710 protein-coding genes, 4 tRNA genes, 26 pseudogenes and 2 riboswitches (2 of these 742 running past the window's edge) are annotated in these 922,746 nt (G+C 72.6%); of the genes and pseudogenes, 325 read left to right on the top strand and 415 right to left on the bottom strand.

What is annotated here, in order from left to right; translation table 11 throughout:
- Positions 1–21,430, bottom strand: partial view of a type I polyketide synthase gene (locus S1361_RS34405; RefSeq protein WP_243769404.1) — the 5' portion only. Its footprint begins 6,257 nt before the window's first position; only the first 21,430 of its 27,687 coding nucleotides appear in the window; its start codon is at positions 21,428–21,430; its stop codon lies off the left edge, out of view.
- A 184-nt stretch (positions 21,431–21,614) separates the two neighbouring features.
- On the opposite strand from S1361_RS34405, the gene S1361_RS34400 reads away from it, so the two are divergent.
- Together S1361_RS34400 and S1361_RS34395 are read left to right on the top strand one after the other, a co-directional pair.
- A complete protein-coding gene (locus tag S1361_RS34400) occupies positions 21,615–23,351 on the top strand; it encodes an ABC transporter ATP-binding protein (RefSeq protein ID WP_208035750.1) in 1,737 nt (578 codons plus the stop codon).
- On the top strand, positions 23,348–25,270 hold the full coding sequence (locus S1361_RS34395; RefSeq protein WP_243769403.1) for an ABC transporter ATP-binding protein: 1,923 nt from the start codon (positions 23,348–23,350) through the stop codon (positions 25,268–25,270). Before S1361_RS34400 ends, S1361_RS34395 begins: the two co-directional genes overlap by 4 nt.
- Here S1361_RS34395 and S1361_RS34390 read toward each other — a convergent pair.
- Positions 25,260–26,468, bottom strand: coding sequence for a cytochrome P450 (locus S1361_RS34390; RefSeq protein WP_208035749.1), 1,209 nt, complete (start codon positions 26,466–26,468; stop codon positions 25,260–25,262). The genes S1361_RS34395 and S1361_RS34390 overlap by 11 nt on opposite strands.
- Before the next feature lie 277 nt (positions 26,469–26,745).
- On the opposite strand from S1361_RS34390, the gene S1361_RS34385 reads away from it, so the two are divergent.
- Positions 26,746–27,450: a LuxR C-terminal-related transcriptional regulator gene (locus S1361_RS34385; RefSeq protein ID WP_341829357.1), complete on the top strand. Its 705-nt coding sequence runs from the start codon at positions 26,746–26,748 to the stop codon at positions 27,448–27,450.
- Between the two features lie 81 nt (positions 27,451–27,531).
- Here S1361_RS34385 and S1361_RS34380 read toward each other — a convergent pair whose 3' ends face one another.
- On the bottom strand, positions 27,532–28,224 hold the full coding sequence (locus S1361_RS34380) for a LuxR C-terminal-related transcriptional regulator (protein ID WP_208035747.1): 693 nt from the start codon (positions 28,222–28,224) through the stop codon (positions 27,532–27,534).
- Positions 28,217–29,869: a GMC oxidoreductase gene (locus tag S1361_RS34375; protein WP_208035746.1), complete on the bottom strand. Its 1,653-nt coding sequence runs from the start codon at positions 29,867–29,869 to the stop codon at positions 28,217–28,219. The genes S1361_RS34380 and S1361_RS34375 overlap by 8 nt, the downstream gene beginning before the upstream one ends.
- 1,206 nt (positions 29,870–31,075) lie before the next feature.
- On the opposite strand from S1361_RS34375, the gene S1361_RS34370 reads away from it, so the two are divergent.
- Positions 31,076–34,648: an ATP-binding protein gene (locus S1361_RS34370; protein WP_208035745.1), complete on the top strand. Its 3,573-nt coding sequence runs from the start codon at positions 31,076–31,078 to the stop codon at positions 34,646–34,648.
- Positions 34,649–35,214: 566 nt separating this feature from the next.
- On the opposite strand, the gene S1361_RS34365 is transcribed toward S1361_RS34370, so the two are convergent.
- The gene (locus S1361_RS34365) at positions 35,215–35,739 is read right to left on the bottom strand and encodes a peptidylprolyl isomerase (RefSeq protein ID WP_243769401.1); all 525 of its coding nucleotides are present in this window, start codon (positions 35,737–35,739) and stop codon (positions 35,215–35,217) included.
- Positions 35,740–36,167: 428 nt separating this feature from the next.
- Entirely contained in the window at positions 36,168–36,521 is a 354-nt protein-coding gene (locus tag S1361_RS34360) for a hypothetical protein (protein ID WP_208035743.1), read from the bottom strand.
- Positions 36,522–36,787: 266 nt separating this feature from the next.
- On the opposite strand from S1361_RS34360, the gene S1361_RS34355 reads away from it, so the two are divergent.
- Positions 36,788–38,473: a ribonuclease J gene (locus tag S1361_RS34355; RefSeq protein WP_208035742.1), complete on the top strand. Its 1,686-nt coding sequence runs from the start codon at positions 36,788–36,790 to the stop codon at positions 38,471–38,473.
- Positions 38,474–38,588: 115 nt separating this feature from the next.
- Here the strand turns inward: S1361_RS34355 and S1361_RS34350 are convergent, their stop codons facing one another.
- The 6 genes from S1361_RS34350 to S1361_RS34325 form a co-directional block, all read right to left on the bottom strand.
- Positions 38,589–38,933 (bottom strand): MerR family transcriptional regulator, encoded by a 345-nt coding sequence (locus S1361_RS34350; RefSeq protein WP_208035741.1) that lies wholly within the window; start codon positions 38,931–38,933, stop codon positions 38,589–38,591.
- A 955-nt stretch (positions 38,934–39,888) separates the two neighbouring features.
- The gene (locus tag S1361_RS34345) at positions 39,889–40,377 is read right to left on the bottom strand and encodes a GNAT family N-acetyltransferase (protein WP_208035740.1); all 489 of its coding nucleotides are present in this window, start codon (positions 40,375–40,377) and stop codon (positions 39,889–39,891) included.
- A gap of 315 nt (positions 40,378–40,692) precedes the next feature.
- Entirely contained in the window at positions 40,693–40,935 is a 243-nt protein-coding gene (locus S1361_RS34340; RefSeq protein ID WP_208035739.1) for a DUF5302 domain-containing protein, read from the bottom strand.
- Positions 40,936–41,088: 153 nt separating this feature from the next.
- Entirely contained in the window at positions 41,089–42,504 is a 1,416-nt protein-coding gene (locus S1361_RS34335; protein ID WP_208035738.1) for a DEAD/DEAH box helicase, read from the bottom strand.
- A 604-nt stretch (positions 42,505–43,108) separates the two neighbouring features.
- Positions 43,109–44,905 (bottom strand): acyl-CoA dehydrogenase, encoded by a 1,797-nt coding sequence (locus S1361_RS34330; RefSeq protein ID WP_208035737.1) that lies wholly within the window; start codon positions 44,903–44,905, stop codon positions 43,109–43,111.
- A gap of 60 nt (positions 44,906–44,965) precedes the next feature.
- Positions 44,966–45,697: an SDR family oxidoreductase gene (locus tag S1361_RS34325; protein WP_425087749.1), complete on the bottom strand. Its 732-nt coding sequence runs from the start codon at positions 45,695–45,697 to the stop codon at positions 44,966–44,968.
- Between the two features lie 333 nt (positions 45,698–46,030).
- Here S1361_RS34325 and S1361_RS34320 point away from each other — a divergent pair, with 333 nt between their 5' ends.
- Both S1361_RS34320 and S1361_RS34315 read left to right on the top strand, forming a co-directional pair.
- Positions 46,031–48,808 (top strand): SpoIIE family protein phosphatase/ATP-binding protein, encoded by a 2,778-nt coding sequence (locus S1361_RS34320; RefSeq protein WP_208036897.1) that lies wholly within the window; start codon positions 46,031–46,033, stop codon positions 48,806–48,808.
- Positions 48,809–49,099: 291 nt separating this feature from the next.
- Positions 49,100–50,239: an ABC transporter substrate-binding protein gene (locus S1361_RS34315; protein ID WP_425087747.1), complete on the top strand. Its 1,140-nt coding sequence runs from the start codon at positions 49,100–49,102 to the stop codon at positions 50,237–50,239.
- Between the two features lie 97 nt (positions 50,240–50,336).
- Here S1361_RS34315 and S1361_RS40445 read toward each other — a convergent pair.
- Positions 50,337–50,588 (bottom strand): annotated as a pseudogene (locus S1361_RS40445) (MFS transporter); the annotation flags it as partial.
- Positions 50,589–50,842: 254 nt separating this feature from the next.
- On the opposite strand from S1361_RS40445, the pseudogene S1361_RS34305 reads away from it, so the two are divergent.
- Positions 50,843–51,268 (top strand): annotated as a pseudogene (locus S1361_RS34305) (iron-containing alcohol dehydrogenase); the annotation flags it as partial.
- Between the two features lie 85 nt (positions 51,269–51,353).
- Here the strand turns inward: S1361_RS34305 and S1361_RS34300 are convergent.
- Positions 51,354–51,794: a pyridoxamine 5'-phosphate oxidase family protein gene (locus S1361_RS34300; RefSeq protein WP_208035735.1), complete on the bottom strand. Its 441-nt coding sequence runs from the start codon at positions 51,792–51,794 to the stop codon at positions 51,354–51,356.
- Positions 51,795–51,965: 171 nt separating this feature from the next.
- Between S1361_RS34300 and S1361_RS34295 the strand changes: the two genes are divergently transcribed.
- Positions 51,966–52,355 (top strand): STAS domain-containing protein, encoded by a 390-nt coding sequence (locus tag S1361_RS34295; protein WP_208035734.1) that lies wholly within the window; start codon positions 51,966–51,968, stop codon positions 52,353–52,355.
- A gap of 513 nt (positions 52,356–52,868) precedes the next feature.
- Positions 52,869–53,666: an SDR family oxidoreductase gene (locus tag S1361_RS34290; protein WP_208035733.1), complete on the top strand. Its 798-nt coding sequence runs from the start codon at positions 52,869–52,871 to the stop codon at positions 53,664–53,666.
- A 56-nt stretch (positions 53,667–53,722) separates the two neighbouring features.
- On the opposite strand, the gene S1361_RS34285 is transcribed toward S1361_RS34290, so the two are convergent.
- From S1361_RS34285 to S1361_RS34270, 4 genes are read right to left on the bottom strand one after another with little or no spacing between them, the layout of a single operon-like run.
- A complete protein-coding gene (locus S1361_RS34285) occupies positions 53,723–54,133 on the bottom strand; it encodes a hypothetical protein (RefSeq protein WP_208035732.1) in 411 nt (136 codons plus the stop codon).
- 46 nt (positions 54,134–54,179) lie between these two features.
- Positions 54,180–54,698: a protease inhibitor I42 family protein gene (locus tag S1361_RS39945; RefSeq protein WP_208035731.1), complete on the bottom strand. Its 519-nt coding sequence runs from the start codon at positions 54,696–54,698 to the stop codon at positions 54,180–54,182.
- Positions 54,670–56,253 carry a peptidoglycan-binding protein gene (locus S1361_RS34275; protein WP_208035730.1) on the bottom strand — a complete coding sequence of 528 codons (1,584 nt, stop codon included), beginning with the start codon at positions 56,251–56,253 and terminating at the stop codon, positions 54,670–54,672. The genes S1361_RS39945 and S1361_RS34275 overlap by 29 nt, the downstream gene beginning before the upstream one ends.
- An 11-nt stretch (positions 56,254–56,264) precedes the next feature.
- Positions 56,265–56,636 carry a hypothetical protein gene (locus S1361_RS34270; protein ID WP_208035729.1) on the bottom strand — a complete coding sequence of 124 codons (372 nt, stop codon included), beginning with the start codon at positions 56,634–56,636 and terminating at the stop codon, positions 56,265–56,267.
- Between the two features lie 346 nt (positions 56,637–56,982).
- Here S1361_RS34270 and katG point away from each other — a divergent pair, with 346 nt between their 5' ends.
- Positions 56,983–59,175, top strand: coding sequence for a catalase/peroxidase HPI (katG, locus tag S1361_RS34265; RefSeq protein ID WP_208035728.1), 2,193 nt, complete (start codon positions 56,983–56,985; stop codon positions 59,173–59,175).
- A gap of 76 nt (positions 59,176–59,251) precedes the next feature.
- On the opposite strand, the gene S1361_RS34260 is transcribed toward katG, so the two are convergent.
- The 3 genes from S1361_RS34260 to S1361_RS34250 all read right to left on the bottom strand — a co-directional run bounded on the left by S1361_RS34260 (position 59,252) and on the right by S1361_RS34250 (position 62,730).
- Positions 59,252–59,989, bottom strand: coding sequence for a flavodoxin family protein (locus S1361_RS34260; protein ID WP_208035727.1), 738 nt, complete (start codon positions 59,987–59,989; stop codon positions 59,252–59,254).
- Between the two features lie 127 nt (positions 59,990–60,116).
- Positions 60,117–62,237, bottom strand: a complete 2,121-nt coding sequence (locus S1361_RS34255) for a SpoIIE family protein phosphatase (RefSeq protein WP_208035726.1) — start codon at positions 62,235–62,237, stop codon at positions 60,117–60,119.
- A 73-nt stretch (positions 62,238–62,310) separates the two neighbouring features.
- A complete protein-coding gene (locus S1361_RS34250; RefSeq protein ID WP_208035725.1) occupies positions 62,311–62,730 on the bottom strand; it encodes a CBS domain-containing protein in 420 nt (139 codons plus the stop codon).
- A 287-nt stretch (positions 62,731–63,017) separates the two neighbouring features.
- On the opposite strand from S1361_RS34250, the gene S1361_RS34245 reads away from it, so the two are divergent.
- Complete coding sequence (locus S1361_RS34245; RefSeq protein WP_208035724.1) at positions 63,018–67,178, top strand: beta-galactosidase; 4,161 nt, start codon at positions 63,018–63,020, stop codon at positions 67,176–67,178.
- A gap of 102 nt (positions 67,179–67,280) precedes the next feature.
- On the opposite strand, the gene S1361_RS34240 is transcribed toward S1361_RS34245, so the two are convergent.
- Complete coding sequence (locus tag S1361_RS34240) at positions 67,281–67,673, bottom strand: nuclear transport factor 2 family protein (RefSeq protein WP_208035723.1); 393 nt, start codon at positions 67,671–67,673, stop codon at positions 67,281–67,283.
- 144 nt (positions 67,674–67,817) lie between these two features.
- On the opposite strand from S1361_RS34240, the gene S1361_RS34235 reads away from it, so the two are divergent.
- Positions 67,818–68,393 (top strand): PadR family transcriptional regulator, encoded by a 576-nt coding sequence (locus S1361_RS34235; protein WP_208035722.1) that lies wholly within the window; start codon positions 67,818–67,820, stop codon positions 68,391–68,393.
- A gap of 379 nt (positions 68,394–68,772) precedes the next feature.
- Here S1361_RS34235 and S1361_RS34230 read toward each other — a convergent pair whose 3' ends face one another.
- The 4 genes from S1361_RS34230 to S1361_RS34215 form a co-directional block, all read right to left on the bottom strand.
- Complete coding sequence (locus S1361_RS34230; RefSeq protein ID WP_208035721.1) at positions 68,773–69,261, bottom strand: DUF6083 domain-containing protein; 489 nt, start codon at positions 69,259–69,261, stop codon at positions 68,773–68,775.
- 282 nt (positions 69,262–69,543) lie between these two features.
- Positions 69,544–70,308 (bottom strand): GNAT family N-acetyltransferase, encoded by a 765-nt coding sequence (locus S1361_RS34225; protein ID WP_208035720.1) that lies wholly within the window; start codon positions 70,306–70,308, stop codon positions 69,544–69,546.
- A 349-nt stretch (positions 70,309–70,657) separates the two neighbouring features.
- Positions 70,658–71,158, bottom strand: coding sequence for a GNAT family N-acetyltransferase (locus S1361_RS34220; RefSeq protein ID WP_208035719.1), 501 nt, complete (start codon positions 71,156–71,158; stop codon positions 70,658–70,660).
- A gap of 9 nt (positions 71,159–71,167) precedes the next feature.
- Positions 71,168–72,400 (bottom strand): hypothetical protein, encoded by a 1,233-nt coding sequence (locus S1361_RS34215; protein ID WP_208035718.1) that lies wholly within the window; start codon positions 72,398–72,400, stop codon positions 71,168–71,170.
- 391 nt (positions 72,401–72,791) lie between these two features.
- Between S1361_RS34215 and S1361_RS34210 the strand changes: the two genes are divergently transcribed.
- A complete protein-coding gene (locus S1361_RS34210; protein WP_208035717.1) occupies positions 72,792–73,598 on the top strand; it encodes a hypothetical protein in 807 nt (268 codons plus the stop codon).
- A 142-nt stretch (positions 73,599–73,740) separates the two neighbouring features.
- On the opposite strand, the gene S1361_RS34205 is transcribed toward S1361_RS34210, so the two are convergent.
- The 6 genes from S1361_RS34205 to S1361_RS34180 all read right to left on the bottom strand — a co-directional run bounded on the left by S1361_RS34205 (position 73,741) and on the right by S1361_RS34180 (position 78,186).
- Positions 73,741–74,088 (bottom strand): DUF1330 domain-containing protein, encoded by a 348-nt coding sequence (locus tag S1361_RS34205; RefSeq protein WP_208035716.1) that lies wholly within the window; start codon positions 74,086–74,088, stop codon positions 73,741–73,743.
- Positions 74,089–74,199: 111 nt separating this feature from the next.
- Positions 74,200–74,778, bottom strand: a complete 579-nt coding sequence (locus tag S1361_RS34200; RefSeq protein ID WP_243769399.1) for an SRPBCC domain-containing protein — start codon at positions 74,776–74,778, stop codon at positions 74,200–74,202.
- Between the two features lie 52 nt (positions 74,779–74,830).
- Positions 74,831–75,523: an alpha/beta fold hydrolase gene (locus S1361_RS34195; protein ID WP_208035715.1), complete on the bottom strand. Its 693-nt coding sequence runs from the start codon at positions 75,521–75,523 to the stop codon at positions 74,831–74,833.
- 69 nt (positions 75,524–75,592) lie between these two features.
- A complete protein-coding gene (locus S1361_RS34190) occupies positions 75,593–76,036 on the bottom strand; it encodes a type II 3-dehydroquinate dehydratase (protein WP_208035714.1) in 444 nt (147 codons plus the stop codon).
- Entirely contained in the window at positions 76,033–77,379 is a 1,347-nt protein-coding gene (locus S1361_RS34185) for a cation:proton antiporter (protein WP_243769398.1), read from the bottom strand. Before S1361_RS34185 ends, S1361_RS34190 begins: the two co-directional genes overlap by 4 nt.
- Positions 77,380–77,412: 33 nt before the next feature.
- Positions 77,413–78,186, bottom strand: a complete 774-nt coding sequence (locus tag S1361_RS34180; protein ID WP_208035713.1) for a thioesterase II family protein — start codon at positions 78,184–78,186, stop codon at positions 77,413–77,415.
- Between the two features lie 207 nt (positions 78,187–78,393).
- Between S1361_RS34180 and mhpA (S1361_RS34175) the strand changes: the two genes are divergently transcribed.
- Complete coding sequence (gene mhpA / locus S1361_RS34175) at positions 78,394–80,061, top strand: bifunctional 3-(3-hydroxy-phenyl)propionate/3-hydroxycinnamic acid hydroxylase MhpA (RefSeq protein ID WP_243769397.1); 1,668 nt, start codon at positions 78,394–78,396, stop codon at positions 80,059–80,061.
- A 764-nt stretch (positions 80,062–80,825) separates the two neighbouring features.
- Here mhpA (S1361_RS34175) and S1361_RS34170 read toward each other — a convergent pair.
- The 5 genes from S1361_RS34170 to S1361_RS34150 all read right to left on the bottom strand — a co-directional run bounded on the left by S1361_RS34170 (position 80,826) and on the right by S1361_RS34150 (position 85,546).
- The gene (locus tag S1361_RS34170; RefSeq protein ID WP_243769396.1) at positions 80,826–81,746 is read right to left on the bottom strand and encodes an ROK family protein; all 921 of its coding nucleotides are present in this window, start codon (positions 81,744–81,746) and stop codon (positions 80,826–80,828) included.
- Positions 81,747–81,748: 2 nt separating this feature from the next.
- Positions 81,749–82,444, bottom strand: a complete 696-nt coding sequence (locus S1361_RS34165) for an HAD-IA family hydrolase (protein WP_208035712.1) — start codon at positions 82,442–82,444, stop codon at positions 81,749–81,751.
- Positions 82,445–82,451: 7 nt separating this feature from the next.
- The gene (locus tag S1361_RS34160; protein ID WP_208035711.1) at positions 82,452–83,546 is read right to left on the bottom strand and encodes a Gfo/Idh/MocA family protein; all 1,095 of its coding nucleotides are present in this window, start codon (positions 83,544–83,546) and stop codon (positions 82,452–82,454) included.
- Positions 83,543–84,703 carry a 3-amino-5-hydroxybenzoate synthase gene (rifK, locus tag S1361_RS34155; protein ID WP_208035710.1) on the bottom strand — a complete coding sequence of 387 codons (1,161 nt, stop codon included), beginning with the start codon at positions 84,701–84,703 and terminating at the stop codon, positions 83,543–83,545. The genes S1361_RS34160 and rifK overlap by 4 nt, the downstream gene beginning before the upstream one ends.
- Positions 84,704–85,105: 402 nt before the next feature.
- Positions 85,106–85,546: a MarR family winged helix-turn-helix transcriptional regulator gene (locus S1361_RS34150; RefSeq protein ID WP_208035709.1), complete on the bottom strand. Its 441-nt coding sequence runs from the start codon at positions 85,544–85,546 to the stop codon at positions 85,106–85,108.
- A 70-nt stretch (positions 85,547–85,616) separates the two neighbouring features.
- Here S1361_RS34150 and S1361_RS34145 point away from each other — a divergent pair, with 70 nt between their 5' ends.
- Positions 85,617–85,991 (top strand): cupin domain-containing protein, encoded by a 375-nt coding sequence (locus tag S1361_RS34145; RefSeq protein ID WP_208035708.1) that lies wholly within the window; start codon positions 85,617–85,619, stop codon positions 85,989–85,991.
- 33 nt (positions 85,992–86,024) lie between these two features.
- Here S1361_RS34145 and S1361_RS39560 read toward each other — a convergent pair.
- Both S1361_RS39560 and S1361_RS34140 read right to left on the bottom strand, forming a co-directional pair.
- Positions 86,025–86,141, bottom strand: a pseudogene (locus tag S1361_RS39560) (IS630 family transposase); the annotation flags it as partial.
- Positions 86,142–86,206: 65 nt separating this feature from the next.
- The gene (locus tag S1361_RS34140; RefSeq protein WP_208035707.1) at positions 86,207–86,845 is read right to left on the bottom strand and encodes an HAD family hydrolase; all 639 of its coding nucleotides are present in this window, start codon (positions 86,843–86,845) and stop codon (positions 86,207–86,209) included.
- A gap of 255 nt (positions 86,846–87,100) precedes the next feature.
- Between S1361_RS34140 and S1361_RS34135 the strand changes: the two genes are divergently transcribed.
- Positions 87,101–87,913, top strand: coding sequence for a class I SAM-dependent methyltransferase (locus S1361_RS34135; protein WP_208036891.1), 813 nt, complete (start codon positions 87,101–87,103; stop codon positions 87,911–87,913).
- A 195-nt stretch (positions 87,914–88,108) separates the two neighbouring features.
- Here S1361_RS34135 and S1361_RS34130 read toward each other — a convergent pair whose 3' ends face one another.
- The 21 genes and pseudogenes from S1361_RS34130 to S1361_RS33910 all read right to left on the bottom strand — a co-directional run bounded on the left by S1361_RS34130 (position 88,109) and on the right by S1361_RS33910 (position 178,979).
- Entirely contained in the window at positions 88,109–88,570 is a 462-nt protein-coding gene (locus S1361_RS34130; protein WP_208035706.1) for a GNAT family N-acetyltransferase, read from the bottom strand.
- 60 nt (positions 88,571–88,630) lie between these two features.
- Positions 88,631–89,473 carry a shikimate dehydrogenase family protein gene (locus S1361_RS34125; RefSeq protein WP_208035705.1) on the bottom strand — a complete coding sequence of 281 codons (843 nt, stop codon included), beginning with the start codon at positions 89,471–89,473 and terminating at the stop codon, positions 88,631–88,633.
- Positions 89,470–90,888, bottom strand: coding sequence for a 3-deoxy-7-phosphoheptulonate synthase (locus S1361_RS34120; RefSeq protein ID WP_208035704.1), 1,419 nt, complete (start codon positions 90,886–90,888; stop codon positions 89,470–89,472). The genes S1361_RS34125 and S1361_RS34120 overlap by 4 nt, the downstream gene beginning before the upstream one ends.
- A complete protein-coding gene (locus S1361_RS34115) occupies positions 90,885–91,949 on the bottom strand; it encodes a 3-dehydroquinate synthase family protein (protein ID WP_208035703.1) in 1,065 nt (354 codons plus the stop codon). The genes S1361_RS34120 and S1361_RS34115 overlap by 4 nt, the downstream gene beginning before the upstream one ends.
- A gap of 117 nt (positions 91,950–92,066) precedes the next feature.
- Positions 92,067–93,410, bottom strand: a complete 1,344-nt coding sequence (locus S1361_RS34110; RefSeq protein ID WP_208035702.1) for an NAD(P)/FAD-dependent oxidoreductase — start codon at positions 93,408–93,410, stop codon at positions 92,067–92,069.
- Between the two features lie 56 nt (positions 93,411–93,466).
- Positions 93,467–94,264, bottom strand: a complete 798-nt coding sequence (locus tag S1361_RS34105) for an arylamine N-acetyltransferase (RefSeq protein ID WP_208035701.1) — start codon at positions 94,262–94,264, stop codon at positions 93,467–93,469.
- 44 nt (positions 94,265–94,308) lie between these two features.
- A pseudogene (locus S1361_RS34100) lies at positions 94,309–104,757 on the bottom strand (type I polyketide synthase); the annotation flags it as partial.
- 51 nt (positions 104,758–104,808) lie between these two features.
- Complete coding sequence (locus S1361_RS34095; RefSeq protein ID WP_208035699.1) at positions 104,809–115,590, bottom strand: type I polyketide synthase; 10,782 nt, start codon at positions 115,588–115,590, stop codon at positions 104,809–104,811.
- A gap of 143 nt (positions 115,591–115,733) precedes the next feature.
- Positions 115,734–131,618, bottom strand: a complete 15,885-nt coding sequence (locus S1361_RS39555; protein WP_243769395.1) for a type I polyketide synthase — start codon at positions 131,616–131,618, stop codon at positions 115,734–115,736.
- A gap of 46 nt (positions 131,619–131,664) precedes the next feature.
- Positions 131,665–147,879 carry a type I polyketide synthase gene (locus S1361_RS34015; protein ID WP_208035698.1) on the bottom strand — a complete coding sequence of 5,405 codons (16,215 nt, stop codon included), beginning with the start codon at positions 147,877–147,879 and terminating at the stop codon, positions 131,665–131,667.
- Positions 147,880–147,913: 34 nt separating this feature from the next.
- Positions 147,914–164,725: a type I polyketide synthase gene (locus tag S1361_RS39545; protein WP_243769394.1), complete on the bottom strand. Its 16,812-nt coding sequence runs from the start codon at positions 164,723–164,725 to the stop codon at positions 147,914–147,916.
- A 384-nt stretch (positions 164,726–165,109) separates the two neighbouring features.
- On the bottom strand, positions 165,110–166,303 hold the full coding sequence (locus tag S1361_RS33955; RefSeq protein WP_208035697.1) for a cytochrome P450: 1,194 nt from the start codon (positions 166,301–166,303) through the stop codon (positions 165,110–165,112).
- A gap of 94 nt (positions 166,304–166,397) precedes the next feature.
- The gene (locus tag S1361_RS33950) at positions 166,398–167,033 is read right to left on the bottom strand and encodes an FMN-dependent NADH-azoreductase (RefSeq protein ID WP_208035696.1); all 636 of its coding nucleotides are present in this window, start codon (positions 167,031–167,033) and stop codon (positions 166,398–166,400) included.
- 225 nt (positions 167,034–167,258) lie between these two features.
- Positions 167,259–168,503: a helix-turn-helix transcriptional regulator gene (locus tag S1361_RS33945; RefSeq protein ID WP_208035695.1), complete on the bottom strand. Its 1,245-nt coding sequence runs from the start codon at positions 168,501–168,503 to the stop codon at positions 167,259–167,261.
- Positions 168,504–169,402: 899 nt separating this feature from the next.
- Entirely contained in the window at positions 169,403–170,248 is an 846-nt protein-coding gene (locus S1361_RS33940; protein ID WP_208035694.1) for a LytR/AlgR family response regulator transcription factor, read from the bottom strand.
- A 115-nt stretch (positions 170,249–170,363) separates the two neighbouring features.
- Entirely contained in the window at positions 170,364–172,736 is a 2,373-nt protein-coding gene (locus S1361_RS33935) for a glycoside hydrolase family 65 protein (RefSeq protein WP_208035693.1), read from the bottom strand.
- A complete protein-coding gene (locus S1361_RS33930; protein ID WP_208035692.1) occupies positions 172,736–174,850 on the bottom strand; it encodes a xanthine dehydrogenase family protein molybdopterin-binding subunit in 2,115 nt (704 codons plus the stop codon). The genes S1361_RS33935 and S1361_RS33930 overlap by 1 nt, the downstream gene beginning before the upstream one ends.
- Positions 174,851–174,880: 30 nt before the next feature.
- Positions 174,881–175,876 (bottom strand): FAD binding domain-containing protein, encoded by a 996-nt coding sequence (locus S1361_RS33925; RefSeq protein WP_208035691.1) that lies wholly within the window; start codon positions 175,874–175,876, stop codon positions 174,881–174,883.
- Positions 175,877–176,404, bottom strand: coding sequence for a 2Fe-2S iron-sulfur cluster-binding protein (locus tag S1361_RS33920; protein WP_208035690.1), 528 nt, complete (start codon positions 176,402–176,404; stop codon positions 175,877–175,879).
- A gap of 211 nt (positions 176,405–176,615) precedes the next feature.
- Positions 176,616–176,816: pseudogene (locus tag S1361_RS40440) on the bottom strand (RICIN domain-containing protein); the annotation flags it as partial.
- A gap of 273 nt (positions 176,817–177,089) precedes the next feature.
- A complete protein-coding gene (locus S1361_RS33910) occupies positions 177,090–178,979 on the bottom strand; it encodes an ABC transporter ATP-binding protein (protein ID WP_208036888.1) in 1,890 nt (629 codons plus the stop codon).
- 96 nt (positions 178,980–179,075) lie between these two features.
- Between S1361_RS33910 and S1361_RS33905 the strand changes: the two genes are divergently transcribed.
- Complete coding sequence (locus S1361_RS33905) at positions 179,076–180,041, top strand: lysylphosphatidylglycerol synthase transmembrane domain-containing protein (RefSeq protein WP_208035689.1); 966 nt, start codon at positions 179,076–179,078, stop codon at positions 180,039–180,041.
- Between the two features lie 421 nt (positions 180,042–180,462).
- Here the strand turns inward: S1361_RS33905 and S1361_RS33900 are convergent, their stop codons facing one another.
- Positions 180,463–181,407, bottom strand: a complete 945-nt coding sequence (locus tag S1361_RS33900) for a MerR family transcriptional regulator (protein WP_208036887.1) — start codon at positions 181,405–181,407, stop codon at positions 180,463–180,465.
- Between the two features lie 124 nt (positions 181,408–181,531).
- Here S1361_RS33900 and S1361_RS33895 point away from each other — a divergent pair, with 124 nt between their 5' ends.
- Both S1361_RS33895 and S1361_RS33890 read left to right on the top strand, forming a co-directional pair.
- Positions 181,532–183,052, top strand: a complete 1,521-nt coding sequence (locus tag S1361_RS33895) for an alpha/beta hydrolase (RefSeq protein ID WP_208035688.1) — start codon at positions 181,532–181,534, stop codon at positions 183,050–183,052.
- A gap of 163 nt (positions 183,053–183,215) precedes the next feature.
- The gene (locus tag S1361_RS33890; RefSeq protein ID WP_208035687.1) at positions 183,216–183,980 is read left to right on the top strand and encodes a crotonase/enoyl-CoA hydratase family protein; all 765 of its coding nucleotides are present in this window, start codon (positions 183,216–183,218) and stop codon (positions 183,978–183,980) included.
- Positions 183,981–184,084: 104 nt separating this feature from the next.
- Here the strand turns inward: S1361_RS33890 and S1361_RS33885 are convergent, their stop codons facing one another.
- The 3 genes from S1361_RS33885 to S1361_RS33875 all read right to left on the bottom strand — a co-directional run bounded on the left by S1361_RS33885 (position 184,085) and on the right by S1361_RS33875 (position 188,318).
- The gene (locus S1361_RS33885; protein ID WP_243769393.1) at positions 184,085–185,329 is read right to left on the bottom strand and encodes an NAD(P)/FAD-dependent oxidoreductase; all 1,245 of its coding nucleotides are present in this window, start codon (positions 185,327–185,329) and stop codon (positions 184,085–184,087) included.
- Positions 185,330–185,490: 161 nt separating this feature from the next.
- Positions 185,491–186,891: an FAD-dependent oxidoreductase gene (locus S1361_RS33880; protein ID WP_208035686.1), complete on the bottom strand. Its 1,401-nt coding sequence runs from the start codon at positions 186,889–186,891 to the stop codon at positions 185,491–185,493.
- A complete protein-coding gene (locus tag S1361_RS33875) occupies positions 186,888–188,318 on the bottom strand; it encodes an FGGY family carbohydrate kinase (RefSeq protein WP_208035685.1) in 1,431 nt (476 codons plus the stop codon). Before S1361_RS33875 ends, S1361_RS33880 begins: the two co-directional genes overlap by 4 nt.
- Before the next feature lie 248 nt (positions 188,319–188,566).
- Between S1361_RS33875 and S1361_RS33870 the strand changes: the two genes are divergently transcribed.
- The 7 genes from S1361_RS33870 (at position 188,567) to S1361_RS33840 (ending at position 197,107) form a co-directional block, all read left to right on the top strand.
- Positions 188,567–189,553: a hypothetical protein gene (locus S1361_RS33870; RefSeq protein WP_208035684.1), complete on the top strand. Its 987-nt coding sequence runs from the start codon at positions 188,567–188,569 to the stop codon at positions 189,551–189,553.
- 181 nt (positions 189,554–189,734) lie between these two features.
- On the top strand, positions 189,735–191,279 hold the full coding sequence (locus S1361_RS33865; RefSeq protein WP_208035683.1) for an amino acid permease: 1,545 nt from the start codon (positions 189,735–189,737) through the stop codon (positions 191,277–191,279).
- A 188-nt stretch (positions 191,280–191,467) separates the two neighbouring features.
- Positions 191,468–192,559, top strand: coding sequence for a mechanosensitive ion channel family protein (locus S1361_RS33860; RefSeq protein WP_208035682.1), 1,092 nt, complete (start codon positions 191,468–191,470; stop codon positions 192,557–192,559).
- Between the two features lie 90 nt (positions 192,560–192,649).
- A complete protein-coding gene (locus tag S1361_RS33855; RefSeq protein ID WP_208035681.1) occupies positions 192,650–193,387 on the top strand; it encodes a restriction endonuclease in 738 nt (245 codons plus the stop codon).
- A gap of 62 nt (positions 193,388–193,449) precedes the next feature.
- On the top strand, positions 193,450–193,878 hold the full coding sequence (locus S1361_RS33850; protein ID WP_208035680.1) for a DUF4186 domain-containing protein: 429 nt from the start codon (positions 193,450–193,452) through the stop codon (positions 193,876–193,878).
- 37 nt (positions 193,879–193,915) lie between these two features.
- The gene (locus tag S1361_RS33845) at positions 193,916–196,135 is read left to right on the top strand and encodes an NADP-dependent isocitrate dehydrogenase (RefSeq protein ID WP_208035679.1); all 2,220 of its coding nucleotides are present in this window, start codon (positions 193,916–193,918) and stop codon (positions 196,133–196,135) included.
- A gap of 168 nt (positions 196,136–196,303) precedes the next feature.
- The gene (locus S1361_RS33840) at positions 196,304–197,107 is read left to right on the top strand and encodes an N-formylglutamate amidohydrolase (protein WP_208035678.1); all 804 of its coding nucleotides are present in this window, start codon (positions 196,304–196,306) and stop codon (positions 197,105–197,107) included.
- A gap of 550 nt (positions 197,108–197,657) precedes the next feature.
- Here the strand turns inward: S1361_RS33840 and S1361_RS33835 are convergent.
- The 3 genes from S1361_RS33835 to S1361_RS33825 are packed head-to-tail and all read right to left on the bottom strand — an operon-like array spanning position 197,658 to position 200,187.
- Positions 197,658–198,131, bottom strand: coding sequence for a hypothetical protein (locus S1361_RS33835; RefSeq protein ID WP_208035677.1), 474 nt, complete (start codon positions 198,129–198,131; stop codon positions 197,658–197,660).
- A complete protein-coding gene (locus tag S1361_RS33830) occupies positions 198,128–198,766 on the bottom strand; it encodes an RNA polymerase sigma factor (protein WP_208035676.1) in 639 nt (212 codons plus the stop codon). Before S1361_RS33830 ends, S1361_RS33835 begins: the two co-directional genes overlap by 4 nt.
- Positions 198,763–200,187 (bottom strand): S8/S53 family peptidase, encoded by a 1,425-nt coding sequence (locus tag S1361_RS33825; RefSeq protein ID WP_208035675.1) that lies wholly within the window; start codon positions 200,185–200,187, stop codon positions 198,763–198,765. The genes S1361_RS33830 and S1361_RS33825 overlap by 4 nt, the downstream gene beginning before the upstream one ends.
- Positions 200,188–200,263: 76 nt before the next feature.
- Here S1361_RS33825 and S1361_RS33820 point away from each other — a divergent pair, with 76 nt between their 5' ends.
- On the top strand, positions 200,264–202,876 hold the full coding sequence (locus S1361_RS33820; RefSeq protein WP_243769392.1) for a CHAT domain-containing protein: 2,613 nt from the start codon (positions 200,264–200,266) through the stop codon (positions 202,874–202,876).
- Between the two features lie 128 nt (positions 202,877–203,004).
- Here the strand turns inward: S1361_RS33820 and S1361_RS33815 are convergent, their stop codons facing one another.
- On the bottom strand, positions 203,005–204,723 hold the full coding sequence (locus tag S1361_RS33815; protein WP_208035673.1) for a LuxR family transcriptional regulator AbsR2: 1,719 nt from the start codon (positions 204,721–204,723) through the stop codon (positions 203,005–203,007).
- Between the two features lie 94 nt (positions 204,724–204,817).
- Between S1361_RS33815 and absR1 the strand changes: the two genes are divergently transcribed.
- A complete protein-coding gene (gene absR1, locus S1361_RS33810; RefSeq protein WP_208035672.1) occupies positions 204,818–205,903 on the top strand; it encodes a beta-glucuronidase AbsR1 in 1,086 nt (361 codons plus the stop codon).
- 184 nt (positions 205,904–206,087) lie between these two features.
- Here absR1 and S1361_RS33805 read toward each other — a convergent pair whose 3' ends face one another.
- The 9 genes from S1361_RS33805 to S1361_RS39940 all read right to left on the bottom strand — a co-directional run bounded on the left by S1361_RS33805 (position 206,088) and on the right by S1361_RS39940 (position 213,691).
- The gene (locus S1361_RS33805; protein ID WP_208035671.1) at positions 206,088–207,464 is read right to left on the bottom strand and encodes an NtaA/DmoA family FMN-dependent monooxygenase; all 1,377 of its coding nucleotides are present in this window, start codon (positions 207,462–207,464) and stop codon (positions 206,088–206,090) included.
- A gap of 25 nt (positions 207,465–207,489) precedes the next feature.
- Positions 207,490–208,692, bottom strand: a complete 1,203-nt coding sequence (locus S1361_RS33800; protein WP_208035670.1) for an LLM class flavin-dependent oxidoreductase — start codon at positions 208,690–208,692, stop codon at positions 207,490–207,492.
- Positions 208,693–208,819: 127 nt separating this feature from the next.
- Positions 208,820–208,933: a putative leader peptide gene (locus tag S1361_RS40435; protein ID WP_425088106.1), complete on the bottom strand. Its 114-nt coding sequence runs from the start codon at positions 208,931–208,933 to the stop codon at positions 208,820–208,822.
- Positions 208,934–209,173: 240 nt separating this feature from the next.
- Entirely contained in the window at positions 209,174–210,193 is a 1,020-nt protein-coding gene (locus S1361_RS33795; protein ID WP_208035669.1) for an ABC transporter substrate-binding protein, read from the bottom strand.
- An 87-nt stretch (positions 210,194–210,280) separates the two neighbouring features.
- Positions 210,281–211,081: an amino acid ABC transporter ATP-binding protein gene (locus S1361_RS33790; RefSeq protein ID WP_208035668.1), complete on the bottom strand. Its 801-nt coding sequence runs from the start codon at positions 211,079–211,081 to the stop codon at positions 210,281–210,283.
- Positions 211,078–212,058, bottom strand: a complete 981-nt coding sequence (locus S1361_RS33785; RefSeq protein ID WP_208035667.1) for an amino acid ABC transporter permease — start codon at positions 212,056–212,058, stop codon at positions 211,078–211,080. The genes S1361_RS33790 and S1361_RS33785 overlap by 4 nt, the downstream gene beginning before the upstream one ends.
- Before the next feature lie 172 nt (positions 212,059–212,230).
- On the bottom strand, positions 212,231–212,380 hold the full coding sequence (locus S1361_RS33780) for a hypothetical protein (RefSeq protein ID WP_208035666.1): 150 nt from the start codon (positions 212,378–212,380) through the stop codon (positions 212,231–212,233).
- Between the two features lie 32 nt (positions 212,381–212,412).
- A riboswitch (SAM riboswitch) is annotated at positions 212,413–212,523 on the bottom strand.
- Positions 212,524–212,600: 77 nt separating this feature from the next.
- Positions 212,601–213,488: a glutathione S-transferase C-terminal domain-containing protein gene (locus tag S1361_RS33775; protein ID WP_208035665.1), complete on the bottom strand. Its 888-nt coding sequence runs from the start codon at positions 213,486–213,488 to the stop codon at positions 212,601–212,603.
- An 80-nt stretch (positions 213,489–213,568) separates the two neighbouring features.
- Positions 213,569–213,691: a putative leader peptide gene (locus S1361_RS39940; protein ID WP_279577637.1), complete on the bottom strand. Its 123-nt coding sequence runs from the start codon at positions 213,689–213,691 to the stop codon at positions 213,569–213,571.
- A gap of 140 nt (positions 213,692–213,831) precedes the next feature.
- On the opposite strand from S1361_RS39940, the gene S1361_RS33770 reads away from it, so the two are divergent.
- The 9 genes from S1361_RS33770 to S1361_RS40430 all read left to right on the top strand — a co-directional run bounded on the left by S1361_RS33770 (position 213,832) and on the right by S1361_RS40430 (position 221,743).
- Positions 213,832–214,992: an NAD(P)/FAD-dependent oxidoreductase gene (locus S1361_RS33770; protein ID WP_208035664.1), complete on the top strand. Its 1,161-nt coding sequence runs from the start codon at positions 213,832–213,834 to the stop codon at positions 214,990–214,992.
- Complete coding sequence (locus S1361_RS33765; RefSeq protein ID WP_208035663.1) at positions 214,989–215,291, top strand: (2Fe-2S)-binding protein; 303 nt, start codon at positions 214,989–214,991, stop codon at positions 215,289–215,291. Before S1361_RS33770 ends, S1361_RS33765 begins: the two co-directional genes overlap by 4 nt.
- Positions 215,284–216,678: an FAD-dependent oxidoreductase gene (locus S1361_RS33760; RefSeq protein ID WP_208035662.1), complete on the top strand. Its 1,395-nt coding sequence runs from the start codon at positions 215,284–215,286 to the stop codon at positions 216,676–216,678. The genes S1361_RS33765 and S1361_RS33760 overlap by 8 nt, the downstream gene beginning before the upstream one ends.
- A 75-nt stretch (positions 216,679–216,753) precedes the next feature.
- A complete protein-coding gene (locus S1361_RS33755; RefSeq protein ID WP_208035661.1) occupies positions 216,754–217,650 on the top strand; it encodes a dihydrodipicolinate synthase family protein in 897 nt (298 codons plus the stop codon).
- 12 nt (positions 217,651–217,662) lie between these two features.
- Entirely contained in the window at positions 217,663–218,664 is a 1,002-nt protein-coding gene (locus S1361_RS33750) for a proline racemase family protein (RefSeq protein ID WP_208035660.1), read from the top strand.
- 22 nt (positions 218,665–218,686) lie between these two features.
- Positions 218,687–219,382 carry a GntR family transcriptional regulator gene (locus S1361_RS33745; RefSeq protein WP_208035659.1) on the top strand — a complete coding sequence of 232 codons (696 nt, stop codon included), beginning with the start codon at positions 218,687–218,689 and terminating at the stop codon, positions 219,380–219,382.
- Between the two features lie 197 nt (positions 219,383–219,579).
- Positions 219,580–220,989 carry an amino acid permease gene (locus S1361_RS33740; RefSeq protein WP_208035658.1) on the top strand — a complete coding sequence of 470 codons (1,410 nt, stop codon included), beginning with the start codon at positions 219,580–219,582 and terminating at the stop codon, positions 220,987–220,989.
- 20 nt (positions 220,990–221,009) lie between these two features.
- Complete coding sequence (locus S1361_RS33735; protein ID WP_208036885.1) at positions 221,010–221,540, top strand: S8 family serine peptidase; 531 nt, start codon at positions 221,010–221,012, stop codon at positions 221,538–221,540.
- On the top strand, positions 221,459–221,743 hold the full coding sequence (locus S1361_RS40430; RefSeq protein WP_425087721.1) for a proprotein convertase P-domain-containing protein: 285 nt from the start codon (positions 221,459–221,461) through the stop codon (positions 221,741–221,743). The genes S1361_RS33735 and S1361_RS40430 overlap by 82 nt, the downstream gene beginning before the upstream one ends.
- Here S1361_RS40430 and S1361_RS33725 read toward each other — a convergent pair.
- Genes S1361_RS33725 through S1361_RS33715 form a run of 3 tightly spaced genes read right to left on the bottom strand, consistent with a single transcriptional unit; the run spans position 221,670 to position 225,094 of the window.
- Positions 221,670–222,887: a GAF domain-containing sensor histidine kinase gene (locus S1361_RS33725; protein WP_208035656.1), complete on the bottom strand. Its 1,218-nt coding sequence runs from the start codon at positions 222,885–222,887 to the stop codon at positions 221,670–221,672. The two genes, S1361_RS40430 and S1361_RS33725, sit on opposite strands and share 74 nt — an antisense overlap.
- A 31-nt stretch (positions 222,888–222,918) precedes the next feature.
- The gene (locus tag S1361_RS33720; RefSeq protein ID WP_208035655.1) at positions 222,919–224,673 is read right to left on the bottom strand and encodes a sodium/solute symporter; all 1,755 of its coding nucleotides are present in this window, start codon (positions 224,671–224,673) and stop codon (positions 222,919–222,921) included.
- Between the two features lie 52 nt (positions 224,674–224,725).
- Positions 224,726–225,094, bottom strand: coding sequence for a hypothetical protein (locus S1361_RS33715; protein WP_208035654.1), 369 nt, complete (start codon positions 225,092–225,094; stop codon positions 224,726–224,728).
- Positions 225,095–225,265: 171 nt separating this feature from the next.
- Between S1361_RS33715 and S1361_RS33710 the strand changes: the two genes are divergently transcribed.
- A complete protein-coding gene (locus tag S1361_RS33710; protein ID WP_208035653.1) occupies positions 225,266–225,850 on the top strand; it encodes a DUF488 domain-containing protein in 585 nt (194 codons plus the stop codon).
- A 154-nt stretch (positions 225,851–226,004) separates the two neighbouring features.
- On the top strand, positions 226,005–226,859 hold the full coding sequence (locus tag S1361_RS33705; protein ID WP_208035652.1) for a caspase family protein: 855 nt from the start codon (positions 226,005–226,007) through the stop codon (positions 226,857–226,859).
- Positions 226,860–227,019: 160 nt separating this feature from the next.
- Here S1361_RS33705 and S1361_RS33700 read toward each other — a convergent pair.
- Positions 227,020–227,093: transfer RNA gene (locus S1361_RS33700), tRNA-Pro, on the bottom strand.
- A 42-nt stretch (positions 227,094–227,135) separates the two neighbouring features.
- Positions 227,136–228,566 carry an MFS transporter gene (locus tag S1361_RS33695; protein ID WP_208035651.1) on the bottom strand — a complete coding sequence of 477 codons (1,431 nt, stop codon included), beginning with the start codon at positions 228,564–228,566 and terminating at the stop codon, positions 227,136–227,138.
- Positions 228,567–228,772: 206 nt separating this feature from the next.
- Between S1361_RS33695 and S1361_RS33690 the strand changes: the two genes are divergently transcribed.
- A complete protein-coding gene (locus tag S1361_RS33690; RefSeq protein WP_208035650.1) occupies positions 228,773–229,351 on the top strand; it encodes a TetR/AcrR family transcriptional regulator in 579 nt (192 codons plus the stop codon).
- Positions 229,352–229,443: 92 nt separating this feature from the next.
- Here the strand turns inward: S1361_RS33690 and S1361_RS33685 are convergent, their stop codons facing one another.
- On the bottom strand, positions 229,444–229,959 hold the full coding sequence (locus S1361_RS33685; RefSeq protein WP_208035649.1) for a hypothetical protein: 516 nt from the start codon (positions 229,957–229,959) through the stop codon (positions 229,444–229,446).
- 128 nt (positions 229,960–230,087) lie between these two features.
- On the opposite strand from S1361_RS33685, the gene S1361_RS33680 reads away from it, so the two are divergent.
- On the top strand, positions 230,088–230,432 hold the full coding sequence (locus S1361_RS33680) for a cupin domain-containing protein (protein ID WP_208035648.1): 345 nt from the start codon (positions 230,088–230,090) through the stop codon (positions 230,430–230,432).
- On the opposite strand, the gene S1361_RS33675 is transcribed toward S1361_RS33680, so the two are convergent.
- Positions 230,422–231,429, bottom strand: a complete 1,008-nt coding sequence (locus tag S1361_RS33675; protein WP_208035647.1) for a LacI family DNA-binding transcriptional regulator — start codon at positions 231,427–231,429, stop codon at positions 230,422–230,424. The genes S1361_RS33680 and S1361_RS33675 overlap by 11 nt on opposite strands.
- A 114-nt stretch (positions 231,430–231,543) precedes the next feature.
- Between S1361_RS33675 and S1361_RS33670 the strand changes: the two genes are divergently transcribed.
- Positions 231,544–232,695 (top strand): Gfo/Idh/MocA family protein, encoded by a 1,152-nt coding sequence (locus tag S1361_RS33670; protein ID WP_208035646.1) that lies wholly within the window; start codon positions 231,544–231,546, stop codon positions 232,693–232,695.
- On the opposite strand, the gene S1361_RS33665 is transcribed toward S1361_RS33670, so the two are convergent.
- Positions 232,685–233,707: a LacI family DNA-binding transcriptional regulator gene (locus S1361_RS33665; protein WP_208035645.1), complete on the bottom strand. Its 1,023-nt coding sequence runs from the start codon at positions 233,705–233,707 to the stop codon at positions 232,685–232,687. The two genes, S1361_RS33670 and S1361_RS33665, sit on opposite strands and share 11 nt — an antisense overlap.
- A 260-nt stretch (positions 233,708–233,967) precedes the next feature.
- Here S1361_RS33665 and S1361_RS33660 point away from each other — a divergent pair.
- Together S1361_RS33660 and S1361_RS33655 are read left to right on the top strand one after the other, a co-directional pair.
- Positions 233,968–234,378: pseudogene (locus tag S1361_RS33660) on the top strand (SDR family oxidoreductase); the annotation flags it as partial.
- 35 nt (positions 234,379–234,413) lie between these two features.
- Complete coding sequence (locus tag S1361_RS33655; RefSeq protein ID WP_208035644.1) at positions 234,414–235,418, top strand: Gfo/Idh/MocA family protein; 1,005 nt, start codon at positions 234,414–234,416, stop codon at positions 235,416–235,418.
- 52 nt (positions 235,419–235,470) lie between these two features.
- On the opposite strand, the gene S1361_RS33650 is transcribed toward S1361_RS33655, so the two are convergent.
- From S1361_RS33650 to S1361_RS33630, 5 genes are all read right to left on the bottom strand, one after another.
- Positions 235,471–235,665 carry a hypothetical protein gene (locus tag S1361_RS33650; protein ID WP_208035643.1) on the bottom strand — a complete coding sequence of 65 codons (195 nt, stop codon included), beginning with the start codon at positions 235,663–235,665 and terminating at the stop codon, positions 235,471–235,473.
- 168 nt (positions 235,666–235,833) lie between these two features.
- Positions 235,834–236,742, bottom strand: a complete 909-nt coding sequence (locus S1361_RS33645; protein ID WP_208035642.1) for a sugar phosphate isomerase/epimerase family protein — start codon at positions 236,740–236,742, stop codon at positions 235,834–235,836.
- A 2-nt stretch (positions 236,743–236,744) separates the two neighbouring features.
- Positions 236,745–237,650 (bottom strand): ATP-binding cassette domain-containing protein, encoded by a 906-nt coding sequence (locus tag S1361_RS33640; RefSeq protein WP_208035641.1) that lies wholly within the window; start codon positions 237,648–237,650, stop codon positions 236,745–236,747.
- Between the two features lie 4 nt (positions 237,651–237,654).
- Complete coding sequence (locus S1361_RS33635) at positions 237,655–238,731, bottom strand: ABC transporter permease (protein WP_208035640.1); 1,077 nt, start codon at positions 238,729–238,731, stop codon at positions 237,655–237,657.
- The gene (locus S1361_RS33630) at positions 238,731–239,750 is read right to left on the bottom strand and encodes a sugar ABC transporter substrate-binding protein (protein ID WP_208035639.1); all 1,020 of its coding nucleotides are present in this window, start codon (positions 239,748–239,750) and stop codon (positions 238,731–238,733) included. Before S1361_RS33630 ends, S1361_RS33635 begins: the two co-directional genes overlap by 1 nt.
- Positions 239,751–240,364: 614 nt before the next feature.
- Here S1361_RS33630 and S1361_RS33625 point away from each other — a divergent pair.
- The 6 genes from S1361_RS33625 to S1361_RS33600 all read left to right on the top strand — a co-directional run bounded on the left by S1361_RS33625 (position 240,365) and on the right by S1361_RS33600 (position 245,972).
- On the top strand, positions 240,365–241,678 hold the full coding sequence (locus S1361_RS33625; RefSeq protein WP_208035638.1) for an ABC transporter substrate-binding protein: 1,314 nt from the start codon (positions 240,365–240,367) through the stop codon (positions 241,676–241,678).
- Between the two features lie 8 nt (positions 241,679–241,686).
- Positions 241,687–242,667, top strand: coding sequence for a carbohydrate ABC transporter permease (locus tag S1361_RS33620; RefSeq protein ID WP_208035637.1), 981 nt, complete (start codon positions 241,687–241,689; stop codon positions 242,665–242,667).
- Positions 242,664–243,551 (top strand): carbohydrate ABC transporter permease, encoded by an 888-nt coding sequence (locus tag S1361_RS33615; RefSeq protein ID WP_208035636.1) that lies wholly within the window; start codon positions 242,664–242,666, stop codon positions 243,549–243,551. The genes S1361_RS33620 and S1361_RS33615 overlap by 4 nt, the downstream gene beginning before the upstream one ends.
- Before the next feature lie 121 nt (positions 243,552–243,672).
- A complete protein-coding gene (locus S1361_RS39540; RefSeq protein ID WP_425088104.1) occupies positions 243,673–244,029 on the top strand; it encodes a beta-galactosidase trimerization domain-containing protein in 357 nt (118 codons plus the stop codon).
- 132 nt (positions 244,030–244,161) lie between these two features.
- Positions 244,162–244,401, top strand: a complete 240-nt coding sequence (locus S1361_RS33605; protein WP_208035635.1) for a Beta-galactosidase C-terminal domain — start codon at positions 244,162–244,164, stop codon at positions 244,399–244,401.
- 203 nt (positions 244,402–244,604) lie between these two features.
- Positions 244,605–245,972 carry a cellulase family glycosylhydrolase gene (locus tag S1361_RS33600; protein ID WP_208035634.1) on the top strand — a complete coding sequence of 456 codons (1,368 nt, stop codon included), beginning with the start codon at positions 244,605–244,607 and terminating at the stop codon, positions 245,970–245,972.
- Positions 245,973–246,021: 49 nt separating this feature from the next.
- Here S1361_RS33600 and S1361_RS33595 read toward each other — a convergent pair whose 3' ends face one another.
- Together S1361_RS33595 and S1361_RS33590 are read right to left on the bottom strand one after the other, a co-directional pair.
- Positions 246,022–246,330 carry a hypothetical protein gene (locus S1361_RS33595; RefSeq protein ID WP_208035633.1) on the bottom strand — a complete coding sequence of 103 codons (309 nt, stop codon included), beginning with the start codon at positions 246,328–246,330 and terminating at the stop codon, positions 246,022–246,024.
- Complete coding sequence (locus S1361_RS33590) at positions 246,317–247,531, bottom strand: neprosin family prolyl endopeptidase (RefSeq protein ID WP_208035632.1); 1,215 nt, start codon at positions 247,529–247,531, stop codon at positions 246,317–246,319. The genes S1361_RS33595 and S1361_RS33590 overlap by 14 nt, the downstream gene beginning before the upstream one ends.
- 214 nt (positions 247,532–247,745) lie before the next feature.
- Between S1361_RS33590 and S1361_RS33585 the strand changes: the two genes are divergently transcribed.
- The 4 genes from S1361_RS33585 (at position 247,746) to S1361_RS33570 (ending at position 256,629) form a co-directional block, all read left to right on the top strand.
- On the top strand, positions 247,746–248,837 hold the full coding sequence (locus S1361_RS33585; protein ID WP_208035631.1) for a hypothetical protein: 1,092 nt from the start codon (positions 247,746–247,748) through the stop codon (positions 248,835–248,837).
- A 45-nt stretch (positions 248,838–248,882) separates the two neighbouring features.
- Positions 248,883–251,618, top strand: a complete 2,736-nt coding sequence (locus tag S1361_RS33580) for a hypothetical protein (protein WP_208035630.1) — start codon at positions 248,883–248,885, stop codon at positions 251,616–251,618.
- On the top strand, positions 251,615–255,139 hold the full coding sequence (locus S1361_RS33575) for a hypothetical protein (RefSeq protein ID WP_208035629.1): 3,525 nt from the start codon (positions 251,615–251,617) through the stop codon (positions 255,137–255,139). Before S1361_RS33580 ends, S1361_RS33575 begins: the two co-directional genes overlap by 4 nt.
- Before the next feature lie 206 nt (positions 255,140–255,345).
- A complete protein-coding gene (locus tag S1361_RS33570) occupies positions 255,346–256,629 on the top strand; it encodes a hypothetical protein (protein WP_243769391.1) in 1,284 nt (427 codons plus the stop codon).
- Here the strand turns inward: S1361_RS33570 and S1361_RS33565 are convergent.
- The 3 genes from S1361_RS33565 to S1361_RS33555 all read right to left on the bottom strand — a co-directional run bounded on the left by S1361_RS33565 (position 256,613) and on the right by S1361_RS33555 (position 259,550).
- Positions 256,613–258,412 (bottom strand): asparagine synthase-related protein, encoded by a 1,800-nt coding sequence (locus S1361_RS33565; protein ID WP_243769390.1) that lies wholly within the window; start codon positions 258,410–258,412, stop codon positions 256,613–256,615. The genes S1361_RS33570 and S1361_RS33565 overlap by 17 nt on opposite strands.
- 10 nt (positions 258,413–258,422) lie before the next feature.
- A complete protein-coding gene (locus tag S1361_RS33560) occupies positions 258,423–259,073 on the bottom strand; it encodes a lasso peptide biosynthesis B2 protein (RefSeq protein ID WP_208035628.1) in 651 nt (216 codons plus the stop codon).
- A 403-nt stretch (positions 259,074–259,476) separates the two neighbouring features.
- A tRNA-Pro gene (locus S1361_RS33555) sits at positions 259,477–259,550 on the bottom strand.
- A 105-nt stretch (positions 259,551–259,655) separates the two neighbouring features.
- Here S1361_RS33555 and S1361_RS33550 point away from each other — a divergent pair.
- From S1361_RS33550 to S1361_RS33540, 3 genes are all read left to right on the top strand, one after another.
- Positions 259,656–260,162, top strand: coding sequence for a DUF309 domain-containing protein (locus S1361_RS33550; RefSeq protein WP_208035627.1), 507 nt, complete (start codon positions 259,656–259,658; stop codon positions 260,160–260,162).
- A gap of 284 nt (positions 260,163–260,446) precedes the next feature.
- Entirely contained in the window at positions 260,447–261,235 is a 789-nt protein-coding gene (gene cobF, locus S1361_RS33545; protein ID WP_208035626.1) for a precorrin-6A synthase (deacetylating), read from the top strand.
- A 238-nt stretch (positions 261,236–261,473) separates the two neighbouring features.
- Positions 261,474–262,253 (top strand): HAD-IIA family hydrolase, encoded by a 780-nt coding sequence (locus S1361_RS33540; RefSeq protein WP_208036882.1) that lies wholly within the window; start codon positions 261,474–261,476, stop codon positions 262,251–262,253.
- Here S1361_RS33540 and S1361_RS33535 read toward each other — a convergent pair.
- From S1361_RS33535 to S1361_RS33525, 3 genes are all read right to left on the bottom strand, one after another.
- Positions 262,242–263,015, bottom strand: a complete 774-nt coding sequence (locus tag S1361_RS33535) for a sulfite exporter TauE/SafE family protein (RefSeq protein WP_208035625.1) — start codon at positions 263,013–263,015, stop codon at positions 262,242–262,244. The genes S1361_RS33540 and S1361_RS33535 overlap by 12 nt on opposite strands.
- A gap of 86 nt (positions 263,016–263,101) precedes the next feature.
- A complete protein-coding gene (locus S1361_RS33530) occupies positions 263,102–264,613 on the bottom strand; it encodes a long-chain-fatty-acid--CoA ligase (RefSeq protein ID WP_208035624.1) in 1,512 nt (503 codons plus the stop codon).
- 75 nt (positions 264,614–264,688) lie between these two features.
- The gene (locus tag S1361_RS33525; RefSeq protein ID WP_208035623.1) at positions 264,689–265,876 is read right to left on the bottom strand and encodes a thiolase family protein; all 1,188 of its coding nucleotides are present in this window, start codon (positions 265,874–265,876) and stop codon (positions 264,689–264,691) included.
- A 142-nt stretch (positions 265,877–266,018) separates the two neighbouring features.
- Between S1361_RS33525 and S1361_RS33520 the strand changes: the two genes are divergently transcribed.
- The 5 genes from S1361_RS33520 to S1361_RS33500 all read left to right on the top strand — a co-directional run bounded on the left by S1361_RS33520 (position 266,019) and on the right by S1361_RS33500 (position 269,310).
- Entirely contained in the window at positions 266,019–266,828 is an 810-nt protein-coding gene (locus S1361_RS33520) for an alpha/beta hydrolase (RefSeq protein ID WP_208035622.1), read from the top strand.
- A gap of 83 nt (positions 266,829–266,911) precedes the next feature.
- The gene (locus S1361_RS33515) at positions 266,912–267,388 is read left to right on the top strand and encodes a Dps family protein (RefSeq protein ID WP_208035621.1); all 477 of its coding nucleotides are present in this window, start codon (positions 266,912–266,914) and stop codon (positions 267,386–267,388) included.
- A gap of 49 nt (positions 267,389–267,437) precedes the next feature.
- A complete protein-coding gene (locus S1361_RS33510) occupies positions 267,438–267,782 on the top strand; it encodes a DUF3140 domain-containing protein (protein ID WP_208035620.1) in 345 nt (114 codons plus the stop codon).
- 13 nt (positions 267,783–267,795) lie between these two features.
- Positions 267,796–268,443 carry an HhH-GDP family DNA glycosylase gene (locus S1361_RS33505; RefSeq protein ID WP_208035619.1) on the top strand — a complete coding sequence of 216 codons (648 nt, stop codon included), beginning with the start codon at positions 267,796–267,798 and terminating at the stop codon, positions 268,441–268,443.
- A 69-nt stretch (positions 268,444–268,512) separates the two neighbouring features.
- Entirely contained in the window at positions 268,513–269,310 is a 798-nt protein-coding gene (locus S1361_RS33500; RefSeq protein WP_208035618.1) for an SAM-dependent methyltransferase, read from the top strand.
- A 6-nt stretch (positions 269,311–269,316) separates the two neighbouring features.
- Here the strand turns inward: S1361_RS33500 and S1361_RS33495 are convergent, their stop codons facing one another.
- Positions 269,317–270,171, bottom strand: coding sequence for a Cof-type HAD-IIB family hydrolase (locus S1361_RS33495; RefSeq protein ID WP_208035617.1), 855 nt, complete (start codon positions 270,169–270,171; stop codon positions 269,317–269,319).
- Positions 270,172–270,708: 537 nt separating this feature from the next.
- Between S1361_RS33495 and S1361_RS33490 the strand changes: the two genes are divergently transcribed.
- The 4 genes from S1361_RS33490 (at position 270,709) to S1361_RS33475 (ending at position 275,753) form a co-directional block, all read left to right on the top strand.
- Positions 270,709–272,112 (top strand): glutamine synthetase family protein, encoded by a 1,404-nt coding sequence (locus S1361_RS33490; RefSeq protein WP_208035616.1) that lies wholly within the window; start codon positions 270,709–270,711, stop codon positions 272,110–272,112.
- A 2-nt stretch (positions 272,113–272,114) separates the two neighbouring features.
- Entirely contained in the window at positions 272,115–273,290 is a 1,176-nt protein-coding gene (locus S1361_RS33485) for an amidohydrolase family protein (RefSeq protein ID WP_208035615.1), read from the top strand.
- Positions 273,291–273,306: 16 nt separating this feature from the next.
- The gene (locus tag S1361_RS33480) at positions 273,307–273,834 is read left to right on the top strand and encodes an NUDIX hydrolase family protein (RefSeq protein ID WP_208036881.1); all 528 of its coding nucleotides are present in this window, start codon (positions 273,307–273,309) and stop codon (positions 273,832–273,834) included.
- A gap of 284 nt (positions 273,835–274,118) precedes the next feature.
- A complete protein-coding gene (locus S1361_RS33475) occupies positions 274,119–275,753 on the top strand; it encodes a matrixin family metalloprotease (RefSeq protein WP_208035614.1) in 1,635 nt (544 codons plus the stop codon).
- Between the two features lie 90 nt (positions 275,754–275,843).
- Here S1361_RS33475 and S1361_RS33470 read toward each other — a convergent pair.
- Positions 275,844–275,917, bottom strand: a tRNA-Pro gene (locus S1361_RS33470).
- A 125-nt stretch (positions 275,918–276,042) separates the two neighbouring features.
- Between S1361_RS33470 and S1361_RS33465 the strand changes: the two genes are divergently transcribed.
- Together S1361_RS33465 and S1361_RS33460 are read left to right on the top strand one after the other, a co-directional pair.
- Positions 276,043–276,750, top strand: a complete 708-nt coding sequence (locus S1361_RS33465) for a thiamine pyrophosphate-dependent enzyme (protein WP_208035613.1) — start codon at positions 276,043–276,045, stop codon at positions 276,748–276,750.
- A 41-nt stretch (positions 276,751–276,791) separates the two neighbouring features.
- Entirely contained in the window at positions 276,792–277,715 is a 924-nt protein-coding gene (locus tag S1361_RS33460) for a transketolase family protein (RefSeq protein ID WP_208035612.1), read from the top strand.
- A gap of 213 nt (positions 277,716–277,928) precedes the next feature.
- Here S1361_RS33460 and S1361_RS33455 read toward each other — a convergent pair whose 3' ends face one another.
- The 16 genes from S1361_RS33455 to S1361_RS33380 all read right to left on the bottom strand — a co-directional run bounded on the left by S1361_RS33455 (position 277,929) and on the right by S1361_RS33380 (position 292,867).
- Complete coding sequence (locus S1361_RS33455) at positions 277,929–279,221, bottom strand: MFS transporter (RefSeq protein WP_208035611.1); 1,293 nt, start codon at positions 279,219–279,221, stop codon at positions 277,929–277,931.
- 83 nt (positions 279,222–279,304) lie between these two features.
- A complete protein-coding gene (locus S1361_RS33450) occupies positions 279,305–279,664 on the bottom strand; it encodes an MmcQ/YjbR family DNA-binding protein (protein WP_208035610.1) in 360 nt (119 codons plus the stop codon).
- Positions 279,665–279,694: 30 nt separating this feature from the next.
- Positions 279,695–280,210 carry a GNAT family N-acetyltransferase gene (locus S1361_RS33445; protein ID WP_208035609.1) on the bottom strand — a complete coding sequence of 172 codons (516 nt, stop codon included), beginning with the start codon at positions 280,208–280,210 and terminating at the stop codon, positions 279,695–279,697.
- 2 nt (positions 280,211–280,212) lie between these two features.
- Entirely contained in the window at positions 280,213–280,779 is a 567-nt protein-coding gene (locus S1361_RS33440; protein ID WP_208035608.1) for a helix-turn-helix domain-containing protein, read from the bottom strand.
- Positions 280,780–280,825: 46 nt separating this feature from the next.
- Positions 280,826–281,728, bottom strand: a complete 903-nt coding sequence (locus S1361_RS33435) for a LysR family transcriptional regulator (protein WP_208035607.1) — start codon at positions 281,726–281,728, stop codon at positions 280,826–280,828.
- 30 nt (positions 281,729–281,758) lie between these two features.
- The gene (locus tag S1361_RS33430) at positions 281,759–282,952 is read right to left on the bottom strand and encodes a glycine C-acetyltransferase (protein ID WP_208035606.1); all 1,194 of its coding nucleotides are present in this window, start codon (positions 282,950–282,952) and stop codon (positions 281,759–281,761) included.
- 36 nt (positions 282,953–282,988) lie between these two features.
- Entirely contained in the window at positions 282,989–284,017 is a 1,029-nt protein-coding gene (gene tdh / locus S1361_RS33425) for an L-threonine 3-dehydrogenase (protein ID WP_208035605.1), read from the bottom strand.
- A 164-nt stretch (positions 284,018–284,181) separates the two neighbouring features.
- Complete coding sequence (locus tag S1361_RS33420; protein ID WP_208035604.1) at positions 284,182–284,757, bottom strand: GAF domain-containing protein; 576 nt, start codon at positions 284,755–284,757, stop codon at positions 284,182–284,184.
- A 61-nt stretch (positions 284,758–284,818) separates the two neighbouring features.
- The gene (locus tag S1361_RS33415) at positions 284,819–285,418 is read right to left on the bottom strand and encodes a GTP-binding protein (protein WP_208035603.1); all 600 of its coding nucleotides are present in this window, start codon (positions 285,416–285,418) and stop codon (positions 284,819–284,821) included.
- Positions 285,396–285,767: a DUF742 domain-containing protein gene (locus S1361_RS33410; RefSeq protein WP_208035602.1), complete on the bottom strand. Its 372-nt coding sequence runs from the start codon at positions 285,765–285,767 to the stop codon at positions 285,396–285,398. Before S1361_RS33410 ends, S1361_RS33415 begins: the two co-directional genes overlap by 23 nt.
- 2 nt (positions 285,768–285,769) lie before the next feature.
- Entirely contained in the window at positions 285,770–286,204 is a 435-nt protein-coding gene (locus S1361_RS33405) for a roadblock/LC7 domain-containing protein (RefSeq protein WP_208035601.1), read from the bottom strand.
- A gap of 77 nt (positions 286,205–286,281) precedes the next feature.
- Entirely contained in the window at positions 286,282–288,858 is a 2,577-nt protein-coding gene (locus S1361_RS33400; protein ID WP_243769389.1) for a sensor histidine kinase, read from the bottom strand.
- A 522-nt stretch (positions 288,859–289,380) separates the two neighbouring features.
- Positions 289,381–290,454, bottom strand: a complete 1,074-nt coding sequence (locus S1361_RS33395) for a M14 family metallopeptidase (RefSeq protein ID WP_208035600.1) — start codon at positions 290,452–290,454, stop codon at positions 289,381–289,383.
- 18 nt (positions 290,455–290,472) lie between these two features.
- Positions 290,473–290,781, bottom strand: coding sequence for a hypothetical protein (locus S1361_RS33390; RefSeq protein ID WP_208035599.1), 309 nt, complete (start codon positions 290,779–290,781; stop codon positions 290,473–290,475).
- Positions 290,782–290,846: 65 nt separating this feature from the next.
- Positions 290,847–291,590, bottom strand: a complete 744-nt coding sequence (locus tag S1361_RS33385; RefSeq protein WP_208035598.1) for a TetR/AcrR family transcriptional regulator — start codon at positions 291,588–291,590, stop codon at positions 290,847–290,849.
- 92 nt (positions 291,591–291,682) lie between these two features.
- Positions 291,683–292,867 (bottom strand): MBL fold metallo-hydrolase, encoded by a 1,185-nt coding sequence (locus S1361_RS33380; protein ID WP_208035597.1) that lies wholly within the window; start codon positions 292,865–292,867, stop codon positions 291,683–291,685.
- A 263-nt stretch (positions 292,868–293,130) separates the two neighbouring features.
- Between S1361_RS33380 and S1361_RS33375 the strand changes: the two genes are divergently transcribed.
- Positions 293,131–293,751, top strand: a complete 621-nt coding sequence (locus tag S1361_RS33375; protein WP_208035596.1) for a TetR/AcrR family transcriptional regulator — start codon at positions 293,131–293,133, stop codon at positions 293,749–293,751.
- Positions 293,752–294,131: 380 nt separating this feature from the next.
- Here the strand turns inward: S1361_RS33375 and S1361_RS33370 are convergent, their stop codons facing one another.
- The 3 genes from S1361_RS33370 to S1361_RS33360 form a co-directional block, all read right to left on the bottom strand.
- Entirely contained in the window at positions 294,132–294,917 is a 786-nt protein-coding gene (locus S1361_RS33370) for an SGNH/GDSL hydrolase family protein (RefSeq protein WP_208036879.1), read from the bottom strand.
- 165 nt (positions 294,918–295,082) lie between these two features.
- On the bottom strand, positions 295,083–295,967 hold the full coding sequence (locus S1361_RS33365) for a M23 family metallopeptidase (protein WP_208035595.1): 885 nt from the start codon (positions 295,965–295,967) through the stop codon (positions 295,083–295,085).
- Positions 295,968–295,972: 5 nt separating this feature from the next.
- Positions 295,973–296,165, bottom strand: a riboswitch (cyclic di-AMP (ydaO/yuaA leader).
- A 269-nt stretch (positions 296,166–296,434) separates the two neighbouring features.
- On the bottom strand, positions 296,435–298,507 hold the full coding sequence (locus S1361_RS33360) for an alpha-galactosidase (RefSeq protein WP_208035594.1): 2,073 nt from the start codon (positions 298,505–298,507) through the stop codon (positions 296,435–296,437).
- Positions 298,508–298,678: 171 nt separating this feature from the next.
- On the opposite strand from S1361_RS33360, the gene S1361_RS33355 reads away from it, so the two are divergent.
- Positions 298,679–299,476 (top strand): tyrosine-protein phosphatase, encoded by a 798-nt coding sequence (locus S1361_RS33355; protein WP_208035593.1) that lies wholly within the window; start codon positions 298,679–298,681, stop codon positions 299,474–299,476.
- Between the two features lie 14 nt (positions 299,477–299,490).
- On the opposite strand, the gene S1361_RS33350 is transcribed toward S1361_RS33355, so the two are convergent.
- The 20 genes from S1361_RS33350 to S1361_RS33260 all read right to left on the bottom strand — a co-directional run bounded on the left by S1361_RS33350 (position 299,491) and on the right by S1361_RS33260 (position 320,668).
- Positions 299,491–299,613 carry a DUF6126 family protein gene (locus tag S1361_RS33350; protein ID WP_208035592.1) on the bottom strand — a complete coding sequence of 41 codons (123 nt, stop codon included), beginning with the start codon at positions 299,611–299,613 and terminating at the stop codon, positions 299,491–299,493.
- Positions 299,610–300,239 carry a helix-turn-helix domain-containing protein gene (locus S1361_RS33345; RefSeq protein WP_208035591.1) on the bottom strand — a complete coding sequence of 210 codons (630 nt, stop codon included), beginning with the start codon at positions 300,237–300,239 and terminating at the stop codon, positions 299,610–299,612. The genes S1361_RS33350 and S1361_RS33345 overlap by 4 nt, the downstream gene beginning before the upstream one ends.
- An 80-nt stretch (positions 300,240–300,319) precedes the next feature.
- On the bottom strand, positions 300,320–301,705 hold the full coding sequence (locus S1361_RS33340) for an aspartate aminotransferase family protein (protein WP_208035590.1): 1,386 nt from the start codon (positions 301,703–301,705) through the stop codon (positions 300,320–300,322).
- On the bottom strand, positions 301,702–303,600 hold the full coding sequence (dxs, locus tag S1361_RS33335; RefSeq protein ID WP_208035589.1) for a 1-deoxy-D-xylulose-5-phosphate synthase: 1,899 nt from the start codon (positions 303,598–303,600) through the stop codon (positions 301,702–301,704). The genes S1361_RS33340 and dxs overlap by 4 nt, the downstream gene beginning before the upstream one ends.
- A gap of 31 nt (positions 303,601–303,631) precedes the next feature.
- On the bottom strand, positions 303,632–304,765 hold the full coding sequence (gene ispG / locus S1361_RS33330; RefSeq protein WP_208035588.1) for a flavodoxin-dependent (E)-4-hydroxy-3-methylbut-2-enyl-diphosphate synthase: 1,134 nt from the start codon (positions 304,763–304,765) through the stop codon (positions 303,632–303,634).
- Positions 304,766–304,769: 4 nt separating this feature from the next.
- A complete protein-coding gene (hpnH, locus tag S1361_RS33325; RefSeq protein WP_208035587.1) occupies positions 304,770–305,792 on the bottom strand; it encodes an adenosyl-hopene transferase HpnH in 1,023 nt (340 codons plus the stop codon).
- A 5-nt stretch (positions 305,793–305,797) separates the two neighbouring features.
- Entirely contained in the window at positions 305,798–306,439 is a 642-nt protein-coding gene (locus S1361_RS33320) for a phosphorylase family protein (protein WP_208035586.1), read from the bottom strand.
- Position 306,440: 1 nt separating this feature from the next.
- Positions 306,441–308,465, bottom strand: coding sequence for a squalene--hopene cyclase (shc, locus tag S1361_RS33315; protein WP_208035585.1), 2,025 nt, complete (start codon positions 308,463–308,465; stop codon positions 306,441–306,443).
- Between the two features lie 117 nt (positions 308,466–308,582).
- A complete protein-coding gene (locus S1361_RS33310) occupies positions 308,583–309,716 on the bottom strand; it encodes a polyprenyl synthetase family protein (RefSeq protein WP_208035584.1) in 1,134 nt (377 codons plus the stop codon).
- On the bottom strand, positions 309,716–311,143 hold the full coding sequence (hpnE, locus tag S1361_RS33305) for a hydroxysqualene dehydroxylase HpnE (protein ID WP_208035583.1): 1,428 nt from the start codon (positions 311,141–311,143) through the stop codon (positions 309,716–309,718). Before hpnE ends, S1361_RS33310 begins: the two co-directional genes overlap by 1 nt.
- A complete protein-coding gene (locus S1361_RS40425; protein ID WP_425087700.1) occupies positions 311,140–311,370 on the bottom strand; it encodes a DUF6380 family protein in 231 nt (76 codons plus the stop codon). The genes hpnE and S1361_RS40425 overlap by 4 nt, the downstream gene beginning before the upstream one ends.
- A gap of 38 nt (positions 311,371–311,408) precedes the next feature.
- Positions 311,409–312,371: a presqualene diphosphate synthase HpnD gene (gene hpnD, locus S1361_RS33300; protein ID WP_208035582.1), complete on the bottom strand. Its 963-nt coding sequence runs from the start codon at positions 312,369–312,371 to the stop codon at positions 311,409–311,411.
- Positions 312,368–313,264 carry a squalene synthase HpnC gene (gene hpnC / locus S1361_RS33295; RefSeq protein ID WP_208035581.1) on the bottom strand — a complete coding sequence of 299 codons (897 nt, stop codon included), beginning with the start codon at positions 313,262–313,264 and terminating at the stop codon, positions 312,368–312,370. Before hpnC ends, hpnD begins: the two co-directional genes overlap by 4 nt.
- 360 nt (positions 313,265–313,624) lie before the next feature.
- Complete coding sequence (locus tag S1361_RS33290; protein WP_208035580.1) at positions 313,625–314,425, bottom strand: ABC transporter ATP-binding protein; 801 nt, start codon at positions 314,423–314,425, stop codon at positions 313,625–313,627.
- Positions 314,418–315,347, bottom strand: coding sequence for an ABC transporter permease (locus tag S1361_RS33285; protein WP_208035579.1), 930 nt, complete (start codon positions 315,345–315,347; stop codon positions 314,418–314,420). The genes S1361_RS33290 and S1361_RS33285 overlap by 8 nt, the downstream gene beginning before the upstream one ends.
- A gap of 79 nt (positions 315,348–315,426) precedes the next feature.
- The gene (locus tag S1361_RS33280) at positions 315,427–316,299 is read right to left on the bottom strand and encodes a glycosyltransferase family 2 protein (RefSeq protein WP_208036878.1); all 873 of its coding nucleotides are present in this window, start codon (positions 316,297–316,299) and stop codon (positions 315,427–315,429) included.
- Between the two features lie 8 nt (positions 316,300–316,307).
- Positions 316,308–317,087 (bottom strand): CDP-alcohol phosphatidyltransferase family protein, encoded by a 780-nt coding sequence (locus S1361_RS33275; protein WP_208035578.1) that lies wholly within the window; start codon positions 317,085–317,087, stop codon positions 316,308–316,310.
- Positions 317,065–318,126: an iron-containing alcohol dehydrogenase family protein gene (locus tag S1361_RS33270; RefSeq protein WP_208035577.1), complete on the bottom strand. Its 1,062-nt coding sequence runs from the start codon at positions 318,124–318,126 to the stop codon at positions 317,065–317,067. Before S1361_RS33270 ends, S1361_RS33275 begins: the two co-directional genes overlap by 23 nt.
- Positions 318,114–318,866: a phosphocholine cytidylyltransferase family protein gene (locus tag S1361_RS33265; RefSeq protein WP_208035576.1), complete on the bottom strand. Its 753-nt coding sequence runs from the start codon at positions 318,864–318,866 to the stop codon at positions 318,114–318,116. The genes S1361_RS33270 and S1361_RS33265 overlap by 13 nt, the downstream gene beginning before the upstream one ends.
- Complete coding sequence (locus S1361_RS33260) at positions 318,863–320,668, bottom strand: DUF5941 domain-containing protein (protein ID WP_208035575.1); 1,806 nt, start codon at positions 320,666–320,668, stop codon at positions 318,863–318,865. The genes S1361_RS33265 and S1361_RS33260 overlap by 4 nt, the downstream gene beginning before the upstream one ends.
- Positions 320,669–320,935: 267 nt before the next feature.
- Between S1361_RS33260 and galE the strand changes: the two genes are divergently transcribed.
- The 3 genes from galE (at position 320,936) to idi (ending at position 323,751) form a co-directional block, all read left to right on the top strand.
- Positions 320,936–321,907, top strand: a complete 972-nt coding sequence (gene galE / locus S1361_RS33255; protein ID WP_208035574.1) for a UDP-glucose 4-epimerase GalE — start codon at positions 320,936–320,938, stop codon at positions 321,905–321,907.
- 133 nt (positions 321,908–322,040) lie between these two features.
- Complete coding sequence (locus S1361_RS33250; protein WP_208035573.1) at positions 322,041–322,982, top strand: cation diffusion facilitator family transporter; 942 nt, start codon at positions 322,041–322,043, stop codon at positions 322,980–322,982.
- A gap of 175 nt (positions 322,983–323,157) precedes the next feature.
- Positions 323,158–323,751: an isopentenyl-diphosphate Delta-isomerase gene (idi, locus tag S1361_RS33245; RefSeq protein WP_208035572.1), complete on the top strand. Its 594-nt coding sequence runs from the start codon at positions 323,158–323,160 to the stop codon at positions 323,749–323,751.
- Positions 323,752–323,757: 6 nt separating this feature from the next.
- On the opposite strand, the gene S1361_RS33240 is transcribed toward idi, so the two are convergent.
- Positions 323,758–324,255 (bottom strand): ATP-binding protein, encoded by a 498-nt coding sequence (locus S1361_RS33240; RefSeq protein WP_208036877.1) that lies wholly within the window; start codon positions 324,253–324,255, stop codon positions 323,758–323,760.
- 212 nt (positions 324,256–324,467) lie between these two features.
- On the opposite strand from S1361_RS33240, the gene S1361_RS33235 reads away from it, so the two are divergent.
- From S1361_RS33235 to S1361_RS33225, 4 genes are all read left to right on the top strand, one after another.
- Complete coding sequence (locus S1361_RS33235; RefSeq protein ID WP_208035571.1) at positions 324,468–325,223, top strand: enoyl-CoA hydratase/isomerase family protein; 756 nt, start codon at positions 324,468–324,470, stop codon at positions 325,221–325,223.
- A gap of 141 nt (positions 325,224–325,364) precedes the next feature.
- Positions 325,365–325,496 carry an LPFR motif small protein gene (locus S1361_RS39935; protein WP_267881519.1) on the top strand — a complete coding sequence of 44 codons (132 nt, stop codon included), beginning with the start codon at positions 325,365–325,367 and terminating at the stop codon, positions 325,494–325,496.
- A gap of 103 nt (positions 325,497–325,599) precedes the next feature.
- On the top strand, positions 325,600–327,990 hold the full coding sequence (locus S1361_RS33230) for a Tex family protein (RefSeq protein WP_208035570.1): 2,391 nt from the start codon (positions 325,600–325,602) through the stop codon (positions 327,988–327,990).
- A 101-nt stretch (positions 327,991–328,091) separates the two neighbouring features.
- The gene (locus S1361_RS33225; RefSeq protein ID WP_208035569.1) at positions 328,092–328,667 is read left to right on the top strand and encodes a DinB family protein; all 576 of its coding nucleotides are present in this window, start codon (positions 328,092–328,094) and stop codon (positions 328,665–328,667) included.
- On the opposite strand, the gene S1361_RS33220 is transcribed toward S1361_RS33225, so the two are convergent.
- Positions 328,664–330,304, bottom strand: a complete 1,641-nt coding sequence (locus S1361_RS33220) for an ABC-F family ATP-binding cassette domain-containing protein (RefSeq protein WP_208035568.1) — start codon at positions 330,302–330,304, stop codon at positions 328,664–328,666. The two genes, S1361_RS33225 and S1361_RS33220, sit on opposite strands and share 4 nt — an antisense overlap.
- A gap of 136 nt (positions 330,305–330,440) precedes the next feature.
- Between S1361_RS33220 and S1361_RS33215 the strand changes: the two genes are divergently transcribed.
- A complete protein-coding gene (locus tag S1361_RS33215) occupies positions 330,441–331,355 on the top strand; it encodes an FAD-dependent oxidoreductase (RefSeq protein WP_208036876.1) in 915 nt (304 codons plus the stop codon).
- Positions 331,356–331,498: 143 nt separating this feature from the next.
- Here the strand turns inward: S1361_RS33215 and S1361_RS33210 are convergent, their stop codons facing one another.
- Entirely contained in the window at positions 331,499–333,445 is a 1,947-nt protein-coding gene (locus S1361_RS33210; RefSeq protein WP_208035567.1) for a Xaa-Pro dipeptidyl-peptidase, read from the bottom strand.
- Between the two features lie 178 nt (positions 333,446–333,623).
- On the opposite strand from S1361_RS33210, the gene S1361_RS33205 reads away from it, so the two are divergent.
- Positions 333,624–335,111, top strand: coding sequence for a M1 family metallopeptidase (locus tag S1361_RS33205; protein WP_208035566.1), 1,488 nt, complete (start codon positions 333,624–333,626; stop codon positions 335,109–335,111).
- Between the two features lie 4 nt (positions 335,112–335,115).
- On the opposite strand, the gene S1361_RS33200 is transcribed toward S1361_RS33205, so the two are convergent.
- Both S1361_RS33200 and S1361_RS33195 read right to left on the bottom strand, forming a co-directional pair.
- A complete protein-coding gene (locus S1361_RS33200) occupies positions 335,116–336,033 on the bottom strand; it encodes a PfkB family carbohydrate kinase (RefSeq protein ID WP_208035565.1) in 918 nt (305 codons plus the stop codon).
- Between the two features lie 117 nt (positions 336,034–336,150).
- Entirely contained in the window at positions 336,151–337,617 is a 1,467-nt protein-coding gene (locus S1361_RS33195) for an amino acid permease (RefSeq protein ID WP_208035564.1), read from the bottom strand.
- Positions 337,618–337,849: 232 nt separating this feature from the next.
- Between S1361_RS33195 and S1361_RS33190 the strand changes: the two genes are divergently transcribed.
- Entirely contained in the window at positions 337,850–338,614 is a 765-nt protein-coding gene (locus S1361_RS33190) for a MerR family transcriptional regulator (RefSeq protein ID WP_208035563.1), read from the top strand.
- 6 nt (positions 338,615–338,620) lie between these two features.
- On the opposite strand, the gene S1361_RS33185 is transcribed toward S1361_RS33190, so the two are convergent.
- From S1361_RS33185 to S1361_RS33175, 3 genes are read right to left on the bottom strand one after another with little or no spacing between them, the layout of a single operon-like run.
- Positions 338,621–340,798 carry a 3-hydroxyacyl-CoA dehydrogenase NAD-binding domain-containing protein gene (locus tag S1361_RS33185; protein WP_208035562.1) on the bottom strand — a complete coding sequence of 726 codons (2,178 nt, stop codon included), beginning with the start codon at positions 340,796–340,798 and terminating at the stop codon, positions 338,621–338,623.
- A 44-nt stretch (positions 340,799–340,842) separates the two neighbouring features.
- Positions 340,843–342,057, bottom strand: coding sequence for an acetyl-CoA C-acetyltransferase (locus S1361_RS33180; protein ID WP_208035561.1), 1,215 nt, complete (start codon positions 342,055–342,057; stop codon positions 340,843–340,845).
- A gap of 44 nt (positions 342,058–342,101) precedes the next feature.
- Positions 342,102–343,289, bottom strand: a complete 1,188-nt coding sequence (locus S1361_RS33175; protein WP_208035560.1) for a CaiB/BaiF CoA transferase family protein — start codon at positions 343,287–343,289, stop codon at positions 342,102–342,104.
- 302 nt (positions 343,290–343,591) lie between these two features.
- On the opposite strand from S1361_RS33175, the gene S1361_RS33170 reads away from it, so the two are divergent.
- Both S1361_RS33170 and S1361_RS33165 read left to right on the top strand, forming a co-directional pair.
- Positions 343,592–344,770, top strand: a complete 1,179-nt coding sequence (locus S1361_RS33170; RefSeq protein ID WP_208035559.1) for a saccharopine dehydrogenase family protein — start codon at positions 343,592–343,594, stop codon at positions 344,768–344,770.
- Positions 344,771–344,858: 88 nt separating this feature from the next.
- Positions 344,859–345,047: a hypothetical protein gene (locus S1361_RS33165; RefSeq protein WP_208035558.1), complete on the top strand. Its 189-nt coding sequence runs from the start codon at positions 344,859–344,861 to the stop codon at positions 345,045–345,047.
- Here S1361_RS33165 and S1361_RS33160 read toward each other — a convergent pair.
- Positions 345,011–345,754 (bottom strand): endonuclease V, encoded by a 744-nt coding sequence (locus S1361_RS33160; protein ID WP_208035557.1) that lies wholly within the window; start codon positions 345,752–345,754, stop codon positions 345,011–345,013. The two genes, S1361_RS33165 and S1361_RS33160, sit on opposite strands and share 37 nt — an antisense overlap.
- Before the next feature lie 59 nt (positions 345,755–345,813).
- Between S1361_RS33160 and S1361_RS33155 the strand changes: the two genes are divergently transcribed.
- Positions 345,814–346,110 (top strand): YciI family protein, encoded by a 297-nt coding sequence (locus tag S1361_RS33155; RefSeq protein WP_208035556.1) that lies wholly within the window; start codon positions 345,814–345,816, stop codon positions 346,108–346,110.
- Positions 346,111–346,153: 43 nt separating this feature from the next.
- Here the strand turns inward: S1361_RS33155 and S1361_RS33150 are convergent, their stop codons facing one another.
- The gene (locus tag S1361_RS33150; protein ID WP_208035555.1) at positions 346,154–346,492 is read right to left on the bottom strand and encodes a plasmid stabilization protein; all 339 of its coding nucleotides are present in this window, start codon (positions 346,490–346,492) and stop codon (positions 346,154–346,156) included.
- A 75-nt stretch (positions 346,493–346,567) separates the two neighbouring features.
- A complete protein-coding gene (locus tag S1361_RS33145) occupies positions 346,568–347,713 on the bottom strand; it encodes a WD40/YVTN/BNR-like repeat-containing protein (RefSeq protein WP_208035554.1) in 1,146 nt (381 codons plus the stop codon).
- 220 nt (positions 347,714–347,933) lie between these two features.
- Here S1361_RS33145 and ssgD point away from each other — a divergent pair, with 220 nt between their 5' ends.
- From ssgD to S1361_RS33125, 4 genes are all read left to right on the top strand, one after another.
- Positions 347,934–348,350: a spore wall synthesis regulator SsgD gene (gene ssgD, locus S1361_RS33140; protein WP_208035553.1), complete on the top strand. Its 417-nt coding sequence runs from the start codon at positions 347,934–347,936 to the stop codon at positions 348,348–348,350.
- A 306-nt stretch (positions 348,351–348,656) separates the two neighbouring features.
- Positions 348,657–350,282 (top strand): ABC-F family ATP-binding cassette domain-containing protein, encoded by a 1,626-nt coding sequence (locus tag S1361_RS33135; protein WP_208035552.1) that lies wholly within the window; start codon positions 348,657–348,659, stop codon positions 350,280–350,282.
- A 145-nt stretch (positions 350,283–350,427) separates the two neighbouring features.
- Positions 350,428–351,204, top strand: coding sequence for a dimethylargininase (ddaH, locus tag S1361_RS33130; protein WP_208035551.1), 777 nt, complete (start codon positions 350,428–350,430; stop codon positions 351,202–351,204).
- A gap of 226 nt (positions 351,205–351,430) precedes the next feature.
- Positions 351,431–352,405: an acyl-ACP desaturase gene (locus S1361_RS33125; RefSeq protein ID WP_208035550.1), complete on the top strand. Its 975-nt coding sequence runs from the start codon at positions 351,431–351,433 to the stop codon at positions 352,403–352,405.
- A gap of 266 nt (positions 352,406–352,671) precedes the next feature.
- Here the strand turns inward: S1361_RS33125 and S1361_RS33120 are convergent, their stop codons facing one another.
- Entirely contained in the window at positions 352,672–352,917 is a 246-nt protein-coding gene (locus tag S1361_RS33120) for a WhiB family transcriptional regulator (RefSeq protein WP_208035549.1), read from the bottom strand.
- 272 nt (positions 352,918–353,189) lie between these two features.
- On the opposite strand from S1361_RS33120, the gene S1361_RS33115 reads away from it, so the two are divergent.
- Positions 353,190–353,981 carry a VOC family protein gene (locus tag S1361_RS33115; RefSeq protein WP_208035548.1) on the top strand — a complete coding sequence of 264 codons (792 nt, stop codon included), beginning with the start codon at positions 353,190–353,192 and terminating at the stop codon, positions 353,979–353,981.
- Between the two features lie 26 nt (positions 353,982–354,007).
- Here S1361_RS33115 and S1361_RS33110 read toward each other — a convergent pair whose 3' ends face one another.
- The 3 genes from S1361_RS33110 to ligD (S1361_RS33100) form a co-directional block, all read right to left on the bottom strand.
- A complete protein-coding gene (locus S1361_RS33110; RefSeq protein WP_208035547.1) occupies positions 354,008–355,084 on the bottom strand; it encodes a LacI family DNA-binding transcriptional regulator in 1,077 nt (358 codons plus the stop codon).
- 87 nt (positions 355,085–355,171) lie between these two features.
- A complete protein-coding gene (locus S1361_RS33105; protein WP_208035546.1) occupies positions 355,172–356,110 on the bottom strand; it encodes an ornithine cyclodeaminase family protein in 939 nt (312 codons plus the stop codon).
- A 37-nt stretch (positions 356,111–356,147) separates the two neighbouring features.
- Positions 356,148–357,161 carry a non-homologous end-joining DNA ligase gene (ligD, locus tag S1361_RS33100; protein ID WP_208035545.1) on the bottom strand — a complete coding sequence of 338 codons (1,014 nt, stop codon included), beginning with the start codon at positions 357,159–357,161 and terminating at the stop codon, positions 356,148–356,150.
- A 74-nt stretch (positions 357,162–357,235) separates the two neighbouring features.
- Between ligD (S1361_RS33100) and S1361_RS33095 the strand changes: the two genes are divergently transcribed.
- Entirely contained in the window at positions 357,236–358,312 is a 1,077-nt protein-coding gene (locus tag S1361_RS33095) for an ATP-dependent DNA ligase (protein WP_208035544.1), read from the top strand.
- Positions 358,313–358,327: 15 nt separating this feature from the next.
- Here S1361_RS33095 and S1361_RS33090 read toward each other — a convergent pair whose 3' ends face one another.
- Positions 358,328–359,518: a zinc-dependent alcohol dehydrogenase gene (locus S1361_RS33090; protein ID WP_208035543.1), complete on the bottom strand. Its 1,191-nt coding sequence runs from the start codon at positions 359,516–359,518 to the stop codon at positions 358,328–358,330.
- 151 nt (positions 359,519–359,669) lie between these two features.
- On the opposite strand from S1361_RS33090, the gene S1361_RS33085 reads away from it, so the two are divergent.
- Positions 359,670–360,644, top strand: a complete 975-nt coding sequence (locus S1361_RS33085; protein WP_208036875.1) for a DUF3048 domain-containing protein — start codon at positions 359,670–359,672, stop codon at positions 360,642–360,644.
- Between the two features lie 577 nt (positions 360,645–361,221).
- Here S1361_RS33085 and S1361_RS33080 read toward each other — a convergent pair.
- Entirely contained in the window at positions 361,222–363,906 is a 2,685-nt protein-coding gene (locus tag S1361_RS33080) for an ATP-binding protein (protein ID WP_208035542.1), read from the bottom strand.
- Positions 363,907–364,191: 285 nt separating this feature from the next.
- Between S1361_RS33080 and S1361_RS33075 the strand changes: the two genes are divergently transcribed.
- Positions 364,192–365,202 carry a DUF2510 domain-containing protein gene (locus S1361_RS33075; protein WP_208035541.1) on the top strand — a complete coding sequence of 337 codons (1,011 nt, stop codon included), beginning with the start codon at positions 364,192–364,194 and terminating at the stop codon, positions 365,200–365,202.
- Between the two features lie 150 nt (positions 365,203–365,352).
- On the opposite strand, the gene S1361_RS33070 is transcribed toward S1361_RS33075, so the two are convergent.
- Positions 365,353–365,967 (bottom strand): TetR/AcrR family transcriptional regulator, encoded by a 615-nt coding sequence (locus S1361_RS33070; protein ID WP_208035540.1) that lies wholly within the window; start codon positions 365,965–365,967, stop codon positions 365,353–365,355.
- Between the two features lie 173 nt (positions 365,968–366,140).
- On the opposite strand from S1361_RS33070, the gene S1361_RS33065 reads away from it, so the two are divergent.
- Complete coding sequence (locus tag S1361_RS33065) at positions 366,141–366,941, top strand: phosphatase PAP2 family protein (RefSeq protein WP_208035539.1); 801 nt, start codon at positions 366,141–366,143, stop codon at positions 366,939–366,941.
- A complete protein-coding gene (locus tag S1361_RS33060) occupies positions 366,938–367,921 on the top strand; it encodes a DMT family protein (protein WP_208035538.1) in 984 nt (327 codons plus the stop codon). Before S1361_RS33065 ends, S1361_RS33060 begins: the two co-directional genes overlap by 4 nt.
- A 164-nt stretch (positions 367,922–368,085) precedes the next feature.
- On the opposite strand, the gene S1361_RS33055 is transcribed toward S1361_RS33060, so the two are convergent.
- The 9 genes from S1361_RS33055 to S1361_RS33015 form a co-directional block, all read right to left on the bottom strand.
- Entirely contained in the window at positions 368,086–368,919 is an 834-nt protein-coding gene (locus tag S1361_RS33055; protein WP_208035537.1) for an LURP-one-related family protein, read from the bottom strand.
- Positions 368,920–368,985: 66 nt separating this feature from the next.
- A complete protein-coding gene (locus tag S1361_RS33050) occupies positions 368,986–371,034 on the bottom strand; it encodes a phosphocholine-specific phospholipase C (RefSeq protein WP_208035536.1) in 2,049 nt (682 codons plus the stop codon).
- A 224-nt stretch (positions 371,035–371,258) separates the two neighbouring features.
- A complete protein-coding gene (locus S1361_RS33045; RefSeq protein WP_208035535.1) occupies positions 371,259–373,436 on the bottom strand; it encodes a galactose-binding domain-containing protein in 2,178 nt (725 codons plus the stop codon).
- A 131-nt stretch (positions 373,437–373,567) separates the two neighbouring features.
- Complete coding sequence (locus S1361_RS33040; protein ID WP_208035534.1) at positions 373,568–375,175, bottom strand: glycoside hydrolase family 13 protein; 1,608 nt, start codon at positions 375,173–375,175, stop codon at positions 373,568–373,570.
- Positions 375,176–375,206: 31 nt separating this feature from the next.
- A complete protein-coding gene (locus tag S1361_RS33035) occupies positions 375,207–376,085 on the bottom strand; it encodes a carbohydrate ABC transporter permease (protein ID WP_208035533.1) in 879 nt (292 codons plus the stop codon).
- On the bottom strand, positions 376,082–377,044 hold the full coding sequence (locus S1361_RS33030) for a carbohydrate ABC transporter permease (protein WP_208035532.1): 963 nt from the start codon (positions 377,042–377,044) through the stop codon (positions 376,082–376,084). Before S1361_RS33030 ends, S1361_RS33035 begins: the two co-directional genes overlap by 4 nt.
- Positions 377,045–377,049: 5 nt before the next feature.
- Positions 377,050–378,402, bottom strand: coding sequence for an ABC transporter substrate-binding protein (locus S1361_RS33025; protein ID WP_208035531.1), 1,353 nt, complete (start codon positions 378,400–378,402; stop codon positions 377,050–377,052).
- A 128-nt stretch (positions 378,403–378,530) separates the two neighbouring features.
- Positions 378,531–379,529, bottom strand: coding sequence for a LacI family DNA-binding transcriptional regulator (locus S1361_RS33020; RefSeq protein WP_208035530.1), 999 nt, complete (start codon positions 379,527–379,529; stop codon positions 378,531–378,533).
- A 105-nt stretch (positions 379,530–379,634) separates the two neighbouring features.
- Complete coding sequence (locus S1361_RS33015) at positions 379,635–380,306, bottom strand: MmyB family transcriptional regulator (RefSeq protein WP_208035529.1); 672 nt, start codon at positions 380,304–380,306, stop codon at positions 379,635–379,637.
- A 241-nt stretch (positions 380,307–380,547) separates the two neighbouring features.
- Between S1361_RS33015 and S1361_RS33010 the strand changes: the two genes are divergently transcribed.
- From S1361_RS33010 to S1361_RS33000, 3 genes are all read left to right on the top strand, one after another.
- Positions 380,548–381,204: a helix-turn-helix domain-containing protein gene (locus S1361_RS33010; RefSeq protein WP_208035528.1), complete on the top strand. Its 657-nt coding sequence runs from the start codon at positions 380,548–380,550 to the stop codon at positions 381,202–381,204.
- Positions 381,205–381,218: 14 nt separating this feature from the next.
- Positions 381,219–381,776 carry a toxin-antitoxin system, toxin component gene (locus S1361_RS33005; protein WP_208035527.1) on the top strand — a complete coding sequence of 186 codons (558 nt, stop codon included), beginning with the start codon at positions 381,219–381,221 and terminating at the stop codon, positions 381,774–381,776.
- Between the two features lie 252 nt (positions 381,777–382,028).
- Positions 382,029–382,259, top strand: a complete 231-nt coding sequence (locus tag S1361_RS33000) for a hypothetical protein (protein ID WP_208035526.1) — start codon at positions 382,029–382,031, stop codon at positions 382,257–382,259.
- 683 nt (positions 382,260–382,942) lie between these two features.
- Here S1361_RS33000 and S1361_RS32995 read toward each other — a convergent pair.
- Positions 382,943–383,644 carry a 4'-phosphopantetheinyl transferase family protein gene (locus tag S1361_RS32995; RefSeq protein WP_208035525.1) on the bottom strand — a complete coding sequence of 234 codons (702 nt, stop codon included), beginning with the start codon at positions 383,642–383,644 and terminating at the stop codon, positions 382,943–382,945.
- The gene (locus S1361_RS32990) at positions 383,592–384,497 is read right to left on the bottom strand and encodes a metallophosphoesterase family protein (RefSeq protein WP_208035524.1); all 906 of its coding nucleotides are present in this window, start codon (positions 384,495–384,497) and stop codon (positions 383,592–383,594) included. Before S1361_RS32990 ends, S1361_RS32995 begins: the two co-directional genes overlap by 53 nt.
- Positions 384,498–384,799: 302 nt before the next feature.
- Between S1361_RS32990 and S1361_RS32985 the strand changes: the two genes are divergently transcribed.
- Together S1361_RS32985 and S1361_RS32980 are read left to right on the top strand one after the other, a co-directional pair.
- Positions 384,800–385,918 carry an ATP-grasp domain-containing protein gene (locus tag S1361_RS32985; protein ID WP_208035523.1) on the top strand — a complete coding sequence of 373 codons (1,119 nt, stop codon included), beginning with the start codon at positions 384,800–384,802 and terminating at the stop codon, positions 385,916–385,918.
- 187 nt (positions 385,919–386,105) lie between these two features.
- On the top strand, positions 386,106–387,788 hold the full coding sequence (locus S1361_RS32980; RefSeq protein WP_208035522.1) for a carbohydrate binding domain-containing protein: 1,683 nt from the start codon (positions 386,106–386,108) through the stop codon (positions 387,786–387,788).
- A gap of 51 nt (positions 387,789–387,839) precedes the next feature.
- Here S1361_RS32980 and S1361_RS32975 read toward each other — a convergent pair whose 3' ends face one another.
- Positions 387,840–389,177, bottom strand: coding sequence for a 6-phospho-beta-glucosidase (locus S1361_RS32975; protein WP_208035521.1), 1,338 nt, complete (start codon positions 389,175–389,177; stop codon positions 387,840–387,842).
- A 300-nt stretch (positions 389,178–389,477) separates the two neighbouring features.
- On the opposite strand from S1361_RS32975, the gene S1361_RS32970 reads away from it, so the two are divergent.
- The 3 genes from S1361_RS32970 to S1361_RS32960 all read left to right on the top strand — a co-directional run bounded on the left by S1361_RS32970 (position 389,478) and on the right by S1361_RS32960 (position 392,365).
- Positions 389,478–390,872, top strand: coding sequence for a glycoside hydrolase family 16 protein (locus tag S1361_RS32970; protein ID WP_208035520.1), 1,395 nt, complete (start codon positions 389,478–389,480; stop codon positions 390,870–390,872).
- A gap of 67 nt (positions 390,873–390,939) precedes the next feature.
- On the top strand, positions 390,940–391,986 hold the full coding sequence (locus S1361_RS32965) for an NADP-dependent oxidoreductase (RefSeq protein ID WP_208035519.1): 1,047 nt from the start codon (positions 390,940–390,942) through the stop codon (positions 391,984–391,986).
- Entirely contained in the window at positions 391,973–392,365 is a 393-nt protein-coding gene (locus tag S1361_RS32960) for a MerR family transcriptional regulator (RefSeq protein ID WP_208035518.1), read from the top strand. Before S1361_RS32965 ends, S1361_RS32960 begins: the two co-directional genes overlap by 14 nt.
- Here S1361_RS32960 and S1361_RS32955 read toward each other — a convergent pair.
- Positions 392,362–393,252: a helix-turn-helix domain-containing protein gene (locus S1361_RS32955; protein WP_208035517.1), complete on the bottom strand. Its 891-nt coding sequence runs from the start codon at positions 393,250–393,252 to the stop codon at positions 392,362–392,364. The two genes, S1361_RS32960 and S1361_RS32955, sit on opposite strands and share 4 nt — an antisense overlap.
- A gap of 146 nt (positions 393,253–393,398) precedes the next feature.
- On the opposite strand from S1361_RS32955, the gene tkt reads away from it, so the two are divergent.
- From tkt to S1361_RS32915, 8 genes are all read left to right on the top strand, one after another.
- A complete protein-coding gene (tkt, locus tag S1361_RS32950) occupies positions 393,399–395,474 on the top strand; it encodes a transketolase (protein ID WP_208035516.1) in 2,076 nt (691 codons plus the stop codon).
- Positions 395,475–395,504: 30 nt separating this feature from the next.
- Positions 395,505–396,674, top strand: a complete 1,170-nt coding sequence (gene tal, locus S1361_RS32945) for a transaldolase (protein ID WP_208035515.1) — start codon at positions 395,505–395,507, stop codon at positions 396,672–396,674.
- A complete protein-coding gene (zwf, locus tag S1361_RS32940; RefSeq protein ID WP_208035514.1) occupies positions 396,671–398,260 on the top strand; it encodes a glucose-6-phosphate dehydrogenase in 1,590 nt (529 codons plus the stop codon). The genes tal and zwf overlap by 4 nt, the downstream gene beginning before the upstream one ends.
- On the top strand, positions 398,257–399,183 hold the full coding sequence (gene opcA, locus S1361_RS32935) for a glucose-6-phosphate dehydrogenase assembly protein OpcA (RefSeq protein ID WP_208035513.1): 927 nt from the start codon (positions 398,257–398,259) through the stop codon (positions 399,181–399,183). The genes zwf and opcA overlap by 4 nt, the downstream gene beginning before the upstream one ends.
- A gap of 1 nt (position 399,184) precedes the next feature.
- The gene (gene pgi / locus S1361_RS32930) at positions 399,185–400,837 is read left to right on the top strand and encodes a glucose-6-phosphate isomerase (RefSeq protein WP_208035512.1); all 1,653 of its coding nucleotides are present in this window, start codon (positions 399,185–399,187) and stop codon (positions 400,835–400,837) included.
- 2 nt (positions 400,838–400,839) lie between these two features.
- The gene (gene gnd, locus S1361_RS32925; RefSeq protein ID WP_208035511.1) at positions 400,840–401,718 is read left to right on the top strand and encodes a phosphogluconate dehydrogenase (NAD(+)-dependent, decarboxylating); all 879 of its coding nucleotides are present in this window, start codon (positions 400,840–400,842) and stop codon (positions 401,716–401,718) included.
- Between the two features lie 6 nt (positions 401,719–401,724).
- Positions 401,725–402,312 (top strand): histidine phosphatase family protein, encoded by a 588-nt coding sequence (locus S1361_RS32920; protein ID WP_208035510.1) that lies wholly within the window; start codon positions 401,725–401,727, stop codon positions 402,310–402,312.
- A gap of 303 nt (positions 402,313–402,615) precedes the next feature.
- Positions 402,616–403,281 (top strand): TetR/AcrR family transcriptional regulator, encoded by a 666-nt coding sequence (locus S1361_RS32915; RefSeq protein ID WP_208035509.1) that lies wholly within the window; start codon positions 402,616–402,618, stop codon positions 403,279–403,281.
- Between the two features lie 61 nt (positions 403,282–403,342).
- Here the strand turns inward: S1361_RS32915 and S1361_RS32910 are convergent, their stop codons facing one another.
- Positions 403,343–403,933, bottom strand: a complete 591-nt coding sequence (locus tag S1361_RS32910) for a TetR/AcrR family transcriptional regulator (RefSeq protein WP_208035508.1) — start codon at positions 403,931–403,933, stop codon at positions 403,343–403,345.
- A 100-nt stretch (positions 403,934–404,033) separates the two neighbouring features.
- Here S1361_RS32910 and S1361_RS32905 point away from each other — a divergent pair, with 100 nt between their 5' ends.
- The gene (locus S1361_RS32905) at positions 404,034–404,912 is read left to right on the top strand and encodes an NAD(P)-dependent oxidoreductase (protein ID WP_208035507.1); all 879 of its coding nucleotides are present in this window, start codon (positions 404,034–404,036) and stop codon (positions 404,910–404,912) included.
- Positions 404,913–404,931: 19 nt separating this feature from the next.
- Here S1361_RS32905 and S1361_RS32900 read toward each other — a convergent pair whose 3' ends face one another.
- The gene (locus tag S1361_RS32900) at positions 404,932–405,369 is read right to left on the bottom strand and encodes a PPOX class F420-dependent oxidoreductase (protein WP_208035506.1); all 438 of its coding nucleotides are present in this window, start codon (positions 405,367–405,369) and stop codon (positions 404,932–404,934) included.
- Between the two features lie 90 nt (positions 405,370–405,459).
- Between S1361_RS32900 and S1361_RS32895 the strand changes: the two genes are divergently transcribed.
- The 3 genes from S1361_RS32895 to S1361_RS32885 are packed head-to-tail and all read left to right on the top strand — an operon-like array spanning position 405,460 to position 408,670.
- Positions 405,460–406,041, top strand: a complete 582-nt coding sequence (locus tag S1361_RS32895) for a TetR/AcrR family transcriptional regulator (RefSeq protein ID WP_208035505.1) — start codon at positions 405,460–405,462, stop codon at positions 406,039–406,041.
- The gene (locus S1361_RS32890; protein ID WP_208035504.1) at positions 406,038–407,387 is read left to right on the top strand and encodes an MFS transporter; all 1,350 of its coding nucleotides are present in this window, start codon (positions 406,038–406,040) and stop codon (positions 407,385–407,387) included. Before S1361_RS32895 ends, S1361_RS32890 begins: the two co-directional genes overlap by 4 nt.
- 59 nt (positions 407,388–407,446) lie before the next feature.
- Positions 407,447–408,670 (top strand): serine hydrolase domain-containing protein, encoded by a 1,224-nt coding sequence (locus S1361_RS32885; RefSeq protein WP_208035503.1) that lies wholly within the window; start codon positions 407,447–407,449, stop codon positions 408,668–408,670.
- Positions 408,671–408,682: 12 nt separating this feature from the next.
- Here the strand turns inward: S1361_RS32885 and S1361_RS32880 are convergent, their stop codons facing one another.
- The 4 genes from S1361_RS32880 to ribA all read right to left on the bottom strand — a co-directional run bounded on the left by S1361_RS32880 (position 408,683) and on the right by ribA (position 412,785).
- Positions 408,683–409,837 (bottom strand): saccharopine dehydrogenase family protein, encoded by a 1,155-nt coding sequence (locus S1361_RS32880; RefSeq protein WP_208035502.1) that lies wholly within the window; start codon positions 409,835–409,837, stop codon positions 408,683–408,685.
- A complete protein-coding gene (locus S1361_RS32875; RefSeq protein WP_208035501.1) occupies positions 409,834–410,892 on the bottom strand; it encodes a saccharopine dehydrogenase in 1,059 nt (352 codons plus the stop codon). Before S1361_RS32875 ends, S1361_RS32880 begins: the two co-directional genes overlap by 4 nt.
- A complete protein-coding gene (locus tag S1361_RS32870; protein ID WP_208035500.1) occupies positions 410,889–412,034 on the bottom strand; it encodes an NAD(P)/FAD-dependent oxidoreductase in 1,146 nt (381 codons plus the stop codon). The genes S1361_RS32875 and S1361_RS32870 overlap by 4 nt, the downstream gene beginning before the upstream one ends.
- A gap of 79 nt (positions 412,035–412,113) precedes the next feature.
- Positions 412,114–412,785 carry a GTP cyclohydrolase II gene (ribA, locus tag S1361_RS32865; protein ID WP_208035499.1) on the bottom strand — a complete coding sequence of 224 codons (672 nt, stop codon included), beginning with the start codon at positions 412,783–412,785 and terminating at the stop codon, positions 412,114–412,116.
- Between the two features lie 39 nt (positions 412,786–412,824).
- Between ribA and S1361_RS32860 the strand changes: the two are divergent.
- Positions 412,825–413,580, top strand: a pseudogene (locus tag S1361_RS32860) (creatininase family protein); the annotation flags it as partial.
- Here the strand turns inward: S1361_RS32860 and S1361_RS39535 are convergent.
- The 5 genes from S1361_RS39535 to S1361_RS32840 all read right to left on the bottom strand — a co-directional run bounded on the left by S1361_RS39535 (position 413,466) and on the right by S1361_RS32840 (position 418,788).
- Positions 413,466–414,746: a lysylphosphatidylglycerol synthase transmembrane domain-containing protein gene (locus S1361_RS39535; protein ID WP_425087675.1), complete on the bottom strand. Its 1,281-nt coding sequence runs from the start codon at positions 414,744–414,746 to the stop codon at positions 413,466–413,468. The pseudogene S1361_RS32860 and the gene S1361_RS39535 overlap by 115 nt on opposite strands.
- Positions 414,747–415,000: 254 nt before the next feature.
- Positions 415,001–415,906: a class I SAM-dependent methyltransferase gene (locus S1361_RS32855; protein ID WP_425088100.1), complete on the bottom strand. Its 906-nt coding sequence runs from the start codon at positions 415,904–415,906 to the stop codon at positions 415,001–415,003.
- A 185-nt stretch (positions 415,907–416,091) separates the two neighbouring features.
- Entirely contained in the window at positions 416,092–417,270 is a 1,179-nt protein-coding gene (locus S1361_RS32850) for a glycosyltransferase family 4 protein (protein WP_208035497.1), read from the bottom strand.
- On the bottom strand, positions 417,267–417,665 hold the full coding sequence (locus S1361_RS32845; RefSeq protein ID WP_208035496.1) for a 6-pyruvoyl trahydropterin synthase family protein: 399 nt from the start codon (positions 417,663–417,665) through the stop codon (positions 417,267–417,269). The genes S1361_RS32850 and S1361_RS32845 overlap by 4 nt, the downstream gene beginning before the upstream one ends.
- Positions 417,666–417,798: 133 nt before the next feature.
- Positions 417,799–418,788, bottom strand: coding sequence for a zinc-dependent alcohol dehydrogenase (locus S1361_RS32840; protein ID WP_208035495.1), 990 nt, complete (start codon positions 418,786–418,788; stop codon positions 417,799–417,801).
- 107 nt (positions 418,789–418,895) lie between these two features.
- Between S1361_RS32840 and S1361_RS32835 the strand changes: the two genes are divergently transcribed.
- A complete protein-coding gene (locus tag S1361_RS32835; RefSeq protein WP_208035494.1) occupies positions 418,896–419,660 on the top strand; it encodes a CDP-alcohol phosphatidyltransferase family protein in 765 nt (254 codons plus the stop codon).
- A 573-nt stretch (positions 419,661–420,233) separates the two neighbouring features.
- On the top strand, positions 420,234–423,785 hold the full coding sequence (locus tag S1361_RS32830; protein ID WP_208035493.1) for an Eco57I restriction-modification methylase domain-containing protein: 3,552 nt from the start codon (positions 420,234–420,236) through the stop codon (positions 423,783–423,785).
- Positions 423,786–423,823: 38 nt separating this feature from the next.
- On the opposite strand, the gene S1361_RS32825 is transcribed toward S1361_RS32830, so the two are convergent.
- From S1361_RS32825 to S1361_RS32735, 20 genes are all read right to left on the bottom strand, one after another.
- Positions 423,824–424,948 (bottom strand): ADP-ribosylglycohydrolase family protein, encoded by a 1,125-nt coding sequence (locus tag S1361_RS32825; RefSeq protein ID WP_243769388.1) that lies wholly within the window; start codon positions 424,946–424,948, stop codon positions 423,824–423,826.
- 176 nt (positions 424,949–425,124) lie between these two features.
- On the bottom strand, positions 425,125–426,489 hold the full coding sequence (locus S1361_RS32820) for a GH1 family beta-glucosidase (protein ID WP_208035492.1): 1,365 nt from the start codon (positions 426,487–426,489) through the stop codon (positions 425,125–425,127).
- Positions 426,490–426,518: 29 nt separating this feature from the next.
- Complete coding sequence (locus tag S1361_RS32815; RefSeq protein ID WP_208036871.1) at positions 426,519–427,358, bottom strand: carbohydrate ABC transporter permease; 840 nt, start codon at positions 427,356–427,358, stop codon at positions 426,519–426,521.
- Positions 427,359–427,365: 7 nt separating this feature from the next.
- Positions 427,366–428,352, bottom strand: coding sequence for a carbohydrate ABC transporter permease (locus S1361_RS32810; protein ID WP_208036872.1), 987 nt, complete (start codon positions 428,350–428,352; stop codon positions 427,366–427,368).
- 5 nt (positions 428,353–428,357) lie between these two features.
- Positions 428,358–429,674, bottom strand: coding sequence for an ABC transporter substrate-binding protein (locus tag S1361_RS32805; protein ID WP_208035491.1), 1,317 nt, complete (start codon positions 429,672–429,674; stop codon positions 428,358–428,360).
- A 150-nt stretch (positions 429,675–429,824) separates the two neighbouring features.
- Positions 429,825–430,055, bottom strand: a complete 231-nt coding sequence (locus S1361_RS32800) for a hypothetical protein (protein WP_208035490.1) — start codon at positions 430,053–430,055, stop codon at positions 429,825–429,827.
- Positions 430,056–430,255: 200 nt separating this feature from the next.
- The gene (gene fusA / locus S1361_RS32795) at positions 430,256–432,307 is read right to left on the bottom strand and encodes an elongation factor G (protein ID WP_208035489.1); all 2,052 of its coding nucleotides are present in this window, start codon (positions 432,305–432,307) and stop codon (positions 430,256–430,258) included.
- A 901-nt stretch (positions 432,308–433,208) separates the two neighbouring features.
- A complete protein-coding gene (locus S1361_RS32790; protein ID WP_208035488.1) occupies positions 433,209–434,459 on the bottom strand; it encodes an erythromycin esterase family protein in 1,251 nt (416 codons plus the stop codon).
- A gap of 45 nt (positions 434,460–434,504) precedes the next feature.
- Positions 434,505–435,455: an LLM class flavin-dependent oxidoreductase gene (locus S1361_RS32785; RefSeq protein WP_243769387.1), complete on the bottom strand. Its 951-nt coding sequence runs from the start codon at positions 435,453–435,455 to the stop codon at positions 434,505–434,507.
- Positions 435,456–435,492: 37 nt separating this feature from the next.
- Positions 435,493–437,277, bottom strand: coding sequence for an ABC transporter ATP-binding protein (locus S1361_RS32780; protein ID WP_208035486.1), 1,785 nt, complete (start codon positions 437,275–437,277; stop codon positions 435,493–435,495).
- Positions 437,274–440,333, bottom strand: coding sequence for a lantibiotic dehydratase (locus S1361_RS32775; RefSeq protein WP_208035485.1), 3,060 nt, complete (start codon positions 440,331–440,333; stop codon positions 437,274–437,276). The genes S1361_RS32780 and S1361_RS32775 overlap by 4 nt, the downstream gene beginning before the upstream one ends.
- Before the next feature lie 5 nt (positions 440,334–440,338).
- Entirely contained in the window at positions 440,339–441,676 is a 1,338-nt protein-coding gene (locus tag S1361_RS32770) for a lanthionine synthetase C family protein (protein WP_208035484.1), read from the bottom strand.
- A gap of 117 nt (positions 441,677–441,793) precedes the next feature.
- Complete coding sequence (locus S1361_RS32765; protein ID WP_069777648.1) at positions 441,794–441,988, bottom strand: FDLD family class I lanthipeptide; 195 nt, start codon at positions 441,986–441,988, stop codon at positions 441,794–441,796.
- 68 nt (positions 441,989–442,056) lie between these two features.
- Positions 442,057–442,344, bottom strand: a complete 288-nt coding sequence (locus tag S1361_RS32760; RefSeq protein WP_279577636.1) for a response regulator transcription factor — start codon at positions 442,342–442,344, stop codon at positions 442,057–442,059.
- Positions 442,337–444,091, bottom strand: a complete 1,755-nt coding sequence (locus S1361_RS32755; RefSeq protein WP_243769386.1) for an ABC transporter ATP-binding protein — start codon at positions 444,089–444,091, stop codon at positions 442,337–442,339. The genes S1361_RS32760 and S1361_RS32755 overlap by 8 nt, the downstream gene beginning before the upstream one ends.
- On the bottom strand, positions 444,069–444,527 hold the full coding sequence (locus S1361_RS32750; RefSeq protein ID WP_208035482.1) for a lasso peptide biosynthesis B2 protein: 459 nt from the start codon (positions 444,525–444,527) through the stop codon (positions 444,069–444,071). The genes S1361_RS32755 and S1361_RS32750 overlap by 23 nt, the downstream gene beginning before the upstream one ends.
- A complete protein-coding gene (locus S1361_RS32745) occupies positions 444,524–444,775 on the bottom strand; it encodes a lasso peptide biosynthesis PqqD family chaperone (RefSeq protein WP_208035481.1) in 252 nt (83 codons plus the stop codon). Before S1361_RS32745 ends, S1361_RS32750 begins: the two co-directional genes overlap by 4 nt.
- A 22-nt stretch (positions 444,776–444,797) precedes the next feature.
- Positions 444,798–446,243 carry an asparagine synthase-related protein gene (locus S1361_RS32740; RefSeq protein WP_425088098.1) on the bottom strand — a complete coding sequence of 482 codons (1,446 nt, stop codon included), beginning with the start codon at positions 446,241–446,243 and terminating at the stop codon, positions 444,798–444,800.
- Between the two features lie 373 nt (positions 446,244–446,616).
- Positions 446,617–446,706, bottom strand: a complete 90-nt coding sequence (locus tag S1361_RS40420; RefSeq protein ID WP_425088096.1) for a keywimysin-related RiPP — start codon at positions 446,704–446,706, stop codon at positions 446,617–446,619.
- A 326-nt stretch (positions 446,707–447,032) separates the two neighbouring features.
- Complete coding sequence (locus S1361_RS32735; RefSeq protein ID WP_208035479.1) at positions 447,033–447,542, bottom strand: GntR family transcriptional regulator; 510 nt, start codon at positions 447,540–447,542, stop codon at positions 447,033–447,035.
- Positions 447,543–448,665: 1,123 nt separating this feature from the next.
- Here S1361_RS32735 and S1361_RS32725 point away from each other — a divergent pair.
- The 4 genes from S1361_RS32725 (at position 448,666) to S1361_RS32710 (ending at position 452,761) form a co-directional block, all read left to right on the top strand.
- Complete coding sequence (locus S1361_RS32725; protein WP_208035478.1) at positions 448,666–449,628, top strand: helix-turn-helix domain-containing protein; 963 nt, start codon at positions 448,666–448,668, stop codon at positions 449,626–449,628.
- A 172-nt stretch (positions 449,629–449,800) separates the two neighbouring features.
- Positions 449,801–450,334 (top strand): hypothetical protein, encoded by a 534-nt coding sequence (locus S1361_RS32720; RefSeq protein ID WP_208035477.1) that lies wholly within the window; start codon positions 449,801–449,803, stop codon positions 450,332–450,334.
- A gap of 4 nt (positions 450,335–450,338) precedes the next feature.
- Positions 450,339–451,562 carry an MAB_1171c family putative transporter gene (locus S1361_RS32715; RefSeq protein WP_208035476.1) on the top strand — a complete coding sequence of 408 codons (1,224 nt, stop codon included), beginning with the start codon at positions 450,339–450,341 and terminating at the stop codon, positions 451,560–451,562.
- Positions 451,559–452,761 carry a cytochrome P450 family protein gene (locus S1361_RS32710; RefSeq protein ID WP_208035475.1) on the top strand — a complete coding sequence of 401 codons (1,203 nt, stop codon included), beginning with the start codon at positions 451,559–451,561 and terminating at the stop codon, positions 452,759–452,761. Before S1361_RS32715 ends, S1361_RS32710 begins: the two co-directional genes overlap by 4 nt.
- Before the next feature lie 335 nt (positions 452,762–453,096).
- Here S1361_RS32710 and S1361_RS32705 read toward each other — a convergent pair.
- Positions 453,097–453,424, bottom strand: a pseudogene (locus tag S1361_RS32705) (mobilization protein); the annotation flags it as partial.
- A 112-nt stretch (positions 453,425–453,536) separates the two neighbouring features.
- On the opposite strand from S1361_RS32705, the pseudogene S1361_RS32700 reads away from it, so the two are divergent.
- Positions 453,537–453,938 (top strand): annotated as a pseudogene (locus S1361_RS32700) (transposase); the annotation flags it as partial.
- 253 nt (positions 453,939–454,191) lie between these two features.
- Here S1361_RS32700 and S1361_RS32695 read toward each other — a convergent pair.
- Positions 454,192–454,416: a hypothetical protein gene (locus tag S1361_RS32695; protein WP_208035474.1), complete on the bottom strand. Its 225-nt coding sequence runs from the start codon at positions 454,414–454,416 to the stop codon at positions 454,192–454,194.
- A gap of 124 nt (positions 454,417–454,540) precedes the next feature.
- Between S1361_RS32695 and S1361_RS32690 the strand changes: the two genes are divergently transcribed.
- Positions 454,541–455,350, top strand: coding sequence for a hypothetical protein (locus S1361_RS32690; protein WP_208035473.1), 810 nt, complete (start codon positions 454,541–454,543; stop codon positions 455,348–455,350).
- 246 nt (positions 455,351–455,596) lie between these two features.
- Here the strand turns inward: S1361_RS32690 and S1361_RS32685 are convergent.
- Positions 455,597–455,681 (bottom strand) — tRNA-Leu (locus S1361_RS32685).
- Between the two features lie 191 nt (positions 455,682–455,872).
- Complete coding sequence (locus S1361_RS32680; RefSeq protein WP_208035472.1) at positions 455,873–456,820, bottom strand: beta-ketoacyl-ACP synthase III; 948 nt, start codon at positions 456,818–456,820, stop codon at positions 455,873–455,875.
- Between the two features lie 294 nt (positions 456,821–457,114).
- Between S1361_RS32680 and fdhD the strand changes: the two genes are divergently transcribed.
- A complete protein-coding gene (gene fdhD / locus S1361_RS32675; RefSeq protein WP_208035471.1) occupies positions 457,115–457,963 on the top strand; it encodes a formate dehydrogenase accessory sulfurtransferase FdhD in 849 nt (282 codons plus the stop codon).
- A 473-nt stretch (positions 457,964–458,436) separates the two neighbouring features.
- Here fdhD and S1361_RS32670 read toward each other — a convergent pair whose 3' ends face one another.
- Positions 458,437–458,886, bottom strand: coding sequence for a MarR family winged helix-turn-helix transcriptional regulator (locus S1361_RS32670; protein WP_208035470.1), 450 nt, complete (start codon positions 458,884–458,886; stop codon positions 458,437–458,439).
- A 127-nt stretch (positions 458,887–459,013) separates the two neighbouring features.
- Here S1361_RS32670 and S1361_RS32665 point away from each other — a divergent pair, with 127 nt between their 5' ends.
- Both S1361_RS32665 and S1361_RS32660 read left to right on the top strand, forming a co-directional pair.
- Positions 459,014–459,955 carry a quinone oxidoreductase family protein gene (locus tag S1361_RS32665; RefSeq protein WP_208035469.1) on the top strand — a complete coding sequence of 314 codons (942 nt, stop codon included), beginning with the start codon at positions 459,014–459,016 and terminating at the stop codon, positions 459,953–459,955.
- Between the two features lie 135 nt (positions 459,956–460,090).
- Positions 460,091–461,968, top strand: a complete 1,878-nt coding sequence (locus S1361_RS32660) for an exo-alpha-sialidase (RefSeq protein WP_208035468.1) — start codon at positions 460,091–460,093, stop codon at positions 461,966–461,968.
- On the opposite strand, the gene S1361_RS32655 is transcribed toward S1361_RS32660, so the two are convergent.
- Positions 461,918–462,934 (bottom strand): bile acid:sodium symporter family protein, encoded by a 1,017-nt coding sequence (locus S1361_RS32655; RefSeq protein ID WP_208035467.1) that lies wholly within the window; start codon positions 462,932–462,934, stop codon positions 461,918–461,920. The genes S1361_RS32660 and S1361_RS32655 overlap by 51 nt on opposite strands.
- Positions 462,935–463,102: 168 nt before the next feature.
- Between S1361_RS32655 and S1361_RS32650 the strand changes: the two genes are divergently transcribed.
- The 6 genes from S1361_RS32650 (at position 463,103) to S1361_RS32625 (ending at position 472,383) form a co-directional block, all read left to right on the top strand.
- Entirely contained in the window at positions 463,103–463,975 is an 873-nt protein-coding gene (locus S1361_RS32650; protein ID WP_208035466.1) for a LysR substrate-binding domain-containing protein, read from the top strand.
- 410 nt (positions 463,976–464,385) lie between these two features.
- Positions 464,386–466,212, top strand: a complete 1,827-nt coding sequence (locus S1361_RS32645; protein ID WP_208035465.1) for an AMP-dependent synthetase/ligase — start codon at positions 464,386–464,388, stop codon at positions 466,210–466,212.
- 145 nt (positions 466,213–466,357) lie between these two features.
- Positions 466,358–466,675, top strand: a complete 318-nt coding sequence (locus S1361_RS32640; protein ID WP_208035464.1) for a CU044_2847 family protein — start codon at positions 466,358–466,360, stop codon at positions 466,673–466,675.
- The gene (locus tag S1361_RS32635; RefSeq protein ID WP_208035463.1) at positions 466,672–467,475 is read left to right on the top strand and encodes a trypsin-like serine protease; all 804 of its coding nucleotides are present in this window, start codon (positions 466,672–466,674) and stop codon (positions 467,473–467,475) included. The genes S1361_RS32640 and S1361_RS32635 overlap by 4 nt, the downstream gene beginning before the upstream one ends.
- A 992-nt stretch (positions 467,476–468,467) precedes the next feature.
- Positions 468,468–471,458, top strand: coding sequence for an AfsR/SARP family transcriptional regulator (gene afsR, locus S1361_RS32630; RefSeq protein WP_425088094.1), 2,991 nt, complete (start codon positions 468,468–468,470; stop codon positions 471,456–471,458).
- Positions 471,459–471,546: 88 nt separating this feature from the next.
- Positions 471,547–472,383, top strand: a complete 837-nt coding sequence (locus tag S1361_RS32625; RefSeq protein ID WP_279577635.1) for an aldo/keto reductase — start codon at positions 471,547–471,549, stop codon at positions 472,381–472,383.
- A gap of 111 nt (positions 472,384–472,494) precedes the next feature.
- Here S1361_RS32625 and S1361_RS32620 read toward each other — a convergent pair whose 3' ends face one another.
- Entirely contained in the window at positions 472,495–473,106 is a 612-nt protein-coding gene (locus tag S1361_RS32620; RefSeq protein WP_208035462.1) for a hypothetical protein, read from the bottom strand.
- 206 nt (positions 473,107–473,312) lie between these two features.
- Here S1361_RS32620 and S1361_RS32615 point away from each other — a divergent pair, with 206 nt between their 5' ends.
- Entirely contained in the window at positions 473,313–474,008 is a 696-nt protein-coding gene (locus S1361_RS32615; RefSeq protein ID WP_208035461.1) for a glycoside hydrolase family 75 protein, read from the top strand.
- Positions 474,009–474,021: 13 nt separating this feature from the next.
- Here the strand turns inward: S1361_RS32615 and S1361_RS32610 are convergent, their stop codons facing one another.
- From S1361_RS32610 to S1361_RS32595, 4 genes and pseudogenes are all read right to left on the bottom strand, one after another.
- Positions 474,022–474,729 carry an SDR family oxidoreductase gene (locus tag S1361_RS32610; protein WP_208035460.1) on the bottom strand — a complete coding sequence of 236 codons (708 nt, stop codon included), beginning with the start codon at positions 474,727–474,729 and terminating at the stop codon, positions 474,022–474,024.
- A 72-nt stretch (positions 474,730–474,801) separates the two neighbouring features.
- Positions 474,802–475,695 carry a class I SAM-dependent methyltransferase gene (locus S1361_RS32605; RefSeq protein ID WP_208035459.1) on the bottom strand — a complete coding sequence of 298 codons (894 nt, stop codon included), beginning with the start codon at positions 475,693–475,695 and terminating at the stop codon, positions 474,802–474,804.
- 191 nt (positions 475,696–475,886) lie between these two features.
- Positions 475,887–477,641 carry a glycoside hydrolase family 6 protein gene (locus S1361_RS32600; RefSeq protein WP_208035458.1) on the bottom strand — a complete coding sequence of 585 codons (1,755 nt, stop codon included), beginning with the start codon at positions 477,639–477,641 and terminating at the stop codon, positions 475,887–475,889.
- Between the two features lie 73 nt (positions 477,642–477,714).
- A pseudogene (locus S1361_RS32595) lies at positions 477,715–478,124 on the bottom strand (cellulase family glycosylhydrolase); the annotation flags it as partial.
- 316 nt (positions 478,125–478,440) lie between these two features.
- Here S1361_RS32595 and S1361_RS32590 point away from each other — a divergent pair.
- A complete protein-coding gene (locus S1361_RS32590) occupies positions 478,441–481,353 on the top strand; it encodes a glycoside hydrolase family 48 protein (protein WP_208035457.1) in 2,913 nt (970 codons plus the stop codon).
- 133 nt (positions 481,354–481,486) lie between these two features.
- Positions 481,487–481,740, top strand: a pseudogene (locus S1361_RS39530) (cellulose binding domain-containing protein); the annotation flags it as partial.
- Positions 481,741–482,196: 456 nt separating this feature from the next.
- On the opposite strand, the gene S1361_RS32580 reads toward S1361_RS39530, so the two are convergent.
- Entirely contained in the window at positions 482,197–482,973 is a 777-nt protein-coding gene (locus S1361_RS32580) for a class I SAM-dependent methyltransferase (protein ID WP_208035456.1), read from the bottom strand.
- A gap of 5 nt (positions 482,974–482,978) precedes the next feature.
- The gene (locus tag S1361_RS32575; RefSeq protein ID WP_208035455.1) at positions 482,979–483,284 is read right to left on the bottom strand and encodes a 4a-hydroxytetrahydrobiopterin dehydratase; all 306 of its coding nucleotides are present in this window, start codon (positions 483,282–483,284) and stop codon (positions 482,979–482,981) included.
- A gap of 157 nt (positions 483,285–483,441) precedes the next feature.
- Here S1361_RS32575 and S1361_RS32570 point away from each other — a divergent pair, with 157 nt between their 5' ends.
- The 3 genes from S1361_RS32570 to narJ all read left to right on the top strand — a co-directional run bounded on the left by S1361_RS32570 (position 483,442) and on the right by narJ (position 485,884).
- Complete coding sequence (locus S1361_RS32570) at positions 483,442–484,266, top strand: helix-turn-helix domain-containing protein (protein ID WP_208035454.1); 825 nt, start codon at positions 483,442–483,444, stop codon at positions 484,264–484,266.
- 102 nt (positions 484,267–484,368) lie between these two features.
- Entirely contained in the window at positions 484,369–485,232 is an 864-nt protein-coding gene (locus S1361_RS32565; protein WP_208035453.1) for a helix-turn-helix domain-containing protein, read from the top strand.
- 157 nt (positions 485,233–485,389) lie between these two features.
- Positions 485,390–485,884 (top strand): nitrate reductase molybdenum cofactor assembly chaperone, encoded by a 495-nt coding sequence (gene narJ / locus S1361_RS32560; RefSeq protein ID WP_208035452.1) that lies wholly within the window; start codon positions 485,390–485,392, stop codon positions 485,882–485,884.
- 147 nt (positions 485,885–486,031) lie between these two features.
- On the opposite strand, the gene S1361_RS32555 is transcribed toward narJ, so the two are convergent.
- The 5 genes from S1361_RS32555 to S1361_RS32535 form a co-directional block, all read right to left on the bottom strand.
- The gene (locus S1361_RS32555) at positions 486,032–486,457 is read right to left on the bottom strand and encodes an OsmC family protein (RefSeq protein WP_208035451.1); all 426 of its coding nucleotides are present in this window, start codon (positions 486,455–486,457) and stop codon (positions 486,032–486,034) included.
- A gap of 67 nt (positions 486,458–486,524) precedes the next feature.
- Positions 486,525–488,258 (bottom strand): vWA domain-containing protein, encoded by a 1,734-nt coding sequence (locus S1361_RS32550; RefSeq protein ID WP_208036867.1) that lies wholly within the window; start codon positions 488,256–488,258, stop codon positions 486,525–486,527.
- Positions 488,259–488,314: 56 nt separating this feature from the next.
- Positions 488,315–489,376, bottom strand: a complete 1,062-nt coding sequence (locus tag S1361_RS32545; protein ID WP_208035450.1) for an ATP-binding protein — start codon at positions 489,374–489,376, stop codon at positions 488,315–488,317.
- Between the two features lie 81 nt (positions 489,377–489,457).
- Positions 489,458–491,590: a phage holin family protein gene (locus tag S1361_RS32540; protein WP_243769384.1), complete on the bottom strand. Its 2,133-nt coding sequence runs from the start codon at positions 491,588–491,590 to the stop codon at positions 489,458–489,460.
- Between the two features lie 97 nt (positions 491,591–491,687).
- Entirely contained in the window at positions 491,688–492,119 is a 432-nt protein-coding gene (locus S1361_RS32535; RefSeq protein WP_208035449.1) for a hypothetical protein, read from the bottom strand.
- Between the two features lie 84 nt (positions 492,120–492,203).
- Here S1361_RS32535 and S1361_RS32530 point away from each other — a divergent pair, with 84 nt between their 5' ends.
- Both S1361_RS32530 and S1361_RS32525 read left to right on the top strand, forming a co-directional pair.
- Positions 492,204–492,977, top strand: a complete 774-nt coding sequence (locus S1361_RS32530) for an MBL fold metallo-hydrolase (RefSeq protein ID WP_208036865.1) — start codon at positions 492,204–492,206, stop codon at positions 492,975–492,977.
- Positions 492,974–493,594, top strand: coding sequence for a DedA family protein (locus S1361_RS32525; protein WP_208035448.1), 621 nt, complete (start codon positions 492,974–492,976; stop codon positions 493,592–493,594). Before S1361_RS32530 ends, S1361_RS32525 begins: the two co-directional genes overlap by 4 nt.
- 80 nt (positions 493,595–493,674) lie before the next feature.
- Here the strand turns inward: S1361_RS32525 and S1361_RS32520 are convergent, their stop codons facing one another.
- The 3 genes from S1361_RS32520 to S1361_RS32510 form a co-directional block, all read right to left on the bottom strand.
- Complete coding sequence (locus tag S1361_RS32520) at positions 493,675–494,874, bottom strand: MBL fold metallo-hydrolase (protein WP_208035447.1); 1,200 nt, start codon at positions 494,872–494,874, stop codon at positions 493,675–493,677.
- A complete protein-coding gene (locus S1361_RS32515; protein ID WP_208035446.1) occupies positions 494,871–496,130 on the bottom strand; it encodes an aminotransferase class I/II-fold pyridoxal phosphate-dependent enzyme in 1,260 nt (419 codons plus the stop codon). The genes S1361_RS32520 and S1361_RS32515 overlap by 4 nt, the downstream gene beginning before the upstream one ends.
- Positions 496,131–496,388: 258 nt before the next feature.
- Positions 496,389–497,435, bottom strand: a complete 1,047-nt coding sequence (locus tag S1361_RS32510) for a hypothetical protein (protein ID WP_208035445.1) — start codon at positions 497,433–497,435, stop codon at positions 496,389–496,391.
- 323 nt (positions 497,436–497,758) lie between these two features.
- On the opposite strand from S1361_RS32510, the gene S1361_RS32505 reads away from it, so the two are divergent.
- The 4 genes from S1361_RS32505 (at position 497,759) to S1361_RS32490 (ending at position 501,207) form a co-directional block, all read left to right on the top strand.
- A complete protein-coding gene (locus S1361_RS32505) occupies positions 497,759–499,555 on the top strand; it encodes a thiamine pyrophosphate-requiring protein (protein ID WP_208035444.1) in 1,797 nt (598 codons plus the stop codon).
- 76 nt (positions 499,556–499,631) lie between these two features.
- Entirely contained in the window at positions 499,632–500,009 is a 378-nt protein-coding gene (locus tag S1361_RS32500; protein WP_208035443.1) for a DUF2795 domain-containing protein, read from the top strand.
- Positions 500,006–500,659: a diguanylate cyclase gene (locus S1361_RS32495; protein ID WP_208035442.1), complete on the top strand. Its 654-nt coding sequence runs from the start codon at positions 500,006–500,008 to the stop codon at positions 500,657–500,659. The genes S1361_RS32500 and S1361_RS32495 overlap by 4 nt, the downstream gene beginning before the upstream one ends.
- A 5-nt stretch (positions 500,660–500,664) precedes the next feature.
- On the top strand, positions 500,665–501,207 hold the full coding sequence (locus S1361_RS32490) for a type 1 glutamine amidotransferase domain-containing protein (RefSeq protein ID WP_208035441.1): 543 nt from the start codon (positions 500,665–500,667) through the stop codon (positions 501,205–501,207).
- 67 nt (positions 501,208–501,274) lie between these two features.
- Here S1361_RS32490 and S1361_RS32485 read toward each other — a convergent pair whose 3' ends face one another.
- Positions 501,275–501,562: a DUF6158 family protein gene (locus S1361_RS32485; protein ID WP_208035440.1), complete on the bottom strand. Its 288-nt coding sequence runs from the start codon at positions 501,560–501,562 to the stop codon at positions 501,275–501,277.
- 58 nt (positions 501,563–501,620) lie between these two features.
- Between S1361_RS32485 and S1361_RS32480 the strand changes: the two genes are divergently transcribed.
- Positions 501,621–502,739, top strand: a complete 1,119-nt coding sequence (locus tag S1361_RS32480; protein WP_208035439.1) for a baeRF2 domain-containing protein — start codon at positions 501,621–501,623, stop codon at positions 502,737–502,739.
- A 28-nt stretch (positions 502,740–502,767) separates the two neighbouring features.
- Here the strand turns inward: S1361_RS32480 and S1361_RS32475 are convergent, their stop codons facing one another.
- On the bottom strand, positions 502,768–504,387 hold the full coding sequence (locus S1361_RS32475) for an ABC-F family ATP-binding cassette domain-containing protein (protein WP_208035438.1): 1,620 nt from the start codon (positions 504,385–504,387) through the stop codon (positions 502,768–502,770).
- A 189-nt stretch (positions 504,388–504,576) separates the two neighbouring features.
- On the opposite strand from S1361_RS32475, the gene S1361_RS32470 reads away from it, so the two are divergent.
- Together S1361_RS32470 and S1361_RS32465 are read left to right on the top strand one after the other, a co-directional pair.
- Positions 504,577–506,073: a bifunctional phosphatase PAP2/diacylglycerol kinase family protein gene (locus S1361_RS32470; RefSeq protein ID WP_208035437.1), complete on the top strand. Its 1,497-nt coding sequence runs from the start codon at positions 504,577–504,579 to the stop codon at positions 506,071–506,073.
- A gap of 144 nt (positions 506,074–506,217) precedes the next feature.
- Positions 506,218–507,039 carry a class I SAM-dependent methyltransferase gene (locus S1361_RS32465; protein WP_208035436.1) on the top strand — a complete coding sequence of 274 codons (822 nt, stop codon included), beginning with the start codon at positions 506,218–506,220 and terminating at the stop codon, positions 507,037–507,039.
- Between the two features lie 61 nt (positions 507,040–507,100).
- Here the strand turns inward: S1361_RS32465 and S1361_RS32460 are convergent, their stop codons facing one another.
- From S1361_RS32460 to S1361_RS32400, 13 genes are all read right to left on the bottom strand, one after another.
- Entirely contained in the window at positions 507,101–507,391 is a 291-nt protein-coding gene (locus S1361_RS32460) for a gas vesicle protein K (protein ID WP_208035435.1), read from the bottom strand.
- Complete coding sequence (locus S1361_RS32455) at positions 507,388–507,576, bottom strand: gas vesicle protein (RefSeq protein WP_208035434.1); 189 nt, start codon at positions 507,574–507,576, stop codon at positions 507,388–507,390. Before S1361_RS32455 ends, S1361_RS32460 begins: the two co-directional genes overlap by 4 nt.
- Positions 507,573–508,424, bottom strand: a complete 852-nt coding sequence (locus S1361_RS32450; protein WP_243769383.1) for a GvpL/GvpF family gas vesicle protein — start codon at positions 508,422–508,424, stop codon at positions 507,573–507,575. The genes S1361_RS32455 and S1361_RS32450 overlap by 4 nt, the downstream gene beginning before the upstream one ends.
- A complete protein-coding gene (locus S1361_RS32445) occupies positions 508,421–508,768 on the bottom strand; it encodes a gas vesicle protein (RefSeq protein ID WP_208035433.1) in 348 nt (115 codons plus the stop codon). The genes S1361_RS32450 and S1361_RS32445 overlap by 4 nt, the downstream gene beginning before the upstream one ends.
- Positions 508,765–509,934, bottom strand: coding sequence for an SRPBCC family protein (locus tag S1361_RS32440; RefSeq protein WP_208035432.1), 1,170 nt, complete (start codon positions 509,932–509,934; stop codon positions 508,765–508,767). Before S1361_RS32440 ends, S1361_RS32445 begins: the two co-directional genes overlap by 4 nt.
- Positions 509,931–510,584, bottom strand: coding sequence for a DNA primase (locus S1361_RS32435; protein WP_208035431.1), 654 nt, complete (start codon positions 510,582–510,584; stop codon positions 509,931–509,933). The genes S1361_RS32440 and S1361_RS32435 overlap by 4 nt, the downstream gene beginning before the upstream one ends.
- 1 nt (position 510,585) lies before the next feature.
- On the bottom strand, positions 510,586–510,843 hold the full coding sequence (locus tag S1361_RS32430; RefSeq protein WP_208035430.1) for a gas vesicle protein GvpG: 258 nt from the start codon (positions 510,841–510,843) through the stop codon (positions 510,586–510,588).
- 30 nt (positions 510,844–510,873) lie between these two features.
- A complete protein-coding gene (locus tag S1361_RS32425; protein WP_208035429.1) occupies positions 510,874–511,644 on the bottom strand; it encodes a GvpL/GvpF family gas vesicle protein in 771 nt (256 codons plus the stop codon).
- On the bottom strand, positions 511,641–512,063 hold the full coding sequence (locus S1361_RS32420; protein ID WP_208035428.1) for a gas vesicle structural protein GvpA: 423 nt from the start codon (positions 512,061–512,063) through the stop codon (positions 511,641–511,643). The genes S1361_RS32425 and S1361_RS32420 overlap by 4 nt, the downstream gene beginning before the upstream one ends.
- A 66-nt stretch (positions 512,064–512,129) precedes the next feature.
- Positions 512,130–512,522 carry a gas vesicle protein GvpO gene (locus S1361_RS32415; protein WP_208035427.1) on the bottom strand — a complete coding sequence of 131 codons (393 nt, stop codon included), beginning with the start codon at positions 512,520–512,522 and terminating at the stop codon, positions 512,130–512,132.
- 45 nt (positions 512,523–512,567) lie between these two features.
- Complete coding sequence (ligD, locus tag S1361_RS32410; protein WP_208035426.1) at positions 512,568–513,503, bottom strand: non-homologous end-joining DNA ligase; 936 nt, start codon at positions 513,501–513,503, stop codon at positions 512,568–512,570.
- A complete protein-coding gene (locus S1361_RS32405) occupies positions 513,500–515,347 on the bottom strand; it encodes a transketolase (protein ID WP_208035425.1) in 1,848 nt (615 codons plus the stop codon). Before S1361_RS32405 ends, ligD (S1361_RS32410) begins: the two co-directional genes overlap by 4 nt.
- A 65-nt stretch (positions 515,348–515,412) precedes the next feature.
- Positions 515,413–516,951, bottom strand: a complete 1,539-nt coding sequence (locus S1361_RS32400) for an NAD(P)/FAD-dependent oxidoreductase (RefSeq protein ID WP_243769382.1) — start codon at positions 516,949–516,951, stop codon at positions 515,413–515,415.
- Positions 516,952–517,155: 204 nt separating this feature from the next.
- On the opposite strand from S1361_RS32400, the gene S1361_RS32395 reads away from it, so the two are divergent.
- On the top strand, positions 517,156–518,112 hold the full coding sequence (locus S1361_RS32395) for an LLM class F420-dependent oxidoreductase (protein WP_208035424.1): 957 nt from the start codon (positions 517,156–517,158) through the stop codon (positions 518,110–518,112).
- A gap of 70 nt (positions 518,113–518,182) precedes the next feature.
- Here the strand turns inward: S1361_RS32395 and S1361_RS32390 are convergent, their stop codons facing one another.
- Positions 518,183–518,608 (bottom strand): phage holin family protein, encoded by a 426-nt coding sequence (locus S1361_RS32390; protein WP_208035423.1) that lies wholly within the window; start codon positions 518,606–518,608, stop codon positions 518,183–518,185.
- Between the two features lie 80 nt (positions 518,609–518,688).
- Between S1361_RS32390 and S1361_RS32385 the strand changes: the two genes are divergently transcribed.
- Complete coding sequence (locus S1361_RS32385) at positions 518,689–519,036, top strand: VOC family protein (protein ID WP_208035422.1); 348 nt, start codon at positions 518,689–518,691, stop codon at positions 519,034–519,036.
- On the opposite strand, the gene S1361_RS32380 is transcribed toward S1361_RS32385, so the two are convergent.
- The 9 genes from S1361_RS32380 to S1361_RS32340 form a co-directional block, all read right to left on the bottom strand.
- Positions 519,024–519,587, bottom strand: coding sequence for a GNAT family N-acetyltransferase (locus S1361_RS32380; RefSeq protein ID WP_208035421.1), 564 nt, complete (start codon positions 519,585–519,587; stop codon positions 519,024–519,026). The genes S1361_RS32385 and S1361_RS32380 overlap by 13 nt on opposite strands.
- 17 nt (positions 519,588–519,604) lie before the next feature.
- Positions 519,605–520,528, bottom strand: coding sequence for a S66 peptidase family protein (locus S1361_RS32375; protein ID WP_208035420.1), 924 nt, complete (start codon positions 520,526–520,528; stop codon positions 519,605–519,607).
- Positions 520,525–522,492 (bottom strand): LpqB family beta-propeller domain-containing protein, encoded by a 1,968-nt coding sequence (locus tag S1361_RS32370; protein WP_208035419.1) that lies wholly within the window; start codon positions 522,490–522,492, stop codon positions 520,525–520,527. Before S1361_RS32370 ends, S1361_RS32375 begins: the two co-directional genes overlap by 4 nt.
- Before the next feature lie 3 nt (positions 522,493–522,495).
- Complete coding sequence (locus tag S1361_RS32365; protein WP_208035418.1) at positions 522,496–523,812, bottom strand: M20/M25/M40 family metallo-hydrolase; 1,317 nt, start codon at positions 523,810–523,812, stop codon at positions 522,496–522,498.
- Entirely contained in the window at positions 523,805–524,638 is an 834-nt protein-coding gene (locus S1361_RS32360; RefSeq protein WP_208035417.1) for a M55 family metallopeptidase, read from the bottom strand. The genes S1361_RS32365 and S1361_RS32360 overlap by 8 nt, the downstream gene beginning before the upstream one ends.
- Before the next feature lie 69 nt (positions 524,639–524,707).
- Entirely contained in the window at positions 524,708–525,427 is a 720-nt protein-coding gene (locus tag S1361_RS32355) for a class I SAM-dependent methyltransferase (RefSeq protein ID WP_208035416.1), read from the bottom strand.
- Between the two features lie 79 nt (positions 525,428–525,506).
- Positions 525,507–527,957, bottom strand: coding sequence for a SpoIIE family protein phosphatase (locus S1361_RS32350; protein ID WP_208035415.1), 2,451 nt, complete (start codon positions 527,955–527,957; stop codon positions 525,507–525,509).
- Between the two features lie 142 nt (positions 527,958–528,099).
- Positions 528,100–530,499 carry an MFS transporter gene (locus S1361_RS32345; RefSeq protein WP_208035414.1) on the bottom strand — a complete coding sequence of 800 codons (2,400 nt, stop codon included), beginning with the start codon at positions 530,497–530,499 and terminating at the stop codon, positions 528,100–528,102.
- A 160-nt stretch (positions 530,500–530,659) separates the two neighbouring features.
- A complete protein-coding gene (locus tag S1361_RS32340; protein WP_208035413.1) occupies positions 530,660–531,103 on the bottom strand; it encodes an SRPBCC family protein in 444 nt (147 codons plus the stop codon).
- A 136-nt stretch (positions 531,104–531,239) separates the two neighbouring features.
- Between S1361_RS32340 and S1361_RS32335 the strand changes: the two genes are divergently transcribed.
- From S1361_RS32335 to S1361_RS32320, 4 genes and pseudogenes are all read left to right on the top strand, one after another.
- A complete protein-coding gene (locus S1361_RS32335) occupies positions 531,240–532,283 on the top strand; it encodes an Rv2578c family radical SAM protein (protein WP_208035412.1) in 1,044 nt (347 codons plus the stop codon).
- Between the two features lie 148 nt (positions 532,284–532,431).
- On the top strand, positions 532,432–533,991 hold the full coding sequence (locus tag S1361_RS32330; protein WP_208035411.1) for an alpha/beta hydrolase: 1,560 nt from the start codon (positions 532,432–532,434) through the stop codon (positions 533,989–533,991).
- Between the two features lie 93 nt (positions 533,992–534,084).
- Positions 534,085–534,318: pseudogene (locus tag S1361_RS32325) on the top strand (Rid family hydrolase); the annotation flags it as partial.
- A 38-nt stretch (positions 534,319–534,356) separates the two neighbouring features.
- Complete coding sequence (locus S1361_RS32320; RefSeq protein WP_208036863.1) at positions 534,357–534,851, top strand: GNAT family N-acetyltransferase; 495 nt, start codon at positions 534,357–534,359, stop codon at positions 534,849–534,851.
- Between the two features lie 7 nt (positions 534,852–534,858).
- On the opposite strand, the gene S1361_RS32315 is transcribed toward S1361_RS32320, so the two are convergent.
- Complete coding sequence (locus S1361_RS32315; RefSeq protein ID WP_208035409.1) at positions 534,859–535,440, bottom strand: adenylosuccinate lyase; 582 nt, start codon at positions 535,438–535,440, stop codon at positions 534,859–534,861.
- A 391-nt stretch (positions 535,441–535,831) separates the two neighbouring features.
- On the opposite strand from S1361_RS32315, the gene S1361_RS32310 reads away from it, so the two are divergent.
- The 9 genes from S1361_RS32310 (at position 535,832) to pssA (ending at position 546,791) form a co-directional block, all read left to right on the top strand.
- Positions 535,832–537,646, top strand: a complete 1,815-nt coding sequence (locus S1361_RS32310; protein ID WP_208035408.1) for a 3-hydroxyacyl-CoA dehydrogenase family protein — start codon at positions 535,832–535,834, stop codon at positions 537,644–537,646.
- 160 nt (positions 537,647–537,806) lie between these two features.
- Positions 537,807–538,619: a TetR family transcriptional regulator gene (locus S1361_RS32305; protein ID WP_208035407.1), complete on the top strand. Its 813-nt coding sequence runs from the start codon at positions 537,807–537,809 to the stop codon at positions 538,617–538,619.
- Between the two features lie 420 nt (positions 538,620–539,039).
- A complete protein-coding gene (ccrA, locus tag S1361_RS32300) occupies positions 539,040–540,377 on the top strand; it encodes a crotonyl-CoA carboxylase/reductase (RefSeq protein WP_208036862.1) in 1,338 nt (445 codons plus the stop codon).
- A gap of 17 nt (positions 540,378–540,394) precedes the next feature.
- Positions 540,395–542,422: a protein meaA gene (locus tag S1361_RS32295; RefSeq protein ID WP_208035406.1), complete on the top strand. Its 2,028-nt coding sequence runs from the start codon at positions 540,395–540,397 to the stop codon at positions 542,420–542,422.
- Positions 542,419–543,384, top strand: coding sequence for an HpcH/HpaI aldolase/citrate lyase family protein (locus tag S1361_RS32290; RefSeq protein ID WP_208035405.1), 966 nt, complete (start codon positions 542,419–542,421; stop codon positions 543,382–543,384). Before S1361_RS32295 ends, S1361_RS32290 begins: the two co-directional genes overlap by 4 nt.
- A gap of 5 nt (positions 543,385–543,389) precedes the next feature.
- Positions 543,390–543,914, top strand: a complete 525-nt coding sequence (locus S1361_RS32285) for a MaoC family dehydratase (protein WP_208035404.1) — start codon at positions 543,390–543,392, stop codon at positions 543,912–543,914.
- 3 nt (positions 543,915–543,917) lie between these two features.
- Positions 543,918–545,123 (top strand): acyl-CoA dehydrogenase family protein, encoded by a 1,206-nt coding sequence (locus S1361_RS32280; RefSeq protein WP_208035403.1) that lies wholly within the window; start codon positions 543,918–543,920, stop codon positions 545,121–545,123.
- A 170-nt stretch (positions 545,124–545,293) separates the two neighbouring features.
- Entirely contained in the window at positions 545,294–545,950 is a 657-nt protein-coding gene (locus S1361_RS32275) for a phosphatidylserine decarboxylase (protein WP_208035402.1), read from the top strand.
- A gap of 22 nt (positions 545,951–545,972) precedes the next feature.
- The gene (gene pssA, locus S1361_RS32270) at positions 545,973–546,791 is read left to right on the top strand and encodes a CDP-diacylglycerol--serine O-phosphatidyltransferase (protein WP_208036861.1); all 819 of its coding nucleotides are present in this window, start codon (positions 545,973–545,975) and stop codon (positions 546,789–546,791) included.
- Between the two features lie 167 nt (positions 546,792–546,958).
- Here pssA and S1361_RS32265 read toward each other — a convergent pair whose 3' ends face one another.
- Positions 546,959–548,095, bottom strand: a complete 1,137-nt coding sequence (locus tag S1361_RS32265; protein WP_208035401.1) for a glycerate kinase — start codon at positions 548,093–548,095, stop codon at positions 546,959–546,961.
- 164 nt (positions 548,096–548,259) lie between these two features.
- On the opposite strand from S1361_RS32265, the gene S1361_RS32260 reads away from it, so the two are divergent.
- Together S1361_RS32260 and S1361_RS32255 are read left to right on the top strand one after the other, a co-directional pair.
- Positions 548,260–549,333: an ADP-ribosylglycohydrolase family protein gene (locus S1361_RS32260; protein WP_208035400.1), complete on the top strand. Its 1,074-nt coding sequence runs from the start codon at positions 548,260–548,262 to the stop codon at positions 549,331–549,333.
- 28 nt (positions 549,334–549,361) lie between these two features.
- Complete coding sequence (locus S1361_RS32255; protein ID WP_208035399.1) at positions 549,362–549,856, top strand: NUDIX domain-containing protein; 495 nt, start codon at positions 549,362–549,364, stop codon at positions 549,854–549,856.
- A gap of 62 nt (positions 549,857–549,918) precedes the next feature.
- Here the strand turns inward: S1361_RS32255 and S1361_RS39525 are convergent.
- Positions 549,919–550,059: pseudogene (locus S1361_RS39525) on the bottom strand (type II toxin-antitoxin system VapB family antitoxin); the annotation flags it as partial.
- 106 nt (positions 550,060–550,165) lie between these two features.
- Between S1361_RS39525 and S1361_RS32250 the strand changes: the two are divergent.
- Entirely contained in the window at positions 550,166–550,903 is a 738-nt protein-coding gene (locus tag S1361_RS32250; RefSeq protein WP_208035398.1) for an SIR2 family NAD-dependent protein deacylase, read from the top strand.
- Positions 550,904–550,918: 15 nt separating this feature from the next.
- On the opposite strand, the gene S1361_RS32245 is transcribed toward S1361_RS32250, so the two are convergent.
- From S1361_RS32245 to S1361_RS32235, 3 genes are all read right to left on the bottom strand, one after another.
- Complete coding sequence (locus tag S1361_RS32245) at positions 550,919–551,401, bottom strand: methylated-DNA--[protein]-cysteine S-methyltransferase (RefSeq protein ID WP_208035397.1); 483 nt, start codon at positions 551,399–551,401, stop codon at positions 550,919–550,921.
- A 58-nt stretch (positions 551,402–551,459) separates the two neighbouring features.
- Positions 551,460–552,938, bottom strand: a complete 1,479-nt coding sequence (locus S1361_RS32240; protein WP_279577634.1) for an AlkA N-terminal domain-containing protein — start codon at positions 552,936–552,938, stop codon at positions 551,460–551,462.
- A gap of 71 nt (positions 552,939–553,009) precedes the next feature.
- Positions 553,010–553,852, bottom strand: coding sequence for a methylenetetrahydrofolate reductase (locus S1361_RS32235; protein WP_208035396.1), 843 nt, complete (start codon positions 553,850–553,852; stop codon positions 553,010–553,012).
- Between the two features lie 276 nt (positions 553,853–554,128).
- On the opposite strand from S1361_RS32235, the gene S1361_RS32230 reads away from it, so the two are divergent.
- Both S1361_RS32230 and S1361_RS39520 read left to right on the top strand, forming a co-directional pair.
- Complete coding sequence (locus S1361_RS32230; RefSeq protein WP_243769381.1) at positions 554,129–554,836, top strand: B3/B4 domain-containing protein; 708 nt, start codon at positions 554,129–554,131, stop codon at positions 554,834–554,836.
- A gap of 15 nt (positions 554,837–554,851) precedes the next feature.
- On the top strand, positions 554,852–556,894 hold the full coding sequence (locus S1361_RS39520; protein ID WP_243769380.1) for an aminotransferase-like domain-containing protein: 2,043 nt from the start codon (positions 554,852–554,854) through the stop codon (positions 556,892–556,894).
- Here S1361_RS39520 and S1361_RS32215 read toward each other — a convergent pair.
- From S1361_RS32215 to S1361_RS32170, 10 genes are all read right to left on the bottom strand, one after another.
- A complete protein-coding gene (locus S1361_RS32215; protein WP_208035394.1) occupies positions 556,830–557,282 on the bottom strand; it encodes a DUF7144 family membrane protein in 453 nt (150 codons plus the stop codon). The genes S1361_RS39520 and S1361_RS32215 overlap by 65 nt on opposite strands.
- A gap of 135 nt (positions 557,283–557,417) precedes the next feature.
- A complete protein-coding gene (locus S1361_RS32210; protein ID WP_208035393.1) occupies positions 557,418–557,927 on the bottom strand; it encodes an O-acetyl-ADP-ribose deacetylase in 510 nt (169 codons plus the stop codon).
- The gene (locus S1361_RS32205) at positions 557,924–559,345 is read right to left on the bottom strand and encodes a phytoene desaturase family protein (RefSeq protein ID WP_208035392.1); all 1,422 of its coding nucleotides are present in this window, start codon (positions 559,343–559,345) and stop codon (positions 557,924–557,926) included. The genes S1361_RS32210 and S1361_RS32205 overlap by 4 nt, the downstream gene beginning before the upstream one ends.
- Positions 559,346–559,431: 86 nt before the next feature.
- Positions 559,432–560,277 (bottom strand): inositol monophosphatase family protein, encoded by an 846-nt coding sequence (locus S1361_RS32200; protein ID WP_208035391.1) that lies wholly within the window; start codon positions 560,275–560,277, stop codon positions 559,432–559,434.
- A gap of 115 nt (positions 560,278–560,392) precedes the next feature.
- Positions 560,393–562,186 carry a gamma-glutamyltransferase family protein gene (locus tag S1361_RS32195; RefSeq protein ID WP_208035390.1) on the bottom strand — a complete coding sequence of 598 codons (1,794 nt, stop codon included), beginning with the start codon at positions 562,184–562,186 and terminating at the stop codon, positions 560,393–560,395.
- 205 nt (positions 562,187–562,391) lie between these two features.
- Positions 562,392–562,700, bottom strand: coding sequence for a hypothetical protein (locus S1361_RS32190; protein WP_208035389.1), 309 nt, complete (start codon positions 562,698–562,700; stop codon positions 562,392–562,394).
- A gap of 181 nt (positions 562,701–562,881) precedes the next feature.
- Entirely contained in the window at positions 562,882–564,588 is a 1,707-nt protein-coding gene (locus S1361_RS32185) for a RecQ family ATP-dependent DNA helicase (RefSeq protein WP_208035388.1), read from the bottom strand.
- Positions 564,589–564,675: 87 nt separating this feature from the next.
- A complete protein-coding gene (locus S1361_RS32180) occupies positions 564,676–566,925 on the bottom strand; it encodes a prolyl oligopeptidase family serine peptidase (protein ID WP_208035387.1) in 2,250 nt (749 codons plus the stop codon).
- On the bottom strand, positions 566,901–568,682 hold the full coding sequence (locus S1361_RS32175) for an N-acetylglutaminylglutamine amidotransferase (protein ID WP_208035386.1): 1,782 nt from the start codon (positions 568,680–568,682) through the stop codon (positions 566,901–566,903). The genes S1361_RS32180 and S1361_RS32175 overlap by 25 nt, the downstream gene beginning before the upstream one ends.
- 174 nt (positions 568,683–568,856) lie before the next feature.
- The gene (locus S1361_RS32170) at positions 568,857–570,047 is read right to left on the bottom strand and encodes a carboxylate-amine ligase (RefSeq protein WP_208035385.1); all 1,191 of its coding nucleotides are present in this window, start codon (positions 570,045–570,047) and stop codon (positions 568,857–568,859) included.
- Positions 570,048–570,370: 323 nt separating this feature from the next.
- Here S1361_RS32170 and S1361_RS32165 point away from each other — a divergent pair, with 323 nt between their 5' ends.
- The 9 genes from S1361_RS32165 (at position 570,371) to S1361_RS32130 (ending at position 577,783) form a co-directional block, all read left to right on the top strand.
- Positions 570,371–570,649, top strand: a complete 279-nt coding sequence (locus S1361_RS32165; RefSeq protein ID WP_208035384.1) for a GlsB/YeaQ/YmgE family stress response membrane protein — start codon at positions 570,371–570,373, stop codon at positions 570,647–570,649.
- Between the two features lie 288 nt (positions 570,650–570,937).
- Complete coding sequence (locus S1361_RS32160; protein ID WP_208035383.1) at positions 570,938–571,591, top strand: Crp/Fnr family transcriptional regulator; 654 nt, start codon at positions 570,938–570,940, stop codon at positions 571,589–571,591.
- 182 nt (positions 571,592–571,773) lie between these two features.
- On the top strand, positions 571,774–572,352 hold the full coding sequence (locus S1361_RS32155; protein WP_243769379.1) for a nucleotidyl cyclase domain-containing protein: 579 nt from the start codon (positions 571,774–571,776) through the stop codon (positions 572,350–572,352).
- A 9-nt stretch (positions 572,353–572,361) separates the two neighbouring features.
- The gene (locus S1361_RS39515) at positions 572,362–572,640 is read left to right on the top strand and encodes a hypothetical protein (protein ID WP_243769378.1); all 279 of its coding nucleotides are present in this window, start codon (positions 572,362–572,364) and stop codon (positions 572,638–572,640) included.
- Positions 572,630–574,729 carry a hypothetical protein gene (locus S1361_RS32150; protein ID WP_208035382.1) on the top strand — a complete coding sequence of 700 codons (2,100 nt, stop codon included), beginning with the start codon at positions 572,630–572,632 and terminating at the stop codon, positions 574,727–574,729. Before S1361_RS39515 ends, S1361_RS32150 begins: the two co-directional genes overlap by 11 nt.
- Positions 574,730–574,804: 75 nt before the next feature.
- Positions 574,805–575,524 carry a hypothetical protein gene (locus tag S1361_RS32145; RefSeq protein WP_208035381.1) on the top strand — a complete coding sequence of 240 codons (720 nt, stop codon included), beginning with the start codon at positions 574,805–574,807 and terminating at the stop codon, positions 575,522–575,524.
- Entirely contained in the window at positions 575,521–575,760 is a 240-nt protein-coding gene (locus tag S1361_RS32140) for a DNA-binding protein (protein ID WP_243769377.1), read from the top strand. Before S1361_RS32145 ends, S1361_RS32140 begins: the two co-directional genes overlap by 4 nt.
- 113 nt (positions 575,761–575,873) lie before the next feature.
- Entirely contained in the window at positions 575,874–576,881 is a 1,008-nt protein-coding gene (locus S1361_RS32135; RefSeq protein ID WP_208035380.1) for a hypothetical protein, read from the top strand.
- A gap of 230 nt (positions 576,882–577,111) precedes the next feature.
- The gene (locus S1361_RS32130) at positions 577,112–577,783 is read left to right on the top strand and encodes a hypothetical protein (RefSeq protein ID WP_208035379.1); all 672 of its coding nucleotides are present in this window, start codon (positions 577,112–577,114) and stop codon (positions 577,781–577,783) included.
- 46 nt (positions 577,784–577,829) lie between these two features.
- Here the strand turns inward: S1361_RS32130 and S1361_RS32125 are convergent, their stop codons facing one another.
- The 9 genes from S1361_RS32125 to S1361_RS32085 form a co-directional block, all read right to left on the bottom strand.
- Positions 577,830–579,356, bottom strand: a complete 1,527-nt coding sequence (locus S1361_RS32125; RefSeq protein WP_208035378.1) for an NCS1 family nucleobase:cation symporter-1 — start codon at positions 579,354–579,356, stop codon at positions 577,830–577,832.
- A 116-nt stretch (positions 579,357–579,472) separates the two neighbouring features.
- Positions 579,473–580,492: a TIGR03842 family LLM class F420-dependent oxidoreductase gene (locus S1361_RS32120; protein ID WP_208035377.1), complete on the bottom strand. Its 1,020-nt coding sequence runs from the start codon at positions 580,490–580,492 to the stop codon at positions 579,473–579,475.
- A gap of 11 nt (positions 580,493–580,503) precedes the next feature.
- Positions 580,504–581,907, bottom strand: coding sequence for a dihydropyrimidinase (hydA, locus tag S1361_RS32115; protein WP_208035376.1), 1,404 nt, complete (start codon positions 581,905–581,907; stop codon positions 580,504–580,506).
- Between the two features lie 91 nt (positions 581,908–581,998).
- On the bottom strand, positions 581,999–582,841 hold the full coding sequence (locus S1361_RS32110) for a nitrilase-related carbon-nitrogen hydrolase (protein WP_208035375.1): 843 nt from the start codon (positions 582,839–582,841) through the stop codon (positions 581,999–582,001).
- Positions 582,842–582,996: 155 nt separating this feature from the next.
- Positions 582,997–584,568, bottom strand: a complete 1,572-nt coding sequence (locus tag S1361_RS32105; protein WP_208035374.1) for a PucR family transcriptional regulator — start codon at positions 584,566–584,568, stop codon at positions 582,997–582,999.
- A 17-nt stretch (positions 584,569–584,585) separates the two neighbouring features.
- Positions 584,586–585,869, bottom strand: coding sequence for an aspartate aminotransferase family protein (locus S1361_RS32100; protein WP_208035373.1), 1,284 nt, complete (start codon positions 585,867–585,869; stop codon positions 584,586–584,588).
- Positions 585,866–586,708, bottom strand: coding sequence for a nitrilase-related carbon-nitrogen hydrolase (locus tag S1361_RS32095; RefSeq protein ID WP_208035372.1), 843 nt, complete (start codon positions 586,706–586,708; stop codon positions 585,866–585,868). Before S1361_RS32095 ends, S1361_RS32100 begins: the two co-directional genes overlap by 4 nt.
- 204 nt (positions 586,709–586,912) lie before the next feature.
- Entirely contained in the window at positions 586,913–588,457 is a 1,545-nt protein-coding gene (locus tag S1361_RS32090) for a hypothetical protein (RefSeq protein WP_208035371.1), read from the bottom strand.
- Between the two features lie 153 nt (positions 588,458–588,610).
- On the bottom strand, positions 588,611–588,862 hold the full coding sequence (locus S1361_RS32085; protein ID WP_208035370.1) for a helix-turn-helix domain-containing protein: 252 nt from the start codon (positions 588,860–588,862) through the stop codon (positions 588,611–588,613).
- A gap of 63 nt (positions 588,863–588,925) precedes the next feature.
- Between S1361_RS32085 and map the strand changes: the two genes are divergently transcribed.
- On the top strand, positions 588,926–589,702 hold the full coding sequence (gene map, locus S1361_RS32080) for a type I methionyl aminopeptidase (protein ID WP_208035369.1): 777 nt from the start codon (positions 588,926–588,928) through the stop codon (positions 589,700–589,702).
- Positions 589,703–590,623: 921 nt separating this feature from the next.
- Positions 590,624–593,167, top strand: a complete 2,544-nt coding sequence (locus S1361_RS32075; RefSeq protein WP_208036859.1) for an ATP-dependent Clp protease ATP-binding subunit — start codon at positions 590,624–590,626, stop codon at positions 593,165–593,167.
- A 3-nt stretch (positions 593,168–593,170) separates the two neighbouring features.
- On the opposite strand, the gene ggt is transcribed toward S1361_RS32075, so the two are convergent.
- Positions 593,171–594,973, bottom strand: coding sequence for a gamma-glutamyltransferase (gene ggt / locus S1361_RS32070; protein ID WP_208035368.1), 1,803 nt, complete (start codon positions 594,971–594,973; stop codon positions 593,171–593,173).
- 108 nt (positions 594,974–595,081) lie between these two features.
- On the opposite strand from ggt, the gene S1361_RS32065 reads away from it, so the two are divergent.
- Together S1361_RS32065 and S1361_RS32060 are read left to right on the top strand one after the other, a co-directional pair.
- On the top strand, positions 595,082–595,831 hold the full coding sequence (locus S1361_RS32065) for a hypothetical protein (protein WP_208035367.1): 750 nt from the start codon (positions 595,082–595,084) through the stop codon (positions 595,829–595,831).
- 117 nt (positions 595,832–595,948) lie between these two features.
- A complete protein-coding gene (locus tag S1361_RS32060) occupies positions 595,949–597,514 on the top strand; it encodes a CocE/NonD family hydrolase (RefSeq protein ID WP_208035366.1) in 1,566 nt (521 codons plus the stop codon).
- 71 nt (positions 597,515–597,585) lie between these two features.
- Here the strand turns inward: S1361_RS32060 and S1361_RS32055 are convergent.
- The 9 genes and pseudogenes from S1361_RS32055 to S1361_RS32015 form a co-directional block, all read right to left on the bottom strand.
- Positions 597,586–597,977 (bottom strand): annotated as a pseudogene (locus S1361_RS32055) (amino acid ABC transporter permease); the annotation flags it as partial.
- A gap of 40 nt (positions 597,978–598,017) precedes the next feature.
- On the bottom strand, positions 598,018–598,437 hold the full coding sequence (locus S1361_RS32050; RefSeq protein WP_208035365.1) for a DUF6278 family protein: 420 nt from the start codon (positions 598,435–598,437) through the stop codon (positions 598,018–598,020).
- Between the two features lie 15 nt (positions 598,438–598,452).
- Entirely contained in the window at positions 598,453–599,232 is a 780-nt protein-coding gene (locus S1361_RS32045; protein WP_208035364.1) for an exodeoxyribonuclease III, read from the bottom strand.
- Between the two features lie 36 nt (positions 599,233–599,268).
- Positions 599,269–599,904 (bottom strand): MBL fold metallo-hydrolase, encoded by a 636-nt coding sequence (locus S1361_RS32040; protein WP_208035363.1) that lies wholly within the window; start codon positions 599,902–599,904, stop codon positions 599,269–599,271.
- 38 nt (positions 599,905–599,942) lie between these two features.
- Positions 599,943–601,226: a bifunctional 3-oxoadipate enol-lactonase/4-carboxymuconolactone decarboxylase PcaDC gene (pcaDC, locus tag S1361_RS32035; protein ID WP_208035362.1), complete on the bottom strand. Its 1,284-nt coding sequence runs from the start codon at positions 601,224–601,226 to the stop codon at positions 599,943–599,945.
- Positions 601,227–601,716: 490 nt separating this feature from the next.
- Positions 601,717–602,007, bottom strand: a complete 291-nt coding sequence (locus tag S1361_RS32030) for a tyrosine-type recombinase/integrase (RefSeq protein ID WP_243769376.1) — start codon at positions 602,005–602,007, stop codon at positions 601,717–601,719.
- Positions 602,008–602,629: 622 nt separating this feature from the next.
- Positions 602,630–602,827, bottom strand: coding sequence for a hypothetical protein (locus S1361_RS32025; RefSeq protein WP_208035361.1), 198 nt, complete (start codon positions 602,825–602,827; stop codon positions 602,630–602,632).
- Between the two features lie 508 nt (positions 602,828–603,335).
- Positions 603,336–603,992, bottom strand: coding sequence for a restriction endonuclease (locus S1361_RS32020; protein ID WP_243769375.1), 657 nt, complete (start codon positions 603,990–603,992; stop codon positions 603,336–603,338).
- A 145-nt stretch (positions 603,993–604,137) separates the two neighbouring features.
- A complete protein-coding gene (locus S1361_RS32015) occupies positions 604,138–605,016 on the bottom strand; it encodes a potassium channel family protein (RefSeq protein WP_208035359.1) in 879 nt (292 codons plus the stop codon).
- 268 nt (positions 605,017–605,284) lie between these two features.
- Here S1361_RS32015 and S1361_RS32010 point away from each other — a divergent pair, with 268 nt between their 5' ends.
- The gene (locus S1361_RS32010) at positions 605,285–605,962 is read left to right on the top strand and encodes a CBS domain-containing protein (RefSeq protein WP_208035358.1); all 678 of its coding nucleotides are present in this window, start codon (positions 605,285–605,287) and stop codon (positions 605,960–605,962) included.
- An 88-nt stretch (positions 605,963–606,050) separates the two neighbouring features.
- Here the strand turns inward: S1361_RS32010 and S1361_RS32005 are convergent, their stop codons facing one another.
- The gene (locus S1361_RS32005; protein WP_425088090.1) at positions 606,051–606,902 is read right to left on the bottom strand and encodes a DUF1918 domain-containing protein; all 852 of its coding nucleotides are present in this window, start codon (positions 606,900–606,902) and stop codon (positions 606,051–606,053) included.
- A 172-nt stretch (positions 606,903–607,074) separates the two neighbouring features.
- The gene (locus S1361_RS32000; RefSeq protein ID WP_208035357.1) at positions 607,075–607,374 is read right to left on the bottom strand and encodes an SHOCT domain-containing protein; all 300 of its coding nucleotides are present in this window, start codon (positions 607,372–607,374) and stop codon (positions 607,075–607,077) included.
- A 513-nt stretch (positions 607,375–607,887) separates the two neighbouring features.
- Between S1361_RS32000 and S1361_RS40100 the strand changes: the two are divergent.
- A pseudogene (locus S1361_RS40100) lies at positions 607,888–608,091 on the top strand (GAF domain-containing protein); the annotation flags it as partial.
- 54 nt (positions 608,092–608,145) lie between these two features.
- Here S1361_RS40100 and S1361_RS31990 read toward each other — a convergent pair.
- Positions 608,146–609,321, bottom strand: a pseudogene (locus tag S1361_RS31990) (PEP/pyruvate-binding domain-containing protein); the annotation flags it as partial.
- A gap of 16 nt (positions 609,322–609,337) precedes the next feature.
- Positions 609,338–610,240, bottom strand: coding sequence for a universal stress protein (locus S1361_RS31985; protein WP_208035356.1), 903 nt, complete (start codon positions 610,238–610,240; stop codon positions 609,338–609,340).
- Between the two features lie 179 nt (positions 610,241–610,419).
- On the opposite strand from S1361_RS31985, the gene S1361_RS31980 reads away from it, so the two are divergent.
- Entirely contained in the window at positions 610,420–611,115 is a 696-nt protein-coding gene (locus tag S1361_RS31980) for a universal stress protein (RefSeq protein ID WP_243769374.1), read from the top strand.
- A gap of 30 nt (positions 611,116–611,145) precedes the next feature.
- Here the strand turns inward: S1361_RS31980 and S1361_RS31975 are convergent, their stop codons facing one another.
- Genes S1361_RS31975 through S1361_RS31965 form a run of 3 tightly spaced genes read right to left on the bottom strand, consistent with a single transcriptional unit; the run spans position 611,146 to position 615,096 of the window.
- Positions 611,146–611,643, bottom strand: coding sequence for a flavodoxin domain-containing protein (locus tag S1361_RS31975; RefSeq protein ID WP_208035355.1), 498 nt, complete (start codon positions 611,641–611,643; stop codon positions 611,146–611,148).
- A gap of 14 nt (positions 611,644–611,657) precedes the next feature.
- Positions 611,658–612,389 (bottom strand): CBS domain-containing protein, encoded by a 732-nt coding sequence (locus S1361_RS31970; protein WP_208035354.1) that lies wholly within the window; start codon positions 612,387–612,389, stop codon positions 611,658–611,660.
- 13 nt (positions 612,390–612,402) lie between these two features.
- Positions 612,403–615,096 carry a bifunctional acetate--CoA ligase family protein/GNAT family N-acetyltransferase gene (locus tag S1361_RS31965; protein WP_208035353.1) on the bottom strand — a complete coding sequence of 898 codons (2,694 nt, stop codon included), beginning with the start codon at positions 615,094–615,096 and terminating at the stop codon, positions 612,403–612,405.
- A 340-nt stretch (positions 615,097–615,436) separates the two neighbouring features.
- On the opposite strand from S1361_RS31965, the gene S1361_RS31960 reads away from it, so the two are divergent.
- Entirely contained in the window at positions 615,437–617,344 is a 1,908-nt protein-coding gene (locus tag S1361_RS31960; protein ID WP_425088088.1) for a PAS domain S-box protein, read from the top strand.
- Positions 617,345–617,386: 42 nt separating this feature from the next.
- On the opposite strand, the gene gap is transcribed toward S1361_RS31960, so the two are convergent.
- Positions 617,387–618,400 carry a type I glyceraldehyde-3-phosphate dehydrogenase gene (gap, locus tag S1361_RS31955; RefSeq protein ID WP_208035352.1) on the bottom strand — a complete coding sequence of 338 codons (1,014 nt, stop codon included), beginning with the start codon at positions 618,398–618,400 and terminating at the stop codon, positions 617,387–617,389.
- A gap of 77 nt (positions 618,401–618,477) precedes the next feature.
- Between gap and ppk2 the strand changes: the two genes are divergently transcribed.
- Complete coding sequence (gene ppk2 / locus S1361_RS31950) at positions 618,478–619,281, top strand: polyphosphate kinase 2 (protein WP_208035351.1); 804 nt, start codon at positions 618,478–618,480, stop codon at positions 619,279–619,281.
- A 14-nt stretch (positions 619,282–619,295) separates the two neighbouring features.
- On the opposite strand, the gene S1361_RS31945 is transcribed toward ppk2, so the two are convergent.
- The 4 genes from S1361_RS31945 to S1361_RS31930 all read right to left on the bottom strand — a co-directional run bounded on the left by S1361_RS31945 (position 619,296) and on the right by S1361_RS31930 (position 622,917).
- Positions 619,296–620,168: a universal stress protein gene (locus tag S1361_RS31945; protein WP_208035350.1), complete on the bottom strand. Its 873-nt coding sequence runs from the start codon at positions 620,166–620,168 to the stop codon at positions 619,296–619,298.
- 5 nt (positions 620,169–620,173) lie between these two features.
- Positions 620,174–621,196: a zinc-dependent alcohol dehydrogenase gene (locus S1361_RS31940; protein WP_208035349.1), complete on the bottom strand. Its 1,023-nt coding sequence runs from the start codon at positions 621,194–621,196 to the stop codon at positions 620,174–620,176.
- 28 nt (positions 621,197–621,224) lie between these two features.
- Positions 621,225–622,130, bottom strand: coding sequence for a universal stress protein (locus tag S1361_RS31935; protein WP_208035348.1), 906 nt, complete (start codon positions 622,128–622,130; stop codon positions 621,225–621,227).
- A gap of 160 nt (positions 622,131–622,290) precedes the next feature.
- On the bottom strand, positions 622,291–622,917 hold the full coding sequence (locus S1361_RS31930; protein ID WP_208035347.1) for a hypothetical protein: 627 nt from the start codon (positions 622,915–622,917) through the stop codon (positions 622,291–622,293).
- Between the two features lie 277 nt (positions 622,918–623,194).
- Here S1361_RS31930 and S1361_RS31925 point away from each other — a divergent pair.
- Positions 623,195–623,518 (top strand): annotated as a pseudogene (locus S1361_RS31925) (SulP family inorganic anion transporter); the annotation flags it as partial.
- A 137-nt stretch (positions 623,519–623,655) separates the two neighbouring features.
- Here S1361_RS31925 and S1361_RS31920 read toward each other — a convergent pair.
- From S1361_RS31920 to S1361_RS31905, 4 genes are read right to left on the bottom strand one after another with little or no spacing between them, the layout of a single operon-like run.
- Positions 623,656–624,579 carry a carbamate kinase gene (locus tag S1361_RS31920; RefSeq protein ID WP_208035346.1) on the bottom strand — a complete coding sequence of 308 codons (924 nt, stop codon included), beginning with the start codon at positions 624,577–624,579 and terminating at the stop codon, positions 623,656–623,658.
- 3 nt (positions 624,580–624,582) lie between these two features.
- Positions 624,583–625,584, bottom strand: a complete 1,002-nt coding sequence (gene argF / locus S1361_RS31915; protein ID WP_208035345.1) for an ornithine carbamoyltransferase — start codon at positions 625,582–625,584, stop codon at positions 624,583–624,585.
- Between the two features lie 19 nt (positions 625,585–625,603).
- On the bottom strand, positions 625,604–626,818 hold the full coding sequence (locus tag S1361_RS31910) for an arginine deiminase (RefSeq protein ID WP_208035344.1): 1,215 nt from the start codon (positions 626,816–626,818) through the stop codon (positions 625,604–625,606).
- Between the two features lie 28 nt (positions 626,819–626,846).
- On the bottom strand, positions 626,847–628,262 hold the full coding sequence (locus tag S1361_RS31905; protein WP_243769571.1) for an APC family permease: 1,416 nt from the start codon (positions 628,260–628,262) through the stop codon (positions 626,847–626,849).
- A gap of 628 nt (positions 628,263–628,890) precedes the next feature.
- On the opposite strand from S1361_RS31905, the gene S1361_RS31900 reads away from it, so the two are divergent.
- Both S1361_RS31900 and S1361_RS31895 read left to right on the top strand, forming a co-directional pair.
- Positions 628,891–629,346 (top strand): cyclic nucleotide-binding domain-containing protein, encoded by a 456-nt coding sequence (locus S1361_RS31900; protein WP_208035342.1) that lies wholly within the window; start codon positions 628,891–628,893, stop codon positions 629,344–629,346.
- Positions 629,347–629,373: 27 nt separating this feature from the next.
- A complete protein-coding gene (locus tag S1361_RS31895) occupies positions 629,374–630,078 on the top strand; it encodes a CBS domain-containing protein (protein WP_208035341.1) in 705 nt (234 codons plus the stop codon).
- Between the two features lie 77 nt (positions 630,079–630,155).
- Here the strand turns inward: S1361_RS31895 and S1361_RS31890 are convergent, their stop codons facing one another.
- A complete protein-coding gene (locus S1361_RS31890; protein ID WP_208035340.1) occupies positions 630,156–630,848 on the bottom strand; it encodes a response regulator in 693 nt (230 codons plus the stop codon).
- Positions 630,849–631,224: 376 nt separating this feature from the next.
- Between S1361_RS31890 and S1361_RS31885 the strand changes: the two genes are divergently transcribed.
- From S1361_RS31885 to S1361_RS31875, 3 genes are all read left to right on the top strand, one after another.
- On the top strand, positions 631,225–631,623 hold the full coding sequence (locus S1361_RS31885; RefSeq protein WP_208035339.1) for a hypothetical protein: 399 nt from the start codon (positions 631,225–631,227) through the stop codon (positions 631,621–631,623).
- A 268-nt stretch (positions 631,624–631,891) separates the two neighbouring features.
- Positions 631,892–634,579 (top strand): bifunctional acetaldehyde-CoA/alcohol dehydrogenase, encoded by a 2,688-nt coding sequence (adhE, locus tag S1361_RS31880; protein ID WP_208035338.1) that lies wholly within the window; start codon positions 631,892–631,894, stop codon positions 634,577–634,579.
- 209 nt (positions 634,580–634,788) lie between these two features.
- Complete coding sequence (locus S1361_RS31875; RefSeq protein WP_208036856.1) at positions 634,789–635,280, top strand: pyridoxamine 5'-phosphate oxidase family protein; 492 nt, start codon at positions 634,789–634,791, stop codon at positions 635,278–635,280.
- 94 nt (positions 635,281–635,374) lie between these two features.
- Here S1361_RS31875 and S1361_RS31870 read toward each other — a convergent pair whose 3' ends face one another.
- The 4 genes from S1361_RS31870 to S1361_RS31855 all read right to left on the bottom strand — a co-directional run bounded on the left by S1361_RS31870 (position 635,375) and on the right by S1361_RS31855 (position 640,038).
- Positions 635,375–636,286: a universal stress protein gene (locus S1361_RS31870; protein ID WP_208036855.1), complete on the bottom strand. Its 912-nt coding sequence runs from the start codon at positions 636,284–636,286 to the stop codon at positions 635,375–635,377.
- Between the two features lie 128 nt (positions 636,287–636,414).
- Positions 636,415–637,164, bottom strand: coding sequence for a pyruvate formate-lyase-activating protein (pflA, locus tag S1361_RS31865; protein WP_208035337.1), 750 nt, complete (start codon positions 637,162–637,164; stop codon positions 636,415–636,417).
- On the bottom strand, positions 637,161–639,422 hold the full coding sequence (gene pflB / locus S1361_RS31860) for a formate C-acetyltransferase (RefSeq protein ID WP_208035336.1): 2,262 nt from the start codon (positions 639,420–639,422) through the stop codon (positions 637,161–637,163). Before pflB ends, pflA begins: the two co-directional genes overlap by 4 nt.
- Positions 639,423–639,597: 175 nt before the next feature.
- Entirely contained in the window at positions 639,598–640,038 is a 441-nt protein-coding gene (locus S1361_RS31855) for a pyridoxamine 5'-phosphate oxidase family protein (protein ID WP_208035335.1), read from the bottom strand.
- Positions 640,039–640,213: 175 nt separating this feature from the next.
- Here S1361_RS31855 and S1361_RS31850 point away from each other — a divergent pair, with 175 nt between their 5' ends.
- Positions 640,214–640,555 (top strand): STAS domain-containing protein, encoded by a 342-nt coding sequence (locus S1361_RS31850; RefSeq protein WP_208035334.1) that lies wholly within the window; start codon positions 640,214–640,216, stop codon positions 640,553–640,555.
- A 160-nt stretch (positions 640,556–640,715) separates the two neighbouring features.
- Here the strand turns inward: S1361_RS31850 and S1361_RS31845 are convergent, their stop codons facing one another.
- Positions 640,716–641,696: an Acg family FMN-binding oxidoreductase gene (locus S1361_RS31845; RefSeq protein WP_208035333.1), complete on the bottom strand. Its 981-nt coding sequence runs from the start codon at positions 641,694–641,696 to the stop codon at positions 640,716–640,718.
- A gap of 298 nt (positions 641,697–641,994) precedes the next feature.
- On the opposite strand from S1361_RS31845, the gene S1361_RS31840 reads away from it, so the two are divergent.
- The 3 genes and pseudogenes from S1361_RS31840 to S1361_RS31830 form a co-directional block, all read left to right on the top strand.
- Complete coding sequence (locus S1361_RS31840; RefSeq protein WP_208035332.1) at positions 641,995–642,594, top strand: Rv1733c family protein; 600 nt, start codon at positions 641,995–641,997, stop codon at positions 642,592–642,594.
- 79 nt (positions 642,595–642,673) lie between these two features.
- Positions 642,674–643,530 (top strand): annotated as a pseudogene (locus tag S1361_RS31835) (DNA cytosine methyltransferase); the annotation flags it as partial.
- Positions 643,530–643,883: pseudogene (locus S1361_RS31830) on the top strand (DnaB-like helicase N-terminal domain-containing protein); the annotation flags it as partial. The pseudogenes S1361_RS31835 and S1361_RS31830, both read left to right, overlap by 1 nt.
- A 151-nt stretch (positions 643,884–644,034) precedes the next feature.
- On the opposite strand, the gene S1361_RS31825 reads toward S1361_RS31830, so the two are convergent.
- From S1361_RS31825 to S1361_RS39500, 4 genes are all read right to left on the bottom strand, one after another.
- A complete protein-coding gene (locus S1361_RS31825) occupies positions 644,035–644,523 on the bottom strand; it encodes a hypothetical protein (RefSeq protein ID WP_208035331.1) in 489 nt (162 codons plus the stop codon).
- A gap of 69 nt (positions 644,524–644,592) precedes the next feature.
- Positions 644,593–646,278 carry a CHAT domain-containing protein gene (locus tag S1361_RS31820; protein ID WP_208035330.1) on the bottom strand — a complete coding sequence of 562 codons (1,686 nt, stop codon included), beginning with the start codon at positions 646,276–646,278 and terminating at the stop codon, positions 644,593–644,595.
- A complete protein-coding gene (locus tag S1361_RS31815) occupies positions 646,275–647,684 on the bottom strand; it encodes a hypothetical protein (RefSeq protein ID WP_208035329.1) in 1,410 nt (469 codons plus the stop codon). Before S1361_RS31815 ends, S1361_RS31820 begins: the two co-directional genes overlap by 4 nt.
- 108 nt (positions 647,685–647,792) lie before the next feature.
- Entirely contained in the window at positions 647,793–648,257 is a 465-nt protein-coding gene (locus S1361_RS39500) for an IS110 family transposase (RefSeq protein ID WP_243769373.1), read from the bottom strand.
- 2,159 nt (positions 648,258–650,416) lie between these two features.
- Here S1361_RS39500 and S1361_RS31805 point away from each other — a divergent pair.
- The 4 genes from S1361_RS31805 to S1361_RS31790 all read left to right on the top strand — a co-directional run bounded on the left by S1361_RS31805 (position 650,417) and on the right by S1361_RS31790 (position 654,818).
- On the top strand, positions 650,417–651,091 hold the full coding sequence (locus S1361_RS31805) for a trimeric intracellular cation channel family protein (protein WP_208035328.1): 675 nt from the start codon (positions 650,417–650,419) through the stop codon (positions 651,089–651,091).
- A 48-nt stretch (positions 651,092–651,139) separates the two neighbouring features.
- Positions 651,140–652,420 (top strand): amidohydrolase, encoded by a 1,281-nt coding sequence (locus tag S1361_RS31800; RefSeq protein ID WP_208035327.1) that lies wholly within the window; start codon positions 651,140–651,142, stop codon positions 652,418–652,420.
- Between the two features lie 622 nt (positions 652,421–653,042).
- Positions 653,043–653,474 (top strand): hypothetical protein, encoded by a 432-nt coding sequence (locus tag S1361_RS31795; RefSeq protein WP_208035326.1) that lies wholly within the window; start codon positions 653,043–653,045, stop codon positions 653,472–653,474.
- 63 nt (positions 653,475–653,537) lie between these two features.
- On the top strand, positions 653,538–654,818 hold the full coding sequence (locus S1361_RS31790; RefSeq protein ID WP_208035325.1) for a threonine/serine exporter family protein: 1,281 nt from the start codon (positions 653,538–653,540) through the stop codon (positions 654,816–654,818).
- Positions 654,819–655,141: 323 nt separating this feature from the next.
- Here S1361_RS31790 and S1361_RS31785 read toward each other — a convergent pair whose 3' ends face one another.
- The 3 genes and pseudogenes from S1361_RS31785 to S1361_RS39495 form a co-directional block, all read right to left on the bottom strand.
- Positions 655,142–655,339, bottom strand: a complete 198-nt coding sequence (locus S1361_RS31785; protein ID WP_425087624.1) for a hypothetical protein — start codon at positions 655,337–655,339, stop codon at positions 655,142–655,144.
- Positions 655,340–655,426: 87 nt separating this feature from the next.
- On the bottom strand, positions 655,427–657,517 hold the full coding sequence (locus S1361_RS31780) for a SpoIIE family protein phosphatase (RefSeq protein ID WP_243769372.1): 2,091 nt from the start codon (positions 657,515–657,517) through the stop codon (positions 655,427–655,429).
- A 225-nt stretch (positions 657,518–657,742) separates the two neighbouring features.
- Positions 657,743–657,901: pseudogene (locus S1361_RS39495) on the bottom strand (TspO/MBR family protein); the annotation flags it as partial.
- Between the two features lie 409 nt (positions 657,902–658,310).
- On the opposite strand from S1361_RS39495, the pseudogene S1361_RS39490 reads away from it, so the two are divergent.
- Both S1361_RS39490 and S1361_RS31765 read left to right on the top strand, forming a co-directional pair.
- Positions 658,311–658,458, top strand: a pseudogene (locus tag S1361_RS39490) (cold-shock protein); the annotation flags it as partial.
- Positions 658,459–658,787: 329 nt separating this feature from the next.
- Complete coding sequence (locus S1361_RS31765; RefSeq protein WP_208035324.1) at positions 658,788–659,198, top strand: Rossmann-fold NAD(P)-binding domain-containing protein; 411 nt, start codon at positions 658,788–658,790, stop codon at positions 659,196–659,198.
- 548 nt (positions 659,199–659,746) lie between these two features.
- Here S1361_RS31765 and S1361_RS31760 read toward each other — a convergent pair.
- The 3 genes from S1361_RS31760 to S1361_RS31750 are packed head-to-tail and all read right to left on the bottom strand — an operon-like array spanning position 659,747 to position 662,516.
- Positions 659,747–660,931, bottom strand: coding sequence for a cytochrome P450 (locus tag S1361_RS31760; RefSeq protein WP_208035323.1), 1,185 nt, complete (start codon positions 660,929–660,931; stop codon positions 659,747–659,749).
- 30 nt (positions 660,932–660,961) lie between these two features.
- Entirely contained in the window at positions 660,962–662,317 is a 1,356-nt protein-coding gene (locus S1361_RS31755) for an NAD(P)/FAD-dependent oxidoreductase (protein ID WP_208035322.1), read from the bottom strand.
- The gene (locus S1361_RS31750; RefSeq protein ID WP_030176846.1) at positions 662,307–662,516 is read right to left on the bottom strand and encodes a ferredoxin; all 210 of its coding nucleotides are present in this window, start codon (positions 662,514–662,516) and stop codon (positions 662,307–662,309) included. Before S1361_RS31750 ends, S1361_RS31755 begins: the two co-directional genes overlap by 11 nt.
- Before the next feature lie 371 nt (positions 662,517–662,887).
- Here S1361_RS31750 and S1361_RS31745 point away from each other — a divergent pair, with 371 nt between their 5' ends.
- Positions 662,888–663,307 (top strand): hypothetical protein, encoded by a 420-nt coding sequence (locus S1361_RS31745; RefSeq protein WP_208035321.1) that lies wholly within the window; start codon positions 662,888–662,890, stop codon positions 663,305–663,307.
- A 123-nt stretch (positions 663,308–663,430) separates the two neighbouring features.
- On the opposite strand, the gene S1361_RS31740 is transcribed toward S1361_RS31745, so the two are convergent.
- Both S1361_RS31740 and S1361_RS31735 read right to left on the bottom strand, forming a co-directional pair.
- Positions 663,431–663,814, bottom strand: coding sequence for an MFS transporter (locus tag S1361_RS31740; RefSeq protein WP_208035320.1), 384 nt, complete (start codon positions 663,812–663,814; stop codon positions 663,431–663,433).
- Between the two features lie 291 nt (positions 663,815–664,105).
- Positions 664,106–664,759, bottom strand: a complete 654-nt coding sequence (locus tag S1361_RS31735) for a TetR/AcrR family transcriptional regulator (RefSeq protein WP_243769370.1) — start codon at positions 664,757–664,759, stop codon at positions 664,106–664,108.
- Between the two features lie 251 nt (positions 664,760–665,010).
- Between S1361_RS31735 and S1361_RS31730 the strand changes: the two genes are divergently transcribed.
- The 3 genes from S1361_RS31730 (at position 665,011) to S1361_RS31720 (ending at position 670,200) form a co-directional block, all read left to right on the top strand.
- Positions 665,011–668,232 (top strand): bifunctional cytochrome P450/NADPH--P450 reductase, encoded by a 3,222-nt coding sequence (locus S1361_RS31730; protein WP_208035318.1) that lies wholly within the window; start codon positions 665,011–665,013, stop codon positions 668,230–668,232.
- 160 nt (positions 668,233–668,392) lie between these two features.
- On the top strand, positions 668,393–669,439 hold the full coding sequence (locus tag S1361_RS31725) for a zinc-binding dehydrogenase (protein WP_208035317.1): 1,047 nt from the start codon (positions 668,393–668,395) through the stop codon (positions 669,437–669,439).
- A gap of 110 nt (positions 669,440–669,549) precedes the next feature.
- Positions 669,550–670,200, top strand: coding sequence for a TetR/AcrR family transcriptional regulator (locus S1361_RS31720; RefSeq protein ID WP_208035316.1), 651 nt, complete (start codon positions 669,550–669,552; stop codon positions 670,198–670,200).
- On the opposite strand, the gene S1361_RS31715 is transcribed toward S1361_RS31720, so the two are convergent.
- A complete protein-coding gene (locus S1361_RS31715) occupies positions 670,166–670,804 on the bottom strand; it encodes a TetR/AcrR family transcriptional regulator (protein ID WP_208035315.1) in 639 nt (212 codons plus the stop codon). The two genes, S1361_RS31720 and S1361_RS31715, sit on opposite strands and share 35 nt — an antisense overlap.
- Positions 670,805–670,942: 138 nt before the next feature.
- Here S1361_RS31715 and S1361_RS31710 point away from each other — a divergent pair, with 138 nt between their 5' ends.
- The 7 genes and pseudogenes from S1361_RS31710 to S1361_RS31680 form a co-directional block, all read left to right on the top strand.
- Positions 670,943–672,088 (top strand): VOC family protein, encoded by a 1,146-nt coding sequence (locus S1361_RS31710; protein ID WP_208035314.1) that lies wholly within the window; start codon positions 670,943–670,945, stop codon positions 672,086–672,088.
- Positions 672,085–673,023 carry a fumarylacetoacetate hydrolase family protein gene (locus tag S1361_RS31705; protein WP_208035313.1) on the top strand — a complete coding sequence of 313 codons (939 nt, stop codon included), beginning with the start codon at positions 672,085–672,087 and terminating at the stop codon, positions 673,021–673,023. The genes S1361_RS31710 and S1361_RS31705 overlap by 4 nt, the downstream gene beginning before the upstream one ends.
- Positions 673,020–674,627, top strand: coding sequence for a bifunctional 3-(3-hydroxy-phenyl)propionate/3-hydroxycinnamic acid hydroxylase MhpA (mhpA, locus tag S1361_RS31700; RefSeq protein ID WP_208035312.1), 1,608 nt, complete (start codon positions 673,020–673,022; stop codon positions 674,625–674,627). Before S1361_RS31705 ends, mhpA (S1361_RS31700) begins: the two co-directional genes overlap by 4 nt.
- Before the next feature lie 16 nt (positions 674,628–674,643).
- Positions 674,644–676,677, top strand: a complete 2,034-nt coding sequence (locus tag S1361_RS31695; protein WP_208035311.1) for an acetoacetate--CoA ligase — start codon at positions 674,644–674,646, stop codon at positions 676,675–676,677.
- Positions 676,674–677,021 (top strand): DoxX family protein, encoded by a 348-nt coding sequence (locus tag S1361_RS31690; protein WP_208035310.1) that lies wholly within the window; start codon positions 676,674–676,676, stop codon positions 677,019–677,021. The genes S1361_RS31695 and S1361_RS31690 overlap by 4 nt, the downstream gene beginning before the upstream one ends.
- 71 nt (positions 677,022–677,092) lie before the next feature.
- Positions 677,093–677,797, top strand: a complete 705-nt coding sequence (locus tag S1361_RS31685) for a hypothetical protein (RefSeq protein WP_208035309.1) — start codon at positions 677,093–677,095, stop codon at positions 677,795–677,797.
- Between the two features lie 90 nt (positions 677,798–677,887).
- Positions 677,888–678,317: pseudogene (locus S1361_RS31680) on the top strand (metal ABC transporter permease); the annotation flags it as partial.
- A 119-nt stretch (positions 678,318–678,436) separates the two neighbouring features.
- Here the strand turns inward: S1361_RS31680 and S1361_RS31675 are convergent.
- Positions 678,437–680,515: a SpoIIE family protein phosphatase gene (locus S1361_RS31675; protein ID WP_208035308.1), complete on the bottom strand. Its 2,079-nt coding sequence runs from the start codon at positions 680,513–680,515 to the stop codon at positions 678,437–678,439.
- 530 nt (positions 680,516–681,045) lie between these two features.
- Complete coding sequence (locus S1361_RS40415) at positions 681,046–681,237, bottom strand: hypothetical protein (protein WP_208035307.1); 192 nt, start codon at positions 681,235–681,237, stop codon at positions 681,046–681,048.
- Between the two features lie 478 nt (positions 681,238–681,715).
- On the opposite strand from S1361_RS40415, the gene S1361_RS31665 reads away from it, so the two are divergent.
- The gene (locus S1361_RS31665; RefSeq protein ID WP_208035306.1) at positions 681,716–682,558 is read left to right on the top strand and encodes an RNA polymerase sigma factor SigF; all 843 of its coding nucleotides are present in this window, start codon (positions 681,716–681,718) and stop codon (positions 682,556–682,558) included.
- 438 nt (positions 682,559–682,996) lie between these two features.
- Positions 682,997–683,449, top strand: a complete 453-nt coding sequence (locus tag S1361_RS31660; protein WP_208035305.1) for an ATP-binding protein — start codon at positions 682,997–682,999, stop codon at positions 683,447–683,449.
- A gap of 118 nt (positions 683,450–683,567) precedes the next feature.
- Here the strand turns inward: S1361_RS31660 and S1361_RS31655 are convergent, their stop codons facing one another.
- The gene (locus S1361_RS31655; protein ID WP_208035304.1) at positions 683,568–684,017 is read right to left on the bottom strand and encodes an ATP-binding protein; all 450 of its coding nucleotides are present in this window, start codon (positions 684,015–684,017) and stop codon (positions 683,568–683,570) included.
- 888 nt (positions 684,018–684,905) lie between these two features.
- Between S1361_RS31655 and S1361_RS31650 the strand changes: the two genes are divergently transcribed.
- Complete coding sequence (locus S1361_RS31650; RefSeq protein WP_208035303.1) at positions 684,906–686,390, top strand: PP2C family protein-serine/threonine phosphatase; 1,485 nt, start codon at positions 684,906–684,908, stop codon at positions 686,388–686,390.
- Entirely contained in the window at positions 686,390–686,848 is a 459-nt protein-coding gene (locus tag S1361_RS31645) for an STAS domain-containing protein (RefSeq protein WP_208035302.1), read from the top strand. Before S1361_RS31650 ends, S1361_RS31645 begins: the two co-directional genes overlap by 1 nt.
- Positions 686,849–686,973: 125 nt before the next feature.
- Here S1361_RS31645 and S1361_RS31640 read toward each other — a convergent pair whose 3' ends face one another.
- A complete protein-coding gene (locus tag S1361_RS31640) occupies positions 686,974–687,402 on the bottom strand; it encodes a contact-dependent growth inhibition system immunity protein (protein ID WP_208035301.1) in 429 nt (142 codons plus the stop codon).
- Between the two features lie 413 nt (positions 687,403–687,815).
- Here S1361_RS31640 and S1361_RS31635 point away from each other — a divergent pair, with 413 nt between their 5' ends.
- Positions 687,816–688,754: a right-handed parallel beta-helix repeat-containing protein gene (locus tag S1361_RS31635; RefSeq protein ID WP_208035300.1), complete on the top strand. Its 939-nt coding sequence runs from the start codon at positions 687,816–687,818 to the stop codon at positions 688,752–688,754.
- Positions 688,755–689,035: 281 nt separating this feature from the next.
- On the opposite strand, the gene S1361_RS31630 is transcribed toward S1361_RS31635, so the two are convergent.
- Positions 689,036–689,773 (bottom strand): VOC family protein, encoded by a 738-nt coding sequence (locus tag S1361_RS31630; protein WP_208035299.1) that lies wholly within the window; start codon positions 689,771–689,773, stop codon positions 689,036–689,038.
- 228 nt (positions 689,774–690,001) lie between these two features.
- Here S1361_RS31630 and S1361_RS31625 point away from each other — a divergent pair, with 228 nt between their 5' ends.
- Positions 690,002–690,883 carry an alkaline phosphatase family protein gene (locus S1361_RS31625; RefSeq protein ID WP_208035298.1) on the top strand — a complete coding sequence of 294 codons (882 nt, stop codon included), beginning with the start codon at positions 690,002–690,004 and terminating at the stop codon, positions 690,881–690,883.
- Between the two features lie 136 nt (positions 690,884–691,019).
- On the opposite strand, the gene S1361_RS40410 is transcribed toward S1361_RS31625, so the two are convergent.
- On the bottom strand, positions 691,020–691,193 hold the full coding sequence (locus S1361_RS40410) for a hypothetical protein (protein ID WP_208035297.1): 174 nt from the start codon (positions 691,191–691,193) through the stop codon (positions 691,020–691,022).
- Between the two features lie 5 nt (positions 691,194–691,198).
- Here S1361_RS40410 and S1361_RS40405 point away from each other — a divergent pair.
- Positions 691,199–691,417, top strand: a pseudogene (locus S1361_RS40405) (PP2C family protein-serine/threonine phosphatase); the annotation flags it as partial.
- Between the two features lie 61 nt (positions 691,418–691,478).
- Here S1361_RS40405 and S1361_RS39470 read toward each other — a convergent pair.
- The 6 genes from S1361_RS39470 to S1361_RS31590 all read right to left on the bottom strand — a co-directional run bounded on the left by S1361_RS39470 (position 691,479) and on the right by S1361_RS31590 (position 697,790).
- Positions 691,479–692,015, bottom strand: a complete 537-nt coding sequence (locus S1361_RS39470) for a hypothetical protein (protein ID WP_243769369.1) — start codon at positions 692,013–692,015, stop codon at positions 691,479–691,481.
- 295 nt (positions 692,016–692,310) lie between these two features.
- Positions 692,311–694,230: an ABC transporter ATP-binding protein gene (locus S1361_RS31610; protein WP_208035296.1), complete on the bottom strand. Its 1,920-nt coding sequence runs from the start codon at positions 694,228–694,230 to the stop codon at positions 692,311–692,313.
- A gap of 116 nt (positions 694,231–694,346) precedes the next feature.
- Positions 694,347–695,078, bottom strand: coding sequence for a GAF and ANTAR domain-containing protein (locus S1361_RS31605; RefSeq protein ID WP_341829355.1), 732 nt, complete (start codon positions 695,076–695,078; stop codon positions 694,347–694,349).
- 172 nt (positions 695,079–695,250) lie between these two features.
- The gene (locus tag S1361_RS31600) at positions 695,251–695,739 is read right to left on the bottom strand and encodes a pyridoxamine 5'-phosphate oxidase family protein (RefSeq protein WP_208035295.1); all 489 of its coding nucleotides are present in this window, start codon (positions 695,737–695,739) and stop codon (positions 695,251–695,253) included.
- Between the two features lie 25 nt (positions 695,740–695,764).
- Positions 695,765–696,109: a hypothetical protein gene (locus S1361_RS40400; RefSeq protein WP_208035294.1), complete on the bottom strand. Its 345-nt coding sequence runs from the start codon at positions 696,107–696,109 to the stop codon at positions 695,765–695,767.
- Positions 696,110–696,386: 277 nt separating this feature from the next.
- Positions 696,387–697,790, bottom strand: a complete 1,404-nt coding sequence (locus tag S1361_RS31590) for an MFS transporter (RefSeq protein ID WP_208035293.1) — start codon at positions 697,788–697,790, stop codon at positions 696,387–696,389.
- Between the two features lie 218 nt (positions 697,791–698,008).
- On the opposite strand from S1361_RS31590, the gene S1361_RS31585 reads away from it, so the two are divergent.
- Positions 698,009–698,443: a winged helix-turn-helix transcriptional regulator gene (locus S1361_RS31585; RefSeq protein ID WP_208035292.1), complete on the top strand. Its 435-nt coding sequence runs from the start codon at positions 698,009–698,011 to the stop codon at positions 698,441–698,443.
- 57 nt (positions 698,444–698,500) lie between these two features.
- Here S1361_RS31585 and S1361_RS31580 read toward each other — a convergent pair whose 3' ends face one another.
- From S1361_RS31580 to S1361_RS31570, 3 genes are all read right to left on the bottom strand, one after another.
- Positions 698,501–698,641, bottom strand: coding sequence for a hypothetical protein (locus S1361_RS31580; protein WP_208035291.1), 141 nt, complete (start codon positions 698,639–698,641; stop codon positions 698,501–698,503).
- A 132-nt stretch (positions 698,642–698,773) separates the two neighbouring features.
- The gene (locus S1361_RS31575; RefSeq protein ID WP_208035290.1) at positions 698,774–699,466 is read right to left on the bottom strand and encodes a transposase family protein; all 693 of its coding nucleotides are present in this window, start codon (positions 699,464–699,466) and stop codon (positions 698,774–698,776) included.
- 360 nt (positions 699,467–699,826) lie between these two features.
- Entirely contained in the window at positions 699,827–703,558 is a 3,732-nt protein-coding gene (locus tag S1361_RS31570; protein ID WP_341829373.1) for an NACHT and WD repeat domain-containing protein, read from the bottom strand.
- Between the two features lie 530 nt (positions 703,559–704,088).
- Here S1361_RS31570 and S1361_RS31565 point away from each other — a divergent pair.
- The gene (locus S1361_RS31565) at positions 704,089–704,517 is read left to right on the top strand and encodes a hypothetical protein (protein ID WP_208035288.1); all 429 of its coding nucleotides are present in this window, start codon (positions 704,089–704,091) and stop codon (positions 704,515–704,517) included.
- Between the two features lie 530 nt (positions 704,518–705,047).
- A complete protein-coding gene (locus tag S1361_RS31560) occupies positions 705,048–705,185 on the top strand; it encodes a hypothetical protein (RefSeq protein ID WP_208035287.1) in 138 nt (45 codons plus the stop codon).
- Between the two features lie 117 nt (positions 705,186–705,302).
- Here S1361_RS31560 and S1361_RS40395 read toward each other — a convergent pair.
- Positions 705,303–705,457 (bottom strand): annotated as a pseudogene (locus S1361_RS40395) (ISAzo13-like element transposase-related protein); the annotation flags it as partial.
- 10 nt (positions 705,458–705,467) lie between these two features.
- Here S1361_RS40395 and S1361_RS31555 point away from each other — a divergent pair.
- Together S1361_RS31555 and S1361_RS31550 are read left to right on the top strand one after the other, a co-directional pair.
- Positions 705,468–705,773, top strand: coding sequence for a transposase family protein (locus tag S1361_RS31555; RefSeq protein WP_425087610.1), 306 nt, complete (start codon positions 705,468–705,470; stop codon positions 705,771–705,773).
- A 292-nt stretch (positions 705,774–706,065) separates the two neighbouring features.
- Complete coding sequence (locus tag S1361_RS31550) at positions 706,066–706,380, top strand: hypothetical protein (RefSeq protein WP_208035286.1); 315 nt, start codon at positions 706,066–706,068, stop codon at positions 706,378–706,380.
- Between the two features lie 70 nt (positions 706,381–706,450).
- Here S1361_RS31550 and S1361_RS31545 read toward each other — a convergent pair whose 3' ends face one another.
- Together S1361_RS31545 and S1361_RS31540 are read right to left on the bottom strand one after the other, a co-directional pair.
- Complete coding sequence (locus tag S1361_RS31545) at positions 706,451–707,206, bottom strand: SDR family NAD(P)-dependent oxidoreductase (protein WP_208035285.1); 756 nt, start codon at positions 707,204–707,206, stop codon at positions 706,451–706,453.
- 57 nt (positions 707,207–707,263) lie between these two features.
- Positions 707,264–708,031 carry a maleate cis-trans isomerase family protein gene (locus tag S1361_RS31540; protein WP_208035284.1) on the bottom strand — a complete coding sequence of 256 codons (768 nt, stop codon included), beginning with the start codon at positions 708,029–708,031 and terminating at the stop codon, positions 707,264–707,266.
- 205 nt (positions 708,032–708,236) lie between these two features.
- Here S1361_RS31540 and S1361_RS31535 point away from each other — a divergent pair, with 205 nt between their 5' ends.
- The 5 genes from S1361_RS31535 (at position 708,237) to S1361_RS31515 (ending at position 713,102) form a co-directional block, all read left to right on the top strand.
- Entirely contained in the window at positions 708,237–708,422 is a 186-nt protein-coding gene (locus S1361_RS31535; protein WP_208035283.1) for a lysine biosynthesis protein LysW, read from the top strand.
- A 4-nt stretch (positions 708,423–708,426) separates the two neighbouring features.
- A complete protein-coding gene (locus tag S1361_RS31530) occupies positions 708,427–709,713 on the top strand; it encodes an aminotransferase class I/II-fold pyridoxal phosphate-dependent enzyme (RefSeq protein ID WP_243769368.1) in 1,287 nt (428 codons plus the stop codon).
- Between the two features lie 64 nt (positions 709,714–709,777).
- Positions 709,778–711,016, top strand: coding sequence for an MFS transporter (locus S1361_RS31525; RefSeq protein ID WP_208035282.1), 1,239 nt, complete (start codon positions 709,778–709,780; stop codon positions 711,014–711,016).
- 16 nt (positions 711,017–711,032) lie between these two features.
- Complete coding sequence (locus S1361_RS31520) at positions 711,033–711,926, top strand: fumarylacetoacetate (FAA) hydrolase (protein ID WP_208035281.1); 894 nt, start codon at positions 711,033–711,035, stop codon at positions 711,924–711,926.
- 132 nt (positions 711,927–712,058) lie between these two features.
- Positions 712,059–713,102 (top strand): LLM class flavin-dependent oxidoreductase, encoded by a 1,044-nt coding sequence (locus S1361_RS31515; RefSeq protein WP_208035280.1) that lies wholly within the window; start codon positions 712,059–712,061, stop codon positions 713,100–713,102.
- 73 nt (positions 713,103–713,175) lie between these two features.
- On the opposite strand, the gene S1361_RS31510 is transcribed toward S1361_RS31515, so the two are convergent.
- From S1361_RS31510 to S1361_RS31470, 9 genes are all read right to left on the bottom strand, one after another.
- Positions 713,176–714,843 (bottom strand): AMP-binding protein, encoded by a 1,668-nt coding sequence (locus S1361_RS31510; RefSeq protein ID WP_208035279.1) that lies wholly within the window; start codon positions 714,841–714,843, stop codon positions 713,176–713,178.
- Positions 714,840–715,961 (bottom strand): Glu/Leu/Phe/Val dehydrogenase, encoded by a 1,122-nt coding sequence (locus S1361_RS31505; protein ID WP_208035278.1) that lies wholly within the window; start codon positions 715,959–715,961, stop codon positions 714,840–714,842. Before S1361_RS31505 ends, S1361_RS31510 begins: the two co-directional genes overlap by 4 nt.
- 33 nt (positions 715,962–715,994) lie before the next feature.
- Positions 715,995–716,558 carry a type 1 glutamine amidotransferase gene (locus tag S1361_RS31500; protein ID WP_208035277.1) on the bottom strand — a complete coding sequence of 188 codons (564 nt, stop codon included), beginning with the start codon at positions 716,556–716,558 and terminating at the stop codon, positions 715,995–715,997.
- 11 nt (positions 716,559–716,569) lie between these two features.
- Positions 716,570–717,373, bottom strand: coding sequence for an amino acid kinase family protein (locus S1361_RS31495; RefSeq protein ID WP_208035276.1), 804 nt, complete (start codon positions 717,371–717,373; stop codon positions 716,570–716,572).
- Complete coding sequence (gene argC, locus S1361_RS31490; protein WP_208035275.1) at positions 717,370–718,428, bottom strand: N-acetyl-gamma-glutamyl-phosphate reductase; 1,059 nt, start codon at positions 718,426–718,428, stop codon at positions 717,370–717,372. Before argC ends, S1361_RS31495 begins: the two co-directional genes overlap by 4 nt.
- Positions 718,425–719,273 carry an ATP-grasp domain-containing protein gene (locus S1361_RS31485; protein WP_208035274.1) on the bottom strand — a complete coding sequence of 283 codons (849 nt, stop codon included), beginning with the start codon at positions 719,271–719,273 and terminating at the stop codon, positions 718,425–718,427. The genes argC and S1361_RS31485 overlap by 4 nt, the downstream gene beginning before the upstream one ends.
- A gap of 1 nt (position 719,274) precedes the next feature.
- On the bottom strand, positions 719,275–719,460 hold the full coding sequence (locus tag S1361_RS31480) for a lysine biosynthesis protein LysW (RefSeq protein WP_208035273.1): 186 nt from the start codon (positions 719,458–719,460) through the stop codon (positions 719,275–719,277).
- Between the two features lie 68 nt (positions 719,461–719,528).
- Positions 719,529–720,680, bottom strand: a complete 1,152-nt coding sequence (locus tag S1361_RS31475) for a LeuA family protein (protein WP_208035272.1) — start codon at positions 720,678–720,680, stop codon at positions 719,529–719,531.
- Between the two features lie 258 nt (positions 720,681–720,938).
- Positions 720,939–721,679: an SDR family NAD(P)-dependent oxidoreductase gene (locus S1361_RS31470; RefSeq protein ID WP_208035271.1), complete on the bottom strand. Its 741-nt coding sequence runs from the start codon at positions 721,677–721,679 to the stop codon at positions 720,939–720,941.
- A 102-nt stretch (positions 721,680–721,781) separates the two neighbouring features.
- Between S1361_RS31470 and S1361_RS31465 the strand changes: the two genes are divergently transcribed.
- Positions 721,782–722,168: a MerR family transcriptional regulator gene (locus S1361_RS31465; RefSeq protein ID WP_208035270.1), complete on the top strand. Its 387-nt coding sequence runs from the start codon at positions 721,782–721,784 to the stop codon at positions 722,166–722,168.
- A 17-nt stretch (positions 722,169–722,185) separates the two neighbouring features.
- On the opposite strand, the gene S1361_RS39460 is transcribed toward S1361_RS31465, so the two are convergent.
- Positions 722,186–726,199, bottom strand: a complete 4,014-nt coding sequence (locus tag S1361_RS39460) for an AfsR/SARP family transcriptional regulator (protein WP_243769367.1) — start codon at positions 726,197–726,199, stop codon at positions 722,186–722,188.
- A gap of 230 nt (positions 726,200–726,429) precedes the next feature.
- On the opposite strand from S1361_RS39460, the gene S1361_RS31450 reads away from it, so the two are divergent.
- From S1361_RS31450 to S1361_RS31430, 5 genes are all read left to right on the top strand, one after another.
- Entirely contained in the window at positions 726,430–727,665 is a 1,236-nt protein-coding gene (locus S1361_RS31450) for an MFS transporter (protein WP_208035269.1), read from the top strand.
- 397 nt (positions 727,666–728,062) lie between these two features.
- Positions 728,063–729,310, top strand: coding sequence for an IS701 family transposase (locus S1361_RS31445; protein WP_208035268.1), 1,248 nt, complete (start codon positions 728,063–728,065; stop codon positions 729,308–729,310).
- On the top strand, positions 729,307–729,996 hold the full coding sequence (locus tag S1361_RS31440; RefSeq protein WP_208035267.1) for a response regulator transcription factor: 690 nt from the start codon (positions 729,307–729,309) through the stop codon (positions 729,994–729,996). The genes S1361_RS31445 and S1361_RS31440 overlap by 4 nt, the downstream gene beginning before the upstream one ends.
- 161 nt (positions 729,997–730,157) lie before the next feature.
- Positions 730,158–731,522, top strand: coding sequence for an NtaA/DmoA family FMN-dependent monooxygenase (locus S1361_RS31435; protein ID WP_243769366.1), 1,365 nt, complete (start codon positions 730,158–730,160; stop codon positions 731,520–731,522).
- Complete coding sequence (locus S1361_RS31430; protein ID WP_208035266.1) at positions 731,519–732,730, top strand: LLM class flavin-dependent oxidoreductase; 1,212 nt, start codon at positions 731,519–731,521, stop codon at positions 732,728–732,730. Before S1361_RS31435 ends, S1361_RS31430 begins: the two co-directional genes overlap by 4 nt.
- A gap of 9 nt (positions 732,731–732,739) precedes the next feature.
- Here S1361_RS31430 and S1361_RS39455 read toward each other — a convergent pair whose 3' ends face one another.
- The 8 genes from S1361_RS39455 to S1361_RS31390 form a co-directional block, all read right to left on the bottom strand.
- On the bottom strand, positions 732,740–735,052 hold the full coding sequence (locus tag S1361_RS39455) for an SWIM zinc finger family protein (protein ID WP_243769365.1): 2,313 nt from the start codon (positions 735,050–735,052) through the stop codon (positions 732,740–732,742).
- Entirely contained in the window at positions 735,049–737,922 is a 2,874-nt protein-coding gene (locus S1361_RS31420; protein ID WP_208035264.1) for a DEAD/DEAH box helicase, read from the bottom strand. The genes S1361_RS39455 and S1361_RS31420 overlap by 4 nt, the downstream gene beginning before the upstream one ends.
- A 96-nt stretch (positions 737,923–738,018) precedes the next feature.
- Entirely contained in the window at positions 738,019–738,600 is a 582-nt protein-coding gene (locus S1361_RS31415) for a sugar kinase (RefSeq protein WP_208035263.1), read from the bottom strand.
- Positions 738,597–739,742, bottom strand: coding sequence for an ROK family glucokinase (locus S1361_RS31410; RefSeq protein ID WP_208035262.1), 1,146 nt, complete (start codon positions 739,740–739,742; stop codon positions 738,597–738,599). Before S1361_RS31410 ends, S1361_RS31415 begins: the two co-directional genes overlap by 4 nt.
- A 140-nt stretch (positions 739,743–739,882) precedes the next feature.
- Positions 739,883–740,653, bottom strand: coding sequence for an ATP-binding cassette domain-containing protein (locus S1361_RS31405; protein ID WP_208035261.1), 771 nt, complete (start codon positions 740,651–740,653; stop codon positions 739,883–739,885).
- Complete coding sequence (locus tag S1361_RS31400) at positions 740,650–741,693, bottom strand: ABC transporter permease (RefSeq protein ID WP_208035260.1); 1,044 nt, start codon at positions 741,691–741,693, stop codon at positions 740,650–740,652. The genes S1361_RS31405 and S1361_RS31400 overlap by 4 nt, the downstream gene beginning before the upstream one ends.
- Positions 741,690–742,694, bottom strand: coding sequence for a sugar ABC transporter substrate-binding protein (locus S1361_RS31395; RefSeq protein WP_208035259.1), 1,005 nt, complete (start codon positions 742,692–742,694; stop codon positions 741,690–741,692). Before S1361_RS31395 ends, S1361_RS31400 begins: the two co-directional genes overlap by 4 nt.
- 206 nt (positions 742,695–742,900) lie before the next feature.
- Complete coding sequence (locus S1361_RS31390) at positions 742,901–743,638, bottom strand: GntR family transcriptional regulator (protein ID WP_208036850.1); 738 nt, start codon at positions 743,636–743,638, stop codon at positions 742,901–742,903.
- Positions 743,639–743,768: 130 nt separating this feature from the next.
- Between S1361_RS31390 and S1361_RS31385 the strand changes: the two genes are divergently transcribed.
- Complete coding sequence (locus tag S1361_RS31385) at positions 743,769–744,791, top strand: Gfo/Idh/MocA family protein (RefSeq protein WP_208035258.1); 1,023 nt, start codon at positions 743,769–743,771, stop codon at positions 744,789–744,791.
- A 34-nt stretch (positions 744,792–744,825) separates the two neighbouring features.
- Here S1361_RS31385 and S1361_RS31380 read toward each other — a convergent pair whose 3' ends face one another.
- From S1361_RS31380 to S1361_RS31370, 3 genes are all read right to left on the bottom strand, one after another.
- Positions 744,826–746,010 carry a cytochrome P450 family protein gene (locus tag S1361_RS31380; RefSeq protein ID WP_208035257.1) on the bottom strand — a complete coding sequence of 395 codons (1,185 nt, stop codon included), beginning with the start codon at positions 746,008–746,010 and terminating at the stop codon, positions 744,826–744,828.
- A gap of 71 nt (positions 746,011–746,081) precedes the next feature.
- Complete coding sequence (locus S1361_RS31375) at positions 746,082–746,762, bottom strand: response regulator (RefSeq protein ID WP_208035256.1); 681 nt, start codon at positions 746,760–746,762, stop codon at positions 746,082–746,084.
- A 117-nt stretch (positions 746,763–746,879) separates the two neighbouring features.
- A complete protein-coding gene (locus S1361_RS31370; RefSeq protein ID WP_208035255.1) occupies positions 746,880–748,139 on the bottom strand; it encodes a sensor histidine kinase in 1,260 nt (419 codons plus the stop codon).
- Positions 748,140–748,339: 200 nt separating this feature from the next.
- Between S1361_RS31370 and S1361_RS31365 the strand changes: the two genes are divergently transcribed.
- Complete coding sequence (locus tag S1361_RS31365; RefSeq protein WP_208035254.1) at positions 748,340–748,543, top strand: hypothetical protein; 204 nt, start codon at positions 748,340–748,342, stop codon at positions 748,541–748,543.
- Positions 748,544–748,658: 115 nt separating this feature from the next.
- Here S1361_RS31365 and S1361_RS31360 read toward each other — a convergent pair whose 3' ends face one another.
- Positions 748,659–749,036, bottom strand: coding sequence for an ArsR/SmtB family transcription factor (locus S1361_RS31360; protein ID WP_208035253.1), 378 nt, complete (start codon positions 749,034–749,036; stop codon positions 748,659–748,661).
- 111 nt (positions 749,037–749,147) lie between these two features.
- Between S1361_RS31360 and S1361_RS31355 the strand changes: the two genes are divergently transcribed.
- Complete coding sequence (locus S1361_RS31355) at positions 749,148–750,410, top strand: MFS transporter (RefSeq protein WP_208035252.1); 1,263 nt, start codon at positions 749,148–749,150, stop codon at positions 750,408–750,410.
- Between the two features lie 431 nt (positions 750,411–750,841).
- On the opposite strand, the gene S1361_RS31350 is transcribed toward S1361_RS31355, so the two are convergent.
- Positions 750,842–751,489: a ScbR family autoregulator-binding transcription factor gene (locus tag S1361_RS31350; protein WP_208035251.1), complete on the bottom strand. Its 648-nt coding sequence runs from the start codon at positions 751,487–751,489 to the stop codon at positions 750,842–750,844.
- 187 nt (positions 751,490–751,676) lie between these two features.
- Here S1361_RS31350 and S1361_RS31345 point away from each other — a divergent pair, with 187 nt between their 5' ends.
- The 13 genes from S1361_RS31345 (at position 751,677) to S1361_RS31285 (ending at position 765,424) form a co-directional block, all read left to right on the top strand.
- Positions 751,677–752,666 (top strand): ScbA/BarX family gamma-butyrolactone biosynthesis protein, encoded by a 990-nt coding sequence (locus tag S1361_RS31345; RefSeq protein ID WP_243769570.1) that lies wholly within the window; start codon positions 751,677–751,679, stop codon positions 752,664–752,666.
- Positions 752,660–753,907: an acyl-CoA dehydrogenase family protein gene (locus S1361_RS31340; RefSeq protein ID WP_208035249.1), complete on the top strand. Its 1,248-nt coding sequence runs from the start codon at positions 752,660–752,662 to the stop codon at positions 753,905–753,907. Before S1361_RS31345 ends, S1361_RS31340 begins: the two co-directional genes overlap by 7 nt.
- Positions 753,904–754,605 (top strand): HAD family hydrolase, encoded by a 702-nt coding sequence (locus S1361_RS31335; protein ID WP_208035248.1) that lies wholly within the window; start codon positions 753,904–753,906, stop codon positions 754,603–754,605. The genes S1361_RS31340 and S1361_RS31335 overlap by 4 nt, the downstream gene beginning before the upstream one ends.
- Before the next feature lie 83 nt (positions 754,606–754,688).
- A complete protein-coding gene (locus tag S1361_RS31330) occupies positions 754,689–755,318 on the top strand; it encodes a TetR/AcrR family transcriptional regulator (protein WP_208035247.1) in 630 nt (209 codons plus the stop codon).
- A gap of 114 nt (positions 755,319–755,432) precedes the next feature.
- Positions 755,433–756,461 carry a LysR family transcriptional regulator gene (locus tag S1361_RS31325; RefSeq protein ID WP_208035246.1) on the top strand — a complete coding sequence of 343 codons (1,029 nt, stop codon included), beginning with the start codon at positions 755,433–755,435 and terminating at the stop codon, positions 756,459–756,461.
- 324 nt (positions 756,462–756,785) lie between these two features.
- The gene (locus S1361_RS31320) at positions 756,786–757,781 is read left to right on the top strand and encodes an NAD(P)H-dependent flavin oxidoreductase (RefSeq protein ID WP_208035245.1); all 996 of its coding nucleotides are present in this window, start codon (positions 756,786–756,788) and stop codon (positions 757,779–757,781) included.
- A 43-nt stretch (positions 757,782–757,824) separates the two neighbouring features.
- On the top strand, positions 757,825–758,415 hold the full coding sequence (locus S1361_RS31315; protein ID WP_208035244.1) for a YciI family protein: 591 nt from the start codon (positions 757,825–757,827) through the stop codon (positions 758,413–758,415).
- A gap of 47 nt (positions 758,416–758,462) precedes the next feature.
- Positions 758,463–759,896, top strand: a complete 1,434-nt coding sequence (locus tag S1361_RS31310; protein ID WP_208035243.1) for an FAD-binding protein — start codon at positions 758,463–758,465, stop codon at positions 759,894–759,896.
- 34 nt (positions 759,897–759,930) lie between these two features.
- Positions 759,931–760,866 carry a beta/alpha barrel domain-containing protein gene (locus S1361_RS31305; RefSeq protein ID WP_208035242.1) on the top strand — a complete coding sequence of 312 codons (936 nt, stop codon included), beginning with the start codon at positions 759,931–759,933 and terminating at the stop codon, positions 760,864–760,866.
- Positions 760,863–761,678, top strand: coding sequence for an alpha/beta fold hydrolase (locus tag S1361_RS31300; protein WP_208035241.1), 816 nt, complete (start codon positions 760,863–760,865; stop codon positions 761,676–761,678). The genes S1361_RS31305 and S1361_RS31300 overlap by 4 nt, the downstream gene beginning before the upstream one ends.
- Positions 761,675–763,489 carry an isocitrate/isopropylmalate family dehydrogenase gene (locus S1361_RS39450; protein ID WP_243769364.1) on the top strand — a complete coding sequence of 605 codons (1,815 nt, stop codon included), beginning with the start codon at positions 761,675–761,677 and terminating at the stop codon, positions 763,487–763,489. Before S1361_RS31300 ends, S1361_RS39450 begins: the two co-directional genes overlap by 4 nt.
- Positions 763,482–764,342 carry a DUF6282 family protein gene (locus S1361_RS31290; protein WP_208035240.1) on the top strand — a complete coding sequence of 287 codons (861 nt, stop codon included), beginning with the start codon at positions 763,482–763,484 and terminating at the stop codon, positions 764,340–764,342. The genes S1361_RS39450 and S1361_RS31290 overlap by 8 nt, the downstream gene beginning before the upstream one ends.
- A 47-nt stretch (positions 764,343–764,389) precedes the next feature.
- A complete protein-coding gene (locus S1361_RS31285) occupies positions 764,390–765,424 on the top strand; it encodes an MBL fold metallo-hydrolase (RefSeq protein ID WP_208035239.1) in 1,035 nt (344 codons plus the stop codon).
- A 97-nt stretch (positions 765,425–765,521) separates the two neighbouring features.
- Here S1361_RS31285 and S1361_RS31280 read toward each other — a convergent pair whose 3' ends face one another.
- From S1361_RS31280 to allB, 5 genes are all read right to left on the bottom strand, one after another.
- Positions 765,522–766,430 (bottom strand): DMT family transporter, encoded by a 909-nt coding sequence (locus S1361_RS31280; RefSeq protein ID WP_208035238.1) that lies wholly within the window; start codon positions 766,428–766,430, stop codon positions 765,522–765,524.
- Positions 766,431–766,664: 234 nt separating this feature from the next.
- Positions 766,665–767,288, bottom strand: coding sequence for a dihydrofolate reductase family protein (locus S1361_RS31275; RefSeq protein ID WP_208035237.1), 624 nt, complete (start codon positions 767,286–767,288; stop codon positions 766,665–766,667).
- A gap of 74 nt (positions 767,289–767,362) precedes the next feature.
- On the bottom strand, positions 767,363–768,175 hold the full coding sequence (locus S1361_RS31270) for an AIM24 family protein (protein WP_208035236.1): 813 nt from the start codon (positions 768,173–768,175) through the stop codon (positions 767,363–767,365).
- A 123-nt stretch (positions 768,176–768,298) separates the two neighbouring features.
- Positions 768,299–769,414 (bottom strand): allantoicase, encoded by a 1,116-nt coding sequence (gene alc / locus S1361_RS31265; protein WP_208035235.1) that lies wholly within the window; start codon positions 769,412–769,414, stop codon positions 768,299–768,301.
- A 50-nt stretch (positions 769,415–769,464) separates the two neighbouring features.
- A complete protein-coding gene (gene allB / locus S1361_RS31260) occupies positions 769,465–770,805 on the bottom strand; it encodes an allantoinase AllB (protein ID WP_208035234.1) in 1,341 nt (446 codons plus the stop codon).
- A 272-nt stretch (positions 770,806–771,077) separates the two neighbouring features.
- Between allB and S1361_RS31255 the strand changes: the two genes are divergently transcribed.
- Positions 771,078–771,875 carry an IclR family transcriptional regulator gene (locus tag S1361_RS31255; protein WP_208035233.1) on the top strand — a complete coding sequence of 266 codons (798 nt, stop codon included), beginning with the start codon at positions 771,078–771,080 and terminating at the stop codon, positions 771,873–771,875.
- 359 nt (positions 771,876–772,234) lie between these two features.
- Here the strand turns inward: S1361_RS31255 and S1361_RS31250 are convergent, their stop codons facing one another.
- On the bottom strand, positions 772,235–772,549 hold the full coding sequence (locus S1361_RS31250; protein WP_208035232.1) for a DUF5955 family protein: 315 nt from the start codon (positions 772,547–772,549) through the stop codon (positions 772,235–772,237).
- A gap of 144 nt (positions 772,550–772,693) precedes the next feature.
- On the opposite strand from S1361_RS31250, the gene S1361_RS31245 reads away from it, so the two are divergent.
- Both S1361_RS31245 and aceB read left to right on the top strand, forming a co-directional pair.
- Positions 772,694–773,302, top strand: coding sequence for a nucleotidyltransferase family protein (locus S1361_RS31245; protein WP_208035231.1), 609 nt, complete (start codon positions 772,694–772,696; stop codon positions 773,300–773,302).
- Positions 773,303–773,519: 217 nt separating this feature from the next.
- Positions 773,520–775,145, top strand: a complete 1,626-nt coding sequence (aceB, locus tag S1361_RS31240) for a malate synthase A (protein WP_208035230.1) — start codon at positions 773,520–773,522, stop codon at positions 775,143–775,145.
- Between the two features lie 51 nt (positions 775,146–775,196).
- Here the strand turns inward: aceB and S1361_RS31235 are convergent, their stop codons facing one another.
- From S1361_RS31235 to S1361_RS31220, 4 genes are all read right to left on the bottom strand, one after another.
- Positions 775,197–776,111 (bottom strand): HipA family kinase, encoded by a 915-nt coding sequence (locus S1361_RS31235; RefSeq protein ID WP_208036848.1) that lies wholly within the window; start codon positions 776,109–776,111, stop codon positions 775,197–775,199.
- Positions 776,112–776,362: 251 nt separating this feature from the next.
- Complete coding sequence (gene fxsT / locus S1361_RS31230; protein ID WP_208035229.1) at positions 776,363–780,208, bottom strand: FxSxx-COOH system tetratricopeptide repeat protein; 3,846 nt, start codon at positions 780,206–780,208, stop codon at positions 776,363–776,365.
- 83 nt (positions 780,209–780,291) lie between these two features.
- A complete protein-coding gene (locus S1361_RS31225; protein ID WP_208035228.1) occupies positions 780,292–780,771 on the bottom strand; it encodes a hypothetical protein in 480 nt (159 codons plus the stop codon).
- Positions 780,772–780,889: 118 nt separating this feature from the next.
- Positions 780,890–782,389 (bottom strand): IucA/IucC family protein, encoded by a 1,500-nt coding sequence (locus S1361_RS31220; RefSeq protein ID WP_208035227.1) that lies wholly within the window; start codon positions 782,387–782,389, stop codon positions 780,890–780,892.
- A 128-nt stretch (positions 782,390–782,517) separates the two neighbouring features.
- On the opposite strand from S1361_RS31220, the gene S1361_RS31215 reads away from it, so the two are divergent.
- Genes S1361_RS31215 through S1361_RS31205 form a run of 3 tightly spaced genes read left to right on the top strand, consistent with a single transcriptional unit; the run spans position 782,518 to position 786,131 of the window.
- Positions 782,518–784,059 carry an IucA/IucC family protein gene (locus S1361_RS31215; RefSeq protein WP_208036847.1) on the top strand — a complete coding sequence of 514 codons (1,542 nt, stop codon included), beginning with the start codon at positions 782,518–782,520 and terminating at the stop codon, positions 784,057–784,059.
- Positions 784,060–784,068: 9 nt separating this feature from the next.
- Positions 784,069–785,331 (top strand): VWA domain-containing protein, encoded by a 1,263-nt coding sequence (locus S1361_RS31210; RefSeq protein WP_208035226.1) that lies wholly within the window; start codon positions 784,069–784,071, stop codon positions 785,329–785,331.
- Entirely contained in the window at positions 785,331–786,131 is an 801-nt protein-coding gene (locus S1361_RS31205; RefSeq protein ID WP_208035225.1) for a hypothetical protein, read from the top strand. The genes S1361_RS31210 and S1361_RS31205 overlap by 1 nt, the downstream gene beginning before the upstream one ends.
- Positions 786,132–786,190: 59 nt before the next feature.
- Here the strand turns inward: S1361_RS31205 and S1361_RS31200 are convergent, their stop codons facing one another.
- Positions 786,191–786,817 carry a winged helix-turn-helix transcriptional regulator gene (locus tag S1361_RS31200; RefSeq protein WP_208035224.1) on the bottom strand — a complete coding sequence of 209 codons (627 nt, stop codon included), beginning with the start codon at positions 786,815–786,817 and terminating at the stop codon, positions 786,191–786,193.
- An 81-nt stretch (positions 786,818–786,898) separates the two neighbouring features.
- Here S1361_RS31200 and S1361_RS31195 point away from each other — a divergent pair, with 81 nt between their 5' ends.
- Complete coding sequence (locus S1361_RS31195) at positions 786,899–788,107, top strand: pyridoxal phosphate-dependent aminotransferase (protein WP_208035223.1); 1,209 nt, start codon at positions 786,899–786,901, stop codon at positions 788,105–788,107.
- A 15-nt stretch (positions 788,108–788,122) separates the two neighbouring features.
- On the opposite strand, the gene S1361_RS31190 is transcribed toward S1361_RS31195, so the two are convergent.
- The gene (locus S1361_RS31190; RefSeq protein ID WP_208035222.1) at positions 788,123–788,602 is read right to left on the bottom strand and encodes a 4'-phosphopantetheinyl transferase family protein; all 480 of its coding nucleotides are present in this window, start codon (positions 788,600–788,602) and stop codon (positions 788,123–788,125) included.
- A 142-nt stretch (positions 788,603–788,744) separates the two neighbouring features.
- Here S1361_RS31190 and S1361_RS31185 point away from each other — a divergent pair, with 142 nt between their 5' ends.
- The 4 genes from S1361_RS31185 (at position 788,745) to S1361_RS31170 (ending at position 792,816) form a co-directional block, all read left to right on the top strand.
- Entirely contained in the window at positions 788,745–790,550 is a 1,806-nt protein-coding gene (locus tag S1361_RS31185; protein WP_243769363.1) for a trypsin-like serine peptidase, read from the top strand.
- A 79-nt stretch (positions 790,551–790,629) separates the two neighbouring features.
- Positions 790,630–791,229, top strand: coding sequence for a histidine phosphatase family protein (locus S1361_RS31180; RefSeq protein WP_208035221.1), 600 nt, complete (start codon positions 790,630–790,632; stop codon positions 791,227–791,229).
- A gap of 491 nt (positions 791,230–791,720) precedes the next feature.
- Positions 791,721–792,341 (top strand): hypothetical protein, encoded by a 621-nt coding sequence (locus S1361_RS31175; RefSeq protein ID WP_208035220.1) that lies wholly within the window; start codon positions 791,721–791,723, stop codon positions 792,339–792,341.
- 52 nt (positions 792,342–792,393) lie between these two features.
- Positions 792,394–792,816, top strand: coding sequence for an acyl-CoA thioesterase (locus S1361_RS31170; protein ID WP_208035219.1), 423 nt, complete (start codon positions 792,394–792,396; stop codon positions 792,814–792,816).
- 13 nt (positions 792,817–792,829) lie between these two features.
- On the opposite strand, the gene S1361_RS31165 is transcribed toward S1361_RS31170, so the two are convergent.
- The gene (locus S1361_RS31165) at positions 792,830–793,231 is read right to left on the bottom strand and encodes a winged helix-turn-helix transcriptional regulator (RefSeq protein WP_208035218.1); all 402 of its coding nucleotides are present in this window, start codon (positions 793,229–793,231) and stop codon (positions 792,830–792,832) included.
- Positions 793,232–793,352: 121 nt separating this feature from the next.
- On the opposite strand from S1361_RS31165, the gene S1361_RS31160 reads away from it, so the two are divergent.
- A complete protein-coding gene (locus tag S1361_RS31160; protein WP_208035217.1) occupies positions 793,353–794,795 on the top strand; it encodes an MFS transporter in 1,443 nt (480 codons plus the stop codon).
- Between the two features lie 54 nt (positions 794,796–794,849).
- Positions 794,850–795,470, top strand: a complete 621-nt coding sequence (locus S1361_RS31155) for a 3'-5' exonuclease (RefSeq protein ID WP_208035216.1) — start codon at positions 794,850–794,852, stop codon at positions 795,468–795,470.
- Between the two features lie 16 nt (positions 795,471–795,486).
- Here the strand turns inward: S1361_RS31155 and S1361_RS31150 are convergent, their stop codons facing one another.
- From S1361_RS31150 to S1361_RS31120, 7 genes are all read right to left on the bottom strand, one after another.
- On the bottom strand, positions 795,487–796,854 hold the full coding sequence (locus S1361_RS31150; protein WP_208035215.1) for a nucleobase:cation symporter-2 family protein: 1,368 nt from the start codon (positions 796,852–796,854) through the stop codon (positions 795,487–795,489).
- A gap of 243 nt (positions 796,855–797,097) precedes the next feature.
- Positions 797,098–798,483 carry an 8-oxoguanine deaminase gene (locus tag S1361_RS31145; protein WP_208035214.1) on the bottom strand — a complete coding sequence of 462 codons (1,386 nt, stop codon included), beginning with the start codon at positions 798,481–798,483 and terminating at the stop codon, positions 797,098–797,100.
- Between the two features lie 352 nt (positions 798,484–798,835).
- Positions 798,836–799,759 (bottom strand): factor-independent urate hydroxylase, encoded by a 924-nt coding sequence (gene pucL, locus S1361_RS31140; protein WP_208035213.1) that lies wholly within the window; start codon positions 799,757–799,759, stop codon positions 798,836–798,838.
- Between the two features lie 3 nt (positions 799,760–799,762).
- Positions 799,763–800,167, bottom strand: coding sequence for a hydroxyisourate hydrolase (gene uraH / locus S1361_RS31135; protein WP_208035212.1), 405 nt, complete (start codon positions 800,165–800,167; stop codon positions 799,763–799,765).
- Between the two features lie 4 nt (positions 800,168–800,171).
- Complete coding sequence (uraD, locus tag S1361_RS31130) at positions 800,172–800,684, bottom strand: 2-oxo-4-hydroxy-4-carboxy-5-ureidoimidazoline decarboxylase (RefSeq protein ID WP_208035211.1); 513 nt, start codon at positions 800,682–800,684, stop codon at positions 800,172–800,174.
- Between the two features lie 127 nt (positions 800,685–800,811).
- Positions 800,812–801,180: a helix-turn-helix domain-containing protein gene (locus S1361_RS31125; protein WP_208035210.1), complete on the bottom strand. Its 369-nt coding sequence runs from the start codon at positions 801,178–801,180 to the stop codon at positions 800,812–800,814.
- Positions 801,177–801,425: a YkoF family thiamine-binding protein gene (locus S1361_RS31120; protein ID WP_208035209.1), complete on the bottom strand. Its 249-nt coding sequence runs from the start codon at positions 801,423–801,425 to the stop codon at positions 801,177–801,179. The genes S1361_RS31125 and S1361_RS31120 overlap by 4 nt, the downstream gene beginning before the upstream one ends.
- 235 nt (positions 801,426–801,660) lie before the next feature.
- Here S1361_RS31120 and S1361_RS31115 point away from each other — a divergent pair, with 235 nt between their 5' ends.
- From S1361_RS31115 to S1361_RS31030, 18 genes are all read left to right on the top strand, one after another.
- Positions 801,661–802,728 (top strand): lytic transglycosylase domain-containing protein, encoded by a 1,068-nt coding sequence (locus tag S1361_RS31115; protein ID WP_243769362.1) that lies wholly within the window; start codon positions 801,661–801,663, stop codon positions 802,726–802,728.
- A 60-nt stretch (positions 802,729–802,788) separates the two neighbouring features.
- A complete protein-coding gene (locus tag S1361_RS31110) occupies positions 802,789–803,811 on the top strand; it encodes an RNA polymerase sigma factor (RefSeq protein ID WP_208035208.1) in 1,023 nt (340 codons plus the stop codon).
- 108 nt (positions 803,812–803,919) lie between these two features.
- A complete protein-coding gene (locus S1361_RS31105; protein WP_208035207.1) occupies positions 803,920–804,849 on the top strand; it encodes an ABC transporter ATP-binding protein in 930 nt (309 codons plus the stop codon).
- Positions 804,846–805,616: an MlaE family ABC transporter permease gene (locus tag S1361_RS31100; protein ID WP_208035206.1), complete on the top strand. Its 771-nt coding sequence runs from the start codon at positions 804,846–804,848 to the stop codon at positions 805,614–805,616. The genes S1361_RS31105 and S1361_RS31100 overlap by 4 nt, the downstream gene beginning before the upstream one ends.
- Before the next feature lie 3 nt (positions 805,617–805,619).
- Positions 805,620–806,444 carry an MlaE family ABC transporter permease gene (locus S1361_RS31095; protein ID WP_208035205.1) on the top strand — a complete coding sequence of 275 codons (825 nt, stop codon included), beginning with the start codon at positions 805,620–805,622 and terminating at the stop codon, positions 806,442–806,444.
- Positions 806,445–806,455: 11 nt separating this feature from the next.
- Positions 806,456–807,703 (top strand): MCE family protein, encoded by a 1,248-nt coding sequence (locus S1361_RS31090; protein WP_208035204.1) that lies wholly within the window; start codon positions 806,456–806,458, stop codon positions 807,701–807,703.
- Positions 807,700–808,740, top strand: a complete 1,041-nt coding sequence (locus S1361_RS31085; RefSeq protein WP_208035203.1) for an MCE family protein — start codon at positions 807,700–807,702, stop codon at positions 808,738–808,740. The genes S1361_RS31090 and S1361_RS31085 overlap by 4 nt, the downstream gene beginning before the upstream one ends.
- A complete protein-coding gene (locus tag S1361_RS31080) occupies positions 808,737–809,927 on the top strand; it encodes an MCE family protein (RefSeq protein ID WP_243769361.1) in 1,191 nt (396 codons plus the stop codon). Before S1361_RS31085 ends, S1361_RS31080 begins: the two co-directional genes overlap by 4 nt.
- Entirely contained in the window at positions 809,924–811,033 is a 1,110-nt protein-coding gene (locus tag S1361_RS31075) for an MCE family protein (RefSeq protein WP_208035202.1), read from the top strand. The genes S1361_RS31080 and S1361_RS31075 overlap by 4 nt, the downstream gene beginning before the upstream one ends.
- A complete protein-coding gene (locus S1361_RS31070; RefSeq protein WP_208035201.1) occupies positions 811,030–812,322 on the top strand; it encodes an MCE family protein in 1,293 nt (430 codons plus the stop codon). The genes S1361_RS31075 and S1361_RS31070 overlap by 4 nt, the downstream gene beginning before the upstream one ends.
- Positions 812,319–813,593, top strand: a complete 1,275-nt coding sequence (locus S1361_RS31065; protein WP_208035200.1) for an MCE family protein — start codon at positions 812,319–812,321, stop codon at positions 813,591–813,593. Before S1361_RS31070 ends, S1361_RS31065 begins: the two co-directional genes overlap by 4 nt.
- Positions 813,590–814,078 carry a hypothetical protein gene (locus S1361_RS31060; RefSeq protein ID WP_208035199.1) on the top strand — a complete coding sequence of 163 codons (489 nt, stop codon included), beginning with the start codon at positions 813,590–813,592 and terminating at the stop codon, positions 814,076–814,078. Before S1361_RS31065 ends, S1361_RS31060 begins: the two co-directional genes overlap by 4 nt.
- A 34-nt stretch (positions 814,079–814,112) precedes the next feature.
- The gene (locus S1361_RS31055) at positions 814,113–814,862 is read left to right on the top strand and encodes a hypothetical protein (protein WP_208035198.1); all 750 of its coding nucleotides are present in this window, start codon (positions 814,113–814,115) and stop codon (positions 814,860–814,862) included.
- Positions 814,863–815,010: 148 nt separating this feature from the next.
- Positions 815,011–815,850: a TIM barrel protein gene (locus S1361_RS31050; RefSeq protein ID WP_208035197.1), complete on the top strand. Its 840-nt coding sequence runs from the start codon at positions 815,011–815,013 to the stop codon at positions 815,848–815,850.
- A 131-nt stretch (positions 815,851–815,981) separates the two neighbouring features.
- Complete coding sequence (locus tag S1361_RS31045) at positions 815,982–816,893, top strand: 2-hydroxy-3-oxopropionate reductase (RefSeq protein WP_208035196.1); 912 nt, start codon at positions 815,982–815,984, stop codon at positions 816,891–816,893.
- A gap of 173 nt (positions 816,894–817,066) precedes the next feature.
- The gene (locus S1361_RS31040) at positions 817,067–818,530 is read left to right on the top strand and encodes a catalase (RefSeq protein WP_208035195.1); all 1,464 of its coding nucleotides are present in this window, start codon (positions 817,067–817,069) and stop codon (positions 818,528–818,530) included.
- A 445-nt stretch (positions 818,531–818,975) separates the two neighbouring features.
- A complete protein-coding gene (locus S1361_RS31035) occupies positions 818,976–819,200 on the top strand; it encodes a hypothetical protein (RefSeq protein ID WP_208035194.1) in 225 nt (74 codons plus the stop codon).
- Positions 819,201–819,359: 159 nt separating this feature from the next.
- Positions 819,360–820,070 carry a TIGR04222 domain-containing membrane protein gene (locus tag S1361_RS31030; protein ID WP_208035193.1) on the top strand — a complete coding sequence of 237 codons (711 nt, stop codon included), beginning with the start codon at positions 819,360–819,362 and terminating at the stop codon, positions 820,068–820,070.
- A gap of 84 nt (positions 820,071–820,154) precedes the next feature.
- On the opposite strand, the gene gcl is transcribed toward S1361_RS31030, so the two are convergent.
- A complete protein-coding gene (gcl, locus tag S1361_RS31025; RefSeq protein WP_208036844.1) occupies positions 820,155–821,933 on the bottom strand; it encodes a glyoxylate carboligase in 1,779 nt (592 codons plus the stop codon).
- 252 nt (positions 821,934–822,185) lie between these two features.
- Here gcl and S1361_RS31020 point away from each other — a divergent pair, with 252 nt between their 5' ends.
- Complete coding sequence (locus tag S1361_RS31020) at positions 822,186–822,854, top strand: hypothetical protein (protein ID WP_208035192.1); 669 nt, start codon at positions 822,186–822,188, stop codon at positions 822,852–822,854.
- Positions 822,855–822,999: 145 nt separating this feature from the next.
- Here the strand turns inward: S1361_RS31020 and S1361_RS39445 are convergent, their stop codons facing one another.
- The 3 genes from S1361_RS39445 to S1361_RS30965 all read right to left on the bottom strand — a co-directional run bounded on the left by S1361_RS39445 (position 823,000) and on the right by S1361_RS30965 (position 832,904).
- Positions 823,000–829,221: an Ig-like domain-containing protein gene (locus S1361_RS39445; protein ID WP_243769360.1), complete on the bottom strand. Its 6,222-nt coding sequence runs from the start codon at positions 829,219–829,221 to the stop codon at positions 823,000–823,002.
- A 417-nt stretch (positions 829,222–829,638) separates the two neighbouring features.
- Positions 829,639–831,234 carry an AMP-binding protein gene (locus S1361_RS30970; protein ID WP_208035191.1) on the bottom strand — a complete coding sequence of 532 codons (1,596 nt, stop codon included), beginning with the start codon at positions 831,232–831,234 and terminating at the stop codon, positions 829,639–829,641.
- Positions 831,231–832,904: an AMP-binding protein gene (locus tag S1361_RS30965; protein ID WP_208035190.1), complete on the bottom strand. Its 1,674-nt coding sequence runs from the start codon at positions 832,902–832,904 to the stop codon at positions 831,231–831,233. Before S1361_RS30965 ends, S1361_RS30970 begins: the two co-directional genes overlap by 4 nt.
- A 156-nt stretch (positions 832,905–833,060) precedes the next feature.
- Here S1361_RS30965 and S1361_RS30960 point away from each other — a divergent pair, with 156 nt between their 5' ends.
- The 3 genes from S1361_RS30960 to S1361_RS30950 all read left to right on the top strand — a co-directional run bounded on the left by S1361_RS30960 (position 833,061) and on the right by S1361_RS30950 (position 837,872).
- Entirely contained in the window at positions 833,061–833,891 is an 831-nt protein-coding gene (locus S1361_RS30960) for a helix-turn-helix transcriptional regulator (RefSeq protein ID WP_208035189.1), read from the top strand.
- Positions 833,892–834,042: 151 nt separating this feature from the next.
- Positions 834,043–836,880, top strand: a complete 2,838-nt coding sequence (locus S1361_RS30955; protein ID WP_208035188.1) for an ATP-binding protein — start codon at positions 834,043–834,045, stop codon at positions 836,878–836,880.
- Positions 836,881–837,080: 200 nt separating this feature from the next.
- Entirely contained in the window at positions 837,081–837,872 is a 792-nt protein-coding gene (locus S1361_RS30950; protein WP_208035187.1) for a S1 family peptidase, read from the top strand.
- A gap of 95 nt (positions 837,873–837,967) precedes the next feature.
- Here the strand turns inward: S1361_RS30950 and S1361_RS30945 are convergent, their stop codons facing one another.
- Both S1361_RS30945 and S1361_RS30940 read right to left on the bottom strand, forming a co-directional pair.
- Positions 837,968–838,654 carry a DUF5701 family protein gene (locus tag S1361_RS30945; RefSeq protein ID WP_208035186.1) on the bottom strand — a complete coding sequence of 229 codons (687 nt, stop codon included), beginning with the start codon at positions 838,652–838,654 and terminating at the stop codon, positions 837,968–837,970.
- Positions 838,655–838,751: 97 nt separating this feature from the next.
- On the bottom strand, positions 838,752–839,879 hold the full coding sequence (locus S1361_RS30940) for a winged helix DNA-binding domain-containing protein (RefSeq protein ID WP_208035185.1): 1,128 nt from the start codon (positions 839,877–839,879) through the stop codon (positions 838,752–838,754).
- Positions 839,880–840,167: 288 nt separating this feature from the next.
- Between S1361_RS30940 and S1361_RS30935 the strand changes: the two genes are divergently transcribed.
- Positions 840,168–841,070 carry a patatin-like phospholipase family protein gene (locus S1361_RS30935; RefSeq protein WP_208035184.1) on the top strand — a complete coding sequence of 301 codons (903 nt, stop codon included), beginning with the start codon at positions 840,168–840,170 and terminating at the stop codon, positions 841,068–841,070.
- 226 nt (positions 841,071–841,296) lie between these two features.
- Here S1361_RS30935 and S1361_RS30930 read toward each other — a convergent pair whose 3' ends face one another.
- The 5 genes from S1361_RS30930 to S1361_RS30910 all read right to left on the bottom strand — a co-directional run bounded on the left by S1361_RS30930 (position 841,297) and on the right by S1361_RS30910 (position 849,413).
- Positions 841,297–842,613, bottom strand: coding sequence for an ABC transporter substrate-binding protein (locus S1361_RS30930; protein ID WP_208035183.1), 1,317 nt, complete (start codon positions 842,611–842,613; stop codon positions 841,297–841,299).
- Positions 842,610–843,644 (bottom strand): hypothetical protein, encoded by a 1,035-nt coding sequence (locus tag S1361_RS30925; RefSeq protein WP_243769359.1) that lies wholly within the window; start codon positions 843,642–843,644, stop codon positions 842,610–842,612. The genes S1361_RS30930 and S1361_RS30925 overlap by 4 nt, the downstream gene beginning before the upstream one ends.
- A gap of 119 nt (positions 843,645–843,763) precedes the next feature.
- Positions 843,764–845,392 (bottom strand): VWA domain-containing protein, encoded by a 1,629-nt coding sequence (locus S1361_RS30920; RefSeq protein WP_208035181.1) that lies wholly within the window; start codon positions 845,390–845,392, stop codon positions 843,764–843,766.
- Positions 845,393–845,463: 71 nt separating this feature from the next.
- The gene (locus S1361_RS30915; protein WP_208035180.1) at positions 845,464–847,725 is read right to left on the bottom strand and encodes a serine/threonine-protein kinase; all 2,262 of its coding nucleotides are present in this window, start codon (positions 847,723–847,725) and stop codon (positions 845,464–845,466) included.
- Entirely contained in the window at positions 847,722–849,413 is a 1,692-nt protein-coding gene (locus S1361_RS30910) for a S1 family peptidase (RefSeq protein WP_208035179.1), read from the bottom strand. Before S1361_RS30910 ends, S1361_RS30915 begins: the two co-directional genes overlap by 4 nt.
- Before the next feature lie 176 nt (positions 849,414–849,589).
- Here S1361_RS30910 and S1361_RS30905 point away from each other — a divergent pair, with 176 nt between their 5' ends.
- Positions 849,590–850,357, top strand: coding sequence for a polysaccharide deacetylase family protein (locus tag S1361_RS30905; RefSeq protein WP_208036842.1), 768 nt, complete (start codon positions 849,590–849,592; stop codon positions 850,355–850,357).
- A gap of 6 nt (positions 850,358–850,363) precedes the next feature.
- Here S1361_RS30905 and S1361_RS30900 read toward each other — a convergent pair whose 3' ends face one another.
- The gene (locus S1361_RS30900) at positions 850,364–851,377 is read right to left on the bottom strand and encodes a DUF2278 family protein (RefSeq protein ID WP_208035178.1); all 1,014 of its coding nucleotides are present in this window, start codon (positions 851,375–851,377) and stop codon (positions 850,364–850,366) included.
- Positions 851,378–851,589: 212 nt separating this feature from the next.
- Here S1361_RS30900 and S1361_RS30895 point away from each other — a divergent pair, with 212 nt between their 5' ends.
- Complete coding sequence (locus S1361_RS30895; protein ID WP_208035177.1) at positions 851,590–852,030, top strand: SRPBCC family protein; 441 nt, start codon at positions 851,590–851,592, stop codon at positions 852,028–852,030.
- Between the two features lie 15 nt (positions 852,031–852,045).
- Here S1361_RS30895 and S1361_RS30890 read toward each other — a convergent pair whose 3' ends face one another.
- From S1361_RS30890 to S1361_RS30865, 6 genes are all read right to left on the bottom strand, one after another.
- Complete coding sequence (locus S1361_RS30890) at positions 852,046–852,684, bottom strand: LysE family translocator (protein WP_208035176.1); 639 nt, start codon at positions 852,682–852,684, stop codon at positions 852,046–852,048.
- A gap of 43 nt (positions 852,685–852,727) precedes the next feature.
- The gene (locus S1361_RS30885; protein WP_208035175.1) at positions 852,728–853,879 is read right to left on the bottom strand and encodes an XdhC family protein; all 1,152 of its coding nucleotides are present in this window, start codon (positions 853,877–853,879) and stop codon (positions 852,728–852,730) included.
- Positions 853,880–853,923: 44 nt separating this feature from the next.
- Positions 853,924–855,378 carry an NCS2 family permease gene (locus S1361_RS30880; protein ID WP_208035174.1) on the bottom strand — a complete coding sequence of 485 codons (1,455 nt, stop codon included), beginning with the start codon at positions 855,376–855,378 and terminating at the stop codon, positions 853,924–853,926.
- Positions 855,379–855,589: 211 nt separating this feature from the next.
- Positions 855,590–857,974, bottom strand: coding sequence for a xanthine dehydrogenase family protein molybdopterin-binding subunit (locus S1361_RS30875; RefSeq protein WP_208035173.1), 2,385 nt, complete (start codon positions 857,972–857,974; stop codon positions 855,590–855,592).
- A gap of 2 nt (positions 857,975–857,976) precedes the next feature.
- Entirely contained in the window at positions 857,977–858,558 is a 582-nt protein-coding gene (locus S1361_RS30870) for a (2Fe-2S)-binding protein (RefSeq protein WP_208035172.1), read from the bottom strand.
- Positions 858,558–859,451 (bottom strand): FAD binding domain-containing protein, encoded by an 894-nt coding sequence (locus S1361_RS30865; protein ID WP_208035171.1) that lies wholly within the window; start codon positions 859,449–859,451, stop codon positions 858,558–858,560. The genes S1361_RS30870 and S1361_RS30865 overlap by 1 nt, the downstream gene beginning before the upstream one ends.
- A 351-nt stretch (positions 859,452–859,802) precedes the next feature.
- Here S1361_RS30865 and S1361_RS30860 point away from each other — a divergent pair, with 351 nt between their 5' ends.
- Together S1361_RS30860 and S1361_RS30855 are read left to right on the top strand one after the other, a co-directional pair.
- Positions 859,803–861,476: a PucR family transcriptional regulator gene (locus S1361_RS30860; RefSeq protein ID WP_208035170.1), complete on the top strand. Its 1,674-nt coding sequence runs from the start codon at positions 859,803–859,805 to the stop codon at positions 861,474–861,476.
- A 177-nt stretch (positions 861,477–861,653) separates the two neighbouring features.
- On the top strand, positions 861,654–862,418 hold the full coding sequence (locus tag S1361_RS30855; RefSeq protein WP_208035169.1) for a hypothetical protein: 765 nt from the start codon (positions 861,654–861,656) through the stop codon (positions 862,416–862,418).
- A gap of 174 nt (positions 862,419–862,592) precedes the next feature.
- On the opposite strand, the gene S1361_RS30850 is transcribed toward S1361_RS30855, so the two are convergent.
- Positions 862,593–863,375 carry a GntR family transcriptional regulator gene (locus S1361_RS30850; RefSeq protein ID WP_208035168.1) on the bottom strand — a complete coding sequence of 261 codons (783 nt, stop codon included), beginning with the start codon at positions 863,373–863,375 and terminating at the stop codon, positions 862,593–862,595.
- A 177-nt stretch (positions 863,376–863,552) separates the two neighbouring features.
- On the opposite strand from S1361_RS30850, the gene S1361_RS30845 reads away from it, so the two are divergent.
- Both S1361_RS30845 and S1361_RS30840 read left to right on the top strand, forming a co-directional pair.
- Positions 863,553–864,395: a (2Fe-2S)-binding protein gene (locus S1361_RS30845; protein ID WP_208035167.1), complete on the top strand. Its 843-nt coding sequence runs from the start codon at positions 863,553–863,555 to the stop codon at positions 864,393–864,395.
- A 324-nt stretch (positions 864,396–864,719) separates the two neighbouring features.
- The gene (locus S1361_RS30840) at positions 864,720–865,760 is read left to right on the top strand and encodes a DUF2637 domain-containing protein (RefSeq protein ID WP_208035166.1); all 1,041 of its coding nucleotides are present in this window, start codon (positions 864,720–864,722) and stop codon (positions 865,758–865,760) included.
- A 396-nt stretch (positions 865,761–866,156) separates the two neighbouring features.
- On the opposite strand, the gene S1361_RS30835 is transcribed toward S1361_RS30840, so the two are convergent.
- The 10 genes from S1361_RS30835 to S1361_RS30790 form a co-directional block, all read right to left on the bottom strand.
- Positions 866,157–866,600, bottom strand: coding sequence for an ATP-binding protein (locus S1361_RS30835; RefSeq protein ID WP_208035165.1), 444 nt, complete (start codon positions 866,598–866,600; stop codon positions 866,157–866,159).
- 520 nt (positions 866,601–867,120) lie between these two features.
- Positions 867,121–867,321: a hypothetical protein gene (locus tag S1361_RS30830; protein ID WP_208035164.1), complete on the bottom strand. Its 201-nt coding sequence runs from the start codon at positions 867,319–867,321 to the stop codon at positions 867,121–867,123.
- A 433-nt stretch (positions 867,322–867,754) separates the two neighbouring features.
- The gene (locus tag S1361_RS30825; protein WP_208035163.1) at positions 867,755–869,257 is read right to left on the bottom strand and encodes a protein phosphatase 2C domain-containing protein; all 1,503 of its coding nucleotides are present in this window, start codon (positions 869,255–869,257) and stop codon (positions 867,755–867,757) included.
- 216 nt (positions 869,258–869,473) lie between these two features.
- Entirely contained in the window at positions 869,474–870,736 is a 1,263-nt protein-coding gene (locus S1361_RS30820) for a GDSL-type esterase/lipase family protein (protein ID WP_208035162.1), read from the bottom strand.
- A 150-nt stretch (positions 870,737–870,886) separates the two neighbouring features.
- Positions 870,887–871,396 (bottom strand): methylated-DNA--[protein]-cysteine S-methyltransferase, encoded by a 510-nt coding sequence (locus S1361_RS30815; RefSeq protein ID WP_208036841.1) that lies wholly within the window; start codon positions 871,394–871,396, stop codon positions 870,887–870,889.
- Positions 871,397–871,533: 137 nt separating this feature from the next.
- The gene (locus tag S1361_RS30810) at positions 871,534–872,931 is read right to left on the bottom strand and encodes a DNA-3-methyladenine glycosylase 2 family protein (protein ID WP_208035161.1); all 1,398 of its coding nucleotides are present in this window, start codon (positions 872,929–872,931) and stop codon (positions 871,534–871,536) included.
- Positions 872,932–873,296: 365 nt separating this feature from the next.
- Positions 873,297–874,391 carry a ribosome small subunit-dependent GTPase A gene (gene rsgA, locus S1361_RS30805; protein ID WP_208035160.1) on the bottom strand — a complete coding sequence of 365 codons (1,095 nt, stop codon included), beginning with the start codon at positions 874,389–874,391 and terminating at the stop codon, positions 873,297–873,299.
- A 256-nt stretch (positions 874,392–874,647) separates the two neighbouring features.
- A complete protein-coding gene (locus tag S1361_RS30800; RefSeq protein ID WP_208035159.1) occupies positions 874,648–876,153 on the bottom strand; it encodes a cellulose-binding domain-containing protein in 1,506 nt (501 codons plus the stop codon).
- Between the two features lie 287 nt (positions 876,154–876,440).
- The gene (locus S1361_RS30795) at positions 876,441–877,790 is read right to left on the bottom strand and encodes a radical SAM protein (protein WP_208035158.1); all 1,350 of its coding nucleotides are present in this window, start codon (positions 877,788–877,790) and stop codon (positions 876,441–876,443) included.
- 58 nt (positions 877,791–877,848) lie between these two features.
- A complete protein-coding gene (locus tag S1361_RS30790) occupies positions 877,849–878,523 on the bottom strand; it encodes a pyridoxamine 5'-phosphate oxidase family protein (protein ID WP_208035157.1) in 675 nt (224 codons plus the stop codon).
- A gap of 156 nt (positions 878,524–878,679) precedes the next feature.
- On the opposite strand from S1361_RS30790, the gene S1361_RS30785 reads away from it, so the two are divergent.
- From S1361_RS30785 to S1361_RS30755, 7 genes and pseudogenes are all read left to right on the top strand, one after another.
- Entirely contained in the window at positions 878,680–879,942 is a 1,263-nt protein-coding gene (locus S1361_RS30785; RefSeq protein WP_208035156.1) for an FAD-binding protein, read from the top strand.
- A 142-nt stretch (positions 879,943–880,084) separates the two neighbouring features.
- Positions 880,085–881,329 (top strand): ROK family transcriptional regulator, encoded by a 1,245-nt coding sequence (locus tag S1361_RS30780; protein WP_208035155.1) that lies wholly within the window; start codon positions 880,085–880,087, stop codon positions 881,327–881,329.
- A gap of 411 nt (positions 881,330–881,740) precedes the next feature.
- Positions 881,741–881,911, top strand: a pseudogene (locus S1361_RS30775) (carbohydrate ABC transporter permease); the annotation flags it as partial.
- Positions 881,912–881,923: 12 nt separating this feature from the next.
- Positions 881,924–884,803 (top strand): glycoside hydrolase family 2 TIM barrel-domain containing protein, encoded by a 2,880-nt coding sequence (locus S1361_RS30770; protein WP_208035154.1) that lies wholly within the window; start codon positions 881,924–881,926, stop codon positions 884,801–884,803.
- Between the two features lie 167 nt (positions 884,804–884,970).
- Entirely contained in the window at positions 884,971–886,287 is a 1,317-nt protein-coding gene (locus S1361_RS30765) for a jacalin-like lectin (RefSeq protein ID WP_208035153.1), read from the top strand.
- 63 nt (positions 886,288–886,350) lie between these two features.
- Positions 886,351–886,935 carry a TetR-like C-terminal domain-containing protein gene (locus S1361_RS30760; RefSeq protein ID WP_208035152.1) on the top strand — a complete coding sequence of 195 codons (585 nt, stop codon included), beginning with the start codon at positions 886,351–886,353 and terminating at the stop codon, positions 886,933–886,935.
- A complete protein-coding gene (locus S1361_RS30755; RefSeq protein WP_208035151.1) occupies positions 886,928–887,644 on the top strand; it encodes an alpha/beta fold hydrolase in 717 nt (238 codons plus the stop codon). The genes S1361_RS30760 and S1361_RS30755 overlap by 8 nt, the downstream gene beginning before the upstream one ends.
- Here the strand turns inward: S1361_RS30755 and S1361_RS30750 are convergent.
- Complete coding sequence (locus S1361_RS30750; RefSeq protein WP_208035150.1) at positions 887,578–888,390, bottom strand: isocitrate lyase/PEP mutase family protein; 813 nt, start codon at positions 888,388–888,390, stop codon at positions 887,578–887,580. The two genes, S1361_RS30755 and S1361_RS30750, sit on opposite strands and share 67 nt — an antisense overlap.
- Before the next feature lie 54 nt (positions 888,391–888,444).
- Positions 888,445–890,175: a DUF2264 domain-containing protein gene (locus tag S1361_RS30745; protein ID WP_208036840.1), complete on the bottom strand. Its 1,731-nt coding sequence runs from the start codon at positions 890,173–890,175 to the stop codon at positions 888,445–888,447.
- Positions 890,176–890,370: 195 nt separating this feature from the next.
- On the opposite strand from S1361_RS30745, the gene mmuM reads away from it, so the two are divergent.
- Positions 890,371–891,294: a homocysteine S-methyltransferase gene (gene mmuM / locus S1361_RS30740; RefSeq protein ID WP_208035149.1), complete on the top strand. Its 924-nt coding sequence runs from the start codon at positions 890,371–890,373 to the stop codon at positions 891,292–891,294.
- Between the two features lie 320 nt (positions 891,295–891,614).
- Here the strand turns inward: mmuM and S1361_RS30735 are convergent, their stop codons facing one another.
- Positions 891,615–893,183, bottom strand: a complete 1,569-nt coding sequence (locus S1361_RS30735; protein WP_208035148.1) for a carboxylesterase/lipase family protein — start codon at positions 893,181–893,183, stop codon at positions 891,615–891,617.
- 957 nt (positions 893,184–894,140) lie between these two features.
- On the opposite strand from S1361_RS30735, the gene S1361_RS30730 reads away from it, so the two are divergent.
- Both S1361_RS30730 and S1361_RS30725 read left to right on the top strand, forming a co-directional pair.
- On the top strand, positions 894,141–895,154 hold the full coding sequence (locus tag S1361_RS30730) for a hydroxyacid dehydrogenase (RefSeq protein ID WP_208035147.1): 1,014 nt from the start codon (positions 894,141–894,143) through the stop codon (positions 895,152–895,154).
- 269 nt (positions 895,155–895,423) lie between these two features.
- Positions 895,424–895,796 (top strand): annotated as a pseudogene (locus S1361_RS30725) (substrate-binding domain-containing protein); the annotation flags it as partial.
- 97 nt (positions 895,797–895,893) lie between these two features.
- On the opposite strand, the gene S1361_RS30720 reads toward S1361_RS30725, so the two are convergent.
- The 4 genes from S1361_RS30720 to S1361_RS30705 form a co-directional block, all read right to left on the bottom strand.
- Positions 895,894–896,148 carry a hypothetical protein gene (locus S1361_RS30720; RefSeq protein WP_208035146.1) on the bottom strand — a complete coding sequence of 85 codons (255 nt, stop codon included), beginning with the start codon at positions 896,146–896,148 and terminating at the stop codon, positions 895,894–895,896.
- Positions 896,145–897,008, bottom strand: a complete 864-nt coding sequence (locus S1361_RS30715) for an isocitrate lyase/PEP mutase family protein (RefSeq protein WP_208035145.1) — start codon at positions 897,006–897,008, stop codon at positions 896,145–896,147. Before S1361_RS30715 ends, S1361_RS30720 begins: the two co-directional genes overlap by 4 nt.
- 164 nt (positions 897,009–897,172) lie before the next feature.
- Positions 897,173–897,829, bottom strand: a complete 657-nt coding sequence (locus S1361_RS30710) for a ThuA domain-containing protein (protein ID WP_208035144.1) — start codon at positions 897,827–897,829, stop codon at positions 897,173–897,175.
- A gap of 66 nt (positions 897,830–897,895) precedes the next feature.
- Positions 897,896–898,447 carry a membrane lipoprotein gene (locus tag S1361_RS30705; protein WP_208035143.1) on the bottom strand — a complete coding sequence of 184 codons (552 nt, stop codon included), beginning with the start codon at positions 898,445–898,447 and terminating at the stop codon, positions 897,896–897,898.
- Between the two features lie 61 nt (positions 898,448–898,508).
- Here S1361_RS30705 and S1361_RS30700 point away from each other — a divergent pair, with 61 nt between their 5' ends.
- From S1361_RS30700 to S1361_RS30685, 4 genes are all read left to right on the top strand, one after another.
- The gene (locus S1361_RS30700) at positions 898,509–899,141 is read left to right on the top strand and encodes a VOC family protein (protein ID WP_208035142.1); all 633 of its coding nucleotides are present in this window, start codon (positions 898,509–898,511) and stop codon (positions 899,139–899,141) included.
- A 149-nt stretch (positions 899,142–899,290) separates the two neighbouring features.
- Positions 899,291–900,100: a DUF817 domain-containing protein gene (locus S1361_RS30695; RefSeq protein WP_208035141.1), complete on the top strand. Its 810-nt coding sequence runs from the start codon at positions 899,291–899,293 to the stop codon at positions 900,098–900,100.
- 355 nt (positions 900,101–900,455) lie between these two features.
- On the top strand, positions 900,456–900,701 hold the full coding sequence (locus tag S1361_RS30690; RefSeq protein WP_208035140.1) for a hypothetical protein: 246 nt from the start codon (positions 900,456–900,458) through the stop codon (positions 900,699–900,701).
- Positions 900,694–901,770, top strand: a complete 1,077-nt coding sequence (locus S1361_RS30685) for a response regulator (RefSeq protein ID WP_208035139.1) — start codon at positions 900,694–900,696, stop codon at positions 901,768–901,770. Before S1361_RS30690 ends, S1361_RS30685 begins: the two co-directional genes overlap by 8 nt.
- A 641-nt stretch (positions 901,771–902,411) precedes the next feature.
- Here the strand turns inward: S1361_RS30685 and S1361_RS30680 are convergent.
- Entirely contained in the window at positions 902,412–903,665 is a 1,254-nt protein-coding gene (locus tag S1361_RS30680) for a YihY/virulence factor BrkB family protein (protein WP_243769358.1), read from the bottom strand.
- Positions 903,666–903,796: 131 nt separating this feature from the next.
- Between S1361_RS30680 and S1361_RS30675 the strand changes: the two genes are divergently transcribed.
- The 18 genes from S1361_RS30675 to S1361_RS30590 form a co-directional block, all read left to right on the top strand.
- The gene (locus S1361_RS30675; protein WP_208035138.1) at positions 903,797–905,434 is read left to right on the top strand and encodes an acyl-CoA dehydrogenase family protein; all 1,638 of its coding nucleotides are present in this window, start codon (positions 903,797–903,799) and stop codon (positions 905,432–905,434) included.
- A gap of 400 nt (positions 905,435–905,834) precedes the next feature.
- Entirely contained in the window at positions 905,835–907,130 is a 1,296-nt protein-coding gene (locus S1361_RS30670; RefSeq protein ID WP_208035137.1) for a helix-turn-helix domain-containing protein, read from the top strand.
- 169 nt (positions 907,131–907,299) lie between these two features.
- Positions 907,300–908,634: a hypothetical protein gene (locus S1361_RS30665; RefSeq protein ID WP_208035136.1), complete on the top strand. Its 1,335-nt coding sequence runs from the start codon at positions 907,300–907,302 to the stop codon at positions 908,632–908,634.
- 159 nt (positions 908,635–908,793) lie between these two features.
- Positions 908,794–909,366: a GNAT family N-acetyltransferase gene (locus S1361_RS30660; RefSeq protein ID WP_208035135.1), complete on the top strand. Its 573-nt coding sequence runs from the start codon at positions 908,794–908,796 to the stop codon at positions 909,364–909,366.
- Between the two features lie 127 nt (positions 909,367–909,493).
- Entirely contained in the window at positions 909,494–909,577 is an 84-nt protein-coding gene (locus tag S1361_RS40095) for a putative leader peptide (RefSeq protein WP_310739661.1), read from the top strand.
- A gap of 127 nt (positions 909,578–909,704) precedes the next feature.
- A complete protein-coding gene (locus S1361_RS30655) occupies positions 909,705–911,402 on the top strand; it encodes a nitrite/sulfite reductase (RefSeq protein WP_208035134.1) in 1,698 nt (565 codons plus the stop codon).
- A complete protein-coding gene (locus S1361_RS30650) occupies positions 911,399–911,581 on the top strand; it encodes a hypothetical protein (RefSeq protein ID WP_208035133.1) in 183 nt (60 codons plus the stop codon). Before S1361_RS30655 ends, S1361_RS30650 begins: the two co-directional genes overlap by 4 nt.
- Positions 911,578–912,288: a phosphoadenylyl-sulfate reductase gene (locus S1361_RS30645; protein WP_208035132.1), complete on the top strand. Its 711-nt coding sequence runs from the start codon at positions 911,578–911,580 to the stop codon at positions 912,286–912,288. Before S1361_RS30650 ends, S1361_RS30645 begins: the two co-directional genes overlap by 4 nt.
- Positions 912,285–912,911 (top strand): adenylyl-sulfate kinase, encoded by a 627-nt coding sequence (gene cysC / locus S1361_RS30640; RefSeq protein ID WP_425087563.1) that lies wholly within the window; start codon positions 912,285–912,287, stop codon positions 912,909–912,911. Before S1361_RS30645 ends, cysC begins: the two co-directional genes overlap by 4 nt.
- On the top strand, positions 912,908–913,843 hold the full coding sequence (gene cysD / locus S1361_RS30635; RefSeq protein WP_208035130.1) for a sulfate adenylyltransferase subunit CysD: 936 nt from the start codon (positions 912,908–912,910) through the stop codon (positions 913,841–913,843). Before cysC ends, cysD begins: the two co-directional genes overlap by 4 nt.
- A 2-nt stretch (positions 913,844–913,845) precedes the next feature.
- A complete protein-coding gene (locus S1361_RS30630; protein ID WP_208035129.1) occupies positions 913,846–915,180 on the top strand; it encodes a sulfate adenylyltransferase subunit 1 in 1,335 nt (444 codons plus the stop codon).
- Positions 915,181–915,415: 235 nt separating this feature from the next.
- A complete protein-coding gene (locus S1361_RS30620) occupies positions 915,416–916,528 on the top strand; it encodes an aliphatic sulfonate ABC transporter substrate-binding protein (protein ID WP_208035127.1) in 1,113 nt (370 codons plus the stop codon).
- 34 nt (positions 916,529–916,562) lie between these two features.
- Positions 916,563–917,342, top strand: a complete 780-nt coding sequence (locus S1361_RS30615) for an ABC transporter ATP-binding protein (RefSeq protein WP_208035126.1) — start codon at positions 916,563–916,565, stop codon at positions 917,340–917,342.
- A complete protein-coding gene (locus S1361_RS30610; protein WP_208035125.1) occupies positions 917,329–918,207 on the top strand; it encodes an ABC transporter permease in 879 nt (292 codons plus the stop codon). Before S1361_RS30615 ends, S1361_RS30610 begins: the two co-directional genes overlap by 14 nt.
- Before the next feature lie 5 nt (positions 918,208–918,212).
- The gene (locus S1361_RS30605; RefSeq protein WP_208035124.1) at positions 918,213–918,965 is read left to right on the top strand and encodes a sirohydrochlorin chelatase; all 753 of its coding nucleotides are present in this window, start codon (positions 918,213–918,215) and stop codon (positions 918,963–918,965) included.
- 304 nt (positions 918,966–919,269) lie between these two features.
- A complete protein-coding gene (locus S1361_RS30600) occupies positions 919,270–921,465 on the top strand; it encodes a thioesterase domain-containing protein (protein ID WP_208035123.1) in 2,196 nt (731 codons plus the stop codon).
- A gap of 3 nt (positions 921,466–921,468) precedes the next feature.
- Complete coding sequence (locus tag S1361_RS30595; RefSeq protein WP_208035122.1) at positions 921,469–922,734, top strand: TRAFAC clade GTPase domain-containing protein; 1,266 nt, start codon at positions 921,469–921,471, stop codon at positions 922,732–922,734.
- On the top strand, positions 922,731–922,746 hold the 5' portion of the coding sequence (locus S1361_RS30590) for a GTPase-associated protein 1-related protein (protein ID WP_208035121.1). The gene runs 2,606 nt beyond the window's last position; 16 of the gene's 2,622 nt are visible here — the first part of the coding sequence; it begins with the start codon at positions 922,731–922,733; the stop codon falls past the right edge of the window. Before S1361_RS30595 ends, S1361_RS30590 begins: the two co-directional genes overlap by 4 nt.

Raw genomic sequence — 922,746 nt, 5'->3', positions numbered from 1 at the left:
GCGACAGCGCCGGCACCACCGCGGAGAGCTCAGTGCCTTGGAGCTCCAGGGCCGATGCCAGGGTGTCGAGGTCGGCACGCTCGACCGCCGCCCAGAACTCCGCGTCCACGGGATCGGCCGCGGTGACAGGCGCCGCCGTCGGCCAGAACCGCTCGCGTTGGAACGCGTAGGTGGGCAGGTCGATGGTGCGTGCGCCGCTGTCGGCGAAGTACGCCGTCCAGTCGATGTCGACGCCCTGCGTGTACAGGCGCGCCAGCGCCGTGACGACAGCGCGTTCCTCGCCGCGGTCGCGACGCAGCGCCGCCACGAGGGTGGCCTCGGCGCCGCGCGCCAGCACGGTCTCGGCCGCCATCGCGGACAGCACGCCGTCCGGGCCGAGTTCGAGCAGGGTCGTCACGCCCGCGTCGAGCAGCGTCGCCACGCCGTCGCCGAACCGCACCGCCTCTCGGACGTGCCGGACCCAGTACTCCGGCGTGGCCAGCTCGTCGCCGGCGATACCGCCGGACACGTTGGACACCACCGGAATCTGCGCCGGCGCGAAGGACAAGCCTTCGACCACGGAGCGGAACTCGGCCAGCATCGGGTCCATGAGCGGTGAGTGGAACGCGTGCGACACCCGCAGTTCACGGGACCGCGTGAACCGCGCCGCCACCGTGGCGACCGCCTCGGTCTCACCGGCGACCACAACGGCCCGCGGGCCGTTGACGGCCGCGACCACCGCACCGTCGACGAGTTCGGCGCGGACCTCGTCCTCGCCGGCCTCGATCGCCGTCATACCACCGCCGGCCGGCAGCGCGGCCATCAGCCGTGCCCGTGCCGAGACCAGTGCCGCCGCGTCGGCCAGCGTCAGCACACCGGCCACATGCGCCGCCGTGATCTCACCGACGGAGTGACCGGCGACGAAGCCGGGCTCGACGCCCCACGACTCCATCAGGCGGTACAGCGCCACTTCCACCGCGAACAGCGCCGGCTGCGTCCACCCGGTGCCGTCCAGGGCGTCGGCGTCCGAGCCCCACATCACGGCACGGACATCGGCTTCCAGCTCCGTGACCACCGCGTCGAACGCCTCCTGGAACACCGGGAACCGTGCGTACAGCTCACGCCCCATGCCCAGCCGCTGCGAACCCTGACCGGAGAACACGACCGCCAGTGCGCCGTCCCCGCGTGCCGTGCCGGTGACCGTCTCCACGACACCGTCGGGTGTGGACAGCAGCACCGCGCGGTGGGCGAGCTGGGCGCGGGTGCTGACCAGTGACCACGCCACGTCGACCCGCTCGTGGTCGGTGACGAAGGCTTCCAGCCGCCCGCGCTGCGCGTCCAGCGCCTCGCGGGTGCGCGCCGACACCGGCCACGGCAGGATCTCCGGGCTGACGCAGCGGGCGGCCGACTCCGCCTCCGGGGCCTGCTCGACGACCACGTGCGCGTTGGTACCGGAGATGCCGAAGGCCGACACTCCCGCCCGGCGCGGACGGCCGGTCTCCGGCCACGCGATCGAGTCGGTGACCAGTTCGACCGCGCCGGCCGACCAGTCGACGTGTGAGGACGGCGTGTCCGCGTGCAGGGTCGGCGGCACGATGCCGTGCTGCATCGCCATGACCATCTTGATGACAGCGGCTGCACCCGCAGCGGCCTGGGTGTGACCGATGTTCGACTTCACGGAGCCGAGCAGCAGCGGCGTCTCGCGGTCCCGGCCGTAGGTGGCCAGCAGTGCGTGCGCCTCGATCGGGTCGCCGAGCGAGGTGCCGGTGCCGTGCGCCTCCACCACGTCCACGTCCCTCATGGACAGACCGGCGTCGGCGAGCGCGGCGCGGATGACCCGCTGTTGCGACGGGCCGCTGGGCGCGGTCAGACCGTTGGACGCGCCGTCCTGGTTGATGGCGGTGCCGCGCACCAGGCCCAGCACGTGGTGGCCGTTGGCCCGCGCGTCGGACAGCCGCTCCAGCACCAGGACGCCGACGCCCTCGGCCCAGGCGGTGCCGTCCGCGTCGTCGGCGAACGACCGGCACCGACCGGTCGGCGAGAGGCCGCCCTGTGTGGTGAACTCCATGATCGAGTCCGGTGTGGACATCACGGACACGCCACCCGCCAGCACGAGCGAGCATTCGCCGGAGCGCAGCGCGCGCGTGCCCCAGTGCATCGACACCAGCGACGAAGAGCACGCCGTGTCGACGGTCACGGCCGGGCCCTCCAGACCCAGCGTGTACGACAGCCGGCCGGACAGGATGCTCGCCGTGTTGCCGGTGGCGGCATGGCCGCGCACATCCTCGGTGGCGGTCCGCAGGACGGTCAGGTAGTCCTGCCCGTTGGTGCCGACGAACACCCCGGTCTGCGAGCCGCGTAGTGCGGTGGGATCGATGCCGGCGCGCTCCACCGCCTCCCACGCCGTCTCCAGCAGCAGCCGCTGCTGCGGGTCCATCGCCAGGGCTTCGCGCGGCGAGATGCCGAAGAACGCCGCGTCGAAGTCGGCGACGCCATCGAGGAAACCGCCCTCCATGGTGGCCGACGCACCCGCCGCGAGGGCGGCCAGGTCCCAGCCTCGGTCCGTGGGGAACGCCCCGATGCCGTCCTGTCCGCCGGCGACGAGCTCCCACAACTCCTCGGGCGAGTTGACGCCGCCCGGGAAGCGGCAGGCCATGCCGACGACGGCGATCGGTTCGTCGTCCACGGGGCGCGTCGCGGCCACGGCCGCCGGCACCTCCGCGTTCCCGAGGATCTCGCCGAGCAGGAAGTCCACCAGATCCGTCGGCGTCGGATGGTCATAGACGAGTGAGGCGGGCAGTGTGGTGCCGGTCGCCGCGGCCAGACCGTTGCGCAACTCCAGCGTCGTCACCGAGTCGAAGCCCAGGTCTCGGAACGCGCGGTCGTGCTCGATCCGGCCGGTGTCGGAGTGCCCGAGCACGGCGGCGATCTGCGCCCGCACCAGCTCCAGCAGCACCTTCTTGCGGTCGCTCTCCTTGCGGCCCGACAGGTCCGCGCGCAGGCCGGCCCCTGACGGCCGCTCGACGGCCGGGCCCGTGCGCAGCGCCCTGACCGCCGGCAGGTCCTCGACCAGCCGGGTGGGCCGCATCAGCGTGAACGCGGGCACGAACGTCGCCCAGTCGACATCGGCGACGACCACCGCCACGTCGTCCAGCTCGACGGCCCGGCGCAGCGCTGCGACACCCGTCCGCGAACGCAGCGGCTCGAACCCGCCGCGCCGTACCCGGGCGGCCAGCCCGCCGTCGGCGACCATGCCCGCGTCGGCCCACGGGCCCCACGCGATCGAGGTCGCGACCCGGCCCTGCGCCCGCCGCCACGCGGCGAAGGCGTCCAGCCAGGCGTTCGCGGCGGCGTAGTTCGCCTGTCCCGGCGCGCCGATCGTGCCGGCGGTGGACGAGAACAGCACGAACGCGTCGAGTTCCAGCCCCGCGGTGAGCTCGTCCAGGTTCCGGGCCGCCGTCGCCTTGGCGTGCAGCACGGTCGCGAACGACTCCTGCGTGAGCGTGTCCAGCACGCCGTCGGCCAACACCCCTGCGCTGTGGAAGACAGCCGTGGGCGTCACGTCGGCGAGCAGCGCGGCCAGCGCCTCGCGGTCACCGGCGTCGCACGCGGCGACGGTGACCCGCGCGCCGAGCGCCTCCAGCTCCGTGGCGAGCTCCACGGCGCCGGGTGCGTCCGGACCGCGTCGGCTCGTCAGCACGAGGTGCTCGGCTCCGGCCCCGGCCAGCCAGCGCGCCAGGTGCGCGGCGATGCCGCCGGTACCGCCCGTGATGAGCACGGTGCCCCGCGGGCGGTACGGCCGGCCGGTGCCGGAGGCGGCGTGGGCGAGCCTGCGGGCGAACGCGCCCGCCGCGCGCACGACGGCCTGGTCCTCGCCGGCCCCGGCGAGGACTCCGCCGAGCCTCTGTGCGGTGACAGCGTCCAGTCGTGCCGGCAGGTCGACGAGACCGCCCCAGGTCGCGGGCTGCTCCAGTGCCGCCACCCGGCCGAGCCCCCACACCGCGGCCTGGGCGGGGTCGGGACTCTCCGTGCTGTCGACGGCGACGGCGTGCCGCGTGACGCACCACAAGGGCGCGGTGATCCCGGCATCGCCGAGCGCCTGCACGGCGACGGTGGTCAGGGCCAGGCCCGCGGGCACCTCGCCGTCGCCGGACGCGGCAGCCGACAGCAGCGACACCACGCCCGCGAAACCGCCCCCGGCGGCCTGGTCGCGCAGCGCGTCGGCGAGCGCGGCCCGGTCGGGCTCCGTGACGTCGAGCCGGACGGTGTCCGCCCCGGCGGCGACGAGACCGCCGATGACCGCGGTAACCCACTCCGAGTCGCCGGGCGCGAGCACCAGCCAGGTGCCGCCGAGCGACGGGGAGCCGCTGGGCATCGGCGCCCACACGACGCGGTAGCGCAGGGAGTCCACGGCGGACTCCTCGTCGCGGCGGCGACGCCAGGTCGACAGCGCCGGCACCATCGCCGAGACCGTGTCGGCGGGCAGACCGAGGGCGGTGGTGAGGGAGTCGACGTCGGCCTCCTCCACGGCCGCCCAGAACGTGGCGTCGACGGTGTCGCCGGGCCGCGGCGCCGCGTTGACGTCCTGCTCCGGCCAGAAGCGCTCGTGCTGGAACGCGTAGGTCGGCAGGTCGGTCCGGCGGGCGCCGGTGTCCGCGAAGAACGCCGTCCAGTCGACGGGGACGCCGTGCACGTTGAGGGCCGCGACGGCCGTGGCGAGGGCGGAGGTCTCGGAGCGGTCGCGCCGCTGCGACGCGACGACCACCACGCCGTCGTCGGGCAGGCTCTCCTGCGCCATGCCGGTCAGCACCGCGTCCGGGCCGAGCTCCAGGAAGGCGTGCACGCCGTGCCCGGCCAGCCATGTGACGCCGTCGGCGAACCGCACCGCGGCGCGCACGTGCCGCACCCAGTACTCGGGATCGCAGACCTGCCCGGCGGTGACCGGCTCGCCGGTCACGTTGGACAGGACGGGGATGCGCGGCGGCTGGTACGTCAGAGTCGCCGCGACCCGGCGGAAGTCGTCGAGTACCGCGTCCATGCGCGGCGAGTGGAAGGCATGGCTCACCCGCAGCCGCCGCGTACGGTACCCGTCGGCCTCGAAGCCCTCGGCCAGCGCAAGCACCACGTCCTCGTCGCCGGCGATCACCACGGACTCCGGACCGTTGATCGCGGCGATGGACACGCGCCGCTCGTCGAGGCGCGGCGCGACGATCGCCTCGGACGCCCGGACGGAGACCATCGCACCGCCCTCGGGCAGCGCCTGCATCAGCCGGCCGCGCGCGGCGACGAGCTTGGTGGCGTCGGCCAGCGACAGCACTCCGGCGACGTGCGCGGCGGCGAGCTCGCCGACCGAGTGGCCGGCGACGTGGTCCGGCCGCACACCCCAGGACTCCACGAGCCGGTAGAGGGCCACCTCCACCGCGAAGAGCGCCGGCTGGGTGTAGCCGGTGCGGTCCAGCTCGGTGGCGTCGTCCGCCCACATGACATCCCGCAGTGGACGGTCCAGCTCGTTGTCGAGGTGGAGCAGCACCTCGTCGAGGGCGTCGGCGAACACCGGGAAGCGCTCGTACAGTTCGCGGCCCATGCCGCTGCGCTGCGCGCCCTGGCCCGTGAAAAGCACGGCCAGGCCGCCCCGCTCCACCGAGCCACGCAGCACACCCGCGCCCGGCGCTCCGTCCCGCACTGCCGTCAGGCCGCTGCCCAGCTCCGCCAGGTCCGCCGCGACGACGGCGGCGCGCCGTTCGAACGCCGCGCGGCCGGTCGCCAGCGAGTACGCGAGGTCGGCCGGGTGCGTGTCGGGCCGCGTGCGCAGGAGGTCGAGCAGACGCCCGGCCTGCGCCCGCAGCGCGGCGTCGGTCCGGCCGGACAGGACGAACGGCAGCACGCCGTCGACGCGGGGCGTGACGGACTCCTGCGCGACCGGCGCCTGTTCCAGGATCGCGTGCGCGTTCGTGCCGCTGAGCCCGAACGACGACACGGCGGCGCGGCGCGGCCGGCCCGTCTCGGGCCACGGCACCTGCTCGCTCAGCAGGCTGATGGCATCGCTGGACCAGTCGACGTGCGTGGACGGCGTCTCCGCGTGCAGGGTCCGCGGCAGTACGCCCCGCTGCATGGCCAGCACGAGCTTGATCACGCTGGCCACGCCGGAGGCCATCTGGGTGTGGCCGATGTTGGACTTCACGGAGCCGAGAAGCAGCGGCCGCTCCGGGTCCCGCTCGCGGCCGTAGGTCCCGAACAGTGCCTGCACCTCGATCGGGTCACCGAGCGCGGTGCCGGTGCCGTGACCCTCGATCGCGTCCACCTCGGACGCCGTCAGCCGGGCGTTGGCCAGCGCCGCGCGGATGACCCGCTGCTGCGCGGGTCCGTTCGGCGCGGTCAGGCCGTTGGACGCGCCGTCCTGGTTCACCGCCGAGCCCTTGAGCACGGCGAGCACCTGGTGCCCGTTGGCCAGCGCGTCGGACAGCTTCTCCAGCAGGACCACGCCGACGCCCTCGGCGAGGGTCATGCCGTCGGCGTCGTCGGAGTACGCCTTGCAGCGCCCGTCCACGGCGAGCGCCCGCTGCCGGGAGAACCCGATGAACGCGCCCGGATTGGACATGACGCTCACGCCGCCGGCCAGCGCCAGTGCGCTCTCCCCGGTGCGCAGCGATTGCGCGGCGAGGTGGATCGCCACCAGCGACGACGAGCAGGCGGTGTCCAGCGTGACCGCGGGACCCTCCAGGCCGAGCAGGTACGCCAGGCGGCCGGACAGGACGCTGCCCAGTGAGCCGGTGACCATGTGGCCCTCGGAGCTGTCCGCGGTGCGCGACACCGACGCCGTGTAGTCCTGGTAGCTGGCTCCGATGAACGTGCCGGTGAGGCTGCCGTGCAGACCGTGCGGGTCGAGACCGGCCCGTTCGAAGGCCTCCCACGCCGTCTCCAGCAGCAGCCGCTGCTGCGGGTCCATGGCCAGCGCCTCACGCGGTGAGATGCCGAAGAAGTCCGCGTCGAACTCCGCGGCGTCCCTCAGGAAGCCGCCCTGCACCGAGTAGGTCTTGCCGGCGCGGTCGGGGTCCGGGTCGTACAGCTCGTCCGCGGGCCAGCCGCGGTCCGCGGGGAAGCCGCTGATCGCGTCGACGCCCTCGGTGACCAGGCGCCACAGGTCTTCGGGCGAGTCGGCCCCGCCCGGGTAGCGGCAGCTCATGCCGATGATGGCGATGGGCTCGTCCGGCGCGGCCGCGGCGGCGGCGCTCGTGGCCGCGGGCGTGTCGCCGGCGATCTCCGCCAGCAGGAACTCGGTCAGCGCGACCGGGTTCGGGTAGTCGAAGACGATGGTGCTGGGCAGCGTGAGGCCGGTGGCGTCTGCGATCCGGGTCCGCAGGTCGATCGCGGTCACGGAGTCGAAGCCGGCGTCGCGGAACGCCCGCTGCTCGCCGAGCGCGTCGCCGGAGGTGTGGCCGAGCACGGTGGCGGCCTGGCCCCGCACCAGGTCCAGCAGCGTGCGCTCCCGCTCAGCGGCGGGCAGCGCCCGCAGCGTCGCGGCGAAACCGCCTCTGGCACCACCGGTCACGGTGTTCTGCTCCCGGACCTCGGTAAGTGCCTTGACCTCGGGGATCTCGTCGAACAGCGTCGTCGGCCGGGTCGAGGTGAACACCTCGTGGTAGCGGTCCCAGTCGATGTCGGCGATCGCGAGTGCGGTGTCGTCCCCCTCGAGGGCGTTGCGCAGGGCCGTCAGCGCGAGCGGCGGCTCCATGAACACGAGGCCGCTGCGCACGATCTGTTCCGGGTCGACCCGGCCGAGCTTCATGTCGTCCGCCCAGATGCCCCACGACAGGGCGATCGCAGGCAGCCCGCGGGCACGGCGGCGCGCGGCCAGCGCGTGCAGGTACGCGTTGCCCGCGACGTATGCGGCGTGCGCGCCGGAGGCCCACATGCCCGCGGTGGACGAGTAGAGCACGAAGTTGTCCAGCTCGTCCTCGGCGAGCAGCTCGTCCAGGATGCCGGCACCGGTCACCTTCGCGTCCAGCACCCGCTCGAACTCGTCGAGGGTGGTGTCGGCGATGGTGCACAGCTCGATCACGGCGGCCGTGTGCACCACGGTCCGCAGCGGCGGCCCGTCCGCACGCAGCCGGTCCAGCAGTGCGGCTACGGCGTCGCGGTCGGTGATGTCGCAGGCCACGACCTCGGCGGCGGCACCGCGCTCGGTCAGCTCCGCGACCAGCTCGGCCGCGCCCGGGGCGGCCGGGCCGCGGCGGCTGGTGAGCACGATCCGCTCCGCGCCCCGGCCGGCGAGCCAGCGGGCCAGATGCGGGGCCAGGGTGCCGGTACCGCCGGTGATCAGGACGGTGCCGCGGGCGGTCCAGTCCGAGCCGTCGGCGGTCTTCGGCGCACGTACGATCCGCCGCGCCAGTGTGCCGGCGGCACGCACAGCGAGCTGGTCCTCGCCCGGCGTGCCGGACAGCACGGCGGCGAGCCGGCCCGCCGCGCGCGTGTCCAGTTCGACCGGCAGGTCCACCGTGCCGCCGATCCGCCGCGGGTGCTCGAGCGCGGCGGTCCAGCCGACGCCGAGCACCTGTGCCTGACCGGGGTTGAGCAGCTCGTCGGCGCGGCCCGTCGACACGGCTGCACGGGTGAGGAACCACAGCGGGGCGTCGATTCCGGCGTCGCCGAGGGCCTGCACGACCGCCACGGTCAGCGCGAGACCCTCGTTCGTCGCGGAACGGCCCGCGAGCGGGCGCTCGGCACCCGCCACCAGCGACACCACACCCGTGACTGCGTCGATGCCGTCGAGGCGTGCGGCGAGCACGGCCCGGTCGGCACAGGCGGCGTCGAGGACCAGCCGCTCCGGCGTCGCACCGTGCGCGCTCAGCGCGGAGAGCACGTCCTCGTCGGCGACGCCGTCGGCGGTGACCACGAGCCAGCGTCCGGTCAACGCGGCGGTGCCCGTGCTGACCGGCGTCCACGCCACGCGGTAGCGCCAGGCGTCCACGAGGGTCTCGTCGCGGCGGCGGCCACGCCATGCCGACAGGCCGGGCAGCACGGCCGCGAGGGCCTCCTCGTCCACGGCGAGGTCGGTGGTGAGCGAGGCCAGGTCGCCGGTCTCGACGGCCCGCCAGAAGTCCGCCTCGACCGGGTCCGTACCGCCGGACACCACGGGGGACGGCACCGGGATCCACAGGTGTTCGTGCTGGAACGCGTAGGTGGGCAGGTCGGTCCGGCGACCGCCCTGGTACAGGGCGGCCCAGTCCACGTCGACGCCGCGGACGAACGCCTCGGCGAAGGACGTGAGGACGCGGTCCAGGCCGCCCCTTTCGCGGCGGAGTGTGCCGGTCACCACGGCTCGCACGCCGGCCGCGTCGACCGCCTCGGCGATGCCCATCCGCAGCACCGGGTGCGCGCTGCACTCGATGAACGCGCGGTGGCCCTCGCCGAGCAGGGTGGTGACGGCCGGACCGAAGTGCACGGTGCCGCGCAGGTTGCGGTACCAGTAGTCGGCGTCCATGACCGTGGTGTCGAGCCACTCGCTCGTCACGGTGGAGTAGAACGGGACCTCGGCGGTCCGCGGCATGATCGGGGCGAGGAGTTCGAGCAGCTCGTCCCGGATGTCCTCGACCTGGGCGGAGTGCGAGGCGTAGTCCACGGCGATCTTCCGCACCCGGACTCCGTCCGCGGCCAGGGCGTCGAACAGCGCGTCCAGCGCGGCGGGAGCGCCGGCCACGACCACGGAACCCGGCCCGTTGACGGCCGCGATCTGCACCGTACCGTCAGAAGGCAGCAGCGGCTCGACGCGGTCCGCGGGCAGCGGCACGGACATCATGCCGCCCCTGCCCGCCAGCCGCCGTGCGATGGCCTGACTGCGCAGGGCGACCACGCGGGCACCGTCCCCGAGGGACAGCGCACCAGCGACCACGGACGCGGCGATCTCGCCCTGGGAGTGTCCGACCACGGCGTCCGGGTGCACGCCCTGCGACCGCCACAGCGCCGCCAGCGCCACCATCACCGCGAACGACGCGGGCTGTACGACGTCGACGCGCTCCAGGCCCGGCGCACCCTCCACCTGGCGCAGCACGTCCAGCAGGGACCAGTCCGTGAACTCCGACAGCGCGGCGGCGCACGCGTGGATGTGCTCCGCGAACACGGGCGACTCGTCGAGCAGCCGCGCTCCCATGCCGGCCCACTGTGAGCCCTGGCCCGGGAACACGAACACGGTCCGGCCCTCGACGTCCGCCACGCCCTCGACCACCTCGGTCGTGGCCCCGCCGCGGGCGTAGCCGTCCAGGGCGGCGCGGTCGAGGACCACGGCCCGGTGCTCGAACAGCGACCGCGAGGTCACCAACGAGTAGCCGACATCGACCGGGTCCGCGTTCCAGCCGACCAGGCGGGCGGCCTGGTCACGCAGCGCGGGGGCGGACCGCGCCGACAGCACGAGCGGCAGCACCGCCGGAGCCGGCACGGGCGCACGCTCGTCCGGTGCCGGCACGGCCGGCGATTCCTCCAGCACGAGGTGGACGTTGGTGCCGCTGATGCCGAACGACGACACGGCGGCGCGGCGCACCCGCTCCCCCGGCTCCCACGGCCGGGCCTCGTGCAGCAGCTGCACGGTGCCCGCGCTCCAGTCGATGTGCGAGGACGGTGTCCCGGCGTGCAGCGTGGGCGGCAGCACGCGGTTTCGCAGGGCCAGCACCATCTTCATGACGCCGGCGACGCCCGCGGCGGACTGCGTGTGGCCGATGTTGGACTTCACGGAGCCGAGCAGCAGCGGCCACTGAGGGTCCCGGTCCACGCCGTAGGTGGCCTGCAGCGCCTGGGCCTCGATCGGGTCGCCCAGCGCGGTGCCGGTGCCGTGCGCCTCCACGGCGTCCACGTCGGACGGCGCCAGCCGAGCGTTGGCCAGGGCCTGCCTGATGACCCGCTGCTGCGCGGGCCCGTTCGGCGCGCTCAGACCGTTGGACGCACCGTCCTGGTTGACGGCGGAGCCGCGGATCACCGCGAGCACCGGGTGGCCGTTGGCCTGCGCGTCGGACAGCTTCTCCAGGAGCAGCATGCCGACGCCCTCGCCGAGCGCCATGCCGTCAGCGCCCTCCGCGAACGCCTTGGACCGGCCGTCGAGGGCGAGCGCCCGCTGCCGGCTGAACGCCGTGAACGGCCCGGGGTTCGGCATGACCGTCGCGCCGCCGGCGAGCGCCAGCGTGGTCTCGCCGTTGCGCAGCGACTGCGCGGCGAGGTGGATCGCCACCAGCGACGACGAGCAGGCGGTGTCCACCGTGACCGCCGGACCCTCCAGCCCGAACACGTAGGCGAGGCGGCCGGACAGCACGCTGGGGATGGTGCTGGTGACGACGTGCGCCTCGAGGTCCTCGACGTGCTGGGCGCCGTACTCCTGGAAGCTGGAGCCGACGAACGTGCCGGTCGTGGTGGAGCGCAGTGCTGCCGGGTCGATGCCGGCCCGCTCCAGTGCCTCCCACGAGGTTTCCAGCAGCAGGCGCTGCTGCGGGTCCATGGACAGGGCCTCGCGCGGCGAGATGCCGAAGAACGCCGGGTCGAAGTCGCCGGCGTCGTGCAGGAAGCCACCCCGCGTGGTGTAGGTGGTGTGCGGCTTGTCCGGGTCGGCGTCGTACAGCGCGGTCGCGTCCCAGCCGCGGTCCACGGGCCATTCACTGCTGGCGTCGACGCCGTCCTCGATGAGGGCCCAGAACTCCTCGGGCGTGGCGGCGCCGCCCGGGAACCGGCATGCCATGCCGACGATCGCGATGGGCTCGTCGGGGGCGCCGGCCGCGGCGGTCACCCGCGCGGCGGCGCTGTCGGCGTCGAGCAGTTCCCCGGCCAGGAAGCGCGCCAGCGCCGACGGCGTCGGATAGTCGAACACCATGGTGCTGGGCAGGGCACGTCCGGTGATACCGCTGAGGCGCTTGCGCAGTTCGACGGCGGTCAGCGAGTCGAACCCGCCGTCGCGGAAGGCCCGTTGCTCCGGCACGCCGTCCACGGAGCCGTGGCCGAGCACGCCGGCCGCCTCGGTGCGGATCAGGTCGACGAGCTGCCGTTCCCGCTCCTCGGCGGGTAATGCGGCCAGGCGGGTGGCGAACTCCGTGCGGCTGTTCGGTTCATCGGCCTGCGCCGCCGCCTCCGGCAGCGCCGCGAGCAGCGGGCTCGGACGGGAGGCGGTGAAGACCGGCGCGTAGCGCGTCCAGTCCACGTCGGCGACGGTGACGGTGGTGTCGCCGCGCACGACGGCGTCGCGGAGTTCGGCGATGCCGGCGGCCGGCGCGATGAACCGCAGGCCCTGCCGCAGCAGGCTCGCGGTCATGGCGTCGTCGGTCGCCATGCCGGTCTCGGCCCACGGTCCCCACGCCACGGACGTGGCGCTGAGGCCGCGTGCGGCACGCGTCTCGGCGATGGCGTCCAGGCAGGCGTTGGCAGCGCTGTAGGACGCCTGGCCGCCGCTGCCGATCGTGCCGGCGACGGAGCCGAACAGCACGAAGAAGTCCACGTCCCCGACCAGGGCGTCGAGGTTGACGGCGCCGGCCACCTTCGCGGACAGCACGGAGTCGAACTCGGCGAGGGTGGTGTCCGCGAGCGCCTTCATGTCGCTGACACCCGCCGTGTGCACCACACCGGTCACCGGGTGCTCGGCGAGCACCGCGGCCAGCGCGGCCCGGTCGGCCACGTCGCAGGCGGTGATCTCGACGCGCGCGCCCAGGTGCTCCAGTTCGGCGCGGAGCTCGGCGGCGCCGGGCGCGTCCGGGCCGCGTCTGCTGGTCAGCACCAGGTCGGCGGCACCGGAACGGGCGAGCCAGCGCGCGACCTCGCTGCCGAGGCCACCGGTGCCCCCGGTGACGAGCACGGTCCCGCGAGCGGTGAACTCGCCGGCGGGCGAGGGAGCGGTGTACCGCACGAGACGTCGGCCGCTGCGTCCGGCCGGCCGGACCGCGACCTGGTCCTCGCCGTCGGTCCCGGCCAGGGTGGCGGCGAGGTGGGAGGCGGCTCGGTCGTTCCACGCCGCGGGAAGATCGATCAGGCCGCCCCAGCGGTCGGGATGCTCCAGCGCGACGCTGCGGCCGAGACCCCACACCGCGGCCTGCGACGGGCGGGGTGCCGGGTCGCCGGGGGCCGCCGACACCGCTCCGCGCGTGAGAACCCACAGCGGAGCGGTGATGCCGGCGTCGCCGAGCGCCTGTGCGAGCGTGACGGTCAGGGCCAGTCCGAGCGGGAACACCGCCGGTTCCTCCCCGGACGGCGACACCCACACCACCCCCGTGTGATCGCCGGTCGCGGCGAGCCGAGCGGCGAGCGCGGCACGGTCGGGTTCGGTCACCACCAGGGTGCGGACCTCGGCGCCGTGCGCCCGCAGCGCCTCGGCGAGATCGGGATGCTCGGTCGTGCCGATGAGCAGCCAGGCACCCGACAGGGTCGCCGCGTGCTCCGCCAAGGCGGCCCATTCGACGCGGTAGCGCCACGTGTCGCGCAGGGCACGCTCGTGACGGTCCCGGTGCCACGACGACAGCGCGGGCAGCAACGCGTCCAGCGAGCTGCGCTGGTCCTCGCCGAGGCCGAGGAGTTCGGCGAGCCCGGCGGCGTCGCCCTCGTCGACGGCCGCCCACAGCCGGTCGCCCGCCGGGTCGCCGGGCGGCCGCGTGCGGGCCTCGGGCCAGTAGAACTCACGGCAGAACGCATAGGTCGGCAGGTCGACGCGGCGTGCGCCGGTGCCGGCGAAGAAGGCGGCCCAGTCGACGGGCACGCCCCATGTGTCGAGCCGCGCCAGGGCGGTGACGGCGGCGCGCTCCTCGTCCCGCTCGCCCCGCAGCGTGGCGACGGCGGCGACATCGGCGGCGTTGTCCCCGACCATCGCGGAGAGGGTGCCGTCCGGCCCCAGTTCGACGAACGCGCGCACCCCACGGTCCACGAGGGTCCGTACGCCGTCGGCGAACCGCACGGCCTCCCGGACGTGCCTGACCCAGTACTCCGGCGTGGCCAGCTCGTCACCGGCGACAACGCCGGTCACGGTGGACACCAGCGGGATCCGCGCCTCGCCGAAGGACAGGCCCTCGACCACGGACCGGAACGCGTCCAGCATCGGATCCATCAGCGGCGAGTGGAACGCGTGCGAGACCCGCAGCGCCTTCGTACGGCAGCCCCGCTCGCGGAACACCGTCTCGATCCGGGCGAGCGCGTCGGTCCCACCGGCCACGACAACGGACTGCGGACCGTTGACCGCTGCGATGGACACGCCCTCGACCAGCTCGGCGGCGACATCGTCAGCACCGGCCTCGATGGCCGTCATGCCGCCGCCGGCCGGCAGTGCCTGCATGAGCCGGCCGCGCGCCGAGACCAACGCCGCAGCGTCGCTCAACGACAGGACGCCGGCGACGTGCGCCGCCGCGATCTCACCGACCGAGTGCCCGGCCAGGAAGTCGGGTCGCACGCCCCACGACTCGACCAGCCGGTACAGCGCCACCTCCAGCGCGAACAACGCCGGCTGCGCCCAGCCCGTCTCGCTCAGCGCCTCCGCGTCCTCACCCCACATCACCTCGCGAACGCCCTCGCCGAGCTCCGCTGTCACCGCGTCGAACGCCTCGGCGAAGACCGGGAACCTGGCGTACAGCTCACGGCCCATGCCCAGCCGCTGGGCACCCTGACCCGCGAACACGAAGGCCGTACGGCCGTGGAGCGTCTCCCCCTCCGACAGGGCCGGGTCGGGCCGGCCGGCTGCCAGCGCGGAAAGGGCCCGACGCAGTGTCCCGGCGTCCGGTGCGATCACCGCCGCCCGCTGTTCGAACCGCGAACGGGTGGTCGCCAGCGAGTGGGCCAGGTCCAGCGGATCGGCCGAGTCGACGTACGCCAGCAGCCGCTCCGCCTGCGCCCTCAGCGCGTCCCGGGTGCGCCCCGACACCAGCACCGGTACGACACCGGCTGTGGTCAACGGCTCCGGGACGGACTCCGCCACCGCGGGCGGGGCTTCCAGGACCGTGTGCACATTGGTGCCGCTGAAGCCGAACGACGACACCGCCGCACGCCTCGGCCGGCCGGAGGCCGGCCACGGGGTCTGGTCGGTGACCAGCTTCACCGCGCCGGCTGCCCAGTCCACCTGCGTCGACGGCGCGTCCACGTGCAGGGTGCGGGGCACGACACCATGCCGCATCGCCAGTACCATCTTGATGATCCCGGCGACACCCGCCGCCGCCTGCGTGTGACCGATGTTGGACTTCACCGAGCCCAGCAGCAAGGGCGCTTCCCGGTCACGGCCGTACGTGGCCAGCAACGCCTGTGCCTCGATGGGATCGCCCAACGCCGTGCCGGTGCCGTGCCCCTCGACGACGTCCACGTCGGAGGCCGACAGCCCGGCGTTCGCCAGCGCGGCCCGGATCACCCGCTGCTGGGACGGACCGTTCGGCGCGGTCAGGCCGTTCGACGCGCCGTCCTGGTTCACCGCGGAACCGCGGACCACGGCAAGGATCTCGTGCCCGTTGCGGCGGGCGTCGGACATGCGTTCCAGCACGATGACGCCGACGCCCTCGGACCAGGCGACGCCGTCGGCGGCGTCCGAGAAGGCCTTGCACCGGCCGTCGGCGGCGAGGCCTCGCTGCCGGGAGAACTCGAGGAACGACGTCGGGGTCGACATGACCGTCACGCCGCCGGCGAGGGCGAGGGAGCATTCCCCCGCACGCAGCGACTGCGCGGCCAGGTGCAACGCCACCAACGAGGACGAGCAGGCCGTGTCGACACTGACCGCCGGGCCCTCCAGGCCGAGCGTGTACGACACACGGCCGGAGGCCACGCTCGGGGACGTGCCGGTGCCCTGGTGGCCCTCGAACTCGCCGCCGCCGAGCGCGTGGACGTAGTCGCTGTACATGACGCCGGTGAACACACCCGTGCGGCTGCCGCGCAGCGCGGCGGGAGGGATCCCGGCCCGCTCGACGGCCTCCCAGGACGCCTCGAGGAGCAGGCGCTGCTGGGCATCGGTGGCGAGCGCCTCACGGGGGCTCATGCCGAAGAAGGCCGGATCGAACTCGCCCGCGTCGTGCAGGAAGCCGCCGGAACGCGTGTACGACGTGCCGATGTGGTCGGGATCCGGATCGAACAAGGTGTCCAGGTCCCAGCCGCGATTGGTCGGGAAGCCCGATATCGCGTCGGCGCCCTCGCTGACCAGCCGCCAGAGGTCCTCCGGTGAGGAGACGCCTCCCGGGTAGCGGCAGGACATGCCGACGATGACGATCGGGTCGTCGGTGACGGCCGTCGACCCGGTGACCGACTCGGCCGGCTCCTCGGCGCCGAGCAGTTCGTCCAGCACGTACGCGGACAGCGCGCCGACGGTCGGGCGGTCGAAGACGAGTGTGGCCGGCAGCCGCAGGCCGGTGGCTGCCGCGAGCCGACCGCGCAGTTCGACCGCCGTCAGGGAGTCGAAGCCGAGGTCGCCAAAGGTCCGGTCGGGGTCGATGCGATCGGTGCCCGTGTGGCCGAGCACGGAGGTTGCCTGGGCCCGCACCAGCTCCAGCACGGTGTCGGCACGCTCGACGGCGCTCAGCCGCGCGAGCCGCTGCGCAAGGCCGCTCGCGGCGACGCTCTCCGCGGTGGCCCGGCGGGCCCGGGGCCGGACCAGGGCGCGCAGCACGGGCGGCACCTCGTCGCGGGCGCGCAGCGCGGGCAGGTCGAGCCGTACCGGGACCGCCACGGCGTCGGGACCGGCAACCGCCGCGTCGAACAGCGCGAGACCGTCCTCGACGGACAGCGGCAACGTGCCGGCACGGGCCAGACGGCGCATGCCGGACGCGCCGAGGGAGCTGGTCATGCCCGTCTCCTGCGTCCATGGCCCCCATGCCAGCGACACTCCCGGCAGGCCCTCGGAGCGTCGCTGGGTGACCAGTGCGTCGAGGAAGGCGTTGCCGGCCGCGTAAGCCGTCTGCGCCGCCGCGCCCACCACACCGGCGACCGAGGAGAACACCACGAACGCCGATACGTCCCCGGCCAGTTCGTGCAGGTTCCAGGCCGCGTCGGCCTTCGGCCGCAGCACGGCGTCGATGCGGTCGGCCGTCAGCGAGGGCAGGACGCCGTCGTCGAGGACGCCTGCAGCGTGCACGACGCCCGTGACAGGCCCCTCGGCGGCGAACACGGCGGCCAGCGCGTCCCGGTCGGCCGCGTCGACGGCGGCGAACGTCACCTGCGCGCCCAGCCCGGCGATCCCGGCCGCCACCTCCGCAGCGCCCTCGGCGGCAGCACCGCGGCGGCCGGCCAGGACCAGCCGCCGCACACCGTGGTGTTCGGCGAGGTGCCGTGCCACCAGGGCGCCGAGACCACTCGTACCACCGGTGACCAGGACGGCACCGTCGCCCCAGTCCGCGGCACCGTGGTCGGCGGACCGCACACGGGCGAGGCGGGCGGCGAGCACCTCGCCGTCCCGCACCGCCGTCTGCGGCTCGCCGGTACCGAGGGCCGGCACCGAGACGCCGTCGATCGCACCGAACCGTCCGGGATTCTCCGCCTCGGCCGCCCTCGCGAAACCCCACACGGCCGCCTGAGCCGGGTCGACCGTGTCCTCCGGCCGCACGGCCACGCCGTTGTGCGTGAGGAACAGCAGACGGGAGCCACCGCAGCGCTCGTCCGCGAGCCAGTCCTGTGCGATGCCCGTGGCCCAGACGGCGTTCGCGTGCGCATCGGCCACCGGGTCACCCGTGCCCGTCGGCACCGGTGCCAGCACCACCGGCGGCACCACGCCGGGCAGGTCGGCGACACCGGCGGCGACCAGCACCTCCACTCCGGGCAGCATGGGGGCGCTCGGCCCGAGGACCGCAACGGTCTCGGGCGCCGTTCCACCGGACACCGGCGCCCAGTCCAGCCGGAAGAGCGCGTCCCTGCCTGGCTCGGCGGCCAGGCGTTCGTCCCCGAGACGCCGCAGCGCCAGGGACGCCACCGACAGCAGCGGCGCGCCGGCGGCGTCCGTCACCTCGATCGACACCGCGGAATCGCCGACCGGCACGAGCAGCACGCGGGCCGCGGTCGCACCCGTGGCGTGCAGGCGCACGCCCTCCCATGAGAACGGCAGCATGGCGCCGCCGTCGCCGAGACCGGTGAGGGCGACCGCGTGCAGGGCGGCGTCCAGCAGCGCCGGGTGCATGCCGAAGGACGGCGCCTCGGCCGCGACGCTCTCGGGCAGCTCGACCTCGGCGGCGACCGTGCCGTCCGGGCCGGCCCGCCAGGCCGCGGCGAGGCCACGGAACGCCGGTCCGTACTCCAGCCCCGCCTCGGCCGCGCGCTCGTAGAAGCCGTCGAGGCCGACCGCCTCCGCCCCGGCCGGCGGCCACACAGCGGCATCGAAGGAACCGGCCTGCTCACCGGGGGCCAGGACGCCGTCGGCATGACGGGTCCAGGGGCGGTCCTCGCCCGAGTCGGTGGCGTCGCCCGCGTCGGACCGCGCGTACACCGTGAGGGTGCGGTGGCCATGGGCGTCCGGGCTGCCGATCCACAGCTGTACCTGTACGCCGCCCTGGTCGGGCAGCACCAGCGGCGCGGCGAGCGTCAGCTCCTCGATCCGGCCGCAGCCGACCTCGTCTCCGGCTCGCACCGCGAGTTCGAGCAGCGCGGTGCCGGGGAGCACGGCCGTGCCGCGGACGGCGTGGTCGGCGAGCCATGCGTGCGACGCCACGGAGAGCCGGCCTGTGAGCAGCACGCCGTCCGAGTCCGCCAGGGACGCGGCAGCGGCGAGGAGGGGGTGGTTCGCCGAGCCGAGTCCGGCGGCGCGCATGTCTCCCGGCGAGGCGTGAGCGTCACGCGGCCAGTAGCGGCGGCGCTGGAAGGCGTACGTCGGCAGATCGACGCGGCGGGCGCCGGTGCCTGCGAAGTAGTCGGCCCAGCGCAGCGGGACACCGAGCGTGTGCAGACCCGCAGCCGCGGCCGCGAGGGCGGCGTCCTCGGGCTGCGCCCCGCGCAGCGTCGCGACCACGCCGGCGTCCGGGAAGTCCTCCCGCACCATCGCGGTGAGCACCCCGTCCGGGCCCAGCTCCAGGAAGGCGCCGACTCCGTGCTCGCGCAGCCAGCCGACACTGTCGTGGAACCTGACCGGACGGCGCACGTGGTCGGTCCAGTAGTCCGCGCTGGTCAGCTGCTCGACAGTGGCCTGCTCACCGGTCACCGTCGACACGACCGGCAGTAACGGCTCGCGGAACGTCAGATCCTCGGCGACCGCGCGGAATTCGTCCAGCATCGGGTTCATCAGCGGCGAGTGGAACGCGTGCGACACCCGCAGCCGCTTCGGCCTGTGCCCCCGCTCGACCAGTGCCGCCTCGATCTCGGCGACCGCGTCGGCCTCGCCCGCGACCACCACCGACCGCACGCCGTTCACGGCCGCGATCGACACGGTGCCGGCATGCCCGGAGACCAGCGGCGCGACCTCGGACTCGGACGCCCGCACGGACGTCATCACGCCGCCGGCGGGCAGCGCCTGCATCAGTCGCCCGCGTGCCGTCACGAGAGCCGCCGCCGCGGTCAGGTCGAGGACACCGGCCACGTGCGCGGCGGCCAGCTCGCCGATGGAGTGGCCGGCGAGGTAGTCCGGCTTGATGCCCCACGACTCCACCAGCCGGTAGAGCGCGACTTCGACGGCGAACAGCGCCGGCTGGGCGTATTCCGTGCGATTGAGCGTACGTGCCGTCCTGGCCCACATGACCTCGCGCAGCGGGCGGTCGAGGTGGGCGTCCAGCGCCGCGCACGCCTCGTCCAGTGCCGCGGCGAACACCGGGAAGCGGTCGTACAGTCCGCGGCCCATGCCGGCGCGCTGCGCGCCCTGGCCGGTGAACACCACGGCCAGTTTGGGTTTGCCGCGCGTGACACCCGAGACGAGCCCGGCCGGCGTCCCGCCGGCCGCCAGCGCCGCCAGCGCGGCCCGGGCCTGCTCGTGATCGGTCGCCACGACGGCGGCGCGGTGCTCGAACGCGGCGCGAGTGGTCGCGAGCGAGAAGGCGGTGTCGGCCAGGGTGCCGGAGTCGACCGCGGACAGCAGGCGCTCCGCCTGTTGCCCGAGAGCCTCACGGGTACGCGCGGACACCAGCAGCGGCACCGCGCCGGCCACGACGTCACCGACGGACGGCTCGTCCTCGTCGGACGCCTGGTCCTCGTCGGCAGGTGCCTGCTCGATGATGGCGTGCGCGTTGGTGCCGCTCAGCCCGAACGAGGAGACGGCGGCACGGCGCGGACGGTCCGCCTCCGCGGGCCACGGCGTGTTCTCGGTCGCGAGCGCCAGCGACCCGCCGGACCAGTCCACATGGGATGTCGGTGCGTCGACGTGCAGCGTCTTCGGCAGCATTCCGTGGCGCATCGCCAGTACCAGCTTGATGACGCCTGCCACACCGGCGGCGGCCTGCGTGTGGCTGATGTTGGACTTCACCGAGCCGAGCAGCAGCGGACGGTCGGCGGGGCGGTTGCGGCCGTAGGTGGCGAGCAGCGCCTCAGCCTCGACCGGATCGCCCAGCGTCGTGCCGGTGCCATGCGCCTCCACCACGTCGACCTGGTCGGCGGAGAGCCGCGCGTTGAGCAGCGCCTGCTCGATGACGCGGATCTGCGAGGGCCCGTTGGGGGCGGTCAGGCCGTTGGACGCGCCGTCCTGGTTGACGGCCGAGCCGCGTACCACGGCGAGGATCGTGTGCCCGCGTCGGCGTGCCTCGGACAGCTTCTCCAGCACGAGCACGCCGACCCCCTCGGCCCAGCCGGTGCCGGACGCGGACTCGGCGAAGGAACGGCAGTGCCCGTCGGCGGCGAGACCGCCCTGCTTGGAGAACTCGACGAAGGTGAGCGGGCTCGACATGACGGTGACGCCGCCGGCCAGCGCGAGGTCGCACTCCCCCGCCCGGAGCGACTGGGCCGCCAAATGCAGCGCGACCAGCGAGGAGGAGCACGCGGTGTCCACGGTGACGGCCGGGCCGACCAGTCCGAAGGAGTACGACAGACGGCCCGAGATCACGCTGGACGTGTTACCGGTCAGCCGGTACCCGTCGATGTCGTCGGCCGGACCGACCCGGTACTCCTGGGGCATGGCGCCCACGAACACGCCGGTCTGAGTGCCTTTCAGGCCCGTAGGGTCGATGCCCGCGCGCTCCAGCGCGTCCCACGTCGTCTCCAGCAGCACCCGCTGCTGGGGGTCCATGGACAGCGCCTCACGCGGTGAGATGCCGAAGAAGTCGGCGTCGAACGTGGTGGCGTCGTGCAGGAATCCACCCGACAGCGTCGAGGACGTGCCCAGCGCCTCCGGGTCCCAGCCCCGGTCGGCCGGGAAGTCGGTCACGCCGTGGCCACCCTGCTCCAGCATCGCCCACAGATCCTCGGGGCCGCGCACGTCACCGGGGTAACGGCAGCCCATGCCGACGATGGCAATGGGCTCGGCCGCCGCCTCCTCCAGTTCCTGCACCTTCTGCCGGGTGCGCCGAAGGTCGACGGTGGCACGCTTCAGGTAGTCCCGAAGGCGCTGCTCGTTGCCCATCGCACGATCCATGTCGCTTCCATTCACTCGCGGACACCCTCGTGCAGTCTCGATCTCCGGGCAGCCGGAATTTCCTAGTGTCGGGAGCGAAAGATGTGTGGGGACACTAGGGAATCACCGACCCGGCCCGGGTGACGCTGCCCGCGCCGGACGCACGCGCCCGGCGGCCAACCGCCATCGACCTCCGGAGTACCGCGTGCCCCTGCGATTGCTCAGGACGTACCTACGCCCTTACCGAACCTGGGTCGCGCTGACCGTCACCCTCCAGATCGCGCAGACGCTGGCGCTCCTCATGCTCCCCACGCTGAGCGCACAGGTCATCGACCGGGGACTGCTGGTGGGGTCGCTGCCCGGGATCATCTGGCTGGGCACGGGGATGCTGCTCGTCGTCGTGGTCCAACTCGCCGCGCGGCTGGGAGCCGAGTACTTCGCCGCTCGTGCTGCCACCGCGGTCGGCCGCGATCTGAGGTCGGCGATGTTCCGCCACGTGCAGCGGTTCTCCGCACATGACGTGGGGCGCTTCGGCACGTCCTCCCTGGCCACCAGGACACTCAACGACGTGCAGCAGGTCCAGACCCTCGCGGCCGACGGGCTGAGCAGCATCATCACCGCGCCGATCATGTGTGTGGTGAGCGTGGTGCTCGCGCTGCGCCAGGACGTGCCGTTGGCGCTGGTCGTGATCGTGCTGATCCCGGTGACGACGGTCGTGGTGGCGGTGATCCTGACCCGGATGGGCCGGCTCTACGACCGCATCCAGGGCGGCATGGACACCATCGGCCGGCTGTTCCGTGAGCAGATCACCGGCGTGCGCGTGGTACGTGCCTTCGTCCGGGACACGCACGAGCAGGAGCGGTTCGGCACGGCGAACACCGAGATGTTCGTGCTGACCCGCAGGGTGCGTCGGCTCGCGGCCGGCATGTTCCCGCTGGTGTGGCTGCTGGGCAACGGGTTCACCGTGGTGGTGGCGTGGATCGGCGCTAAGCGGATCGCCTCGGGCGCACTGCAGGTCGGAGCGCTGAGCGCGTTCCTCGGCTACATCGTGCTGGTGCTGACCTCGATGGTCATCGCCATGTACGTCATGCTCACGGTTCCGAGGGCCGCCGCTGCCGCGCGGCGCATCCGTGAGGTACTCGACACCGACCCGGGGATGGCCACGTCCTGCCAGCCGGTCGTGTCCGGGCCGCGGCCGGGGCACCTGGAACTGCGCGGCGTCGGGTTCCGTTATCCCGGCGCGGAGGAGCCGTTCCTGCACGACATCGACCTGAGCGCCGGGCCCGGCCAGACCGTGGCGGTGATCGGCGGCACCGGGAGCGGCAAGACCACCCTGTTGAACCTGGTGGTGCGGCTGTTCGACGCCACGTCCGGATCGGTGCTGGTGGACGGGGTCGACGTGCGTGATCTGGACGCCGGCACCCGGAGTCGCACCGTGGGTATGGTCGCGCAGCAGCCTTACCTCTTCGCGGGAACAGTCGCGTCCAACCTGCGCTGGGGCAACGAGAACGCCACCGACGCGGATCTCTGGCACGCGCTCGAGACCGCCCAGGCCCGCGAGTTCGTGGCGGCGATGCCGGGTGGGCTGCAAGCGGAGATCACCCAGGGCGGCACGAACGTCTCGGGCGGCCAGCGGCAGCGGCTCGCCCTCGCGAGAACCCTGCTGCGACGGCCCGGGATCTACCTGTTCGACGACTGTTTCTCCGGCCTGGACGCCGCGACGGACCTGGCCGTGCGCAACGCGCTGGCCCCGGAACTCGCCGACGCGACGGTGGTGATCGTCGCGCAGCGGGTGGACGCCATCAAGAACGCCGACCTGGTCCTCGTGCTGGAGGACGGCCGCGTGGTGGGCCGGGGCTCTCACGAGCAGCTGCTGACGGAGAACGGGACGTACAGGGAGATCGTGCGGTCCCAGCTCGACAACGTGGAGGAAGCGGCGTGACCGAGAAGAAGCAGGCCGCCGACCCGGGGGGAACCCTGCGGGCGATCGCGCGGCTGATGCGCCCGCACCGGACGGTCCTCGCCGTCACCGTTCTGGTGAGCCTCGCCGGTGTCGTGGTGAACATCATCGCCCCGCTCCGCCTCGGGCACGCCACCAATCTCATCGTCGCCGGCGTGGCCGGTGAGGCACTGCCGGCCGGGCTCACGAAGGGGCAGGCACTGGCCCGGCTCCGCGCGGAGGGCCACGGCACCCTCGCATCCGTGTACGACACGGTCGACTTCACGCCCGGTCGCGGCATCGACTTCGCGGCGGTGGCGTCGGTGTTGTCGACGGCGCTGGCCCTGTACGCGGCCGGGTCGGCCGCCAACTTCGTGCAGGAGCGCATGGCGGCGAACGTCGTGCAGGCGATCGCCCGGGACGTCAGGACCCGGGCGGAGGCCAAACTGGCCCGGCTGCCCCTCGGCTACTTCGACGGGCAGCCGCGCGGCGAGCTGCTGAACCGCGTCACCAACGACGTCGACAATCTGCAACAGGTGCTCCAGCAGACGCTCAGCCAGCTGGGCACCGCCGTAATGTACGCGAGCGGCCTCACCGCGGTGATGTTCGTGATCTCGCCGCTGCTGGCAGCTCTGCTGCTGGCGAGCCTCCCGGTGTGCGCCGTGATCGCGGCGAAGCTGAGTGCCCGGGCACGGCCGCGGTTCGCCGAGCAGTGGGCCGCGACCGGCGCCCTGGCCACGCACGTCGAGGACATGTACACCGGACACGCGCTTGTACGGGTGTTCGGACGGCAGGCCCACAGCGAGGCGGAGTTCGACGAGCACAACGAGAAGGCGTACCGGGCGGGCTCGGCCGCGCAGTTCCTCGCGGCGACCGTCGAACCCGCGCTGGGGTTCGTGTCGAACCTGAACTACGTCGCCGTGTCCGTCATCGGTGTGCTGCGGGTCGCCTCGGGCGCACTGTCCCTCGGCGAGGTGCAGGCCTTCCTCCAGTACACCAACCAGTTCAGCAACCAGGCCGGCCAGATCGGCGCGGTGGTCGGCAAGCTCCAGTCCGGCCTGGCCTCTGCCGAACGCGTCTTCGCCTTCCTCGACGCCGACGAGCAATCGGCCGAACCCACCGAACCGGCCTCGCTCGCCACCGTGTCCGGTCATGTCGAGTTCCACGACGTCAGCTTCCGCTACAGACGGGACCGTCCGCTGATCGAGAACTTTTCCTTGTCGGTGCCGCCGGGGACCACGGTCGCGATCGTGGGACCGACCGGCGCGGGCAAGACGACACTCGGCAACCTGCTGATGCGCTTCTACGAACCCGATGCCGGGCGGATCCTGCTCGACGGCGTGGACATCGCGACGATGAGCCGCGAGGCTCTCCGCTCGCGCATGGGACTGGTGCTCCAGGACACCTGGCTGTTCGAGGGGACGGTGGCGGAGAACATCGCGTACGGGCGCCCGCGGGCGACGCGCGAGGAGATCGTCACGGCAGCCAGGGCCATGCGGGTGGACCACTTCTTGCGGACGCTTCCGAAGGGTTACGACACGGTGCTCGACGAGGCGGCGGGCATGAGCGCCGGCGAGAGACAGCTCATCACGGTGGCGCGGGCGTTCCTCTCCTCGCCGTCCGTGCTGATCCTCGACGAAGCGACCAGCTCGGTGGACACACGCAGCGAACTGCTGGTGCAGCAGGCCATGGCAGGGCTGCGCCGGGGCCGCACCAGTTTCGTGATCGCACACCGACTGTCCACCATCCGCGACGCGGACCTGATCCTCGTCATGGACCGGGGCCGGATCGTCGAGCAGGGCACGCACGACGAACTCCTCGCCGCCGACGGCGCCTACGCCCGCCTGTACACGGCGCAGTTCGAAGCGGTGTCGGGAGACACACAAGGGGGTGCCTCCCGACAGAGCGGTCTCACCAGGTGATGCTCAGCTCGGGCATGGTCGAGAACAGCCGGTCCGTCTCGCGGTTCAGCTCGTCGAGCGGCACCGCGAGACGGATGGAGGGCGCTCGCTCGAACAGGATCGTGTAGACGGTCCGCAGCTCCATCCGGGCCAGGGGCGCACCGAGACAGTGCCAGCTTCCGTGCGCGAACGCCAGGTGCTGGTTCGGGCTGCGCGTGAGGTCGACGACCTCCGGGTTCTCGAAGGCCCGTGCGTCGAAGTTGGCCAGCGCGAAGTCCGGCAGCACGAGGTCTCCGGCCCGGATGGTCACCCCTGCGATCTCGATGTCCGCGTTGGCGTAATGGGGTTGCGCCCCGCCCCCGTGACTCGCGGTGCGCAGCATCTCCTCGACCACCGGCTCGATCAGCGCGTGGTCATGGCTCAACGCCTCTCGCAGCGCGTCATCGGTGGCCAGGCGAGCCACGCCGAACCCGATGTGCGTGGCGACGCTCTCGCCGCCGGCGAACAGCAGCATCGCGACCAGCGTCGCCACCCGCTCGTCGGTCTGTCCCGCGGCGACCAGTCCGGAAATCATGTCCTCGCGCGGTTCGGCCCGCCTCTGCGCCGCGATCCCGGTCAGGTAGGCGCCGAGGGTGGCATCGCCGTCGCCCGCGCCGAGGCCGGCCATCCGGTGCAGAAGTCGGCCGACCAGTTCCTGGTCGGCCACGGGGATGCCGACGAGCTCGCACAGCACTCGCATGGCCAACGGCCGCGCCAGCATCTTCTGCAGTTCCGCCGGGGGGTCGCCGGCCAGCATCGTCTCGACCAGTTCCGCCACGGTCGCTTCGACCTTGGGCTGCATCGCCCGCATGGACGTGCGGGAGAAGTACGGCGTGAGCAACGCCCGGATCTCGGCATGACGTTCGAACTCGGCCATGATCTGCTCGAAGACCGGACTCGGCGCGTATTTCGGTGCGTTGGCCGGGTCGGGATGCGAGCGGCCCAGCCTCCTGTCGACAAGCAGCCGCTTGATCTCCGAAGCACCCATGACCAGCCAGGCCTCGTCACCGGTGTAGGTCCTGACCTTCCAGATGGGCCGTTCCTCCTGCATCGCCCGCAGTTCCTCGTTGATGCCGAGCAGTGGCGCAGTCAGGGACGCCATCGAGGGAATGTTGTTTTCGGCCATGGTCATGGCTCGCGTCCTCTCCGCATGAAGGCCGGTAGCACCGGACAGTCTCACGAGGCCGTCGGCAGGAAATCCCTAGACAGCCGACGGACACCCGACGCGATGACACCGGGCGGGAACCGTGACGCTAATCACGTCGAGTTGCGTCGTGGATAAACGTGCAACTAGCCTTCGATACAAGAAGTATCTGGGCTGGAACCGATTTTCCGACGACTTCCGTCCGACACTGACGCTTCGTCTGACACTTCGCGCATCGGGGCTCCGGGTGATGTTGACCAGCCCAGCAGAAGCCACTGGCGCAGTCGTCTGACACCTTCCGACGAGGAACTTCATGCCAGATGCATTAGATGGTCCGACGGAACACATTTGGGCTGACATCAATCACTCGGTGCAGCAACGCACACCGTCCCGGTCGGCGGCCATGTTCCGTTCACTTTTCGAGCGTTCCGGAGTCGGAATGGCGGCGCTGGACTCGCACAGCAGGATCCGGCGGGCCAACGATGCCATGCTCGCCCTGCTGGACCGCGACACCTCCGAGGTCCGTGACATCGCGTTCACCGACCTTCTCCACCCTGACAGCCGCTCCCGGCTACGGGTCGGTTTCGATCAGCTCCGCCTCGGCCGCACCGGCCGTCTCACCGAGTACGTCAAGGTACCGCGTCCGGAGAACGCGGTGGGGGGCAATCTCACGGCCTTGCGGATGCGGGCCGACGCCCGCGCCGACAGCCCGCTCCTCGTACTGGTCCAGCTCGACCCTCCGACCCCCGAATGCCCGCCGGGCGGTGCCCGGCCGACCCTGCTGGGCGAGATGGAGGCCAGAATCCTCGAGAAGGTCGCCGCCGGTGCCTCCACCGTGCAGTTGGCCGGTCAGCTGCACCTGAGCTGCAAAGGCATCGAGTACCACGTCAGCGCCATGTTGCGAAAGCTGGACGTGCCCAACCGGCCGGCGCTTGTCTCCCGCGCCTACACGCTGGGCATCCTGAGCAGCGGCAGTTGGCCACCCCGGGTGCAGCAGGAGTACGTCAAAAGCCCCTGACGAGTCCGGCTGAAACCCCGAACCGACAGGGAGCGGAGCCGCCCGGCAGGCCATCGGGCGGCTCCGCTCCCTGTCGTCCTCTCAGGCCTGTACGTAGGCCGACTGCACGGTGGGCGGCCAGCTGTCGGTGGTCAGCAGGCCCATGGAGTAGGCCTTCGAGGCCAGTTCGGTTCGGTTGACGGCCTTGAACCTGCGCAACAGAGCCGTGATCCGGTACTCCACCCCGCCCCGGCTCATGTGCAGAACGGTGGCCAGCTTGCCCGTGGACATCCCTGCCGCGACGCCTTCCAGGATCTTGGCATCCATCGGGACGAGCAGCATTCCACGCTGAACCATTGCCTGCGCCTCGCCGACCCGGGAAGTCCGTCCCACCAACACCAGAATGGAATCGACCTCACCGAGTGACCTGACCACCGATACGGCGATCAGTTCACCGAACAGCAGCGCACCGTCCTGCCTGACCGCGATGAACTTTCCCCCGACACGGTCACGCTCACCGGCGCTGAGCAGTTCCAGATCGCGGCCTATGGATCGTCGTACCGTCGGATGCAGGAACGCCGAGAACGGACGACCGTAACTGTCCTGGAGGTTGCGGCCGAACTGTGCGAGGAAGTCGATGTTGGCTTCACGCAGGCACAAGGAACGATCCAGCGTGGCCATGCACAGCCCTGACTGCTCGAACATCAACCGGAATATCTCACCGTACTCCGCTCTTTGTTTCGTCGCGGTGGACGAAACATGGGCCACCGCCGTGGCACGCGTTTCGTCAATCACGGTGTGAATCCTTGACGTCCTCCCGGATGATGCGCTCGACGTTCCGCTCCGCCAGCGCCGTGATGGTCACGAACGGGTTGACGCCGATGCTGCCGGGTATGAGCGAGCCGTCGGTCACATAGAGGTTCTTGTATCCGGTGACACGGCCGTAGTTGTCGGTGGCCCTGCCGAGGACGCAGCCGCCGAGCGGGTGGTAGCAGAAGTCGTCGGCGAAGGCCTTGAGCCGCTTGCCGAAGAGGTCGTACCGGTACATGGTGGTGTTGGCCTTGTTGATGCGGTCGAACAGCGACTTCGCGGCCGCGACCGCGGGCGCGTTCTGCTCCCTGGTCCAGCGCAGGTCCGCGCGATCCTTGGCGGCGTCGTAGACGAAGGTGCCGCGCTCCGGGTTCTTGGTGATGGCCAGGTACAGGCTGACCCAGGTCTCCAGGCCGGCAGGCATGGGGGCGATCTCGGCGAAGACAGGGTGGTCGGGGTTGTCCCAGTCGTCGATGCCGAGGGCGGGGATCGACGACTGCCTGGCGCCCGTCGGGTTCCACACGTGATTGGCCCGGGCGGTCATGACGTTGCCGTTGGGGCCCCAGCCGCCGCCGATCTCCGAGTTGAGGTTCGCGAGCGTGCCGGTCTCCCGGGCACGCAGCAGCAGTTCGGTCGAGCCGAGGCTACCTGCGCCGAGGAAGAGGTGGCGACAGGAGATCTCCTTGGTCGCGAGCAGCTTGCCGCCGTCGTCCTTCTGCTCGACAGTCAGCAGGTAGGTGCCGTCGCTGCGCTGCCGGATCGTCTTGACCTGGTGCAGGGTCTCGATGACGACGTTTCCGGTGCCGAGGGCAGCGGCCAGATAGCTCTTGTCGAGAGAGACCTTGCCGTGGTTGTTGCCGTAGATGACCTCGGCGGTCAGCGCGGACCTGGGCACCGTGCCGTCCGCCTCACGGCGCATGTAGTCCCAGTCGTACACGTTGGGCACGAAGGTGGTGCCGACGCCCGCCTTCGCAGCCTGCTCACGCCCGACACGCGCGTACGTGTACCACTCCGTCTGCTCGAACCAGCCCCTGTCGATGTTCTTCACGCGGAGGCCGGAGTTCGCGCGCGGGAAGTACGTGCTGTACATCTCGTCGGCGTCGACCTGGGGCAGCACCTCCTCGAAGTACGAGCGCCGGGGCGTGACCGCCATGCCACCGTTGACGAGCGAACCGCCGCCGACACCGCGTCCCACGTACACGGACATCTGGTCGAAGTTGACCCGGTCCAGTACACCGGCGTAGGGCTCGATGTCCCGGTTGGCGACGTCGAGCCACAGGAAGGAGCCGAGCGGAGCCTCGGTGCGGGTCTTGAACCAGCTGGAGCGCTTGTCGGGCTGGAGCATCCCGCAGAAGACGTCGCCGTCGGGACCCGGCTGGTTCCACAGCCGGCCCATCTCCAGCATCAGGGTGGATACTCCCGCCTCGCCGAGACGCAGGGCGGAGACGGCCGCGCCGTATCCGGTGCCGACCACGACAGCGGGGACGAACGTGCCGTCGGAGACACCGGCCGCGGGGGCGGCGGCGGCCCGGGGGGCCGCGGTGATCGTGCTCTGCCCTGCGAGTGCGGCGGCGCCCAAGGCCGCCAGACCGAGCATGCGGCGGCGCGACAGGGACTGGTGTGCGTTCATGTGCTGTGCTCCTGAGCGGTGAAGGCGGGGAAAGGGAAAAGGAGGAAGAAGAGGAACCCGCAGGCCGGCCGGGCCTGTGCGGCCTGGTGTGTGTCCGGTGAAGTGCGAAGGCGGTCGCCGACATCCGGATCGGGTTCGCGGACGGTGCGGAGGCCGGGCCATGGGCGGACGGCCACTCAACGTGCGGAAGAGGGCGTGAGGCACGGTTCGCTCACGGGCGGACCCACGCTCACACGTGCGTCCTCGGGCGTGCGCCGGGCCGAGCGGCAGCCGGTGGAACGCGGCCGGTCCGGGCCGTCCCGGACCAGGGACCGCGGGCGGGCACCGGTGAGACGCCTCACCACGGCGCGCGGACTCGCTCCAGCCGTCCTGCCCTGTCGCCGGCGGGTGACCGGCGACGCGCGCCCGCGCCCGTTCACCTCACGATGTATCGACGACCTCGGGCGGCCGAAGCAGCGGTTTTCCGCCAAAGGCACTGTGAAGGCAGCAATTCCGAGAACAGGTCCTCGGACGCGTCATCGAACCAGCCGGTGAACTGCCGGCAAATCCCGGTTCACCTGCTGGACGATCAGTGCGATATCGAGGCCTGCCACCCACAGGCCCGGAGCTGCACGTGCTGTACTCAGCAAGAAAAGGCCCCCTGTCCGAAATTGAGCACGAAACGGTCCGAAGGCCGGTGTGCGGTCGTCGGACCGTCCGCAGGGGCGTCATCGGCCCTGGACCAGCAGTGTCTCCGGACACCGGAATCGTGCGTCATCACCCTTGCAGGGTCCTGGTCGAGCCACTGACGGCCCCTTGCCGTCGGCCGCCGCCCTTCTTCCGCCCCCTGGACGGAATCCTTGCCCAAAGCCTGCCGATTTCTTGCCGATCGGAGCGAGGGCGGGGCCCGTGACTCGCCGAGTCGGCGCGTCCGCCAAACCTGGGACACCGTCTCGCGCGTCACTCCGACCGCGGCCTCCCGTGGCTCCGCCGCGGCCTGCGCGGTCGACGATCCCCCGGCGTACCTACCCAGCGGTATCGGCCATCAACGTGCATGCACGCGCAAAGGCCACCTGTCATGACCGCGGGTAACACCATTACGGTTTCTTCATGATCAGTTCTACCCAGTACCCACTCCTCCGCGATGCAGCCGAAATCGCCGACGGCACTTCACCGCTGTCGACCGTCGGCATCAACTCCGGCCGCGGCTGAACGATGGGGACCGTCATGCCCGTACCCCCGACCGCGAACGGGTCACCCACGAACACCAGCCAGGCCGAGCCCTTCCTGAGCGTTCTGGGACCCATGTCGGCGCACCTCGACGGACACGACATCCCGCTCGGCCCGCCGCGCCGACGGACGCTGTTGGCCCTGCTGCTCATCCGTCTCGGCCGCGTAGTGCCTACCGAACTGCTCGTGGAGGAACTGTGGAGCGACGGAGCGCCCCGGCACGCCGTCGCCACCCTGCAGAGCCATATCTCCCATCTGCGCCGATCACTGCACGCGGCGGCGGGAGCGGGTCGCCCCTCGGTGCTGCGTCACAGGACACCCGGCTACGTCCTCGACCTCGATCCCGAGCACGTCGATGCCTGCCGCTTCGAGCGTCTGGTCACCGACGGACGGCGGCTGCTCAGGCAGAGCGATCCGCGTACCGCGCAGGCCCGGCTCACCGAGGCCCTCCGGCTGTGGCGCGGTTCGCCGTACGCGGAGTTCGACAGCCATCCGCCGCTCAGCGACGAGTGTGCCCGACTCGAACAGATCCGGCTCACCGCCGTGGAGTCCCGCGCGGAGGCGCGGCTGGCTCTCGGCGCGGCCGAGGAGGTCGCCGCCGATCTGGACGGCGAAGCGCGGCGTCATCCCACACGCGAGCGACTGGTCGGCCACCTCATGACAGCACTGTCCCGACTCGGCCGACAGGCCGAGGCGCTGGAGGTGTACGAGCGGACGCGCAGCCTTCTGGCCGAGGAGTTCGGTGTCGACATCGCGGCCGAACTGCGCCAGGTCAGAGACCTGATAGTGCGCCAGGAGCCGGGAGCGAGCGCTTCTACCGAGAAGCTTCCTCCCCCACAGCTCGCGTCCACCGGCCCCTCTCCTGCGCCGCCGGTGAGGAACGAGACCGCAGTCGGCGCGCCACCGGGCTCGGCAAGCTCCGACGGCTCCGACGGCTCCGAGGAAGGCAGCACGGCCGTCACGGATCGCGGGCACGGCAGGGCCGTGGCGACCGACGACGCCCTCGCGGCAGCCGGCTCACCGTCGTCCGTCGGACGCGACGGGAACACGGGGACCGACGCGCGCCCGAAGGCGCGGGCCGTTCTGCCGCCCGGGGCACGGGCGGACGCCGACGGCGCGCAGGACGGGAGAGCACGGGGGCGAGGCTTACCCTGGCCGGCGTACGAGCCGGCAACTGCCCCGGGAGCCGACGCATCCCCGGAGCCCGCGTCGGGGCGGACGGCTGCCCCGTCACCGTTCACCGGCCGAGGCCAGGAACTCGACCGTCTGACGGCCGCTGCCGCGAGCGCCGCCGTGGGCCACGGCCACGCGGCCGGCGTCCTCGGCCCCCCGGGCGTCGGAAAGACCCGCCTGCTGCTCGAACTCGCCGCACGTCTGGAAAGCACGGAGGGGCAGCAGGAGAACACCGGGCTGGAGGTCGTCTGGAGCCACTGCTTCCCCGATGAGGGCGTCCCCGCCTACTGGCTGTGGACCCAGGTCCTGCGGCGGCTGTCCGCCACCCGGCCGGACGCCTTCCGTGAGGCGACACGACCGTACGACGCCCTGCTCGCCAGGCTCATGCCCGAACGGTCGGCGGCCCGGACCGCAGACCCCTGCGTGTCCGCCAACGGGCCCCAGGACCTCTTCCTCGCCCATGACGCCGTCTGCGAAGTGCTGCTCGACCTCGCCGGGCGACACCCGCTCGTGCTGCTCCTCGAAGATCTGCAATGGGCGGACACCGCCTCCCTCGACCTCCTCAGGCTGCTGCGCACCCGGGGCCAGGGCCATCCGCTCGGGATCGTGTTCACGGCCCGGGAGTACGAGGCCGAGTCGGACGGGACGCTGCGCCGGATCGTCTCCGACGTGTTACGCGGGCCCAGAACCGAGACGCTGCGGCTGGGCGGGCTCTCCCTGCACGGCATCGCCGACCTTGTCGAGGCACATGCGGGGTCCGGTGTGGACCCGAACGTCGTCGAGGTACTGCACCGGCGCAGCGAGGGCAACCCGTACTTCGTGATGCAGTTGCTCTCCCTCGTGGGCGACCCGCGCAGACTCCGTCGCCCGGACGCGGCCGACGCGCTCCTGGCGCACATTCCCACCGGCATTCGCGAAGTGCTGCACCAACGGTTCGCCGCACTGCCCGAGCCGGTGCTGCGGTTGCTCCGGCTGTGCGCCGTCATCGGCACCGAGGTGGACACCGACCTGCTGCACCGGACCGCCACGCCCGACGAACCGGTCGCCACCGGTCTCGAAGCTGCCCTGCGCGCCGGTCTGCTCGGGGAGGAGCCGCATGATCCGGGGCGACTGCACTTCGCTCACGCCCTGGTCCAGGAGACGCTCATCGACGAACTGCCCCGTGCGGACCGCCACCACCTGCACGCCAGGATCGCCGAGGCGCTGAGCGCACGCCGGAGCGGGCAGATGGGCGACGAGGAGCGGGTGGCGCATCACAGCTGGCACGCCAAGAGCGTGCTGCCCGCCGCCCAGGTGCTGCCCCGGCTGCTGCTCGCCGCGGAACACGCCGAGCTGTCCATGGCGTACGAGCAGGTGGAGATCTGGCTGCGCCGCGCACAGCACCTGATCGGGTTCCTGCCGCCGGACGATCCCGCCACTGTGCGGCTGGAGCAGAAACTGCACATCCAGCTCGGCCAGGTACTCGCCACCACGCGCGGCTACGGAGACCGCGAGGCCGAGACGGCCCTGACACACGGTCGCGCCCTGAACGCGGCTACGCAGGCTCCCGAGGATCCGTCGGTGCTCTGGGCGCTGTGCGCGGCGCACCTGGTCACCGGCCGCTACGACACCTCGCGGCAGCTGTCCGGCCTGCTGCGGGACATCTCGCGCCAGACCTGGGAGCCCGTGGCGGCGCTCGGCGCGGCCTACGGTGAAGGCATCGTGCTGCATGTGCGCGGAATGCTGCCGCAGGCGCTCGTCCAACTGGAGCACGCCGTCGACACGGCGGACCGTGTGGCCGACGAGGGCCATGTGCTGGCACGTACCTTCCAGCACGACCCGCGCGTCTCGTGCCGCTCCTACGACACCTTCACCCACTGGCTCCTCGGGAACCGGCAGACCGCCGATGCGCGCCGGCGGGAACTACTGAGCATCACCGAGTACGAGAGCAGGCCCTCCGACCGCTCCTTCGCACTGTACGTGGACGGGGTCGTGGCGGCCTGGGAGGGTGACGTCCACACCGCGCTCACCTCCAGCGACGAGGGGGTCCGGGTCGCGGGCGAGTACGGACTGCTCTACTGGAAGGCGATGCTGGGTGTCGTCAAGGGGTGGGGCCTGGCGCAGGCGGGAGACCACGACGAGGGCCTGACCCTCATGCACACCTCGCTGGCCGAACTGGGTCGGTCCGGGACGTACGTACGCTACCCCCTCCACCTGGGCCTGCTGGGGCAGGCGCAGGTGGACAGCGGGCGCGCCGAGGCGGCGAGGACCACCTTCCGCACGATGCTGGCCGCGGTCGGACAGCGCCGTGAGCGTGTGTACCTCCACCCCGCACTGCCCGCGACCCCGCTGCTGCACGAACTGCTGGGCCGGGGTGCCGACGAGTGGCTCGACCCGACCGGTTCCCTGTCCCCGTGAGGCACCACTGCGGGATCCCCGGCAAGCGGTGGCCCGGGCCGTCCGGCTCCCGGAGAGCCACCGCTCGCGCGGTCGCGGACGTCGCCGCACGGCGCTGCCACCGGCGCTTCGAGGCCGGAGACACCCACGGGAGAACAGTGCTCCCCATCGTGGAGCGCGGCGCCGTCCGCGTCACACCCGCCGCTGTCCCGCACGACTTCGCCGACCGGCGGAGCAGTGGGTGGTTGCGCTTGCCCCGGCCTCTCGCGATGCCCTTGGCCGTTGCGCCGGCAGGACGTGCCGGGCCGTTCCGGACGGCCGTCGAATGCGTCCGGCGTGGCATTCGTCTGAACGGCGGTGCGGTCCGTGGTGATCCAGTGCTGTGCGGACAGGGCGCAGGAGCGCTGCGCGTGCTGGTGGTCGGTGACGTGATGTGTCGCTGCCGCCAGCACGACAGGCTCCGCGGCGGCGTGCGGGGCGACGGTGTAGTAGCCGCCCGCCTGGTGATCAGACATCGGCAACGGCTACGTCACATCACCGTGAGACCAGGCACGTGGCCGGCCCCACGGTGACCGCACCGCAGTTCCTCAGGGCCGACAGGACGGCCGGACGCTGAGCAGCTCGGTCCGCAGGACGGGCGTGCCGTCCACAGGCGCCGGGTCCTGCGTAGTCGGCTCGATCCCGCCGGCAGCGATCTTGTCGAGCGTCTTCAGACCGGCGGTACCGACCGTGCCGAACACCGTGTAGTTCGGTCGCAGCGCGGAGTCGCCGTATACGACGAAGAACTGCGAACCGTTCGTGTTCGGCCCGGCGTTGGCCATCGCCAGCAGACCGCGCCCGTAAAGGCGACGGGCGCCGGTCGGATCGCTCGGTGCCGGCGGCAGGTCCACCGGCAGCTCGTCCTTGTACGCGTACCCCGGCCCACCCTCGCCGGTGCCGGTCGGGTCGCCACACTGCAGGACCTTCAGCGTCGGATACGCGGTCAGCCGATGGCACACCGTACGGTCGTAGAACCGGTGCCGCGCCAGGTGCACGAAGCTCTGGACCGTGCACGGCGCCTTCGCCCGGTCCAGACGCAGCGGGAGCGGGCCCTGGCTGGTCGGGACAGCCATGTCGACCGTGCCGTGACCGGGGGTGTGCCGCGGGTCGGGCGGCAGGTGAACCGGCCGCGCCGCCGGCTCGTTCGGTGTCTGGGTGTACTGACAGGGACCGTGCGTGGTGCGCGCCGGGGCATCGGAAGCGGAGGCGGTGGTGCTGCTCCCGCACACGGCCAACACTGCCGCCGCCCATGCGGTCATGAGAGCTCGGTTCATCCTGCGCACCCTCCAAAAGATCGTCAGATTTCGGAGCGGTCGCAGTCTAGAGCGCGGCCCGGCGGCCGAGTACCCGTCCGCAGGCCACGTTCCCTCCCCCAGCCTCGGGCCTGGCCGCAGGCCACCTCGTTCGGACCCGGCACAGGGTCGTCGGGCCGTTCAGGGCATCCACCCGGTGCACGACGGACGCTTCTGACGGCGAGGGCAGCCTTGAGCTGGTTGATCGACTATGTGTGGGCCCAGACCGCCATGTCCTTGGCGCGTTTGTACATCCGAGCGATCTGCACCGGTCCATCGACTGAGTTGGCCTGGGCACGCGCCCGCCCGCTCGGCACCGCCCGGGCCGCGTTCCGGGCGGTGCCGAGCGGGTCCGACTTGCCGCGCCGGCGACGGTCGGGCCTGTCGGGTCGGTTCACGTCGAACACTGCTACGTCCTGGGCCAGCGGGTAGCGGGACAGGGCCGTCGCGAGGGAGCCACTCCCCTCGGCTCCGGCCCGCCGCACCGTGCCCAGCCCCTTGGCCCACTCCAGGGATTCGCTGTATCCGGCCCCGATGTCCGGGAACACCTCGATGCTGATCACTTCCCCCACCAGAGAGAGCCCGGCAACCACAAGACGTCCCGGCACCTCTCCACTCCCAGGACCGCCACCCCCGTTGGTCGGCGTCCGCGGTTACGGGAGGCAGGGCACCCCGGTCACAGATCTTCCAGGGAGTTCCGGAGCCGGCATCCAGCATGTTCTGCTGGCCCGGGCCCGGGAGCCCTGACCTGGGGAAATCGGCAGGTGCTGTCCTGCGGCGCGGTCTGGCGATGGATCATCCTGTCCCGCTCTCCGGGTACCGTCAGGGTATGAGTCATCCACACCCCGAACTGAAAGCCGCCCCGCCCCTTCCCGAAGGAGGGCTGCGGGTCATCGCCCTGGGCGGCCTGGGTGAGATCGGCCGCAACATGACCGTCTTCGAGCACGCGGGCAAGCTGCTCATCGTCGACTGTGGCGTGCTGTTCCCCGAAGAGACGCAGCCCGGCGTGGACGTGATCCTGCCGGACTTCACCTCGATCCGGCACCGGCTGGACGACATCGTGGCCGTGGTACTCACCCACGGCCACGAGGACCACATCGGCGGCGTGCCGTACCTGCTGCGCGAGCGGTCCGACATTCCGGTCGTCGGCTCCAAGCTGACGCTGGCGTTCCTGGAGGCCAAGCTCAAGGAACACGGCATCCGCCCGCGCACGGTGCGGGTGCGGGAGGGCGACCGCCGTGGCTTCGGGCCCTTCGACTGCGAGTTCGTGGCGGTCAACCACTCCATCCCCGACAGCCTCGCGGTCGCGATCCGCACCCGGGCCGGGATGGTGCTGCACACCGGCGACTTCAAGATGGACCAGTTCCCTCTCGACGACCGCATCACCGATCTGCGCGCCTTCGCCCGCCTCGGCGAGGAGGGCGTGGACCTCTTCCTCACCGACTCCACCAACGCCGAAGTACCCGGCTTCACCACCTCCGAGCGAGAGCTGAACCCAGCGATCGAGCAGGTGATGCGCACCGCGCCGCGCCGGGTCATCGTCTCCAGCTTCGCCAGCCACGTGCACCGCATCCAGCAGGTCCTGGACGCCGCCCACCAGCACGGCCGCAAGGTCGCCTTCGTCGGCCGGTCGATGGTCCGCAACATGGGCATCGCCCGTGACCTGGGCTATCTGAAGGTCCCCTCCGGTCTGGTCGTGAGCACGAAGGAGCTGGAGAAGCTCCCGGATCACAAGATCGCTCTGGTGTGCACCGGCTCCCAGGGCGAACCGATGGCCGCGCTGTCACGGATGGCCAACCGCGACCACATGATCCGCATCGGCAAGGACGACACCGTCCTGCTCGCCAGCTCCCTCATCCCTGGCAACGAGAACGCCATCTACCGGGTGATCAACGGACTCACCCGGTGGGGCGCCCACGTGGTCCACAAGGGCAACGCCAAGGTGCACGTCTCCGGACACGCCAGCGCCGGCGAACTCGTGTACTGCTACAACATCGTCAAGCCCCGCAACGTCATGCCCGTGCACGGCGAATGGCGCCACCTGCGGGCCAACGCCGACCTCGCCATTCGTACCGGTGTCGACCCCGACCGGGTCGTCATCGCCGAGGACGGCGTCGTCGTCGACCTGGTCGACGGGCGCGCATCCATCACCGGCAAGGTCCCCGCCGGCAACGTCTACGTGGACGGCATGGAGGTCGGCGGCGCCACCGAAGCATCCCTCAAGGATCGCCTCACCCTCGCCGCCGAAGGCGTGGTCACGGTGGTGGCGATCGTCGACGCCGACACCGGCGCCCTCGCCGAGGCCCCCGACTTCCTGGCCCGGGGCTTCGTCCACGACGAAGCCACCTTCGAGCCGGTCATCCCCGTCATCGAGAAGACCCTGGCCACCGCAGCCGAGGAAGGCGTCGGGGACGCGCGGCAACTCGAACAGCTCCTCGCCCGCGCCGTGGCGAACTGGGCGTTCCGCACCCACCGCCGCAAGCCCCTCATCATCCCCGTCATCATCGACGCCTGAGCCCGGCCCGGCAGCCGGTCCCCGTTCCCGCCGCGGCACCGCCCGCGACGGCAAGGTCCCTCAGCGGCCTCGTCCGCCTGCCGTGCATCGGGTGCCTCGGGTTCGGGCGTTCTGATCAGGTCGATGTCTTCGGCTGAGGCTCGCGGCCCTCGGCGCGCAGTTGCTCGTTGATGCGCTGCGCCTCTTCGAGCTGGTCTTCGAGGATGACGATGCGGCAGGCGGCCTCTATGGCGGTGCCCTGGTCGACGAGTTCGCGGGCGCGGGCAGCGATGCGCAGCTGGTACCGGGAGTAGCGGCGATGGCCGCCGTCGGATCGCAACGGGGTGATCAGGCGGTGTTCCCCGAGGGCACGGAGGAAGGCAGGGGTGGTGCCGAGCATCTCGGCGGCGCGGCCCATGGTGTAGGCGGGGTAGTTGTCATCGTCGAGAGGGCCGACGGGACGGGAACCGGCAGGCGGCATAGACCTCTTCTTTCGGGGACGCGTCGGGGGGCCCGGGTGCCAGTACGGCACCCGGGCCCCGAGCTTTCAACACCATCTACCGGCGCACTGCGCCGACCTTCTTTTTCCGCAGGTGCCGCCTGGGAGGGCGGGGCTGCGGGGATCGCGGATGCGTGACCGGGGACCACCTTCCAATCCGGGGCCTTGCGGTACCCGGGCGGACTGCTTCCTCGCCCGGGCGATCCTGATGGCGTTCTGCTCCTTACCTTTCGATTACACGGATACCGCGGGTACTGCTCACAGCCCTGCTGGGGCCGTGTCCTTCTGGTCTGCCTGCACAGCAGTTCGTGCCTGCTGTGCTCACTTCGACTTCTGGTTACGAAGACAACGCTAACCCTGTGACAGCGGAATGTCTACTGTCGCCATGACAGTTTTTCTGCATGGTGTGTACGTCTGCTTCTACCGCAGACGCACCAGGAAGAGTGCCCGCTCGAATGGCGGCCCCCCCTTCCTGCACAGCAGTCCTCGGTGGGACCGGCCGAGGGCCCGGATCAGGACGGCTCTCCGACTGGAGAAACCTGCGAGACGTGGCGACCGCTTCCCGGCGGAGGCGCGGTGGCAGCATTCAGCGATGCCGGCTCGTCGATCACGCACGCCTGCTTCGAGGGCCTCGGTATGGCGAGGTCAGCGGCGAAACCGACCGGGACAGTGCCCCTCGCTTCTCGATGCCTCGGCGGCGTCACGATCATGGACTTCAGCGGCGTCAACACCCTCCACCCACCGAATCGCGCGAAGCGCCGGGGCCGACTACGACTGGCAGTGCCCGGTGCCTCCGTCGCACGCTCTTCCAGATCGCCGGCCTTCGGTGAGGGAGAGGCCGCCGGCCCAGGCGATCCCCTCGCCAGGGCAGGCCGACGGCGCAGACGGAGCGCGCCATGCAGGCGAAGCCGGTGCCCGGCGAACCGGGCACACCGCGTCACTCCGAAGGAATACGAAACTCGAATTCGGGACGGTCCCACAGGACGGCGGGCGGGTTCGCGAGGGCGGTCCCGGTCCGTATGGCACCGACGCGGTGGTAGAAGTCCTCGGCGGGACGATGCGACACGACCTTGACGCGATCGAGCCCGGCGGCACGGGCCTCGGATTGCATGTGCTCGACGAGCAGTCGTCCGATACCCCGTCCTTGCGCTTCGTCGGCGACGAACAGCAGGTCGAGCTCCGGTGGAGCGAGCACGAGCGAGTAGAACCCGAGGACCCGGCCTCCATGCTCGTCGGAGCCGACGGCGACGTAGGCGCGGTGGGCCTCGATGTAGTCAGGACCGACTCGGTAGCCCGCGACTGCGGCCGCGTACTTACCCTCGTAGGCGCCTGAGCCACGCACGAGCCGTGTGAGCCTTTTGGCATCCCGCGCGACGGCCCTCCGTATGGTGACCTGCTGACTGATCGGCGAGGTGCGTGAACTCATCGGGAGAGTATGTCGCACCGGGGGGTGCCTTCGTTCCGAGGGGTCGGCAGGCGTTCCTGCACCGCTCTCGTCCTCGCCCGGTTGCAAGCCCGGACACCGGCCCCTGGACGCTTCGCCGGACCAGCGCCGGAACCCACCTGGGGAAGAAGGTCCTTTGATCCCTGCCCTGGGGGCCCTGTCTCAGGCGGGACCGCCGGCTACACCTCGCCCGCAACGCGCACATGGACATGCGCACGTTGCGGGCCACGGCACCGAGCGCGCGAGTGGAAGCGCGCAGAGTGCCGGTCAGGCGGCCGGACTGCGGGACTGATCGGCTCAGCCGCCGCTCTTGCGCCTGAACGACCGCTGGCTCGCAGCCGGGCCGTGCGCTGCACGCACCTTGGAAGCATCCGGGTTGGCGGCAGCATCGGCCCCGTCCCCCTGCGCACCGCGCTTGCGCTCCAGGGCCTCACGGAACCTGCGCTTGAGGTCGTAGTTGCCGTCGCTGTCCGGCGACAGAGGGGACGTCTCGGGGGCAGCCGGTTCCGAACCTTCCGTGATGACGGGCTCTTCAGTCATGGTGACCTCCTGGGTTCGGGGGTGGGCCAGCACAGCTTGTCATGCCGGGCGAGACCCGGGACGCCGGCAACATCATCCTGCGCCGTTTCGGCCGGTTTTCCTCTCCAGCTCTCGATCCCGTGGCCACGAGAGTCGCTGACAGGGCAGCGGGTCTCAGCCGTTGCGACGTACGAGGGCGGCCTTGCGGGCCTCGGCGAGCTTGCGTGCCTCGCCGGCCTTGCGGGACTTGCCGCCGGCACCGCGGGACGGGTCCTTGCTGGTGCCGAGGCCGCGGAAGGGAGCGTTGCTGTTCTTGGGCCGGGGGACGGCGGGCCCGCCGTCGAGCGGGGTGCCGGAGGGAGCCTTGGCGCCGGTGATCCGGCTCAGCTCCGCCTCGCCCGAGCGCACCTTGGTGACGGTCGGCTCGATGCCGGCCCCGGCCATCATGCGGCTCGTCTCGCGGCGCTGGCCCGCCGGCACGAGCGTGACCACGCTGCCGGACTCACCGGCGCGGGCGGTGCGGCCGGCCCGGTGCACATAGTCCTTGGGGTCCGTGGGCGGGTCGACGTTGACCACGAGATCGAGGCCCTCGACGTGCAGGCCACGGGCCGCGACATTGGTCGCCACCAGAGCGGTGATCTCGCCGTTCTTGAACTGCGCCAGGGTCCGTGTGCGCTGCGGCTGGGACTTGCCGCTGTGCAGGGCCCCGGCGTGCACCCCGCTGGCCCGTAGATGGCGGGTGAGCTGGTCGACGGAGTGCTTGGTGTCGAGGAACAGCAGTACGCGGCCGTCGCGGGCGGCGATCTCCGTGATGACGGCGTAGCGGTCAGGGCCGTGGACGACCAGAACGTGGTGCTCCATCGTCGTGACCGTGCCCGCGGACGGGTCGACCGAGTGGACGACGGGGTCGTGCAGGTAGCGGCGGACCAGCTGATCGACCTCGCGATCCAGAGTGGCCGAGAACAGCATCCTCTGACCGTCGGGGTGTACCTGGTCGAGCACGTCGACGACCTGCGGCAGGAATCCCAAGTCGCACATCTGGTCGGCCTCGTCCATCACGGTGATCCTTACCCGTCCCAGGCGGCAGGCGTTGCGCTCGATCAGGTCGTGCAGGCGTCCGGGGGTGGCGACGACCACCTCGGCTCCCTGGCGCAGCGCGGCGACCTGCCGGCCGATCGACATGCCGCCGACGACCGTGGCCATCCGCAGCTGCAGGGCCTCGGCGTACGGCGCCAGGGCCTCGGTGACCTGTTGGGCCAGCTCCCGGGTGGGCACAAGGATCAGAGCGAAAGGCTGCTTCGGTTCGGCGCGCCGCCCGGCCGTACGCGTCAGCAGCGGCAGGCCGAAGGCGAGCGTCTTGCCCGATCCGGTGCGTCCACGTCCCAGGACGTCGCGCCCCTTCAGGGCATCGGGAAGTGTGGCAGCCTGGATCGGAAAAGGTTCACGCACCCCGAGTCGGCTCAGTGTCCGCAGCACCCCCGCCGGCAGTTCCAGACCGGCGAAGCAGACGGCTGGGGGCAGCGCCGGGATCGTGGCCTCAGGCCGGGCGGGACCGCCGTGAGCGATGCCGGAGTCATCGGGGTGCTTCATGAACAGCCTTCCGCAGAGGAACGAACCGAGGAAGGCCCGGCAGGTTGGTACAGCCCACGCACAAGCGGAACCGAACGGACAGAACGCCCACCGCGACGACCACGCAAACGCACGAGGATAACACGAGGCACACCATCGCCCGTGATACCGATCGCCCCTCGCGTGAACCGACGCAGCCCGGCAGCCCTTCCGGCATACCCCGGTCCGGTCCCCGGCACACCGAAATCCGCCGATCCCCGAGAAGGCAGGAGCGCCCGTTCAGTCGCGGGTGGCTCGTCGTCCTGCAGCGCAGGGTGCGGGGTCCCGTCCCACCCGGTTGGTATCGATCTTGGACTTGGGCTCACCCTGACCCGTTGCCATCACGTGCCCCTGCAGCCGTCGCGCCCCGGCCGGTACGACCCAGGTGTCGTTGACAGGACCAGCGAGGTGGGGCGTCACGTGCCGTGATGCCGGTGTGGTGCTGCTGCAAGGCCCCACAGCGCGTAGCCACCCCCGGCCCAGCCCGACTGCCGGAGAAGGCCACCTGGTACCTGGCCGTCAACCCGCCCGCCCTGACGCACCCCACGCCGCCACCAGCCCGCACCCGTGGGAAGGCAGGACAGGCTCAGAAGCAGTCCGCGGGCATGTCGAGGGTGGTGCGGTCGAGGCTTTCCAGCAGCGCGAACTGCGCCTCCGTGCGAGGCAGTTCGTAGCGGAAGAAGTACTGCCCCGCCCGGCGCTTGCCCTCGTAGAAGGCGCCGCTGCGTCCGGCGGCGGCCAGCATCTGCTCCAGCCACATCCAGGCAACCACGACGTGTCCCACGGCCTCCAGATAGACCGAGGCGTTGGCGAGGGCGGTCTCGGCGTCCCCGGACTCCCACAGGCGCTGCGTCACGGCGGCGACGCGGTCCACGGAGGCGTCCAACTGCCGTCCGAAGCCGGCGACCTCGTCGTCCCCGGCTGCCGCGCGGGCGGTCGTCATGGAGACGGTGTCGATGAGCAGGCGGAGCCCCGCGCCGCCGTCCATGACGACCTTCCGGCCCAGCAGGTCGAGGCCGTGGACGCCGTGTGTCCCCTCGTGGATGGGGTTGAGGCGGTTGTCCCGGTAGAACTGCTCGACGTTGTACTCGCGGGTGTAGCCGTAGCCGCCGTGGACCTGGATGGCGAGGTTGTTGGCCTCCAGGCACCACTGGGAAGGCCAGCTCTTGGCGATCGGGGTGAGCATGTCCAGCAGGAGACCGGCGCTGGCCCGCTCGTCGGCCGTCGGGGCGGTGCGCTCGTCGTCCAGCAGCCGCCCGCAGTACAGGATGAGAGCCAGCGCGCCTTCGACGTACGACTTCTGGGCGAGCAGCATCCGTCGGACGTCGGGATGCCCGACGATCGGGATCTGGGGGGTGGTGGCGTCCTTGGCCATGAGCGGGCGCCCCTGGGGCCGTGTGCGCGCGTAGTCCAGGGCGTGCAGGTAGCCGGTGTAACCGAGCGCTGTGGCACCGAGTCCCACACCGATGCGGGCCTCGTTCATCATGTGGAACATGTAGGACAGTCCGCGGTGGGGCTCCCCGACCAGGAAGCCGACGGCACCGGGGGCGCCGCCGGGCCGGAAGGCGCCCTCACCGAAGTTCAGCAGCGTGTTGGTCGTCCCTCGGTACCCCATCTTGTGGTTGAGGCCGGCCAGGGCGACGTCGTTGCGCTCGCCGAGCGTCCCGTCGGCCCCTACCAGGACCTTGGGGACGATGAAGAGCGAGAGCCCCTTCACCCCGGGCGGGCCACCGGGGATCCTGGCCAGGACCAGGTGGACGATGTTCTCCGTCAGTTCGTGGTCGCCACCCGAGATCCACATCTTGTTGCCGAACAGGCGGTAGGTGCCGTCGTCGGCCGGTTCCGCTCGGGTGCGCACATCAGCCAGCGAGGAGCCCGCCTGTGGCTCGGACAGGCACATGGTCCCGGAGAAGCGGCCCTCGACCATCGGACGGACATAGGTGTCGATCTGCCCGGGGGTGCCGTGGGCCAGCAGCAGGTTTGCGTTGCCGATGGTGAGGAACGAGTAGGCGGCCGTTCCCACGTTGGCTGCCTGGAACCAGGCGAAGCAGGCGTTGGCCACCACGCTGGGCAACTGCATGCCGCCCACCTCGTGGTCCATGCCTCCGCCGATCAGCCCCGCGTCGGCGAAGATCTTCAGGGCCTCTTCGACTTCGGGGATGATGTGCACGCGCTCGCCGTCGAAGCGCGGCTCCTGGGTGTCGTTCTTCTTGTTGTGCGGGGCGAAGTGCCGGGTGGCGATCGTCTCGCTGAGGTCCAGTACCGCGTCGAAGGTTTCGCGCGAGTGGTCGGCGAAGCGGGGGCGCGCGGTCATGGATTCGACGTCGAGCCACTCGTGGAGCAGGAAGTCGAGGTCTCGGCGGGAGAGCAGGAGGGAAGTCATGGTGCTCTTCTTCTCGGGTTCGGGTTGCCTGTGCGAGGGAGGGGAGTTGTCGACGGCCGGTCAGACCGTGGTGCCGAGGCCGCCGTCGACGGGGATGACGGCGCCGGTGACGTAGGCGCCCGCACGACTGGCCAGATAGACGGCGACGCCCGCCATGTCGTCCGGCCGCCCGATCCGGCGCAGCGGAGCCGCCTCGGCGATCTCCTCGCCCATGGCGTTCAGGGTCGCGGCCATCATCTTCGACTCGAAGGGGCCGGGGGCGATGGCGTTCACCGTGATGCCCTGTGGCCCGAGCTCCTTGGCCAGCACACGGGTCAGGTGGTGCAGACCGGCCTTGCTGGCCGCGTAGGAGTAGGCCGAGGTGGGGCTGACGTGCAGGCCGTCGATGGATCCTACGTTGATGATCCGCGCAGGGTCCTCCGTCGACCCGGCGGCGCGCAGTTTCGGCAGGAGGGCCTGGGTGAGCAGGAAGGGACTGCGCAGGTTGAGGTCCATCACCTTGTCCCAGCCGCTGACCGGGAACTCGTCCAGGGGCGCGCCCCAGGTGGCGCCGGCGTTGTTCACCAGGATGTCCAGCCGCTCCTCCCGCTCTCCGATGTCTGCGGCGAGTCGGTGGCACTCCTCCTCGCGCGACAGGTCTGCGGGCAGCGCGACCGCCTGGCCGGGACGGGAAAGCCCGCGCACGGCCTCCTCGCAGGCTTCCGCCTTGCGGGAGCTGATGTAGACCTTGGCACCCGCTTCGACCAGGCCCCGGGCGATCATCAGGCCGATGCCGCGGGAACCCCCGGTCACAAGGGCGGTTTTACCGGAGAGGGAGAACAGTGAGGTCACAGTGGACTCCTGAGGGGGAGGGGCGGCACGGGCAGGCTCTTCCCGCCAGGCAGATACTAAGCAGTCGCTTAGCTACTGGCCAAGCCCCCGCGCCCCCCGAATCCCGTCCACGCCTCCGCACCCAACGGCCGGCCGTCGGCGCTGGTGGCGGACGCCATCGACACCCGTCGCCGCCTCCGCGCGGACCGGTCCGCCGCAGTCGCTTCGTGTTCGGCCACCCAGAAACGATAAAAAGGGTGTATGAGCGATGCTTCGGGTCAATCCGGGCATGACGTGCCTGATGCATCCCTGCGGATGCATCGGCTCGGTCGGCCCCGGCAGAGGGGAGGGGCATGGCGGTCGGGCTCGCTGTTGAGCGTGCACAGCCTCGCCGGCCAGGTGTTCCTGTTCCAGCTGGTGGTCGTGATTCTGCTCGTCGCCGCCGCCCTGGTGGCGCTCGTGGTGCAGGCCCGACGCGATGTCATGACGGACGCGCGCAACCGGACGCTCACCGCTGCGCAGACCTTCGCGAACTCGCCGGGGATCGTTGCGGCACTGAACAGCGCGCACCCGAGCACGGTGCTGCAGCCGCACGCCGAGGCGGCCCGGAAGGCAACGGGCGTCGACGCCATCATCGTGTACGGGCTGAACGGAATCACCCTCGCCCACAGTGACCCGCACCAGATCGGGAAACGCGTCATCGGGCCTTATGCGGCGGCGGCGACCGGCAGGCCCTTCACCAGCACGTTCAAGGGCTCACTGGGGCTCTCCGTGGTCTCGGCGGTTCCCGTCAGGGGTCCCGACGGCTCGGTCGTCGCCATCGTCTCCGTGCCCGTCACGGTCGAGACGGTGCAGCACAGGGTGAACCGGCAACTGCCGGTCCTCTTCGGCGGCGCCGCCACAGCCCTTGTCGTCGCCGCAGGCGGATCCGGCATGGTGAGCCGACGATTGCGGCGGCAGACCCACGGCCTGGGTCCGACCGAGATGACCCGGATGTACGAGCACCACGACGCGGTGCTGCACGCAGTACGGGAAGGGGTGCTGATCGTCGGCGGTGACGGCCGGCTGCTGCTGGCCAACGACGAGGCACGACGGCTTCTGGGCCTGCCGGCGGACGCGGAGCGGCGACACATCACCGATCTGGGACTCGATGAGGACCTCGCCGGGCTACTGTCCTCCGACCGCCCCGCCACCGACGAGGTGTACCAGGCGGCCGATCGGCTGCTCGCGGTCAGCAAGCGGCTCACCGCGCCTCACGGGCCGGTCGGCAGCGTGGTGACCCTCCGGGACACCACCGAACTGCGGGTGCTCTCCGGCCGGGCGGAGGTGGCGCGCGAACGGTTGAAGCTGCTCTACGACGCCGGGCTGAGGATCGGCACCACGCTCGATGTGAAGCGCACAGCCGAGGAACTGGCCGAGGTTGTGGTGCCCCGGTTCGCCGACCTCGCCACCGTCGAACTGCTGGACCCGGTGCTGCGCGGCGAGGAGTCCTCCGGTGCAACCGCCGGGATCACCGAATTGCGCCGCACCGCCATCGCCGGTCTCGACGCAGACCTTCCCCTCCACCCCGTCCGCGAGCTGATCCGGTTCGTCCCGGCCCACCCCATCTCCACGGCGATGGCCGAGGGCCGACCGGTGCTGGTCAGGGAGCTGAGCGGCTCCGACGGCTGGCGGGCCCAGCAACCCGAACGTGCCCGGCGGATCCTCGATCACGGCATCCACTCGCTGCTCGTGGCTCCCTTGCGCGCCCGCGGCGTGGTGCTCGGAGTGGTGTGCTTCTGGCGCGCAAAGGGCTCCCCGTCGTTCGAGGGTGAGGACGTGTCCTTCGCCGAGGAGTTGGCCGCCCGGGCAGCGGTGGGCATCGACAACGCCCGCCGATACACCCGCGAACACGCCATGGCCGTCACCCTGCAGCACAGCCTGCTGCCACGCGCGCTGCCTGATCAGTTCGCCCTTGACGTGGCCTACCGCTACCTGCCCGCCCGGTCCGGGGTGGGCGGGGACTGGTTCGACGTCATCCCGTTGTCCGGTACCCGGGTGGCACTGGTCGTAGGCGACGTCGTGGGCCACGGTCTGCACGCCGCGGCGACCATGGGCCGGCTGCGCACCGCCGTGCACAACTTCGCCAGCCTGGACATGCCCGTGGAGGAGTTGCTGGGCCGGATGGATGAACTGGTGGCGCAGATCGACGCCGAGGAGGTCACCGCCGGGGAGGACGGGCAGGGGATGATCACCGGGGCCACCTGCCAGTACGCCGTCTACGACCCCACCTCCGGGCGGCTGGCTGTCGCCACCGCCGGCCATCCGGGACTGGCGGTGGTCCGGCCCGACGGGGCCGTCGACTTCCCCGTGCTGCCCATCTCCCCGCCACTGGGACTCGGAGCCGGCCTTCCTGTCGAGACCGCCGAGCTGACCGTGGCCGAGGGTTCCCGGCTGGTGCTCTACACCGACGGACTGATCGAGGACCGCACCCGAGACCTGGACGCCGGTCTGGAGGCCCTGCGCAATGCCCTGACAGGGCCGGGTCGCACGCCGGAGGCCACCTGCGCGGCGGTGATGGAGGCCATGTTGTCCGACCGGCCCGGGGACGACATCGCGCTGCTGGTGGCCCGCACCCGCCGGTTCGGACCGGAGCAGATCGCCGAGTGGAACGTGCCCCGTGACCCGGCAGCGGTGGCTCCGGTGCGCGCCGCCTGTACCCGTCGGCTGACGGAGTGGGGGCTGGAGCAGGTCGGCTTCACCGCCGAACTCATCCTCAGCGAGCTGATCACCAACGCCATCCGTTACGGCGCCGAGCCCATCGCCGTCCGGCTGCTCCGCACGGTGCCGACCAGCAGCCCCGCCGCGGGCGCACTGATCTTCGAGGTCTCCGACGGCAGCAGCACCTCGCCGCGGCTGCGCCGGGCGAAGGTCACCGACGAAGGCGGCCGCGGCCTCTTCCTGGTCGCCCGGTTCGCCGAACGCTGGGGAACCCGCTACACGTCCACCGGCAAGGTCATCTGGGCCGAACGGTCCCTGCACAACGGCGGCACGCCGGAAGCGGAGGGACTCGGCGAGACGCTGCTCGATCAATGGGACGATACGGCACTGTGAGGTGAGCGTGTACGTCCATCCCCTCTCCCCTCGCGCACGCCGCGTGCCGGCATGGGTGCGCCTGGGCTCAGGGTGCAGGGAAGACGCGTTCAGCCGGCGAAAGACGCTGACCGCAGGCTTCCGTGCGACATTCCGCCGTCGAGGCGGCCGTACTCTGGCCTCGACGACCACTTCGTCGGCGCTGTGCTTCCAGGCCGGGTGGCACAGCGAGAGGCCCGCCGATTCCGGACCCGTGGTGCTGCCGACAACCGGTCGAGGTGACCACCTCATCCCCCACGCCCGGGAGCAGTCGTGACTACACCGTGTGCCCGAGCCGCAGCGCTCTTCGGATGCTTCGCTCTCGTGGCACTGGGCCTGAGCGCTTGCGAGAACAAACCGACCGCCAGAGTCGTGAAGCCATCAGTGGCCACGTCCGCCGAGAACGTGGGCGGCATGCACGCACTGATCGCCGCGGCGAAAAAGGAGGGCACGCTCAGAGCGATCGCGCTGCCCCGTGACTGGGCCAACTACGGCGGCCTGATCGACGGCTTCGAGAAGCACTACGGGATCAAGGTCACGGTCGACGATCCGCGGGGCCACAGCCAGGACGAGATCGACACCGTGAGGAACAGAGGGAGCAGGCCCACAGCGCCCGACGTGATCGACGTGGGCGATACGTTTGCGCGGCAGGCGGCGGAACAGAACCTGCTCGCGCCGTACCGGGTCGCCGCGTACGACTCGATCCCCGTCAATCAGAAGGACGCGAGGGCCCGCTGGTACAACAACTACGGCGGCTACATCTCCATCGGCTGCGACGCCAACCGGGTCAAGCGCTGTCCGGAGACCTTCGCCGATCTTCTTGAACCCGATTACAAGGGTAAGGTCGCGCTCGTGGGCGATCCGACCCGCTCGGCCACCGCCTTCGACAGCGTCTACGCGGCCGCGCTGGCGAACAAGGGGTCGTTCGAGGACGTTCAGCCCGGCCTCGACTTCTTCGCCGAACTCAAGAGGATCGGCAATTTCAACCCCCTCAATTCCAACACGGCAACGGTCGAGGACGGCCGGACCCCCATCAGTATCAACTGGGACTACAACAACCTGCACTACGCCGACCGGCTCCGCCACAAGGGCGTGGACTGGCAGGTTGCGATCCCATTCGACGGCAGCTTCGCCCAGTATTTCGCGCTGGCGGTCAACAAGAACGCCCCGCACCCGGCGGCTGCCCGCCTCTGGGAGGAGTACCTGTTCAGCCCAGAGGGCCAGAACCTCCGCCTGCCCGCCTACGCCCGCCCGGTGCTCATGGACGCCATGAGGCAGGACGGCACCCTCGACAAGGCCGCCGCTGCACGGCTGCCGACGGTCGAGGGAACACCGCGGTTCCCGACGGACGCGCAACTGGAGAAGGCCAGGGAGACGGTCACCCAGGGCTGGTCGAAGGCCGTCGCCGGCTAGATGTCTCGACGGTGCCGGTTACCCGCAGGCGCGCGACGGCTGTCGTGGGCTGCGCCGCGCCGTCGTTCTGCTCAGCGGGCCCGCGCCGGGGCGCGCCGGTCAGCGCGTGGCGGACGCCGGTGCCGGTGAAGGCGAGGGCTGCGGCGGCCACCGCCGCCAGACCGACGGCGTACGAGTCGTAGGCGCCGTACAACGAGCCCATGACCAGGGGCGGAACGAAGCCGCCCAAGCCGCCGGTGACGCCGGTGACCGAGCCGACCTTGTTCGCCGGGGCGAGCAGCAGGGCGAACGCGGCACCGCTGCCCGCGCCGAGCGCGGCGCCCAGGGCGAGGAACGCGATCGCGCCCAGGCCGGGCCCCCGCAGCATCGTCGTCCGTCCCTTCGTGTTCGCAGGGGTGCGGCCCCGGGGTGCCGGGCCGGAACCGCGGCCTGCCAACCGCACACTGCGTGCCGATGCGGCACCTCTCGGCACGCCGGGCTCCTGGGTCGTGCGGAGTCGGCGCGGGCCTGAAGACGGTTGGGCGGACGGCCTGTCCGCCGGTTCAGGTGACCGGCCTCCTTCCGGCAGACGGGTGCGCCGAGCCGGCCTGGTTCGCCGGCCTCGTCGGCTTCGTCGACCGTGTCAGCCGCGTCCTGCAGCGCCGCGACGAGCCTGTGACGCTGCAGATCATCGACAACGTCCAGCCCGAGCCGAGCATCGACTCCGTCCAGCGGGGCGCCCGGCTCATGCGTGACTTCCGCCCCGACACGATCATCGCGCTCGGCGGCGGCTCGCCGATGGACGCGGCCAAGGTGATGTGGCTGCTGTACGAGCACCCGGACGTCGACTTCGCCGACATGCGGCAGAAGTTCTCCGACATCCGCAAGCGCGCCTTCCGTTTCCCGCCGCTCGGCGCCCGCGCACGCCTGGTGTGCATTCCCACCACCTCCGGCACCGGAGGCGAGGTCACCCCCTTCGCCGTCATCTCCGACCCGGCCACCGGCAAGAAGTACTCGCTCGCCGACTACGCGCTGACCCCCAGCGTGGCAGGGCCGGCGGGAGCCCCTCTCCCCGCCGTCCAGCCCCACGGATGCAGGGACGTTCGGTCCCGGCGGGGAGGGGCGTGCACGGGTGTCAGGCCGGCAGGGGCACGCCGTACAGGGTCCGGCCGCCCACGAGTTCACGCCCGGTGACCAGTTCGGCGGCGACACGGACGAAGGCCTCGTCGGGTGACGGCGCCCAGGATCCCGGGACCATCCGCTCGAGGCGTCCCCGTTCGGCCCGGTCGGTCACGATCTCCGCGTGGCCGGTGACGACGACACTCCAGCCGGCCTGCCTCGCCACGTCGATGGCGTCCGCCTCGAAGGCGACGACCGCACCGTCGACCGCGCGGGCCAGCTCGGACGCGGCCGACGTGCGCAGCAGCACCGCCCCGTCGGTGTCCAGACCGAAGGTGACGGGCACCACGGCGGGCAGGGCCTGCCGCGTGTGGACGACTCGGCCCACGGGCGCTGTCGCCAGGAGACGCAGGCACTCGTCGCGACCGAGTTCGCGGAAACCGTCGTTGGGGTACATGAGCCGGCCCTCCCTCGTGTGCTCGGGTCCTGTCCATGCTGGACCCGGCAGCCGCCACCGGTGAGTGCCGGCCGTCCCGTCCCTGCCGGAGAGTGGCCCACGGAAGCGAACCGTGCACTGGGGGCCGAACGGCCCTTCCGGACGGGCCCCGGGCCCGGGTTTGCTCTGATCATGGTCGAAACCCTCATCAGGCCCGGAGGCACCCACCGCGTACGCGCTGTCGGTGGCACGAGCGTCGTCGAGCTGTACGGCGAGATCGACATACTCACGGCACCGTCCGTGATGTCGTGCCTGGACGACCTGACGGCCTGTGCCCGCCCGGACCTCGTGGTGGACCTGCGCGCCGTGTCCTTCATCGACTGCGCCGGACTGGGGCTGCTGTGCCGTGCGCGGAGCCGGGTGCGGGAACGAGGCGGCCGGCTGCGCCTCGTGTCCGGCAGCTTGCGGCTTCTGCGCATCATGAACGCGGTGGGGCTCGGCGACGCCTTCGAGATCTGCGACCGACTGCCCGAAGCCGTTTCGGCGGCACCCGGGAAGGCGCTCTGCCCCGCGGGCGGCTGACCGGGGATGCCTAGCCAGGGGCCGGGTCCAACGGCCCACCGGGCAGGGGCCAGCAGGTCCGAAAGCCCCTCCCCGGCTGCCTGGTCGGCCCATGCCGCGGCCCGCTTCCGGCTGTCACATTCGTGGGCGATGCGACGAAGTGGAGAGGCAGGCTCATGAACGGGAACCGGTTGGCGAAGAAGCCGCTTTGGCGATGGCGGAACAACCCCCTGCGGCGGCACGGCGACGTCGTCGAGGCCTGGGTGGTCCTGGCCGTATGGGTGATAACCACAAGACGCCGTCAAGCGAGGAGTTTCCCGCCAATACTGTTGCATTCGAAGGGACTGTATGCCCTCTTCCGGATGTGCGGACTGCACAATTCTGTGCCCTCTGGCGGATTTGCGAGTCGAAGGATTTCATGGCTTCCGGAGGGTTGCGACTGAGCGGATTCCATGCCCTCCTCTCCATACTGCCGCGTGGTGGTCTCGGGAAAATCGGGTGCCGTGTGGAGGGCGGCCCGCCAGGATGAGGAGCATGGCTGGTGGGACGGGCGCGGGGAGTCGGCGGGACGTGGGAGAGGCCGAGCGCCCGCTTGCCTTGGTCACGGGGGCGGGACGCTCGGCGGGGATCGCGGCGTCCGTGGTGCTGGAGCTGGCCCGGACCGGCTGGGACGTGGCCTTCACGTACTGGACCCCTTATGACGCACGGATGCGGTGGGGCGTGGAGCCGGGTGCGCCCGAAGAGTTGCGGAGGAAGGTGGCCTCGCTTGGGGCGAGAACGCTTGCGGCCGAGGCGGATCTGAGCGATCCGGCTGTGCCGGCTCAGCTCTTCGACAGCGTCGAGCGTGCGCTGGGGAACGTCACCGCGCTGGTGCTCTGCCACTGCGAGTCGGTCGACTCCGGCTTGCTGGACACCACGGTGGAGAGCTTCGACCTGCACTTCGCGGTCAACGCGCGGGCAACCTGGCTGCTGATCCGGGAGTACGGACTGCGGTTCCGCGGGCAGCACGGCAGCGGGCGGATCGTCAGCCTGACCAGCGACCACACCGTCGGCAACCTGCCCTACGGAGCAAGCAAGGGGGCGATGGACCGGATCACGCTGGCTGCCGCCCGTGAGCTGGCCCACCGGGGAGTGACCTGCAACGCGGTCAATCCCGGACCGACCGACACCGGGTGGATGACCGAGGAACAGAAGGCGGACCTGATCCGCTCCACTCCCCTGGGCCGCCTCGGTGTGCCGCAGGACTGCGCGAACCTCGTCTCGTTTCTCTGCTCAGCAGAGGGCGGATGGATCAACGCCCAGCTTCTCCGGAGCAACGGCGGCCTTGAGTGACGAAGCGCCGTCCCGTGGCCCCGCCCCCGCCGCCGTACCCGGATCGGCTCCGCCGATCACGTACTCCGGCCCCGCCCCCGGGTCAGCTGCCTGAGTTCGATGATGGTCGCGACGGCGTGCAGCCAGGTGGCCGCGGCGTCGTCGGCGGCGATCCCGCCCGCGAGTTCGGTGCCGGCCCGCAGCCATTCCCGTACGAGGACGGCCGCCTCCCTGCGAGGCAGGGGCTCGGGCAGCTCCGCGGCGCGGGCGAGTCCGCCGGCGCGCACGGTGTCGGCGAGGAAGGCGACCGAGCGGGGCTCGGTGCCGAGGCGGTCGAGGATGACGGCCGCGGCCGCGGCGCCGTCACCGAACAGGGCGGTGCGCCGGGCGCCGGGCTCGGCGGTGAGGCCGTACCGCAGCAGGACGGTGATGTCGAGCCGCGCCAGCTCGTCGTCCGTGCGGTCCGGCGGGTGCGGGGCGTGGTTCATGGCGGGGCCTCGGATGTCTCGCCTCGTCCGACTGGTCCGTTGCGGCTCAGTCGACGGTGACGGTGTAGGTGATGCGCTCGGGGGCCTGGGCGGGGGCGGTCGCTCCCGTGGTGGGAGTGGCGGAGGGTCCGGTCGTCTCGGGGGGCCGGGTGGAGGTGTTGCCCTGGCAGGTGGTGAACGTGCAGTGCAGCAGCGTGAACCGGGTGGTCCCCTTGCCCTTCGCCTCGAAGGTGAAGGTGAGCCGGCCGCCGGCGCCGGGCACCGGCTCGTCGCCGGAGTCCGACGCGTACTCCTGGCCGCGGCTGACCAGCACCGAGCTGTCGGGCTTGGGGTCGACCAGGTACCAGTACTCGCGGGTGGAGACGTTCTGGTCGACGGTGAGCGTGAATCGCTCGCCCGGCCTGGAATCGATGCTCGTGTCCTTCACCGGGTGGCTCACGGTGCTCGGGGAGCCGCCGGCCGGTTCGTCGGTGCCCGAGCCGCAGCCCGTGGCGAGAGCGAGGAGCGCGACCGCCGCGACCGCGGCACCGCCCCTGCTACCGCGGAAGATAGACGCTGTACGCATTGGGGAGATCACTGGTGGAAGCCTTGCCCATGTGGCCGTTGATGAAGTCGTCCTCGCTGACCCAGGTGGTCGAGCCCCAGGGGTTGTAGACCTGAAGCATGTCACCCTCCTGGGCGATGATGGTCATGGCGTGGGCGCCCTCCTTGCCCGAGACGTCGACCGGCACCGGCCGCCCCTGCGCCACCGACTTCTCGACTTCGGTGAGGACCGCCCTGCGGTCGGCGGCGCTGTTCAGGTCCTGGCGCTCGTAGTCGGTGCCGGTGGCGCTGCCGACGAGGGTGTCGTTGATCCGTTCCTGGCCCTCGGGCCCCATGCCGCCCCAGTTCTTGCCGCCGTCGCCTTCGGTGTGCAGCCGGTGCTGTTCGGCCACCAGGCGCTGCTTGAAGGCCTCGGGGTCGTCCTGCTGCCCGTCGGGGCCGCCGGTGAGATCGAGCGCGTACACGGGGTCGACCATGGCGCGGGACGTGACGGTGGACGAGGCCACGCAGGTGCCCTCGGAGCCGTCGCCGCCCTGGATCCAGCGCTGGCCGTCGAACGTGACGTAGTCCTTGTTGTTGTTCGAGCCGTCCGGTGCCAGGCCCTCGTCCTTCATGCTGTCCGCGCCGGTGACCACCGGAGTGAGGTGCCGGCGCAGCCAGTCCGGGTCCTTGCCGTGGATCTTGTTCTGGAAGGTGCCGATCTCGGCGACGCTGTGGCCGGCGGCCAGGGCCTTCATCAGGTAGGCCCGCTCCTGCGGGCTGTCCGACGTGGCGAGCATCCGCTCCATGGCCATCTCGTCGTCGAGGCTCAGCAGGTCCATCCGTGCCGACGCGCGCGTCAGGTCGCCGGCCGTGAGGATCTCGTTCAGCTCGGTGTCGGCGCCGGCCACGCCGGTGTCGGCGAGCATCAGCTTGTCGACAGCGGTGAGTTCGCTGGTCTCCATCTTCCCGGCCCGGGCCTCGGCGGCCCACTTGTTCAGGTCCCGGGCCGCGACGCGGGTGGCCTCCTGCGCGTCGGAGACGGCGGCGTGCATCAGGCCGACCGCGTAGGAGCCGAAGTGGGCGGCGTTCTTGCGGTCCCACTCCTCCTCGTCGTTCTCGTGCAGGTCGTCGAAGAAACCGTCCTTGCCGCCGAGCGTCTTCTTCTGCTCCAGCAGCTGTCCGCGGCCCTGCTCGTCCTTGCGCTGCGCGGCGCCGATCGCGTCGGCCAGCGTCAGCAGCACCGACGCGCAGCCCTGGAACGCCTCGCTCATCTGCGTCACCGACCGCCCGGCGGCGTTCACCACGTCGGAGGCGAGGACGCTGGTGTCGCCGACCCACACCTCGGGAAGACCCTTGCGGCCCACCCGGTCGACCTGGTCGAAGACGCTGCCGACCTGGTCGACCTGGCTGCGGTACAGGCTCGCCAGGCCCTCCAGCACGGCCTGGTCACCGCCCGGTTCGGGCACCGAGAGGGCGTCGTCGATCAGGTCGAGGAGCTCGTTCTTGCTCCCGGCGGCGAGCATCTTCTCGGACAGCCCGGCGAGCCACGCGAGGCGGAAGGAAGGGGAGTCGAGGGGAGAGGAGAAGAAGGACACCGGCCCGTTCCTCAGTAACCCGACAGGGCCGAGGGGCGCCCGCCTCGCGTCGATGTGTCGGTGAGGCTGCTCGTGCCGCCGACGGGGACGCCGTCCACGTGCGTCTTCACCAGACCGTCGGTGCCGTGGTAGGTCTTCTTGGCCAACTGCACCTTGCCGCCGAGCTCGTGCAACGCCGACGCCAGTGTCTTGGCCTCCGCCTCCCAGGCCTTGACGAACGCGTTCAGCGCCGACGCGGCGTCCTCGCCGCCGACTTCGCCGTACGAGTAACTCGTGCGGGACCTGACGGCCGAGCTGACGGCGTCCATGTCCGTTCCGGCAGCGTCGAGTTGCCCGGCCTGGCCGGTCATACCCGCCCTGACCTGGTAGCCCTCCGAGCCCACCGTGCCTCCCCCGTACACATTCGATCGTGATCGCGGGCAGGCTAACACGCAGCGTGAACACGGAGGATCACACGCCATCGGCCCCACACACCTCCTCCACAGCACGCGCTCCACGGCACGTCCGGGCACTCGTCCGGGCCCCGGCGACCGGCCACCGCTCGTTGCCGGCCGGGGGGCTGTCCTATTCGATTCGGCCGGCGCCGGAAATCGGCCCGTGTGAAGAAAGGCCGCCCTTTTCCTTCACGTCTGTCATGCGGATTGCTCTGCGTGTTTCATAGAGGTGTGGCCTGCTGTGCGCGACCATACGGACGCGGCACAGATCACCGAGACAGGAAGAAGGACGGGCATGTCCGGCAGTGAAAGCGAGAATCCAGCAATCCCTTCACCGACGCCCACTCCCACTCGGCGGCCCAGGACGAACCGGGACTGGTGGCCGAATCAACTGGACCTCCAGGTTCTCCATCAGCACTCGCCCCGAGCCAACCCGATGGACGAGGACTTCGACTACGCGAAAGAGTTCGCCACCCTCGACGTCGACGCACTGAAGCATGACGTCTTCGAGGTGATGACGGCATCCCAGGACTGGTGGCCTGCCGACTACGGTCACTACGGTCCGCTCTTCATCCGGATGAGCTGGCATGCCGCGGGGACGTACCGCATCGCGGACGGCCGCGGCGGTGGCGGCAGCGGCGCACAGCGTTTCGCCCCCCTCAACAGCTGGCCGGACAACGCCAGCCTGGACAAGGCCCGCCGGCTGCTGTGGCCGGTCAAACAGAAGTACGGCCGGAAAATCTCCTGGGCCGATCTTCTGGTCTTCGCCGGAAACTGTGCCATGGAATCCATGGGGTTCAAGACGTTCGGATTCGGATTCGGGCGTGAGGACATCTGGGAACCCGAGGAGATCTTCTGGGGGCCTGAGGACACATGGCTCGGAGATGAGCGCTACAGCGGCGACAGGAACCTCGCCGGTCCTTTCGCCGCCGTGCAGATGGGACTGATCTACGTCAATCCGGAGGGGCCCAACGGAAACCCCGACCCGATGGCTGCCGCCCGGGACGTACGGGAGACGTTCGGGCGCATGGCGATGAACGACGAGGAGACGGTCGCACTCATCGTCGGCGGCCACACCTTCGGCAAGTGTCATGGCGCGGTCGATCCCAGTTACATCGGCCCGGAACCCGAGGCCGCCGCCATCGAGCAGCAGGGTCTCGGCTGGCGGAACACCTACGGCAGCGGCACGGGCCCCCACGCGCTCACCAGTGGTCTGGAGGGCGCGTGGACCACCGAGCCGACCAAGTGGGACAACGGGTACCTGGACAATCTCTACGGGTACGAGTGGGAGCTGACGAGCAGCCCCGCCGGCGCCCACCAGTGGACTCCCACGGATCCCGCGGCCCGGGACACCGTGCCCGACGCCCACGATCCGTCGAAGCGGCACGCCCCCATGATGCTGACGACGGACCTCGCGCTGAAGGTGGACCCGGTCTACGGCCCGATCACGAAGAGGTTCCACGAGAACCCCGACGAGCTGGCGCTGGCCTTCGCCAAGGCGTGGTACAAACTGCTGCACCGTGACATGGGGCCGCTCTCGCGTTACCTCGGCCCGTGGGTTCCCGAGCCGCAGCTGTGGCAGGACCCCGTTCCCGCGGTCGATCACGAACTGGTCGGGGACGAGGACATCGCCGCCCTCAAGAGCCGGATCCTCGCCTCCGGCCTCTCCCTCTCCCACCTGGTCACCACCGCGTGGGCGTCGGCGGCGAGCTTCCGGGGCACCGACAAGCGCGGCGGGGCGAACGGGGCACGGATCCGGCTCGCGCCGCAGAAGGACTGGGAGCTCAACGACGTCCCCGAGGTGACCGGGGTGCTGCGCACCCTTGAGCGGATCCAGAGGGACTTCAACGACTCCCAGGCCGGCGGCACGCGGGTCTCCCTCGCCGACCTGATCGTCCTCGGCGGGTGCGCGGCCGTCGAGCAGGCCGCGAGGAACGCGGGGTACGACGTCACGGTGCCGTTCGCACCGGGGCGTACGGACGCCTCGCAGGAGCAGACCGACGTGGCGTCGTTCGCCGTGCTGGAGCCCAAGGCGGACGCCTTCCGCAACCACCTTCCGGCGGGCGAGAAGCTGTCGCCGGAGACGCTCATGCTGGACCGCGCCAACCTGCTGACGCTGACCGCTCCGGAGATGACGGTGCTGATCGGCGGCATGCGGGCCCTGAACACCGGTTTCAAGGGGTCCGCCCACGGTGTCTTCACCCACCGGCCGGGCATGCTGACCAACGACTTCTTCCTCAACCTGCTCGACATGGGCACGGAGTGGAAGGCGTCGACCACGGACGAGAACGTGTTCGAAGGCCGGGACCGCGCCACCGGCGAGGTCAAGTGGACCGCCACCGCTGTCGACCTGATCTTCGGTGCGCACTCCCAGCTCCGAGCGGTGTCGGAGGTCTACGCGTCCCAGGACGCGGGAGAGAAGTTCGTACGTGACTTCGTGGCAGCGTGGAACAAGGTGATGAACCTCGACCGGTTCGACCTCGCCTGAGCCCGGCGTCCCGGTCGGCCCACCTCGGCCGGCCGGGACGTGGCGCAGTGCACCGGTCCCGGTACCGCTTGCGTCTCTATCGGTGTTCCGGGTTCTCGTAGTCGTGGCGGCAGCCCGCGTCCCAGGCCGTGCGCTGGTTCCCGTAGGCGGGGATGCCGCCCAGGTCCTTCAGCGCCCGCGCCAGATGCAGCAGGTTCCAGGTCATGAAGGTGGTGTTGCGGTTGGTGAAGTCGTTCTCCGGGCCGCCCGAGCCCGGGTCCAGATAGGAGGGGCCGGGGCCCGCCTCGCCGATCCAGCCGGCGTCCGCCTGGGGAGGGATCGTGTAGCCCAGGTGCTGCAGGCTGTAGAGGACGTTCATGGCGCAGTGCTTGACGCCGTCCTCGTTGCCGGTGATCAGGCAGCCGCCCACGCGGCCGTAATAGGCGTACTGTCCCGCTTCGTTGAGCAGGCTGGAGCAGGAGTAGAGACGCTCGATCACCTGCTTCATCACGGAGCTGTTGTCACCGAGCCAGATGGGTCCGGCCAGGACGAGGATGTCGGCCGCCAGGACCTGCCGGTACAGGTCCGGCCAGGCGTCCCTGTCCCAGCCGTGCTCCCGCATGTCGGGCCACACACCGGTGGCGATGTCGTGGTCCACCGCCCGTACGACGTCGGTCTGCACTCCCTGCGCGCCCAGGATGGCGGTGCTGCGGTCGATCAGCCCCTGGGTGTTGCTCGTCTCCGGCGAGCGCTTGAGCGTGCAGTTGATCACCAGGGCCCGCAGGTCGTCGTAACGGGCCGGCGGTGCGTCGGTGGCGGGCGACGAAGCGGTCACTCGTTCCTCCCAGAACCTTGCTTGCCGCGCAGGGCGCGGTGCGGACGTTCGCATCCCGATCCAGCGTGTGGGCGCGTCCTGGCGGGCGCCACCGCGATGCCTCCGGATGGCCCCGGCGAGGTCGGGCTCACCGTGCGCCGGCACGGTGCTGCAGCAGGAGGAGCGCGATGTCGTCCGCGCGCTGCCCGGTCGTGTCCGCTTCGCTGACGAGGTCGTCGATGAGCAGGTCCAGGTCCCGGTCGTCGGCGCGTGCGAGGTGCCGGGCGAGGGCGGTGATGGAGTCGTCCAGGTCGACTCCGGGCCGCTCGACCAGACCGTCGGTGTAGAAGGCGAGGATCATCCCCGGCACGAGCGCGATCTCGGTCACGGGGAACACGGCGTCGGGGAGGATCCCCAGGAGTGGTCCGGGTGGGACGACGACGGGCCGGGTGTCGCCGCCGGGGAGGCGCAGCAGGGGTGGCGGGTGGCCGGCGCTGGCCAGGGTGATGCTCCGGCGGGAGAAGTCGAGGCGGGCGTAGAGGCAGCTGGTGAACAGGTCGGGGCCGAAGTCGGCGAGGAGCCGGTTCGTTCCGGCGAGGACCTGGCCGGGGGGCGTGCCGAGTGCCGCGTGGGCGCGGACCGCGGTACGGACCTGGCCCATGAGAGCGGCGGCGGCCACGTTGTGGCCCTGTACGTCGCCGATGACGGCCGCGGCGGCGGTGTCGCCGAGGCGCACCAGGTCGTAGAAGTCTCCGCCGATCTCCATCCCGCGGGTGGCGGGCATGTAGCGGGCGGCGACCGTCAGGCCGCCGACCTCGGGCAGGGTGCGTGGGAGCAGCGCCGCCTGCAGGCCGCGGGCGATCTCGTGTTTGGTGTCGTACAGCCGGGCGCGGTCGAGGGCCTGGGCGATGAGCCCGGCGAGCGACGTCATGACGGCTCGTTCCTCGGCCGGGAACTCGTGGGGGTGGTCGTACGACAGGACGCAGCAGCCGACCGGCCGGCCGGAGATGACCAGCGGCAGGAAGGCCCAGGCGTGGGCGCTGCTGATCTGCAGCGCCTCCGGGTAGGTGCGCCGCATCTCCTCCCGGTCGGCGAAGAACGCCGGGATGCCGGTGCTCAGGGCGCGCCCCGCCGGGGTGAGGCGGGTGTCGAGGGGCAGGCCGTCGAGGCGCTCGATGGTCTCGCTGGAGTAGCCGCTGTGACCGGTGATCCGCAGCCGGCCGCCCTCGGCGGCCGACAGCACCAGTCCCTGGGCGCCGAACGCGGGCATGATCTGGTCGGCGACCAGGTCGATCACGTCCTGGACGCCCACGACCTCGGAGAGCGTGGCGGCCAGGTGGGTGAGCTGGTAGAGCCGGCCGGCGCGGGTGGGTGCGGCAGCGCCCGCGGACCGGTGGGCCGGTGCGGGCGGGGGCTCCTCGCTGGTGCTGACGATGCGGACGCTGATGCCGCTGTCGTCCGGGTACAGGTGGAATTCGAGCCACTGGTCCGGCGGGCGGCACGCGGTGAAGGCCACCGGCGCCCGGCTGATCACCGCGGCACGGTAGCGGTCCTCGTACGTGGGGTCGTCCAGCCAGCGCAGGGACTGCCACGGCAGGGTGCCGAGCAGTCGGCCGGCGTCGACGCCGAGCAGCTCGCAGGCGCCGGCACTCAGGAACGTGAAGCGCCCCTCCAGGTCCAGGGCGCAGCTGCCGCCGGGCAATCGCTCGACGAAGTCGGCGACGGCCGTTTCCGGGCTGGTGGACGGGCGGCCGGTTCCGGCGGGGACGACGCGGGCCCTGCCGCCGGCCCCGAGGGGAGGCCCGCGGTCGGCGGCCTCCTCCAGCGCCCGGGCCACCCGCCGGCAGCTGGACGCGATGTTGGCGCGTTCCCGCCCGGTCATGTACGGGGGGCGGGTGGCCGGCCACATCAGCAGCAGGCCGCCCCACCGCCTGAGGCCGGTCACGGGCGCGGCGACCAGCGCCAACGGGTAGGGAAGCACCATCGCGGTCCGCGGATACGACCGGGCCATCTCCTCCTGGCTGCCCACCCAGACCAGGCGGTCGTGCCGGACCGCGTCCGTCAGCGGGGCCGGCGCGGCCAGCGACACCGTCTCCCACGGAGCGGCCATCCCGGCCCCCACTCCGCACAGCGCCTCCAGCCGCAGCATCCGCTCGTCCGGTGCGAGCAGGTACAGGGCGCCGATGGTCGCGCCCGTCCGGCGCACCGTCTCCGCGAAGACGGCGTCCAGCTCCGCGGTGTCGGTGGCCGGATCGCCCGTACTGGTCACCAGGCACCTCCAGCATCGCCGGGGGGGACCCCAGGCTGGGGAAGACCTCGGGATCCGGCGCGCAGGTCTGGGCCTACGTGTTCGGCCTGGCCGCGCTGATGTCCCCCAGAGCCGTGTCCTCGCCGCGTTCGATCGCCATGTCGCCCAGGGAGACGATGCCCACGGGCCGGTCTCCCTCGACGACCGGGAGGCGCCGGACGGCGTGCTCGCGCATCAGGCCGAGGGCCCGGTCCAGACTGTCGTCCGGGCCGACGGTGACCAGGTCCTCGCTGCCCGCCTGGATCACGGTCGTCTGCTCCGGGTCCGCGCCCTCAGCGAAGACCCGCACCACCAGGTCCCGGTCGCTCACCAGGCACCGCAGGTGACCGTTCTCCGTCACCAGGACGGCGCCGACGTCCTCGTCACGCATCAGCCGGGCCGCGGCGGCCGCCGACGCCTGGGGCTCGACGGTCACGAGATCGCTGGTCATGATGTCGCGTACGTGCTGGGCCATGGCAGGGCTCCCTTCCCACGGTGCAACGGTTTCTGCCGGCACCCGGGTACCCCTCTGCGTCCGGGTCATCTACTCCCGCCGGGGTGGCGTCGTCCGCGAGCGGCCGCGGTCCGCCGGCCGCGGTCCGCATCACGGCGCTTCCAAGGGCGAGGAAGTCGTCGGTCCGGCCTTCCCTCCGTCAACCACCGTGTCCTACCGCCCCATTGTGTTGCTCCTTGCGCGGCTTTACTGTTCGGCTTTGCCTGAGTCTGTTTGATACTGATCGCTCAGGCGGTATGGAGGCCGCAGTGCGGAGTAATCGGATCGGTTCAGAAGCTGCGAGACCCGGTCGCCGTCGGTGGCGGAGTCCGGTCCTCGCGACGGCCGCGACCATCGCCCTGGCCGCGGGCATGACCGCACCCGCCGCGGCGCGGGACGCCGGCGCGCGGACCCTCGCCGCCGGTGCGGGGGCGCACACGGTGAGTCTCGACGGGTACTCGTTCCTCGTCGACGGCAAGCGCACCTACCTGTGGTCCGGCGAGTTCCACTACTTCCGGCTCCCGAGTCCGGACCTGTGGCGCGACATCTTCCAGAAGATGAAGGCCGCCGGGTTCAACAGCACCTCGCTGTACTTCGACTGGGGATACCACTCGCCCAAGCCGGGTGTGTACGACTTCAGCGGCGTGCGGGACGCCGACAAGGTGCTCGACATGGCCGAGCAGGCCGGGCTCTACGTGATCGCGCGCCCGGCGCCGTACATCAACGCGGAGGTCGACAGCGGCGGCCTGCCCGCCTGGATGACCACCAAGGCCGGGCGCAACCGCAGTGACGACCCGCGGTTCCTGGAGAACGCCGACGAGTGGCTGACCCGGATCGACCGGATCATCGCCCGCCACCAGCTGACCAACGGCACCGGTTCGGTCATCGCCTACCAGGTCGAGAACGAGTACTACAACGGCTCGGCCGCCGGCCACTCCTACATGAAGCACCTGGAGGACAAGGCCCGCGCCGACGGCATCACCGTACCGCTGACCGGAAACAACAACGGCACCTTCAACTCCGGTACGGGCGCCCTGGACGTCGACGGACCGGACTCCTACCCGCAGGGCTTCAACTGCTCGAACCCCGCGAAGTGGAACGGCGTACCCGACATCGGCTACGACCACCCGGCCGGCAAGCCGCTGTACTCGCCGGAGTTCCAGGGCGGCGCCTTCGACCCCTGGGGCGGGCCCGGCTACGACAAGTGCGCCCAGTTGATCAACGACCGGTTCGCCAACGTGTTCTACAAGCAGAACATAGCCGTGGGCGCCACCGCGCAGAGCTTCTACATGACCTACGGCGGCACCAACTGGGGCTGGCTGGGCATGCCGCAGAACTACACGTCGTACGACTACGGGGCCGCGATCCGCGAGAACCGGCAGCTCGATCCGAAGTACTACGAGGACAAGCTGATCGGGTACTTCACACAGTCGGTCGCCCCGCTGACCAAGACCGAGGCGATCAGGGCCACCCCGCCGGACGACCCGGCGGTCGTCGACACCGCCCGGATGAACCCCGACACCGGGACGCAGTTCCACGTGCTGCGGCACGGCAACTCCACGTCCACGGCGGTCGACAGGACCCACGTCTCGCTGGACTTCGCCGCCCGGCCGTCCGCGGACACCACGTACACCTGGGACGATCCCGACTCCGCGGTGCAGTACACCGGTTCGTGGTCGCACGTGGCCGACCAGAGCTACACCGACGGCGACTACAAGCACACCGAGTCGTTCTCCGACAAGGCCGGCGACTCGGTCACCGTCCCCTTCGACGGCACCGCCATCCGCTGGATCGGCTCCAGGACCGGCAACCACGGCTACGCCGACGTCTACCTCGACGGCACCAAGGAGGCGACGGTCGACGACTCCGGCGGCGAGAACCAGGCGGTGGTCTTCCAGAGGACCGGCCTGACGCCCGGGGCGCACACGCTGAGGATCGTCGTCAACGGCAACCACGCCTCCGGGTCCACGGACAACTACGTGTCCATCGACGCCATCGACGTGCCGGCGGCCGCCACCGCGACGCCGACCTACCCGGTGGTGCCGCAGCAGCCGGGTACCGCGATCACGCTCGACGGGCGTGACTCGCACGTGATCGTGGCGAACTACCGGCTCGGGGACTCGCAGTTGCAGTACTCGACGTCGGAGATCGCGACCCACGCGCACATCGGCGACCGGGACGTCGCCGTGCTCTACGGCAACCCCGGCAGCGACGGCGAGACCGTGCTGCGCTACTCCTCCCGGCCCACCGTGACCACCAGCGGCGGCACGGTCACGACCACCTGGGACGAGGCCACCGGTGACCTGCGCCTGAACTACACGCACAAGGGCCTGACCCGCATCGGCCTCAGCGGCGGCGGACAGCGCCCGCTGCTGCTGCTCGTCGGCGACAAGGCCACGGCGGAGACCTTCTGGCGTCAGGACACGGCGACCGGCCCGGTACTCGTGCGCGGCACCCACCTGCTGCGGTCGGCGACCGGTCTGGACGGCGGCCACACCGTGGCTCTGACCGGCGACAACGCCGACGACACGAACATCGAGGTGTTCACCTCCGCGGACCGCGTCACCTGGAACGGCAGGGCAGTGGACACCCGGGCCACCGGCACGGGCAGCCTCACCGGGGCGATCCCGGTGGCCGCCCCGGTCCAGCTGCCGGCGCTGACCGACTGGAAGCACGCCGAGGAGTCCCCCGAAGCGGCCCCCGGATTCGACGACTCCGGCTGGCAGGTGGCCGACCGGACGACCACCAACAGCGTCTCCGGCGTCAACGCGCCGCCGGTGCTCTACGCGGACGACTACGGCTTCCACACCGGCAACACGTGGTACCGCGGCCGCTTCCGCGCGAGCGGCAAGGAGACCGGCATCCACCTGGTCTCGGACTCCGGCGGAGACGCGCAGGCGTTCTCCGCCTGGCTCAACGGCACTTTTCTCGGCAGCTCCACCACAGGCAGTGCCGACTTCGCCTTCCCGGCCGGAGCGGTGAAGCCGAAGGGGGACAACGTCGTCTCCGTGCTCACCGTCAACATGGGGCACGAGGAGGACTACAACTCGACGAACGGGAACAAGGCCGCGCGCGGCCTGACCAGTGCCTCCCTTATCGGGGCCCCGCTGACCGCCGTCACCTGGCGGCTGCAGGGCGTACGGGGCGGCGAGGACCTGCAGGACCCGGTGCGCGGCCCGCTCTCCACGGGCGGCCTGTACGGCGAGCGGGCCGGCTGGTCCCTGCCGGGCTACCCGGACGGCGACTGGAAGAAGGTGTCCCTGCCGGCGAACGACACCCGGCCCGGGGTCTCCTGGTACCGCACCGACGTCACCCTGGACCTGCCGCACGGCCAGGACACCTCGCTCGGGCTGACGTTCACCGACGACCCGTCACGCAGGTACCGCGCCACGATCTTCGTGAACGGCTGGCAGGTCGGCAACTACGTCAACTACCTCGGCCCGCAGCACACCTTCCCGGTTCCCGACGGGATCCTCGACCCGAACGGCCGGAACAGCATCGCCGTCGCCGTGTGGAACCTGGACGGCAGCACCGGCGGGCTCGGCAAGGTCTCCCTCACCGACTACGGCAGCTACGCCTCGTCCCTGCGCGTCGCGCAGAACGACAGCCCGCGCTACGACCACCGGGAGTACGCGATGCCGAAGCGCCCGGGAGCGGATGTGACCCTGGACGTGCCGGACACCGCTCAGCCGGGACAGGCCTTCACGGCCGAGGCGACGGTGCGGGTGCCGAAGGACAGACCGTCCGCCTCGGACCTGACGGCCTCGCTCTCCGCGCCCGACGGCTGGCGCGCGACCGCCACGGGCTCCACGTCGGTCAAACGCCTGCGACCCGGCGGATCGGCCGCCTTCACCTGGAAGGTGCAGCCGCCGGCCGGGGAGCTGCCCTCCGCCTCGGCGCTCACCGCCACCGTGCGCTACCGGCAGAACGGACGGCATGCCTCCGGTGGTGACGAGCGCATCGTCGGCGGGATCCCGCCGGCTCCGCCGGCCGGGAAGAGCGCGGTGAGCGCCCTGCCGTTCCTGTCCTCCACCAACGGGTGGGGGCCGGTCGAGCGGGACACCAGCGTCGGCGAGCAGGCGGCCGGGGACGGGCGGCCGATCAGCATCGCCGGGGCCGGTCACGCCAAGGGGCTGGGCACCAACGCGGTCAGCGACGTCGAGATCTACGTCGCCGGAAAGTGCTCCCGGCTGACGGCGGACGTCGGTGTCGACGACGAGACACGCGGTGCGGGGTCGGTGACCTTCTCCGTGGTCGCCGACGGCAGGACCTTGGTGACCACACCGACGATCCGCGGCAAGCAGGCCGCGGTGCCGATCGACGTGGACGTCAGCGGTGCCCAGGTGATCGGCCTCAAGGTCGGCGACGCGGGCGACGGCAACGGCAACGACCACGGCGACTGGGCCGTGCCGACGCTGACGTGCGACTAGACGGGCGGCTGACGGACGCCTGCGACGGTGGGTCCTGGATCTCCTGCCGCAGGCGTCCTCAGCCCCCGCCCCGGATGACCCGGACGGCCGGCGGTCGTCGGGTCACTGCCCGGCGGCCTCCCGGGCGATCCGGTCGAACTGGGCGCCCATGGCCTCGGCCAGCGCCTGGGCGGCGGAGAGCGGGCGCACCATCACCGTGAACTCGTCGATCCTGCCGTTCTCGTCGAAGTGCAGGAAGTCGCAGCCCTGGAGCTTCTTGCCGGCGACGGTGGCGGTGAAGACGAACGCGTGGTCGCGGCCGTCGGGGTTGGCGATCTCGCGGACGTAGGTGAAGTCCTCGAAGACGCGGGACACGGCGCGCAGGATCGCCGCGGTGATCGCCTTGCCCGGGTACGGCTTGAAGGCGACCGGGCTGGTGAAGACGACGTCGTCGGCCAGCAGGGCGGCCACGGCGTCCATGTCACCGCTCTCGACGGCCTTGCGGAAGGGATGCATGCGCCCACCTCGCATAGTCAACAAATTGAGTATGTGGGGTGGAGACTAGAGGGCCGCCCTTGCCCTGTCCATGGGGCGACCTCAGGAGAAGGAGGGACTCACGGTCACTTCGTTGAGTAGTCGCAGTGCTGTTAGCGTGACGCCATGGCTTTGCGGAACGCGGTGATGGCCGCGCTGCTGGAGGGCGAGGCGTCCGGGTACGACCTCGCGAAGGCGTTCGACGCGACGGTCGCCAACTTCTGGATGTCGACACCCCAGCAGCTCTACCGGGAGCTGGAGCGCATGGAGGCCGAGGGACTGGTCGCCGCCCGCGTCGTGGAGCAGGAACGCCGCCCCAACAAACGGCTGTTCTCCCTGACGGACGCCGGCCGGGAGGCCGTACGCGCCTACACGGCCGAGCCTCCGGGCAGGCCCGCCGTGATCCGGGACGAACTGCTGGTCAAGGTGCAGTGCGCGGACGCCGGCGACATGGCGGCGGTGCGGGCGGCGGTCGCCGAGCGCATGGAATGGGCCACCGCCAAGCTGGCCCGTTACGAGCGGATCCGGCAGCGCCTGCTGGACGGGCGCTCGGAGGAGGCGTACTTCGCGGAGGCCGAGCGCATCGGCCCGTACCTCACCCTGCTGCGCGGCATGTCCTTCGAGCGGGAGAACCTCCACTGGGGGGACATGGCACTCCGCCGGCTGGACCAGCGGGGGGCGGTGCTGCGGGCCGAGGGCTAGGAGCCTTGGCGGCTGCGGGCGGGGGGCGACGCACGCCGGGCGCGGCCGGACGGATCGGCGGTCACCCGAGGAAATGTGGCGGACACGATGGGTGCACGCCTGTCGTTTCCCCAGGTCAGCGGATTCCGTTCCGTAGTCCGGCCCGGCCGGTATGACCTGGGCCACACTCGCGGCTCTTCCGTCGGGGGGTGTCGGGCGCGTAGGTTCCGGTTACCCCGCGAAGGCGCCTTCAGTGGCGCTGGTCCGCCACTCCCGGGGCGGCGGACCAGCGGGGGCCAAAGCTGCACAGCACTTCGTCGGCGGAGACGCCGTAGGTCAGGCGCCGTACGACCGCGGCGGCGCCCTTGACGCCGGCCCCGTGCGGGGCCGGTCGGCCGTGTCATCCGGCGTCCGGCAACGTCCCGGGCGAGTCGGCCCCGTCGGCCCTGTGCCGCGCCGCCAGCGCGTTGTACTCCCTGACCGCCGTCAGCCACCGCCACGGCTGGATCTCGTCCAGCGTGAGGCCCGGGCAGGCCAGTTGGTGCGGGATCCGGCACGTCGCCCCGGGCAGGGGTTCGTCCAGGCCGCCGTTCCAGGCGGTGCCATTGCCGTCGAGGTGCCAGCGGTGACCGCCGGGCACGAGGTGGGCGGGAACGGTGAGGCGGGGTTCGAGGAGGACGTGCTGTCCGGTGTACGTGGGGCGGCGGTCGCCGGTGAGGCCGCAGTGCGGGCAGACCGGCGGCCGGGGCGGCTCGGGGCCGGTGGCGCCGTCGAGGGCGGCCTGGGCGCGGTCGGCGGTCTCCCAGGGCGCGAGCGTGCCGGCGGGCGGCTGCCGGGAACCGTCCGGGCCGGGTCCGGGTAACGGGATGATGTGGTCGGTGTCCCCCATGCCGTCGAGCGTGCGGCCCGCCCCGGGACTGCGGGAAGGGCGCAATCCGGGCGCACCGGGAGCAGACGGGCGGGGCGCACCGACGCCGGTCCAGGGGGTGCGCATGCGGCGCGGGCCCGGCACGCCACCGAACCCCCACCGACGTTGCCGAGCAGCCGGGCCGCAAGGTCCGCAGCCGATCGCGGACCTTGCGGGCGGTGGTGGGGCGGGAGGCGATCAGGAGCGAGTCGTGCTCCGGCAGCGCCGCTCCGTGGTTTCCGTCCATGCCGGAGCCCGGTGTCGTCAGGGTTGCTGCGCCGGAGGCAGGGAGACGTAGAGGCGGGTGCCCTGCGGGCGGTAGCCGGTGCGCTCGTAGACACGGCGGGAGCCTTCGCCCGAGTACTCCAGCCAGACCGATCCGGCTCCCTGGGCGAACATCGCCTCGGTCAGGGCGGCGGTCACCGCGGCGGCGACGCCACGGCCGCGGTGGGCGGGGCGGGTGCCGACACCGGCCAGCTCTGCGGTGCCCTCGGCCGGCGGTGAGCAGGACGCCCCGCCGGCGATCCCGCCCTGTGGGGCACGGACGAAGCGCACCGCTCCGCCGTTCTCCTGGGTGCGGCGCAGTCGGGCCGCGCCCTCCGCGGAGGGGGCGAAGACGCCGCCGAACGCCTCGGCGAGCGCGGTGTCCAGCTCGGCGTAGTCCCGATCGGTGGCCGGGCTCTCCACGCGTGGGGAGCCGGCGGACCGGGGCACCAGCGTCCGGGGAGTGCAGACGAGGTATTCGTGCACCGCCTCGGTGGCGAAGCCCGCCGCCCGCAGTACCGGTGCCACGCCGGGCGCGGCCTGCGGGGCGAACTCCAGCCGGGGCAGCAGGCCGCGGTCACGGAAGACCCCGATCAGCTCCGCGACGTCGTGCTCGGTGGGCTCGGCGCCGGGCAGGGGGGTCGCGTAGTTGAGGTACGGGTTGTCGGTGCCGGGGGTGAGGCCCGCGACGAAGCCGCCGGTCTCGACGACCACGGGTCGGCGGCGGAGGTTGGCTACGGCAAAGCTCTGGACCTGGATGTCCATGGTGGGTGTCGACCTCACGAAGTCTCAGGGGAGCCCTCGGCGAACTCGGGGAGTCCGGGGCACGGGAGAGTGGCGGTGCGTCAGGCACCGTGTCGTGGGGCCGCCGTGGGAACGGCGTGGCAGGCCGAGGCTGCTTGCGGAGCAGGCGCTCAGTGCCGACGGCGGCCGCTGGGGGGCGCCGCAACCATGGGCTTCGTTCCTTACCGTGAGTGTTCTGCCGCGTCGCAGAACGCGGGACACTGTTCCACGACCGGCGCGAGCGGGCAAGCGGTTTTCTGCGGGTGGCCAGGGGCCGGCTCCGCGCACCGGCGGCGCGGGGCGCGGCACCCGAACGGCGGGCCCTCTTCTCTCAACCGGCGGTCGGCCGAGTGAGCCCGAGTCGCCAGTTGTTGGACCGGATGGGGTTCCCCGGCGGGTACTCGAACGCGCACTCCCCCACCAGCTCGAAGCCCGCCTTGCGGCACACCGCGTTCGACGCGTCGTGACGCACGGAGGGGAAGGCGTGCAGCCACCGGCGCGAGCCCTGCCGGGCGGCCTGTTCGGCGCACAGACGGAGTGCCGCGGCCGCGAAGCCCCGCCCTCGGTGCTCGGGCAGGATGCCGTAGCCCGTCTCGTAGACCCGCTCCCCCTCCCACTCCCGCGTCCAGTACCCGATCGAGCCGACGGCCTGTCCGTCCAGCAGGATCAGGAACATCCGGCCGTCGGCGACAGCGAGGTACCGCTCGTGACGGCGCCGGAGCTGTTCGGCGGTCTCCGGACCCCCGAGGTGTTCGGTCGACTCGGCGGTGTTCTGCCGGTGGAGGAGGTCGAGCCCTTGATCGGACCACGGTGCGAGGCTGAGGGACGTCATGTCACCAAGCTACTGGGCAGGTCTGACATCGGCTTCGAGGAAGGAGGCGTCCCGGAACGCTCTCAGGGCCTGCTTGCGGCTGACTCCCAGCCGGAGCAGGACGTCTTCCTTGGCCAGGCCCGTGCCCCGCAGCTCGGCACAGCGCCGTGCGAGGGCCAGCCGCTCCGGATGGTCCTCGGGTGCCTCGTGGAAGAGCCCGTCCTTGAGCAGTTCGTCGACGGTGTCGGCGGAGCGGCCCATGGCCCGCGCGATTCCGGCGCGCGTCATCCCGGACCTCTTGAGAGCGACCGCCTCGGCCGCTTGGCGGCGGCGCTCGTCCTGGAGGTCCTCCGCCCGCCGGGGGGTGACTCCCGCGGCTCCGCGCGCACGGGTCAGGGCGCTCTCGGCCTGCTTGTGGGTCAGCCCCAGCTCGGCGGCGATCTCCGCGACGCGCCGGCCCTCGCGCTGCAGCCGCAGTGCGCGTTCGTCCTGGTCCGCGCGCTGCACGAGCGACTGCTCGCGGTCCCGCTCCCGTCTCCTGCGGATCTCCGCCTTGAACGCGTGGAGCAGATCCGACCTGACGGACCGGGCGAACCACAGGCGCTCGCGCCGCTCCTCGTGCTCCTCCCGCATCTGCTCGCGGACGAAGTAGCCGTACCAGAACGGCATCCGTTCGGTCAGGTCCCCGTCCCTCTTCGCGCCCCAGTTGAACAGGGGGTGCGCGGAGCGCCTGTTCCACAGCGCCTTCACCGCGGACTCGTCCGGACTGTAACCCCGGTCCTCCTGCAGCCCCAGGCGCTGCTCCTCGGTGAGGCCGGCCATGGCGGCCGCCCAGCCGGTGCGCAGTCCCGCGGCCTCCGCCAGCTCCAGCAGACTGTCCCAGTCCCATTTCGGCAGGGTCAGACCGAAGCGGTCGCCGCCGCCCGACGTCCAGCGGTTCGTCTCGGCGCCGGTGTACACCGCGAAACCCGCGGCGTTCCACGCTCGTACGACGTCATGCCACATCTTGGCCGAGGCAGCGGGCAGGTAGGCGACGCGCTCGCCGTTCACGTCCAGGGCGACCGCACGCGCGTCCCACGGGTTGTGGGGCTCGGGCACCAGCTCGGCCTCGACCCGCTGTCCCGCGTGGAATCCGCTCAGCGACCGCTGGTGGTAGTACGCCCCCGACGCGTAGAACTCCCCGGACGGCTCGAAATGGTCGTCGAGCAGTATCCGCCCGGCGGGCCTGACGTACTCCTCAGGACGACGCGTGTGGATTCCCACCGCCCTGCCCCTCCCTCTGCCTCGATCACGCACTCCCCCAGCCGTCTCCCATCGGCTCCGGGGAAGTCCCCGCCGGCTTGGACGACGGCCGTCATAGGGCTCCGACCTGCAGGACTTCCGGCGATCATATGCGCATGAGGCAGCGGGGGCCGTGGCAGCGGCGGGCCGTCAGGGAGCCGTCGTCGGCCGTACCTCCCGTCGCGCCGAAGATGGCGACGTCATCCCGACCCGGCTCGCGGCACGGCAGTGTGCGCCCTGGGGCGGAAAACGCGCCCCGTCGTGCGCTCCTGACAATCGGTCGGCTGTCCGGTTAGCGTCGCCGGACAGGGGTGGGGCGCAGGGGCGGGGTGTCGTACCGGGGTGCGGGGCCCCTCCCGAGGGGGGAGGTCCGTTGAACCTGGAAGAGGTTCCGTACGAGCGTCGCAAGCTTCTGGCGGTCGACGCGGGCAGTTCGCTGAAGGACTTGACCGGGGCGGACTGGGCGGTTCTCGCCGTCTCGGCGGCGGTGCCGGTCGTCGGGTGGAGCATCGCCGGCTGGCAGTGGCACCGCCGACGATCGCTCGGTATCACCACCGTGACGGTGCAGGCGGCCCGGATCTTCACGTTCCCGGACGGCGGCCCGGTGAGCGGCACGGTCTACGCCGCCCATCCCCATCATCACGACAGCTACTACCCGCTGCCCGATGTGCACGGTTACCTGCTGCGCTCCCGCGTGGAGGAGCTGGGGGTCCTGCTGCGGTCGGCCGGGGCCGGATTCGTCGAGATCGAGGCCGCGGACACGGTCAGTGACCACGAGTTGCGGGTGGCCTTGGGGCTGCCCCTGGTGACGGAGTCAGGGGTGCCCGTCGGCCAGGCAGCAGCCGAGGGCGCCGTGTCCTGGCAGAGGGACGCCCGCGCCGTGTACCGCTGGCAGAGCCCCGGTCCGTTGCAGCGCGCCGAGGGGGCCGACCCGTTGGCGCATCCCCTGCTGGCCACCGAGCCGGTGCTGCACGACATGGTGAAAACGCTGGTGGACGGCACGCTGGCGCGGGCCTCGACGGTACTGGAGTCGAACAAGGACTTCGGATTCACACCGGAGTTGGCGGCCAGGGTGCAACGGCAGGGTTTCCACCTGGGTGGTGCCTTCCGCCGGCACACCTCCAGCCGACTGGTCGTCCGCGTCGCACGCGACCCCGACGGGTTCTCCGACGACCGATAGACCCCGGCCCCGGGCGGCGCGAGCCGGCCACGCCACCGGGCGGGGCCGCACGCGGCCGAACCCGTGGTGGTCCGCGGCCGACGCCCTGGTGGTCGCGACGCGCCTCGATCTCGTGACGTCCGCCGGGCGGACCGCCCCGGCGCTACTCGGCAGGCAGGCTCTCCCGCATCGCCTTCGCGGTTCCGGCGGGATCGTAGTCCTCGGGGACGCCCGGGACCAGGACGATGTCGCCGGCGATGTGCCGGGAGCGCAGTGGTGCGATCTCCTGGTACGCGGGTGAGTCCCACCAGGCCCGGGCCTCGGTGATACCGGGGAAGGAGATCACCACGACGTGCCCGGGCCAGCTGCCCTCCTTGACCTCGTGCTGTGCGGCGTGCACGAGGAAGCGGCCGCCGTACGGCTCGAAGGTGGCGGTGATGCGCTCGATGTACTCGGCGATCTCCGGGTGCGGGGCGGCCTCCTGCAGGTGCGCTATGGCGTAGGCGGGCATGATGTCCTTCCGGTCGGTCGGCCTCCGTACGCCAATGATCGTGGCATGCGGGCGCGCGAAGATCGATGACCTGACAGGTAATCGCCCCCGCTGCTCGGGCGGCGCCGCAGGTCAGCCGTGGCCCGCCGGTGTCCCGGTGTGGAACAGGCGGTGGTGGCGGTCCGGATTCACCACCGTGGAAAGGCCGTTGAGAAGGAGGCGGGTGCCGCCGCGCAGGTGGGCGGTGTCCTGGCTGCCGTCTCCGGTGGGCATGAGCCAGGTGTACTGCTCGGTCCAGGTCAGGCCCGAGCCGGCGGGCCGGTCGGCGAGTTCGACGGTGACGAGGGAGATCCAGCGGCGGCTGCCGTCGACCTCGGCCTCGTAGACGTGGACGATCCGGGTGTCGGGCACGATGTCCAGGAACCGGGAGCGGTAGGCGAGGTGCTCCTCGGTGTCGCCGGAGACGAAGACGTTGCCGGCGCTCTCTCCGCCGCCGACCCGGAAGTCCAGCTCGTGCCGGGCGGTGGCGGAACCGCCGGGCAGCCGGAACCAGCGGCGCCGCAGGGACGGGTCGGCGAAGCCGCGGAACACCTCGGCCCGCGGCACCGTGAAGTCCAGCTCGATCGCGAAGGAGCCGTGCAGCACGGGGGGCGTGGGGCCCGTGACCGGGGAACTGCCCGTGTCCACCCGCGTGAGGTGACCTGCGTCCATTGGATCAACGTAACACGGGGCGGGACGCCGGCCGGGCGCCCCGCCCGCGCGGTCAGAGCCAGCCGTCCAGCGACTTCAGGAAGCCGTCGAGATCGTCGCGGTGGATGCAGTGGCCGGTGTCCGGCACGTACACCACCTCGAAGCCTCGCCCGCGGAGCCGTTCGGCCAGCTCGTCCGGTACGAGGTGGTGGTCGCCGGCGCCCTGGACGAGCGAGGGCACCTCGGCGCGCGCGGGGATCAGGTCCCGGTCGCTCCGCAGCCACTCGATGGCCCGGACGTCCCAGCGGGCGTACCCGGCCAGCTCGGCCTCGATGTCCTCGGGCAGCCAGCGGGGGCACAGCTGCCGGATGCTGTCGGCGGTGGCGGACTTGGTGGCCTGCGCGAACTCCCTCACCTCGTCGACCGACTTGGCGCCGAGCTTCCACGCGGGGTCGCTGTAGACGACCCGGGCCGGGCGCAGGCCGGCCACCGCGAGGGCGAGCACGGGCGCGCCGAAGGAGTGGGCGAGGGCCAGGTCGACGCCTGCCGGGACGGTCTCCACGAGGTCGGCCGCGAGCAGTTCGGGCGTGTACTCGTCGGCGTGCGGGCTGTCCCCGTGGCCGCGCAGGTCGGGCATGAGCACGCGGTATCCGCGCTCGACGAGGGCCGGCGCCACCCGGCGCCAGGTGTCCGCGGACGACATCACGCCGTGGACGAGCAGTACCGTCCGGTCGCCGTCGCCGGCCTCGTGCAGGGCGAGCTTCATGAGCGGGGTGTCCTTTCGCGACACGGGTACGGTGAGGTGCGGGCGCGGCGCGGGCCGGCCCGCCGGTGGTCAGCGGTTCGCCCCGGCCAGTTCCAGCAGGGCCTGCGCGGCCAGCCGGTAGCCCAGGGAGCCGAGGCCCACGACGACGCCGGACGCCAGCGGGGCGATCACGGACTCGTGCCGGAACTGCTCCCGGGCCCACACGTTGCTCAGGTGCACCTCGATCCAGGGCTGCGGGTAGGCGGCGAGGGCGTCGCGCAGGCTCCAGCCGGCGATCATCAGCGCCCCGGGGTTGACGATGGCGCCGACGGTGCCGGAGTGGTGCCGGTTGATGTCGCGCACCAGGTCGCCCTCGGAGTCGTGCTGGAGGGAGAGCACCTCCCAGCTGGCGCCGCTCACTTCGGTGGCGACGGCCTTCTCGATGTCGGCGAGGGTGTCGGTGCCGTAGATCTCCGGCTCGCGGCGGCCGAGGATGCCGAGGTTGGGGCCGTTCAGCAGGAGCAGGGTGCTCATGGGATCACCTCATTGTCGGGTGCGCCGGTCCGTCCGGGGGCGCGCGGGGCCGCCTCCTCCAAGGTGAGCCCGGCGTCGGCGAGTTCCTCGGCGCGGGCCATCGCGAGCCGGAGGACGGGCGGCGTCATCAGCGAGGTCACGATGGCGACGAGGACGACGATGGTGTACGCGTCGGTGTCCAGGACGCCGAGGCGCAGGCCGGTCATCGCCACGACGACCTCGACCACGCCACGGCAGTTCATGCCGGCCCCGAGGGCGAGCGCCTCCCAGCGGTTGAGGCGGCTGAACCGGGCGCCGAGGAAGGCGCCGGAGAACTTGCCGAGGACAGCGACGGCGAGCACGGCGAGGGCGGCGGCGAGGACCTCCGGGTGGCGCAGCCCGGTGAGGTCCATCCGCAGCCCGGCGGTGGCGAAGAACAGCGGGGCGAGGAAGGCCAGTACGGTCGTCTTCAGCGGTTCGAGCTTCTCCCGGTCCAGGTCCTTGCTGGTGCCGACCAGCACGCCGCAGACGAAGGCACCGAAGATCGCTTCGAGTTTCATCGCCTGGGTGGCCGCGGCACCGAACAGGACGAGGACGACGACCGTCGTGATCGTGGGCGCGGAGCCCTCGGCACGGCCCGCCCGGCGCAGCGCGGCACCCACCAGCGGGCGGCCGGGGAACACGGCGAACAGCACGACACCGACCGGGCAGAGCACCGACGTCGCCATGACACCCGCGGTGAGTCCGGCGGTGGCCATCGCGGAGACCACGGAGAGCAGGAACCAGCCGACGACGTCGTCCACGACACCGGCGGACAGGATGAGCTGGCCGATGTCGCGGTGCAACAGCTTCATGTCGAGGAGCGTCTTGGCGATCACCGGGATCGCGGTGACGCACATCGCGACGCCGAGGAAGAACGCGAAGACGGTGGGGTCGACGCCGTCCGGCAGGAGGACGCCGCGCAGCGCGAAGCCGGTGGCGATGCCGAGGCCGAGCGGCAGCACCAGGCCGGCGATGCTGACCCGGGCGGCGGTGGCGCCGCGCTTGCGGACGAGACCGAAGTTCAGCTCGGCGCCGGTGACTCCGACGAGGAGCAGCACACCGAGCTGGCCGGTGGCGTCGAGCAGGTGCATCTGCTCCGGCTGCCGGGGCAGCAGCCACGCGGAGAAGCCGGGCAGCACGTGCTGGAGCACGGACGGGCCGAGCAGCAGGCCCGCGCACAGCTCGCCGACCACCGCCGGCATACGGAAGCGCTCGGCCAGCCGGCCCAGGACGAGGGCGAACAGCAGCAGGAAGGCGAGTTGGAGGAGGAAGACCAGAAGCGAGTGCGGGGCCATGGTGGGCACCGGGTTGGCGAGCGTCACGGGCTCTTCCCTCGTCGGGAACGGTCGGCGGGGTCAGCGGGTGGTGTCGGCGCCCTGGCTGATCAGGCTGCGGGACAGCAGCGCGATGACCTCGGCGCTGTGTTCGACGTGGAAGAAGTGACCGCCCGGGAAGACCTGTACGTCGGTCGGGCCGGTGGTGTGCTCCTCCCAGGCGTGTGCCTCGTCGAGCGTGGTCCGCGGGTCGGCGTCGCCGGTGAGCACGGTCACCGGGCAGTCGAGGAGCCGGCCGGGGTCGTGCCGGTAGCTCTCGATGGCGGTGTAGTCGCTGCGGATCGCCGGGAGGAACATCGCCAGCACCTCGGGGTCGGCCAGGGCCGCCTGGTTGGGGCCGCTCAGGGTGCGCAGTTCGGCCAGCACCTCCTCGTCGGTCGCGTCGTGCACGTGCTCGTCGCGGTACCGGGAGGGGGCACGCCGGCCGGAGGCGAACAGCCGTACCGGAGAGGGCAGTCCGGCCTCCTGCATGCGCAGGGCCACCTCGTAGGCGAGGACGGCGCCCATGCTGTGCCCGAACAGGGCGAGCGGCCGGTCGTCCAGGTGGCGCAGGGCCGCGAAGATCTGGTCGGCGTAGTCGGGGATGTTGTCGATGCCGGGTTCCTGACGGCGCGTCTGCCGGCCCGGGTACTGGACGGCCAGGACCTCCACCGTGGGCGCGAGGGCCGTGGCGACCGGGAAGAAGAAGCTCGCCGAGCCGCCGGCGTGCGGCAGGCAGACCAGCCGTACCGCGCTGTCCGGCGAGGGGCGGAAGACGCTGACCCACTTCTCGAACTGTGCCGTTGCTCCAGGCATGCCGAAGGGCTCGCTTTCACGTCGGGGACATCGGGGATCAGCGTCTGGTACGGGACTTCGGCAGAGTAGGCCGAGCCCGAGCGGGGCCGGTATCCCTCAACCTGATAGCCCGCGGGCGGATCACGGCCGCAGCCGGCCGCCGGGCCGTACGCTCACCGAAGTCACCCGAGCAGGGCCCGTGAGCCGGGCCGCACCGAGGGGGTTTCCATGTCCGTTGTACCCACCGACGACCCGATGACGTCCAGCAGTTCACCGCGGCCGGGGCCGGAGACGGATGTGCTCGTCGTCGGATACGGACCGGTCGGCTCGGTGCTGTCCGTGCTGCTGGCGCAGCGCGGCTGGCGGGTGACGGTGCTCGAACGCCGGCGGCGGCCGTACACGCTGCCCCGGGCGACGAGTTTCGACGGGGAGACCGCCCGGTTGCTGGCTGGTACGGGCATCGGCGGGGAGCTGGGCGGGATCACCGAGCCGGGCACCGGCTACCAGTGGCGTACGGCGGACGGCAGGACGCTGCTGGACATCGAGTTCACCACCGAGGGGCCGTACGGCTGGCCCGACGCCAACACCATGCACCAGCCCGCGCTGGAGGAGGTGCTCGCCGCCCGCGCCGCGCAGCTGCCGGGCATCACGGTGCTGCGGGACCGCCGGGTCGTGGACATCGCCGACGGGCCGGACGGGGTGACGGTGACCGCCGAGGACGACGAGGGGACGGCGCGGACGTTCACGGCGCGGTGGGTGGTCGGCTGCGACGGTGCCAACAGCTTCGTACGTGACCGGATGGGCGTGTCCGTCACCGACCTCGGGTTCTCCTACGAGTGGCTGCTGTGCGACGTGGAGCTGCGCGAGCCGCGCGTGTTCCTGCCGACCAACGTGCAGCTGTGCGACCCGGCGCGGCCCACCACGCTGGTCGGGAGCGGGCCGGGGCACCGGCGCTGGGAGTTCATGCGGCTGCCGGGCGAGCGGGCGGCCGACCTGAACCGGGAGGAGACCGCGTGGCGGCTGCTGGCGCCGTTCGACGTCACGCCGGACACCGCGCGGCTGCTGCGCAGCACCACGTACATCTTCCAGGCCCGGTGGGCCGACGAGTGGCGGGTGGGGCATGTGCTGCTGGCCGGTGACGCGGCCCATCTGATGCCGCCGTTCGCCGGGCAGGGCATGTGCTCGGGCATCCGGGACGTGGTCGGTCTGGCGTGGCGGCTGGACCTGGTGCTGCGGGGGTCCGCACCGGAGTCCCTGCTCGACAGCTACACCGAGGAGCGCAGGGCGCAGGTAAGGGAGTCGATCCTGGCGTCGGTGCAGCTGGGACGGCTGATCTGTGTGACGGACGCGGCGGCCGCGGCGGAGCGGGACGCGACGGTGCTGGCGAACCGGCGCGGGCGGGGGCCGGGCCGGCCGGATCCGGCGCGGCCGATCACCTGCGGCCTGCTGCACCGTCCGGAGGGCACCGGTGCGGACACCCGGGTACCGCCGACGGGCGAGGTGCTGCCGCACGGCCGGCTGCTCGGTCCGTCCGGCGCGCCGCTGGAGGACCCGGTGGGTCGCGGCTTCGTCCTGTTCACCAGCTCCGGGACGGAGCCGGCCCTCGGCCCGGACCGGCTGTCCTTCCTGCGGGGCGTGGGCGCGCAGGTGGTCCGCCTGCGGCCGGCGGACACGTCGTACGACGGTACGGGCGGCGCGGTGGACGCGGTCGACGCCGTCGACGCCGACGGCGTGCTGCACGGGTACCTCGACCGCTACGGCGCCACCGCCCTGCTGGTACGCCCGGACTACCACGTCTTCGGCACGGCGGCCGACCCGGCCGGGCTGAACGCCCTGGTGGACGACCTGCGCACCCAGGTGACCGCGGCGGCACCGGCCAACGCGGGGCGCGTCTGAGCCAGGCGGGACGTCGCGGGCCGAGCCGGGCGGGGCGCGTCTGAGCCAAGCCCGGTGCGTGAGCCGAGTAGGCGGGGCGGCGGCAGGCACAGGCGAGGTGAACGCCCTGGCGGACGACCTGCACACCCAGCTGACCGCGGCGACGCCGGCCAACCCGGGGCGCGTCTGAGCCAGGCGGGACGTCACGGGCCGAGCCGGGCGGGGCACGTCTGAGCCACGCCCGGTGCGTGAGCCGAGTAGGCGGGGCGGCGGCAGGCACAGGCGAGGTGACCGCCCTGGCGGACGACCTGCACACCCAGCTGACCGCGGCGACGCCGGCCAACCCGGGGCGCGTCTGAGCCAGGCGGGACGTCGCGGGCCGAGCCAGGCGGGGCGCCGGAGCTGCCGGGCGGCGGCAGGCGCCGGGGGGGACCCGGCAGACACTGATGGCGGACCCCTCAGACGTCGGTGGCAGACCCGGCAGGCGCGGGAGGCGCGTCCGGCAGACGCTAGCGGCGGACCCTGCAGGTGCGGGTGGCGGACCCGGCAGGCGTTGGTGGCGGACTCCGCAGACGCCGCGGCCGACCCGGCAGACGCCGACGGCGGACCCGGCAGGCGCGGGAGGCGGATCCGGCAGGCGTCGGTGGCGGACCCCGCAGACGCCGCGGCCGACCCGGCAGACGCCGACGGCGGACCCGGCAGGCGCGGGAGGCGGATCCGGCAGGCGTCGGTGGCGGATCCGGCAGGCGTCGGTGGCGGGCTCGGGGGCGGGTTTGCGCCCGGGGTCACAGTTGGCGGGCGAGCAGGACGGCGCCCCGTAGGGACGACAGGCCTCCCAGGCGGGCCGGGGTCAGGGTGGGCGTGGGGTGGCCGGGGCGGGACAGGGCGGCCAGGTGGGTGGTGAGGGTGCCCAGGAGGGCGGGGATTCCCTCGGCGAAGCCGCCGCCCAGTACGGCGCGTTCGGGGTGGAGGAGTTCCCCGACGCCTGCGATGGCCGTGGCGAGGGCACGGGCTGTGCGGTCCAGCGCGGCGACGGCCCAGGGGACGCGGTCGCGCAGCGCGGCGCGCAGTTCGTCGAAGGTGACCGGCCCGCCGCGCAGCGCGGTGGCGTGGGCCAGGGTGGCCGGGCCGGACGCGGTCGCCTGGAGGCAGCCGTGGCGGCCGCAGACGCATTCCGGGCCGTCCCGGTCGATGACGAGGTGGCCGATCTCGAAGGAGCCGCGGGCGGGGCCGGGGCAGAGGCTGCCGTTCAGGACGAGCCCGCCGCCGACTCCGGTGCCCACGCCGACGTAGAGGAGGTTCGGGCAGTCGGCCGCGTCCGCCTCGGCGAGGGCGCCGAGGTCGCCGTCGTCGGCCCAGGCGACCTTCGCCCCGGGGAACAGCGCGCGCAGGGCGGGCCCCAGGGCGAGCCCGGTCCACGCGGGGCGGCTGGGCCAGGCGGTGATGCGCTCGTCGGGGCCGACGGTGGCGGGCATGGCCACGCCGACGGCCCGTACGTCCGCCGCGCCGGGGAACTCCTTCAGGTGCGCGGCCAGGTCGGCCAGGTCGCGGTCGGCGTCCCGGTGCGGGCCCCAGGTGAAGGAGGACTCCTCGGTCCGGCCGTCGCCGCTCTCCGCGCGGAAGGCGACCTTGGTGCCGCCGACGTCGATGCCGAGACGGCCCGGCGCCGACGCGGCGCCGGGCCGCTGGTCCCGGAGAGCGGGCACGCTCAGTCGCCCGGTACGGCGGGGCACAGGGCGAGCAGGTCGCCGGGGCGGCGCAGGACCGCGTCGGGGCCGGCGGCGAGCAGTTCCTCCTCGTCGGGGCCGACCCACAGCGCGGCGGCCGAGGCGACGCCGGCGTCCCGGGCGCTGGCCAGGTCGGTGGGCGCGTCGCCGACCATGAGGGCCTGCTCGGGCGGCACGTCCAGCAGTTCCAGCGCGCGCCGCACGATGTCGGGCGCGGGCTTGGGCCGGGCCACCTCGTCGGAGCCGATGACGTGCGCGAAGAACGGCAGCAGACCGAGTCCGTCGAGCAGCGAGCGGGCGCGGTCGCCGGCCTTGCCGGTGGCCACGGCCAGCCTGAGGCCGCGTACCCGCAGGGTCAGCAGGAGTTCGAGGACGCCGTCGAAGACCTCCACGCGGTGGGCGAGCCGGTAGCTCTCGCGGACGAAGGGTTCCTCCATCTCCAGCGGCAGCCCCATGATCCGCATGATGTCGGGGAAGTAGCGGCCCTGGTGGCGCACGTACTCCTCGAACGGGGCCGGGCCGTCGCCGACGACCTCCGCGTAGGCGACCGCGAAGGCCTCCCGCATGACCGCGAAGCTGTCGACGATCACCCCGTCCAGGTCGAAGACGACGGCCCGCCGGGGTGTCGTCAGGAGGCCGGCCGGGGCGAGGGGCCGGTCGGTCGAGTGGACTGTCATGGGGTCCTCATCTGCTGGTGGTCTGCTGGTACACGGGCTCGCTCGGCCCGTCGCGGCCGGCCCGGGCGGAGGCGTAGAGGCGCTCCATGAGCCGTACGGTGGTCCGCGCCTCGGCGACGGCCCGGCCCCGGCCGGCGGGGTCGGCGAGGAGGGCCGGCACACCGTCCAGCTGGCGGCCGTACTCCGCGCCGACGGGCTCGGCGGGTACCGGCACCCCGTGGGTGGTGCCCTCGCGGGTGAGGGTCAGCACGGACTCGGGCTGCCGGTTGGGGCTGAAACCGAAGGTGCAGCGCAGTTCGGCGGTGCCGGTGCTGCCTTCGATCCGGATCAGGGACAGGTCCGTCGCCTCGTGCGAGGCCCAGCTGGCCCGCAGGGACACGGAGATGCCGTCCTCGCGGAGCAGGAACCCGCGGGCGGTGTCCTCGACGTCTCCGGTCAGGGCGGCGGCGGGCCGCTCGCGGCGCCAGGCCGCCGACCACGCACCGGCGTTGAGGAAGTCGTCCGAGGTGGCGCCGACGGCCTGGCGGACCGGGGACGGTCCGAGCAGCGCGGTCAGGGTGTCCAGGAGGTGCCAGCCGAGGTCGACCAGGGCGCCGCCGCCGGCCTCGCTGCGCCGGGTGAACCAGCCGCCCGCCCGGGGCACCCCGCGGGCCCGTACCCAGGCCAGGTCGACGTGCCGTACCCGCCCCAACTCCGGCAGGAGGGCGGCGAGTTCGCGGACGTCGGCGCGGTGCCGGGCGGCGCTGCCGGCCAGCAGCAGGCCGCCGTCGCGCTCCGCCGCGGCCAGGACGTCGGCCTCGGCGCTGGACAGGCACACCGGCTTCTCCAGGAAGACCGACACGCCCCGGCCGAGCAGGCCGGCGGCGACCGTGGTGTGCAGGTGGTTGGGTACGGCGACGACGGCGAGGTCCACGGACCGGGCGTCGAGTGCGTCCGGCCCGGCGTGGGCGGGGGCGCCCGTCACCGCGCCGACGGCCGCACGGGCGGCGGGGTCGGGGTCGACGACGGCGACCAGGTCGAAGTCCGGGTGGGACCGCAGCCGGGGCAGCCACAGCTCCCGCCCCGCCCAGCCGAGCCCCACCACGGCGGCCCGCACGCTCATACGGCGGCCACTGCGTCCGCGATGATCTCGGCCGTCAGCTCCAGGTCCCGCTCGGCGGCGAGGAGCACCCGGTGGTGCAGCCAGACGCAGTCGCTGCTGATGGCCTCGGTGTTCGGGCAGCGCTCGGCGACCTGCTCCAGGGTCTCGTCGGGCGCGCCGACCTCCCAGAAGGCGTCGGTGCGGTAGACGGCGCGGAACCCGGCGAAGGCGGGCAGCCCGGCGTCGACCAGCCGGTCGACGAGGGCGTTGCGGTCCTCCTCGGCGATGCCCGGGAGCCGGAACATCGCCATGTAGTGGGTGTTCTGGTCGGCGCGGACGTCGCCGCCCTGCGGTACGACGCCGTCGACGGCGCCGAGCAGCCGGGACAGCAGCGCCCACCGCTGGTCGCGCAGGGCGGTCTGGGCGGGCAGGCGGCGCAGCTGGGCGCGCAGCACGGCGGCGGAGAACTCGTTGAGCCGCATGTTGGTGCCGGAGACCTGGTGCAGGTAGTGCCGGTCGGTGCGCGGCCGGCCGCAGCTGTGCCGCAGGAACGCCGCCTCGAACAGGTCGCTGTCGGGGAACAGGACGGCGCCCCCCTCGCCGGCGGTCATCAGCTTGCCGTTCTGGAAGGAGAACGCGGCGACCGTGCCGAGTTCGCCGACCCGCTTGCCCTGCCAGCGGGCGCCCTGGGCGTGGGCCGCGTCCTGCAGGACCGGTACGCCGGTGTCGGCGGAGAGCTTGCCGAGGGCGTCCATGTCGGCCATCAGACCGGCCATGTGCACGGGCATGATCGCCCGGGTGCGCGGGGTGACGGCGGCGGCCGCCGCGGCGACGTCGATGTTGTAGGTGTCCGGGTCGACGTCGACGGGGACGGCGACCGCGCCGATGCGCTGGGCGGCCTGGGAGGAGGAGATGAAGGTGAAGGCCGGCACGATCACCTCGGTGCCCGGGCCGACCCCCATGACCTGGAGGGCGAGTTCGAGGGCGTGGGTGCCGTTGGTGACGGCGAGGGCGTGCGGGGCGCCGTGGAAGTCGGCGAACTCCCGCTCGAAGGAGTCGACTTCCTCCCCGCCCATGCGCCACCACTGGCCCTGTTCCAGGGCCCGGACCAGTCCGGTCCGCTCGTCGTCGTCGTACTGCGGCCACTTCGGGAATTCCGGTGCCGGTCGCGCGTTCATGGTTCTCCAAATCTCCGTGGGGAACGGGCTGGGCGGGAGTGAGCGGGCGAGGCGAAAAGGGGGGCGACAGAGCCGGTCCGGACGTTCGCGCAGTGCTGGCCGTTTTCAGACTAGGACGGGGTGTGCCGGGACTCCCATCCCTCGGTCTGGTAGTCGACCGGTGGCGGGGCTGCCAGGGCCTGTGGTGAAAGTGCCGTAGTCGACTCGTGGTCTTCCTCGGGTGACTGACAGGTCCGACGAATCACATCGGACGCCGGCGCGCGAGGCCGTGGAAGCCGGTGCTCAAGCGGTTCAGCTCTCGCACCGGCGCTTGAGGCGGTTGATCCCGCATTCGACCGCGTGGGGCTCGCGGTAGTCGGTCCGTACGACACGGGACCATTGCCCCGCCGGCGCCCCTGCTGTTCACCAGGCGGGGCGGATCGGTCCGGGCGGGGCGAGGAGTGCCAGGTCGGCGACGAGTTCGCTGAACCGCGCCTCGCCCAGTGTTTCTCGCCACGGTGCGACGGCAGCCCGGGCCGCCTGGTCGGCGGCGCGGGTGGCGGCCCAGCCGGTCTCGGTCAGTCCCAGGAGGCGGGCGCGGGCGTCGCGGGGGTGTGGGTGCCGCTCCACGTATCCCTTTCGGACCAGTTCATCGACCAGCTGGGCTGCGGCCTGTTTGGTCACTCCCAGGTGCTCGGCCAGGTCGGCCGTGGTGGCGCCGCCCATCGAGATGCGGGCGAAGGCGAAGCCGTGTGCAGGTCGCAGGTCCTCGAATCCCTGCTGGGACACGCCGGTGTGGATTTCCTGCACCAGCTGTCCGGAGAGTGCCAGCACGAGTGCGGAGAAGGCCAGGGCGTCGTCCATGGGCTTGACTATAACTCGTCAAGCAGCTTGTCTATATGGACAAGCAACTTGTCTAGATGGGGGTTGAAGCATGCCGTTCATCCGCAGTGACGAGGCCGTCGTGCACGAGATTCACGGTGGCCGTTTCGTTTCCTACGTCCGCCCGGACACCGGCGGCCGGGAGCTCGCCGCCTGGCGCGTCGAGCTCCCGGCCGCAATGGTGGGGCCGGCCCACACGATCAGCGAGGAGGAGGCCTTCTACGTCCTCTCCGGTCGCCTCCGGCTCACCATCGACGGTGAGAGCGCCGAACTCCGCGCAGGGGACGCGGCGGTGGCACCTGCGGGCTCCGAACTGGCGGTCGCCAACACCACCGACCAGCCCGCCCACATGTGGGTCACCACGCGTGTCGGACTCACCGCCGAACTGGCTGACGGCACCACCATCACACCGCCGTGGGCTCACTAGTGTGCTGGTGACCGCGTAGGTTCGCCGGATCGGTCAGGCGGCGGCATCGAGGGGGCATCCGCGCCAGCGGATGCCTTTCTCGCTTCGGGTGCGGGTCCGTTCCTTGGGTTCGGCGGCCATGATGTCGCGGTGACGGGCGTCGGCGTTGCGCGGTCCGGGCTGATCAACCGCTCCACCGCATGGTCGGCAACCGCTGAAGGCCGACCGGGCCGACGTCATCCGGGCGGATCAACCCCTGCAACCCGGGGGCCGGCGTCCAGGTGAGCTGCGATGCGCATCATCGTCCGGGCGTTGTCCTCGAACAGATGCGCCTGCATGCCCGCCGCCCGGGCAGCCTCGACATTTCCTGCGTAGTCGTCGATGAACAGACAGCTCTCCGGCCGCACCTCCAGGCCGGCGCATGCGGCCTCGAAGGCACGCGGGTCCGGCTTCTCGATGCCGATCTCGTGCGAGTACACGATCTGCTCGACCAGTTCGTCGAAGTGGTACAGCGCCGTCTCCCGCTCCCGGGCGCCGACGAAGCTGTTGCTCAGGATGCCCAGCCTGCAGCTTCCCCGCAGCCCTCGCACATAGGAGATGAGCTCCTCGTTGGGCGTTCCCAGGTACTCCGTCCAGAGGTCGGCCATGAAGGCTTCGACCTGGGGCGCCTCCAGCCTCAGGCGTGCTGCCACCTGCTGGTGCACCTCTCGTTCACCGATGCTCCCGACGCTCCCGGCTTGCCACACGTCGCGCATCCGCTCGTGCACAGTGCCGAGCGGCAACTCCAGCCGCTCTTCCCACCGTCGTACCCACCCGGTTTCCGGCGTGATCTCCAGCACTCCGCCGATATCGAGAATGACGCAGGTCGCCGCCACTCGAACTCCCCCTGTCCGCCCTGCCCGGTTGGCGAGGGCACACCTCTCGCTCGTGTGATCTACGGAGACACTGTCGCCCTTCGCTCTGGGGCAAGGACAAGCGATCCCGGCAGCTTGTGGCAGCCCTGTTGCGAGCGGGCGACACGACTCGGCTGCATCGGCAGGTCCCTTCAAAAGTCCACTCATCAGCCTCTTGGAATCGGTCGTTAGGCTTGCGCGGTGACTGATGAGCAGCAGCGGGTGCAGCCGTCGGGAGTGTGGGCCACGGCGGTGGGGGTGGCCAGGGTTCGGGCGCTGGAGACGGCGCGGGAGAACGCGCTGTTCCGCGACCCACTGGCGCAGGCCTTCGCCGCCGCCGGCGGCCTGTGGCCCTCCTCGCCGCCGCCCGATGACGAGGCCGCGCGACGCCGTCGGCTGGCCGTGTCGTTCTCGATCGTCATCAGGACGAAGTTCCTCGACGACCTGTTGCGGCAGGCCTCCGCGTCGGGGGTCCGGCAGGTCGTGCTGCTCGGCGCCGGCATGGACAGCCGGGCCTTCCGGATGGACTGGCCCGAGGGCACCCGGCTGTTCGAGGTCGACACAGCCGCGCCACTGGACTTCAAGGCTTCGGTGCTGCGCGAGGAGCGGGCCGTCGCGCGCTGCGAGCGGATCACCGTCGCGGTGGATCTGCGTGAGGACTGGCCAGGCGCGCTGGCCGCCGCAGGGCACGACCCGACCGTGCCGACCGTGTGGATCGCCGAAGGACTGCTGATCTATCTGCCCGAGGACGCGGTGGAGCTGCTGCTGGCCCGGATCAGCGCGCAGTCGGCGGCGGGCAGTTGGATGGGGCTGACGTTGGGCTCGCGCGGCGTGGTCGAGCGTTTCGGCGCGGACGCCGTGCCGGGGTCGGCCGCGTCCATGTGGGTCTCGGAGATGCCCGACGACCCGGTGGGCTGGCTGGCCGGGCACGGCTGGGAGGCCGACAGTCACACCCTGCGCGAGCGCGCTGCCGCCTACGGCCGCCCGATCAGCACCCCGCCGCAGCGCGAGGAGCGGCCCGGCGGACTGATCTCGGCGGTCCGCCGGTAGAGCGCCTCCCGGTTCCCTGGATGATCGCAAGTACCCGGTCCCACTGGCACGTTCGGACGACGGACCGAGCGGCTGCGGTCGACGCTGGTGTCGGTCGGTCTTGCGGTCGCGGGCCGGGCCGGCGTCCGGTTGCGGTTGCGGACCTGGTTGGCCTTGTCCGCGATGGTGCAAGCGATTGCCGGTGACGGCTGGTGGTCAGGGGCGCGAGACGTTGAGCGGCAGGTCTCGGTGGAAGACGGCCATGGCCCGGCCGGGGCCGTTGTAGTCGTCGACGATCTCCGTGTCGAAGCCGAGGCTGCGATGGAAGGCGATCGAGCCGGTGTTCTCGACCGACGTGATCGCCTTCAGCTTCCGTGCACCGTGACGTTCCGCTGCCTCAGCGAACGCCGTGTACAGACGACGCCCGAGACCGGTGCCACGGACATCGTCCCGCGTGGCGATCAGATGCACGTACCCGGTGCCGTCCGGGGTGACGAACCCGAAGACGTACCCGCGGATCCCGTCCTCGGCCCGGGCGACCAGGCAGGTGGAACCGAACTCCTGCACCAGGGCCAGAAGGTGCAGCGACCGAAGGTCGCGTTCGCCCCAGTAACGGGAGTGATCGGTCAGGACCTGGTGGAAATCGGCCACCGCGGCCGGTGCGATGTGTATCCCCATGAACGACGATCATGGCAGGCGTGTGCGGCCCGTTCCCACCCTGCTCTGTTTCGATGCGCCCTATGGCGTGCGCAGTCCGAAGAACGCGCGGTAGGAGTCGATCTGTCCGGTGAGCATGTGGCTTCCGTGGTGCACGCGGAGTCCGTGTGCGGTGGCCTCGCGCAGCAGCCGGGTGTCGCGGGGTTTCATGATGATGTCGGCGACGACCGCGCCCGGCGGCAGCGCGTGCGGGTCGAAGGGCAGCGGGTCGTCGGGACGCAGGCCGAGCGGGGTGGCGTTGACGGCGATGTCGCTGTCGGCGAGGGGTGGTTCGACGGCGGCGCGGACACGGCCGGGCCAGTGGGCGGCGAGCCGGCCGACGAGCGTGGTCAGCTTCGGGGTGTCGGGGTCGGTGATGGTCAGCCGGTCCACGCCGGCGCCGAGCAGGGCCGCCGCGATGGCGCTGCCGGCGCCGCCCGCGCCGGCCAGTGCCACACGGGCACCCTTCGGCTGGTGCCCGGCCCGGGCCAGACCGGACACGAAGCCGGAGCCGTCGAAGTTCTCGGCGAGCCAGGCGCCGTCGGGTTCGCGGCGCAGTGCGTTCGCGCTGCCGGTGATCTCGACGGTGCGGCTGCGCCGGTCGGCCAGCAGGGCGGCGGCCGTCTTGTGCGGGACGGTGACGAAGAGGCCGTCGAGGTTGCCGACGCGCTGCAGTCCCCGGACGACCGTCTCCAGGTCGGCGGGGCCGACGTGCACGGGGACGAGCACGGCGTCGATGCCGAGGCGGGCGAAGAGCGGGTTGAGCAGTCCGGGCGACTGGACCTGGGTGACCGGGTCGCCGAGGACGGCGTAGAGCCGGGTGGTTCCGCTGACCAGGGTCTGCTGCGGGGTGCCCGTGGGGGCCGGCCGGGTGGTGTCGGTCATCGTCGTGCCTCCGTGCTGCGCGCCGCCCCGGTCGCGAACAACTCCGAGACGGCGAAGGCGAGTTCCATGGACTGTTCGGCGTTGAGGCGGGGGTCGCAGGCGGTGCGGTAGCGGGCGGGCAGGTCCTCCTCGGCAAGGCCGCGGGCGCCGCCGGTGCACTCCGTGACGTCCTCGCCGGTCGCCTCCAGGTGCAGACCGCCGGGGTGGGTGCCGAGCGCCCGGTGCACCTCCAGGAAGCCGGTGATCTCGTCGAGGATGTCGTCGTAGTGCCGTGTCTTGTAACCGGCGGCGGTGGTGCGGGAGTTGCCGTGCATGGGGTCACACTGCCAGATCACCTGGCGGCCGGAGGCGGTGACCTTCTCCACGATCGGCGGGAGCACCTCGCGGACCCGGTCGTGGCCCATCCGGCTGACCAGGATGAGCCGGCCGGGCACGCCGTGCGGGTCGAGGCGGCGTACGTACTCGACGGCCTGTTCCGGGGTGGTGCCGGGACCGATCTTGATGCCGATGGGGTTGGCGAGCAGTTCGGCGAACGCGATGTGGGCGCCGTCGGGCCGCCGGGTGCGCTCCCCGATCCACAGGAAGTGGGCGAGGCCGCTGGACAGCCGGGGTTCGGGGCCTTCGGTGTCGACCCACAACTGGGTGCGTTCGTAGTCCAGCAGCAGGGCCTCGTGGCTGGTCCAGATCTCGCCGAGCCGGGGGGCGGGGGCGCCGATGCCGGTCATGAAGCGCAGCCCGCGGCCGATCTCCTCGGCCCGTGCCGTGTGCCGGCGGCCGCCGGGGGCGGTGCTGACGAAGCGACGGTTCTCCTCGTGCAGGGCGTGCGCGTCGGCGAGGTGGCCGCGGGAGAGCCGCCGCAGGGCGGTCATCGCCTCGCGGGCATGGGCGTGTGCCCGGGCCATGCGTTCGGGGTCGGGGGTGCGGGCGGCGGGGGTCGCCTCGGCGGAGTTGATGATGTCGCCCCGGTACACGGGCAGTCCGTCGGCGCCGACGGCCGCGGAGCGGGGCTTGGCGTACTGTCCGGCGGCGCGGGCCACCGTGACCACGGGCAGGCCGGCGCCGTGGGTGAGGACCAGCGCCATCCGCCTGAGCAGTCCCAGGTTGGCCCGCAGGTGGGGTTCGGTGGTCTCGGCGAAGGTCTCCGCGCAGTCGCCGGACTGGAGCAGCAGGGCCTCGCCGCGGGCGACGGCGCCGAGCCGGTCGAGCAGCCGCCGGGTCTCGGCGGGGGTGACGAGGGGTTCGCCGGCGGCGAGCCGGCGGACCACGGCCCGGGCCCGGTCCGGGTCCGGCCAGCCGGGTTGTTGTGCGGCGGGCCTGGCCAGGGCCGCTTCGAGCCGGTCGGCGAGGATGCGCTCGACCGCCCGCCGCCGGATCCGCCCCGGGGTGCCGGGCGGCCACCGTGGGGTGTGCGTCATGTCACCGCCGCCTCCGTTCCCGCGGCCCCGGTGACGAGCCGGTCCAGGGGTGCGCGCTCCATCCGGGCCAGGGCGTGGGCCACGGCCCGTTCGGGTACGTCGGCGACGAGTTCGGCGCCGGCCGGGCCGTCCAGGACGAAGGTGAGGCCGGAGCGGGCCTTCTTGTCCCGGCGCATCAGCGCGAGGAGCGTGCCGGGGTCGGCGTCGTCGGGCAGGGCGGTGGGCAGGCCGTACGAGGCGACCACCGCCCGGTGTTCGCTCACCCGCTCGGGCGGGATGCGGCCGAGGGTACCGGCGAGCAGGCCCGCGAAGACGGTGCCGATGGCGACGCCCTCGCCGTGCCGGAGGGCGAAGCCGGTGGCCGCCTCCAGGGCGTGGCCGAGGGTGTGGCCGTAGTTGAGCAGGTGCCGCAGTCCGGTGTCGCGTTCGTCGGCGGAGACGATGCCCGCCTTGAGCGTCACGCTGGCGGCGATCTGTTCGGAGAGGGGCAGTCCCTGCAGGCCGGGGGCGCCGATGAAGTGGCAGCGGGCGATCTCCCCGAGACCGTTGCGCAGTTCGCGCGGTGGCAGGGTGGTCAGGTAGTCGGTGTCGCACAGCACGGCGGCGGGCTGCCAGTAGGCGCCGACCAGGTTCTTGCCCTCGGGCAGGTTGACGGCGGTCTTGCCGCCGACGCTGGCGTCGACCTGGGCGAGCAGGGTGGTCGGCAGGTGTACGACGGGCACCCCGCGGTGGTAGAGCGCGGCGGCCAGGCCGACGACGTCGGTGGTGGTGCCGCCGCCGACGGAGACGACGGCGTCGGAGCGGGTCAGCCCGGACCGCACGAACGCGGCGCACAGGGCCTCCACCGTGGCGAGGTTCTTGTCCGGTTCGCCGTCCCGGGCGGGCAGCAGCAGCGTCTCCGCGCCGGTGTCGGGCACCCACTCGACGGGGCGGGCCGAGACGACGGCGACGCGCCGGGCGCCGATCGCGTCGATGATCCCGGGCAGGGCGGAGCGGACTCCGGGGCCGATGAGCACGTCGTAGGACCGGTCGCCGCAGCGCACCGGGACTTGTCTTGTCACTTCCGCTTCACCTTGTTCGGTAGCGCGCGGACTCGGTCGGTCGCCCGGAGCCCGGCCGGCGGCGGCACACCGCGGCCGGGCTCCGGGGCGGACGGGGCCCCGGAGGGCGCGGTGGGGCTACTGGCCGGCGGTCACCCGGCGGATGCGGGACTCGGCGCGCTCCTTGCGGTCCTGCTCGTCCAGGTGCGGGTAGGACGGGCAGCCGAAGACCCGCTGGAACGGCTCGAAGGTGTCCCACTCGGTGCGCCGGCGCATCTCCTGGGCGACCGCGTTGTGCTCGCTCCAGAAGTCGCCGCCGATCAGCCGGATCAGGTAGCGCTCCAGCGTGTCGCGGTCGGTGGTGCGGCCGGCGTCGGCGGCGACCGCGACCAGTTCACCGTCGTAGAAGGCGTGGATGAGCCGGATGTAGGTGTCGTAGCCGGTCTTGAAGAAGTTCTCGTACTCGTCGATGAGCCGGTCGGCTTCCTGCGGGTTCTTCAGGGCCCGGCTCAGGTTCTCGGCGGCGCGGACCGCGGTGGCCGAGGCGACGAGCACGCCGCCGGAGAACATGGGGTCGCCGAAGCAGCCGGCGTCGCCGACCATGACCCAGCCGGGGCCGGTGACGGTGTCGGCGTGGTAGCAGTAGTCGGTCTCGACCTTGAGGTCCATGATCGGGCGGGTGCCGGTCAGCCGGGAGGTGATCCGCGGCACCCGGGCGAGGTGCTCCTCGAAGACCTGCTCCGGGGTGGAGGCGCGGAAGACGTCGCGGGGCATGACGGTGCCGACGCTGATGACGTCCTTGGACAGCGGGATGGCCCAGACCCAGCCGTCGGCGTGCGCGCCGACCTGGATGTCGCCCTCGACGCCGAGGTTGTGCCGCTCGTCCAGGCCGTCGTAGTGCCGGAACACCGCGACCATGCGGAGCTTCTCCAGCGTCTTGCGCAGCCCGAACCTGTGGGCGATGCGCCCGGCGCGCCCGCTGGCGTCGACCACGTACTGCGAGCGGACCTCGTGCTCCTCGCCGTCCTTGGTGTAGCGGACGCCGACCATGCGGTCGCCCTCCATCAGCAGGTCGCCGACGGTGGCGCCGTAGTGCACCTCGGCGCCGGCCTTGCCGGCCTCCTCGACGAGCATGCGGTCGAACCTGGCCCGTTCGACCTGGAAGGCCCGGTCGTACCGGCCCTCGCCCTGCTTGGCGAAGTCGGCCCGGAAGACCCCGGAGAAGAACTTGGTCTCGGTCGGGTCGATGAACTCGCCGCCGAACTTCGGGACGTATCCCCCGGTCTCCACCGCGTCCCGGATGCCGATCCGGTCGAACAGGCCCATCATGTACGGCAGCAGGGACTCGCCGATGTGGAAGCGCGGGTTCTCCTCGCGCTCCAGGAGCACCACGGAGTGCCCTTCCCTGGCCAGCGTGTAGGCGCTCACCGCGCCGGAGGGTCCCCCACCGATGACGACGACGTCGGCCGAGTTGTTGCCCATGGAATGTCCTTCCGGTTGTGTGCTGGTGACGTTGGTTCGGTTGGTCTGCCGGCCGGTCACGCGAGGTCGGCGGAGTCGAGGTCGCCGGTGAGGATGGCGGCGACGAGCCTTCGGTGTTCGGCGTCGTCCACGACGGTGCGGACGCGTTCGCGGCCGTCGCGCACGACCAGGTACCGGCGGCCCTTGAGCACGGCCTGGCCGTTGTGGAACGTCCGGCCGCACAGGGTGCCCTGGGAGTCGTCCTCGGCGGCGGTGGCGTGGTGGGCTCGGGCCCGGTCCTCCAGTTCCTTCCAGTCGTGCCACTGGCGGGCCCGCAGCCGGAACGCGTAGACGGTGCCCCACCGGGTGACGCGGCCGCGGCGTTGCAGGGCGATGACACCGTCGTCGCCGTGGACGAGCCGGTACTGGCAGCCGTACTGGGTCTGCACCTCGTCGCCGACGCGCAGTGGTTCGAGGTACGACGGTCCGGGGTAGCCGACGTCGACGAGCCACTCCTCGCCGTCGAGGACGGCCCGGATGAACATGTGCTCGATCTCGGTGCCGAAGTTCTCCCGGCCCTCGGCGGTGCTCGCGGCCAGCAGGGAGACGTCGTAGCCCAGTTCGGACAGGAGGCGGAAGAAGAGCCGGTTGAGCTGGAAGCAGGTGCCGCCCAGGCCCTCCATGATCCCGGTGCGGAACACCTCGTCCTCGTCGATGTCCACGAGGTGGACGCCGTCGGCGAAGCCCTGCCCGGCGACGTTGTACGGCAGGGCCATCAGGTGCTGTTTGTGCAGCGTGCGCAGGGTGTCGAGGTCCGGCATCGGCACCCCTGCCGTCCAGCCGATGCGGCGGAGGTAGGCATCCACGTCGATCATGGGGTCAGCTGGTCCCTTCGGGGTCGGTGCGGTGGGTGGACGCCTCAGACGGACAGGGCCACGGGCCCGGTCGCGTCCTCGCCGTACAGGCGCTCGGTCAGATGGGCGACGATCAGCGCGGGCGTCGGATGGTCGAAGACGAGGCCCGCGCCGAGCTTGGTGCCGGTCAGCTCGCCCAGCCGGTTGCGCAGTTCCAGCGCGGTCAGCGAGTCGAAGCCGATCTCGAACAGGCCCTGGTCGGCGTCGACCTGGTGGTCCGCGGTGTAGCCGAGGACGACGGCGATCTGGGTGCGCACCAGTTCCAGCAGGGCCTCGGCCCGTTCTCCGGCCGGCAGCCCGGCCAGGCGTTCGGCGAGCCGGCGCCGCTCGTCCCCGGTGACGGCCGTCCGCGCCGACTGCCGGCCCGCGCGGACCAGTCCGCGCAGCAGCGGCGGCACGGTGGCCCCGGCACTGGCGTCGGAGCGCAGTCCGCGCAGGTCGAGCTTGGCCGGCACGAGCAGGGTCCGGTCGCTGCCCAGTGCCGCGTCGAAGAGTTGCATGCCCTCCTCGGGTGTGAGGGCGAGGACGCCGCCGCGGCGGCTGAGCCGGCCGCGGGTGAGTTCGTCGGTGCGGGCCGCCATGCCGGTGGTCTGCTCCCACAGTCCCCAGGCGAGGGACCGGGCCGGGAACCCGGCCGCCCGGCGGCGCGCCATCAGCCCGTCCATGCAGGCGTTCGCGGCGCCGTAACTCCCGGTGCCCGCACCGAGGAAGACACCCGAGACGGAGGAGTAGGCGAGGAACACGTCGAGATCGGGGGCGAGTTCACGGGTCAGCTCGTCCAGGTGCTCCACTGCGGTCACCTTCGGCGCGAACACCCGCTCCAGCCGCCCGGGTTCGATCTCGCCGACCACGCCCGCGTCGTACAGGCCGGCCGCGTGGACGACGGCGGTGAGGCGGGGGCCGTTCTCGGTCAGGCCGGTGAGCAGGGCCGCCACGGCGTCCCGGTCGGTCGTGTCGCAGGCGGGCACCGCGACCGACTCCGCGCCCAGCGCCTCCAGCTCCGCCACCAGCTCCGGCGCCCCGTCGGCCTGCAGACCGCTGCGGCTGACCAGGACCAGGTGCCGGATGCCGTGCCGGGTCACCAGGTGCCGGGCCAGCAGACCGGCCAGCGAACCGGTACCGCCGGTGATCAGGACCGCGCCGTCCGGGTCCAGGCCCGGCTCCCCCGAGCCGGCCGCACGGGCCAGGCGCGGCACGTACAACGCCGTGCCCCGCACCGCCAGCTGCGGTTCACCGGTGGCCAGGACCGCGCCGAGCAGCGCCCCCGGGTCCGCCGGTTCGCTGTCGGTGTCGACGAGGACGATCTGGTCCGGGTTCTCGGCCTGCGCGGCACGGACCAGCCCCCAGACGGCCGCGCCGCCCGGGTCGGTGACCGTACCGTCGCCGCCCGCGGGCACCGCGCCCCGGGTGAGCACGACCAGCCGGCTGTCCTCCAGGCCGCCCCCGGCGAGCCAGGTCTGGACGACCTCCAGGGTGCGGTCGGTCACGGCGAGCGGGGTGTCCTCCGGACCGCCGGTCACGGCCCCCAGTACGACGGCGCGGGGCAGTTCGGCGCCGTCCGGAGTGTCCTCGGCGAGGGTCGCCACCTCTTCCGCGGTGGACAGCCGCAGCCAGGACGGTGCCCCGGCGGCCGCCGGCCGGGGCAGCGGGACCCAGTCGACGCCGAAGAGCATCTCGGCACCGCCCGTGATGCGCAGTTGCTCCGGGGCGACCGGGCGGAAGACCAGCGAGTCCGCGCTCAGGACGGGGCTGCCGGTCTCGTCGGCGGCTTCCAGGGACAGCGCGTCCGGGGCGGGCCGGGCCACCCGGATCCGCAGGGACGCGGCTCCGGAGGCGTGCAGGGTGAGCCCGTTCCAGGCGAAGGGAAGCATCGTGCGGTGCTCGCCGTCGGCGAGGAACGCCTTGGTGTGCAGGGCGGCGTCGAGAAGGGCGGGGTGGAGTCCGAACTCCGTCGCGGCCGCGCGCTGTTGTCCGGGCAGGGCGATCTCGGCGAAGAGTTCCTCGCCGCGCCGCCACACCGCGCGCAGGCCGCGGAAGACGGGGCCGTAGCGGTAGTCGTGGTCGCGCAGTCCGGCGTAGAAGTCCTCCGGGGTCACCTCGACGCGTTCGGCGCCGGGCGGCGGCCAGGTGGTGAGGTCGGGGTGGGCGGCGGGGCGGGTGCGGGGGGCCGGGGTCAGGACGCCGGTGGCGTGCCGGGTCCAGCCGTCGGCGCCGGCCGCGCCGTCGCGCGCGGAGTGGATGGTGACGGTGCGGGCGCCCTGGTCGTCGGGGCCGCCGACGCCGACCTGGACGCGTACGCCGCCCTGCGCGGGCAGGATCAGCGGGGCTTCGATGACGAGTTCGTCCAGGGTGGCGCAACCGGCCTCGTCGCCCGCGCGGACGGCGAGTTCCACCAGGCCGGTGCCGGGCAGCAGGACGACGTCGCCGACGGCGTGGTCGGCGAGCCAGGGGTGGGTGCGCAGCGACAGCCGGGCGGTGCACAGTACGCCGCCGGTGTCGGGCACCTCGACCACCGCGCCGATGAGCGGGTGGTCGGCGCCGGCCAGTCCCAGCGAGGCGGCGTCGCCCGCGGCGGCGGGGGCGGGCAGCCAGTAGTGCTGGTGGTCGAAGGCGTAGGTGGGCAGGTCGACGGGGCGGGCGGCGGGCGGCAGGACGCCCGTCCAGTCCACGGGGACGCCCTTCACGAACAGTGCGGCCAGGGACGCCAGCAGCCGCCCGGGGCCGCCGTCGTCGCGGCGCAGCGTGCCGGTCACCAGCACGTCGGCGCCGTCGGCCGTCTCGCTGACCGCGGGGGCCAGCACCGGGTGGGCACCGACCTCCACGAACACGGTGTGCCCGGTCTCCAGCAGGCCGGCGACGACGGGGCCGAAACGCACCTGACGGCGCATGTTGGCGTACCAGTAGTCGGCGTCCAGGGCGCCGGCCTCGGTGACGCGCTCGCCGGTGACGGTGGAGTGGAAGGGGATGACCGGGGCCTGGCCGCGGACGTCGCCGAACGCCTTGGCGAGGGATTCGCGCACCGCGTCCACGTGCGGGGTGTGGGAGGCGAAGTCGGCCGCGATCCGCCGGGCCCGGACGCCCCGGGCCGCCAGCGTCTCGACGACCTCGTCCAGGACGCCTGCGTCCCCGGCCACCACGGCCGAGGAGGGGCCGTTGACTGCGGACACGTGCACCTGGCCCGCCCAGGGTTCGACGGCGGCGGCCGCCTCGCCCTCGGGCAGGGAAACGGCGATCATGCCGCCGTGCCCGGACAGCCGCTCGGCGATCACCTGGGACCGCAGCGCCACGAGCCGGGCCGCCTCGTCGAGCGGCAGCGCTCCTGCGACGCAGGCCGCGGCGATCTCGCCCTGGGAGTGGCCCACCACCGCGTCCGGTACGACCCCGGCCGCGGCCCACACGGCGGCGAGGGCGACCATCACGGCGAAGCCCGCCGGCTGGCCGACGTCGACGCGCCGCAGCAGGCCGTCCGGTGCCTCGCCGCGGAGCACGTCCTCCAGTTTCCAGTCCACCCAGGGTTCCAGGGCGCGGGCGCATTCGGCGATCCGTTCGGCGAACACCGGTGAGGCGTCGAGGAGTTCACGGCCCATGCCGGCCCACTGGTTGCCCTGGCCGGGGAAGACGAAGACGACCTTGCCGGCGCCGGCCGGGGCGGGGGTTCCGGTCACCACGGCGGGGCTGCTCTCGCCGCGGGCCAGCGCACCCAGTCCGGCCAGGGCCTGCGCACGGCTGCCGGCCACCACCACGGCGCGCTCCGGCAGGACGGCCCGCCGGGTCACCAGGGCCGCCGCGACGTCGGCGGGCGCGGCGTCGGCGGAGTCGAGGAACGCGGCGAGCCGGGCGGCCTGTCCGGCGAGCGCCGTGGTGCCGCGTGCCGACACCACGAGCGGTACGACAGCGGCCGTGTCCGCCGGCTCCGGCGCGGGCCGCGGCGCGGGCCCCTCGGCGGCCTCCTCTGCGGCCTCCTCAAGGATGACGTGCGCGTTGGTGCCGCTCAGCCCGAACGAGGACACCGCGGCCCGGCGCGGCCGTCCCGGGTCGGTCCACGGCCGGGCCTCGGTGAGCAGGCGCACCGCACCGGCCGACCAGTCGACCTGGGAGGAGGGCGCGTCGACGTGCAGGGTGGCGGGCATCTCGCGGTGCCGCAGCGCCTGTACGGCCTTGATCACGCCGGCGACCCCGGCGGCGGCCTGCGCGTGCCCGATGTTGGACTTCAGGGAGCCGAGCCACAGCGGCCGTTCCGGGTCCCGTTCCCGGCCGTAGGTCGCGAGCAGGGCCTGGGCCTCGATCGGGTCGCCGAGGACGGTGCCGGTGCCGTGGCCCTCCACCAGGTCCACGTCGGCCGGGGTCAGCCCGGCGTTCGCCAGCGCCTTGCGGATCACCCGCTGCTGCGAGGGTCCGTTGGGGGCGGTGAGCCCGTTGGAGGCGCCGTCCTGGTTGACGGCGCTGCCGCGGATCACGGCGAGCACCGGGTGCCCCTTGCGCCGCGCCTCCGAGAGCCGTTCCAGTACGACCACACCGGCGCCCTCGGCCCAGCCGGTGCCGTCGGCGGCGTCGGCGTAGGACTTGCACCGCCCGTCCGTGGCGAGCGCCCGCTGCCGGGAGAACTCCATGAACATCCCGGGCCCGGCCATCACCGTGGAGCCGCCGGCCAGGGCCAGGGAGCACTCGCCGCCTCGCAGGGCCTGCGCTGCCAGGTGCAGGGCGACCAGCGAGGAGGAGCAGGCGGTGTCCACGGTCACGGCCGGGCCCTCGAAGCCGAAGACGTACGACACCCGGCCGGAGGCCACGCTCGCCCCGGCGCCGGTCAGTGCGAAACCGCCGACCTCCTCCGGCACGTCACCGCCGGAGTAGTAGTCGACGCCCATGATGCCGCTGAACACACCGACGTCCGTGCCCTTCAGCGACAGCGGGTCGATACCGGCCCGCTCCAGCGCTTCCCAGGACGTCTCCAGCAGCAGCCGCTGCTGGGGGTCCATGGCCACCGCCTCGCGCGGGGAGATCCCGAAGAACAGCGGGTCGAACAGCGGTGCCTCGTGCAGGAACCCGCCCTGGCCGACGTAGGAGGTGCCGGCGTGTTCGGGGTCGGCGTCGAAGACCGTGTCGAGGTCCCAGCCGCGGTCGGTGGGGAACCCGGTGACGCCGTCGCGGCCCTCGCGGACCAGGCGCCACAGGTCCTCGGGGCCGGCGACCCCGCCGGGCAGCCGGCAGGCCATGCCGACCACGGCGACCGGCTCGTCCGGGTCGTGCACCACGGCCTGCGTCGCGGACGCGGCCGGGGACACGCCCTGGAACTCCTCGTGCAGGTGCCGGGCCAGGGCGAGCGGGGTCGGGTAGTCGAAGACGGCGGTGGCGGGCAGGTGGAGGCCGGTGGCCTCGCGCAGCCGGTTGCGCAGTTCGACGGAGGTGAGCGAGTCGAACCCGGCGTCCTTGAACACCGTCTCGGCCCTGACCCGCTCCGGCCCGGTGTGCCCGAGGACGCCTGCGACGTGGGTGCGGACCAGGTCGAGCAGCAGTGCCTCCCGCTCGGCGGGCGCCAGCCCGGCCAGCCGTCCGGCCAGTCCGTCCCGGCCCTCGCGTCCGGTGCCGCGCGCGGCACGCCGGCCCGCGCGGACCAGTCCGCGCAGCAGCGGCGGCACGGTGGCCCCGGCACTCGCGTCGGCCCGCAGCCCGCGCAGGTCCAGTTTCACCGGCACCAGCAGTGTCTGTCCGCTGCCCAGGGCCGCGTCGAACAGCTCCATGCCCTCCACGGGCCCGAGCGCCAGCACGCCGCCGCGGCGGCTCATGCGGCTGCGCGACAGATCGTCGAGGCCGGCGCCCATCCCGGTGGTCTGCTCCCACAGTCCCCAGGCGAGGGACCGGGCCGGGAACCCGGCCGCCCGGCGGCGCGCCATCAGCCCGTCCATGCAGGCGTTCGCGGCGCCGTAACTCCCGGTGCCCGCACCGAGGAAGACACCGGAGACTGAGGAGTAGGCGACAAACGCGTCCAGATCGGGCGCGAGTTCACGGGTCAGCTCGTCCAGGTGCTCCACGGCGGTCACCTTCGGCGCGAACACCCGCTCCAGCCGCCCGGGTTCGATCTCGCCGACCACACCGGCGTCGAAGACCCCGGCCGCGTGGACGACGGCGGTCAGCCGGGGCCCGCTCCCGGTCAGGCCGGTGAGCAGGGCCGCCACGGCGTCCCGGTCGGTCACGTCACAGGCGGGCACCGCGACCGACTCCGCGCCCAGCGCCTCCAGCTCCGCCACCAGCTCCGGCGCCCCGTCGGCCTGCAGACCGCTGCGGCTGACCAGGACCAGGTGCCGGATGCCGTGCCGGGTCACCAGGTGCCGGGCCAGCAGACCGGCCAGCGAACCGGTACCGCCGGTGATCAGGACCGCGCCGTCCGGGTCCAGGCCCGGCTCCCCCGAGCCGGCCGCACGGGCCAGGCGCGGCACGTACAACGCGGTACCCCGCACCGCCACCTGCGGCTCGCCGGCCGCGAGCGCGGGACCGAGGTCTGCCTCGTCGGTGTCGGGGTCGGTGTCGACGAGGGTGATCCGGCCGGGGTTCTCCGCCTGCGCGGCACGCACGAGACCCCACACGGCCGCGCCACCGGGGTCGGTGACCGCACGGTCGCCACCGGCCGGCACGGCACCCCGGGTGACCACGACCAGCCGCCCCTCCCCGGCGGCCTCGTCCGCCAGCCACGCCTGCACGGCCGCCAGCGCCCTCCCCGCCAACGCCACCGGCGTGTCACCGGCGCCGCTACGGGCCTCGACCACCGTGGCCTCCGGCACCTGGCCGGCGCCGGCCACGGACGGCAGCTCGCTCCACTCCACCTGGAACAGCGCGTCGGTGCCGGGCGCACCGGCCGCCGCTTCGAGCTGCTCGCCGGAGACGGCCCGCGAGACCAGCGAGTCCAGGGTCAGCACCAGGCCGCCGGTGTCGTCCACGGCCTCCAGCGACAGCGTGTCCGGGTCGGGCCGCAGCAGCCGTACCCGGATCGACGTGGCACCGGAGGCGTGCAGGGTGAGCCCGTTCCAGGCGAACGGCAGCCGTACGACCGCCTCCTCCTGCGCCACGGCACCGTCGGTCACCTCGGCGGCGGCGTCCAGGATGCTCGCGTGCAGCGCGGCGTCGAGCAGCGCCGGGTGGATACCGAACCCGGCGGCGTTCTCCCGCTGCTCCTGCGGTACGACGACCTCGGCGAACAGCTCGCCGTCGCGCCGCCACACCTTTTGCACGCACTGGAACGCCGGGCCGTACCCGTATCCCGCGCGCGTCAGCTTCTCGTAGCCGCCGGAGATGTCGACCTGCCGGGCGCCGGGCGGCGGCCAGGCGGTGAAGTCGAAGGTGCCGGCGGAGGTGACGCCGGTGCTCAGCGTCCCGCCCGCGTGCCGGGTCCAGGCCTCCGGGCCGCTCTCCGTGCCGACCTCGTGGCGCGTGGAGTACACCTCCACGCTGCGGGCCCCGGTCTCGTCCGGCCCGCCGACGGCCACCCGGACCCGTACGGCGCCCTGCTCCGGGACGACCAGGGGCGCCTCGACGACCAGCTCGTCCAGCACCCCGCAGCCGACCTCGTCACCGGCCCGCACGGCGAGTTCGACCAGCCCGGTGCCGGGCACCAGCACCACTCCCCCGATGGCGTGGTCCGCCAGCCAGGGATGCGTCCGCAGGGACAGCCGGGAGGTGAACACCAGCCCGTCGGACTGCGGCAACTGCACCACCGCGCCCAGCAACGGGTGATCCGCCGCGCCCTGACCCAGGGCCGTGGCGTCCAGAAGGGGGCGGGGGGCCGGGAGCCAGTAGTGCTGGTGGTCGAAGGCGTACGTCGGCAGGTCCACGTGGGCTTCGGTGGCGCCCTCGGGGAGAATCGCCGCCCAGTTCACCCTGGTGCCGTGCACGAAGAGGTGGGCCACGGCCGAGAGCAGGGTCTGGGCCTCGCCGCGGTCGTCGCGCAGGGCGGGCACGCTCACCGCGTCCTCGCCCGCCGATTCCGTGATCGCGCCGGTCAGCGCACCACCGGGACCGAGCTCCAGGAACACCGAGCCACCGGAGGCGGCGATGCCGTCGGCGAAGCGGACCGGGCGGCGGACGTGGTCGACCCAGTACGCCGGGTCCGTCAACTGGCCCGGCACCGCAAGCCTTCCGGTCACGTTCGATACGACGGGGATGACGGGCTCGTTCCACGCCAGCCCCTCCAAGGCTGCCGCGAAATCGGCCAGCATCGGCTCCATCAGGGCCGAGTGGAAGGCATGCGAGACGGTGAGCCGCTTGACCCGGCGGCCCTGCTCGCGCAGCTTCTCCGCCACCGCCACAACGGCCGTCTCATCGCCGGAGAGGACAACCGACCCGGGTGCGTTCACCGCCGCCAAGTCCACGCCGTCACCGAGGTGTTCGGCGACCTCGCCCTCACTCGCGGCCACCGCGACCATCGCACCACCCGTCGGCAGGGCCTGCATCAGCCGGCCGCGCGCGGCCACCAGCGCCGCCGCGTCCTCCAGCGACAGCACCCCCGCCACATGCGCCGCGACGACCTCACCGATCGAGTGCCCGGCCACCACGTCCGGCCGTACACCCCAGGACTCCACCAGCCGGAACAGCGCCGACTCCACCGCGAACAGACCGGCCTGCGTGAACACCGTCTGGTCCAGCAGGTCCGCGTGATCGAAGATCACATCCTTGAGGGGGAGTTCCGCACCGAGCTGTGCGTCCAAGGCCGCACACGCATCGTCCAGCGCCCGCGCGAACACCGGATACCGCTCACACAACTCACGGCCCATACCGACCCGTTGCGACCCCTGCCCCGGAAAGACGAACACCGTCTTCCCGTCGGTGTTCGAGCCCGTGACCACGGAGGGAGTCGTCTCCCCGGCGGCCAGTGCCCGCAGCCCGGAAACCACTCCCTCGCGGCTCTCGGCGAGGACCACGGCCCGTTCGGGAAGCACCGCCCGCCGGGACACCAGCGCCCCCGCGACGACCTCCGGCGGTGTACCGGTGTCGGTGAGGAAGTCCGCCAGTCGCCCCGCCTGTCCGGCGAGGGCAGTCTCGTTGCGTGCCGACACCACCACCGGTATCGGGCCCTGGGCAGGGGCCACCGGTGCGATGCCGGGCTCCTCCGGTGCCTGTTCGAGGATGACGTGGGCGTTGGTGCCGCTGACGCCGAAGCCGGAGACGCCGGCGCGGCGCGGCCGGTCCAGGCGCGGCCAGTCGCGGGGCTCGGTGAGCAGTCGTACCGCGCCCGTGTCCCAGTCGACGCGGGGGGAGGGCTCGTCGACGTGCAGGGTGGCCGGGAGGACGCCGTGCCGCATGGCCTGGATCATCTTGATGACACCGGCGACGCCCGCGGCGGCCTGGGTGTGCCCGATGTTGGACTTCAACGAGCCCAGCCACAGCGGCTGTTGCCGGTCCTGGCCGTAGGTGGCGAGCAGGGCCTGCGCCTCGATCGGGTCGCCGAGGACGGTGCCCGTGCCGTGGCCCTCCACCGCGTCCACGTCGGAGGGGGTCAGGCCGGCCGCGGCCAGGGCCTTGCGGATCACCCGCTGCTGCGAAGGACCGTTGGGCGCGGTCAGGCCGTTGGACGCGCCGTCCTGGTTGACCGCTGTGCCGCGCACGACGGCCAGCACCCGGTGGCCCTTGCGCCGCGCCTCCGACAGCCGCTCCAGGACGACGACTCCCGCGCCCTCGGCCCAGCCGGTGCCGTCGGCGGACGACGAGTAGGCCTTGCAGCGGCCGTCGGCGGCCAGGCCCCGCTGCCGCGAGAAGTCGATGAACAGGCCGGGTGTGGCCATGACGGTGGCGCCGCCGGCCAGGGCCATCGTGCACTCGCCGCGTCGCAGGGCCTGCACGGCGAGGTGGATGGCGACCAGGGAGGAGGAGCAGGCGGTGTCCAGGGTGACGGCGGGACCCTCGAAGCCGAAGACGTAGGAGATGCGGCCGGAGGCCACGCTGGACGCGGCGCCGGTGCCGGTGAAGCCCTCCAGTTCCGGCGGGACGCTGCCACCGGCGAAGTAGTCGACGCCCATGATGCCGTTGAAGACGCCGACGTCGGTGCCCTTCAGCGACAGCGGGTCGATGCCGGACCGCTCCAGCGCCTCCCAGGACGTCTCCAGCAGCAACCGTTGCTGCGGGTCCATCGCCAGCGCCTCACGCGGGGAGATGCCGAAGAACTCCGCGTCGAACCGACCGGCGCCGTGCAGGAACCCGCCCTGGTCGACGTAGGAGGTGCCGGTCTTCTCGGGGTCGGCGTCCAGCAGGGTGTCGAGGTCCCAGCCGCGGTCGTCCGGGAAGCCGGACACCCCGTCGCGGCCCTCGGCGACCAACTCCCACAGGTCCTCGGGCGTGTCGACACCGCCGGGCAGCCGGCAGGCCATGCCCACGATCGCGATCGGCTCGCGCGACGCGGCCAGCAGCTGCTGGTTCCGCTTCTTCAGCGTGCCGACCTCTTCCAGCGACTTGCGCAGCGCCTCGACAAGCTTCTCGTAGGAAGCACTCACTGTCCCTGCCCCAATCTGTCGTGTGCCGCGTCAGCCTTCGAGGGTTCCGCTGTCGCCCAGCGCGAGGTGTACGAGGTCGTCGACGTCCAGGCCGGCCAGTGCTCCGGGAGCGGTGTCCGGTTCGCCGGGCACGGGTGCGCCGGGTTCCAGGGCGGCCAGCTCCACCAGCGCGTCCAGCAGGCCGGCCTCCCGGAACCGCTCCAGCGGAAGGCTGATCAGCGCGTGGCGCAGCCGTTCCTCGTCCGCCTCCGCCGCCGGCCGCTGCCCTGTCGCGCCCTCCGGGACGAGTTCGCCGTGCAGGTGGCGGGCCAGGGCGAGCGGTGTGGGGTAGTCGAAGACCACGGTGGCGGAGAGGTTGACGCCGGTCGCGGCGCGCAGCCGGTTGCGCAGCTCCACGGAGGTGAGGGAGTCGAACCCGGCGTCCTTGAACGCCGTTTCCGCTCCGACGCCGTCCGCTCCCGTGTGACCGAGCACGCCGGCCACATGACCGCGGACGACGTCCAGCACCACGGCTTCCTGCCGGTCGCGGTCGAGGCCGGCCAGCCGGCGCAGCAGGCCGTCGCCGCCGTCGCCGGCGGCGGCCCGCGCCGACTGCCGCCCGGTGCGGACGAGTCGGCGGAGCAGCGGCGGCACTCCGGGTCCCGTGGCCGCCTCGGCGCGTACGGCCCGCAGGTCCAGCTTGACCGGGACGAGCAGCGTGTCGTCGCCGGTCAGGGCGGCGTCGAAGAGGGCCAGGCCCTCCTGCGGCGCGAGCGGCAGGATGCCACCACGCCGGTTGCCGCGGGTGCGGGCCGCCGCCTCCGCGCCGGTGGTCATCCCGGTGGTCTGCTCCCAGGGTCCCCAGGCCAGGGACAGCGCGGGCAGGCCCGCTGCCCTGCGCCGGGCCATCGTGGCGTCCAGCCAGGCGTTGGCGGCGGCGTAGTTGCCCTGACCGGCCGAGCCGAACAGCCCGGAGGCGGAGGAGAACACCGCGAACGTCGTCAGGTCCCGCGTGCGGGTCAGCTCGTCCAGGTGCTGTACGGCCGCCACCTTCGGCGCGAAGACGTGGGCCAGCCGCTCGCGGTGGAGGGTGCCGATCACACCGTCGTCCAGGACGCCCGCGGTGTGCAGGACGGCGGTCAGCGGGTGCTCGTCGGGTACGGAGTCCAGCAGGGCGGTGAGCGCCTCCCGGTCGGCGATGTCGCAGGCGGCCACCCGTACGGTCGTCGCGCCGAGCGCGGTCAGCTCGGCGACCAGTTCCCGCGCGCCTTCGGCGTCCGGGCCGCGCCGGCTCGCCAGGAGCAGATGCCGGACGCCGCGCCGCTCGACCAGGTGCCGGGCCAGCAGGGCGCCGAGCGAGCCGGTGCCGCCGGTGACGAGGACGGTGCCCTCCGGGTCCCAACCCGGGTCCCCGGGGGCGGCGGTGGCCCGTGCCAGGCGCGGGGCACGGACGGTCGTACCGTGCAGCGCGAGCTGCGGTTCCCCGGCCGCCGCCGCGGTGGTGAGGAGGGCGGTGAGGGAGTCGTCGTCCTCCCACGGCGCATCGGTGTCGATGAGCGTGATCCGGTCGGGGTTCTCCGCCTGGGCGGCCCGTACGAGCCCCCAGACGGCCGCCCCCGCCGGGTCGGTCACGGTGTCCTCGCCGGCGGCGGGCACCGCGCCCCGGGACAGGACCACGAGCCGGGACTCCGCGAGCCGCTCGTCGGCCAGCCAGGCCTGCAGGACGTCCAGGACCCGGGCGGTGCGCTCCAGGGCGTCGTCGGAGCCGTCCGCCGGTACGGCCAGCACCTCCGGCACGCCGTCACCGGCGACGTCGGCGGCGGTGGCGACCCGCGTCCAGGCCGGCGCCGGGGTGCCCGTGCGGACCGGCACGGTGAGGTCGGTCCACTCCACACGGAACAGCGCGTCCCCGCCGGGCGCGCCGGCCGCGGCCTCCAACTGCTCGGCGCTGACCGCGCGGAACACCAGCGACTCGGTCGTGAGCACCGGCGCACCGGTCTCGTCGGCGGCCTGCACCGCCACGGCGTCGGGCCCGGACGGCGCCACCCGCACCCGCAGCGCCGAGGCGCCGCCTGCGTGCAGCGCCAGCCGGTTCCACGCGAACGGCAGGACCGTGCGCGGCGCATCGCCGGGAGCGGCGTCGGCCGGGGTGACGAATCCGTTGGCGTGCAGGGCCGCGTCGAGCAGGGCCGGGTGGATACCGAACCCGGCCGCCTCCTCTCGCTGCCCGTCCGGCAGGGCGACCTCGGCGTACACCTCGTCGCCGCGCCGCCAGACCGCCCGCAGCCCCTGGAAGACCGGGCCGTAGGTGTACCCCTTCTCGATGAGACCGGAGTAGAAGGCGTCGACGTCGACCTCGGCCCGCTCGGCGCCGGGCGGCGGCCACGCGGTGAAGTCGAAGGTACCGCCGGTCGCGGGGACCGTGCCGGTCATGGTGCCCGTGGCGTGCCGGGTCCAGGCCGCGCTGCCGATCTCACCGGCCGCGTCCTCCCGGGCGGAGTACACCGCCACCGTCCGCAGCCCCTCGTCGTCCGCCCCGCCGACGGCGACCTGGACGCGTACGCCGCCCTGCTCGGGCACGACCAGCGGCGCCTCGATGACGAGTTCCTCCACGATCCCGCAGGCGACCTCGTCACCGGCGCGGACCGCCAGCTCGATGAGCCCGGTGCCGGGCAGAAGGACCACTCCCCCGACGGCATGGTCCGCCAGCCAGGGATGCGTCCGCAGGGACAGCCGGGACGTGCACAGCACACCGCCGGTCTCCGGCACCTCCACCACCGCACCCAGCAGTGGATGATCCGCCGTGCTCTGTCCGAGGGCTGCGGCGTCGGTGGCGGGGGCCATGTGCAGCCAGTAGTGGCGGTGGTCGAAGGCGTACGTGGGCAGGTCCACGTGGGCTTCCGTGGCGCCCTTCGGGAGGGCTGCCGCCCAGTTCACCGTCGTGCCGCGTACGAAGAGGTGGGCCACGGCCGAGAGCAGGGTCTGGGCCTCGCCGCGGTCGTCGCGCAGGGCCGCGACGCTCACCGCGTCCACCGATTCCGTGATCGCGCCGGTCAGCGCTCCGCCGGGACCGAGTTCGAGGAACACCGAGCCACCGGAGGCGGTGATGCCGTCGGCGAAGCGGACCGGGCGGCGGACGTGGTCGACCCAGTACGCCGGGTCCGTCAACTGGCCCGGCACCGCGAGCCTTCCGGTCACATTGGACACCACCGGGATGGACGGCTCGTTCCACGTCAGCCCCTCCAAGGCTGCCGCGAAGTCGGCCAGCATCGGCTCCATCAGGGCCGAGTGGAAGGCATGGGAGACGGTGAGCCGCTTCACGCGGCGGCCCTGCTCGCGCAGCTTCTCCGCCACCGCCACAACGGCCGTCTCATCGCCGGACAGCACGACCGATCCGGGTGCGTTCACCGCCGCCAAGTCCACGCCGTCACCGAGGTGTTCGGCGACCTCGCCCTCACTCGCGGCCACCGCGACCATCGCACCACCCGTCGGCAGGGCCTGCATCAGCCGGCCGCGCGCGGCCACCAGCGCCGCCGCGTCCTCCAGCGACAGCACCCCCGCCACATGCGCCGCGACGACCTCACCGATCGAGTGCCCGGCCACCACGTCCGGCCGTACACCCCAGGACTCCACCAGCCGGAACAGCGCCGACTCCACCGCGAACAGACCGGCCTGCGTGAACACGGTCTGGTCCAGCAGGTCCGCGTGATCGAAGATCACATCCTTGAGGGGGAGTTCCGCACCGAGCTGTGCGTCCAAGGCCGCACACGCATCGTCCAGCGCCCGCGCGAACACCGGATACCGCTCACACAACTCACGGCCCATACCGACCCGTTGCGACCCCTGCCCCGGGAACACGAACACCGTCTTGCCGTCGGCATCCGACCCGGTGACCACGAGCGGCGTCGTCTCCCCGTCGGCCAGTGCCCGCAGCCCGGCCACCGCCTCCTCACGCGACCCGGCGACGACCACGGCCCGCTCCGCGAGCACCGCCCGCCGGGACACCAGCGCCCCCGCCACGGCCGCCAGCGGCGCATCGGTCCCACCGACGAACGCGGCCAGTCGACCCGCCTGCCCGACCAGCGCACCAGCGCTCCGCGCCGACACGATCACGGGAAAGACGCCATCGGCCGGGACCACGGGCTCGGCAGTGGACTCCTCCGGCGCCTGCTCCAAAATGACGTGGGCGTTGGTGCCGCTGACGCCGAACCCGGAGACGCCCACGCGGCGCGGCCGGTTCACGTCCGGCCACTCCCGGGCCTCCGTCAGCAGTTCGACGGCGCCGTCCGACCAGTCGACCTGGGATGTCGGGGAGTCGACGTGCAGGGTGGCCGGGAGGACGCCGTGCCGCATGGCCTGAACCATCTTGATCACGCCGGCGACGCCCGCGGCCATCTGGGTGTGCCCGATGTTGGACTTCAACGATCCCAGCCACAGCGGGCGTTCGCGGTCCTGGCCGTAGGTGGCGAGCAGGGCCTGCGCCTCGATCGGGTCACCGAGGACGGTGCCCGTGCCGTGCCCCTCCACCGCGTCCACGTCCGCCGGAGTCAGCCCGGCGTTCGCCAGCGCCTTGCGGATCACCCGCTGCTGCGAAGGACCGTTGGGAGCGGTCAGGCCGTTGGACGCACCGTCCTGGTTCACCGCGCTGCCCCGCACCACCGCCAGCACCCGGTGCCCCTTGCGCCGCGCCTCCGACAGCAGCTCCAGCACGACCACACCCGCACCCTCGGCCCAGCCCGTGCCGTCGGCCGCATCCGCGTACGACTTGCAACGACCGTCCGAGGCCAGACCCCGCTGCCGGGAGAACTCGACGAAGGTGCCCGGCGTCGCCATGACGGTGGCTCCGCCGGCGAGGGCCATCGAGCACTCGCCGTTGCGCAGGGCCTGGGCGGCGAGGTGGATGGCGACCAGGGAGGACGAGCAGGCGGTGTCGACGGTCACCGCGGGGCCCTCGAAGCCGAACACGTAGGCGACGCGGCCGGAGGCGACGCTGCCCATGCCCCCGGTCCCGGTGAAACCCTCCAGCTCGGGCGGTACCGGGCCCGAGGTCCCGTAGCCCTGGCCCATCAGGCCGGAGAAGACGCCGACGTCCGAGCCCTTCAACGACAGCGGATCGATGCCCGCCCGCTCCAGCGCCTCCCAGGACGTCTCCAGCAGCAGCCGCTGCTGCGGGTCCATCGCCAGCGCCTCACGCGGCGAGATGCCGAAGAAACCGGCGTCGAACAGTGCGGCGTCGTAGAGAAAGCCGCCCTGGCTCACGTACGAGGTGCCGGTCCGGTCCGGGTCGTCGCTGAAGAAGCCGCTCAGGTCCCAGCCGCGGTCGTCGGGGAAGCCGGACATCGCGTCCCGGCCCTCGCACACCAACCGCCACAGCTCGTCCGGGCTGTCGACGCCACCGGGCAGGCGGCAGGCCATGCCGACGATAGCGATCGGTTCGTCCGGGTCGGCGGCCCTGACCGCCGTGACCGGCGCCGGGGTGGTCGCCGTCGTCTCGGCCAGCTCGCCGTGCAGGTGGCGGGCGAGGGACTGGGGGTTCGGGTGGTCGAAGACCACGGTGGAGGCCAGTTTGAGGCCGGTGGCCTCGCGGAGCCTGTTGCGCAGTTCGACCGAGGTGAGCGAGTCGAACCCGGAGTCACGGAAGGCGGTCTCGGGCTTGATGCCCTCGGGACCGGAGTGGCCGAGCACGGTCGCCGCGTGCGTCCGCACCAGGTCCAGCAGCAGTGCTTCCTGCTCGGCCGTGCCCAGCCCGGCCAGCCGGTCCGCCAGGCCGCCGCCGCTGTCGCCGGCCGCGGCCCGCACGGTCTGCCGGCCGGTGCGCACCAGGCCGCGCAGCAGGGTGGGGACGGCCCGGCCGGCGCCGGCGTCGGTGCGCAGCTGCCGCAGGTCCAGTTTGGCCGGGACGAGCAGGGCCTCACCGGTGCGCAGGGCCGCGTCGAAGAGGTCCATGCCCTCGTCGGGGGACATGGGCAGGACACCGCCGCGCCGGTTCATCCGGCTTCGGGTGAGGTCGTCCATGCCGGCCGCCATACCGCCGGTGGCCTGGTCCCACAGACCCCAGGCGAGCGAGGTGGCCGGCAGGCCCGCGGCCCGGCGCTGCTGGGCCACGGCGTCCAGGAAGGCGTTGGCCGCCGCGTAGCTGCCGGTGCCCGCGCCGAGGAAGACGGAGGAGACGGACGAGAAGACGACGAACGCGGCGAGTTCCGGGGCGAGTTCGCGGGTCAGTTCGTCCAGGTGCCGCACCGCTGTCACCTTCGGCGCGAACACCCGCGCCACCTGTTCGGGCTGGATGGTGCCGATCACTCCGGCGTCCGCGATGCCCGCCGTGTGCACGACCCCGGTCAGCGGACGGCCACCCCGGCGGGCCTCGGTCAGCAGCGCGGCGACCGCGTCGCGGTCGGTGACGTCGCAGGATGCCACCGTGACCTCGGTGGCGCCGAGTTCGGTGAGTTCGGCGACCAGTTCGGCGGCGCCATCGGCTGCTTGGCCGCGGCGGCTGGCCAGCAGGAGGTGGCGGATGCCGTGCCGGGTGACCAGGTGCCGGGCCAGCAGTCCGCCGAGCGAGCCGGTGCCGCCGGTGATGAGGACCGTGCCCTCCGGGTCCAGTGCCACCGGTGCCTTTGCTTCCGCTGCCGCTTGGTCGTGGCCCGCCGCGGTGGCACGGGCGAGCCGGGGGATGTACAAGGTCTGCCCGCGCAGGGCCAGTTCGGGCTCCGTGTCCACTGTCAGGCGGGTCAGGACGTCGGCGGAGTTCTCGAACAGGATGCCGGGGTCGAGCGCGGGGTCGAGGTCGAGGAGGACGAGGCGGTCCGGGTTCTCGGACTGCGCGGCACGGATCAGGCCCCACACCGCGCCACCCGCCGGATCGGTCACCGCGCCGTCGGCGCCGGCCGGTACCGCTCCCCGGGTGGCCACGACCAGCCGGGTCGGTTCCAGGGCGGGGGCGGCCAGCCAGGCCTGCACGGCCGCCAGCACCCGGTTCGTCAGGGCCAGCGCCGGGTCGTCCTCGCCCTGGTCGTGGGCCGCGACGGCCTCCAGTACGACGAGCGCGGGCAGGTCCGACGCCGTGGCCGAGCCCTCCGCCAGGGCGGTGACGTCGGCGGCGGAGCGCACCGCGGCCCAGGCCGGCGGCTCGTCCGCCGGCGCCTCGGCTCCGGGCAGCGCGGTCCACTCGACACGGAACAGCGAGTCGTCGCTCGCCGTACCCGCGGCGCTCTCCAACTGCTCCGCGGACAGCGGCCGCAGCTCCGCCGACTCCGCCCGCAGCACCAGCCCGCCGGCGGGGTCGGCCGCCTCCAGCGCGAGCGCGTCGCGGCCCTGCGGCGTGACCCGGACCCGCAGCGCCGTGGCGCCGACGGCGTGCAGCGCGAGTCCGTGCCAGATCGGGTACCACACCCGGGAGCCGCCGTCGGCCGCGGCGGCGTCCAGCAGCGCCAGGTGCAGGGCCGCGTCCAGCAGCGCGGGATGCAGCCCGAACCGCCCGGCCTCCTCTCGCTCGTCCTCCGGTACGGCGACCTCGGCGAGGATCTCGTCACCGAACCGCCAGAGCCCGCGGACGGCCCGGAAGAGGGGCCCGTGCTCGTAGCCGCGCCGGACCAGACCGTCGTACAGCGCCTCCACGTCGACGCGCCGGGCACCGGCCGGCGGCCAGGCTGCGAAGTCGGCCAGCGGGCTCTCGCCCGGCTTGGGCGTCGCCGTCAGCACACCGGTGGCGTGCCGCACCCAGGCCTCCGCGCCGCTCACCTCCGTGGCGTCCTCGCGCGTCGAGTACACGGTGACCGGACGGCAGCCGCTCTCGTCGACACCGCCGACCGCGACCTGGACGCGCACCCCGCCGTGCTCCGGCAGCACCAGCGGCACGCCGACCGTGAGTTCGTCCACGGTTCCGCACCCGACCTCGTCACCGGCCCGCACCGCCAGCTCGACCAGGGCCGCGGCGGGGACGAGGACCACTCCGCCGACCGTGTGATCGGCCAGCCAGGGGTGTGTGCGCAGGGACAGCCGGGAGGTGCACAACACCCCGCCCGTCTCGGGCACCTCGACGATCGCACCGATCAACGGGTGGTCCGTCGATGCCTGGCCGAGCGCGGTGGCGTCGCTCGCTCCGTTCAGCCGGAGCCAGTAGTGGCGGTGGTCGAAGGCGTACGTCGGCAGGTCCACCTGTACGGCATCAGCGCCGGCGGGCAGGACGCCGGTCCAGTCGACGGGGACGCCCTTGACGAAGACCTCCGCGATCGACGCCAACAGGCGCCGCAGGCCGCCTTCCTCGCGGCGCAGGGAACCGGTGACGACGGCCTCGGACCCCGTCTCGTCCACGATCTCGTTCACCGGCTGCACAAGGACCGGATGGGCGCTGGACTCGATGAACACCGAGTGCCCCTCGGCGAGGAGAGCGGCGATGGCAGGTCCGAAGCGGACCCGGCTGCGCAGGTTGCGATACCAGTAGCCGCCGTCCAGGACACCCGCCTCGCGCACCCACTCCCCGGTGACCGTGGAGAAGAAGGGCACCAGCGGTGCCTGGCTGCGGATGTCGGAGAAGGCTTCCGCCAAGGCCCCTTCGATGGCCTCGACATGGCGGGTGTGGGAGGCGTAATCCACCGCCACCCGGCGCACCCGTACACCGTCGGCTTCAAGAGCGGCGAGGGCTTCGTCCAACGCTTCCGCGTCTCCGGCGATCACCACGGAGGAAGGGCTGTTGACGGCGGCTATTTCAACCCGGCCGTCCCAGGCGGTGATCCGGGAGGCAGCCTCCGCCTCGGACAGCGCCACCGACGCCATACCACCCCGGCCCGCCAACCCACCCGCGATCACCTGACTGCGCACGGCCACGATCCGCGCCGCGTCCTCCAGCGACAACGCACCGGCCACACAGGCGGCGGCGATCTCGCCCTGCGAGTGACCGACCACCGCATCCGGTACGACACCCACGGACGCCCACACCGCGGCCAGGCCCACCATCACCGCGAAACTCGCCGGCTGCACCACATCCACCCGCGCCAGCAGATCAGCGTCCCCGCGCAGCACAGCCACCAAGTCCCAGTCCACCCACGGCTCCAGAGCCCGGACACACTCTTCGATCCTGGCGGCGAACACCGGCGAGGAATCCAGCAACTCCCGGCCCATCCCCAGCCACTGCGAACCCTGACCCGGGAACACCAACACCGTCCGCCCAGGCGCACCCACAGAACCGAACACCACCGCGGGACTGCTCTCCCCGTTCGCCAACGCGCCCAGCCCGGCCACCGCCTCCTCCCGGCTCCCGGCGACGACCACGGCACGTTCGTTCAGCAAGGCTCGCTGGGTGAGGAGGGCACTCGCGAGGTGGGCGAGTGGTGTGTCGGTGTCGCCGGTGAAGGCGGCCAGGCGACCGGCCTGGCCGGCCAGTGCTGCTTCGGTGGCCGCCGACACCACCAGCGGTACCACGCCGACGCCCGGGGGCACCGGCTCCGTGGCCGGTTCCTCCGGGGGTTCTTCCAGGATCAGGTGGGCGTTGGTACCGCTGACGCCGAAGGAGGAGACGCCGGCCCGGCGGGGGCGGCCGGTCCGGGGCCAGTCCTGTTCCTCGGTGAGCAGCTCGATCGCCCCGGCGGACCAGTCGACCTGGGAGGACGGGGTGTCGACGTGCAGGGTGGCGGGCAGGACGCCGTACCGCATCGCCTGGACCATCTTGATGACACCGGCGACCCCGGCGGCGGCCTGCGTGTGCCCGATGTTGGACTTCAACGACCCCAGCCACAGCGGGCGTTCGCGGTCCTGGCCGTAGGTCGCGAGGAGGGCCTGCGCCTCGATCGGGTCGCCGAGGACCGTGCCCGTGCCGTGGCCCTCGACCACGTCCACGTCCGCCGGGGTCAGGCCCGCCTCGGCCAACGCCTTGCGGATGACGCGCTGTTGGGACGGCCCGTTCGGGGCGGTGAGGCCGTTGGAGGCGCCGTCCTGGTTGACGGCGGACGCGCGGACGACGGCCAGCACCCGGTGTCCGTTGCGGCGGGCGTCGGACAGGCGCTCCAGTACGACGACACCGGCGCCCTCGGCCCAGCCGGTGCCGTCGGCCGCGTCGGCGTACGACTTGCAGCGGCCGTCGGCGGCCAGCGCCCGCTGCCGCGAGAACTGCATGAACATACCGGGTCCGGCCATGACGGTGGCACCGCCCGCCAGGGCCATCGAGCACTCCCCGCGGCGCAGCGCCTGGGCGGCCAGGTGCATGGCGACGAGGGAGGAGGAGCAGGCGGTGTCCACGGTCACCGCGGGGCCTTCGAGACCGAAGACGTAGGAGATGCGGCCCGAGGCGACGCTTCCGGTGGTACCGGTGCCGGTGAAGCCCTCCAGCTCGGGTGGGACGGGGCCGCCGGTCGCGTAGCCCTCGTTGATGACGCCCACGAAGACACCGACGTCCGAGCCCTTGAGCGTGAGCGCGTCGATGCCGGCCCGCTCCAGCGCCTCCCAGGACATTTCCAGCAGGAGCCGCTGCTGGGGGTCCATCGCCACGGCCTCGCGCGGGGAGATCCCGAACAGACCCGCGTCGAACAGGGCCGCCTCGTGCAGGAAGCCGCCCTGGTCGACGTAGGACTTGCCTGTCTTGTCGGGGTCGGCGTCGAACAGCGCCTCCAGGTCCCAGCCGCGGTCGGTCGGGAACTCCGAGACGCCGTCGCCGCGTTCGTGGACGAGTCGCCACAGGTCGTCGGGGCCGGTCACCCCGCCGGGCAGCCGGCACGCCATGCCCACGATCGCGATCGGCTCCGCCTTCTCGGCCTCAAGTTCACGGACGCGTTGCTGGGAGCGGCGCGCGTCGGCGAGAACGCGCTTGAGGTAGTCGCGAAGCTTGCTTTCATCCGCCATTGCGGGTCAGCTCCTAGTGGGGCTAAGGCGTCAGGTGGACTGCGGGGCGGGCGTGGACATGGCGTGGGGGTACTGCAGTGACCGGGCGCCGGGCCGCCCGGTCGGAGACCGATGACGGGAGGCCGGTGACCGGTCTCCGGTGGTTAGTGGCCGAATTCGGTGTCGATGAGTTCGAACAGGTCGTCGTCGGATGCGGAGGCGAAGTCCAGGTCCTCCTCGGTGTCCGGCTCGCCGACGTTCGCGGTGGACCAGGTGGTGAGCAGGCCCTGGAGCCGGGTGGCGACCTGGGCGCGGGTGGTGTCGTCGGGCGCGGTGCCGGCCAAGAGGGTCTCCAGCTTGCTGAGTTCGGCGAGCAGGGGGTGCGTGGTCGGAGCGGCCTGGTCGCCGGGGGCCAGCCGGTCGTGCAGGTAGCGGGCGAGGGCGAGGGGGGTCGGGTAGTCGAAGACGGCGGTGGCGGGCAGGCTGAGGCCGGTGGCCTCGCGGAGCCGGTTGCGCAGTTCGACCGAGGTGAGCGAGTCGAACCCGGCGTCCTTGAAGGCTGTTTCGGCCCTGATCTGGTCCGCCCCGGTGTGGCCGAGGACGGTCGCCACCCGGCCCTGCACCAGCTCCAGCAGCAGCGTCTCCCGCTCGGCCGGGGACAGCGCGGCCAGCTTGCGGGCGAGTCCGCCGGAGTCCCCGGCGCCGGTCCGGGCGGCCTTCCGGCCGGTCCGCACCAGGCCGCGGAGCAGGGGCGCGACACCGGCGCCGAGCGCGGCGTCGGCGCGCAGTGCCCGCAGGTCCAGTTTCACGGGCAGCACCAGCGCCTCGCCGGCCGGCAGGGCCGCGTCGAGCAGTTCCATCCCCTCCCCCGGCGTGAGCGGTACGACACCGCCGCGCCGGCCGGTCCGATGCGGTGCGGCCTCACCGGTGGCCGGATCCTGGCCGGTGGTCGGCTCCCACGGGCCCCAGGCCAGCGAGACGGCGGGCAGACCGGCCGCCCGGCGGCGGTGGGCCACCGCGTCGAGATAGGCGTTGGCCGCCGCGTAGCCGCCGGTGCCCGCGCCCAGGAAGACGGAGGAGGCGGAGGACAGCAGGATGAACGCGGCGAGTTGCGGGGCGAGTTCGCGGGTCAGCTCGTCCAGGTGCCGGACGGCCGTCACCTTGGGGGCGAAGACCCGGGCCAGCCGGTCCCGGTCCATCTCGCCGATCACCCCGGCGTCGAAGACGCGTGCCGCGTGCACGACGGCGGTCAGCGGGTGCGCCTGCGGTACGGCGGCGAGGAGCGCGGCGAGCGCGGCGCGGTCGGTGACATCGCACGCCACCACCGACACGTCGGCTCCCTGTTCCCCGAGTTCGGCGACGAGCCGGTCGGTGCCCTCGGCTGCCCTCCCGCGGCGGCCGGCCAGCACGAGATGGCGTACGCCGTGCCGCTCGACCAGGTGCCGGGCGACCTCGGCGCCGAGCGTCCCGGTGCCGCCGGTGACCAGGACCGTGCCCTCCGGGTCCAGCGCCGGTGTCCCGGAGCCGCCGGCCGGGGCCAGCCGCGCCAGCCGCGGCACGTACAGCGCCGTGCCCCGGACGGCCACCTGCGGCTCGCCGCTCGCCAGGACGGGACCTAGGTCGGTCTCGCCCGTCTCGGTGTCGACGAGGACGATCCGGTCGGGGTTCTCCGCCTGCGCGGCCCGCACCAGGCCCCAGACGGCCGCGCCGGCCGGGTCGGTGACCGCCGCATCGCCACCGGCGGGCACGGCACCCCGGGTAACCACGACCAGCCGGCTGTCCTCGGTGCCCTCCTCCGCCAGCCATGCCTGCACGGCCTCCAGTACCCGCCCCGCCAACGCCACGGGCGTGTCGTCGTCACCGGACCGCGCCTCGACCACCGTCGCCTCGGGCACCTCACCGGCGCCGGCCGCGGACGGCAGCTCGGTCCACTCCACCCGGTACAGCCCGTCGTCCGCGCCGGTACCGGCCGCCGTCGACAGCTGCTCGGCCGAGAGCGGCCGTAGCGTGACGGCCTCCGCCGTGACCACGGTGCCACCGGCCGCGTCGGCGGCCTCGACCGCCAGGGCGCCGGAGGCGGACCGCGCCAGACGCACGCGCAGCACGCCGGCGCCCTCCGCGTGCAGCGCCAGCCGGCTCCACTCCAGCGGCTGCCACAGCCGAGCGTCGTCGGCGGCCGAGGCATCGAGCAGCGCCGGGTGCAGGGCGGCTTCCAGCAGGGCGGGATGGATGCCGAACCGGGCCGCCGCGTCCCGCTGCCCGTCCGGCAGCGCGACCTCGGCGAACAGTTCCTCGCCGCGCCGCCACACCGCCCGCAGGCCCTGGAAGACCGGGCCGTACTCGTAGCCGTGCCGGAGCAGCCGCTCCTCGGCACCGGTCAGGTCCTCCGCCTGCGCGCCGGGCGGGGGCCAGGCGGCGAAGTCGAAGGCGCCGGCCGTCGCGGGAACCGCACCGGTGAGGCTTCCGGTGGCGTGCCGGGTCCACCCGTCGGCGCCCGTCTCACCTACGGCATCCTCCCGCGCGGAGTGAACGGTCACCGCACGACGGCCTTCCGCGTCCGGAGCCTCGACCGTGACCTGCATCCGCACACCGCCCTGCTCGGGCATCACCAGCGGCGTCTCGATCAGAAGCTCCTCCACGACCCCGCACCCGACCTCGTCACCGGCCCGTACGGCCAGCTCCACCAGCGCGGCGCCGGGCACGACGACCACTCCCCCGATCATGTGATCGGCCAGCCAGGAGTGCGTGCGCAGGGACAGCCGGGAGGTGAACACCAGCCCGTCCGACTGCGGCAACGGCACCACCGCACCCAGCAGCGGGTGGTTCGCCGTGCTCTGTCCGAGGGCGGCGGCGTCGGTGGCGGGGGCCATGTGCAGCCAGTAGTGGCGGTGGTCGAAGGCGTACGTGGGCAGGTCCACGTGCGCTTCGGTGGCGCCCTCCGGAAGGATCGCCGCCCAGTTCACCGTCGTGCCGCGTACGAAGAGGTGGGCCACGGCCGTGAGCAGGGTCTGGGCCTCGCCGCGGTCGTCGCGCAGGGCGGGCACGCTCACCGCGTCCTCGCCCGCCGATTCCGTGATCGCGCCGGTCAGCGCACCACCGGGGCCGAGCTCCAGGAACACCGAACCGCCGCAGGCGGTGATGCCGTCGGCGAAGCGGACCGGGCGGCGGACGTGGTCGACCCAGTACGCCGGGTCCGTCAACTGGCCCGGCACCGCGAGCCTTCCGGTCACATTGGACACCACCGGGATGGACGGCTCGTTCCACGCCAGCCCCTCCAAGGCTGCCGTGAAGTCGGCCAGCATCGGCTCCATCAGGGCCGAGTGGAAGGCATGCGAGACGGTGAGCCGCTTGACCCGGCGGCCCTGCTCACGCAGCTTCTCCGCCACCGCCACAACGGCCGTCTCATCGCCGGACAGCACGACCGATCCGGGTGCGTTCACCGCCGCCAAGTCCACGCCGTCACCGAGGTGTTCGGCGACCTCGCCCTCACTCGCGGCCACCGCGACCATCGCACCACCCGTCGGCAGGGCCTGCATCAGCCGGCCGCGCGCGGCCACCAGCGCCGCCGCGTCCTCCAGCGACAGCACCCCCGCCACATGCGCCGCGACGACCTCGCCGATCGAGTGCCCGGCCACCACGTCCGGCCGTACGCCCCAGGACTCCACCAGCCGGAACAGCGCCGACTCCACCGCGAACAGACCGGCCTGCGTGAACACGGTCTGGTCCAGCAGGTCCGCGTGATCGAAGATCGCGTCCTTGAGGGGGAGTTCCGCGTTGAGCTGTTCGTCCAAGGCCGCACACGCATCGTCCAGCGCCCGCGCGAACACCGGGTACCGCTCATACAACTCACGGCCCATACCGACTCGTTGCGAGCCTTGCCCCGGGAACACGAACACCGTCTTGCCGTCGGCATCCGACCCGGTGACCACGAGCGGCGTCGTCTCCCCGTCGGCCAGTGCCCGCAGCCCGGCCACCGTCTCCTCACGCGACCCGGCGACGACCACGGCCCGCTCCGAGAGCACCGCCCGCCGGGACGCCAGCGCCCCCGCCACGGCCGCCAGCGGCGCATCGGTCCCACCGACGAACGCGGCCAACCGCCCGGCCTGCCCCGCCAGCGCACCAGCGCTCCGCGCCGACACGACCACCGGCACCACACCGTCGACCGGAGCCGGCGGCTCGGCGGCGGGCTCCTCCGGCGCCTGCTCCAGGATCAGATGGGCGTTGGTACCGCTCAGCCCGAAGGAGGAGACACCGACCCGGCGGGGACGTCCGGTCTCGGGCCAGTCTCGGGCTTCGGTGAGCAGTTCGACCGCTCCGGACGTCCAGTCGACCTGGGACGACGGAGCGTCCACGTGCAGGGTGGGCGGCAGGACGCCGTGTTGCATGGCTTCCACCATCTTGATCACACCGGCCACGCCGGAGGCGGCCTGGGTGTGACCGATGTTGGACTTCAACGAGCCCAGCCACAGCGGGCGTTCGCGGTCCTGGCCGTAGGTGGCGAGCAGTGCCTGCGCCTCGATCGGGTCGCCGAGGACGGTGCCCGTGCCGTGCCCCTCCACCGCGTCCACGTCCGCCGGAGTCAGCCCGGCGTTCGCCAGCGCCTTGCGGATCACCCGCTGCTGCGAAGGACCGTTGGGAGCGGTCAGGCCGTTGGACGCACCGTCCTGGTTCACCGCACTGCCCCGCACCACCGCCAGCACCCGGTGACCCTTGCGCCGCGCCTCCGACAGCCGCTCCAGCACGACCACACCCGCACCCTCGGCCCAGCCCGTGCCGTCGGCCGCATCCGCGTACGACTTGCAACGTCCGTCCGAGGCCAGACCCCGCTGCCGGGAGAACTGGACGAAGGCGCCGGGGCTGGACATGACGGCCGCGCCGCTGGCCAGGGCGAGGGAGCACTCGCCGCCGCGCAGCGCCTGGGCCGCGAGGTGGATGGCGACCAGGGAGGACGAGCAGGCGGTGTCCACGGTCACGGCCGGGCCTTCGAAGCCGAACACGTACGACACCCGGCCCGAGGCCACGCTGCTGCCGGCGCCGGTGGTGACGAAGCCCTCCAGTTCGGCGGGAATGTCGCCGCCGGAGCCGTAGCCCTGGCCCATGAGGCCGGAGAAGACGCCGACGTCCGTGCCCTTCAACGACAGCGGATCGATGCCCGCCCGCTCCAGCGCCTCCCAGGACGTCTCCAGCAGCAGCCGCTGCTGCGGGTCCATCGCCAGCGCCTCACGCGGCGAGATCCCCCAGAAGCCCGCGTCGAACAGGCCCGCCTCGTGCAGGAAGCCGCCCTGGTCGACGTAGGAGGTGCCGGCCTTGTCGGGGTCGGAGTCGAACAGTCCCTCCAGGTCCCAGCCGCGGTCGTCGGGGAAGCCGGACATCGCGTCCCGGCCCTCGAACACCAACCGCCACAGCTCCTCGGGGCTGTTGACACCACCGGGCAGACGGCAGGCCATGCCGACGATCGCGATCGGCTCGTCCGGGTCGGCGAGTGTGACCGCCGGGGCCGGGGTGTCGGCGATCGCGGCCGTCGTCTCCCCCAGTTCGCCGTGCAGGTAGCGGGCCAGGGCGAGCGGGGTCGGGTGGTCGAAGACCACGGTGGCGGGCAGTTTGAGGCCGGTGGCCTCGCGGAGCCGGTTGCGCAGTTCGACCGAGGTGAGCGAGTCGAACCCGGAGTCACGGAACGCCGTGTCGTGCTTGATGCCCTCCGGACCGGAGTGGCCGAGCACGGTCGCCGCGTGCGTCCGCACCAGGTCCAACAGCAACGTCTCCTGCTCCGCCGTGTCCAACCCGGCGAGACGGCGAGCCAGTTCCCCGGTGCCGTCGTTGGCGGCTGCCGCCCGCGCGACCTGCCGGGCCACCTTGACCAGGCCGCGCAGCAGGGGCTGTACACCACGGCCGGCTGCGGCATCGGCACGCATGGACCGCAGGTCCAGCTTGATCGGGACGAGCAGGGGGTCGCCGGTGCGCAGGGCCGCGTCGAACAGCTCCAGGCCCTCGTCGGGGGCGATGGTCTGACTGCGGCTCCGACTCACCCGGGCCTGGTCGGCGGTGTCGAGGTGGGCGGTCATTCCGGTGGCCTGCTCCCACAGACCCCACGCCAACGACACACCCGGCAACCCGGCGGCCCGCCGACGCTGCACCACCGCGTCCAGATACGCGTTCGCCGCCGCATAGTTGCCCTGCCCCGCCGAACCGAACACCCCCGCAGCCGACGAGAACACCACGAACGCGCCGATGTCCGGGGCGAGTTCGCGCGTCAGCTCGTCCAAATGCGCAACCGCGTCGACCTTCGGCGCGAACACCCCGGCCAGCCGCTCCGGGGTCAACGCACCGAACACACCGTCGTCCAGCACACCCGCCGTGTGCACCACACCCGACAGCGGACGCTCCACCGACACCGAAGCCAGCAGCCCGGCCACGGCCTCCCGCTCCGACACGTCACACGCCACCACGGACACCGACTCGGCACCCAGCCCCGACAGCTCGGCCACCAACCCACCGACACCCCCGGCCGCCGAACCCCGCCGACTCGCCAGCACCAGATGCCGTACCCCATGCCGCACCACCAAGTGCCGAGCCACCAAAGCACCCAGCACGCCCGTACCGCCCGTAATCAGGACCGCCCCCGCCGGGTCGAAGCGCGGAGCCCCGGTGTCGTCCTGTGCCGCGGGCGCGGTCGCCCGGGCGAGCCTCGGCGCGAACAGGCGGGTGCCGCGGACGGCGATCTGGGGTTCGCCGGTGGCAAGGACGGCGGCGAGCAGCAACTCGACGTCGGTACCGGCGGGCGTGTCCGTGTCGAGCAGGACGATCCGGTCCGGGTTCTCCGCCTGGGCGACCCGGATCAGGCCCCAGACGGCCGCGGCGGCCGGGTCGGTCACGGCCTGCTCGCCGGCGGCGGGCACCGCACCCCGGGTGACGACGACCAGCTGGGCCGCGTCCAGACCCGGGCCGGCCAGCCACGCCTGGACGATCTCCAGCACGCGGCCCGTCAGGGCGAGCGCCGCCACTTCGTCCGGCGCCTCGGTGCGGCCGGCTTCCAGCACTACCACCGGGGGCACACCCGAGCCGTCCCGCAGCGCGGCCACGTGCGCGGGCTCGGTGATCGGCACCCAGGCGGGCGGCAGGTCCATGCCCGGCTCCGTGCTGCCGGGCAGTTCCGTCCACTCCACGCGGAACAGGGAGTGCCGGTTGTCGTCGGCCGTGGCGCCGAGCTGGTCGGCGGACACGGCCCGGGAGACCAGCGACCGCAGCGTGAGCACCGGCGCACCGGTCTCGTCCGCCGCCTCCAGGGACAGGGCGTCGGGTGCGGACCGGGTCAGGCGCACGCGCAGCGCGGAGGCGCCGGCCGCGTGCAGGTGCAGCCCGTTCCAGCCGAACGGGAGGTGGACGCCGTTGCCGTCGTCGGTGCGGTTCTCGCCCACGGGGTCGGCGAGCGCCACGTCCAGCATCGCGGGGTGCAGCGCGGCGTCGAGGAGGGCCGGGTGGATGCCGAACCGGGCGGCGCCGGCCCGCTGGTCCTCGGGCAGCGCGACCTCGGCGAAGAGGTCGTCGCCGCGCCGCCACAGGGCTCGTACGCCCTGGAAGACCGGCCCGTACCCGTAACCGGCCGCCGCCAGCAGCTCGTAGCCACCGGAGACGTCCACCTTCCGGGCACCGGTCGGCGGCCACACGGCGAGGTCGGCGACCGGCGGGGCCGGGTCGGCCGGCGCCGGCGCGGTCAGGGTGCCGGTGGCGTGCCGGGTCCAGGCGTCGCCACCGACGTCTCCGCCGGCGTCCTCGGGCGCCGAGTACACGGCGACCGTCCGGGAACCCGTCTCCACCGGGCCGCCGACGGCTACCTGGAGGCGTACCCCGCCGTGCTCCGGCAGCACCAGCGGTGCCTCGATGACCAGTTCGTCGAGGACTCCGCAGCCGACCTCGTCACCGGCCCGCACGGCCAGCTCCACCAGCCCGGTTCCCGGGACGAGCACTGCCCCGCCGACCGCGTGGTCCGCCAGCCAGGGATGCGTGCGCAGGGACAGCCGGGACGTGCACAACACACCGCCGGTCTCGGGCACTTCGACCACGGCACCGAGCAGGGGGTGGTCGGCGCCCGCCTGCCCGAGGGCGGCGGCGTCGGCCGCGGGGGCGGGCTTGAGCCAGTAGTGACGGTGGTCGAAGGCGTACGTCGGCAGGTCCACCTGCACGGCATCCGCACCGGCGGGCAGGACACCCGTCCAGTCCAGCTCCACGCCCTTGACGAACAGCTCGGCCATCGACGTCGACAGCCGTCGCACACCGCCCTCTTCACGGCGCAGGGAGCCGCTGACGACGGCCTCCGTCCCCGTCTCGTCCACGATCTCGTTCACCGGCTGCACAAGGACCGGATGGGCGCTGGACTCGATGAACACCGAGTGGCCCTCGGCGAGGAGAGCGGCGATGGCAGGTCCGAAGCGGACCTGGCTGCGCAGGTTCCGGTACCAGTAACCACCGTCCAGGACACCCGTCTCGCGCACCCACTCCCCGGTGACCGTGGAGAAGAAGGGCACCAGCGGTGCCTGGCTGCGGATGTCGGAGAAGGCTTCCGCCAAGGCCCCTTCGATGGCCTCGACATGGCGGGTGTGGGAGGCGTAATCCACCGCCACCCGGCGCACCCGTACACCGTCGGCTTCAAGAGCGGCGAGGGCTTCGTCCAACGCTTCCGCGTCTCCGGCGATCACCACGGAGGAAGGGCTGTTGACGGCGGCTATTTCAACCCGGCCGTTCCAGGCGGTGATCCGGGAGGCCGCCTCCGCCTCGGACAGCGCCACCGACGCCATACCGCCCCGGCCCGCCAACCCACCCGCGATCACCTGACTGCGCACGGCCACGATCCGCGCCGCGTCCTCCAGCGACAACGCACCAGCCACACACGCAGCCGCGATCTCGCCCTGCGAGTGCCCGACCACCGCGTCCGGTACGACCCCGACGGAGGCCCACACCGCCGCCAGACCCACCATCACCGCGAAACTCGCCGGCTGCACCACATCCACCCGCGCCAGCAGATCGACGTCACCGCGAAGGACAGCCGTCAGGTCCCAGTCCACCCAGGGCTCCAAAGCCCGGGCACACTCCCCGATCCGCTCCGCGAACACCGGCGAGGACTCCAGCAACTCCCGGCCCATCCCCAGCCACTGCGAACCCTGACCCGGGAACACCAACACCGTCCGCCCAGGCGCACCCGCGGACCCGAGCACCACGGCGGGGCTGTTCTCACCCTTGGCCAGCGCGCTCAGCCCGGCCACCGCCTCCTCCCGGGACCCGGCGACGACCACGGCCCGCTCCGACAGCACCGCCCGCCGGGCCGCCAGCGCCCCCGCGATCTCGGCCGGCAACGCGTCCGTGTCCCCGGCGAAGGCCGCCAGTCGCTCCGCCTGGGCCGACAGCGAGCCCGGCGACGCCGCCGACACCACCAGCGGCACCACACCGTCGTACGCCTCAGGTGCGGCGACCGGCTCCTCCGGTGCCTGCTCGAAGATGAGGTGGGCGTTGGTGCCGCTCAGGCCGAAGGAGGAGACGCCGACGCGACGCGGACGGCCGGTGTCCGGCCAGTCCCGGACCTCCGTGAGGAGTTCGACGGAGCCGGCCGACCAGTCGACCTGGGGGGTGGGTTCCGTCACGTGCAGGGTCGGGGGCAGGACACCGTGTCGTAGCGCCTCGACCATCTTGATCACGCCGGCGACGCCGGCGGCGGCCTGGGTGTGGCCGATGTTGGACTTCACCGAGCCGAGCCACAGGGGCTGTTCGCGGTCGCGGCCGTAGGTGGCCAGCAGGGCCTGGGCCTCGATGGGGTCGCCGAGGGCCGTGCCCGTGCCGTGTGCCTCCACCGCGTCGACGTCCGTCGTGGACAGTCCGGCCGCCGCCAGCGCCCGGCGGATCACCCGCTGCTGCGAGGGACCGTTGGGGGCGGTGAGCCCGTTGGAGGCGCCGTCCTGGTTGATCGCGCTGCCCCGCAGTACGGCGAGGACGCGATGGCCCTTGCGGCGTGCCTCCGAGAGGCGTTCCAGGACGACCACGCCGACGCCTTCGGCCCAGCCGGTGCCGTCGGCGGTGGAGGAGAAGGCCTTGCACCGGCCGTCGGGGGCGAGGGCCCGCTGCCGGGAGAACTCCACGAAGGTGCCGGGGGTCGCCATGATGGTCGCGCCGCCGGCCAGGGCGAGGGAGCACTCGCCGCCTCGCAGGGCCTGCGCGGCCAGGTGCATGGCGACCAGCGAGGAGGAGCAGGCGGTGTCCACGGTCACCGCGGGGCCCTCGAAGCCGAAGACGTACGACACCCGGCCCGAGGCCACGCTCACGGCGGACCCGGTGGCCGTGAAGCCGCCCAGCTCGGGCGGGATGTCGCCGCCGATGCCGTAGCCCTGGGTCATCACGCCGGAGAACACGCCGACGTCCGAGCCCTTCAGCGCGGACGGGTTCACGCCCGCCCGCTCCAGCGCCTCCCAGGACGTCTCCAGCAGCAGCCTCTGCTGCGGGTCCATGGCCAGCGCCTCACGCGGCGAGATGCCGAAGAAGCCCGCGTCGAACAGGCCCGCCTCGTGCAGGAAGCCGCCTTGGTCGACGTACGAGGTGCCGATGTTCTCGGGGTCGGTGTCGAAGAGGTCGTCCACGTCCCAGCCGCGGTCGGCGGGGAAGCCGGAGATCGCATCGCGGCCCTCGACCACCAACCGCCACAGTTTCTCGGGGCTGTCGACACCGCCGGGCAGCCGGCAGGCCATGCCGACGACGGCGATCGGCTCGTCCGGGTCGGCCACGACGACCGTGGGAGCCGCCGCGCCGAGGGCGTCCCCGCTCGGCCCCGCCAGTTCGTCGCGGAGGAAGCGGGCGAGGGCGAGCGGGGTCGGGTAGTCGTAGACGAGGGTGGCGGGGAGGCTGAGCCGGGTGGTGTCACGGAGCCGGTTGCGCAGTTGGACGGCGGTGAGCGAGTCGAAGCCGGCGTCCTTGAACGCCTTGTCGGCCTTGACCTTCTCGGGGCCGGTGTGACCGAGCACCGTCGCGACATGGGTGCGGACCAGGTCCAGGAGCAGGGTCTCCTGCTCGGCCGGGGTCAGGCCCGCCAGCCGGCCGGCCAGGCCGCTGCCGCGTCCGGCGGCGATGCGGGCGGCGGCACGGCGGCTGTGCGGTATCAGTGTGCGCAGCAGGGACGGTATGTCGCCGCCGGCTGCGGCCTCGGCGCGTACCGCCCGCAGGTCCAGCTTGATCGGGACGAGCAGGGGGTCGCCGGTGCGCAGGGCCGCGTCGAAGAGGTCCAGGCCCTCGTCGGCGGCGATCGCCTGGAATCCGCCGCGGTTCATGCGGGCCTGGTCGGCGTCGTTCAGGTGGGCGGTCATGCCGGTGGCCTGCTCCCACAGACCCCACGCCAACGACACACCCGGCAACCCGGCGGCCCGCCGACGCTGCACCACCGCGTCCAGATACGCGTTCGCCGCCGCATAGTTGCCCTGCCCCGCCGAACCGAACACCCCCGCAGCCGACGAGAACACCACGAACGCGCCGATATCCGGGGCGAGTTCGCGCGTCAGCTCGTCCAGATGCGCAACCGCGTCCACCTTCGGCGCGAACACCCCGGCCAGCCGCTCCGGGGTCAACGCGCCGATCACACCGTCGTCCAGCACACCCGCCGTGTGCACCACACCCGACAGCGGACGCTCCGCCGACGCCGAGGCCAGCAGCTCGGCCACGGCCTCCCGGTCCGACACGTCGCACGCCACCACCGACACCGACTCGGCACCCAGCCCCGACAGCTCGGCCACCAACTCCTCGGCACCCTCGACCGCCGGTCCCCGCCGGCTGGCCAGCACCAGATGCCGTACGCCATGGCGCTCCACCAGGTGCCGGGCCACCAGAGCGCCCAGGGAGCCGGTGCCGCCAGTGACCAGGACCGACCCGGCCGGGTCGAAGGCGACCGGCGTGTCCTCCTGCATGGGGCGGGCGAGCCTCGGCGCGAACCAGCGGTCGCCACGGAGGGCTGTTTGCGGTTCGCCGGTGGCAAGGACTGCGGCGAGCAGCGACTCGTCGTCGGTGCCGGGGGGCGTGTCCGTGTCGAGCAGGACGATCCGGTCCGGGTTCTCCGCCTGGGCGACCCGGATCAGGCCCCAGACGGCCGCGGCGGCCGGGTCGGTCACGGCCGCGTCCCCGCCCGCGGGCACCGCACCCCGGGTACGCACGACGAGGCGCGTGCCTTCGAGCCGGGGCTCTGCCAGCCAGGCCTGGACGAGGCCCAGTGTCCTGCTGGTCAGCGTCAGCGCGGCGGTACCGTCCGCGCCGTCCGCGACGCTGTCGAGCACGGCGGCGGCCGGCAGGTCGGCGCCGGCCGCCAGCGCCGTCACCTCGCTCGGCTCGGTCAGCGCGATCCAGTCCGGTACCGCCCGGGCCGGCCGGGGTGCGGGCAGCTCGGTCCACTCCACGCGGAACAGCGCGTCGGCCGCGTCCGGGGCGGGTCCCGCCGTGGTGAGGCGGTCCGCGGGAACGGGCCGCAGGGTCACGGCGTCCGCCGTCAGCACCGGGCCGCCGGTCTCGTCGGCGGCCTCCACCGACAGGACACCGGCGGTGGACCGTACGAGCCGGGCCCGCAGCACCGTGGCGCCCGTGGCGTGCAGGACGACCCTGTTCCACTCCAGCGGCTGCCACACCTGCGCGTCGTCGCCGGCGACGGCCTCCCGGACGGCGGGGTGCAGGACGGCGTCCAGCAGTGCCGGGTGAACGCCGTACCGGTCGGCCTCGGTGTGGTCGTCCTCCGTCAGCGCGGCCTCGGCGAACAGCTCGTCTCCCCGCCGCCACAGACCGCGCAGCCCCTGGAAGAGGGGGCCGTAGGCGTGGCCGTGGGCGATCAGCTCGGCGTAGAGGTCGTCCGGCTCGGCCCGCTGGGCGCCGGGCGGTGGCCAGGCGGTGAAGTCGAAGGCGCCGCCGGTCGCGGTCTCGCCGGTGGCCGGCGCGAGGATTCCGGTGGCGTGCCGGGTCCAGGTGACCTGCTCGCCCGCCCCGGTGGTGTCGTCGGGGGCCGCGTACACCTCCACGCTGCGGGCGCCGGTCTCGTCAGGCCCGCCGACGGTGATCTGCACCCGTACGGCACCCTGCTCGGGGACGACCAGGGGTGCCTCGACGACCAGCTCGTCCAGCACCCCGCAGCCGACCTCGTCACCGGCACGGACGGCCAGCTCCACCAGCCCGGCGGCGGGCACGACGACCACTCCGCCGACGGCGTGCTCGGCCAGCCAGGAGTGCGTGCGCAGGGACAGCCGGGAGGTGAACACCAGCCCGTCCGACTGCGGCAACGGCACCACCGCACCGAGCAGCGGGTGCCCGGCGCCGGCCAGCCCCAAGGCCGCCGCGTCGACCACCGACTCCGACATCCGAAGCCAGTAGTACTGGTGGTCGAAGGCGTACGTCGGCAGGTCCACGTGGGCTTCGGTGGCGCCCTCGGGGAGCACGGCCGCCCAGTCCACGTGCGCACCGTGCACGAACAGTTCCGCCACGGACAGCAGGAGCGTCCGCGTCTCACCGTGCTCGTCGCGCAGGGCGGGGACACTCACCGCGTCCTCGCCCGCCGATTCCGTGATCGCGCCGGTCAGCGCACCACCGGGACCGAGCTCCAGGAACACCGAGCCGTCGGAGGCGGCGATGCCGTCGGCGAAGCGGACCGGGCGGCGGACGTGGTCGACCCAGTACGCCGGGTCCGTCAACTGGCCCGGCACCGCGAGCCTTCCGGTCACGTTCGATACGACGGGGATGACGGGCTCGTTCCACGCCAGCCCCTCCAAGGCTGCCGTGAAGTCGGCCAGCATCGGTTCCATCAGGGCCGAGTGGAAGGCATGCGAGACGGTGAGCCGCTTCACGCGGCGGCCCTGCTCGCGCAGCTTCTCCGCCACCGCCACAACGGCCGTCTCATCGCCGGAGAGGACAACCGACCCGGGTGCGTTCACCGCCGCCAAGTCCACGCCGTCACCGAGGTGTTCGGCGACCTCGCCCTCACTCGCGGCCACCGCGACCATCGCACCGCCCGTCGGCAGGGCCTGCATCAGCCGGCCCCGCGCGGCCACCAGCGCCGCTGCGTCCTCCAGCGACAGCACCCCCGCCACATGCGCCGCGACGACCTCGCCGATCGAGTGCCCGGCCACCACGTCCGGCCGTACACCCCAGGACTCCACCAGCCGGAACAGCGCCGACTCCACCGCGAACAACCCGGCCTGCGTGAACACCGTCTGATCCAGCAGGTCCGCGTGATCGAAGATCACATCCTTGACCGACTGCTGCAGGCCGAGCTGCCCGTCCAACGCGGTGCACGCATCGTCCAGCGCCCGCGCGAACACCGGATACCGCTCATACAACTCACGGCCCATACCGACCCGTTGCGACCCCTGCCCCGGGAACACGAACACCGCCTTGCCGTCGGCATCCGACCCGGTGACCACGGAGGGAGCCGTCTCCCCGGCGGCCAGTGCCCGCAGCCCGTAAACCACTCCCTCGCGGCTCTCGGCGACGACCACAGCGCGTTCGGACAGCAGCGCCCGCTGCGAGACCAGCGCTCCCGCGACGGCCGCCGGCGGCGCATCGGTGTCGGCGACGAACTCCGCCAGTCGCCCGGCCTGCCCCGCCAGCGCACCGGTGCTCCGCGCCGACACGACCACCGGCACCACACCGTCGACCGGAGCCGGCAGCTCGGCGGCGGGCTCCTCCGGGGCCTGCTCCAGGATCAGATGGGCGTTGGTACCGCTGACGCCGAACCCGGAGACGCCCACGCGCCGTGGCCGGTCGGTCTCCGGCCAGGGGCTGGTGTGGTGGAGGAGCCGGACGGCGCCCGCGTCCCAGTCGACGCGGGTGCTGGGCTCTTCGGCGTGCAGGGTGGCGGGCAGGATGCCGTGGCGCAGGGCCTGGACCATCTTGATGACACCGGAGACGCCCGCGGCGGCCTGGGTGTGACCGACGTTGGACTTCAACGAGCCCAGCCACAGCGGGCGTTCGCGGTCCTGGCCGTAGGTGGCGAGCAGGGCCTGCGCCTCGATCGGGTCACCGAGGACGGTGCCCGTGCCGTGGCCTTCCACCGCGTCCACGTCGGAAGGGGTCAGGCCGGCCGCGGCCAGGGCCTTGCGGATCACCCGCTGCTGCGAAGGACCGTTGGGCGCGGTCAGGCCGTTGGACGCGCCGTCCTGGTTGACGGCACTGCCCCGGATGACCGCCAGCACCCGGTGGCCCTTGCGCTGCGCCTCCGACAGCCGCTCCAGCACGACCACACCCGCGCCCTCGGCCCAGCCCGTGCCGTCGGCCGTGTCGGCGTACGACTTGCAGCGGCCGTCGGCGGCGAGGCCGCGCTGGCGGGAGAAGTCCACGAAGGTGTGCGGGGTCGCCATGACGGTGGCGCCGCCGGCCAGGGCCATGGAGCACTCGCCACGCCGCAGGGCCTGGGCGGCGAGGTGGATGGCGACCAGGGAGGACGAGCAGGCCGTGTCCACGGTCACGGCCGGGCCCTCGAAGCCGAACACGTAGGAGATGCGGCCGGAGGCGACGCTCCCCGCGCCGCCGGTGCCGGCGTAGCCCTCCAGTTCCGGCGGGAGGCTGCCGCCGAAGAAGTAGTCGACGCCCATGATGCCGTTGAAGACGCCGACGTCCGCGCCCTTCAGGGACAGCGGGTCGATGCCGGCCTGTTCGAGGGCTTCCCACGAGGTTTCCAGCAGCAGGCGCTGCTGCGGGTCCATCGCCAGCGCCTCACGCGGGGAGATGCCGAAGAACTCCGCGTCGAACAGGCCGGCGTCGCGCAGGAATCCGCCCTGGCGGGCATAGGTGGTGCCGGTCGTGTCGGGGTCGTCGTCGAACAGTGCGTCCAGGTCCCAGCCGCGGTCGGCGGGGAAGTCGGACACGGCGTCCCGGCCCTCGGCGACCAGGCGCCACAGCTCCTCCGGCGTCGTCACGCCACCGGGCAGCCGGCAGGCCATGCCGACGATCGCGACCGGCTCGTCCGCGTTCCGCCGGACCTGCCGGCGCAGGTCGTGCAGTTCGGTCGTGACGCGCTTGAGGTACTTGAGGAGTTCCTGCTCTGTGGCCATCTTCCATTCCTCACCGAGGGTTTGACGGTCCGCGAAAGGGTGACGGTCAGACGATTCCGAGTTCGTCGTTGATGAAGTCGAGGACTTCATCGGCGGAGGCGGATTCCAGCTGCTCCGCGACCGCGGAACCCTCTGTCTCCTCGACCGCTCCGTTGCACTTCGCGACCAGGCCCTGGAGGCGAAGCACGATGTCGGCCTTCTTGGACTCGTCGGAAAGCAGTCCGGCGATCAGCGACTCGATGTCCTCGATCTTTTCGTGCACCAGTGACAGGGCGTCGTTGGTGGTGCCCAGTTCCGCGTGGAGATGGCGGGCCAGAGCGAGCGGGTTCGGGTAGTCGAACACGACGGTGGCGGCGAGTTTGAGTCCGGTGGTCTCGCGGAGCCGGTTGCGCAGTTCGACGGAGGTGAGCGAGTCGAACCCGGCGTCCTTGAACGCCGTCTCGGGGCCGACCTGCTCCGCCCCGGCGTGGCCGAGGACGGTCGCGACGTGGCCGCGGACGAGGTCCAGGAGCAGGTTCTCCTGTTCGGCCGGGGCGAGTCCGGCGAGCCGGCGGGTGAGTGCGCCGGTGCCGTCCCCGGCCGTGGCGCGGGCCTGCTGGCGGCCGGTGCGGACCAGGCCGCGCAGCAGGGGCTGCACGGTGCGGCCCGCCGTCGCGTCGGCGCGCAGGGCCCTCAGGTCGAGCTTGATGGGGACGAGGAGCGCCTCACCGGTGTCCAGGGCCGCGTCGAGGAGCCGCATGCCCTCGGCGGGGCCGATGGGCAGGACTCCGCCCCGGCTCATCCGGGCCTGGTCGGCGGTGCCCAGGTGGGCGGTCATGCCGCTGGTCTGCTCCCACAGTCCCCAGGCGAGGGAGGTGGCGGGCAGGCCGGCGGCCCGGCGCTGGTGGGCGACCGCGTCGAGGTAGGCGTTGGCGGCCGCGTAGTTGCCCTGGCCTGCCGAGCCGAACAGGCCGGACGCCGAGGAGAAGAGGGCGAACGCCGTCAGGTCCCGGGTGCGGGTCAGTTCGTCCAGGTGCCGTACGGCGCTCACCTTGGGTGCGAAGACCGTGGCGAGGCGTTCGGGTGTCAGCGCGCCGATCACGCCGTCGTCCAGGACGCCGGCCGTGTGGATCACGCCCGTGAGCGCCGGAAGGGAGTCCAGCAGCCGCGCCACCGCGGTGCGGTCGGACACGTCCACGGCCACGAGGTCCACCGACTCCGCACCCAGCTCGGCCAGTTCGGCCGCCAGCTCGGTGGCGCCCTCCGCCTCGGCACCGCGCCGGCCGGCCAGGACCAGGTGCCGCACGCCGTGCCGCTCGACCAGGTGCCGGGCCACCAGCGCGCCCAGCGAACCGGTGCCGCCGGTGACGAGCACCGTGCCCTCCGGACGGAACACCACCACCGGCTCGCTCTCGGGCGCCCGGACCAGCCGCGGCACCGACAGCAGCGGGCCGCGCACCGCCACCTGCGGCTCGCCGGAGGCGAGGACCGTGGCGAGGAGCGGTTCGACGGCGGGTGTGTCGGTGGCCGGGTCCAGGTCGAGCAGGACGAACCGGCCGGGGTTCTCCGCCTGGGCCGCGCGGACCAGACCCCACACGGCCGCGCCGGCCGCGTCGGTCAGTGCGGCGGTGCCGCCCGCGGGCACCGCGCCCCGGGTCACCACCACCAGCCGCGCGTCCTCGAACTCGGCGTCGGCGAGCCAGGCCTGCACGACCTCCAGCGCGGCGGCGGTCCGGGCGAGCGCCTCCTCGTCGCCGTCGCCGGAGCCCTGGAGCTGGAGGACTGCGGCGTCGGGCACCTCGCCCTTCAGCGCGGTGACCTCGGCGGCGCCGGTGACCCGCGTCCAGGTGGGCGCCGACGTCGTGGCGGGCGCGGGGAGTTCGGTCCAGGCGACGCCGAACAGGGCGTCGCGGCCCTGGTCCGCCGTCGCGGCGGCGTCGAGCTGGTCGACGTCCACCGGGCGGAAGGTGACCGAGTCGACGGTCAGGACGAGACCGCCGTTGTCGTCGGCCGCGACGAGGGAGAGCACGTCGGTTCCGCGCGGTGCGATCCGCACCCGCAGGGCGGCGGCGCCGGCGGCGTGCAGGGCCACGCCGTTCCAGGCGAACGGCAGGACGTTGTGTCCGTCGTCGGGCTGGGCGAAGGCGTCGGTGTGCAGGGCCGCGTCCAGCAGGGCGGGGTGCAGGCCGAACCGGGCCGCCTCGTCGCGCTGCTCGTCCGGCAGGGCCACCTCGGCGTAGATCTCCTCGCCGCGCCGCCACACCGCGCGTAGACCCTGGAAGGCGGGGCCGTAGGCGTAGCCGTGGCCGGCCAGGTCGGCGTAGAAGGCGGTGGTGTCGAGGTCGACGGGTTCGGCGCCGGCCGGCGGCCAGTCCGTGGTGTCGAAGGCGGGGGTGTCCGGCGTCGCCGCGGTCAGGGTGCCGGTGGCGTGGCGGGTCCAGGCGTCCGTGCCGATCTCGCCGGCGGTGTTCTCCCGGGCGGAGTAGACGGCCACGCTGCGCAGGCCCTCGGCGTCCGGTCCGCCGACGGCGACCTGGACCCGGACCCCGCCCTGCTCGGGCACCACCAGGGGTGCCTCGATGACGAGTTCGTCCAGCGCTCCGCAGCCGGCCTCGTCACCGGCGCGCACGGCGAGTTCCACCAGGCCGGTGCCGGGTACCAGGACGACTCCGCCGACGGCGTGGTCGGCGAGCCAGGGGTGGGTGCGCAGGGACAGCCGGGAGGTGCACAGGACCCCGCCGGTCTCGGGGACCTCCACGACCGCGCCGAGCAGCGGGTGGTCGGCCGTGCTCTGGCCGAGGGCGACCGCGTCGGTGGCGGGAGCCATGTGCAGCCAGTAGTGCTGGTGCTCGAAGGCGTACGTCGGCAGGTCCACGTGGGCCTCGGTGGCGCCCTCGGGCAGGGTGGCCGCCCAGTCGACCTTCGCGCCGCGGACGGACAGCTCGGCGACGGACAGCAGCAGGGTCCGGGCCTCGCCGCGGTCGTCGCGCAGCGCGGGAACGCTCACCGCGTCCTCGCCGGCCGACTCCGCGATGGCGCCGCTCAGCGCGCCGCCGGGGCCGAGTTCCAGGAACACCGAGCCGTCGGAGGCGGCGATGCCGTCGGCGAAGCGGACCGGGCGGCGGACGTGGTCGACCCAGTACGCCGGGTCCGTCAGCCGGCCCGGTTCGGCGAGCCGGCCGGTCACGTTGGACACCACCGGGATCGTCGGCTCGTTCCAGGTCAGCCCGGCCAGGGCCTGGGCGAAGCCGGCCAGCATCGGTTCCATCAGTGCCGAGTGGAAGGCGTGCGAGACGGTGAGCCGCTTGGTACGGCGGCCCTGCTCGCGCAGCTTCTCCGCCACGGCCACGACGGCTCCCTCGTCACCGGAGAGGACCACGGAGCCGGGGGCGTTCACCGCGGCGAGGTCGACGCCCGCGCCGAGGTACTCCTCGATCTCCGCCTCGGTGGCGGCGACCGCGATCATCGCGCCGCCCGGCGCCAGGGCCTGCATCAGCCGGCCGCGCGCCGCGACCAGCGCCGCCGCGTCCGCAAGCGACAGCACCCCGGCCACATGGGCCGCTACGACCTCGCCGATGGAGTGCCCGGCGACCACGTCCGGCCGTACGCCCCAGGACTCCACGAGCCGGAACAGGGCCGTCTCCACCGCGAAGAGACCGGCCTGGGTGAACACCGTCTGGTCGAGCAGGCCGCCGCCCGCGTTGCCGACCTCGCCGAAGACGACGTCCTTGACGGGGTGGTCCGCCCAGCCGGCGAGCTGCGCGTCCAGGGCGGCGCAGGCCTCGTCCAGGGCCCGGGCGAAGACCGGGTAGCGGTCGTACAACTCGCGTCCCATGCCGAGGCGTTGCGAGCCCTGGCCGGGGAAGACGAAGACCGTGCCGCCGGTGTTCTCCGAGCCGGTGACCACGATCGGCGAGGACTCGCCGGCGGCGAGCGCCGTCAGACCGGACACCGCCTCCTCGCGCGAGCCGGCGACGACTACGGCGCGTTCGGACAGCACCGCGCGCCGGGCGACGAGCGCTCCGGCGACGGCCGCCGGGGTAGCCCCGGTGTCCCGGACGAACCCGGCGAGCCGTGCGGCTTGTCCGGCGAGCGCGCCGGTGCTCCGCGCGGAGACCACCACCGGCAGCACGCCGTCGGCCGGCGCCACCGGTGCCGCGGCCGGCTCCTCGGGGGCCTGTTCCAGGATCACGTGGGCGTTGGTGCCGCTGACGCCGAAGGCGGAGACGCCGGCCCGGCGCGGGCGGCCGGTCTCGGGCCACTCGCGTGCCTCGGTGAGCACCTCGACCGCGCCCGCCGACCAGTCCACCTCGGTCGACGGCCGGTCGACGTGGAGGGTGGGAGGCAGGACCGCGTGCCGCAGCGCCTCGACGGTCTTGATGACCCCGGCGACACCGGCGGCGGCCTGGGCGTGGCCGATGTTGGACTTCACCGAGCCGATCCACAGCGGCTCTTCACGGTCCTGGCCGTAGGTGGCGAGCAGGGCCTGGGCCTCGATCGGGTCGCCGAGGACGGTGCCCGTGCCGTGCGCCTCCACCGCGTCCACCTCGGACGCCGACAGCCCGGCGCCGGCCAGGGCCTTGCGGATGACGCGCTGTTGCGAGGGCCCGTTCGGGGCGGTCAGGCCGTTGGACGCGCCGTCCTGGTTGACGGCGCTGCCGCGGAGCACCGCGAGGACCCGGTGGCCCTTGCGCCGTGCCTCGGAGAGGCGTTCCAGTACGACGACGCCCGCGCCCTCGGCCCAGCCGGTGCCGTCGGCGGACGAGGAGAAGGCCTTGCACCGGCCGTCGGGCGAGAGGGCCTGCTGGCGGGAGAACTCCACGAAGGTGTACGGGTTGGCGAGGACGGTGGCGCCGCCGGCCAGGGCCATCGAGCACTCGCCGCCTCGCAGGGCCTGGGCGGCGAGGTGGATGGCGACCAGGGAGGAGGAGCAGGCGGTGTCCACGGTCACCGCGGGGCCCTCCAGGCCGAAGACGTACGACACCCGGCCGGAGGCCACGCTGCCCGCGGAGCCGGTGGCGGTGAACCCGGCGAGTTCCGGCGGGAGTTCGCCGCCGAAGCCGTAGCCCTGGGTCATCACGCCGGAGAACACGCCGACGTCCGTGCCCTTCAGGGAGAGCGGGTCGATGCCGGCCCGCTCCAGCGCCTCCCAGGAGGTCTCCAGCAGCAGGCGCTGCTGCGGGTCCATCGCCAGCGCCTCGCGCGGGGAGATGCCGAAGAAGCCCGCGTCGAACAGGCCGGCGTCGTAGAGGAAGCCGCCCTGGTCGACGTACGACGTCCCGACGCGTCCGGGGTCGGAGTCGAACAGGCCCTCCAGGTCCCAGCCACGGTCGGACGGGAAGCCGGACATGGCGTCCCGGCCCTCGGCCACCAGCTGCCAGAGGTCCTCGGGGCTGTCGACGCCGCCGGGCAGCCGGCAGGCCATGCCGACGATGGCGATCGGCTCGCCGGGGTCGGCCGTGGCGGCGGCCGGTGCCGGGGCGGCCGGGGCGGTGGTGACATGCCCGAAGTGGCTGTGCAGGTGGCGGGCGAGGGCGAGCGGGGTCGGGTAGTCGAAGACGACGGTCGTGGGCAGGCTGAGGCCGGTGGCCTCCCGGATGCGGTTGCGCAGTTCGACGGAGGTGAGGGAGTCGAAGCCGGCGTCCTTGAACGCCTTCTCCGCCTTGATCTGGTCGGCCCCGGCGTGGCCGAGGACGGTGGCGACCTGGCCACGGACCACGTCCAGGAGCAGCGCCTCCTGCTCCTGCGGGGCGAGTCCGGCGAGCCGGTCGGCCAGGCCGCCGCCGCTGCGGTCCGCGGTGGCCGTCCGGGCGGCCTGCCGGGTGACCCGGATCAGGCCGCGCATCAGGGGCTGGACCGTGCCGCCGGAGGCCGCGTCGGCCCGGGCCGCCCGCAGGTCCAGCTTGATCGGGACGACGAGGGCCTGTTCGGCGCCGAGGGACGTGTCGAAGAGGGCCAGGCCTTCTTCGGGGGTGAGGGCGCGGACCCCGCCCCGGCCCATGCGGGCCTGGTCGGTGGCGCTCAGGTGGGCCGTGAGGCCGGTGCTCTGCTCCCACAGGCCCCAGGCCAGCGACACGGCCGGGAGTCCGGCGGCGCGGCGGCGGGCCATCAGGCCGTCGAGGTAGGCGTTGGCGGCGGCGTAGTTGCCCTGGCCGGCCGAGCCGAACAGGCCGGCACCGGAGGAGTACACGGCGAAGACGGCCAGGTCCCGGGTGCGGGTGAGTTCGTCCAGGTGGGCGGCTGCGTGCGCCTTCGGGCCGAAGACGGCCGCCATCCGTTCGGGGGTGAGAGCGCCGATCACGCCGTCGTCCAGGACGCCGGCCGTGTGGATCACGCCCGTGAGCGCCGGAAGGGAGTCCAGCAGCCGCGCCACCGCGGTGCGGTCGGACACGTCCACGGCCACGAGGTCCACCGACTCCGCACCCAGCTCGGCCAGTTCGGCCGCCAGCTCGGTGGCGCCCTCCGCCTCGGCACCGCGCCGGCCGGCCAGGACCAGGTGCCGCACGCCGTGCCGCTCGACCAGGTGCCGGGCCACCAGCGCGCCCAGCGAACCGGTGCCGCCGGTGACGAGCACCGTGCCCTCCGGACGGAACACCACCACCGGCTCGCTCTCGGGCGCCCGGACCAGCCGCGGCACCGACAGCAGCGGGCCGCGCACCGCCACCTGCGGCTCGCCGGAGGCGAGGACCGTGGCGAGGAGCGGTTCGACGGCGGTGCCGTAGGCGATGTCCGGGTCGGTGTCGGTGTCGATCAGGACGATCCGGCCGGGGTTCTCCGCCTGGGCCGCGCGGACCAGACCCCACACGGCCGCGCCGGCCGGGTCGGTCACCGCGCCGTCGCCGCCGGCGGGCACGGCGCCCCGGGTCAGGACCACCAGCCGGGACTCCTCCAGGCTGGGGGCGGCGAACCAGGCCTGGAGCATGGCCAGGATCCGGTTGGCCTGGGACAGGGCGTCGGCGGCGGTGGCGTCCGGGCCGCCGTCGGGGGTCACGGCCTCCACCACGGCGACCACGGGGCCGGTCGCCGTGCCGGCGAGGATCTCGACCTCGTCCGCGTGGAACAGCGGCACCCACTGCGGGGCCTGCCGCGCCTCTGCGGAGGGCGCGGGCAGTTCCGTCCACTCCACTCGGTACAGCGAGTGCCCGCTGTCACCGGAGACGGCCGTCAGCCGGTCGGCGGAGACCGGCAGGAATCCGAGGGCGTCCAGGGTCAGGACGAGCCCGCCGGCCTCGTCGGCGGCCTCCAGCGCGAGCCGGCCGGCGCCGGCCGGCGCTAGGTGCACGCGGAGCGTGGTCGCGCCGGTGGCGTGCAGGGTGAGCCCCTGCCACGCGGCGGGCTGCCACAGCCGCTGTCCGGTACCGTCCGGGTCGGCCGTGGCCGCGTGCCGCAGCCCCGACTGCACGGCGGCGTCGAGCAGCGCGGGATGGATGCCGAACCGCTCGGCGCCGGCCCGCTGTTCCTCGGGCAGCGCCACCTCGGCGAAGACCTCGTCACCGCGCCGCCACAGCGCCCGTACGCCCCGGAAGGCGGGGCCGAGCGGGTGGCCGAGGCGCAGCAGGTCGGCGTAGAGCTCGTCGGCGTCGGCCGGGCGGGCGCCGGTGGGCGGCCACAGGGTCAGGTCGGCGCTCGCCTCCGGCGGGGTGAGCGGGGCGGGCGACAGCCGTCCGGTGGCGTGCCGGGTCCATGCGGCGGGCTCGGGGTCCTCGCCGGCCGCGTAGATGTCGACGGTGCGGGCGCCGCTGTCGCCGGGGCCGCCGACGGCGACGTGCACGCGTATGCCGCCCTCCTCGGGCAGCACCAGCGGCGTCTCGACGGTCAGCTCGTCCAGGGTGGGGGTGCCGGCCTCCTCGCCTGCGCGCAGGGCGAGTTCGACCAGGCCGGTGGCGGGGACGACGATCGCGCCACCGGCGACGTGATCGGTCAGCCAGGGGTGGGTGCGCGGTGAGAGACGGGAGGTGAAGACCAGCCCGTCGGACTGGGGCAGCGGGACGACCGCGCCCAGCAGGGGGTGGTCGGCGGCGGACTGGCCGAGCGAGGCCGCGTCCGTCGCGGGAGCGGTCTTCAGCCAGTAGTGGCGGTGGTCGAAGGCGTACGTCGGCAGGTCCACGTGGATGTCGCCGGCGCCCTCGGGCAGCACACCGGTCCAGTCCACGGCGACGCCCTGGACGAACACCTCGGCCATCGACGTCAGCAGCCGCCGCAGCCCGCCCTCTTCGCGGCGCAGGGAGCCGGTGGCCACCACGTCCGCCCGCGTCCCGTCCGCGATCTCGCTGACCGGCTGGACGAGGACCGGGTGGGCGCTGGACTCGACGAACACCGTGTGGCCCTCGGCGAGGAGCGCCTCGACGGCCGGGCCGAAGCGGACCTGGCTGCGGAGGTTGCGGTACCAGTATCCGCCGTCGAGGACACCCGCCTCGCGCACCCACTCGCCGGTCACGGTGGAGTGGAACGGCACCAGCGGCGCCTGGCCGCGGATGTCGGCGAAGGCCTCGGCCAACGCGCCTTCGATCGCCTCGACGTGGCGGGTGTGGGAGGCGTAGTCCACCGCGACGCGGCGCACGCGTACGCCGTCGGCCTCCAGCGCGGCGAGCGCCTCGTCCAGCGCCTCGGCGTCACCGGCGATCACCACCGAGGAGGGGCTGTTGACGGCGGCGACCTCGACGCGGCCGTCCCATCGGGCGATGCGTTCGGCCGCCTCGGCCTCGGGGAGCGCCACGGAGGCCATGCCGCCCCGGCCCGCCAGCTCCCCGGCGATCACCTGACTGCGCACCGCGACGATCCGCGCCGCGTCCTCCAGCGACAGCGCACCGGCCACACACGCAGCCGCGATCTCACCTTGCGAGTGACCGACCACCGCGTCCGGCACGACACCCACGGACGCCCATACGGCGGCCAGGCCGACCATCACCGCGAAGCTCGCCGGCTGGACCACGTCGACGCGTGCGACGAGGTCGGGGTCCGCCTCGCCGCGGAGCACGGCCGTCAAGTCCCAGTCCGTCCACGGTTCCAGGGCCCGGGCGCACTCGGCGATCCGCTCGGCGAACACCGGGGAGGTCTCCAGCAGCTCCCGGCCCATGCCGGTCCACTGCGAGCCCTGCCCCGGGAAGACCAGGACCGTCCGCCCGGCCGCTCCCCCGGCAGCGGTCAGCAGTCCGGAGGCCGACTCACCGCGGGCCAGCGCGGCCAGCCCGGCCACCGCCTCCTCCCGGCTGCCGGCGACGACCACGGCCCGCTCGGACAGGACGGCCCGGCGTGTCACCAGGGCGGCCGCGACGTCCGCCAGGGACGCGTCCGTGTCGCCCGCGAACGCGGCCAGACGCTCCGCCTGCGCGGCCAGCGAGCGCTCGGAGGCCGCCGACACCACCAGCGGCACCACACCGTCGTGCGGCACCGGTGCGGCGGCCGGCTCTTGCGGTGCCTGTTCCAGGATGAGGTGGGCGTTGGTGCCGCTGATACCGAAGGAGGAGACGCCGGCCCGGCGCGGGCGGCCGGTCTCGGGCCACTCCCGTTCCTCGGTCAGCAGCTCGACGGAGCCCGCCGACCAGTCGACCTGCGGGGTCGGCTCGGTGACGTTCAGGGTGGGGGGCAGGACGCCGTGGCGCAGCGCCTGGACCATCTTGATCACACCGGCGACTCCGGCGGCGGCCTGCGTGTGGCCGATGTTGGACTTCAACGAGCCCAGCCACAGCGGCTGTCCACGGTCGCGGCCGTAGGTGGCCAGCAGGGCCTGGGCCTCGATGGGGTCGCCGAGCGCCGTGCCCGTGCCGTGTGCCTCGACCACGTCGACGTCCGTCGCGGACAGTCCGGCCGCCGCCAGCGCCCGGCGGATCACCCGCTGCTGCGAGGGACCGTTCGGGGCGGTGAGCCCGTTGGACGCGCCGTCCTGGTTGACCGCGCTGCCACGGACGACCGCCAGCACCTGGTGCCCGTTGCGGCGGGCCTCCGACAGGCGCTCCAGGACGACGATGCCGACGCCCTCGGAGAGGATCGTGCCGTCGGCGCCGGCGGAGAACGCCTTGACCCGGCCGTCGGCGGCGAGGCCGCGCTGCCGGGACATGCCGAGCACGCCGATGGGCGAGCCCATCACCGCGACACCGCCGGCCAGCGCCAGGGAGCACTCGCCCTGCCGCAGCGCCTGTGCGGCAAGGTGCATGGCGACCAGGGAGGAGGAGCAGGCGGTGTCCACGGTGACCGCGGGGCCCTCGAAGCCGAAGACGTACGACACCCGGCCCGAGGCCACGCTGCCGGCGGTCGCGGTGGTGACGTAGCCCTCCAGCTCGGGGGGCATGTTGCTGAGGGACTCCAGGTAGTCGTGGATGGAGACGCCGGAGAAGACGCCGATGTCGGCACCGCGGGTCGAGCCGGGGTCGATGCCGGCGTTCTCCAGGGCCTCCCAGGTCGCTTCCAGCAGCAGCCGCTGCTGCGGGTCCATGGCCAGCGCCTCGCGGGGGGCGATGCCGAAGAACTCGGCGTCGAACTGGGCCGCGCCGTGCAGGAATCCGCTCTTGTGGACGTAGGAGGTGCCGGCCTTGTCGGGGTCGGCGTCGAACAGCTCGTCCAGGTGCCAGCCGCGGTCGTCGGGGAACTCCGTGATGCCGTCCCGGCGTTCGGTGACGAGCCGCCACAGGCCGGCCGGGTCGGTGACGCCGCCGGGCAGCCGGCAGGCCATGCCGACGATGGCGATGGGCTCGTCCGGGTCGGTCGCGACCACGGTGGGCGCGGCGGCACCGGCCGCGCTCTCGCCGAGCTCCTCGCGCAGGTGACGGGCGAGCGCCACCGGGGTCGGGTAGTCGAAGACGAGCGTGGCGGGCAGCTTGACGCCGGTGGCGGCGGAGAGCCGGTTGCGCAGTTCGATCGCGGTGAGCGAGTCGAAGCCGATGTCGCCGAAGCCGCGGGTGCCCTGGGCGAGTTCGGGTCCGCTGAAGCCGAGGACGGCGGTGGCCTCGGCCTGGATGATGCCCAGCAGGACGGCTTCCTGCTCGTCCTCGGCGAGACCGGCGAGACGGCGCAGCAGGCCGCTGCCGTCGCCGGCCGCGGCCCGGGCCGAGCGCCGGCCGGCCCGGACCAGGCCGCGCAGCAGATGCGGCACGGCAGCGCCTCCGGCGGCGTCGGAGCGCAGGGCGCGCAGGTCCAGCTTGATCGGGACCAGCAGGGCGCGGTCGGCGCGCAGGCCGGTGTCGAGGAGGGCGAGGCCCTCCTCGGGGGTGAGGGCGAGGACGCCGCCGCGGCTCATGCGGGCCTGGTCGGTCTCGCTGAGGTGGGCGGTCAGACCCTCGCTCTGCTCCCACAGGCCCCAGGCGAGGGAGACGCCGGGCAGGCCGGCCGCGCGGCGGTGGGCCATCAGGGCGTCCAGGTAGGCGTTGGCGGCCGCGTAGTTGCCCTGTCCGGCGGAGCCGAGGAGGGCGGCGGCGGAGGAGAACACCACGAACGAGCGCAGTGCGGGGGCGAGTTCGCGGGTCAGCTCGTCCAGGTGTCGTACGGCGGTGGCCTTGGGGGCGAAGACCCCGGCGATCCGCTCCTCGGTGAGCGCGCTGATCACACCGTCGTCCAGGATGCCGGCGAGGTGCACCACGCCGGTCAGCGGGTGCTCGGCCGGTACGGCGCTCAGCAGCGCGGCGACCGCGTCCCGGTCGGAGACGTCGCAGGCGACGACGGAGACGGTGGCGCCGAGGCCGGTCAGCTCGGCGGTGAGTTCGGCGGCGCCGTCGGCGTCGGGGCCGCGCCGGCCGGCCAGCACCAGGTGCCGTACGCCGTGCCGGCCGACCAGATGCCGGGCGACCAGCCCGCCGAGCGAGCCGGTACCGCCGGTGACGAGGACGGTGCCGTCGGGGTCGAAGGCGGCGGCGGTGTCGTCGGCGGGCTCCCCCGTACCGGCCACGGCAGCCCGAGCGGCGTCGTCCGCGGGCGGCTCCGTGCCGGCCGCGGCAGCCCGAGCGGCGTCGTCCGCGGGCGGCTCCGTGCCGGCCGCGGCAGCCCGAGCGGTGCCGTCAGCAGGTTCCCCCGTACCGGCCCCAGCAGCCCGAGCGATGTCGTCCGCGGGCTCCCCCGTACCGGCCGCGGCAGCCCGAGCGGCGTCGTCCGCGGGCGGCTCCGTGCCGGTCGAAGCGCCCGTGTCCGGCGTCTCGGCGCGGACCAGGCGTGGCGCGGACAGGGCGGTGCCGCGCACGGCGAGCTGGGGTTCGGCGGCGGCGAGGAGCTGGGCGAGGACGGGGCCTGCGCCGGTGGCGGCGGCCGGGTCGAGGTCGACCAGGATCACCCGGTCGGGGTTCTCCGCCTGGGCGGCGCGGACCAGGCCCCAGACGGCGGCGCCGGCCGGGTCGGTGACCGCGCTGTCGCCGCCCGCGGCCACCGCGCCCCGGGTGGCCACCACCAGCCGGGCGGCCTCCAGTCCGGGCGTGGCCAGCCAGGCCTGGAGGACGCGCAGGACGCGGGTGGTGAGGGCCTGCGCGTCGGCCCCGTCGCTGTCGGCGTCGAGGATCACGGCGCCGGGGGCGCTGTCGCGGGCGGTGAGCGCGGTGACGTCGTCGGCGTCGGCGACGGTCACCCAGGCGGGCGCCGTGGTGACGCCTTCGGCGGCGGGCAGGTGCACCCAGTCGACGGCGAACAGGGCGTCGCGGTGGGTGCCGGCCGCGGCGCCGAGTTGCTCGGCGGAGACCGGCAGGGACACCAGGGAGTCCATGGTGAGGACGAGGGCGCCGGTCTCGTCGGCGGCCTGGAAGGACAGGGCGTCGGGCCCGGCGGGCGCGACCCGGACCCGCAGCGCGGTGGCGCCCTCGGCGTGCAGGACGAGCCCGTTCCAGGCGAACGGCAGCACGTTGCGGTCGTCGTCGGGGTTGGCGAAGGCGTTGGTGTGCAGGGCGGCGTCGAGCAGGGCCGGGTGGATGGCGAACTTGTCGGCGTTCTCCCGGTGGTCCTGCGGCAGGGCCGCCTCGGCGAAGAGTTCCGCGCCGCGCCGCCACACACCGCGCAGGCCCTGGAAGGCGGGGCCGTAGGCGTAGCCGCGGGCGACGAGGGCGGTGTAGAAGTCGTCGATGGGGACGGGTTCGGCGCCGGGCGGCGGCCAGGCGGCGTAGTCGACGGCGGGCGCGGTGAACTGCGCGGAGCTGCCGGACAGCAGGCCGGTGGCGTGCCGGGTCCACTCGCCGTGGCCCTCGCCGTCGGTGGCGTCCTCGCGCAGCGAGTACACGTCGACGGTGCGGGAGCCGTTCGGGGTGGCGCCGCCGACGGCGACCTGGACGCGGACGCCGCCCTGTTCGGGCAGGACCAGGGGTGCCTCGATGACGAGTTCTTCGAGGGTGCCGCAGCCGAACTCGTCGCCGGCGCGGACGGCGAGGTCGACGTAGACGGTGCCGGGCACGATGACCACGCCCTGCATGGCGTGGTCGGCGAGCCAGGGGTGGGTGCGCAGCGAGAGGCGGGAGGTGAAGACCAGCCCGTCGGTCTGGGGCAGCGGGACGACGGCGCCGAGCAGCGGGTGGTCGCTGCCGGTCACCCCCAGGGAGGCGGCGTCACCGCCGTTCGCGGTGAGCCGGATCCAGTAGTGGCGGCGGTCGAAGGCGTACGTCGGCAGGTCGGCGTGGGCGGTGCGGGCGGCCTCGGGCAGGACGCCGCTCCAGTCGACGGGGACGCCGGCCGTGAAGACCTCGGCCATGGAGGTGAGCAGGCGGCGCAGGCCGCCGTCGTCGCGGCGCAGGGAGCCGGTGACGACGGCGTCGGTGGCGTCGGCGGTGTCGGCGATCTCGGTGACGGGCTGGACGAGGACGGGGTGGGCGCTGGACTCGACGAACACCGTGTGACCCTCGGCGAGGAGCGTCTCGACGGCCGGGCCGAAGCGGACCTGGCGGCGCAGGTTGCGGTACCAGTAGCCGCCGTCGAGGACGCCGGCCTCACGGACCCACTCGCCGGTCACGGTGGACAGGAACGGGATCGCCGGCGCCTGGCCGCGGATGTCCGCGAAGGCCTCGGTCAGGGCCTCCTGCACGGCCTGGACGTGCCGGCTGTGCGAGGCGTAGTCCACGGCGATGCGGCGCACTCGCACGCCCTGGTCCTCGAAGGCGTCCAGGACCTCGTCGAGGGCCTCGGCGTCACCGGCGATCACGACGGAGGCGGGCCCGTTGACGGCGGCGACCTCGACGCGGTCGGCCCACCGCTCCAGCCGGGCGGTGACGTCCTCCTCGGTGAGCGCGACGGACGCCATGCCGCCGAGCCCGGCGAGCCGGCCGCGGATGACCTGGCTGCGCACGGCGACGATGCGGGCGGCGTCGTCCAGCGTGAGCGCGCCGGCCACGCAGGCGGCGGCGATCTCGCCCTGCGAGTGGCCGACCACCGCGTCCGGTACGACACCCACGGACGCCCATACGGCGGCCAGGCCGACCATCACCGCGAAACTCGCCGGCTGGACGACGTCCACGCGGGTCGAGAGGTCGGTGTCGGTCTCGCCGCGCAGCACGGCCTCCAGGTCCCAGTCGACCCAGCGGTCCAGGGCCCGGGCGCACTCCTCGATCCGGGCGGCGAACACCGGTGAGGAGTCGAGCAGTTCGCGGCCCATGCCGATCCACTGGGTGCCCTGGCCGGGGAAGACCAGGACGGTCTTGCCGGCGCCGGCCGCGGTGGCGGCGCCCCGGACGGTACCGGCTGCCTGCTCGTCGCGGGCGAGGGCGGTGAGGGCGGCCAGGGCCTCGTCGTGGGTCTCGGCGACCACGACCGCGCGTTCGCCGAGGACGGCCCGCCGGGTGGCGAGGGTGCCGGCGACGGCGGCGAGCGGGGTGCCGGGTTCGGCCTCCAGGAAGGCGGCGAGCCGGCCGGCCTGCCCGGTGAGGGAGGCGGCGGAGGCCGCGGACACGACCAGCGGTACGGCACCGCCGTCCGTCGCGGAGGGCGCCGGTGCCTCCTCGTCGGGCGCCTGTTCCAGGATCAGGTGGGCGTTGGTGCCGCTGGCGCCGAACGAGGACACGCCGGCCCGGCGCGGGCGGCCGGTGTCGGGCCACTCCTGGGCCTCGGTGAGCAGTTCCACGGCGCCGGAGGACCAGTCGACCTGCGGGGTGGGGGCGTCGATGTGCCGGGTGGCCGGCATCAGGCCGTGGCGCAGCGCCTGGACCATGTTGATGACGCCGGCGACACCGGAGGCGGCCTGGGTGTGGCCGATGACGGACTTGACGGAGCCCAGCCGCAGCGGCTGTCCGGCGGGGCGGTCCTGGCCGTAGGTGGCGAGGATGGCCTGGGCCTCGATGGGGTCGCCGAGGACGGTGCCGGTGCCGTGGCCCTCGACCATGTCGACGTCGGTGGTGGTCAGTCCGGCGCCGGCCAGCGCCTTGCGGATGACGCGCTGCTGGGAGGGGCCGTTGGGGGCGGTGAGGCCGTTGGAGGCGCCGTCCTGGTTGACGGCGGAGCCGCGGATGACGGCGAGTACGCGGTGGCCGCGTTCCCGGGCCTGGGAGAGCGTTTCGAGGAGGACGACACCGACGCCCTCGGCCCAGCTGGAGCCGTCGGCCGCGGCGGCGTAGGACTTGCAGCGGCCGTCGAAGGCGAGGCCGCGCTGGCGGGCGAAGCCGACGAAGCCGCCGGGGGTGGACATCACGGTGGAGCCGCCGGCGAGCGCCATGGAGCACTCGCCGCGGCGCAGCGCCTGCATGGCGAGGTGGATGGCGACCAGGGAGGAGGAGCACATGGTGTCGACGGTGACCGCGGGCCCCTCAAGGCCGAGGGTGTAGGCGACCCGGCCGGAGGCGACACCGCCCGCGGTGCCGAGGGCCCGCTCCAGGCTGAGGTAGCCCTCGTGGCCGCTCAGGTCGGGGGCGTAGTCCTGGTGGACGATGCCGGCGAAGACGCCGGTGTCGCTGCCGCGCACGGAGTGCGGGTCGATGCCGGCCCGTTCCAGGGTCTCCCAGGACACTTCGAGCAGCTGGCGCTGCTGGGGGTCCATGGCGAGGGCCTCACGGGGCGAGATGCCGAAGAACGCGGCGTCGAACTCGCCGGCGTCGTGCAGGAAGGCGCCCTCGCGGACGTACGTCGTTCCGGGGTTGTCCGGGTCGGGATGGTAGAGCCCCTCCAGGTCCCAGCCGCGGTCCTCCGGGAACGTCGTGTAGACGTCCGTGCCGTCGGTCACCACCCGCCACAGGTCCTCGGGGGTGCGGATGCCCCCCGCGTACCGGCAGGCCATGGAGACGATGGCGATGGGCTCGGCAGCGGCCGCCGCGAGTTTGCCGTTCTCCTGCTGCAGGCGCGCGTTCTCCTTGAGGGAGGCGCGCAGCGCGTTGACGATCTGGTCGTCCGGGCCCGACATATCCGTCCTCCGTGGTGCGTCCGCTGTCATGGGGTCAGCTCGTCCTGCCCAGAGCACGCTGCACGAGATCGGCAACGTCCATGGCGTCGATCAGGGTCTCGTCGTCCTCGGCCGGGGCCGCCGCTTCGGGCGCTCCGGACGCCGGGGCGTCCTCGGTGTCCACGAGGCCGAGCAGGGTGTCCAGGACGCCGGCGTCCCTGAACCGGGCGAGGGGGACGGTGGCGAGGGCTCGCCTGAGGTCGTCCTCCCGCCCGTCGAGCCCGTCGTCCGCGTCCCGCAGGAGCTCGGAGCGCAGGTAGCCGACGAGGGCGTCCGGCGTGGGGTAGTCGAAGATGAGGGTGGCGGGCAGCCGCAGGCCGGTCGCCACGTGCAGGCTGTTGCGCAGGTTGACGGCGGCGAGCGAGTCGAAGCCGACCTCCTGGAAGGCCTGGAGCGCCCCGATGCTCTCGGCGCCGCTGTGGCCGAGGACCGTGGCGGCGTGTCCGCACACCAGCCGGAGCAGGATGCGGTTCTGCTCGGCCTCGGGGACGTCGCGCAGGGAGTCCACGAGGCCGGCGGTGGTGTCGCCGTTCTCGGTGTCCGGCTGGGTGGCCCGCAGTGCGGCCTGCGCTTCGGGCAGGTCGGCGAAGAGCGGGCCGGGCCGCACCGAGGTGAACGCCGGGATGAAGGCGTCCCAGTCCATGTCGACCACCGTGACGGCCTTCTCCTGGGCCTGGACGGCCTGTTCGAAGGCGGTGACGGCGATGTGCGGGGCCATGGGCAGCACGCCGCGCCGACGCAGCTGGGTGAGGGTGTCCTCGTCCATGCCGACACCGATCTCGTCCAGGGCGCCCCAGGCGATCGCGGTGGCCGCATGGCCGTGGCCGCGGCGCCACTCCACGAGGGCGTCGAGGACGGCGTTGGCCGCGCCGGACGGGCCCTGCCCGCCACCGCCCCAGATGCCGGCGATGGAGGAGAACACCACGAAGGCGTCGAGGGGGGTGTCGGCGAACCGTTCGGCGAGCCGGCGGGCGGTGTCGACCTTGGCGGCGAACACCTCGGTGAGTTCGGGTACGCCGGTGTCGTCCACGGAGCTGGTCCGGGCGATGTCGGCGGTGTGCACGACGGCGGTCAGCGGCTGGTCGCCGGGGGGTGAGTCGAGGAGGCGTTCGAGTGCGGTCCGGTCGGTGTCGGCGCACGCCTCGACGGTGGTGCCGGTGCCGAGCGCGGCGATGTCCGCGGAGAGTGAGGCGAGGGCGCCCTCGGGTGCGCCGGCCGTGGTGGTGACGAGGAGCCGCCGGGCACCGGACCGGGCGAGCCACAGGGAGGCGTGCCGGCCGAGGCCCTCGGCGCCGCCGGTCACCAGGACCGTGCCGGTGGGCTGCCAGGAGGTGCCGGCGGCCGGGTCGGGGGCGGCCTTGCGCAGCAGCCTGCGGGTGTGCACACCGGACCGGCGCACGGCCAGCTGGTCGTCGTCGCCCGGGTGGTCGAGTGCGCCGAGCAGATGGCGTACGGCGCGGCTGTCGAGGGTGGCGGGCAGGTCGATCAGGCCGCCCCAGCGGTCGCCGCGTTCCAGTGCGGCGGCCCGGCCGAGGCCCCAGACGGCGGCCTGAGCCGGTGCGGTGACGGTGTCCTGGATGCCGGTGCTGACGGCGCCCCGGGTCAGGCACCACAACGGCTGTGCGGCCCCGGCGTCGCCCAGCGCCTGCACCAGTGCGAGGGTGGCCGCGGTGAGCGGGAGGGGGTCCTGCGGGCCGTCCTCGCCGCCCGGGTCGAGCGCGAGCAGCGACAGCACTCCGGTCACGTCGTGTTCGGCGAGGACGGCCGGCAGGCGCTCGCCGAGCCGGGCGCGGCCGGTGTCGGCCGCCGCGACCTCCAGCAGGATCAGGTCGAGTCCCTGTGCGGTGAGTTCCCGCAGCAGTGCGTCCGGCGGCGAGTCCGCCGGCCGCTCGGCCGGTACGACGGCCAGCCAGGTGCCGCCGGGAACACCGCTGCCCTCCTGGTCGAGGGGCCGCCAGGTGACGTGGTAGCGCAGCTTCTCGGCCGCCGACCGTTCGCGCCGCCGGCCGCGCCAGTCGGCCAGCACGGGGACGACCGTGCGCAGCGCCTCGCGCTGGTCGGCCGCGGCCAGGTCGAGCAGCCGGGCGAGGGAGTCGGCGTCGGTCTGTTCGACGGCGGTCCAGAAGTCGTTCTCTGCGCCCTCGGCGGCGGGTGCGGCGTCCGTGCCGGTCTCCGCCTCCCGCAGCCAGTAGTGCTGCCGGTCGAAGGCGTACGTCGGCAGGTCAACGGGGGCGTCGTGGGCCTCGGCGGGCAGCACGCCCGTCCAGTCGACGGCCACGCCCTTGACGAACAGCTCGGCCATCGACGCGAGCAGCCGCCGCGGTCCGCCCTCCTCGCGCCGCAGCGAACCGGCGGCGACGGCACGGAGCCGGACGTTGTCGTCCGCGGCCTGGTCGAAGATCTCGTTCACGGGCTGGACGAGGACGGGGTGGGCACTGGACTCGACGAACACCGTGTGACCCTCGGCGAGCAGGGCGGCGATCGCCGGGCCGAAGCGGACCCGGCTGCGCAGGTTGCGGTACCAGTAGTCGCCGTCGAGCACGCCTTCCTCGCGCACCCACGCTCCGGTGACCGTGGAGAGGAACGGCACCACGGGAGCCTCGCTGCGGATGTCGGCGAACGCCTTGCCCAAGGCCCCTTCGATCGCCTCGACATGGCGGGTGTGGGAGGCGTAGTCCACCGCGACGCGGCGCACGCGTACGCCGTCGGCCTCCAGCGCGGCGAGCGCCTCGTCCAGCGCCTCGGCGTCACCGGCGACCACGACGGAGGACGGCCCGTTGACGGCGGCCACCTCGACGCGGCCGTCCCATCGGGCGATGCGTTCGGCCGCCGCGGCCTCGGGGAGCGCCACGGAGGCCATGCCGCCCCGGCCCGCCAGCTCCCCGGCGATCACCTGACTGCGCACCGCGACGATCCGCGCCGCGTCCTGCAGCGACAGCGCACCGGCCACACACGCAGCCGCGATCTCGCCCTGCGAGTGACCGACCACCGCGTCCGGCACCACACCCACGGACGCCCATACGGCGGCCAGCGCGACGTTCACGGCGAAGCTCGCCGGCTGGACGACGTCCACCCGGTCCAGCAGGTCGACGTCACCGCGCAGCACGGCCTTCAGGTCCCAGTCCGTCCAGGGTTCCAGGGCGCGGGCGCACTCGGCGATCCGCTCGGCGAACACCGGTGAGGTGTCCAGCAGTTCGCGGCCCATGCCGGGCCACTGCGACCCCTGGCCGGGGAAGACGAGCACGGTCTTGCCGGGACCCCCGGAACCGGCGACGGTTCCGGTCACGAGCAGCGGGCTGCTCTCGCCCCGGGCCAGCGCGCCCAGCCCGGTCCGTGCCTCCTCGCGGGATCCGGCGACGACCACGGCCCGCTCGGACAGCAGCGCCCGCCGGGCGACGAGCGCGCCCGCGACCTCGGCGGGAGCGGCTTCCGCAGCGGCGGCGAAGGCGGCCAGGCGCCCGGCCTGCGCGGCGAGAGCGGCCGTGCTCCGGGCGGACACCACCAGCGGTACGACGCCGGCGGGACCCGTCGGCCGGGCCACCGCTCCGGTGTCGGGCGCCTCCTCCAGGATGACGTGCGCGTTGGTGCCGCTCGCGCCGAACGAGGAGACGGCGGCCCGGCGCGGCCGGCCGGCGCGGGGCCACTCCCGCGCCTCGGTGAGCAGTTCGACGGCGCCCGCGGACCAGTCGGCCTGCGGGGTGGGCTCGGCGACGTTCAGGGTGGGCGGCAGGACGCCGTGCCGCATCGCCTCCACCATCTTGATCACACCGGCGACCCCGGCGGCGGCCTGGGTGTGCCCGATGTTCGACTTCACCGAGCCCAGCCACAGCGGCTCCTCGCGGTCCTGGCCGTAGGTCGCCAGCAGCGCCTGAATCTCGATCGGGTCGCCGAGGACGGTGCCGGTACCGTGGCCCTCCACCACGTCCACGTCGACCGGTCGCAGTCCGGCGGAGGCCAGCGCGCTGCGGATCACCCGCTGCTGGGACGGGCCGTTGGGGGCGGTCAGGCCGTTGGAGGCGCCGTCCTGGTTGACCGCGCTGCCGCGCAGCACCGCCAGCACCCGGTGGCCGTTGCGCCGTGCCTCGGACAGCCGCTCCAGCAGGACGACGCCGACGCCCTCGGCCCAGCCGGTGCCGTCGGCGGTGGAGGAGTACGCCTTGCAGCGGCCGTCGGCGGACAGGCCGCGCTGCCGGGAGAACTCCAGGAAGGCGTCCGGGGTGGCCATGACGGTGGCGCCGCCGGCGAGCGCGAGGGAGCACTCGCCGCCGAGCAGCGCCTGGGCCGCGAGGTGCATGGCGACCAGGGAGGACGAGCAGGCGGTGTCCACGGTCACGGCGGGGCCCTCGAAGCCGAAGACGTACGACACCCGGCCCGAGGCCACGCTGGCGGCCGTACCGGTCATGGTGTAGCCCTGCACGTCCTCGGGGACCTGGCGCAGCCGGGTCACGTAGTCGTGGTGGACGATGCCGGTGAACACGCCGACGTCCTGGCCGCGGGTGGACAGCGGGTCGATGCCGGCCCGTTCCATGGCCTCCCAGGAGGTCTCCAGCAGCAGCCGCTGCTGCGGGTCCATGGCGAGGGCCTCGCGCGGCGAGATGCCGAACAGCTGGGCGTCGAACCGGGCGGCGTCGTGCAGGAAGCCGCCCGCCCGGGTGTAGCTGGTGCCGGGGTGGGCCGGGTCGGGGTGGTAGAGCCGGTCGAGGTCCCAGTCGCGGTCGGTGGGGAACCCGGAGATGGCGTCACGCCGGTCCATCACGAGCTGCCAGAGGTCCTCGGGGCTGTTGACGCCGCCGGGCAGCCTGCTGCTCATGGCGATGACGGCGATCGGCTCGTCGGGGTCCGCCGTGCCGCGCCGGACGGGTGCGGGCGTCCGACGGCGGGTGCCGAGGAGTTCGCCGCGCAGGTGGTCGGCGAGCAGCGCCGGGGTGGGATGGTCGAAGACCAGGCTGCTGGGCAGGCTGACGCCGGTGAAGTCGTGCAGCCGGTTGCGGAGTTTGACGGCGGTGAGCGAGTCGAAGCCGAGGTTCTTGAACGGCTGGGCCTCGTCGAAGCCGTCGGTGTCCCGGTGGCCGAGGACGACCGCGGCGCTCTCCCGGACCAGGTCCAGCAGGATCCGGCGCTGTTCGGCGTCGGCGAGGCCGGCCAGCCGGGCCGCCAGTTCGTTGCCGTCGGCGGCCGGTTCCCGGCGGATGACGCGGCGGGCGGGGGCGGAGCCGGGGGTGGTCGCGGTGGGAGCGCCTTCGGCGAGGGCATGCTCACCGGCGGCGAACGTCACCGGGCCGAGCAGGGCCACGGGCCGGCCGTCGGGGTCGGCCAGCTCCACCAGGTGCCGGCCGTCGGCGGCCGGGGTGACGCTCGCCCGCAGCTCGGTGGCGCCCACCGCGTACACGGCGAGGGTGGCGCACTCGGTCAGGGAGGCACCGTCCGAGGCCTCGGCCGCGATCCGCAGGGCGGTGTCGAGGAGCACCGGGTGGAGGGTGAACTCCCCCGCCTGGTCGGTCAGTTCGGCGGGCAGGGCGAGGTCGGCGAGGATCCGGCCGTCCTGCCGCCACAGGCCGCGCACCCCGTCCCGGGCACCGGTTTCCGCAGGCTGGTCCGGCCAGGTGCGCAGGTCGACGGCGTGCCGCGGGACGCCGGGCACCAGGGCGGCGCGGGCGTGCCGGAGCCACGGTTCCCCCTCCTGTCCGGCCGGCCGGCTGTGCACGGTGACGGCGCGTGTCCCGTCGGGGCCGGGCGCGTCCGCGAAGACGCGGAGCTGGAGGTCGCCGTGCGCGGGGGCGACGAGGGGCGCGTCGACGGTGATCCGCTCGACCGTCCCGCCGCCGGCCTCGTCACCGGCTCGGACCAGCAGTTCCAGCAGGACACCGGCCGGAAGGGCGCCCTCGGTGCCGGGGAGCAGGCCGGGGCCGCGCCCGGACAACCGGCCGGTGAGGACGACGCCGGTGCCGCCGTGCTCGCCGGGGACCTCCACGACGCCGCCCAGCAGCGGATGGCCGGCGGACCGGGCGCCGAGCGCCTCGGCGTCGGTGGCGGTGCCGCCGTCCACCCAGTACCGCTGGTGCTGGAAGGCGTAGGTGGGCAGTTCGGGGCCGACGGCCGGGCCGGGGCGGCCGAGGACGGCGGTCCAGTCGACCGGGACCCCGCGCACGTGCAGTTCGGCGAGCGCGGTGCGCACGGCGGTGTCCTCGGCGGTGTCGCGACGCAGGGTGGTGACACAGCCGCGGGTGTCCGGGCCGAGCGTGCCGAGGACCATGGCGCTCAGGACGCCGCCGGGGCCGAGTTCGAGGTGGGTGAGGGCGCCCTGCTCGCGCAGGGTGGTGACGGCGTCGGCGAACCGCACGGCGTGCCGGGCCTGGTCCACCCAGTACTCGGGGGTGGCGAGCAGCCCCTCGTCGGCGAGTTCCCCGGTGAGGGTGGAGACGACGGGTGTGGTGCCCGGCCGGTAGCGCAGCCGGCCGGCCACGGTACGCAGTTCGTCGAGCATCGGCTCCATCAGCGCGGAGTGGAAGGCGTGGCTGACGGACAGCCGGCGGGTCCGGTGGCCGTCCCGGGCGAGGCGCCCGGCGACGGCGACGACGGCGTCCTCGGCGCCGGACAGGACCAGGGCCCGCGGCCCGTTGACCGCCGCGATCCCGACGACCCCCGGAGTGCCGGCGAGCAGCGGCGCCACCTCGGCCTCGGCCGCCTCGACGGCGATCATCGCGCCGCCCTCGGGCAGGGCCTGCATCAACCGGCCCCGGGCGGCGACCAGTTCGCCGGCGTCCGCGAGGTCCAGGATGCCCGCGGCGTGCGCGGCGGCGATCTCGCCCACCGAGTGGCCGGCGAGCAGGCCGGGCCGTACGCCCCAGGAGGCGAACAGCCGGAACAGCGCGGTCTCCAGGGCGAACAGGGCGGCCTGGGTGTAGAGGGTCTGGTCGAGCAGAGCGGCCGGTGCGGTGCCGGGCTCGGCGAACACCACGTCCTTCAGGCGGTGTTCGAGGCCGTCCAGGTGCCGTTCCACGGCGGCGCAGGCGGCGTCGAACGCCTCGCGGAACACCGGGTGCGAGGCGGCGAGTTCGCGGCCCATGCCGGGCCACTGGCTGCCCTGCCCGGTGAACAGGAAGGCGAGTTTTCCGTCGGCCGGGCCGCCGGTGACGGTGTCCGCGCCGGCGGTGCCCACGGCGAGCGCGCGCAGGGCGTCGGTGAGCCGTTCCCGGTCGGCGGCCAGGACGACCGCGCGGTGGTCGAGGTGGGCGCGGGCGGTGCCGAGCGCGTACGCCGTGGCCCCGAGCGGAGTGCCGGTGCGGTCCGTCACCCAGTCCGCGAGCCGGGCGGCCTGTCCGCGCAGACCGGCGGCGGTCCGGGCGGAGAGGGGGAAGAGGAGGGGGGAGGTGCCGTCGTCGGCGGCCGGGCCGGCGCTGTCCGTCGCCACGGCCTCGGGGGCCTGTTCCAGGACGAGGTGGGCGTTGGTGCCGCCGATGCCGAAGGCGGAGACGCCGGCCCGGCGCGGGCGGCCGGTCCCGGGCCAGTCGCGTGCCTCGGTGAGCACCTCGACCGCGCCCGCCGACCAGTCGACGTGGGTGGAGGGCCGGTCGACGTGCAGGGTGCGGGGCAGCCGGCCGTGCCGCATCGCCATGACCATCTTGATGACGCCGGCCACGCCGGCCGCGGCCTGGGTGTGCCCGAGGTTGGACTTCACCGACCCGATCCACAGGGGCTGTTCGCGGTCCTGGCCGTAGGTGGCGAGCAGGGCCTGCGCCTCGATCGGGTCGCCGAGGACGGTGCCCGTACCGTGCGCCTCCACGGCGTCCACGTCCGTCGGTGCCAGCCCGGCGTTGGCGAGCGCCTTGCGGATGACGCGCTGCTGCGAGGGCCCGTTCGGGGCGGTCAGGCCGTTGGACGCGCCGTCCTGGTTGACCGCGCTGCCCCGGATCACGGCGAGCACCTGGTGCCCCTGCCGCTCGGCCTCCGAGAGCCGCTCGACCAGCAGCACGCCCACGCCCTCGGACCAGCCGGTGCCGTCCGCGCCGTCCGCGAACGCCTTGCAGCGGCCGTCGGGAGCCAGGCCGCGCTGCCGGGAGAACTCGACGAACGTCTCCACGTTGCCCATCACCATCACACCGCCGGCGAGCGCCATGGAGCACTCCCCGTTGCGCAGAGCCTGTGCTGCCAGGTGCAGGGCGACCAGGGAGGAGGAGCAGGCGGTGTCGATGGTGACGGCAGGGCCCTCGAAGCCGAAGTGGTAGGCGACGCGGCCCGACACGACGCTGCCGGAGCCGCCGGTGAGGCGGAATCCCTCGGCATCGCTCGCGTGGTGCATCCGTACCGTGTAGTCGTGGCTGTTGACGCCGACGAAGACGCCGATGTCCCGGCCACCCAGCCCGGTGGGGTCGATCGCGGCGCGTTCGAACGCCTCCCAGGACGTCTCCAGGAGCAGCCGCTGCTGCGGGTCCATGGCGAGGGCCTCGTTCGGGGAGATGCCGAAGAAGGCGGCGTCGAAGCCGGGCGCGTCGTCGAGGAACGCGCCGTGCCGCACGTAGGTCGTGCCGGCCTTGTCGGGATCGGCGTCGTAGAGCCGGTCGATGTCCCAGCCGCGGTCGTCGGGGAACTCGGTGACGGCGTCGACCCCGTCGGCCACGACCCGCCACAGGTCCTCGGGGCTGTGCACCCCGGCGGGGAAGCGGCAGGCCATCGCGACGATCGCGATCGGCTCGTCGGCCGAGGCGGGCCCCGGGGCGGGTGCGTGGGTGGTGGACGCGGTGGCGGTGTCGCCGACCAGCCGGGCCCTCAGATGCTCGGCGAGCGCGGTCGGCTTCGGGTAGTCGAAGACGACGGCCGAGGGCAGCGTGAGACCGGTGGCGGCCGCCAGGCGGTTGCGCAGTTCCACCGCGGTCAGCGAGTCGAACCCGGCGTCCTTGAAGGCCCGGTCGGCGCGGACGGCGTCGGCGGTGCCGTGCCCGAGCACGTCGGCGGCGTTGCGCCGGACCAGGTCCAGCAGCAGGGCCAACCGGGCCGACGGGTCCAGCGCGGTCACACGGTCGCGCAGGCTGCCCTGGTCCGCGGTGCCGGCGGCGCGGGCCACCGAGCGCGGCGCGGGCGCCAGGCCCCGCAGCAGCGGGGCCACGGGCGCGGTACGGGCCGCCGCGCGCAGCGCGGGCAGGTCCAGCTTGGCCGCCACCAGGGCGGCGGGCAGTGCGGTGCCGGGGCGCAGGGCGAGGTCCAGCAGCGCCATGCCCTCGGCCTCCGACAGCGCGGCCATGCCGAGCCGCCGGTTGCGGTGCAGGTCCGCGGCGCCCAGGTGCCGGGTCATCCCGCTGGCCCGCTCCCAGTAGCCCCAGGCCAGCGAGGTCCCGGGCAGCCCCTGTGCGCGGCGCTGCCGGGCGAGCGCGTCCAAGGCGGCGTTGGCGGCGGCGTAGTTGGCCTGGCCGGGGTTGCCGAAGACGTTCGCGGCCGAGGAGAACAGGACGAACGCGGCGAGGTCGCGGTCCCGGGTCAGCTCGTCCAGCAGCAGGGCCGCGTCCAGCTTGGGCCGCAGGACGGCGTCGACGCGGTCCGGGGTGAGCGCGGTGACCACGCCGTCGTCCAGGACACCGGCCGTGTGCAGGACGGCGGTCAGCGGGTGGTCGGCGGGTACGGCGTCCAGGACGGCCGTCAGCTGGTCGCGGTCGGCGGTGTCGCAGGCGACGACCGTGACGGTGGCGCCCAGCGTGGTCAGGTTTTCGGTCAGCGTGGCCGCGCCGTCCGCCGCGGGGCCCTGCCGGCTGAGCAGGAGCAGACGGCGGACACCGTGCTCGGTGACCAGGTGCCGGGCGGTGAGCGCACCGAGCGTGCCGGTGCCTCCGGTGATCAGCACGGTCCCGTCCGGATCGAGCAGCGGGCCCGGCCGCGCGGTACCGCTCTCCCCCGCCGGTGTCCCGGCCCGGACCAGCCGGGGCACCTCGGCGCCCGCGGCCCCGACGCGTACCACCGGTTCACCGCAGGCGAGCAGGCCGGGCAGCGCGGCCCGGACCACCGCTTCGGCATCCTGCCCCTCGCCCGGATCCGCGCACTCGACCAGCAGGATCCGGCCGGGGTGCTCGGACTGCGCGGACCGCGACAGCCCCCGTACGGCGGCCGTGGCGAGGTCCGTGTCGTCCGCGCCGGCCACGACGACCAGCCGGGTCCGCTCCAGGGCGGGTTCGGCCAGCCACGCCTGGAGGACGGCGAGCGCGGCGGCCAGCGCGGTGCGCGGCTCGGTCACCGCGGGGTCGAGGACGTACAGCAGCGCGTCGGCGTCCGCCGCACCGGCGGTGACGTCCTGCGCGGTCCGTACGGTGACGACGGACGGCGTACCGTCACCCGCCGGCAGCGGCAGTTCCGTCCAGTCGACCCGGAACAGCGCGTCGTGGGTGAGCGCCTCGGCGAGCCCGGCGCGCACCGGGTCGAACGGTGCGGACAGCACCGCGTCGACGGCGAGCACGGGCCGTCCGGCGGGGTCGGTCAGACGGAGCCGGGTTCCCTCTGCCTCTGCTCCCCCCGACCGCACGGTGACGGCACTCGCGCCGGACGCGTGCAGGCTGACCCCGCGCCAGGTGACCGCGAGGGTCCCGGAGGGCAGCGCCGTCCGCACGGCCGCGTCGAGGAGGGTGGGGTGTACGCCGTACCGGTCGGCGTCCCCGGCGGCCTCGCCGAGGGCCACCTCGACGCCGGGCCCGTCGGCCGGCCGGTCATCGGCGGACGACGGGGCGGGCGCGAGGGTGCCGTGGGCGTGCCGCGTCCAGGCGTCGTCCAGCGCGGAGTCGTCCGCGCGCGAGTACACCTCGACCGTCCGCCGCCCGGTGCCGTCGGCCTCGCCGACCACGGTCTGCACTCCCCGGCCGCCGCGCACCTGCAGCACCACCGGCCGGTCGACGACGAGTTCCTCCACGACCGGCGCGCCGGCCTCGTCACCGAGCCGGACCGCCAGCTCCACCAGGGCCGCGTTCGGCACCAGCACCGCGTCGTCCCCGACGAGGTGTTCGGCCAGCCACGGCTGCGACCGCAGGGACCACCGGGAGGTCGTCATGAACCCGCCGGAGTCGGGCCGCCCGACGACCGCACCGAGCAGGGGGTGGTCGGCGCCCGCCTGCCCGAGGGCGGCGGCGTCGGCCGCGGGGGCGGGCTTGAGCCAGTAGTGACGGTGGTCGAAGGCATACGTCGGCAGGTCCAGGTGAACATCGCCGGCACCCTCGGGCAGCACACCGGTCCAGTCGACGGGAACCCCCTTGACGAAGACGTCGGCCATCGACGTCAACAGCCGCCGCACACCGCCCTCTTCACGGCGCAGCGAGCCGCTGACGACGGCTTCCGACCCCGTCTCGTCCACGATCTCGTTCACCGGCTGCACAAGGACCGGATGGGCGCTGGACTCGATGAACACCGAGTGCCCCTCGGCGAGGAGTGCGGTGATCGCCGGGCCGAAGCGGACCCGGCTGCGCAGGTTGCGATACCAGTAGCCGCCGTCCAGGACACCCGCCTCGCGCACCCACCCACCGGTCACCGTCGAGAAGAACGGCACCACCGGCACCTGACTGCGGACATCGGCGAACGCCTCCGCCAGCGTCCCCTCGATCGCCTCGACGTGGCGAGTGTGGGAGGCGTAATCCACCGCCACCCGGCGCACCCGCACCCCGTCCGCCTCCAGCGCGGCCAGCGCCTCGTCCAACGCCTCCGCGTCACCGGCGATCACCACCGAGGAAGGGCTGTTGACGGCTGCGACCTCAACCCGGCCGTCCCAGGCGGTGATCCGGGAGGCAGCCTCCGCCTCGGACAGCGCCACCGACGCCATACCACCCCGGCCCGCCAACCCACCCGCGATCACCTGACTGCGCACCGCCACGACCCGCGCCGCGTCCTCCAGCGACAACGCACCGGCCACACAGGCGGCGGCGATCTCGCCCTGCGAGTGACCGACCACCGCATCCGGTACGACACCCACGGACGCCCACACCGCGGCCAGGCCCACCATCACCGCGAAACTCGCCGGCTGCACCACATCGACCCGCGCAAGCAGATCAGTGTCCCCGCGCAGCACAGCCACCAAGTCCCAGTCCACCCACGGCTCCAGAGCCCGGGCACACTCCCCGACCCGCTCCGCGAACACCGGCGAGGACTCCAGCAACTCCCGGCCCATCCCCAGCCACTGCGAACCCTGACCCGGGAACACCAACACCGTCCGCCCAGGCGCACCCGCAGAACCCGCCACCAGCCCGGCACCCGACTCACCCCGAGCCAACGCCCCGAGCCCCGCCACCGCCTCCTCCCGGGACCCCGCGACGACCACGGCACGCTCCGACAGCACCGCCCGCCGAGCCAACGCCCCCGCGATCCACGCCGGCGATGCGTCCGTGTCCCCGGCGAACACCGCCAGCCGCTCCGCCTGAGCGGACAACGAGCCCCGCGACGCCGCCGACACCACCAACGGCACCACACCGGCCCGCGGCTCCGGCGCGGCGACCGGCTCCATGGGTACCTGCTCCAGGATCACGTGGGCGTTGGTGCCGCTCACGCCGAACGAGGACACGCCGGCCCGGCGCGGTCGACCCGTCTCCGGCCACTGCCGGGACGCGGTGAGCAGTTCGACGGCACCGGCGGACCAGTCGACCTGGGAGGACGGGGTGTCGACGTGCAGGGTGGCGGGCAGGACGCCGTACCGCATCGCCTGGACCATCTTGATGACACCGGCGACACCGGCGGCGGCCTGCGTGTGCCCGATGTTGGACTTCAACGAGCCCAGCCACAGCGGGCGTTCGCGGTCCTGGCCGTAGGTCGCGAGCAGGGCCTGCGCCTCGATCGGGTCACCGAGGGTGGTTCCGGTGCCGTGGCCCTCCACCGCGTCGACGTCGGCCGGGACCAGTCCGGCGTCGGCCAGCGCCCTGCGGATGACGCGCTGCTGGGCGGGGCCGCTCGGGGCGGTCAGGCCGTTGGACGCGCCGTCCTGGTTGACCGCGCTGCCGCGGACCACCGCCAGCACCCGGTGACCCTTGCGCCGGGCCCCCGACAGCCGCTCCAGCACGAGCACGCCCGCGCCCTCGGCCCAGCCGGTGCCGTCGGCGGCGTCGGCGTACGACTTGCAGCGGCCGTCGGCGGCCAGCGCCCGCTGCCGGGAGAACTCCACGAAGGTGCCCGGGGTGGCCATCACGGTGGCGCCGCCGGCCAGGGCCATCGAGCACTCGCCGCGCCGCAGGGCCTGGGCGGCGAGGTGGATGGCGACCAGGGAGGAGGAGCAGGCGGTGTCCACGGTCACCGCGGGGCCTTCGAGGCCGAAGACGTAGGAGATGCGGCCGGAGGCCACGCTGGATGCGGTCCCGGTGGTGACGAAGCCTTCGAGTTCAGCCGGGAGTTGCCCCCCGGAGCCGTAGCCCTGGCCCATGACTCCGGCGAACACGCCGACGTCCGTGCCCTTCAGGGCGTGGGGGTCGATGCCCGCGCGTTCCAGGGCCTCCCAGGAGGTTTCGAGGAGCAGTCGCTGCTGCGGGTCCATGGCCAGCGCCTCGCGTGGCGCGATGCCGAAGAAGCCGGCGTCGAACCGGCCGGCGTCCGGGAGGAATCCGCCCTGGTCGACGTAGGAGGTGCCGGGCTTCTCCGGGTCGGGGTCGAACAGGCCGTCGAGGTCCCAGCCCCGGTCGGTCGGGAAGTCCGCAACGGCGTCCCGGCCCGCGGCCAGCAACTGCCAGAGTTCGTCCGGGGTGTTGACGCCGCCGGGGAGTCGGCAGGCCATGCCGACGATGGCGATGGGTTCCTGCGGGTCCGTGTCCGCGGCCGGGCGTTCGGGGCCGGCCGCGGGGTCGGCCAGGCCGAGGACGGCGGCGCGCAGGTGGGCGGCCAGCTCCCGCGGGGTCGGGTGGTCGAAGGTCACGGTGGTGGGCAGGCGCAGCCCGGTGTGCTCGGTCAGCCGGTCGCGCAGGGCGACGACGGCGACCGAGGTCAGGCCCAGGTCGCGGAAGGCGCGGTCGGCCGGGAGGGGAGCCGCGTCGGGGCCGTGCAGGACGGTGGCGGCCTGTGCGCCGACCAGTCGTTCGAGGAGGGCCAGTTGGGCTCGTTCGTCCAGGTCGGCGAGGCGTGCGCGCAGGGCGGCGGTGACGTTGGCGTCCGGGCGGGCCTGCGGGGCCGGCGGTTCGGCCAGGGCGCGCAGGAGCGCGGGGACCGGCCGGGACGGGTCGGGCGGGGCCGGGCGCGGGGCGAAGAGGGCCGGGGCCCGGCCGGCGAGGAGCACGTCGAACGCGGCGAGCAGGTCGGCGAGCCGGTCCGGGTCCCCGTGTGGTGCCCAGGCCAGGGTGGCGGCGGCCGGGCCCCGCTGCCGGCGGGCGTGCGTGACCGCCTCGGTGAGGGCGGCGCGCACCGCCCGGTCCGGGTCGCCGGGGGCGCCCAGGGTCGCGGAGCCGTCGGTGACGGTGATGAACTCGCCGGTGCTGTCGAGGAGTTCGTCCAGGGTGCGGGCCAGTGCCGGGTCGTCGGCTGTGTGCACCACGGCGCCGACCGGGTGGCCGTCCGTCAGGGCGGCGGGCAGGCCGGAGTCGGCGGCCACGCTGCGGGTGTCGGTGCCGGGGGGCCAGGCGTCCGGGTCGGTGCGGTCGGTCGTGCCGGGCGCGTGGACGAGGAGCAGGCGGGCGGCCCGGTGGACGTCGGCGAGGTGGTGGGCGAGCGCGGCGCCGGCGGGTGTGTCCGTGCCGGTGACGACGACGGTTCCGGTGCCGGCGAGGGCGGCGGCCGGGCGGGGCCTGCCGTCCACGGGGGTGCGCAGCAGCCGGGGGACGAGCAACTGGCCGCTTCGGAGCGCGAGTTGTGGTTCGCCAGAGGTGACGGCGGCGAGCAGGGTCCGCGGGTCCGGGGCGCCGGTGTCGAGGTCGACGACGGTCAGTTGCCGGTGTCCGTCCGCCTGGAGGGACCGTACGGCGGCCCACAGCGCGGCGCCGACGGGGTCGGGCGCGGTGTCACCGGCGGATGTGGCGCGCCGGGTGAGGACCACCAGCGGTCCGGGGTTGCCCTGGCCGGTCAGGTGCTCGGTGAGGAGGCGGGCCGGGGTGAGGGGGTCGGCGCAGGCGGGCGGCGGTGGCAGGACGGTGAGGCCGGGGGCCGTACCGGCCGCGGACGCCAGGTCGGGGTGGAGTTCTGCGGGGACCCCGGCGGCGCGCAGCGCGGCGACGATTCCGGCGGTGTCCTCGCCGGCGACGGCGCACACGGCCGGCCGGGTGGCGTCGGCGGTGCCGGCCGGTGCGGGGAGCCACGCGGGGGTCAGCAGGGCGTCGTGGTGGCCGTCGGCCGTGTGGCGCGGCCAGTACGGCTGGGCGGCGAGCAGCCTGCGGACGATCTTCCCGGAGGCGGTGCGCGGGACGGCGGTGACCTCGTGGATCCGCTCGGGGATCTTGTAGGCGGAGAGCCGGGCGCGGCAGTGGGCGAGGACGGCGGTGAGGTCGAGGCCGTCCGGTCCGGGAACCAGCCAGGCGACCGGCACCTCGCCCAGGGTGTCGTGGGCGGCCCCGGCCACACCGGCGTCGGCGACGCCGGGCGCGGTACGCAGGACCGCCTCGACCTCGTCGGGGTGGATGTTCTCGCCACCGCGGATGATCAGGTCCTTCAGCCGGCCGCAGACGGTGAAGTAGCCGGCCTCGTCCCGGCGGGCCAGGTCGCCGGTGCGGAACCAGCCGTCGCGCAGGGCGGCGCGGGTCGCCTCGGGACTGTTGTGGTAGCCCACCATGACGTTGGGGCCACTGACCCAGACCTCGCCCTCCTGTCCGGTGGGCACGTCGTGCCCGGTGTCGGGGTCGACGATGCGGACGTCGACGCCGGGCACGGGCAGTCCGCAGGAGCCCTCGACGCGGGCGCCGTCCGGCGGGTTCATGGTGATCGCGCCGCAGGTCTCGGTGGAGCCGTAGGCGTCGACCAGCGGGACACCGAAGGTCTCCTCGAAGGAGCGGCGCAGTTCGGAGCCGGTGACAGCGCCGCCGACGAGTCCGATGCGCAGGTGGGGCAGGGACAGGCCGGTGCGGCGGGCGGTGGCGACGAGGTGGTGGTAGGTGGTGGGGACGCCGGCGAGGAAGGTGGCCCGCTCGGTGCGCAGCAGGTCGAGGACGTCGTCGGCGGAACTGCCGTCCGTGAGGCGGGCGGTGGCGCCGACGGAGGTCACGGACAGCACGCAGGCGATGTGGGACAGGCTGTGGAAGAGCGGCAGCGGCCACAGCACCCGGTCGTCCCGGCGCAGGTCCGGGATCGGGACGTAGCTGGCGGCGACCGACCAGAGGCAGTTGCGCTGGGTGGACAGCACGCCCTTGGGGCGCCCGGTGGTGCCGGATGTGTAGAACATCCAGGCCACCTCGTCCAGGCCGAGGTCGTCGGGGGCGGGGGTGCCGGGGTCGGTGGCCGCGAGGTCGTCGTAGGCGTGGGCGCCCGGTGGCACGTCGGTGGTGCCGGCCACCACGACGGTGGTGTCCGGGGCGGTGTCCGACACCACCTGAAGAAACGTCACTGCACTACTCGCCTCGGCGAGCACGAACCGCGCCCCGCTGTCGGCGAGCAGATACTCCAGTTCGGCGGCCGCGGACCGCGGGTTGACCGGCACGCCGACCCCGCCGGCCCGCACGACCGCCAGGTACCCCTCCACCATCGCGACGGAGTTGCCGAGGCAGAGCGCCACCCGGTCGCCGCGACGCAGCCCGAGCCGGACGAGATGCCCGGCGAGCCGCCGCGTCCGCGCCTCCAGCCCGGCGTAGGTGACCGCGCGCCGGCCGTCGGCGAAGGCGACCTTCTCCGGGATGCGGAGAGCGTGCTCGTGCAGCGTGACCGCAAGCGGTGTGACCAGGTCGGAACGCACGCCTCGGACTCCTTCCACAGGGCGGCAGCGGGTACCGGGAGCAGCAGGTCGGGGGTGGTCTCCGGACGCTGCGCGGACGGCTGTACGACGCTGTACAGCCGGCCGTCGTCCGGAACGACGGAGGCAGACGTCCCTCCGCCGCGGCGGTGCGCGCGGCGGTCAGGCGCCCGGACAGGGCGGGAGCGGCCGGTCCCGCCGCCGGGGCGGGCGGAGGGGCCGTTCCCACCGCCACGGACGGCCGGGGGGCCGGTCCGGGGCGGGCCGGAGCAGGCGGTGGCGGCGGGCCCCGCGCAGGCTCGCGCGGAGGGCCGCCGTACCGCCCGTGGCCGGGAGGGGCGGACGTACGGTCAGAGCACCGGGGCGCTCACGAGCGGAGCCGAGGACTCACCAGGTGACCGGGAGGCTCTTCAGGCCGAAGACGGATCCGCGGGTGCGCAGCGGGACTTCTTCGGCCGGCGTGGCCGCCCGCAGGTCGGGGAAGGCCTGCAGCAAGGCGCGCAGGCCGGTGCGGAGTTCGAGGCGGGCCAGGTTCTGGCCGACGCACTGGTGGATGCCGTGGCCGAACGCCAGGTGTCCGGCGGTGTCCCGGTCCAGGTCGAGGTGGGCGGGGCAGCCGTACTTGGCCGGGTCGCGGTTGGCGGCCGGCAGGGACACCGTGACGGTCTCCCCCTTCTTCACCAGCCGGCCGTCCAGTTCGACGTCCTCCAGGGCGGTGCGGAAGATCTCGTACTGGTTGACGGTGACATAGCGGAGGATCTCCTCCACCGCCGCGTCCACGCGGGACAGGTCGGCGCGCAGGGCGGCGAGTTGCTCGGGGTGGTGCAGCAGCGCCATGACACCGACGCTGAGAGCGCTCTCGGTGGTCTCGTAGCCCGCGAACAGCAGCAGGGCCACGATGTTGCCGAGTTCCTCGTCGGTGAGTTCGCCGGCGGCCAGCAGCCGGCTGATGATGTCGTCGCCGGGCTGCTCGCGCTTGCGGGCGATGGTCTCCCCGATGAGCGCGCCGACCTGCTGGAAGACCGCCATCGACTCCTCGGCGTCACCGTCCGGGTCGTGGGTGAGGGCGGGCGCGTCGGCGTACCGCTCGCGCTCCTCGTACGGCAGGCCGACCAGGTCGGACAGGACCCGCAGCACGAGCGGCTTGGCGAAGGTGGTCAGCAGGTCGGCGGGTGCGCCCTGTTCGCGCATCTCCTCGATCTGCTCGGCGGCCACCGACTCGACCCGCGGGGCGAGTTCGGCGATGCGCCGCACGGTGAACTCCCGCGCCAGCATCCGGCGGAACCGGGTGTGGTCCGGCGGGTCCATGTGGATGAACATGCCGGGCATCGCCGGGAACTGCGGTACGGGGGCCCCGTACTTGGTGACGGGGAAGTGCCCGATCTCCAGGCTGTGGCTGAAACGGGGATCGCTCAGGACCTCCCGGACGATCCCGTGGCTGGTGGCGAACCAGCCGATGTGACCGTCCGGGTAGGCCATCCTCGCGAGCGGGCGTTCCTCCCGCAGCTTGTCGAAGATCGCGGGAGGGTCGAAGTGATGGGTGCGTGACCAGACGTCTTCGAAGGACAGCATCTCGCTCATGAAGCACCTTCCCCACAGTGTGTGCGCACGTATCCGTCCGCGGAAATCCGCACCCGCGCCCGGGTGCGCCCGCCCGCGATGGTGGTGCCGTAGGTCAGACGGCCAGCTTGCGCAGGGTCTCGCGGGCGTCGGCGAGGGACTTCTCGCCCAGCGGCTTCAGCTGGGCCATGGCGGGCACGATCGCCGCGAAGGTCAGCTCGGCGTGCACGAACTTCAGATGGTCGGCGAGGCCGATGGCGCTCAGCACGGCCCGCAGGTAGGGCTCCTGGTAGTCCCAGCCCTCGCGCGGGGTGCCGGGGGCGTAGGAACCGCCGCGGGCGGTGACGACGACGACGTTCTTACCGCTCAGCGCGCCGGACTCGGCACCCGGGGGCAGCATGTGCGCCGGGGTGACCAGCCGGTCGATCCAGGCCTTGATGGACGACGGGATCGTGTAGTTGTACATCGGGATGCCCAGCACGATCGTGGTCGCCTCGCGGACCTCGGCGTGCAGTGCCTCGGTGAGCGCCTGCTCCTCGGGGCTGACGCCGTGCAGGTCGCCGGTCGGGTCGAAGAGCCACTCCCGGACCTCGTGCGTGATGTGCGGAATCGGTTCGGCACCGAGGTCGCGGTAGGTGTAACCGGCGTCCGGGTGGTTCTGCCGCCACTGGGTGACGAACTCGGCGGTGAGCTGCCGCGTCACGGACTCGCCGGAGCGGATGCTCGCGTCGATGTGCAGAAGATGGGTCATGGCATGACTCCTGGCCAGTCGGTACGGCTGTTTCGGCAACCCGCCCGGTCCCACCCGGCCGGCGCTCGCCGGCGGGACGGCACGACACGGTGAGAAACGGTGCTTCCCTTGCTGGAGGCTACGTGGGGGGACCGCCGCGGCGGCATCCCTCAGGTTGGTAGGGCGGGGGTGGTAGGGGCGGCGCGGAGCCGTCACCTGCGCTGACGGTCCCGCGCCGGCCGGTGGCTACCCGGCCTGCCGGGCGGCCACGGCGGAGCGGACCAGGAAGTCGGGCCCGGACTCGCGGGGATGGTCGTCGCGTTCCTCCACCAGGATCCGGTTCCAGGAGCGGGCCAGTTCCACCCGGGAGGTCACGTCGAGCTTGCGGAAGATCTTCTTCAGGTGGAACGCCACCGTGTGCGGGGAGATGTAGAGCTGGCTGCCCACCCTGCCGTTGGTGAGCCCCTGGCTGACCAGTTCGGCCACGGCGAACTCGGTGTCGGTGAGCTGGCTGACCCTCGTCCGGCTGCGGGTGGGCCGGCCGCCGTGGTCGTCGAGTTCGCGCAGCCGGCTCTGCACCCGCGCCAGGTCCCGGGACGACCCGGCGCCCAGGTAGGCGCCTGCCGCGCGCCGGAGCAGGTCGACCGCCCGGTCGCGTTCCGCGACGCGGGCGGAACGCACCCGGCTCGCGTCCTCCAGGGCGGACGCGCGGGCCCAGGGGTCCAGGTGCCGTTCCGACGCGGCCTCCAGGGCGTCGGCGTCGCGGGCGTACAGCCCCGTGGCGTGCTCGGCGGCCGCCTGCACGCTGCGGAAGCTGCGGTTCATCACGGCGAGCCGGTTCATCGTGCGGACGGTGCGCTCGGCGAGGTCGGCGTCACCGAGGCGCTGGCCGGCCCGGACCAGCCAGGGCGCCGCCGCCGGCTGGGAGACCAGCAGGTCGCGGGTGAGCACCTCGTCGTGGACGATGCCCTTCAGCAGGTGCGCCACGCTCTCCATGCCGTCGCGCGCCTCCAGGGCCTGGGCGGCGGCCCAGACGCACTGTCCCGGCATGAGGTTCTCCTGCCCGAGCAACGCCGCGTCCCGCAGCCGGTTGGCGTAGAGAAGACCGGTCGTCAGGTCCAGGGAGCGGACGGAGCACACGGCCATGACCACGTGCCCCCGTGGGGGGAGTCCGCGGTTCCCGGCCTGGGCGGCCAGCCGGAGACCGGTCTCGGCCGCTGTCGCCGCCTCGGTCAGTCTGCCCCCGGCGAGATGGATCTCCGCCTCGCACAGCCGCAGCGCGGCCTGCGCCTCGGGGCGGTGCGGTCGGTCGGCGACGGGCTCCGCGCCGGGCTCCCCGCAGGGATCCTCGCCGGTGAGGAGGCGTTCGGCGGGCTGGAGACCGCGGACACGCGTCAGCAGCGTGGCGTACCAGATGCGCGCCTCCAGCCGCGCCTCACGGACGGGCTGGTCCGGCCCGGCCGGTTCCGACGCGGCGGCGGCTAACTCCATGCTTTTGCCGAGCCGTCCGTCGAGCCAGAAGAGTGCTGATTGTGCGACGGAACGGCCTGGCTCGGAAGACGATTCCAGAAGGGTTTGCTCAGTGATGACTGAATATCGCGGGGGCACTACAAACCTCTGACGTGTTATCGGGGTGGCGTTCTGAACTCGTGGGGTGTCGCTCTGACCCGTCGATCGTTTCTTCCGGAATCGTGCATGCGCTGCTCCCGTCATCCCCCGTCGCGCATGTGGTCCGGCCGCTGCCGAACGCCGGTGGTGATCTGCCCCCTGGCACGATTGCGCACCTCACCGCTTGTGCGTCAGCGCCCGGCCGGCCGCACTCCGGAAACGAACGATCTGCGGACCCCGCCTCGCCGAAGCCGCCGCTGCCTGTCACAGCCCGATGTGTCGAAGGACATCAACTAAACCCCCCTGGCCTGTGACCAGTTGTCCGTGTTGCCTACACGTGTGGTGAAACGCAGTCGCGCACGAACGTCACAAGGCTGGCGAGAAATTGCACTCCCGCCACCTACTCGTCGATCCCTTCGCACAACGATACGTATTCATTCGGTGAAGTACCACGAATCGCTGTGACGCTGCCGTTAACGCTCCTCGACGACTGGCTCGGAGCGCGCGCGGCCACGGCCCGCGTTCACCATTCCCCCACACAAGTCCCATCCCTGCCCGCGCGGCAAGGCGGCTCGCCGCCCCGCGCGTCCCGGGGACTAGCCCTGCCCCTTCGAGCGCTCTCCTGAACGTGACCAACACCACGGAGAACAAAGGCCGTTCACGCGGTGACGGCAGGTCGGAGTTCGGCCACCGTGGCCGAAGGGCGGCACCGGTTCGGTCGCCATAGCCGCCCCCGGCCGACGCGAGCCGTCGCGGGCCGTCGCGGGCCGTCGCGGGCCGGCTCAGCGCACCCGGCCCGCCGCGCGGCCCGCCAGCAGGTCCCGCAGTTCCCGGGCGTTGCGCCGGCTCACGGCGAGCACCCGGTCGCCGATCCGGACGGTCAGGTTGCCGCCCTCCACCCGGAGTTCCTCGATCCGGCCGAGGGCGACGAGCCGGCTGCGGTGGATCCGGACGAAGCCTCGCGAGCGCCACTGCTCCTCAAGGGTGGACAGCGGGATCCGCACCAGATGACTGCCCCGGCCGGTGTGCAGCCGCGCGTAGTCGCCCTGCGCCTCGACATACGTGATGTCGGCGAGGGGCACGAACCGGGTCACCCCGCCCAGCTCCACGGGCACCTGGTCACCGAGGGCGGGCGCCGCGGGCCCGGGCGCCACGGGGGCGGCGGGGCGGGGCCCCTGTCCGGCCCCGACCAGCTCGGCGACCCGCCGTACCGCCTCGGCGAAGCGTTCTTTGCGGAGGGGCTTGAGCAGGTAGTCCACGGCCTTGAGATCGAAGGCGCGCACGGCGAAGTCCTCGTAGGCGGTGACGAAGACGATCAGCGGCGGGGCGGGGAAGCCGCCCAGCAGCCGGGCCAGTTCCAGACCGCTCAGGCCGGGCATGTCGATGTCGAGGAAGACGACGTCGAAGCCCTCCGCACCCTCCTCGCCGTGCACGCCGACCGAGCCACCCGAGCGCTCGGAGCCGCCCGTCGTGGCTCCACCCAGCCGCCGCAGCGCCTCGCCGGCCGTGAGGGCGGGGACGACGGTGCCGACCCGGGGGTCCTCCCCCAGCAGGTACAGCAGTTCCGCGAGCGCGGGTTCCTCGTCGTCCACGGCCAAGACGCGCAAGGGCACGTCGGTCACCCTCATGTCCGGCAGCTCCCTCCGTCCTCGGCCGCTCCCCCATGGTGGTCCCGTCGGCCGGGCGGCGTCGAGATCACGGACGACGGTGTGTCCGTGCCGTGACCCGGGTTGGCCGGGGGCCTCAGTCGGGCAGCACCAGCCGGGCCGTCTCCCCCGGTCCGACGGGGATCACCCGGTCGTGCAGGCGGATGTCGATGGGCGACTGGTCGGACTCCGGTACGGCGATCTCCAGCAGGCCGCTGCGCAGCCGCAGCCGCACGCCCCAGTGGCCGTGGTAGCGGATGGCGAAGCCGTAGGAGGACAGTTCGGGCAGCGGGACCGGGTCCAGGCACAGGCCGCCGCCGCGGGTCTCCAGACCGGTCAGCCCGCGCTGCACGAGGTCGAGGGTGCCGGCCATCGCGCCGAGGTGGATGCCCTCCCCGGTGGTGCCCCCTTGCAGGTCGGCGATGTCGCCGCGCAGCGCCTCCTGCACGAAGGTCCAGGCGTCGGCGCGGCGGGCACGGGCCAGGATCCAGCCGTGCACCAGGCCGCTCAGGGTCGAGCCGTGGCTGGTGCGGTGCAGATAGTGGTCCACGGTGGCGAGCCAGCCGTGCTCGTCCAGGTGGTGGCCCAGCTGCTGGAAGAGCGACCGGAGTTCGGCGGGCGAGAAGAGGTAGCCGAGCATCAGGACGTCGGCCTGTTTGGACGCTTTGTAGCGGTTGACGGTGTCGCCCTCCGACTCCAGGATCCGGTCCAGGCGCCGGATGTCGTGGTACCGCTTGCGGTAGCCGTCCCAGTCCAGCTCGGCGAGGTCGCCGTAGCCGTCGAACTGGCTGATCACCCCGTCGTGGAAGGGAACGTGCAGGCCGCGGGAGACCTCGGTCCAGCGGGCGGGCTCGTCGGCGGCCAGCCCGATGTGCTCGCCGAGTTCACGGCGGCGCGGCTCGGGCAGGCCGTCCAGCAGTTCCAGGGCGCGGGTGAGCACCCAGGCGGCGGAGACGTTGGTGTACGCGTTGTCGTCCAGGCCGGGCCGGAGCGCACCGGGGTAGGCGTCGTGGTACTCGTCGGGGCCGACCACGCCCCGGATGCGGTACCGGCCGAGGTGGTCGTCCCACCTCGCCGACTCTCCCCAGAAGCGGGCGATCTGGAGGAAGATCTCGGCGCCCTCGCCGTGCCGGAACTCCGTGTCGCCGGTCGCCTCGCAGTACTGCCAGACGTTGTAGGCCACGGCCGAGCCGACGTGGTGCTGCAGCCGGGAGTGGTCCGGGAGCCAGCGGCCCGAGCGCGGGTTGAGGTGCACCTGCTGGGTCTCCTCGCGGCCGTCGCTGCCGCTCTGCCACGGGTACAGCGCGCCGCACCGGCCGAGGTCGCGGGCCGCTCGGCAGGCCGCGTCCAGGCGGCGGTGGCGGTAGTGGAGCAGGGCGCGGGAGACCTCGGGGAGGTGGAGGTTGAGGTAGGGCAGGACGAAGAGTTCGTCCCAGAAGACGTGCCCGCGGTAGGCCTCGCCGTGCAGTCCGCGGGCGGGCACGCCGACGTCCAGGTCCGCGGTGTGCGGGGAGAGGGTCTGCAGCAGGTGGAACAGGTGCAGGCGCAGGATGCTGCCGGCCTCGCCGGGCACGTCGAGCGCGGTGCGCCGCCACAGCTGCTCCCAGGCCGAGCGGTGGGTCTCGCGCAGCTCCTCGAAGCCGGGCGCGGTGCCGACCCGGTCCACGGCCGCGCGCAGCGGGTCGCTGATCGCCGGGTCGTGGGAGGTGTGCAGGGCGACGGTCTTGTCGACGGTGACGGTCCGGCCGGGCGGCAGCCGCAGCAGCAGCCGCTGCACCGCGCGGTGGGCCTCGTTGGCGTGGGTGACCGGCGCCCGGACCGTCAGCCGGGCGGCCAGTCCGAAGCCGATGTCGGAGGTGCGGGTACGGCAGCGCAGCCAGACCGTGCCGGGCACGGCGGTGCCGACGGTGACGTGGCTGAGGTGCCGGCCGTCCAGCTCCCGGTACCGGGCGACCCCGGCGTTGGTGACGCCCCCGTCCAGCGCGGCCTCGACGTCCAGTTCGACGGGACGGCCCTCGGCGGTGAACTCGGTGCGCAGCGCGGCGAGATGGGGGTCGGCCAGGTGGACGAGGCGCTCCTGCCGGACCAGGAGGCTCGCGTCGGTGCCGAGCGGGTAGCGGGTACGGCGTTCCAGCAGGCCGGGGTCGAGGACGAGCATCTGGTGGTGCTCGGCGACGGGGGTGGTGTCCGGGGTGAGCCACTCCCCGCCGGCCGGCCGGAACCGCAGCGGCAGCCAGTTGGGCAGGTTGACCATGTCCTCGTTCTCGACCCGGCGCCCGGCGATCTCGGAGGTGAGCCGGTTGTAGCAGCCGGCCGCGTAGGTGCCGGGGTAGTGGACGTCGTCCGCGGTGCACTCGGGCAGGGCCCCGCGCGTGGCGAAGTAGCCGTTTCCCAGGGTGCACAGCGACTCCCGCAGGCGTTCCTCCGCGGGCCGGTAGCCCTCGTACTCCCAGGTGGGCCCGTCCACCATCAGCCCTCGGACAGCAGGCCGGCGAGGATCCGGTCGGGGGTGAGGGGGAGTTCGCGGAAGCGGATGCCGGTGGCGTGGTGGACGGCGTTGCCGAGGGCGGCCGCGGTGCCGACGATGCCGATCTCGCCGATGCCCTTGCTGCCCATGGGGTTGAGGTGGGGGTCGTCCTCGTCGATCCAGTCGGCCTCGACGTCCGGGACGTCGGCGTGGACGGGGACGTGGTAGGAGGCGAGGTCGGCCTCGGTGAAGTCGCCGAACGCCGGGTCCAGGGTGCTGCCCTCGGTGAGGGCCATACCGAGACCCATGATCATGCCGCCGGTGAACTGGGAGCGCGCGGTACGGGCGTTGAGGATGCGCCCGGCGGCGTAGACGCCGAGCAGCCGGCGCACCCGGGTCTCGCCGGTGACGGTGTCGACGGCGACCTCGGCGAAGTGCGCGCCGAACGCGTGCCGCGCCCAGGGGCTGTCGGCGTCGGCCTTCCCGGAGGTGTCCGCGCGGGTCTCGATCCCCTCGGCGGGCAGCGGTCCGGTGTGCGCGGCCAGCCGGGACGCCAGGTCGGCGCAGGCCTCGTGGACGGCCCAGCCCCAGGATGCGGTGCCCATGGAGCCGCCCGCCAGCGGGGCCGGGGGCAGGTCGCTGTGGCCTACCTCGGCGCGCACCCGGTCCAGGGGCACGCCGAGGGCGTCGGCGGCCACCTGGGCGAGGACGGTACGGGCCCCGGTGCCGATGTCGGTGGCGTTGATGCGGACGAGGAAGGTGCCGTCGGGCAGGGCGCGGGCGGCGGCGGTGGACGGGGAGGCCTGGGCGGGGTAGGTCGCGGCGGCCACGCCGGTGCCGAGCAGGAAGGGGCCCTCGCGGCGGACGCCGGGGTGCGGGTCGCGGCCGGCCCAGCCGAAGCGGCGGGCGCCCTCGCGCAGGCACTCGACGAGGTGGCGGCTGCTGAACGGGTCGCCGCTGCCGGGTTCGCGGTCCGGTTCGTTGCGGACGCGCAGCTCCACCGGGTCCAGGCCGAGCACGTCGGCGAGTTCGTCCACGGCGGACTCCAGGGCGTACATGCCGGGCGCCTCGCCGGGTGCGCGCATCCAGGACGGGCTCGGCACGTCCAGCGGGACCACCCGGTGGGTGCTGAGCAGGGCCGGGGTGGCGTACATGACGCGGGACACCACCGCGGCCTGCTCCACGAACTCCCGTACCCGCGAGGTGTGGGTGGTGACCTCGTGCAGCAGGGCGGTGAGCCGGCCGTCCGGGCGCGCGCCGAGCCGCAGCCGCTGCACGGTGGGGGCGCGGTGGCCGACGACGGTGGGCAGCTGACGGCGGGGGTGGGCCACGGTGACGGGCCGGCCGGTGTGCCGGGCGGCCAGCGCGGCGAGGACGAGGTCGGGGCGCGGGGTCCCCTTGGACCCGAATCCGCCGCCGACGTGCTCGGCGACGACGGTGATCCGCTCCTCGGGCAGCCGGAACAGCTGCGCGAGCACCGACCGCACGGTCGTACCGCCCTGGCTGGAGGTGTACACGGTGAGCCGGTCCCCGTCCCAGTGGGCCGTGGTGGCGTGCGGCTCCATGGGGTGGTTGTGCAGGGGCGGCACCCGGTAGGTGACGTCGACGCGGATCTCGGAGGCGGCGTAGGCGGCCTCCGGGTCGCCGTGCTGGAGCCGGCCGGGCTGGTTGTAGACCTGCTCGGGCACGTAGGCGTCCGGGTGGTCCTCGGTGAGGGCGGTGTCGTGGGGCGCGGTGTCGTAGGTGATCCGGACGGCCCGGGCGGCGGCGCGGGCGGCCTCCGGGGTCTCGGCGACGGCCAGGGCCACGCACCAGCCGCGGTGCGGCACGTCCGGGCTCTGCAGCACGGCGAGGGTGTGGTCGTCGGGCTCGGCGAGCCGGGGTGCGTCGCCGGGGGTGAGGACGGCGAGGACACCCGGCAGGGCGAGGGCGGCCGAGGTGTCGACGGCGCGGACCCGGCCGCGGGCCACCGCGGCGGGCACCGGCCAGGCGTGGGCCCGGCCGGGCAGGGTGTACTCGGCGGCGTAGCGGGCGGCGCCGGTGACCTTCTGGCGTCCCTCGCGGCGCTCGGCGGGGGCGCCCAGGGCGGTGCCGGTCGTGCCGGTCGTGCCGGTCATGGGGGATCCTCCTGCTCCTGCGGTGACGGCTCAGGCCGGGGCGGGCGCCGGGGCGAGTCGGTTCAGGACGTCCAGGGCGAGGCTGCGGGCGAGGAACACCTTGTAGGCGTTGTCCCGCAGCGGCTCGGCGTGCGCGAGTTCGAGGGCCACGGCGCCCTCGAAGGCGGCGGGGGTGGCGTGGGCGCCCAGCAGGGCCAGCTCGCTGTGCCGGGCCCGCCAGGGCCGGTGGGCGAGACCGCCGAACGCGATGCCCACCTGGTCGACGACGCCGTCCCTGACCCGCAGCAGGACGGCCACGGAGGCGAGGGCGAAGGCGTACGACGCCCGGTCCCGGGCCTTGCGGTAGGCGGACGGGATGCCGGCGGTGGCGGCCGGGAGCACGATGCCGGTGATCAGTTCGCCGGGGCGGATCCAGCTGTCCCGCTCGGGATGCTCGCCGGGCAGCCGGTGGAAGTCGGCGGCCGGCAGGCGCCGGGGGCCATCGGTGCCGTACAGCTCGATCTGGGCGTCCAGGGCGGCGAGGGCGACGGCCATGTCGGACGGGTTCGTGGCGATGCACTGCGCGGAGTGGCCGAGGACGGCGTGGTCGCGGTGGACGCCGTCCCGGGCGCCGCAGCCGCTGCCCGGCTCCCGTTTGTTGCAGGGTTTGTCCAGGTCCTGGAAGTAGGGGCAGCGGGTGCGCTGGAGCAGGTTGCCGCCGGTGGTGGCGGCGTTGCGCAGCTGTGCGGAGGCACCCGCGAGGAGTGCCTGGGACAGCGCCGGCCAGCGTTCACGGACCCGCGGGTCGGCGGCCAGGTCGCTGTTGCGCACGGTGGCGCCCACCCGGAGGGAGCCGTCGGGCAGCTCCTCGATGCCGTCCAGCGGCAGCCGGCCGATGTCGATGAGGGCGGTGGGCCGTTCCACGCCGAGTTTCAGCAGGTCGACCAGGTTGGTGCCGCCGGCGAGGTAGCGGGCGCCGGGCTGGGCGGCGTACGCCTCGACCGCCTCCTGGACGCTGCCGGGCCGCACGTATCCGAACCCGTTCACTCAGATCACGTCCTCGATCGCCTCGACGATGCGCGGGTAGGCGCCGCAGCGGCACAGGTTGCCGCTCATCCGCTCGCGGATCTCGGTCCGGTCCAGCGCCACGGGCGGGCCGGCGGGGGTTTCCGGGCCGGTGACGTGGGAGGGGTGGCCGGCCGCGGCCTCGGCGAGCATGCCCACGGCGGAGCAGAGCTGGCCGGGGGTGCAGTAGCCGCACTGGAAGGCGTCGCGGTCCAGGAAGGCCCGCTGCAGCGGGTGCGGCTCCTCGCCGTCGCCGCCCAGGCCCTCGACGGTGGTGATCTCGCTGCCGTCGAGGGTCACGGCGAGCAGCAGACAGCTGTTGAGCCGGCGGCCGTCGACCAGCACGGTGCAGGCACCGCACTGGCCGTGGTCGCAGCCCTTCTTGGACCCGGTGAGGTCGAGGTCCTCACGCAGCAGGTCGAGCAGGACGCGCCGGTGGTCGACGCGCAGGGTGTGGGGTTTGCCGTTGACCCGGAGGGTGATCTCGGAGTGGTGGGAAGCACTGGTCATGGCGGGGATGACCTTCCGGACGGTCGGGGGAGCCGTGCAGACCGCGTATCCAGGTCACGCCGGGTCACACGTGCCGGAGGCCATCCCCTGGTCACGGGTAGCGGACGAGGTTCGCGACGTTGGTCGTCGCGTTGGAGGGTCCTCCGGTGTTGTTGACGACGTGACTGATGGTGCCGGTGCCGCCGAGGGAGACGGTGACGTTGCAGGCGTACTGCTGCACGACGGTGCCGTCGGCGGTGCCGGCCGCCCTGGCGTCCAGGCACCTGCCGCTCGCGGCGTTGACCACCGTGACGGATCCGGTGGGCAGGGCGGCGGTAGCGGCGGTGGCCGCCGGCACGGGTGCGGCCGTGAGCAGGGCGTCGGCGAGGGACAGTGCGGCGAGCGACCCGGCCGCGGGGAGGGGTCTGGCCATGTGCGCGGGCGGCCTTTCGGTGGGGGGAGGCCGCAGGCCCAACAGCGGGGGACAGTCTGCCGTTGGGGCCTGCGGGGCTTTGTTTAAGGCGTGAAGCTAAAGGTACGGACCAGGGACGTCAAGTGGAACGGTGAATCCGGAACAGCGGTGGCGAAAAAACGGCGCCCGGGGAAGCCACCGGCCGGCCGGGCCGTCCCGGGGGACCGGCCCGCCGTCTCGGTCGTCAGGCCGGCCCGGAACCAGGCCCTCTCGGTCGTCGGGCCGGCCCGGGAATCAGGCCGTCGGTGCCACCGCGTCCGGGGTCTCGTCCCGTCGGGCGAACTGGGTGCGGTACAGCTCGGCGTAGCGTCCGTCCGCCGCCAGGAGTTCCGCGTGCGTGCCGCGCTCCACGATGCGGCCGGACTCCACGACCAGGATCTGGTCGGCGGCCCGCACCGTGGACAGGCGGTGGGCGATGACCACGGCGGTGCGGCCCTCCAGGGCCTCGGTGAGCGCCTCCTGGACGGCCGCCTCGGAGGCGTTGTCCAGGTGCGCGGTGGCCTCGTCCAGGATGACCACGCGCTGGCGGGCCAGCAGCAGCCGGGCGATGGTCATGCGCTGGCGCTCGCCGCCGGAGAGCCGGTAACCGCGCTCGCCGACGACCGTGTCCAGACCGTCGGGCAGGGACCGTACGACGTCGGCGAGGCGGGCGCGGCCGAGGGCGTCCCACAGCTCCTCGTCCCCCGCGTCCGGGCGGGCCAGCAGCAGGTTGGCGCGGACGGTGTCGTGGAAGAGGTGGCCGTCCTGGGTGACCATGCCGAGCGTGGCCCGCAGGGACGCGGCGGTCAGCTCCCGTACGTCGACCCCGCCGATGCGGACGGCACCCGCGTCGACGTCGTACAGGCGCGGCAGAAGCTGCGCGATGGTCGACTTGCCGGCACCGGAGGAGCCGACCAGGGCGACGGTACGGCCGGGCTCGGCGCGGAAGGAGATGCCGTGCAGCACCTCCGAGCCGCCGCGGGTGTCGAGCGCGGCGACCTCCTCCAGGGAGGCGAGGGAGACCTGGTCGGCGGCCGGGTACGAGAAGCGGACGTTCTCGAACTCGACGGCGACCGGCCCCTCGGGCACCTCGCGGGCGTCCGGTTTCTCCGTGATGAGCGGCTCCAGGTCGAGCACCTCGAAGACCCGCTCGAAGCTGACGAGCGCGCTCATCACCTCGACCCGGGCCCCGGCGAGCGCGGTCAGCGGGGCGTACAGCCGGGTCAGCAGCAGGGCGAGGGAGACCACCGCGCCGGGCTCCAGGGTGCCGCGCAGCGCGAACCAGCCGCCGAGGCCGTAGACGAGGGCCAGGGCGAGGGCGGAGACCAGGGTGAGGGAGGTGATGAAGACCGACTGGGCCGTGGCCGTGCGCACGCCGATGTCCCGGACCCGGCGGGCGCGGGCCGCGAACTCCGCCGACTCCTCCTCCGGCCGCCCGAACAGCTTGACCAGCGTGGCGCCGGGCGCGGAGAACCGCTCGGTCATCCGGGTGCCCATGGCCGCGTTCAGCGCCGCCGCCTCCCGCTGCATACGGGCCATCCGGCGGCCCATGCGGCGGGCGGGCAGCACGAAGACCGGCAGCAGCACCAGTGCGAGCAGGGTGATCTGCCAGGACAGGGTGAGCATGACCGCGAGGGTGAGCAGCAGGGTGACCAGGTTGCTGACGACGCCGGAGAGGGTGTTGGCGAAGGCCCGCTGGGCGCCGATCACGTCGTTGTTGAGACGGCTGACCAGCGCGCCCGTACGCGTACGCGTGAAGAACGCGACAGGCATGCGCTGCACATGATCGAACACAGCCGTCCGGAGGTCGAGGATGAGTCCCTCCCCGAGCGTCGCCGACAGCCGGCGGCCGAGGATGCCGAGCCCCGCCTCCACGAGCGCCACCAGCGCGATGAGCAGGGCGAGCCCGACCACCGTGCCGGAGTCGTGCCCCGCCACGATCGCGTCGACGACGCGGCCGGCGAGCACGGGCGTCGCCACGGCGAGCAGGGCCGTCACCACCCCGAGCAGCACGAACCGGACGATGCCGGCACGGTGCGGGCGGGCGAAGGCGGCGATGCGGCGCAGCGTGGCGCGGGCGAACGGGCGACGCTCGGACTGCGCGTTCATCACGCTGTGCAGTTGCGTCCAGGCGGTGGTCTCCATGCTCATGGGAGAGAACGTAGAACCTCAAGCATCGTTGAGGTCAATGTCCCGGGGTTTTCACCCGCCGTTGGTGCGGCTCGGAAAGCCTGTGCGGATGTGACCACCGTCCCGCATCCCCGGGGGCGACTCCCCCGGCGCGTCCCCGTCCGCCAGGTGCTGTGCCTGGTGCCGCTCGTGCTCGTCGCCGTGGCCGCAGTCCGGCACCGCTCGGTGCTCGCGGAGGGCTTCGGGCACCTCAGGACCGCGTCCTGGCCGTGGCTGCTCGCGGCGGCCGCGGCCACCTGCCTGACCTGGGTGGCCGCCGCGCTCACCCGGCAGGGCGCGGTGCTGCAACCCCTGCCCAAGGGGCGGTTGCTGGCCACCCAGTTGGCGGCGGCCACGGCCAACCATCTGCTGCCGAGCGGGCTCGGCGCGGGTGCCGTGAACCTGCGCTTCATGACCGTGTGCGGGGTGCCGCCGGCCCGTTCCTCGGCGGCGCTCGTCCTGTACCTGCTGGCCGAGAGCGTGGGCCGGCTCGGCCTGTTGGCGGCGCTGCTGGTCGCGTTCCCGGACGCGCTGCGGCTCGGCACCCTGCTGCCGGACGGCTCGGCGCTCCCGCTGCTGCTGGGCGCCGTGGGCCTGCTGCTCGTCGCGGGGGCCGTGCCGGTGTTCGTACGGCCGCTGCGCACGCGCGTGTACGCGTTCGCGCGGGACGCCCTCGGCGAGGCGCGGTCGGTGCACACGCGGCCGGCCCGCGCGCTGGCGCTGTGGGGCGGCTCGCTGGCCTTCCCCGCGCTCCAGGCGGCCGGACTGGCCGCGGTCGGGCAGGCGCTACGGCTGCCGGTGCCGCCCGGGCACATGGTGCTGGCCTACCTGGCCGCGACGGTCGCGGTGGCCCTGGTGCCCACACCCGGCGGGGTCGGCTCGGTGGAGGCGGCGCTGATCGTCGCGCTGGTCGCGGTGGGCGGCCCGGCGGCGGTGGCCACGGCGGTGGTGCTGGCCTACCGGCTCATCACCGTGTGGCTGCCGCTGCTGCCGGGGGCGCTGACGCTCGGCGCCCTGGTGCGGCTGAAGGTCATCTGACCGCCGCGACCGCACCGCCGGGCGCCGCACGGAAGGGCACCCGCACGCCCACCCCGGCCGCAGGATCTTCGGCTCCTTCGCGCGCGTCACGCCGCCCCTGCGCTGTCCGGCTCACTGATGCGCGTACGGTCACCCAACCGGTCCCGGCGCCTCCGGCCGCCTCCCCGCGCGTCACACCGCCCCCCGTCCTCCCGCTCCCTTGATACGCGCGCGCTCACCCCCGGCTCCCGGCACCCCCGGCCGCCTCCCCTCACGCCGCCCCTGCGCTGTCCGGCTCGCTGATGCGCGTACGGTCACCCCAACCGGCTCCGCCGCCTCCGGATGCTCCCCCGCGCGTCACACCGCCCCCTGTCCTCCCGCTCCCCGAATACCCGCAGCCCACCCCACCGGCTCCCGGCACCCCCGGCCGCCTCCCCTCACGTCACGCCGCCCCTGCGTTGTCCCGCTCCAGTGCCGCGCGCAGCCAGTCGTCCGCGGTGCCCGGGGTCGGTTCCGGACGGCTGCCCGGCGGTGTGAGCACCGCGGCCGTCAGTTCCCAGTAGCGGTCCAGACGCGGCTCGGCCGCGAGCCGCGGGGCCAGCAGGCGGCGGAACTCCCGGGTGTCCCGGCTGCCGAAGGCGCTCGCGTACGCCGCCACGTAGGCGTCCAGCGCCTCACCCGGGTGCGGATCCCGTGCTCGGCGCAGCTGCGGGCCCGCCAGCTCGTAGGCCTCGGCGAGACCCTCGTACAGCACGGCCGCGCCGCGGGCCCCGGCCACCCGGTGCACCTCGGGCCGGGGCTGCGGGGTACCCGGGCAGGGAGCCGTCGTCATCGCGTGCAGGCGGGCGAAGGCCAGCACCTGCGCCGGGTCCGGCTCCTCGGGAGGCTGCGGAACGGCCACCTCCAGGAACGCCGCCGTCGCCCGGGCCGGCATCCGCGCCGGCAGCCAGGCACGCCAGAACCGGGCCAGCGGTGCCGTGCTCGGCGGCATGCTCACCGTGCCGATCAGCCGGAGCCGTTCGGCCCGCTCCGCGGGCGGGCACTCCCCGACCAGCCGCAGCGCCGCCTCCCGCCAGCGCAACGTCCTCAGCTCACTGCCCAGCTCGCGCAGGCGCCCCGCGACGACGCCCTCCAGCACACGGCCCGCCACGCCCTCGTCCTGGAGAACCCGGCGCACCTCGGGCAGCGGCAGGTCGAGGGCGCGCAGGGAGCGGATCAGCCGCAGTCGCTCCAGTGCCTCGGGGCCGTACCGGCGGTGCCCGCCGCCGCTGCGGGAGGCCTCGGGCAGCAGACCCCGGTCGGAATAGAAACGGACGGATTTCACGGTGGCACCCGCGCGCTCGGCGAGTTCACCGATGCTCCACAGGACCTCGTGCGACGTGGACAGTTGAACCTCCCTCCGGGGGAGTTCCTACGGTACCGGCGCGCGGGCCGGGCGAAGGCTCCCGGTTCCGCCGGCCACGGCGTACGCGACCGGCGTGACGTCATGCGACGGACCCGAGGAGAGGGCCATGACCGTGTTCATCATGGTGGGGGGCGTGTTCACCGGCGCCCAGGTGTGGCAGGAGACCGCCGCGCTGCTGACCGCGGCGGGCAGCGAGGTGCACCCGGTCCGGCTCACCGGAGTCGACGCGGGCCGTCCCGCCCCGCCGGCCGACGTGGATCTGGAGACGCACATCGCGGACGTGACCGCGGCGATCGACGCGGTGGACGCGGCGTCCGGCCGGGAGATCGTGCTCGTCGGCCACGACTACGGCATCCACCCGGTGCTCGGTGCCGTCGACCGGCGGGCACAGCGCGTCGCCCGGGTGGTGTACCTGGACGCCGGGATGCCGCGGAACGGCGTCCCGGCCCTGGCCGCCGTACCGGACCAGGCCCTGCGCGCGCGGCTGGCCGAACAGGCGCAACGCGGGGACGGCGAAGACGCGTTGGCGCCGCCGGCTCGTGACGAGTGGCAGCGCTGGGGCAGTACGGCCGGCCTCTCCGACGCGGCGCTGGACCGGCTCACCGCCCTCGCCGCGCCGCAGCCGCTGGGCACCCTGCTCCAGCCGCTGCGGCTGACCGGAGCGGTGGCCGCCGTGCCCGTCACCGGCATCCTGTGCACCCGTAACGGTGTCAGCGTCGACATGCTGCAACGGCTCGTCGACTTCGGCGACCCCGGGCTGGCGGCCCTGACCGGCCCCCAGGTCACCTTCTTCGAACTGCTCACCGGGCACTGGCCGATGCTGTCCTGTCCCGCCGAACTGGCGGACGTCCTGCGGCGCGCCGCGGCCGGCGGGGGACGCCGCCTGCGACCGGCCGGCGCCGACGAACCGCCCGCCCATCTGCGCCCGTTCCCGCTCGACGTGCCCGAGCCGCCCCGGGACCGCAAGGGACACGTCGACTTCCACGTCCCCGCCGCCGAAGGCCCGCGACCGGCCGTGGTCCTCGTGCACGGCGGCCCCGTCCCCGCCGGAGCCCGGCCGACACCGCGCGACTGGCCGACCCTGGTGGGGTACGCCCGCATGGCGGCGGCCGAGGGCATGGTCGGCGTGACCTTCGACCACCGGCTGCACGACGTCGCCGACTACGAGCGCGCCGCCGCGGACGTCACCGCCGCGGTGGAGCTGGTGCGGGCAGATCCCCGCGTGGACGCCGACCGGGTCGCCCTGTGGTTCTTCTCCGGCGGCGGCCTGCTCGCCGCGGACTGGCTGGAGAAGCCCCCGGTCTGGCTGCGCTGCCTGGCCGCCTCCTATCCGGTCCTGGCGCCGCTGCCCAACTGGGGGCTGACCGGCAGCCGGTTCCGTCCGGACCGGGCGGTCGCGCACGCGGGTGCCCTGCCCGTCGTCCTCCTCCGTGCGGGACGGGAGACACCCGAGGTGGCCGCCACCGTGGAGGCGTTCGTGAGCGCGGCGGAGGGCTGCGGGGCGCACCTGGAACTGGTCGACGTCCCGAACGGCCACCACGGCTTCGAGACCGTCGACGCGCCCGAGGAGACCGTCCCCGCCCTGCGCCGGGCCATGCGCTCGGTGGTGACCCACCTGACCGCCTGACGCCCGGGGAGCCGCGCGCCGGGCGTCCGGCCTCGGCGACGCCTCCGGGGCCGGCTCCACAGATCATGCCCACGGTCGTCCCCCGACCCGGGGCGCGACTGCCAGGCTACGGACGGATCACCGTCCCGCCCCGGACACCGGGGCCGATGAAGGAGGCTGCCGCATGCCGGTGCGGATCGAACGGCAGGAGCACGTCACCACGGTCGTCCTGTCCCGGCCGGAGGCCCGTAACGCGGTGGACGGTCCCACGGCCGCCGAACTCGCCGCCGCGTTCCGGGCGTTCGAGGCGGACGACACCGCCCGGGTGGCGGTGCTGTGGGGCGAGGGCGGCACCTTCTGCGCGGGCGCGGACCTGAAGGCGATCGGCACGGAGCGCGGCAACCGGGTGGCGGAGGACGGCGACGGGCCGATGGGTCCGACCCGGATGCGGCTGTCCAAGCCGGTGATCGCGGCGGTGTCCGGGCACGCGGTCGCGGGCGGCCTCGAACTCGCCCTGTGGTGCGATCTGCGGGTCGCGGAGGAGGACGCGGTGTTCGGGGTGTTCTGCCGTCGCTGGGGCGTGCCCCTGATCGACGGCGGCACGGTACGGCTGCCCCGGCTGATCGGCACCGGCCGGGCCCTGGACCTGATCCTCACCGGCCGCCCGGTCCCGGCCCGCGAGGCCTACGAGATGGGGCTCGCGAACCGCCTGGTCCCGGCCGGACGGGCGCGCGCCGAGGCCGAGGCCCTCGCGGCGGCCATCGCCCGCTTCCCGCAGGCCTGCCTGCGCAGCGATCGCGCCTCGGTCCTGGACCAGGAAGGCCTGGACGAGCCGACGGCGCTGCTCGGCGAACTCCGGCACGGCGCGGGTGTGCTGCCGGAGAGCGCGGAGGGCGCCGCCCGGTTCGCCTCGGGGGCCGGGCGGCACGGCTCGTTCGGCACGCCCTGATCCGCTGCCGCTCCGGCGGCCCGGCGCAGACCGGGAAGGCGGCCGGCGCGCAGTCGATGTCCGGCACCGGGCGCACCGTCGCACACGGCACTGACGACGCCCGCTCAGCCGGTGCTCACCCGCACCGGCCCGCCGTCGGGATCGACGCGGTCGTGCCAGCGGGCGGCGAGGGTCAGGGTGCGCTCGGGCAACGCGGTGCCGGCGGTGAGCCGTTGGCGGTGCAGGAGGCGCCCGTCCTGGTGGACGTACAGGACCGGGCGGGGCAGCGGGACGCCGGTGCGCAGGACGTGACGGGCGGGTACGGCGCCGGGGGTGACGCGGTTCGGGGCGATCCAGCGCAGCGGCGGCTCGACGACCACGGGCACGCCCGGTTCCGGCCAGGGCGTACCCGCCAGGAAGTCCAGGACGGCGCCGGCCGCGCGGGCGCCCTCGCGGACCGCGGTGCCGGCGGGCTCCACGGCGTGCAGCAGGTTGCCGGCGGCGAAGACACCGGGGCGCGAGGTGTGCGGGGTGGCGCCGACGGCGGGACCGCGGGTGCCCGGGTCCAGGGTGAGGCCGCCGCGCCGGGCCAGTTCGTGTTCGGGGACGAAGTCGCCGGTGAACACCACGGTGTCACAGGGCAGTACGGCCGTCCGGCCGTCCCGGTGGCGGACGCGGACGCCGGACAGCCGGCCGTGGCCGACGAGTTCGGTGATCGTGGTGTCGGTCAGCAGCGGGATGCCGTGGCCCAGCCGGGCCGCCCCGGCGCGGGCCCTGCCGGCCTGGGCGCGCGGGTGCTCCGTGACCAGGGCGACGACCTCGGCGCCGGCCGTGCGGACGGTGGCCGCCGCCGCGTAGGAGACGTCCGCCGCGCCGGCGACGACCGCGCGGGTGCCGATGTGCTGCCCGAACAGGTGGACCGCCTGCTGGAGTTCGCCGGTGGTGCAGACACCGGCGGGGCGGGTGCCGGGCACCAGCCGTGCGGCGCGCGGGCGTTCGCGGGCGCCGGTGGCGAGCACGACCGCCCGTGCCTCGACGGTCTCCGGGCCGCCGGGCCCGACGGTGGTGAGCACGGGACCCGTCGGCGCCCAGTCCAGCGCCGTCACGCCGGTGCGGAGCGTGGCGCCGGCCCGCTCGGCGGCCTCCGTGAGCAGGCGGGCGTAGCGGGGTCCGGTGAGCGGACGGGTCCAGGTGCCGAAGCCCCCGTGCGCGCAGTGCCGGGGCACCCCGCCGGGCTGCGCCTCCCGCTCCAGCACCTCCACGCGTCCGGCGCCGGCGGCGGCCAGCCGCGCGGCGGCGGCGAGCCCGGCGGGACCCGCACCGACGACGAGGACGTCGACCCGGCGCGGGACCACCGCTTGGCCCGTCACCTCCGGCCCCTCTGGAACAGGTCGCGGACCGCGACCCCGCGAGCTTCACCCGTCATGCCCGCCCTTTCTCGAACAGATCGCAGAGCGCGACCTCGCCGCTTCACCCGTCACGGCGGCCCCTCGCGAACAGGTCACGGACCGCGACCCCGCCCGCTTCACCGTCACGCCCGCCCCCTCTCGAACAGGTCGCGGACCACGGCCCCGCAGTAGAACCCCTGGCAGCGGCCGGCCCGGGCGCGGGTGCGGCGGCGGAGGCCGTCGAGGGTGCGGGGCGGGACCGTACTGGCGAGGGCGTCGCGGATCTCCCCGCGGGACACCCGCTCGCAGTGGCAGACGAGGGTGCCGTACTCGGGGTCGGCGGCGATGAGGTCGGCCCGCTGGTAGGGGCGCGGGGAGGCCTCGCCGAGGTTGGGCATGGTCAGCGGCTCCGGCTCCCGGACCGGGCCCGGGTCGAGGCCGTTCTCCGCCAGCAGACCAGTGACGTGGGCGGCGATGGCCAGGGACGCGGTCAGGCCGGTGGAGCGGATGCCGCCGACGGTGACGTACGCCTGCCCGGGGTGCGCGGTGATCCGGTAGTCCTCCTGCCCGGTGGCCGCGCGCAGCCCGGCGTAGACGGCGGTGACCTCCTCCTCCGGCAGGGCGGGCAGGATGCGCCGGCCCTGCTCCCGCAGCGCGGCCGTCCCGTCGGCGGTGGAGCCGGTGGCCCGCTTGTCGTGCAGGTCCTCGGCGGTGGGGCCGAGCAGGACGTTGCCGTAGACGGTGGGGGCGACCAGGACGCCCTTGCCGAGGGCGGTCGGCACGGGCAGCAGGATGTGCCGGACGAGCGGGCGGGCGAGCTTGTCGTAGACCAGGAGCTGGCCGCGCCGCGGGGTCACGGTGAAGTCCTCGTGGCCGAGGGCGCGGTCCAGGGTGTCGGCGTGCAGCCCGGCCGCGTTGACCAGGTGGCGGGCGCGCAGGGTGCCCCGGCTGGTGGTCAGCAGATGCCCGCCGGACCGGCGTGCCGCGCGCACGGCGGTGTTCAGGTGCAGGTCCACTCCGGCACGGACCGCCTGGGTGGCGTAGGCGAGGGTCGTCGTCCAGGGGCAGATGATGCTCTCGCCGGGGACGTGCAGCGCGCCGAGCGCGCCGGGGCCCAGGTGCGGCTCGCGGGCGTACAGCTCCTCGGGGCCCAGCAGGGCGGTGTCGGGGTACGCGTTGCGCTCGGCCTTCTCGGCCAGCCGGGGCAGCGCGGCGCGCTGCTCCTCGTCCCAGGCGACCAGCAGTGCGCCGACCCGTTCGACGGGGATGCCGGTGTCGTCCGCGTAGGCGCCGAGGCGCGCGTAGCCCTCGCGGACCAGCCGGGCCTCCAGGGTGCCGGGGGTGGCGTCGAAACCCGTGTGCAGGATCGCGGTGTTGGCCTTGGAGGTGCCCTGTCCGACGTCGTCCTGGGCGTCGAGCAGGGCGACGCGCAGGCGGGGGTGGCGGGCCAGTTCCCGGGCGACGGCGCAGCCGACGACACCGGCGCCGACGATCGCCACGTCGTACGGCGTCGGGGGCAGCGGACCGTCCGCGGTGACCGTCACGGGTCGAGGAGGGCCGCGACGGCGCCGCGGAACCCGGCGCGGCGTTCGGCGGCCTGGTCGGCGGTGATGCGGGGCTCGTACACGGCGGAGGGTCGCCAGTCGGGCAGCGCGTCCTCGACGCGCAGTCCGGGGTGCGCGCCGAGCCGGGCGAGGGTGGCGGCACCGAGCGCGGTCGCGTCGGGCAGCGCGGACACCTCCACGGGGCGTTGCAGCAGGTCGGCCTGGGTCTGCATGAGGAGCGCGGAGCGGGTGAGGCCGCCGTCGACACGGAGCGTGTCCAGCGGCGCGTCGAGGTCGCGGGCGGCGGCCTCGGCGAGTTCGGCGACCTGGGCGGCGATCCCTTCGCACAGGGCGCGCACCAGGTGCCCCGGCGTGGTGTCGAGGCCGAGGCCGGTGAGGGAGCCGCGCACGTCGCCGCGCCACCAGGGGGCGGCGAGTCCGGCGAGGGCGGGGACGAAGGTGACCCCGCCGCTGTCGGGCACGGTGCCGCCGACCGGATCGAGGTCGGCGGCACCGGAGATGACGCCGAGGCCGGTGAGCCAGCGGACGGCGGAGGCGGCCGTGTAGACCTGGCCGTCCAGGCAGTAGCCGGTGTGTCCGTCGAGTCGCCAGGCCACGCAGCTGACCAGGCCCGAGTCGCCGCGCCGGGGTCGGTCACCGGTGTGCGCGAGCAGGAACGCGCCGGTGCCGTAGGTGCACTTGGCGGCACCGGGGCCGGTGACGCGCTGGGCGAGCAGCGCGGCCTGCTGGTCGACGATCAGTCCGGTGAGCGGGATCTCGGGGCCGAACGCCCTGGTCGTGCCGATCGGTCGGGCGGCGTCGGTCACCTCGGGCAGGCGTTCACCGGCCAGGCCGTACAGGTCGAGGGCGCGCGGGGACCACTCGACGCGGTCCAGGTCGAGCAGCTGGGTGCGGCCGGCGGTGGCGGCGTCGGTGGCGAAGGCACCGGTGAGACGGTGGACCAGCCAGGCGTCGGAGGTGGTGACGACGCCGTCGCGGGTGAGGTGGCGGCGGATCCACGCCATCTTCGGCGCGGCGAAGTACGGATCGAGGGGCAGACCGGTCAGCCGACGCAACTCCTCGGCGTGCTCGGCGAGTTCGGCGCAGACGGTCTCGGCGCGCCGGTCCTGCCAGACCAGGGCGTCGGTCAGCGGGCGGCCGGTGGCCGGATCCCAGGCGAGGACGGTCTCGCCCTGGTTGGCGAGACCGAACGCGACGACGTCCTCGCCCGCCTCGGCGAGCGCGCGCCGGCCGGCGTCCACCACCGAGTCGTACAGCCGGGCCGGGTCCACCTCCACCAGGCCGCCGGGCAGATGGCGGGGGCGCACCTCGGCGAAGGCGGTGCCGATGACCCCGCGCTCGGGGCACACCACGAGCGCCTTGGTGCCGGACGTGCCCTGGTCGACGGCGAGCACCGGCCCGGTCATCGCGCGTCCTCCGCTCCAGCCGTGAAGATCACCGCGCCAGCCTGCCGCCGCCCCGGCCCCGGCGTCAAGGGCTGCCTTCCACGTCAACTCGCCTTACCGGGTAGTTGACTTGGCAACAATGGTACGGCGGAACGTGCGCCTCTATAGTGACCGCCGACCACACGAGTCACCACATCACCGCCCAGGGGAGGGCTGTTGCAACGTCACCCCGCCACCTCGCCCGTGCGCCAGTGGCCGGGGGCCCGCTGATGGCCAGAGACGGAGCCCGCCCCACCTACGACCCCGCCGGGCCCGACCACGCGCTGCGCGCCGCCCTGCAGGACCTGCGCACCGGCCGCTGGATGGCCATGCGCACCCTGCTCGCGGAGACCACCGAGTGGTGGCAGTGGACCCAGCGCACCCAGGTCCTGGCGGCGGCCGCGGCCGGCACCGACGTGGTGCGGGCCTGGCTCGCCGAGGAGCCGGACAGCACCCATGCGGTGGTGATGCACGCCCGGGTCGGCGTGGAGCGCGCCCTGCGGGCCCGGCGAGAACGGCACCGCCGTACCCACGAGTTGTGGATCGAGGCGTGGGACGCGGCGCAGTCGGCCACCCAGGCCGCCCCGCAGGACCCGGTGCCGTGGGTGTGTCTGCTGGCGCTGGCCCAGCTCGACCCGGAGCAGCGGTGGGAGGAGCACCGGGCCGCCGCGCCGGAGCCGATGCTGCCGCCCGGCCCCTGGGGGCTGCTGGCGGAGGCCGGCAGGCGTGACCCGTTCAACCGCGAGGCCCACCACCGGATGCTGCAGTTCCTCTACGTGCGCGGCGGTTCGGGCCGGCTCGCGGAGGCCTCCGGGTACGCGCAGTGGGTCGCCGGCCAGGCCCCGCCCGGTTCCGCGCTGCACCTGCTGCCGCTGTACGTCCGGGTCGAGCGCTACCGCCGGGACAGCGGGCACGACGCGGCGCTGGACCTGCACTGGGTGGTGGAGGAGGCAGCCCGTGAGGCGCGGCGCGCGCTGGACTCCTGGTTCGAGCGGACGCCCCCCGGCGAGCGCGCGCTGCCGGACCTCAACCACCTGGCGCACGCCCTGTGGGGCTCCCTCCAGTTCCCGGAGGCGGCCCGGGTGTTCGAGGCGATCGGCCCCTACTTCACGCCCCCGCCCTGGATGTACCGCACCGCGGACCGGGACCGGGCCGTGGAGGTCTTCGTACAGGCCCGGGACCGCTGTCGGGCCGCCGCGGACGGCTCCCGCCCCTGAACGCCCCTGAACGGCCCGCACGGCCCTGCGCTCCGGCCACGGAACGCACAGCCGGCCCCTCGGCTCCACCCCGCACCGCTCTCCGCTCCACCCCGGAGCACCCCGCACCGCCCTCCGCTCCACCCCCTGAACAGCCCGTCGCACGTGCCCGTTCGAAACCGTCGATCCCGGAGGTCCCCGCGTGTCCCCCACCCCCGAACCCTCGCCCGCCCCCGTGCCCGCCCCGGGTCTGCCGCAGCAGGACGAGGAGCAGCGGCTGCGCGAACTCGGCTACCGGCCGGTGCTGGCCCGCCGCATGGGCGGCTTCGGCAACTTCGCGATCAGCTTCTCGGTGATCTCGATCCTGTCCGGCTGTATGACCCTGTACGGCTTCGGCCTGAACACCGGCGGTCCCGCCGTGATGCTGTGGGGCTGGGCCGGCGTCGGTCTGTTCGTCCTGTGCGTCGGCCTCGCACTCGCCGAGGTCACCAGCGCCTACCCGACCTCCGGCGCCCTGTACTACATGGCCGACCGGCTCGGCGGCCGGCGCTGGGGCTGGTACACCGGCTGGCTGAACCTGCTCGGCCTGCTCGGCGCGATCGCCGGCATCGACTACGGCGCCGCCCTGTTCACCGGCGCGTTCGCCAGCATCCAGTGGGGCTTCGTGCCGACGCCCGGCAAGACCATGCTGATCTTCTGCGCCATCCTGCTGCTGCACGCGGTGCTGAACCTGTTCGGCGTCCGCCTGGTCAGCGTGCTCAACTCGGTCAGCGTGTGGTGGCACCTGGCGGGCGTCGCCCTGATCGTCGGCGCGCTGGCCATCGTCCCCGACCACCACCGGTCGCCGTCCTTCGTGTTCACGAAGTTCGTCAACGAGACCGGCTGGGACAACCCGCTGTACGTCGCCGCGATCGGCCTGCTCCTCGCGCAGTACACCTTCTCCGGCTACGACGCCTCCGCCCACCTGTCCGAGGAGACCTCGCACGCCTCGGTAGCCGCCTCCCGCGGCATCGTCCGCGCCATCTGGGCGTCCTGGCTGGCCGGTTTCGTGCTGCTGGCCGGTCTGACCTTCGCCATCCAGGACTACGACGCCACCCGCACCACCGGCACCGGCGTGCCGCCCGCCCAGATCCTGCTCGACGGCCTCGGCACCGACGGCGCGAGCGCCCTGCTGCTCGTCGTCATCGTCGCCCAGCTGTTCTGCGGGAACGCCGAGGTCGCCGCGGCCAGCCGGATGGTGTTCGCGTTCAGCCGGGACGGGGCGCTGCCCGGCTCGCACCTGTGGCGCAAGGTGAGCAGCCGCACCCAGACCCCGGTCGCCGCCGTCTGGCTGTCCGTCGTGGTGGCCTGTGTCCTGGCCCTGCCGTCGCTGTACTCGACGACGGCCTACAACGCGGTGACCGCCATCAACGTCATCGGCATCACCCCGGCCTACGCCATCCCCGTCTTCCTCCGGCTGCGTGCCGGCGACCGCTTCCGGCCGGGGCCGTGGCACCTGGGCCGCTGGAGCAGGCCGATCGGCTGGATCGCGGTCGTCTGGGTGGCGTGCGTGACGGTTCTGTTCTGCCTGCCCCAGGCGTCGCCGGTCACGGCCGACACGATGAACTACGCCGCCATCGCCCTCGCCGTGGTCCTGATCCTCGCCAGCGTCTGGTGGTACGTCGCCCGCCGGTCGTACGGCACGCCCACCACCGCCGCGTACGGCAGCGACCGTGACCAGGCGGATCTCGCCGAGGGCATCGTCTGAGCCGGCTGTCCGGAGAGCGCCGGTCCGGTACGAACCGGTGTACCGGATGCGGCAGGATGAACGATCGCGCCGGTCACCGGAGTTCCTTCGGCCGGCGCGATCGCACATCCCGGACATCGAGCAGGTGACAACGTGACGAGACTTCACAAGTGGTGCTCCGCAGCGGTTCCGCGCCCCGGAGGTGACCGGTGAACCGCACGCTGACCCTGGACGACCTCGTCCTCGCCGGCATCGCTCTGGGGGCGGGCCTGCTGCTCGCCTTCATGGCGCGCACCCTGCTGCGCTGGCTCGCCAAGCACGCCGAACGGACCCGCTGGAGCGGTGACGACGTCATCGTGGACGCGCTGCGCTCGGTCGTCCCCTGGGCGGCGATCGTGGGCGGCGCGGCGGCGGCCACGGCCGTGCTGCCGTGCACCAGGACCGTCCAGCACCACGTGTACCAGGTGCTCCAGGTCTGGCTGATCGTCGTCGTGACGTTCTCCGCGGCCCGGGTGATCGCCGGACTGGTCCGTACGGTCACCCAGTCCCGCTCGGGGGTCGCCGGTTCGGCGACCATCTTCGTGAACATCACCCGGGTCCTGGTCCTGGCCATCGGCTTCCTGGTGGTCCTGCAGACCCTCGGCATCTCCATAGCACCCCTGCTGACCGCCCTGGGCGTCGGCGGTCTGGCGGTCGCCCTGGCCCTCCAGGACACCCTCGCCAACCTCTTCGCGGGCGTCCACATCCTCGCCTCCAAGACCGTCCAGCCGGGCGACTACATCCGGCTGAGCAGCGGCGAGGAGGGCTACGTCGTCGACATCAACTGGCGCCAGACGACGGTCCGCCAGCTCTCCAACAACCTGGTGGTCATCCCCAACGGCCAGCTCGCCAAGGCGAACATGACCAACTACACCCGGCCCGAGCAGGAGCTGACCGTCCTGGTGCAGGTCGGGGTGGGCTACGACTCCGACCTGGAGCACGTGGAACGGGTCACCGCGGAGGTGGTCACGGAGGTCATGACGGACGTCACCGGCGCCGTCCCCGAGCACGAGCCCGCGATCCGCTTCCACACCTTCGGCGACTCCCGGATCGGCTTCACGGTCATCCTCGGCGTCGGCGAGTTCAGCGACCAGTACCGGATCAAGCACGAGTTCATCAAGCGCCTGCACCGCCGCTACCGCGAGGAGGGCATCCGCATCCCGGCGCCCACCCGCTCGGTCTCGCTCCAGCCGGGCCCGGCGGTGATCCCGCACCAGCGGACCGGGGAGGACGTCACCGGCGGGGCGACCGTGGCCGACTGAGCCGCACCGGCCGGGCCGTCCCTGGGAGCGGGCGGGGATCTTGGGCATCCGTAGCCAGGAGATCTTCGTCGCTGTCAGGAGGAAGCCGGCATGACCGTACCCGTGCGCCAGGTCGGAGGGGCGGAGCGCCGTCGGCGCTTCGATCTGCGCAGCACCGCGATGTTCTTCGTACTGCTCGCGATCGTCCTGTGCGTCCTCGCGTTCCTGGCGCGCACGGCGGCGGGCATGATCGAGCGCCGCCCGGTCTGGGCCGGTGTCCTCGCGGTGCTCGCCGCGGCCACCGCGTTCCAGCTCCGTTCCCGGCGGCGCCGCCTCTCCCCCGGCGGGTACGCGCGCCGGGCAGCCCGGGCGCTGGAGGAAGCCGCCGACGAGGCCTCCGTCACTCTCGCCGCCGCGCCGGTGGCCGAGCCCGCCGTCCGCCTCCCCGCTACCGACTTCGCCGCGCTCGACCCCGACGGTTTCGAGCAGGCGATAGCGGAGCTGTGCGTGCTCGGCGAGTGCCGCGAGGTGGAGGTGGTGGGCGGAGCCGGTGACCTCGGGGCCGACGTCGTCGCCCTCACCCCGGACGGGCGGCGCCTGGTCATCCAGTGCAAGCAGTACGGCGACGACAACAAGGTCGGCTCCCAGGACGTGCAGCGCTTCGGCGGCACCTGCTTCACCATCCACGAGGCCGATGTCGCCGCGGTGGTCACCACGAGCGACTTCACGGCACCCGCCCTGGAGTACGCGCTGCAGTGCGGGATCGTCTGCGTGAACGGCGACGACCTGGAGGCCTGGCGCCGGGGCACGGGCCCCAGCCCCTGGGAGCGGGCGGACGCCGGATCGTGAACGGCGAGCCGCCCGCTGCGGCCGGCGCACGCCGCCGGCGCGCGGACTACCCTCGAAGCAACATGACCTCGTCCCCCGCCCCCCGCTCGCTCGACCAGCTGCTGGACGCCCTCGCCCGGCAGCCGTTCCGGGCGCGGTTCCACCTGCGCGGGCGGGACCGGGCGACCGCCGGGCTCAAGGGCCCGGCGACGATCAGGTGGCACGCGTACGACCTGGTCGCCAAGCGGCTGGCGCCGGCCGAGCCGTACAAGGACGGCAAGCAGACGCCGTACCGGGGGCACCCGGTCTTCGTGGCCCAGCACGCGACCGCGACCTGCTGCCGGGGCTGCCTCCAGCGCTGGCACGGGATCCCGAAGGGGCGGACACTGACCCGGGACGAACACGTGTACGTGGTGGACGTGATCTGCCACTGGATCGCGCGCGAGATGGCGGGTGGCGCTTTTTCCGGCCAGGACCCCTGTCGAGCCGACCCCGGTCACGAGATATCTTGATGTCGAGCAATGTTGCAGACGTGGAGCGGAGCACCCGGTGACTGACTCGACCATCATCTACACCTACACAGACGAGGCCCCGGCCCTGGCGACGCATTCGTTCCTGCCGGTGATCCAGGCGTACGCCTCGCAGGCCGGTGTGCCCGTGGAGACGCGTGACATCTCGCTGGCCGGGCGCATCATCGCCGTCTTCCCGGAGTACCTGAACGAGGACCAGCGCATCCCCGACGCGCTGACCGAGCTGGGCGAGCTGGCCAAGACCCCCGCGGCCAACATCATCAAGCTGCCGAACATCTCGGCGTCCATCCCGCAGCTGAAGGCCGCCGTCGCCGAGCTGCAGGCCAAGGGCTACGCGCTGCCGGACTACCCGGACGACCCGAAGACCGACGAGGAGCGCGAGATCCGCGCCCGCTACGACAAGATCAAGGGCTCCGCCGTCAACCCGGTCCTGCGCGAGGGCAACTCCGACCGCCGTGCCCCGGCCTCGGTGAAGAACTACGCCAAGACCCACCCGCACCGCATGGGCGCCTGGACCGCCGAGTCCAAGACCAACGTGGCGACCATGGGCGAGAACGACTTCCGCTCCACCGAGAAGTCCGTCGTGATCTCCGAGGCCGGCACGCTCAGGATCGAGCTGGTCGGCGAGGACGGCACCACCACCGTCCTGAAGGAGTCCGTACCGGTCCGCGAGGGCGAGGTCGTCGACGCCTCCGTCATGCGCGTCGCCGAGCTGAACACGTTCCTCGCCGCGCAGGTCGCCCGCGCCAAGGAAGAGGGCGTCCTGTTCTCCGTGCACCTGAAGGCCACGATGATGAAGGTCTCCGACCCGATCATCTTCGGCCACGTGGTGCGCGCCTTCTTCCCGAAGACGTTCGCGAAGTACGGCGAGACCCTCAAGGCGGCCGGCCTCACCCCGAACGACGGCCTCGGCGGCATCCTGAAGGGCCTGGAGAACCTGCCCGAGGGCGCCGAGATCAAGGCCTCCTTCGACGCCGAGATCGCCGAGGGCCCCGCGCTGGCGATGGTCGACTCCGACAAGGGCATCACCAACCTGCACGTGCCGTCGGACGTCATCATCGACGCCTCGATGCCGGCCATGATCCGCACCTCGGGCCACATGTGGGGCGCGGACGGCCAGGAGCACGACGCCCTCGCCGTGATCCCGGACTCCTCCTACGCCGGTGTCTACCAGGCCGTCATCGACGACTGCCGCGCCAACGGCGCCTACGACCCGTCCACCATGGGCTCGGTCCCGAACGTCGGCCTGATGGCGCAGAAGGCCGAGGAGTACGGCTCGCACGACAAGACCTTCGAGATCCCGGCCGCCGGCACGGTCCGCCTGACCGACCAGGCCGGCAACGTCCTGATCGAGCAGCCGGTCGCGCAGGGCGACATCTTCCGCGCCTGCCAGACCAAGGACGACCCGATCCGCGACTGGGTCAAGCTGGCCGTCACCCGCGCCCGCGCCACCGGCGACCCGGCCGTGTTCTGGCTGGACGAGACGCGCGCCCACGACGCGCAGCTGATCGCCAAGGTCAAGCAGTACCTGCCCGAGCACGACACCGAGGGCCTGGACATCCGCATCCTGTCCCCGGTCGAGGCCACCAAGCTGTCGGTGGAGCGCATCCGCCGCGGCGAGAACACCATCTCGGTGACCGGCAACGTGCTGCGCGACTACCTGACCGACCTCTTCCCCATCCTGGAGCTGGGCACCAGCGCCAAGATGCTGTCGGTCGTCCCGCTGATGGCGGGCGGCGGTCTGTTCGAGACGGGCGCCGGCGGTTCCGCGCCGAAGCACGTCCAGCAGCTGGTCAAGGAGAACTACCTGCGCTGGGACTCGCTCGGTGAGTTCTTCGCCCTGGTTCCGTCCTTCGAGCAGTACGCGGCGGCCACCGGCAACACCCGCGCCAAGGTCCTCGCCGACACCCTGGACCGCGCCACGGCGACCTTCCTCAACGAGGACAAGTCCCCGACCCGGCGCGTCGGCGGCATCGACAACCGCGGCAGCCACTTCTACCTGTCCCTGTACTGGGCGCAGGAGCTGGCCCGGCAGACCGACGACGCCGACCTGGCCAAGGCCTTCGCGCCGCTCGCCGAGACCCTCGCCGCGAACGAGCAGAAGATCGTGGACGAGCTGATCGCCGTCCAGGGCTCCCCGGCCGACATCGGGGGCTACTACCAGGTCGACAAGGCCAAGGCGGACGCGGTCATGCGCCCGTCGGCCACCTGGAACGAGGCCCTGGCGTCCCTGAGCTAGTGCCCGCGGCGGCTCAGCCGGCGCCTGCGGCGCCCGAGCCGCCGAGGTGACGTGCCCTCCGCCCCGGCCGGGAGACCCCGGCCGGGGCGGAGGCGTGTGGGGCGGGAGCCGTTGTCAGTGCCGTGTGGCACCTTGATCGTGCACGCACCCACACCCCAGGAGCAGCCGGTGTCCGAGAGCACCCCCTCGTTCGACCTCCTTCCCGGCGCCGCCGAGTCGCCGGTGCTGCTGCACGTGCCGCACTCGGCACGGGCGATACCGCAGGACGTGCGCGCCGGGATCGTGCTGGACGACGCGGAGCTGGAGCGGGAGCTGGACCGGATCACGGACGCGCACACCGCCGAGATCGCCGAGCGGGCCGCCGCGCTCGCCGGGGTGCGGCCCTGGCGGTTCGTGAACCGGCTGTCGCGGCTGGTGGTGGACCCGGAGCGGTTCCCGGACGAGCGGGAGGAGATGGCGGCCGTCGGCATGGGCGCGGTGTACACGCGGACCACGCGCCGGGCTGTGCTGCGGCCCGCGGACACCGACCCGGAGCCGCTGCTCGCCCGCTATTTCCGCCCCTACGCCGCGGCCATGACGGAGGCGGTGGCCGGGCGGCTGGCCGCGACCGGGCGGGCCGTGATCATCGACGTGCACTCGTATCCGGCCGAACCGCTCCCCTACGAGCTGCACGGCACCGGGCCGCGCCCGCCGGTGTGCCTGGGCACGGACGCCTTCCACACCCCGCCGGAGCTGACGGAGGCCGCCCGCAAGGCGTTCGCCGGCTGCGGCGAGACGGGCCTGGACAGCCCGTTCGCCGGGACGTACGTGCCGCTGGACTTCTACGGCACGGACCCGCGCGTCGGCGCCCTGATGGTGGAGATCCGGCGGGACACCTACATGACGGAACCGGGCGGCCCGGCCGGCCCGGGCCTGAACCGCCTCGCCACGGCCCTGGCCACACTCGTCGACACCGCCCACCCCACCGCCTGAGCCACCCACCTCCACACCGACCCGCAGCACGAACCGGCCGACGCCCGCAGCACCCCCGGCGACCACCACCGCGCCGACCCGCAGCCGTCGGGCGAACCAGCCGGACACAGCTCACCCCCGCCCCGGAGACCACCTCCACACCGACCCGCAGCACGCAACCGGCCGACGCCCGCAGCACCCCCGGCGACCACCACCGCGCCGACCCGCAGCCGTCGGGCGAACCAGCCGGACACGGCTCACCCCCGCCCCGGAGACCACCTCCACACCGGCCCGCAGCACGCAACCGGCCGACGCCCGCAGCACCCCCGGCGACCACCACCGCGCCGACCCGCAGCCGTCGGGCGAACCAGCCGGACACGGCTCACCCCGCCCCGGAGACCACCTCCACACCGACCCGCAGCACGCAACCGGCCGACGCCCGCAGCACCCCCGGCGACCACCACCGCGCCGACCCGCAGCCGTCGGGCGAACCAGCCGGACACGGCTCACCCCCGCCCCGGAGACCACCTCCACGCGGCCGCACCGGGCACGGCTCCCCCGCGCCCGCGGCTCACGCCCGCAGCCACTCCGTGACGATCACCTCGGCGCCGGTCCGCAGCCGCAGGGCGAACGGGCCGGACGGTGGGGTGGTGCTGGTGAACCGGCCGAGGGGGTCCGCGGTGAGCGGGCCGCGGGTGCTCTGCGGGCCGCCGAGGACCTCGATCCGGGCCGGCTGCGGCGGCAGCACCTGACCGATCAGACCGTCCTCAGTGACCTCCACGTCGACCGTCAACTCGCCCGCGCGGAACGTCAGCATCCGCGGCGCGTCCGTGACGCCCCTGACCGGCAGCGCGTCCACGAGCGAGTCGAAGGTCAGCTCGGCGAGCCGCGCGTCCAGGTCATGCAGCGCGAACGCGTCCAGGGCCGCCTGCAGCAACTCGGCCGGAACCGGGTCCAGGACGGCGGCCGCCTGGCGCAGCTCCTCCTCCAGCAGCCCGTCCGCGAACTCCTCCGGCCCCTCGGGCCCGTCGCCGTCGCCGTTCACACCGCACCCCGTGCGTTCATCCGGGCCCGCAGCCGGCGCAGACAGCGCTGGCGCAGCGGGCCGATACTGCCGACCGCGATACCGAGCGCGGCCGAGATCTCCCCGTAGCTGGGCGGCGGCGAGGCCATCAGCACGCGCAGCAGCTGCCGGCAACGCTCGCCCAGTCCGTCCAGCTCCTGCCACAGCCAGCGGACCCGCTCGGCCCGGTCCGCCGCCTCCTCCGAGTCGATCAGCGTCTCCTCCGGCGTCCGCTCCTCGCTGGCCCGGTCCAGCACCCGCGGATCGTCGGTCAGGGTCAGCCGCGCCAGCCCCTTGAGCACCTTCAGGCACTCGTGCCGGGCCGTACTGGCCAGCCAGGCACCGGCCTTCTCGGGTTCCCGTATACGGCTCAGGTACTGGGCGAAGCGGAACCACGTGGTCTGGAAGACCTCGTGTCCGTCGGCGTCCGACAGCCGGTGTGCGCGCACCACCGACCACACCAGCGGACTCATCCCTTCCACCAGCGCCTTCCAGGCCGCGGCGTCCCCGTCGACGGCAGACTGGACCAACGCGCCGACCTCTGCTCGGTCCACGGCTCCACCCCTTGTGTACGGCCTGTCATCGTACGCCGCGGAGTGGAGGGTTCCGGACCTCATACGGGCAGGGCCGCTGCGGCGACCGGTACGGGGCGCCAGGTGGGCGGCCGGAGCGCCGGCACGTGCGCCCCGCGCACCTCGGCCCGCTCGGTGGTGGCCGCCAGCAGCCCGGCTCCGGCGGCCCGCGGGTCGCGCTCCCGGTACGCCGACATCCGGGCGGCGACGAGGCCCGCGGCCACCGGGGTGGCGAACGAGGTGCCGCTCCACTGCGCGAGACCGTCGAACATCACCTGGTCCGGCTTGCCACCGGTGCTCTCCCGGCCCTCGCTCAGCACACCGGTGTGACGCGGGTACCGGCAGGTGCACGGGTACGCGGCACCGAACCGGCAGGCGTCGTAGGTGGAGTGCTGGTAGACGTACGGCACGGGCGTGGTGAAGCCGGTGAGGGCGCTGGTGAGACGCTCGCCGGGGGCGTGGACGCGCACCCACGGGCCGTGGTTGGTGAAGCAGGCCCCGGACTCGCCGTCCGCGCGCAGGGCACCGACCGACAGCACGCAGTCGGCGTACTCGGGCAGGGCGGCGTAGGCGGCGGGCCAGAAGGGGGTGTCGCTGCCGTTGTTGCCGGCGGCGGCCACCAGCAGCGTGCGCTGGTCGCGCAGTTCCCGCATGAACCCGTCCAGACCGATCAGACCGTCGGTGTCGGCACTCGGGGTGCCCGCGGAGAGGCTGATGATGTCCGGCCAGCCGTCCCGGTCGACGGCCTCGAAGAGCAGCGCGCCGAACTCGGACTCCAGCACGGCGCCGGCGTCGTTGAGGGTGCCACGCACGGTGATGTCGGTGTTGGGCGCGACGGCCGCGAGGATCCCGGCGATGAACGTGCCGTGGCCGACGTACTGGCGGAGCACGCCGTCGCCGTCGGTCTCGGTGAGCTGGGCGTCGCCCGTGGTGTGGGCGAGCAGCGGGTAGGAGCGGTGGTCGTGCACCAGACCGGTGTCGACAACGAGCACGCCGACCGCGGTGGCCGGGTCGTAACTCCCCTCGGCGGCCGCCGAGTTGACGGACTCGGTGCGGGGGGCGGGCACCGGCTCGTCGCCGGGGCAGGCGTTGACCGCGATGTGCACCACGTGGTTGCGGCCGGCCAGCCGGCGGCCCTGGCGGTCCTCGGCCTCCCGCACCGCGCGCAGCGCGTGCGGCACGGTGTCCTCGCCCCCGGCCGGGTCGCCGACCCGGATCCGGGTGACACCGGTGCGGCCGGCCTGCGGCCCGACGCGGCGCACGTGGTCGGGGACCAGCCCCCGGGTCTCGGTGAAGTGGATGCGCACGGCGTCCTCGACGAACCCGGCCTCCTCGCCGTCGCGGACCAGCAGAACGCCCTTCTCGTAGAGGAACCCGGCCGAGTCGTCCGGTCCCATGGTCAGGGGTACGTCCGGCAGCGAGCGCTGGATGTGCTCGAACTGCTCGTGGAAGCGGTGTGGTGCCATGTGGTGTCCTCCCCCTCAAGACGGTGTCCGACAGTGAGAGTCGTGGGGTCACCGTCTGATACAGCAGGCCACTACCATGCGAGACGTGACAGCGGGAAGCGAGTCGGTTCTCGAACTGCTGCCCATGGTGTTCGCCGATCCGGGCGAGGCCCGGGCACGCGCCGAACACGTCCTGCGCGCCGCTCCGTCGCCGGTCCACGCCAGCGTCGCCCACCAGGTCCTCGGCATCTGGCAGCGGGACTTCGGCGACCTGCGGATTGCGCTGCGGCATCTGCGGCGGGCCCGGGACCTGGCGGCGCGCGCCGAGTCGGCCGACCGGGAGGCCGATGTGCTGGCCACGCTGGGGGTCGCACTGGTGCACGCGGGGCGCACGCGGCAGGGGCTCGCGTCCTTCGAGCGGGGGGTCGCCCGGGGCAGCGGTCACACCCGGGCCCGGGTGCTGTACCGGCGGGCCTACGTGTGGTGGGTGCTGGGGCGTCACCGGGAGGCCCTGGACGACGTACGGCGGGCCCTGCCCGTCCTGCGGCAGGCCGCCGACGACATCTGGACCGCGCGGGCGCTGACCCTGCGGGCCACCGTGCACCTGGCGCTGGGCGCGGTGGACCGGGCCGTCGCGGACTTCACGGCGGCGGAGCGGCTGTGGGACACCACCGGCCAGGAGCACGACAAGGCGGACGCGGTGGAGAGCCGGGGGCTGGCCGCGTTCCGGTCCGGGGACATCCCGGCGGCACTGCGGCTGCTGGACGAGGCCGAGGAGCGCTACGCCAAGCTGGGCACGCCCACCTACAACCTTTCGATCCGGCGCTGCGAGGTGCTGATGGCGGCGGGGCTGGCCCCGGAGGCGCTGGCCGAGGCGGACGCGGCGATCGCGCTGCTGGACCGGATGGGCGGTCAGTCCACCCGCAAGGCCGAGCTGCTGCTCGCCGCCTCGTGGGCCGCCCGGTCGGCGGGGGACGCGCACACCGCCATAGCCCGCGCCGCCGTCGCCGTACGGCTGTTCGCGGCGCAGCGCCGGAGCTGGTGGGAGACGCACGCCCGGCTGGTGCTGCTGGAGGCGCGGGTGGCGGCCGGGCGGCGGTCGGGGCGGATGGTCGCGGACGCGGCGGCGGTCGCCGAGAGGCTGGACTCCTTCGGTTCGCCCGCCGCGCCGGAGGCGTCGCTGCTGGCGGGCCGGATCGCGCTTGCGCTGGGCTGGACGGCGGACGCGGAGCGGCACCTGGCGGTGGCCGCGCGCAGCCGGCACGGCGGGCCGCCGACGGCCCGCATGACGGGCTGGGTGGCACAGGCGCTGCGGGCTCGGGCGGCCGGTTCCCGGCGCGGGGTGCTGGAGGCGTGCCGGCGCGGTCTGGACGTGCTGGACGACCACCGGATGACGCTGGGCGCCTCGGAGCTGCGCGCCCACGCGACCGCGCAGGGCGCCGAACTGGCCGCGCTGGCACAGGAGGTGAGCCTCGCGCAGGGCGGTCCGCGCCGGTTGCTGGGGTGGAGCGAGCGGTGGCGGGCGACCGTGCTCTCCGCGCCGCCGACCCGGCCGCCCGACGACCGGGCTCTGCTGAGCGGGCTGACCGCCTACCGGGAGATCGCGGCCCGCGCGGAGGCCGCCCGGATGCAGGGCCGCCCGGTGCCGGCGCTGGAGCGCGAACAGCGGCGCCTGGAACGGGAGATCCGCTCGCGCACCCGGCACATGGGCGGGGCCGCGGCCGACGCGGGCGACCGGCTCGACGTGGGCCGGCTGCTGGACCGGCTCGGCGACGGACGGCTGGTCGAACTGGCGGTGGTGGAAGGCCGGGTGCACGTCCTGCTGTGCGGGCAGGGCCGGGTACGGCGATTCACGGGTGGTTCGCTGGCGGAGGCGGTGGCCGAGGCCGAGCACGTGCAGGCGGGGCTACGGCGGCTCGCGCACCCCGGGGCCGAGGCCCGGCTGCCCCTCGTGGAGGCCGCCGGCCGGCGTCTGCAGGAACTCCTGCTGGCCGGGGCGGTGCCGCAGCTGGGCTCGGGCCCGGTGGTGATCGTGCCGCCGGGCGCACTGCACCGGGTGCCGTGGGCGCTGCTGCCCGCGCTGCGGGAGCGGGTGCTGAGCGTGTCGCCGTCGGCGGGCAGCTGGCTGCGCGCCCACGAGACCGCGCCGCCGCCGGACGGCCGGCCGGTGCTGGTGCGCGGCCCCGGCCTCGCGACGGGCGGCGCGGAGGTGCCCGAACTGGCGGACCGGTACGGCACGGCGACCGTCCTGGAGGGCGAGGCCGCTCAGGTGCCCCGGGTGCTGGCGGAACTCGACGGCGCGGGCCTCGCCCACCTCGCGGCGCACGGCACGTTCCGCGCCGACAGCCCGCTGTTCTCCGCCCTCCGGATGGCCGACGGCCCGCTGATCGTGCACGACTTCGAGCGCCTGGCCCGCAGTCCGTACCGGATCATCCTGTCCAGCTGTGACACCGCCCGTCTCGCCTCGGTCGGCGCCGACGAACTCCTCGGCCTGGTCACGGCGTTGCTGCCGCTGGGCACGGCGGGGGTGGTGGCGAGCAGCGCTCCGGTCAACGACGCGGCGGTGGTCCCGCTGATGCTGTCGCTGCACAAGGGCCTCGGCGCGGGTCTCTCGCTGGCCGAGGCCCTGCGCGACGCCCGCGCCGCCCTGCCCGGCGACGCGCTCCACCAGGCGACGGGCTGGGCGTTCGCGGCGTTCGGGGCCGCGTGAGGGAGTGACCTCCACGGCCCACGGCACCTGCCGAAGGGGCGCGGGGCAGTATTCGTACGCGGCTCGGCCGCGTGGGGCGGGCATCCGCAAAGCACCCGCGCCCGGCCACGACCCACCCCACGTCCTCCCTAAGCCGTCTCCGGCACCTCGACCAGCCAGGGCAACGCGTCCCGGTCCCCGGTGCCGAGTCGCGTGTACGCGCTGTACAGATGGTTCCCGACCGTCCGCACCGACAGCGTCAGCCGTTCGGCGATCTCCCGGTTGCTGAGCCCGGCCGCGGCCAGCGTGACGATCTGCCGCTGCCGTGCGGTGAGTTCGCCGAGCACCAGCCCGGCCAGCGCGGGCGTACCGGCCCCCTGACAGCGCCTGGCCAGGGCGACGGCCCGGGTACGGGACAGCCGCGCGGCCCGCGGATCCCGGTGCACCCGTACCGCCTGTGCGTACGCCTCGGCCGCGTACAGCAGGAACCCCCGCTCGGACAGCTCCTCCGCGGCCCCGTCCAGCGCGGCCCCGTCCGCGCGCGCGAGCGCGTCCGCGTGCCGGGCGAACACGCTCCCGGCCGGCAGCCGCCCGACCGCCCGCTCCGGCTCGCCGAGGCGCACGGCGCCGTAGAGCGCGTGGACGCCGTCCGGATCGGTCACCTCGCCCAACCGCCCCTCGGCCAACGCGAGTTCCGTCAGGCACCCGCTGTCCGACTCGGTCTCCCGCAGTCCCTCCCGGGCCCAGGCCGCCGCCTCCCGCAGCTCGCCCCGCAGGCGTGCGTACCGGGCGCGGACCGCGGCGTACCCGGCGGGCAGCACACCGCCCTCCGCCACCAGCCACTCCCCCACCGGCGTCGGCACCGGCCGGACGTCGAGCCGCTCCATCCGCCGGACCAGCGTGCGCTGTTCGGCGGTCAGTGCGGGGCCGTACGCGAAGGGGGCGCGGCCGAGCCGCCGGGCCCGCAGCCGGCCGGCCGTGGCGCGCAGCGCGGGGCCGTGCAGGGGGTGGGCGAGGGTGACGGCGCCCTGCTCGTCGACGTCGATCAGGCCGTCCGCCTCCAGGTGTTCCAGGGCGGTCAGGTCCAGCTCGTCCACCGGCAGGGGCACGGGTTCGGCGAACGCGAGGCGTTCCAGGACCTCGCGTTCGCCGGGCCCGGACCGCTCCAGGGCGGGCGCGAGCCGCTCGCGGACGGCCGGGGTGACCGGCAGCGCGCCCCGCCAGGCCCGCTCGCCGGTGCCCGGGACCGTCGTCAGCCGGCCGGACCCGGCGAGCGCGGTCACCAGGTCGCGCAGCAGCCGCAGGTCGCCCCGGCAGGCCCGGTGCAGCCGGCGCACGGTGAGCGGTTCCAGGCCGGCGCCGGCGAGCAGCTGGGCGGTGTCCTCGTGGGACAGCGGGTCGAGGGGCAGGCGGCGCAGCAGTTCACCGGTCCACAGCCGGGAGACCGCCGCGGGCGCCGGAGGGCCGTCCGCCGCGGCCACGACCAGGCGGGTGCGGCCCTGTACGGCCAGTTGGTGGACCAGGGCGGCGGAGGTCTCGTCCAGGAGCTGGGCGTCGTCCACGACGAGCAGCCGTACGCCGGACAGCGCGCGGACCGCGCAGTGCAGCGAGACGGTGTCGGGCAGCAGGTGCGCGAACGCGGCGAGGGGCAGGTCCCGGGCCTCGGGCGTGCCGGTCACCCGGGCGTGGTCCGTGCCCCGGACGGCCTCCGTGATCAGCCGGGTCTTGCCGTGGCCGGCCGGGCCGGTCACCACGATGCCGGGCCGGCCGGCGGTCAGCGCGCCGCGCACCAGCTCCAGTTCGTCCGCCCGGCCGGTGAACGGCCAGGGCAGCTCCAGGGTCTTGGCGTCCTGTTCGTAAGTCCTCACGTCATGCTGAGCGCGGGTACTCAGGTTTGATACAGGGCGACTTGAGTAGCCCCCGACTCAGGCGCCGGGGCCGGGCGGGCGGCACTCTGGCCGCATGACCCGACGTCTCTGCTCGCTTCCGCGGCAGCCGGCCCCGGCGTTCGCCCCGGGGCTGACGGCCGAGCGGCTGGGCGCGCTGCTCGCGGGGCGGCGGATGTGGGTCAACGGCACCGTGCTGCACTACTGCTTCCTGGACGCCCGCACCGACGCCTCGGTCATCCCGGTCCCCGGGACCGGGGAGCTGCGCCGGGTGCCGTGGGCGGGCGGCGAGGAGCAGCGGGACGTGGTCCGGGCGTGCTTCGGCGAGTGGCGGGATCTCGGCGTCGGCATCGGTTTCGCCGAGGTCGGGGACCGCTGCGAGGCGGAGCTGCGGATCGGGTTCCAGGCCGGTGCCGGGTCCTGGTCGGCGGTGGGCCGGGACGCCCTGTCGGTGGGCCGGGGCGAGCGCACCATGAACCTCGGCTGGGACGTGACCGCGCCCGGGGAGCGCGGGACGGTCCTGCACCAGATCGGGCACGCACTGGGCATGGTGCACGAGCACCAGAGTCCGTTCGCCGGGCTGCACTGGGACGACGAGGCCGTGTACGCCGAGCTGGCGGGCCCGCCGAACTTCTTCAGCCGGGAGACGACGTACCGGAACGTGCTGGGCCAGCTGGACGCCTGTGAGGCGGGCGGCTCGGTGTGGGACCCGCAGTCGGTGATGACGCTGCCGTTCGGGCCGGGGCTGGTGCTGGAGCCGGAGCAGTACCGCGGGGGGCTGCATCCGCCCGGCACGCCGTCCCCGGCGGACAAGGAGTTCGTGCTGCGCTGGTACCCGCCCACCGGTCCCACCGGGCCGGCCGCGCTGGTGCCGTTCCGGTCCGCGCCGCTCGGTCTCGGGCCGGGCGGGCAGGCCGACTTCACGGTCGAGCCGCCGGAGACCCGCGAGTACACCGTGGGCACTTTCGGCGACGCCGACACCGTACTGGTGGTCTTCGAGGAGCGCGACGGGGAGCCGCGCTTCCTCGCGGGCCACGACGACGGCGGCACACCGGAGAACGCCGCCGTCCGCGTCCGGCTCGTCAAGGGCCGCCGCTACGTCGTCCGGGTCCGCCTGTACTCCACGTGGGGGTCGGGGGAGACGGCGGTCATGTGCTGGTGACGGCACACGGACGACGGCCGGCCACGGACCGGCGCCGGGGGGAAGGGCGTGGACGTCACCCACGGGGGAGGTGACGTCCACGCCCACACCGGCGTCTCGGCTTCCCGGCGCCCGTGGCCCGGTCGTCCCGGAGTACGAGGCCGACGGGCCGTCGGCCGAAACGGCTCGTGCCGGGCGAGGAACGTCACGAAGCGGCACGCTCCGCCGCGCGGGCCTCGTCGGGGTGGGCGAGGCCGAGGTGGTCGCGCAGGGTGGTGCCCTCGTAGTCCGCGCGGAAGACGCCCTGTTCCTGCAGGAGCGGTACCACCTTGTCGGCGAACGGGTCGAGTCCGCCGGGGGTGATGTGCGGGACGAGGATGAAGCCGTCGGACGCGTCGGCCTGCACGAAGTCGTTGATGGTCCGCGCGACGGTGGCCGGGGAGCCGATGAACGTCTGCCGGTTGCCGGTGTGGATGACCAGGTCGCGGATGGACCACTTGTTGGCCTCGGCGAGCTGCCGCCACTCGCGGGCGATGGCGACCGGGTCCCGGTACATCCGCACCTGGGCGCGGCCCCGGGAGATGTGCTCCTCGGCGACCACCGGGTCGACGTCGGGCAGCGGGCCCTCCGGGTCGTACGCCGACAGGTCCCGGTTCCAGACGAACTCCAGGTGCTTGATGGCGGTGGCGCCGCTGACCTGCTGCCGGCGGACCTCCCGGGCCAGTTCCGCGGCCTCCTGGTCGGTGTCGCCGAGGACGAAGGTCGCGGCGGGCAGGATGAGCAGCTGGTCGGGGCGGCGGCCGTACGCGGCGAGACGGGACTTGACGTCCGTGTAGAAGGCCTGGCCCTCCTTCAGCGTGGAGTACCGGCTGAAGATCGCGTCGGCGCTGGAGGCGGCGAACTCGCGGCCCTGCTCCGAGTCACCGGCCTGGAAGACGACCGGCCGGCCCTGCGGGGAGCGCGGCACGTTGAACCGGCCGTGGATGTCGAAGTGCTGCCCCCGGTGCACGAAGGCGCCGGCCCTGGCGTCCCGGAGGAAGGTGCCGGTGGCCTGGTCGGCGAGGATCTCGTCGCCGTGCCAGGAGTCGAACAGCTCGTGGGCGGTGGCGAGGAACTCCTTGGCGCGGGAGTAGCGCTCCTCCTGCGGCAGGAAGCCGCCGCGCCGGAAGTTCTCGCCGGTGAAGGCGTCCCAGGAGGTGACCACGTTCCACGCGGACCGGCCGCCGGAGAGGTGGTCGAGGCTGGCGAACTGGCGGGCCACCTCGTACGGTTCGTTGAAGGTGGAGTTGATGGTGCCGGTCAGGCCGAGCCGGTCGGTGACGGCGGCCAGCGCGGCCAGCACGGTGAAGGTGTCGGGGCGGCCGACCACGTCGAGGTCGTAGATCTGCCCGCCCTGTTCGCGCAGCCGCAGTCCCTCGGCGAGGAACAGGAAGTCGAACTTGGCGCGTTCGGCGGTCCGCGCGAAGTGGGCGAAGGAGCTGAACTCTATGTGGCTGCCGGCGGCCGGGTCGCTCCACACGGTGGTGTTGTTGACCCCGGGGAAGTGGGCGGCCAGGTGGATCTGCTTCAGCGGCTTGCTCATGGCGTAGGGTCGTCCTCTCCGGGGTTCAGGCTGCCGCGTAGCGGTTGGCGGGGCGGGCGAGGCCGAGGAGGCCGCGCAGGGTGCCGGCCTCGTAGGCGTCCCGGAAGCGGCGGCGGCGCTGCAGCTCGGGCACCAGGTCCCGGGTGATCCGGGGCAGGTCGTGACCGGCGACCGCGGGCCGCAGCCGGAAGCCGGTCAGCCCGCCTTCCGCGAACTCCTCCAGCAGGTCCGCCAGTTCGGCGGCCGTGCCGGTGAAGATCCGGGCGTCGCTGGTGTAGGGCTCCCCGGCGAGCGTGTCGAGACGGTCGCGGCGGGCCTCCGCCTCGGCCCGGCTGTCGTCCAGGAGGACGACGAGGTCACCGAAGACGTGCAGGGTCTCGTCGGCGCGGCCCGCCGCCTCCTGCTCGGCGCGGATCTCGGCGACGACCGCGCGGGCCCCGTCCGCGTCCTGCGGGGTGACGTAGCCGACGTCGGCCCGGCGGGCCACCAGCCGGTACGGGACGGTCCGGTGGGCGAGCGCGGTGACCAGCGGCTGGCCCTGCGGCGGCCGGGGCGTGATGGAGGGGCCCTTGACGCTGAAGAAGCGGCCCTCGAAGTCGATGTAGTGCAGCTTGTCCCGGTCGATGAAGCGGCCGGTCGCCGCGTCCCGGATCTCGGCGTCGTCCTCCCAGCTGTCCCAGAGCCGGCGGACCACCTCCACGTAGTCGGCGGCCTCGTCGAACAGTTCGGTGATCAGCTCCTGGGCGCCGGGGCCGTCGAAGCCGTCGATTTGGGGGATGGTGCGGCGGCCGAAGTGCGCGGCCTCGTCCGGTCGGAAGGTGGTCCGCACGCGCACGCCCGCGCGTCCGCCGCTGACGTGGTCGAGGGTGGCGATCGCCTTGGAGATGTGGAACGGCTCGGTGTGCGTGGCCACCACGGTCGGGACCAGGCCTATGTGCCGGGTGAGCGGGGCGACGCGGGAGGCGATGAGAACCGCGTCGAGCCGGCCGCGGACCTGGTCGGTGCGCTCGTCGGGCGCGAGGAGCCGGGAGGACTGCGGGCCGAGGTCGTCCTCCAGGGTGACGAAGTCGAGCAGGCCGCGTTCGGCCTCGGTGATCAGGTCGGCCCAGTAGCCGGCGGTGAACAGGTCCCGGGGGCGGGCGACCGGCTCGCGCCAGGACGCGGGGTGCCAGCCGGTGCCGTCCAGGGCGACGGCGAGGTGCAGGGGGGCGGGGGAGGTCGAGGACACGTCGGTGCCTTCCTTGATGTCCGTACGAGAACACCGGCTCGCGGTCCCGGCGGCGGCCGGGGGGCGGCGGCCGCGGGCGAGCGCGGCGGGGGGAAGGACCCGGGCCGGGGAGCGGGCCGGGGAAGGGTCAGTGGCGACAGAGCGCGGCGGACACGCGCTGGAGGTCTATGTGCGGCCGGGAGTGCAGACGGACGGAGCGGTACGGGTGCGGGGCGTGCGGCGGGCGCGCCTGCGAGGGCACTCGGGTCACGGCCGTCACCTCCCTCCGTCGGCCGCGGCGGGCCGGATCGGCGTCCGCTCGGTGGATCTCGTCATGACGTCCAACGCCCGGCCGGCGCCGGTTGTTCCCGGGCCGCGCAGCTGCTCGATGCGGGCAGCGGCGGCGCAGGCTGAGCCCGGGGGCTCGTACCGACGCCGGTCGGGTGGGTCACGGGAGCGGAGTCCTCTCTAGGTGGCTGTCTCTGGGCGGGGTGACGGGTGGTCAGGAGTTGGTGAGCGGCAGTCCGGGCGGGTTGACCTCCGACTTCGCCACGGACTCGTCGGAGAGGTTGTAGGCGGCCAGCCACTTGGCGTACTGACCGTGCTCGATCAGGTAGTTGACGGCGTCCGCGAACGGCTTGGCGAGTCCGCTGTCCTTCTTCGTGGTCGCGGCGATCAGGCCCTGCAGCGTGGCGCCCGCGCCGGAGAAGGTGCCCGCGCTGCGGGTGGGGTTCGGTGACTTCGCGGTCTGCGTGATGTGGTACGCGACACCGGGGTTGGCGGCGAAGTAGGCGTCGATCCTGCCGCCGGTCAGCGCCAGGTAGGTGGCGTTCTTGCTCTGGTAGTGCTTGACGGTGAGGGTCTTGCCCTCCTTCTTCAGCTTCGTCTGCCACTCCAGGAGGATCTTCTCCTGGTTCGTGCCGTTGTCCACGGCGACGGTCCTGCCGGCGAGGTTCTCGTAGTTCCCGTCGAAGTTCCAGGTGCTCTTCTTCAGCACCTCGAAGCCGACGTTGTCCTTGCGGTAGGACGCGAAGTCGTACTTCTTCTTGCGTTCCTCGGTGTCGGTGATGTTGGCGAAGGCGGCGTCGTACTTGCCGCTGTCGATACCGACGAACATGTTCTCCCAGGTGGCGTTGGAGAACTGCGGCTTCAGTCCGAGGACCGCGGCGACCAGGCGGCCCAGGTCCGGCTCGGCACCGGTGAGGGTCTTCTGGTCGCCGCCGATGTAGGCCAGCGGCGGGAAGCCGTCGGGCAGGGCGCCGACACCGATCCTCAGGGTGCCGCTCTTGCGGATCGCGGCGGGCAGTTCGGCGTTGAGGGACTTCACCTCGGAGACCTTCAGCTCGGTCTGCTTGGCCGCGCCGTTGGACACCCGGCCCACGGTCACCGTGCCGGCGGCGTCGGTCGTGGTGGCGGCGTCGCTCTCACCACCGCAGGCGGCGAGCCCGGTGGCCAGGGTGGCGACCGTGGTCGCCGCGGTGATGCCGCGTATCAGGCTGCGTCGGGAGAAGTGGCTGCGCATGGCTGTCCTTGTCGTTCGGGACGGGTGATGAGGGTGGCGTGGGGGGAGGTCTGGGCGGGCCGGCCGGGTCACCGGAGTGGCTGAAGCTCAGAGCACCTTGCTGAGGAAGTCCCGGGTCCGCTCGTGCCGGGGCTTGTCCAGCACCTGGGAGGGCGGGCCCTGTTCGACGATCCTTCCGCCGTCGATGAAGACGACCCGGTCGGCGACCTCGCGGGCGAAGCCGATCTCGTGGGTGACGATGACGAGCGTGGTACCGCTGGTGGCCAGGTCCTTGATGACGGAGAGGACCTCGCCGACGAGTTCGGGGTCCAACGCCGAGGTCGGCTCGTCGAAGAGGATGATCCCGGGACGCAGCGCGAGGGCGCGGGCGATGGCGACGCGCTGCTGCTGGCCGCCGGACAACTGCCGCGGGTAGGCGCCGGTGCGGTCGCCGAGACCGACCCGGGTGAGCAGTTCGCGTGCCAGCTCCCGCGCCTCCGGCTTGTTCAGCCTGCCCGTGGCGACGGGGGCGGCGGCGACGTTGTCGAGGACGGTCAGGTGCGGGAAGAGGTTGAAGTTCTGGAAGACGAAGCCGATCCGGCTGCGCTGGGTGAGGATGGTGCGCTCGCTGAGTTCCTTGAGCCGGCCCCCGTTGCGCTTCACGCCGATCAGCTCGCCGCCGACGCTCACGTAGCCGATCTCGGGTTTCTCCAGGTGGTTGATGACCCGCAGGAGGGTGGACTTGCCGGAGCCGGAGGGCCCGAGGATCGCGGTGACCTCCCCGGGGCGCACGGTCAGGTCGATGCCGTCCAGGACGCGGTGGGTGCCGTACCACTTGTGGACGTCGTGCACCTCCAGGGCGGCCGGGGCCGTCTCCGGGGTGGCGGTGGCGGTGGCGGTGGCGGTCATACGGCGGCCTCCCTGCGCAGCCGGGCCCGGAAGTCGGCGAGGCCCGCCCGCGCCTTCTGCAGCGGGGTCGGCGGCAGGCTGCGGGTGGCACCGCGGGCGAAGTACCGCTCGACGTAGAACTGGACGACGGACACGACGCTGGTCAGGATCAGGTACCAGACGGTGGCGACGAGCAGCAGCGGCACGATGTCGCCGGGGTAGGTGCTGCCCATGGTCTGCACCGAGCCGAACAGGTCGAGCAGGGAGACGTAGAACACCAGGGACGTGCTCTTGACCAGGCCGATGAGCTGGTTGACGTAGTTCGGGGTGATGGACCTCAGGGCCTGCGGGAAGACGATCCGGGTGAACTGGTAGCCCCTGGGCAGACCGAGCGCGGCCGCCGCCTCGTGCTGGCCCTGGTCGACGGAGAGGATGCCGCCGCGCACGACCTCGGCCGCGTACGCGGCCTCGTTGAGGCCGAGACCGATGACGGCAACCGTCATGTCGGTGGCGAGCTTCGACTCGTCGAAGCTGACGAAGGCCGGTCCGAAGGGGATACCGAGGCTCAACGTCTTGTACAGGGCACTGAAGTTGTAGAGGAAGATCAGTACGACGATCAGCGGTACCGAGCGGAACAGCCAGGTGTAGGTCCAGCTCACCGCCCGCAGTACCGGGCTGCCGGAGAGCCGGCCGAGAGCCAGCAGGATGCCACCGAGCAGGCCCAGCACGGCGCTGAGCGCGGCGACTTCGAGGGTGACGACGAGCCCGTCGAGGATCGTGGGACGCAGGAACCAGTAGCGGAAGCGGGCCCACTGGTAGAACGGGTTCGTGGCCAGTCCGTGCAGGATCTGCGCGACCAGCACGAGAACGACGGCGGTGACGATCCACCGGCCGGGCCGGCGCAGCGGCTGAACGCGCTGGGCGGTCAGGGACTTCGGCGGGGATGCGGCGGGTGGTGCCTCGGCGAGGGACACGGCGGCGCCTGGGGGTTCACTCATGGCGGGCTCCGGCGGATTCGGACACCCCGGGTCCGCGGCAGGCCGGATGCGAACCACTACGGCACTGGGGCACGGGGCGGCACACGGGAGCGCGCGGAAGCCGGGGGCTGGGCGGACAACGGCACACCGGGCGGAGGGTGTGCGGCGGGAACGCGGGGGCTGGGAGGAGACGTCAGCCCTGACAGCGGGCGGAGCCCGGTGCGGTACACAGTGCGCTGTTCACGCGGAGCAGGTCGACGGCCCGGTCGGCGACGAGGAGACCGGCGTACGACGGTACGCAGCCCTGGGGGCGGCTCGTGGCCGTCCTGGGAGCTGCGTACATGGCGTCACCTGTCACTGTTCCGGCCCCGTGGGGCCTCGCGCTTACCGAAATCGCCGTCCGGTCCGGTCGTCACCTGGGGCACCCCACCGCGATGCGAGGGTTGCCGGTCAGCGAGCCAGGGCTTGGCGCTGACGCTCATGACCGTTCTGAGCCGTAAGTAAGGCAGTCGGCCGTTCGAATGTCAACGGCCGTCCGCCACATGGACATCGTTGAGTCGCTCTCACCTGCGAGAAGCGTCAGGAGTGTCCGCGGCATGGCCTGCCCAGTCCAGGATCTGGACAGCAGCTCCGGCTGCCTCCAGGCCCTGGCAGCGGCCGTGGTGGCGGCGGGCGATGCCGTCGAGGTCGAGGTGGCGGCCGAACGCGGGACGGGCGGCCAGGCGGCGGGCGTAGGCCCACAGGGCGCGGTGGTCGGCGATGCGGTGCACGGCGGAGGCGTCGAGGTGGCAGCGGTGGACGGTGTCGAGCTGCACCAGGGTCACCCACAGTTCGACGTCGGCGGCGGTGAGCCGGTCGTCGGCCAGGTACTCCTCTCCGCTCAGCCGCCGCTCCAGCCGGCCCAGGGTGTCGAGCAGCGTGTCGAGGGCGGCGGCCCGCTCGGCCGGGTCGGCCCCGGCCCGTCCTGCGCGCTGTGCGGCCTCCTCGATGCCCTCGGCGCACATCCGCTCGACGGCCTCGATCACGGACTCCAGTCCGGTGGGGTACAGGCGGGCCCGGTCGCCGGGGCCGAACCGGTCCAGGTCGCGCAGGATGTCGGGGGTGTGGGTGCTGACGATGCGTCCGGACCAGTCGTCGCTCAGCACGGGTGCGAGCGCCGGGCCGGTGTAGTGGTGGGCGCTGGCCTCGTAGAGGGGGCGCAGTGCCGAGTGGCCGCCGCCGGGACGGTCCGGGACGGGGGGCAGGAGGGTGACCGGACAGCTCGTGTCCAGGCCGAGCAGGCTGTGGCCGACGGCGAGGCGCAGCCCGTCGGGGCAGGCGGTGGACAGGTGGAGCCGGTAGCGGTGCGGCACGGCGTAGTGGCCGCTGCGGGGGTCCCGGCCGATCCGCCCGCGGAAGACGGGGGCGGCGCGGCGGGCGGACGGGACGGCTGCGAGCGGAGTGATGGACATGGGTCTCCCCGGGTGGTGGGCGTGCGGACGGGCGCGCCGGCGCGGGCGTGGCCGGTCGGTGGGGGCGGGTGGGGCCCGGCTCAGCGGTGGCGGCTGATCGCGCTGCAGACGCGCTGCAGGTCGATGTGACGGCGGGAGGTGAGCAGGGGAGCGCGCAACGGCGTCCGGCTCGTGGAGCCGGTGCCCGTCTGGAGGCGCGCCATGATTCCCTACCTGTTCACTAGGATTTCCTCCCTGGAGTGTCGATCCGGCTCCGTACGACGTCAAGGGGGCGTCCACGCCTGGGAATCGGGGGCGGCGCCGGGTACTCCCCACAGAGAGAAACATGTGACATAGTACTGATGTGACGAAGCGACTGACCTGCGATGTCGTGGTCGTCGGGGCCGGGATGGTGGGCGCGGCCTGCGCGCTGTACGCCGCGCGGGCCGGACTCGACGTCCGGCTGGTGGACCGGGGCCCGGTGTCCGGCGGCACCACCGGCGCCGGCGAGGGCAACCTGCTCGTCTCCGACAAGGAACCGGGCCCGGAACTGGAACTCGCCCTGCTCTCGGCACGGCTGTGGGCCGAGCTGGCCCACCAGCACGGCACCGCGTTCGAGTACGAGCCCAAGGGCGGCCTGGTGGTCGCCTCGGCACCCGAAGCCCTGGCCGCGCTGCGGGAGTTCGCGGCGGCCCAGCGCGGCGCCGGCGTCACCGCCGTACCGGTCGACGCCCGCCGACTGGCCGAACTGGAGCCGCACTTGGCCCCCGGCATGGCGGGCGGAGTGCACTACCCGCAGGACGCCCAGGTCATGCCCGCGCTGGCCGCCGCCCACCTGGTCCGCGCCTCCGGCGCCGCCCTGGACACCGGCCGGACCGTGACCGGGGTGCTGCGCACCGCGGACGGCGCGGTGTACGGCGTCCGCACCGACCGGGGCGAGATCCACGCCCCGGCGGTGGTGAACGCGGCCGGCACCTGGGGCGGCGAGGTCGCTGCGCTGGCCGGCGTCCGGCTGCCGGTGCTCCCCCGGCGCGGCTTCGTACTGGTCACCGAGCCGCTGCCGCGCATGGTCCGGCACAAGGTGTACGCCGCGGACTACGTGGCCGACGTGGCCAGCGACTCGGCCGCCCTGCGCAGTTCGCCGGTCGTGGAGGGCACGGCCGCCGGTCCGGTGCTGATCGGCGCCACCCGGGAACGAGTGGGTTTCGACCGCTCGCTGTCACTGCCCGCGGTACGGGCGCTGGCGGCCGGGGCGGTCGGGCTGTTCCCGTTCCTGGAGCGGGTCCGCGCCCTGCGGACGTACGCGGGCTTCCGGCCGTACCTGCCCGACCACCTGCCGGCGATCGGCGCGGACCCGCGGGCGCCCGGCCTGTTCCACGCCTGCGGGCACGAGGGCGCCGGCATCGGACTGGCCACCGGCACCGGGCAGTTGATCGCGCAGGCGCTCACCGGCAAGGCGCCGGAACTGGATCTCGCACCGTTCCGGCCGGAGCGGTTCGACACGGAGGGAGGCGACGTCCGGTGAATCCGCTGGAGTTGACCCGCGCCCGGCCGGGCGAGGCCTGCACCGTCACCTTCGACGGCCGGCCGCTGACGGCACTGCCTGGCCAGACGGTCGCGGCGGCCCTGTGGTCGGCGGGCGTGACGGCCTGGCGCAGCACCCGCGGCACCGGCCGGCCCCGCGGGGTGTTCTGCGGGATCGGGGTGTGCTTCGACTGCCTGGTCACCGTCAACGACCGCCCGAACCAGCGGGCCTGCCTGGTGCCGGTGCGCCCGGGAGACGTGATCCGCACGCAGGAGGGGACGGGCCGGGACGATGGCTGAACGACCGCGACTCGCCGTCGTCGGCGCGGGCCCGGCCGGCCTCGCCGGGGCGCTGGCGGCGGCCGCACGAGGCGTCGAGGTCGTCCTGGTCGACGCGGCCGAACAGGCCGGCGGCCAGTTCTACCGGCAGCCCGCCCGCGCACTCGGCGCCCGCCGGCCACAGGCCCTGCACCACCAGTGGCGCACCTGGGAACGACTGCGGGACGCGCTGGACCGGCACCGCGAGGCCGGCCGCATCACGCACCTGACGGATCATCACGTGTGGTGCGTGCGAAGGGGCTCCGCCTGCGACGAGGTCACCGTGCACGCCCTGCGCGGCCCCGCGCAGGAGGAGGGCGTCACCGTCCGCGCCGACGCCGTCCTGCTCGCCACCGGCGGGTACGAGCAGGTGCTGCCCTTCCCGGGCTGGACGCTGCCCGGAGTCGTCACGGCGGGCGGCGCACAGGCCATGCTCAAGGGCGGCCTGGTGCTGCCCGGCCGGACGGCCGTGGTCGCCGGGACCGGGCCGCTGCTGCTGCCGGTGGCCACCGGGCTCGCCGCGGCCGGTGCCCGGGTCGCCGCGCTGGTGGAGTCCGCCGCTCCCGCCGCGCTGCTGCGCCGAGCGCCCGCCCTGGCAGCGGAGCCCGGCAAACTCGCCGAGGGCGCCGGCTACGCGGCCCGGCTGCTGCGCCACGGGGTGCGCACCCTGGCCCGGCACACCGTCGTGGCGGCGCACGGCACCGACCGGCTGGAGGCGGTGACGGTGGCCGCGCTCGCCCCGGACGGACGGCTCCGCCCCGGCACCTACCGCCGCATCCCCTGCGACACCCTCGCCGTGGGCCACGGCATGCTGCCGCACACCGATCTCGCCGAGACCCTCGGCTGCACCCTGTCCGGCACCGCCGTACAGGTCGACGGCGAACAGCGCACCGACGTGCCCGGCGTCTGGGCCGCCGGGGAGGCCACCGGCGTCGGCGGCGCGGCGCTCGCGCTCGCCGAGGGCCACATCGCCGGACGCTCCGCCGCCGCCCGGCTGCACGGCACGGTGCCCGACCCACGCCGCTGGGGCGCCGCCGCCCGGGCCCGGACCCGGCTGCGGGAGTTCGCCACGGCCCTGGACGCGGTGTACGCCCCGCCGGCGGGCTGGGCGGACCGGGTCCCGGACGACACGGTGGTGTGCCGCTGCGAGGAGGTCACCGCCGGGCAGGTGCGGGCATCCGCCGACACGCTGGGCGCAGGCGACCTGCGCACGGTGAAGCTGCTCACCCGGGCCGGGATGGGCTGGTGCCAGGGCCGGATGTGCGCGCCCGCGGTGGCCGGCCTGACCGGATGCCCGCTCACCGCCGGGCGGCCGTTCGCCCGGCCGGTACCGCTCGGGGTCCTGGCCGCCCTGCCGGAGACGGACTGAGGCACCGCAAGCGGAACGCGGCCGCGTACCGCCACACCACAGTAAAATGTCACACCCTATTGATGGGGAGAGATCATGACCGACCCGCAGCACCGCCCCTGGCGCGGCATCCTCGTCGCCACCGCCGTCCCGCTCCGCGACGACCTCTCGGTCGACCACGACCGGTACGCCGAGCACTGCGCCTGGCTCGTCGCCAACGGCTGCGACGGCGTCGTACCGAACGGCTCGCTCGGTGAGTACCAGGTGCTCACCCCGGAGGAGCGGGCCCGGGTGGTGGAGACCGCCGTGGCCGCGATCGGCGGCGCGCGGGTGATGCCGGGCGTCTCCGCGTACGGCTCGGCCGAGGCCCGCCGCTGGGCCGAGCAGGCCGCCGAGGCCGGCTGCGCCTCGGTGATGCTGCTGCCGCCCAACGCCTACCGCGCCGACGAGCGGTCGGTGCTCGCCCACTACACGGAGGTCGCACGGGCGGGCCTGCCGGTGGTGGCGTACAACAACCCGATCGACACCAAGGTCGACCTGGTGCCCGAACTCCTCGCCCGGTTGCACGGCGAGGGGCTCGTGCACGCCGTCAAGGAGTTCTCCGGTGATGTTCGCCGCGCCTATCACATCGCCGAACTCGCGCCGGAACTGGACCTGTTGATCGGCGCCGACGACGTACTGCTGGAGCTGGCGGTGGCCGGCGCCAAGGGCTGGGTGGCCGGCTACCCCAACGCCCTGCCGCGCGCCTCCGCGGAGCTGTACCGCGCCGCGCTGGCCGGGGACCTCACCACCGCGCTCCCGCTGTACCGGCAGCTGCACCCGCTGCTGCGCTGGGACTCGCGGACGGAGTTCGTCCAGGCCATCAAGCTCTCCATGGACGTCGTCGGACGGTACGGTGGCCCGGTGCGCCCGCCGCGGGTCCCGCTGCCGCCCGAGCAGGAGGCCGCGGTCCGCGCGGCCACCGAGAAGGCCGTCGCCGCGGGCCTCGCGTAAGGAGCCTCCCCCATGCGCAGCAAGCTCGTCCTGCACGCCGTCGACTCGCACACCGAGGGGATGCCGACCCGGGTGATCACCGGCGGGATCGGCACCGTCCCGGGCGCGACCATGAACGAACGACGGCTGTGGTTCCGCGAACACCGCGACGGCGTCAAGCAGTTGCTGATGAACGAGCCGCGCGGCCACGCCGCGATGAGCGGCGCGATCCTGCAGCCGCCGACCCGCCCGGACTGCGACTGGGGCGTCCTCTACATCGAGGTCTCCGGTTACCTGCCGATGTGCGGGCACGGCACGATCGGGGTGGCGACCGTGCTGGTGGAGACCGGCATGGTGGAGGTCACGGAGCCGGTGACCACCATCCGGCTCGACACCCCGGCGGGGCTGGTCGTCGCCGAGGTCGCGGTGGAGAACGGCGCCGCCCGGAACGTGACGCTCAGGAACGTGCCGTCGTTCGCGGCCGGACTGGACCGCAAGATCGCGCTGCCGGACGGCCGTACGGTCACCTACGACCTGGCCTACGGCGGCAACTTCTACGCGATCCTGCCGCTGGACGCCTTCGGGCTGCCCTTCGACCGCGCCCGCAAGGACGACATCCTCGCGGCCGGACTGTCCCTGATGGCGGCGATCAACGCGGAGGCGGAGCCGGTGCACCCGGAGGACCCGTCGATCCGGGGCTGCCACCACGTCCACCTGTACGCACCCGGTGCCACGGCCCGGCACTCCCGGCACGCCATGGTCATCCATCCGGGCTGGTTCGACCGTTCCCCGTGCGGCACGGGCACCAGCGCGCGCATGGCGCAACTGCACGCGCGCGGTGAACTCCCGCTGCACACCGAGTTCGTGAACGAGTCCTTCATCGGGACCCGGCTCACCGGCCGGCTGCTGGGGACCACGGAGGTCGCCGGGGTGCCGGCCGTGCTGCCCAGCTTCACCGGCCGTGCGTGGATCACGGGCACCGCACAGTACCTGCTGGACCCGACCGACCCCTTCCCGGAGGGGTTCGTCCTCTAGCGTCCTCTAGACTCACCCGGTGATGCGTGACATGGCACAGAACACCCGTGACACCGAATTGCCCGCGCTCCCCCGGCTGGGCGGCCGGCGGAGCAGCTACCGCGAGCGGGTCGCGGACGCCCTGCGCGCCGCGCTGATCGCGGGCGAGCTGCGGCCCGGCGAGGTCTACTCGGCGCCCTCGCTGGCCGCCCGGTTCGGCGTCTCGGCGACACCGGTGCGGGAGGCCATGCTCGACCTGGTCAAGGAGGGGCTGGTCGACACCGTGCCCAACAAGGGCTTCCGGGTCACCGCCGTCTCCGACCGGCAGCTGGACGAGTACACGCACATCCGGGCGCTCATCGAGATCCCCACCGTGGTGGAGCTGGCCCGCACCGCCGACCGCGTCTCGCTGGAGGCGCTGCGTCCGGCGGCCCGGGAGATCGTGACCGCGGCGGTGGCGGGCGATCTGATCGCCTACGTCGAGGCCGACACCCGCTTCCACCTCGGTCTGCTCGCCCTGGCCGGCAACGCCCACCTGGTCGAGGTCGTGGCCGACCTGCGCAAACGCTCCCGTCTGTACGGGCTGACCGCGCTGGTGGAGGCGGGCCGGCTGCTCGCCTCCGCCGAGGAACACCTGGAGCTGCTGGACGCGCTGCTGGAGCGCGACGAGAAGGCCGTGCACGCGATCATGACCCGGCACCTCGGGCATGTGCGCAGCCTGTGGGCGGCGACGGACTGACCGCGCCCGCCCGGAGGAGCCGCACGGAAGGGACCGGACATCTCGCGGCGCCGGGGCCGCGCCACGACGTATTTTCCATGCCCAGGCGGCCCGCACGGGACAACAAACGGCGATTTTGCGCCAGAACGGCGCATCCCCGACCATGGCCCCGTCCCGGTGATCCCGGGAACGTCAGTTCCATGAGAGGCGCACCACCCATGCACAGCACCGGAACCGTCCCGGCTCCGGCTCCCGCGGAGATCCCCGCGGAGTCCCCCACGGTTCCCGCCGGGGATCCGCACGGCGACACCGGCAGGCACGCCCGCCGGTTCGGCCTGCCCGTCGCGACCGCGCTGGTCATGGGCAACATCATCGGCGGCGGCATCTTCCTGCTCCCCGCTTCCATCGCCCCGTACGGGACGGTCAGCCTGGTCGCCTTCGGAGTGCTGACCGTCGGCGCCATCGCGCTCGCCCTGGTCTTCGGCCGGCTCGCGGCACGCGACCCGCGCACCGGCGGCCCCTACGTCTACGCCAGGGAGGCGTTCGGCGACTTCGCGGGATTCCTCGCGGCCTGGTCGTACTGGATCACCACCTGGGTGTCGAACGCCGCGCTCGCCGTCGCCGCCGTCGGGTACCTCGACGTGCTGATCCCGGTCAACGGCCATCGCTGGACGGCCTGTCTGGCCGCGCTGACCCTGCAGTGGCTGCCCGCCCTCGCCAACTTCGCCGGCACCCGGTACGTCGGTGCCGTCCAGCTGGTGTCCACGGTGCTGAAGTTCGTGCCGCTGCTGCTCGTCGCCGTCGGCGGGCTGTTCTTCTTCGACCCCGACCGGCTCGGACCGTTCAACGCGAGCGGTCAGGGAGCGATCGGCGCGGTGTCCGCCTCCGCCGCGCTGCTGCTCTTCTCCTACCTCGGGGTGGAGTCCGCGGCCGTCAGTGCGGGCGAGGTCAGGAACGCCCGGCGCAACGTGGGGCGCGCGACGGTCATCGGCACCGCGGGCGCCGCGCTGGTCTACCTGCTGGGCACGCTGTCCGTGTTCGGCACGGTCGCGCACGACCGTCTGGTGACCTCCACCGCGCCGTTCTCGGACGCTGTGAACGCGATGTTCGGGGGCAGCTGGGGCGGCACGGCCGTGGCGCTCGCCGCCCTGGTGTCGATGACCGGCTGCCTCAACGGCTGGACCCTGCTGAGTGCCCAGACGCCGTACGCGGCGGCCCGCGACGGGCTGTTCCCGAGCGCCTTCACGCGCCGTCGGCGGGGCGTGCCCACGGTCGGGGTCGGCGTGACGGTCGTCCTCGCCTCGCTGCTCACCGTCTACAACTACTTCTCGGGCTCGGGCAAGGTCTTCGAGGTCCTGGTCCTGGTCACCACGTTCACCGCCACCGTGCCGTACCTGCTGGCCGCCGCCGCGCAGATCTTCCACCTGGTGACCGGCCGGCCGGAGACGGTCGACCGGGCCCGGCTGGTGCGGGACTCCGTGATCACCGCGGTGGCCGCGGTCTTCACCCTCTGGCTGATGGCGGGTGCCGGCTACGCGGCGGTCTACCAGGGCGCGCTGTTCCTGTTCGCCGGAGTCCTCGTCTACGCGGTGATGGCGGCCCGACGGCAGCGGAAGCAGGCACGGTAGCGGGCTGAGCGCATCCCGGCATCCGGCCACCGGCAAAGGTACGGCAGCTCAAGCAGGCCGGCACGCCGGTCGTCGCGGCCAGCATCAGCCTCGGCGGCGGCCGGACGCCACCGCCTGCGAGGACGACCCGCAAGCCGGCCATCGACAACGTGTCCAACGCCGGCGTCGCCACCGTGGTCGCGGCCGGGAACAACGGGTACGGCGACGTGGTGAGCGCCCCGGCCTGTGTCTCCTCCGTCATCGCGGTCGGCGCCACCACCGACGACGACCAGCTGTCCGCCTTCACCAACCGGGCCCCGGTGCCGGACGTGTTCGCACCCGGCACCGGCATCGTCTCCTCCGTTCCGGGCGGCGGCTACGCCTCCAGGAACGGCACCTCCATGGCCGCCCCGCACGTCAGCGGCGCCCTCGCCGTCCTCCGGCAGGCGTTCCAAGCGGTCGGCACCGCGCCACGGTCGAGGCGCCGATCATGGTGGCCGGTTTCTCCGGCAGCGCGCCGAAGGCCTTGCAGGTGGCGGTGGGTGTCACCCACGAGTGGCTGGGTGATGTGAAGATCGACCTGGTCTCCCCGGACGGCAGGACCTACGGCCTGCAGACGACCAGCGTCACGTTCTGCCCCCCAGGCCTGCGGCCCCCGGCAGCGCCTGCCGGGGGGCAGCGGGCCTGTCCGGCGCCGGCCCTCACACGTTCCCGGACGCGGTGCGCGGGGGCGCGCTGTGCACTCCTGGCCGGTACTTGGGGATCCGGATCGTGATCTTCATTCCGGCGCCGACGCCGGTCTCGATCACCAGCCCGTGGTCGTCGCCGTAGACCTGGCGCAGCCGCTCGTCCACATTGCGCAGCCCGATGCCCGCCGAGGGGCTGTCCTCGCCGCGCAGGATCCGGCGGAGCCGGTCCGGTTCCATGCCGACTCCGTTGTCCTCGATGACGATCCGGGCCGTCGCCCCCTCGTCCTGCGCGGTGATGCCGATACGGCTGCGCTCGACGCTCTCCTCCAGCCCGTGCCTGACCGCGTTCTCCACCAGGGGCTGGAGGCACAGGAAGGGCACCGCCACGGGCAGCACCTCGGGGGCGATCTGCAGGGTCACCTGAAGCCGCTGCCCGAACCGGGCGCGGACCAGCTCCAGGAACTGCTCGATGGAGCGCAACTCCTCGGCCAGGGTGGTGAACTCACCGTGCCGGCGGAACGAGTAGCGGGTGAAGTCGGCGAACTCCAGCAGCAGGTCACGGGCCCGCTCGGGGTCGGTCCGGACGAACGAGGCGATCGCGGCGAGGGAGTTGTAGACGAAGTGCGGGGAGATCTGCGCGCGCAGTGCCCGGATCTCCGCCTCGATCAGGCCCGTCCGGGTGCGGTCGAGTTCGGCGAGTTCCAGCTGGACGGAGACCCAGCGCGCCACCTCCTCGGTGGCCCGGGCCGCGGACGCCGACTCCCCGGCGCCCAGCACGACGAGGGCGCCGAGCACCCGTCCGTCGGCGGTGAGCGGCGCGGCGGCGCCCCGGCGCACGGGGCAGTCCGGGTCCGGGCAGCGGACGGGGAAGGTCTGGGTACGACCGCTCTGCAGGACGTGGCGGACCCGGTCCAGGGCGGTGTCCGCATGGTGCCGCCCCGGCCCGTCCCAGGCCAGCAGCCGGTCGTCGGCGGTCAGACCGAGCGCGGCCGTGCCGAACAGCGGCCGGAGCCGTCGTACCGCCTTGCGGGCCGCGTCCTCGGTGAGTCCGGCGCGCAGCGGGGGCGCGGCCGCGGACGCGGTGTGCAGGGTGTGGAAGGTGGCGCGTTCCACGGGGCCGCCGTGGTCCGTGCCGTCGCGGTCGACGCGGCGGACCAGGAGGTGTCCCGCGGTGAGACCGGCGGCGAACACCACGGGGGCCACGACGGCGAGGAGGGCGAGCGCGGTCATGCGCGGGCGCCTTCGGCGGGCCGGCGGATCGTCATGGGGTGGTCACTCCTCGGCGGGTGGCGGACGCGCCCTGGCCGGCCGGGCGTTCGGGCAGGTGGAGGCGGGCCATGGCGGCCTCGGTGCCGGCCGGGATCCGGTCCCGGGTCGCCAGCGAGACCAGGATCATGGTCAGGAAGCCGAGCGGTACGGACCACACGGCCGGCCAGGCGAGCAGGGTGTGCGCCCAGCCGTCGGTGAGGGGCCCGGCGATGGTCAGGGCGACCGCGGTGAGGGCGCTGCCGCCGCCGGTGAGCAGCCCCGCGATCGCGCCGGGCGCGGTGAGGCCGCGCCACCAGATGCCGAGAAGCAGCAGCGGGCAGAAGGAGGAGGCGGCCACCGCGAAGGCGAGTCCGACGGCGTTGGCGACGGGGAGTTTGCTGGCGGCCACGCTCACCGTCACGGGCACGGCGACCGCCAGGAGCGTCGCCAGCCGGAAGTGGCGTACGCCGAGCGAGGGCAGGACGTCCTGGCTGAGCACGCCCGCGACCGACAGGGTGAGCCCGGAGGCGGTGGACAGGAAGGCGGCACAGGCGCCGGCGGCGATCAGGGCGCCGAGCAGGTCGCCGCCCGGACCGCCGACGAGTCGTTCCGGCAGGACCAGGACGGCGGCGTCCGTGGTGCCGGTGAGCAGCAGGTCGGGGGCGTAGATCCGGCCGAGGAGGCCGTACAGCGGCGGCAGCAGGTAGAAGCCGCCGACCAGGGCGAGCACGATGACGGTGGTGCGCCGGGCGGCGCGGCCGTCGGGGTTGGTGTAGAAGCGGACGAGGACGTGGGGCAGCCCCATGGTGCCCAGGAAGGTGGCGAAGATCAGCCCGTAGGTGGTGTACAGCGGGTGGTCGTCCCGGCCGCCGGACAGCGGCGCCGCCCAGCTGGAGGCTCCGGCGCCCCGTCCGTCGTCCGGCTCCCGCCCGGGCACCGGGGTGTCCGGCGGGAACCGGAGCGTCGTACCGGCCCGGACCTCGTGCACGCCGGGGTCCAGCAGCAGCCGGTCGTGGTCGTGGCCCCGGCCGTCCACGACACCGGTCGCCACGGTCCGCAGCGGCGCCTCGATCCGGATGCGGACGGTGGTCTCGACGGTGACCTGGGTGTGCCGGCGGAAGGTGGGCGGCTCGTCCAGGGCACCGGCGGGGCGGGGGTCGCCGTGCCAGGCGAGGAGGAGGAACACCGCGGGTACGAGGAGCGCGGTCAGCTTCAGGCAGTACTGGAAGGCCTGCACGAAGGTGATGCTGCGCATGCCGCCGGCGGCCACGGCCAGGGTGACGACCACGGCGACGAGCACACCGCCGAGCCAGCGCGGCGCGCCGGTGACCAGGCCGAGGGTGAGGCCCGCACCCTGGAGCTGGGGCAGCAGGTAGAGCCAGCCGACGCCGACGACGAGCGCGCTGGCGACGCGCCGGGCGGCCCGGGACTCCAGCCGCGCGTCGGCGAAGTCGGGCAGCGTGTAGGCCCCGGAGCGGCGCAGCGGGGCGGCGACGAACACGAGCAGGACGAGGTAGCCGGCGGCGTAGCCGACGGGGAACCAGAGCATCTCCACGCCCTGGGCGGCGACGAGTCCGGCGATACCGAGGAACGAGGCCGCCGACAGGTACTCGCCGCTGATGGCCATGGCGTTGAGGTACGGCGGAACGGTACGGGAGGCGACGTAGAAGTCGGAGGTCGTGCGGGAGATGCGCAGTCCCGTCGAGCCGATCACCAGGGTCACGACGACGGCCGCCGACACGGCCACGATGCCGTACGTCTGGTTCACCCGGCGGCTCCGGGTGCCCGGCCGGACGGGTACGGCTGGACGTCGCTCACCGTCAGACCCCTTCGGCGCGGTCCGCGGTGTCCCGTTCGTTGCGCTCGGCGCGTACGACGTACCACCGGCCGATGACGACGAGCGCGGGATAGGCGGCGACCCCGAGGACGGCCCACACGACCAGGGCGCTGCCCGGCCTCACCGCCGGGTCCGGCAGGGCCGCGAAGACGAGGGGCAGCAGTCCGAGCAGGACGACGAGGGCCCCGAACGCCTGCAAGCCCAGCCGAAGTTGACGGCACATCAGGTCGCGCAGGGCGAGGGAGTCGACGGCGGGAGCGGGACGCGCGGGCCCGTGTCCCCCTCGAACCGCGCGGGCCGCACGCGGAACCCCCGTGACCACTTCCCGTCGAGGAGTCCCAGGTGCACTCATGCCGCGTCCTCCGACCGCGATGATCACACTTCGCAGTGGAGTGTACGCATCACGAAAGCAGAGCAACAGGTTCCGGCACAGGGAGGCACGGATGTCCGGCCGAGGGCCGCCGTGCCGGGCCCCGGCGCCGTCGTGCGTGCCGCGTCGGCGGATCGGTGGTGCACTCGGTGTATGGGCCACGTCCGGACCGACCCCCCGGACAGCACGTCCGGGGCGCGCCCGGAGCTGATCACGTTCGGTCACGGCACTGCCGATCGGACCGCTCTGGCAGGTCTTCTCCGCGGAGCCGGCGTCGCCGCCGTCGTGGACGTCAGGACCGCGCCCGGCAGTCGCCGGAACCCGGACGTGTCACGTCAGCGGCTGGCCCGGTGGATGCCCGAGGAGGAGATCGCCTACCGGTGGGAGCAGAGGCTGGGCGGGTGGCGCAAGCCGACGCCGGACTCGCCCGACACGGTCTGGCGCAACGAGTCCTTCCGCGGCTACGCCGGTCACACGCGCAGCCCCGAGTTCGTCACCGCGATGGACGTCCTGATGCGGCAGGCGGGTGAGGAGCGCACCGCGGTGATGTGCAGTGAGGCGGTGTGGTGGCGGTGCCACCGGCGGCTGATCGCCGACTTCGCCGTCCTGGCCCGTGGCGCGCACGTCCTGCACCTGATGCACGACGGACGCCTCACGGCGCACACCCCGACGCCCGGTGCACGCCTCCGCCGCGACGGTCTCGTCGTCTACGACGCCGGCCCCCGAACAGCACGGTGAGCGCCGCGACGCGGCAGGCCACAGTGGAGCCGTGGGGACTACCACGTCACCTGATCTTTTAAACCGATATCACCCGAATAGCCCAATCAATCTGCTATCCCCCGTTCGGGTGATTAGTCTCAAGATCAGAATCAGGCTCGCAGGGAGGACCCCCATGACTCGCGGCATCTCTCTTCACGTCGGGCTCAACGGCGTTGACCCCAGCAAGTACCACGGTTGGGACGGCAAACTCATCGCCTGCGAAAACGACGCCCGTGACATGGACCAGCTCGCCAAGGACGCTGGATTCCAGGACCGCACGACGTTGCTCACCGCCGACGCCACGGTCGGCAACGTCACCACGGAGCTTCGCAAGGCGGCGCAGGCCCTCACGGCCGGCGACGTGCTGTTCTTCACCTACTCCGGTCACGGTGGACAGATAGCGGACCTCAACGGCCCGGAGGACGAGCCGGATCGGCTCGACGAGACCATCTGTCTCTACGACCGGGAGTACATCGACGACGAGATCTACAAGGAGTTCGAAGGCTTCGCCGAGGGCGTTCGGATCCTGTGCCTGCTGGACAGCTGCCACAGCGGCAGCGGCGTCAAGGTCCGCGAGATCCTCACGCCGGAAGCCCTCGAAGAGCAGTTCCAGACGGACGACCCCAACAAGGTCGAGACGACGGCCAGGATCATGCCCCTGGACAAGCAGGCCGAGGTCTACGAGCGGGACAAGCAGCTCTACGACGAGATCCAGCGGAAGATCAACGCCAAGGACACCCGGGACCTCGGCGCGACGGTTCTGCTCATCTCGGCGTGCCAGGACAACCAGCTCTCGGCCGACGGCCTGGTGAACGGTCTGTTCACCGGGACCCTGCTCCAGGTGTGGAACGGCGGCAAGTTCGCCGGCGGCTACAAGGCGTTCCACCGCGAGATCCTCACGAAGATGCCGGCGACGCAGAGCCCGAACCTGTTCGTGACCGGCCGCACCAACACCCGGTTCATCCGGCAGCGGCCCTTCACCATCTGAGGGAAGCGTGCCGCCGAGGGGGCGTCCCACCGAGCGGGGCGCCCCCTTGGGGCGGCCAGCAGCGCCATGACGCCCGGGCGGACCGCCCGAAACGACCAAGGGCCCCGTCCCACCGAAGTGGAACAAGGCCCTGACCTCGGGAAAACCCCCAGGCACTCTGTCGGGACGACAGGATTTGAACCTGCGACCCCTTGACCCCCAGTCAAGTGCGCTACCAAGCTGCGCCACGTCCCGTTGCGGTCTCACGCGGGTTCCGCGTGATCACGCAGGTCAACCCTACCGTACGCGGGCGGGTGCCCGGGTCGGGGCCGGGGCGGGGCCGGTGAGGGCCGGGTGGGCGGGGCGGCGTACCGGGACGAGGAGGGCGGCGCCGGCCGCGGCCAGGCAGAGGAGGGCGAGCAGGGCCCAGCCGTGGGTGTAGCCGGAGGCGTAAGGCAGGCCCGAGGGCTGGAGCCGGCCGGTGACCAGGACGCTGGTGAGCGCGGCGCCGATCGAGCCGCCGATGGTGCGGATGTTGGCGTTCATGCCGGTCGCGGCACCGGTCTGCTCCGCCGGCACGCTGCCCACGATGAGGTTGGCCATGGAGGCGAAGGCGAGCCCGGTGCCGAGGCCGAACATGCCCGCGACGACGGCGATCTGCCACTGCGCGTCATGCCACAGGGTGAGGAAGCCGCAGGCGACCGCGCCGAGGGCGGCACCCGTGGTGAGCAACGCCTTCGCGCCGACGCGGGGTTCCAGGCGTCCCGACAGGACACCGGAGAGGAACATCGCGACCAGCATCGGCAGCATGAGCAGGCCGGAGGCGGTCACGCCGGCGCCGAAACCGTAACCGGCCGCGGACGGGGTCTGGACGAAGCCCGGCAGGAAGGACCAGATCGAGTACATGCCGGCGCCGAACAGCAGGGCGGCCGCGTTGGTCGTCCACACCGCGGGCTGTCGCAGCACCCGCAGGTCGATGAGCGGGTTGCGCGACCGGGCCTCGGCCGCCAGCCACACCGTGAACAGGACGACGGCGGCGGCGAACAGACCGAGCACCTTCACCGAGCCCCAGCCCCACCGCCCGGCCTGGCTCAGCGGCAGCAGCAGGGCGACCAGCCAGCCGGAGAGCAGGACGGCGCCGCCCCAACCGACCCTGCCCTCGGCCCTCTTGGGCGACTCGGGGACGTAGCGCGCGGCGATCAGGACCGTCGCGGCCACGACCGCGACCGGGATCCAGAACAGCCAGCGGTAGTCGAGCGCGGACACGATCGGCCCGGCGGCCACCATGCCGACCCCGCCACCGGCGGCGATCACGGCGGAGAGGCTGCTGATGCTGCCGCTGACCTCACCGGGGGCGAACTCGTCCCGGATGATGCCGAAGGAGAGCGGGAACAGGGCGCCGCCGACGCCCTGGACGACCCGGGCGGCGATCAGTACGCCGATGGTCGGCGCCAGCGCGGCGATGAGACAGCCCGCGAGGACGGTCACCAGGACGGCGACGAGGGTGCGTTTCTTGCCGACGAGGTCGCCGACCCGGCCGAGGATGGGGGTGAAGATGGAGGCGGACAGCAGGTAGGCCGTCATCACCCAGGTCGCGGTGGACTGCGAGGTGTGCAGGGCGTGCTGGACGGTCGGCAGGGCCGGCGCGATCAGCGATTGCAGCATGGAGAACACGCCGGCACCGGTCGCGAGGACCGTGAAGGTGAGGCGGGTGGACGCGCGGGGCATGGAGGAGCCTCTCCCGGATCAGGGACGCTGGAGATCGAGTACGTGGGGCACGGTCGTACGGGCCGTGCCGCGGGACGGCGGAGCCGGCCGGGCGGGCCGCGTCCGGCCACGGCGGAGCCGACCCCGCACTGTTAAAGTGGAGGTACCCCTCCACTGTAGCGGAGGTGACCCTCCGCTTCAATCGATGCCCTTCCCGGGAGGCAGCAGTGACGGCCACGCCGTTCCCCGTCAGCGAGATCGTGGCGGCCCGCCGGCCGCACCGTAAGGACGCCGCCCGCAACTACGACGCCCTGCTCACCGCGGCCCGCGAGGCCTTCGCCGAGCACGGGGCGGACGCCTCGCTGGAGGACATCGCCCGCCGCGCCGGGGTCGGCATCGGCACGCTGTACCGGAACTTCCCGACCCGCCGCGACCTGTTCGAGAGCGTCTACGCCGACGAGGTCAACGCCCTGTGCCGGGCGGCCGTCGAACTCGGCGACCGGGAGCCGTGGGAGGCGCTGACGGCATGGCTGGACCGGTTCGCCGGGTACATGGTCACCAAGCGCGCCGTCCGCGAGGCCCTCGACGGCGAGTCGGACATCTTCCAGTCCTGCCGCGACTCCATGTACGCGGCCGGCGGCCCGCTGCTGGAGCGGGCGCAGCAGGCCGGCGTCGCGCGCGCGGACATGGAGTTCGGCGATCTGGTGCGGATGGTCGCCGGGATCACGGCGACGGTCTTCGAGAACGACGCCCAGCGCGACCGGGTCCTGGCCATCGCCCTGGACGGCGTCCGCACCACCCGCTGACCCCTCCCGCCGGCAGACCCCACGAGCCCTCCCGGGGGTCGCGCCAGACCCGGCGGACCCGCCCGACGACTGCGCCGGCCCCCCCGAACCGGCTACTTGATGAGCGCGTTCGCCACCACCACGATCAGGCCCAGCAGCGCGTCCCCCAGCCCGACCAGGACGGCCATCGGCCAGGTGCGGGCCGTCCACCGGGCGGTGACGAGGCCGAGGACGAACAGGATCACGATGTTGAGGGCGAACGCGACGTACTCCACCCCTTTCGCGGGCCACCACCCCCAGCGCGCGCCCGCCAGCAGGAAGACCGTGGGCAGCACGGCCGTGACCAGCGGCCACTCGTTGCGCAGGGCGAGCACGATGTCCCAGCGGCGGCGCGGGACGCGCTCGGCGATGTAGTGGGCGTAGCCGTGGGCGAGGGCGGACGCGAACGCGGTCACCAGCACCCACGCGGCGTCGTAGCCGCGGACCTCGGCGGAGGTGTGCCCGTACTGGGTGAGCGCCGCCACCATCGAGCTGGCGAGGACCGCGCCGTACACCCCGCCGAAGAGGACGACCTCGCGCGTGCCCTGGTGCCGGGACGGTGCCGTGCCGACCGCCGTGGAGTCAGCCATGACCCCACGATCACGCACGCCGGGCGCCCCCGCCACCGCGGGACCCGACGAAGTGTCCTGCGACCAGGCCCGATGCCGCACACCCTGTCGACGGCGGCACCGCCCGCGCGCCGACTAGGGTCGGCCGCATGACGCCCAGTTTCGCGCTCCACATCCCCGACGCCGACCTCCGACCCGAGCCCCTGGACCCGGAGCAGATCGTCTCCGGGAACCCGGAGGTCACCGGGAAGGTGGTCTGGGAGTCGGCGGACGGCCGGCAGATCCGCGGGATCTGGCAGATCACCCCGGGCGTGGTCACCGACACGGAGGCGGACGAGCTGTTCGTGGTGATCAGCGGGTCGGCGACGATCGAGGTGGCGGACGGGCCGACGCTGACGGTGGGGCCCGGCGACATGGCGGTGCTCCGCGCGGGCGACCGTACGACCTGGACGGTGCACGAGACACTGCGCAAGGCGTACGCGATCAGCCTGTGAGGCCGGCCGCGGGCGGCCCCGTCGTACCCCGGACCTCCAGCGTCGGCACGGCCAGGTGCACCCGCCCCTCGCGCTCCGGCCGGGCGAAGCGGTCCAGCAGACAGCGGGCGGCGCGCCGGCCCACCTCGTGCGGGGAGGTGTCGACGGTGGTCAGCCACAGGTGCCGCAGCCGGGAGACGCTGGTGTTGTCGTACCCGGCCACCGACAGGTCGTGGGGCACCCGCAGGCCCAGTTCCCCGGCCGCCGACAGGGCGCCCACCGCGGCCATGTCGTTGACGGCGAACAGCGCCGAGGGCGGTTCGGGGCGGCTGAGCAGGCGTACGGTCCCCCGGTAGCCGCCCTCCTCGGTCAGGTCACCGGGTTCGACCAGCGGCTCGGCGCCGTGCGCCCGCATCGCCGCCTCGAAGCCCCGCCTGCGCAGCACGCCGACGGCGCCGTGGCCCGCGAGGTGCGCGATCCGGCGGTGGCCGAGTCCGAGCAGGTGCTCGGTGGCGAGCCGGGCGCCCTGCTCGTCGTCACCGGCGACGACGTCCACGCCTGGCGGCTGCGCCTCGCGCGCGCCCGCCACGACGACCGGCATCCGCCGCGCGAGCGCCCCGAGGCCGCCCGCGTCCGGGACCGTGCCGACCACCACCAGGCCGTCGGCGCCCAGGTCCAGAAAGGGTTCCGCCAGGTCGTGGCCGATGCGCCGGTTGAGGCGCGCGTCGGCGAGGAGCATGCGCAGGCCGGCCGCGTGCAGCGGGGGGTTGAGCCCGTCGAGCAGGTCCACGAACCAGGGGTTGCGCAGGTCGTCCAGGAGGACGCCGACGGTGCGGGTGCGCTGTTCGCTGAGGCTGCGGGCCGCCGCGTTCGGCCGGTAGCCCAGCTCGCGCACGGCCCGCAGGACCGCCTCCCGTTTCTCCGGGCGCACCGGGCCGGAGCCGCGCAGCACCAGCGAGACCAGGGACTTCGACACACCGGCCCGTTCGGCCACGTCACGGATCGTCGGCGGTCTCATGGGATGGACCGTTCCATGTGGCGTGCCGCGCTGTCAAAGGGTTGACACCCAGGGCATGTCAGAACAAAGGTGGCCTGGACCGAGGATGGACCGGTCCAAGAGAGAGGGGCTGTCATGGCGGACGCGCTCGGTGTCGCCGTCGTCGGGTTCGGCTGGATGGGCCGGGTGCACAGCCAGGCGTACGCCCGGCTCCCGCACCACTACCCCCGGCTGCCGCTGCGGCCCCGGCTCGTCACCGTCGCCGAGGAGGTGCCGGGGCGGGCCGAGGAGGCCGCCGAGCGGTTCGGGTTCGCCTCGGCGACCCGCGACTGGCGGGAGGTGGCGGCCGACCCGCGCGTGCAGGCGGTGAGCGTCACCGCGCCGAACTTCCTGCACCGGGAGATCGGCGTGGCGATGGCCGAGGCCGGCAAGCACCTGTGGATCGAGAAGCCGGTGGGCCTGACCGCCGAGGACGCCCGCGCGGTCGCCGACGCGGTCACCAGGTCCGGCGTGCAGGGCACGGTGGGCTTCAACTACCGCAACGCGCCCGCCGTGGAGGCCGCCCGCGAGCTGATCGTCAACGGCGAGCTCGGCACGGTCACGCATGTCCGCATCCGCCTCTTCAGCGACTACGCGGCCCACCCGGACGGCGCCCTGACCTGGCGTTACGAGCGCGAGCGCGGCGGCAGCGGGGTGCTCGGCGACCTAGCCTCGCACGGCGTCGACCTGGCCCGCTTCCTGCTCGGCGACATCGCCGCGCTCACCGCCGACACGGCGGTCTTCGTGCCGCAGCGGGCCCGTCCGAGCGGCGCGACGGCCGGCCACGCCCTGGCCGCCGGCGGCGAGCCGGGCCCGGTCGAGAACGAGGACTACGTCGGCTGCCTGCTGCGCTTCGCCTCCGGTGCGCGTGGGGTCCTGGAGGCCTGCCGGGTCTCGGTCGGCGAACAGAACGCCTACGGCTTCGAGGTGCACGGGACCCGTGGCGCGGTGTTCTGGGACTTCCGCCGGATGAACGAGCTGAAGGTGAGCCGCGGTACGACGTACCAGGACCAACCGGTGAGCACGGTGTACGTCGGCCCGGGCGCCGGCGAGTTCGCCGCCTTCCAGCCGGGCGCGGCCAACGCGATGGGCTACGACGACCTGAAGGTGATCGAGGCCTGCCGCTTCGTCCGCTCCATCGCCGAGGGCACGCCGTACGGCACCACCCTCGCGGACGCGGTGCACAGCGCGACCGTGCTGGACGCCATGGCGGAGTCGGCGCGGAGCGGCCGGTGGGTCAGCCCGTAGGCATGTTGTACGGGGTGACCACCTGGATCGCCGACGGCAGCACCGGCCCGGCGGGCGGCAGGGCCCCGTGGAAGCGCATCACCTCGTGGCAGGCCTCGCGCAGATCGTGCCGCAGGTCGTGGTGGAGCACGGCGGACAGGCGGTGCTCACGCAGCAGGCGGGTGTTGTCGTGGTCCAGGTCGTGGGCGACGAACACCGCGCAGTCGCGGCCGAGGTCGGCGAAGGCCCGCAGGGTGGCGTCGTTGCCGCCGCCGATGGAGTACACCGCCCGGATCTCCGGGTCGCGGTCCAGGGCGGCGCGGACCAGGTCGTACTGGGTGGCGTCCAGGCCCTGCCCCTCGGTGATCTCCACCAGCGCGCGCTGCGGCTGCCGGGCCCGCATCACGCTGCGGAACCCCATCTCGCGCTCCTCCTCGTTGCGGAAGAAGCCGCTGCTGAGGCTGGTGAGGACGTTGCCGGGCCGGTCGCCGAGCCACTGGCCCATCAGGTAGGCGGCGGTCGCGCCGGCCGCCCGGTTGTCGATGCCGACGTAGCCGACGCGGCCGCTCGTGGGCAGGTCGGTGACGAGGGTGACGACCGGGACGCCTGCGGCGGCGAGCCGGCCGACCGCCGCGGTGACCTCGGGGACGTCCGGGGCCTTGAGGATCACGCCCTGCGAGCCGCGCCGGGCGATCCGGTCCAGGGTGCCGACCAGTTCCCGGACCGGTCCGGTCTCGCGGAAGTGGAAGCGGGAGCGGACGACGGCCGGGTGCAGCGCGGGCAGTTCGGCCTCCAGGGCCGCGCGTACGGCGGTGGTGAAACGTTCGGGCGCCTGCGCCACGATGTCGACCATGAAGGTACGGCCGACCAGCCGGACCTGGGTGCGCTGCCGGTCGAGGTCGGCGATGGCCCGGTGCACCTCCCGCGCGGTGCTCTCCCGCACCCCTCCCCTGCCGTTCAGCACGCGGTCGACGGTGGCCTCGCTCAGACCGGCCTGACGTGCGATCTCCCGGATCGGGAACGGGTGGCCCATGAACCGGCTCCTTGAGGGGTTTTTGATGGCTCTGTGCTTGTTGTTCGAGGGGTTTGTACTGACAAGAATGACAGGGCCGCGCCGCCTCCGGGACCGGAAGCCCGTTCCCGTGAGCGGTGGCCGTTCCCGTGACCGAAAGAGGGACACCGATGTCCGTCGCCACCGTGCCAGGCCGCGCCTGGCTGACCGAGCAGGACTGCGACCTCGGCGCGTTCCGCGCCGTCGTCGAGCGGACCACGGATCCGGCCGGCTACCCGCACACGCCGGAGCTGTTCGCGGTCGACCTCAAGGGGCCGTTCTTCGCTATGGGCGGCGGTCGCTACGTCGCCGCCAAGGCGGCCCTGGTGGGCCTGACCCTCGCCCACGCTCGAACGGAACTCGCGCGGGGGGACCCCATCGCGGCGCACGCCCACCGCTGGGACCGCATCCGGATCAACGGCCTGGACATCGGCTGGACCGCGACGGAGGGCGAGGACGTCACCCAGCGCTCCTTCCACGGCGCCGGGCACGACTGGCGGGAGCAGGCCGCGGCCCGGCCGCCGATGGGCAGGCTCGGCCGACCGGACGAGATCGCCGACTTCGTGGTGTTCCTGCTGTCCGAGCGGTCCGGCGTGGTCACCGGGTCGGTGATCGACTGGGACCAGAACGTTCTGGAAGGCGGACTCGACTGACCTTCCTCGCAGCCCTTCCGCACTCTAGGAGCACCATGCGTATCGGAATCCTCGGCCTCGGCCGCATCGGCGCCTTCCACGCCGAGACCCTCTCCGGCCTCGACGCCGTCGAGTCGCTCGTCGTCACCGACCCGTTCGCGGACGCGGCCAAGGCCGCCGCCGAGCGGTTCGGTGCCGAGGTCGCGGACTCGCCCGAGGCCCTGCTGGCGGCCGGCGTGGACGGCCTCGTCGTCGCGGCGGCCACCGACGCCCACCCCGCCCTGATCCTGGCCGGTGTCGAGGCCGGTGTCCCGGTCTTCTGCGAGAAGCCCGTCGCCCGGACGATGAGCGAGGGCGTCGAGGTCCTCAAGGCGGTGCAGGGCAGCGACGTGCCGATCCAGATCGGCTACAACCGGCGCTTCGACGCGGGCTTCGTCGCCGCGCGGGCCGCCGTACAGGCCGGTGAGCTGGGCAAGCTGCACACCGTCCGGTCCACGACCCTGGACCCGGCGCCGCCCCCGGCCGCCTACGTCGCCGCGTCCGGCGGCATCTTCCGCGACTGTGCCGTGCACGACTTCGACATCATCCGCTGGGTGACGGGCCGTGAGGTCACGGAGGTGTACGCGGTGGGCGGCAACCGGGGCGCCGACTACATCAGGGCGGCGGGCGACGCCGACACCACCGGCGCGATCCTGACCCTGGACGACGGCACCATCGCGGTGGTGTCCAACTCCCGGCACAACAAGCGTGGTTACGACGTGCGCATGGAGCTCCACGGCTTCGCCGACTCCATCGCCGTCGGCTTGGACGACAAGCTGCCGCTGCGCTCGGTCGAGCCCGGCGTTGGCTTCCCGTCCGGCACCCCGCACGACTTCTTCATGGACCGCTTCACCGACGCCTACCGCGCCGAACTGACGGCGTTCACCGAGGTCGTGGCGGGCACCCGGCCCTCCCCGTGCACCGTCGAGGACGCCCTGGAGTCCGGCTGGATCGCCGAGGCCTGCACGCTGTCCCTGCACGAGCACCGGCCGGTGACGCCGGCCGAGGTGCGGCAGGGCTGAGCCCCAGGGGCGGCGCCGGGCATCCGCCGGGCGCCGCCTCGTCCGTTCCGCCTCAGCCGCAGTACCGGATCAGCCACTCGTCGGGGTTGTAGGCGTCCCGCGCCGGGTCCGGCACGGTCGCCGGCCTGGTCTCCACCGTGTCCTGCGGACGTATCCGCTCAGGCAGCGAGCCGAAGCGGTCGCGGCGCAGGGCCGCGGCCTCGGCCGGGTCCTGGGGCGTGGTGCGAGCTTCCGTACGGTGTGTCATCTCGTCCTCCCGTCCGCGCGGGCGTTCCCCGTTGTCAGTGGGACGACCGCGTGCACCCGTTGGTTCCCGGCCACCCGGGGACCGAATCCCTCGGGACAGCGCAGGAACCGGGCCGCGGTCATGAGCACCGCGGCCCGGTTCGGCAGGACGGCCCGGCCCGGCAGCCCCTCAGGCCCCGCAGGACCGCAGGAAGCGCCGGGTGCGTACGGCGATCGGCAGCGGCTTGTCCGGCTCGCACGGGTACATGTCCTGCTCGACGATCGCGAACAGCTCCACGCCCAGCCGCTGCGCCGCCTGCAGCACCGGCCCCAGCTCCGGGACCCCGGACGGCGGTTCGCACATCACCCCGCGCTGCACGGCCGGCCCGAACGGCACCCCGCCCGCGACGACCTCGGCGAGGATGTCCGGGTCGACCTGCTTGAGGTGCAGGTACCCGATGCGCTCGCCGTAGGTCTCGATCAGCTTGACGCTGTCCCCGCCGCAGTAGGCGTAGTGCCCGGTGTCCAGGCAGAGGTTGACCAGCTCGCCGTCGGTCGAGTCCAGGAAGCGCTCGACGTGTTCCTCGGTGTCGATGTGGGTGTCGGCGTGCGGGTGGACGACGATGTCGAGGCCGTAGGTCTCCTTGACCTCGTGGCCGAGCCGTTCCATGCCCTTCGCCAGGTGCGCCCACTGCTCGGCGGTCAGCTCGGGCGGCTCCAGGATCTCTGCGGTCTTGTCGTCCCGCCAGAAGGAGGGGATGACCACCAGGTGCCGGGCGCCCATCGCCTGGGTGAGCGCGGCGACCTGGCCGACGTGCGCCCAGGTCTCCTCCCAGACGGCGGGGCCGCGGTGCAGGCCGGTGAAGACCGTGCCCGCCGAGACCTTGAGGTTCCGCTTGGCCACCTCGTCGGTGAGCCGTGCCGGGTCGGTGGGCAGGTAGCCGTAGGGGCCCAGTTCGATCCAGTCGTAGCCGGCCTCGGCGACCTCGTCGAGGAACCGTTCCCAGGGCACCTGCTGCGGATCGTCGGGGAACCAGACGCCCCAGGAGTCCGGGGCCGAGCCGACCCGGATGCGGTCGAGCGGTGTGGGATGCGCCATGGTCAGGTGGTTCCTTCCGGGGAGGTGGCCACGGGTGCGCTGAGGTCGCCCTCCTCGGGCAGTTCCTCCACGTCGACGCCCCGCACCTGGGCCAGCTCGTGCTTGAGCGCGGCGAGTTCGGTGCCGCCGGCCATGTGGTTGGTCAGCTCTTCGAGGCCGACCTCGCTGCGGTCGGCGCTCAGTTCGAGGGTGCCGAGGCGCAGGACGCTGAAGTGGTCGCCGACCATGTAGGCGTGGTGGGGGTTGTGGGTGATGAAGATGACGCCGAGGCCGCGGTCACGGGCGGCGGCGATGTACTTCAGCACCACGCCGGACTGCTTGACGCCGAGGGCGGCCGTCGGCTCGTCCAGGATGAGGACGCGGGCGCCGAAGTAGACGGCGCGGGCGATGGCCACGCACTGGCGCTGGCCGCCGGAGAGGGTACCGATGGGCTGTTCCAGGTCGTCCAGGACGATGCCCATGTTGCGCAGTTCCCGGTCCGCGGTCTCCTTCATCCGGGGGATGTCCAGACGGCGCAGTGGCCAGGGGCCCTTGGTCATCTCGGAGCCGAGGAAGAAGTTCCGCCACACCGGCATCAGCGGGACGGTGGCCAGGTCCTGGTAGACGGTGGCGATGCCCCGGTCCAGGGCCTCGCGCGGGGTGGAGAAGCGCACCGGGGTGCCGTCCACGAGGAACTCGCCCTCGGTGTGCTGGTGCAGCCCCGAGATGATCTTGATCAGGGTGGACTTGCCGGCGCCGTTGTCGCCGAGCACGCAGGTGACCCGGCCGGCGTGGACCTTCAGGTCTACGCCGTGCAGGGCGCGGATGTTGCCGTAGGACTTGCCCGCGCCGCGCAGTTCGACGAGGAGGCCGTCGGCGGGGGGTGGCGTGTCCTGCAGAACGGTGCCGTGGGTCTTGTCGTCGGTCATCGCTTCACCTCCGGGTCGCCGTGCGCTGGACCCACAGATTGATCAGGACGGCGCCGAGCAGCATCACGCCGAGGAAGGCCTTGAACCAGTCGGGGTTCCAGCCGGCGTAGACGATGCCCTGCTGCACCATGCCGAACATGAACGCGCCGAAGACCGGACCGATCGCGGATCCGTAGCCGCCGGTGAGGAGACAGCCGCCGATGACGGCCGCGGCGATGTAGATCAGCTCCTGGCCGACGCCCTCGCCGGACTGCACGGTGTTGAACGAGAACAGGTTGTGCATGCCGACGAACCAGGCGCCGAAGCCGACCAGCATGAACAGGGTGATCTTGGTGAACGTCACCGGGACGCCGACCGCGCGGGCACTGTCCTTGTTGCCGCCCACGGCGAAGATCCAGTTGCCGTACCTGGTGCGCAGCAGCACCCAGGTGGCGAGGGCCGCGAAGACCAGCCACCAGATGACGGTGATCTTCACCTGGACCCCGGCCACGTCGAAGGTGGAGGCGAAGATCTTCTTGGCCTGGCCGAAGCCGTCCATGTCGCTGATGTCGTCGGTGGCGACGTTGCCGGTGACCATCTTGGTCACGGCGAGGTTGGCGCCCTGGAGGATCAGGAAGGTGCCGAGGGTGACCAGGAAGCTGGGCAGTCCGGTCCTCACCACCATCCAGCCGTTGAAGGCGCCGATCCCGAGGGACACGACCAGGGCGACGATGACGCCGGTCCACACGTTCACGGTCAGCTGGTAGCTGAGCATGCTCGCGGTGAGCGCCGAGGAGATGACGGCGACGCCGGAGGAGAGGTCGAACTCGCCGCCGATCATCAGCAGGGCCACCGGGAGGGCCATGATGCCGATGGTCGAGGACTGGTACAGGATGTTCGCCATCGAGCTGCCGTCGCGCACCGGCGGCGCCGTGATCAGGAAGAAGACCAGGACGGCCACGGCGCCGAGGAAGACGCCCACCTCGGGCCGGGCCAGCAGCCTGAGTGCCAGTGGGCGGCGGGCGGTGCGGCCGTCGGTCTGCTTCGGGCCGGACGCCGGCGGCCCGCCGACCGCCGGCTCAGCCTGCTGGGTCATGCTCATCACCGGGTGCCCTTCGCGGCGAACTCGGCGACCTTGTCGACGTTGGACTTGTCGACGAAGGCCGGTCCGGTGAGCACCGGCTGCTCACCGCCGCCGCTGTAGTTGCCGTTGTTCTTGTAGAGCCACAGCGAGTCGACCGCCAGGTAACCCTGGAGGTAGGGCTGCTGGTCGACGGCGAACTCGATGGTGCCGTTCTGCACCGCCTTGACCAGTTCCTTGTTGAGGTCGAACGTGGCCACCTTGGCCTTGCTGCCGGCGTCGCCCGCCGACTGCACCGCGGTCAGCGCGAAGGGGGCGCCGAGGGTGACGACGGTGTCGACGGACTTGTCCTGCTTCAGCTTGGCCGTGATGGTCGACTTCACGGACGGCATGTCGGTGCCGTTCACGTACAGGGTCTCAGTGGTGCCCTGGAACGTCTTCTTCACGCCGTCGCAGCGCTGGGTGAGGCCCACGTTGCCCTGTTCCTGGATCACGCAGACGATCTTCTTGGCGCCGGTGGTGTTCAGCTTCTTGCCGAACGCCTCGCCCGCCACGCTCTCGTCCTGGCCGAAGAACTCCAGCAGGCCGAGCTTCTTCCAGTCGCTCAGCCCCGAGTTGAGGCCGACCACCGGTATGCCGGCCTGCTGCGCCTTGCCGATCACACCCTTCATCGCGTCGGGCTTGGCCAGGGTGACCGCGATGCCGTCGACCTTCTGGTCGATCGCGTTCTGCACGTAGTTGGCCTGGTTGCCCGCGTTGGGGTCGGCGGAGTAGACGAGCTTGATGTTGTCCTTGGCCGCGGCTGCCTCGGCGCCCTTGCGGACGGTGTCCCAGAAGGTGTCGCCGGGCGCCTGGTGGGTGACCAGCGCGACGGTCATGCGGGGGGTGTCGGCCTTGCCCGCGGAGGCGTTCGCCGCTTCCTCCTCGGCCTTCTTGCCGCCGGAACTGCTGGAACAGCCGGCGAGGGTGAGGGCTGCCGCAGCGGCCATGGCCACGACGGGGGCCAGTCTGCGGGAGCGGGGGCGAGAAGAGCGGTCCATCTTTCCTGCACCTCACTGTGCGTGCGACGGGGCAAGGGACGCGGATGCGTTGGGACGGGATACAAGCCTCTGGCGAGCCCGCTGTCAATACTTTGTTAAGACATCATTTCACAAGCAGGTCCGAATGTAAGTACAAACAGCCCCACAGTGCGGCACCTCCCGGCGCGGGATGCACGCCCGGGAGGCACGAGCCCAGTACACCGCACCCCGCGGCGAACGGCACCGGGTGATCGCCCGCGGGCCGGCCGGCGGAGCACGGCAGCCATGCCCACCGGGCATCCCGGCACGCCTCCGACTTCCCGCCCCTGGTCAGAACCTGAAGCGGAACCACCCCTCCCGCCTGGGGCGGATTCACCTCTTTCCCACACCCCCTCCCGGCCGCCCCGGGACACGGGGGCCGCCCGGCCGTCCATCACCAACGGCGCAGGTGACGGTGACGATTACGTTTCGGGCAAGAGACCCCCCGTCGCGACCGGAGCTATTGACGCATGAGCGGACCTGGGACTGTTATTACGCCCACGATGTTCGGTCGAGTTGGTTTCTGAGCGGTTTCGAAGACCTTTCGGTGATCAACTCATCCCCTTGGCCGAACCCTGCATTCCTCAGGAGCCGCCATGCGCCTCTCCCCCTCCGGCCTGCCCCTCCCCGGTCCCAGCCGCCGTTCCCTGCTCCGCGGAGCGGGCGGTGCCGCCCTGGTCGCCGGAGCCGGCATACCCCTGCTGTCCGCCTGCGGAGGCAGTGCTTCCGGTTCGGACCCGAAGACCGTCACCGTCGGCTCCAACCAGTCCGACGCCGTGCCGAAGAAGGCCTACGGTGACATCTACACGGCCTTCACCAGGCGGTCCGGCATCAAGGTCGATGTGAACACCAAGGACCACAACACCTTCCAGGAGCAGATCAACTCCTATCTGCAGGGCACCCCGGACGACGTGTTCAACTGGTTCGCCGGCTACCGCATGCAGTTCTTCGCGGCCAAGGGCCTGGCCTCCCCGATCGACGACGTGTGGGAGAAGATCGGGGGCAACTTCCCCGAGGCGATGAAGAAGCTCAGCAAGGGCGCGGACGGCAAGTACTACTTCGTGCCGCTGACCACGTATCCCTGGGCGGTCTTCTACCGCAGGAGCGTCTTCCGGCAGCACGGCTACGAAGTCCCCACCACCTGGGACCAGCTGGTCGCCCTGTGCAAGCAGATGAAGAAGGACGGCCTGGTCCCGATCGCCTTCGGCGACAAGGACGCCTGGCCGGCGATGGGCACCTTCGACCAGATCAACTTCCGTCTCAACGGCTACGACTTCCACGTCCAGCTGATGGCCGGCAAGGCCTCCTGGACCGACGCGAAGGTCAAGGCCGTCTTCGACCACTGGGCCGAGCTGCTCCCCTACCACCAGGACGGCTTCATGGGCCGTACCTGGCAGGACGCCGCGCAGACGCTGGTGGCGAAGAAGGCCGGCATGTACCTCCTCGGGTCCTTCGTGGCCCAGCAGTTCACCGACAAGGCCGACCTGGACGACCTCGACTTCTTCCCCTTCCCGGAGATCAACCCCGCGTACGGCCAGGACACCGTCGAGGCGCCCACCGACGGCTTCATGGTCAGCAAGTCGCCGAAGAACCACGCCGGCGTGGTGAAGCTGCTCGAGTTCCTCGGCACCCCGCAGGCCGAGGAGGTCTACCTGAAGGGCGACCCGAGCGTGGTGGCCGCCTCCGACAAGGCTTCCACCTCCGCGTACTCGGCGCTGCAGAAGAAGGCCTTCGAGATGATCTCCGGCGCCAAGAGCCTCACCCAGTTCATGGACCGCGACTCCCGGCCCGACTTCACGTCCACGGTGATGCAGCCCGGCCTGCAGAAGTTCCTGCAGAACCCGAAGGGCGTGGACGGCCTGCTGTCGTCCGTCGAGCGCCAGAAGAAGACGATCTTCGCTTCCTCGTGAGCGGCCCGATGACCACCGACACGACGACGAAGACCCCGGAGCCGGCCGCGGTGCCGGCCCCGGGGCCCGCGCCCGAGAAGAAGCGGGTCGTGCGGGGCCACCGGCGCCTGCTGACCCGCCGTGACCGGTTCACGCTCGCCCTGATGGCGGGCGTGCCGACCGTCCTGCACGTGATCCTCGTCTGGGTCACCGCCCTCGCCTCGATCCTCCTCGCCTTCACCACCTGGGACGGCATCGGCTTCGACTCGATCAAGTGGGTCGGCCTGGACAACTTCACGCAGCTGTTCACCGACAACCCGCAGTTCTGGCCGGCCGTCCAGCACAACGTGGTCTGGTTCGTCGTACTGATCCTGATCCCGACGCCGTTCGGCCTGTTCCTGGCCGTGCAGCTGGACAAGAAGATCCGCTTCACCCGGGTCTACCAGACCGCGTTCTTCCTGCCGGTCGTCATCTCGATGGCCTGTATCGGCTTCGTCTGGCAGCTGGTCTACAACCCGGACACGGGCCTGATCAACAGCATCATCGGCGCCAACGAGCCCGGACACTACATCGACTGGATCGGCGACCCGCACCTCAACCTGTGGGCCGTCCTGATCGCCGCGTCCTGGCGGCACACCGGCTACATGATGATCCTGTACCTGGCCGGTCTGAAGAGCGTCGACCCGTCGCTCAGGGAGGCGTCCGCGCTGGACGGCGCGGGCGAGTGGCAGACGTTCAGGAACGTCATCTTCCCGACCCTGCGCCCGACCAACACGGTCGTCCTCGTCGTCACCATCATCGAGGCACTGCGCGCCTTCGACCTGGTCTTCGTCTTCAACAAGGGCGCCCAGGGCACCGAGTTGCTGTCGATCCTGGTCACCAACAACATCATCGGCGAGTCCAGCCGCATCGGTTACGGCTCCGCCATCGCCGTCGTCCTGCTGGTGATCTCCCTCGCCGTCATCATCCCCTATCTGATCGCCACCTTCCGGAAGGAGCGGCGCGCATGAGCGGCACCACTCTCCCGCTGAAGCGACGCGCCCCGGTCCGCCCCGCCCGCGTCCTGCTGCACGTCTTCCTCGCGGGCACCGCGCTGGCCTGGCTCGCCCCGCTGCTGTGGGCGGTCTTCTCGGCGCTGCGCCCCTACAGCGAGACCAGCGCCAAGGGCTATGTGTCCTGGCCCGACAAGCTGAGCCTGGACAACTTCACCAACGCGTTCGAACAGTCGGACATGATGCACTACTTCGGCAACACGCTGCTCATCGCGGTGCCGGCGGTGCTGCTGACGCTGTTCCTGTCCTCCTGCGTCGCGTTCTACGTCAGCCGGTTCGACTTCCGGGTCAACCTCGCGCTGCTGCTGGTGTTCACGGCCGGCAACCTGCTGCCGCAGCAGGTCATCATCACCCCGCTGTACCGGCTGTACCTGCTCACGGACCTGCCGGGCATCACCGCGAGCGGCAAGCTGTACGACTCCGCACTGGGCCTGGTCCTGATCCACGTGGCCTTCCAGTCCGGCTTCTGCGCCTTCGTGCTGAGCAACTACATGCGCTCGCTGCCGCACGAGCTGACCGAGGCCGCGCTGGTCGACGGCGCCTCGGTGTGGCGGCTGTACTGGCAGATCACGCTGCCGCTGTGCAAGCCGGCGATGGCCGCCCTGGCGACCCTGCTGTCCATCTGGATCTACAACGACTTCTTCTGGGCACTGGTGCTGATCTCCACCGGTGAGAACATGCCGATCACCTCGGCGCTGAACAACCTCTCCGGGCAGTACTTCACCGACCCCAACCTGGTCGCCGCCGGCTCCCTGCTGACCGCGATCCCCACCCTGGTCGTGTACTTCGTGCTCCAGCGCCAGTTCGTCAGCGGCCTGACCCTGGGCTCCAGCAAGGGCTGAGGCGCCCGCACCCGAAACAGAACCACGTGAAGCGCACCCTGTCCGTCCCCGGTATCGCGTACGGCGGCGACTACAACCCCGAGCAGTGGCCCGAGGGGTGCGGGCCGAGAACATGCGCCTGATGCGCGAGGCCGGGGTGCACGCCAGCGGTATCGCCGCCGGCCTGGTTCGGCGGGCGGTGCCGGAGGGCGCGACGGGCAGGCTGTGGTCGCAGCGGCTGCGGCTGGAGGGCGCCGAAGCGGTCGCCCGGTTCACCGACGGCCCTCCCCCGGCCTCCGGTCTCGCTGCGCTCGCGGGGCTCCCGGCGGTGACCCGGCACGGGTACGGCGCCGGTGCCGCCTGGTACCTGGCGACGCTGCCCGACCCGGACAGCTGGCCGCCCTGCTGGACCGCGTCCGCAGCGGGGCGGGGGGGGAGCCGGTGTCGCGCGGGACGTGCGCGAGGTGGTGGCACCCTTCGGCGGCGCAGGTGCGACTGACGGTCCCGGTCCCGGCTGTCCCCTCGGCCCCGTGGAAGACGTGACCCGGTGATCCGACCGCACCGGAGCCCGCCGCCCGGCTCACTGCGGCAGAGGGCGGACGCGCAGTGCGCGGCATGCCCGACCGGAGGTATGGGTGCCGTCGTCGGTCAGGTCGAAGGCCGAGTGCGCTCCGCGCCGCCCGGGGTGGAAGTGGTCCTCCGGCGCGGCCCGGAGGCGGACTACCTCTTCGTCATCGACCACACCGGCCAGGGGGCGTCCGTGCCGGTCGCCCAGGACGCCACGGAACTGCTCACCGGCACGGCCGCGCCCGGCTCGGTCACCGTGCTGCCGGGCGACGTGGCGGTGGTGCGGGAGCCGCGCGGTCGGTGACGGTGCCCTCGGCGACGAGGGCGGCGAAGTCCGCGACGGTCTCCGAGCGCGAGCACGCTCACCTCCCTGCGGGTGGCCGGATCCGTTCCGATGGTGCGGTACCTCATGCTGGTCCTCTGCTCGCTCGGCTGATAGCACGGGAGTGTTCAGCTTGAAGTGCACGCGAGGTCAAGGAACTCAGGCCGGATTCCCGGAGGTTTCCCGTGCTGCGAGCGATACTCACGGCGGGCGCGGTCCTCGCCGCCCTGCTGGCCCCCGCCACCGCCCACGCCGAGGAGACCGGGCAGGGCATCCCGCCGCTCACCGACCGGCAGGGGCGGGTGCTCACCCTGCACGGCTGGAACATCGAGGACAAGACGCACCGGGGCGAGGAGGCCCTGACCGCCGTCACCGAACGCCATCTGCGCGACATGCGGGCGCAGGGCTTCGACTTCGCCCGGCTGCTGGTCTTCTGGGACGACCTGGAGCCGAGCCCCGGGCAGTACAGCCGCGGTTACCTGCGGAAGATCGAGCGCATCCTGGACTGGGCCCGGCGCCATGACGTGAAGGTCGTCATCGACGCCCACCAGGACGTCTTCGGCCCCGCCTTCGGCCATCGCGGCATGCCCGAGTGGGCGACCCGGACCGACGGGCTGCCGTTCACCACGCACCCGGACGACTGGTTCGCCGAGTACTTCGAACCCGCCGTGCAGCGCGCCTTCACCCATCTCTACGAGGACGAGGACCTGCGGCGCGCCCAAGCCGCGATGTGGCGCACCCTCGCCGCCCGCTTCGCCCACCACCCGGCCGTGCTCGGCTACGACCTGGTCAACGAGCCGATGGGCGAGCAGCAACCGGGAGAGGATCTCGAGACGGCCGCGCGCCGCATCGAACGCGAGCAGCTGACGCCGATGTACAACCGCCTTGCCGACGCCGTCCGTTCGGCCGACGGGGACGCCTGGCTGTTCGTGGAACCGACCCCGATCGTGGGCGAGGGCGTGCCGACCGGCCTCGGCCGCGTGCACGATCCGCGGGTCGTGTACGCGCCGCACTTCTACAACGCGGCCATGGAGGCGGGCGCCGACTACGATCCCGGGGCCGGCTGGATGGAGGCGTACGAGCGGGCCGTCACCGCGTACCCGAGGCGGTACGGGGTCCCGGTGGTGGTCGGCGAGTGGGGTCCGCCGGACAGCTCCCTGCCGCACATGAACCGCTTCTACCGGGACGCGATGGCCTCCCTGGGCCGCTACAGCTCCGGCTGGGCGGGCTACGTGTGGTGCTACGGCGGCGGGTACTGCGCGGTGGACGGCACCGGTGCCTTCCGCGCCAACAAGGAGCTGACCGCCGAGCCGTACGCGGAGGCCGTGGCGGGCACGGTCCGCTCCGCCGGGTACGACCCGGGGGCGGGCGTCTACCGGCTGAGCTACCGTGCGGCCCCCCACGGCCCCCGGACGACCACCCTGTCCCTGCCGCCGGGCTCCTGGCGCATCACGGCCGCCGGCGACGCGCGCGTCCTGCGGGGTCCGGCGGGCCGGGCCCGGGTACTGGCCGCCCCCGGAGCAGAGGTGACCGTCACCGCGACCCGCGGCTGACCGGGCCGGCTCGGTGCGGCCCTGCTCCGGTCCGCCGCCGCGGGTCCGGCTACGGCACCGCGTCGTCCGGCGGCGTCCCGTGCGCGGGCGGTTCCCCGGGGTTGCGGGTCGGCGGGGTGTCGGTGACGACCCGTTTGCCGTTCAGCGTGTAGTCGCGGCGGCGGCGCCGGGGCACATAACCCTCGGGGCAGAGCCTTGTGCCCTCGGGCCTGGCGTCCGGCGTCTCCGGGGGCGGCGACGGCGGCGGTTCCGCCTGCCCGGCCGCCTTGTCGATCCGGACGCACTCGACGTCCGGATCGACCTCGGAGGGGATGACCTCCGCCCGGTCGTCCCCCGCCGGTACGTCACTCGACGCCACCCGGGCCTCCCCAGTACATGAACGACCCCCAGGTCGTCGTGCCGCTGAAGTCGGTGGTGATCTGGTAGGCGTTCGTGTTCGTCACGGACGGGTTCCCCCGGAAGCCGGCCATCGTCCCGGCGCTGTCGGACTGGTAGGCCAGGTTGTGCATGCTCGCCGCGCGGCTCCAGCCCTCGTTCGGGAAGTGGCCGCTGCCCATCCAGGTCGAGGTGGCTTCCGGGTGGTTGGTGACGTCGTCGACGATCTCACCACCCCAGTCCACGACCTGTGCCTGGTCGTGCAGCCCCGTGGAGTTGAACAGGGCGGCGGGGTAGTACCCCATCCACTCGTCGCCGACGCGGACCCACCAGTTGCCGTTGTAGAGGGTGACCTTCAGCGCGAGGTCGTACTGGACGCCGCCGTACGCGCTCTCCGCCAGCCGCGCGGTCGGGTAGACCCGCTGCGATGTCTGCTGCCAGCCGTTCACGTCGGTGTTGTAGCCGCCGAAGTTGTCGCCGCTGTGCGTGTAGTTGTTGGTCGTGTAGAAGATGAACAGGTGCGGATACCAGTCCCCGTACAGGTCGCGGTAGGTCTGCGCGCCCACTTCGACGGTCTGCAGGTCCGTCCCGCTTCCGCTGCCCCGCACCACCCAGAGCTGCCCCAGGGAGAACTCGTTCGACCACTGGACGTAGGGCCGCCAGGTGTTGATGAAGCCCTCGGTGCCGAAGTTCGCCACCCACTGGGCGGCGTGGGCGTACTTGTGGACCGCGGCGGCGGCGCGCGTTTCCGGACCGATGTCGTCGGGCGGGGTGAAGCGCTTCGCGCGTGTGCCCTTCGCGAGGTAGTCCTCCAGCGTGCCGGTCGCGGTGATGTCGTCCAGCGGTCTGCGCACCACCGGCACGGTGCCGGGAGGACCCGTCTCAGCCTGGTGTCCGGCCTGCTCGAAGGTCTGCGGCGACCGGGGACGACCGGGGTCCCCGGGCGGCTGCGGCCCCTCCAGGTCGGGGGGCTCCGCGTGGGAACCGGCCGGAACCCAGTCGAGTTCCTCACCGGTGGCCGTGGTGGTGCGGGCGACGACGTCGCGGCGCGCGTACCGGTCCTTGAAGTACTGCCGGATCTCGTCGAGCCGTTCGGCCGCCTCGCGTTCCAGCTCCTGGCCGGCTCGCGGCGCCGGCGCGGGTTCCGGTGCCAGGGGGTTGCGCTCGATCCTGCCCGATTCCATGGTCGTCTCCTCAGAGGCCGACGCCGGAGCCAACGTTGCATCCCCCCGCATCCATCCTGCTCCCGCGAACGGACTCGCGCAGCCCGGATCCTTCGGGGTGCAGCACGCCCTCGCGGTGACTAGCGTGTGAGTGAGCGAGTCCGCGGCGCGCATCCCTCTCGATTGAACACGTGACAACTAACGGGCAAGCATTCAATCGGAGATGACGAGGAACATGGCGCCTACATTCGACACCGAGATCGTGGACAAGACCGGCACCGCTGCCGGCCAGGTGTCCCTGGCGGTCGACGAGACGAACACACCCTGGATCGCGTACGCGACCACCGGCGGGAGCGTCGTCGTGGCCCACCGGGACGAGGACGGGTGGACCAGGACGGAACTGCCGGCGGGGCCGGCGGCCCGCGACATGTACCGCATCGGCCTCGCGATCGACTCCCACGAGAGGCCGCACGTCGCCTTCGCGAACGATGCCGACGACCACCTGATCTATGGCAGGTGCCCCGACCAGTGGACCTTCGAGGAGGTCCCCAGCAACGGGGGCGTCCTCACCGGCAGCGTGCGGTTCGTCTCGCTCCGGCTGCACCCCGGGGTGTTCAGTGATGCCGCGTACAAGGACACCCCCAACCTCGCTTACCAGTCCGGCCTCAACCTCTGGCACGCCACCAAGGCGCCTCCGAAGAACGCACCGGACGATCCTCCGCGCTGGAGGAAGAACGTGCACAAGGTCGACGGCGGGGACCTCGTGGAGAAGGGCTGGTTCCCGGTGCTGGACTTCGACGCCCAGGAGACGCTGCGCATCGCCTCCTTCGACGACCTGTCCGCCACCGGCCAGTCCGTCCGCAGGCTGCGCGTGGCGACCCGGGTGCCCGGAACCGACTTCCCGGGCCAGCCGGACAGCTGGCAGGTGGAGATGCTGAGCGACCCTCAGATCAGCGGCGAGTACCCCGCGATGGGGCACTCGATCACCGGCGAAAGCTTCGTCTCGTACTACGAACGGACCGGGCGCACGCTCACACTCTGCATCTTCGGCAACTTCCCGGAATCCCCGGCCACGGAAGCCGTCGACAAGCAGGTGGTCGGGGACGACGTGCTCTCCGCGTGCGGGGTGAACCACAATTCGCGGATCTGTGTGGTCTACGGCTCCGGAGGCCGGCTGAAGTTCGCGACGCGGACCGGCATCGCCACCTTCGACATCCAGGACGTCGAGGCCGGCGGAGCGTGGAGCGACCTCGTCTTCGACCGCGACGGCAGCGCGCACATCGCGCACATGAACGGCAGCGAGCTCCGGTACGGCCTGGCGCCATGAGGCGCATGAGGCGCGGGACCGCGGCGACGAAGCGGGTGGTGAGTGATGGCGGGGCCGACCTTTCTGATCGTACGCGGTGAGGACTTCGTCGTCCTGGCCGTCGAATGGGCCGGATGCGAGGTCCGTACGGACGCGCATGCCGCCGCGCCGAGGCTGGTGGCCACCGGTACCGACCCGACCGTGACGCTCACCTTCCCGCCGCAGGCGATCCTGGAGCAGGCCACACCGGCCGAGTTCCACACCACCGCCGCCGTGCACAGTCACTCGTGGCTGTCCGAACCCAGCCGGCTCGTCTTCCGGGTCGCGACGGGCACCGTGATCGAGCTGACCGCGCAGGGCATCCTCGACGCGCTCGCCCGCCCCGGGCAGGCGCACATCGACGGACAGGCCTCCGGGATCGAGCTGCCGTGGGGACTCACCGTCCTTCCCCTGGCCCGGACCACGGGCGCGCAGGTGCTGTCGGACCACCGGACGCGGCCGGTGCCGGTGGCGGGTTCGGGTGCGGTGGGCCTGTGGACCGCGCGGTTGCGGGCCGGCGACGCCGGCGCCACGGACGCCCTCCTGGCGATCCGCCCCACCTCCTTCCGGGACACCGACGCCCCGCCCTCGACCGACGGCCCGTTCCAGAAGCCGCCGCTGAGAGGCCAGCGGCAGGCCATCGTCACGTCGAGCGCCCAGGACGGGCCGCCCGACGCCACCCGGCTGGAGCTGACCGCGCTGGGCGGCACCCTGTCGGCCGGTGCGCAGTGGCCCTCGCTGACCTGGACCCACGAGGCGACGGTCGGCCGGGACCAGCGGGCCGACGTCACCGTGTCGGGGAAACTCTGGCCGTTCGGCTTCTCCTGCGTGTACCAGGACTTCACCCGGCGGGAGTTCCTCCCCCGGTACGACCCGGCCGCCGCCGGCTGTGTGGCGGCCCTGCGCAGGCAGCGCACCCTGGTGATCTCCCGGCCGCTCCTGACGGGCACCCGCGCCCCGACGTTCCCGTTCGACGAGGTGGAGCTGCTGGGCTGCGAGTTCTCCCTCACCGGCACCACGGAGCCGACGGACTTCCTGGAGTTCCTGCCGGGCGGCCCCTCCTCGCCCGTGCGTTTCCCGGTCCGCTGCCGCGCCGGCGGGACCACCGTGCAGTTCACCATTCCGCTGGTCTTCGTCTCCGACACACGGCCGGGCCCGTCGCAGGCGGTGGTGGACAGCTGGCGTCCGTTCGCCAAGGCACCGGTCCCCGGCGTCGCCCTCGACCTGGTGGGGGCGGGCGGCAGGCCGGGGGACGTCCAGGAGGTCCGGTCGCTGACGTTCACCGCCGCGGCGCACGGCACCGGGTACCGCCCGGACCTGGCCGGGTTCGACGTCGTCCTGTCCGCTCTGCGCACTTTGCTGCCCGGCTCGGGGCACGAGCAGCCGCAGCCCATGACCTACGCCGCCGCACTGCGCGGCCAACCCGCCGCCGCCGCGGTGTCCGTGCCCCGGGTCCCCCTGGTCTTCGCCGCGCCGGACGGTCTCCTGGTCGACTTCACCAGGAACGCCGACCGCTCCGGAGGGCTCGTGGCGCCCAGGTTCAAGGCCGACGGGATCTCCCGCGAGCTGGGCCCCGTCGTCACCGACACCCTCCCGGGCGGCACCGACCTGGCGGCGGCACTGGAGAGGGCCTTCAAGGGGGCGACGCTGTTCGGCTTCCCGCTGGCCGCTCTCATCGACACCTCGGGGAGCACCAAGCCCAACCCGCCGAAGATCGTGCAGCGGTGGACGGGGCTGGAGACCAGCACGGAGATGGAGTGGCAGGCACTCCCGCTCAAGGCGTACAACGCCTTCCAGCCGGCGACGGCCGCGCGACTGGACCTGTCCGTCGGCTCCCGCCCGCCGGCCCGGGCCCTGCCGGAGGCGGCCGCTCCGCCCGCGCAGACCTGTGTGCTGCGCAACGTCGCCCTCGCGCTGCCCCCGCCGCCCGCCGCACGGCTGCTGACGCTGTCCTTCGGCTCGGTGACGTTCGACCAGCGGCCGGGCCGCCCGACGCAGCTCGCCCTGGACGCGCCGAAGATAGCGTTCAGCGGTCCGCTGAAGCTGCTCCAGGAGCTGCAGCGCAAGCTGGAGGCGCTCCTCGGCGCAGGCCTCACCTGCCGGGTCTCCCCCACCGGGGTCACCGTCGGCTACGAGATCACGCTGCCGAAGACGGCGGCCGGCATGTTCGTCATGCAGAACGTGGCGGCGCGGCTGGCGGTGACCGTTCCGTACGCGGAGAAACCGGTGACCGTGACGCTCGGGTTCGCGAGCCGGGAACACCCCTTCGCCCTCTCCGTCACCGGGTTCAGCGGCGGCGGGTACGCCTCGGTGGAGATCGCCGGTGCGGGCGAGCCGACGGTGGAGATCTCGATGGAGTTCGGCGCGATGGTCGCCGTCGACTTCGTGGTCGCCAGGGCCGAGGTCCACGCGCTGGGCGGGGTGCGCTTCGTGCGCCGGGCCGACGGCGCGCTGGAGCTGGAGGCGTTCATCCGGATCGGCGGCAGCGTGCGGCTGCTCGGCCTGGTGACGGTCTCGGTCGAGCTGCGGGTCGCCCTGCTCTTCCACGACGACGGCCGGCCGAGCCTGGTGGGCCGGGCGACCCTCGTCATCGAGCTGGACCTGACGCTCTACTCGCAGTCGGTCACCGTCGACAGCGGGACCTTCGAACTCGTCGGCGGCATCGACCCCGGCCACACCGCCCTCGCCCCCGAAGCGGCCGAGGCGCGCTCCGCGGCGGCGTTCGAGGCCTGGGAGCAGTACCGGAAGGCGTTCGCGTCATGAGCGACATGCTGTGGATCTCCGTACCCGGCGGCTTCGTGCACGACCGCCCGCTGCTGCGGGTGCTCGTCGTGCCCCGGCTCGACGGCGGCACGCCGGCGCAGCACGGCATGGCGCAGTGGCCGCCGGCGGCCCTGACGTCGGGCCCGGTACGCATCGAGCTGTTCCCGCCGGGTGCGGGGCCGTCCGCCACCCCGTACGGCAGCCGGGACCTCGTTCCCGTCGTCCCGTTCCAGGCCGGCGTCTGGGAGCGGCTGGTCGCCGGGCTGCCGGTCGAGGACACCGTCGACGCGCGGCGGGCCGTGGACCCCGCCCGGCTGACCGTGCGGGCGACCTCGAAGGACGCGGAAGCGGTGGCCCAGGGGTTCCAGGACGTGGCGCGGGCCGAGGTGGACCCGGAACTGGGCCCGCGGTCACCGGACTTCACCCAGCGGGTGCAGCGGGTGCTGCGCAACGAGCACTGGCTGGGCCCCGAGGAACCGGCGCCCGCCCCCGTGGCCGTACCCGCCTCCCCGGGGCGGCCGGACTTCCACCGGACCCTGTCGCTGCTGCGGGAGCACCCGGCCGTCCTGCGAGCCCTGGGCCTGGTCTTCGAGCTGACGCTCGATCCGCACGACGTCACCGACCACGCCGGCGGGACCGTGCGCGTGGTGTGGCCCGCACGGCCCGCGTCGCTGCCCGTCGTCCTCTCGCCGCGCACCCTGTTCGGAGCGGGGTTCCGTCCCGGCTCGACGGCCCGGGTGAGCGACGGCATGGTCACCCTGGACCGGACCGACGACCACGGGGCGCCGCTGTGGCAGGTGGCGACCGTCGACGTGGACGTCGCCGCCCAGCGGCTGCGCGAAGCGGCCCGCGCCCACGACGCCGGCCCGGCCGCCGGCCCCCCGGTGCTCCCCGCCCTGCGCTCGGACGGCCTGCGGCTGGTGCTGCGCGGCCGCGGCCAGGAGATGAGCGCACGGCTGAGCAGAGCGGCCCGGGGGACGCTGCCGGACGTCCTCACGGCGGACGACCTGGTGCTCGGCTACCGCATCGACGTACGGCCCACCCTCGGCGGCGCCCACTGGTTCTCGCTGCACCGGCGCAACGCCACCTACCGGGCCCACCGGCGGCTGCCCGACGGCCGGCTGAGCGAGGACTTCCTCGTCGTCGGCGCGGCGGGCGCACCGGAGGAGGGCCACCTCAAGTCCAACGCCGCCATCAGCGACTGGACCGGGCTGCACGCGGACGAGACCGTGGCCGCCTGGCGGGGCTGGAGCCTGGCGGTGCCCCGGCCCCAGCTCGACGGGACACCGGCCGCGCAGCCGCCGGCCGCCCCGGGGCTCAGCCTCAGCATGGCCTTCGAGGTCGAGCCCGGCACCCTGCCCCCGCTGCGCTTCGGGCGCCACTACACGCTCCGGGCCCGCGTGGCCGACCTGGCGGGCGGCGGGCTCGGCCCCGGGGACGAGGCGGCCGAGCAGCACGGGACCCGGCCCGAGTTCTACGCCCGCCACGAGCCGCTGCCAGCACCGGTCGTCGGGTACCCCGCGGCCGTGGACCCCGCCCGGGTACCGCCGGGCGAGTCGGCCGAGCTGGTGGTGATCCGCAGCGACCCCATGGCGGACCTGGACGTCCAGGCGTACGCCGGACGCCACGGCTACGCGCTGAACGACCAGCGGCTGCTGCGGCCACCGGACGGCACACCGGCCCTCGCCGAACAGCACGGCATGCTCGATGTGCACGGCGATCCGGCCGTGGCGAACCGCGTGACCTGGGAATGGGTCAGGCGGGCGCTCCTGGCGGCGGATTCCGCGGCGACCGGGGGACCGGCCCTGCCGGATCCGGCCGCCGGCGGCATAGCCGTCCTGCGCACCGAGCCGCTCCCGCCCACCCTGCTGGCCCGGGCCTGGGAGGCCCCGGACGAGTGGCCCGGCCTGCCGCCCAGGACGCTGCAGCTGACCACCCCACAGCCCGGGCGGCCCGCCGTGGCGTGGGAGGGTGACCGGCTGGTCGTCCGTCTGGCGCCGGCGCAGCAGCTGACCCTGGAACTGTCGACGTTCCCCCGGGAGGGCATCACCGACCACTTCGCCCTGCACCTGGCCGACCCGCCGGAGAACGCGACCAAGGCGTTCGGGCAGGGCCGGCACCCGATGGTCACGCCGGCCCGGTCCCTCACGCTCGTCCACGCGGTGCAGCATCCGCTGCGGCGCCCCGACACCGTCCTGAAGGTGGACCGTGCCCAGAACGCCACCTTCGCCGCGTTGGTGCCGCAGTCCGACGTGTGGGATCCGAAGAGCACGGCGGAGGTGCACGTCACCGCCCGCTGGGAGGACCAGTGGGACACCCGGCGGCAGCAGGTGACCGATGTGCCCGTCGAGACGATCCCGGTCGACCCGTCCGGCCCGGCGCACCCGGACACCCTCTTCCGCCACGAGTTCGGCGACACCCGGCACCGCACCGTGACGTACACGCTCAAAGCGGTCGGCCGGTTCCGGGAGTACTTCCGCGATCCCCAGCGGGCCGACGAGTTCACCCTGACCAAGGAGCTGGCGCCGGTGAACGTGCCGAGTTCGGCGCGGCCGGCGCCCCCGGTGGTCCGGTCCGCCCGGCCGGCGTTCCGCTGGCAGCGGACCGGCGACCTCGCGGCGACGGGCCACACGCTCACCCGGGTGCGCTCGGCCGGCCGTATCCGGCTGGCCTTGCAACCGCCCTGGTACACCACCGGGACCGGCGAGCTGCTCGCGGTGGTGGTCCGCCCGGAGGACACCGGCCCGGGTGACCGGCTCTCCCCGTTCGTCTCCGTGGCCGGCGGCGACCCGGTCTACCCCACCAAGGGCCTGCCCCTCGGCGCGCCGTTCGCCGCCCACGTCTCCAGCGCCACGGGACCGGACCGGCGCCTGGGGCTGGAGGAGGCCCAGGCCGACGTCGTCCTCAAACCGCACCAGCCGGAGTACCAGGAGGACGAGGGCTGCTGGCTGTGCGACGTGGCGCTCGCGGGAACGGACGGTGCGTCCTTCCACCACTCGCTGGTGCAGCTCGCCGTCGCCCGCTACCAGCCCGACAGCCTGAACGGTCTCGGGCTGTCGCCGGTGGTCAGGACGGACACCGTGCCCCTGCTGCCCGACCGGACGCTCCAGGTGACGCGCCTCGCCGACCGGTACCAGGTGAAACTGACCGGAGTGATCTCGCCGGCCCCCGCGGTCGACCGGGTCGACATGGTCCTGGAACGCTGCCAGGCGCCGGCGGGCGTGCCGGCGGACCAGGTCGACCTCATCTCCTTCCCCACGAGCCCTCCCGGGGTTCCGGCATGGCAGCGTGAGTACGTGCTCAGCCCGGCCCCGAAGAAGGTGGGCCTGTCGCGGGTCAGGGAGTGGACGGGCGAGTTCCGGTTGCCCCCGGGCACCGGGCCCGTCCGGGTACGCGTCCGCGAGGTCGAGTTCATCCCCAACGACGAACCCCGCGAGGGCGCGTTCCTGCACACCTCCACACCGGACGAGATCAAGGAACGGACCGTGTTCACGGACACGGTCCAGCTGCCCGGTCTCTGACCGGCCCCTCCCCCGACGCGCGCACGTCCCCGTACTCCCGCATCCGGAGGCACGTGGATGGCGGGCGGGCCGATCACCACGGAGGATGAGTACGCATCCCCGGTGGCAGTCTCCTGGTCCGCCGCGGGTCTGCGGAGGAGGCACGCCGTGGAACACCTGGGCACGGGCCGGTCCGGACCGGTGCGACTCTTACCGGCGGTGGTCGCGTGAGGATCCACCGCCGCGCGTCCGCCAACTCTCGCCTGCGGGCCCAGCGGACGCTGGCGAGGACCAACAGGTCGAAGGTGTCCCTGGCGTCGATCACGCTGGTACTGTTCGCGTCGGCCGGGCTGTTGGGCTGGTTCGGCATCCAGGACTTCGTCGGGGCGCTGACCTTCGCCGGTCGCATCACCGGCGCCGTGCTCATCGCCGTGGCGTTCACGACGCTGCTGGGCGCCGTCGCGGTCGCGGACCACTGGCTGTGGCACAGCTTCCGCTACTCCGGTCTCGTGGCACTGATCGGCACGTTCGCGGCCCTGCTGACCGACTTCCTCGTCCTGGCCGAGATCCTGAAGGACGGCGATTCGGCCTTCTTCAAGACCCTGTTCGGTGTCCTCACGGCGGGCTCGGCATGGGCCGTCTTCTCGGTGTTCCGCACATCGGTCGACATCCCCGCTCCCAAGCGGGTGGCCGCGACACTGATCGTCACCACGGTCATCGCCGTGGCGAACTTCGGCTACCAGAGCCTCTATCTGCCGTCCCAGCGCGAGGTCCGGCCCGTCATCAAGCTGGCGGTGGGAAAGTCGATGACGAGTCCGGATGGCACGGCGTTCTCCGTCCCGGTGGACATCACGATCGAGAACCGGAGCGACTCGGCCTTCTACGTTCTGGGCAGTGAGGTCCACGCCATGGCGGAAAAGGTGCCGGTCACCATGGAGGACCAGCATGAGCAGTGGCGGGCCGATGCCGAGCAGTGGGCGAAGTTCGAGGAAGTCAATCCGCTCTCACGCTGGGAGAAACACGAGCCCGGCGAGTTGGTGTCGGCACAGCCGTGGGTGCCCTTCGGAGGATGGATCTACGCCAACGACACGTTCTCCGCCCGGGTTGTCGTGCAACTTCCCATGAACACCAACTACGACCAGCTCGCGTTCTATGCCAGCGCGCACCTGACACGCAAGGACCGCGCTCGTGTGGAGCGCCTCGGCCTCCCGTCGTACAGCTGGCGTGGCGCCCCGGTGCCCTCATGGGTGACGAAGCACAAGGAGGTCGACGCCCTCGTCTACAAGAGCCGGGTCCACGAGAACAACGCGATCGACGAGACGACGAGGGAGCCCCGCTACCTGACCGTCTACTGGCGGTTCGGCCCCCATGGCGCCGACTTGGTGGAAGCCATCAGCACGGAGGACGGGACGAACGAACCCCAGGAAGCGGTGGAGGGCCGGTACGGCGTCCGGCTGGTCGAGACGGGCCCGGTCGAACGGCCCCTCGCGGACATCAAGATGCGACGCTGACCGGGACGGCCGCGCCGGGTGCCGGGGCGCGTCCGTCCAGCAGTCCCTCCAGCCACACCACCAGGGCGAGCGAGCCGTTCATACGGTCCCAGGAGCGGGAGTCGCCCATGCCCAGCCGAGCCTCCCGCACCGCCTGGCAGAGCGTGTCGATGTCGAACATCTCCGCGGTGAGCGGATGCCGTGCGGAGCGGCAGAGGTCGATCAGTTCGTCGCCGTGCGACCGCAGACCACGGACGTACGGCTCGTTGAAGGGAATCTTCGCCGTTCGGTCCCGTATCCCGGGCGGCAGGAGGTCGGCCATGGCCTCGCGCAGCAGCGCCTTCGGCCGGCCCGGGCGGAACGTGGCTTCGGCGGGGGCGCGGCGCATCGTCGCGACGACCTCCGGGTCGAGGAAGGGATGCGAGAGGAAGAATCCGTTCTGTCGCGCGCAGCGCCAGGACAGCGGGTCGGGCGCGGCGAGGTAGTTGGCCGCGTCGTAGAGCGACTGTTCCGGCGTGCGTCCGAACACGAAGCGGCTCTCCGCGGCGCCGGCCGCGCGGTAGCCGTGCGCCCGCGCGAATCCGCGTCGCAGCCAGGGCGGTCGGGTGAAGGGGCCCAGGCCCCCGAGGACCGTTCCGCGGTGGACGAGCCTGGCGACCCGTTCGGCTGCCAGCGGCAGCGCCGGCTCCACGACGTGGGTGCGGACGACGTCACGCACTCCTTGTCCGCTCGCCGCTGCCCGGATCCGTGCCTGACGTGTCATCTCCCTCAGCTGTCCGGACCGGGCCAGCGCGTGCAGCTGGAACGGGTTGGCGTCCACGACCGGCTCGGCTCCGCATCCGGTCAGGAGGGTGTCGCAGCCCAGCTCCGCCGCCGCGGCGTGCAGCCGGCTCCAGAAGGGGGCGCGGAAGGCGTGGGCATGGGGCTCGTCGGCGTCTCCGGCGTGGTGCAGGAAATCGTCGAAGTCGGCCACGTCGTCGGCGTCGACGATCACCGGACGGGCGCCGGGTGCCTGCCGGCGGACCGCCGCCATCGCCTCGTCGAGGTACGGCCGCTCCCCGGCCAGCTCTCCCCGGTCGAAGCGCCCGCCGAGCAGCACCAGGTCTCCGGTGCCGCCTGGTTCCACGGCGAGCAGGCGGGCGGCGAGCAACGCGACGCTGGTGGAGTCGGTGCCACCGGAGACATGGCAGGCGACCGTCCTGCCGAGGCGGCGCCCGACGGCGTGCTCCAGTGCGCGGCGCAGCTCCCGCGCGGGAGCGCATCCGTCCGCCACCGGTGCCGGCGGGTCGTCGGCGCGCCGGGTGCGGCCGCGCATCCACCCGGTGGCCGAGAGCGCCACCACCTCGCCGCCCAGGACCCGGTGCACCCCCGCGAACGGGCTCAGCTCCGTGTGCGGTTGCGCCAGGTTGCCGGTCGAGTACCGGCAGAAGTAGCGGGGTTCCAGCTCGGCGGCGCTGCCCAGGCCGCGCGCCGACGTGCTCACCGCGCTCACCCGGCCACCGGACTCCCTGAAGAACAACGGGATGCGTGCCTGCCGGTCCCGCATCAGCAGGACGCGGTCCCGGTACACGAGGACGGCCGCGAAGTCTCCGGCGGGCAGCGGCGGTTCACAGCCCGGGCGGGCGAAGGCGTCGAGGAGGGCGCGCGCACCGGCCAGGCGGTCGCGGACCGGGCCGGCCCAGCCGACGACCGCAGCGGTGCCGGCCGGGGACGACACCGTCGTCACCAGGCCCCGCCGGACCATGTCCCCGGCCGTCCAGAGCCGGGGCGCGCCCGTGGCGAACTCGACTCGGAGCGCTTCCACGTCGACGCCCTCAACCACCGATCGAGAGAACCGGTGTGAAGGAGTGCCCTCGCGGATCGGCGTCCGGGATGCACAGGCCGGCCGAGGTCGTCCAGGCGTGCAGGGCGAACGGGTGCTCGCGCACACCGACATGCAGGACGGCCTTGAAACCGCGCCGCCGCAGCAGGATGAACGCCGTGACGGCCTGGGCCTTGCAGTCGTCGTTGACGAACCAGCTGCTGCGGCCGTGTGCCTGGACCACTCGCTTCAGCCGTGCCACGTCCGCAGGGGAAGGGAGGTCCGTCCGGGCGTAGTCGGGGGCGAGGAGGGGCAGGAGGCGCAGGACGCGCCCGAAACCCAGCGTCCGGATCAGCAGGTGCCCGCCGCGCAGCCAGAGTCCGACCTCGGCGTCCGTGCACGCCTTGCGGCGGGCCGTGGCGCAGCCGGCTCGGACGAGACCGGTGAGGAGTTCCGCGCGTTCCTCGGAGTCCTGGTCGGCGAACGTGCGGACGTCCGCCGCCGTCATGCCGAGAAACCGCGTCCGCCGCCAGTCGGCGATGAGCGCCCCGCCGGAGAGCCTGGTGACCCGGCAGTGCGGCGAGAGGATCCGCGTCAGGGCCGCCAGGGCGTCGGTCTCCTGTGTCGCGCCGGTGTGCTGCGTGGCGCCGGTGTCCTGTGTCACCGCACAACCTCCCCTGCGCCGGTGCACGGTGTCAGGACTGATATCCGTGACCGTCGTAGTCGCCGCCGCTGAAACCCCGGATCAGGCGGCCGCCGCCGAGAAGAACAAGCCCACGCGGCATACGAAGCCGCAGCAGTCGGATCAACATCGCCTACCTCCAGAAAAGAGTGGCGCCGATCAACTCCAGGCTACTCTGCCCCGAACACCTCGCAACCGTGGTCCTCAACCGCCGGAGCAGGCCCAAGTCCCGCGCGCGCAGGCACAACGGAGTCGACGAGCCGTCCGTCCGCTCGACGTGTGGCCCGAGGTATCGGGTGGCACAAGCCCCGGAACATGATCGAGGGCCCCACCCCGCTGTGCGGGGCAGAGCCCTTTGACCTGCGACTACGGAGCGTTGCTCCCGTCGGGACGACAGGATTTGAACCTGCGACCCCTTGACCCCCAGTCAAGTGCGCTACCAAGCTGCGCCACGTCCCGTTGCCCTCACCCGCGGTGCCCCGCGTGATGGTGCGGACAGCACTTTACCCCACGCCGGGGGGTGTGCCGAAGAAGGCCCGGCGGGGCGGGGGGACAATCGGCGGTATGACGAACACGGGCGCATCGGACGCCAGGGACCGGGACACGACCGGGCGGGCCCGGAACGCGCGGCCCCGGGACGGACTGGGGCGCCCGCTGCCGTACGGCGCCGAAGGGGTTCCGCGGCAGCCGGAGGGGGTCGTGCGGACGCCGGAGGAGACCGTTGCCGAGGCGCAGGCGCTGCTGGCCCAGGGGCGGCCGTTCCACGCGCACGAGGTGTTCGAGGACGCCTGGAAGTCGGGCCCCGAGGACGAGCGCCCGCTGTGGCGGGGGCTCGCCCAGCTGGCGGTGGGTCTCACCCACGCGGCCCGCGGGAACGCCGTCGGCGGGGCGCGGCTGCTGCGGCGGGGCGCCGGCGCGGTCGAGGCGTGGGAGACCGGGCAGGGCGAGGACCGGCCGTACGGGCTGGATCTGCCGGGGCTCACCCGCTGGGCGCGGGAACTGGCCGCCCGGGTGGAGCACGGCGCTCCCCCGGTGGACCCACGAGCCGAGGCACCCCGGCTGGGCCCCTGACCCGGGCCCGGACACACCACACGCCGAGGCCCCCGCCCCGCCCGAGAACCCGGACGCAGCCGCACCCAGGGGCGGGGGTGCCGCGGCCGGCCCCTCGTCGGCCCAGGGGCGGTCCCAGCACCGAGACGGCGGCCCCGCAAGCCGCGACCCCGCACCGCACCCCGAACCGGGACATGCCTCGGTATGCGCCGAGGCGCCCCCACCGCACCCCCCGCCCCGGCATCGGACGCAGCATGTGCCCAGGCGGTGGAGGGGGGCTCCGGGGCGTGCGGCAGACTCGGGTCGTGCGAAAGATTCATGTCATCGGTATCGGCGCGGGCGACCCCGACCAGCTGACCCTGCAGGCGGTCAAGGCGCTGCGGAGCACGGACGTGTTCTTCCTGCTCGACAAGGGCGAGGTGAAGAGCGATCTGACCCAGCTCCGCCGGGACATCCTGGACGCGCACCTGCCCGAGGGGTCGTACCGGGTGGTGGAGGCCCGGGACCCGGAGCGGGACCGGAAGGCGGGCGGGGCGGCCTATTCGCCGGCCGTCGGGGACTGGCGCAGCGCCCGCGCCGGGATCTACGAGCGCCTGATCGGCGAGGAGCTGGACGAGGACGGCACCGGCGCCTTCCTGGTGTGGGGTGATCCGGCGCTGTACGACAGCACGCTGGCCATCCTGGAGGAGGTGCGCGAGCGGGGCGCGGTGGAGTTCGTGTACGACGTGGTGCCCGGCATCAGCAGTGTCTCCGCGCTGGTCGCCCGGCATCGCACGGGGCTGAACCGGGTCGCCCGGCCGGTGCAGATCACCACCGGGCGACGGCTGGCCGAGGGCTTCCCGGAGGGGGTGGACGACGTGGTCGTGATGCTGGACGCGCACCAGGCCTTCCGGCGGTACGCCGACGAGGACATGGACATCTACTGGGGCGCCTACATCGGCACGCCGGACGAGATCCTCGTCTCCGGTCCGATCGCCGAGGCCGGTCCGCGCATCGAGCGGCTGCGGGCGGAGGCCCGGGAGCGCAAGGGCTGGATCATGGACACGTACCTGCTGCGCCGGCATTCCGCGCAGGACGGCCAGGCAGGGGGCTGACCGGCGCGGGACGGCCTCGGCGACCGCCGGGGCCAGGGTCCGGCAGGGCACGGGGACCACGGGACCCGCAGGGCACGGTGACCGCGAGACCCACACGGCAACCGCCACACCCACGGGGCGGCAGGGCGCGGCCGCCCCGACGGCCCGGGCGCTGTCGGCGCGCGGGCACAGGGGTGAGCGTGCGCGGTCGTACCCGTGCGGGCGCCGGTCGGGTCGCTACGGTCGGTCCATGGAATCCATGGCGTCCGTGCGTGCCGTCCTGATCGACATCGACGGGGTCCTCACCGTGTCCTGGAAGCCGCTGCCCGGCGCGGTGGCGGCGCTGCGCGCGCTCCGCGCGGCCGGGCTCGGCGTGGCCCTGGTGACCAACACGACCTCCCGGACCCGGGCGTCGATCGCCGAGACGCTGGCGGACGCCGGTTTCGCCGTGGACGCCGAGGACGTGCTGACCGCGCCGGCCGTCACCGCCGCCCATCTCGCCGAGCACTTCCCGGGCGCCCGCTGCGCGCTGCTGAACAGCGGGGACATCGCCGCGGACCTGGGGGACGTCACGCTCGTCGAGGAGGGTGCCGACGTGGTCGTGATCGGCGGCGCCGGGCCCGGGTTCGACTACGCGGCGCTGAACCGGGCGTTCGGCGAGCTGCAGCGGGGCGCGCGGCTGGTCGCCATGCACCGCAACCTGTACTGGCGGACCGACGCGGGGCTGCAGCTGGACTCGGGTGCCTTCCTGCTCGGTCTGGAGCAGGCGGCGCGCGTGACGGCGGAGGTCACGGGCAAGCCGTCCCGGGCGTTCTTCGAGGCGGCGCTGGCCCGGCTGGGGGTGGGCGCCGAGCAGGCGCTGATGGTCGGCGACGACATCGAGTCGGACGTGCTGGCGGCGCAGCGGGCCGGGCTGACGGGGGTGCTGGTGAAGACGGGCAAGTACCAGCCGGCAACGCACGAGCAGGCCGGCGGAACCCCGGACCACGTCCTGGACTCCTTCGCGGACGTTCCGGAGCTGCTGGGGCTACCGCAGTAGCAGTTGCAGGCCGCCTACGACCGTCGCCGCGATCACGAGTTGTTCGAAGAGTCGCTGGTTGATCCGGTTCACAGCCCACTTGCCGAACAACGCGCCGGGCACGACGAACACCACGAGCGCGGCGTCGAGGAGCAGCGAGCGCCCGTCGATCAGCCCCAGACCCGCGCTGAACGGCACCTTCGACACGTTCACGATGAGGAAGAAGAAGGCGGAGGTGCCAAGGAAGCCGAGCTTCCGGAAGCCGGCGGACAGCAGGTACATCGACATCACCGGTCCGCCCGCATTGGCGACCATCGTCGTGAACCCGCCGAGCACCCCGTACGCGCGCGCCTTCACCCGGCCCGCCCGGGTCGTCACCGCGTCCGGCTCCCGCGGGGCCTCCGCGGCCCGCCGGCGCCACACCGTCACCCCGGCCATCAGCAGCAGGATCGCGCCGATCGAGGTCCGTACGATCCCGTCGTCGGCCCACACCAGGAACAGCGTGCCGGCCACCACGCCCGCCGCGACGGCCGGGAACAGCCGCCACAGCGTGGGCCAGTGCGCGTGCCGCCGGTAGGTGAGCACGGCGAGCACGTCGCCGGCGATCAGCACGGGCAGCAGCACGCCCGTCGAGGCGCGGGCGGGCAGGACCGCGGCGAAGACCGCGAGGCTGACCGTGTTGGCCCCGCTGACCGCGGTCTTGGAGAAGCCGACGAGCAGGGCCGCGAAGGCGAGCGCCGCGAACCCCCAGCCGGACGTGTGCCAGAGCGTCATCGTGTTCATGGAGGAACCGATGCTATGCACATGCATGGGTGTGTCGTAAGGAGCGTCTCGCCGTTCGGTCCCGTGCGACGGCTAGGGCGTACCGCCTAACGGCTCGCGTACCGCGTCCGCAGCTCCCGCTTGAGCACCTTCATGCTCGGCCCGAGCGGCAGTCCGTCGGTGACCTCCACGCGCCGCGGGTACTTGTGCCGGCCGAGGTGCTCCTTGGACCACTCGGTGAGCGCGGCGGCGTCGGGGGCGCTGCCCGGCGCCGGGACGACGACGGCGCACACCTCCTCGCCGTGCAGGTCGTCGGGCAGGCCGATGACGGCGACCTGGGCGACCTCCGGGTGGCGCATCAGGACCTCCTCGACCTCCCTCGGGTAGACGTTGTAGCCGCCGCGGATGATGACGTCCTTCTTGCGGTCGACGATCCGCAGGAATCCCTCGTCGTCCTTGGTGCCGAGGTCGCCGGTGCGGAACCAGCCGTCCACCACGGCCTCGGCGGTGGCCTCGGGGCGGCCGAGGTAGCCGGAGAAGACGTTGTGGCCGCGGATGACGACCTCGCCCAGCTCGCCGGGCGGCAGCAGCTCGATCCGGTCCTCCAGCTCGGCGCGGGCGATCTCCACGTCGACGCCCCACAGCGGGTGGCCGATGGTGCCGGGCTTCGTGCCGAACACCGGCTGGTTGACGGTGGCGGTGGGCGAGGTCTCCGACAGCCCGTACCCCTCGTAGATCTCCGTCGCGAACGCGGCCTCGAACCGCTCCAGCACGGCGACCGGCAGCGAGGCCCCGCCGGAGATGCACACCCGCAGTGCGGGGAGCCGATCGGCGTTGGCGGCGGCCGCCGCGAGGGCGACGAACATGGTCGGCACGCCGTGGAAGGTGTTCACGCCCTCGCGCACCATCAGCTCGATGGCCCGGGCCGCGTCGAAGCGGGGCAGCAGCACGAGCGTGCAGCCGGCCCGCCAGGTGGAGTTGAGCGACACCGTCTGGCCGAAGGCGTGGAACAGCGGCAGCGCGCCGAGCGCGATGTCGTCGGCGCGGATGTCGTTGGCGTCGAAGGCGTTGACGGTCGCGTTCATCACCAGGTTGAAGTGGCTGAGGACGGCGCCCTTCGGGACACCGGTGGTGCCGCTGGTGTAGAAGACGACGGCGGGGTCGTCGGCGACCCGGGTGACGTACGAGCCGAGGGGCTCGGCGTCGGCCGCGAGCTTCTCGAACTCGCCGCCGAGGGTGACCACTCGGACGCCCGTGGCGCGTGCGGCGGCCGTGCCGGTCTCCGCCTGCGCCGGGTGCACCAGCAGCAGCGTGGCCCCGCTGTCCCGCAGGACGTGTTCGACCTCGCCGGCCGACAGCAGCAGGTGCACGGGCACGATGACACCGCCTGCCGCCGCGATCGCGTAGTAGGCCTGCGGGAACTCGGCGGTGTTGGGCGCCATGAGGGCGACCCGGTCGCCGGGCCGTACGCCGAGGCCGGTGAGCGCGCCGGCCTGTGCCAGCGCCCGCTGCCACACCTCGGCGAAGGTGAGCCGCAGGTCGCCTTCGACGAGGGCGGTCTTGCCGGGGCGGCGCCGGGCGTTCTCGGCGAGGATCGCGGCGACGGACAGGGTTGCCATGGAGTGGTGCTCCGTTTCCTTGCTGCGGCTCTTTGCAACGGATCCCCTTGCGGGGAGCCCCCCGTGGAGGGAGCGTCAGTGCCTCTCGACCAGCACCGCGCTGCCCTGCCCCACGCCCACGCACATGGTCGCGAGCCCGCGCTCCGCGCCCGTGCGCCGCATCCGGTGCAGCAGGGTGGTGAGGATGCGGGCGCCGGAGCAGCCCAGGGGGTGGCCGAGGGCGATGGCGCCTCCGGTGGGGTTGACCAGCTCCGGGTCGATGCCCAGCTGGTCGACGCAGGCGAGGGCCTGCGCGGCGAACGCCTCGTTGAACTCGGCCTCCTGGAGGTCGCCGGTCTCCCAGCCGGCCCGGGCCAGCACCTTGCGGGTGGCGGGGACCGGGCCGAGGCCCATCACGTCGGGGTGGACGCCGGCGGAGGCGCCCGCGACATAGCGGCCGAGGGACTCCAGGCCCAGTTCGTTCAGTGCCTCTTCGCTGACCAGCAGGAGGCCGGCCGCGCCGTCGTTCATCGGCGAGGCGTTCCCGGCCGTCACGGTGCCGTCCGCGCGGAAGACCGGCTTGAGGCGGGAGAGCTTCTCCAGGGAGGTGTCCTCGCGGACGCACTCGTCCTGCTCGACCACGATGCCGTCGGGGCGCTCGACGGGGAGCAGTTCGTCGTCGAAGTGGCCGTTCTTCCGTGCGGCCGCGGCGAGTTGGTGGCTGCGCAGGGCGAACTCGTCCTGCCGGGCACGGGAGACGCCGTACCGCTCGGCGACCTCCTCGGCGGTCTCGCCCATGGAGAGCAGGCCGTGCAGCTCCTTCATGGCGGGGTTGACCAGCCGCCAGCCGAGCCGGGTGTCGTGGGTCTCGATGCGCTGCGGCAGGGCCTCGTCGGGGCGGGGCAGGACGAACGGGGCGCGGCTCATCGACTCCGAGCCGCCGGCGATGACGATGTCGGCCTCGCCGGCGGCGATGGTGCGGGCGGCGGCGGTGACCGCCTCCAGTCCGGAGGCGCACAGCCGGTTGACGGTGGCGCCGGGCACGGAGTCGGGCAGTCCGGCGAGCAGGACGGCCATCCGGGCGACGTTGCGGTTGTCCTCGCCGGCCTGGTTGGCGGCACCCCAGTAGACGTCGTCGATGCGGGCCGGGTCGAGCGCGGGCACGTCCGCCACCAGGTGGCGGATCACCGTGGCGGCCAGATCGTCGGGGCGGACGGAGGAGAGTGCTCCGCGCAGCTTGCCGATGGGGGTGCGGCGGGCGGCCGCGAAGTGGACGGGACGCACGGCTGGGGCTCCTGCCTACGACACTGTGGACACGGACCTGCACAGCACCAGTTAATTAGCACTGCTAGTTTTCGACTATAGACCTCCGACCGCCCCGCTGGGAAGATCCCCCAGGACCTTCACCGAGGCACCTGGAGGAGAGATGCCCCACGTCCGCGAGCACACCCTCGACGGCACCCACGGCACCCTCGCCGTACACGAGTGGCCACACCCGGCCCCCCGCCGCCTGGCGCTCCTGGTGCACGGCTACGGCGAGCACGCCGGCCGGTACGCGGAGCTGGCGCGGGTGCTCACCGGGCACGGCACCGCGGTGTACGCACCCGACCACGCCGGCCACGGCCGTTCGGCCGGCGAGCGGGTCCTCGTCGAGGACTTCGAGGACGTGGTCACGGACGTGCACGCGGTGGCGGAACTGGCCCGCGCCGCCCACCCCGGCCTGCCGCTCGTCATGGTCGGCCACTCCATGGGCGGACTGATCGCGGCCCGCTACGCCCAGCGGTACGGCGACGAGCTGAGCGCGCTCGTCCTGTCCGGCCCGGTGATCGGCACCTGGGAGCTGCCCGGGCGGCTGCTGGCCCTCGACGAGATCCCGGACCTGCCGATCAGCCCGGCCGCGCTCTCCCGGGACCCCTCCGTGGGCGCCGCGTACGCCGCGGATCCGCTGGTCTGGCACGGGCCCATGAAGCGGCCGACGCTGGAGGCGTTCGCACGGACCCTGGAAACCATCGCCCGGGGCGGTGACGTCGGCCGGCTGCCGCTGCTGTGGCTGCACGGGGACGACGACCGGCTGGTGCCGCTGCCCGGCAGCCGGACCGGGGTCGAGCGACTGAGCGGCGGCCGGCCGACCGAGCGGATCTACCCGGGGGCGCGGCACGAGGTCTTCAACGAGACCTGCAAGGAGGACGTCTTCGCCGAGCTGCTGGGCTTCCTGGACCGGGTACTGCCCCGCTGATCAGCCGGTTTGCTCCCCCGTGCAGCGGGCACCCGCTCCCGCGGACATGACCGTGCACAGCTCACGAAAGGGGACGTGACCGCATGACCGTGGTCAGGAGCACGCTGCCCGAGGAGGCGCTCGGCGTCACCGGGACCGCCCTGCAGGAGACCCTGGTCGACCTGCTGGGCCTGTCGCTGATCGGCAAGCAGGCGCACTGGAACGTGGTCGGACCCCGGTTCCGGTCGATCCACCTCCAGCTGGACGAGGTGGTCGCCGCGGCCCGGGACCACTCGGACACCGTGGCGGAGCGGGCCGCCGCGCTGGGCGTGCCGCCGGACGGCCGGCCGGAGACCATCGCCGCGACCCTCGCGCTGCCCGGCGCCAAGGACGGCTGGCTGCGCGACACCGAGGCCGTCGAGCTGATGGTGTCGGCGCTGGAGACGGCCATCGGCCGGCTGCGCGAGCGGATCGAGGCGACCGAGAAGGCCGACCCGGTCACCCAGGACCTGCTGATCTCGGTCACGGCCGACCTGGAGAAGCAGCGCTGGATGTTCGAGGCCGAGAACCACCCGCGCTGACGACCACGCCGAGTAACAGGCACTACTCCCGCACGGAAGGGGGAGACCCATGGCCGACGCCCTGGAGATCGAGGCGCTGTGGGAGGACTTCCACCGCGTGGTGAACATGACCTCGGCGGAACTCGCGGCCTGGCTGAGGGTCCGGGACGCCGACGAGGACACCGAACCACTGCCGGAGGAGGCGGGCACGCCCACCGGGCAGCACGTCCTGGCCATCCTGCAGAAGCGCCGTACCGACCTCACCGACGACGACGTCCGGGTCATGCACAAGGTCGTCGACACGGTCGATGACCTGGTCGACATGGAGAACGAGCCCGAGCCGGAGAACACGCCGGAGGACACCCGGCGCAGGCACCGGCTGATGACGCTCGGCCACGACCCGCTCAAGCCCTGACCGGAGCCGGACCATGGACCGGGACGAACGGGTCGTGCGCGAGCTGGTGTCCGAGTACGGGCGGACGTACGCCGAGGAGGCCGGCATCCGCCTGAAGGACACCCCGCAGCCGCTGTACCGGCTGCTCGTGCTCTCCCTGCTGCTCAGCGCCCGGATCCGGGCCTCCGTCGCGGTGGCCGCCGCCCGGGCGCTGCACGAGGACCACCTGGACAGCCCCCGCCGGATGGCCGAGGCCGACTGGCAGCAGCGGGTGGACGCGCTCGGCCGGGGCGGCTACCGCCGGTACGACGAGCGCACCGCCACCCAGCTCGGCGACGGCGCCGAGCTGCTGGCCGAGCGCTGGGGCGGCGACCTGCGCCGGCTGCACCGGGAGGCGGACGGCGACACCGGCGAGTTGAAGCGGCTGCTCCAGCAGGAGCCGGGCATCGGGCCGGCCGGCGCCGACATCTTCCTGCGGGAGGCGCAGCGGGTGTGGCCGGACGTCGCGCCCTACCTGGACGGCAAGGCGCTGTCCGGGGCCGGGCGGCTCGGCCTGCCGAAGGACCCGGCGAAGCTGACCGAGCTGGCCGGGGACACCGAACCGGCCGTCCTGGCCGCCGCGTTGGTCCGGGCGGCCCTCGACAAGCAGGTGGCCGAAGACTGTCTGCGCCGCGCCGCATGATCGTGTCAGACTTCTCCCCGCACGTCCCGGACCGACCGCACCGGGACCGGACGGGTGGAGGAGCAGCGCGTGACGGGGACCGGCCCGCGGATCCAGGACATCATCGACACGACCCGGCCGCATCCGGCCCGGGTGTACGACTGGTTCCTCGGCGGCAAGGACAACTACCCGGTCGACGAGGAACTGGGCCGGCAGATCGCGGCGATCGACGCGGGCGCCCCGAAGGCCGCCCGCGCCAACCGGGCGTTCATGCACCGGACCACCCGGGCACTGGCCGCGGAGCAGGGCATCCGCCAGTTCCTGGACATCGGCACCGGCATACCGACCGAGCCGAACCTGCACCAGGTCGCCCAGTCGGTGGCCCCGGACGCCCGCGTGGTCTACGTCGACAACGACCCCATCGTGCTGGCCCACGCCGGCGCCCTGCTGCGCGGCACCCCCGAGGGCGTGACGGAGTACGTCCAGGCCGACGCCCGCGATCCGCGGAGCATCCTGGAACAGGCCGCCCGCGTCCTGGACCTCGACCGCCCGGTGGCCCTCTCCCTCATCGCCCTGCTGCACTTCGTCGCCGACGAGGACGGCGCCCACGACCTGGTGGACACCCTGGTCGGCGCGCTGGCACCGGGCAGCTGCCTGGTGCTGTCCATGATGACCGCCGACTTCGAACCCGAGAACGTCCGGAAGGGCATAGCGGCCTACGCGGCGGGCGGGGTCACCCTGGTCGCCCGCTCACACGCCGAAGTGGGCACCTTCTTCGAGGGACTTCGGCTGCTGGAGCCGGGGATCGTCTCCGTCGCCCAGTGGCGGTCCGAGGACACACCCGACATGCCGATCTCGCTGTACGGCGGGGTGGCGCTCAAGCCCTGATCCGGGCTACAGGCCGAGCACGCGGGCCACGGTCCGCAGCACGCCCTCGTCGTTGTTGGACGGGGCCAGGTGGCGGGCCCTGCGGATCACCTCGGGGTGGGCGCCCGCCATGGCGAAGGACCACTCGGCGGCGTCGAGCATCTCCAGGTCGTTCAGGTAGTCACCGAAGACCATGGTCTGTTCGGGGGTGACGCCGAGCGCCCGCTGGAGACCGCGCAGGGCGGTGCCCTTGTTGGCGGTGCGGTTCATCACGTCGACCCAGTGCTCGCCGGAGACCACGACCTGGTGGGTGCCGGCGAACTCCGCGAGGGCCGGGGCGGTGCTGTGCTCGGCGGAGCCGAAGTCGAACAGGGCGACCTTGATCACATCGTCGTCGACGGCGGTGACGTCCTCGACGATCCGGTGCTCGACGTAGTAGGTGCGCACCTCCGCGAGGAACGCCTCGTCGGTCCGCTCCACGTACGCGGCCCGCTTGCCGCAGACCACGGCGCCGACGTCCGCGCCGTCCGCGACCAGCCGCCGTACCGTCCGGACGATCCGGGCGGCCACCGACCGGTCGAGCGGGTCGGAACTGAGTTCCACGCCGTCGCGGACCACGTAGGTGCCGTTCTCCGCTATGAACACCATGCCCTCGGCGACCTGCGCGAACTGCCGGTGCAGGGTCGCGTACTGGCGGCCGCTCGCCGGGCTGAACAGCACCCCGCGGCGGCGCAGTTCGGCGAGCATCGGCCACAGGCCTTCGGGAATCCGCTTGGCGTCGTCGAGCAGCGTGCCGTCCATGTCGGTGACGATCAGCCTGATGTCGGCGGGACCGGCGGGCGGTCCGGAGGTGTCCAGGAGGGAGGCGGGCGTGGCGGGCATGTCCTGCTTCCGGTCGGGGGCGGGGATACCGGTCCAGTGTTCCTCATGCGCCCCGCGTGCCCGGAACCGCCCACGGTGCCCGGTTGCCGGGACAGCGCGATCGGCGGGCGGCACAATGACGGCGGACGACCGCACGCGAGAAGGGCGGATACGTGAGCGAGGGCCACTCCCCGGCGGCCGGTCCGGCACGGCCGGACACCGGCGTGGCGCACGAGGCACGGGACCGGACCCGTCACGTGCGCGGTGCCGGGCGGCAGTCGCGCCGTCCTCACCCGTCCGGGCCCCGCGACCCGCGGCCCGGAGGCGGGCGGCGGGGGCGACGTGGCCCCCACCGGGTCCGGGACGCCCAGGCGGCCCCGCCGGTCACCGCGGGCGGCCGCAGCGGGACCGCCAGGTTCCCGGCCGGGCCGGGCCTGGTGCCCTGCCCCCGGTGGCGCGCCGAGCCGGCGTCCGCCGCCCCGGTGCCGCGGTGCGACGCGCTCGCGGTGGCACCGTGACCCCGGGCGCGCGCGCCGGCGGGCCCGCCGAGGAGGACGTATGACGACTTTCGCCGACCCCGTACCCGGCGGCCGTCCCGGCGACCTGCGCCGGGTCGCCGCCCTCACCGCCGACCTGTCCGCGCGGGGCGTCCGCGGCATCGTGCTGGGCTACGTCGACACCGCGGGCATCGGCCGGGTCAAGACGATCCCCACCGCGCGGCTGGAGGCGGCCGTGTCCTCGGGGGTCGGCATGTCCCCGGTGTTCGACACCTTCCTCGCCCACGACTCGATCGTCACCACCGACGTGCTCGGCTCCCCCGACGGCGACCTCCGGCTCTACCCGGACCTCGACGAGCTGGTGGCGCTGGCCGGGCAGCCCGGGTGGGCCTGGGCGCCGGTGGACCGGATCACCCAGGAGGGCGCCCGGCACCCCGGCTGTTCCCGGACCTTTCTGCGCCGGATCGTCACCGACGCCGCCGAACGGCACGGCCTCGCCTTCAAGGCGGCGATCGAGATCGAGTGGTCCGTCGGACTCGGCTCGGCACCCGCCGGGGAGTTCGTACCGGCGGTCTCCGGGCCGGCGTACGGCGCGACCCGGCAGATCGAGCTGAGCGACTACACCGCCGATCTGCTGGCCGCGTGCGCCGCGCAGAACGTGGACGTCGACCAGCTGCACCCCGAGTACGCACCCGGGCAGTTCGAGATCTCCGTGGGCGCGCGGGACCCCGTGGCCGCGGCCGACCGCAGCGTGCTGGTCCGCCAGACGATCCGGGCGGTGGCGCAGCGGCACGGCCTGCGGGTGTCGTTCGCGCCCGCGGTGTCCGCCGAGGGCGTCGGCAACGGCGGCCACCTGCACCTGTCCTGCTGGCGCGACGGGGTGAACCTGCACGCGGGCGGCGAGGGCAGGTACGGCATGACGGCCGAGGCGGAGTCCTTCGCGGCCGGTGTCCTCGCCCGCCTGCCGGCGCTGACGGCGGTGACCGCCCCGAGCCCGGCCAGCTATCTGCGGCTGAAGCCCTCCCAGTGGGCCGGTGTCTTCACCGCCTGGGGCCGCGAGACCCGCGAGGCCGCACTGCGGATGATCACGGGCACGGCCGGCCGCCACGACCAGGACGCCAACATGGAGGTCAAACCCGTCGACCTGGCCGCCAACCCGTACCTCGCCCTCGGCTGTGTGATCGCGGCCGGACTCGACGGCGTCACGGCGGCCCGCACGCTGCCCGACGAGATCACCGGCGACCCGGCCCGCTACGGCCCCGACGAGGCGGCGGCCCTGGGCGTACGGCGGCTGCCGCAGTCGCTGTCCGAGGCCGTCGAGGAGTTCCGCGCGGACCCGGTGCTGCGGGCCGCGCTGGGCCCGGTCCTCGCCGACGCGGTGACCGCCGTACGGCTCGGCGAGGCGGCGGCCGTCGACGGGCTCGGCCCCGACCGGGTCGCGGCGGCCTACCGCTGGACGTACTGACCATGGCGGCCCCCGGACCGGTCCACGAGGCGCTCGCCGCGCTTCCCCTGGTGGACCACCACTGCCACGGCGCGGTCACGGCCGACCTGAGCGCCGCGGAGTTCGAGTCGCTGCTCACCGAGGGCGCGGCCTGGCCCGGCGTCTCCCCCTTCGACAGCCCCGCCGGCGTGGCCGTCCGCCGCCACTGCGCTCCCCTGCTGGACCTCCCCCGGCACGCGCCGCCCGCCGACTACGTGGCCCGGCGCGCGGAGCTGGGCTGGCAGGAGGTCAACCGCCGCTTCCTGACGGCGTCCGGCGCCGGGGTGTTCTGCGTGGACACCGGCTACGCCCCGCACCCGCTCACCTCCCCCGCGGAACTGGCCGCCGCGTCCGGCGCCGCCGCCTGCGAGGTCGTGCGGCTGGAGCGGGTCGCCGAGTCGGTGGCCGCGCGGGGAGTGGAGGCGGGCGGGTACGCGGCCGCGTTCCGGGCCGCCGCCGAGGAGGCCGTACGCCGGCCGGGCGTGGTGGCGGTGAAGTCGGTGGCGGCGTACCGGACGGGATTCGCACTGGACCCGGAGCGTCCGGCCGCGGCCGAGGTGGCACGGGCGGCCGGGCGCTGGCTGGCGCGCGGCGGGCGCCTCGACGATCCGGTCCTGGTACGGCACCTGCTGTGGACCGCCGTCGAACTGGGGCTGCCGCTGCAACTGCACACCGGCTTCGGCGACGCCGACGTACGGCTGCACCGTGCCGATCCCGCGCTGCTGACCGACTGGCTGCACCGGACCGCCGGCACGGTCCCGGTGCTGCTGCTGCACTGCTGGCCGTACCACCGTCAGGCCGCCTATCTCGCCGCGGTGTTCGAGCAGGTGTACCTGGACGTGGGTCTCGCCCTCCACCACACCGGCCCCGCCCGCTGCCGGGCGGTGCTGGAGGAGGCGCTGGAGATCACCCCGTTCCGCAAACTGCTGTACAGCTCCGACGCCTACGGTGTGGCCGAGTTCCACCACCTGGGTGCGCTGTGCTTCCGGCAGGGCCTCGCCGATCTGCTGCAGGAACGCGTGGACACCGACGAGTTGAGCCTCGCCGACGCCCTGCGGATCGCGGACTGGACGGGCCGCGACAACGCCCGCCGGCTGTACGGACCGCCCGTATCCGAACCGGCCCGCCCTTCCGGCGGGCGCCCCACCCGGAAAGTATGATCAAGCAATGTCTGACATGACCGAAACCACGCCCGGCTGGCTGACCACGGACGAGCTGGAAATGGCCAGGGCCCGGATGCCGATCCTGTACGTCGAGGCCGTGCCCGTGCGCGTGGACGACAGCGGTGAAGTCGTCAGCATCGGGCTGCTGCTGCGCATCGGCCCGGACGGCACCGTCAGCCGGACCCTGGTCTCCGGCCGCGTCCTGCACCACGAGCGGGTCCGCGACGCGCTGCTGCGCCACCTGGAGAAGGACCTCGGGCCGGTCGCCCTGCCCCGCGTCCCCGCCTCGCTCCAGCCGTTCACGGTCGCCGAGTACTTCCCGACCGCCGGCGTCACGCCGTACCACGACCCGCGCCAGCACGCGGTCTCCCTCGCCTACATCGTGCCGGTGACCGGGGACTGCCGGCCCCGCCAGGACGCACTGGACCTCGTCTGGTTCAGTCCCCAGGAAGCCGCCTCCCCGGCCGTGCAGAGCGAGATGCCGGGCGGCCACGGGGTGCTGCTGAAGCAGGCCCTGGCCCATGTGGGCCTGACGTTCTGACGGTCCTTCGGGGGGCGGCCGGCGCGGGGCGGGGGCGGGGGGGCCGGGCACGCGGCGCCCCACGGCGGTCGCCGGACGCCGTGTGCCCGGGCCCGCGCACACGGCACGGCCGCCACGCGCCTGCCGGAACTCGACGCGGCCACGGCGCCTTCCTCGCCGCTCCCCCGGTCCGGCCGTGCCGGCTCGCACCGGAGTGCGGGGGTCGTCGCCCTGCGGAAGAATGAACGCATACCCCGTTCCTGCAGGACTCGGTTCGATATCCGTCGACGCCGGAGGAGTCCGCCATGGGACAGCACACAACCGAGCCGAGACCGACGGTCGCCGGGGTGGCCGCCACCGGACCGGGCCGGAAGCAGGACGGTTTCGAGTACGTCCAGATGTTCCTGGAGCGGCACGGGTACCTCCCCGCACGCTCCTACGAACCGGGGCGCCTCGACCCCGTCACCTCGCTGGCGCTGGCCCGCTTCCAGGAGCACAGCGCCCTCACGCCGACCGGGGCGTTCGACACCCCGACCCGCGAGGAGATGCTGAAGCCCCGCTGCGGGATCGTGTTCGGCGACACCGCACGCGCTTCGGGCAGCCCCATCTTCGACCCGCTCGGCAGCCAGTGCTCCTGGGACAAGAACCACCTCACCTACGCGTTCGACGCGGGGACGGCACAGATCCCGGGTGACAACGAGTTCACCGCCGTACGGGCCGCGTTCGACACCTGGCAGGCACTCCTCCCCCTGACGTTCACCGAGGTGTCCTCCGGGGCGGACCCCGACATCCTGATCAGCTGGGTTCCCGCGCACGATCCCGACTATCCCGACATGGTGGGCAGCACGCACGCGCATTCCGGGCCGCCGCCGGGCTGTGCCAACCCCGCCGTCCTGCCCCGGCCGCTCCACTTCGACGACGAGGAGCACAAGTGGCGTATCGGGGCCGAGTTCGGCTGCCTCGACGTGCAGAGCGTCGCCCTGCACGAGGTCGGGCATCTCATCGGCCTGCGGCACGCGGCCGGTGTGGGCATGCAGCACGACGTCATGTGGCCCACGTTCGACACCAACATGCTCAGGCGGGTTCCGACGGCGAACGACAACAGCCGGGCCCGGAGCCTCTACTGGCAGCAGATCGACGGCAACCCGGCCACCGCTCAGCTCGCCGCCTCGGGAAACCGGCTCTACCAGCGGCACAACACGGGCGCGATCTTCGAGTACACCGGGACGCCCATGATCGGCTGGATGGTGCTGGACGCGAACCCCGCGACGATCCAGATCGTCGCCGACGGCGGCGAGCTGTACCAGCTGCACAGCACGGGCGCGATCTTCCGGTACACCGGCACGCCCCTGGTCGGCTGGGAGCAGCTGGACGCCAACACGGCCACGGTGCAGCTCACCGCGTCAGGAGGTCACCTCTACCAGCGGCACAGCTCCGGCGCCGTCTACCGGTACACCGGCACGCCCATGAGCGGGTGGGAGCTGCTGGACAGCAACCCCTTCGCGGCGCAGATCGTGGCCGACGGCGACCGGCTGTACCAGCGGCACAGCACGGGTGCGATCTTCCGGTTCACCGGAACGCCGCTGACCGGCTGGGAGCTCCTCGAGTTCGCGGGCAGCGGCGCCACGCGGATCGACGCCGCCGGCGGGGTCATGTACCAGTTCCGGCTGGCCGACGGACAGATCCGCCGGCACCTGGGAGGGGTCTCCTGGGAGACGGTCGACACCGACCTGCGGGCCCTGGAGATCAGCGTCTCCTCGGGGAACGTGTACCAGCTCCTAGACACGGGCGAGATCTTCCGCTACCCGCCGGGCGGCGGGGTGGAACAGATGGCCCACCGGCGCCTGCCGGGCCGCCCGGTTCCGGTCCTGATCGCGAGTTCCGGCACGCAGCTGTACCACGTGCGTGGCAACGGAGAGCTGATGCGGTATCACCGGTAGCACACGAACACGGGCTCGGACCCCCGGGAAACCAGTGAGAGGCTGTTCCGGATTCCTCCGAAACAGCCTCTGACCTGCTTGTTCAGCAAGTCGGGACGACAGGATTTGAACCTGCGACCCCTTGACCCCCAGTCAAGTGCGCTACCAAGCTGCGCCACGTCCCGATGCCGTTTGACCTGGGGTTTCCCCGGTCGCAACGTGCAGGGAAACAATACCGCACTCGGATCGGTGGTCGCGCGCCCCTTTCCGTGTTGACCTCGAGTTTGGTTGAGGTTGCACGATCATCGGCATGACGACCGCAGCGGAACAGAGCCGCACGTACGGCTACGACGACCTGCCCCGGCTGATGGGCATGATGACCGGCGACGAGAAGCACGGCCCGGCGGCCACCTCCACCCTCGACGTGCTGTGGGTGCTCTACGACCGGGTGCTCCGGGTCACTCCCGAGCGGCGGGAGGATCCGGACCGGGACCGGTTCCTGCTGAGCAAGGGGCACGGGCCCATGGCGTACTACGCGGTGCTCGCCGCGAAGGGGTTCGTGCCGGTGGACTGGCTGCCGGGGTTCGGGGCGTACGACTCCCCGCTCGGGCACCACCCGGACCGGGTGCTGGTGCCGGGGGCCGAGATCGGCAGCGGATCGCTCGGGCACGGGCTGCCGATCGCCGTGGGCACCGCGCTGGGCCTGCGGGCGCAGGGCCGGCGCGACCCGGCGGTGTGGGTGCTGATCGGGGACGCCGAGCTGGACGAGGGCAGCAACCACGAGGCGATCGCCTTCGCCGGACCGGCCGGACTGGAGCGGCTGCACACCGTCGTGATCGACAACTCCTCCGCGAGCCACGCGCTGCCCGGCGGGATCGCCGCCCGGTTCGAGGCGGCGGGCTGGTCCGCGGTGACCGTGGACGGACGCGACCACGAGGCGCTGTACGCCGCGTTCACCACGCCGCACCCGGGCCGGCCGCACGTGGTCGTGGCCCGTGTCGAACCGAAGAACGCCTGACCCCCTCCCCTCTGCGAAGCCTTCCGAAAGGGCACACCTCCATGGACACCATGCGTGACCGTCTGGCCCCCGTCGTCTCCCGGCTGCTGGACGAGGATCCGCGGGTCGCGGTCGTCCTCGCCGAGATCGGCCGGGACGGGTTCGGCGAGGCCGGGCGCCGGCACCCCGACCGGGTGATCAACGTCGGCATCCGCGAGCAGCTGCTGGTCGGCGCGGCGGCGGGGCTCGCGCTCACCGGGCTGCGGCCGGTCGTGCACACCTTCGCCAGCTTCCTCGTGGAGCGGCCGTTCGAACAGCTCAAGCTGGACCTGGGGCACCAGGACGCGGGCGCGGTGCTGGTCAGCGCCGCCGCCTCCTTCGACTGGCCGGCCGGCGGCTTCACGCACATGGCCCCGGGGGATGTGGCCCTCCTCGACACGCTGGACGGCTGGACCGTGCATGTGCCCGGGCATCCGGACGAGGCCGAGACGCTGCTGCGGCACGCGGTCGCCGCGGGGGACGACAAGGTGTACGTGCGCCTGTCCGTGCAGTCCAACCGGCAGGGCCGGGCGGTGGACGGGCAGCACTTCCGCCCCGTCCGCGAGGGCCGCTCCGGTGTGGTCGTCGCCGTCGGACCGGTGCTGGACGCGGTCCTCGCCGCCACGGAGGGCCTGGACGTGACCGTGCTGTACGCGACGACCGTACGGCCCTTCGACGCGGCCGGGCTGCGCCGGGCGACGCAGGCGGCGGGTACGGACGTCGTGCTGGTCGAGCCGTACCTGGCGGGGACGTCGACGGCCACGGTGAGCGAGGCGCTGGCCGATGTGCCGCACCGGGTGCTCGGCCTCGGCGTCGGCCGCCGCGAGCTGCGCCGCTACGGCACGATCGAGGAGCACGTGGCCGCACACGGGCTGGACGCGGCGAGCCTGCGGGAGCGGATCGGCCGGTTCGTGGACGCCGGGCGGCTGACGGCGGGGCGCGGGTGAGCCTGACGGCTCGATCGGCGGCGGGGCCGAGTGAGCCCGGCGGCTCGATGGGCGGGGGCGCGGGTGAGCCTGACGGCTCGACGCGCGGGGGCGCGGATGAGCCCGGCAGCTCCATGAGCGGCAGGGCGCGAGTGAGCCCGGCGGCTCGATGCACGGGGGCGCGAGTGAGCCCGCCGGCTCCATGGACGGCAGGGCGCGGGTGAGCCCGGTGGGTCAGTGGGCGGCGGGTGCGGTCGTGTCGGCCCGGACCAGGTCGCGTATCGGCGGGACGGCGAGCAGGATCGCCGCCACGAGCACGCTCACCGCGCCGGCGGCCAGCAGGACGTGGCCGGCGCCCAGCGCCCCGGCCGCAGGGCCCGCGAGGGCCTGGCCGACCGGCATCATGGCCAGGGAGCCGGCCACCTCGTAGGCGTGGATGCGGTTGAGGACGTCGGCCGGCACCTGGGTCTGTACGGTGGTCGCCCACATCACGCCCCAGAACGACATCCCGGCACCGGCGAGCACGGCACCGGCCGCCATGGCCGCCGGCCCGAGGCCCGCCCCGACGGCCGCCGGGAAGCCGAAGAAGGCGAAGAGGGCGACGGCGCCCGCCCGGAGCATGCGGCGCGGACGCAGCCGCAGGGCGAGCAGGCCGCCGATCACCGTACCCACGCCGAGGGCCGAGTTGACCAGGCCGTAGGCGCCCGGCCCGTGGTGCCGTACGACCTCGGTGGCCACCAGCGGGACGGTCGGGCCCCATACGGCGATCATGTAGAGGCACCACACGGCGATCACACCCCACAGCCAGCTGCGGGAGCGGAACTCCCGCCAGCCGTCGGCGAGATCGGCGCGGAAGGCGCGCAGGGCGGAGCCGGGGGCGGCGCGGGGCCCGGCGGGGAGCGGCGGCAGCCGGAGCAGCAGCAGGCACAGCGCGCTGAGCGCGTAGGTGGCGGCGTGCGCGGCGAAGACACCGCCGGGCGAGGCGAGGCCGACCAGGACACCGGCGACGGCCGGGCCGGCGAGCTGGGCGGCGGACTCGGCGACCCGGATCGCGCCGTTCGCGCCCTGGACGTCGGCGGCCAGACGGGGCACGGTGCCGGCCACGCCCGGCTGGAAGACCGCGCCGGCCACGCCGTTGACGAAGCCGACGGCGCAGATCTGCCACAGCACCACGTGCCCGGTGAGGAACAGGCCCGCGGCGAGGGACTGGGTGCCGAGCCGGACCAGGTCGGCGCCGATCATCAGCCTGCGGGTGCTGAACCGGTCGGCGATGACCCCGCCGAACACCACGAGCCCGGCGAACGCGGCCGCCGTGGAGGCCATGGCGAGGCCGACCGCCCCCGCGCCGTACCCGTGCTCCAGCAGGCCGGCCGCGAGGGCGACGGGCAGCATGGTGTCACCCAGGCGGGCGACGGCCCGGGCCGTGAAGAACAGCGCGAACTCCCGCGACCAGACCGCCGGGGCACCGGTCGCCGCGTTCCCGCCCCTCCGGGCGGCGCTGCCGCGCCGCGTGTCCGTTCCGGTCATCCCGAGTGCTCCCCCCGTGTGCCCAGCGCCGCCCGCCGACGCGCGGGATCATGCCACTGCCGGCCGCACGCCCACCGGGATTTTCAGGACGCGGGCGGGAGCCCCACCTCGGGGTGGGCCTCCAGGAGCCGGGGCGGGGCGGCCTGGCGCCAGGAGTCGGCGAGGATGTCCCGCAGCTCCGCCTCGTCCTCCAGGGCGGCGAGTCTCGCTCGCACCCAGGCGAACTGGGCCTCGTGGTCGGCGATCCAGAACTTCTCCGGTTCGGCCAGCACCAGTTCGTCGCGCTCGTCCTTGGGACAGCGCACGGCGATGGACGTCTCGTCCTCGGGCAGGGTCGCGAACATCTTCCCGGCGACCCGGAACGTGGGCATGCTCCAGGCGATCTTCTCCGTGGTGTCCGGCAGGGACAGGGCGATTCGGCGTACGTCTTCTGCATCCGGCATGCCACGCAAGGTAGCCCCTGCCACCGACAGTCACCCTCGGAGCTGCTTGAAGTACAGCGTCGTCGGCCGCAGCTCGCCCGCCGGGCTCGCCGCGTAGCCCGGGATGGTGCCGGCCACGGTCCAGCCGGCCGAGCGGTACAGGTGCTCGGCGGGACTGCCGGTCTCGGTGTCGAGGTGGAGCAGGGTGCGGCCGTCGGCAGCGGCGGCCCGCTCGGCGGTGGCCAGGAGCCGGCGGCCCAGGCCCCGTCCCCGTGCCGTGCGGTGCACCATCAGCTTGACCAGCTCGGCGCGGTGCCGGCTGTTCGGCTTGCCGGGGAAGGCCAGGCTGACGGTGCCCGTCACCCGGTCCGTGGGGTCCAGGGCCGCCCAGACGGCGAGCCGGCCCGCCGTCGCGGCCTCCGCCTGCTCCCGCCACCAGGCGGCCGCCTCCGCGTGGCCGAGCGGTGCGAGGAAGCCGACGGAGGCGCCCGAGGCCACGGTGTCGGCCAGCAGCGCCGCGAGGTCGCCGGCCCGGTCGCGCACCCGGTCGCCGGTCCAGCGCTCCACCCTCACGGCCGTACCACCGCCAGGACGTAGCGGGCCTCGCCGGAGCCGGTGCAGCGGAACCGGGTCGCGCCGGTCACCCGCATCCGCAGACAGTCCCCCGCGTCGAGCCGGTGGACCCGGTCCCCGACGGTCACCTCCAGGGCGCCCGCCAGCAGCCACAGGTGCTGCTCCAGGCCGGGCACGGGCGGGCGGTCGTAGGCGAGGTCCGCGCCCGGGGTGAGGCGGCCCTCGACCAGTTCGCCGCGCAGTCCGGTGTGCGGCGGCGACACCGACCGGCGCACGAAGCCGGAGGCGCGGTCCTGCCACACCTGTTGCTCGGCGGCCCGGACCAGCGGGGCCGGCGCCGCCTCGACCTCGCTCAGCAGCTGGGACATGGTGCGGCCGTAGACGTGGCAGAGCCGGTTCAGCAGGGCGGCGGTGGGGCTGGTCTCGGCGCGCTCCGCGCGCGAAAGGGTGGACCGGCTGACTCCGCTGCGCTCCGCCAACTCGTCCAGGGACCAGCCGTGCTGGGCGCGCAGTTCGGCCAGCCGAGTGCCGATGAGGAGATCGACGTGATCCTCGTTTCTCATATCCGGGACGCTATCCCGGATATGAGACAGCGCGGTTACGGGAACCTCACGCGTGCGCCGCCTCGCCGAGCGCCTCCAGCACCGGGCGGATCAGCGGGTGCCCCTCGGCACCCCGGCGGACGGCGGCGAACACCCGGCGGGTCGGGGCGACGCCGTCGACGGGCCGTACGACCACACCGGCGAGGTCCATGCCACGCAGCGCGGAACGCGGTACGAGCGCCACGCCGGCGTCGGCCGAGGCCAGGGCGACGACGGCGCGGAAGTCGTCGGAGGAGTGTTCGAGGCGGGGCTGGAAGCCGGCGCTCTCACAGGCGAGGACGACCACGTCGTGGCAAGGGTTGCCGGGGTACGGGCCGATCCACGGGTCCTTGGCCAGCTCGGCGAGGGGCACCTCGGGGGCGTCCGCCAGGCGGTGCCCCACCGGTACGACGGCGTCGAACGGCTCGGCGTAGAGCGGCACGTGGGTCAGGCGGGGGTCGTCGGCGGGCGGCGCGCCCCGGTACTCGACGGCGACCGCGACATCGACCTGCCGGTCCAGCACCATGGGCAGGCTGGCGTCGCCCTCCGCGTCCTGCACGCGGATCCTTATGCCGGGCGCGGAGTGGGCGAGGCGGGCCACCGCCGGGGCCACGACCTGGGCGATGCCGGTCGCGAAGGCCGCCACGGTGACCGTGCCCGCCTCGCCGGAGCCGTAGGCGGCCAGCTCGGCCTCGGCCCGCTCCAGCTGGGCGAGGACCGCGTTGGTGTGGCCGAGCAGGATCTCGCCGGCCGGGGTGAGCCGCACGCCCTTGGCGCCACGCTCGACCAGGCGGTGGCCGGTCTCCTGCTCCAGCGCCGTCAGCTGCTGGGAGACGGCGGAGGGGGTGAGGTAGAGCGCGGCGGCTGCCGCGGTGACCGTGCGGTGGTCGGCCACCGCACGGAGGATGTGGAGCCGCCGTGCTTCGATCATGACCTCAATTATCCCAGGTCATCGGTCCGGTCAGCCCGCCAGGGCGGCGCGCGCCGCGATGAACGCGTCGACCGCGCGGTTGACGTCGTCCGTGGAGTGCGCGGCGGACAGCTGGACGCGGATGCGGGCCTGGCCCTGCGGGACGACCGGGTAGGAGAAGCCGATCACGTAGACCCCGCGCTCCAGCAGCAGTTCGGCCATGCGGGCCGCCTCGGCCGCGTCGCCGATCATGACGGGGGCGATGGCGTGGTCGCCGGGGAGGACGTCGAAGCCCTCCTCGGTCATCCGGCGGCGGAAGAGGGCCGTGTTCTCGGCGAGGCGGACGCGCAGGTCGTCGGCCGACTCCAGCAGGTCGAGGACCTTGAGGGAGGCCGCGGCGATGACCGGGGCGAGCGTGTTGGAGAACAGGTACGGGCGGGAGCGCTGGCGCAGCAGGGCGACGATCTCGGCGCGCGCGGCGACGTAGCCGCCGGAGGCGCCGCCCAGGGCCTTGCCGAGGGTGCCGGTGATGATGTCGACCCGGTCCATGACGCCGTGCAGTTCGGGCGTGCCCCGGCCGGTGGGGCCGACGAAGCCGACGGCGTGCGAGTCGTCGACCATGACCATCGCGTCGTAGCGGTCGGCGAGGTCGCAGATCTCCGCGAGGGGCGCCACGTAGCCGTCCATGGAGAAGACGCCGTCGGTGACGATCAGGCGGCGCCGGGCGTCGGAGGCCTCCTTGAGCTTGGCCTCCAGGTCGGCCAGGTCGCGGTTGGCGTAGCGGAAGCGGCGGGCCTTGGACAGCCGGATGCCGTCGATGATGGAGGCGTGGTTGAGGGCGTCGGAGATCACCGCGTCCTCCTCGCCCAGCAGGGTCTCGAAGACACCGCCGTTGGCGTCGAAGCAGGAGGAGTACAGGATCGTGTCCTCCTGGCCGAGGAAGGCCGAGAGCCGTGCCTCCAGTTCCTTGTGCACCTCCTGGGTGCCGCAGATGAAGCGGACGGAGGCCATGCCGTAGCCCCAGCGGTCCAGCGCGGCGTGGGCGGCGGCGATCACCTCGGGGTGATCGGCGAGGCCCAGGTAGTTGTTGGCGCAGAAGTTGAGGACCTCGCCGGGGCGGCCGCCGGCCGAGACGTTGACGGTCGCGGACTGCGGGGTGTCGATGACCCGCTCGGGCTTGTGCAGGCCGGCGGCGCGGATCTCGTCGAGGGTGGCGCGCAGGTCCTCACGGACGGTGTCGAACATGGGGGCTCTCCTGAAGGTGCTTGCGGGTGAAGGGAGTCACGCGGTCCAGTCGAGGATGACCTTGCCGCCGGTGCCGCTCGCCGCGTCGGCGAAGGCCGCCTCGAAGTCGCGGTAGCCGTACCGGCCGGTGATCACCGGGGCGAGGTCCAGGCCGCCCTCCAGCAGCACCGACATCGCGTACCAGGTCTCGAACATCTCACGGCCGTAGATGCCCTTGATGGTGATCATCGACGTGACGATCCGGGCCCAGTCGACCGGGAACTCCTGGGCGGGCAGGCCGAGCATGGCGATCCGGCCGCCGTGCGTCATGTTGGCGATCATGTCCCGCATGGCCTCGGGGCGGCCGGACATCTCCAGACCGATGTCGAAGCCCTCGCGCAGCCCCAGCTCACGCTGCCCCTCGGCGATCGTCGTCTCGGCGACGTTCAGGGCGAGGCTGGCTCCTGTCTTGCGGGCCAGCTCCAGGCGCTCCTCGCTGACGTCGGTGATGACGACGTTGCGGGCGCCCGCGTGCCGGGCCACGGCGGCGGCCATCAGGCCGATCGGGCCGGCACCGGTGATCAGCACGTCCTCGCCGACCAGCGGGAAGGAGAGCGCGGTGTGCACGGCGTTGCCGAACGGGTCGAAGATCGCGGCGACGTCGAGATCGACGGGGACCCGGTGCACCCAGACGTTGGACGCGGGCAGGGCGACGTACTCGGCGAACGCGCCGTCGCGGCCGACGCCGAGGCCGACGGTGGCCCGGCACAGGTGGCGGCGGCCGGCCAGGCAGTTGCGGCACTTGCCGCACACCAGGTGGCCCTCGCCGCTGACCCGGTCGCCGATGCGGATGTCGGTCACGTCCCGGCCGGTCTCGACGACCTGCCCGACGAACTCGTGGCCGAGCACGAGGGGCGTGCGGATCGTCTGCCGGGCCCAGCCGTCCCAGGCCCGGATGTGCAGGTCCGTGCCGCAGATACCGGTCCGCATGACCTTGATCAGGACGTCACCGGGGCCGATGGCGGGCTCCGGGACGTCCGTCAGCCAGAGTCCCGGCTCCGCCTTCTCCTTGACGAGCGCCTTCAACGCTAGGGCTCCTGTGGGTGAGGCCCGGCCCACGGGCATGCCGAAGAAGCCCGCACCGGGTCAGAGGGGTGGAATCACCCTGCAATCTGCCGTATGCGCGGGCCATGGTCCATCGAGCTTTTCTTAACCGGCGCCTCAGCTTTCCTACACGCCCTCCCGGCGTGTCAGATCGGCAGACCGTCCTCCGCGCTGCGTTCCAGGCGTACGACGAGGTCGGCGGCGAGCGCTTTGATGGCTTCCAGCCCCGGCCTGCCCCAGGCGCGGGGCGCGGTGTCGGCGGCACACACGGTGCCGAGCGCCATGCCGGAGCTGTCGATGAGCGGGGCGCCGAGATAGGAGCGGATGCCGTACTCGTCGACGACCGGGTTGCCCGCGAACCGGGGATAGTCGCGGACGTCCTCCAGGACGAGTGCCTTGCGGCGGACGACCACATGGGGGCAGAAACCATGGTCCCGGGGCAGCACCCGGCCGATCGCGGCCCTGCTGCCGTCGTCCCGGACGACCGGTGCGGTGGCGGGGGCGCTCAGGCCCGCGAAGAACTGGTGGTCCTCGCCGATGAAGTTGACCATGGCGTAGAGCGCGCCGGTGAGCTGGGCGAGGTGGCCGGCGAAGGTGTCGAGCACGGGATCGGGCCGGTCCGCCAGGCCGAGTCGGCGCAGCCGGTGGACGCGGGCGGGGGCCTCCTTGTCCTCGGGGGTGAGCAGCAGGCCCCGGACCGGCCGGGGCGGCTCGTAGCTCATGGCCGGACTCCGTCGCGGTGGGCGTAACTCATATAGCGGCTCCGTGGGCGGTAGGGCGGGATCACATGTGGGCGCCGTGGCTGGGCGCGGTCGCCGGCGCGTGGGCGAGGAGGTGGCGTACGAGGACGAGCAGGGTCTGGACGCCGGAGCTGGAGATCCGGGCGTCACAGGGCACCACGGGGATCTCCGGATCGAGATCGATGGCGGCGCGTACCTCCTCGGGGTCGTAGCGGTGGGCGCCGTCGAACTCGTTGACCGCGACGATGAAGGCGAGCCCGCGCTCCTCGAAGAAGTCCACGGCGGCGAAGCAGTCCTGCAGGCGCCGGGTGTCGGCGAGGATCACCGCGCCGAGCGCGCCCTCGGACAGCTCGTCCCACATGAACCAGAACCGCTCCTGCCCGGGCGTGCCGAACAGGTACAGCACGTGTTCCGGGTCGAGGGTGATGCGGCCGAAGTCCATGGCGACCGTGGTCTCCATCTTGTTCTCGACGCCGTCGAGACTGTCCTTGCCGACACTGACCGTGGTGAGCAGCTCCTCCGTGCTGAGCGGCGCGATCTCGCTGACCGCACCGACGAAGGTGGTCTTGCCGACCCCGAACCCGCCCGCGACCAGGATCTTGAGCGCGGTCGGGAACGGGTCAGAGCTGTCGTCGTAGTCCATCGAGCACTGCCTCCAGCAGGGACCGGTCGGTGGGAGTGTGGTGGTACGCGGGCGGCTTGGTGGTCAGCGCACCGCAGTCGACCAGGTCCGACAGGAGCACCTTGGTGACCACGGCGGGCAGCTTCAGCTGGGCGGCGACCTCGGCGACGGAGACGGGCGCGCGGCACAGGTCGAGTGCCTGGGCGTGCTCGGGGCCGAGGTAGCCGAGCGGGGTGACGCCCGTGGCCATCACCTGCGACATCAGGTCGAGGGCGATGCTGGGCTTCGTGCGGCCGTTGCTGACCGTGAACGGCCGCACCAGCCGCCCGGCCGCGTCGTCCAGCCAGGGCCCCTCGCCGGCTGCGGCCACGCTCAAGGCCTCGTCGCCGGGGATTCGACGGCGTGCTGCCGGGGAGCGGTCACCAGGTACGGGCGGACGCTCTTGACCAGCATCGCCATCTCGTAGCCGAGCACCGCCGCGTCGGCCTCGCGGCCGGCCAGCACGGCGAGGCAGGTGCCGGAGCCGGCGGTGGTCACGAACAGCAGCGTCGAGTCGAGTTCGACGACGACCTGGCGGACCTCTCCGCCGTCGCCGAACCGCACGCCCGCGCTGCGGCCGAGGGAGTACAGGCCGGAGGCCAGGGCCGCCATGTGGTCGGCGCTGTCGGCGTCCAGGCCGTGCACGGACTTCACCAGCCCGTCGCAGGACAGGAGCACCGCGCTGGAGGTGTGCGGTACGCGCTGCACGAGGCCGCTCAGCAGCCAGTCGAGGTCGGATGCGGGGACGGTCGGCGCGTCGCTCGCCATGGTGGATCGACTCCTTGGGGTACGAAGATCTGCGGGAGCGCTGGGGGTGGGGGTACGGCGTGGAGGTGCGGGGGCGGTCATCCGGCCGGGGCGCTCCCCTCGGACCGGCCGGTGCCGCGGCCACCGTCGCCCGCGGGCGCGGGGGCGTGTGCTGGAGGTATGGGCGCCGGGGGCATGTCTTCTCGGGACATGGGGTCCGGGGCTGTGTGGTGCGCGGCCGTGTGGTGCAGGGCCATGTGCTCTGGAGCTGTGTGGTCCGGGGCCCGGTTGGGCCGGGACATGTGGTCTGGAGCCATGTGGTCCGGGGCCGTGTGGTGTGGGGCCATGAGAGGCCGGGCCGGTTGGTCCGGGGCTGCGGCGTCCGCGCGCGTGTAGTCCGGGCCCGTGTGGTCGGGGCCCGGCATGTAGTCCACGCCCGTGTGGCCGGAGCCCACGTGAGTGGCCCCCGTGTCGTCGGGTCCCATGTGGTCGGACCCCATGTGCCCCGATCCCCCGTGGTACGGGCCGCTGTGGGGGGCGCCGACGTGTTCCGGGCCGCTGGCGTGGTCGGGACGTACGCGGGCCGGCTGGGTGGAGTCGGGCGCGGCGGCCGGGAGGTGGGTGCCATCCATGTGGGCGGCGTCCATGTGGGACGAGCCCAGCTGCCCGTACTCCGGCTTCCCGTCCAGCCGCGGTGTCCCGTACTCCGGGGTCCGGTATTCGGACGACGCCCCGTACTCCGGCCGCGACTGTTCCGGCTCCAGGCTCTGCTGGGCCTCGGCGAGTCCGATCCCGCGCTGGAAGGCGGCCATCAGACCGGGGTCGTGGCCGGGGACGGCGTCGGAGTCCTGACGGGGTGCGGGGCCGCCGCGCAGCTGGGGCACGATGTGCTCCTGGGCGCGCCGACGGGGCAGCTGGGGCTTGTCCATGGTGCCGCGCACCGTGCCGACGCGCGGCGTGGGCAGCACGCCCGCGTGCGTCTCCACCACCGCCCGGTCCCCGGCGTTGACGCCCGGCACCGCCTCGGCGGGGGTGGGCCGCGTCTCCCGGGCGCCGCGCACGGGCAGCGGGGCAGGGGCGGCTCCGTGCCGCCCGTGCCCGTCGCCGTCGGCCCCGCGCCGCCCGGATCCGCGCTGGGCGTGCCGCCGCCGTCCGGAGCCCGCCGCGGCCTCGGCACCGTCCCCGGCCCCGGCGCCGCCACCGGCCGCGGACGCACTCCCGGCCCCGGACACGCCCGTTCCCCAGGACACGCTTCCCGCCCCGGACGCCCCCCCGTTCCCCGATGCCTGCGCGGACGCCGGCACGGCCGCTCCTGTCTGCGGCGACGTCCCGGTGTCCGCCGTGGGCCGGCCCTGGGACTGCGGCTGCGGCTGCGGCTGCGGCTGCGGCTGCGGCTGCGGCTGCGGCTGCGGCTGCGGCTGCGGCTGCGGCATGGCTGTCCCGGCGCCCGTGCCCGGCACGCCCGGCGGGTTGCCCAACAGCGTCTGCGGGACGACGAGAACGGCCTGCACACCGCCGTAGATGTTGGTCTGCAGCCGCACATGGATGTGGTGCCGGCGGGCGAGCTGGGAGACGACGTAGAGGCCGATGCGGCCGTCGGCCAGCAGGCTGGCGACGTTGACCTGGTCGGGGTCGGCGAGCAGGGCGTTCATCCGGCTCTGTTCGCCGACGGGCATCCCCAGCCCGCGGTCCTCGACCTCCACGGCGAGCCCGGAGGTGACGAGGTTGGCGCGCAGCAGTACCTGGGTGTGCGGGGCGGAGAAGACGGTGGCGTTCTCGATGAGTTCGGCGAGCAGGTGGATGACGTCGGCGACGGCGTGGCCGCGCAGTTCGCCGTCGATGGGGGGCACGAGCTTGACCCGGGAGTACTGCTCGACCTCGGCGATGGCGGAGCGCAGCACCTCGGTCATGCTGACCGGGTTGCTCCACTGCCGGCGGGAGACCGCGCCGCCGAGCACCGCGAGGTTCTCGGCGTGGCGCCGGATCCGGGTGGCCAGGTGGTCCACGTGGAAGAGGCCCTTGAGCAGGTCGGGGTCCTCGATCTCGTTCTCCAGGTCGTCGAGGATCGAGATCTCCCGGTGCACGAGCGACTGGAGCCGGCGCGCGAGGTTGACGAACACCTCCAGCTTCTGTTCGCTGCCGGCCCGGCTGGAGAGCTGGGCGGCCCGGACGACGGCGGTGACGGCGCCGTCGTACGCGCGGGCCAGGTCGGCGGCGAGCAGTTCGAAGTCGTCGGCGTCCGCGGGCGGCCGGCGGAGCGGGCCGCGCTGCGGCGGGGTCTCGCCCTGACGGAGCGCGTCGACCAGGGCGTGCAGGTCGGCCTCGCCGCGCGCGGCGGTGCGGCGCAGCGCGTCGACGCGGTCGCCGACCGAGCGGGTGGCGCGGTCGGCGGCCACGGCGGCGATGAGGATCGCGGCGACGGCCACGGTGACGGCCCCGGCCAGCACGGCCCACAGGACGGGGCCGGTGCGGGCGCCGGTGGAGCGGATGCTGAAGAGGACCGCGGCGGTGGCGCTGAGCGCGACCGCGAGGGGCGGCAGGACGGCGAGCCGCATGAGCTGGGGCCGTATGTGGGTTTCGGGCAGTGCGGGAGCGGGTCGGGCGACCGGCCGCCCGTGCCGGCCGCCGCCCTCGCGGCGGTCGGCGCGGTTGGCCGGTGCTCGGAGGTGAGACATCTGCGTCCTCGTACTGTCCGTCGGGCCTGTGTCCTCGTGCGGTGCGCCGCGGGCATGCGTCGATGCGGGCGTGCGTCATCACGGCGTCGGCCGGCGGCACCGGCGGATCCGGCCGCGTCGCCCGACGGACACTCACAGTAGTTGCCTGAGCATCACGCGTGGTGGTCAGTTGACAAAGTCCCCCGAGGAGGGTCCCGCTCTGGTATGAGGTGTCGTACGAAAGTCCGATGACCCGCGTGGAGCACGCGGTCGCATCCTCGACAGAAATGATCCGACCTGCTCATAAGCGGTCGCGTACGGAACAGGCATCGGATCCCCCGGGGCACCCCGAGCAATTCGTTCGGGCACCGTCACGCCCTCCCGGCTCCCCGCCGGGACACCCCCAGGGCCCGCTCCGACCACCCTGCCCGCAGAGCCGACTGTCACCCAACGTAGCTGCTTTGGCCTTGACCGGGGTGAGGAGCGGACTGCGGTTCGAGGCGCCCGCCGGAGCGGGCGCCTCGGACCTCCCATGCGACCCGGTCAGGTGAGTGCCGCGAGGCAGAACCGGACGAGTCCGGCGTCGACGTCCAGGATGATCCGCTTCATCTCGTCCCAGGGCGGGTGGAAGCCGCCGGACGCGTCGCCCCACTCGACGGTGAAGCCGAGGATCCTGCCCTTGTGCTCGTCGACGATGTGCCGCGAGTAGGCGTAGTCGTCGCTGGTGCCGCTGGTGGGATACAGCTGGTAGCCGGACATCGGACGGTAGGTACGGCCGCGTACGCCGTGCAGCGCCGCGCAGAACTGCTCGGCGAGCACCATGGAGTCGTCGGCGTCGGCCTTCGCGAGGTACTCCGCGTAGGAGTCCGTGCCACGGCCGCGCCGGTGGTCGTAGGCGGGGTTGAGGAAGTTCTGGGACGGGTCGTCGGACTGGCTCTCGTCGTCGCCCCAGACGGTCAGCATGTCCTCGGAGTAGCTGTGCACGTCGACGAACCAGCGGGTGCGCGGATATGTGTCGAAGAGCCATCGGACGTTGCGGGTCTCGGGTTCGGAGAAGGGCCGGGGCCCCTGGTACACGAGGTCGCCGGGGTCGGAGGAGACGCGCGGTGCCGCGGCGGGGTCGAAGGCGGTTGCGAAGTCGAACAGGAAGTCGTAGTTGCGGTTGATGTCGACGCCGATGCGGTCCGGATCGCCGCCGGACTGTGCCGGGTTGCGGTTCTTGCGCCACATCGGCTCGACGGTCTGGCTGTAGTGCCGGCCGTCGGGATTGACCAGCGGGAAGACCACGAGGTCCAGTTCGCGCAGGAGCTTGCGGACGTCGTCGGCGGTGAAGCGGGTCCCGCCGTAGACGAGTCCGGTGCCGGCGCCGTACGCCTCCAGCAGGTCTGCGGCGAGGCCCACCAGGATCTCGCAGCTGCCCCATTCCCGGGCGTGCACACCGCCGATCAGCACGGCGCAGTCGTTGCTCCCGCCCGGACCGGTTCCGATCCGCAGCGCGTGGCAGGCGCGTCCCTCGACCGAGGGCTCGGGCAGGTCGATCAGCTCGCACGTGCCCGGGAAGGCGGTGGCCAGGCTGGTCACGGCGGACTCGACCTCGGTGACGTTCAGGTACGTCATGGCGTTCCTCCCGGCGCCCTAGACCTTGTCGGCCGGCCCGTGAGGCACCGCGTCGGCGGGGGCGAAGCGGTCGCCGTGGCCGACCTCGGCCTGGCGGTCGCGTCCCGCGGCCGTCGCGTCCTCGACCAGGGTGACCGACACGCCTTCACGTTCGAGGACTTCGGCCTGTTCGGGGGATACGTAGGCCTCGATGGTGCAGCTGCCGTCGTCGGCGCGGCGGGCGAGCCCTCCGACGTCGGGACGGGTTTCGCGCAGGAGCGCGCGCAGGGTTTCGACGTCCCGGGCGGTGACACGCACGCGCAGGACGGTCCGTGGGGTGCTGGACATGACGGCTTCTTCCGTGCGGGAGACGCACGCTACGGCACTTTATGCCGGATATGTACGCTGTATCTTCAGGGTGCTCCGCGGCCGTAGAAGGCGTCAAGTGGGGCCTCGGGCAGGCCGCTCAGCAGGCTGTCCAGACCCTGCGTCAGCTCGCGTTCGTCGTCGTACTCGGCGAAGTGCGGGACGAGGGCGCGCAGCCGCGGGTGGTCCGCGGCGGACAGCCGGTGCAGCCCCAGGCGCAGCATCGGGTCCGGCTCCTCGGGGTTGTCCACGATCTGGCGCTTGTCCACGAGCAGACAGCCCAGGGTCCAGGCGACGAAGGTGCGGTGGATCGTGAGCGCGGTGGGGTCGTCGAATCCGGCGCGGGCGAGGACGGCGAACACGTGCTCGGTGAGCTGGAGCCAGGGCTCGGGCCGCCGGGCCACGGGGACGGCGAGCGGGCGGACGGCCACCACGGGCAGCACCTCGGGATGGGCGTGCACGGCACCGGCGAACGCCCGCGCGATGCGCCGCAGTTCGGCCCGCCAGGGCGGTTCGGCGGAGGCGGTGGCCGGGTCGGCGCCCACCTGTCCGGCCGAGGTCCGCAGCCGTTCGTTGACCTCGGCGAAGAAGGCCTCCACCAGGCCGTCGAGCAGTCCTTCCTTGCCGTCGGTGTACCGGTAGAGAGCCATCGGCTCCACTCCCAGGTCCGCCGCCAGGCGGCGCATGGTCAGGGCCGCCAGCCCCTCCCGGTCCACGAGGGCGACGGCCGCGGCGAGCACCACGGGACGGCTCAGGCGCCGCCGCCTCTCCGGTTTGCCGCGCTCCGCCATGGCCGCACTCCGCGCCCCACTCCGGGTACACCGTACATTTCATTCATAATCGTACGTTTTATCCGCGAAACGCGCGTGTTCCCGCGGCGGGGTCAGTCCGAGCGGTCGCCGGTGGCGCGGGCGGGCGGCTCCGCAACGAAGGCGCCGACCGAGCGCCAGGTGCGCCGGAGCTCCCCCGACACGCCCCGCCACCACGCCTCGGCGGGCAGCTTGCCGGCCGGTTCGAAGGGCTCGCCCGGCCGGGGCAGAGCCACCGCCTGGCCGGCCTCCTCGGCGGCCTCCTTCGTCCACTCCCCCGGCTCGGCCCAGGGGTGCGGGGCGAGGTTGAAGGTGCCCCAGTGGATCGGCAGCAGCACGCCGTGCGGCGCCCCGCCCTGCAGGTCGAGGTGGGCGCGCAGGCCCTCCTCGGGGGTCATGTGGATGTCGGGCCAGAACTCGCTGTACGCGCCGATCTGGATCATCGTGGCGTCGAACGGGCCGTGCGCGGCGCCGATGTCCTTGAAGCCCTCGAAGTAGCCGGTGTCACCGCTGTGGTAGATCCGGTGCTCGTCGCCGGCGACGGTCCAGGACGCCCAGAGCGTGTGCTGGGTGTTGCGCAGTCCGCGGCCGCAGAAGTGCCGGGCCGGGGTGGCGGTGAGGGTCAGACCGCCGACCTTCGTGGACTCGTGCCAGTCCAGCTCGCGCAGCCGGTCCGCCGGGACACCCCAGTGCTCCAGGTGGGCGCCGACGCCGAGCGGCACGGCGAACAGGGTGTCCGTGCCCGCCAGCGCCTTGATGCTGGGCAGGTCCAGGTGGTCGTAGTGGTCGTGGGAGATGACGACGACGTCGACCGGGCCGAGCGCGGCCAGCGGCAGCGGCACCGGGTGCAGCCGCTTGGGCCCGGCGAAGGGGAACGGGGAGCAGCGCTCGCCCCAGACGGGGTCGAACAGGACGCGGTGACCGTCGATTTCGGCGAGCACGCTGGAGTGACCCATCCAGGTCAGCCGCAGTCCCGTCGCGGGCGGTCCGGCCAGGTCGGCGAAGGTGGTGGGGTGCACCGGGACGGTGCCCTTGGGGGCGCGCAACGGCCGGGTGTCCTTGTCCAGGAAGACCTTCGCGAGGTCCACGGTGGAGCCGGACGGGCGGGTACGGGCGGGGCCGCCGGGGTTCTGGAAGACACCGTTCCTGAAGTGGGGCGAGCGGCGGATGCGTGCCAGGCGCTCACCGCCCGGGTCCGCGCCGAAGGCCGCGGGCCGCAGCGCGCGGAGCCCGGAGCTCGGAGAACGCAAACCGGTCACGGTACCTCCCGGTGGAGTGGGTGAGGCCCTCCATTATGGTCGGCTCATCCGGCGGTCCCGGTAGGCAGGGGTACGCCGGACCGATGCCGGGGGCCGGCTCCGCGCCCGTCGGGCCGTCGAGGCCCGGAGGTCGCCGTCAACTCCTGGGCGGACGGCCGGTGATGGGCGTCCCTGTTCCGTGACACCGGTACGGAGACCGGCGGAGCGGGATCGTTTGCGACCGGTAGCGCTCACTTGCGATCGACTACGACTAGGGTGAGCGCGTGGCAAGAGTGCGGTTGAGCGTGGCCGAGCGGCGGGAGGAGCTGCTGCGGGCGGCCATCGGGCAGATCGAGGCGCGGGGCGTGGCGGCGGTGCGGATCGCCGACGTGGCCGCGGCCCTCGGTGTGAGCAACGCGCTGGTGCTGTACCACTTCTCCACCAAGGAGAAGCTGGTCGCCGACGCGTTCGCGTACGCGGCCGAGGACGACCTCGCACACCTGCGCAAGGTGGTGGGCCGGCGGACCACCGCGCTGCGCCGGCTGCGGGCCGCGGTGCGCTGGTACGCGCCGACCGGGCAGGCCAAGGGCTGGCGGCTGTGGATCGAGGGCTGGGCCGTGGCCCTGCGCGAGCCCGCTCTGCGCGAGGTCACCCGGGAGCTGGACAAGCAGTGGAAGGCGGCGATCGCCGAGGTCATCGCCGAGGGCGTCGCCGCCGGTGAGTTCGCGTGCGCGGACCCGGCCGGCGCGGCACTGCGGCTGACCGCGCTGCTGGACGGCCTGGCGGTACAGCTGACGTCGTACCCGGGCGCGGTGGCGCGCTCCCGCGCACAGGAGTGGGTGGACGACGCCCTCGCCCGGGAACTGGGCCTGGACCGGAAGACGTTGACCGAACAGGCACGGTGACCGAGGGGCACGGTGACCAACGGGCGCGATGCGCACGGCGGGCACGGTGACCACGCAGGCACGATAGGCGCACGGGCACGGTGGAGCGCACGGGCACGGTGACCACGCAGGCACGATGCGCAGGGCGGGCACGGTGACCACGCAGGCACGATGGGCGCATGGGCACGGTGGAGCGCACGGGCACGGTGACCACGCAGGCACGATGCGCAGGGCGGGCACGGTGACCACGCAGGCACGATGGGCGCACGGGCACGGTGACCGAGCGGGCCGCACCCCGCACACCGCCCCGCATCCCACCGGCCGCGCATCCCACCCGCCCCGGACCACTGGCCCGGCCACGCCCCGCCGACCCCGGCAGGCGGCAGGGCGCGGTGTGCCGGTCAGGCCACCGAGGCGATGCGCATCTTGATGTCGTCCGGGGAGAGGGTGCCCTTGGCGGTGACATGGTCGCCGGAGGACTCGCCGCGCAGGCGGCGGCCGATCCAGGGGACGAGGTACTCGCGGGCCCAGTGGACGTCGTCGCGGCGGATGTCCAGCGTGCCCCGGGGCGGCAGCGGCGGCCACGGCTGCTCCGGGTCGGCCGGGACGTCCAGGCCGAGAGCCTGTCCGGCGCGCAGCGCCACGCGCGTGTGGCCCTCGGGCGACAGGTGCAGCCGGTCGTTGTCCCAGGCCCTGCGCTCCTGCACGGACTTCAGGGACCACAGGTCGAGGACGGGACAGCCGTACCGGTCGGCGATGGCCCGGACGTGCCCGTTGTAGGTGGCGATCTTGCCGCGCAGATGCTTCAGCACGGGCACGCCCCGGGTGTCGAAGCCGGTCGCCACCAGCACGGTTCCCGCGGCCTCGGTCAGCCGGGCCACGGCGCGTTCGAAGCGCTCGGCGACCTCGTCCGGGTCGGTGCCCGGGCGGATGATGTCGTTGCCGCCCGCGCAGAAGGAGACCAGGTCGGGGGCGAGTTCGACGGCCTTGGGAAGCTGGTCGGCCACGATCTGGTCCAGCAGCTTCCCGCGCACGGCGAGGTTGGTGTACTGGAAGTCCCCCTCGGGGCGCCGGTCGGCGAGCAGTACCGCGAACCGGTCGGCCCAGCCCACGAACGCCCCGTCGGGGCCGGGGTCGCCCACGCCCTCGGTGAAGCTGTCCCCCACCGCCACGTACGACCCGATCACTGATGCGTTGTCATTCTTCGAATCGTCTGCCACGTCGGACCATGATTCACCTTCCGATGTGACCTACGCGACCGTAGGCCGGGGTTGACGAACGGTGAGATGAGCCACTCTTAAATAATTTGCCAAGCCAGGAATAGGCGGTGCCGGACAGTCGGACGACGGGGGTCAGCCGACGGGGACGCCGTGCGCGCGAAGGTAGGCGACCGGGTCCACGTCCGATCCGTAGTCCGGCGTGGTGCGGATCTCGAAGTGCAGGTGCGGGCCGGTGACGTTGCCGGTGGCGCCGGACAGGCCGACCTGCCGGCCCGCGGTCACGGTCTGGCCGGCCGAGACGGAGAGCTGCGAGAGGTGGGCGTACTGGGCGTAGTGGCCGTCGTTGAGCTTGAGGACGACCTGGTTGCCGTACGCGCCGCCCCAGCCGGCGGAGACGACGGTGCCCGCGGCGACGGCCTTGAGGGGGGTGCCGGTCGGGACGACGAAGTCGACGCCGGTGTGGTAGCCGCTGGACCACATGCTGCCGGCGACGTGGTAGCCGGTGCCGATGGTGGCGCCGGCCACCGGCAGGGTGTAGCCGGCGGAGGCGGTCTGCGCGGTGCCGGACCCGGCCGGCTGGGCGGGCTTCGGGGCGGCCGGCCGGGCGGGCTTCGGGGTGGCGGACTCGGTGCGGGCCGGCGCGGCCTGCGTGCCGAGGCTGAGCTTCAGGCCCGGGTGAATGAGCGCCGGGTCGGCGCCGATGGCCTGCCGGTTGTCGTCGTAGAGCCGCTGCCAGCCGCCGCTGACGTGCTGCTCCTCGGCGATCCTGGCGAGGCAGTCGCCGCCGCGCACGGTGTAGGTGCGCACGCCCGCCTCCGGCTGGGCGGCGGTCTTGCCTGCCGTCTCCGGGAGGGACCGCACGGCCGCTTCGGACACGGACTGCGCGGGGGTCGCGGCGTGCGCCCCGGTGGCCCCGACGAGCGGGAGGGCGAGGGCGGCGCCACCGGTACCGGCGGCGGCGAGGGAGCGGGAAAAACGCGGGGTCTTGGGGCGTCGGTGCTTACCCTTGGCGGGCATGGCGCTGTTCCTCTCCGGCGCCTGCGAGGTCAGCTGTCGGGTTCGGGCTGGAGCTGCCCGGCCGTGCGCGCACGGCTGCACCCCTAGCCTGTCGCGGAGACCGGGACAGGCAGTCGTACCTGGTGGGTCCCCCGCTCCTGCCGTCACGGGTCATGAGTGGGGAGTCCGGACGGCGGCAGGATTCGGCGTTCCGTCCGGTTGGGTGGCGAACGTAAGCGAGTGGAACGCACGGAAACAAGCATCCGCCTTCGACCGTGGGGTGTTCGGGGTGATCGGATGCGGGAATGCGCGGTCACCCTCCGTGAATTCCCGCACCCTTCACTCTGTCAATTCCCTGCTCCCGCACCATCATTACGTGGACATGACCCGCGACGCTCGGTCACGGATATGACGCTCCTCACGCAGACGCCCCAGGCCCCCTTATTACATACCGACTTGGAATGAACGTATCGATTCGGACAGATAGCTCAGATGCGGCGCAGTCGGATGACCGTCGCGTCCAAGTCGCCCTTCAGTGCGGTGTGCAGCCCGTGGTGCAGCAGCACGGCACCTCGATGCACTTCGCCCGTTTCACGGCATTCGTACGAAGCTGTCGGGTCGAGCCCGCGCAGCCGCACCGCCGGGACCGGCTCGCCGTGGTGCTGCGCCTGGAGCCAGGCGAGGACGACGGTCTCCTCGCCCCGGAGGTACTGCACGGCACCCAGGCCGCCCGCCGGGGGACGCAGCCGGTACAGCTCGCCGTGCTGTACGACCGGGCGGATCTCCTTGTACAGCTCCGCCCACCGCCGGGCCTCGGCCAGCTCCTGCGCGCTCCACTCCGTCAGGTCTCCGCCCACCCCGAGCACGCCCGCCATGGCACTGACGAACCGGAACCGCAGTGAGCTGACCCGCCCGTTGAGCTGGGTGTTGGGGCTGTCGGTGACCCAGGCCGCCATCACGCGCGCGGGATGGATCTGGGTGAACCCGTGCTGGATGGCGAGCCGGTCCAGCGGGTCGGTGTTGTCGGAGGTCCACACCTGGTCGGTGCGGCCGAGCACGCCGAGGTCGATCCGGCCGCCGCCGCCCGAGCAGGATTCGAAGGCGACCCCCGGATGGGCCGCCCGCAGCCGGTCCAGCAGGGCGTACAGGGCGCGGACGTGGTCCACCCACAGGCGCTGCGGGTACGGCTCCCCGGGCCAGCCGGCGTCGGTGAAGCAGCGGTTGAAGTCCCACTTCACATAGTCGATCGGGGCGCTGGACAGCAGGGTGTGCAGCCGCTCCCACAGGTACTCCTGCACGTCCTCGCGTGCGAGGTTGAGAACGAGCTGGTTGCGCAGTTCCGTCCGCTTACGTCCCGGTTGGTACTGCACCCAGTCGGGGTGGGCGCGGTACAGGTCGCTGTCGGGGTTGACCATCTCGGGCTCGACCCAGATGCCGAACCGCATGCCCAGGCCGTGCACCTGGTCGGCGAGGGGCTTGAGGCCGTGCGGGAAGCGGTCGGGATTGGGCGTCCAGTCGCCGAGGCCCGCGCGGTCGCTGGTGCGGGCGCCGAACCAGCCGTCGTCGACGACGAACAGCTCGATGCCGATCTCGGCGGCCCGGCGGGCGAGCGCGAGCTGCTGCTCCTCGGAGATGTCGAAGAAGGTGGCCTCCCAGGAGTTGAACAGCACGGGCCGGTCCCGGTCGGCGTCCGGGATGACGTAGGCGCGCTGGTAGGCGTGCCAGGCGCGGCTCGCGCCGCCGAAGCCGCCGTCGCTCCACAGGCCCGCGAAGACCGGGCTGGTGTACGACTCCCCGGGCGCGAGGAGCAGCAGGCCCGAGTCGTCGTGGCCGGCACCGCCGGTGATCTGCACGCGCGCGTCAGGGAGTTGGGCGACCGCGATGCGCCAGGAGCCGGACCAGCCGAGCGCGCAGCCGTAGACCTCGCCGCGCTCCTCGGTGGCGTCGGTGTCGAGGGCGACCCAGGGCAGGTGCTGGTGGCCGGTGTGACCGCGGCGACTGCCGATGACCTTCTCGCCGTAGGTGAGGGGGGCGGCGGTGAGCCGGGACTCGGCGGCCCAGCGGCCGTGCAGCTGGGACAGCCGCCAGCCCTCGCGGTCGGGCAGCGTCCAGGTGGCCGCGTCGGCCCGCAGCAGCTCCACGCGCGTGTGGCCGCCGTTCACGACGGTCACCCAGCGCTCGACCACGTCGCCGCGCATCCGGTAGTGCAGCGTGATCCCCACGCCGTCGTCGTCGAAGCGCAGCCGCAGTTCGTCGCCCTCCGTGCCGTACGACACGAACCGCCACTCGGTGCCGCGCCGCTCCTCGGTCCGGACGGACAGGGCGGGGCGGACGAAGCGGGGTCCGCCCTCGACGGGGTATTCCTCGCGGCCGTCGAGCGGGGACTCGAAGGGCCAGTAGCCGGGCAGCGAGCGCACCGCGAGCGCCTCGGCGTCGACGAGCGCGATCCGCGGCCCCCAGTGGAGGTGCAGCAGCTCGTCCGCGTCGGTGAGATGCAGCGCATAACTGCTGTTGGGGCCCGACAGGAGCCAGGTACGACCGTTTTCGGCGATGTCCACCATCGAGACCTCACAAGTGCCAACAGATCCGCGCAAGTGCAAACATCATCAGGTGCGCGCACCCCACTGGCAATGCCTGTGGACAACTCATTGCCTGAGGAAATCGATGCCGTATGGTCGACTGAGCGCCCGCCGACGAGCCGCGACGGCGGCGACCGACCGGGAGGAGCCCCCGTGACGCAGCAGGTCCCGTCGACCGAGCCGGAGCTGGCCGGAGTGCGCAATTTCCGCGATGTGGGCGGGCTGCCGACCGTGGACGGACGGCGGGTGCGTCACGGGGTCCTCTTCCGCAGCGGCCATCTCGCGCACGCGACGCAGGAGGACGCGGCCTTCCTCGCCTCCCTGGGCCTGCACACGGTCTTCGACTTCCGCAACGCGGCCGACCAGAAGCTGGAGGGCCCCGACGTCGAGCTGCCCGGCGTGCGGTACGTGAACCTGCCGCTGAGCGACCCGGCGGACGGCGCCGCGTTCTGGAAGATGGTCCGCGAGGGCGACCTCGACCAGCTGCGCGCGATCCTGGACGACGGCAAGGGCGCGGCGCGGATGATCGCCTCCTACCGGAAGATCGTCACCGAGCGCACGGCCGAGCACTCCCGTGTGCTGCACGCGCTCGCCGACGACAGCGTGCCCGCGCTGATGCACTGTGCGGCCGGCAAGGACCGCGCGGGCATCTCCGTGGCGGTGACGCTGCTCGCCGTGGGGGTGGAGCGGGACGCGATCCTCGCCGACTACCTGGAGTCGGCCGCCGGGCACCGGCGCTACAAGGTCCGCCGCAGCGGCAGCGCCGACACCGCGTACACCCCGGAGGTGATGGAGCTGCTCGACCCGCTATTCGACGCCCGCGCCGAGTACCTGGAGGCGGCCTTCACGAGCATCGAGCAGACCTGGGGCGACGTGGACACGTACCTGGCGCGGGGCCTGGGCTTCTCGGCCGAGTCCCGCGACCGGCTGCGCGAGCGCCTGCTGCACTGACCCGGGTACCGGGATCAGCCCTTGCCGCCCACCGCGAACAGCAGGTAGAGGAAGGCGGCCAGGACGTGCCCGAGGGCGATGTAGATGATCAGCCGGATCCACAGGGAACGGGGGAACTTCTCCTCGAAGTCGCTCATGGCAGCTCTCCGGTCGGCGCGCCCAGACACAGCGTGGCCGTGGGGCTCTGCAGCAGGGTGTGGACGAACAGCAGCTCCACGCCGTCGTGGTCCTCGGCGGCGAGGCGGTGCGGGGTGAGCGAGTCGAAGTGCGCGCTGTCACCGGGTCCGAGCAGGTGCGCGGTGTCGCCGAGCCGCAGCCGCAGCCGCCCGGTGAGGACGTAGAGCCACTCCTCGCCGGGGTGGACGCGCACGATGTCGCCCTGCGAGCCGTACGGCACCCGCACCCGCAGGGCCTGCATGCCGCGGCCGGGCGCGCCGGCCTGGACGTACGTCCAGCCGCCCGCCCGGGTCGGCTCCATGTCGGCGGCCCGCACGATCGCGTCCCGGTCGGCGACCGTCTCGCCGAGCAGCTCGGAGACGGTCGTACCGTAGATACGGGCGAGCGCGAGGAGCATCGGCAGCGACGGCTGGCGGTGTCCGGTCTCCAGGCGGGACAGATGGGCCGGCGAGAGCCCGGCGGCGCGGGCCGCGGCCTCCAGTGTGAGACCGGCGCGCCGGCGCAGGGAGCGCAGCTGCGGCGCGACGGCGGACAGGCCGTCGTCCGGGGCTGGGCCCGGCGCCGGCGCGGCGTCTGAGGCGTTCATGTCTCCATTGAGCCGCAGCCTTGCCCGTGGGGCAATTTTCTTGCCTCACAGGCAAAGATTCCCCAGTCCCGCCGCCGCGGTCAGCGGTTGGCCACCGCCTGCTTGATCAGGGTCTTGCCGAAGTCCCACATCAGGCCGCCGCCGCTGTGCGCGTCGTCCATCACGGCGGTGAAGGCCTCCACGAAGCGCTCCACGTCCGTCTCGTCGACGACCAGCGGCGGGATGAGCTTGATCACCTCCAGGTGGTCGCCGGAGACCTGGGTGAGGATCCGGTGCTTCTGCAGCAGCGGTACGACGACCATCTGCGCGAACAGGCCCTTGCGGGCCGCCTGCAGCATGGTCCAGCGGCTGCGCAGCTTCAGCGAGGACGGCTTGCCGAACTCGATGCCGATCATCAGGCCCCGGCCGCGGACGTCGGCGAGCAGCTCGTACGTGTCGATCAGCGCGGTGAGCCGGGACTTCAGCAGCTCGCCCGTCCGGCGCACGCCGGCCACGATCTGCTCGTTCTCCATGACCGACAGCACGGCGAGCCCGCACGCCATCGCCTGGGCGTTGGAGCCGAAGCTCGCCGAGTGCACCAGCACCCGGTCCATGGACGAGTAGACCTTCTTGAAGATCCACTCTTTGCCCAGGGTGGCGCCGACGGGCACATAGCCGCCGGACAGGGCCTTGGCCACGCACACCAGGTCGGGTTCGACACCGTCCTCGTGCTGGTAGGCGTAGAAGTCGCCGGTGCGGCCGAGGCCGGTCTGCACCTCGTCGGCGATGAGCAGCGCCTTGTGCCGGTGCAGCAGCTCCTGCGCGGCCCGCAGATAGCCGGGCGGCGCCTCGTGCACGCCCTTGCCCTGGATCGGCTCCACGATCAGCGCGGCGACGTCGCCCTTCTTCAACTCCCGGGCCAGGGCGTCGAGATCGCCGAGCGGCACGGCGGTGTCGGGCAGCAGCGGGGCGAACCCGTCGCGGAAGCCGCGCTCGCCGTTGACCGACAGGGAGCCGGTGGTCAGACCGTGGAAGGCGTGGTCGCAGTAGAGGACGCGTGGCCTGCCGGTGGCGTACCGGGCGAACTTCAGGGCCGTCTCGACCGCCTCGGTGCCGCTGTTGCCGAAGAACACCCGGTCCAGGTGCGGGCTGTGGGTCAGCAGCCGCTCGGCGAGCAGGCCGGGCAGCGGCTGGCAGTCGAAGCGGGTGAGGTCGGCGAGGTCCAGGTCCAGGACGTCGTGCAGCGCCTTGCGGACGACCGGGTGGTGGCGGCCCAGGCCCATCACCCCGAACCCGGCGAGCATGTCCAGGTAGTCGTTGCCCTCCGCGTCGAAGAAGTGGGCGCCCTCGGCGCGCTCGTAGACCTTGTCGAAGCCGATGGTGTGCAGCATCCGCGGCAGCTGCGGGTTGAGGTGCTTCGCGTGCAGCTCGTAGCGTTCGGCTCCGCGCTCGGCGAGCAGGGCGCCGAGGTCGAACTCGCTGGTCATTCACTCTCCTTGACGGTGCCGCCCACGTCCCCGACGGCCAGACTGCCACTGATCCGCCCGGCGATCTCCACCGGCGTGAGGCCGATGTCGGCCAGCACCTCGCTGCGTTTGGCGTGCGCGAGGAACTGCTCCGGGATCCCGAACCGCCGTACCGGCACGTCCACGTCGGCGTCTCCCAGAGCCAGCGCCACCGCCGAACCGACGCCCGCGGACCGGCTGTTGTCCTCGACCACGGCCACCAGGCGGTGCTCGGCCGCGAGTCCCGGCAGCGCGGGGTCGACCGGCTTCACCCAGCGCGGGTCCACCACGGTGCAGCCGATGCCGCGGGCCTCAAGCAGCTCGGCGGCCTGGAGGCACACGGAGGCCATCACGCCGACCGCCACCAGCAGCACCTCGGGGCGGCCGGCGCGGTGCAGCACGTCCATGCCGCCGAGCCGGTCGAGAGCCGGGACGCTCGGGCCGACGGACTCCTTCGGGAAGCGCACCAGGGTGGGGGCGTCGTCCACGGCGACCGCCTCGCGCAGCTGGGCGCGCAGCTGGCCGGCGTCGCGCGGCGCGGCGATCCGCAGGCCCGGGACGACCTGGAGGACGGACATGTCCCACATGCCGTTGTGCGAGGGTCCGTCGGTGCCGGTCACGCCGGCCCGGTCCAGGACGAAGGTGACCCCGCAGCGGTGCAGGGCGACGTCCATGAGCAGCTGGTCGAAGGCCCGGTTGAGGAAGGTGGCGTAGACGGCGACGACCGGGTGCAGCCCGCCGGTGGCGAGACCGGCCGCGGAGACGGCCGCGTGCTGCTCGGCGATCCCGACGTCCCACACCCGGTCCGGGAAGCGTTCGGCGAATCCGGCGAGACCCACCGGATGCAGCATGGCCGCCGTGATCGCCACGACGTCCTCGCGCTCCTCCCCGATCCGTACCATCTCCTCGCCGAACACCGAGGTCCAGGAGGGTCCGTTGGACGGGGCGAGCGGCTCGCAGGTCAGCGGGTCCATCACGCCGACGGTGTGGAAGTGGTCCTCCTCGTGCGCGAGGGCGGGCTCGTAGCCGCGGCCCTTCTCGGTGAGGCAGTGCACCAGGACGGGGCCGTGGAAACGTTTCGCGCGGCGCAGCGCGGACTCGACGGCCTGGATGTCGTGGCCGTCGATCGGACCGAGGTACTTCAGGCCCAGGTCCTCGAACATGCCCTGCGGGGCGAAGGCGTCCTTGAAGCCCTTCTTCGCGCCGTGCAGGGACTCGTACAGGGTGGTGCCGACGACCGGGGTGCGCTGGAGCACCTCCTTGCCCCAGGCGAGGACCTTCTCGTAGCCGTCGGTGGTGCGCAGGGTCGCCAGGTGGTTGGCGAGTCCGCCGATGGTGGGGGCGTAGGAGCGTTCGTTGTCGTTGACGACGATGATCAGCGGCCGGTCCCTGGCCGCGGCGATGTTGTTGAGCGCCTCCCAGGCCATGCCGCCGGTCAGCGCGCCGTCGCCGATGACCGCGACCACGTGGCCCTTCTCCCCCAGCACCTGGTGGGCCTTGGCGAGGCCGTCGGCCCAGCCCAGCGCGGTGGAGGCGTGGCTGTTCTCGATGACGTCGTGCTCGGACTCCTCGCGCGAGGGGTAGCCGGACAGCCCGCCCTTGCCGCGCAGCTTCGAGAAGTCCTGACGTCCGGTCAGCAGCTTGTGGACATAGCTCTGGTGGCCGGTGTCCCACAGGATGCGGTCGACCGGTGACTCGAAGACCCGGTGGAGCGCGATGGACAGTTCCACCACGCCCAGGTTGGGCCCGAGGTGACCGCCGGTCCTCGACACCGCGTGCACCAGGAACTCACGTATCTCCTCGGACAGTTCACCGAGTTCCGCCTCGGACAGCGCCTTCAGGTCGCGTGGTCCCCGGATGTTCTCCAGAATGGTCACGCTCGGGCCCCCTCTCGGTCCGTGCCTTGCCTCAACTCACTTGGTCTGCGGGGCTCGTCCGCTCGGCGAGCTTCATGGCCTCCTCGATGAGGGTCTCCACGATCTTCGACTCGGGGACGGTCTTGACGACCTCGCCCTTGACGAAGATCTGCCCCTTGCCGTTGCCCGAGGCAACCCCGAGGTCGGCCTCCCGGGCCTCCCCCGGACCGTTGACCACGCACCCCATCACCGCGACCCTGAGCGGCACTTCCATGCCGTCCAGACCAGCGGTGACCTCCTCGGCGAGCTTGTACACGTCCACCTGGGCCCGGCCGCAGGACGGGCAGGAGACGATCTCCAGCCGCCGCTGCCTGAGCCCCAGCGCCTCCAGGATCTGGATGCCGACTTTGACCTCCTCGGCGGGCGGTGCGCTCAGGGAGACCCGGATGGTGTCCCCGATGCCGCGCGAGAGCAACGCCCCGAAGGCGACGGCCGACTTGATCGTGCCCTGGAACGCCGGGCCGGCCTCGGTGACCCCCAGGTGCAGGGGGTAGTCGCACTGCTCGGCGAGCTGGCGGTAGGCCTCGATCATGACGACGGGGTCGTTGTGCTTGACCGAGATCTTGATGTCGTGGAAGTCGTGCTCCTCGAAGAGGGACGCCTCCCAGAGGGCCGATTCGACGAGGGCCTCGGGGGTCGCCTTGCCGTACTTCTGGAGCAGGCGCCGGTCCAGGGAGCCGGCGTTGACGCCGATCCGGACCGGCGTGCCGTGGTCCCTGGCGGCCCGCGCGATCTCCTCCACCTGGTCGTCGAACTTCTTGATGTTGCCGGGGTTCACACGGACCGCGGCGCAGCCGGCCTCGATGGCCGCGAACACGTACTTGGGCTGGAAGTGGATGTCCGCGATCACCGGGATCTGCGACTTGCGGGCGATGGTCGCGAGGGCGTCCGCGTCGTCCTGCGTGGGGCAGGCGACGCGGACGATCTGGCAGCCGGACGCGGTGAGTTCCGCGATCTGCTGGAGGGTGGCGCCGATGTCGGACGTACGGGTCGTCGTCATCGACTGCACCGACACCGGGGCTCCGCCCCCGACCGCCACCGGCCCGACCTGGACCTGCCGCGACAGGCGCCGCGGCGCGACCGGACGGCCCGGTACCTCGGGAACGCCCAAGGGGACGGCGGTCATCGCCTCACTCCCGGTTTCCGGAGACGGTCTCGCGCATCGCCCGCAGCGACTCCTTCAGGGAGCCCATGGTGGCCAGGACGGCGGTGGGCTCGTAGCCGCAGTGCGCCATGCAGTTGGCGCAGCGCGGGTCCTTGCCGCGGCCGTACTTGTCCCAGTCGGTCTTCTCGATGAGTTCGCGGTACGTCGGCACGTACCCGTCGCTCATCAGGTAGCAGGGGCGCTGCCAGCCGAAGAGCGAGTAGTTCGGGATCGCCCACGCGGTGCACGGGAAGTCGACCTTGCCCTCCAGGAAGTCCAGGAAGAGCGGGGAGTGGTTGAGCCGCCACTTCCTGCGGTTGCCGCCCGCGAAGGCCTTCTTGAACAGTTCGCGGGTCTGCTCGACGCCGAGGAAGTGCTCCTGGTCGGGGGCCTTCTCGTAGGCGTAGGCGGGCGAGATCATCATCTCGTCGACCTTGAGGTCGTCGTTGAGGAAGTTGAGCACCTCGATGATGGTCTGCGGGGTGTCGGTGTTGAAGAAGGTGGAGTTGGTGGTCACCCGGAAGCCGCGCCGCTTGGCCTCCTTGATGGCCTCCACCGCCTCGTCGAACACGCCTTCCTTCGCAACGGACTCGTCGTGCCGTTCACGCAGGCCGTCGATGTGCACGGCGAAGGCGAAGTAGGGCGAGGGGGTGAACTGGTCCATCTTCTTGCGCAGCAGCATCGCGTTGGTGCACAGGAAGACGTACTTCCGCTTCGCCACCAACTGCCGCACGATCTCGTCGATCTGAGGGTGCATCAGCGGCTCGCCGCCGGCGATGGAGACCATCGGCGCACCGGACTCCAGCACCGCACCCACCGCCTGGGCGACCGGCATGCGCTGCTTGAGCACACCGGCCGGGTGCTGGATCTTGCCGCAGCCCTCGCACTTCAGATTGCAGGCGAACAGCGGTTCCAGCTCGACAATGAGCGGAAACTTGTCCCGCCTGCGGAGCTTCTGTTCAGCCAGGTACGTAGCGACCTTGATGGACTGACGCAACGGCATGGCCATCTGGCTCACCTCCGGGGGAGCAGCAAAGAACGGTGCCATTCGAAAAAAGCAGGAAGGATGGAACGAAGAACGCGGAAGGCGGATATTCCACCGCGTACCGTGCCGATCCGGACGAGTTCGTGTTCGGGAGCGTCCACGACCACCCGGACGGCCGCGACCGGGCGTTCGCCCGTGCGGACGGCGGCCAGCAGCGTGGCCGCCGACTCCATGTCGACCGCGATCGCGCCGGTGGCGAGCAGATCGGACCGCTCGGGTCCCCGGACGACGTGGTCGGAGCCGGTGAGCGGGCCGGTGTGGACCGTGCGTCCGGGCAGCAGGCGCACGAGTTCCTTGACCAGCAGTTCGGTGCCCACGCACGGGACGGTCCCGCGCGGGTCCCGGGTCTCCTCGGCGACGACCAGGTCGCCGGGGTGCATACCGGGGGCGAGTCCGGCACAGAAGCCGGTGGCCAGCACGGCCGTGTCGGCCGCCGCCTGGCCGGCCAGGTGCCGGGTGACGGAGCGTTCCGCCGCACGGGGGCCCATGCCCGTGCGGACGAAGGTCACCGGCCCGCCGGCACCGCTGTGGTCGCCGGTGCGCAGGGCGAGGTGCTCGATGCCGAGCGCGCAGGCGATCAGCAGCGGTGCCGGGGCGGGCTGGTTGTTCACCTCAGCTCACCTTGGCCCCGGACAGCGGCTTCCTGGTGAGCAGGTCGCGCTCGAAGGGATCGCCGTGCAGGTACCGGCCGAGCGCGGTGAGCGGGAACACCTGGCGGTACAGGTGGTAGTTGATGGAGAAGTCCCAGGGGAAGCCGGTGCCGGTGAAGTACGGCTCGTCCCAGGTGCCGTCCTCCCGCTGGGTCCCGGCCAGCCACTGGACGCCGCGCTCGACGGCCTTGGACTCCCTCTCCCCCGCCGCGAGCAGCGCCATCAGCGCCCACGCGGTCTGCGAGGCGGTGGAGGCGCCCCGGCCGCTCCACTCCTTGGCGTACTTGTAGGAGCGCAGGTCCTCGCCCCAGCCGCCGTCGTCGTTCTGGACGCTCTCCAGCCAGGCAACGGCCCGCCGGATCGCCGGATGCGTGCCGGGCAGACCGGCTGCCGTGAGGGCGGGCACCACGGACCCGGTGCCGTAGACGTAGTTGACGCCCCAGCGGCCGAACCACGAACCGTCGGGCTCCTGCTCGGCGAGCAGCCAGTCGATGCCACGCCGGGTGCGCGGGTCCTGGGCCAGGCCCTCGGCGGCGAGCATCTCCACGACGTGCGCGGTGACGTCGGCCGACGGCGGGTCGATGACCTCGCCGAAGTCGCAGAACGGCAGCCGGTTGGGGAACGGGCTGGTGTTGTCCACGTCGAAGGCGCCCCAGGCGCCGTTCTTCGACTGCATGCCGAGGTTCCAGCGCACCGCCCGCCCGATGGCCCTGTCCACGCGCTCCGGGTCGTGGTGCCGGACCCGGCGCAGCGCGAGGGCGACCTCGGCGGTGTCGTCGATGTCCGGGTAGTTGTCGTTGTGGAACTCGAACGCCCAGCCGCCCGGCGGGAGGTGCGGGCGGCGTACGGCCCAGTCACCGGGCCGGACGATCTCCTCGCCGAGCATCCAGTCGGCCGCCTTGACCAGTTGCGGATGGTCGACGGGAAGCCCGGCGTCGACGAGGGCGATGGTGGCCAGGCAGGTGTCCCAGACCGGGGACTGGCAGGCCTCGATCATCCGGGCGCCGTCCTCGCGCCAGACGGCGAAACGGTCGAGCGAGGCGAGGCCCTCGCGCAGCACCGGGTGCTCGAGGTCGTAGCCGAGCAGGTGCAGGGCGATGACCGAGTACACGGCCGGGGGCTGGATGCCGCCCCAGCAGCCGTCGTTCTCCTGCCGTTCGATGATCCAGCGGGCCGCCGAGTTCATCGCGGCCCTGCGGAGCCTGCGCACGGCGAACCTGCGGTAGCCGCGGACCACCTTGTCGAGCCGCTGGAAGAGGCCGTCCCAGCTGGCCACGGGGGCGAGCGGCTGCGGCGGGTTCGGGTTGGCCGGGTCGGTGTGCAGCTCGTCCAGGGCGAAGGGGGCCGGGCGCACCGGGCGCTTGGCGGAGACGATGGTGAGCGGGACGATGGTCTGCCGTGCCCAGCACCCGAAGTTGTAGATGTTCAGCGGGAACCAGGTGGGGAAGTAGATCAGCTCCGGGGGGAGTTCGGGCAGGTCCTCCCACTTCCACCAGCCGAACAGGGCGAGCCAGATCCGGGTGAAGACCCGGGCGGCCGCGATGCCCCCGCGCTCGCGGATCCAGGCGGAGGCCTTCGCCATGTGCGGGTCGTCGGGCGCGTCGCCGGCCAGGCGCAGGGCGACGTACGCCTCGACGGTGGTGGACAGTTCGCCGGGTCCGCCGTAGAAGGTGGCCCAGGTGCCGTCCTCGCGCTGCTCGCCGCGGATGAACTTCGCGGCGGCCTGCGCGGTGTCCTCCTCCAGGATGCCCAGGAACTGACGGAGCAGCAGGTCCTCGGCGTCCATGGTGACGTTGGTCTCCAGGTCGCCCTTCCACCAGCCCTGGGCGTCCTGCCTGGCGAGCAGGTAGTCGGTGGCGCGCCGGGCGGCGCGTGCGGCGGCTTCTTGTACCCCGGCCGTCTCGGGGGTGATGAGTGTGGTGTCGCTGGCCGCGGCAGCGCGGGACGGCAAGGTCGCCCCGGTGCTTCCGTCGGTCGTCGCTGTCATGGCTTCCCCTTCGTGCAGTCGTGCGAGTCGTGCTGCTGTGGGTCCGCCGTCGGCCGGTGTCCTGAACCCTTCGGGCACCGGCCGGCGACTACGCGAGGCTTATCAAGCCAATCGTGATCATCGCTTTCGTACGACGACGAAGTCGGCGAGCGCCGTGAAGGAGTCCCGCACCCGGTCGGGCATGTCGACGGCGTCGAGGGCTTCGATGGCGACGGTGTGCTGACGGCGCGCTTCCCCGGCCGTCCACTCGCGGCCGCCGGCCTCCTCGATGAGCGCGGCGCGGGCCGCGAACTCCTCCTCGGAGAAGTTCTGGAAGTCGCTGCTCTTGGCGTCGGCGGCGAGGATCTCGCCGAGCTGCTCGGAGGCGGGGCCGCCGGCCGCGAGCGCCGCCACCACCGGCAGGGACTTCTTGCGCTGGCGCAGGTCGCTCCAGGTCTGCTTGCCGGTGGCCTCCGGGTCGCCCCAGATGCCGAGCAGGTCGTCCACGGCCTGGAAGGCGAGGCCGAGGTGGTAGCCGTACCGTTCCAGCGCGTCGGCGGTGGCGTCGTCCGCGCCGCCGAGGACCGCGCCGATGGAGGAGGCGCAGGCGAGCAGGGCGCCGGTCTTGTTGCCCTCCATCTCCAGGCACTCCTCGACGCTGACCCGGTCGCGGTGCTCGTAGGAGATGTCCTGGGCCTGACCGTCGATCAGGGCGCGGGTGGCGGTGGTCAGGCGGCGGGTGGCGCGGCCGGCCTCGACGGTGCCGAGCTCCAGCAGGACCTCGCCCGCGAGGGCGAACAGGGCGTCGCCGACCAGGATGGCCTGGGCGGGGCCGTGCACCTTCCAGACGGTGTCGCGGTGCCGGCGCTGCTCGTCGCCGTCCATCAGGTCGTCGTGCAGCAGCGAGAAGTTGTGCACGAGTTCGACGGCGACCGCGCCGGGGACGCCCACCTCGGGTGCGGCGCCGGTGACCTCGGCGGAGAGCACGGCGAGCGCGGGGCGGACGGCCTTGCCGCCGTCGCCGTCGGCGGGGTTGCCGGCGGCGTCGATCCAGCCGAAGTGGTAGGCGGCGACGGTGTCCATGGGGGGCGCCAGGCGGTCGACGGCCGCGCGCAGCACCGGTGTGGCCAGGGTCCGGCCGCGCTCCAGCAGCGCGGTGACGTCCACCGCGGCCCGTGGAGCGGGCGTCGAGGCCGGGGGCACAGTGGGCACAGTCTCTCCTCTTGTTGCGGTGCCGGGGGTGCGGGGGCGTGCCGCCTGCTGATCGGACATCAGGCCGCCTCCTCGAACTCGAAGAGGTGACGGGGGCGGGGCCGGCCCAGGGCGCTGAGGGCGGCGTCGGCCGCGCTCACTCCGCTGCGGACCGCACTCTCCATGGTCGCGGGCCACCCGGTGGCGGTCCACGCTCCGGCCAGGTACAGGCCGGGGGCCTTGGTGCGGGCGCCGGGCCGCAGCCGCCCGACGCCGGGGGCGGGGGCGAACGTGGCCGTGCGCTCCCGGGTCACGAAGAAATCCAGTACGGCGGCAGCGCGCGTACCCGGGATGAGCCGTTCCAGCTCGGGCAGGTAGCGCTCGCGCAGCTCGGCGACCGGTGTGTCGATCTCGTCCTGCGCGGCCGACTGGGACAGCGCCAGGTACTGTCCCGAGCCGAGCCCGGAGGCGTCCGTGCGGTCGAAGACCCACTGGACGGGGGTGCCGAGGGCGGCGAAGAAGGGCCGTGCGAGCACCTTGCGGTCGTAGAGCACATGGATGTTCAGGATCGGCGCGGTGCCGATCTCCAGCAGCCGCTCGGGCGCGTCCAGGGCGCCGGGCGGCAGCAGGTCGTGGGCCTCGCGCTGGGGCACGGCGAGGACGACCGCGTCGGTGTCGAGGTTCTCGCCGGGAACCTGAACGCTCCACGTCCCGTTCTCGTTGAAGGAGACGGAGGTGACGCGTGTACGGACCTCGGTACGCACGCCCGCGGAGTCGAGCGCCTTGCGGGCCAGCCGGTCGTGCAGTTCGCCCAGCGGGACGCGGGCCCAGCCGATGTCGGCCGCTCCCGGGTCGGACAGCAGACCGGTCTTGAACACCATCGCGGCGAGCCCCAGCGAGGCGTCGCCCGCGACCGCGTTGAGGGTGGCGACGCCGACCAGGTCCCACAGGGCCTCGACGGCGCGTGCCGACTGGCCGTGCGCGGCCAGCCAGCTGCCGAAGTCCTGGGTGTCCAGGGCCGGATCGGCGAGGTCGAGCCCCTTCAGCGCGAGCGCGGCACGCCCGACGGCCGCGCGCTCGGCGAGCGAGAGGTGCGGATAGGCGGCCAGGCTGCGCCCCAGGTGGAGGGGCACGGGCAGCGGGTCGCGCCGCAGCCTGCCGAGCCGCCGCCCCTCGGGCTTGGCGACGTCGACGACGGGCACGTCCAGGTGGTCCTGCAGCGGTGCCAGCGCCGCACCCTCGATCCGGTCGAGGAACCAGCGGTATGCGGTGCAGCAGCGCAGGTACACGTGCTGGCCGTTGTCGACGGTCAGTTCGCCGCGCTGGAAGGAGAAGGCGAGGCCGCCCAGCCTGGGCCTGCCTTCGAGCAGGGTGACCCGGACGCCTGCGTCGGCGAGGGCGAGCGCCGCGGTGATCCCGGCGAGGCCGCCGCCGACCACGACCGCGCTGCGGCCTGCCGTGCGCGGGGTGCCGGCCCGCGCCGGTGCGGGGGATGACCCGTCGCTCATCGTGCGTCCTTCCGTGCGAGCGCTGCGCGGGCGGCACCGTGATGGGCCGTCGGTCGTCTGCCGGCCCGTCGTGGCTGGTCGTCCCCACGCGGCGGGAGCCGCATGCCGGATACCGCCCCGCGCCCCTTCGGGGCGCTCCGGACCTGCTCGGCGTAGAGAGTGAAGGGTGCACGCTCCGCCGTCGCAGTCAGGGACGCCACGCCGCAGGGGAGGGTTGCCTGTCGCATGCCGTCCGGTCCGGCCGGCTCTGGTGCGGTGCGCTGCATCAGGCGCGCCTCCGGACGGAACGCCGGGAGACGTGGCGGGTCACGTGCCGGGTGTCGAGCCCGGACAGGCCGCGCACGGCGACGTAGGCCTTCTCGTGGCCGGGCAGCGAGACCCGGCCGCGGAGCACGGCCTCGGGGTCGCGCTCGATGCGGTCCAGCAGCCGGCGGTAGATGCCGGCCATCGCGGCCACGCAGGCGCCGCTGCGCCGGTCGAGCATGGGCAGCAGCCGGTAGCCCTCGGCGAACAGGGCGCGGGCGCGGCGCACTTCGAAGTGGACGAGGCCGGCGAAGTCGGAGCCCTCCGGCGGGGTCGGCCCGTCGAACCCGGCCGAGCAGCCGAACTTGGCGAGGTCGTCGGCGGGCAGGTAGGTACGGCCGCCCGCCGCGTCCTCGCGGACGTCGCGCAGGATGTTGGTGAGCTGCAGGGCGAGGCCCAGGGTGTCGGCGTACTCGGCCGCGCGCTCGGCGCCGCGGGCGCCCGGTTCGGTGCCGAAGACGCCGAGCGAGAGGCGTCCGATGGCACCGGCGACACACCGGCAGTACACCTTCAGGTCGTCCCAGGTCTCGTAGGTCTCCCCGCGCACGTCCATCTGGACGCCGTCGATCAGCTCGTCGAGGCCGCCGAGCGGGATCGGGAAGGCGTCCGCGGCGTGGCTGAGGGCGACGGCCACCGGGTCGGTGTCGTCCTCCTCCACCTCGCCCTCGCGGATCCGGGCGAGCAGCGCCCGGGTGTCCTCCAGGCGCGCCAGCTTCACCTCGCCGGCCAGGTCGCCGTCGCCGATGTCGTCCACGCGCCGGGAGAACGCGTACAGCGCCGACATGGCGCGGCGCTTGGCCGTCGGCAGCAGCCGGATGCCGTACGCGAAGTTGCGGGCCTGCTGCCCGGTCACGGCCTCGCAGTAGCTGTAGGCGGCGAGTACCGGCGCGGACACGTGCGGCGGAGACTCCACGGTCCGGATCACCCCTCTCCTCGCAGGATCGCGCCCGCCTCGCGCAGCAACCGGACCTTGCCGGGTCTGGGCGGGCCGGGAAGTACGTCGTATTCGGCGGCGGCGATCGCCCGGATCGCCGCCCTTCCCCCCGCCACGAACCCCGCGAGCAGCAGCTTCAGCCTTCCGTGGACGCTACCCACCAGGGGGGCGCCTTCATCCAGCAGATCGCGGGCACGTTGCGCCTCGTATGCAACCAGGGCGCGCACCGATGCGCTCGCGGTTTTCGCGGCGAGGTCCGCTTCCTGGACGTGGAAGCGCTTCATGTCCTCGGCGGGGAGGTAGATCCGGTCGCGGCCGAGGTCCTCGGCGACGTCCTGGAGGTGCTCCACGATCTGCAGCGCCGTGCAGATCGCGTCGGACAGCCGGATCCGCTCGGGGGTCGAGGTGCCGGTGACGGCGAGGACGAGGCGGCCGACGGGGTTGGCGGACAGTTCGCAGTAGGCGAGGAGGTCGTCGTAGGTCTCGTAGCGGGTGACGAGCTGGTCCTGGCGGTTGGCGGCGACCAGCCCGAGGAACGGCTCGGGGGTGAGGGCGCGGCGGCGGACGGTGTGCTGCAGGCGGCGCAGCAGCGGGTGGCGCGGGGTGCCGCCGAAGACGCGGCGCAGGTCGGTCTCGAAGGCGTCGAGGAGGGCCGGCCGGTCCGCGGCAGCGGCGGGCGACAGGCCGAGCAGCCGGGCGTCGGCGCCGCCGGGGGCGAGGTCGCCGTCGCCGATGTCGTCCACGAGGCGGGCGAAGCCGTAGACGGCCATGAGGTCCTCGCGCCAGGCCCTGGGCAGGAAGAAGGGAGCCACGGGGAAGTTCTCGCCCGCGGCCTTGTCCAGAGTGGCGCGTTCCAGGTCTGGCGCCGTGCCGGTGGCCGTCATCGGGCGCTGCCCGGGGCTGGGACGGCACATGCTGCGCTGAGCAGGGGAGTTTCCGTAGCCATTGCCGTCACATCTCCCGTTCTACACTGCCGACCCAATACACACTATTTCGGACACGCCGCCCCGCACCGCGCGGGGTCGTCCCGCCGCAGGGTGTCGCGCATTATCGCCCCACTTGCCGGTTTCCGGCACCGGTACAGCTTACGTTGTACAACGCGGCACGGACCGTCGGGGTGTCCTGCACATCACAACAACACACCGATTGGCTCCAAGATTCCTTACGCCAGGCCGAGTTGACGCTTCCTTTGCAGACGCAGGGCCCCGCCGGAGAAGTCCCGGCGGGGCCCTGGCCGAAACGCGTCACTTGCCCGTGAACTTCTCGTACTCCTTCAGGACCTCGTCGGTGGGTCCGTCCATGCGCAGTTCACCGCGTTCCAGCCACAGCACGCGGTTGCAGGTGTCGCGGATGGACTTGTTGTTGTGGCTGACCAGGAAAACCGTTCCGGCCTCCTTGCGCAGTTCCCGGATGCGCTCCTCGGAGCGCTTCTGGAACTTGCGGTCGCCGGTGGCCAGCGCCTCGTCGATCATGAGGACGTCGTGGTCCTTGGCGGCGGCGATGGAGAAGCGCAGGCGCGCCGCCATGCCGGAGGAGTACGTGCGCATCGGCAGGGTGATGAAGTCGCCCTTCTCGTTGATCCCCGAGAAGTCGACGATGTCCTGGTAGCGCTCCTTGATCTGCTCGCGCGACATGCCCATGGCGAGACCGCCCAGGATGATGTTCCGCTCGCCCGTGAGGTCGTTCATCAGGGCCGCGTTGACACCCAGCAGGGAGGGCTGGCCGTCGGTGTAGACCTTGCCCTTCTCCGCGGGCAGCAGGCCGGCGATGGCGCGCAGCAGCGTGGACTTGCCGGAGCCGTTGGAGCCGATCAGACCGATGGCCTCGCCGCGGTAGGCGACGAAGGACACACCGCGCACGGCGTGCACCTTGCGCACCCCGCGCGCCGCGTCGTCCGAGCCCCGCCTGAGGATCCGGCTCAGGGCCGCCGTCGCGCTGCCCTTGCCGGTCTTGGCGCCGTTGACCCGGTAGACGATGTGCAGGTCGTCCGCGATGACGGTGGGGCGACGCTCCTGCGCGTCCTGCCCGGCGTTCTGCTCAGCCACGGCCGTACCTCTCCTCCGCCTTCCAGAAGTACACGAACCCGCCCACGGCGAAGAGCACGGCCCAGCCGCCGGCCGCGGCCCAGACGTGGGCGGGCAGGTTCTCGGCACCGTAGCCGTCGATCAGGGCGAAGCGCATCAGGTCCATGTAGATGGCCGCCGGGTTCCACTGCAGCACCGTCGCGATCCACTGCGGCTTGTCCTGCAGCATGACCGGGATGGAGAACATCACGCCGGACGCGTACATCCAGGTGCGCAGGACGAACGGCATCAGCTGCGCGAGGTCCGGCGTCTTGGCACCCATGCGGGCCACGATCAGCGCGAGGCCGGTGTTGAACAGGAACTGCAGCACCAGCACCGGCACGATCAGCAGCCAGGACGGGCTGGGGTAGCTGCCGAAGCCGATCGCCACGACGAACAGCACGATCATCGAGAACAGCAGCTGCTGGAGCTGCTGGAGCGAGAAGGAGACGGGCAGCGCGGCGCGCGGGAAGTGCAGGGCGCGCACCAGGCCGAGGTTGCCGGAGATCGCGCGGACGCCGGACATCACCGAGCTCTGGGTGAAGGTGAACACGAAGACGCCGGTCACCAGGAACGGGATGTACACGTCCCGGGACATGCCGCGGCTCGCGTGCAGGATCAGCCCGAAGATGAAGAAGTACACGGCCGCGTTCAGCAGCGGCGTGGCCACCTGCCAGAGCTGGCCGAGCTTGGCCTGGCTGTACTGCGCGGTCAGCTTCGCCTGGGAGAAGGCGAGGACGAAGTGGCGGCGGCCCCAGAGCTGACGGACGTACTCCACGAGCGAGGGCCGGGCGCCGCTCACGGAGAGCCCGTACTTTTCGGCGAGCTCGGCCGCCGTCAGTCCCTCGTCGGGCGACGGGGCCGCGGTCACCGTGACCGTGCCGTCGTGCGTGGTCTCACTCACAGGTGTGGAAACTTTCGTCTTCGGGTTCGCGTTCGTCCTGCCGTGCGCACGGGCGCGCCGGCGCACAGGGACGAGCTTGTCAGATGACCGGGGGACGGCCCAGTCGGGTGAGTCGCCACACCGTACGCCAGCGCATCGGGCGGCGCGGGCCGCAGGGCGTGGTCCAGCCTTCCCGGAAGCCGCCGAACCATGCCTTCAGGGCCGGCCCCGAGGGGCGGCGGAGCAGCGTGAGCAGCAGCCAGACCCCCAGGTAGACCGGGACCAGGAGGGCGGGCAGGTTGCGGCGGGCGAGCCAGACGCGGTTGCGGGCGACCATGCGGTGGTAGACCGCGTGCCGCGAGGGCGCGGTCGTCGGGTGGTACAGCACCATGTCGGACCGGTAGTCGATCATCCAGCCGGCGTCGAGGGCGCGCCAGGCCAGGTCGGTCTCCTCGTGCGCGTAGAAGAACTCGTCCGGGAGCCCGCCGACCTCGGCGAAGACGCGGGTGCGGACGGCGTTGGCGCCGCCGAGGAAGGTGGTGACCCGGGAGGAGCGCATCGGGTCGGAGGCGCGCAGCCTCGGTACGTGCCGGCGCTGCGTCTCGCCGGTGTCGGGGTCGGCGATGCGGAAGCTGATGATGCCGAGCTCCGGGTCGGCCGCGAAGGCCTCCCGGCACAGCTCGGCGGTGTCGTGCCGGGCGAGCAGGCCGTCGTCGTCGAGGAAGAGCAATATGTCGACGTTGCGGCCGCCGGGCCCGAAGGCCTCTATGCCGACGTTGCGGCCGCCGGGGATGCCGAGGTTCTCGGGCAGCTCCACCGTCCGTACGCCCTCGGGGACGTCCGGGACGGGCGAGCCGTTGCCGACGACGACCACCTCCACCGGGTCGCCGTCCTGCTTGGCGACGGAGTCCAGCAGGGCCCGCAGCTCCTCGGGCCGGTTTCCCATGGTGATGATGACGGCGCCGACCTTCATGGGCGCGCTCACTTCAGCCTGCTGGAGGCGAGGATGGACACCAGGTGCAGCAGGGTCTGCAGCATCGCGATGCCGGCGAGGACGGCCGTGCCGAGGCGGGTGAAGAACAGGTCGCCGCGGGCCTGGTCCACGATCGCGAGGACCAGGATGAGCAGCGAGGCCTCGATGCCGAGGATCAGCCGGTGGAACTTGAGCGCCGAGGCGGCCCGCCGGGCCAGCGCCATGCCGGAGGAACGCAGCTCGGAGGCGGCCTCCTGCACCGGCGGCCTGCCGGTCTGGTGGCGGGCGACGCCGACCAGGTCGGTCTCGGCCTTGATCAGGATGGCGCCGAGCGCGGCGAGGGTGCCCAGGAAGGCCCACAGCCAGTCGATACGGCCGGTGCCCCACAGGTCGGCGGCGCGCAGGCCGAGGCCGACGAGGACGGCCGCGTCGGTGAGGTAGGCGCCGACGCGGTCCAGGTAGACCCCGCCGAGCGAGTACTGCTTCTTCCAGCGGGCGATCTCGCCGTCGACGCAGTCCAGCAGCAGGTACAGCTGGGTGGCGACCACACCGAGCACGGCGCCCGCGATCCCCGGCACCAGCAGGGCCGGGGCCGCGAGCACCCCGCAGACGGTCATCAGGTACGTGAGCTGGTTGGGCGTGACCCTGGTGTTCACCAGGTAGCGGTCGACGCGCAGGGACACCTCGCGCATGTAGAGGCGTCCCGCCCAGTGCTCACCGCTGCGCCGGTCCTTCACCCCCGCGGGGTGGACGACCGGACGGAGTTCAGCTACCGATGGCCTTGACATAGTCGGCGTAGATGTCCTTGATCTGGTTCGTCTTGAGGTCGAGGTGTTCGATGATCGTGTAGCGGCCGGGCCGGGTCTCGGGGGCGAACTCCACCGCGCGGACGAACTCGTCCACCGTGAAGCCGATCTCCTCCGGCAGCACCGGAAGCCCGTGCCGGCGCAGCACCTCTGCCATGTACGCCGACTCCTCGTGGGCGCCGCGCAGGTACATCGCGAAGGCGGCACCGAGGCCGCACTGCTCGCCGTGGGCGGCGGCGCGCTTGGGGTAGAGCAGGTCGAAGGCGTGGTTGATCTCGTGGCAGGCGCCGGAGGACGGGCGGGAGTCGCCCGACACGGACATGGCGATGCCGGTGAGGACCAGCGCCTCGGCGAGCACCTGGAGGAAGCCGTCGTCGCCGACTCCGCCGGGGTGCCGGAGCACCGCCTCGCCGGCCTGGCGGGCCATGGCGGCGGCCAGACCGTCGATCTTCTCTCCGTTGACCCGGCTCGCCAGCTCCCAGTCCGCGACCGCGGAGATGTTGGAGATGGCGTCGCCGATGCCGGAGCGGACGAACCGGACGGGCGCCTCGCGGATCACGTCGAGGTCGATGATGACCGCGATCGGGTTGGGCACCCCGTACGAGCCGCGGCCCGCGTCGTTGTCCAGGGTCGCGACCGGGGAGCACAGGCCGTCGTGGGCGAGGTTGGTGGCGACCGCGACCAGCGGCAGGCCGACCCGGGCCGCCGCGAACTTGGCGCAGTCGATGATCTTCCCGCCGCCGAGGCCGACGACCGCGTCGTAGTGGCCGGCCTTTATGTCGCTCGCCAGCCGCACCGCGTCGTCGATGGTGCCGCCGCCGACCTCGTACCAGCTGGCGCCGGGCAGAGAGGGGGCGATCCGTTCGCGCAGCCGGGCACCGGAACCGCCGCTGACGGCGATGGCCAGCCGGCCCGACTGCGAGATGCGCTCGTCGGCGAGGACACTGCCGAGGTCGTCGAGGGCACCCGGGCGGATGTCCACCACGACCGGCGAGGGAATGAGCCGGGTCAGTACTGGCACGCGATCTCCCGTCCGCGGGCGAGATCGTCGTGGTTGTCGATCTCGACCCACTTGACGTCGCCGATCGGCGCCACGTCGATGCGGAAGCCCCGGTTGACGAGTTCCTGGTAGCCGTGCTCGTAGAACTGCTGCGGGTCGGTCTCCCAGACCGTCTTCAGCGCGTCGGCCAGCTCCGGCGCGGCGTCGCCCTCGATCAGGGTGACGCCGATGTACTCGCCGGTGGCCTCGGCCGGGTCCATCAGCTTGGTGATCCTCGTCATGCCCTTGTCGGGGTCGACGACGACCTTCATCTCCTCGTCGGCCAGGTTCTTCACCGTGTCCAGGGCGAGGATGATCTTCTTGCCCTCGCCGCGGGCCGCGAGCAGCGTCTTCTCGACGGAGACCGGGTGCACGGTGTCGCCGTTGGCGAGGATCACGCCGTCCTTGAGGGCGTCACGGCCGCACCACAGGGAGTAGGCGTTGTTCCACTCCTCGGCCTTGTCGTTGTCGATGAGGGTGAGCTTGAGGCCGTACTTGGCCTCCAGGGCCGCCTTGCGCTCGTAGACGGCCTCCTTGCGGTAGCCGACGATGATCGCGACCTCGGTCAGCCCGATCTCGGCGAAGTTGCCGAGCGTCAGGTCCAGCACCGTGATCGAGTCCTCTATGCCCGCGGGCCCCACCGGCACCAGCGCCTTCGGCAGGCTGTCGGTGTAGGGGCGCAGACGCCGTCCGGCGCCGGCCGCGAGCACGAGGCCGATCATGCGGTTTCTCCTTCGTCGTGTACGGCGGGCGCCCCAGCGGACACCCAGAAGCGGATGCTCTCGACGAGCACCACCAGGGCGACGGCCACGGCGAGGACCGTGAGCGCGGCCTTGAACTGCGCAGCGGTGAGCAATGCGGCCAGGGCGGTGACGAGCAGCGTCCGCCCCTCCTGACCCCCGATGGCGCGCACCAGCCAGGCCGGCGGCGCTCCGGCGTTGCCGCGGATGCGGTACACCGTGTCGTAGTGATGGTAGGCGACGGCCGCCACCAGGCCGAAAGCCGCAGGAAGGGCCCCGTTCACGTCCGCTTCGGCCGCCAGTACCAGGACGGTGCCGTATTCGGCGAACCGGAACAGCGGCGGGACGAGCCAGTCAAGGGCGCCCTTGAGGGGGCGGTACAGGGCCCGGCCGGCGGCGGTCGCGTACACCAGGGCACCGGCGACGGGTGCCCAGGTCACACCGGAGAAGAGGGACACCGCGAGGACGGCCGTGCCGGCCAGGGCCACCAGCAGCGGGGAACCGAGGCGGCCCCGGGTGGTCCGGGCCACGAACGAGGCGAGCGGGCCGTTGTCGGCGAGGTCCGCCAGTGCCCGCGCCGCCCGGTCCGTGCGCTGCGCCTTCCGCGTCACCGAGCGCAGCACCCGGCCCGCCGTGGTGTACGTCGCGGCGAAGGCGCAGCCGACGAGCAGGACGTAGAAGGTGATCCGCGGGGTGGTGGCCGCGGTGAGGACCGCGATCAGCGCCCAGCGCTCGCCGATCGGCAGCACGATCATGCGGCGCAGCCAGACCGTCCAGCCGACGCTGTCGAGCTTGTCGGAGAGTGCGGCGGTGGGGCTGGTGTTGGCGGTGGCGTCGTGGTTGGCCTCGTTGAAGGAGAAGTCCACCACGTGCCGGCAGGTCTGCAGGACCATCGCGCCGAGGGCGAGGGCCCACACGTCGTCGCCGCCGCGGGCCGCGCCGAGGGCGAGGCCGGCGTAGTAGGCGTACTCCTTGGCCCGGTCGAAGGTGGCGTCGAGCCAGGCGCCGAGGGTGGAGTACTTCAGCGCGTAGCGGGCCAGCTGGCCGTCGGTGCAGTCCAGGACGAAGGAGGCGATCAGCAGCACACCGGCCGCGACGAAACCGCCACGGGTGCCGGTCGCCGCACAGCCCGCGGCTATCAGCGCGGTGAGCAGCGAGGCCGTGGTGACCTGGTTCGGGGTCAGTCCGCGGCGGGCGCACCAGCGCGCGAGGTAGCGCGAGTACGGGCTGATGAAGAAAGTGGTGAAGAAGCCGTCGCGGGACTTCACGGCCGACTTCAGGCGTACCGCCTCGTCGTCGACGGCGGCCACGGCCTGCCGGGCCTCGTTGCGGGCCTGCGGGTCGGCCGGCACCGTGGCGACCAGGCTGCCCAGCTCGGGCCGGTGCACCGTGCCGCCGTCGGCGTCGAGCGCGGTGGCGACCCGGTCGGCGAGGCTGTCCACGGCGAGCGCCGGACCGCTGCCTGCCCCGGTGCCGCCGTCGGCGGAGGTCTCACGGGCCACGGCCCGGGTGAGCGCGGGCCGGGCGGCGGGCTGGGCCGTGACGGCGCCGGGCACGGCGGCGAGCGGGAAGCGCGGGTCGGTCAGGCCGAGGCGCAGCGCGTGCGGGTGGCCGACGAAGCGGGAGTCGACCAGGGCCACGCGCCGGTCGGCCGGCACGGCGGCGAGCAGGGACTCCGTCTCGGCGGCGTCGGCCGCCACCCGCACCTCGAAGCCGAGGGACCGCAGATCGTGCTCCAGTGACGATCCGGGGACCGGCTGACCGGTGACGATGGCGGTCGACAACCGAACTCACTCCCTGGGTGCCGGCGCTCGGGCGCCGGTGGTCTGCGTGGTGGGGCGCCCTTGCCTGCGGCACCCGGGCGGCATGTCGGCAGAGGCTATCGGATCGGCCGGAGGCCGCGTTCACCGGCCGTTCACGGCCCGGCCCACGGGGGGGCTGCCCCGGCCTTTGCCGCGATCATCATCGGGGATCGGGGGCCCGGCCCACAAACCGATGGGGCAGACCCGGGCAACCGGGACACCGGGCGGCTCGGCATAGGGTGGACGACCATGACGTGGCTGATCACCGGCGGAGCCGGATACATCGGGGCGCATGTGGCACGGGCCATGGCGGGCGCCGGGGAGAGCGTGGTGGCGCTGGACGACCTGTCGGCCGCCGTTCCCGCGCGGCTCCCGGCCGAGGTGCCGCTGGTCCAGGGCTCGACACTGGACGGGGCGCTGCTGAAGCGGGTCTTCGCGGAGTACGGCGTGACGGGCGTCGTCCATCTCGCGGCCCGCAAGCAGGTCGCGGAGTCGGTGGCGCAGCCCACCCGCTACTACCGGGAGAACGTGGGCGGCCTGGCCACCCTGCTGGACGCGATCGCCGAGGCGGGCGTCGGCCGGCTGCTGTTCTCCTCGTCGGCGGCCGTGTACGGCAACCCGGACGTGGACCTGATCACCGAGGACACCCCGTGCGCGCCGGTGAACCCGTACGGCGAGACCAAGCTGGCCGGCGAGTGGCTGGTCCGGGCGGCGGGCCGGGCGCACGGGATCTCCACGGTCTGCCTGCGTTATTTCAACGTGGCGGGCGCGGCGGCGCCGGAGCTCGCGGACACGGGCGTGTTCAACATCGTGCCGATGGTCTTCGACCGCCTCACCCGGGGCGAGGCCCCGCGCATCTTCGGTGACGACTACCCGACGCCGGACGGCACCTGTGTCCGGGACTACATCCACGTCGCCGACCTCGCGGACGCCCACCTCGCGGCGGCCCGGCGGCTGGCCGGCGGGGAGGCGACCGGCGATCTGACGCTGAACATCGGCCGGGGCGAGGGCGTCTCGGTGCGCGAGCTGATCTCGGTCGTCGGGGAGGTCACCGGGGACCGCCGGGAGCCCGTGGTGGAGGGCCGCCGTCCCGGCGACGCACCGCGTGCGGTGGCCTCGGCCGAACGGGCCGCCGAGGTGCTGGGCTGGCGGGCCCGGCGCGGGGTGCGGGAGATGGTCGAGTCGGCGTGGGCGGGCTGGCGTCTGCACCACGGCCGGTGAGCCCGGGCCGCGCTGACCTGCGGAACATTTCCGCAGGTCACGGCACATGACAACGGTGTTCAGTGCCGCGTTGCCCCATGGCCCGGCCCCGTAGTTCACTGGCCTCCGGGCAGGCACACGGAAGGCGGTAGTCATGGGGGCTGGGCACGACCACGGGCACGCGCACTCCCACGTGCCGGCCCCGGGCACGGCCACGGCCGCGTACCGGGGCCGGCTGCGGGTCGCGCTCGGCATCACCCTGACGGTCATGGTGGTCGAGATCGCCGGCGGCCTGATCGCGGACTCGCTCGCGCTGATCGCGGACGCGGCCCACATGGCGACCGACGCGGTGGGCCTCGGCATGGCGCTGGTCGCCGTGCACTTCGCGAACCGCCCGCCGAGCACCAACCGCACCTTCGGCTACGCCCGCGCGGAGATCCTCGCGGCCCTGGCCAACTGCCTGCTGCTGCTCGTGGTCGGCGGATACGTCCTGTACGAGGCGGTCCAGCGGTTCGTGGAGCCCGCGGCGACCCGGGGCGGCCTGATGGTCGTGTTCGGCCTCGTCGGCCTGGTCGCGAACTCCGTCTCGCTGGTCCTGCTGATGCGCGGCCAGAAGGAGAGCCTGAACGTGCGCGGCGCCTTCCTGGAGGTGGCCGCGGACGCGCTGGGCTCGGTGGCGGTGCTGATCTCGGCGGCCGTGATCCTGACCACCGGCTGGCAGCCGGCGGACCCGGTCGCCTCGCTGGTCATCGGGCTGATGATCGTGCCCCGGACGCTGAAGCTGCTGCGCGAGACGCTCGACGTACTGCTGGAGGCGGCCCCGAAGGGCGTCGACATGGCGGAGGTCCGTGCGCACATCCTGGCGCTGGACGGTGTGGAGGACGTCCACGACCTGCACGCCTGGACGATCACCTCGGGCATGCCGGTGCTGTCGGCGCACGTGGTGGTCGGCTCCGAGGCGCTGAACGCCATCGGGCACGAGAAGATGCTGCACGAGTTGCAGGGCTGCCTGGGCGACCACTTCGACGTGGAGCACTGCACCTTCCAGCTGGAGCCGGGCGGCCACGCGGAGCACGAAGCGCGGCTGTGCCACTGACCGTACGCACTCCCGTTCGGCGCACCCCAGGACGGTTCCCGGCGCCGGCCGCCGGGCACGATGATCCACCGGGTCCGACTCCCGGTGCCGCGCCGCGCGCGGACCCGTGGACGTGCCGGGAGTGCCGGATTCGTACGGCAGACTTGGGGTGCGAAGACCGAGGCGAAGGATGGGTATGCCGATCACACCTGCCACCGCGACGCACAGCTCGTCGAACGGCACCGCAGAGGCGATTTTGCTGGAACTGGTCGACGAGAAGGGCGTGACGATCGGTACGGCGGAGAAGCTCGCCGCCCATCAGCCGCCGGGGCAGCTGCACCGGGCGTTCTCGGTGTTCCTCTTCGACGAGCGGGGCCGGCTGCTGCTCCAGCAGCGGGCGCTCGGCAAGTACCACTCCCCCGGTGTGTGGTCCAACACCTGCTGCGGTCACCCCTACCCGGGCGAGGCGCCGTTCGCGGCGGCGGCCCGGCGCACGTACGAGGAGCTTGGCGTGTCGCCGTCGCTGCTCGCGGAGGCCGGCACGGTCCGGTACAACCACCCGGACCCCGCCTCGGGCCTGGTGGAGCAGGAGTTCAACCATCTGTTCGTCGGCCTGGTGCAGGCACCGCTCGGGCCGGACCCGGAGGAGGTCGCCCAGACCGCCTTCGTGACGGCGGCCGAGCTGGCCGAGCGGCATGCCAGGGACCCGTTCTCGGCCTGGTTCATGACCGTGCTGGACGCCGCCCGCCCGGCGGTCAGGGAACTGACCGGCCCCTCCGCCGGCTGGTAGGTCCCCTCAGGAGAGGGCCGCGGGTTTGAGCGGCAGGGCGGCCCAGATCACCTTGCCGCCGCTCGCGGTGTGCTCCACGTCGACCACCCCGCCCGCCTCCCGGGCCACCTCGCGCACCAGGAGCAGTCCCCGGCCGCCGGTCCGGCCGTGGTCGGCCTCCAGGGCGGTGGGGCGGTAGGGATGGTTGTCTTCCACGGACACCCGCACCCATTCGGCTCCGACGGCCACCTCCACGGCGAGCACCGGCGACAGCAGCGCCGCGTGCCGGACCGCGTTGGTGACCAGCTCGGAGACGATCAGCAGCAGGCCGTGCACCAGGTCGTCGGAGACCGGCACGCCCTGGCGCAGCAGCAGGTCCCGCACCGCGTGCCGGGCCTGCGGGACCGAGGCGTCCACCGCGGCCGCGGTGAACCGCCAGACACCTTCGTACGGCAGGGGATCCGGCAGCCGCTCCGCGCCGCCCCCCGCTGGGCGCGGGCCGTCCCCGCGCCCATGATCGTCCATCGTCCGGTCGCCACCCTCGCGCTCGATTGTCACCACACGTCGAGTGTTGGTAACGAGGCGCTCCGGCCCGGATACCTGAACACAAGTCGGCGGGTATCGAACGGTTTACGACCGACTCCGCATGACCTGGTCGTGGTCGGGACTGTTCCTGTTCCCCGGGCGCCGGTTCGCGAACTAGTCGGGTTGTACGAGGCCGACGATACGATCCCGGCATGGAGCCCCAGCTGTCCCACCAGGTCACCGACTCCGTCGCCACCGTGGTGATCCGCCATCCCGCCAAGCGCAACGCCATGACGACCGCGATGTGGCGGGCGCTGCCCCCGCTGCTGGACGCGCTGGCCCGGGACGGCGGCGTACGGGCGCTGGTGCTGACCGGCGAGGGCGGCACCTTCTGCGCGGGGGCCGACATCTCCAGCCTCCGGGGCTCGCCGGAGGAGGCGCCGGCCCTCGCGGTCGCGGCCGAGGAGGCCCTGGCCGCGTTCCCCAAGCCGACCCTCGCCGCGGTGCGCGGGCACTGCGTGGGCGGCGGGGCGCAGCTCGCGGCGGCCTGTGATCTGCGGCTGGCCGAGGAAGGGGCACTGTTCGGGGTGACACCGGCGAAGCTCGGCGTCGTCTATCCGGCCTCCTCGACCCGCCGGCTGGTGTCCCTGGTCGGCCCGGCCACGGCCAAGTACCTGCTGTTCACGGGCGAGTTGATCGACGCCGGGCGGGCGCTGCGCACCGGCCTGGTGGACGAGGTGCTGCCCGAGGGGGAGCTGGACAAGCGGATAGCGGACCTGACCCGGGTCCTGGTGTCCCGCTCGCAGCTCACCCAGGCCGCCGCCAAGGAGTTCGCCGACGGCCGCACCGACCGTGACGCCTACTGGACCGCGCAGGCACGCGGCAGCGGTGACGTCGCGGAGGGAGTCGCCGCGTTCCTGGAGCGCAGGCGGCCGCGCTTCACCTGGAGCGTGTCCGGGTCCGGGTGAAGCGGCCCGCGGCACGCCGCGTCCCGACCAGGTGTGCGGGCGCCTGCGCGGTTTCGCCGGCCGGAGCGAGGTACCCGGGGGTCGACAATTACCGACGATTACCGGCCATTCCCGGCGGTTCCCGACGAAAGGAGCCTTTCCGTGTTCCGTGCCATCGCAGACGTCCTGCGGCAGATCGGCGGCGCCGTCGCCACGGTGGTCACGCTGCCGTTCCGGGCACTCGCCCGGCTGTTCGGCGGAGCATCGTCCTCCGCGCGCGGGAGCCGGGCCTGACTTCCGGCCCGGCGCCCCGCCGCATGCGCCCTGATCCCCGGGATGTCGGTGTCACCTGCCACAATTGCCGCGCAACCTTGAGTGGAGAAGGCGGTACGGGATCGTGACGACACCCGGGTCCCTCGGAGCAGGGTCCATCGAAGGCAGGATCGCCGAGGAACTCGGCGTACGGGAGCGGCAGGTGAAGGCCGCGGTGGAACTGCTCGACGGCGGTTCGACCGTGCCCTTCATCGCTCGCTACCGCAAGGAAGCGACCGAGATGCTCGACGACGCGCAGCTGCGCACCATCGAGGAGCGGCTGCGCTATCTGCGGGAGCTGGAGGAGCGGCGCACCGCGATCCTGGATTCGGTGCGGGAGCAGGGCAAGCTCACCGAGGAGCTGGAGGCGCGGATCCGCGGCGCCGAGACCAAGGCGCGGCTGGAGGACATCTACCTCCCCTACAAGCCCAAGCGGCGTACCAAGGCGCAGATCGCGCGCGAGGCCGGTCTGGAGCCGCTCGCGGAGGGACTGCTGAGCGACCCGACGGTCGAACCGCTGGCGGCCGCCGCCGCGTTCGTCGACGCGGACAAGGGCGTCGCCGATCCGCAGGCCGCGCTGGACGGCGCCCGGGCGATCCTGACCGAGCGGTTCTCGGAGGACGCCGACCTGATCGGCGAACTGCGCGAGCGCATGTGGGTGCGCGGCCGGCTGGCCGCGAAGGTACGGGAGGGCAAGGAGGAGGCGGGCGCCAAGTTCGCCGACTACTTCGACTTCGCCGAGCCGTTCACCGAGTTGCCCTCGCACCGGATCCTGGCGATGCTGCGCGGCGAGAAGGAGGAGGTCCTGGACCTCGTCCTGGAGCCGGAGGAGGCCACGGAGGGCCCGTCCTCGTACGAGGGAATCATCGCGTCGAGGTTCGGGATCGCCGACCGGGGCCGTCCGGCCGACAAGTGGCTGACGGACACGGTCCGCTGGGCCTGGCGCACCCGCGTCCTGGTCCACCTCGGCATCGACCTGCGCCTGCGGCTGCGGACGGCCGCCGAGGACGAGGCGGTCAACGTGTTCGCGGCGAACCTGCGCGACCTGCTGCTGGCCGCCCCGGCCGGCACGCGCGCGACGCTGGGCCTGGACCCCGGTTTCCGTACGGGCGTCAAGGTCGCCGTGGTCGACGGCACCGGCAAGGTCGTCGCCACGGACGTGATCTACCCGCACGTCCCGGCCAACAAGTGGGACGAGGCCCTCGCCAAGCTGGCCCGGCTCGCGAAGGAGCACGCGGTCGAGCTGGTCGCGATCGGCAACGGCACGGCGTCCCGCGAGACCGACAAGCTCGCCGGCGAACTCATCGCCAGGCACCCGGAGCTGAAGCTCACCAAGGTCATGGTGTCCGAGGCGGGCGCTTCGGTGTACTCCGCGTCGCAGTACGCCTCGCAGGAGCTGCCGGACATGGACGTGTCGCTGCGCGGCGCCGTCTCCATCGCCCGGCGCCTCCAGGACCCGCTGGCCGAGCTGGTGAAGATCGACCCGAAGTCGATCGGCGTCGGCCAGTACCAGCACGACCTGTCCGAGGTGAAGCTGTCCCGCTCGCTGGACGCGGTCGTCGAGGACTGCGTGAACGGCGTCGGCGTGGACGTCAACACCGCGTCCGTGCCGCTGCTCGCACGGGTGTCGGGCATCTCGGCCGGGCTCGCCGAGAACATCGTCGCGCACCGGGACCAGAACGGGCCGTTCACGTCCCGCTCCGAGCTGAAGAAGGTGGCGCGGCTCGGCCCGAAGGCGTACGAGCAGTGCGCGGGCTTCCTGCGCATCCGCGGCGGCGACGACCCGCTGGACGCCTCCAGCGTGCACCCCGAGGCCTACCCGGTGGTCCGCCGCATGGTGAAGACCACGGGCCAGGAGGTGGCGTCCCTCGTCGGCAACACAAGCGTGCTGCGCTCGCTGCGGCCCGCCGACTTCGTGGACGACACCTTCGGTCTGCCGACCGTCACCGACATCCTCAAGGAGCTGGAGAAGCCGGGCCGCGACCCGCGTCCCGCCTTCAGGACCGCCACCTTCAAGGAGGGCGTGGAGAAGATCTCCGACCTGTCCGCGGGGATGGTCCTGGAGGGCGTGGTCACCAACGTGGCCGCCTTCGGCGCGTTCGTGGACGTCGGCGTCCACCAGGACGGCCTGGTGCACGTGTCGGCGATGTCGAAGTCGTTCGTCAAGGACCCGCGCGACGTGGTGAAGCCCGGGGACATCGTCAAGGTGAAGGTGCTGGACGTCGACATCCCGCGCAAGCGGATCGCGCTGACGCTGCGGCTGGACGACGAGGCGGCCCCGCAGAGCCAGGGCGGCGGCCGGCAGCAGCGCGGCGGCGGGGCCCGTCCGCCGCAGCAGCGGCAGGGCGGCGGCCAGCGGCAGGGCCGGGGCGGCGGTGACCGCGGCGGCCGACAGGCACCGGCACCGGCGCCGGCCAACAGCGCGATGGCGGACGCACTGCGCCGGGCGGGCCTGCTGGACCCCAAGAAGCGCTGACGTGCGGGGCCGGGCCGGGCCGGGCGAGGCGCCTCGCCCGGCCCGGCCCCGTTCCCCCGAAACCCGGTGGACAAGGATCACCCGATCGTCAGACTCGTCGCATGACCGGATCAGATCCCAAAGCCGACCTCCAGGTGTATCTCCAGGACGCCCGTGACGCACTGCTGTGGAAACTCGACGGCCTGCCCGAGTACGACATCCGGCGCCCCCTCACCCCCACCGGCACCAACCTGCTGGGCCTGGTGAAGCACCTGGCGGGTGCGGAGGCGCTGTACTTCGGCGCGGCCTTCGGCCGGCCCTTCCCCGGCACGCCCCTGTGGATCACGGGCGACGCCGAGCCGGACGCGGACCTGTGGGCGCGGGCCGACGAGACCCGCGAGGACATCACCGGGCGGTACCGGCAGGCGTGCGCCCGGGCCGACGAGACCATCGCGGCGCTCCCCCTGGACGCGGTCGGCCGGGTACCCGGTGCGCCGGCCGGGACGACGCTGCACCGGGTCCTGACCCACATGGTCGCCGAGACCCAGCGGCACGCCGGGCACGCGGACATCGTGCGCGAGCTGATCGACGGGGCCGTGGGGCAGCGGCCGGACGGACTCAACGTGGCGCCCCGCGACCCGGCACACCTCGACCGGGTGGAACGGGCGGCGCGGGAGGCCGCGGCGCGCGGGAACTAACGCTCCGTCACCTTGCCGTCCGCCACCTCCAGGCGCCGGGTCACCCGGACCGCGTCCAGCATGCGGCGGTCGTGGGTGACCAGGAGCAGGGTGCCCGTGTAGGCGTCGAGGGCCCCCTCCAGCTGCTCGATGGCCGGCAGGTCCAGGTGGTTCGTCGGCTCGTCCAGGACCAGGAGGTTGACGCCCCGGCCCTGGAGCAGGGCGAGCGCGGCGCGGGTGCGTTCACCCGGGGAGAGGGTCGCGGCCGGGCGCAGCACATGGGCGGACTTCAGGCCGAACTTGGCCAGCAGGGTGCGGACCTCCGCCGGTTCGGTGTCGGGGACGGCGGCGCAGAAGGCGTCGAGCAGGGTCTCCGGGCCGTGGAACAGCCCCCGGGCCTGGTCGACCTCGCCGACCAGGACCCCGGAGCCGAGGGCCGCGTGGCCGGCGTCGAGCGGGACACGGCCCAGCAGCGCGCCGAGCATGGTGGACTTCCCGGATCCGTTGGCGCCCGTCACCGCGATCCGGTCCGCCCAGTCGATCTGCAGGGAGACCGGGCCGAAGGTGAAGTCGCCGCGCCGGACCTCGGCGTCCCGCAGCGTCGCCACGACCGCGCCCGACCGCGGGGCGGACGCGATCTCCATGCGCAGCTCCCACTCCTTGCGCGGCTCCTCGACCACCTCCAGGCGCTCGATCATGCGCTGGGTCTGCCGGGCCTTGGCGGCCTGCTTCTCGCTGGCCTCGCTGCGGAACTTGCGGCCGATCTTGTCGTTGTCGTTGCCCGCCTTGCGCCGGGCGTTCTTGACGCCCTTGTCCATCCAGGCCCGCTGCGTCTGGGCACGGTCCTGCAGAGCCGCCTTCTTGTCGGCGTACTCCTCGTACTCCTCGCGGGCGTGCCGGCGGGCCACCTCGCGCTCTTCCAGGTAGGCCGCGTAGCCGCCGCCGTAGAGGTTGATCTGCTGCTGGGCGAGGTCGAGTTCGAGCACCTTGGTGACGGTGCGGGTGAGGAACTCGCGGTCGTGGCTGACGACGACCGTGCCGGCGCGCAGGCCGGTGACGAACCGTTCCAGACGCTCCAGGCCGTCCAGGTCCAGGTCGTTGGTGGGCTCGTCCAGGAGGAAGACGTCGTAGCGGGACAGCAGCAGGGAGGCGAGGCCGGCACGGGCCGCCTGGCCGCCGGAGAGGGCGGTCATCGGCTGGTCCAGGTCCACGGCCAGGCCGAGGGAGTCGGCGACCTCCTCCGCGCGCTCCTCCAGGTCGGCACCGCCCAGGCCGAGCCACCGCTCCAGGGCCACCGCGTAGGCGTCGTCGGCGCCGGGCGCGCCGTCGACCAGCGCCTGGGTGGCCTCGTCCATCGTCCGCTGGGCCTCGGCGACCCCGGTGCGGCGGGCCAGGAACTCACGGACGGTCTCCCCCGGCCGGCGCTCCGGCTCCTGCGGCAGGTGCCCGACGGTCGCCGTCGGCGGGGACAGCCGCAGTTCGCCCTGCTCGGGCTGGAGGAGCCCGGCGAGCATCCGCAGCAGGGTCGACTTTCCCGCGCCGTTGGCGCCGACCAGCCCGATCACATCGCCGGGTGCGACCACGAGGTCGAGCCCGGAGAACAGCGAGCGGTCGCCGTGCCCGGCGGCGAGGTTCTTGGCAACGAGGGTGGCAGTCATCAGGACGTCGATCCTAGCGGCGGCCGAGGTGCGTCTCCGCCACGTTTTCCGCCGGTCACCGGCGTGGAGCCAGGCCTGCCGGAGCCGGCCGCGCAGGGCCTATCGTCCTGGCGTGGACAGTGAGCCGAGAGACGAAGTGATCGTGGTCGGGGGCGGGATCGCCGGGCTGACGACGGCCGTGTTGCTGGCCGAGTCCGGGCGGCGCGTGCGGGTGTGGACGCGGGAGCCGGCCGAGCGGACCACCTCGGCGGTCGCCGGCGGCCTGTGGTGGCCGTACCGCATCGAACCCGAACCGCTGGCCGGCGCGTGGGCGCTGGCGTCCCTCGGGGTGTACGAGGAGCTGGCGCAGCGCCCCGAGGAGACGGGGGTGCGCCTGGTCGAGGGCGTGCACCACGGGACCCGGGTGGACGGGCTGGGCGCGTGGGCGGGGCAGCTGCCGGGGCTGCGGGCGGTGGCCGAGGGGCTGGCGGCGCGGCTGCCGGTGATCGACATGCCGGTGCAGCTGGCGTGGCTGCGGGAGCGGCTGGCGAAGGCGGGCGGCGCGGTGGAGGTCCGTGAGGTGACCGATCTGGCCGCCGTGCCCGCCGCCGTGGTGGTCAACTGCACGGGGCTCGGGGCGCGTGCGCTGGTGCCGGACCCGGCGGTGCGCCCGGTGCGCGGGCAGCTGGTCGTGGTGGAGAACCCGGGCGTCTCCACCTGGTTCACCTCCGTCGACCACTCCTCGGCCGCCTCCACCTACTTCATTCCGCAGCCGGGCCGGCTGCTGCTGGGCGGCACGGCCGAGGAGGACGACTGGTCCCTGGAACCCGACCCGGCCACCGCCGCGGCGATCGTCGCCCGGTGCGCGGCCGTCCGCCCGGAGATCGCCGGGGCGCGCGTGCTCGCGCACCGGGTGGGCCTGCGGCCGGCCCGGGAGGCGGTACGGCTGGAGCGCCGGCCCCTGCCGGACGGCCGCGTGCTGGTGCACAACTACGGCCACGGCGGGGCCGGGGTCACGGTGGCCTGGGGCTGCGCTCGGGAGGCGGCGGAGCTGGCGTTCCCCAGGACCTGAGCGACCGGTGGGCAGGGGCCGGGACGGCGTTCCCGGCCCCTGGGCGTTCCCACGCGCGGCACCGCAGGCGTTCCCACCCCCGCCCACGAGTCCCCGTGGCCGGGGACCACGGCCACGGGGACCCCCGAACCGGCGCCGCCCCGTCAGCTCGCCGGAACGTGCCGAGGGGGGCGCGGGGCGTGGACCCCGTCCAGAACCGTCGGCGTGGGCGCCGCGCCACCGCCGGACACGGCCCGGGCGAAGGCCGCCGTACCGCCCACCAGCGCGACCCTGGCCGTGGTCCGGGACAGGTCGACGGTGAGCGTCGGCCTGGTGGACGGCGGGTCGATCAGGTCCTTGTCCGTGCCGGCGACGATCAGGGCCAGGCGGTGCCCCGCGGGGACGACGTGGTCGGTGGCCGCGAGGTCGAGGGTGATCGTGTACGCCCGGCCCGGGGTGAGCGGGACGCCCTTCGCCGGCCAGGCGTGGTGGCCGAGGTCGGCCCAGCCGCGGCTGACCACGGTGTAGTCGACGGCGGCCGTCCTGGCCACGGTCTTCTTGAAGCAGGCGCTGTCCCCGGCCGTGCTGGCGCCCCAGCAGGTGCGGTCGCTGAGGGTCGTGATGCCCTCGGCCGGGTCGGCGTAGTCGCGGATGGTGTCCGGGCCGACGTCGACCAGGACGGCGGACAGGTGCGCCGACGTCGTGGTCGGTGTCGCGGTGACCGTCACCGTGGAGGAACCGGACAGGCGCACGCCACGGGCGAGCGGCGCGGTGAGGAAGCCGGCCTTCTCCGGAGTGGACGTGGTGAGCCGCGCGGCCCAGTCGGTCTCGCTCCGCGCCGGGTCGTCCGTGAAGGTCTCGGTGCCGGCGGTCCGGCGCAGTCCGAGGGTGCCGACGCCGGCCTGGGTGCCGGCGGCCGGGTGCAGGACGGTGGTGCGGGTGCCGCGCGGGGGCCAGGCGGCGGAGGTGACCCACTGGTCGGGGTGGCGTTCGATGTCGGCCATCGGCTCGCGGTCGATGCCGTTGTCGTAGCCGAGGAGTTCGTGGTCGAACCAGCGGTGCAGGGTGTCGACCCAGGCGCCGCGCCGGTAGTCGAACGGGTCGACGTGCCCGGTCTGGGACAGCCAGATCTTCCGCTCGACGCCGTGCCGCGCCAGGGCGTCCCACCACTGCCCGAAGTGCTTCGTGCGGACGTTGAGGTCCTGCATGCCGTGCACCAGGAAGACGCTGGCACGCACCTTGGCCGCGTCCTTGACGTAGTCCCGCTCGGTCCACAGCGGGGTCCAGTCACCGCTGCGCGGGCTGCCGTCGGCGAGCTTCTTCTGCACGGCCGCGCAGTGGGCCCGCGCGTCGGCGCTCTCGACGTAGCCGGCCAGTTCGTCGGGGCCGCCGTCGTAGAGAGGGGCGCCCTTGGCGAAGTAGTAGTCGTACCAGGAGGAGATGGCGCTGATCGGGACGATCGTCCTGAGACCCTTGACGCCGGTGGCGGCGACGCCGTTGGCGATGGTGCCGTCCCAGCTCTTGCCGATCATGCCGGTGCGGCCGTTGGTCCAGCCGGCCCGCACGGGGGTGCCGCCGGTGCGGCTGGTGTAGGCCCTGGCGCGGCCGTTCAGCCAGTCGATCACGGCCTTGGCGGACTGGATGTCGGAGCGGCCGCCGACGTCGACGCAGCCGTCGGAGCGGTTGGAGCCGGCGAGGTCGACGCCGACGAAGGCGTAGCCGCGCGGCACGAAGTAGTTGTCGTAGAACAGCGGCATCTGGACGACGTGGCCCTGTGCGTCGTAGGTCTTGCGCTGGCTCTCGTTGCCGCGGCCGCAGCAGGAGTAGTAGGGGCTGGCGTCCATGACGACCGGCACCTTGCGGCCCTGCCGGGCCGGTTCCGCGGGCCGGACGATGTCGGCGGCGACGCGGTCGGTCCGTCCGTCGCCGTCCTCGTCGAGGCCGGTGTCCACCCACACGGACTCGCGGACGGCGTCGGCGTAGGAGTAGACGGGTCTGCTCTCCCGGGGCGCGGCCTGGGCGGCGGCCGGGGTGAGCAAGGCGGCCGTCAGGGCGGTGACGGCGGCGGTGACGAGCGTTCTCCAGAGCGCGGAGCGCGTGCGTTTCGGCATGCGCGGACGGTACTCCGGCCAACTCGCCCGCAGAAGAGGGCACTCCGGTGGCGCATGTCGGCTGAATGGCGATCGTGTGACAGCAGGGGTCATGGACAGGTCAGGGGCGGCAGGGACTGAATAGGCTCTGAACGGACTTCTCCGAACGGACCGACGGTCCCGACGACTTGGAGCTGACGTGCACCGCAGAATCATCGCCCCGGGAGCACTGGCGGCGGCCTCCCTCCTGCTGGCGATCCCGGCATCGGCCGCGAGTTACTCCCCCGGCGCGCAGGGCATCGGCGACCCCTACTACCCGTCCTACGGCAACGGCGGCTACGACGTCTCGCACTATGACCTGAGGCTGCAATACCAGCCGAAGACGGACGAGTTGCAGGGCACGGCGACGATCCTGGCGAAGACCACCCAGGACCTGTCCAGCTTCGACCTGGACTTCCTGCTGGACGTGAGCGAGGTGCGGGTCAACGGCACCAAGGCGGCCTTCACCACGTCCGACCAGCACGAACTGGTCGTCACCCCGAAGACGCCGCTGCCCAAGGGCACGCCGATCACGGTGGTGGTCCGCTACAGCGGGGTGCCGTCGGCGAAGAGCGCCTACGGCTTCACCTCCTGGCACCGCACGCCCGACGGGGGTGTGGCGGCCAACGAGCCCGAGGCCGCCTGGTGGTGGTTCCCGAGCAACGACCACCCGACCGACAAGGCCACCTACGACGTGTCGGTCGCGGTGCCGGACGGCACCCAGGCCCTCTCCAACGGCACGCTCCAGTCGACTTCCTCGAAGCTGGGCTGGACCCGCTACAACTGGCGGCAGAACAAGCCGCAGGCGACCTACCTGGCCACGCTCGCGGTCGGGAGGTTCGACATCACCACCGGCACCTCCGACGGCGGGGTACCGGTCGTCAACGCCTACAGCAAGGACCTCGGCGACACCGACGGTGCCGCGCGGGCCAGCGTGGAGCGCACCGGGGAGCTCGTGGACTGGCTGAGCGGCTACTTCGGGCCGTATCCGTTCAGTTCGGCGGGCGGCTACGTGCCGAACACGACCACCGGGTACGCCCTGGAGACGCAGACCCGGATCTACTACAGCCCGCGGCAGTTCGCGAACGGCTCCAACACCTCGGTGGTCGTGCACGAGCTGGCCCACCAGTGGTACGGCGACTACGTGTCCGTCAAGGGCTGGAAGGACATCTGGATCAACGAGGGCTTCGCCCGGTACGCGCAGTGGCTGTGGTCCGAGCACGAGGGCGAGGGCACCGCACAGGAACTCGCCGACTACGTGTACGCCTCCCACCCGGCCGACGACGCCTTCTGGACGGTCAAGCCGGGCGACCCGGGCCCGGACGAGCAGTTCAGCTCCGCCGTCTACGACCGGGGCGCCCTGGCCATCCAGGCGCTGCGCAACGAGATCGGTGACGACGCGTTCTTCGCGGTCCTGAAGGGCTGGCCGAAGTCGCACGCCTACGGCAACGCCTCGGTGGCCGACTTCCAGGAGTACGCCGAGCAGGTGTCCGGCAAGCCGCTGTCCGCGCTGTTCGACACCTGGCTGTTCCAGCCGTCGAAGCCGGCCGCACCGGCGGTCCGCGCCCTGGTGAAGACGGGTACGGCGGTGGAGCGGCCGAAGTCGTGGAAGAAGATCGAGGCCACGAACGAGGTGCACGGGCACTGACGCCTCACGGGTTCGGCCCGGCCGCCCGCCGCAGGAGGTCCGCCCGGCCTATCGCGTCCGCGCGGGAGGCCGGGACGGTGCACGCGTGGGCGCCCGCGATCGCGCCGTACCTGGCGCAGCGCTCGGGCGGCTCGCCGCTCAGCCGGCCGTAGAGGAACGCGGCGGCGAAGGCGTCGCCCGCGCCGTTGGAGTCGACCACCGGCGCGGGCGGGTCCACCACCGGCACCCGGGTCAGCTCGCCGCCGGTCAGCAGGTGGGCGCCGTCGGCTCCCGCGGTGGCGACGACCGTGTCGGCCCGGCCCCGCTCGGCGATGCGCCGCATGGTCCGTTCGGGGTCGGCGAGGGCGGCGGCGGAGAGGAAGACGACGTCGGCCGCGTACGCGAACGGCTCGTGGTACGGGTTCTCGCCGTCCCAGTCGTGCAGGTCCGTGGAGAGCGGCACGCCGGTTTCCCGCAGGACCGGCAGGGCGTGGGCGCAGGGCTGGGTGATCGTCACGTGCACGTGACGGCTCGCGGCGGCCAGCGCGCGCACGGTGGCCTGGGGGAAGCGGTCGTCGGGGTGGGCGCGGCTGGTGTCGTACAGGGACAGGCGGCGGCCGTCCGGGCCGACCAGGTTGACCGCCCGCTTGGTGCCGGCCGGCTGCGGGAGCGCGGTGAGGCCGATGCCGTGCTCGTGGTGCAGGGCGCGCACGAGGTCGCCCTCGGGGTCGTCGCCGAGCAGGTCGAGGTGGTGGGTGCGCAGGCCGAGCGCGGCCAGCCCCAGGGCGACGAAGTCACCGGTCTGCCCCGCGCGGGTGCGGATCCCCGAGTCGATCATGTAACTGTCGGCGTAGGGCAGGGGCAGCTCGGGGACGTGGACGATCGTGTCCACGCCGGCCCCGCCCAGCACCAGCACATCGCTCGCGTCCGCTCGCACGGCCATCCCCCGCTCCCCCTTCGGGGCGCCCTCGGCCGACGGCACGGTGGCGCCACCCCGGACATGCATGATCTCCGTTGTGACGCCACCGTAGACGACGCCACCGACAGTGGCGCCGAGTTGCTACTTCGTGAGCTCGGTCAGCTCCTGGTCGGTGTTCTGCGACACGCGGCGGCGCACGCCGAACCAGCCGGCGACCAGCATGACGGCGATCACCGGGATGAGCAGGATGGTCTTCCGGCCGACCTCGGGGTCGTTCCACATCATGCCGAGGCAGACCAGCAGGAACACGATCGTGGCGATCTCCGTGACCGGGCTGAACTTCAGCTGGAAGTGCGGCCGGGCCGCGAGGCCCGCGCGGGCGCGGCGGACGAAGATCATGTGGCAGACCATGATGATCACCCAGGTGCTGATGATGCCGAGCGAGGCGACGTTCAGCACGATCTCGAAGGCCTGGCTGGGCACCAGGTAGTTCAGGCCGACACCGAGCACACAGACCGCGCAGGTCAGCAGGATGCCGCCGTAGGGCACCTGGCTGCGGTTCATGCGGGCGGTGAACTTCGGCGCCGAACCGGCCATGGCCATCGAGCGCAGGATGCGGCCGGTGGAGTACAGGCCGGAGTTGAGCGAGGACATGGCGGCGGTCAGCACGACCAGGTTCATCACGTCGCCGGCCGCCGGCACGCCGATCTTGGACAGCACGGTCACGAACGGGCTCTGGTCGGCGGAGTACACCGAACCGGGCAGCAGCAGGGCGAGCAGCACGACCGAGCCGACGTAGAACAGGCCCACGCGCCACATGATCGAGTTCACCGCGCGCGGGACGACCTTCTCCGGCTCGGCGGTCTCGCCGGCCGCGACACCGACCAGCTCCAGGGCGGCGTAGGCGAAGATCACGCCCTGCATGACCAGGACGACCGGCATCATGCCGTGCGGGAAGAGTCCTCCGTTGTCGGTGACGACGTTCAGGCCGGGGGTGTGGCCGCCGACCTTGTGCTGGGTGGCGAGCAGGAAAATGCTGATCAGCATGAAGCCGACGATGGTGGCGACCTTGATGATCGCGAACCAGAACTCCATCTCGCCGAAGATCTTCACCGAGATCAGGTTCACGGCCAGGACCACCGCGAGGGCGATCAGGGCGAGCACCCACTGGGGAATGCTGGTGAACATGGACCAGTAGTGCGTGTAGAGCGCGATCGCGGTGATGTCGGCGATGCCGGTGGTCGACCAGTTCAGGAAGTACATCCAGCCGGCGACGTAGGCGCCCTTCTCGCCGAGGAACTCGCGCGCGTAGGACACGAAGGACCCGGAGGACGGCCGGTACAGGACCAGCTCGCCCAGGGCCCGGACGACGAAGAACGCGAAGACGCCGCAGACCAGGTAGGCCAGGGCGAGCGCCGGTCCGGCGTTGTGCAGGCGGCCGCCGGCGCCCAGGAGGAGTCCGGTGCCGATGGCGCCACCGATGGCGATCATGTTGACATGGCGGGCCTTGAGGTCCTTGCTGTAACCGGCGTCGCCCGCGTCCGCGGGCGTCTGGGCCACCTGGGGGTGGGTGGTGGCCGGTGCCGATTCCACGGCTTCCTTGCTCACGGGTGGTTCCACTTCCTGGTGCGCCCGGACCTCGTGGGTCCGGGGTTCGTGCAGGTCTTGGCCCGCACCACCCTCGTGTTGCGGCACAGACCAAGGCAGCACCTTCCCAGAGGGATCAGCCGGCACGCGGTGGTCCACGTCACAGAGCGGTTCTTCTCACACCGTCGTCACGGGATCGCCGAGGGCCTCCCCCGGGTTTCACACCATTGGTGAGACAGCGATACTGCTGCACATGACGACCGGTACCGAGGAGACGCCCCTCACCATCGACGAGCTGGCCGCGCGGGCGGGCGTCACGGTGCGGACGGTCCGCTTCTACGGCACCAGGGGGTTGCTGCCGCCGCCGGTGATCGGTCCGCGCCGGGTGGGCCACTACGGCGCCGAGCATCTGGCCCGGCTCCAGCTCATCGAGGAGATGCAGCACCAGGGCATGACCCTCGCGGCGATCGAACGGCACCTGCGGCAGCTGCCCGCCGACCTCGGCCCGCACGATCTGGCGATCCACCGGGCGGTGGTCGCCTCCTGGGCGCCGGACACCGTCGAGACCGTCTCCCGTGCGGAGCTGGAGCGGCACGCGGGACGCCGGCTGGCCGAGGAGGACCTGGACCGGCTGGCCGCGATGAACGTGGTGACGCGGGACGGGGAGTCCTTCCGGGTCGACTCCGGTCTGCTGCGGCTCGCGGTGCAGCTCCTGGACGTACCGCTGTCCCAGGAGACGATCCTGGCGGCCCGGACCGTGCTGACCGGCCACGCGCGCGCGGCGGCACACGAGCTGTCGGACCTGCTGCGGGAGGCCGTGGCCGAACGCGACACGCGGGACGTGAAGTCGCTGTCGGCCCATATGCACCCGCTCGTGGTGCAGGCGCTGCTCACCACCTTCCAGCGGTCGCTGAAGGAGGAGCTGCGCCAGTGGCTGGACGGCGCGGCGGCACCGAAGGCCCCCTCCGGGGGCACGACGGCCCCGGGAGCGGAGTCCCGGGGCACGCCGTCCGCGTGAGGCCCGTCAGCGTCCGTCGGTGAAGGTCTCCCCCTTCGCGGCCTTCGCCACGAGCAGCGCGGGCGGGGTGAACCGCTCGCCGTACCGCTCGGCCAGCTCGCGGGCGCGGGCCACGAAGCCGGGCAGGCCCCCTTCGTAGCCGTTGATGTACTGGAGCACCCCGCCGGTCCAGCCGGGGAAGCCGATGCCGAGGATCGAGCCGATGTTGGCGTCGGCGACGGAGGTGAGCACGCCCTCCTCCAGGAGGCGTACGGTGTCCAGCGCCTCGGCGAAGAGCATGCGTTCCTGCATGTCCCGGAACGGGATCTCGTACCCCGGCTTGGTGAAGTGCTCGCGCAGGCCCGGCCAGAGCCCGGCCCGCCTGCCGTCCTCGGTGTAGTCGTAGAAGCCGGCGCCGCCGCTGCGGCCGGTGCGGCCGAACTCGTCGACCATGCGGTCGACGACCGCCTCCGCGGGGTGGGCGGTCCAGGTGCCGCCGGCCTCCTCCACGGCCCTCCTCGTCTCGCCCCGGATCTTGCGCGCCAGGGTGAGGGTCAGCTCGTCCATGAGGGACAGCACCTTGGCCGGGTAGCCGGCCTGGGCCGCGGCCTGTTCCACGGAGGCGGGCTCGACGCCCTCGCCGACCATGGCGACGCCCTCGTTGATGAAGTGGCCGATCACCCGGGAGGTGAAGAAGCCGCGCGAGTCGTTGACGACGATCGGCGTCTTGTTGATCTGCCGGACCAGGTCGAAGGCGCGGGCGAGGGCCACTTCGCCGGTGCGCTCGCCCTTGATGATCTCCACCAGCGGCATCTTGTCGACCGGTGAGAAGAAGTGCAGCCCGATGAAGTCGGTCTGGCGCTGCACGCCCTCGGCGAGCGTGGTGATGGGCAGCGTGGAGGTGTTGGAGCACAGCAGCGCGTCGGGCGCGACGACCTGCTCGATCTCCTGGAACACCTTGTGCTTGAGGGCGGTGTCCTCGAACACGGCCTCGATGACCGCGTCGCAGCCGGCGAGGTCGGCCACCTCGGCGGTGGGGGTGATCCGGGCGAGCAGCGCGTCCGCCTTCTCCTGGCTGGTACGGCCCTTGGCGACGGCCTTGGCGCACAGCTTCTGCGAGTAGCCCTTGCCCTTGACGGCCGCCTCCAGGGAGACGTCCTTGAGAACGACGTCGATGCCCGCGCGGGCGCACGCGTAGGCGATGCCGGCGCCCATCATGCCGGCGCCGAGCACGGCCGCCTTGCGGACCCGGCGCGGCTCGACGCCCCTCGGCCGGCTGGCGCCCGAGTTGACCGCCTGGAGGTCGAAGAAGAACGCCTGGATCATGTTCTTCGAGGTCTGTCCGGCGGCCAGTTCCACGAAGTAGCGGGCCTCGATGACCTGGGCGGTCTCGAAGTCGACCTGAGAGCCCTCGACGGCGGCGGCGAGGATGTTGCGCGGCGCCGGGTAGGGGGCGCCGCCCGTCTGCTTGCGCAGGCTGGCCGGGAAGGCGGGCAGGTTCGCGGCGAACTTCGGGTGGGCCGGCGTACCGCCGGGGATCCGGTAGCCCGGCTTGTCCCAGGGCTGCTGGGACTCGGGGTTCGCGTCGATGAAGGCCCGGGCCTTGGCGAGCAGTTCCTCGGGGGTGGCGGCGACCTCGTGGACGAGGCCGTTGTCCTGCGCGCGCCGCGCGTTGTACTGCTGGCCCTGGAGGAGCACCTTCAGCAGGGCGTCCGCGATGCCCAGCAGCCGTACGGTGCGGACGACTCCGCCGCCGCCGGGGAGCAGGCCGAGGGTGACCTCCGGGCAGCCGATCTTGGTGCCGGGGCTGTCGAGGGCCACCCGGTGGTGGCAGGCGAGGGCCAGTTCGAATCCGCCGCCGAGGGCCGCGCCGTTGATCGCGGCGACGACCGGCTTGCCGAGGGTCTCGATGCGGCGCAGGTTCCGCTTGATGGCGAGGCCGCCGTCGAACAGCTCCTGTGCGGTCTCCGGCGTGACCCGGATGAGGTCGCGCAGGTCGCCGCCGGCGAAGAAGGTCTTCTTGGCGGAGGTGAAGATGATGCCGCGGATGTTCTCCCGTTCGGCCTCCAGCCGGTCGGTGATCGCGGCGAGGGAGTCGCGGAACGCCTGGTTCATGGTGTTCGCGGACTGGTTCGGGTCGTCCAGGACGAGGGTGACGACACCGGTGTCGTCCTGCTCCCAGCGGATGGTGGTGCTCTCGGTCATGACAGTCGTCTCCGTTGAGGTGGTCGCTTGGTTCCGCGGGGAGTTCAGATGCGCTCGACGACGGTGGCGATGCCCATGCCGCCGCCGACGCACAGGGTGGCGAGGCCGTAGCGCTTGTCCTGGCGCTCCAGTTCGTCGACGAGCGAGCCGAGGATCATGGCGCCGGTGGCGCCGAGCGGGTGGCCGAGGGCGATGGCGCCGCCGTTGACGTTGACCTTGTCCAGGGTGAGGCCCATGTCCTTCACGAAGCGCAGCACGACCGCGGCGAACGCCTCGTTGATCTCGACCAGGTCGATGTCGTCGATGGTGAGGCCGGCCTTGGCCAAGGCCTTGCGGGTGGCCGGGGCGGGGCCGGTGAGCATGATGGTCGGCTCGGAGCCGGAGACGGCCGCGGAGACGATCCGCGCGCGGGGGGTGAGGCCGTAGCGCTCGCCGACCTCCCGGGAGCCGATCGCGACGAGGGAGGCGCCGTCCACGATCCCGGAGGAGTTGCCCGCGTGGTGGACGTGGTCGATCTTCTCGACCCAGTGGTACTTCTGCAGCGCGACCGCGTCGAAGCCGCCCAGGTCGCCGATGTCCGCGAAGGACGGCTTCAGCCCGGCGAGGGAGTCGGCGGTGGTGCCGGGGCGCAGGTGCTCGTCGTGGTCGAGGACGACCAGGCCGTTGCGGTCCTTCACGGGGACCACGGAGCGGGCGAAGCGGCCCTCCTTCCAGGCGGTGGCGGCGCGCTCCTGGGACAGGGCCGCGTACTCGTCCACGTCCCGGCGGGAGAAGCCCTCGATGGTGGCGATCAGGTCGGCGCCGATGCCCTGCGGCACGAAGTTGACGGCGAGGTTGGTCATCGGGTCGTTGAACCAGGCGCCGCCGTCCGAGGCCATCGGGACCCGGGACATGGATTCGACGCCGCCCGCGAGGACCAGGTCCTCCCAGCCGGCGCGGACCTTGGCGGCGGCCAGGTTGACGGCCTCCAGGCCGGAGGCACAGAAGCGGTTCTCCTGCACGCCCGCGACCGTGTCCGGCAGTCCGGCGGCGATGGCGGCGATCCGGGCGATGTCGGAGCCCTGGTCGCCGACGGGGCCGACGACACCGAGCACGATGTCGTCGATCGCGGCCGGGTCGAGGCCGGGGAAGCGGTCGCGGATCTCGTGGATGAGGCCGACGACCAGGTCGATGGGCTTCGTGCCGTGCAGGGCGCCGTTCGCCTTGCCGCGGCCGCGCGGGGTGCGGATCGCGTCGTACACGTACGCTTCGGTGCTCACTTGGGGTGCCTTTCGGGAGGGTGGGCCGAGCGGGGTGGGCGGGCTCAGCCGCGGTCGGTGACGAGGTCGTCGGGATCGTCGAGGTCGTCGGTCGGGCGTGCCGGTATGCCCCAGTCCCGGGCGACCGCGGCCGTGTCCGCGCCGGGCCGGGCCGGGCCGGTGCGGACGGCGGTGGGGGTCGCGGAGAAGCGGGGGGCGGGGGCGGGCTGGGTGATGCCGCCGTGGTCGGTGAAGGTGCCGCGGGCGGCCAGGTGGGGGTGGTGCGGGGCCTCGCGCAGGCTCAGTACGGGCGCCACGCAGGCGTCGGAGCCCTCGAAGACGGCGGTCCACTCGTCCCGGGTGCGGGACGCGAAGGCGGCGGCGACCCGTTCGCGCAGCTCGTCCCAGCGGGTCGGGTCCGTGCGGGCGGGGACCAGGTCGTCCAGGCCGAGCAGGCGCAGGAACTCCTCGTAGAACTTGGCCTCCAGGGCGCCGACCGCCATGTACCGCCCGTCGGCGGTCTCGTAGGTGCCGTAGTACGGGCAGCCGCCGTCCAGGAGGTTGGCGGCGCGCCGGTCCTGCCAGCCACCGGCGGCGAGCATGCCGTGGATCATCGTCGACAGGTGGGCCGTGCCGTCCACGATGGCCGCGTCGACCACCTGGCCGGTGCCGGTGGCGCGCGCGTGGTGCAGGGCGGCGAGGACGCCGACGACCAGGTAGAGGGAGCCGCCCGCGTAGTCCCCGAGGAGGTTGGCGGGCACGGCCGGGGGTGCGTCCGGGCGGCCGATCATGCCGAGCGTGCCGGTGAGCGCGATGTAGGCGATGTCGTGGCCGGCGCGCTGGGCGAGCGGGCCGTCCTGACCCCAGCCGGTCATGCGGCCGTAGACCAGGCGCGGGTTGCGGGCGTGGCAGTCGTCGGGGCCGACGCCGAGCCGCTCGGCGACGCCGGGGCGGTAGCCCTCCACGAGGATGTCTGCGCGCTCGGCGAGGTCCAGGACGCGCGCGGGGCCGTCCGGTGCCTTGAGGTCGACCACGATCGAGCGTTTGTTGCGGTTGGTGGCGTCGAACGCCGGGTCGATCGCGAGGCCCGGCCCGCCCGGGCGGTCCACCCGGACCACGTCGGCGCCCAGGTCGGCCAGCAGCATGGCGGCGAACGGGCCCGGTCCGATGCCGGCCAGCTCGACCACGCGCACACCGCTCAGCGGGCCGTGGCCCGGCGTCGGCGGCGTCCCTGCCGTCCTTGCCGTCGTCATGCGTGCAGCCCCCAAGCGTGTGTGACACAACCGATGTAACACCGGCGATGCTAAGAACGTGTTCCACCGGACACAAGACCTGAACGAGCAAGCGCTTAGCCAAGTGCCCGGCACACCCGTCATCACCCGGACGAGTGACCGGCCTGCCGGGACGTGTGCGCCATCTCCCGTTTCGTCAGGGCATTCCTGGCTACGGCCACCGCTGCCTCCGGGCTGGTCGTCGGGCTCCGCTCTCCTCACGCTAGCCTCGGCCACCGACAGCGGCGCGGGCTGTGCGACAGCCGCATGAACCAAGAGGTGTCATGAGCAGGATGAACAGGACGGATCGTCCGTACGACCTGGTGCTCTTCGGGGCCACGGGCTTCGTCGGCACGCTCACCGCCCACTATCTCGCCGAGCACGCGCCGCGGGACCTGCGCTGGGCGGTCGCCGGCCGCGACGAACGGCGGCTGGAGCGGCTGCGCGCTAGCCTGCCCGGCGGTGCGGACGTCGGTGTCCTGCGCGCCGACGTGGCCGAACCGGCCACCCTGCGCGCCCTCGCCGAGCACGCGCGCGTGGTCGCCACGACCGTCGGCCCGTACGTCCTGCACGGCGAGGAGCTCGTCGCCGCCTGCGCCGACACCGGCACCGACTACCTGGACCTCACCGGCGAGCCGGAGTTCGTCGACCTGGTGTACGTCCGGCACGACGCACGCGCGCGGGAGACCGGTGCCCGCCTGGTGCACGCCTGCGGTTTCGACTCCGTGCCGCACGACCTGGGCGTGTACTTCACGGTCCGGCAGCTCCCCGAGGGCGTGCCGCTGACCGTGGACGGCTACGTGACCGCCGACGCGGCCTTCTCCGGCGGCACCCTGGCCTCGGCTCTGACCCAGATGGCCCGCGCGCGGCGGATGCTGGCCGCCGCGCGCGACCGGGCCCGGCACGAGCCGCGGCTGCCCGGCCGCCGGGTGACGGTGCCGACGGGCACGCCCAGGTTCGCCCCGGAGGTGGGCGCGTGGGCGCTGCCGCTGCCCACCATCGACCCGCGGATCGTGCGCCGTTCGGCGCGGGCGCTGGAACGGTACGGCCCGGACTTCCGGTACCGGCACTACGCCGCCGTGCGGCGGCTGCCGGTCGCCCTCGGCGGGATCGCCGCCGTCGGCGCGGTGACGGCCGCGGCCCAGCTGCCGCCCGCGCGGCGCTGGCTGTCGGGCCGGCTGGAGCCGGGCGAGGGGCCGAGCGCGCAGAAGCGGGCGAAGAGCTGGTTCACGGTGCGGTTCGTCGGCGAGGGCGGCGGGCGGCGCGTGTTCACCGAGGTCGCGGGCGGCGACCCCGGGTACGACGAGACGGCGAAGATGTTCGCCGAGGCGGCCCTGTGCCTGGCCTTCGACGACCTTCCGCGGACGGCCGGCCAGGTCACCACGGCGCAGGCGATGGGCGACGCCCTGACCGAAAGGCTGCGGGCGGCGGGCATCACCTTCCGGGTGGCGGCACACCGCTAGCCGGCGGCCGCCCGTCCCGCCGCACGTCCGGGCACCCGGCTGGGACGATGGAGGCTCAACCCGGACGACCCAAGGAGGCGGAGCGGACGTGAAGTTCGTACTGGAGGTGACCGTGGACGACGGCGCGGTGGCGCGGGACCGGGCGGCCGAGCTGGAGCGCATCCTGCGCTACTGGGGCGGCAACCTGCGTCATTACGCCCTGGAACCCGGCGACGGTTCGGCCGTCCACGACTCGGCGTATCAGGAGGTCGGCGCCTGGCGCGTCGTGGAGTCCTGAGCCCCGCCGCCGGCCCGGCCGTGTGCCGCCTCGCGCAGGGCCCGCCGGCACAGGGCGTCCGCCCTCCGCGTGGTCTCCGGCAGCCGGAACCGCGGGGTCAGCGCGAGCGTGTGCGCCAGGGCGTTGCCGAGGCTCACCCGGTGGCCGACCGAGACGAACACCGGCTTGACGCCGTCCCGGGTGCGCAGGGCCCGTCCGACCTCCTCGCTCCCGGCGAGCAGCGGCGTGGAGCCGCCCCGCGCCGGCCCGGGTTCGTCGTACGTGAACGTGAACGGGTTCTTGGCGACGCCGATGGTCGGCAGGCCGGTGAGTACGCCCAGGTGGCTCGCCAGGCCGAAGCGGCGCGGGTGGGCCAGGCCGTAGCCGTCGCACACGACCAGGCCGGGCGGGCACGGCAGCCGTTCCAGGGCGGCGCGGACGGTGGGGATCTCCCGGAAGGCGAGGAGTCCGGGCACGTACGGGAAGGAGACCCGGCCGACGGCCGTCGCCTCCGCGACGACGTCCAGGGTGGCGGCGTCCAGCACGACGGCGGCCGCCGCGACCAGGTCCAGGCCGTCGTCGTAGGCGACGTCGACCCCCGTGACCCGGCCCGTCCCGGGCGGCGGCCCGGGCTCGTCCAGCACCACCCGTCCGCGCAGCTCGTCCTGGACGGCGCGGGCCTCCTCCTCCGTCGCGGGCCAGCCCGCGGGTACGCCGACGATCGTCATGCCGGGTGACTCTACGGGCCCGCCGCGGGCCGCCGGACCGGCGGGGTAGGCTCGCGATCATGTTCGTACTGGAGCTGACCTACACCGCGCCGCTCGACGCCGTGGACGCCGTTCTGCCGGCCCATGTGGCCTGGCTGGAGGAGCAGTACGACAAGGGCCTCTTCCTGGCCTCGGGACGCAAGAACCCCCGCGACGGCGGGGTGATCCTCGCCGTCGCGGGGGACCGCGCCCACATCGAGGAACTCGTCGCGAGCGACCCGTTCGTCGTGGGCGGCGTGTGCGCCTACCGCGTCACGGAGTTCATCGCCACGAAGACGGCCCCCGAACTGGCGCGTCACCGGCAGACACTCGGCTGACGCCCCGCGGCCCGGAGCCGCGGGGCGCCCGGCCTCGCGGCCGTCAGCCCTTCTTCGCGTTCAGGGCGCGCTGCAGCTCGTCCTTGTTCATGTGCGAACGGCCTTCGATGCCGCGCTGCTTCGCCTCGTTGTACAGCTGGTCGCGCGTCGGGCCGTGCGAGCCGACCCGGTTGCCCGACCGCTGACCGCCGCGCCTGGACGACGACATGTCCTGTGTCGAACTGCGGCTGGCGGTCTTGGACTCGCCGGCGCGGGCACGTTCCTTGTTCACCGTCCGCGCGGCGATCTCCTTGGCGCGCCCGGTGCTCTCGCCCCGGTCCTGCGCGCTCTTCTTGATGTGCTCGTACTGACGCTCGCGCTTGGGGCTGGAACCGGCTGGCATGATCGCTCCCTTCCTTTGCGGCAGGGAACGAGTACCCGCGTTTCCGCGCACTTACCTCACCGTCCGGCCGCGCCGTCAGCGTTCGAGCCGCGCCACCCGGCCCTGTTCGCCGGCCGCCCAGCAGCCGAGGTCGGGAGTGCAGGCCACCGTGTCGTAGGAGGCGGTGTCGATGGTGCGCCAGCTGCGGCCGCCGTCCGTGGTCAGGTCGGTGCCGGTCGGGCCGACGGCCAGCGCGGCGGTTCGGCTGTGCGGGAGCCAGGCGGCTCCGGATCGGTAGGCGGGCGGCGGGGTGGCGGCGGCCCGCCAGGTCCGTCCGCCGTCGGCGCTGACCGCGGCGGAGCGCGGCGAGGACTGGTCGGGGCGGTAGTCGCCGCCGACCGCGAGGCCGTGGGTGCGGTCGCGGAAGGCGAGCGCGAAGACGCCCTTGGCCGGATCGCCCGCGGGGATCGGCGTGTCGGCGGCCGTCCAGGTCAGGCCCCGGTCGGCGGAGTGCAGCACGCGCGCGTGGGCGCCGCCGCCGGTGGCCAGCCAGACGTCCCGCGGGCCGGAGGCGACCAGGCACTGCCCGCTCGCGGCGAAGCCCGCCTCGCCCTCCAGCGCGGGCGGCATGCCGTCGGAGGGCAGCACACGCCAGGAGCGCCCGCCGTCGTCGGTGGACAGCAGGCGGAACTTCCCGTCCACGGGGTCGCTCAGGGCGAGGCCGTGCCGGCGGTCGAAGAAGGTCAGGCAGTCGTAGAAGGCCTTGGGGTCGGTGTTGCGGAAGGACTCCGTCCAGGTGGTGCCGCCGTCGTCGGTGCGATAGACGCGGGACGCCTCGCCCTCGCCGATGGCCAGCACCACCGCGCGCCGCGCGTCGAACGCCGTCACGTCCCGGAACTGCGCGTCGGCCGCGCCCGGCGGAGAGACGTTCCGCCAGCTCGCACCGCCGTCCGTGGTGCGCAGCACCGTGCCGCCGGTGCCGGCCAGCCAGGCGGTGTGCCGGTCGACGGCCGCCAGGCCGCGGAAACGGACCTGCGGCGTGCCGGTGTCCTTCACCGCCCAGTGCACCGCGCCCCGGCCGGAGTTCGCCGTCACCCCGCCCGCCGGTTCGGCGCCGCCCTGCCCGAGCGGGCGGGCCCCCGCCGCCGGGGCCGTCAGGGCTGCCAGCGCCGCCCCGCACGCCACTCCCACCGCCACCCGCCGGCTCGCCGGTCCCCTCCGTCGCGTCCCCAAGCGCCTCATGGCGGGCGAAGCTAGCCCACTGTCCCGGCCCCGTCCAGAGGGCCTGCCGGGTCGCACGCGACGGTGGACGAACGGGAACAGCAGTGCGTTCCCCGTGCATGAACGCGGTGACCGAGGTCACTCGTTACCCGTGTGCACGCATCGGCCGATTCCGTCGTCTCTTCCAGTGCCGGGTGCCGCACACCCGGGCGCAGTCCAGCCGTCACGAGGGAGCAAGGCGTTGTCCACCGTCATCGAGCAGCCCGTAGAGGCCCGTCTCGTCGCCGCCGCACCACGTATGCCGAGCATTCCCGCGACGCTGCGCTACGACCGGCGCGACCCGTTCGCCGTCCGCATGACCTTCCCGGCACCGGCCACCCTGGAGGGTGTCGACGTGTGCTGGACCTTCTCCCGCGAACTGCTCATGGCCGGCCTGCTGGGTCCCGAGGGCCAGGGCGACGTCCGGGTGCGGCCGTACGGGTACGACCGCACGGTACTGGAGTTCCACGCCCCGGAGGGCACCGCGATCGTGCACGTGCGCTCTGGCGAGATCCGGCGGTTCCTGGAGGCGGCCGACAACCTGGTCCCGGTCGGCCTGGAACACCTCCAGCTGGACCTCGACCACGACCTGGCCGAGCTGATGCGGGACGCCTGCTGAACGCCGCTTCCCGAACGCGCCACGCGCGCGTGGGGGGCTGCGCTTAAATGCGTTGACAGCCCTCCGGCGCCCTCCTACGGTGTACGACGGTTCTGTTGCCGTCGATTGGAGAAGGACGTTGCTCGTCTGAGGTCCTGAGGCACCGCGTCGCACCGGTGAGGTGTGCGCGGCGTACGACCTCGGCGTCCGAGCCGTCCCCCGGCACAGGCCCTTTTACGTGGCCCCCCGTGCCCGGCCCTTTCGGTTTCCGCCTCGCGGTGTCTCACACGCGTCCACCCGAACGCTCACACCCCTCGCGAGGCGCCCATGTCTGCTTCCCTCACCGCTCATTCCCTGTCCTTCGCCTGGCCCGACGGCACCGCCGTCTTCGACGGCCTGGACGTCTCCTTCGGCCCCGGCAGGACCGGGCTCGTCGGCGTCAACGGATCGGGCAAGTCGACCCTGCTCAGGCTGCTGGCAGGGCAGCTCGTCCCGGCCGACGGCACCGTCCGGGCGGCCGGCGAGATCGGCCACCTTCCGCAGAACGTCACCCTCGACACCGGACTCCGCGTCGACCAGGCCCTCGGCATCGCCGGGCGCCGGGCCGCCCTGCACGCCATCGAGGCGGGCGACGTCGCCGAGGAGCACTTCGAGACCGTCGGCGACGACTGGGACGTCGAGGAACGCGCCCTGGTCACCCTCGGCGAACTCGGGCTCGGCCACATCGGCCTGGACCGGACCGTCGGCGAGGTCTCCGGCGGCGAGTCGGTGCTGCTGCGGCTCGCCGCGCTGCTACTGCGCCGGCCCGACGTCCTGCTGCTGGACGAGCCCACCAACAACCTCGACCTGTACGCGCGCCGGCGGCTGTACCAGGCCGTCGCCTCCTGGCCGGGCGTCCTGGTCGTGGTCAGCCACGACCGGGAACTGCTCGACCTGGCCGACCAGATCGCGGAGCTGCGCTCCGGAGAGGTCACCTGGTACGGCGGCAACTTCTCGGCCTACGAGGAGGCCCTGGCCGTCGAGCAGGAGGCGGCCGAGCGCATGGTGCGCGTCGCCGAGGCCGACGTGCGCAAGCAGCAGCGGGAACTGTCCGACGCCCAGGTCAAACTGGCCCGCCGCAAGCGGTACGGCCAGAAGATGTGGGACGCCAAACGCGAACCGAAGATCGTCATGGGCGCACGCAAACGCGCCGCCCAGGAGTCCGCGGGCAAGCACCGCATCATGCACCAGGAGCGGCTCGCCGAGGCCCGGGAGCGGCTGGACGAGGCGGTGGAGGCCGTACGGGACGACGACGAGATCCGCGTCGAGCTGCCGTACACGGCCGTGCCGCCCGGGCGGCAGGTGCTCACCCTGGAGAACCTGGAGACAGCCTGCCACGCGCGCGTGGAGGGCATTCTCGATCTGCGCGGCCCCGAACGGATCGCGCTGGTCGGCCGCAACGGCTCCGGTAAGACGACGCTGCTGCGGACGGTCGCCGGGGAGCTGGCGCCGCTGGCCGGCACGGTGACGGCGCACGTCCCGCTGCGGTTCCTGCCCCAGCGCCTCGACGTGCTGGACGACACCCTGTCGGTCGCCGAGAACGTGGCCCGGTTCGCGCCGGGCGCCACGAACAACCGGATCCGGGCCCGTCTCGCCCGCTTCCTGTTCCGGGGCGCGCGGGCCGACCAGAAGGCGGCCACCCTGTCGGGCGGCGAGCGTTTCCGGGCCGCCCTGGCCGCGTTGATGCTCGCCGAGCCCGCACCCCAGCTGCTGCTGCTCGACGAGCCGACCAACAACCTCGACATGGCCAGCGTCCGGCAGCTGACCACGGCCCTGGAGTCCTACGAGGGCGCGCTGATCGTCGCCGGGCACGACCTGCCGTTCCTGGAATCGATCGGGATCACCCGCTGGCTGCTGATGGAGGGAGGGGTGCTGACGGAGACGACGCCCGAGGCGCTCGGGGACCCGGCCTGACCGGCCGGCGGGGTCCCGGGACGGGCACGGCCGGACGACGAGGGTTTTGTCCTGGCCCGAGCGCCCTGCATGATGACGGACCGGCGCCTTCGTGCTCGGCGCCGGACACCGCACCAACCGCACCGACCGATTCGAAAGGCCCGTCGTGCCCAGCAAGAAGGCCCTCGTCCGCCGCCCCAGCCCCCGCCTCGCCGACGGCCTGGTGACGCACATCGAGCGGGAGAAGGTCGATGTCGGGCTCGCCGGCGAACAGTGGGAGGCCTACGTCGAGGCCCTGCGCACGCACGGCTGGGAGACGATCGAGGTCGAACCGGCCGACGACTGCCCCGACTCGGTGTTCGTCGAGGACGCCGTCGTCATGTACCGGAACGTGGCGCTGATCACCCGGCCCGGCGCCGAGTCCCGGCGGGCGGAGACCGCCGGCGTCGAGGAGGCGGTGGCCCGCCTCGGCTGCTCGGTGAACTGGATATGGGAGCCGGGCACGCTGGACGGCGGCGACGTCCTGAAGGTCGGCGACACCGTGTACGTCGGCCGCGGCGGGCGGACCAACGCGGCCGGCGTGCAGCAGGTGCGGGCGGCCTTCGAGCCGCTCGGCGCCCGTGTGGTGGCCGTGCCCGTGAGCAGGGTGCTGCACCTGAAGTCGGCGGTGACCGCGCTGCCCGACGGCACGGTCATCGGGCACATCCCGAAGATCGACCGTCCGTCGCTGTTCCCGGGTTTCCTTTCGGTGCCGGAGGAGTCCGGCGCGCATGTGGTGCTGCTCGGCGGTAGCAAGCTGCTGATGGCGGCGAGCGCCCCGAAGACCGCCGAGCTGCTGACCGATCTCGGCCACGAGGTGGTGACGGTCGACATCAGCGAGTTCGAGAAGCTGGAGGGCTGTGTGACCTGCCTCTCGGTGCGGCTGCGCGAGCTGTACGCCTGACCGGGTGACCACGACGCCCCGACGGCCCTGGGACCTGCGGCTCCCGGGGCCGTCCGGCATCCCCACGGAAGGCCGTCGGGGCAGGCTGATCAGCAGTTCTTTACCGCAGCCTTAACCTACGGCTTCGTAACCTACGGCTTCGTAGCCTACGATCACGTAGGTTTCCCGGCACCGCTCGCCGGGCACCCCTTCCGCTCCCCTTGTACGGCGTCCCCCTGGAGTTCCCGTGACGATCACTTCCCCTCACCTCGGCAGCCCGTCCGTCTGGACCGACGCTCGGCTGCTGTACGCACTGGAGGAAGTGGTCGAGAAGGAGCTGAACCGGCATCTTCAGGTCGCCAAGGACTGGATGCCGCACGAGTACGTGCCGTGGAGCGACGGCCGCAACTTCCCGGGCCTGTTCGAGGACGGCGAGGCCTGGGACAAGAACCAGTCCAAGGTGACGGAGATCGGCCGTATCGCCCTCGTGGTCAACCTGCTGACCGAGGACAACCTGCCGAGCTACCACCACGAGATCGCCACGCTCTTCGGCCGCGAGGGCGCCTGGGGCACCTGGGTGCACCGCTGGACGGCCGAGGAGGGCCGGCACGGCATCGTCATGCGGGACTACCTGCTGGCCTCCCGCGCGGTGGACCCGGACCAGCTGGAGCGGTTCCGGATGTCGCACATGAGCGAGGGCTTCGAGTCCGACAACCGGCACTCGATGCTGCACTCGATCGCCTACGTCGCCTTCCAGGAGCTGGCCACGCGGATCTCGCACCGCAACACCGGCCACCAGTCCGGGGACCCGGTCTGCGACCGCATGCTGGCCCGCATCGCGACCGACGAGAACCTGCACATGGTCTTCTACCGCAACCTGCTCAAGGCCGCCTTCGAGCTGGCCCCCGACCTGACCATGCAGGCGGTGCGGGACGTCGTCGTGAACTTCCGCATGCCCGGTCACGGCATCCCCGGCTTCGAGCGGGCCGCCGCGCAGATGGCGATCGGCGAGGTCTACAACCTGCGCATCCACCACGACGACGTGCTGCAGCCGGTGCTGCGCTTCCTGAAGGTCCTGGAGATCGACGGCCTCGGCCCCGAGGGGCTCCAGGCGCAGGAGGAGCTCGGTCTGTACATGGGCGGGCTGGACGCGGAGGCCGCGAAGTTCGACGAGAAGCTGGCCGCGCGCAAGGCCCGGATGGCGGCGCGCGCCGCGGGCTGACGCCCCGCACGCGGGACGAGCGGTCTGCGACCGACGGGGACGACGGGGGCCGACGGGGGCGCGGGGGGCGCCTTCCGGACGGCTCAAGCAGTGGCTGCGGACGGCTTGGGCGACGGCGCCGGCAGGCAGTGCCGGGCGGCGCCCGGCGGGGACACGGGGCGGTGGTGCCGGAAGACGGTACCAGCGGGCTCCGGCGGGCAAGGCGAGGCGCCGGTGTCGTGACACGGCCCCGGGGGCGCGCAGGCGGGTGGTGTGTGGCGGCCGGGTCAGTGGGCGGTGCGGCGGAGGGCCAGGCGTTCCTTCTCCGACAGGCCGCCCCAGACGCCGAACCGCTCGTCGTTGGCCAGCGCGTACTCCAGGCAGGCCGGGCGCAGCTCGCACATGGCGCAGATGCGCTTCGCCTCGCGTACCGAGCTGCCGGGGTCGGGGAAGAAGAAGTCCGGCCCGGTCTGCGCGCACAGGGCCTGCGCCTGCCAGGTGTCGTCGGCCGGGGTGATGGTTTCGAAGTGCATGGCCAGGAGCCTGCCCCACGCCGAAAAACGTTCGATCAACGCCGGATCAACGGCACGCCCCGGTACCTTCGGCCGCCCCGATGATGCTCCCCCGGCCCGGTTGCGCGCACGGCGGCGCGCGGAGCCGGTACGAAAACCGCGAGAACGCGGGCCGTCACGCAGGGTGAGTGCGGGGCGATACGGCGCGGCGCGGGGCTCCGGCGGCGATTGTCGGTGGGCGGTGCCAGACTCGGCAGTGCACAGGACGGGACCCCTTTGCGAGGAGGGCCGAGATGCTCACCACCCGTTTCGTCAACGGCGCGCCCAACTGGATCGACGTCGGCAGTCCCGACATCGACGGCGCCACCTCCTTCTACGGGGGCCTGTTCGGCTGGGAGTTCCGGTCGGCGGGGCCGGACGCCGGCGGTTACGGCTTCTTCCAGCTGGACGGCCGGACCGTGGCGGGCGGCATGCAGACCGGCCCCGGGCAGGGCCCCCCGGCCTGGACGGTGTACTTCCAGAGCGAGGACGCCCAGGCCACCGCCGAGGCCGCCGAACAGGCCCACGGCGAAGTCCTGTTCCAGCCGACGGACGTGATGGGCCAGGGCCGCATGGCGGTCCTCGCCGACCGGGCGGGCGTGCGCTTCGGAATCTGGCAGCCGGGCCGGACCAGGGGCGTGGACGTGGCGAACGAGCCGGGCGCGCTGTGCTGGGTCGAGCTGTACACGCCGGACATCGCGGCGGCCGCCGCGTTCTACCGGCGGGTGCTCGGCCTGGAGACGTCCGGGGTGCCCTTCCCGGGCGGGACGTACACCTGCGTCAATCCGGACGGTGCCGGGGAGGACGCGATGTTCGGCGGGATGGTGGCGCTGGCCGACGACCCCTCCGAGAAGGAGTCGGGTCCGTACTGGCTGCCGTACTTCGAGGTGGAGGACACCGACGCCGTGGTGGAACAGGCGCAGCGGCTCGGCGGGACGGTGCGGATGCCGGCGACGACCCTGGAGGGCGTGGGCCGCATGGCCAAGCTGGCCGATCCGTACGGGGTCCGCTTCGCGGTGATCAGAAGCGAGCCGGCGCAGGGCTGAACCTCCGCGCGGCGCCGCGGCCGCGGTCACGCGGAGGCGCGGCGTATCAGGGTCGTCGGCAGGATCACTCCCGTCGCCGGTGTGCCCGGCGCACCGGCCGCCGTACGCTCCCGGTCCCGGCCGTCGGACAGGCCCTGCAGCAGCAGGCGGGCCATCAGCCGGCCCATCTCCTCGATGTCCTGACGGACCGTGGTCAGCGGGGGGTCGGCCTGCTCGGTGACCGGCAGCATGTCGTCGAAGCCGACCACGGCCACGTCCTCGGGCACCCGCCGGCCGCTCGCGCGCAGTACCCGCAGCGCGCCGAGCGCGGTGAGGTCGTTGGCGGCGAACACCGCGTCGACGTCCGGGCAGCGCGCGAGGAGTTCCCGCATGGCGCGTTCGCCACCGGACGGGGTGAAGTCGCTCTCCACCACCAGCAGGGGGTCGCTCTCGCCCAGCACCTCGGCCATGACGTCCCGGTAGCCGTCGAGCCGGTCCACCGCCGAGGTCTGGTCCAGCGCGCCGGTGAGGTGCGCGACGCGCCGGCGGCCGAGGTCCAGCAGGTGCCGTACGGCCGCGCGCGCCCCGCCCCGGTTGTCGCAGTCGACGTACACCACGCCCGGGTCCTGCGCCCGGCTGTCCTCGCCCCAGCCAGGGCGTCCGCCGAACACGGTGGGCACTCCGGCGTCGCGGATGAGACCGGGCAGCGGGTCGTCCAGGTGCAGGGAGAAGACGAGCGCGCCGTCGACATGGCCGCCGGCGAGGTACCGGGCCACCCGCGCGTGGTCGGCGCGGCCCTCGGTGAGCAGCAGCACGAGCTGGTTGTCGTGCGCGGTCAGCTCCTTGCTGATGCCGCGCAGTTGGAGGGCGAAGAAGGGGTCGGCGAAGACCCGGGCCTCGGGCTCGGCGATGACGACCGCGACGGCGTCGTGACGTCGGGTGACGAGGCTGCGCGCCGCCTGGTTGGGGACGTAGCCCAGTTCTTCCACGGCCCGCCGGACCCGCTCGGCCAGGGGTTCACGGACCCCGTCGCCGCCGTTGACCACGCGGGACACGGTGGCCCGGGACACCCCGGCCCGCGCGGCCACGGCCTCCAGCGTGGGACGCGACACTGCCTCGGTCACTTCGGGACTCCTCCCCGGCGGCTGGTGATCAGGATAGCCGCGCGGCGCCCGCCCGGCCGGTGCCCGCGGTGACCGGAACCGCTCGGTTCAGCCCAGCAGGTCGACCGTCGTGCCGAGGTCGCGGCGCTCCGCGTCACGGAACGCGTGCCAGGCGAGGGCGAGATCCTGCCAGGGCAGTCCGACCGGGGCGTACACGGTGCGCTGCCGGGCGGAGGTCCGGCCGGGGTGCGTGCCGCGCAGGACGTCGGTGAGGGTGGCGTCGGCGGCGGTCCGGACCGGCCCGGGTGCCGACAACGCGCCCGCCGTGGCGGCCAGTTCGCGGTCGTCGACGACGAGGAGGGCGGCGTCCAGCAGGTCGGCGGCGAGTTCTCGTTTGCCGGGCTCGTCGGTGCCGAGGCTGGTGAGGTGCTGCCCGGGGCGGGTGTCGGCGAGGGCGAGCAGCGGTGTCCGCGACCAGGTGGCGAGCAGGACGACGTCGGCCGCCTGGGCCACCGCCCGGGCCGAGCCGAGCACGCGGCCGCCGTGCCGGGCTGCGAACGCGGCGGCCCGCCCGGGGTCGGTGTCGTGGACGACGAGGTCCCGGAACGGGCGCCCGCCGGCGAGGCCGCGCAGGGTCGGCTCGGCCTGCGCGCCCGCTCCGACGACGCCGAGGACCTCGTACCCGGCGGGGGCCAGCAGCCCGGTGCCGAGGGCGGCGGCCAGTCCGGTGCGCCAGGCCGTGACGGTCGCGGAGTCCAGCAGCGCGAGCAGTTCCCCGTCGGTCCCGGAGTGCAGGCAGATCACCCCGCGCAGGGCGGGCCGGGCGCCGGGGAACTTGGCGTTCACCTTCACCGTGTAGGCGTCGACGCCGGGCAGCAGGCCGGGGATGAGCGCGGTGGCGGTGCCGGGGAACGGCAGGTCGGTGCGGACCCGTTGCCCGGGCACGGACGCCTCACCGGCCGTACGGAAGCCCTCGCGCAGGGCGCGGAGACAGGCCGCCGGGTCGAGCACGGCCTCCAGATCGCTGCGGGTCAGCACACGGGTCACCCGGTCATGATCGCTCACCGGCCCGTGCCGCCACCCGTCAAGGCGCGCGCCGGGCCCGGCTGGGCTGGACGCGTTTGGGTTCGCCGGGCATCTTCGGGTACTCCGGCGGGTACGGCAGGTCGCCCAGGCCGTGGTCGTGTTCGTCCCGGCGGGCCAGTTCCAGCAGCGCGTCCAGGGAGTGGGCGTGGTCGTCCATGCCGGCGTGCACGTCGCCGAGTTCGGCGAACCGGGCCGGCATGGTGGCGAGGTCGAAGTCGCGGGGCTCGGCCACGCCGACCTCCTCCCAGCGCAGCGGTGCCGAGACGGGGGCGTGCGGGTGGGGACGTACGGAATAGGCGGAGGCGATGGTGCGGTCCCTCGCCGTCTGGTTGTAGTCGATGAAGATCCGGCGCCCGCGCTCCTCCTTCCACCACTTGATGGTCACCTGGTCGGGCATCCGGCGTTCCATCTCCCGGCCGACGGCGATCGCGGCGCGGCGCACCTGGGTGAAGGTCCAGCGCGGTTCGATCGGGACGAAGACGTGCAGGCCCCGGCCGCCGGAGGTCTTCGGCCAGCCGCGCAGCCCGCCGAACTCCTCCAGAACGGCGCGCAGTTCGTGGGCGGCGCGGGCCGCGTCGGCGTAGTCGGTGCCGGGCTGCGGGTCGAGGTCGATGCGCAGTTCGTCGGGGTGGTCGACGTCGGTGGCGCGCACCGGCCAGGGGTGGAAGGTGAGGGTGCCGTACTGGGCGGCCCACACCACGGCGGCCTGCTCGGTGGGGCACATCTCGTCGGCGCTGCGCCCGCTGGGGAAGGTGATGTGGGCGGTCGGGATCCAGTCGGGCATGCCCTTCGGGGCCCGCTTCTGGAAGAACCACTCGCCGCCGACGCCGTCCGGATACCGCTCCAGGGTGGTGGGGCGGTTGCGCAGGGCGCGCAGGATGCCGGGGCCGACGGAGGCGTAGTACCGGGCGAGGTCCAGCTTGGTGAAACCGCGCTCCGGGAAGAACACCTTGTCCGGGCTGGACAGCCGTACGGTCCGGCCGCCCACCTCGAGTTCCACCGCATCACCCATGCGGCCACGGTAGGCGCACCCCGCACAGCGCGCATACCGGGCGAAGCCGTATGTATGCGAGCAGAATCGGAGGCATGGATCTGCCCGTCATGCCGCCCGTGAAGCCGATGCTCGCCAAGTCGGTGGCGAAGATCCCGCCGGGGATGCACTACGAGGCTAAGTGGGACGGATTCCGGTCGATCGTGTTCCGGGACGGCGCCGAGGTCGAGCTGGGCAGCCGCACCGGAAAGCCGCTGACCAGGTACTTTCCCGAGCTGGTCGCGGCACTGAAGGAGCGGGTGCCCGAGCGGTGCGTGCTGGACGGGGAGATCGTGATCGCACGCGCCGGACGGCTGGACTTCGACGCGCTGACCGAGCGGATCCACCCGGCGGCCTCCCGGGTGCGGATGCTGGCCGAGAAGACCCCGGCGTCGTTCGTCGCCTTCGACCTGCTGGCCCTGGACGACCACGCCCTGCTCGACGTACCGCTGACCGACCGCCGCGCCCTGCTGGACCGGGCCCTCGCGGAGGCGACCCCGCCGGTGCACCTGGCACCTTCGACGACCGACATCGAGGTGGCCCGGCAGTGGTTCGAGCAGTTCGAGGGCGCCGGACTCGACGGGGTCGTGGCCAAGCCGCTCACCCTGCACTACCTGCAGGACGAGCGGGCCATGTTCAAGATCAAACACGAGCGGACGGCGGATGTCGTGGTCGCCGGGTACCGCTTCCACAAGAGCGGCCCGGTGGTGGGCTCGCTGCTGCTCGGTCTGTACGACGCGGACGGCCGGCTCCAGCACGTCGGCGTGTCGGCAGCGTTCGCCATGAAGAAGCGGGCCGAGCTGGTCGAGGAGCTGGCGCCGCTGCGCATGGACGACGTCTCGGGGCACCCGTGGGCCGCCTGGACGGACGAGGCCGCGCACGAGACGGCCCGGCTGCCAGGGGCACCGAGCCGCTGGTCCGGCAAGAAGGACCTGTCCTGGGTGCCGCTGCGGCCGGAGCGGGTGGCCGAGGTGGCGTACGACCACATGGAGAACGGGCAGCGGTTCCGGCACACCGCCCGCTTCCGCCGCTGGCGCCCGGACCGTACGCCGGAGAGCTGCACCTACGCCCAGTTGGAGGAGCCGGTGCGCTACGACCTCGCGGAGATCCTCGGCGAGAAGGACCGCGGCTGAGCCGGAGGGGCGGGACTACGGCTGCATGAGGACCTTGACGGCGCCGTCCTGCTTGCGCTGGAACATCTCGTACGCGTGCGGTGCCTCCGCAAGCGGCAGCCGGTGCGTGGCGAAGTCGTCGACGCCGAGGGTGTCCTCGTCCGTCAGATAGGGCAGGATCAGGTCGGTCCAGCGGCGGACGTTGGCCTGGCCCATGCGCAGCTGGATCTGCTTGTCGAACAGGGTGAGCATCGGCATCGGGTCGGCCATGCCGCCGTAGACACCGCTGAGCGAGATCGTGCCGCCGCGGCGGACCAGGTCGATGGCCGTGTGCAGGGCGGCGAGCCGGTCCACGCTGAAGCGTTCCGCGAGGGGCGCGCTCAGCTTGCGGGGCATCAGCGCGGTGGCGCTCTGGGCGAGTTTGGCGGCGGCGCTGCCGTGTGCCTCGGTGCCGACGGCGTCGATCACGGCGTCCGGACCCCGGCCGCCGGTCTCGTCCCTGATGGCCTGGACGAGCGTCTTCTCGTCGTCGAAGGCCCTCAGGTCGTACGTCTCGACACCGCGCCGCTGCGCCCGGGCGAGCCGCTCGGGCACCAGGTCGACTCCGAAGACGCGCTCGGCGCCGCGGGCCATGGCGATCCGGCAGGCCATGTCACCGATCGGGCCGAGGCCGAGGACCGCGAGGGTGCCGCCGGGTGGCACGGCCGCGTACTCGACGGCCTGCCAGGCGGTGGGCAGCACGTCGGAGAGGTAGACGAACCGGTCGTCCGGCGGGCCCTCGGGCACCTTGATGGGGCCGAACTGCGCCTGGGGGACGCGCAGGTACTCGGCCTGGGCGCCGGGCACGGCGCCGTACAGGCGGGTGTAGCCGAAGAGGGCGGCGCCCATGCCCTCGCCGGTGACCTGGGTGGTCTCGCACTGCGTGGGCAGCCCGGTCAGGCACATCCAGCAGTTGCCGCAGGCGATCTGGAACGGCACCACGACCCGGTCCCCCACCGCGAGGTCCGGCACGCCCGGGCCGACCTCCTCGACGATGCCCATGGGTTCGTGGCCGAGGATGTCCCCCGGGGTCATGAACGGGGTGAGCACCTCGTACAGGTGCAGGTCGGATCCGCACAGTCCGGTGGACGTGATGCGGATGACGGCGTCGGTGGGCTCCTCGATCCGCGGGTCGGGGACGTCCTCGACCCGGACGTCCCGCTTGCCCTGCCAGGTGACTGCCTTCATGGGGTCGCACTCCCTTGGTCGCGTAAGGCTGCGTCCTGCGTCCCGGTGCAGTGCAGGCCGGGTACCCGCCCGCCCCCCTGCCGAACCCATGGCCAACGGTGCCCCGGTGCGCGCACCATCGGACAACACGGACGGGGTGGCGACGGTGGGCATGGGACACGGGGCGCGCACGCGGCGCGCGGCACGGACGGCGGCGCTGCTGAGCGTCGCGCTGACGGCCTCCCTCATGGCGGGCTGCACCGGCCACGGCCGGGACGACGACCGCGCCCCGCACGGCACCGCGACGCCGGCGCCGAGCCGTTCGGCCGTGGCCGGATCGCCGCTCGCCGTCAAGATCGACAACGTGGGCGCGGCCCGCCCGCAGACCGGGCTCGGCGCGGCGGACGTGGTGTACGTGGAGCAGGTGGAGGGCGGCCTGAGCCGGCTGCTGGCGGTGTACGCGACACGGCTGCCGAGGGCCGTCGGTCCGGTGCGCAGCGCCCGCGAGTCCGATCTGGAACTGCTGCGCCAGTTCACGATGCCGACGCTCGCCTTCTCGGGTGCGCAGCGCGCGCTGCTGCCGCTGATCGACCGGGCGCCGCTGCGCGCGCGGTCACCCGACGAGGCCCCCGGCGCCTATTACCGGGACCCCGGCCGGGCCGCCCCGCACAACCTCTGTCTGCGCCCGTCCGCGCTGTTGCCCGCCGCCCCGGGCGCGGCGGCGCTGACCACGGGCTTCCGCTTCGGCCCGGCGCCCTCCGGCGGCACCCCCGTGTCCGCGCGCTCGGTGCGCTACCCGGCCGCCCGCTTCACCTTCACCTGGTCCGCCGGGCGCGGCGGCTGGCTCGTCGCGATGGACGGCGGGCCCGCGGCGACGACCGACGGCGGCCGGCCGGCGCCGGCCACGGTGGTCGTGCAGCACGTGACGGTCCGTACCTCCCGCTACCACGACGTGCTCGGCAGCCGGACGCCGTACACCGAGACGGTCGGCTCCGGACGGGCGGAGGTGCTGCGCGACGGCCGGTCGTACGACGGCTTCTGGTCACGGCCGACGGCGGCGGACGGTACGTCGTTCACGACGGCGGACGGCGGGCGGCTGGGCTTCGCCGCCGGTCAGGTGTGGGTGGTCTTCGTACCGGGGCCCTGAGGAGCCGTATCCGGTCGGCGAGACGACCCGAAAAGCATCCTAGGCCTCAGGGTCGGCAGAAGTGCGTCTGTAGTGACACGGGTAGGGATAGGGGTCCCCCCCGTCCGCGTAGACAGTCCCGTCCATCTGCAGCTTTCCATGCTCCAAGACGAATTCCAGAATCTGGAAGTCGTTGTGATTCCTGAAACTGAGCACCAGGTAAGGCGACAGGCCGGGGTCTTTGTTGACCCCATGCCATTTCCCGTCGGATGAACGGCGTGTCACCTGTGCGTCCGGCACGGGGCCGTCCCATTGGACCGGAAAGTCTTTGCTGGAAAAAGTGTAATCGTCGCGTAGTCGAACTATCGGCGATCCGCATTTCCGCTCCCCGTCCCACCGGCCGACCAATTCGGCATGAGTCACGGCCTCCGGAGTGACGACGGGTTTGCCGGCTCCGCAAGAGGACGGGGCGAGTGCCGTCACGGTGGCAGTTGCAAGGCTTGCACTGATGCGAAGTATGTCGGATTTCACGCTGTCTGCTTCCGGCCGCTTTTTGGGTGGCGCCCAGTATGCCGGTCGATGATCCGAAAGCGACGGCCTAGCGCACACCCCGCCCCGTCTCCAGCGCCTCCCGTGCCTGCGCGACCAGCCCCTCCGCACCGCAGGCCCGCGCGAGGTCCAGGCCCCGGCCCAGCTCCGCGGCCGAGCGGGCGGCGATGCCGTACTCGACGCGGGCCGCCGCGTGCTCGTACTGGCAGGGCGAGGCCTCCAGGTAGGTGACGGCGCGGGCGGCCAGCTGGACCGCACGCTCCCCCGTCTCCACCGCGGCGGCGCAGCGCAGGGCCTCGCCGATGGCGGTGTCCGTGCCGAACCGCTCGGCCTGCCGGCGGGCGTCGGCCGCGACCTGGGCGGCCCGGGCCGGGTCCGGCCCGGCGAGGGCCTTGGCGAGGTCGATGGACCAGGGGGCGAGGACCGGGTTGTGGCCGCCGCGGGAGGCGGCGGTCTTCTCGGCGGCCTCCAGTTCGTCGATGCCTTCCTCGGTGCGGCCGACGGCGAGCAGCAGCCGGCCGCGCACGGAACGGATGTCGGGCAGCACGATGGTGGACGGGTAGGGCGGCGCGAAACCGTACTGTTCGGCGACCGACCAGGCCTCTTCCACCCGGCCCCGGGCCAGCAGGGTGTCGACCAGCCCGCAGCTGGCCGACCAGTACAGGGGCAGGCGACGGCCCACGCGTTCGGCGAGGACCAGGGCGTCGCGCAGGGCGGACTCGGCGTCGCGGAGCCGGCCCTGTCGGCGGTAGGCGAGCCCGAGGAAGGCATTGGCCAGGGAGAGGTGGCCGCCGTGCCAGCCGGCCGTGGTGTAGACGCGCCGGGCCTCGGCGAACAGGCTCTCGGCCCGGTCGAGCCGGTCGGCGTAGGCGTACGAGCTGCCGAGCATCATCAGCAGCTCCATGCCCCACTCAGGGTCGGTCCAGCCGAGTCCGGGCGCGAGCCGGCCGTTGACCAGGGCGCGGTCGCACAGTTCGAGGACCTCGTCGGCGCTCTCGCCGTGGGTCATGGCGTCGAAGCCGCGCAGGATCAGCAGGGCGCGTTCGGCGTTGTCACGGCCGGAGCAGGTGCTCGCCAGCTCGGCGAGGCGCCGGGAGCGGGCCGGGGAGACGATCTCGCCGTGGATGCCCTCCCACATGAACTGGAACGCCTGCAGTCGCATCCGCACGGGGCCGGCCTCGTGCCGGGCCGCTTCGGCCTCTACGGTGCGGACGGCCTCCTCCAGCTGGTCGTTGTGGAGCAGCGCCTGGGAGAGCCGGACGACGGCGTCGACCCGGTCGTCCCCGTCCAGGCCGGGCATGCCGAGGGCGCTCTGGAGGTGGTCGATGGTGACCGCGGGGTTGGTCAGGAGGGTGGCGCAGCCCAGTTCGTAGAGGACGTGCGCGTGCACCTCGGGGCGGGGCGGCTCCTGCAGCGCGCGTTCCAGGCAGCGGCGGGCCGCGTCGGGCGCGCCGACGGCGAGGTGCTCGCGGGCGGCCTCGCGCAGCTGCTCGACGAGTTCCTCGTCGTCGTCCGGGTGCACCTTGAGCAGGTGCCGGGCGGCCTCGGCGGCGCCCCGGCCCAGTTCGGTGATGATCTGCGCGGCGACGCCGTGCATGGCCGTGCACACGCCGGGCGGGATGGAGTTGTAGACAGCGGTGGCGATGAGCGGGTGGACGAACTCCAGCGCGCCGCCCGCCGGTTCGGTGCCGGCGGCCGACTCGGGTTCGGTGAGGATGCGGGCGCTGCACAGCAGCTCGGCGCAGTGCCGGGCGAGTTCGTCGTTCATGGTCGCGAGGCGGGCGACCATGTCGACGGTGATGCCGGTGCCGAGGATGGCGGCGGCCCACGCGAACCGGGTGGCCTCCAGGCCGAGGCCCTTGAGCCGGTCGACCAGTCCGCCGCCGCGGGCCGCGCGGTTGAGCGCGCGCAGCTCCGCGGCCTGCGCCTCGACCGGCTGGAGTTCGCTGTCCTGGACCTTGGCGAGGAGTTCGACGGTGTCGTAGGGGTTGCCGCCGGTGACGGCCCAGACCTCGCGGCAGAACGGGTCGTCGGCCTGCCGGCCGAGGGTGGCCCGGGTGAGCCCGGCGGTGGCGTCGGGGGTGAGGGCGCTCAGGGTGCGGACGGGGCGGTCCGCGGCGGCGGCCACCTCGTCGAGCAGGCGGGCGCTCTCGCCGCTGACCTCGCCGGGACGGCGGGCGACCAGGACGAGCACGGACAGGTCGTCCAGGCGTTCGGCGAACGCCGCGAGCCAGCGCAGGGTCTCCTGGTCGGCCCAGTGCGCGTCGTCGACGAGGAGGACCAGCGGCCATTCGCGGCGGGCGAGCCGGCGCACCGCGGCGACGAGTCCGTCGCAGACGTAGTGCGGGTCGGCGTTGTCCCCTTGCGGGTCGGCTATGCCGAGGGCGGGGCCGGCGATGTCGTACCAGTCGCCGAGGTACTCGCGCGCCTCCTCGGGGAGTAAGGACAGCAGTGCCGGCTGGAGCAGTTGCCGTACGACGTGGAACGGGACCGATCTCAGCGTCTCGGCGCCACGGGCGGACCAGACGGTGCAGCCGCGGCGTTCGGCGATGCGGCGGGTCTCGGCCAGCAGCGCGGTCTTGCCGAGTCCGGCCTCGCCCCGCAGGACCAGCAGGCTGCCCGCGGACGACTGGTCCGCGCACAGGACGTCGAGTGCCTGTGCGACGGTGGCGATCTCGGCGTCACGCTCCCACAGGGGAGCCGAGCCGGCCGCCGACGGCCGTCCCTCCGTCATCCCGTTACCTCCCCAGGTCGCCCGAATGACGTACAGGGCCCGAGCGTAGCCGTCCGGCGGGGGGTGTGGTGGCCGGTCGCGGCAGCTGTTGCCCACCCGGGTGAAAGAGGGTACGGGCAGGCGACGCGCAGGCCTGCCCGGCCAGCGGACGGAGTGTCAACTGAGGCCGGTCGGACCAGGTCTGCGGGAAACATCGGTAAACAAACCGGGCGGAATGCCACGATCCGCATGCCGGGCGGCGGATCCTCTCATCCCCCTTTCACCGTCGCCTCATACGGTGGGGGCATGACGCAGGTGACTCCTCCCGGGTGGTACCCCGACCCCGGGCAGACGAACGACGGTCCGCCCACCGAGCGCTGGTGGGACGGCAAGGCCTGGACGGGCCAGACCCGCCCCGCCGGCACGGCCGCCGCCTGGGGTACCCCGGCACAGCCGCCGACGGCCGGCCCGGCCCCCGCCGGGTACGGACCCCATCCGGGATACCCCGGCCATCCGTCGTACCCGGCCTATCCTGCCCAGCCGCCGGCCGGGGCCCGGCGCGGGCTGCGCACGGGCATAGCCGTGGCGGTGACGGCCACGGTCCTGCTGTGCGTCGGGGTCGGCGTGTACGCCCTCGCCAGTGACGACGGTCGCGGCGGCGGCGACCGGGCGAGCTCGCGGCAGCGACCGGACGGCGGGCCGAACGCAGGGCAGGGCGGGCCCGGCGGCCCGGGGGGTCCCGGCGGGACCTCGCCCTCCCCGGGGCGGTCCGAGGCGCCGAAGGTCAAGGGCGGCGGCTCGGTACCGGACCCGGTCAACGGGATCAGCCTGCCGGTGCCGAACGGCTGGACCGGGCAGGCGATCAGCTTCGGCGCGCAGGTGACCTCCGACGACTCCTACAAGTGTCCCGGCAACACGGCCCAGACGTGCACCCCGGGCGGCGCCTACACGGCTCCGGCGGTGGAACTGGGCGCCAAGGGCGACACGGCCGAGGAGGTCGCCAAGGCGGACATCGCGGCCAACGCCGAGCGGTCCTACGGCGGCACGACCTACGGCGGCATCACCTCGCACCAGGAGCTGGCCTCCGAGGCGGTGACGGTGGCCGGGCAGAAGGGCTACCTGGTGCGCTGGAAGGCGGTCACCAGCAAGGGCGCCGACGGCTATGTCGAGTCGGTCGCGTTCCCCTCGCCCAACGACGCCCGGCGGTTCGTGGTGGTCCGCTTCGGCGTGGACGCCGGGCAGAAGCTGTCCGTCGTCGACGAGATCCTCAAGGGGATCAAGGTCTCGTCCGGCGGCGGGAACGGCCAGGACGTCTGAGACCGGACCCCCGGGACATGGATCGGCCGGGTGGGGCTCCCCTCCGCTCAAGAGGAACCCCACCCGGCCGGGGGTGCGCGCCGCCCCCGTCCCCACGGTGCGGCGCGGGCAGGTCACCGTCCAGTCATCCCGTGGACGGCGGCCTGGGTCTCAGGTCAGTCCGAGCGCGGGCAGCACTGCGGCCTCCACGAACCGGACCAGGTAGTCGGAGTCGGCGTACTGGCCGCTGAGCACCGGGCGCACCCGCAGGACGCCGAACATCATGGCCGGGATGTACTCCAGCGCCGGGTGACCCGCCCGGACCTCACCCCGGGCCACGCCCCGGGCGAGCATCTCCTCCAGCGCGGCGATCTCCGGGTCCACCAGCGCCTCGCGCAGGGCCTGGGCCAGCTCCTTGTCGGCCGTCACCGCGTGCCCCAGCGCCTGCAGCAGCCGGGTGTCCTTGCCGGACCAGTCGCCCGCGGCCCGCGCGGCCCGGCGCAGGTCCTCGGCGAGTGATCCGGTGTCGATGCCGGCGAACCTCACCCGGCGGTTGGCGCGCAGCGCCGCCGCGACGAACTGGGGCTTGGTCTTCCACTGCCGGTAGAGCGTGGACTTGCTGCACCGGGTGCTGGCGGCGATGCCCTCCATGGTGACGGAGTCGTAGCCGCACTCGCGGATCTGTTCCAGCACGGCGTCGAAGAACTCCCGCTCACGCTCCGGCGTGATCTTGGAGCGGCGCGAGGCGACGACCGACTCCGGTCCCTCCGCGGCCTGCGACGTCATGCGGTGCTTCCCCTCACTCGAGCCTGTTCCCAGTGTGTCGCACATCAATCGATACGCCAGTGTACCGGTACTCAACCGTATCGGTACACTGGCGTATCGGTACGCCAACGTATCGATGGGTTCCGGAGCCGACCGGGACCCACACGCACCACCGTCAGGGAAGGGGCCGGGGGATGAACGCCCGAACCGAGCCTGCGGAGGCGGACACGGAGCCGGACGCCCCGGCACGGCCGCCCCTCATACGTGAGTTCCTGCTGGTCGCCGGGCTCTTCCTCGTCTACAAGCTCGGCCGGCAGCTGGCCACCGGGCACACCGGCGAGGCGTACCGCAACGCCCGCCGCGTGTGGCACCTGGAGCGGACCGTGCACCTCCCCCACGAGACCGCCGTGCAGTCCGCACTGCTGCACGGCGACACCCTCGTCCGCCTGGCGAACACCTACTACGCCACCGTCCACTTCCCGGCCACCCTCGCCTTCCTCGTCTGGCTCTACCTGCGGCGGCCCGCCCACTACGTCTGGGCCCGCAGGGTCCTCGCGGTCGTCACCACCGCCGCCCTCGTCCTGCCGTTCACCTTCCCGCTGGCCCCGCCCCGGTTGCTGACCGGCACCGGCCTCGTCGACACCGCCCGCGTCTACGGCCCCTCCGTGTACGGCCCCCCGTCGAGCGACCACCTCTCCAACCAGTTCGCGGCCATGCCCTCGCTGCACTTCGGCTGGGCCCTGATGCTCGCGATCGGCCTGATCGCCGCCACCCGGTCCCGATGGCGCCCGCTCTGGCTGCTGCACCCCCTGGTCACCCTCCTGGTGATCGTGGGCACGGCGAACCACTACTGGCTCGACGCGATCGTCGCCACGGCCATGCTCGGCCTCGCCCTCGCCTCCCTCCACCCGCCGCGGCGCACCACCACCACGGCAGGGCGCGGCACCGGCCGGCCGAGCACCCCCGAGCCCGTCCTGGCGGGAGCGAGCCGATGAGTCCCGCCGCCCTGGCCGCCCTCGGCCTGTCCCTCGTATCGGCCGTGGCCTACGCGCTGGCCGCCGTCGCCCAGGAACGCCTCGCCTCCCGCAGCGCCGACACCGGCCTGCTCCGGCTGCTCGGCACCGGCGCCTGGTGGTCGGCGGTCGGCCTCAACGCCACCGCCGCCCTGCTGCACGTCATCGCCCTGAGGTACGGCCCACTGACCGTCGTCCAGCCCCTCGGCGCACTCACCCTGGTCGCCGCGGTACCGCTGGGCGCACGGGCGGCCGGACGGCGGGTCGGCACCGCCGAGTGGCGCGGTACGGCACTCACCCTGCTCGGGCTCGCCGCCCTGCTGATCACCGCATCCGGCCCGGCGCCCGCCCGAATCCTGTCCCTGACCGAGGCGCTGGCCGTCGCGGGTGCCACGGGCACCGCGATCGGCCTGCTGGCCCGGCCCGGCGCCCGGCCGGGCCTGCGGCACGCGACCGCGTCCGGCTTCGCCTCCGGTGTCGCCTCCGCCCTCACCCAGACGGTCACCGTGGCCGCGACCGACCGCTCCGGCCCGGTCCCCGGCACCGAGGTGATCGTGGTGGCCGTGCTCGTCGCCGCCTTCGCCGTCGGCGGACTCCTGCTGTCCCAGACCGCCTACCGCGGCGGCCTCGGCGCCCCCCTGGCCGTCGTCACCCTCGTCAACCCGGTCGCCGCCGCCGTGATCGGCCTGACCCTGCTGGGCCAGGGGCTGCGGGGCGGTGCGGCGGGGGTGCTGCTGGCCCTGGTGGGTGCGGGGCTGGCCGCGTGGGGGGTCGTGCTGCTCACCCGGGCGGCCCCCGGAACCGGCGGCGGGCCCGGCCGCGCCGAGCCGTCCGGGGAGTACGGCGAGCACGACGAGCATCCGGTGGCGGCGCTACTGGCCCTGGAGCCGGGGTCGGCCGCGGCCGAGCCGGTGCTGGTGCCTCGGCAACCGGATCAGCCGGGCCACCTCACGGCGCTGTGAACCGCACACCGGTGACTCCTGCGGCAGAGCGGACCCGGCAGACCGCACAGCCGTTCCGGTAGGGCGGACGGCATACGGCGGCGGCCGGTGCGCGGAGACATCCGCATGCACCGGCCGCCGTCGCCGTACGCGCCCCCCGGACCACCGGGCGGGCTGCCGGGCGGTCACCCCCAGCCGCGCGCGTCCTGCTTGAGGGCGGTGTCCACGGTGAGCGCCGTGGCCACGACGAGGCTCAGCAGCGGCTCGGGCAGCTGGTAGTGGATCTGCAGGACGTAGTTGTCCGCGGTCGTGAAGAGGGTCTTGGCGAGGCCCTCCCAGGTCTTGGTGATCCGGGCGACCTCGTTGTCCGCGTGGTCGACGATCGCGAAGTTCCAGGCCCGCCAGTTCTCCGCCTTGATCGCGCCGACCTGCTGGCCGTTCGCCGTCATCGCGAAGTTGATCTTGCCGATCATGTTCTTCTGGACGATCTCACCGACCGGCGTGCCGTCCGGGCGGGTCACGACGACCCGCGACTTGAAGATCTTCGCGGGCCGGGTCAGCAGCAGCTGCGGCTGGCCGTAGGCGTCGCGGATCTCCAGCTTGTGGGTGAGGAACTGGTCGAGGCTGGAGACGAAGCGCAGGATCTTGCGGAGCACACCCTGCCCGACCTGGGTGACGGAGCCGATCTCCCGGCCGTTCTGATCCATGACCTTGTACTCGTTGGTCAGCTCGATCAGCTTGGCCTTCTGGTTCACCACCAGGACGGGCTCGGTGAAGAGGGTGCCGCCGCCGGGGCCGCCGGCCGTGACGCCGGCCTGCTGCTGCACCTGGCGCTGCACCTTGGCGTCACTGGTCTGCTGCTGCGGGAAGGCGGCCTGCTGCGGCGGGACCTGCCCGGCCGGCTGCTGGGCCGGGTTGGTGTGCTCGGTCCACTGCGAGCCGTCCCAGTACCGGAGCGTCTGCGCCGCCCCGTGCGGATCCGGGTACCAGCCTGCAGGAGTGTTCGATTGCGTGGTCACCGGGGCACACTACCCTGATGTGACCGGTACCTGACCAGTCCGCACGGAGCGGTGTTCATTGCGCGTTCACCCCGTGAGGATCGCCGGGTCGCTGACGCCGGGCAGGCCGTTCTCCACGTGACCGGCGAAGCCGCGCAGGAAGGCGGGGTCGGCGTCGGAGGTGACGGTCAGGTCGTACCAGCGCTTGCTCGTCGCGAGCACGACGGTGTGCCGCACGGTCGCTCCGGGCCGCACCGTCACCGTGACCGGGCTGCCGCCGTAGCCGTTGGCCAGCTTCAGCCTGACGGTGCCGGAGCCCTTGTTGGTGAAGGTGAGTTCGAGGTCGTCTCCCGCGTGCCGGGCGGTGACCTCGGGACCGGCGACCTTGTTGCGGCCCTTGAAGACGCGCAGGAAGCCGTTGGGGCCGTGCACGGCGAGGTCGTAGCGGCCGCCGGAGTAGACCGAGTTCCAGGTGTCCGAGAGCGTCTTGCCGGCCTGCGTGGTGTACGTCCAGGGGCCGTCGGTGCGGCTGTCGGACGTGACGAGGAAGACCGCGCCCGCCTGCGCGCCCGAGGCGAACGTGAGCGTGAACTTCCCGGCCGCGGTGTCCGCCCGGCCGTCCACCAGCGGGGCGTACTTCAGCGGGCGGGTGGGCCGGCTGCCGGGCTCCTGCCGGGGCAGCGACGGGTCGGCGGGCGGCTTGGGCACGTAGTCGGGGTGACGCTCGTGGTCCTTCGGCCGGTAGTCGGCCGTGGCGGGCAGGGCGACGGGCGCGGTGTCCTTGCGGGAGAAGTCGAAGGCGCCGGTCAGGTCGCCGCAGACGGCCCGCCGCCAGGGCGAGATGTTCGGCTCCCGGACCCCGAAGCGCCGCTCGATGAACCGGATGACCGAGGTGTGGTCGAAGGTCTCGGAGCAGACGTAACCGCCCTTGCTCCACGGGGAGACGACCAGCATCGGCACCCGCTGGCCGAGTCCGTAGGGGCCGGCGACGTGGCCGGCGTCGCCCTTGAACAGGTCCGGACCGGGGTCGACCGTCGACTTGCCCTGGGCGGCGGAGGCCGGCGGGTAGGGCGGGATGACGTGGTCGAAGAAGCCGTCGTTCTCGTCGTAGGTGATGAACAGCGCGGTCTTACCCCAGACGTCGGGGTTGGCGGTGAGCGCGTCCAGGACCTGGGAGACGTACCAGGCGCCGTAGTTGGCGGGCCAGTTGGGGTGTTCGGTGAAGGCCTCGGGGGCGACGATCCAGGAGACCTGGGGCAGCCGGCCGGCCTGGACGTCGGCCTTGAGCTGATCGAAGAAGCCCTCGCCCTTGCGGGCGTCGGTGCCGGTGCGGGCCTTGTCGTACAGGGGATCGCCCGGCCCCGCGTTCCGGTACCGGTCGAAGTAGAGGAGCGAGTTGTCGCCGTAGTTGCCGCGATAGGCGTCGTTGATCCAGCCCCAGCCGCCGTTCGCGTCGAGGCCGTCGCCGACGTCCTGGTAGATCTTCCAGGAGACCCCGGCCTGCTCCAGGCGTTCGGGGTACGTCGTCCAGCCGTACCCCTTCTCGTCGTTGCCGAGGACCGGGCCGCCGCCCGTGCCGTCGTTGCCGGTGTACCCCGTCCACATGTAGTAGCGGTTGGGATCGGTCGAGCCGATGAACGAGCAGTGGTAGGCGTCGCAGATGGTGAAGGCGTCCGCGAGCGCGTAGTGGAAGGGGATGTCGGCGCGGGTCAGGTACGCCATGGTCGTCGCGGACTTGGCGGGCACCCACTTGTCGTACCTGCCGCCGTTGAACGCGGTGTGGCCGTCGTTCCAGCCGTGCGGGAGGTCCTGGATGAAGGCCAGGCCCAGGTCGTCGGCGTCGGGGTGGAACGGCAGGACGTCCTTCGTGCCGTCGGACTGTTGCCAGACGGACCTGCCGTTCTGGGTGACCGGACGGGGGTCGCCGAAGCCGCGGACTCCTCGGAGCGAGCCGAAGTAGTGATCGAAGGAACGGTTTTCCTGCATCAGGACGACGATGTGCTCGACATCGTCCACCGATCCGGTGCGGTAGTGGGCGGGCAGGGCGGCCGCGCGCTGGATGCTGCCGGCCAGCGCGGTGAACGCCGTGGTGGCGCCGGCGAGTTGCAGGAAGCGCCGCCGGTTGACTTCGGGCATGGGTGAGGGTCCTCTCATCCTGACGTACCGATGCCGTCAGATGACGGAATCTGCGCGGAGCGAGTGTTCCAAGAGCAGCAAACGTCAGGGAAGGGTCTGGTGGCGTCCATGTGAAACTCGGCGGTCCGTGCGGTGCCGCGCGTCCGGCGCGGGGCGGCCCACTCCTCCTCGTGCTCGGCGCCGTCCCCCGGCGCGGACGCGCCGGGGGACGGCGGTGGGTGGCGTCAGGGTGTCACATACGCCTCCACCTCGCTGAACTGGCCCGCCGGCCATCCCGTGTTGGCGCTGACGGTCAGCCGGAGGTAGCGCAGGCTGGTGCCGGCCGGCAGGGACACGGTCGCGGTGTTGCCGGTGGCCGGGTCGAAGCGGTAGCCCTGGGCGGCCGTGACGGTCGAGTAGCCGGAACCGCCGGTGCTGCCGAGCACCGTGACGGTCTGGGTACGGGCGCCCCAGGCGGCGGACGGCGGCAGCTTCAGCACCAGGCGGCGCACGGCGTAGGACGAGCCGAGGTCGACCGTCCAGGACTGCGGGAAGGCGTTGTTGGCGGACTCCCAGTAGCTGTTCGCGTCACCGTCGGCCGCCTTGCCCGGGGTGTAGACGTCCTGGGAGCCCGTCGCGGTGGCCGGGCGGCCCTTGACGAGGTTCCGCTTCGGGTCCGGTTCGGGGTTGCCCTGCCCGGGCTGCGGCCAGCTGGAGCAGTCCGGCCAGGTTCCGGCCCAGCCGGAGTTGCCGCCGCCGTCGGTGACGGTGAAGGAGCCGGAGTTCGCCGGGTAGGGGCAGTTGTAGACGCCGGACGCCCCGACCTGGGTGGCGGTGACCTCGCTGAAGGTGGCCGCACCCGGTGCCTCGGCCTGGACCACGACCGTACCGGTGTTCCGCACGGTCGCGCCGGAGACGTTGACGTTGCGCACCGGGTGTCCGCGGCCGCCGCCGGAGACGAACTCGAAGGCGCTGTAGGGGCTGTCGGTGATCGTCGTGTCGGTGATGTCGATCCTCGCGTCGATGGCGCTGTCGTAGGAGTCGACGCGCAGGGCGCCCATCGGGTGGTTCCAGTTGGGGTTCATCGCACCGGTGCGCACCAGGGTGTTGCCGTCGACCGTGATGGTGCCGGCGAGGGGGTGGAAGGGGTCGAGGAACTTCTGGTTGGAGATGGCGATCCCGCTGCCGAGGGCGTTGGTGTCGGAGATCAGGTTGTTGCGTACGGTGATGTCGGTGCCGCCGTAGACGGCGATGCCGTTGGCGAGGTTGGGCTGCGAGACGGTGTTGTTCTCGAAGCTGGAGCCGGTGTCCGGGGAGTACAGCGACCACATGGCGAGGGAGTCGTCGCCCTGGTTGCGCAGGAAGTTGTTGCGGACCCGGACGTTCTTCGCGGTGCCGTTGAGGTTGAGGCCGTCGGCGGTGGTGTCGAGGATGCGGCTGTTCTCCACCACCAGGTTGTCGTTGTTGCCCGTGAGCCACAGGCCGACCTTCAGGTGCTGGATCCACATGCCGGAGACGGACGAGTCGGGTCCGAGGGAGCCGTTGACGAAGTTGTCCGGGCTGGAGTCGACGCGTTCGGTGACCTCGCCGACGACTGCGAAGTCCTTGATGCGGACCCGGCCGGCGGAGGAGGACTGGTCGATGAAGCGGGAGGTGTGCACGACCGAGTACCAGCTGCCGGCGCCCTGGAGGGTCACGTTCTGTACGCCGCTCAGGGAGGACGTGATCCGGTAGTCGCCCGGCGGGATCCACACCGTGCCGCCCTGGGCCGCGGCGATGGCGTCCCGGAAGGCCTGGGTGGAGTCGCCGCCGCCGCTGGGGTCGGCGCCCTTGGAGACGACGGACACCGAACCGGCGGGCTGGGTGGCGGCCGGTGCCGCCTGCTCGAAGTCGGCGACGTCGACGGTGACCTGGACGCCGGCCGCCTCGACGGCGACCTTGTCGCCGGCCTGGACGTCCTGCCCGAGCAGCAGCCGGGTGTTGTCGAAGAAGTGGTGCGTCCTGGCGCCGGGAATCCAGCCGGTGTCGATGTAGGAGTACTTGGAGGTCACCGGGAGGGTCCTGGTCAGCCGGGTGCCGTTGACGTACACGTTCAGCGCCCCGGACTGACCGTCCGGGACGCTGTACGCGACATTCAGCGCATTGGAGGTGCGGGGCACGGTGAACTCCACCCGCTGCCCGGCCGCCAGCCGCACGGCCTGCCGGCCGGAGGCCTCCGAGGCGAGGCTGCCCTGCGTGTGGTCCGGGCCGATCCGCGTACCGTTGCCCGTCGCCGCCTCGGCCTCCACGGAGGTGAAGGGCAGGGTGGCGCCCGCCGCCGCGTGGGCGGCCGGGGCGACGGCGACGAGCATGCCGGCGGCGAGGGCGACGACCGCCCCGATCGCCGGCATGCGCCGGACGTGTCCAGCGGTGCTGCTGTGCATGTGCCGATCCCTTCGTGGTGGGGGTGCGTGGGACAGCAAGGTGCGTACGGGTGCGGCTCGGGCACGCGGCCGGGCCGCCGCGAACCGGCGCGGCTCAGGCGCGCGGCCGGGCCGCCGCGAACCGGTGCGGCTCAGGCCCGCAGCCAGGCCGCCGTGTCCTGCGGCAGCCGGCCCGCGTCGTCCAGCGGACCGCTGCCGAGCAGGAGCCGGGAGTGGGCGGGCAGTTCGGCGGGCGTGGCCGCGAGGTTGACCACGCACAGCACACCGTCCGCGCGGGAGAAGGCGAGCACGCCGTCGGGGGCGGGCAGCCAGGTCAGGGGGCCGTCACCGAACCGGGGGCGCAGGGCGATGGCCCGGCGGTAGAGGGTGAGCATGGAATCGGGGTCCTGCAGTTGACGGTCTACCGCATACGAGGGCCAGTCGGCCGGCTGCGGCAGCCAGGGTTCCGCCTGGGAACCGAACCCCGCGTACGGCATGCCGTCGACCCACGGCAGCGGCACCCGGCAGCCGTCGCGGCCGGGGTCGGCTCCGTGCGATCGGACGTACATCGGATCCTGTATGCGGTCGACCGGTATCTCGGCCTCCGGCAGCCCCAGTTCCTCCCCCTGGTAGACGTACACCGATCCCGGCAGCGCCAGCGACAGCAGTGCCGCGGCACGCGCCCTCCGTGTCCCCAGCGCCAGGTCCGTCGGCGTGCCGAAGGCCTTGGCGGCGAAGTCGAAGGCGGTGTCGGCGCGGCCGTACCGGGTGACCGTGCGGGTGACGTCGTGGTTGCACAGCACCCAGGTGGCCGGGGCGCCGACGGGGGCGTGTTCGGCGATGGTGGTGTCGATCGCGGCGCGCAGCCGGCCCGCGTCCCAGGGACAGGTGAGGAAGGAGAAGTTGAAGGCGGTGTGGAGTTCGTCCGGGCGCAGGTAGCGGGCGAAGCGTTCGGGGTCGGGGAGCCAGACCTCGCCGACGAACACGGCGCCGTACTCGTCCGCCACGCGCCGCCAGGAGCGGTAGACGGTGTGGAGTTCGTCGCGGTCGAGGAAGGGGTGCGGTTCGGGGTGTGCGGCGAGGTCGGGGAGGTCCGGGTCCTTGGCGAGCAGGGCCGCCGAGTCGATGCGGACGCCGGCGACGCCCCGCTCGAACCAGAAGCGCAGGATGTCCTCGTGTTCCTGGCGGACGGCCGGGTGGGCCCAGTTGAGGTCGGGTTGTTCGGGGGTGAACAGGTGCAGGTACCAGTCGCCGTCGGGGAGGCGGGTCCACACCGGTTCGGTGGCGCCGGCGAACTGCGACGGCCAGTCGTTCGGCGGGAGTTCGCCGTCCGGGCCGCGTCCGGGCCGGAAGTGGAACAGTTCGCGTTCGGGGCTGCCGGGCCCGGCGGCGAGTGCGGCCCGGAACCAGGGGTGCTGGTCGGAGACGTGGTTGGGCACGATGTCGACGATGGTCCGGATGCCCAGTGCACGTGCCTCGGCGATGAGTTTCTCGGCCTCGGCGAGGGTACCGAAGGCGGGGTCGACGGCCCGGTAGTCGACGACGTCGTAGCCGCCGTCCTTCAGGGGTGACAGGTACCAGGGGGTGAACCACAGGGCGTCGACGCCGAGTCCGGCAAGGTACGGCAGCCGGGAGCGGACGCCCGCGAGGTCGCCGGTGCCGTCGCCGTCGCCGTCGGCGAAGCTGCGGACGTACACCTGGTAGATGACGGCCGAGCGCCACCAGTCAGGGTCTTTCCGGGCATGGCGGGGCTGTCCCACGGGGTGTGCCTTTCTGTGGAGGGTGGCGGCGTCAGCCCTTGGTGCTGCCCGCGCTGATCCCCGCGATGATGTGCCGCTGGAAGACGAGGAACAGCGCCACCATCGGGATGCTGGCGATCACCATCGCGGCGATGAGCACGGTGAGCTGGATGTTCTGCGACAGCTGGACCAGCGCCACGCTGATCGGCTGCCTGCCGGTGTCGGAGAAGACCATCAGCGGCCACAGGAAGTCCTGCCAGACGGCGACCAGCGCGAAGATGGAGACCACGCCGAGCACCGGCCGGGACATGGGCAGGACGACGGACCACAGGATCCGCAGCGGTCCGGCGCCGTCGATCTCGGCGGCCTCCAGGACGTCGCGGGGCAACTGGTCGAAGAACCGTTTGAGCAGGTAGAGGTTGAAGGCGTTCGCGGCGGCCGGCAGCCAGATGGCGAGGGGGTCGTCGAGCAGGCTGGTGTGGATCAGCGGCAGGTCGGCGACGGTGAGGTACTTGGGGACGAGCAGGGCCTGGGCCGGGACCATGAGGGTGGCGAGGATGCCGCCGAGGACGGCCTTGCCGAAGGCGGGCCTCAGCTTGGACAGGGAGTACGCGGCGGCTGTGCAGAACACCAGTTGGCAGGCCCAGGCGCCGGCCGCCTGGACGACCGTGTTCAGCAGGTGCTGCGGGAGCTGCATCAGATTCCAGGCGTCGGTGTAGCCGCCGAGGTGCCAGTGTTCGGGTGCGAGCGTCGGCGGGGTCCGGGCCACCTCGTCCGGGGACTTCAGCGCGCCGGTCACCATCCAGTAGACGGGGAAGAGGAAGGCGAGCGCGAAGAGGACGACGACGGCCGTGAACACCGTCCAGTAGACGGCCTTTCCGCGGGGGCGGGCGAGGGCGGCCGGGGAGACGAGGGTGCGGGTGCTGTTCATGCGTCCCCCTCGGAGCGGGTGAGCCGCAGGTAGCCGGCGGAGAAGGCGCCGAGCAGCACGAGGAGCATGACGCTCAGGGCGCAGGCGCCGCCGAAGTCGTTGTAGAGGAAGGCGTATTTGTAGATGAGGTAGAGGACGGTGACCGTGGCGTTCTCCGGGCCGCCGCCGGTGATGACGAACGGTTCGGTGAACACCTGCATGGTCGCGATGATCTGGAGGAGCATCAGCATCAGGATCACGAACCGGGTCTGCGGGACGGTGACGTGCCGGACGCGCTGGAGGAGGCCGGCGCCGTCGAGTTCGGCCGCCTCGTACAGCTCGCCGGGGATGGACTGCAGGGCGGCCAGGTAGACGAGGACGGTGCCGCCCATGTTGGCCCAGGTGGCCACGAGCACGAGGGAGACGAGTGCGGTGCCGGTGCCGTTGGTCCAGTTCGACGTGGGCAGGTGCAGCAGGCGCAGCGTCTCGTTGGCGAGGCCGGCTCCGGGGTCGTAGAACCACTTCCACAACAGGGCGCTGACCACCGGCGGGATCATCACCGGCAGGTAGACCACGATGCGGAAGAAGGCTCTGGCGTGCCGTAGTTCGTTGAGGACGAGGGCGAGGAGGAACGGGACGGCGAAGCCGAGGAGGAGCGCCAGCAGGGTGAAGGCGAGGGTGTTGCGCCAGGCCGCCGTGAACTCCGGGTCGTGCAGGACGCGGGTGAAGTTGGCGGTGCCGGCCCATGCGGGCGGGGAGCCCGGTGTGTACGTCTGGAAGGCGATGACGACCGCGCGGATCGCCGGGTACCAGGAGAACAGGGCGAAGCAGAGCAGTCCGCCGAGGAGGAAGGCGTGGGCCCGGACCTGGTCGGTCGGGCGGCGGCGTCTGCGGCCCGTTGCCGGAGGCGGTGCCGGGGCCGGCGGGACGGCGGGGTGCGCCCCGGGCCGCCGCCCGGCCGTGTGCGCCGTCTTCGTCATGGCGGTCAGCTCCGGGCCAGGATGCTGTCGATCTTGCCGGACGCGTCCTGGAGGAGCTGGTCGATGTCGGCGTCCTCGCGGGTGAGGACGGCGGAGACCGCGGCGTCGAGGACGGAGTAGATCTGCTGGGCGTGCGGTGGCTCGATCTTCAGCCGGAGGGTGCGGTTGCCGTCGAGGAACGCCTGGTAGTTGCGGACCGGGACGTTGGCGTTGGCCTTCTTGATCCGCTGGTCGGTGGCGTCGGCGGCGCCGGTGAACAGGCGCGGCTCGGGCAGGCCGACGGGGGCGTCGTTCTTCCTGGCGCGCGCGTAGTCGCCGAGGAAGCCCTTGCCCGGGGTGAGGAACATGTGGTCGAGCCACTTCAGGGCGGCGCGGATCTGGGCGGGCGTGGCCTTCCTGCCGACCATGTAGCCGTCGCCGCCGATGAGGGTGCCCTTGCCGCCGGGCATGGGGGCGAGGGCGAGGTCCTGGTAGGTGCCGCCCTTCTCCTTGACGAGGATCGGGATGTTGTCGGGGGCGGCGAGGTACATGCCGAGCTTGCCCGAACCCATCATCTGCTGGACGTCGTTGATGACGAGGAGCTGCTTGCTGCCCATCGAGTCGTCGGTCCACCGCATGTCGTGCAGGTTCCGCAGGACGGCGCGGCCTTCAGGGGTGTCGATGGTGGCCTTCCTGCCGTCCGCGCCGACGACGTCGCCGCCCTGGGAGTACAGCTCGGCGGTGAAGTGCCAGCCGCCCTGGTTCTGGGCGCTGTAGTCGGCGTAGCCGACGGTGCCGTCGCCGAGGGCGGCGATCCGCTTGGCTGCGGCACGGACCTCGTCCCAGGTCGCCGGGGGTTTGTCGGGGTCCAGGCCGGCCTTGCGGAAGAGGGCGCGGTTGTAGATCAGCCCCATGGAGTATCCGGTGCGCGGTATGCCGTACACCTTCCCGTCGACGGTGTAGATGTCCCGCAGCTGCTTCTGGATGGTGCGGTAGCTCTTCAGTTCCTTCAGGTACGGGGTGAGATCGGCGGCCTGACGGACGTCGACCACGTGCCGGGCGTCGGTGAAGTACGTGTAGAACACGTCCTCCATCCGGCCGCCGGCGAGCTTGGCGTCGAAGGTCTTCGGGTCCTGGCAGGGGAAGGCGTCGTGCGCGACGACGTCGATGTCCGGGTGGTGTTCCTCGAAGGCGGCGATGTCCTCCTCGAAGAACCGGCGGTCGACCGCGGCGCTCCTGGGCGGCTCGCAGTTGACGGTGATGCGGGTCTTGCCGCCCGCCGAGCCGCCGTCTCCCGTTCCGCAGGCGGTGGCGGTCAGGGCGAGGGAGGAGAAGGCGCCGATCGCGGCGACGGTACGGCGGAACCCGGTGCTTGTCATGGGCGGACCCCTCATGGCACTCGTGGCAGAAGCGGTGGGCGCCGCACACTCAAGCACCGCCGACATCGACCCGCAAGATGTCGCGCAGATTCTGTAATTATTCGACAGGAGACTGGATCTTCCGTGGTTCAGCCGCGCGGGGCTTGCGCGGTGGACCCGCGTACCACCAGTTCCGGTTCGAACAGCAGCTCCTCGGCGGGTACGGCGGTACCGCCGATCCGCGCGTTCAGCAGCTCCACGGCCGCGCGCCCCATGGCCTCGATGGGCTGGCGCACGGTGGTCAGCGGGGGCTCGGTGCAGTTCATGAACGCCGAGTCGTCGTAGCCGACGACGGAGATCCGCCCCGGCACGTCGTACCCCTTGCGGCGGGCCGCCCGGACGGCACCGAGCGCCAGCGGGTCGGAGGCGCAGACGATGCCGGTGACGCCCCGGTCGATCAGCCGGGAGGCGGCGGCGTGACCTCCCTCCAGGGAGAAGATGGCCCGCGCGACGAACTCGTCCGGCAGATTGCCGGCGATCGCCCGCGCGGCGGCCAGCTTGCGCGCCGAGGGGACGTGGTCGCGGGGGCCGAGGACCAGGCCGATGCGCTCGTGGCCGAGGGAGGACAGGTGCCGCCAGGCCTGCTCGACGGCGACCGCGTCGTCGCAGGACACCCCCGGGAAGCCGAGGTCGTCGATGGCCGCGTTGACCAGTACGACCGGGATGTTGCGCTCGGCCAGCAGCCGGTAGTGGTCGTGCGGCGCGTCGGCCTGGGCGTACAGGCCGCCGGCGAACACGACGCCGGAGACCTGCTGCTGGAGGAGCAGCTCGACGTAGTCCGCCTCGGATACGCCGCCCTTGGTCTGGGTGCACAGCACCGGGGTGAGCCCCAGCTGGGCGAGGGCGCCGCCGATGACCTCGGCGAAGGCCGGGAAGATGGGGTTCTGCAGCTCGGGCAGGACGAGGCCGACGAGCCGGGCGCGTTCGCCGCGCAGCTGGGTGGGGCGCTCGTAGCCGAGGACGTCGAGCGCCGTCAGCACCGCCTGCCGGGTGGCGTCGGAGACTCCGGGCTTGCCGTTGAGCACCCGGCTGACCGTGGCCTCACTGACCCCGACCTTCTTCGCCACTTCCGCAAGTCGTCGCGTCATGACCGCAAGCTTAACGCAAGAGACGCAAACGGCTTGCGCAAAGGGGCCAGGAGGCATGGGGGACGGCCCGGCGCCGCCGGCGACCTGAACGCCGGCGGTGCCGGGTCAGTTCCCGGGGGACGGGACGACCGTGAGGTGGGAGGCGGCGCCGCGCGGGCGGCGCGCCCGGCGGACCGGCGCGACGGCGCGGCGCGGGTCGCGGAAGATCATCGTCAGGCGCCGGTAGCCGAGCTCCAGCAGCGGCTGCGGCGACTCCTCGACGATGCGGCACTCGGTGCGCCCGCGGCGCGGGTCCGGGTGGTGCAGGAGGCGTACCGCGCCGTCGAGGCGGGTCGCGGCCTCGCCGACGGACCGGATCCAGTGCGGCAGGCCCTGCCGGTAGGCGGCCTCCATTATCGGGTCCTGGGCGATCTCCCGGCGGATCGCCTGGAGTTCGTGGTCGTGGCCGTGCGCCTCCAGCGCCGAGCGGACCTGGGCCAGCATGGGCAGGCACCAGCCGGGCTCGTGCTCGCCGAGAACCTCGCCCGCGTCGGGGTGGAACAGCACGAAACGGAGGAAGTTCTCCCCCGGCATGGCCGTCGGATGGGGACGCACGCCGCAGAAAAGTGTCTCGAACGCACTGTTGGCCATGACCACGTTCCAGTGGCGGTCGACGACCAGCGACGGGCAGGACAGGTACTCCAGCAGTGCTCCGTAATCCTGAAGGTACGCCTGGGTCTCGCAGGTCTCGGGGACGGGCCGCGGTGCCGGCCGCTGCCCTCCTGCCTGATGTGCCATCGGGAGGTCACCCCTCTTGCCTCTGCGGCCTTTCTCGCGGCGATGCGATCCTGCTGCCCCGGCAAGAGGCGTGTCAACTATCGTGGCATTTCATGCCGGTTGACGGCTGAAATTCGCCACAGTTGTGGCGACACCTGGATGTGAGTTCGAGACACCGGCTACTCTCCGGGAAGTTCACGGCGATCGCTCGTGAGAAGCACGGACACATCTGAAGCCCTCTAGAGACGTAGGAGTTCTGTCGGTGACGGATGGCTACGAGGATCCGGGCGCCTCGGCGACCGCCCAGCTGCCGGCCGTCGTCGCCCGCGTCACCGCGCTCGCCGACCGCCTCGGCGTGCCGCATGCCGAGGTCTTCGACGTCGGGCGGCTCTCCATCGCCTGCGGGGTGCCGGAGCCGGTGGTCAGGGCCCTGCTGAGCGGTCGGCCCGCGGGCGAGCCGGATGTCCAGGCCCGTTTCCTGCAGCGTCTGGACCTGCTGCGCCGCACCCGGCTGAAGCCGGGCGGACGCCGCTACACGCAGCAGGAGATCGCCGACGGCGCGGGGATGTCCCGCCAGCAGGCCGGCGCCCTCATCAACGGCGACCGGCGGCCCACCATGGAGCACTGCGACGCGCTGCAGCGCTTCTTCCGGGTGCACGCCGGCTTCCTCACCGCGGAGGACCCCGAGGCGCTGGCGGGCGCCCTGCAGCGCACCGAGCAGGAGCTGCTGCAGAAGCTCGCGGACCGGGAGCGGGCCGCCGCCGAGACCGCGGAGGATCCCCTGGAGCGGCTGCTGCAGGACCACGGCGTGCGCGGAATAGCCTGGCGGGCCGCGCAGTTGCCCACCGACCAGCACCGGGACAAGGTCGCTGAGTGGCTCGACATGCTCCTGGAGAGCGTCAAGCGGCCCGAGTCGTGAGCCTGGGGAGGACTGTGGGCATCGGCAGGGACATGCGCCGGCTGTGCAACGAGTTGGTGGGTGGGCTGGCCCTGCCCGCGCCCGCGCCGCCGGACGAGCTGTACCGGGCGCTGTGCGAGGCGATGAGCCGCCGCCGCGGGCGTCCGGTGCACTTCCGTACGGCCGCCTTCCCGGCCGGCACGGCCAGCGGGCTGTGGCTGGACCTGACCGACCGGGACGTCGTGGTGGTGGAGGAACGCACCGCACCCGACCACCAGTTGGTGATCCTGGGCCACGAGCTGTGGCACATGCAGGCCGACCACTGCGGGCTCCATGTGGAGGGGGTCGGCGCGGCGACGCGGCTGTTGCGCGAGGACACCGACCAGGAGGCGCTGCAGGCGGCGGTGCAACGGGTCGCGGCCCGCACCCGTTTCGACCTCACCGAGGAGCGGGACGCCGAGACGTTCGGGCTGCTCCTGGCCAGCAAGTGCCGTACGTGGCTGGCCGGTTCGGCCCTGCGGGTGCCGGTGCAGCGGGACGGCGTGGCGGGCCGTATCGAGGCGTCGCTGGGCTATCCGGGGCAGCACGGCTGACCGGAGCGGGCCGGCCGGGGGCGCGCCACGTGGGGCTGTACGCCGGAGCGGACACCGACCTTGTGCCGGTACGGGCGGCGGAGGCGGCGAACCGTTTCCTCTGGGGCGGACCACTGGGCCGGGGACGGTTCCTCCTCGGCTGAGCGGGCTAACCGGCGCGGAGCCGGACGGCGTTGTCAGTGGCGGGCGGCAAGCTGGGGGTGTGCGCCGCAGAGCGCGTGACCGTGACGCCTACTCGGGGAGAGCCGACCGATGCCCACCGCCGTACTGACCGACCGTGAGCGTACCGCCGTACAGGCCTACCTGCGGCTGCTGCACACGGTGCGCGCCGCCTTCGACGGACCACCGGACCCGGACCGGCCCGCCGTCGTCCCGCCCGCCGTGCTCGCCGAGGCGGAACACGCGCTGGCCCGGGCGGGGCTGGCGGGCAACGAGGAGGCGTTCTTCCGCCTCCTGCGCGAGTGGTGCCCGCCACCGTCCTGAGCACCGGGCCGGTCCCGCACCGCCGCCGGCCTGAGCACCGGGCCGCTTCCGCGCCGCCGCCGAGCCGGTTCCGGGCCGCGGTTGTCGCCCGGACGGTCCGCACCACCACTGTCGCGGACCGCTTCCGCGCCGCCGGCGTCGCCCGGACGGTTCGCACCACCGCTGTCGCCGAGCCGCTTCCGCGCCGTCGCCCGGACGGTTCCCCGCCGTCACCGGGGCGGCGGCGCCGGCCGTGCCCCGGCGCGGCGGGAGGCGCATGCCGGCAGCCGTACCGGCGCGGCGATGGGGCGGGGCCGGGCGGCGGAGCCCCGGCCTGGGGCGGCCTGAGCGGTCCCGGCCGGGTCGCGCCGGGGCGGGGCCGGTCGCGGGTGTCAGGGCTGCGCGGGGCCGGTTCCGGGCCGCCGCCGAGCCGGTTCCGCGCCGTGGTTGTCGCCCGGACGGTTCGCACCGCCGCTGTCGCCGAGCCGGTTCCGCGCCGTCGCCGTCGCCGTCGCCCGGACGGTTCCCCGCCGTCACCGGGGCGGCACCGCGGCGGCGCCGGCCGTGCCCCGGCGCGGCGGGAGGCGCATGCCGGCAGCCGTACCGGTCGCGGCGGCGGGGCGGGGCCGGGCGGCGGAGCCCCGGCCTGGGGCGGCCTGAGCGGTCCCGGCCGGGTCGCGCCGGGGCGGGGCCGGTCGCGGGTGTCAGGGCTGCGCGGGGCCGGCCGTGGCGTGCGGTATGACCACGGACGTGGCCACCAGGCCCTCCCGTACGGTCCACCGGCCCTCGAAGACCTGGAGCCGCCGGCCGTCGATCAACGGGCCGGGGACGAGGAGTACGGCGCGCAGCGTGCCGTTCGCCGCGCCCTCGGTGTCCGGCTGCAGGGTGATGTCGGCCTCGGAGAAGTCCAGCCACTTACGGGTGAGCGGGAACCACGCCTTGTAGACGGACTCCTTCGCGCTGAACAGCAGCCGGTCCCAGTGCACGTCGGGCCACCGCGCGGCAAGCCGGTCGAGCCGCGTGGCCTCGGCGGGCAGGAAGACCGAGGGGCCGACGCCCTCCGGGAGCGGCCCGTGGGGTTCGGCGTCGATGCCGAGGGAGACCAGGTCGGCGGCGCGCACCAGGGCGGCGGCGCAGTAGCCGTCGCAGTGGGTCATGCTGCCGACCAGCCCGTCGGGCCAGCGCGGGGCGCCGCGTTCGCCGGTGAGCACCGGCTGCGGCGGCACGCCGAGCTTCTCCATGGCGCGCCGGGCGCAGCCGCGGACGGCGGCGAACTCACGCCGCCGCTTGGCCACCGAGCGAGCTACGAGCGCTTCCTCCGCCGGGTACAGCGGTGCGTCCCACAGCGGGTCGTCAGCGCGCGCCTCCACGGCCACGACCGACTCCGGGAGCAGCTCCTCGATCACCGGCTTCGACCTCCATCGGCAGGACACGGCGCAGCCTTCCCGGCTGGTCCGGGCGCTTGCGCCACTCGCGGGGATATCCGACGGAGACCTCCAGGAAGCGGACTCCGTCGTGCCAGGTGGTGCGGGGGATGTGCAGATGGCCGTAGACCATGGTGGCGACGCGGAAGCGGCGGTGCCAGTCCGCGGTCAGCGTGGTGCCGCACCACATGGCGAACTCCGGGTGCCACAGGACCTCGGTGGGGTGCCGGTCCAGCGGCCAGTGGCCGGCCAGCACGGTCGGCAGGTCCTCGGGCAGCTCGGCGAGCCTGCGCTCGGTCTCGGCGACCCGGGCCCGGCACCAGGCCTCCCGGCTCGGGTAGGGGTCGGGGTGCAGCAGGAACTCGTCGTTGCAGATGATGCCGGTGCTCTCGGCGTAGGCCAGGCCCTCCGCCTTGGTGGTGCTGCCGGCCGGCAGGTACGAGTAGTCGTACAGCAGGAAGAGCGGGGCGACGACGACCGGGCCGCCGGCGCCGCGCCACACCGGGTAGGGGTCCTCGGGGGTGACGACGCCCAGCTCGCGGCAGACCTCGACCAGGTGGTCGTAGCGGGCGGCGCCGCGCAGGGTGACCGGGTCGCTCGGATGGGTCCACAGCTCGTGGTTCCCCGGTGCCCACAGCACCTTGCGGAAGCGGCCGGCGAGCGTGCCGAGGGCCCAGCGGATGTCGGCCACGGTCTCCGCGACGTCCCCGGCCACGATCAGCCAGTCCTCGTCGCTGTGCGGACGCATCTCCTCGACCAGGGCGCGGTTGTCCGGATAGCTGATGTGCAGGTCGCTGATGGCCAGCAGCTGTCCGGCCCCGGCCGTCGACTCCACCTGCACACCCCTTCCGATCATCCGATGACACAACAAGAACACATCGACCGGTCCCCGGACAAGAGCAACCTGTCCGCGTGTCAGCTTCCGGCCGGGCCGGCGCCACGGGTCCGCGAGCGGCCGGGCCCCCGGAAATCCGTAACGCACGCGTTGCACGACGGGCCACTTGAAAGCCGTATGATCGCCCCGACACCAGCGCCCTCAACTCCCCCTTGTCAACGGGGCGGTTCGGTGACCCTTCCTTCCTCCTGCCCGGGCACGGGCCGCTTCGCCCTGCCCGCACACCCCGAAAGGCGGCCTGCATGCTCTCTCGCGTACGCGTCTGGCTCAACCGCACGTACGCGGAGAACGTGTTCTTCATGGATCAGCTGCGGAGGAATCCCGCCGACCGCGCGGTGGAGATCCACGCCACGCACGGCGACCCCGACTCCCCCGTGCTGGCCGCCGCCGACACCGCCGACCTGGAGCCGGAGGGCCTGTCCCCGGCCGCGTACGTCGAGTACGCCCTCGACCAGTGCGCCCGGCGCGGCATCGACGTGTTCGTGCCCCGGCTGCACCAGGCCGCGATCGTGGCGCACCGCGCCGAGTTCGCGGCGGCCGGTACGGCCCTGCTGGCCCCGACGCCGGAGGCGGTCGCCGTCTTCGAGGACAAGGCGACCGCGTACGAGGCGGTGCGCTCGGTGGGCGTTCCGGTGCCGCCGTGGCACCGGGTCCGGACGGCGGACGAACTCCTCGCCGCCGTCGAGGAGCTGGAGGCGGCCGGACACCGGCCCTGCTTCAAGCCGGCCGCCGGCGCGGGCGGGGTGGGCTTCCGGATGATCACCCGTACGCCCTTCTCGCTGGCGCACCTGACCGGCTTCCCGGGCCCGTACGTCCAGCTGGACCTGGTCGTCGAGGCACTGCGGCGGGCCGAGGAACCGGTGGACTGGCTGGTGATGCCGCGTCTTGAACAGCCCGAGGTGTCCGTCGACTGCCTGACCGGGCGCGACAACCGGGTGCGGCTCGCCGTGGGACGCACCAAGAACGGCCGCCGCCGGGGCTTCACCCTGGACGAGCGGTGGCTGGCGCCGGCCCGGCTGATCGCGGAGGGCTTCGGGCTGCACCACCTGTCGAACATCCAGTTCCGGATGCTCGGCGACCGGCCGGTGCTGCTGGACGTCAACACGAGGCCCGCCGGAGGCCTGCATCAGCTGTCGCTCTGTGGGGTGAACGCGCCGTGGGCGGCGGTGCAGCTGGCGCTCGGCGAGGACCCCGGGGTGATCGAGCCGCCGTTCCTCGGGCAGGACTACACGGTGGTGTCGGGGCCGCGTCCGCTGGCGCCCGCGGGGCTTCCGCGGCGGAGGGTGGAGTCCGGGGTTCTGCTGCCCGCCGTGCCGGCGCCCGCGCGGGCCGCCTCGGCGGGCGAGGTACTGCCGCTCTAGTCCGCCGGCCGGGGGCCGCCATGGCGTGTCCCGCGGTTCCCGTCGCCCTCCCCGGGCGGCCGGCCCAGGTATGGACCAATCCCGTTCGCCTTCTTGACAGGTTGATTGGTCCATACCAAATTCATTGGCGCACCAGGTTCCGCACTCCCCTGCACTCCCGAACACCCCACCCCCTCAGGGAGATAGCGTGCGCCACTTTCCCGGACGTCCCAGACGTCGGTTTCTCGCCCTGCTCGGCTCCGCCGCCCTCGCGCTCGGCGGGGCCGTCGCCCTCCCCGGCACCGCCCACGCGGCGAACCTCCTCACCAACCCCGGCTTCGAGTCGGGCGGCCTCTCCCCCTGGACCTGCACCGGCAACCTCGGCTCGGTCGTCTCCTCCCCCGTGCACGGCGGCGCCAAGGCGCTGCAGGGCGCGGTGACGTCCAGCGACAACGCCCAGTGCAGCCAGACCGTCGCCGTGCAGCCGAACACGACGTACAGCCTCAGCGGCTGGGTGCGCGGCAGTTACGTGTACCTCGGCGTCAACGGCGGTCCCTCCACCTGGACCACGTCCCCGTCGGCGTACGGCCAACTGAGCCTCACCTTCACCACCGGGGCATCGCAGACCAGCGCCACCCTCTACGTCCACGGCTGGTACGGCCAGGGCACCTACTACGCCGACGACATCAGCCTGGACGGCCCGGGCGGCGGTGGCGGCGGGGACACCCAGGCGCCGACCGCGCCCAGCGGGCTCGCCTCCACCGGGAAGACGTCGTCGAGCGTGTCGCTGAAGTGGAACGCCGCCACGGACAACGTGGGCGTGACGGCATACGACATCTACAGCGGGGCCAACCAGCTCCTGAGCGTCTCCGGGACGTCCGCCACGGTCGGCGGGCTGTCCCCCGGCACGAGCTACACCTTCACCGTGAAGGCGCGGGACGCGGCAGGCAACACCTCGCCCGCCTCCAACTCCGTGACGGTGACGACCGACCCGGGCAGCGGCGGGACCGGGTTCAAGCAGGCGGCGCCGTACCTGTACGAGGGCTGGGGCGATCCGCCGAACCCGACGACGGTGATGAGCGCGACCGGCGCCAAGTGGTTCACCATGGCGTTCGTGCTGGACTCCGGCGGCTGCACCCCGGCCTGGGACGGCCAGCGGGCACTGACCGGCGGGGTGGACCAGACGGCCGTCAACCAGATCCGGTCCGCCGGCGGTGACATCGTCCCGTCGTTCGGCGGCTGGCAGGGCAGCAAGCTCGGCGCCAACTGCTCCTCCGCGAGCGCGCTCGCCGGGGCGATCCAGAAGGTGGTCGGCGCCTACGGCCTGAAGGCCGTCGACTTCGACATCGAGAACACCGACGAGTTCGAGAACGAGGCCGTCCAGGCCAGGATCCTCACCGCGCTGAAGACGGTCAAGGCCAACAACCCGGGCCTGAAGACCATCGTCACCTTCGGCACGTCCACCACCGGGCCCACGTACTACGGCAACCGGCTCATCGAGCAGGCGCAGTCGCTGGGCGCGAACATCGACGTGTTCACCATCATGCCGTTCGACTTCGGCGGCGGTTCGGACATGTACGGCAACACGGTGAACGCGACGGAGGGGCTGAAGAACAAGCTGAAGTCCACCTTCGGCTGGGACGACGCCACCGCCTACGCCCACATCGGGATCTCCGGCATGAACGGCCTGTCCGACCAGCAGGAGACGACGACCCCCGCGATCTGGACGCAGATCCGGGACTGGGCGAACTCGCACCACATCGCACGGCTGGCCTTCTGGTCGGTCAACCGCGACCGGCCGTGCCCGGGCGGCGGCGTCACCTCGAACTGCTCCGGCATCGGCCAGAGCAACTGGCAGTTCACCTCCATCACGGCCGGCTTCACCGGCTGACGGTCGCCCGGAGTACGGCGGAGGGCCGCTCGGCGGAGCGGCCCTCCGCGCCTACGTCAGGTAGGCCAGGCCCGGATGGACCTCGGTGTACCGCTCGACCAGCCTGCGGGCCACGGTGACCGAGTCGACGAGCGGATGCAGCGCGAACGCCTTCACGGCGGTCGTCCGGGAACCCGACTCGGCGGCGGCGAGCACCTCGCGCTCGACGGCCTTGACCGAGCACACCAGGCCGGTGGCGTGCCCGGGCAGCGGATCGACGGCGAGCGGGTGGGCGCCGCTCGCGCCGACCAGGCAGGGGACCTCGACGACCGCGTCGGCGTCGAGGACCGGCAGGGTGGAGCGGTTGCGGACGTTGAGGATCAGGGTGGCGCGTTCGTCGCGGGCGATGGCCCGCATCAGCGCCAGCGCGACCTTCTCGTACCCGCCGGACAGGTCCTCGGCCTCGCGTTCGCCCGCGCCGGCGCTCTCCCGGTTCTCGGCCATGTACGTCGCCTCGCGCTCGGCGCGGGTACGGTCCCAGGCGCGCAGGGCGGAGACGCCGGGGTCCCCGGCCTCGGCGTAGAACCGGGCCTGCTGGTCGCGCAGGAAGGCGCCGCGGGTCTGCTCGGCCTCCTGGTAGGCGCGGACGGTCTCCCGGCCGAAGTAGTAGTAGTGCAGGTACTCGTTGGGGACGGCGCCGAGCGAGCGCAGCCAGTCGGCGCCGAACAGCCGGCCCTCCTCGAAGGAGCCGAGCAGCGCGGGATCGCCGAGCAGGCGCGGCAGTTCGTCGCGTCCGGCGACCCGCAGGGCGCGCACCCAGCCGAGGTGGTTGAGGCCGACGTAGTCGACGAAGGCCTCCTTCGGGTCGGCGCCGAGGACACGGGCGATACGGCGGCCGAGGCCGACCGGTGAGTCGCAGATGCCGATGACGCGGTCGCCGAGGTGGCGGGACATGGCCTCGGTGACCAGGCCGGCCGGGTTGGTGAAGTTGATGACCCAGGCGTCCGGGGCGAGGCGGGCCACGCGCCGGGCGATGTCGACGGCGACGGGGACCGTGCGCAGACCGTAGGCGATCCCGCCCGCACCGACGGTCTCCTGACCCAGTACGCCTTCCGCGAGCGCGACCCGTTCATCGTTCGCCCGGCCCTCCAGGCCTCCGACGCGGATCGCGGAGAAGACGAAGTCGGCGCCGCGCAGTGCCTCGTCCAGGTCGGTGGTGGCGGTCACCGTCGGGGCGTCGGGAACACCGGCGGCCTGTTCCGCCAGGACACGGGTCACCGCATACAACCGACGCTCGTCCGGATCCTGCAGAACGACGTCGGTGACCCGCCCCTCGGCACGGTCGGTCAGCAGTGCGCCGTACACCAGGGGAACCCGGAACCCGCCGCCACCCAGAATCGTCAGCTTCACACCGGCACCTCTCTTCCGCCTGCACCCTTCTAGCAGACCCCGGCCGCCCGGGGAGCACCAGCACGGCGTCGCGGACCACCGGCGGCCGGCGGCCCTGAAGTGCGCAGCCGAGTGGATCCGGGCGGCTTCACACGGTGAACTCGTCCGACCGGCACGGACTTTATTTGTTTCAAGTCTTGACGGCCACGGGGCCGGGGAGCACATTGGCGGCACCGTGAGAGCGCTCTCAAGCCGACTCCAGCCAGCGCATGGGAGCGCTCTCACGCCACCCGCACACTTCCCGTACCCGAGAGGCTCCCCATGAGCGCATCCTCCGGCCTGCCCAGACCCCGCCCGCTGCGGCGCGCGCTGGTCGCCGTCGCCGCCGCACTCGGCCTGGCCGCCGCCGTCGCCACGGCCGCCACCGCGCCCGCCAGCGCCTCCGCGCCCAGCCCGCCCTCCGGCTGGACGCAGGTCTTCGTGGACGACTTCAACGGCGCGGCCGGCTCCGGCGTCAACACCGCCGACTGGCAGTACGACACCGGGACCTCCTACCCCGGCGGTGCCGCCAACTGGGGCACCGGCGAGGTCGAGACGATGACGTCGAGCACCAGCAACGTCGCACTGGACGGGAACGGCAACCTGCTCATCACCCCGCGCCGCGACGCCTCCGGCCACTGGACCTCGGGCCGGATCGAGACCAACCGCACCGACTTCCAGCCCCCGGCCGGCGGGAAGCTGCGGGTGCAGGCCCGGATCCGGATGCCCGACGTCACCGGTGCGGCCGCCAAGGGTTACTGGCCGGCGTTCTGGATGCTCGGCGCGCCGTTCCGCGGCGACTACTGGAACTGGCCGGGCATCGGCGAGCTGGACATCATGGAGAACGTCCAGGGTCTGAACACCGACTGGGCCACGATGCACTGCGGCACCAACCCGGGAGGCCCGTGCAACGAGACCTCCGGCATCGGCAACTCCACCGCCTGCACCGGCACCACCTGTCAGGCCGGCTTCCACACCTACGCGATGGAGTGGGACCGCTCGACCAGTCCCGAGGAGATCCGCTTCTACCTCGACGGCGTCAACTTCCACACGGTGCGGGCGAACCAGGTCGACGCGACGACCTGGGCCAACGCCACGAACCACGGCTACTTCATCATCCTCAACGTCGCGATGGGCGGCGGCTTCCCGGACGCGTTCGGCGGCGGCCCGGACGGCGGCACCGAGCCCGGCCACCCGATGACCGTCGACTACGTGCAGGTGCTGCAGTCCTCCGGCGGCGGCACCACTCCCCCGCCGACCGGCAACCGGGACGCCTACGGCGCCATCCAGGCCGAGTCCTACGACAGCCAGTCCGGCGTCGTCCCGGAGACCACCACGGACACCGGCGGCGGCCAGGACATCGGCTCCCTCGCGAACGGCGACTGGGCGCTGTACAAGGGCGTCGCCTTCGGGTCGACGGCGGCCAGGCAGTTCTACGCGCGGGTCGCGAGCGGCGCGGCGAACGGGGTCAGCGGGCTGGTCGAGGTGCGCCTCGACAGCCGGAGCAACGCGCCCGTCGGCAGCTTCGCCGTGGGCAACACCGGGGGCTGGCAGTCCTGGCGGACGATCCCGGCCAACATCGGGGCGGTGACCGGCACGCACGACGTCTACCTCACCTTCACCAGCGGCCAGCCGGCCGACTTCGTGAACGTGAACTGGTTCGACTTCGGACACTGACCGGGAAGGAGGCGGCGGCGCCGGGGAGTTGACCTTCACGTATGCGTCAACCCTTAGCGTCGCCGCCATGACGACCACACCAGCCTCCGCCCGCACCGGACTCCAGGCCCGCCTCGCCGCCCGCCCACACGGACTGCCCGCACCCGGCGACCTGGAGATCGTCGAGGTGGCCGTACCGGATCCGACGCCCGGCCAGGTCCTCGTCCGCAATCTGTTCCTCTCCCTCGACCCCGGCATGCTGCTGCTGATGGCTGAAGGGAGCCGGCTGCCGCTGCCCCGCTACGAGATCGGCGCGCCGATGCACGGGGACGCGGTCGGCGAGGTCCTCCTCTCCGCTCATCCCTCGCTCTGCCCGGGGGACCTGGTGGTGCACCGGCTCGGCTGGCGGGAGTACGCGGTGTCCGACGCGGGGGCGTTCCGGCGGGTCGACCGGGACGCCTACCCGAGCCCCTCCCTGCACCTCGGCTTCGGGCTCGTCGCCTACGTGGGCCTCATGGAGGTGGCCCGGCTCAGGCCCGGCGACACGGTCTTCGTCTCCAGCGCGGCCGGCGCGATCGGCTCCCTGGCCGGGCAGATCGCCCGGCTGACCGGGGCGCGGCGGGTGGTCGGCAGCGCCGGCTCGGCGGCGAAGGTGGCGCACGTGACCGGGCGGCTCGGCTTCGACGCGGCCTTCGACCACCACGACGGGCCCGTCCTGGACCGGCTCCGGGAGGCCGCGCCCGACGGCATCGACGTGTACTTCGACAACGTCGGCGGCGAGCAACTGCGGGCCGCGGTCGAGGTGATGAACGAGCACGGCCGGATCGCCCTGTGCGGAGCCCTGCAGCACCAGTCCACGGGCCGGCCCGATCCCGGACCCGGCGATCCGGTGCGGATCATCGCCAAGCGGCTGACCCTGCGCGGCTTCACGGTCCGCGAACACCTCGACAAGGCGGCGGAGTTCGGCCAGCGGTTCCGGGGCTGGCTGCGCGACGGCTCGATCGTGTACGACGAGACGGTGGTCGACGGCCTGGTCAACGCGCCCGCGGCGCTGACCGACCTGGTGCGCGGCCGGTACACCGGGAAGACCGTGGTGCGGCTGGGTGTTGGGGACGGCCGTGATGCTGATCGGTGAACTCGCCTCCGCGACGGGCACGACGACCCGCACCCTGCGCTACTACGAGGAGGAGGGTCTGCTGGAGTCCGGGCGGACCGCGGGCGGGTACCGGGTCTACGGGCCCGAGGCGGTCGTCCGGGTCCGCAATGTGCGGGACCTGCTCGGGTCCGGGTTCACGGTGGCGGACGTGAAATCCTTCGTCCGTTACCTCGACAGCGACCTGCCCGAGGTGTTCGCGTACGCGGAGTCCTGCGCGGCCCACTACGAGGTGGGCGCGCGCCGGGTGGCCGAGCTGCAGGAACGGATCGAGGCGCTGACCCGGATGCGGGACACCCTCGTGCACCGGATGCCGTGGCTGGCCGCTGACGCGGTGGACCGGCGGGCCGGAACGGCCTAGCGCAGCTCGGCCCGGAACGCCACCGGGGTCTGCCCGGTGTGCAGCTGGAAGAATTTGGAGAAGTTGGCCGCGTCGGGGAAGCCCACGGCCGCCCCGACGCGGCCGATGGGCAGATCGGTGTGGGCGAGGAGGCGTTTGGCCTCCAGGACGACGCGCTTGTCGATGAAACCCTTCGGCGTCTCGCCGGTGGCCGCGCGGACGGCGCGGACCAGGGTGCGCCGGGAGTAGCCGAGGGCGTCGGCGTAGGCGCTGACGCTGTGGTTGGTGGGGAAGTCCTGCTCGACGGCGTCCCGGAAGCGGGTGAAGGTGCTGTCGGCGTGCAGCCGGGAGGTCTCCGCCGCGCTGGTGGTGAGATGGGCGAGGCGCAGCAGGCAGGCGGTCAGGGTGTGCCGCAGGACGGCCGTGTGCAGGCTGAGCGGGAGCGTGGCGGTGTCCTCGTACTCGCGGCGCAGCTGGTCGAGGGCCGACCGGAGCGCGGTGAGCTGCGCGGGGTCGGGGTGCAGCAGCGGCGGCAGGTCGTAGCGGTACAGGCCGGCGGCCTCGACGGTGGCACGCGGCAGGAAGCCGGGCTGCATGGTCAGGACGGTTCCGCGGTACACGGATTCGCGGGAGAACCGGTGGACCTGTCCGGGGCGGATCCACAGCAGGTCGCCGGCGCCGGCCTCGTACTCGGCGAAGTCGATCATGTGCCGGACGGGGCCGTCGGTGAAGAGCATGACGACGTGGAAGTCGATGCGGTGGACGCGGTGCAGGGGGGCGTCGGCGTGCCAGCGGCGCTCGGTGCCCATGGGGCCGACCTGCATGCCGACGCCGCCGACGGCCAGCTCGGCCGGGAAGGGGAAGGTTCTGATCCCGTCACCCTCAGCTTGGTCTCTTATGACTGCCATGTCCTTTTCATGCCGTCCCGGTAGCGCGATCACTGTCCCAGATTCACCACAGGCTGACACACCCCTCCCTTTCTTCGAAAAAGTCAGACTTTTAAGTTTGAACGCGTCCGGCCAGCCACTCCGCACTGAACGAGGACTTCTTGAAGATGACGACGCAGACTCCCGACGGCTTCGAGTGGACCGACCTCGACCGGCGCGCCGTGGACACGGCCCGACTTCTGGCGGCCGACGCGGTGCAGAAGGTGGGCAACGGACACCCGGGCACCGCGATGAGCCTGGCCCCTGCCGCGTACACGATCTTTCAGAAGGTGATGCGTCACGACCCGGCCGACCCCGAGTGGGCCGGCCGTGACCGGTTCGTGCTCTCCCCCGGCCACACCTCGCTGACCCTCTACACGCAGCTGCACCTCGCCGGGTACGAGCTGGAGCTGGACGACCTGAAGGCCTTCCGCACCCACGGCTCGAAGACGCCGGGCCACCCCGAGTACGGGCACACCGCCGGCGTGGAGACCACCACCGGCCCGCTCGGCCAGGGCGTCGCCAACGCCGTCGGCATGGCGATGGCCGCCCGCTACGAGCGCGGCCTGTTCGACCCCGACACCCCGGCCGGCACCTCCCCGTTCGACCACACGATCTGGGCGATCGTCTCCGACGGCGACCTGGAGGAGGGCGTCTCCGCCGAGGCCTCCTCCCTCGCCGGCCACCAGAAGCTCGGCAACCTGGTCTTCCTCTACGACGACAACCACATCTCCATCGAGGGCGACACCGCGACCGCGTTCTCCGAGGACGTGCTGAAGCGGTACGAGGCCTACGGCTGGCACGTCCAGCGCGTCGAGCCCACCGCCGAGGGCGACGTCGACGCCCCCGCCCTGTACCGGGCGCTGCGGGCCGCGCAGGCCGAGACCGGGCGGCCCTCGATCATCGCGATGCGCACGATCATCGCCTGGCCCGCCCCGAACGCGCGGAACACCGAGGCCTCCCACGGCTCCGCGCTCGGCGAGGAGGAGATCGCCGCCACCAAGCGCCTCCTCGGCTTCGACCCGGAGCAGACCTTCGAGGTGGCCGACGAGGTCCTGGAGCACACCCGCCGGGCCCTGGAGCGGGGCGCCGAGGCGCACGCGGCCTGGGACAAGCGGATCGCCGAGTGGCGCGCCGCCCAGCCGGAGCGGGCCGAGCTGTTCGACCGCGTGAGCAAGGGCGAGCTGCCCGCGGGCTGGGAGGACGCCCTGCCCGTCTTCGAGGAGGGCAAGTCGGTCGCCACCCGCGCCGCCTCCGGCAAGGTGCTCCAGGCACTGGGCCCGGTCCTGCCCGAGCTGTGGGGCGGCTCCGCCGACCTGGCCGGCTCCAACAACACGACCATCGACAGGACCAGCTCCTTCCTGCCCGAGGGCAACCCGCTGCCCGAGGCCCACCCGTACGGCCGTACCGTGCACTTCGGCATCCGCGAGTTCTCCATGGCCGCGGAGATGAACGGCATCGCCCTGCACGGCAACACCCGCGTCTACGGCGGCACCTTCCTCGTCTTCTCCGACTACATGCGCAACGCCGTGCGCATGTCGGCCCTGATGCAGCTGCCGGTGACGTACGTGTGGACCCACGACTCCATCGGCCTCGGCGAGGACGGCCCCACCCACCAGCCGGTCGAGCACCTGGCCTCGCTGCGCGCCATCCCGGGCCTGAACGTCGTCCGCCCGGCGGACGCCAACGAGACCGCGATCGCCTGGGCCGAGATCCTGAAGAGGCACGCCACGCACCCCGCCCCGCACGGGCTCGCGCTCACCCGCCAGGGCGTGCCGGTGTACGCGCCCGACGAGGACGCGGCCAAGGGCGGCTACGTCCTGCGCGAGTCCTCGACCCAGGTCCCGGAGGTGATCATCATCGCGACGGGTTCCGAGGTGCAGCTGGCCGTGGCCGCGCGGGAGCAGCTGGAGGCCGAGGGAATCGGCACCCGGGTGGTGTCCATGCCGTCCGTGGAGTGGTTCGAGGAGCAGCCGCGCGCCTACCGCGAGCGGGTGCTGCCGCCGGCCGTGAAGGCCCGGGTCGCCGTCGAGGCCGGGGTCGGCCTGACCTGGTACCGGTTCGTGGGCGACGCGGGACGCATCGTCTCGCTGGAGCACTTCGGTGCCTCCGCGGACGCCAAGACCCTCTTCGCCGAGTTCGGCTTCACCCCCCAGAACGTCGCCGCCGCGGCCCGCGAGTCGCTCGCCGCCGCACGCGCCTGACACCGACGTCCCCACCGACGCGAAAGAAAGATGATCACAGTGACCGAAGCAGTTGCGACCCCGGGAGCCCTCAAGCGCCTCGCCGACGAGGGCGTGTCGATCTGGCTGGACGACCTGTCCCGCAAGCGGATCACCTCGGGCGGCCTCGCCGAGCTGGTGGCGAGCGGAAGCGTCGTCGGTGTCACCACCAACCCCTCCATCTTCCAGGCCGCCATCGGCTCCGGAGAGGGCTACGAGGAGCAGCTGGCCGACCTCGCCGTGCGGGGTGTGACGGTCGACGAGGCGGTGCGGATGATGACGACCGCCGACGTGCGGGCCGCCGCCGACCTTCTGGAGCCCGTCTACACGGCCACCGGTGGCCGTGACGGCCGGGTCTCCATCGAGGTCGACCCGCGCCTCGCCCACGACACCGAGGCCACGGTCGCCGAGGCCAAGCAGCTGGCCTGGCTGGTCGACCGCCCCAACGTGATGATCAAGATTCCGGCGACCGAGGCGGGCCTGCCGGCGATCACCGAGGTCATAGGCCACGGCATCAGCGTGAACGTGACGCTGATCTTCTCCCTGGAGCGCTACCGGGCGGTCATGGACGCCTACCTGGCCGGTCTGGAGAAGGCCCGCGAGCGGGGCATGGACCTGTCCACGATCCACTCGGTGGCGTCCTTCTTCGTCTCCCGTGTGGACTCCGAGATCGACAAGCGGCTGACCGCCCTCGGCACCGACGAGGCGCTCGCCCTCAAGGGCCGCGCGGCCCTCGCCAACGCCCGTCTGGCCTACGAGGCCTACGAGGAGGTGTTCGGCTCCGCCGGCGACGCGGCACGGCCTTCCGGCCGCTGGCCGGCCCTCGCCCGGGACAGGGCGAACAAGCAGCGCCCGCTGTGGGCGTCCACCGGTGTGAAGGACCCCGCGTACAAGGACACTCTGTACGTGGACGAACTGGTCGCGCCGGGGACCGTCAACACCATGCCGGAGGCCACGCTGAACGCGGTCGCCGACCACGGCGAGATCACCGGCGACACGGTGACCGGCGGCTACGCACAGGCCCGCGCCGACCTGGCCGCGGTCGAGCGGCTCGGCATCTCCTACGACGAGGTCGTCCGGCAGCTGGAGAACGAGGGTGTCGCCAAGTTCGAGGTGGCCTGGCAGGACCTTCTGCACGCCGTAGCGAAGTCCCTGAAGAGCAAGGGAGTTGACGCCCGATGACCGACAACGCACCCGCCCAGGCGCCCGCACCCGAGGAGGTGCGCGTGCCGGTGGGGCCGGCCGCCGACTGGGTGAACCCGCTGCGGGACGCCCGCGACCGCCGGCTCCCCCGGATCGCCGGCCCCTCGGGCCTGGTCATCTTCGGAGTCACCGGTGACCTGTCCCGCAAGAAGCTGATGCCGGCCGTCTACGACCTGGCCAACCGCGGTCTGCTGCCGCCGGGCTTCTCCCTCGTCGGGTTCGCCCGCCGGGACTGGGCCGACCAGGACTTCGCCCAGGTCGTGCACGACGCCGTGAAGGAGCACGCCCGCACCCCGTTCCGCGAGGAGGTGTGGCAGCAGCTCGCCGAGGGCATGCGGTTCATCCCCGGCGACTTCGACGACGACACCGCGTTCAAGCAGCTCAAGGACGCCGTCGAGGAGCTGGACGCCTCCCGCGGCACCGGCGGCAACTTCGCCTTCTACCTCTCGGTGCCGCCGAAGTTCTTCCCGAAGGTCGTCCAGCAGCTCAAGAAGCACGGACTGGCGAACCCGCCGCAGGGCGCGTGGCGGCGCGCCGTCATCGAGAAGCCGTTCGGTCACGACCTGGCCAGCGCCATCGAGCTGAACAAGATCGTGCACGAGGTGTTCGAGCCGGACCAGGTGTTCCGGATCGACCACTACCTCGGCAAGGAGACGGTCCAGAACATCCTGGCGCTGCGCTTCGCCAACCAGATGTACGAGCCGATCTGGAACCGGTCGTACGTCGACCACGTGCAGATCACGATGGCCGAGGACATCGGCATCGGCGGCCGGGCCGGCTACTACGACGGCATCGGCGCCGCCCGCGACGTCATCCAGAACCACCTGCTGCAGCTGATGGCGCTCACCGCCATGGAGGAGCCGATCGCGTTCGACGCGGAGGCGCTGCTCACCGAGAAGCTGAAGGTGCTGAAGTCGGTGCGCCTGCCGGAGGACCTGGGCCGGCACACCGTGCGCGGCCAGTACGCGACCGGATGGCAGGGCGGCGAGAAGGTCGTGGGCTACCTCCAGGAGGACGGCATCGACCCCAAGTCGAAGACCGACACCTTCGCCGCGGTCAAGCTGGGCATCGACAACCGCCGCTGGGCGGGCGTCCCCTTCTACCTGCGCACCGGCAAGCGCCTCGGCCGCCGGGTCACCGAGATCGCGGTGGTCTTCAAGCGGGCCCCGCACTCCCCGTTCGACTCCACCGCCACCGAGGAACTCGGCCAGAACGCGATCGTCATCCGCGTCCAGCCCGACGAGGGCATGACCGTGCGGTTCGGTTCGAAGGTGCCGGGCACATCGATGGAGATCCGGGACGTGTCGATGGACTTCGCCTACGGCGAGTCGTTCACCGAGTCGAGCCCGGAGGCGTACGAGCGGCTCATCCTGGACGTGCTGCTCGGCGATGCCAACCTGTTCCCCCGCCACCAGGAAGTGGAAGAGTCCTGGAAGATCCTCGACCCGATCGAGGAGTACTGGGCGGCGCACGGCAGGCCGGCGCAGTACGCGTCGGGCAGCTGGGGACCGAGTGAAGCCGACGAGATGCTCGCACGAGACGGACGGAGCTGGCGCAGGCCATGAAGATCGACCTGACCGACACCACGGCAAGCAAGATCAACAAGGCGCTGGTGCAGGGCCGCCGCGCCATCGGCACGCCCGCGGTGGGCATGGTCCTGACGATGGTGATCGTCACGGACGAGGAGAACGCCTACGACTCGATCAAGGCGGCCGAGGAGGCCTCGCACGAGCACCCCTCGCGCACCCTGGTCGTCATCCGGCGCCAGGCCCGCACCCTGCGCGACCGCACCCACTCCCGGCTCGACGCCGAGGTCCGGGTCGGCTCCGAGGCCGGCACCGGCGAGACGGTCGTGCTGCGCACCTACGGCGAGGTGTCCGACCACGCCGACTCGGTGGTGCTGCCGCTGCTGCTGCCGGACGCCCCGGTGGTCGTGTGGTGGCCGGGGGACGCCCCCGAGGCCCCCGCCAAGGACCCGCTGGGCGCGCTCGCCCAGCGCCGGATCACCGACCTGTACGCCGTCGAGCGGCCTCTGGAGGCGCTGAACGTCCGGGCCCGCACCTACGCCCCCGGCGACACCGACCTCGCCTGGACCCGGCTGACCCTGTGGCGGTCGATGCTGGCCGCGGCCCTGGACCAGGCCCGGGTGAAGGTGGCCTCGGCGGCCGTCGAGGCCGAGGCCGACAACCCCAGCGCCGAGCTGCTCGCCCGCTGGCTCCAGGCCCGCCTGGGCGTCCCGGTGGAGCGGGTGCAGAGCGCGGGCCCGTTCGTGACGGCCGTCCGCCTCGGCACCGCGAACGGCGAGATCGTCGTCGACCGCCCCGAGGGCCCGCTGGCCACGCTGACCCTGCCGGGCCAGCCGCCGCGCACCCTCGCGCTGAAGGTCCGCCCCACCTCCGAACTGATCGCCGAGGAGCTGCGCCGCCTCGACGCCGACGAGATGTACGCCATCGCCCTGCAGGGCGAGGCCGCCAAGGAGAACGCCTGACATGGCAGAGTTCCCGATGCTCACCCACCGGCCCGAGTGGACGGCGCTGGCCGACCACCGCGCCCAGAGCCAGCCGCGGCTGCGCGAGCTGTTCGCGGCGGACCCCGGCCGCGCCGAGCGGTACGTCGTGCGGGTCGGCGACCTGCACATCGACTACAGCAAACAGCTGATCACCGACGAGACCCTGGCCCTGCTCCAGGAACTCGCCGCCGCCACCGGCGTGTTCGCGCTGCGCGACGCCATGTTCCGCGGCGAGAGGATCAACCTCACCGAGCGGCGGGCGGTGCTGCACACCGCGCTGCGCGCCCCACGGGACGCGGTGATCGAGGTCGACGGCGAGAACGTGGTGCCGAAGGTGCACGCCGTGCTGGACAAGATGGCCGGCTTCGCCGAGCGGATCCGCTCCGGCGAGTGGACCGGCCAGACCGGCAGGCGGATCCGCAACGTCGTCAACATCGGCATCGGCGGCTCCGACCTCGGCCCCGCGATGGCCTACGAGGCGCTGCGCCCGTACACCGCACGGGAGTTGACGTTCCGGTTCGTGTCGAACGTGGACGGCTCCGACCTGCACGAGGCGATCCGCGACCTGGATCCGGCGGAGACGCTGTTCATCGTGGCGTCCAAGACGTTCACCACGATCGAGACGATCACCAACGCCACCTCGGCCCGCTCGTGGCTGCTGAAGGCCTTCGAGGGCGACGAGAAGGCCGTCGCCAAGCACTTCGTGGCGCTGTCCACGAACGGCGAGAAGGTCACCGAGTTCGGTATCGACCCGGACAACATGTTCGAGTTCTGGGACTGGGTCGGCGGCCGGTACTCGTACGACTCCGCGATCGGCCTGTCCCTGATGATCGCCATCGGCCCGGACCGCTTCCGCGAGATGCTCGACGGTTTCCGGATCGTCGACGACCACTTCCGCACCGCGCCCGCCGAGGCCAACGCGCCGCTGCTGCTGGGCCTGCTGGGCATCTGGTACGACAACTTCCACGACGCGCAGACCCACGCGGTGCTGCCCTACTCGCACTACCTGTCGAAGTTCACCGCCTACCTCCAGCAGCTGGACATGGAGTCCAACGGCAAGTCGGTGCAGCGCGACGGCAACCCGGTGGAGTGGCAGACCGGCCCGGTCGTCTGGGGCACCCCGGGCACCAACGGGCAGCACGCGTACTACCAGTTGATCCACCAGGGCACGAGGCTCATCCCGGCGGACTTCATCGGTTTCGCCCGTCCGATCGGCGAGCTGAGCGAGGAACTCAAGGCCCAGCACGACCTGTTGATGGCCAACTTCTTCGCCCAGACCCAGGCGCTCGCCTTCGGCAAGACCGCCGAGGAGGTCCGCGCGGAGGGCGTGGCCGAGGAGCAGGTGGCGCACCGCACGTTCCGCGGCGACCACCCCACCACCACGATCCTCGCCACCGAGCTGACTCCGTCCGTGCTGGGCCAGCTGATCGCCCTCTACGAGCACAAGGTGTTCGTGCAGGGCGCGGTGTGGAACATCGACTCCTTCGACCAGTGGGGCGTGGAGCTGGGCAAGGTCCTCGCCAGGCGCGTCGAGCCGGCCCTCACCGAAGGCGCCGACGTGCCCGGTCTCGACCCGTCCACCACGGCCCTCGTCGCCGCCTACCGCACTCTCAAGAACGCAACGGAGAACTGATCATGCAGCTCGGTCTCATCGGTCTCGGCAAGATGGGCGGCAACATGCGCGAGCGGATCCGCCGCGCCGGCCACACCGTCATCGGCTACGACCGCAACCCGGAGGTCTCGGACGTCAAGAGCCTGGCCGAACTGGTCGAGAAGCTCGACGCGCCCCGCCATGTGTGGGTGATGGTCCCGGCCGGCACCGCCACCCAGACCGTCGTCGACGAACTCGGCGACCTGCTCTCCCCCGGTGACACGGTCATCGACGGCGGAAACTCCCGCTGGACGGACGACGAGAAGCACGCCGCCGCCCTGGGCATCAAGGGCATCGGCTTCGTCGACGCCGGTGTCTCCGGCGGTGTGTGGGGCCTGGAGAACGGCTACGCGCTGATGGTCGGCGGCGACAAGCAGCACGTGGAACCGCTGCAGCCGATCTTCGACGCGCTCAAGCCGGAGGGCCCGTACGGCTACGTCCACGCCGGGCGGGTCGGTGCCGGGCACTTCTCCAAGATGGTCCACAACGGCATCGAGTACGCCATGATGCAGGCGTACGCCGAGGGCTGGGAGCTGCTGGAGAAGGTCCACTCGGTGGAGAACGTCCGCGAGGTGTTCCGTTCCTGGCAGGAGGGCACGGTCATCCGCTCCTGGCTGCTGGACCTCGCCGTCAACGCCCTGGACGAGGACGAGCACCTGGACAAGCTGCGCGGCTACGCGGAGGACTCCGGCGAGGGCCGCTGGACCGTGGAGGCCGCCATCGACAACGCCGTACCGCTCCCGGCGATCACGGCGTCCCTGTTCGCCCGGTTCGCCTCCCGCCAGGACGACTCCCCGCAGATGAAGATGGTCGCCGCGCTGCGCAACCAGTTCGGCGGCCACGCGGTCGAGAAGAAGGACTGACCTGCCGTGGGGGACCTCCTGCTGGTCCGGCACGGTGAGACCGAGTGGAGCCGGTCGGGACAGCACACCAGCCGGACCGACCTGGCTCTCACGGACCACGGCGAGGAACAGGCCAAGTCCCTCGCCCCGCTCCTCACCGGCCGGGCCTACGCCCTGGCGCTGGCCAGCCCGCTCGGCCGAGCGCTGCGCACCGCCGAACTGGCCGGCATCACCGGGGTCGTCCCCGACCCCGACCTGCACGAGTGGGACTACGGCGGCTACGAGGGCCTCACCACCGCCGAGATCCACCGCAGCCGGCCCGGCTGGGACCTGTGGACCGACGGCGTGCCGCCCGGCCCCGAGGGGCACCCCGGCGAGTCGCCGGCCCGGGTCGGCGCCCGCGCCGACCGGGTCCTGGAGCGTGTGTCCCCGGCCCTGGCCGAGGGGGACGTGGTCCTGGTGGCGCACGCGCACTTCCTGCGCGTTCTCACCGCCCGCCGCCTGGGCCTGCCGCCCGCCGAGGGCCGGCTGTTCCAGCTGGCCACCGGCACGGTCAGCCGGCTGTCGACGGAACACGGCCGCCCGGTGATCGCCGAGTGGAACGTCCGTCCGTAGCCGGACACCGCACCCCCGTGTGCCCCCGGTCCGCCGCCTGCCGGCGGGCCGGGGGCACACGGCTTCCGGGGCCCCGGAGCCGGTCCGGGCGAGGCCGCTCCCGGCACCGGGCCGGCCCGACGGGACACCGGTCCCCGGCCCCGCGCACCTCCCGGGCAGCGCTGACGTGCGGACCGGTGCGCCGCCCCGCCGGTCGCACGAGCCGTCCGTGAGACCCCGTCCCGCGCCGGCGCCCTGCTTCTACAATCACCGGCACGCGAACAAGGGCGCCGTCACCGGCGCCTCACGGCCCGGAGGACAGCGATGACCAGCGTCGGGGAACCGGTACGACCGGGCGGGCGGGTGCGCGACGCGGCCCGCACCAAGGCCGAGATCCTCGACGTGGCCACCCAGGAGTTCGCCCGCGCCGGCTACGACGGCGCCCGGGTCGACGAGATCGCGGCCCGCACCCGCACCACCAAGCGGATGATCTACTACTACTTCGGCGGCAAGGAGCAGCTGTTCACGGCCGTGCTGGAGCGGGCCTACGGGGCCATCCGGGACGCCGAGCAGCAGCTCGACGTCGAGGACCTGGACCCGGTGGCCGCGATCCGCCGGCTGGTGGAGCTGACCTTCGACCACCACGAGCGGCACCCGGACTTCATCCGGCTGGTCAGCATCGAGAACATCCACGGCGCCGAGCACATCGCGGCCTCCGCGAAGCTGGGCCGGATCGGCTCCCCGGCGCTCGACGTGATCCGCCGCATCCTCGCCGCCGGAAAGGAGTCCGGGCTGTTCACGGCCGATGTGGACGCGGTCGACCTGCACGCGGTGATCAGTTCCTTCTGCTTCTTCCGGGTGGCCAACCGGCACACGTTCGGCACCCTGTTCGGCCGGGACCTGGCGGACCCGGCGCAGCGCGAGCACTACCGGACCATGCTCGGGGACATGGTGATCGCCTACCTGACGGCCGAGCGGACGGCCGGCTGAGCGGACACCTGGCCGCCGGTCCAGGGGTTTGACCAGCTGCGGAGCCGTTCGGCGGGGTGGGTCAGCGGCGTACGGCGGCGTCGAGCAGGGGGCCGAGTTCGCGGACGGCGGTGGTGAGGGGCCGTACGTCCCGTTCGGCGCGGGCCATCAGGATGGCGCCCTCCAGGGTGCTGATCATGAGGGTGGCCAGGGAGCCGGCGCGCTCCGCGGGGACGCCCAGGTCCGTCAGGGCCTCGGCGACCGGCCTGCGCCAGGTGGCGAACGCGGTGGCCGCCGCCTCCCGGGTCGAGTCGCCCGAGGCGGCGCAGTCGACCGTGGCGGCGGCGACCGGGCACCCCGCCGCGAACCCGTCCGCCGCGTACTCCTCGGTCCACTGCGCGGCCATCGCCGCGAACAGTCCGCTCGGGGCGGGACGCTCGAGTCCCGCGAGGAAGCGGGCGACGCGCCGGCCGGCGTACCGGCCGGCCCACTCGACCGCCTCGTTGACCAGCTGTTCCTTGCCGCCCGGGAAGTAGTGCTGGAGGGAGCCGCGCGGTGCGTCCGCGTGCGCGGCGACCTCGCGCATGCCGGTCGCGGTGACCCCGCCCCGCCGGATGAGCTGGGCCGCGCTGAACACCATCCGCTCCCGCGGTCCGCGCCGCGCCTCGGTCATCGTGCACCCTCCGTTCCTCACCGCCACCCTATGACCGCCGTCATAACGACGGCTACTATGACCGCTGTCATAGTCGGCCCGTGGCAGCGGAGGGCGTCCCATGCAGGTCGGGTTCATCGGTCTCGGAGTGATGGGCCGCCCCATGGCCCTGCGCCTGGCGTCCGCCGGCACCCCGCTGGTGGTCTGGAACCGGACCCCGGAGCGCGCGGAGCCGCTGCGCGCGGCCGGCGCCGAGGTCGCCGCGGACCCCGCCGAGGTGTTCGCGCGGGCGGACGTGGTGCTGCTGATGCTCGCCGACGGGACGGCGCTGGACGCGGTCCTCGGCCGGGCCACGCCCGGCCTGGCCGCACGGGTCGCCGACCGGACCGTCGTGCACATGGGCACGACGTCCCCGGAGTACTCCCGCGCCCTGGAGACGGACGTCCGCGCGGCCGGCGGCCGGTACGTCGAGGCGCCGGTCTCCGGTTCCCGGGTACCGGCGGAACAGGGACAGCTGGTGGCCATGCTCGCCGGGGAGGCGTCCGCCGTGGAGGACGTACGGCCGCTGCTGGCGCCGGTGTGCCGGGAGGCGTTCGGCTGCGGGCCGGTGCCGGGCGCGCTGCTGATGAAGCTGGCGGTGAACCTCTTCCTGATCACCCAGGTGACCGGGCTCACCGAGGCCTTCCACTTCGCCGAACGGCAGGGCCTGGACCGCCGGCTGTTCCTGGACGTCCTGGACGCGGGCCCGATGGCCAGCGCGGTGTCCCGGATGAAGGCGCCCAAGCTGCGCGAGCGGGACTTCGCGGTACAGGCGGCCGCGCTGGACGTGCTGAAGAACAACCGGCTGATCGCCGAGGCGGCCCGCGAGGCCGGCCTCGCCTCGCCGCTCCTCGACGTCTGCCACGCCCTGTTCGAGGAGACGGTGGCGCGGGGCCACGGCGGCGAGGACATGGTCGCCGTGCTGCGGGCGATCGAGGCGCGGACCGCCGGGGCGCCGTGAGCGGCGCCCCGGCCGCGGCTCAGCTCTTCGGGATGCCGTACGCCCGCTCGACGTGCAGCCGCACCACCAGGCGGCGGTCGCGGACCATCGCGGCCCGGTAGTCGTCCCAGTCCGGGTGTTCGCCGAGGACGTCCCGGTAGAGCCGGATCAGCTCCTCCACCGTGTCGTCGTGCGGGTCGGCGGCGACCGGGCTCAGCTCGGCGGTGCCCTCGGCGACGGTGTACGCCCAGCGGTCTCCGCTGGTGACGTGGTACGAGGCGCGCGGGTCCCGGCGGAGGTTGCGGGTCTTGGCACGGTCGTCGGTGACCGAGATCCGGATGATCCGCTCGTCGGGGTCGTAGGCGTGGCTGACGTTGGACAGCTGGGGGCGGCCGTCGCGCCGGAGGGTGACGAGCACGCCGACGTGGCCTTCGGAGAGCAGGCCGAGCAGCGCGTCCTGCGAGGAGTCCTGGGTCATACCCGGGTCAACTCGCCGCGGCACCTCGCGCATTCCCTCCTGCCCGACTGTCGGTAGACAGTGTCTACCGACACCTGGTAGACAGTGTCTATGACTGACTCCGACGCGGGCCTGCGGGCCCGTCTGGTCGACGTGGGCGTGGAGCTGCTGGCCGCCGAGGGAGCGCAGGCGCTGACCCTGCGGGAGATCGCCCGGCGCGCGGGCGTCTCGCACGGGGCGCCGCGCCGTTACTTCCCCACCCACCGGGAACTGCTGTCCGCGATCGCCCGGCGGGGCGTCGCCGAGCTGACCGACCGGGCGCACGCGGCGCTGGAGCGGGAGACCGGCGGGCCCCGCGCCCGGACGGCCGCGCTGGCGCGGACGTACCTGGAGTTCGCGCGGGAGCGGTCCGGCATGTACGAGCTGATGTTCCGTCACGACCTGCTGGAGAGCGGGCACCTGGGTCTGCGGGAGACGACTCTTCCGCTGTTCTCGCTGCTGGTGGATCAGATCGGCGCCACGGACCCGGACGCCGACGCCCGGCGGGTGGCGGCCGCGCTCTGGGCGAACCTGCACGGGATCGCCCAGCTGAGGCGTTGGCGCAGTCTCCAGCTCGCGCTCGGCGACGAGGACTTCGAGGCGCTGCTCGACACCGTCCTGGCCGCGCACCTGGGTCCCGGGGACGGGCGGTGAACCGGCCCTGGACGCTGGCGAGCAGCGTGGCGGGCGCGGTGGTCGTCGCGCTGGACGGTACGGTCCTCACGGTCGCACAGCCCAGCCTGCAAAGGGAGTTGCGGGCGTCGTTCGCCGAGGTGCAGTGGACCAGCACCGGCTATCTCGTGGCGGTGGCGAGCCTGCTGGTGTTCGCCGGGCGGCTCGGCGACCGGTACGGGCAGCGGCGGCTGTTCGGGATCGGCATGCTGGGCTTCGGCGCCGCCTCCGCCGGGATCGGCCTCGCGCCCGGGGTGGGCTGGGTGATCGGACTGCGGGTGGTGCAGGGCGTGTTCGGCGCGCTCTTGCAGCCGGCCACGCTGGGCATGCTGCGGGCCGCGTACCCGCCGGACCGGCTGGCCTCGCCGCTGGCCGTGCGGACCGCCGCGATCGGGCTCGCGGCGGCAGCGGGGCCGCTGGTGGGCGGGGCGCTGGTGACCGGTATGGGCTGGCGGGCGGTGTTCTTCGTCAACGTGCTGCACGCGCTCGCCTTCGGCCTGCCGGCCCTGCTGTGGTCCGGCCGGCCACCGGTACCCGACCGGACCCCGCTGGACCCGCCCGGGGCCGTCCTGCTCGCGGTGACGCTGGGCTGCCTGGTGTACGCCGTCACGGCCCGGCCGGTCTCCGGGGCGGCCCTCGCCCTGGCCGCGGTGACGGCGGCCGTCCTCGTCCGGCACGAGCGGCGCACGGCCGGCCCGCTGCTGCCGCCGCGGGTGATCGGCTCGCCGGCGGTCGGGGCGGCACTCGGCGTCCTGGTCGCCGTCTCCGCGTCCCTGTTCGGCACCCTGTTCGTCGCCACGTACGTACTGCAGCGCCGCCTCGGCCTCGATCCGTTCGACAGCGCCCTGCGCAGCCTGCCGCTCGCGGTGCTCATGGTGCTTTCGGCGGCGCTGTGCCCCGCGCTGCTGCGCCGGTGCGGGGCCCGGGTGACGACGGCGGGCGCCACCGCGGTGCTCGCGCTCGGCGTGCTCGTGCTGTCCGGGGCCACCGCCACGGCCGCCCTCGGCTGCGGGTTCGCGCTGCTGGGCGCCGGCTTCGGCACGGTGATGGTGGCGGCCACGCAGGTGATCGTACGGAGGGCGGAGGTGACGGCGGCCGGCGTGGCGGGCGGACTGCAGCAGACCGCGCTGAACATCGGCCCCGCCGTGGGCGTGGCCGGTGCCACCGCACTCCTCCCCGCCGGCCCCGGTCCGGCCCTGCTCGCCCTGGCGGCCCTGCCCGCCCTCATGGTGCCCGCGGCCCGCGCGCTACCGGGACGAGCCGGCGTCACGTCGATCACACACACCCCGGATGAACCGGTCCCGGCAGGTGGTCCTGCGCGACGATGAGGTGCGGGTCCGGCAGGGCGGCCGGAGCGCACCGCGGACGAGGCGACCGGAGGAGAGCGATGGCACAGCTGCGACAGGACGTGGAGCCGGCACGGGCGGGCCTGGACGCCGGCGCGCTGGACCGTCTGGACCGGCACTTCGCCGAGCACGTCGACGCCGGCCGGCTGCCCGGTTACCTGGTGTCCGTGGCCCGCGGCGGCCGGGTCGCGCACCTGACCACGTACGGCCTGCGGGACGTGGCGGCCGGGCTGCCGGTCGAGCCGGACACGCTGTGGCGGATCTACTCGATGACCAAGCCGGTCACCGCGGTCGCGGTGCTGCTGCTGGCCGAGGAGGGCCGGCTGTCCCTGGACGACCCGCTGGAGCGGCATCTGCCCGCCTTCGCCGGTCCCCGGGTGTACGTGGAGGGTTCGGGCGCCGACGTCCGCACCCGCCCGGCCGCCGGCCCCATCCTGATCCGGCACCTGCTGACCCACACCGCGGGCCTCACCTTCGGCTTCTACCACCGCCATCCCGTGGACGCGCTGTACCGCGAGGCGGGCCTTGAGTACTCGGTGCCGCCGGGCAAGGACCTCGCGGAGACCGTCGAGTTGTACGCGCGGATGCCGCTGCAGGCCGATCCGGGCACCCAGTGGAACTACTCGGTCGCCTCCAACGTGCTGGGCCGGGTCGTCGAGGTGGTCTCCGGGCAGCCCCTGGACACGTTCTTCGCCGAGCGGATCCTGCGGCCGCTCGGCATGACCGACACCGGCTTCCACATCTCCCCCGAACAGGCGCCCCGCCTGGCCGAGCTGTACGGCGAGACCGACGAGGGCGGGATCGAGCCGGTGCCGGGGCTGCCGGTGCACGGCCGGCCGCGGTTCCTGTCCGGCAGCGGCGGCCTGGTCTCCTCCGCCCACGACTTCCACCGGTTCATGGAGCTGCTGCGCCGGGGCGGCGAGCTGGACGGCGTACGGCTGCTGGCTCCGCGGACGCTCGCCCTGATGACCAGCAACCAGCTGCCGGGCGGGGCCACCATCGGCTCCTTCGGCGCGCCGGTCCACCGCGAACCGGGCAACGACGGCCTCGGCTTCGGCTTCAACGTCTCCGTCGTCACCGACCCGGCGCGCACCCTCGCCCCGTCCCACGCCGGCACCTACGGCTGGACCGGCGTGGCCACCACCGCGTTCTGGGTCGACCCGGCCCACGACCTGACCGTGCAGTTCATGACCCAGGTCCGCCCGAAGAAGCTGAAGGTCTTCCCCGAGCTGCGGCGGCTGGTGCACGAGGCGGTGACGGACTGACCCGCCGGCCGGCTACTGGCCCAGCGTCAGCATGAACTCCATTCCTTCCTCGGCGAGTTCGGCGAGCCAGCGGTCCGCGCGCTGGGCGGTCTCCGCCGCCCGGTGCAGGCCGGCCGGCAGGCTGCCGTCCAGGATGTGCCGGACGCCGAGGGCGAGCGGGCGGGAGACGCAGCGGGCCATCGCGGACTCGTCGGTGTCACCGGTCGTGTCGAGCAGGTAGGCGCCGGTCCAGGGGCGGCCCGCGCCCGTGTCGACCTCCAGGGAGACGGAGAGCACCACCCGGTCGCGGTCGGCCTTGGTGGTCGGGTGGGCCGCCGCCAGCTCCCGGGCCAGCGCGGCGATCCGCTCGTCGTCGGCCGCCGTCAGCTCCTCGAAGACCGGCTCCCACGCCTTCCGCCAGCCGTCCAGCCGCAGGGTGCCCCGCACGAAGGTGCGCGCCGTCCAGGCGGCGGGCAGGTCGTACCGGGCGAGGAACGGGAGGCTGTCGCGGTTGGGGTACGCCTCGAAGGTCTCGCCGCCCAGGACGAGCGGCCGGGTCGCCTCCCAGGGGCGCCCGGCCGTGGTCTCGGCGCCGTCCTCCAGGTAACGCGCGGGCGAGCGAAGGGCGTTCAGGACGCCGAGCGGCGCCCAGCTGAAGCGGTAGCGGAAGTCGTTCGGCACGGCCGGGACGCCGCCGCAGTAGGAGGTGAGCCGGTAGCCGGCCGGGGTCTGCTCGCCGATCCGCGCCCGGGCCCGGCCGATCAGGCTGTGCGCGAAGAGGTGGTCGACACCCGGGTCCAGGCCCGCCTCGGTGAGGACGACCACGCCCGCCGCCCGCGCGGCCGGCACCTGCTCGGCCACCTCCGGCGACACATAGCTGGAGCACGCGAAGTGCGCCCCGGCGCGCACACAGGCGGCGAGCAGCCCGGCGTGCTCCGGTGCCGGCAGCATCGACACCACGGCGTCCCCGGGCTCCAGCGCGGCGGCGAGGGCGCCGGGGGTGAGGGCGCGGGGCTCGGCGCGGCCGGTCAGGCCCAGGCCGGCCAGGGCCTCGGCCGCGCGGTCGGCGGTGCGGTGCCACAGCAGGACCCGGCCGGCCGAGGCGCACAGCGCGGCCAGTCCGCTGCCGGTGGACAGTCCGGCGCCGACCCAGTGGACGGTGCCGCTCGCCGGGACACGGCCGGTCATGACGTCCCCTCCTCTTCCCGGATACCGAGTTCACGGCAGGCCTGGTGGAACCGGTCGAGACAACGGCCCCAGGCGCCGCCAGGGCCGAAGGCGAGCAGCTGCGGCAGCAGGGCCGCCGAGAAGTCGGTGCTGGACTCCCGGGGCAGCAGGGACGGCAGGTTGTCGATGGCGATCAGGTCCAGCGGCGGCTCCTCGCGCAGCCTGCGCACCGGCTCCGTCCAGTCGGTGGTGCGGTCGTAGACCGGCAGCACGTTGAACGGGGAGCCGACGTCACAGGTGACGTCGCACACGGTGCGCAGCCGGCGGGCCGGGGAGTCCAGGTCCTCCTCGCGCAGGAACGGCGGGACCGGGCCGGTGGCGAGGACCGCGTTGACCAGGACGTCGTGCCCGAGCAGGGCCGGCCGGTCCAGGTCCCGGGTCTCCGCCAGGTCCCAGCGGGTCGCCTCGACGCCCGCCGTGCGGAAGGCGGCCCAGGCGCCCCGCCCGCTGCGTCCGAGGGCGCCGATCACCAGCGCCCTGAACTCCGGGTCCCCGGCCCGCGGGCGCAGCACGGCGTCCAGGTCGTCCTTGGCCGTGGGGGCGAGCGGCGCCGTCAGCCGGCCCCGGTGCCGGAGCACGGCGAGCGCGGCGCCCAGATAGCCCGCCCAGAAACCGAAGGCGGCCAGCCGGCGGCCCTCCTCGTCCACCAGGTACTCCAGGTCCAGCAGCGCCCCGCCGCCGGCCGCGAACCGGCGCAGCAGCTCGGCGGCGCCCGGCTGCTGCTTGTAGGCGTGCCCGAAGAAGATGTGCCGGTGCGGCAACTCGGCCGGTTCGTCGGGGAGTTCCTTCAGGCCGAGGATCACCGCGTCCCGGGGTGCCGTCACCCAGGAGCCCGCCGGGGCGCGGCGGCAGCCGGCCGCCTCGTACTCCTCGACGGGGAAGATCCGCTGCGGGGACTCCTCGACGGTCAGCGTCACCCCGCCGTCGACCAGCCGGCGGGCGTCGCCGGGTACGACCGGCGTGCGCCGTTCGGTGGTACGGGGCTCGTGGCGCAGCCACAGATGAAGCTGGGTCATACCAGGTTGGCCTCCGGGCGCGGGGCGCCGGCCGTGAACCGGCCGGCGCTCAGGGGGCTGATGTCCAGGAAGGGTACGCGTCCGAGGTACAGGTCGCGGATCACCTCGCCGACGGCCGGTCCCTGGAGGAAGCCGTGCCCGGAGAAGCCGGTGGCGTACAGGAAACGGGACACGGAAGTCGCCTCGCCGATCAGCGCGTTGTGATCGGGCGTGTTCTCGTACAGGCCGGCCCAGCCGCCGGTGCGGGGCAGCTCCAGCAGGGCGGGTGCGCGCTGCTGCATCGCCTCGGTGAGCCGCGGGATCCAGCGGTCGTGGCTGTCGGTGGCGAAGCCCGGCCTCTCGTCCGGGTCGGACATGCCGAGCAGCAGGCCGGGGCCCTCGCGGTGGAAGTAGAGACTGGTGGTGAAGTCGATGGTCATGGGCAGCGCGGCCGGCAGGCCGGGTACCGGTCCGGTGACGGCGATCTGCCGGCGCAGCGGCCGTACCGGCAGGTCCAGGCCCACCATGGCGCCGACCGCGCGGGACCAGGCGCCGGCCGCGCAGACCACCGTGCCCGTCTCGATCCGGCCGAGGGTCGTGCTGACCGCGGTGATGGTGTCGCCGCGCAGTTCGATGCCGGTGGCCTCGGTGTGGCGCAGGATGCGGGCGCCGTGGGCGCGGGCGGCACGCGCATAGCCGTGGACGACGGCCTCGGGGGTGCAGTGGCCGTCGTCCGGGGAGTACGCGGCGGCCAGCAGGCCGTCGGTGCGGATCAGCGGGGAGAGCCGGCGGGCCTCCTCGGGGGCGAGCAGGCGGCTGGGCACCCCGAGGGAGTTCTGGAGCCGCACGCCCGCCTCGAACGAGGCCACCTGACCGGGCGTGGAGAGCAGGAACAGATAGCCGACCCGGTGCAGCCCGATGTCCTGCCCGACCTCTTCCTCGAAGCGGCCGAACGCCTCCAGGCTGCGCGCGCCGAGCCGGATGTTCAGCTCGTCGGAGAACTGCGCCCGTACGCCGCCGGCGGCTCTGGAGGTGGAGCCGGCGGCGAGTTCGTCCCGTTCGACGAGGACCACGTCCCGCACTCCGGCGCGCGCCAGGTGCCAGGCGATGCTCGTGCCGATCACCCCGCCGCCGATGATGACCGCCTCGGCCCGAAGGTTCACCCGCCGCCTCCCTCACCGCGCTGCACACCCGTCGCCTGATCCTTTCCGGACGACGGCCCGCCGAATCGGCGGACGGGCGTCAGGAGCCGTGGGCGACGGCGTCCAGGTGCGGCAGGTGGTGGTCCATCCGCTCCCGCTTGGTCCGCAGGTAGGTGATGTTGCTCTCGCACGGCTCGATCAGCAGCGGCACCTGCTCGGCGACCTGGATGCCGTGCCGGACCAGCGCCTCCCGCTTGCGCGGGTTGTTGGACATCAGCCGTACCGAGCGCACCCCGAGGTCGCGCAGGATCTCCGCGGCCACGCGGTAGTCGCGGGCGTCGACCGGCAGGCCCAGCGCGAGGTTCGCCTCCACCGTGTCCAGGCCCTCCGCCTGGAGGGCCATCGCGCGCAGCTTGGCCAGCAGGCCGATCCCGCGGCCCTCGTGCCCCCTCAGGTAGACGACGATGCCGCTGCCCTCGGTGACCACGGCGCGCATCGCGGCCTCCAGCTGGTCCCCGCACTCGCAGTGCCGGGAGCCGAACGCGTCCCCGGTCAGGCACTCCGAGTGCAGCCGGACCAGCACGTTGTCGGGGCCGATCTCGCCGTACACCAGGGCCACTTGCTCGTCACCGCGGTCGTGGTCCAGGTAGCCGACCGCCTGGAATTTCCCGTACACGGTGGGCAGCGGTGCATTCACCACCCGTTCGGCACCCGAACGCCGGGGGGACTTCGTGCCGAGTACGCCGATGTTGACGCTGGTGTTTTCTGTCATGATCTTATTCCTAAAACAGAGACGAAAGGCCGTGAAATGATGAGTGGTTCGGGCGCGCGGGCGGCGTACGGGGCGGTGAGCGGCGTGATGCCGACGGACACCACGGAGGACGTACGGAGCCGGGGGGCGGGCGTTTCAGCACAGGTGGCCGTCCTTCCCGTGGGGAGCTTCGAACAGCACGGTCCGTTCCTGCCGCTGGCGACCGACACGCTGGTCGCCTGCGCCGTGGCGCGGGAGATCGCCGCCGCGTACCCGGTGCACCTCCTTCCGCCGGTGACGGTCTCCTGCTCGCACGAGCACGCGGCCTGGCCGGGGACCGTCAGCATCTCGGCCGTGACCCTGCACGCGGTGGTCGCTGACATAGCGGCGTCGCTGCGCCGCTCGGGCGTGGACGCGCTGGTCGTGGTCAACGGGCACGGCGGCAACTACGTGCTGGGCAACGTCGTCCAGGAGGCCTCCGCGCGCGGCGAGCGGATGGCGCTGTTCCCGGCCGCCGAGGACTGGGAGACGGCCCGGGAGCGGGCCGGAGTGGTCACCTCTCTGCTCACCGACATGCACGCGGGAGAAATCGAGACCTCGATTCTGCTGCACGCTCACCCCGAATTCGTCCGCCCTGGTCACGAGTCCGCCGATTTCACCGCCGACGACCGCCGTCATCTGCTCACCCTGGGAATGTCCGCCTATACCGAATCGGGCGTCATCGGCCGTCCTTCCCTCGGTTCGGCGGAAAAGGGAAAGGAACTGCTGGCGAGCCTCGCGGAGTCCTTCGAGCCGTACCTCGCGCTGCTCACCTCGCCCGCGGGACGGGAGTAGCGCCGGGTGGACCCGCGGCCGGGACCCGTGGGGGCGGTCCCGGTCGTCAGGCCGTCGCCGAGCGCGGCGTCGGGGGCGGGGGCCGGCGTTCCGCGGCGGACGGTCTCGTACCAGCGCCAGGCCAGGACGGCGGCGCCGGGCAGGCTCGCCAGGAGGCTCAGCACGCCGTAGACGACGGCGACCGCGACCCCGGTGTCCGCGCCGAGCCCCGCCGCGCCGAACGCCCAGGCGGTGACGCCCTCGCGGGGGCCGAAGCCGCCTACGTTCAGCGGCAGGCCCATGGCCAGCAGGGCGAGCACCGCGAGCGGCAGCAGCGCCGCGACCGGGGCGGCCGAGCCGGCGACCCGGGCCGCCACGACGAACATGAGCAGGTGTCCGGCCAGGACGATCGCGGAGGACAGCGCGACACCCGGTCCGCTGTGCCGTGACACCAGGCCCTGGCGGGCCTCGCCGAGCGTCCGGCGCAGCGCGCCGCCGCCCGGGCGGGCCGACGGGCGGTTCATCCGGACGGCGAGTACGACGGCGAGCGCGCCGACGGCGGCCAGGGCCGCGAGCGGGGCGAAGCCGCGGACCTCGGCGCGTACCGGGGACGGCAGGGTCAGCAGCACCACCGCACCGGCGACGGCCAGCGCGATCTGACCCGCGACGCGTTCGAGGACGACCGCCTTCACCCCGCGCCGGACGTCACCCTCGCTCTGTCCGTGCCGGACCGCCCGGTGCACGTCGCCCAGGATCCCGCCGGGCAGAGCCGCGTTCAGGAACAGCGCCCGGTAGTAGTCGGCGACGGCGGGGACCAGTGGCAGCCGCAGCCGCAGCCCGCGCGCCACCAGCTGCCACCGCCAGGCACTGAACGCGGTGGTGACCCCGCCGATCGCCAGCGCGGCCACCACCGTCGCCGTGTCGATCCGCCGCAGCCCGTCGACCAGCGCGCCGGTACCGAGCCGCCACAGCAGGAAGCCGAGGATGCCGACCCCGGCGAGGGTACCCACCCGCGTACGCAGCGCCTGGGAGCCGCGGCGCCGGGGGGCGGGGGCCTCCGGGGCCACGGCCGCCCCACCCGAAGCGGCCTCTTCGGCCGACGCGGCGGGCGCGGGGGCCGTGGCGCCGGCCGGGGTCACGCTCGTGGGGGACGCCGTCGCCGGCGCCACGCGCGCCCGTACCGTATCCGCCGTCGCCGTACGCGCCTGTGAACCGGCGTCAGCCCCCGCCACCACGCACGCGGCCGCATCCACCGTCGTCGCACGCGCGCGCGTGCCGATGTCGGCCGCCGTGCCGTGCGTGCCCGGTTCCGCCGGCGTCCTCGTACGCGCGCGTGTACGCAGGTCGGCCTCCGGTGCCACGTGTGCGCGTACCGCCTTCGTGGTCGGCGGCACCCTCGTTCCCGCTGTCGTGGTCCGGCCGGTCATGGTGTGCCGCCCGTCGGGCGGGGCAGGGCCAGGAGGTCGCTGTGGTGGAGGGTGACGTGCAGGGTGCCGGCCGCGCAGGCGGCGAGCCGGTCGCTCAGGTAGCGCTCGGCGCGGTCGCGCAGTTCCGGGCGCTCTTCGACGGCGGCGCCCACCCAGCCGCGCAGCCACTGCTCGGTGAGCGCGGTCTGCTCGGGGCCGAGCCGCCAGGGGCTCGGGTGCAGCCGGACCGTCGCCCCGCGCTCGGCGAACGCCTCGCAGGTCACGGTGACCGCGTCCGGGCCGAGCAGCCCGTCGCGCCGCTGGTGGGCGTTGAACGCCTCGGCGATCTCGGCGTCGAGGGGGTCCGCCGGGGTGAGGTCGACGCGCCCGGCGACGGAGAGGGTCAGCAGGGCCGGGCAGCCGGCGCCCGTGCAGGCGTCCGCCAGGGTCTCGGCCTCCTCCCGGGTGAGGACGTCGAGCAGCGCGGACGCGGTCACCAGCGAGGCCCCGGCCAGCGCGTCCGGGGTGAGCCGGGCGACGTCACCGCGCCGGGTCTCGACCGTGACGCGGCTGCCGTCGGCGGCGGAGCGCGGGGAGGCGACCGCGGCGAAGTGCAGCAGGTAGGGGTCGCGGTCGTGCAGGATCCAGTGCTGGGCGCCGTCCAGCCGGGGTGCGAGCCAGCGGCCCATGGAGCCGGTGCCGCAGCCCAGGTCGTGCACGACCAGTCCGCCCGTCCGGTTCGGCAGGTTGGCCAGCCGGATCCGCAGCGGGTCGAGCAGTTCCGGCGCGCGGGCCGCCGCGTCGGCGCCCTCCCGCAGCTGGAGCCACTCGGGCGCGTACCGCGGCGGCTCCTGCGGGCCCTCGTCCCGCAGCCGTACGGTGGCCCGCTCGCCGGGGCGGCCCACCGGCCCGGCACCGGCGATGACGGAGCCGGCGGTACCGTCGGCGGCTCCCGTACCGGGCTCCCCGCCGTCCTGCGCCGGGGCCTCTTCGCTCCGGGTCCTCGCGGTCTCCCGCACGGATTCCCCCTCTCCTGGCCCGGGCTGAGCCGGGATCAACCCCTGCGAACCGGACCGGACCGGCGCCGTTTCGTCTTTTCGCACGGTGCTCATGCCGCCCTCCCAGGGGGTTCCGGGAGCCGTCCGAGGACTCCCGCCAGGCTGCGGGCGGTGGTCGCCCAGCCGTCGAGCGCGGCGCGCCGCGCGCGGGCCGCTGCCTTGAGGCGGCGGCGTACGTCGGGTTCGCCGAACCAGCCGCGCAGTTCGGCGGCGAGCGCGGCGGGGTCCTCCGGCGGGACGAGGATGCCGGGCACCCCGCCGTCCGGTGCGCGGCCGACCGCCTCGGGCAGGCCGCCGACGTCGGTGGCGAGGACCGGGATGCCCCGGGCGAGGGCCTCGGTGACCGCCATGCCGTAGGTCTCGGCGTAGGAGGTGAGGACCATCAGGTCGGCCGCGGCGTAGGAGGCGTCGAGGTCGGCGCCGGAGCGCGGGCCGGTCAGGTGCAGGCGGTCGCCGAGGCCGTGCCGGGCGATCAGCTCCCGCAGATGGGCGACGTACGCGGGGTCGTGTCCGAGGCCGCCGACGCACTCGCAGGTCCACGGCAGGTCGCGGACCGTGGCGAGCGCCTCGATCAGCCGGTGCTGGCCCTTGCGCGGGGTCACGGCGGCCACGCACAGCAGCCGGGAGACGCCGTCGGTGCCGGGCGCGAGCGGCGCGATGTCGGCGCCGGGCGCGGCCATGTGCACCCGGTCGGGGGCGAGGCCGTGGTGGGCGACGAGCCGGCGGACCGCCCAGTCGCTGGTGGCGATCACCGCGCCCGCCGCCCGCAGCACCGCCCGTTCGCGGCTGTCCAGGTCGGCGGCGACGGCCGGGTCCAGGCCGGTCTCGTCACCGAGCGGCAGGTGGACGAGGACGGCGAGCCGCAGCCGCCCGGCCTCGGGGACGACGATCTCCGGGACGCCGCAGGCGACGAGGCCGTCGAGGAGGACGACCGTGTCGTCCGGCAGGTCCCGCAGTGTGCGGGCGAGCCGCTCGCGGGCGGTGCCGTCCGGGCGCGGCCAGCTGCCGGGCACGGCGTGCCGGACGGCCTGCCAGCCGAAGCCGGGCAGGTCCAGGCAGACGCGGCGGTCGTAGGCGTTGCCACCGCTGGGCGCGGCCGGGTCGTCGACGCCGCCCGGCATCACGAAGTGCACGGTGCGCAGGGACATGGGGATGATTCCGGCGTTCTCGGCGGCGGGCTGCGCGGGCACGTAGGTGAGGCGGGCCCGCTCCACGGTCAGGTCGGTCACAGGCCACGCTCGTAACTCGCCCAGGCGATGTGCGACTCGTGCAGGGTGACGGTGATCCCGGCGAGGCCCTTGGCGCCCTCGCCGAGGGCGCCCTTTCCGATCCGCTCGGCGAGCCGGTCGGCGATGACCTTGGCGAGGAACTCGGTGGACGTGTTGACACCCTTGAACTCGGGTTCGTCATCGAGGTTGCGGTAGTTCAGTTCGGCGGTGACGGCGGCCAGTTCCCGAGTGGCCAGGCCGATGTCGACCACGATGTTGTCCTCGTCCAGCTGCTGGCGGCGGAACGTCGCGTCCACCAGGAACGTGGCGCCGTGCAGTCGCTGCGCGGGCCCGAAGACCTCGCCGCGGAAGCTGTGGGCGATCATGATGTGATCGCGGACGGTGATGCTGAACAACGGACGACCCTCCAGGTGCGGCGCGTCTGGTCCCCCGGCCTTGTCCGCCGGGGGATGCCGTGTAGTACGGCTCTTCGCTTCCCCGTGTTCAGTCGGTCCTCACTCTTTTCTCACGTCGGACCGGACTCTTTTCTCAGGTCAGACCGGTCTCCGGGTACCGCACCCGGTGGCACAGAGCGGGGATCTCACCGGACGCCAGCCGGGGCATGACGGACGGGAGTTCCTCGAAGGCGCTCTCCCCGGTGACGAGCGCGTCCAGCGCCGGGTCGGCGAGCAGGTCCAGGGCGAGCGCCATCCGGTCGGCGTAGGTACGGCCGGCCCGGGCCGCCGGGGAGACGGTGCCGACCTGGCTGCTGCGCACGGTGAGCCGGCGGGAGTGGAAGGCCTCGCCGAGCGGCAGGGCCACGCTCCGGTCGCCGTACCAGCTCAGCTCGACGACGGTGCCCTCCGGGGCGAGGAGTTGCAGGGCGCGGGTGAGGCCGGCCTCGGTGGCGCTGGCGTGCACGACGAGGTCGCAGTCGCCGAGGGCGTCGGCGGGCGTGGCGAAGTCGGCGCCGAGCGCCTCGGCGGTCTTCGCGCGGGCGGGGTCGGCGTCGACCAGCTGGAGGCGGACGCCGGGGAAGCGGGCGAGCAGCGCGGTCACCGCGCAGCCGACCATGCCGCCGCCGACCACCGCGATCCGGTCGCCGATGAGCGGCCGCGCGTCCCACAGGGCGTTCACGGCGGTCTCGACGGTGCCGGCGAGGACGGCTCGTGCGGCGGGCACCCGCTCGGGCACCACGGTGACGGCGCTCACCGGAACGACGTAACGGCTCTGGTGCGGATACAGGCAGAAGACCGTACGGCCGATCAGCGCGGCCGGGCCCTGCTCGACCACGCCGACGCTCAGGTAGCCGTACTTCACCGGGCCCGGGAAGTCGCCCTCCTGGAACGGTGCCCGCATCACGGCGTGTTGGCTGTGCGGCACCCCGCCGCGGAAGACGAGCGTCTCCGTGCCCCGGCTCACCCCGGAGTACAGCGCGCGCACCAGGACCTCGTCGGCGGCGGGCTCCGCAAGGGTGACGTCGCGCAGCTCTCCGTGGCCGGGCGAGCGGAGCCAGAAAGCGCGGGCCGACCGGTTCATCGGCATCCTCCTGAACGATCGGGAAGTTGTTCACGTACCGAGTTGTGCACAGGCCGCGCACAGTACGCGGCGTTGATCGACTCTGTCACTCGGCCGGAGGGTGTGCGGTGGCCCTGAACAACACGTATGACGCGAGGCTCCAGCAGGAGACCGCTGTGGGAGCGGGCGTGCAGATCCTGCTGCTGGCCCTGCTCGGCTCGGCGATCGGCATGGGGCCGGTCGGCTGGCTGACGGGACTCGTGTTCGCGTTCGCCACCTGGGCGGTCCTCTCCCGTGCCGTGCACCGCTCCCGGCTGCGTTCCTTCGGCCCCGCGAACCGGGTCACGCTCGGCCGGTCCACCCTGGTCGGCGGGGTGACCGCGCTGGTCGCGGACTCCTTCGAGAGCGCGCCGCCGGTGACGCTGCTGGTCGCGCTGACCGCGGTGGCGCTGCTGCTGGACGGCGTGGACGGCAAGGTCGCCCGCCGCACCGGCACCTCGTCCGCGCTCGGCGCGCGCTTCGACATGGAGGTCGACGCGTTCCTGATCCTGGTGCTGAGTGTGTACGTGTCCACGCAGCTCGGGCCGTGGGTGCTGCTCATCGGCGGCATGCGGTACGCGTTCGTCGCCGCGGCCCGGATCGCACCGTGGCTGACCGCGCCGCTGCCGCCGTCGTTCGCCCGCAAGACCGTCGCCGCGGTCCAGGGTGTGTGCCTGCTCGTGGCGGGCGCGGAGCTGCTGCCGGGCCCGGTCAACCTCGCGATCGTGCTGCTGGCGCTGGGGTCGCTGGTGTGGTCCTTCGGCCGGGACGTCGCGTGGCTGTGGCGGAACGCGCGGACGCCGCTGGTGGTACCGGCCGAGCAGTTGCTGGAGCTGGAGCTGGCGGCGCGCTGAGCGGCGGAGCAGAGGGGCGAGGGCCCGGACCGGCGGCCGGTCCGGGCCCTCGCGCATGCCGTCGCGGGTCGTGCCGTTCCGGCCGTGCGGCCCGGCCCCGGACGAGCGCGAAGGCGGCCGCGGCCAGGCCGAGCACGCCGGCGGCCGGCCCGGCGACGCGGAGTCCGCGGGCGGTGGTGTCGCTGCTGTCCGCCGCCCTGGTGGGGCGGGGGCTTCAACACCGGCACCGGGTTCTTCGGCTCGTCACCGCCGGCCGCCGGCTGCCCGGTCCACCCGCCGGGCCGGGGCGGCCGTCGCTCCCGGACGACGACCGGGCGGGTGGACGCGGTAAGCGGTGGTCGTGGTCGACGCCTGCCGGTTCACGCCGCCGGCGGAAAACGCCGGCGAACAGCGGCCGGTCCGGGCACGGCGCGTGTACTGTGGCCGCGGTCTGCGCCGGCTCCGGAAGGACGGGGCCGCGGCAGGAGGGAACGTGGACCGCTGCCACCGGCAGGTGCCGGACCGTTCCTCCGCCGCGAACGGCATCCGCGGCCGCGCTCGCCCCGCCGTCCGACAAGGAACAGACGACCCGTCATGGCCCTCCCCTCCCCCGCAGCCGCCGTCGCGAGCGGCACCCGCGCGCCGGACCGGCTGCGCAGGGGCGTCCGGGAGGCGGTCACCGTGCTGGGCACGGGCTTCCTCCGGCACCCGGACAACGGCACGCTACGTCAGCGCGTGCGCCCCGGGGAGCTGCAGACGGCGCTGGTGCGCCTGGTGTACCGGCTGCTGTTCCTCTTCGTCGCCGAGGACCGGGACGCGCTGCTCCTGCCCGGCGCCGGCCCGGTCGCCCGCCGACGGTACGAGCGGTCCTTCTCGTCGGCCCGGCTGCGCGCCCACGCCCGCGCACAGCACGGCACGGCGCACGGTGACCGCTACGAGGCCCTGCGCCTCGTGCTGACCTCGCTCGGCCGGGAGCAGGGCCGCCCCGAGCTGGGCCTGCCGGGCCTCGGCGGGCTGTTCACCGAGACCGGCGCCGACGCTCCCCTGCGCGGCCTGAGGCTGACCGACGAGGCCCTGCTGACCGCCGTACGCCACCTGTGCGAGGTCCCCGACGGCGGTGCGGGCCGCCGGCGTGCGGTGGACCACGGGCAGCTGGGCGCGGAGGAACTCGGCTCGGTCTACGAGTCGCTGCTGGAGCTTGAGCCCCGGTACGACGCGGTGGGGCTGCGGTTCGCACTGGTCGAGGCGGCTGGCAACTCCCGGAAGCGGACGGGGAGTTACTACACGCCGTCGTCGCTGGTCGAGTGTCTGCTGGACTCCGCGCTGGACCCGGTGGTCCAGGACGCGGTGCGGCGCGGCGAGGAGGCGGCGGCCCGCGCGGGCGCGTCCGATCCGGCCGGGGCGGTTGTGCGCGAGCTGCTGTCCCTGAAGGTGTGCGACCCGGCGTGCGGCTTCGGCCACTTCCTGGTGGCGGCGGCCCGCCGGATCGCCAGGCAGGTGGCGGCCGTCCGGGAAGGCGGCCCGGAGCCGGCACCGGAGGCGGTCCGCCGGGCCCTGCACGAGGTGGTCGCCCGGTGCGTGTACGGCGTGGACCTCGACCCGATGGCCGTGGAACTGGCGAAGGTCTCGCTGTGGCTGGAGGCGCCGGAGCCGGGCAGGCCGCTCGGTTTCCTCGACGCCCGCCTCAAGCACGGCAACGGGCTGATCGGCGCGACCCCGAGACTGCTCGCGGCCGGCGTGCCCACGGACGCGTTCAAGCCGATCGAGGGCGACGACAGCCGGACCGCCGGCCGACTACAGCGGCGCAACCGGGCCGAGCGGGAGGACCGAGCCGGGCACGAAGACCGGACCGAACGCGAAGACCAGACCGAGCACGAAGACCGGACCGAACGCGAAGACCAGACCGAGCACGAAGACCAGACCGAGCACGAAGACCGGACCGAACGCGAAGACCAAGCCGAACGCGAAGGCCAGGACGCGCCGCCCTCCGGGGGCCCCACCGGCCCCGCCGGCCCCGGCCGCCACGCGCCCGTACCGGACCGGGTCCCGGCCGCCCCCGCCGGCTCGCCCCCCGGCCTCCGCCACCGGGATTCGGCGTACCGCCCCCACGGCGGCCCCGCCGCCCGCCGCCGGGACCTGCACGCGGCCGACGCCTGGTGCGCGGCCTTCGTCTGGCCGAAACGGCCGGGCGCCCCCGAGGCCCCCACGGACCGGGTGTTCCGGTGCCTGCGCCGGGGCGACCGGGCCGCCGTACCGGACGCGACACACGCCGAGATCACGCGGCTGCGCGAGGAGTACGGCTTCTTCCACTGGCATCTGGAGTTCCCCGAGGTCTTCCCGGTGCCCGGGTCCGGCGCGGACGTCCGGCCGGAGACCGGCTGGGCCGGCGGCTTCGACGCGGTGCTGGGCAACCCGCCGTGGGAGCGGGTCAAGCTGCAGGAGCAGGAGTTCTTCGCCGGGCGCAGCCCCCGCATCGCCCGCGCCGGGAACGCGGCGGCCCGCAAGCGGGCCATCGCCGAGCTGCGTGACACCCCCGAAGGACGGCCGCTGTTCGAGGAGTTCGCGGCCGCCAAGCGACGCTGCGAGGGCGAGAGCCACTTCCTGCGGGTCAGCGGCCGGCACCCGCTGACCGGGCGGGGCGACATCAACACGTACGCCGTCTTCACGGAGACCGGTCACGCCCTGACCGGCCCGCGGGGACGCACCGGGATCATCGTGCCGACCGGCATCGCCACGGACGCGACCACCCGGTTCTTCTTCAAGGACCTGGTCACCCGCGGCCGGCTGGACGCGCTGTACGACTTCGAGAACGAGGACAGGGTCTTCCCCGGCGTCCACAACCAGCTGCGGTTCTGCCTGCTCACCCTGCGCGGCACCGGCGACGTGGACGAGCCCGCGCAGGTGGTGTTCAAGGTGCGCCGGGCCGCCCAGATCGCCGAGCGCCGCTACCGGCTGACGGCGCGGGACATCCTGCGGGTGCACCCCAACACCGGCACCTGCCCGGTGTTCGGCACCCGCCGGGACGCCGAGATCACCCGGGGCATCCACCGCCGGGTCCCGGTGCTCGTGCACGAGTCGCGGGCGGAGGGCAACCCGTGGGGCGTGACGTTCCTGCGCATGTTCGACATGGCGAACGACTCCGGTGTCTTCCGGCCCGACGCGCGGCACGGCGAGACCCTCGACGACCTCCTGGAGGACGGCTGGAACCTCAAGGGCGCCGTTCTGTCCCGCGGCGAGGAGCGGATGCTGCCGCTGTACGAGGCGAAGATGCTGCACCACTACGACCACCGCTTCGCCACGTACGAGGGTGCCACCGAGCAGCAGCTGAACAAGGGCACGCTGCCCCGGCTGCCTGCGGAGCTGCACCAGGACGCGGCGGCCGGCCCGCTGCCACGCTACTGGGTGCCGGAACACGACGTACCCACGGGCGCGTTCGGCCGCCGGGGCCGGCAGGTCCGGGCGGCGGGCGTCCGCTCCCGGCTGGCCGCCCGGGGCTGGACGCGGGACTGGGTGCTCGGCTGGCGGGACATCACCAACAAGAGCAACGAACGCACCATGATCTGCGCGGTCGCTCCGGCCTACGGCTTCGGCCACAAGTTCATGCTGGCGCTCAGCGACGGGGCCGCCCTGCTGGCGGGCGTGTGGTCCTCGTTCGTGCTGGACTACGCGGCCCGTCAGTCGGTCGGCGGGACGTCCATGAGCTACTTCGTGGTCCGCCAGCTCCCCGTTCCGGCACCGGCCACCCTGGCCCGGCACACCGGTTTCCTCGTGCCCCGCCTCACCGAACTGACCTATACGTCCTGGGACCTGTGCGGCTACGCCCGCGACCTCGGTGACACCGGCGCGCCCTTCCGCTGGGACCCGGAACGCCGGGCGGTGCTCCGGGCCGAACTGGATGCCTTCTTCTTCCACCTGTACGGCGTCTCCCGCGACGACACGGCGTACGTCCTGGACACCTTCAACGTCACCCGCGGCAACGACCTGAAGAGGTACGGCCGTTACCGCACACAGGAGCTGATCCTCACCGAGTACGACCGCATGACCACCGCCGGCCTCGCCCTCGGCACCCCCCTGACGGACGGCCGGAACTACACCTCCGCCCTGACCCCGCCACCGGGCCGGGGCCCCCGGCACCCGGCCCCCTGAGGGGACTTGGCGGGACCGGAGGCGACCGGGTGACGCGCTCACCAGCCGGGGTAACGGTCCCACCAGTGCGGGTCCCAGCCAGGGACGTACTCGCTGCCGCCGGGTGAGTCCTCGATCTGGGCCAGCAGATCCCGGGCCAGGGTGTCGAGCACCCAGCCCAGTTCGTGCCGGCTCACCAGGTCCACGGGGAGTGCCTCGGCGCCGTGCACCGCGCCGAGCAGCGCCCCGGTCACACAGGCCACCGAGCCCGGGTCCGGCGCGCCCGCCGCGAACTCCAGCGCCGCCCGGAACCGGTCCCGGCCGGGGAACGAGGCCGCCGTGTAGAGGCCGCCCAGCAGCGCCGAGGGCGCGCTCGCCTCCGGGGCGAGCCGGGCCAGCAGGGCCGGTTCCGCGGGCCGGTCGAGGGCGGACCGGAACGCCGCGTGCAGGCGCTCCTGTTCACCGTCCGAGCCCGGGGCCGGCCCGGCCGGCAGCGCGGCGATCCCCGTCTCCAGGGCCGTCCGCGCGAGGTGCTCCGCGGGGTCGCCGGGGCCGTCCGGCCGGGGTGCGGTCAGAGCGTGCTGGAGCAGCACGGCCGCCTGCACGGCGGCCGACCGCGCGGCGGGGTCGCCGTGCGTGAGCGCGGCGAACTCGCCTGCCTGCTCGCTCCAGTGGGGTCCGGCGACCGCCACGGGGAGAGTGCGGGTGAGGGCGTGGCAGCCCCGGCTCGGCGTGGCGATCCGGCTGTGCGGGTCCTCGATCCGGGACAGGGCGGTCACCGTCGCCGGGGCGCTGCCGCGCCGCTCGGCCAGCGCGGGCACGCCCGCGAGCCAGCCGTCCGGCCACGGCCGGTCGCTCGGGTACGGGACCCAGCGACGGCGCATCCGTTCCTCCTCGATGCCCTGCAGCGCCGCCCACCGGCAGTAGGCGTGCAGGACCACGCCCGGCGGATGGCAGATGCCCTTGTGCTGCCCGCGCACCATCGCGCGGACGACCCCCTCGGCGGTGAAGCAGGCCAGCTGGGTGCTGACCCCGGCCCGCAGCGGTCCGGCGGCCGGCGGCTCGCCGCGCGCCCCGCCCACCGTGTCGCCGAGGGCCAGCCCGAGCATCAGCCCGCGCACCCGGGACTGCATCCGCGAGACCCTTCGCTGATACTCCTTGCCGGGGTCCTGCTGCACGCTCACGTCCGCCGCCTCTCCCCTCGCGCCCGCCCACCCCGGCCACCGTATCGCCCGGTCCCGGCCGTCGGACCGGGCCCCGGCCCCCGTCGGACCGAGTCCCGGCACCCGTCGGGCCGGGCTGCGTCGCGGCCGGCGGGCACGGGCTCCCCGCTCGTGTCCGCCGGCCGTCCGGGCCGGGCTCAGGCGGCCCGGCGGCTCCGGCCGCGGTGGACGCGGACGATGTCCGCGTACCGGTGGCCGCTGCCCTTGATGGTGCGGGCCTGGGTGCGGTAGTCGACGTGGACCAGGCCGAAGCGCTTGTCGTACCCGTACGCCCACTCGAAGTTGTCCAGCAGGGACCAGGCGAAATAGCCGGCCAGCGGAGCACCCTTGCGGGCGGCGGAGGCGCAGGCGGCGAGGTGGCGTTCCAGGTAGTCCCGGCGCTCGGGGTCGTCGATGCTGCCGTCGGGGCGGACCACGTCCGGGAAGGCGGAGCCGTTCTCGGTGACGTGGATCTGCCGGGCGCCGTACTCCTCGGTGAGCCGGAGCAGCAGCGTCTCGATGCCGGAGGCGTCGATCTCCCAGTCCATGCCGGTGCGCGGGACACCCTCGCGGCGGACGGAACGGGCGTACGGCGCGGGCCCGTCGGGGTCGTCGGTGACGTGCGCCGGGAAGTAGTAGTTCAGGCCGAGCCAGTCGAGCGGGGCGGCGATGGCCGCCAAGTCAGGGTCCGAGACAGGGAGTTCGACACCGTAGGTCTCCACCATGTCGGCGGGGAAGCCGCGGCCGTGCACCGGGTCGAGCCACCAGCGGTTGACATGGCCGTCGTGCCGGCGGGCCGCCGCCCGGTCCTCGGGGCGGTCGGTGGCCGGGTGCACGGTGGACAGGTTGTTGACGATGCCGATCCGCGCGCCCGGCGCGGCGGCGCGGATCGCCTGGGTGGCGAGGCCGTGGCCGAGGAGCAGATGGCAGGAGGCGCGGACGGCGGCGGTGAGGTCGGTCCAGCCGGGGGCCATCGTGCCCTCCAGGTGGCCGATCCAGGCCGAGCAGGAGGGCTCGTTGAGGGTGGCCCAGAGGGTGACGCGGTCGCCGAGGCGTTCGGTGACGACGGAGGCGTACTCGGCGAACGCGAGGGCGGTGTCCCGCTCCGGCCAGCCGCCGCGGTCCTGGAGCGCCTGCGGCAGGTCCCAGTGGTAGAGCGTGACGGACGGGGTGATGCCCGCCTCCAGCAGGGCGTCCACCAACTCGTCGTAGAACGCCAGGCCCTTGGGGTTCACCGGGCCGGTCCCGCCGGGGATCACACGGGGCCAGGCCACGGACAACCGGTAGGCGTTGACGCCGAGTTGCCGCATCAGCCCGATGTCCTCCCGCCAGCGGTGGTAGTGGTCGCAGGCGACGTCGCCGTGGTCGCCGTTCGCGATCTTCCCCGGGGTGTGGGAGAAGGTGTCCCAGATCGAGGGCGCTCGGCCGTCCTCGGCGACGGCTCCCTCGATCTGGTACGCCGCTGTGGCCGTGCCCCACAGGAAGTCGCGGGGGAAGGCGGCGAGGTCGATGGGTTCGGACACGGAAGTCCCTTCGGGATCAGGGGTGGGGGTCACTTGACGGCGCCCGCCGTCAGACCCGCGACGAGATAGCGCTGCAGCAGCAGGAAGCCGGCCACCACGGGCACGCTGACGACCAGCGAGGCGGCCATGATCTGGTTCCAGTAGACGTCGTTGAGGGTGGAGTAGCCCTGGAGGCCGACGGCGAGGGTGCGGGTGGTGTCGTTGGTCATGACCGACGCGAACAGAACCTCTCCCCAGGCCGTCATGAACGCGTAGACGGCGACCGCGACGATGCCGGGGACCGCGGCCGGCACCACGATCCGGAACAGGGCGCCGAGCGGTCCGCAACCGTCCACCAGAGCCGCCTCGTCCAGGTCGCGCGGCACCGAGTCGAAGTAGCCGATCAGCATCCAGATGGAGAACGGCAGCGAGAAGGTGAGGTACGTCAGGATCAGCCCGCCGCGGGAGCCGAACAGGGCGATGCCGGTGGTGTTGCCGATGCCGACGTAGATCAGGAACAGCGGGAGCAGGAACAGGATGCCCGGGAGCATCTGCGTCGACAGCACGGTGACCGTGAAGACGCGCTTGCCGCGGAACTCGTGACGGCTGACGGCGTACGCGGCGAACACGGCGACGACCACCGAGCAGACGGTCGCCGCGCCCGCCACGATCAGCGAGTTCACGAAGTACTTCGCGAGCGGCACGGTCGACCAGATGTCGATGTACGGGCGGATCGTCAGCCGGCTGGGCAGCCAGCGGAACCGGCCGGTGACGTCGGCGAGCGGCTTCAGCGAGCTGGACACCATCACGTACACCGGGGTGAGCACGAAGGCGGCGAGCAGGGTCAGGAACACCCGCCGCGACCACAGGAACGAACGCGGCGGCGCCATCGGCGAGTCAGGCATCGGCAGTCCTCCGTCCGCGTGAGGTCAGCAGCAGGTATCCGCCCGTCACGACCAGCAGGAAGAGCAGCAGCAGGACGGACATGGCCGAGCCGGTGCCGAAGTTCCAGGTCACGAACGACGATTGGTAGATGTGTACGGAGATGAGGTCGGCGGCCTCGGGAGCGGCCTTGCCGAACAGCACGTACGGCGTGTTGAAGTCGTTGAACGTCCACAGGAACAGCACCAGGACCAGTACCTGGTTGACGGCGCGCAGCGACGGCAGGGTGATGCGGCGGATCTGCTGCCAGGTCCCGGCGCCGTCCAGCGCGGCGGCCTCGTACAGCTCGCGGGGGATGTTCTGCAGCCCGGCCGTCACGATGAGGAACGCGAACGGCCAGCCCTTCCACACCGACACGGTCAGCAGGGCGTAGAAGCTGTTGTCGCCGATGAGCCAGAACGACGGCTCGCCGGTGAGGTGCAGCTGGTCGTGCAGCACGTGGTTAACCAGGCCGTTGTCGTGCTGGAACATGAACACCCAGGTGATCACGGCCGCGTAGACGGGCAGCGCGTACGGCACCAGGAACAGCGCGCGCAGCAGGCCGCGGCCGCGGAAGGCGTCCTGCATGAAGACCGCGGCGGCCGTGCCGATCAGCCAGCACAGGCCGACCGACAGCAGGGTGAAGCCGACGGTGACGCCGAACGACTGCAGCAGCGCCTTGCCGACCGGGGCGTCGAAGTCCACCGACACCCGGTAGTTGTCCAGGCCGCTCCACGGAGCGGTGCTCCAGTCGCGGATGTAGAACTGGGTGAGTTCCTTGAAACTCATCACGATGCCGATCGCCATCGGCACCAGATGCACGAGGAGTTCGAGCAGCAGCGCGGGCAGGAGCAGCAGGTACGGCAGGGAGAGGCGGCGGATCCGCCCGGCGCGGCGGCGTGGTGCGCGCGCCGCGCCGGGGGACGTCTCGCGCACCGGTTCCTTCAGTGCGGTGGTCGTCATCGTGGTCACGCCGCCGGCATCTGCTGCTGGGCCTTCTCCAGCTTCGCCCTGACCGAGTCGGTGGTCACGGCGCGTCCGGCGGCGGCGTCGGCGAACAGCTCCTTGACCGCCGTACCGACCGTCGTCTCGAACTGCGACTCGGACGGCACCTGCGGCAGCGCCGCCGCGCTCGTGGCGAGGGTGTTCTTCAGCACCGCGGTGTCGGGGGCACCGAACGCGGGGTCGTCCTGGGCGGACCTGACCGGCGGGACGGTGCTGTAGGCCGTGTTGAGGATCTTCTGCTCGGCGTCGGAGGTCATGAACTTCACGAACTTCGCGGCGCCGTCCAGGTTGTGGGTGTTCTTGAAGACGGCGATGTTGATGCCGGCGACCATCGAGTTCACCTGGGTGCCCTGTCCGGGGGTGCCGGAGCGGACCGGGACGGGGGCGATGCCGTAGGCGTCCTCGCTCATGCCCTGGGACTTGAGGTTGGCGGCGGCGGACTGCCACAGCAGCATCGCCTGCCTGCCCTTGGCGAAGTCGCTGACGGACTGGTTCTGCGCGTACTCGGCGTCGCCGGCCGGGACGACCTTGTCCTTGGCCATCAGGTCGACGTAACTCTTCACCGCCTCCACGACCTTGGGAGCGGTGAAGTCCGGCTTGCCGTCGGCGGTGAAGAAGTCGGCGCCGTGCTGCTTGGCGAACACGAAGACGTGGTGGATGTTCTCCGAGAGGTTCGCGCCCTCGGCGCCGAGCACCGACTTGCCCCGGGCCTTGATCTTCTTTCCGTCGGCGATCAGCTCGTCCCAGGTGGCGGGCGGCTTGCCGATCCCGGCGTCGGCGAAGATCTTCTTGTTGTAGTAGAGGGCGTACGCCATCGAGTACAGCGGCACCGCCGCCGGGTCCTTGCCCTGCACGCCCGTCGAGCCGAGCGCGGACTCCACGAAGCGGTCCCTGCCGCCTATCTTCGCGAAGTTCTGCTCGTCCCAGGGCAGCAGCGCGCCGGTCGCCTGCAGCGAGGCGCTCCAGGTGTTGCCGATGTTCAGCACGTCCGGGCCCTGGCCCGAGGTGGTCGCGGTCAGGATCCGGTTGAGCAGATCCGACCAGGGCACAACCTCCAGTTTCACCTTGATGCCGGTCTGCTTCTCGAACTTGTCGAGTTCGGGCTGGAGGACCTTCTTGTCCACGGCGACGCTGGCGCCCTGGTTCGAGGCCCAGTACGTCAGCGTCTTCGGCGAGTCGCCGGACGCCCCGCCGGTGGACGATCCGCCTCCGCAGGCCGTGGCCGCAAGGGCGAGAGACAGGGTGACGGCGCCTACGGCCGCGGCTCGGATGCTGCGCATGGCTCCCGGTGTCCCTTCAGGGATTGCACTCATGACTTAATTTAGGACGTGAGTTAATCCGCAGCGGGGACGATCGTCAAGGGATTCGACAGGGAGATCGAAGGCGCGGTCCCTCTCGGAACCCACCCGGGCCGGCCGTACAGCCCCGGCTCACCACTCCCGGTGCCGCGGGCTCCGCTCCCTGCGCCGCACCGCGGTCCCGCGCCGTACCGCGGTCCCCGCCGCACCGCCGTCGCGCAGTTCCGTGATGAGGCCGAGCGCGATGAAGGAGGAGTGGACGGTGTTCACGAGCGGCCCGGCGTTGCCCGTCCGCTGGACCCGGGTGACCGTCGCCGGGTTCATGGTGACCCCGGCCAGCCCGAGGCCCAGCAGGCGGACCACCGCGTGCGGGGGCGCTTCGGCGAGGACCGTCGAAACCGGCGAGGCACAGCAGGTCGATCAGCAGACCCCACGGCGAGCAGCGGCAGGGTGTACCGGTCGGCGAGCCGCCCGACCGTTGCAGTACGGCCCACGCCCCGGCGCCGGCCCGCACCACGAGCCACGACGACTCGTGGTGCGGGCCGGCACCAGGGACGTACCGCTTACCGGACCGGGGGCGGGGCCGGGGCGTAGCCGGCGGGCCGGGTGGTGAAGGTGCCCCGGCCGTGGGTGCGGCTGCGCAACCGGGTCGCGTAGCCGAAGAGTTCGGCCAGCGGCACGGTCGCGGTCAGCACGGCCGCGCCGCCCCGGCTCCGCGAGCCACCGACCCGGCCGCGACGGGCGGCCAGATCTCCGAGCACCCCGCCGACCGCGTCCTCCGGCACGGTCACCGCGACCTCGGCGACGGGTTCGAGCAGCGCGGTCGTGCAAGCCCGCAGAGCCTCGCGCAGGCCGAGCCGGCCGGCGGTGCGGAAGGCCGTGTCGGAGGAGTCCCTGACATGGGTGGAGCCGTCGGTGAGCGTGACGCGCAGCCCGGTCACCGGGTGCCCGCCGAGCGGTCCCCCGGTGAGCGCGTCCCGGCAGCCGGCCTCCACCGCGCGCACGTACTCCTGCGGCACCCGCCCGCCGACCACGGCGGACCGGAACTCGAAGCCCGTGACGCCCAGTTCGGGGCCGAGCGGCTCCACGTCCAGGACGACATGAGCGAACTGCCCCGCACCGCCGTCCTGTTTGACGTGCCGGAACACGAACCCGCTGACGCCGCCGACGACGGTCTCCCGGTACGCCACCCGGGGGCGGCCCACGGTGACCTCGGGCCCGCCGTCGCGGCGGATCTTCTCCACCGCGACCTCCAGATGGAGTTCGCCCATCCCGGACAGGACCGTCTGCCCGGTCTCGGTGTCGGTACGCACCACCAGCGAGGGATCCTCCTCGGCGAGCCGGGCGAGCGCCGCCGCCAGCCGCCCGGTGTCCGTGCTCCGCCGCGCCTCGACCGCCACGGACACCACGGGTTCGGCGGCCACGGGCGCCTCCAGCTGCACCGGGGCACCGGGGTCGCACAGCGTGGCACCGACCCGGGCCGACTTCACGCCCGCGAGCGCGACGATGTCACCGGCGACCGCCCGGTCCAGCTGGACGTGCCGGTCGGCCATGACCCGCAGGATGCGCGCCACCCGCTCGGTGCGCCCACTGCCCGGGTCCCACACGGCATCCCCCTTCTCGACGGTTCCGGAATAGACGCGCACGTAGGCCAGCCGGCCCGTGGCACTCGCGTTCACCTTGAACACCAGCCCCGCGAACGGCGCTCCGGGATCGGCGGCGCGCCGCTGCCCGGCGTCCTCGCCGGCGCCCCGTACGGCGGGTACGTCCAGCGGGGACGGGAGGTAGGCCACCACCGCGTCCAGCAGCGGTTCGATCCCGCGGTTGCGGTAGGCGGAGCCGCACAGCACCACCACGCCGTCACCGGTGCGGGTGAGGTCGCGCAGGGCAGCGGTGAGGGTCGCCGCGAAGAGCGTCTCTCGGTCGCAGAACTCCTCCAGGGCGGCCGGATGCCTTTCCGCGACCGCCTCCTCCAGCGCGCGCCGCCGCCGTACCGCCTCCTCCCGCAGCTCCTCGGGCACCGGCCCTTCCATGGCCGTACCCTCGTCGTCGCCCCACACCAGGGACCGCATCCGCACCAGGTCCACGACACCCGTGAAGCCGTCCTCGGCGCCGATCGGCAGCTGGACGACGAGCGGAGCGGGGTGCAGCCGGTCCCGGAGGGAGCCGACGGCCCGGTCGAGGTCGGCGCCCGCACGGTCCAGCTTGTTGACGAACGCGATCCTCGGGACGCCGTGCCGGTCGGCCTGCCGCCACACCGACTCACTCTGCGGTTCGACGCCGGCGACGGCGTCGAACACGGCGACCGCCCCGTCGAGGACACGCAGCGACCGCTCGACCTCGTCGGCGAAGTCGACGTGGCCGGGGGTGTCGATGAGGTTGATGCGATGGCCGTTCCAGGCGCAGCTGACGGCGGCGGCGAAGATGGTGATGCCACGGTCGCGTTCCTGCGGGTCGAAGTCGGTGACGGTGGTGCCGTCGTGCACCTCGCCCCGCTTGTGGGTGGTGCCCGTCGCATAGAGGATCCGCTCGGTGACGGTGGTCTTGCCGGCGTCGACGTGGGCGAGGATGCCGAGGTTGCGTACGGCGGCGAGGGTGTCGATGTGGGTGCGCACGGCCCGGTGCCTTTCGGGAGGTGGTCCTGGAAAAGGGCGGCGCGATTCCCCGTGTGCCACAGGGAGCGGACGGTACGGCGGCGGCCGGACATGTGCCGGGCGGGCGGCCGGGGTGTCAGCGGGGCGTCACGGGCATCCGGTACCGGCCGCGCAGCGGGCACCGGACGGACGAGGACACCAGGATCACCTCGGTCCGCGCAGGGGGAACGACAACGGCGGTACGGTCACGCACGGCCCGGCTCCCCTCGATCGTCACAACTCACGAAGCACGCCACCGTGGTACGGGCGGCGCGCGCTGCGTGGCGAGTCTAGGGAAACGATCAGCCGGTGCAGTACCGAATTTTTCCCGGGGCTCGGCTGCGGGCAACAACGGCGGCAACGAAAGAACCCCACGGCCGCAGCCATGGGGTCTTGTCTGTGGGTCGTTCACGAGATCCTTTGACCAGCCGCAACAGGGCCAATTGACGTTGAGGTTCCCGCGAGTCGCAAGATCATCCCCCGAGAATATGCACACGCAATATTAGTTCCCGATGGTGAACAGGATGCTATTCATGTGACTGCTTCAGCGCCAAGCGAGTTGCCACGTCAGACAGGTTGGTTACATGCCGGGTGCAAACTCTCCCTCTGCGTAGATAGGCCCATGAGGGCGGTGGCCCGCCGCGGCCACGCCGATGACCGTCCACGAGTACGTCTGGTACTCCTACCGCGGTACCGGACTTCAAGCGCGAGGTCCAGCCGAACAACGCGATCCACCGTCGACCCACTGCGACACCGACGTACCAGCACACTTCGGCCCAGCATCAACGGCTGTCCCCTGCCTCGTGGCAAGACCGTCACGTAGGAGTTGCTGTGCCCGGTCACGACTATCAATTGTGGGCTGCGGTCCGGACAGTGTTGGGTCTCAGCTCAGTAGCACCGAGGGCGTCGAGCGGGCCACGTACGCCAATCCGTCGTACTCACGCATGAGCACCGTCTGAGTCATCGAGAAGCGGTACGTCACGCGTGGCACGCCGGCGCCGAAGGACCGCATGAACTGCGGGCTCTCCAGCCACTCGGCAACGACGGGCTCGGTCCGGCCGGCGCGGAGATCGATCAGGTGGTCCTCGGAGGTGACCGAGGCCAGCTGGGCCTCGACGGAGCGCGGACCCGCCGCACTGATGGTGTGTTTCCTGGGCGGTCGTGTCGCGGAGTTTCCGGGACGGGCGCGGAAGGCGCCCTGGCCGAACAGCAGGCCCAGAGCGTAGTACCGCTCACCGTAGTGATCCCTGAGGTGCCGCCCCATGGCGGGTATGTCTCGCGCGTAACTGTCGGTGCAAACATGGCCGTTGTGAGCCCAGACGGCCACCTTGCCGGCAGTCCCCTCCTCCAAGGAGACCACTGCCTGGGCCATGTGACGGTCCCGGGCGGCCAGCGCGCCCGTCTCCTCGCCTTCGCCCCGCGGCGGCCGGGAGGCCACGTCGGCCGCGGCCACGATCAGGCGCGCATGCCTGAGTGCCTGATCGACGGCCGTGTCCCCGATGTGCGCGGCAAGCCGGGGGTGCTCCTCCTCGAGGAATCGCTCCAGATCACGCGCCTCGGCGAGGAGCTGGGGGCGCTGGTCCACGAGTGACCCGGTCCTGGCCTCCGCCAGTGTGCCGAGCGGGCCATCGGTGATGTCCGCACGTTCCGGTGCCAGCGTGCGCAGCACGGCGGCCAGCGCCGACAGGGAGGGGCCGCATCGCTGCGGATCGATGCCCACGAATCGTACGGCCCGGTCCTGGGGAACCGTTCGGTTGTGGTCGCGCATCCACTCGACGACGTCGAGCATTTCCCGTGTCCGCCACGTCCAGAAGCCGAGGCCGGCCACTGCGTCGACGGCATCACCGGTTCCGTGCAGCACGTAGTCGTCGACCGCCTGAGCAGCGGAGGCACTGGCCTCCATGGCCAGAGCGGTGAAACCCATCTCCTCGACGAGGAAGCGCAGTAACAGGTGTTTGAGCCGGAAGAACTCGGCGGTCCCGTGCGTCGCTTCCCCCATCCCCAGAACACGTACGTCGCGCAGAACCTTGCGCAGTGGCTCCAGGTCACCGTAGCCCGGGTTCGATGCCTCGGGGTGCAGGCCTTTCAATGGCAAGGCGTTCTCTTTCAGCCATCGTTGCACTTCCTCGGTCATCGCCATTTCCTTTCGCGTCGCCTCTCGACACGGTGAGCCTAGCCTTTATGCGATCACGCCCGAACGGACCGCACGCATTTCGGCCGAGAGTTCCGCCAGGTCCTCCAGGGCCGCATTCCAGCCATGCACGAGACCTACACCTGCGCAGTTGAGGACCAATTCGTCCACGCCCACTCGGGCGTATTCGGCCAGTGCGCCGGCCACTTCCCGCGGGGTGCCGTACGCGAAGGTTCCCGAGTCGACCAAGGCACATGCGTTGAGATAGGGCTGTGACGGGTGCACCCGCAGCCCCGCGCGCCTGAGCATGTCCGTGTAGTGCGGGGCGCCCAGGTGTGTGCGGGCGGCTGCGTAGGCGAGTTGGCGGGGATCGCGCCCGTGGCGGTCGACGGCGACATGTACGACGGTGACCAGGCGCGGGACCGGCCGGCTCGCCGCCCGAGCACCGCGCCGGAGCGCCGGCACCACGTCACGTGCCAGGTATCCTGGCGGCGTCATCCAGGTGATCGCCACGTCGGCAGTCTCGCCCGCCAGACGGGCGAGCGTGGGGCGGAGGACTCCAAGGCCGATATCCACACCGGGATGACCGAGATCCGGTAGGTCCGATGCCTGCCGAACGGCCTCTGGCACCTTGTGCCTCTGCTCGGTGAGGAATCCGCGCACCTGCCGGAGATAGTCGGCACACGCGGCTTTCGGGCTGTCGTACGGCTTTCCGTGCAGACTCACCACGAAGTCGGGGGATCCAGGGCCGAGTCCCAGCGTCACCCGCCTGCCGGTCAGACGGGCCAGGGACCGGGCGTGTGCCGCTGCTTCCATTGGGTGGCGCAAAGGCATCAGGGTCACGGCAGTGCCGAACGGGATGCGGAATCCCATGCCCGCGAGGTAGGCGAACATCTGATGGGTTTCGATCGTGACGGACTGGCCCTGCCACAGCCGCGGCATGTCCTCGCTTCTGACGAGTTCCGCGAAGGGAACCGCCTCGGAGGGGGCCGTGGGCATGACCGGAAAGATGACCGAAGTTTGCATGAAGCGGCCTTCACTGAGAGGCGGGTTCGGCGAGATATCCCGCTGCCTGCAGGTTGAACAGATGGGCGTACGTTCCGTCGGCGCTCAGCAGTTCCTCGTGGGTTCCTTCCTCGACCACCCTGCCCCCGTCCAGGACCACGATCCGGTCGGCGATGCGCACCGTGGCGAACCGGTGCGCGATGATGAGGGAGGTGGCGTCCCTCGCGATGTCACGAAGCCGGCCGAAGATCTCGGACTCGGCCTCGGCGTCGATGGCCGACGTGGGTTCGTCGAGCACGACCACCGGAGCCCTCCTCATAAAGGCCCGGCTCAGAGCCACCTTCTGCCATTGACCGCCCGACAGTTGCCGGCCCTCCTCGAAGTGCCGACCGAGCATGGTGTCGTACCGGTCCGGAAGGTCGGACACCACGGTGTCGACTCCTCCGGCTACGGCCGCGGCCTGGATGCGCTCGTCGTCGTCCATCGCCTCGATGCGGCCGAAGCCGATGTTGTCGCGGACGGACATCTCGTAGCGGATGAAGTCCTGGAAGATGACGCCGATGTGCCGCTGGAGGTCGTCGACGTCGTATTCCTCGATCGGTACGTCGTCGATCAGGATCCGCCCACCCGTCGGCTCGTAGAGCCGGGTCAGCAGTTTGACGATGCTCGTCTTCCCGGCGCCGTTCTGCCCCACGAGCGCCACGCACTCCCCGGCCGGCAGGAGCAGGTCGACACCGTCGAGGACGAGCCGGTCGGTGCCGGGGTACACGAAGCTGACGTCCCGGAACTCGATTCCCTTGCGTAGCTTCGCCGGGAACGGCCTGTTCCCGCCGGTGATCCGGCGCTCGGGCAGGTCCAGGAACGCGAAGAGGTTGCCGAGGAAGAGCGTGTCCTTGTAGAGCGAGGCGATTCCCAGGAGCAGTCCGTGGGCCGACACCTGGATGGCGCCCATGGACTGGAGGTATCCCGCGAGGCGACCCACCTGTCCTCCGTCCGCGGCCGACCCGATCGCCCACAGCAGAGCCCCGGAGGAGGCGATGACGCTCAGCAGACCCAGCAGGCCCACGATGCCCGACTGGCGGCGGGCCAGCTGCCGGTCGACGCGGAAGAACTCGTGGACAAGCGTGCGGTACCGCTCGACGAGGTACGGTCCGAGCTGGAACAGGCGCACTTCCTTGAAGGAGTGATCCGTCGTGGTCAGGTACTGGTAGTAGTACGTCCGCCGGCGGTCTGCTGCGCGCGCGTACTCGATGGCGTACGCCTTGTTCGTGTAGATCATGTGCGCGGCAACGGACGGGACCGGTGACACCAGGATGAACAGGGCCACCCACGGTGACCAGGTGAACAGCACCGCGCCGACCGACACGACGGTGACCAGCTCCCGGGTGACGGTGAGCATTTCGGAGAACAACTGGTAGATGCGTCCCCCGTTGCTTTCCTGGAAGGCGCGTTGCAGCTTGTCGTAGGACTCGGCGTTCTCGTACTGCTCCAGGTCGAGCCGGGTGCCCTTGACCATCACCTGTTCACCGATCTTGGTGGTGAGTTCCAGGCGGAGCAGGGAATCGAGGTACTGGCCCCACACGTCCAGCAGGTGCCCGGCCACCGCGATCAGCAGCAGGACGACACCCACCTGCAGGGCCTGCCGTCCGGCCCCCTCGTTGCCGTTGGCAGCCTGCGCCACCGACTGCACCGCACTCGCCGTGAGCCCGACCTGCACGCCGGGGATCGCGGCCGACAGCACCGAGGCAACGGCGAAGGCGGTGACCTTCCGAGCGCTCATCTTCCAGAAGAGCCGCAGCACGCGGAGCCAGATCACCTGGCCTCCTCGGCAGCGAGGCGGCCCCTGAGGGCACGCAAGGTGTGCCGCAGCAGCCCGTAGCAGCGTTCCTCACGGGCCAGATCGACCGGCAGGAGGCGGTTGATCTGCATGTGCGCAAGACTGCCGAGGAGATGGGCGGGCGGCACCGCGAGTCGGCCGCGTTCGGCGGCCTCGCGGACCGCCGCGGATGCCGCACGGACCGCAGGCTCCTGGGGCGCGAGGGCCGCCACTATCCCCATGCGGTGTGCACGGCCCTCCTCATGGGTGGACCGGTCCCAGGGCAGCAGCAGTTCGCACAGGTAGGCACGAACCTTCCTGAATTCGTCCCGCGTGGCGTTGTCGTCCCGGTGGCCGGGGAGCAGGTCCATGCGCTCGGCGAGCGGGACGCCCCAGTGACGGTGGAGGGTGTCCACCGCGGCCACAGCCAGGTGCTCGTCCACCAGTTGCGCCAGGTCCGGGCGGGCCGCTATCAGACGGGCGGTGGTGTCACTATTGGCCTCGAACAGTCGCTCGATCGACTCGAAGGTGTCGGGGCCACCGTAGCGCATGGTCTCCGGGCAGTAGCTGTCCATGGTGACGTCCTGGGCGAGACCGGCGTCCACCAGGCTCCTGCCCCAGGCGGCGAGTCGCCCCAGGACCGACGGCCGTTCGCTGCGCACTCTGATGCGAAGGTGCGGGCGCGGATCGGCATACCGGATGTAGAACCAGCGGTCCACTGCGTCCTCTGCGCGCAGCTCCGCGATGAGTTCCCGCAGCGGACCGGCGATGATCTCGTCGTGGCGTTCGAAGGCGGCGTACAGCTTGACGTACGACCACTCGCTGCCCGGCGGGTACCGCCGTGAGGGGATCTCCACCGGCGCCCCGGCCGGGTGCCGGGCGATGGTCTCGGCCCGGGCGGCCATGACGGGGACGACGATCTCTTCGGTGTACCGCCGCCCGAGGTCGTCGGTCAGCCAGTGATGCTCGAAGTCGGGCAGCATCTCGTGGAGCAGCACCGTTCCACCGGCCGCGCGGCCGATCTCCTCCCGCAGTTCTCCGATGCAGCGGGGGTGGTCGAGGTCGAGCAGCAGCCGGTTGTCGAGGTCGACGAGATACACGTACCGCGGCACGCGCCACCGCTCGCGCCATGCCGCGAGGTCCTCCAGGCCATGTCCGTCCAGCCGCCATTCAGCCGGCCGGAGCACCACCTTGCCGCGGGTCACCCGGGGTAGGAAGGTCGCGTTCGACACAGGTCCCCAATGGAATCCGCCGGGCAGCACGTACCCGTCGTGCGAGGCCTCCAGCAGGAAGCGGGCAACGTTCGGGGCGGCGAGGGGGCTGAGCATGTGGTGTTGCGTCACGACGATCTCGCGCTCCAGCCGCCGCGACCACAGGTGGAACCGCCGGTCGTCGGCGCCCACCAGGATGTCGTCCAACGGCAGTACGCGGTCGGCCGGCACGGAGGGACTGGTGTTGACGGGTATCTCGTACATCCCCAGGTCCGGGTGCGCGGCGACGTTCCCGGCCCGGCCGTACGTGGGGAGGTAGGCCACCTCGGCGTACGCCACGTGCGGCTGAAGTTTCTGCTCCCACCGGGCGAGGTCGCGCAGCTGGTCCGCCAGCCGGTCGCCGAGCAGGTCGAAGAAGCGCCCGAAGGTGCGTCCGCCGTGGGCGAGGCAGTCGGCTCGGAGGACGGCCCGCCACTCGCCCCGGTCGACGGCCTGCCGGTCGGTGGCCTCGATCTGCAGGTAGAGGTCCACCGCGGGAAGTAATGGTCCCACGGTCGCCTCGGGGGCAAGGCGGTCCAGCCAGGCGTCGGTGAGTTCCGCTTCCAGCATCCCCTCGCGCCAGGCCTGGTGCGCGAATTCGACGACGGCCCTGTCGTAGGAGGAGGTGTCCTCGGAGTCGGTGGCACTGTCGAGCCGGCCAGCCTTGCGGGTCGGCTCCGTGTAGGACTCGGGTGCGTCCAGCCCCTGGTCCGGGCCGAGCAGTTCCAGAACCGGCACGCGCACGCCGTGGCCGTATCGTTCGAGGAACTCCTCCCGGTACCGCCTCAGATGTGCGTTGGTGGTGCCGGTGGCCGCGCTCAGGCGCATGAGGACGTCCACCGTGTCGGCCGCCGCCTCGCCCACGGACCGGTTGAGCTCGTCGGACCGCAGGCCGATGGCGGAGTCCAGTTGGTACGTCTGACCCGTGTAACCCGGTACGAGTTTCTCCTGGGCCACTCGCAACCGGGCGAGCGAAACAGGGGCGTCTGCGTGCCGGACCAGCTCGACGACCTCGCGCAGTCGTTCGGCCACCTCTGCCGCCTGCGGGATCCCGGCAAGCCCGTCGAGCAGGTACTGCTCGGGCTGGGCTGTCGTCTGGGGCGGGCGAAGGTCGCTGGTGAGGAAGTTCAGATCCCACAGCCGCTGGAGAAGGTTCTCCTTCTGCGGACCGGTCGCCTCGGGGAAGGCGCCCGTTAGTGCGTCGATGAGCTCGGGGTAGGTAACGGGGGTGGCGGCGGCGTCCAGGACGGTGTGCACGGCGGGGGTTGCCCGGACGCGCACCGACGTGCGGTCGCTGTTCCCGTAGACGTCGGCATGTGGCAGGACCACCCGGTCACCGGAGACATGGGCTGTCGCGTTGCGGACGATTCTGAGGCTCCGCCAGGTCTCCTGGTCGTCCTCAAGCCGTTTGATGCAGGCGAGGATCCATGCCATGTCCGCGCGCACCCGGGTGCTGCTGATCACGGGGGTCTCCAACCGGGCGGTGGTGCGTCCGGAGAAGGTCCCGGCGGCGACGCCCGAGAATGCCCCGAAGGGTGTGGGTCGGGTCGACATCCGGGTGACATAGCGCCACAGCCGTGAGTGGACGCGCGCCAGGCTCTTCGGGGACATCCGTTCCAGCTGTGTGAGGCCCTCCGCCAGGCCCTCGCTGGCGACGAAGATCGCCCGCCGGACCTCGGGGTCGTCAGCCAGCCGTAACAGGGCGCCGGACGTGTGATCAGGGTCGCTCATGAACGCGCGGAACGTCTCCGCGGGCAGTGCGGGAGAGCGCAGGAGGTAGAAGTCGGCGGGTACGTACCGGGACATGCGCATCACCTTGCGAAGCAGGCCCGGAACCAGGCCGGACGGTCGTCGTTCAGGGCAGCGAGGATCGCGAGGGCGACTCCGGCGGCTCCGCACAGCAGGCCCGGGTCGTCCACCAGGTGTCCGGGCAGCTGGTGGTCCGCGAACACCGCCGGTCGTGCCTCGTCGGCATGCTCGAGCAGCCGGTCGAGCAGGACGGGGATCCGTTCGCGGGCGAGGCCGCTGAAGGGTGCGAAGGCGCGGCACATCATCAGCAGGCCGGCCTGTCCGTGACACAGGGTCGGCGACAGCGGTCCGGCCTGCGCAGCTCGCCGCAGCACGGCCTCGAACGCGGTGACGGCCGTAGTCAGTAGGCCGTTGTCACCGGTGCTGCGCGAGATGTCGAGCAGGGCCGAGGCGACACCGGCCGTGCCGTAGCACCAGGCGATCTGGTCGTGGCCGTGCAGGCGGGGCTGTTCGTTGCCGTCCACGTCAACCGCCACGCCGTCATGCCACAGCGGACCGAACTCGTCGGCGGCCTGATGAGCGAGGATCCAGGCGGTGAAGGTGGTGACGGCCGTGTCGAGTCCCGGGTGTCGGTGGCCGGACGCAGCAGCCGCAGCCAGCGCCGCGGCGACTCCGGGCACGCCGTGCGAGAAGCCGAGGTTCAGGTACCCGTGCGGATACCTGTCGTGGTCGTTCCCGACGGGTGGGTAGACGTCGGGGACCAGCAGCCAGCGGTGCGGGGTGTTCCGGGTCTGCGCAGGCTCGCTCAGCCACACCAGGTAGTCGAGGAGCCGGCCCACGGCCTCCCGGACGGCGGGGCTGGGGTTCTCGATGGAGACGAGGTAGGCGAGGACCCCCGCCGCTCCGCTGATCCAGTCATAGTCGGCGTCGGTGACCGCGCGTTCCACGGCCAGGTAGTCGGTGTCGAGCACCTGGGCGGCGAGTTGCTCGTGCACGCGGCGCAGGCTCGGCAGGAAGCGTGGCTCGTCGTGGGCGCAGTCGGCCAGTGCCAGGGCCAGTCCGCTGGTGCCACCGAAGATCCCGGGAACCTCCAGTGGTACGACGCGGGTGCCGAGCACGGCTTCCCGCATGTGCTCGAAGGCGGTGTCCCGGTCGCCGAGTCCCGCGCGGGCGGTGTACAGGTGCAACAGGGCTGTTCCGGCCTGGCCGTGGCTGAGGCTCGGCGGGTACCAGCCCACTGGGTGCGCCGACTGTTCCGCAGCGGTCAGAGCCAGTTCGGTCACCTGGCCGGTGGTCGAGGTCCGTTCGGCGACCAGGCGGACCGCGCGGTGTGCGCGTTCGATGAGCGTGTCCTCCTCGCCTCGAGCCGGCCAGCCGGCTGTTTCCCGGTTCTCACGCATGTCCATCCCTCGTGTCGCGGCCGTTCGGCTGTCGCAGTGGAAACGGGTGTTGCCGTGCTGAGCCCACGGCAACACCCGTTGTCGAAGGTGAGCCCGATCAGAGCGGGCTCATCCGGTTCAGTGCGAGTGCTCCTTCGGGCAGATGCCCGAGGTGCACACGGTCGTGCAGACGTAGGTGCAGTTGGCCTTGCAGGTCACCCGGGTGCAGACCGCGCGGGTGAGGAGCGAGGAGATGGATGCCGGTGCCCTGTCCAGGCCGGCGGTGGACGGCGAGGTAACCCGGACGTCCAGATCGAATGCGTTGCCGGACATGTGATTTCCTTTCGCGTGACAATTCCGTCGGATTACGGAATGACGCAGAGTCGGCCTCTGCTTGATTCCTATTCTGCTCGTCGGCCACACCGGCAGACATTGTCGTTCGCGACAGTATTGCGAGAAACGTACGACGCCAGGCAGAGGCTCAAACGGGAGTGTAGTTCCAACTTCTCGGCTATCGCCGAAAGGTGCGCGCGCACGGTTCGTTCAGTCAAATGAAGACGGTTCGCCATACTCTCGTTCGACAGACCTTCCGCCATCATGGAAAAAACCTCCGACTCCCGTGGAGTGAGGCGGTCCAGTCGCTGCAGGGCAGCCTTCCAGTGGGGTTCGTGTCCACTGACCTCACGCATGTGCGGATTTCTCCGACTGGAGCAGGTGGCTTTCGACCAGCTGCTGATAGGTCCGGTCTCTGGCGAGCAGTTCCTCATGTGTTCCGATGGAACTGACCCGCCCGCCGTCCATGACAACGATCCGTCGCGCCGAGCGGACCGTCGACAGCCGGTGGGCGATGACCAACAGGGAGCAGCGCTCGGAGACCCTCAGCAGAGCCTCGGCGATTTCCGCCTCGCTGACGGTGTCGAGGTGCGAGGTGGGCTCGTCCAGCACCAGCAGGTCGGGCTCGGCGAGCAGGGCGCGGGCGATGGCCACGCGCTGGCGCTCGCCGCCCGACAGGCGCAGCCCTCGTTCGCCCACCTCGCTGTCGAGCCCGTCCGGCAGGCGTCGCAGGAGTGCGTCGAGGCCAACCGTGTCGAGCACGTCGCGGATCGCGTCCTCGGATGCGTCCGGTGCGGCGTACGTGAGGTTGTGGCGCAGGGAACCGTAGAGCAGCGGTGTGTGCTGTTCCACCAGCGCCACATGCCGTCGGTAGCCGCGGTGTTCCAACTTCCTGAGGTCGGTGCCCCGGAAGAGCACCGCTCCGTCATCCGGGTCGTAGAAGCGCTCGATGAGGGAGGTGACCGTGGTCTTGCCCGCGCCAGACCTGCCCACCATCGCGAGGTAGCCGTACTCCGGAATCCGGAGCGACACCCCACTCAGGACCTGGCGGTCCCCGTACGAGAAGGAGACGTCCACCAGTTCGAGCAGTGGGCCTGGCCCTCGGGTAGGCGCCTCGACGGGGTCTGACGTGGACTCCACGGGCAGTCTCAGGGCTTCCTGAATGCGTTTCAGTGACCCGAGGCCGCGCTGGATGAGGGCGACGGCACTGAACAGGCCGGCCAGCGGCATCACCAGGTAGGTCGCGTAGAGCAGGAAGGCGACGAGTGCGCTGATCGTCATGTCGCCGTTCGAGACTCGTACCGCGCCGATGAGCAGCACGAGCAGGAACGATCCGTTGACCGCGACCTCCATCACCGGTCCCACGAGTGAACCCAAACGGGCCGATCGCACCCCACTCGTGAAGGCGGCCTCGGCGGCCGCGCCGATGCGTCGGGCTTCGCGGAGTTCCGCCCGGCAGGCGCGCACGGTGCGGATGTTGCCCAACGCCCGTTCGAGATCGGCTGTCATGGTGCCGACGTCCGTGAGGGACTGCTCGGTGGTCCCGCGGATCCCGGTCATGACACCGGCGACGACGACAGTTGCTGCGGCGATCGTGGCGATGACAATGCCGAACATGACGGGGTCGAGCCACAGCATCAGTCCACCCGTACCGACGGCCGTGAGCGCCACGGTGACGAGTTGGACGAAGCTGCCCGCCACCATGTCGCGCAGCACGGTCGTGTCCGTGCCCACGCGGGAAAGCAGGTCACCGGTCCGGTGGCGGTCGAAGTCCCCAATTCTTGCGAGCAGCAGCCGGTTCGCCAGAGTCTTGCGCAGCCGCAGGACCACCCCCTCGCCAGCCACGTCGAGCAGGAACTGGCCCAGGCCCTCGATGCATGCCTGAGCGGCGAACAGCCCGGCGAGCAGCAGTGCCGGGCCGGCCAGCGGCTCGCCGGACCCCACCCGGTCGATCAGCCGCATCGTGAGCAGCGGCTGTAACAGCCCGAGCACCGTGCCGACGACCGTCAGAGCGAGCGCCCAGGCGACCGTCGTCCGCCGCTCCAAGAGCAGCGCGAACAGGTCGCGGTAGCCGACGCTTTCACCCGCAGCCGTACCGGCCATCGGGACCCTCCTTCGCATCGTGTGGTGCCACGCTGAACAGCACCCGGAAGTAGCCCACGGGGACGCCCTCCCCCACCATGCGGCCGTCGCTCTCCACCCAGGCGTGCGCGGCGAACGGCGGGGCCGTACGGATGCCGACGCACCACGTCGGCCAGACACCGCGGGCCCGGCACAGCAGCGCGGTCGCGATCGACCGCTGCAGGCACCCTTCGCGTCCCGCGCACAGCAGGCTGACGGTGGTGACCGCGTCCCGCGCGGCCTGTACCTGCTCGAAGCGGGCTGGTTGTGCCCCTCGTGCGAGGGCGGTCAGCAGTCGGCGGATGCGCTCCGGTGACAGGCGTGTGAGCGGCTTGGCCGTCCCCACGGCCAGGCGCGCGGCCAACCGCGCACGCCAGGGGACGGCTGACGGGGGACGCAGGACGGTCTGGAAGCTCACCGGTCCACCAGCCCCGCCTCGACCAGGGCCGCGACGAGCGCCTCGGCGTCGGAGCGTGCTCGTTCCGCACCGACCTCGAACTCGTCGGTGAGCCGGGTGGTGACGGAGTCGATGTCGCCGCCTGAGGTCAGTTCGTCCAGTGCCAAACTGCCCGTCGGGTTCAGTTCCCAGTACCTCCCGGTGCGTCCGTCCAGCAGAACCTTCCCGTAGTCGGTCTCCACCAGTGACACGTCGGCTCTCAGCCGCATCGTTTCCCCCTTCGGACGGCGCTCAGACGGTGCGCAGCCATATCTCGCAGGCCAGCGTGGAATCGAGACCTGCGTAACGGAGTTCGGGCGAGGACGGCTGCAGCGTGGTCGCGAGGAGCCTGTCCGCGTCGACCAGCCCCAGCCGGGCGAGACGGGAGTCGTGCCACAGCTCCGCGATCCGGGCCCGGTTTTCCCTCAGGCCGTTGGCCGCGTCGACGGACGCCTCACCCTTGGTCTCGCGCTTGAGCACCTCGGAGGGCACCACGCCACGCATCGCAGCCTTGAGAAGGGGCTTGTACAGCCAGGGTGAGGAGCGGTCCTCCGGCTGTACCGACCAGCTGGCCTCGATCACGTGGTCGTCGAAGAACGGGCTGGCCATCGGCAGACCGCCCTGCTCGGACACCTGGTGCAGGACGCGGGTCACGCGTGTGCCGTGGTGCAGGATGTTCAGTTCGTTGTGCTGAGCCCGGGTCCCGCCCAGGGGGATAGCTGACTGTGCCGCCAGCCGCATTCGGCGGCGTACGGCGGCGACAGCGTCCGGCGTCGCCCAACCGGGCATCCGGGGTGGGACGTCCCAGGCAAGGACGTCCGCACTGTGCGGCGCCGCCCGGGGAGCGGTGAGCCGGTCGGCACTGGCAACCAGCCACTGGCCATAGGACCTGCGGTCACCGATCACCGACAGGGCGTCCCGCAGTGACCACCTGTTTTGCGCCCGGTATGCGCGAAGGTGACGCAGTGCGCCGAACGGCTCGGTGGCCAGCCGTTGGAGTACGTGCGCCGGGTGCCCCCACAGGACGTGATCGCCGCCCATCCCAGTGAGATGCAGTTCTGAACCGCGGACCGCCATCTCGTCATGACCAGCGAGTTGCCGGGGCTGGTCGAGGATGGTCGGCGTCGGCTCGTCGACCGGTCCGGTGACCTCCAGTAGTCCACTGTAGAACAGCGGGACCTGGTCGACGGGGAGCACGAGGTGCTCCGCGTGCTTGAGGCCGGCCGCAGCCAGCTTCGCCCAGTGGACGTCGTCGTCACCAGGATCACGGCTCGCCATGGTGAGGGCGAACGGTGCGGCACCGGCAGCGGCGGCCACGGCACAGACAGCGGTGGAGTCCAGCCCTCCGGACAGGTCCGAACTGACCGTCGTCGCCGCCCCCGTGCGCACACGGACCGCCAAGTCGAGTTCCCGGCGTAGCAGTGCCGCCCCCTCCTCCAGACCCAGCCGGGGCTCAGGGGGACTCCACCACCGCGTGCGGGAAACGCCGTCCGGGCCGGTGTCCAACTGAAAGCCCGGTGGCACAGCGTGAACACCCCGCCACAACGGCACATCGCCGAGCGGATGGGGGACCGAGTCCAGCAGACGGACGGCGAGCAGTTCCTCGTCGAGGGGAGCGCCGACCAGCCCGGCGACGACGTCGGCGCGATTGCTCGCCACTGTCACGCCTGCCGTGTCGGCGTGGAACACCCGCCTCATCCCGGACGCGGTCCCCCGGACCCGCAGCCGGCTGCCCCCCGCGACGACGATGTGGAAGTCGCCGCGCAGGGCTGCCAGCTTGCGGGCGGCGGACGCGATGTCACGCTCGTGAGCGAGGCGCTGCGCGATACCGTCCTCGTCCGCGGAACTCGACCCGATGACCGCGACCTGGAGACCGTGCCGGGTCGTCGTGACGAACGCGGAGCCCCAGGAGCCGATCAGCAGGGGCCGGCCGGAAGGATGGAGCACCCGCTTTGGGGCCTTGTTTCTTCGTTGTTCTTCGAGACGCGAGGCCACGGCGAGGCCGGCCTCACAATCAGGCAGTACCACAAACCAGCTTTCGCCGTGGCTCGACATAGTTCTCCAGAGATCGCTACCAACCCAGCGGCAGACGGACCCTGGGCTCATGCGGACCGCGCCGCAGGAATCCGGTGTCCAGTCGGAAGTCACCGGCAATGAACATCGCCGGCGCCTCGTAGATCTTCCGTCCCATGCTGTTCACCTCCCTTCCGTATGGAGTAGACGCGGTGCCCCGTGGGGTCTTCCGGTCGCCAGCGAATCTAGGCGCAGGTGAATGCGGCGATCAATGAAAGACCAATTCCTGTACTCTGCGTGGTCACCACGGAGAGTACATCAACCGACCCTCGGGGCTACGGCGCTGCCTGGCCTTTTGCCCATGCTCCGAGTCATCGCGCACGAAGGGATCCTCGGCCAGGAGAGATGGTTTCCCTGGCTTTATCGTGACCCTGGGTATTAGCTTCCTTGCCACTGTCGCGGCGGTGCCGCCCGTCACGCGGCACCACGCCCGTGCGGCCTGAACGCCGTGCGGCCTGCTCCCCCACGTCGGGCCGCCGCGGCGGGCAAGGCCCCAGCGGGGCGCGGGCCTTGCGATGGCGGAATTCGGTGTATTGCAGCCACGACGGCGGCCCTCGGAATCCCGGAGACGTCGGCAAGGTTCACGACGTAGCGGAGCTGCTCCGATATCTCCGCGAGGCCCACTTTGCGCGCCGAGTGCACCACGACCGCGCCACGGCCCCGGCCGAAGTCGATCAGCCCTTCGGCGCGCAGCATCCGAAGCGCCCGGAGGACGGTGTTCTTGTTCGCGCCATATAACTTTCCGAGTTCACCCGACGAAGGCAGGTACGCGCCCTGGGCATAGACACCCGACACGATCTCCTGCTTGAGCTTGCGCCCTATCCGGGTGTAGAGCGCCGACCCGGCACCTGGTGCGGCGCCGGCTCCAATGTTCCTGCCAGCTGGATCGACACTGGATGCGGGCGGATGTGGTACGGATGTCATCAGAGCGTTTCCCCCTTGTGCTTTTCCTTCAGTGCACCGGTGCGGCGCAGACTCGAAGAGTCGTCGAAGGGTTGCCGCACCAAGCGTCCGCCGGAGGTCTGCCGGCGTGGCGTTCGGGCATCGACTTGACAGATTCTGGCTGTGACAGCGGCGACGGGACATGCCGGGCCAGGGACGAAGTACTACCAGGCAGGCCCCAGCATGGGGCTCGCAGGCCAGCCGTGCGAGGAACCGCCTTCCTAGGGCCACCACGTATGGCCGCAGCGGCCGCCACGACCGTCGTCCCTGCGCGTACGGGCCCTGTCGGTAATTCTGCGGATACCCCTGCGCGTCCTGTTGAGCTGGCGGGAAATATCCGCGGTGACCTGCATGGATTCCTCAAACTACTCAAGGAGACCGGTGGCGATCGGGGACCATTCGCCCCCAGGCGTGTACAGCTCCCCGATCGCCTTGCACACCACGACAATCTCCGCCATCAAGCGATGGAATTCGGCCACATCCGTTTTGGTGAAGTCGTCGTCAGCCAGTTGAAGCGCCGTCCGCACAGTTGGCGCACGCATATACGCGCCTCCGATTCAACGATTGAAAATCAAACGGATCACGGCCATGTCCGTCACGGGAAGTTGTCCATCGGACACGGCTCGACTAGCCCAGGATCGTGCTAGGTCCAATAAGCAATGTCAACGATCGTTTTCAGCTAAAGGATCGTTGAAAGCATGCAGTGCGCGACACCCGCTGGTCTTGCCCACCTGGGCTCTAGACCAGACAGTGTGGCGCTGCAGGTGGTGCCTGACGTTGCGGACTCACCCACGCCCCATCCGCAACTGTCCGGCACTTCGCGGGGCAGGTCACGGGCCGCACCAACGGCGCCCGCAACACGGAATGACGGCGTGCCGCATCTGCAGAGCTACACCAACAACGCCCGCCATGACAGATGTCGAGTAGCCACGCACTGCCTCGTGACGTCCTGCCGGCACGAGCGGACCGATGCACAACAATCTCATTTTCGGCGATAAATGATCGTTGAGCCTGCCACCAGGGGCGCTGTAAGGTGCCATGCACAGACCAACCTAACCATCCGTAGCCTGGGAGTGTCTCAGTGGGCTCTGCCTCACCCCTGCCGATGACGCTTGCGCGCCTCGAGGCACTGCTCAAAGAACGGGGCATGAATCGATCGCAAGTGCTCGACATCGGGGAGCTGGCAGCAAAGGCGGCGCTGCCCCAAAACACCGTCGCCGTCCTACTCAGAGGCGGCCACACTCCGGCCGACACCGTGGCAGCCCGGGTCAGTGCACGTATCAAGATCCTTGCTGATGCATACTTGGCACGCACCGGAAAGCCTATGTCAGACCTGGCTGGCAGCATTTCCCGACAGCTGGGTGTTTCCTCTTTCTGGGCACGTCAGGTGTGCTCTGGCGACAAAGTACCGAGTGTTGAACTGCTGCACGGCCTGGTGGGATTCTTCGGTGTCGAGGGAGGCGAGGCGTTTTTCACCGCCCCAGCTGCTGAGGCCCTCAACCGCGTACTGCTGCCCATGTTGGCCGCGCTGCAGCAGACGTCAGGGAGGCCGGAGGTCGATGGTTCAGCCACTTCGCCGGCGGAGCGCGAAGCTGCGGTGCCCTCACCCCGGGAGGCGGACGCCGAGAACCCGCCGAGGCCTGCGCAGCCGCCGTCCGCCGTCCCGGATCTCTCGGCGCGACTGAACCGCCTTTTCGCGGTCATGCACCCCAGAGGGCGTGAGACGTACACCTCGCACGAGGTTGCCGAGACAATCACCGCGCACGGGGTCAAGATCACAGCAGCACAAGTCGAGGAGCTACGACACGGCACCTGGACTTCGCCGAGTCCTGAGCAACTCGATGCGCTCGCCAGCTTCTTCGGCGTACCCGTCGGCTACTTCGTCAACGACGAAGTAGCGTCTCAGGTCTCCGCAGATCTCAACCTCGTGGAGACGCTGAAGTCCCAGGGCATCGGCCCCCGCCAGATCGCTCTTCGGGCAGTCGCCGACCTGGACGAGGAGGCGCTTGCTGCCCTCGTCCCGGTGATCCAGCACCTGCAGCGGGCAAGCAAGCGGCAACGGATGTGAGCTGCTGGTAGGGCGGTATACGAAGATGCTCCACTGCAGGCAACTGGGTTGGGTCCGGCGGTCCATGCGGACTTCCGCCGCTGCCGAGCGAGACAGGCGCCGCGGTGGTGAGGGGGGGAGCACGAAAGTGGTCTTTGTCCAGTGGCAGTGGGCCGACCCGGGGGGAGCGGGGATGAATGACAGGGAACTGCGTCGCTACTGCGCCGATCTGGTCCGGCAACTCGACATCCCCGAGCCGTTCAACATCAATGCCCTCGTCGACCAGATAGAGGAGCGCCGCGGACGTGCCATCTCGCTCGTACCGATGCCGCTCCCCGCCGACCGAGGCCTGTGCGGCATGTGGGTCGCAACATCCGACGTGGACTACGTCATCTACCAGGAGGAGGCCAGAAAAGCGCACCAAGGCCACATCGTCCTCCACGAGATCGGCCACATGCTCTGCGAGCACGAGTCCACCCCGGCAGAGGAGGAAGAGGTCTCCCGACTCCTTCTGCCGAACATCGACCCGGCGCTAGTGCGCACCGTCCTCGGGCGCACCTGCTACGACCGGAGCGAGGAGAGGGCTGCCGAGCTTGTTGCCTCGCTGATCCCCCTGCAGGCCGCCAACGCCGCTCCCCGGCCGACGCCAAGTCTTTCGGAAGACGTGGTCAACCTCGTCAGCCACCTCGAGCGCTCCCTGGGGCGCAGTTCCACACCAAGGACATAGCCGAGTGTTATTCAATGTCGTCTACGGAACGCTCTCCTTGATCACTTGGAGCGCGTTCGCCTTCAAGCTGAGAGACCTCGCCCGCGACTGGCGCAACAAGGAACTGCAGCGGCTGTGTCTGGCGATCGCAATGTTCGCCGCACCGTTCGGCTTCGCCGCTCCCCCGGTGTACGTACGTGTCGATGCTCTGATCGGCACGCCCAACATCAGTTCGCTGATCATCTACACGACCGTGGAGGTCTGCCTCACCTCGTTCCTGGCCCTCCTCGTCAGCTGGTCGTCTGCGCAGTCGAAGGTCCGGCTCCGTCACCGGCTGATCCTCGGATACGCCCTCGCCACGGTCACCACGAACTGGGTGCTGTTCTTCCTGGGGGACGCCACCGATACGTCGCATGCCCTTGACTTCGACGTTCACTATGCCAAGACCGCATACATCTGGGAGTTCCTCCTCGTCCACCAGACCCTGTACACAGTCAGCATGATCGGGCTGATCCGGCTCTGCTGGCGCTACTCCAAGATCGTCGGCCAGCCTTGGCTGCGGCGCGGCCTGCGCATCGTCACCGTGGGAGCAGTCGCCGGCTTGGGCTACTGCCTGCCCAAGGTCATCTCCCTCATCTGGGACAAGCTCGGCATCTCACCACTCGGTTTCGTCAACTCCGTTGTGGCCCCCATGTTCGCCAGCGTCTCGGCGGCACTCTTCGCCATAGGGTTCACCATGCCCGCCTGGGGGGTCGGCCTCGGCCGGGTCATGGCATGGATGTCCGACTACCGCACCTTCCACCGCCGCTACCCCCTTTGGCAGGCGATCACCCGTGCCTTCCCCGAAGTCGTCCTCGTCACCCCGCCGACCTCCCGCAGGGAACTGGCTCGCGACCTCCGGTTCTTCCTCGGTCGCCAGGTGATCGAGATACTCGACGGCGAAATGAGACTTCGTCCCCACCATGACCCGGAGATCAGCCGCATGACACGAGAAGTAGCGGCGAACCAGAACATCCCCGGTGACGAGGCGGATGCCGTTGCAGAAGCCGCGCAGATCGCAGCAGCCCTTCAGGCTCGGTCCACCGGCCACGAGGCGTCAGGGGGACATGGCACAGACTTCGACGACGCCGCCAACGGCGACCTCAGCAAGGAAGGTGCTCGTCTGACCCTGGTCGCCGACGCCTTCAGCACCTCCCCCGTCATCCCCGCCGTTCTCGAGCGGCTCCAGTCGGCGAAAACGGACGCATGAGCAACACCGAACAGACCGGCAGCGTCTCGTCGCTGCTCAGTGAAGCACTCGTCGCTGACCCACATGGCACCTATGCCCGGCTCCGTGAAGCCGCCCCGGTCCACCGCACCGCCACTCCCGACGGCGAACCCATGTGGCTGATCACCCGGTACGCCGAGGCCCGCGCGGCTCTGGCAGACCCCCGGCTCTCCCTGAACAAGGCAAACGCCAAGACCAGCGGCGAGTACAGATCCTCCATGCCCCCTGAGCTCGATACTCACCTGCTCAACATGGATCCGCCCGACCACACTCGCCTGCGCCGGCTCGTCGCCAAAGCATTCACTCCTCGTCGCGTCGAGGGCCTGCGCATGCGCATCCAGAAGCTGACCGACGAACTCCTCACCACGATGACCGGCCCTCGCGTGGACCTCGTCCACGCCCTGGCCGTCCCACTGCCGATGAGCGTCATCTGTGAACTGCTCGGCATCCCGGAGACAGCGAGGCTCGACTTTCGGGCCTGGACCGACACACTCTTCTCACCAGCGCCAGGCGCGGCAACGGAGTCACGCACTGCGATGAGGCAGATGCACCAATTTCTCAAAAGTGTTATCGAGGAAAAACGAAACAGTCCGACCGAGGACCTTCTGTCTGCCCTCGTCCAAGCCCGCGACGACCGCGACGTACTCACCGAGCCTGAACTCGTCTCCCTGGCGTTCCTCACTCTGTTCGCCGGCTACGACAACGCCGTGCATCTCATCGGCAACACAGCATTGAGTCTGCTGCTGCACCCCCGACTGCTGACGGCGGTGCGAGGTGGCGCCGTCCCGATACGGTCGGTGGTCGAGGAGACGCTGCGCTGGAACCCCCCTTTCGCACTGGCGGTACGCCGCTTCGCCCTCGAAGACGTCAGCATCGGTAACGCTCTCATCCCCGCTGGCAGTCGAGTGTGGGTCTCCATCGCTTCGGCGAACCGGGACGGGCGGGAGTTCCCGTCTCCCGAGGTGTTCGACCCGACCCGTACACCAACTCACTTGGCGTTCGGCTACGGAGTGCACTACTGCATTGGCGCCCCGCTCGCGCGGATGGAGGCGGAAATCGCCGTATGGTCCCTTATGAAACGGTTCTCCGAGCTTGAACTGGCGGTGGGGCTTAACGAGTTGGAGTGGTGGCCGACGTTTCACAAACGGGGACTGCGCAGCCTCCCTGTAATGACTTGCTGACGGGCCGCCGCGCCATAGAGCGCCTGCCTCGCTTCATACTCAGCGGTCATCTCGACGACTGTCAGCAGCGAGCGCGCAACCACGCCGAGGTCATGCAGCCGTGCCGACCGGTCAACTCTCGGCGCCGCTGGGCCAAGTACATCGTCCGCGTACCCCAGCGTGTGCATCGCGGCGCCCCGCATCTCGTCCTCGAGCGTAGGGGTGAGCGCCGCGGCCTCGGGCGAAAGCTGCTAGAGCCCGGCGCCGAGTCGGGGCCGAGCGGAGTCCTCGTCGTCGTTCCCGTCGAGGATCGATGCCGCCCGTTCGGTGACTGGTGCTGCCTGGCGTCGGGCGCGGGCCGGATGCGGTGCTCGTTCACGGGCAAGGTCGGCGACAGCGAGGCGGTACAAGAACTCTTCCTCGCTGGCGGCTCCGGCCAGGGCGTGGCGGACGCTCTCCCGCAGCGTCTCGCGGGGTGTCTCGATACGGCCGGATCGCTCGGCCTTGGAACGTTCGGCGCTAGTGGGGCGCTGGGCGGCGGTGTGGTCGCCGCCGTTGAGGATCTGGGGGCCGAAGTCGGTTTCGGTCTCTCGGCATTCGGTCTGGGCACGGATGCCGTCTTCGCGGACGAGGGTGGCAACGGACGTTGATGTGGTCGTCGGCACGACGTACGGCGATCCACCGGGACTACGATCTGCCACAGGCCAGAAGAGTTGCCCGAATCTGCGTTCCAGGGGCTTTCAGCGCTGTCCGAGGGACTAACGAGGGACTTTCCGCCGCCTGACGCGGCAAGCTCCTGAAAGAGCGGAGAGGGCACTCCGCTGCAGGTCAGAGTCCCTTTCAGAGGCAAAGCCGCAGGTGGCGGCAGACGAGTCGGCTGTACGCCGGGGTCAGTCCCAGCGGCAAGCACCATGTGATCGTCGACCGCCACGGGACCCCGCTTGCCGTCTCACTGACCGGCGGCAACCGGCACGACGTCACCCAGCTCGTCCCGCTCCTGGAGGCCATTCCGCGCATCCGGGGCCGGCGTGGCCGCCCCCGCCACAAGCCGAAGCGTCTGTACGCCGACCGAGGCTACGACTTCCGCAAGTACCGCCGACTCCTGTGGGTCCGCGGCATCGTCCCGAAGATCGCCCGGCGCGGCGCCCCCATCGACCGCGGCGCCCGCCTCGGAATCGACGTAGAAATCGTCCAACGCGGCTCCAGCGGATAAGGGTTTAAGGTGATCCCCCCACGACGGGTGGTCGAGCGGACCTTCGACTGGCCTATGCACCACCGCCGTCTCGCACGCGACTACGAAACCCACTTCCCGCCGCTCCGAAGCCGTGATCCACGCCGCGGTGATCGACCTCATACGCCGACGAGTCATCAGTGAGTCCACCCCGAACTGGCGCGACACCTGAACCTCGAACCAAAACCTCGCTGGAACAACAAACGCCGTTTCAGGTCAATCACGGCTGGCACCGGTTGCGGCTGATCTCTTCCTGCTCGGTGACCTCATCGGCCGCTACGCGATCGGCAGCTACAGCAAGCTCGCTCCCTACGGCCGCACAGCGGCCCTCCGCGGGAGCCGTCAGGGCGCTGCCGAGCGCGGGCTTGCCCACTGCACGCATCAGGTCACCGCTCAACTCCCCCTCGTCGTAGGCCCCCTGCGCCTCCACCGCCGCCTCGCACACGACTGCCCCCTTTCCCGCGTCACGACCGACACCCCGCACACGAAACCTTCCGTGTCGATACAAGCACCCTCCGTACTGAGGGATGTGCTGGTCAGAGTAGAGCGGGACGACCACGCTCGGTGACGTGAAGACGCAGATCTCCCACGCGGTGAAGCACTACAACGACGACAAGGTCGACCGGCAGGGAGAGTTCCGCGGCATGCAGCTGGTCGGCGGCGAGTTCTACTGCCCGCTGATGCCGGCCCCGCTCATCACTGCGGGCGCCACATACATCGACAGCCGCACGGACGAGGACCGCGCCCACGCACTCAACCTGATCCAGTCCCGGAAGGACTACCAGACCAAGATCAAGGAGTACGGGCCCGCAGGGGACCAGCGTAGACAGTGCCCCGCCCTCGGGTCCCACGCCACGGTCACCTGCTACCGCCGGCCCCAGCCACGCCCGTCCACCGTCGTCGACCTCGACGCCCCCACTGCCCGTACCCCAGCAGCCCTGTCCACCATCCCCAGGCCCAAGCGGGATACCCCCGTCTACCCCGACATCTGCAGGGGGAAGAGCATCACCGTCCCGGGCACCGTGTTGGCCGAGTGGCGGCAGAAATACCCCCTGTTCACCCCCCTGTGGCAGGAAGCCTGGTCCGGACTGCGAAGTCAGAACGAGGGCGGCAACGGCAACCTCAAGAAGTCCGCCCTCGACAGCATCGACAATCCCCAGCTCCGCCTGCCGCACGGACGCGTCGCACAGACCCTGCTCAATGCCGTCATCATCTTCGTGGCGAACCTCAGAGCCATCCGACGGTTCCTCCGCGACCAGGGCATCCAGCCCCGCAAAGCCGGCACGCAGAGCGCCGCAACCCCACCTGGTGAGCCCTTCGACCCGCCCCAGGCGCGACCGCTTCCGACCGAGCAGGTCGAGCCTCCGCCACGCGAGTGACACACCTCCGCCGCGCTCTGCCTCCTGAAAACCCCACATGCCTGCGCCACGGCCACCAGCCGTCGCACAGGCATGTCCTGTTTCCGCAGATGAGAGACGCAGCACTCGGACCGCCACCGCACCAACCCCTCACCGAGCCGATCACGAGGCCCGAAGGCCCAGAAACGACGAAATACCGGCGAGTAACATGACTCGACCGGTAATTCGTGAACGCTTCGGGGCGATCTCGTGAACGTCCCTTGTCTGTGTCCGAGGGGGGACTTGAACCCCCACGCCCGATAAAGGGCACTAGCACCTCAAGCTAGCGCGTCTGCCATTCCGCCACCCGGACCAGGTGTCTGCCGCCTGGCGGGGTGTGTTCCCCGCGGCGACATGGACAACAATACCAAGGTTTCGGAGTGCGTTTCACCTGCGTATCCGTCTGCGGGGCGGCTGGGGACCCGGGGCGATGACGACGGGATACGGACGGCAAGACCCTGCGTACCCTGCGTGAGAGACGGGTTGTGGACGGCCGGCCCGGGCTCAGGGGCAGCGGACGACCTGTCCCGCGTACGACAGGTTGCCGCCGAAGCCGAACAGCAGCACCGGGTCGCCGGTGCTGAGCGCTCCTCGCTCGACCAGCTTGGAGAACGCGAGCGGGATGCTGGCGGCCGAGGTGTTGCCGGATTCGGTGACATCGCGGGCGATCACCGCGTTGACGGCGCCGAGCTTCTCGGCCAGCGGCTCGATGATCCGCAGGTTGGCCTGGTGCAGGACGACCCCCGCGAGGTCCTCGGGCGCGACGCCCGCCTTCTCGCAGGCCTTCCGGGCGATGGCCGGCAGCTGGGTGGTGACCCAGCGGTAGACGCTCTGCCCTTCCTGCGCGAACCGCGGCGGCGTCCCCTCGATCCGCACGGCGTGCCCCATCTCCGGCACCGACCCCCACAGCACCGGACCGACCCCCGGCTCCTCCCCCGGCGGGCACGCCGTGAGGACGGCTGCCCCGGCGCCGTCGCCGACGAGGACGCAGGTCGAGCGGTCGGTCCAGTCGGTGACGTCGGACATCTTGTCGGCGCCGACGACCAGGGCGCGGGTGGCCGCCCCGGCCCGGAGCGTGTGGTCGGCGGTGGCCAGCGCATGGGTGAAGCCGGCGCACACCACGTTGACGTCCATGGCGGCGGGCTGCGGAATGCCGAGCCGGGCCGCGACCCGGGCGGCGGTGTTCGGGGAGCGGTCGATCGCCGTTGAGGTGGCGACGAGGACGAGGTCGATGTCGCCCGGGGTGAGGCCGGCCGCGGCGAGGGCCTTGGCGGCGGCGTGCGCGGCCAGTTCGTCGACGGGCTCGTCAGGGCCGGCGATGTGCCGGGTCCGAATGCCCACCCGGCTGCGGATCCACTCGTCACTGGTGTCGACCATGCCTGCCAGGTCGTCGTTGGTGAGCACCTTGGCGGGCTGGTAGTGACCGATGGCGGCGATGCGTGAGCCGTTCATGCCGGGGATCCCCTCGTGCCGTGGGTAGCGGGATCCCCCAGTCTGATCAGTGACTCACGGGTACGAGGGCAGGTGAACCCACAGGAATCGGGCGCCGGGATTGTCGGCTCTCCTCAGCCGCGACCCGTCCCCGCCCCGGACAGAGCCGCCTCTCGCTCTCCATGTGCAGGACAATGAGATCGTGGAGGTCACCTCGGCCGCACGCGCCCGGTGACCGACGGCAACCTCTGCATCAAGGGCCGTTTCCGCTGCCAGTGCATTGCCAGTACATACAGAACCGGGGCTGATCAGAACATGGGACGTGTCACGGAACGACGCAAGGTCCTCCGTATCCGGGACGGCGCGGTCTCCACCCGGCCGGACACGCTCGTCGCCGAGGAACCCCTGGAGATCCGGCTGAACGGCAAACCGCTCGCGATCACCATGCGCACCCCCGGCGACGACTTCGCGCTGGCGGCCGGCTTCCTGGTGAGCGAAGGCGTCCTGGCCTCGGCAGCCGATCTGCAGAACATCGTCTACTGCGCCGGGGCGACCGCGGACGGTTCGAACACCTACAACGTGGTCGACGTGAGGACCGCACCGGGTGTCACGCTCCCGGACTTCGGCCTGGAGCGGAACGTCTACACCTCCTCCTCGTGCGGGCTGTGCGGCAAGGCGAGCCTGGACGCCGTCCGTACGACCGCGCGCTGGCCGATCGCCGACACTCCCCCGCTCCGGATCACGCCCGAGCTGCTGGCCGCCCTTCCCGACCGGCTGCGGTCGGCGCAGCGCGTGTTCGACCGGACCGGGGGCCTGCACGCGGCGGCCCTGTTCAGCGCGGAGGGGGAGCTGCTGGACACCCGGGAGGACGTGGGCCGGCACAACGCGGTCGACAAGCTGGTCGGACGGGCGCTGCGCAACGACGGACTGCCGTTGTCCCGGACGATCCTCATGGTCTCCGGCCGGGCCTCCTTCGAACTGGCCCAGAAGGCGGTCATGGCGGGCATCCCGGTGCTCGCGGCCGTGTCGGCGCCCTCGTCGCTCGCGGTGGACCTGGCCGCGGAGACCGGCCTGACCCTGGTGGGCTTCCTGCGCGGCAGCTCGATGAACGTCTACGCGGGCGAGGACCGGATCACCCTGCAGAAGCCGGCCGCCCAAACCTGACCGGCCCGCTCCCCGACCGCGATCGCCCGATGAACATCCACACGGGCGAGGACCGGACCACCCCACAGAAGCCGGCCGCCCAAACCTGACCGGCCCGCTCCCCGACCGCGATCGCCCGATGAACACCCACGCGGGCGAGGACCGGACCACCCTCCAACAGCCGACCGCCCAGACCAGACCGGCCCGCTCCCCGACCGCGATCGCCCGATGAACATCCACACGGGCGAGGACCGAACCACCCTCCAACAGCCGGCCGCCCAGACCAGACCGGCCCGCTTCCCGACCGCGATCGCCCGGACGGCCGACGCGTAGGGACACCGGACGCGCAGGGACACCGGACGCGCAGGGACACCGGACGCGCAGGGACACCGGACGCGTAGGGACACCGGACGCGTAGGGACACCGGGCGCCGACAGGGCCCTTTCCGTCGGCCGGGCCGGCTGCCCTCGCGCGACGGCGGGAAGCCGCTCACCCTACGTCCGCCTGTCGGCCCCCGTGCCGGAGATCCGGAGCAGCAGGTCCATGAACTGGTCGCGTTCGTCGGCCGACAGCGGGGCGAGCAGCTCGTCGTTGGCCTGCCGGGCGGCCCGCTCGCAGCGTACGAGCAGACGGGCGCCGTCGTCGGTGAGGGAGACGGCGTTCTTGCGCCGGTCCCGGGGGTCGGGGGCGCGATCGACCAGGCCCGCGGACTGCAGGTCGTTGAGGATGCCGACGACGTCCTTCGGGTCGAGGCTCACGCTGCGGCCGAGGTCGGCCTGGGCCACCGGGGCGAGGTCGCGGACGGCGGAGAGGACGACGTGGTGCCACATCTTGAGCCCTTCGGCGGCGAGGGCGTCGGCGACCAGGGTGCGGCCCCGCGCGGCGGCCCGGCCGAGGAGCCAGCTGGGCAGGGAGCGGATCGCGGGCAGGGGTGCTTCGGCCATGGCGGCAGCCTAGCCGAACAATCATTGGACTTCCCAACAAACTTCCCCTACCGTTGGGCCTCCCAACGATTTCGTGGGTGTTCCCAACGATATTCCGTGCCGGCTCGCCCGGCCCCTGGAGGTTGTCGTGCGTCGCGTCCGATACGAGTCCGTCGGCGGACCCTTGTTCGTGGAAGAGGCGCCGGTTCCCGAACCGGGCCCCGGGGAGCTGCTGGTGCGCTGCGCGGCCGTCGGCGTCACCCTGCCGATGGTCCGCAAGGTGACCGAGGCGGCGGAGCCGGTGCCGCTGGGCGGTGAGATCGCGGGCGAGGTGGTCGCGGCCGGCGAGGGCGTCACCCGCTTCCGTGCCGGCGACCGGGTGACCGGACTGTGCTTCGGGCACGGGTACGCCGAGTTCGCCCTGCTGCACGAGGCCATGACCACACCGATACCGGACGAGGCCGACGCCGTGACCGCGGTCGCACTGGTACGCAGCGGTCTGGTGGCGCTGGGCGCGCTGGAGGCGGCACGGCTCGCGCCGGGAGAGTCGGTCCTCGTCACGGCGGCGGCGAGCGGCGTCGGGCATCTCGCCCTGCAACTGGCGCGGGCGCGGGGCGCCGGACGGGTGCTGGGCGCCGTATCCGGCCCGGCGGAGGCGCAGGTCCCGGCCGGCCGGACGAAGGCGGACCTCGTCCGCTCACTCGGCGCGGACGACTGTGTGCGGTACGGCGACAGTTGGGGTGAGCCGGTCGACTGTGTACTGGATGCCGTCGGCGGCGACCTGCTCACCCCCGCCCTCGCCGCGCTCGCCCCGCACGGCCGCCTGGTCGCCTACAGCTCCGGCGGCGGCACGATCCGGGCCTACGACCTGCTGGTGGGAGGCAAGTCGGTGATCGGCTTCCAGATGGCGCTGATCGCCCGTGGCCGACCGGACCTGTACGAACAGTGGCGGCAGGAACTGTGGCGCCTGTTCGCCGAGGGCGCCGTGAAACCAGTCGTCCACAGGGAGTTCGCTCTGGAGGACGCGGCGGCTGCGCACGAGGTGATCACATCCCGGGCCAATCTCGGCAAGGTCCTCCTGTGCCCGTGACCGTCCTCCTGTGCCCACAACCGTCTGCACGCTTCTTGTGACGCGCGCCACCCGCAACTACCGTCGAGGAGCCGCACGTTGGACGTGGGATGTCCGGATGTCCGGAGGTCCGGCCGATGAAGGGCAGGTCACGCCGTGCCGTCAGGTCTTCGCGCCCGTCCCGGATCCGTACTCGCCACCGCCGCCGCCGTCGCGGCCGGCCTGCTCGCACCGCTCGTCCCCGCCCACCCCGCGCACGCCCGGCCGGCAGGGGCGGCACCGGAGTTCGAGCAACAGGTGCTGTTCAAGGCCGCACAGGACCCCGGCTACGCGTGCTTCCGCATTCCGGCGGTCGTCAGATCGGCCGACGGGACACTGCTGGCGTTCGCCGAGGGCAGGGTCCTCAACTGCGGGGACGCGGCCGACATCGACATCGTCCTCAAACGCTCCACCGACGGCGGCCGCACCTGGGGGCCGTTACAGGTGGTCAACGAGGGCGCCGGCGACACCCACGGCAACCCGGCGCCGGTCGTGGACCGCGCCACCGGTCGCGTCTGGCTCGCCGAGACCTACAACACGGGCCGTACCGACAGCGCCGGCTGCCCGGTCCCCTGCGACCGCACCCCGCATCTGCAGTACAGCGACGACGACGGCCGTACCTGGTCACAGCCGCGCGATCTGAGCCCGGAGATCCTGCCCGCCGACTACAACTCCTGGTACGCCACCGGGCCCGTGCACGGCATCCAGCTCACCCGCGGCCGGTACGCGGGGCGCCTGGTCTTCGGGGTCAACGCCGAGACGTGGAACGGCAGCAGGGTCACCGCCAACCACGCGGCCCTGATCGTCAGCGACGACCACGGCGGCCACTGGCGGATCGGCGCCACCGACACCTGGCCCATCGCCCCCGACGGCACGTTCCGGCAGAAGCCCTCCGAACTGACGCTCGCCGAGCGCGGTGACGGTTCGGTCCTGGTCAGCGGCCGGGAGCAGGACGGCACCGACCTCGGTCACCGTACGCAGGCCGTCAGCCGCGACGGCGGCACCGGCTTCACCGCCCCTTTCCACGACCTGCCCGCTCTGTACACCCCGCAGGTGCAGGGCTCCCTGTTGCGCCTGGGCGACCGTCTTCTGCTCGCCTGCCCCGGCGACCCCGACCGGCGGCGCACGATGATGATCCGTTCCTCCTACGACGGCGGCCGGACCTGGGACGGCGTCGACCGCGGCACGGTGGTCAGCACGGACTGGTCCGGCTACTCCGACCTGGTGCGCATCGGCTCCGGCACGGTCGGCCTGATGTACGAGGGCGGTGCGGTGGACGCCCGCGACGAGATCCGCTTCGCCCGCTTCACCGAGGACTGGCTCGCCCCGCGCCGCGGCCCCGACCCGGTCACCGCCGACCTGGCCCCGCACGCCCGCCCGGCGGTGGTGCTCGGCGGCCCTGAGGAGACGGACGGAGTGTCCGGGGACGCCCTGGAGTTCGACGGCACGGACGACGCCGTACGTCTGCCGTTCCGCTCCGGCCTCCCCCTGGGCACGAAGGACTTCACGGCGTCGCTGTCGTTCCGGTACACGGCGACGGCCGGGGAGCAGCCGCTGTTGTGGATGGGCGGGGTGGGCACCAGCCAGCCGCAGGTGTGGCTGCGCGGGGAGCCGGCGAACAACCGCGTACAGGCGCTGATCACCGTACGCGACGGCGCCGGTCCACCGCGGACCGCATACGTGCGCACGGAGACCGCGTACAACGACGGCCGCTGGCATCACGCCGTGCTCCGCCGCGGGGGCGGCCGGCTGTCGCTGTCCGTCGACGGTGTGCAGTCCGCCGTCGCCGACGTACCGGGTTCCGTCAGCCGTAACTCTCCCTTCGGCGTCCATCTCGGTCAGCGCATGGACAGCCGCGCCTTCTTCACCGGCGCGCTGGACGAGGTGCGTGTCTGGGACCGGGCACTCGCCGACGACGAGCCGTCCGACCCGGACGTCCTGCGGTCACCGCGGGACACGGTCCTCTGGCTGCCCCTCGACCGGGTGCGCGGCTGACCCCTCGGGCGCGTCCGCGGTCGCCTCGCGGTCGTGGGCGCGCCGCTTGGCGATGACCGCGCACACCATCAGCTGCATCTGGTGGAAGAGCATCAGCGGCAGGACGGCCAGCGAGGCGTGGCTGCCGAAGAGGACGCTCGCCATGGGCAGTCCGGAGGCGAGGGACTTCTTCGAGCCGGCGAACTGGATGGCGATCCGGTCCTCCCGGCCGAAGCCCAGGGCCCGGCCGCCGTACCAGGTCAGGAGCAGCATCACGGCCAGCAGCACGGCCTCCACGCCGAGCAGGCCGGCCAGTCGTACGGGACTGACCCGGTGCCAGATCCCCTGGTTCATGCCCTCGCTGAAGGCGGTGTAGACGACCAGCAGGATGGAGCCGCGGTCGACGAGCCCGAGGACCTTCCTGTGCCGGGTGACGAAGCCGCCGATCCAGCGCCGCAGGAGTTGCCCGGCGAGGAACGGCACCAGCAGCTGGAGCACGATCTTCAGCAGTGAGTCGGTGGAGAACCCGACCCCGTCGCCCCCCAGCAGTCCCGCGGCGAGCAGCGGGGTGAGGACGATGCCGGCGAGGGAGGAGAAGGACCCGGCGCAGATCGCGGCGGGCACGTTGCCGCGGGCGATCGAGGTGAAGGCGATGGACGACTGGATCGTGGAGGGCACCAGCGTCAGGAAGAGCAGGCCCTGGTAGAGGGGCTGGGTCAGCAGGACCGGCACCAGTCCGCGGGCGGCGAGCCCGAACACCGGGAAGACGACGAAGGTGCAGATCAGCACGGTGAGATGGAGCCGCCAGTGCCTGAGTCCGTCGAGTGCCTCGCGGGTGGAGAGCCGGGCGCCGTAGAGGAAGAAGAGGAAGGCGATCGCGGCCGTGGAGGCGCCGGAGGTGACGTCGGCGGCGACGCCCCGGGCGGGCAGGAGCGCGGCGAGACCGACCGTCCCGAGCAGCAGCAGGACGTACGGGTCGATCGGCATCCGACTCGGCCGGCGCAGGCGTTTCACAGTGCTCCGATGACGGTGGGTGACGGACGTTGCCGGGGCGTGGGCCCCTTCCATCGTGCTCCCATGGTGGCCGATCGGGAATCCCGCACACCGCTCTCACTGTCATCACGAATCACGATGACCGCGCTAGGCTCGGGCGGTGTGTACGACCCGACGCAGCTGCGCGCCTTTCTGGCGGTCGCCCAGACGCTGAGCTTCACGCAGGCGGCCCGGCGGCTGGGGCTGCGCCAGTCCACGGTCAGCCAGCAGGTGCGCCGGCTGGAGGACGCGGCCGGCCGGCAGCTCTTCACGCGGGACACCCACTCGGTGGAGCTGACCGACGACGGCGAGGCGATGCTGGGGTTCGCCCGCCGGATCCTGGAGGTGCACGAGCAGGCCACGGCATTCTTCACCGGTACGCGCGTGCGTGGCCGGCTGCGTTTCGGCGCCTCGGAGGACTTCGTGCTGACCCGGCTGCCGGAGATCCTGGAGGGCTTCCGCTACGACCACCCGGAGGTCGACCTGGAACTCACGGTGGAGCTGTCGGGGACGCTGCACGAGCAGCTGGCCGCCGGGAAGCTCGACCTGGTGCTGGCCAAGCGGCGTCCGGAGGATCCGCGCGGTGAGCTGGTCTGGCGCGACGACCTGGTGTGGATCGGCGCGGAGCGGCTGCGTCTGGAACCCGACCGCCCGGTTCCGCTGATCGTGTATCCGCCGCCGGGCATCACCCGGGCCCGGGCGCTGGAGGTGCTGGAGCGGCAGGGCCGCCCGTGGCGGATCGTGTGCACGAGCGGCAGCCTCAACGGGCTGATCGCGGCGGCCCGCGCCGGGCTCGGGGTGATGGCCCACTCCCGGCGGCTGATCCCGCCGGGCCTGTTCCGGCTGCCCGACCGTGCGGGCCTGCCCGATCTCGGCAAGGTCGACTTCGTCCTCGTCCACGGCCGCCGCCGGGGGCCGGCGGAGGGCGCCGCGAACGCGCTGGCGGCGGCGGTCCTGGCGGGCGGCGAGCGGTTGCGCCGCAGCAGCAGCGGCTGACCCCTTCACCACGGCCGCGGACGCGCCGGGCTCCGTCGGCCGGGCCCTGGCCCACCCACCACGAGATCGCCTTCGCGTCCGCCATGTGGCCGGTTCCTGACCCTCGCCGTCACCGCGTGGTTCCCGGGCCTCGCCGTCACCGCCGTCGTCCGCGGCACCCGCCGCGCGCGGGCGGCCGTAACCGGCGCGTACAGATTCGGTGGAGATTACGGAACCGAAACTTACTGACCCGTCAGTATTGTGTCCGGCCCTTCCCCATGTGCGGGCATTTCACGACCGTCGTACGGGTGGAACGTGAGGTTTGCTCGGGTTCCGTACCCCTCCCGGATACCGACCGGGTGGGGTAGCTTTCAGCGCACTGTGCGGTGCGTGGACCAACGTCACTGAGGCGCGAGACACGGGGAGCGAGGTTGCGCGAGTTCACCAACCCTCCGCTGGCGTCGGCGCCGCCGGCGGGCGGTCTGGCAGACGTCGTCTTCGACCATGCCCTGACCGACCCGCTGCACATCGCGCTCGGCCGCAAGGATGCGGACGGACAGTGGCGGGACGTGACCTCCGCCGAGTTCCGCGACGAGGTCATGGCCCTCGCCAAGGGCCTCCTCGCCCGCGGCGTCAGGTTCGGCGACCGGGTCGCGATCATGTCCCGCACCCGCTACGAGTGGACCCTCTTCGACTTCGCCCTGTGGACGATCGGCGCACAGGTGGTGCCCGTCTACCCGACCTCCTCGGCCGAGCAGTGCTTCTGGATGCTCTACGACGCCGAGGTGTCCGCGGCGATCGTGGAGCACGAGGACCACGCGATGACCATCGCCACCGTCATCGACCGGCTGCCGCAGCTGCGCCAGCTGTGGCAGCTGGACGCCGGCTGTGTGCAGGAGCTGTACGACGCGGGAGCGCACCTGGACGACGAGGTGGTGCACCGGCACCGGGAGGCGGTCACCCCGGACTCGGTCGCCACCGTCATCTACACCTCCGGCACCACCGGCCGCCCCAAGGGCTGTGTGATCTCCCACGGCAACTTCATGTTCGAGGCGGACACCGTGATCCGGCGGTGGGAGCCGGTGTTCCACTCGAAGAAGGGCGACGAGGCGTCCACCCTGCTGTTCCTGCCGCTGGCGCACGTCTTCGGGCGGATGGTGGAGATTGCCGCGATCCGCGGCCGGGTCCGCTTCGGGCACCAGCCGCAGCTGCACGCGGCCGCCCTGCTGCCCGACCTGGCCGCGTTCCGGCCGACGTTCATCCTCGCGGTGCCGTACATCTTCGAGAAGGTCTTCAACGCCGCCCGCCGCAAGGCCGAGAAGGAGGGCAAGGGCGGGCCGTTCGAGAAGGCCGTCGACATCGCCGTGAAGTACGCGGAGGCGGTGGAGGCGAAGGCGTGGGGCACCGGGCCGGGCCCGTCGGCGGGGCTGCGGATGCAGCACCAGCTGTTCGACAAGCTGGTGTACGCGAAGGTCCGCGCGGCGATGGGCGGCCGGATACGCAACGCGATGTCCGGCGGATCGGCCATGGACCGCCGGCTGGGGCTGTTCTTCGCGGGGGCCGGCGTGCAGATCTACGAGGGCTACGGCCTGACCGAGTCGACGGCCGCGGCGACCGCCAACCCGCCCGAGCGCACCCGCTACGGCACCGTGGGCCAGGCCATCCCGGGCGTGACCGTGCACATCGCCGACGACGGGGAGATCTGGCTGCGCGGCGGCAACGTCTTCCAGGGCTACCTCAACAACCCCAAGGCCACCGACCAGACGCTGCACGACGGCTGGCTCGCCACCGGCGACCTCGGCTCCCTCGACGAGGACGGCTATCTGACGATCACCGGCCGCAAGAAGGAGATCCTGGTGACCTCCGGCGGCAAGAGCGTCTCCCCAGGCGTGCTGGAGGAGCGGGTCCGCGAACATCCGCTGGTCAGCCAGTGCATCGTGGTCGGCAACGACCGCCCGTACATCGCCGCCCTGGTCACCCTGGACCAGGAGGCGGTCGAACACTGGCTCCAGATGCGCGGCAAGCCCCGGCTGGCCCCGGCCGACCTGGTCCGCGACCCGGACCTGGAGACGGAGGTGCGGCGGTCGGTGGTCGCCGCCAACACCCTCGTCTCCCAGGCCGAGTCGATCCGCACCTTCCGCATCCTCGCCCAGCCGTTCACCGAGGAACACGGGCTGCTGACACCGTCACTGAAGCTGAAGCGGAAGGCGATCGAGAAGGCGTACGAGAACGAGGTCGAGGCGCTGTACCGGATGTGACCGGCCGGCCGGAACCGCACCCGGCGTTGCCGCGGGAAGCGGTCGCGGCACCAAGTCCCCGCGGCTACGCTCCTGTTGGGATCTCCGCCCGCCAGGGCCACGGTCCGTCATCGCAGGCTCCAGCGCACACGGGGGAAGTACGGTCATGGCCGACATCAGGGTCGAGACGGTGTCGCTCGACGCGGCGGGCAACCGGCAGATCGCGAGCCGCACCCGCACCACCGATGGCCTCGACGCACGCGCCGCCGAGATCGAGCAGGCCATCGTGCAGGCCTCGGAGATCGCCCAGCGCTCCCTGGACCGGGTGCCCCGGCGCGACGGATGGCAGGTACGGAGCCTGGACGTCACCTTCGGACTGACCCTGGCGGCGGAAGCCGGCGTCATCCTGTCCAAGGCGTCCGCCGAGGCCTCCTTCGAAGTGACCCTCACCGTGGAGCGCACCCCGGAGACGGGGACGCCGTGACCGGCGCGGGGTACTGGGTCGACCTCTACCAGGCCCGGCAGCGGCTCGGCGGCGGCTTCCTGCTCACCCGGCGGTTCGTCCTCACCGCGCTGCACTGTCTGCGCGGCCTGGCCGTGGAGGAGTGCGTCGACATCCGGCTCGCCGACGGGCGCAGTGTCGGCGGCCGGGTCCGCCGGCAGGACGAGGAAGCAGACCTGGCGCTGGTCGAGATCGCCGCGGAGCACCACGTGGACCTGCCGATCCCCGCGGCGGACGTGGCGCAGGACGGGGACCGCTGGCACGGCCCGTACCGGCCGGCCGCCGACGAGGTCCACCTCAGTGGCCGGATCGACCGCACCGCACCGCATCTGTGCGCCGGCGGGGCGACCATCGAGGCGCTCCAGCTCACCGCGGACCAGCAGCTCGGCGACTACTCCGGCTACTCGGGCGGGCCCGTGGAGGGCGTGCCGCCCGGCGGCGACCGGCGGCCCGCGGTGGTGGGCATCCTCATCGAGCAGACCCCGGACCGGTCCGACGGCTCCCGTGCCACCAACGTCCTCATCGCGGCCACCCTCGGGGAGGCGATGCGCCGCTTCGACCACCTCGACGTCGCGCACCTCGTGGACGTACTGCGCCCCGCCGGATCGCGAGCCGCCGCGGACGGTCCGCAGCCCCCGCGGTTCTCCGGCACCGAGGCGCTGCTGCGCCAGCTGGACGACTGGGCCGAACGCAGGATCCTCGACCCGGCGCAGCTCGCCGAGCTGAAGTTCCTGACCGTCCAGAAGCTCATCGACAAGGAACTCGGCGGAGGCGGCGCATGACCGGGACGGCACCCGACGTTCCCTGGGTGTGGCGCGAGGCGTTGCGGCACGCCGAGCAGGCGCGCCCGGACCGGATCACCGACCGTGAGCGCGCCGCCGTCGCGGCCCGGCTGCTGAGCCAGAGCGAGGCGTTGCTGGCCCATCCGGATCTCGGCCGGGTCCTCGCCCGGCTCATCGGGCGGCTCGACGCCCTCGGTCTGCGGGCCGCGTCGCACGCCCTTCTGGAACAGGTGGTGTCCCGCCTGGCCTGGGACGCGCGGCGGCTGCGCGACGACCTCGACTCGCTCAACCACCTGGCCGTCGTCCTGGCCGACCACGGCCACCTGCCGGCCGCCTCGACCGTGCTGGGGACCGCCGTGGAACTGGGCGCCCGCCAGGACACCGGCCTCGTCGCCGCCAGGACGTTCGCCAACCTGGCCGCGACGCGGCTGCGGCTGGGGGACCCCGGCGGGGCTGCCGAGGCCGCGGCGGAGGCACTGCACCGGGTGCCGGAGGACGACGGCGACACCGTGGACCGTCTCGAACTGAACCTGCTGGTGACGTGTGTCCTCGCCGCGGCGGCCCGGATCCAGGACCGGCACCGGGACGCGGACCGGCTCGTCGACGACATCGAGCTGACCGTCCGGCGCCTCGTCGCGGTGCTCGGCGGACAGCATCCGGCCGCGCTGTCCGCGCTGGTGGCGCTGGCGACCGCCGAGTTCGAGTCCGCCAGAGCCGCCGACGACCGGGACCGCATGGAGCGGGCGGCGGACGTCCTGGCCATCGCGGCGCAGAAGTCGGCGGCGACCGCCGGGGCCCTGCACCCCCAGGCGGTGGCGGCGCTGGTGAGCCTCGCCGCCGCGGAGGGCGACGCAGCCGTGCACAGCGGGGACGGACGACGGCTGCGGGCGGCCGGCCGTCTGGCGGCCACCGCACGCGAGCGGGCCGAGATCGCCGCCCGCGGCTCGGCCGCGGCCCGCCCGCGACCCGGCAGCCGGCCCGCCGCCCCTGCCTTGCCCCCTCCCCCCACGACGTCCGCACCGGCACGCCGGCGAGCCACGGCCGCACCGGCCCCGCCCCAGCAGTTCAAGGTGCTCGGCCCGGTACGGCTCTACCGGTACGGCGACGAGGTGCCCTCCGGTTCGCCCCAGCAACGCGCCCTGCTCGCCGTCCTGTTGCTGCGCGCAGGACGCACCGTCACCGCCGCCGAACTCATCGATGCCCTCTGGGGGGAGGACCCCCCGTCACAGGCACTGGCGGCCGTGCGCACCTACGCGTCCCGGCTCCGCAAGATCCTCAGCCCCGGCGTCCTGGTCAGCGAATCCGGCGGTTACGCCCTCGCGGCCGCGCCGGGCTCCCTCGACCTGGAGCAGGCGCAGCACCTCGCCGCCGAAGCGGAACGCTGCCGTACGGACGGGAAGTCCGCGAGGGCACGGATGCTGCTCGACAAGGCGCTGGCGCTGTGGGACGGGGAGGCGCTGGCGGGGGTGCCCGGACCGTTCGCCGAGGCGCACCGGGCCAGGCTGGAGGCATGGCGGCTGGAGCTGCGGGAGTCACGGCTCGGCCTGGATCTGGAGCTGGGCGCGCACGCGGAGGCCGTCTCCGAACTCACCTCGCTCACCGCGGCGCACCCGCTGCGCGAGCGCCTTCGCGAGCTGCAGATGCTGGCGCTGTACCGCGGCGGCAGGCAGGCCGAGGCCCTCGCCGTGTACGCCGACACCCGACGGCTCCTCGCCCAGGAACTGGGCGTCGACCCCGGGCCCGCGCTGCGCGAACTCCAGCAGCGCATCCTGGAGTCCGACCCGGCGTTGGGCGGTGCCGCCGACGGTGCCGAGGCGACCTACCGGGCGGCCCTCGTGCGGCCCGCACAACTGCCCGCCACGGTCCCGGACTTCACCGGCCGGACGGCGCTCGTGAACGAGTTGGTGACGCTGCTGGCGACCGAACCGGGCTTCCTGACGGCCATCTCGGGCGCCGCCGGCATCGGCGGCATCGGCAAGACGACCCTCGCCGTCCACGTCGCCCATGCCGCCCGGTCCGCGTTCCCCGACGGGCAGCTCTACGCGGACCTCCAGGGCGTGGGACCACGGGCCGCGGAGCCCGAGACCGTGCTCGGCAGCTTTCTGCGCGCCCTCGGTACCCCCGACGCCCAGATCCCGGACTCCCTGCACGACCGCGCGGCGCTGTACCGCTCGATGCTGGACCGGCGCCGGGTCCTGGTGCTGCTGGACAACGCCCGGGACTCGGCGCAGGTGCGGCCGTTGCTCCCGGCCGCTCCGGGCTGCGCGACCCTCATCACGAGCCGGGTGCGCATGGTCGATCTGGCCGGTGCCCATCTGGTGGACCTCGATGTGCTCAGCCCCGACGAGGCGGTCCAGTTCTTCACCGGGATCGTGGGCGAGGAGCGGGTGGCCGCGGAGCGGGAGGCGGCCCTGGACGTGGTCAGCGCCTGCGGTTTCCTGCCGCTCGCGATCCGCATCGCGGCGTCCCGGCTGGCGGCCCGGCGGACCTGGACCGTGGCCGTCCTGGCCGCCAAGCTCGCCGACGAACGGCGCCGGCTGGACGAACTCCAGGCCGGCGACCTCGCGGTGCGGTCCACCTTCGAACTCGGCTACGGCCAGCTGGAACCCCACCAGGCGCGGGCCTTCCGGCTCATCGGGCTCGCCGACGGGCCGGACATCTCGCTCGCCGCTGCCGCCGCCATGCTGGACGGGCCGCCGGAGGAGACGGAGGACCAGTTGGAGGCGCTGGTCGACACCGGCTTCCTGGAGTCCGCGGCACCGGGCCGCTACCGCTTCCACGACCTCACGCGCCTGTACGCCCGGGCCTGCGCCGAGCGGGAGGCCCCCGAGGAGCGCGACGCGGCCCTGACCCGGCTGCTGGACTTCTATCTGGCGAGCGCGGCCGAGGCGTACGCCGTGGAGCACCCCGGCGACCGCAGTGTGGAGCACCTGGCGCCGACGTCCCGTGCGGCGGCCGAGTTCTCCTACCTGGAGGACGCGCGACGCTGGCTGGGCGCGGAGACGGAGGGCATTCTGTCCTGCGCCCGGCAGCTGGCGCACGGCACACGGCTGCGCCGGGCGATCGATCTGCTGTGGAGTGTCAAGGACACGGTCGGCGTCCGCAGTCCCCGGCTGTACCACGAGACCGCCGCGGCGGCGAAGCGTGCCGCGCACGCGGCGCGTGACGCGCAGGCCGAGGGCCGGGCGTGCGCCGCGCTGACGGCCGTGCACCTGACGGCGGGCGACCTGCGCGCGGCCGACGCGGAGGCCCAGCGGGCGCTGGTGCTGGCCCTCGCCGTCGACGACCCGGTGACCGGCGCGTGGGTGCAGTACGACCGCGGTGTCATCGCGCTCCAGGAGGGCAGGTTCCCGGAGGCGAACCGCTGTCTGCGCGAGGCGCTGTCCCGTTTCCGCGCCGACGACAACCCGTTCGGTGTGGCCAGCGCGCTGTGCCAGCTGTCCCACGTCGAGGCGGGCATCGGCAATGTGCGCAGCGCCGTCGCGCTGGCCGCGGAGGCCGTCGAGCGCATCGGTTCCGAGGCCGCGACCCTGGCGCTGGCCGAGTCGCGGTACGCGCTCGGCATCGCGCTGTCCGCGACCGGCCGGACCGGCGAGGCCCTGAGCCAGCTGGATCAGGCGCTGGTGATCTTCGAGGACTGCGGCCAGACACTCGGCGAGGGCATGGTCCGCTTCCGGCGCGCCCAGATCCGGCTGGCGCTGCGGGAGCCCGGCCGGGCGGCCGCCGAGGCGGAGCAGGCGCTCGCGGTGCTCAGCCGGGTCGGGGGCGACCGGCGACGGGCCGACGTGCTGGTGGTCCTGGGGGACGCGATGGCCGGGCAGGGCGAGTCGGCGCGGGCCCGGACCTGCTGGGCCGAGGCCCTGGCGGTGTACGAACGCGTCCGCGGCCCGGAGGGCGAGGAGCTGTGCCGTCCGCTGCGGGAACGGCTGCACCGCTCCGGCCGTACGGCGGGCGACGGAGCCGGCCGTGCCGCGGGAAGCTGATCGGATTCCGCGGTCAGGAATGCACAGCGGTCCGTGATCGTTGACGATATGAGTACCACCTGTCGACAACCGAAGGATCAAGAGGCCCGTGAGCAGCAAGGTCCCCCCGATCATCCTCAACAACGGCGTCGAGATGCCCCAGCTGGGCTTCGGCGTCTGGCAGGTGCCGGACGACGAGGCCGAGCGGGCCGTCGCCACGGCGCTGGAGGCCGGGTACCGCAGCATCGACACCGCTGCGATCTACGGCAACGAAGAGGGCACCGGCAAGGCCATCGCCGCCTCCGGCCTGCCCCGTGAGGACATCTTCGTCACCACCAAGCTCTGGAACAGCGACCAGGGGTACGACTCCACGCTGCGCGCGTTCGACACGTCGCTGGAGAAGCTGGGACTCGACTACGTCGACCTGTACCTGATCCACTGGCCGCTGCCGTCCCGGGGCACGTACATCGACACCTACAAGGCGTTCGAGAAGCTGCTCGCCGACGGCCGTGTCCGCGCCATCGGCGTCTCCAACTTCCTTCCCGAGCACCTGCGGCGGCTGATCTCGGAGACCTCGGTCGTCCCGGCGGTCAACCAGATCGAGCTGCACCCGCACCTGCAGCAGCGCGAGGCACGCGCGCTGCACGCCGAGCAGGGCATCGCCACCGAGGCCTGGTCGCCGCTCGGCCAGGGCAAGGGTCTGCTGGAGGTGCCGGCGATCGTCGCGATCGCGCAGAAGCACAACCGCACCCCGGCCCAGGTCGTGCTGCGCTGGCACCTGCAGCTCGGCACCATCGTGATCCCGAAGTCCGTGACGCCGTCCCGGATCAAGGAGAACATCGAGGTGTTCGACTTCAGCCTGGACGACGAGGACCTCGCCGCGATCAGCGCCCTCGACGAGGACCGGCGCCTGGGTCCCGACCCCGCCGCCTTCGACATGGGCTGACGCCCGGCGCGAGGGCGGCACCGTCCTCGCCGGTCCCGGCCGTGCGCCCCGCCGCCGCGCGGGCCGCACGGCCGGGCACGAGGGACGTACCGCGTGGCCGGGCGGCCCGGCTCACTCGAAGCGCACGTCCGCGTACATCACTTCCAGCTCCTCCAGGCCGACGACGTCCACCTGCGCCTTCGCCGACGCCTCGTGGCGCAAGGTCGCCACGGCCGCGCGCGAGGCGGCCAGGGAGGCACGGTCGAGGAACAGGGTGCCGGCCGTCGCCCGCCCCCGTTCACGGTCGATCAGCAGGCAGACTCCGGCCAGTCCGGGCAGCGCCTCGGCCCGCGGCACCACCGTGGCCCGGAAGGTGTCGACGACGAGATCCGCGTCCCGCGGGTCGAACTCCATCCTCGTCACGCGCAGTCCGCCGCCCTGCCGCGGGTGGCTGATCTGGTGGAACACCGCCGCCTCGTAGTTGGCGACGGCCACGGTGCCCGCGAACGGTTCCAGCAGTGCCGCGCGCCGCTCGCGCATCACCTCGTCGCTGTTGTGCCGCGCCTCCTCGGTCTCCCACCAGCTCACCGTGAGGAGTTTGCCGAGTTCCCGGTCCGCGAACACGCCCGCGCCCCGGTATCCGGGGCGTTCTTCCAGCAGATCACGCCCCTCGCTGTTGACCGACCGGACGGCCGTGTCGAGCAGGGCCGGATTTCCGGTCGCGTACACCGCGCGTACGAACATGAGCCCTCACCTCCGGAGGTACGGGACCGCCGACAGTGCCGGACCAAGAGGGAAATATCCGGCTTGTCCAGTCTCTACGCCCCGGTAAGTCACCGCAATACGCACACGTTTCGGCCGTTCGCAAGCCGAGGGTTGACGAGGGCATGCCGAGAGGGCCACGGTGGGTGCCAGCCAGTAAGGAAACTTTCCTAACAGAAGGGCTTCCCGTGCGCCTCCGAACACTGACCCTCGCCGCGGCCTCCGGCACCGCCCTGCTCGCCGCCGGACTCCTCCCCGCGCACGCCTCCGCCGCCGCCTCCCCCAAGTCCGCACAGGAGGGCACGGTCAGCGCCGCCGACCTGCTCGCCAAGGTGACATCCTGTTCGCAGGTCTCCAACGGCAAGTACAAGACCGACGACGAGACATCGGCCACGGTCCCCGTGTGCGGCAAGAACGGCGCGGTGTTCTGGAAGGCCGACATGGACATCGACTGCGACGGCCAGCGCACCGCGAACTGCAACGAGGACCGCGACCCCTGGTACCTGGACGACACCGCCTTCCACCAGTCCGACGGCAAGCCGCTGAAGGCGGAGACCCTGCCGTACGTCGTCGTGCCCAGCACCAGCAGCATCTGGAACTACTCCAGCGCCGGCATCAAGGGCGGCGGCGTGGTCGCCGTGATCTACAACAACAAGGTCGAGTACGCCGTCGTCGGCGACACCGGCCCCTCGAAGATCATCGGCGAGGCGTCGTACGCCACCGCCAAGGCGCTCGGCATCGACCCCGATCCGGCGACCGGCGGCGCCGAATCGGGCGTGACCTACATCCTGTTCAAGAACTCCCAGGTCTCCCCCATCGAGAGCCACAGCGCCGCGGTCTCCCTCGGCGACAAGCTGGCCAAGCAGTTCATCGCGAACAACTGAGGTTCCACCGCCGTCAGTTGGGCTGACCCAGCGGACGGACGACGACCGTGTTGACGTCGACCCCGGCCGGCTGCCGGATCGCCCAGACGACCGAGTCGGCGATCTGGCCGGCGGTCAGGAGGTGCCCGGGGGGCAGGCTGCCGTAGGCGTCCCAGAACGGGGTCTCCACCCGGCCGGGGGCGACCAGCGTGACACCGATCCCGAAGTCCGTCACCTGTCGCCGGGTGTTCTCGGCGAGGCCGGTGACCGCCCACTTGGTGGCGCCGTAGAGGTTGCCGGGGCCGTGCACGAACCCGGCGACACTGCCGATGAGGACGATCCGGCCGCCGGTCTCCTTCAGCGCGTCGACGGAGGCGCGGATGAGGAGGGCGGGGCCGAGGACGTTGGTGAGGACCATCTCGGTCCAGCCCGCCGGATCGCCGTCCGCCACGGTGTCGTGCGTGGCGAAGCCCGCGTTGGCGACGACGGTGTCCAGCCGGCCGTACGCCTTGAGCGTGCGGTCGACCGCGCTCTGCACGTCCTCGAAGGACGCCGCGTCACCGGCGATCGTCTGCAGCTCCTCCGGATTCCCGAGCCCGTCGGCGAAATCCCGCAGCCGCCGCTCCGTGCGCCCGGTGACGGTGACCCGCCACCCGGCGTCCAGCAGCTGCCGTGCGACGGCCGCGCCGATACCGGTGCCTCCGCCGGTGATGAGCGCGACCGGAGTGTCGTTCGTGGTCATGCCTGGCCCCCTGTACGTCGGTGAACGCCGGGAGTAGATCACTTGGAGAGCGCTCGAAGTCAAGCGTCCGGGTCACCCCCGGCGGACCGCCGTGTGCACGGTGTACGCGCCCAGCACGAACACGTCGGGCCGTACGTGCACGCTCGCCGGGTCGGACGGGTCGAGCAGCCGGTCGAGGGTGGCGCGGTCCTCGGCGTCCAGCGCGTCACCGATGCCGTCGCGCAGCCGGGACAGATGTGCGGCGACGTAGGCGCGGGCCCGGTCGGGGGTGGGGGCGGGCAGGTCGAGGAGGAAGGTGCGGGTGCGGGCGTGCCGGAGGCCGGCGGCGGCCAGCAGGGCGGGCCAGTCCTCGGTCTCGGCGACGGAGCCGGGCAGGTCGGCGCGCATCCGCGCGAACCAGTCCTCTTCCAGCGCGTCCAGCCGCGCCTGCAGTCCGGGGCGGCCGATGCCGATGTCGCGGGGCAGGAAGCGGGAGGGCAGGCCGCCCTCCAGGAGGGCGAGGGTGCCGCCCGGGGCGAGCCGTTCGGCGAACGCGGCGAGCGCGGCCCGCTGGTCGCCGAGGTGGTGCAGGCTGCGACTGGCCCACAACAGGTCCGCAGGATAGTCCAACTCGTGCAGCACGCCGGGCAGTTCACCGGCCAAGGTGTCGAAGCGGTCGGCGAAGCCCTGGCGGGCGGCCCGGGCTCGGGCGCGTTCCAGCAGCGGCGCTGCGGCGTCGACGGCGACGATCCGGGCCCCGGGGAACGCCTCGGCGAACAGGCAGGAGACCACACCGGGACCGCTGCCCGCGTCCACGATCAGCCCCGGCTCGGTCACTTCCCGACCGAGCCATGCCATGACCCGCTCGTACACGGGCGTGAACAGCTCCGCCTGCGACTCCAGCAGGGGACCCAACTCGTTCCAGTCGATGTCCGTGCCGTGCCCGTGCCGGTGCCCGTGCTCGGTGTCCTGGTGGTCGTGCGCCATGGTGGTCAGCCTCTCTTCCGGGTGCCGTCAGGGTGCGACGGCACACCGGACCGAGGCCAGCGGTGTTGCCGATACGGCAAAAGCGGGCGGCGCCACGGCAAGGACGGCAGGACGCAGCCGACCTGCTGGCCGCCGGCGTCCGTCGCCGGGGCCCGACCGGTGCGGTCCGGCCCCGGCGGAGGTTCACCCTGCTACGGCAGCGGCGGGTAGGCGTTCTGCATCAGCTGCCGGAACTGGGCGGAGAACCAGTGACCGGACAGCGGCGCGTTCGGCAGGGCGCCGGAGAGGTTGTTGCCGTTGCGGGCGTTGCCGGTGTACGTCGGGTCGCACATCCGGTCGAAGCCCTTGCCCTCGTCGTTGGGGATGGCGGAGCTGGCTCCGTCCGACTCCCCCGGGGGCTTGATCCACACGTAGGCGTCGATCCCGGCCGCCGGGGCGGCGGTCGGCCGTTCGCCGAGGCCGGCACCGCTCTGGTTGCACCAGTTGCCGGCGTGGATGCGCCGGTCGACGCGACTGCCGTTGACGTAGTCGTCGACGGAGGTCGGCGGGCCGGACCGGGTGGGCCGGTCGGAGCCTCCCCAACCGTTACGGGAGGTGTCGATCAGCATGCCGAGGTTGCTGTTGAAGCCGGCCGCCACAAGCTTGTCACGCAGTGCCTGGGCGAAGGACTGCTCGTCCACGTACTGGTTCCAGTCGACCCACTTCGACTGGCGCACGGTCTGGCCGTCGACGCTGTCGGTGACCTTGAAGTACGGCTCCTTGGTGGCACCGTAGTTGGCGGTGTTGACGATGAAGCCCGTCACGTCGTCCACGCTCGCGCCGTTGGTGGTGGCGACCTTGTAGAACTCCTGGACGGTGGGCCCGAGGTTGGAGTCCCAGCCGAGCCAGGCGTGGTGACCGGCGTCGATGTAGTTGTAGACGTTCGGGATGGCACCCAGCTTGTCGAGGGCGTAGCTCACCCCCTTTTCGTAGTTGCCGTTGGCCTTCATGGTCACGCAGGCGTCGGTGCTGCCTGCCGTGCCGCCCGCGTTGGTGACCAGGTTGGGCAGGGAGTCGGGTTCGATGACGGTGGCGATGCGCAGGCCCGCGTACTTGGCATCGGAGAGGATCGACGCGATCGGGTCGATGTACTGGGTCCTGTACTTGTCGATGTCGTTCGGTCCCAGTTCGCCGTTGGAGGCGAGGGCGGAGCAGTCGCGGCCGGGAAGGTCGTAGACGACCAGCTGGACGACGAGATCGCCCGATCCCTTCTGCTTCAGTGCCTCGTCCAGGTGGGCGCGCAGGCCCATCCCGCCGTTCACGCCGCTGATGGCGGCGATCCGGTCGAGCCACACGGCGGTGGGCTGGTTGGAGATGCGGCTGCCGCCCGGTTCGGCGGCGGCCTTGGCCGACCACTCCGGGTTCACATAACCCTTGGCTCCGGCGTAGGGGTTGTCGGCGCGGCTGCCGGTGTCGCCACCGCCGCCCCCACCGCCCGTACCGCCCCCGGTGTCTCCGCCCGTGCCGCCGCCGCTGCCGCCGCTGCCATCGGCCACGTTGCAGGTGACGCCGTCGAGCGTGAAGGCGGCGGGGACCGGGTTGCTGCCGCTGAACGTGCCGTTGAAGCCGAAGCCGACCGTGCCACCGGTCGCGAGCACGCCGTTGTAGGCCTCGTTGGACACGGTGACCGCGGTGCCGCTCTGGCTGATCCTCGCGTTCCAGCCGCTCGTGACCCTCTGGGTGCCGCCGTACGACCACTTCAGCGACCAGCTCGACTTGGCCGCACCGTTGTTGGTGATGGTCACGGCGGCGGTGAAGCCGGTGTCCCACTGGCTCTGGATCTTGTAGTCGACGGCACATGGCACGACGGCGGCGACCGGGCTGCCGGGCAGGGCCGCGAACGCCGTTCCGGAGGCTCCGGCGAGAAGCCCCAGGGCGACCAGGAATGTTGTCTTGGTACGACTCATGAGTGCGGGTTCCTTCGAAGTTCCGTGGGATCTACGGGGTGAGGGCGCGCAGGTGGTCGCGCAGCCCGATGCCCTACGCGGTGGGTGTGCCGTCGTAGGCGGAGATGAGGGACGGTCCGGAGGAGCAGTCCCAGGTGTTCCAGGTCCAGCCCAGGTAGGACAGTTCGCGGTCGTCGAACCACTCCATGACCTGGTCGACGAACCGGTGGGAGCAGGTGTTCTCGCCGGTCTCCCCGGCGATCAGGGGGACTGGGCGGCGACCGGGGCGAGGGTGGAGTTCCGGCAGCTCTCGCTGGAGCAGGTGTTGAAGTTGCAGACGTGGTAGGCGGCGGCCAGATTGCCGGCCGGGTCCGTGGGCCTGTAGGCGGCCCACTGGCCGACGTCGTTGGAATACGCCGGCCCGCCGGCCATGATGACGTTCTTGGCGCCGGTGGCCCGGATACCGTCCACGAGATCCTGCATGCCGGCGACCTCGTACGAGATCGAGCGCGAACGCGCCGCCGGCGGCCAAAGGTACTGAACGCGTGGGGTGTCGCATGAGCGACTCCTTGCAGTGTGGCGCGCCGTGGCGGACGCGTCGACTGAATGGAACCGCTCCCACTGGTGCGAAGGAAGGTAGCGCCAAGTGGCCGCAAAGCCCAGGGGAGTTGCCTGACTTTTCCTCGACCGGACCTGTCGAAGTTTTTCGACTCTTCAAGCACCTTGACCGCTCCCGGCCCCGTCCCCACTATGGGAGCGCTCCCACTGGTTCAAGCCTTGTCTTCTCCCGAGCCGCACGCCCGCAAGGAGGAACCGGCACATGGATCCCGGACGCAAGCGCAGAACCGTGCGCAGACTGTGGACGGCGGTGGCCGCCGCGTTCGCACTGCCCTTGTCGATGCTCGCCACCGGCACGCCGGCCGCACACGCGGCGTCGGTGCAGTGCAGTGTCGACTACAGGACCGACGACTGGGGTGCGGGCTTCACCGCCGACCTCACGATCACCAACCGCGGCACCGACACCATCGACGGCTGGACACTGTCGTACGCCTACGCGGGCGACCAGAAGCTGTCCAACGGCTGGAACGGGACCTGGTCCCAGTCCGGCCGGACGGTCACCGTGAAGAACGCCTCGTACAACGGCACCATCGCGGCGGGCGCCGCCGTCTCCACCGGTGCCCAGTTCACCTACAGCGGCACCAACACCGCCCCCACCGCCTTCACCGTCAACGGCACGACCTGCGCCGGCGCCCACCAGCCGCCGGTGACGGTGCTGACCAGCCCGAGCGCGGGCGCCGTCTACACGCAGGGGACCGCGGTGCCGCTGGCGGCGACCGCGGCGGCGGCCGACGACGCGACCATCGGCAAGGTCGAGTTCTACGACGACACCACGCTGCTGGGCACGGACACCAGCGCTCCGTACTCGCTCTCGGTCTCCAGTTTGACCGTGGGCAGTCACTCGTTGGTGGCGAAGGCCTACGACAGCCTCGGCGCGTCCGCCGCTTCCACCCCGGTCGGCATCACCGTGGCCTCCGGGCCCGCGGTGGTCGCCTCGCCGAGCCAACTGGGCGTGCAGCAGGGGCGGTCGGGCACGTTCTCGGTGAAGCTGTCGACGCGGCCGAGCGCGAACGTGACGGTGAGCACGGCCCGTACGGACGGCAACACCGGCCTTTCCGTGACGGCTGGTTCCTCGCTGACCTTCACCCCGTCGGACTGGAACACCGCGCAGACGGTGACCATCACGGCGGACTCCTCCGGCACCGGCAGCGCGACCTTCACCGCGTCGGCAACCGGCCACACCAGGGCGACGGTCACCGTCACCGAGCTGCCCGCGTCGAAGGCGTACGACGCCCGGTTCCTGGACCTGTACGGGAAGATCACCAATCCGGCGAACGGCTACCTCTCCCCCAAGGGCCCGTACCACTCGGTGGAGACGCTGATCGTGGAGGCTCCGGACCAGGGCCACGAGACCACGTCCGAGGCCTACAGCTACCTTCTCTGGCTGCAGGCGATGTACGGCAAGGTCACCGGCGACTGGTCGAAGTTCAACGGCGCCTGGGAGCTCATGGAGAAGTACATGATCCCCACGCACGCCGACCAGCCGACGAACTCCTTCTACAACGCCTCCAAACCGGCGACGTACGCACCCGAGCTGGACACGCCGAACGAATATCCGGCCAGGCTGGACACGTCGGTGTCGGTGGGTTCCGATCCGGTGTCCGGTGAACTGAAGTCGGCCTACGGCACGGACGACGTCTACGGGATGCACTGGATCCAGGACGTGGACAACGTCTACGGCTACGGCAACGGGCCCGGCAGGTGCGAGGCCGGTCCGGCGGCCACCGGACCGTCGTACATCAACACCTTCCAGCGCGGCCCGCAGGAGTCGGTGTGGGAGACCGTTCCGCAGCCGACCTGCGACGCCTTCAAGTACGGCGGCAGGAACGGCTACCTGGACCTGTTCACCGGCGACAGCTCGTACGCCAGGCAGTGGAAGTACACCGACGCCCCGGACGCGGACGCCCGCGCGGTGCAGGCCGCGTACTGGGCCGACGTGTGGGCGAAGGCGCAGGGCAGGAGCGCGGACGTGTCCGCGACGGTCGCCAAGGCCGCGAAGATGGGCGACTACCTGCGGTATGCGATGTACGACAAGTACTTCAAGAAGATCGGCAACTGTGTGGGCGCCTCCGCCTGCCCGGCCGGCACCGGCAAGGACGCCTCGCACTACCTGCTGTCCTGGTACTACGCCTGGGGCGGGGCCACCGACACATCCGCCGGCTGGGCCTGGCGGATCGGCTCCAGCCATGTCCACGGCGGGTACCAGAACCCGCTCGCCGCGTACGCGCTCAGCTCCTACGCCGATCTGAAGCCCAGGTCGGCGACCGGCGCGACCGACTGGGGCAAGTCGCTTCAGCGGCAGCTGGAGTTCTACCAGTGGCTGCAGTCGTCCGAGGGTGCGATCGCGGGCGGTGCGACCAACAGCTGGCAGGGCCGGTACGCCACCCCGCCGGCCGGCACCTCCACCTTCTACGGCATGGCCTACGACTGGCAGCCCGTCTACCACGACCCGCCGTCCAACCAGTGGTTCGGGTTCCAGGCCTGGTCCGTGGAGCGGGTCGCCGAGTACTACCAGCAGACCGGGAACGCCCAGGCCAAGGCGGTCCTGGACAAGTGGGTGAAGTGGGCGCTGTCCAAGACCACGATCAACCCGGACGGCACCTACCGGATCCCCTCCACCCTCCAGTGGTCGGGCCGGCCCGACACCTGGAACCCGTCGAGTCCCGGCTCCAACAGCGGACTGCACGTCACCGTCGCCGACTACACCGACGACGTCGGCGTGGCCGCCGCCTACGCCAGGACCCTGACGTACTACGCCGCCAGGTCCGGCGACGCCGCCGCCAAGTCCACGGCGAAGGCGCTGCTGGACGGCATGTGGAACAACCACCAGGACGGCCTCGGCATCGCCGTCCCCGAGACCCGCACCGACTACAGCCGGTTCGGTGACAGCGTCTACGTGCCGAGCGGCTGGACCGGCACCATGCCGAACGGCGACGCGATCAACTCCTCGTCCACCTTCACCTCGCTCCGGTCCTTCTACAAGAGCGACCCGAACTGGTCGAAGATCGAGGCCTACCTCAGGGGCGGTGCCGCGCCCGTCTTCACCTACCACCGCTTCTGGGCGCAGGCCGACATCGCGCTGGCCATGGGCTCGTACGCGGAGCTGCTCGAATAAGTCCCCGCTGGCGCTCCGCGTGCCCGGCCCCGTCACAGGCCGACGGGGCCACCGGGCCGGGCGGCCCCCACCCGCACAGGGGACCGCCCGGCTCTCATGCTCTCCTCCCCCGAGCTGGACCCGTGTCGACGACGACGCCCACCAGGCGCCCCCGTCCGGCGCCTGCACGGTGACCTACAAGAGCACCGACCAGTGGTCGGACGGTTTCCAGGCGGACGTCCGGCTCACCAACACCGGCTCGACGGTCCGGAACCGCTGGTCCCTCGGCTGGACCTTCCCGAACGGCCAGAAGATCACGCAGCCGTGGAACGCCGGCTACACGCAGTCGGCGCCGGCGCGGTGGCCTTCGGGTTCACGGGGAGCTGGTCGGACACGAACGCCGAACCTGTACGACCAGCTGACCCGGGCGAGGGCGCGCGCCCTCGTCGTACGGTGGTCCGCTGCGCGTCGCCCCGGGGAAGATGCGGCTCCGCCCTGGTGCGGCGGCGGTTCCCGTGGTGTGCTGGTAGCAGCGGGAAGGACGCGTCGACCACGCGGAGAAGCGGCCGACTGCCGTGCACCGCGCAATCCGGATCCGCGAGAAGCGGGTGGCGCCCTTCCCGTCCCATCCTCCCGCCGTGCCGTGGCGACGGTCCTCGTCGTCTGCTTGCGGACACCGTGCCCGGGTCGAAGGTCCCGGCCGGAGAGGCGTGCGGCCGGACGCGCAGCCGCGGCCGGTCTCGGACCGCGTCCGCTTCCTGCGGATGCCGCGCGCGACGGGCCCGCGGGGTGTCTTCGGGGCGCGGCCACGGCTCTCCGAGGTCCCCGGGTCCCCGGGTCCCCGGCGGGGTCGTGCGGTCCCTGCTAGCCGGTGCGCAAGCCGCCGGACTCGTCGGCGGCCGCCGGTTTGCGGAAGGCGCGGACGCTGAACCGGGGGTCGGGACGCCGACGGTCCTGGCCGGGGAGTGCGGCCAGGCGTGCGGCGAACTCCTCGGTGCGCGGCTCGCCCGGCGGCAGCGCCGTGAACCAGCCGCGGCGCAGGTCGGCGATGGTGGTGCGGGGGCTGCGGCCCTGTCCGGTGCCGCGGAAGGCGCCGTGGCCGGCGGGCCGCAGTCCGGACCGGACGGCGTGCGCGGTGACGGTGCCGGCGGCGTCGGCGGCCGGGTGGCGCGGACGGGCCGCGAGGACGGCGTCGATGTCGCTGCCGACGTCGTGCGCGGCGGCCTTGTCGACCGTCGTGACGTACGTCCCGCCGGGACGCAGCACCCGGGCGCACTCGGCGACCACGGCGCGGACGTCCTCGGGGTCCGCGAGCAGGTGCAGCAGCCAGATGCTGGTGACCGCGTCGAAGGAGCCGGCGGGGAAGGGCAGCCGGCGGCTGTCGGCCCGGACGATCGCGCCGGGCAGCCGGGCCGCGGCCATGCGGACCATGGCGGGGGTGAGGTCCGCGCCGGTCACCCGCAGCCCGGGGCGCGCGGCGGCGAGCCGCCGGGTGACGATCCCGGTGCCGCAGGCGACGTCGAGGAGGCGGCCCGGCCGCTCCGGTATCAGGCCGAGGACGGCGTGTGCGGCCTCGTGGGCGCGGGCCTCGCCGCCGCGTAAGGCGTCGTAGTCGCCGGCTTCCTTCTCGTAATCGAGCACATCGCTCAGTGTGCCCCGTGGCCTGGGGCGATGTCCTCCACCCTGCGGGCGAGAGCGAAGTCCTTCCCGGTGACGGCGCCGCCCGCGCTGTGCGTGTTCACGCTCAGGGATACGGTGTTGTAGCCGAGGGTGAGGTCGGAGTGGTGGTCCAGCTCGTCCTGGATGCCGGCGATGTGCACGACCAGCGCGGCCGCCGCGAAGTGCGAGCCGAGCCGGTAGGAGCGGGTGAGGCGGTCGCCGTCGACCGACCAGCCGGGCAGTTCGGCCAGCCGGTCCTCGATCTCCTTCTGCGACAGCGGTTCGACGGCCATGGCCGGGGCTCCCTTCGGTGCTTGTCCCCGTGCGGGGAGGGGCGGTCACGGTTCAGCCTGCCACGTCGGCGCCGCGGGCGGGGCAGCGACGCGTGCCCCGTGCGGTGCGGGAGCCCGGGCTCGTTGCGGCGGGCCGGCCTCGACTAGGGTCGGCGGTATGCCTCTTGCCGCGTCCGCTCCCACCGTGTCCGCCGTCACCGGCAAGGGTGTCGGCCCGCTGCTGCGCGCCTGGCGGGAGCGGCGCCGGATCTCACAGCTGGAACTGGCGCTGCGCGCCGACTCCTCCGCCCGGCACATCAGTTTCGTGGAGACCGGCCGGTCCCGGCCGAGCGAGGAGATGGTGCTGCGGCTCGCCGAACAGCTCCAGGTGCCGGTGCGGGAGCGCAACGCCCTGCTGCTGGCGGCCGGTTACGCCCCGCGCTATCCGGAGACCCCGCTGGCCGACCCGGCGCTGGACGCGCTGCGCGACGGCATCGAGCGGCTCATCCGGGGATACGAGCCGTATCCCGCGCTGGTGGTCGACGCCGGGTACACGGTCGTCGCCGCGAACCGGGGCATCGCCATGCTGCTGGAGGGCGTTCCCGAGGAGCTGACGGCCCCGGCGCCGAACGCGATGCGGCTGACCCTGCACCCGGAGGGGCTGGCGCCGCGCATCCGCAACCTGCGGGAGTGGCGCGGGCATCTGCTGGCCCAGATGGAGCGGGAGATCGCCCTGCACCGCTCGGACCGGCTCCGCGCCCTGTACGAGGAGGTCGCGGCCTATCCGGTGCCCGAGGACCAGCCGGACACCGAACCGGCCGGGTCCGTACCGTACTTCGCGCTGCCGCTGCACATCGAGCACGCCGGCCGGACCCTGTCGTTCGTGTCCTCGATCTCCACGTTCAACACGCCGATGGACGTCACCGTCGCCGAACTCGCCATCGAGACGTTCCTGCCGGCGGACCCGGCCACCGCCAAGTACCTGCACACCCTGGCCGGTTGAGCCCGCATCGGGATCGATTCGTTGCCTCGGGCACGTGTGCGAGACGGCGACACGTGACAGACTGCTCCCCGCTTCGGTCGGCGCACAGGGGAGGGCGTGGGCGTGAGTGAGCGGCGGGCTGCGCCCACCGTGGGCCAGGTGGTGCTCGGCAAACGGTTGCAGGAGCTGCGGGAGGCGGCGGGGCTCAGCCGCGAGGAGGCCGCCCGGGTGCTCAGGGTGGCGTCGGCGACCGTACGGCGGATGGAGATGGCCGAGGTCGCGCTGAAGATCCCCTACGTGCAGGTGCTGCTGGCCACCTACGGGGTGGCCGAGGAGGAGGCCGGCGCGTTCGTGCGGCTGGCCGAGGAGGCGAACCAGCCGGGCTGGTGGCAGCGGTTCCACGACGTGCTGCCGGACTGGTTCAGCCTGTACGTCAGCCTGGAGGGCGCCGCCCGGATCATCCGCTCCTACGAGCCGCACTTCGTGCCCGGCCTGCTGCAGACCGAGGAGTACGCGCGGGCGGTGCTGGAGGCCGGGACGATCGGGCAGAGCTCGCCGGAGGCGGTCGAGCGGCATGTGTCGCTGCGCATGGAACGGCAGCGGCTGCTGGAGCGCGACGATCCGCCCCACCTGTGGGTCATCATGGACGAGACGGTGCTCAGGCGCCCGGTGAGCATGCGGCCCGAGGTGCTGCGGGACCAGCTCGACCGGCTGCTGGAGTACGCCGAACGGGACCGGGTCACCCTGCAGGTCGCCGAGTTCGCCGCGGGCCCGCACCCGGGGACGTACGCGCCGTTCACGCTGTTCCGGTTCGCCGAGCCGGAGCTGCCGGACATGGTGTTCACCGAGTACCTGACCGGCGCCCTGTACCTGGACTCGCGCCGGGAGGTGGCCGCGCACCTGGAGGTGCTGGACCACATGACGGCCCGGGCCGCGTCCGCGCAGCGCACCCGGAAGCTGCTGCGGGAGCACCGCGAGGGACTCTGAGCGGGCCTGCCGGGCGACCCGCGCCCGGTCGGGGATGACCCGTACGGGTCTGCGGACGGGTGGGTTCCCGGGGCCGCCCCTAACTTCTGAGTAGGGGGCGAACCGAGGCGGCGTACGTGACCGGCATGCCCGTACCGCGCGACGCGAAGGAGGCCCGATGCCCTCGGACGCGATGCTCTACCAGGCGGCGGCCCTCTGCCTGACCTACCCGGACGAGGACCTCGTCGCCCGGCTGCCGCTGCTGCGCGAGGCCGCTCCGCAGCTGCGGGCGTTCACCGACCACGCGGCCCTCACCCCGCCGGAGGAACTGGCCGCACACTATGCGCAGGTCTTCGGCTTCGGGGGCCGGCGCAGTCTGTACCTGAGCCGCTGGCACGACGGCGACACCCGGCGGCGCGGGATGTGCCTGGCCCGCTTCGCGGACGTCTACCGCCGGCACGGCTTGGAGTGCGGCGGCGGGGAGCTGCCGGACTTCCTGCCGGCGGTGCTGGAGTTCACGGCGCGGACCGGGGACAGCACGCTGCTGACGGAACACCGCGACGGCCTGGAGGGGCTGCGTGTGCGGCTGACCGACTGCGGGACACCGTACGCGGGCGTGCTGGATGCCGTGTGCGCCGCCCTGCCGACCGCTCACACCGGCGACCACCCGTGACCGTTCCTCCCGGGTGGCGCTCCCGGTACGACGAGCACGGCCGTCCGGAACGCGCGGCCGGGACCGGCGGGGCGGAGGGGCGCCACGGGTGGGGCGGTGCCGCGCCTCCCCGGGGGGTGGGGCGCGGCAACCGGGGACGTACGGGCGTCAGGCCAGCTCGGCCGACAGGGTGATCGTCGTACCGGTCAGGGCCTGGCTGACCGGGCAGTTCTTCTTGGCGTCCTCGGCCGCCGAACGGAAGCCGTCCGCGTCCAGGCCCGGCACCTCGCCGCGCACGGTGAGGTGGATGCCGGTGATGCCCTCGCCCGGCTGGAAGGTGACGTCGGCCTTGGTCTCCAGCCGGGTGGGCGGGGTGCCGGCGCCGGCCAGGCCGTGCGAGAGGGCCATGGAGAAGCAGCTGGAGTGGGCGGCGGCGATCAGCTCCTCGGGGCTGGTCTTGCCGTTCGCCTGCTCGGCGCGCGAGGGCCACGACACCGGCTGCTCGCCGATGCCGGAGGAGTCGAAGGTGACGACTCCGTTGCCTTCGAGCAGGTTGCCTTCCCAGACGGTGTGGGCGGTGCGCGTGGTTGCCACGATGCTTCCTTTCGCGAGTGTCGCGGTTCCGGGGTTCCCGGGTGTTCCTATCCGATCACATCCGGGCTCATCGCACTCTGAAGACCGGCCCACGCGGCGTGAACGGCAGGTGACCTCCCTGCGGGATCAGGTAGGCGTGTTCCCTGCGTACCCGCAGCGTGTCGCACCAGCCGTCGGTGATGACCAGCACCGGGGCGCCGGGCGGGAAGTCCTCGGCCCGGAGCAGCAGGTCGATGCCGGGCTGCAGGACCGTACCGCCGCGCCCGTGCACCCGCACCCGGCCGGCGATCTCGGTGACCGGAAGGTAGCCGGCGTCGTGCGGGGCGGCGTCGCAGAACACCACGCGGGCGGCCGGCACGTCGCGGGACTCGGCGTAGGAGGCGATCGCGCCGAGCGCCTTGCCGAGCAGCGTGGTACTCATCGAACCGGAGGTGTCGAGGACCACGCCGAAGGTGCAGCGGGCGATCTCCTCCGGCGGGAAGTAGCGGCCCGCGCGCGGGATGTCGGGGGTGGAGGCCTGGCGGCGGGCGGGGCGGGCAAAGGACCGTACGGGCTCCGGGCGCGGGACGAACTCGTCGAACCAGCGGGCCAGTTGCGCGTCCCAGGGCAACGGCGGGTGGCTGAGGGCACGGATCTCCGCGACCAGGCCGCCGGGCAGGAACCCGCGTTCCTGCGCCTGGTGCAGGTCGAGGCCGCGGGTGAGGCCGCGGCGGTAGAACTCGTCCAGGTCGACATAGTCGCCGGCCGGGCGGAGCGGGCCGCCGAGTACGTCGCCGGCGCCCTTGCCGCGCAGGGTGGCCAGGCGGCGCATCCGGCGCAGGTCGCCGGCGATGCGGTCGTAGACCTCCTCGGCGGACAGGCCGGCCAGCCGCGGGTCGTGCAGCAGTCCCTCGGGCATGGTGCCGACCTGCATCTCGACCAGCCAGCCGTTGATGACGTAGTCGCAGGCGATGTTGAACAGGTAGGGGTCGCGGGTGCCGCAGCGGTCGCCGTGGCGCAGGGCGGCGTGCAGCATCTCGTGGGCGAGGATGAACCGCCACTCCTCGTCCTCGAAGGTGCGCAGCGGGTTGACGTAGATCTCGCCGGCCTCGGGGTCGACGGCGGCGATCTGGATGCCGTGGGCGCGGGCGAGTTCGGCGTCGGCGACCAGGGTGATGCCGGCCGCGATGCCGCCGAGCAGCGGGTAGGAGGAGACGAACCAGCTCAGGGCCTGCTCCCAGGGGCGGCGTACGGCCGGTTCGCCGTCGAGGCTGTCCCGGCGTCCGCCCGCCATGTCCATCGCGGCGGACACCGTGCGGGTCAGGGCGGTGGCGAACGCCAGCTGGCGGTCCGGGGCGGGTCCCCGCCAGGGGAGCCATTCGGTGAGCACCTGGTCGGGTTCGGGGCCGGCGGTGCCGCAGCGCTCGTAGGCCGGCGGCAGGCCGTGGGCGCGCCAGCGGGCGGCGAGCCGCTCCTCGTCGCCGTCGGGGTAGCTCACGGGGATTTCCTCGGGGGCGGTGCCGACGGGGAAGCCGAGCAGGAAGCGGTCGACGACGACGCAGCGGGCGGCGAGGTCGTACCGGTCGGGCTGCTCACGCGCCCCCCTGGCGGCAGGGAGGTGTCCGAAGCCGAGGTGGAGTACGGCGTGCGCGAGCGCCCACGCCCAGGCGGCTGGTTCGGCGAGCCGGTCGGGGTGGGCGTGCACGGTGCCGTCGGAGTCGGTGACGAGCAGGCCCTCGCGCGGGGCCAGGACGCAGTCCTCGGTGCGGCAGACGTCGAACTCGACGGCGGCGAGTGCCGGGTTGGCGCGCAGCAGCCGCATCCCCTCGGCGAACGCCTCGCCGGCCGGGTCGCGTCTCTTCTTCGGCCGGGCGCGGCTCACCGCCGCGCCTCCACCAGTCGGGGCATGTCGCGGGCGGCCTCGACCAGGAACCACGACGGCAGGACCGGGTTGCCGTCGGCGTCGGAGGCGATGACGGTCTGGGCGACCTCGACGGAGATCTCGGCGAGCTGCACCAGCAGCGACTTGGCACGGTAGGCGGTCTGCCGGCCGTTCTCCGACATGTGTTCCTTGCTGACGGGCAGTTCCTTCACGAGGCGGCCACGGAAGGACTCGGCGAGGTAGTACAGCAGGTCGCGGTCCTGGACGCGGTGCGGCCAGCGGGCGTCGCCCTTGAGGATCGCCTCGATGCCGTACCGGCTGCGGACGACCTTGACGTAGCCGCAGAAGGCGGTGGCGTGCGCCGGGGTGAGCGTGCCGTGCGCCAGGACGTCGAGGGTCGGCTCGTCCAGGTCCGGGCCGAAGGAGTGCAGGGCGTCGGAGAGCATGTGCCAGGAACGGGGCGTGGAGAACGGCTCCTCGGTCTTGGGCGGCTTGGACCACAGGTGGTCCGGCCGGTCGGTGAGGTGGTCCACGATCCACGGGTGGATGCCGTTGTCCGCGGCCCAGGTCAGCCAGTCCCTGGCGGAGACCTCCAGGTGGACGTGGGCGAGCCGGTTCACCAGGGCCGAGGCGAGCGGCCGGGCCAGGGCGTTGTCGGTGGAGCGGTTCCCGGCGCCGATGACGATGGACCCCTCCGGCAGCTCGTAGTTCCCGATCCGGCGGTCCAGGATCAGGGAGTAGAACGCCTTCTGCACGTCCGGGGTGGCGGCGTTCAGCTCGTCCAGGAACAGGCAGTACGGCTCGTCCCGCGCGATCGCCTCCGGCGGGCAGAACACCGACCGCCCGTCCCGGATCTGCGGCACGCCGATCAGGTCCTCGGGGGCGAGCTGGGTGCCCAGCAGGCTCACGCACTCCAGACCGAGCGAGGCGGCGAACTCCCGCACCAGGGAGGACTTCCCGATCCCCGGGGCGCCCCAGAGGAAGACGGGCCGGACGGTGGCGAGACCGAGGAGGAGTTCGGGGACGCGGGCGGGGGTGACGGTGACGGCGGCCTGCAAAGCGGGGCTTCCTCGGGGTTGTTCGAGACGTGTACGACTCGGACAGTGTGCGGGGCGGGGTGGTGCGGGCGCAGCCGAATTTCAGGCGGCCCGCTCCTCCTCCACGTCCCGTGCGAGGGGCACCCCGGATCCGGACGACTCGCCCAGCCAGCGGCGCAGTACGCGGTGGATGTGCTCGGCGCCGGCCAGTTCCTCGTCGTCCGCGGCCGGGGCGGACAGCTCACGCGGGGAGAGCAGGAACGGGCGGGACTGGGCGCCGCCGAGGCCGCCGTGGGAGCCGATCTGCTCCTCGAAGGCGAGGACTTCGCCGTCGGCGGGGTCGTAGGCGGAGTTCACCATGATGTCGGCGGTGTGCGGGAAGGAGTGGGTGCGGCGGACGGCGTCGGCGGCGCCGGGGCCGAAGCGGGCCAGCGGGCCGGGGTCGTCGTCCAGCCCGGCGAGCGGGATCTCGGCGCCGTGGGCGCCGAGCACCACGCCGCCGTGTTCCTCGCTGCGCACCAGCAGGAAGCCGATGCCGGGGTGGTTGGCGAGGGTGGTGAGCAGGGCGGGGTGGCGGGCGTCGATCTCCTCCTTGGTCATGCGGTGCGGGACGTCCGGGAAGGAGATCAGGCCGAGGTTGCCGGAGGCCAGCACGATCGGCCCGGAGCGGCGGTCGGTGCGGTGGTCGTCCTTCTCCTCCACCGGCCGGCGCAGGGCGGCGCGGACGGCGGCGCGGGCCTCGGCGCCGCTGCGGGTGCGCTCCGCCCGGCGCGGGACGGGCAGCCCGCAGCCGGCCCGGACCAGGTCTTCCAGAGTGAGGCCGTAGCGGGAGCGAAAAGTTTCTCCGGGGCTCTGGCCGTGGTCGGAGAGGACGACGATGCGGTAGGGGCGCGGGGCGTGTTCGGCGACGCGTTCGAGGAGGGCGAGGGACCGGTCGAGGCGCTGCAGGACCTTCTCGGCGTCGCGGCTGTGCGGGCCGGAGTGGTGGGCGACCTCGTCGTAGGCGACGAGGTCGGCGTAGACGCAGGTGCGGCCGGCGAGCATGTCGCCCATGACCGCGGCGACGACGACGTCCCGTTCGACGACGGTGGCGAAGGCGCGCACGACCGGGTAGAGGCCGCCCCGGCCGACGCGCGGGCGCTGCCTGCGCAGGCGGGCGCGGGTGGACTGGCCGATCTCGCGGGCCACCTCGGCGAGGAAGGACAGGGCGGTGCGTACGGCGTTGGCGGGGTCGGAGAAGTAGGCGAAGTAGCCGGCGCGGGAACGGTTCGCCCGGCCACGGCGGCGGATGGCGATCGACAGCACGAGGGCCTGTTCGCCGGCGCCGCCGCTGAAGAGGTTGCCGCGGCTGGCGCCGTCGACGGTGAGCAGTCCGCCGTCACCGGTGTGCAGTGTGGCGCGGCGTTGCAGTTCGGCGGCGCTCGTCGGCCGGTTGCAGACCATCACCTCACCGCGGTCCTTCTCGTACCAGCGGAAGGCCGGGACGTCGAAGCTGGTGCCGTGCAGGATGCCGAGCTGGCTGGCGCCGGTCTGGCTGGACCAGTCGGTGCGCCAGGCAGTGAGGCGGTGGGTGGGCTGGGCGCGGTGGACCGGCGGATGCGTGGTGCCGTCCGTCGGCCGGGTACCGTCGCCGCCGGCCAGCCAACGGCCCACCGTGGGCATCAGCCCCTTCCGCACGGCTTCCACGAGAACCTCATGACCGACCCCGTCCAGCTGCACGCAGACCAGCCCGGGCGCCGTGGGGCACGGCGGACGGGCCCGGCGGCTGCGGGTGGCGAGGCGGTGCAGGCGGCGCCGGTAGGTCTCGTCGTCGCGGACGGCGAGGGCCGCGCCGGTGGCGGAGGCGACGGCGGACATCACGGCGGCGACGATGACGGCGGTCTCGGGGGCGGCCTCCGCGCGGCCGGAGGGGTTGACGCGCAGGGCGAGCAGCAGCAGGGAGCCGTTGAGGAAGAAGACCAGCAGGCCGAGGACGAGTGCCGGGACGAGCAGGAACAGGCGGACCAGGAGGGGCCAGACGACGGCCGAGAGGATGCCGAAGGCTCCGGCGCCGCAGGCGGCGGTGACGGCGATGCGGGTGGCGCTGTCACCGTCCGGGGACTGGAGCCGGAAGTCGGGCAGGAGTGCGGCGAGGGCCAGCATGGTGACCGTGGAGACCGCCCAGACGGTGATGCTCCGTCCTGTCTGACTGGCGATCCGTCGCCACCGCACCCCGTGCACGCCCGTACACCTCATGTCCCGGCCCTCCCCCTGCCCCGGGCGGGCAGGCGGCCCCCGTCTCGCTTCGCGGCCGCGATCGGCCCCTGCCCCACCTTGTCACACGGGTCCCAGGTCACCGTCCGTCGTAGCCGGCCGTCGGCATGGACAGCCGCCGGTGCACGCGTGCCTTCATCTGTGCGTCGTACGACGGCTCGGCCCGGCCCACGGTCTCCACGCGTACGCCCCGGCGGGCGCACTCGGCGGTGAACTCCTCGACCGACGACAGGGCCCGGCGCAGCACCCGCAGGCTGGGGGCGACGAACAGATCCACGCCGGGGCGGACCCCCTCCCAGAGGGCGCAGTGGTCGAAGCGCAGGCCACCGACGAGGAGTTCGCGGGCCACGACGTAGCCGCGTTCGGCGGCCCAGCGGGCGCACATGGCGTGCTGGCTGCGCGAGTCCACCAGGAAGGGGTCGGCCTCCAGCTCCTCCAGGGGTGTGAGGCTCGCGATGGCGGTGACCCGCACGGTCGTGAACGCGCCGAAGGCACCCCGCAGCTGTCCCATGGCGTCCCCCTCACCTCCGGGTTTCGCCGCCGACCCTACTCCTGCCCGTAGGCTTCGGGGAGTCGCGTGAAGGAGGCGAAGAAGGTGCCGGTGGAGATCACCTGGTGGGGTCACGCCACCTGCGCGGTGGAGGATGCGAACATCCGGTTTCTCACCGATCCCCTGTTCGCCCGCCGGCTGGCACATCTGCGGCGGCGCCGGGGTGCGCTGCCGCCCGCGGGGGCCCGTCAGGCGGACGTGGTGCTGGTCTCCCATCTGCACGCGGACCATCTGCATCTGCCGTCGCTGGCCTGTTTCGGGCCGGGCACGCGCCTGCTCGTGCCCCGGGGCGCACCACGGGCGGTGCCGGGTCTGCGCCGGCTGCGGCAGGTGCGGGTCACCGAGGTGGTGCCCGGGGACGAGGTGCGGATCGGGGAGGTGCTGGTCCGGGTGGTGCCCGCGCTGCACGACGGGCGGCGGCTGCCGGTGGGGCCGCGGCGTTCCCCCGCGCTGGGGTACGTCGTGGAGGGTGAGGCGCGGACGTACTTCGCCGGGGACACGGGGCTGTTCGACGCCATGGCCGAGCGGGTGGGGCCGGTGGACGTGGCGCTGTTGCCGGTGGGCGGCTGGGGGCCGTACCTCGGGGAGGGGCATCTGGACGCGGGGCGGGCGGCGCGGGCACTGGCCCGGCTGGCGCCGCGGGCCGCGGTGCCGGTGCACTACGGGACGTACTGGCCGATCGGCATGGACGCGGTGCGTCCGCACGAGTTCCATGCGCCGGGGGACGAGTTCGTGCGACTGGCGGCGGTGGCGGCGCCGCAGGTGGCGGTGCACCGGCTGGGGCACGGGGAGAGCGTGCGGCTGGAGGTTGCGCGGTGACGTGGCTCGCCGACGCGTCGCGCACGGTGACGACCGGGTCCGCGCAGCAGGCGGTGGGCTATCCGGCGTTGTTCCTGCTGGTGTTGATCGGCGCGCTGGTGCCGGTCGTGCCGACGGGTGCGCTGGTGAGTTCGGCGGCGGTGGTGGCGTTCCACCGGACGGCGCCGTTCGCGTTGGCGCTGGTGTTCGTGACGGCGTCGTCGGCCGCGTTCCTGGGGGACGCCGCGTTGTACTGGCTGGGGCGGCGCGGGACGACGTCGAGGAACGGGTCGCGGTGGCTGGAGGCGATCCGGCAGCGGGCACCGGAGGAACGGCTGGCGCAGGCGCGGGGGAAGCTGGCGGAGCACGGGATCGCCGTGCTGGTGCTGTCACGGCTCGTCCCTGCGGGGCGGATACCGGTGATGCTGGCGTGCCTGATGGCGGAATGGCCGCTACGGCGGTTCGCGCGGGGGAATCTGCCCGCGTGTCTCGCGTGGGCTGCCACGTATCAGCTGATCGGGATTCTGGGGGGCTCCTTGTTCAAGGAGCCGTGGGAGGGCGTGGTGGTGGCGGTCGCGCTGACCGTGGCCGTCGGTGCGGTGCCCGGTGTGTGGCGGCGGGTCCGGGCTGCCGGATGAGGTCGCGGGGTGCGGGTGCGGTGCGGCCGGTGACGCCCGTGCGGTGGAGCGCAGGGACGGCGCCGCACCCGGGGGCGTGTTCAGTCCAGGACTCCTGAAGCGCCTACCGGCAGGTCCCACAGGTCTTCGCGGTCCAGCCCGGCCTTCTCCCAGGCCGTCCTCACCCGGGTGAGCGGTTCGAGGACCGGTTCGGCCGAGAGGACGAAGGTGCCCCAGTGCATGGGGGCCATGCGGCGGGCGCCGAGGTCGAGGGTGGCCTGGACGGCTTCCTCGGGGTCGCAGTGGACGTCGCTGAGCCACCAGCGGGGGTCGTAGGCGCCGATGGGCATGAGGGCGAGGTCGATGCCGGGGTAGCGGCGGCCGATGCGGGAGAACCAGTGGCCGTAGCCGGTGTCGCCGGCGAAGTAGAGGCGTTGCCCGTCGGGTGCGGTGAGCACCCAGCCGCCCCACAGGCTGTGGCAGGTGTCGGTGAGGGTGCGCTTGGACCAGTGGTGAGCGGGGACGAAGTCGAAGCGGACGCCGGAGAGTTCCGCGCCCTCCCACCAGTCCAGCTCGGTGATGACGGTGAACCGGCGGCGGCGGAACCAGTTGCCGAGACCGGCGGGTACGAACACCGGGGTGTCTCGCGGGAGCCGGCGCAGGGTGGGGGCGTCCAGGTGGTCGTAGTGGTTGTGGCTGATGACCACGGCGTCGACGCGGGGCAGGGTGTCCCAGGGCACGCCCACGGGGGTGATGCGGGCCGGGGTGCCTAGGATGCGGCGGGACCAGACGGGGTCGGTCAGGACGGTGAGCCCGCCGACGCGGACGATCCAGCTGGCGTGTCCCGCCCAGGTGACGGCGAGGGTGCGGGCACCGACGCGGGGAAGGGGAGCCGGTTCGTAGGGCAGGCGGGCGATGTCGGCGAGCCCTTCGGGGCCGGGGCGTACGGCGCCTTCGCGGGCGAAGCGGGCGAGGGCCTTGAGGCCGGGCAGCGGCGCGGTGAGCCGGTCGTGGAACGTGCGGGGCCAGACCCGGTGTTCGCCGAGGGGGCGGGGCTCGGCCAGCGGGGGGAACGGGGACGCGAGGGGGGCCGGGGCGTCGGCCTCGCCGGTCGCCGTGGGCGCCGTGAGAGCCGTGGTTCTCGCGGTCGCCGTGGTCGTCGTAGAAGCCGCGGTCGCCGTGGTCGTCGTAGAAGCCGCGGTCGCCGTGGTCGTCGTAGGAGCCGTTGCCGTGGTCGCCGTGGGAGCCGTTGTTGCCGTGGTCGTGGTGGCCGGTCCGGGCTCATGCGTCTGCTGCGTCATCGAGGAGGCTCCCATCGCTGAGCGTCGTCGCGGAGATCGTCGAAGGCCGACCTCAAGGAGATCAACGCGCGTTGCACGTGCGGCAGTTCCAACGGCGCGGGTGACGTGAGGCATTCCGTGCGTTCCTCGTCCGTGCCACCCAGCAGGGGGCCGGTGGCGAGCCGTACGCGCAGTGCGCCGAGGTCGTCGCCGAAGCGGTGACCGCCGGGCGCGGGCAGGCCGAGCCGGGCGGTGAGCAGGTCCTCCAGGTCCTGGGCGTCGCCTACGCCCTGGGCGGCCAGCGGTTCGCGCAGGGGGCCGAGGTCGGCGTAGAGGTGGCGGCCGGCCTGCGGGGGCCGGGCGAGCGCGCCGGCGGCGACGACCGCGGTGTGCGCGGCGGCGGCCACGCGCGCGTGCAGCCGTACGACGGCCTCGCGGCGTTCGGTGACGGGCGGCGGCTCGTCCAGGGCGTAGCCGGCGGCCGCGGCGACCGGTGCGGCGATGCGTGCGCCGAGGGCGGTGAGGATGTCGAGCACGCGCGCGTGGAGGTGCCGCCCGCCGTCGGTGGCCGGGAAGCGGGCGACGGCGGCGGGCCAGCCGGGGGGCAGCAGGGCGCCGGCCAGGTCGGTGACGACGGTGACCTGGTCGGGCTGCATCTCCGCGGGGCTGAGCAGCACGGTCTCGTGCGGGTCGTGCAGGGTGTCGCGCCAGGTCTCGTCGCTGACCAGGTGGAGGCCCTCGGAGGTGGCGGCCTCGATGGTCTCGTGCAGCAGCTCGGGCGGGGCGACGGTGGCGGTGGGGTCGTCGGCGACGGACAGCACCAGCAGCCGGGGGTCGCCACCCTCGGCGCGGACCCGGCGGACGGTCTCCAGCAGGGCGTAGGGGTCGGGGACGCCGCCGCTCTCGGCAGGGGTCGGCACGTGGTAGGCGGGCCGGCCGAGCAGCCGGGCGTACGGCGCCCACCAGGCGGCGCAGGGGCGGGGTACGAGGATGTCGGCGCCGTCGCCGGAGAGCGCGGCGGTAAGGGCGAGCAGCAGGGCGGGGGCGCCGGGTCCGGCGGCCACCTGGTCGGGGACGGTGGGCAGTCCGCGGCGGGTCCAGTAGCCGCAGGCGGCTTCCAGCAGGGCGGGCGCGCCGCCGACGGGCTGGGCTTCGGCGCGGTCCGCCGCGGCGGCGAGTACGGCGGAGAGTTCGGGCAGGACGGGGAGGCCGTCGGCGGGGAGGGGCGGGCCGTAGCGGACGGGGCCGTGGTCCTCACCGGGGTCCGTCCGCCGCATGTCCGCCTCCGCGCAGTCCGTGGTGCCGTTGTGCCCGGTCCGGGCCGTGCCGTCCGCCGTCCTCGTGGGCCGTCGTCCTGTCCTCCTGGGCCGCGGTGTGCCGGGCTCGTGGGGCGTCGGGACCGTGCCGTGATCTCCTGGTGCGAATGTTTCCCTTGAACTCCTGCCCCGAACTCGCGCCGTGATCCGGGCGGCGCTCTCGGGAGGCTGTGTACCCGCCGGACGGCGCTCCATGGGCGGCGTCCAAAGTTGCCCGGGTCACATCCCGGCGGGCCGGCCGCCCAGGGTGCGCCGGTGGCCGTACAGCCGGTAGCCGGCGCCCGCGCAGGCGGCGGCGATGCAGGCCGCGCCGGCGGCGAGCGCCGGGACCGAGTCGTTGAAGGTGCCGCCCCGCCCGGCGTCCACGCCGTGCTGGACGGCGGCCGAGGTGCAGCCCGCGTCGTCGTGGGAGTCGCGGCAGGAGTGGCCGTCGCCGTCCGGGCAGCGCGTCCCCGCTCCGGCACACTCGTGCCCGGCCCCCTCCTGCCGCCCACCGTCCTGCCCGGTCCCGTCACGCCCGCCACCGTCCTGCCCGGTCCCGTCACGCCCGGCCTGATCGCGCCCGGCACTCTCCCGGCCGCCCCCGTCCTGCCCGGCACCGACCTGCCCGCCGCCGTCCCGCCCGGCACCGGCCTTCCCGGCCCCGTCGCCCCCGGCATCCCCACTCCCGGCCCCGCCACTCGCCTGCCCGGCCCCGCCGGTCCCGGCCCAGTCGGGCCCGGCACCCACCTCCCCGGCCGCACCGGTCCCGGCCCAGTCAGGCCCGACGCCCGCTTGCCCGGCCCCGTCGGCACCGGCACCGGCACCGGCCTGCCCGCCGCCGTCACGCACCGCCCCGTCCTGCCCGCAGGACGCGCCGTCCGGTCCGGCCGGTGCGCCGGCGTCGGGAGGGACGAGCACCGGTCCGAGGACGGGGTCGCAGACCGCGGAGCCGGCGCCGGTGCCGGGACTGGCCTCGACGACCGGACCGGCGAGGGCCGCGGGCCCGGCGAAGGCTGTCGACTCAGCGAGGGCTGCGGGCCGGGCAAAGGCTGCGGGCCCAGCGAAGGCCGCGAGCCCGGCGAAGGCTACGGACCTGGCGAAAACTCCTGGCCCGGCGACGACGGCCGGCCCGGTAAAGGCGGCGGGACCGGCAACGACGGCCGGCCCGGCGAAGACTGCAGGCCCGGCGAAGACTGCAGGCCCGGCGAAGGCGGCCGGCCCGGTGAGGGCGAGCACGGCACCGGCGGCGAAGGCGGCGGACAGGGCGCGAGCGGTGCGGCGCATGGGAGGGGCTCCTCGGCGGACGTCGACGGTCGGGCGGTACGCCGGCGCACCGGTACGACGGCAACGCCGTGCGGCGTCCGGGTACGGGGACACGGGGCGTGCCCCCGCTGCCATGACAGCCCGCGGCCGGCCGTACCGCGCGCGGCCGGAGCCCATTAGCGGGACGCGCGGGGCCGCCCGGGTGAGAGCGCACACGAGCTGCCGCCGTCCGCACCGCCGTCCGGGTCGCCCGTGCGGTGCCGGAGGTTTTCCGTCCCTCTCGCCGGTGACTCGGTACCCGCTGACCGGATCGTCCACCTCGTACTCCACCGGGAGGTCTCTCCATGAGCACCAAGGTCTCGGACCACATCCTCGAGCGGTTGCGCGCTTGGGGTGTGGAACAGGTTTTCGGCTATCCGGGCGACGGCATCAACGGGTTGCTCGCGGCCTGGGGCCGAGCCGAGGACCAGCCGCGGTTCATCCAGTCCCGGCACGAGGAGATGTCCGCCTTCGAGGCGGTCGGGTACGCGAAGTTCAGCGGCCGTATCGGGGTGTGCGCGGCGACATCGGGACCGGGTGCCATCCACCTGCTCAACGGTCTGTACGACGCGAAGCTGGACCACGTGCCGGTGCTGGCGATCGTCGGCCAGACCAACCGGACCGCGATGGGCGGCTCCTACCAGCAGGAGGTCGACCTGCACACGCTGTACAAGGACGTCGCCTCGGAGTTCGTGGAAACGGTGACGGTACCCGAGCAGCTGCCGAACGTGCTGGACCGGGCGATCCGTACGGCGTACGCGCGACGCTGCCCGACGGCGCTGATCATCCCGGGTGATGTGCAGGAGCTCGACTACTCGCCGCCGACGCACGAGTTCAAGATGGTGCCGTCGAGTCTGGGGATGAGCGACTTCACGGCGACCCCGACGGACGAGGCGCTGCGCCGGGCGGCGGACGTGCTGAACGCGGGCGACAAGGTCGCCATCCTGATCGGGCAGGGTGCCGCGGGTGCGGTCGCGGAGGTGCGGGAGGTCGCCGAGCTGCTCGGTGCGGGGGTGGCGAAGGCCCTGCTCGGCAAGGACGTGCTGAGCGACGAGCTGCCGTATGTGACGGGGCCGATCGGGCTGCTGGGGAGCCGGCCGTCGTACGAGCTGATGCGGGACTGCGACACGCTGCTGACGATCGGTTCGTCGTTCCCGTACACGCAGTTCATGCCGGACTTCGGCAAGGCCCGTGCGGTGCAGATCGACATCGACGCGCACATGATCGGCATGCGCTACCCGTACGAGGTGAACCTGGTCGGTGACGCCCGGGCGACGCTGCAGCGGCTGATTCCGCTGCTGAAGGCGGAGGGGCGCGGGCGCGAGTGGTACGACACGGTGTGCGCGAACGTGAAGCGCTGGCACGAGACGATGGAGCGGCGGGCCCGGCTGTCGGCGGATCCGATCAACCCGGAGTACGTGGCGCGGGCGCTGGATCCGCTGCTGCCGGACAACGCGATCCTGACCTCCGACTCCGGTTCGGTCGCGAACTGGTACGCGCGGCACATCACGATGCGGCCCGGCATGCGCGGTTCACTGTCCGGGACGCTGGCGACGATGGGCCCGGGGGTGCCGTACGCGATCGGGGCGAAGTTCGCACATCCGGACCGGCCGGTGGTCGCGCTGGTCGGGGACGGCGCGATGCAGATGAACGGCCTGGCGGAGATGATCACGGCGGCGAAGTACCGGGACCGCTGGTCGGATCCGCGGCTGGTGGTGGCCGTGTGGAACAACCAGGACCTGAACCAGGTGACCTGGGAGATGCGGGCGATGGAGGGTGCTCCGTCCTTCCTGCCGTCGCAGTCGATCCCGGACGTCCAGTACGCGGCCTTCGCCCGGTCGCTCGGCCTGACCGGGATCCGGGTGGAGAAGCCGGAGGACGTCGAGTCGGGCTGGCGGGCCGCGCTGGACGCGGACGGGCCGGCGGTGATCGAGTTCCTGACCGATCCGGCGGTGCCCCCGATCCCGCCGCACGCCACGTGGGAGCAGATGGAGGCGACGGCCGCGTCGATCCTGAAGGGCGACGCCGACCGGGGTTCGATGATCAAGCAGGGGCTGAAGGCGAAGGTGCAGGAGTTCCTGCCGGGCCGGGACAAGCAGTGACCGTGCGGCACGGATTCCGTGTCGGACGCGCGGCACCGGGTACGCGGTGCGGACCTTCGACCCTCTGGAGGGAAACATGCAGCGAGGCAGTGACCGGCTGAGCGTCCACAGGGACGACGAGATGAAACACGAACTGCAGGGTCTGCTCCGGTCCGGCCATCCCACGCGTGTGGAGGAGTGGCACGACCCGGAGCCGGCCGCGGACGACGACCCGGAGGTCTGGAGCGGCCCGGTGGGCGGTCTGGGGTCTCCGGCGTCGCTGGAGCGGACCCGGCTGGAGCTGGCCCGGCACCTGAGCCGGCACGCCTTCCCCGCGAAGCCGGGCGAGCTGGCCAGGGCGCTGCGCCGCAGCAACGCGCCCGGCGGGCTGGTCGACGCGGTGGCCGGGCTGCGGCACGGGGACCAGTACCAGAACGTGCAGCAGCTCGCCGAAGCGCTGGCGGGCGGCGCGTGAGCGGCGGTCAGGCGGCGGAGATCGCGCGGGACACCACGGTCGACGTGGGGGATGCGACCACGCGGTTTCTGCTGTACGGGCTGCTGCCCGGATGGTTCGTGCCGGGGCTCGCCGACTGGGCGATGCACCGGCGCACCCGGATCGAGGACACGGCGGGGACGAGGGAGTCCCTGATCCACGCGCTGATGATGGCCGAGGTGGGTGCGCCGATCGCGCTCACCCTGAGGTACGAGGTGAATCCGCTGCTGCTGTCGGTGCAGCTCGGCGCGGCGGCGGTGCACGAGGCGACGGCGCTGTGGGACGTGCGGACGGCCGTGCGCAGTGACCGGGAGGTCAAGCCGATCGAGCAGCACATCCACAGTTTCCTGGAGTCGCTGCCGTTCGGCGGGCTGGCGTCTCTGATGTGCCTGCACGCCGACCAGGTGCGTTCGCTGCTGCGGGGCGGGCGCGGAGATCCGGACGCGTGGCGTCTGGTGCCGCGCCGGCGCCCGCTGTCGCCGGGCTACCTGGCGGCCATCGGTGTCGCGATCGGCGCGTGTGTGCTGCTGCCGTACGGCGAGGAACTGGTGCGGTGCCGGCGGGCGGCGCGGGCGCGGAAGCGGCGCGCCCGGGCCCACCGGACGGCACTGCGGAAATTGAAGGGAAGCTGAGGATCATGCGTATCGCGTTTCTGGTGGCACCCGAGGGCGTCGAGCAGGTCGAACTGACCGAGCCGTGGAAGGCGGCTTCGGACGCCGGGCACGAACCGGTGCTGGTGTCGACCGAGTCCGGGAAGATCCAGGCGTTCAACCATCTGGACAAGGCGGACACGTTCCCGGTGGACGAGGTGGTCGCCGAGGCGTCGGCCGGGTCCTTCGGTGGGCTCGTGCTGCCGGGCGGGGTCGCGAACCCGGACTTCCTGCGGATGGACGAGAAGGCCGTCGCGTTCGTGCGGGACTTCTTCGAGCAGGGCCGTCCGGTGGCCGCGATCTGCCACGCTCCGTGGACGCTGGTGGAGGCGGACGTCGTACGCGGCCGGGTGCTGACGTCGTGGCCGAGCCTGCGGACGGACATCCGCAATGCCGGCGGCACGTGGGTGGACGAGCAGGTGAAGATCTGTGACCACGGCTCCAACCAGTTGGTGACCAGCCGCAAGCCGGACGATCTGAAGGCGTTCTGCGACGCGTTCGTGCACGTGTTCGCCGGCGAGGCCGGCTGACGCCCGCCGGGGTGTGCCGGGCCGGCCCGTCACGGGCCGGCCCTTTCGCGTGGGGTGGGGGTGCCGGTCAGGTGCCGGGGGTGCCCGGAGTCGCCGCCTCGCCGCAGCTGCGTTCGCGGGCGCCCTCGCGGGTGCGGGCGGCGCTCACCAGGCGGCGGGGGTTGCGGCGCAGATACTCGCCCTCCAGCTGTGCCATGCGCTCGTTGTGGGCCCGCAGCGCGTCGTTGGAGCCGTACAGGAGTGTGTCGTGGCGCGTGCGGTGGATGGTCTCCAGCTCCTTCATGAGCTGCTGGTCGTCCAGCCGGCTGGGGTCGACTCCGGTCATGGTGCTGCCCCGCTCGTCTTGTTCGTTCATGGGCTTCGGGTACCCGCCCGGCACGCACTGCCCCCGAGTATTTTCCGGGAGGAGTTCCATGGAGCTGTCGTTCCTGAATCCACTGTACGAACATCCGGGGGCCTGGGCCTCCGCATACGTCGACCTGTCGCGGCCCGACGAGGACATGGACCACCGGCGGCATCTGACGGCGGAGGCGGTGTCCCGGCGGCTGCGGGAGCAGGGCGCCGACGAGGCGACCTGCCGGGCGGTGTACGAGGCCGTGGAGGCGCTGCGGCACGCCGCCGAGCCGTACGGCCGGGCCGTGTTCGCACGGGACGGGAAGGTGGTGCTCCAGGTGCCGCTGACGCAGGCGCCGCCGGACGGGCTGGTGCACTGGGGCACGCTGCCGCACGTCACGCCGCTGCTGGACCTGGCCGGTGAGGACCCGGTGTCGCTGGTGGCGTACATCGACCGCACCGGTGCCGACTTCGAGCTGCGCGGCGCGGTGCTGCGGGAGGACGCCGGGCACGTCACGGGCAGTCGGCAGTGGCCGGTGCACCGGGCGAAGACGTCCGACTGGTCCGAGCGGCACTTCCAGCTGAAGGTGGAGAGCACCTGGGAGCACAACGCGCGGGAGATCGCCGCGGCGCTCACGGACCGCCAGGCCCGGACCGGGGCCGACCTGCTGATCCTGTGCGGGCAGGAACGCGAGTGCCGGTCGGTGCGCGAGCAGTTGCCGCAGCAGGTGCGGGACCGGGCGGTGGAGGCCGCGCACGGTGTCGGCGGCAGGCTGCTGCCCGAGGAGGTGGAGGACATCCGGGCCCGGCACGTGCGGGAGCGGATCCTGGCCGAGGTGGACCGCTACCGGGCCGCGCGGACACCGGACGAGGAGCAGCGGACGGCGGCCGTCGAGGGCGTGCCGCAGCTGGTCGGGGCGGCCCGCGAGCACCGGCTGGCCGAGCTGCTGATCCGCCCGGACGGGCCGGACACGCACCGCGAGGTGTGGATCGGCGAGGACCCGGACCAGCTGGCGGCGCGCCGCAGGGAGCTGGGGAAGATCGGCGAGCAGCAGGCGTGGCCGGCCCGCGCCGACGACGCGCTGGTCCGGGCGGCCGTGGTGACGGACGCCCCGGTCGTGTCGCTGACCCCGGTGCTCCAGGACACCGGCGACGACATTACGGCGGGCGGCCTGGGCGCCCTGCTGCGCTGGAAATGACGGCCGCGGCGCGGTGGGCGGGTCCGCGCTACCGGGCCCGCTCCACCCGGCGTTCGTCCCACACCGGTTCCGGGGTCTCGCGGACCCGGCCGTCGCTGCCGAAGACCAGGAAGCGGTCGAAGGAGCGGGCGAACCAGCGGTCGTGGGTGACGGCGAGGACCGTGCCGTCGAAGGCCTCCAGGCCTTCCTGGAGGGCCTCGGCGGACTCCAGGTCGAGGTTGTCGGTGGGCTCGTCCAGCAGCAGCGCGGTGGCGCCGGCCAGCTCAAGCAGCAGGATCTGGAAGCGGGCCTGCTGTCCGCCGGAGAGCCGGTCGAAGGCCTGTTCGGCCTGCTGGGTGAGTTCGTAGCGGCGCAGCCGGGACATGGCCGCGCCCCGGTCCTGGGCGTGCTCCTTCCACAGGATGTCGAGGAGGGTGCGGCCCTGGAGTTCGGGGTGGGCGTGGGTCTGCGCGAAGTGTCCGGGGACCACCCGGGCACCCAGCTTCCACTCCCCGGTGTGCGCGACGTCCTCGCCGGCGAGCAGGCGCAGGAAGTGCGACTTGCCCGAGCCGTTGGAGCCGAGGACGGCGACCCGTTCGCCGTAGAAGACCTCCAGGTCGAACGGCTTCATCAGGCCGGTCAGCTCCAGTGCCGTGCAGGTGACGGCCCGCACGCCGGTACGGCCGCCCTTCAGGCGCATGGTGATGTCCTGTTCGCGCGGCGGCTCCGGCGGCGGGCCGGCCTCCTCGAACTTGCGCAGGCGGGTCTGCGCGGCCTGGTAGCGGGAGGCCATCTCATGGCTGACGGACGCGGCCTGACGGAGGTTCAGGACGAGCTTCTTCAGCTGGGCGTGCTTCTCGTCCCAGCGGCGGCGCAGCTCCTCGAAGCGGGCGAAGCGTTCGCGGCGGGCCTGGTGGTAGGTGGCGAAGCCGCCGCCGTGCACCCAGGCGTCGGCGCCGGCCGGCCCCGGTTCGACGGAGACGATCTTCTCGGCGGCGCGGGCGAGGAGTTCGCGGTCGTGGGAGACGAACAGGACGGTCTTGCGGGTCTCGCGGAGCTGCTCCTCCAGCCACCGCTTGCCGGGCACGTCGAGGTAGTTGTCGGGCTCGTCCAGCAGCAGCACCTCGTCGGTGCCGCGCAGCAGCGCCTCCAGCACGAGCCGTTTCTGCTCGCCGCCGGAGAGGGTGCGCACCTGCCGCCACTGGGCGCGCTCGTAGGGGACGCCGAGCGCGGCGGTGGTGCACATGTCCCACAGGGTCTCGGCCTCGTAACCGCGGGCCTCCGCCCAGTCGGCGAGGGCCTGTGCGTACGCGAGCTGGGCGGCCTCGTCGTCGACGGTCATGAGTGCGTGCTCGGCCCGGTCGACGGCCTGCGCGGCCTCCCGGATGCGGGGCGGGGCGACGGAGACGAGCAGGTCCCGTACGGTCGTCTCGTCCCGTACGGAGCCGACGAACTGGCGCATCACACCGAGGCCGCCGCCGACCGTGACGCTGCCGCCGTGCGGTTTCAGCTCGCCGGAGATCAGCCGCAGCAGGGTGGTCTTGCCGGCGCCGTTCGGGCCGACCAGCGCGACGGCGGCGCCTTCGCCGACCCGGAAGGACACATCGCCGACGAGCGCCCTCCCGTCGGGGAGGTGGTACTCCAGGTGAGCGGCTTCCAGATGTCCCATGAGGAGGCATTCTGCGAGGCGGGAGGGGTCGGGAGCAAACGCATATCCGGGGGCGGGCGCATCACCCCGGCCGTGTCCGGCGCCTCCACCGCCGGGCGAGGAGCGGACGTGTCCGGATCCCCCTCCGCACCGGGCGGCAGGCGCTGCGCAGACAGACAAGGAAGGGGCGCTTCAGGGTAGGCGGATCCCATGAGCCCAGACCTGGACCTGACCGGGGCCGCGACCGCCGCCCGGACCCCGCTGCGCACACTGCTCGACCTCGACGGCCGGCTGTTCGAGGCCGCCGCCGACTGGCACTGGCCCGGCGCCGAGCGCGTCCTGCCCCGCCTGAGCCGCAGCGCCAACCACGGAGTGCTGTGGTTCGCGACAGCCGCCGCGCTGGCCGCCAGCCGCACCCCCCGCGCCCGCCGGGCGGCGGCCCGGGGACTGGCCTCGCTCGGCCTGGCCTCGCTGACCATCAACACGCTCGGCAAACGCTCGGTGCGCCGGGCCCGGCCCGTGCTGGACCCGGTGCCGCTGGTGCGGCAGCTGAAGCGGCAGCCGATCACCACGTCGTTCCCGTCCGGGCACGCGGCGTCCGCGGCGGCCTTCGCGACCGGGGTGGCACTGGAGTCGCCGGCGTGGGGTGCGGCGGTGGCGCCGGTGGCGTTCTCCGTGGCGATGTCCCGGGTGTACACGGGCGTGCACTTTCCGAGCGATGTGCTGGCCGGGGCGGCGTTCGGCGCGGGCGCCGCGTTCCTGGTACGGCGCCTGGTGCCGACCCGCGCCCAGCTGCGCAGGCCCGCCCGGCCGCGGACCGAGGCGCCCGCGCTGCCCGAGGGCGACGGCCTGGTGGTGGTCGCCAACCGCTCGTCGGGGACCTCGGAGCGGGTGCGGGCGCTGCAGGACGCGCTGCCGAGGGCGGAGATCGTGGAGTGCGCTCCGGAGGAGGTCGGGGACGAGCTGGCGAAGGCGGCGGCCCGGGCACAGGTGCTCGGGGTGTGCGGCGGCGACGGCACGGTGAACGCGGCCGCCCGGGTCGCGCTGCGGCACGGCCTGCCGCTCGCGGTGCTGCCGGGCGGCACCCTCAACCACTTCGCCTACGACCTGGGCGTGGAGGACGAACGCCAGCTGGCCCGGGCGATCCGGCACGGTGAGGCCGTCCGGGTGGACGCGGGGCGGTTCGCCACCCGGGACACCGAGGGCCTGTTCCTCAACACGCTCAGCCTGGGGGTGTACCCGGAACTGGTCCGGGCGCGGGACCGCTGGTCGCACCGGATCGGCGGCTGGCCGGCCGGGGTGCTCGGCGCACTGCGCGTGCTGCGCGCCGACCGGCATCCGCTGGAGGTGGAGGTGGGCGGTGAACGGCGTCCGCTGTGGTTGCTGTTCGTCGGCAACGGCGTCTACCACCGCATGGGACTCGCACCGGGCCGCCGGACCGATCTGGCGGACGGCCTGCTGGACGTGCGGGTGGTGCACGGCAGCCGCAGGCCCGCGCTGCGGCTGCTCGCGGCGGCCGCCGCCGGCCCGCTGACCCGGTCGCCCGCGCACGCGGCGGTACAGGTGAACCGGCTACGGCTGACCGGCATCGAACCGGACACCCCGCTGGCATACGACGGTGAGGTCACGACGGTGTCGGGCGACATGACGCTGGAGAAGCTGCCGGAGGCGCTGACGGTCTACCGCCCTCTTGAGACGGGTTTCTGACGATCAGTCAGATGAGCCTGAATACGCGTCAGTCCAGATGGCGAAACGCGGGTCTCAACATGCGGCATGCGCGCGTACGGTGAAGGCGTACCGGCGGACGGACGGTCCGGCCGGTCCGCCTGACCAGGGTGAAGGGGTAGAGCCATGCCGAAAGCGCAGGAGACCGCCGTCTACACGCACGGGCACCACGAGTCGGTGCTGCGTTCGCACACCTGGCGGACCGCCGCCAACTCCGCTGCCTATCTGCTCGGTGTGCTCAAGCCCGACATGCGGATCCTGGACATCGGCTGCGGGCCCGGCACCATCACCGCCGACCTGGCGCAACGGGTCCCCGGCGGCCGGGTCACCGGCGTCGACCGGGCGCCCGGCGTCCTGGAGCAGGCCCGGGCCACCGCCGCCGCCCGGGGGCTGACGAACGTGGACTTCGCGGTGGCCGACGTGCACGCCCTGGACCACCCGGACGACACCTTCTGCGTGGTCCACGCCCACCAGGTGCTCCAGCACGTCGGCGACCCGGTGCGGGCGCTGCGCGAGATGCACCGGGTGACGAAGCCGGGCGGGTTCATCGCCGTACGGGACGCCGACTACGCGGCGATGACCTGGTACCCGGCGGTGCCCGGCCTGGACGACTGGCTGGACCTGTACGAGCGGGTGGCCCGCGCCAACGGCGGCGAGCCCGACGCCGGGCGCCGGCTGACGGCGTGGGCGCGGCAGGCCGGCCTCGAGGACGTCACGGCCACCTCCAGCACCTGGACGTTCGCCACCCCCGAGGAGCGGGCCTGGTGGAGCGGCCTGTGGGCCGACCGCACGGTCGCCTCCGACTACGCCCACCGGGCCGGCGAGGGCGGTCACGCGACGGCGGAGCAGCTGCGGGCGGTGGCGGAGGCCTGGCGGGAGTGGGGACGGCAGGAGGACGGCTGGTTCGCGGTGCTGCACGGAGAGATTCTGTGCCGCAAGGAAGCCTGACCGGTGCTGCGGCCGCCGTACGAGTGGTGAGCGGGCCCGGTGTGTCACCGGGCCCGGCGTCTCACTCGCGGGGCAGCAGCGGTCCCAGCGGCCCGAGGTCCAGGTTGAGGTCCTCGGGTCGCAGGCCGTAGCGCTCCCGCAGCTCGGCCATCCGGTCCTCCAGCAGCATCAGCGTGAGTCCGATCCGCTCCTCCTGCTCCTCGGTCAGCTCGCCGGTGTCGAAACGCCGCACGGCCTGCCGTTCCATCAGCTGACGCAGCAGCTCCACCACCGTGAGCACGAGCTTCACCAGGTCGCGTTCGACGGTGTCGGGTTCCAGGTCGAGCCGGTTGCGCCGGGCCCGGGTGGTCATAGGAGCTCCTCGAAGGGCGACGGTACCTGCTCGTTCACGGAGCTGATCAGGGCGTTCAGATCGATCCGGACGAGGTCGACGTCCGCGATGCGCAGCGTGATGTCGCCGGTGAGGACGACACCGCCGGCCAGCAGCCGGTCCAGCAGGTCCACCAGGGCGATCTCACGGCGCTCGACGACGGTCACCGGCCCTCCCCCGCTTCCGCTCCGAACCCGGCTCCGGATTCCGTTCCGGCCCCTGCGCCGGGTTTCGTGCCGGACTGTGTTCCGGGCCGGCTTCCGGTTTCCTCACCGGAAAACGAGTACGCCGCCCAGGGTCCGGTGAGTTCCACCCGCATTCCGGGGGCCTCGTCCTTCGTACGGTCCACGAGTTCCACGAACTCCTCGGAATGCGCCCGGGGCACGAGATAGGCCGCGTTGAGCACGTTCTGGCCCGGCGTTCCGGAGAGCGCGGAGTTCTGCGGGCGGTGCATCCGGAACTCCTCGGCACGCTCGGCGAGGCGCTCGTGCAGGGAGTGGGCGAACCGCTCGGCCCGTTGCCACCTCTCCTCCTGCTCGTGACTGTGCCGGCGCCGGCTGCGCAGATAGTCCCGCCCGCTGGCGGGCCGCGCCACTGCGGCCACGGGCTCGGCGGGCTCGGGCTCCAGGTACACCTTCACGCCCCACTCCACGCGGCCGTGCAGCCGGTCGAGCAGCCGCCGGAAGTCGTCCTCGCGGGACTCGATCATCATGCGTACGGCGCTGTCGTCGCGGAAGACGGTCGCGAGCCGCAGCGGCAGCGGGGTGGTGACCGTGGTGAGCGCGTCGACCACCCCCTGGTGCGCGCGGGCGGTCGCGGCCAGCCAGTCCAGGTCCTCCAGGTGGGCCTTCAGAGCGTCCTCGCAGAAGTCCGCCTCCGGGACCGTACTGACCACCGCGACCAGCCCGTGGTGGTGCAGCAGCCCCGGCGGGGCGCCCGCGACGCCGGTCAGCTCGGCCTGCAGGGGCGTCCCGAAGGGGCGGCAGACGGCGTACACGTACCGCAGTCCGATCATGGTGCCTCCCTCGGGGCGTGGCCCGACTCGAGTTCCTCCAGCCGGGCGAGCCGTTCGCGCAGCTCGGTGTTCTCCCGGGTCAGCTCGTCCCGGCGGGCCCGGGAGGAGAGCGCCGGATCGGTCTCCCACCAGTCGATCCCCATCTCCTTGGCCTTGTCGACCGAGGCGACGATGAGCCGCAGCTTGATGGTGAGCAGTTCGATGTCGAGCAGGTTGATCCTGATGTCACCCGCGATGACGACACCCTTGTCGAGCACGCGCTCCAGGATGTCGGCGAGGTTCGCCCCCGAGCCCTGGCCGTAGGGCTCGGGGAACCGGCCGCCTTCGGGGAAGCGGCTCGTCATCGACGGCCCCCGCGCTCTGCGTACTCGGGTTCCTCTTCCTCTTCTTCCTCGGGCTCTTCCTCGGGTTCCGCTTCGTCCTCGTACTCGCCCTCGTACTCGCCCCCTTCCTCACCTTCCTCCTCGTCCTCGTACTGCCCTTCCTCCCCCTCCTCGTACTCGCCCTCGTAGGGCTCCTCTTCCTCTTCTTCTTCCCCTTCGGTTTCCTCTTCCTCCTCGGGCTGCTCCTCCTCCGGCCCCTCTTCCTCCGGCTGCTCCTCCTCCGGCCGCTCTTCCTCCGACTCCTCCTCCGCGAGGGCGTCCTCGTGGCTGCGGACCACCTCGCCGTCGCGGATCTCGCCGCGCCAGCTGTCCTCCGCCTCTCCCTTGAGGGTGATGAAGCGGGCGAAGTTCTTCAGGTCCAGCCGGGCCCGGCGGCCCTGGGCGCGCCAGATGTTGCCGGTCTTCTCGAACAGGCCGGTCGGGTAGTACTCCATGACGAGCAGGACCCGGGTGAGGTTCTCCTCCAGCCGGTGGAAGGAGACCACGCCCTTGGTGGTGCCCTTGGCGCCCTCCGAGGTCCACTGGATGCGGTAGTCGGGGATCTGCTCGGTCGTCTTCGCCTTCCAGCTCCGGCTGGACCAGAAGATCTTCGCCTGCCAGTCGGAGTGGGTGTCGTCGTCGCGGTTCGCGCTCTTGACGCCCTTGGCGAAGGTGGAGAAGGACTGGTACTGGGTCCACTGGTCGTAGGCCGTGCGCAGCGGTACGCCGACGTCGACGGACTCCATGATGACGGTGGGCTTCTTGCCCGCGCCGCCCTTCTTGCCCTTGCCGCCCCCGAGGCTCTTCAGCGCGCCCATCACGTTCTCCTTGGCGCGGGAGGCGCCCAGCTCCACGGCGGAGCGCACCGGGCCCTTGCCCTCGGCGAGCTTGCGCCCGCCCTCCAGCGCCATCTTCGCGAAGCCCGGGCTGTTGCCCTCGGCGATGTCGTTGAGCTTGACGGTGGTCTCGCCGAGCTTGCGGCCGAGGCCCGTCAGCATGCGCTGGGCCTGCGCGGACAGGTACTCCTGCACTTCCTCCTTCAGCCGGTCGGCCGCCTCACTGTGCGCGAGACCGCTCAGCGGGCCGCCCGTGGCGGCCCCCGTGGCCTTGCCGGCCGCCGAGGTGGCGGATCCGAGGGTGTCGGTCATCGGTCATCGCCGCCTTTCGACCGCCGGGAGGCGGCCCCTGAGGCCGCGTCCCCGGCCGAAGCCGTCTTCTTCGCGGCCGTCCTGCGGGCCGCGCTCGCCTTCTTGGCCGCCGTCTTCTTCGCGGGAGCCGTCTTCCTGGCCGCGGACTTCTTGCCCGCCGTCTTCTTCGCCGGAGCCTTCCGGGCCGGTTCCCCGTCACGCGACTCCCCGTCGCGGGACGCCTGCCCGCTCTGGTCCTCGTCGCGGTCGTCGGCGGACTCCTGACGGCCGCCCTGCTCGCGTCCCTCCTCGCCGTCCTCCTCGTCCGGCTCCTCGCCGGACGAGGACGGCGCGACGCCGGACAGCTGATCGCGGACCTGCGCCGTACGACCGTGCAGCCGGTCGGCGAGCGCGTTGATCTGCCGCTCGGCGACTGCGCCGGAAGCGGCCTTGCCGACGCCTCGCAGGTCCTGGCGCAGCTGGTCGCCGATCTCCTTGAACTGCGGGTTGTTCTTCAGCTGCTGGTTCACCAGGTCCGCGACCATCCGCGGGCTGAGGTTCAGCTTCTTGCCCGCCACCAGGGAGCCGACCGCGAGGGCCATTTTGAGCTTCTTGGTGCGTCCGAGCAGGTATCCGGCCCCTACGGCGAGGCCCAGTGCGGTTCGGTTCATGTCACGTCCCGTTGCCTGTGGTGTCGCCGGAGCGCGTAGCGGTCTCCAGCCGGTCGAGAAGTTCGTCCTCGCGCTGGTCGAACTCCTCAGCGGTGATCTCGCCCGCCTCCAACTGCTCTTCCAGGCGGGCGAGTTCGGCCCGTACGGTGGCGGGGTCGTAGTAGATCCGCTCCGCCTCACGGAGCACCTGCCTGACGGCCCACGCGCTGCCGCGCACGGGTGCGAACGGCAGCATCAGCACTTCGCCGATCAGTCCCACGGTGTTCTCCTTTCCGCCGGGCCGGGAGCGCTACTGCGCGCCGGCGCCCGCGCCGGCCGTGCTGCCGGCGGGCTGCCCCGGGCCGGGCTCGACGAAGCTGTACGGCGGCAGCGGCCCGTTGACCCTCAGGTCCAGATGGGCGTGGCTCTTGCGGACCTGCTCCACGGTGGCGAGGAAGTCCTCGGCCGAGCCCCGGTCGACCAGGAACGACACGTTCAGCAGCCAGCCGGTGGACTCGGGCCCCACGCTGACGGCGGAAGCGACCGGTGCGAGCAGTCCCTGCACCTCCTGCGCGTCCTCGGTCTCCTTGGCCTTGACTGCGGCGGCGACCATCTCGCCGAGGCGGATCTTGTCGTCGTAGCCGCCACCGCCGGCCTTGCGGTTGGCCTCGGCGAGGGCGCGGACGTCCGCGTTCTCGGCCATCACGCGGTGCAGGACGGCCTCCTCGACGTGCGTGGCCTTGACGTTGTACTCGACCTTGCCGTCCAGCTCGCGCAGCCGCTCCAGGTAGTGCTCGGCCCGATCGGTGAGCACCCGGGTCACGGTGTCGTCGTCGTCGGCGACGCTGCCGAACCGCATCGGCAGCACGCAGCCGCCCGCGCCCGCCTCGGCGAGCACGTTCTGGTGCGCGAGCAGGTCCCGGCGCTTGGGGCGCAGGTCCTCGGGCGCGTCACTGACGACAGCGGCCAGTTCACCCGCGGTGAGCACACGGACGGTGCGCGGCGGCTCGCCCACCCCGGTCATGCCCTCGGGCAGCGCAGGGTGGGACCGGGCGGTGATCCCGTAGACGTAGGTGCTCACTCCTGCTCCTCCTTACGACGCGCCGGAGCCTTCCGCGTACGCGGCCTGGACTCGGTCTCCCCTTCCTGACGAGCCTGGTTGAAGGCGTCGGATATGGTCTGCGCGGCGCCGGACAGCGCGCCCTTGGACTTGCCGCGGGCACCGGACTCGGTGACCTCGCCCACGATCTCGGGAAGGCCCGGGCTCTTGCGCGGGCCCGCCTCCAGGTCCAGGCGGTTGCACGCCTCGGCGAAGCGCAGGTAGGTGTCGACGCTGGCCACGACGACCCGGACATCGATCTTCAGGATCTCGATGCCGACCAGGGAGACGCGGACGAACGCGTCGATCACCAGTCCTCGGTCCAGGACCAGCTCGAGTACGTCGTAGAGGCCGCTGCTGCCGCCTCCGCCTCCGGTCTGCTGTGCCGGAACTACAGTCATGCCGGCGATTCCTCCTCCTGCGTAGTGGGTGCACGGTCTGCGCGGGCGGGGAGCACGCGCCGTGGCTCAGCGGCCACCGCGCGCGTCGGCCCTGCCGCGTTCGTAGCGGCGGACACGCCGGTACCCGGTCAGCTGGCCCTCCGGGTCCAGCTCGACCTGGTAGCTCGCCATCAGGCTCATCGTGTCCGGGACCCGGGCGAGTTCCAGGACCTCGACCTCAAGGGACCAGCCGTCCTCGGTCTCCTCGAAGGAGGACACGGACTCGGGAGCGAGTCCGGTGAGCTCGGCGAGCTGGCCGCGCGCCTGGCGCAGCACCTCCATGGGGGTCGGTCGCCGGCTGTTCTCCTTGCGGCGGGTGCCGCCCTGCGTCTCGTGCGTGTCGTCGGAGTGCTGAGAGTGCTGAGAGTCCTGTGCTTCCTGTGAACTCTGTGAGTCTGAAGTGTTGTTTGTGTTCGACATGGCCACCTCTCCCCTGCGTGTGGCCGTTCCTCTCTTGGCCAAACCTCAGGAGCGCATGTCATCGAGACGGCGCCGGGCCGGATCCAGCGAGCGGCCACGGTGGGGCAGGTCGCCCCACGGCTCCGTCCGGGCCTGGTCGACGGCGTCGGCGATGCTCCACCGGCGGGCGTCCAGCGCTGGATCGTCCACCTGCTTCCAGGCTAGGGGCACGGCGACCGGGGCGCCTGGGCGGGCGCGGAGGCTGTAGGGGGTGACGGCGGTCTGGGCGTAGCCGTTGCGCTGCACATCCAGGTAGAGGCGGTCCGCACGGTCCTGCTTGCGGGCCGCGGTGGTGAGCCGGTCGGGGTGCCGGGCGGCGGCCAGCTCGGCGACGTCGTGGGCGAACCGCCGCACCTCGTCGAAGTCGTGGCGGCCGTCCAGCGGGACGACGAGGTGCAGGCCGCGCGAGCCGGTGGTCATGGGCGCCGCGGGCAGGCCCAGCTCGTCCAGCAGCTCACGCATCCAGTGGGCCGCGTCCCGGACGGTGGCGAAGTCGTCACCGTCCGGATCGAGGTCGAAGACCAGCCGGTCGGGGTGGTCGGGGCCGCCGGCCCGGTCGGTCCGGGAGAGCCAGCGGTGCAGGGTGACGCAGGCCTGGTCGGCGAGGTAGAGGAGGGTGGCGGTGTCGTCGCACACGACGTGGGTGACCGTGCCGCCCTCCTTGGCGACCTCGACACGGGTGATCCACTCCGGGTAGTGCTCCGGGGTGTTCTTCTGCAGGAACCGCTGGCCCTCCAGGCCGTCCGGACAGCGTTCCAGCGTCAGCGGGCGGCCGCGCAGGTGCGGCAGCAGATACGGCGCGACGGACCGGTAGTAGTCGGCGAGGTCGCCCTTGGTGTACTCCTTCGTGCCCCCGCCGCCGGGGAAGAGCACCTTCCCCGGCCGCCGTATCTCCACGGTGCGGCGGCCCGCCCGCAGGGTCCGGGCGTCGCCGGGGCTCATCGCACGACCGCCTCCTCGACCAGCATCCTGGCGGCCGCCGCGATGCCCGTGGCGTCGATGCCGGCCGCGTGCAGCTGCTCGTCGGGCGCGGCCGAGCCCGGCATGGTGCGCACCGCGAGCCGGACCAGGCGGGGCACCGGCCGGCCGTCCCCGAACGCCTCGGCGACGGCGTCCCCGATGCCGCCCTCCGGGTGGTGGTCCTCCACCGTGAGCAGGCAGCCGGTCTCCTCGGCCGCCCGGTGCAGGGTCGCGGCGTCGACGGGCTTGACCGAGTACAGGTCGATCACCCGCACCTGGATGCCGTCCGCGGCGAGCCGGTCGGCGGCGGCCAGCGCCTCGGGCACGGTGGCCCCGGCGGCCACGACGGTCAGCCGGTCGTCCTCGCCGGCCCGCAGCGTCTTGCTGCCGCCGACCGGGAACTCCTCGTCGGGGCCGTAGATCACCGGGGTCTTTCCGCGGGAGGTGCGCAGGTAGCGGATGCCGTCGAGGCCGGCCATGGTGGCGACCAGCCGTGCGGTCTGGTTGGCGTCGCACGGGTACAGCACCGTCGAGCCGTACACGGACCGGAACATCGCCAAATCCTCCAGGCCCATCTGGGAGGGCCCGTCCTGCCCGATGGCGACACCGGCGTGCGAGCCGACCAGGTTGAGCCCGGACCCGCTGATGGACGCCATGCGCACGAAGTCGTGGGCGCGGCTGAGGAATGCCGCGAACGTGGAGGCGTACGGCACCCAGCCGCGCGCGGCCATGCCGACGGCCGTGGCGACGAGCTGCTGCTCGGCGATGTAGCACTCGAAGAACCGGTCGGGGTGCTCCTTGGCGAACTCCTCGGTACGGGTGGAGTCGCCGACCTCGCCGTCCAGGGCGACGACGTCGCCGCGGGCGGTGCCGAGCGCGGCGAGGGCCGTGCCGAAGGCGTCCCGCGTGGCGACCTCGTCGCCCCGCTCGTAGCGGGGCAGCCGGACGGGCTCGGTGGTCAGCGAGCGCAGCGCCGCGGCGGCCTGCGGCTCGGACACCCGGACGTGCAGCTCGCGCTGCCCGCCGAGTTCGGCGATGGCCTCCTCCGCCTCGGGCAGCGGCTTGCCGTGCAGGCCCTCGCGGTCCTCGACGGCGGCGACGCCCCTGCCCTTCAGGGTGCGGGCGAGGATCACGGTGGGCTGCCCGCTGGTGGACAGCGCCTCGCCGTAGGCCCGGTCGATCGCGTCGACGTCATGGCCGTCGATCTCGATGGTGTGCCAGTCGAAGGCCTGGAAGCGGCGGGCGTAGGCGTCCAGGTCGTGGCCGTGCCGGGTGGGGCCGCGCTGGCCGAGCCGGTTGACGTCCACGATGGCGATCAGGTTGTCCAGGTTCTCGTAGCCGGCGTGTTCGGCGGCCTCCCACACCGAGCCCTCGGCCAGCTCGCTGTCGCCGCACAGCACCCACACCCGGTAGCCGGTGCGGTCCAGCCGCTTCCCGGCCAGGGCGATGCCGACGCCGACGGGCAGGCCCTGGCCGAGGGAGCCGGTGGCCGTCTCCACCCACGGCAGGCGGCGGGGCGTCGGGTGGCCCTCCAGCCGGCTGCCGATCTTGCGGAAGGTGACCAGCTCGCCGTCCTCGATCGCGCCGGCCGCCTTGTACGCGGCGTACAGCAGTGGCGAGGCGTGTCCCTTGGACAGCACGAAGCGGTCGTTCGCGGGGTGGTCGGGGCGCTCGAAGTCGTAGCGGAGGTGGTGGGCGAGCAGGACGGCCAGCAGGTCGGCGGCGGACATCGAGGACGTGGGGTGCCCGGATCCCGCGGCGGCGGACGCCCGCACGCTGTCCACGCGCAACTGCTGGCCGAGTTCGGCGAGTTCGTCGGTGTTCATGAGTCTCCTCTGTCTCCTTGCGCTGGGGCGCGTGTCTCCTTGCTGCGGGGCGCGCTCGACGGCGCTCAGTCGGGTGCGGTCGGGCGGTCCGCGGGATCGCCCGGACCGGCGGACTCGGGGGCGTCGGTGCGCTTCACGGGACCGGGAGCGGGGTGGTCCGGCCCGCCCTCGGCCCGCTTCCCGCCGGGCCGGTTCTTCGCCGGCTCCCCGCCGGGCCGGTTGCGCGCGGGCTCCTCCGCCCGGTTGTTCTCCTGGGTCACGGTGCCGCCTCCTGTCCGGGCGGGCGGCCGGTCCGGGCCGCCCGGTACCCGCGCCAGTTCCGGTGAGGCCGTGTCCAGCGGCACCGACCAGGCCCGGACGAGACCCAACTGGACGCCCTGGCGCGGGAGTACGGCGTCCAGCAGCCAGTCGGCGGCGACCCGGATGCGGTTGCCGGGCAGCGCGGCCAGGTGGTAGCCACGCGTGACCACGCCCGCCGCCGGACCGGACAGCGGGATGCCGAACGGGTTGGCGGCTGCCCGGACACCGCCCAGGTCGACGGCGAACCCCAGGTCGCGGTGGCGGTACGGGCGCCGGCGCCGGCCGAGACCGAGCGAGCCGGCCACGTTCTCCCCGGCCACCCGGCCCTGCCGCCAGGCGTGCTGCGCCGTCATCGGCGTGAACTGCCCCGGACGCTCCAGGTCCGGCACGGCCGCCGCGTCCCCGCAGGCGAACACGTCATCGCGGCCCGGCAGTTGCAGATACGGATCGACGATCAGCCGGCCGCGCTCCAGCGGCTGCCCGACGGCCTCCACCAGCGGATCGGGCCGTACGCCCACGCACCACACCAGGGTCCGCGAGGCGACGAACTCCCCGTCGGTGAGCAGCACCCCGTCCCGGGTGGCCTCCTTCACCGACGTGCCCGTCCGCACGTCGACCCCGCGCGCCCGCAGCACCCGGTCGGCCGTACGGGAGAGCCGCTCGTCCATCTCCGGCAGCACGCGCGGCGCCACGTCCAGCAGGATCCAGCGGGGGCGCACCCCCGTGGGCAGCGGATGCCGGCGGGCCAGCCGGTCGGTGAGCATCTGCAGATGGGCGGCCACCTCGGTGCCGGTGTAGCCGGCGCCTACCACCACGAAGGTGCAGCGGGCGGCGCAGTTCCTCCGGTCGTCCTCGGCGGCCGCCAGCTCCACCTGCCGGGTCACGTGGTCGCGCAGGTAGAGCGCCTCCGGCAGCCCGCGGAAGCCGTGCGCGTGCTCGGCGACACCGGGGACCGGCAGCAGCTTGTTGACGCTGCCCACGGCCAGCACCAGCCGGTCGTAGCCGAGGCTGCCGGCACCGCCCTCGGGGTCGCGGTAGGGGACGCTACGGCCGTCCAGGTCGATCCCGGCCGCCTCGCCGAGCACCAGACGTACCCCGCGCAGCGTGCCCGGCAGCGACACGGTGACCCGGCGGGCCTCCAGGACACCGGAAGCGACCTGCGGCAGCAGCGGCAGGTACAGGAAGTAGTCGGTCGGGTTCAGCAGCGTGACGTCGGCGCGGTCGCGGGTCAACCGGGCCAGAGTGCGGGCAGCCCGGTACCCGGCGAAACCGGCGCCGACGATCACGACGCGAGGTCGGCTCACGGTGCGCCTCCGGCGGTCTGGCTCGTCCGAGGTCTTCCGCGTAACCGGGGCGGGGGCACCCAAACGCCGGGCGGGTCACCCGTACGCCCCCGCGAGCACCCGATCGCCGTCCCCGCCGACCGCCGCCCTACCGGCGTTTCGCCCGATGGCGCCCGGTTACCCGGGCCGCGAACGGATCAGCCGGCTTCCCCGCGGAGGTTGCCCATGCCCGAGTACGGCTATTTCCTGGCGAGCGAGGAGCACGACCCCGCGGCCCTCGTCGAACAGGCCCGGATGGCCGAACAGGCCGGCTTCCAGGCGTTGTGGATCTCCGACCACTACCACCCGTGGAACGACGCGCAGGGACAGAGCGCGTTCGTGTGGTCGGTGATCGGCGCGCTCTCGGAGGCGGTGTCGCTGCCCATCGAGACCGCGGTGACGTGCCCGACCGTGCGGATGCACCCGGCGGTCGTGGCGCAGGCGGCGGCGACCAGCGCGGTGATGACCGGGGGCCGCTTCCGGCTGGGCGTCGGCACCGGCGAGGCGCTGAACGAGCACATCCTCGGCGCCCCCTGGCCGCCGACGCAGGTGCGCCTGGAGATGCTGGAGGAGGCCATCCAGGTGATGCGCCGGCTGTTCACCGGCGAGGAGGTCACCCACCACGGCAGGCACTACACCGTGGAGAACGCCCGCCTCTACACGGTCCCCGACGAGCCCGTCCCGATCGACGTCTCCGGCTTCGGCCCGAAGGCGACCGCCCTGGCCGCCCGGGTGGCCGACGGCTACATCACGATGATGCCGGAGGAGGAGATGGTCACCCGGTTCCGCAAGGGCGGCGGTGGGACCAAGCCGGTCAGCGGCGGCACGAAGGTCTGCTACGGCACCGACCGCGACGCGTGCGTCCGTACGGTGCACGAGCTCTGGTACAACGAGCTGCTGCCCGGCGAGATGGGTCAGGTGCTGCCCTCGCCGCGGCACTTCGAGCAGCTGCAGGAGCTGGTCACCGAGGACATGGTGCGGGAGAAGACGGTGTGCGGGGACGAGGTGGACGAGCACGTCTGGGCCCTGCGGGCGTTCACCGACGCCGGGTTCGACCGGGTGTACGTCAACCAGATCGGGCCGGACCAGCGCGGGTTCTTCGACTTCTACCGGACGAAGGTGCTGCCGCAGCTCACCGGGTGAGCGGGAGTGTCCGCAAGAGTGGGGCGAGGGGGCGGGGCGGATGCCCCGCCCCCTCGCTGTCGGGGCGCTGTCAGGCCCTGTGGTGCGGGGTGTCGGGGTCGACGGGGGGCTGGGGCGGCATCGGCGGGTACGGCATGCCGAGGCCGCTCGGCGGGGTGGCCGGCGGGGTGCCGCCGAGCACGCGGTGCGCGGTGTGGTGGCCGTGGTCGGAGTGGGCGGCGCCCCGCAGGACGTACGCCACCGCGCCCAGGAGCGCCGCGGTGATCAGTGCCGCGGCCCAGCCGGGCAGCCCGATCGCCAGGGCCAGACCGACGGCGAGAGCCACGGCGCCGCCCGCGTACAGCGCGGCGGCACCCGAGGCGGCGTAGAGCATGGCGGTGCGTCGCCGCTTGCGCGACTGCTCGCGCAGTTCGTCGCGTACCGTCTCACGTGCCACCTGAGCCAGCTCTTCGACGAGGTGCTTGTCCAGATGTTCCAGGTGATCAAAACGGTCCATACCTTGCGGGTACCCGCCGGGCACGGTGGGTAACGCCGGGGGCGTGCGCCCCGGCGGCGGCGCCAACTAGGCTCGTCCGCATGGAGATTCTGGGCGCCTCGCTGCGCATCTGCGTCGACGACCTCGAAGCCGCCGTCCCCTTCTACGAGCGTCTGGCGGGCGGCCGGGCGCTGCGCTTCCGGCGCGGTGACGTCGAGGTCGCCGCGGTCGGTTCCTTCCTGCTGATGAGCGGCCCGGAGTCGGAGCTGGAGATCCTGCGCAAGGTGGCCGCGACGATCGCCGTGCAGGACGTGGAGGAGGCCCACCGGCTGCTGACCGAGCTGGGCGCCCGGATCGTCGCGGGGCCGGTGCCCACGCCGGTCGGCCGGAACCTGCTGGCGGTGCATCCGGACGGGTCGGTCTTCGAGTACGTGGATCAGCGCGGCTGAGCCGCTGCCTCGCGCATCTCCACGGTGAGGGCCCAGCGCTCGTGGTCGCGCCAGGCGCCGTCGACGTAGATCATGTCCGGGGAGAAGCCCTCCAGGCGGAAGCCGGCGCCCCGGGCGAGGGCGATGGAGGCGGCGTTGCCGGGCTGGACGTTGATCTCCAGCCGGTGCAGGCCCAGCGGCCCGAACGCGTACCCGATCACCAGCTCCAGGCCTTCGCGCATCAGGCCCCGCCCGGCCGCGTGCGCGAAGGCGCCGTAGCCGAGCGCACCGCACTGGAAGCCGCCCCGCACGATGTTGTTGATGTTGATGAACCCGGCGATGGCCCCGTCGTGCTTCTCGCACACCAGGAAGCCGGCCCGGTGCTCGTCCTCGATGAGCCGGCCGGCGTAGTCGGCGTACGCCTCGTCGCTGTCCGGCGGGAACAGCCACGGCCGGTGCAGGTCCTTGCTCTCCCGGGCCCGCGCGGTGAACTCGGGGCCGTCCTCCAGCGTGAAGGGGCGGATGGCGACGCGGGGCCCTTCGGCGAGGCGGCGGGACGGTGCGTGCGGCATGCGGCCAGCCTACGGCGTCAGCGCAGCGCCGGCTCGTCCAGCGTCAAGGTGCCGGAGTCCGCGTCGAGTTCGGCCGCGACCCCGAAGGGGATCGTCAGCGCCCCCTCGCAGTGGCCGAAGCCGACGTTCTCCACGACCGGCACCCCGAGTCCGCCGAGCCGGTCGGCCAGCAGGGGCCGCAGCCGGGCCTGGTCGGCGCACTCCTCCCAGGAACCGAGCAGCACCCCGCGCACTCCCTCCAGCCAGCCGCAGCGCTGGAGTTGGGTGAGGTACCGGTCCAGCCGGTAGGTCTCCTCGCCCACGTCCTCCAGGCAGAGCAGTCCGCCGCGCGCCGAGGGCCGGGCGTGCGGGGTGCCGAGGTCCGCGGCGAGCAGGCAGAGGCAGCCGCCGAGGGTGACGCCCCGGGCCCGGCCGGGCACGAGGGCGGTGCCGCCGGAGGCGACGGTGCGGACCGTCTCGGGCGCGAAGAGCGTGGCCCGCAGGTGCTCCTGGGCACGGGGGCTCTTGACGAAGTCGATGCCGGCCGCCATCGGCCCGTACAGCGTGACCAGCCCCAGGCGGGTGGCGATGGCCTCGTGCAGCACGGTGAGGTCGCTGAACCCGACGAAGACCTTCGGGCCGGCCGCACGCAGCGCGTCCCAGTCGAGCAGGTCGATCACGCGCTGCGCGCCGTAGCCGCCGCGGGCACAGAGCACGGCGTCCACGGTGGGGTCGCACCAGGCGTTCTGGAAGTCGGCGGCGCGGTCGGCGTCGGTGCCGGCGAGGTAGTCGAACTCGGGGTGCCGGTCCAGGACATGGGGTCCGGCCACCGGGTCGAGGTCCCAGCCGCGCAGCACGTCGAGGCCCGCCTGCAGCCGCTCCTCGGGCACCGGCCCGCTGGGGGCGACGACGGCGACCCGTGCGCCGGGGGCCAGCCGGCGCGGCCGTACGAGTTCCTTCACGGGGTCAGCTCCACCTTCGGCACCGGCGGTGTCGGGTGCAGTCCGAACACCTGGGTGTACAGGGACAGTTCGGCTTCCAGGGCGCGGATCATCGTCTCGGCCCGGCGGAAGCCGTGCCCCTCGCCCTCGAAGGTGAGGTAGGCGTGCGGCACGCCCCGGCCGGTGATCCGGGCGAGGAAGCGTTCGCACTGGGCGGGCGGGCAGATGACATCGTCCAGGCCCTGGAGCAGCAGGAAGGGCACGGTGAGCCGGTCGGCGTGCGCGGTCGGGGAGCGTTCGGCGTACCGGGCGGGCACCTCGGCGAGCGGGCCGATCAGCGACTCCAGGTAGCGGGACTCGAAGTCGTGGGTGTCGCCGGGGCCCCAGGTGGCGAGGTCGAGCACCGGGTAGACGATGGTGCCGCAGGCGTAGACGTCGGTCGTGGTCAGGGAGGCGGCGGTGGTCCAGCCGCCCGCGCTGCCGCCCCGGATCGCCAGCCGGGCGGGGTCGGCGGTGCCCTCGGCGGCGAGGGCACGGGCGACGGCCGCGCAGTCCTCGACGTCGACCACGCCCCACTGCTCGCGCAGCCGCTCCCGGTAGGCGCGGCCGTATCCGGTGGAGCCGCCGTAGTTCACCTCGGCGACCCCGATGCCCCGCGAGGTGAAGTAGGCGATCGCCAGGTCCAGCACGAGCGGCACCCGGCTGGTGGGCCCGCCGTGCGCCCAGATGACGTACGGCGGCAGCTCTCCGTCGGGCGCGGTCCGTGCGGGGTGGTGCGGCGGGTGGACGTGGGCGTGCACCTCGCGGCCGTCCGGACCGGAGAAGGTGCGGACCTGCGGTTGCGGGTAGTGGGCCGGGTCCACGGGATCGCGGTGCGGGGCGCCGATGACGCGGGCGCGGCCGGTGGTGGTGTCCAGCTCGACCACTTCGTGTCCGGTGCGCGGGCCGGCGGCGACGGTGACGACGCGGCGGCCGTGGGTGGCGAGGGTGGGGGTGTACTCGGTCCACGGTCCGGCGGCGTCGACGAGGTCGCCGGATTCCGTATCCAGTATCCCGAGTACGGTCGGCCCGCGACCGTGCAGGACCGCCAGCAGACCGTCGTCCAGCGGCGCGAACCAGCGCAGCCCCAGCTGCCACAGCGGCCCGCCGAACTCCTCCTCGCGCGGACAGAGCGGGATGCCGTCGCGGTAGAGGTTCCACCAGCCGCTGCGGTCGCTCGTGTACAGGAGGCTGCCGTCCGTCGACCAGTCGGCCTGCGCGACCGCCTCGTCCGGCCCGCCGGCGACCGTCTGCACGTCCGTCAGCCGGCCGTCCTCCCCGACCGCGGCGACCAGCAGTTCCGTCCCGTCCCACGGCATCCGGGGGTGATCCCACGCCAGCCACGCCGCCCGCCGGCCGTCCGGGGACAGCCGGGCGCCGGTGACGAACCGGTGCCGGGGTTCGGCCAGTGCCCGGACGGCTTTCCGGTCGCCGGCGGCGGAGCCGTCCAGCGGTACGGCGGCCTGCAGGCGCCGTACGTCGTCGGGGCCGTCCCCGGTGAACTCCTCCAGCACGCACCACACCTCGCCCCGGGCGAGGTCGACCCGGGGCTCCGCCCAGCGCAGGCCGCCGCCCACCGGGGAGACGGGGGTGAGCGGAACGGGCTCGCCGCCGGGCTCGTACCGGTACAGCCGCTGGTCGGCGAAGTGCACGAAGACGATCAGCGGCCGGCCGTCCCGCACGACCCCGGCCCAGGGCCGCCCGCCGTACTCGATGACCCGGCTGCGCACGTTCCACGGCGCCTCCAGCACCTGCTCCGCACGGCCGTCGGTGCGCCGCCGGACCAGGGCACGACGGCCGCCCTCGGCCGGCCGGGGCTCGGTCCACCAGATCTCCTCGCCGACGAAGTCCACCCACTCCGGCCGTCCGTCGTGCGCGGCGGCGAGCGCCGCGTCGATGGGCGACGGCCACGATCCGTACGGCGATGTCAGCACCTGTTCCCCCACCGTCTAGGCCGTCCGCAGGAAGCGGTCGAGGACCCGGACCCCGAACTGCAGCGCCGCCACGGGCACCCGCTCGTCCACACCGTGGAACAGTGCCTGGTAGTCGAGGCCGGCGGGCAGCTTCAGCGGGGAGAAGCCGTAGCCGGTGATGCCGAGCCGGGAGAACTGCTTGGCGTCGGTGCCGCCCGACATGCAGTACGGCACCACGTGCCCGCCGGGCGCGAACTCCTCGACGGCGGCCCGCATCTTCGCGAACAGCGGCGTGTCCACCGGTGCCTCCAGGGCCACTTCGCGGTGCGTGAACTCCCACTGGACGTCCGGGCCGGTCAGCTCGTCCAGTGTGGCGGTGAACTCCTCCTCGGCGCCGGCCAGACAGCGTCCGTCCACGTAGGCGACGGCCTCGCCGGGGATGACGTTGAGCTTGTAACCGGCCTCCACCATGGTCGGGTTGGCGCTGTTGCGGACGGTCGCCTCGACCAGCGCGGCCGCGGGGCCGAGCTTGTCCAGCAGCCGGTCGACGTCCTTGAAGTCGGTGTCGATGCCGTACAGGGCGGCGAGTTCGGTGAGGGCGGCCCGTACGGTCGGGGTGAGCCGGAGCGGCCACTCGTGTTCGCCGATGCGGGCGACGGCGGCGGCGAGCCGGGTCACCGCGTTCTCCCTGTTCACCTTGGAGCCGTGTCCGGCCCGGCCGCGCGCGGTGAGCTTCAGCCAGCCGGTGCCCCGCTCCCCCGCGGCGATCGGGTAGATCTCCCGGCCGGACCCGTCGTGGAAGGTGAAGGCGCCCGACTCGCCGATGCCCTCGGTGCAGCCCTCGAAGAGTTCGGGGTGCCGGTCGGCGAGGAACCCGGAGCCGTCCTCGGCGCTGGCCTCCTCGTCGGCGGTGAACGCGATGACGAGGTCGCGGCGGGGCCGTACGCCCTGCCGGGCCCAGGACCGCGCCACGGCGAGGATCATCGCGTCCATGTTCTTCATGTCGACGGCGCCGCGCCCCCACACCACACCGTCCCGGACCTCGCCGGAGAACGGGTGGACACGCCAGTCGGCGGCCTCGGCGGGCACGACGTCGAGGTGGCCGTGGACCAGCAGCGCGTCGGCGGACGGGTCGGTGCCCTCGATCCGGGCCACCACGTTGGTGCGGCCGGGGGTGCGCTCCAGCAGCAGGGGTTCCAGGCCGGCCCCGGCCAGCCGTTCGGCCGCGTACTCGGCGGCGGGCCGCTCCCGGCAGTCGCCGCCGCCCCGGTTGGTGGTGTCGATGCGGATCAGGCCGGAGGTGAACTCCACGACCTCGTCCAGGGACAGTGCGTCGGCCTGCTGGTCAGCCATACTGCTCCTCCACGGCGGCAGAGACGATCGTGGTGACCGCCTTGAACGTCCTGATCCCCTCGTACATCGTGGCGCTGGTGTACGCCACCTTGCGCTCCGCGATCCGCGCCACGCCGGGGACGACGGTGGCGGCCATCGCGAGGTGCTCGGCGTCGAACTCGACGGCGACCGTGAACGGCCCCGCCTGCACGGGTTCGTGACGGACCGCCAGCCGGGCCGCCTCCTTGGCCGCCGCGCGGATGTCGGCGGCGGTCCTGGCCGGCGTCCGGCACACGGCCGCGTACCGTGACACATGGTCCTTGACGGCGACCTTCGGTGCCTCGGGCGCGTAGCCGAGGGCGTCCTCGCAGGCGATGTCGTCGCCGGTGACGAGGACGACGGGGACGCCGTACTCGGCGACGACGTGCGCGTTGAGCAGACCCTCGCTGGCGCGGACGTCGTTCAGCCACACCCCCGTGATCTGGTTGGCGAGGTAGGTGTGGGCGAGGACGCCCTCCATGCCGGCGCCCGCGTGGTAGCCGACGAACGCGATGCCGTCGACGTCACCGTGCTGGACGCCCTCCACCATGGACAGCGCCTTGTGCCGGCCGGTGAGCATCTCGACCCGCTCGTCGAGCCGCTCCAGGAGCAGGTTGCGCATGGTCCAGTGGGCCTCGTTGACCAGCACCTGGTCGGCGCCGCCGTCGAAGAAGCCCTCGGCGGCGGCGTTCACGTCGGAGGTGAACATCGACCGGCACCGCTCCCACTGGGGCGTCCCCGGCAGCACGTCGGCGGGCCAGGTGACGCCGGTGGCACCCTCCATGTCGGCACTGATGAGGATCTTCATGCTCCGCACGTTACGCGCCGGGCGGCGGACAGGCCACGACCCGGCCGGGGAAGCGGCGCCGGGTCCTGGTCAGGCCCGGGCGAGGACGAACCAGCGGGCCGGCAGGTCGATGCGGGTGCCGTCCGTCAGGTGCTCGGTCTGCGGGACGGTCGTCTCGCCGTCGGCCAGGACGGTGAGACCGGCCTCGGCGAGCAGGCGCGGGATCTCCTCGTCGTCGGCGTCGGCGGGCTTGAGTCCGTGGTGGAAGACCCGCTGCAGCTTGGGCGGCGGGCCGGCCGGTTCGGACGCCGCGCGCCGCAGCACGTCCCGGGTGCCGGAGGTGAGCTCGACGACGAAGGCGCGGCCCTCCGTGCCGATGAGTTCGGCGACGGCGGCGGCGACCGCGGGCCGCGCCTGCGGTTCGCTCTGGTGGATGACGGCGCGCATGTAGACGTGGCTGTCGCCGAGGCGCTGGTGCAGAGTGCGTACGGCGTCGGTGTCGGTGAGGTCCAGCTGCCGGAATTCGACGGGGGCACCGTTCGCGGCACGGCGGGCGTGTTCGACGGCCGCGTGGGAGAGGTCGACGCCGACGGCGCGGGCGAACCGGGTGGCCAGGTAACGGGTCTGGGTGCCGTTGCCGCAGCCGAGGTCGACTATCGTGCGGCCGGGATCGGCGTGCTGCAGGAGCAGTTCGCTGTGCGGTGCGGCGCTCAGGGAGGGGTCGGAGTCCCATATCGCCTCGCCCCGGGCGTCGGAGGTCTCGCTCCAGTAACTCTCCCACGCCGTACGGTACTTGTCCGAGACGTTCATGCGCTCTCCCCACGGTCGGTTCCGTGATCGGGATATCGCGCCGGCCGGGCCCGGTGCAAGACCCGGGCGGCCATCACCTTCACCGGGCGGCGATCGCCTGTTCGAACCAGACGGTCTTGTGGTGCCCTGAGGCGCTGGCGCCCCACTCCCGGGCCAGCCGGCTGACCACGCGCAGACCGCGGCCGGACTCGTCGTGGGGCCCGGCGTTCAGCATGGCGGGCAGGGTGGGTTCGTCGTCGGTGACCTCGAACAGCAGGGCGTCGGTGCGGACCACCCGCAGTCCGACCCGGTGGCCCTCGGCGTGCCGGACAGCGTTGGTGACGACCTCGCTGACCAGCAGTTCGGCGGTCTCCACGGTCTGCGGCAGGCCCCAGTCCAGGAGCTGCCGGCGGACCAGGCGGCGCGCCCGGGCCACCTCGCGCGGGTCGGCGTCGAGCTGCCATGCGGCGACGTGGTCGTCGGGGATGCCGTTGAGACGGGCCATGAGCAGGGCGACGTCGTCCTTGCGTCCGCCGCGGGTGTTGAGGGCGCGGATGATGGTGTCGCAGGCGTCGTCCATGGAGGCCGCGGGGTGCGCGGCGGACTCGCAGAGCGCGGCGAGTCCCTCGCCGATGTCGGAGCCGCGCACCTCGACCAGGCCGTCGGTGCACAGCACCAGCCGGTCGCCGGGCCGGACCTTGACCCGGGCGGCCTCGAAGGGGACGCCGCCGACGCCTACGGGTGCGCCGGTGGGCAGGTCGAGGAGTTCGCTGCTGCCGTCCTCGGCGCGGACCAGCACCGGCGGGATGTGGCCCGCGTTGGCGAGGGTCAGCTCGCCGCGGATCGGGTCGTAGACGGCGTACAGGCAGGTGGCGAGGTAGGCGTCGCCGAGCCTGCGGGCCAGGTCGTCGAGGTTGCGCAGCAGCTGTGCGGGCGGGGTCTCCATGGTGGCCATGGTCTGTACGGCGGTGCGCAACTGGCCCATCATGGCGGCGGAGTTGAGGCCGTGGCCCATGACGTCGCCGACCACGAGGGCGGTGCGGGAGCCGGGCAGTTTGATCGTGTCGAACCAGTCGCCGCCGATCCGGCCGAGCCGGGTGCCGGGCAGGTAGCGGGTGGCGATGTCGCAGCCGGCCATCCGCGGGGTGATCTGCGGCAGCATGCTGTCCTGGAGGGTGTCGGCGACGTTCTCCTGGTAGGTGTACATGCGGGCGTTGTCGAGCACGAGGCCCGCGCGGGCGGCGAGTTCGGCGCCGGTGGTGCGGTCCATGTCGTCGAACCGGGGCCGGTCGGGGCGGCGCATCAGCACCATGAAGCCGAGGACGACGTTGCGCGCCTTGAGCGGGACGATCAGCAGGGACCGGCCGGTGATCAGCGGCCGGAGGTCGCGCTTCTCGAACTCGCCGGAGATGCGCTCGGACAGTTCCTCGGTGACCCTCGGGACGAGGACCGGCTCGCCGGTCACCATGCACTGGTAGAACGGGGTGTGCTCGGGGAAGGCGAAGGCCTCGCCGACGGGCACGGTGTCGTCCCAGCGGCCCGGTTCGTCGTTGTGCTCGACCCAGACGCGGAACATCACGGTGCTGGCGTCCGGCGGTCCGTCGGGGAAGCCCTCGCCGGCCAGGACCGCGGCACGCAGGTGGGTGCCGGCGAAGTCCGCGAACCGGGGCACGGCGGCGCTGGTGACCTCGCGGATCGTCTCGCCGAGGTCCAGGGAGGTGCCGATGCCGGAGCTGACCTCGTTGAGGAACTCCAGCCGCTCGCGGACGGCGGCGTACTCCAGGTCCTGTTCGGCGCCGGCCGGGACCACGGCCGACGTCCGCTGCTGCGGTACGACGGCTTCGGCGCGGGTGCGGCCGGGGCGGCGGGGCACGCCCCAGTACGGGGTCACGGGCACCCGGTCGTACTGGCTGAACTCCAGCACAGGGTAGCCGAGTTCGAGGACCTGGGAGACGATGCGGGCGCTCAGTCCGGGGCCCATGTTGGGCAGGATGTCGGGCAGCCGCCGTTCGAGTTCCTCGGAGGCGGGCAGCTCGGTGTGGCGGGCGAAGCCGGGCGAGATGCGTTCGGCGGTCTCGTCGTCGTAGCCGCGTTCGTCGCGCAGCCGGGTGGCGTCGGCGGCGAGCACGAGCAGCCGGGACGGACCCGGGCCGACCAGCGGGTAGGCCCACCACAGCACGTCGAGCCGGTCCCCGGCGCCGCGCGCCCGGCCGGGCGGGTCGAGGCGGGCGCGGCCCGCGGTGGCGTACCCGCTGTGACCGCCGAGGGAGAGCTCCAGGTCGGGACCGGGCCCGTCGTGGAGCGGGTGGACGTCCGGTGTCGCGCTCTCGTCCGGGTCGTCCGGGAGGGCGCCGGAGACCGGCAGCAGGTCCGCCGCGGGACGTCCGACGGCGTCCTCCCTGCTCACGCCGAACAGGCGCCCTGCGCCACTGCTCCAGTGGGACACCGTCCCGGCGCGGTCGACGACGACCACCGCCAGCGGAATCCGGCCCGCCGCGATGTCGCCGGCGCCGCGTCCGGGAGCTGCGTCCCGCTCGCTGCCACGGTCCATGGCCCAGGCCCTCTCTCCCCACGGCTGTCCGCAAACGATCTGTGCCGCCCGCAACTACGGTACGGCGGCGGCCTGTCGCGATGTGTGCCAATTCTGGAATTGGTTTCACCCGTTGACTCGGCGCACCGCGAGGCGCCCCGGCTCAGTCCTCGTGGCCGAGCTGGAGATCCCGTTCGGTTCGGCCACCCCCCGCGACCTGCAGCACTGTGGCGACCGGCGGGTAACCTGCGGCGATGACGGTGTACTCGCCGGAGGCGAGATCGACGAACCGGAACGTTCCGTCGGCTCCGGTGGTGAGGGTGTCGACGACATTGCCTGCGGCGTCGAGCAGGGTCACCCGGGCGTCCTCCACGGGCCGTCCGCCGCCGGCCCGCACGGTGCCCTTCAGCACGGCGCCGCCCGCAAGTTCGATGTCCTGCCGGGTCTCCCGGGAGGCCTGCACGGTGACCGGGAGCGCGGCGGGCCGGAAGGCGGGGGCGCTGCCGGCGAGGGTGTACTCGCCGGCGACCAGTTCGGTGATGACGTAGCCGCCCTCACGTCCGCTGCGGGTGGTGGCGACGACCTCGCCGTGCACGTTGGTGAGGGTGACGGTGGCGTCCCGGACGGGGGTTCCGTCGGCGGTGAGCACGCTGCCGGCGAGGCGGCCGGCGCCGCCGAGGACGACGTCGAGTTCGACGGGGCGTTCGCCGACGGTGACGGAGACGGCCTGCGGCTGGTGTCCGCCGGCGGCGGCGATCAGGACGTACGCCCCGGAGCCGGGGGTGCCGAGCGCGTACCGCCCGTCCTCGCCGCTGGCGCCCCGCCCGATCTGCCGCCCGGCGGCGTCGATGAGGGTGAGGGCCGCGCGGGGCACCACGGTGCCGTCGGGGTGCTGCACCGAGCCGCAGACGGGGACCCCGGCGGCGTACGGGGACCGGGCCTGGGGGATCGGGGCGGTCATGGTCTGCGGTTCCGTTTCGGCGGTGTTGTGGGACACCAGGGGTTTCTCCTTGAGGAAGAAGGCGACGAGCAGGCCGAGGACGAGCACCGGGACGAGATAGAGGAAGATCCGGGGCATCGCGTCGGCGTAGGCGCGGATGTAGGCGTCGCGCAGCGCCGGGGGCAGCGCGTGGACGAGCTGCGGGGTGATCGAGTCGGCGTCGGGCAGTCCGGTGCCCGCGCGCGGGGGCAGTTCACGGCGCAGGGCGTCGGTGAGCCGGTCGGCGAAGAGGGTGCCGAAGACGGCGGCGCCGACGCTGCCGCCGATCTGCCGGAAGTAGTTGTTGGCGCTGGTGGCGCTGCCGAGGTCGGCGGGGCGCACGGAGTTCTGCACGGCGAGGACGAGGACGGGCATGACGAGGCCGATGCCGGTGCCGAGGACGGCCATCCAGATGCTGTAGTGCAGCCGGGGCGTGTCGGTCTCCAGCCGGGACAGCAGCCACATGCCGGCGGCGGCGACCGCGCCGCCGAGCACGGGGAAGATCTTGTAGCGGCCCGTGCGGCTGATGAGCTGCCCGCCGATGGTCGAGGCGCCGACGATACCGGCCGTCATGGGCAGCATCAGCAGCCCGGACTCGGTGGCGCTGGCCCCGTCGACCATCTGCAGGAAGGTCGGCAGGTAGCTCGCGGCGCCGAACAGGGCGACGCCGATCACCAGGCCGACCAGGCCGCTGACGGTGAAGACGGAGTCGCGGAACAGCCGCAGCGGGATGAGGGGTTCGGCGGCGCGGTGCTCGGCGGCGAGGAAGAGGAGGGTGGCGGCGAGGGCGCCCGCGCCGAGGCCGAGGATCTGCCGGGAGTCCCAGGCGTAGGTGGTGCCGCCCCAGCTGGTGAGCAGGATCAGGCAGGTGGAGGCGGCGGCCAGCAGCAGGGTGCCCAGGAGGTCGAGCCGGGCGCGCACGCGGGGCCTGGGGAGGCGCAGGACGACGGCGACGAGGGCGAGGGTGAGCAGGCCGAAGGGGACGTTGACGTAGAAGCACCAGCGCCAGGAGAGGTGGTCGGTGAAGTAGCCGCCGAGCAGGGGCCCGGCGACGGAGGCGAGGCCGAAGACTGCGCCGATCAGGCCCATGTACCGGCCGCGTTGCCGGGGCGGCACGACGTCGGCGATGATCGCCTGCACCCCGGTCAGGAGTCCCCCGGCGCCGATGCCCTGCACCGCACGGAAGGCGATGAGCTGGTCCATGGTCCCGGCCCGGCCGGCGAGCGCGGAGCCGAGGACGAAGACGGCGATGGCGAACTGGAAGACGCCCTTGCGGCCGAGCAGGTCGCCGAGTTTGCCGTAGACCGGCAGGCCGATGGTGGAGGTGAGCAGGTAGGCGGTGATCGCCCAGGACATCCGGTCCAGGCCGTGCAGTTCGCCGACGATCTTCGGCAGGGCGGTTGCGACGATCATCTGGTCGAGGGCGGCCAGCAGCAGCGCCGACATCAGCCCGGCGAACACCAGGCGCACCCGGCGGGGTCCGAGGGGGACGGCGGGCGCCGGGGGTGGCGGTGCGGCGGGGGTCTCCTCGCCGGCCGCCGGTGCCACGACCCGCTCGTGCTGCACCAGTGTCGTCCCGCCCACGTACCGCTCCCCTCGTCGCACCTGTCGCATTTCCCGCGTAAGGCGACAACTGCGAACAACTTCGGCGAGTTACGGCACCACCCTGGACAGAACGGACATCCACTCGAACCGGTGAAGGGGTCAACCGGCTGTCAACACCCCTTCACCGGCGGGCTCTTGGCTACTTCTCGACCTCGGCGGCGAGGTTGGCGAGCAGGGTGTCGTAGATCCGGCCGAGGCCCTTGGGCGCGAAGGTCCTCTCGAAGAAGCCGCCGATGCCGCCGGCACCCTGCCAGGTGGTGGTGACGACCACGCGGGAGCTGCCCTCGCCGGCGGGGGTGACGCGCCAGGTGGTGACCATGGAGGAGTTGCGGTCCTTCTCGACCAGCTCGCCGTCGGTGGGCTCACTGACCTCCAGCAGGCAGTCGCGCACCCGCTTGCTGGTGGCCTGGAGCTTCCAGTGGACGAGGGTGCCCTCGCCGTCGCCGCCCTCGCGCACCTCGTACTCGCTGAAGTATTCGGGCAGCAGCTTGCGCCGGGTGCCGCGGTAGTCGGCGAGGGCGTCGAACACCTTCTCCGCGTCCGCCGCGACGACCCGCTCCGTAGTGGCCTCGACCTGCGCCATTGCGTTCCTCCACGACCTGGTTCCTCGGGGTTGGGGCAAGCCAACCACCCCGGCGCCCGGCCGCCCAAATCGGGGTTCGCACGATCATGGGAACACATGTTCTATTCTGGTGGCCGGTGCGAGCGAGGAGGCGTCCATGCGCTGGGAGAACCTCACAGACGACGGCGAACACGGCCGGGCCGCCGACGCGGCGCTGTTCGGCGCGGACGCCGTGACCACCCGTACGTTCGACACGCCCGAGTTCCGCGGGATCACCTTCCACGAGGTGCGTGCGCGCTCGGTGCTGAACCGGGTGCCGGGTGCCTCGCGCATGCCGTTCGAGTGGACGGTCAACCCCTACCGTGGGTGCACGCACGCGTGCGTCTACTGTTTCGCCCGCAGAACGCACAGCTACCTGGACCTGGACACGGGCATCGGCTTCGACACCCAGATCGTGGTCAAGGTGAACGCCCCCGAGGTGCTGCGCCGCCAGCTGTCGTCCCGCCGCTGGCAGGGCGACCACGTGGCGATGGGCACGAACGTCGACTGCTACCAGCGGGCCGAGGGCCGCTACCGGCTGATGCCGGGCATCGTCTCCGCGCTCACCGACCACGCGAACCCGTTCTCGATCCTCACCAAGGGCACCCTGATGCTGCGCGACCTGGACCTGCTGGTGCGGGCGGCCGGGGTGACGGACGTCGGCGTCTCGGTCTCCGTCGGGTTCCTGGACGGCGAGCTGTGGCGCACGGTGGAGCCGGGCACGCCCGCGCCCGAGCGCCGGCTGGAGGTCGTGCGCACCTTCGCGGAGCACGGGATCGGCTGCGGGGTGCTGATGGCGCCGGTGATCCCGTTCCTGAGCGACCACCCGGCCCAACTGCGGGCGACGGTACGGGCGATCGCGGCGGCCGGGGCCACCTCCGTCACTCCCCTGGCGCTGCACCTGCGCCCCGGCGCCCGGGAGTGGTTCATGGCCTGGCTCGGGCAGCACCATCCGCACCTGGTGCGGCGGTACGAGCGGCTGTACGCGGAGGGCGCCTACGCGCCCAAGTGGTACCAGCGCCGGATCACCCGTCAGGTGCACGAGCTGGCCGAGGAGTACGGCATCGGGCCCACGCGCGCGGCAGTGGCCCGCCGGATCCGCCCGGCCGAGCCGGCGCGGACCCCGGCCGAGGCGGGGCCGGTCCAGCTCAGCCTCATGTGAGCACGTCCGGGGCGTTAGGGGGCATCCCACGACCCGATCGGGTCAACCATGGCCCCGGTGCGTTCTCCAGGGGGGCCGATTCCGGGACGATCCGGCGAGAGCCGTGAGCCTCGCGGTTCGCCGAACCCTCCGTCCCGGGAGGACCCGAATGAGAACACGCGCAGCCCTGCTGTGCGCGGCCGCGGCCGCCGCCGTCCTGGCGGGCTCGGTCACCGCCGTCCCCGCACAGGCAGCCCGGCCGGCCGGGCTCAGCTGGAAGAAGTGCGGCACCGGCGACTACCCCCGGCTCCAGTGCGCCTCCTTGAAGGTGCCGCTGGACCACGCGAGACCGTCGGGCCGGCAGATCACGCTCGCGCTGTCCCGCGTCCCGCACACCGCCCGGACCTCCCAGGGCCCGCTGCTGGTCAACCCCGGTGGCCCCGGCGGCAGCGGTCTGACGCTCGCCGGGTTCGTCGCCTCGGAACTGCCGAAGAGCGTCGCGGCCCGGTACGACGTCATCGGCTTCGACCCGCGCGGGGTCGGCCGGAGCCGGCCGGCCCTCGACTGCGTGCCCGGCCACTTCACGCCGGTGCGCCCCGTCTCCGTGCCGGCCACGCCCGCGCTGGAGCGGGCGAACCTCGACCGCGCGCGGTCCTTCGCCGCGGCCTGCGGCCGCAGGTACGCCGACCTCCTGCCGTACCTGGACACGGTCAGCGCCGCCAAGGACCTGGACGCCGTCCGCCGGGCCCTCGGCGCATCGCGGATCAGCTACCTCGGCTACTCCTACGGCACCTATCTGGGCGCGGTCTACGCGAAGCTGTTCCCGAAGCGCGTCCACCGTCTGGTGCTGGACTCGATCGTCGACCCGACCGGTGTCTGGTACCGGGACAACCTCGGCCAGGACTACGCCTTCGACGACCGCCACCGCGCGCTGATGGCCTGGATCGCCAGGTACGACACGACCTACCGGCTCGGCCGGGACCCCGAAAGGATCGGGGCCCGCTGGTACGCGATGCGGACGGCACTGGCGAAGAAGCCGGCCCGGGGCGAGGTCGGCGCCGCCGAGCTGGAGGACACCTTCATGCCCGGCGCCTACTTCAACGGCTACTGGCCGTACCTCGCCGAGGCGTTCGCGGCCTACGTCCACCGCAAGGACACCGGGCCGCTGGTGAAGGCGTACCGGGACATCGCCGCCGTGGACGCCTCGGGCGACAACGGCTACAGCGTCTACACGGCGGTGCAGTGCCGCGACGCACCCTGGCCGCGCGACTGGAACCGGTGGCGTGCGGACGGCTGGGACATGCACGCGAAGGCACCCATGATGGCCTGGAACAACGCCTGGTACAACGCGCCCTGTGCGTTCTGGCCGACCGGTCCGCGCCGGCAGGTGGACATCGCCAACAAGGCACTGCCGCCGGCCCTGCTGTTCCAGGCGACCGACGACGCGGCGACCCCGTATGCCGGCGGTGTGACGGTCCACCGGCTGCTGGCCCGCTCCAGCCTGGTGGTCGAGGAGGGCGGCGGCAACCACGGCATCACGCTGAGCGGCAACGCGTGCCTGGACAAGCACCTGGCCGCGTATCTGGGCAGCGGCAGGGTGCCGCGGGGCGCCGGCCCGGCCGACGCGGTCTGTGCCAAGTCCCCCGACCCGAAACCGGTGAAGGGCAGGTCGGCGTCGACGGCGTCCCGCGGCTCGACCCTGCACGGCCTGCTGGGCTTCCGCCCCTAGCCGGCGCCCCGGCGGGCCGGGACCACGCTGCCGCGCCGGGCAACCGCCCGGCCCGCCGGCGGTGTTGTCGGTGGCATGGCCCACCATGGACGCATGAGCGAACCCACCCGCAGCACCGCCCCCGCCGGGGTGTTCCCCGCCGCCCGGTACACCCATGTGGTGACCGCGACCGGCCGCCTCGTCGCGGTCTCCGGGCAGTTCCCCCTCGACAAGGACGGCGAACTGGTGGGGGCGGGCGATCCGGCGGCCCAGGCCCGGCAGGTGTTCGTCGTCACGGACATGACCCCCATGCCGGCCGTCCGCACGGCCCGCGCCGCCCTGCCCCCGGCGGTGGTGGCCGCGTGAGTTCCCTGACGGTCCGGGAGATGACCCTCGCCGACTGCGACCGCGTCGCCGAGATCCGGGTCCGCGGCTGGCAGCACGCCTACCGGGGGCTCGCGCCCCAGGCGTACCTCGACGGGCTGAGTGTCGCCGCGGACGCCGAGCGGCGGCGCGCCGGGTTCTCGCAGGGCACCGCCAGCGTGGTGAACCTGGTCGCCGAGCGGGACGGCACCGTGCTCGGATGGGCGGCGTACGGGCCGTACCGGGACGGTGGCGCGCACACCGGGGACGCCGAGCTGTACGCGATCTACGTCGACCCGGCGCACCTCGGCGCCGGCATCGGGCGGGCGCTGCTCGCCGCGTCGCTCGGGCGGTGTCCGGCCACTGCGCGCATGCTGCTGTGGGTCCTCAAGGAGAACGCCCCGGCCCGGCGTTTCTACGAGCGCGCCGGGTTCCGGCCCGACGGCGCCGAGGAGCCCTTCGAGGTGGACGGCGTGTCCGTGCCCGAGGTGCGGTACGTGCGCGCGCCGGCCGGCTGACCGGTCCTCACCGGGGCTGTTGCTGCGGGAGCCGGGCCAGCGCGTGCACCGCGGCCTCGGCGAGCGCGGGGTGCGCGAGGGCCTCGTTCAGGACCCGCCGGGCGCGGGGGTCGCCGAGGGCGCCCAGGCCCTCCACGCAGGCCAGGGCCACCCGCCGGTAGGGGTCGTGCGGGCGCAGCCGCCGCTCCAGGGTGGTGATCAGCGCGGGCACGGACTCGGGGGCGCGCAGGGCGACCAGGAGCCGTACCGGGTGCAGGGCGTAGGCGACGCGCAGTTCGTTGGTGGCGAGGGCGGCGGCGGCGCGGGCCGTGCGCGGGTCGCCGAGCCGGGCGAGGGCGTGCGCGGCGGAGGCGCAGCGGGGCGGGTCGCGGTGGTTGAGCAGCAGCACCAGGGACTCGAAGGCGCGCCGGTCGCCGGCACTGCCGAGGCGGAAGGCGGCCAGCTCCCGCGCCCACAGCGGCTGCCCGGGGGCGGTGAGCACCTCCGCCAGGGCGTCGTGGTCCTCGGTGGCCAGCAGGCTCTCGAACGCCGCCGAGCCGCCGGACTCCTGCCGTAAGCGTTCGGTGAGCGATCGCAACTCTTCGTCCACGAGGTCCAGCGTAGGCGGGTCGCGTCCGCCGAGGGAGGTACATCACAAAGTCGGTTTCCGCCCGAGGGCTGGCGCGCTCGTTACCCGCCGGTTAAGCTCATTCGAGCGAGTAACCCACTCGCATCTTTCGCTGGCGACGGTTTGGTGACGCGGCCGTCGCGAGCGTGTCTGTCGGTTCGGTACACCGTGTGTACCGCAGTACGGCCCGGCTTCGGGACAGAGCCGGTCGGACCTTCCGCCATTCCCGGGCGTGTGCACGCCCGCGGCACCGGCGGCACCGGGCGTGTGCGCTCGCAGCCCGGCAACACCCGCACCCTCCTCGCACCGTGGTGCGCCTGCCTGGCGCACCCGGGGCGTTCCTCGTCGTCACCCTCATTCCTGGAGTCCCGCGATGGCCACTCCCCTGTCCCCCCAGTCCGGCAGTTCCCTGTCCCCGCTCAGGACGATCGCCGTCGTCGGCCTCGGCACCATGGGCACCGGTATCACCGAGGTCCTCGCGCGGGCCGGTCGCGAAGTGATCGGCATCGACATCAGCGAGGCCCAGGCCGCGAAGGCGCTCACCGCCCTGGAGGCCGCCACCGCCCGCGCCGTGGAGCGCGGCCGGCTCACCGAGGAGGAGCGCGCCGGGGCGCTGGCCCGGGTGCGCACCACCACCGACCTGGCCGCGGCGGCCGACGCCGACCTCGTCATCGAGGTGGCCCCGGAGTCGTACGAGATCAAGCAGCAGATCCTCCGTGAGCTGGACGGCGTCGTCCGGCCGGAGACGATCCTGGCGACCGGCACCAACGCGCTGTCCGTGACCCGGCTGGCCGCCGGCTCGGCCCGCCCCGAGCGCGTGCTCGGCCTGCACTTCTTCAACCCCGCTCCGGCCATGAAGCTGGTCGAGGTGGTCTCCTCGGTGCTGACCGCGCCGCAGGCCGTCGCCGCCGTCACCGACCTCGCGATCGAGCTCGGCAAGGAGCCGGTCGCGGTCGGCGACCGGCCCGGCTTCGTCGCCGACGGGCTGCTGTTCGGCTACCTCAACCAGGCCGCCGCGATGTACGAGGCCCGGTACGCCTCCCGCGAGGACATCGACGCCGCCATGCGGCTCGGCTGCGGCCTGCCGATGGGCCCGCTCGCCCTGCTGGACCTGATCGGCATCGACACCGCGCGGACGGTCCTGGAGGCCATGTACGCCGAGTCCCACGACCGGCTGCACGCGCCCGCCCCGATCCTCAAGCAGCTGAGCGAGGCGGGTCTGACCGGCCGCAAGTCCGGGCGCGGCTTCTACACGTACGAGGCCCCGGGCAGCGGCACGGTGGTGCCGGACGCGCTGACCCCGGCGGCGGACGCCTCGCTCGGCACGGGCCGGGAGGTCCGCTCGGTCGGTGTCGCCGGCTCCGGCACCATGGCCTCCGGTATCGCCGAGGTGTTCGCCAAGGCCGGCTACCAGGTCGTGCTGGCCGCCCGCAGCGAGGAGAAGGCCCAGGCGGCCAGGGCCCGGATCGGCAAGTCCCTCGCCCGGTCCGTGGACAAGGGCCGGATGACCGCCGAGGCCGCCGCCGAGGTCCTGGAGCGGATCGTCCCGGCGGGCTCCTACGAGGCCTTCGCCGAGGTGGATCTGGCCGTGGAGGCGGTCGCGGAGGACCTGGAGGTCAAGCGGCAGCTGTTCGCCGCGCTGGACAAGGTGTGCAAGCCGGGCGCGGTCCTGGCCACCACCACCTCGTCGCTGCCCGTCGTCGCCTGCGCCCGCGCCACCTCGCGCCCGCAGGACGTGATCGGCATGCACTTCTTCAACCCGGCGCCGGCGATGAAGCTGGTCGAGGTGGTCCGTACCGTGCTGACCGCCGACGACGTGCACGCCACGGTGCGCGAGGTCTGCGGCCGGATCCGCAAGCACGCGGTGGACTGCGGCGACCGGGCCGGTTTCATCGTCAACGCGCTGCTGTTCCCCTACCTCAACAACGCGATCAAGATGGTGCAGGAGCACTACGCGTCCCTGGACGACATCGACGCGGCGATGAAGCTCGGCGGCGGCTACCCGATGGGCCCGTTCGAGCTGCTGGACGTGGTCGGCCTGGACGTCTCGCTGGCCATCGAGAAGGTGCTGCACCGCGAGTTCCGCGACCCCGGCCTCGCCCCGGCCCCGCTGCTGGAGCACCTGGTGGCCGCCGGCTGCCTCGGCCGCAAGACCGGCCGCGGCTTCCGTGAGTATGCCCGCCGCTGACGGCGTCGGCGACTGGTTCCGGACGGAGGCGGACTGGGGCGGGCTGCTCGACCCGGGAGCCTCCGCCCCGCCCGCCCGGCCCGCCTCTCCCCCGCCCCCCGCGGGCGGGGGAGAGCCCGGATCCGCGCACCGAGCTGCGCGGATGCAGTACGTTCGGGTCATGTCCCAGCCCGCCAAGTCCTCCCGTACACCAGCTACGCCCGACGCGCCGGAAAGTGCCGCAGGCAGCCGCGCGGCCGCCCAGCGGCTCAAGATGCGCCGAGAACTGGCGGCAGCAGCCATGGAGCTGTTCGCGACCAAGGGGTACGAGGCCACCACCGTCGACGAGATCGCCGCCGCCGCCGGGGTCGCCCGGCGCACCTTCTTCCGCCACTTCCGCTCCAAGGAAGAGGCGATCTTCCCGGACCACGACGACACGCTGATCCGCGCGGAGGCGGTCCTCAACGCCGCCCCCGCGCACGAGCACCCGCTCGACACCGTGTGCCGCGGCATCAAGGAGGTCATGAAGATGTACGCGGCGCGGCCGGAGATCTCGGTCGCGCGCTACAAGCTCACGCGCGAGGTCCCGACCCTGCGCGAGGCCGAGATCGCCTCCGTGGCGCGCTACGAGCGCCTGTTCACCCGCTATCTGCTCGGCCACTTCGACGAGCACGCGCACGCCGACGACGCGAACGACGACCCGCTGCTGGCCGAGGTGGCGGCCTCGGCCGTGGTCACCGCCCACAACCACGTGCTGCGGCGCTGGCTGCGGGCCGGCGGCCAGGGGGACGTGGAGGCGCAGCTGGACCACGCCTTCGCGATCGTACGCAAGACGTTCGGCACCGGGATCGGGGCCGGCCGCGAGAGCGCCCCGCGCACCCCGCCGGCCACCGCTGCCGCCCATGGGGAGGTCCTGGTGACGGTGGCCCGGACCGACGCGCCGCTCGACGAGGTGATGCGCACCATCGAGCAGGCGCTGAAGACGCGGACCTGACCGGCCGAAAAGACGGGAACGGGCTGGGGTGGCACTGGGTGCCGCCCCAGCCCGTTCGCCGTGTACCGAGCCTGACCTGATCGATCATCGCTCATCTGTTGCGTAAAGATTTCATCTGAGGCGAAGTTCTGGCACTCAGTGCCTTGCGGCCTGACACGCGGTGTCATACGTTGAAGGAGTCCGGGCGGCCGGCGAGCAGAGACCGTTCGCTCGCCGGCTGTCCCCGCAAGCTCATGGCCTGCGCGCCCGGACGCCTGCGTCACAGGCAACCTTCCGCGCCACAAAGCGCTGCCGAAGCACCACCGAGCCGAACCGACGGCACACCACTCAAAAAACCCTCAGCAGCACTCATCGCAGCACCGACGATCCCTCAGGCGCCCCTCCCTCAGGGCGCTCACCGCCGGAGGCAACACCGTGACCGTGAAGGACATCCTGGACGCGATCCAGTCGAAGGACGCCACGTCCGCCGACTTCGCCGCTCTGCCGCTCCCCGAGTCGTACCGTGCCATCACCGTGCACAAGGACGAGACGGAGATGTTCGCGGGCCTGCAGACCCGCGACAAGGACCCGCGCAAGTCGATCCACCTCGACGAGGTCCCCCTGCCCGAACTGGGCCCGGGCGAGGCCCTGGTGGCCGTCATGGCCTCCTCGGTCAACTACAACTCGGTGTGGACCTCGATCTTCGAGCCGCTGTCCACCTTCGGGTTCCTGGAGCGCTACGGCCGCACCAGCGAGCTGGCCAAGCGGCACGACCTGCCGTACCACATCATCGGCTCCGACCTCGCGGGCGTGGTCCTGCGCACCGGCCCGGGCGTCAACGCCTGGAAGCCCGGTGACGAGGTCGTCGCGCACTGCCTGTCGGTCGAGCTGGAGTCCTCCGACGGCCACAACGACACGATGCTCGACCCCGAGCAGCGCATCTGGGGCTTCGAGACCAACTTCGGCGGCCTCGCCGAGATCGCGCTGGTGAAGTCCAACCAGCTGATGCCGAAGCCGGACCACCTCAGCTGGGAGGAGGCCGCGGCCCCGGGCCTGGTCAACTCCACCGCCTACCGCCAGCTGGTCTCCCGCAACGGCGCCGGCATGAAGCAGGGCGACAACGTGCTCATCTGGGGTGCGAGCGGTGGCCTCGGCTCCTACGCCACCCAGTTCGCCCTGGCCGGCGGCGCCAACCCGATCTGCGTGGTGTCCTCGCCCCAGAAGGCGGAGATCTGCCGCTCGATGGGCGCCGAGGCGATCATCGACCGCAACGCCGAGGGCTACAAGTTCTGGAAGGACGAGAACACCCAGGACCCCAAGGAGTGGAAGCGCTTCGGCAAGCGCATCCGCGAGCTGACCGGCGGCGAGGACATCGACATCGTCTTCGAGCACCCCGGCCGTGAGACCTTCGGCGCGAGCGTCTTCGTCACCCGCAAGGGCGGCACCATCACCACCTGCGCCTCGACCTCGGGCTACATGCACGAGTACGACAACCGCTACCTGTGGATGTCCCTGAAGCGGATCATCGGCTCGCACTTCGCCAACTACCGCGAGGCCTGGGAGGCCAACCGCCTCATCGCCAAGGGCAAGATCCACCCGACCCTGTCGAAGACCTACTCCCTGGAAGACACCGGTCAGGCCGCCTACGACGTGCACCGCAACCTGCACCAGGGCAAGGTCGGCGTGCTGTGCCTGGCGCCCGAGGAGGGCCTCGGCGTGCGCGACGAGGAGATGCGCGCCAAGCACATCGACGCCATCAACCGCTTCCGGAACGTCTGAGGCCCGGAGAGTCGAAGATGACAGAGCGTCAGAAGGACCGTCCGTGGCTCATGCGGACGTACGCCGGCCACTCCACGGCCGAGGCGTCCAACGAGCTGTACCGGCGCAATCTCGCCAAGGGCCAGACCGGCCTGTCGGTGGCGTTCGACCTGCCGACGCAGACCGGCTACGACCCCGACCACATCCTCGCGCGCGGCGAGGTCGGCCGGGTGGGCGTGCCCGTCGCGCACCTCGGTGACATGCGCCGGCTGTTCCAGGACATCCCCCTGGAGCAGATGAACACCTCGATGACGATCAACGCCACTGCCATGTGGCTGCTGGCGCTCTACCAGGTCGTCGCCGAGGAGCAGGGCGCGGACATCACCAAGCTCCAGGGCACGACCCAGAACGACATCGTCAAGGAGTACCTCTCCCGGGGCACCCACGTGTTCCCGCCGGGGCCCTCGCTCCGGCTGACGACGGACATGATCGCGTACACGGTCTCCCACATCCCGAAGTGGAACCCGATCAACATCTGCAGCTACCACCTGCAGGAGGCCGGGGCCACGCCGGTGCAGGAGATCGCGTACGCGATGTCCACGGCGATCGCCGTGCTCGACGCCGTGCGCGACTCCGGCCAGGTGCCGCAGGAGCGCATGGGTGACGTGGTCGCCCGCATCTCCTTCTTCGTGAACGCGGGCGTCCGCTTCATCGAGGAGATGTGCAAGATGCGGGCGTTCGGCCGCATCTGGGACAAGATCACGCGCGAGCGCTACGGCATCGAGAACCCCAAGCAGCGCCGCTTCCGCTACGGCGTCCAGGTCAACTCGCTCGGCCTGACCGAGGCGCAGCCGGAGAACAACGTCCAGCGGATCGTGCTGGAGATGCTGGCCGTGACCCTCTCCAAGGACGCACGCGCGCGTGCCGTGCAGCTGCCCGCCTGGAACGAGGCCCTCGGCCTGCCCCGGCCCTGGGACCAGCAGTGGAGCCTGCGCATCCAGCAGGTGCTGGCCTACGAGAGCGACCTGCTGGAGTACGACGACATCTTCGAGGGCTCGAAGGTGATCGAGGCGAAGGTGGACCAGCTGGTCGAGGAGGTCCTCGCGGAGATCGACCGCATCCAGGAGATGGGTGGCGCGCTGGCCGCCGTGGAGTCCGGCTACCTGAAGTCGCAGCTGGTCGCCTCGCACGCCGAGCGCCGGGCCCGGATCGAGTCCGGCGAGGAGAAGATCGTCGGCGTCAACATCTTCGAGGGCACCGAGCCGAACCCGCTCACGGCCGACCTGGACACCGCGATCCAGACGGTGGACCCGGAGGTCGAGACCCGGGTCGTCGAGTCGCTGCGCAAGTGGCGGGACACCCGCTACCAGCCGCCCTTCAACCACCCGCGGCCCTGCAAGGCGCTGGAGCGGCTGAAGGAGGCCGCCAAGGGCACCGGCAACCTCATGGAGGCCACGCTGGAGTGCGCCCGCGCCGGGGTCACCACCGGCGAGTGGGCGGGCGCCCTGCGCGAGGTGTTCGGCGAGTACCGGGCGCCCACCGGGGTCTCGTCCGCGCCGGTGGCCGTTCCCGCCGAGCAGGGCTCGGCCATGGCCGAGGTCCGCGCCAAGGTGGACGCCACCGCCCGCGACCTGGGCGTCGGCAAGCTGCGCTTCCTGGTCGGCAAGCCGGGCCTGGACGGCCACTCCAACGGCGCCGAGCAGATAGCGGTCCGCGCGCGGGACGCCGGCTTCGAGGTGGTCTACCAGGGCATCCGGCTCACCCCGGAGCAGATCGTGGACGCGGCCCTGGCCGAGGACGTGCACGCCGTCGGCCTGTCGATCCTGTCCGGCTCGCACGCCCAGCTGGTCCCCGACGTGCTCCAGCGGCTGCGTGTGGCCGGTGCCACAGATATACCCGTGATCGCAGGTGGCATCATCCCGAACGGTGACGCCGAACAGCTCAGGGCTGCCGGAGTGGCCGCGGTGTTCACCCCGAAGGACTTCGACATCACCGGGATCATCGGCCGCATCGTCGACGAGATCCGGAAAGCGAACAAGCTCGACCCCCTGGAGGTCCCCGCATGACGACCCCTGTCAACCGCCTTCGCCCGCGGCGCTCCTGCCTGGCCGTACCGGGCAGCAACCCGCGCTTCCTGGAGAAGGCGCAGGGCCTCCCCGCGGACCAGGTCTTCCTGGACCTGGAGGACGCGTGCGCGCCGCTCGCCAAGCCCGAGGCGCGGCACACCATCGTCAAGTTCCTCAACGAGGGCGACTGGACGGGCAAGACGCGGGTCGTGCGCGTCAACGACTGGACGACCGAGTGGACGTACCGCGACGTCGTGACGGTCGTCGAGGGCGCCGGCCAGAACCTCGACTGCATCATGCTGCCGAAGGTGCAGAACGCCGAGCAGGTCGTCGCGCTGGACCTGCTGCTGACGCAGATCGAGAAGACCATGGGCTTCGAGGTCGGCAAGATCGGCATCGAGGCGCAGATCGAGAACGCGCAGGGCCTGAACAACGTCAACGCGATCGCGCAGGCCTCCCCGCGCCTGGAGACGATCATCTTCGGCCCGGCCGACTTCATGGCCTCCATCAACATGAAGTCCCTGGTCGTGGGCGAGCAGCCGCCCGGCTACCCGGCGGACGCCTACCACTACATCCTGATGAAGATCCTGATGGCCGCCCGCGCCAACAACCTCCAGGCGATCGACGGTCCCTACCTGCAGATCCGCAACGTCGAGGGCTACCGCGAGGTGGCGCAGCGCGCCGCCGCGCTCGGCTTCGACGGCAAGTGGGTGCTGCACCCGGGCCAGGTGGAGGCGTCCAACGAGATCTTCTCGCCCTCCCAGGAGGACTACGACCACGCCGAGCTGATCCTGGACGCGTACGACTACTACACGTCCGAGGCGGGCGGCAAGAAGGGCTCCGCGATGCTCGGCGACGAGATGATCGACGAGGCCAGCCGCAAGATGGCCCTGGTCATCGCCGGCAAGGGGCGGGCGGCGGGGATGACCCGTACGTCGACGTTCGAGATCCCGGAGGCCTGAGCGCGATGCAGTTCGGACGCACGTACGAGGAGTTCGAGGTCGGGGCGACGTACAAGCACTGGCCGGGCAAGACGGTCACGGAGTACGACGACCACCTGTTCTGTCTCCTCACCATGAACCACCACCCGCTCCACATGGACACCAACTATGCGGAGAAGACGACGGACTTCGGCAAGAACGTCGTCGTCGGGAACTACATCTACTCCCTCCTGCTCGGCATGTCCGTCCCGGACATCTCCGGCAAGGCGATCGCCAACCTGGAGATCGAGTCGCTGAAGCACGTGGCGCCGACCTTCCACGGCGACACGATCTACGGCGAGACGACCGTGCTGGACAAGTGGCCGTCGAAGTCGAAGAACGACCGCGGCATCGTCTACGTCGAGACCAAGGGCTACAAGCAGGACGGCACCCTGGTGTGCGTCTTCCGCCGCAAGGTGATGGTGCCCACCGAGACGTACATCAAGGAGCGCGGCGGCGAGCAGCCGGGCCGCCCGGAACTGAACGCACCTACGGAAAAGACGGAGAAGTAGGCCATGGCCCGTCTCGCCCAGACCGCCGGTCTGACCGACGTCCAGCAGGAGATCCTCTCGACGGTCCGTGACTTTGTCGACAAGGAGATCATCCCGGTCGCGACCGAGCTGGAGCACCGCGACGAGTATCCGCAGCAGATCGTGGACGGGCTCAAGGAGCTGGGTCTGTTCGGTCTGATGATCCCCGAGGAGTACGGGGGTCTGGGCGAGTCCCTCCTCACCTACGCGCTGTGCGTGGAGGAGATCGCCCGTGGCTGGATGTCGGTGTCCGGCATCATCAACACCCACTTCATCGTCGCGTACATGCTCAAGCAGCACGGCACGCAGGAGCAGAAGGACCACTTCCTGCCGCGGATGGCGGCCGGCGACATCCGGGGCGCCTTCTCGATGTCGGAGCCGGGCCTGGGCTCGGACGTGTCCGCCATCACGTCGAAGGCGGTCAAGGACGGCGACGAGTACGTCCTGAACGGCCAGAAGATGTGGCTGACCAACGGCGGCACGTCCTCGCTCGTGGCCGTCCTGGTCCGCAGTGACGAAGGACACCCCGAGGGCACGGCCCCGCACAAGTCGATGACCACCTTCCTGATCGAGAAGGAGCCGGGCTTCGGCGAGGTCCGCCCGGGCCTCACCATCCCCGGCAAGATCGACAAGATGGGCTACAAGGGCGTCGACACCACCGAGCTGATCATGGACGGCCTGCGCATTCCGGCCGACCGGGTGCTCGGTGGGGTCACCGGCCGAGGTTTTTACCAAATGATGGACGGCGTGGAGGTCGGCCGTGTCAACGTCGCCGCGCGTGGCTGCGGCGTCGCCCAGCGCGCCTTCGAGCTCGGCGTCCAGTACGCCCAGCAGCGGCACACCTTCGGCAAGCCGATCGCCCAGCACCAGGCCATCCAGTTCAAGCTGGCCGAGATGGCCACCAAGGTCGAGGCCGCGCATGCGATGATGGTCAACGCAGCCCGCAAAAAGGACTCCGGGGAACGAAACGACCTCGAAGCCGGCATGGCGAAGTACCTGGCCTCCGAGTACTGCAAGGAGGTCGTGGAGGACGCCTTCCGGATCCACGGCGGCTACGGCTTCTCCAAGGAGTACGAGATCGAGCGCCTCTACCGTGAGGCCCCGATGCTGCTCATCGGTGAAGGCACCGCCGAGATCCAGAAAATGATCATCGGGCGCAGGCTGCTGGAGGAGTATCGATTCCAGGGCTGATTGTCCGGTTACGGGGTGTTTTCTTCGAGAAGAAGATCACACCCCGTAGACACTCTTCGGCCGCCGACTCGGCTTCCTCGCTTGCCGAGTTGCGGCCCGCGCCCGGTACGATCCCGGGAAAGCCGCCGTCCCCCGTCAGAGCGCGGCATCATCCGCTACGAAGGTCATCCATGCCCCACAGCCAAACCTCTGCACACCGCGACAGCCTGGTAGGCGCACGCCTCGCGCGCGGAGCATCGCCGTGGCTTCTCCCGACCGTCGCCACCGCAGCCCTCAGCCTGGTCCGCGCCCGCCGCTCGGGCGTCGCCAAGGCCGTGGCCGTGCCCGCCACCGCGCTCGCGGCGGGCATGCTGTGGTTCTTCCGCGACCCCGAGCGCGAGATCGCCCCGGGCCGGGTCATCTCGCCCGCCGACGGTGTGGTGCAGAGCATCATGCCGTGGAAGGACGGGCGCACCCGCGTCGCGATCTTCATGAGCCCGCTCAACGTCCACGTCAACCGCGCGCCCCTCGCGGGCACCGTGACGTCGGTCGAGCACATCCCCGGCGGCTTTGTTCCGGCTTTCAACAAGGAGAGCGAGAACAACGAGCGCGTAGTCTGGCATTTCGACACCGAACTCGGCGACATCGAGATGATCCAGATCGCCGGCGCGGTGGCCCGCCGCATCGTGCCCTACATCCCGGAGGGCACGAAGGTCGAGCAGGGCGACCGAATCGGTCTGATCCGCTTCGGCTCGCGTGTCGACCTCTACCTGCCCGAGGGCGTGGAGGTCGCGGTCGAGGTCGGACAGAAGACCGTGGCTGGGGTGACTCGCATTGACCGTGATTGATCCGGAGACCCAGGCGGGCTGGGTGCCCGAGGCCGACGAGGCGGACGACGAGGAGGAGATGCCTCTCTCGCTCCGCCTGTCGATAGCGGACACCCTCACCCTGGGCAACGCCACGTGCGGCTTCATGGCGGTGTACTTCACCACCACCGGCATCCTGATCCCGCACCTCACCGGCAGCCAGGAGTCCGGCATGGCCCGCCACAGCGCGGCCACGGCGGTCATCCTGATGCTCTGCGCGGCGGTCTTCGACCTGTTCGACGGCCTGGTGGCGCGCAAGCTGCGCTCCTCGCCGATGGGTGCGGAGCTGGACAACCTGTCGGACCTGATCAGCTTCGGCCTCGCGCCCGCGTACTTCGTGCTCGTCTACGGCATGGTCGCCGACGACGCGCACCAGCGGGTGGCGGCGGTGGGCGCGATCGTGGTGCTGCTGGCCGTGGTCCTCAGACTGGCCCGGTTCAGCTGCGTGACGATGAAGGACGGCATGTTCCAGGGCATGCCCTCGCCGTTCGGCGCGCTGACCGTCGTCTCGATCGTGCTGCTGGAGCTGCCGTTCGTGGCGACGCTGCTGGCGATCCTGGGGACGGCGTGGCTGATGGTGAGCCGGGTGGAGTACCCGAAGCCGCGGGGGCGGCTGGCCGGGGCGATGCTCTGCTGGATCGTGCTGTCCATGGGGCTGCTGGCGGCCTGGGCCTTCGACGCGCCCAGCGGTCAGCTGCTGCTCCAGACGGGGTGCGCGCTGCAGCTGGTCATGGGCGCGGTGATTCCGCTGTTCGCGACGGCTCGGCGGGTGAACAACTTCCGCGACAACCGCCGCGAGGCCCGGGCGGCGCAGTTGCCGTAGCGGCGCTTGGACGAGGGCCCCCTACCCGGGTTGGGTAGGGGGCCCCTCGCTTGTGCCGACGCCCTGGGGGCTCCGCCCCCAGACTCCCGTACGCCCACCCGCCCACCCGTCTCGGTCGGCTGAGGGCACCGCACAGGCCGAGGGTCCGGGGGCGGCGCCCCCGGAGGTCAGCCCAGGTGGTCCTCGGCGATGCGGGCGGCGACGCGCTCCAGGATCGGTCCCGCCTCCGCGATGCACCTGGCCACGTCCGGCTCGACCGACGTCAGCGGGTAGGCCCGGGAGATCCCGGCGCCCAGCAACGCCTCGGTCGGCAGAGCGAGCCGCCCGCACACCGCCACAACCTGCTTGCCCGCCGCCCGCGCCGCCGCGGCCACCCCCGCCGGCGCCTTCCCGTGCAGCGTCTGCTCGTCCAGCGACCCCTCACCGGTGATGACCAGGGACGCCCGCTCCAGGGCGGGCGCGAAGCCCAGGACGTCGAGCATGACCTCGATACCGGGCCGGAACCGCGCGCCGAGGAGCAGCGCGCCGTAGCCGATACCGCCCGCCGCGCCCGCCCCCGGCGCCGCCGCGTACTCGGCGGCCCGCGGCCCGGCCTCCGCCTCCAGCACCTTCGCGAAGTGGGCCAGCGTGGCGTCCAGCGTCTCCACGTCGTCCGGCGAGGCCCCCTTCTGCGGGCCGTACACCGCCGGTGCGCCCTTCGGCCCGGTCAGCGGATTGTCGACATCGCTGGCCAGCACCAGCTCGACCGAGGACAGCCGCGGGTCGAGACCGGAGAGGTCGGCCCGGGCCAGGTCGGCTAGTCCGCCGCCGCCCGGGGACACCGGCTCCCCCTCCTCGGTCAGGAACCGCGCGCCCAGCGCGGACAGCATGCCCGCGCCGCCGTCCGTCGTGGCGCTGCCGCCGACGCCGAACACGATGGTCCGCGCGCCCGCGTCCAGCGCGGCGCGCAGCAGCTCCCCGGAGCCGTACGTGGATGCGGTCAGCGGCGCGAAGACGCCGGCCGGCAGCCGCTGCAGCCCGCTCGCCTCGGCCATCTCCACCACCGCGGTACCGTCGCGCAGCGCGAACGCGGCCGTGACCTCCTGGCCGAGCGGACCGGCCACGCGTACCTCGCGGCGCTCGAAGCCGGCCGCGACCGCCGCGTCCACCGTCCCGTCACCGCCGTCGGCCACGGGCAGCGCCTCGACCGGGAGATCCGGCACGACCCCGCGCAGTCCGGCCGTCACCCGCTCGGCCACCTGTACGGCCGTCAGCGAGCCCTTGAACTTGTCCGCGGCGATGAGCACCCGACGGGTCTCGTTCACTGCAGCGTCCGCCACCTTGTGTTCCCCTTGCTCTCCGGGCCCCGCGCACGTCGGGGCCAGTCGCGCCGCTGTGACGATAACCGCAGGACACCTCCGGCGTCATGCCCCGCCCGAACCCTGGGAAGCCGCTGAGAGCCGCCTGTCGGAACGGGTACACCTCTGTCATGAGCACCGAGCGCCCCGGAGGGGACCTCGCCGACCGCATCCACGGCGGCTGGCTCGGCCGGATCGCGGGCAACATGCTCGGCAAGCCGGTCGAGCAGGGCGAGGTGTGGACCCGCGACCGCATCGACGGCTATCTGCGCCGGGCCGCGGCCCTGCCCCTGACCGACTACCTCCCCGAGCCCGCCGACCCGGCCGAGGCCGCGGTGCTGCGCCCGGAGTGGCGCTGCTGCGTGCGCGGCCGGATCCACGGCAGCTGCCGCGACGACGACGTCGACTACGCGATCCTCGGCCTGCACCTGCTGGAGACGCACGGCTTCGGCTTCAGCACCGAGCAGGTCGGCGACCTGTGGCTGCTCAGACTGCCGTACCTGCAGACGTTCACGGCGGAACGGGCCGCGTACCGCAACCTCGCGAACGGGCTGAAACCGCCGCTGACGGCGACGTACGACAACCCGTACCAGGAGTGGATCGGGGCGTTGATCCGCGCCGACGTCTTCGGCTGGACCTGCCCCGGCGATCCCGTCCGGGCCGCAGGTCTGGCCCGCCGGGACGCGGTGCTCTCGCACACCGGCAACGGCGTCTACGGCGCGATGTGGGCCGCCGCGCTGATCTCGGCCGCCTTCACCGCCCCGACGGTGCGGGACGCCCTGGACACCGCGCTGACGGTCGTCCCGGCGAGCAGCCGGCTGGCCCGGACGGTACGGCGGGTGGCGTCCCTGCACGAGACGCGGCTGCCCTGGGAGGAGACGCTGGCCACGGTGGCCGAGGAGACCGCCGGCCTCGGCTGGATCCACACGGTGCCGAACGCCGCCGTGCTCACCGCCGGGCTGCTGTACGGCGACGGCGACTTCACCCGGACCATCGCGCTGACCGTGCGCGGCGGCCTGGACACCGACTCCAACGGGGCGACGGCCGGTTCCGTGGCCGGCGTCCTCACCGGGGCGGACGCGATCCCGGCGCGCTGGCGGGACCCGCTGGAGGACACGGTGCGCAGCGCGGTGTTCGGCTTCGACGGCGTACGGATCAGTGCGCTGGCCGAACGCACCCTGCGCCTCGCGGGGAGCGGGTCGTAGCGGCCGGGTGGCTGGATACCCTTCCTCAATGACCACGACGCCTGACTTCGCCGCGTACATCGCGAGCCTGCCCCGTGTCCTCGCCGCCGCCGCCGCGCTCTTCCGGGACGCCGAGGGACGGGTGCTGCTCGTCGAGCCGAACTACCGTGAGGGCTGGGCGCTACCGGGCGGGACGATCGAGTCCGACGACGGGGAGACACCGCGCCAGGGCGCCCGCCGGGAGACGCTGGAGGAGATCGGGCTCGACCGGGAACTCGGCCGGCTGCTGGCCGTGGACTGGGTGCACGGCACGGGCCGGCCGCCGCTGGTGGCGTACCTGTACGACGGCGGTGTCCTCACCGAGACCGACCTGAAGGCGATCCGCCTGCAGGAGGAGGAGCTGCTGTCCTGGCGCCTGGTCGCCCGTGAGGAGCTGACCGCGCATCTGCCCGGTGCGCTGGGCCTGCGGGTGCTGACCGCCCTGGACGTCCTCGCGGCGGACTCGGGCACGGCGGAACTGGAGAACGGCCACCGGGTGGCCTGACCGCTCGGCCCCGGGGTCGCGCAGCCCGGCGTCCACCTCGCGCAGGGCGTCGTCCCGGCGGTGATCCGTGCCTCGGTGCGGTGCCGGCGCTCGATGCGGTCCCGGACGCCCAGTTCGACGGCGTCCCGCGGATCTCCCACACCCGCAAGCACCATGACCTCCACGACGAGCTGGGCATCGAGCGAGACGGTCACCTTGGCCAGGCGGGGACGCCGGCACCGGGGGCCGGGCTCCGGGGCCGTCCCGCAGAACCCGCCCCCGCGCTTATCCGCTCGCGGCGGCCCCGTGGCCCGCCCTACCCTCGGTGACATGGCCAAGCCTCTCGTCGCCCTGCTGAGCGGGGCCGGTATCTCCACCGACTCCGGGATTCCGGACTACCGCGGGCCGAACGGGCTGTGGCGCCGGGATCCCGAGGCCGAGAAGCTCGTGACGTACGAGTACTACATGAGCGATCCGGAGATCCGGCGGCGGTCCTGGCAGATGCGGCGGAAGAACCGCACGCTCCGGGCCGAGCCGAACGCGGCGCACCGGGCCGTCGCCGACCTGGAGCGGTCCGGCGTCCCGGTGCGGGTCATCACGCAGAACGTGGACGGGCTGCACCAGCTCGCCGGGATGCCCGCCCGCAAGGTGCTCGAACTGCACGGCAGCGCGCGCAGCGTGGTGTGCACCGGGTGCGGGGCGCGGGGGCCGATGGACGAGGCGCTCGCCCGGGTGGAGCAGGGCGAGGAGGACCCGGCGTGCCTGGCGTGCGGGGGGATCCTGAAGTCGGCGACGGTGATGTTCGGCGAGCGGCTGGATCCGGTGGTCCTCGGCGAGGCCGTGGCCGTCACCAAGGCCTGCCAGGTGTTCATCGCCGTCGGCAGCAGCCTCCAGGTGCAGCCCGCCGCCGGCCTCGTCGGCGTCGCCGCCGACCACGGCGCCCGGATCGTCATCGTCAACGCCGAGCCGACACCGTACGACGAGATCGCCGACGAGGTCGTGCGGGAGCCCATCGGCACCGCGCTGCCCGCGCTGCTGCACCGGCTGGGCGCGGAGGGTGCCGGGTAGCGGGCGCGGGGCCGGTCAGAAGAGGGGCGTGCCGCGTTCGAAGTCCAGCAGGCGGCGTTTGCGCTCCAGGCCGCCGCCGTAGCCGGTGAGGTCGCCGCCCGCGCCGACGACGCGGTGACAGGGCACGATGATGCCGATCGGGTTGCGGCCGTTGGCGAGGCCGACCGCGCGGGACGCCCTGGGGTTGCCGAGGGCGTCGGCGAGCCGGCCGTAGGAGCGGGTCTCGCCGTACGGGATACGGGTCAGCTGGTCCCAGACGCGGCGCTGGAACGGGGTGCCGTTCAGGCGCAGTTCGACGGTGAACTCCGTCAACTCGCCCGCGAAGTAGGCCGCAAGCTGCTCCGCGGCCTCGGCGAAGGGCGTGTCGTCGGGGGTGCCGAAGGTCTCCTCCGGCGGGCGGTGGCGCTGGTCGGTCATGTAGAGGCCGCACAGCACGCCGTCGTCGGCGACGAGTGTGAGGGGGCCGTAGGGGCTGTCGATGACGGTGTGCTGCTTCATGGCGGAGATCCTTACGAAAGTCCTTGCGGAGCCGTTGCGGAGGTTCCTGCGGAGGCCCTTACGCGGGCAGGAAGTTGATCGGGTGGTCGTCGGTCGCCCACAGGTACTGCACCGCGTACGCCCGCCAGGGCCGCCAGCCGGCCGCGCGGGCGGTCAGCGCGGCCGGGGTGGACGGCAGGCCGAGTTCCTTCGCGGCGCGCCGGATGCCGAGGTCGGTGGGGAGGAAGGCGTCGGGGTCGCCCAGGGCGCGCATGGCGATGACGTCCACCGTCCAGGGCCCGAAGCCGGGCAGCGCGAGCAGCCGGGCCCGCGCCTCGGCCCAGTCGGCCTCCACGCCCAGGTGGAGTTCGCCGTCGGCGAGCTGCCGGACGAGGGTGGTGAAGGTGGTACGCCGGGTGCGGGGCATCGCCAGGGTCCCGGGGTCGACGGCGGCCAGCGCCTCCGGCTCCGGGAAGAGGTGGGTGAGGCCGCCTTCGGGGTCGTCCAGGGGTTTGCCGTGCGCGGTGACCAGACGGGCCGCGTGGGTGCGGGCGGCGGCCGTGGACACCTGCTGCCCGAGCACGGCCCGCACGGCGAACTCGGCCTCGTCGACCGTACGCGGCACCCGGCGCCCGGGAGCCCGGTCGACCAGCGGGGCGAGCAGTGGATCGGTGCGCAGCCGCTCGTCGACGGCGACCGGGTCGGCGTCCAGGTCGAGCAGGCGGCGGCAGCGGGTGATGGCCACGGTCAGGTCGCGCAGGTCGCTCAGGGTGAGGCGGCAGGCGATGTGGTCGGGGCGGGGGGCGAGGGCGACGATCCCGTGGCCGTACGGCAGGCGGAGCGTGCGGCGGTAGGCGCCGTCCCGCCACTCCTCGACACCGGGTACGGCGGTGGCGGCGAGGTGGCCGAAGAGGTTGGACGGGTGCAGCGGGGCGCGGAACGGCAGCCGCAGGGTGAGCACGCCGGGGGTGCCCGGACCGCTCCTCGGGGCGCGGGCGCGCAGCTCGCTCGGGGAGAGGGCGAAGACCTCGCGGACGGTGTCGTTGAAGGAGCGGATCGAGGAGAAGCCGGCCGCGAAGGCGATCTCCGCCATGGGCAGCGTGCTGGTCTCGACGAGCAGCCGCGCGGTCTGGGCGCGCTGGGCGCGGGCGAGCGCGAGGGGGCCGGCGCCCAGCTCGGCGAGCAGCTGCCGCTCCACCTGCCGGGTGCTGTAACCGAGCCGGGCGGCGAGTCCGGGCACGCCCTCACGGTCCACGACCCCGTCGGCGATCAGCCGCATGGCCCGGGCCACCAGGTCGGCGCGCCGGTTCCACTCCGGGGAGCCGGGGCTGGTGTCGGGCCGGCAGCGCTTGCAGGCCCGGAAGCCGGCCTGCTGGCAGGCGGCGGCGCTCGGGTGGAACGTCATGTTCTCCGGCTTGGGCGGTACGACCGGGCAGCTCGGCCGGCAGTAGATCCGGGTGGTCAGGACGGCCGTGAAGAACCATCCGTCGAACCGTGCGTCCTTGGAGTGCACGGCGCGCACGCAGTGCTCCCGGTCGAGGTGCATCCCTGTCTGCATGCCTCCAGCATCGGTGACCGCGCCCCGCGGGTCTGGCGGGAATCCGACACGTACGTGGCCCTGGCCAGGTCTCAGCAGAGGTGCGGCTGCCGGAACCGGGTGATCCACTCGGCGGTGGCCCGCAGTCCCCCGAAGGTGTAGAAGTGCACCTTCACCGCGCCGTGCCGGGCGGGGTCGTACCGGTCGGCCAGCGTGTGCAGGAAGCGGTCCGGTCCTGCCGTGCCCATCAGGTTGGTGAGCGAGAAGCCGTACTTGCGGGCGACGGAGGCGCTGGTGCCGACGCCGAACCGGGTGGCGTAGCCGAGCAGCCGGCGCACTCCCGCCGGTCCGGGGACGCCGATGCGGACGGGCAGGTGGACGCCCCGCGCGCGGAGGTCCTCCAGCCAGCCGAGGACCGGGTCGACGTCGAAGCCGAACTGGGTGATGACGTCCCCGGTGAGCCGGTCGGCCCCGATGGCCGCCGCCTTCTGGGTGAGCGCCGACCACAGGGTCCGGTCGGCTATGCCGGGGTGGCCCTCGGGGTAGCCGGTGATGCCGACGTGCCGGACGCCGTGGTGCTGGAGCAGCCCGGTGCGCAGGACGGCGAGCGCGTCCGCGTAGGGGCCCTCGGGCCGGGCGGGGTCGCCGCCGACCACGAACACGTTCTCGGCGGTGCCGTCGGCCGCGAGCCCGGCGAGGAACTCCTCCAGCGCGGGCCGGGAGGGCAGGCGGCGCGCGGAGATGTGCGGTACGGGGACGAAACCGAGCCGTTTGACCGCGCGGGCGGCCGCCAGCCGGGTCCCGGTGTCCTCGCCGGCCAGGAAGGTGATGTTGATCCGGGTGCCCGGCGGGATGCTGTCGTGCGCCGCCTCCAGACCGGGGACGTCCTTGCCGGTCATCTCCAGGGAGAAGTCGTCCAGCAGAGCAGGGTTCATGGTGCGTCTCGTACTTCTCGTGCTCCTGGTACGGCTCGCCGCGGCGGGTGGGCCTCGCCTCGGCGCGTACGGCTGTGGTCCCGGACCCGGCCGATGATGTCACGCGGTCCGCCGGGGCCCGTGGGCAGGGGCGCCGGCCGCGGAGTTATGGACCCGTTCGCCGTGCCGTGTTTGGCCCTGGCTGCCGGGCCAAGCGCCGGGCAGGGTGGTGTTTCCGATCACCGAGGAGGTCCTGTTGAGCGTGTCGTCCGACCCGGCTGCCCGAGCGGGGGTGGCGTGACCGTGCTGTTCCGGCATGCGGACGCGGTGCGGGCCGCGTTCCCCGAACTGTCCGCCGGCGTCCTCCACGCCGCCGGCGTCGACGCCTGTGCGGACACCCGGCCGCGCGCCGCCGTCTACACCGGGCGGGCCGTGGCGCGGCTGGCGGGGGCCACCGAGGGTGAGTTCCCCGAGGTGCTGGCCTGGCGGCGGGCCTTCTCCCGGATGGGGCTGAAGCCGACGCAGTACCGGTCCGCCTCGGAGTCGCTGCTGCGCCGGCTGCGCAAGGAGGGTGCGCTGCCGGCCATCCATCCGCTGGTGGACCTGTGCAACGCGATCTCGGTGGCGTACGCGGTTCCGGTGGCGGTCCTCGACGCCGACCGGATCGCCGGGCCGCTGCTGGAGGTGCGACCGGCCCGCGGGGACGAGACGTACACGGCGTTCGGCGGTGCGCTCGAACATCCCGCGCCCGGCGAGGTGACCTTCGTCGACTCCGCGGGGCGGGCGCACGCCCGCCGCTGGACCCACCGGCAGAGCGGGCACTCGGCGGTCGGCGCGCACACCGGCCGGGTGCTGGTGGTGGCGGAGGCGATGCACGACGGCGGCGCGGACGTCGTGGCCGAGGTGCTCAAGACGGTCGAGGAGGAGGTGGCGGCGCACTGGGCGGTCCCCACGGCGGCGGCCGTCCTCACCCCGGCCGCGCCGGAGTTCGCCTTCGGGCACTGAGCTGAGCGTGACAGCATGAGCAGGGTGGACGAGGGGCGGGACACGGCGGAGGTGCCGGCGCGGGGCTCCGACTTCCTGCAGCTGGCGGTCGCCGACGTGCCCGCCGGCGGCAAGGCGGAGTGGCTGACCGGGCGGCTGCGGGAGGCGATGGCCGACGGCCGGCTGGCGGTGGGCAGCAGGCTGCCGCCGACCCGCGTCCTCGCCGCGGAGCTGCGCGTCTCCCGGGGAGTGGTGACCGAGGCCTACCGCCGCCTCGCCGAGGACGGCCAGGTGGCAGGCCGCCGCCGCGGCGGCACGGTGGTGCTGGCCACGCCCTTCGCCTCTGCGCCGCCGACGAGTTCCGGCGGCGGGGGCGACTCGCCGGGTGCCGGTGAGGAGGGCGTCCACGGGGGGATCGGCGCTGCCGGCGGCGCGGCTGACGCCGGTGACCTGGCCGGGCTGTCGAGCTGTGAGCGCGGGTGCGGGGCCGGGGAGGCGTGCGCCGGGCGGCGCGGTGGCGAACCGGAGGGGGCGTGCACCGGGCCGGACGCAGAGCCGTACGCCCGAGGGCACGGTGACGGCCCGGACGCGGCGTGCGCCAGGCCTACTGGGACCGACAGCCATCCAGGCAGCGGCCAGTCCCACGGACCAAACGGCAGCCGCCCCGACAGGCCGCACTCGGGGCGGCGCGGTGGCGAACCGGAGGGGGCGTGCACCGGGCGGGACGCAGAGCCGTACGCCCATGGGCGCGGTGGCGAACCGGATGGGGCGTGCACCGGGCGCGACGGCGGGACGGTGGACGGGGCGTGCGCCGGGCGGGGTGGCCGGGCCGACGGGCCGTGGGTTCGGCAGGACGGCGGGGCGGGGTCCGGGGGTGTGCCCGGGGCCGAGGTGTTCGACGTGCTGCGGGCCGCCCCGGCGGACGTCGACTTCACGCCCGGCCGGCCCGACCTCACCACCTTCCCGCGGGCGGCGTGGCTGCGGGCCGAGCGGGCCGTGCTGGCCGAGCTGTCCGCCGACCAGCTCGGCTACGGCGACCCGCGCGGAGCGCCCCGGCTGCGGCGGGCGGTCGCCGGCTGGCTCGCGCGGGTGCGGGGCGTACGCGTGGAGCCGGACGCGGTGCTGATCGTCGCCGGCACCGCCCAGGCGCTGACGCTGCTGCACCCGGTGCTGCGCGCGGACGGCGTCGACGCGGTCGCGGTGGAGGATCCCGGCTCGCTGGGGGCCCGGCAGCACCTGGGGCACGGGGGCCTGGCCACACCGCCGGTGCCGGTCGACGCGGAGGGCGTACGGGTCGACGCGCTGCGGGCGACCGGGGCCAGGGCCGTCCTGCTCACGCCCGCCCACCAGTTCCCCACCGGCGTGGTGACCAGCGGCGAGCGCCGGCGTGAGCTGCTGGAGTGGGCGCGCGGCGGCGGGCTGATCCTGGAGGACGACTACGACGCCGAGCACCGCTACGACCGGCCGCCGGTCCCCGCGCTGCGCGCCCTGCTGGCCGACCGGGTCTGCTACATGGGCAGCGTGTCGAAGCTGCTCGCGCCGGCGCTGCGGATCGGCTGGCTGGTGGCACCGGCCCGCCACCGGGCCGCGCTGGTCGACGCCAAGCGCTTCAACGACCTCGGCAACGCGGTGCTGCCGCAGCTGGTGCTGGCCCGGCTGATGGAGTCCGGGGAACTGGAGCGGCATCTGAGGCTGGTGCGCGGACGCCACCGCAGGCGCCGGGACGCGATGATCGCCGCCCTCGCCGAGCACCTGCCGGGGGCGCGCGTGCACGGGGCCGCGGCGGGCCTGCACCTGACGGTGACGTACGCCGGGGACGTACCCGACACCGAGCTCGCCGCGGCGGCGCTCGCCCGGGGCGTGAAGTGCCAGCCGCTGTCCTGGCACCGGCAGCGGCCCGGCCCTCCCGGTCTGGTCCTCGGCTACGCGGCCACCCCGCCGGGTGTGGTCGCCGACGGGGTGGCAGTGCTCGGCAGGACCCTGCGCGAGCTGGGCCGGCCGGCCGCCGTCCGCCTCAGCCCACCGCTTCCTGACGCGTCGCCAGGGCCCAGATCACGAACACGTCGATCGCCATCATGACGAACGACCACACCGGCTGGTACGGCAGGAAGAGGAACTGCGCGACGAGGCTGAGCGCGACGATGACCAGACCGGCGATGCGGGCCCAGGCCATGTCCATGAGCAGGCCGATGCCGGTCAGCAGGACCAGCGCGCCGAGGATGATGTGGATCACGCCCCAGCCGGTGAGGTTCATCTTGTAGACGTAGGCGCCGAGGCGGAAGTAGACGTCGTCCCCGGCGACCGCGGCGATGCCCTGGAGGACGGAGAGCACGCCCCCGCACAGCATCAGTACGCCGGCGAACGTCACGCCGCCGGTCGCCCAGCCACCGCCCCGGGCCCCGGGCTGCCGTGGCGGCCACGTGCCACCCGAGGAGGCCGGTCCGCCGGGCTGCGCTGCCTGGCTCATGAGCGTGTCCTTTCTGCCGCCCCGTTCGTCCGGTGCCCGGGTGTCCGCGAGGAGCACGGGGGCATTCCGAGCGTCGGCCAGGCGGTGGCCGGGCGCACCGGGTGCTGCGCCGTTCGGGTGGTCCGCGGGTGCGCGTCAGCCGGTCTGCCGGGCGAACGCCTCGTACGCGCGCTCGTCGAACAGCACGAACCGGACCTCCTCCACGGCCGTCGGCGTGCTCCGTACCGCCTCCACCGCGATCCGCGCCGCGTCCTCCACCGGCCACCGGTAGACACCGGTGGAGATCGCCGGGAACGCGACCGTCCGGGCGCCGAGTTCGTCGGCGACCCGGAGGGATTCGCGGTAGCAGGAGGCGAGGAGGTCCGAGCGGTCCTCGGTCGGGCTGTACACCGGTCCGACGGTGTGGATCACCCAGCGGGCGTCCAGTTCGCCCGCCGTGGTGGCGACGGCCCGGCCGGTGGGGAGGCCCTTGCCGTACCGGGAGGCGCGCAGGGCTCGGCATTCCGCCAGGACGGCCGGGCCGCCGCGGCGGTGGATCGCGCCGTCCACCCCTCCACCGCCGAGGAGCGAGGAGTTGGCCGCGTTGACGATGGCGTCGGCGTGCTGCCGGGTGATGTCGCCCTGGACGAGCGTGAGGGTGGTCATGTCGTCCGTCTCAGTCTCCGCCAGACGGCCTTGGCCGCGTTGTGGCCCGACATGCCGTGCACACCGGGACCGGGCGGGGTGGCCGAGGAGCAGATGAAGACGGCCGGGTGGGGTGTGTGGTACGGGAACAGGGACAGCTTGGGGCGCAGCAGCAGCTGGAGTCCGGAGGCCGCGCCGCAGGCGATGTCGCCGCCGACGTAGTTGGCGTTGCGGGCGGCCATCTCTGCGGGTCCGGCGGTGGCGCGGGCGAGCACGCGGTCGCGGAACCCGGGGGCGAAGCGCTCCAGCTGGCGTTCTATGGCGTCGGTGAGGTCCCCGGACCAGCCGTTCGGGACATGGCCGTACGTCCAGAAGACGTGCTTGCCCTCGGGGGCACGGGTGGGGTCGACCACGCTGGGCTGCACGGTGATCATGAACGGTCTGTCGGGGGCGCGGCCCTCCCGGGAGGCGGCGCGCAGGGCGGTGCCGATCTCGGCCTGGCTCGCGCCGATCTGCACCGTGCCGGCGGTGCGGGCCTCGGGCGCGGTCCACGGCACCGGCCCGTCCAGGGCGTAGTCGATCTTGAAGACGCTGGGACCGTAGCGGTAGTTCGCGTAGTAGTCGCCGAAGCCGGCGATGCGGGCGAGCGCGGCGGGCGAGGTGTCGAAGACGTAGGCACGCGCGGGCGGCAGGTCGTCCAGCCGCTTGACCTCGTAGTCGGTGTGCACGGCGCCGCCGAGGTCGGTCAGGTAGGCGGCGAGGGCGTCGGAGATGGCCTGGGAGCCGCCGCGGGGAACCGGCCAGCCGCGGGCGTGCGCGGAGAGGGCGAAGACCAGTCCGATGGCGCTGGTGGCCAGGCCGCCGAGCGGCGCCATCACGTGGGCGACGAGGCCCGAGAACAGGGCCTTGAACCGCTCGTCCTTGAAGCGGCTCATCAGCCAGGTGGACGGCGGGAGGCCGGCCAGGCCGAAGCGGGCGAGCGTGACGGGGTCGCGCGGGAGCGCGGTCAGCGGCAGGGACATGAAGTCGCGGACGAGGGTGTCCCAGTGGGCGAGGAGCGGCTCGACCAGTCTGCGGTACGGTCCCGCGTCGCGCGGTCCGAAGGAGGCGGCGGTCTCGGCCACCGAGCGGGACAGCACGGCCGCGCTGCCGTCCGGGAACGGGTGGGCCATGGGCAGCGGGGCGTGCAGCCACTCCAGGCCGTACCGGTCGAGGGGCATCGCGCGGAACGCCGGGGAGTTGATGCCGAGGGGGTGGGCGGCCGAGCACGGGTCGTGCCGGAAGCCGGGAAGGGTCAGTTCCTCGGTGCGGGCGCCGCCGCCCACGGTGGACTTCGCCTCGAACAGGGCCACGGAGAAACCGCGGCGGGCCAGCTCCACCGCAGCGGTCAGTCCGTTCGGTCCCGCACCCACCACGACCGCATCGAGCATCGACGGCACCTTCGGACCCCTTCGTCAGCCGATGGCCATTCACGATCAGGATATGCCGGGACCCGGTCCTCTCCCGGGCCGGGTGGCCCCGGGAGTCAGCGCGCGCTGCGCAGCAGACCGGCCACCCGGCGGGCGGTGGCGGCGTCCCGGGCGGCGGTGAACGGCAGGGCGTTGCCGCCGGTGACGCGGAACGGCTCGCCGCCCACGGTGAGGTGCGCGCCGCCGGCCTCCTCGACCAGGAGCAGACCGGCCGCGTGGTCCCAGGCGGCCTCCCAGGAGAACGCCACGGCGTCCAGGTCCCCGCGGGCGACGGCGAGGTACTCCAGGCCGGCCGAGCCGCACGCGCGCGGGGCGAGGCCGTCGGTCCACAGCACGCGCAGCGCGCGCTTCTGCTCGTCGGTGGTGTAGTCCGGGTGCGAGGTGGCGACGACGAGGTCCCGGCCGGGCTCGGGCGGGCCGGCGGTCAGCCGCCGGCCGTCGAGGAAGGCGCCGTGGCCGCGGACGGCGGTGGCGAGCTGGTCGCGCGCCGCGGCGTAGGTCCAGGAGGCCCGTACGACGCCCCGCTGGACGAGCGCCACCAGGGTGCAGAAGCCGTCGTCGCCGTGCACGAACTGGCGGGTGCCGTCGACCGGGTCGACGATCCAGACCGGCGCGTCGCCCTGGAGCGCCTCGTACACCGCCGGGTCGGCGTGCACCGCTTCCTCGCCGACCACGACCGAGCCGGGCAGCAGGGCGCCGAGGTCCTCGGTGAGCCGCAGCTCCGCGAGGCGGTCGGCGTCCGTGACCAGGTCGTGCGGGCCGCTCTTCTGGTCCACCTCGTGTGCGGCGAGGCGGCGGAAGCGGGGCAGGATCTCGGCCGCTGCGGCCTTGCGGACCGCCTCCTCCACGTCGGCCGAGCAACGGGCGAGAAACTCCTCGATGGTTTCCGTCTCTTCGATCATGCCCCCCATCAGAACACGGCCCACTGACAATCCCCGCCCCCGGCCGGTGCACGCGAGGTGGAATCGGGATGAAGAGCGGGGGCCGGCACCGTCTTCACGGGCCCGGACACCGCGGTCAGCGGCCGACGGCGTAGCCCTGCATCCCGCGCGGGTTGGCGGCCGCCGACAGCACGCCGGTCTCCGGGTCCCGGGCCACCGCGCACAGCCGCCCTTCGGACCAGGCGGGGCCGACGGTGACGTCGTGGCCGCGCCGCCGCAGTTCCTCGATCACGCCGGGGTCGGTGCGGGATTCCACGGTCACGCTGCCGGGGCGCCGGGCGCGCGGGTGGAAGGAGCTGGGGAAGCTGTCGTTGTGCCAGTTGGGGGCGTCGACGGCGCCCTGCAGGTCGAGGCCGCCGCGGACGGGGGCGCGCAGGGCGGCGGCCAGGAAGAAGTGCAGCTGCCACTGGTCCTGCTGGTCGCCGCCGGGCGTGCCGAAGGCCAGCACCGGCACGCCGTCGCGCAGCGCGAGGGACGGGGTGAGGGTGGTGCGGGGGCGGCGGCCGGGGGTGAGCGTGCTGGGCAGGCCCTCCTCCAGCCAGGTCATCTGCAGCCGGGTGCCGAGCGGGAAGCCCAGCTCGGGGACGACGGGGTTGGACTGGAGCCAGCCGCCGCTGGGTGTGGCCGCGATCATGTTGCCCCAGCGGTCGACGACGTCCAGGTGGCAGGTGTCGCCGCGGGTCGTGCCGTCGGCGGCGACGGTCGGCTCGCCGGCACCCAGCGGGTGGAAGCCGCGTCCGGTGCCGGCCGGCACGCACGCGTGCGCCGCTTCGGCCAGCCGCGGGGTGCGTCCGCCGGGGCTGCCGGGGCGCAGTCCGTGGTCGGCCTTCTCGCCGACGAGGGTCCGCCGTGCGGCGTTGTAGTCGTCCGACAGCAGGTCCGCGAGGGGCACCTCGGCGGCGTCCCCGTACCAGGCCTCGCGGTCGGCCATGGCGAGCTTGCAGCCCTCGACCAGCAGGTGGACGTAGTCGGCGGAGCCGTACGCGGGCAGTTCGGGCGGGAGCAGCGCGAGTTGCTGGAGCAGGGCGGGGCCCTGGCTCCAGGGGCCGGCCTTGCACACGGTCCAGCCGTTCCAGTCGTACGTCACCGGTGTCTCGTAGGCCGCCGACCAGCCGGCCAGGTCGGCCTCGGTGAGCGTGCCGGTGTGCCGCTCGCCGCTGGTGTCCAGGGTCGGCCGCCGGGACTGCCGTACCAGGGCCTCGGCGATGAAGCCGGAGCGCCACACCTCGCGCGCGGCGTCGATCCGGGCCTCCCGGCCGCCCGCGCGGGTGGTCTCGGCCAGCAGCCGCTTCCAGGTGGCGGCGAGGGCGGGGTTGCGCAGCAGCGTGCCGGGGCGGGGCGCCCGGCCGCCCGGCAGGTACAGCTCGGCCGAGAAGGTCCATTCGGTCTCGAAGAGCCGCCGTACGCTCTCGACGGTCAGGCCGACGTTCTCCACGGGCGCGTGCCCGTGTTCGGCGTATCCGATGGCGTAACCGAGCACGTCCTCCAGGGACTTGGTGCCGTGGTCGCGCAGGAGCAGCAGCCAGGCGTCGAAGGCGCCGGGCACGGCGGCGGCGAGCGGTCCGGTGCCCGGTACGAGGGCCGGCCCGAGCTCCCGGTAGTGCGCCGGCGTGGCGCCCGCCGGGGCCACGCCCTGCCCGCAGAGCACGCGCACCGGGCCGCCCGCCGGGGCGAGCAGGATCGGCACCTCGCCGGCCGGGCCGTTGAGGTGCGGCTCCACGACGTGCAGCACGAAGGCTCCGGCCACGGCCGCGTCGAAGGCGTTGCCCCCGCCCTCCAGGACCGCCATCGCCGACTGCGAGGCGAGCCAGTGGGTGGAGGACACCATGCCGAAGGTGCCCTGAAGAGTGGGGCGCGTCGTGAAGTGCATCTCCGCCTCTGTGGTCGTGTGCGTCGGCCGGCCTCGTCGATGATCAGGACCGCTCGGGGAGAATCCAGGCAGTCCGGGCTCCGCTCCGACAGCCGTTCACGGCCACGACCGTCTCCTCGCGCCCGGCCCGTCGACGCTCCCGGGGCGGCAGCCGGTGTCGGGTGCCGCGTGGCGCGGGAGCCGGGCGGAGGCGCCGGCGCGGCGCTCACGGCCGGGGGCGCACGCGCTGCCAGCGTGGGCGCGCGTCGCCGCCGCGGTGTCCGGCCACGGAGGCGCAGCGTCGGCACACCCGCTGCACGCGGTCGGCCGCGCCGCCGGATTCCGGGAAGGTGTCGGTCCAGCCGACGTGCGGGAGGCGGACGAGTTGCGAGCGGCTGAGGGACAGCCCGCAGACGGTCTCGTTCCGGCCCGGTTCCCAGGCGTGGACCTCGCCGGCGGGCAGCCTGCGCCGGCCGTCCTCCTCGTCGGTCCACTGTCCGGAGGCGGCGACGGCGTACCGCTTGCCGCGTTTCACGGCCTGCTCCAGGCCGCGATGGGACTGTTCCCGGTCACCTCGGCACCGTCCTCCCTCGGGTGGCGACCCGTCCGGCCGGGCCGCGGGTGAGGCGGCCGGCACCCGACGGGTGCCACGCAAGCCGCCGTCCCACACGCACGGGTGCCGGCTGCGCCACGCGCACACCGGACGTGCCGCCGGTTCAGGGCTCCGGGCGGCTGTCCTGCGAGCCGCCCACCACGGTGAGCAGGTCGTCCCGTGCGGCCAGGGCGTCCAGGGAGAGGGTGCGGTAGCCGACCTCGTCGAAGAGCACGGTGATGCGGTCCCCGTCCTCGCTCAGCACGGTGCCGCGGCCCCACTCGCCGTGCCGTACCGCGGCTCCGGGCGGATAGGCGCCGGAGTCCGGATGCCGACCGGTGCTCGTCGCGTCGTCGTCGCCGCTCTCCTGCTCGTCGCACATGTCGCAGTTGCCGCAGGGGGCCTCGTACTCCTCGCCGAAGTAGCCCAGCAGGAAGCGCCGCCGGCAGCCGGTCGTCTCGGCGTACGCCCGTGCCATGTCCACCCTCGACCGGTCCATGCGCTTGTGGGCCTCGGCGGTGTCCACGGCTCGCCGTACCGCGCGCGACGGCGCCGTGCCCGGGACCGGACGGATGGCGCCCGAGGCGTCCGTGACCAGCGCACCGGCTTCCTCCAGCAGGTTGACGGCCGTGGTGACCCGGGCGCGCGACAGGTCGGTCTCCCGGCGCAGTCCGGTGACGTCCGGCGGATCGTCGCGGTGGGCGTGGACCGCCCGTACGACCGCGTCCACGGCCTCCGGACGGGGCGTGCGGCTGCTGAAGTACGCCTGCATGCCCGTGTCCTCGGTGCGGTAGTGCAGTACGGCGAGGGCGGGCCGTCCGTCGCGGCCGCAGCGCCCGATCTCCTGGTAGTAGGCGTCCAGCGAGCCCGGCAGCGACGCGTGCAGCACGAACCGCACGTTCTCCTTGTCGATGCCCATCCCGAAGGCCGAGGTCGCCACCACGACGTCCAGGTCGCCGGAGAGGAACGCCTCGTGGATCCGCCGGCGTTCGGCGGCCCGCAGTCCCGCGTGGTAGGCGCCGGCGGCGAGCCCGAGGGAGGCCAGTTCCGCGGCGTAGGACTCGCTGTCCTTGCGGGTCGCCGCGTAGACGATGCCGGGCTTGGGTGCGGCGGCGGCGTCCTCCAGGACGCGGGAGCGCCGTTCGTCGTCCTCCAGGTGGCGGTGCGCCTCCAGCCTGATGCCGGGACGGTCGAATCCGGTGACGAGCCGACGCGGCCGCTCCATGCCGAGCCGTTCGACGATGTCCTGCCGCACCGGCGGCGCGGCGGTCGCCGTGAGCGCGAGCACGGGCGGCCGGCCCAGCCGCCGTACCGCCTGGGCCAGGCGCAGGTAGTCGGGCCGGAAGTCGTGACCCCACGAGGACACGCACTGGGCCTCGTCCACCACGACAAGGGCGGGGTGCGCCTCGGTCAGCCGCTGGACGACCTCGTCCTTGGCCAGTTGCTCCGGGGACAGGTAGACGTAGCGCACCGAACCCTCGCGCACCGCCGCCCAGGCCTCCTCGGTCTCGGCCGCGCCGAGGTCGGAGTTCACGGCGACAGCGCCCGGGCCGCGGTCGCCGCCGGGCAGTCCCGCGATCTGGTCGCGCTGCAGGGCCAGCAGCGGTGACACGACGACGACCGGCCCGGACAGCAGCAGGGCGGGGACCTGGTACACGGCGGACTTGCCCGATCCGGTCGGCATGACGACGAGACAGTCCCGTCCCTCCAGCACCCACTCCATGGCGGTGAGCTGTTCGGGACGCAGCTCCGTCCAGCCGAACACCTCGGCGGCCGTCTCGCGCAGCCGCCCGGCCCACCGTCTGCGGGCGGGGGGTCCTTCCCCGGTCATGGCGCGCTCCTCGCTCGGTGGCAGGGGTGTCCTGGGTACCCCGGGCCGCTCCGGCCACGCGAGGTGCCGTAGTGCCCTCCCCGCGGGTCAGGGGCTCAGGTGCCGTTGCAGCCAGTCGGCGGCGGCACGGCGGAAGAGCCGACGGTTGTCGGCGCGGAGGAACTCGTGTCCCTCGTCGAGCAGGGTGAGCAGTTCGGCGGTCAGGCCGCGCTCGCGCGCCGCCCGTACGAACTGCTCCGACTCCCCCGGCGGCACATTGGTGTCGTGTTCCCCGTGCACGGCGAGCACCGGTGCCCGCAGGGCGTCGATGCGGCTCATCGGTGACAGCGCCCGCAGCAGTTCACGGTCGTGCTCGGGGTGGCCGTACTTGTGGGCCGCCGACTGGGCGATCCAGGGTTCGGTGCCCTCGAAGAACGTCGCGAGGTCCGACATGCCGCACACCGCGATCCCGGTGCGGAAGAGGTCCGGGTGCCAGACCAGGGAGGCGAACGTGAGATAGCCGCCGTACGAGCGGCCCATCACCGCCAGCCGGGCGGGATCGGCGGGACCGGCCAGCACCGCGTGGGCGGCGCAGTCCGCCACGTCGTCGATCGCCGCGAACCGTCCCCTGCCCAGGTCCGCGTCGACGAACGACCGGCCGTATCCGGAGGACCCGCGGACGTCGGGTGCGAAGACGTCCACTCCTCGCCCGAGGATCTCGTGGTACAGCGGGTTGAGGACGGGGCGCTCCTGGTCCTCGGGGCCGCCGTGCAGATGGATCACGCAGGGCGCGGGTTCGCCGGGTGCGCGGCCCGGTGCCCGGTAGTACCAGCCGTTCAGCGGCAGGCCGTCGCGGGCGGTGGGACGCAGGGGGACCGGTCGTACGGGCGGGCGGCCCGGGGGAACGGCGTCCTCGTCCCGTGACGACCAGGGGGTGCGCACCGGGGTCGCTCCGTCGGGCAGCCACCAGATGCCGGGGCGGCGGCGGGAGCCGGACAGGGCCAGCAGCAGCCGGGGGCCTGCGTCCGCGACGCGCGTGACCACCTCATGGGGCAGGGGCACGGGCCGGGACGGGCCGGTGCCGTCCCCGGTCCGGCCGGACGCGTCGGTGTTCAGGACCTCCACCTCGCTCATGCCCCGGACGTTCCAGGCGAGCACGGCGGAACCGCCGTCGCGGGCACACCGCAGCAGCTCCAGGTCGCTGCTCTCTCGTGCGGCACGGACCGACCAGCTGAGCGGTTTCCCTTGCGGGTCGAGCCCGGCGGCGAGGAGGACCGCGAACTCCCGGTGGGCGTTGCTGCGCAGCCAGAGGGTGTCCGCGCGGGGTGAGAAGCTGCCGATCCACGGGTCTCCGTCGGCCACCGGCATCACACAGGTCGCCACGTGGTCGGTGGTGCGCAGCACGACCGCCTCGCGCCGGCCGCGGGGTCCCCGGCGCAGCAGCGCGAGCGCACCGTCCCGGCTGAGATCGCACACGCGGAGTGTCGCCGCGTCCTTCTCGACGGCGAGCAGGACGGGGGCGGCGACTCCGTCGGGGTCGACGAGGTACGCCGACAGTCCGTCGCCGAATCCGGCTGCCGGGGCGGTCCTGCCGCCCGGTGCGCCGATCGTCGCCGTCTCCACGGCGAGTACGGGCGACGGCAGTCCGGGTCCCGGGGCCGTATGGGGTGCCGGGCCGAGGAGCTCCGTGTGGCCGGTCCGGCCCGGCCAGTGGCCCGGCAGATGGTCGCCGGCCGGGCCGGGGCCGGACGGGCCGTCCTCCGCCGTGGCGTCCGGGGCGGGTGCGGCGGTGGGGACCGCGACGGTGACGGCGACCGCCGATCCGTCGTGCGCCCAGCAGCCCAGGTGGGCGGAGCTGCCCGGCTCCGCTCCGGCCAGGATGTGCCGGTCGCTGCCGTCGGGGCGGACGCACAGCACCCGTGTGTGTTCGCCGCCGCCGGGGGCCGTGGTGTAGGCGATCCAGCGGCCGTCGGGCGACCAGGACACCTCCGTCACGGGGTCCGGTCCGTCGTCGAGGAGGTGCACGGTCCGGCCGTCGGCGGGGCCCGTCCAGAGCTGTGGCACACCGCCCCGGTCGCAGATGAAGGCGACCTGTGTGCCGGACGGGTCGGCCGAGGGGTACCAGCAGCCGTGCGCGATGAGCCGGGTCGTCGCGTCGCGCGGTCCGGAGGCGTTCGGCAGCGGGACGCGGGCGGGCGCGGCGAAGGCGGCGGTGGTACGGCCGTCCGGGGCCGGCGGGTTCGGGTGGGCGGTCCCCGTCAGGTGGGCGGTGGAGGGCCGCCCGGCACCGGCCGTACCGGCGTCGGGCTGCCGTACCGCGGGGGGTTCCCCGGTCAGATTCCGTGCGTCTGCAGCCATATCTCCAGCAAAGCCACTTGCCACAGTGCGTTCGCTCCGCGCTTGGTGCGGTGTCGGTCGGGGGCCGCCAGGAGTCCGGCGACGTAGGAGTCCTTGAAGAGTCCGCGCCGCTTCGCCTCGGGGGCGGCCAACGCCTCACGCACCTTGTCCAGGACGGGGCCAGCCATGTGGGTGATCGCCGGGACCGGGAAGTAGCCCTTGGGACGGTCGACCACCTCGCGGGGCAGGAGTTTGCGGCCGGCCTCCTTCAGGACGCCCTTGCCGCCGTCGGCCAGCTTCAGCTCCGGCGGGCACGCGGCCGCCAGCTCGACCAGTTCGTGGTCCAGGAAGGGCACGCGGGCCTCCAGGCCCCAGTCCATCGTCATGTTGTCGACCCGCTTGACCGGGTCGTCCACCAGCATGACATGGGTGTCGAGGCGCAGGGCGGCGTCGAGCGCCGTCTCGGCCCCCGGCGCCGCCATGTGCTCCCGGACGAACCGGCCGGAGACGTCCTCCCGCGGCAGCATGTCCGGTTGCAGCATCGCGGCGAGGTCGGCGTGCGGCCGGTCGAAGTACGTCTCGGCGTATCTCTGCGGCTCCTCTTCGCGGGCCACGGCGGCCAGTTCCGGGTACCAGTGGTAGCCGGCGAAGACCTCGTCGGCGCCCTGCCCGCTCTGGACGACCTTGACGTTCTTGGACACCTCCTCGGACAGCAGGTGGAAGGCGACCACGTCGTGGCTCATCATGGGCTCGCTCATCGCCGCGACCGCCGCGTCCAGGGCCGTCGACACGCGCTGCGAGGGAACCACCAGCTGCTGGTGATCGGTGGCGAACTCCCGGGCCACCAGGTCGGAGTAGCGGAACTCGTCCCCTTCGACACCGGCCTCCGCCTCGAAGCCCACGCTGAACGTCGCCAGGTCCCGCTGCCCCTCGTCGGCCAGCAGGGCCACGATCAGGCTGGAGTCCAGTCCTCCGGACAGCAGGACGCCGACCGGAACGTCGGCGACCATCCGCCGCCGTACCGCGGTGCGCAGGGCTTCCAGCACCGCGTCCCGCCACTCGGCGGGGCCCATCCCGGCGTGCTCGGGGCGGCGCGTGTACGACGGCTGCCAGTAGCAGTGCTCCCGGTAGGTGCCGTCGGGCTCGACGACCCGCACGGTGGCCGGGGCAAGCTTGCGCACTCCCGCCAGCACGGTCCGGGGGGCGGCCACGGTCGCGTGCCAGCTGAGGTACTGGTGCACGGCGACCGGGTCGAGCGAGGTGTCCACGCCGCCGGCCGCGAGCAGGGCGGGCAGCGAGGAGGCGAAGCGCAGCCGCCCGGGGGTCTGCGCCAGGTACAGGGGCTTGATGCCGAGCCGGTCGCGGCCCAGCACCAGACGGCCGGTCCGGTGCTCGACGAGGGCGAAGGCGAACATGCCGTAGAAGCGGTCGACACAGGCGGTCCCCCACTGCCGGTACGCCGCAAGCACGACCTCGGTGTCGGAGGTGGACCGGAACCGGTGGCCGAGGGCCGTCAGTTCCGCGCGCAGCTCCTTGTAGTTGTAGATGCACCCGTTGAAGACGCCGGTGATCTGCTGCTCGGTGTCGGTCAGGGGCTGGGCCCCGCGCTCGGAGAGGTCGATGATCTTCAGACGGCGGTGCCCCAGCGCGACGGCGTCCCGCGACCAGACGCCCTGGCCGTCGGGTCCGCGGGCGGCAAGCCGGTCGGTCATGCGCTCGACGGCAGCCAGGTCGGGGCGGGTGCCGTCGAAGCGCATCTCACCGCTCAGGCCGCACATCCGCAACCACCTCCCCGCTGTGCGTACGGGTGTCCCGGGGTGTGCGGCTGTGAGGTACCCGGTGGGCCGCCCACCGGTATGTGGCCGGTACTGATCGACACGGTGGTGCTTCTCCTTCGCAAAAGAGCGTGATGTACGGGTGTATCGAGGGGAGCAGGGGTCCTGCCGTACGCCTCAGCGGCCGGCGATCCCGGCCCGGCCGGCCCCGGAGGGGTGGGCGACGGGCCGCCCCGGGGAGGCGACGCGCCGGGCTGGGGCGGCGGGCCGTCGGCGCGGCTGGTCGTCTCCCCGGGTCTCCGCGATCGCCAGATCCGTGCAGGCGAACAGGTCGTCCTCGGCGGCGGTGACGCGCATCCGGTGGGCCGCGCTGCCGGACGCGAGCGCCCGCTCCGCGAGGTCCCGGACGGTGTGCCAGTCGCCGGCGGCTTCGAGCGCCGGGCGCACCCGCCCCAGCAGGCGGCGGACGACCTGCGCCGCAGGGGCCTCGTGCCGGGTCTCGGGATCGATCAGGACCCCTTCGAGGCCCGACCGCGCGGCCCGCCAGGCAGCGGCGCGCAGCCACTCGTGCCGGCCCGGGCAGGCGGGCGCGTCCGACGTCTCCAGCCGCTCACGGGCGTCGGTCACCAGGGCGCGGTAGAGGCCGGCGATCAGCACGACCGTCTCCGCTCGGGGGCAGGCGTCGCAGATGCGCAGTTCGAGGGTCTGCTGGTGGGCGGACGGCCGGATGTCGTGGTAGATCATTCCCGCGTCGCTGATGACACCGGAGTCGATCAGGCACTGCACGGCCGCGTCGTACTCGGCGGCGTCGGCGTAGCATCCCGGCGGGCCCGCGGTCGGCCAGCGCTGCCACACCATGGTCCGCCAGCTGGCGTAGCCGGTGTCGGCGCCCAGCCAGAAGGGGGAGCTGGCGGACAGGGCCAGCAGGACGTGCAGCCACGGGCCCACCTCGCACATGAGGCGCACGGCCAGGTCGCGGTCGGGCACGTCGACGTGGACGTGGGTGCCGCAGATCAGCTGCTCGTCGGCGATCATGCGGTACTCGTCGACCATGCGGCGATAGCGGCGCCCGGCGGTGGGGCGGGTGTCCTGGGTGCGGGCCAGCGGCACGGTACCGGCGGCCACCACGGCCAGTCCGTGTGCGCTCGCGGCGCCGTCGAGCCTGCGTCTGGCGCTGATGACATCGTCGTACAGGCCGCCGAGGGACTCGTGCACACCGCTGTTCCACTCGACGGTCGCCTGCTGCAGTTCGGTCGTGAAGGTACCTGCAGGGAGCGTTTCCAACATGGCGTCGGCTCGCGGGGCGAGCAGGCCCGTCTCCACCTCGACGATGTGGAATTCCTCTTCCACTCCGATGCGAACGGTCACGGCACTCCTAAGGTGACGGGCGAACGCTGACTGCCTCACCCGGGAATCGACCCGCCGCACCGGTCCACCGGAGGCGGGCTGTGCACCTCCGACTTCCCACCAGGCTCATTACTAAGCAGACATGCTCTTCGGAGGGCCCAAGTTCACAGATGAGCACCCTGCGCGAGGCCACCAACCGCATCGCCGGCGGGGGTGTGACGCTCCGGGCTCCGGCCGCCCACCCGGCGCGGAAGCCCCCGATTCAGCGGCAGGACGTTTGTACGAGCGCAGACGGTACAGACGGGGAGCTAACACAGTCTTTATCCGACGAGACGGAGACGCACATGGGCATCATCGCGTGGATCATCATCGGCCTGCTCGCCGGCGCCATCGCCAAGGCCATCATGCCGGGCAAGGACCCCGGCGGCATCATCATCACCATGCTCATCGGCGTGGCCGGCGGTCTGCTCGGCGGCTGGCTCGGCAAGGTGATCTTCGGCGTCGACTCGATCGACGGGTTCTTCGACCTCTCCACCTGGCTCGCCGCGATCGTCGGCTCCCTCATCCTGCTCGCCCTCTACCGCCTCATCGCCGGCAACCGGCACTCGCACCGCCACGCGTGACCGGCTGACGCCGGGCACGGCCGTGGATTCCCCGCGGCCCTGCCGCACGGCGTCCGCCGGCGCCCACTGCCGGCCGGGCGGCCCACCGCCCGCCCTCGAACTCCCCACAGCCGCAGGAGAGCGACGGCTGCGGGGAGTTCGGCGTGGACGGGCCCTCGCGGTCCCGTTCAGCGGGTCTTCGAGCAGGCCCCCGATCCGAGGACGGGCCCCATCCGGCAGGAGGGAAAGCACGCGAACAGAAACGATCATTGCGCCCCGGAAGCCACCGGGGCCGTCTACGTTCGTCGCATGAGCGAAGACATTCGGGTTTCTCCGGCCCGGACACTGCGCGACCTCGTCCCCGGCGAGGCATGGGACCAGCTGACGAGCGGCCCCCGCCGCACCCACCCGGCGGGGACGACGCTGCTCCGCCAGGGCGATACCGGAACGCATGTACTGGCACTGATCAGCGGCCTGGTGAAGATAGTCCGCAGGAACATCGACGGCCGGGAGAGGCTGCTGAGCTTCCGGGGGCCGGGCGAAGTGCTCGGCGAGATGGCGGTACAGAACCACAGGACCCGCCTCGCCGACGTACAAGCAATTAGCACCTGCCAAGTAACCTCGATTCCCGCGAACGCCTTCCGGCACTTCGTGGAGCGGCACAACCTCCCGGGCAGGCTGGCCTGCCTGGCCAACGACCGCCTGTGGGAGCAGACCGAGGCGGGCGAGGGCGACCTCGACCAGCGGCTCGCGGGGGTGCTGCTGCGCCTGGCGGCCATGTCGGACGACAGCGTCTTCCGCCTCACCCGGAGGGAACTCGCCCAGCACCTCGGAGTGAGCCGCAACTCCGTCAGTGACGCGCTGCGGCGCCTGGGTCCGAGCTGTGTCCGGGCCGACAAGACCTGCATCGAGGTCATGGACGAGCGCCGGCTGCACGACGTCCTGCGGCGGCTCCCGGCCTGACCGGCCGGCTCCCGCTGCCGATCGGCAGTGACGGCCGTCACTGCCTGTGTGCACTGAGCGTGCACTGCCCTTCTCTCCGAGTGGCGAAGCTCGGAGGGCGCACTCACCAGCGCCCCCCCCCCTGTCCGCCGGTACCGGGCCCGACCGCCCTGCTGCCGGCGGGCCTTCGCCGAGGAGAGAGAATGCACAGCGACCGTGCCGGGCTGCCCGCGACGTCCGCGGCCCCTTACTCCCGCAGCCGCCCGCTCCCGCCGTACCGCGGCATCCTGGCCGTGGACCTGAAGGGCTTCACCGAGCGCCCCGCCATCGACCACGAGGTGGTCAGCCGGGCGGTGCCCGACGTCCTGAGGATCTCGCTCCAACGCTCCGGACTGACGCGGCTGTGGACCGACCGGCTGTTCCCCGCCCCCACCGGCGACGGCTACGTCCTGGGCTTCGACCCCGCGTTGATGCCGCTGGTCATCCACCCCTGGCTGGACACCCTGCAGGACGTCGTCGCCGAACTGAACGTCCACGCCCTCGGCACGGCCCCGCTGCGGCTGCGGGTCGGTCTCCACATCGGTCCGCTGCCCGACAGCGCGGACGCGTTCGGCGGCAACGGAACGGCCCGCACCGACACGCACCGGCTGCTCGACTCCCGTCCGGTCCGGGCCGTACTGGCCGAACACAGCGAGAACATCACGCATGTCGCGGCCATCCTCTCCGACCGCTGCTACCAGGACGCCGTCGACTCCGGATACACCGGACGCCACCGCGACTAGTTCCACGAGGTGCCGGCGACCGTCGACGGCAAGCCGTTCGCCCAGCGGGCCTGGCTGTACGTGCCGTCGCCCTCCGGACCGCCGCCCGCCCGCACCGCACCGGCGGCCGGGTCCGCACGGGGGGGCCGGGAGGAGGCCCGCGGGGCGACCGGCCGGCACCGCGCCGTCACCAGCGTGCTCCGCGCCGAGCGGGGCATCATCAACACCGGTTCCGTCCACGGCGGTCAGCACCTGACCAACCTGGACGCGTCCGAGCGTCCCGGCCCGGAGGGCGGCCATGACGACTGAGGCCGGCCCGGACGACGTCGCCGGTGCCCTTCCGCCGGAACTCCTCCGTGACAAGGGCCTGGTCGTCTACGCCCCGCACGGGGCGATCAACACCGGAACCATGCACGGCGGCCAGCGGTACACGGCGACGGACTCCCCCGCCGACGCACCCCTGGTGCGCCAGGGCCCGGTACGGGCGAAGGACCTCCGGGCGGCCCGGCACCGCTTCGCCCGGCCCCCCGGCTACACCGCCGGTCTCGACACGCTCCATTCCTCCGGTGTCCTGTTCGTCCTCGGGGCGCCCGGTACCGGCCGGCAGACACTGGCGCTGAACCTCCTGGCCGACGGCTGCGCCGAGCCCGAGCTGGTCCAGGTCGACGGGACGGTGGACCTGGCGCACTGGCGGCCCCGGCGCCGCGACGTGCACGGCTACCTCGTGATGAACCTGGCCGACCCGCTCTCCCTGCGGCCCTGGGACGTCTCGCGCCTGGAGGCGGAGTTGGAGAAGGCCGGCTCCCGGCTGGTCGTCGTCCTGCGGGAGGCGCCGGAGCTGGCGCGGGCTCTGGAGGACCTTCTGGACGTGCGGGTGCTGCGGCACCGGCCACCCGACCCGGAGGAGGTCTTCGCCCTCCACTTCGCGAGCCTGTGCCCGGATCCCCAGGAACGCTCCCGCCGGCGCCGCCGGGTGGGTCAGGAGGCCCTCGCCGCACTGCTTCCGCCCGGGCTGCCGCCCGGCAGGGCGGTGCGGGTGGCCGAGGCCCTGGCCGGTCCGGGACCGGACCGCCGGGCGAGTGCCGCCGAGCTGACGGCCGGGCTCGCCGCGGCCGAGGCCGCCCGGCTCGTCGCGGCGGCGGACGGCGCTCCCACGCTGCTGGCCCACCTGCTCTCGGTCTGCGTGCACCAGGGACTGGACCGGCACACGGTCCTCGGCCGGGCGGCGGAACTGCTCGCCCTGATCGGCGCCGACCCCGCCCCCGGGGCCGAGCCGGCGGCGGGGCAGCCGTACGACGGTGACGCGGGCCGGCCGGCGCTCGCGCTGCCGGGGCCCGCAGGTGCCCGGCCGGCCCGCACACCGGCCGCAGCGGACCTGCCGGCCGGCATCGCGGCCGTGTGTACGGTCCGTGAGGACGGTGACGGCGGCCCGGCCGTCGCCTTCCTGTGGCCCGCGGTGGGCGAGGCCGTCTGGGACGAGGTGTGCCGGGAGCGGGCCGAGTGGCTGCCGCTGCTGCACGTCTGGCTCGGCGCGGCCGGGGACGAGGAGCAGGCGGAACGCGCCGGGCGTGCGCTGGCCGCCCTGGCCGCACGCACCGCCGGGCGCAGTCTCGGACTCCTCGCGGACCTGGTCCGCACCGGGCCGCGGACCGCCGCCGAGGTCGCGGGCCGCGCTCTCGCCGCGGCGTCGGGCCTCGCCCCGGCCGCCGCGGCGGCGCAGGCACTGATGGAGGAATGGAGCGGCTCCCCGGAAGCGGCGCTGCGTGCCACGGTCGTGGTGGCGTGCCGACCGGACGCGGACGGGCTGCCCGCCGAGGCCGCCATGCGGCTGCTGCGCCAGGTGGTGGACGCGCTCGGCGACGAGGACGACGCCGCGGCGACGGCCCTGCACGTGTCGGGCACGCTCGTGCTCCGGTTCTCCGCGGGAACGGCGGCGACCAGGCAGGCCATCGTGCGTGACCTGGCCGCCTGGGTGCGCGCCGAGGATGTGGCGGGACTGCTGGCCGCCCTCGTGGTCCCCGCGCTCGTCGCCGAGGACGGCGACTGGTTCGGCGACCGGCTGTCCGCCGGCCGGGAGGCCGGGGAGGACACCGGGGAGGGGGCCGCTGACCAGGTCGTCGCCCTCGTCGGTGCCGCCCTGGACGAGGCCTCGGCCTATCCGGCCATGCGGGACGCGCTGCTGATGTGGTGCGCCGGGGCGGCCGGTGCCCCGGAGCGTGAGCGGCGGCTGGACGAGTTGTTCGCCCGGCTCGTCGACGACCGCCGGCCCGGCTTCCTGCGGCTGCTGCTGTCGATCGAGCGGGCAGCGCACACCACTCCCGGCAAGGCGCTCGCCGAGCGGTGCCTGGCCCGGTGGCGCGGGGGATCCGGTACCGCCGCGGACGACCCGGCCGGGTGATCCGCCCCGGGCGCCCACGACACCCACGACCTGCCTGACCAGGCATCCATGACCCTCATGACCAGGAGAGCAACGATGACGTCACCTCCGTACTCCGGCCTCTTCGCCCGCGTGGAGCGGGACCTGGGCAGCCGGGAGCCGCTCACCGGGCTCCGGCTGGACGACGGCTCCGGTGCCCCGGGCACCGCCCTGGCTCCCGCCGAGGCACGCCCCCTGCTCTACGACCGCTCGGCGCCGGCCGCCCGACGGACCGCGCTGTGGCACCAGATCGCCGCGCTGGCCCGCGCGGACACGGACGGCAACGGCTGGCGGCTGGGCGCGGTGTGGTGCGCGCTGCCCGGTCTGCGCCGCCACGCCTTCACCATCGTCCAGCGCTTCGGCGCCGACCGGGACGACGTCGAGGCGGAGATGCTCGCCGCCTGCCTGGAGACGCTGCGGACGATCGAGCCGCACACCCCGGACCCCGGTTCGGTGCTCCTTCGCTCGGCGTGCACCCGCGCCTGGAACGCCGCCCGGCAGGCCCGGCCGGAGAGGACGGTCGAGGACATCGTGTACACGGTGGACTCCCGCCGCGACCGGGGAGCCCTGTGGCAGGCGGAGTTCGACGGCGTCGACCGGCCGGACGGCCTCGCCGCCACCCTGCGGATCACCGTCCCGGCCGACCGGGCCGAGGGCCTGCGCATCGGCGCCCTGGCCGGGGAGTGGGGCCTGACCGAACAGGTCGCCGGCGCCCGCCGGTTCCAGCGGGGCCGCCGGGTCGGCACGCTGTCCCTGCGCCCCCGGAGCCGCGGATGACCGGCCGCCCCCACACCCCCCTGACCTTCCGGGAGGTCCTGGACCTGCCGGTCAGCGTCGACCTGAGGACGGCGGCCAGGGCGTACGGCATGTGCCTGGCCACGGCCTACCGGCTGGTCGCCCTCGGCACCTTCCCCTGCGAGACGGTCCGGGTCGGCCGCCGTCATCGCGTCCTCACCGCCCGTCTGCTGGCCTCGCTCGGCATCGAGGAGCGGCCCGCGAGGGCGTGGCCCTGACCCTCTTCGACTGAGCCGCGCCGGGCGGGGCCGCCCGCCCCGCCCGCGCCCCCCTTCCCTTCCCTTCCCGGCCCTTCGTGGTTCCGGCCGTTCCGTTCCGGAGGTACTTCGTCATGCCCACCTGTCTCGTCCTGGGTCCCGCGGCACTCTTCCACGAGGAGGTCGTGCGGCCCGTCTGCGAGGAACTGGAGCTGTCCCTGATCCGGGCCGACCAGCTCGCCGATCCCAGCCCGCTGGGCGAGCGGCTCGTCCGGCACCTCGTCGAGGAGGACCTGGTGGTCGCCGATCTCACCGGGGGCCATCCGTCGGTGGTCCTCGGGCTCGGGGTCCGGCACGCCGCCGGCCGGCGCACGGTCCGCCTGGGGCAGGCCGGTACGGTGCCGGCGGACCTGGGCGCGCTCCCGGCCCTCGAGTTCCCGCCGCTGCCCGGCGGCCGGGCCGAGGCGCGTGCCCTGCTGCGGGCGGCCCTCGCCGAGGAGCTGGGCCTGGCCGCCGTACCGGCCCGGGACGGCGATCCCGGCGCGGCCGGCTCCGAGGCGGCCGAGGCCCCGGCCGCGCCGGAGGAGAGCGGTCCGGGGCTGCTGGAACTGGCGGTCGCCGCCGAGACGGAGATGGAGGCGATGGCCGAGGACATGGCGATGGTGGAGGCGGCCTTCCAGGACCTGGGTGCGATGGGGGAGTTGTTCACCGAGGACATGGTGCGGGCCAACATGCCGGGTGCCCCGATGAGCACGCGGCTGGCCGTCGTCAACCGGTTCGCCAAGTCCATCGAGGGCCCCTCGGACGAACTGGAGGCGGCGGCCTGGCGCCTGGCCGCGCGGATGGAGCTGACGATCGGCGCGCTGCGCGCGTTCCTGGAATGGGCCGGGAGCACTCCCCGCTCCGAGTGGCCGGACTTCGTGGACGCCCAGTTGGACCAGGTGATCGAACAGGCCCGGGAGGTGCGGGAAGCCGCCGGCGGCGTCGAGGACTTCGGGCCCATGCTCGTGTTCATCGGCAGGACCAGCAGCCGGCTGCGCGGGCCGAGCCGCAAGATCGCCGCCGCGCTCCGGACGCTGCTGGGGATCCTGTCCCCGCTGGAGGAGTGCGCGCACCTCGCACACGCCCTCAAGCAGACCTGAGCCCTGCGCCGGCCGGCTGCGGCACGGTGGGCGGCGCGGGTGCCGTGGCCGTCGAACGGCACCCGCGGGCACGGGGGATACCGGGCAAAGCACCACACCGTGACCGGTCTGTCGTGATCGGCCGGGCACGCAGCGAGTTGGCACTTCCGCCCCACGGGCAGTCGTGTGACACTGTCGTCCCCGTCCACCCTGCGGACCTCTCCGCACCCCTCCCCCACGAGAAGTGCGCCGTGCGTTTCCTTCCTCTGCCGCTCGCTCTCACCGCGCGTATCTCGCCGGTCGCGGTCCTCGCCTGCGCCGGCTGGGCACTGACGTCCGGGCCGGCCGCGCCGCCGGCCGCCGCCGAGCACCGGACGGCCCAGCAGGCGCCCGCCGGAGCCGCCTCCGCCGCCCCTTCGACCGCCGGGGCGGCGGCACCGACGTACGCCACCGCGCCCGCCCCCTGCGCCGCCGTGCCCGCGGCCACCGTCAAGGTGCTGGTGCCGGGCGCGAAGACGGCCGGCAAGGAGATCCCGTCGACGGACACCGACTTGCGCCGCACCTGCTCCTGGAACGCCCTTCAGGGATACGACTACCGCTGGCTCGACGTGTCGTTCGAGATCGGCGAGTCCGATCAGGCGGCGAAGAAGGAGTACGAGCAGCGGGTCGCCGAGAAGAGCGGCGGCGGGCCCGTGCCGGGGCTCGGGGACAGCGCCTACTCCGTCGTGAACCTCACCACGGAGGACAAGCAGGAGACCCGCGAGGGCGTGGTGCTGGTCCGCGTCGCCAACGCCCTCGTCATCGTCACCTACAACGGCAGCGACTTCGAGACCAGGAAGGCCCCCGGCACGGACGAGATCAACAAGGGGGCCATCAAGGCCGCCAGATCCGCGGTGGCCGCGCTGGGCGGCGGGCAGGGCTGAACCCCTCCGTGCCGCGGTTCGGCCGGCCGGGCCGGCGGGCACGTCCTCACCCTGACGCCGTTCTCGGCGAGGTGACCAGGGTCAGGCCCAGGTACAGCACCAGGGAGGTGCCGAGGCCCACCGCCCAGCCGTAGTCGGCGAGGGAGGCCAGGGCGGGGATCGGCCGGCCGTCGACGAGGGGCTTGAAGCTCGCCCCGCCGACCGCGAGGACACCGCCCGCCAGGAAGGCGACGACCGCCCGCCAGTTCCAGCCGCCCGTGTACCAGTACCGGCCGCCCGCCCGGTACAGGTCGGCGAGGTCCAGCCGGGTGCGGCGCAGCAGCCAGTAGTCGGCGACGAGGATGCCCGCGACGGTGCCGAGCAGACCGCCGACCAGCCCGAGCCAGGTGAAGATGTAGCCCTGCGGGTCGGAGTACAGCTTCCACGGGAAGATCAGCACGGCGAGGACCGCGGTGATCAGCGCGCCGGTACGGAAACTCACCTTCCTGGGCGCGACGTTGGAGAAGTCGAAGGCCGGGGAGACCAGGTTGGCCGCGATGTTCACGGACAGGGTGGCCACCAGCACGGTGACCAGGGCGTAGAGCAGCCCGGCCGCGTTGTCCGTCTTCGCCGCCAACTGCACCGGGTCCCAGACCGGCCGGCCGTAGACGGCCTGCGAGCCGGAGGTCACCAGCACGGAGAGGAACGCGAAGAGGGTCATCGTGGTGGGCAGGCCCAGCGCCTGGCCCCAGGTCTGGGCCCGCTGGCTCCTTCCGTAGCGGGTGAAGTCGGGGATGTTCAACGACAGCGTGGACCAGAAGCCGATCATGCCCATGAGGGAGGGCCAGAACAGCTTCCAGAAGTCGCCGCCCCAGCCGAGCCGGGACGGCTGGTCGAAGAGCGGCCCGACGCCGCCTGCCTTGCTGCTCATCCACCACAGCATCACGAACGCACCGACCAGCACGAAGGGCGCGGCCCAGTTCTCGAAGCGGCGGACGGTCTCCATACCGCGGTGGATGATGGCGACCTGGAGGGCCCAGAAGAGCGCGAAGGACAGCCACATGGTCCACGCGTGGCCGCCGAGGTGCGCGGCGTTCCGCCAGCCGTCGCCGATGAGCTTCCCGGCGAGGAAGTAGATCGCCTCGCCGCCGATCCAGGTCTGGATGCCGAACCAGCCGCACGCCACCAGCGCCCGTACGACCGCGGGCAGGTTGGCGCCGCGCACGCCGAAGGAGGCGCGGGCGAAGACCGGGAACGGGATGCCGTACTTGGGTCCCGCGTGCCCGGTCAGCAGCATCGGCACCAGCACGATCAGGTTGGCGAGGGCGATGGTGAACACCGCCTGCTTCCAGTCCATACCCACCGCGATCAGCCCGGACGCCAGGGTCCAGGACGCGGTGTTGTGGGCCATGCCGACCCACAGGGCGGAGAAGTTGTACGTGGTCCAGGTGCGCCCCGACGCGGGGACCGGCAGCAGGTCCGCGTTGGCGTAGGGGCCGCTGGGCGGCGGTGTGCCGGGAGCGAGTTCCACGCGCCCGTCGGGGAGGGTGACCTGGCCGGATATCGGTACGGCCGTGGGAGCGGTGTCGGTCATGGGCTGGCCAATCGGGGAGGGACGGATCGGGAGAGGCCTGTGCAGGCACCAGCCCCCTCCCCGGTACGGCGGGGAGGGGAGACCAAGGGGGGCGTGGGGGGACGCGGGGAACGAGGTCAGGCGTTGAAGGCCGGGATCACCTGCGTGCCGTAGGCGTCGATGGTGGCTTCCTGGGCGTCGTGCATGTCGTACACCGCGAACTGGTCGACGCCCAGGGCACGCAGCGCGGTCAGTTTCTCGATGTGCCTCCCGACCGGGCCGATGACGCAGAACCGGTCTACGATCTCGTCCGGCACGAACGCGGTGTCCGGGTTGCCGCTGCGCCCGTGGTGGGCGTAGTCGTAGCCCTGCCGGGTCTTGATGTAGTCGGTGAGTTCCCCGGGGACCTGGGCGGAGTGCTCGCCGTACCTGGCGACCAGGTCGGCGACGTGGTTGCCGACCATACCGCCGAACCAGCGGCACTGGTCGCGGGCGTGCGCGAGGGCCTCGGGCGAGTCGTCCTCGGTGACGTACGCGGGGGCGGCGACGCAGACCGTCACCTCGGACGGGTCCCGGCCGGCGGCGGCCGCCGCGTCCTTGACGGCCTTCACCATGTACTCGGTCAGGTACAGGTCGGCGAGCTGGAGGATGAACCCGTCGGCCTCCTCGCCGGCCATCTTCAGCGCCTTCGGGCCGTACGCGGCCATCCACACGGGGAGTTCGGCGCCCTCCCTGATCCACGGGAACCGGATCCTCGTGCCGCCGAGGTCGGCCTCCTCGCCGCGGCCGAGGGCGCGGATGACCTTCATGGCCTCGCTGATCCGGGCCAGGGTGTTGGGGGTGCGGCCCGCGACGCGCATCGCGGAGTCGCCGCGGCCGATGCCGCAGACGGTGCGGTTGCCGAACATGTCGTTGAGGGTGGCGAAGGTGGAGGCGGTGACCTCCCAGGTGCGGGTGCCCGGGTTGGTGACCATCGGGCCGACCTTCAGTTTCCGGGTGTTCGCCAGGATCTGACTGTAGATCACGAACGGTTCCTGCCAGAGCACGGCGGAGTCGAAGGTCCAGCCGTAGCGGAAGCCGTTGCGTTCTGCCCGCTTCATCAGGCTGACGACGCGGGAGGCGGGCGGGTCTGTCTGCAGGACGAGTCCGAAGTCCATGGGCGCCACTCCTAGTTCAGGTACTGGCAGGTGGAGCGCGGGGTGAAGACGCCGTGCCCGGCGTGGCCGGTGTACTCCCGCTGGTCGATGACGAGTTCGCCGCGCGAGAGGACCGTCTCGACGCGGCCGGTGACGCGTTTGCCCTCGTACGCCGAGTAGTCGACGTTCATGTGGTGGGTCTCGGCGGACATCACCTGCTCGGCGTGCGGGTCGTAGATGACGACGTCCGCGTCGGCGCCCGGGGTGATGGTGCCCTTCTTCGGGTACAGGCCGAACATCCGGGCCGGGGTGGCGCAGGCGATCTCGACCCAGCGGCGGCGCGAGATGTGCCCGTCGACGACCGCCTGGTGGAGCAGGTCCATACGGTTCTCCACACCCGGCAGGCCGTTGGGGATCTTCGAGAAGTCGCCCCGGCCGAGTTCCTTCTGGCCCGTGAAGCAGAAGGGGCAGTGGTCGGTGGAGACGACCTGGAGGTCGTTGGTCCGCAGGCCCTGCCACAGCCTGGCCTGGTGCTCCTTGGGGCGCAGGGGTGTGCTGCACACGTACTTGGCACCCTCGAAGCCGGGCTCGGCGAGGTTGTCGGTCGACAGGAACAGGTACTGCGGGCAGGTCTCACCGAAGACGTTCAGCCCCTCGTCGCGCGCCCTGGCCAGCTCGGCGACCGCCTCCGTCGCGGACACGTGCACGACGTACAGGGGTGCTCCGGCGACCTGGGCGAGCCTGATGGCGCGGTGGGTGGCCTCGGCTTCGAGGAGGGCCTTGCGGACCTCGCCGTGATAGCGCGGATCGGTCTCGCCCCGGGCCAGCGCCTGCTCCACCAGCACGTCGATGGCGATGCCGTTCTCGGCGTGCATCATGATCAGGCCGCCGTTCTCGGCGGAGCGCTGCATGGCGCGCAGGATCTGCCCGTCGTCGGAGTAGAACACCCCCGGGTACGCCATGAACTGCTTGAAGCTGGTCACGCCCTCCTCGATGAGCAGGTCCATCTCCTTGAGCGTCTCCTGGTTCACATCGGAGACGATCATGTGGAAGGCGTAGTCGATCGCGCAGTTGCCCTCGGCCTTGGCGTGCCAGGTGTCCAGGCCCTCGCGCAGGGTGCGGCCGACGCCCTGCACCGCGAAGTCCACGATGGTCGTCGTACCGCCCCAGGCGGCGGCCCGGGTGCCGGTCTCGAAGGTGTCGGAGGCGAACGTGCCGCCGAACGGCAGCTCCATGTGGGTGTGGGCGTCGACGCCGCCCGGGATGACGTACTTCCCGGTGGCGTCGATGACCTGCCCGGCGGTGAACGCCTCGGCGGCGGGGGTGCCGGAGGCCGCGAGGGCGGCGATACGGCCGTCCTCGATCAGGACGTCGGCGTGGATCTCGTCCGACGCGGTGATGACGAGGCCTCCCCGGATCACGGTACGGCGGGTCATGGGGTCCTCTCCTTCATGGTCGTCTGCGGTCGCGTTGTGGTCGGCCGCGCAGTTCCCCGCGCCCCTGCCGGCACCGGCGCGGACGCGGTCCTCAGGGCGCCGTCAGGGGCTCGTACGCCCCCGGCGCCCGGTCCCGGTAGAACTGCCAGCGGTCGCGGACCTCGCGGAGTCTGGCCAGGTCCAGGTCGCGGACGACGAGTTCGGTCTCCTTGTCGCTCGCCACCTCGCCGACGAATTGGGCCTCCGGGTCCACGAAGTACGTGGTGCCGTAGAAGTCGTTGTCGCCCAGGTCCTCCACGCCCACCCGGTTGATCGCGCCGACGAAGTACTCGTTGGCGACGGCCGCCGCCGGCTGCTCCAGCTGCCACAGGTAGCGGGACAGGCCGCGCGAGGTGGCCGAGGGGTTGAAGACGATCTCGGCACCGGCGAGGCCCAACGCCCGCCAGCCCTCCGGGAAGTGGCGGTCGTAGCAGATGTACACGCCGATCCTGCCCGCGGCCGTGTCGAAGACGGGCCAGCCGCTGTTGCCGGGACGGAAGTAGAACTTCTCCCAGAACCCCTGGACCTGGGGAATGTGCGTCTTGCGGTACTTGCCGAGGTAGGAGCCGTCCGCGTCGATCACGGCGGCGGTGTTGTACAGGACGCCCGGCTGCTCCTCCTCGTACATCGGCAGCACCAGGACGATGCCCAGTTCGCGGGCGAGGGCCTGGAAGCGCTGCACGGTCGGGCCCTCGGGGATCCGCTCGGCGTACTCGTAGAACGCCTTGTCCTGGACCTGGCAGAAGTAGGGGCCGTAGAACAGCTCCTGGAAGCAGAGGACTTGGGCACCCTGGGCGGCGGCGTCGCGGGCCGCCTGCTCGTGGACCTGGATCATGGATTCCTTGTCGCCGGTCCAGGCGGTCTGGAAGAGGGCGGCACGGATCACTCGGCTCATCGGGGCCTCCGGTAGCTCGGTGTGCGGTGAGCCTAGAAAGCCCCGGGGGCCGGTTGGATGGGCAGCGTGTCACGTCCGCGGGCGGTCGGCGTGCCACCGTGTCACGCGTGCCCGGTCCCATGTTTCACCGCCGTTGTCGCTGGTCGTCGCATGTTTCACCCCTGTTGCGCGTCGTGCGCGAGGAGCGCGATGTGCACGGAGGCCGCCTGTTCGAAGTCGTCCAGGTCGACGCCCAGGCGGGTCTGTATGGCCTCCAGGCGGCGGTAGAGGGCCGGCCGGGAGACGTGGTGGAGCTGGGCGGTGCGGGACTTGTTGCGGCCCGTCGCCAGATAGGTGCGCAGGACGTTCAGCAGCTCCGGTTCGGCGTCGCACAGCAGCCCGTCCAGCTCGCGCTCGGCGAAGGACTGCACCTGGGGGTCGTCGCGCAGCAGCCGGATCAGTCCGCGCAGGTGGACGTCCTTCAGGCGGACGACGGCCGGCAGGTCGAGGCCGGCCGGGGAGCCGGCGACGGCGTCGGCGACGTGCCGGGCCTCGCGCAGCGCGGCGGGCACGTCCTCCCAGGCGGTACGGGCAGCGGCGGCGGCGACCACGGCCGGCGCCCGGGCCCGCAGCCGGGTCGCGAAGTGCACGGTGAGCGCGTCGGCGTCCTGGTCGCGGGCGAGGCTGACCAGCACGGCGGCGGCTCCGTCGGCGAGTTCGGCGACGATGCCGGGCAGCCCGAGCAGCCGCAGCACCCGGTCGAGCTGGTCCGTTCCGTGGCCTTGTACGACGAGCGGGACGAAGGTGCGCCGGTTGACCGGCAGTCCGGCGGCCCGGGCCCGCGGCAGCAGCTGCCGGGCCGGTACCACCCCGGAGAGGAGGTCGGTCAGCAGGCTCTGCGCGGACTGCTCCTCCCAGCTGTGCGCGGTGGGGCCGCCGAGCATCCGGTGCAGCACCAAGGCCTCGGCGGCCCGGTCGGCGAGCAGCCGCCCGGTGGCCGCGTCGCCCCGGTAGCCGCACAGCAGCAGCCGGCCCCAGCGCTCCCCGCGTCCGCCCAGCTCGGCCTGGATCCAGCCGTCGCCGGCGCCGCCGCCCGCCTGCCGGGCGATCCGCTCCCAGTCGCGCAGCACGTCGTCCACCGCGGACCGCTCCCCCGCGGTGCCGAGGACGCGGTGGGCGAGGTTGGTGACGACGACGGGGCAGCCGCTGTGCCGGGCGACCTCGTCGAGCAGCCGTTGCAGCGGGGCCCCGGCCGTGATCAGCCCGGTGAGCGCGGTCCGTACCGTCTCCGACAGGCTGATCGCGGCGTACTTGCGCCGGACCAGCCGGGACTGCACCTCCTCGGTCAGCTCGGCGAAGGGGAACGGCCGGTGCAGGACGACCAGGGGCAGCCCGCACCGCTCGGCGGCCCGGCGCATCACCTCGGGCGGCGCGGGGAAGGCCCGCCCGAGGCCGAGGACGACGGCCGCCGCCTCCGCCCGGTGCAGGGACTGGATGTACTCGGCCTGCCGGGCCTCGTCCCCGGCGAGCAGCACCCCGGTGGTGAGGACCATCTCGCCGCCGCTCAGCATCACGCCGACGTCGGCGGCCTCGGCGACATGCACCCAGCGCACCGGCCGGTCGAGCTGGGCGGCGCCGGCCACCACCTCGGGCTCCCCGGCGAGCACCCGCTCCAGGGTGAGCACCTGGCGGACGGAGAGCGCGGGTTCCGGCGCGAGCAGGTGGCGGGACTCCGGGATGGTGGTCATGGCCGTACACCCGTTCTCTAGTACGTGCTCCTCAGCGCGCGTTCCAGGATCGCCGCGCCCTCCTCGGCCTCGGCGACGGTCAGCGACAGCGGCGGGGTGATCCGCAGGGCGGTGGTGTCGTGCCCGCCGCCCTTGCCGATGAGCAGCCCGCCCTCCCGTGCCGCCTCCAGCACGGCGGCGAGTGCCTGCGGGTCGGCCTCGTCCGTGCCCGGCCGGACCAGTTCGATGCCGATCATCAGGCCGCGTCCGCGTACCTCGCGCACCCCGGGCAGCTGGGCGGCGACCGCCCGCAGCCGCTCGATGAGCAGTCCGCCGACGCGCCGGGCGTTGCCCTGAAGGTCGTGTTCGAGGAGGTGGGCGAGGTTGGCGAGGCCCGCGGCCATGGTGACCTGGGTGCCGCCGAAGGTGGAGATGCTGTTGGCGTCCAGGCAGTTCATGACCTCGGCGCGGGCGACGACCCCGCCGATGGACATGCCGTTGCCGATGCCCTTGGCGAAGGTGACGATGTCCGGCGGGCCGCTGCGGGCGTGCGCCTGCCAGCCCCAGAAGTGGTCGCCGGTGCGGCCCCAGCCGGTCTGCACCTCGTCGGCGATCCACAGGATCCCGTGTTCCTGCAGCACCTCACGGAACGCCGCGTACAGTCCGTCGGGGGGCGAGGTGAAACCGCCGACCCCCTGGACGGGTTCGGCGATCAGGGCGGCCGGCGGCCGGGTGTGGCCGAGGACGTCCTTCAGGTCGGCGACGCAGGCGTCGGTGAACGCGCGGTCGTCCAGGCCGGCGAACGGCCCCCGGGTGCGGACCCCGCCGTGGACGTACAGGGTCTGCAGCGGGGACAGGGAGGTCGGGGACCAGCCGCGGTTGCCGGTGACGCCGATCGCGCTGAAGGACCGGCCGTGGTAGCTGTTGCGCATGGCGAGGACGGTGTTGCTGCGCCGGTGGGTGGTGGCGAGCAGCAGTGCGGTGTCGTTGGCCTCGGTGCCGGAGGTCGTGAAGAACACCCGGGCGTCCGGGATGCCGCTCAACTGGGCGATCCGCTCGGCGAGTTCGACCATCGGCCGGTTGAGGTAGAGGGTCGAGGAGTGGATGATCCGCCCGGCCTGCTCGCTGACCGCCTTGGTGACCTCGGGCAGCGCGTGCGCGGTCAGGGTCGTGAGGATCCCGCCGAAGAAGTCCAGGTAACGGCGGCCGGACGAGTCCCAGACGTGCCGCCCCTCGCCGTGGGTGATCTCGATCGGGTCGTCGTAGTACAGGGCGAGCCAGTCCGGCAGGACCCTGCGGTGGCGGGAGTAGAGGTCGTTCACGGCTGCACCAGTCCTTCGTAGGCGTCCGGGCGGCGGTCGCGGTAGAACGCCCACTGCTGCCGCACTTCCTCGATGAGGTCGAAGTCCAGGTCACGGACGAGGAGTTCCTCGCCCTGGTCGCTTGCGACGTCACCGACGAACCGTCCGCGTGGATCGACGAAGTACGAGGTCCCGTAGAAGTCGTTGTCGCCGTACTCCTCCTGGCCCACCCGGTTGATGGCGGCGACGAAGTACTCGTTGGCGACGGCCGCCGCCGGCTGCTCCAGCCGCCACAGGTAGGCGGACAGGCCCCGGTGGGTGGCGGACGGGTTGTAGACCAGCTGCGCGCCGTTGAGCCCGAGTTGCCGCCAGCCCTCCGGGAAGTGCCGGTCGTAGCAGATGTAGACGCCGACCCTGCCGACGGCGGTGTCGAAGACGGGCCAGCCCAGGTTGCCCGGCTTGAAGTAGTACTTCTCCCAGAAGCCCTTGACCTGCGGGATGTGGTGCTTGCGGTACTTGCCGAGGTAGCTGCCGTCGGCGTCGATCACGGCGGCGGTGTTGTAGTAGAAACCGGACTGCTCGACCTCGAAGACCGGTACGACGATCACCATGCCGGTCTCGCGCGCCAGGTCCCGCATCCGGCGCACGGTCGGCCCGTCGGGCACCGGCTCGGCCCAGCGGTAGTGCTCCGGCTCCTGGACCTGGCAGAAGTAGGGGGCGTTGAAGACTTCCTGGAACCCGATGATCCGCGCGCCCCGGCGGGCCGCCTCGCGGGCGTGCTCCTCGTGCTTCGCCACCATGGACTCGGTGTCGCCGGTCCAGGTGGCCTGGACCAGAGCGGCGCGGACGACGTTGGCCATGAGCTGCTCCTTCGACACGACGTCAGAGCCTCTACGCCCGTAGAGCAGGCCGTAGAGGGTCGAAAGTAAGCCTCCGGACGGCCCTTGCCAAGACCATCGCCGTCAACCGGCCGAGTCGATCACGTTTCACACTCCGGTGGGCGAGCGAGCGGCGGCCCGGGCGGGCGGACAGGGGCAGATCAGGACAGTACCGCCCGGCTCCGGTCACGTGGTGTGCCCGGCGACGCGCAGCGCGTGCACGAGGTCCCAGTGCCGCTCCTCGGAGACGCCGAGCGCGGCCCGGAGCAGCAGCGGGACCAGGCGCCGGGGATCGGGGGCGGCACACCGGGCGGCCTCCTCGGGCGTCCGGACCCGCACATAGGCGTCCAGCAGCGCCCGCACCTCCCGCTCCCGCCCCTCGCCGTCCAGCCGCAGCACCACCGCGCCGATCTGCTCCGCCGGCCGCGCCACGCCCTGCCGCAGCATCTCCCGCCCGTCGTCGTGCCGCCCGGCCGCGGCGAGCGCGTCGGCGGCGGCGACCAGTTGCTCGGCGGGGAGCGCGGCGGCCTCCCACAGCAGTGTCGCCCAGTCGGCGCCGAGCCCGGCACGGTGCAGGGCCTCCGCGAGCAGCGGCAGCCGGCCCACGGGCCACCGCGCGGCCTCGACCAGCAGCACGTGCGCCTCCCCGCTGCGCCCCTCGGCACGCAGGCGCGTCAGTTGCTCCACGACTGCGGCGACGGCCGCTCCGGCCCCCTCGTCCACGGCGGCGACGGCCACACGCACCGGCTCGGCCGGCTCCTCGACGCCGGCGAAGCGCGCCCCCCGCGGGGTACGCCGCCCTGCGGCGGCCTCCGGTACCCCGGCCACGGGCGCCTGCGGCGCGACGACCGGGGCCACCGGGTCCGCCTCCACGACCCCGGCGAACCGCGCACTCCCCCGACGCCGCTTGCGGGGCCTGCCGGGCGCACCGGCGGCCCCGGACTCCTCGGGAGGGGCTACGGCAGCGGGGGCGGACGGGGCGGCCTGGCCGGCGGATGCACCGGCAGACCGAGCGGCCCCACCGAAGCGCGGGTCCCCTGCTGCGGGTCCGGCGGGCCCGAAGCGCGGCGGGTCGGCCGGGGTGCCTGCGGGCCGGGGAGGCCGAGCGACCGGCGTCGCCCCGGAGCCCCTTCCCCCAGGCGTCACCTCGGCGCCCCCTCCCCCGGGTGCCGTCCGGCCGTCCGCTGCGTCGGGCGCCGCTCCGCCGCCCCCTCCGCGTGCCCTCTGCCCGTCGAGCCGTGCCAGGCGGGCGCGGAGTTCGGTGCAGCGGGCCGTGGCGCGATCGTGGTCGTCGTGCGCCCAGGCGAGGTCGAGGCGGAGGGACTCGGCCTCCTCCGAGGACACCGGCGCGGACAGCAGGCGGGTCAGCTCGGCCTGGCGTTCCGCGGCGTACCGCCGCTCGCGGAGCATGACGTCGAGCCGGTCGGCCAGCGCGTCCCGGGCGCCGGGCCGGGCATCGTACGCGGTGAGCGCGGCGGCGTGCAGCGCGCGGGCCCGTTCCCGTTCGGCCGCCGCGGCGGCGGGGCCGTACGCCCCGCCGAGGTCCTCCAGCAGCGCCTCCACCACGTCCCACGGAGGCACCTCACGCCCGTCCAGGCAGGCTCGCATGCCCTCGGGGTCGCGCTGCCAGAACACCCCGCTCCAGCCGCCGCGCGGATCGAGACGCGCCAGCAAGGCGTCCAGGTAGCTCGCGAACTCCCCTACCGGACCGGGAAGTTGATGCACACCCATCGCCCAGCTCCCACCCGATCGTCAGCACTGACGCCCGGTAGGCAACACCAGTTGTGTTACGGACTTGCTACGCAGAGTTTTCCGGCAGCGCGCGGAGAACTCATTGCGGGATCCCGGCCCCTGCGCGGCCCGCCCTGCCGTGCGGGCTGCGCGTCAGACGGGCGCGAGGGCGCACCGGGCGACCAGGTCGTCCATCGACAGACCGAGGGCGCCGGCGAGGGCGGCCACGGTGAAGAACGCCGGCGTCGGCGCGCGCCCCGTCTCGATCTTGCGGAGCGTCTCGGCCGAGATGCCCGCCCGGGCGGCGACCTCGGCCATGCTCCGGTCGCCGCGCGCCTCGCGCAGCAGCAGCCCGAGCCGCTCGCCGCGTTCGCGCTCTTCAGGGGTGAGGGGGGTACGCACCATGCGGCCCATTCTAATACCGCCCCACCCGCCGAACCCCATTTAAATACCGGTATAGTAATTGGAATGGTGGAACTGAAGACCGACACATCGATCGACGCGATGCACGCGGCGGGCCAGATCGTCGGCCGCGCCCTGACGGCCGTACGGGAGGCCGCCCGCGTCGGCGTCTCCCTCCTGGAACTGGACGAGGTCGCCCGCGAGGTGCTGCGCGAGGCGGGTGCGTCCTCGCCGTTCCTGGGCTACCGCCCCTCCTTCGCCCCCACCCCCTTCCCGGCGGTGATCTGCGCCTCGGTGAATGACGCGATCGTGCACGGCATCCCCACCCGTTACCGGCTCCGCGACGGCGACCTGCTCTCCGTCGACTGCGGCGCGGTGCTGGACGGCTGGGCCGGTGACTCGGCGACCAGCTTCGTGGTGGGCCGCGCCCGCCCCGCGGACGTCCGGCTGGTCGAGACCGCCGAGCGGGCACTGGCGGCGGGCATCGAGGCGGCCGTGGCCGGCAACCGCATCGGCGACATCGCCCACGCCGTCGGCCGGGTCTGCCGTACGGCCGGCTACGGCATCCCGCAGGGCTTCGGCGGCCACGGCGTGGGCCGTCGCATGCACGAGGACCCCGAGGTCCCCAACGAGGGCCGCCCCGGCCGCGGTCTGCCGCTGCGCCCCGGCATGGTCCTCGCCATCGAGCCCATGCTGATCGCGAGCGGCAAGGACGGCTACCACGCGGCGGCCGACGGCTGGACCCTGTGCACGGACGACGGCTCCCGGGCCGCCCACGTCGAGCACACGGTCGCGATCACGGAGTCGGGCCCCAGGATCCTGACGGCACGCGAGCCGGTGTGAGCCGGCGCGCTCATCTCACGCCCGCGGCCGCCGAAGCCCGGGAGACCGGCCCCCACAGGCCAACACGCCCGCCACCGAGCCGGCCCCAGCCAGCGCGCACCGTATCGCGCCCGCAACCCCCGGAACACGAGAGACCAGCCCCGCACACGCCCACCGCGAGCCAGCCCGAGACCGCGCGCACCGTATCGCGCCCGCAGCCGCCCAAGCCCGGAAGACCGGCCCCCACAGGCCAACACGCCCGCCACCGAGCCGGCCCGAGGCAGCGCGCACCGTATCGCGCCCGCAGCCCCCGGGGCACAACAGCGCGGCCCCTCACACGCCCACCGCGAGCCGGCCCGAGGCAGCGCGCACCGTATCGCGCCCGCAGCCGCCCAAGCCCGGGAGACTGGCCCCCACAGGCCAACACGCCCGCCACCGCGAGCCGGCCCGAGGCAGCGCGCACCCTCTCGCGCCCGCAACCCCCGGAACACGAGAGACCAGCCCCGCACACGCCCACCGCGAGCCGGCCCGAGACCGCGCGCACCGTATCGCCCGCAACCCCCGGAGCACGAGAGCCCGGCCCCGAACACCCCCACCGCGAGCCGGCCCGAGACCGCGCGCACCGTATCGCGCCCGCAGCCGCCCAAGCCCGGGAGACAACCCCCACAGGCCAACACGCCCGCCACCGAGCCGGCCCCAGCCAGCGCGCACCGTATCGCGCTCGCAGCCCCCGGGGGCACAACAGCCCGGCCCCGAACACGCCCACCGCGAACCGGCCCGAGACCGCGCGCACCGTATCGCGCTCGCAGCTCCCGGAGCCCGGGAGACCGGCCCCCACAGGCGAACATGCCCGCCCCAACGGATCGTGTCATCGTGGGCATGAGCAACCCGCCCCCGGGTTACCCGGCCGCTCCGCATGTCGTCAGCGAAGGAACCCACGCGATGACCAACGGCTACCCTCCTGACCCCTTCGGTGAATTCCTGGCCCGCTTCTTCGGCGGAACCGGCGGAGCCCCGGGGCCGCGCCACATCGACATCGGCCGCCTGCTCAGCCAGCCGGCCCGGGAGCTGGTCAGAGGAGCCGCCCAGTACGCCGCCGAGCACGGCAGCCGGGACCTGGACACCCAGCACCTGCTGCGCGCGGCCGTGTCGACCGAGCCCACCCGGAGCCTGCTCAGCCGGGCGGGCGCGGACCCGGACTCGCTCGCGACCGAGATCGACGACCGGGCCGGCCCGGTCCAGCACCCGCCGGGCGAGGCACCGGCGCCGACCTCGCTGTCGCTGACCCCGGCGGTCAAGCGGGCCCTGCTGGACGCGCACGACATGGCGCGGGCGAGCGGCGCCGGCTACATCGGCCCGGAGCACGTGCTGAGCGCGCTGGCCGCGAACCCGGACTCGGCGGCCGGGCACATCCTGCACGCGGCCCGGTTCTCGGGGGGAGCCCTGCCGCCCGAGGCCCCGGAGACCACGCAGCCGCGCCCCGAACGGCAGCGGCAGCGGCCCACCGGCACGCCGACCCTGGACAAGTACGGCCGTGATCTGACCGACCTGGCCCGGCAGGGCGGGATCGACCCGGTGATCGGCCGGGACTCGGAGATCGAGCAGACCATCGAGGTGCTGTCCCGGCGCGGCAAGAACAACCCGGTGCTGATCGGGGACGCGGGCGTCGGCAAGACGGCCATCGTGGAGGGCCTGGCCCAGCGGATCGCGGACGGGGACGTCCCGGACGGGCTGGCCGGGCGGCGGGTGGTCGCGCTGGACCTCACCGGGGTCGTGGCCGGCACCCGCTACCGGGGCGACTTCGAGGAGCGGCTGAACACCATCGTGGAGGAGATCCGCGCCCACTCCGACCGGCTGGTCGTCTTCATCGACGAGCTGCACACCGTCGTCGGCGCGGGCTCCGGCGGCGAGGGCGGCACGATGGACGCCGGGAACATCCTCAAGCCCGCCCTCGCCCGCGGCGAGCTGCACATCGTGGGCGCGACCACCCTGGAGGAGTTCCGCCGGATCGAGAAGGACGCGGCGCTGGCCCGCCGCTTCCAGCCGATCCTGGTACCGGAGCCGACCGTCGAGGACACCATCGAGATCCTGCGCGGCCTGCGTGACCGGTACGAGGCCCACCACCAGGTCCGCTACACCGACGAGGCGCTGGTCGCCGCCGTCGAGCTGTCGGACCGGTATCTCACCGACCGGCGGCTGCCGGACAAGGCCATCGACCTGATCGACCAGGCGGGCGCGCGGGTCCGGCTCGGTGCCCGGACGAAGGGCACGGACGTGCGCGCGATGGAGCGCGAGACCGAGCAGCTGGTCCGGGACAAGGACCAGGCGGTCGCCGACGAGGACTACGAGCAGGCCAAACAGCTGCGCGACCGGATCGCCGAGCTGAAGCAGCGGATCGCCGAGGCGAGCGGCGGCGACCGGGCCGACGAGGGTCAGGACCTGGCGGTGACGGCGGAGGCCATCGCCGAGGTGGTGTCACGGCAGACCGGCATCCCGGTCAGCCGGCTGACCCAGGAGGAGAAGGAGCGGCTGCTCGGCCTGGAGGAGCACCTGCACCAGCGGGTGGTCGGCCAGGAGGAGGCGGTCGCCGTGGTGTCGGAGGCGGTGCTGCGCTCCCGCGCCGGGCTCGCCAGCCCGCGCCGGCCGATCGGCAGCTTCCTCTTCCTCGGCCCGACCGGGGTCGGCAAGACCGAGCTGGCCCGGGCGCTGGCGGAGGCGCTGTTCGGCAGCGAGGAGCGCATGGTGCGCCTCGACATGAGCGAGTACCAGGAGCGGCACACCGTCTCCCGGCTGGTCGGCGCCCCGCCCGGGTACGTCGGTCACGAGGAGGCCGGGCAGCTCACCGAGGTGGTGCGCCGGCACCCGTACTCGCTGCTCCTGCTGGACGAGGTGGAGAAGGCGCACCCGGACGTCTTCAACATCCTGCTCCAGGTCCTCGACGACGGCCGGCTGACCGACTCCCAGGGCCGGACCGTGGACTTCACCAACACGGTCATCGTGATGACCAGCAACCTGGGCTCCGAGGCGATCACCCGGCGCGGTGCCGGGATCGGGTTCGGGCCGGGCGGCGCGGACGCCGACGAGGAGGCGCGGCGCGAGCAGATCCTGCGGCCGCTGCGCGAGCACTTCCGGCCGGAGTTCCTCAACCGGATCGACGAGATCGTGGTCTTCCGGCAGTTGACGAGCGACCAGCTGCGGCGGATCACCGATCTGCTGCTGGAGGGAACCCGGCGGCTGCTGGACGGGCAGGGCGTCTCGGTGGAGTTCACGAGCGCGGCCGTCGACTGGCTGGCCCAGCGCGGCTACCAGCCGGAGTACGGCGCCCGGCCGCTGCGCCGCACCATCCAGCGCGAGGTGGACAACCAGCTGTCCCGGCTGCTGCTGAACGGCACGGTCACCGCGGGCAGCCGGGTGACGGTGGACGTCGAGGACGGGCGGCTGGCCTTCCGTACCGAGGAAGCACAGCCGCCCGCGCCGGAGTTGTGAGCGCTACCGCTCCGGGTCCACCACCATCGCCGAGCCGCCGCCACGCCGTACCTTCTCGGCGGCGGCCAGCCACTTCCCGCCCGGCAGCCGCTGCACGCCGGTCGCGGCGCCGATCTCCGGGTTCTGCTTGAAGCTGTGCCCGATGGCCTCCAGTTGCTTCCGCAGGCCGCTGTCGTACAGCGCCGGCTCCAGCTCGGTCTGGGCGGCGTTGCGCTGGCTGGCGCGCGGTGCGGCGATCGCGTCGACCAGCGGCAGATGCCGGTCCAGGAACCCGGTGAGCGTCTGCAGCACGGTCGTGATGATGGTGGCGCCGCCGGGTGAACCGAGCGCCACCACCGGCTTGCCGTGCCGGTCCAGGACGATGGTCGGGGAGATGGAGGAGCGCGGGCGCTTGCCCGGGCCCGGCAGGTTCGGGTCGTGCACGGCCGGGTTGGCCGGGGCGAAGGAGAAGTCGGTCAGCTCGTTGTTGAGCAGGAAGCCCCGGCCCGGGACGGTGATGCCGCTGCCGCCGGTCTGCTCGATGGTGAGCGTGTAGGCGACGACGTTGCCCCACTTGTCGGCGACCGTGAGGTGGGTGGTGTTCTCGCCCTCGTAGGTCGTCGGGGCCGCCGTACCGCCCTGGCCGCAGGCCGCCGGGTGGCGCGGGTCGCCGGGCGCGAGCGGGCTGCCGAGCACCGCGTCGTCCTTGATCAGGCAGGCGCGCGAGTCGGCGTACCGCTGGGACAGCAGCTGCTTGGTCGGTACGTCCTCGAAGGCGGGGTCGCCGACCCAGCGGCCGCGGTCGGCGAAGGCGATCCGGCTTGCCTCGACGAAGTGGTGCAGGTACTGCACCTCGCTCGCCTTCGACAGGTCCGTGTGCTCCAGGATGTTGAGCGCCTCGCCGACGGTGGTGCCGCCGGAGGAGGAGGGCGCGATGGAGTACACGTCCAGGCCGCGGTACGACGTCCTGGTGGGCGCCTGGAGTTTGGCGCGGTAGACGGCGAGGTCCTTCTCGGCGAGCTTGCCGGGGCGGGCGTTCCAGCCGGAGGCGGGGTCCACGGGCGGTTTCTCGACGGTCCTGACGATGTCGTCGCCGATGTCGCCGCGGTAGAGCGCGCCGATGCCCTCGCGACCCAGTTCCTCGTAGGTGCGGGCGAGTTCGGGGTTCTTGAACGTGGAGCCGACGACGGGCAGCCTTCCGCCGGGCAGGAACAGCTCAGCGGTGTCCGGGAAGTAGCGGAACCGGGTCTCGTTGGACGCGGTCTGCGCGCGGAAGGTGTCGTCGACGGTGAAGCCGCCGCGGGCGAGCCGCTCGGCGGGCTTCAGCAGGGTGCCGAGCCGCTTGCTGCCCCACTCGTCCAGCGCCTTCTGCCAGGTGGCGGGCGTGCCCGGGGTGCCGACGCCCAGGCCGCTGCTGACGGCGTCGGCGAAGGCGAGCGGCTTGCCGTTCTCGGTGAACAGGCCCTCGCCGGCGCTCTGCGGTGCGGTCTCGCGGCCGTCGATGGTGTGCACCGTGCGGGTTCGGGCGTCGTAGTAGACGAAGTAGCCGCCTCCGCCGATGCCCGCGGAGTAGGGCTCGGTGACGCCGAGCGCGGCGGCGGTGGCGACGGCCGCGTCCACCGCGTTGCCGCCGTGCCTCAGCACCTCGATGCCGGCGGCGGAGGCGTCCGCGTCGACGCTGGCGACCGCGCCGCCGTAGCCGACGGCCACGGGCACCTTCGCCGGCGCCGCGTTCGCCGTCGCTGCGGGTGGCGCCGCCGCCCCCACCGACACCATGGCGGCCGAGACCGCCAGGACAGCCAGTTTCCGCGTACCAGGACGACCCATCCGTACCTCCCGTCGGGACAGTCCGCGCAGCGTAACCGGATTGCCGGTACTACCGACAGTACGCCTGGCCCCCGTGGCCGTCGCCCGGGCCCGCTAGCATGCGCGGCCATGAACGACGACGTGCGCAACATCGTCCTGGGGGTCATAGCCGCGGGCGTCTCCGCCGCGCTGGGCTGGCTCGCCCGCACGTATCTGTGGCGGCGCAGACTGCGGCGCAAGCAGGCCTTCTTCGGGCTGCCGGACCACTCCGAGTCGCTGCTGGTGGTCAACCGGAACGCGGGCGGCCCGGAGCTGGCCGTGATGCGGCACGACGTGTTCGCGCTGCTGGAACTGTCCGCCCTCATCAAGGACTGCAACGCGCACGCGCGCGTGGTGGCGCACGACGTGGCGCAGCAGGGGATCGGCGAGCGCACGGAGTTCTGCGTCGGCGGCCCCGCCTCCAACCGCCGGATGGCGGCCCATCTCTCCTCCCTGCTGCCGGGCGTGCGGATGGACGCGGAGGCCTCCGCCGGTCCGGACGCCGGTGCCTTCCGGATCGGCGCGCAGGAGTACCGCGTGGACGCGGGCCGGAGCGAGTACGTGCTGCTGGCGCGGCTCACCGCGGGCGGCCGGCACGACACCCGGCCGGTGTTCCTCTTCTGCGGCCAGCGCGCCATCACCAACCAGGCCGCGACCCGCTATCTCGCCCGCGAGCACGAGCGGTTGGCCCGCAAGTACGGCGGCGGTTCCTTCGTCCTGCTGCTGAAGGTGGTCAACTCCGAGGCGTACGGCCCCGATGTGGTGGAGCTGGTGGCGGATGTGACGCGGACGGCGCAGACGCCCTTGCCGGAGCCCGAGCCCGCCGCCGGCGCCGAGTGACGCCGCGTGAGGCTTCAACAATCTTTACTCGTACGTAACTTACCGACGGGTTACTTGCGGTAAGGCTCTGAGGTTACCGTCGGGTCACTTTGCATGGACACAAGTAAGGAGTGACCCGTGGGACAAGGTCGTACCGCACTGCGCGCCTCCGCTGCCGGCGCCGTGTCGGCGGCGCTGATCGCCGGCACCGTCGTCGGTCTGGCACCGGCCGCGTCGGCGGCCCCGAACGTCCGGTTCGTCGACATCTCCGGCGACGGCGGCACCGTACTGAAGGCCAACGTCGTCATGCCCGAGGGCGCCGACGGCACCCGCACCTACCCGCTCCTGGTGCTGCCCACGAGCTGGGGCCTGCCCCAGGTCGAGTACCTGGCCCAGGCCCAGCAGCTCGCCGACGCAGGCTATGTGGTGCTCACCTACAACGTGCGCGGCTTCTGGCAGTCCGGCGGCGAGATAGAAGTAGCCGGTCCGCCCGACGTAGCGGACGCCTCCAAGGTCATCGACTGGGCCCTGGCGCACACCCCGGCCGACCCCGAGCACATCGGCATGGCGGGGGTGTCGTACGGAGCCGGGATCAGTCTGCTCGCCGCCGCGCACGACAAGCGCGTCAAGGCGGTGGCCGCGCTCAGCGGCTGGGCCGACCTGATCGACTCGATCTACTCGGGCCGCACCCAGCACGTCCAGGCGGCGGCCGTGCTGGACGGCGCGGCCACCCTCACCGGCCGCGAGAGCGCCGAACTGCGCGCCATCTTCGACAACCTGTACTCCTCGAACCTGTCGAAGGAACAGGAGATGATCGACTGGGGACGGAAACGCTCCGTCATGACCTACGTCGACCGGCTGAACAGCAACGGCGCCGCCGTCATGCTGGCCAACGCCTGGGGCGACACGGTCTTCCCGGTGAACCAGTACGCCTCCTTCTACGAGAAGCTGACCGGACCCAAGCGGCTCGAACTGCGCCCCGGCGACCACGCGACCGCCGAGCTGACCGGTCTGTTCGGGATCCCCAACGACGTGTGGACGGACACCCGGCGCTGGTTCGACCACTACCTGCGGGGCGCCGACAACGGCGTCGACCGCGAACAGCCGGTCCGGCTGAAGTCCCGTGGCGCGGGGGAGTACGAGGGCTACCCGGACTGGAAGTCGGTGACCGCGACCCGGAAGAAGATCGCCCTGGCGGGCTCCACCACCATCCACGCCAACGTCGACTCCGGCGCGGACGGCGGGATCGTCTTCCTCTCCAGCATCCTGGACCAGGTCGCCCAGCTGCCGCCCATCGCCTCGATGCCGCTGCTGCCGCGCCGCTGGGCGGCCGTGTGGCAGTCGGAGCGGTACGACAGCGCCCGGCGGGTGCGCGGCACGGCGAGCCTGCACACCACGCTCACCCCCACCAAGGAGAGCGGCACGCTCGTCGCCTACCTGTACGACGTGGGCCGCCTCGGCCTCGGCAAGCTGGTCACGCACGCGCCGTACTCCTGGCACGGGCGGACGCCCGGCGAGCCGTTCACCGTCGACCTGGACCTGTTCTCCACGGCCTACGACGTCCCCGCCGGGCACCGCCTCGCGCTGGTGGTCGACACGGTCGACCCGCTCTACGCCGAGCACAACCCGTCCGGCGCGCAGCTGACCTTCTCCTCCCCCGTGGACGACCCGTCGTACGTGTCCGTCCCGCTCGGCGAGCAGTGATCTCCGGCTGCCGCCGGACGAGCCTGGCCCGTGTCAACTGCCGCCCCCCTCACGGTCGCGGGGCCGTGGGGGGGCACCCCACCCGGCAGCAGCGCCCCCGGCCCGGACGCGGCGACCGCCACGCCCCTGGTCTTGGGCTGCGCCGCTCACGCCGGGACACCCAGTCGGCGCACCACGAGAGCAGCGTGCACATCCCGACGCGGATCGGCGCGATCACCATCACCACAGGGATGAACGGCAAATCGTAGTCGAGATCGGAGACGATGAGCTTCCCGGCATGGAGGAACTCCTCGTAGGTGATGGGAAAGCCGAGGGAGCCGTCCTTCAGAGCGGCCACCAGCCGGCCGGCGATGGCGGGCGGCCCGGCGCGCCCCGCGTGCGGGACCAGGACGTGCACCATGACCTGCGTCTTGCGCACACCGAGCGCGAACGCGGCCGCCCGCCGGCCGCGTTCGACGGCGGCACGGCCTGCCGCCCAGGGACGGTGCAGGGGGCCGCCGGAGTCAGCTCTCGGCGATCTCCGCGTACAGCTGGGACAGTTCGGGGACCCCGCTCGCCGCCCACTCCTGCCCGGCCGGCACCACCTCGACCGCACGGCCGGAGGCGAGCCGTACGACGGGTTCGCCGTCGGACCGGATCTGCCAGGCGGCGCCCGGTACGGTGCGCACCACGACCGTGCCCAGGTAGAGCCCGGCGTCGTGGCCCAGCCCGGGGAGCGTCTCGGGGTCGTCCCGCCAGCGCGGCGCCATCTGGTCCAGGGCCTCCAGGGAGGCCGGGGTGTCGTCGAGGCGGACGCCCGCCCGGGCCGCCTGCGAGCGCAGCAGCTCGCACTCGGACAGCAGCGCGGCGACCGCCTCGGGGTCGGCGGGCAGCCGCACGTCACCGTTCTTCTTGTGCCGGGGGCCCAGGAACGGAAGGTGCATGGACCCAGCGTGGCATCACACGTCCAGGTCGACCACCACCGGCGCGTGGTCGGAGGCGCCCTTGCCCTTGCGCTCCTCGCGGTCGACGTAGGCGTCCTTGACGGCCTCGGTGAACGGCCGGTTGCCGTACACCAGATCGATGCGCATGCCGCGGTTCTTCGGGAAGCAGAGCTGGCGGTAGTCCCAGTAGGTGAACGGGCGGTCGTACTTCAGGGGGCGCGGCACGACGTCGTCCAGGCCCGCCTCGCGCAGGGAGGCGAGGGCGGCGCGCTCGGCGGGGGTGACGTGGGTGGAGCCCTCGAAGGCGGCCGGGTCGAAGACGTCGTCGTCCGTCGGCGCCACGTTGTAGTCGCCCAGCACGGCGAACGGGCGGCTGCCCTGCGCGTCGCCGTACACGGCGGCCTTCAGGGCCTCGAACCACTGGAGCTTGTACGCGTAGTGCGGGTGGCCCACCTCGCGGCCGTTCGGCACGTACACCGACCAGACGCGGACCGGGCCGCAGGTCGCCGAGAGGGCGCGGGGCTCCGTCACGCCGTCGTAGCCGGGGTCGCCGGGCAGTCCCTTGACGACGTCCGCCAGGCCGACGCGGGAGAGCACCGCCACGCCGTTCCACCGGCCGGTCGCGTGGACCGCCGCCTCGTAGCCCCGCTCGCGCAGCTGGTCGAACGGGAACTGCTCCTCGGCGATCTTGGCCTCCTGGAGGCAGAGCACGTCGGTGCCGCTGCTCTCCAGCCAGGCCAGCAGCCGGGGAAGGCGGGCGGTGATCGAGTTGACGTTCCAGGTGGCGATGCGCATGCCTCACAACCTACCCGGAGCCTCTGACAACGCCGCTCAGACCTCCGTCCACGCCCCCGGCGTGAGCCGCTGGTGGTCGGTGCCGCCGAGCCGGCCGATGTGGCCCTCGTAGATCGGCCGGGCCAGGTCGGTGAGCAGGGCGTCGTGGATGTCGTAGGCGCGCCGCGGCCCGACCTCGCGGACGTAGTCGATGACCTCGGCGATCTTGCTCCAGGGAGCCATCACCGGCAGCATCAGCGTCTCCACCGGCTGGTCGGGGACGGTGAACGCGTCGCCGGGGTGGAAGACCTTCCCGCCGTCGACGAGGTAGCCGACGTTGGTGATGCGCGGGATGTCCGGGTGGATCACCGCGTGCAGCTCGCCGTGGACCTGGACGTCGAAGCCGGCGGCGGTGAAGGTGTCGCCGTGGCCGACGGTGTGCACGCGGCCCGGGAAGGCCGCCGTGAGCCGGTCGGCGACGGACTTCAGCGTCCAGATCCCGGCGGCCGGGTTGTTCTCCATGGCGGCCCGCAGCCGGAACTCGTCGAAGTGGTCCGGGTGCTCGTGCGTGACCAGGATCGCGTCCGCGCCGAGCGCGGCGTCCTCCTCGCTGAACCCGCCCGGGTCGATGACGAGCGTCTGCCCCTCCTTCTCGAGGCGGACGCAGGCGTGGGACTTCTTCGTGAGCTTCATGGCTCCCCATCCTGCCGCCTGCGGCCGCCCGGCGGGCGCTACCCGGCCGGTGTGGTCTCCTCCCGGATGACCTGCTGGGCCACCCGGAACGCGCTGTTCGCGGCCGGGACCCCGCAGTAGACGGCCGCGTGCAGCAGCACCTCCCTGATCTCGTCCGGGGTGAGCCCGTTGCGCAGCGCCGCCCGGGTGTGGAAGGCCAGCTCCTCCAGGTGGCCGCCCGCGACCAGCGCGGTGAGCGTGATGCAGCTGCGGGTACGGCGGTCCAGGCCCGGCCGGTCCCAGACCTCACCCCAGGCGTACCGGGTGACGAACTCCTGGAAGGCCCCGGAGAACTCGTCGGCCTGGGACAGCTCCCGGTCCACGTGCGCGTCGCCGAGCACCTCGCGGCGGATCTTCAGCCCGGTCTGGTACCGGTCCGGCGGCCCGGCGGGCTGTTCCGGTACGGCCGCGGGGGCGATCTCGGCGACCGGCGCGGGCTGCGGCGGCGCGGCCGGGACCGCGGCGGCGGTCGGCAGCGCGGTCTGCCCGGTGTCGAAGGGCTGCTGCCAGGCGGTGGAGAAGTGGTGGACGAGCAGGTCGGTGACGGCTGCGGGCTGCTCGACCGGCACCAGGTGGGAGGCGCCGGGGACGACCGCGAGCCGGGCGTCGGGGATGCCGGCGACCAGGGTGCGGGCCTCGGCCGGGCCGGTGACCTGGTCGTCGGAGCCGACCAGCACCAGCGTCGGCACGCCGACCCGGCCCAGCTCGGGCCGTACGTCGAAGGCGGCGAGGGCCTCACAGGCGGCGATGTAGCAGCCGGGGTCGGTGGTGCGGACCATCTGCACGGCCCACTCGGTGATCGCGGGCTGCGCGGCGGCGAACCCGCCGGTGAACCAGCGGTCGGGCGCGGTCCGGGCGATCGGGTCGAGGCCGTTGGTGCGGACGACCACCCCGCGCTGCCGGAACTCGTCCGCGGTGCCGAACCGGGGCGAGGCGGCGACGAGCGCCAGCGAGGCCATCCGCTCGGGGTGGCGCAGGGCCAGCTCGATGCCGATCGCGCCACCCAGCGCACAGCCCGCGTAGCCGAACCGCTGCACGCCGAGCGCGTCCAGCGTGGCCAGCAGCCGGGCGGTCAGCTCGGCGACCGAACCGGCCGGGTGGGCCGGGGCGCCGCCGTGGCCGGGCAGATCGAAACGGAAGACCCGCCACTGCTCGGCCAGCTCCGGCACCTGGCGGTCCCACATGTGCCAGGTGGTGCCCAGTGAGGGACCCAGGATCAGGACCGGAGCGTCTTCTGGCCCGTCGAAGCGGTATTGCAGGGTGTTCGGGGGTGTCTCACTCACGCCCCAGACCCTCTCACGTCTCACGAAATCTCACACGGCCAGGTGAACCCGGCGGCTCGTGACCTCGCGGCGCGGCACGCCCGGCACCACCGAGATCCTCATGGGTCCACGTACGGGTTCTTCGATGTGCACACCTGACCGTGGGGACGGTGCGTCCTCCCGGCTCGCGCACCCTCCCAATCCCTGCGCCGCACAGCTTCGCACCCTCGGCACGGCTTCCAGACGGTCTGGTTTGCAGCAAAGCGTGTAGTGCCGTCCCCAAGGATCGGCATGACGCACCTGAAAACCTTCCGGGATTCACCGACGAACAGCCCGAGGGCCACACGGCGGGCAAGCTCTGCCTTCCCTCGCAGGAGGGGAGACGTTGGCCGCAGCCTGGCCGCCCCTCCCCCCTTGCCGTCGCTGGTCCACAGCCAGCAGCGGCCTCCGGGTCTACTCGATTTGACTGCCATACGGCTGGGCAGATCGCTCAATCGACAGGCCGCCTGAGTCACGCTTGCCCCTCCGTCGCAGCACCGTGCAGGCCGTCCCACGTTGTGGCGGCTCCGCGGAGGTCCTCCATGTCCGGCTTCACGTACCACTTCTTGGTGGTCTTGACGTTCGTGTGTCCGGCCCACCGGGCAAGGATGTGATCCGGCACGCCTTTGTTGACGAGGTATGTGAGGCAGGAGGAGCGAGCGTCGTAGAGGCGCACTCCGCGGAGTTCAAGGATCTCCATGAGCCGGTAAGCGCGTCTGCGGAGCTGCTTGATCGTGAAGGCTTCCCCGGTCTCGTGCACCACGACGTATCCGGAATCCGAGTAAGCCTCACCGAGGACGAGCTTCTAGCCGCCGCCCGCTCCTTGCCCATGGTGTTGGGCTTGGCCTGTGCCGCCGCAGCAAAGTGGCGTGCCACGTAGACGCCTTGGTCGATGTCACCCCCACGCAGTAGGGCCGAAGCAAGATCACCGAGGACCACGACACCCCCGTCCGGTAGTCCGTCTCCGAGGTGGTCGACCGCGGTATCAGCAGTGGACATGAGCTCGGGACGCCTCAGCTGGCCGTACACGGCCCGGCCGGGGCCGAGCGCCCCGAGGCTCCACCGCGCTGCTGGTCCCTCGCGGAGTAGAAGGTGGTCAGTTTGCGGACGTCGTCGATGTCAGCCTGAGCCACCAGCCGGGAGGAGACTGCAGGTCGCGAGGCCGCCGCGGCCGGGGCGGCTGCCCACCATGGAGCGGCAGGCAGGACGAGGCCAGCGAACGAGTACGCGTGGTTCCGCACCGCCCTGGTTCGTGCAGGAGCTGCCGGGCTGATGGGCTCCACAGGCGGCGGCGAGCCCACCGCCCGGTACCTGACGGAGCGACAAGGCCGACGTCACTTCGAGGGCTTCACGCATGCCGGTACGTGAATCGTGCAGGACATCGATCACGAGATCGGCGGCTTCACCTTCGTCGGCACGGACCATGTCTTCCGGTTGAACGGCACCCGGGTCGAGGCGTTCTCAGTCTCGAGGCCAGCCTCTTCGACCACCTGCGCGACGGGCGAGTGGAGCAGTACCGGCGCGAGGCGTACAAGCTTCGGTCCAGGGACGAGCTGGAGACCAGAGCGCGACAGCTCGCTCACGCCCGATTCTTCGGCTCGTGGCGGCGCAGCCGCTTCCTCCGGAAGACAGGTTTGGGGGCGTTCGAAGGCGACCGCGCGGAGGGTTGCCTTGCTCTTGCCGGCTTCGCGACCGCCGAAGCATCTGGCGAAGCGGATACGCGCAGGTCGCCGACGTCGATGACATGGCCCTGGCTGCGATGCTCGGCACCGCCGAGGTCGGCGTGCAGTCCGCTTCGCGCACCCTCCTGGAAAGGACGGTGCGAACCAATGCGCGCACCGGACGACAGTGACGCTCGGCGAGAGCGTCAACGGGCACCCCGCCGACGTACTGGTACGCCGTCCAGATGCTGCCGGCCCAAGGCCGTACTGCTCGATCGCGGTCCGGACGACGGCAGTGACGAGGCACGCCACCTGCGTCTGATACTGCGTCGCCGCCAGCTCCTCGACGGCGGCGAAAAGGACGGCGCGGCCCAGCGGTACCCCGCGTGGAAGATCTACGACACCAGCACCAGCCGCCCTGAAGTGCCGTTCACTTCCCGTAAGCCTGCTTCCAACGCGTCCGGTGACGAGCGTCTCCCTGACCGCGACCGTTCACACGGCTCAGCGACAGCAGGGACGTCCCGTTGTTCCACAGACCGAGGTGATCGCGGTGGACGGCGAGAATGCCATGCTCCACCGCGAACCTCTCGGAGGGCCGGCTGAACCTGGTGGTCGTCACGAACACCGCAACGTCGGCCTGGAAGTGCACCTTGGCGCCGAGCAGGTCGCGTAACTCACGGCTGGCGATGGTGCTGCTGGGCGCGTACCGCTTGCACTGGATGACCATCGTCCGGCCGTCAGGAAGCCGACCAAGGACGTCGGCACCGTTGTCGTGGGAGCCGCCCACCCGCCGGACCTCTGTGCACCCGTCCCGGCGGCACAGGGCGGCGACCAGCTCCTCGAACTCGGTTCCGGTCATCGCGTCCACGTCGGCCAGGGCCCGCCGCCCGGCCTTCACCGACTCTTCCTGCCGCCACCGGCGGTCCCGGGCACGCACCCTCCGGTCCGCACGCCACAGCCACCAGCCCGCCGCGGCCAGACCGGAAAGGAGTACGCCTCCTACGACGTAGGGCCACACCGCCGACCAGAACACCACCAGGATGAGCAGCAGCCCGCCACCGCCGAGCACGATCTGCCTCGCCCCCACCCTCCACCGGCGACAGCCAACCGGAATCCGTCCACGCCGCGTAGCCATCTCAACCTCCCCCGCACCGTCCTGAACCGAGAGTCTCGACAACACGCGACAAGCAGAGAAGAGCGCGAGTCAGCCATGGGCCGGACCCCAGGCAACGTCAGGGTTGGCTGACGCTGCGTCCGTGGTCAGCGGCGTAGGCAGCGAAGACCGTCGCCGAGGGACCCCCCGTGTGGAGAAAACGCTGGTCAAGGATGCCAGCGAGGTCTTCCAGTGCGTTGGCGAGCAAGTCTCCGGTCAGTCGGACGTCCGGCCGCTGCGCGGCCTGGCCGCGCTGGGCAAGGGCAGAGGCGTACCCAAGGATGGCCGCCAGCGAGGAGTGATCCTCCCCGTCATGGAAGTAGTAGGCCTCGGCGTACTGGGTGAAGTCGATGCGGACGCGCACGACCTCGGTGGCCAAGCTGTCCAGCAGCAGCGCCCCGGCGACGCTGTCAAGCTGCTGGGTCGTAGGAGCCGAGTCGCGCAGGAGCGCCAACCGGATGGCCAGCACCCTTCTGCGGGTCAGCGCGGGGTAGATCTCGAGCACCCAGGAGACCGTGGCCGTCAGGAGGGCGAAGCCGACGAGCGCCTCCAGTGGCGAGACCAGGCGAAGCCACCCTTCGGCTGGTGTGATGTCACCCAACCCGAGGGTGGCGACGGTGACGAGTGACAGGTAGACGGAGTCGAGGAGTGCCGGCTGCTGCGCTGCCCTGGAACCGGGCGTGAGCGTGAACGCCCCCGGCATATGGGGCCAGTAGATGATCGCCCAGCCGAGGATGATGACGGCGGCCCAGAGACCGACCACCGTCACCATGGCGAGAGGGCCGACGAGACCGACCACGCGTCTGCGGGCGCGCAGACGCCGGGCCAATCTCCACATCCCCGTCATGACGAGGCGGCTCAGGCCGGCATGGCGGGTGGGGTGCCAGAGGGTATGGAACAGATCTCGCAAGGCGGCCATGACCAGCCCAACCCCTACCAGCGAGACCAACCACGCCATGCTCGTCTCCCACAGGCCCGTTCCGTGAAGCAACCTCGGCAACCCCAGGAGATGAGGACCCTCGCATCAGCCATCCGATTTTGCCCTGATTTCGGAGCGTAAGGCACGTGCTCGCCGCCGCCACGGATCGGGCCGTCTTCGCCCCGCGTGCCATCCCGCCGGTTTGCAGAGACGGTGGGCTCATACGGCCGCGAGGAACAAGGCAAAGCGCTTTCCTGTACAGCGCGCAGGCCCGGTGCTGTGATGAGGCGAGTGGAGGAAGTCTGAGATGCCCGAGACTCCGCACCTCGTGAGCGATGTGATGACCCTGACGGTCGTGGCTGTCGGTCGCGACGCACCCTTCAAGGAGATCGTCCGGACCATGGAGCAATGGAAGGTCAGTGCACTGCCGGTCCTGGATGGCGAAAGACGCGTCATCGGTGTGGTCTCCGAGGCCGATCTACTGCCCACGGAGCAGTTCCGTGACAGCGCCTCGGGTCTCAGTGACCAACTCGGGCGCCAGTGCGAACTCGCCAAGGCGAGGGCGGTGACCGCAGCAGAGCTCATGAGCGCCCCTGCGGTCACGGTGCGCCCCGGGGCCACCTTGGCTCAGGCAGCCCGGATCATGGCCGTGCGCCACGTCAAGAGGCTGCCTGTGGTCGATGAAGCGGGCATGCTGCGGGGCGTCGTCAGCCGCGGCGATCTGCTGAAAGTGTTCCTGCGGTCGGACGAGGACATCGCGGAAGAGGTCCGCCGCACCGTGGTCTCCTGCTTGTTCCCCGCCCTCAGTCACACGATCCATGTGCACGTGCACGAGGGAGTCGTCATCCTCCGCGGCGAGCTCCGCGACACCTCGCTCATCTCGGTTGCCACACGTCTCGCCCGTGCCGTCGAAGGTGTGGTCGATGTCGAGGCGCAACTGACCGGCCGGCCCGCCAAACCGGCTGGACCAGAGAGCACGCGGTGACGGATGCGTGGATGGAACGGCCTCTCACTGGTCGGCCGGCCTGATGCGGCGGCCCGTGAGCCGCTCGGGCTGGATCGACACCCACATCTCACGCTTGCCGCCCGCCCACGGCTCGGTGCGGGCGTGCTCGGCCAGCCGTCGCACGGCGTCGGGCTCTGTGACGACTCGCGCAGGACCGACGACGAGAACTCCAGCCCTGGCTCATCGCCTCGTCCACATGGTCGACCTCGAAGGCGACCTCCGCGCCCACAGCCGCCGCAGACACCGAGTCGGGCATCGTCCGGTAGACGATCGCGTTATCGATGACCTCGTAGTTCACCGGTACGACCGCCGGACCCCCGGGGGTCGACACCGCTACCCGCCCCACACCGTGCGTGGAGAGCAGAGCGCGGCATTCGTCGGTGCCGAGATCCCGAAGCTGGGGGTGCAGGAGGGCGTGTTCCCGGCCCGGCGGCAGATCGATACCGCCCCCGCGCAGTGCTGCGACGCTGGTACCGAGCGCCGAGGCGAGCCGGATGAGCGTCGCCAGGCTCGGATCGGCCTGGCGTTCTTCCCGGTACGCGAGGTAGTCCGGAGCCATCGCAGCACGGCGGGCAGTCTCTTCCCTGCTCAAGCCCTGCCGCTCGCGCTCTGCAGCCACACGCCGGCCGATGTCGCCGGGATTCGGTCCCACCTCCCGGGGAGTGCTGTCGGACGCGCCTCCCCTCTCCGCAGTGATCCGCCCGGAAGGCTCGTCGGTACTCCCCTGCCCATGCTCAAGATGGCGGACGTGCGCGTCGAGCCCGGGGAACACCAGCGTCACCTCGTGTGTGTCCGACCAACGCACGTCGTACGGCGGTGTTCCATCCGTATGGTGCAGTCCGACGATTTCTCCGTCGCGCCGGGTGGTGCCCGTCTTCGGACTTTCGATGACGAGTTGATCGCCGAGTTCAGCTCGCATGATCGCCACCGTCTCCTCAAGGGTGATTCCGTAGTCCAACGTGGCACGAGGGGTGTACCGCCGCATGTGGTCCTGCACTCGAGTGGCCGAGGAGGCCGGTCTCGGGACCACGGCCACGAATGGGGCGAGGGCTTCGCGCCTCTACGAGTTCCGACCGCCGTGGGGCGATCGGCTACGAGGCTGCGGGTTTGGCCGCGTCCGTGGGTGATTCACGGAGGGTGGCCAGACGGCGGTGGTATTCCTCGTCGTCGATCTCGCCGCGCGCGTACCGCTCGGCGAGGATCTGTTCAGGGCCGGTCCCCGGAGGCGTCTTCTGCCAGGAGCTGTGGCCTTCGCGGGGAGGGGTGGGGCGGGCCAGAGCCCGGAAGAGCAGGGCGCCGACTGTGATGATCAGCGCCCAGAACAGCAGCGTGCTGAGCGACATCACGAACCAGCCCCAGCCGTTCATGCCGTGGCCATACCAGAACATCATTTTCTGCCTCGCCTTCCCAGGTCATCCGCGGTACGAGGCCCGCGGCGGCAGATCTCTCGGGATCCATCGTCGCTCGCCGCCGGCGTACGTGCGACGGGCCGGACGGCCCTGCTGCAAGGGCCACCGAGCCCTGCTCGGCACGAGTCGGTCCGGCGGGTGAGCCCCTTCCGGCGAAGGGCGATGACCAGCCCTATCGTGGAATCTGCAGCCCCGTGACGACCGGGCTGCACGCTCCCTCACGAAGGGGCGCCATGAAACCGGACCAACACTCGCTCCCGCCCCGACAGCACCTGCGCGTGGACGCCGAGCCAGGACGCGTCACAGAGCAGCTCAACGCGCTCGCCCGCGCCCAGGAACGCTTGCAGGGCCTGCTGGACGCTGTGCTGGCGATCAGCCGGAAACTGGAACTGCCCGAGGTGCTGCGCCAGATCGTGAGCACCGCAATGGAACGTGTCGGTGCCCGCTACGGCGCTCTCGCCGTCGTGAACGAGCAGTGCACGGGCCTGTCCGAGCATCGCGGTCGGCCTCAGCAAGAGGGAGCGGGCCGACCTGGCAGAGGTCCGGCAGCCGCAGGGCAGAGGGCTCCTGGGGCAGCTGATTCACCACACCGAACCCCTGCGGGTCGACAACATCCCCACCCACCCCCTCGCAGCGGGCTTCCCGCCAGGACATCCGCCGATGCGCACCCTGCTGGGGGTGGCGATCACCGTGCGCGGGGAGATCTACGGGAACCTGCAGCTGTCCGAGCGGCACGACGGACAGCCCTTCGAGCGCGAGAGGCACGTCGGCGGGGGTGGTGTCGAAGCGGGGGAACATCAGCCGGGTCAGCTCGGCTCCGTCCACGCGGGCCAGTGCCTCGTCGGCCGTGATCGTCTTCTCCTCGCGCAGGTCGTGGGCGATGCGGAAGGCGGCTTCGGCGGTGCGCTTGCCGACCCGCGTCTGGAGGATCCACAGCCGTCCGCGCTCGACGGTGAACTCGACGTCGCACAGGTCGCGGTAGTGGTTCTCCAGCGTGCGCAGGTGGTCGCCGAGTTCGACGTAGGAGCGGGGATCGAGAATCTTCAGCTCGCTCAGGGGTACGGCGTCGCGGACTCCGGAGACGACGTCCTCGCCCTGGGCGTCGGGCAGGTAGTCGCCGTACATGCCGCGGGCGCCGGTGGCGGGGTCGCGGGTGAAGGCGACGCCGGTGCCGGAGTCGGGGCCGAGGTTGCCGAACACCATCGCCTGGACGTTGACGGCGGTACCCAGGTCGTCGGGGATGTGTTCGCGGTGGCGGTAGACGCGGGCGCGTTCGCCGTTCCAGGAGTCGAAGACCGCACGGATGGCGCGCTGGAGCTGCTCGACGGGATCCTGAGGGAAGTCGTCACCCGTCTCCCGGCGGATGATCACCTTGAACTCCTCGGTGATCAGGGCGAGTTCCCTGGCATCCAGGTCGTGGTCGTCGCGTGTCCCGCGCCGCGCCTTGTGCGCGGCGATGGCCTGCTCGAAGAGGTCACCGTCGACGCCCAGCACCGTGCGGCCGAACATCTGCACGAGCCGCCGGTAGGAGTCCCAGGCGAACCGCTCCTGTCCGGACGCCTTGGCGAGGCCGGCGACGGACTCGTCGTTGAGACCGATGTCGAGGATGGTCTCCATCATGCCGGGCATCGAGAAGCGGGCGCCGGAGCGTACGGACACCAGGAGCGGATCGTCGGGCGCACCGAGGGTGCGTCCCATGGCCCGTTCCAGGCCGGCCAGGGCACGGGCCTCCTCGATGCCGAGTGCGAGTGGTTCCTCCCCCGTGGCGAGGTAGACCTTGCAGGCTTCGGTGGTGACGGTGAAGCCCGGTGGCACGGGTAGTCCGAGCCGGGTCATCTCGGCCAGGCCGGCTCCCTTGCCGCCGAGCAGGCCGGCCATCTCCCGGCTGCCCTCGGCAAAGGCGTACACGTACGTTGGCGGTGTGCTCATCGCGCTCTCCGGTCTCTCACTCGTGGGGCACGACGGCCAGCGGGCAGCCGACGTGGTGGACGGCGGCATGGGTGACGGGACCGATGCGCGGAACCGTCGGCTGCTCGGACAGGCGGCGGCCGACGACGAGGAGGCTCGCCGCGGAGGCGGCCCGCACCAGCGCGGTGGAGGCCTTGCCCTCCACAACGGTCTCCAGGACCTCGGTCTCGGGGTACTTGTCCCGCCACACCTTCAGGACAGCGGACAGGAAGCCCTGCCACTCCTCGGCTCGCGCGGGATCGTTGACCAGAGCGATGTCTCCGGGGCCGAGGCTGATGGCGGAAGGCGGCTGCCAGGCGTACACGACCCGCAGCCGGGCCTGCCGCAACTTGGCTTCCTCGAACGCGAACTCGATCACCTCGTCGCAGGCATCAGCGAGGTCGATGCCGAGCACTACATCGAGGTAGCCGGTCCGGGTGGACGGGCTGCCGTCGTCCGCCGGGACGTGCTCGTCCTCAGCCTCCTCCCCTGTCCGTACGAGGACCACGGGACGGGTGGCCTTCGCGACCACCCCTTGGGCGACGGAGCCGGCAAGAAGTCCGGTGAAGCCGCTCAGGCCGCGCGAGCCAAGGACCAGCAGTTCGGCCCGTTCGGCGGCCTTCAGCAAGGCTGCGGTCGCCGGGCCCTCGACCTGCTCGTCGGTGAGGTGCACGCCAGGTACGGCGCTGCGGATGCGCTCTTCCGCCTGCCGCAGGACGCGGCGCGCCAGATGTCGCTGCGCGGCGTTCGCCGGCTCCCCTTCCGTCTGGCGGGGATGCCAGTTCCAGGCGTGCACCAGTCGCAGCGGTCGGTCACGACGCACGGCCTCGCGGGCGGCCCACTCTGCGGCGGCGAGGCTCTCGGCCGATCCGTCTACTCCGGCGATGACGGGCGACAGCATGGGGCGCACCTCCTGCGCTTGTTCTGCTCGGTACTGCCAGCGTCCTCCTGAGGGGACCTGGTCGGATATGGGCCGCAAGGGCTCTCGCAGGTCCATTCGGCCCCTGCGCCGGTCCTGGGGCGGTCGCCACGGTAGAAGGCGTGAGAGCGGGTCACCCGTGTGCCAGGGAGGCGATCGTCGTGAGTCGAGTCATCGTTGCCTGCGTCAACAGGACACGCCGTAGTCAGGCGGCCGTGGACTGGGCAGCGCACGAGGCGTCGCTGCGCGACCTGGCGCTCGAGGTGCGGTACGGCTCACCGCCGAAGGACCTGAGTACCGCGGCGATGCTCGTGCTCAACCTGCCCTCGACGGGGGAGGACACCACGAGCCTGTCAACGCGCCCGGCCGCACTCGCGCTTACAGCCGCGACCGCCTGCCCAGTAGTACTCATACCGGACGCCTTCGACCCTGTCGTGACTCCGGCACGCCGCCCCTCACAGGTCACCCTTGGGATGGACGCCCGTGACCCGGTGGAACAGGCCGTCGACTTCGCCTTCGGCGCCGCCCTTGTCCGGGGTGTACGGCTGCACGCCGTACACGCCTGGGAACTTCCCTCCTACGCTGCGGAGTTGCCCTTCGATGTTCCTGAGGAGGACCGCGCCACTTGGGAGGACCACGAAGTGCAGCTGCTGGCCGACGCGCTGCGGCCTTGGCGGGTGAAGTACTCGCGGGTTCCGGTGCTTGAGGACGTCGTACTGCTCAACCCCGTCGAGGCCTTGATCCACCACGCCGAGCCCGCCGCACTCTTGGTCGTGGGACGCGGCGCCAGCGGGACACCGAGCCTCGTGCAGGCCTTGTTGCGCGAAGCTCAGTGTCCGGTCGCCGTCGTGTCGTGAATCGTGGTGCGAGGGCGAGGAGGTGATGACTTAAGCAGCCGCCAGTTCCTTTGCGATCCGCTCCGCCCAGGCCTCGATCGCGGGGAAGTCGCGGAAGTCACCGCCCTTGCCGTTGCGGAGGATCATCCGTGCGACTCTGCCCCGCGCGCCCTCCTCCAAGCAGCCGCCGAAGGTAAGGTGCTCCCTGACGCCGAGCCGGTCCATGGCGCGCCGCACGCCGGACACGGGCGGGATGTTCCGCTCCAAGGCTGAGGCGTCCAGCGGCCCGCTGCTGAAAAACCACAGGGGGCGTTCGGCCAGGGCACGGCGGTGGCGGCGGACGAAGCGGCGCGCGTCCTTCGGCCAGCGGCCGGTGTACAGCGCGCCCCCAACCACCACCGCATCGTACGTCTCGATGTTCGCCACCGATGGTGCAGGTCGTGCCTCGGCCGTCAGCCCGTTCTTGCGCAGGACCTGGGCGACGGCCTCGGCGATCTGCGCAGTCGATCCGTTCGTCGTCCCGTACGCGACCAGGACCTTGCCGGTCATGGCGGTCCGCCCCCTCACAGCCGCCGCAGCCAGTCCTCGGCCACGCCGTGCAGGGCTGGCTCGTCGGGCCGGACGTGGCTGTCGTCCAGGCGGTAAGTCAGATTGCTGACCACCGCGACCACGCCGTCGATCTGCTTGGCCATGGAGACGGCGATCTCCGTCTCACTCTTGCGCTCCATCTGGCCGGCAAGCATGACCACGCCCTCCACCACGGAGACGTCGATGCTCCGCGGGGTCAGCCACAGCGCGCGGACGAGGACTTCCTCGACCACCTCGTCGCGGATCTCCTTGTCCGGCCGGAGGAAGACCCGGAGCAGGTCCCGGCGGGTGACGATGCCGACGAGCCGGTCCTCCTCGTCCACGACCGGCAGCCTCTCCACGTGGTGCTGGGCCATGGTCCGCGCGGCCTCGACGATGGTGTCCTCGGCGCGCACGGTGACGGGCGGTACGGTCATCAGTTGGCCGGCGGTGCGGGCCGCCGCCTTCGCGGCCCTCCGCCTGCCGTCGCGTGTCAACGCCGGGATGTGCGAGTGGTACTTCGGCTCGTACGGGTCGGGCGTTTCGGCCTGACGGGTGATCAGGTCGGTCTCGGAGAGGACGCCGATGACCTTGTCGTCCTCGTCGACGACCGGCAGTCCGCTGATCCTGTGGTGGGCGAGTAGCCGGGCGACTTCCTTGAAGGGGGTGCCGTACGTGGCGCGGACGACGTCCGTGGTCATCACGGAGCCGATCTTGTTGTGCTTCATCTCGGGTTCCTCCTCAGCGGAGTCGGCGCAGGTAGGGGTCGTGGGGCGTGCGCGGCACCAGCCGTACCCGCGCGTCGAGCACGGAGACATCGGCCGTGGTTGCGAGCACGGGGTTGAAGTCGACCTCGGCGAGCTGCGGCAGGTCGGCCGCCATCCGGGACAGGCGCAGGAGCAGCTGCTCCAGGCCCTCGAGGTCGGCCGGGCCGTTGCCGCGGGCACCGAAGAGCAGCGGGGCGCAGCGCGGGGCAGTGATCAGGTCGTGGACGTCGTGGTCGGTGAGCGGGGCCAGGCGGGCGGCGTGGTCGCCGAGGACCTCGGTGGCGGTGCCGCCGAGCCCGAACAGCACGAGAGGGCCGAAGACCTCGTCCTGGACGACACCCGCGAACAGTTCGGTCCCGCGCGCGGCAAGCGGCTGCACGACCACACCGGTGAGCAGTCCCGCGAACCGGGTCTCGAAGTCCCTGAAGGCTGCCCTGACTTGGGCGTCGCCCTGGAGGTCGAGACGCACGGCATGCTGCTCGCTCTTGTGGACCAGCCCCGGCCAGTGGGCCTTCATCACCACCCGGCCGTCCGGGCCGCGCAGCCGCCGGGCCGCGAGGACCGCCTCGTCCTCGGTCTCCGCCCACGCCCACGGGATCTGCGGGATGCCGTAGCAGGCCAGCAGGTCGGCGCAGGTGCGTGGGTCGAGCCAGCCGCCGTCCGAATGCGCGGCCAGGAAGGTGTCCGTGATCTCCTGGGCACGGGTGGTGTCGATACCGCCGAGTTCCGGGACCGTGCCCACGGGCCGGGCGAGCCAGGCCGCGCGGCGTGCGGCGTGGGCCAGCGCCCGTGCCGCCGCCTGGGGTTCGGCATAGGAGGGGATCGTGCCACCGTCGGTGGCGGGCAGCAGCTTGACCGGCAGGTCCTGTTCGAGGCGTACGGCGGCAACCGGCTTGGCCCGGTGCGCGGGGGCGTCGGTGAGCGCCCGGACGAGGTCGTCGCCGGTCGCGGCGGCGACCGCCGTGGGTACGAGGGCCACCAGGACGGCGTCGACGCCGGGGTGGCGCGTCAGCCGGTCCACGCAGTCCGCGAGCTGGTTCTCGGTGACGGCGGCGGTGGCGTCGACGGGGTTGCCGACCGCGGCGCCCCGCGGGAGCACGGCGAGCAGGTCGTCGATGACGTCAGCGGGGAGCGGCGGCAGGGCGAGTCCCGCCTCTGTGCAGGCGTCCGCGGCGAGGACCCCGGCACCGCCCGCGTTGGTGACGATCGCGACACGCGTTCCTGCGAGGAGCGGCTGGGAGTGCATCAGGGCGGCGGTTTCGAGGAGTTCGCCGACGGAGCGGGTGGCGGTGATGCCGGCCTGGGTGAACAGGGCCTGCCGAGTCATGGTGCGGGTGGCAGCCGCCGCCGTGTGCGAGGCGGCGGCGCGGCGGCCCGCCTCGGTACGGCCCGCGTCCACGGTCAGGACCGGCATACGGCGGGTGACGCGGCGCGCGGTGCGGGAGAACGCGCGCGGACTGCCGAAGGACTCCAGGTGCAGCAGCGCCAGTTCGGTGCGGCCGTCGCTCTCCCACCACTGCAGCATGTCGTTGCCGCTGACGTCGTACTTGTCGCCGAGGGAGGCGAACGACGACACCCCGATGCCGAGCCGGGACAGCCCGTCGAGCAGCGCGATGCCGACCCCGCCGGACTGCACGGCGACGCCTGCGGTCCCGGGGAGCGGGTGGTCGGCGGCGAAGGTGGCGTCCAGACTCAGATCGGGGTCGGTGTTGGAGATGCCGAGGCAGTTGGGCCCCACCAGGCGCATGCCGTGGGTGCGGCACGTGGCCAGCAGCGTGTGCGCCTGGCCGGCGTCGAGGCCGGCGGTGACAACGAGCAGCGCCCGCACCCCGGCCTTGCCGCATTCCTCGGCGGTGGCCGGGACGGCGGCTGCGGGGACGGCCACGACCACCAGGTCGGGGGTCTTGGGCAGCGCGCTCACGGACGGGTACGACGGCACGCCGAGGATGTGGTTCACGCTCGGGTTCACGGCGAACAGGCGGTGGGTGTAGCCGCCCGCCTTCAAGTGGTGCAGCATCGCCCGGCCGACCGAGCCGGGTTTGCGTCCGGCACCAACGACTGCGACCGCGTTCGGGCACAGCAGCGGCTCGAGGCTGGCCACGTCGGCGGCCCGGCCCCGGGCCTCCACGGCCGACAGATAGGCGTCGTCGGCGTCGAGCCGGATCGTGCAGCGCACCTCGGGCCCGTCGAACCGGCGGGCGGTACGCAGGCCGAGGTCAGCGAAGAGCCGGAGTATCTCGCGGTTCTCGCTGAGCGCGTCGGCGGTGAAGGTGGTGATGCCCTCCGTCCGGGCTGTGGAGACCAGGTGCTCGACGAGCAGGGTGCCCACTCCGCGGTGGTGCAGGCCGTCGCAGACGGCGATGGAGATCTCGGCCTCGTCCTTCTCCCCCGCCGTGTCGTACTCGGCGATCCCGATCACCTGACCGTGCGTCTCGGCCAGCAGGGCCCGGTAGCCGGGGTGGGCGGGGGCGCAGGCCCGGTCGGCGGCCAGGGCGGCGGACCGGGGGCTCAGCGAGAAGAACCGGAGCCGACGGTTCTCCGGGGACATCTCCTTGTAGAGCCCCTGCACCTGGTCATGGTCGGCCGCGGTAACGGGACGGATACACACGGTGGTGCCATCAGCGAGCAGAGCGTGAATCGGGGATCGGTTGAGCACGGCATCCGACATCAGGGATCTCCTCCAAGCCTCTCGATGATTCGAGCATCAGGCGGGTCACGACGGGGTCCCATGGGCTGTGCGGAGCTGCTTTGAGGGCCGGTCGGCCCTTATTCCCCCGGATTCATGCCCGTGCATCGACGCTCTGGCAATGACCGGGCGGACGCCGTCAGGGAACGGTCACCGCGGTCGTCGTCTGCGCACAAGTTCGGGCACCAGGGGTCCACTACACGACTTGTCACGACAGATCCGCGAGGTTTGCGTTGGGATGACCTGTCTCAACGTGAGCCTGGGGGCGATGACGAGAATGAACGACTTGATCGAAACCGCACCACCGCATCCCGCCGACACGGTGGCACCTGAGACGCGCCGGGGCGGCGCCCGAGTCCCCACTGGCGTTCCGGGCGCCGCCGAGGAGAGGTTCAGGGGGTTGCTGGAGGCGGCGCCGGACGCCATGGTCATCGTCGACGACACCGGCACCATCCGCCTCGTCAACGCCCAGACCGAAGCCCTCTTCGGCTACCAGCGCGAAGAACTCCTGGGCCACCCCGTCGAACTCCTCGTCCCCCACCGCTTCCGCACCCACCACACCGCACACCGCAACGGCTACGCCCACAACCAGCAGGTCCGCCCCATGGGCGCCGGACTCGACCTCTACGGACTCCGCAAAGACGGCACCGAGTTCCCCGTAGAAATCAGCCTCAGCCCCCTGGAAACCACCGACGGCCTCCTCGTCTCCGCCGCCGTACGCGACGTCAGCGAACGCAAAGCCGCCGAGGAGCGCATCAACGAGCTCGCCGCGCTGGTCGAGTCATCGCAGGACGCCATCCTCGCGAAAACCCTGGACGGCCACATCACCTACTGGAACGCCGCGGCGCAGCGGCTGTACGGGTTCGCGGCGGACGAGGTCCTGGGCCGGCACGTGTCCATGCTGGCACCCTCCGCGAGGAACCACGAGATCACCGCGCTCCTGGAACGGCTGCGCCGGGGTGAGAAGGTCGAGCACTTCGAGACGTTGCGGCTGACCCGCTCCGGTGAGTTGCTGGACGTCGACGTCACCCTGTGGCCGACCCGGGCGGCGGACGGCGCGGTCGTCGGGGCGTGTGCGATCGTGCGGGACATCAGCGACCGCAAGCGCGCCGAGGCTGAGTTGACGGAGCTGTATGAGCAGCAGCGGCACATCGCTCTGACGCTGCAGCGCAGTCTCATGGGTACGCCGCCCGCCATCCCCGGCCTCGCCACCGCGAGCCGCTACCGGCCCGCGACCCAGGGGGCCGGTGTCGGCGGCGACTGGTTCGACCTGATACCGCTGGGCGCCGGCCGGGTAGGTGTGCTGATCGGCGATGTGATGGGCCGGGGGCTCGAGGCCGCCGCCGTCATGGGGCAACTCCGCTCGGCGGCACACGCGTTGGCCAAGACCGGGCTGCAACCGCGGCAACTGATGCAGGCGATGGACACCGTCGTCGCCGATCTCGACGTCCCCGACCAATTGGTCACCTGCTGCTATCTGGTCATCGCTGCCGACACGGGTGAGGTGACGGTGTGTTCCGCCGGCCATCTACCGGTTCTCGTCGCCGTCCCCGGTGCACGCACCCGGCCGCTCCCGGCACCCGTGAACGCCCCTCTCGGCGTCGGCGGAATGATCTACGAGCAGTGCTGCGGCACCATCGAGCCCGGCGCCACCCTCGTGCTCTACACCGATGGTCTGATAGAGACCCCCGGAACCGACATCGAGGACAAGCTCACCCAGCTCGTCGCCATCCTGGACGATCTCCCGACCGCCGTGCCCGACCTGGAGACCGCCGTCGACCACGTCCTGACGACACTGCTGCCCGACGCGGACGGCCACGACGACGTCACCCTGCTGCTGACGCAGCTCCCCGCGGCTCCGCTGGCCATGGCCGCCACGGACCTGCCCGCCACGCCCGAGTCGGTGCCGGCGGGCCGCGACTTCCTCCGCAAGGCACTGAGCACGTGGGACTGCGCGGGCACGGCGGACGACGCGCTCCTGCTGCTGTCCGAGGTCCTCACCAATGCCGTGCAGCACGCCCAGGGGCCCATCGGGGTGCATGTGTGCCGCACGGACACCGATCTCACCGTGGAGATCAGCGACCGCAGCCTTCACCTCCCCCAGCCGCGCCTCGCGGCCGAGGACGAGGAGTCCGGGCGCGGCCTGCTGCTCGTCCGTGCCCTCGCCGACGACTGGGGCGTGCGGCCCACGGACGAGGGGAAGACGACGTGGTTCAGCCTCAAGGTGTGAGCACGCCCCGCCAGCCGGCACTTGCCGCACGTCCTTTCGCCGTCAGTCATCGGCGACCAGCGCGGTGAGGTCCAGCAGCCGGTTGGTGTAGCCCCACTCGTTGTCGTACCAGCCGAAGACCTTGGCGAGGGTGCCGTTGGCCTGGGTGAGCGCGGCGTCGAAGACGCAGGAGGCCGGGTCGCCGATGACGTCGCGGGAGACGATGGGCGCCGTCGAGACACGCAGGATGCCGTTCAGCGGGCCCTCGGCCGCCGCGGCGAAGGCGGTGTTGATCTCGTCCGCGGTGGCCTCGCGGTTCAGCACCACCGTGAGGTCGGTGAGCGAGCCGTCCTCCACGGGCACCCGGACGGCGATACCGTCCAGCGCACCGGCCAGCTCCGGCAGTACGAGGCCGACGGCGCGGGCGGCGCCGGTGCTCGTCGGGATGATGCTCAGGGCTGCCGAGCGGGCGCGGCGCAGGTCCTTGTGAGGGCCGTCGAGCAGGGACTGGTCGTTGGTGTAGCCGTGGACGGTGGTCAGCAGGCCGCGGTCGATGCCGAAGTTCTCGTCGAGCACCTTGACCATCGGCGCCAGGCAGTTGGTGGTGCAGGAGGCGGCCGAGATGATCCGGTCGCGGTGCCGGTCGTACGTGTTGTCGTTGACTCCCATCACGAGGGTCGCGTCGACGCCCTTACCGGGCGCCGAGAGCAGCACCGTGTGGGCGCCTGCCTTCAGGTGCAGGGCCGCGGCGTCGCGGTCGCGGAAGCGGCCGGTGGACTCGATGACGATGTCCGCTCCGTAGTCGGACCAGTGCAGGGTGGCGGGGTCGCGCTCGGCGGTGACGACGATGCGCCGGCCGTCGACGGAGATCGAGCTGTCGTCGTGCACGACCTCGCGTCCGATGTGCCCGAACGTGGAGTCGTACTCCAGGAGGTGGGCGAGGGTGGCGGGCGGGGCGATGTCGTTGATCGCGACGACGTGGACGTCCTGGGTTCCCGCCTCCGCGCGGTCGAGGGCCGCGCGGAGATAGGTGCGGCCGATGCGGCCGAAGCCGTTGATGCCGACGCGTACGGTCATGGTGAGGGACTCCTTTACAGTCGGGGGCCTACCGTGGGTCGTGAGAGACTCAGTGAGTCGTCGGTGGCGGAGGCGGCATGGCCGGTAAGAAGGCGGCGAAGCTGCCGCGCGAGGTGTATGAGAAGGAACTGCTCCGTCTGCAGACCGAGTTGGTGAAACTGCAGGAGTGGGTGCGGGCGGAGGGCGCCCGGCTGGTCGTGATCTTCGAGGGGCGGGACGCGGCTGGCAAGGGCGGCACGATCAAGCGGGTCGCCGAGCACCTGAACCCGCGGGTGGCGCGGATCGCGGCGCTGCCGAAGCCGACCGAGCGTGAGCGCACCCAGTGGTACTTCCAGCGGTACGTGGAGCATCTGCCGGCAGCCGGGGAGATCGTGCTGTTCGACCGGTCCTGGTACAACCGAGCCGGCGTCGAGCATGTGATGGGCTTCTGTACGAGGGAGGAGTACCAGCTCTTCCTGCGGCAGTGCCCGATCTTCGAGCGAATGCTGGTGGAGGACGGGATCCTGCTGCGCAAGTACTGGTTCTCGGTGAGCGACACCGAGCAGCAGGAGCGGTTCCGGCGGCGCCTGGAGGATCCGCTGCGGCGCTGGAAGCTGTCGCCGATGGACCTGGAGTCGATCACCCGCTGGGAGGCGTACTCCCGGGCGAAGGACGAGATGCTGGTGCACACCGACATCTCCGAGGCGCCCTGGTACGTCGTGGAGAGCGACGACAAGCGCCGGGCCCGGCTGAACATGATCGCCCACCTGCTGGACTCTGTCCCGTACCACGATGTGCCCCCACCGGTTCTGGAACTGCCGCGTCGGCCGCCGTCGACCGGCTACGAGCGCCCACCGCGCGATCTGCAGACGTACGTCCCGGATCACGCGGCGGGCCTGTAGGCCGGTCGCTGCGCTCACGCCCGCTTCGGTACGACGGCGACAGGACAGGTGGCGTGGTGCAGCACAGCGTGGGCGACGCGGCCGAGCTGGAGGCCGTAGTGGCCCTCGCGGCGCCGGGTCCCGACGACGAGCAGGTCGGCGTCGGCCGAGGCGCCGAGCAGGACCTGGCGGGCGTGGCCCTCGACAGTACGGCGGTGCACCTCGACATCGGCCGGGAGGTCCCGCAGTGCTGTTTCCAGCACCTCCGCCGCCTTCTCTTCGTGCCGCCGGGCCGGTTCGCCGGCTAGCAGGGGGTGGTCGGTCGTTTCGTGCGCGGGGCAGCGCCAGGCCCGGACGGCTTCCAGCGGCACGCCTCGGCGCTGTGCCTCGTCGATGGCGAAGCGCACCGCCGCCGCGTCAGTCGGCTCCTCGCCGACGCCCACGACGATGCGGCCGTCCCTGCCGGGTACGGCCCGGTTGTCGTGACAGCCGCGCAGCACGATCACGGGGCAGTGCGCGTGGCCGGCCACCGTCACGCTGACGGAGCCGACCAGCGCCTCGGCCAGGCTGCTGCGGCCGCGTGAGCCCAGAACCATGGCAGCGGCGGTGCGGCTTTCGCGTACCAGCGCGTACTCGGGTTCCTCGGGCAGCACGTCGATGGTGACCTTCACGTCGGGCCGTCGGGTACGGACCCGGCGTGCGGCGATCTCGACGATGTCCTTGGCCATCACCTGGTCCGAGGGCTTGCCGAGATCGTCCGCGAGTGAGGTGCCTTCGTACCGTTCCCAGAGCGAGGCGGACACCAGTCGCAGCGGCAGCCCCCGCAGGGCGGCTTCGTCGGCCGCCCAGTCGACGGCGCGCAGGCTCGGCTCGGAGCCGTCGACGCCGACGACCAGGGGGAGTTCCATCGTGCTCACCGTCCCGCGTCCAGGTCGAAGACGATCCGGGCCTTGATGTCACCGCGCAGCACGGCGTCGATGGAGTCGTTCACGGCGGCGATCGGACGGGTCTCGTAGATGACCTTGGTGCGGCCGGCCGCGTGGAGCTGGAAGACCTCGGTGAGGTCCTGCCGTGTGCCGACGATGGAGCCGATCACGGACGTGCCGTTGAGGACGGTGTCGAAGATCGGGACCTGGAGCCTGCCGTGAGCGGGCAGCGCCACCATGACGAGCTTGCCGCCGCGCCGTAGACCGGAGTTGACCGCCTCGAACGCGGCCGGGTTCACCGCGAGGGCGATGGCCGCGTGGGCGCCGCCGTGCTTCTTCAGCTCCTTGCCGACGTCCTGCTTGCGGGCGTCGATGACGAGGTCGGCCCCGAGTTCCGCGGCGAGTTCGAGCTTGTCGTCGGTGACGTCGATGGCCGCGACGGTGGCCCCGGCGATCTTGGCGTACTGCAGGGCGAGGTGGCCGAGGCCGCCGACGCCGGAGATCGCCACAAGCTGGGTGGGCCGGACGTCGGCCACCTTCAGGGCCTTGTACGTGGTGACGCCCGCGCAGGTCAGCGGCGCGGCGTCGAACGAGGTGACGCCTTCGGGCACGGGCTGGGCGAAGTCGGCCCAGGCCAGCATCTTCTCGGCGTACCCGCCGTCGCATCCGTACCCGGTGTTGACCTGCTGCTCGCACAGCGTCTCCCAGCCGGACAAGCAGTGCTCGCACCGCCCGCACGCCCTGCCGAGCCACGGCATCGCGACCCGCTGCCCGACGGACAGGTGGGTGACGCCCTCCCCGAGCTTCTCGACGACGCCGACGCATTCGTGACCGGGGACGAAGGGCGGGGTGGGCTTGACGGGCCAGTCGCCGTGCGCGGCGTGGATGTCGGTGTGGCACAGCCCGGAGGCCTCGACACGGATGCGGACCTGGCCGGGGCCGGGCTCGGGGTCGGGGCGCTCCTCGATGACCAGGGGCTCGCCGAAGGCTCGTACGACCGCTGCCTTCATGGTCTGTTCTCTCTTCTGGAAAGGTGCGTCAGTCGTGGGCGACGATGGCGACGGGTGCGGTGGAGTGGTGCAGGACGGCGTGGGTGACGGTGCCGATGTGGGCGCCGACGGAAGAGCGGCGGATACGGCGGCCGACGACGACCAGGGAGGCCTCGCGGGAGGCGTCGATCAGGAGGAGCGAGGGGCTGCCGAAGTCGGCCTGCTCGACCACCTCGACGTCGGGGTACTTCTGCCGCCAGGGGCGCAGCACCTCGCTCAGGATTGTGGCGTCGCCCTTCGCCATCTCCCGTTCGACCGCGGGTTCCAGGGCCATGCCGTAGGCGTAGTAGGGCGGCGGGTTCCAGGCGTGCACGACCCGCAGCGGCACCGAGCGTCGCGCCGCGGCCTCGAAGGCGAACCCGATCAGCGCCTCGTCGGGGCCGGCGATGTCGAGCCCGAGGACGACGGGACGGAACCCAGTGGCCGCGGACGGGATGCCCGCCGGGTCCATCTCGTGTTCGTCCGCGGCCTGCTCGCCGGCGCGGACCAGGACCACGGGCCGCCGGGCGTGCGCCACGACCGCGAGCCCGACCGAGCCGACCAGGAAGCCGCCGACCCCGCCCAGGCCACGTGAGCCGAGGATGAGCATGTCGGCGTCCTCGGCCGCGTTGACCAGGGCTTCGGCGGGCCGTCCGGTGAGTTGCTCGGTGGTCACCTCGACTCCGGGGTGGCGCAGCCGCAGGCCCTCGGCGGACTCGCGGGGGATCCTCTCGGTCCAGTGCTGGTGCGTCTCGGCACCGAGGAGCGGGGCTTGGGCCATGGGCTCCGGGACGGGCTCCCAGACCTGGACGAGCTTGACCGGCAGTCCGCGCAGTTCCGCCTCGCGGGCCGCCCACTCCGCGGCGGCGCGGCTCTCGGGTGAGCCGTCGAGGCCGACGGTGATGGTGCGGGGCATGTTCTCCACCTCCTGAACCGGGCCCCGAGGGGTCCCGATTCCAGCGTCGTGTCGGGGGTTCTTCAGGGCAGGGGCCGCTGGTCCTTCAGCGGGGACGATGGGCCCTGCACACGGGTCGGCGGGTCGCGTCCGGGGCGAGGTCCGTCCCGCCGCGTGCGGGTCAGTGCAGCCAGGTGTGGTCGCGGACGATCGGCAGCCGCGCCCACCACCGGCCCAGACCCCACATGGCGCCCGCGCCCGCTGCCGCCACGGCGATCAGGGCGACGGCGTAGATCACGTGGTAGTCGGCGAACGGATTCGTCGACATGCTCGGCGCGCCGTCCGACAGGTGCCTGGCCGGCGGCCACTCGGCGATCCACATCAGCGCCATCATCGCCGTGCCCGCCACCGCGGCCGGCCACAGCGCCACACCCGCCATGACGGCCAGGCCGATGCCCAGCAGGCCGAGCATGAACAGCCAGTCCGCCCACCCGTCACCGGCCCACGAGTGGAACGTCGACTCCATCGGCCCGGCGGCGACGGAACCCAGGAAGCCCTTCGTCGGAGACCCGCCGTCGATCCAGCCCTTGCCGGAGGCGGTCGCGTAGCCCAGGCCGAAGGTCTTGTCCAGGAACGCCCACAGGAAGACGAACCCGGTCAGGACGCGCAAGGACGCGAGGGCGTAGGCCTGCGCGGTGTGCGTGTCGAGACGTGCGGACACGGCGGACTCGGAGCCGGTCCGGTGCCAGCGGAAGGCGGCCGACAGGTGGAAGCCCGGGCTCCCGTGAGCGTGCTCTTGTGCGGCCATGATGGTGGTCCCTTCGGGGATGTATGAATCGTCGTCTCCTTGACGTGTCTCACTCTCGTCCGATGCCTGCTGCCGCGCCGGATGCCAAAGGTCTCCATCCGTGGGGCTGAACGTCCCGGCATCCGTGACCGGTTGGGCTGGAGGCGGCGAACCGGGCAGGTGAACACCCGGGCGGGTGTCGCGGATGATCACGCGGCCGTGGATGCTGGGCCCAGACGGAGAGGGGCGGCACGTGGCTCAGGACTCAGGCGGACGTTTCCCGTGGTGGTGGCGGCTCATGCCCGGCCTCGGTGCCCTGACCGGTTACCGGCGTTCGTGGCTGAGGGGCGACCTGCTGGCCGGCGTGACGGTGGCGGCGTACCTCGTGCCACAGCTGATGGCGTACGCGGGCGCCGCCGGGCTGCCACCGGTCGCCGGGCTGTGGGCGATCCTGCCCGCCCTCGCCCTGTACGCGATGTTCGGGTCCTCCCGCCTGTTGTCGGTGGGACCCGAATCCACGACCGCTCTGATGACGGCCACCGTGGTCGGCCCACTCGCCGACGGGGACGCGGGGCGCTACGCATCGCTGGCCGCGGCCCTCGCGGTCACGGTCGGCCTGCTACGGCCTGGCGGACTCCGTGGGCACGGAGCTCATCTTCCCCACGCTGCCCACCGCGGTCGCCGCCTTTCGCGAGTGGAATGGCCAGCGATAAAAACCGGTGGGTGCGCGGCATGGAGCGGGACCGGCCACTCCCTCTGTCACCCGACCGTGAGGTCGGGCCGGATCAGCGTGCCCGACCTGCCGTGGACGATCTCGTAGGCCGCGTCCAGGGCGCCGATCGCAGCGAGACCTCCGGTGTGCTCGACGAACCGGGCAGCCGCCTCGGCCTTGGGGCCCATCGAGCCGGACGGGAACCCACCGTGCCGCAGTTCCCGGGGGGTGGCATCGAGCAGCGGGTGCTGATCGGAGGTGCCGTACCCCTCGTAGATGTAGGGGACGTCGGTGAGGATGAGCAGAAAGTCCGCCTTGAGGTCCTCGGCGAGCAGGGCTGCGGTGAGGTCCTTGTCGATGACGGCCTCCACTCCGGTCAGTGCGCCGGTATCGCGGTCGGCGGTGACGGGGACCCCGCCTCCGCCGGCGCAGATCACCAGGGTTCCGCTGTTCAGGAGTTCGTGGATGGTGTCGGTCTCCAGGATGCGTTCGGGTGCGGGTGAGGCGACGACGCGCCGCCAGCCGGTGGTGTCCCGGGCGATGTGCCAGCCGCGCTTGCGGGCCAGTGCCTTGGCCACTGGCGCGGAGTACACCTGGCCGACGAATTTCGTGGGCCGTTCGAAGGCGAGGTCGTCGGTCCGCACGAGGGTGTGGGTGACGAGGGCGGCGATCCGGTGCCCGGGCAGAGCGTCGTGCATGGCACGGGTGAGCAGGGAGCCGATCATGCCCTCGGTCTGGGCACCGAGCAGGTCCAGCGGGTAGGGGGCGCTGAGCGCGGGGTCGGCCTCGCTCTCCATGGCGAGGAGGCCGATCTGCGGGCCGTTGCCGTGGGTGATGACCAGCTCGTGTTCGTGGGCGAGGGCGGCCAGTGCGGTGGCGACCCGGTCGATGTTGGCCTGCTGGACGGCGGCGTCGGGGCGTTCGCCGCGGTGCAGCAGGGCGTTGCCGCCGAGGGCGACGACGATGCGCATGGTTCAGTCCTCCAGGGTGGCGACGAGTACGGCCTTGATGGTGTGCAGCCGGTTCTCGGCCTGGTCGAAGACGATCGAGGCGGGCGAGGAGAAGACCTCGTCGGTGACTTCGAGTCCGTTGAGGCCGTAGGTCTCGAAGAGTTCCAGGCCGAGGCGGGTGCGGTGGTCGTGGAGGGAGGGCAGGCAGTGCATGAACTTCACATCCGGGTTGCCGGTGAGGGTCAGGGTCTTGTCGTTGACCTGGTAAGGGAGCAGCAGTTCAATCCGTTCACGCCAGGTGTCGGTCGGTTCGCCCATGGAGACCCAGACGTCGGTGTGCAGGAAGTCGGCGCCGTGTACGGCGGTCTCGACGTCCTCGGTGAGGGTGATGCGCGCCACGCTCCGGTCGGCCACTTCACGGCATGTGGCGACCAGTGCGGGGTCCGGCCACAGCGCCTTGGGCGCGGCGATGCGTACGTCCATGCCGAGCAGCGCACCCATCGAGAGCAGGGAGTTGCCCATGTTGTTGCGGGCGTCGCCGAGGTAGCAGTAGCTGACGTCCGTGAGCGGCTTGGTGCTGTGTTCGCGCATGGTGAGCATGTCGCACAGGCTCTGGGTGGGGTGGGCGGTGTCGGTCAGTCCGTTGTAGACGGGAACGCCGGCGTGGGCGGCGAGTTCGGTGACGATCGACTGGGCGGAACCCCGGTACTCGATGGCGTCGAACATGCGGCCGAGGACACGGGCGGTGTCGGCGATCGACTCCTTGTGGCCGACGTGGGTGTCGCCGGGGCCGAGGTAGGTGGTGCGGGCGCCCTGGTCGGTGGCGGCCACCTCGAAGGCACAGCGGGTCCGGGTCGAGGTCTTCTCGAAGACCAAGGCGATGTGCTTGCCGGCCAGCTGTGGCTGTTCGGTGCCGGCATGCCTGGCCGTCTTGAGGTCGTGGGCGAGATCGAGGAGGTGGTGGATCTCGGGGGCGGTGAAGTCGAGTTCGCTCAGGTAGGAGCGGCCTCGCAGGTCGACGGTCATGGTGGGTGTCCTTACGGAGTCAGGCAATCGGGTCGCGTTCGACGGGACAGCTCATGCACCGGGGGCCGCCCCGGCCGCGGCCGAGTTCGGCACCGGCGATCGTGACGATCTCGATGCCCTGCTTGCGCAGGTACGTGTTGGTGGTGACGTTGCGCTCGTAGCCGACGACCACGCCGGGTGCGACGGCGAGGAAGTTGCTGCCGTCGTCCCACTGCTCGCGCTCGGCGTTGCGGATGTCCTGGGGTGCGGACAGCATCCGCACCTTGTCCAGGTCGAGGCCCTCGGCGAGCGCGGTCGCGAGATCGGAGTTCGCGGTGGCGTCGAAACCGGTCTCGCGCTCGGAGCTGGGCCGCAGCGTCCAGGAGCGCAGGGAGTCGGCGAGGCCCGGGTAGATGACGAAGGCGTCGCGGTCGACCATGGTCAGCACGGTGTCCAGGTGCATGTACGCGCGGGCTGCGGGCAGTTGGACGGCGATCAGCCTGCGCGCCGTGCCGGCCGTGAAGAGCCGGGTGGCCAGGTTCTCCACGGCCTGGGCCGTGGTGCGCTCCCCCATGCCGACCATGACGGTTCCGTTGCCGAGGACGTGGACGTCCCCGCCTTCGAGGGTGCCGACGGGTCCGTCGAGCAGAGGTGCGGGCGCGACGCCGGCGAACATCGGGTGGAACCGGTAGATGGCCTCGGCGTGCAGGCTCTCGCGCCGCCGGGCGGGCTTGGCCATCGGGTTGACCGACACCTGGTCGTACACCCAGCAGGAGTTGTCGCGCGGGAAGAGGTGGTTGGGCAGCGGGGCGAGGGCGAAGTCATCGGGGCCGAGGGCGTTCCACACCAGGCTGTGCGGGGTGGTGAGCGGCAGGTCGCTCTTGAGGAGGCCGCCGATCAGATAGCCGGCGAGGGTCTCCCCGTCGAGTTCGGCGCACAGTTCGCGCACCGGGTCGATGAGGGCCGGGCCTACGGTGCCGGGAGTGACGACCTGGTCCAGGAGCCAGTCGTGGGCCTGCGGGACGTCGAGGGTCTGGGCGAGCAGGTCGGCGAAGTAGTGGACGCGGGCGCCGTGGTCGCGCACGACCTGGGCGAAGGCATCGTGCTCCTCGCGGGCTCGCTTGGCCCACAGGATGTCGTCGAAGAGCAGGGCGTCGACGTTGCGCGGGGTGAGGCGGGAGAGTTCGAGGCCGGGGCGGTGCAGGATCACCTGGCGCAGCGGGCCGACCTCGGAGTCGACGTGGAAGGTGTTCATCGCGGAGGTTCCTCTGTGCTGGGGGCGGTCAGTCGTGGTGGCGGAAGTCGTTGCGCTTCCGCGGCCCGCCGATGCGGTTGGTACGGAGCCCTCGGGAGAGCCGCTGGGCCGGCGGGGGCGTCTCGGGTGCGCGTTCCGCCCGGTCCACGGTCGCCGTGTGCTTCGGCGCCGTGGCCTCGCCGAAGGTGTCCTGTCCCCGCTTCAGCCAGACGTAGACGGGGACACCGAGCAGCAGGACGAACAGGCCGTAGTAGACGGTCTGGTAACCGCTTCCCTGGATCGACCAGTACGAGAAGGCGAGGGCGAGCGCAGCGACGGTGGTGTCACGGGCGAGTCTGCGGGGGCTGAGGTTCTCCCGGCCGCGGACCAGGAGCCAGTACAGCTGGGCGGCGGCGGAGAAGAGGTAGGGGATGACGGCGGTCAGCACGCTGAGCAGCACGATCTTGGTGAAGACGTCGTCGAAGCGGGTGTAGCTGAACACGGTGATCAGCGAGGCCAGCACCGTGGAGGCGACGATACCGAAGGCCGGGACGCCACTCTCGCCGCGCAGCCGGGCGAAGGCCTGCGGGAAGAGGCCGTCGCGGGCGGCCGCGTACGGCATCTCGGCGCACAGCATGGTCCAGCCGTTCAGGGCGCCGATCCCGGAGATGATCGCGGCGACGGCGACAATGTCGCCGGCCCAGGTTCCACCGAAGATGTTGTTCGCCGCGTCGGTGAAGGGAGCGGTGGATCCGCCCAGCTTGCCGTGTGCGACGGTGCCGAAGACGGCGAGGGTGCCCAGGATGTAGATGACGGCGCAGATGAGCGTGCCGTAGACGGTGGCGCGGGCGACGTTGCGCTCCGGCTCGCGGACCCGGCCGGCGACGACAGAGGCTGCTTCCAGCCCCAGGTAGCTGAACAGGGCGATGGCGCCCGCGGCCGAGATCGCGCCCAGCGCCGACTGGCCGCTGGCGTTGAACGGGCCGAAGTTGTGGGCGTCGATGAACAGCAGGCCGACGGTGGCCATGAAGATGAGCGGCACGAACTTCAGCACGGTCGTGATCACCTGGAACGCGCCCATGTTCCGGACTCCGGTGAGGTTGATCGCGGCGGGAATCCACAGCCCGACCAGCGCGAGGAGCACCGAAATCCACTTCTGGTGCCCGGTATTGACGAACACCTCCACGTAGCCGACCCAGGCGACGACGATGGCCGCGTTGCCCGCCCACGCGGTGATCCAGTACGACCAGGCGTTGAGGAACCCGGCGAACTCCCCGAAGGCCTCGCGGGCGTAGACGTACGGGCCGCCGCTGGCCGGAACGCGCTTGGACAGCACCCCGAAGGTCAGAGCCAGCGCGAGCGCGCCGAGGGTGACGGCGATGAAAGCGACCAGGGAGATGGGCCCGTACGGGGCGAGGGTGGAGGGCAGCGCGAACACCCCGGTGCCGATGACGCTGCCGATCACGAGCGCGGAGGCGGCGGGAAGGCCGAGCGCCGTCGTGGGCGCTGTCCCCTTTCCGTCTCCTGTGGTTCTGGGCATGGCTGTGGCTCCTTACGGACCGGTGTGGGTGAGTCGATCCGCGATTGATCCTTCTGCCTCTCAGGCGCGCACAGTCAGCGGCCACACGGCCCACGCCCGACCCCGATGGTCCCGCTGTCGCAAGCCTGGACAGCCCAACTCGGCCGCTTCCCGCTGCTCCTGTCCACAGGACATGGGCCGTTCGGTCCATGGCATGGCCCGCCCAGCCCCATCGTCAGCACCGTTGCGAGCTGGACCATCGAGGGCAGGAGCTGCGGCCGGGCTCGCGACGCGATGCCAACCGGCCGGCGGTGCCGTGTCCTTACGGCTCGTTCGAGATGGGTCCCGTACACCCCATGAGCCGCGAGGGCTTCCGCGCGAGTCTCGTGTTGGGGAGGCATGATCCTCGCGCCGCGGCCGCCGCCCTCGCCGACACGGGGGCGGCGGCCGTCTTCACTGTCATCTGCTCTGGGGCCGGATGGCCCTGCTCCGGCCCCATTGGCCCCTCGCACGGTCCGAGTCGGCGCCACAAGCTGGAGGCGTCAGTCCGTACACCCTGACCGGGAGGCCGGCCATGAACACCCCGAGCATGCTGCGCGCGCTGCCTATCGAGCACCGGCAACGGCTCATGCGTCTTGCTCGGGAGGTGTCCTTCCCTCAGGGGACGCGCATCTTCAAGGAAGGGGCACGTGCGGACCGGTTCTGGATCATCCGCACCGGGTCCGTCGATCTCGACACGCACGTCCCCGGCCGGCGCCACGCCGTCATCGAGACCCTCGGCCACAACGAACTCGTCGGTCTGTCCTGGCTGTTTGCGCCGCACGTGTGGCATCTGGGCGCCACGGCGGCGACACCGGTACGGGCCTACGAGTTCGACGCCACGGCCGTCCGCTCCCTCTGCCAGGACGACCCGGCACTCGGACGTGCCGTCACCCAGTGGGCCGGCGACGTGCTGGCCCACCGCCTCCGTACCACCAGGGCCCGGCTGCTGGACCTCTACGCCCCCTACGGCGCCGGCAGCGCCGTGTGAGCGGGCTGACTGGATGAAGGAGTCACCGTGCACAGCACCCCGCACATCGTCAGCGACGTCATGTCCCACACCGTCGCCGCCGTCGGCCGACGGGCCGCCTTCAAGGAGATCGTGCAGCTCATGCAGGACTGGAAGGTCAGCGCCCTGCCTGTCCTGGAGGGCGAGGGCCGCGTGGTCGGCGTCGTCTCCGAGGCCGACCTGCTGCCCAAGGAGGAGTTCCGCGACAGCGACCCCGACCGGGCCACCCAGCTGCGCCGCCTCGACGACCTGGCCAAGGCCGGCGGCCTGACCGCCGAGGACCTCATGACCTCCCCCGCCCTCACCCTGCACGCGAACGCGACACTCGCCCAAGCCGCACGGACCATGGCGCACGCCAAGGTCAAACGCCTGCCCGTCGTAGACGACGTGGGCATGCTGCAGGGCATCGTCAGCCGCGCGGACCTGCTGAAGGTCTTCCTGCGGACCGATGAGGAGATCGCCGAGGAGGTCCGGCGGGAGGTCGTGGCGCATCTCTTCCCGACGCCAGTGTCAGATGTGCAGGTGGAAGTGCGAAACGGCGTCGTGAAGCTCATCGGCCACGCCCGGGACACATCCCTGGTCCCGGTGGCCGCGCGCCTGGTCCGGGCCGTCGAGGGTGTGGTCGACGTGGAGTTCGAGCTGACGCGCTCGGAAAGCCCTGCGGAGTCGAACGCTGCTGACGCGAACGGCGGCGAAACCCTGTCTCCGGCCTGAGCCACTCCTCGCAGGAGAGCGGGATCCTCGCCGGGCCGTACTAGCGATTCGTTCTCATCTGTGCCGGTCTCCCGGTTTCAGTGCCCTTCCTGCCGCTGCCGGTCCTGGACCTGAGTGGCGATGACAGCGGCCTGGATGCGGCGCTCGACGCCAAGCTTGGCCAGCAGACGGGAGATGTGATTCTTCACCGTCTTCTCAGCCAGGTACAGGCGCTGGCCGATCTGACGGTTGGTCAGGCCCTCGCCGATCAGAGCCAGGATCTCCCGCTCCCGCTCGGTCAGGCCTTGCAGTCCGTCGGGCTGCTGCTCCTCCTGCTGGCCGCCGCGCAGCCGGGCCATCAGCTTGGTGGTGGCACTGGCGTCGAGCAGGGACTGGCCTCCGGCCACGGTGCGCACGGCGGACACCAGGTCCGAGCCCTGGATCTGCTTCAGGACGTATCCGGAGGCGCCCGCCATGATCGAGTCGAGCAGCGCCTCCTCGTCGTCGAAGGAGGTCAGCATGAGGCAGGCCAGCTCCGGCATGCGGGAGCGCAGCTCCCGGCACACTGTCACGCCGTCGCCGTCCGGCAGACGGACGTCGAGGACGGCCACCTGCGGGCGCAACGCGGGGACACGCACCAGTGCCTGCTCCACGGTGCCGGCCTCGCCGATCACCTCGATGTCCTGCTCGTCGTTCAGCAGGTCGCGCACCCCGCGCCGCACCACCTCGTGGTCGTCCAGCAGAAAGACCCGGATCGGGTTGCCGGCGCCGGGCTGCTCGCTGTCCGCCATCAAACTGCTCCCTGGTTCCGCGTTCCGCACCGATGTCCGCTCGTGGACGGAATCGGTCCCCCGTTCAGAGATCCTTTCCCGTATCCGGGCCGAAGGGCCAGGGCCGGGCGGCCCTGTGGTCCACCCATAGTGCCCCGCGGCCATGAGATACCTCTGCCGCCAGAGTACGAAACGGCCCGTCGCCCCCTTCAGTGGTCAGGTGCCACGGCTCTCATGCTCTGGGAAGCCGAAGCCGAACGGGTCACACATACCCGAATCGCACCATCCCCAGGGTGAAGGTCCAATGGCCCGCTGCTGGGGCCCGACAGCCCTGGGCCGGGACCGGTGATCGCAGGAGTCTGGAGCCGCTGCGAAACGATCAGAAGGAGCGGAGCACATGACTGCCAAGGACACCAGCACCCAGGTCACCAGCACCGCCGCCGTAGAGGTGCGTGTGGAAGGCGATGTGGACGAGGAAGCCGTCGCATACCTCCGGGAGAAGGTCGACGCGGTCCTCGGCCGGCCCGGGGTTCCAGCCGTGAGCGGTGCGGTGAGGGTCGCCAGGGCAGTGGCGCACCACGCCGAGCGGCCCTGGTCCGCTGGAGCCGAGCTCGTCGTGGGGAACGCCCTCGTGGTCGTGCATGCCCAGGAAGCCACGGGACATGAACTGGCGGACCGGCTGCAGGACCGGCTGCGCAGCCAGATGAACCGGGTCCTGCACCGCAAGGAGGAGGCCCGCAGGTCGGCCACTCCGCCTCCGTGGCGCGGCGGCCGTGCCGACAGCGGCCGAGAGTAGAACCCATCGTGAGCCTCCGCTGCGGCGCGGTCGCCCTCCTCCGCGTACGTGTGGTTCCTGCGCCTCGGCGAGGGGGCTGCCCGGACGGGTCGCCAGGCCTCGCCGGACCAGTGCCGGTCAGCCCCCGGAAGGGACCATCGGCACCTGGGAGTCGGGGCCGGGCAGGACGAGAGTGAAGGCGTGAGCGGCACCGATCCCCCGCGGTGCCGCTCCCGTCCGCCCACCGTCGGCCACCGCCGACGGCTCTCGTCAACGGAGGCGCTCCCCAATGACCCGTCATGAGGCCGGAACCCAGGCGACGGCAGCTGCCGACGCGCCGTCCGACATCGCCATCGCCGTGGACCAGCTGGTCACGAACGGACTCAAGGCGCTCGCCGACTACGACGCCCTCACCCAGGAGCAGGTCGACCACATCGTCAAGAAGGCCTCGGTCGCCGCCCTGGACCAGCACACCACGCTGGCCCGCCTGGCCGTGGATGAGACCGGACGCGGGGTCTTCGAGGACAAGGCGGCCAAGAACGTGTTCGCGTGCGAGCACGTCACGCACAGCATGGGCCCGATGAAGACCGTCGGCGTCATCGCCCGCGACGACATCGAGGACATGATCGAGGTGGCCGAGCCGGTCGGCGTGGTCTGCGCGATCACACCGGTCACCAACCCGACCTCCACCACTGTCTTCAAGGCCCTGATGGCGCTGACGACGCGCAACCCGATCGTGTTCGCCTTCCACCCCTCGGCCCAGCGGTGCAGCACGGAGGCGGCCCGGATCGTACGGGACGCGGCCGTCGCCGCCGGCGCGCCGGAGCACTGCGTGCAGTGGATCGAGACCCCGTCGGTCGAGGCGACCGGCATCCTGATGCGCCACCCCGGCGTCTCGCTGATCCTCGCCACCGGCGGCAACGCCATGGTCCGGGCCGCCTACTCGGCGGGCAAGCCCGCGCTGGGAGTCGGTGCGGGCAACGTGCCGGCGTACGTGCAAAAGAGCGCGAAGCTGCGCCGGGCCGTCAACGACCTGGTGCTGTCGAAGTCCTTCGACAACGGCATGATCTGCGCCTCCGAGCAGGCCGTCATCCTGGACGACGAGATCTACGACGCGGCACTGGCCGAGTTCCGCACTCTGCACGCTCACGTGGCGACCGCCGAGGAGAAGTCGAAGCTGGAAGCTTTCCTGTTCCCCACGGGCCCTGCGAACGCGGGCTGCGAGCCCAAGGTCAACGCCGCGGCCGTCGGTCAGAGCCCGGCATGGATCGCCAAGCAGGCGGGCTTCACCGTCCCGGGCGACACCTCGCTGATCCTGGTCGAGGCCGAGCGGGTGGGTCCGGACGAGCCGCTGACCCGCGAGAAGCTCTGCCCGGTGCTCGCCGTGCTGCGCACCGGCTCCGAGGAGCAGGGCTTCGACCTCGCCGCGGACATGGTCGCCTTCCACGGCCAGGGCCACACCGCGGTCATCCACACCGAGGACCCGGCGCTCGCGGAGGCGTACGGCCGGCGTATGAAGACCGTACGGATCATCGTCAACGCCCCGTCCTCGCAAGGAGCCATCGGCGGCATCTACAACAGCCTGCTGCCGTCACTCACCCTGGGCTGCGGCTCCTGGGGCCACACCTCGGTGTCCAACAACGTCTCCGCCGTCCAACTGCTGAACATCAAGCGGGTCAGCACGCGCCGCAACAACCTGCAGTGGTTCAAGGTCCCGCCGAAGATCTACTTCGAGCCGCAGTCCCTGCGCTACCTGACCTCCATGCCGGACGTCCACCGCGTCACAGTCGTCACCGACGCCACCATGACCCGCCTCGGCTTCGTCGACCGCGTCAGCAGGGTCCTGCAGCGGCGTCACGAACCGGTCACCGTCCAGATCATCGACAACGTCGAACCGGAGCCGAGCATCGACTCCGTCCGGCGCGGTGCCCAGCTCATGCGCGACTTCCGCCCGGACACGATCATCGCGCTCGGTGGCGGCTCGCCGATGGACGCCGCCAAGGTGATGTGGCTCCTCTACGAGCACCCGGACATCGACTTCGCCGACATGCGGCAGAAGTTCTCCGACATCCGCAAGCGCGCCTTCCGCTTCCCGGTCCTCGGCACCCGGGCCCGCCTGGTGTGCGTGCCCACCACGTCCGGCACCGGCGCGGAGGTCACCCCCTTCGCGGTGATCTCCGACCCCGCCAGCGGCAAGAAGTACCCGCTCGCCGACTACGCACTCACCCCGAGCGTGGCCATCGTCGACCCGCTGCTCACCGCGGACCTGCCCCCGGCGCTGGCGGCCGACAGCGGCTTCGATGCCCTCACCCACGCCATAGAGGCGTACGTGTCCGTCTACGCCAACGACTTCACCGACGGCCCGGCCCTGCACGCGATCCGGCTGATCTTCGACAACATCGAAGCAGCGGTGAACGACCGCAAGGGCCGTCCCGACGCACGGGAGAGGATGCACAACGCCGCGACGATCGCCGGCATGGCCTTCGGCAACGCCTTCCTCGGCATCGTCCACGCCATGTCGCACACCCTGGGCGCCACCTTCCACATCGCCCACGGCCGTACCAACGCCGTCCTGCTGCCGCACGTCATCCGCTACAACGGCACCATTCCGGCGAAGCTCACGGGCTGGCCCAAGTACGAGAACTACCGCGCCCCGGAACGCTTCCAGGACATCGCCCGAGCCCTCGGCCTGCCCGCCTCCACCGCGCAGGAGGGCGTGGAATCGCTGGCCCGCGCGGTGGAGCGGCTGCGCGACGCCGTGGGCATCGAGCCGTCGTTCCAGGCCCTCGGCATCGACGAGCGCACGTTCCTGGACGCTCTGCCGCAGCAGGCCCTGAACGCCTACGAGGACCAGTGCGCACCGGCGAACCCGCGCATGCCGATGCTCGACGACATGCAGGAGATCATGCGCACGGCCTACTACGGGGGTGCGCTGGGCCGACCGAACGCGGACGAGGGCCGAACGGCCCTGGCGTGAAGAGCTTCGGTGCCGTTCCAATGACCTGATCAGCCTGTCCGCGACTCCAAGCCGGGTGCCGCGGACAGGCAACCACCACGTCTTGAAGGGACGACGCACATGCCGTACCGGCGCACCGGCCGCGACCACGGCGAAAGTCCGTGCAGCCGCCTCGCCGCCCCAGTCGAAGAAACGCAGCAGTGAGCAACGAGACCGCACGGAAGCCCGCCATGCCCATCGACACCGCTCAGCACCTCCCTGTCGGGCCACGCCGAAGCATCGAGCTGGACAGCGACGAAGCCCTCCGGCTGTTGGGCAGTGTGTCCTTCGGACGGATCGTCTTCACCCGTCACACGCTGCCGACCGTCCGCCCGGTCAACCACGTCCTGGACAACGGCGACATCGTCATCCGCACCCACGAGGGCGCGGCCCTGACCGCGCGCGCCGGGCAGGCCGACGGTCAAGGCGTCGTGGTGGCCTACGAGGCCGACGCCATCGATCCCGTCACGCACCTCGGCTGGAGCGTGGTCGTCACCGGTTACGCGCACCTGGTGACCGACGCGGAGGAACTGGCCCGGTACCAGGCACTGCTCAACCCGTGGGTGCACCGGACCATGGACTATGCGGTGCGCATCCGCCCGGACCTCATAACCGGCGTGCGGCTCGCCGCTGACGTAACCGGCGTGCGGCCCACCGCCGACCATGAGTCCGGCGGCGCCTGATCGCAGTCCGACTGCAAAGCCATGCGGCGTGAGAACCGTCCGGGTTCTCACGCCGCGTTCAGCCCGATGCCGCCTCCGCTCGCCGGGTGGCACGTCAGGCGTGCGGGACCACCGCGACCGGTGCGGCGGCGTGGTGCAGCACCGCGTGGGTGACCGGGCCGATCGCCGCGCCGATCGGCGTCCGGCGCCAGCGGCGGCCGACCACGACCAGGGACGCGTCGCGCGAGGCTTCCACGAGGTGGGAGCCCGCCTTGCCGATCACGGCCTGCTCCGTCACCTCGACGCCGGGGAACTTGTGCCGCCACGGCTCCAGCGCCTCGGCCAGGGCGCGGTGCATCTCCCCGGTGAGTTCATCGTGCAGTTCGGCGTTGAGGTCGCCGCCATTGTCGTAGTAGGGCAGTTCAGGGCTCCGGCCATGGACGACGCGCAGCCTCGCGGCACGCTGAGAGGCGGCCTCGAAGGCGAATCCGATCACGGTGTCGTTCGGCGCCGCCGAGTTGAGGCCCAGGACGACGTCACGGAACGGTGCGGCCCCGGACCCGAAGCCGCCAGGCTGGCGTTCGTCCTCGGAGCGCAGGCCGCCCCGCACGAGGACGACAGGCCGTCGGCTGCCCGCCACGACTGCCTGGGCGACGGACCCGACCAGGAATCCGGCCACGCCGCCCAGGCAGCGAGAGCCCAGCACCAATAGGTCTGCTGTTCCAGCCGCGCCGAGCAAGGCGGTGACGGGTTCTTCGGTAACACGGTCGGTGGTGATCTGCAGGCCCGGGTGGCGCCGCGCGATCATCGCTTCGGCCTCGCGAAGCATGCGGTCCGCCCGGCGAATCTGCTCGTCCGGGCTCAGGGACGGCTGGGGTGCCCCGCCCAGGGGCGCGTAGGGCTGCCGCCCAAGGGCGTGGACCAGGTGCAGCGGGAGGTCCCGGAGCAGGGCTTCCCTGGCCGCCCAGTCGGCGGCGGTCAGGCTCTCCGGGGATCCGTCCAGGCCTGCGGTGATGGTGCGGGGCATCTCGGTCTCCTTCGAAGTCACGAAAATCAGTGTCGATGCCGTGTACTTGGCACAGGAGAGGCCTCAGGTCCCTGTGCGGAGGCCGTCCGGCCCACACGCGGATGAACGTTCGATGGGCGTCGGCCGACTCACAACGCCCGCAGCCCGTGCTCCCGGAACTGCTCACGCACGCGTTCCGTCAGCTCCGGATCGGGCACGGGCGTGTCACGCAGCGGGAAGTCGATGCCGAGGGCGTCGTACTTGTGGGCGCCGAGTTTATGGAAGGGCAGGACGTCCACCCGGTCGACGTTGGTCAGCCCGGCCAGGAAGGCGCCGAGGCCGTCCACGGCGGAGGGGTCCTCGGTCCAGCCGGGGACGAGGACGTAACGGATGTGCACGGGGACGCCCAGCCGGTCCAGGCGGGTGGCGAAGCTGAGCGTGGGGGCGAGACGGGCACCGGTGAGCCTGCGGTAGGTGGTGGCGTCGAACGACTTGATGTCCAGCAACACCAGGTCGGTGTCGGCGAGGAGTTCGTCGGAGGCACGCGCGCCCAGGAAGCCGGAGGTGTCCAGCGCCGTGTGAAGTCCGGCCTCCTTGCAGCGGTGCAGGAGGGAGCCGGTGAACGCCGGCTGGAGCAGCGGCTCCCCGCCGGTGATCGTCACGCCTCCCCCGGCCGTGGTCAGGAAGCCCCGGTACGTGTGGATCTCCGCCATGACCTCGTCGACCGAGGTCTCCCGCCCGTCGCGCATGTGCCAGGTGTCGGGGTTGGCGCAGTACAGGCAGCGCAGCGGGCAGCCGCTGACGAACAGGACGAACCGGGTCCCGGGACCGTCCACGCCGGTGGACAGGTCCCAGGAGTGCACCCGGCCGGTCGCCGCCGACGGTGTCGTGACGTTCACAGCGACCCGTGGAAGGTGCGGCTGATCACGTCGAGCTGCTGCTCACGCGTGAGCCGGACGAAGTTGACCGCGTATCCGGAGACCCGGATCGTCAACTCGGGGTACTTCTCGGGGTGTTCCATGGCGTCCTCGAGCGTCGCCCGGTTCAGCACGTTGACGTTCATGTGGAAGCCGCCGAAGGTCATGTACCCGTCGAGGATGCCGACCAGGTTGCCGGCCCGCTCCATGGGGTTGTGGCCCAGTCCCTCGGGCGTGATGGTCGTGGTCAGGGAGATGCCGTCGCGGGCCTCCTCGTACGGCAGTTTCGCCACCGAGAGGGCCGAGGCGACGACACCGTGCCGGTCCCGGCCGTTCATCGGGTTGGCGCCGGGTGCGAAGGGCTGTCCGGCGCGGCGGCCGTCGGGGGTGTTGCCGGTGTGCTTGCCGTAGACCACGTTCGAGGTGATCGTCAGGACCGACTGCGTGTGCTCGGCGTCCCGGTAGGTGGGGTGCTCGCGCACCTTGGCCATGAAGGACTCCACCAGGTCGACCGCGAGGCCGTCGGCGCGGTCGTCGTTGTTGCCGTACGCCGGGTACTCGCCCTCGACCTCGTAGTCCACGGCCAGCCCGGTGTCGTCGCGGATCACCTTCACCCGGGTGTACTTGGAGGCCGACAGGCTGTCGGCGGCCACGGAGAGCCCGGCGATGCCGCATGCCATGTAGCGGTGGACGGGGTGGTTGTGCAGGGCCATCTCGATGCGCTCGTAGGCGTACTTGTCGTGCATGTAGTGGATGACGTTGAGCGTGTCGACGTACGTCTTCGCCAGCCAGTCCAGCATCCGGTCGTAGGCCGCCGACAGTTCCTCGTAGTCCAGGTACTCCCCTGTCAGGGCGGGCATCTCGGGTGCGATCTGCTCGCCGGTCATCTCGTCCCGGCCGCCGTTGATCGCGTACAGCAGGGCCTTGGCGAGGTTGACGCGGGCACCGAAGAACTGCATCTGCCTGCCCACCGCCATCGCGGACACGCAGCAGGCGATCGCGGTGTCGTCGCCGGTGCGCGGGCGCATCAGGTCGTCGGACTCGTACTGGATGGAGCTGGTGTCGATCGAGACCTGGGCGCAGAACCGCTTGAAGTCCTCGGGCAGCTGCGGCGACCACAGCACCGTGAGGTTCGGCTCCGGCGCGGGCCCGAGGTTGTAGAGCGTCTGCAGGAAGCGGAAGGAGCTGCGGGTGACGAGTGTGCGGCCGTCGGTGCCGATGCCCCCGATGGACTCCGTCACCCAGGTCGGGTCGCCGGAGAACAGTTGGTCGTACTCGGGTGTGCGCAGGAAGCGTACGATCCGCAGCTTGATGACGAAGTCGTCGATCAGCTCCTGGGCCCGGGCCTCGTCGATACGCCCCTCGTCGAGGTCTCGCTGGAAGTAGACGTCCAGGAAGGTGGAGGTGCGGCCGAGCGACATCGCGGCGCCGTTCTGCTCCTTCACCGCGGCCAGGAAGCCGAGGTACAGCCACTGCACGGCCTCGTGCGCGGTGGACGCGGGGCGGGTGACGTCACAGCCGTAGGAGGCGGCCATCCGCGCCAGCTCTCCCAACGCCCGTACCTGCTCGGCGAGTTCCTCGCGATCGCGGATGATGTGCGGAGCGGAGGGCCGGCTGTCCAGCAGGGCGCGCTCGGCCCGCTTGGCCTCGATCAGCCGATCGGTGCCGTACAGAGCGACGCGGCGGTAGTCGCCGATGATCCGGCCCCGGCCGTAGGCGTCCGGGAGCCCGGTGATGATGCCCGCCTTGCGGGCGGCTCGCATCTCGGGGGTGTAGGCGTCGAAGACACCGTCGTTGTGGGTCTTGCGGTAGGTGCCGAAGACCTTGGTGACGAATGGGTCGGGCTCGTATCCGTACGCCTTCAGGCCGTTCTCGACCATCCGGAGGCCGCCGTTCGGCATGATCGCGCGCTTCAGCGGAGCGTCCGTCTGCAGCCCAACAACCAGTTCACGGTCCCGGTCGATGTAGCCGGGTGCGTGCGAGGTGATCGTGGAGGGGGTGGCGGTGTCCACGTCGAGGATGCCCTTGCGCCGCTCCTCGGGGAACAGGGCGCTGACCTTGTGCCAGACGGCTAGCGTGCGCTCGGTCGGGCCGGTCAGGAACTCCGGGGCGCCTTCGTAGGGCGTGTAGTTGGCCTGGATGAAGTCGCGTACGTCGATCCGTTCGCGCCAGCGCCGGCCGGCGAATCCACGCCAGGCCTCGGCGGGTGCGTCCACGTCCGGACGGGTTGCCACGGTCATCACTGCCTCCGCATCGTTCGCCACACCGCACACGGACGGTTCCGTGAGCGGCTCCGCCGACGATGCTCCTCGCGTGCCCCTGCCCGGGGCAGGGCCGGCGGGAACCCGTCGCCGCGCCGTCCGGCCCCGCACCGTAGGGCCCTTCGGACCAGGTCACGATGAAGGTGCCCAGTGGTCAGGCGGAAAGGTGCAGGCCGTACATCGTGCGACCTCCGACGAGTTCGCGCCCGGTGACCAGTTCCGGCTCGATGCGCACGAAGACCTCCTCGGGCGAGGGGGCCCAGGAGCGCGGGCCGATCCGCTCCAGGCGTGCCGCCTCGGCCGGATCCGTCACGATCTCGGCCCGGCCGGTGACGACGGCGCTCCAGCCGGAATGCGTCTCCGCATCGGCCGCGTCCGCCTCGAACGCGACGACCGCGCCGTCGACCGCGCGTGCCAGCTCGGAGGCCGCCGAGGTGCGCAACAGTACCGCTCCGTCGGCGTCCAGGCCGAAGTTCACCGGCACGACCGCGGGCAGCGCATGGCGCGTGTAGACGATGCGGCCGATGGAAGCCGTCGCCAGCAGGCGCAGGCACTCGTGACGACCGAGTTCGCGGAAACCATCGTTCGGGTACATGAGTCAGCCCGTCCTTCGCCCGGTTGGGGATCACATTCCATGCTGAGCCCGCCGGCAGCCGCGGGTGAGGGCCACGGGTCCCGCCTTGGCCGGAGAGCGGCCCGAGGAAACGTGGCGGCGAAGGGGGGCCGGACGGCCCTTCCGGCACGCCCATCGGCCCGGATTTCCTCTGACCATGGCCGAAACCCTCACCTCATTCGCACCCCGCCACACCGAGCGTGTCGCCGGCGGGACGACCGTCCTGGAGCTGCGCGGTGAGATCGACATCCTCACGGCACCGCCCCTTGGATCGCGCCTGGACGATCTGACGGCCGTCGTTCTCCCCGACGTCGTGGTGGACCTCCGTGCCGTGTCCTTCATCGACTGTGCCGGACTCGGGATGCTGTGCCGGGCGCGGAACAGGGTAGAGGAACGGCACGGTCGGCTGCGTCTTGTCACTGACAGCAACCAGTTCCTTCGAATTCTTCGTGGCGCGAGGTTGGATGGCGTGTTCGAGATGTACGACCACCTTCCCTAAGCCTTGGCTGCTGTGCCCGCCACGATCCCCTCCGCCGCAGCGGGCTGACAAGGCCGTTGGCGAGTAACCCGCAACCACAGGGGCTGGACGCCCAGCATCAGGCAGTCGGATGACCGTGGCTCCAGGACCACGGCGACTCGGGCGGCCCGGCCGTTGAGCGTCACCACACCTGATCCGGTGCACGTCGCGGAGTGGCCGGGCCCTCCGGGCCGTACCCGAGGCGAACCAGCATCTGCGCATGCCCGGTGCGGTCCGGCACGTGGCTCAGGTCGCGGCGCAGGTCGGGCCACTCCATCGGCTGGTGGAGCAGGGAGGCACGCATACCGTGCGCCGTAGCCGCCAACAGGACGTGCTCCAGCGCCTGTCCGGCGCGCAGCCAGTCACTGCGCCGGTCGTGCCCGGTGGTCAGCAGGGCTATCGCAGGAAGGGACTCGAAGGGCTGGGCCGGCAGCCGCTCAGGGCGCCGCTGAGCGGTGAAGTCACGCATGGGCAGCCGCTCGCGCGCGTCCTGGGGCCCCAGCACCGCTTGCGGTATGCCGACTCCGGTGGGATCGTCCGGGTCTCGGTGCACCCATCGGCGGCTCTCCACTGCCCGGTCGGCGTCGGCCCGGTTGCGGTGCTCGGCTTCCGTGGCCACGCGCAGCACCCGTGCCGTCTCTGCGGCCCCGGGAAAGCTCAGTGAGGCACCTTCTGTATGAGCAGCTTCCGCGAGTTCGGCTCGAACGTTCGGCGGAAGCGGCCTGCCGGAGAAGGGGACCCTGCTGCTGTGCCTGCGCCAGATCATCGGGTAAAGGTCGGGGCGGTGCCCCGCAGCGTGCCGCTGGCCCATCCCGGACAGTCGCAGGATGGCCAGCACGCTCGGGTCCTCGGGATCCGGCAGCAAGCGTACGACGGGCGCCCAGCCGAAGTGGGTCGCCGCCACACGGAGGTTGAAGACCGCTGCGCCGACGGACAGATGCAGAGCCCGGCCGACTGGATCGGCGTGGGGCAGAGCGCGCTCGGGTGCGGCGCAGACCTCCAGCGCGACGTTGTCCGGGTCGAGCCGGAAGCGCCACGGCTGGGTGTTGTAGATCGAGGGCGCGGCCACGGCGGCCGAGATGCAGTCTTCCAGGGCCGCGGCGCCGAGGGGCGCGGTTCGCATGATGGCCTCCTCCGTAACGAAGTCGGACAGGTGCGGATGTCCTACGAGCGTGAGAGCACTACGGCAGAACGGTGACGGGCCGATGGTCCCCTTGCCGGGCCCGTTCAGTGCACACCGACCACGACGGACGGGCACAGAACCACGGCGGTTCAATGACCCGTGCGTGTGCTGGGCCGAGCGACCCGGCACCATCCCGGGCGTGGCCCGATCGGCCCTCCATTTCCGCCTGATCGGCCCATGCCACGGCACGCCCGCGGCTGTCACCTTCGTGTGCGTGACGACGAGGAGGTGCGGAGAGATGCGCGAGGACAGGCCCGCGAACAGGAAGCGCAGGCGGACGAAGGTGCCGCTGTGGCGATGGCGGAACAACCCGATCCGGCGACGCGACGACGTCCTCGAGGCATGGCTCGTGCTGGCCATATGGGTACTCATCGCGGTGGGTGGCACGGCGGCCGGTGTGGTCACGGCCCATGCAGCGGACCAGGTCTTCGCCCAGCAGCGAGCCGACCGTATCCCCGTCAGCGCCGTTCTCCTCGATGACGTCCCGCGTACCGCGACCTCAGAGATGGGCAGAGACCTGGCCTCGGCAAAGGTCCGTTGGACGAACTCCGACGGCTCCATGCGTAACGGCATGACGCTGGTGACCACTGGGAAGAAGGCCGGCTCCACGGTGAGGGTCTGGATCGACGGCCAGGGGAAGCTGAGCACCCAGCCACCAACCCCCACCAAAGCGGCCGTCGAGGCGGGACTCTTTGGAACCTCAGCCGCCCTCGCCCTCAGCGGCGTGGTGTTCGGGATCGGGAGCGCCGGGCGGTGGTGGCTCGACCGTCGGCGTATCCAGCAGTGGGACAGGGAGTGGACGCTGGTCGGGCCGAAGTGGGGCCACAAGACCAGTTGACCCGCGAACCCCGTGCAATGATCAACCGGCCGCGCCCAGAGGATGATCTTCAAATTCCGCCGAGCTCTTGTCGGCCGCAATGGTGCCGGACGTCCTGCTTCTGTGGAAGCAGTACGCGGCAATCCTGCGGTCCTGGGGGTTCTCGGTCTGGTACGGGATCCTCGACGCCGCCGACTTCGGCGTTCCACAGACGCGCAGGCGGGCGATCCTGCTCGCCTCCCGGTCCGTACGGCACAACCTCCCACGCCCACGCACGCCCAGATCGCCGAGCCGGAATCGCTGTTCGGTCCGGGCCGCGCCCGCTGGGTCAGCATGGCCGAAGCCCTGGGACGGGGCGCGACCGACCGGCCCGTTCCCACCGTCTGCGCCGGCGGCGGACCGGGCGGCGGGCCCGAGCCGTTCCCATCGGGCTCCCGCAAGACGCTGTCCGACGCCCGGGAGCGCGGCAGCTGGATGCCCAGGCCGGATGGTGTGGTCCTGCAGTCCCGTCGCGAAGGCGCTGGATGGGCGGCCCGGCTCGGTACCCGCGAGAACGGTGCCGCCGACGCTCCGGCGCCGACGTTCACCTCCGAGGCGCACCGCTGGACCTGGTCCCTGCGCAGCAACAGCCAGGCCAACGCCACCGTCCGTCCGCTGTCCGAGCCGGCGGGCACGCTGTTCTTCGGTCACCGCGCGAACGAGTGCACCTGGGTCGCCGAACCGGTGTCGGCTCCGGCCGACGACACGGACGTGCCAGCGGTGCCGGAGCCGATCCGGATCACCGCCCGCGAGGCCGGCCTCCTGCAGACCTTCCCCGCCGACTACCCCTGGGCCGGCAACAAGGGCCAGCAGTTTTCGCAGATCGGAAACGCCGTGCCGCCGTTGCTCGCCGGCCACCTCCTCGCCCCGCACCTCGGCGTCGCCCTCGCCCCCGACGACTTCACCCTCGCTGCCTGATGCCCTACGCCCCCGAACCCGAACCCGAAGAAGACGACCTCGACACAATTGCACCGCCCAAGCCGGTGTTCCACGTCGAGCAGGCGCTCCTCGGAGCCCTGCTCCTCGATCCGCACCGTCTCGGCGACGTGACCGGCATCGCCGCCGACTCGTTCTCCACCGCCACGCACGCCGCCCTGTTCGCCGCGATCAGCACACTGCCTCCGCCCGACCCGGCCGAGCACGCGAAGAACACCAAGTGGCTCGACCGAGTGCTCGCCACGGGCCGCCAGCAGGCGCGCGGACTGACCGCCTCCTACCTGCACACCCTCGTCCAGGTCTGCCCCTGGCCCCGCCACGCACCGGCCTACGCGCTGCCGCACCGCTCCCTGACCCTCACCGCGCGCTGGCACGACCGCGTCGACCCGAGGGGCGGCGAGGTCAAGGTGAGCACCGGCTGACCCGTCCGACAGCGCCGCCCCGCCGGCCGTCGTGCTCGCGGGCACGGTCCGCGGCCGGACGGAACTACTCCTGGGGCATAGGGGGATACGCGATCCACCGACGCTGAGCGGCCGACCACATGACCACGGTGCCGGGCGGCTGGGAGTCAAGGTCGAACTCCGCCATCAAGGTGTACGCCATCTGCCGGTCCTCGCGCGGTGGCGAGTCCTCCGTGATCAGAAAGCCCTTGCCCAGCGCCGCCCCCTCCGGCCGCTCCATGACGGCGCGGTGTCCCTCGCTGTTCGCCGGCAGCTCGTTGACGACCTCGCTCACGCGTTCCGCCGCCTCCGTGCCGTGACGGGCGCGCATCGTCGCCCAGAAGACGGCCGCGCTGCGGACGACCGTGACCACGGCAGCGAGCATCTGCACATACGGTTCGAGGTCCTCCACCCCCATGTCGGGTGAGTACTCGCGGACGTCACAGCCCGCGTCGTGCAGGATCCACGTGACCTTGTCGATCCGCTCCTCGTCCAAACCGGTCAGCTTCACTTCGACTACTGGCTTGTGCTCCATCGAGTTCCTTCCTGGGAGTATTGCCGTCTTGGTCCGACGGGTGGAAGCACCGAGCCCGGGCGGTGCCCGTCACAGGCCCGTGTACGCGAACGCCGCCCAGTGCCTGGGAGAGGCGAAAGGCGCTCGGTCGGGCGGGCCCCCGATCGTCGGCCCCCACCGGTAATAGGCCTTGCCGTACCGGGCGTTCAACTCCCGCGCGGTGGCGGTGCGCAGTGACCGCTGCGCCGCCGCCAGAGCGGACGGACCACAGTGCCCGGCGCGAATGTTGTCGTAGAACATCCTCAGGACGAGGGCCGCGGCGTCCTCCTGCACCGTCCACTGCGCGGCCACGACCGCCGCTGCGCCCGACTGGACGAGTGTTCCCGGCAGGCCCAGGGCCTCGTCGGGAAGCCGCCGGTCGACGATGTGGCCCTCGCATGCCATGAGCACGACGAGGCGGGCACGGACTCCGCCGTGCGAAAGAACCTCCCGTACCGTCACCACGCGGTCGCCTCCGACCAGGGCGCTGTCCAGGGCGTCGCGGCGGTCGGCGCGCCCGTGACAGTGCAGATGGACGATGCCGCTCCGGCGGAGTGTCGCAGCCAGCTGGTGGCCGGAGGCGGATTCGCCGGCAAAGCCCCGGGCGGCTCCGACGTCCCCGGCGAGGGTCCGGCCGCGTACCAGTACGGGGAGTCCGCGTGCGGTGCGGACCACGGCGAAGCTCACCGGCAGCGCCGCGAGATCCTCCGTTCCGCTGGATGCGGCGTGTCGGAGCAGCCGGGCGTTGGGGGCGTACCGCACCCCCCGCAGGGCGGGCAGTTCGAGGAGCAGCGCGGCGTGCAGGGGGAGGAAGGACAGCGTGCCCACGGCCACCAGGGTCACCAGCGGGCATGCGGCGAGGTCCGCGGCGAGCGGACCGCGGCGGAACTCCTCCACCAGCGGCCGGAGCGCCTGTCTAAGCTCCTGGAGCACGATCTCCGTGCTTGACCCCGGTTCCCCGACGTCCGAGGCGTGGGCCATCCCTTCGGCCCGGAGTTCGGGCAGGAACACCGCCCGTGTCCTCCCGCGGGTGGGGACCACCACCGCGTATCCGGTCCGCGCGGCCGAGGCCAGGTACACCACCGCGCCATGGGCGGCCGCTTCCCGGATGGCGCTCGGCGCCCGGGGGCGGTTGCCGTGGTCCGGCCTCAGGAGACGGCCCGCGGCCTGCTCGGCCTGCCACAGGTCGCCGCGGGCCCGGAGCAGCGCGGGGAACTCGTCCGCCGATGGCGCCCGCGGCGAGCCGGGGTTCGCGGTGCCTGTCCGCGTGAGGTGGAGGCGGACCTGCTCCGCCACGTTCCGCTGGGCTGCCAGCAGATCGTGCACGGCCTGGCGTCCCCGTTCCCCGAGCTGTTCCAGATCGTTCAGCCGGCCCAAGTCCGTCCCGGAAACCATGCTGCTGAGGAGGATCGCGCGGCTCTGTTCGAGGACGTGCGCGGCCGTGTCCGCCTGACGACGGCTGCGCAGAGTCCAGTAGCCGGCTTCGGCGGCCGCGCCCTGAGCGGCCGCCATCAGGGCCATACGGCCGTCGACGCGGCTCAGCGGTTCCTCGGCGAGCACGGCCGCCTGGTGACGGAAGGCCGCCGCGGCCTCGCGGGCCAGGCCGGTGCTCACCGCCGCCTCGGTCCACGCGTGCGCGGCGCTGACACGACCGATCAAGTTGGTGGCCGCGGTGGACTCGGCGGCGCGCCTGAGGGCCTCCACCTCGGTGGTGGGCCTGCGTGTCCAGGGCCTCACCGGCGGCCCCGGCGCGCGTGCTCCCAGGCGAAGACGCAGGCCATGCAGTTGTTGGCGGCAGCGGCGAAGGGAGCGCCCTGGGCCAGCATGCGGCGGCGGAGCAGCCGCTTCGCGCGTCGCATGTCCCTGTCCGGGCTCCCCTCGGGGACCCCGGGACGGATGGCCGGGTCGGAGTGCAGCGTGGCGCGCCGGATCAGGCCTGTGGCCAGGCAGAGCCGTACGAAGTCCTCGAGGGTCGGTTCGGCGGGGCACTCGCGCAGTACCCGCTCCAGCGTGTCCACCGCCGTGTCCAGCACCATCAGGATGTCCCCGAGGTTCGGGAAGGCCGGGTCGGGATACTCCGTCGCCGCGTGACTCCACTCCGCCCGGGTGTGCTCGCGCTTGGCCAGCCGCTGGATGCGCAGGCCACCGGGCGGGCTCGCGTCGGCGGCCTGCCCGTACCGCGTGACCATCGCCCCGAGCAGCCTGCCCCGCAGCGTGCCGGCCTCGTACGCGTCCCGGACCGTGCTTCCGTCGCCGTCGCCGTCGCCGTCGCCGTCGCCGTCGACGCCGACGTCTACGGTGAGCGGCCGGGGGACGTCGGCCTCGATGTACTCCGTGAGCTGGTAAACCGCGAGCGCGCGCCGGTCGGCATCGGCCTCGTACCAGGCGCCCCACATCCTGGGGTCGCGCCGGGCAGCCTCGGCGAGGATGCCGAGGGCGTCCGGCAGTTTCCCGCCGTCCCCGGTCTGCTGGGCCAGTGTGTTCTCGACGTCGTTGCGGAGGTTTGCCAGGGCTCCCAGCCAGTGGGGGTCACCAGCCGCCGCCAGTTCGTCCCGGACGAGGCGCCATGCCTCCTCGCCGGCCTCCTGGGACCGGTCGACGATGCTGTGCATGATCAGGGCGCGCATGAGATTGCCCGTGGCCAGACGCCGCGAGGGGACGTCACCGGACAGCTGCACGGCCCGTCTGGCCACCTTGGCCGCGTACGCCGCGGCGGACGGCGAGCGCGGCTCGACGTCGCTCACCCTCATCTGCCACAGGTCCAGCGCCGGACCGTAGCCGCGTGCGTAACCAAGCATGAGGACGGCGAGAACGGCGAGGCCGACCGCCACGGCTGCGCCCGGCGGCGCGTGGAACACCCACATCGCCCAGGCCGAGGCGAGGACCGCGGGGAGTACCGCCCAGGATCCCGCGACGATCCGCGCCCGCCACGAGCCGTCCATCGTCGTGCGGTGGTGGTGGTGCCAGGACTGGCCGGCCACCACAATCAGGAAGACGCCGACGACAACGGGCACCGAAGCCTGCTGCCATCCGGTCATGCCCTCGGCGGCAGCCATCAGCCAGGCCACGCCGACTGTCGCCACGCACAGCGTCACGAGCCGGACAACGACTCCGCGCTTGCGCGCACCCTGGTACTCAACCACGGTTCGCCCCCCGGGTCGACGCACGGTTGCCACCACGCCCCCCGGCACGGCCCGATGCGCCAACTGACCCTGTGGCGAGCATAACGCATCGTAGGACGTTCGATACCGTCAGCGATCCCCGCATCTCCGCGCCGCAGGCCGCCGCACACGCTCACACGTCCGTGAACGACCCGTGCCGTCCGGCTCCCGAGGCGAACCGGGCGGCGCCGCACGCGCTGCGGCCTGAGCGTCGAGCGGGTCCGACTTCCCGAGCAGTAGGCGGGCCGAGCGGTCGGCCCGGTTCACTTCGAAGACCTGAATCTGCTGGGCCAGCAGGTAGCGGGACAGGACCGCGTCGAAGGTGCCGGTGCCCTCCACACCGGCCCGGCGCACCGTACCCCGCTTGCGGGCCCACACGAGCACCTGTCGGTAGCCGGCCGCCGTCGCGGGAAAGGACTCCGTTCCCAGAATTTTCCCGAGCGGGGTGATCACGGCGGCAACATGCACCTCGCCGTGCGTGTCCACGCCCAGGACGACCTCGCGCCGAACGGGCGGATCCGTGCTCGAGGTGGTGCTGCGCTGTCGGGTCGTCATGATGGTTCGCCTCTTACGTGGTGACGTGCTGGCTAGGGTGGATGGCACCGGCCCGCTCGGGCGGTCTGAACCGTGATGGCGCCCGAAACTCGGCAAGACCCCTATGGGGATACGCCCTGTGGCTCGGCATCAGCACGCGCCGTCTCGCAACGACAGTCGACAAGCCCGTGACTGGACACTCCGGTCATAGATCTCATGAGTCAGACCCCCGCCCGGGACGGCACTGCACAACCGTCCCATCGATGCCGACCCAACGGCTTCACTCGATCACTGCCGGATAGCTTCGTCCGAACCGGTGCTCGACCGGACCTGGGTGGGCTGACAACGAGTCGGCTTCGTCCACTGGTGACCGGCATTGGCGGATAGCCTCATAGCCCGCTTCACCAGTTGTTCCACGTGTGCGTCCGTGGGTGTTCAGCTTCCCGTGCCGTGAGCACGGTCAGGGCGTCACCGTTGTCGGTTCGGCACGAGCGCGCGCCTCCGCCCACGCTCCTACGCCGGGTGTGGCACCACTTCATGCCGCCACTCAGTTCGCGAGGCGGACCAACACGGCTCCGGTGACGACGGCGACGGTAGCCGCCATGAGGAGACCGGCGAGAGCGCCGATCCCGGCGATCAGAAAGAGAGATTGGCCGGGGTGCCACAGTGGCATGGCTGTCGCGCAGAAGACGGCCAGTCCGGCCAGCCAGGCAACAGCGGTGGCAAGGGATCCATGTGCCGGCGCCGGTGATGTGGCGGCGCAGCACCCACCACTGGGCGGCACCCAGGCTGAGCAACAGGAGCAGCCCGTCGACGGCGGCCAGGCCGGCTGCGGCCGGCCGGTTTCCGATTCGCGGGAGCATCGCCGAGGGCAGCAGACCCAGTAGCCAGGCGAGGCCGGCGGCCACCGCGGTGGCCGCCACCCATCGGCGCGGCCGCAGATCGGGCAGGACTTGGTGCAGCACGTGGGCTTGAGCCGCACCCAGCAAGATCCCTCTGCCATTCCTGCCGCGACCAGCACTGGCCACTCGATCACCGTGGAAGTTCCGCCGACGACGGCTGCTGCTGCCGGAACGCAGAAGCCCGCCGTTTCCCCGAGTGTTGCCAGCACCGTCACCGGGCCCACAGTTGCCGCCCCCTCGCAGGAGCTCGCTCGGCGGCGTTGTCGCCGCACTCGCTCTGCCCGCCTGATAGGCGGCCGGACGCCTGATCACGACCATGGGGTCGTCGGGGCTGGTGTGGGCGTACGGGTGGCCTCTGCTGTATACGCGCTCCGCAGCGGAACGGCCGGGATGTCCCATCGGCACCAGGCGCCCCAGACCCTCCCGGGGCACGCCCCCCTGACGGGGCTCAGTGAAGTTGCGCCACCACTGCTTGGCGGTGGCGCGGCCGACCAGCACCACGGCCTGGTCGCCGTCGCGCGCGTACAATCCAGTTCACCACTCGCGGCCGACGTACCGCGGTGACTGCATTCGTCGGCGGCACGCTCCCTGTGTCCATGCCTCCAGAGTCTGGGCGGTCGCGTGGTCCTGGCCAGGGCCGTTCGTCTTCGACGGACGAGCCGAACGGCTCCCGCCTCGCGGAGCCTGGCAAGAGCCGGCCCCGCCACAGTTCGGGCAGGACAGCCCGGCACCTGTTTCGACGAAGGGCTTGCGGGAGCAGCTTGCGGTCGCAGAAGTACCAGCGCCCTCTCAGTCGGACGAGGACCCGGCGGGACCCCAACGGCCTGTACCAGGGGCGTTTGTATGCGCTGTGTATGCGGATCACCTGAGTCCGGCAGTCCGCGCACCGGCCCGGGCGAGCGGTGGACACCGACCGCCTCCACCACCAGGACGCCGGAGGAGCCGCTGACGCGCTCCACTCAGACATCGATCCCGGGAAACAACGTCCCGCTCGCTAGAGCAGGAAGCACTCTGCCGAAAAGGACCCGCGCTCCCCTCGCAGACCTCAGGATGCACGGAACTGCGGACAGAACCTTGAAACCGACCACTGCCCGCTCATGGGACCCACACCTGCTCATCGGATCTTCCCGGCCATACGGCACCTGACCTGCGCATAGACGCCACAATCGCAGTCCATCTCGTCAGTGGCCGAAGAATCTGCCTCGCATGCCATGCCCGGCGGGCACGCGGCGTCCTTGGCTGCTTCGATGGTGGAAGGGTGAAGGGAGGGAGACGCCGGTGTCTGTGGCCCGGGCGTTGTCGCCAGAGAGTCTGACCGAGCTGACCAGGGCGCTGGACCTGAGCGGAGTGTTCGCCAACGGCACACTCGGCGGTGTGCTGGCCCGGGCCCGACGTCTGGACCTGTTCGGCTTCCTGGTCATCGGCATCGTCTCGGGCCTGGGCGGCGGAATCCTCCGCGACACCCTGTTGCAGCACGGCACCCCCGTGGCCCTGACCGACTACACCTATCTCACGGTCGCCATCGCCGGCACCCTGCTGGCCTTCCTGGCCGACCTGAGCCGCCACACCTCCGGTTGGGCCTTCACCCTCCTGGATGCCTCGGCGCTCAGCGTATGGGCGGTCGCCGGCGCGCAGAAGACACTCGCTGTCGGCCTGGGCTGGCTGCCGGCCGTGCTGCTGGGCACCATCACAGCGGTCGGCGGCGGGGCCATCCGGGACCTGCTTCTGACTCGCACGCCTTCCATCTTCGGTGGCAATCCGTTGTACGCGACCGTCGCGGTGCTGGTGAGCGTGGTGATGGTTGTCTGCAGCCGGCTCGGCGCACCCACCGTAGGTGTCCTGGCCGGAATCGCGGTCGGCATCGCGTTGCGGCTGGCCGCGTTCCACTGGGGCTGGAGGCTGCCGGGCAGCCGCGACTGGCGGCCGGGGCCGGTCAAGGGCCGGGAGCCCTGACATGAACCGGCGCTGGGACCACCAGCCGAGAGGGAGGAGTGCACATCCATGACGCTCAAGGACTCCGCGGATGCTGTGCTGGCCGGGCTCGGTGCTGTCCGGTCCGAGCTCGAAGAGGTCTACAAGGACTTGCACGCCCACCCCGAGTTGGGACACCAGGAGCACCGCGCCGCGGCCGGTGCGGCGGAACGCCTGAGAAACTGCGGCTACCGGGTGCACGAGGGGATCGGCGGCACCGGTGTGATCGGTGTGCTGGCCAACGGCGAGGGGGCGACCGTATTGCTGCGGGCCGACATGGACGCGCTTCCGGTCCTTGAGGAGACCGGTCTGCCCTACGCCAGCACGGCCGAAGCCACGGACGCCTCCGGCCGACGGGTGCCCGTGGCGCATGCCTGCGGTCACGACATGCACGTCACCTGCCTGCTGGGAGCGGCACAGCTCATGGCCGCCGCCCCGGAGGCGTGGCAGGGCACCCTGGTGGCCTTGTTCCAGCCTGCCGAGGAGCCGGGGGATGGTGCTGACCGGATGCTCACCGACGGGCTGACCGACCGTGTTCCCCACCCGGACGTCGTCTTCGCCCAGCATGTGCTTCCCTATCCGGCCGGGCAGGTCGGCACCCGCGCCGGATCCTTTCTCTCCGCGGCGGACAATGTGAAGATCACTGTCCATGGCCGGGGTGCTCACGGCTCGGCACCGCAGGCCGCCATCGACCCCGTGGTGATCGCCTCGATGATCGTCGTCCGGCTCCAGACGATCGTCTCGCGCGAGCTGGCCGCCACCCAGCCGGCCGTGGTCACGGTGGGCTCCGTTCAGGCGGGCACGAGCGGCAACGTGATTCCGGAGTCGGCGGAACTGCTGGTGAACGTGCGCACGTACGACGACGAGACCCGGCAGGCCGTCCTGGCCGCCCTGCGTCGCATCGTCGATGCCGAGTGCGACGCATCCGGGGCGACTCGCGCGCCGCAGATCGAGGAGGGCACCCGCTTTCCGCCGACCGTCAACGACGACGGGGTGACCCGCGAGGTCTCCGACGCTTTCGCCGCGATGTTCGGGGAGCGCGCGGTCACCATCGAGATGCAGAGCGCCAGCGAGGACTTCAGCCGGATCCCGGACGCCTTCGGCACCCCGTACACCTACTGGGCCCTGGGCTGCGCCGATCCGGACGCCTACCAGGCGGCCCGGCAACGCGGCACCGTGGCTCAGGAGATTGCGGTCAACCACAGCCCCCGCTTCGCACCGGTCCTGCAGCCCACCCTGGACACCGGCGTCCAGGCCCTCGTTACAGCCGCACTCACCCATCTCGGGAAACCGGGCCGTACGAGCCGATGAGCCTTCCGGCGCCGGTTCGCCTCTGATGCCGCAGCACAGGGCAATCGACCGCCTCGGCGGCAGTCTGCGCAGCTGGCGCGGCTTCGGTTCTCAGCGCCGCGCTTCACACCTCCGTCAAGGAATGCGGGTGGGCGGCGGTGAACGCACGCGGTCACCTGGACGGACCTGCTGGCACGCGCTCCACTCCCGGCCGTGGTTTCGTTCCTTGCGGAACTCCCTGCCCGCCGGAGCGCGCGATACCCAAAAACGGAAGAACGCAAGACGCGCACTGAATTGAATCGAGGAACCGATGACTACGTACAGGGTCGGCTACTTCGTGGGAAGTCTGGCGACTCCCCCGGCGTCCTCGGCACTGCCCTAGCCAAGCAGAGACTGCGCGGTGTCCTGAGCTTCTGTGACTCGCCGCAAATGAATGCACCGGAGGCATATGTCAGATTCAATCCCAATGTCTTCACCGGTGACGGTGGAGTCGTCGACGAGCATACGGAACGTTTCCTCCGAGACTTCATGGAGGAATTCCGGGATCACGTGGTCCGGGTTCTCACCGTGCTCCCGCGGAAATCATGAAGAATGCGGGTCTGGGGGCGCCACCCTCGATGAGAAGCGACATGAAGGGGTTCGTATGGGTCAGCCGCGGATGAACGAAGAGCGCTTCTACTTGTATCCCATGAAGCGTGTAGCTGCCGTTCTGGACAACAAAGAACGGTATACGGCTGCTTGTCATCAACTGGAACAAGCCGGGATCAATCTGTCCCGCGTGAACGTGCTGAAGGGGCCGGAAGGGCAACGACTACTGGACAGCAAGGGAACCTCGCATGGCCTTTACGGCCGCTTCATGCGCGGGCTGCAGCACGGGGGGTACGAAGGTGAAACGGTAGCGGCCCACTCTGCCGCCTTGAGCCAGGGAAAATGGCTGATCTTCGTTCCGGTGCGGGGCAAGGACGAGGCCAGGCGGACGGTCGACATCCTCCGATCGCACGGGGGTAGCGACATTTTCCACTTCCGCCGATGGGCAGTGCAGTTCTTTCCCCCGACCTATCGATTGATGCCGTAACGGACTACGACGCCTTTCGCGCCCTGCACCCTGGTGTTCCCGACGTCGGCGAAGGAGGCGGGCATGGGGCATCCGGCCGCCGGCCTGGACGATCTGACCGCCTTCCTGGCCCGCCTCACCGCCTTGCTGCTGCGTTCTTCCGGCGAGGGCGCCTACTCCATCGAGCGGGCTGTGCACACCAGCGCTCGCGCCTTCGGCGGCGAAGCGTCCGTAGTCCTCGTGCCCGAAGCGGCCGTGCTCTCGATCGTCACGGCCGACGGCCGGATGCGCACGGTGTGCGTGCACGGCTTCCCGGAGGTGATCCGGCTCGACCAAGCCGCTGGGCTCAAGCCCTTGCTGGCCGACGTAGAGGCGGGCAAGGTCAAGGTGGCCGAGGCCGACCGCAGGCTGGCGCGCATCGAGGCGGCACCGCCTCCGTACCCGTGGTGGCTCAAGTTCCTCGGCGTTCTGCTGTTCTCCCTGGGCTTCGCCCCGCTCGTCCAGCCCACCTGGTACGAGATCACCACCACAGCCGTCCTGGGCGCGATCGCCGCGGCACTCGTGGTCGCCGCCGTTCATGCACCGCGACTGTCCAAAGTCCTCCCCCTGGTGGTCTCAGCCGTCGTCTCCGTCGTCACCATCGAAGTGTTCACCGGCGATCCGGCGCACGGCGGCCCGGTACTGCTGATGCTCCCAGCGCTGTTCTACTTCATTCCCGGTGACTTCCTGAGCGCATCGACCACCGAGCTGGCCGTCGGCCTCATCACCACCGGCGCGATCCGGCTCGTCTACTCCATATTCCTGCTCGTCCAGCTCTACCTCGGTGTCCTGCTGGGCGTCTTCGTCACCGGCACCCCCCTCAACGCCCTCTTCGACACCGCCGCCAGAGCCGACCTGCCCAAGTGGGCACTGATCCCGGGCGGGATCGCCTTCACCGCCGGCACGGTCCTGGCCTTCGCAATCCCCCACCGCTTCTTCGGGACTCTCCTCGTGCTTGTCTACGCCACCGTCGGTGTGCAGTCACTGTTCACCAAGCTGATCCGGGAGACCGGGGGCACATTCGTCGCTGCCGTGGTGCTGGCCGCCGCAGCCAATCTGCTGGACCGCAACCCCGCCCGCCCTCCTCGGTTGATCCTCATCCTGCCTGGCTTCTTCACCCTCACCGTCGGCTCGCTGGGCCTGCGCGGCCTGACCACCCTGGCCGGCGGCTACGTCATCGAAGGCTTCCAAGACCTGCAGAAACTCATCACGATCGTCACCGCCATCGCCATCGGACTGGTCGTCGGTATGGCACTCACGAATGCCCGCAACACAACGCGGACCACCTCTCGCCATGCCCCCTCGACGCCTCAGCGGCCGCCCTGACCATGTCTCTGCCGGACCGCCCACGGCAGCTCATGTGTAGACCGTGGGCCAGTGGCGCCTGCGTCCCGGCCAGCCGTGCGACTGGTCCACCGGTCGTCGTCGGCGGCCGCTGGAGCTCGAGAACCAACGGTGCCGGCCCAGGGCGCCGGATCCACCAGCACCTCGATCGTGCCGGAGGCACCGGTCAGCTGGACACTGACAGAGTGGCCCTCCTGATCCATGCGGAGGCGGCTGTCCGCAGCGATGCCTCCAGGGCTTCGAACGCAGTCGCTCCGTCCGAGCCACGAGAGCGCCTCGCGACCGCCGGCCGGAGCCCTGCGGCCCTATCCGATGATCCCCAAGGAGACGTGCCGGCCTCCGCCCCGGCATGGCCGGGGGGCGAGCAGCAGGATCGACTCCAGCGTGCCCGGGAAGCAGATCAGTCCCAGCAGGATGGAGTCCGCGCCAGTGACGCCGAAGAGAATGCCAAAGACACGTGGGGTCGCACCCGGCCAGACCAGGGCGATGGTGTCCAAGCCCATCGTGAGCAGGATGTGCCAGGCCACCGAGCGGCTGCACCGCCGCGCTCTCGCCGGCACGGCTGACCGAGGACGATCCGGGCGGTAACGCTATGACCGCTGTCGGGGATGGGGCGAGGTTGCGGGCGGCAGAGCCTGCTCGGCCCAGACGATCTTGCTGTCAAGGGAGTACCGGACACCCCAGCTCTGCGCGAGTCGGGCGATGATGAACAGGCCGCGCCCGCCTTCGTCGATGGTTTTCGCGTGGCGCAGCCGCGGCGCTAGGGCATTGCTGTCATGGACTTCGCAGGTGAGCGTGCGGTCCTTGATGAGCCGCAACCGCAGGGGCGGGGTGCCGTAGCGGATGGCGTTGGTGACCAGCTCGCTGACGATCAGTTCGGTGGTGTAGGCGGTTTCCCCATCCACTCCCCAATGGGTGAGCTGGTGTTCGGTGTGGGCGCGCGCCGCGGCGACGGCTTTGGGGTGGGGGTCGAGATGCCAAGCGGCGACCTGGTCCGCGGGGAATGTGTGGGTGCGGGCGAGGAGGAGGATGACGTCGCCGTGGCGGGTGTCGTTCCGTAGCCGGTAGAGCACGTCGTCGCACAGATCCTGCAGGGGCCGGTCAGTGTGGGCCAGCACTCGTTGGAGGGTCTCCGGGGCCTGGGAGGTGTGCAGGAGGGATCGCGTGTAGAAGGCGAGGACGCTGCCGTCGGGGAGAGAGACCGTCGTGGCAGCGAAGGGGGGCCCTTCGGTCCTGCCCAGGAGAGGTCCGCTCGGTAGGTCAGGGATCTGGGTGCTCCCATCAGGATGGGCGATGACGGGTGGGGGGTGGCCGGCCAGGGCGATAGTGCAGGTCCCGGCGAGCGGGTCGTAGACCGCGTACGCGCAGCTTCCCATGAGCGGCATGGGGTCGCCGGGCGGCAGAGCGGCGCGTTCCTGCGCCAGGCTGATGGCGGTGTCGTTGAGGCGGGCGAGGAGCTCGTCGGGCTCCAGGTCGAGCGCGGCCAGGGAGTGTGCGGCGGTTCCTATCTGTCCCATGGTGGTGGCCGCATGGATGCCTTGACCGGCCACTTCGCCCACCACCAGTGCGGTGCGGGCGCCGGACAGGGCGAATGTGACGAACCCGCTGCCTCCACCGGTTTCAGAGGGCACCAGTATGTGCGCGGTTTCAACGGTCGTCTGCGTCGCAACCTCGGGAAGCAGCAGGTGGCGCTGGATCGTCAGGGCGATGGTGTGTTCGCGGGTGTAACGGCGGGCGTTGTCGATGCACAGTGCGGCGTGAGCGGCCACTGCTTCGGCGAGGGTGACATCGCCCTGGTCGTAGACGTCGCCCTGGTCGGTGCGGTACAGGCTCATCAGTCCCAGCACCTTTCCCCGCAGGGTCAGGGGTGCTGTGATGAGGCTGTGGGCGCCTGAGGCGCGGATCGCTTCGGCGCGCTGCGGGACGGCCGCCAGCCAAGGTGTTTCGGGACCCAGGGCGATGAGGCGTGGCTTGAGGTCGGTCAGCGTCTGGGCGTAGGGCGTCGGGAACGGCAGAGCGCGCACGTCACCCACCGGATGTGCCTGGACCTGGTCCTCGCCGCCACTGCGGATGAAGGCGGCACGGCGCAGCGGCACCTCCCGTCCGAGGGGACTCGGCGGAGGTTCCTCGCCACGCGCCACTGCCTCCACCACGTCCACCACGGCGATGTCGGCGAGGTCCGGCACCACCGCCTGCACCAAATCCTCGCAGGTGGCCACAACGTCGAGGGTCTGTCCCACGCGGTCACGCACCGAGCCGAGGAGGCGCAGACGGGCGCGTACCTTTGCGCGTTCGGTGACACCGAGTATCTCCGTCAGCACTCCGAGGATCCTGCCCTGCGCGTCCTCAAGACGAAATGCCGAGACGGAGAACCGGTACTCCGGCCCCGGCGCGCCCTTCGGACGCACCGCCAATCGCCGCCCCCGAGCGGGCGCGCCGCTCTCCAGCACGCCGTGCAGCATCGCCTCGACCTCACCGGGCGCGGAAAGGTCATATACGTCGGTGAAGCGTCGGCCTAGGATCTCTTCAGGGGTGCCCGATTCCAGGACCGGCGTGTCGACGTTGATCCATAGGATACGCAGTTCCGTGTCCAGGAGCATCAGGCCGGCCGGGGATTGGTGGAACAGAGCTTCCAGTACTGCCGCACCCTCGACGGGCGAAATGGCTTCGTTGTGCGCCACGGCAACCCACCTCCACTGTCCAGCCTGCGCCTGGCTCCTGCGCGCCGCTCCCGCGCATCGTGCGACGTCCCCGGGCAGGCCGCCAGATCTCCGCCGCGATCGACGTCACCGTTCTCGTCTCGGTGGTCGGCTCCCACGTCGATGCCACCTCACGTCGCGACTTCCGGATCGCCCGGTGCGCAGCCGCCGTACTGAGCCTGGCGACGTCGGCGATCGGTGTGCACCTCAGCCGTGGCGGCGGCTCGGACCAGTGTCGCCGTTCCTTGAACCGTGACCCCCTATCGGTCCGCCGGCGTAGGCGATCGTCGCGTACAACGGTGTCCACACAACACCGAACGCCCACGGCGGAGGCTGCCACACCGGCTTGCGCAGGGACCTGTACCACCGAGCTGCAGAGCGCCAGCGAGGACTTCAGCCGGATCCCGGACGCCTTCGGCTCCCCGTACACCTGCTGGACCCTGGGCTGCGCCGAACCGGACGCCTACCAGACCGGCCGGCAACGCGGCACCGTGGCCCAGGACATTCCGGTCAACCACAGCCCCTCCGGTGAACCTTCCGGCCAGGTCGCCTCTGAATACGGCAGCCCAGAGCAACCGACCGCCTCGCCCGGAGGCCAACGAAGCCGGACGAGCCGCAGACACCGCCGATCACGGAGACGCCTCGTGACTGCGGCTGCCTACCAGTACGTCGACCTGCCCGATGCGTCCGTGGTCACGAGGCTGGGGGGTAGGCACTGCGGATCTGTATCCGGAGTCCCCGGCGGACAACCTCGCGATGCAGGCCGGTAAGCGACATCATCCAGGACGCTGGCGGACCGGACGTCTTCGCCCAGCTCCAACATCGCCGGAAACGGGTACCACGAGCTGGTCGAGGGCGAGTCGGTCACGTTCGACGTCGCCCAGGGGCAGAGGGGCCCCCAGGCGGGGAACCTCGTCCGCGGCGGACGCTCCGCTGGCCCGAAAGTTCCGTGTCGAGTGGTATCACCGACGCGGGGTGGAGCAGCTCGGTAGCTCGCTAGGCTCACCCAGAGGTCGCAGGTTCAAATCCTGTTGGCCTTCACTGCCCGGTTATGGGTAGTGAAGGCCAACATCGCGTCTGGGAAAGGCGTCGGTGTCGTTGCGTGTGCTGGGGAGAGCTGCTTCCGTCGGAGCGGTAGTGAGGGCGGCGTGGCCTCGGTCCTGGCCATAGGTGCGGGCAGCTGATACACAGCTCACCGAGCGCAGGGGCGAGTATCGAACTCCCGTCCTACGCTTGGTGGGGAAGCGCCCCGGTGCGGGCCGCCCCCTACAACGCACCCGCGTTTCCGACCGGCGAAGTCTCGCCGCAATTGGTTCGCCGCGGCACTTCCGAGGTGCTGTTGTGGTCCTCGGCGACCGTCGGTGGCATCCCCGTCGTTGACTTGCCGGGCCAAGGCGGGTGCTCCGTCGAGGACATCCGCAAGGAGGTCGAGCGCGATATTCGCTTCGCGAACATCACCATCATCGAGGTCACCGGCGCGAGCCAGTACGGTATCGGCGCTGTCTCCGCCCGCCTCGTCGAGGCTGTCCTGCGCGAAGAACGGGCGGTGCTGCCCGTCGCCGCCTACTCGTCTCGACGTACAGCAGATGCACGAGCCTGTCATGACGCCGGCAGAGCATCAGGCCCTGGCCGAGAGTGTCGAGATCCTGCGCGCAGCCGCTGAGCGGGCCATCTCCATCGGGACGACCTGAACGGCAACGCACCAGATCACGCCTGTTGCTCAGGTCCGCCGGTTGCACCGCCCAGCAGTTGCTGCATGGAGGCGAGGTCTTCGTCGACCAGGTCGCGTCGTGCCCGCGGGCCGCAGGCGCTCAGCAGGCGGGCGAAGTCGGCTTCTCACGGTGACTCACCGGCTCGACGAGGGCGGTCTGGTCGGTGTACGTCATCGCGGTTCATCCCATCGGTGCGGAGGTGAAGAGAGCGTCGGCACGAGGCGCGGCGGCTCTGTGTGCAGCGGTGGTGAACGGCGTCGTCCGGTTGAGCGGCACACGTGGGGCATCTGTATGGATGTGACATTCTGCGCACTGATGATTAAATAGTCAGATATCATCCTCGGCGCCTAGTTGCAGCGCAGGCAAGCCTGGGACGGCACGGACGGGAAGCTCCCGCACATGCTTGGCATCTCCGCGTGCGAAATCCGCGACAGCGTACGGCGCCCCCTCCCCGCCGTAGCCCGCCGTAGCCTGACGAGGACGCCGTGTCCTCTCGGCTTCACAGGTGGATGGGCAGATGGCGGGGTCCGCGAAGCATCGCGTTCTGCCGGTACGGGGGCGGGTCTTCGACCAGGCGGGCGCTGCCGAGATGGGGAAGCAAGGCGCCGAGCGCGGCGTACGCCTCGACGCGGGCCAGGGGTCCGCCATAGCAGGCGTGGATGCCGCTGCCGAAGCCGAGGTGCTGGTTGTCCGGGCGGGCGGGGTCGAACCGGTCGGGATCGCGGAACCGCATCGGGTCGCGGTTGCCCGAGGCCAGCACCAGAACGACGGACGCGCCTGCGGGGACGGGGGTGCCGGCGATGTCGATGTCGGCGTGCGGGATGCGCTCGCGCATGTGGACGGGGGGCTCGTAGCGCAGCAGCTCCTCCACCGCTCGCGGGAGGAGCTCCGGTTCCCGGCGCAGCCGGTCCAGCTGCTCGGGCTGGCGCAGGAGGGTGAGGGCGCCGTTGGTGATGAGGTTGACCGTGGTCTCGTGTCCGGCGATGAGGAGCAGTACGGCGGTTTCCGCGAGTTCCTCGTCGGTGAGCCGCAGGGCCGGGTCCGGCTCGTTGGCGAAGGCGGAGAGCATGTCGTCGCCCGGCTTGCCGCGGCGCTGTTCCGCCAGGTTCAACAGGTAGCCGCCCATCTCCATCCGCGCCTGGTCGCCGGCCTTGTCCGGCTCGGCGGTGTCCTCGCCGGGCCTGACGTCGGCGGCGGCGACGAGCGCGTCGGACCAGGCCCGGAAGAGGGGTTCGTCCTCGTGCGGCACGCCGAGCAGGCGGCAGATCACGGTGACGGGCAGCGGATAGGCGAAGTCGTCGACGATGTCGATCTGCCGGCCCGCCTCGAACGGCTCCAGCAGTTCCCTGGTGATCCGGTCGATCTCGCCGCGCATGCCGTCGACCCGGCCAGGGCTGTGCGGGGGTCCGAAGGGCCTCATGGCGAGGGTGCGCAGCCTGTGGTGTTCGGGGTCGTCGAGCCGCAGGAACGGGGGCTTGTGGGTTGCCTCGCCGCGGGTGCGGGGGTCGGCACTCATCCGTGGGTCGTGGAGCAGAGCGGCGATGTGGTGGTAGGTGCCGATCAGGTAGCTGCCGTCGGCCTGCGGCACTACGGGACCGGCCTCGCGGAGTTCCCCGTACAACGGGTAGGGGTTGGGACGGCTGGCGTAGTCGGTGATCCGTGCCAGCAAGGTCGCGGAGTCCATGACGGCTCCTCGTAGGGGGCGGGATGGGGGCTACACCACCGTCAGCCGGCGGTCGGGAAGGTGACCGGTGAGTGCGACGGTCGGGCCGTGGGACAGCACGGAGGGGTCCGGTACGGCGGACGGGATCGTGACGTCGGCCGCGATCGCACGGTCCTGCGCGCCGGGCGGCGGCGGGAAGGGAGCGGCGGTCTCGATCAGGTGCCGGTAGTAGTCGAGCGCCTTGGCCATGTCGACGGTGACCGCTGCGGTGACCCTGCCCTGGTAGCCGTAGACCATCGCCAGACGGCGGGCCTCCAGGGAGCCCTGGGCGATGACCACGTGGTCGGAGTAGGTGGGCACGCCCACCGACTTGATGTTGAGCCCGAACTGGGTCGACCAGAAGACCGGGATGGCCAGGTGCGGGCGCTGCAGCGGCCCGGGATTGACCATGTTGTGGGCCGCCACCTCGGCCTGCTCGACCGCGTTGCCCCAGTGCTCCAGGGACAGCATCTGATAGCCGAACAGCGGGTGGGGGAAGCGGGAGACGTCACCGGCCACGAAGACGTCGTCGGTGACGATCCCATACATGTTGAAGGCCCGGCAGCCTGCGTCGCAGGCGATGCCGCGCGGACCCGCCGCCAGCCCGGACTCCGCCAGCCACTCCACGTTGCGGATCGCGCCCAGGGCCACGACGCACACGTCCGCCTCGACGCGGCTGCCGTCGGACAGCTGCGCGCCGGTGAAGCTGCCGTTGCCGTTCAGGGCGGTGACCGTCACCCCGGTGCGCAGGTCCACGCCGTGGTTGCGCTGCATGACGGCGGCGAGCTTGGACAGGGTGCCGCCGAGCGCGCCCACCAGGGGTGCGGGACCCCGTTCGGCGACGGTCACCTCAAGGCCCAGTTCCCGGCAGGCCGAGGCGATCTCCGAGCCGGTGAAGCCGCCACCGATCACCAGCACTCGCTCCGGTCTCGCGGCCAGCCGCTCGGCCAGTCCCGCGCCGTCCTCGCGCGTGCGCAGGGTGAACACGCCGTCCAGGGCGCCTTCCTCCGGGTTGGGCCAGGGCCGCGCGCGGGTCCCGGTGGCGATCAGCAGCCGGTCGTAGGGCAGGGACTCACCGCCTTCGAGCGACACCCGTTTCGCCAGCAGGTCCACACCGGTGGCGCGCACGCCGAGGCGCCACTCGGCGTCCGGGTCCCGCCGCATCGGCAGCTCGAGGGTGTCCGCCGTCGCCTGTCCCAGCAGCACCTGCTTGGACAGCGGCGGCCGGTCGTAGGGCGCATGGGGCTCGTCCCCCACCACCGTCAGTGAACCCGTGAATCCTTCATCGCGCAGCGCCTCGGCTGCTCTCAGCCCGGCCAGCGAGGCGCCGACGATGACGATGCGGCCGTCTTTCAGGTCACCGGGCACCGGTGCTCACCTCTTCGCCCAGGAGGATCGCCTGCACCGGGCACGCGGCCGCGGCCTGGCGCACACGCTCCACCTGATCGTCGGGCACGGCCGTGGCGTACAGCAGCCCCTCCTCGCCGTGCAGCTCGAACACCTCCGGCGCGAGGAACACGCACTGCGCATAGCCCTGGCAGCGTGTGAGGTCGACAACGGTCCGCATCTCCACCACTTCTTCCTCCGCTGTCACACCCCCCTCCTCTCCAGCATGGGGCCAGACCTGAGTCCCTGCATGCCTTGTGATCGAGAGCTGGTATTCGGGCCGGCAGGGCGAGGGGGAAGGGGATGAACTCCTGGCAACGACGCCCCAGTCACTGAAGGGCGTTCAGGTGCGTCTCCTTCGACCAGGTGGTCCGGGTGACCCGAGTCACTGTCACGACTCCCCATTTCCATACGTCGTATGGTTATCCTGGCCGGGCGATTCCATACAGCGTATGGAACTGCTCGACCGACAACGCCCCACAACGCCAGGCGCCTCACATCGCCTGCAAAAGCAGCCGTTGGTGCAGATCGCACCGACCGGAAGGAAAGATCATGAAGAAGCTCACGAAGCGGATCGCTGTCGCCGTTTCCTCCGTGGCGGTCGCGGGTGTCGCCGTTGTCGGTGTCGGGGGCACCGCTTCGGCTGCGGCTCCCGCCTCTGTACATGTCCAGCGGTCGGCCGTCGGCGTCAACGCCGCCGACCACCGCTGGGACCACGGCGTGGGTTACCTCATCGAGCAGGGCTACTGCTGGGACGGAAAGCGTGGCTGGCACCACGACGACCATGTCGCCGGCTCCCTCTGGCACAGCCGCGACGGTCGCTGCTACCGCTGGGACGATGAGCGGCGCGGGTGGAAGTCCGACAGGTCCTACCGGCTCGACTGGAACCGCTACGAGAGCGACGGCCGGGGCTGGGACCACCACGACCGGAACCACGGTGACCGGGACGACTTCGGCTGCCATTACCACTGATCACCAGCGCGTCGGCGGGGGCACTGGTCCAGGCCGTGCCGTGGCCCGCGTGCTCCGCCGGGCTGAATGCCGACGGGTGGCACGTGTGTCCGGCCCGGCGGTGCGCGGTGGACCCTTGGTCCGCTACATGTGCACGGCAGGTGCGGCGTTCTCGTTCTGCCGGGGCACACCCGGGCGGCAGAGGAGGGCGGTGACGATCAGGCCGGTGACGAAGACGGCCGCCGACCACCAGTAGGCCGTGGAGTAGCCCGCGTGACCGGCCTGGGCCAGGACGTCGGTGTCCTTGGGATCGCGGCCGGAGAGGTAGCCGGTGGCGGCGCCGGATGCCATCGTGCTGAGCAGGGCGATGCCGATGCAACCGCCCACCTGCTGCAGGGTGTTGACAGCGGCCGAGGCGACGCCCGCATCGGTTGCCGCCACGCCGGAGGTCGCCAGGCTCATGGCGGGCGCGATGGCCGTGCCCAGCCCGATGCCGACGAGCACCAGCCGGGGCAGTACCTGCGTCACGTATCCGCTGTTCAGGTCCAGCTTGGCATGCAGCTCGACGAGGCCGGCGATCTCCCGCTTCGGGAGGCCAGATCTCCCGCTTCGGGAAGGAGATCGGGAACAAGCCGACGACCATGGTCATTTCACGGGTCAGCGTCACACGGCTGCCGTGCAGAGGCTGCGGAACCACCCCGCCGGGCGTGTTCCCCGATATGGCGGGGGTGGCTCCCGCATGTCGCAGCCTGAGATCGCCCGACTGCGGGCGCGGCTCAGGGGCCGGCGCCTGGGGCGCAGCGCCTCAGAAGGTGTGACTCAAAGGCTGGCGTCCCGGCCGTCACGATCGCCGGTGAGCCGGCCTTCCAAACCCGTGATCAGCGTGTCCATCACGAGGCGGAACATGTGGTCCTGGTCAGGGCCTTCAGGAGCTACGTCCACAGAGTCAGGGTCTGCTCCCCCGTCACCGTCTTCACCATCGCCAATGCCGGGGGGCTTGAGGGTCGACCACTGGCGGAGCGAGCCGCTGAGTTCGGCGGCGAGGACACCGATGACGACGGCGGCCATCAGCGCCGCGATCTCCGAGACCTCTGACTGCGGAACCCCGGCAGCCTCCACGATCGCGGTGAGCGCGGTCCAGAACGGGTCGTCGGGCTGGATGAAGTCGGGCTGGTGGCTGAACGAGTAGGCCATCAGTTCGGGGTGACGGTGCGCCAGGGTCCGGAAGTCAGTTGCGAGCAGGCGGATGCGCTCCTGCCAGGGAGCGTCCTCCAGCATCACGGTGCGGAACTGGGCGCCGACCATTCTCGTCACCCCGCGCAGCACCGCTTCCTTGTTCGGCACGTGGTGGTACAGCGACATCGGGTTCGCGTCGAGCGCGGTGGCGAGTTTGCGCATGGTGAGCGCCTCGACCCCGTCCTCGTCGATGAGCCGCAGGGCGGCGGCGTAGATCCCGGCCTCGGTCAGAGGCACGTCCCTCTTCCTCGTTCCCCGCGGGGGGCGTCTCACCTTCTTTTCCATACCTCGTACGGTATCAGTTTCGTACGCCGTATGGAAATGACCTGAATCACAGCGCTCACCCGGGCGGCCGGGCTTGCTTCGCGTTTCCATACGTCGTACGGTACTAATTCCATACGGCGTATGTTTCCGTACGGCGCCATGGCATACACCCACGTAGCGCGCCCTTGCCCACCCCCTCCACCCCCTCCGCAGAGGAGCAAGACATGACCACGCACTCCGCGAACGACCTCCGCCCCATCCGGTCCCCGCGCGGGATCCCCCTCCTCGGCAACACGCCGCAGATCCCCGACACCAATCCGGTGGAGTACTTCGGTGAGCTGTCCAAGCAGTTCCCCGAGGGCATCTACGGCATGGACATCGCCGGCATCGAGCAGGTCTTCGTCTACGACCCGGACCTGGTGGCCGAGGTCTGCGACGAGACGCGGTTCTTCAAGCAGATCGACAAGACGCCGCTGAGCCATGTGCGGGACTACACGGGGGCGGGCCTGTTCACGGCCCACCAGCACGAAGAGGAATGGGCCATGGCCCACCGGATCCTGCTGCCGGCCTTCAGCCAGCGGGCCATGAAGACCTACTTCGGGCAGATGCTGGAGATCGCCCAGAACCTCGTCGGCAAGTGGGAGAGCCGGGAGGGTCAGCCGGTCAACATCACCGACGACTACACCCGGCTCACCCTGGACACCATCGCCCTGTCCGGCTTCGGCTACCGGTTCAAGTCCTTCGACAAGGAGGAACTGCACCCCTTCCTCAACGCGCTGCTGGAAGCGCTGATCGAGTCGATGCGGCGCTCCCAGGAGCTGCCGATGATGACCAAGCTCCGCAAGGCGGACGACAGGAAGTACCGCCAGAACATCCAGCTGATGCGCGACCTGGTCGAGAGCGTGATCAAGGAGCGCCGCGAGGGGAAGGGCACCGGCGAGGAGGACCTGCTCGGCCTGATGCTTCAGGCCACCGACCCTGAGAGCGGCAAGCTGCTGGCCGACGACAACGTCCGCGACCAGGTGGTGACCTTCCTGATCGCCGGTCACGAGACCACCAGTGGTCTGCTGTCGTTCGCCACGTACTCGCTGATGCGCAACCCGCACGTGCTGGCGCAGGCGTACGCCGAGGTGGACCGCCTGCTGCCCGGTGACACGGTCCCGGACTACGACACGATCATGCAGCTGGACGTGATCCCGCGGATCCTGGAGGAGACCCTGCGCCTGTGGGCTCCGATCCCGCTGATCGCCAAGGCGCCCATCGACGACACCGTCATCGGCGACCGGTACGAGCTGAAGAAGGGAACCAGGGCCAACATCCTCATGGGCGCGCTGCACTCCCACCCCAAGGCGTGGGACCGGCCGGAGGAGTTCGACATCGACCGGTGGCTGCCGGAGAACCGCGCCCAGCAGCACCCGCACGCCTACAAGCCGTTCGGTAACGGTGTGCGTGCCTGCATCGGCCGGCAGTTCGCGCTCACCGAGGCCCGCCTGGCGCTTGCGCTCGTGCTGCAGAAGTTCAGGTTCTCCGACACCACCGACTACAAGATGGACGTCCGCGAGGCGCTGACGCGCAAGCCCGGCGACTTCCAGTTGGTCGTCCGTAAGCGTCAGGACCACCAGCGGACCGTCTTCGGCGCCGCGGACCTGCAGACCGGCGACACGCAGGCGCAGGCAGCGGTCAGCGGTGTCGGTGTGAACCTGACCGTCGCCTACGGCTCCAGCCTCGGCTCCTGCGAGGACCTGGCCCGCACCATCGCCGACCGCGGCGAGCGCTCCGGCTTCGGCACCACCCTCGTCAGCCTGGACGAGCTGGGTGACAACCTGCCCTCCGAGGGCCTGCTCGCCGTCGTCGCCGCGAGCTACAACGGCAAGGCTCCCGACAACGCCCAGCGCTTCGACGACCTGCTCGCCGCCGGGCTGCCCGAGGGCTCGCTGGCGAACGTGCGGTTCGCGCTGCTGGGCGCCGGCAACACCCAGTGGGTGGCCACCTACCAGGCATTCCCCAAGCGGATCGAGGAAGGTCTCCTGGCCGCCGGCGCCACCCCGGTCGTCGAACGGGGCATCGCGGACGCCGCCGGTGACTTCGACGGCATGGCCACGCGGTGGATGGACAACCTGTGGGCCACCCTGGCCGAGGAGTACGCCGCCGACACCTCCCAGGCGAGCGGCCCCCGCTACGAGGTCCAGCTGCTCACCGAGTCCGACGTGCGCCCCGCCATCGTCTCCGAGCAGGCGTACCCGCTCGCCGTGGTGACCAACGACGAACTCGTGGCCGACGCGACCGGCCTGTGGGACTTCAGCATCGAGCCCCCGCGCCCGTCCGCGAAGTCCATCACCTTCGAGCTGCCCGAGGGCGTCACCTACGACACCGGCAACCACCTGGCCGTCTTCGCCAAGAACGAACTCGCCCTGGTGGAGCGCGCCCTGAGGCGGCTCGGCGTCGACTACGACCAGGTGCTCCGGCTCGACCAGCCGGCCGGTGGCCGCACCCACCTGCCGGTCGGCACCCCGGTCACCGCCGGCATCCTGCTCACCGAGTTCCTGGAGCTGCAGGACGTGGCCAGCCGGTCCCAGATCCAGACGCTCGCCGAGTACACCGAGTGCCCGTGGACCCGGCCGCAGCTCCAGGCGTACACCGCCGACACCCAGGAAGCCGAGGAGCGCTACCAGAAGGAGATCCTCGGCAAGCGCATCTCGGTGCTGGGCCTGCTGGAGCGCTTCGAGGCGGTCGAGCTGCCGCTGGCGGTCTTCCTGGAGATGATGGGCCCGATCCGCCCGCGCTTCTACTCCATCTCCTCCGCCCCGTCGGCCAACCCGCGCCATGTCCGCCTGACCGTTGGCCTGCTGGAGGGCCCGGCCCTGTCCGGCGACGGCCAGTACCGCGGCACCTGCTCCTCCTACATCGCGGGCCTCGAGCCCGGTGACGTCGTGTACGGCTACGTCCGCGTGCCCTCCCCGACGTTCGCCCCGCCCGCCGACCCCGCCACGCCACTGATCCTGATCGGCCCCGGCACCGGCATCGCGCCGCTGCGCGGCTTCCTGGAGGAGCGGGCGACACAGCACGCGAACGGCACCCAGGTGGGCGTGTCCCAGGTGTTCGTCGGCTGCCGCCACCCGGAGCACGACTACTTCTACAAGCAGGAGATGGAGGACTGGGAGCAGGCCGGGATCGCGCAGATCCACACCGCCTTCTCCGCGGTGACCGGCCACCCGGCCCGGTTCGTGCAGAACGCCATCGCCCATGCCGCCGACACGGTGTGGCAGGCCATCGAGGACGGCGCGTACATCTACGTCTGCGGTGACGGCCGCCGCATGGCCCCCGCCGTCCGCGAGGCCCTCGCCGCCATCCACCGCCAGAAGACCGGCAGCGACGACGAGACCGCCCAGCAGTGGCTCGCCCAGCTGGAGGCGGACGAGCGCTACCAGCAGGACGTCTTCGCCTGACCGTCGCACGCCGTCAAGGCGCGCCGACCCCCAGCCGCCAGGAGGCGTGCGGACGTCCTGCCTCCCCCGCACGCCTCCCGGCCCCATCAGCCGTTCAGACACCCCATGGCACCCATGGCCCGAACCACCGGGCCGTGCCGCTCACAGAAAGCAGATCACCATGGACACCATGCTCGCCGGACGCTTCCACCTGGACAGCAGGAAGTTCGCCGTGGAAGAGGTCCCGATCCCCGTGCCGGGCCCGGGCGAGGTCCTCATCGAGGTCAAGGCCGCCGGCGTCTGCCTCTCCGACGTCCACCTGCTCGACGGTTCCCTCGTCCCACTGTTCGCCACCTCCGACACCATCACCGTCGGCCACGAGGTCTCCGGGGTGATCCACACGCTCGGCCCCGGCCTCAAGCGCGGCCTGCCCGTCGGCACCCGCGTCACACTGGAGGCCGGCAAGACCTGCGGCACATGCGCCGGGTGCGTGCGCCACCGCCCCTGCACCCAGATGCTCACCGCCGGCATCGACTACGACGGCGGCTGGGCCGAGTACGTCGTCGCCCGGGAGGACACCCTCATCCCCATCCCCGACAGCCTCCCCTTCGACCAGGCCGCGATCATCCCCGACGCGGTCTCCACCCCCTACGCCGCCGTCGTCGCCACCGCGGGCGTCCGTGCCGCCCAGTCCGTCGGCGTCTGGGGCGTGGGCGGAGTCGGCGCGCACAACGTACGCCTCGCCCGCCTGGTCGGCGCCGCCCCGATCATCGCCGTCGACCCGCTGCCCAGCGCCCGCGAGCGCGCCCTGGCCTTCGGCGCGGACCTCGCGCTCGACCCGGCAGCCCCCGACTTCACCGACCAGGTCCGCGCAGCCACCGGCGGACGCGGCCTGGACTTCGCCTTCGACTGCGCCGGCGTACCCGCCGTCCGCGACCAGGCCGCCTCCGTGCTCGGCCTGGGCGGCTCCCTCATCCTGGTCGGCATCACACCCCGGCCGCTGACCATCACCGAGGGCCTGACCTTCAACTACCTGCAGAAGCAGGTGCGCGGCCACTACGGCGGCTTCCCCGAGTCCGTCTCCGAGCTGGTGCGGCTGACCGCGGCCGGCCGCCTCGACCTGGCCCCCTCCATCACCGACCACATCCCGCTCATCGAGGCCGCCGACGCCGTCCACCGACTGGAGAACAAGATCGGCGACCCGATCCGCCTCATCCTCGTCCCCTGACGCCCGTCAGCAGGACGACAAGCCACCCTGGGCAGGGGTGAGTGGGCGCCGGTGCGTGAGGGAGCACCGGCGCCCACGGCTTTCCGGCAACCGTGGAGGGAGAAAGAACCATGCAGACGACCGACGCCCCGGGCCGTACTGTGCAGCGCAAGGATGCTCACTCCAACCGCCGACGCATCCTCGCGACCGCCCGGCAGAAACTGCGGAACGACCCCGACACGAGTCTCGACAGCATCGCTCAGGCAGCCGGCGTCGCCCGGCGCACCCTCTACGGACACTTCCCCAGCCGGCATGCGCTGATCGCCGACCTGACGCAGGAAGCAGGCCATGAACTCCGGCAGGCGTTCGCCAGAGCCCGTACCGCGGATGTCGACCCGGTCGAGGCGTTGACACGGATGGTGCTGGCGGCATGGACGGTGGGCGACCACTACCGCATGCTCATCGCCTTGGGACGGCGCCACCTGGGAGAGGACGAGATCCGCACCACTCTGGCACCGGCCCGCGCAGAAGCCGTCGCGACCCTACGGCGCGGTCAGCGCGAAGGCGTCTTCGCCGACCACCTTCCCGCACCTGTCCTCGCCCAAGCGCTGGAGGCACTCATGCTGGCCCTCGCCGAGGAGAACGCCGCATGCCCGTGGGCGGACCCTGACGGTGAGGCCGCGGCAACCGCGTTCCTCGTCGCCGCCGGCGTAGCACCACAGAGGGCCGCGCTTCAGGTGCGGGAGGTCATCGGGCGAGATCGGGCAGCGGGCGACGGGTGACCTCGTGGGCGTCGTCCGCAGCGAGGCCGAGCATGCGCAGGACCATCTCGGCCAGGTCGGAGGCAGCCTGGTCGCCGTCGAGGTCCGGGCGGTCCAGCCGGAGAGCCACCAGGGACAGCAGGGTGCCGCCCAGGGCGGACAGGGCGGTGGTCGCGTTGCCGCAGGTGAAACGGCCTGAGGCGATGCCGATCTCCAGGTCGCGCAGGGCGCGTGGGGCGAGGCCGCTGTCGGAGTGGATGTGGGACAGGCCGCGGTCGCGCAGGATTCGCATGAGTTCCGGGTGGGAGTCGGCCATCCGGGCGGTGAGCCGGAAGCCGGCCGCGACCAGCTCGGCGGGGTCGTCGATGCCTTCCACGCGCTCGTCGATGACCTGCCCGAACTCCTCCAGGGCGTCCGTCACCGCCGCGTCGAACAGCTCCGTCTTCGACTCGAAGTGGTTGTAGAAGGACCCGAAGCCGACATCGGCGCGCTCGGCGATGGCCTGGATGCTTGCGCTGGTGTCCCCGGTCTCCGCGAGGATCTGCCGGGCCGCGCGGACGAGCGCCTGGCGGGTCTCGGCACGGCGTCGCTCGAAGCGGTTCTTGGGCAGGGCTGACGTCGGCATACCGCCCAGTGTAACCGCCGTAACGATGACCCTGCCATTACTGATGAGATCCTCAATTATTTGGGCTACACCTATTGACGGAGAGAAACGGCAGAGTTGATGATTTCCTCATTACGGCAGTGTTGCTTGGAGGACACCATGTCCCACATCCCCGTTGACAAGGGCGGTCCTCTGACGCCCCACCAGGACCTCCACAGTGAGCAGGGCGCCCTACGCGGTGAACACCCCGGACGAGCCCGGAATCCGGTGATCAAAGTGGCGGACCTGGCCTGGCTGGAGTTCGAGAAGCCGGACCTGGACCGCGCCGAGGTGTTCGCCCGTGACTTCGGCTTCGCTATCGTCGCCCGTACCGAGCGGGAACTGTGGCTGCGCGGCACGTTCGCGGGCTCCCCGTGCATGGTCATCCGGCGTGGGCAGGCGTCCCGCTTCCTCGGGCCGGCGTTCCGCGCGGCTGAACGGGCCGATCTGGATCGGCTGGCCCGCGCGACCGGCAATGACGTCCGGGACATCGACGTCCCCGGCGGCGGACAGGCGGTCGCCCTGCTCGATCCCTCCGGCCTCCCGGTCCGGGTGGTGCACTGCGCCGAACCGCTGCCCGCGCTGCCCGGGCAGCAGCCGCTGATCCTCAACACCGGCATCGAAGGCCGTCGTACGAACACCACCCAGCGCCCGCCCCGCGAACCGTCCCGCATCCAGCGCCTCGGCCACGTTGTGCTGGAGACGAGGACGTTCACCCGCACCCTGGACTGGTACCTGGACACCCTTGGCATGATCGTGTCCGACTTCCTGTTCCTGGACGGGCAGCGCCAGCGCGGGCCGACCATGGCGTTCATCCGCTGCGACCAGGGCAGCACGCCCGTGGACCACCACACCCTCGCCCTGCACCTCGGGCCGGGCACCGGCTACGTCCACTCCGCCTACCAGGTCACCGACCTCGACGCGATCGCCGCCGGCGGGGAGTACCTGGCCGAGCGGGGCTACCGGCGCAGCTGGGGGATCGGCCGACACATCCAGGGCAGCCAGCTCTTCGACTACTGGCGGGATCCCGACCGCTTCATGCTGGAGCACTTCGCCGACGGCGACCTGTTCTCCTGCGAGCTCGAACCCGGATGGGCACCGATGTCGGCGAGCGGCCTCGCGCAGTGGGGACCACCGGTCACCCGTGACTTCCTGGGCGCCAACCCCTCCCCCGCCAAGCTCCGCGAGGTCCTGACGGCCCTGCGCGGCGACAACGAACTCGACCCCGCACGCCTGCTGGGCCTGATGAAAGCGATGAGCTCATGAGCACCAACGTTCTGCGCACCCCCGACGGCTGGTGGGCCGTCCGGGACGAGCGCGCCGTCCGCATCGAGACCAAGGCGGTCACCACCGCCGAACTGCTCGCCGACCGGGCCGCCGTGCAGGAGGCCGCCGCCTCCGGCGAGAACGGCACGCCCGTCGCCGACCTGGTGGCCCTGCCTCCGGTCACCACCCCCTGCCGCGTGGTCGCCCAGATGGTCAACTACCGCAGCCACGCCAAGGACTCGGGCTTCACGGGCGACATACCGCCCACCTTCTTCCGCAAGGCGTCCGGCTCGGTCAGCGGCCCGCACGACACGATCGTCCGCCCCACGCACGTGAACTTCCTCGACTACGAAGTCGAGCTCGGCCTCGTCATGGGCGCGACGCTCCCGGTGGGCACAGTTGTGGAGGAGCAGGACCTTCCTTCGTACGTCGCCGGGCTCGTCCTCACCAACGACGTCAGCGCCCGCGACGTCCAGCTGACCAAGACCCAGTTCTACGAGAGCAAGTCCTACCCGACCTTCACCCCCACAGGCCCGTACCTTGCCCTGCTGGAGCCGGAGGACTTCGACCGTCTGATCGACCTGCGACTGCGGCTGTCGGTGAACGGAGTAACGCGTCAGGACCGCACCCTGGCCGACATGATCGTGCGGCCCGCGCAGGCGCTCACCCTGCTCGCCCGCTTCCAGACCCTCGCCCCGGGCGACCTGCTGCTGACCGGTACGCCCGGCGGCACGGCCCTGAAGGCCCCGCCCAAGCCGGTCGAGAAGATCGCCGCGCTGCTTCCGCCCGCGCTGAAATGGAAGGCGTTCTTCAACGGCCAGGCCAAGAACCCCCTGTACCTGCGCGACGGTGACCTCGTCACCGCCACGATCGCCACCCCCGACGGGCGGATCGACCTGGGCGAGCAGCGGACCGCTGTGGCGGACGCGACGTGAGCGCCGCATCCCGGAGACCGGTAGTGATCATCGGCGCGGGACCCGTCGGAGTCACGGCCGCGCTCCTGCTCGCCCGGCACGGAGTGCCCAGCCTGCTCCTCGAACGCCACCGGGACATCTACCCCCTGCCGCGCGCCGTCGTCGTGGACGACGAGGTTCGCCGGATCCTGCAGAGCGTCGGCGTCCACGCGGAGTTCGCCACCCTCGCCAGGCCGGCGCCCGGGTTGCGGCTGCTGGACGCCCGGCGCCGCGTGATCGCCGAGTTCCCACGGTCCCCGCACGGCCACCACGGCTTCCCGCAGACCAGCATGTTCGACCAGCCAGAGCTGGAACGGCTGCTGCGCGACGCCCTGGCCCGTCGCCCCGAGTGCGAGCTGCGGGGCGGGGTGGAGGTCGTGTCCGTCAGCCAGGACACCGACGGAACGGCTCCGGTCCGGGTCACCTTCCGCCGCGACGGCAGCGACGAGGACGAGCACGTGTGGGCCGACGCCGTCCTCGGCTGCGACGGCGCGGGCAGCATCACCCGCGACGCCATCGGGGCCGTGTGGGAGGACCTGCATTTCGAGGAGAGCTGGCGGGTCATCGACGTGCGCACCAGTCTCCCGGTGCGCACCTGGGAAGGCGCCGAGCAGATCTGCTGTCCCACTCGCCCGGCCACCTTCATGCGAGTCGGCGAGGACCGCTACCGCTGGGAGTTCCGGCTGGCCGAGGGTGAGTCCTTGGACGGCCCGGAAGGGCTGGAGCAGTTGCGCGAGCTGGTCGCCCCCTGGGTCGACCTGCCGTCCGCTGCCCACGGGGGCGGGGGCGGCGGCTTCGAGGTGATCCGGCAGGCGCGGTACACCTTCCGGGCCCGCCTCGCCGACCGGTGGCGCCGTGGACGCGTCTTCCTGCTGGGCGACGCGGCCCACCTCACCCCGCCCTTCATCGGGCAGGGCCTGTGCGCGGGCCTGCGCGACGCCCGCAACCTCACCTGGAAACTCGCCCGCGTCCTTCAGCAGGGCGCGGGCGACCGACTGCTGGACACCTACCAGCAGGAGCGCAAGCCGCACGCCCGCCACGTGATCCGTGTCGCGGTCGCCGTCGGCTGGGCCATGACCGGCGGACAGGACCGCGGTGCGGCCATCCGCCGGGCCGTGGTGGGCGCGGCCTGCCGCATCCCCGGTGTGACCGCGGCGGTGAGCCGCGACCTCAGTCCCGCACTGACCGCCAATCCGCTGGTACGACGCCGCCCCCGGCTGACCGGCCGCTCACTGGCCGGCACCTTCTGCCCGCAACCCTGGGTGATCGTCGACGGCAGGCGACAGCGCCTCGACGACATCCTCGGAGACTCCTTCGCCGTGCTGACCGCCCTGCCGCCCACGGCACGGATGACGGGCGTGGCCACGCCCCTGGGCGCATCCGTGATCCATGTCGGCGACCTGGCCGACGACGGCACGCTGGCCGCCTGGCTGGCACGCGGCCGGGCGGATGCCGTCCTGCTGCGCCCGGACCGCGTCGTGATGGACACCGTCCCCACCGGCACCGGCGACTTCACCGACGCCGCCGCCTGGGCTCCCCTGCTGCACACGGCCCGCCGCCCCGCCGAAGCCCGGCCCGCACCCTGACGAGGAACACCACACCATGACCACCCCGCACTCCACGCCCTGTCCGGAGCCCTTCCTGCCGCCCGACCCCCAAGCGGCCGCCGGCAGCCGCATCGCGGACTTCGCCCGCTGGGGCGCCCGACACCAGGGCGCCGAAGGGATTCCGGACCCGACCGACTACCAGGCCCTGCACCACTGGTCCGTCACGGACCTGGAAGGATTCTGGGCCGCGGTGTGGGAGTACTTCGACATCGACGCCACCACTCCGTACGAGCGGGTGCTGGCCCAGGAGACCATGCCCGGCGCACGCTGGTTCCCCGGCGCCACCCTCAACTACGCCCACCACGCGCTGCGCAACCTGCACCCCGACGCACCCGCGATCACCGCACTGGACGAGACCGGGGCCGCCTACGAGATCACGGGCCGTCAGCTGCGCGCCCAGGTCGCCTCCGTCGCCGCCACGCTGCGCGACCTGGGCGTCGGCCAGGGCGACCGGGTGGTCGGCTACCTGCCCAACACCCCTCACGCGGTCATCGCCTTCCTCGCCACCGCCAGCCTGGGCGCGGTGTGGTCCGTGTGCGGCCAGGACTACGCGCCCAAGGCCGCAGCCGACCGCTTCGGCCAGCTGGAACCCACGGTGCTCATCACTGCGGACGGCTACCTCTTCAACGGCACCCGTCACGACCGCCGTGCCGCCTCCCTCGACCTCGCCGCCGCCCTTCCCACGCTCAAGGCCACGGTCCTCGTGGATCACCTGGGCCTTGCGTGGCCCGCGACCCGGGCCGCGAGGCTGACGGTTCCCTGGGAGGACGCGGCCGGCCGCGCCGAGTACCTCGCCATCGCCCCGGTGCCGTTCGACCACCCGCTGTGGATCGTCTTCTCCTCCGGCACCACCGGGCTGCCCAAGGGCATCGTCCACGGTCACGGAGGCGTCCTGCTGGAGCACCTCAAGACCCTCGGCCTGCACTGTGACCTGGGCGTCGGTGACCGCTTGCTGTGGTACACCAGCACCCACTGGATGATGTGGAACCTGGTCGTCTCCACCCTGCTGACCGGTGCCGCCACCTGCACCTACGACGGCAGCCCCGCGCCGGTGGCGCGCCCGGACGTCCTGTGGGAGCTGGCGGCCCGCCACAAGGTCACCGTCTTCGGCACCAGTCCCCAGTACCTGCTGGCCATGGCCAAGCTCGGCGTCGACCCCGCCGTGCACGACCTGTCGGCGATCCGCGTCATCGGCTGCACCGGCTCCGCCCTGCCCGCCTCCGCCTATCCCTGGGTCCGCGACCACGTCGGCGCAGGCGTCCAGCTGGCCTCCACCAGCGGCGGCACGGACGTCGTCTCCGGCTTCGCCGGCAGCGCCCCCACCACCCCGGTGTGGGCGGGTGAACTGTCGGCTCCCAACCTCGGCGTGGCGCTCGCGGCGTACGACGGTGCGGGACGGCCGGTCGTCGACCAGGTCGGCGAACTGGTCGTCACCCGGCCCATGCCGTCCATGCCGCTGTACTTCTGGAACGACCCCGACGGCAGCCGCTACCGCGACGCCTACTTCGGCGCCTACCCGGGCGTGTGGCGGCACGGCGACTGGATCACCCTCACCTCCCACGGCTCGGTGATCGTGCACGGCCGCTCCGACGCCACCCTCAACCGCAACGGCGTACGCCTGGGCAGCGCCGACATCCACGACATCGTCGAACGCCTCCCCGAGATCGCCGAGGCCCTCGTCATCGGTGCGGAGGAACCCGACGGCGGCTACTGGATGCCGCTCTTCGTGGTCCTCGCCGACGGGGTCGCTCTGGACGAGTCCCTGGGCGAGAAGATCCGCGACGCGCTCCGCACCGGCGCCTCACCCCGCCACGTCCCCGACGAGATCCTCGCCGTGCCGGCCATCCCGCACACGAAGACCGGCAAGAAGCTCGAGGTCCCGGTCAAGCGCCTCCTCCAGGGTGCCCCCGCCGAGCAGGTCGTCAATCCCTCCGCGGTCGACAACCCCGACCTGATCGCCTACTTCGCCGGCCTGGGAGCCGAACGCCGCGAGACCCGCCGCCCGAACAGCCCCGAAGGCGTCTCGTGATCCTCTTCGCCCCGCTGACCTGTCTCATCGCGTTGATCTTCGCCCTGCTGGGCGCGGCCAAGATCCTGGCCCTGGGTCCGATGCCCGAGCTGGCCGCCCACGCCGGCTTCACCACCGCGGCCTACCGGGTCATCGGCGGGCTGGAGCTTGCGGGCGCCATCGGCGTGGCCCTCGGCCTGGTAGTACCGCTGTGCGGCGGCCTGGCCGGCCTGGGACTGCTGATGCTGCTCGCCGGTGCCGTGACCACGCACGTACGCAAGGGCGACGGGCTGACCAAGCTCCTCCCCGCGGTGACATGCGCGGCCCTGGTCGCCTGGTATCTCGTACTCCTCGCTGACCTCTGACCCGTTCGGGGGACTGTCGGCGGCCACTCGTCCTGTTAGCGAGCCCACGGCGGGGCTGGCAGACTGACTCTGTGGTTCCGCTGACGGTCGCGGCGGATCAGATCGCGTCCTCATCGCTTACCGGCGCCAGTGTGGTGTCAGTCTGCGCACTGGTCTTCACCGTCGCGTCGTTCTGGTGGCTCAACGCCCGGCAGGGACGCCTGCAGGCGTGGGAACCTCATTCCTTCGCGGCCATCGTCCACGGTTCCACGGCACGCCTACGACTGCCGCTCGTCCTGCACAACACCGGTCCCAAACCGATCGTCGTGCAGGACCTCATCCTGACCTTCCCCGATGAGCCCGCCTCTCATCTGCCGCTCCTGTGGGTGTCCTCCCCGTCCCGGCTCCAACCGGGGCCGGACGAGGAGGCGAAGCTGCCGGCGGGGTTCGTCGTGCCCGGCAGAGAAGCGCAACAGCTCTTCCTCGAGTTCGAGGCACCGTTTTCCGGATTCCTCCCGGAGGCCCGTGACTACAAGGCCCAGATACAGGTGCGGGTCGGCCACCGTAAGGGCTGGCGCCCCCTGCTGACGTTCATCTTGAGGGCCGCCAACATCATCGATCCAGACCACTACACCGTTTACAACAACGCACCGGTCGAGCTGACGAGGGAAGATCAGAGGAGAGCGGATGCCGCGCTCCTCGAACTGCTGGAAGAGCACGGGGACGGCTCCCCTCCGGGCGGCAGGAGACAGGGAGACCCTCCGAACGACGAAGGTGACGCCGACACGAGCCGCTGATATCGCCGTCCGCCCTCTGACGTGGACAGCGGTGACACCGGCCCCGCAGGCCGCCACAGCCGCCGCACCAATCACTCGCGTCAGTCGACGTACGGCCTCCTCGCCGGGCAGATCGTCGCCGTCGACACCCCACAGACGACGTGGCTGCTCGGCACGTCCGCCGTCGTACTCCTCGCCCTGGCGGTCATGTGGCGGCCGCTGACCTTCGCGAGCGCCGACCCCGACGTCGCCGAGGACCGAGGCGTGCCGGTGCGGCGCCTGTCACTCGCCTTCATGATCTGCTCGGCCTCGCGGTCGCCCTCCCGGTGCAGGTCGTCGGCGCACAGCTGGTCCTGACCTCGTCGTGACCCCGGCAGCCGCCGCCGCACGCATCACCGCCTCCCCGGTGCTCCTTCCGCTGCTCAGCGTGGTCTTCGCCGTGGTCTCGATCGAGGGCGGCATCCTGCTCGCCCTCGGCAGCAGCATCCCCATCAGCCCCTGCGTCACGACCATTTCGTTCACCGTCTACGCCGCCCGCTAGTTGGCGGTCTGAAGGAGTGGGCGGGAGTTGCCCTGATACCCGGTCCGCTTGTGTTGCACACTTGCAGCCTGTGCTGCCGGCGGCTGGGCTCGCCGCCGGTTCAGGCGCGTGGAACCTCCCTATGATTGGTCAGCCTGTGCTCGGGCGATGAGCAGGGCGACGTCGTCCTCCCCGCCGGGCGGCCGCAGGATCTCCAGGATGCGGTTGCAGGTGTCATCCAGGTCGTGCCCACGGGTCGCGGTCAGGGTGTCGACAAGGGTGCCCAGGCGGGCGTCGATGGGTTCGCTGCGGGTTTCGACCAGGCCGTCGGTGTAGAGGACCAGTTCGTCGCCGGGGCGGAAGGGGATGGTGGTGGCCTCGAAGGGGACCCCGCCCACGCCCAGCGGTGCGCCGGTGGGCATGTCCAGCAGGTGCGCCGCGTGGCCGGCTCGCATGAGAGCCGGGGGAAGGTGGCCGGCGAGGCAGATCTGGCACGTGCCCTGGTGAGGGTCGTAGACGCAGTAGATGCAGGTGGTGATGGTCTGCTCGACGCCCTCGGTCAGGTGATCGAGGTGACGAAGGGCCTCTGCGGGGGCCAGGCCGAGTTCGGCGAACGCACGGACGGTGCTGCGGAGTTGGCCCATGGTGGCGGCGGCGTTGATGCCACTGCCCATGACGTCCCCGACGACCAGGGCGGTTTTGTCCCCCTGCAGAGGTATGGCGTCATACCAGTCGCCGCCGATCTCGCTCGTGACCCCGGCGGGCTGGTAGCGGCAGGCAACGTCCAGGCCCGGCAAGTGCGATGGAGGCTCAGGGAGCAGGCTGCGCTGGAGGGTGAGGGCCGCGTGGCGCTGAGCCTGGTATCCGCGGGCGTTGTCGATGCAGACCGCGGCTCGGGCGGCCAACTCCGAGGCGAAGGCGGCGTCGTCGTCATCGAAAGGCGCGGAATTCCGGGTGCGTTTGAGGTCGAGGGCGCCGAGGACTTCGCCCCGGGCCACGAGTGGTACGGCCAGGTAGGAGTGCACGCCGGCCGCCGCAAGGAGGGAGGCTGCCTCACCATGGCGGGCGATGTGATCCAGATCCCGACGAGTGGCGCGGGGCACCAGGACCGGTTGGCGGGTGCGTACGCATCGGGAGATGAGGCGCTCGTCGTCGTAGACAGCGAGTTCCCCGGGTGGATCGGCCGCACGGAGGGCCTCGGTGCGATGGGCCGCGCGGACGGCAAGGGCACGGAACCGGGCAGGGCCCGTCTGTGGCGCCGTGCGGCCCTGAAGGGCGCTGTCGAGTACGTCCACGGCGGCCACGTCGGCCAGGAGGGGTACGACGAGGTCGGCGAGCTCGCGCGCTGTCGTCTCCAGGTCGAGGGTGCTACCCACGCAGGCAGAGGCTCTGGCGATCAGTGCCAGTCGTTGCCGGGCTTGTGCGGCTTCGATGGCGGCTCGGTGACGCTCAGTGACGTCGATGACGGAGTACGCCAGGCCCAGCACCCGTCCACTTGAATCCTCCAGCCGGTAGTACGAGACGGACCAGGCATGCTCATGATCCGGGTCGGAGGGCGGACGGCAGACGATGTGCCGGTCCACGACCGACTCGCCCGTCTCCAGGACACGGCGCAGTCGGGCCTCGGGATCCGTGTCCAGGTAGCTCAGGGCCTCGCCGACCGGCTGGCCGAGACGCTCGGCGGCGGACTGGCCGGTGATGCGTTCGAGAGCAGGATTCACGGCCAGGTACCGCAGGTCCGGATCCAGAATGGCCAGCCCGACCGGGGACTGGGACACCAGCCGCATGGCCAGGGCGGCATCTCGCTCGACCCGCTCCACAGCGGCCTGATCCGCGGCGAGGCCCAGGGCGTAGACGTCACCGAGGTCGTCCAGCAGCCGCATGTTGCGGAACTCCACCAGACGGGTGCTGCCGTCCTTGTGCCGGATCGGGAAGGCCCCTGCCCAGTCGGTGCCGGATTCCATGACGTCGGCGAGCAGCTTGATCACCGCGTCCCGGTGCTCCTCGTGGACCGTCAGCCCAGCCGCGTGCTGACCCAACGCCTCCGCCGCGGTGTAGCCGAACAGTTCCTCGGCCTTCCGGCTCCAGAAGACCACCTGGCCCTGCGCATTCAGCACCACCGCGGCGACGCTGAGCAGATCGAGCAGGCCACTGGGTGGCGCAGCAGGACCCGTCAGTGACCGGCCGTCGTCCGCTCGGGAGGAGTCCGTCGTGCCCATGTCTCGTTTCCCTTCCCGCTCGGCGCCTTGGCTCGTGCCGTACCGGCGGGCGTTCTGCCTTCATCCATGGTCGGCCCAGACCGAGGAAGAACACACCCCCGACTGGATGCGAGCCTGCTCGGGGTCGGCGCCCAGCCCGGGTGATCGAGTGGATCCATGGGGGCTGCGAAGGAATAATTCAAGCGATAACCGTTCCGGTTTCGCTATGGCGCAGAGGCCGGTCCGCAAGCTATGGCGGTTCTGCCGTCGGGGCACGGCATCCCGGTAATTCCACCGCTGGAGGTGACCGCCGGGCCGCCGTCCGCCGTCGCGATCCACACGAGGTAGCCGGGGCCGGTCGTCTCCGGCGACTTGGGTGAAGACGAAGAACACTAGGCCGGGGCGGTGACGTCCAGCGGCTGGATGCCGGGGAAGGAGACGATCACGACACGGTGCGGCGGGGCATGCCCTGATCATTCCGCCCGGCTGGGGATGGCCGCATGCGACCGGCGAGCCGGTCCCGGTCCGGGCGACTCCTGATCGTTGGCCCATCACATCGGCATCAACTCGCCGGTCGGTGTCAGGTCCGTGTCGTGCCGGCCCCCACGGCGATGGCGTCGCTCACCGGGTTCACCACCGCCGGCGAGTTCGTCGGCACCCTCGACCACGTGGCGCCCGAGCGGACCGCCGGCCGGCCGGTCGACGGCAGGTCCGGCCAGTGCAGCCTGGCGTGCATGCTCCACGAGGCCCTCACCGGTGCCCCGCCCTCCCGGTGCACGGACCACGTCGTGTCCGTGGCGGCCCTGCCCGCGGCACCGGCGAGGTCGGACCACGCGGCCGTACGCCGACGCCGGTGGACGCCCGGGTCGCCGCGATCCCCACGGATCCCGCGGCGGAGCCCCCTACGGACCCCGGTGGGCGCCGTCTTTCGACCTGCGTATACCGGCCTTCTTTCCCCTCGACAAGTCCCGACTCCTCGGAACGTGACGGTGCCGTCGCATTCCGGCCTGCTGGAAGCACGGGCCGCACCGGAAACACCGGAAAACGAAACGGCCCCCGGATCACGTAGGAGAATCCCACGAAGCGCACCTGACGAGAACCGCCAGGAGGCCCCGTTCGCTCAGGGAGCAGGCGTGAGTGTGGGATCAAGGGGTATGCGCTGCGTCGTCGGGCCGTTTCGGCAGGCAGCAGTGTGAGAACGAACGTGGGAGGGGAATCGGCATGGCGCCCAGCACGCTGGCACCGGAGACGCGGACGGCCGAGTTGCCGGAAATCGCCGATCCTTCCCGGATGGCACCCAAGGATGCTCGGGAGTTGTCGAAGCTGTTCTTCCAGCAGCTGGCGGTCTTGGAGGAGGGCACGCCGGAGTACAGCTACGCTCGCAACACGCTGATCGAGATGAACATGTCCCTGGTCCGCTACGCGGCCGGCAGGTTCCGCAGCCGGGGGCCGGAGGAGATGGAGGACATCGTCCAGGTCGGCATGATCGGGCTGATCAAGGCGATCGACCGGTTCGAGCTGTCACGGGAGGCGGAGTTCACCTCGTTCGCGGTGCCCTACATCGTGGGTGAGATCAAGCGCTTCTTCCGCGACACGACCTGGGCCGTGCATGTGCCGCGTCGGCTTCAGGAGGCCCGCGTCCAGCTCGCCAGGGCCACGGAGGAGCTGCGTACCCGGCTCGACCGTGATCCGACGGTCAAGGAACTGTCGGCGCTGATGAGCTTGTCCGAAGAGGAGGTCGTCGAGGCCCGCTTGGCATCCAACGGTTACAACTCCTCCTCCCTGGACGCCGCAATGAACAGCAGCGAGGACGGCGAGAGCGCCCTGCAGGACTTCATCGGCACCGAGGACGCGGCGCTGGAGCTGGTGGAGGATTGTCACGCCCTCGCCCCCATGATCGCCGAACTCGGCGCGCGTGACCGGAAGCTCCTTCACATGCGGTTCGTGGAGGAGCTGACCCAGGCCCAGATCGGCGAGCGCCTGGGTGTGTCGCAGATGCACGTCTCGCGACTGCTGTCCCGGTGCCTGGCCCGGCTGCGCGAGGGCATGCTCACGACCAGCTGATCTTCTCCGAGGTGCCGTTCTGATGTCCGCCGCGGTCCTGGCGGGCATCAGCCACGTCCGGTTCCTCCGGCTGCCGGGGCAGGCGGCAAGGGCTTCGCGGAGGGGGTACAGGGGATGACCTCGGTGAGGCCGACGATCGTGAAAGATCGGCGGTCAGGGCATCCAGCGGCTGTGGGGCGCTGTCGAGATCGATCTGGCCGCACGCCGTGAGCACTCTGACGTTACCGGTACGGCTGCATGGAAAGGTGCCGATCGTCGTTGTCCGTCACAGCCCCTCAGCATGTGTCGGTGCCGCCCTGCGGCACCTCCTCGACGAGGATCTGCTCCCGCGTGGTACTGGTAGTGCACCCGGATGGCCCTGCCACAGGTACACCTTGCGCGCGCGGGATACCCGCCCGGGAGGACGCGTACGCGACTGAGGCGGGAGTGGCAGGACGGATGGGCGGAGACCCGGGGCACGAGTGTTGCCAAGGACCGGAGACAACGGCGGTCGAGGAGACCATCGCCCTGTCGGGAGACGGTTCCTGCATCGCCGAGGCCCGTCACCGAACTGCCGTCTTTCTCAACCGGCTCGCAACCGCCGGCTGTGGTTCGGCGGTGTCGGAGTGCATCCTGGGCCTGGCTCAGCTCGTGGTGAGTGAATTGGTCACCAACGCCTGCAAGTACGCGCCCGGCCCCATTCTGTTGCGGCTGCGTCGGGCGGAGGCTGCGGTGGAGGTGGAGGTGTGGGACAGCCATCCGGAAATTCCGGTGGCTGAGCAGGCGGACCCGTATCGGGTGGGCCGGCACGGCCTGGAGATCGTGAAGGCTGTTGCGGCCGACCTCACTGTTCGGGCTGAGGCGGCTGGCAAACGGGTCGTCGCCCGGATCGACCTCCGCCCATCGGCCTGACGCTTGCCCGGCGGGGGCGTCAGGCTACGTTCGGTGCGCCGTTTTCGCGATCATCCCGGCCCGTTTTCGCGATCGTCCCGGCCCCCGACGCGCCCGCTGAATGGTCGCCGCCTGAATGTCAGCCGGCAGCTGGATGGAGGGGAAGGTCGGCTACGACTCGTTTCCCGGTTTTCAGGGCGATGGTGTACACCTGCTCGCACAGCCGGGTGACCAGGTTCAGGCCGTGTCCGCCGATGCGGCCGGCGTCGGGCGCTTGGAGACGGGGCGGCAGAGGGGAGCTGTCGCAGACGACGATCCGCAGGTGAGCGGCGTCCGGCGTGACTTCCAGCAGGAGTTCACCCGGGCCGGGTGCGTGGCGGACGGCGTTGGTGACCAGTTCACTGACGACGAGCTGGGCGTCGTGGCTGGGCCGCTTGCGCGGATGGTGTCCTGCCCGCGCCAGCAGCGAACGCACGGCATGGCGCGCATCGGTGATGCGCGTTCCCCTGGAACCCCAGGAGGCGCTGTAGCGCCAAGGCGCCTCAGACGGCTGGTCTCCCGGTGTCCTTTTGCTGAGCGTGATAGTCATGCGAAGCGACTCCGTGCTGGGTTCTCTGCCGTTTTGATCACGTGCATTAGCTGTCGCCTCTCTTCGCCTACCCGCTGTGACGCTCATACTCCTGCGGAGGCTTACTGGACGGCTGAGGTGGCAGTCACTGCTCCCCGTGCTGGTTGCGAGCTCCGGTGAGACCGTCGGTGCAGAGCGGCAGACTCCGTGTGACCGGCGCGTACGAGGGTGATGTCGAGGCCCCCGCCGACGGCGGGCGCGAGGTGGCCGTACACGAGGGCGACGAAGCCGGTTCCGTGGCTGTTCGGGCGGTCGAGGAGGCCATTGTTGATCGCCTGGACGACGGCGTCCGGCCCCGGCAGGAGGGGGACGACGGCGCGGAGGCGTTTCGGTCGGAGGCGGCCCAGGCACGCGCGACAGGAACCTGCGCGATCTCCGGGGCGCGTCCTCGCTCCCGGCCCCAGCCCGCAGCCCGGCGGGCCTGCCATCGGTCGGCCAGCGCATCGGCTAGAAGCAGGCCCCGGCCGCCAAGAGCGCTGTCAGTGGCTTGGCGTCGCTCAGGTAGCCGGGTCGAAGCGTCGTGCACGGTGACTTGCAGGCATTCCTCGTCCCAGGTGAGGAAGAGCTGTGCGGTGCAGCCGCTGTCGAGACACAACCGGTCAGCCCGAGATCAGCAACGCACCGTCACCGGCCAGTGGTCCACACACGGTGGTCAGCACACCGCGGTCAGCAAGCACAGCAGTCAGATTCCACCGGTAGGACCCGTCCGCCGATACCAACCGGCGCATCGCACGGGAGGCCGCGGCCGGGTTCCCGGCTGGCGGCGGCATTGGCGTTTGGGCTTGTGGTCGATTTAGGCTGCGTCGTTCGTGCCGTTCACGGCGGCAGCCCATCGACGGAGGGAAGCCGATGACGCAGCATGCGTCGGCCACCGACCCGGCTCCCGGGCGCCGCCCCGAGCTGGTCCCTGATCCGGATGTGGAGGCGGCCCGTATCGCGGCGGTGCGCCGCTACGACATCCTCGACACTCCGCCCGACGGGGCGTTCGACCGGGTGGCTGCGATGGCCGCCCGGCTCTTCGATGTGCCGGTGGCGACCGTCACAATAGTGGATACCGACCGCATCTGGTTCAAGGCCGCCCACGGTCTGGAGGGTGTCGCGGAGATCGGTCGTGAGCCGGGCCTGTGCGGCTCGGCGATCCTGCTCGATGACACCCTGGTCATCCCCGACACTCTGCAGGACCCCGTCGCGGTGGACAATCCGCTGGTCGCCGGGGAGATGGGGGTGCGCTTCTACGCCGCCGCACCGATCACCACCCCGGAGGGGCACCGGCTGGGCACGGTCAACGTCCTCGACACCCGGCCGCGCTCGATCACCGAGGAGGACACTGCCACTCTTGCCGATCTCGCCGCGATCGTGCTGGACGAGATGGAGCTACGGCTGTCGGCGCTGCGCGCCCTGCGCGAGGAGCAGGCCCGCCGGGAGGCGGAGACGCGGCACGCCGAGGCGGAACGGGCGCGGGCCGAGGCGGAACGTGCGGCGCGGGAGAAGGCAGAGCGGGACAAGGCCGCCATCGCCGCGTTCGCCTCCACCCTCCAGCGCACCCTGCTGCCCCCGGCCCTTCCCGTGGTGCCGGGCCTGGAACTGGCCTGCCACTACCGCACCGCCTCCGCCCATGACGTGGGCGGCGACTTCTACGACGTCTTCCCCCTCGACGGCGACCGGTGGGCGTTCTTCCTCGGCGACGTGTGCGGCAAGGGGCCCGAGGCGGCGACCGTCACCGCCCTGGCCCGCCACACCCTGCGCGCCGCGGCCCAGATCAACGCCGATCCCGTCACGGTGCTGAGCGCGCTCAACACCATGCTGCTCACCGACGTCACCGCCGGCCGGCGCTTTTGCACCGTCCTCTTCGGCCTCCTGGAGCCCCGGGAGGACGGCGGCTTCACCGTTACCGTCGCCACCGGCGGCCACCCGCCGGGCTACCACGTGCGCCCCGACGACAGCGGCGCCGTCTGGGTGCGGTCCGTACACCCCCAGGGCGGGATGCTCGTCGGCGCCTTTCCCCAGGCACCCTTTGCCCAGACCACGTTCTCTCTGACGGCCGGGGAGAGCCTGTTCCTCTACACCGACGGGTTGACCGAAGCCCGTACCGCCAAGGGCGCCATACTCGGTGAGGACGGCCTCACCGGCTTCCTCCACCAGCGCACCGGGCCCGTCACCGCCACCTCCCTGGTCGAGGACAGCATCACCTTGCTGGCCTCGCTGCCCGACGGAGCCGGCGACGACGTGGCTCTGCTTGCCCTGTCAGTCCCCCACCCTCACGCCACACCGAACGGCAGTGTCGTCGCTACCGCACACACCGCCGCCGCGCCCGACCACTTCGGCCAGGAGTGATGACCGACGTGACCGACACGCTGCAGCTGACCGTCCAGCACCCCCGTCCCGGCGTCGCGATCGCCGCAGTCGCCGGGGACGTGGACACGCGCACCGCGGACACCCTGCGCCGCGAAGCCTCGGAGATCATCGAGCGAGGATGTCCGCGCCTGATCCTGGACCTGTCACAGGTCGGCTTCTGCGACTCCGCCGGTCTGAGCGCGCTCATCGGCCTCTGGCACGCCGCCGAGGCGGTGCACGGTGCACTCGGACTCGTCAACGTCCCCGACCGCCTGATGCGGATGCTCGTCCTCACGGGTGTCGACGCCGTCCTGCCGGTCCATGCCACCGCCGCCGAAGCAGTCACCACCATGACCGCCGGCCCGTCCAGCAGCGCCTCCGACGACGGCGGGACCGGTGAGCCGACCGGGGTGCGGCGCACGACCCGCGACAGCGCTCACGACCCCGCTGCGAACTGAACCTGCCTAACTGAACCTGCCGGACTGAACTGACCGCGTCGACCCGCCAGAGGGTTCGTACCAGGTCGCATCGCCTTTCCGGGCAGCCTTCGACGCCGGGCGGGCGGTAGCCCCAAGGGTCCGATTCAGGTCGAAGGCGGTGCGGGTTCACCAACGAAGCGGGCGAGCTCCTCCGCGGCGCCGCGTGGCAGGCCGGCGACCGCCGTCTCCGGCAGTGCCGAGACGACGGTCCGCAGCCGCGCGCCCAGCTCTGGCAGCAGGGCCCAGGCCGAGGCCGGGGCACCGACGGCGGTGAGCAGCAGGTCGCCCTCGTAGAAGTAGGCGTCGAGCAGCGGCTCCTCGATCAGCAGGCGCACGGCGAGTGGAAGGACGTAGGGCAGTGCCACCTGCTGTGCAATGAGGGTGCGCAGATCCGCGGGACGGAGTTCACCCAAAGGCACACACCGCAGCTCATGCACTGTGCGCATCAAATGGGTCGCGTCAGCGGCAGGAGGCGTCCAGCGGGGCGGGTCCAGCTCGTCGAGCGTGCGGTCGAAGTGCAGCAGATGGTCCATGGGCTTCATTCTCACCACCGCTGTGTGGGAGAGCGGCCGGCCGTGTACGTCGTACGCCGAGCCGCAGATTGGTGCCGGGTGCGGCCCGGCCCCGACCGGCCGGCGGACGGGGCCGACGAGACGCGGCCGGCGAAGACGTCCCCGTTCGGGACGGCCGCCTCCCCGGGTGCTCCTGTGGGCCGTGCCGGTCGCGGTTCCCCGCCGTTCGGGGGACGCGACGGCAGCCTCCTGCGCCTGCCTCGCCCGGCGAGGGCACACATGGTGCGACGCGAGGGCGCTTCCCGTCCGAGCCGCGAGTACCGGCAGAACGGGTCGGCGGGGGCGCACAGCCCATGGACAGGAGAGAGCGAATGAACGTGCGCACAACCCGGGCAGCGAGACATCGGTGGGCGGCCGTGGCAACGGTCGGGGCCATGGCCGGGACGGCGGGACTGTTCGGAGCGGTCCCGGCCGTGGCTGCCCAGACCATTGCGGTGCACTGTCCCACCGACAACCTGCAGACCGCGATCGACAACGCCGCCCCCGGCTCGACGCTGCTGATCTCGGGGACCTGCGTCGGCAACTTCATCGTCAACAAGAACCTGAACCTGACCGGCGGGGCAGTGCTCGACGGCAACCAGACCGACACCACCATCAGGATCACCAACGGCGTCCAGGCGAGCCTGACGAACCTGGTCATCACCAACGGCAACGGCCTCAACGGCGGCGGCATCGCCAACAACGGCGGCTCGCTGACCGTGACCAACTGCATCGTGCGCAACAACAACGCGACCAACAACGGCGGTGGCATCAACAACGACCAGGGCGGCACGCTGACACTGGATCGCTCGACGGTGCGCAACAACACAGCGGTGAACAACGCCGGCGGAATCATCACCAACAGCGTGGCGACGGTGACCGGCTCGACGGTGAGCGACAACAGTGCGCCGAGCGTCGGCGGCATCTACAACTTCGGCGGCACCCTGACACTGAGCCGCACCGTGGTGCGCACCAATCACTCCGCGGGCATCGGGGGCCTGTACACCTACACCGGCGGCACGACGACGTTGAGCTCCTCCACGGTGACCGGCAACACCTCGACCGGCGACGCGGGCGGCCTCGGCAACGATGGCACGCTCACGCTGAACTCCTCCTCGGTATCCGGCAACAGCGCGGCGCACGACGGCGGCGGTATCTACAACGGTTCGGGTTCGACGACGCTGAACAGCACCTCGGTGACGCACAACACCGCGGGTAACGACGGGGGCGGCATCTTCAAGGCCGGTGGCACGGTGACGCTGAACACATCTGCGGTGCGCGACAACGTGCCCAACAACTGCGCGCCGACCCCCATCCCGGGCTGCACCGGCTGACGCGGGGATCCTCCGAACGCCCGGTTGGGGGGGCCGGGCGCCCCGGCCACCACCAATGACTGCCGTCGGCTCCAGGTGGTGGCCGAAAGTCGGCGCACAGGCCGCCGTAGGCGCCGGGCCCTACGGGCGCCCACCGACGACTACGGCACGCTCGCAACCTTCCTGGCGTCCGATGACGCGCGCTGGATCACCGGGGGCACCGTCCCCGCCTCCGGCAGCAGGCGCCGACGCCACGGGGTCTTCGCCGCTGACCCGGAACCGGCCGGAGCCGCTGCTCTTGGTCAGCGGGGGGTGAGGAGGCAGAACTCGTTGCCCTCCGGGTCGGCCAGAACCGTCCAGGAGATGGCGGACTGGTCGATACCGGGATCCCTGGCACCCAAGGCGCGCAAGCGGGCTTCTTCTGCTGCCAGGTCGTCACCGGGGTAGGGGCTGACGTCGAGGTGCACGCGGTTCCACACGCGCTTGGTGTCGGGGGTGCGAACGAACTCCAGGTAGGGGCCGACGCCTTGGGCCGAGCGCATGGTCGCGTGGTCGTCGCTGACCTCGTGCAGCGTCCAGTCCATCGCCTGGCCCCAGAACCGGGCCATCCCTCGCGGATCGGTGCAGTCGACCACCACCGCGGCGATCGGACCGGTGCCCTGGTAGATCGGGCGGGGCTCCAGGACGCAGAACTCGTTGCCCTCCGGGTCGGCCATGACCGTCCAGGGGACGTCGCCCTGACCCACGTCGGCGAGCGTCGCGCCGAGATCCTTCAGGCGCGCGACCAACTCCGCCTGATGGGCGGTCGAGGTGGTGGCCAGATCGACGTGCACCCGGTTCTTCACCGTTTTGGGTTCCGGGCGGGCGACGATGTCGATGCAGACGGCCACGGGGTCGGGGTAGGCGAAACCCACGGGTTCCAGGTTGGTGACGCCGGGTCCCTCGCTGTCGACACCCCAGCCGAGTGCGTCCGCCCAGAACCGGCCGAGCACGGAGTCGTCCTGGGCCTTCATATTGATCTGCACAAGTCTTGTCGCCATGCCGCAGATCCTAGAAGCCGCCGCCGACCCAGGCCGCCGCGATCAGGCATGTGCTCGCCCCGGTACCGTCCCCGGTCGCCGACAACTGTTTGACGGGCCTTCACCTCAGCGAGCCTGAAGACCTCCGGAGCGCCCCCCTACTCTCCTACTGCCCGAAGCAAAGACGACCGCCTGAGCAGTAGACAACCCCCCGCGCTGTCTTCCGACCGCTCCCACAGGAGGTCCACCGTGTCCTTGCTGTCCCGCATCAAGCGCTCGCGCCGGGTGCTCTCCCTCGCCGCCCTCCCCGCCGCCCTGGTCGGGGTGTGGGCCGCCGCCCCGGCTGCACAGGCCGCCGCTCTTCCCGCCCCCGACCACGTGGTCGTGGTGGTGTTCGAGAACCACTCCTACGAGCAGGTCATCGGCAGCACGAGCGCTCCGTACCTCAACAACACCCTGGTGGCCGGCGGTGGCAACCTCACCCAGTCGTACGCCATCACCCATCCCAGCCAGCCGAACTACCTGGACCTGTTCTCCGGCAACAACCAGGGCATCACCAACGACAACTGCTACACCCCGCAGTTCAGCAGCGCCGCGAACCTGGGATCCGAACTCATCGCCGCCGGCAAGACGTGGGGCAGCTACAACGAGGGCCTGCCCTCCCAGGGCTCCACGGTGTGCACCAACTCCGCCACCAAGTACGCCCGGAAGCACAACCCGTGGTTCGCCTTCAGCAACGTCCCGCTGAACACGGCGTCCACCTTCACGCAGTTCCCGACGAACTACACGACCCTGCCCGAGGTCTCGTTCGTCATCCCGAACCTGTGCAACGACATGCACGACTGCTCCATCAGCACAGGTGACACCTGGCTGCAGAACAACCTCGGCGCCTACGCCACCTGGGCCAAGACGCACAACAGCATCCTGGCCGTCACCTTCGACGAGGACGACAGCTCGCACAGCAACCACATCGCCACCGTGTTCTACGGTGCGCACGTCGCTCCGGGCAGCACCACCTCGACCCGCTACAACCACTACGACACCCTGCGCACCCTGGAGGACCTGGCCGGTCTGACCACCCATGCCGGAGCCGCGGCCAGCGCCTCCGACATCACCGGCATCTGGAACTGAACCTCGTCGGGCTTCGACGGCTTCACACGAAGCCGGCCACAGTGGTGAAACGGCGTCAGGACCGCTGCCTCGCGGGAGGCGGCGGTTCTGACGTACCGGGTGGTGACACACGGACATCGTCGCCTCGGCGGCTTCGTCAACCGCGAACACCGAAGCCGGGGGGCGGCGGGGCGGGGACCGGGCAGGCCGTCGCGCTGGTGAACACCGACCCGGCCGTCGAGACGAACGCGTACCGCTCGATGCTCCCGTACATCGCCTCGACGGACCTGCCGCCGCGCCGGGTGCTGCGCCGGCTGGACACCGTGGTCACGGACAGTGGCAGCAGACGGCCCGCGACGTGCTTGCCGGCGGGGATCGATCCAGCCCGGGGTGTCCTGGCCCTCGCCGAGCGCCGGCCACCTGTCCCCGGTGGCCTGCTCCGCGGACGGTGCCGGGGAGCTGGTGTCCGTCCCGGTCGGGCCTCCTTCGGGGACCGGGCTCGGCGGATACGACCTGCCCACCCGCCGCCTGACACCCGGTGAGACGCTCCTGATGTTCACCGACGGCCTTGTGGAGCGCCGCGGCGAGGACATCGTCTGCACCCGTCGCCTGTTGCTCATGGCTCTGGCGAGGGTTCGGTGGCCCTTGGGAAGCCCAGCTCGTCCAGCAGCGCCTCGAAGAGATCCTCCGCGAAGGTCTCCCGAGAGTGCAGGAGCTCCTCTATCCGGGCGCGCTGCGCTGCGGCCGGAACGCCGGCCGCAGCAGCCCAGGCGAGGGCGCCTTCGGCGTCGGCGGGAACATCCGCCTCCAGCTCCGCGCGCTTGCGTCCCACGGCCTCGTCGAAGTCGGGGGTGCCCACCCACAGGCTCACGTCGTCCAGGTCCTCGGGCTCCTCGGCGAGGAGTGCCGCGGCCCTGTCCAGGTTGAGCCACGCCTGCCAGCGCTGCCCATCGGTTCCCAGTCCGGTCACGAGGGCGACGTCGCTGTCGGAGACGTGGGCGACGCAGGCCGGTGCGCCGGTCCATTCGACCAGGGCGAGCAGGTGGTCGTCCTCCCACAGTCCGTGATCGAACCGGAGTGTCTGCCAGCCACCCGGTCGCGGGCGGCACGCCTGCACGGTGCCCTTCGGCTCCTGGTCGATGCTGTCGAACACGGGGGCTTCCAGCAACGGACGCTCACCACGGGCAAAGACCAAGTGACCCGAAAATCCCACGGAATCCTCCTTCGAGACGTTGCCCGCGCACCTTATGGCTTGCCACTGACACACCGGGATCGGTCTCCTGTTCCACGGCCGCTTCGGCTCGGCCGCCGGGTTCGTGCTCGATGACGCGGCGGTCGGGATCCGGGCCGAGTTCGGTGAACTGACGGCAAGAGTCCCGCCGCCCGCGTCCGTGGGCCCCGCGCGTCCGGTCGGCCGGTGCGCGGGGCTCTCACCCGGACCGGCTCGATCAGGGGGACCCGGTGCTCGTACCGGCGGGCGAGGATGTCCTGCGGCCCCCGTCCGGCGGCGTGCCGGCCGGTCCGGGCAGCCCGCTCAGGCCCGCTTCCGGGACCGGGTGGCCGAGGGCCGGCTCGGTGCTCTCGCCGAGGAAGCCGCCCGACTGGTGCTGCCACAGCTTGGCGTAGGCGCCGTCCGCCGCGAGCAGCTCATCGTGGCTGCCCTGCTCGACGACCCGTCCGCGGTCGAGGACGACGAGGCGGTCCATGCCGGCGACGGTGCTCAGGCGGTGGGCGACCACGAGGGCCGTACGTCCGTCCATCAACCGCCACAGGGCGTCCTGGACGAGGATCTCGCTCTCCGAGTCCAGCGCGCTGGTCGCCTCGTCGAGCAGCAGGATCGGGGCGTCGCGCAGGATGGCCCTGGCCAGGGCGACGCGCTGGCGCTGGCCGCCCGAGAGTTTGACTCCCCGCTCCCCCACCAGAGTGGCGAAGCCGTCGGGGAGCTGGTCGGCGAACTCCGTGACGTGCGCGGCCGCGGCCGCCGCGTGGATCTCCTCGTCGGTGGCGCCGGGCCGGGCGAAGGCGATGTTGTCCCGCAGGCTGCGGTGGAACATGGCGGGTTCCTGCGGGACGTAGGCGATCAGCGAGCGCAGGTCGGTCTGGCGCAGCCGGCTGATGTCCTGGCCGCCGATCAGGATGCGTCCGTCGTCGATGTCCGACATCCGCAGCAGGAGCCGGGTGAGCGTGGTCTTTCCGCCGCCGGACCTGCCGACCAGACCGATCCGTGCGCCCGCGGGCACGTCCAGGTCGAGCCCCTGGAAGATCGGCTTGGCACCGGTGTGGGCGAAGGTCACCGCCTCGAAGCGGATGCCCGTGTCCCGGGGCGCGAGCGGTTCGGGTTCCGTCGGGTCGAGCACGGTGGGCGGCTCCAGCAGCAGCTCCGTGAACTGCGCGGCCTCGGTCATCGAGCTTTCCAGACGCCGGTAGATCTGGTTGAACTCGAACATGATCTGGGTGGCGTTGGAGTAGTAGGTGAAGCTGACGACGATCTCCTCGACTCCCTGGCCCGAGCCGCCGAAGGCGATGGCGACGAACAGGCCCAGTACGTTGGTCAGCACGGACATGGGGGCGACCAGGGTGTCGACGCGCAGATTGCCGTAGTCCCACGACCTGAGCGTCAGGCGCCGGGAGTCCGCGACACGGCTGCGGTGCTCGTCGGCCTCCCGCCGCTCCGCCGCGAACGCCCGGATGGTCTCCATGTTCATGAGACTGTCGGCCACGTGGCCGGAGACCCGGGCGATCGCCGCCTCTCGGTCGTTGACGAGCCTCTGCCGACGACGGATGAGAGGCGTCGCGGCGACCACCGTCAGCGCGATCATCACAAGGAGGCCGGCGACGAGCATCGGCTCGTAGCTCCACAGCACCACGGCACCGAAGACCAGGGGGACGAGACTGCCCACGATCCGGTACGTCACCGTGTCGACGAAGTCCTCGAACCGCTTGCCGAAGCTGAGCACCCGTTTGGTCAGGGAGCCCGCGAAGTTGTCATGGAAGAACGCGGCGTCTTTGGCCAGGAGTTCGTCCATCCCGCTGACGTACAGGTGTTCCATGCCGAGGGCGTCCACGCGGTTCAGACAGTGCTGCCCGATCCGCCACACGCCCTCGGCGAGCAGCAGCGTCACACCGAAGCCCAGCACGTACGGCAGTGCCGGGCCGAGGGTGATGCCGCCGTCGCCGGCGGCCTGGCCTGCCAGTTTGGCGATCAGCAGCGGGGCGACGTAGCGGATGCCGATGTTGCCCACGGCCGGCAACAGCAGCGCGGGCAGGGCCAGCAGTCGTAGTCGCAGCAGTTCCCGGCCGTAGCGGCGTAGTGCCAGAACCACCGCGCTCCTGCCCGGTGTCGGTCCTCGCGTATCTGTTGTCCCCATCACACTCCCGGAGGTTCGGAAGTCGGCAGTCTCCCGTCCGCGGAGTTACCCAGTCCAGGCATTTACCGCGGAATGGCGAGAACCGGACAACACTCGGTCGGGTGCACGTCGGGGTGTCAGGGGCGGGGCCGCAAGGGGGACTGCCCGGTGGGCGGCCGGCCGGCGATGCCGGTCAGCAGGCGTGTGCAGACGTCACGGAGCTTGACGTTGGTCTCCTGGGACAACCGGCGCAACAGATCGAACGCCTCCTCCGCGGTGCAGTGCTGTTGCTGCATGACGCTGCCGATGGCCTGGTCGATGACGCTGCGGGACGCGAGCGCGGTCTGCAGGTCGCGGGTGAACTGCTCCGCGTCGGCCAGTCGCTGGGCGAGCGCGATGCCGCCGCCCGCCTGCGCGGCGATCATTGCCAGCGTCTGCCGGTCGGCCGCGCAGAAGGCGTCGGGGCCGGCGGCGTAGAAGTTCAGCGCCCCGGCCGTGTGGGTGCGCACCGGAATCGGCAGGGACAGCGAGGAACGGACGCCGAGGCCGGCCGCGAAGCGCGGATAGGACCCCCACCGTGTTTCCTCCAGGACGTCGGGCACGTGCACGACCTCGCCGGTGCGCAGGGCCTGCAGACAGGGTCCGTCGTCCTGGCCGTACTGCTTCTCGTCCAGCTTGTCCGCCACTCCCCCGGTGCTCACGACGGTCAACGGGCGCTGCCGCCGCCGCAGTGTCACACCGCAGCCCTCCGCGTCCGTGGCACTGACCGCATCGTCGATCAGGTGCTGCAGGAACTCGCGCAAGGAGGCGGTTTCCAGCAGCCAGTCGATCATGTCGAGTGCGTGCCGATGACGGTCGAGTCGGTCCACGTCTCGTCACCTCCCGCGGCATGGTCTCCAGTCGGCCGGCTTCGCACTGTGCTGCTACCCCGTCTCGGCGCTTCCTTCCGTACGACCCGCGTCCTGTCCACCGGCGTGCGCGGCCGGTCCACGCCGAAGCGCCGTCAGGATGCTTCCCGGCGGGCCTTCGGCCGTCACGCGCTCAGCGGTGGCTCTCGTCCGTCCAGATCCGGCTGCTGAGGTCCGAACCGCGCAGTACCTGGACGCGCCACGGGTCGATGCGCAGGACATGGTATTTCGGGTCGGCCGGGCCGCCGCTCCAGAAGTTGTAGGGGTCGTATCCGACGCCGGCCGGACTTCCCTTCTGATAAAGATTCCAGGCGTAGGTCCTGTTCTCCATGTCCTCGGCCCAGGTCGAGACACTGTCGACGAATACGGCGTTCTGCCGGGGATTCCAGTACGAGTACGTCGTCTGGGGATTGTTCGCCAGGTGCGCCACCTTCACCGGCGTCTTGTACGCGGCGAGCCAGCCCACGGGTCTGCCGTCGACGACTTCCCAGACGGGCAGCAGGACACGGGCCCTCGGACGGGACTTCTTGTCGACCGTGATCATGGTGCAGTAACGGATGTCACCGATGTACTCGAAGAACTTGTCGGCGATCTCGGAAAACGAGTCGACCTTGGTCGCCATGACGACGGCTCCTATCTCTGATCATTCACTCCAGGCCAGCTTGCCCGGAGTTTTCCGGGCACGGAAGAAGGCACTTTGAAGTGACCGACTGACCCCTGCCATACCGATCTGGCCGACGAGGTCGCCCCGCGTGTCCGTCGGCCAGGAGCGCCGCCGTGGCCACGGCCGCCACGTCGTCGGCGTCGGCGAAGGGCTCGCGGCCGTCGCCGGCGGGCAGCCGCAGCTCGCCCGCGAGGACGCCGTCGAGCAGCACGCCCTCGTCGAAGTGCTGGTTGAACCAGTTGGGCCGCCCCCGGGGTCCGGTCCGTGCGGTGCGCCGGTCGGCATCCGGATCGCCCCCGTGGAAAAGCGCGTCCTTCCCGCCGGGCATGTCCCGGGAACCTCGCGCGTCTTCATTCTTCCCCAGGGTCGGTCACACGCCGGTGATCGGGAAGTCTTCGGTAATCCCCGTCCGCGGAACGGCCGGACGGCGGAAAGCTCGCGGATATCCGGCGGGATAAGAAACGGGTCGGCAGGCCCGTACCCGGAATGCCCGCGCGCCGCCGGGCACACGAAAAAACGCCGCCCTGACCCGCCGGGGGGTGTGGCCAGGGCGGCGTGTCACAGGGACCGTGCATCCGGTGACGCCTGGACGGCAGGGGTCGTGGCTAGACCTCGACCGAGGCGGGCGCGGGTGCGCCGGTCACGTCGTCCGCGCGCTCGCGCAGACCGAAGGTGCTGATCAGGGCGGCGCCGAGCGCGGCGACCAGCGGCACGAACAGGGCCGCCTTGTAGCCGTCGAGGAGCGCCGCGGGCGAGGAGCCGTCGGTGGCCCCGATGTCGACGGCGGCGGCCGCGGACAGGCCGAGCGCGGCACCGAACTGGAAGCTGGTGTACAGCAGACCGCCGGCGACGCCCTGCTCCTCCTCCTCGATGCCCTCGGTGCCGGCGATGGTGAGCGGGCCGTACGCGAGGGAGAAGGCCAGGCCCAGCACGAGCAGGCTCGGGAACATCAGCGCGTAGCTCCAGTCCACCTGGAGCGGCAGCATCAGGGCGTAGGCCAGGGAGGCCAGCACCAGTCCGCCGAACATGACCCGGGCGTTGCCGAACTTCTCGACCAGCTTGGGGGTGAGGGTCGGCGAGAGCACCGTGTCGACGCCGATCACGATCATCGCGAAGCTGGTCTGCAGGGTGGACCAGCCGCGCAGTTCCTGCAGGTACAGCGTGACGATGAACTGGAAGCCGAAGAAACCGCCGGAGAAGAGCAGCGCGGCGAGGTTGGCGCGGACGAGTCCGCCGTGCCGGAACAGGCCGAGCCGCACCAGCGGCGCCGCCGACCTGCGCTCGACGACCGTGAAGGCGACGAACAGCAGGAGGCTGGCGGCGACCGTGCCGATGGTCCAGGCCGCGTCGACGTGCGTGGCGCGCTCGACGGCGAACACGAGCAGCAGGATCGCGCCGGTCACGGTGACGGCGCCGGTCAGGTCGACGGGCCGGCCCTGCCGGTCGGGGCGGGGCGACTTGGGGATGAGGGCGACGGCGGCGAGCAGGAGGACCGCCGAGAGGATCACCGGGGCGAAGAACACCCATCGCCAGCTGACCGCGGTGAGCAGACCGCCGACGACCAGACCGATGGAGAAGCCGCCGGCGGCGGTGCCGGAGTACACCAGCAGGGCCTTGTTGCGCTGCGGGCCCTCGGCGAAGCCGGTGGTGATGATCGACAGACCGGCCGGGGCCATGAAGGCCGCGGCGACACCGGTGACGAACCGGGCGACGAGCAGCATCCAGCCCTCGGTCGCCAGCCCGCCCAGGCCGGAGAACAGCAGGAACACCACCAGCCAGAACACGAACATCCGGCGCCGGCCGAAGAGGTCCGCGGCCCGGCCGCCGAGCAGCATGAACCCGCCGTAGCCGAGGACGTAGGCGCTCATGACCCACTGCAGCGTGCCGGTGGACATCCCGAGGTCGTCACGGATCGACGGGAGGGCCACGTTGAGCATGGCCACGTCGATGCCTTCCAGGAAGATCGCGCCGCACAGCACGAACAGCACGCCCCAAGCGCGCCCGTTCATGCGATCGGTGTCGCCGCCCGATGGGGATTGCACTGTGGACACTGAAGTTCTCCTTGAGAATGTCTGGAGGGATGGACCGTGGGGAAATCCGCGGAGTCCGAACATGGACGGGAGAAATCGAGGAAAGGGCTCGATTCCACGGGTGCGCACCCTGGTTACGCGAGAGCCTGCCGGTTCCCACTTGTAACTGTGGGAATCATCGGGCACGCTGAAGCCTCATGGAAGAAGGCACTTTAAAGTCACCGAGGCACTGCTCGGGTACCGACGACTACAACATCCTTCAGTGGGACGTCCGCGAGGGCTGCGAGGTCCGCCAGATCCTGGACCGCGTCGCCGACAAGTGGTCGCTTCTGGTCATAGCGCTGCTGGAGAACCGCAGTCTGCGCTTCACCCAGTTACGCCACAGCATCGAGGGCATCAGCCAGCGGATGCTCACGGTGACCCTGCGTCAACTGGAGCGGGACGGACTGGTGCGCCGTACGGTCCACCCGGTGGTGCCGCCCCGGGTGGACTACGAACTGACGCCGCTGGGCGTCACGCTGCACGACACGATCCAGGCGCTGGTGGCCTGGACCGAGGAGCACCAGGAGGAGATCGCGGTGGCCCGCGCCGAGTACGACCGGCGTACGGAGGTCAGCGAGGAGGCCTCCTGAGGCACGGCAGCCCGCTGGACCGGGGCGGTCTCCCGGAGCGGTGAGCGGCGGGGACGGTCACGGGATGCGGCGCGGCAGCGGGGCCTCGGCCTCGGCGGCCGCCTGTGTCTCGTGGTCGGTCTTCTCGCCCTCCACGAACCGTGCGGCGTAGGCCTCGTCGCCGATCGCCCGGCGGATGCGGGCCGCTGCCCTCTCCACGTCGGCCCGTTCGGCGGCGGGCTGGGGGACGCCGGCCGGCGGGTGGCGGCGGGCTAGGGGGCGCCGGCGGGTGGCGGCGGCCGTGGCGAGCAGCCGTGCCGCGCGGCTCCGGCGGCCGGTCAGTGAGCGTTTTCAGCGTTGCCCCTCCAGGATGAGGACGGCTTTGGTGATGACGCTCATGCGGTTGGGGCTGATGCGGGATCTACCGAAGATCTGCCAGGACTTCAGCCGCGCCATGCCTCGTTCGACAGGTGCCCGGGCCGCTGACAGGGCCCGGTTCTCGGTCCGCTCGGTGAGGGTGAGCTCGCCGCGGGGCGGGCGGCGCTTGGCGGTGGTGACCCAGTCGCCCGCACCGATGTAGGCCATGTCGGCGAGGATCGGAACGCCCTGGCGCGCGCAGATCCGGAGGATCTTGTGAGTGCGGGCGGCTGTGAGGTCGTGGGTCCGGCCCGGTAACGCCGGAGACAACCACAGAATCTCGCCGGCTGGGTCCGTGACGCCTTGTATGTTCACTCCATGCCGCTTGTGTTTTGAGGAGTAGTCGGCTTTCCTGTCGCCGACGCGGTCGCACTCTGCGAGCGTGCCGTCCAGGAGGACGAAGTCCGGGTCGTGTGCGCGCAGTGTCTTCAGCAGGCCCGGCGCCTGCTCGGCCAGCAGAGCGGTGACCGCGGTGACGTAGGCGTGGGCGGTGCCGACGGATATCCCGAAGGCCTCGGCGATACGGGCGAGGGTGTCGTGGCGGCGCAGGTACACGAGTGCGACCAGCGCACGGCGGTGCGGTGGAAGTTTGCACCGCCGGTCACCCTCACGGGTGGCGATGAGCATCGTGACCCACTCGACCAGGGCGTGGGGCAGGTCGAGTGCGGCAGGATACGGGAATCAACAGGGCTGCTGTGCTGCTGAGTTGAGGCGCCGGACACCTCCCTCGACGGCACGGGGGCCCTGTCCGCTGCGCACCCCGACCCCGCACCGCCCCGTCACCCGGTCAGTGGCCACGCTGAAAACGCTCACTGACGGCATCCGCGACCTCCCTAGGAAACGACGATCCGACACCATTCCCACCGAACCACCGCTCCTATCCCCGACCAGCGGAAACTCGGCGATAACGCCCGGGAAGACAACAGCTTCTAACGCCGCCCGTCGATCTCGCGGCTTGGTAGAAGTTCTAGGAACCAGTGAGCAGGGTTATGGGCATGGTGCTCTGAAGGGAATGTCTGGGAACTGCCGTTGCCAATCCCTCTGTGTGAGGCCGCCCTGAACCGTGTTACAGATGTATGCGACGGCTTGGCCAATATCCGTCTCCCATAGTCGCACTGTTCCATCGAGGCCAGCACTGGCCAAGGTGTGTCCGTCGGGACTGAACCTCACCGAAGTAACGAGTGATGCATGCCCAGTTACTGGTGGACCGAATGGGACGCGCTTTGCCATGTTCCACAACCGAATTGTGAGGTCGGCACCGGCGGTGGCAAGGGTGCGTCCGTCTGGGCTAAAAGCCAGGGAGTTAATCCTGCCCGTGTGGCCGCTCCGGAGATCGGCCAGTTTGCTCGGGCGAGATGGATCGGCCACGTTCCACAACCGAACTGAGAGGTCGGCACCAGCGGTGGCGAGAGTGTGCCCGTCTGGGCTAAATGTCAGGGAGTTGACCACCAGATTGTTGAGGCTTACCGCGTGGCCGCTCAAGGGCTTACCGAGGGGGGCTGCGTGCGTCGGATCGGCCACGTTCCACAACCGGACGGCCCCGTCGTCCCCAGCAGTGGCGAGAGTGCGTCCGTCTGGGCTAAAAGCCAGGGAGTTGACGCTGCCCGTGTGGCCGCTCAAGGGCTTACCGAGGGGGGCTGCGTGCGTCGGATCGGCCACGTTCCAGAGCTGTACCTCTCGGAAACCGGCGGTGGCGAGGGTGCGTCCGTCTGGGCTAAAAGCCAGGGAGTTAATGCTGCCCGTGTGGCCGATCCGGAGATCGGCCAGTTTGCTGGGGCGAGAGGGATCGGCCACGTTCCACAATCGAACTATGAGGTCCTCACCGCCGGTGGCGAGGGTGCGTCTATCCGGGCTGAACGCGACCAATTTGATACGGTCCGAGTAGGTGAGCGAGCCACGAGAAATCGGGTGAGCCGGATCGGTCACATTCCACAGAGTCAACTCGTCACCGCTGCCGGTGCCAACGGTGGCGAGCGTGTGCCCATCCGGACTGAAGTCCAACGAACTGACAACGCCTGAGAAACTGCTGATGACCCTTTTGGGAAGCTTCCACAGGAGAACTGCCCCATCGCTTCCGGCGCTGGCGAGAGTGTGTCCGTCTGGGCTGAACACCATCCACCATATGCCTTTGTGGCCAGTTAGCGGATTGGTAAGTGCTTCAGGGGCAGATGGATCGCCCATGCTGAAGATACGAACTGTTCCGTCAAATGTGGCAGTGGCCAGGAGTCGTCCATCAGGACTGAAGGCAAGGGCGTGACTGCCAATGACTGGTTCAGACAGACGTTTTTTGAGCTGTTTCGGCTTGGTTACGTTTGCTGTGTTCCAAATTCGAACCACTCCATCGTTTGAGGCGATGGCGAAGAGGCGGCCATTAGGACTGAATTTCATTTCTTCCACGCGGCTCATGCTGCCGCTCAGAGGTTTACCAAGTGGTGTTGGCTTCGCTGGGTCAGCCAAATCCCATAGCTGCACTACTCCGTTACTGTCGCCTTCTGCAGCCGCTAAGACGCGTCCATCGGGACTGAACGTTACTGAAGTGATGTCGGAAATTGACGGGAAGCCGGGCTTGTTGCCGCTCGACACCGAAGCAAGGGAAGTTGGGTGAACGGGATCGGCAACGTCCCACAACCGCACGCTCCCGTCACTTTCGGCCGTAGCGAGCATGCGTCCATCCGGACTGAACGCCATGGAGTTGCTACCTGTGATCTTCAGGGTCAAGTTACGACCCATGGAGACTGGATGAGCCGGATCAGTGACTTTCCACAGCCAGACCCTCCCGTCGCTACCAGCGCCGGCCACTACACGCCCGTTGGGACTAAACGCCAGCCACCAAAGAACACCTTTGTTGCCAGTCAGCGCCGGGCCAAGCAAGGTGGAGCGAACTGGGCTGGACACGTTCCAGAGTCGCACTTTGTGATCAGTGCCAATGGTGGCGAGAGTGCGTCCGTGAGGGCTGAATACCGCTGACCACGTCTGGCCGCCGGTGGACGGCGCGAGGGGCGTCGACAGAGTGGCGCTTGCATTGGTAATGAGGCGCGTATACACACCAGAGTCCTGTGGGCGCCAGCGGTAGGCGGCAATGTCGAAGAGGGCAGCGAGAGATGGCTGACCGTCGCGCAGCCTATCTGCCTCGACGGTGATCTGTCTGGAAACGGCGATGTCGCGCTGAGCTTGTGCTGTGGCGCGCTGCTGGAAGGCGACTACCGCAGCGCCTGATGCGATCAAGGCCAAAGTGGTCAGCATGGCGATCAGCACGCGGCGCAGCCTGATTGTGCGACGCTCCTGCGCGCTTGAGGCTGCTAGGAACTCCGTCGCTGCGGTGCTTAGTCGATCGCGATGTGCCTTTGCCCAGGTGCGGACTGTCTCTAGCCGGTGTCCCCGATAGAGCATGCCAGCATCCTGGTGGGACCGACTCCAACTGGTGGCCACTTCTTCGAGTTCTTGTCGGATGATGTGGCCTGCCCGGTCAGCCTTGATCCATCGTTGCAGCCGCGGCCAGGCGCCTAGCAGGGCTTCATGGGTTATCTCCACGCTGTTCCCCTGCACAGTCAGCAGGCGGGCCTCGGTGAAGGCTTCAATTATCGGGTCGATGACGGCTGACTTACTGCCAATCTCAAGTAACTGGGTACGGGGCAAGCGTTTGCGAGTGTCGTTGACGCCGTCTCCGACCTTGACGAGGCTCATGAAGAGCAAGTTGGCCGTCTGCTTAGCGTCAGAATCCAGTCTGTTGTACACCCGTTCTGCAGTTGTGCCGACGGCTCGGTAGATTCCGCCCGTGGCCTGGTAGCCGGCCACGGTGAGAGTGTGACCGTGCCGTTGCTGCCAGGTGGCTCGCAGGGCATGGGCCAGCAAGGGGAGACGTCCGGCCTCATACGCATGCGCGGCACTTGCGTCCTCGCCGCTGCTCGGGTGATTTTCACCATCGCGTACTCCGAGGTCGCGCAGTAGCAACTCAACGAGGCCCGGCTCAATGTCCAAACCCGTTGCTTGGGCAGGGATTGTTATCGCGTGACGAAGCCCGTCTCGAGTCATAGGCCCGATCAGGACCTGGCGGTCCTGCAGAACTCCTCGTAGCTGTGGATAGTCGGCGCATGGGGTGTAGAAGTCGGAACGCATCCCGTACACCACCAGCCCAATTGGTTCTTCACCAGCTGATCCGATGCTCGCCAGCGCAGAGAGAAAATCGAGGAAGTCATGCCGGTCTTGCTCACTTGAGCCGAGGGTGAACAGCTCCTCAAGTTGGTCGACGACGACCACCAGCCGTTTGTTCGGCGGGCCGTTGCTGCCCGCTGTTGTCCTCAAGCACTTACGCAACAGGGTCAAGCACGCGGACGGACCGGACTGCAGTGCCTGGCCGAGCAGATCTGGGGCGATCCCGGTCGCGCTCGCTAGGTGTGCGGACAAGGCGGCCATTGGGCTAGCAGTAGGAGTGAACAGCATGTGGGGCCACTGCGCTGACCCAGCAGCGGGCAGAGCCCCTCTAGCGATGGCCGGTAGTACGCCAGCCCGTAGTAGTGAGGACTTTCCTGCACCAGACGGCGCGACCACTATTAAGGGGCCGCCACCCCGCAGGCCTTCGTCCAAGTGAACAAGCAGCTCTGCAGTCTCCGTGTCTCGCCCGAAAAACCAGTCTGCCTGTGCTGATTCGAAAGCCACCAGGCCCGGGTACGGGCATTCCCGCGTTTCGCCACCCCGCTGGAGACGGCGTGCTCGGCGCACTCCGTCCGCGTAATGCAGATGCAGGTCCCGCTCCGCGACGTGCTGATCCCCTCCTGCTTGGAAGATCTGAGCCTGGCCAGACGCTATGGCATGAAATCGAATTGCCTCATCGTCTTCAGGCCGCTCATCGGCCGGGCTCACAGCCCCCGCCCAGGAGCATACGATTTGGAGCCTCCCTGACGGGTCAGCTCTTCACCAGCAGCGGTCGACTGTACCGGCGTTAAGGACAGCAGATCTTGCTGGCTGCCGAGTGTTCGGCACCACGACGCAACTGTTGAGGACCGAGCTCGCCGCCATGTACTCGTGGTCGCGTCCATTGATCCACCTCCCACTGCCACGGTGCCCACACCCATCCCCACTCCCTGCAGTAGACGCCGCGAGGCCACGTTAGACGCATCAAGCTACGTGCGTGGCCACTCTTGCGCTTTTCAGGGGGAAGCGTCCATCAAGGCGCCGGAGAGCCACTCTGTGTGGTGGAATGAATCGGGCCTGCGTCGAGGGCCCTTGCTTGCTGCGAAGGGGCTGGTCGGATGTTGCCGGAGGCATTGGCGGCTGTGGCCGCAGCGGGTGGTGTTGCGGTTGCGCAGGCAGTTGGCACAGATACCTGGCACGGGGTGCGCCACGCGGTGGCTCGGTTGTGGCGCTACCGCGACGAGGAGGAGCAGCAGGTGGCCTTGGAGCGATTGGACGAGACGGCGACCGTACTGGCGCAGGCTTCCGGGGAGGACGCCCAAGTTCGCCAGGCGGTTGTCTGGCAAGTCCGCCTCGAGACCCTGCTGGAGGCCCTTGACGAAACCGATCAGCAGACGGTGGTCGAAGAACTGCGCGCACTCGTAGGCCAGGGTCGAAGGGAGGTCAGCCCAGAGGGACAAACTGTTGGGGCAATCCGCATGGAGGCCGAGGCGACCGGGCGTAGCCGGGTCTATCAGGCTGGTCGCGACCAGCACATTCAAGAGTGAACGGCACCGTGCGGGGCCGTTTGCTCCTGCGGCGCAACACAGGCACGCGCGGGCTTGCAGGCTCAACCCGACAAGCCAGGCAAGACCAGCCAGGCAATGCACATCGAGCACGCCATACAAAGCGTCGAATCTCTGTGCGGGAGTCGCGCTGGGTTGCTGTGGCGGTCGCCGCCGCTCTTGCTCTGCTAAGCGGAGGTTGTGGTCAGGGCAGCCCGTCGACCGATGAGATACCGACGCCAGACGGCTCGTGGTTACTCAGCCGGGAGGCAGACAGTCGGGAGCCGAAGAGCCCGGACATTCCACCCAACACAGGCACTCCGAGCTCCGACAGCGCGCCCCCCAAGGGGAGCGGGCACGTGGAGGAGACTGCATTGCCGCCAGGTTCCGTACCCGCCGACCTCGTAGGAACTTGGGACGGGGGGTCTGGACCTGGAGAGCGGAAGATCAGGTTCTCGGATGACGGAACAGTGGAGCTCCACTACAACAGCGGGCTAACACTACGAGGGACAGCCGTGGTGCGAGGGCGGAGCATGACCATCTATCTGCCGGGAGCCGTCGAGGTAGTCAAGCAGTGGTCGATCGAGGACATGGAGCCCGTTTACGGAGACACGTTCCAGCTTCTAATGCTGGACGGATTCTCCTATGTGCGGGAGATCGGTAGTACATAGCATCGGAGCCGGATGCTGTCGTCTGCTTCAAACGCCTGGCCGTTCGTTGGGGAAAATACCTCCACCTGCACGACGCCGCTGGCCGGCCTCATCTGCTGGTGGGCATCGGACCTCCGGTCGCAGCAGCAGGCCCACCGTCGGCGCGGACGCCGGGTGCCCTGCCGGGTCAGCTCCTGGGCCAGGTTTCGCAGCGACTTCGTCGTCCACTTCAGGCGGCGACTGCGGATCACCCCGCTCGTCGGCTCGACCAGCACCAACAACGCCTTGAGCAGGGCTGGATCGGTGTCTTCGTTCCGCTTGCGGCTTCCGTTCAAGTGCGGCAACAACAATGAGCGTTTTCAGCTCCTCGCCGACATGGCCTACATCGGTGCGGGCGACTGGGTCACCACCGCCAGGCGCCGCCCGCCCCGCGGCGAGCTCACCCTCACCGAGCGGACCGAGAACCGGGCCCTGTCAGCGGCCCGGGCACCTGTCGAACGAGGCATGGCGCGGCTGAAGTCCTGGCAGATCTTCGGTAGATCCCGCATCAGCCCCAACCGCATGAGCGTCATCACCAAAGCCGTCCTCATCCTGGAGGGGCAACGCTGAAAGCGCTCAGTGAGCGCGCCCCGGCCGGCCCTTCGAGGGCGAGCGCCACGGCCATCGGGTTGCCGGTGGAGACGGCGGCGGCCAGCCCGTCCTGGTGCAGGGGACAGCTGCGCTCGGGCCGCCCGGACGCCGTGGCCGGCCCGCTGGACCTCGCCGCGCTGCGCGAACAGCCTTCCGTGCCCCCGGGGTTCACCTCACTCGTCCGCCGCCCGGCGCGGCCGTCGGTGACCGACGAGGGCTGCAGCGGCACCGAACCCCCGGCTCACCGACCTGCTCAAGGATCTGTTACCCGGTGAACGGCGGGCCGCCGTGCGGGACATGGTGCTCGCCCAGACCGGCTCGCGGCCCGCACCGCCTGGTCAACCGGGACGCGCTGGACCTCGGCGAGTGCGTCGCCGGCCTGCGGGCCCTCGGCTACCCCTTGCGGGACCTGGCCCCGGACGCCTGGCGGGAGCTGGATGACGGGGGACACCGACGCCTTCTGCCGGAGAGAGCCTCCTCCGTCTGCGTGGTGTCCAGGGCCGGATACACCGGTGAACTCTTCGGCCAGTACGTCGAGTTCTTCGTCCAGGAGAACCACTTCCCGGCTCCGCCGCAGTCCGGGTGACGCGTCCGCCCGGCACACGGCCGCCCCTCGGCGCCGCCCCGGCCGGGGCGGCGCCGAGGGGCGGGTGCGGCTACAGGCGCAGGTCGTGGATGCCGCCGTCGACGGCGAGGATCGTGCCGGTGGTGCCGGAGGCTTCGGTGGCCAGGAAGGCGATGGCGTCGCCGACCTCCTCGGGCCGCGCCAGCCGGCCCAGGGGATGGCGGTCGTTGAGCGCGTCCCGCTCCGCCTGCGGGTCGGCGGTCTTCGCCAGCACCCGCTGGATCCAGGGGGTGTCGACGGCGCCGGGAGCGACGGCGTTGACCCGGATGCCCTCCCGGACGTGGTCGGCGGCCATCGCCAGGGTCAGGGAGTGGACGGCGCCCTTGGACGCGGAGTAGAGGACGCGCCGCCGTACCCCCATCGAGGCGAAGACGGAACAGGTGTTGACGATCGCGGCGGCCGGTGACTTGCGCAGGTACGGGAGCGCGGCACGGGCGAGGCGCACCATGCCGACGACGTTCACGTCCAGTACGCGCCGCCACTCGTCGTCGTCGTTGTCGGTGATGTCGCCCTGCGCGGCGATGCCGGCGTTGTTCACGACGATGTCGATGCGGCCGAAGCGGTCGGCGACCTCGGCGACGGCGGCGCGCACGGACGCGTCGTCGGACACGTCGCAGGCGATGCCGACGGCCGGTGCGGCGACCTCGTCGGGCTTCAGGTCCAGGGCGGCGACCCGGACGCCCCGGGCGGTGAGCGCGGCCACGGCGGCCGCGCCGATGCCGGACGCGCCGCCGCTCACCACGGCCACGAGGGGATCGGACGACTGTGCTTCGCTGGTGACGGCCACGGCGGGCGCCTCCTTGACGGTGGGTGCGGTCGGTGAAGGGGTGTGCAGGGAGGGTGGTTACCGGGGCCGGCGCGGCGTGCCGCGGTCCAGCCGTTCCAGGAGGGGGTGCACCTCGGCGCCGGCGGCCCCGACCGTGCGCCGCGCCCACCAGGCCGCCGCGAGGTTGGACGTCAGCAGCGTGGTGCGGGCGAACTCGCGGTCGAGTTCGGCCAGGGCGGCCAGCGTGCCCATGCCCGTGCCGGTGAAGAGAATCGCCCCTTCGTCGGGCAGGCCCGCCTCGCGTATCCGGCCGAGGAGGGTCCTGGTCGTCACCCGGTACGGGTCGAACTCGTGGTCCTGCTCCTTCGGGTCCACGACGGCCGGGGCGAGGACGACACGGTCGACGGCGACGCCGGCCTGCTCCCAGAAGGAGCGGGACGTCTCCGTGAGCCAGTCCCAGTAGGGGGAGACGAGGGTCAGGCGGGATATCCCGAATTCCTCGCACACCGCGAGGATGGCCTGCGTCGTCGACTGCACCGGAAAGCCGAACGCCTCGGACAGTTCGGCCACGAAAGCGCGGTCGCCGTCGGGTCCCAGCAGATAGTGCGAGGCGTTGCAGGCCACCACGGCGGCGTCCAGGCGCATGCGGCCGAAGGTGGCGAGCGTGTCCGCGAGCACGTCGTTGTACCGGAGCATCGTTTCCTTCACGCCCATTCCGGGAGTCAGCGGGAAACGCGCGGTGTACACATTCAGCTCGGCACCGATCAGACGATTGAACTCCGGTTCGGCGAGCGGGTTTTCCGGGGGCACGACCAGCCCGAGCCGGGGCAGCGGGAAAATGTCCATGGCGGCACATTAGTTGCCGCTCCGGGCACCGGCCGCGGTATTCCACCGGACTTGACATTCCGCCAGGCCAAACTTGCAACTCCCCTCTGTCTTGACACTTCTTGACAATCCACTACAGAGATTTAACCGGCCCGCCTTTACTCTTTCCGGCGGCGCGTTGGAAGGTGGGGGACCGTTGCGAAACCTCGTCGAACGGAGTTGATCCATGTCCAGCGCCACCCTCACCGGCGCCTGCCCCGAGTGCGAGACCGAACTGACCGTCCCGCCGGTCGTCCAGGGCGAGACGCTCTCCTGCCCCGAGTGCATGCTGACCCTCCGCGTGGAGGACATCGCGGACGGCCTGCTGACCCTGGAGATGGTCGAGGTCCAGCTGCGCGACTGGGGGCAGTGACAGCATGTCCGATGCCCCGTCCATCCCCATGTCGGCGACCCTGGCCGCCGACGAGGCCCTGGACCGCAGGCGACGGGCCGGGGAACAGGTCCTGCCCATGGCCGGCGGGGAGATCGGCCTGCCCGTGCTGCCCGCGCTGCGCCGGCGGCTCGCCGCCGCGGCGGACGAGAACGCGTACGGTCCCGTGGCCGGCAGCCAGGCGCTGCGCGCCGCCGCCGCCGGGTACTGGGGCCGGCGCGGTCTCGCCACCGACCCCGGGCTCGTCGTGGCCGGGCCGGGCAGCAAGCCGCTGCTGTTCGCGCTGCTGCTCGCGCTCGGCGGGGACGTCGTCGTGCCCGTACCCAGCTGGGTCAGCTACGCCGCACAGGCCCGGCTGGTGGGTGCCCGTCCCCTTCCGGTGCCGATCACTCCGGGCGAGGGCGGGGTGCCCGACCCGGAGCGGCTGCGCGCGGCCGTCACCGCCGCCCGCGCCGCCGGCCGGGATCCCCGGTGTGTGGTGGTGACCCTGCCGGACAACCCGACCGGCACCGTCGCCTCGCCCGGCACGGTACGGCGGCTCGCGGCGGCGGCCCGGGAACTGGACCTCGTCATCGTCTCCGACGAGATCTACTGCGACCTCGTCTACGACACCTCGGCGCCCGCCGAGTCCCCGGCCCGCTTCGCCCCGGAGCGCACCGTCGTCACCACCGGGCTCACCAAGAACCTGGCCGTCGGCGGCTGGCGCACCGGTGTGGCCCGGCTGCCCGACAGCGACACCGGGCGGGCCCTGCACGGCCGCCTCGTCTCGGTGGCCAGCCAGATCTGGTCCAGTCCGCCGGCGCCGGTGCAGGCCGCCGCCGCGTACGCGTTCGGCGAGCCCCCGGAGGTCGCCGAGCGCATCGCGGCCGGCCGCCGGCTGCACGAGACCGTGGTCCGCGCGGTCGCCGGCCGCCTCACCGGCGCGGGCGCGCTGCTCGCCCCGGTCCGGGCGACCTGCTACCTGTACCCGGACTTCACACCGCTCGGGGACCACCTGGCCCGGACCCACGACGTGCACGGCGGTGCGGACCTGGTCCGGTTCCTCGGCGAGCGGCACGGCATCGGCCTGCTCCCGGCCGGCGCGTTCGGGGAGGACGGCGACCCCTTGCGGATCCGGGCCGCGACCAGCCGCCTGTACGGCGAGGACGACGAACAGCGCACCGCCGCGCTCGCGGCACCGGACCCGCTCGAACTGCCGTGGATCCGCAAGAACCTGGAGCAGATCGACTCCGCGCTGGCCGATCTCACCGGGGCCCGCACCCCGCGGGCCTGAGCCGTTCCCGTCCCGGGAGGACCCTTCCACGCCGGGCTCGACCCTCACATCGAAGGCACCCATCATGACTAGCGCCGAGCCGTCCACCGGCACCGCCACCCCAGTCCCCGCACCCGGCACCACGCCGGCGGCCGAGCAGAAGCTGCCGCTGGCGGCCCTGCTCGCCCTGGCGGTCGCCGTGTTCATCACGAGTCTCACCGAGACCCTGCCCGCCGGGCTGCTGCCCGACATGAGTTCCAGCCTGCACACCAGCGAGTCGGCCACCGGGCAGACGGTGACCATCTACGCGCTGGGCACGGTGCTCACAGCCATCCCGCTGTCCGCCGCGACCGCGGGGTGGAGCCGCAAGCGCCTGCTGCTGACCGCGATGGCCGGCTTCGCCGTCGCCAACACCGTCACCGCCCTGTCGGTGAACTACCCGCTCACCCTGGTCGCCCGGTTCGTGGCCGGTGTCGCCGCCGGACTGGCCTGGGCCCTGCTGGCCGGGTACGCCCGCCGCATGGTCGCCCCGCACCAGGAGGGCCGCGCCATCGCCATCGCCATGGCCGGCATTCCGGTCGCCCTGTCCCTGGGCGTCCCGGCCGGCACCTTCCTGGGGCAGGTGGTCTCCTGGCAGGCCGCGTTCCTCGCGATGACCGCCCTGACCGTGGTGCTGCTCGTGTGGATCACGGCCGTGGCGCCCGACCACCCCGGCCAGCCGGCCGGCGGCAAGATCCCGATGCGCAGCACCCTGCGTGTGCCGGGTGTCGCCGCGGTGCTGACCGTCACCCTGGTCTTCGTCCTGGCCCACACCCTCCTGTACGCCTACATCGCCACCTTCCTGGACCACATCGGCATGGGCGGCCAGGTGGACGGGGTCCTGCTGGTCTTCGGCGTCGCCTGCCTGGTCAGCATCTGGGTCGTCGGCGCCCTCATCCACCGCCATCTGCGCGCGCTGACCGTCGCCGGCACCCTGCTGGTCGGCGCCGGCGTCGCGGTCATGGGCACGTTCTCCGGCACCGACGCCCTGGTCTACGTCGCCGCCGCCCTGTGGGGGCTGGGCTGGGGCGGGGTGCCGACCCTGCTGCAGACCGCGGGCGGCCAGGCCGGCGGGGAGGCGGCCGAGGCCGCCCAGGCCATGCTCGTGACCCTGTGGAACGTCGCGATGGCCGGCGGAGGCATCGCCGGCGGCCTCCTGCTCGACGCCGTCGGCGCCGACGCCTTCCCCTGGACGGTGCTGGTCCTCCTGGCGCCGGTCCTCGCCATCGTGCTCGCGGCCCGCTCCCACGGGTTCCCGGCCACCCACCCATCCGCCCACTCCTGAGGAGACCCCGACAGACATGTCCATCATCTTCGAGTGCGAATACCAGGGCCGGCGGTACGCGGGCCACGGCCTGCCCGTGTCCGGCAGCCCGCTCACCCTGTACCCGGTGGCCGACGGGCAGTTGCAGGCGGCCCTCGTCGCGGGCCGCGGCCCCGAGGACCTGCGGTCCGCCGTGGCCGGCGAGGACGGCCGGATCGAGGTGGACCCCGGCGATGCCGGCTTGAGGTTCCTCCCGCCGCTGCTGCCGACCGCCTCCGACAACGCCCTGATCAACGGCTTCATGGGCACGCACCGCAGCAAGTTCGACCGCGCCCCGGAACCGGACGAGGAGTTCACCCCGCCGAACTACTACATCAAGGGCTTCGGTTCCTGGCTGCGGCTGCCCGACGAGCCGCTGACCACCCCGGCCGATCCGGTCTGGCTGCTGGAGGAGCCCGAGGTCGTCCTCGTGTACGCCAACGACGACCAGGGGGTGCCGCACTACGCCGGCTACACCTTCGGCAACGACCTGAACGACATCGGCCTGCACCTGAAGAACCCGTGGGCGTGGACCCCGTACGCCAAGCTGTGCGAGACCTCGATCACGCCATGGCTGTTCCTCGGCACCCCGCCGGAGAAGGTCACCGGCAGCGTCACCATCGAGCGCGACGGCACGGCGGCCTGGCAGGGCGGCTTCTCGTGCGGCGCCGACTCCATCTTCCACCGGATCCCGGACATGGCGCAGTACCTGTTCTCGTACCCGCTGCTGCGCCGGCCGGGCCTGGTCAACTACCTGTTCCTCGGCGCGGACAAGGCCACGTACCACGACGGCTTCCGGATCGAGAACGGCGACCGGATGGTCATCGACGTGTCCAGCCACGGTGTCGTGCTGGCGAACGAGGTCCGGTACGGGGCCGCGGCCCCGAAGTAACCGAGCCGGACACCGGAACGCGCCCGGGCCGGGTGTGCGGGATCGGAACGCTCCCGCACACCCGGCCCGGGCCTTTTTCATGACGGACCGCGCACGTGTGCGCGACTGACGACTTACGGAGGGACGGCAACGATGGTCGACGCTCTGTCCGTTCTCGACCTGGTGGCGGTCGGAGAGGGCCACACCACGCGGGGGGCCCTGCGGACCTCGGCGCGGCTCGCCCGCCTGGCCGAGGCCCGCGGATTCCGCCGCTACTGGGTCGCCGAGCACCACTCGATGCCCGGCATCGCCAGCAGCAGCCCCGCGGTGATCCTGGCGTACCTCGCCGCGCAGACCACCCGGATCCGGCTCGGTTCCGGGGGCGTCATGCTGCCCAACCACGCCCCATTGGTCATCGCCGAGCAGTTCAACACGCTGGAGGCGATGGCCCCCGGCCGGGTGGACCTCGGGCTCGGCCGCGCCCCCGGCACCGACCAGGCGACCGCGCGGGCGCTGCGGCGCACCCACGGGCCGGCGACCGGTGACTCCTTCCCCGCCGACGTGGCCGAACTGATCGGCTTCCTGCACGACGACTTCCCCGACGGGCACCCCTATCGCCAGGTGCACGCCGTGCCCGGCCCGGTGCAGGGGCCCTCCGGCGGGCGGCCCGAGGTGTGGCTCCTCGGCTCGTCCGGGTTCAGCGCCCAGCTGGCCGGCCGGCTGGGCCTGCCCTTCGCCTTCGCCCACCACTTCGCCGCGCACAACACCATCCCCGCCCTGGAGCTGTACCGGCAGACGTTCCGGCCCTCCCCCGTGCTGGCCGAGCCGTACGCCGTCGTGGGCGTGTTCACGTTCGCCGCGCAGACCGAGCGGCAGGCCCGGGAGCAGGCCCTCACCGGGGCGCTGACCACGGTGCGGTTCCGCACCGGGCGCCCGGGACTCGTACCGACCCCCGAGGAGGCCCGGGCGCATGTGTTCACCGGGTACGAGCGGGAGGTCCTCGGCGGCTGGCTGGAGAACGCCGTCCACGGCACACCGGACTCGGTCCGGGAGCAGCTGGAGGAGCTGCGCAAACGGACGGGCGCCGACGAACTCATGCTCGCCTCCAACGCGCACGGCCTGGAGGAGCGGCTGACGTCGCTGTCCCTGATCGCCGACAGCTACGGTCTGCCGCACGTGGAGCCCGGGCCGGCGTAGGCCCCCCGCCCCACGCGACAGCGCGGCGGCACCGCCCGAGGGCAGTGCCGCCGCGCTGTGTGCGCCGGGCGGGTCAGGCTCCGGCCAGCCGGCGCCGGAGTTCGGCCTTCTTGACCTTGCCGGTGAGGGTCTTGGGCAGGGCTTCGACCAGGTCCAGCCGGTCCGGGAGGAAGCGGGGGTCCTGGCCGCGGTCGAGCAGGTGCTCCCGGATCTCCCGGAGCGTGGGCCGGGCCCCGCCGCCGCGGGGTACGAGGACGGCCACGATGGGGTCGTCCGGCTGGCCGGTGGGCCCGACCAGCGTCGCCTCCGCGATCTTCGGGTGCGCGGAGAGGATCGCTTCCAGCTCGGCCATCGGGACGACGATCCCGTCGCGCAGGATCGCGTCCTTGGCCCGGCCCAGCACACGGATGCCGCCGCGGCCGTCCTCCCGCGCCACGTCGCCGGTGTCGAACCAGCCGTCCGCGGACAGCTCGGCGTCGAACGCGGCCTGGTTGCGGTAGTAGCCGAGGGCCTGGGAGGCGCCGCGCACCCGCAGCCGGCCCACGCGGGCGCGCTCGCCGGACCGGCTGTCGTCGATGCGGATCTCCATGGCGTCGATCGGCCGGCCGTGGCTGTGCGCGGACCAGTCCTGGTCGTAGTCGAGCCGGCTGATGGTGATCGGCCCGAACTCGGACATGCCCCACACCGAGTAGGTGGTGGTGTCGAAGGTGTCGCGCAGCTCGTCCACCAGCTCCTGGAGCACCGGTTGGGCCCCGGTGACGGTGTAGCGCAGGCTGGACACGTCGTGCCGGTCGGCGCGCTGGGCGGCGGCCACGCCGAAGAGCGTGGGCGGCGGACCGTACAGCAGGGTGGCCCGGTAGCGCTCCGCCAGGTCCAGCAGGCTGGTGTGGTTCCGGCCGTCCTGGAAGGCGACCGTCCCGCCGAGCATCACGCCGGCCAGGACGCCCTGGCCGAAGCCGGAGTAGTGCACCAGCGGGGTGGTGACGACGGCCACCAGGTCGTCGCGGAGCAGGAAGGTGTCCACGTAGCCGCGCACGCCCGAGTGGACGGTGTTCTGGCTGTGCACGACTCCCTTGGAGAAGCCGGTCGTACCCGAGGTGAACAGCACCACGAAGGGGTCGTCGGGCCCGAGCGCACGGCCCTCCAGGTCGCCCATGCGGGCGTCCTCCCAGGGCACCGAGACGAAGTGGTCGTGGAAGTCGTGCGTGCCCTCGGGAGCGTGCCCGCCGACCACCACCACGTCCTCCAGCGGCAGTGCGGGGCGCAGCGCGGCGATGTCCCGGGCGAGCGGACGGCCGTCCCACTCGGCGACGGTGATGCACAGCCGGGCCTCGGTGAGTTCGAGGCGGTGGCGCAGTTCCTCGCCCTGGCACTCCGGTGCGATGGGGCAGATGACGGCGCCGACGGCCATGCAGGCGTACATCAGCGGCACCATCTCCCACCGGTTGGGCAGCTGGACCGCGACGACGTCCCCCCGCCGGACGTCGAGTTCGAGCAGGGCGCCGGCGAACCGGTCGGTCAGCAAGGAGAGTTCGGCGTAGTCGAGGGTGTCGGTACGCGCCTCGCCCAGCCGGCGGCCGGCGACGGCCAGCTTGCGCGGCCGGATCCGGGCCTGCCGGCGCAGGTCGTCGAGGAACGTCTCGTCCCGCCACCAGCCGCGCGACCGGTACTCGGCCGCGCGGTCCGCCGCCGGCGCCGGGGCCGGCGCCGGTATCGGGGCGGGGGAAAGGGTCGTCGTCATCGCAGTTCTCCACGTCGTACCGCGAGCAGCTCCGGCAGCGGGTCGCCGGCGCGGGCGGCGGCGATCTCCAGCAGGGCCCGGGTGTTGTCCCGCACCCGGTCGCCGATCCAGTCGAAGACCCACGCCTTGCGTGCCTCTGCCGCCAGTTCGAAGGGGACGACCCGGGTGACGGCGAGGGCCGCCGCGCCGGCGCCGCCGATGTTGGCGATGACGCCCGGCACGAGGGTGGCGCCGGCCGCCCGCGCCTTCTCCCGGGCCTCGGCGTCGGAGGCGAGGTTGGCGCCCTCGACCACCAGGGCGGCGCGCAGCCGGTGCGCGTTCCCGGCGTTCAGCGCGTGCTTCTGGGCCGCGAGGATCAGCAGGTCGGCGTCGACGTCGAGCCAGGCGTCCGGCCCGTTGGACAGGGTGACGTGCTGCGGCAGGCGGGAGCGGTCGATCAGCCCGAACTCGTCGGTGACGGCGACGAGGTCGGCCACCGGCAGCCGGTCGGCGCTGATGGTGCCCTGGGCGTCCGCGACGCCCACGACGACGTGGCCGCGGTCCTCCAGGAACCGGGCGACCGCGCGGCCGACCGCGCCGAAGCCCTGCACCACGACGCGGGCGGGGCCGGTGCGGCCGCTCGCCTCCAGGGCGGTGACGGCGGCGACGCCGACGCCGTGCCCGGTGACGTCGATGAGCGGCTCGTAGTAGGTGCGCCAGTCGATCGGCATGTCCGGGGCGCCCAGCCGGTACCGCGGGTCGTAGCCCGCCTCGTCGAAGAACACGGCCCGGTCGGCGGGCGTGACGCCCATGTCGATGCCGAGGTGGATACCGCCGTGCAGCAGCGGCTTGACGGTACGGCCGAAGGTGCGGAAGGTCTCCTCGCGGTTGCTGCCGTCGGAGACGATGCCGCCCTTGGCGCCGCCGATGCGCAGACCCGCGAGCGTGAACTTGTGGGTCATGTCGCGGGCGAGGCCGGCCACCTCCTCCTGGGTCACTCCCGGGGTCATCCGCACGCCGCCCATCGCGAGGCCGTCGACCAGCGTGTCGATCACGACCCAGCTCTTGATGGCGCCGCCGCTGCCGTTGAGGTGGACGACGAGCGCGGGATCCTGCGTGGTGTCGTCAACAAGGCTCATGTGCCGAGTACTCCTGTTCGTTCATGGGTGCGTTCACTGGTAGAGCTGTGCGAAGCCGCGCAGGATCTCCAGGCCGTCGCTGCGGAACTCCAGGTGGGCCTGCGATCCGTAGATGCGGCCGTCGTCGGAGCGCAGGAACTCCACGGGCGCGTGCTCGGAGCGGCCGATGGAGCGGAAGCCCTCGGGGGCCTCCTGGAGGTAGAGGGTGTGCCGGTGGAAGACCGTCACGGTCGGCTTCACATGGGTGAAGAGCGGCTCCTCCTTGTCGACCTGGACCTCGTAGCCGCCGACCCGCTGCGGGCCCTCGGCCAGCCGGCCGCCGGCGGCGACCGCGAGGATCTGCATGCCGCCGCAGATCCCGAAGACCGGGACGTCGGCGTTCATGACGAGGTCGACGAGCGGCTTGTAGTACTCCTGGTCGAAGGCCCGTACCTTGGTGCCGCTCAGGACGACGGCCTGGTAGCGGCCGTCGAGCCGGGCGGGCACGGCGGCCGGTTCGACCGTGTCGGTGTCCGAGCCGAGCGCTTCGAAGCGCCCGCGGAGCTGCTTCAGGGAGAGTGTGCGGTTGTTGACGACCAGCACACGGGATTTCGCCACGTGGGTGCTCCTCAGGTTCGCGTGATGACGGTGCCGGTGCGGGCGGCGAGCAGGTCCGTGACGGGTGCGCTGCCGATGACGACGCGCTCCACCCCCCGGTCCAGGGCCTCGCCCGCGGCCCGGAGCTTCTTGCGCATGCCGCCGGTGGCGCCCTTGTCGCGGAACTCGGCCGCCGCCTCGGCGGTGATCTCGCGCACCGGTTCGCCGTCGATGAGCAGGTGGGCGACGTCGGTGACGAGGATCAGGTCGGTCGCGCCGGTGGCCCCGGCGATGGCGGCGGCGGCCCGGTCGGCGTCGGTGTTGACCTCCTGGCCCGCGGCGTTCCGGGCCAGCGGGGTGACGAGGTAGGCGCGTCCCGGTTCCAGCTTGGTCAGCGGCGCCGGGTCCACCCCGGTGATGGGGCCGACCAGGTTCTCCAGTTCGACCAGCTGCTTGTCCTTCCACCACCAGCGCTCGCCCTCGCCGGCGCTGACCAGGCCGTCGCTGCCGAGCAGCCGCTCGGCGGCGATGCCGCGCTGTTCGAGGCGCCCCAGCACCTCCCGGCCCAGCTCGGCGCTGACGGTCTTGATGTCCTCGATGACCTCGGGCGTGGTCCAGCGGCTCTGGTTGCCGTAGCGGTCGCGCAGGATCGCCGACGGCTCGCTGTAGCGGGGGCTGAGCTGCTTCAGCGGCTTGGACCAGCCGTGGACGAGGACCAGCGGCCGCTCCCGGCCGTGCTCGGCCAGGTCGTCCCACCAGCCGCCGGCGAGGTCGGCGAGGCAGCTGCCGCCGAGCTTCACCACGGTCGGCGGCAGCGGTGTCGGGGTCTCGGTCATGCGGGCATCACCGGCTGCATGGTCAGGCCCGTGTCCTCGGGCAGGCGGAAGCGCTTGTTCACGGCCTGTACGGCCTGTCCGGCGGCGCCCTTGACGAGGTTGTCCAGGGCGGCGAGGACGACGATGCGTCCGGCGTCCGGGTCGTGCAGGGCGGTGACGTCGCAGTAGTTGGAGCCGAGCACGGCCTGCGGGTCGGGCACCGGGATCAGCGTCTCGTTGTGCCGCCGCACCCGTACGAAGGTGTGCCCCTTGTAGAACCGCAGGTACGCGCGCTGCAGTTCCCGCTGGTCCACCTGCTCGTCGGTGTACACGTAGACGCTGGCGAGCAGGCCGCGCACGTGCGACACCCCGTACGCCGACATGGCGAGGGAGCCGACGCTGCCGGGCTTGCTGCGCAGCAGGAAGTCGCTGACCTCGGCGGCGTGCCGGTGGCCGGTGGGGGCGTACGGCGCGATGGCGCCGTTGCGCAGCGGGTGCAGGTCCGGCACGCGCAGTTGCAGACCGCCGCCGCTGGAGCCGCTCTTGCCGTCCACGACGACCGTGTTGAGGTGCAGGCCGAGGCCGAGGGTCAGCGGCGCGAGCCCGAGGGTGATGGCGGTGGCGTAGCAGCCGGGCACCGAGATCAGCGGGGCGTCCACCAGGGCGTCGCCGACCAGCTCCGGCACGCCGTAGACGAAGCGGTCGGCCAGCTCGGTGGTCCGCTCGGCCTTCGGGTACCAGCGGTCGTGCAGCTCCGGGGTGCGGATGCGGAAGGCGCCGCTCAGGTCGGTGACGCAGGGGACGCGGTCGGCGAGTTCCGCGGCGATCCGGGCGGAGACCGGGGCGGGCGTGGCGAGGAACACCACGTCGCACCGCTCGGCCACGCGGTCGGCCGTGACCGGCTCGACGGTCAGGCCCAGGTCGAGACGGAGCCCGGGGTGCAGCTCGGCCGGCCGCCGGCCGGCGCTGGAGTTGCCGCCCAGGTAGGTCAGTTCCATCTCGGGGTGCTGGGTGACCAGCCTGATGAGTTCTCCGCCGGCGAGCCCGGACGCGCCGACGATTCCCACACGGATCATTCGAGTGTCTCCTGGACGTAACGGACGACGACCGACGCGATGTCGACCCCGGTCGTCGATGCCACTCCCCGCCAGGCGGGGGCGTGGTTGACCTCGTTGACGAGATAGCCGGACGGGGTCTTGAACAGGTCGACGCCGTAGATGCCGGCGCCGAGCCGGTCCACGACGCCGTCCACGATCTTCTGCACGTCGGGGTCGTGGGCGAGCGCCCGGCTCTGGTTGCCGAGGGCCGCGTTGCTGCGCCAGTCGGCGCCCGCGCTCTCGAACTCGGCGGCGGCGACGATCTCCCGGCCGACGACCAGGCAGCGGATCGACCCGCCGCCGAGGTACGGCTCCACCAGGCAGGCCTGCTCGAAGGCGTGGCCCAGGTCCTCGACGTAGTCGTAGACGGACTGCGCGAGGTCGGCGTCGCGGACCAGCGTGACGCGCTTGCCCATGCCGCCGTAGACCGGCTTGAGCACCACCGGCACGCCCAGGTCGTCGACCGCCTTCTCGAAGTCCTTGCGGGACAGCACGAGCCGGAAGTCCGGCACCGGGACGCCCGCTTCGCGCAGGACGGCCCGCAGGACCAGCTTGTTCTCGCAGGAGTGGATCGCGGCGGCGGTGTTGAGGACGCGGAAGCCGTCGGCCTCGGCGAGGGTGGCGATCAGGCCGCCACGGGTGTAGCTGCGGCTGCGCACCATCAGCGCGTCGTAGTCCTTGACGGACAGGGCGTCGCGGTGACCGGCGCACAGGGACTCGTCGTTGACCCAGTCGATGCTCAGGCCGAAGTCCTGGGCGGTCTCGATCAGCCGGCGTTCCTCCCAGCCGACCCGGTCCGCGACGATGGCGACTCGGTTGGTCATGTCACTGGCCCCAGTCGCGGAGCTGGACCTCGACCATCTCCAGGGTCAGCCGGCCGTCGGCGATGCCCTCGATGCGCAGCGTCAGCATGCACTCGGGGCAGGAGAGGGTCTCGCCCTCGACCATCTCGGGCACGGTCAGGTCGGTCTCGCACTCCGGGCACGAACCGGTCAGAACAGCGGTGCTCATGGCAGAACTCCGATCATGGTGACGGGTGGGACGAAGAGAGGTGTGAAGAGCGCGGGCGTGTACGGCGCTCAGGCGGCCTGGAAGTCGATGGCGGCCTTGCGGACCGCCTCCTGGTCCAGGACGGGGGCGCCGTTGCGCTCCTGCCGCTCGATGAGCCAGGCGGTGAAGGCCTCGACGTCGACGTCGATGCCCGAGCCGGCGAGCGCCCACTTGACGAGGGCGGGCGTGAGCCGGGTGCGCACGCGCAACTCACGGGTGTTGCCGACGAGTTCGGCCGGCAGGGTCTCGTACGCCTCGGGGTTGCTGAGCTGGCCCGGCAGTTCGTAGGCGAAGGCGTGCGGTGTCGTCGGACCGGACTGGAAGGCGCTGCCCAGACCGGCGCCCCTGAGGGCCACCCGGGACAGCTCCGTGAGATGGGTCAGGTCGAACCGGGTGTCGCCGTGGATGACGCGCAGCGAGGTGAGCAGCTCGGCCAGCGGGGCGTTGCCGCCGCGCTCGCCGATGCCGCCGACGGTCGCCGAGATCCACTGCGCGCCCGCGCGGACGGCGGCCAGGGAGTTGGCGACGGCCATGCCGAGCATGTTGTGGGAGTGGATCTCGATCTCGGAGCCGTCGATGGCGGTGAGGTCGGAGATGACCTCCTCCATCTGCCAGGGCGACAGGTAGGCGACGGTCTCCGCGAGCCGGAACCGGTCGGCCCCGGCCTCGAAGCCGGCGGTGACGTAGGGGACGAGCCGCTCCTTGGGGGTGCGGGCGCCGTCCTCGCCGCTGAACGTGACGTGGAAGCCACGCTCCTTGGCCTGCGAGATCGCCGAACGCGCCAGCACGTTGAGGAACTTGGCGCTGGGCGAGCCGAGCTTCAGCTTGGCGTGCTGCTCGGAGGTGGGAATGGAGTACATGATGTGCCGCACGCCCAGGCGTTCGGCCTCGTCCAGGGCCTTCTTGACCTGCTCGCGGTCGCGCACCACCACGAGCGTCATGCTGCGCTCCGGGCCGATCGCCTCGTGCGTGGCGAGGACCAGGTCGGCGTCCTTGGAGCCGGGGCCGGAGACCATGCCGACCTCGACCAGGTCGATACCGGTCTTCACCAGCAGTTCGGCGATGACGGTGGCGTCCTTGGGCCCGAATTCGACACCTCCCATGTGGGCGGAGTCGCGCAGGGTCGCGTCGGACAGATGGGGCAGCCGCGGAAGGCTTCCCTCGTTCGCTGATTCAGCCATTGCGTTCCCTCCTTTTCCAGAGCCTGCTTCCTTTTCGACACCGAACATGCTGCGCGACCCCGTGCAAAGAAGCGATGCGCGCTCTGTCAGAGCTCTGTCAAGGGCTGTCAGGGAATGTCACGCGGGGCAAGAAGTGCGAATGATTTCTCGGCTCGGACAATTCCGGGAACCGTTTGTCGTGCGCCGGAAAGCAGGAAAGCCCCCGCCGGCTGGGCCGGCGGGGGCTTTGTCCGGGCCGTCGTGGCGGACGGCCTCGGGTCAGGCGGTGTAACCGCCGTCCACGGCGATGGAGGTACCGGTGATGTAGCGGCCGGCCGGTCCTGCCAGATAGGCCACCGCGGCGGCGATGTCCTCCGCCTCTCCGTACCGGCCGAGGGCGGTGAGGGAGGCCTGCCACTCGGCGGAGTCGCCGTCGGCCGGGTTCATGTCGGTGTCGATGGGGCCCGGGTCCACGAGGGTGGCGGTGATCCCGCGCGGCCCCAGTTCCCGGGCGAGGCCCTTGGTCAGACCGACGAGCGCGGTCTTGGCCATCGCCTGGAGAACGAAGTTGCCGGCGGGGACACGGCCGTTGAAGCAGGAGCCGATGCTGATGATCCGTCCGCCGTCGCCCATGTGGCGGGCGGCGGCCTGCGCGGCCAGGAACACCGACCGGACGTCGGCGGCGAGCACCTTGTCCAGGTATTCGGGCGTCACCTCGTCCAGCGGGCCGTAGGCGAGGAAGCCCGCGTTGTTCACCAGGATGTCGATGCCGCCCAGTTCGCGGACGGTCTGCTCCACGGCCTCTGCGGCGTCGTTCGGCCGGGTCAGGTCGGCCCGGACGACCGTGGCCCGGCCGCCGTCCGCCTCGATCGCCTTGGCGACCTCGCGGGCCTGGTCCTCCGCCTGGACGTAGGTCACCGCGACCGCCGCTCCCGCGTCGGCCAGCCGCTTCGCCACCGCCGCGCCGATACCGCGGCTGCCGCCGGTCACCAACGCCACTTTGCCGGTCAGGTCACTCATCGATGATTCCTCCGTGGACGGTTCGATGTACGTCGTACCGCTACGCTAAAAGTTGACACCGGTGTGAGATTCAAGTCCTTCACGGACACAGGGGGTCGGACCATGCGGATCGGTGAACTGGCCAGGCGCAGCGGGGTGAGCGAGCGGTCGCTGCGCTACTACGAGGCGCAGGGTCTGCTCCAGGCGGAGCGGACCCCCGGCGGCCACCGGGACTACGGCGAATGGGCCGTCGACCGGGTCATCCGCATCCAGGCGCTGTACGCCGCGGGCCTGAACAGCAAGAAGATCGCCCAGTTGCTGCCGTGCATGCGCGACGGCGACGGCACGCCGAGCGCGAGCGCGACACCCCGGCTCGTCGACGAACTCACGGCGGAGCGCGACCGGCTCGACCGGATGATCGCCGACCTGGTGCGCTCCCGGGATGTCCTGGACGGCATCATCAGCACCGCGTCGACCGGTCTGGGCGCGGCCACCCTCTCCGGCACCTGAGTCTTCCCGGGCGCGGTTCAGGCGGCCTGGTCCGCCAGCCCGGCGAGGGTGGTGCGGGCGTGGTGTTCCGCCTCGGCGGGGCTCAGCCGTGTCCCGCGCTCGAACGCCTCGGTGAAGGCGCGCGGGCCCAGGACGGCCCGGGCCGCCGCCGTGACACGGTCGACGTCGCCGCGTTCGGCGGGCGGCAGGGGGGCGCCCACTCTGTGGCGCGCGGCGTGGGCGGCGCCGAGGAGCAGGGCCGCACAGGCGGCGCCGGGCCGGTCGCCGCCCAGCGCGGCCGTGCCGGCGAGCCCCTCCAGGGACAGGGCGAGGGCGCGCGACTCGTCCAGGGAGTGGGCGATCCCGAGGCTGCGCAGATGGTGGGCGGCGGACCGGGCGGCGTCGCCGCGGAGTTCGGCGATGAAACCGAGTTCGGCGTGGAGCAGGTGGTCGCCGGCCGGTGAGGACACGGCGGCGTGGGCCTCGCGGATGCGCAGCAGGTGCGCCTCGGCCGCGTCGATGTCGCCGGAGCGCCGCGCGCCCAGGGCCAGGCCCATGTCGGCGTGGATCTCGCCGTACTTGTATCCCTGGTCGACGGCGATACGGCGGGCCTGCTCGTGCAGTTCGCGGGCGCGGTCGAAGTCGCGGGCGAGCAACGCGAGACGGCCGAGCCCGGACAGCCGGGCCGACACCTCGGCCTCCAGGCTGAGCTCCCGGGCGATCTGGAGCCCTTCGTGCTGCCGGTGCGCCGCCTGCTCGTACTCGCCCTTGATCTCGGCGAGCGCCGCGAGCGGTGAGACGGTCTGCAGTTCGCCCCACCGGTCGCCCAGGCCGCGGAAGAGGGCACGGCTGCGCTGGCCGTCGCGGGCCAGTCCGTCCAGGTCGCCGCGGACCAGGGCGAGCGCCGCCCGCAGGCCGAGGGCGGCGGCGATCCCCCACTGCTCGTCCGCGGCCTCGAAATGGATCAGCGCACGGGTGTTCAGGGCACGGCTGCCGTCCAGGTCACCGACGCTGAACCGGCCGTAGGCGTTGAGCCACAGCGCCCGGGCGCGGCGCACCGGGTCGGGTACGGCGTCGGCGTGGCAGGTCACCGTGCGTTCCCCGGTTAGCAGCCCGAACGCGCAGTGCAGCAGGGCGAGTTCGGGATCGCAGCGGCCGGCGGTGGCGGTGAGGACGGCGGCCAGGCTGCGCCGGGCCTCGGTGAGGCGGCCACGCAGCAGCCACCACCAGGACAGGGCGGTGGCCAGCCGTACGGCTTCCTCGCTGTGGCCCGCGGCAGCGCGGCGCACCGCCTCGTCCAGGGCGGCGCGCAGGTTGCACGCCTCGGTGTCCAGGCGGGTGAGCCAGTCGCGTTGCCGCGGACCGCGCAGCCGCGGCTCGGCGTGTTCGGCGAGCGCGAGGTAGTGCCGCAGGTGGCGTTCGCGGGCCGCGGCCTCGTCGGCCGTCTCGCGCAACCGCTCGGTGGCGTAGGCGGCGACCGACTCCAGGAGGCGGTAGCGGGGGCCGGCCGGGCCGTCCGTGACGACGACGAGGGACTTCTCGACGAGCCGGGTGACGAGGTCGAGCACCGCCCCGCGGGCCACGCCCTCGCCCGCGCACACGGCCTCCGCCGCGTCGAGGCCGCAGCCGTCGCGGTGCACGGCGAGGCGGCTCAGCACGAGGCGTTCGGGCGGGCTCAGCAGCTCCCAGCTCCAGTCGATCATCGCGCGCAGGGTCTGCTGGCGGGCGGGTGCGCCCCGCTGCCCGGAGGTCAGCACCCGGAAGCGGTCGCCGAGGCGGGCGGCCAGCTCCCGTACGCCGAGGGCGCGGACCTTGGTCGCCGCGAGCTCCAGGGCAAGCGGGATGCCGTCCAGGCGGCGGCAGATCCCTGCCACGGCGGTGTGGTCGGCCGCCGCGCCCTCGCCGCTGCCGTCGGGCTCGCCGGAGCCGAGCCGGAAGCCGGGCGCGCAGGCGGCGGCCCGCTCGGTGAACAGGCGTACGGCGTCCGGGGTGGGCAGCGGCTCGACCAGGAACACGGCCTCCCCTGCCAGGGCGAGGGGTTCCTGGCTGGTGGTGAGGATGCGCAGCTGGGGGGCGCTGCGCAGGAGCAGCGCGACCAGCTCGGCGGCGGCCGCGACGACGTGTTCGCAGTTGTCCAGCACGAGGAGGGTACGGCGATCCCGCAGGGCGGCGGTCAGCCGGTGCACGGGGGAGGTGGCGCAGGTGCCGGTGGCGGGCGGGGTGCAGGGGGCGTCGTCCCGGATGCCGAGGGTGGCGGCGACGAGGTCGGCGAGGTCGTCGGGGGTGGCGCTGCGGACCCCCGCGAACTCTACGAACCAGGCCCCGTCGGGCAGCAGGGCGTCCCCGCCCGCGACCTCCTGCGCGGCGGCCACCGCCAGCCGTGTCTTCCCGACCCCGCCGGGCCCGGTGAGAGTCACCAGCCGCTGCCGCCCCAACAGCCGGGAGAGATGCGCGAGGCTCTCTTCCCGTCCGATGAGAGCGGTGAGGGGGACGGGCAGGTTGGTGGGCGCGGGGGTGGACGCCGGGGGCGCCGACGCCGCGAGTACGGGAGGTGCGGGGGCGGACGCGGGGTACGGGGACGCGGCCTGGGCCTGGGGCGACGCGGGGTACGGGGATCCGGCGCCCAACGGCTCGCTGTACGGCGATCCGGACGTCGGACCGGCGTGCGGCGGCCCACCAGACGACGGGCCGGCGTACGCCGACACGGCAGGCTGCGACCCGGCCTCCAGCGACCCGGCAGGCGACGGCCCGGCATGCGGCGACCCCGCGGACGGCAACCCGGCCTGGGGGGACGCAGGGCAGGGCGACCCGGCGGGCGACGGCCCAGCATCCGACAACTCCCCAGGCTGCGACCCGGCCTGCGAGGACGCAGGGTACGGCGCCCCGGCGTGCGACAGCCCGGCCTCCGGCCGCCCGGCAGGCGACGGCCCCGCGGACGGCAACCCGGCCTGGGGGGACGCAGGGCAGGGCGACCCGGCGGGCGACGGCCCAGCATCCGGCAACTCCCCAGGCTGCGACCCGGCTTGCGGGGACACAGCGTACGGCGCCCCGGCCTCCGGCCGCCCGGCAGACGGCAGCCCGGCATGCGGCAACTCGGCAGACTGCGCCCCGGCCTGCGCGGACGCGGAACACGGCGCCCCGGCGTGCGACGGGCCCGGATGTGACGCCGCGCCGGGCGGCGGCTCGGCCCGACCGGCCGAAGCCGGAGCATCGGCACGATCGGCCGCAGCCGATGTGACGTTCCGACCCGTCGGAGCCGGGGCGACAACGGGGCCGGTCGGGGCGGCGGCAGGGCCCGGTGGGATCGGCGCGTTGGGGTCCAGGGTGGGGTCCTGGCGGAGCATCGCCTGGTGCAGTGCGCTCACCGCGGGGCCGGGACAGGCGCCCAGCTCGTCGGCGAGGCGGGTGCGCAGGTCCTCGTACGAGGCGAGCGCCTCGCCCTGGTGGCCGGCCCGGTACAGCGCCTGCATCTGCACCGCGCGCAGCCGCTCCCGCAGCGGATGCTCGGCCACCAGCGCGGCCAGCTCCCCGGCGAGCAGCAGGTGGTCCCCCGCCGCCAGGCGGGCCTCGGCGCGCTCCTCCAGCACGGCCAGCCGCTGTTCCGCCAGGCACTCGCGGGCCGCCCGGGCGAACTCCTCGTCGGCGAAGTCGGCGTAGGCCGGCCCCCGCCACAGTCCGAGCGCCTCGGTGAGCAGCGCCGCCCGCGCCCGCGGGTCGGTGACCGAGCGGGCCTGGGCGACGAGCCGGCCGAACCGTCCGACGTCCACGTCGTCGGCCGGGTCGAGCCGCAGCCGGTAGCCCGGGGGCTGCCGCACCAGCCGCTCCCGGCCGAGCACCCGGCGCAGCTGGGAGACCTTGGCCTGCAGCGCGCCCGCCGGGTTGCCGGGGAGATGGTCGCCCCACAGGTCGTGGATGAGCCGGTCGGCGGAGACGGGGCCGCCCTCGTGCGCGAGCAGGTCGGCGAGCAGCGCCCGCACCTTGGTCTCGGCGACCCGGACCGGCTCCCCTTCGTCGTCCCACACCGCGAGTGGTCCGAGCACCCCTAACCGCATGTGCACCACCGTACCCGTTCCGTGAGCGCTCCAGGCCGGCCACGCACCGGATCGGCTTGTTCCGGCACCGGTTCCGGAAGGTTTTCCGAAGCTTTCCCGAAGTGGCCGCGCACACAGTCGTACTCCCCGGACGGCCGGCCGCCGGGCGTGCCCGGCGGCGGCGCGGCGGGGCCCCCTCCCCCTGTGACGTCCGGGCATCGCCCCAGCACGATACGGAGTACACGACCCCCATGAGCGCCTCACCCGAGACCGCCGCCGCTTCCGGCGCCGCGCCGCCCGCCGCGCGGCAGGGCACGGAGCCGCCGCAGAGACTGCCGATGCTCGCGCTGCTCGCCCTAGCCACCGCGGTGTTCATCACCAGCCTGACCGAGACGCTGCCCGCGGGCCTGCTCCCCGACATGAGCCAGGACCTGCGGGTGAGCGAGTCCGCGACCGGGCAGACGGTCACGATCTACGCGATCGGCACCGCGCTGACCGCGATCCCGCTGACGGCGGCCACCGCGGGCTGGCGGCGCAAGCGGCTGCTGCTCACCGCCGTGGCGGGCTTCGCCGTGGCCAACACGGTCACGGCCGTGTCGTCCGTCTACGGCCTGACGATGGTCGCCCGTTTCCTCGCCGGTGTCGCCGCGGGCCTGGCGTGGGCCCTGCTCGCCGGCTACGCGCGGCGGATGGCGCCGGTACCGCTGCAGGGACGGGCGATCGCGGTCGCCATGGCGGGCATCCCGGTGGCGCTCTCCCTCGGCGTGCCCGCGGGGACCTTCCTCGGCCAGGCCCTCGGCTGGCGCGTGGCGTTCCTGGCGATGACGGCACTCACGCTGGTGCTGCTGCTGTGGATCACCGCCGCCGTGCCCGACTACCCGGGCCAGCAGCGCGGCGAACGCCCGCGGATGCTGCGGGCGTTGGGCGTGCCGGGGGTGCGTCCGGTGCTCTTCGTGACGCTCGTCTTCGTGCTGGCGCACACGGTCCTGTACGCCTACATCGCCACCTTCCTGGACGGGCTGGACATGGGCGGCCGGACCGACCTGGTCCTGCTCGCCTTCGGTGTCACCTCGCTGCTCAGCATCTGGATCGTGGGTGCCCAGATCCAGCACCGGCTGCGCTCGCTGACGATCGCCAGCACCCTGCTGGTGGCGGCCGCCGCCGCGCTGCTCGCGGCGCTGAGCGACGGCGGGCCGCTGGTGTACGTCGCCGCCGTGCTGTGGGGGCTGGGCTGGGGCGGGCTGCCGACCCTGCTGCAGACCGCGGCCGGCGACGCGGGCGGCGAACAGGCCGACGCGGCCCAGGCGATGCTCGTCACGCTGTGGAACGTGGCCATGGCGGGCGGCGGCGTGCTGGGCGGGGTCCTGCTGGACGCGACGGGCAGTGGTTCCTTCCCCTGGACCGTGCTGCTGCTCCTGCTGCCGGTGCTCGCCGTCGTGCTCGCCGCCCGCGGCCACGGCTTCCCTGCCCGGCGCCCCGGCGCCTGACTCTCTTCAAAGAAAAGCAAACTGTCGTCCATTCAACGAATGGCTCGGCCCGGCGCGCAATGTGATGTTCATATGCGGGTGACGGTGCGCGGACTTTCTTTCGGACCTTCTCCGCCACCGGCCGCGAGGACGGCAACCGAACCGGCCGACCCCATGTGACCAGCGCAGACAGTGCCGACTCCGGGGTCCCGACCGGGGTGCAAGGGCTTTCCGGAGCCCCTCATCCCGCTTGGGACCCCTCCCCCGTGCGGCCTGTTCTCGCTGGTCAGCGGCCGAAATGTCAAAGTGACAGCACGAGGCGTGAAATTGGCGATGCACCCGGTAGCTTTGTCCTCCGTACGGCTGGCCGTACATCGTCACTGTCGGGCGACACGACTGCGAGGGGGCGTAGTTAAACATGTCGTCATTGGGAGTGCGCGTCGCGGCAGGGGAGCGCGAGCGCATACAGACGTTTGTTGAAAGCGTATTCAATCCACTCCACCGGGCGGAACAACGCCGCTGGGCCCGAGCCTACTTGTGGGGGCTCCTCCACACTCCGGGCAAGAAGACCCCGCGGCGCATGGCCGAGGCCGGTTTATTGCCGGCCGGAGCGGCGCACGGCCTGCACCAGTTCATCAACAGCAGCACGTGGGCCTGGGAACCGGTGCGCCGCGCACTCGGCCGGACCATCGCGGCGCACCGCCCGGCGTACGCCTGGACGGTCGCCGATCTCCTGATCCCGAAGCAGGGTGAGCACTCGGTGGGGGTGCACCGTCGCCTGGACCAAGCGACCGGACGCATCATCAACTGCCAGCGCGGTGTGGGCCTCTTCCTGGCGACGGGCACCCGCTGCTTCCCCGTCGACTGGAGCCTCGTCCTCGACGGGGCGTGGGACTGGGACGACCTGCGCCGGCGCCGGGCGCGCATACCGGAGGCGGAGACGGGGCGCCCCGTGGGGGCGTTCGTGCTCGGCTTCGCCGCCGGAGTCACCGCCGCGGACCCGCAGTTGCCCAAGGCGCCCTGGGTGCTCAACCTCACCCAGCGGTGCGACGACGCGAGCGGGGTCATGGCCGGGCTCGCCCGGCGCGAGCTGGACTTCGTGTGCGAGGTCGATCCCGGGCAGATCGTGCTCGTCGGACGTCCCGCGCCACGGGTGATCACCGTCGGAGACCTGATGGAGGAGCCGCACGCCCGTCAACCACACGCGTTCATGCGCCCGTCGGAACACGGCGGTTCCAAGGCGGTACGGGTGAACGTGTACGCCGGAAGGGTACGGCTGTCGCAGCGCGGGGCGGCCAAGGACGGCGTCTCACGGACGTACCACGTCCTGGAACAGCCCTCCGCCGACAGCGGCCAGCCCGCCCGGTACTGGATCACCAGTCTGATGAGCCGGGGCGTGGAGGAGGTCATGGCGCTGGCGCGCAGTCAGGTCGGCGCCCGGACGACCGTGGAGAGACTGAGGGAACGTTTCGGCGTACTCGACTTCGAGGGCCGTTCCTTCCCCGGCTGGCACCACCACATGACCATGGTGTCGGCAGCGTACGCCTACCAGCACCTGTGTGGCGCTCCCGGCGCTGTTCCCACGCCGGCCACCAGGCTGTCCGCGGCACGCGTCGAAGCCGTGGACCGCTGGGTGGGCGCCGGAGCGAAAGGCCGGGGCGCGTGAAGAAAGTGCTGGTCGTGGAGCCGGACTCCACCGCGGCCGAGACGACGGCGGGCGCTCTGCGCCGGCAGGGGTACGCCGCCCACACCGTCGACAGGGGGGCGCGAATCCTGCGGTCGTACCACGACGCCGACCTGGTGCTGCTCTCCCTGGATCTGCCCGACATCGACGGACTGGAGGTCTGCCGCACACTGCGGGCGGAAAGCGATATTCCGCTGATCGCCTGCACGCACCGCGACAACGAACTGGAAAGGGTGCTCGCGCTCAAGGCGGGAGCGGACGACTGTGTGCTCAGGACGTGGAGTCCGCGGGAGATCGGCGCGCGGATCGAAGCGGTGCTGCGGCGCACCCGGCCGCACTCGACCGGCGCGGACAGCATCTCGCTCAGGCCGTTGCACATCGACCCGCGGACGCGGGAGGTACGGCTGCGCGACCGCGTGGTCGACGTGACCGCCACGGAGTTCGAGCTGCTGTACACGCTGGCCGCCCGGCCGGACTCCGTCGTCTCCCGGAAGGAGCTGATGGCCAAGGTCTGGGGCAGCAACTGGGTGCGCACCAGCCGCACCATCGACACGCACGTGAGCAGCCTGCGGGCCAAACTCGGCTCCAGCCGGTGGATCATCACGGTACGCGGGGTCGGCTACCGCATGGGACACGTCGGGCAGGTGCCCGAGACGTCCGCGGGCTGACCGTCCGACCCGCCGTTCGAGGGACCCGGGCACGTGCGGTGCCGGACACCGCGCGCCCGGGGCCCGCCCTCCCGGCTTTCCGCCCTTCCCGCCTTCCCTCTTTTCTCGCGACGAACCGTCACGGACGAATCGTGACGCCTGCGCGCTTCAGAAGGAGCATCTTGACGAAGCAGATCCATCTCGCCGCCCAGCTGCCGGGCATCCACAACGTCACCGTCTGGTCGGACCCGCGCTCCCGGAGCCAGATCGCCATCGGCTCCTTCGTGCACCTCGCACGGACCGCGGAGCGCGGCAAGTTCGACTTCTTCTTCCTCGCCGAGGGGCTGCGGCTGCGCGAGCACAAGGGCAGCCTCTACGAGCTGGACGTGGCGGGCCGCCCGGACAACCTGACCATGCTGAGCGCCCTGTCCGCAGCCACCACCCGTCTCGGGGTCGCCGCCACCGTCAACGCCACGTTCAACGAGCCGTACGAGGTGGCGCGCCGCCTCGCGACCCTGGACCACCTCAGCGGCGGCCGGACCGGCTGGAACGTGGTGACCAGCTTCGACGCCTTCACCGGTGAGAACTTCCGCCGCGGCGGCTTCCTCGCCGAGGCCGACCGCTACACGCGCGCCGCCGAGTTCCTGGCCACGGCGCGTGAACTCTGGGACAGCTGGGCCGAGGGGGACGTGCTCGCCGACGCGGCGACCGGGCGGTTCGTGCGCCCCGGGGCCGGTGAGTTCGCCCACCACGGCGAACACTTCGACATCTCGGGGCGGTTCACCACCCCACGCGCCCCGCAGGGGCACCCGGTGATCATCCAGGCCGGGGAGTCCGACCCGGGCCGTGAGTTCGCGGCCTCCGACGCCGAGGTCGTCTTCAGCAAGTACAACCGCCTGGACGAGGCCCGCGCCTTCTACCGGGACGTCAAGGGCCGTCTGGCCCGGTACGGCCGCTCGCCGGCCGACCTGCGGATCATGCCCACCGCCACGGTCGTCGTCGCCGACACCGACGAGGAAGCCACGGCGTACGCCGACGAGATCACCCGGGCCCAGGTGAGCCCGCAGACCGCCATCGCCCACCTGGAGGCCGTCTGGGGCCGTGACCTGTCCGCGTACGACCCGGACGGGCCGTTGCCCGACATCGACCCGGAACCCGAGTCACTGGTCCTGAAGGGGCATTCGGTGTTCCGCACGGGCCGGGCCGAGACCGCCCGGCGCTGGCGTGCCCTCGCCGAGGAGCGCGGGCTGAGCATCCGCGAGCTGATGATCGAGGTGCACGGCGGCCAGACCTTCGTCGGCAGCCCGCACACCGTCGCCGACGCCATCGACCACTTCGTGCAGAGCGACGGCGCCGACGGGTTCGTCTTCGCGACCCATCTGACGCCCGGCGGTCTGGACGACTTCGTGGACCGGGTGGTGCCGCTGTTGCAGGAGAAGGGCGTTCACCGCCCGGACTACACCGGCACGACCCTGCGGCACCACCTCGGCCTCGCCCCTCGGCCACGCGCCGAGCGCACGTCCGGGAACGCACGGGAGGCATCGTGACCGACAGCCCGCTCCACCTCGCCGTCGCCCTCGACGGCGCCGGCTGGCACCCCGCCGCCTGGCGGTCCGAGGACGCCCGGCCCGGCGCCCTGTTCACCCCCGCGTACTGGGCGGACCTGGTCGCCGAGGCCGAACGCGGCCTGCTCGACCTCGTCACCTTCGAGGACGCCCTCGGCCCGCAGTCGGCCGCGCCGCACCGCCCCGACGACCGGACCGACCAGGTCCGCGGCAGCCTCGACGCGGTCCTGCTCGCCTCCCACCTCGCCCTGCGCACCACGCACATCGGCCTGGTCCCCACGGTCAACGTCACCCACACCGAGCCGTTCCACGTCGCCGTGGGCATCGCCACCCTCGACCATGTCAGCGAGGGCCGGGCCGGTCTGCGTCCGCAGATCGCCGCACGCGCCGCCGACGCCGCCCACTTCGGCCGCCGTACGACCCCGCAGCTGACCGACGACGACATCCGCGACCCCGAGCTGATCGCCGCACGGCTGCGCCCGCTGTTCGCCGAGGCCACCGACGTCGTGGAGGTGGCCCGGCGGCTCTGGGACAGCTGGGAGGACGACGCGGAGATACGGGACACGGCCACGGGCCGCTTCCTCGACCGGGACAAGCTGCACCACATCGATTTCGAGGGCCCGTACTTCAGCGTCAGGGGCCCCTCGATCACCCCGCGCCCGCCGCAGGGCCAGCCGGTGGTGGCGAGCCTCGCGCACGCCTCGACACCGTACGAGTTCGCGGCGCGCGGCTGCGACGTCGTCTTCGTCACGCCCCGCGACCGCACGGGCGCCAAGGCGATCCTGGCGCAGGTGGACGAGGCCGTCGACCAGGTCGGCAGGGACGTGCGGGACCGGCCGCTGCGCCGGTTCGCGGACCTGGTCGTCTTCCTGGACGACGAGCCCGGTGCCGCCGCCCGCCGCAAGGAGCGCCTGGACGCGCTGGACGGCGCCGAGTACACCTCCGACGCCGCGGTCTTCACCGGCACCCCCGGCGAGCTGGCCGACCTGCTGCTCGACTGGCGCACCGCCGGGCTCGACGGCTTCCGTCTGCGCCCCGGCGCGCTGCCGCACGACCTCACCGCGCTCACGCGGCGTCTGGTGCCGGAACTGCAGCGCCGCGACGCGTTCCGCCGCACGTACGGCGCCGGGACACTGCGGGCCCGGCTGGGTCTGCCGGCACCCCGCAACCGGTACGCGCAGCACGGCTGACCCGGCCGTTCAGAGGCAGTCCTCCGGTATGCCGAGCCCGGTCAGCGCGCCCACCGGGTCGAGGTCCGGGGTGCCGCGGGGCCACCAGTCGTCCTGGCCGGGCTCCGACTCGTAGGCGTACCACAGGCCGTCGCGGCCCAGCCGCAGCTGGACGTGGCCGCGGGGATGGGTTAGGCGGTTGCGCCAGGGGCGGAACGCCGGGAGGTCGGCCGCGAGCAGCAGCGGGCGAGCCCGGTCGAAACGGCCGGCCGGCGGATCCCACGGCTCCTCCAGGACGTCCAGCCCCGCCGGGCCGCCCTGCCGCCAGGCCGCGACGGCCCGCGCCAGCTCGGCCGGGGTGCGGCCGACGGCGTCGGCGAGCGTGGCGTACAGCGTGCGGGTGGCCGCGGTGAGCCCGGAACCGGGGCGGGCCGCGGCGAGCCGTACCGCGTCCTGCCACAGCGTCAGCTCGCCGACCGGGTCGCGTCCGGTGCCGAGCAGGGCGTGGGCGCGGGCGGCGGCGTCGGTCGCCAGCTGGTCCAGCGCGAAGGGGTCCGGTCCGCCGGGCGCCGACGGATAGACCGGGGGCTGCTCGGGGTGCGGGGGCACCGGCAACGGCGCGGGCAGCGGGGGGCGTTCGCGCACGGCGAGCACCTCGGTGGCCCGGACTCCGGGCAGGGTCTGCGGCTGCCGTTCCCGCGCGGCACGGGCCGCGCGGGCGGCGTTGCGCCGGGTCAGCGCGTCGAGCAGCTCCTTCTCGCCCCGGCCGCGCAGCAGGAGCAGCACGAACGGGTCGGCGTCGAGCAGACGGGCCGTCTGGTAGCAGAGGGCGGCGGCGTGCTTGCAGGGGTGCCCGGTGTCCGGGCAGCTGCAGCGGGGGGCGAGGTCGCCGGGGCCGGGCAGCAGGGGTACACCGCAGTCGGCGAGCGAGTGGGGCAGCTCCTTGTCGAGCAGCGCCGCGATGTCCTCCGGCCGGTCGGCCGCGGCGTCCAGGAACCGCTCCCAGTCCTCGTCCGCCAGCGTCCGCAGCCGCACCTGCACCCGGTAGGGCCGGGGCCTGCTGCCGCGCACGTACGCCAGCACCAGTCCCGGTGTGACGGTGATGGCGTCCACGTGCCCCTGGTCCGCGTACCCCCGCCCACGCGCCAGCCGCCCGGCGTCCAAGGCCCCCCGCTCCAACGCCTCCACCCAGGCGTTCCCCCACCAGGTCCCGGCGAACGGCGCACCCTCCCCGCCCCCCTCACGCGCCGCGAACGCCGCGAAGGTACGGCGCAGTTCGCTGTCCCGACGAGGGCTGGCCATGGTGACGGGCCCATACGGCACCACGGAACCGGAACGCGCCGACACGTGGGCCGGGGGTGCCTTGGGGGGCATGGGAACTGTGGGGACTGGGGCTGCTGTGGGGGCCGTGGGGGCGGGCGCGGGGCTCTCGGCCGGCGGGCGCGCGGAGGGGGGCGCGGAGGCCGACGGACCGGATACGGAGGCCGGGTCGGAGGAGGCCGACGCGGACGTCTCGGCCGACGGGCGCGCGGAGCGAGGCGCGGAGGCCGAGGGCTCGGCTGATGAGGCCGGGTGCGTCGGGGACGGGTCGGGCTGCGGTGGCGACGGCGGCGGGGCGTCTGGCGAGGGCGTAGGGGCTGGCGTCGGCTGTGGGGGCGGCTCGGTGGGTGTGGGGGTGGTGGGGGCCGGCTGTTCCGGTTCGTCGGGGGTCTCCGCCCACGTGGGCATGCGGAAGGCGGTCGCCAAGTAGCGCCGCATGTCCTGGACGGCCTTGGCCTTGGCGGCCTGGGACTCCTCCTCCGGTGCGGACGGGGTGCGCGGTGCCGCGGGACCGGGACGCGCGGGGGCCCGGCGCTCCTGCCGAGGCTCCGCCGCCTTCGCACGCAGGGCTTCCCGCCGGGCGGCGCGCAGTGCCTCCCGAGCCGCGTCACCGGGACGCCCGCCCGCGGCGCTGCCGGAGCCCCGCACCACCTCCCGAGCCGCATCACCAGGACGCCCGCTCGCAGCGCTGCCGGAGCCGGCGTTCGGAGCGGGGCGTGCGGCCTCGTCGGGGTCCTGGTTCGTTGCCGGTCCAGCCGCCTCGGCCACCGGCGGCGAAGCAGCGGTCCCGGTCCCCTGTCCCTCACGCGCCGAGCCGGCCGCGGCCCTGAGCGCCGCCCGCGCCAGATCACCCGGCCTCGGCTCGGCGCCGTCGGTGCGGCCGGTGCCGTCGGCGGGTGCCGTTTCCGCTGCCTCAGGGGCCCGGCCCTCGCCGGTGTCCGGGCCGGAGCCGGCTCGTTCCCGGGCCGCGCGCAGGGCCCGGCGGGCGGCGTCGCCGGGGCGGGGGCGGCCGGTGCCGGTCATGGCGTCCTCCGCAGCGAGACGAGATCGGACAGTTCACGGTCCGTCAGCTCGGTGAGGGCGGTCTCGCCGGAACCGAGGATGGCGTCGGCCAGGGCACGCTTGGCGGCGAGCATCTCGGCGATGCGGTCCTCCACCGTGCCCTCGGTCACCAGGCGGTGGACCTGGACCGGCTGGGTCTGCCCGATGCGGTACGCGCGGTCGGTGGCCTGTTCCTCCACGGCCGGGTTCCACCAGCGGTCGAAGTGGACGACGTGGCCCGCGCGGGTCAGGTTCAGGCCGGTGCCGGCGGCCTTCAGGGACAGCACCAGGACCGGGGTCTCGCCGTTCTGGAAGCGGTCCACCATGCGCTCGCGTTCCGGGACCGGGGTGCCGCCGTGCAGCAGGTCCACCGGGATCGCGCGGGCCGACAGGTGGGCGGTGATGAGGCGGGCCATGCCGACGTACTGGGTGAAGACGAGCGCCGAGCCGTCCTCGGCGAGCAGGGTGTCCAACAGCTCGTCGAGGAGGGCGAGTTTGCCGGAGCGGGCGGCGAGCCGGTCGGGGTGCGCTTCCTCCTTCAGGTACAGCGCCGGATGGTCGCAGATCTGCTTCAGCGCGCCCAGCAGCTTCAGCACCAGGCCCCGGCGGGCGATGCCCTCGGCGGTCTCGATGGCCAGCATCGACTCACGCACCACCGCCTCGTACAGCGCGGCCTGTTCACGGGTGAGCGGCACCGGGTGGTCCGTCTCGGTCTTGGGCGGCAGCTCGGGGACGATGCCGGGGTCGGACTTCCTGCGGCGCAGGAGGAACGGCCGCACCAGCCGGGCCAGGCGCTCGACCGCCTCGTCGTCCTCCCCGTTCTCCACCGCCCGCGCGTGCCGGGCGCGGAACGACTTCAGCGGGCCGAGGAGCCCGGGGGTGGTCCAGTCGAGCAGGGCCCACAGCTCGGAGAGGTTGTTCTCCACGGGGGTGCCGGTGAGCGCCACGCGCGCGGGAGCCGGGATGGTGCGCAGCGCCTTCGCGGTGGCCGAGTAGGGGTTCTTCACGTGCTGGGCCTCGTCGGCGACGACCATGCCCCAGCGCTGGTCGGCGAGCCGGACCGCGGCGGAGCGCATGGTGCCGTACGTGGTGAGGACGAAGCCGCCGTCGAGTCCGTGCAGACTGCGGCCCTGGCCGTGGAAGCGGCGGACGGGGACGCCGGGCGCGAACCGCCTGATCTCCCGCTCCCAGTTGCCGAGCAGGGAGGCCGGGCAGACCACGAGGGTCGGCTCGGTGCGGGCCCGCTTGAGGTGCAGGGCGATGAGGGTGACGGTCTTGCCGAGGCCCATGTCGTCGGCGAGGCAGCCGCCGAGGCCGAGGGAGGTCATCAGGTCCAGCCAGGCCAGGCCGCGCAGCTGGTAGTCGCGGAGGGTGGCGGCGAGTCCGGGCGGCGGTTCGGCGGGGCGCAGGCCCGCGGTGAGGCGGTCGCGGAGGGCGGCCAGCGCGCCCGCGGGGACGGCCTCGACGGTCTCGCCGTCGACCTCGGCGGTACCGGTGAGGGCGACGGACAGCGCGTCGACCGGGTCGAGCAGGCCGAGTTCGCGCTTGCGGGCCTTGCGCACGAGGGCGGGGTCGACCAGCACCCAGCGGTCCCGGAGCCGTACGACCGGGCGGTGGGCCTCGGCGAGGGTGTCCATCTCGGCCTCGCTCAGCGGATCGCCGCCGAGCGCCAGCTGCCAGCGGAACCGGAGCAGTTCCTCGCTCTCGAAGAAGCCGGTGCCGTCGGTCGCCGAGCCGGGCGCCGGGCGGACCACCGCGGTGGCGGTCAGGTCGCGGGCGAGGTCGCGGGGCCAGTGCACGGCGACCCCGGCGGCGGCCAGCCGGCTCGCCGCCACGCCGAGCAGCTCGCCCAGTTCGTCCTCGGACAGGGCGAGGACGTCGGGCGCGTCCTGTTCGGCGAGGCGGTCCAGGGGCGGCCACACGCGGGCGGCGCGCCGGACGGCGAGGGCCGCGTCCACGCGTGCGCGGGGTCCGAACGCCGGGTCGGCCTCCCCCGTCCACAGGGCCGCCGCGTCGGCCACCAGGGTGGGGTCGGCGAGGCTGTGCACCTGCACGATCGCCGCGCCCGCGGCGCGCGTCCCCTCGTGCGCGCCGGCGTCGAAGACGTCGTACGCGGACAGGTCCAGGCGGAGCGAGATCCGCACACCCGCGTCCATCCCGGCGGCGACCTCGGCCGCCCAGGCGTGGGCCTCGGGCAGGGTCTGCGGCTCGCGGGCGGCGAACGGCCGGCCGGCGGTGCAGGGGGCGGCGGGCGTGCGGGGCAGGGTGTCGGCGACCGCGTCCAGGAAGGAGCGGACCAGGGCCTCCGGCTCGGGCAGGCGGAGCGGGCCCGGACCGGGGAGGGGCACGGCGTGACCCTCGGGCGGCAGGGCGGCGGCGACGGCGCGCAGGTGGGCGATGTCGTCGGGCTCCAGCGGGCCGGCCCGCCAGGCGTCGTGGCCGCCCGGGGTGAGGCCGGGCAGCAGCCGGCCGCGGGCGGCGAGCCGCAGTGCGTGCAGGGCGGCGGCGCCCCAGCAGGCGGTGGCCGGGTGGGCGGCCGGGTCGCGCCGGGCGCGGACCAGCAGCGGCAGGGCCTCGGCGAGCGGCAGGGTCAGCGCGGGCACCTGCCGGCGGCGCACACCGGCGCCGTGGCGTCGTACGACCGTCAGCTCCCGCGGGGCGCACCCGGTCCCGGCGGGCAGCGGGTCGCCGTCCGGGGACCAGAAGGCGAGGCGGCCCTCGCGCGGCAGGGGCGCGGGGAGGTAGACGGACGCGAGGCGCACCGGGACCGGGTGCCCGGTCTCCGCCCCCGTCCCCGTCCCGGGGTGCGGGGCGTTCCCCGTGCGCTCGGCCACCGCAGCCGTGCCGCTCATACGTCCTGCCACCTCCCGCCGGTGCGTCGGATCAGACGTCTCCGACTCTACGGGCGGGGTCTGACAATCGGCTCCGGGGCCGGTTCGGGCCCGCGGCTACGGCACCGTGCGGGAGACCACGAACACCATCGGATGCTCCGGGTCGGACAGGTTGACGACCACGTCCTGGGTGGGCGCCGGGTTCTTCTGCTCGTGGGTCAGGCCCCACCAGGGGCCCGGGCCGCCGAAGGTCCAGCCGCTGACCTTCCGGTCCCGTTCGCCGACCGCGATCTCGTCCTTCTTCAGCTGCTCCCGGCGGACGCCCATGGCCCCCAGGAAGCTGTCCAGACCCGCGGGGTTGGTGCGGAACTGGACGTAGAGGCGGCTGGTCTTCCAGTTGTTCGTCTCGTAGGAGGCGATGTCGTCGGCGGGGTGCGGGACGGTCACCTGGTACAGGCGGCGCTGCACCTTCGAGGGCCAGCCCGGGGTGAGGCCGGTCGCCGAGTACTTCGCCTCCTTGTCCTTGCCGCTGTTGCGGCTCTGGTTCGCGGAGATCACCAGGTAGCCGGCCGGGACGCCGATGAGCAGGACGATGATCAGCAGGGTGAGCGCCCGGCGTCTGGCCTTGTGCCGGGGGTCCTCGGCGGGCCGCCGGGGTTCGTCCGGCGGGCCGCCCTGGTGGGGCAGCGACGGCGTCATGCGCTGTCCCGGTCGCGGCGGGACTGGACGTAGCGCTCGTAGCGCTCGTAGCGCTCCACGCGGCGCCGCTTGGCCCGGCGGAACCGGCGCGCGACCAGCCGGGCCAGGTCGGCGGCGCCCACCATGCCCGCCTCGGGCCCGAGCTGGGCGCGGGTGATGCGGGCCTCGGGGCGGTAGCCCCGGCCGGTGAGGTGGCGCTTGAAGGCGTCCCGGGCGGGGCCGATGAGCAGGTCGTCGGCGGCGCTGACGCCGCCGCCGATCACGAAGCAGGACGGGTCGAGCGCCGCCGCGAGGTTGGCGATGCCGACGCCGAGCCACTGGCCGATGTCCTGGAGCAGCTCGATGCACATCGCGTCGCCCTCGCGGGCCAGCTCGGTGATCATCGGGCCGGTGATCTCGTGGATGTTGCCCTTGACGTGCTCGATGATCCCGTAGGCCACCGGCGAGTCGGCCGCGGCCAGCTCCCTGGCCTCGCGGACGAGCGCGTTGCCGGAGCTGTACTGCTCCCAGCAGCCGCGGTTGCCGCACGGGCAGCGGTGCCCGCCGGGCACGACCTGCATGTGGCCGAACTCGCCGGCGACCCCGAACTTGCCCCGCTTGACCTGGCCGTCCTCCAGGATGGCGCCGCCGATGCCGGTGCCCAGGGTGATCATCACCAGGTGGTCCTCGCCGCGGCCGGCGCCGAAGCGCCACTCCGCCCAGGCGGCGGTGTTGGCGTCGTTGTCCACCAGGACCGGCACCGCGAGCCGGCCGGCGATGCGGTCGCGCAGGGGTTCGTTGCGCCAGGACAGGTGGGGGGCGAACAGGACGCGGTTGCGGTCGGCGTCGACCCAGCCGGCGGCGCCGATGCCGACCGCGTGCACGTCGTGCCGGTCGGACAGGTCCAGCACCAGCTCGACGATGGTGTCCTCGACGACCTTGGGACTCTTGGACTTGTCCGGGGTCTCCGTGCGGAGCTTCTCCAGGATGTTGCCGTCGGCGTCCACGACGCCCGCCATGACCTTGGTGCCCCCGATGTCGATGCCGACCGTGGGGACCCGGGGGGCTGTCAGATGTGACCGGCGTTCCCGGGTACCCACCGTGCGCAGGACGGGGGCTCGGCGGGAGCCGATGGGGGCCGTGAGGTCGCGGTAGGTGCTCATCGCGCTCGATTCTGCCTCACCGTCGGTAAGGGCGCGGTGCGGGGCGGGGCGGGTGACCGCGTGATCGACGCCGGGTGCGGGCCGTCGTGGCCGACCGCGTCCACGCGGCGGGGCCGCGCATCGGCACGGCCCCCGCCCCCTCAGCCTCTGTGCAGTTCGTGGCGGAGGGCGTCCAGGTCGGATCCTCCCGCCATCTGCTGCGTCAGGTCGTCCAGTGTGATCTCGTCCCGTGTGTGGTTGCCCACCATGGTGCCGCGCCTCAGCAGCACGAAACGGTCTCCCACCAAGTACGCGTGATGCGGGTTGTGGGTGATCAACACAACGCCCAGGCCCTCGTCCCGTGCCGCCGCCACATACTTCAGCACCACACCGGACTGCTTCACGCCCAGTGCCGCCGTCGGCTCGTCCAGCACCAGGACCTTGGCGCCGAAGTGCACCGCGCGGGCGATGGCCACGCACTGGCGTTCGCCGCCGGAGAGGGTGCCGATGGGCTGGTCGACGTCCCGGAGGTCGATACCCATACGGAGCAGCGCCTCGCGGGTGGTGCGGCGCATGAGATCGGTGTCCAGGCGCTTGAAGGGGCCGGCGCCCCTGCGAGGCTCGGAGCCGAGGAAGAAGTTGCGCCAGACCGGCATGAGCGGGACGACGGCCAGGTCCTGGTAGACCGTGGCGATGCCCCGGTCCAGGGCCTCGCGCGGGGAGGACAGGGTCGTCTCCTCGCCCTCGATGCGCAGGGTGCCGCCGTCGTGCCGGTGCAGGCCCGCGATCATCTTGATCAGCGTGGACTTGCCCGCGCCGTTGTCCCCGAGGACGCAGGTGATCTCGCCCGCGCGGACCTCCAGGGAGACCCCTTCCAGGGCGCGGACGCTGCCGTAGTGCTTGCTGACGTCGGTCAGCTCCACGAGTGTCACTTGGTGGCCTCCGCGCGCTTGCGGACCCAGGCGTTGAGCAGGGTCGCGAGGAGCAGCATCGCTCCGAGGAAGAACTTGAACCAGTCGGGGTTCCACTCGGCGAAGACGATGCCCTTGCTGGTCATGCCGAACAGCAGGGCGCCCACGGCCGAGCCGACCGCGCTGCCGTAGCCGCCGGTGATCAGGCAGCCGCCGATGACGGCCGCGATGATGTAGATCAGCTCGTTGCCGACGCCTTCGCCGGACTGGACGGCGTCGAAGGAGAAGAGCAGGTGCTGGCCGGAGATCCAGGCGCCGAACGCGACGCCCATGTAGAGGCCGATCTTGGTCCGGGCGACCGGGACGCCGACCGCGCGGGCCGCGTCCTCGTTGCCGCCGACGGCGAAGATCCAGTTTCCGGTGCGGGTGCGCAGCAGGATCCAGGAGGCGAGGGCGACCAGGCCGAGCCACCACAGGATGGTGACCTTCACGTCGACGCCGCCGAGCGTGAGCGTCGAGGCGAACACGGCGTGGGCGCTGGGGAAGCCCTCCATGTCGGCGATGGTCTTGGTGGAGACCGTGCCGTCGATCAGCTTGGTGAAGCCGAGGTTCATGCCGGTCAGCATCAGGAAGGTGCCCAGCGTGATGATGAAGCTGGGCAGTTTCGTGCGGGTGAGCATGAAGCCGTTGAAGGCACCGACGGCGAGCGTGACCAGCAGCGACACGCCCACGCCGACCCAGGTGTTCGCGGTCATCTGGTAGCTGAACATCGAGGAGACCAGCGCGGACGAGGTCACCAGGACGCCCACCGAGAGGTCGAACTCGCCGCCGATCATCAGCAGGGCCACGGGTACGGCCATGATGCCGATGGTCGAGGAGGCGTAGAGGACCGTGCTGAGGCTGGAGGCGCGCAGGAAGCCGTCGGCGGCGACGGCGAAGAAGACGAAGACGGCGAGGGCGCCGACGACCGAGCCCAGTTCCGGGCGGGTGAGCAGCTTCCGCAGCGGGGAGGTCTGCAGAATCCTTTCATCAAGCAGCTTCTCGTCGGTGGCCGTGCTCATCGGGTGCCCCGATCGGTGTACTCCGCCAGCGCGGACGCCTGGTCCTTGGTGACGATCTGCGGGCCGGTCAGGACCGGCCTGCCGCCGCCGAGGACGTCGCCGTTGTACTTGTAGAGCCACAGCAGGTCGACGGCCTGGTAGCCCTGGAGGTACGGCTGCTGGTCCACGGCGAAGCCGAGGGTGCCGTCCTCCAGCGAGGCCGCGACCTTGGCGTTCAGGTCGAAGGTGTCGATCTCGGCCTTGCTGCCCGCGTCCGTCCTCGCCTTCACGGCGGTGTCGGCGTAGGGCGCGCCGAGGGTGACGACGGAGTCGATGGACCGGTCGGCCTGGAGCTTGGCCTCGACCGCGGACTGCACGTCGGGCATGTTGGTGCCGTTGACGTACAGCTTGCGCAGCGTGCCGCGGAAGGTCTTGGCGACGCCGTCGCAGCGCTGCTCGTGGCCGACGTTGCCCTGCTCGTGCAGCACGCACAGGGCCTTCTTCCGCCCGCGCTTGTTCAGCTCGTCACCGACCGCCTCGCCGGCCACGGTCTCGTCCTGGCCGATGTGGGTGAGCGCGCCGAAGGCCTTGGACTCCCCGGAGCCGGAGTTCACGGTGATCACCGGGATGCCGGCCTTCTCGGCGCGGGCCACGGCGGCCTTCAGGGCGTCCGGCTTGGCGAGGGTGACGATGATGCCGTCGACCTTCTTGTCCACGGCCGCGTCCACCAGCTGGGCCTGCTGCTGGGCCTCGTCGTCGTGCGAGTACAGGAAGTTGATGTTGTCCTTGACGGCGGCCTGCTTCGCACCGCTCTGCACGATGTCCCAGAAGGTGTCGCCGTCCCCGGAGTGGGTGATCATCGCGAAGGTCCAGCGGGGGGTGTTCACCGCCGCCCTGCCCTGGGCGGCGGCGGCCTTGCGGGCGTCCTCCGCCCGCTTGCCTCCGGTGCTGCTGCATGCCGCCAGGGACACGGAGAGTGCCCCCGCCAGTGCTATGCCTACCCAGGTCCGAAACCGTGCCACGAGGCCGTGCCCTTCTCGCTGTGCTCTTGCTCTGGAACGTGCGTAAGGGGCGGGCGACCTCGCCGTCGGTGTGTCCCGGCGGCGACCTCACCAGCCCCAAACACTTCAGTATCGAACACAGGGAACAGGCATGACACGACCGGGGACCGCGCTCCGGTCACATTGTCCGGACATTGTGGCGGAGACGGGCCCCCGGGGGGCGTCCGTCACGGCCGTACGAGCAGCTGGAACTCGAAGGAGTAGCGGCTCGGCCGGTAGGTGTGATCGCCGAACTCGACCGCACGGCCGGTGTCGTCGAAGGTGGTGCGCTGCATGGTCAGCAGCGGTGCCCCCTCGGCCTCGCCGAGCCGCTCGGCCTCGGCGGCCGTGGCGCCGCGGGCGCCGATGGACTGGCGGGCGCTGTGCAGGGTGATCCCGGCCGAGCGCATCAGCCGGTACAGGCCGGTGGCCTCCAGCTGGCCGGTGTCGAGGTCGAGCAGGCCGGGCGGCAGGTGGTTGATCAGGTACGCCATCGGTTCGCCGTGCGCGAGGCGGAGCCGCTCGATGCGGTGCACGTCGCCGCCCTCGGCCACGCCGAGCGCGGCGGCGACCCCGGCCGAGGCCGGGACGACCGTGTTGACCAGCACCTTGGTCGCGGGGCGCTGGCCTGCCGCCTCCAGGTCGTCGTAGAGGCTGCTCAGCTCCAGGGGGCGTTTGACCTGGCTGTGCACGACCTGGGTGCCCACGCCCCGGCGCCGGACGAGGAGCCCCTTGTCGACGAGGGACTGGATGGCCTGGCGGACGGTCGGCCGGGACAGGCCGAGCCGCGCGGCCAGCTCGATCTCGTTGCCCAGCAGGCTGCCCGGGGTGAGGCTGCCCTGCTCGATGGCGGCCTCCAGCTGCTGGGACAGCTGGAAGTACAGGGGCACCGGGGAGCTACGGTCCACACGGAGGTCGAGCGACACGGTCGGGTCCACATCTGGTTTCGGCACGGGCCCGAGCGTAGTCCCGTGCCTGGTTGACGGGAAGTCGTGTAGTCCGATTGTCCGGACATACACATTGACAGCGTACGGGGTCCGCCCTCACTTTGATTCCATGCGCATCGGGGTCATCGGTACAGGCCGCATCGGCACCCTTCACGCGAGGACGCTCAGCCGTCACCGCGAGGTCGGTTCCCTGATCCTGACGGACGCTGAGCCGGCGCGGGCGCAGGAGCTGGCGCACCGGCTGGGCGAGACGGCGGCGCCGGGCGTGGACGAGATCTTCCGCTGGGGCGTGGACGCGGTGGTGATCACCACCGCGACGGCGGCCCACGCCGAGTACATCGGCCGGGCGGCCCGCCTGGGCCTGCCGGTGTTCTGCGAGAAGCCGATCGCGCTGGACCTGCCGGGCACACTGCACGCGCTGGCCGAGGTGGAGACGGCCGGCACGGTCCTGCAGATGGGCTTCCAGCGGCGGTTCGACGCGGGCTACGCCGGCGCCCGGGAGGCCGTCCGCAGCGGCCGGCTCGGCCGGCTGCACACCGTGCGGGCCATGACCTGCGACCAGTCCCCTCCCCCGGCCGAGTGGCTGCCGCTGTCCGGCGGGCTGTTCCGGGACACGCTGATCCACGACTTCGACGTGCTGCGCTGGGTGACCGGCCGGGAGGTGGCCGACGTGTACGCCACCGGCTCGGACGGCGGTCCCGCGATGTTCCGGGAGGCCGGGGACGTCGCCACGGGCGCGGCGCTGCTCACGCTGGACGACGGCACGCTGGCCACGGCGACGGCGACCCGGATGAACGGCGCCGGGTACGACGTCCGGATGGAGCTGGCCGGGGAGCGGGACACCGTGGTGGTGGGCCTGGACGACCGGACGCCCCTCGCGTCCACCGAGCCGAGCGGGCCGCCGCCCGCGGACAAGCCGTGGAGGGGCTTCCTGGAGCGGTTCGGACCCGCGTACGAGGCCGAGCTGAACGCCTTCGTGGAGGTCCTGCGCGGCGAGCGCGCCAACCCCTGTGACGGCCGGGAGGCGTTGCAGGCGCTGCGGATCGCCGAGGCCTGCGAACGCTCCCGCCGCGAGCGGCGCCGGGTGCCGCTCGCGGAGATCCCGGGCGGCGCGGGGACGTCGTACGGCTGAGGCCCGTACGACCACCGGGGCGGCCCCCGCGCCGCTACCAGCGCACCGGCAGGCTGCGCACGCCGCGCATCAGCAGGCCCGGCAGCCACTCCCCCGGCTCGCCGTCCAGGGCGAGGCCGGGAGCCCGTTCCAGAAGGGTGCCGATCGCGATGCGGCCCTCCAGGCGGGCCAGGGGTGCGCCGAGGCAGTAGTGGATGCCGTGGCCGAAGGCCAGGTGGCCGCCGGTGTCGCGGCGGATGTCGAAGCGGTCCGGCTCGGCGTACCGGGCGGGGTCGCGGTGGGCGGCGGTGAGGCCGACCAGCACGCCCTCGTTCTGTGCGATCCGGGTGCCCGCGATCTCCAGCGGTTCGGCGGCGTACCGGTAGGTGGCGTTGTGCGCCGGGCCGTCCCAGCGCAGCGTCTCCTCCACCGCCGCGCCGAGGAGGGTCGTGTCGGCGCGGAGGGCCGCCAGTTGGGCGGGGTGGGCGAGCAGGGCGAGGACCGCGTTGCCGATGAGGTTGACCGTGGTCTCGTGGCCGGCGATGAGCAGCAGGTAGGCCAGGCCGCGCAGCTCCTGCGGGGAGAGCCGGTCGCCGTCCTCGGCGGTGGTGCGGATCAGGTCGCTCAGCAGGTCGTCCGTGGGCCCGGCGCGGCGCTTGTCCTCGATCAGCTCGGTGAGGTACTCGGCGAAGCGGACGGTCGCGGCGCGCTCGCTGTCCTCGCCGGTCGGCGCGACGACCTCCGCGGACATCTTCCTGAACTCCGCGCGGTCCACCTGGGGGACGCCGAGCAGCTCGCAGATGACCGTGACCGGCAGCGGGTAGGCGAGGGAGCCTATGAGGTCGGCGCGGCCGCGCGGCAGCATGTCGTCGAGCAGTTCGTCGGTGATCTGCTGGATCCTCGGGCGGAGTTGCTCGACCCGGCGCATGGTGAACGCGCGCGCGACCAGGCCGCGCAGGCGCGTGTGCTGCGGCGGGTCGGCCGTCAGCAGGTACTTGCCGATCAGCTGCTCGTCCAGCGGCACCTCGCCGATCCTGGCGGTGTCCTTGGCCAGCCGGGGGTCGGCGAGGGCGGCCCGGGCCTCCCCGTACCCCACGACCAGCCAGGTCTCCCAGGGGCCGCCCGGCGTGGCGAGCCGGACCCGGTGGACGGGGCCCTGTTCGCGCAGCCGTGCGTAGACCGGGTGCGGGTCCCGGTGGAGCGCGTCACCGTACTGCGTCAGGTCTGTCACTGGTTCCATGTGCTCCCCTTACGGACGGCCCCGAGGTCGCGGACAGCTGGTGGTACCCGGACAACGCGCACGGCGTCCGGTCAGTGCCCCGCCTCGCCGTCCAACAGGCCCGCGTCGTAGGCGAGCAGGGCGATCTGGACACGGTTGTCCAGGCCGAGCTTGGCGAGGATGCGGGAGACGTGCGCCTTGACGGTGGCCACGCTCATGAAGAGTTCCGCGGCGATCCCGGCGTTGGCGAGGCCGCGCCCGACGGCGACGGCGACCTCGCGTTCGCGGTCGTTGAGGACGGCGAGCCGTTCGCGCGCACGGGTCCGCCGGGAGTCGGCGGCGCTGCCGGCCGCGTGCCGCATCAACTGCCGCGTGACGGCGGGCGACAGGACCGGCTCGCCGGCCGCGACCCGGCGTACGGCGTCGACGATCTCGGCGGGCGGGGTGTCCTTGAGCACGAAGCCGGCGGCACCGGCGCGCAGGGCGTGCAGCACCTGTTCGTCGGCGTGGAAGGTGGTCAGCACCACGACCTGCGGCGCCTCCGGCCGCGCGCGCAGCCGCCGCGTCGCGGTGATCCCGTCCACCGACGGCATCCTGATGTCCATCAGCACGACGTCCGGCCGGGCCCGCCGTACCAGGTCCTCCGCCTGCGCACCGTCGGCGGCCTCCCCGACGATCTCGATGTCCTCGGCCCCGCCGATCATCAGCGCCAGTCCGGCGCGTACGAGGGGGTCGTCGTCCACGAGCAGCAGTCTGATCGGCGTCGCAGTCATGGGGTTACGTAATCACGGGTGGGGAGTCGGGGCGGCAGGCTGCCTGGAGCGAGGGCGCCCGTGTGCCGGCCGGGCGCCGCGTGTGGGGCGCGGGGCGGTGGGCGGCGGCCGTGGGGCTCAGGTGCGCGGCCACGGCAGCCACCCCCGTACCTCGAAACCGCCGTCCGGTCGCGTGCCGTGTTCCAGGTGTCCCCCGGCCAGCGAGGCGCGTTCGGTGAGGCCGATCAGGCCCTGGCCGGAGCCGGGGACGGGCGGTACCTCGGAGGACGGGGCGGGGTTGGTGACGGTGACCGTGAGGCCGTCGCCGGGGGTGCCGGCGAGACGGACGGTGACGTCGGTGCCGGGGGCGTGTTTACGGGCGTTGGTCAGGGCCTCCTGGGCGATGCGGTAGGCGGTGCGGCCGACGGAGGCAGGGACGGCGGCCGGGTCGGCGACGCGGTGGTCGAGGGCGACGTTCATGCCGGCCTCGCGGCACTCGGCGACGAGGGCGTCCAGTGCGGCCAGCGTCGGCTGCGGGCGCCCGCCGGGCGGCTCGTCGGCCTCGCCGGCCCGCAGCACCCCGATGATCTCCCGCAGGTCCTGCAGGGCCTCGTGGGCGCTCTCCCGGATCACCCCGGCGGCCCGCGCGACCTCCTCGCGCGGCGCGTCCGGCCGGAACTCCAGGGCGCCCGCGTGCACGCTCAGCAGGGTGAGCCGGTGGGCGAGCACGTCGTGCATCTCGCGGGCGATGGCCTCGCGGGCCAGCCGCTGGGCCTGCTCGGCCCGCAGCCGGGCCTCGGTCTCCGCGTGCCGGGCGCGGTCGCGCAGGCTCAGCACGAGCTGCCGTTTGGACCGTACGAACATGCCCCAGCCGACCATCGCTGCGGTGAGCAGCACGCCCGAGGCGACCGCCACGACGTACGGCACGTCGGGGTCGGGCCGCAGCCAGAAGAAGACCGGGACCAGCGCCACGGACGCCCCGCCCGCCCAGGCCACGTACCGGAGGGGCCGGTGCACGGCGAGCGTGAAGAGGGCGACCACGCCCGCGCCGCCCGCGGTGTTGGACAGGAAGGCGACCGGCACCAACGCCACGGCGAGGCCGACCGGCCACCGGCGCCGCAGCCACACCGCGCCGCAGGCGAGTGCGCCCAGCGCCTGGTCGAGGGCGGCGTAGCCGTCCGGCAGGTCCTCCTGCCGCATGCTGTCCGCGCTCAGCAGGCCGATCAGCACGGCCAGCAGGAAGCAGAAGAAGTCGACCACCCAGTCGCGCGCCGTGCGCCGGGGCCGCCGGCCGGAGGCCGCGGCGTCCGGGTCCAGTTCGTGTACCAGCGCGGAGGGGAACAGCCACCGGCGGCCCGTGAATACCTTCGGCGCCCGCGCCCACTCGTCTGTGCTCACGGTCGGCCAATCTACGCACTGTCGGCGCCGTGTCGTCGCCCCGTGCCCACGATCGCTACCGGAGGACCGGGATCGTCGACCGAAGTCGCACCACGGTGGACTTTCGGCGACCGGCCACCGGCCGGGGCACGGCCTTTCGGCACCGTTGGCTCGCCCCGCGGCCGATGCGTGGCGGCAGGCCGCGGGGCGAGAGTCGTTCCATGAAGCGTTTGCTGGAGTTTCTCGGGTTTCTCGCCCTGATGCAGGGCACCGGCGGTCTGGCGTACGAGATCACGGGCAGGCTGCACTGGGGCATCACCCTGCGGTGGGGGGTCCTCGACGGCTACGAGATCTACGCGAGCATCGCGTTGATCCTGCTGGCGCTGGCCCTGTTCGCCGCCGCCGAGAGCCGCAGGCCCGGCTGAACCGCGGCCCCCGGCACGGTGGGTCGGCGGTCGAAGTCGGTCAGGTCCGAGGTGGCGTAGTGGTCGGGGGTGCAGTAGTCCTCCACGTCGCCAGGCTCGGCCCCGCCAGGTGCCGTCACGCCTGCGGTGTCCAGGCCGCCACCAGGTCGAGGAGGCCGGGGAACCGGGCGTTGAGGTCGTCGACCCGGACGTGGCTCCGACGCTCCAGGCCGTACTGGCGCTGGCGCGTGATCCCCGCCTCGCGCAGCGCCTTGAAGTGATGGGTGAGCGACGACTTGGGCCGGTCGAAGCCGAACCAGCCGCAGGAGTGGTCGAAGTTCTCCGACTCCAGGAGGAGTTTGCGGACGATCGTCAGCCGCAGGGGATCGCTGAGCGCGCCGAGCACGGTCTCCAGACGCAGCTCGTCCACCCCCGGCTCCGGCAGGGGTTCCGGCAGGTCGGGCGGCTCGGGGAACACCTTGACGGCGGGCGCGGCGGCCGTGGGCGCGGGCATAGGCAACTCCTCATAACGGCATTCCTATGTACGACTTCGATCGTACTGCATGCTAAGTTCGACTTGACTCGTACTGCTGGATGCCGGCAGGGAAGATCGGGAGGAACAGTCATGTCCGAGCCCCGGACCGCAACCGTCCAGGCCATCGACGGGAGGCGACGTACAGACCGCGCGGACACCGGCGGGCGATCCGTCGCGCCCCTGTGGTGGGTGTGGCTGGCCGCATGGCCGGTGACCGCCGTCTTCGTGCTCTCGAACGCGGCCACGCCGTTGTACGTGCTGTGGCAGCGCGACATCGGCTTCTCCAAGGGCACCCTGACCGTGGTGTTCGCCTTCTACATCATCGGCCTCATCGGCTCGCTGCTGGTCTCCGGCGTGGTCTCCGACCGGCTCGGCCGCAAGCCCGTCCTGCTGCCCGCCCTGGTGCTCGCCCTCGCCGCGTGCGCGATCTTCGCGACCGCCGCCAGCGTGGCCGCGCTGATCGTGGCCCGGCTGTTCACCGGGATCGCGGTCGGTGCCGTCGTCTCGGCCGGCATGGCCGCCGTGACGGACGTCGCCGGACCCGAGCGCAAGCGGATCGCCGCCCTGCTCGCCTCCTGCGCGATGGTCTTCGGCGCCGGGCTCGGCCCGCTGCTCGCCGGCGTGCTCTCCGAGACGGTGCCCGGCCCGACCGTGACCGTCTTCGTCGTCGAGGCCGCGCTCCTGGTCACCGCGGTGCTGTGCGTGCTGCGTATGCCGGTGCGCCGTCCCGAGGTGCGCGCCAAGGGCGCCTGGATCCGGGTGCCCGGCGTGCCGCAGGGCAACGGCCGTCAGCTCGCCCTGGGCATCGCGGTGTTCGCCCCCGGCATCACCGCCACGTCCTTCGTGCTCTCGCTCGGTCCCTCGCTGCTGTCCGGCCTGCTCGACACCACCAACCGGATCGTCGCCGGCGCCATGGCGTTCGTGATGTTCCTCGCCGCCACGGGCGTGCAGTTCGCCGTCCAGCGGCTGCGCCGCCGCACCATCCTCACGGCCGGCGCGGTCAGCACCACGCTCAGCATGATCATGCTGGTCGTCGCCGTGCACACCTCGGCGGTGGCGGTGCTCATCCTCTCCGCGCTGCTGGCCGGCGCCGGCCAGGGCATGGGCCAGCTCGGCGGACTGTCGCTGCTCAACTCCAGCATCCCGCCGCAGCGCCTGGCCGAGGCCAACGCCGCACTCAACGTGGGTGGTTACATCCCGGCCGGTGCCCTGCCGGTCTCCGCCGGCTACCTCAGCGACGCCGTGGGCCTGACCAACGGCGCCACGATCTTCGGCGCGGTTCTGATGGGTGTCGCCGTGATCGGCGGGCTGGTGGTCCTGGCCACCCGGCGCCAGGTGACGGACCCGGCCTGACCACGGCCCGTCCGATCCCGGCCGGCCGACTGCGGCCCACCGGGCTGCCACGGACGGCCTGCTCCTGGGGAGCGGTGCACCGCTGGACGGCGGCGGTGCACCGCTCCCCTGGCGCGTGCCGTACGCGAAGACCGACGCGCTCAATGGGCCGACGTGCGCGCCCAGTCGGCCCGTGTCCACCACTCGGGCGGCCCGGCTCGTGCGCTCAACGCGCCTCGCCCGTACGCCGGCCGTCCCGGATCGCGCGCCGGCCGTCCCGGGCCGAGCGCCGAAAGCGACGGCCGACCCAGGTCCCGCGCCGGGCGCGCCGGTCCACGCGTCGACCGGCCCGGTTCACACGTCGGCCGCCCAGACCCGGCCACCGGCCTCCCGGCCCGAGGACCGGTCCCCCGCCCGAACCCCGGAAGCGTCAGTCGTCCCGGATTCCCCGGTCAGTCACCCCGGATCGACCGAAAGAGCAGCTCGCTCAGATCCCGCCACCGCTCCACGACGTCCGCGCGTCCGCTGAGGACGTCGGAGACGTGCTGGGAGCCGAAGAACGCCGAGACCAACGAGCGGGCGGCCCGGCCCGGTTCGACCCCGGGACGCAGCTCGCCCGCCTCCTGGGCGGAAGTGAGCAGGGACTCCAGCAGGGAGACCCAGCCGACGTAGGGCGTGGGCAGTTCGGCGTCGATCTGCGGGCGTTCGAGCTGCAACCGGGCGCCGGCCTGCACGATCACGTCGTCCTGGAACGCGATGGCCGCGCACTCGAGCATGCGCGCGGCGGTGTCCAGCGGTCCCCGGCCCTCCTTGGTGACCTCGTCGAGTATTTTCGGCCAACGCCCGTAGTGCTCCTCGACGATGGCCACCGCCAGGCTTTCCTTGGTCGGGTAGTGGAAGTACACGGCGCCCTTGGTCATCTCGACGCGGTCCGCCACGTCCTTGACCGACGTGTGGCGGAAGCCGCGCTCGGTGAACAGCTCCGCCGCCCCGATCAGGACCCGCAGACGCGTGCGGGCCGAGCGCTCCTGTTTGGGATCGGATCCCCTTCTGACCGTGGTTCTCGGCTGGGCGAACGCGGTCGCTTGCGGCTCTGACATGAGCGTCGCTTCCCTGTCCTCGGGCATGCTCGCGGATGCGGCGTGCGGCTCTGTGCGGTGACGAAAAATGACCCCCCAATATACCTTCCCGAAGGTATATTTCTTCGGAGTCGCCACGTACTGCGTCGGGACGATACCGGCGCCTGGAAGTCACGGCGACCAGGGGAGGAATCTACGCGTGTACGTCATGCCTGGGCTCGAAATGCGCACCGACCGACCGGGGCCTGAGCTCTACTGGGGGAGGCTGAACTTCGACCACCGCGTTCCGCGTGAGTCCGTTCACAAGGCGGCCGACGCGGAAGTGTTCCTGACGGACGCGGAGCGGCTCGGCGACGAACGCTTCGCGGTCGCCGCCGCGTGGCGCCGGGACCACTACCTCGGCCATCACGACGGCTGCGCGGCCGACCCGGTGCTGCTCGCGGAGACCGCCCGGCAGACCGCGATCCATCTGTCCCACCGTTTCCTCGACGTCCCGCACGGGATGCCGTTCGTGCTGAACGCGGTCACCGTCGACCTCACCGAGGCCCTGCCGCCGCTCGGCGCGCACGGCCTCGCCGTGGGACTCGACGTCGTCTGCCGCCCGCCCGCCGAGGGCGCGCGGCGCCTGCGCCTGGAACTCGAGGCCGACGTCCTGGTGCAACGCCGCCGCCTCGGGCGGGTGGGGGTGCACTGGGAGCCGATGGAGCCGCGCCGCTACGCCCTGCTGCGGCGGCGCGTGGAGCGGAGCCCGGAAGGGGAGCGGCCGCGTCCGGCGCCGCCGCGCGTGCCGCTGCCGCCGGCCCGTGTCGGCCAGCTCGCCGAACGGGACGTGCTCATCGAGGCCGACCCGCTGCGGGCGAACGGCTGGTGGCTGCGGCTCGACCAGGAGCACCCCGTGCTCTTCGACCACGAGTCGGATCACGTCCCGGGCATGGCGCTCGTGGAGGCGTTCCGGCAGGCGAGCCAGGTCGCCGCGGCCGACGGTGAGCCGGGCGCCGGCGCGGTGACCCTGATCGTCGTGCGGTTCACGGCGTTCGGCGAACTGGACGCGCCGGTGGCGATCATCGCCGAACCCGCCGAAGGCGGCGGACGCACCTTCACCGTCCGCGCCCGCCAGGGCGACCGTGAACTCGCCCGGGCCACGGTGCGCCGCGGTATGGCGGAACCCGCCCTGACCCGGCTGGACGCGGCATGCTGAGCGAACGGCCCGGCGTACGGCGCGATGACCCGCCCCTCGGCGAGGACATCGACCCCACGGGCGGGGAAACCGACCCCACGGGCGAGCGGATACCCGGCGGCGGGAGCGAGCAACGCGGGCCCGGCGACATGACCGACCGCCACCGCACGGACGGGCGGGACGGACTCGGCCGGCTCCTCGAGGTCGCCGGACAGGACGCACGCGGTGCCGACGAGCGGCGCCGGCTCGACCCGCGGGTCGCCGCCGCCGTCGTCGACGCGGGGTTCGCGCGTCACTTCGTCCCGGCCAAGTGGGGTGGGACGGCCGGGAGTTTCGCCCGGTTGCTCGCCGACGCCTCGGCCGTCGCGGAGGCCTGCGCCGCCACCGGTTGGTGCGCCGCCCTGTACGCGGCCCACGGCCGGCTCGCCGCCTATCTGCCCGAGCGGGGACAGCGGGAGGTGTGGGCGCACGGCCCGGACGTCCGTATCGCCGCGTCGGTCGTGCCGCCGCAGGGCAACGCCACGCCCGTGCCCGGCGGCTGGCGGCTCGACGGGGAGTGGCGGACGGCCAGCGGTGTCGACCACGCCGAGTGGGTGCTGCTGGCGTCCTGGACACCGGGGCTCGACGGCACCCGCGAGCACCGTCTCTTCGCCGTGCCGCGCGCGGAGTTGTCGGTCCGGGACACCTGGGACTCCGTCGGCCTGCGCGGGAGCGGCAGCAACAGCGTGACGGGGGAAGGGATCACCGTGCCCGCCCATCGGTCGTTCACCCTGGGCGCGTTGCTGCGCCCGCTGCCCGACGCCGCCCGCTGCCACCGCGTCCCGTATCCGATGGTCGCGGCGCCGATCTTCGCCGCGGCGGTGCTGGGGGCGGCCCGGGCGGCGCTGCGGGCCTGGACGGCCGAGTGCGTCCGGCCCGAGGCGCGCAGACCGGGCCAGGATCTGCTGCTGGCGTCGGCGTCCGCCCGCGTCCATGCGGCGGGCCTGCTGCTGGAGGGCACCGCCGTGCGCGCCGACCGGGGCGAGATCACGCCGCTCACGGTGGCCGAGAACCGCCGGGACGCGGCGACCGCGGCCGCCTGGTGCCGCGAGGCGGCGAACGACCTGTTCCACGCCTCTGGCATGCGCGGGCAGTCGCCGCACAGCCGGGTGCAGCGGGCCTGGCGGGACGTCACGACGGCCGCGTCCCACGGCGCGCTCGGCCTCGACGCGGCGGCCGACGCCTACGCGGACGCGGCTCTGGCGGGCGGGGACACGCGATGACGACGGTGGCCACGAGGACGCACCCCGCGCTCGCCTTCTTCGACGTCGACGAGACCGTGATCGCCGAGAAGAGCATGATCGTCTTCTGGGAACACTGGGTGAATCTGCATCCGGCCGGCATCGCCGCCCAGGCGCCCGGGCCGCCGGCCGGGGCGGTGGCGCCCGTCGACCGCGCGGAGCTGAACCGCCGGCACTACCGGCGTTACGCGGGCGTGCCCCTGGCCGCCCTGGAGGCGGCCGGCCAGGTCTGGTACGACGGCTACCGCCGCGGCGGAGCGGCCTTCGTGGCGCCCGTCGTCGAGGCCGTCGCCGCGCACCGTGCCGCCGGCCGCGAGGTGGTGCTGGTCTCGGGCTCGATGCGCCCGCTGCTGACCCCACTGGCAAGGGACGTGGGAGCCTCGACGATCCTGTGCACCGAACTGGTGGTGGGTGACGACGGGGTGCTGACGGGCGAGGTGCGCCGCCCGATGATCGGGGACGCCAAGGCGGAGGCCGCGGTCCGTCTCATGCGGGAGCGCGGCGCGGACCCCCGGGAGTGTTTCGCCTACGGCGACCACGAGAGCGACCTCGCCCTGCTGCGCGCGGTGGGCCGGCCCGTGGTGGTGGGCGATTCCCCCCAGCTGAACGAGGCCGCGGAGCGCTTCGGCTGGCCGGTGGCGCCCGCCCGCCTGGGGCCGTTGAGGGCGGAGAGCGCGTGAGGGGTCCGCGAGGCCGGAACGCGGCGAGAGCATTCCGCCCCGATGGTATGTATGTGCTCTCTTTCACGATGGAGGGCACAAACATGGCCACACAGGAACGGGCACGGCGGACCAGGGAGAAGGTGCTGACGGCCGCGGCCGAGGTGTTCGCCGCGCAGGGTTACGACAGGGCCACCCTCACCGCTGTGGCCGAGCGGATCGGCATGACGAAGGGCGCGCTCTACGGGCACTTCCCCTCGAAGCGGTCGCTGGCCGGGGCTCTCATCGACGAGTCCCGGCAGGCGTGGACGAGTCTGCGCACCGAGCACGACGCTCCGGGCGCCGACGCCGGGGGCGTCCTCGAACGGGTCGTCATGGGGTTCGCCGGGCGGCTGCAGACGGATGTGCGGCTGCGGGCGACGATCCGGCTCGCGGCCGACTGTCCGGCCCTGGCCCGGGCGCTCTACGACGTCCTCGCGGAGGTGCGCGTCGCGCTGACCGAACTGGTCCGCCGGGCGCAACGCGACAGCGGCTTCCCCGCGTACCCGCCGCGGCTCGTGGCCCATCTGCTGATGATCGTGATGTACGGGCTGCTCCAGGCGCCCGCGGGGTGTGCCGGCGACAACGGCACACCCGGCGGAGAGCCGTTGTGGCGGCTGCTGTTCACCGCCCTGTCGGGCGCGGAGGTGCCGGGCGCGGTACGCGAAGAGGACGAGGTCGTTTCCGGCCAGTAAAAAATACCTTCGAGAACGAATTGTTCTGTCATGCTGCACCGGGACCCCGGCGGGCGCCGGGCCGGGTGTGCATCCCTGCACGGGGCAGGGGTGGCAACGTTTGGGAGGAAGCGGATGAGCGTGCTGGACGAGTGGACGGGTCGGCGCGCAGCGGGGCGCGCGGACCTCGGCACACCAGGACCGGATCAGACGGACGACGTCGTGCTGCGCGCGATGACGGACGCACGTGACGTCGACGACTTCGACATGCGCCACCTTCGGTATTTCCTGACGGTGGTACGCGCCGGAACCGTATCGGCCGCGGCCCAGCAACTCCGGATTTCACAACCGAGCCTCAGTCAGCAAATTCGACGCCTGGAACAGCGCGTCGGCGCCCCCCTGTTCATTCGCAGTTCGCGCGGCGTTGAACTCACAAGCGGCGGCCGGGCCTTTCTCAGGGAAATCCAGGGGATTCCGGGCCAGCTGCGCTCGGCCATCGCCGCGGCCGCTCCCGCCCCGCGGATCTGGTCCGTCGGAGTGTGCGGCGGCGTGCCGGCGGACGTCCTCATCGAGGTGCAGAACGCGCTGTCCGGGAGCCGCCCGGACAGCGGCCGCACGGGGGAGGCGACCCTGCGCATGCGTCCGGCGGACGCGGCGGACCAGGGGGAACTGCTGCGCCACGGCGAGATCGCCTTCGGCATCGTGCGCCTGCCGATCCCGATGCCGCACGTGGTGCGCGCCGTGGTCCGCGACGAACCGCTCGGCGTCGTCATGGCGCGGGAGCATCCGCTCGCCGCACGCACCGACTTCACCTGGAGCGACCTCGACCGGCAGCGCCTGCTGTGGTACGAGGACGGCTGCGCGCCGGGCTTCGCCCAGACCGTGCCGGCGCAGCTGGCCCGGCTCGGCTGGAGCGCGGTGCTGCACCCGGTCAACCAGGACCAGGACGCGCTGTTCGTGCACGCCCTGCAGACCACCGGGGATCTCGTGGCCCTGCGTCCGCGGCGCGCGGTGGAGCGGGAACCGCACCTGGTCTGGCGACCCCTGCCCACGACCAGGCCGCCGCGCGAGCGCCTCGCCGTCATCACCGTCAGCGGCGGCCGCACCGCCCGCGTCCTGCGCGAGGTCTCGGCGCGGCACGGCTGGACGTTCCTCGCCGAGTAGCCCCCTGCCCCTGTCCGCGTGTGATCCCGGCCCCGGCCGGGATCACACGCTTTTTTGTTTCCGCAGCGATACGGCACGTGATGCGGCCACCGGTATAGGCGCCCGCTTATGGCTGGCATGCGGATTGCGTCTTGGACGGCCGTGGCCGACGGAGGCTAGCCTCTTGAACGTAAAACAGCACGGGCCTCTTCCGAAGCGGTTTCCCTTCCCGGAACCCCCCGTCTGTTTCTCGCGCGGAATTCAGTGTGGAATTCGCCGGCGCTTCTTTTCCTCCTCGGCCCGTCGGGCCGTGCCATGCCATCGAACCCGGACCAAGGGAGCATCGTGATCTCGACCAAGCTGACCGAGTTGCTGGGCATCGACCATCCGGTCGTCTGCGCCCCGATGGGTTCGGTGTCCGGCGGACGGCTCGCCGGCGCCGTGACCCGGGCGGGCGGCCTCGGCCTCGTCGGCGTCAGCTACGGCGACGCGGCGTTCATCGACGAGCACGTGGCCCAGGCCGCGGAGAACGGCGGTGTCTGGGGCGTCGGCTGCGTCATGTTCACCTTCGACGAGCGGCCCGGCCTGTGGGACAAGGTGCTCGGTTACGCCCCGCCGGTCATCGCCCTCTCCTTCGGTGACGCGGCGCAGGTCCACAAGTACGTGGCGTCCGCGGCCGACAGCGGGGCGCATGTCGTGGTGCAGGTGCACGACCCCGAGCAGGCCGCCGTCGCCGTACAGGCCGGGGCGTCGGTGCTCGTGGCCCAGGGCGCGGAGGCCGGCGGGCACCACGCGTCGCTGGCCACGCTGCCCCTCGTTCCCGCCGTACTCGACGTCGCCCAGGGGCAGGTGCCGGTGGTCGCGGCCGGCGGGTTCGCGGACGGCCGCGGGCTCGCCGCCGCCCTCGCGCTCGGCGCCGACGGCGTGATGATGGGCACCCGGTTCGCCGCCACCGAGGAGTCGCTGGCCACCGCCGGATTCAAGTCCCGTCTGGTCTCCGCGCGGACCGCGGACACCGTCAACACCCGGGCGTTCGACGTCGTGCGCGGCATCCCGTGGGACGAGGCCTACCAGGCCCGCTCCGTGAGCAACGACTTCACCCGCACCTGGACCGGCCGGGACGCCGAACTCGCCGCCCGCCGCGCCGCGGTGGAGCCCGAGTGGACCGCCGCCGTCGCCCGCGACGACACCAGCCAGCGCGCCATGTTCGCCGGCGAGATCCTCGACCTGATCGAGGACATCCAGCCGGCCGCCGAGGTGGTCCGGGGCGTCGTGGCCGACGCGGAGGCGATCCTCACCTCCCTCGCGCGGCGCACCGGCCGCCCCGCGAGCGCCGCCTGATCCGCTCCCTCCCCTCCCACCACGACCCGGTCAAGGACACCCCGTGATTCACGTACTGACCCTCACCTACCTCACCCCGCGCGAGACCGTCGTCGCGCACATGGCCGAGCACAAGGCCTGGCTGCGTGAGCACGCGGACCAGGGCCGCATCCTGCTCAGCGGCCCCCGGCCCGAGGGCGGCGCCGTCATCGTGACCGCCGACCTCGACGACGCCCAGGTGCGCGAGCTCATCGAGAGCGACCCCTGGCACAAGCTGGGCATCGCCTCCTACGAGCAGCTCGCCTTCGAGGGCCGCAACGCCAGCCCGGGTGTGATCACCGCCGCCGAGCCGGACGACAGCGTGCTGCTCATCAACGTCGCCACCACCGACGACGCCGCCGCGAGCGTGGCCGCGCTGGCCCGTGCCGTCGAGCACGTCTCCGTCACCGCCGACGGCTTCCGCGGCTCCCGCCTGCTGACCAGTGTCGACGGCGACGCCATCGTCAACCTCGCGGCCTGGACGGACCGGGAGCGGTTCGACGCGATCTTCGAGGACCCCGAGTTCATGCGCCGCTACGAGGCGTTCGCCGAGACCACGACCGGCGCCAAGTACCGGCTCTACCGCACGAGCCGGGTCATCACGCCGGGCCGCTGAGCAGCCTCCACCCCACCCAAGCCGCAGACCTCTTCCGAGGAGAAACCATGTCAGGCTCCACCACCCCGCCGCAGTACGACCTCATCGTCATCGGGTTCGGCGCCGCCGGCCTGTCGGCCGCGCTGTCCTTCGCCGAGGAAACCGAGGGCCGCAAGACGCCCGCCAAGATCGCCGTCCTGGAGCGGTCCGGCAAGGAGGAGCGCGGCGGCGCCACCCGCTGGACCGGCGCGTTCCTGCGGATCGACCAGGACCGGAAGCTGGACACCGACTGGGCCGAGCACGTCAGCCGGGTCTCCGGCGGCCTGGCGGACATCGAGTACTGCCGCACCGTCGAGCGCGAGACCCGGCAGACGCTGCAGTTCGTCGAGAAGCACGGCGTGGAGATCGCCTTCGAGGACTTCCCGCTGCCGCACACCTTCGACGGCGGCACCCCGTCCATGACCCCGCCGGCCAGCCCCCGCGGCGGCGGCGCCTCGATCGTCGAGCACCTCGGCGCCGCCCTGGAGAACGACCCGCGCGTCGACATCCGTTACGAGACGGAGGCACTGCGCCTGACGACCTCGGACGACGGCCGCGTCGACGGCGTGCTGGTGCGCACCGCCGACGGCCGCACCCAGCGGCTCACCGGCCACGCCGTCGTCCTGGCCTGTGGCGGCTTCGAGGGCAACGCCGAGATGCTCACCCGCTACGTCGGCGACAAGGCCTGCGACCTGCCGCTGATCGCGCCCGGCATCACCAACAACCGCGGTGACGCGCTGCGGATGGCCCTGGAGCTGGGCGCCGACACCGCCGGCCAGTTCGACGGCATCCACGCCGAGCCCGTCGACCGCCGCACCCGCAAGGCCGACGCCGTCCTGTACGGCTTCAGCACCGGCATCTTCGTCAACGCGAAGATGGAACGCTTCTTCGACGAGGGCCGCGACACCTGGGACAACACCTTCGAGCACGTCGGTTACGAGATCTGGAAGAACCAGGACCAGGAGGCGTACTGGATCGCCGACGCCAAGACGCTCGCCATCCCCGGCATCACGAACGCCTGGCTCAGCGACGTGCCGCCGGAGCAGGCGGAGACCCTGGAGGAGCTCGCCGGGAAGCTCGGCATCGACGCCGAGGGCTTGGAGAAGACCGTCGCCGAGTTCAACGCGGCCGTCGGGCCCGGTGAGTTCGACCCGACCCGCCTCGACGGCAAGGCCACGGTGGGCATCGAGCCGAAGAAGTCCAACTGGGCCACGCCGCTGGACACCGCGCCCTTCATCGGCGTACCGCTCACCGCCGCCATCTGCTTCACCTACGGCGGCATCCGCACCGACCTGGACGGCCGGGTGGTCACCCCGTCCGGCACCGCCATCCCCGGCCTGTACGCGGCGGGCGAGGCCACCGGTCTCTTCTACCACGCCTATCCGCCGGCCACGTCCGTGCTGCGCTCGCTGATCTTCGGCCGGCTCGCCGCCCGCCATGCCGCCGCCCAGCAGTCCGTCTGAACCCGGATCAGCCCCGAACTCACCTGGAGGAACCATGAGTATCGTCAATATCGACGTCACCCTCCGCGACGGCGGGTACCGCAACGGTTTCAACTTCCCCCTCGACTACGCCCTCAAGCACGCCCGGCTCAGCGTCGAGTCCGGCTTCGACTGGGTCGAGATCGCCTACCGCAAGGGCTCGCTCCTGCCGATCCCGAACCTCGGGCTGACCGGCCGCGGCGACGACGAGTTCATCGCCGCCGTGGCCCGGGAGATCGGCGCCGGCCGGGTGGCGATGATCCTGCACCCGAAGAACATCACCGAGCACGACCTGCCCGCCATGTACGCCGCCGGGGCCCGCCTGGTCCGCATCATCCTGCCGTCCCAGGGCTACGAACGCGGCCTTGAGTACATACGGCAGGCCAAGGACGTCGGGTTCACCGTCGGCGTGAACTTCGCCCGGATCAGCAAGTGGTCGGGCCGGGCCATCGTCGAGGTGGCGACCGCCGCCACCGACGCCGGCGCCGAGTGCGTCTATCTGGCCGACTCCAACGGCAGCCTCTCCCCCGTCGACACCACCGACCTCACCACGCTGACCAAGTCGGTCACCGGGGGCCCGGTCGGTCTGCACGCCCACAACAACCTGGGGCTCGCCCTGGCCAACGCGATCAGCGCGGTCGCCGCGGGCGCCACCTGGATCGACTCCTCCATCCAGGGCATGGGCAAGGGCCCGGGCAACCTCATCGCCGAGCAGTGGCTGGCCCACCTGGACCGCACCGACCCCGAGTCCGCCGCCCGCCTCCACCTGGGCCCGGCCCTGGAGCTGGCGGACCTGCTCCTGGCCACCATCCCCGAGGGCACCCCCTCCCTGCCGCTGCCCGACCTGGTCCTGGGCCGCTACGACCTGCCGGTCGAGCACCGCAAGGACCTGCTGGGCGGCAGCCACCGTGAGGGCATCGCCACCGCACGCACCCTCGCCACCGTCCGGTGACCCAGGCCCCACTCGCTGTGCCGGCGGCGGTCTTCGCACCCCAGGCCCCCGCCGGCCCGGCACACGCCCCGGTCTCCGACCCCGAGGCCCCCGCCGGCCCGGCGCACGCCCTGGTCTTCGCCCCTGTCACCCCGCGCTGGGACGGTGGAGCGTTCTTCACGCCCGTCACCCGGGTGCTGGCCGGCGCGGGCCTGCGGGTCACCGTCGTCGACACGCTCGCCGCGTGGGACGAGGAGACCGACTCGCTGGACTCCTTCGCGGCCCGCTGGCGGACGCTGCTCCCCCGGTTCGGCCCCGTGGACCTCCTGTGCGGGAACGCGCTGGGCGGCGCGCTGGCCCAGGCCCTGCTCCCGGACCTCGCCCCCGGCACGGCGGCGCTGCTCGTCTCCGGGCCGGCCCGCAGCGACGCCCTCCTGGAGGCCAGGCTCACGGAGATCGCCGATCTGGCCGCGGGCGGCCGCTCCGACGCCGCCCTGGCCCTGCTGAACCGGCGCGTCCAGCCGCGGGGCCACCGCACCGACCCGGCCGGCGACGGTCCCGCACCGCACGATCCGAGCGCCGGGCGCCGGCTCGCCGCCGGACTGCGGATGCTGCGCGGCATCGACGTGAGCGACGCGGTGCGGGCCCACCCGGGTCCGCTGCTGCAGATCGTCGGAAGCCACTCGCAGCTCGTCACCCAGCGCCACACCGCGGCGGCACCGCACCACCGGGTGGCCGTCATCGAGGGGGCCGGCATGCGCCCCCACTTCGAACGCACCGCGGAAGTGTCCGCCCTGGTCGGATCCTTCCTGCGACAGAAGGGACTCACATGAAGAGCGTCGCTGTCCTGCCCGGCGACGGCATCGGACCGGAGGTGACGTCCGCGGCCCTGGACGTCGTGGACCAGCTCGGCCTCCCCCTCGACCTGCGCTTCGGCGAGATCGGCTGGGAGTGCTGGCGCCAGGAGGGCGACCCGGTCCCGCAGCGCACCTGGAAGCTGTTGGAGGAGACCGACACCTGCCTGCTCGGCGCGATCACCAGCAAGCCGCTGCGCGAGGCCGAGGCCGAACTCCCCGACGGCCTGCGCGGCACCGGACTCACCTTCGTCTCCCCCGTCATCCAGCTGCGCCAGCGGCTGGGCCTGTACGCCAACGTCCGCCCGGTCGCCGACCTGGCCGACGGGCGCTTCGACTTCACCGTGATCCGGGAGAACACCGAGGGCCTGTACGCCGGGTTCGACTTCCACGGCGTGGACGACGCCCTGTGGAACGTGGTCGGCGGCCACCCCAACGCCCAGGTGTCCGGCCCGGGGGCGACCAGCGTCACGCTGCGCCTGCAGACCGAGTTCGGCATGGACCGGCTGCTGCGGTACGGATTCGCCCACGCCCGATCGCGCGGCTACACCCGGCTCACCCTGGTCGACAAGCCCAACGTGCTCCGGCACAGCAGCAACCACCTGCGGGAACGCCTCGAACTGGTCGCGGCCGACTACTCCGACATCGAGACCGAGATCCTCAACGTCGACGCGGTCGCCCTGTGGATGGTGCGCAGGCCCGAACGGTTCGGCGTGCTGGTCGCGGAGAACATGTTCGGCGACATCCTCTCCGACCTCGGCGCGGGCGTCATGGGCGGCCTCGGCCTCGCCCCCAGCGGCAACATCGGCGACCACGGCAGCTACTTCGAGCCCGTGCACGGCAGCGCTCCCGGCATGGCCGGACAGGGCCGCGCCAACCCCATGGCGATGATGCTGGCCGTGGCCCAGATGCTCGACCACCTGGACCTGTCCGTCCCCGCCGACGAACTCAGGGCGGCGGTGCGCACGGTCGCCACCCGGCGTACGGCCGTCACCTACGACATGGGCGGCACCAGCGGCACACGCGAGGTCGCGCAGGCCGTCGCCGACGAACTGGCCCAGCGCTCCCGGGAGTCCGGCGCCGAGGGGGCCGACGTCGAGGAGTCCTGCGCCGAGAGGGACGTGGTGGCGCGGCTCGCCAGTCTCGACACCGCGTCCGTCTCCGACGCGCTGGACAGCCTGGGGGTCGGCGGCGTCCTCGCCCAGATCGCCGCGCGCGTGCCCGGTGCCCGCGCCGCCGGCCGCGCGTTCACCGTGACCTACCGGCCCGTCGACGGTGACGGCACCGGCTTCCGCAACGCGGCCAACTACCTGGACGACGTACCCGAGGGGTCCTTCGTGGTCGTCGACAACGGCGGCAGCACCACCTGCACCAACTGGGGTTCGCTGCTGACGAGGCTGGCGCAGCGGCGCGGTATACGCGGCACCGCCCTGCACGGCTCGGCGCGCGACATCGCCGAGATCCGCGCCGCCGGATACCCGCTGTTCAGCACCGGCGTCACCATGGTCAGCGGCAAGAACCGGGTGGAGCTCGCCGCGACCGGACGGGACGTCGTCATCGGGGACGTCACCGTACGGCCCGGAGACATCGTCGTCGCCGACGACAACGGGGCCCTGGTGGTACCGGCCGAGCACGCCGCCGAGGTCGCGGACCGGGCGGAACGCGTGGAGCGGACCGAGGGCGCGATCGCCGAGGCGGTCGGCGCGGGCCTGCGCCTCGACGAGGCCCGGCGCCGGTTCGGCTACGCCAGGCCCTGGGACGGTGGCGGCGCCCGGCCCGGCCATGCTTGAGCCGGCGGGACGCGTGGTGGTGGACGTCCACTACCACGCGGGCCCCGATCTGTACCGCCGCCGCCTCACCTCGGCCGGCGCGGGCCGTGCGTACGCGGAGGCCGGCGGCTGGGTCGTCCTCAAGAGCCATCTCACCTCTACCGCCGCCCGCGCCTGGGAGGCCCGCGAGGAGGGGCTGCCGGTCTCCGGCACGCTCGTCCTGAACGAACTGGCCGGCGGGGTCCGGCCCCGGGCCGTGGAACAGGCGGTCTACGCCCACGGCCCGGACAGCCCCGCCCGCCTCGTCGTCCACCTGCCGACGCTGACCGGCCCCGCGCATACCTCGGCCCTGCGCCGCACCCCCTTCCACCCGCTGCTCGACACCGGCCGGTGGCGAGCCTCCGGGGTCCTCGACGCCGACGGGCGACTGCGCCCGGACGTGCGCGAGGTCCTGCGGGCGGCCCGCGACCTGCCCGTCGCCGTGGCGACCGGGCACTGCGACCGGGAGGCGGCCCTGCGCGTCGTGGACGAGGCCGTACGCCTCGGCGTGCCGCGCCTGCTCCTCACGCACGCCACCCACCCCATGTCGGGCTTCACCCCCGACGACCTCACCGATCTGCGCGAAGTGCCCGGCCTGTACGTCGAGATCACCGCGCTGACGCTGCTGCTGGGGCACCGCGACGCCGGGCACCTCGGGCAGGTCGTGCGCGCCCACCCGCGGGTGGTGTTCAGCTCCGACCTCGGACAGCCCGATCAGCCGGGCGTGAAGGAGTGGCTCGGCCTGAGCGCGCAATGGTTCCGGGCCGCACAGCTCACGGGCCCGGAGATCGCGGCCGTCACCCGGACCAACCCCGCGAACCTGCTGGCTCCGTGAAGAGCCGTCAGGACGCCGTACCCGAAGCGAACAAAGGAGTCCTCGCCATGCACGAGCCCGATGACGGCACTGCCGTCCCCTCGCGGCGCGGTCTGCTGCGCACCGCGTTCGTCGCCGGCGCGGCCCTGGCCGTGCCCCTCGCCGGTGCCGTCCCGCAGGCTCACGCCGCGCGCCGGCGTGACCGGTCCATCGGAGCGCTCGGCGACCAGTCGGCCGTGCGCACCCTCACCGTGGGGGACGTCCGGCTCACCTATGTCGTCGACGCGGCCATGGAGCTGGACCGGGCCGGCTTCCTGCCCGCCGTCCCCGCCGGTTACTGGGAGGAGCATCCCGAGGCGCTGGCACCCTCGGGTCGCATCGCCGCCTCGGCGGGCGGTCTCCTCGTCGAACGTGACGGGCGCCGGCTGCTGATCGACGTGGGCCTCGGCGCCAACGTGCTCTCGCCCTCGCTGGGCGTCTCACGCGGCGGGGCGCTGCTGCGCACCCTGCGGGCACTGGGGGTGTCCCGGCACTCCATCGACACCGTGGCCTTCACCCACCTCCACACGGACCACACCGGCCTCGGCTTCCTCACCGGGCGCGACCGGCCGCCGCGCAAGGCGTTCCCCCACGCCGACTACCTCGTGGCCGGGGCCGAGTGGGAGCCGTTCTGGAACCGCGAGGTGGAGGTGGGCGCGCCGTCGTGGGAGGGGTTCATGGTGCCGATGTCGCGGGTGCTGCACCGGTTCGAGGACGGCGACGAGGTGTGGCCCGGCGTCACGGCGCTGATCACGCCCGGCCACAGCCCCGGGCACACCACGTATGTGATCTCGGCTGCCGGAGGGCGGCGGATCCTGGTGTTCGGCGACGCCTTCCACACCCCGGCGCAGCTGGCGCACCCGGAGTGGCCGTCCGGACCCGACGTGGACGTCGACGGGGTGCTGAAGGCCCGGACGACCCTCCTTGAGGAGCTGGGCGCGCCGCGTACCCATGGCTTCGCCTTCCACTTCGGCGACCAGGCGTTCGGCCGGGTGACGGGAGGGGGCCGATGGCGTCCGGAGCCGGCCCGCGCCCTGCTGCCCGCCCCGATCCGGCTGCCCTGAGCCTTGAGCCGGGCTTTGAGCCGGGTCACGAGCCGGCGGCGCATCCCCGCGTCGCGGAAGATCTTGAAGGTTTCAGGCCCGAGGAGTTTCCAGCGAGTCAACCTGCCGCCCGGCGGCCCCACGCGGTACCCGCGAGGACCAGCGCGCCGCCCGCGAGGCCGAGCGCGCCGAGCCGGTCGCCGCCCAGCGCGATACCGGCACCGGCGGCCCACAGCGGCTCGGTGCCGAGCAGCAGGCTGACCCGGGACGGCGAGGTGCGGCGGACGGCCCACATCTGCACGAAGAAGGCGAACACCGTGCACAGGGCCGACAGGAACAGCAGCCCCGCCCACTGCCGCGTGCCGAGGCCCGTCGCGACCGTCCAGGGCGCCGGGCCGCCCCCGGCGGCCGACAGCAGGGCGAAGACGGCGACGGCGGTGCCGAGCTGGACCGTCGTCAGCGGCAGCGCGCCGGCGTGCTGTACGGCCCTGATCCGGGACATGGCGAGGACGTGCAGGGTCCGGGCGAGCGCGGCGAGCAGCATCAGCAGGTCGCCGAGGGAGGGCCGGGTGAAGCCGGCGCCCTGGGTGAGCAGGACGACGCCCAGCACCGCCAGGGCCGCCGCGCCCAGGAAGGACGGCGTGGGCCGGGTGCGGGTGGCGGCGGCCTCGGCGAGCGGGGTGAGGATCATGGTGAGGCTGATGATCAGACCGGCGTTGGTCGCCGAGGTGTGCACCACCCCGTACGTCTCCAGCAGGAAGATCCCCGCGAGGATCAGCCCGAGCAGGGCCGCGCCGCGCCACTGTGCGCCGGTGAGCGCGCGCAGGGCCCGGCGGCCGGCGACGGCCAGTACGGGCAGCGCGAGCGCGAACCGCAGCACCAGGACGGCGAGTACGGTGCGGGCGGTGGTGATCTCCTTCGCCGCGAGGTAGCTGGCGCCCCAGCACACCGCGACGAGCAGGACGGGCAGGTCGGTGTGCCAGGCCCGGCGGGGCGCGAGCGCGGCGGGCACGGCGAACGAGGACATGGGTGCGGCTCTCCCGGTCTCCGACAGGGGTGCGGAGACGTCGACGGCTCGCACGGGTCGGGCTCACCGTACCGGCGGCGGCGATCTTCGGCCAGGGCTTTCCGGGTGGTCGCGTTCGCGATGACGGGCGGGTTTTCCATGAGGATCTCGACGGCCCCTTCCCCTGGGTTCCGCAGGACGCGGCACGCGTGCTGGAGTGGCCCGTTCCCGCTGCGTCACGGCTCCGGTGGCTCGCTAGGCCTCGGGCAGTGCGAAGGTGCCGTACTCGGGGCCGTCCCCCACGTCGTACGTCTGGAGGGAGACTCCCGTGCCGGTGACGTGGCCGGAGCGGTGGGTGAAGCGGGTGGGGACCGCGCCGTCGGTGAACAGGCGGTGGCCGGCGCCGAGGACGACCGGGAAGGTCAGCAGGTGCAGGGTGTCGACGAGCCGCAGGTCCAGCAGGGAGCGGAGCAGGGCGCCACTGCCGTGGACCTGGAGTTCGCCGTCCGTGCGCTCCTTCAGGGCGGTGATCTCCTTCACCAGGTCGCCCGTGACGACGGTGGTGCCGGGCCACCGCGGTGCCCGGAGGGTGGCGGAGACGACGTACTTCGGCAGGGCGTTGAGCCTGCCGGCGACCGGGTGCGCGGGGTCGGTCACCTTCGGCCAGTAGGAGGCGAAGACGTCGTACGTACGGCGGCCGAGCAGGAAGCCGCCCGCACGGGAGAAGACCTCGGTGATGAACCCACCGGAGTCGTCGTCGGCGAACGGGAAGCTCCAGCCGCCCTGCCCGAAGCCGTCGCGGGTGTCCTCCTGGGGGCCGCCGGGTGCCTGGTACACGCCGTCGAGCGTGACGAAGATCGTGGAGACGAGGTTGCCCATGGCGGGTGCCTTCTTCCGGGTGCGGGGTCCGCTGTCGTCGACTTGGACCCCGCACCCGCCCGGAACTCATCGGTTCAGCCGGCGTGGGTGGAGAACAGTCCCCCGGTCGGCCCCTGCTTGTCGCCGCCCTGGGCCTTCTTCAGGGCGTTGGCGAGGCTCTCGATGGTGAGGGACTGCAGGATCACCCGGCCGTTGCCCTCCAGGGTGGCCAGGGACAGGCCCTCGCCGCCGAACACGGCGTTCATGATGCCCTGGCGGTTGAGGCCGCCGACGCGCTGGACGCCGTACTGGATGCCCTCCTCGAAGGCGACGACACAGCCGGTGTCGACCTCGATGCGGCCTCCGAAGTCCGCCGGGTTCAGGTCGATGAAGTTGCCCGCGCCGGCGATGATCACCGTGCCGTGCCCGGTGAACTTCTCCAGGACGAAGCCCTCACCTCCGCTCGTGCCGGTGCGGCCGCCGGCGAAGGCGATGCCGAAGTCGACGGTGGACTCGGCGGCCACGAAGGCGTCCTTCTCGGCGAACCACGCGCGCGTGCCGTCCAGCTCCAGGGCGCGCATCTCGCCGGGGAGCACGCCGGCGAAGCCGACCGTGCCCTCGCCGCCCTCGGCGGTGAAGTACTGGAAGGCGAGCGACTCACCCGCGAGCATGCGCTGGCCGACCTGCATGGCCGTACCCATGGCCTGGCGGAGCAGGCCGCCCATGCCTCCTCCGCCGCTCTGCTGCTGCCCGCCGTTGCCGGACGGGCCGGACAGCCGGGTCTCCATGGTCACGTTGACCGTCTTGAACAGGAACTTCCCGGCCTCGCAGTACACGGTCTGGCCGGGGTGCAGGTTGACGACCGCCATCTGCATGGCGTTGCCGACGATCTCTTGCTGAAGGGTCACGCGGGGAGAACGCGAAGGGAGGGGAGAAGAGTTCCGGCGGCCCGGAACATCCGTGCGGGCGGTGCGCGGGGCGCCCCGGTGCCGTTCGGACCGGGTCGCCCCTCGCGCGCGGGTGGGCGAGGATCAGCCGCCCAGTTCCTGGTGGCGGGCGGCGAGGCCGCTCGCGCCCTGCTCGGTCAGGGAGCCGAACAGGCGCAGCCGGGAGATCCCGCCGTCGGGGAAGATGTCGACCCGCGCGTGGGTGGCGACCGCCGGCTCCGGCAGGACGAAGCGGTGGCCGGTGTCGGGCTGGAGTCGGGTGCGCGGGAGGATCTCGGTCCACTCGCCGTTGTCGCCGTCCCTGACCGACACCGACGCCCAGCCGGCGCTGTTGCCCTTCAGGTAGGCGGTGTCGATCTCGATGGCGCGGATCTGCGACTGGGCCACGAGCCGGTAGCGGATCCAGTCGTTGCCCTGGTCGCGGCGGCGGCGGGTCTCCCAGCCGTCGTCCATCTTGCGGGAGCGGCCCGGCTGGATGGTGTTGGTGGCCGGGGAGTAGAAGAGGTTCGAGGCGGCCTCGACCTGGCCGCCGTTCTCCAGGGCGACGACGTCGAAGGTGCCGAGGACCGCGAGCCACTCCGGGTCGGGTACGACCTCGCCGTACACGCGCAGGCGGGCGATGCCGCCGTCGGGGTGCTGGTTGAGCCGCAGGTGTGTGAAGCGCTGCTCGGCGGAGACCGCGAAGCCGTTGGCCGCGTGGCCGCCGACGGGGGTGCGCGGGACGAGCGTCGTCCACTTCACGTCGTCGCCCAGCAGCTCCTCCGGGGACGGGGAGCCGGGTACCGAGGTGCCCTCGACCGAGACGGCCTGCGGGTAGTTGCCGCGGAAGTGGGCGGTGTCGACGACGATCCCGCGGATCACGCCGGGCGCGCCGAGCCGGACCAGTGCCCAGTCGTGGTCCTCGGCGGCCGGCCACGGGTGTCCGGCACCGGTGCCGCGCCGGCGGCGGGTCTCCCAGCCGTCCATGACCTTGCCCTTGTGGCCGAAGTGCTCGGGGTCGAACTCGGCCCGCTCGGGCACCAGCAGGTTCTCCCGCTCGGCGAAGAACTCGTCGTTGGCGGCGATGACACCGGCGCCGAGCCGCCGGTCGGCGAGGTCGGCGTACCGGGTGAAGGGGAAGTCGGCGGTGCGGTAGTCCGCGTAGGGGTCGCCGCCTCCGTAGGGGTTCGCGTCGCCGGTGAAGCTGGGTATCGCCGTCACGGTGATCAGGGGGTCCTTTCTGGAGTCGGCCGGGTGCGGGGGCGGGGGGCTTACCGGGGGCGGGTGAGCAGCGTGCCCCTCGGGTCGGTGAAGGCGCCGTCCGCGACGATGCGTTCACCGCGCAGCCAGGTGGACTTCACGACGCCGTGCAGGGTCCTGCCGGCGTAGGCGGTGACCCGGTTGCGGTGCTGGAGGCCGGCCGGGTCCACGGTGAAGGTCTCGTCGGGGGCCAGGACGGCGAAGTCGGCGTCCCGGCCGGGGGCGATGGCGCCCTTGCGCGCGTCGAGGCCGGCCAGGGCGGCGGTCCGCGTGGACATCCAGCGGACGACGTCCTCCAGGCCGTGGCCGCGCCTGCGGGCCTCGGTCCACACGGCGGAGAGGCTGAGCTGGAGCCCGGAGATCCCGCCCCAGGCGGTGGCGAAGTCGTCGGTCTTCAGGTCGGCCGTGGACGGGGAGTGGTCGGTGACCACGCAGTCGATGGTGCCGTCGGCCAGGGCCTCCCACAGCAGGTCCTGGTTGGCGGCCTCGCGGATGGGCGGGCAGCACTTGAACTCGCTGGCGCCGTCCGGGACTTCCTCGGCGGTCAGGGTGAGGTAGTGCGGGCAGGTCTCGACGGTGATCCGCACGCCCTCGGCGCGGGCGGCGCGGATCAGCGGCAGCGCGTCGCCGGACGACAGGTGCAGCACGTGCACGCGCGCGTTCAGCCGCCTGGCCTGCGCGATGAGGTTGGCGATGGCGGTGTCCTCGGCGTCGCGCGGGCGGGAGGCGAGGAAGTCGGCGTACTTCGGGCCGCCTTGCTGCGGTGCGGCGGCCAGGTGGTGCGGGTCCTCGGCGTGCACGATGAGCAGCCCGTCGAACCCGGCGATCTCGGCCAGGCACTGGGCGAGCTGCTCCTGGCCGAGGTGCGGGAACTCGTCCACGCCGGACGGGGACAGGAAGGCCTTGAAGCCGAAGACTCCGGCGTCGTGCAGCGGGCGCAGGTCCTTGACGTTGTCGGGCAGGGCACCGCCCCAGAAGCCGACGTCGGTGTGCGCCTTGTCGCGGGCCACGTCCTGCTTGATCCGCAGGTGTTCGACCGTGGTGGTCGGCGGCAGGGAGTTGAGCGGCATGTCGATCAGCGTGGTGACACCGCCGGCCGCCGCCGCGCGGGTCGCGGTCCAGAAACCCTCCCACTCGGTGCGGCCCGGGTCGTTGACGTGCACGTGGGTGTCGACCAGACCGGGCAGCAGGACGTGGTCGCCGACGTCCTCCAGCCGGGCCGCGGCGGGGACCTCTGCGTCGTACGGCAGGACGGCCGTGATCCTGCCGGCGGACACGGTGACGGTGGCGGCCCGCGTCCCCTCCGGAGTGATCACGCGCGTGGAGCGCAGCACCAGTTCAGCGTCGGACACCCGAACCCCTCTCTCTACCGCCGTGTACGTCCAGGAAACGGGATTTACACCCACGTAACGGATTTCAACGTTCTGTTGAAGGAGTCTTCACTCCCGGATCTCCGCCGTCAAGGGGCACACTTCCGGGCGTCAGGACAGCGGCGCCCACTCTGGACGTTTCCATAAAGCGGAATTAGAATTCCAGCAGGCAGAACGTAGCTACGTACAAGCGGGGAGTCAACCGGCTGCCGGGTAGGCTTCTGCCCTGCCGCCAGCCCCGAAAGGAACGCGCCGTGCCGACGTCCAGCGCCAGCACCACCGACTCCGCCAAGCCCTCCGCCGCAGGCGGGGTGCAGTCCCTGGAGCGCGCCTTCGACCTGCTCGAGCGGATGGCGGACGCGGGCGGCGAGGTGGGCCTGAGCGAGCTGTCCGCGGCCAGCGGGCTGCCGCTGCCGACCATCCACCGGCTGATGCGCACCCTGGTCGCCTGCGGCTACGTCCGCCAGCAGGCCAACCGGCGGTACGCGCTCGGCCCCCGCCTGATCCGGCTCGGCGAGTCCGCGGCCCGGCTGCTCGGCACCTGGGCGCGGCCGTACCTGGCCCGGCTGGTGGAGGAGACCGGCGAGACGGCGAACATGGCGCTGCTCGACGGCGACGAGATCGTGTACGTGGCGCAGGTGCCCTCGAAGCACTCGATGCGCATGTTCACCGAGGTGGGCCGCCGGGTGCTGCCGCACTCCACCGGTGTGGGCAAGGCGCTGCTGGCCGGGGTGCCCGACGACGAGGTGCGGGCGCTGCTGGCCCGGACGGGCATGCCGGCCGCCACGGAGAAGACCATCACCACGCCGGAGGGCTTCCTCGCGGCGCTGGAGGACGTACGGCGGCTGGGATACGCCGTCGACGACAACGAGCAGGAGATCGGGGTGCGGTGCCTCGCGGTGTCCGTGCCCGACTCCCCGACGGCGGCGGCCATCTCCATCTCGGGACCGGCGGGGCGGGTCACGGAGGCGGCCACGGAGAAGATCGTGCCGGTGCTCCAGCAGATCGCCCGCGAGCTGTCCGCCGCCCTGGCGAGCCAGAACCAAAGCTGACCACGCCCCCCGGCGGACCGCCGCCGAGCGGGCCGCCGCGGGGCGGCAGCCGGCGCCGATGGCCGGCCAGGGTGCGGGGACCGGGGCGGCCCGGCCGCGCCCCGGCGCTCCGGTTCCGCCGCCCTGCTTCGCGGCCGCCGGCAAGACCGGGACGAAGCCCCTGGGCCTGTCTGACAATTCGCGTCGTCGCCCGAAGGGCGGCCGCGCGGCGTCAGGTGCGTGCTCTGGGGGTCCCCCCGGCCGGAGGCTGGGGGAGTGCCGGCCCCAGGCCCTCGTACTGGACGTACTCGGGTCTGGGACCGGTGCGGCGAGAGCGCGTGCATGGCGTCGCGCGGCAGACGCAAAATGTCGGACAGGCCCTAGGCCCGGGGCGGCTCGCCGAACAGGTCCACGGCGTCGCGCACCTGCGACAGCCCCCGGGTCAGCGCGCTCATCGAACCTATCGCGCCGGCGATCAGCAGCAGGGAGCTGCGCAGGCGCGGGATCTCCGGCAGGCCGCCCGCGGCCATCGCGGCCAGGGCCGCCAGCTCATCCTCGGCTATCGCCCGGTCGGGGAAGTCCGCCGGTAACGCGGCGAGTTCGCGGCGCAGCCGGGACACCGCGGTCCGCAGTTCCGACACCCTCGGGTCCTCGTCGCTGCCGGTCACTGGCCTCTGCCCCAAGCTCCGCAACACAGCCCTCCCCCCTGGCACGCCGTCATGCGCGGGTCAGTAAACGCCACGCCGTGCGGGAGCGCCACAGGGCGGACCGAAATTCAGCCCAACGGAATCGCTACCGGAAAGCCGTCCGGTTCCGCCGCGGTCGGGTATGCAGGATCCATGACGGACAACCGGCAACTTCAGCGGGATGTCGCGGGGCTGCTGCTCGCCGCCGGCGGCGGCAGGCGGCTCGGCGGGCGGCCCAAGGCGCTGCTGCCGCACCGGGGGCGGCCCCTGGTCGAGCACGCCGCCGGGGTGCTGCGCGCGGCCGGGTGCGGGCGGATCCATGTGGTGCTGGGCGCCGCGGCGGACGAGGTGCGCGACCGGGCCGAGCTGGGCGACTGCGTGCTGGTGGACAACCCTGACTGGGCCGAGGGCATGGGCTCGTCGCTGCGCGCGGGGCTGGCCTCGCTCATGGGGACCGGGGCGCGGGCGGCCCTGGTGAGCCTGGTCGACCAGCCCGGCATCGGACCGGCCGCGGTGGCCCGGGTGCTCGGCGCCTACGCGGACGAGAAATCACTGGTCTCGGCCGCCTACGACGGGGTGCGCGGGCATCCCGTGCTGTTCGGCGCCGCGCACTGGGCGGGCGTCGCCGGGACCGCCACCGGGGACCGCGGGGCGCGGGCCTACCTGAAGGCGCACGAGGCGGAGATCCGGCTCGTGGAGTGCGCGGACGTCGCCGAGCCGTACGACATCGACACCGAGGCCGACCTGGGCCACCTTGAGTGAAGGAGGTGGCACTCGGCGCCACCTTGCCTCGACCCGGAGAATCTCGACATCAACAAACCATTGAAGTTCCACAATGAGGAAACTAGTATCCACGCATCAGAAGCGCCTGACCTCCCAGCTCTCGGCTTCGGTCGAGCGGCAGAACCCACCGTCGGCGCTTTTCACCCTGTACGTGCCACTAGGCACCCGGTGCCACCGCTGAAGGAAGTGACAGCTCATGTCCGCACCAGCGCCGTCCTCGCTGGCCATCGTCGACGCCGAGCCCCTGCCCCGGCAGGAGGAGGTCCTCACGGACGCTGCGCTCGCCTTCGTGGCGGAGCTGCACCGGCGGTTCACCCCGCGCCGTGACGAACTCCTGGCCCGCCGGGCCGAGCGCCGTGCCGAGATCGCCCGCACCTCCACGCTCGACTTCCTGCCCGAGACGGCTGCGATCCGCGCGGACGACTCCTGGAAGGTCGCCCCGGCCCCGCCCGCGCTGAACGACCGGCGCGTCGAGATCACCGGCCCCACCGACCGCAAGATGACCATCAATGCGCTCAACTCGGGCGCGAAGGTCTGGCTCGCCGACTTCGAGGACGCCTCCGCCCCCACCTGGGAGAACGTCGTCCTCGGCCAGGTCAACCTGATCGACGCCTACAGCCGGAGCATCGACTTCACCGATCCGGGGTCCGGCAAGTCCTACGCCCTGCGCCCGAACGAGGAGCTGGCGACCGTCGTCATGCGCCCGCGCGGCTGGCACCTGGACGAGCGGCACCTGGTCGACGCCGAGGGCCGCGCCGTCCCCGGCGCCCTCGTCGACTTCGGCCTGTACTTCTTCCACAACGCCCGGCGGCTGCTCGACCTCGGCAAGGGTCCCTACTTCTACCTGCCGAAGACCGAGTCGCACCTGGAGGCCCGCCTGTGGAACGACGTGTTCGTCTTCGCGCAGGACCACGTCGGCATCCCGCAGGGCACCATCCGCGCCACCGTCCTGATCGAGACGATCACGGCCGCGTACGAGATGGAGGAGATCCTCTACGAACTGCGCGACCACGCCTCCGGGCTGAACGCCGGCCGCTGGGACTACCTGTTCTCCATCGTGAAGAACTTCCGTGACGGCGGGCCGAGGTTCGTCCTGCCCGACCGCAACGCCGTCACCATGACCGCCCCGTTCATGCGGGCGTACACCGAACTCCTCGTCCGCACCTGCCACAAGCGCGGCGCGCACGCCATCGGCGGCATGGCGGCCTTCATCCCGTCCCGCAAGGACGCGGAGGTCAACAGGATCGCCTTCGAGAAGGTCCGCGCCGACAAGGACCGGGAGGCGAACGACGGTTTCGACGGCTCCTGGGTCGCCCACCCCGACCTGGTGCCGATCGCCATGGAGTCGTTCGACAAGGTCCTCGGTGACAAGCCCCACCAGAAGGACCGGCTGCGCGAGGACGTCCGTGTCGCCGCCGCCGACCTGATCGCGATCGACTCGCTGGAGGCGAAACCGACGTACGCCGGTCTCGTCAACGCGGTCCAGGTCGGCATCCGTTACATCGAGGCCTGGCTGCGCGGGCTCGGCGCGGTCGCCATCTTCAACCTGATGGAGGACGCGGCCACCGCCGAGATCTCCCGCTCGCAGATCTGGCAGTGGATCAACGCCGGCGTCGAGTTCGAGAACGGCGAGAGGGCCACGCCGGAGCTGGCCCGCAAGGTCGCGGCCGAGGAACTCGACGCCATCCGCGGGGAGATCGGCGAGGAGGCCTTCGCGGCCGGGCACTGGCAGGAGGCGCACGACCTGCTGCTGAAGGTGTCCCTGGACGAGGACTACGCCGACTTCCTCACCCTGCCGGCGTACCAGCAGCTGCGCGGCTGACCTGCTGCCGCTCCGAGTGGCCGGGGACTTCCCCGGGCCACTCGGTCGCGCTCACTGCAGGTGCACCGACCAGTCCTGTTCCGCCGCCGGCTTGCCGTGCAGGTCCGGGACCCGCTTCAGCCAGGCCGGGCGGCCCGCCTGTGTCCTCGCCGCGCGGGCGGCCTCCTCGGCCGCCAGCTCCTCCCGGCTCGGGAAGTCGGTGGGCAGCCACTCCGGGGAGAGCCGGACCCGGTCCAGGAGATAGCCGACGTAGGCGTCCCGGACGTCGTCGGGCGTGGCGAACCCGGCGTCCTCGGCCAGCCAGGCGTCCGGGACCTCGGCGACGATCCCGCGCAGCAGTTCCTCCGTCACGCGGGGCGCCAGTTCGGCGTCGGCGGCGCGCACGTCGGGGCCGTAGTGGCCGAGGGCGTGGTGCCGGAAGTCGTACCTGCGGCCCGGGGCCGTGGTGTCCCAGCGGTGGTGGAAGACGAGGGCGGCGCCGTGGTCGATGAGCCACAGCCGTGGCGGCGCGGTGCCGAACGTCGGCCAGACCATCAGGTTGGAGCTGTGCACCGTACGGTCGACGTTCACGGTCAGCGCGTCCAGCCAGACGATCCGGCCCGCCTCCAGCGGGTCCACCGGGAAGATCCGGGCGATCTCCGGGGTGAGGTCCACTGCGCCCGGCAGATGGTCCATGCCGAGGTTGACGCCCGCGCTGGCGCTGTGCAGCTCGCGCACCTCCTGGTGCGGTTCCGCGGCGGCGACGGCCGGGTCGAAGTGGACGAGGACCAGCTCCGGGAAGCGCAGGCCGAGCGCGCGGGCGAGTTCACCCACGATGATCTCCGCGACCAGCGCCTTGTGGCCCTGCGCGGAGCCGGTGAACTTCACGACGTAGGTGCCCAGGTCGTCGGCCTCGACGACGCCGGGTACGGAGCCGCCGGAGGGCAGGGGTTCGACGTAACGGGTCGCAGTGACCTCTCTCATCATTTCCAAGACCCCCACCGGTCATTTGCCTTGCATTCGACGGCCAGCTCCGGCCCGGCGTGAAGCGAGCATAGTAACCAGCCGGGGAGGAGTGCCGGAGTCACCGTGCCGACGTCACCGCGGACTCCCCTGCCTCCAGCCTGATCGATGCGTACGGGTGCCGCAGCACCGGGAGGCCTCCTTCGGCACCGCCCCGGGATCACCCTCGGCGCCGGCACCGCTCGTGGCCGCGCGGGCGTGTGCACTCCGGGACGTCAGACCGTGTCCTCCGCGGTGAGGGTGTCGGACTGGCCCCCACCCGATGTCCGGCGCCGAATCTCCATGACGGCGTCGAACTCCGCCCGGGCGGCGTCCCACAGCCCGGTGCCGCCCCCCAGGACCAGTGCGAGGTTCTCCCGGCTGGTGAGGGTCTCGGGGTGCTCCTCACCGAAGACGCGGCGCCTGATCTCCAGGACCGTCTCGAACTCCGCCCGCGCGGCATCCCACAGTTCCAGGCCGGCCAGGGCCCATCCGAGGCCCTCGCGGGTGGCGAGGGTGTCGGGGTGCTCCTCGCCCAGCACCCGGCGCCGGATCTCCAGTACTCCCTCGTACTCCGCCCGCGCGGCATCCCACAGTTCCAGGTCGTCGAGGACCACGGCGAGATTGTGGCGGGTGGTGAGCGTGTCCGGGTGTTCCTCACCCAGCACCCGCCGCCGGATCTCCAGCACCCCCTCGTACTCCGCCCGCGCAGCCTCCTTCTCATCCAGCCCGTCCAGGACCCACGCGAGATTGTGGCGGGTGGTGAGCGTGTCCGGATGCTCCTCACCCAACACCCGCCGCCGGATCCCCAGCACCCCCTCGTACTCCGCCCGCGCAGCCTCCTTCTCACCCAGCCCGCCCAGGACCCACGCGAGATTGTGGCGGGTGGTGAGCGTGTCCGGATGCTCCTCACCCAACACCCGCCGCCGGATCCCCAGCACCCCCTCGTACTCCGCCCGCGCAGCCTCCTTCTCACCCACCCCGTCCAGGACCCACGCCAGACCGTGCCGGATGGCGAGCGTGTCCGGATGCTCCTCACCCAACACCCGCCGCCCGATGTCCAGCACCCCCTCGTACTCCACCCGGGCAGCCTCCTTCTCACCCAGCCCGAGCAGGACCCACGCGAGGTAACGGCGGGTGGTGAGCGTGTCGGGGTGCTCCTCGCCCAGCACCCGGCGCCGGATCTCCAGTACCTCCTCGAACTCCGCCCGCGCGGCGTCCCGCCGGCCCAGGTCGTCGAGGACCCCGGCGAGATTGTGGCGGGTGGTGAGCGTGTCGGGGCGCTCCTCGCCCAGCACCCGCCGCCGGATCTCCCGCACTCCCTCGTACTCCGCCCGGGCGGCCTCGTTCTCCCCCAGCCCGTCCAGGACCCAGGCCAGGTTGTGCCGGGTGGTGAGCGTGTCGGGGTGCTCCTCGCCCAGCACCCGCCGCCGGATCTCCAACACCCCTCGGTACTCGTCCCGGGCAGCTTCCTTCTCGCCCAGCCCGCCCAAGGCCCAGGCCAGGTTGTGCCAGGTGGTGAGCGTGTCGGGGTGCTCCTCACCCAGCACCCGCCGCCGGATCTCCAACACCCCTCGGTACTCGTCCCGGGCGGCCTCGTTCTCCCCCAGCCCTTCCAGGACCCACGCCAGGTTGTGCCGGGTGGTGAGCGTGTCGGGGTGCTCCTCGCCCAGCACCCGACGCCGGATCTCCAGCACCGCCTCGAACTCCGCCCGCGCAGCCTCCTTCTCACCCAGCCCTTCCAGGACCCAGGCCAGATTGTGCTGGACGGCGAGGGTGTCGGGGTGCTCCTCACCCAGCACCCGGCGCCCGATGTCCAGCACCGCCTCGAACTCCGCCCGGGCAGCGTCGTTCTCCCCCAGCCCGTCCAGGACCCACGCCAGACCGTGCCGGACGGCGAGGGTGTCGGGGTGCTCCTCACCCAGCTTGCGGCGCCCGATCTCCAGCACCGCCTCGAACTCCGCCCGGGCGGCCTCCCTCTCCCCCAGCCCGGCGAAGACCCACGCCAGGCCGTGCCGGGTGGCGAGCGTGTCGGGGTGCTCCTCACCCAGCTTGCGGCGCTGCACCCGCAGCACGGCCTCGTGCTCAGTCCGGGCGGTCTCCTTCTCCCCCAGCCCGTCCAGGACCCACGCGCGGCTGTTGCGGATGGTGAGGGTGCTGGGGTGCTCCTCGCCCAGCACCCGGCGCGCGATGTCCAGCACCGCCTCGTACTCGGCCCGGGCAGCCTCCCGCTCACCCAGCCCGTCCAGGACCCACGCCAGACCGTGCCGGACGGCGAGCGTGCCGGGATGCTCCTCGCCCAGCACCCGGCGCGCGATGTGTAGCATCTCCTCGTACTCCGCCCGGGCTGCCTCCCGCTGGCCCGAGCTGCCGACCAGGATTCCGGCGAGATAGAGGCGGGTGGTGAGCGTGTCGAGGTGTTCATCGCCCAGCACGCGGCGCCGGATCTCCAGCACCGCCTCGAACTCCGCCCGGGCAGCCTCCCGCTCACCCAGCCCGGACAGGACCTCCGCGAGATCGTGACGGGTGGTGAGCGTGTCCGGGCGTTCCTCACCCAGCACGCGGCGCCGCATCTCCAGCACCGCCCCGAACTCCGCCCGGGCAGCCTCCTGCTCTCCCAGCCCGGACAGGACCTCGGCAAGGCTGTGGCGGGTGCCGAGAGTGCTCGGATGCTCCTCACCCAGGTCCCGGCGGCACCTGTCGAGGAGGGGGGTGAGTTCGTGGAAGGCCTGGTCGTGCAGTCCGCGAGCGATCAGATACCGACAGGCCAGGACGGCGGAATCGACGAGCTCTGCCAGGGGAAGGCGGTCGTCGGCGCAATGGCGCGGCAGGTCCAGAGCGTGCGGACCGAGTGCGTCCCACCAGGGCCACGTCGTCGGCGACTCCGGCGGATCGACCTCGTCGGCCCGAGTCGCCAGCCGTGTCAGGAACGCGGCGTCGGCGACTCCTTGCGGAGTCCGGTTCGTCACGCGCACGAGAGGGTGGAGGCGGGCGATCGGCAGCGGGTTCTCCGGTGACGCGGGAAGGAGATCGATGAGCCCGAGCGTGCTGAGGGAGTGAAGGTGGTGCCACAGCGCGGGACCGTCCAGTCCTGCGAACGAACGGACCCCGGCGATGGCCTCGGGAACGAGCAGCAGGTCGTAGGGGACGGCGGCGTCGGCGAAGCCGGCGAGCAGCGCGAGTACCTGTCGCGCGTACAACAGGCGGCGTCGTTCGAGCAGTTGCAGGGACAGGTCCCAGACGCTCGCGACGATCCCCTGCAGGCCGGTGGTGTCCGGGCCGGACGCCAGTGCCCTCTCGTACGAGCTGAACGATGCGGGGGTCCCCGGCGCCCGGAACCTCGGCGGTGTGGCGGTGGTCTCGGAGAGATAGGTTCCGGCCAGACGCAGGGCCAGGGGCAGTCCGCCGAGTCGGTCGGCCAGTGCCCGAGCGTCCTGCACCGTGCCCGCTCGGCCCTTCGTGTGGTCGACGAGAACCTCGGCTGCCTGATCGGTCTGCAGGACGGTCACCGGATGCAGTACGGCGCGGGGTCCCCAGGTCGCCTGCGACGCATCGCGGGTCGTCACGAGGACCAGTCCGGTGGGGTGGCCGTGCGGGCGGATCCAGCCCGTCTCGGAGGACAGCCGGCCGGCCCCGTTCAGCAGGTCGGGGTCGTCTGCGTTGTCGACGACGAGCAGCCAGCGGGAGCGCAGAGCCTCCAGCCGGCGCCACAGCGCATCGGCGACATCGCCGGCTTCCAGCTCTTCCTGGGTGGCCCCGGCCTGCCGTGCCACAGCCTGGAGACCAGCCTCCAGTGTGGCGCCCTGCCGTGCGTCCACCCACCACACACCACCCGGGCACAGGCCGGCCGTCCGGGCGTGATGGACGAGTTCCAGAGCGAGGGCGGTCTTGCCGCAGCCGCCCATCCCGCAGAGCACCAGTAATCGGTCGGGAGAGTGTCCGGCCAGCACGTCTCTCAGTTGCCCGACCAGCGCCTCACGCCCGCGCAGCGGGAGCGCGGGATCGCGCTCGCCCTGCGGGGCGGCGAGAGTGACGGCGAGGGGTGCTTTCCTTGCAGAGACACCGAAGTAGGCGTTCTGCATGCGTATGTGCTGGCCGGCCACGGCACCGCTGACCGTCGGGGCATAGGGGTGCTGGCCTGGATGGTCGGAATTGCCGGAGCGGGTCAGGGATGTTCCCGTTCCGGCTTGGAAGGGTTCGCGCCCAGCGTCACATCCCCGATGTTGTTGACACCACCGGCGATTCCACCGTCGGCCCTCACGCTCACGTGATGTGCTACCAGCCCTCCGTCGCCGGCGGCCATACCCGGACGCGGAGGGGGCACCTGGGCGACGACGGCCTCCAACTCGGCGACCGCCGCCTGCCGCTCCGCCTCGTGCAGCCCTTCCAGAAGATCCTGGAAACGAGTCTGCCAAGCGGCCTGTTGGCGGGTGCGGGCGTCGGCCATGTCGTCATCGCCGGCGGATTCCAGAGCAGTGCGCGTACGGTCCAGTCGCGCCAGTGCGTCCTGCTCTCCCTGCGCCGCACCGCGTCCCAGAAGCCGGGCCACCCGTGCGCGCAAGCCCTCCCAGGCGTCGGTGCCCGCCGCTTGGACGACCGCGCTACCACCTGCGGCGGCCATTGCCACCATCGCTTCAGACAACATCGAGCCCCCCCGATCGCGCCTCACGCTGACCATAACGCTACCGCCTCCCGGCTTCGATGTCCGGGCGTACGGCTCGACTGACGCCCCGGCATCACGAGTTGTCGCATGCGGCGGCAGGTCAGGCACCGGCCAGCGGGTTCGGCAGCGGCAGGTAGCGGGCGTCCGCGCCGTCCGCCCCGGTCCAGCGCAGCAGCAGGTTGGTCTTGCCGGGCAGGGTCGGCGCGGTGAGCAGGGCGGGGATCTCGGGCAGCGGGTGCCGGGCGAGTTCGCGGCGGGCGGCGGGCCACGGGTCGAGGCCGGGATGGTGGTCGGCGAGGGCGCCGGCGATCTCGGTGAGGTGGTTGACGACCAGGCAGTACACCAGCCGCTGCCAGCCGGCGGCCCGGGTCACGTCGGGCAGCAGCTTGGTGCCCTCGGCGTCCCGGAACAGGGCCTGCACGGGGGTGCCTGCCCTGTCCACGGCGACGAGCGTGTTCTGCAGGTGGGCCTCCAGGACGACCCCGTGCGTGTCGAACGCGGTCAGGGCGGGCGGCACGACCTGCCGCAGATAGGCCTCCCACCAGCCGGCCGGGTCGGGGGCGGCGGCCAGCGGGCTGCCCTCGAAGCCCTCGGCGAGCCCGGCCGCGAGCAGCGGGGTCGCGTCCGGCAGCAGGTGCCCGCGCAGCCCGTCGCGGACCAGCACCGCCAGTTCCTCGAAGGCGAAGGCGGCGGTGCGGTAGCCGCGGTCGCTCAGCCAGGCCGCGGGCGGGCCCATCGCCGCGAACGCCTGTCCGGCGGCGGTGTCCGTGCGGCGGAGCCGCTGCAGGTCGTGGCGCCACAGCCGGCGGATGTCGTTGGTGATGCGGACGTCCAGGCTGAACTTCAGGAACAGGTCGCGGCGCGGCTCGTACACCGTGCGGACGGCGGCCGTGGGCCAGGCCTCGGACGCCGTCGTGCCGAGCCGCAGCAGCCGGCCGTCGGCGAAGGCGGGGGCGAGGTCCCGGGCGACCAGGTCGAGCTGCCAGGGGTGGGCGGGCAGCAGCCGGTAGCCGGGCGGGGCGGTGCCGAAGGCGTCCAGGGCGCGGGTGTCGCCCTCCTCGGCCACCTGGTCCTCGCGGACGCCGAGCAGCACCAGCGGGAAGCGGGCGTGCGCCTCGGGGGCGTACGGCAGCCAGGAGGCGACCGGACCGCCACCGCGCGCCTTGGGCGCCGGGTGGTGGGGATGGCCGGTGAGCAGGGACTGCTCGGAGCGCAGATACGGGTCCGCGGGTGCCGTGGCCCGGGCCCGGGCGGTGAGCAGGGCGGCGACCGCCTCCCGGCTGTCGATCATCTCGGCGGGCAGGTCGCCGCCGGGCAGCCCGGTGTGCCGGCGCAGCTCCTCGGCGACCAGTTTGACCAGCTCCGGGTGGCCGATCGGGCGCCAGGTCCCGGCCGTGTACACCTCGGGGTCCGCGGGGCGCCGCCCGGGGCGCACCCGCAGCAGCCGTCCGTCCGGCAGCCGGTGCACGCGCCGGTCCCCGGCGCCGGGGAGCGGCTCGGCCACCTCCCGCAGCAGGCAGTTGAGCAGGGGCGCGGTCGCGTACGCGTCGGCCCGGCGGCCGACGGCGCCGGTGGGGGGTGTGAGGTCCACGCGATCCATTCGTTCTTCGTCCTGGGGTCCGCGGTCTTCCCCGCGCACGCGGGTGCGCCGTCCGGGAGCCGGTGACGATCAGTATGGCTGCCGTCCCGGACAATCGTGTCGTGCGCCGTGTACCCGAGGAGCCGACCGTGCACCGTCCCCCCACCACCGACGCCGGGATCGCCGAGGAGCTGGCCGCCGTCCGGCCCGGCCTGCTGCCCCGGTACACGGCTCGGCTGCCGGGTGCCCGCGCCGCCGTGCTGACCCGGCTGTGGCGGGCGCTGGCCCACGAGCCGCTGCCGTGGCTCGCGGGCCGGGTGTCCGGGGCGCACGGTCTCGCGTTGCGCCTGGCCGACGGCCGGACCCTGTACGGGCCGCCCGCGGACCCGTACGCCACCGGCGCGTACGTCGGCGCCGTGCGCCTGGACCGGGAGCGGTACGACGATCCGGCGCGGCTGGTGGCGGCGCTCGGGGTGCGGCACTCGTCCGCCTTCGCGGCGGAACTGGCGCACAGCGTGGCCTCGCTGGCGCTGTCCCGGGCCGGCGCGGATCATCCGCGGGAGTGGCCGGCGGGGGTCCGGCTTGCCGAGGGCCCGGGAGAGGACTGGGAGTGGGAGCGGCGGGTGGTCGACGGGCACCCGTTCCACCCGAACTGCCGGTCCCGGCCCGGTTTCTCGGTGGCGGACCAGCTGGCGTACGGCCCCGAGCACGGGCCGGTGGTGGAGCTGGGGACGGTGCCGGTTCCGGCGGCCGACTGCCTGCTGTCCGGCGACTGGCCGGACGAACTCCGCGACGGGAAGCGGCTGCTGCTGCCGGTGCACCCCTGGCAGGCCGCGCATGTGCTCGGGCGGTCGTACGACGTCTGGCGCCCGGCCCGTCCGCTGATGTCGCTGCGCACCCTGGCGCTGCCCGGCGGCCCGCACGTCAAGACGGCGCTGAGCGCCCGGCTGACGTCGTCGGTGCGGGACATCTCCGTGTCCTCGGTGCGGTCCGCAGCGGCCCTGTCCGCCTTCGCCGAGGACCTGGCGGCGCGCACCGACGGCCTGTTGCACATCACCCGCACGCTGGGCGCGGCCACGGCCCACTCCCCCGACCTGGCCGCCCTGCTGCGGGAGTCGCCGCAGGTGTACGCGGGGCCGGGCGAGCGGGTCGTGCCGGTGGCCGCGCTCGCCACCACGTCCCTGCCCGGCTCCCCGGCCTGGCTGGCCGCGTTCACCCGGCTGGCGCTCGCGGTGGGGCTGCGGCTGCTGGATCTCGGCGTGGCCCTGGAGGCGCACGGCCAGAACCTGCTGGTCGTCCTGGCGGCCGACGGCAGCCCGCTGCGCCTGGTCTACCGCGACCTGGCCGACATCCGGATCAGCCCCGCCCGGCTGGCCCGGCACGGCATCGCCCCGCCCGCCCTCGCCGGCCGCCTGATCACCGACGACGACACCGCCCTGCGCCGCAAGCTGTTCGGCTCCCTGGTGGCGGGCGCGCTGGCCGCCACGGCGGGCTCGGGACCGGCCCTCGGCGCGGCCCTCGCCACCGCGCTGCCGGACTTCGCACCGACCCCCGACCTGGCGGCGCTGCGTCACGGCCCGCTGCCCGCGAAGGCCTTGACCCTGATGCGGCTGGACCCCGAGACCCCGGGGGACCGCTGGACCTCCCTGCCGAACCCCCTCGTTTTGGAGCGCGGCCGGTCTGATCAATAGGATCCGGCGATGATCACAAGACAACGGCTGGCGGCGGGCGTCTGTGCTCTGCTCGCCGCCCTGACGGCCGGGATCGCGTTCCCTGCCGGAGCGGTCGCCGACGAGACGGACCAGTCCGCTCCGAAGGTCGAACTGGTGCTGGACGTCAGCGGTTCCATGCGTACCCGCGACATCGACGGCGGCACCCGGATGGCCGCGGCGAAGCAGGCGTTCAACGAGGTCCTGGACGCGACCCCGGAGGAGGTCCGGCTCGGTATCCGCACGCTCGGTGCCAACTACCGCGGCAACGACCGCAAGGAGGGCTGCAAGGACACCGAGCAGCTCTATCCGGTCGGCCCGCTGAACCGGACCGACGCGAAGACGGCCGTGGCCACGCTGGCGCCGACGGGCTGGACCCCGATCGGGCCCGCGCTGCTGAAGGCGGCGGGCGACCTGGACGGCGGGTCCGGCACCCGCCGTATCGTGCTGATCAGTGACGGCGAGGACACCTGCCAGCCGCTCGACCCGTGCGAGGTGGCCCGCGAGATAGCGGCCAAGGGCATCGGGCTGACCATCGACACCCTCGGCCTGGTGCCGGACGCCAAGACCCGCGACCAGCTCAGCTGCATCGCGGACGCGACCGGTGGCACGTACACCGACGTACGGCACAAGGAGGAGCTGAGCGACCGGGTCGGCGACCTGGTCGAGCGGGCGGCCGACCCGGTGGTCACGCCGGTGGCCACCGAGGGCGCGGACCGGTGCGAGAAGGCGCCGACGCTGAAGTCCGGGCTGTACACCGACCGCGTGGAGTTCGGGCAGCAGCGCTGGTACAAGGTGGCCGTCGAGCCCGGCCGGGAGCTGCGTGCCGCGGTGAGCGTGGCGGACGACCGCGCCGTGGATCCGAACTACGGGGTGCTGCTGCGGGCGGTGACGGTGCACGGCCGGGAGATCGTGCGCGGCGAGGCGGCCGGCACCGGCCGTACCGATGTCGTCTCCACCGGTCTGCGCTATCCGAAGCCGGACGGCGACGACGACACGGCGCCCGCGGAGACGGTGTGCCTCCAGGTCACCAGCTCCTTCTCGGCCGCCGCCGGCGTCAAGACGAGCCCGGGCCTGCCGCTGGAGCTGACCGTCGACGTCGTCGACGGGCCGTCGGGCCACCACGACGTGGCCGCCTTCGGTCTCGGCCGGGGCTGGTGGCTGCTCGGTCTGCTGGTGCTGACCGGCTTCCTCGCCGGTCTGCTGTGGGGCTGGCTGTCGCGCTGGCGGGTCGCGGTCTGGAGGACGAACTGATGCGGATCACACGAGTGCTGGGCGCCGCGCTGCTGGCGCTGGGGCTGGCCGCCGGACCGGCCGCCGCCGACTCCTCGCCCTCCCCGAGCGCCTCGGCGGACGGTGACGCGCCGACCCGGGCGGGCTCCTCCTTCCGGACGGCCACCGAGATCGAGCAGGGGCAGCGGGCCACCGCCTCCGGCTCCACCGGCGACTACCTGTACTGGTCGTTCCCCGCGGACACCGGGCAGCGCCCCACCGTCAGGGCGACGGTGAAGCTCCCGGCCACGCACGGCTCCGAGAGCTGGCAGCTCGACGTCTACGACGGTCTGCGGCGCCGCCAGGCCTGCCAGTACGGCGCCCAGACCCGCACCGCCGCGCAGGGCGCCGCCTCGGTCGAGCTGGCCTGTGTGCTGCGCACGGTGCGCGGCTGGTCGGAGCCGTGGGCCGACGACCCGCTGCCGGGCACGTACTACGTCCGGCTGACGGTGGTGGACCTCGCCGCCGCCGACCTCGGACAGCCGGTGGGCGCCGAGGTGCGCGTCGACTCCAAGGACATCGGCGGGGCGGCGGCGGTGGACGGCTCGCTGGGCAGGCCGCTCGTCCCCGGTATCGCCGTCAAGTCCGGGCAGGACGGGGACGGTTCGAAGAAGGCCGTGCTGTCCAGCTTCGGCCGGGACGACGGCTGGTCCTCCGGCTGGTGGTCCGACCGCTGGGTGTGGACCGGTGTCGGCGCCGTCCTGGCCGCCCTCGCCGGCATCGGCGGGTACACGCTGACGCGGGGGTCGGGCCGGCCGTCGCGGGTGCCGCCGAGCGGGTGAACCAAGGTGACACGAAGGCCCGCCTGCCGGCGGGCCTTTCTCCTTGCCGTGTTCCGGTCTCACGCCTCCCGCAGCGCCTTGGCGAGCGTGCCGTCGCCGGTCACCGTCACCCGCCCGTCCCGTACCGCCGCCCGCAGGCCCGTCTCCCCGCGGGCGATGGCCTCGCAGGTCGCCGCGTCCATCACCAGCCGCGCGTCCGCCTCGCCGGGCGCGGGTCCGTCGCCGTACACCGGTCCGTCCTCGGTGCCGACGTGGAGGTGGAACCGCCCTTCGTCCAGGCCGACTTCGACCAGTCCCTCGCCGTCCAGGGCGCGCAGCAGCGGCAGCGCGAACCAGTGGGCGCGCACGGCGTCCGTGGGCCTGCGCTCGCCCAGTTCGCCCTCGCCCCAGCTGCCCAGCGCCTGCAGGACGGGCAGCAACCCGCGTCCCCGGCCGGTGAGTTCGTACACGTAGGCCGCGCCCGGCGGGGGCAGCCGGCGCCTGGTGGCGAGTCCGTCCCGTTCCATGTCCTTCAGCCGTGAGGCGAGTACGTCCGTGCTCACGCCGGGCAGGTCCGCGTGCAGGTCCGTGTAGCGACGCGGGCCGGCGAGCAGTTCCCGGACGATCAGCAGGGTCCAGCGGTCCCCGACGAGGTCGAGCGCGCGGGCTGCGGAGCAGTACTGGTCGTAGCTTCGGCGAGGTGGCATGCGACGCAGTCTAGACGTGTTGTTGGACTTTCCAAGCTCCTACTTGGTAAAACCAAGCAACACGAGTTTCCGGAGGGGCGCATGGAGTTCCGGCAGTCCAACAAGCTCAGCGAGGTGTGCTACGAGATCCGGGGGCCGGTGATCGAGCACGCCAACGCGCTGGAGGAGGCGGGGCACAGCGTGCTGCGCCTGAACACCGGCAACCCCGCGGCCTTCGGGTTCGAGGCGCCGGAGGAGATCGTCCAGGACATGATCCGGATGCTCCCGCAGGCGCACGGCTACACGGACTCCCGCGGCGTCCTCTCGGCCCGCCGCGCGGTCGCCCAGCGCTACCAGACCCTGGGCCTCGATGTCGGCGTCGACGACATCTTCCTGGGCAACGGCGTCTCGGAGCTGGTCTCCATGGCCGTCCAGGCGCTGGTCGAGGACGGCGACGAGATCCTCATCCCCGCCCCGGACTTCCCGCTCTGGACGGCCGTCACCACGCTGGCCGGCGGCAAGGCCGTGCACTACCTGTGCGACGAACAGGCCGACTGGAACCCGGACCTGGCCGACATGGCGTCGAAGATCACGGACCGCACCAAGGCCGTGGTCATCATCAACCCGAACAACCCGACCGGCGCGGTCTACCCGAAGGAGGTCGTCGAGGGCATCCTCGACCTGGCTCGCCGGCACGGCCTGATGGTGTTCGCCGACGAGATCTACGACCAGATCCTGTACGACGGCGCCGTCCACCACTCGGCCGCCGCGCTCGCCCCCGACCTGGTCGTCCTCACCTTCTGCGGGCTGTCCAAGACCTACCGGGTGGCGGGCTTCCGCTCCGGCTGGCTCGTGGTCACCGGTCCCAAGCAGCACGCCAGGGACTACCTGGAGGGCCTGACCATGCTGGCCTCCATGCGGCTGTGCGCCAACGCCCCCGCCCAGTACGCCATCCAGGCCGCGCTCGGCGGACGCCAGTCCATCCGCGAACTGACCGTGCCCGGCGGCCGGCTGCACGAACAGCGGACCGTGGCCTGGGAGAAGCTCAACGAGATCCCGGGCGTGTCCTGCGTCAAACCCAAGGGCGCGCTGTACGCGTTCCCGCGCATCGACCCCAAGGTGCACCCGATCCACGACGACGAGAAGTTCGTCCTGGACCTGCTGCTGCGTGAGAAGATCCAGGTGGTCCAGGGCACCGGCTTCAACTGGCCGCGCCCCGACCACTTCCGCATCCTGACCCTGCCGTACGCGGAGGACCTGGAAGCGGCGATCGGCCGGATCGGCCGCTTCCTCGGGGGGTACCGGCAGTAGACCCGCGGTCCCCGCTCACGGGAGGACGACGGCGAGGGCCGCCGTACCCGCGCTGCCGACCAGCACCCGGCGGCCGCCGGACAGCAGGGGCGGGGTCAGCGCGACGATCCGGACACGGCGTGGGGCCTCGCCGAACAGGCTCTGGCGGCCCGCCTTCACCGCTGCCTCCTTCAGGGCCCAGGCCGCCGTGAGCACATCGGGGGACTCGCGGGCGAGCTGCCGCTCCGCGGGGGCCAGGACATGGATCGCGGCGCGGCGGACCGCGGGTGCGGCGGCCGGCTCGCACAGGTCCACACCGACCGCGCCGGGCGCGACGGCCACCGCGACGTGGCGGGCCGTGTGGCTGAGGGAGACCTGGAGGCCGGGGACCGACAGGCGCGGGCCGCCGTCGGCGCGCTGGAGGACCTCCACCTCGCCTGTCGCGGGGCGCGCCGGGCGGTATCGGGCGCCGCGCGCCGGTTCGACGGCGGAGCCCGCCCGCTCCTGGTTCGACAACCTGTGCGAAGATCGCGTGTCCCGTCGTCCGCCGGCGGGGCCGACCAGGGGGTTGCCTCGGTACGTGGTGCGGCGTGCGCCCTCGACCAGCGCGCGCCGCGGTCCTCCCTGGTCCGGTTCGAGCAGACCAGGGGGAGCAGCGTTGTTCTCGTATCGAATACGCCGGGTCGTCGTGGCCGTGATGTGTGCGGCGCCCATCGGGCTCACGGCGTCGGCCGCGCAGGCGGCACCGACCTCGCCGCCGGGCCCGGCCGCCGGGCAGGAGGCCCGGCAGGCGGCGCAGTTCTGGACCGCACAGCGCATGGCGGACGCCCGGCCGCTGGACGCGGCACGGGTGGCGCCGAGCGGGCCGGGGCAGTCGGTCGCGGCGGCCGGCCGGCCACAGGGCACGAAATTCGGCGGGACCCGGCTGGTCGGCACCTTCTTCGGATCCGACGGGCCGGGCGGCACCACCTGGCACTGCACCGGCAGCGTGATCGACACCAAGGCCCGGAACATCGTGCTGACCGCGGCCCACTGCGCGCTGAAGATGAAGAGCGACTACATCTTCGTCCCGAAGTTCGTGAAGGGCGCGGCCCCCGACCGGCAGCCGTACGGCATCTTCCACATCCAACGGATCTTCATCGACCCCCGGTACGTGCCCGACCGCGGCTCGACCACCACCAAGAAGGCCGCGTCCGACCTGGACACCGCCTTCGCCCGGGTCTCGGCCAACCAGCGGGGGCAGTCCCTGCAGGACGCGGTGGGCGGCGGCCTGACCTTCACCCGGCCCTCCGGCTACAAACTGCGCAACGTCACCGTCGTCGGCTACCCCTCCTACCGGCACAACAGCGCCGGACGCGCCGTCAAGTGCACCGTCCCGACCCAGCAGCTGCGCGGTTACCGGCAGCTGTCGATGACCTGCGGCGGCTACTACGGCGGGGTGTCCGGCAGCCCGTGGATCACCGACTACAAGGACGACGCCCGCACCGGGCACGTCATCGGCAACCTCGGCGGCTACAACGGCGGCGGAAACGACGCAAGCGTCGACTACATCAGCTACGGCACCGCGTTCGGCGCCGACGCCGCCAACCTCCTCGCCGACGCCGTCGCCGACCAGGCCCCGCCCGCCGACCTGCCGCCGTACCGGGGCCTGAAGGGCACCCTGCCGGGCGGCGCGGCACGCTGGCGCAAGGCCTCGCTCATGGCCTCCGGCGACTACACCGGCGACCTGCACGGCGACCTGCTCGTCATCTGGTCCGACGGCGCGGTCACCCTCCAGCCGGGCGACGGCAGGGGCGGCTTCGGCGCCGAGAAGCAGCTGCAGAAGGCCAACTCCACCTGGACCCACGCCCGGACCGTGACCGGCGGCACCTTCACCGGCGGCGACCGGGCCGGGCTGCTGGTGCGCTGGTCCGACGGCGAGGTCACCCTCTACCCGCAGCCCGGCCCGTCCGGCCTGGGCCGGGAGATCCGGATGGCACCGCCCCGCTCCGCGTGGAAGAACGCCGTCCAGCTCGCCGCCGGCCCGTTCCGTGACGACGGGGGCACCGCCCTGCTGGTGCGCCGGGCCGACGGCTCGCTCATCCTCTACCCCGGCGTCGGGGCCGGCGGCTTCGGCACCGGCACGCAGCTCCTCGGGGCGAACGGCACCTGGACCAAGGCCGCCCTGCTGACCGGGGGCGACTTCGACGGCACGGGCACCGGGGACCTGCTGGTGCGCTGGGCGGACGGCACGCTCGACACGTACGCCGGCACCTCGGCCGCCGGGCTCGGCACCAGGACCCGGCTGCGCGGGCCCAACGGCCTCTGGCAGCAGGCGGCAGTCCTCACGGCCGGCGCCTTCCGGCACGACCGCGCCGGCAACGACCTGATCGTGCGCTGGTCCGACGGGGAGACCACGCTGTACGCCGACACCGGAACCAAGGCCCTCGGCACCGAGTACACGCTGGTCCACCCCGGCACCTGACCCCTGGCGCCGGCGCGGGGACGGCCGTCTGGCGCAGTCCGTCCTGCGGGCCGCGGCGACCCTGTGCCACCGTGCCGTCATGGGTGACCTCTTTCTCGTCCGGCACGGGGAGACCGAGTGGTCGCGGTCCGGGCGGCACACCGGCTGGACCGACGTACCCCTCACCGAGCACGGGCGGGCGGAGGCGCGCCGGCTGGTTCCGCTGATCCGCTCCCACCGGATCGCGGCGGCCTTCGTCAGCCCCCTGCAGCGGGCCCGGGAGACCGCCGAACTCATCGGGATCCCGGACGCGCGGGTCGACGCCGACCTGCGCGAGTGGGACTACGGCGGCTACGAGGGCGTGACCACCCCGGAGATCCAGCGGAGCCGGCCCGGCTGGTTCCTGTTCACGGACGGGGTCGCGCCCGGACCACCGGACCACCCGGGCGAGACTCCGGAGCAGGTCGGGGAGCGCGCCGACCGGATGCTGGCCAGGGCCGACGCCGCGCTCGCCGGCACCGAGGGGGCCGTCGTCCTGATCGCCCACGGCCACTTCCTCCGCGTCCTCACCGCCCGCCGCCTGGGCCTGCCGCCCCGGCACGGCGCCCTCTTCCAGCTCGCGACGGGCTCCCTGTGCCACCTCGGCACGGAACACGGCCGCCCGGTGGTGGCGGGTTGGAACATCCGGCCTCGGGACTAGGGCACCGCACCACGGCGGGTCCGCGGTACGGCCGGAGCGCGCACCGGGTACCGGCGGACGGGGAGGGCCGGAACGCGCCCGGTGGGGGCCGGCATGGGTGGCCGAAGGACGCGCCGGACACCGGGCCCACAGGGCGAACGAAACACACACCGGACCGCGCCCACCGGGCGACCGAAGCCCGCACCGTGTCACGGGACGAACCCCACCCGTGCGACCGCACCCCGACCAGCCCGTCCCACCCGTCACTTCTCCCTGAGCCGGGAGACGACGTACGCCATGGAGGCCGGCTTCGGCCTGCGGACACGAGGTGAGCGCGCGCCCGGTCCGGGCAGGGCTGGCGGACACGGCGGAACCGAGCCCGTGCGGCCTCGGACGGGCGGCGGCAGGCCAACCCGAGCTGCGGGCCCCGCTGTCAGAGGTGGGCCGTACTCTGCGGATGGGCCGTCCGTTCGGCGGCTCCGCGGAGCGAGCGGTATCGGAAGGAGCGTCCCGTGACCCGACCGCCGACCGCCGCGCAGCGGCGGGTGATCGAGGGTGCCGACCCGGTCACCGGCCGGCTGCGCGGTACCGAGGCCCAGCTCGCGGCGCTGGTGAAGCGCGGGCTGGCCTTCCGGCACCCCCGGCCACCGCACGACCACTTCCTCACCCCGGCGGGCCACCGGATACGTGAGGCGGTGCCCGAGGCGCCGGCCGAGCCGACGCCGGACACCGGGGTGTTCACCGCCCGGGTCGGTGGCGAGGAGGACCCGCCGGAGACCGGACCGGCCCGGCGGCGCGAGGTGCACAGCGCCTGGCAGGGGCTGCTGGAGCTGCGCCGGATGACGCATCCCGACGGCGCCGTGGACCGGCCCTGCGGATGGGAGCGCACGCACCTGGTGCGGGCCGCGGCGCTCGCCCTGGAGGCCGCCGGGCACTGTCCCGCGGGCGGGGACACGGACGGCTACCGGGTCCGGGCGACCCCGCAGCCGGAGGCCGTCGCGGTGTACGCACCGGACGCGCAGACCCTGGCGGCCTGCGCGGCCACGCTGGAGCGGGCCGGCTGGCAGGCGGGCGAGTACACCGAGCCCCGGACGAGAACCCGCTTTCTGCTGGCGTCACCGCGCCGGGTGTGACCGGCGTGTCAGGATCGGTCGACCGCAGAACCGAACGCGAGAAGGGCAAGCAGTGGCCGAACCGTTTTCCGTCCGTGTGACCGTCCGCGGATACGAGACCGATGTCCAGGGACATCTCAACCAGGCGGTGTACCTCAACTACGCGGAGCACGCCCGGTGGTCGTTGCTCCAGGCGGCCGGGATCAGCCAGGCCCGGCTGCTGGGCCGGGGCGTCGGCCCGGTGGCGCTGGAGACGAACATCCGCTACCTGCGGGAACTGCTCGCCGGTGACGAGGTCGACGTCACGTGCGTGTTCGAGTGGGGCGACGGCAGGACCTTCCGCGCCCGGCAGGAGATCCGCAAGACCGACGGCACCGTGGCGGCCGAGGTCACCGCGCTGGGCGGCATGCTGAACCTCAAGGAGCGCAAGCTGGTGCCCGACCCGCGGGAGGTGTTCAAGGAGCTGACGACGGACGTCGCCCTGCTCGGCCTGTAGGCCGCCGGGCACCCTACGCGTCGAGCAACTCGGGCCGGTGCTCGGCGTCGTAGGCCGCCCGCGCCTCGGCGATGTGCACCCGGTTGCGCTCGGCCCAGCCGGTCAGCTGCTGCAGCGTGTCGTTCAACTCGTGCGCGACCGGAGTCAGTTCGTACTCCACCTTCGGCGGCACCGTCGGATGGACGGTGCGGGTCACCAGGCCGTCCCGTTCCAGGTTGCGCAGGGTGAGGGTGAGCATGCGGCGGCTGATGCCCTCGATGCCGCGCTCCAACTCGGTGAACCGGATGGGGCCTTGCGCGGCGGCGACGAGGATCTGCACGCTCCATTTGCCGGCCACCCTGTCAAGAACCTCGCGGACGGGGCACGCGTACGCGTTCACTGCCTGGACGGTAACACCGGTGTTCCCCTGGGACATCCGACTGCCTCCTTACGCCGGCCTCCATGGTCACCCACGATGATCCCCGTTACAAGTCGTGCACCAAGGTGCGCAGGAAGAACGTGGGAAGAACGTGGAAGGAACGAGGAGGCGGCAGACGATGTCGGCCACGATCGAGAACAGTGCGTCACCGGCGGGGGTGACTTCCGGGCGGCGGCAGTACTCCCGCTGGACCTCCCTCGCCGTGCTGTGCGCCGGCACGTTGATGACGGTGCTGGACGGCAACATCGTCACGGTGGCGATGCCCGCCGTCCAGAGCGACCTCGGCTTCACCGGCCCGGGGCTCGCCTGGGTCGTCAACGCGTATCTGATCGCCTTCGGCGGGCTGCTCCTGCTGGCCGGCCGGCTCGGCGATCTCGTCGGCCGCAAGCGGATGTTCACGGCCGGGCTCGCGGTGTTCACACTTGCGTCGGTGCTGTGCGGCACGGCGACCGGGCAGGGCATGCTGATCGCGGCGCGGGCGGTGCAGGGCGCGGGCGGGGCGATGGCCTCGGCGGTGGTCCTCGGGATGCTGGTCGCGCTGTTCCCCGAGCCGCGCGAACAGGCCCGGGCGATCGCGGTGTTCAGCGCGGTCGGCTCGGCGGGCGGCGCGCTCGGCACCTTCCTCGGCGGCGCCCTGACCGACACGCTCGGCTGGCACTGGATCTTCCTGATCAACCTGCCGATCGGGGTGGCCGCGTGGCTGGCCGCGGTGCGGGTGCTCACGCCCGAGCCCGGCGCCGGACTCGGCCGGGGCGCCGACTATCCCGGGGCCGGCCTGGTCACGGGGGCGCTGATGCTCACGGTGTACGTCATCGTCGGCGCCGGCGACCGCTCCCGTGCCGTCACCCTGCTGCTCGCGGCCCTCGCCCTCGCCCTGTTCGCCGCGTTCGCCGTGCACCAGACCCGGGCCGCGCGCCCGCTGCTGCGCCCCCGCCTGTTCCGCTCCCGGCTGCTGACCGGGGCCAACGCGGTCCAGGTGCTGATGATCGCCACGATGTACGGGTTCCAGTTCGTCGGCGCCCTGTACCTGCAGCGGGTGCTGGGTTACGGCGCCCTCGCGACCGGCACCGCGTTCCTGCCGGCGCCGATCGCGATCGGCGTGCTGATGCTGGGGCTGTCCGCGCGGACCGTGGCCCGGTTCGGCGGCTACCGGGTGCTGCTGGCCGGTCTGGTGCTGATCACGGCGGGCATGGCCCTGCTCGGGCGCGCCCCCGCCGACGGCTCCTACGTCACCGACGTCCTGCCCGCGATGCTGCTGCTGTCCGCCGGTTTCGCCGCGGCCATGCCGGCGCTGACCGGTCTGGCGATGTCGGGGGCGCGGGCGGAGGACGCGGGCCTTGCGTCCGGCCTGTTCAACACCACCCAGGTGGTGGGCGGTTCGCTGGGCCTGGCGGTGCTGTCGACTCTCGCGGCGAGCCGCACCGAGGCCCTGCTCGCCGACGGCACGGCCCCACTGCCCGCGACCGCCGAGGGTTACCGGCTGGCGTTCACCGTGGCCACGGGCATCGCGGCGGCGGCCCTGGCCCTGGCGGCACTGGTCCTGCGCGAACGCCGCGCCTGACCCCGGGTCGAATGGAGATGCGGGACGCGCGGGGAGGTGGAATGCTCCGGAGTCATGTCCGCTCGCCGCGTCAAGCCCAGTCTCTACATCTCCGTCGACATCGAGGCCGACGGACCGATCCCCGGGCCGTACTCCATGCTCAGCCTCGGGGCGGCGGTCGCCGGGGTGCAGGACGCTGCCGGCTTCACGGCCGCCGACCCGGAGGAGCGGACCTTCTACCGGGAACTGCGGCCGATCGGGGAGGAGTTCGTCCCGGAGGCGCTGGCGGTGAGCGGTCTCGACCGGGCCCGGCTGGCCGCCGAGGGTGCCGAACCGGCCGTGGCACTCGCCGAGTTCGCCGCGTGGGTGCGTGAGGTGAGCGCGGGCGCGCAGCCGGTGATGTGCGGCTACCCGGCGTCGTACGACTGGACGTTCCTGTACTGGTACCTGATCCGCTTCACCGGGAGCAGCCCGTTCGGGCACTCCGGCTGCCTGGACATGAAGACGCTGTACGCGACGAAGGCCCGGCTGCCGCTGCGGGCGGTGGCGAAGGGAACCATGCCACGGGAGCTGCTGTCGCGGCGCCGGCACACGCACCACGCGCTGGACGACGCGATCGAGCAGGCGGAGTTGCTGGCCAACCTCATGAAGTGGCCGGGGGTCATGGCGTCCCCGCCGTCTCCCCCGGCCGGTTGAGTCCTGACCGCCGGCCTCAGCGCGCGGCGGCGATCTCCTCCCCCGCCTCCATGGGATGGGTGACGTCGTGGGCCTCGTGGTCCTTGCCGAGGTGGTTGAAGAGGAGGTTCAGGACGACGGCCGTGAGGCAGCCCGTGGAGATGCCCGAGTCCAGGACGATCTTCGCGGTCTCGGGGAACGCGTGGTAGAACTCCGGCGCGGTGATCGGGATGATGCCGACCGCGAGGGACACGGCGACGATCAGGACGTTGTTGTCCTTGTCGAGGCCGGCCCGGACCAGGGTCTGGATGCCGCTCGCGGCGACCGAGCCGAACAGGACGACACCGGCGCCGCCGAGGACCGGCCGGGGTACGACCGCGATGAGCGAGGCCGCCATCGGGCACAGGCCCATCAGGACCAGGAAGCCGCCGCCGGTCGCGACGACGTACCGGCTGCGGATCCTGGTCATGGCGACCAGGCCGATGTTCTGGGCGAAGGCGCTGCACATGAAACCGTTGAACAGCGGGCTGATCGCGGAGCCCAGGGTGTCGGCACGCAGACCGGCCGCGATGGTCCTCTCGTCCGCGGGGCGTTCGACGATCTCGCCGAGCGCCAGCATGTCGGCGGTCGACTCGGTCATCGACACCACCATCACCACGCACAGGGAGAGGATCGCGGCGAGCTGGAACTGGGGGGCGCCGAAGTGGAACGGGGTCGGGAAGCCCACGATGCCGGCCTCACCGACGGGGCTGAAGTCCGTGACGCCGAACGGTATCGCGATGAGCGTGCCCGCGACGAGCCCGAGCAGGACGGCGATCTGCTTGACGAAGCCGCGGGTGAAACGGCGCAGCAGCAGGACGATCAGCAGCGTGATGCCGGCGAGGGTGAGGTGGGTCGTGGAACCGTAGTCGTCCGCCCGGGGGTTGGGACCCTGCGCCCAGCCGAACGCGACCGGGAGCAGGGACACGCCGATCAGGGTGATGACCGAACCGGTGACGACGGGCGGGAAGAAGCGGATCGCCTTGCTGAAGAAGGGCGACGCGAGGAAGCCGAGAAGTCCGGCGACGACGACCGCGCCGAAGATGACCGGCAGGGCGTCGGACTTGTCCTCGGTGGAGGCGACGATCGCGGTCATGGGGGCGACACCGGCGAAGGTGACACCGTTGACGAACGGCAGGCGGGCGCCGATCTTCCAGAATCCCAGCGTCTGGAGGAAGGTGGCGAGGCCCGCGGTGAACAGGCATGCGCCGGTGAGGAAGGTCAGGTCGGTCGCGCTCAGGCCGATGGCCGCGCCGACGATCAGGGGTGGGGCGACGACTCCTGCGTACATGGCGGCCACGTGCTGCAGGCCGCTGGTCGCCATTTTCAGGGCGGGGAGTTTCTCGTCTACGGGATGGGCGGCCACGGCGGGTCCTCCGGGCGGGTAACACGTCGTCTCCGACGTGGGTTTCTGGGAGGTGGTGCGTGTGGTCGTGCGGGACCGTCGGGGGGTGGCGGCTGAGCGGTTGAGCGGACGGTGTGGGGGTGACCGACTCCGGGGCGCGTGCGTCCGCACGCGCCCCGGAGACGGCGTGCCGTGGATCCCGCTCGGATCCACGGTCCCGGCCGGGAGCCGTCCCTCCCGGCCGGAGTCTGTGAGGGCCCGGGGTCAGGCCTGCGCGGCGATGCGGGCCAGGCGCTGGGCCTCCGCGCGGGTGGCGGCGGCGACGGCCTCCTCGTCCACGGTGAGCAGACGGCCGTTCTCCACTATCTGCCGGCCGTTGACGAAGGACGCGGTGACCGGGGCCGCCGCGCCGAGGACCAGCGCGGTCACCGGGTCGGCGATGGAGGCGTGGGCGAGGGTGTCCATCCTCCACAGCACCACGTCGGCGAGCTTGCCCGGCTCCAGCGAGCCGATCTGCCCGGCCCGGCCGAGCACCTGGGCGCCGCCGTAGGTACCGAGTCGCAGCGCCTGCCGGGCGTTGAGGGCGGCCTCGCGGTGCGCGCCGAGCCGGTTGATCAGCAGGGCGTTGCGCAGTTCGGTGTGGAGTTCGCCGGACTCGTTGGAGGCGGTGCCGTCGACGCCGAGGCCGACCGGGACGCCCGCCGCGAGCATGTCGGGGACCCGGGCGATGCCGGCCGCGAGGCGGGCGTTGGACGACGGGCAGTGGGCGACGCCGGTCTTCGTGCGGGCGAACGCGGCGATGTCGGAGTCGGTCATGTGGACGCAGTGCGCCATCCACACGTCCTCGCCGAGCCAGCCGGTGGACTCGAAGTAGTCGGTCGGGCCCATGCCGAACAGCTCGTGGCAGAACTTCTCCTCCTCCACCGTCTCCGAGCCGTGGGTGTGCAGCCGTACGCCGAGGCGGCGGGCCAGCTCGGCGCCCTGGCGCATGAGTTCGGTGGAGACGGAGAACGGCGAGCAGGGGGCCACGGCCACCTGGGTCATCGCGTCGAAGGAGGCGTCGTGGTGCTGGTGGACGGTCTCCTCGGTGGCGGCGAGGGCGCCGTCCAGCGTCTCGACGGCGAAGTCCGGGGGCAGGCCGCCGTCCTTCTCGCTGCGGTCCATCGAGCCGCGGGCCAGCGTGAAGCGCACGCCCGTCTCGGCGGCGGCCCGGATGATGGAGCCGGACAGGTCGCCGGAGCCGTGCGGGAAGACGTAGTGGTGGTCCATGGCGGTGGTGACACCGCCCCGGGCCATCATGGCGAGCGATCCCTGCGCGGCGGCGTACGTCATCTGCTCGTCGATGCGCGCCCAGGTGGGGTAGAGCGCGACCAGCCAGTCGAACAGGTTGTGGTCGGTGGCCAGGCCCCGGGTGATCCACTGGTAGAAGTGGTGGTGGGTGTTGACCAGACCGGGCGTGGCCAGGTGGCCGCCGGCGTCGATCCGGCGCACCACGTTCTCCAGGCCCTCGGGGGCCTTGCCCGCGCCGACCGACTCGATCCGGTTGCCGGCGAGGACGAGGTGCCCTGAGGCGTACTCCGTGTCGCCCGCGTCCACGGTCGCGATCGCACAGTTCTCGATGACGGTGCGCTGGGCTGCCGATGGTGCCATCGTGCTTCCTTGTCTTTCAGTGGCGGACCCGTGGGCAGAGGGACCGGAGGATGTCCACGGGCAGGGCACGGCAGGACCCCGGGAGGATTTGAGTGCCGGGACCGGCTGCCGGCCCCGGGTGCCGAGGGGGTGGAAGAACAGGTTCGGCAGGACCGCGGCGAGCGCGCCCGCGCCGATGCCGGAGCCGATGCGCGAAGGGGTGCGGGCCGCGGGGCCGGGTCCGCAGGCCTGGCCGATGACGAGCGCGGGACAGGAGGCGGTGTCGGGCCCCTTCGCAGGCTGTGTCATGTCGTTCCCTCCGGTGTGGCGGGCCCCCGGACCGGGTGGCGGGGCCGGGGGCGCGCGTCCCGCGTCAGAGGTTGGTCATGTCGACCGGGATACGGGCCTCACAGCCGTCCCGCAGGATGGTGGCCTCGATGAGGCCGTAGGGACGGTCGGCGGCGAAGTAGACCTCGTTGTCGTTCTTCAGTCCGAACGGCTCCAGGTCCACCAGGAAGTGGTGCTTGTTCGGCAGCGAGAAGCGGACCTCGTCGATCTCGCTGCGGTGGTTGATGATGCGCGCGCCCATCTGGTACAGCGTCTGCTGGAGGGAGAGGGAGTACGTCTCGGCGAAGGCCTGGAGCATGTGCTTCCTGGTCTGCTCGTAGGACTTCTCCCACTGGGGCATCCTCTGCTCGTCGTCGGTCCAGTTGAACCGCCAGCGGGCCGAGACCTGGGTGGCCAGGATGCGGTCGTACGCCTCCTGGAGGGTGGTGTACTTGTCCTTGACGTAGCCCCAGAACTCGGAGTTCGTCGAGTTCATCACGACCAGGTCCTTCAGGCCGGAGACGACCTCCCACCGCTCGCCGTCGTAGGTGATCTGGGTGAGGCGGGTCTCCTGGCCCTTGCGGACGAAGGAGTGCTTGACCTCGTCGGCGCCGATGAACTTCGAGTTGGCGTCGGAGGTCCCGATCCGCTCCCAGGCGTACTCCTCGATGCGGATGCGCGCCCGGTGGATCGGTTCCTGGCTGGTGACGAAGTGCCGGGCCAGGTGGATGCCGAACTGCTCGGCGGACTCGATGCCGTACTCCTTGGCGAACGCGTACACCGTGTTCTTGGTGGTGTCGGTCGGCAGGACGTTGGCGTTGGAGCCGGAGTAGTGGACCTCGTCCATGTCGCCGCTCAGCGCGACGGAGACGTTGAGGTCCTTGATGTGGTGGGTGGCGCCGTCCCGCGTGATCTTGACGACTCGGTTCTCGGCCTTGCCGTACTGGTTCTGTCCCAGGATGGTCGGCATGAGCTAGCTCCCTCGGTAAACGGAGTAGCCGAACGGGTTGAGCAGCAGCGGCACGTGGTAGTGCTCCCCCGGGTTCACGGCGAAGGTGATCGCCACCTCGGGGAAGAACACCGCACCGCTGTCCCGAGTCGCGGGGGCGTCCTGCTGCGCATCGGCTTGCTTCTTCGCGGTGTTCTCTTCGAAGTACGCCTCGACGGCGAAGTCGAGCCGTACGTGGGTGGTGCCTTCCGGCAGGTCGGGAAGGTCCTTGCACCGGCCGTCGGCGTCGGTCGCGGAGCCGCCGAGCGCCTGCCAGTCCTCCTCCCGGCCGCCGCGGGCGAAGAGGTGGACGGCGACGCCCTCGGCGGGGCGGCCGATCGAGGTGTCCAGGATGTGCGTGGACACGGAGGCGGTGGTGCTGGTGCTCATGGTGTCAGGCGTCCTCTTCGACGAGTCGGGCCAGTCGGATGCGGTTGATCTTGCCCAGCTCGGTGCGGACGATCTCCCGCTCCTGCTCCGGCGTGTTCCCGATCCGCTCCTTGACCGCGTCCCGCATCTGCTCACCGGTCCGGCCGGTGGCGCAGACGAGGAAGACATGGCCGAACTTCTCCTGGTAGGCCAGGTTCAGGTCGAGCATCTCCGCCCTGAGCTCGTCGGAGGCGCCGGCCATGCCGCGCTGTTCGCGGGCGGAGGCCGGGTCGCCGGGCTTGGGGCGCCCGATCGGCGGGTGCCCGGCCATCGCCTCGTGGAGGTCCGCGACGGTCAGCTCGGCCATGGCGGCGTCGCTGGCGGCGTAGAGGTCCTCCGGAGTGGCGTAGGGGCGGGCGGCGAGCAGTCGCCGGGCCCACTCGGTGGAGGCACACGCCTCGTGGAGGGCGGCGAGGGCCGCCCGCTCCTCCAGTTCGTTGAACCGGGCCAGACCCGGGGGCGTGGAAGTCGACGTCACGGGAGCCTCCGTGGCCGGATGCGGCCTTCGTGCTGAACGGGCTGCGAACAGCTAACGCCCTCCGAAACACGACGTCAACACTTTGTTGAAAATTCGGGTTCCCGCGAAGGATGTCCGAGGCCCGGGTTCAGGCCCCCTTCTCCCGGTTGAGGTAGTTGTAGACCGTGAAGCGGCTGACGCCGAGCGCGCTCGCCACGGTCTCCACACCGTGCCGCACGGCGAACGCGCCGCGCGCCTCCAGGCTCCGTACGACCTCCTGCTTGGCCTTGCGGTCCAGGTCGGCCAGCGGCCGGCCCTGGCGGCGCTCCATGGCGGCGAGGATGTGGTCGAGGGAGTCGGCCAGCTGGGGCAGGCGTACGGCGACGACGTCGACGCCCTGCCAGGCGAGGACGACGTCCTCGGGGCCGGCCTCGTCCGGCGGGAGCATCTCCCCGCCCATGGCGTCGACCAGCGGTTTCACCGCCGTGATGAAGGGCTCGTCCCCGTTGCCGGTCATTCGCCCCCTCCGATCACGTTGACCTGTAGCGAGATCCGGGTGGCGCCGGCTTCCAGGGTCTTGCGCAGCAGCGCGTCCACCGCGGTCAGCACCGCGTCGGCGGCGCCCTCCGCCGTGTTGCCGAACGGGCCGACGTCCACCGCGTCCAGCTCCGCCGCCTCGATCACCTCGCGGGCCGCCAGCGCGTGCGCGGGCGCCTCGTCCAGGTCGAAGGGCTCGGTGGTGAACTCCACTTTCAGTCGCACTGTGCCCCCATGGCATCTGCTCCGACCCGCGCGTTCCGCCAGGTCCGCGGCGGCGGGGTGACGACCGCCCGGGCCGCTTGGGGAGACCTTAACGGACGCCCGTGCCCACCCGGCCTCCCGAGCAGCTCCGGCTTTCCCACGGTCTTCCCGCGACGGACGGACCGCCCGCCCGCGTAGAGCAGACGACGCAGACCACACAGGGAGGGGAGCGCGAGTGCGCACATTCGGGAGAGGCGTGTTCAGGGGTGCCAGGGGGACGGCCGTCGCGGCGACGGCGATGGCCGTGCTGACCGCGTCCCAGGCGCCGGGGGCGGTATCGGCGCAGGCCTCGGCGCCCGCACGGAAGGCGGCACCCGGTGAACACGGCCCCAGCGTGTCCGGTGACACCCCGTTCCGCACCGACCTGCCTCCGCTGCGGACACGTGACGGCGCCCCGGAACGGCGGGTGGAGGGTGGTGCACTGCCCGCGAGCGTGTTCGCCGCGTACCGGCGCGCCGAGGCGGAGCTGGCGCGGACCGCGCCCGGCTGCCGGCTGCGCTGGCAGCTGCTGGCCGCGATCGGCCAGGTGGAGTCCGGGCAGGCCCGGGGCGGCCGGGTGACCCCGGACGGTACGACCGTGACACCCGTCCTCGGCCCCCGGCTGACCGGCGGCGCGTTCGCCGTCGTACCGGACACCGACGGCGGCAGGTACGACGGGGACCCGGCGTACGACCGCGCGGTCGGACCGATGCAGTTCATCCCGTCGACCTGGGCCCACTGGGGCGCGGACGGCAACGGGGACGGGCGTGCCGACCCGAACAACGTCTACGACGCGGCGCTGGCCGCCGGCCGCTACCTGTGCGCGGGCGGCCGTGACCTGTCGAATCCGGCGGAGCTGGACCGGGCGATCCTCGGCTACAACCACTCGGAGGCCTATCTGCGCACGGTCCGGGCCTGGTACGCGTACTACCTGACCGGACACCGGGTGGTGCCGGACGCCTCCGGCGGGTCCCGGGCACAGCGGCCGAGGCCGTCCCGTCCGACGACCGCGAAGCCCTCCCCGCAGCCGCCCAGGGACCGGAAGCCGGGTCCGGGCCCGTCCCGCACGCCCTCGGCGCCACCCGCCTCGCCCTCCCCCACCCCATCCCGCGAGCCCCACGCCCCGACGGGGTCGCAGACGCCGCCGATCCCCGTCCCCGAACCGACCCTCACCCTGCCCGGCGGTGGCGAGCTGCCCGGCCCGGGGCCGCTGACCAGCGACGGCCAGGCCGGGCAACGGCTGGAACACGATCGGAGCCTCCCCCTCCACAACCGCGGATACTGAGCGGTAATGTCGCCACCCGCCGGGAGCACAGGACCGGCGGGTGAGTGCGAAGGGGCCCTCATGGCGACGAACATGCCTGCGGACACAGCGGCCGCCGAGGAGCGTTGGCAGCGTATGTGGAGCCACCGTGAGCAGTTGCTCAAGGTGGCCAGGCGCCGCTCGATGAGCCGGGAGGACGCCGAGGACGCCGTGCACGAGGCGATGCTGCGGGCCGCCGAGCGCCGGGACCTCGACGACGAGCGGCTCGGCGCCTGGCTGACGACGGTGACGATGCGCCTGTGCGTCGACCGGCACCGGCAGGTCAGCCGCGAGGCCGAGGTCGGCAGCCGCCCCACGCTCGTCGCGCCGGGCCCGGTGCCGGTCGAGGAGGCGGTGTGTGACCGGGCCGAGGCGAAGTGGCTCGCCGTGCGCAGCGGGGAGCTGCCCGCCCGGCAGGCGGAGGCGCTGCGGCTGAAGTCCGAGGACCTGGACGTGAGCCAGGTCGCCGTGCGGATGGGGCTCAGCTACCGGACCGTCGAGTCACTGCTCGCCCGGGCCCGGCGGACGCTGCGCGCCTCCCTGGCCGGGACGCTCGGACTCGTGCTGTTCCTGGTCGGACGCGGGCGGCCACGCGGTGGCGGGAAGGTGCAGGCCGTGGCGGTCACCTCGACGGCCGCGACCCTGGTGGTGGCCGGGTTCGTGCTGCCGTACGCGCTCGACGGCGGCGACCCGGCCGTCCCGGCTCCGCAGCCGGCGGTGTCCAGCGGGACCCAGCCGCTCCGGAGCGACGGCACCGGGGGCGCGGTGCCTCCGCAGACGCGCAGGCCGTCGGCGGCGGAGCCGAGCCGGGCGGCGACCCGCCCGCCCACCGGCGAGCCCGCCCTCCCCGCGCTTCCCGAGCTGCCGGTGAAGTCCGTGGTGCCGTCCGTGCCGTCGGTACCGACCGTGCCGTCGCTTCCGTCGGCGCCGTCCGTACCGTCGGTGCCGTCGCTTCCGTCGGCACCGACCCTCCCGTCGGCTGCGGCACTCGCCTCCGCGCCGTCTGTGCCGTCGGTCTCCCTGCCCACACCCACCCCGAGCCTGCCCTCCCCGCAGCTGCGGTAGCCCGCCGGGGACGCGGCCGGAAAAATCTCGTGGCCGCCGCGACGGACGCCCCGCCCCTCCCCGTAGAGCAGATGTCGGAGCTGCTCCACGGGCGAAGGGTGGAACCGGATGGGTGTCGAGATCTGTGTGGAAGGGCTGACCAAGTCCTTCGGCCAACAGGTCATCTGGGAGGACGTCTCGCTGACGCTGCCCGCCGGGGAGGTCTCGGTGCTGCTCGGCCCCTCGGGGACGGGCAAGTCGGTGTTCCTCAAGACGCTCGTCGGGCTGCTGAAGCCGGGGCGCGGCTCGGTCAAAGTGGCGGGCCGGGACATCACGCGCCTGCGCGAACGTGACCTGTACGAGGTGCGGAAGCTGTTCGGGGTGCTGTTCCAGGACGGCGCGCTGTTCGGCTCGATGAACCTGTACGACAACATCGCCTTTCCGCTGCGCGAGCACACCCGCAGGTCCGAGAGCGAGATCAGGCGGATCGTCCTGGAGAAGATGGACATGGTCGGGCTGATCGGCGCGGAGGGGAAGCTGCCCGGCGAGATCTCCGGCGGTATGCGCAAGCGGGCCGGGCTCGCCCGGGCCCTGGTCCTCGACCCGGAGATCATCCTGTTCGACGAGCCGGACTCGGGTCTCGACCCGGTGCGCGTGGCCTACCTCAACCAGCTCATCGTCGATCTCAACGCACAGATCGACGCCACCTTCCTGATCGTCACCCACGACATCGCCTCGGCCCGCCAGGTGCCCGACAACATCGGGCTGCTGTTCCGGCGGGAGCTGGTGATGTTCGGGCCTCGCGAGCAGCTGCTGGCCAGTGAGGAACCCGTCGTACGGCAGTTCCTGAACGGCCGGGTGCAGGGGCCGATCGGCATGGCGGAGGAGAAGGACGCGGCCCAGGTCGAGCAGGAGCTGGCCGAGATGGAGGAGGACGGCGCGCCACGGCCACTGACTCCCCGCCTGCTGCCGAGCCCCGGAATCGCGCGCTCGCCCCGCTGGGAGGCGATCGCGCGACGGGAGGCCGAACTGCACGGGACGGGGGTGACGGGCGCATGAGGCTCTCCCCGACGGGTGCGCTCAGACACTCGGGCAACCTGTTCGCGATGGCGCTGGACGTCCTGCGCGCCCTGCCCCGGCGGCCCTTCCAGGCACGGGAGTTCATCCAGCAGGCGTGGTTCGTGGCGAGCGTCACGATCCTGCCGACGGCACTGGTCTCGATCCCGTTCGGGGCGGTCATCGCGCTGCAGATCGGCAGCCTGACCCGGCAGCTGGGCGCGCAGTCCTTCTCCGGTGCCGCGTCCGTGCTCGCCGTGCTGCGCGAGGCCTCGCCGATCGTCACCGCCCTGCTGATCGCGGGCGCGGGCGGTACGGCGATCTGTGCCGACCTCGGGGCGCGCAGGATCCGGGACGAGATCGACGCGATGCAGGTGCTCGGCATCGACCCGATCCACCGGCTCGTCGTACCGCGCGTACTGGCGTCGATGGTCGTGGCCGTGCTGCTCAACGGCCTGGTGTCGGTGGTCGGCGTGGCGGGCGGCTACTTCTTCAACGTCATCCTGCAGAACGGCACCCCCGGCGCCTACCTGGCGTCCTTCACCACTCTCGCCCAGCTGTCCGACCTGTGGGCGGCCGAGATCAAGGCGCTGGTGTTCGGGGCGATCGCCGCGATCGTCGCCTCCCACAAGGGGCTCACCGCGAAGGGCGGCCCGAAGGGCGTGGGCGACGCCGTCAACCAGTCCGTGGTGATCACCTTCATGTTGCTGTTCGTGACCAACTTCGTGATGACCGCGGTGTACTTCCAGGTCGTCCCGCAGAGGGGTTAGCCGATGAGACCGCAGAAAGTCCTCGACCGCCCCTTGCGCTCACTGGAAGAGCTGGGCACCCAACTGTCCTTCTACGGCCGCTCGCTGGCGTGGACCGGCCGCAGCCTGCGCCGCTACAAGAAGGAGATCCTGCGGCTGCTCGCCGAGGTGAGCTTCGGCCGGGGCGCGCTCGCCGTCGTCGGTGGCACGGTCGGCGTGATCGCCTTCCTGTCCTTCTTCACCGGCACCGAGGTCGGCCTCCAGGGCTACGCGGCCCTGAACCAGCTCGGCACGTCGAACTTCGTGGCGTTCCTGTCGGCGTACTTCAACACCCGGGAGATCGCCCCGCTGGTGGCCGGTCTGGCCCTGTCCGCGACGGTCGGTGCCGGGTTCACCGCGCAGCTCGGCGCGATGCGGATCAGCGAGGAGACCGACGCGCTGGAGGTGATGGGCGTGCCGTCGCTGCCGTTCCTGGTGACGACCCGGATGATCGCCGGCTTCGTCGCGGTGATCCCGCTGTACGTGATCGGGCTGCTGTCGTCCTACCTCGCCGCACGCACCATCACCACCGGCTACTACGGGCAGTCGACGGGCACGTACGACCACTACTTCCACCAGTACCTGCCGCCGGTGGACGTGCTGTGGTCCTTCGGCAAGGTGATCGTCTTCGCCGTGCTGATCATCCTGGTGCACTGCTACTACGGCTACTACGCGAGCGGCGGTCCGGCGGGCGTCGGCGTGGCGGTGGGCCGGGCGGTGCGGACCTCGATCGTCGCCGTCAACGTCCTGGACTTCTTCCTGAGCCTCGCGATCTGGGGCGCCAACACGACCGTACGGATCGCGGGGTGAGAGCAGTGGACATGCACCGATGGAGGCTCAGGGTGTACGGCATCGCGTTCCTCGCCGTGCTCACCCTGCTGCTGTCGCTCGCGGTGGCCGTCTACCGGCAGGCGTTCACGCCCGTCGTACGGATCACCCTGGAGGCCGACACCCTCGGCAACCAGCTCGATCCCCGGGCCGACGTCAAACTGCGCGGGCTGCTGGTCGGCGAGGTGCGCGCGGTGCACGCGGACGGCAGGAAGGCGACCCTCGACATCGCGCTCACACCGCGGTACGTCACGTACATCCCCTCCGACGTGCACGCCCGCCTGCTGCCCAAGACGCTGTTCGGCGAGAAGTACGTCGACCTGGTGGCGCCCGCCCACTCCTCCGCCCGTCCCATCCGCGCCGGCGACGTCATCACCCAGGACCGTACGAAGGCCGGCATCGAGGTGCAGCAGCTGATGAACGACCTGCTGCCGCTGCTGCGCACGGTCAGGCCGGGCGAACTGAACGCCACGCTCTCGGCGTTCGCCACCGCGCTGGAGGGCCGCGGTGACCGGATCGGCGACAACCTGACCCGGGTGGAGGGCTATCTGCGCCGCCTCAACCCGCACCTGCCGTCGATCGAGGAGGACATCGCGCGCTTCGCCGACGTCGCCGAGGTGTACGGCGACGCCGCGCCCGACCTGATGCGGATCCTGCGCAGCACGGTCACCACCAGCCGGACGATCGTGGAGAAGCGGGACCAACTGGCGGCGGGACTCCGCTCGACCGCCGCCGTGGCGGGCACGGCGAACGACTTCCTGTCCGCCAACGGCGACCGGATGATCACCCTGGGCCGGGTCTCCCGCCCCACGCTGGAGCTGTTCGCCCGCTACTCCCCCGAGTACCCGTGCCTGTTCCAGGGCCTGGTCCGGCAGGAGAAGGCGTCGGAGGACGCGTTCCGGGGCGGCGAGATGCGGATCACCCTGGAGGTCGTACGGCCCCAAGGCGCCTACCGGCCCGGTGAGGAGCCGGTCTACGGCGAGCGGTCGGGGCCGAACTGCCGCGGGCTGCCGCATCCGCAGGTGCCCGGGCCGAAACCCCATCTCGACGACGGTACGTCGGCCGGAACTCCCGGCGGCGCTGTTCCCGGAGGTGTCAACGTGTCCGCCACCGAGGCCGAGCAACGGGCCGTCGGCTCGCTCGTGGCCCCCGTCCTGGGCGTCCCCGCGGACGAGGTGCCGCCCGTCGCGACCCTGCTGTTCGGGCCGCTCGCGCGCGGAACGGCGGTGAGTGTCGCATGAGCAGGGCAGGAGCCCGGCAGACCGCCGCCCCGCTGATCAAGTTCAGCCTCTTCGCACTGGTCACGGTGGCGGCGACGGCCCTGCTGGCCGCCACCATCGTCAACGTCTCCTTCACCCCGAAGGACAGCTACCACGCGGTGTTCACCGACGTGACCGGGCTGGAGACCGGGGACGACATCCGGGTGGCCGGCGTGCGGGTCGGGGAGGTCGAGGACATCCGGATCAAGAACCGGACCCTGGCCGAGGTCACGTTCACCGTGACCACGAACCGGCCGCTGCTCGCGGGCACCCACGCGGTCGTCCGCTACCGCAACCTGGTCGGGCAGCGGTACATCGCGCTGACCGAGGGCACCGGCGACGGCTCCCGGCGTCTTCCGCCCGGCGGCACCATCCCGCTGTCCCGGACCCGGCCGGCGCTGGACCTCAACGCCCTGCTGAACGGCTTCAAGCCGCTGTTCGCCGCGCTCAGCCCGAGCGACGTCAACCAGCTCGCCACCGAGATCATCCGGACCCTCCAGGGCGAGGGCGGCACGGTGAACAGCCTGCTCGCGCACACCGCCTCGCTGACCACGACCCTCGCCGACCGCGACCGGCTGATCGGCTCGGTGATCGACAACCTCAACACCGTGCTTCGGACGCTCGACAAGCGCGGTTCACGTTTCTCCGATCTGCTCACACAGCTGCGCCGGGTGATCTCCGGGCTGTCCGCCGACCGCAGGCCCATCGGGAAGTCCCTGGTGAGCATCGGCGATCTCACGCAGGTGACGGCGGGGCTGCTGAAGGACGCGCGTCCACCGCTGAAGGACGACATCGCCGGGCTCGGCGAGCTCACCGGAACCCTGAACGACAACGAGAAGACCGTGGAGGGCGTCCTGCAACGGCTGCCGAACAAGCTCGACAAGCTGACCGGGACGGCGTCCTACGGCTCCTGGTTCAACTTCTACCTCTGCGACTTCGACGGACGGATCGTGCTGCCGAAGACGAAGCAGGTGATCACCCCGGAGCTGCACGTGGCGCGGGCGAGGTGTGGCGGATGAGACTGCGTGCCCCACGGCAGCGCCGGCCCGAGCCCCTGGTGAAGGTGCGCGTCCTGCCGCCCAGGCTGCCGGCACTCCCCCGGCTGCCGATGCGCAAGCCCCGCCCCGAGCCCCTGGTCAAGGTGCGCGTCCTGCCGCCCAAGCTGCCCGGGATCCGGCTGGGGCGCCCGCGCCCGAAGCCGTTCCGTGCGGGGTCACCTGCCACGCCCCTCCGGCAGTGGCGGAGGAACCCCGTCGTCATCGGCGCCGTCGGCCTCACCCTCCTCGCGCTGCTCACGGTCGCCGCCTTCAACGCCGACAGCCTGCCGCTGATCGGCGGCGGCGAGACGTACAGCGCGGCCTTCTCGGAGGCGGGCGGGCTCAAGCCGGGTGACGAGGTGCGGATCGCCGGGGTCAAGGTCGGCAAGGTGGAGGACGTCGGCCTGGACGGCGACCACGTCAAGGTCACCTTCAAGGTGAAGGGCGACCCGGCGTTCGGCACCGGCACGGGCGCGTCGATCCGGGTCAAGACGATCCTCGGCGCCAAGTACCTCGCCCTGCACCCGAAGGGGCCGGGGCAGCTGAGGCCGGGCAGCGAGATCCCGCTCCGGCGGACCGTGTCGGCGTACGACGTCGTCCAGGCCTTCAGCGATCTCACCACCACCACCGAGGAGGTCGACACGGACCGCCTGGCGAAGGCCCTGGACACGATCTCCGTCACTTTCCAGGACTCGCCCGCACAGGTGCGGGCGTCGATCAAGGGACTGTCGAGGATCTCCCGGACCGTCGCCGCCCGCGACAAGGCGCTGCGCGGGCTCCTCGACCACGCGAACGGAGTCACGAAGGTGCTGGCGGACCACACGAAGGACTTCTCCGCGCTGGTGGAGGACGGCGACGCGTTGTTCAAGGAGATCGCCAAACGGCGCGCGGCGATCCACAAGCTGCTCACCGGCTCGGCGCTGCTGGGCATCGAACTGTCCGGCCTGGTCGACGACAACAGCAAGGAGATCGGGCCCGCCCTGAAGAACCTCCACACCTTCGTGACGATGCTCGAACGCAACCAGAAGAGCCTCGACCGCAGCGTCCGGTTGCTCGCGCCGTACGTGCGGCTCTTCACCAACACCCTGGGCAACGGCCGCTGGTTCGACTCCTACGTCCAGAACATGGTCGCCGCCCCGGTCACGCCACGGACGGGAGGCACCCGATGACCCGCAGACTCCTCGCCCTGTGCACCGCGCTCGGTGTCGTCGCGGCGCTCGCCGTGGTCCTGTGGCCGAGCCCGGACCCGGTCCGCGTCACCGCGTACTTCCCGCGCACCGTCGGCATCTACCCCGGCTCCGACGTCCGCGTCCTCGGCGTCCGCATCGGCGAGGTCACGAAGATCACGCCGGAGGGCGGCCGGGTCCGGGTGGAGCTGGAGTACGACCAGGGCCGCAAGATCCCCGCGGACGCGCAGGCCGCCATCGTCAACTCGTCGGTGGTCAGCGACCGTTACGTGCAGCTGCTGCCGGTGTACCGCAAGGGCGCGGTGCTGCGGGACGGTGACGTCATCCCCGAGTCCCGTACGGCCGTCCCCGTCGAGCTGGACCGGATCTTCGACAGCCTGCACAGCACCGCCGAGGCCCTGGGCCCGGACGGCGCCAACGACAAGGGCTCGCTCTCCCGGCTGCTCGGGGTGAGCGCGGACAACCTCCAGGGGCAGGGCGAGAACCTCAACCAGACGGTCGAGGACCTCTCCCAGGCGGTCACCACGCTGTCGGACGGGCGCGGTGACCTGTTCGGGACCGTGCGCAACCTTCAGGTGTTCACCACGGCACTGGCGGCGGACGACCGGAGCGTGCGGTCGTTCAACACCGACCTCGCCGACGTGGCCGGGCAACTGGCCGGCGAGCGCAAGGACCTGGCGGCCGCGCTGAAGTACCTGGCAGCGGCGCTCGGTGACGTGTCCGGCTTCGTGAAGGGCAACAAGAAGGCGCTGACCGGGGACGTGAAGGGGCTGAGCCGGGTCACCAAGGTGCTCGTCAGCCAACGGGCGGCACTGGCCGAGCTGTTGGACGTCGCCCCCACGGGCCTGTCGAACCTGCAGAACGCCTACAACCCCGCGGCCGGCACGCTCGACACCCGCAACAACGCGCAGACGGCGCAGGATCCGGCGTCGCTGCTGTGCTCGGTCCTGAAGACGACCGGGGAGGACCACGACGACTGTGCCGGGCTGAAGAGGCTCTTCGCCTCACTGCCCGAGGTCCCGGCGGTCCCGGCGACGGCGGGCACGGTCGACAGGACCCTCGGCGGGATCCTGGGGGCACGGGCATGAGCGTACGGCGCACGGGGCGGGTGGCCGCCTGGACGGTGGTCGGCTCGCTGCTGCTGACCGGCTGCGAGTTCAACGGCTGGTACGACCTCCCGCTCCCCGGAGGGGCCGCCTCGGACGGCCACGCCTACCACGTCACGGTCGAGTTCATGGACGTACTGGACCTGGTGCCGCAGTCCGCGGTCAAGGTCGACAACGTCACCGTGGGCGCGGTCGAGAAGGTGGAGCTGGACGGCTGGCACGCGCGCGTGCGGCTCAGGATCGCCGACTCGGTGAAGCTGCCCGGCAACGCGGTCGCGGGCCTGAGGCAGACCAGCATGCTCGGCGAGAAGTACGTGGCCCTGTCCGCCCCGGCCGGCACCGCGCCCGTGGGACGGCTCCGCGACGGCGACCGCATCCCGCTGTCCCGCAGCGGCCGCAACCCGGAGGTCGAGGAGGTGCTGTCGGCGCTGTCCGCGCTGCTCAACGGCGGCGGCGTGGCCCAGCTGAAGACGATCACCGTCGAGCTGAACAAGGCCCTGGACGGTCGCGAGGACCGGGTCAGGTCGCTGTTGAAGCAGCTCGACACCTTCCTCGGCGGCCTCGACGACCAGCGGGCGGAGATCGTGCGCGCGCTCAGGGGCGTCGACCGGCTGGCCGCGCGGCTGGGGAAGGAGAAGAAGACGATCGCCCTGGCGGTGGACACCATGCCGCCCGCACTGAAGGCCCTGGCCGGCCAGCGCCGGGACCTGACGAAGATGCTCACCGCCCTGTCCAGGCTCGGCAAGACCGGCACCAGGGTCGTGAACGCCTCCCGGGACGACACCGTCGCCGACCTCAAGAAGCTCCGGCCCATCCTGCAGGAGCTGAACAAGGCGGGCGACGACCTGCCCGACTCGCTGGAGATCCTCACCACGTACCCGTTCCCGCGCAACGCCACCGACGCCATCAAGGGCGACTACGTCAACCTGAAGATCACCGCCGACCTGGACCTGGCGGGTCTCTACGGCAACGTCGACGACGGACCGGGCAAGGGCGGGAGGTCCCCGGCACCCAAGGCCCCGGATCTTCCCGGCGTCCCCACGCCCACCCCCCTGCCGTCCGTGCCGTCACTGCCGTCCCTCCCGGCCAGGCCGTCCCCGCCGGACACCCCGTCCGTGCCCCCCGCGCCCTCGGCGCCCTCCGACGGCAGCACCCTGCTGTGCCCGCCGGTGTGCACCGCCGCCTACGGCACGGGAAACGGTTCGCGCCGCCTCCCGGCCGGGGTCGACCTCGGCCTCGCCGAGCTGATGCTGAAGGGGATACTGCCGTGATCACACGTACGGTCAAGGCCCAGTTGCTCGCCTTCGCGGCCGTCACCGCCCTCGGGGTGTCGTACGTCGGCGTCCGGTACACGGGCTTGGTGGACGACGTCCTCTCCCGCGGCTACACCGTGCGCGCCGACTTCGCCGAGTCCGGGGGCGTCTTCCCCGGCGCCGAGGTCACCTACCGCGGTGTGCCGGTGGGCCGCGTGGGTGATCTGAGTCCGACCGGGTCGGGGGTCTCGGTGGCGCTCAGGATCGAGGACGGCGCCCCGAGGATCCCGGCCGACACGCTCGCGGTGATCGCCGACCGTTCGGCGGTGGGCGAGCAGTACGTCGACCTCCAGCCGCGGGGGCCGGGCGGGCCGTACCTCATGGACGGCAGCCCGATCCCACGCAGCCGCACCCGGACCCCGCTGCCGGTCACCGACCTGGTCCTCAGCCTGGACCGGCTGGTCACCTCGGTCGGCAAGGACGACCTGCGGACCACCGTGGACGAGCTGGGCAAGGCGTTCTCCGGCACCGGACCCCGGCTGAGCCGCCTGGTGGACTCCGGCAACGCGCTGGTGGAGTCGGCGTCCGCGTCGCTCCCCCAGACGGTGTCGCTGATCGAGGACTCGCGGAAGGTGCTCAGGACGCAGGCCGACCAGGGTTCGGCCATCAAGTCGTTCTCCCGCGATCTGGCCAGGCTCACCGAGCAGCTGAAGTCGAGCGACGGGGACCTGCGCCGGCTGATCGGCACCACCGTGCCCGCCACGCGGGAGGTCGACTCCCTGCTGAAGTCCACGCGGACGCATGTGCCGGTGCTGCTGGCCAACCTCATCAGCGGCGGCCAGGTCACCGTGGCCCGGCTGCCCGGCGTCGAGCAGGCCCTGGTCACGCTCCCGCTCAATGTCGCGGGCAGCTACACGGTCATACCCGGCGACGGCACCACCCACTTCGGGCTCACCGTGAACGCCGACGACCCGCCCGCGTGCACCCGGGGCTACGGCACCCGGTGGCGGGACCCCGCCGACACCGGCCCCCGCCCGGCGAACACGCAGGCGCGCTGCACGGCACCGCGCGGCGGCAGCACCTCGGTGCGCGGAGCGCAGAACGCCCCCGGCGCCACGACCGGTTCGGCCGGCGCCGACCGGGCCGCGTTCGTGGCTCCGTACGACCCGGAGACCGGCACCGTGGCCGGCCCGGACGGAAGGCCCGTCGAGATCGGCTCGACGGGCGGAGAACAGAGCGTGTTCGGAAAGGAGTCGTGGCAATGGCTGCTCGTGGGACCGATGGCATGACAGGGGGACGCAGGAGACTGCTGTCGGCGGGGCTCGTCACCGCGACCGTCCTGACGACCGCGCTGTCCGTGTGGCTGGGCCTGAGACTGGCCGACCAGCGGGAGGCGGAGCAGCGCCGTCAGGACGTCCTGGCGGCGGCCCGCCAGTCGGCGCTGAACTTCACCTCGCTCGACTACCGGCACTACGACCGGGACAGCGGCAACGTGCTCAAGGGCGCCACCGGCGATTTCAGGAAGCAGTTCGCCGCGCAGACCCGGCAGCTGACGAAGCTCGTCGCGCAGAACAGGTCGGTGTCGGAGGGGCAGGTCCTGGAAGCGGGCATCGTGCGGTCCGACGAGCGTTCCGCCCGGGTCCTGGTCGTGGCCGACAGCAAGGTGAGCAACACCGCCGCGCCCGAGGGCCAGGCGCGCACCTACCGGCTGCAGCTCGACCTCGTGCGCGTGGGCGGCCGCTGGCTGACCTCCGACGTCACGTTCGTGGGCTGACCCGCCGGTGAGGCCATCAGTGAGGAGAGACACCGTGGTGAACCAGACCTCCCGCACCCGCGGCAGCGGCTCCCCGGCCCGCCGCACCCTGACCGCGGCCGCCCGCGCGGCGGCCAAGCGCGCCGGACGGCCCGCGCACCCCGGGCGCGGTGCCGGCCAGGAGGAGGGGAGCACCTCCGGGCGCACCCTGCTCATCGACCCCCCGGCGGCCGGCTGGGAGGACCCGCCGGAGCCCGAGCCGTTCGAGGAGGAGCCGGCGGAGAGCCCACCCCCGGGCCGGGCCGGGCGGAGGGTGCTCACCGCGGTGCTGGGGGTCGTCCTCGTGGCGGCCCTGGTCGTGGCCGCCGTGCTCGGGTGGCGGTACCAGGAGGGGCGGCAGACGGAGCAGGCCCGCGGCGAGGCCCTCGCGGCCGCACGGAAGGCGGCGCCGGTCGTGCTGTCGTACGACTACCGGCACCTGGACCGGGACTTCGGCCGGGCCAGGGGCCTGCTGACCGGGCGCTTCCGGGACCAGTACGGCAAGACCACGAAGACGGTGGTCACGCCGACCGCGACGAAGTACCACGGCGTGGTGAAGGCGACCGTGGCCACGCCTTCCGACGGCGGCGCCCCGGCTGTCTCCGTCGTGTCGGCCGCCCCGCACAGGGCCGTCGTGCTGCTCTTCGTCAACCAGGTCACCGAGAGCACCCAGGTCTCGGCGCCCCGTCTGGACTTGAACCGGGTGCGGATGACCCTCACCCGCACCTCCGACGGCTGGAAGGTGAGCAGCGTGGACGCCCTCTGACCAGGCCTGCGTCAGTGCCCTCGCGCGATATGCGCGGGGGCACTTTTTCGTGGGCTCTCTTGACAGCCCTCCCTCCCCCCAGGCAGTCTTCCAATACGCAGAAACAAACTTCCACATTATGGAATTACAGGAAGGGAGCGCCGCCCCCGTGGGATTTGCAGACCAGCGCTTCAACGTCAACCTGTCGATCCTCTTCACGGAACTCCCGCTCCTGGAGCGTCCCGCGGCCGCCGCCGCGGCGGGCTTCTCCGCGGTCGAGCTGTGGTGGCCCTGGACCGACTCCCCCACCCCCGCGCGGTCCGAGCTGGACGCCCTGAAGAAGGCGATCGAGGACGCGGGCGTCCGGCTCACGGGGCTGAACTTCTACGCCGGCCGGCTGCCGGGCCCGGACCGCGGCGCCCTGTCGGTCCCCGGCGAGGAGTCGGAGAGGTTCCGCGCCAACATCGACGTGGCCGCCGGCTTCGCCGCCTCCCTCGGCTGCACGGCGCTCAACGCGCTCTACGGCAACCGCGTCGAGGGCGTGGACCCGGGCGAGCAGGACGCGCTCGCCCTGGAGAACCTGGCCCTCGCGGCCCGGGCGGCCGACCGGATCGGCGCGATCCTGCTGATCGAGGCCCTCAACCAGCCCGAGTCGCCGCTGTACCCGCTGGTGTCGGCGCCGGCCGCGGTGGAGGTCGTCGACCAGGTGAACGCGGCGACGGGCCTCGGCAACGCGAAGTTCCTCATGGACCTGTACCACCTGTCCATGAACGGCGAGGACCTGCCCTCGGTCATCGAGCGGTACGCGGCGCGGACCGGCCACGTCCAGATCGCCGACAACCCGGGCCGCGGCGCGCCCGGCACGGGTTCGCTCCCGCTGGAGGAGCTGCTCGACCAGCTGAAGAAGGCCGGCTACGACGGCTGGGTGGGCCTGGAGTACAAGCCGGGCGACCGCCCGAGCGCCGAGGCGTTCGCCTGGCTGCCGGCCGAAGCCCGCGCCGCCCGCTGAAGCCCCCGGGGGCTGCGCCGCCAGACCCCCGCATCGGCCTTCGGTCCCGTCCCCGGACGCCGGCGGGCCGGTTTCACCGAGGCCCGCCACACAGCAGACGCATTGCCCCAGTCAGAGAGGCACCCCCGATCATGAGCAACGCCCCCACGTCCCACCCGGCCCGTCCGGCGATCGCCTGGATCGGTCTCGGCATCATGGGCTCCCCCATGTCCGAGAACCTGATCAAGGCGGGTTACCAGGTCACCGGCTACACGCTGGAGCAGGAGAAGCTGGACCGGCTGGCCGCCGCCGGCGGGAAGGCCGCCGGCTCGATCGCCGAGGCCGTGCGGGACGCCGACGTGGTCATCACGATGGTCCCCGCCTCCCCGCAGGTCGAGGCCATCGCCTACGGCCCGGACGGCATCCTGGAGAACACCCGGCCGGGCGCCCTGCTGATCGACATGTCCTCGATCACCCCGCAGACCTCCGTCGACCTCGCAAAGGCCGCCAGGGACAAGGGTGTGCGCGTGCTGGACGCCCCGGTGTCCGGTGGTGAGGCCGGCGCGATCGAGGCGGTACTGTCGATCATGGTCGGCGGCGAGCAGGCCGACTTCGACGAGGCCAGGCCGATCTTCGAGGCGCTCGGCAGGACCATCGTGCTGTGCGGTCCGCACGGCTCCGGCCAGACCGTGAAGGCCGCCAACCAGCTGATCGTCGCCGTGAACATCCAGGCGTGCGCCGAGGCCGTGGTCTTCCTGGAGAAGTCGGGCGTGGACCTGGCGGCCGCGCTGGACGTCCTGGGCGGCGGCCTCGCGGGCTCCACCGTACTGACGCGCAAGAAGGACAACTTCCTGAACCGCGACTTCAAGCCGGGCTTCCGCATCGACCTGCACCACAAGGACATGGGCATCGTCACCGACGCCGCCCGCACCGTCGGCGCGGCCCTGCCGGTCGGCGCCGTGGTCGCCCAGCTGGTCGCCTCCCTGCGCGCCCAGGGTGACGGCGGCCTGGACCACTCGGCCCTGCTGCGGGCCGTGGAGCGCCTGTCCGGCGCCCAGGTCTGACACCTCCCCCGAAACTTCCGGGCCGCGGTGCCGCCGACACCTGTCCTGTCGCGCCCAGGCGGCGCCGCGGCCCGGAATCGACTTCAACAAACTGTTGACGCTCGGACCACCCCACTTCTAGGCTCCACGAAGCGGAAACAGGTTTCCGCTGACACCCGCACGGAAGGTCCACGATGTCGAAGCGCGTGCTCACCACCGAGTCCGGCGCCCCGGTCGCCGACAACCAGAACTCCGCCTCCGCCGGCGTCGGAGGCCCGCTGTTGATCCAGGACCAGCACCTCCTGGAGAAGCTCGCGCGCTTCAACCGCGAGCGGATCCCGGAGCGTGTGGTGCACGCCCGCGGCTCCGGCGCGTACGGCCACTTCGAGGTGACGGACGACGTCACCGGCTTCACCCACGCCGCCTTCCTGAGCGAGATCGGCAAGCGCACCGAGGTGTTCCTGCGCTTCTCGACGGTCGCCGACTCCCTCGGCGGTGCCGACGCGGTCCGCGACCCGCGCGGTTTCGCCGTGAAGTTCTACACCGAGGAGGGCAACTACGACCTCGTCGGCAACAACACCCCGGTGTTCTTCATCAAGGACCCGGTCAAGTTCCCCGACTTCATCCACTCGCAGAAGCGGGACCCGTTCACCGGCAGGCAGGAGCCGGACAACGTGTGGGACTTCTGGGCGCACTCCCCCGAGGCCACGCACCAGGTGACCTGGCTGATGGGCGACCGCGGCATCCCGGCGTCGTACCGGCACATGAACGGCTACGGCTCGCACACCTACCAGTGGACGAACGCGGACGGCGAGGCCTTCTTCGTCAAGTACCACTTCAAGACCAACCAGGGCATCCGCTGCCTGTCCACCGAGCAGGCGCAGGAACTGGCGGGCAAGGACCCCAACTCCCACCAGACCGACCTGCTCCAGGCGATCGAGCGGGGCGTGCACCCGTCCTGGACGCTGTACGTCCAGATCATGCCGGCGGCCGAGGCCGCCGACTACCGCTTCAACCCGTTCGACCTGACCAAGGTCTGGCCGCACGCGGACCACCCGCTGCGGCGCGTGGGCCGCCTGGTCCTGGACCGCAACCCGGACAACGTGTTCGCCGAGGTCGAGCAGGCCGCGTTCTCCCCGAACAACTTCGTGCCCGGCATCGGCCCGTCCCCGGACAAGATGCTCCAGGGCCGGCTGTTCGCCTACGCCGACGCCCACCGCTACCGCCTCGGCGTCAACCACACCCAGCTCCCGGTGAACGCCCCGAAGGCGGTCCCGGGCGGCGCGCAGAACTACGGCCGCGACGGCCTGATGGCGCTCAACGCGCAGGGCCGCCACGCCAGGAACTACGAGCCGAACTCCTACGACGGCCCGGTGGAGACCGGCCGCCCGCTGTCGGCCCCGCTGGCCGTCCACGGCCACACGGGCACCCACGAGGCGCCCCTGCACACCAAGGACGACGACTTCTTCCAGGCGGGCGAGCTGTACCGCCTGCTGTCCGAGGAGGAGAAGTCCCGCCTGATCGCGAACATCGCCGGCGGCCTCTCGCAGGTCTCCCGCGACGACGTGATCGAGAAGAACCTGGCCCACTTCCACGCCGCCGACCCCGAGTACGGCGAGCGCGTGGCGGAGGCGGTCCGCGCCCTGCGCGAGGACTGAGTCACCAGGACGCAAGCAGCGTACGGGATCTGACGGGAGGTCATGATCCCGCACGCGGCCCGCGCAGCACGCCCGGCGGCCCGGATGAGGGGTGGCCGCCGGACGAAGGGCGCGGGCAGGGCGAGGACCGCGGTGGAGGTCCCCCCGTTCGAGCGAAGTCGAGAACAGGGGGAGTGCGAGCCAGTGCGGTGGTCAAGGACCGGGCCCCTTCTCGACCAGAGGGAAGGGGCACCCGGCTCCGTCGCCGCCACCGCGGTCCCACCCGGCCCCGTCCCGGGGCCCACCCGCCCCGTCCGGCGGCGCGAACGACCTGTCGCGCCCAGCCTCGCGCCGTCGGACGGCAACCAACGCTCCCTGTGCCGGGTCCCCCGGCGAGGGAGCGTTCGGCGTTCTCGGGCCGGCGGCCCGGCGTGCAGATCCGTCCCCCGCGCCGCACGCTGAAGGCATGACTCACTACCCGCACATCGTGGTTCATCCCCCGGCGCTGGACGGTTCCCGGCGGGTCACCGAGGGGGACGTGGTGCTGGGGATCGCCTCGCACCTGGACGATGTCGTGGAGATTCTGCGGCTGGCCGACCTGGACCGGATCGAGGTGGAGGTGAGCGATCTGATCGAATGGCAGGGCGGCGGACCGGACGACTGGCCCGGGCTGTCGGAGCACGAGCTGTGACGGCGGCGCGTACGGCAGCGGTCGTAGCCCGGGTGCGCAACCCTCAAATCAACCTCTGAAGACCGCGGCAAAGGCTTCAACCACCCCTCGTCCAGGGCAGATTAGGGGCATGCGGGGCCCGCCGGCACGGGGGCGGCGGGTCCCGTCCGGGGGTGTCTCATGGGCCGTACGCCATCTACTGCGCCGACTGCGCCGGACCCGTACGCGGTCGCGCTGCTGCGCGGGGGCGACCGCGCCGCCGTCACGGTCGCCGTCCTCGGCCTGCACCTGCGGGGCGCGGTCGAGGCGGGCCGGCCGGGCACGCTGCGCCGGACGGGGACGGGCCGGGCCGAGCCCGTGCGGCATCCGCTGGAGAAGGCCGTCCGTACCGGCCTCTACCGGCCCGCCGGGCCGCGGGAGCTGCCCGGCCGGGCGGTGGTGCGGCGGGCCCTGGCCCGGATGCGGGCCGAACTCGCGGCGGACGGACTGCTGCGGGTGCAGCCGCCCCGCCGCACCCGCGCCACCCGCCGGCTGCTGGCGGAGCTGCGCGAGCGCCGCCCGCTGCCCGACGCGCCCGACGGCCTGCCGGAGGAGGAGGCGCTGCTCGCCGCCGCGCTGTACGGCGAGCGGGCCCTGGCCGTGCTCGTGCCGCGCTTCGCCCGCGAGGCCGGGCTCACCGGCCGGGGCGCGCTCGCCGACGAGGGCCGCTTCCCGTTCGGCCGGGGCAACAGCCTGCGCCACCTCATCAGCGGCGGGGATCCGTACGACGGCTCGGACCACGGCTTCGACGGCTGGGGCGGCGCACACGGCGGGTACGACCACGGCGGCAACGGTCACGGCGGCCACGGCGGGTACGACTTCGGGGGCGGGGGCGGCGGCGGGTTCGACTGAGGGCCCCGCCTGCCCGGCGGAACGGCACGGCGAAGGGGCGGCCCGTCTCGCTGGACGGGCCGCCCCTGGTGTGTGCCGGGCGGGTCAGACCTTCAGCGGCCTGACCGACGTCGGCGCGTGGCCGGGCTCGGTGGCCGGTTCCTCGAACTCGGTGACGTCGCTGATGTCCATGGTGCGGCTCATCGAGATGTTGGTGATCCGCTCCAGGATCGCCTCCACGACGACCGGCACCCGGTACTCGGCGGCCAGCTTCTTCGCCTCCTCGAAGGCGGCGCCCAGCCGGTCCGGCTCGGTGACCCGGATCGCCTTGCAGCCCAGGCCCTCGGCGACCTTGACGTGGTCCACGCCGTAGACACCCAGCTCGGGCGCGTTGACGTTCTCGAACTCCAGGTTCACCTGGAAGTTGATGTCCAGGCCGATCTGCGCCTGGCGGATCAGGCCCAGGTAGGCGTTGTTCACCAGGACGTGGACGTACGGGATCCGGTGCTGGGCGGCGACGGCCAGCTCCTCGATCAGGAACTGGAAGTCGTAGTCGCCGGACAGCGCGACGACCGGGGAGTCCGGGTCGGCCTTGGCGACGCCGATCGCGGCCGGGATGGTCCAGCCGAGCGGGCCGGCCTGGCCGCAGTTGATCCAGTGGCGCGGCTTGTAGACGTGCAGCATCTGCGCGCCGGCGATCTGGGAGAGGCCGATGGTGGTGACGTACCGGGTGTCCGGGCCGAAGGCCTTGTTCATCTCCTCGTACACGCGCTGCGGCTTCATCGGCACGTCGTCGAAGTGTGTACGGCGCAGCAGGCCGGCCTTGCGCTCCTGGGTGGCGGCGACCCAGTCGCCGCGGTCGGGCAGCCTGCCCTCGGCCTTCAGCTCCTTCGCCACCTCGATGAACAGCTCCAGCGCGGCCTTGGCGTCGGAGACGACCCCGTAGTCCGGCGGGAAGATCCTGCCGATCTGGGTGGGCTCGATGTCGACGTGGACGAACGTGCGCTCGCCCCGGTAGACGTCCAGCTTGTAGCCGGTGTGGCGGTTGGCCCAGCGGTTGCCGATGCCGAGGACGAAGTCGGACGCCAGGAAGTTGGCGTTGCCGTACCGGTGCGAGGTCTGCACACCGACCATGCCGGCGTTCAGCTCGTGGTCGTCGGGCAGCGCGCCCCAGCCCATCAGGGTCGGGACGACCGGGGTCCGGGTCAGCTCGGCGAACTCCACCAGCAGGTCGGCGGCGTCGGCGCCGATGATGCCGCCGCCGGCGACGATGACCGGCCGCTGCGACTCCAGAAGAAAGGTGATGGCCTTCTCGATCTGGGCGCGGGTGGCGGTGGGCTTGTAGACGGGCAGCGGCTCGTACGTCTCCGGGTCGAACTCGATCTCGGTGAGCTGGACGTCGATCGGCAGGTCGATCAGGACGGGGCCGGGACGGCCGGAGCGCATCAGGTGGAACGCCTGCTGGAAGACGCCGGGGACCTGCGCGGCCTCCAGGACGGTGACCGCCATCTTCGTGACCGGCTTGGCGATCGAGGCGATGTCGACGGCCTGGAAGTCCTCCTTGTGGATCACGTGGGTGGGCGCCTGGCCCGTGATGCACAGGATCGGGATGGAGTCGCCGATGGCGGAGTACAGGCCGGTGATCATGTCGGTGCCGGCCGGTCCGGAGGTGCCGATGCAGACACCGATGTTCCCCGGCCGGGTCCGGGTGTAGCCCTCGGCCATGTGCGAGGCGCCCTCCACATGGCGGGCGAGGGTGTGGCTGATGCCGCCGCCCTCCTTGAGGGCCTTGTAGAACGGGTTGATCGCCGCGCCCGGCACACCGAAGGCGTCGGTGACGCCCTCGCGCTTGAGGATCTCAACTGCCGCGCGGGCAGCGGTCATACGAGCCATCGAGTACTCCTGCTTCGGCTGTCGGATGCGTACTCCCGTCGCGCCCCGCGGCGAGCACGGTCTCCAGAGGATCAATCGCCGCTATTCCGTATTGCGGAAATTGACTTCTGTTATCTGGAAGCAATGTAGGGGGGTGGGGCAAGGTCGTCAAGAGCGGTCCGGACCCCGGAAAGCGCCGGACAGGCGCGGGTGGAGAGGGGCACCATGGGGAGCGCCGTCCCGACGCGACGCCTTGGAGGGGCCATGCCCGAGAGCGTTCCGGTGCGCTGCCCTGCCTGCCGGCGCGAGCACACGTACACCGCGCAGGCCTATCCCTGTGTGTGCGGCGCGCAGGTCGCCCCGGCGCTGGACCGCCGGTCCGCGCCCGCCGTCGTCGTCCACCGCATCTGGGACGAGGACTGGATCACCGTCCGCTGCGGCTCCTGCCGACGCCCGGCCCAGTGGCCGCGCCCGGAGCTGGGATGCCCGTGCGGGACACTGCTGCGCATACCGGTGGCGGATACGGAGGGGGACGCCGACGGCTCCGCCGTGCGCCCGGCCCCCGAGCCGCTCGTCATCCGCACAGCCCGTGATGCCGTCGCCGCCGCGGTGGTGTATCTGCAGCGGCTCGGTCATGAGGGGATACGCCGTGCCGACCGGCGACCGCTGTCCGGGGTGGGGCTTGCCGCGCGCGGGCTGCTCGCCCACGTGGACGCGGCGGCGCGCCGGGCCTCGGCGCGGGACGTGGAATGTCTGTGGCTGACCGCCATGGCGGAGTCCGTGAACTGCGTCTACTTCTCCCTCGCCGGGTACGCGGACGACGCCCGCGCACGCGCCGACGCCCTCGGAATCCCCCTGTTCGTCCTCGGCCTCTCGGGCGTCACCCGGCCGGTGAACGGCCCCGCCGACAAGGTGCACGCCACGAGGCGCTGACCGGCACGCGCCACGCCGGCCGGGCCGGACGCGACGAGGCCCCCGGGCCCCGCGAGTCGAGATCCGAGACATCTCGCTCACGGGCCCGGGGGCCTCTCTTGTCGCACTCCGCCGCCCGTCGTCGGGCCGCTGCGGCCGGAGACTGCTAGGGCGTCACCACGTGCGTGTCCGTCGCTGTGTCCCCGGTGAAGTCCGCGTCCCCGCCGTAGGTCGCGGTGACGGTGTAGGGGCTCCCTGTCGTGTCCGTGTAGGTGTGCGTGGTCGTCGCGGTGCTTCCTGTGAGGGTTTGGGTGTCGGTCGGCGAACCGTCACCGAAGTCGAACGTGACCGTCCCCGTCGGGGTTCCGGCCCCGGGAGGGGCGGGAGTGACCGTGGCGGTGAACGTCACCGGCTCACCCACCGCTGACGGGTCGGGCGCGTCCGTCAGCGCCGCGGTCGTCGCCGCGGGGCTGACGGTGTGACTGCCCGTAGCCGTGGATGTGGTGAAGTCGCCGTCACCGCTGTAGGTGGCCGTCACGGTGAACGGACTGCCCGTGGTCGTGGCGTAGGCGTGCGTGGTGGTGGCGACACCACCGACCAGAGCCACCGGTGCCGAGACGTTCCCGTCACCGAAGTCGAAGACGACCGACCCCGTCGGAGCCCCCGCGCCCGGAGCGACGGGCGAAACGGTCGCCGCGAAGACCACCGACTCGCCCACCACCGACGGGTCCGGCGCATCCGTCAGCGCCGTGGTCGTCGCCGCGGGGTTGACGGTGTGGGTGCCCGTACCGACGGACGAGGTGAAGTCGCTGTCGCCACCGTAGGTCGCCGTCACGGTGAACGGACTGCCGGAGGTGCTGGTGTACGAGTACGTCGCCGTCGCCGTACCGCCCACCACGGTCACCGTCTGGGTCGGTGAGCCGTCACCGAAGTCGAACGTGACCGCCCCCGTGGGAGACCCGGCCCCCGGAGCGACGGGAGCCACCGTGGCGGTGAACGTCACCGGCTCACCCACCACCGACGGGTCCGGCACATCCGTCACCGTCGTGGTCGTCGCCGCCTGGTTCACCGTCTGCGTGTCAGAACCCGACGACGCGGCGAAGCTTCCGTCGCCACCGTAGGCGGCGGTGACCGTGAACGGGCTGCCGGTCGTGGACGTGTAGGTGTGCGACACCGTCGCCGCACCACCCGCCAGGGTCACCGTCTGAGCCGGCGAACCATCCCCGAAATCGACCGTCACCGCCCCCGTCGGAGTCCCGGCCCCTGGAGCAACCGGAACCACCGTGACAGCGAACGACACCGGCTCACCCACCACCGACGGATCCGGCGACGACACCACCGACGTAGCCGTAGCCGCCTGATTCACCGTCTGCGTGTCAGAACCCACGGACGACGTGAAGTCACCGTCACCACCATAGGTGGCCGTCACGGTGAAGGGACTGCCGGAGGTGGTGGTGTAGGTGTGCGACACCGTCGCCGCACCACCCGCCAGGGTCACCGTCTGAGCCGGCGAACCATCCCCGAAATCGACCGTGACCACTCCGGTCGGGGTCCCGGCCCCCGGAGCGACGGGAGCCACCGTGACAGCGAACGACACCGGCTCACCCACCACCGACGGATCCGGCGACGACACCACCGACGTAGCCGTAGCCGCCTGATTCACCGTCTGCGTGTCAGAACCCACAGACGACGTGAAGTCACCGTCACCGCTGTAGATGGCCGTCACGGCGAACGGACTGCCCGTGGTCGTGGCGTAGGCATGCGTGGCCGTCGCGGTGCCACCCGCCACCGGCACCGTCACCGTCCCACTACCGTCACCGAAGCCAAAGGTGACCGTCCCCGTCGGAGTCCCCGCACCCGGCGCCACCGGCGCCACCGTCGCGGTGAACGTCACCGACTGACCCACCACCGACGGATCCGGCGAAGACACCACCGACGTGGTCGTAGTCGCCTGATCTACCGTCTGTGTGTCCGTACCCACGGACGACGTGAAGTTGCCGTCGCCGCCGTAGGTGGCCGTCACGGTGTACGGACTGCCGGAGGTGGTGGTGTAGGTGTGCGACACCGTTGCCGCACCACCCGCCAGAGTCACCGTCTGAGCCGGCGAACCATCACCGAAATCGACCGTGACCACTCCGGTCGGGGTCCCGGCCCCCGGAGCGACGGGAGCCACCGTGACAGCGAACGACACCGGCTCACCCACCACCGACGGATCCGGCGACGAGGTCACCGACGTCGTCGTCGCCGCCTGATTCACCGTCTGCGTGTCCGTACCCACAGACGACGTGAAGTCGCCGTCGCCGCTGTAGGTGGCCGTCACGGTGAACGGGCTGCCCGTGGTCGTGGCGTAGGCATGCGTGGTCGTCGCGGTGCCACCGGCCACCGGCACCGTCACCGTCCCACTGCCGTCACCGAAGTCGAACGTGACCGTCCCCGTCGGAGTCCCAGCGCCGGGAGCGACGGGAGCGACGGTGGCAGTGAACGTCACCGACTGACCCACCACCGACGGATCCGGCGACGAGGTCACCGACGTCGTCGTCGCCGCCTGATTCACCGTCTGCGTGTCAGAACCCACAGACGACGTGAAGTTACCGTCCCCGCCGTAGGTGGCGGTGACAGTGAACGGGCTACCGGTCGTCGACGTGTAGGTGTGCGACACCGTCGCCGTGCCACCCGCCAGAGTCACCGTCTGGTTCGGCGAACCGTCACCGAAGTCGAACGTGACCGTCCCCGTGGGAGTCCCGGCGCCGGGAGCGACGGGAGCGACGGTGGCGGTGAACGTCACCGGCTGACCCACCACCGACGGATCCGGCGACGAGGTCACCGACGTCGTCGTCGCCGCCTGATTCACCGTCTGCGTGTCCGTACCCACAGAGGACGTGAAGTTACCGTCCCCGCCGTAGGTGGCCGTCACGGTGAACGGGCTGCCCGTGGTCGTGGCGTAGGCATGCGTGGTCGTCGCGGTGCCACCGGCCACCGGCACCGTCACCGTCCCACTGCCGTCACCGAAGTCGAACGTGACCGTCCCCGTGGGAGTCCCGGCGCCGGGAGCGACGGGAGCGACGGTGGCAGTGAACGTCACCGGCTGACCCACCACCGACGGATCCGGCGACGAGGTCACCGACGTAGTCGTCGCCGCCTGATTCACCGTCTGCGTGTCCGTACCCACCGAGGACGTGAAGTTACCGTCCCCGCCGTAGGTGGCCGTCACAGTGAACGGACTGCCCGTGGTCGTGGCGTAGACATGCGTGGCCGTCGCGGTGCCACCCACCACCGGCACCGTCACCGTCCCACTACCGTCACCGAAGTCGAACGTGACCGTCCCCGTGGGAGTCCCGGCGCCGGGAGCGACGGGAGCGACGGTGGCAGTGAACGTCACCGGCTGACCCACCACCGACGGATCCGGCGACGAGGTCACCGACGTCGTCGTCGCCGCCTGATTCACCGTCTGCGTGTCAGAACCCACAGACGACGTGAAGTTACCGTCCCCGCCGTAGGTGGCCGTCACGGTGAACGGACTGCCGGAAGTGCTGGTGTAGGTGTGCGACACCGTCGCAACGCCACCCGCCAAGGTCACCGTCTGGTTCGGCGAACCATCACCGAAGTCGAACGTGACCGTCCCCGTCGGAGTCCCCGCACCCGGCGCCACCGGCGCCACCGTCGCGGTGAACGTCACCGGCTGACCCACCACCGACGGATCCGGCGACGAGGTCACCGACGTCGTCGTCGCCGCCTGATTCACCGTCTGCGTGTCAGAACCCACAGACGACGTGAAGTTACCGTCCCCGCCGTAGGTGGCCGTCACGGTGAACGGACTGCCGGAAGTGCTGGTGTAGGTGTGCGACACCGTCGCCGTACCGCCCACCAGGGTCACCGTCTGGGCCGGCGAACCGTCACCGAAGCTGAAGGTGACCGTCCCCGTCGGAGTCCCCGCACCCGGCGCCACCGGCGCCACCGTCGCGGTGAACGTCACCGGCTGACCCACCACCGACGGATCCGGCGACGAGGTCACCGACGTCGTCGTCGCCGCCTGATTCACCGTCTGCGTGTCCGTACCCACAGAGGACGTGAAGTTACCGTCGCCGCTGTAGGTGGCCGTCACGGTGAACGGGCTGCCGGTGGTCGTGGCGTAGGCATGCGTGGTCGTCGCGGTGCCACCGGCCACCGGCACCGTCACCGTCCCACTACCGTCACCGAAGTCGAACGTGACCGTCCCCGTCGGAGTCCCGGCCCCCGGAGAGACGGGAGCGACGGTGGCAGTGAACGTCACCGACTGACCCACCACCGACGGATCCGGCGACGAGGTCACCGACGTCGTCGTCGCCGCCTGATTCACCGTCTGCGTGTCAGAACCCACAGACGACGTGAAGTTACCGTCCCCGCCGTAGGTGGCCGTCACAGTGAACGGACTGCCGGAAGTGCTGGTGTAGGTGTGCGACACCGTCGCAACGCCACCCGCCAAGGTCACCGTCTGGGCCGGCGAACCGTCACCGAAGCTGAAGGTGACCGTCCCCGTCGGAGTGCCCGCGCCCGGCGCCACCGGCGCCACCGTCGCAGTGAACGTCACCGGCTGACCCACCACCGACGGATCCGGCGACGAGGTCACCGACGTGGTCGTGGCCGCCTGGTTCACCGTCTGCGTGTCGGTACCCACCGAGGACGTGAAGTTGCCGTCCCCGCTGTAAGTGGCGGTGACAGGGAACGGGCTGCCGGACGTGGACGTGTAGGTGTGTGACACCGTCGCCGTACCGCCCACCAGGGTCACCGTCTGGGCCGGCGAACCGTCACCGAAGCTGAAGGTGACCGTCCCCGTCGGAGTGCCCGCACCCGGCGCCACCGGCGCCACCGTCGCGGTGAACGTCACCGGCTGACCCACCACCGACGGATCCGGCGACGAGGTCACCGACGTCGTCGTGAGCGCCGGCAGCACGGTCTGGGTGTCCGTGCCGGTGGAACCGGCGAAGTTGAGGCTGCCGCTGTAGGTCGCGGTGACCGTGTACGGGCTGCCGGAGGTGCTGGTGTAGACGTGGTTGACCGTCGCCACACCGCCGACCAGGGGGACCGTCACCGCGGGCGACCCGTCTCCGAAGGAGAAGGTGACCGTCCCGGTCGGAGTCCCCGAGGCCGGGGACACCGGTGCGACCGTGGCGGTGAAGGTCACCGGCTGACCCACCACCGACGGATCCGGCGACGAGGTCACCGACGTGGTCGTCGCCGCCTGGTTCACCGTCTGCGTGTCGGTACCGGTGGAGGGAGCGAAGTTGCCGTCGCCGCTGTAGGTGGCGGTGACGGTGAACGGGCTGCCCGTGGTGGTGGCGTAGGCGTGCGTGGTCGTCGCGGTGCCGCCGGCCACCGGCACCGTCACCGGTGGCGATCCGTCCCCGAAGGTGAACGTGACCGTCCCCGTCGGGGTCCCGGCCCCCGGAGAGACGGGCGTCACCGTGGCGGTGAACGTCACCGGCTGACCCACCACCGACGGATCCGGCGACGAGGTCACCGACGTCGTCGTGAGCGCCGGCAGCACGGTCTGGGTGTCCGTGCCGGTGGAACCGGCGAAGTTGAGGCTGCCGCTGTAGGTCGCGGTGACCGTGTACGGGCTGCCGGAGGTGCTGGTGTAGACGTGGTTGACCGTCGCCACACCGCCGACCAGGGGGACCGTCACCGCGGGCGACCCGTCTCCGAAGGTGAAGGTGACCGTCCCGGTCGGAGTCCCCGAGGCCGGGGACACCGGCGCCACCGTCGCGGTGAACGTCACCGACTGACCCACCACCGACGGATCCGGCGACGAGGTCACGGTCGTCGTGGTGGCGCCCTTGCTCCCTACCGTGTGCGTGTCCGTCCCGGCCGACGGCAGGTTGTTGGCGTCCCCGCTGTAGATCGCGGTGATCGTGTGCGCGCCGACGCTCATCGCGTTGGTCGTGACCGTCGCCGTTCCCCCTACCAGCGGTGCCGTCAGTGTCGGCCCCCCGCTGATGACGAAGGTGACGGTGCCCGTCGGCGTGACGGCTCCCGGCGGGACGGGCGCCACCGTCGCCGTGATCGTCACCGTCTGCCCGAAGTTCGACGGGTCCGGCGACGAGGTCACCGTCGTGTGGGTGGACGCCTTGACGACCGCCTGGACCGTGAAGCCCGTCGAACCGGTGAAGTTGGAGTCACCGCTGTAGATGGCGGTGACCGGGTGGTTTCCGACGGACAGGCCGGTGACCGTCGCTGTCGCGGTACCGCCTACGACGGGTGCCGTCACGGTCGGCCCGCCGCTGACGACGAAGGTGACCGTGCCCGTCGGAGTGCCCGGCCCGAGCGGGATGACGGTCGCGGTCAGCGTTACCGGCTGACCGGCGGTCGAGGGATTCGGCGATGAGCTGGCTAAGGTTACGGTGGCAGGCATGATCCGCCCTCCGGAGGGTGTGGGGTGGTCGGTGCCGACTGTCGTCCCCTGCTGACGCGGGCCGCGACTGGCGGTGACAGGTGCTGAGCACCACAGAAGGCCGTTCCCGACGGAGATATGGGCGGGGCTCGGTCGGTACCACCAGTACGCGCACGACCGGTTCCGCCACGCCAGAACCATGACGCCCGAATCCCCCGAACAGCCGAGCGCGCAAGCCGCGCAAACGGCGCGGAGACCGCCCATGGCATCGGCGCGCAGGAATCACTGTGCGCCGGGCGGAGACACACGTAGGAGAAAAGCGCGCCGGTCCGGGAGCCGCCGGCCCGGCCGGGTGCACAGCGCGCCGGTCCGGGAACCGCGGGGACCGGCCGGGTGCTGCCGGCCGGGCCCGCCGGGGACGAACATGCCTGCCGAAGCTCAGTCGGCCGCGTACTGCTCCCGCAGCTCCACCTTCCGCACCTTCCCGGACACCGTCATGGGGAAGGCGTCGAGGATCTGCAGCCGGCTCGGGATCTTGTAGTGCGCCAACCGCCCCTCGCAGTACGCCCGGAGCTCCTCCAGCGTCAGCGGGTCGGCCGGATCACGCGGGATCACGCAGGCGAGCACCTCCTCGCCGTACCGCTCGTGCGGCACGCCCACCACCTGGACGTCCCGGATCTTCGGATGGGCGTGGAGGAACTCCTCGATCTCGCGCGGGTAGACGTTCTCGCCGCCCCGGATGATCATGTCCTTGATCCGGCCGACGATCTCGACGTAGCCGTCCTCGCGCATCACCGCGAGGTCCCCGGTGTGCATCCAGCGCCCCGCGTCGATCGCCTCGGCGGTCTTCCCGGGCTCGTTCCAGTACCCGAGCATCACGCTGTAACCGCGGGTGCACAACTCGCCCGCCGTGCCCCGCGGCCGGGTGACCCCGGTGGCCGGGTCGACGACCTTGACCTCCAGGTGGGGCAGGACCCTTCCGACGGTGGCGGTGCGGTGCTCCAGGTCGTCCTCGATCCGCGTCTGCAGGGACACCGGCGACGTCTCCGTCATGCCGTAGCAGATGGACACCTGCTCCATGTGCATCTCGGCCACCACCCGTTTCATCACCTCCACCGGGCACGGGGAGCCCGCCATGATGCCGGTACGGAGGGTGGACAGGTCGTAGGAGGCGAAGTCCGGGAGGTTCAGCTCGGCGATGAACATGGTCGGCACGCCGTACAGGGAGGTGCACCGCTCCCGCTGCACTGCATCCAGGGTGGCCGCCGGATCGAAGGAGGGTGCCGGGATGACCATGCAGGCGCCGTGCGAGGTGGCCGCGAGGTTGCCCATGACCATGCCGAAGCAGTGGTAGAACGGCACCGGGATGCAGATCCGGTCCTGCTCGCTGTACGCGATCAACTCGCCCACGAAGTAGCCGTTGTTGAGGATGTTGTGGTGGGAGAGGGTGGCGCCCTTCGGGAAGCCGGTGGTGCCCGAGGTGTACTGGATGTTGATGGGGTCGTCGCAGGACAGTTCCGCGTACCGGGTGTCCGGGACCGCCCGCCCGAGCAGCGCCTCCCAGCTCGGGTCGCCGAAGTACACGACCTCGCGCAGCGTGGGGCAGCGGTGCCGCACCTCCTCGGCCATCGCCCGGTAGTCGCTGGTCTTGTGGGCCAGCGAGGCGAACAGCAGGGAGACACCGGACTGCTGGAGGACGTACTCGACCTCGTGGGTGCGGTACGCCGGGTTGATGTTGACCATGATCGCGCCGATGCGGGCGGTGGCGTACTGGACCAGGACCCACTCCGGGCAGTTGACCGCCCAGATGCCCACCCGGTCGCCCTTGGTGACCCCGCTCGCGGCCAGCGCCTGCGCCAGTTCCTCGACGGTGGCGCCGAATTCGGCGTAGGTCCAGCGCCGCCCGGACGGCACGTCGACCAGCGCCTCGCGGTCCGGCCAGGCCGCCACCGCCCGGTCCAGGTTGGCGCCGATGGTGTCACCGAGCAGGACGGTCGGGCTCGTCCCGTGCGTGTACGACAGCTGAGCGGTCACCGGAAGTCCTCCTCGCGGTACTCGTTCTGCGAGCCGGCCGCCGTGGCCTCGCGCAGCTCGATCCGGCGGATCTTGCCGGACACCGTCTTGGGCAGCGCGCCGAACTCCAGCCGGCGGATGCGCTTGTAGGGGGCGAGCACCTTCCGGGAGTGCTCGAAGAGGACCTTCGCGGTGCCGGGGCCGGGCTGCCAGCCCTCGGCGAGGACGACGTACGCCTTGGGCACGGCGAGCCGCAGCTCGTCCGGGGCGGGCACGACGGCCGCCTCGGCCACCGCCTCGTGCTCCAGCAGCGCGCTCTCCAGCTCGAACGGACTCACCTTGTAGTCCGACGCCTTGAAGACATCGTCACTGCGTCCGATATAGGTGAGATACCCCTCTTCGTCCCGTGAGGCAATGTCCCCGGTGCGGTAGTAGCCGCCCGCCATGGCCTCGGCCGTGCGGTCGGGGTCGCCGTGATAGCCGGTCATCACGCCGACCGGGCGCTCGGCGAGGTCGATCGCGATCTCGCCCTCGGTGGCGCCGGGCGCGCCGGAGACCGGGTCGAGCAGTTCCACCCGGAAGCCGGGGCTGGGCCGGCCCATCGAGCCGGTCTTCAGCGGCTGGCCGGGGCTGTTGGAGACCTGCACGGCGGTCTCGGTCTGCCCGAAGCCGTCCCGGACCGTCACCCCCCAGGCCCGCCGGACCTGCTCGACGACCTCGGGGTTGAGCGGCTCGCCGGCTGCCACGGCCTCGCGGGGCGGGGCGGCCAGCCGGCCGAGGTCGGCCTGGATGAGCATGCGCCACACGGTCGGCGGCGCGCAGAACGTGGTCACGCCGGCCCGGTCCATCTCGGCCATCAGCCTGGCCGCGTCGAAGCGGGTGTAGTTGAAGATGAAGACGGTCGCCTCCGCGTTCCACGGCGCGAAGAGGTTGGACCAGGCGTGCTTGGCCCAGCCGGGCGAGGAGATGTTCAGGTGCACGTCGCCCGGCCGGAGACCGATCCAGTACATGGTGGCCAGGTGCCCGACCGGGTACGAGGTGTGGGTGTGCTCGACCAGCTTGGGGCGGGCGGTCGTACCCGAGGTGAAGTACAGCATCAGCGGGTCGTCGGCCAGCGTCGGACCGTCGGGGAGGAACTCGGCGGTCTCCGCGTACGCGTCCTCGTAGGGCTCCCAGCCCTCCTCCGGCAGGCCGCCGACCGAGATCCGGGTGTAGGCGCCGGGCACGTCGGCGAACTTCGCCGTGTCCTCGGCGCGCGCGATCACGTGCCTCACCCGGCCCCGCTCGACCCGGTCGCGCAGGTCGCCCGGGCCGAGCAGCGGGGTGGCCGGGATGACCACCGCACGCAGCTTCATGGCGGCCAGTGCGGTCTCCCACAGCTCGGCCTGGTTGCCGAGCATGACGAGGACGCGGTCCTCCGCGGCGACCCCGCGCTCGCGCAGCCACCGGGCGACCCGGTTCGACCGCTCGGACAGCTCGGCGAAGGTCAGCCGGGTCTCGGTGCCGTCCTCCTCGACGATGTGCAGGGCGGTGCGGTCGTTGCCGGCGGCGATCACGTCGAACCAGTCCAGTGCCCAGTTGAACTGCTCGGGCCGGGGCCAGCGGAAGCCCTCGTAGGCGGTGGCGTAGTCCTCTCGGTGCTCCAGCAGGAAGTCCCGTGCGTTCCTGAAGACCTCGGTCGCCGTCGTCATCCGTCCTCCTTGCCTGTGTGGTCGTTCGCCGGCGCGGCCTCCGGCTCACTCCCGTGATGCCCGGCCATTGCCGGGCGGCTCTCTGGCATCGTCTAATCCGTGATGCAGGTCTCACCACCCCCGAACGGGGGGGGTGGGGGCCGGAAGGGCGGAGAGGTGACGGCAGACGCGGTGGAGGCGGTGGAGATCGGTGGCGCGCTGGCCCGGCTGCGGCGTACGACGGGACTTCCCGTCGCCTTCGGCGGGCTGGTGGAGTCCGGCCGGCCGCAGATCCGCATCAGCGAGCTGAGCGGTACGACCACGGCCGCGCTGCGCTCACTGGCGGTGACCTCCGGCAGCGGACTCGGCGGCAAGGCGGTGGCCCTGGCCCGGCCGTGCGCGGTGACCGACTACTCCAGCTCCCGGCAGATCAGCCACGAGTACGACGTGCCGGTGGCCGCCGAGGGCATCCGCGCGGTGCTCGCGGTGCCGGTGGTGGTCCGGCGCCGGGTGCGCGGGGTGCTCTACGGCGCGCTGCGCTCGGCCCGGCCGCTCGGCGACCGCACGCTGGGCGCGGCGGTGGCGGCGGCGCGGGACGTGGAGCAGGCGCTGGTGGTGCGGGACGAGGCCCGGGGGCTGCTGGCGGCGGCCCGGCCCGAGCGGACCGGCGCCGAGCAGGGTGCCGGATGGGAACAGGTGCGGGAGGCGCACGCGGCGCTGCGGGCGCTGGCTCCCCGGATCGCCGATCCGGGGCTGCGGGCCGAACTGCTGGCCGCCTGCGGGCTGCTGACCGCTCCGCCAGGTGCCGGGGGCGTGACCCTGGCGCCACGGGAGCTGGACGTGCTGTCCTGGGTGGCGGCGGGGGCCACCAACGTGGCGGTGGCCGAGCGGCTGGGCCTGCGCCCGGAGACGGTCAAGGGGTATCTGCGGTCGGCGATGCGGAAGCTGGGCGCACACACACGAGGGGAGGCGGTGACCGCGGCCCGGAGGGCGGGACTGCTGCCGTAGGGAAGGCGGTAAGGAAACCTGCCCATTCATCCGGTGTCGCTTTGAATTTCCCTCTGCTTGACCGTTTGTTATTTCCCTCACCACGGCTTCCGTCCGAATTTCAAGGATCGTTGCCTAGAATTTGGCCCGGACACGACACACGAGGGGAGCGGTGACCGTGCGACGGGACTTCCAGGAGCCTGCCAGGTGCCGCCCCGACCTGGTCATCGGCCGCGAGGAGCTGTTCGCCGGCGCCCGTGGGCAACTCGCCTCGGGGGGCAGTGTGCTGCTCCACGGCCCCGCCGGAATAGGGAAATCCACCGTCCTGCGGGCATTGGCCGAGGAATACGGCGCCACCACGCGCACGGTCTTGCGCTGCTCGGCGACCGAGTCCGAATCCCACCTCCCCTTCCTGGCCCTCGCCGACCTCCTCGGTCTGGTCCTCGACGAGGTCTCCGCCCGGCTGCCCGCCGCCCAGCGCACCGCCCTGGAGTCGGCGCTCACCGGCCGCGGCGAGTCCAGCCTCCAGCGCGACGGCCTGGCCCTGCGCCTGGCCGTGCTCTCCGCGCTGCGCGCCCTCGCCGCCCACGGCCCGGTCCTCGTCGTCGCCGACGACCTGCAGTGGCTGGACCCGGCCAGCTCCGAACTCCTCGGCTTCGCCGCCCGGCGCCTGGAGGGCACCCCGGTGCAACTGCTGTGCGCGGTCCGCACGGAGGGGCAGGAGAGCCAGGAGTACGACCGTCACCTGCGCGCCTGCCCGCCGGGCACCCGCGCGGTCCGGCTCGGCCCGCTGTCCCGCGCCCAGGTCGCCCAGCTGCTCGACCACCGCGGCCACGGCGGACTGCCCCGCTCCACCGTCCGCGAGATCCACCGCACCAGCGGTGGCAACCCGCTGTTCGCCCTGGAGCTGGGCCGCGCCCTCGCCGACAGCCCCACCCCGCCCCGGCCCGGCGAGCCGCTGCCCGTGCCGACGTCGCTGCGCGCCCTCGTCCTCAGCCGCCTCGACATGCTCTCCGTGGAGGCCCGCCGCACCCTGCTGGTGGCCAGTGCCGGCGCCCGCCCCACCCCGGCGCTGCTGCACGCGGCCGGCCGGGAGAACGCCGAGGCCGAGTGCGCCCAGGCCGCCGAACTCGGGCTGCTGGCCACCGAGCCCGACGCACCCGCCGTACGGTTCGCGCACCCGCTGATCTCCGCCGCGCTGTACGCGGAGGCCCCCGCGCACGAACGGCGGGCCGCGCACGCGGCGCTGTCCACCGCCGCCTCCGACCCGATCGAACGGGCCCGGCACCTGGCCCTCGCCACCACCGGCACCGATCCGGAGGTGGCCGCCCGGCTCGCCGAGGCCGCCGCGCTCGCCCGGGACCGCGGGGCCCCCTCGGTCGCCGCCCAGCTGGGACTGCTCGCCGCCCGGCACACCCCCGCCGACGGCACCCCGAGCCAGGAGGAGCGCCGGCTCGCCGCCGCCGAGGACGCGATCACCGCCGGCGAGGTCGACCTGGCCCGGGACATCGCCCGGGAGGTGCTGGCCCGGGCGAGCGTGCCCGCCGACCGGGTGCGGGCCTGGATCATCGTGATCGACACCGCCGGCCACACCATGGCCGAGGTCGACGCCGTCTTCCCGCAGGCCCTCGCCGACGCCGGCGACGACCCCCGGCTGCTGGCCCTCGTCCACTACCAGTTGGCCTGGCGGGCGCTGATCGTGGAGGGCGACTTCACCGAGGCCCGGGAGGCCGCCGCGCACGCCGCCGAACTCGCCGCGCGCGGCCACGACCGGCGCACCGAGCTGCTCGCCCTCGCCTTCCAGGCGCAGACCGAGACCCTGATGGGCCATCCGGAGGCGCCCCGCACCATCAAACGCGCCCTGAAGGAGCCGCAGGACCCGCGGGTGGCCTGGCACCACAACGGCGCGGGCAGCGCCCGGTTCCGCTGGCTGGTCATGGGCGACCAGCTGGCCGAGGCCCGGGCCACCGTCACCGCGCTGCTGCGCGAGGTCCGCCGGCGCGGCTCGGTGGAGAGCGAGGTGCACTTCCTGCGCGGCCTCGCCGAGACGGAACTGCGCGCCGGGCACTGCGGGCGCGCCCTCGAACTGGCCCGCGACAGCCTGCGGCTGGCCCGCGACTCGGGCATCGGCGAGACCGCCTCGGCGATGCTCACCTCGCTCGCGGAGGCCTCCGGCGGCGACGTCGACCGCGCGCTGGCGCTCGCCCGGGAGGCGGTGGACCACGCCGAGGAGGACGGCGACCAGATGTACCTATCCCGGGCGCTGGGCGCACTCGGGTACGCCCAGCTGGTGGCCGGGGACCCGGCGGGCACCGTGCGCTCGCTGCGCCGGGTGCGCAGCCTGGAGCTGGGGCTCGGCATCACCGACCCGGCCCGCGGCCGCTGGCAGGGCGACCTCGCCGAGGCGCTCGTCCGGATCGGTGAACCCGCCGAGGCGCAGGCCGTCATCGACGCGGGCCGGGAACACGCGCTGCGGCTCGGCCGGGAGAGCGTCCTCGCCGTGCTGGACCGGTCCGAGGCCCTGGTGCGGGCCGCCCGGGGCGACCTGGAGGCCGCGCTCGCCCAGCTGACGTCCGCTCAGGACCGGCTCGGCAAGCTCGGCTACGGCCTGGAGGAGGCGCGGGCCGCGTTCGCGCTGGCCCGGCTGCACGGCAGGCGCACGCCGGAGGGGGCCCGCGCGGCAGCGGCGGCCCTCGACGAGGCGGCCCGGATGTTCCGGCGCTGCCGGGCGCTGCCCTGGCTGCGCCAAGTGGACGAATCGCGCACCGCCCCGGAGCCGGACCCGGTGCCGGCCGCGCCGGACGCGCCCGCCGCCCTGGGCGTGCTGGCCGCGATGGAGCGTCAGGTCGCCGCGCTCGTCATGGAGGGCGCCACCAACCGGGAGATCGCGGCCCGGCTGTTCATCAGCGTGAAGACGGTGGAGGCGACCCTCACCCGGGTCTACCGCAAGCTCGGGATCCGATCGCGTGTCGACATCGTCCGATTGGCGGCAGGTCGCCGCGCGCCCTGAGCGGCGCTCTTGTTAACTGAACCGGACCGAGGGTTTTCCCTCACCCAACCCCCTAGGGGGTTCCCTCATTGGGAGCCGAGGGTTCCGGGTCCTAGCGTAAAGGGCGTGCCGCTCGCCCGGGCATACGGGGGTCGGTCCCGCGACCCCCGTGCAACCCCACCCGCGCGACCCCCCACCGGTGCAACCCACTGAGGAGACTCATGTTCGGGCTCACACGTGTCAGACAGACCGCCGCGACCCTGGTGGCCACCGCCGCCGCAGCGGCGACCGCGCTGCTCGCCTCCCCCACGGCGAGTGCCGCACCCCAGCCCATCGTCGGCGGTACGACCACCACGACGACCGCGTACCCGTTCATGATGCAGATCACGGACGCGTCCCAGAACCAGTTCTGCGGCGGCACCCTGGTGGCGCCCAAGAAGGTGGTGACGGCCGCGCACTGCATGGTCGGGGAGACCACGAGCAGCATCCGCGTGGTCGGCGGCCGGACGTACCTGAACGGCACCAACGGCACGGTGAGCCGGGTGAGCAGGATCTGGATCAACCCGGACTACACGGACGCCACCAACGGCGACGACGTGGCCGTGCTGACCCTGTCGACGTCGATGCCGTACACCCCGGCGTCGTACGTCTCCTCCTCCCAGACGGGCGTGTACGCGGCCGGCACCACGGCCCGCATCCTCGGCTGGGGCACCACCTCGGAGAACGGCAGCTCCTCCAACCAGCTGCGGACCGCGACAGTCCCGATCGTGTCCGACTCCAGCTGCCGTACCTCCTACGGTTCGGACTTCGTCCAGTCCGACATGGTCTGCGCCGGATACACATCCGGTGGCGTCGACACCTGCCAGGGCGACAGCGGCGGTCCCCTGCTCATCGGGGGCGCCCTGGCAGGGATCACTTCCTGGGGCGAGGGGTGCGCGGAGGCCGGTTACCCGGGTGTCTACACCCGGCTGACCACCTTCTCGGACCTGGTGACCGCGCAGGTCAACTCGTGACCCGGAAGACTTCCCGAGCACCCCTCGGGTAACTGCCAGGGGGCGTTGCGGGCCACCACGAGCGGCCCGCAACGCCCCCTATCCAATGACCCGGCTCACGCCGTGCGGCGGTCGGTGGCGGAGCCGAAGCCCAGCCAGGTGTGCCGGTTGCCGGCCCAGCACCAGCCCACCTTGGGGGCGTTGCGGCGCTCGCGGCCGTCCCGACCGGTGCCGTTGCTGATCCAGAGCGCCGGGGTACGGGCGTCCAGGGCGCCGCCGGCCTTGCGCAGCCGGGAACCGATGGTCATGAAGCAGTGGTTCCGCTGCAGGACGGCGGGCTGCTGCAGCACCCAGTGGATGCCCTCGGCCAGCAGCAGCGGGGTACGGCCCTCCGCGGTGACGGCGGGCAGCGCCTCGTCCGGGCTCCAGTTGGCCATCCGGTCGCCGCGGTCGAGTCCGGTCAGGACGTAGAGCGGGGCGTGGGGCAGCGCGAGCGTGTCCAGCGGGGTGAAGAGGTCGACGTCGGACATGTCGCCGACCACGAAGCCGGGCTTGCCGTCGCGACGGAGCAGCGGCGCGAGGGCGGAGGCCGGGGCGCGGTCGGGATGCACGGCGAGCAGCACACCGCCGTCGGCGTCTTCGGCGGCCCCGGCGCGGGCGGCGAAGGCACGCACCCCGGCGGCGGGCAGCCCGGCGATCGCGTGCACCCCCAGCTCGATCAGGCGTTCGGCCTGGGCGCGGAGGGCCGGGAGTGCGGGGACGGCGGGGAGAACGGTGGCGGGTGCGGGCGTGGTGTCGGGCACGATGCTCCCAGGGGTGGCGACATGAGCGGACCCAGGGGCAACGCCGTCCATCGCCGGAACGTTCCCGTCCGTCTGCGGCCGGCGCCACCGGGTGCCCTCATCGCCGTACGACGTCCCCGAACCGGATGTCGTGCGCGGTGCCCGGGTGCATGACGGTCAGCATCCGCTCCCCTTCCGCGGTCACCTCCTCCCGCTGGGCCCTGGTCGGCTCGTCGAAGGTCTCGATGACGAGGGTGCCGCCGTCGAGCTTCCACAGACCGGCGAGGAAGCCGTCGACCAGCAGGGTGCGGTGGGCCTGGTTGCCCTGCCAGCCGCGGCCGCGGTGGGCGGGCGGTACGACACGGGTGCGGTCGGCGTGGGCGAGCAGGAGGTTGTCGAACTCGGGGAGGAAGCGGGGCGGCGCCGGGGTGTCCGGGTGGGGGCGCGGCGCGTCGGGCAGGTCGAACAGTTCCACGCCGTTCGGGTCGCGGAAGGTCGTCAGCCGGGGGCGCAGCCGTTCGAAGGCGGCCTTGAGGCGGGTGAGCCCGGCCCAGGTCTGCATGTCCCGCACCGACGCGGGACCGAAGGCGGCCAGGTAGCGCAGGACCACCGCGTCCGGTGCGGGCGCCGGTTCGGCGGGGCGGCCCAGCCAGTGCTCGACGGTGGTCAGGGCGACCTGCCCGCTCTCCTCCCACAGCCCACGCGGGGTGACCTGGACGAGCGGCAGTGTGCAGCGGGCCGCGACGGCGAGGGCCCGCGGGTCGGCGTCCGGCCACTCGGTACCGAGCGCCTGCCGCAGCCCGGCCATGGTCCGCGGCTCCGCCTCGACCAGGTCACGGGCGACGGCCGCGAGACGGTCGAGGTCGACACCGGCGAGGCCCGTACGGAAGTTCCCCAACTCCCGGTCCCGCGCGGGCTGGACGAAGGGCCGCAGGGTGAGGCAGTCGTCGGCGGTGTGGGTGTGGATCGTGGACCGCAGGGTGACCATCCGGGCCACCTCCCGCCCGGCCATCAGCGCGGACAGCCGCCCCGGCGCGAAACCCTCCAGCCGGGCCGCGAGCGCGTAGTACGGCGGCTTGGTGTTCTGCGCCTGGAGCCCGACGAGATGGCCCACCACGTCCCGGACCGACCGCCCGGACCGGCGCAGCAGAAGCTGCCGGGCGAGCGTGGCCCGGTTCAACGCCCGCACCCCCAGAACCGACCCGCCCACCGCCGCACCGCCCCGCTTCCCACCGCTTTCGGTCATGACGGCACGCTAGCGGTCACCCGGCAACCACCTTGCGCATTGTCCGGATTCAGCGGCCGCCGACTGGCTGCCATCGTTGGTTCGAGGACTGGTACGGCGTGAGCCAGGTCCTCGCATCCCGGCCGCCGTCCACCTCGACTCGGGACAGCGCGACCAGGCCCGAGCCGCCCTGCTGGAAGCCGCCGACGCCTGCGCACGCGTCGCCGCGCACCCCGAAGTGGCCCGGGCGCGGGCTCGCGCGGAAGAGCTCGCCTGACCGCTGCCCGCGATGCAGGCACGCCCGGGGGAATGCCCGCGGCCCGCCCGGTGTCGTACGAAGAGATCAAGGACTTGGCGGAAGGAGCGGGTGTGCGCGAGGCGTTGGTGCTGGGTGGCGGTGGGGTCGGGGGAATCGCCTGGATGACGGGGGTGCTGGCGGGGCTCGCCGATGCGGGGCGGGACGTGACGGGGGCCGGGCTGCTGGTGGGGACCTCGGCCGGGTCGACCGTGGCGGCTCAGCTGGGCAGTGGGCTGGGTCTGGAGGAGTTGTACGCCCGGCAGGTCGACCCTGCGGTGCAGGCCGCGGAGATCATGGCCGAGATGGATCTGGAGAAGTTCGCCGCGGAGATCGGTGCCGCCACCGCATCGGCCGCGTCGATACCCGAGTTGCGACGTGCGGTCGGGCAGGTGGCGCTGGCGGCGCGGACGGTTTCCGAGGCGGAGCGGCGTGCGGTGATCGAGTCCCGGCTGCCGGCCCACGGGTGGCCGGAGCGGGCGCTGAAGGTGGTCGCGGTGGACGCGGAGAGCGGTGAACCGCGCGTCTTCGACCGGGACTCGGGCGTGTCCCTGGTGGACGCCGTCGCGGCGAGCTGTGCCGTGCCGGGAGTGTGGCCGCCGGTGACGATCGGCGCACGCCGGTACGTGGACGGCGGGGTGCGGTCCGTCGCCAACGTCGACCTCGCCGCCGGTGCGGACCGGGTGCTGGTGCTGGTGCCGCTGGGTGTCACCGAGCCGTTCCCCAGCGAGCAGCCGCTTCAGCAGTCGGTGGCGGAGCTGCGCGGCCGGGGTGCCGAGGTCGTGGTCGTCGCACCCGACGAGGCGTCGGCCGCGGCGATCGGCGACAACCCGCTCGACCCGGCCACCCGCCGCCCGGCCGCCGAGGCGGGCCGCGCCCAGGGCCGGCAGCTCACCCTTCCCTGGGACCGGGGCTGAGCGCACCTGCCGGACGCCACCCTCCGCCCCGGCCCACGGCACCGTCCGGGCACACGCCGACCTCCCGGTGACGCCTCCGCCACCGCGCGCGGTCCGACGCTGCCAGCCGGCGTACGGTCCCTCCGGCGGCGGCTCGCTCGCCGGCGAACGCCCGCTTCCGGCGCACCGGTCCCCGGGTCCCGGTTCCTCCCCGGTGATCGGCGCGCGTGGCGCCCGCCGGGACCCCTCACGGTGCGCGGTCGCACACCGACGGCAGCCAGGTCAGGTCGCCGGTGGCGCTGAGGGTGTCCAGGGAGCGGAGGAGGGTGTCCAAGTGGTCGGGGTGGGCCAGGAATTCGATCGTGGCCTCGGCGAACGCGTCGCGTACCGCGGGCGGCATCGCGTCGGAGGCGTCGAAGCAGCGCACCTCGCCCCGGTCGCGGAGGGTGCGGGCCAGGGAGCGGCGCCAGTCGGGGCCGGTGTCGCCGGGTCCGGGCCGGACCCCGGTGTGGACGGAGAAGCCGGACTCCTTGTCGCTCCAGGCGCGTTGGGCGTCGGCTGAGGCCAGGTGGCGGATCAGCTTCTTGGCCTCCGGGGTGGCGTGCAGCAGGGCGACGAGGTCGCCGGAGACCTCCCACGCGTGGGTGCCGGCGGCCCCGGGGATCAGCTGGGCGGAGGGGACGTAGCGGCCGTCGGCCCGCTGCCAGGCGGGCCGGCCGCGGATGAACGAGGCCTGGTGTTCGAGTGTGCATCCCCGTGGACGCGCGGTCACCGGCTCCGACGCCTCCTCGTACGGCGTCTTCAGGACCCGCCGGACCAGTTCCTGGTCGCCGGCCCCGACCAGCCGGCCCCAGGCGGTCCACGCCGCCTTCACCTGCGGGGACCGCCAGGACAGATCACCGCGCGCCCACTTCTCGTAGACCTCCGCGCCGTACCGCTGGAGCAGGATGTCCTCGATCCAGTCGGTGCCGGGCCAGCCGCTGGTGGCGCCGGAACCCATGCCGACGCACCACTCGGCCGGCCGGCGCGCCGCGCGTCCGCGCTGCCGCTCGCCGGTATCGGCCGGGTACCAGACGATGCTCTTCAGGTCGGCCTTGAGCGGGAACCAGTACACGTGCCCGTCGGCGAGCGGCATGGCCCAGGACGGGCCGAAGTCCTTGGGGTCCACCAGCTGTTCGAGCGGGGCCAGGTGCTTCTGCCGGGCGTACTCGGCGAGTTCGCCGGGGCCGGTGAGCACCACCACGTCCGGCGGCGTCCCGGCCTCGACGTCGGCGCCGAGCACCTGGCTCTCGGCGTTGCTGCCCTGGTAGTCGACGTGGATGTGGTACTTCCGCTCGAAGGGCTCGACGACCGCCTGACGGAAGTGCTTCTCGTCCTCGCCGGTCCAGTTGGCCAGCAGCGTGACGGTCGGCTCGTCCCCGAGGGCGCGTACGCCCACCACGACGGCCGCCGCCAGGAGGGCCAGGCAGCTCGCCACCACCGTGACCGTGCGGACCAGGCGGCGGGAGGGGCGCGGCCGGGGGCTCGGGGCGGCCGCCGCAGGGCCGCCGGGGGGCGCGCTCACCGGGGCCTGAACCGGTAGTCGTCGATGTGCCGCCGCAGGCCCGTCTCGGCCAGTGCCATGAGCAGGACGCCTCCTATCAGGATCCACACCGCCGCCGCCGCGCGGAATCCGGTGTGCGCCAGGTACGAGGCGGTGTCCCGCCCCGCGTCGGGGATGAGCCGCCCGGGCAGCGGGCGGTCGAGCAGGTGCCGGGTGTCCGTCATGCCCTGCCGGGTCCACACGGTGAACAGCACGGCGACCACGAAGCCCGCGGTCAGCAGGGCCAGCGCGGCGAGGAGTTGGCGGTTGTAGCGGCGCCGGAAGCGGTGCCGGAGGAAGCGCTGGGTCTCCAGCAGCGCGGCCGCGAGGGCGAGGGTCAGCAGCAGGGTGACGCTCCAGGCGAGCCAGAGCAGCGGGCCGAACGAGGTCTGCCGGTGCACCGCGGCCCGCTGCTGCCGTTGCAGGGCCTTCAGGCGGTCCTGTATTCCGGAGCCCTTCTCCGTCAGGATGCTGGTGGCATAGCTGAGGTACGCCTCGCGCAGCACGCTGCCGTCCGGCTGGAGCTGGGACTGCTGGACCTTGACGGCGTAGACGGTGATCAGCCCGGCGATCGTCTGCAGGGCCTGGCGACCGGCCGGCCCGCCGAGGTCGTCGTCGGCGGCGGCGGCCGACAGGCTCTGCACGGCGACCGAGATCTGCTTCTGGAAGTCGCTGGTCGGCGCCGGCGCGCCGGCGTCCTCCCGGGCCTGGCCGAGCGCGTACAGCGCCGTGTCGAGAGACAGCACGGACGGGGCGCTGGAGGTGCGCAGCGGGTTCGCGTCGCCGTGCACGCCCTGGTACGACACGAAGAGGGACAGCGTGAGCAGGGCCGACAGGTTCAGCAGCAGGCGGTGGCGGACGGCGAGGTCGTGGGCGGTCGTGCTCCCGCCCTCCCGCGGGCGCTGCCCGGCGCCGGGCAGCCAGGCGAACAGGCGGGCGAGCAGGCGGGGCGCCGGGCCGGGGGCACCTCGGTCGGTCGGGCGCGTGCGCGGGTACGGCGATGAGGGGGTCACGCCTCCTCCGCCGCCCCCACCGCGGGCCGGGCCGGGGACCGCGCCTCCCCCGCCGGGGGCCGGGCCGGGGGCCGCGCCTCCTTCCGCGCCCGCGCCAGGTGCCGTACCTCTGCCGGTGCTCATGCGGGCGACCTCCTCAGCAACCTGCCGCAGTCGCCCCCGCAGTAGACGGAGTCGGCCGGGCCGAGCCATCGGCAGTCCGGGCATTCGACGAGCCCGTCGGGGCGGACGGGGAAGGCGGGTTCGGCGGAACCGGCCGGGGCGGCGGCACCCGCGGGCTGAGCGCTCCCGGGCGAGGCGGCGCCCCCGGGCGGAGCGCTTCCGGGCGGCGCACCGCCGTCGGTGCGTGGCCCGCCAGGGTGGGGCCGGGCCGGCGGGGCGGCCGTCGGCGGTTCCGGTGGGGTCGTCAGGGCGCTGGAGAGGATGAGGTGCTGCCAGTCGACGTCCTTCAGGCCGCTGCGCACGCGGCCGGTGCCCGGTGCGGTCTCGATCAGCCGGAGCGCGCCGAGCAGTTGGGCGTCGCCCAGTTCGCCGGCCAGGGCGAGGGCGCGGGCGAGTTCGCGGTCCGCGGTGTCGCGGCCGTCCGCGCCGCGCAGCCAGGCCCGGTAGGCGTGGGCGACGGCGGCGCTCGCCTGCTGGTACAGCTCGTGCCGGCGGACCCCGGGATGCTGCCGGGAGGCGTCGAGCGGATTGTCGGTCCAGCGCACCAGGACGGGCTGCGGTGCGGGCAGCCGTACGGGCCGGCCGAAGTCGGGTACGACGATCTCGACGGCGGCCAGCTGGAGGTCCTCGCCGGTCTCACGGCCGGTCGGGTCGGCGGTGAGGACGACCTGGAAGTGCCGTACCTCCTCGCCCCAGGCGCGGGTGACGTACTCGGCACCGCGACCGCCGGGACCGGCCGGGACACAGGGCAGTTCCTGCTCGTTCGGCACGACCTGTTTGACCTGGCGGATCACCGTGCCGGGGGTGGGGGTGAGCCGGATGCGCAGTTCCGGTACCGCCGTGCCGAGCAGGCCGGCCACCAGCTCCTCGTACGCGGAGGTCAGTTCGTTCTCGGCGCGGACGGCGCGGGCGCGGCCGTGCAGCCGCCGGGTGATGCGCAGCAGCAGTTCGGCGTCCCAGTCGTCGCCGATGCCCCAGGCGTCGCAGACGAACCGGCCCTCGCAGGCGTCGAGGGCGGTGTCCAGGGCCATGGCGGCCCGGTCGTCGTGCTCGTTGCGCCCGTCGGTGAGCAGCAGGACGTGCTTGACGGGGGCGGGCTGGTCCTTGAGCAGCCGGCGGGCGAGGTCGAGCCAGGTGCCGATGGCGGTGCCGCCGTCCGCGTCCAGGATCCGTACGGCCCGTTCGGCGGCCTCGCGTTCGGCGGGCCCGGCGACGGCGAGTACGGCGCTGCCGGATCCGGGGTGGACCAGGGTGGCGTCGAACCGGCCGGAGAGCACGGCGAACGCGGTGCCGTCGGGCAGCATCCGGACCGCCGCGACGGTGGCGTCCTTGGCGGCGTGCAGTTTGGCGGCGGGGTGGAGCATGGAGCGCGAGGTGTCGACGATCAGCACCTCGGCGAGGGCGGGCCCGGTACCGGGCGCGGGCGCGCCGGTGCGTCCCGGGCGGACCTGGCCGCCCCTCACCCCGATCTCCAGGATGGCGTGCATCTCCCGGTCGGCGTGCCGCCCGGCCGGGTCCGGCACGACGGGCAGTTCCTTCTGCTGGCCGACCGCGAGGGTCACCTCGGTCTCCTCGGCCACGGTCATCGCTGCCTCTTCCCAAGTGGTCCAGAAAGGTTGTCCCCTCCGGGTGTTGCGCTCCCTGAGGGCCGTGCGGGTCAGAACGTGGTCATGGGCCGGACCGCGTGGGCCAGGTCGAGGAGCCGGCCGTGTTCCCCGGCGGTGCGGGCCTGGGCGGCCAGCTGCCGGAAGGAGTGCTCCAGCCGGGTGCGCAGGCCGTCCTCGTCCCCGGGTCCGAGGAGGTCCCCGGCGGGGAAGTCCGGCCCCCAGCCCTGTGCGGGCCGGCCGTGCAGGGCGTTCTCGCGGACCTCGGCGACCAGCCGGGCCCGGGACTCGCCGCTCGCGGCGCCGCCGTCCAGGCGCAGTTCGGGCAGCCGCCGGGCGGCGTCCCGCAGGCCCGCGGGGGTGGGCGGGTGGCCGTGCAGGATGCCGGCGCGGATGCGGACGGCAGCGATGCGGGCGGCGTCGTAGTGCCGGGAGGTGGCGGGGACCTCGTCGAGGACGTGCACGGCGGCGTCCCGGTCGCCGCCGGCCAGGTGGCCGCGGGCCAGACCGAACGCGGCGGCGGTGTGCGCTGAGTCCCGTTTCCAGACCGCCTCGTAGTAGCGCATGGCCCGGGCCGGGCGACTGCCGTCGGCGGCCGCGGGACCGGTGTGTTCGGCGCAGTAGCCGAGGGCGAGCTTGGGCACGTACTCGCCGGGCAGGGCGCGGTAGACGGCGTCGAAGCGGGCGCCGGCCGGCTCCACCTCGCCCTTGCTGAGGTGCAGGACGCCGTGGTGCCAGGCGATCCGCCAGTCGTGGGCGGCTCGTTCGCCGAGCTGGGTCTCGGCCTCGGCGAGCCAGTTCTCCGCCGCCTGCTGCTCGCCCTTCCTGAGGTAGGCGCGGCACAGCCACAGCGCGGTCTCGGGGGTGCCGAGGCGGGACTCGCGGGGCCACTGCCGGGCGACCCGGTCGGGGGCGTCGGGCGGGAAGGTGTCCAGCAGCAGGGCGGCGCCGTCGTCGGGGTCGGGGACCGGCTCGGGCAGGGCGCCGGCCACCTCGGCGGCGGCGGGCGGGGAGACGTCCAGGCCGGCGGGCTGTCCGTCGGGGCGTGCGGTCCAGTGGTCCAGGGCGGGGATGGCACCGAGTCCGGCGTCGAGGCTGGCGCCGGAGGCGCGGAACCGGGTCGAGCTCTCGGGCAGTTGCTCGCCGAACTGCAGGGAGCGGAACTCGCGGAGCACTTCCCACAGTTGGCGGGACATCTCGGCGGCCGAGCGGAACCGGGCGCGGGGTTCGGCGTGGGTGGCGCGGGCGATGAGGCGGCGGAAGGAGTCGGGGGCGAGGCCGCGGGCGGGTTCGGTGCCGCGGGCCAGGGCCTGGAGGGTCATGCCGACGGTGTACAGGTCGCTGTCGACGTGCCAGCCGCGCCGGTCGATCTCCTGCTTGGGCGGGGCGAAGCCGGCCGTGTAGACGTAGGCGGAGGTGCGGTCGCCGATGGCGCGGACGGCGCCGAGGTCGATGACCTTGACGGCCCGGCCGAAGTGGATGACGTTGGCGGGCTTCATGTCGCAGTAGAGCAGGCCGCGTTCGTGCATGTACTGCAGGGCGCCGAGGATCTTGCAGCCGTAGGTGAGGACGTGGTCGAGGCGGGGGCGGCCGTGGAAGATCCGTTCGATGTCGTCGGCGTCGAAGAGCTGCTGCAGGGAGCGGCCGCCGATGTAGTCCATGACGAGGTAGCCGGTGGGTGAGCGGCCGGCGGCCCGGTCCTCGGCGTAGGTGATGATGCGGACGATGTCGGGGTGGTGCAGGTCGGTGAGGGAGCGGCGTTCCTCCACGGCGGCGCGGCGGGCGAGCGCGTCGTGCACGTTGATCTGGCCCTTGAGGACGACCCGGTGGCCGTCGGCGCGGGTGTCCTCGGCGAGGTAGACCCAGCCGAGGCCGCCGTGGGCGAGGCAGCCGAGGACCTTGTAGTGGTCGGCGACGACGTCGCCCTTGGCGAGCTGGGGCAGGAAGGAGTAGGGGGTGCCGCAGCGGGGGCAGCGGCCGGTGGCGCGGGCGGGCTGGCCGCCGTAGCCGATGCCGATGGTCATGGTGCAGCCGTCGGCGCCGCAGCGGCGGCCGCCGGTGGGCGGGCGGGGGTCCTCGACGAGCACGTCGTCGGGAACGGGGACCTCGGGCAGGACGACCAGGCCGTGCTGGTCGAGTTCGCCGATCCCCGCGACGGCGTGCACGGCGGCCGGCCCGGGGGCCTCCTCGTCGGTGCGGGACACGGGCCGGGCCCGGGGCGCGGTGTGCGGCTCGGCGTGCCGGTGACCGCAGGTGTCGCAGTAGCCGGTGCCCATGATGTGCCCGGCGCAGCCGGCTCGCAGGCACGAGGTCACGAGGCGCCCTCCTCTCCGGGTGCGGTGGTGGAGCAGAAGCCGACGAACCGTTCGACGGCGGCCTCGGCCCGTTCGATGTCGCAGGGGGTCTGCCGCAGCAGCGACACGGCGTGTTCGTAGAGCCGGTACGCGGCCATGACCCGGTCGCCGTGCGCGGCGGCCCGCTGCCGGCACAGCGGCCACTCGGCGCCGACGCGGCCGAGGAGTTCCTCGCGGCGGCGCAGCCGGGCGTCGAGCAGGCCGATGACCTTCTCCAGGCGGCGCCGGCGGCGGCCGACGGCCTCCTCGAAGGTGAACAGCAGCCCGGCGCGGGCCGGTTCGCGTTCCTGGTCGGGGATGTGGGCGACCCAGGCGCGCAGCATCCGGCTGCGGCGTACGCCGGCCTCGGCCCGGTCGAGCAGCGGGCGACTGCCGGGCGCGGGCAGCACCCGGTGCCGGCGGTCCTCCAGCGCGGGGCCCAACTCGCTGGTGATCCGGTCGAGTTCGGTGTGCAACCGGGTCCAGCGGTCGCGCAGCGGGCGGTGAACGAGGGTCTCGGCGGCCCGGGTGGCGGGCTCACCGGGGTCGCGGAACGCCAGCAGCAGCCGGGCGCCCTCGCGGGCGAGCCGGTCCAGCAGGACGAGCAGGGCGTCGGGGTCGGCGGCCTGGTCCACCGCGACGAGTACGGCGGCGAGCGGGACGCGCAGGGTGCCGAGCCGTTCGGGCCGGGGGTCGTCGCGGATGCCGAGGCGTTCGGCGATGCGGTCCATGACCTGGCCGGCCGTCAGTCCGTCGACGTCCAGGGCGAGGTCGTGGGCGCCGGCGGGCGGTACGGTCTCGGGCGGGTCGTGGCTGACGGCGCTGGTGTTGCGATGGGTGCGCAGTTCGCGGTCGGCGAGGGTGACGGCCCGTTGCAGGGTCCAGGCGCGGTCGCCGCGGGCGGGGACGACGGTGACGAGCACCGGCCAGCCCTCGCCGCGGAACCAGGAGGCGAGTTCGGTGGCGAAGGGGACGTCGAGCCGGCCGGCGGCGGGGCCGGTTCCGGTGCGCAGCCGCGGGTCGACGGCCTCGGCTCCGTCGGTCCAGGCGGCGACCTGCGGCAGGTGACTGAGGATGGTCTCGGTGGGGCTCATGTAGCTGAAGGCGGAGCCCGGTCCCTCGTCCACGCTCAGGACGATGCCGATGACCTGGTCGGTGGCGTGGTCGACGACACCGCCGCCGCTGAAGCCGGGGGCGGCGAGTTCGCCGGGGGTCAGGGGGCGCAGCTGGACCTGGCTGTCCCGGCCGCGGGCGGCGACCAGGGTGGCGCCGTGCCAGCGTCCGCCGTCGTCGCCGTCCGGGAAGCCGTACATGCTGACGGGTCCGTGCGGGGCGGCCAGCCGGTGAAGACGGGTGGTGTGTTCGGCGGGCAGCGGTGCGGTCAGGCGCAGCAGGGCGAGGTCGCCGCTGCGGTCGCCGAAGGCGTCCTCGCGCTGGGGCACGTGTTCGTCGGGCCGGACGGTGGCGGCCACGGCGTCCAGGCCGGGGACGCCGACCAGGCGGACGGTGTAGTGGTGGCCGGGGCTGACGACATGGCCGGCGGTGAGCACCCGCTCAGGGGCGAGCAGGACGCCCGCGCCGAGGACGCGCCCGTCCGGTGTCTCGATGCGGGCGATCCAGGGCGGTGTCCGTAAGCGCGATGCGACGACTCGCTCCCCCGTGCGCGTCATGGTCCTGAGGTTACTCCGCGTGCCCGGCCGGTACCACTGGTGTGCACGGGGACGTTGCGGACGGACGGGTTCACCACCCCAGGGACTCGAACGCGTGCACTATACACGCGGTGTATAGTCCGGGCATGCCTCTTTCGACCGACACGATCTCCACGCCGGCGCACGCGACCAGGAAGATGCGCGGAACGGGCCGGAGGTTCCGCGGATGGGCGCTCGCGTCCGCCGCGGCCTGCCTGACGCTGGCCCTGACCGGCTGCGCGCAGGTCGACACGACCGCACCGAGCACCGCCCGCGCCGAGCCGGCGCACGGGGCTCCGGCGAAGTTCGGGACCGTCGACTGCCGCGAGGCCAGGTGCATCGCGCTCACCTTCGACGCGGGACCCAGCGAGAACTCGGCGCGGCTGCTGGACGTCCTGAAGGAGAAGAAGGTGCCGGCCACCTTCTTCCTGCTCGGCAAGCGGCACATCGAGAAGTACCCGGAGCTGGTGAAGCGGATGGCGGCCGAGGGGCACGAGGTCGCGAGCCACACCTGGGACCACAGGATACTCACGCGGATATCCGACGCGCAGATACGCGAGGAGCTGAAGCGGCCGAACGACGCGATCGAACGGCTCACCGGGCGCAAGCCGACGCTGATGCGCCCGCCGCAGGGCCGTACCGATGCCGATGTGCACCGGATCTCCAAGGAGCTCGGCCTCGCGGAGGTGCTGTGGAGCGTGACCGCCAAGGACTACACGACCGACGACTCGGCGCTCATCACCAAGCGCGTCCTCGACCAGTCGTCCCGGGACGGGATCATCCTGCTGCACGACATCTACCCCGGGACCGTGCCGGCCGTGCCCGGCATCATCGACGCGCTGAAGGCGCGCGGCTACGTGTTCGTGACGGTTCCTCAGCTGCTGGCGCCCGGCAGGGCGGAACCCGGCAAGGTGTACCGCCCGTAGGGCCGTTCAGAACACCACCGTCCAGCCCGCGCGGGCGGCCTGTTCGGCGGTGTAGGAGACACCGTGGACCTTCAGGCCGGCCGCGTCCAGGAGGGACACCTCCCCGCCGTGGTCGCCGTGTCGGGCCTCGGCGCCGAGCGGCACGGTGAGGCAGGCGCCGGGCGCGAGCGGGCCCGCGGCCTGCACCGGCGCCCCGTGGCCGAGGCGGCCGACGACGCGCCACCCGGTCAGGTCGACGGCGTCCGGCGAGGCGTTGAGCAGGGTCACGGTCTCCGCACCGGGGGCGCGACCGGCCGGGTTCACCAGCGCCGCGACGATCCGCACCGGCTGCACGGCGGGCGTGGGCCGGGTGCCGTCGACGTGTTCCAGGGTGTGCCCGGTGGTGTCGTCGGTGTGCCAGGACTGGCTCTGGAAGGCCAGGAAGATGCCGACCCAGCGGGACTGGCCGGGGAAGCGCAGCAGGAATCCGCCGTCCTGCCACACGCCGTCGTCGCCACGGAACCGCTGGCTGTTGCCCTGGTTCATGTGGACGTCGTGCACGCCGTTGCCCGGCAGGAACCCGAACACCTTGTCCTTGCGGGCCGGTTCGGGACCGAAGCGGGAGCCGAAGACGTACAGCCGCGCCGACGGGTCGGCCACCGCACGCTGCACGTAGTGGTCGAGCAGGTCGGCCAGGTCGTTGTCGGGGCCCGCGACGTCCGGCGGGAGGGTGCGCATCCCGGCCGGGTCGAAGAGGTTGCCGCGCACGAAGTCGAGGTTCTGGCCGCCGGGGCCGGACGGCAGGGTGTTCCAGCCGCCGGGCAGGCCCTCCAGGCGGGCGGTCAGCGGGTGCCGGAAGTCGTCGGCGACCAGGTAGAGCAGCTCGGAGGGGTACTCCTGCGAGAGCACGTTCACCGCCGCGCGGTAGTGCGTGCCCTGGTCGTCCGTGAGGTGGATCTGGTAGTGCGGTGTGTGGCTCGCGCCCTCGCGCCTCGTGTCGACGGCGCGGGCGATCAGAACGCCGTAGTTCTTCAGCGGCATGACGATCAACTCCCCCGTGCGGCAGGCGTGTTGCCCGGCCGATGGCAGGAAGACTGGAAGTCGGTGGCGGGAAGACCGGGAGCAGGACGTGTCGCCCGCGCCGCGCACCGGCTGTTCCAGGATACGTCTGCTCGCCGGCACCTGCTACGCGGGCGGCCCGGGGCGGCGGGTGAACACGCAGGTGACCGGCGCGCATTGCCTACGATCGTGCCGTGCCCACCATCTCTTTCGAACGTACGGCCCCCCTCCCGCCCGAGGAGGCCTGGCGCCGGCTCACGGACTGGCCCCGCCATGCCGGCGCGGTACCGCTGACCCGGATCAGGGTGCTCACACCCGGGCCGACCCGCGAGGGCACGCGCTTCGTGGCCCGGTCGGGGCTCGGGCCGCTCGCTCTGGACGACGTCATGGAGGTGACCGTCTGGCGTCCGCCGGCCGGCGGCGAGGCCGGCCTGTGCCGCCTGGAGAAACGCGGCCGGGTGATCCTCGGCTGGGCGGAGATCGAGGTCCATCCGGGCTCCGGAGGCCGCAGCCGCGTGGTCTGGCGCGAGGAGCTGCGGGTCCGCTTCCTGCCCTCCGCCTTCGACCCCGCCCTGAGGTCGGCCTCCCTCCACCTGTTCGGCCGCGCGGCCGGCCACCTGCTCAAACGGGGCTGAGCCACGGGCCGCTGTTCAGTCCTTGCGGCCGGTCAGCGCCACCGTCACGCCCAGGCCGATCATCGTCAGGCCGCCCGTGCCGCCGACGGCGGACAGGCGGCGGGGGGAGCGGGCGAACCAGGTGCGGGCGGAGGAGGCGGCGAGGCCCCAGACGCCGTCGGAGATCACCGCGATGGCGTTGAAGACCAGCCCGAGCAGCAGCATCTGCACCGGGACGTGCCCCTGCGCCCGGTCCACGAACTGCGGCAGCACGGCGGCGAAGAACACCATGGTCTTGGGGTTGGCCACGCCGACCGCGAACCCCTCCCCCAGGGTGCGCAGGCCCCCGTGCGCGGGGCCGGACTCCGCGACGGCGGCCCGCAGCGAGCCGCGCTGCCGCCACGCCTTGACTCCGAGGTATACCAGGTAGGCGGCACCGGCGAGCTTGAGGGCGGTGAAGACGAGGACCGAGCGCTCGACGACCGTTCCGACGCCGAGCGCCACGGCCACGACGAGCACGTACGCGCCGAGCGTGTTGCCGGCGACCGTGGTCAGCGCGGCCCGGCGGCCGTGCGCCAGGGCCCGTCCGATCACGAACAGGACGCTCGGGCCGGGGACCACGATGAGCAGGAAGGACAGGGCCGCGAAGGCCGCCAGCCGGTCGGGGGACACCATGCCGTCATGGAACACAGCGGCGACGGCGGCCGGCAAACACTTTTCAGGCGACCGAGCCGATCCGCGGCGCCGACGGCGCGGCCGTGTCGTGGTGGATGGGGGTGTGGGCGCCGGTCAGCGACACCCCGCTGCCACCGCGCCGGCCGGCGACGATCTCCGCCGCGATGGACAGCGCCGTCTCCTCGGGCGTCCGGGCGCCGAGGTCGAGGCCGATCGGGGAGCGCAGCCGGGCCAGCTCCAGCTCGGTGACGCCGACCGCGCGCAGCCGCGCGTTGCGGTCCAGGTGGGTCCGGCGGGAGCCCATGGCGCCGACGTAGGCGACCGGCAGGCGCAGCGCCAGCTTCAGCAGCGGTACGTCGAACTTGGCGTCGTGGGTGAGGACGCACAGGACCGTACGGCCGTCCACCTCGGTGCGCTCCAGGTACTCGTGCGGCCACTCCACGACGATCTCGTCGGCCTCGGGGAAGCGGGTACGCGTGGCGAACACCGGGCGGGCGTCGCACACGGTGACGTGGTACCCCAGGAACTTGCCGATCCGGACCAGTGCCGAGGCGAAGTCGATCGCACCGAAGACGATCATGCGGGGTGCGGGGACGGAGGACTCCACCAGGACCGTCAGCGGGGCGCCGCAGCGTGAACCCTCCTCGCCGATCTCCAGGGTGCCGGTGCGGCCCGCGTCCAGGAAGGCGCCGGCCTCGGCGGCGACCCTGCGGTCCAGCTCGGGGTGGGCGCCGAAACCGCCGTCGTACGAGCCGTCGGGGCGGACCAGCAGGGCCCGGCCCCGCAGCCGCGCCGGGCCCTCGGCGATCCGCGCGACCGCCGCCGCCTCCCCACGGGCGGCGGCGGCCAGCGCGGCCGCGACCCCCGGCCGGGCGGGACCGTCCGCCCGGACCGGGGTGACGAGGATGTCGATGACGCCGCCACAGGTCAGGCCGACGGCGAAGGCATCCTCGTCGCTGTAGCCGAAGCGCTCCAGGACGGTTGCGCCGTCCTCCAGCGCCTGTCGGCACAGCTCGTACACGGCGCCCTCCACGCACCCGCCGGAGACCGAGCCGATCGCCGTGCCGTCGGCGTCCACCGCGAGGGCGGCGCCGGGCTGGCGCGGGGCGCTGCCGCCGACGGCCACCACGGTGGCGACGGCGAAGTCACGGCCCTGCTCGACCCACCGGTTCAGCTCCTCGGCGATGTCCAGCATCTGTCGGTCTCCTCACGGGTTGCGGGATGGACTGCGGGCGGGGGCTAGTGGACGCCCAGCCAGCCCTCGATGGGATGAAGGGCGAAGTAGACGAGGAACACGACCGTCAAACCCCACATGAAGGCGCCGATCTCGCGGGCCTTGCCCTGGGCCGCCTTGATGGCGACGTAGGAGATGACGCCCGCGGCGACACCGGTGGTGATGGTGTACGTGAACGGCATCAGGACGACGGTCAGGAAGACCGGGACGGCGGTCGCGCGGTCCGCCCAGTCCACGTGCCGGGCGTTCATCAGCATCAGGGCGCCGATGACGACCAGGGCGGCGGAGGCGACCTCCTGCGGGACGATCGCGGTGACCGGCGTGAAGAACAGGCAGGCCGCGAAGAACAGGCCGGTGACGACGGAGGCGAGACCGGTGCGGGCGCCCTCGCCGACGCCGGTGGCCGACTCGATGAACACCGTCTGGCCGGAGCCGCCCGCCACACCGCCGATCGCGCCGCCTGCGCCGTCGATGAACAGCGCCTTGGACAGGCCCGGCATCCGGCCCTTGTCGTCGGCGAGGTTCGCCTCGGTGCCGACGCCGATGATGGTGGCCATCGCGTCGAAGAAGCCGGCGAGCACCAGGGTGAAGACGATCATGCCGACGGTCATCGCGCCGACCGTGCCCCAGCCACCGAACTCGACGTGCCCGAAGAGCGAGAAGTCGGGCATCGAGACGGCTCCGTGGAGCTCGGGCGCGCCGTTGGCCCACTGGCCGGGGGCGACGACGCCGAGCCCGTTGAGGACGGCGGCGACGGCCGTGCCGGAGACGATGCCGATGAGGATGGCGCCGGGGACGTTCCGGGCCTGCAGCATGAAGATCAGCAGCAGGGTGCCGGCGAAGAGCAGCACCGGCCAGCCGGTGAGTTCACCGGCGGGGCCGAGGGTGACCGGGGTGGCCTTGCCCTGGTGCACGAAGCCGGACTTGTAGAAGCCGATGAGCGCGATGAACAGGCCGATGCCCATGGTGATGCCGTGCTTGAGCGCGAGCGGGATCGCGTTCATGATCATCTCGCGCAGGCCGGTGACGACCAGCAGCATGATGACCACGCCGTACATCACGCACATGCCCATGGCCTGCGGCCAGGTCATGGCGGGGGCGACCTGCGAGGACAGGACGCCGGAGACGGAGAGGCCGGCGGCGAGGGCGAGCGGAACCCTGCCGACGAAACCCATCAGCAGCGTGGTGAAGGCCGCCGCGAACGCGGTCGCGGTGATCAGCGCCTTCTGGCCGAGCGTGTCCCCCGCCGCGTCCTTGCCGGACAGGATGAGGGGGTTGAGCAGGAGGATGTACGCCATCGCCATGAAGGTGGTGATGCCGCCGCGCACCTCTCGCGCGACCGTGGATCCTCTTCTGGATATGTGGAAGTACCGGTCGAGCCAGGACCGCCCTGCCGGGACGCGGGTGCCATCACCCGCGTCGTCGGCTGCGGTCCTCGGCTCCACTGACTGCTGGGTCATGGTGCCATCTCCCAAGGTTCAAAGGGGCACCCGTACGACTTCCCTGTGGGGTACGGGATTTGGGGAATGGACGACCCGGGGGACGGCCCGAGACGAACGGATTTCCTGGTACTTCAAGGACCGCGAGCGGAGCGGAACTCAAAGGGGGTTCCTCCGGGCGGCGCGTGGAGTGTGTGACGTTCCCTGCGCCGCCCGGAGAGCTGTGGGGGTGCTACGCGGTACCCGTGAGGTGCTCGGGCCGTACCGGAGTGCGGTTGAGCTCCAGCCCGGTCGCGTTCCGGATCGCCGCGAGGACGGCCGGGGTGGACGACAGGGTCGGGGCCTCGCCGATGCCGCGCAGCCCGTACGGGGCGTGGTCGTCGGCGAGTTCGAGCACGTCGACCGGGATGGTCGGCGTGTCGAGGATGGTGGGGATCAGGTAGTCCGTGAAGGAGGGGTTCCTGACCTTGGCCGTCCTGGGGTCGACGATGATCTCCTCCATGACGGCCACGCCCAGGCCCTGGGTCGTACCGCCCTGGATCTGGCCGACGACGGAGAGCGGGTTGAGCGCCTTGCCGACGTCCTGGGCGCAGGCCAGTTCGATCACCTTGACCAGGCCGAGTTCGGTGTCGACCTCGACCACCGCGCGGTGGGCGGCGAAGGAGTACTGGACGTGTCCGTTGCCCTGGCCGGTGCGCAGGTCGAAGGGCTCGGTCGGCCGGTGCCGCCACTCCTCCTCGACCTCCACCGCCTCGCCCTCCAGGACGTCGGCCAGGCCGGCGAGGACCTCGCCGCCGTCGGTGACGACCTTGCCGCCCTCCAGCACGAGTTCGGCGGTGGCCCAGGCCGGGTGGTAGGAGCCGAACTTGCGCCGGCCGATCTCCAGGACCTTCTCGCGCACCAGCTCGCAGGCGTTCTTCACGGCGCCGCCGGTGACGTACGTCTGACGGGACGCGGACGTCGAACCGGCCGAACCGACCTGGGTGTCGGCGGGGTGGATGGTCACCTGGGCGACACCCAGCTCCGTGCGGGCGATCTGCGCGTGGACGGTGACACCGCCCTGGCCGACCTCCGCCATCGCGGTGTGCACGGTCGCGACCGGCTCGCCGCCCACGACCTCCATGCGCACCCTGGCGGTGGAGTAGTCGTCGAAGCCCTCGGAGAAGCCGACGTTCTTGATGCCGACCGCGTAGCCCACACCCCGTACGACGCCTTCGCCGTGCGTGGTGTTGGACAGACCGCCGGGCAGCTGCCGTACGTCGGCGCCCTCGCTGGACTCCCACTGGCGCTCCGGGGGCAGGGGCATCGCCTTGACGCGGCGCAGCAGTTCGGCGACCGGGGCCGGGGAGTCGACCGGCTGCCCGGTCGGCATGATCGTGCCCTGTTCCATGGCGTTGAGCTGCCGGAACTCCACCGGGTCCATGCCGAGCTTCTTCGCCAGCTTGTCCATCTGCGCCTCGTAGGCGAAGCACGCCTGGACCGCGCCGAAGCCGCGCATGGCGCCGCAGGGCGGGTTGTTGGTGTAGAGGGCGATGGCCTCGATGTCGACGTCGTCCACGACGTAGGGGCCGACGGCGAGCGAGGAGGCGTTGCCGACGACGGCCGGGGAGGCGGAGGCGTAGGCGCCGCCGTCCAGGACGATCCGGCACTTCAGGTGTGTGAGCTTGCCGTCCTTGGTGGCGCCGTGCTCGTAGTACAGCTTGGCCGGGTGACGGTGGACGTGCCCGAAGAAGGACTCGAACCGGTTGTAGACGATCTTCACGGGCTTGCCGGTGCGCAGCGCCAGCAGGCAGGCGTGGATCTGCATCGACAGGTCCTCGCGGCCGCCGAACGCGCCGCCGACGCCGGCCAGCGTCATGCGCACCTTCTCCTCGGGCAGGCCGAGGACGGGCGCCATCTGGCGCAGGTCGGAGTGGAGCCACTGGGTGGCGATGTAGAGGTGGACGCCGCCGTCCTCCTCCGGCACGGCCAGGCCGGACTCGGGGCCGAGGAAGGCCTGGTCCTGCATGCCGAAGGTGTACTCGCCCTCGACGATCACGTCGGCGCGCCTGCGGGCCTGCGCCACGTCGCCGCGGACGATCGGCTGGCGGTGGACGACGTTCGGGTGCGGGACGTGGCCGATGTGGTGGTCGTCGCGGTGTTCGTGGACGAGGATCGCGTCGGGCGCGAGGGCCGACTTCTCGTCGGTGATCACCGGGAGTTCGCGGTAGTCGACCTTGATCTTGGCGGCGGCGCGGCGGGCCGTCTCCGGGTGGTCGGCGGCGACGATCGCGACCGGCTCGCCGTGGTGGCGTACCTTGCCGTGCGCGAGGACCGGGGTGTCCCGGATCTCCAGGCCGTAGTTCTTCACCTCGGTGGGCAGGTCGTCGTACGTCATGACGGCGTACACGCCCGGCATGGCGAGGGCCTCGGAGGTGTCGATCGAGAGGATCTCGGCGTGTGCGACGGTGGAGCGCAGGATCTGGCCCCACAGCATGTCCTCGTGCCACATGTCGGACGAGTACGCGAACTCGCCGGTGACCTTGAGGGTGCCGTCCGGGCGGAGCGTGGACTCGCCGATGCCGCCCCTGGTCTTCGAACCCTGCGTGATCTTCGTGGGTGCGCCGTTGGCCGGCATGCTCAGACCCCCTCGGACTGGCGGGCGGCCGCGAGGCGGACCGCGTCCATGATCTTCTCGTAGCCGGTGCAGCGGCACAGGTTGCCCGACAGCGCCTCGCGGATGTCCGCGTCGGTCGGATTCGGGTTGCGCTCCAGGAGTTCGTCGGAGGCGACGAGCAGGCCCGGGGTGCAGAAGCCGCACTGGACCGCGCCGGCGTCGATGAACGCCTGCTGGATCGGGGACAGTTCGGCGCCCTCGCCGGTCTGGGAGTCGGTTCCCCTGGCCTGCCAGCCCTTGGCCTCGTCCAGCGAGGTGCCGCAGGCGCCGGTCGCGCAGCCGCCCTCGGCGCGCTGCTTGGCGTATTCCGCGAGGCCCTCGACGGTCACGACGTCGCGGCCCTCGACCTGACCGGCGGCGACCAGGCAGGAACAGACGGGCACGCCGTCGAGCCGTACGGTGCAGGAGCCGCACTCGCCCTGCTCGCAGGCGTTCTTCGAACCCGGCAGGCCGAGGCGCTCGCGCAGCACGTACAGCAGGGACTCGCCCTCCCAGACGTCGTCGGCCTCCTGCGGACGTCCGTTGACGGTGAAGTTGACTCGCATCACGCAGCTCCCTCGGATGTGCGGCGGGCGCCGCGGTACGACTCCCAGGTCCAGGTCAGCGTCCGGCGGGCCATCACGCCGACCGCGTGCCGGCGGTAGCTCGCGGTGCCCCGGACGTCGTCGATCGGGTTGCAGGCGGCGGAGCACAGGTCCGCGAACTGCTTGGCGACCGACGGGGTGATGATCTTTCCGTTGTCCCAGAAGCCGCCCTCCTCCAGGGCCGCGTTCAGGAACTCCTCGGCGGCCACGGCCCGCACCGGGGTGGGGGCGGCCGAGCCGATGCCGGTGCGCACGGTCCGGGTCCGCGGGTGCAGGGCGAGCCCGAAGGCGCACACGGCGATGACCATGGCGTTGCGGGTGCCGACCTTCGAGTACTGCTGGGGGCCGTCGGCCTTCTTGACGTGCACGGCGCGGATCAGCTCGTCGGGCTGGAGCGCGTTGCGCTTGACGCCCGTGTAGAACGCGTCGATCGGGATCAGCCGGGTGCCGCGGGCCGCCGACGCCACCTCGACCTCGGCGCCGGCCGCGAGGAGGGCGGGGTGGGCGTCGCCGGCGGGCGAGGCCGTGCCGAGGTTTCCGCCGACGCCGCCGCGGTTGCGGATCTGCGGGGAGGCGACCGTGTGCGAGGCGAGCGCGAGGCCCGGCAGCTCGGCACGGAGGTTCTCCATGATCCCGGTGTACGGGACGGAGGCACCCAGCCGTACGGTGTCCTCGCCGACCTCCCACTCGTAGAGGTCGCCGATGCGGTTGAGGTCGAGGAGGTACTCGGGCCGGCGGTGGTCGAAGTTGATCTCGACCATCACGTCGGTGCCACCCGCAATCGGCACAGCGGTGGGGTGCTCGGCCTTCGCGGCGAGCGCCTCCTCCCAGCTGGCGGGGCGAAGGAAGTCCATGACCGGCTCTCTTCTTCGTCTCGGGTCGTACAGATTGAGCCAATCCGTGTGCGGCGGGCCCGGCTCGTTCATGTGCTGTTAACGCGGAGTGGACTCAGTACACCGCCGTGTACTCCGGCGGGGTCAGTCACCGAAACCATGAAGGAGTTCGCTGGCCAGGGTGAGCATCTTGTAGATTCGTATGAACGGAGGTCATCGGTAACCTCTCCGTTTTCCTGGGGAAACGCGCACCGCGGCACGGAGACCGCGGACCGCGTCCCCGGGCGTCCGGTTCCGGGGGACGCGGGGTGGCTCCCGTCCGATCCCCCAAGATCCATCGTAGGTTTCGAGACAAAGAACGGCGGCGACGAGATGCGGCTGCGCGCACTGCTGGACACCGACGCGCTGGGCCTGCGGCTGCTCGGCGGCGAGGACGAGCTGGACCGCACGGTCCGCGGGGTCATGACCACCGACCTGCGCGACCCGAGCCGCTACCTCTCCGGCGGCGAGCTGGTACTGACCGGCCTGGCCTGGCGCCGGGACGCCGACGACTCCGAGCCGTTCGTACGGATCCTGGTGCAGGCCGGGGTGGCGGCCCTCGCGGCCGGCGAGGCCGAGCTGGGCGATGTGCCGGACGACCTGGTGCTGGCCTGCGCCAGGCACCGGCTGCCGCTGTTCGCGGTGCACGAGTCGGTGGCGTTCGCCACGATCACCGAGCATGTGGTCCGGCAGGTCTCCGGCGAGCGCGCCGGAGACCTGGCGGCCGTCGTGGACCGGCACCGCCGGATGATGACCTCGGGCCCTGCGGGCGGTGGCCCGGACGTGGTCCTGGACCTGCTCGGCTCCGACCTGGACCTGCGCGCCTGGGTGCTCTCCCCCACCGGCCGGCTGATCGCCGGTTCCAAGGTGGCGGGCCCGGCGCTGCCCGCCGAGACCTGCGCCCGGCTCGCCGCCGAGCACCTGGCGGCCACCCGCACCGGCCGCCGCGGCCCGCACCGGGTCCAGCTGAACGGCACCCGGTACTCCCTCTTCCCGATCCGCTCCTCCGGCCGCTCCCCGCAGGCCTCCCGCGACGTGCGCGAGACGGTCCTGTCGGACTGGCTGCTGGCGGTGGAGGCCGACGCGGGCGACTGGCCCGGGGAGCGCCTGGACCTGCTCCAGGGCGTCACCCAGCTGATCGCCGTCGAGCGGGACCGCCGGGACGCGGCCCGCACGGTCCGGCGCCGGCTCGCCCAGGAGGTGCTGGAGCTGGTGCAGACGGGCGCCGCGCCCGCCGAGATCGCCGCCCGGCTGCGGGTCGCGGCGCCGGTGCTGCTGCCCGGGCTCGGCGCGGCCCCGCACTGGCAGGTCGTGGTGGCCCGGGTGGAGTGGGACGGGGACGAGGTCGACGGCGGCCCGGTCGCCCAGTCCCTGCTGGAGGAGGTGCTGGTCGACCCGCTGGCGACCGGCCCGGAGCCGTCCGACCGGATCGCCGTCGCGCACACCGGCGACGAGGCCGTCGCCCTGGTCCCGCTGCCCGCGGTCGCCACCGAGCACGACGGCTCGGAGTCCGGCCTGCTCGCCGACGCCCTGCTGCAGTCGGTGCGCGAGCCGCTGTCGGCGGGCCTCGACGACGACGGCCGGCTCACCCTCGGCGTCAGCGCGGCCGTGCACTCGGCCGAGGGCCTGCGCGGCGCCCTGGAGGAGGCCCGGCACGCCCGCCGGGTCGCCGCGGCCCGCACCGGCCGGGTCTGCGCGGCCGGCCACCAGGAGCTGGCCAGCCACGTGCTGCTGCTCCCCTTCGTCCCGGACGACGTCCGCCGCGCCTTCACCGCCCGCCTGCTGGACCCGCTGAAGGACTACGACCGGCGGCACCGGGCCGAGCTGATCCCGACCCTGGAGGCGTTCCTCGACTGCGACGGCTCCTGGACCCGCTGCGCCACCCGGCTCCACCTGCACGTCAACACGCTGCGCTACCGGGTGGGGCGGATCGAGCAGTTGACGGGACGGGACCTGTCCCGCCTGGAGGACAAGCTCGACTTCTTCCTGGCCCTGCGCATGAGCTGAGGTCAGGCCAGGTAGGCGGGGGCGGGCAACGGCGAGAACCGGTCACGCCCGCACCCCACCACTTTGTGAATTCTTTCACCCACCCTCTTGGCCGGGCGCCGCGATTGGTGCTGGAATGCCGCCACCACTCAACAGCTCGATGGCGTGCTCGGGGAGGGCAACGTGGCGCATACCGCCATGTCTGGTAACGGAACCACCGGTGACGATCCGCTCCAGACCGCGGTATGGCGGTTGCGCAGCCGGGCCTGCTGGGCCGACGCGGCGGCCCTGCTGCCCGCCGACCGTCCCGCCCCGGCGCTGCAGCGGGCCGCCCTGCTGGTCGAACGGTGCCTGTACACCGAGCGGGGCTGGGAGGAGGCGGAGGACGCGCTGCGCACGGCGGAGGCGCTGGCGCACAGCGACGAGGAGCGGGGGGCCGCCGCCTGCGAACGCGGCTACCTCGCCTACGCCGCCACCCTGCTCGGCGTGCGCGACCGGGCCGACGAGGCGCGGGCCGCGCTGGGCCGGGCGGCGGCGCTGGTCCCGCCGGGGGCTCCGGGGCGGGCCCTGCTGGACTTCCGGCGCGGGCTGGTGGCCCAGAACCTGTCCGGGGTGCCCCAGGCGGCCCGCGCCGCGTTCCGCCGGGCGCACGCCGCCGCCACGGCCAACGCGGACCCGTTGCTGCTGTCGTTCACCTGGCGGCACCTGGCGGGACTCGCCTTGCAGGACGGCGAGTTGGCGGAAGCGCGGCACGGCTTCGCGGAATCCCTCCGCATCCGGGAGGAGTTGGGCTATCTGGTGGGCACGGCGCCCGCCCTGGTCTCCCTGGCCGACACGGAGGAGGAACCGGAGGCCTCCCGACTGCGCGAGGAGGCCCGTCGCCTGTTCCGGTTGCTGGGGGGTGTGCCCACGTGGCTGGCACACCAGTTGGCACCGCCTGCGCCGGGGGCGGCGACGGCGTAGGAGAGAGTGGCCGGGGTCCGTCGTCGGCTGCGGGCCCGTCGTGGCAGGTCGCGCAGTTCCCCGCGCCCCTTGCGGGGCGCGGCAGTCGCAACCCCCTGAAGGGGCGCGGGAACTGCGCGAGCGAGCACCATGGGGCCGTAGCCCGTGTGCCCGACGGCGCCACCCCGTCGGTGCTCAGCCCGCGCCCGCGAAATGCCCGCCCACGAGCCCGCGTACGCCGTCCACGTCGCCCGAAGCCAACGCGTCCAGCAGAGCGGCGTGTTGCGCCGCGTCGGCGAGCAGCTCGGCCCGTCCTCGGCGCACCGGGGGCCACTGGGACCGCCGGTGCAGGTCCTCGGCGATGCGGACCAGCTGCTCGTTGCCCGCCAGGGCGAGCAGGGCCCGGTGGAAGGCCCGGTCGGCCTCCGCGTACGTCGCCGGGCAGCCGGAGGCCGCCGCCCGTACCGTCTCCTCGGCGAGCGGCCGCAGCTCGGCCCACCGCTCGGCCGGCACCGTGCGGGCCAGCCGCAGCATCACCGGCACCTCGATGAGCGCGCGCACCTCCGCAAGCTCGGCCAGCTCCCGCGCCCCGCGCTCGACCACCCGGAAGCCGCGGTTGGGCACGACCTCGACGGCGCCCTCCAGCGCGAGCTGCTGCATGGCCTCCCGCACGGGCGTGGCCGAGACGCCGAAGCGTTCCCCGAGCACCGGCGCCGAGTAGACCTCGCCCGGCTTCAGCTCACCGGTGACCAGCGCCGTGCGCAGCGCGTCCAGGATCTGCCCGCGTACCGAGGACCTCTGCACCGCAGCCCGCGGCTCGGGCGCCGGCCGCTCACCGTGCGTGTGCTCACCCCGCGCGGCGCCCGGCACCGCGGCGTCCCGCTCCCGGCCGGGCTCGCAGTCGGCGGACGGGCGCTGCTGCGCCGGCACCCGGGCGGCGGCCGGCGCGCCCGCGGAGCCCTGCACGCCCTGCTTCACGGGTCCTCCTGGCGGCTTGTCGGCACTTGGGGTCATTAACGACGGGTTGTCGCTTGTTCGTCAAGCACCTTAGGCGCAGCGGGCGGCAGTTCAAACTCCGACAACACAGGTAAGGTAAGGCTTACCTTTTCAGTCCGGTCCGCGCTCGCGGACGTGTCCGAGGACGGTGGTTCCCCCATGCCCGCTGCGGCCTCGCCGCTCACCGCCGCGTACGACCGCCTCGCCGCGGCCTTCCCGGGGCTGACCGTGACCGAGCTGGGCCCGGCCGAGGAGGCACCGGCGGGCGCGGGCTGGGTGGCCGCCGCCGGGCTCGCGGCGGGCGGCGCGGCGCTGGGCGCCTTCCTGGCCTGGGACGCCGCCCAGGTGGTGCGGGACCACGGCCACCCGGCCCGCCCGGACGTCGTCGCGAGCTTCGGCCTGCACCGCTACGCCTGGCCCGCCTGCCTGCTGATCACCGTTCCGTGGTTCCTGCACCGCCGGGTGCCCCGGCTGCCCGTGACCCACGTCTCCTACGACCGCACCGCCGGCCGGATGGCCGTACGCCGCCCCGTCTCCGTGGCGTGCCTGCCGGGCGACCCGGCCGCCGCGGTGCCGGGCACGGTCGTCGTGGCGGACGAGGAGGCGCTGCGGGCGGAGGTGCGGGCGGCCGTGGCCGAGCACCTGGAACCGGTGCTCGCCGCCTTCGGGCCGCGGATGCGGCGGCGCGGACGCGCACTGTGGGGCATGGCGACCGACGAGGTCGTGGAGGGCCTGTGGTACGTCGCCCGGCTGTGGGGCGAGGAGGAGGCGGAGCGGGCCGTGCGCGAGCTGGGCCTGCTGCTGCCGGGGGCGACCCTGCCGTACGCCGGTTCCGCCGGGTTCCGTACGCTGACCGGGCCGGACGGCACGCCGCTGCGCAGCCGGGACCGGGCGAGCTGCTGCATGTTCTACACCGTCCGCCCGGAGGACACCTGCGCCACCTGCCCGCGCACCTGCGACCGCGATCGGATCACCAAAGCAGCGTCGCTCGCGGTTGCTTGACGGAGCTTCAGGTCGGTCGTACGGCCGTGCGTCCCCCAGGGTCACCGCCACCGGACCGGCCACCCCGGCCGACCCCCGGACCGGTTCCCCGCCAGTGATTCACACATTCCCCACCCGTCGCGGGAACTTTCCCAGGAACCACCCGTACGGGTAGTCTTATTCGAACTCAACTCCCGCCCCTCATGCGGCAGTTCGAGCAGAACGCCGTCCTGGGCATCCCCTTGCACCTTATTGGCGGCCTCTTGCCCCGAAACCCCCTGAGGGCCATCGGGAGTGGGCCACTATGGCGGGCGTTACGCCCTATCCCAATGCAAGGGACCCCTGATGAGACTGACCGACATATCGCTGAACTGGCTGCTTCCGGGCGCCGTACTGCTCCTGGGCATGCTGGCGGCGGTAGCGGTGCTCGCGCGCGGCAAGCGCTCCTCCGGGGAGAACGCGAGCGCGGACGACTCCTGGGAGCGCAGCGAGGAGCGTCGCAGACGCAAGGAGGCCATCTACGGCACGGCCTCCTACGTGCTCCTGTTCTGCTGTGCGGCGGTGGCGGCAGCCCTGTCCTTCCACGGCCTGGTCGGCTTCGGCGAACAGAACCTCGGGCTGACCGACGGCTGGCAGTACCTGGTGCCGTTCGGCCTGGACGGCGCGGCGATGTTCTGCTCCGTCCTCGCGGTGCGCGAGGCGAGCCACGGTGACGCGGCCCTCGGTTCCCGGATACTCGTCTGGCTGTTCGCGGCGGCCGCGGCCTGGTTCAACTGGGTGCACGCACCACGCGGCGCGGGGCACGCCGGTGCACCGCAGTTCTTCTCCGGCATGTCGCTGTCGGCCGCCGTGCTGTTCGACCGCGCGCTGAAGCAGACCCGCCGGGCCGCGCTGCGCGAGCAGGGCCTGGTGCCGCGTCCGCTGCCGCAGATCCGGATAGTGCGCTGGGTGCGGGCTCCCCGCGAGACCTACCGGGCCTGGTCGCTGATGCTCCTGGAGGGAGTGCGCAGCCTCGACGAGGCCGTCGAGGAGGTCCGCGAGGACCATCGGCAGAAGGAGCAGGCCCGACAGCGGCGGCGGGACCAGCAGCGCGTGGAGCGCGCCCGGCTGAAGGCGATCAGCCGGGGCCACCGCGGCTTCGTCGGCCGCAGTGCCGGCCGGGAGGTCGAGGTCCAGGTGGAGCGGGGGCCGGCGCCTGCGACCGCGGAGCCTGCCATACCGACCGCGGAGCAACTGCCCGTACCCTCTCGGCCCTCCCTTCAGCCGGTACCCACCGGGGCTGATCCGGTGACCGTCGACCTCACCGCCGAGGACGACACCATGGCCCTGCCGCGCCTGGACTCCCTGGAGCGCAAGCTCAAGGACCTGGAGCAGCAGTTCGGCTGACCACCGGCCCCGCGGGGCGACCGCGGGCACGGGGCGGGGGCGCGACCACACCGGTCACGCCCCCGCCCCGTGCCCGTACCCGCCCCTCATTCCACCGGAATCCCCGCACCGACCGCCCCGCCTGGGTTCCGCGCCACCGGCCCGCTCCCTGCCGCGTCGGGGGTCCGCGCCACCCGCCCCGGTCCCCGGTCGCGCCACTCACCCCGCCCGGGTCCGCGTCACTCTCCGCGTCGGCGGTTCGTACCACTGGACCAGCGCCCTGCCGCATCGGGGTCCGTGCCGCTCACCCCGATTCACGCACGGCCCGCACGGCCCGCCCGTCCGGCAAGGGCCCGCGCGGGGTGCCCCGTTGCCTTCCCGGTCGCCTCGCTCGCTCCGCGGTTGCTCCGGTGCCTGTCAGGCCGCCTCGGCGTCGAGTTCGAACCAGACCGACTTGCCCACCTCGTGCGGTCGTACGCCCCAGTCGTCGGCGAGGGACTGCACCAGCAGCAGGCCGCGGCCGTGGGTGTCGTCGTCCGTGGCGGAGGCGCTCGGTTCGGGTCTGCGGGCCACGAAGTCCCGTACCTCGACGCGCAGTCCGCCGTCCTCCACGACGGCCGTGAGGACGGCGTCGTCGTCGGTGTGGACGAGCGCGTTGGTGACCAGTTCGCTGGTGAGCAGTTCGGCGATCTCCGAGCGGCCCGGTTTGCCCCAGTGCCGCAGTAGTTCGCGCAGCTCCCGGCGGGCCTCGGGCACCGCCCTGAGGTCCGCCCGGCCCAGCTTGCGCCGCAGTCGCCGCGCGTGCTCCGTGATGGTGTCGGTCTCTTCCCCCGTTGTCGCCGAGAAGGCCCCTACCGTCATGGGACCGCCCCCTCGTGCCTGCCTCTTCATGACCCCCGCCCGCACGCCGCCGGTCCCTGCCCTTCCTGGTCGAACACGTTCACGGGGGGATGCTTGCCCAGCACGCTCCGCGCCAGTCCTGGGGCGTGCCCGATGACCGGCGGTTCGGCCACATCCGCACCCCGCCCCGGCCGGGCACGTGGCCGCACCTCGACCCTGCCCCGGGCTTCCCGGACGCCGCTGGAGGCCACGGACGCCCCTCGACACCGGTTCGGCCGCCTCCGGTACCGGCTGCCGTCACGTCGTCACGTCGCGTGAAACTGGCTTGAAACCACTCCCTACGGCCGTGGCACGTCGCGCCGGTTGGACCGGACCATCCGGCCCACCCCGCCGTCCAGCACGATCTTTGATACGGACAGCGGGATCGGTGACGACGTCCACCGGGGCCGGCCCCTTGTGCCGGAAGGCGTCCTTGAGCGCCCCGCCGAGCTGCTACGCGGGAGCGCCCCGCGGCGCGTGGCTGCGGGGCGCCTTGTGAGGTTCAGTCGACCTTCTCCCCGTCGTGCGTACCGCCCTTGCAGACGTTGTCCGTCAGATCGGCCGTTCCGCCGCCCTGCTGGCACTCGGAAGGGGTGACGACGGATGGGGCACCCTGTGCCGTGGCGGTGGCGGCGCCTGTGAGGCCGAGTCCGGCGAGGGCTGCCGTGGCGATGAGGGCGGCGAGGATTCGTCGAATGCGCATGTGGTTCGCCTTTCACGGATTGCCTCGGTTGGGGCACTAGCCAGCTTGATCTTCACCCATGTGGGTGGCACGTTGGCTTACTCCATTCGGGTGACAGGACGCTGTCGGGAGCGGGGCTGCTGACCCGACCCGCCCCAGGTCAGGTGACATACGCACCTTGAAGTACATGCCGGTGGGCTTCATGTGATGGTCCAGAGGGTGCCCGTGCGTCTGCTGACGTTCTTGACCGCCCTCGGGTCCTCGGGGGCCGCCGCATGGTGGGCGTCGCACTGAATCGTTTCGCGACGTCAGCCGTGGATGAGGGTGCTTTGCGCCCTGGTGGCGCTTTGGACGGTCGACATCGGCAAGGGCCGTCTGCACTGGGGCACCTCAGGGGCTACTGTCCCCGACGCACTCTGTTTGCCCATGCCTCACGGAGTCACAGGGGCCGCCGTCACGCCTCCCACACGGCGGCCGCCGTACGGTCGTCGGCGTAGCCCTTCACCCGCACCTGGGCGTCGGCCAGGAACGCGGCGAGGCCCGGCGGGGTACGGCCGGACCAGCGACGGGCGAGGTAGGCGCAGAGGGCGGGCTCGCCGCGCAGCGGGTCGGCCAGGCCCGCCGAGCACATCACCAGCGCGTCACCCGGGCGGGCTACCGAGGCCCGGAACCGGAAGGGTTCGCGGGGCGGCTGCGGGGCCGGCTCCGCGGCGGGCTCGAACGGGCTCGGCGGGGCAGGGATGCCGAGGTCCATCGTCAGCCGGTCGCCCTCGGGGGTGCGCTCCGGCGGGGAGCCGGCGACGGGGGCGCCGGTGCCACCGTCGGTCGCCGTCCGTGGCTCGATGTCCTGCCAGGCGCCGTCCCGCAGCCGGAACAGGCCGCCGTCGCCGACCCCGAAGAACACGCGGGTACGGCAGTCCGGGTCGGCCGGCAGCAGCAGACAGCGCAGGCTCGCCGTGTGCTCCTCGGGGTCCAGGCCCTGTTCGGCGGCGCTCACCCGGAGCCTGCCGAACGCGCGGTCCGTGAGCCGGTGCAGACCGGACTTCAGATCGTCGCGCCGGGCCGCCCGGAGGTCCGCCACCAGTCGCTGGTGGCTGTGGCCCACGGCCCGTCCGATCCACCGGCACGCCTCGGCCGCCGCCACGTGCGCACCCGGGACGCCCCGCACGCCGGTCGCCACGGCGACGAGCACCAGCGCCTGTCCGCCCGCCCCGAACCGCGCGGTGAGCAGCGAGTCCCGGCGCGGTTCGCCCCGGTACCGGGCCGAGTCCCCGCGCAGCGACACGGCCCGCAGCGTGCACGCCCCGTACCGCGCACCGTCCAGCACGGTGTCCGCTACCAGCTCCCCGAGCCCGTCCGGCTCGGCCAGGGGCAGCGCGGTGGGCTCGGGATCGTAGGTGGGCGGTCCGGAGCCGACGTAGTCGAGGGAGGGAGCGGGGGGCGCGGGGGCGCCGGGGACGCGGGGGTCGCCGGGTTGGGCGCTCTCGGTAGGCAGGAGGGGCTCGGTGGGGGCCGGCGCGACTGCGCGGGCCGGCTCAGGCGCAGGATCCGGCGCGGTCCGCTGCGGCGGCACGGCCGCCGTCGCGGGGGCCGGTCGCGAGGGCGAGGGCTCCGGGAGCGCGGGTTCCGGGGGTGACGGCTCGGGCGGGAGCGGCTGGGGCGGGAGCGGCTGGGGCGGGGCCGGTTCCGCCGAGGTCGGTCCTGTCGGCGCCGGTTGCGCCGGTGCCGGTTCCGCCGGGCCCGCTCCCGCCTGTGCCGGTTCCGCATCTGTCCCTTCCGCCGGCGCCGGGTCCCGGGTGTTCGCGGGGCGCCCCGTCACCGCGTTCCGCGCCGAGGCGAAGCGGTCGTCCAGGGAATCGGGCGCTGCCGTGGGACCCGTGTCCTGGGTGGAGTCGTCGTACAACTGCCCCCACCAGTCGTCCTCGTGACGGGCGGGACTTCCCCCCTGCTGGTTCATGCCCGTCATTGTCCACCGCACGGGCCGTATGAAAACGGGGCATCCGGAAAATCCGGCGCATCGGCCGCGTCGACCGGCGCGTCGAGTGAGGGAGTGAACGGCCGTACGAGTGACGGCTGGTGGCCGTGCACCCCTCAGTGTCGCCACGCTGGCGGAGCCGCCACCGGTACGGCGACGATCTGCGGCGGCATTGCGCCGTAGCGGCCGCGGAGCTGTTCACCCGGCCGCCGATGGCAGGCGCGGTGCGGTCGGGCCGGCCGGCACGGTGACGTCGGGGTGCCCCGGCGGGGCGGGGCGCAGCAGGTGACGCAGGGCGTGGTGGACCGCGTCGGCCACGGCCGCCATGCCGGCGTCGTCGAAGTGCAGGTGGTCGCCGGGGTCGTAGGCGAGCAGGATGCGCTCGGGGTCGGCCGGGTCCCGGACCGCGGCGTCGGCGTCGGCGACCGCGTCGAAGACGCCACCGGTGCGGATGAAGGCGTTCACCCCCTGCCGTACCGCCTCGCCCGCGGCGGTCCACGCGGGGTAGCCCCGGTACGGGGTGAGGGTGACGCCGACGACCCGGATGCCGCGGGCGTGGGCGCGGACCACCAGGGCGCGGTAGGCGTCGGCGAAGGCGGCGGGGTCGCTCGCCGGCGGGGTGCCCTTGATGTCGTTGATGCCCTCGAAGACGACCAGCACCCGCGCCCCGGCCCGGTCCAGGGCGTCGGCGTCCAGGCGGGCCAGGGCGCTCGGACCGGTGCCGTCGCGCAGCAGCCGGTTGCCGGCGAGGCCCGCGTTCAGCACGCCGAGCCGGTGTTCGGACAGCCTTCGGGCGAGCCGGTCGGGCCAGCGGCGGTTGGTGTCGGGGGTGGAGCCGTTGCCGTCGGTGAGCGAGTCCCCGAACGCGACGACGCTGCCGGCGGCGATCCCGCGCACGTCGACCCCGGTGACGTAGTACCAGCGGCTGGTGGTCGCCGGGTACGCGCCGCCGTCCTCGTCGGCGGCCCGGCCGGCGCCGGCCCGGGCCAGATAGCTGGTCTGCAGGGCGGTGCGGTGGTAGGTCGCGGGTCCGGAGTCGTCCGGCGTGTACACGGTGACGAGCAGGTCCGCTCGGGCCGGTACGGACAGCGGCACCGGATCGGTGACCGTGTCCGCGCCCGGCGGGACGGTCACCTCCGGGGCGCCGTGGAAGGTGGCGGTGTGCAGTGTGCCCGGTACGGCGTCGGGGCCGGCCGCCCGCAACGCGACGGTGACCGCGCCGAGGCGCAGCGGCCTGGTGCCGAGCCGGTTGCTGAGCCGGACACGGACGGCGGCACCGCCGACGCTGAGGTGGACGACGTTGCGGACGGCGGCGCCGGGCAGCGCGGCCGCGGTTCCGGAGGGGGCGCTCTCCCAGCTGCCGGTCCAGGGCAGCGGTGCCGGCTCTGCGGCGGTCGGTGCCGTCAGGCCCGGCAGCAGCGCCGGGAGGAGGACCGCGAGGACCCGAACGATCCTGCCCATGTCTGCCCGCCCTTCCCCGGGGCCCGTCGGGGGCCGCCCCCTTGGCCCGTCGGAGCCGACGGTGCCACACCGCCGGGCCGCGACACCGGAACGCCGAGGGCCATCCACCCGCTCGGCGCAACGCGGGGCGCTGCGGGGTGGGGTGGCGCGTCAGGGGAGCGCGCCCTCCAGGGTGAGCAGCCGGACCTTGCGCTCAAGTCCCCCCGCGTACCCGGTCATCGACCCGTTCGCGCCGATCACCCGGTGGCAAGGCCGCAGAATCAGCAGCGGGTTGGCGCCGATGGCCCCGCCGACGGCGCGAACGGCCGCGCGCGGCGCCCCGATCCGGGCCGCGATCTCCCCGTAGGTGACGGTGGCGCCGTACGGCACCTCGTCCAGCGCGGCCCACACGCGCTGCCGGAACGCGGTCCCGGTCGCCCGCAGCGGCAGCCGGAACTCCTTCAGGTCGCCGGCGAAGTAGGCGGCGAGCTGCTCGGCGGCGGCACGGAACGGCCCCGGGTCGTACCGCCAGTCCTCCTGGACGATCCGCCCGCCCTTCTGCCCGGGCACGGACAGCGAGGTGAGCGCACCGTCCGCGTCCGCGGTGAGCAGCAGCCGCCCGACGGGGGCGTCCAGATGGGTGCAGTAGACAGGGGCAGGGGCCGGCTGCTGGGGGGTCATCGTGGTCATCGGACCGGTCTTCCTGGGCGCGGTGGTCGACGGATGGGGGGTCTGCGGTTCGGCGGGCGCCGGTTGCCTGGGCGAAGAGGCGGGCCTCGGCTGCACGGGCATCGGTTCCGTGGTGATCGCCTCGGTCGTCATGGGACCGGCTCGCCCGCGACGCACAGATGCCGGACGGCGTACGACCGCCAGGGCCGCCAGCCGTCGGGAAGGTCGGCGCCGGGCGGGGCGACGTCGGGATCGCCGAGGGCGCGGACGCGTACGGTGGCGACGGTCGCCGGGTCCATCCCGGGCAGCGCGAGCAGCGCCTCCTCGGCATCGTGCCGGTCGGCACCCGGGTCCAGCCGTACGGTGCCCTCGGCGAGGGCGGCGGCGAGCGCGCCCAGCGGGCCGGCGGGTTCGGCCTCGGCGAGGACGGCGGGCTCCGGGAAGAGGTGGGTGAGGCCGCCTTGGGGCGCATCGAGCGCCTTGCCGTACCGGCGCACCAGTTCCTCGGCGCCTGGCGTGCCGGTCAGGGCGCGTACGGCGGCCTCCAGCGGGTCCACGGCACCGGGCGAGCGCAGCCCGGGCCGGGCGGCGACCAGCGGGGCGAGCCGGGGATCCGCGCCGAGCCGCTCGTCGACGGCGTACGGGTCGGCGTCCAGGTCGAACAGCCGGCGCAGCCGCTGCACGGCGGTGGTGAGGTCCCGGGGGTCGGTGAGCTGCAGCCGGGCGTCGAGCCAGCCGCCCGGACGGGTGCCGGTGCCGGTCCGCGGGGCGCGGGCGCGTTCGTGGACGGCGGCGAGGGCCGTGCCGTAGGGCAGCCGCAGGGTGCGCCGGTAGGTGCGGGCGCCAGGGGCGCCGGTCACCTCTTCGACGCCGGGTACGGCCTCCCGCGCGAGCTGGTCGAAGACGGCGGCGGCCTGGTAGGGGCCGCGGTGGGCGAGCCGGAGCGGGATACCCGTGCCGGCGGCGGCCAGGCGGGCGGCCCGGCCCCCGGGGGCGGTGGCCCGGACCTCGGTGGGTGTCGCGGCGTACACCTCACGGATCGTGTCGTTGAACTGCCGCACGCTGGAGAACCCGGAGGCGAACGCGATCTCGGTGACCGGCAGGTCGGTGGTCTGCAGCAGCACACGGGCGGTGTGCGCCCGCTGGGCCCGGGCGAGCGCCACCGGACCGGCGCCCAGCTCGGCGGTGAGCTGCCGCTGCACCTGCCGGGCGCTGTAGCCGAGCCGCGCGGCGAGCCCGGCGACGCCGTCGCGGTCCACGACGCCGTCGGCGATCAGCCGCATGGCCCGGCCGACGACGTCCGCGCGCACGTTCCACTCCGCCGACCCCGGCACGGCGTCCGGCCGGCACCGCCGACAGGCCCGGAACCCGGAGCCCTGCGCGGCGGCGGCCGTCGCGAAGAACCGCACGTTGCAGCGTTTCGGCGTGACGGCCGGGCAGCTGGGCCGGCAGTAGATCCCGGTGGTCTCGACGGCGAAGAAGAACACCCCGTCGAACCGCCCGTCCCGGCTCCGCACCGCCTCGTACCTGCTGTCTTCGTCCTTCACGCGTTCCAGTGTGGGACGGGCTCACGGGGCTGGGCCAGCGGAAATCGGACGTGGAGGTGACGGGCGACGGCAGGAGAACCCAGTCCGTCCGGCAGGCGCGGACGAGGACCGGAGGGCCGAAGCGGAACCGGCAGGCCGAAGCAGGACCGCAGGGCCGAAGCAAGCCCGGAAGGCCGAAGCAAGCCCGGGCGGCCGAAGCCGGTCGGCGGGCCGGACGGCTCCCTCGCCGCCCTGGCCCGGGCACCCCGGCCCCGCGCGAGCAAGCCCGGACCGCGCAGGAAGCCCGGACCGCCGAAGCGAACCCGGACCGCCGAAGCGGGCCCCGAGGGTGGTCGGCCCCGGGTGCCCGCCCCGGCACTGGGCCGCTATGCCCAGCGACCCCGCTTCGCCTCCATCGCCGCCCTCCCCAGCGCCCCCTTCCGCTTCCAGTCCCGCTTGAGCTCCGCACGGACCCGCGCGTCGGTCTTGGCCACGATCCACTGGTTCTCCCGCACCAGCTTCCGGTAGCTCTCCAGCCGCCGCTGCGGAAGTTCCCCGCTCTCCACGGCGGACCGCACCGCACACCCAGGCTCCGTCTCGTGCGCGCAGTCGTGGAACCGGCACCCCTGCGCCAGTTCCTCGATCTCGGAGAACACCTGCCCCACGCCGGTCTCCGCGTCGAAGAGACCGACACCGCGCAGGCCTGGGGTGTCGATGAGCACCCCGCCGGAGGGCAGCGCGAGCAGGTTGCGGGTGGTCGTGGTGTGCCGCCCCTTGCCGTCGACGTCCCGGGCCGCCTGCACGTCCATGACGTCGGCACCTACGAGCGCGTTGGCGAGGGTGGACTTGCCCGCGCCGGACTGGCCGAGCAGCACGCTCGTACCGGAGCCGACGAGGGCGACGAGCACGTCGAGCCCGTCGCCGTGCAGGGCGCTGACGGTGAGGACGGGCACGCCGGGCGCGCTGGTCTCCACGTCCTGCACGAGGTGGGCCAGGGTGACCGGGTCCGGCACGAGGTCGGCCTTGGTGAGGACGACGACGGGCTGGGCGCCGGACTCCCAGGCGAGGGCGAGGAAGCGTTCGACGCGGCCGAGGTCGAGTTCCACGGCGAGGGACACGGCGACGACGGCGTGGTCGATGTTGGCGGCGAGGATCTGCCCCTCGGACCGCTGGGAGGAGGTGGAGCGGACGAACGCGGTGCGGCGCGGCAGGTACGCGCGCACGTACCGCGGGTCGCCGCCGGGGTCGACGGCGACCCAGTCCCCCGTGCACACGACCTTCATCGGATCGCGGGGCACGACGAACTCGGTGTCGGCGCGGACGACTCCGTCCGCGGTGACGACGTCGCACTGGCCGCGGTCGACCCGGACGACCCGGCCGGGCAGCAGTCCGTCGGCGGCGTACGGGGCGAACGCGTCGGCCCAGGCCTCGTCCCAGCCGTAGGGAGCCAGTGCGGAGAACACAGCAGAGGTGGAAGTCAAGGGAGACCCTTCACAAGGGTGGCCCCGGGCAGGCGCGTACGGTGCGCGGTCGGTTCAGCCGGCGGCCACGGAGGTGGACTTGAGGAGTTCCTGGATGAGGGCAGCGCCCAGCACAGTGACAGCCATCGGTCGACACCTCCTCGTCCTCGCTCGCGCCTGCGCACACCACCTCGGCGTGTGCGGCAACTGTAGCCCGGGGGCGGGCCGGTGGGTCAAAGCATTTTCCGCACGGCCCGGCCGGGTCTCCGTTCCGGTCTCAGCCCAGCGTGCAGGAAGCGCCGTTGAGCGCGAAGGCGTGCGGGGTCCGGTTCGCGTCCGTCCAGGTGCCGAGGAAGCCGAAGGACAGGGTGCCGTGGGCGGCGACCGTCTTGTTGTAGTCGGTGGCGGTGGCGGTGACGCGGGAGCCGTTCTGGTGGACGGTGGCGTCCCACATCTGGCCGATCTGCTGCCCGTCGCGGAAGCTCCAGGACACCTGCCAGCCGTTCAGGGCCTGGTCGGTGGTGACGGTGACGGTCGCCTGGAAGCCGTCGGACCACTGGCTGTCCAGTTCGTAGGCGACCCGGCAGCCGGCCGACCGGGTGGTGGCGGAGGCGCTCGGGTTGCCTGCGGGATGGGTGACGGAGGAGGTGCCGTGGGGTTCGGGGTCGACGGAGGAGGTGCCCAGGGGTTCGGGGTCGGGCTTCTCCCGGCCGGGCGTGCCCTCGGTGCGGGGCGCGGAGGACGGGGCGGAAGGCGAGCCCGTGGCGGTGGGGCGGGGCACGATGCGGGAGACGCCCGGGTCGGCGACCGGCTGCCGGTCGTCCTGGGCGACGGCGGTGCCGTCGCCGGAGCCGCCGAAGGGCATCATCGACACCCCGAGCGCCAGCGCCGAGAGCAGCACCGCGGTGGCGAGCAGCCCGCCGCGCAGGACGCGGCTGCGGCCGGTGCCCTCCTCGGGGTCGCCGGGATCGGCGGCGCCCGGGCGGCCCGCGCCGAGCCGGACCTCGGTGGCGCGGCGGCGCCGCTCCAGGTAGGCGAGGCCGCCCCAGCCGATCACTCCGCCGGCCAGCGCTGCAGGCAGTCCGCCGCCGTGCAGCCGCAGACAGGCGGCGGCCTCGGCGCACTGCACACAGGTGGCCAGGTGCCGGGAGAGGTCGCCGGGGGTCTGAGCGGTGGGCGAGCGGGTGACCGCGTCCAGCAGCCGCGCGTAGCTGCGGCACTGCGCGTCCATCGGGGAGTCGAGGTGGGCGCGGTGGCAGCGGTCCCGGAACAGGGTGCGGACCTGGTCGAGTTCGTCGGCGACGGTGGCCGGTTCCAGGCCGAGCCGGCGGGCCACGGTGGGCAGCGGGAGCGCCTCCACCTCGGCCAGCCAGAGCAGTGTGGCGTCCGCCTCCTGCATGTCCCTGAGGCCGCGCAGCGCGACCGGGCGCTGCAGCGGCGGCCCCGAGAACCGGGCGGCGCCCTCGGAGTTGAGCCACAACCGCAGATCCGGGTCGAGCCGGTGGCCCTGGCCGTCGGCCTCCCAGGCGGCGGCGGTGGTGCGTACGGCGGTGAGCAGCGCCGGGATCGTCGGCAGCCGTGCGGTACGGCGGCCCGCGCCGCGCACATGGGTGCTCGCGGCGGCGCGGACCTCGCGCATGCCGAGCGTGAACGCCTCGGTCGCCAGTTGATGGGCCGTCAGGGACCCGGAGGTGCACAGGTCCGCGTACGAGAGCACCGCGTCCCAGCACTCCGAGAACAGCGCGGCCTCGGTGTCGTCCTGGGGGGTCGGCAGGTCGGGCATGGGACTCCTGCATCCACGAGCGAGGGCAACTCACCGAAGGAAAAAGGGAGTTGCGGGGAACCTCGCGGCAGGGCACAGAGCCTTTCACGTCCTCGACAGAACTGACAAGCGGCCTGTTCACATCCGGCTACCGACGGTGGCGGCACGGACGCGCGTCGCACGGAAGCCCCGACTCCAGCCCCTGATACGGACGCGGACGCGGTTGTGCTCAACGGCGCCGGGGTCCGGCCCCCGGCCGCCGTCACACCCGGGCCGGCACCGCCGTCACACCCGGACCGGCACCGCCGTCACACCCGGACCGGTGCCTCCGTCTCCCCCTCGGTCGCCGTCGGCCCGTCCGCGGGCAGGCTGTCCATGAAGGAGCTGACGGAGAACACCGCGCGACCGGGTCCGGGCGGGCCGTAGCCGGGCGGGGAGGACAGGCCGAAGTCGTCCATCGTCTGCCGGTAGGCCTGCAGCAGCCGGATGTGGTACTCCAGCGGGGCGCCCTGCGGGTTGGCCTTGCCGAGCGGGGTGGTGGGCTCCGGGCACCACGTGGTGAACCGGGGCGTGATGCCGTGCGACATGAAGAAGCGCAGGCCCTCGGTGGTGGAGGCGATGGCCTCGTCGACGGTGGTGAAGCCGAACGGCTCGGCCATCTCCACGCCCGCCACGAAGTTCGGGATCACATTGCGCGCGCCGAACACCTCGGCGGAGTCCAGGATCCGGCGGTGCCACTCGTCCCGGCCGACGTACCGCTCCTTGCCAGGGCAGTACAGCTCGAACAGCCGGCGGTCCCACACCTCGAAGTTGGGGTGGTAGATCTGCACGCCGTAGTCCTTGAACCGCTGCACGTCCGCCTTGGGCAGCGCCTGCGCCACGACCTTGCCGATCCAGCGGCCCGGGAAGCGCTCCTCGATGGCCTTGGCGTAGTGGCCGTAGAAGTCGGCCTCGTCGCGCCCGGCCACGGTCTTGGTGATGGCGCCGCCGGTGAGGGTGTAGGCGGTGGAGGCCTTGGCGGTGTCGTACCGGTCGATGATCTCGAGGGCCTCCAGCACCTCCTCGACGTCCTTCACCCCGGTGTAGGGGCGTCCGGCCGCCTTGTGCTGGCGCCAGTTGTGGTTGATGTCGCAGTACTGGCACTCCTCCTTGGCGCCGAAGTACTGGCAGACCCGGAAGACGGTGAGGTAGATCAGGTAGCCCCACTGGATGGTCGGGGCCACCTCCATCACGGACTTGCCGTTGGAGAGGGTGTGCCGGTAGTACTCCGGCATCGGCGGCACCCCGACGTCGGCGATGCGCCGCCCGTCGAGGTACAGCCCGAGCAGCCCCTCCTCGTCGGCGGCGACCCGGTACGGCGAGGCCGGGTTCACCCGTACGGAGACGACCGTACGCCTGAGGTCGTAGGGGCCGCCCGTCAGGATGATCTCCTCCGGGGGCCGGCGCAGCGCGGCCTCGCCCAGCTCGGGCAGGGTGCCGTGGTCGAAGGAGAAGATGAAGTACGACTTCGGTTTGACGTCGCCGTCCTCGTTGTCGCTGAGGGCGGATCGGTCGAAGGCGACACCGCCCCGGAGCAGGTCCTCCTTGAAGACGGCCTCCCGCGGCACGTGCGGAAACCGCTCCATCAGATCCTCGACCAGCGCGGTACGACTGCCCATTCGTCTGTCTCCTCCCGGCTCAGGCGTACGTCTTACACCGTATGCCCCTGCCTGCCACTCAGCCGTGCCGGGTCCCCGCACGGCGCGCGATGTGCTCGGGTACGGCGATTCCGGGCGGCAGGGCCGGGTCGGGTGCGGGAGCCCCCCAGGCCTGGGTCAGCGGCAGCACGCCCGCCCACAGGCCGAGGGCCGCGTCGGGTCCGTCGCCGTCGTCCGGGGCACCGGTACGGACCTTGACGGAGGCATCTTCCAGGGAGAGGGCGAGGAGGGTGGTGGCGGCCAGTTCCTTGCGGGTGGGGCGGCGGGCGTACGACCACTGACCCGGCGCGGAGTGCTCGGTGAGCCGGCGCAGACCCTCCAGCTTCTCGTCGGGGTCGGTGACCTTGCGCGCGTCGCCGTGGATCATGGCGCTGCGGTAGTTGACGCCGTGCTCGAAGACGGACCGGGCGAGCACGAGCCCGTCCACATGGGTGACGGTCACGCACACGGGGGTGTCTCCGCCGAGGCTGCGGCTGGCCACCGATCCGTGCAGATAGAGCCACCGCTCGTCGCGCCCGTAGACCGTGGGCACGACCACCGGCCGCCCGTCGACCAGCACGCCGAGATGGCAGACGAAGCCGGCGTCGAGGATCGCCTCCAGCTCGGCCCGCTCCAGACGGCCCTGCTCGCGCAGCCGGCGGTGGCGGGTGCGGTCGGTGACGGGCAGACGGGCGGGGAGCGCTTCCTGAGTCATGAGTGAAAAGGTACCGATATCGCGGTCCGACTGCCAGGAAAACTCTGTATACGTTGATCGACACCCGTGAAACGACGAAATCCGCAGCTCGACTCCCGGTCGAACCGGGAGGGGTGAGAGGGTCGGCGCGGACGCACTCTCCGGGAGGACGCACGCATGACAGGGACCGCCGGGACCGCAGGGACGGTCACCAACTGGGCGCGCACCATCACGTACACCGCGCGTGAGTTCCACCGTCCGCGCACGCTCGACGCGCTCGCGGCGCTGGTGGCGGGCAGTGCGCGGGTGCGGGTGCTGGGCAGCGGGCACTCCTTCAACCGGATCGCCGACCCGGGCCCGGACGGCGTCCTGCTGTCCACCGCCGGGCTGCCGCAGGTGACCGACGTCGACACGGCGGCGCGTACGGTCCGGGTGTCCGGCGGGGTCCGCTACGCCGAACTGGCGCGCACGGTCCACGCGCACGGCCTGGGCCTGCCCAACATGGCGTCCCTGCCGCACATCTCGGTGGCCGGTTCGGTCGCGACGGGCACGCACGGTTCGGGCGTGGACAACGGCCCGCTGGCGTCGGCGGTCCGTGAGGTGGAGCTGATCGTCGCGGACGGCACGACGGTGACGATCGGCCGGGACGACCCGCGGTTCGACGGCGCCGTGACCTCCCTCGGCGCGCTGGGCGTCGTCACCGCGCTCACCCTCGGCCTGGAACCGGCGTACGAGGTGGAGCAGCGGGTCTACAAGGAACTCCCCTTGCGGGACCTGGACTTCGCGGCGGTGGCGGCCGCGGGGTACAGCGTGAGCCTGTTCACCGACTGGCGGGAGCCGGGCTTCCGGCAGGTGTGGGTCAAGCGCCGCACGGACCGGCCGGCGGTGGACTTCCCCTGGGCGGCGCCCGCGGCCGGGCCGCTGCACCCGGTGCCGGGCATGCCCGCGGAGAACTGCACCGGGCAGCTGGGCGTGCCGGGACCGTGGCACGAGCGACTGCCGCACTTCCGGGCGGAGTTCACGCCGAGCAGCGGGGAGGAGATCCAGTCCGAGTATCTGCTGCCGCGGTCGGCGGCGGTCGATGCGCTGCATGCGATCGACGGCATGCGGCACGCGGTCGCCGGTGTACTGCAGATCTGCGAAGTGCGTACGGTCGCCGCCGACCAGCAGTGGCTCAGCCCGGCCCACGGCCGGGACTCGGTCGCGCTGCACTTCACCTGGATCCGGGACGAGGCGGCGGTACTGCCGGTGGTGCGCCGGCTGGAGGAGGCGCTGGAGCCGTTCGATCCGCGCCCGCACTGGGGGAAGGTTTTCGCTGTGCCGTCGGCGGTACTCCGTGGACGCTATGGGCGCCTCGCCGACTTCCGGGCCCTGGTCCGCTCGCTGGACCCCGGGGGCACGTTCGGCAACGCCTTCGTGCGGGACCTGCTCGACGGCTGACGGCCGCACCCGGCGGCGCCGTTCCTCCAGCCCTTTTCCTAACCCCTTGTCGAAACGTCCTTCCAGCCCATAGCCTGACCTCGCCGGTGCCGAACCCGCCCCGGCCTGGTCTTGGTCAGGACGGGATGGGAGGGGCAGCCGCATGAAGCGCACATCACGTGACATCCGCACCGCGAACCGCTACGAGGTGCTGCGCCAGATCATCGCCGAGTCTCCCACCTCCCGGCAGGAGCTGGCCACGGCCACCGGGCTGAGCCTGGCCACGGTGGCCACGCTCGTCGGCGAGCTGCTGGACCTCCGCATGATCACCGAGGTCGGGTTCGAGGACTCGGCCGGCGGCCGCCCACGGGGTCTGGTCGCGGTCAACGCCTCCGGGGGCGCGCTGATCGGCGTGGACATCGCGGAGACGTACGTCCACGTCGAGCTGTTCGACCTGGCGCTGAACGTGGTTGCCCGGGCCGACGAGGAGATGCGGCCCGGCGAGAGCCGGCCCGAGCAGGTGGTCGGGCAGGTCGCCACCGCGGTCGGCTCGGTGGTCGCCCAGGCCGGCGTCGAGGCGGCCCGCGTGCTCGGCGTCGGGGTGAGCGTGCCGGGGCAGGTGGACCGGGACACCGGGGTCGCCGAGTATGCGCCCAACTGGGACTGGCACGGCGTACCGCTGCTCGACCTGCTCGCCGAGCACATCGCCTACCCGCTGTACCTGGACAATCCGTTGCGCGCCTGCACGGTGGCCGAGCTGTGGTTCGGGGCGGCGCGGGGCCGTGGGGACGCCGTGGTCGTGAACCTCGGCACCGGGGTCGGCGCCGGTCTGGCCCTCGGCGGGGGTCTGCACCGGGGCGTGAGCAACAGCGCCGGCGAGTGGGGGCACACCACGCTGGTGCTGGACGGCCGGCTGTGCCACTGCGGCAACCACGGGTGCGTGGAGACGTACGTCGGCGCGCCCGGCATCATGCAGAACCTGCGCGAACTCGACCCGTGCTCCACCCTGTTGCACCCCGAGGACCAGACCGCCACCGTCGACGCGCTGGCCCGTGCGGTCGCCGCCGAGGACCCGGTCGCGCTCAAGATCGTCCGGGACACGGCCCGTTACCTCGGCGCCGGCATCGCCGACCTGATCAATCTCCTCAACCCCGAAGTGGTCGTGCTCAGCAGCTGGGTGGCCGCCCGGCTGGGCGAGCCGCTGCTCGGCGAGGTCCGTCAGGCGGTCGCGCGGCATGCCCTGCGCCGGCCGCTGGCCGCCACCGAGATCGTTCTCTCCCCGATCCCCACCGACCCGGTGTGCCTCGGCGCGGCCACGTTCGCGCTGGAAGGGGCGTTGCAGTCCGTCGGGCAGAGGGCCGCGAAACGCACCAGCACAGCAAGGAGCCGTACCGCACCGCCTTCATGACGACGGAAGGGATGCACGTGTCTCACCCCCGCGCCGCTCATCCCCGCACCAAGAGATCGTTCCTGCTCGCCGCCTCGGCCGCGCTGACGGTCACCGCGGCCCTGCTCATCACGCCGCCGGGTGGGTCAACGACCTGAAGAACTTCGACCCGAAGGTTCTCGCCCTTCGTGCAATCCATTGCCGAAGGTTTAGCCGAAGGCTGGCGCCCCGCACCACGCGCACTCGCGGGTCATCCGGCCGCCGGGCGTGGGAGACGCAGTCGCATACGAGCAGACAAGGACGTCAGCATGTCGGCACAGAGCAGCACCTGGGACCGCCGTTCGACCCACCGGGCCGCCGCCGGCTCACTCGCCGCGTGCGGCGGCAACAACGGCCGGGGCGGCGGCTCCCGTTCGGGCAAGCAGCTGGTGCAGCGCCTGGACCGTCCAGGTCGCGCCGTCGTCGTACATGACCAACCAGGCCGTCAACCACCACCTGCTCTTCGTGGCGACCGCCATCTCGATCCTGCCCCTGCTGTTCGTGTTCCTCTTCCTCCGGCGCCGGCTGGTCCAGGGGATCGCGCAGACCGGCATCAAGGGCTGAGCTAGGAGACCGATGTCTTTGCGCACGACCACCGCCTACGTCGAGGACGTCTCGCCCGGCTCCGGGGCGCTGCCGCCCCGCGCCTGGTACGCGTCCTCCGACGCCAGGTCCCTCTCCCTCAACGGCAACTGGCGCTTCCGGCTGTCGGACACGGCCGACGCCGAGGACGACTCCTTCGCGGCGCGGGGGTACGACGCCGGTGACTGGGCGCAGGTCACGGTCCCCGGCCACTGGGTGCTCCAGGGCCACGGCTCGCCCGTCTACACCAACCACCTCTACCCGTTCCCGGTCGACCCGCCCCGGGTGCCGACCGAGAACCCGACCGGCGACCACCTGCGTGTCTTCGACCTGCCCGCGGACTGGCCGGAAGACGGCGCTGCGGTGCTGCGCTTCGACGGGGTGGAGTCCTGCGCCCGGATCTGGCTGAACGGCACCGAACTCGGCGAGTTCAAGGGCTCGCGGCTGCCGCACGAGTTCACGGTCGGCCATCTGCTGAAGACCGTGGGCAACGTACTGGCGGTCCGCGTCCACCAGTGGTCGGCGGGCTCCTACCTGGAGGACCAGGACCAGTGGTGGCTGCCGGGCATCTTCCGGGACGTCACCCTGCTGCACCGCCCCGCGGGCAGCGTCCGGGACTTCTTCGTGCACGCCTCGTACGACCACCTGTCCGGCACCGGCACCCTCCGCGTCGACTCCGACGTGGCGGGCCGGGTCACGGTCCCGGAGCTCGGTGTCGACGTCGCCACCGGTGAGCCGGTGACCGTCCCGGTCGAGCCGTGGACGGCGGAGACACCGCGGCTGTACGACGGCGTGCTGGCCACCGGGGGCGAGCGGGTGCCGCTGCGCATCGGCTTCCGCACGGTGGAGCTGTCCGACGGCCTGATCAAGGTGAACGGCCGGCCGCTGCTCTTCAAGGGCGTCAACCGGCACGAGTGGCACCCGCGGCGGGGCCGCGCCCTGGACCTCGCGACGATGCGCGAGGACGTGCTGCTGATGAAGCGGCACAACATCAACGCCGTCCGCACCTCCCACTACCCGCCGCACCCGGCCTTCCTCGACCTGTGCGACGAGTACGGCCTGTGGGTGATCGACGAGTGCGACCTGGAGACGCACGGCTTCACCGAGCAGGGCTGGCGGGACAACCCCGTCGACGACGACCGCTGGACCCCGGCCCTGCTAGACCGGGCGGCCCGCATGGTCGAGCGGGACAAGAACCACCCGTCGGTCGTCATCTGGTCGCTCGGCAACGAGGCGGGCACCGGCCGGGGCCTGACCGCGATGGCCGAATGGATCCACGGACGGGACGGCTCCCGCCTCGTCCACTACGAGGGCGATCCCAACTGCCGTGACACCGACGTCTATTCACGCATGTACGCCCGCCACGCCGAGGTCGAGCGGATCGGCCGGGGCCTGGACGGCGGTCCGCACCGGCGCCGCGAACTGCCGTTCATCCTCTGCGAGTACGCGCACGCCATGGGCAACGGCCCCGGCGGACTCGCCGACTACCAGCGGCTGTTCGAGGCGCACGACCGGCTCCAGGGCGGCTTCGTCTGGGAGTGGATCGACCACGGCATCGCCCACCCGGAACTGGGGTACGCCTACGGCGGCGACTTCGGCGAGGAACTGCACGACGGCAACTTCGTCTGCGACGGCCTGCTGTTCCCGGACCGGCGGCCCTCCCCCGGTCTGGTGGAGTACAAGAAGGTGATCGAGCCGGTCACCGTCACGGCCGACGGTCCGGCCGGCACGGTCCGGATCACCAACCGGTACGACTTCGCGGACCTGTCGGCGCTCGCCTTCCCGTGGTCGTACGAGGTCGAGGGCGAGACCGTGGACCGCGGCACCCTGCCGGTGCCCGCGCTGGCGCCCGGCGAGTCCGCCGAGGTCGAGCTGCCCGCCGCACCGGCCGGAGCACCGGCCGGCGAGGCGCACTGGACCATCCGGGCGGTCCTCGCCTCCGGCACCTCGTGGGCGCCGCGGGACCATGTCGTCGCCTGGGGCCAGATCCCGGTGTCGGCGCGCCGGGTGCCGTACGTCGCCGCGACCGCCCGGCCGGCACCCGGCGACGGGGTGATCACCCTCGGCCCGGCCGTGTTCGACGCCCGCACCGGGGCGCTGCGGAGGATCGGCGAGGCAGCGGTCACCGGTCTGCGTCTTGACGTGTGGCGGGCGACCACCGACAACGACGACGGCGCCGCCTGGCAGAGCGACCTGCGCTACGGGCTGCTGTGGCGCAAGCTCGGCCTGCACCGGATGCGGCACCGCCTGGACGCCGTCGAGGTGGGTGAGGACGCGCTGACGGTCCGCACGCGGGTGGCGCCGGCCGCCCGGGAGCTGGGGCTGTCGACGGTGTACCGCTGGACGTCGGACGCGGACCGCGTCCGGCTGACCGTGTCCACCGTCCCGGACGGCGACTGGTCGGTACCGCTCCCCCGCCTCGGCATCCGCTTCGGGCTGTCCGCAGCCGACCTGGTGCAGTGGTACGGCGGTGGCCCGGGCGAGGCGTATCCGGACACCAGGGCGGCGTCCGCGGTCGGCCGCTGGCAGTCGACCGTGGACGACCTGCAGACGCCGTACGTCCGCCCCCAGGAGAACGGCGCCCGCATCGACGTGCGCTGGGCGGAGCTGGGCGGCCTGCGCATCGAGGGCGACCCGGCGTTCCACCTCACCGCCCGCCGCTGGACCACCGAGCAACTGGACGCCGCCGCGCACCGCAGCGACCTGGTGCCCGGCGACACGGTCTGGGTCAACCTGGACCACGGCCAGCACGGCATCGGTTCCCAGTCCTGCGGCCCGGCGCCGCTGCCCCGGTACCACCTGCGGGCGGAGCCCGCGGAGTTCTCGTTCGTCTTCTCCCCGTCCGCTGCCACCGGTACCACCGCCACCGGCTGACCGGCCGACCGGCCGACCGCACAGCCCCGACGGCCACCGCGGCCGGCTCTTCCTCCGGGCCGGCCGCGGTCGTCCCGGGCCCGGGATCCCCGTGTTCGTGCAAGCGTTTTCCGCCACCACCTTCTCAACCGCCGCGCTTTGACGTGAACATGTTCAGCATGCGACCCATGGGACGACTCCTCGGCGCCCTCGCCGCCGGCCTGCTGACCGTGTCGGGGCTCACCGCCTCCGCCGGTACCGCGCATGCCGCCGACTCAGGGAGCTTCAGTGTCTTGACGTACAACGTGGCCGGACTGCCGGAGGGCCTCAGCTCCAGCCATCCGGCCACCAACACACCCCTGATCTCACCGAGACTGGCGGACTACGCCATCGTCAACGTCCAGGAGGACTTCAACTATCACGCGGCGCTCTACGCCGGCGACAACCACCCGCACCGCACCGCGACCAGCGGCGGCGCGGGCATCGGCGACGGCCTCAACACCCTGTCGAACCATCCCTTCGAGGACTTCGAGCGGGTGAGGTGGAAGGACTGCACCGGCACCGACTGCCTCACTCCCAAGGGCTTCACCCTGGCCCGGGTGCGGCTCGCCGAAGGCGTCTACGTCGACCTGTACAACCTGCACCCCAACGCCGACGACACCGCCGACGCCCTGGCCGCGCGCCGCGCCAACATCGCCCAGCTGTCGGCGTTCGTCCAGGCCAACTCGGCGGGCAACGCGGTGATCGTGACGGGTGACACCAACACCCGGTACACCCGCGCCGGCGACAACATCCGCACCCTCGTCGACGGCAACGGACTGACCGACGCCTGGGTGCGGCTGGTCAAGGGCGGCACGGCCCCCGCGCAGGGCGCCGATCCGCTGCTGTGCCCGGCGTCCGCGCCGCCCGACGACTGCGAGGTGGTCGACAAGGTCCTCTACCGCGGCAGCGACCTCGTCTCCCTGACCGCGACCCGCTACCACGACGAGTGGGCGAGATTCCTGGACGCGGCCGGCGGCAACCTCTCCGACCACTTCCCGCACACCGTCGACTTCTCCTACACGCCCAACCCGAAGCTCCGGGCGAGCGACTTCTTCGGCGGCCCGCACGGCACGGCCTTCAACGACGCCGACGACCTGCCGGCCGCGCCCGCCCCGCGCACCCTCACCCTGCGCGGCGGCGCCCGCCTGGACGCCGTGTCCCTCGCCCACGACGGCGGTACGGTCCTCGGCCACGGCGGCACGGGCGGTACGGCCGTCTCCCTCAGCCTGGCCGCCGGGGAACACCTGACCTCGGTGAAGCTCACCGCGGGCCGGAAGGACGGCCGTACCCGGATCTCCTCGGCCGCGTTCACCACCGACCGGGGCCGCACGCTCGCGGCGGGCACGGCGACCGGCGACGGCACCACGCTCACCGCGCCCGCCGGCTGGCAGATCGTCGGCTTCACCGGCCGCTCGGGCACCGAGATCGACAAGCTCGGGGTGCTGTACGCGCCGATCGGCTGATGCTCGCGCCCACTTTCCTAGGTGCTCTAGGATGCGCCCTAGACATCCAAGGGAGGTGGGCCCGTGGCCCGGGCGGGACTCAGCGCGGAGCGAGTGGTGGCGGCCGCCGCGGAGCTGGCCGACGAGGTCGGGTTCGACCAGGTCAGCATCTCCGCTCTGGCCCGCCGCTTCGGCGTCAGGGACGCGAGCCTGTACTCGCACGTCCGCAGTCTCCAGGACCTGCGCACCCGGCTCGCGCTGTACGCGGGCGGCGAGCTGATCGACCGGATCGCGGCAGCCGTGGCCGGCCGGGCCGGCAAGGAGGCGCTGACGGCGTTCGCCGGCGCCTACCGCGACTACGCCCTGCGGCACCCGGGCCGGTACGCGGCCACCCAGATCCGCATCGACCAGGCCCTGATCGCCGACTCCCCCGCGCTGCGCCGCACCGCGCAGATCACCTACGGCATGCTGCGCGCGTACGGCCTGGAGGAACCGGATCTGACGGACGCGGTACGCCTGCTGCGCAGCACCTTCCACGGCTACTGCGTCCTGGAGGGCGCGGGCGGCTTCGGCGCGGACCGGGACGTGACGGCCTCCTGGGACAAGGCGGTCGACGCCCTGCACCTTGCCCTCGAACACTGGCCCCGGGAGACGGAGAGCGATGACTGACACGCCGTACCACGACGTCACGGGCCGCGGTCCGGTACTGCTGCTGGTGCCCGGCGGGGCCGGGCATCCGATGGGCCTCGGGCCGCTCACCGAGCGGCTGGCCGCCCGCTTCACCGTGGTGACGTACGACCCGCTGGGCCTGGCGCACGGCCGGCTCGGCCGGCCGGTCGCCGAGCAGTGGGTCGCGGACTGGAGCGAGGGCGCGCGGCGGGTGCTGGAAGAGGTGTTGCCGGCGGGCGAGCCGGCGTACGTGTGCGGCACCAGTTCGGGTGCCATCGCGGCCATGGACCTGCTGGCCCGGTACCCCGGCAGGCTGGCGCACGTGGTCGCGCACGAGCCACCGTGCGTGACGGTCCTGCCGGACGGGGCGGAGCGGCGGGCGGAGCTGATCGAGCAGCTGGACGGGCCCGGACGGCCGCCCGCCGAGGGCGAGTCGGCGACCCCGACGGGTGTGTTCCTGGCCCGGGTGCTGCGCCCGTTCAGCGCGTACCTGCCCGCGCCGGCCCCGCCGCCGGGCCGGCTCACGATCGCCGTCGGCACCGGCTCGCGCGGTCAACTCCTGCACCGTACGGGCGTGTTCCTCGCCGGGCGGCTCGGGTGCGCCTTCGCCGAGTTCCCGGGCGGGCATCTCGGCACACTGGATCATCCCGTGGAATTCGCCGACGCACTCGCCGAGACGTTGCGTTCCAGCGCGCGGACGTCGGCGTAGGACGGGGTCGTGCCGCCCGGGGTGCGTCCGGCCGCGATGTCCGCCATGGCGTCCAGGGCCGCGCCGAGCGCCCGCCGGTACAGCAGCGAACCGACGCTGATCCGGTGTACGCCGAGGCCGGCGAGGTGGTCGACCGTGGGGCCGGTGGGCGTGTACAGCACGTTGAGGGGTACGGCGGTGTGCCGGACGAGGGCGGCGATGCGCCCGGGGTCGGTCAGGCCCGGTACGAACACGCCGTCGGCGCCCGCTTCCTGGTAGGCGTCGAGCCGGCGCAGGGTCTCCTTCGCGTCGCCGTCGCCCGACCAGTACGTGTCCGTACGGGCGTTGACGAACAGCCCCGGAACGGCCGCCTTCACCGCGGCGATCTTCGCCGCGTGCCGGCCGGCCGCGCCCCGACCGTCCTCCAGGTTGATGCCGACGGCGCCGGCGGCCCACAACTCCCCGGCCAGCTCGGCGACGTCGTCCGGGTCGTCGCTGAAGCCGTCCTCGGCGTCGACGGTGAGGAGGTGGGGCTCGGAGCCGAGGGTGAGGGCGAGTCGGACGGTGTGCTCGCGGGTCGCCGCCTCCCCGTCGGGCAGGCCTACGGCCGCCGCGACCGCCAGGCTCGTCGTGGCGATCGCCCGGAAGCCCCGGGCGGCGAGGGCGGCGGCCGAGGCGCGGTCCCAGGCGTTGGGCAGCAGCAGCGGCTCGCCCGGACGGTGGTGGAGGCCGGCGAAGGAGGAGGCGGGGGCAGGCTCTGCGGTCATACGGTCACGCTAGGCCGGGGACGTTTCGGCACCCGCCGAAACGTCGCTCCCCTCTCACCGGGGTGCGACCGACCACGCGGCTCCCGCGGAGCGCCCGTCCGGCGCGGTGAACCGGAAGGCGGCGGTCGTGCCCCCGGGCCGGCTCACCCGCACCTCGTGGCCCGGCTCCGCGCCGTCGTCCGCGCGCACCGCCACGGACACCAGCTCGCCCAGGGGCCGCGGGTCCGGCTCCCCGGTGAGCCGGGCGAGCACCACGAAGAGGGTGCCCGCACCGTCCCCCGTCACCCCGGTCAGCTCCGCCGACAGGCCGGCGACGGGCACGAGTTCGGCCCGGACGCCGTCGCCGGCCGGCCAGCCCGTCACCCGCACCTCGGTCCCGGGCACCGCGCCCGCCACCAGATGGGCCCGCACCTCCACCGCGCCCCGGACCACCACCAGGCTGGTGACGGTGACCCCGGCGCGCACGGTGTGCCGGGAGGCGACCCACCCCTCGCCCGTGCCGAGCGGCTCGATCTGCGTACGGCTGGCGTCACCGCCGACGATCACGCTGTTGTCGTACGACGGCACGGGCGCGGTGGCGGTCGAGTAGGCGAGCCGGGTGTAGTGGGGGTCGTAGCGGACGTCCTCGCTGCCGTGGTTGTGCAGCCGGACCAGGCCGTCGGAACGGGTCGTCTGGATCAGCCAGTTGGGGGCGGGCAGGGGGTGCGCCTCGTCCGCGCGGTCGGCCGGGGCGGGCGCCTCCCGCGCCGTCCACACCTCGTGCCCGGGCGGCAGCAGCAGACCGAGGAAGCCCTTGCTCGCCCAGTACGGGGAGGCGGGGCCGGAGTACGTCTGCACCAGGGACGCGTCGGGGCCGAGCCAGCCGAGCGGCAGCAGGCCCCGCTCGTCGACCGCGCCGCCGTCGAGGAAGTACCGCAGCGCGCCGGAGGCCAGGCGGCGGGTCTCGCCCGGGGGCAGGGGGGTGTGTCCGGTGACGGCGCCGAGCCAGAGCGGGGCCGTCGTGGCGAAGCGGTAGGTGAGGGAACGGCCTTGGCGCAGGGGGGCGCCGTCGGCGCCGAAGAGGCGGGCGTGGTCGGCGAGGTGGCGGGACAACCGTCGACCGTGGACGGACAGCAGTTCACCGTCGCCCGCCAGCCATGCGTGGAGGACCGTGTAGAGGTGCATGGCCCAGCCGTTGTAGTAGTCGAACTTCCGGCCGTCGCCGTCCGTGTACCAGCCGTCGCCGACGTACCAGGCCTCGACCCGCTCCAGCCCGCGGTCGATCGCCTTGCGCGCCGTCTCCTCCTGGTGGCCGATCTCCGCGAGGAAGCCGCCCACGGTGACCGGGAACAGTTCCCAGTTGCACGGCCAGGGGTCGGCGGTGAGCGCGTCCGCCAGCCAGGCGGCGGTGCGCTGGCGCACCGCGTCGTCCAGGCGGTCCCACAGCAGCGGCCGGGTCAGCCGCAGGGCGAGCGCGATCGAGGCGGCCTCGACCAGCGGCTGGCCGCGGTCGGTGATCCGCGGCCAGACCCCGCCGGGACCGGCCGCGAGGCCCTCGGCGTACCGGCCGAGGGCCGTCTCGTCGTGGCGGAACGCGGCCAGCAGCAGGGTGCGGGCGTACCCTTCGAGCCCGTCGGAGAGGCGGCCGGAGTGGCTCACGTGGTCGCCGGGCAGGTGGTAGAGGGCGCGGTCGGGGGTGGCGTACGGCACGACGGCGGCGAGCAGGGCGTCGGCGGCGGCCTCCCAGTGGGCGCGGGTGTAGCCCGTGTAGGGGCTCGACGCGCGGTCGTCGGCGGGCAGTTCGATCACGACGGTGGCTGTCCTTCCTCGCGGGACCCGGGGCGCCCCGGTTCCGGTCGGGGCGCCCCGGGGATTCATCCCATCCGTACCGTTCCCTCCGGCACGAGATGCAGGGGCTGGAGGAGGGGAAAGCGCTTCCTCTTCCGGGATGAAGCCGAGCACCCGGGTTCGCGTGTCCCGCGCTTGGATTAGCGTCGGGGCATGACCAGCGACACCTCCCCCAGTCTCGCCTCAGCCCTCGCCGCCGGAACGGTCGTGCTCGACGGCGGCATGTCCAACCAGCTGGAGTCGGCCGGACACGACCTGAGCGACGAGCTGTGGTCGGCACGGCTGCTCGTCGAGCGGCCCGAGGCGGTCACCGAGGCGCACCTCGCCTACTTCAGGGCGGGCGCGGACGTCGCGATCACCGCCGGCTACCAGGCGACCTTCGAGGGATTCGCGAAGCGCGGGATCAGCCGTGCGGAGGCGGCCCGGCTGCTCGGGCTGAGTGTGGAGCTGGCCCGGCAGGCCGCCCGGCAGGCCCACGAGGAGGGCATCGACCGCCCGTTGTGGGTGGCGGCCTCGGTCGGCCCTTATGGGGCGATGCTCGCGGACGGTTCCGAGTACCGGGGCCGGTACGGGCTGAGCGTCGAGGAGCTGGAGCGGTTCCACCGGCCGCGCCTGGAGGTGCTGGCCGAGGCCGCGCCGGACGTCCTGGCGCTGGAGACGGTGCCGGACGCGGACGAGGCGGCGGCCCTCTTGCGGGCGGTACGCGGACTCGGGGTGCCCGCCTGGCTTTCCTACACGGTCGACGGACGGCACACGCGGGCGGGGCAGCCGCTGGAAGAGGCCTTCGCGCCGGCCGCCGACGTGGACGAGGTGATCGCGGTCGGCGTGAACTGCTGTGCCCCCGACGACGTGGCGGACGCCGTCGCGATCGCGGCCCGGGTGACCGGCAAGCCGGTCGTGGTCTACCCCAACAGCGGCGAGGCGTGGGACGCGGAGGCCCGCGCCTGGGCCGGCCGCACCACGTTCAGTGCCGAGCAGGTCAAGGCGTGGCGGGACGCGGGGGCCCGGTTGGTCGGCGGGTGCTGCCGGGTGGGGCCGACGGCGATCGCGGGGATCGTCCGAGCGCTCGCGGCATAGGACGAGCCGAGCCGGTCGCTTCCACGTCCGGGGCGGTGCCGTCTCGTGGGAGGCGGCGGAGACGGGGTCGGGACCTGTCGCATCGGGTCACCGGGACTCTCCGCGGTCAGGGCAGGAACCGGACAGCCGGCAGCCGGCAGCTTTCGATCATCGGTCAGTGGCTAGCAGTCAGCGGTCAGCAGTTACCGGCCGGCGGTCAGCGGTCAGCGGTCAGCGGTCAGCGGTCAGCGGTCAGCGGTCAGCGGTCAGCGGTCAGCGGTCAGCGGTCAGCGGTCAGCGGTCAGCGGTCAGCGGTCAGCGGTCAGGCGACGGTAGGCCCGTCACCGCCGTCGGGCTCCCGCCGACCGTCGCAGGCGCCGGACCGCCCCCGCCCACTCGGCCCCGGGGGCCCGGATCCTCGAAGCGGGGCCGGGCTCCGTGACGGTCCGGGCGGTCGACCATACGGCGATTTCCGCATCCCGCGGACCGTGTGCCGTGTACGGTCCACCGTCGCCGAAGATCCGCACGGGATGGGACGCGTCCCAGGCCTGCCACCCGGGATCCCCGGTCGTGGCGAACCGCACCCAGGCCGAGTGCATCGCGTCGCACAGCTCCTGCGGGGCACCCTCACCGGCCAGCTTCCTCGACTCGGGCACCTCGCCGGTGTCGAAGACGAATCCGAGTTCCAGCGCGTGGCAGGCGCCCAGGCCGGGGAGGCGGGACGGCCAGGCGAACTCGTAGAGGTAGGAGGTACCGGGCCGGGCGTCGGCGAGGCGGTGCAGCGGGGCGCGCAGCAGGTGGTCGGTGACCATCTGGCCGACGATCTCGGCGACGCCGGCATCGGGGTGGAGGGCGCGGTAGGCCCGGGGCACCTCGTGGCCGGCGTGGCAGCGAGCCATGGCCGCGGCGAGGGCGACGGGGCCGAGCCGGTCGATGTGTTCCAGCAGTCCGCCGGGCACGAACCAGAGCCGGTACTCGTCGCGGGTCCAGCCCATGAGCAGTTGGACGCCCTGGGCGGCGTCGCCGTCGAGCAGGGCTAGGAGGGGGTCGCGGGGTACGAGATCGCCGTCCACGACGACGCCGAACGCGGGTCCGCCCAGGACCGGGCTGCTGAGCCGGCCGACCTCGGCCTGGGTGCGCAGCAGCAGGTCGCGGTCGACGGCGGCGAAGGCCTCGGCGGTGGCGGGGATCTTCAGCCGGGAGGCCATGCGGCGCACCATGCGCCGTACCTTGTCCCGGTCGGAGGCTTCCGGGGGTCCGCTCTGCAGGACCGCCCGCCGGATCAGCCCGCGGGTCGCGGGGGCGGCGAGCAGGGCGCCGGTGCTGATGGCGCCGGCCGACTGGCCGCACAGGGTGACCTGGTCGGGGTCGCCACCGAAGGCGCCGATCGTTTCGTGCACCCAGCGCAGGGCGGCGAGCTGGTCGCGCAGGCCGGGGTTGGGAGGTGCGTCCGGGAACAGTCCGTAGCCCTCGACGCCCAGTCGGTAGTTGACCGAGACGCAGACGACGCCGTCGCGGGCGAAGGTGCGGCCGTCGTACACCGGCACGGCGGAGGAGCCCCTGGTCAGGGCACCACCGTGCAGCCAGACGAGGACCGGGAGCCGGGCGCCGGGTCCCGGTTCGGGGGTCCATACGTTGAGGTTGAGGCAGTCGTCGCCGGGGATGACCGGGTCGGAGAGATACCGGGCGAACGCCTCGGAGTACGGGGGTTTGGGCGCGGTGGGACCGAAGGCGCCGGCGTCGCGCACGCCGTCCCAGGGCTCGGGCGGTTGCGGCGGGCGGAACCGCCGGGGGCCGAAGGGCGGGGCGGCGTACGGGATGCCGCGGAACACCGCGATGCCGTGCTCGTACCGGCCGCGTACGGCTCCGTGGGGTGTGATGACCACGGGTCCCGTCTGGTCTGCCGTCATCGCCCGCCAGCCCTTCGCCGCGCTCGTGCACCGTTCACATCAGAGCATCACATTGTCCGGTTGTATTCCGGTGCACGAGCCCGGGGCTGGGCTGTTCGGCGTACAGGAGGGTGCCGGAGCCGAACGGTCGCCCACGCCGGGCGGGTCCCGGCCGCGAGAGGCGGAGGAGATGACCGGTTGGGGACTGCTGGGTGCGGTTCCGACGCCGATGGCGTGACCGAGGCCGGGTCGCACAGGTTCCAGTCGGCCCGACGGGGGCGATGCAGGCGTCGTTGTGGCCGGTGAGGGACTGGTTGGTGTGGGGGTACGGGGCGTCGGCCGTCGTCTGCTGCGACCTGACCGGGCCGAACCGGCAGCGGGTAGGGGCGTCGGCCGTCACCTGCCGGTACCTGACCAGGCCGAACCCGGCGCAGGCGCGGATGGGTTCGGCGGAGTCGGCGAACCGCCGGCCGGGATGCCGGTTCTGCCGCGACGCCGCACGTCGACGGGCGAGGCGACGAAAGCGACAGCACGGGCCACCGGCCACCGGCCACCGGCCACCGGCCACCGGCCACCGGCCACCGGCCACCGGCCACCGGCCACCGGCCACCGGCCACCGGGGGCACGAACTACCCACTCCCTTCGGTGAGATGACGAGACGCGCGCAAGGTCGGTGACGAGTGACGCACTGCGGACGAGTTCGGCAACCGGCCGCCATGCCGCCGCCCAGCGCGCCAAGAGCCGGGACCGCGCCCCCTCCAGGGATGCCCTGGAACGACGGTGCGGCGCGCCAAATCCGGTAACCGTTTTCCGTGCACCGAGCCGGGCGCGGCCCACCGCTCGACCGCAGAGCAAGCCGGTCACCGGCTCACCGCCATCCGACACCCGGCCCTGTCGATTGACCCGTCGATCCCGGCGGATCTACGGTAGAAGGCGCTTTCCGCAAGCGTCTCCACGCCCCCGTCCGCCAGGAGAGCCATGCCCAGCGCCCAGCCGCCGCGGGCCGTGTTCGCGATGGACCCGGTACACCTCCCGCTGCTCTTCCCACCGCCGCTCATGGACCGGCTGAGGCGGACGGCGGACATCGACCCGGCGTTCGTCGTCCGGGACTTCACCGATCCGGCGGCGGCCGGTGCCCTGGCGCCGGCCGAGGTGCTGATCACCGGCTGGGGCTGCCCGCACCTGGACGACGGTGTCCTGGCCGCGACCCCGAAGCTGCGTGCCGTCCTGCACGCCGCCGGCTCGGTCCGCTCCCTGGTCGGCGAGGAGCTGTGGGCCAACGGCGTCGCCGTCTCCAGCGCGGTCACCGCCAACGCCCTGCCCGTGGCGGAGTACACGCTGGCGATGATCCTGCTCGTCGGCAAGGACGCCTTCGAGCACCGCGAGCGCTACCGCCGCACCCGCACCCGTCCGACCCCCGCCGAAACCGCGGCCACCGGCAACCTCGGCCGCCGCGTCGGGGTCGTCGGCGCCTCCCGCGTGGGCCGCCGGCTCATGGAGCTGCTGCGGCCGTTCGACTTCACGGTCCTGCTGCACGACCCCTACGTGAGCCCCGCCGAGGCAGACGCGCTGGGGGCGGAACTGGTGCCGCTGGAGGAGCTGCTGCGGCGCAGCGACATCGTCAGTCTGCACGCCCCCGACATCCCCGAGACCCGCCACATGCTCGACCGGGCCCGGCTCGCCCTGGTCCGGGACGGGGGCGTGCTGATCAATACCGCGCGCGGTGCGCTGGTCGACCACGAGGCGCTGACGCGGGAGCTGGTCTCGGGACGCCTGCGCGCGGTCCTCGATGTCACCGAGCCCGAACCGCCGCCCGCCGATTCCCCGCTGTACCGGCTGCCCAACGTCTTCCTCACCCCGCACATCGCGGGCTCGCTCGGCAACGAACTGGCACGGCTCGGCGCGATCGTCGTGGAGGAACTGGAGCGGCTGACCGCGGGCCTGACCCTACGGCACCAGGTGCGGCACGCGGATCTGACCCGGGTGGCCTGATCCCCGCGGGGACCCCGTCCCCCGCGCCGGGTGGCGCTGCGCACGGCGGCCGGTCGGCCCGTACGAGCCGACCGCACAGCCGTCGATGACGTCCCGGCTCGGCCCCTCCCGGCCGATACCCCAAGCCGGCCACGCCCACCCGACCCGGGCACCGGAGGGCGTGCGGTACCTCCTCGGCGCCTCCTGCGCCCCGGAGTTCGGCGGGTTCCGGATCGACCGCATTCCCCGCCGGCCTCACCGGCCACGGGCCTACGCGGCTCCCGCGCCTCGGCTACCGCCCGGCGCTCGCCTCGGCGGGCGTGCGGCAGCGCGCCGAGTACGTGCGGCACGCGGGCGGTGACGAGACCACCGCCCGGCTGCGCACGCACGAACTGCTGGACCTGCCCGAGCCGCCGACCGCGGTGTTCGTGTGCGCGGACCGGATGGCGCACGGCGTGTACGCGGAGCGGGGGGTGCGGGTTGCCGGACGAGGTGAGCGTGGTGGGTTTCGACGAGATGCACTGCGAACGCCCCGACGGGACGCGGACGGAGCTGTCGACACGGCTGGTGGAGCGGGCGAGCACGGCACCGCCTCCGGAGCACGGCCCGGAGGAGGACGCCGAGTTCGACGAGCAGGGCCGCCCCGACCTCGCGGAGGACTGAGTCCCCGGACGGTCCGGTGACACGGCGACGGCCGGGCACCTCCCGCACGGGGTGTCCGGCCGTCTTCCTGCTTCCTTCGTCCCGGGCCCTCGTCCCCTCAGTCCTTTTCGCCCCGGCCGGCGCCGACGAGAGCCTCCACCACGTCCACGGCGCTGCCGTCGTGGTCACTGCCGGCGGTGCCGCTGCCGGTCTGCACGTTGGCCGCGCGGTCGACTTCGAGCCAGGAGTCGGCGTGGGAGTTGTCGATCACGGTGATCAGGCTCTCGGACGCGAGGGCGGGCACGGCACCGGCCGCCAGGAGCGCGGCGGCGACCGCCGTGGCCGCACCGAACCGCGGTACGGCACCGGTCACACTGCCACGCCCTCGGGCAGGAGCCGCTCGGGGGCGATGTTGCGCTCCAGCAGGCTGGTGGAGGCCTGCACACCGACCCCGCTCGCCGGATCCACCTCCGGCAGCCGGCCGTCGGCCGCCTTGAGGCCGGCGAGGGCGGAGTCCATCGCCTCGTGCGCGGCGAACAGGCACGGGGTGCTGTAGATGGCGACGTCCACGCCGAGGCCGGACAGCTCGCCGAGGGACAGGCGGGGCGACTTGCCGCCGGCGATCTGGTTGAACAGCAGCGGCTTGTCGCCGACGACCTCCCGGATCCGTTTGATCCACTCGACGCTGCGCACGCCGTCGACCAGCACCACGTCGGCGTCGGTGGCCGCCAGCCGTTCGGCGCGGTGCAGGATGTCGTGCTCGTCGGTGGCGTCGGTACGGGCGACGACGACCAGGTCCTTGCGGGTCTGCAGGACCTTGTGCAGCTTCTCCAGGTACTCCTCCAGGGGCAGCACCTGCTTGCCGTCGGCGTGGCCGCAGCGGCGGGGCCGCTTCTGGTCCTCCAGGATCACCCCGGAGGCGCCGATGCGCTCCAGTCCCTCGACGACGTGACAGGCGACCTCGGGGTCGACGTACCCGTCGTCGATGTCGACCAGCAGGTGGTGGTGCGGGAACGCGCCCCGCAGCCGCTGGACGAAGGCCACCATGTCGGGCCAGGCGATGAATCCGATGTCCGGCAGCCCGTAGTACGAGGCCGCGAAGCCGAAGCCCGATACGAACATCCCGTCGTAGTGCTGGGCCGCGATCGACGCCGAGTACATGTCGTACACGCCGATCAGCGGAGTGGTCCCGGGCTCGGCGATGCGCTCGCGCAGCTTCTTCCCGTAAGTCAAGGTCCGGCTCCTCCTGTGGGTGGGTGACGCGGGGCGGAATGGGGGTGGGCCGCCGCGTCTCGACGCCCTTTGCCAAGACAAGAGCATCTCTAGATAGTCACGTGACCTTCCCTCTACGCCAGCTTTACTCACCCCGATGGCGCAACCGGTTCACCGCAGAAACGTCACTCGGCGAGCCGAGCCGCCCAGGTGAGGCCCCCGTTCAGGTGGGCCAGGAAGACCGGGGCTCGGTAGGCGCCGGCGGCGTGGCCGAGCGTCGTGTAGAACACGCGTCCGCCCGCGGGGCCCTGTTCACGGCACCAGGCCAGCGGATGGTCCGCGCCCATCCCGCCGCCGTCGTACGACGTCTCGTCGGCGCACAGCAGGATCCGGGCCCGTCCGGCCGGAGGGTGGTCGAAGTCGTACCACTCGTCGGTGAAGTCCCACACGGCCGGCAGCCGCCGGGTGGCGGGATGGCCGGGGTCCGTGGCGAGGGCGCGGCCGGGCTGGAGGGCGGGGTGCCGCGTGAAGCGGGCGCCGAGGAGTTCGCCGTGGTACGGCCACCCGTACTCGGTGCAGGCCGCCGCGTGCACCCCGGCGAAGCCGCCGCCCGAGCGGACGCGGCCCTCCAGCCGTTCACGCCCGGCCGGGGTGAGCACCTCACCGCTGGTGGACAGGAAGACCACAGCCGCGAACCCGTCCAGCGGCCCTTCGAGGTCCGCGGGGTCCTCGGTGTGCTCGACGGCGAACCGGCCGAGGGCCCGGACGGCGGCGACGGCGTCCGGGATGGAGCCGTGCCGGTAGTCGGCGGTACGGGTGTGGAGGAGGAGACGAGGAGGCATGCCAGACGACCCTAGGAGGGCGCGCCTCGTTCCGGCACCCGAGTCCGGCCGCCGGTGGACCAGCCGTCAACCGCCCTCGCCCACATGGTTGTCGGGCGCTCCGTCGCCGTACGAGGGGAGGTCGCCGCGCTCCACCGGGGCCGTCGCCGTGCGGGGCGGCGGCAGGAGGCCGGCGAGCTCCTCGGGAGCAGGGCGGTGGACGGCGTCGGCGGCTCGGCGGAGCACTGCGGGCGCGACCTTCTCGCCGCCGATCCGCACCACCTGGCCCTTCTCCGGTGCCCGGCAGACGTAGCCCTCGGGACAGTCGGCGGCGCTGCCCCGCTCCGTGTAGAGGTGGAGTACGGCGCCGTCCTTCGCCCAGTACGAGGCGGAGAATCCGTCGTCCCCGTTCACCCCGACCGACTGCTGGGCGAGCGTGAAGCCCGGTACGTCGGTGACGTAGACGAGCTCCGGCGCCATCCCCAGCGCGCGTAGCCGTTCGTCGAGTTCGGCCCGCCCCTGGGTGGTGGTCGGCGTGGGCTCCCGGGTGGCGCCGGGGTCCGCCTTCTCGGTGCCGCACGCCGTGAGCAGTGCGGGCAGGAGCAGCAGCAGCGGCAGGGCGCGTGCGGTACGGATCATGCGCCCATCGTGCCGCACGGGTGTTCCCGGGGACGGACCTGGTCCCGTAACCTCTCGCGCGATGAACGCGATTCCGCCGCTGCTGGACCATCTCGTCCTTGCCACGCCCGACTTGGGCGCGACGGTCGCCGAGTTCGCGCGGCGGACCGGGGTCGTGCCGGTGCCCGGCGGGGTGCATGTCGGGCTGGGGACGCGCAATCACCTGGTGGGGCTGGGCGGCCGGAGCTATCTGGAGATCCTCGGGCCGGACCCGGAGCAGCCGGAGCCCGCAGGGCCGCGACCGTTCGGCGTCGACCGGCTGGCCGGGCCCGTCGTGCCGGCCTGGGCGATCAGCCCGCCGGACCTGGACGCGGCGGTCGCCGCTGCGCGGGCGCGGGGCCATGACCCGGGTCCGGTACGGCCGATGAGCCGCCGCACCCCGGACGGCACCCTGCTGCGGTGGCGGCTGACCGACGCCGGTCCCGGGCAGGCGCCGGACCTGCTGCCGTTCCTCATCGACTGGGGCGACTCCCCGCACCCGGCCGCCTCGGGCCTGCCGGTCACCCCGCTGCTGGCGGTGTCGGCCTCGGCCCCCGACCCGCAGGCGGTGCGCGGCCCCCTCTCGGCCCTGGGCACCTCGCTGACGCTCACGAGGGGTCCGGCCGCGCTCTCCTTCACCGTGCTCACACCGAACGGTCCGGTCGCTTTCGGCTGAGCGCCGGAAGCCGGGCACCAGGGTCTTCCTCCCGGCCCCTGCCGGGTTCGCGGGGCCACGCGGGAACCACACCTCCTGATTGAACGTGTTCAAATACAGCCCCGCCCGCGGGGTCCGCGCTGCCGCGCGAAGGAATGCGAAGGAGGGGCATGCGCCACGAGGACAGACCGATCGCGAGGGGATTCCGGCACGGGTTCGCCCAGCTGGTGCGGTTCGGCGTGGTCCAGGCCCGCGCCTGCGCCTTCGCCGGGGCGCTGCTGGCCGGGATCGGGGCCTCCCGGCTGCTGCCCCCACTGCCCGTCGCCCGCTACGACCTGGTCCTCGTCTACGGCGTGCTGCTCACCCTCGTCGCCCGCCGGGTCGGCTGGGAGACCCGCCGGGACACCGCCGTGATCGCCGTGTGCCATGTGCTGGGGCTGCTGTTCGAGCTGGTCAAGGTGCATCTGGGTTCGTGGAGTTACCCGGAGGACGCCCTCACCAAGATCGCCGGGGTGCCGCTGTACGGGGGCTTCATGTACGCGGCCGTCGCCAGCTACGTCTGCCGGGCCCGGCGGCTGATGCGGCTGCGCTACACCCGCTACCGCGCCGCCGCCACGACCCTGGTCGCCGCCGCCGTCTACCTCAACTTCTTCACCCACCACTGGATACCCGACCTGCGCTGGCCGCTCGCGGTGGCGATGACCGCCGCGACCGCCGGCACCTGGGTCGGCTTCAGCGTGGGCGCACACCGCTACCGCATGCCGCTCGCCCTCTCCTTCGTCCTGATCGGCTTCTTCCTGTGGGTCGCCGAGAACGCCGCCACCTACGCCGGCGCCTGGAGCTACCCGCAGCAGCTCGGCGGCTGGCAACCAGTGCCGCTGACCAAGTTCGGCGCCTGGTCCCTGCTGATCAGCGTCACGTTCGTCCTCGTCGAGCACCTCGGGGCGGCCGGCCGTGACCGCCGCGCGGGGCGCCCCTGACCGTCCGGTGGCCGCCGCCGGTGCGCCGGCCACAGGTCCGCCGACCCGACGCGGTACCCGAGCCGGGAAAGCGGACGATCTCCGTGCTGCTCCTCGGTCCGCCGGCGTTGCCGGAGCTTGACAGCGTTGCAGAGCAACGTTCTGGCAATGGGGCGAGCTGCCGGGCCCTTGACCAGCCCGTTTCTCGGGGTGGGCGGCCGCAACGCTCTCGCAACAGGCAGTCGGTACTGCGCCTCTTCGGAATCGCGGACTGCAACACCTCCGGCGTCATCCATCCTGGTTCCTCGTCCGCAATCAGTCGGATGCAGGACAAGTCCCGCCCCCACCACGGCGGGTCGGATGAATGGAGAGCACGGTGGACCGTCCTCTGTTGTCATTGAGATCAACCCTGGTCCTTCTGCTTGCGCTGCTCACCGGTGCGGGGGCAGGCGGTCTGACGGCCGTAGGCGGGGAGGGCGCCGCGCACAGCCTGCTGGCGGGCCTCGGCGCTGCTGGACTGGCAGTGCCCTTCTTCAACCGCATCATCGCCTGCGAGGACGTCGCTGCCCAGCGCCCGGCGTCCGCGGGCGCCCGCACGGCCGAGGGAGAGGGCAATGGGTGAACTGCGTCCACTGGGCCAGGACCTCAACAGCGCCTCTCGCGCATTGGCCGAGGCGTTGCGCGAGTTATTCGAAAGTCTTCATGTGTCCGTTCGCCGGTACGCAGCCCGGCGCCGGCTCGATCCAGGCACGGTCTCGCGGTACCTGAACGGCACCCGGCTTCCCCCATGGCAGGTGATCAGCGACCTGCTCACCGATGTCGCCGAACATCGCGGGACCGCAGTGACCACCGAGGCCATCGAGTTGGTGCGAGGCCTCTACGGTTCGGCTGTGGACGCCGCCTCGTCCCCCAAGCACGCGGTGGAGATCCTCGAACAGCAGCTGGCCGACGCCGACCATGTCTCCCGGCGGTCCAGCGTCCGTGGGGACGTCCTGGGCGATGCGCTACTGGACCGGACCCAGCGCATCGCCGACCTGGAGACGCGACTGAACCAGCTGGAGGCTGACCGCCTCGCGGAGCAGAGGCGAGCGGACGAGCTCGCGGAGGCGCATCCGGATGTCTTCGGCCTCGTCCAGGAACGCAACGCGCTCCAGCTGGAGGTCGAGCGCCTTGGAGCGGCACTGCAGGAGGCACAGGCTCAGCGTGCCGCGGCGGAAGGCCGCTGTGACCTGCTCGAACGCCAGCTGGACGCGGTCGAGAAGGCGACCCCGGCTGTGTTGCCGACGGGGCAGCAGAGCATGCCCAAGATCCTCGTCGTCGACGATCAGCCGGACAATCTGCTGGCGATGACCGCGGTCCTGGCGACGCTGGATCAGGAGCTCGTCACCGTTTCCTCGGGCCGGGAGGCTCTCAAGGCGCTGCTCGACCACGACGACTTCGCTGTCATCATCATGGACGTGCAGATGCCGGAGATGGACGGCTACGAGACCTGCGCTCACATCAAACGCCGCCCGAGGACCCGGGACGTCCCCATCATCTTCCTCACCGCCATGGGCACGGAGTCCGAACACTCGGCCCGCGGATACGCTGCCGGCGCCGTCGACTACATCAGCAAGCCCTTCGACCCGTGGGCCCTACGCGCCAAGGTCGCCGTGTTCACCTCCATCTACTTGGAGCGACACAGTCAGTAGCCCTCCAGCAGGCGTAGCACCGCCTGGTCCCCGTCCCCGCGGAAGACACGGGACCGGGCGGGCCACCGTGGCACCGACCGGGGTGGGCCCGGGTCACGGAACGGGGCCGCGGGCGGTTTCGGGAGGCCGGGGTGGGTCGGGGGGTTCTGGTGGGTCGGGTAGGTCGGGGCTTCGGGCGGGTCGTGGGCTCGTGGCGGCCGAGGGAACCGGGCCGGTTCGGCCGACTTGGATCGCCGGCTGGGCCAGACCGGCGCGGCCGCCCCGGCTCCCCGGACCGTCCCGGCCGCTCCCCGCGCCGTACCGGCCACCCCCCGCGTCGTACCGCCCCCTCCTGTCCGTCCCCTCGCATCCGCCATGTCGTCCATCACTGCCTCCCTGCCCGGTGTCAGAGCCGTGCCGGGCGCTGTGTCGACGGTGGTGCCCGGCTGTTCTGCGGCAGTCCGGACGGCTCCGGCCTGCGCATTCACGCTAGGCGGGGGACGGTGTCGGACGGATCGGCGCACGGGTGGAGGGCCGGGTGGAAATCAGGGGACGGGGGCAGCCGCCTTCTCCACCGCAGGGCGCACACCCGGGGGTGGAGACAGGCACCGGGACCGAGGCAGGCGCCGGGTCGGCCACGGCGTCACCCGTCGGCTACGACGTCACGGCACCCGGTGTGCCGTCCCGCCGTCGCTGCCATTGCCGCCGTTGCCGCCATGGCCGCCGTAACCCCCTTGGTCCCCATGCCCGCCATGACCGCCATGACCCCCCGGCCCGCCATGCCCCCCATGTCCCTTGTGGGCGTGGTGCGGATTCTTCGCGTGGGTGCGCAGGCGGGCCGTCACGTCCTCCGGGGGCAGGAAGCGGGACCAGCGCTCGGGGAACTCGGAGGGCATGTCGGGGTCGTCGGGGTCGATCTCGTGGCCGGCCGCGGCACGGGCGACGTACTCGGCGACCTGCGCCCGGCGCATCCGCTCGTTGGCCTCGCGCGCGGCTGCCGTGGCGGCGGCGGGCCAGACCCGGTCGATGGCCGCGTTCACGGCCGCGCCCACGAGCACGGCGAAGGCGGACACACCGATCCACAGCAGCACGGCGACGGCGGCGGCGAGGGAGCCGTAGATGGTGGCGCCCTCGATGGTGCTGGTGAGGTAGATGCGCAGCAGGAAGCTGCCCAGGACCCACATGGCCAGGGCGACCAGGGCGCCGGGCACGTCCTCGATCCACGGGGAGCGGACCGGCACGGACACGTGGTACAGGGTGGTCAGGAAGACGATGGACAGGACGATCACGACCGGCCAGTAAAGAACCTGGACGACCGTCTCCGACCAGGGCAGGATCCGCACCACCGCGTCCGGCCCGGCCACCATCAGCGGCAGCGCCACCGAGCCGATCAGCAGTGCCACGATGAACAGCAGGAACGCCATGATCCGGGTCTTCACGATGCCCCGGACGCCGTCCAGGCCGTACATGACGGTGATGGTGTCGATGAAGACGTTCACCGCGCGGGAGCCCGACCACAGGGCGAACAGGAAGCCGATGGAGATGACGTCGGGCCGGCCCCCCTTCATCACGTCGTGCAGGATCGGCTCGGCGATCTCCTTGACGCCCTTGTCGGAGAGGACCGTGCGGGAGGCCTCCAGGAGGTTGGTCTCAAGGCTGTGGATGGTGTCGGCGCCGGTCCAGTCGTCGACGTAGCCGAGCAGCCCGATCAGGCTCAGCAGCAGTGGCGGCACGGACAGCAGCGTGAAGAACGCCGCCTCGGCCGCCAGGCCCAGGATGCGGTACTCCATGCAGGAGTCGACGGTGTCCTTGAGCAACAGCCAGGCGGTCCTGCGCTTGGAGACGTTCCGGTAGAGGGCTCTGGCCCGGTGGAGCCGACCGGCCGGCTGCTCGGGGGGTTCACTTGCTGGCTGCACGTCCTAACGGTATCCGCCGTGCCGGGCCGTCCTCACCTTCCGGAGGAGATCAGGGGTTCGACCCGTCGGGTCGCCGGCGCTGTGCCACTCTGGAGGCCATCACCGCCGCCTTCCCGGGTAGGTTCGCAACCATGGCAGGCACCTCCACGCACACCGTGACGAACCAGCCGCCTCCGTTGGTCGGCTACGACGTCTTCACCGCCGACCGGGCCCTCGCCGAAGCCGTCGACCGCCACACGGCGCCCGACGTCCTGGACGAGGTGCGCGCCGAACTGTCCGCGCTCGGCCGGGCCGCCGGCTCCGCACAACTGCACGAGTGGGCGGTGCAGGCGGACGAGCACCCGCCCCGGCTGCGCAGCCACGACCGGTACGGCCACCGGGTCGACGAGGTCGAGTTCCATCCGGCCTGGCACCGGCTGCTCGGCAAGGGCGTCTCGGCCGGTCTGACCGGCGCCTGGACGCGACCCGCGGGACATGTGCGCCGGGCGGCCGGGTTCCTGGTCTGGACGCAGGTGGAGGCGGGCACCTGCTGCCCGCTGTCGATGACGCACGCGGCGGTGCCCGCGCTGCGCGCCGACGCCGAGCTGGCCGCCGAGTGGGAGCCCCGGCTGACGTCCACGATCTACGACCGGCAGCTGCGGCCCGCCGGACAGAAGCCCGGCGCGCTGTTCGGGATGGGCATGACCGAGAAGCAGGGCGGCAGCGACGTCCGCGCGAACACCACCGTGGCGCGGCCCCTCACGGAGCCCGGCACCTATGTGCTGACGGGACACAAGTGGTTCTGCTCGGCGCCGATGTCGGACGCGTTCCTGGTGCTCGCGCAGGCCCCGGGCGGGCTGACCTGCTTCCTGGTCCCGCGGGTCCTGCCCGACGGCGGGCGCAACGTCTTCCTGATCCAGCGGCTGAAGGACAAGCTGGGCAACCGCTCGAACGCCTCCGCCGAGGTGGAGTTCGACGGCACCTGGGCGCGCCGGGTCGGCGAGGAGGGGCGCGGGGTGCACACGATCATCGGGATGGTCGCCGCGACCCGGCTGGACTGCGCGCTCGGCTCGGCGGGCCTGATGCGGCAGGCGGTGGCGCAGGCCGTGCACCACTGCTCCCACCGGGAGGCGTTCGGCGGGAAGCTGGCCGACAAGCCGCTGATGCGCAATGTCCTCGCCGACCTGGCGCTGGAGTCGGAGGCGGCCACGGTGCTCGGGCTGCGGCTCGCCGCGGCCTGTGACGACGGCGGGGAGCAGGAGCGGGCCTTCCTGCGGCTCGCGGTGCCGGCGGCCAAGTACTGGATCACCAAGCGTTGTGCGCCGGTGGTGGTGGAGGCCGCCGAGTGCCTCGGCGGCAACGGGTACGTCGAGGAGTCCGGCCTGCCCCGGCTGGTGCGGGAGTCGCCGCTGAACTCGATCTGGGAGGGTGCCGGGAACGTGCAGGCGCTGGACGTGCTCCGGGCGCTGCAGCGGGAGCCGGGCGCGCTGGACGCCTGTCTCACCGAGATCGGCCGCGCGCACGGCGCCGACCACCGGCTGGACCGTGCGGTGAAGGACCTGTTCACCGAACTCGCCGACCTGGACGGTGTCGAGGGCCGGGCCCGCCGTGTGGTGGAGCGGCTCGCCCTGGTCCTGCAGGGTTCCCTGCTGGTACGGCACGCGCCGCCGGAGGTCGCCGACGCCTTCTGCGCCTCCCGGCTGGGCGGCGACCACGGCGCGTCCTTCGGCACGTTGCCGACGGGCCTGGACCTGGAGTCGGTGGTGGACCGGGCACGCCCGACGCTGTGAGGCGCAGGCCGACCTGACCAACCCGGGGGCGGGGAACTGCGCGCAGCCACGACGGGCCCGCAACCGCCGCTGCACGGCGAGGGGCACCCCTGCCGCGCGCGGCCGAACCGCCGGACGGCAGAGGGTGGTGCTGCGCCGACACGGCACCACCCCCGCCATCGGGGGCCCGTTGAGCCCGCGGGACGCGCAGGGCGTCGCGGTCAAGTCTCAGCCACCGCTCGTCGGTCCACCAGGGTTGCAGGGGGTTGCAACTTAAGGGGGCACATGCGCGGAGTCTGTGCCTCCGCCATGTCCGGAGCGGCAGTATGAGAGGCACAGTCGGACCGGAAACCGCCGCCCGGACGACTTGACAGGTGTGTTCGATGCCCTTTTCCGGAGGACCGCAGTGGTGAACCCGCCGATGAACGTGGCGCGCCTGGCCGCCGTGGACGCGGCACAGGCGGCGCGGGTGCTGAACGAGGTGCGTGAGGCCACGCTCGCCGGGCAACGTGCGCGGGTCGCCCCCCGGCCGGTGATCGAGCAGTCGTGGGGGCGGATGCTGCGCAGCGGTGTCGATCCCGAACACGACTTCCGCTCCCGGCTGTTGCCGTCCGACGAGGTGCGGCGCCGGCGGGAGGAGTCCCCGCTGCGGCACGTTCTGCCGGTGCTGCGGGAGGGGTTGCTTTCGGTCGCGGACATCGCCCAGCACATCATGGTGGTGGCGGACGCCGACGGGCGTGTGCTGTGGCGGGAGGGGTCGGCCGCGGTGCTGCGCAAGGCCGACGGGCTGGGCTTCGAACTCGGCGCGGACTGGCGGGAAGACGTCGTCGGCACCAACGGGGTGGGCACCCCGGCGGTGGTGCGGCGGCCGGTGCAGGTGTTCGCCGCCGAGCACTTCGTACGGTCGCACGCCTCCTGGACCTGTTCGGGTGCGCCGATCATCGATCCCCGCGACGGCCGGCTGCTCGGGGTGGTGGACCTCAGCGGCCCGCTGGAGACCATGCATCCGGCCACCCTGGCCTGGGTGGACTCGGTGGCGAAGCTGGCCGAGGCCCGGCTGCGGGAGCTGCACCAGGCCTCGCTGGAAGGGCTGCGGGCGGTGGCGGCGCCGGTGCTGGCCCGGCTGGCCGGGCGGGCGCTGGTGGTGGACCGCGACGGCTGGTCGGCGGCCGTGACGGGGATGCCGTACGTGCGGCGGGTGGCGCTGCCCAAGTCGCTGGCGCCGGGCCGCCGGTGGCTGCCCTCGCTGGGTTCCTGCGCGGTGGAGCCGCTGGCCGGGGGCTGGTTGCTGCGGGCGGAGGACGAGGTCCAGGCCGGTGCCGTCCTCCGGATCGTGCTGGACCTCTCCCGGGCGGGCCGCTGCACGGTGACGGTCACGGCCTCGGCGGCCTCCTGGTCGCGGGAACTCAGTCCGCGGCACGCCGAGTTGCTGTACCTGCTCGCGGAGCACCGGGCCGGACGCGGGGCGGCGGAGCTGGCGCAGGATCTGTTCGGCGATCCCTCCCGGACCGTGACCGTACGGGCCGAGATGTCCAGAGTGCGGCGGTACCTCGGGGAACTCCTGCACCATCGGCCGTATCGTTTCCGCGACGATGCGGAAGTGGATGTGATCCTTCCGGATAATCCGCGTGACCTGCTCCCCCAGTCGACGGCACCGGCGATTACCCGGAAGCGGAATGCCACGCACGACGGCCGGACCGGTCGGCCCCCGGCGTGAATGGCCGTGCGTCCCACCCCGGCGCGGTCCGCGCTCCCTCCCCCGATCTGCGGGGACTTCACCCTGCCCGGGCCGTTCCTGCCGTAGCATCCCGTACGGGCCTCCCCACCTGTTCCTCACGTCAACGTACGGATCGTGAGGCGCAGTTGGCCCGTCCTCTGGAGGAGAGATGAAGCATCGCGGCAGACACCGCCGACGCAGACGGGGCGCGGCACTGCGCGCCGTCCTGACCGGTACGGCGCTGGCCCTCACCGCCGCCGCCACCCTGATCAGCGCCTCCCAGGCCGAGGTCGGCGAGGGCCCGGGCGCACTGAAGCCGCTGGCCTCCCCCGCGGACACCGGCCCGCTCCGGCTCCAGGAGCACCTGGTACCCGCCCGCACGCTGGACCGGCTCGCCACCGCGATGGGCCGCCCGGTCGGCGTGGACGAGGTGCTGCGCAACGCCGACCGCGGACTGCGCGAGTCCGCCGACTGCCCGTCCGGCGACCGCGCGTCCCTGCCCGTCGCCCCCTCCGCGGCCCGCGCCTACTGCTGGGACCCGGCCGACACCGCATCCGACGCCTGGCGACCCGCCTCGGTGACCACCTCCGGGGACGCCGACGACGACGGTGTCTGGGGCACCCACCGGGTGGTCCTGGCCGGCTGGACCCACAGCACCACCGCCGGCCGCCCCGCCGAGCGGGGCCTCGCCCGGGTCGCCATCGTCGACGCGGACGACCCGGCGCAGCTCGCCTACCGCTGGGCTCTGCTGGTCGTCCCGGTCGACGGCGGCCGGGACTACCGGGGCCTGGCCTCCGGGATCTCCGGCATGGTCTGGTACGAGAACAAACTGCTGGTCACCACCACGGCCGGCAGCGCCGACGCGCTCTACGTCTACGACCTCGACCGCATCCAGCGCACCACCGTGGACGGCCCCGCGATCGGCCGGGTGCCCGGCGGCTGGTCCGCCGACGGCTACCGCTACGTCCTGCCCGCGGTCGGCTCGTACCGCTTCACCGCCGGCCGCTGCGCCGCCGCCGGCCCGCCCTGTCCGGGCGCGCTCGCCCTGGACCGGGGTACGGCGCCCGACAGCCTGGTCGCCGCGGAGTGGACGGCGCCGGACGGCGACCGGCACGGCCGGCTGTGGCGGTACGCGTTCAGCACCGACCCGGCGCGTCCCGGGCTGCTCGCCACGGACGCCCGGGGGCGGGCGGACGCGGTGGAGGCGTACCGGACCCGGGCGACCGGGATCCGGGGCGTGCTGTCGTACCGGAAGCCGGGAGCAGACGGGCCGTCCTGGTATGTGGGACGGCTGCCCGGGTCGCAGGACGGGCACGGCGGGCTGTGGCGGCAGGACACCGCCGGAGCCAAGGCGGCCCGCTGCGGCGCCGACGCCTCGGACCGCTGCTGGGCGCGGGACGCGGGCTCCCTCTCCTACTGGCAGGCGACCGGGGAGGTCTGGTCGCTGTCGGACCGGATGCTGTTCGCACTGCCGCTGGCCGACCTCGACCGCGCCGTGGACTGACCCGCGCGGCCCCTGCCGGACCGAATGCCGTACGCACCGCCGCCGACCGACCACCACCACACCCCGAACCCAACCGCACGACCCCTGCCGGCCCGGGGGCCGGCCGCGTTCCCCGGCGCCGATCGACAGACCGGGCCGGGGAGTGGTTCCCTGGCCCGCATGAGCAGCGTTCCTGTCACCACGTGGTCCCTGGAGCAGACCTCTCCGGCCGATCTCCTGCCCGCCGCCGCCCCCGACGGCGACGTCCGGATCGTCCGTGCCGAGGTGCCCTCCCCCGAGTTCAGCCGCTTCCTGTACGCCTCGGTCGGCGGCGACATCCGGTGGACCGACCGGCTGGGCTGGTCGTACGCGCGGTGGCAGGAGTACCTGGAGCGGCCCGGCGTGGAGACCTGGGTGGCCTACGACCGCGGTACCCCGGCCGGCTTCGTGGAGCTGGACCCGCAGGACGAGGGCGTGGTCGAGATCGCCTACTTCGGGCTGATCCCCGCCTTCCGCGGCCGGCGCATCGGCGGGCACCTGCTGGCGTACGGCACGGCGCGGGCCTGGGACCTGGCCGAGCGGTGGCCGGGTCGGACGCCGACCAAGCGGGTGTGGCTGCACACGTGCAGCAAGGACGGCGACTTCGCGATGGACAACTACCAGCGGCGCGGCTTCAAGCTGTTCGACACCAAGGTGGAGCTGGAGCCGGACACGCCCACGCCGGGGCCGTGGCCCGGGGCATACCCCGCCTGACCTTGCGGGACAAGCCTTCCCGCAGCGCATGTGAGCGACGACACCCTTGTCCCATATTCCGGGACAAGGGTGTCCGCATGATGGATAAAGCTGGACTGTGTCCAGATCGCCGTGACACGCTTCCGTCATGCCTGGAACTGGAATTGCCTTGGTGAGTCGGCGGCACGTCGACCTCGGCCGCATGTCCAGCGCCATCTGTCCGGCGAGCTGACGCCCCAGCACTGCCGTTCATTCCCCGTACCTGATCACGCTTGCGCAATGGCGCGCACCTATGCCCGCATGCGCACGTACGCGCAGGTCAGAGCCGAATTCCCGCCTGTCCCGAAGGACGTACACCCATGGCCGCCACCCCACAGAACCCTGCCGCCTCCGCGCCCCGCCGCAAGGTGAGCCGTCACCGCGGTGAGGGCCAGTGGGCCGTTGGCCACTTCACGCCCCTCAACGGCAACGAGCAGTTCAAGAAGGACGACGACGGTCTCAATGTGCGGACACGCATTGAGACGATCTACTCCAAGCGCGGCTTCGACTCGATCGACCCGAACGACCTGCGCGGCCGGATGCGCTGGTGGGGGCTGTACACCCAGCGCAAGCCCGGGATCGACGGCGGCAAGACCGCGATCCTGGAGCCGGAGGAGCTGGACGACGAGTACTTCATGCTGCGCGTGCGCATCGACGGCGGGGCGCTCACCACGCGGCAGCTGCGGGTGATCGGCGAGATCTCGCAGGAGTTCGCGCGCGGCACGGCGGACATCACCGACCGGCAGAACGTCCAGTACCACTGGATCCGGATCGAGGACGTGCCCGAGATCTGGGACCGGCTGGAGGGCGTGGGCCTGTCCACGGTCACCGCCTGCGGTGACACCCCGCGTGTGATGATCGGCTCCCCGGTGGCGGGCATCGCCGAGGACGAGATCATCGACGCCACGCCGGCGCTGGAGGAGATGAAGCGCCGCGTCCTGAACAACAAGGCGTACTCGAACCTGCCGCGGAAGTTCAAGACGGCCATCTCGGGTTCGCCGCTGCTGGACGTGGTGCACGAGATCAACGACGTCGCGTTCGTCGGCGTACGCCACCCCGAGCACGGGCCGGGTTTCGACGTGTGGGTCGGCGGCGGTCTGTCCACCAACCCCAAGCTGGGCGTGCGGCTCGGTGCCTGGGTGCCGATCGACGAGGTCCCGGACGTCTACGAGGGCGTCATCTCGATCTTCCGCGACTACGGCTACCGGCGACTGCGCAACCGGGCCCGGCTGAAGTTCCTCGTCGCCGACTGGGGCGCGGAGAAGTTCCGGCAGGTGCTGGAGGACGAGTACCTGGGCCGCAAGCTGACCGACGGGCCCGCCCCCGAGCAGCCGGTGCAGCAGTGGCGTGACCACATCGGTGTGCACCGGCAGAAGGACGGCCGGTTCTACGTCGGTTTCGCGCCGCGCGTCGGCCGGGTCGACGGGGCCACCCTGACGAAGGTCGCCGACCTCGCCGAGGCGCACGGCTCGGGACGGGTCCGCACCACCGTCGAGCAGAAGATGATCATCCTCGACGTCGAGCAGGACCAGGTCGACTCGCTGGTGGAGGGCCTGGAGGCGCTGGACCTCACCGCGCGGCCGTCCTCCTTCCGGCGCGGCACGATGGCCTGCACCGGCATCGAGTTCTGCAAGCTCGCCATCGTGGAGACCAAGCAGCGCGGCTCGCAGCTGATCGACGAGCTGGAGCGCCGGCTGCCGGACTTCGACGAGCCGCTCACCATCAACCTCAACGGCTGCCCGAACGCCTGCGCCCGTATCCAGGTCGCGGACATCGGTCTCAAGGGTCAGCTGGTCCTCGACGACCGGGGCGAGCAGGTCGAGGGCTACCAGGTGCACCTCGGCGGCGCGCTGGGCCTGGAGCCGGGCTTCGGCCGCAAGGTGCGCGGCCTGAAGGTCACCGCCGAGGAGCTGCCCGACTACATCGAGCGGGTGCTCAAGCGCTACCAGGCGGAACGCGAGGACGGCGAGCGGTTCGCCACCTGGGCGTCGCGAGCTTCCGAGGAGGCGCTGTCGTGAGCGAGCGTGCGGCGCCTTTCCACTGCCCCTACTGCGGTGACGAGGACCTGCGTCCGCACGAGCAGGGCCACGGCGCCTGGGAATGCGGGGCGTGCAACCGCGCATTCCAGCTGAAGTTCCTCGGGCTGCTGGCCCGGGGGCTGCAGCGAGCCGACAACGGAGGGGATGACCGGATATGACGACGGCTCAGCAGGAGCGTACGACCGAGGAGCTGAAGGCACTCGCCGAGCAGGCGGGCCGTGAGCTGGAGGACGCCTCCGCGCTGGAGATCCTCCAGTGGGCGGTGGACACCTTCGGGAAGAAGTTCTGCGTCACCTCCTCCATGGAGGACGCGGTGGTCGCCCATCTCGCCTCGCGGGTACTGAAGGGCGTCGACGTCGTCTTCCTCGACACCGGCTACCACTTCCCGGAGACCATCGGCACCCGGGACGCCGTGGAGGCCGTGATGGACGTCAACGTCATCACCCTCACGCCGCGGCAGACGGTCGCCGAGCAGGACGCCGAACACGGCCCGAAGCTGCACGACCGCGACCCCGACCTGTGCTGCAGGCTGCGCAAGGTGAAGCCGCTGGAAGAGGGCCTGAAGGACTACCAGGCGTGGGCGACGGGCCTGCGCCGCGACGAGTCCCCGACCCGGGCGAACACCCCGGTCGTCGGCTGGGACGAGAAGCGGCAGAAGGTCAAGATCTCGCCGATCGCCCGCTGGACCCAGGACGACGTGGACGCGTACGTCACCGAACACGGCGTGCTCACCAACCCGCTGCTGATGGACGGCTACGCCTCCGTCGGCTGCGCCCCGTGCACCCGCCGGGTCCTGGAGGGCGAGGACGCGCGGGCCGGCCGCTGGGCGGGCCGCGCCAAGACCGAGTGCGGGCTGCACGGATGACGGCGCACACAGCGACGCACACGTCGTCCGCGGCTGCCGTCGCCCCTGCTGTGACCGACACGACCACTGCGATTCAGGAGAACCACGTGACGACCGGAGCCACCGTCTGGCTCACGGGTCTGCCGAGCGCCGGCAAGACCACCATCGCGTACGAGCTGGCGAACCGGCTGCGTGCCGAGGGCCACCGTGTCGAGGTGCTCGACGGCGACGAGATCCGCGAGTTCATCTCGGCGGGCCTCGGCTTTTCCCGGGAGGACCGGCACACCAACGTGCAGCGCATCGGCTTCGTCGCCGAGCTGCTGGCCCGTAACGGCGTCAAGGCGCTGGTGCCGGTGATCGCGCCGTACACGGACAGCCGGGACGCGGTCCGCAAGCGGCACGAGGAGAACGGGACGCCGTACCTGGAGATCCATGTGGCGACCCCGGTCGAGGTGTGCAGCGTGCGGGACGTGAAGGGCCTGTACGCCAAACAGGCCGCGGGCGAGCTGTCCGGGCTGACGGGCGTGGACGACCCGTACGAGGAGCCGGAGACGCCCGATCTGCGGATCGAGTCGCAGCACCAGACGGTCCAGGAGTCCGCCGGGTCGGTGTACGCGCTGCTGAGCGAGAGGGGACTGGCATGACCACGGTCGCCAAGGTGGAAGAGGGCACGGCCAGCCCGTACGCGCTGTCGCACCTGGACGCCCTGGAGTCCGAGGCGGTGCACATCTTCCGCGAGGTGGCGGGCGAGTTCGAGAACCCGGTGATCCTGTTCTCCGGTGGCAAGGACTCCATCGTCATGCTGCACCTCGCGCTGAAGGCGTTCGCGCCGGCCGGGATCCCGTTCTCGCTGCTGCATGTGGACACGGGACACAACTTCCCGGAGGTCCTTGAGTACCGGGACCGTGTGGTGGCCGCACATGGGCTGCGCCTCCATGTGGCCTCCGTCCAGGACTACATCGACCGCGGTGTGCTCAAGGAGCGCCCCGACGGCACCCGCAACCCGCTCCAGACGCTCCCCCTCACCGAGAAGATCCAGTCGGAGAAGTTCGACGCGGTCTTCGGCGGCGGTCGCCGCGACGAGGAGAAGGCCCGGGCCAAGGAGCGCGTGTTCTCGCTGCGGGACGAGTTCTCCCAGTGGGACCCGCGCCGTCAGCGCCCCGAGCTGTGGAACCTGTACAACGGCCGGCACGCCCCCGGCGAGCACGTCCGTGTCTTCCCGCTGTCCAACTGGACCGAGCTGGACGTCTGGCAGTACATCGACCGCGAGGGCATCGAGCTGCCGGAGATCTACTTCGCGCACGAGCGCGAGGTGTTCCGGCGGAACGGCATGTGGCTGACCGCCGGTGAGTGGGGCGGCCCGAAGGACGGCGAGACCGTGGAGAAGCGGCTCGTGCGGTACCGGACGGTGGGTGACATGTCCTGCACGGGCGCCGTCGACTCGGAGGCGACCACGCTGGACGCCGTCATCGCCGAGATCGCCGCGTCCCGGCTGACCGAGCGGGGCGCGACCCGCGCCGACGACAAGATGTCCGAGGCCGCGATGGAAGACCGCAAGCGCGAGGGGTACTTCTAAGCATGAGCACGACCACGACCGAGGCGCTCCCGGCCACCACCCTGCTGCGGTTCGCCACCGCCGGCTCCGTCGACGACGGCAAGTCCACGCTCGTCGGACGGCTGCTGCACGACTCCAAGTCGGTCCTCGCCGACCAGCTGGAGGCCGTGGAGCGCGCCTCCGCGAGCCGCGGCCAGGAAGGCCCGGACCTCGCACTGCTCACCGACGGCCTGCGCGCCGAGCGGGAGCAGGGCATCACCATCGACGTCGCCTACCGCTACTTCGCGACCCCGCGCCGCCGGTTCATCCTCGCCGACACGCCCGGTCACGTGCAGTACACCCGCAACATGGTGACGGGCGCCTCCACGGCCGAACTGACGGTGATCCTCGTCGACGCGCGCAACGGCGTGGTCGAGCAGACCCGCCGGCACGCGGCCATCGCCGCCCTGCTCCGCGTCCCGCACGTGGTGCTGGCCGTCAACAAGATGGACCTGGTCGGCTACGAGGAGTCCGTGTTCGCCACGATCGCCGAGGAGTTCACGGCGTACGCCACCGAGCTGGGCGTCCCCGAGGTCACCGCGATCCCGATCTCGGCACTGGCCGGCGACAACGTGGTGGAGCCGTCCGCGAACATGGACTGGTACGGCGGCCCGACCGTGCTGGAGCACCTGGAGACCGTCCCGGTCAGCCACGATCTGGCGCACTGCCACGCGCGGCTGCCCGTGCAGTACGTGATCCGGCCGCAGACCGCCGAGCACCCGGACTACCGGGGCTACGCGGGCCAGATCGCGGCCGGCTCCTTCCGGGTGGGCGAGCCGGTCACCGTCCTGCCGTCCGGCCGTACGACGACGATCGCCGGCATCGACCTGCTGGGCGAGCCGGTCGACGTGGCCTGGACGACGCAGTCGGTGACGGTGCTGCTGGCGGACGACATCGACGTCTCGCGCGGCGACCTGATCGTACCGACGAAGGACGCGCCGGCCACCACGCAGGACGTGGAGGCGACCGTCTGCCACGTCGCCGACGCCCCGCTGACCGTCGGCCACCGGGTGCTGCTCAAGCACGGCACGCGCACGGTCAAGGCGATCGTGAAGGACATCCCGTCCCGCCTGACGCTCGACGACCTGTCCCTGCACCCGCACCCGGGACAGCTCGTCGCCAACGACATCGGCCGGGTGAAGATCCGTACCGCCGAGCCGCTGCCGGTCGACTCCTATGCCGACTCGCGCCGCACGGGCTCGTTCATCCTGATCGACCCCTCCGACGGCACCACGCTCACCGCCGGCATGGTCGGCGAGTCGTTCGCCGCCCCCGAGCCGGTCAGGGACGAGGCCGACGACGACGGCTGGGACTTCTGAACATGAACTCCAGCGACTTCTACTCGACGTTCGCGAAGGAGGGCGGCCGCATCGGCAGCGGCGCCCTCGGCAGCGGGCAGGGCGGAGTGGCGCGATGTGTGCGCTGACGTACGCGCACCGCTTGCGCGCCCCGTCCCCCCACCCGACGTCCCGGACGAGACGAAGACCTTTTGCCGAACTCCCGGCCACGGCCTGAAAGCCCGTGACCGCCGGGCCAACGAGAGGAAACCCTCCCGTGCCTGCCATCCGCTCATCGTTCCTGCGCCGCGGCGTCGCCGTGGCGGCCGCGCTTCCCCTGCTCACGCTCGCCGCCTGCGGCTACGGGTCCAAGTCCACGACCGACAACGCCAAGGAGAAGGTCGCCGCCGGCTCGTCCGAGATCGACGGCCTCGGATCCGTCAAGATCGGCTACTTCGGCAACCTGACCCACGGCACCGCGCTCGTCGCCCGCCAGCAGGGCCTGTTCCAGAAGGCCCTGGGCGCCACCAAGGCGGACTACCAGATCTTCAACGCCGGTCCCTCGGAGATCGAGGCGCTCAACTCGGGCTCCATCGACATCGGCTGGATCGGCCCGTCCCCGTCGATCAACGGGTACGTCAAGTCCAACGGCAAGGGCCTGAGGATCATCGGCGGCTCGGCCTCCGGCGGCGTGAAGCTCGTCGTCAACCCGAAGAAGATCACGTCCCTGAAGGACGTCAAGGGCAAGAAGATCGCGACGCCCCAGCTCGGCAACACGCAGGACGTGGCGTTCCTCAACTGGATCGCCGACCAGGGCTGGAAGGTCGACGCGAACACCGGCAAGGGCGATGTGTCGGTGGTCCGCACCGACAACAAGATCACCCCGGACGCCTACAAGTCCGGTGCCATCGACGGCGCCTGGGTGCCGGAGCCGACCGCGTCCAAGCTGGTCGCCGAGGGCGGCAAGGTGCTGCTCGACGAGGCCTCGCTGTGGCCGGACAAGAAGTTCGTGATCACGAACATCATCGTGCGCCAGGCCTTCCTCAAGGAGCACCCGAAGGCCGTCGAGGCCGTGCTGAAGGCCTCGGTCGAGGCCAACAAGTGGATCAACGCCAACCCCGACCAGGCGAAGGCCGTGGCGAACAAGCAGCTCGAGGCGGACTCGGGCAAGGCGCTCTCGCCCAAGGTCCTGGACCCGGCGTGGAAGTCCATCCGGTTCACCGACGACCCGCTGGCCGCCACCCTCGACACCGAGGCGAAGCACGCGGTCAAGGCCGGCCTGCTGGAGAAGCCGGACCTCAAGGGGATCTACGACCTGACGATCCTCAACAAGGTCCTCAAGGCCGAGGGCGCGAACACGGTCGACGACGCCGGTCTCGGCGCCAGCTGATTCCCGCCCGATGAGTTCCCAGGAGGTGACGACCATGGCAACGACCCTCGCCAAGGCCCCGGAGTCGGTGGAGTACGCCGCCCGCCTTGAGCACGTCTCGAAGTCCTTCGCAGGACCGGGCGGGCAGCAGCTCGTCCTGGACGACATCAGCCTCGATGTCGCGCCCGGCGAGTTCGTCACCCTCCTGGGGGCCTCGGGCTGCGGCAAGTCCACCCTGCTCAACCTGGTCGCCGGCCTGGACCGGCCGACCGCCGGCTCCATCGGGACGGACGGCCGCCCCGCCCTGATGTTCCAGGAGCACGCCCTCTTCCCGTGGCTGACCGCGGGCAAGAACATCGAACTCGCCCTCAAGCTCCGGGGGGTGCCGAAGAACGACCGTCGCGGCAAGACCGAGGAGCTGCTCGAACTCGTCCGTCTGAAGGGCGCGTACGGCAAGCGGGTGCACGAGCTGTCGGGCGGTATGCGCCAGCGCGTGGCGCTGGCCCGCGCGCTCGCCCAGGAGAGCAACCTGCTGCTGATGGACGAGCCGTTCGCGGCACTGGACGCCATCACGCGGGACGTGCTGCACGACGAGCTGACCCGCATCTGGGCGGAGACGGGCCTGTCCGTCCTGTTCGTCACGCACAACGTGCGCGAGGCGGTGCGGCTCGCCCAGCGGGTCGTGCTGCTGTCCTCGCGCCCCGGCCGGATCGCGCGCGAGTGGTCGGTCGACATTCCGCAGCCGCGGCGCATCGAGGACGCGCCCGTGGCCGAACTGTCCCTTGAGATCACCGATGTACTGCGTGGGGAGATCCGCCGTCATGGCCAGCACTGAGACGACGCCGGCCCAGGACGCCGGAAGCGTCGAGGCGGGCCTCGACGCGCTGGAGACCACGGCCACCGGCCGTACGCCCTTCAGCCAGACCTTCAAGAACAAGATCCTGCCGCCCGTCATCGCCGTCGTCGTGGTGCTGGTGGCGTGGAGCCTGCTCTACCCGGTCGTCGACGACCCGTCGAAGCTGCCCTCCCCCCAGGACGTGTGGGCCGAGGTCGAGGACCAGTGGCTCAAGGGGAGCCTGCTCGACTACATCTGGGGCAGCGTCTCCCGCGGCCTGCTGGGCTTCCTGCTCGCGCTGGCCATCGGTACGCCGCTGGGCCTGCTGGTGGCGCGGGTGAAGTTCGTGCGCGCGGCCATCGGCCCGATCCTGTCCGGTCTGCAGTCGCTGCCCTCGGTCGCCTGGGTCGCGCCGGCGGTGATCTGGCTGGGCCTGAACAACTCGGTGATGTTCACCGTGATCCTGCTCGGTGCCGTCCCCTCGATCGCCAACGGTCTGGTGTCGGGTGTCGACCAGGTGCCCCCGCTGTTCCTGCGCGCGGGCCGCACGCTGGGCGCGACCGGACTGCGCGGCACCTGGCACATCGTGATGCCGGCGGCGCTGCCCGGGTACGTGGCCGGGCTGAAGCAGGGGTGGGCGTTCTCCTGGCGTTCGCTGATGGCCGCCGAGATCATCGCCCAGTCTCCGGACATGGGCATGGGCCTGGGCCAGCTGCTGGAGGTGGGCCGCACCAACAGCAGCATGGCGACGGTCTTCCTCGCCATCCTGCTCATCCTGTTCGTCGGCATAGCGATCGACCTGCTCATCTTCAGCCCGCTGGAGCGGTGGGTGCTGCGCAGCCGCGGCCTGCTGGTGAAGAGCTGAGTCCCATGCGCCCTGTGCAGCCGGTCCGTCCCGTCCTCGTCGTCATCGCCCACGGCAGCCGCGATCCGCGCCATGCCGCGACGGTGCACGCCCTCGTACGCCGGGTGCGGTCGCTGCGCCCGGACGTGCGGGTGGAGACCGGCTTCCTGGACTTCAACGTCCCGTCCGTGCGGGGGGTGCTGGAGTCGCTGGCGGCGGAGGGCGTCCGTGACGTCGTGGCCCTGCCCCTGCTGCTGACGCGCGCGTTCCACGCGAAGGCGGACATCCCCGCCGTGCTGCGGGACGCGCCGCCGCAGCTGCGCATCCGCCAGGCGGAGGTGCTCGGCCCGTCGCCGCTGCTCCTGTCCGCCCTCGAACGGCGTCTGTACGAGGCGGGGCTGTCCCCCGCCGACAAGTCCTCGACCGGGGTCGTGCTGGCCTCGGCGGGGTCCTCCGACCCGGAGGCGATCGCAGTGATCGCCGACATCGCGCGGGAGTGGTGGCACACCGGTTGGTGCGCCGTGCGGCCTGCGTTCGCCTCCGCTTCCCTTCCCCGCACCGAGGACGCGGTACGTGAGCTGCGTGCCCTCGGCTGCGAGCGGGTGGCCGTGGCGCCGTACGTGCTGGCGCCCGGTTTCCTGCCGGACCGCATCGCGCGCGGCGCGGCCGGGGCGGACGTCCTGGGCGGTGTGCTGGGTGCGGCGCCCGAGGTGGCCCGGGTTCTCGTGGAGCGGTACGAGGGGGCTTGCCGCCCTGCAGTGGCTGCTCTCGGTGCGTGAGCGCGGGGGGGCCTGCCGCCCTGCTGTGACGGCCTTCGGCGCGTGAGCGCGGGTTCGGCCGGGGCGCCGGTCCGCGTCGTCGGGGTGTGTCCGTTCGCCTCGGCCCGCGGGTTCCTGGTGGCCGCTCCCGCCCGCGCGGCGGGGCCGCACATCGGCACCTCCCCGCGGCCCTGGGGCGTCGCAGTGCCGTCGGCTGCCGTGGCGCCCCGGTCCCGACCTGCTCGGTTTCCCCGAAAAACGCTCCCCGGCGGGGACGGATCTGCTGGGATGGACTCCTGAGCACTATCGGGGGAGAACGGTTCACGTGGCCGGTCAGGAGTTCGGGCATCACCTGGGGCTGCCCAGGGCCCTTTCGGGTCTGCCGCTCAGCCCGCTCGTGCCCGGGTACGGCACCCTCGCCGCCGCCCAGCACGCGGCGGGCCTGCGCCATCTCGGCGAGGTGCTGGGGGCCGGTCCCGGCGGGTTACGGGTGCTGGACGGGCTCTACGTGCCCGCGGGGGTGCGCGGCCGGCGCCGGGTGGACGCGCCGCTGCTGGAGGGGCTGGCCGGCTCCTCGGACGCCGCTCTCGCCCCGCTCGCCGCGCGGCTGGCCGAGCTGCACCGCGCCGACCCGCAGGCACCCCGGCGGATCGTCCTCTACCAGCTGATCAATCTGCTCCAGGACCAGCCCGACGGCCAACGCGCCGCACTGCTCGGCCGGTTGGGCGTGCACGCCGCCGAGGTGGCGGGCCTGCTGGCGGCGGCCCGGGTGCGCCCCACGCTCGACCGGCGGCAGCGGGACGCCGCCGAGTCCCTGGCCGACGCCCGGGCGCAGGGGCGGCTGCACCGGCTGCGGGCCCTGCTCGGCCGGCTCCCCGAGAACGGTGCCGACCCGGCGCTGGCGGCCCTGCGGGCCGAGGCGGCCGAGGGGCTGCGCGCCGCCGAGGACGCCGTGCGGGCCGGGCGAAGGGCCGAGGAGCGCGACGACCGGGAGGCGGCGAGCGCCGGGTACCTGTCGGCGCTGCGCGCTGCCTGCGACGACCGGCGGGCACTCGGCGGACTGGTCCGCGTGCACGGCCGCCGCCCCGCGCTCGACGCCGAACTCCGCTCCGATCACGTCGAGTTGAGCTGGAAGGATCACCGGGAGACGCCCGGCGAGTGGCGGCTGCTGCGGCTGTACCGGGACGGTCGCGGCCGGCCCGCCGTACGCTCCGTCCCCGGTGCCGCCACGGCCGGCGCGGGCACGGTGCGGGACACCGGCGCCGAACCGGGCACCACGGTCCGGTACGCGGCGCTGCCGCTGCGCGACGGCCGGCCGGACGGCCCGCCACTGGTGTCCCGGCGGCTGCTCGTGGCCCCCGAGGTGGAACGCCCGGAGCTGACGGACGGACCGGAGCGGATCGACTGCACCTGGCGGCGGCCGCCCGGCGCAGCCGACGTCACGGTCGAGCACACCGGGCCCGACGGGAACGCCGGCCGACTGGCCGTGCGGGCCGACGGGTTCACCGCCCGCGGACTGCCGGCCGGCAGCCATGCCTTCCGTGTCGTGTGCCACTACCGGACGGCCGACGGCCGTACGGTCCGCTCCCCCGGCCTCCGGACGACCGCCACCGTGCACCCGTGGCCGGAACCCGTGCGCACGCTGACCGCCCGGCCCGCCGAGGGCACCGTACGCTTCGACTGGACCGGGGCGCAGGACGCCGAGGTCCGGCTGGTGACCTGGCCCGGCGGCGCCCCGCGGCCGGGCGCCGAGCTGCGCACCGACGAGCTGCCGCCCCCGCTGGACTGGCCCGGCGCGGCGGGCGCCCTGTGCCCGCCGCCCGGCACGTACACCGAGGTCGCCGCGGTGGCCGTGCGCGGCGACCGGGCGCTCGCGGGGCCGACGGTCGGCGTGGAGGCCGTACGGCCCGTACCCGGACTGGCCGTGCACCGGCTGCCGGACGGGCAGGCGCGGATCGTGCTGGACTGGCCCGAGGACGCCGCCCACCTGGTGGTCGGCTGGGCGCCGGTGGGGTCCGCGGGCGGCGGGGAACGCACCGTCACCGCACACGCCTACCGGCGCGGCGGACTGCACCTGCCCGTCGGTCCGGGCGCCGTCCTGGTGCGCGCAGCACCGGTGCCCCGGGTGCCCGGCGCGGTGGCCGTGCTGCCCGCCACGGCGGAGGTGCTGGTACCGGCGGACGTGGCGGTCTCCTACCGGCTGGTGCCTGCGCAGAGACGGTTGCTCGGCCGGGGACGCCCACGGCTGCGGGTCGCGCTGACCGCGTCCGGCGAACCGGGGGAGGTCCCGGAGTTCGTGTGCGTCGCGCGCGGCGGCACCCTCCGCCCGCGCGACGCCACCGACGGTACGACCCTCCTGCGGATCCCCGGCCCCGAACTCGCCCGGCACGGCAGCCTCGAACGGGAACTGCCGGCCGCCCCCTGCCCGACCCCCTACACCCTGCGCTGCTTCCTGCTCGGGGAGCACGCCGCCTCGGTCCGACTCGAAGAACCCTCTCTCGCCAGCCTGGTGGTGCGCTGAGCCATGACGACCGTGATCTGCCCCTACTGCTTCACCCGCGCGTCGGCGGCCCGGCTGCCGTACCGCTGCCTGATGACCCCGAACGGGGTGCGCGGCGCCGCGCCCTGCGGGCCCGAACCCGACGAGGCGTGGGCCTCGTTCATGGGACCCGGGGTGCCGCCGGCGGCCCGGATGCGGGGGCCGGTGTTCACCCCGGCGCGCAGGTTCGCCGGTCTCGCCGGACCCGGCGGCACCGGCAGCAGCGTGCCCTGCCCCGACTGCGGGGTGCCGACGCCGGTGCGGGTGTGCGGGTCCTGCCACAGCGACCTGCCCAGCGACTACTGCGACCAGGACAGCCGGATCATCGCCCTGGTCGGCGCCAAGGCCTCCGGCAAGAGCACCTATGTGGCCGTCCTGCGCAACGAGTTGGACCACCGGGTCGGTCAGGCCTATCAGGCGTCGCTCGCCGCGATGGGTCAGCACACGCAGGCCCGCGACAGGGAGATGGCCGAGGACCTGTACGAGCGGCTGCGGCTGCCCGCGGCCACCCGTCCGGCCGCGCTCGGCTTCAACGACCCGCTGCTGTACCGGCTCAGCCTGCCCCGGCGGGGGCTGCTGGGCGGCTCCGGCACCCGGCACACCACCCTGGTCTTCTTCGACGCGGCCGGCGAGGACCTCGCGGACGCCGAGGCGATGGACCGCTACACCCGTTACCTGAGCGCCGCCGACGGCATCATCCTGCTGGTGGACCCGCTGCAACTCGGCTCGGTCCGTGACCGGTTGCCCGTGCACGACGGGCCGTCGCTGCCCGTGGTGGAGACCTCGCCCCGGCAGATCGCCGCCGACCTCGCGGCCCAGCTGCGCACCCATGGCAAGGGCGGAGCGGGCGGCCGGGTCACCACCCCGATCGCGGTGGCCGTCACCAAGACGGACATGCTGGGGCCCCTCCTCGACCCGCACTCGCCGCTGCTCCGCAACGCCCCGCACACCGGCGGCGCCTACGACGCCGAGGACCGGCTCGCCGTCCACGAGGAACTGCGCAGCCTGCTGACCGACTGGGACTCCGGTGCGCTGCTGCGCCAACTGGAGCACGACTTCGCCCGGTTGTCCCTGTTCGGACTGTCGGCGCTGGGTGCGCCACCGCCCGCGAACGCGCCGGCGGACGTACCCAAGTCGGGTCCGCAGCCGGTGCGGGTGGAGGACCCGCTGCTGTGGCTGCTGTCCCTGCGCGGGCTGCTGCCGGTGCGCGCCGCCGCGAAGGACAGGACCGGAAGGGAGCGGGTCCGGTGAGTCTCGCCCAGC

The organism is Streptomyces cyanogenus (assembly GCF_017526105.1).
Taxonomy (GTDB): domain Bacteria; phylum Actinomycetota; class Actinomycetes; order Streptomycetales; family Streptomycetaceae; genus Streptomyces; species Streptomyces cyanogenus.
This window is presented reverse-complemented; position numbering and strand designations above follow the sequence as displayed.

Excerpts from the sequence above, each read along its gene's own strand:
- S1361_RS34385 (WP_341829357.1), top strand. The coding sequence starts at position 26,746 with ATGCCAGATGCATTAGATGGTCCGACGGAACACATTTGGGCTGACATC.
- S1361_RS34375 (WP_208035746.1), bottom strand. The coding sequence starts at position 29,869 with ATGAACGCACACCAGTCCCTGTCGCGCCGCCGCATGCTCGGTCTGGCG.
- S1361_RS34370 (WP_208035745.1), top strand. The coding sequence starts at position 31,076 with ATGCCCGTACCCCCGACCGCGAACGGGTCACCCACGAACACCAGCCAG.
- S1361_RS34365 (WP_243769401.1), bottom strand. The coding sequence starts at position 35,739 with ATGGCTGTCCCGACCAGCCAGGGCCCGCTCCCGCTGCGTCTGGACCGG.
- S1361_RS34355 (WP_208035742.1), top strand. The coding sequence starts at position 36,788 with ATGAGTCATCCACACCCCGAACTGAAAGCCGCCCCGCCCCTTCCCGAA.
- S1361_RS34350 (WP_208035741.1), bottom strand. The coding sequence starts at position 38,933 with ATGCCGCCTGCCGGTTCCCGTCCCGTCGGCCCTCTCGACGATGACAAC.
- S1361_RS34345 (WP_208035740.1), bottom strand. The coding sequence starts at position 40,377 with ATGAGTTCACGCACCTCGCCGATCAGTCAGCAGGTCACCATACGGAGG.
- S1361_RS34340 (WP_208035739.1), bottom strand. The coding sequence starts at position 40,935 with ATGACTGAAGAGCCCGTCATCACGGAAGGTTCGGAACCGGCTGCCCCC.
- S1361_RS34335 (WP_208035738.1), bottom strand. The coding sequence starts at position 42,504 with ATGAAGCACCCCGATGACTCCGGCATCGCTCACGGCGGTCCCGCCCGG.
- S1361_RS34330 (WP_208035737.1), bottom strand. The coding sequence starts at position 44,905 with ATGACTTCCCTCCTGCTCTCCCGCCGAGACCTCGACTTCCTGCTCCAC.
- S1361_RS34320 (WP_208036897.1), top strand. The coding sequence starts at position 46,031 with ATGCATCGGCTCGGTCGGCCCCGGCAGAGGGGAGGGGCATGGCGGTCG.
- S1361_RS34300 (WP_208035735.1), bottom strand. The coding sequence starts at position 51,794 with ATGTACCCCAACGACGGTTTCCGCGAACTCGGTCGCGACGAGTGCCTG.
- S1361_RS34295 (WP_208035734.1), top strand. The coding sequence starts at position 51,966 with ATGGTCGAAACCCTCATCAGGCCCGGAGGCACCCACCGCGTACGCGCT.
- S1361_RS34290 (WP_208035733.1), top strand. The coding sequence starts at position 52,869 with ATGGCTGGTGGGACGGGCGCGGGGAGTCGGCGGGACGTGGGAGAGGCC.
- S1361_RS34285 (WP_208035732.1), bottom strand. The coding sequence starts at position 54,133 with ATGAACCACGCCCCGCACCCGCCGGACCGCACGGACGACGAGCTGGCG.
- S1361_RS39945 (WP_208035731.1), bottom strand. The coding sequence starts at position 54,698 with ATGCGTACAGCGTCTATCTTCCGCGGTAGCAGGGGCGGTGCCGCGGTC.
- katG (WP_208035728.1), top strand. The coding sequence starts at position 56,983 with ATGTCCGGCAGTGAAAGCGAGAATCCAGCAATCCCTTCACCGACGCCC.
- S1361_RS34250 (WP_208035725.1), bottom strand. The coding sequence starts at position 62,730 with ATGGCCCAGCACGTACGCGACATCATGACCAGCGATCTCGTGACCGTC.
- S1361_RS34240 (WP_208035723.1), bottom strand. The coding sequence starts at position 67,673 with ATGCATCCCTTCCGCAAGGCCGTCGAGAGCGGTGACATGGACGCCGTG.
- S1361_RS34235 (WP_208035722.1), top strand. The coding sequence starts at position 67,818 with ATGGCTTTGCGGAACGCGGTGATGGCCGCGCTGCTGGAGGGCGAGGCG.
- S1361_RS34230 (WP_208035721.1), bottom strand. The coding sequence starts at position 69,261 with ATGGGGGACACCGACCACATCATCCCGTTACCCGGACCCGGCCCGGAC.
- S1361_RS34225 (WP_208035720.1), bottom strand. The coding sequence starts at position 70,308 with ATGGACATCCAGGTCCAGAGCTTTGCCGTAGCCAACCTCCGCCGCCGA.
- S1361_RS34220 (WP_208035719.1), bottom strand. The coding sequence starts at position 71,158 with ATGACGTCCCTCAGCCTCGCACCGTGGTCCGATCAAGGGCTCGACCTC.
- S1361_RS34205 (WP_208035716.1), bottom strand. The coding sequence starts at position 74,088 with ATGCCCGCCTACGCCATAGCGCACCTGCAGGAGGCCGCCCCGCACCCG.
- S1361_RS34200 (WP_243769399.1), bottom strand. The coding sequence starts at position 74,778 with ATGGACGCAGGTCACCTCACGCGGGTGGACACGGGCAGTTCCCCGGTC.
- S1361_RS34195 (WP_208035715.1), bottom strand. The coding sequence starts at position 75,523 with ATGAAGCTCGCCCTGCACGAGGCCGGCGACGGCGACCGGACGGTACTG.
- S1361_RS34190 (WP_208035714.1), bottom strand. The coding sequence starts at position 76,036 with ATGAGCACCCTGCTCCTGCTGAACGGCCCCAACCTCGGCATCCTCGGC.
- S1361_RS34180 (WP_208035713.1), bottom strand. The coding sequence starts at position 78,186 with ATGCCTGGAGCAACGGCACAGTTCGAGAAGTGGGTCAGCGTCTTCCGC.
- mhpA (WP_243769397.1), top strand. The coding sequence starts at position 78,394 with ATGTCCGTTGTACCCACCGACGACCCGATGACGTCCAGCAGTTCACCG.
- S1361_RS34165 (WP_208035712.1), bottom strand. The coding sequence starts at position 82,444 with ATGACAGTCCACTCGACCGACCGGCCCCTCGCCCCGGCCGGCCTCCTG.
- S1361_RS34160 (WP_208035711.1), bottom strand. The coding sequence starts at position 83,546 with ATGAGCGTGCGGGCCGCCGTGGTGGGGCTCGGCTGGGCGGGGCGGGAG.
- rifK (WP_208035710.1), bottom strand. The coding sequence starts at position 84,703 with ATGAACGCGCGACCGGCACCGGAATTCCCGAAGTGGCCGCAGTACGAC.
- S1361_RS34150 (WP_208035709.1), bottom strand. The coding sequence starts at position 85,546 with ATGGACGACGCCCTGGCCTTCTCCGCACTCGTGCTGGCACTCTCCGGA.
- S1361_RS34145 (WP_208035708.1), top strand. The coding sequence starts at position 85,617 with ATGCCGTTCATCCGCAGTGACGAGGCCGTCGTGCACGAGATTCACGGT.
- S1361_RS34130 (WP_208035706.1), bottom strand. The coding sequence starts at position 88,570 with ATGGGGATACACATCGCACCGGCCGCGGTGGCCGATTTCCACCAGGTC.
- S1361_RS34125 (WP_208035705.1), bottom strand. The coding sequence starts at position 89,473 with ATGACCGACACCACCCGGCCGGCCCCCACGGGCACCCCGCAGCAGACC.
- S1361_RS34120 (WP_208035704.1), bottom strand. The coding sequence starts at position 90,888 with ATGACGCACACCCCACGGTGGCCGCCCGGCACCCCGGGGCGGATCCGG.
- S1361_RS34110 (WP_208035702.1), bottom strand. The coding sequence starts at position 93,410 with ATGGGCAACAACTCGGCCGACGTCGTCGTCATCGGTGGGGGACCCTCC.
- S1361_RS34105 (WP_208035701.1), bottom strand. The coding sequence starts at position 94,264 with ATGATCGACGTGGATGCCTACCTCCGCCGCATCGGCTGGACGGCAGGG.
- S1361_RS34095 (WP_208035699.1), bottom strand. The coding sequence starts at position 115,590 with ATGGCGGATGAAAGCAAGCTTCGCGACTACCTCAAGCGCGTTCTCGCC.
- S1361_RS39555 (WP_243769395.1), bottom strand. The coding sequence starts at position 131,618 with ATGGCCACAGAGCAGGAACTCCTCAAGTACCTCAAGCGCGTCACGACC.
- S1361_RS34015 (WP_208035698.1), bottom strand. The coding sequence starts at position 147,879 with ATGTCGGGCCCGGACGACCAGATCGTCAACGCGCTGCGCGCCTCCCTC.
- S1361_RS33955 (WP_208035697.1), bottom strand. The coding sequence starts at position 166,303 with ATGAGCGAGATGCTGTCCTTCGAAGACGTCTGGTCACGCACCCATCAC.
- S1361_RS33950 (WP_208035696.1), bottom strand. The coding sequence starts at position 167,033 with ATGACCCATCTTCTGCACATCGACGCGAGCATCCGCTCCGGCGAGTCC.
- S1361_RS33945 (WP_208035695.1), bottom strand. The coding sequence starts at position 168,503 with ATGGAGTTAGCCGCCGCCGCGTCGGAACCGGCCGGGCCGGACCAGCCC.
- S1361_RS33940 (WP_208035694.1), bottom strand. The coding sequence starts at position 170,248 with ATGAGGGTGACCGACGTGCCCTTGCGCGTCTTGGCCGTGGACGACGAG.
- S1361_RS33935 (WP_208035693.1), bottom strand. The coding sequence starts at position 172,736 with ATGGTGGACGGGCCCACCTGGGAGTACGAGGGCTACCGGCCCGCGGAG.
- S1361_RS33930 (WP_208035692.1), bottom strand. The coding sequence starts at position 174,850 with ATGACCGGCACGACCGGCACGACCGGCACCGCCCTGGGCGCCCCCGCC.
- S1361_RS33920 (WP_208035690.1), bottom strand. The coding sequence starts at position 176,404 with ATGACCAGTGCTTCCCACCACTCCGAGATCACCCTCCGGGTCAACGGC.
- S1361_RS33910 (WP_208036888.1), bottom strand. The coding sequence starts at position 178,979 with ATGGAGACCACCGCCTGGACGCAACTGCACAGCGTGATGAACGCGCAG.
- S1361_RS33895 (WP_208035688.1), top strand. The coding sequence starts at position 181,532 with ATGACCGTGTTCATCATGGTGGGGGGCGTGTTCACCGGCGCCCAGGTG.
- S1361_RS33890 (WP_208035687.1), top strand. The coding sequence starts at position 183,216 with ATGCCGGTGCGGATCGAACGGCAGGAGCACGTCACCACGGTCGTCCTG.
- S1361_RS33875 (WP_208035685.1), bottom strand. The coding sequence starts at position 188,318 with ATGACCGGGCCGGTGCTCGCCGTCGACCAGGGCACGTCCGGCACCAAG.
- S1361_RS33870 (WP_208035684.1), top strand. The coding sequence starts at position 188,567 with ATGGCCAGAGACGGAGCCCGCCCCACCTACGACCCCGCCGGGCCCGAC.
- S1361_RS33855 (WP_208035681.1), top strand. The coding sequence starts at position 192,650 with ATGACCGTACCCGTGCGCCAGGTCGGAGGGGCGGAGCGCCGTCGGCGC.
- S1361_RS33850 (WP_208035680.1), top strand. The coding sequence starts at position 193,450 with ATGACCTCGTCCCCCGCCCCCCGCTCGCTCGACCAGCTGCTGGACGCC.
- S1361_RS33830 (WP_208035676.1), bottom strand. The coding sequence starts at position 198,766 with ATGAGGTCCGGAACCCTCCACTCCGCGGCGTACGATGACAGGCCGTAC.
- S1361_RS33825 (WP_208035675.1), bottom strand. The coding sequence starts at position 200,187 with ATGGCACCACACCGCTTCCACGAGCAGTTCGAGCACATCCAGCGCTCG.
- S1361_RS33820 (WP_243769392.1), top strand. The coding sequence starts at position 200,264 with ATGCGAGACGTGACAGCGGGAAGCGAGTCGGTTCTCGAACTGCTGCCC.
- absR1 (WP_208035672.1), top strand. The coding sequence starts at position 204,818 with ATGACCCGACGTCTCTGCTCGCTTCCGCGGCAGCCGGCCCCGGCGTTC.
- S1361_RS33805 (WP_208035671.1), bottom strand. The coding sequence starts at position 207,464 with ATGAGCAAGCCGCTGAAGCAGATCCACCTGGCCGCCCACTTCCCCGGG.
- S1361_RS33795 (WP_208035669.1), bottom strand. The coding sequence starts at position 210,193 with ATGCGCAGCCACTTCTCCCGACGCAGCCTGATACGCGGCATCACCGCG.
- S1361_RS33790 (WP_208035668.1), bottom strand. The coding sequence starts at position 211,081 with ATGACCGCCACCGCCACCGCCACCGCCACCCCGGAGACGGCCCCGGCC.
- S1361_RS33785 (WP_208035667.1), bottom strand. The coding sequence starts at position 212,058 with ATGAGTGAACCCCCAGGCGCCGCCGTGTCCCTCGCCGAGGCACCACCC.
- S1361_RS33780 (WP_208035666.1), bottom strand. The coding sequence starts at position 212,380 with ATGTACGCAGCTCCCAGGACGGCCACGAGCCGCCCCCAGGGCTGCGTA.
- S1361_RS33775 (WP_208035665.1), bottom strand. The coding sequence starts at position 213,488 with ATGTCCATCACTCCGCTCGCAGCCGTCCCGTCCGCCCGCCGCGCCGCC.
- S1361_RS39940 (WP_279577637.1), bottom strand. The coding sequence starts at position 213,691 with ATGGCGCGCCTCCAGACGGGCACCGGCTCCACGAGCCGGACGCCGTTG.
- S1361_RS33760 (WP_208035662.1), top strand. The coding sequence starts at position 215,284 with ATGGCTGAACGACCGCGACTCGCCGTCGTCGGCGCGGGCCCGGCCGGC.
- S1361_RS33755 (WP_208035661.1), top strand. The coding sequence starts at position 216,754 with ATGACCGACCCGCAGCACCGCCCCTGGCGCGGCATCCTCGTCGCCACC.
- S1361_RS33750 (WP_208035660.1), top strand. The coding sequence starts at position 217,663 with ATGCGCAGCAAGCTCGTCCTGCACGCCGTCGACTCGCACACCGAGGGG.
- S1361_RS33745 (WP_208035659.1), top strand. The coding sequence starts at position 218,687 with ATGCGTGACATGGCACAGAACACCCGTGACACCGAATTGCCCGCGCTC.
- S1361_RS33740 (WP_208035658.1), top strand. The coding sequence starts at position 219,580 with ATGCACAGCACCGGAACCGTCCCGGCTCCGGCTCCCGCGGAGATCCCC.
- S1361_RS40430 (WP_425087721.1), top strand. The coding sequence starts at position 221,459 with ATGGTGGCCGGTTTCTCCGGCAGCGCGCCGAAGGCCTTGCAGGTGGCG.
- S1361_RS33725 (WP_208035656.1), bottom strand. The coding sequence starts at position 222,887 with ATGACCGCGCTCGCCCTCCTCGCCGTCGTGGCCCCCGTGGTGTTCGCC.
- S1361_RS33715 (WP_208035654.1), bottom strand. The coding sequence starts at position 225,094 with ATGAGTGCACCTGGGACTCCTCGACGGGAAGTGGTCACGGGGGTTCCG.
- S1361_RS33710 (WP_208035653.1), top strand. The coding sequence starts at position 225,266 with ATGGGCCACGTCCGGACCGACCCCCCGGACAGCACGTCCGGGGCGCGC.
- S1361_RS33705 (WP_208035652.1), top strand. The coding sequence starts at position 226,005 with ATGACTCGCGGCATCTCTCTTCACGTCGGGCTCAACGGCGTTGACCCC.
- S1361_RS33695 (WP_208035651.1), bottom strand. The coding sequence starts at position 228,566 with ATGCCCCGCGCGTCCACCCGCCTCACCTTCACGGTCCTCGCGACCGGT.
- S1361_RS33685 (WP_208035649.1), bottom strand. The coding sequence starts at position 229,959 with ATGGCTGACTCCACGGCGGTCGGCACGGCACCGTCCCGGCACCAGGGC.
- S1361_RS33680 (WP_208035648.1), top strand. The coding sequence starts at position 230,088 with ATGACGCCCAGTTTCGCGCTCCACATCCCCGACGCCGACCTCCGACCC.
- S1361_RS33675 (WP_208035647.1), bottom strand. The coding sequence starts at position 231,429 with ATGAGACCGCCGACGATCCGTGACGTGGCCGAACGGGCCGGTGTGTCG.
- S1361_RS33670 (WP_208035646.1), top strand. The coding sequence starts at position 231,544 with ATGGCGGACGCGCTCGGTGTCGCCGTCGTCGGGTTCGGCTGGATGGGC.
- S1361_RS33665 (WP_208035645.1), bottom strand. The coding sequence starts at position 233,707 with ATGGGCCACCCGTTCCCGATCCGGGAGATCGCACGTCAGGCCGGTCTG.
- S1361_RS33655 (WP_208035644.1), top strand. The coding sequence starts at position 234,414 with ATGCGTATCGGAATCCTCGGCCTCGGCCGCATCGGCGCCTTCCACGCC.
- S1361_RS33650 (WP_208035643.1), bottom strand. The coding sequence starts at position 235,665 with ATGACACACCGTACGGAAGCTCGCACCACGCCCCAGGACCCGGCCGAG.
- S1361_RS33645 (WP_208035642.1), bottom strand. The coding sequence starts at position 236,742 with ATGGCGCATCCCACACCGCTCGACCGCATCCGGGTCGGCTCGGCCCCG.
- S1361_RS33640 (WP_208035641.1), bottom strand. The coding sequence starts at position 237,650 with ATGACCGACGACAAGACCCACGGCACCGTTCTGCAGGACACGCCACCC.
- S1361_RS33635 (WP_208035640.1), bottom strand. The coding sequence starts at position 238,731 with ATGAGCATGACCCAGCAGGCTGAGCCGGCGGTCGGCGGGCCGCCGGCG.
- S1361_RS33630 (WP_208035639.1), bottom strand. The coding sequence starts at position 239,750 with ATGGACCGCTCTTCTCGCCCCCGCTCCCGCAGACTGGCCCCCGTCGTG.
- S1361_RS33625 (WP_208035638.1), top strand. The coding sequence starts at position 240,365 with ATGCGCCTCTCCCCCTCCGGCCTGCCCCTCCCCGGTCCCAGCCGCCGT.
- S1361_RS33620 (WP_208035637.1), top strand. The coding sequence starts at position 241,687 with ATGACCACCGACACGACGACGAAGACCCCGGAGCCGGCCGCGGTGCCG.
- S1361_RS33615 (WP_208035636.1), top strand. The coding sequence starts at position 242,664 with ATGAGCGGCACCACTCTCCCGCTGAAGCGACGCGCCCCGGTCCGCCCC.
- S1361_RS39540 (WP_425088104.1), top strand. The coding sequence starts at position 243,673 with ATGCGCGAGGCCGGGGTGCACGCCAGCGGTATCGCCGCCGGCCTGGTT.
- S1361_RS33605 (WP_208035635.1), top strand. The coding sequence starts at position 244,162 with ATGGGTGCCGTCGTCGGTCAGGTCGAAGGCCGAGTGCGCTCCGCGCCG.
- S1361_RS33590 (WP_208035632.1), bottom strand. The coding sequence starts at position 247,531 with ATGGAATCGGGCAGGATCGAGCGCAACCCCCTGGCACCGGAACCCGCG.
- S1361_RS33585 (WP_208035631.1), top strand. The coding sequence starts at position 247,746 with ATGGCGCCTACATTCGACACCGAGATCGTGGACAAGACCGGCACCGCT.
- S1361_RS33580 (WP_208035630.1), top strand. The coding sequence starts at position 248,883 with ATGGCGGGGCCGACCTTTCTGATCGTACGCGGTGAGGACTTCGTCGTC.
- S1361_RS33575 (WP_208035629.1), top strand. The coding sequence starts at position 251,615 with ATGAGCGACATGCTGTGGATCTCCGTACCCGGCGGCTTCGTGCACGAC.
- S1361_RS33550 (WP_208035627.1), top strand. The coding sequence starts at position 259,656 with ATGACGAACACGGGCGCATCGGACGCCAGGGACCGGGACACGACCGGG.
- S1361_RS33540 (WP_208036882.1), top strand. The coding sequence starts at position 261,474 with ATGGCGTCCGTGCGTGCCGTCCTGATCGACATCGACGGGGTCCTCACC.
- S1361_RS33535 (WP_208035625.1), bottom strand. The coding sequence starts at position 263,015 with ATGAACACGATGACGCTCTGGCACACGTCCGGCTGGGGGTTCGCGGCG.
- S1361_RS33530 (WP_208035624.1), bottom strand. The coding sequence starts at position 264,613 with ATGGCAACCCTGTCCGTCGCCGCGATCCTCGCCGAGAACGCCCGGCGC.
- S1361_RS33520 (WP_208035622.1), top strand. The coding sequence starts at position 266,019 with ATGCCCCACGTCCGCGAGCACACCCTCGACGGCACCCACGGCACCCTC.
- S1361_RS33515 (WP_208035621.1), top strand. The coding sequence starts at position 266,912 with ATGACCGTGGTCAGGAGCACGCTGCCCGAGGAGGCGCTCGGCGTCACC.
- S1361_RS33510 (WP_208035620.1), top strand. The coding sequence starts at position 267,438 with ATGGCCGACGCCCTGGAGATCGAGGCGCTGTGGGAGGACTTCCACCGC.
- S1361_RS33505 (WP_208035619.1), top strand. The coding sequence starts at position 267,796 with ATGGACCGGGACGAACGGGTCGTGCGCGAGCTGGTGTCCGAGTACGGG.
- S1361_RS33495 (WP_208035617.1), bottom strand. The coding sequence starts at position 270,171 with ATGCCCGCCACGCCCGCCTCCCTCCTGGACACCTCCGGACCGCCCGCC.
- S1361_RS33490 (WP_208035616.1), top strand. The coding sequence starts at position 270,709 with ATGACGACTTTCGCCGACCCCGTACCCGGCGGCCGTCCCGGCGACCTG.
- S1361_RS33485 (WP_208035615.1), top strand. The coding sequence starts at position 272,115 with ATGGCGGCCCCCGGACCGGTCCACGAGGCGCTCGCCGCGCTTCCCCTG.
- S1361_RS33480 (WP_208036881.1), top strand. The coding sequence starts at position 273,307 with ATGACCGAAACCACGCCCGGCTGGCTGACCACGGACGAGCTGGAAATG.
- S1361_RS33475 (WP_208035614.1), top strand. The coding sequence starts at position 274,119 with ATGGGACAGCACACAACCGAGCCGAGACCGACGGTCGCCGGGGTGGCC.
- S1361_RS33465 (WP_208035613.1), top strand. The coding sequence starts at position 276,043 with ATGACGACCGCAGCGGAACAGAGCCGCACGTACGGCTACGACGACCTG.
- S1361_RS33460 (WP_208035612.1), top strand. The coding sequence starts at position 276,792 with ATGGACACCATGCGTGACCGTCTGGCCCCCGTCGTCTCCCGGCTGCTG.
- S1361_RS33455 (WP_208035611.1), bottom strand. The coding sequence starts at position 279,221 with ATGACCGGAACGGACACGCGGCGCGGCAGCGCCGCCCGGAGGGGCGGG.
- S1361_RS33450 (WP_208035610.1), bottom strand. The coding sequence starts at position 279,664 with ATGCCGGATGCAGAAGACGTACGCCGAATCGCCCTGTCCCTGCCGGAC.
- S1361_RS33440 (WP_208035608.1), bottom strand. The coding sequence starts at position 280,779 with ATGAGAAACGAGGATCACGTCGATCTCCTCATCGGCACTCGGCTGGCC.
- S1361_RS33435 (WP_208035607.1), bottom strand. The coding sequence starts at position 281,728 with ATGATCGAAGCACGGCGGCTCCACATCCTCCGTGCGGTGGCCGACCAC.
- S1361_RS33430 (WP_208035606.1), bottom strand. The coding sequence starts at position 282,952 with ATGTTCGACACCGTCCGTGAGGACCTGCGCGCCACCCTCGACGAGATC.
- S1361_RS33420 (WP_208035604.1), bottom strand. The coding sequence starts at position 284,757 with ATGAGCTACGAGCCGCCCCGGCCGGTCCGGGGCCTGCTGCTCACCCCC.
- S1361_RS33415 (WP_208035603.1), bottom strand. The coding sequence starts at position 285,418 with ATGGACTACGACGACAGCTCTGACCCGTTCCCGACCGCGCTCAAGATC.
- S1361_RS33405 (WP_208035601.1), bottom strand. The coding sequence starts at position 286,204 with ATGGCGAGCGACGCGCCGACCGTCCCCGCATCCGACCTCGACTGGCTG.
- S1361_RS33400 (WP_243769389.1), bottom strand. The coding sequence starts at position 288,858 with ATGTCTCACCTCCGAGCACCGGCCAACCGCGCCGACCGCCGCGAGGGC.
- S1361_RS33395 (WP_208035600.1), bottom strand. The coding sequence starts at position 290,454 with ATGACGTACCTGAACGTCACCGAGGTCGAGTCCGCCGTGACCAGCCTG.
- S1361_RS33390 (WP_208035599.1), bottom strand. The coding sequence starts at position 290,781 with ATGTCCAGCACCCCACGGACCGTCCTGCGCGTGCGTGTCACCGCCCGG.
- S1361_RS33385 (WP_208035598.1), bottom strand. The coding sequence starts at position 291,590 with ATGGCGGAGCGCGGCAAACCGGAGAGGCGGCGGCGCCTGAGCCGTCCC.
- S1361_RS33365 (WP_208035595.1), bottom strand. The coding sequence starts at position 295,967 with ATGCCCGCCAAGGGTAAGCACCGACGCCCCAAGACCCCGCGTTTTTCC.
- S1361_RS33360 (WP_208035594.1), bottom strand. The coding sequence starts at position 298,507 with ATGGTGGACATCGCCGAAAACGGTCGTACCTGGCTCCTGTCGGGCCCC.
- S1361_RS33350 (WP_208035592.1), bottom strand. The coding sequence starts at position 299,613 with ATGAGCGACTTCGAGGAGAAGTTCCCCCGTTCCCTGTGGATCCGGCTG.
- S1361_RS33345 (WP_208035591.1), bottom strand. The coding sequence starts at position 300,239 with ATGAACGCCTCAGACGCCGCGCCGGCGCCGGGCCCAGCCCCGGACGAC.
- S1361_RS33340 (WP_208035590.1), bottom strand. The coding sequence starts at position 301,705 with ATGACCAGCGAGTTCGACCTCGGCGCCCTGCTCGCCGAGCGCGGAGCC.
- ispG (WP_208035588.1), bottom strand. The coding sequence starts at position 304,765 with ATGACCGCCGTCCCCTTGGGCGTTCCCGAGGTACCGGGCCGTCCGGTC.
- hpnH (WP_208035587.1), bottom strand. The coding sequence starts at position 305,792 with ATGGCCATGCCGTTGCGTCAGTCCATCAAGGTCGCTACGTACCTGGCT.
- shc (WP_208035585.1), bottom strand. The coding sequence starts at position 308,465 with ATGACAGCGACGACCGACGGAAGCACCGGGGCGACCTTGCCGTCCCGC.
- S1361_RS33310 (WP_208035584.1), bottom strand. The coding sequence starts at position 309,716 with ATGTCCGATCAGCAGGCGGCACGCCCCCGCACCCCCGGCACCGCAACA.
- hpnE (WP_208035583.1), bottom strand. The coding sequence starts at position 311,143 with ATGAGCGACGGGTCATCCCCCGCACCGGCGCGGGCCGGCACCCCGCGC.
- S1361_RS40425 (WP_425087700.1), bottom strand. The coding sequence starts at position 311,370 with ATGCGACAGGCAACCCTCCCCTGCGGCGTGGCGTCCCTGACTGCGACG.
- hpnC (WP_208035581.1), bottom strand. The coding sequence starts at position 313,264 with ATGACGGCCACCGGCACGGCGCCAGACCTGGAACGCGCCACTCTGGAC.
- S1361_RS33280 (WP_208036878.1), bottom strand. The coding sequence starts at position 316,299 with ATGAAGGTCGGCGCCGTCATCATCACCATGGGAAACCGGCCCGAGGAG.
- S1361_RS33275 (WP_208035578.1), bottom strand. The coding sequence starts at position 317,087 with ATGTCAAGGCCATCGGTAGCTGAACTCCGTCCGGTCGTCCACCCCGCG.
- S1361_RS33265 (WP_208035576.1), bottom strand. The coding sequence starts at position 318,866 with ATGATCGGCCTCGTGCTCGCGGCCGGCGCCGGACGGCGTCTGCGCCCC.
- galE (WP_208035574.1), top strand. The coding sequence starts at position 320,936 with ATGACGTGGCTGATCACCGGCGGAGCCGGATACATCGGGGCGCATGTG.
- S1361_RS33250 (WP_208035573.1), top strand. The coding sequence starts at position 322,041 with ATGGGGGCTGGGCACGACCACGGGCACGCGCACTCCCACGTGCCGGCC.
- idi (WP_208035572.1), top strand. The coding sequence starts at position 323,158 with ATGCCGATCACACCTGCCACCGCGACGCACAGCTCGTCGAACGGCACC.
- S1361_RS33240 (WP_208036877.1), bottom strand. The coding sequence starts at position 324,255 with ATGGACGATCATGGGCGCGGGGACGGCCCGCGCCCAGCGGGGGGCGGC.
- S1361_RS33235 (WP_208035571.1), top strand. The coding sequence starts at position 324,468 with ATGGAGCCCCAGCTGTCCCACCAGGTCACCGACTCCGTCGCCACCGTG.
- S1361_RS33225 (WP_208035569.1), top strand. The coding sequence starts at position 328,092 with ATGACCGGATCAGATCCCAAAGCCGACCTCCAGGTGTATCTCCAGGAC.
- S1361_RS33220 (WP_208035568.1), bottom strand. The coding sequence starts at position 330,304 with ATGACTGCCACCCTCGTTGCCAAGAACCTCGCCGCCGGGCACGGCGAC.
- S1361_RS33210 (WP_208035567.1), bottom strand. The coding sequence starts at position 333,445 with ATGCCGAAACGCACGCGCTCCGCGCTCTGGAGAACGCTCGTCACCGCC.
- S1361_RS33200 (WP_208035565.1), bottom strand. The coding sequence starts at position 336,033 with ATGGCCGTGCGAGCGGACGCGAGCGATGTGCTGGTGCTGGGCGGGGCC.
- S1361_RS33190 (WP_208035563.1), top strand. The coding sequence starts at position 337,850 with ATGACGACCGGTACCGAGGAGACGCCCCTCACCATCGACGAGCTGGCC.
- S1361_RS33185 (WP_208035562.1), bottom strand. The coding sequence starts at position 340,798 with ATGACCGAGAGCACCACCATCCGCTGGGAGCAGGACGACACCGGTGTC.
- S1361_RS33175 (WP_208035560.1), bottom strand. The coding sequence starts at position 343,289 with ATGACGACGGCAAGGACGGCAGGGACGCCGCCGACGCCGGGCCACGGC.
- S1361_RS33170 (WP_208035559.1), top strand. The coding sequence starts at position 343,592 with ATGAGCAGGATGAACAGGACGGATCGTCCGTACGACCTGGTGCTCTTC.
- S1361_RS33160 (WP_208035557.1), bottom strand. The coding sequence starts at position 345,754 with ATGACGATCGTCGGCGTACCCGCGGGCTGGCCCGCGACGGAGGAGGAG.
- S1361_RS33155 (WP_208035556.1), top strand. The coding sequence starts at position 345,814 with ATGTTCGTACTGGAGCTGACCTACACCGCGCCGCTCGACGCCGTGGAC.
- S1361_RS33150 (WP_208035555.1), bottom strand. The coding sequence starts at position 346,492 with ATGCCAGCCGGTTCCAGCCCCAAGCGCGAGCGTCAGTACGAGCACATC.
- S1361_RS33145 (WP_208035554.1), bottom strand. The coding sequence starts at position 347,713 with ATGAGGCGCTTGGGGACGCGACGGAGGGGACCGGCGAGCCGGCGGGTG.
- S1361_RS33135 (WP_208035552.1), top strand. The coding sequence starts at position 348,657 with ATGTCTGCTTCCCTCACCGCTCATTCCCTGTCCTTCGCCTGGCCCGAC.
- S1361_RS33120 (WP_208035549.1), bottom strand. The coding sequence starts at position 352,917 with ATGCACTTCGAAACCATCACCCCGGCCGACGACACCTGGCAGGCGCAG.
- S1361_RS33115 (WP_208035548.1), top strand. The coding sequence starts at position 353,190 with ATGCTCACCACCCGTTTCGTCAACGGCGCGCCCAACTGGATCGACGTC.
- ligD (WP_208035545.1), bottom strand. The coding sequence starts at position 357,161 with ATGGGTGATGCGGTGGAACTCGAGGTGGGCGGCCGGACCGTACGGCTG.
- S1361_RS33095 (WP_208035544.1), top strand. The coding sequence starts at position 357,236 with ATGGATCTGCCCGTCATGCCGCCCGTGAAGCCGATGCTCGCCAAGTCG.
- S1361_RS33090 (WP_208035543.1), bottom strand. The coding sequence starts at position 359,518 with ATGAAGGCAGTCACCTGGCAGGGCAAGCGGGACGTCCGGGTCGAGGAC.
- S1361_RS33085 (WP_208036875.1), top strand. The coding sequence starts at position 359,670 with ATGGGACACGGGGCGCGCACGCGGCGCGCGGCACGGACGGCGGCGCTG.
- S1361_RS33080 (WP_208035542.1), bottom strand. The coding sequence starts at position 363,906 with ATGACGGAGGGACGGCCGTCGGCGGCCGGCTCGGCTCCCCTGTGGGAG.
- S1361_RS33075 (WP_208035541.1), top strand. The coding sequence starts at position 364,192 with ATGACGCAGGTGACTCCTCCCGGGTGGTACCCCGACCCCGGGCAGACG.
- S1361_RS33070 (WP_208035540.1), bottom strand. The coding sequence starts at position 365,967 with ATGACGTCGCAGGCCGCGGAGGGACCGGAGTCGGTCGTCGCCTCGCGC.
- S1361_RS33065 (WP_208035539.1), top strand. The coding sequence starts at position 366,141 with ATGAACGCCCGAACCGAGCCTGCGGAGGCGGACACGGAGCCGGACGCC.
- S1361_RS33060 (WP_208035538.1), top strand. The coding sequence starts at position 366,938 with ATGAGTCCCGCCGCCCTGGCCGCCCTCGGCCTGTCCCTCGTATCGGCC.
- S1361_RS33050 (WP_208035536.1), bottom strand. The coding sequence starts at position 371,034 with ATGCCCGAAGTCAACCGGCGGCGCTTCCTGCAACTCGCCGGCGCCACC.
- S1361_RS33045 (WP_208035535.1), bottom strand. The coding sequence starts at position 373,436 with ATGCACAGCAGCACCGCTGGACACGTCCGGCGCATGCCGGCGATCGGG.
- S1361_RS33035 (WP_208035533.1), bottom strand. The coding sequence starts at position 376,085 with ATGAACAGCACCCGCACCCTCGTCTCCCCGGCCGCCCTCGCCCGCCCC.
- S1361_RS33030 (WP_208035532.1), bottom strand. The coding sequence starts at position 377,044 with ATGACGAAGACGGCGCACACGGCCGGGCGGCGGCCCGGGGCGCACCCC.
- S1361_RS33025 (WP_208035531.1), bottom strand. The coding sequence starts at position 378,402 with ATGACAAGCACCGGGTTCCGCCGTACCGTCGCCGCGATCGGCGCCTTC.
- S1361_RS33020 (WP_208035530.1), bottom strand. The coding sequence starts at position 379,529 with ATGACGCGACGACTTGCGGAAGTGGCGAAGAAGGTCGGGGTCAGTGAG.
- S1361_RS33015 (WP_208035529.1), bottom strand. The coding sequence starts at position 380,306 with ATGGCACATCAGGCAGGAGGGCAGCGGCCGGCACCGCGGCCCGTCCCC.
- S1361_RS33000 (WP_208035526.1), top strand. The coding sequence starts at position 382,029 with ATGCCCACCGCCGTACTGACCGACCGTGAGCGTACCGCCGTACAGGCC.
- S1361_RS32985 (WP_208035523.1), top strand. The coding sequence starts at position 384,800 with ATGCTCTCTCGCGTACGCGTCTGGCTCAACCGCACGTACGCGGAGAAC.
- S1361_RS32970 (WP_208035520.1), top strand. The coding sequence starts at position 389,478 with ATGAGCGCATCCTCCGGCCTGCCCAGACCCCGCCCGCTGCGGCGCGCG.
- S1361_RS32965 (WP_208035519.1), top strand. The coding sequence starts at position 390,940 with ATGACGACCACACCAGCCTCCGCCCGCACCGGACTCCAGGCCCGCCTC.
- S1361_RS32960 (WP_208035518.1), top strand. The coding sequence starts at position 391,973 with ATGCTGATCGGTGAACTCGCCTCCGCGACGGGCACGACGACCCGCACC.
- S1361_RS32955 (WP_208035517.1), bottom strand. The coding sequence starts at position 393,252 with ATGGCAGTCATAAGAGACCAAGCTGAGGGTGACGGGATCAGAACCTTC.
- tkt (WP_208035516.1), top strand. The coding sequence starts at position 393,399 with ATGACGACGCAGACTCCCGACGGCTTCGAGTGGACCGACCTCGACCGG.
- tal (WP_208035515.1), top strand. The coding sequence starts at position 395,505 with ATGATCACAGTGACCGAAGCAGTTGCGACCCCGGGAGCCCTCAAGCGC.
- zwf (WP_208035514.1), top strand. The coding sequence starts at position 396,671 with ATGACCGACAACGCACCCGCCCAGGCGCCCGCACCCGAGGAGGTGCGC.
- opcA (WP_208035513.1), top strand. The coding sequence starts at position 398,257 with ATGAAGATCGACCTGACCGACACCACGGCAAGCAAGATCAACAAGGCG.
- pgi (WP_208035512.1), top strand. The coding sequence starts at position 399,185 with ATGGCAGAGTTCCCGATGCTCACCCACCGGCCCGAGTGGACGGCGCTG.
- gnd (WP_208035511.1), top strand. The coding sequence starts at position 400,840 with ATGCAGCTCGGTCTCATCGGTCTCGGCAAGATGGGCGGCAACATGCGC.
- S1361_RS32915 (WP_208035509.1), top strand. The coding sequence starts at position 402,616 with ATGACCAGCGTCGGGGAACCGGTACGACCGGGCGGGCGGGTGCGCGAC.
- S1361_RS32910 (WP_208035508.1), bottom strand. The coding sequence starts at position 403,933 with ATGACCGAGGCGCGGCGCGGACCGCGGGAGCGGATGGTGTTCAGCGCG.
- S1361_RS32905 (WP_208035507.1), top strand. The coding sequence starts at position 404,034 with ATGCAGGTCGGGTTCATCGGTCTCGGAGTGATGGGCCGCCCCATGGCC.
- S1361_RS32900 (WP_208035506.1), bottom strand. The coding sequence starts at position 405,369 with ATGACCCAGGACTCCTCGCAGGACGCGCTGCTCGGCCTGCTCTCCGAA.
- S1361_RS32895 (WP_208035505.1), top strand. The coding sequence starts at position 405,460 with ATGACTGACTCCGACGCGGGCCTGCGGGCCCGTCTGGTCGACGTGGGC.
- S1361_RS32885 (WP_208035503.1), top strand. The coding sequence starts at position 407,447 with ATGGCACAGCTGCGACAGGACGTGGAGCCGGCACGGGCGGGCCTGGAC.
- S1361_RS32880 (WP_208035502.1), bottom strand. The coding sequence starts at position 409,837 with ATGACCGGCCGTGTCCCGGCGAGCGGCACCGTCCACTGGGTCGGCGCC.
- S1361_RS32875 (WP_208035501.1), bottom strand. The coding sequence starts at position 410,892 with ATGACCCAGCTTCATCTGTGGCTGCGCCACGAGCCCCGTACCACCGAA.
- ribA (WP_208035499.1), bottom strand. The coding sequence starts at position 412,785 with ATGACAGAAAACACCAGCGTCAACATCGGCGTACTCGGCACGAAGTCC.
- S1361_RS32840 (WP_208035495.1), bottom strand. The coding sequence starts at position 418,788 with ATGAACCGGTCGGCCCGCGCTTTCTGGCTCCGCTCGCCCGGCCACGGA.
- S1361_RS32830 (WP_208035493.1), top strand. The coding sequence starts at position 420,234 with ATGGCCCTCCCCTCCCCCGCAGCCGCCGTCGCGAGCGGCACCCGCGCG.
- S1361_RS32815 (WP_208036871.1), bottom strand. The coding sequence starts at position 427,358 with ATGGCGCCGCCGCGTTCGTTCCTGTGGTCGCGGCGGGTGTTCCTGACC.
- S1361_RS32810 (WP_208036872.1), bottom strand. The coding sequence starts at position 428,352 with ATGACGACCACCGCACTGAAGGAACCGGTGCGCGAGACGTCCCCCGGC.
- S1361_RS32805 (WP_208035491.1), bottom strand. The coding sequence starts at position 429,674 with ATGCGCAGCATCCGAGCCGCGGCCGTAGGCGCCGTCACCCTGTCTCTC.
- S1361_RS32790 (WP_208035488.1), bottom strand. The coding sequence starts at position 434,459 with ATGACCGAGGAAGTGCAACGATGGCTGAAAGAGAACGCCTTGCCATTG.
- S1361_RS32785 (WP_243769387.1), bottom strand. The coding sequence starts at position 435,455 with ATGCCCACGGCCCCCTCCGAGGCGGTTCCCTTCGCGGAACTCGTCAGA.
- S1361_RS32775 (WP_208035485.1), bottom strand. The coding sequence starts at position 440,333 with ATGTCCCGGTACGTACCCGCCGACTTCTACCTCCTGCGCTCTCCCGCA.
- S1361_RS32770 (WP_208035484.1), bottom strand. The coding sequence starts at position 441,676 with ATGCGTGAGAACCGGGAAACAGCCGGCTGGCCGGCTCGAGGCGAGGAG.
- S1361_RS32765 (WP_069777648.1), bottom strand. The coding sequence starts at position 441,988 with ATGTCCGGCAACGCATTCGATCTGGACGTCCGGGTTACCTCGCCGTCC.
- S1361_RS32760 (WP_279577636.1), bottom strand. The coding sequence starts at position 442,344 with ATGCGTGAGGTCAGTGGACACGAACCCCACTGGAAGGCTGCCCTGCAG.
- S1361_RS32755 (WP_243769386.1), bottom strand. The coding sequence starts at position 444,091 with ATGGCCGGTACGGCTGCGGGTGAAAGCGTCGGCTACCGCGACCTGTTC.
- S1361_RS32745 (WP_208035481.1), bottom strand. The coding sequence starts at position 444,775 with ATGCGGCTGAGAGCCGACGTGTCACTGGTGGAGACCGACTACGGGAAG.
- S1361_RS32740 (WP_425088098.1), bottom strand. The coding sequence starts at position 446,243 with ATGAGGCGGGTGTTCCACGCCGACACGGCAGGCGTGACAGTGGCGAGC.
- S1361_RS40420 (WP_425088096.1), bottom strand. The coding sequence starts at position 446,706 with ATGTTCATTGCCGGTGACTTCCGACTGGACACCGGATTCCTGCGGCGC.
- S1361_RS32735 (WP_208035479.1), bottom strand. The coding sequence starts at position 447,542 with ATGACATCCGTACCACATCCGCCCGCATCCAGTGTCGATCCAGCTGGC.
- S1361_RS32725 (WP_208035478.1), top strand. The coding sequence starts at position 448,666 with ATGACGCTTGCGCGCCTCGAGGCACTGCTCAAAGAACGGGGCATGAAT.
- S1361_RS32720 (WP_208035477.1), top strand. The coding sequence starts at position 449,801 with ATGAATGACAGGGAACTGCGTCGCTACTGCGCCGATCTGGTCCGGCAA.
- S1361_RS32710 (WP_208035475.1), top strand. The coding sequence starts at position 451,559 with ATGAGCAACACCGAACAGACCGGCAGCGTCTCGTCGCTGCTCAGTGAA.
- S1361_RS32680 (WP_208035472.1), bottom strand. The coding sequence starts at position 456,820 with ATGAACGGCTCACGCATCGCCGCCATCGGTCACTACCAGCCCGCCAAG.
- fdhD (WP_208035471.1), top strand. The coding sequence starts at position 457,115 with ATGGGACGTGTCACGGAACGACGCAAGGTCCTCCGTATCCGGGACGGC.
- S1361_RS32670 (WP_208035470.1), bottom strand. The coding sequence starts at position 458,886 with ATGGCCGAAGCACCCCTGCCCGCGATCCGCTCCCTGCCCAGCTGGCTC.
- S1361_RS32655 (WP_208035467.1), bottom strand. The coding sequence starts at position 462,934 with ATGCCGATCGACCCGTACGTCCTGCTGCTGCTCGGGACGGTCGGTCTC.
- S1361_RS32640 (WP_208035464.1), top strand. The coding sequence starts at position 466,358 with ATGGCCGACATCAGGGTCGAGACGGTGTCGCTCGACGCGGCGGGCAAC.
- S1361_RS32620 (WP_208035462.1), bottom strand. The coding sequence starts at position 473,106 with ATGTTCGTACGCGCGGTGTACGCGACCGGAAATCCGGCCCTGCTCGAC.
- S1361_RS32610 (WP_208035460.1), bottom strand. The coding sequence starts at position 474,729 with ATGACCACGAACGACACTCCGGTCGCGCTCATCACCGGCGGAGGCACC.
- S1361_RS32605 (WP_208035459.1), bottom strand. The coding sequence starts at position 475,695 with ATGGCGCACGACCACCAGGACACCGAGCACGGGCACCGGCACGGGCAC.
- S1361_RS32600 (WP_208035458.1), bottom strand. The coding sequence starts at position 477,641 with ATGAGTCGTACCAAGACAACATTCCTGGTCGCCCTGGGGCTTCTCGCC.
- S1361_RS32590 (WP_208035457.1), top strand. The coding sequence starts at position 478,441 with ATGGATCCCGGACGCAAGCGCAGAACCGTGCGCAGACTGTGGACGGCG.
- S1361_RS32575 (WP_208035455.1), bottom strand. The coding sequence starts at position 483,284 with ATGGCCGTCGAACCGCTGTCGCAGAAGGAGATCGAGGACCGGCTGGCC.
- S1361_RS32570 (WP_208035454.1), top strand. The coding sequence starts at position 483,442 with ATGCCTCTTGCCGCGTCCGCTCCCACCGTGTCCGCCGTCACCGGCAAG.
- narJ (WP_208035452.1), top strand. The coding sequence starts at position 485,390 with ATGCCCTCGGACGCGATGCTCTACCAGGCGGCGGCCCTCTGCCTGACC.
- S1361_RS32550 (WP_208036867.1), bottom strand. The coding sequence starts at position 488,258 with ATGCGGCTGCTGCGCGCCAACCCGGCACTCGCCGCCGTCGAGTTCGAC.
- S1361_RS32540 (WP_243769384.1), bottom strand. The coding sequence starts at position 491,590 with ATGAGGTGTACGGGCGTGCACGGGGTGCGGTGGCGACGGATCGCCAGT.
- S1361_RS32535 (WP_208035449.1), bottom strand. The coding sequence starts at position 492,119 with ATGGGACAGCTGCGGGGTGCCTTCGGCGCGTTCACGACCGTGCGGGTC.
- S1361_RS32520 (WP_208035447.1), bottom strand. The coding sequence starts at position 494,874 with ATGACGCAGCAGACGCATGAGCCCGGACCGGCCACCACGACCACGGCA.
- S1361_RS32515 (WP_208035446.1), bottom strand. The coding sequence starts at position 496,130 with ATGCGGCGGACGGACCCCGGTGAGGACCACGGCCCCGTCCGCTACGGC.
- S1361_RS32510 (WP_208035445.1), bottom strand. The coding sequence starts at position 497,435 with ATGCGCCGCACCGCTCGCGCCCTGTCCGCCGCCTTCGCCGCCGGTGCC.
- S1361_RS32505 (WP_208035444.1), top strand. The coding sequence starts at position 497,759 with ATGAGCACCAAGGTCTCGGACCACATCCTCGAGCGGTTGCGCGCTTGG.
- S1361_RS32500 (WP_208035443.1), top strand. The coding sequence starts at position 499,632 with ATGCAGCGAGGCAGTGACCGGCTGAGCGTCCACAGGGACGACGAGATG.
- S1361_RS32490 (WP_208035441.1), top strand. The coding sequence starts at position 500,665 with ATGCGTATCGCGTTTCTGGTGGCACCCGAGGGCGTCGAGCAGGTCGAA.
- S1361_RS32485 (WP_208035440.1), bottom strand. The coding sequence starts at position 501,562 with ATGAACGAACAAGACGAGCGGGGCAGCACCATGACCGGAGTCGACCCC.
- S1361_RS32480 (WP_208035439.1), top strand. The coding sequence starts at position 501,621 with ATGGAGCTGTCGTTCCTGAATCCACTGTACGAACATCCGGGGGCCTGG.
- S1361_RS32475 (WP_208035438.1), bottom strand. The coding sequence starts at position 504,387 with ATGGGACATCTGGAAGCCGCTCACCTGGAGTACCACCTCCCCGACGGG.
- S1361_RS32470 (WP_208035437.1), top strand. The coding sequence starts at position 504,577 with ATGAGCCCAGACCTGGACCTGACCGGGGCCGCGACCGCCGCCCGGACC.
- S1361_RS32465 (WP_208035436.1), top strand. The coding sequence starts at position 506,218 with ATGCCGAAAGCGCAGGAGACCGCCGTCTACACGCACGGGCACCACGAG.
- S1361_RS32460 (WP_208035435.1), bottom strand. The coding sequence starts at position 507,391 with ATGACCACCCGGGCCCGGCGCAACCGGCTCGACCTGGAACCCGACACC.
- S1361_RS32450 (WP_243769383.1), bottom strand. The coding sequence starts at position 508,424 with ATGATCGGACTGCGGTACGTGTACGCCGTCTGCCGCCCCTTCGGGACG.
- S1361_RS32445 (WP_208035433.1), bottom strand. The coding sequence starts at position 508,768 with ATGACGAGCCGCTTCCCCGAAGGCGGCCGGTTCCCCGAGCCCTACGGC.
- S1361_RS32440 (WP_208035432.1), bottom strand. The coding sequence starts at position 509,934 with ATGACCGACACCCTCGGATCCGCCACCTCGGCGGCCGGCAAGGCCACG.
- S1361_RS32435 (WP_208035431.1), bottom strand. The coding sequence starts at position 510,584 with ATGAACCGAACCGCACTGGGCCTCGCCGTAGGGGCCGGATACCTGCTC.
- S1361_RS32420 (WP_208035428.1), bottom strand. The coding sequence starts at position 512,063 with ATGACTGTAGTTCCGGCACAGCAGACCGGAGGCGGAGGCGGCAGCAGC.
- S1361_RS32415 (WP_208035427.1), bottom strand. The coding sequence starts at position 512,522 with ATGTCGAACACAAACAACACTTCAGACTCACAGAGTTCACAGGAAGCA.
- ligD (WP_208035426.1), bottom strand. The coding sequence starts at position 513,503 with ATGAGCCCCGGCGACGCCCGGACCCTGCGGGCGGGCCGCCGCACCGTG.
- S1361_RS32405 (WP_208035425.1), bottom strand. The coding sequence starts at position 515,347 with ATGAACACCGACGAACTCGCCGAACTCGGCCAGCAGTTGCGCGTGGAC.
- S1361_RS32395 (WP_208035424.1), top strand. The coding sequence starts at position 517,156 with ATGCCCGAGTACGGCTATTTCCTGGCGAGCGAGGAGCACGACCCCGCG.
- S1361_RS32390 (WP_208035423.1), bottom strand. The coding sequence starts at position 518,608 with ATGGACCGTTTTGATCACCTGGAACATCTGGACAAGCACCTCGTCGAA.
- S1361_RS32385 (WP_208035422.1), top strand. The coding sequence starts at position 518,689 with ATGGAGATTCTGGGCGCCTCGCTGCGCATCTGCGTCGACGACCTCGAA.
- S1361_RS32380 (WP_208035421.1), bottom strand. The coding sequence starts at position 519,587 with ATGCCGCACGCACCGTCCCGCCGCCTCGCCGAAGGGCCCCGCGTCGCC.
- S1361_RS32365 (WP_208035418.1), bottom strand. The coding sequence starts at position 523,812 with ATGGCTGACCAGCAGGCCGACGCACTGTCCCTGGACGAGGTCGTGGAG.
- S1361_RS32360 (WP_208035417.1), bottom strand. The coding sequence starts at position 524,638 with ATGAAGATCCTCATCAGTGCCGACATGGAGGGTGCCACCGGCGTCACC.
- S1361_RS32355 (WP_208035416.1), bottom strand. The coding sequence starts at position 525,427 with ATGAACGTCTCGGACAAGTACCGTACGGCGTGGGAGAGTTACTGGAGC.
- S1361_RS32350 (WP_208035415.1), bottom strand. The coding sequence starts at position 527,957 with ATGGACCGTGGCAGCGAGCGGGACGCAGCTCCCGGACGCGGCGCCGGC.
- S1361_RS32340 (WP_208035413.1), bottom strand. The coding sequence starts at position 531,103 with ATGGCGCAGGTCGAGGCCACTACGGAGCGGGTCGTCGCGGCGGACGCG.
- S1361_RS32335 (WP_208035412.1), top strand. The coding sequence starts at position 531,240 with ATGCGCTGGGAGAACCTCACAGACGACGGCGAACACGGCCGGGCCGCC.
- S1361_RS32330 (WP_208035411.1), top strand. The coding sequence starts at position 532,432 with ATGAGAACACGCGCAGCCCTGCTGTGCGCGGCCGCGGCCGCCGCCGTC.
- S1361_RS32320 (WP_208036863.1), top strand. The coding sequence starts at position 534,357 with ATGACCCTCGCCGACTGCGACCGCGTCGCCGAGATCCGGGTCCGCGGC.
- S1361_RS32310 (WP_208035408.1), top strand. The coding sequence starts at position 535,832 with ATGGCCACTCCCCTGTCCCCCCAGTCCGGCAGTTCCCTGTCCCCGCTC.
- S1361_RS32305 (WP_208035407.1), top strand. The coding sequence starts at position 537,807 with ATGTCCCAGCCCGCCAAGTCCTCCCGTACACCAGCTACGCCCGACGCG.
- S1361_RS32295 (WP_208035406.1), top strand. The coding sequence starts at position 540,395 with ATGACAGAGCGTCAGAAGGACCGTCCGTGGCTCATGCGGACGTACGCC.
- S1361_RS32290 (WP_208035405.1), top strand. The coding sequence starts at position 542,419 with ATGACGACCCCTGTCAACCGCCTTCGCCCGCGGCGCTCCTGCCTGGCC.
- S1361_RS32285 (WP_208035404.1), top strand. The coding sequence starts at position 543,390 with ATGCAGTTCGGACGCACGTACGAGGAGTTCGAGGTCGGGGCGACGTAC.
- S1361_RS32280 (WP_208035403.1), top strand. The coding sequence starts at position 543,918 with ATGGCCCGTCTCGCCCAGACCGCCGGTCTGACCGACGTCCAGCAGGAG.
- S1361_RS32275 (WP_208035402.1), top strand. The coding sequence starts at position 545,294 with ATGCCCCACAGCCAAACCTCTGCACACCGCGACAGCCTGGTAGGCGCA.
- S1361_RS32260 (WP_208035400.1), top strand. The coding sequence starts at position 548,260 with ATGAGCACCGAGCGCCCCGGAGGGGACCTCGCCGACCGCATCCACGGC.
- S1361_RS32255 (WP_208035399.1), top strand. The coding sequence starts at position 549,362 with ATGACCACGACGCCTGACTTCGCCGCGTACATCGCGAGCCTGCCCCGT.
- S1361_RS32250 (WP_208035398.1), top strand. The coding sequence starts at position 550,166 with ATGGCCAAGCCTCTCGTCGCCCTGCTGAGCGGGGCCGGTATCTCCACC.
- S1361_RS32245 (WP_208035397.1), bottom strand. The coding sequence starts at position 551,401 with ATGAAGCAGCACACCGTCATCGACAGCCCCTACGGCCCCCTCACACTC.
- S1361_RS32240 (WP_279577634.1), bottom strand. The coding sequence starts at position 552,938 with ATGCAGACAGGGATGCACCTCGACCGGGAGCACTGCGTGCGCGCCGTG.
- S1361_RS32235 (WP_208035396.1), bottom strand. The coding sequence starts at position 553,852 with ATGAACCCTGCTCTGCTGGACGACTTCTCCCTGGAGATGACCGGCAAG.
- S1361_RS39520 (WP_243769380.1), top strand. The coding sequence starts at position 554,852 with ATGAGCAGGGTGGACGAGGGGCGGGACACGGCGGAGGTGCCGGCGCGG.
- S1361_RS32215 (WP_208035394.1), bottom strand. The coding sequence starts at position 557,282 with ATGAGCCAGGCAGCGCAGCCCGGCGGACCGGCCTCCTCGGGTGGCACG.
- S1361_RS32210 (WP_208035393.1), bottom strand. The coding sequence starts at position 557,927 with ATGACCACCCTCACGCTCGTCCAGGGCGACATCACCCGGCAGCACGCC.
- S1361_RS32200 (WP_208035391.1), bottom strand. The coding sequence starts at position 560,277 with ATGATCGAAGAGACGGAAACCATCGAGGAGTTTCTCGCCCGTTGCTCG.
- S1361_RS32195 (WP_208035390.1), bottom strand. The coding sequence starts at position 562,186 with ATGCACTTCACGACGCGCCCCACTCTTCAGGGCACCTTCGGCATGGTG.
- S1361_RS32185 (WP_208035388.1), bottom strand. The coding sequence starts at position 564,588 with ATGACCGGGGAAGGACCCCCCGCCCGCAGACGGTGGGCCGGGCGGCTG.
- S1361_RS32180 (WP_208035387.1), bottom strand. The coding sequence starts at position 566,925 with ATGGCTGCAGACGCACGGAATCTGACCGGGGAACCCCCCGCGGTACGG.
- S1361_RS32175 (WP_208035386.1), bottom strand. The coding sequence starts at position 568,682 with ATGTGCGGCCTGAGCGGTGAGATGCGCTTCGACGGCACCCGCCCCGAC.
- S1361_RS32165 (WP_208035384.1), top strand. The coding sequence starts at position 570,371 with ATGGGCATCATCGCGTGGATCATCATCGGCCTGCTCGCCGGCGCCATC.
- S1361_RS32160 (WP_208035383.1), top strand. The coding sequence starts at position 570,938 with ATGAGCGAAGACATTCGGGTTTCTCCGGCCCGGACACTGCGCGACCTC.
- S1361_RS32155 (WP_243769379.1), top strand. The coding sequence starts at position 571,774 with ATGCACAGCGACCGTGCCGGGCTGCCCGCGACGTCCGCGGCCCCTTAC.
- S1361_RS32150 (WP_208035382.1), top strand. The coding sequence starts at position 572,630 with ATGACGACTGAGGCCGGCCCGGACGACGTCGCCGGTGCCCTTCCGCCG.
- S1361_RS32145 (WP_208035381.1), top strand. The coding sequence starts at position 574,805 with ATGACGTCACCTCCGTACTCCGGCCTCTTCGCCCGCGTGGAGCGGGAC.
- S1361_RS32140 (WP_243769377.1), top strand. The coding sequence starts at position 575,521 with ATGACCGGCCGCCCCCACACCCCCCTGACCTTCCGGGAGGTCCTGGAC.
- S1361_RS32135 (WP_208035380.1), top strand. The coding sequence starts at position 575,874 with ATGCCCACCTGTCTCGTCCTGGGTCCCGCGGCACTCTTCCACGAGGAG.
- S1361_RS32125 (WP_208035378.1), bottom strand. The coding sequence starts at position 579,356 with ATGACCGACACCGCTCCCACGGCCGTACCGATATCCGGCCAGGTCACC.
- S1361_RS32120 (WP_208035377.1), bottom strand. The coding sequence starts at position 580,492 with ATGGACTTCGGACTCGTCCTGCAGACAGACCCGCCCGCCTCCCGCGTC.
- hydA (WP_208035376.1), bottom strand. The coding sequence starts at position 581,907 with ATGACCCGCCGTACCGTGATCCGGGGAGGCCTCGTCATCACCGCGTCG.
- S1361_RS32110 (WP_208035375.1), bottom strand. The coding sequence starts at position 582,841 with ATGAGCCGAGTGATCCGTGCCGCCCTCTTCCAGACCGCCTGGACCGGC.
- S1361_RS32105 (WP_208035374.1), bottom strand. The coding sequence starts at position 584,568 with ATGACCACCATCCCGGAGTCCCGCCACCTGCTCGCGCCGGAACCCGCG.
- S1361_RS32095 (WP_208035372.1), bottom strand. The coding sequence starts at position 586,708 with ATGGCCAACGTCGTCCGCGCCGCTCTGGTCCAGGCCACCTGGACCGGC.
- S1361_RS32090 (WP_208035371.1), bottom strand. The coding sequence starts at position 588,457 with ATGGGTGTGCATCAACTTCCCGGTCCGGTAGGGGAGTTCGCGAGCTAC.
- S1361_RS32085 (WP_208035370.1), bottom strand. The coding sequence starts at position 588,862 with ATGGTGCGTACCCCCCTCACCCCTGAAGAGCGCGAACGCGGCGAGCGG.
- map (WP_208035369.1), top strand. The coding sequence starts at position 588,926 with ATGGTGGAACTGAAGACCGACACATCGATCGACGCGATGCACGCGGCG.
- S1361_RS32075 (WP_208036859.1), top strand. The coding sequence starts at position 590,624 with ATGACCAACGGCTACCCTCCTGACCCCTTCGGTGAATTCCTGGCCCGC.
- ggt (WP_208035368.1), bottom strand. The coding sequence starts at position 594,973 with ATGGGTCGTCCTGGTACGCGGAAACTGGCTGTCCTGGCGGTCTCGGCC.
- S1361_RS32065 (WP_208035367.1), top strand. The coding sequence starts at position 595,082 with ATGAACGACGACGTGCGCAACATCGTCCTGGGGGTCATAGCCGCGGGC.
- S1361_RS32050 (WP_208035365.1), bottom strand. The coding sequence starts at position 598,437 with ATGCACCTTCCGTTCCTGGGCCCCCGGCACAAGAAGAACGGTGACGTG.
- S1361_RS32045 (WP_208035364.1), bottom strand. The coding sequence starts at position 599,232 with ATGCGCATCGCCACCTGGAACGTCAACTCGATCACCGCCCGCCTTCCC.
- S1361_RS32040 (WP_208035363.1), bottom strand. The coding sequence starts at position 599,904 with ATGAAGCTCACGAAGAAGTCCCACGCCTGCGTCCGCCTCGAGAAGGAG.
- S1361_RS32015 (WP_208035359.1), bottom strand. The coding sequence starts at position 605,016 with ATGGCGTGGTTGGTCTCGCTGGTAGGGGTTGGGCTGGTCATGGCCGCC.
- S1361_RS32010 (WP_208035358.1), top strand. The coding sequence starts at position 605,285 with ATGCCCGAGACTCCGCACCTCGTGAGCGATGTGATGACCCTGACGGTC.
- S1361_RS32005 (WP_425088090.1), bottom strand. The coding sequence starts at position 606,902 with ATGCGAGCTGAACTCGGCGATCAACTCGTCATCGAAAGTCCGAAGACG.
- S1361_RS32000 (WP_208035357.1), bottom strand. The coding sequence starts at position 607,374 with ATGATGTTCTGGTATGGCCACGGCATGAACGGCTGGGGCTGGTTCGTG.
- S1361_RS31985 (WP_208035356.1), bottom strand. The coding sequence starts at position 610,240 with ATGCTGTCGCCCGTCATCGCCGGAGTAGACGGATCGGCCGAGAGCCTC.
- S1361_RS31975 (WP_208035355.1), bottom strand. The coding sequence starts at position 611,643 with ATGACCGGCAAGGTCCTGGTCGCGTACGGGACGACGAACGGATCGACT.
- S1361_RS31970 (WP_208035354.1), bottom strand. The coding sequence starts at position 612,389 with ATGAAGCACAACAAGATCGGCTCCGTGATGACCACGGACGTCGTCCGC.
- S1361_RS31965 (WP_208035353.1), bottom strand. The coding sequence starts at position 615,096 with ATGTCGGATGCCGTGCTCAACCGATCCCCGATTCACGCTCTGCTCGCT.
- gap (WP_208035352.1), bottom strand. The coding sequence starts at position 618,400 with ATGACCGTACGCGTCGGCATCAACGGCTTCGGCCGCATCGGCCGCACC.
- ppk2 (WP_208035351.1), top strand. The coding sequence starts at position 618,478 with ATGGCCGGTAAGAAGGCGGCGAAGCTGCCGCGCGAGGTGTATGAGAAG.
- S1361_RS31945 (WP_208035350.1), bottom strand. The coding sequence starts at position 620,168 with ATGGAACTCCCCCTGGTCGTCGGCGTCGACGGCTCCGAGCCGAGCCTG.
- S1361_RS31940 (WP_208035349.1), bottom strand. The coding sequence starts at position 621,196 with ATGAAGGCAGCGGTCGTACGAGCCTTCGGCGAGCCCCTGGTCATCGAG.
- S1361_RS31935 (WP_208035348.1), bottom strand. The coding sequence starts at position 622,130 with ATGCCCCGCACCATCACCGTCGGCCTCGACGGCTCACCCGAGAGCCGC.
- S1361_RS31930 (WP_208035347.1), bottom strand. The coding sequence starts at position 622,917 with ATGGCCGCACAAGAGCACGCTCACGGGAGCCCGGGCTTCCACCTGTCG.
- S1361_RS31920 (WP_208035346.1), bottom strand. The coding sequence starts at position 624,579 with ATGCGCATCGTCGTCGCCCTCGGCGGCAACGCCCTGCTGCACCGCGGC.
- argF (WP_208035345.1), bottom strand. The coding sequence starts at position 625,584 with ATGACCGTCGACCTGCGAGGCCGCTCCTACCTGAGCGAACTCGACTTC.
- S1361_RS31910 (WP_208035344.1), bottom strand. The coding sequence starts at position 626,818 with ATGAACACCTTCCACGTCGACTCCGAGGTCGGCCCGCTGCGCCAGGTG.
- S1361_RS31900 (WP_208035342.1), top strand. The coding sequence starts at position 628,891 with ATGAACACCCCGAGCATGCTGCGCGCGCTGCCTATCGAGCACCGGCAA.
- S1361_RS31890 (WP_208035340.1), bottom strand. The coding sequence starts at position 630,848 with ATGGCGGACAGCGAGCAGCCCGGCGCCGGCAACCCGATCCGGGTCTTT.
- S1361_RS31885 (WP_208035339.1), top strand. The coding sequence starts at position 631,225 with ATGACTGCCAAGGACACCAGCACCCAGGTCACCAGCACCGCCGCCGTA.
- adhE (WP_208035338.1), top strand. The coding sequence starts at position 631,892 with ATGACCCGTCATGAGGCCGGAACCCAGGCGACGGCAGCTGCCGACGCG.
- S1361_RS31875 (WP_208036856.1), top strand. The coding sequence starts at position 634,789 with ATGCCCATCGACACCGCTCAGCACCTCCCTGTCGGGCCACGCCGAAGC.
- S1361_RS31870 (WP_208036855.1), bottom strand. The coding sequence starts at position 636,286 with ATGCCCCGCACCATCACCGCAGGCCTGGACGGATCCCCGGAGAGCCTG.
- pflB (WP_208035336.1), bottom strand. The coding sequence starts at position 639,422 with ATGACCGTGGCAACCCGTCCGGACGTGGACGCACCCGCCGAGGCCTGG.
- S1361_RS31855 (WP_208035335.1), bottom strand. The coding sequence starts at position 640,038 with ATGTACCCGAACGATGGTTTCCGCGAACTCGGTCGTCACGAGTGCCTG.
- S1361_RS31850 (WP_208035334.1), top strand. The coding sequence starts at position 640,214 with ATGGCCGAAACCCTCACCTCATTCGCACCCCGCCACACCGAGCGTGTC.
- S1361_RS31845 (WP_208035333.1), bottom strand. The coding sequence starts at position 641,696 with ATGCGAACCGCGCCCCTCGGCGCCGCGGCCCTGGAAGACTGCATCTCG.
- S1361_RS31840 (WP_208035332.1), top strand. The coding sequence starts at position 641,995 with ATGCGCGAGGACAGGCCCGCGAACAGGAAGCGCAGGCGGACGAAGGTG.
- S1361_RS31825 (WP_208035331.1), bottom strand. The coding sequence starts at position 644,523 with ATGGAGCACAAGCCAGTAGTCGAAGTGAAGCTGACCGGTTTGGACGAG.
- S1361_RS39500 (WP_243769373.1), bottom strand. The coding sequence starts at position 648,257 with ATGACGACCCGACAGCGCAGCACCACCTCGAGCACGGATCCGCCCGTT.
- S1361_RS31800 (WP_208035327.1), top strand. The coding sequence starts at position 651,140 with ATGACGCTCAAGGACTCCGCGGATGCTGTGCTGGCCGGGCTCGGTGCT.
- S1361_RS31795 (WP_208035326.1), top strand. The coding sequence starts at position 653,043 with ATGGGTCAGCCGCGGATGAACGAAGAGCGCTTCTACTTGTATCCCATG.
- S1361_RS31790 (WP_208035325.1), top strand. The coding sequence starts at position 653,538 with ATGGGGCATCCGGCCGCCGGCCTGGACGATCTGACCGCCTTCCTGGCC.
- S1361_RS31785 (WP_425087624.1), bottom strand. The coding sequence starts at position 655,339 with ATGGGCTTGGACACCATCGCCCTGGTCTGGCCGGGTGCGACCCCACGT.
- S1361_RS31760 (WP_208035323.1), bottom strand. The coding sequence starts at position 660,931 with ATGGACTCCGCGACCTTGCTGGCACGGATCACCGACTACGCCAGCCGT.
- S1361_RS31750 (WP_030176846.1), bottom strand. The coding sequence starts at position 662,516 with ATGCGGACCGTTGTCGACCTCACACGCTGCCAGGGCTATGCGCAGTGC.
- S1361_RS31745 (WP_208035321.1), top strand. The coding sequence starts at position 662,888 with ATGAAGAAGCTCACGAAGCGGATCGCTGTCGCCGTTTCCTCCGTGGCG.
- S1361_RS31730 (WP_208035318.1), top strand. The coding sequence starts at position 665,011 with ATGACCACGCACTCCGCGAACGACCTCCGCCCCATCCGGTCCCCGCGC.
- S1361_RS31725 (WP_208035317.1), top strand. The coding sequence starts at position 668,393 with ATGGACACCATGCTCGCCGGACGCTTCCACCTGGACAGCAGGAAGTTC.
- S1361_RS31720 (WP_208035316.1), top strand. The coding sequence starts at position 669,550 with ATGCAGACGACCGACGCCCCGGGCCGTACTGTGCAGCGCAAGGATGCT.
- S1361_RS31715 (WP_208035315.1), bottom strand. The coding sequence starts at position 670,804 with ATGCCGACGTCAGCCCTGCCCAAGAACCGCTTCGAGCGACGCCGTGCC.
- S1361_RS31710 (WP_208035314.1), top strand. The coding sequence starts at position 670,943 with ATGTCCCACATCCCCGTTGACAAGGGCGGTCCTCTGACGCCCCACCAG.
- S1361_RS31705 (WP_208035313.1), top strand. The coding sequence starts at position 672,085 with ATGAGCACCAACGTTCTGCGCACCCCCGACGGCTGGTGGGCCGTCCGG.
- S1361_RS31695 (WP_208035311.1), top strand. The coding sequence starts at position 674,644 with ATGACCACCCCGCACTCCACGCCCTGTCCGGAGCCCTTCCTGCCGCCC.
- S1361_RS31675 (WP_208035308.1), bottom strand. The coding sequence starts at position 680,515 with ATGGGCACGACGGACTCCTCCCGAGCGGACGACGGCCGGTCACTGACG.
- S1361_RS31665 (WP_208035306.1), top strand. The coding sequence starts at position 681,716 with ATGGCGCCCAGCACGCTGGCACCGGAGACGCGGACGGCCGAGTTGCCG.
- S1361_RS31660 (WP_208035305.1), top strand. The coding sequence starts at position 682,997 with ATGGGCGGAGACCCGGGGCACGAGTGTTGCCAAGGACCGGAGACAACG.
- S1361_RS31655 (WP_208035304.1), bottom strand. The coding sequence starts at position 684,017 with ATGACTATCACGCTCAGCAAAAGGACACCGGGAGACCAGCCGTCTGAG.
- S1361_RS31650 (WP_208035303.1), top strand. The coding sequence starts at position 684,906 with ATGACGCAGCATGCGTCGGCCACCGACCCGGCTCCCGGGCGCCGCCCC.
- S1361_RS31645 (WP_208035302.1), top strand. The coding sequence starts at position 686,390 with ATGACCGACGTGACCGACACGCTGCAGCTGACCGTCCAGCACCCCCGT.
- S1361_RS31640 (WP_208035301.1), bottom strand. The coding sequence starts at position 687,402 with ATGGACCATCTGCTGCACTTCGACCGCACGCTCGACGAGCTGGACCCG.
- S1361_RS31635 (WP_208035300.1), top strand. The coding sequence starts at position 687,816 with ATGGCCGGGACGGCGGGACTGTTCGGAGCGGTCCCGGCCGTGGCTGCC.
- S1361_RS31630 (WP_208035299.1), bottom strand. The coding sequence starts at position 689,773 with ATGGCGACAAGACTTGTGCAGATCAATATGAAGGCCCAGGACGACTCC.
- S1361_RS31610 (WP_208035296.1), bottom strand. The coding sequence starts at position 694,230 with ATGGGGACAACAGATACGCGAGGACCGACACCGGGCAGGAGCGCGGTG.
- S1361_RS31600 (WP_208035295.1), bottom strand. The coding sequence starts at position 695,739 with ATGGCGACCAAGGTCGACTCGTTTTCCGAGATCGCCGACAAGTTCTTC.
- S1361_RS40400 (WP_208035294.1), bottom strand. The coding sequence starts at position 696,109 with ATGCCCGGCGGGAAGGACGCGCTTTTCCACGGGGGCGATCCGGATGCC.
- S1361_RS31590 (WP_208035293.1), bottom strand. The coding sequence starts at position 697,790 with ATGAACGGGCGCGCTTGGGGCGTGCTGTTCGTGCTGTGCGGCGCGATC.
- S1361_RS31585 (WP_208035292.1), top strand. The coding sequence starts at position 698,009 with ATGGAAGAAGGCACTTTAAAGTCACCGAGGCACTGCTCGGGTACCGAC.
- S1361_RS31575 (WP_208035290.1), bottom strand. The coding sequence starts at position 699,466 with ATGCTCATCGCCACCCGTGAGGGTGACCGGCGGTGCAAACTTCCACCG.
- S1361_RS31565 (WP_208035288.1), top strand. The coding sequence starts at position 704,089 with ATGTTGCCGGAGGCATTGGCGGCTGTGGCCGCAGCGGGTGGTGTTGCG.
- S1361_RS31560 (WP_208035287.1), top strand. The coding sequence starts at position 705,048 with ATGACCATCTATCTGCCGGGAGCCGTCGAGGTAGTCAAGCAGTGGTCG.
- S1361_RS31540 (WP_208035284.1), bottom strand. The coding sequence starts at position 708,031 with ATGGACATTTTCCCGCTGCCCCGGCTCGGGCTGGTCGTGCCCCCGGAA.
- S1361_RS31535 (WP_208035283.1), top strand. The coding sequence starts at position 708,237 with ATGTCCAGCGCCACCCTCACCGGCGCCTGCCCCGAGTGCGAGACCGAA.
- S1361_RS31530 (WP_243769368.1), top strand. The coding sequence starts at position 708,427 with ATGTCCGATGCCCCGTCCATCCCCATGTCGGCGACCCTGGCCGCCGAC.
- S1361_RS31525 (WP_208035282.1), top strand. The coding sequence starts at position 709,778 with ATGACTAGCGCCGAGCCGTCCACCGGCACCGCCACCCCAGTCCCCGCA.
- S1361_RS31520 (WP_208035281.1), top strand. The coding sequence starts at position 711,033 with ATGTCCATCATCTTCGAGTGCGAATACCAGGGCCGGCGGTACGCGGGC.
- S1361_RS31515 (WP_208035280.1), top strand. The coding sequence starts at position 712,059 with ATGGTCGACGCTCTGTCCGTTCTCGACCTGGTGGCGGTCGGAGAGGGC.
- S1361_RS31510 (WP_208035279.1), bottom strand. The coding sequence starts at position 714,843 with ATGACGACGACCCTTTCCCCCGCCCCGATACCGGCGCCGGCCCCGGCG.
- S1361_RS31505 (WP_208035278.1), bottom strand. The coding sequence starts at position 715,961 with ATGAGCCTTGTTGACGACACCACGCAGGATCCCGCGCTCGTCGTCCAC.
- S1361_RS31495 (WP_208035276.1), bottom strand. The coding sequence starts at position 717,373 with ATGACCGAGACCCCGACACCGCTGCCGCCGACCGTGGTGAAGCTCGGC.
- argC (WP_208035275.1), bottom strand. The coding sequence starts at position 718,428 with ATGATCCGTGTGGGAATCGTCGGCGCGTCCGGGCTCGCCGGCGGAGAA.
- S1361_RS31485 (WP_208035274.1), bottom strand. The coding sequence starts at position 719,273 with ATGACCAACCGAGTCGCCATCGTCGCGGACCGGGTCGGCTGGGAGGAA.
- S1361_RS31480 (WP_208035273.1), bottom strand. The coding sequence starts at position 719,460 with ATGAGCACCGCTGTTCTGACCGGTTCGTGCCCGGAGTGCGAGACCGAC.
- S1361_RS31475 (WP_208035272.1), bottom strand. The coding sequence starts at position 720,680 with ATGGCTGAATCAGCGAACGAGGGAAGCCTTCCGCGGCTGCCCCATCTG.
- S1361_RS31470 (WP_208035271.1), bottom strand. The coding sequence starts at position 721,679 with ATGAGTGACCTGACCGGCAAAGTGGCGTTGGTGACCGGCGGCAGCCGC.
- S1361_RS31465 (WP_208035270.1), top strand. The coding sequence starts at position 721,782 with ATGCGGATCGGTGAACTGGCCAGGCGCAGCGGGGTGAGCGAGCGGTCG.
- S1361_RS39460 (WP_243769367.1), bottom strand. The coding sequence starts at position 726,199 with ATGCGGTTAGGGGTGCTCGGACCACTCGCGGTGTGGGACGACGAAGGG.
- S1361_RS31450 (WP_208035269.1), top strand. The coding sequence starts at position 726,430 with ATGAGCGCCTCACCCGAGACCGCCGCCGCTTCCGGCGCCGCGCCGCCC.
- S1361_RS31445 (WP_208035268.1), top strand. The coding sequence starts at position 728,063 with ATGTCGTCATTGGGAGTGCGCGTCGCGGCAGGGGAGCGCGAGCGCATA.
- S1361_RS39455 (WP_243769365.1), bottom strand. The coding sequence starts at position 735,052 with ATGACCGGCACCGGCCGCCCCCGCCCCGGCGACGCCGCCCGCCGGGCC.
- S1361_RS31420 (WP_208035264.1), bottom strand. The coding sequence starts at position 737,922 with ATGAGCGGCACGGCTGCGGTGGCCGAGCGCACGGGGAACGCCCCGCAC.
- S1361_RS31415 (WP_208035263.1), bottom strand. The coding sequence starts at position 738,600 with ATGACGCCGTCGCTGCCCCACCAGGGCGGCCCGCCGGACGAACCCCGG.
- S1361_RS31410 (WP_208035262.1), bottom strand. The coding sequence starts at position 739,742 with ATGAGCACCTACCGCGACCTCACGGCCCCCATCGGCTCCCGCCGAGCC.
- S1361_RS31400 (WP_208035260.1), bottom strand. The coding sequence starts at position 741,693 with ATGAGCACGGCCACCGACGAGAAGCTGCTTGATGAAAGGATTCTGCAG.
- S1361_RS31385 (WP_208035258.1), top strand. The coding sequence starts at position 743,769 with ATGCGCATCGGGGTCATCGGTACAGGCCGCATCGGCACCCTTCACGCG.
- S1361_RS31380 (WP_208035257.1), bottom strand. The coding sequence starts at position 746,010 with ATGGAACCAGTGACAGACCTGACGCAGTACGGTGACGCGCTCCACCGG.
- S1361_RS31375 (WP_208035256.1), bottom strand. The coding sequence starts at position 746,762 with ATGACTGCGACGCCGATCAGACTGCTGCTCGTGGACGACGACCCCCTC.
- S1361_RS31365 (WP_208035254.1), top strand. The coding sequence starts at position 748,340 with ATGAAGCGTTTGCTGGAGTTTCTCGGGTTTCTCGCCCTGATGCAGGGC.
- S1361_RS31360 (WP_208035253.1), bottom strand. The coding sequence starts at position 749,036 with ATGCCCGCGCCCACGGCCGCCGCGCCCGCCGTCAAGGTGTTCCCCGAG.
- S1361_RS31355 (WP_208035252.1), top strand. The coding sequence starts at position 749,148 with ATGTCCGAGCCCCGGACCGCAACCGTCCAGGCCATCGACGGGAGGCGA.
- S1361_RS31350 (WP_208035251.1), bottom strand. The coding sequence starts at position 751,489 with ATGTCAGAGCCGCAAGCGACCGCGTTCGCCCAGCCGAGAACCACGGTC.
- S1361_RS31345 (WP_243769570.1), top strand. The coding sequence starts at position 751,677 with ATGCCTGGGCTCGAAATGCGCACCGACCGACCGGGGCCTGAGCTCTAC.
- S1361_RS31340 (WP_208035249.1), top strand. The coding sequence starts at position 752,660 with ATGCTGAGCGAACGGCCCGGCGTACGGCGCGATGACCCGCCCCTCGGC.
- S1361_RS31335 (WP_208035248.1), top strand. The coding sequence starts at position 753,904 with ATGACGACGGTGGCCACGAGGACGCACCCCGCGCTCGCCTTCTTCGAC.
- S1361_RS31330 (WP_208035247.1), top strand. The coding sequence starts at position 754,689 with ATGGCCACACAGGAACGGGCACGGCGGACCAGGGAGAAGGTGCTGACG.
- S1361_RS31325 (WP_208035246.1), top strand. The coding sequence starts at position 755,433 with ATGAGCGTGCTGGACGAGTGGACGGGTCGGCGCGCAGCGGGGCGCGCG.
- S1361_RS31310 (WP_208035243.1), top strand. The coding sequence starts at position 758,463 with ATGTCAGGCTCCACCACCCCGCCGCAGTACGACCTCATCGTCATCGGG.
- S1361_RS31305 (WP_208035242.1), top strand. The coding sequence starts at position 759,931 with ATGAGTATCGTCAATATCGACGTCACCCTCCGCGACGGCGGGTACCGC.
- S1361_RS39450 (WP_243769364.1), top strand. The coding sequence starts at position 761,675 with ATGAAGAGCGTCGCTGTCCTGCCCGGCGACGGCATCGGACCGGAGGTG.
- S1361_RS31290 (WP_208035240.1), top strand. The coding sequence starts at position 763,482 with ATGCTTGAGCCGGCGGGACGCGTGGTGGTGGACGTCCACTACCACGCG.
- S1361_RS31285 (WP_208035239.1), top strand. The coding sequence starts at position 764,390 with ATGCACGAGCCCGATGACGGCACTGCCGTCCCCTCGCGGCGCGGTCTG.
- S1361_RS31280 (WP_208035238.1), bottom strand. The coding sequence starts at position 766,430 with ATGTCCTCGTTCGCCGTGCCCGCCGCGCTCGCGCCCCGCCGGGCCTGG.
- S1361_RS31275 (WP_208035237.1), bottom strand. The coding sequence starts at position 767,288 with ATGGGCAACCTCGTCTCCACGATCTTCGTCACGCTCGACGGCGTGTAC.
- S1361_RS31245 (WP_208035231.1), top strand. The coding sequence starts at position 772,694 with ATGACGGACAACCGGCAACTTCAGCGGGATGTCGCGGGGCTGCTGCTC.
- aceB (WP_208035230.1), top strand. The coding sequence starts at position 773,520 with ATGTCCGCACCAGCGCCGTCCTCGCTGGCCATCGTCGACGCCGAGCCC.
- S1361_RS31235 (WP_208036848.1), bottom strand. The coding sequence starts at position 776,111 with ATGATGAGAGAGGTCACTGCGACCCGTTACGTCGAACCCCTGCCCTCC.
- fxsT (WP_208035229.1), bottom strand. The coding sequence starts at position 780,208 with ATGCAGAACGCCTACTTCGGTGTCTCTGCAAGGAAAGCACCCCTCGCC.
- S1361_RS31225 (WP_208035228.1), bottom strand. The coding sequence starts at position 780,771 with ATGTTGTCTGAAGCGATGGTGGCAATGGCCGCCGCAGGTGGTAGCGCG.
- S1361_RS31220 (WP_208035227.1), bottom strand. The coding sequence starts at position 782,389 with ATGGATCGCGTGGACCTCACACCCCCCACCGGCGCCGTCGGCCGCCGG.
- S1361_RS31210 (WP_208035226.1), top strand. The coding sequence starts at position 784,069 with ATGATCACAAGACAACGGCTGGCGGCGGGCGTCTGTGCTCTGCTCGCC.
- S1361_RS31205 (WP_208035225.1), top strand. The coding sequence starts at position 785,331 with ATGCGGATCACACGAGTGCTGGGCGCCGCGCTGCTGGCGCTGGGGCTG.
- S1361_RS31200 (WP_208035224.1), bottom strand. The coding sequence starts at position 786,817 with ATGCCACCTCGCCGAAGCTACGACCAGTACTGCTCCGCAGCCCGCGCG.
- S1361_RS31195 (WP_208035223.1), top strand. The coding sequence starts at position 786,899 with ATGGAGTTCCGGCAGTCCAACAAGCTCAGCGAGGTGTGCTACGAGATC.
- S1361_RS31180 (WP_208035221.1), top strand. The coding sequence starts at position 790,630 with ATGGGTGACCTCTTTCTCGTCCGGCACGGGGAGACCGAGTGGTCGCGG.
- S1361_RS31165 (WP_208035218.1), bottom strand. The coding sequence starts at position 793,231 with ATGTCCCAGGGGAACACCGGTGTTACCGTCCAGGCAGTGAACGCGTAC.
- S1361_RS31160 (WP_208035217.1), top strand. The coding sequence starts at position 793,353 with ATGTCGGCCACGATCGAGAACAGTGCGTCACCGGCGGGGGTGACTTCC.
- S1361_RS31155 (WP_208035216.1), top strand. The coding sequence starts at position 794,850 with ATGTCCGCTCGCCGCGTCAAGCCCAGTCTCTACATCTCCGTCGACATC.
- S1361_RS31145 (WP_208035214.1), bottom strand. The coding sequence starts at position 798,483 with ATGGCACCATCGGCAGCCCAGCGCACCGTCATCGAGAACTGTGCGATC.
- pucL (WP_208035213.1), bottom strand. The coding sequence starts at position 799,759 with ATGCCGACCATCCTGGGACAGAACCAGTACGGCAAGGCCGAGAACCGA.
- uraH (WP_208035212.1), bottom strand. The coding sequence starts at position 800,167 with ATGAGCACCAGCACCACCGCCTCCGTGTCCACGCACATCCTGGACACC.
- S1361_RS31125 (WP_208035210.1), bottom strand. The coding sequence starts at position 801,180 with ATGACCGGCAACGGGGACGAGCCCTTCATCACGGCGGTGAAACCGCTG.
- S1361_RS31110 (WP_208035208.1), top strand. The coding sequence starts at position 802,789 with ATGGCGACGAACATGCCTGCGGACACAGCGGCCGCCGAGGAGCGTTGG.
- S1361_RS31105 (WP_208035207.1), top strand. The coding sequence starts at position 803,920 with ATGGGTGTCGAGATCTGTGTGGAAGGGCTGACCAAGTCCTTCGGCCAA.
- S1361_RS31100 (WP_208035206.1), top strand. The coding sequence starts at position 804,846 with ATGAGGCTCTCCCCGACGGGTGCGCTCAGACACTCGGGCAACCTGTTC.
- S1361_RS31095 (WP_208035205.1), top strand. The coding sequence starts at position 805,620 with ATGAGACCGCAGAAAGTCCTCGACCGCCCCTTGCGCTCACTGGAAGAG.
- S1361_RS31090 (WP_208035204.1), top strand. The coding sequence starts at position 806,456 with ATGCACCGATGGAGGCTCAGGGTGTACGGCATCGCGTTCCTCGCCGTG.
- S1361_RS31085 (WP_208035203.1), top strand. The coding sequence starts at position 807,700 with ATGAGCAGGGCAGGAGCCCGGCAGACCGCCGCCCCGCTGATCAAGTTC.
- S1361_RS31080 (WP_243769361.1), top strand. The coding sequence starts at position 808,737 with ATGAGACTGCGTGCCCCACGGCAGCGCCGGCCCGAGCCCCTGGTGAAG.
- S1361_RS31075 (WP_208035202.1), top strand. The coding sequence starts at position 809,924 with ATGACCCGCAGACTCCTCGCCCTGTGCACCGCGCTCGGTGTCGTCGCG.
- S1361_RS31070 (WP_208035201.1), top strand. The coding sequence starts at position 811,030 with ATGAGCGTACGGCGCACGGGGCGGGTGGCCGCCTGGACGGTGGTCGGC.
- S1361_RS31060 (WP_208035199.1), top strand. The coding sequence starts at position 813,590 with ATGACAGGGGGACGCAGGAGACTGCTGTCGGCGGGGCTCGTCACCGCG.
- S1361_RS31045 (WP_208035196.1), top strand. The coding sequence starts at position 815,982 with ATGAGCAACGCCCCCACGTCCCACCCGGCCCGTCCGGCGATCGCCTGG.
- S1361_RS31040 (WP_208035195.1), top strand. The coding sequence starts at position 817,067 with ATGTCGAAGCGCGTGCTCACCACCGAGTCCGGCGCCCCGGTCGCCGAC.
- S1361_RS31035 (WP_208035194.1), top strand. The coding sequence starts at position 818,976 with ATGACTCACTACCCGCACATCGTGGTTCATCCCCCGGCGCTGGACGGT.
- S1361_RS31030 (WP_208035193.1), top strand. The coding sequence starts at position 819,360 with ATGGGCCGTACGCCATCTACTGCGCCGACTGCGCCGGACCCGTACGCG.
- gcl (WP_208036844.1), bottom strand. The coding sequence starts at position 821,933 with ATGACCGCTGCCCGCGCGGCAGTTGAGATCCTCAAGCGCGAGGGCGTC.
- S1361_RS31020 (WP_208035192.1), top strand. The coding sequence starts at position 822,186 with ATGCCCGAGAGCGTTCCGGTGCGCTGCCCTGCCTGCCGGCGCGAGCAC.
- S1361_RS39445 (WP_243769360.1), bottom strand. The coding sequence starts at position 829,221 with ATGCCTGCCACCGTAACCTTAGCCAGCTCATCGCCGAATCCCTCGACC.
- S1361_RS30965 (WP_208035190.1), bottom strand. The coding sequence starts at position 832,904 with ATGACGACGGCGACCGAGGTCTTCAGGAACGCACGGGACTTCCTGCTG.
- S1361_RS30950 (WP_208035187.1), top strand. The coding sequence starts at position 837,081 with ATGTTCGGGCTCACACGTGTCAGACAGACCGCCGCGACCCTGGTGGCC.
- S1361_RS30940 (WP_208035185.1), bottom strand. The coding sequence starts at position 839,879 with ATGACCGAAAGCGGTGGGAAGCGGGGCGGTGCGGCGGTGGGCGGGTCG.
- S1361_RS30935 (WP_208035184.1), top strand. The coding sequence starts at position 840,168 with ATGCCCGCGGCCCGCCCGGTGTCGTACGAAGAGATCAAGGACTTGGCG.
- S1361_RS30920 (WP_208035181.1), bottom strand. The coding sequence starts at position 845,392 with ATGACCGTGGCCGAGGAGACCGAGGTGACCCTCGCGGTCGGCCAGCAG.
- S1361_RS30910 (WP_208035179.1), bottom strand. The coding sequence starts at position 849,413 with ATGACGCGCACGGGGGAGCGAGTCGTCGCATCGCGCTTACGGACACCG.
- S1361_RS30905 (WP_208036842.1), top strand. The coding sequence starts at position 849,590 with ATGCGCGGAACGGGCCGGAGGTTCCGCGGATGGGCGCTCGCGTCCGCC.
- S1361_RS30900 (WP_208035178.1), bottom strand. The coding sequence starts at position 851,377 with ATGCCGCTGAAGAACTACGGCGTTCTGATCGCCCGCGCCGTCGACACG.
- S1361_RS30890 (WP_208035176.1), bottom strand. The coding sequence starts at position 852,684 with ATGGTGTCCCCCGACCGGCTGGCGGCCTTCGCGGCCCTGTCCTTCCTG.
- S1361_RS30885 (WP_208035175.1), bottom strand. The coding sequence starts at position 853,879 with ATGCTGGACATCGCCGAGGAGCTGAACCGGTGGGTCGAGCAGGGCCGT.
- S1361_RS30880 (WP_208035174.1), bottom strand. The coding sequence starts at position 855,378 with ATGACCCAGCAGTCAGTGGAGCCGAGGACCGCAGCCGACGACGCGGGT.
- S1361_RS30875 (WP_208035173.1), bottom strand. The coding sequence starts at position 857,974 with ATGCCGGCCAACGGCGCACCCACGAAGATCACGCAGGGTTCGAAGACC.
- S1361_RS30870 (WP_208035172.1), bottom strand. The coding sequence starts at position 858,558 with ATGCGAGTCAACTTCACCGTCAACGGACGTCCGCAGGAGGCCGACGAC.
- S1361_RS30865 (WP_208035171.1), bottom strand. The coding sequence starts at position 859,451 with ATGGACTTCCTTCGCCCCGCCAGCTGGGAGGAGGCGCTCGCCGCGAAG.
- S1361_RS30860 (WP_208035170.1), top strand. The coding sequence starts at position 859,803 with ATGCGGCTGCGCGCACTGCTGGACACCGACGCGCTGGGCCTGCGGCTG.
- S1361_RS30855 (WP_208035169.1), top strand. The coding sequence starts at position 861,654 with ATGTCTGGTAACGGAACCACCGGTGACGATCCGCTCCAGACCGCGGTA.
- S1361_RS30845 (WP_208035167.1), top strand. The coding sequence starts at position 863,553 with ATGCCCGCTGCGGCCTCGCCGCTCACCGCCGCGTACGACCGCCTCGCC.
- S1361_RS30840 (WP_208035166.1), top strand. The coding sequence starts at position 864,720 with ATGAGACTGACCGACATATCGCTGAACTGGCTGCTTCCGGGCGCCGTA.
- S1361_RS30835 (WP_208035165.1), bottom strand. The coding sequence starts at position 866,600 with ATGACGGTAGGGGCCTTCTCGGCGACAACGGGGGAAGAGACCGACACC.
- S1361_RS30830 (WP_208035164.1), bottom strand. The coding sequence starts at position 867,321 with ATGCGCATTCGACGAATCCTCGCCGCCCTCATCGCCACGGCAGCCCTC.
- S1361_RS30825 (WP_208035163.1), bottom strand. The coding sequence starts at position 869,257 with ATGAACCAGCAGGGGGGAAGTCCCGCCCGTCACGAGGACGACTGGTGG.
- S1361_RS30820 (WP_208035162.1), bottom strand. The coding sequence starts at position 870,736 with ATGGGCAGGATCGTTCGGGTCCTCGCGGTCCTCCTCCCGGCGCTGCTG.
- S1361_RS30815 (WP_208036841.1), bottom strand. The coding sequence starts at position 871,396 with ATGACCCCCCAGCAGCCGGCCCCTGCCCCTGTCTACTGCACCCATCTG.
- S1361_RS30800 (WP_208035159.1), bottom strand. The coding sequence starts at position 876,153 with ATGCCCGACCTGCCGACCCCCCAGGACGACACCGAGGCCGCGCTGTTC.
- S1361_RS30795 (WP_208035158.1), bottom strand. The coding sequence starts at position 877,790 with ATGGGCAGTCGTACCGCGCTGGTCGAGGATCTGATGGAGCGGTTTCCG.
- S1361_RS30790 (WP_208035157.1), bottom strand. The coding sequence starts at position 878,523 with ATGACTCAGGAAGCGCTCCCCGCCCGTCTGCCCGTCACCGACCGCACC.
- S1361_RS30785 (WP_208035156.1), top strand. The coding sequence starts at position 878,680 with ATGACAGGGACCGCCGGGACCGCAGGGACGGTCACCAACTGGGCGCGC.
- S1361_RS30780 (WP_208035155.1), top strand. The coding sequence starts at position 880,085 with ATGAAGCGCACATCACGTGACATCCGCACCGCGAACCGCTACGAGGTG.
- S1361_RS30770 (WP_208035154.1), top strand. The coding sequence starts at position 881,924 with ATGTCTTTGCGCACGACCACCGCCTACGTCGAGGACGTCTCGCCCGGC.
- S1361_RS30765 (WP_208035153.1), top strand. The coding sequence starts at position 884,971 with ATGGGACGACTCCTCGGCGCCCTCGCCGCCGGCCTGCTGACCGTGTCG.
- S1361_RS30755 (WP_208035151.1), top strand. The coding sequence starts at position 886,928 with ATGACTGACACGCCGTACCACGACGTCACGGGCCGCGGTCCGGTACTG.
- S1361_RS30750 (WP_208035150.1), bottom strand. The coding sequence starts at position 888,390 with ATGACCGCAGAGCCTGCCCCCGCCTCCTCCTTCGCCGGCCTCCACCAC.
- mmuM (WP_208035149.1), top strand. The coding sequence starts at position 890,371 with ATGACCAGCGACACCTCCCCCAGTCTCGCCTCAGCCCTCGCCGCCGGA.
- S1361_RS30735 (WP_208035148.1), bottom strand. The coding sequence starts at position 893,183 with ATGACGGCAGACCAGACGGGACCCGTGGTCATCACACCCCACGGAGCC.
- S1361_RS30730 (WP_208035147.1), top strand. The coding sequence starts at position 894,141 with ATGCCCAGCGCCCAGCCGCCGCGGGCCGTGTTCGCGATGGACCCGGTA.
- S1361_RS30710 (WP_208035144.1), bottom strand. The coding sequence starts at position 897,829 with ATGCCTCCTCGTCTCCTCCTCCACACCCGTACCGCCGACTACCGGCAC.
- S1361_RS30705 (WP_208035143.1), bottom strand. The coding sequence starts at position 898,447 with ATGATCCGTACCGCACGCGCCCTGCCGCTGCTGCTGCTCCTGCCCGCA.
- S1361_RS30700 (WP_208035142.1), top strand. The coding sequence starts at position 898,509 with ATGAACGCGATTCCGCCGCTGCTGGACCATCTCGTCCTTGCCACGCCC.
- S1361_RS30695 (WP_208035141.1), top strand. The coding sequence starts at position 899,291 with ATGCGCCACGAGGACAGACCGATCGCGAGGGGATTCCGGCACGGGTTC.
- S1361_RS30685 (WP_208035139.1), top strand. The coding sequence starts at position 900,694 with ATGGGTGAACTGCGTCCACTGGGCCAGGACCTCAACAGCGCCTCTCGC.
- S1361_RS30675 (WP_208035138.1), top strand. The coding sequence starts at position 903,797 with ATGGCAGGCACCTCCACGCACACCGTGACGAACCAGCCGCCTCCGTTG.
- S1361_RS30670 (WP_208035137.1), top strand. The coding sequence starts at position 905,835 with ATGAACGTGGCGCGCCTGGCCGCCGTGGACGCGGCACAGGCGGCGCGG.
- S1361_RS30665 (WP_208035136.1), top strand. The coding sequence starts at position 907,300 with ATGAAGCATCGCGGCAGACACCGCCGACGCAGACGGGGCGCGGCACTG.
- S1361_RS30660 (WP_208035135.1), top strand. The coding sequence starts at position 908,794 with ATGAGCAGCGTTCCTGTCACCACGTGGTCCCTGGAGCAGACCTCTCCG.
- S1361_RS40095 (WP_310739661.1), top strand. The coding sequence starts at position 909,494 with ATGCCTGGAACTGGAATTGCCTTGGTGAGTCGGCGGCACGTCGACCTC.
- S1361_RS30655 (WP_208035134.1), top strand. The coding sequence starts at position 909,705 with ATGGCCGCCACCCCACAGAACCCTGCCGCCTCCGCGCCCCGCCGCAAG.
- S1361_RS30645 (WP_208035132.1), top strand. The coding sequence starts at position 911,578 with ATGACGACGGCTCAGCAGGAGCGTACGACCGAGGAGCTGAAGGCACTC.
- cysC (WP_425087563.1), top strand. The coding sequence starts at position 912,285 with ATGACGGCGCACACAGCGACGCACACGTCGTCCGCGGCTGCCGTCGCC.
- cysD (WP_208035130.1), top strand. The coding sequence starts at position 912,908 with ATGACCACGGTCGCCAAGGTGGAAGAGGGCACGGCCAGCCCGTACGCG.
- S1361_RS30630 (WP_208035129.1), top strand. The coding sequence starts at position 913,846 with ATGAGCACGACCACGACCGAGGCGCTCCCGGCCACCACCCTGCTGCGG.
- S1361_RS30615 (WP_208035126.1), top strand. The coding sequence starts at position 916,563 with ATGGCAACGACCCTCGCCAAGGCCCCGGAGTCGGTGGAGTACGCCGCC.
- S1361_RS30610 (WP_208035125.1), top strand. The coding sequence starts at position 917,329 with ATGGCCAGCACTGAGACGACGCCGGCCCAGGACGCCGGAAGCGTCGAG.
- S1361_RS30605 (WP_208035124.1), top strand. The coding sequence starts at position 918,213 with ATGCGCCCTGTGCAGCCGGTCCGTCCCGTCCTCGTCGTCATCGCCCAC.
- S1361_RS30595 (WP_208035122.1), top strand. The coding sequence starts at position 921,469 with ATGACGACCGTGATCTGCCCCTACTGCTTCACCCGCGCGTCGGCGGCC.